This window comes from Ruegeria sp. AK11, from assembly GCF_056541095.1.
In genome coordinates, this window is sequence record NZ_JBQFXU010000001.1 from 560263 (window position 1) to 1460607 (window position 900345).

874 protein-coding genes, 15 tRNA genes, 1 other RNA gene, 5 pseudogenes and 1 riboswitch (2 of these 896 cut by a window edge) are annotated in these 900345 nt (G+C 57.5%); of the genes and pseudogenes, 438 read left to right on the forward strand and 457 right to left on the reverse strand.

All coding sequences use genetic code 11. The features are described from left to right. The 9 genes from ACR0D9_RS02870 to glmM all read left to right on the forward strand — a co-directional run. A protein-coding gene (locus tag ACR0D9_RS02870; protein ID WP_209595868.1) for a DUF6446 family protein crosses the window boundary here: on the forward strand, positions 1–511 show its 3' portion. 11 nt of this gene lie to the left of the window's left edge; the window shows 511 of its 522 coding nt (coding positions 12–522); its start codon lies beyond the left edge, outside the window; its stop codon occupies positions 509–511. Then, entirely contained in the window at positions 487–1734 is a 1248-nt protein-coding gene (gene gltS, locus ACR0D9_RS02875) for a sodium/glutamate symporter (protein WP_480537576.1), read from the forward strand. Before ACR0D9_RS02870 ends, gltS begins: the two co-directional genes overlap by 25 nt. 9 nt (positions 1735–1743) lie before the next feature. After that, positions 1744–3963: a glycine--tRNA ligase subunit beta gene (gene glyS / locus ACR0D9_RS02880; protein WP_480537578.1), complete on the forward strand. Its 2220-nt coding sequence runs from the start codon at positions 1744–1746 to the stop codon at positions 3961–3963. A gap of 89 nt (positions 3964–4052) precedes the next feature. Continuing rightward, positions 4053–6593 (forward strand): putative PEP-binding protein, encoded by a 2541-nt coding sequence (locus tag ACR0D9_RS02885; protein WP_480537580.1) that lies wholly within the window; start codon positions 4053–4055, stop codon positions 6591–6593. Positions 6594–6780: 187 nt separating this feature from the next. After that, complete coding sequence (locus ACR0D9_RS02890) at positions 6781–7422, forward strand: cell wall hydrolase (protein ID WP_480476538.1); 642 nt, start codon at positions 6781–6783, stop codon at positions 7420–7422. A 73-nt stretch (positions 7423–7495) separates the two neighbouring features. Beyond that, the gene (locus ACR0D9_RS02895; protein ID WP_480505622.1) at positions 7496–8869 is read left to right on the forward strand and encodes a multicopper oxidase family protein; all 1374 of its coding nucleotides are present in this window, start codon (positions 7496–7498) and stop codon (positions 8867–8869) included. A 100-nt stretch (positions 8870–8969) separates the two neighbouring features. Continuing rightward, on the forward strand, positions 8970–9890 hold the full coding sequence (locus tag ACR0D9_RS02900) for a dihydroneopterin aldolase (RefSeq protein ID WP_480537582.1): 921 nt from the start codon (positions 8970–8972) through the stop codon (positions 9888–9890). Further along, positions 9887–10885, forward strand: coding sequence for a dihydropteroate synthase (folP, locus tag ACR0D9_RS02905; RefSeq protein ID WP_480537584.1), 999 nt, complete (start codon positions 9887–9889; stop codon positions 10883–10885). Before ACR0D9_RS02900 ends, folP begins: the two co-directional genes overlap by 4 nt. Before the next feature lie 33 nt (positions 10886–10918). Continuing rightward, positions 10919–12262, forward strand: coding sequence for a phosphoglucosamine mutase (glmM, locus tag ACR0D9_RS02910; RefSeq protein ID WP_480537586.1), 1344 nt, complete (start codon positions 10919–10921; stop codon positions 12260–12262). Here the strand turns inward: glmM and ACR0D9_RS02915 are convergent. Continuing rightward, entirely contained in the window at positions 12259–13161 is a 903-nt protein-coding gene (locus ACR0D9_RS02915) for a DMT family transporter (protein WP_480537588.1), read from the reverse strand. The genes glmM and ACR0D9_RS02915 overlap by 4 nt on opposite strands. Positions 13162–13239: 78 nt before the next feature. Here ACR0D9_RS02915 and ACR0D9_RS02920 point away from each other — a divergent pair, with 78 nt between their 5' ends. Then, positions 13240–13551 (forward strand): ArsR/SmtB family transcription factor, encoded by a 312-nt coding sequence (locus ACR0D9_RS02920; protein WP_480537590.1) that lies wholly within the window; start codon positions 13240–13242, stop codon positions 13549–13551. Then, entirely contained in the window at positions 13548–14003 is a 456-nt protein-coding gene (locus ACR0D9_RS02925) for an SRPBCC domain-containing protein (protein WP_480537592.1), read from the forward strand. The genes ACR0D9_RS02920 and ACR0D9_RS02925 overlap by 4 nt, the downstream gene beginning before the upstream one ends. 46 nt (positions 14004–14049) lie before the next feature. On the opposite strand, the gene ilvC is transcribed toward ACR0D9_RS02925, so the two are convergent. Further along, the gene (gene ilvC / locus ACR0D9_RS02930) at positions 14050–15072 is read right to left on the reverse strand and encodes a ketol-acid reductoisomerase (protein WP_209504241.1); all 1023 of its coding nucleotides are present in this window, start codon (positions 15070–15072) and stop codon (positions 14050–14052) included. Positions 15073–15203: 131 nt separating this feature from the next. Between ilvC and ACR0D9_RS02935 the strand changes: the two genes are divergently transcribed. Together ACR0D9_RS02935 and ACR0D9_RS02940 are read left to right on the forward strand one after the other, a co-directional pair. Further along, positions 15204–15659 carry an Lrp/AsnC family transcriptional regulator gene (locus ACR0D9_RS02935; protein ID WP_267363387.1) on the forward strand — a complete coding sequence of 152 codons (456 nt, stop codon included), beginning with the start codon at positions 15204–15206 and terminating at the stop codon, positions 15657–15659. After that, positions 15656–16114 (forward strand): Lrp/AsnC family transcriptional regulator, encoded by a 459-nt coding sequence (locus ACR0D9_RS02940; protein WP_209504239.1) that lies wholly within the window; start codon positions 15656–15658, stop codon positions 16112–16114. The genes ACR0D9_RS02935 and ACR0D9_RS02940 overlap by 4 nt, the downstream gene beginning before the upstream one ends. A 6-nt stretch (positions 16115–16120) precedes the next feature. Here the strand turns inward: ACR0D9_RS02940 and ACR0D9_RS02945 are convergent, their stop codons facing one another. After that, positions 16121–16822, reverse strand: coding sequence for a GntR family transcriptional regulator (locus tag ACR0D9_RS02945; protein ID WP_209595877.1), 702 nt, complete (start codon positions 16820–16822; stop codon positions 16121–16123). Positions 16823–17052: 230 nt separating this feature from the next. Between ACR0D9_RS02945 and ACR0D9_RS02950 the strand changes: the two genes are divergently transcribed. Continuing rightward, entirely contained in the window at positions 17053–18180 is a 1128-nt protein-coding gene (locus ACR0D9_RS02950; RefSeq protein WP_480538230.1) for an aminotransferase class V-fold PLP-dependent enzyme, read from the forward strand. 12 nt (positions 18181–18192) lie between these two features. Here the strand turns inward: ACR0D9_RS02950 and ACR0D9_RS02955 are convergent, their stop codons facing one another. The 3 genes from ACR0D9_RS02955 to ACR0D9_RS02965 all read right to left on the reverse strand — a co-directional run bounded on the left by ACR0D9_RS02955 (position 18193) and on the right by ACR0D9_RS02965 (position 20443). Further along, entirely contained in the window at positions 18193–19389 is a 1197-nt protein-coding gene (locus ACR0D9_RS02955; protein ID WP_480537594.1) for a UbiH/UbiF family hydroxylase, read from the reverse strand. 74 nt (positions 19390–19463) lie between these two features. Continuing rightward, a complete protein-coding gene (locus tag ACR0D9_RS02960; RefSeq protein ID WP_209504235.1) occupies positions 19464–19712 on the reverse strand; it encodes a hypothetical protein in 249 nt (82 codons plus the stop codon). Positions 19713–19798: 86 nt separating this feature from the next. Continuing rightward, positions 19799–20443 carry a pyrimidine 5'-nucleotidase gene (locus ACR0D9_RS02965; protein WP_480476564.1) on the reverse strand — a complete coding sequence of 215 codons (645 nt, stop codon included), beginning with the start codon at positions 20441–20443 and terminating at the stop codon, positions 19799–19801. 100 nt (positions 20444–20543) lie between these two features. Here ACR0D9_RS02965 and ACR0D9_RS02970 point away from each other — a divergent pair, with 100 nt between their 5' ends. Then, a complete protein-coding gene (locus tag ACR0D9_RS02970; protein WP_267363400.1) occupies positions 20544–21191 on the forward strand; it encodes a GntR family transcriptional regulator in 648 nt (215 codons plus the stop codon). A gap of 3 nt (positions 21192–21194) precedes the next feature. Here ACR0D9_RS02970 and ACR0D9_RS02975 read toward each other — a convergent pair whose 3' ends face one another. Together ACR0D9_RS02975 and carA are read right to left on the reverse strand one after the other, a co-directional pair. Then, positions 21195–23072, reverse strand: coding sequence for a glycosyltransferase (locus ACR0D9_RS02975; RefSeq protein WP_480537596.1), 1878 nt, complete (start codon positions 23070–23072; stop codon positions 21195–21197). Between the two features lie 81 nt (positions 23073–23153). Next, entirely contained in the window at positions 23154–24320 is a 1167-nt protein-coding gene (gene carA / locus ACR0D9_RS02980) for a glutamine-hydrolyzing carbamoyl-phosphate synthase small subunit (protein ID WP_480537598.1), read from the reverse strand. A 183-nt stretch (positions 24321–24503) separates the two neighbouring features. Between carA and ACR0D9_RS02985 the strand changes: the two genes are divergently transcribed. After that, the gene (locus ACR0D9_RS02985; RefSeq protein WP_480505598.1) at positions 24504–24989 is read left to right on the forward strand and encodes a GatB/YqeY domain-containing protein; all 486 of its coding nucleotides are present in this window, start codon (positions 24504–24506) and stop codon (positions 24987–24989) included. Positions 24990–25010: 21 nt separating this feature from the next. Here the strand turns inward: ACR0D9_RS02985 and ACR0D9_RS02990 are convergent, their stop codons facing one another. The 4 genes from ACR0D9_RS02990 to ACR0D9_RS03005 form a co-directional block, all read right to left on the reverse strand. Beyond that, on the reverse strand, positions 25011–25502 hold the full coding sequence (locus tag ACR0D9_RS02990; protein ID WP_209504230.1) for a DUF2244 domain-containing protein: 492 nt from the start codon (positions 25500–25502) through the stop codon (positions 25011–25013). Between the two features lie 44 nt (positions 25503–25546). Further along, on the reverse strand, positions 25547–26146 hold the full coding sequence (locus ACR0D9_RS02995; protein WP_480537600.1) for a DsbA family protein: 600 nt from the start codon (positions 26144–26146) through the stop codon (positions 25547–25549). 122 nt (positions 26147–26268) lie between these two features. Next, positions 26269–27927 (reverse strand): cytochrome c oxidase subunit I, encoded by a 1659-nt coding sequence (gene ctaD / locus ACR0D9_RS03000; protein WP_267366169.1) that lies wholly within the window; start codon positions 27925–27927, stop codon positions 26269–26271. Positions 27928–28388: 461 nt separating this feature from the next. After that, positions 28389–29627 (reverse strand): metal-dependent hydrolase family protein, encoded by a 1239-nt coding sequence (locus ACR0D9_RS03005; RefSeq protein ID WP_480481396.1) that lies wholly within the window; start codon positions 29625–29627, stop codon positions 28389–28391. Positions 29628–30189: 562 nt separating this feature from the next. On the opposite strand from ACR0D9_RS03005, the gene ACR0D9_RS03010 reads away from it, so the two are divergent. Further along, positions 30190–30603, forward strand: a complete 414-nt coding sequence (locus ACR0D9_RS03010) for an HIT family protein (protein WP_480537602.1) — start codon at positions 30190–30192, stop codon at positions 30601–30603. A 503-nt stretch (positions 30604–31106) separates the two neighbouring features. Here ACR0D9_RS03010 and lipB read toward each other — a convergent pair. After that, positions 31107–31763 (reverse strand): lipoyl(octanoyl) transferase LipB, encoded by a 657-nt coding sequence (lipB, locus tag ACR0D9_RS03015; protein WP_480538232.1) that lies wholly within the window; start codon positions 31761–31763, stop codon positions 31107–31109. 41 nt (positions 31764–31804) lie between these two features. After that, positions 31805–32464 carry a DsbA family oxidoreductase gene (locus tag ACR0D9_RS03020; RefSeq protein WP_480537604.1) on the reverse strand — a complete coding sequence of 220 codons (660 nt, stop codon included), beginning with the start codon at positions 32462–32464 and terminating at the stop codon, positions 31805–31807. 141 nt (positions 32465–32605) lie between these two features. On the opposite strand from ACR0D9_RS03020, the gene ACR0D9_RS03025 reads away from it, so the two are divergent. The 5 genes from ACR0D9_RS03025 to ACR0D9_RS03045 all read left to right on the forward strand — a co-directional run bounded on the left by ACR0D9_RS03025 (position 32606) and on the right by ACR0D9_RS03045 (position 38537). After that, positions 32606–32692, forward strand: a tRNA-Leu gene (locus tag ACR0D9_RS03025). 189 nt (positions 32693–32881) lie between these two features. Further along, the gene (locus tag ACR0D9_RS03030) at positions 32882–34762 is read left to right on the forward strand and encodes a glycosyltransferase family 2 protein (protein WP_480537606.1); all 1881 of its coding nucleotides are present in this window, start codon (positions 32882–32884) and stop codon (positions 34760–34762) included. 94 nt (positions 34763–34856) lie between these two features. Continuing rightward, complete coding sequence (locus ACR0D9_RS03035; protein ID WP_209595900.1) at positions 34857–35528, forward strand: class I SAM-dependent methyltransferase; 672 nt, start codon at positions 34857–34859, stop codon at positions 35526–35528. 55 nt (positions 35529–35583) lie between these two features. Next, positions 35584–36603: a glycosyltransferase family 2 protein gene (locus tag ACR0D9_RS03040; RefSeq protein ID WP_480537608.1), complete on the forward strand. Its 1020-nt coding sequence runs from the start codon at positions 35584–35586 to the stop codon at positions 36601–36603. A gap of 26 nt (positions 36604–36629) precedes the next feature. After that, a complete protein-coding gene (locus ACR0D9_RS03045) occupies positions 36630–38537 on the forward strand; it encodes an ATP-grasp fold amidoligase family protein (protein WP_480537610.1) in 1908 nt (635 codons plus the stop codon). Positions 38538–38542: 5 nt separating this feature from the next. Here the strand turns inward: ACR0D9_RS03045 and ACR0D9_RS03050 are convergent, their stop codons facing one another. Continuing rightward, positions 38543–38845 (reverse strand): DUF6476 family protein, encoded by a 303-nt coding sequence (locus tag ACR0D9_RS03050; protein ID WP_209504220.1) that lies wholly within the window; start codon positions 38843–38845, stop codon positions 38543–38545. Here ACR0D9_RS03050 and ACR0D9_RS03055 point away from each other — a divergent pair. From ACR0D9_RS03055 to ACR0D9_RS03070, 4 genes are all read left to right on the forward strand, one after another. After that, complete coding sequence (locus tag ACR0D9_RS03055) at positions 38844–39878, forward strand: RluA family pseudouridine synthase (protein ID WP_480537612.1); 1035 nt, start codon at positions 38844–38846, stop codon at positions 39876–39878. The two genes, ACR0D9_RS03050 and ACR0D9_RS03055, sit on opposite strands and share 2 nt — an antisense overlap. A 145-nt stretch (positions 39879–40023) precedes the next feature. Beyond that, positions 40024–40920 carry an RNA polymerase sigma factor RpoH gene (gene rpoH, locus ACR0D9_RS03060; RefSeq protein WP_480537614.1) on the forward strand — a complete coding sequence of 299 codons (897 nt, stop codon included), beginning with the start codon at positions 40024–40026 and terminating at the stop codon, positions 40918–40920. A gap of 273 nt (positions 40921–41193) precedes the next feature. Next, positions 41194–42168, forward strand: coding sequence for a Gfo/Idh/MocA family protein (locus ACR0D9_RS03065; RefSeq protein ID WP_480537616.1), 975 nt, complete (start codon positions 41194–41196; stop codon positions 42166–42168). 59 nt (positions 42169–42227) lie between these two features. Beyond that, positions 42228–42497: a DksA/TraR family C4-type zinc finger protein gene (locus tag ACR0D9_RS03070; RefSeq protein ID WP_480485956.1), complete on the forward strand. Its 270-nt coding sequence runs from the start codon at positions 42228–42230 to the stop codon at positions 42495–42497. 52 nt (positions 42498–42549) lie between these two features. Here the strand turns inward: ACR0D9_RS03070 and ACR0D9_RS03075 are convergent, their stop codons facing one another. The 4 genes from ACR0D9_RS03075 to ACR0D9_RS03090 all read right to left on the reverse strand — a co-directional run bounded on the left by ACR0D9_RS03075 (position 42550) and on the right by ACR0D9_RS03090 (position 46453). After that, the gene (locus tag ACR0D9_RS03075; RefSeq protein WP_480537618.1) at positions 42550–42891 is read right to left on the reverse strand and encodes a hypothetical protein; all 342 of its coding nucleotides are present in this window, start codon (positions 42889–42891) and stop codon (positions 42550–42552) included. 391 nt (positions 42892–43282) lie between these two features. Next, positions 43283–45103 (reverse strand): M3 family oligoendopeptidase, encoded by a 1821-nt coding sequence (locus ACR0D9_RS03080; RefSeq protein WP_480537620.1) that lies wholly within the window; start codon positions 45101–45103, stop codon positions 43283–43285. Positions 45104–45188: 85 nt separating this feature from the next. Further along, positions 45189–46163, reverse strand: coding sequence for an alpha/beta hydrolase (locus ACR0D9_RS03085; protein ID WP_480537622.1), 975 nt, complete (start codon positions 46161–46163; stop codon positions 45189–45191). Beyond that, positions 46163–46453, reverse strand: coding sequence for an SCP2 sterol-binding domain-containing protein (locus tag ACR0D9_RS03090; RefSeq protein ID WP_209504212.1), 291 nt, complete (start codon positions 46451–46453; stop codon positions 46163–46165). Before ACR0D9_RS03090 ends, ACR0D9_RS03085 begins: the two co-directional genes overlap by 1 nt. A gap of 69 nt (positions 46454–46522) precedes the next feature. Between ACR0D9_RS03090 and ACR0D9_RS03095 the strand changes: the two genes are divergently transcribed. The 6 genes from ACR0D9_RS03095 to ACR0D9_RS03120 all read left to right on the forward strand — a co-directional run bounded on the left by ACR0D9_RS03095 (position 46523) and on the right by ACR0D9_RS03120 (position 52371). Next, the gene (locus ACR0D9_RS03095; RefSeq protein WP_480537624.1) at positions 46523–47092 is read left to right on the forward strand and encodes a tetratricopeptide repeat protein; all 570 of its coding nucleotides are present in this window, start codon (positions 46523–46525) and stop codon (positions 47090–47092) included. A gap of 20 nt (positions 47093–47112) precedes the next feature. After that, positions 47113–49926 carry a helicase-related protein gene (locus ACR0D9_RS03100; protein WP_480537626.1) on the forward strand — a complete coding sequence of 938 codons (2814 nt, stop codon included), beginning with the start codon at positions 47113–47115 and terminating at the stop codon, positions 49924–49926. Positions 49927–49932: 6 nt separating this feature from the next. Further along, positions 49933–50298, forward strand: a complete 366-nt coding sequence (locus ACR0D9_RS03105) for an RNA-binding S4 domain-containing protein (RefSeq protein WP_480537628.1) — start codon at positions 49933–49935, stop codon at positions 50296–50298. A 66-nt stretch (positions 50299–50364) separates the two neighbouring features. After that, entirely contained in the window at positions 50365–50703 is a 339-nt protein-coding gene (gene fdxA, locus ACR0D9_RS03110; RefSeq protein ID WP_170616129.1) for a ferredoxin FdxA, read from the forward strand. A gap of 279 nt (positions 50704–50982) precedes the next feature. Then, positions 50983–51492, forward strand: coding sequence for a CarD family transcriptional regulator (locus ACR0D9_RS03115; RefSeq protein WP_209504207.1), 510 nt, complete (start codon positions 50983–50985; stop codon positions 51490–51492). Between the two features lie 117 nt (positions 51493–51609). Continuing rightward, positions 51610–52371, forward strand: coding sequence for a potassium channel family protein (locus ACR0D9_RS03120; protein WP_480481368.1), 762 nt, complete (start codon positions 51610–51612; stop codon positions 52369–52371). On the opposite strand, the gene cobS is transcribed toward ACR0D9_RS03120, so the two are convergent. After that, on the reverse strand, positions 52368–53132 hold the full coding sequence (cobS, locus tag ACR0D9_RS03125; RefSeq protein WP_480481366.1) for an adenosylcobinamide-GDP ribazoletransferase: 765 nt from the start codon (positions 53130–53132) through the stop codon (positions 52368–52370). The genes ACR0D9_RS03120 and cobS overlap by 4 nt on opposite strands. Positions 53133–53210: 78 nt before the next feature. Here cobS and cobT point away from each other — a divergent pair, with 78 nt between their 5' ends. Then, positions 53211–54221 carry a nicotinate-nucleotide--dimethylbenzimidazole phosphoribosyltransferase gene (gene cobT / locus ACR0D9_RS03130; RefSeq protein ID WP_480537630.1) on the forward strand — a complete coding sequence of 337 codons (1011 nt, stop codon included), beginning with the start codon at positions 53211–53213 and terminating at the stop codon, positions 54219–54221. 30 nt (positions 54222–54251) lie between these two features. On the opposite strand, the gene ACR0D9_RS03135 is transcribed toward cobT, so the two are convergent. After that, a complete protein-coding gene (locus ACR0D9_RS03135; protein ID WP_209595914.1) occupies positions 54252–56132 on the reverse strand; it encodes a monovalent cation:proton antiporter-2 (CPA2) family protein in 1881 nt (626 codons plus the stop codon). Positions 56133–56151: 19 nt separating this feature from the next. Beyond that, on the reverse strand, positions 56152–56607 hold the full coding sequence (locus ACR0D9_RS03140; RefSeq protein ID WP_209504202.1) for an Lrp/AsnC family transcriptional regulator: 456 nt from the start codon (positions 56605–56607) through the stop codon (positions 56152–56154). Positions 56608–56753: 146 nt separating this feature from the next. On the opposite strand from ACR0D9_RS03140, the gene hppD reads away from it, so the two are divergent. Next, positions 56754–57851, forward strand: coding sequence for a 4-hydroxyphenylpyruvate dioxygenase (gene hppD / locus ACR0D9_RS03145; protein WP_480537632.1), 1098 nt, complete (start codon positions 56754–56756; stop codon positions 57849–57851). 87 nt (positions 57852–57938) lie between these two features. Here hppD and ACR0D9_RS03150 read toward each other — a convergent pair whose 3' ends face one another. After that, positions 57939–59891 (reverse strand): hypothetical protein, encoded by a 1953-nt coding sequence (locus ACR0D9_RS03150; protein WP_480537634.1) that lies wholly within the window; start codon positions 59889–59891, stop codon positions 57939–57941. A 155-nt stretch (positions 59892–60046) separates the two neighbouring features. Here ACR0D9_RS03150 and ACR0D9_RS03155 point away from each other — a divergent pair, with 155 nt between their 5' ends. Continuing rightward, positions 60047–60751 carry an SIMPL domain-containing protein gene (locus ACR0D9_RS03155; protein ID WP_480537636.1) on the forward strand — a complete coding sequence of 235 codons (705 nt, stop codon included), beginning with the start codon at positions 60047–60049 and terminating at the stop codon, positions 60749–60751. A 2-nt stretch (positions 60752–60753) separates the two neighbouring features. On the opposite strand, the gene ACR0D9_RS03160 is transcribed toward ACR0D9_RS03155, so the two are convergent. The 3 genes from ACR0D9_RS03160 to ACR0D9_RS03170 all read right to left on the reverse strand — a co-directional run bounded on the left by ACR0D9_RS03160 (position 60754) and on the right by ACR0D9_RS03170 (position 63827). After that, complete coding sequence (locus ACR0D9_RS03160) at positions 60754–61464, reverse strand: GNAT family N-acetyltransferase (protein WP_480537638.1); 711 nt, start codon at positions 61462–61464, stop codon at positions 60754–60756. A gap of 2 nt (positions 61465–61466) precedes the next feature. Next, positions 61467–62759, reverse strand: coding sequence for an O-acetylhomoserine aminocarboxypropyltransferase/cysteine synthase family protein (locus ACR0D9_RS03165; protein ID WP_480516682.1), 1293 nt, complete (start codon positions 62757–62759; stop codon positions 61467–61469). A gap of 72 nt (positions 62760–62831) precedes the next feature. Then, complete coding sequence (locus ACR0D9_RS03170) at positions 62832–63827, reverse strand: hypothetical protein (protein WP_480537640.1); 996 nt, start codon at positions 63825–63827, stop codon at positions 62832–62834. A 143-nt stretch (positions 63828–63970) separates the two neighbouring features. Here ACR0D9_RS03170 and ACR0D9_RS03175 point away from each other — a divergent pair, with 143 nt between their 5' ends. The 4 genes from ACR0D9_RS03175 to preA all read left to right on the forward strand — a co-directional run bounded on the left by ACR0D9_RS03175 (position 63971) and on the right by preA (position 68303). Continuing rightward, the gene (locus ACR0D9_RS03175; protein ID WP_480537642.1) at positions 63971–64603 is read left to right on the forward strand and encodes a cupin domain-containing protein; all 633 of its coding nucleotides are present in this window, start codon (positions 63971–63973) and stop codon (positions 64601–64603) included. 159 nt (positions 64604–64762) lie between these two features. Beyond that, positions 64763–66097, forward strand: a complete 1335-nt coding sequence (locus tag ACR0D9_RS03180; protein ID WP_480537644.1) for an NAD(P)-dependent oxidoreductase — start codon at positions 64763–64765, stop codon at positions 66095–66097. Positions 66098–66143: 46 nt separating this feature from the next. Continuing rightward, complete coding sequence (locus ACR0D9_RS03185) at positions 66144–66980, forward strand: class I SAM-dependent methyltransferase (RefSeq protein ID WP_480537646.1); 837 nt, start codon at positions 66144–66146, stop codon at positions 66978–66980. 18 nt (positions 66981–66998) lie between these two features. Continuing rightward, complete coding sequence (preA, locus tag ACR0D9_RS03190; protein ID WP_480485924.1) at positions 66999–68303, forward strand: NAD-dependent dihydropyrimidine dehydrogenase subunit PreA; 1305 nt, start codon at positions 66999–67001, stop codon at positions 68301–68303. Between the two features lie 47 nt (positions 68304–68350). On the opposite strand, the gene ACR0D9_RS03195 is transcribed toward preA, so the two are convergent. After that, entirely contained in the window at positions 68351–68959 is a 609-nt protein-coding gene (locus ACR0D9_RS03195) for a TetR family transcriptional regulator C-terminal domain-containing protein (protein WP_480537648.1), read from the reverse strand. Positions 68960–69131: 172 nt separating this feature from the next. Here ACR0D9_RS03195 and ACR0D9_RS03200 point away from each other — a divergent pair, with 172 nt between their 5' ends. From ACR0D9_RS03200 to ACR0D9_RS03245, 10 genes are all read left to right on the forward strand, one after another. After that, positions 69132–70382, forward strand: coding sequence for a Zn-dependent hydrolase (locus tag ACR0D9_RS03200; RefSeq protein ID WP_480537650.1), 1251 nt, complete (start codon positions 69132–69134; stop codon positions 70380–70382). A 91-nt stretch (positions 70383–70473) separates the two neighbouring features. After that, complete coding sequence (gene hydA / locus ACR0D9_RS03205) at positions 70474–71928, forward strand: dihydropyrimidinase (RefSeq protein ID WP_480481340.1); 1455 nt, start codon at positions 70474–70476, stop codon at positions 71926–71928. 54 nt (positions 71929–71982) lie between these two features. Further along, entirely contained in the window at positions 71983–72780 is a 798-nt protein-coding gene (locus tag ACR0D9_RS03210; RefSeq protein ID WP_209595940.1) for an ABC transporter ATP-binding protein, read from the forward strand. Continuing rightward, a complete protein-coding gene (locus ACR0D9_RS03215) occupies positions 72770–73213 on the forward strand; it encodes a GNAT family N-acetyltransferase (RefSeq protein WP_480537652.1) in 444 nt (147 codons plus the stop codon). The genes ACR0D9_RS03210 and ACR0D9_RS03215 overlap by 11 nt, the downstream gene beginning before the upstream one ends. Further along, a complete protein-coding gene (locus ACR0D9_RS03220) occupies positions 73210–74127 on the forward strand; it encodes an ABC transporter permease (RefSeq protein WP_480537654.1) in 918 nt (305 codons plus the stop codon). The genes ACR0D9_RS03215 and ACR0D9_RS03220 overlap by 4 nt, the downstream gene beginning before the upstream one ends. After that, the gene (locus tag ACR0D9_RS03225) at positions 74124–74969 is read left to right on the forward strand and encodes an ABC transporter permease (protein ID WP_480485914.1); all 846 of its coding nucleotides are present in this window, start codon (positions 74124–74126) and stop codon (positions 74967–74969) included. Before ACR0D9_RS03220 ends, ACR0D9_RS03225 begins: the two co-directional genes overlap by 4 nt. Before the next feature lie 61 nt (positions 74970–75030). Beyond that, the gene (locus ACR0D9_RS03230; RefSeq protein WP_480476654.1) at positions 75031–76020 is read left to right on the forward strand and encodes an ABC transporter substrate-binding protein; all 990 of its coding nucleotides are present in this window, start codon (positions 75031–75033) and stop codon (positions 76018–76020) included. 159 nt (positions 76021–76179) lie between these two features. Beyond that, entirely contained in the window at positions 76180–76893 is a 714-nt protein-coding gene (locus ACR0D9_RS03235) for an ABC transporter permease (RefSeq protein ID WP_480485912.1), read from the forward strand. Further along, a complete protein-coding gene (locus ACR0D9_RS03240; RefSeq protein ID WP_480537656.1) occupies positions 76886–77620 on the forward strand; it encodes an ATP-binding cassette domain-containing protein in 735 nt (244 codons plus the stop codon). The genes ACR0D9_RS03235 and ACR0D9_RS03240 overlap by 8 nt, the downstream gene beginning before the upstream one ends. Positions 77621–77640: 20 nt before the next feature. Then, a complete protein-coding gene (locus ACR0D9_RS03245) occupies positions 77641–78456 on the forward strand; it encodes an ABC transporter substrate-binding protein (protein ID WP_480485908.1) in 816 nt (271 codons plus the stop codon). Positions 78457–78520: 64 nt separating this feature from the next. Here the strand turns inward: ACR0D9_RS03245 and ACR0D9_RS03250 are convergent, their stop codons facing one another. The 10 genes from ACR0D9_RS03250 to ACR0D9_RS03295 all read right to left on the reverse strand — a co-directional run bounded on the left by ACR0D9_RS03250 (position 78521) and on the right by ACR0D9_RS03295 (position 87672). Then, complete coding sequence (locus tag ACR0D9_RS03250) at positions 78521–79393, reverse strand: substrate-binding domain-containing protein (RefSeq protein ID WP_480485906.1); 873 nt, start codon at positions 79391–79393, stop codon at positions 78521–78523. After that, positions 79394–79519 (reverse strand): hypothetical protein, encoded by a 126-nt coding sequence (locus ACR0D9_RS03255; RefSeq protein ID WP_480485904.1) that lies wholly within the window; start codon positions 79517–79519, stop codon positions 79394–79396. 13 nt (positions 79520–79532) lie between these two features. Then, on the reverse strand, positions 79533–80795 hold the full coding sequence (locus tag ACR0D9_RS03260) for a c-type cytochrome (RefSeq protein WP_480485902.1): 1263 nt from the start codon (positions 80793–80795) through the stop codon (positions 79533–79535). Next, complete coding sequence (locus ACR0D9_RS03265) at positions 80796–81998, reverse strand: formate dehydrogenase subunit gamma (RefSeq protein ID WP_480481324.1); 1203 nt, start codon at positions 81996–81998, stop codon at positions 80796–80798. Positions 81999–82073: 75 nt separating this feature from the next. Further along, positions 82074–82667, reverse strand: a complete 594-nt coding sequence (gene fdh3B / locus ACR0D9_RS03270) for a formate dehydrogenase FDH3 subunit beta (RefSeq protein ID WP_209504177.1) — start codon at positions 82665–82667, stop codon at positions 82074–82076. 12 nt (positions 82668–82679) lie between these two features. After that, positions 82680–85574: a formate dehydrogenase subunit alpha gene (locus ACR0D9_RS03275; protein ID WP_480537658.1), complete on the reverse strand. Its 2895-nt coding sequence runs from the start codon at positions 85572–85574 to the stop codon at positions 82680–82682. 105 nt (positions 85575–85679) lie between these two features. Beyond that, a complete protein-coding gene (locus ACR0D9_RS03280; RefSeq protein WP_209504175.1) occupies positions 85680–85868 on the reverse strand; it encodes a ubiquinol-cytochrome c reductase iron-sulfur subunit N-terminal domain-containing protein in 189 nt (62 codons plus the stop codon). Positions 85869–85929: 61 nt separating this feature from the next. Next, on the reverse strand, positions 85930–86541 hold the full coding sequence (locus tag ACR0D9_RS03285) for a TorD/DmsD family molecular chaperone (protein ID WP_480485900.1): 612 nt from the start codon (positions 86539–86541) through the stop codon (positions 85930–85932). A 4-nt stretch (positions 86542–86545) separates the two neighbouring features. After that, positions 86546–87121: a DUF3306 domain-containing protein gene (locus ACR0D9_RS03290; protein ID WP_480485898.1), complete on the reverse strand. Its 576-nt coding sequence runs from the start codon at positions 87119–87121 to the stop codon at positions 86546–86548. Next, positions 87118–87672 (reverse strand): DUF3305 domain-containing protein, encoded by a 555-nt coding sequence (locus ACR0D9_RS03295; RefSeq protein WP_267365561.1) that lies wholly within the window; start codon positions 87670–87672, stop codon positions 87118–87120. Before ACR0D9_RS03295 ends, ACR0D9_RS03290 begins: the two co-directional genes overlap by 4 nt. 289 nt (positions 87673–87961) lie before the next feature. Here ACR0D9_RS03295 and ACR0D9_RS03300 point away from each other — a divergent pair, with 289 nt between their 5' ends. Next, positions 87962–89914, forward strand: a complete 1953-nt coding sequence (locus ACR0D9_RS03300; protein ID WP_480537660.1) for a 4Fe-4S binding protein — start codon at positions 87962–87964, stop codon at positions 89912–89914. Here ACR0D9_RS03300 and ACR0D9_RS03305 read toward each other — a convergent pair. Beyond that, a complete protein-coding gene (locus ACR0D9_RS03305; protein WP_480485895.1) occupies positions 89908–90636 on the reverse strand; it encodes a hypothetical protein in 729 nt (242 codons plus the stop codon). The genes ACR0D9_RS03300 and ACR0D9_RS03305 overlap by 7 nt on opposite strands. A 132-nt stretch (positions 90637–90768) precedes the next feature. Here ACR0D9_RS03305 and ACR0D9_RS03310 point away from each other — a divergent pair, with 132 nt between their 5' ends. The 3 genes from ACR0D9_RS03310 to ACR0D9_RS03320 are packed head-to-tail and all read left to right on the forward strand — an operon-like array spanning position 90769 to position 93001. Beyond that, the gene (locus tag ACR0D9_RS03310; protein ID WP_480485893.1) at positions 90769–91830 is read left to right on the forward strand and encodes an Mrp/NBP35 family ATP-binding protein; all 1062 of its coding nucleotides are present in this window, start codon (positions 90769–90771) and stop codon (positions 91828–91830) included. Beyond that, on the forward strand, positions 91827–92525 hold the full coding sequence (locus ACR0D9_RS03315; RefSeq protein ID WP_480485891.1) for a biotin/lipoate--protein ligase family protein: 699 nt from the start codon (positions 91827–91829) through the stop codon (positions 92523–92525). Before ACR0D9_RS03310 ends, ACR0D9_RS03315 begins: the two co-directional genes overlap by 4 nt. Next, positions 92522–93001 (forward strand): DUF6505 family protein, encoded by a 480-nt coding sequence (locus ACR0D9_RS03320; RefSeq protein ID WP_480485889.1) that lies wholly within the window; start codon positions 92522–92524, stop codon positions 92999–93001. Before ACR0D9_RS03315 ends, ACR0D9_RS03320 begins: the two co-directional genes overlap by 4 nt. Here the strand turns inward: ACR0D9_RS03320 and ACR0D9_RS03325 are convergent. The 8 genes from ACR0D9_RS03325 to acs all read right to left on the reverse strand — a co-directional run bounded on the left by ACR0D9_RS03325 (position 92998) and on the right by acs (position 102402). Beyond that, positions 92998–93498, reverse strand: a complete 501-nt coding sequence (locus tag ACR0D9_RS03325; RefSeq protein ID WP_480537662.1) for a flavin reductase family protein — start codon at positions 93496–93498, stop codon at positions 92998–93000. The two genes, ACR0D9_RS03320 and ACR0D9_RS03325, sit on opposite strands and share 4 nt — an antisense overlap. Before the next feature lie 90 nt (positions 93499–93588). After that, positions 93589–95001: a 3'-5' exonuclease gene (locus tag ACR0D9_RS03330; RefSeq protein ID WP_480537664.1), complete on the reverse strand. Its 1413-nt coding sequence runs from the start codon at positions 94999–95001 to the stop codon at positions 93589–93591. 2 nt (positions 95002–95003) lie between these two features. After that, a complete protein-coding gene (locus tag ACR0D9_RS03335) occupies positions 95004–95522 on the reverse strand; it encodes a hypothetical protein (protein WP_480537666.1) in 519 nt (172 codons plus the stop codon). A gap of 27 nt (positions 95523–95549) precedes the next feature. Further along, on the reverse strand, positions 95550–97373 hold the full coding sequence (locus ACR0D9_RS03340) for a DUF294 nucleotidyltransferase-like domain-containing protein (RefSeq protein ID WP_480537668.1): 1824 nt from the start codon (positions 97371–97373) through the stop codon (positions 95550–95552). Positions 97374–97481: 108 nt separating this feature from the next. After that, positions 97482–99266 carry a sodium:solute symporter family protein gene (locus ACR0D9_RS03345; protein WP_480481301.1) on the reverse strand — a complete coding sequence of 595 codons (1785 nt, stop codon included), beginning with the start codon at positions 99264–99266 and terminating at the stop codon, positions 97482–97484. Positions 99267–99281: 15 nt separating this feature from the next. Beyond that, entirely contained in the window at positions 99282–99566 is a 285-nt protein-coding gene (locus ACR0D9_RS03350) for a DUF4212 domain-containing protein (protein ID WP_209504901.1), read from the reverse strand. 180 nt (positions 99567–99746) lie between these two features. After that, on the reverse strand, positions 99747–100430 hold the full coding sequence (locus tag ACR0D9_RS03355; RefSeq protein WP_267364040.1) for an adenylate kinase: 684 nt from the start codon (positions 100428–100430) through the stop codon (positions 99747–99749). Between the two features lie 7 nt (positions 100431–100437). After that, a complete protein-coding gene (acs, locus tag ACR0D9_RS03360; RefSeq protein WP_480481299.1) occupies positions 100438–102402 on the reverse strand; it encodes an acetate--CoA ligase in 1965 nt (654 codons plus the stop codon). 430 nt (positions 102403–102832) lie between these two features. On the opposite strand from acs, the gene ACR0D9_RS03365 reads away from it, so the two are divergent. From ACR0D9_RS03365 to ACR0D9_RS03375, 3 genes are read left to right on the forward strand one after another with little or no spacing between them, the layout of a single operon-like run. After that, positions 102833–103849, forward strand: a complete 1017-nt coding sequence (locus ACR0D9_RS03365) for a C4-dicarboxylate TRAP transporter substrate-binding protein (protein WP_267364050.1) — start codon at positions 102833–102835, stop codon at positions 103847–103849. Between the two features lie 56 nt (positions 103850–103905). Next, positions 103906–104535 (forward strand): TRAP transporter small permease, encoded by a 630-nt coding sequence (locus ACR0D9_RS03370; protein ID WP_480481297.1) that lies wholly within the window; start codon positions 103906–103908, stop codon positions 104533–104535. A 3-nt stretch (positions 104536–104538) separates the two neighbouring features. Further along, the gene (locus tag ACR0D9_RS03375) at positions 104539–105942 is read left to right on the forward strand and encodes a TRAP transporter large permease (RefSeq protein WP_267364043.1); all 1404 of its coding nucleotides are present in this window, start codon (positions 104539–104541) and stop codon (positions 105940–105942) included. A gap of 139 nt (positions 105943–106081) precedes the next feature. On the opposite strand, the gene ACR0D9_RS03380 is transcribed toward ACR0D9_RS03375, so the two are convergent. Together ACR0D9_RS03380 and rocF are read right to left on the reverse strand one after the other, a co-directional pair. Continuing rightward, positions 106082–107125 (reverse strand): ornithine cyclodeaminase, encoded by a 1044-nt coding sequence (locus ACR0D9_RS03380; RefSeq protein ID WP_480481295.1) that lies wholly within the window; start codon positions 107123–107125, stop codon positions 106082–106084. Further along, complete coding sequence (gene rocF / locus ACR0D9_RS03385) at positions 107125–108045, reverse strand: arginase (protein ID WP_480537670.1); 921 nt, start codon at positions 108043–108045, stop codon at positions 107125–107127. Before rocF ends, ACR0D9_RS03380 begins: the two co-directional genes overlap by 1 nt. An 87-nt stretch (positions 108046–108132) precedes the next feature. On the opposite strand from rocF, the gene ACR0D9_RS03390 reads away from it, so the two are divergent. Both ACR0D9_RS03390 and mprF read left to right on the forward strand, forming a co-directional pair. Then, positions 108133–108561 carry an Lrp/AsnC family transcriptional regulator gene (locus ACR0D9_RS03390; protein ID WP_480472343.1) on the forward strand — a complete coding sequence of 143 codons (429 nt, stop codon included), beginning with the start codon at positions 108133–108135 and terminating at the stop codon, positions 108559–108561. A 113-nt stretch (positions 108562–108674) separates the two neighbouring features. Further along, on the forward strand, positions 108675–111284 hold the full coding sequence (gene mprF / locus ACR0D9_RS03395) for a bifunctional lysylphosphatidylglycerol flippase/synthetase MprF (protein WP_480537672.1): 2610 nt from the start codon (positions 108675–108677) through the stop codon (positions 111282–111284). A gap of 3 nt (positions 111285–111287) precedes the next feature. On the opposite strand, the gene ACR0D9_RS03400 is transcribed toward mprF, so the two are convergent. From ACR0D9_RS03400 to ACR0D9_RS03425, 6 genes are all read right to left on the reverse strand, one after another. After that, positions 111288–112838: an efflux transporter outer membrane subunit gene (locus ACR0D9_RS03400; protein ID WP_480485875.1), complete on the reverse strand. Its 1551-nt coding sequence runs from the start codon at positions 112836–112838 to the stop codon at positions 111288–111290. Between the two features lie 11 nt (positions 112839–112849). Then, on the reverse strand, positions 112850–113995 hold the full coding sequence (locus ACR0D9_RS03405) for an HlyD family secretion protein (protein WP_267366155.1): 1146 nt from the start codon (positions 113993–113995) through the stop codon (positions 112850–112852). Between the two features lie 21 nt (positions 113996–114016). After that, positions 114017–114379 carry a DUF3302 domain-containing protein gene (locus ACR0D9_RS03410; RefSeq protein ID WP_480485873.1) on the reverse strand — a complete coding sequence of 121 codons (363 nt, stop codon included), beginning with the start codon at positions 114377–114379 and terminating at the stop codon, positions 114017–114019. 35 nt (positions 114380–114414) lie between these two features. Further along, a complete protein-coding gene (locus ACR0D9_RS03415) occupies positions 114415–114984 on the reverse strand; it encodes a disulfide bond formation protein B (protein ID WP_480537674.1) in 570 nt (189 codons plus the stop codon). A 10-nt stretch (positions 114985–114994) separates the two neighbouring features. Then, a complete protein-coding gene (locus ACR0D9_RS03420) occupies positions 114995–115150 on the reverse strand; it encodes a DUF5993 family protein (protein ID WP_209595994.1) in 156 nt (51 codons plus the stop codon). A 107-nt stretch (positions 115151–115257) separates the two neighbouring features. Next, complete coding sequence (locus ACR0D9_RS03425) at positions 115258–116019, reverse strand: DeoR/GlpR family DNA-binding transcription regulator (RefSeq protein WP_480485869.1); 762 nt, start codon at positions 116017–116019, stop codon at positions 115258–115260. Between the two features lie 180 nt (positions 116020–116199). Between ACR0D9_RS03425 and glpD the strand changes: the two genes are divergently transcribed. Beyond that, the gene (glpD, locus tag ACR0D9_RS03430; RefSeq protein WP_480537676.1) at positions 116200–117786 is read left to right on the forward strand and encodes a glycerol-3-phosphate dehydrogenase; all 1587 of its coding nucleotides are present in this window, start codon (positions 116200–116202) and stop codon (positions 117784–117786) included. Positions 117787–117981: 195 nt separating this feature from the next. Then, the gene (locus ACR0D9_RS03435) at positions 117982–118527 is read left to right on the forward strand and encodes a DUF2087 domain-containing protein (protein WP_480537678.1); all 546 of its coding nucleotides are present in this window, start codon (positions 117982–117984) and stop codon (positions 118525–118527) included. A 42-nt stretch (positions 118528–118569) separates the two neighbouring features. Here the strand turns inward: ACR0D9_RS03435 and ACR0D9_RS03440 are convergent, their stop codons facing one another. The 11 genes from ACR0D9_RS03440 to ACR0D9_RS03490 form a co-directional block, all read right to left on the reverse strand. Next, positions 118570–121707, reverse strand: coding sequence for an efflux RND transporter permease subunit (locus ACR0D9_RS03440; protein WP_480485863.1), 3138 nt, complete (start codon positions 121705–121707; stop codon positions 118570–118572). A gap of 3 nt (positions 121708–121710) precedes the next feature. Continuing rightward, positions 121711–122868 (reverse strand): efflux RND transporter periplasmic adaptor subunit, encoded by a 1158-nt coding sequence (locus tag ACR0D9_RS03445; RefSeq protein ID WP_480481277.1) that lies wholly within the window; start codon positions 122866–122868, stop codon positions 121711–121713. Between the two features lie 249 nt (positions 122869–123117). Then, the gene (metG, locus tag ACR0D9_RS03450) at positions 123118–124836 is read right to left on the reverse strand and encodes a methionine--tRNA ligase (protein WP_480537680.1); all 1719 of its coding nucleotides are present in this window, start codon (positions 124834–124836) and stop codon (positions 123118–123120) included. A gap of 206 nt (positions 124837–125042) precedes the next feature. Next, complete coding sequence (locus ACR0D9_RS03455) at positions 125043–126263, reverse strand: MFS transporter (RefSeq protein WP_480485858.1); 1221 nt, start codon at positions 126261–126263, stop codon at positions 125043–125045. An 80-nt stretch (positions 126264–126343) separates the two neighbouring features. Continuing rightward, positions 126344–126940 (reverse strand): YceI family protein, encoded by a 597-nt coding sequence (locus ACR0D9_RS03460; RefSeq protein ID WP_480537682.1) that lies wholly within the window; start codon positions 126938–126940, stop codon positions 126344–126346. Next, positions 126937–128151 (reverse strand): MFS transporter, encoded by a 1215-nt coding sequence (locus ACR0D9_RS03465; protein WP_480537684.1) that lies wholly within the window; start codon positions 128149–128151, stop codon positions 126937–126939. The genes ACR0D9_RS03460 and ACR0D9_RS03465 overlap by 4 nt, the downstream gene beginning before the upstream one ends. A 62-nt stretch (positions 128152–128213) precedes the next feature. Then, on the reverse strand, positions 128214–128834 hold the full coding sequence (locus ACR0D9_RS03470) for an ImuA family protein (protein WP_480537686.1): 621 nt from the start codon (positions 128832–128834) through the stop codon (positions 128214–128216). Positions 128835–128882: 48 nt separating this feature from the next. After that, positions 128883–129464 carry a retropepsin-like aspartic protease family protein gene (locus ACR0D9_RS03475; RefSeq protein ID WP_480481265.1) on the reverse strand — a complete coding sequence of 194 codons (582 nt, stop codon included), beginning with the start codon at positions 129462–129464 and terminating at the stop codon, positions 128883–128885. 41 nt (positions 129465–129505) lie between these two features. Beyond that, entirely contained in the window at positions 129506–130126 is a 621-nt protein-coding gene (locus ACR0D9_RS03480) for a MarC family protein (RefSeq protein ID WP_480481263.1), read from the reverse strand. Further along, positions 130123–130515: an ACT domain-containing protein gene (locus ACR0D9_RS03485; protein WP_480505449.1), complete on the reverse strand. Its 393-nt coding sequence runs from the start codon at positions 130513–130515 to the stop codon at positions 130123–130125. The genes ACR0D9_RS03480 and ACR0D9_RS03485 overlap by 4 nt, the downstream gene beginning before the upstream one ends. After that, positions 130512–132362, reverse strand: a complete 1851-nt coding sequence (locus ACR0D9_RS03490) for an ABC-F family ATP-binding cassette domain-containing protein (protein ID WP_480537688.1) — start codon at positions 132360–132362, stop codon at positions 130512–130514. The genes ACR0D9_RS03485 and ACR0D9_RS03490 overlap by 4 nt, the downstream gene beginning before the upstream one ends. Positions 132363–132469: 107 nt before the next feature. On the opposite strand from ACR0D9_RS03490, the gene ACR0D9_RS03495 reads away from it, so the two are divergent. Together ACR0D9_RS03495 and ndk are read left to right on the forward strand one after the other, a co-directional pair. After that, on the forward strand, positions 132470–133672 hold the full coding sequence (locus ACR0D9_RS03495; protein WP_480537690.1) for a multidrug effflux MFS transporter: 1203 nt from the start codon (positions 132470–132472) through the stop codon (positions 133670–133672). A gap of 115 nt (positions 133673–133787) precedes the next feature. Then, the gene (ndk, locus tag ACR0D9_RS03500) at positions 133788–134210 is read left to right on the forward strand and encodes a nucleoside-diphosphate kinase (RefSeq protein ID WP_008757405.1); all 423 of its coding nucleotides are present in this window, start codon (positions 133788–133790) and stop codon (positions 134208–134210) included. Positions 134211–134269: 59 nt separating this feature from the next. Here the strand turns inward: ndk and ACR0D9_RS03505 are convergent, their stop codons facing one another. Then, positions 134270–134617 (reverse strand): TfoX/Sxy family protein, encoded by a 348-nt coding sequence (locus tag ACR0D9_RS03505; protein ID WP_209504134.1) that lies wholly within the window; start codon positions 134615–134617, stop codon positions 134270–134272. Between the two features lie 213 nt (positions 134618–134830). On the opposite strand from ACR0D9_RS03505, the gene ACR0D9_RS03510 reads away from it, so the two are divergent. The 3 genes and pseudogenes from ACR0D9_RS03510 (at position 134831) to ACR0D9_RS03520 (ending at position 137198) form a co-directional block, all read left to right on the forward strand. Next, positions 134831–136351, forward strand: coding sequence for a CHAD domain-containing protein (locus ACR0D9_RS03510; protein WP_480537692.1), 1521 nt, complete (start codon positions 134831–134833; stop codon positions 136349–136351). A gap of 3 nt (positions 136352–136354) precedes the next feature. Further along, positions 136355–136489: pseudogene (locus tag ACR0D9_RS03515) on the forward strand (ParA family protein); the annotation flags it as partial. 241 nt (positions 136490–136730) lie between these two features. Beyond that, positions 136731–137198: a CYTH domain-containing protein gene (locus ACR0D9_RS03520; RefSeq protein WP_480537694.1), complete on the forward strand. Its 468-nt coding sequence runs from the start codon at positions 136731–136733 to the stop codon at positions 137196–137198. Here the strand turns inward: ACR0D9_RS03520 and ACR0D9_RS03525 are convergent. The 9 genes from ACR0D9_RS03525 to ACR0D9_RS03565 form a co-directional block, all read right to left on the reverse strand. Beyond that, a complete protein-coding gene (locus ACR0D9_RS03525; RefSeq protein WP_480485848.1) occupies positions 137195–138565 on the reverse strand; it encodes a sensor histidine kinase in 1371 nt (456 codons plus the stop codon). The two genes, ACR0D9_RS03520 and ACR0D9_RS03525, sit on opposite strands and share 4 nt — an antisense overlap. Next, complete coding sequence (locus ACR0D9_RS03530) at positions 138558–139238, reverse strand: response regulator transcription factor (RefSeq protein ID WP_480481243.1); 681 nt, start codon at positions 139236–139238, stop codon at positions 138558–138560. Before ACR0D9_RS03530 ends, ACR0D9_RS03525 begins: the two co-directional genes overlap by 8 nt. Before the next feature lie 180 nt (positions 139239–139418). Continuing rightward, the gene (locus ACR0D9_RS03535) at positions 139419–140855 is read right to left on the reverse strand and encodes a Do family serine endopeptidase (RefSeq protein WP_480537696.1); all 1437 of its coding nucleotides are present in this window, start codon (positions 140853–140855) and stop codon (positions 139419–139421) included. 749 nt (positions 140856–141604) lie between these two features. After that, entirely contained in the window at positions 141605–142204 is a 600-nt protein-coding gene (locus tag ACR0D9_RS03540; protein WP_480537698.1) for a nucleotidyltransferase family protein, read from the reverse strand. A 31-nt stretch (positions 142205–142235) separates the two neighbouring features. Further along, complete coding sequence (locus tag ACR0D9_RS03545) at positions 142236–144653, reverse strand: GcvT family protein (protein ID WP_480537700.1); 2418 nt, start codon at positions 144651–144653, stop codon at positions 142236–142238. Positions 144654–144749: 96 nt separating this feature from the next. Then, positions 144750–146057, reverse strand: coding sequence for an HlyC/CorC family transporter (locus tag ACR0D9_RS03550; RefSeq protein ID WP_480481235.1), 1308 nt, complete (start codon positions 146055–146057; stop codon positions 144750–144752). 63 nt (positions 146058–146120) lie between these two features. Continuing rightward, on the reverse strand, positions 146121–147077 hold the full coding sequence (locus ACR0D9_RS03555; protein WP_480481233.1) for a site-specific tyrosine recombinase XerD: 957 nt from the start codon (positions 147075–147077) through the stop codon (positions 146121–146123). 2 nt (positions 147078–147079) lie between these two features. After that, a complete protein-coding gene (locus ACR0D9_RS03560; RefSeq protein ID WP_480481231.1) occupies positions 147080–148600 on the reverse strand; it encodes a hypothetical protein in 1521 nt (506 codons plus the stop codon). Then, a complete protein-coding gene (locus ACR0D9_RS03565; protein WP_209504123.1) occupies positions 148590–148739 on the reverse strand; it encodes a hypothetical protein in 150 nt (49 codons plus the stop codon). The genes ACR0D9_RS03560 and ACR0D9_RS03565 overlap by 11 nt, the downstream gene beginning before the upstream one ends. Positions 148740–148818: 79 nt before the next feature. Here ACR0D9_RS03565 and ACR0D9_RS03570 point away from each other — a divergent pair, with 79 nt between their 5' ends. Then, positions 148819–149406 (forward strand): shikimate kinase, encoded by a 588-nt coding sequence (locus tag ACR0D9_RS03570; RefSeq protein WP_480537702.1) that lies wholly within the window; start codon positions 148819–148821, stop codon positions 149404–149406. Beyond that, a complete protein-coding gene (gene aroB, locus ACR0D9_RS03575; RefSeq protein ID WP_480537704.1) occupies positions 149406–150518 on the forward strand; it encodes a 3-dehydroquinate synthase in 1113 nt (370 codons plus the stop codon). The genes ACR0D9_RS03570 and aroB overlap by 1 nt, the downstream gene beginning before the upstream one ends. Before the next feature lie 9 nt (positions 150519–150527). On the opposite strand, the gene ACR0D9_RS03580 is transcribed toward aroB, so the two are convergent. Together ACR0D9_RS03580 and ssb are read right to left on the reverse strand one after the other, a co-directional pair. Further along, on the reverse strand, positions 150528–151598 hold the full coding sequence (locus ACR0D9_RS03580) for a site-2 protease family protein (RefSeq protein ID WP_480537706.1): 1071 nt from the start codon (positions 151596–151598) through the stop codon (positions 150528–150530). Positions 151599–151616: 18 nt separating this feature from the next. Further along, on the reverse strand, positions 151617–152105 hold the full coding sequence (ssb, locus tag ACR0D9_RS03585; protein ID WP_209504119.1) for a single-stranded DNA-binding protein: 489 nt from the start codon (positions 152103–152105) through the stop codon (positions 151617–151619). Between the two features lie 201 nt (positions 152106–152306). Between ssb and ACR0D9_RS03590 the strand changes: the two genes are divergently transcribed. From ACR0D9_RS03590 to ACR0D9_RS03600, 3 genes are all read left to right on the forward strand, one after another. Continuing rightward, positions 152307–152885, forward strand: coding sequence for a lytic transglycosylase domain-containing protein (locus ACR0D9_RS03590; protein WP_480481225.1), 579 nt, complete (start codon positions 152307–152309; stop codon positions 152883–152885). A 96-nt stretch (positions 152886–152981) separates the two neighbouring features. Beyond that, positions 152982–153944: a LuxR C-terminal-related transcriptional regulator gene (locus tag ACR0D9_RS03595; protein ID WP_267363905.1), complete on the forward strand. Its 963-nt coding sequence runs from the start codon at positions 152982–152984 to the stop codon at positions 153942–153944. A gap of 130 nt (positions 153945–154074) precedes the next feature. Beyond that, positions 154075–155061, forward strand: coding sequence for an MBL fold metallo-hydrolase (locus tag ACR0D9_RS03600; protein WP_480537707.1), 987 nt, complete (start codon positions 154075–154077; stop codon positions 155059–155061). Between the two features lie 111 nt (positions 155062–155172). Here ACR0D9_RS03600 and ACR0D9_RS03605 read toward each other — a convergent pair whose 3' ends face one another. The 5 genes from ACR0D9_RS03605 to miaA form a co-directional block, all read right to left on the reverse strand. Then, a complete protein-coding gene (locus ACR0D9_RS03605) occupies positions 155173–157260 on the reverse strand; it encodes an ABC transporter ATP-binding protein (protein ID WP_267363907.1) in 2088 nt (695 codons plus the stop codon). A 95-nt stretch (positions 157261–157355) separates the two neighbouring features. Next, positions 157356–158819: an ABC transporter permease gene (locus tag ACR0D9_RS03610; RefSeq protein WP_480481219.1), complete on the reverse strand. Its 1464-nt coding sequence runs from the start codon at positions 158817–158819 to the stop codon at positions 157356–157358. Between the two features lie 13 nt (positions 158820–158832). Further along, positions 158833–159879, reverse strand: coding sequence for an ABC transporter permease (locus ACR0D9_RS03615; protein ID WP_209504113.1), 1047 nt, complete (start codon positions 159877–159879; stop codon positions 158833–158835). Positions 159880–160002: 123 nt separating this feature from the next. Next, positions 160003–161673, reverse strand: a complete 1671-nt coding sequence (locus ACR0D9_RS03620) for an ABC transporter substrate-binding protein (RefSeq protein ID WP_480537709.1) — start codon at positions 161671–161673, stop codon at positions 160003–160005. A gap of 353 nt (positions 161674–162026) precedes the next feature. Continuing rightward, entirely contained in the window at positions 162027–162920 is an 894-nt protein-coding gene (gene miaA / locus ACR0D9_RS03625) for a tRNA (adenosine(37)-N6)-dimethylallyltransferase MiaA (RefSeq protein WP_480537711.1), read from the reverse strand. Between the two features lie 97 nt (positions 162921–163017). On the opposite strand from miaA, the gene pyrH reads away from it, so the two are divergent. From pyrH to ACR0D9_RS03680, 11 genes are all read left to right on the forward strand, one after another. Then, positions 163018–163770, forward strand: coding sequence for a UMP kinase (gene pyrH, locus ACR0D9_RS03630; RefSeq protein WP_209504110.1), 753 nt, complete (start codon positions 163018–163020; stop codon positions 163768–163770). 262 nt (positions 163771–164032) lie between these two features. Further along, positions 164033–165259, forward strand: a complete 1227-nt coding sequence (locus ACR0D9_RS03635) for an aminotransferase class V-fold PLP-dependent enzyme (protein WP_480481213.1) — start codon at positions 164033–164035, stop codon at positions 165257–165259. A 48-nt stretch (positions 165260–165307) separates the two neighbouring features. Next, a complete protein-coding gene (locus ACR0D9_RS03640; RefSeq protein WP_480537713.1) occupies positions 165308–166732 on the forward strand; it encodes a cryptochrome/photolyase family protein in 1425 nt (474 codons plus the stop codon). 69 nt (positions 166733–166801) lie between these two features. Continuing rightward, complete coding sequence (locus tag ACR0D9_RS03645; RefSeq protein ID WP_480537715.1) at positions 166802–168013, forward strand: class I SAM-dependent methyltransferase; 1212 nt, start codon at positions 166802–166804, stop codon at positions 168011–168013. An 11-nt stretch (positions 168014–168024) separates the two neighbouring features. Then, positions 168025–168465 carry a TrgA family protein gene (locus ACR0D9_RS03650; protein WP_480537717.1) on the forward strand — a complete coding sequence of 147 codons (441 nt, stop codon included), beginning with the start codon at positions 168025–168027 and terminating at the stop codon, positions 168463–168465. A 35-nt stretch (positions 168466–168500) separates the two neighbouring features. Then, positions 168501–169607: an NUDIX domain-containing protein gene (locus tag ACR0D9_RS03655; RefSeq protein ID WP_480538234.1), complete on the forward strand. Its 1107-nt coding sequence runs from the start codon at positions 168501–168503 to the stop codon at positions 169605–169607. A 68-nt stretch (positions 169608–169675) separates the two neighbouring features. Then, positions 169676–170710 carry a cysteine synthase A gene (locus tag ACR0D9_RS03660; protein ID WP_480537719.1) on the forward strand — a complete coding sequence of 345 codons (1035 nt, stop codon included), beginning with the start codon at positions 169676–169678 and terminating at the stop codon, positions 170708–170710. Continuing rightward, positions 170710–173136, forward strand: coding sequence for a DUF3772 domain-containing protein (locus ACR0D9_RS03665; RefSeq protein ID WP_480537721.1), 2427 nt, complete (start codon positions 170710–170712; stop codon positions 173134–173136). The genes ACR0D9_RS03660 and ACR0D9_RS03665 overlap by 1 nt, the downstream gene beginning before the upstream one ends. Before the next feature lie 143 nt (positions 173137–173279). Further along, positions 173280–173369: transfer RNA gene (locus tag ACR0D9_RS03670), tRNA-Ser, on the forward strand. Positions 173370–173605: 236 nt separating this feature from the next. Beyond that, on the forward strand, positions 173606–173974 hold the full coding sequence (locus ACR0D9_RS03675; protein ID WP_209596705.1) for a group I truncated hemoglobin: 369 nt from the start codon (positions 173606–173608) through the stop codon (positions 173972–173974). Continuing rightward, complete coding sequence (locus ACR0D9_RS03680) at positions 173971–175029, forward strand: adenylate/guanylate cyclase domain-containing protein (protein WP_209504102.1); 1059 nt, start codon at positions 173971–173973, stop codon at positions 175027–175029. The genes ACR0D9_RS03675 and ACR0D9_RS03680 overlap by 4 nt, the downstream gene beginning before the upstream one ends. A 6-nt stretch (positions 175030–175035) precedes the next feature. Here the strand turns inward: ACR0D9_RS03680 and ACR0D9_RS03685 are convergent, their stop codons facing one another. The 9 genes from ACR0D9_RS03685 to guaA form a co-directional block, all read right to left on the reverse strand. Beyond that, positions 175036–175650: a TetR/AcrR family transcriptional regulator gene (locus ACR0D9_RS03685; RefSeq protein ID WP_209504101.1), complete on the reverse strand. Its 615-nt coding sequence runs from the start codon at positions 175648–175650 to the stop codon at positions 175036–175038. A gap of 113 nt (positions 175651–175763) precedes the next feature. Next, positions 175764–176633 carry a polyphosphate kinase 2 gene (gene ppk2 / locus ACR0D9_RS03690; protein ID WP_480537723.1) on the reverse strand — a complete coding sequence of 290 codons (870 nt, stop codon included), beginning with the start codon at positions 176631–176633 and terminating at the stop codon, positions 175764–175766. 49 nt (positions 176634–176682) lie between these two features. Further along, positions 176683–177636: an alpha/beta fold hydrolase gene (locus tag ACR0D9_RS03695; RefSeq protein WP_480537724.1), complete on the reverse strand. Its 954-nt coding sequence runs from the start codon at positions 177634–177636 to the stop codon at positions 176683–176685. After that, entirely contained in the window at positions 177626–178543 is a 918-nt protein-coding gene (metA, locus tag ACR0D9_RS03700; RefSeq protein ID WP_480493311.1) for a homoserine O-acetyltransferase MetA, read from the reverse strand. Before metA ends, ACR0D9_RS03695 begins: the two co-directional genes overlap by 11 nt. Before the next feature lie 36 nt (positions 178544–178579). Beyond that, entirely contained in the window at positions 178580–179452 is an 873-nt protein-coding gene (locus ACR0D9_RS03705) for an ATPase (protein ID WP_480472449.1), read from the reverse strand. Between the two features lie 46 nt (positions 179453–179498). Next, complete coding sequence (locus ACR0D9_RS03710; RefSeq protein ID WP_480472451.1) at positions 179499–180395, reverse strand: DMT family transporter; 897 nt, start codon at positions 180393–180395, stop codon at positions 179499–179501. 99 nt (positions 180396–180494) lie between these two features. Continuing rightward, positions 180495–181658, reverse strand: a complete 1164-nt coding sequence (locus ACR0D9_RS03715; protein ID WP_480481189.1) for an OmpP1/FadL family transporter — start codon at positions 181656–181658, stop codon at positions 180495–180497. Positions 181659–181781: 123 nt separating this feature from the next. After that, a complete protein-coding gene (locus ACR0D9_RS03720) occupies positions 181782–182687 on the reverse strand; it encodes a DMT family transporter (protein WP_480481187.1) in 906 nt (301 codons plus the stop codon). Between the two features lie 211 nt (positions 182688–182898). Beyond that, positions 182899–184458 (reverse strand): glutamine-hydrolyzing GMP synthase, encoded by a 1560-nt coding sequence (guaA, locus tag ACR0D9_RS03725; protein ID WP_480537727.1) that lies wholly within the window; start codon positions 184456–184458, stop codon positions 182899–182901. Positions 184459–184764: 306 nt separating this feature from the next. On the opposite strand from guaA, the gene ACR0D9_RS03730 reads away from it, so the two are divergent. After that, positions 184765–186309 (forward strand): trimethylamine methyltransferase family protein, encoded by a 1545-nt coding sequence (locus ACR0D9_RS03730; protein ID WP_480537729.1) that lies wholly within the window; start codon positions 184765–184767, stop codon positions 186307–186309. On the opposite strand, the gene ACR0D9_RS03735 is transcribed toward ACR0D9_RS03730, so the two are convergent. Then, entirely contained in the window at positions 186310–186609 is a 300-nt protein-coding gene (locus ACR0D9_RS03735; protein WP_480537731.1) for a DUF6477 family protein, read from the reverse strand. A gap of 241 nt (positions 186610–186850) precedes the next feature. Here ACR0D9_RS03735 and ACR0D9_RS03740 point away from each other — a divergent pair, with 241 nt between their 5' ends. After that, a complete protein-coding gene (locus ACR0D9_RS03740) occupies positions 186851–187933 on the forward strand; it encodes a DUF6456 domain-containing protein (RefSeq protein ID WP_480537733.1) in 1083 nt (360 codons plus the stop codon). A 50-nt stretch (positions 187934–187983) separates the two neighbouring features. Here the strand turns inward: ACR0D9_RS03740 and ACR0D9_RS03745 are convergent, their stop codons facing one another. Further along, positions 187984–188532: a redoxin family protein gene (locus ACR0D9_RS03745; protein WP_480537734.1), complete on the reverse strand. Its 549-nt coding sequence runs from the start codon at positions 188530–188532 to the stop codon at positions 187984–187986. 261 nt (positions 188533–188793) lie between these two features. Between ACR0D9_RS03745 and lipA the strand changes: the two genes are divergently transcribed. Beyond that, positions 188794–189744, forward strand: coding sequence for a lipoyl synthase (lipA, locus tag ACR0D9_RS03750; RefSeq protein ID WP_480485811.1), 951 nt, complete (start codon positions 188794–188796; stop codon positions 189742–189744). Further along, the gene (locus ACR0D9_RS03755; RefSeq protein ID WP_480485809.1) at positions 189741–190892 is read left to right on the forward strand and encodes an amidohydrolase; all 1152 of its coding nucleotides are present in this window, start codon (positions 189741–189743) and stop codon (positions 190890–190892) included. The genes lipA and ACR0D9_RS03755 overlap by 4 nt, the downstream gene beginning before the upstream one ends. A gap of 11 nt (positions 190893–190903) precedes the next feature. Here the strand turns inward: ACR0D9_RS03755 and ACR0D9_RS03760 are convergent, their stop codons facing one another. Together ACR0D9_RS03760 and hpt are read right to left on the reverse strand one after the other, a co-directional pair. Beyond that, complete coding sequence (locus ACR0D9_RS03760; protein ID WP_480485807.1) at positions 190904–191260, reverse strand: hypothetical protein; 357 nt, start codon at positions 191258–191260, stop codon at positions 190904–190906. Positions 191261–191379: 119 nt separating this feature from the next. After that, complete coding sequence (gene hpt / locus ACR0D9_RS03765) at positions 191380–191922, reverse strand: hypoxanthine phosphoribosyltransferase (RefSeq protein ID WP_267365856.1); 543 nt, start codon at positions 191920–191922, stop codon at positions 191380–191382. 72 nt (positions 191923–191994) lie between these two features. Between hpt and ACR0D9_RS03770 the strand changes: the two genes are divergently transcribed. Both ACR0D9_RS03770 and ACR0D9_RS03775 read left to right on the forward strand, forming a co-directional pair. Then, positions 191995–192441, forward strand: a complete 447-nt coding sequence (locus ACR0D9_RS03770) for a type II toxin-antitoxin system RatA family toxin (protein ID WP_480481682.1) — start codon at positions 191995–191997, stop codon at positions 192439–192441. A 37-nt stretch (positions 192442–192478) separates the two neighbouring features. Beyond that, positions 192479–193771, forward strand: a complete 1293-nt coding sequence (locus ACR0D9_RS03775) for an MmgE/PrpD family protein (protein WP_480537736.1) — start codon at positions 192479–192481, stop codon at positions 193769–193771. Here ACR0D9_RS03775 and pyrC read toward each other — a convergent pair. Continuing rightward, the gene (gene pyrC / locus ACR0D9_RS03780; protein WP_480537738.1) at positions 193768–194805 is read right to left on the reverse strand and encodes a dihydroorotase; all 1038 of its coding nucleotides are present in this window, start codon (positions 194803–194805) and stop codon (positions 193768–193770) included. The genes ACR0D9_RS03775 and pyrC overlap by 4 nt on opposite strands. A gap of 163 nt (positions 194806–194968) precedes the next feature. Between pyrC and ACR0D9_RS03785 the strand changes: the two genes are divergently transcribed. Both ACR0D9_RS03785 and ACR0D9_RS03790 read left to right on the forward strand, forming a co-directional pair. Continuing rightward, on the forward strand, positions 194969–195877 hold the full coding sequence (locus tag ACR0D9_RS03785; RefSeq protein ID WP_480481163.1) for an AAA family ATPase: 909 nt from the start codon (positions 194969–194971) through the stop codon (positions 195875–195877). 58 nt (positions 195878–195935) lie between these two features. After that, a complete protein-coding gene (locus ACR0D9_RS03790) occupies positions 195936–197195 on the forward strand; it encodes a vWA domain-containing protein (protein ID WP_480537740.1) in 1260 nt (419 codons plus the stop codon). A 4-nt stretch (positions 197196–197199) separates the two neighbouring features. Here the strand turns inward: ACR0D9_RS03790 and ACR0D9_RS03795 are convergent, their stop codons facing one another. After that, positions 197200–197706 (reverse strand): hypothetical protein, encoded by a 507-nt coding sequence (locus ACR0D9_RS03795; protein ID WP_480537742.1) that lies wholly within the window; start codon positions 197704–197706, stop codon positions 197200–197202. A 224-nt stretch (positions 197707–197930) separates the two neighbouring features. Here ACR0D9_RS03795 and ACR0D9_RS03800 point away from each other — a divergent pair, with 224 nt between their 5' ends. Together ACR0D9_RS03800 and ACR0D9_RS03805 are read left to right on the forward strand one after the other, a co-directional pair. Then, positions 197931–198899, forward strand: coding sequence for an XdhC family protein (locus tag ACR0D9_RS03800; RefSeq protein WP_480537744.1), 969 nt, complete (start codon positions 197931–197933; stop codon positions 198897–198899). Further along, a complete protein-coding gene (locus tag ACR0D9_RS03805) occupies positions 198896–199897 on the forward strand; it encodes a molybdopterin-binding protein (protein ID WP_480537746.1) in 1002 nt (333 codons plus the stop codon). Before ACR0D9_RS03800 ends, ACR0D9_RS03805 begins: the two co-directional genes overlap by 4 nt. Positions 199898–199940: 43 nt before the next feature. Here the strand turns inward: ACR0D9_RS03805 and ACR0D9_RS03810 are convergent, their stop codons facing one another. Further along, positions 199941–200855 (reverse strand): MurR/RpiR family transcriptional regulator, encoded by a 915-nt coding sequence (locus tag ACR0D9_RS03810; RefSeq protein ID WP_480537748.1) that lies wholly within the window; start codon positions 200853–200855, stop codon positions 199941–199943. A 71-nt stretch (positions 200856–200926) separates the two neighbouring features. Between ACR0D9_RS03810 and ACR0D9_RS03815 the strand changes: the two genes are divergently transcribed. From ACR0D9_RS03815 to ACR0D9_RS03825, 3 genes are all read left to right on the forward strand, one after another. Beyond that, the gene (locus ACR0D9_RS03815) at positions 200927–201700 is read left to right on the forward strand and encodes a beta-keto acid cleavage family enzyme (protein WP_480537750.1); all 774 of its coding nucleotides are present in this window, start codon (positions 200927–200929) and stop codon (positions 201698–201700) included. Then, the gene (locus ACR0D9_RS03820; RefSeq protein ID WP_480481149.1) at positions 201697–203013 is read left to right on the forward strand and encodes an aspartate aminotransferase family protein; all 1317 of its coding nucleotides are present in this window, start codon (positions 201697–201699) and stop codon (positions 203011–203013) included. Before ACR0D9_RS03815 ends, ACR0D9_RS03820 begins: the two co-directional genes overlap by 4 nt. Before the next feature lie 76 nt (positions 203014–203089). Continuing rightward, positions 203090–203479 (forward strand): hypothetical protein, encoded by a 390-nt coding sequence (locus ACR0D9_RS03825; RefSeq protein ID WP_480537752.1) that lies wholly within the window; start codon positions 203090–203092, stop codon positions 203477–203479. Between the two features lie 57 nt (positions 203480–203536). Here the strand turns inward: ACR0D9_RS03825 and infC are convergent, their stop codons facing one another. From infC to cobA (ACR0D9_RS03860), 7 genes and pseudogenes are all read right to left on the reverse strand, one after another. Then, positions 203537–204127 (reverse strand): translation initiation factor IF-3, encoded by a 591-nt coding sequence (gene infC / locus ACR0D9_RS03830; RefSeq protein WP_480492811.1) that lies wholly within the window; start codon positions 204125–204127, stop codon positions 203537–203539. 116 nt (positions 204128–204243) lie between these two features. Further along, a complete protein-coding gene (locus tag ACR0D9_RS03835) occupies positions 204244–205077 on the reverse strand; it encodes a ferredoxin--NADP reductase (RefSeq protein ID WP_480537754.1) in 834 nt (277 codons plus the stop codon). Between the two features lie 107 nt (positions 205078–205184). After that, positions 205185–205592 carry a DUF934 domain-containing protein gene (locus ACR0D9_RS03840; RefSeq protein ID WP_480537756.1) on the reverse strand — a complete coding sequence of 136 codons (408 nt, stop codon included), beginning with the start codon at positions 205590–205592 and terminating at the stop codon, positions 205185–205187. Next, the gene (locus ACR0D9_RS03845) at positions 205589–206350 is read right to left on the reverse strand and encodes a phosphoadenylyl-sulfate reductase (RefSeq protein WP_480537757.1); all 762 of its coding nucleotides are present in this window, start codon (positions 206348–206350) and stop codon (positions 205589–205591) included. The genes ACR0D9_RS03840 and ACR0D9_RS03845 overlap by 4 nt, the downstream gene beginning before the upstream one ends. Beyond that, positions 206340–208004 (reverse strand): nitrite/sulfite reductase, encoded by a 1665-nt coding sequence (locus ACR0D9_RS03850; RefSeq protein WP_480537759.1) that lies wholly within the window; start codon positions 208002–208004, stop codon positions 206340–206342. The genes ACR0D9_RS03845 and ACR0D9_RS03850 overlap by 11 nt, the downstream gene beginning before the upstream one ends. Positions 208005–208069: 65 nt before the next feature. Further along, entirely contained in the window at positions 208070–208384 is a 315-nt protein-coding gene (locus ACR0D9_RS03855; protein ID WP_480485783.1) for a DUF2849 domain-containing protein, read from the reverse strand. Then, positions 208384–209130, reverse strand: a pseudogene (gene cobA / locus ACR0D9_RS03860) (uroporphyrinogen-III C-methyltransferase); the annotation flags it as partial. The pseudogene cobA (ACR0D9_RS03860) and the gene ACR0D9_RS03855, both read right to left, overlap by 1 nt. A gap of 174 nt (positions 209131–209304) precedes the next feature. Between cobA (ACR0D9_RS03860) and ACR0D9_RS03865 the strand changes: the two are divergent. Next, entirely contained in the window at positions 209305–209787 is a 483-nt protein-coding gene (locus tag ACR0D9_RS03865) for an Lrp/AsnC family transcriptional regulator (protein WP_480537761.1), read from the forward strand. A 45-nt stretch (positions 209788–209832) separates the two neighbouring features. Here the strand turns inward: ACR0D9_RS03865 and ACR0D9_RS03870 are convergent, their stop codons facing one another. Further along, positions 209833–211014 carry a cytochrome P450 gene (locus tag ACR0D9_RS03870; protein ID WP_480537763.1) on the reverse strand — a complete coding sequence of 394 codons (1182 nt, stop codon included), beginning with the start codon at positions 211012–211014 and terminating at the stop codon, positions 209833–209835. On the opposite strand from ACR0D9_RS03870, the gene ACR0D9_RS03875 reads away from it, so the two are divergent. The 7 genes from ACR0D9_RS03875 to ACR0D9_RS03905 all read left to right on the forward strand — a co-directional run bounded on the left by ACR0D9_RS03875 (position 211013) and on the right by ACR0D9_RS03905 (position 218455). Beyond that, positions 211013–212794 carry a sensor histidine kinase gene (locus tag ACR0D9_RS03875; RefSeq protein WP_480537765.1) on the forward strand — a complete coding sequence of 594 codons (1782 nt, stop codon included), beginning with the start codon at positions 211013–211015 and terminating at the stop codon, positions 212792–212794. The genes ACR0D9_RS03870 and ACR0D9_RS03875 overlap by 2 nt on opposite strands. Then, positions 212791–214020, forward strand: a complete 1230-nt coding sequence (locus tag ACR0D9_RS03880) for a sigma-54-dependent transcriptional regulator (RefSeq protein WP_480505351.1) — start codon at positions 212791–212793, stop codon at positions 214018–214020. Before ACR0D9_RS03875 ends, ACR0D9_RS03880 begins: the two co-directional genes overlap by 4 nt. A 286-nt stretch (positions 214021–214306) precedes the next feature. Beyond that, positions 214307–215308 carry a DctP family TRAP transporter solute-binding subunit gene (locus tag ACR0D9_RS03885; protein WP_209504066.1) on the forward strand — a complete coding sequence of 334 codons (1002 nt, stop codon included), beginning with the start codon at positions 214307–214309 and terminating at the stop codon, positions 215306–215308. A 116-nt stretch (positions 215309–215424) separates the two neighbouring features. Continuing rightward, positions 215425–216102, forward strand: a complete 678-nt coding sequence (locus ACR0D9_RS03890) for a TRAP transporter small permease (RefSeq protein ID WP_209504065.1) — start codon at positions 215425–215427, stop codon at positions 216100–216102. After that, a complete protein-coding gene (locus ACR0D9_RS03895; RefSeq protein WP_480537768.1) occupies positions 216102–217478 on the forward strand; it encodes a TRAP transporter large permease in 1377 nt (458 codons plus the stop codon). Before ACR0D9_RS03890 ends, ACR0D9_RS03895 begins: the two co-directional genes overlap by 1 nt. Before the next feature lie 153 nt (positions 217479–217631). Beyond that, positions 217632–217943, forward strand: a complete 312-nt coding sequence (locus ACR0D9_RS03900) for a DMT family transporter (RefSeq protein ID WP_480481130.1) — start codon at positions 217632–217634, stop codon at positions 217941–217943. Further along, on the forward strand, positions 217940–218455 hold the full coding sequence (locus ACR0D9_RS03905) for a nucleoside deaminase (RefSeq protein ID WP_267364504.1): 516 nt from the start codon (positions 217940–217942) through the stop codon (positions 218453–218455). Before ACR0D9_RS03900 ends, ACR0D9_RS03905 begins: the two co-directional genes overlap by 4 nt. Before the next feature lie 9 nt (positions 218456–218464). Here ACR0D9_RS03905 and tpiA read toward each other — a convergent pair whose 3' ends face one another. Next, a complete protein-coding gene (gene tpiA / locus ACR0D9_RS03910; protein ID WP_480537770.1) occupies positions 218465–219214 on the reverse strand; it encodes a triose-phosphate isomerase in 750 nt (249 codons plus the stop codon). 149 nt (positions 219215–219363) lie between these two features. Further along, positions 219364–219729, reverse strand: a complete 366-nt coding sequence (locus ACR0D9_RS03915) for a HesB/IscA family protein (RefSeq protein ID WP_480485772.1) — start codon at positions 219727–219729, stop codon at positions 219364–219366. Between the two features lie 217 nt (positions 219730–219946). Here ACR0D9_RS03915 and ACR0D9_RS03920 point away from each other — a divergent pair, with 217 nt between their 5' ends. Then, on the forward strand, positions 219947–220288 hold the full coding sequence (locus tag ACR0D9_RS03920; RefSeq protein ID WP_480537771.1) for a hypothetical protein: 342 nt from the start codon (positions 219947–219949) through the stop codon (positions 220286–220288). 233 nt (positions 220289–220521) lie between these two features. Here ACR0D9_RS03920 and ACR0D9_RS03925 read toward each other — a convergent pair whose 3' ends face one another. From ACR0D9_RS03925 to ACR0D9_RS03935, 3 genes are all read right to left on the reverse strand, one after another. Next, positions 220522–220884: an SUF system Fe-S cluster assembly protein gene (locus tag ACR0D9_RS03925; protein WP_209504059.1), complete on the reverse strand. Its 363-nt coding sequence runs from the start codon at positions 220882–220884 to the stop codon at positions 220522–220524. A 94-nt stretch (positions 220885–220978) separates the two neighbouring features. Continuing rightward, positions 220979–221257, reverse strand: a complete 279-nt coding sequence (locus ACR0D9_RS03930) for an NfeD family protein (protein ID WP_267364499.1) — start codon at positions 221255–221257, stop codon at positions 220979–220981. Next, entirely contained in the window at positions 221257–222147 is an 891-nt protein-coding gene (locus ACR0D9_RS03935; RefSeq protein WP_480472533.1) for an SPFH domain-containing protein, read from the reverse strand. The genes ACR0D9_RS03930 and ACR0D9_RS03935 overlap by 1 nt, the downstream gene beginning before the upstream one ends. A 175-nt stretch (positions 222148–222322) precedes the next feature. On the opposite strand from ACR0D9_RS03935, the gene ACR0D9_RS03940 reads away from it, so the two are divergent. The 3 genes from ACR0D9_RS03940 (at position 222323) to lon (ending at position 227116) form a co-directional block, all read left to right on the forward strand. After that, complete coding sequence (locus ACR0D9_RS03940) at positions 222323–223234, forward strand: nucleoside hydrolase (protein WP_480537774.1); 912 nt, start codon at positions 222323–222325, stop codon at positions 223232–223234. 63 nt (positions 223235–223297) lie between these two features. After that, complete coding sequence (gene tgt / locus ACR0D9_RS03945; RefSeq protein ID WP_480537776.1) at positions 223298–224428, forward strand: tRNA guanosine(34) transglycosylase Tgt; 1131 nt, start codon at positions 223298–223300, stop codon at positions 224426–224428. Between the two features lie 279 nt (positions 224429–224707). Continuing rightward, the gene (gene lon / locus ACR0D9_RS03950; protein WP_480537778.1) at positions 224708–227116 is read left to right on the forward strand and encodes an endopeptidase La; all 2409 of its coding nucleotides are present in this window, start codon (positions 224708–224710) and stop codon (positions 227114–227116) included. Positions 227117–227254: 138 nt separating this feature from the next. Here lon and ACR0D9_RS03955 read toward each other — a convergent pair. Further along, positions 227255–227329: transfer RNA gene (locus ACR0D9_RS03955), tRNA-Val, on the reverse strand. Between the two features lie 181 nt (positions 227330–227510). On the opposite strand from ACR0D9_RS03955, the gene ACR0D9_RS03960 reads away from it, so the two are divergent. The 3 genes from ACR0D9_RS03960 (at position 227511) to uvrA (ending at position 230745) form a co-directional block, all read left to right on the forward strand. After that, positions 227511–227587: transfer RNA gene (locus ACR0D9_RS03960), tRNA-Asp, on the forward strand. Positions 227588–227632: 45 nt separating this feature from the next. Continuing rightward, positions 227633–227709: transfer RNA gene (locus ACR0D9_RS03965), tRNA-Asp, on the forward strand. Between the two features lie 177 nt (positions 227710–227886). Further along, positions 227887–230745 carry an excinuclease ABC subunit UvrA gene (gene uvrA / locus ACR0D9_RS03970; RefSeq protein WP_480481120.1) on the forward strand — a complete coding sequence of 953 codons (2859 nt, stop codon included), beginning with the start codon at positions 227887–227889 and terminating at the stop codon, positions 230743–230745. Between the two features lie 16 nt (positions 230746–230761). Here uvrA and ACR0D9_RS03975 read toward each other — a convergent pair whose 3' ends face one another. The 5 genes from ACR0D9_RS03975 to ACR0D9_RS03995 form a co-directional block, all read right to left on the reverse strand. Continuing rightward, positions 230762–231085 carry a hypothetical protein gene (locus tag ACR0D9_RS03975; protein WP_209504052.1) on the reverse strand — a complete coding sequence of 108 codons (324 nt, stop codon included), beginning with the start codon at positions 231083–231085 and terminating at the stop codon, positions 230762–230764. 108 nt (positions 231086–231193) lie between these two features. Then, positions 231194–232066 carry a 3-hydroxyisobutyrate dehydrogenase gene (gene mmsB / locus ACR0D9_RS03980; RefSeq protein WP_480485760.1) on the reverse strand — a complete coding sequence of 291 codons (873 nt, stop codon included), beginning with the start codon at positions 232064–232066 and terminating at the stop codon, positions 231194–231196. Between the two features lie 3 nt (positions 232067–232069). Then, positions 232070–233110 carry a 3-hydroxyisobutyryl-CoA hydrolase gene (locus ACR0D9_RS03985; RefSeq protein WP_480481117.1) on the reverse strand — a complete coding sequence of 347 codons (1041 nt, stop codon included), beginning with the start codon at positions 233108–233110 and terminating at the stop codon, positions 232070–232072. Positions 233111–233117: 7 nt separating this feature from the next. Then, positions 233118–234260 carry an acyl-CoA dehydrogenase family protein gene (locus ACR0D9_RS03990; protein ID WP_209596109.1) on the reverse strand — a complete coding sequence of 381 codons (1143 nt, stop codon included), beginning with the start codon at positions 234258–234260 and terminating at the stop codon, positions 233118–233120. 110 nt (positions 234261–234370) lie between these two features. Beyond that, positions 234371–235486, reverse strand: a complete 1116-nt coding sequence (locus ACR0D9_RS03995) for a carboxylate-amine ligase (protein WP_480485758.1) — start codon at positions 235484–235486, stop codon at positions 234371–234373. A gap of 137 nt (positions 235487–235623) precedes the next feature. Here ACR0D9_RS03995 and ACR0D9_RS04000 point away from each other — a divergent pair, with 137 nt between their 5' ends. Continuing rightward, positions 235624–236475, forward strand: coding sequence for a class I SAM-dependent methyltransferase (locus ACR0D9_RS04000; protein WP_480537780.1), 852 nt, complete (start codon positions 235624–235626; stop codon positions 236473–236475). A gap of 71 nt (positions 236476–236546) precedes the next feature. Next, a complete protein-coding gene (locus ACR0D9_RS04005) occupies positions 236547–237023 on the forward strand; it encodes a fasciclin domain-containing protein (RefSeq protein WP_480472555.1) in 477 nt (158 codons plus the stop codon). Between the two features lie 68 nt (positions 237024–237091). Here the strand turns inward: ACR0D9_RS04005 and ACR0D9_RS04010 are convergent, their stop codons facing one another. Further along, a complete protein-coding gene (locus ACR0D9_RS04010) occupies positions 237092–237637 on the reverse strand; it encodes a L,D-transpeptidase (protein WP_480486475.1) in 546 nt (181 codons plus the stop codon). A 239-nt stretch (positions 237638–237876) separates the two neighbouring features. After that, positions 237877–239376 carry a CoA-acylating methylmalonate-semialdehyde dehydrogenase gene (locus tag ACR0D9_RS04015; RefSeq protein ID WP_209596112.1) on the reverse strand — a complete coding sequence of 500 codons (1500 nt, stop codon included), beginning with the start codon at positions 239374–239376 and terminating at the stop codon, positions 237877–237879. 125 nt (positions 239377–239501) lie between these two features. On the opposite strand from ACR0D9_RS04015, the gene ACR0D9_RS04020 reads away from it, so the two are divergent. From ACR0D9_RS04020 to coaD, 3 genes are all read left to right on the forward strand, one after another. Beyond that, positions 239502–240383, forward strand: a complete 882-nt coding sequence (locus tag ACR0D9_RS04020; protein ID WP_480481676.1) for a LysR family transcriptional regulator — start codon at positions 239502–239504, stop codon at positions 240381–240383. Positions 240384–240443: 60 nt separating this feature from the next. After that, positions 240444–240881 (forward strand): CBS domain-containing protein, encoded by a 438-nt coding sequence (locus ACR0D9_RS04025; protein ID WP_267363439.1) that lies wholly within the window; start codon positions 240444–240446, stop codon positions 240879–240881. A gap of 85 nt (positions 240882–240966) precedes the next feature. Beyond that, positions 240967–241458: a pantetheine-phosphate adenylyltransferase gene (gene coaD, locus ACR0D9_RS04030; RefSeq protein WP_209596116.1), complete on the forward strand. Its 492-nt coding sequence runs from the start codon at positions 240967–240969 to the stop codon at positions 241456–241458. On the opposite strand, the gene gap (ACR0D9_RS04035) is transcribed toward coaD, so the two are convergent. The 3 genes from gap (ACR0D9_RS04035) to gap (ACR0D9_RS04045) form a co-directional block, all read right to left on the reverse strand. After that, the gene (gap, locus tag ACR0D9_RS04035; protein WP_480537782.1) at positions 241450–242454 is read right to left on the reverse strand and encodes a type I glyceraldehyde-3-phosphate dehydrogenase; all 1005 of its coding nucleotides are present in this window, start codon (positions 242452–242454) and stop codon (positions 241450–241452) included. The two genes, coaD and gap (ACR0D9_RS04035), sit on opposite strands and share 9 nt — an antisense overlap. 82 nt (positions 242455–242536) lie before the next feature. Continuing rightward, complete coding sequence (locus tag ACR0D9_RS04040; RefSeq protein WP_209596120.1) at positions 242537–242680, reverse strand: hypothetical protein; 144 nt, start codon at positions 242678–242680, stop codon at positions 242537–242539. Positions 242681–242751: 71 nt separating this feature from the next. Next, the gene (gene gap, locus ACR0D9_RS04045) at positions 242752–243753 is read right to left on the reverse strand and encodes a type I glyceraldehyde-3-phosphate dehydrogenase (RefSeq protein WP_267363431.1); all 1002 of its coding nucleotides are present in this window, start codon (positions 243751–243753) and stop codon (positions 242752–242754) included. 181 nt (positions 243754–243934) lie between these two features. Between gap (ACR0D9_RS04045) and ACR0D9_RS04050 the strand changes: the two genes are divergently transcribed. Then, positions 243935–244894: a DUF808 domain-containing protein gene (locus tag ACR0D9_RS04050; protein WP_480537784.1), complete on the forward strand. Its 960-nt coding sequence runs from the start codon at positions 243935–243937 to the stop codon at positions 244892–244894. 57 nt (positions 244895–244951) lie between these two features. Here ACR0D9_RS04050 and tkt read toward each other — a convergent pair whose 3' ends face one another. After that, positions 244952–246976, reverse strand: coding sequence for a transketolase (tkt, locus tag ACR0D9_RS04055; RefSeq protein ID WP_480537786.1), 2025 nt, complete (start codon positions 246974–246976; stop codon positions 244952–244954). 236 nt (positions 246977–247212) lie between these two features. On the opposite strand from tkt, the gene ACR0D9_RS04060 reads away from it, so the two are divergent. The 3 genes from ACR0D9_RS04060 to ACR0D9_RS04070 are packed head-to-tail and all read left to right on the forward strand — an operon-like array spanning position 247213 to position 248695. Then, a complete protein-coding gene (locus ACR0D9_RS04060) occupies positions 247213–247956 on the forward strand; it encodes a coiled-coil domain-containing protein (RefSeq protein ID WP_209504035.1) in 744 nt (247 codons plus the stop codon). Continuing rightward, positions 247956–248351 (forward strand): cell division protein ZapA, encoded by a 396-nt coding sequence (locus tag ACR0D9_RS04065; protein ID WP_480537788.1) that lies wholly within the window; start codon positions 247956–247958, stop codon positions 248349–248351. The genes ACR0D9_RS04060 and ACR0D9_RS04065 overlap by 1 nt, the downstream gene beginning before the upstream one ends. Then, positions 248348–248695, forward strand: a complete 348-nt coding sequence (locus ACR0D9_RS04070; protein WP_480537790.1) for an MliC family protein — start codon at positions 248348–248350, stop codon at positions 248693–248695. Before ACR0D9_RS04065 ends, ACR0D9_RS04070 begins: the two co-directional genes overlap by 4 nt. Before the next feature lie 6 nt (positions 248696–248701). On the opposite strand, the gene grxD is transcribed toward ACR0D9_RS04070, so the two are convergent. The 6 genes from grxD to ACR0D9_RS04100 form a co-directional block, all read right to left on the reverse strand. Next, positions 248702–249064 carry a Grx4 family monothiol glutaredoxin gene (gene grxD / locus ACR0D9_RS04075; RefSeq protein WP_209596128.1) on the reverse strand — a complete coding sequence of 121 codons (363 nt, stop codon included), beginning with the start codon at positions 249062–249064 and terminating at the stop codon, positions 248702–248704. Between the two features lies 1 nt (position 249065). After that, entirely contained in the window at positions 249066–249341 is a 276-nt protein-coding gene (locus tag ACR0D9_RS04080; protein ID WP_480537792.1) for a hypothetical protein, read from the reverse strand. A gap of 235 nt (positions 249342–249576) precedes the next feature. Beyond that, positions 249577–249813 (reverse strand): BolA/IbaG family iron-sulfur metabolism protein, encoded by a 237-nt coding sequence (locus ACR0D9_RS04085; protein WP_267363417.1) that lies wholly within the window; start codon positions 249811–249813, stop codon positions 249577–249579. 135 nt (positions 249814–249948) lie between these two features. Next, positions 249949–252108, reverse strand: coding sequence for a phosphoribosylformylglycinamidine synthase subunit PurL (purL, locus tag ACR0D9_RS04090; protein WP_480537794.1), 2160 nt, complete (start codon positions 252106–252108; stop codon positions 249949–249951). Between the two features lie 180 nt (positions 252109–252288). Then, the gene (locus tag ACR0D9_RS04095) at positions 252289–254535 is read right to left on the reverse strand and encodes a mechanosensitive ion channel family protein (RefSeq protein ID WP_480537796.1); all 2247 of its coding nucleotides are present in this window, start codon (positions 254533–254535) and stop codon (positions 252289–252291) included. 269 nt (positions 254536–254804) lie between these two features. Further along, on the reverse strand, positions 254805–255713 hold the full coding sequence (locus ACR0D9_RS04100; RefSeq protein WP_480481095.1) for a LysR family transcriptional regulator: 909 nt from the start codon (positions 255711–255713) through the stop codon (positions 254805–254807). Between the two features lie 169 nt (positions 255714–255882). Here ACR0D9_RS04100 and ACR0D9_RS04105 point away from each other — a divergent pair, with 169 nt between their 5' ends. The 10 genes from ACR0D9_RS04105 (at position 255883) to ACR0D9_RS04150 (ending at position 267296) form a co-directional block, all read left to right on the forward strand. Beyond that, positions 255883–259302, forward strand: coding sequence for an indolepyruvate ferredoxin oxidoreductase family protein (locus ACR0D9_RS04105; protein ID WP_480537798.1), 3420 nt, complete (start codon positions 255883–255885; stop codon positions 259300–259302). Between the two features lie 78 nt (positions 259303–259380). Further along, a complete protein-coding gene (locus tag ACR0D9_RS04110; RefSeq protein WP_480481091.1) occupies positions 259381–260259 on the forward strand; it encodes a lysophospholipid acyltransferase family protein in 879 nt (292 codons plus the stop codon). A gap of 8 nt (positions 260260–260267) precedes the next feature. Beyond that, positions 260268–261077: a glutamate racemase gene (gene murI / locus ACR0D9_RS04115; RefSeq protein WP_209596136.1), complete on the forward strand. Its 810-nt coding sequence runs from the start codon at positions 260268–260270 to the stop codon at positions 261075–261077. Between the two features lie 94 nt (positions 261078–261171). Then, complete coding sequence (argC, locus tag ACR0D9_RS04120; RefSeq protein ID WP_480481089.1) at positions 261172–262200, forward strand: N-acetyl-gamma-glutamyl-phosphate reductase; 1029 nt, start codon at positions 261172–261174, stop codon at positions 262198–262200. A gap of 7 nt (positions 262201–262207) precedes the next feature. Continuing rightward, the gene (gene ccmE / locus ACR0D9_RS04125) at positions 262208–262654 is read left to right on the forward strand and encodes a cytochrome c maturation protein CcmE (protein WP_209504023.1); all 447 of its coding nucleotides are present in this window, start codon (positions 262208–262210) and stop codon (positions 262652–262654) included. 116 nt (positions 262655–262770) lie between these two features. After that, positions 262771–263382: a holin-associated N-acetylmuramidase gene (locus tag ACR0D9_RS04130; RefSeq protein WP_480472597.1), complete on the forward strand. Its 612-nt coding sequence runs from the start codon at positions 262771–262773 to the stop codon at positions 263380–263382. Then, positions 263373–263951, forward strand: a complete 579-nt coding sequence (locus ACR0D9_RS04135; protein ID WP_480537800.1) for a holin family protein — start codon at positions 263373–263375, stop codon at positions 263949–263951. The genes ACR0D9_RS04130 and ACR0D9_RS04135 overlap by 10 nt, the downstream gene beginning before the upstream one ends. A gap of 75 nt (positions 263952–264026) precedes the next feature. Then, on the forward strand, positions 264027–265991 hold the full coding sequence (locus tag ACR0D9_RS04140) for a heme lyase CcmF/NrfE family subunit (protein ID WP_480537802.1): 1965 nt from the start codon (positions 264027–264029) through the stop codon (positions 265989–265991). Next, on the forward strand, positions 265988–266443 hold the full coding sequence (locus tag ACR0D9_RS04145; protein WP_480481083.1) for a cytochrome c-type biogenesis protein: 456 nt from the start codon (positions 265988–265990) through the stop codon (positions 266441–266443). Before ACR0D9_RS04140 ends, ACR0D9_RS04145 begins: the two co-directional genes overlap by 4 nt. A 76-nt stretch (positions 266444–266519) precedes the next feature. After that, the gene (locus ACR0D9_RS04150) at positions 266520–267296 is read left to right on the forward strand and encodes an enoyl-CoA hydratase-related protein (RefSeq protein ID WP_480485732.1); all 777 of its coding nucleotides are present in this window, start codon (positions 266520–266522) and stop codon (positions 267294–267296) included. A 6-nt stretch (positions 267297–267302) separates the two neighbouring features. Here ACR0D9_RS04150 and bmt read toward each other — a convergent pair whose 3' ends face one another. Next, entirely contained in the window at positions 267303–268316 is a 1014-nt protein-coding gene (gene bmt, locus ACR0D9_RS04155; RefSeq protein ID WP_267364607.1) for a betaine--homocysteine S-methyltransferase, read from the reverse strand. A 124-nt stretch (positions 268317–268440) separates the two neighbouring features. Then, positions 268441–268761 (reverse strand): DUF1476 domain-containing protein, encoded by a 321-nt coding sequence (locus tag ACR0D9_RS04160; protein ID WP_267364605.1) that lies wholly within the window; start codon positions 268759–268761, stop codon positions 268441–268443. A gap of 186 nt (positions 268762–268947) precedes the next feature. Between ACR0D9_RS04160 and purC the strand changes: the two genes are divergently transcribed. From purC to ACR0D9_RS04195, 7 genes are all read left to right on the forward strand, one after another. Continuing rightward, on the forward strand, positions 268948–269703 hold the full coding sequence (gene purC / locus ACR0D9_RS04165) for a phosphoribosylaminoimidazolesuccinocarboxamide synthase (protein WP_209504015.1): 756 nt from the start codon (positions 268948–268950) through the stop codon (positions 269701–269703). A 285-nt stretch (positions 269704–269988) separates the two neighbouring features. After that, on the forward strand, positions 269989–270219 hold the full coding sequence (gene purS, locus ACR0D9_RS04170) for a phosphoribosylformylglycinamidine synthase subunit PurS (RefSeq protein ID WP_480485730.1): 231 nt from the start codon (positions 269989–269991) through the stop codon (positions 270217–270219). Positions 270220–270222: 3 nt separating this feature from the next. Next, positions 270223–271266: a zinc-dependent alcohol dehydrogenase family protein gene (locus ACR0D9_RS04175; RefSeq protein ID WP_480537804.1), complete on the forward strand. Its 1044-nt coding sequence runs from the start codon at positions 270223–270225 to the stop codon at positions 271264–271266. Positions 271267–271277: 11 nt separating this feature from the next. Continuing rightward, positions 271278–271946, forward strand: a complete 669-nt coding sequence (purQ, locus tag ACR0D9_RS04180) for a phosphoribosylformylglycinamidine synthase subunit PurQ (RefSeq protein ID WP_480537806.1) — start codon at positions 271278–271280, stop codon at positions 271944–271946. A gap of 69 nt (positions 271947–272015) precedes the next feature. Further along, the gene (locus ACR0D9_RS04185) at positions 272016–273761 is read left to right on the forward strand and encodes a sensor histidine kinase (protein WP_480481076.1); all 1746 of its coding nucleotides are present in this window, start codon (positions 272016–272018) and stop codon (positions 273759–273761) included. Positions 273762–273773: 12 nt separating this feature from the next. Further along, positions 273774–275108, forward strand: a complete 1335-nt coding sequence (locus ACR0D9_RS04190) for a sigma-54-dependent transcriptional regulator (RefSeq protein ID WP_480476731.1) — start codon at positions 273774–273776, stop codon at positions 275106–275108. A 502-nt stretch (positions 275109–275610) separates the two neighbouring features. Then, positions 275611–278403: an Rne/Rng family ribonuclease gene (locus tag ACR0D9_RS04195; RefSeq protein ID WP_480485725.1), complete on the forward strand. Its 2793-nt coding sequence runs from the start codon at positions 275611–275613 to the stop codon at positions 278401–278403. A 43-nt stretch (positions 278404–278446) separates the two neighbouring features. On the opposite strand, the gene ACR0D9_RS04200 is transcribed toward ACR0D9_RS04195, so the two are convergent. Next, positions 278447–278680: a sulfurtransferase TusA family protein gene (locus ACR0D9_RS04200; protein WP_480481072.1), complete on the reverse strand. Its 234-nt coding sequence runs from the start codon at positions 278678–278680 to the stop codon at positions 278447–278449. A 106-nt stretch (positions 278681–278786) separates the two neighbouring features. On the opposite strand from ACR0D9_RS04200, the gene ACR0D9_RS04205 reads away from it, so the two are divergent. The 4 genes from ACR0D9_RS04205 (at position 278787) to ACR0D9_RS04220 (ending at position 283105) form a co-directional block, all read left to right on the forward strand. Next, complete coding sequence (locus ACR0D9_RS04205) at positions 278787–279539, forward strand: cytochrome c biogenesis CcdA family protein (RefSeq protein ID WP_480537808.1); 753 nt, start codon at positions 278787–278789, stop codon at positions 279537–279539. Positions 279540–279601: 62 nt separating this feature from the next. Continuing rightward, positions 279602–280804 carry a hypothetical protein gene (locus ACR0D9_RS04210; RefSeq protein WP_480537809.1) on the forward strand — a complete coding sequence of 401 codons (1203 nt, stop codon included), beginning with the start codon at positions 279602–279604 and terminating at the stop codon, positions 280802–280804. Continuing rightward, positions 280801–282150, forward strand: a complete 1350-nt coding sequence (locus ACR0D9_RS04215; protein WP_480537811.1) for a cytochrome P450 — start codon at positions 280801–280803, stop codon at positions 282148–282150. Before ACR0D9_RS04210 ends, ACR0D9_RS04215 begins: the two co-directional genes overlap by 4 nt. A 73-nt stretch (positions 282151–282223) precedes the next feature. Next, positions 282224–283105, forward strand: a complete 882-nt coding sequence (locus ACR0D9_RS04220; RefSeq protein WP_480537813.1) for a fructose bisphosphate aldolase — start codon at positions 282224–282226, stop codon at positions 283103–283105. Between the two features lie 3 nt (positions 283106–283108). Here the strand turns inward: ACR0D9_RS04220 and ACR0D9_RS04225 are convergent, their stop codons facing one another. From ACR0D9_RS04225 to fumC, 4 genes are read right to left on the reverse strand one after another with little or no spacing between them, the layout of a single operon-like run. Next, positions 283109–283711: a DNA-3-methyladenine glycosylase I gene (locus ACR0D9_RS04225; RefSeq protein WP_480537815.1), complete on the reverse strand. Its 603-nt coding sequence runs from the start codon at positions 283709–283711 to the stop codon at positions 283109–283111. 59 nt (positions 283712–283770) lie between these two features. Then, positions 283771–283992, reverse strand: coding sequence for a ribbon-helix-helix domain-containing protein (locus ACR0D9_RS04230; RefSeq protein ID WP_267364385.1), 222 nt, complete (start codon positions 283990–283992; stop codon positions 283771–283773). Then, positions 283989–284165: a DUF4169 family protein gene (locus ACR0D9_RS04235; RefSeq protein WP_480481060.1), complete on the reverse strand. Its 177-nt coding sequence runs from the start codon at positions 284163–284165 to the stop codon at positions 283989–283991. The genes ACR0D9_RS04230 and ACR0D9_RS04235 overlap by 4 nt, the downstream gene beginning before the upstream one ends. Continuing rightward, positions 284165–285559 (reverse strand): class II fumarate hydratase, encoded by a 1395-nt coding sequence (fumC, locus tag ACR0D9_RS04240; protein ID WP_480481058.1) that lies wholly within the window; start codon positions 285557–285559, stop codon positions 284165–284167. The genes ACR0D9_RS04235 and fumC overlap by 1 nt, the downstream gene beginning before the upstream one ends. Before the next feature lie 206 nt (positions 285560–285765). Between fumC and ACR0D9_RS04245 the strand changes: the two genes are divergently transcribed. Then, on the forward strand, positions 285766–286329 hold the full coding sequence (locus ACR0D9_RS04245) for a hypothetical protein (protein WP_480481056.1): 564 nt from the start codon (positions 285766–285768) through the stop codon (positions 286327–286329). A 27-nt stretch (positions 286330–286356) separates the two neighbouring features. On the opposite strand, the gene ACR0D9_RS04250 is transcribed toward ACR0D9_RS04245, so the two are convergent. The 9 genes from ACR0D9_RS04250 to ACR0D9_RS04290 all read right to left on the reverse strand — a co-directional run bounded on the left by ACR0D9_RS04250 (position 286357) and on the right by ACR0D9_RS04290 (position 293345). Continuing rightward, positions 286357–286818, reverse strand: a complete 462-nt coding sequence (locus ACR0D9_RS04250; protein WP_480481054.1) for an SspB family protein — start codon at positions 286816–286818, stop codon at positions 286357–286359. Between the two features lie 76 nt (positions 286819–286894). Continuing rightward, positions 286895–288148: a chromate efflux transporter gene (gene chrA / locus ACR0D9_RS04255; RefSeq protein ID WP_480485710.1), complete on the reverse strand. Its 1254-nt coding sequence runs from the start codon at positions 288146–288148 to the stop codon at positions 286895–286897. Then, positions 288145–288960 (reverse strand): chromate resistance protein ChrB domain-containing protein, encoded by an 816-nt coding sequence (locus tag ACR0D9_RS04260; RefSeq protein ID WP_480537816.1) that lies wholly within the window; start codon positions 288958–288960, stop codon positions 288145–288147. Before ACR0D9_RS04260 ends, chrA begins: the two co-directional genes overlap by 4 nt. 131 nt (positions 288961–289091) lie before the next feature. Further along, positions 289092–289523: an ester cyclase gene (locus ACR0D9_RS04265; RefSeq protein ID WP_209503996.1), complete on the reverse strand. Its 432-nt coding sequence runs from the start codon at positions 289521–289523 to the stop codon at positions 289092–289094. 99 nt (positions 289524–289622) lie between these two features. Beyond that, positions 289623–289969: a transfer-messenger RNA gene (gene ssrA, locus ACR0D9_RS04270) on the reverse strand. 36 nt (positions 289970–290005) lie between these two features. Further along, on the reverse strand, positions 290006–290368 hold the full coding sequence (locus ACR0D9_RS04275; protein ID WP_480537818.1) for a DUF4345 family protein: 363 nt from the start codon (positions 290366–290368) through the stop codon (positions 290006–290008). Positions 290369–290433: 65 nt separating this feature from the next. Beyond that, on the reverse strand, positions 290434–291084 hold the full coding sequence (locus ACR0D9_RS04280) for a hypothetical protein (protein ID WP_480537820.1): 651 nt from the start codon (positions 291082–291084) through the stop codon (positions 290434–290436). 13 nt (positions 291085–291097) lie between these two features. Next, complete coding sequence (locus tag ACR0D9_RS04285) at positions 291098–292498, reverse strand: selenium-binding protein SBP56-related protein (protein WP_480537822.1); 1401 nt, start codon at positions 292496–292498, stop codon at positions 291098–291100. Positions 292499–292613: 115 nt separating this feature from the next. Next, the gene (locus ACR0D9_RS04290) at positions 292614–293345 is read right to left on the reverse strand and encodes a FadR/GntR family transcriptional regulator (RefSeq protein WP_267364368.1); all 732 of its coding nucleotides are present in this window, start codon (positions 293343–293345) and stop codon (positions 292614–292616) included. A gap of 115 nt (positions 293346–293460) precedes the next feature. On the opposite strand from ACR0D9_RS04290, the gene ACR0D9_RS04295 reads away from it, so the two are divergent. The 19 genes from ACR0D9_RS04295 to ACR0D9_RS04385 all read left to right on the forward strand — a co-directional run bounded on the left by ACR0D9_RS04295 (position 293461) and on the right by ACR0D9_RS04385 (position 310011). After that, on the forward strand, positions 293461–294225 hold the full coding sequence (locus tag ACR0D9_RS04295; protein WP_480538235.1) for a DUF2182 domain-containing protein: 765 nt from the start codon (positions 293461–293463) through the stop codon (positions 294223–294225). Positions 294226–294229: 4 nt separating this feature from the next. Beyond that, complete coding sequence (locus ACR0D9_RS04300; protein WP_209596177.1) at positions 294230–294934, forward strand: DUF1326 domain-containing protein; 705 nt, start codon at positions 294230–294232, stop codon at positions 294932–294934. A gap of 154 nt (positions 294935–295088) precedes the next feature. Then, on the forward strand, positions 295089–295223 hold the full coding sequence (locus ACR0D9_RS04305) for a DinB family protein (RefSeq protein ID WP_480481040.1): 135 nt from the start codon (positions 295089–295091) through the stop codon (positions 295221–295223). Beyond that, positions 295224–296327 (forward strand): dimethylsulfoniopropionate demethylase, encoded by a 1104-nt coding sequence (locus tag ACR0D9_RS04310; RefSeq protein WP_480481038.1) that lies wholly within the window; start codon positions 295224–295226, stop codon positions 296325–296327. It abuts the gene before it with no gap. 106 nt (positions 296328–296433) lie between these two features. Continuing rightward, a complete protein-coding gene (gene acuI / locus ACR0D9_RS04315) occupies positions 296434–297429 on the forward strand; it encodes an acryloyl-CoA reductase (RefSeq protein WP_480481036.1) in 996 nt (331 codons plus the stop codon). A 181-nt stretch (positions 297430–297610) separates the two neighbouring features. Continuing rightward, positions 297611–298174 carry a ribosome recycling factor gene (gene frr, locus ACR0D9_RS04320; protein ID WP_480481034.1) on the forward strand — a complete coding sequence of 188 codons (564 nt, stop codon included), beginning with the start codon at positions 297611–297613 and terminating at the stop codon, positions 298172–298174. 9 nt (positions 298175–298183) lie between these two features. Further along, positions 298184–298915, forward strand: coding sequence for an isoprenyl transferase (locus tag ACR0D9_RS04325; RefSeq protein WP_480472659.1), 732 nt, complete (start codon positions 298184–298186; stop codon positions 298913–298915). Continuing rightward, positions 298912–299694: a phosphatidate cytidylyltransferase gene (locus ACR0D9_RS04330; protein WP_480481032.1), complete on the forward strand. Its 783-nt coding sequence runs from the start codon at positions 298912–298914 to the stop codon at positions 299692–299694. Before ACR0D9_RS04325 ends, ACR0D9_RS04330 begins: the two co-directional genes overlap by 4 nt. After that, positions 299694–300866 (forward strand): 1-deoxy-D-xylulose-5-phosphate reductoisomerase, encoded by a 1173-nt coding sequence (gene dxr, locus ACR0D9_RS04335; protein WP_480485699.1) that lies wholly within the window; start codon positions 299694–299696, stop codon positions 300864–300866. Before ACR0D9_RS04330 ends, dxr begins: the two co-directional genes overlap by 1 nt. Positions 300867–300870: 4 nt before the next feature. Next, positions 300871–302223, forward strand: a complete 1353-nt coding sequence (gene rseP / locus ACR0D9_RS04340) for an RIP metalloprotease RseP (RefSeq protein WP_480481028.1) — start codon at positions 300871–300873, stop codon at positions 302221–302223. 79 nt (positions 302224–302302) lie between these two features. Next, positions 302303–302431, forward strand: coding sequence for a hypothetical protein (locus ACR0D9_RS04345; RefSeq protein ID WP_267364732.1), 129 nt, complete (start codon positions 302303–302305; stop codon positions 302429–302431). A 128-nt stretch (positions 302432–302559) separates the two neighbouring features. Further along, on the forward strand, positions 302560–304920 hold the full coding sequence (gene bamA / locus ACR0D9_RS04350; protein WP_267364733.1) for an outer membrane protein assembly factor BamA: 2361 nt from the start codon (positions 302560–302562) through the stop codon (positions 304918–304920). A gap of 6 nt (positions 304921–304926) precedes the next feature. Further along, positions 304927–305505 (forward strand): OmpH/Skp family outer membrane protein, encoded by a 579-nt coding sequence (locus ACR0D9_RS04355; RefSeq protein WP_480481026.1) that lies wholly within the window; start codon positions 304927–304929, stop codon positions 305503–305505. A gap of 73 nt (positions 305506–305578) precedes the next feature. Beyond that, entirely contained in the window at positions 305579–306052 is a 474-nt protein-coding gene (gene fabZ / locus ACR0D9_RS04360; RefSeq protein ID WP_267364735.1) for a 3-hydroxyacyl-ACP dehydratase FabZ, read from the forward strand. Beyond that, a complete protein-coding gene (lpxA, locus tag ACR0D9_RS04365; protein WP_267364736.1) occupies positions 306049–306834 on the forward strand; it encodes an acyl-ACP--UDP-N-acetylglucosamine O-acyltransferase in 786 nt (261 codons plus the stop codon). Before fabZ ends, lpxA begins: the two co-directional genes overlap by 4 nt. 4 nt (positions 306835–306838) lie before the next feature. Next, on the forward strand, positions 306839–307633 hold the full coding sequence (locus ACR0D9_RS04370; protein ID WP_480481022.1) for an LpxI family protein: 795 nt from the start codon (positions 306839–306841) through the stop codon (positions 307631–307633). Continuing rightward, on the forward strand, positions 307633–308799 hold the full coding sequence (gene lpxB, locus ACR0D9_RS04375; RefSeq protein ID WP_480481020.1) for a lipid-A-disaccharide synthase: 1167 nt from the start codon (positions 307633–307635) through the stop codon (positions 308797–308799). The genes ACR0D9_RS04370 and lpxB overlap by 1 nt, the downstream gene beginning before the upstream one ends. Beyond that, positions 308792–309367, forward strand: a complete 576-nt coding sequence (locus ACR0D9_RS04380) for a hypothetical protein (protein WP_480481018.1) — start codon at positions 308792–308794, stop codon at positions 309365–309367. Before lpxB ends, ACR0D9_RS04380 begins: the two co-directional genes overlap by 8 nt. 98 nt (positions 309368–309465) lie before the next feature. Beyond that, positions 309466–310011, forward strand: a complete 546-nt coding sequence (locus ACR0D9_RS04385) for a carboxymuconolactone decarboxylase family protein (RefSeq protein WP_480481016.1) — start codon at positions 309466–309468, stop codon at positions 310009–310011. Here ACR0D9_RS04385 and mnmA read toward each other — a convergent pair. Further along, entirely contained in the window at positions 310008–311153 is a 1146-nt protein-coding gene (gene mnmA, locus ACR0D9_RS04390) for a tRNA 2-thiouridine(34) synthase MnmA (protein WP_480485693.1), read from the reverse strand. The genes ACR0D9_RS04385 and mnmA overlap by 4 nt on opposite strands. A gap of 128 nt (positions 311154–311281) precedes the next feature. Here mnmA and sciP point away from each other — a divergent pair, with 128 nt between their 5' ends. The 5 genes from sciP (at position 311282) to ACR0D9_RS04415 (ending at position 317075) form a co-directional block, all read left to right on the forward strand. After that, the gene (gene sciP, locus ACR0D9_RS04395; RefSeq protein WP_267364743.1) at positions 311282–311575 is read left to right on the forward strand and encodes a CtrA inhibitor SciP; all 294 of its coding nucleotides are present in this window, start codon (positions 311282–311284) and stop codon (positions 311573–311575) included. Positions 311576–311660: 85 nt separating this feature from the next. Continuing rightward, entirely contained in the window at positions 311661–312377 is a 717-nt protein-coding gene (gene ctrA / locus ACR0D9_RS04400; RefSeq protein WP_480485691.1) for a response regulator transcription factor CtrA, read from the forward strand. A gap of 123 nt (positions 312378–312500) precedes the next feature. After that, positions 312501–314753 (forward strand): NAD-dependent DNA ligase LigA, encoded by a 2253-nt coding sequence (ligA, locus tag ACR0D9_RS04405; protein ID WP_480537825.1) that lies wholly within the window; start codon positions 312501–312503, stop codon positions 314751–314753. Then, positions 314750–316840: an ATP-dependent DNA helicase RecG gene (recG, locus tag ACR0D9_RS04410; protein ID WP_480537827.1), complete on the forward strand. Its 2091-nt coding sequence runs from the start codon at positions 314750–314752 to the stop codon at positions 316838–316840. Before ligA ends, recG begins: the two co-directional genes overlap by 4 nt. A 112-nt stretch (positions 316841–316952) precedes the next feature. Further along, positions 316953–317075 (forward strand): hypothetical protein, encoded by a 123-nt coding sequence (locus ACR0D9_RS04415; protein ID WP_267366389.1) that lies wholly within the window; start codon positions 316953–316955, stop codon positions 317073–317075. Positions 317076–317259: 184 nt separating this feature from the next. Here the strand turns inward: ACR0D9_RS04415 and ACR0D9_RS04420 are convergent, their stop codons facing one another. After that, the gene (locus tag ACR0D9_RS04420) at positions 317260–317898 is read right to left on the reverse strand and encodes a MarC family protein (RefSeq protein WP_209596212.1); all 639 of its coding nucleotides are present in this window, start codon (positions 317896–317898) and stop codon (positions 317260–317262) included. Between the two features lie 58 nt (positions 317899–317956). Further along, entirely contained in the window at positions 317957–318409 is a 453-nt protein-coding gene (locus tag ACR0D9_RS04425; protein ID WP_480537829.1) for an iron-sulfur cluster assembly scaffold protein, read from the reverse strand. A 48-nt stretch (positions 318410–318457) separates the two neighbouring features. Between ACR0D9_RS04425 and hisI the strand changes: the two genes are divergently transcribed. After that, a complete protein-coding gene (gene hisI, locus ACR0D9_RS04430; protein WP_480537831.1) occupies positions 318458–318847 on the forward strand; it encodes a phosphoribosyl-AMP cyclohydrolase in 390 nt (129 codons plus the stop codon). A gap of 3 nt (positions 318848–318850) precedes the next feature. Here hisI and gluQRS read toward each other — a convergent pair whose 3' ends face one another. From gluQRS to ACR0D9_RS04450, 4 genes are all read right to left on the reverse strand, one after another. Next, a complete protein-coding gene (gluQRS, locus tag ACR0D9_RS04435) occupies positions 318851–319732 on the reverse strand; it encodes a tRNA glutamyl-Q(34) synthetase GluQRS (protein ID WP_480537833.1) in 882 nt (293 codons plus the stop codon). Next, complete coding sequence (locus ACR0D9_RS04440) at positions 319729–320343, reverse strand: class I SAM-dependent DNA methyltransferase (protein ID WP_480481000.1); 615 nt, start codon at positions 320341–320343, stop codon at positions 319729–319731. The genes gluQRS and ACR0D9_RS04440 overlap by 4 nt, the downstream gene beginning before the upstream one ends. A gap of 37 nt (positions 320344–320380) precedes the next feature. Then, on the reverse strand, positions 320381–321721 hold the full coding sequence (gene trmFO, locus ACR0D9_RS04445; protein WP_480537835.1) for a methylenetetrahydrofolate--tRNA-(uracil(54)-C(5))-methyltransferase (FADH(2)-oxidizing) TrmFO: 1341 nt from the start codon (positions 321719–321721) through the stop codon (positions 320381–320383). Positions 321722–321976: 255 nt separating this feature from the next. Next, positions 321977–322762 (reverse strand): enoyl-CoA hydratase, encoded by a 786-nt coding sequence (locus ACR0D9_RS04450; protein WP_480480996.1) that lies wholly within the window; start codon positions 322760–322762, stop codon positions 321977–321979. A 58-nt stretch (positions 322763–322820) separates the two neighbouring features. Here ACR0D9_RS04450 and ACR0D9_RS04455 point away from each other — a divergent pair, with 58 nt between their 5' ends. After that, the gene (locus ACR0D9_RS04455) at positions 322821–323264 is read left to right on the forward strand and encodes a PaaI family thioesterase (protein WP_480480994.1); all 444 of its coding nucleotides are present in this window, start codon (positions 322821–322823) and stop codon (positions 323262–323264) included. 59 nt (positions 323265–323323) lie between these two features. Here ACR0D9_RS04455 and ACR0D9_RS04460 read toward each other — a convergent pair whose 3' ends face one another. Then, positions 323324–323551 carry a DUF1127 domain-containing protein gene (locus tag ACR0D9_RS04460; RefSeq protein ID WP_480472702.1) on the reverse strand — a complete coding sequence of 76 codons (228 nt, stop codon included), beginning with the start codon at positions 323549–323551 and terminating at the stop codon, positions 323324–323326. Between the two features lie 99 nt (positions 323552–323650). Here ACR0D9_RS04460 and ACR0D9_RS04465 point away from each other — a divergent pair, with 99 nt between their 5' ends. From ACR0D9_RS04465 to rpsI, 3 genes are all read left to right on the forward strand, one after another. Further along, positions 323651–325054, forward strand: a complete 1404-nt coding sequence (locus ACR0D9_RS04465; protein ID WP_480485678.1) for an aminotransferase-like domain-containing protein — start codon at positions 323651–323653, stop codon at positions 325052–325054. A 161-nt stretch (positions 325055–325215) separates the two neighbouring features. Continuing rightward, positions 325216–325674 carry a 50S ribosomal protein L13 gene (gene rplM / locus ACR0D9_RS04470; RefSeq protein WP_209503960.1) on the forward strand — a complete coding sequence of 153 codons (459 nt, stop codon included), beginning with the start codon at positions 325216–325218 and terminating at the stop codon, positions 325672–325674. A 6-nt stretch (positions 325675–325680) separates the two neighbouring features. After that, entirely contained in the window at positions 325681–326166 is a 486-nt protein-coding gene (rpsI, locus tag ACR0D9_RS04475; protein WP_209503959.1) for a 30S ribosomal protein S9, read from the forward strand. A gap of 68 nt (positions 326167–326234) precedes the next feature. On the opposite strand, the gene ACR0D9_RS04480 is transcribed toward rpsI, so the two are convergent. The 9 genes from ACR0D9_RS04480 to ACR0D9_RS04520 all read right to left on the reverse strand — a co-directional run bounded on the left by ACR0D9_RS04480 (position 326235) and on the right by ACR0D9_RS04520 (position 335026). Further along, on the reverse strand, positions 326235–327395 hold the full coding sequence (locus tag ACR0D9_RS04480) for an ABC transporter substrate-binding protein (RefSeq protein WP_480537837.1): 1161 nt from the start codon (positions 327393–327395) through the stop codon (positions 326235–326237). Positions 327396–327420: 25 nt separating this feature from the next. After that, on the reverse strand, positions 327421–329307 hold the full coding sequence (locus tag ACR0D9_RS04485; RefSeq protein ID WP_480537839.1) for an AMP-dependent synthetase/ligase: 1887 nt from the start codon (positions 329305–329307) through the stop codon (positions 327421–327423). 5 nt (positions 329308–329312) lie between these two features. After that, the gene (locus ACR0D9_RS04490) at positions 329313–330086 is read right to left on the reverse strand and encodes an ABC transporter ATP-binding protein (protein ID WP_480537840.1); all 774 of its coding nucleotides are present in this window, start codon (positions 330084–330086) and stop codon (positions 329313–329315) included. Further along, positions 330083–330847 carry an ABC transporter ATP-binding protein gene (locus ACR0D9_RS04495; RefSeq protein WP_480537842.1) on the reverse strand — a complete coding sequence of 255 codons (765 nt, stop codon included), beginning with the start codon at positions 330845–330847 and terminating at the stop codon, positions 330083–330085. Before ACR0D9_RS04495 ends, ACR0D9_RS04490 begins: the two co-directional genes overlap by 4 nt. Then, a complete protein-coding gene (locus ACR0D9_RS04500; RefSeq protein WP_480537844.1) occupies positions 330844–331941 on the reverse strand; it encodes a branched-chain amino acid ABC transporter permease in 1098 nt (365 codons plus the stop codon). The genes ACR0D9_RS04495 and ACR0D9_RS04500 overlap by 4 nt, the downstream gene beginning before the upstream one ends. A gap of 3 nt (positions 331942–331944) precedes the next feature. Then, positions 331945–332820 carry a branched-chain amino acid ABC transporter permease gene (locus ACR0D9_RS04505; RefSeq protein ID WP_480537846.1) on the reverse strand — a complete coding sequence of 292 codons (876 nt, stop codon included), beginning with the start codon at positions 332818–332820 and terminating at the stop codon, positions 331945–331947. A gap of 75 nt (positions 332821–332895) precedes the next feature. After that, entirely contained in the window at positions 332896–333924 is a 1029-nt protein-coding gene (locus ACR0D9_RS04510; protein WP_480537848.1) for an alcohol dehydrogenase catalytic domain-containing protein, read from the reverse strand. Positions 333925–334133: 209 nt separating this feature from the next. Continuing rightward, on the reverse strand, positions 334134–334688 hold the full coding sequence (locus ACR0D9_RS04515) for a hypothetical protein (RefSeq protein ID WP_480485664.1): 555 nt from the start codon (positions 334686–334688) through the stop codon (positions 334134–334136). Between the two features lie 248 nt (positions 334689–334936). Then, positions 334937–335026 (reverse strand) — tRNA-Ser (locus tag ACR0D9_RS04520). A 123-nt stretch (positions 335027–335149) separates the two neighbouring features. Between ACR0D9_RS04520 and ACR0D9_RS04525 the strand changes: the two genes are divergently transcribed. From ACR0D9_RS04525 to ACR0D9_RS04565, 9 genes are all read left to right on the forward strand, one after another. Further along, positions 335150–335992, forward strand: coding sequence for a DUF2059 domain-containing protein (locus ACR0D9_RS04525; RefSeq protein ID WP_480480973.1), 843 nt, complete (start codon positions 335150–335152; stop codon positions 335990–335992). Continuing rightward, positions 335992–336795 carry a DUF2059 domain-containing protein gene (locus ACR0D9_RS04530; protein ID WP_480537849.1) on the forward strand — a complete coding sequence of 268 codons (804 nt, stop codon included), beginning with the start codon at positions 335992–335994 and terminating at the stop codon, positions 336793–336795. The genes ACR0D9_RS04525 and ACR0D9_RS04530 overlap by 1 nt, the downstream gene beginning before the upstream one ends. 220 nt (positions 336796–337015) lie before the next feature. Further along, positions 337016–337627 (forward strand): 50S ribosomal protein L21, encoded by a 612-nt coding sequence (locus ACR0D9_RS04535; RefSeq protein WP_480480969.1) that lies wholly within the window; start codon positions 337016–337018, stop codon positions 337625–337627. 11 nt (positions 337628–337638) lie between these two features. Beyond that, positions 337639–337908, forward strand: coding sequence for a 50S ribosomal protein L27 (gene rpmA / locus ACR0D9_RS04540; protein WP_050602452.1), 270 nt, complete (start codon positions 337639–337641; stop codon positions 337906–337908). A 96-nt stretch (positions 337909–338004) separates the two neighbouring features. Continuing rightward, positions 338005–338613, forward strand: a complete 609-nt coding sequence (locus tag ACR0D9_RS04545; RefSeq protein WP_480485662.1) for a LysE family translocator — start codon at positions 338005–338007, stop codon at positions 338611–338613. Next, complete coding sequence (locus tag ACR0D9_RS04550; protein WP_480472732.1) at positions 338610–339146, forward strand: GNAT family N-acetyltransferase; 537 nt, start codon at positions 338610–338612, stop codon at positions 339144–339146. The genes ACR0D9_RS04545 and ACR0D9_RS04550 overlap by 4 nt, the downstream gene beginning before the upstream one ends. Positions 339147–339183: 37 nt before the next feature. Beyond that, the gene (obgE, locus tag ACR0D9_RS04555) at positions 339184–340218 is read left to right on the forward strand and encodes a GTPase ObgE (RefSeq protein WP_480537851.1); all 1035 of its coding nucleotides are present in this window, start codon (positions 339184–339186) and stop codon (positions 340216–340218) included. Further along, positions 340206–341312 (forward strand): glutamate 5-kinase, encoded by a 1107-nt coding sequence (gene proB / locus ACR0D9_RS04560; protein ID WP_480505190.1) that lies wholly within the window; start codon positions 340206–340208, stop codon positions 341310–341312. The genes obgE and proB overlap by 13 nt, the downstream gene beginning before the upstream one ends. 32 nt (positions 341313–341344) lie before the next feature. Next, a complete protein-coding gene (locus tag ACR0D9_RS04565; RefSeq protein WP_480537853.1) occupies positions 341345–342607 on the forward strand; it encodes a glutamate-5-semialdehyde dehydrogenase in 1263 nt (420 codons plus the stop codon). On the opposite strand, the gene ACR0D9_RS04570 is transcribed toward ACR0D9_RS04565, so the two are convergent. Next, a complete protein-coding gene (locus ACR0D9_RS04570; protein ID WP_480537855.1) occupies positions 342604–343200 on the reverse strand; it encodes a histidine phosphotransferase family protein in 597 nt (198 codons plus the stop codon). The two genes, ACR0D9_RS04565 and ACR0D9_RS04570, sit on opposite strands and share 4 nt — an antisense overlap. 42 nt (positions 343201–343242) lie before the next feature. On the opposite strand from ACR0D9_RS04570, the gene ACR0D9_RS04575 reads away from it, so the two are divergent. From ACR0D9_RS04575 to tsf, 5 genes are all read left to right on the forward strand, one after another. Continuing rightward, entirely contained in the window at positions 343243–343425 is a 183-nt protein-coding gene (locus tag ACR0D9_RS04575; RefSeq protein ID WP_267364751.1) for a DUF3553 domain-containing protein, read from the forward strand. A gap of 102 nt (positions 343426–343527) precedes the next feature. After that, the gene (olsB, locus tag ACR0D9_RS04580) at positions 343528–344283 is read left to right on the forward strand and encodes an L-ornithine N(alpha)-acyltransferase (RefSeq protein ID WP_480537858.1); all 756 of its coding nucleotides are present in this window, start codon (positions 343528–343530) and stop codon (positions 344281–344283) included. Further along, the gene (gene olsA / locus ACR0D9_RS04585) at positions 344249–345124 is read left to right on the forward strand and encodes a lyso-ornithine lipid O-acyltransferase (RefSeq protein WP_480485654.1); all 876 of its coding nucleotides are present in this window, start codon (positions 344249–344251) and stop codon (positions 345122–345124) included. The genes olsB and olsA overlap by 35 nt, the downstream gene beginning before the upstream one ends. A gap of 166 nt (positions 345125–345290) precedes the next feature. Next, positions 345291–346073 carry a 30S ribosomal protein S2 gene (rpsB, locus tag ACR0D9_RS04590; RefSeq protein WP_209503940.1) on the forward strand — a complete coding sequence of 261 codons (783 nt, stop codon included), beginning with the start codon at positions 345291–345293 and terminating at the stop codon, positions 346071–346073. A gap of 77 nt (positions 346074–346150) precedes the next feature. Continuing rightward, complete coding sequence (gene tsf / locus ACR0D9_RS04595; RefSeq protein ID WP_480480953.1) at positions 346151–347026, forward strand: translation elongation factor Ts; 876 nt, start codon at positions 346151–346153, stop codon at positions 347024–347026. Between the two features lie 354 nt (positions 347027–347380). Here the strand turns inward: tsf and ACR0D9_RS04600 are convergent, their stop codons facing one another. From ACR0D9_RS04600 to ACR0D9_RS04610, 3 genes are all read right to left on the reverse strand, one after another. Continuing rightward, positions 347381–348136: an autoinducer binding domain-containing protein gene (locus ACR0D9_RS04600; protein WP_480480951.1), complete on the reverse strand. Its 756-nt coding sequence runs from the start codon at positions 348134–348136 to the stop codon at positions 347381–347383. Next, entirely contained in the window at positions 348133–348582 is a 450-nt protein-coding gene (aroQ, locus tag ACR0D9_RS04605) for a type II 3-dehydroquinate dehydratase (RefSeq protein ID WP_480485650.1), read from the reverse strand. The genes ACR0D9_RS04600 and aroQ overlap by 4 nt, the downstream gene beginning before the upstream one ends. A gap of 123 nt (positions 348583–348705) precedes the next feature. Then, entirely contained in the window at positions 348706–349707 is a 1002-nt protein-coding gene (locus ACR0D9_RS04610; protein WP_480537860.1) for an NADPH:quinone oxidoreductase family protein, read from the reverse strand. A gap of 151 nt (positions 349708–349858) precedes the next feature. Between ACR0D9_RS04610 and ACR0D9_RS04615 the strand changes: the two genes are divergently transcribed. Then, positions 349859–350677: an SDR family oxidoreductase gene (locus ACR0D9_RS04615; RefSeq protein ID WP_480537861.1), complete on the forward strand. Its 819-nt coding sequence runs from the start codon at positions 349859–349861 to the stop codon at positions 350675–350677. Positions 350678–350691: 14 nt separating this feature from the next. Then, the gene (locus ACR0D9_RS04620) at positions 350692–351726 is read left to right on the forward strand and encodes a phosphotransferase family protein (RefSeq protein WP_480537863.1); all 1035 of its coding nucleotides are present in this window, start codon (positions 350692–350694) and stop codon (positions 351724–351726) included. 7 nt (positions 351727–351733) lie between these two features. On the opposite strand, the gene ACR0D9_RS04625 is transcribed toward ACR0D9_RS04620, so the two are convergent. After that, on the reverse strand, positions 351734–352357 hold the full coding sequence (locus ACR0D9_RS04625; RefSeq protein WP_480537865.1) for a DsbA family protein: 624 nt from the start codon (positions 352355–352357) through the stop codon (positions 351734–351736). 217 nt (positions 352358–352574) lie between these two features. On the opposite strand from ACR0D9_RS04625, the gene ACR0D9_RS04630 reads away from it, so the two are divergent. Continuing rightward, positions 352575–353789 (forward strand): serine hydrolase domain-containing protein, encoded by a 1215-nt coding sequence (locus ACR0D9_RS04630; RefSeq protein ID WP_480537867.1) that lies wholly within the window; start codon positions 352575–352577, stop codon positions 353787–353789. A 51-nt stretch (positions 353790–353840) separates the two neighbouring features. Further along, complete coding sequence (locus tag ACR0D9_RS04635) at positions 353841–354710, forward strand: acyl-CoA thioesterase (RefSeq protein ID WP_480485639.1); 870 nt, start codon at positions 353841–353843, stop codon at positions 354708–354710. On the opposite strand, the gene ACR0D9_RS04640 is transcribed toward ACR0D9_RS04635, so the two are convergent. From ACR0D9_RS04640 to ACR0D9_RS04690, 11 genes are all read right to left on the reverse strand, one after another. Next, positions 354707–355474 carry an SDR family oxidoreductase gene (locus ACR0D9_RS04640; RefSeq protein WP_480485637.1) on the reverse strand — a complete coding sequence of 256 codons (768 nt, stop codon included), beginning with the start codon at positions 355472–355474 and terminating at the stop codon, positions 354707–354709. The two genes, ACR0D9_RS04635 and ACR0D9_RS04640, sit on opposite strands and share 4 nt — an antisense overlap. A gap of 178 nt (positions 355475–355652) precedes the next feature. Then, positions 355653–356342, reverse strand: coding sequence for a phosphate regulon transcriptional regulator PhoB (gene phoB, locus ACR0D9_RS04645; RefSeq protein ID WP_480480935.1), 690 nt, complete (start codon positions 356340–356342; stop codon positions 355653–355655). 12 nt (positions 356343–356354) lie between these two features. After that, positions 356355–357056: a phosphate signaling complex protein PhoU gene (phoU, locus tag ACR0D9_RS04650; protein WP_480480933.1), complete on the reverse strand. Its 702-nt coding sequence runs from the start codon at positions 357054–357056 to the stop codon at positions 356355–356357. A gap of 16 nt (positions 357057–357072) precedes the next feature. Continuing rightward, positions 357073–357870, reverse strand: coding sequence for a phosphate ABC transporter ATP-binding protein PstB (gene pstB / locus ACR0D9_RS04655; protein ID WP_480480931.1), 798 nt, complete (start codon positions 357868–357870; stop codon positions 357073–357075). A gap of 12 nt (positions 357871–357882) precedes the next feature. After that, positions 357883–359214, reverse strand: coding sequence for a phosphate ABC transporter permease PstA (gene pstA, locus ACR0D9_RS04660; protein WP_480480929.1), 1332 nt, complete (start codon positions 359212–359214; stop codon positions 357883–357885). Beyond that, positions 359211–360683 (reverse strand): phosphate ABC transporter permease subunit PstC, encoded by a 1473-nt coding sequence (gene pstC, locus ACR0D9_RS04665; RefSeq protein ID WP_480485633.1) that lies wholly within the window; start codon positions 360681–360683, stop codon positions 359211–359213. The genes pstA and pstC overlap by 4 nt, the downstream gene beginning before the upstream one ends. 88 nt (positions 360684–360771) lie before the next feature. After that, positions 360772–361812 carry a substrate-binding domain-containing protein gene (locus tag ACR0D9_RS04670; RefSeq protein ID WP_209503925.1) on the reverse strand — a complete coding sequence of 347 codons (1041 nt, stop codon included), beginning with the start codon at positions 361810–361812 and terminating at the stop codon, positions 360772–360774. Positions 361813–361997: 185 nt separating this feature from the next. Next, positions 361998–363044 (reverse strand): ATP-binding protein, encoded by a 1047-nt coding sequence (locus tag ACR0D9_RS04675; protein WP_480537869.1) that lies wholly within the window; start codon positions 363042–363044, stop codon positions 361998–362000. A 28-nt stretch (positions 363045–363072) separates the two neighbouring features. Continuing rightward, positions 363073–363597 carry a gamma carbonic anhydrase family protein gene (locus ACR0D9_RS04680; protein WP_480537871.1) on the reverse strand — a complete coding sequence of 175 codons (525 nt, stop codon included), beginning with the start codon at positions 363595–363597 and terminating at the stop codon, positions 363073–363075. Next, a complete protein-coding gene (gene gmk / locus ACR0D9_RS04685) occupies positions 363594–364235 on the reverse strand; it encodes a guanylate kinase (RefSeq protein ID WP_209503922.1) in 642 nt (213 codons plus the stop codon). Before gmk ends, ACR0D9_RS04680 begins: the two co-directional genes overlap by 4 nt. A 17-nt stretch (positions 364236–364252) precedes the next feature. Then, entirely contained in the window at positions 364253–365143 is an 891-nt protein-coding gene (locus tag ACR0D9_RS04690; protein WP_480537873.1) for a YicC/YloC family endoribonuclease, read from the reverse strand. A 245-nt stretch (positions 365144–365388) separates the two neighbouring features. Between ACR0D9_RS04690 and ACR0D9_RS04695 the strand changes: the two genes are divergently transcribed. Beyond that, positions 365389–366063, forward strand: a complete 675-nt coding sequence (locus tag ACR0D9_RS04695; protein ID WP_480537875.1) for a PAS domain-containing protein — start codon at positions 365389–365391, stop codon at positions 366061–366063. Positions 366064–366132: 69 nt separating this feature from the next. Here the strand turns inward: ACR0D9_RS04695 and ACR0D9_RS04700 are convergent, their stop codons facing one another. Next, positions 366133–367503 (reverse strand): class II 3-deoxy-7-phosphoheptulonate synthase, encoded by a 1371-nt coding sequence (locus tag ACR0D9_RS04700; RefSeq protein WP_480480917.1) that lies wholly within the window; start codon positions 367501–367503, stop codon positions 366133–366135. Positions 367504–367672: 169 nt separating this feature from the next. Between ACR0D9_RS04700 and ACR0D9_RS04705 the strand changes: the two genes are divergently transcribed. Continuing rightward, positions 367673–368677: a GlxA family transcriptional regulator gene (locus tag ACR0D9_RS04705; RefSeq protein WP_209503918.1), complete on the forward strand. Its 1005-nt coding sequence runs from the start codon at positions 367673–367675 to the stop codon at positions 368675–368677. A 2-nt stretch (positions 368678–368679) separates the two neighbouring features. Here ACR0D9_RS04705 and ACR0D9_RS04710 read toward each other — a convergent pair whose 3' ends face one another. Then, positions 368680–369777: a PQQ-dependent sugar dehydrogenase gene (locus ACR0D9_RS04710; protein ID WP_480537878.1), complete on the reverse strand. Its 1098-nt coding sequence runs from the start codon at positions 369775–369777 to the stop codon at positions 368680–368682. A gap of 154 nt (positions 369778–369931) precedes the next feature. On the opposite strand from ACR0D9_RS04710, the gene ACR0D9_RS04715 reads away from it, so the two are divergent. From ACR0D9_RS04715 to ACR0D9_RS04725, 3 genes are all read left to right on the forward strand, one after another. Then, a complete protein-coding gene (locus ACR0D9_RS04715; RefSeq protein WP_209503916.1) occupies positions 369932–371113 on the forward strand; it encodes an ABC transporter substrate-binding protein in 1182 nt (393 codons plus the stop codon). A 106-nt stretch (positions 371114–371219) separates the two neighbouring features. Beyond that, on the forward strand, positions 371220–372008 hold the full coding sequence (locus ACR0D9_RS04720; RefSeq protein ID WP_209596275.1) for an ABC transporter ATP-binding protein: 789 nt from the start codon (positions 371220–371222) through the stop codon (positions 372006–372008). Positions 372009–372016: 8 nt separating this feature from the next. Beyond that, positions 372017–372847 carry an ABC transporter ATP-binding protein gene (locus ACR0D9_RS04725; protein WP_267366696.1) on the forward strand — a complete coding sequence of 277 codons (831 nt, stop codon included), beginning with the start codon at positions 372017–372019 and terminating at the stop codon, positions 372845–372847. A 138-nt stretch (positions 372848–372985) separates the two neighbouring features. Here the strand turns inward: ACR0D9_RS04725 and ACR0D9_RS04730 are convergent, their stop codons facing one another. Next, complete coding sequence (locus ACR0D9_RS04730; protein WP_480480909.1) at positions 372986–373339, reverse strand: hypothetical protein; 354 nt, start codon at positions 373337–373339, stop codon at positions 372986–372988. Positions 373340–373900: 561 nt separating this feature from the next. Here ACR0D9_RS04730 and ACR0D9_RS04735 point away from each other — a divergent pair. From ACR0D9_RS04735 to ACR0D9_RS04750, 4 genes are all read left to right on the forward strand, one after another. Continuing rightward, positions 373901–374230 carry a hypothetical protein gene (locus tag ACR0D9_RS04735; RefSeq protein WP_480480907.1) on the forward strand — a complete coding sequence of 110 codons (330 nt, stop codon included), beginning with the start codon at positions 373901–373903 and terminating at the stop codon, positions 374228–374230. Positions 374231–374445: 215 nt separating this feature from the next. After that, the gene (locus ACR0D9_RS04740; RefSeq protein ID WP_267366195.1) at positions 374446–375456 is read left to right on the forward strand and encodes a branched-chain amino acid ABC transporter permease; all 1011 of its coding nucleotides are present in this window, start codon (positions 374446–374448) and stop codon (positions 375454–375456) included. Then, positions 375453–376766 carry a branched-chain amino acid ABC transporter permease gene (locus ACR0D9_RS04745; protein WP_480480904.1) on the forward strand — a complete coding sequence of 438 codons (1314 nt, stop codon included), beginning with the start codon at positions 375453–375455 and terminating at the stop codon, positions 376764–376766. Before ACR0D9_RS04740 ends, ACR0D9_RS04745 begins: the two co-directional genes overlap by 4 nt. Positions 376767–376947: 181 nt before the next feature. Next, entirely contained in the window at positions 376948–377202 is a 255-nt protein-coding gene (locus ACR0D9_RS04750) for a hypothetical protein (RefSeq protein WP_209503910.1), read from the forward strand. 32 nt (positions 377203–377234) lie between these two features. Here ACR0D9_RS04750 and ACR0D9_RS04755 read toward each other — a convergent pair whose 3' ends face one another. After that, positions 377235–378782, reverse strand: coding sequence for a helicase HerA-like domain-containing protein (locus ACR0D9_RS04755; protein WP_480537880.1), 1548 nt, complete (start codon positions 378780–378782; stop codon positions 377235–377237). A gap of 432 nt (positions 378783–379214) precedes the next feature. Here ACR0D9_RS04755 and ACR0D9_RS04760 point away from each other — a divergent pair, with 432 nt between their 5' ends. Further along, on the forward strand, positions 379215–379793 hold the full coding sequence (locus ACR0D9_RS04760) for an invasion associated locus B family protein (RefSeq protein WP_480480900.1): 579 nt from the start codon (positions 379215–379217) through the stop codon (positions 379791–379793). Positions 379794–379841: 48 nt separating this feature from the next. Here the strand turns inward: ACR0D9_RS04760 and ACR0D9_RS04765 are convergent, their stop codons facing one another. From ACR0D9_RS04765 to ACR0D9_RS04780, 4 genes are read right to left on the reverse strand one after another with little or no spacing between them, the layout of a single operon-like run. Then, positions 379842–381050, reverse strand: a complete 1209-nt coding sequence (locus ACR0D9_RS04765; protein ID WP_480485622.1) for a beta-ketoacyl-[acyl-carrier-protein] synthase family protein — start codon at positions 381048–381050, stop codon at positions 379842–379844. A 9-nt stretch (positions 381051–381059) separates the two neighbouring features. Continuing rightward, the gene (locus tag ACR0D9_RS04770) at positions 381060–381317 is read right to left on the reverse strand and encodes an acyl carrier protein (protein WP_171723262.1); all 258 of its coding nucleotides are present in this window, start codon (positions 381315–381317) and stop codon (positions 381060–381062) included. A 32-nt stretch (positions 381318–381349) separates the two neighbouring features. Further along, a complete protein-coding gene (locus ACR0D9_RS04775) occupies positions 381350–382441 on the reverse strand; it encodes a UDP-3-O-(3-hydroxymyristoyl)glucosamine N-acyltransferase (protein WP_480485621.1) in 1092 nt (363 codons plus the stop codon). A gap of 34 nt (positions 382442–382475) precedes the next feature. Beyond that, positions 382476–384083, reverse strand: a complete 1608-nt coding sequence (locus ACR0D9_RS04780) for a L,D-transpeptidase family protein (RefSeq protein ID WP_480537882.1) — start codon at positions 384081–384083, stop codon at positions 382476–382478. Between the two features lie 353 nt (positions 384084–384436). Between ACR0D9_RS04780 and mepK the strand changes: the two genes are divergently transcribed. Further along, a complete protein-coding gene (gene mepK / locus ACR0D9_RS04785; protein ID WP_209503903.1) occupies positions 384437–385006 on the forward strand; it encodes a peptidoglycan L,D-endopeptidase MepK in 570 nt (189 codons plus the stop codon). A 275-nt stretch (positions 385007–385281) separates the two neighbouring features. On the opposite strand, the gene ACR0D9_RS04790 is transcribed toward mepK, so the two are convergent. The 10 genes from ACR0D9_RS04790 to iscR form a co-directional block, all read right to left on the reverse strand. Further along, positions 385282–385358, reverse strand: a tRNA-Arg gene (locus tag ACR0D9_RS04790). Positions 385359–385435: 77 nt separating this feature from the next. Next, positions 385436–386656 carry a cysteine desulfurase gene (locus ACR0D9_RS04795; RefSeq protein ID WP_480485619.1) on the reverse strand — a complete coding sequence of 407 codons (1221 nt, stop codon included), beginning with the start codon at positions 386654–386656 and terminating at the stop codon, positions 385436–385438. A gap of 13 nt (positions 386657–386669) precedes the next feature. Then, positions 386670–387236: a YIP1 family protein gene (locus tag ACR0D9_RS04800; RefSeq protein WP_480485617.1), complete on the reverse strand. Its 567-nt coding sequence runs from the start codon at positions 387234–387236 to the stop codon at positions 386670–386672. Continuing rightward, positions 387233–387718, reverse strand: coding sequence for a YIP1 family protein (locus ACR0D9_RS04805; protein ID WP_480537884.1), 486 nt, complete (start codon positions 387716–387718; stop codon positions 387233–387235). The genes ACR0D9_RS04800 and ACR0D9_RS04805 overlap by 4 nt, the downstream gene beginning before the upstream one ends. Then, entirely contained in the window at positions 387718–388998 is a 1281-nt protein-coding gene (sufD, locus tag ACR0D9_RS04810) for a Fe-S cluster assembly protein SufD (protein WP_480485613.1), read from the reverse strand. Before sufD ends, ACR0D9_RS04805 begins: the two co-directional genes overlap by 1 nt. Further along, positions 388998–389753 carry a Fe-S cluster assembly ATPase SufC gene (sufC, locus tag ACR0D9_RS04815; protein WP_480485611.1) on the reverse strand — a complete coding sequence of 252 codons (756 nt, stop codon included), beginning with the start codon at positions 389751–389753 and terminating at the stop codon, positions 388998–389000. Before sufC ends, sufD begins: the two co-directional genes overlap by 1 nt. Before the next feature lie 48 nt (positions 389754–389801). Continuing rightward, the gene (locus ACR0D9_RS04820; RefSeq protein ID WP_480480885.1) at positions 389802–390005 is read right to left on the reverse strand and encodes a hypothetical protein; all 204 of its coding nucleotides are present in this window, start codon (positions 390003–390005) and stop codon (positions 389802–389804) included. Then, positions 390005–391525, reverse strand: coding sequence for a Fe-S cluster assembly protein SufB (gene sufB, locus ACR0D9_RS04825; protein WP_480480883.1), 1521 nt, complete (start codon positions 391523–391525; stop codon positions 390005–390007). Before sufB ends, ACR0D9_RS04820 begins: the two co-directional genes overlap by 1 nt. Before the next feature lie 18 nt (positions 391526–391543). Next, complete coding sequence (locus ACR0D9_RS04830) at positions 391544–392623, reverse strand: cysteine desulfurase family protein (protein ID WP_480480881.1); 1080 nt, start codon at positions 392621–392623, stop codon at positions 391544–391546. Between the two features lie 51 nt (positions 392624–392674). Beyond that, positions 392675–393133: a Fe-S cluster assembly transcriptional regulator IscR gene (gene iscR / locus ACR0D9_RS04835; RefSeq protein WP_209596301.1), complete on the reverse strand. Its 459-nt coding sequence runs from the start codon at positions 393131–393133 to the stop codon at positions 392675–392677. A 179-nt stretch (positions 393134–393312) separates the two neighbouring features. Between iscR and ACR0D9_RS04840 the strand changes: the two genes are divergently transcribed. The 6 genes from ACR0D9_RS04840 (at position 393313) to ACR0D9_RS04865 (ending at position 398925) form a co-directional block, all read left to right on the forward strand. After that, positions 393313–393966, forward strand: coding sequence for an alpha/beta hydrolase (locus ACR0D9_RS04840; RefSeq protein ID WP_170424714.1), 654 nt, complete (start codon positions 393313–393315; stop codon positions 393964–393966). Beyond that, on the forward strand, positions 393966–394211 hold the full coding sequence (locus ACR0D9_RS04845; protein WP_267366187.1) for a hypothetical protein: 246 nt from the start codon (positions 393966–393968) through the stop codon (positions 394209–394211). Before ACR0D9_RS04840 ends, ACR0D9_RS04845 begins: the two co-directional genes overlap by 1 nt. Beyond that, the gene (locus ACR0D9_RS04850) at positions 394208–395377 is read left to right on the forward strand and encodes an HD domain-containing protein (protein ID WP_480480879.1); all 1170 of its coding nucleotides are present in this window, start codon (positions 394208–394210) and stop codon (positions 395375–395377) included. Before ACR0D9_RS04845 ends, ACR0D9_RS04850 begins: the two co-directional genes overlap by 4 nt. A 363-nt stretch (positions 395378–395740) precedes the next feature. Then, positions 395741–396076, forward strand: coding sequence for an SMR family transporter (locus ACR0D9_RS04855; RefSeq protein ID WP_209596305.1), 336 nt, complete (start codon positions 395741–395743; stop codon positions 396074–396076). A 76-nt stretch (positions 396077–396152) separates the two neighbouring features. Continuing rightward, a complete protein-coding gene (gene typA, locus ACR0D9_RS04860) occupies positions 396153–397970 on the forward strand; it encodes a translational GTPase TypA (RefSeq protein WP_209596307.1) in 1818 nt (605 codons plus the stop codon). A gap of 301 nt (positions 397971–398271) precedes the next feature. Then, positions 398272–398925 carry a hypothetical protein gene (locus tag ACR0D9_RS04865; protein WP_480537886.1) on the forward strand — a complete coding sequence of 218 codons (654 nt, stop codon included), beginning with the start codon at positions 398272–398274 and terminating at the stop codon, positions 398923–398925. Positions 398926–399142: 217 nt separating this feature from the next. Here ACR0D9_RS04865 and ACR0D9_RS04870 read toward each other — a convergent pair whose 3' ends face one another. The 4 genes from ACR0D9_RS04870 to recA form a co-directional block, all read right to left on the reverse strand. Then, positions 399143–399727 carry a transglutaminase-like cysteine peptidase gene (locus tag ACR0D9_RS04870; RefSeq protein ID WP_480505139.1) on the reverse strand — a complete coding sequence of 195 codons (585 nt, stop codon included), beginning with the start codon at positions 399725–399727 and terminating at the stop codon, positions 399143–399145. A gap of 411 nt (positions 399728–400138) precedes the next feature. After that, positions 400139–400426, reverse strand: a complete 288-nt coding sequence (locus ACR0D9_RS04875; protein ID WP_480480870.1) for a DUF1330 domain-containing protein — start codon at positions 400424–400426, stop codon at positions 400139–400141. Position 400427: 1 nt separating this feature from the next. Beyond that, a complete protein-coding gene (gene alaS / locus ACR0D9_RS04880; protein WP_480537888.1) occupies positions 400428–403100 on the reverse strand; it encodes an alanine--tRNA ligase in 2673 nt (890 codons plus the stop codon). Between the two features lie 168 nt (positions 403101–403268). Further along, on the reverse strand, positions 403269–404336 hold the full coding sequence (gene recA, locus ACR0D9_RS04885; protein ID WP_267366220.1) for a recombinase RecA: 1068 nt from the start codon (positions 404334–404336) through the stop codon (positions 403269–403271). A gap of 192 nt (positions 404337–404528) precedes the next feature. Between recA and ACR0D9_RS04890 the strand changes: the two genes are divergently transcribed. Continuing rightward, a complete protein-coding gene (locus tag ACR0D9_RS04890) occupies positions 404529–405122 on the forward strand; it encodes a sulfotransferase family 2 domain-containing protein (protein ID WP_480493129.1) in 594 nt (197 codons plus the stop codon). A 4-nt stretch (positions 405123–405126) separates the two neighbouring features. Here the strand turns inward: ACR0D9_RS04890 and ACR0D9_RS04895 are convergent, their stop codons facing one another. The 3 genes from ACR0D9_RS04895 to guaB all read right to left on the reverse strand — a co-directional run bounded on the left by ACR0D9_RS04895 (position 405127) and on the right by guaB (position 410227). Beyond that, the gene (locus ACR0D9_RS04895) at positions 405127–407418 is read right to left on the reverse strand and encodes an ATP-binding response regulator (protein WP_480537890.1); all 2292 of its coding nucleotides are present in this window, start codon (positions 407416–407418) and stop codon (positions 405127–405129) included. A gap of 109 nt (positions 407419–407527) precedes the next feature. Beyond that, positions 407528–408685 carry an RsmB/NOP family class I SAM-dependent RNA methyltransferase gene (locus ACR0D9_RS04900; protein ID WP_480537891.1) on the reverse strand — a complete coding sequence of 386 codons (1158 nt, stop codon included), beginning with the start codon at positions 408683–408685 and terminating at the stop codon, positions 407528–407530. A gap of 93 nt (positions 408686–408778) precedes the next feature. After that, positions 408779–410227 (reverse strand): IMP dehydrogenase, encoded by a 1449-nt coding sequence (guaB, locus tag ACR0D9_RS04905; protein WP_480485596.1) that lies wholly within the window; start codon positions 410225–410227, stop codon positions 408779–408781. A 217-nt stretch (positions 410228–410444) separates the two neighbouring features. On the opposite strand from guaB, the gene ACR0D9_RS04910 reads away from it, so the two are divergent. Beyond that, positions 410445–412490 carry an ASKHA domain-containing protein gene (locus ACR0D9_RS04910; RefSeq protein WP_480537893.1) on the forward strand — a complete coding sequence of 682 codons (2046 nt, stop codon included), beginning with the start codon at positions 410445–410447 and terminating at the stop codon, positions 412488–412490. 53 nt (positions 412491–412543) lie between these two features. Here ACR0D9_RS04910 and ACR0D9_RS04915 read toward each other — a convergent pair whose 3' ends face one another. The 11 genes from ACR0D9_RS04915 to ACR0D9_RS04965 all read right to left on the reverse strand — a co-directional run bounded on the left by ACR0D9_RS04915 (position 412544) and on the right by ACR0D9_RS04965 (position 421553). Further along, on the reverse strand, positions 412544–413650 hold the full coding sequence (locus ACR0D9_RS04915; RefSeq protein ID WP_480537895.1) for an alpha-hydroxy acid oxidase: 1107 nt from the start codon (positions 413648–413650) through the stop codon (positions 412544–412546). Continuing rightward, the gene (comE, locus tag ACR0D9_RS04920) at positions 413650–414204 is read right to left on the reverse strand and encodes a sulfopyruvate decarboxylase subunit beta (protein ID WP_480537896.1); all 555 of its coding nucleotides are present in this window, start codon (positions 414202–414204) and stop codon (positions 413650–413652) included. Before comE ends, ACR0D9_RS04915 begins: the two co-directional genes overlap by 1 nt. Beyond that, entirely contained in the window at positions 414201–414707 is a 507-nt protein-coding gene (gene comD / locus ACR0D9_RS04925; RefSeq protein ID WP_480537898.1) for a sulfopyruvate decarboxylase subunit alpha, read from the reverse strand. The genes comE and comD overlap by 4 nt, the downstream gene beginning before the upstream one ends. Before the next feature lie 46 nt (positions 414708–414753). Continuing rightward, complete coding sequence (locus ACR0D9_RS04930) at positions 414754–415164, reverse strand: universal stress protein (protein WP_480505127.1); 411 nt, start codon at positions 415162–415164, stop codon at positions 414754–414756. Positions 415165–415187: 23 nt separating this feature from the next. Beyond that, positions 415188–416168: an alcohol dehydrogenase catalytic domain-containing protein gene (locus tag ACR0D9_RS04935; RefSeq protein ID WP_480537900.1), complete on the reverse strand. Its 981-nt coding sequence runs from the start codon at positions 416166–416168 to the stop codon at positions 415188–415190. Beyond that, positions 416165–416926 (reverse strand): SDR family NAD(P)-dependent oxidoreductase, encoded by a 762-nt coding sequence (locus tag ACR0D9_RS04940; RefSeq protein WP_480472860.1) that lies wholly within the window; start codon positions 416924–416926, stop codon positions 416165–416167. Before ACR0D9_RS04940 ends, ACR0D9_RS04935 begins: the two co-directional genes overlap by 4 nt. Continuing rightward, entirely contained in the window at positions 416919–418226 is a 1308-nt protein-coding gene (hisD, locus tag ACR0D9_RS04945; RefSeq protein WP_480537903.1) for a histidinol dehydrogenase, read from the reverse strand. The genes ACR0D9_RS04940 and hisD overlap by 8 nt, the downstream gene beginning before the upstream one ends. Positions 418227–418238: 12 nt before the next feature. Then, positions 418239–419567: a TRAP transporter large permease gene (locus tag ACR0D9_RS04950; protein ID WP_480505120.1), complete on the reverse strand. Its 1329-nt coding sequence runs from the start codon at positions 419565–419567 to the stop codon at positions 418239–418241. 11 nt (positions 419568–419578) lie between these two features. Then, entirely contained in the window at positions 419579–420091 is a 513-nt protein-coding gene (locus tag ACR0D9_RS04955) for a TRAP transporter small permease (RefSeq protein WP_209503870.1), read from the reverse strand. A gap of 107 nt (positions 420092–420198) precedes the next feature. Next, positions 420199–421344, reverse strand: coding sequence for a TRAP transporter substrate-binding protein (locus ACR0D9_RS04960; RefSeq protein WP_480537905.1), 1146 nt, complete (start codon positions 421342–421344; stop codon positions 420199–420201). A gap of 23 nt (positions 421345–421367) precedes the next feature. Next, on the reverse strand, positions 421368–421553 hold the full coding sequence (locus tag ACR0D9_RS04965; RefSeq protein ID WP_267366030.1) for a hypothetical protein: 186 nt from the start codon (positions 421551–421553) through the stop codon (positions 421368–421370). A gap of 134 nt (positions 421554–421687) precedes the next feature. Here ACR0D9_RS04965 and ACR0D9_RS04970 point away from each other — a divergent pair, with 134 nt between their 5' ends. The 3 genes from ACR0D9_RS04970 (at position 421688) to ACR0D9_RS04980 (ending at position 425966) form a co-directional block, all read left to right on the forward strand. After that, entirely contained in the window at positions 421688–422710 is a 1023-nt protein-coding gene (locus tag ACR0D9_RS04970) for a LacI family DNA-binding transcriptional regulator (RefSeq protein ID WP_480485585.1), read from the forward strand. Positions 422711–423080: 370 nt separating this feature from the next. After that, positions 423081–424301 carry an APC family permease gene (locus tag ACR0D9_RS04975; RefSeq protein WP_480485584.1) on the forward strand — a complete coding sequence of 407 codons (1221 nt, stop codon included), beginning with the start codon at positions 423081–423083 and terminating at the stop codon, positions 424299–424301. A gap of 48 nt (positions 424302–424349) precedes the next feature. Beyond that, a complete protein-coding gene (locus tag ACR0D9_RS04980) occupies positions 424350–425966 on the forward strand; it encodes an MFS transporter (RefSeq protein ID WP_480538237.1) in 1617 nt (538 codons plus the stop codon). Here ACR0D9_RS04980 and ACR0D9_RS04985 read toward each other — a convergent pair whose 3' ends face one another. From ACR0D9_RS04985 to ACR0D9_RS05020, 8 genes are all read right to left on the reverse strand, one after another. Beyond that, positions 425967–427559 carry a trypsin-like peptidase domain-containing protein gene (locus ACR0D9_RS04985; RefSeq protein ID WP_480537907.1) on the reverse strand — a complete coding sequence of 531 codons (1593 nt, stop codon included), beginning with the start codon at positions 427557–427559 and terminating at the stop codon, positions 425967–425969. Positions 427560–427749: 190 nt separating this feature from the next. Next, positions 427750–427823: transfer RNA gene (locus tag ACR0D9_RS04990), tRNA-Gly, on the reverse strand. Positions 427824–427892: 69 nt separating this feature from the next. Further along, positions 427893–428288: a polyphosphate kinase 2 family protein gene (locus ACR0D9_RS04995; protein ID WP_480537909.1), complete on the reverse strand. Its 396-nt coding sequence runs from the start codon at positions 428286–428288 to the stop codon at positions 427893–427895. Then, entirely contained in the window at positions 428201–428719 is a 519-nt protein-coding gene (locus tag ACR0D9_RS05000; protein ID WP_480537911.1) for a hypothetical protein, read from the reverse strand. The genes ACR0D9_RS04995 and ACR0D9_RS05000 overlap by 88 nt, the downstream gene beginning before the upstream one ends. Positions 428720–428845: 126 nt before the next feature. Then, positions 428846–429901 (reverse strand): methyltetrahydrofolate cobalamin methyltransferase, encoded by a 1056-nt coding sequence (locus ACR0D9_RS05005; protein ID WP_480537913.1) that lies wholly within the window; start codon positions 429899–429901, stop codon positions 428846–428848. 9 nt (positions 429902–429910) lie between these two features. Next, complete coding sequence (locus tag ACR0D9_RS05010; RefSeq protein ID WP_480537915.1) at positions 429911–430837, reverse strand: methylenetetrahydrofolate reductase; 927 nt, start codon at positions 430835–430837, stop codon at positions 429911–429913. A 25-nt stretch (positions 430838–430862) separates the two neighbouring features. Continuing rightward, positions 430863–431159 (reverse strand): virulence factor, encoded by a 297-nt coding sequence (locus ACR0D9_RS05015; RefSeq protein WP_209503861.1) that lies wholly within the window; start codon positions 431157–431159, stop codon positions 430863–430865. Between the two features lie 249 nt (positions 431160–431408). Beyond that, on the reverse strand, positions 431409–433295 hold the full coding sequence (locus ACR0D9_RS05020; RefSeq protein ID WP_480537916.1) for a PhoX family protein: 1887 nt from the start codon (positions 433293–433295) through the stop codon (positions 431409–431411). 178 nt (positions 433296–433473) lie between these two features. Here ACR0D9_RS05020 and ACR0D9_RS05025 point away from each other — a divergent pair, with 178 nt between their 5' ends. Both ACR0D9_RS05025 and ACR0D9_RS05030 read left to right on the forward strand, forming a co-directional pair. Beyond that, positions 433474–434586 carry a Ppx/GppA phosphatase family protein gene (locus tag ACR0D9_RS05025; protein WP_267365936.1) on the forward strand — a complete coding sequence of 371 codons (1113 nt, stop codon included), beginning with the start codon at positions 433474–433476 and terminating at the stop codon, positions 434584–434586. Continuing rightward, complete coding sequence (locus ACR0D9_RS05030; protein ID WP_267365935.1) at positions 434586–435302, forward strand: RlmE family RNA methyltransferase; 717 nt, start codon at positions 434586–434588, stop codon at positions 435300–435302. The genes ACR0D9_RS05025 and ACR0D9_RS05030 overlap by 1 nt, the downstream gene beginning before the upstream one ends. Positions 435303–435304: 2 nt before the next feature. Here ACR0D9_RS05030 and ACR0D9_RS05035 read toward each other — a convergent pair whose 3' ends face one another. The 3 genes from ACR0D9_RS05035 to ACR0D9_RS05045 form a co-directional block, all read right to left on the reverse strand. Continuing rightward, positions 435305–435496: a hypothetical protein gene (locus ACR0D9_RS05035; protein ID WP_480480831.1), complete on the reverse strand. Its 192-nt coding sequence runs from the start codon at positions 435494–435496 to the stop codon at positions 435305–435307. Positions 435497–435583: 87 nt separating this feature from the next. Next, positions 435584–437485 carry a multiheme c-type cytochrome gene (locus tag ACR0D9_RS05040; RefSeq protein ID WP_480480829.1) on the reverse strand — a complete coding sequence of 634 codons (1902 nt, stop codon included), beginning with the start codon at positions 437483–437485 and terminating at the stop codon, positions 435584–435586. Beyond that, positions 437482–438348 carry a YihY/virulence factor BrkB family protein gene (locus ACR0D9_RS05045; RefSeq protein WP_480537918.1) on the reverse strand — a complete coding sequence of 289 codons (867 nt, stop codon included), beginning with the start codon at positions 438346–438348 and terminating at the stop codon, positions 437482–437484. Before ACR0D9_RS05045 ends, ACR0D9_RS05040 begins: the two co-directional genes overlap by 4 nt. Positions 438349–438519: 171 nt before the next feature. On the opposite strand from ACR0D9_RS05045, the gene ACR0D9_RS05050 reads away from it, so the two are divergent. Further along, positions 438520–439608, forward strand: a complete 1089-nt coding sequence (locus ACR0D9_RS05050; protein ID WP_480480827.1) for an AI-2E family transporter — start codon at positions 438520–438522, stop codon at positions 439606–439608. 99 nt (positions 439609–439707) lie between these two features. On the opposite strand, the gene ACR0D9_RS05055 is transcribed toward ACR0D9_RS05050, so the two are convergent. Continuing rightward, the gene (locus ACR0D9_RS05055; protein WP_480480825.1) at positions 439708–440376 is read right to left on the reverse strand and encodes a Crp/Fnr family transcriptional regulator; all 669 of its coding nucleotides are present in this window, start codon (positions 440374–440376) and stop codon (positions 439708–439710) included. A 206-nt stretch (positions 440377–440582) separates the two neighbouring features. On the opposite strand from ACR0D9_RS05055, the gene ACR0D9_RS05060 reads away from it, so the two are divergent. The 3 genes from ACR0D9_RS05060 to cls all read left to right on the forward strand — a co-directional run bounded on the left by ACR0D9_RS05060 (position 440583) and on the right by cls (position 444704). Continuing rightward, a complete protein-coding gene (locus ACR0D9_RS05060; RefSeq protein ID WP_480537920.1) occupies positions 440583–442202 on the forward strand; it encodes an arylsulfatase in 1620 nt (539 codons plus the stop codon). A gap of 93 nt (positions 442203–442295) precedes the next feature. Next, positions 442296–443267: an HAD family hydrolase gene (locus tag ACR0D9_RS05065; protein WP_480537922.1), complete on the forward strand. Its 972-nt coding sequence runs from the start codon at positions 442296–442298 to the stop codon at positions 443265–443267. 24 nt (positions 443268–443291) lie between these two features. Further along, positions 443292–444704, forward strand: a complete 1413-nt coding sequence (gene cls, locus ACR0D9_RS05070) for a cardiolipin synthase (RefSeq protein ID WP_267366420.1) — start codon at positions 443292–443294, stop codon at positions 444702–444704. On the opposite strand, the gene ACR0D9_RS05075 is transcribed toward cls, so the two are convergent. Then, the gene (locus tag ACR0D9_RS05075; RefSeq protein WP_267366422.1) at positions 444701–445135 is read right to left on the reverse strand and encodes an ion channel; all 435 of its coding nucleotides are present in this window, start codon (positions 445133–445135) and stop codon (positions 444701–444703) included. The genes cls and ACR0D9_RS05075 overlap by 4 nt on opposite strands. A gap of 171 nt (positions 445136–445306) precedes the next feature. On the opposite strand from ACR0D9_RS05075, the gene ACR0D9_RS05080 reads away from it, so the two are divergent. From ACR0D9_RS05080 to ACR0D9_RS05090, 3 genes are read left to right on the forward strand one after another with little or no spacing between them, the layout of a single operon-like run. Continuing rightward, the gene (locus ACR0D9_RS05080) at positions 445307–445954 is read left to right on the forward strand and encodes an ABC transporter ATP-binding protein (RefSeq protein WP_480480817.1); all 648 of its coding nucleotides are present in this window, start codon (positions 445307–445309) and stop codon (positions 445952–445954) included. Next, a complete protein-coding gene (locus ACR0D9_RS05085) occupies positions 445951–448365 on the forward strand; it encodes an FtsX-like permease family protein (RefSeq protein ID WP_480537924.1) in 2415 nt (804 codons plus the stop codon). Before ACR0D9_RS05080 ends, ACR0D9_RS05085 begins: the two co-directional genes overlap by 4 nt. Continuing rightward, positions 448355–449395: a lipocalin-like domain-containing protein gene (locus tag ACR0D9_RS05090; protein WP_480485557.1), complete on the forward strand. Its 1041-nt coding sequence runs from the start codon at positions 448355–448357 to the stop codon at positions 449393–449395. Before ACR0D9_RS05085 ends, ACR0D9_RS05090 begins: the two co-directional genes overlap by 11 nt. A gap of 58 nt (positions 449396–449453) precedes the next feature. On the opposite strand, the gene ACR0D9_RS05095 is transcribed toward ACR0D9_RS05090, so the two are convergent. The 4 genes from ACR0D9_RS05095 to ACR0D9_RS05110 form a co-directional block, all read right to left on the reverse strand. Further along, positions 449454–449885 (reverse strand): universal stress protein, encoded by a 432-nt coding sequence (locus ACR0D9_RS05095; protein WP_480537926.1) that lies wholly within the window; start codon positions 449883–449885, stop codon positions 449454–449456. Then, positions 449882–452491, reverse strand: a complete 2610-nt coding sequence (locus ACR0D9_RS05100) for a TRAP transporter permease (RefSeq protein ID WP_480537928.1) — start codon at positions 452489–452491, stop codon at positions 449882–449884. The genes ACR0D9_RS05095 and ACR0D9_RS05100 overlap by 4 nt, the downstream gene beginning before the upstream one ends. Before the next feature lie 101 nt (positions 452492–452592). Continuing rightward, entirely contained in the window at positions 452593–453561 is a 969-nt protein-coding gene (locus ACR0D9_RS05105) for a TAXI family TRAP transporter solute-binding subunit (protein WP_267364467.1), read from the reverse strand. Positions 453562–454023: 462 nt separating this feature from the next. After that, positions 454024–454109, reverse strand: a tRNA-Leu gene (locus ACR0D9_RS05110). A gap of 145 nt (positions 454110–454254) precedes the next feature. Between ACR0D9_RS05110 and ACR0D9_RS05115 the strand changes: the two genes are divergently transcribed. Beyond that, positions 454255–454833 carry a YqaA family protein gene (locus tag ACR0D9_RS05115; protein WP_480537930.1) on the forward strand — a complete coding sequence of 193 codons (579 nt, stop codon included), beginning with the start codon at positions 454255–454257 and terminating at the stop codon, positions 454831–454833. Then, positions 454830–455300, forward strand: coding sequence for a disulfide bond formation protein B (locus tag ACR0D9_RS05120; RefSeq protein ID WP_480537932.1), 471 nt, complete (start codon positions 454830–454832; stop codon positions 455298–455300). Before ACR0D9_RS05115 ends, ACR0D9_RS05120 begins: the two co-directional genes overlap by 4 nt. Here the strand turns inward: ACR0D9_RS05120 and ACR0D9_RS05125 are convergent. After that, positions 455297–455884, reverse strand: coding sequence for an HNH endonuclease (locus ACR0D9_RS05125; protein WP_480485548.1), 588 nt, complete (start codon positions 455882–455884; stop codon positions 455297–455299). The two genes, ACR0D9_RS05120 and ACR0D9_RS05125, sit on opposite strands and share 4 nt — an antisense overlap. Before the next feature lie 213 nt (positions 455885–456097). On the opposite strand from ACR0D9_RS05125, the gene ACR0D9_RS05130 reads away from it, so the two are divergent. Continuing rightward, the gene (locus tag ACR0D9_RS05130; RefSeq protein WP_480537934.1) at positions 456098–456703 is read left to right on the forward strand and encodes an rRNA large subunit pseudouridine synthase E; all 606 of its coding nucleotides are present in this window, start codon (positions 456098–456100) and stop codon (positions 456701–456703) included. Between the two features lie 32 nt (positions 456704–456735). Next, the gene (locus ACR0D9_RS05135) at positions 456736–457161 is read left to right on the forward strand and encodes a VOC family protein (RefSeq protein ID WP_480537936.1); all 426 of its coding nucleotides are present in this window, start codon (positions 456736–456738) and stop codon (positions 457159–457161) included. Positions 457162–457204: 43 nt separating this feature from the next. Here the strand turns inward: ACR0D9_RS05135 and ACR0D9_RS05140 are convergent, their stop codons facing one another. Together ACR0D9_RS05140 and ACR0D9_RS05145 are read right to left on the reverse strand one after the other, a co-directional pair. Beyond that, positions 457205–457870, reverse strand: a complete 666-nt coding sequence (locus ACR0D9_RS05140) for an alpha/beta hydrolase (RefSeq protein WP_480537938.1) — start codon at positions 457868–457870, stop codon at positions 457205–457207. Further along, a complete protein-coding gene (locus ACR0D9_RS05145; RefSeq protein WP_480537940.1) occupies positions 457867–458499 on the reverse strand; it encodes a DNA-3-methyladenine glycosylase family protein in 633 nt (210 codons plus the stop codon). The genes ACR0D9_RS05140 and ACR0D9_RS05145 overlap by 4 nt, the downstream gene beginning before the upstream one ends. Positions 458500–458596: 97 nt before the next feature. Between ACR0D9_RS05145 and ACR0D9_RS05150 the strand changes: the two genes are divergently transcribed. Next, a complete protein-coding gene (locus ACR0D9_RS05150; protein WP_480537942.1) occupies positions 458597–459823 on the forward strand; it encodes an MFS transporter in 1227 nt (408 codons plus the stop codon). Here the strand turns inward: ACR0D9_RS05150 and ACR0D9_RS05155 are convergent, their stop codons facing one another. The 3 genes from ACR0D9_RS05155 to cysS are packed head-to-tail and all read right to left on the reverse strand — an operon-like array spanning position 459824 to position 463634. Next, a complete protein-coding gene (locus ACR0D9_RS05155) occupies positions 459824–460600 on the reverse strand; it encodes a squalene/phytoene synthase family protein (RefSeq protein WP_480481667.1) in 777 nt (258 codons plus the stop codon). A 2-nt stretch (positions 460601–460602) separates the two neighbouring features. After that, positions 460603–462237 carry a citramalate synthase gene (cimA, locus tag ACR0D9_RS05160; RefSeq protein WP_480485540.1) on the reverse strand — a complete coding sequence of 545 codons (1635 nt, stop codon included), beginning with the start codon at positions 462235–462237 and terminating at the stop codon, positions 460603–460605. After that, positions 462237–463634, reverse strand: coding sequence for a cysteine--tRNA ligase (cysS, locus tag ACR0D9_RS05165; protein ID WP_480485538.1), 1398 nt, complete (start codon positions 463632–463634; stop codon positions 462237–462239). The genes cimA and cysS overlap by 1 nt, the downstream gene beginning before the upstream one ends. 210 nt (positions 463635–463844) lie before the next feature. On the opposite strand from cysS, the gene ACR0D9_RS05170 reads away from it, so the two are divergent. Together ACR0D9_RS05170 and ACR0D9_RS05175 are read left to right on the forward strand one after the other, a co-directional pair. Then, entirely contained in the window at positions 463845–464189 is a 345-nt protein-coding gene (locus ACR0D9_RS05170; RefSeq protein WP_480472937.1) for an MmcQ/YjbR family DNA-binding protein, read from the forward strand. Positions 464190–464245: 56 nt separating this feature from the next. Further along, positions 464246–465430 (forward strand): pyridoxal phosphate-dependent aminotransferase, encoded by a 1185-nt coding sequence (locus ACR0D9_RS05175; RefSeq protein WP_480537944.1) that lies wholly within the window; start codon positions 464246–464248, stop codon positions 465428–465430. A gap of 6 nt (positions 465431–465436) precedes the next feature. Here the strand turns inward: ACR0D9_RS05175 and ACR0D9_RS05180 are convergent, their stop codons facing one another. Then, positions 465437–465955: an outer membrane protein gene (locus ACR0D9_RS05180; protein WP_480485535.1), complete on the reverse strand. Its 519-nt coding sequence runs from the start codon at positions 465953–465955 to the stop codon at positions 465437–465439. 414 nt (positions 465956–466369) lie between these two features. On the opposite strand from ACR0D9_RS05180, the gene ACR0D9_RS05185 reads away from it, so the two are divergent. Further along, positions 466370–467914: a trimethylamine methyltransferase family protein gene (locus ACR0D9_RS05185; protein WP_480537946.1), complete on the forward strand. Its 1545-nt coding sequence runs from the start codon at positions 466370–466372 to the stop codon at positions 467912–467914. 52 nt (positions 467915–467966) lie between these two features. Here the strand turns inward: ACR0D9_RS05185 and ACR0D9_RS05190 are convergent, their stop codons facing one another. Both ACR0D9_RS05190 and ACR0D9_RS05195 read right to left on the reverse strand, forming a co-directional pair. After that, the gene (locus ACR0D9_RS05190) at positions 467967–468212 is read right to left on the reverse strand and encodes an EF-hand domain-containing protein (RefSeq protein WP_209596397.1); all 246 of its coding nucleotides are present in this window, start codon (positions 468210–468212) and stop codon (positions 467967–467969) included. Positions 468213–468755: 543 nt separating this feature from the next. Further along, on the reverse strand, positions 468756–472376 hold the full coding sequence (locus ACR0D9_RS05195) for a vitamin B12-dependent ribonucleotide reductase (protein WP_480537948.1): 3621 nt from the start codon (positions 472374–472376) through the stop codon (positions 468756–468758). 541 nt (positions 472377–472917) lie between these two features. On the opposite strand from ACR0D9_RS05195, the gene ACR0D9_RS05200 reads away from it, so the two are divergent. Continuing rightward, complete coding sequence (locus ACR0D9_RS05200) at positions 472918–473352, forward strand: hypothetical protein (RefSeq protein ID WP_267365347.1); 435 nt, start codon at positions 472918–472920, stop codon at positions 473350–473352. Between the two features lie 14 nt (positions 473353–473366). Here ACR0D9_RS05200 and ACR0D9_RS05205 read toward each other — a convergent pair. From ACR0D9_RS05205 to pdxH, 4 genes are all read right to left on the reverse strand, one after another. Then, positions 473367–473443 (reverse strand) — tRNA-Pro (locus ACR0D9_RS05205). Positions 473444–473486: 43 nt separating this feature from the next. Beyond that, a complete protein-coding gene (locus ACR0D9_RS05210; RefSeq protein WP_480485531.1) occupies positions 473487–473954 on the reverse strand; it encodes a DUF192 domain-containing protein in 468 nt (155 codons plus the stop codon). Positions 473955–473961: 7 nt separating this feature from the next. Next, a complete protein-coding gene (locus tag ACR0D9_RS05215) occupies positions 473962–474468 on the reverse strand; it encodes a cold-shock protein (protein ID WP_245220458.1) in 507 nt (168 codons plus the stop codon). A 142-nt stretch (positions 474469–474610) separates the two neighbouring features. Then, on the reverse strand, positions 474611–475216 hold the full coding sequence (pdxH, locus tag ACR0D9_RS05220; RefSeq protein WP_480480787.1) for a pyridoxamine 5'-phosphate oxidase: 606 nt from the start codon (positions 475214–475216) through the stop codon (positions 474611–474613). Positions 475217–475351: 135 nt separating this feature from the next. Between pdxH and fabI the strand changes: the two genes are divergently transcribed. The 5 genes from fabI to trpE all read left to right on the forward strand — a co-directional run bounded on the left by fabI (position 475352) and on the right by trpE (position 481314). Further along, the gene (gene fabI / locus ACR0D9_RS05225) at positions 475352–476158 is read left to right on the forward strand and encodes an enoyl-ACP reductase FabI (protein ID WP_267365343.1); all 807 of its coding nucleotides are present in this window, start codon (positions 475352–475354) and stop codon (positions 476156–476158) included. Between the two features lie 4 nt (positions 476159–476162). Beyond that, positions 476163–476672, forward strand: coding sequence for a xanthine phosphoribosyltransferase (gpt, locus tag ACR0D9_RS05230; protein WP_267365342.1), 510 nt, complete (start codon positions 476163–476165; stop codon positions 476670–476672). A gap of 21 nt (positions 476673–476693) precedes the next feature. Then, complete coding sequence (locus ACR0D9_RS05235; RefSeq protein WP_480537950.1) at positions 476694–477869, forward strand: aminotransferase; 1176 nt, start codon at positions 476694–476696, stop codon at positions 477867–477869. 80 nt (positions 477870–477949) lie between these two features. Continuing rightward, a complete protein-coding gene (locus tag ACR0D9_RS05240) occupies positions 477950–479791 on the forward strand; it encodes a SurA N-terminal domain-containing protein (protein WP_480537952.1) in 1842 nt (613 codons plus the stop codon). An 11-nt stretch (positions 479792–479802) separates the two neighbouring features. Continuing rightward, positions 479803–481314, forward strand: coding sequence for an anthranilate synthase component I (gene trpE / locus ACR0D9_RS05245; protein ID WP_480537954.1), 1512 nt, complete (start codon positions 479803–479805; stop codon positions 481312–481314). 47 nt (positions 481315–481361) lie between these two features. Here the strand turns inward: trpE and ACR0D9_RS05250 are convergent, their stop codons facing one another. Beyond that, positions 481362–482789 carry a divergent polysaccharide deacetylase family protein gene (locus tag ACR0D9_RS05250; protein ID WP_480485525.1) on the reverse strand — a complete coding sequence of 476 codons (1428 nt, stop codon included), beginning with the start codon at positions 482787–482789 and terminating at the stop codon, positions 481362–481364. A 199-nt stretch (positions 482790–482988) separates the two neighbouring features. On the opposite strand from ACR0D9_RS05250, the gene ACR0D9_RS05255 reads away from it, so the two are divergent. The 6 genes from ACR0D9_RS05255 (at position 482989) to lexA (ending at position 487814) form a co-directional block, all read left to right on the forward strand. Next, complete coding sequence (locus ACR0D9_RS05255) at positions 482989–483570, forward strand: anthranilate synthase component II (protein ID WP_480472961.1); 582 nt, start codon at positions 482989–482991, stop codon at positions 483568–483570. Next, positions 483567–484586: an anthranilate phosphoribosyltransferase gene (trpD, locus tag ACR0D9_RS05260; protein WP_480537956.1), complete on the forward strand. Its 1020-nt coding sequence runs from the start codon at positions 483567–483569 to the stop codon at positions 484584–484586. Before ACR0D9_RS05255 ends, trpD begins: the two co-directional genes overlap by 4 nt. Further along, a complete protein-coding gene (gene trpC / locus ACR0D9_RS05265) occupies positions 484583–485395 on the forward strand; it encodes an indole-3-glycerol phosphate synthase TrpC (protein ID WP_480480774.1) in 813 nt (270 codons plus the stop codon). Before trpD ends, trpC begins: the two co-directional genes overlap by 4 nt. After that, a complete protein-coding gene (gene moaC, locus ACR0D9_RS05270; protein ID WP_267364518.1) occupies positions 485395–485868 on the forward strand; it encodes a cyclic pyranopterin monophosphate synthase MoaC in 474 nt (157 codons plus the stop codon). Before trpC ends, moaC begins: the two co-directional genes overlap by 1 nt. Beyond that, positions 485865–487037 (forward strand): molybdopterin molybdotransferase MoeA, encoded by a 1173-nt coding sequence (locus tag ACR0D9_RS05275; protein ID WP_480485523.1) that lies wholly within the window; start codon positions 485865–485867, stop codon positions 487035–487037. The genes moaC and ACR0D9_RS05275 overlap by 4 nt, the downstream gene beginning before the upstream one ends. A gap of 78 nt (positions 487038–487115) precedes the next feature. Continuing rightward, on the forward strand, positions 487116–487814 hold the full coding sequence (lexA, locus tag ACR0D9_RS05280) for a transcriptional repressor LexA (RefSeq protein ID WP_267364515.1): 699 nt from the start codon (positions 487116–487118) through the stop codon (positions 487812–487814). On the opposite strand, the gene ACR0D9_RS05285 is transcribed toward lexA, so the two are convergent. After that, positions 487811–489856, reverse strand: a complete 2046-nt coding sequence (locus ACR0D9_RS05285) for a ComEC/Rec2 family competence protein (protein WP_480537958.1) — start codon at positions 489854–489856, stop codon at positions 487811–487813. The genes lexA and ACR0D9_RS05285 overlap by 4 nt on opposite strands. A gap of 78 nt (positions 489857–489934) precedes the next feature. On the opposite strand from ACR0D9_RS05285, the gene gltX reads away from it, so the two are divergent. Beyond that, positions 489935–491335 carry a glutamate--tRNA ligase gene (gene gltX / locus ACR0D9_RS05290; protein ID WP_480538239.1) on the forward strand — a complete coding sequence of 467 codons (1401 nt, stop codon included), beginning with the start codon at positions 489935–489937 and terminating at the stop codon, positions 491333–491335. 121 nt (positions 491336–491456) lie between these two features. Beyond that, complete coding sequence (gene gltA, locus ACR0D9_RS05295) at positions 491457–492752, forward strand: citrate synthase (protein ID WP_480485519.1); 1296 nt, start codon at positions 491457–491459, stop codon at positions 492750–492752. Positions 492753–492845: 93 nt separating this feature from the next. Here the strand turns inward: gltA and ACR0D9_RS05300 are convergent, their stop codons facing one another. Beyond that, positions 492846–493913, reverse strand: a complete 1068-nt coding sequence (locus tag ACR0D9_RS05300; protein ID WP_480537960.1) for a PA0069 family radical SAM protein — start codon at positions 493911–493913, stop codon at positions 492846–492848. A gap of 270 nt (positions 493914–494183) precedes the next feature. Between ACR0D9_RS05300 and ACR0D9_RS05305 the strand changes: the two genes are divergently transcribed. The 3 genes from ACR0D9_RS05305 (at position 494184) to ACR0D9_RS05315 (ending at position 496803) form a co-directional block, all read left to right on the forward strand. After that, positions 494184–494882 carry a corrinoid protein gene (locus ACR0D9_RS05305; protein ID WP_209503809.1) on the forward strand — a complete coding sequence of 233 codons (699 nt, stop codon included), beginning with the start codon at positions 494184–494186 and terminating at the stop codon, positions 494880–494882. A 146-nt stretch (positions 494883–495028) separates the two neighbouring features. After that, positions 495029–496066: a Hint domain-containing protein gene (locus tag ACR0D9_RS05310; RefSeq protein WP_480537962.1), complete on the forward strand. Its 1038-nt coding sequence runs from the start codon at positions 495029–495031 to the stop codon at positions 496064–496066. Positions 496067–496143: 77 nt separating this feature from the next. Further along, positions 496144–496803, forward strand: a complete 660-nt coding sequence (locus ACR0D9_RS05315; RefSeq protein ID WP_480537964.1) for a DUF1638 domain-containing protein — start codon at positions 496144–496146, stop codon at positions 496801–496803. Between the two features lie 2 nt (positions 496804–496805). On the opposite strand, the gene ACR0D9_RS05320 is transcribed toward ACR0D9_RS05315, so the two are convergent. Beyond that, positions 496806–497216, reverse strand: a complete 411-nt coding sequence (locus tag ACR0D9_RS05320; protein ID WP_267367543.1) for a SufE family protein — start codon at positions 497214–497216, stop codon at positions 496806–496808. Positions 497217–497354: 138 nt separating this feature from the next. On the opposite strand from ACR0D9_RS05320, the gene ACR0D9_RS05325 reads away from it, so the two are divergent. Then, complete coding sequence (locus ACR0D9_RS05325) at positions 497355–497885, forward strand: hypothetical protein (RefSeq protein ID WP_480480758.1); 531 nt, start codon at positions 497355–497357, stop codon at positions 497883–497885. A gap of 6 nt (positions 497886–497891) precedes the next feature. Here the strand turns inward: ACR0D9_RS05325 and rnd are convergent, their stop codons facing one another. From rnd to purM, 3 genes are all read right to left on the reverse strand, one after another. Continuing rightward, positions 497892–499049, reverse strand: coding sequence for a ribonuclease D (rnd, locus tag ACR0D9_RS05330; RefSeq protein WP_480480756.1), 1158 nt, complete (start codon positions 499047–499049; stop codon positions 497892–497894). Between the two features lie 114 nt (positions 499050–499163). Then, on the reverse strand, positions 499164–499760 hold the full coding sequence (gene purN / locus ACR0D9_RS05335; RefSeq protein ID WP_480480754.1) for a phosphoribosylglycinamide formyltransferase: 597 nt from the start codon (positions 499758–499760) through the stop codon (positions 499164–499166). Further along, a complete protein-coding gene (purM, locus tag ACR0D9_RS05340; RefSeq protein WP_480480752.1) occupies positions 499757–500803 on the reverse strand; it encodes a phosphoribosylformylglycinamidine cyclo-ligase in 1047 nt (348 codons plus the stop codon). Before purM ends, purN begins: the two co-directional genes overlap by 4 nt. Positions 500804–500910: 107 nt before the next feature. Here purM and ACR0D9_RS05345 point away from each other — a divergent pair. Beyond that, a tRNA-Ile gene (locus ACR0D9_RS05345) sits at positions 500911–500987 on the forward strand. Between the two features lie 273 nt (positions 500988–501260). Here ACR0D9_RS05345 and ACR0D9_RS05350 read toward each other — a convergent pair. Further along, a complete protein-coding gene (locus ACR0D9_RS05350) occupies positions 501261–502580 on the reverse strand; it encodes an ATP-binding protein (RefSeq protein ID WP_480480750.1) in 1320 nt (439 codons plus the stop codon). Positions 502581–502624: 44 nt separating this feature from the next. On the opposite strand from ACR0D9_RS05350, the gene ACR0D9_RS05355 reads away from it, so the two are divergent. The 3 genes from ACR0D9_RS05355 to ACR0D9_RS05365 all read left to right on the forward strand — a co-directional run bounded on the left by ACR0D9_RS05355 (position 502625) and on the right by ACR0D9_RS05365 (position 503892). Continuing rightward, the gene (locus ACR0D9_RS05355) at positions 502625–503539 is read left to right on the forward strand and encodes an MBL fold metallo-hydrolase (protein ID WP_480485516.1); all 915 of its coding nucleotides are present in this window, start codon (positions 502625–502627) and stop codon (positions 503537–503539) included. 75 nt (positions 503540–503614) lie between these two features. Next, a tRNA-Asn gene (locus ACR0D9_RS05360) sits at positions 503615–503689 on the forward strand. A gap of 128 nt (positions 503690–503817) precedes the next feature. Continuing rightward, positions 503818–503892, forward strand: a tRNA-Asn gene (locus tag ACR0D9_RS05365). 22 nt (positions 503893–503914) lie between these two features. Here the strand turns inward: ACR0D9_RS05365 and ACR0D9_RS05370 are convergent. The 4 genes from ACR0D9_RS05370 to zwf form a co-directional block, all read right to left on the reverse strand. Further along, entirely contained in the window at positions 503915–505534 is a 1620-nt protein-coding gene (locus ACR0D9_RS05370) for a long-chain-fatty-acid--CoA ligase (protein WP_480537966.1), read from the reverse strand. A gap of 183 nt (positions 505535–505717) precedes the next feature. Beyond that, positions 505718–507328: a glucose-6-phosphate isomerase gene (gene pgi, locus ACR0D9_RS05375; RefSeq protein WP_480537968.1), complete on the reverse strand. Its 1611-nt coding sequence runs from the start codon at positions 507326–507328 to the stop codon at positions 505718–505720. Between the two features lie 4 nt (positions 507329–507332). Next, the gene (gene pgl / locus ACR0D9_RS05380; RefSeq protein WP_480480742.1) at positions 507333–508004 is read right to left on the reverse strand and encodes a 6-phosphogluconolactonase; all 672 of its coding nucleotides are present in this window, start codon (positions 508002–508004) and stop codon (positions 507333–507335) included. Next, positions 508001–509455 (reverse strand): glucose-6-phosphate dehydrogenase, encoded by a 1455-nt coding sequence (gene zwf, locus ACR0D9_RS05385; RefSeq protein WP_480480740.1) that lies wholly within the window; start codon positions 509453–509455, stop codon positions 508001–508003. The genes pgl and zwf overlap by 4 nt, the downstream gene beginning before the upstream one ends. Positions 509456–509618: 163 nt before the next feature. Here zwf and ACR0D9_RS05390 point away from each other — a divergent pair, with 163 nt between their 5' ends. Continuing rightward, complete coding sequence (locus ACR0D9_RS05390) at positions 509619–510572, forward strand: radical SAM protein (RefSeq protein ID WP_480537970.1); 954 nt, start codon at positions 509619–509621, stop codon at positions 510570–510572. Between the two features lie 112 nt (positions 510573–510684). On the opposite strand, the gene ACR0D9_RS05395 is transcribed toward ACR0D9_RS05390, so the two are convergent. Next, on the reverse strand, positions 510685–510954 hold the full coding sequence (locus ACR0D9_RS05395; RefSeq protein ID WP_480537972.1) for an usg protein: 270 nt from the start codon (positions 510952–510954) through the stop codon (positions 510685–510687). Between the two features lie 192 nt (positions 510955–511146). Here ACR0D9_RS05395 and gyrA point away from each other — a divergent pair, with 192 nt between their 5' ends. Beyond that, positions 511147–513867 (forward strand): DNA gyrase subunit A, encoded by a 2721-nt coding sequence (gyrA, locus tag ACR0D9_RS05400; RefSeq protein ID WP_480537974.1) that lies wholly within the window; start codon positions 511147–511149, stop codon positions 513865–513867. 42 nt (positions 513868–513909) lie between these two features. Here gyrA and yghX read toward each other — a convergent pair whose 3' ends face one another. From yghX to ACR0D9_RS05420, 4 genes are all read right to left on the reverse strand, one after another. Next, on the reverse strand, positions 513910–514806 hold the full coding sequence (yghX, locus tag ACR0D9_RS05405) for a YghX family hydrolase (RefSeq protein WP_480537976.1): 897 nt from the start codon (positions 514804–514806) through the stop codon (positions 513910–513912). A 63-nt stretch (positions 514807–514869) separates the two neighbouring features. Beyond that, positions 514870–516339 carry a carboxypeptidase M32 gene (locus tag ACR0D9_RS05410; protein WP_480537978.1) on the reverse strand — a complete coding sequence of 490 codons (1470 nt, stop codon included), beginning with the start codon at positions 516337–516339 and terminating at the stop codon, positions 514870–514872. A 4-nt stretch (positions 516340–516343) separates the two neighbouring features. Further along, positions 516344–517489, reverse strand: a complete 1146-nt coding sequence (ctaA, locus tag ACR0D9_RS05415; protein ID WP_480485504.1) for a heme A synthase — start codon at positions 517487–517489, stop codon at positions 516344–516346. Positions 517490–517548: 59 nt separating this feature from the next. After that, positions 517549–518292, reverse strand: coding sequence for an RNA methyltransferase (locus ACR0D9_RS05420; protein ID WP_480485503.1), 744 nt, complete (start codon positions 518290–518292; stop codon positions 517549–517551). Positions 518293–518446: 154 nt separating this feature from the next. Here ACR0D9_RS05420 and ACR0D9_RS05425 point away from each other — a divergent pair, with 154 nt between their 5' ends. Continuing rightward, a complete protein-coding gene (locus tag ACR0D9_RS05425; RefSeq protein ID WP_480485501.1) occupies positions 518447–519067 on the forward strand; it encodes a thiamine phosphate synthase in 621 nt (206 codons plus the stop codon). Here ACR0D9_RS05425 and ACR0D9_RS05430 read toward each other — a convergent pair. Next, the gene (locus ACR0D9_RS05430) at positions 519064–520206 is read right to left on the reverse strand and encodes a HupE/UreJ family protein (protein ID WP_480485500.1); all 1143 of its coding nucleotides are present in this window, start codon (positions 520204–520206) and stop codon (positions 519064–519066) included. The two genes, ACR0D9_RS05425 and ACR0D9_RS05430, sit on opposite strands and share 4 nt — an antisense overlap. A 170-nt stretch (positions 520207–520376) precedes the next feature. Here ACR0D9_RS05430 and ACR0D9_RS05435 point away from each other — a divergent pair, with 170 nt between their 5' ends. From ACR0D9_RS05435 to ACR0D9_RS05445, 3 genes are all read left to right on the forward strand, one after another. Then, positions 520377–521270, forward strand: coding sequence for a PfkB family carbohydrate kinase (locus ACR0D9_RS05435; RefSeq protein WP_267365241.1), 894 nt, complete (start codon positions 520377–520379; stop codon positions 521268–521270). After that, complete coding sequence (locus tag ACR0D9_RS05440) at positions 521267–522178, forward strand: pseudouridine-5'-phosphate glycosidase (protein ID WP_480528362.1); 912 nt, start codon at positions 521267–521269, stop codon at positions 522176–522178. The genes ACR0D9_RS05435 and ACR0D9_RS05440 overlap by 4 nt, the downstream gene beginning before the upstream one ends. Before the next feature lie 65 nt (positions 522179–522243). Next, on the forward strand, positions 522244–522924 hold the full coding sequence (locus tag ACR0D9_RS05445; protein ID WP_267365243.1) for a DUF502 domain-containing protein: 681 nt from the start codon (positions 522244–522246) through the stop codon (positions 522922–522924). Here ACR0D9_RS05445 and ACR0D9_RS05450 read toward each other — a convergent pair whose 3' ends face one another. Together ACR0D9_RS05450 and ACR0D9_RS05455 are read right to left on the reverse strand one after the other, a co-directional pair. Next, positions 522925–523950: a patatin-like phospholipase family protein gene (locus ACR0D9_RS05450; RefSeq protein ID WP_480538241.1), complete on the reverse strand. Its 1026-nt coding sequence runs from the start codon at positions 523948–523950 to the stop codon at positions 522925–522927. 64 nt (positions 523951–524014) lie between these two features. Then, on the reverse strand, positions 524015–524788 hold the full coding sequence (locus ACR0D9_RS05455) for a 3-hydroxybutyrate dehydrogenase (RefSeq protein WP_480480719.1): 774 nt from the start codon (positions 524786–524788) through the stop codon (positions 524015–524017). A gap of 300 nt (positions 524789–525088) precedes the next feature. On the opposite strand from ACR0D9_RS05455, the gene ACR0D9_RS05460 reads away from it, so the two are divergent. Continuing rightward, the gene (locus tag ACR0D9_RS05460; protein WP_480537980.1) at positions 525089–526906 is read left to right on the forward strand and encodes an extracellular solute-binding protein; all 1818 of its coding nucleotides are present in this window, start codon (positions 525089–525091) and stop codon (positions 526904–526906) included. 554 nt (positions 526907–527460) lie between these two features. Then, positions 527461–527700: a hypothetical protein gene (locus ACR0D9_RS05465; protein ID WP_209503780.1), complete on the forward strand. Its 240-nt coding sequence runs from the start codon at positions 527461–527463 to the stop codon at positions 527698–527700. Here the strand turns inward: ACR0D9_RS05465 and ACR0D9_RS05470 are convergent. Beyond that, positions 527689–528312, reverse strand: coding sequence for a helix-turn-helix domain-containing protein (locus tag ACR0D9_RS05470; protein ID WP_209503779.1), 624 nt, complete (start codon positions 528310–528312; stop codon positions 527689–527691). The genes ACR0D9_RS05465 and ACR0D9_RS05470 overlap by 12 nt on opposite strands. A 65-nt stretch (positions 528313–528377) precedes the next feature. Here ACR0D9_RS05470 and ACR0D9_RS05475 point away from each other — a divergent pair, with 65 nt between their 5' ends. The 4 genes from ACR0D9_RS05475 to ACR0D9_RS05490 all read left to right on the forward strand — a co-directional run bounded on the left by ACR0D9_RS05475 (position 528378) and on the right by ACR0D9_RS05490 (position 533552). After that, the gene (locus tag ACR0D9_RS05475; RefSeq protein WP_480537982.1) at positions 528378–529895 is read left to right on the forward strand and encodes a class I adenylate-forming enzyme family protein; all 1518 of its coding nucleotides are present in this window, start codon (positions 528378–528380) and stop codon (positions 529893–529895) included. Further along, on the forward strand, positions 529892–530551 hold the full coding sequence (locus ACR0D9_RS05480) for a DsbA family oxidoreductase (RefSeq protein ID WP_480537984.1): 660 nt from the start codon (positions 529892–529894) through the stop codon (positions 530549–530551). Before ACR0D9_RS05475 ends, ACR0D9_RS05480 begins: the two co-directional genes overlap by 4 nt. A gap of 76 nt (positions 530552–530627) precedes the next feature. Next, positions 530628–531836, forward strand: coding sequence for a multidrug effflux MFS transporter (locus tag ACR0D9_RS05485; RefSeq protein ID WP_480537986.1), 1209 nt, complete (start codon positions 530628–530630; stop codon positions 531834–531836). A gap of 57 nt (positions 531837–531893) precedes the next feature. Continuing rightward, complete coding sequence (locus tag ACR0D9_RS05490) at positions 531894–533552, forward strand: hypothetical protein (RefSeq protein WP_480485488.1); 1659 nt, start codon at positions 531894–531896, stop codon at positions 533550–533552. A 145-nt stretch (positions 533553–533697) separates the two neighbouring features. On the opposite strand, the gene mfd is transcribed toward ACR0D9_RS05490, so the two are convergent. Together mfd and ACR0D9_RS05500 are read right to left on the reverse strand one after the other, a co-directional pair. Then, a complete protein-coding gene (gene mfd, locus ACR0D9_RS05495; RefSeq protein ID WP_480480707.1) occupies positions 533698–537156 on the reverse strand; it encodes a transcription-repair coupling factor in 3459 nt (1152 codons plus the stop codon). A gap of 21 nt (positions 537157–537177) precedes the next feature. Then, entirely contained in the window at positions 537178–537702 is a 525-nt protein-coding gene (locus tag ACR0D9_RS05500; RefSeq protein WP_480538243.1) for a component of SufBCD complex, read from the reverse strand. Positions 537703–537821: 119 nt separating this feature from the next. Here ACR0D9_RS05500 and hemB point away from each other — a divergent pair, with 119 nt between their 5' ends. From hemB to ACR0D9_RS05520, 4 genes are all read left to right on the forward strand, one after another. After that, positions 537822–538820, forward strand: a complete 999-nt coding sequence (hemB, locus tag ACR0D9_RS05505; protein ID WP_267365852.1) for a porphobilinogen synthase — start codon at positions 537822–537824, stop codon at positions 538818–538820. 143 nt (positions 538821–538963) lie between these two features. Beyond that, positions 538964–539536 (forward strand): lipid-binding SYLF domain-containing protein, encoded by a 573-nt coding sequence (locus tag ACR0D9_RS05510; protein WP_480480703.1) that lies wholly within the window; start codon positions 538964–538966, stop codon positions 539534–539536. Between the two features lie 165 nt (positions 539537–539701). Further along, positions 539702–542164: a penicillin acylase family protein gene (locus ACR0D9_RS05515; RefSeq protein ID WP_480537988.1), complete on the forward strand. Its 2463-nt coding sequence runs from the start codon at positions 539702–539704 to the stop codon at positions 542162–542164. Positions 542165–542272: 108 nt separating this feature from the next. Continuing rightward, complete coding sequence (locus tag ACR0D9_RS05520; RefSeq protein WP_480537990.1) at positions 542273–542668, forward strand: nuclear transport factor 2 family protein; 396 nt, start codon at positions 542273–542275, stop codon at positions 542666–542668. Position 542669: 1 nt separating this feature from the next. Here the strand turns inward: ACR0D9_RS05520 and ACR0D9_RS05525 are convergent, their stop codons facing one another. The 5 genes from ACR0D9_RS05525 to trkA all read right to left on the reverse strand — a co-directional run bounded on the left by ACR0D9_RS05525 (position 542670) and on the right by trkA (position 547556). Then, positions 542670–542978, reverse strand: a complete 309-nt coding sequence (locus ACR0D9_RS05525; RefSeq protein WP_480480697.1) for a putative quinol monooxygenase — start codon at positions 542976–542978, stop codon at positions 542670–542672. Positions 542979–542998: 20 nt separating this feature from the next. Further along, positions 542999–544270 (reverse strand): GTPase HflX, encoded by a 1272-nt coding sequence (gene hflX, locus ACR0D9_RS05530; protein WP_480537992.1) that lies wholly within the window; start codon positions 544268–544270, stop codon positions 542999–543001. Further along, positions 544270–544509, reverse strand: coding sequence for an RNA chaperone Hfq (gene hfq, locus ACR0D9_RS05535; RefSeq protein WP_005982826.1), 240 nt, complete (start codon positions 544507–544509; stop codon positions 544270–544272). The genes hflX and hfq overlap by 1 nt, the downstream gene beginning before the upstream one ends. A gap of 132 nt (positions 544510–544641) precedes the next feature. Continuing rightward, positions 544642–546180 carry a TrkH family potassium uptake protein gene (locus tag ACR0D9_RS05540; RefSeq protein ID WP_480480693.1) on the reverse strand — a complete coding sequence of 513 codons (1539 nt, stop codon included), beginning with the start codon at positions 546178–546180 and terminating at the stop codon, positions 544642–544644. Continuing rightward, entirely contained in the window at positions 546180–547556 is a 1377-nt protein-coding gene (trkA, locus tag ACR0D9_RS05545) for a Trk system potassium transporter TrkA (protein WP_267366209.1), read from the reverse strand. Before trkA ends, ACR0D9_RS05540 begins: the two co-directional genes overlap by 1 nt. 96 nt (positions 547557–547652) lie before the next feature. Between trkA and ACR0D9_RS05550 the strand changes: the two genes are divergently transcribed. Beyond that, positions 547653–548132, forward strand: coding sequence for a hypothetical protein (locus tag ACR0D9_RS05550; protein WP_209503766.1), 480 nt, complete (start codon positions 547653–547655; stop codon positions 548130–548132). Positions 548133–548173: 41 nt separating this feature from the next. On the opposite strand, the gene ACR0D9_RS05555 is transcribed toward ACR0D9_RS05550, so the two are convergent. The 7 genes from ACR0D9_RS05555 to dusB all read right to left on the reverse strand — a co-directional run bounded on the left by ACR0D9_RS05555 (position 548174) and on the right by dusB (position 557249). After that, positions 548174–549340 (reverse strand): MFS transporter, encoded by a 1167-nt coding sequence (locus ACR0D9_RS05555; protein WP_480485478.1) that lies wholly within the window; start codon positions 549338–549340, stop codon positions 548174–548176. 43 nt (positions 549341–549383) lie between these two features. Continuing rightward, complete coding sequence (locus ACR0D9_RS05560) at positions 549384–549977, reverse strand: helix-turn-helix transcriptional regulator (protein WP_480485476.1); 594 nt, start codon at positions 549975–549977, stop codon at positions 549384–549386. Between the two features lie 42 nt (positions 549978–550019). Continuing rightward, positions 550020–551429, reverse strand: a complete 1410-nt coding sequence (gene ntrX, locus ACR0D9_RS05565; RefSeq protein WP_480480685.1) for a nitrogen assimilation response regulator NtrX — start codon at positions 551427–551429, stop codon at positions 550020–550022. After that, complete coding sequence (locus tag ACR0D9_RS05570) at positions 551426–553690, reverse strand: sensor histidine kinase NtrY-like (RefSeq protein WP_480505801.1); 2265 nt, start codon at positions 553688–553690, stop codon at positions 551426–551428. The genes ntrX and ACR0D9_RS05570 overlap by 4 nt, the downstream gene beginning before the upstream one ends. 123 nt (positions 553691–553813) lie before the next feature. Beyond that, positions 553814–555181 carry a response regulator gene (locus tag ACR0D9_RS05575; RefSeq protein ID WP_209503762.1) on the reverse strand — a complete coding sequence of 456 codons (1368 nt, stop codon included), beginning with the start codon at positions 555179–555181 and terminating at the stop codon, positions 553814–553816. Then, positions 555181–556269, reverse strand: a complete 1089-nt coding sequence (locus ACR0D9_RS05580; RefSeq protein ID WP_209503761.1) for a two-component system sensor histidine kinase NtrB — start codon at positions 556267–556269, stop codon at positions 555181–555183. The genes ACR0D9_RS05575 and ACR0D9_RS05580 overlap by 1 nt, the downstream gene beginning before the upstream one ends. Then, complete coding sequence (gene dusB / locus ACR0D9_RS05585; RefSeq protein ID WP_480537994.1) at positions 556266–557249, reverse strand: tRNA dihydrouridine synthase DusB; 984 nt, start codon at positions 557247–557249, stop codon at positions 556266–556268. The genes ACR0D9_RS05580 and dusB overlap by 4 nt, the downstream gene beginning before the upstream one ends. A 181-nt stretch (positions 557250–557430) precedes the next feature. Between dusB and ACR0D9_RS05590 the strand changes: the two genes are divergently transcribed. The 4 genes from ACR0D9_RS05590 to ACR0D9_RS05605 all read left to right on the forward strand — a co-directional run bounded on the left by ACR0D9_RS05590 (position 557431) and on the right by ACR0D9_RS05605 (position 560910). Then, on the forward strand, positions 557431–558561 hold the full coding sequence (locus ACR0D9_RS05590; RefSeq protein ID WP_480537996.1) for a bifunctional 2-C-methyl-D-erythritol 4-phosphate cytidylyltransferase/2-C-methyl-D-erythritol 2,4-cyclodiphosphate synthase: 1131 nt from the start codon (positions 557431–557433) through the stop codon (positions 558559–558561). Then, complete coding sequence (locus ACR0D9_RS05595; RefSeq protein ID WP_480480677.1) at positions 558558–559055, forward strand: phosphatidylglycerophosphatase A family protein; 498 nt, start codon at positions 558558–558560, stop codon at positions 559053–559055. Before ACR0D9_RS05590 ends, ACR0D9_RS05595 begins: the two co-directional genes overlap by 4 nt. Continuing rightward, entirely contained in the window at positions 559052–559519 is a 468-nt protein-coding gene (locus tag ACR0D9_RS05600) for a CinA family protein (protein WP_480480675.1), read from the forward strand. The genes ACR0D9_RS05595 and ACR0D9_RS05600 overlap by 4 nt, the downstream gene beginning before the upstream one ends. A 209-nt stretch (positions 559520–559728) precedes the next feature. Then, complete coding sequence (locus ACR0D9_RS05605) at positions 559729–560910, forward strand: ammonium transporter (protein ID WP_480480673.1); 1182 nt, start codon at positions 559729–559731, stop codon at positions 560908–560910. Between the two features lie 125 nt (positions 560911–561035). Here the strand turns inward: ACR0D9_RS05605 and ACR0D9_RS05610 are convergent, their stop codons facing one another. From ACR0D9_RS05610 to ACR0D9_RS05620, 3 genes are read right to left on the reverse strand one after another with little or no spacing between them, the layout of a single operon-like run. Next, complete coding sequence (locus tag ACR0D9_RS05610) at positions 561036–562391, reverse strand: sensor histidine kinase (RefSeq protein WP_480480671.1); 1356 nt, start codon at positions 562389–562391, stop codon at positions 561036–561038. Next, positions 562391–563050 carry a response regulator transcription factor gene (locus tag ACR0D9_RS05615; protein ID WP_209503754.1) on the reverse strand — a complete coding sequence of 220 codons (660 nt, stop codon included), beginning with the start codon at positions 563048–563050 and terminating at the stop codon, positions 562391–562393. The genes ACR0D9_RS05610 and ACR0D9_RS05615 overlap by 1 nt, the downstream gene beginning before the upstream one ends. A gap of 38 nt (positions 563051–563088) precedes the next feature. Then, positions 563089–563640 (reverse strand): PepSY domain-containing protein, encoded by a 552-nt coding sequence (locus ACR0D9_RS05620; protein ID WP_480537998.1) that lies wholly within the window; start codon positions 563638–563640, stop codon positions 563089–563091. A gap of 210 nt (positions 563641–563850) precedes the next feature. On the opposite strand from ACR0D9_RS05620, the gene ACR0D9_RS05625 reads away from it, so the two are divergent. Continuing rightward, entirely contained in the window at positions 563851–564867 is a 1017-nt protein-coding gene (locus tag ACR0D9_RS05625) for a hypothetical protein (protein ID WP_480480667.1), read from the forward strand. A gap of 235 nt (positions 564868–565102) precedes the next feature. Here the strand turns inward: ACR0D9_RS05625 and ACR0D9_RS05630 are convergent, their stop codons facing one another. Further along, positions 565103–565288 (reverse strand): hypothetical protein, encoded by a 186-nt coding sequence (locus tag ACR0D9_RS05630; RefSeq protein ID WP_480473092.1) that lies wholly within the window; start codon positions 565286–565288, stop codon positions 565103–565105. A gap of 471 nt (positions 565289–565759) precedes the next feature. After that, the gene (locus tag ACR0D9_RS05635) at positions 565760–566224 is read right to left on the reverse strand and encodes a helix-turn-helix transcriptional regulator (RefSeq protein WP_480480665.1); all 465 of its coding nucleotides are present in this window, start codon (positions 566222–566224) and stop codon (positions 565760–565762) included. An 898-nt stretch (positions 566225–567122) separates the two neighbouring features. Between ACR0D9_RS05635 and ACR0D9_RS05640 the strand changes: the two genes are divergently transcribed. From ACR0D9_RS05640 to ACR0D9_RS05690, 11 genes are all read left to right on the forward strand, one after another. Further along, positions 567123–567287, forward strand: a complete 165-nt coding sequence (locus tag ACR0D9_RS05640) for a Flp family type IVb pilin (RefSeq protein WP_267367933.1) — start codon at positions 567123–567125, stop codon at positions 567285–567287. A 135-nt stretch (positions 567288–567422) separates the two neighbouring features. Next, positions 567423–568382, forward strand: coding sequence for a Flp pilus assembly protein CpaB (gene cpaB / locus ACR0D9_RS05645; RefSeq protein ID WP_480480662.1), 960 nt, complete (start codon positions 567423–567425; stop codon positions 568380–568382). 8 nt (positions 568383–568390) lie between these two features. Continuing rightward, positions 568391–569929, forward strand: coding sequence for a pilus assembly protein TadG-related protein (locus ACR0D9_RS05650; protein ID WP_480485461.1), 1539 nt, complete (start codon positions 568391–568393; stop codon positions 569927–569929). A 13-nt stretch (positions 569930–569942) separates the two neighbouring features. Next, positions 569943–570440, forward strand: a complete 498-nt coding sequence (locus ACR0D9_RS05655) for a TadE/TadG family type IV pilus assembly protein (RefSeq protein ID WP_480485459.1) — start codon at positions 569943–569945, stop codon at positions 570438–570440. Next, positions 570437–571084 carry a TadE/TadG family type IV pilus assembly protein gene (locus ACR0D9_RS05660; RefSeq protein ID WP_480504943.1) on the forward strand — a complete coding sequence of 216 codons (648 nt, stop codon included), beginning with the start codon at positions 570437–570439 and terminating at the stop codon, positions 571082–571084. Before ACR0D9_RS05655 ends, ACR0D9_RS05660 begins: the two co-directional genes overlap by 4 nt. Then, on the forward strand, positions 571084–572310 hold the full coding sequence (locus ACR0D9_RS05665) for a CpaE/TadZ family protein (RefSeq protein ID WP_480538000.1): 1227 nt from the start codon (positions 571084–571086) through the stop codon (positions 572308–572310). Before ACR0D9_RS05660 ends, ACR0D9_RS05665 begins: the two co-directional genes overlap by 1 nt. Positions 572311–572322: 12 nt before the next feature. Beyond that, positions 572323–573711, forward strand: coding sequence for a TadA family conjugal transfer-associated ATPase (locus tag ACR0D9_RS05670; protein ID WP_480485453.1), 1389 nt, complete (start codon positions 572323–572325; stop codon positions 573709–573711). Next, positions 573708–574676, forward strand: coding sequence for a type II secretion system F family protein (locus ACR0D9_RS05675; RefSeq protein ID WP_480480649.1), 969 nt, complete (start codon positions 573708–573710; stop codon positions 574674–574676). Before ACR0D9_RS05670 ends, ACR0D9_RS05675 begins: the two co-directional genes overlap by 4 nt. Before the next feature lie 13 nt (positions 574677–574689). Further along, positions 574690–575682, forward strand: coding sequence for a type II secretion system F family protein (locus tag ACR0D9_RS05680; protein ID WP_480538002.1), 993 nt, complete (start codon positions 574690–574692; stop codon positions 575680–575682). Between the two features lie 148 nt (positions 575683–575830). Continuing rightward, positions 575831–576508 carry an orotate phosphoribosyltransferase gene (locus tag ACR0D9_RS05685; RefSeq protein ID WP_480485449.1) on the forward strand — a complete coding sequence of 226 codons (678 nt, stop codon included), beginning with the start codon at positions 575831–575833 and terminating at the stop codon, positions 576506–576508. 259 nt (positions 576509–576767) lie between these two features. Then, on the forward strand, positions 576768–578258 hold the full coding sequence (locus tag ACR0D9_RS05690) for a replicative DNA helicase (RefSeq protein WP_267366870.1): 1491 nt from the start codon (positions 576768–576770) through the stop codon (positions 578256–578258). Positions 578259–578413: 155 nt separating this feature from the next. On the opposite strand, the gene ACR0D9_RS05695 is transcribed toward ACR0D9_RS05690, so the two are convergent. Continuing rightward, positions 578414–578953 (reverse strand): GNAT family N-acetyltransferase, encoded by a 540-nt coding sequence (locus tag ACR0D9_RS05695; RefSeq protein WP_480538004.1) that lies wholly within the window; start codon positions 578951–578953, stop codon positions 578414–578416. Between the two features lie 240 nt (positions 578954–579193). Here ACR0D9_RS05695 and alr point away from each other — a divergent pair, with 240 nt between their 5' ends. The 10 genes from alr (at position 579194) to ACR0D9_RS05745 (ending at position 588332) form a co-directional block, all read left to right on the forward strand. Further along, the gene (alr, locus tag ACR0D9_RS05700; protein WP_480538006.1) at positions 579194–580228 is read left to right on the forward strand and encodes an alanine racemase; all 1035 of its coding nucleotides are present in this window, start codon (positions 579194–579196) and stop codon (positions 580226–580228) included. Continuing rightward, positions 580225–581007, forward strand: coding sequence for an MlaE family ABC transporter permease (locus ACR0D9_RS05705; protein WP_480480639.1), 783 nt, complete (start codon positions 580225–580227; stop codon positions 581005–581007). The genes alr and ACR0D9_RS05705 overlap by 4 nt, the downstream gene beginning before the upstream one ends. Next, the gene (locus ACR0D9_RS05710; protein ID WP_480485443.1) at positions 581004–581750 is read left to right on the forward strand and encodes an ABC transporter ATP-binding protein; all 747 of its coding nucleotides are present in this window, start codon (positions 581004–581006) and stop codon (positions 581748–581750) included. Before ACR0D9_RS05705 ends, ACR0D9_RS05710 begins: the two co-directional genes overlap by 4 nt. Positions 581751–581848: 98 nt before the next feature. Then, positions 581849–582331: a cytochrome b gene (locus tag ACR0D9_RS05715; RefSeq protein ID WP_480485441.1), complete on the forward strand. Its 483-nt coding sequence runs from the start codon at positions 581849–581851 to the stop codon at positions 582329–582331. Positions 582332–582408: 77 nt separating this feature from the next. Further along, positions 582409–582858 (forward strand): paraquat-inducible protein A, encoded by a 450-nt coding sequence (locus tag ACR0D9_RS05720; protein ID WP_480485439.1) that lies wholly within the window; start codon positions 582409–582411, stop codon positions 582856–582858. Positions 582859–582925: 67 nt separating this feature from the next. After that, the gene (radA, locus tag ACR0D9_RS05725; RefSeq protein WP_480538008.1) at positions 582926–584287 is read left to right on the forward strand and encodes a DNA repair protein RadA; all 1362 of its coding nucleotides are present in this window, start codon (positions 582926–582928) and stop codon (positions 584285–584287) included. A gap of 40 nt (positions 584288–584327) precedes the next feature. Continuing rightward, a complete protein-coding gene (locus ACR0D9_RS05730) occupies positions 584328–584921 on the forward strand; it encodes a CvpA family protein (protein WP_480485435.1) in 594 nt (197 codons plus the stop codon). 653 nt (positions 584922–585574) lie between these two features. Then, a complete protein-coding gene (gene purF, locus ACR0D9_RS05735) occupies positions 585575–587098 on the forward strand; it encodes an amidophosphoribosyltransferase (RefSeq protein ID WP_480480629.1) in 1524 nt (507 codons plus the stop codon). Between the two features lie 298 nt (positions 587099–587396). After that, positions 587397–587645 carry a hypothetical protein gene (locus ACR0D9_RS05740; RefSeq protein ID WP_209503732.1) on the forward strand — a complete coding sequence of 83 codons (249 nt, stop codon included), beginning with the start codon at positions 587397–587399 and terminating at the stop codon, positions 587643–587645. 42 nt (positions 587646–587687) lie between these two features. Next, positions 587688–588332 (forward strand): SDR family NAD(P)-dependent oxidoreductase, encoded by a 645-nt coding sequence (locus tag ACR0D9_RS05745; protein ID WP_267364183.1) that lies wholly within the window; start codon positions 587688–587690, stop codon positions 588330–588332. A 60-nt stretch (positions 588333–588392) separates the two neighbouring features. On the opposite strand, the gene ACR0D9_RS05750 is transcribed toward ACR0D9_RS05745, so the two are convergent. The 4 genes from ACR0D9_RS05750 to ACR0D9_RS05765 all read right to left on the reverse strand — a co-directional run bounded on the left by ACR0D9_RS05750 (position 588393) and on the right by ACR0D9_RS05765 (position 590908). Then, entirely contained in the window at positions 588393–589235 is an 843-nt protein-coding gene (locus ACR0D9_RS05750; protein WP_267364184.1) for an ATP-binding protein, read from the reverse strand. Positions 589236–589352: 117 nt separating this feature from the next. Further along, positions 589353–590231, reverse strand: a complete 879-nt coding sequence (gene tatC, locus ACR0D9_RS05755) for a twin-arginine translocase subunit TatC (protein WP_267364186.1) — start codon at positions 590229–590231, stop codon at positions 589353–589355. Next, entirely contained in the window at positions 590228–590686 is a 459-nt protein-coding gene (tatB, locus tag ACR0D9_RS05760) for a Sec-independent protein translocase protein TatB (protein WP_209503728.1), read from the reverse strand. Before tatB ends, tatC begins: the two co-directional genes overlap by 4 nt. 6 nt (positions 590687–590692) lie before the next feature. Beyond that, entirely contained in the window at positions 590693–590908 is a 216-nt protein-coding gene (locus tag ACR0D9_RS05765; RefSeq protein WP_209503727.1) for a twin-arginine translocase TatA/TatE family subunit, read from the reverse strand. Positions 590909–591130: 222 nt separating this feature from the next. Here ACR0D9_RS05765 and ACR0D9_RS05770 point away from each other — a divergent pair, with 222 nt between their 5' ends. Further along, a complete protein-coding gene (locus tag ACR0D9_RS05770; RefSeq protein ID WP_267364188.1) occupies positions 591131–591436 on the forward strand; it encodes a hypothetical protein in 306 nt (101 codons plus the stop codon). 21 nt (positions 591437–591457) lie between these two features. Continuing rightward, on the forward strand, positions 591458–592129 hold the full coding sequence (locus ACR0D9_RS05775) for a helix-turn-helix transcriptional regulator (protein WP_480480622.1): 672 nt from the start codon (positions 591458–591460) through the stop codon (positions 592127–592129). A gap of 62 nt (positions 592130–592191) precedes the next feature. Here the strand turns inward: ACR0D9_RS05775 and ACR0D9_RS05780 are convergent, their stop codons facing one another. From ACR0D9_RS05780 to ACR0D9_RS05815, 8 genes are all read right to left on the reverse strand, one after another. Next, positions 592192–593364: a peptidoglycan DD-metalloendopeptidase family protein gene (locus ACR0D9_RS05780; RefSeq protein WP_480485430.1), complete on the reverse strand. Its 1173-nt coding sequence runs from the start codon at positions 593362–593364 to the stop codon at positions 592192–592194. Positions 593365–593426: 62 nt separating this feature from the next. Then, the gene (locus tag ACR0D9_RS05785) at positions 593427–594077 is read right to left on the reverse strand and encodes a protein-L-isoaspartate(D-aspartate) O-methyltransferase (protein ID WP_209503723.1); all 651 of its coding nucleotides are present in this window, start codon (positions 594075–594077) and stop codon (positions 593427–593429) included. After that, positions 594074–594856: a 5'/3'-nucleotidase SurE gene (gene surE / locus ACR0D9_RS05790; RefSeq protein ID WP_267364192.1), complete on the reverse strand. Its 783-nt coding sequence runs from the start codon at positions 594854–594856 to the stop codon at positions 594074–594076. The genes ACR0D9_RS05785 and surE overlap by 4 nt, the downstream gene beginning before the upstream one ends. Positions 594857–594970: 114 nt before the next feature. After that, positions 594971–596038, reverse strand: a complete 1068-nt coding sequence (locus ACR0D9_RS05795; protein WP_480486463.1) for an ABC transporter ATP-binding protein — start codon at positions 596036–596038, stop codon at positions 594971–594973. Positions 596039–596145: 107 nt separating this feature from the next. Continuing rightward, positions 596146–597195, reverse strand: a complete 1050-nt coding sequence (locus ACR0D9_RS05800) for a methyltransferase domain-containing protein (protein ID WP_480485428.1) — start codon at positions 597193–597195, stop codon at positions 596146–596148. A gap of 106 nt (positions 597196–597301) precedes the next feature. After that, positions 597302–598414 (reverse strand): hypothetical protein, encoded by a 1113-nt coding sequence (locus ACR0D9_RS05805; protein WP_480538010.1) that lies wholly within the window; start codon positions 598412–598414, stop codon positions 597302–597304. Positions 598415–598416: 2 nt separating this feature from the next. After that, positions 598417–599196: an SDR family oxidoreductase gene (locus tag ACR0D9_RS05810; RefSeq protein WP_480485424.1), complete on the reverse strand. Its 780-nt coding sequence runs from the start codon at positions 599194–599196 to the stop codon at positions 598417–598419. Between the two features lie 72 nt (positions 599197–599268). Continuing rightward, positions 599269–599631 (reverse strand): nuclear transport factor 2 family protein, encoded by a 363-nt coding sequence (locus ACR0D9_RS05815; protein ID WP_267366520.1) that lies wholly within the window; start codon positions 599629–599631, stop codon positions 599269–599271. A gap of 109 nt (positions 599632–599740) precedes the next feature. Here ACR0D9_RS05815 and ACR0D9_RS05820 point away from each other — a divergent pair, with 109 nt between their 5' ends. The 4 genes from ACR0D9_RS05820 (at position 599741) to ACR0D9_RS05835 (ending at position 604597) form a co-directional block, all read left to right on the forward strand. Next, positions 599741–601345: a peptide chain release factor 3 gene (locus tag ACR0D9_RS05820; RefSeq protein ID WP_267366522.1), complete on the forward strand. Its 1605-nt coding sequence runs from the start codon at positions 599741–599743 to the stop codon at positions 601343–601345. Between the two features lie 49 nt (positions 601346–601394). After that, on the forward strand, positions 601395–602138 hold the full coding sequence (locus ACR0D9_RS05825) for a hypothetical protein (RefSeq protein ID WP_480538012.1): 744 nt from the start codon (positions 601395–601397) through the stop codon (positions 602136–602138). Next, entirely contained in the window at positions 602135–603064 is a 930-nt protein-coding gene (locus ACR0D9_RS05830; RefSeq protein ID WP_480538014.1) for a glycosyltransferase family 2 protein, read from the forward strand. Before ACR0D9_RS05825 ends, ACR0D9_RS05830 begins: the two co-directional genes overlap by 4 nt. A gap of 186 nt (positions 603065–603250) precedes the next feature. After that, a complete protein-coding gene (locus tag ACR0D9_RS05835) occupies positions 603251–604597 on the forward strand; it encodes a DEAD/DEAH box helicase (protein ID WP_480538016.1) in 1347 nt (448 codons plus the stop codon). On the opposite strand, the gene ACR0D9_RS05840 is transcribed toward ACR0D9_RS05835, so the two are convergent. The 3 genes from ACR0D9_RS05840 to ACR0D9_RS05850 are packed head-to-tail and all read right to left on the reverse strand — an operon-like array spanning position 604594 to position 606616. Beyond that, positions 604594–605496 carry an EamA family transporter gene (locus ACR0D9_RS05840; RefSeq protein ID WP_480538018.1) on the reverse strand — a complete coding sequence of 301 codons (903 nt, stop codon included), beginning with the start codon at positions 605494–605496 and terminating at the stop codon, positions 604594–604596. The two genes, ACR0D9_RS05835 and ACR0D9_RS05840, sit on opposite strands and share 4 nt — an antisense overlap. A 21-nt stretch (positions 605497–605517) precedes the next feature. After that, positions 605518–606420, reverse strand: a complete 903-nt coding sequence (locus ACR0D9_RS05845; protein ID WP_480538020.1) for a fatty acid desaturase — start codon at positions 606418–606420, stop codon at positions 605518–605520. Next, entirely contained in the window at positions 606413–606616 is a 204-nt protein-coding gene (locus tag ACR0D9_RS05850; protein ID WP_267366130.1) for a DUF2061 domain-containing protein, read from the reverse strand. Before ACR0D9_RS05850 ends, ACR0D9_RS05845 begins: the two co-directional genes overlap by 8 nt. Positions 606617–606721: 105 nt before the next feature. Here ACR0D9_RS05850 and ACR0D9_RS05855 point away from each other — a divergent pair, with 105 nt between their 5' ends. After that, entirely contained in the window at positions 606722–607591 is an 870-nt protein-coding gene (locus tag ACR0D9_RS05855; protein ID WP_480485412.1) for a helix-turn-helix domain-containing protein, read from the forward strand. 79 nt (positions 607592–607670) lie between these two features. Next, positions 607671–607853, forward strand: coding sequence for a hypothetical protein (locus tag ACR0D9_RS05860; RefSeq protein WP_267366128.1), 183 nt, complete (start codon positions 607671–607673; stop codon positions 607851–607853). A gap of 1 nt (position 607854) precedes the next feature. Here ACR0D9_RS05860 and ACR0D9_RS05865 read toward each other — a convergent pair whose 3' ends face one another. The 3 genes from ACR0D9_RS05865 to bcoG form a co-directional block, all read right to left on the reverse strand. Continuing rightward, a complete protein-coding gene (locus tag ACR0D9_RS05865; protein WP_480485410.1) occupies positions 607855–608613 on the reverse strand; it encodes an SDR family oxidoreductase in 759 nt (252 codons plus the stop codon). Next, the gene (locus tag ACR0D9_RS05870) at positions 608610–610076 is read right to left on the reverse strand and encodes a carnitine 3-dehydrogenase (RefSeq protein ID WP_480538245.1); all 1467 of its coding nucleotides are present in this window, start codon (positions 610074–610076) and stop codon (positions 608610–608612) included. The genes ACR0D9_RS05865 and ACR0D9_RS05870 overlap by 4 nt, the downstream gene beginning before the upstream one ends. Before the next feature lie 84 nt (positions 610077–610160). Continuing rightward, positions 610161–611075, reverse strand: coding sequence for a 3-dehydrocarnitine:acetyl-CoA trimethylamine transferase BcoG (gene bcoG, locus ACR0D9_RS05875; protein ID WP_480538022.1), 915 nt, complete (start codon positions 611073–611075; stop codon positions 610161–610163). Positions 611076–611208: 133 nt separating this feature from the next. On the opposite strand from bcoG, the gene ACR0D9_RS05880 reads away from it, so the two are divergent. Continuing rightward, complete coding sequence (locus tag ACR0D9_RS05880; protein WP_480480596.1) at positions 611209–612195, forward strand: GlxA family transcriptional regulator; 987 nt, start codon at positions 611209–611211, stop codon at positions 612193–612195. A gap of 67 nt (positions 612196–612262) precedes the next feature. On the opposite strand, the gene ACR0D9_RS05885 is transcribed toward ACR0D9_RS05880, so the two are convergent. From ACR0D9_RS05885 to ACR0D9_RS05895, 3 genes are read right to left on the reverse strand one after another with little or no spacing between them, the layout of a single operon-like run. Beyond that, positions 612263–613309, reverse strand: a complete 1047-nt coding sequence (locus tag ACR0D9_RS05885) for an aldo/keto reductase (protein WP_480480594.1) — start codon at positions 613307–613309, stop codon at positions 612263–612265. A 29-nt stretch (positions 613310–613338) separates the two neighbouring features. Further along, complete coding sequence (locus ACR0D9_RS05890) at positions 613339–613797, reverse strand: DNA polymerase III subunit chi (RefSeq protein ID WP_480480592.1); 459 nt, start codon at positions 613795–613797, stop codon at positions 613339–613341. A gap of 4 nt (positions 613798–613801) precedes the next feature. After that, positions 613802–615268 carry a leucyl aminopeptidase gene (locus ACR0D9_RS05895; protein WP_480485404.1) on the reverse strand — a complete coding sequence of 489 codons (1467 nt, stop codon included), beginning with the start codon at positions 615266–615268 and terminating at the stop codon, positions 613802–613804. A 229-nt stretch (positions 615269–615497) separates the two neighbouring features. Here ACR0D9_RS05895 and lptG point away from each other — a divergent pair, with 229 nt between their 5' ends. The 5 genes from lptG to rsmA all read left to right on the forward strand — a co-directional run bounded on the left by lptG (position 615498) and on the right by rsmA (position 621894). Next, the gene (gene lptG, locus ACR0D9_RS05900) at positions 615498–616598 is read left to right on the forward strand and encodes an LPS export ABC transporter permease LptG (protein ID WP_480480588.1); all 1101 of its coding nucleotides are present in this window, start codon (positions 615498–615500) and stop codon (positions 616596–616598) included. Continuing rightward, a complete protein-coding gene (locus ACR0D9_RS05905; RefSeq protein WP_480485402.1) occupies positions 616598–618760 on the forward strand; it encodes an LPS-assembly protein LptD in 2163 nt (720 codons plus the stop codon). The genes lptG and ACR0D9_RS05905 overlap by 1 nt, the downstream gene beginning before the upstream one ends. Beyond that, entirely contained in the window at positions 618751–620004 is a 1254-nt protein-coding gene (locus tag ACR0D9_RS05910) for a peptidylprolyl isomerase (protein WP_480480584.1), read from the forward strand. Before ACR0D9_RS05905 ends, ACR0D9_RS05910 begins: the two co-directional genes overlap by 10 nt. Beyond that, a complete protein-coding gene (gene pdxA, locus ACR0D9_RS05915) occupies positions 620001–620966 on the forward strand; it encodes a 4-hydroxythreonine-4-phosphate dehydrogenase PdxA (protein WP_480480582.1) in 966 nt (321 codons plus the stop codon). Before ACR0D9_RS05910 ends, pdxA begins: the two co-directional genes overlap by 4 nt. Positions 620967–621051: 85 nt before the next feature. Further along, positions 621052–621894, forward strand: coding sequence for a 16S rRNA (adenine(1518)-N(6)/adenine(1519)-N(6))-dimethyltransferase RsmA (gene rsmA, locus ACR0D9_RS05920; RefSeq protein ID WP_480485400.1), 843 nt, complete (start codon positions 621052–621054; stop codon positions 621892–621894). 55 nt (positions 621895–621949) lie between these two features. Here the strand turns inward: rsmA and ACR0D9_RS05925 are convergent, their stop codons facing one another. From ACR0D9_RS05925 to prfA, 3 genes are all read right to left on the reverse strand, one after another. Next, positions 621950–622543, reverse strand: coding sequence for a DUF4167 domain-containing protein (locus tag ACR0D9_RS05925; protein WP_267364566.1), 594 nt, complete (start codon positions 622541–622543; stop codon positions 621950–621952). A gap of 239 nt (positions 622544–622782) precedes the next feature. Continuing rightward, complete coding sequence (gene prmC, locus ACR0D9_RS05930; protein ID WP_480485398.1) at positions 622783–623628, reverse strand: peptide chain release factor N(5)-glutamine methyltransferase; 846 nt, start codon at positions 623626–623628, stop codon at positions 622783–622785. Beyond that, positions 623625–624680: a peptide chain release factor 1 gene (gene prfA, locus ACR0D9_RS05935; protein WP_480505795.1), complete on the reverse strand. Its 1056-nt coding sequence runs from the start codon at positions 624678–624680 to the stop codon at positions 623625–623627. Before prfA ends, prmC begins: the two co-directional genes overlap by 4 nt. A 62-nt stretch (positions 624681–624742) precedes the next feature. Here prfA and ACR0D9_RS05940 point away from each other — a divergent pair, with 62 nt between their 5' ends. Then, positions 624743–625033, forward strand: a complete 291-nt coding sequence (locus tag ACR0D9_RS05940; protein WP_480504878.1) for a hypothetical protein — start codon at positions 624743–624745, stop codon at positions 625031–625033. Between the two features lie 3 nt (positions 625034–625036). Here ACR0D9_RS05940 and ACR0D9_RS05945 read toward each other — a convergent pair whose 3' ends face one another. The 5 genes from ACR0D9_RS05945 to ACR0D9_RS05965 all read right to left on the reverse strand — a co-directional run bounded on the left by ACR0D9_RS05945 (position 625037) and on the right by ACR0D9_RS05965 (position 629101). After that, positions 625037–625390, reverse strand: a complete 354-nt coding sequence (locus ACR0D9_RS05945) for a DUF6404 family protein (protein WP_480504876.1) — start codon at positions 625388–625390, stop codon at positions 625037–625039. A gap of 35 nt (positions 625391–625425) precedes the next feature. Next, positions 625426–625821, reverse strand: a complete 396-nt coding sequence (locus ACR0D9_RS05950) for a DUF1499 domain-containing protein (RefSeq protein WP_480504874.1) — start codon at positions 625819–625821, stop codon at positions 625426–625428. A gap of 74 nt (positions 625822–625895) precedes the next feature. After that, positions 625896–626843: an agmatinase gene (speB, locus tag ACR0D9_RS05955; protein WP_480504872.1), complete on the reverse strand. Its 948-nt coding sequence runs from the start codon at positions 626841–626843 to the stop codon at positions 625896–625898. A gap of 89 nt (positions 626844–626932) precedes the next feature. After that, positions 626933–627907 carry an agmatinase gene (gene speB, locus ACR0D9_RS05960; protein WP_480480570.1) on the reverse strand — a complete coding sequence of 325 codons (975 nt, stop codon included), beginning with the start codon at positions 627905–627907 and terminating at the stop codon, positions 626933–626935. 30 nt (positions 627908–627937) lie between these two features. After that, positions 627938–629101, reverse strand: coding sequence for a M20 aminoacylase family protein (locus tag ACR0D9_RS05965; RefSeq protein WP_209503692.1), 1164 nt, complete (start codon positions 629099–629101; stop codon positions 627938–627940). 66 nt (positions 629102–629167) lie between these two features. Here ACR0D9_RS05965 and mazG point away from each other — a divergent pair, with 66 nt between their 5' ends. Genes mazG through ACR0D9_RS05980 form a run of 3 tightly spaced genes read left to right on the forward strand, consistent with a single transcriptional unit; the run spans position 629168 to position 631476 of the window. Next, positions 629168–630034 carry a nucleoside triphosphate pyrophosphohydrolase gene (gene mazG / locus ACR0D9_RS05970; protein WP_480538247.1) on the forward strand — a complete coding sequence of 289 codons (867 nt, stop codon included), beginning with the start codon at positions 629168–629170 and terminating at the stop codon, positions 630032–630034. Positions 630035–630088: 54 nt separating this feature from the next. Then, the gene (locus tag ACR0D9_RS05975; RefSeq protein WP_480538025.1) at positions 630089–631030 is read left to right on the forward strand and encodes a nucleoside hydrolase; all 942 of its coding nucleotides are present in this window, start codon (positions 630089–630091) and stop codon (positions 631028–631030) included. Beyond that, entirely contained in the window at positions 631027–631476 is a 450-nt protein-coding gene (locus ACR0D9_RS05980) for a GNAT family N-acetyltransferase (protein WP_480480566.1), read from the forward strand. Before ACR0D9_RS05975 ends, ACR0D9_RS05980 begins: the two co-directional genes overlap by 4 nt. Here the strand turns inward: ACR0D9_RS05980 and ACR0D9_RS05985 are convergent. From ACR0D9_RS05985 to ACR0D9_RS06015, 7 genes are all read right to left on the reverse strand, one after another. Then, on the reverse strand, positions 631473–631637 hold the full coding sequence (locus tag ACR0D9_RS05985) for a hypothetical protein (protein WP_480480564.1): 165 nt from the start codon (positions 631635–631637) through the stop codon (positions 631473–631475). The two genes, ACR0D9_RS05980 and ACR0D9_RS05985, sit on opposite strands and share 4 nt — an antisense overlap. 140 nt (positions 631638–631777) lie before the next feature. Further along, positions 631778–632317, reverse strand: coding sequence for a GNAT family N-acetyltransferase (locus ACR0D9_RS05990; protein ID WP_480480562.1), 540 nt, complete (start codon positions 632315–632317; stop codon positions 631778–631780). A gap of 48 nt (positions 632318–632365) precedes the next feature. Further along, the gene (eno, locus tag ACR0D9_RS05995; RefSeq protein ID WP_480480560.1) at positions 632366–633643 is read right to left on the reverse strand and encodes a phosphopyruvate hydratase; all 1278 of its coding nucleotides are present in this window, start codon (positions 633641–633643) and stop codon (positions 632366–632368) included. 136 nt (positions 633644–633779) lie between these two features. Next, on the reverse strand, positions 633780–634658 hold the full coding sequence (locus tag ACR0D9_RS06000; protein ID WP_267364551.1) for a DMT family transporter: 879 nt from the start codon (positions 634656–634658) through the stop codon (positions 633780–633782). Positions 634659–634793: 135 nt separating this feature from the next. After that, positions 634794–635207, reverse strand: coding sequence for a Fur family transcriptional regulator (locus tag ACR0D9_RS06005; protein WP_209503686.1), 414 nt, complete (start codon positions 635205–635207; stop codon positions 634794–634796). A gap of 83 nt (positions 635208–635290) precedes the next feature. Then, positions 635291–635995 carry an endonuclease/exonuclease/phosphatase family protein gene (locus tag ACR0D9_RS06010; protein WP_480538249.1) on the reverse strand — a complete coding sequence of 235 codons (705 nt, stop codon included), beginning with the start codon at positions 635993–635995 and terminating at the stop codon, positions 635291–635293. Between the two features lie 296 nt (positions 635996–636291). After that, entirely contained in the window at positions 636292–637710 is a 1419-nt protein-coding gene (locus ACR0D9_RS06015; RefSeq protein ID WP_480538027.1) for a protein adenylyltransferase SelO, read from the reverse strand. Positions 637711–637795: 85 nt separating this feature from the next. On the opposite strand from ACR0D9_RS06015, the gene ACR0D9_RS06020 reads away from it, so the two are divergent. Both ACR0D9_RS06020 and ACR0D9_RS06025 read left to right on the forward strand, forming a co-directional pair. Next, positions 637796–638215: a cupin domain-containing protein gene (locus tag ACR0D9_RS06020; protein ID WP_480485391.1), complete on the forward strand. Its 420-nt coding sequence runs from the start codon at positions 637796–637798 to the stop codon at positions 638213–638215. 90 nt (positions 638216–638305) lie between these two features. Continuing rightward, positions 638306–639082, forward strand: coding sequence for an extensin-like domain-containing protein (locus ACR0D9_RS06025; protein WP_480485389.1), 777 nt, complete (start codon positions 638306–638308; stop codon positions 639080–639082). Between the two features lie 27 nt (positions 639083–639109). Here ACR0D9_RS06025 and ACR0D9_RS06030 read toward each other — a convergent pair whose 3' ends face one another. Beyond that, positions 639110–640231, reverse strand: a complete 1122-nt coding sequence (locus ACR0D9_RS06030; protein WP_480538029.1) for an anhydro-N-acetylmuramic acid kinase — start codon at positions 640229–640231, stop codon at positions 639110–639112. A gap of 280 nt (positions 640232–640511) precedes the next feature. Between ACR0D9_RS06030 and tyrS the strand changes: the two genes are divergently transcribed. After that, the gene (gene tyrS, locus ACR0D9_RS06035; protein WP_267363943.1) at positions 640512–641765 is read left to right on the forward strand and encodes a tyrosine--tRNA ligase; all 1254 of its coding nucleotides are present in this window, start codon (positions 640512–640514) and stop codon (positions 641763–641765) included. A gap of 78 nt (positions 641766–641843) precedes the next feature. Here tyrS and ACR0D9_RS06040 read toward each other — a convergent pair whose 3' ends face one another. Beyond that, positions 641844–642539: a hypothetical protein gene (locus ACR0D9_RS06040; RefSeq protein WP_480538031.1), complete on the reverse strand. Its 696-nt coding sequence runs from the start codon at positions 642537–642539 to the stop codon at positions 641844–641846. Between the two features lie 220 nt (positions 642540–642759). On the opposite strand from ACR0D9_RS06040, the gene ACR0D9_RS06045 reads away from it, so the two are divergent. Together ACR0D9_RS06045 and ACR0D9_RS06050 are read left to right on the forward strand one after the other, a co-directional pair. Beyond that, positions 642760–643515 carry a 3-hydroxyacyl-CoA dehydrogenase gene (locus tag ACR0D9_RS06045; RefSeq protein ID WP_480538033.1) on the forward strand — a complete coding sequence of 252 codons (756 nt, stop codon included), beginning with the start codon at positions 642760–642762 and terminating at the stop codon, positions 643513–643515. Positions 643516–643524: 9 nt separating this feature from the next. After that, a complete protein-coding gene (locus ACR0D9_RS06050; RefSeq protein ID WP_480538035.1) occupies positions 643525–644073 on the forward strand; it encodes a sugar O-acetyltransferase in 549 nt (182 codons plus the stop codon). On the opposite strand, the gene ACR0D9_RS06055 is transcribed toward ACR0D9_RS06050, so the two are convergent. The 3 genes from ACR0D9_RS06055 to ACR0D9_RS06065 all read right to left on the reverse strand — a co-directional run bounded on the left by ACR0D9_RS06055 (position 644070) and on the right by ACR0D9_RS06065 (position 647261). Continuing rightward, complete coding sequence (locus ACR0D9_RS06055; protein ID WP_480485381.1) at positions 644070–645878, reverse strand: ABC-F family ATP-binding cassette domain-containing protein; 1809 nt, start codon at positions 645876–645878, stop codon at positions 644070–644072. The two genes, ACR0D9_RS06050 and ACR0D9_RS06055, sit on opposite strands and share 4 nt — an antisense overlap. Before the next feature lie 68 nt (positions 645879–645946). Beyond that, on the reverse strand, positions 645947–646687 hold the full coding sequence (locus ACR0D9_RS06060) for a GNAT family N-acetyltransferase (protein WP_480485379.1): 741 nt from the start codon (positions 646685–646687) through the stop codon (positions 645947–645949). A 100-nt stretch (positions 646688–646787) separates the two neighbouring features. Beyond that, on the reverse strand, positions 646788–647261 hold the full coding sequence (locus tag ACR0D9_RS06065; RefSeq protein WP_209596647.1) for an outer membrane protein assembly factor BamE: 474 nt from the start codon (positions 647259–647261) through the stop codon (positions 646788–646790). Positions 647262–647346: 85 nt separating this feature from the next. Between ACR0D9_RS06065 and ACR0D9_RS06070 the strand changes: the two genes are divergently transcribed. The 8 genes from ACR0D9_RS06070 (at position 647347) to ACR0D9_RS06105 (ending at position 652704) form a co-directional block, all read left to right on the forward strand. Next, on the forward strand, positions 647347–647883 hold the full coding sequence (locus tag ACR0D9_RS06070) for a YceD family protein (RefSeq protein WP_480480538.1): 537 nt from the start codon (positions 647347–647349) through the stop codon (positions 647881–647883). Positions 647884–648088: 205 nt separating this feature from the next. After that, positions 648089–648295, forward strand: coding sequence for a 50S ribosomal protein L32 (gene rpmF, locus ACR0D9_RS06075; protein ID WP_008756996.1), 207 nt, complete (start codon positions 648089–648091; stop codon positions 648293–648295). Between the two features lie 24 nt (positions 648296–648319). Next, positions 648320–649408 (forward strand): phosphate acyltransferase PlsX, encoded by a 1089-nt coding sequence (gene plsX, locus ACR0D9_RS06080; RefSeq protein ID WP_480538036.1) that lies wholly within the window; start codon positions 648320–648322, stop codon positions 649406–649408. A 22-nt stretch (positions 649409–649430) separates the two neighbouring features. Continuing rightward, positions 649431–650402 (forward strand): beta-ketoacyl-ACP synthase III, encoded by a 972-nt coding sequence (locus ACR0D9_RS06085; protein WP_480538038.1) that lies wholly within the window; start codon positions 649431–649433, stop codon positions 650400–650402. A 96-nt stretch (positions 650403–650498) separates the two neighbouring features. Further along, positions 650499–650801: an integration host factor subunit alpha gene (ihfA, locus tag ACR0D9_RS06090; protein ID WP_209503673.1), complete on the forward strand. Its 303-nt coding sequence runs from the start codon at positions 650499–650501 to the stop codon at positions 650799–650801. 18 nt (positions 650802–650819) lie between these two features. Next, positions 650820–651425 (forward strand): MerR family transcriptional regulator, encoded by a 606-nt coding sequence (locus tag ACR0D9_RS06095; RefSeq protein WP_480538040.1) that lies wholly within the window; start codon positions 650820–650822, stop codon positions 651423–651425. A gap of 61 nt (positions 651426–651486) precedes the next feature. Beyond that, positions 651487–651563: transfer RNA gene (locus ACR0D9_RS06100), tRNA-Pro, on the forward strand. A gap of 61 nt (positions 651564–651624) precedes the next feature. Continuing rightward, positions 651625–652704, forward strand: a complete 1080-nt coding sequence (locus ACR0D9_RS06105; protein WP_480538042.1) for a 2'-deoxycytidine 5'-triphosphate deaminase — start codon at positions 651625–651627, stop codon at positions 652702–652704. A gap of 93 nt (positions 652705–652797) precedes the next feature. On the opposite strand, the gene scpB is transcribed toward ACR0D9_RS06105, so the two are convergent. The 6 genes from scpB to ACR0D9_RS06135 form a co-directional block, all read right to left on the reverse strand. Further along, a complete protein-coding gene (gene scpB / locus ACR0D9_RS06110; RefSeq protein WP_480538044.1) occupies positions 652798–653445 on the reverse strand; it encodes an SMC-Scp complex subunit ScpB in 648 nt (215 codons plus the stop codon). Further along, positions 653438–654232, reverse strand: coding sequence for a segregation and condensation protein A (locus ACR0D9_RS06115; RefSeq protein WP_480538046.1), 795 nt, complete (start codon positions 654230–654232; stop codon positions 653438–653440). The genes scpB and ACR0D9_RS06115 overlap by 8 nt, the downstream gene beginning before the upstream one ends. Further along, entirely contained in the window at positions 654222–655229 is a 1008-nt protein-coding gene (nagZ, locus tag ACR0D9_RS06120) for a beta-N-acetylhexosaminidase (protein WP_480538048.1), read from the reverse strand. The genes ACR0D9_RS06115 and nagZ overlap by 11 nt, the downstream gene beginning before the upstream one ends. After that, positions 655226–656290: an SPOR domain-containing protein gene (locus tag ACR0D9_RS06125; protein ID WP_480538050.1), complete on the reverse strand. Its 1065-nt coding sequence runs from the start codon at positions 656288–656290 to the stop codon at positions 655226–655228. Before ACR0D9_RS06125 ends, nagZ begins: the two co-directional genes overlap by 4 nt. 88 nt (positions 656291–656378) lie before the next feature. Continuing rightward, positions 656379–658124 carry an arginine--tRNA ligase gene (argS, locus tag ACR0D9_RS06130; RefSeq protein WP_480538052.1) on the reverse strand — a complete coding sequence of 582 codons (1746 nt, stop codon included), beginning with the start codon at positions 658122–658124 and terminating at the stop codon, positions 656379–656381. A 252-nt stretch (positions 658125–658376) separates the two neighbouring features. Continuing rightward, positions 658377–659516: a deoxyguanosinetriphosphate triphosphohydrolase gene (locus ACR0D9_RS06135; RefSeq protein ID WP_480480518.1), complete on the reverse strand. Its 1140-nt coding sequence runs from the start codon at positions 659514–659516 to the stop codon at positions 658377–658379. A 76-nt stretch (positions 659517–659592) separates the two neighbouring features. Between ACR0D9_RS06135 and ACR0D9_RS06140 the strand changes: the two genes are divergently transcribed. Next, positions 659593–659916, forward strand: a complete 324-nt coding sequence (locus ACR0D9_RS06140) for a HesB/IscA family protein (RefSeq protein WP_480538054.1) — start codon at positions 659593–659595, stop codon at positions 659914–659916. A gap of 279 nt (positions 659917–660195) precedes the next feature. Continuing rightward, the gene (xth, locus tag ACR0D9_RS06145; RefSeq protein ID WP_480538056.1) at positions 660196–660975 is read left to right on the forward strand and encodes an exodeoxyribonuclease III; all 780 of its coding nucleotides are present in this window, start codon (positions 660196–660198) and stop codon (positions 660973–660975) included. A gap of 4 nt (positions 660976–660979) precedes the next feature. Here xth and ACR0D9_RS06150 read toward each other — a convergent pair whose 3' ends face one another. Then, complete coding sequence (locus ACR0D9_RS06150) at positions 660980–662128, reverse strand: FAD-dependent monooxygenase (protein WP_480538058.1); 1149 nt, start codon at positions 662126–662128, stop codon at positions 660980–660982. Positions 662129–662199: 71 nt separating this feature from the next. Further along, positions 662200–662622 carry an RNA polymerase-binding protein DksA gene (gene dksA, locus ACR0D9_RS06155; protein ID WP_209504868.1) on the reverse strand — a complete coding sequence of 141 codons (423 nt, stop codon included), beginning with the start codon at positions 662620–662622 and terminating at the stop codon, positions 662200–662202. A gap of 381 nt (positions 662623–663003) precedes the next feature. Here dksA and ACR0D9_RS06160 point away from each other — a divergent pair, with 381 nt between their 5' ends. The 7 genes from ACR0D9_RS06160 (at position 663004) to ACR0D9_RS06190 (ending at position 668624) form a co-directional block, all read left to right on the forward strand. Beyond that, positions 663004–663849 (forward strand): AAA family ATPase, encoded by an 846-nt coding sequence (locus ACR0D9_RS06160; RefSeq protein WP_480538060.1) that lies wholly within the window; start codon positions 663004–663006, stop codon positions 663847–663849. Between the two features lie 109 nt (positions 663850–663958). Then, complete coding sequence (locus ACR0D9_RS06165; protein ID WP_480538062.1) at positions 663959–664408, forward strand: N-acetyltransferase family protein; 450 nt, start codon at positions 663959–663961, stop codon at positions 664406–664408. After that, positions 664405–665772, forward strand: a complete 1368-nt coding sequence (locus ACR0D9_RS06170; RefSeq protein WP_480538064.1) for a DUF2927 domain-containing protein — start codon at positions 664405–664407, stop codon at positions 665770–665772. The genes ACR0D9_RS06165 and ACR0D9_RS06170 overlap by 4 nt, the downstream gene beginning before the upstream one ends. 7 nt (positions 665773–665779) lie before the next feature. After that, the gene (locus ACR0D9_RS06175) at positions 665780–665950 is read left to right on the forward strand and encodes a hypothetical protein (RefSeq protein WP_209503658.1); all 171 of its coding nucleotides are present in this window, start codon (positions 665780–665782) and stop codon (positions 665948–665950) included. A 4-nt stretch (positions 665951–665954) separates the two neighbouring features. Continuing rightward, positions 665955–667139, forward strand: a complete 1185-nt coding sequence (locus ACR0D9_RS06180) for a vWA domain-containing protein (protein ID WP_480538066.1) — start codon at positions 665955–665957, stop codon at positions 667137–667139. Between the two features lie 101 nt (positions 667140–667240). Further along, positions 667241–667837: an NAD(P)H-dependent oxidoreductase gene (locus ACR0D9_RS06185; RefSeq protein ID WP_480485358.1), complete on the forward strand. Its 597-nt coding sequence runs from the start codon at positions 667241–667243 to the stop codon at positions 667835–667837. A gap of 100 nt (positions 667838–667937) precedes the next feature. Continuing rightward, positions 667938–668624 carry a M48 family metallopeptidase gene (locus ACR0D9_RS06190; RefSeq protein WP_480480500.1) on the forward strand — a complete coding sequence of 229 codons (687 nt, stop codon included), beginning with the start codon at positions 667938–667940 and terminating at the stop codon, positions 668622–668624. 71 nt (positions 668625–668695) lie between these two features. On the opposite strand, the gene ACR0D9_RS06195 is transcribed toward ACR0D9_RS06190, so the two are convergent. Genes ACR0D9_RS06195 through ACR0D9_RS06215 form a run of 5 tightly spaced genes read right to left on the reverse strand, consistent with a single transcriptional unit; the run spans position 668696 to position 673960 of the window. Then, positions 668696–669238 (reverse strand): RSP_2648 family PIN domain-containing protein, encoded by a 543-nt coding sequence (locus ACR0D9_RS06195; protein ID WP_480538068.1) that lies wholly within the window; start codon positions 669236–669238, stop codon positions 668696–668698. After that, a complete protein-coding gene (locus ACR0D9_RS06200; protein WP_480538070.1) occupies positions 669235–670437 on the reverse strand; it encodes an RSP_2647 family RNA methyltransferase in 1203 nt (400 codons plus the stop codon). The genes ACR0D9_RS06195 and ACR0D9_RS06200 overlap by 4 nt, the downstream gene beginning before the upstream one ends. Positions 670438–670475: 38 nt before the next feature. Further along, on the reverse strand, positions 670476–670748 hold the full coding sequence (locus ACR0D9_RS06205) for a hypothetical protein (protein ID WP_209503652.1): 273 nt from the start codon (positions 670746–670748) through the stop codon (positions 670476–670478). Beyond that, positions 670732–673527: a [protein-PII] uridylyltransferase family protein gene (locus ACR0D9_RS06210; protein WP_480538072.1), complete on the reverse strand. Its 2796-nt coding sequence runs from the start codon at positions 673525–673527 to the stop codon at positions 670732–670734. Before ACR0D9_RS06210 ends, ACR0D9_RS06205 begins: the two co-directional genes overlap by 17 nt. A 49-nt stretch (positions 673528–673576) precedes the next feature. Next, on the reverse strand, positions 673577–673960 hold the full coding sequence (locus tag ACR0D9_RS06215) for a DUF4440 domain-containing protein (protein ID WP_480538074.1): 384 nt from the start codon (positions 673958–673960) through the stop codon (positions 673577–673579). A gap of 148 nt (positions 673961–674108) precedes the next feature. On the opposite strand from ACR0D9_RS06215, the gene ACR0D9_RS06220 reads away from it, so the two are divergent. The 4 genes from ACR0D9_RS06220 to ACR0D9_RS06235 all read left to right on the forward strand — a co-directional run bounded on the left by ACR0D9_RS06220 (position 674109) and on the right by ACR0D9_RS06235 (position 676326). Further along, on the forward strand, positions 674109–674531 hold the full coding sequence (locus tag ACR0D9_RS06220; RefSeq protein ID WP_209503649.1) for a DUF2852 domain-containing protein: 423 nt from the start codon (positions 674109–674111) through the stop codon (positions 674529–674531). A 66-nt stretch (positions 674532–674597) separates the two neighbouring features. Further along, positions 674598–675029 carry an RDD family protein gene (locus ACR0D9_RS06225; RefSeq protein WP_209596678.1) on the forward strand — a complete coding sequence of 144 codons (432 nt, stop codon included), beginning with the start codon at positions 674598–674600 and terminating at the stop codon, positions 675027–675029. Between the two features lie 75 nt (positions 675030–675104). Further along, positions 675105–675929 carry an arginyltransferase gene (locus tag ACR0D9_RS06230; RefSeq protein ID WP_480480490.1) on the forward strand — a complete coding sequence of 275 codons (825 nt, stop codon included), beginning with the start codon at positions 675105–675107 and terminating at the stop codon, positions 675927–675929. A gap of 7 nt (positions 675930–675936) precedes the next feature. Then, positions 675937–676326: a VOC family protein gene (locus tag ACR0D9_RS06235; protein WP_480480488.1), complete on the forward strand. Its 390-nt coding sequence runs from the start codon at positions 675937–675939 to the stop codon at positions 676324–676326. 134 nt (positions 676327–676460) lie between these two features. On the opposite strand, the gene ACR0D9_RS06240 is transcribed toward ACR0D9_RS06235, so the two are convergent. The 3 genes from ACR0D9_RS06240 to ACR0D9_RS06250 all read right to left on the reverse strand — a co-directional run bounded on the left by ACR0D9_RS06240 (position 676461) and on the right by ACR0D9_RS06250 (position 680964). Beyond that, positions 676461–678815, reverse strand: a complete 2355-nt coding sequence (locus ACR0D9_RS06240; RefSeq protein ID WP_480480486.1) for a TRAP transporter large permease — start codon at positions 678813–678815, stop codon at positions 676461–676463. Positions 678816–678832: 17 nt separating this feature from the next. Beyond that, entirely contained in the window at positions 678833–679759 is a 927-nt protein-coding gene (locus ACR0D9_RS06245; protein WP_267363848.1) for a TRAP transporter small permease subunit, read from the reverse strand. Positions 679760–679881: 122 nt separating this feature from the next. After that, on the reverse strand, positions 679882–680964 hold the full coding sequence (locus tag ACR0D9_RS06250) for a TRAP transporter substrate-binding protein (protein ID WP_267363846.1): 1083 nt from the start codon (positions 680962–680964) through the stop codon (positions 679882–679884). Between the two features lie 245 nt (positions 680965–681209). Here ACR0D9_RS06250 and ACR0D9_RS06255 point away from each other — a divergent pair, with 245 nt between their 5' ends. Then, on the forward strand, positions 681210–682643 hold the full coding sequence (locus tag ACR0D9_RS06255; protein ID WP_209503642.1) for a cache domain-containing protein: 1434 nt from the start codon (positions 681210–681212) through the stop codon (positions 682641–682643). Next, positions 682640–683287 (forward strand): response regulator transcription factor, encoded by a 648-nt coding sequence (locus ACR0D9_RS06260; protein ID WP_267363844.1) that lies wholly within the window; start codon positions 682640–682642, stop codon positions 683285–683287. Before ACR0D9_RS06255 ends, ACR0D9_RS06260 begins: the two co-directional genes overlap by 4 nt. A gap of 82 nt (positions 683288–683369) precedes the next feature. Here ACR0D9_RS06260 and ACR0D9_RS06265 read toward each other — a convergent pair whose 3' ends face one another. Then, a complete protein-coding gene (locus ACR0D9_RS06265; protein ID WP_209596686.1) occupies positions 683370–683753 on the reverse strand; it encodes a bleomycin resistance protein in 384 nt (127 codons plus the stop codon). Between the two features lie 47 nt (positions 683754–683800). Next, entirely contained in the window at positions 683801–684646 is an 846-nt protein-coding gene (locus ACR0D9_RS06270; protein ID WP_480504810.1) for a HalD/BesD family halogenase, read from the reverse strand. 420 nt (positions 684647–685066) lie between these two features. Between ACR0D9_RS06270 and ACR0D9_RS06275 the strand changes: the two genes are divergently transcribed. The 3 genes from ACR0D9_RS06275 to ACR0D9_RS06285 all read left to right on the forward strand — a co-directional run bounded on the left by ACR0D9_RS06275 (position 685067) and on the right by ACR0D9_RS06285 (position 688480). After that, positions 685067–686818 (forward strand): acetolactate synthase 3 large subunit, encoded by a 1752-nt coding sequence (locus ACR0D9_RS06275; protein WP_480538076.1) that lies wholly within the window; start codon positions 685067–685069, stop codon positions 686816–686818. 68 nt (positions 686819–686886) lie between these two features. Further along, positions 686887–687447 (forward strand): acetolactate synthase small subunit, encoded by a 561-nt coding sequence (gene ilvN / locus ACR0D9_RS06280; protein WP_209503637.1) that lies wholly within the window; start codon positions 686887–686889, stop codon positions 687445–687447. A gap of 313 nt (positions 687448–687760) precedes the next feature. Then, a complete protein-coding gene (locus ACR0D9_RS06285; protein ID WP_480480478.1) occupies positions 687761–688480 on the forward strand; it encodes a helix-turn-helix domain-containing protein in 720 nt (239 codons plus the stop codon). A 9-nt stretch (positions 688481–688489) separates the two neighbouring features. On the opposite strand, the gene ACR0D9_RS06290 is transcribed toward ACR0D9_RS06285, so the two are convergent. From ACR0D9_RS06290 to ACR0D9_RS06325, 8 genes are all read right to left on the reverse strand, one after another. After that, on the reverse strand, positions 688490–689275 hold the full coding sequence (locus ACR0D9_RS06290) for a DUF2189 domain-containing protein (RefSeq protein WP_480538078.1): 786 nt from the start codon (positions 689273–689275) through the stop codon (positions 688490–688492). A gap of 22 nt (positions 689276–689297) precedes the next feature. Further along, positions 689298–690698 carry an amidase gene (locus ACR0D9_RS06295; RefSeq protein WP_480538080.1) on the reverse strand — a complete coding sequence of 467 codons (1401 nt, stop codon included), beginning with the start codon at positions 690696–690698 and terminating at the stop codon, positions 689298–689300. A 102-nt stretch (positions 690699–690800) separates the two neighbouring features. Continuing rightward, a complete protein-coding gene (locus ACR0D9_RS06300; RefSeq protein WP_480538082.1) occupies positions 690801–691505 on the reverse strand; it encodes a M50 family metallopeptidase in 705 nt (234 codons plus the stop codon). Between the two features lies 1 nt (position 691506). Beyond that, positions 691507–692634, reverse strand: a complete 1128-nt coding sequence (gene prfB / locus ACR0D9_RS06305) for a peptide chain release factor 2 (protein ID WP_480538084.1) — start codon at positions 692632–692634, stop codon at positions 691507–691509. Positions 692635–692728: 94 nt separating this feature from the next. Next, positions 692729–693121 (reverse strand): RidA family protein, encoded by a 393-nt coding sequence (locus tag ACR0D9_RS06310; RefSeq protein WP_480538086.1) that lies wholly within the window; start codon positions 693119–693121, stop codon positions 692729–692731. A gap of 15 nt (positions 693122–693136) precedes the next feature. Next, positions 693137–695626: a penicillin-binding protein 1A gene (locus ACR0D9_RS06315; RefSeq protein WP_480538088.1), complete on the reverse strand. Its 2490-nt coding sequence runs from the start codon at positions 695624–695626 to the stop codon at positions 693137–693139. A gap of 94 nt (positions 695627–695720) precedes the next feature. Beyond that, complete coding sequence (locus tag ACR0D9_RS06320; protein WP_480538090.1) at positions 695721–696941, reverse strand: N-acetylmuramoyl-L-alanine amidase; 1221 nt, start codon at positions 696939–696941, stop codon at positions 695721–695723. 66 nt (positions 696942–697007) lie between these two features. Continuing rightward, the gene (locus tag ACR0D9_RS06325; protein WP_480485331.1) at positions 697008–698171 is read right to left on the reverse strand and encodes a pyridoxal phosphate-dependent aminotransferase; all 1164 of its coding nucleotides are present in this window, start codon (positions 698169–698171) and stop codon (positions 697008–697010) included. Here ACR0D9_RS06325 and ACR0D9_RS06330 point away from each other — a divergent pair. Beyond that, complete coding sequence (locus tag ACR0D9_RS06330; protein ID WP_480538092.1) at positions 698170–699552, forward strand: M48 family metalloprotease; 1383 nt, start codon at positions 698170–698172, stop codon at positions 699550–699552. The genes ACR0D9_RS06325 and ACR0D9_RS06330 overlap by 2 nt on opposite strands. Then, positions 699549–700307: a DsbA family protein gene (locus tag ACR0D9_RS06335; protein ID WP_480538094.1), complete on the forward strand. Its 759-nt coding sequence runs from the start codon at positions 699549–699551 to the stop codon at positions 700305–700307. The genes ACR0D9_RS06330 and ACR0D9_RS06335 overlap by 4 nt, the downstream gene beginning before the upstream one ends. Before the next feature lie 57 nt (positions 700308–700364). Here the strand turns inward: ACR0D9_RS06335 and ACR0D9_RS06340 are convergent, their stop codons facing one another. The 4 genes from ACR0D9_RS06340 to hemA form a co-directional block, all read right to left on the reverse strand. Then, positions 700365–701183 carry a DUF2189 domain-containing protein gene (locus ACR0D9_RS06340; protein ID WP_480538096.1) on the reverse strand — a complete coding sequence of 273 codons (819 nt, stop codon included), beginning with the start codon at positions 701181–701183 and terminating at the stop codon, positions 700365–700367. Positions 701184–701349: 166 nt separating this feature from the next. Then, positions 701350–702471, reverse strand: coding sequence for a flavodoxin-dependent (E)-4-hydroxy-3-methylbut-2-enyl-diphosphate synthase (ispG, locus tag ACR0D9_RS06345; RefSeq protein ID WP_480504782.1), 1122 nt, complete (start codon positions 702469–702471; stop codon positions 701350–701352). Between the two features lie 71 nt (positions 702472–702542). After that, on the reverse strand, positions 702543–703748 hold the full coding sequence (locus tag ACR0D9_RS06350) for a helix-turn-helix domain-containing protein (protein WP_267364006.1): 1206 nt from the start codon (positions 703746–703748) through the stop codon (positions 702543–702545). 129 nt (positions 703749–703877) lie between these two features. Next, positions 703878–705101 (reverse strand): 5-aminolevulinate synthase, encoded by a 1224-nt coding sequence (hemA, locus tag ACR0D9_RS06355; RefSeq protein WP_480485327.1) that lies wholly within the window; start codon positions 705099–705101, stop codon positions 703878–703880. Positions 705102–705428: 327 nt separating this feature from the next. Between hemA and ACR0D9_RS06360 the strand changes: the two genes are divergently transcribed. Further along, positions 705429–706814, forward strand: a complete 1386-nt coding sequence (locus ACR0D9_RS06360) for a M20/M25/M40 family metallo-hydrolase (protein WP_480538097.1) — start codon at positions 705429–705431, stop codon at positions 706812–706814. Between the two features lie 153 nt (positions 706815–706967). On the opposite strand, the gene lpdA is transcribed toward ACR0D9_RS06360, so the two are convergent. Further along, a complete protein-coding gene (lpdA, locus tag ACR0D9_RS06365; RefSeq protein ID WP_480517424.1) occupies positions 706968–708362 on the reverse strand; it encodes a dihydrolipoyl dehydrogenase in 1395 nt (464 codons plus the stop codon). Positions 708363–708577: 215 nt separating this feature from the next. On the opposite strand from lpdA, the gene ACR0D9_RS06370 reads away from it, so the two are divergent. Then, complete coding sequence (locus tag ACR0D9_RS06370; RefSeq protein ID WP_480538099.1) at positions 708578–709012, forward strand: hypothetical protein; 435 nt, start codon at positions 708578–708580, stop codon at positions 709010–709012. A gap of 38 nt (positions 709013–709050) precedes the next feature. On the opposite strand, the gene ACR0D9_RS06375 is transcribed toward ACR0D9_RS06370, so the two are convergent. The 4 genes from ACR0D9_RS06375 to ACR0D9_RS06390 all read right to left on the reverse strand — a co-directional run bounded on the left by ACR0D9_RS06375 (position 709051) and on the right by ACR0D9_RS06390 (position 715588). Beyond that, positions 709051–709626, reverse strand: a complete 576-nt coding sequence (locus ACR0D9_RS06375) for a DUF924 family protein (protein ID WP_480476775.1) — start codon at positions 709624–709626, stop codon at positions 709051–709053. Between the two features lie 109 nt (positions 709627–709735). After that, complete coding sequence (locus tag ACR0D9_RS06380) at positions 709736–711013, reverse strand: MFS transporter (protein WP_480480448.1); 1278 nt, start codon at positions 711011–711013, stop codon at positions 709736–709738. 108 nt (positions 711014–711121) lie between these two features. Further along, positions 711122–712171, reverse strand: a complete 1050-nt coding sequence (gene queA, locus ACR0D9_RS06385; protein ID WP_480480446.1) for a tRNA preQ1(34) S-adenosylmethionine ribosyltransferase-isomerase QueA — start codon at positions 712169–712171, stop codon at positions 711122–711124. A 42-nt stretch (positions 712172–712213) separates the two neighbouring features. Beyond that, a complete protein-coding gene (locus tag ACR0D9_RS06390) occupies positions 712214–715588 on the reverse strand; it encodes a YhdP family protein (RefSeq protein ID WP_480538100.1) in 3375 nt (1124 codons plus the stop codon). A gap of 80 nt (positions 715589–715668) precedes the next feature. On the opposite strand from ACR0D9_RS06390, the gene ACR0D9_RS06395 reads away from it, so the two are divergent. The 7 genes from ACR0D9_RS06395 (at position 715669) to ACR0D9_RS06425 (ending at position 721706) form a co-directional block, all read left to right on the forward strand. Further along, positions 715669–716130, forward strand: coding sequence for a peroxiredoxin (locus tag ACR0D9_RS06395; protein WP_480485316.1), 462 nt, complete (start codon positions 715669–715671; stop codon positions 716128–716130). An 89-nt stretch (positions 716131–716219) separates the two neighbouring features. Beyond that, complete coding sequence (locus ACR0D9_RS06400) at positions 716220–717038, forward strand: ferritin-like domain-containing protein (protein ID WP_209597550.1); 819 nt, start codon at positions 716220–716222, stop codon at positions 717036–717038. A 173-nt stretch (positions 717039–717211) separates the two neighbouring features. Beyond that, complete coding sequence (locus ACR0D9_RS06405; protein WP_480538102.1) at positions 717212–718543, forward strand: DUF5930 domain-containing protein; 1332 nt, start codon at positions 717212–717214, stop codon at positions 718541–718543. Beyond that, positions 718533–719033 carry a bactofilin family protein gene (locus tag ACR0D9_RS06410; protein ID WP_209596778.1) on the forward strand — a complete coding sequence of 167 codons (501 nt, stop codon included), beginning with the start codon at positions 718533–718535 and terminating at the stop codon, positions 719031–719033. The genes ACR0D9_RS06405 and ACR0D9_RS06410 overlap by 11 nt, the downstream gene beginning before the upstream one ends. A gap of 118 nt (positions 719034–719151) precedes the next feature. After that, positions 719152–719973 (forward strand): M90 family metallopeptidase, encoded by an 822-nt coding sequence (locus tag ACR0D9_RS06415; protein WP_480538104.1) that lies wholly within the window; start codon positions 719152–719154, stop codon positions 719971–719973. A 102-nt stretch (positions 719974–720075) separates the two neighbouring features. Next, positions 720076–720765: an aquaporin Z gene (gene aqpZ / locus ACR0D9_RS06420; RefSeq protein ID WP_209503607.1), complete on the forward strand. Its 690-nt coding sequence runs from the start codon at positions 720076–720078 to the stop codon at positions 720763–720765. Positions 720766–720863: 98 nt separating this feature from the next. Further along, a complete protein-coding gene (locus ACR0D9_RS06425; protein ID WP_480538106.1) occupies positions 720864–721706 on the forward strand; it encodes an alpha/beta fold hydrolase in 843 nt (280 codons plus the stop codon). 41 nt (positions 721707–721747) lie between these two features. On the opposite strand, the gene ACR0D9_RS06430 is transcribed toward ACR0D9_RS06425, so the two are convergent. Then, a complete protein-coding gene (locus ACR0D9_RS06430; RefSeq protein WP_209503603.1) occupies positions 721748–722305 on the reverse strand; it encodes a peptidylprolyl isomerase in 558 nt (185 codons plus the stop codon). After that, positions 722298–722804 carry a peptidylprolyl isomerase gene (locus ACR0D9_RS06435; RefSeq protein WP_209503601.1) on the reverse strand — a complete coding sequence of 169 codons (507 nt, stop codon included), beginning with the start codon at positions 722802–722804 and terminating at the stop codon, positions 722298–722300. The genes ACR0D9_RS06430 and ACR0D9_RS06435 overlap by 8 nt, the downstream gene beginning before the upstream one ends. A 133-nt stretch (positions 722805–722937) precedes the next feature. Between ACR0D9_RS06435 and ACR0D9_RS06440 the strand changes: the two genes are divergently transcribed. The 6 genes from ACR0D9_RS06440 to ACR0D9_RS06465 all read left to right on the forward strand — a co-directional run bounded on the left by ACR0D9_RS06440 (position 722938) and on the right by ACR0D9_RS06465 (position 728852). Then, a complete protein-coding gene (locus ACR0D9_RS06440) occupies positions 722938–724128 on the forward strand; it encodes a phosphoglycerate kinase (RefSeq protein WP_480538108.1) in 1191 nt (396 codons plus the stop codon). Positions 724129–724200: 72 nt separating this feature from the next. Further along, on the forward strand, positions 724201–724545 hold the full coding sequence (locus ACR0D9_RS06445) for a lysozyme inhibitor LprI family protein (protein ID WP_480538110.1): 345 nt from the start codon (positions 724201–724203) through the stop codon (positions 724543–724545). 141 nt (positions 724546–724686) lie between these two features. Then, on the forward strand, positions 724687–724986 hold the full coding sequence (locus ACR0D9_RS06450; protein ID WP_209503595.1) for an FtsB family cell division protein: 300 nt from the start codon (positions 724687–724689) through the stop codon (positions 724984–724986). A 159-nt stretch (positions 724987–725145) separates the two neighbouring features. Next, positions 725146–726135: a pyruvate dehydrogenase (acetyl-transferring) E1 component subunit alpha gene (pdhA, locus tag ACR0D9_RS06455; protein ID WP_209503593.1), complete on the forward strand. Its 990-nt coding sequence runs from the start codon at positions 725146–725148 to the stop codon at positions 726133–726135. Between the two features lie 15 nt (positions 726136–726150). Then, a complete protein-coding gene (locus ACR0D9_RS06460; RefSeq protein ID WP_480485309.1) occupies positions 726151–727524 on the forward strand; it encodes a pyruvate dehydrogenase complex E1 component subunit beta in 1374 nt (457 codons plus the stop codon). A gap of 14 nt (positions 727525–727538) precedes the next feature. Then, positions 727539–728852, forward strand: a complete 1314-nt coding sequence (locus tag ACR0D9_RS06465) for a pyruvate dehydrogenase complex dihydrolipoamide acetyltransferase (RefSeq protein ID WP_480538112.1) — start codon at positions 727539–727541, stop codon at positions 728850–728852. A gap of 71 nt (positions 728853–728923) precedes the next feature. Here ACR0D9_RS06465 and cysE read toward each other — a convergent pair whose 3' ends face one another. Continuing rightward, complete coding sequence (cysE, locus tag ACR0D9_RS06470; RefSeq protein WP_267364267.1) at positions 728924–729733, reverse strand: serine O-acetyltransferase; 810 nt, start codon at positions 729731–729733, stop codon at positions 728924–728926. A gap of 84 nt (positions 729734–729817) precedes the next feature. On the opposite strand from cysE, the gene ACR0D9_RS06475 reads away from it, so the two are divergent. Further along, a complete protein-coding gene (locus tag ACR0D9_RS06475) occupies positions 729818–730156 on the forward strand; it encodes a TraR/DksA family transcriptional regulator (protein ID WP_480485305.1) in 339 nt (112 codons plus the stop codon). Here the strand turns inward: ACR0D9_RS06475 and ACR0D9_RS06480 are convergent. The 20 genes and pseudogenes from ACR0D9_RS06480 to ACR0D9_RS06575 all read right to left on the reverse strand — a co-directional run bounded on the left by ACR0D9_RS06480 (position 730137) and on the right by ACR0D9_RS06575 (position 745579). Then, positions 730137–730433, reverse strand: coding sequence for a DUF7742 family protein (locus ACR0D9_RS06480; RefSeq protein WP_209596789.1), 297 nt, complete (start codon positions 730431–730433; stop codon positions 730137–730139). The two genes, ACR0D9_RS06475 and ACR0D9_RS06480, sit on opposite strands and share 20 nt — an antisense overlap. 8 nt (positions 730434–730441) lie before the next feature. After that, a pseudogene (locus ACR0D9_RS06485) lies at positions 730442–733057 on the reverse strand (baseplate multidomain protein megatron); the annotation flags it as partial. Between the two features lie 165 nt (positions 733058–733222). Then, positions 733223–734554: pseudogene (locus tag ACR0D9_RS06490) on the reverse strand (baseplate multidomain protein megatron); the annotation flags it as partial. Then, positions 734554–735000 carry a C40 family peptidase gene (locus tag ACR0D9_RS06495; RefSeq protein ID WP_480485302.1) on the reverse strand — a complete coding sequence of 149 codons (447 nt, stop codon included), beginning with the start codon at positions 734998–735000 and terminating at the stop codon, positions 734554–734556. The pseudogene ACR0D9_RS06490 and the gene ACR0D9_RS06495, both read right to left, overlap by 1 nt. Then, on the reverse strand, positions 734997–735884 hold the full coding sequence (locus ACR0D9_RS06500) for a DUF2163 domain-containing protein (protein WP_480485300.1): 888 nt from the start codon (positions 735882–735884) through the stop codon (positions 734997–734999). Before ACR0D9_RS06500 ends, ACR0D9_RS06495 begins: the two co-directional genes overlap by 4 nt. After that, on the reverse strand, positions 735884–736516 hold the full coding sequence (locus ACR0D9_RS06505) for a DUF2460 domain-containing protein (protein WP_267364987.1): 633 nt from the start codon (positions 736514–736516) through the stop codon (positions 735884–735886). The genes ACR0D9_RS06500 and ACR0D9_RS06505 overlap by 1 nt, the downstream gene beginning before the upstream one ends. Positions 736517–736531: 15 nt before the next feature. After that, positions 736532–737194: a phage tail tape measure protein gene (locus ACR0D9_RS06510; RefSeq protein WP_480480413.1), complete on the reverse strand. Its 663-nt coding sequence runs from the start codon at positions 737192–737194 to the stop codon at positions 736532–736534. Next, the gene (locus ACR0D9_RS06515) at positions 737181–737390 is read right to left on the reverse strand and encodes a rcc01693 family protein (protein ID WP_480538114.1); all 210 of its coding nucleotides are present in this window, start codon (positions 737388–737390) and stop codon (positions 737181–737183) included. Before ACR0D9_RS06515 ends, ACR0D9_RS06510 begins: the two co-directional genes overlap by 14 nt. Next, positions 737387–737707 carry a gene transfer agent family protein gene (locus tag ACR0D9_RS06520; RefSeq protein WP_480485297.1) on the reverse strand — a complete coding sequence of 107 codons (321 nt, stop codon included), beginning with the start codon at positions 737705–737707 and terminating at the stop codon, positions 737387–737389. Before ACR0D9_RS06520 ends, ACR0D9_RS06515 begins: the two co-directional genes overlap by 4 nt. A 4-nt stretch (positions 737708–737711) precedes the next feature. Then, entirely contained in the window at positions 737712–738125 is a 414-nt protein-coding gene (locus ACR0D9_RS06525) for a phage major tail protein, TP901-1 family (protein ID WP_267364994.1), read from the reverse strand. 20 nt (positions 738126–738145) lie between these two features. Beyond that, complete coding sequence (locus ACR0D9_RS06530) at positions 738146–738559, reverse strand: DUF3168 domain-containing protein (RefSeq protein ID WP_480485295.1); 414 nt, start codon at positions 738557–738559, stop codon at positions 738146–738148. Beyond that, a complete protein-coding gene (locus ACR0D9_RS06535; RefSeq protein ID WP_480485293.1) occupies positions 738556–738894 on the reverse strand; it encodes a phage head closure protein in 339 nt (112 codons plus the stop codon). Before ACR0D9_RS06535 ends, ACR0D9_RS06530 begins: the two co-directional genes overlap by 4 nt. Next, a complete protein-coding gene (locus ACR0D9_RS06540) occupies positions 738891–739490 on the reverse strand; it encodes a head-tail connector protein (protein WP_480538116.1) in 600 nt (199 codons plus the stop codon). The genes ACR0D9_RS06535 and ACR0D9_RS06540 overlap by 4 nt, the downstream gene beginning before the upstream one ends. A gap of 171 nt (positions 739491–739661) precedes the next feature. Further along, on the reverse strand, positions 739662–740840 hold the full coding sequence (locus tag ACR0D9_RS06545; protein ID WP_480504738.1) for a phage major capsid protein: 1179 nt from the start codon (positions 740838–740840) through the stop codon (positions 739662–739664). Between the two features lie 35 nt (positions 740841–740875). Continuing rightward, positions 740876–741433, reverse strand: coding sequence for an HK97 family phage prohead protease (locus tag ACR0D9_RS06550; protein WP_480538118.1), 558 nt, complete (start codon positions 741431–741433; stop codon positions 740876–740878). 14 nt (positions 741434–741447) lie between these two features. After that, positions 741448–741666, reverse strand: a complete 219-nt coding sequence (locus tag ACR0D9_RS06555) for a GTA head formation protein, RCAP_rcc01685 family (RefSeq protein ID WP_480480401.1) — start codon at positions 741664–741666, stop codon at positions 741448–741450. Continuing rightward, positions 741659–742822, reverse strand: a complete 1164-nt coding sequence (locus ACR0D9_RS06560) for a phage portal protein (protein ID WP_480538120.1) — start codon at positions 742820–742822, stop codon at positions 741659–741661. The genes ACR0D9_RS06555 and ACR0D9_RS06560 overlap by 8 nt, the downstream gene beginning before the upstream one ends. A 103-nt stretch (positions 742823–742925) precedes the next feature. Then, entirely contained in the window at positions 742926–743792 is an 867-nt protein-coding gene (locus ACR0D9_RS06565) for a hypothetical protein (RefSeq protein ID WP_480538122.1), read from the reverse strand. A gap of 163 nt (positions 743793–743955) precedes the next feature. Beyond that, on the reverse strand, positions 743956–745257 hold the full coding sequence (locus tag ACR0D9_RS06570) for a DNA-packaging protein (protein WP_480538124.1): 1302 nt from the start codon (positions 745255–745257) through the stop codon (positions 743956–743958). After that, positions 745235–745579, reverse strand: coding sequence for a hypothetical protein (locus ACR0D9_RS06575; RefSeq protein WP_267366896.1), 345 nt, complete (start codon positions 745577–745579; stop codon positions 745235–745237). Before ACR0D9_RS06575 ends, ACR0D9_RS06570 begins: the two co-directional genes overlap by 23 nt. A 690-nt stretch (positions 745580–746269) precedes the next feature. Between ACR0D9_RS06575 and ACR0D9_RS06580 the strand changes: the two genes are divergently transcribed. Further along, entirely contained in the window at positions 746270–747535 is a 1266-nt protein-coding gene (locus ACR0D9_RS06580; RefSeq protein ID WP_480538251.1) for a DEAD/DEAH box helicase, read from the forward strand. Between the two features lie 90 nt (positions 747536–747625). On the opposite strand, the gene mltG is transcribed toward ACR0D9_RS06580, so the two are convergent. The 7 genes from mltG to fabD form a co-directional block, all read right to left on the reverse strand. After that, positions 747626–748783 carry an endolytic transglycosylase MltG gene (gene mltG / locus ACR0D9_RS06585; protein WP_480538126.1) on the reverse strand — a complete coding sequence of 386 codons (1158 nt, stop codon included), beginning with the start codon at positions 748781–748783 and terminating at the stop codon, positions 747626–747628. Further along, complete coding sequence (gene fabF / locus ACR0D9_RS06590; RefSeq protein ID WP_480480393.1) at positions 748784–750049, reverse strand: beta-ketoacyl-ACP synthase II; 1266 nt, start codon at positions 750047–750049, stop codon at positions 748784–748786. Positions 750050–750228: 179 nt separating this feature from the next. Then, positions 750229–750972 carry a 1-(5-phosphoribosyl)-5-[(5-phosphoribosylamino)methylideneamino]imidazole-4-carboxamide isomerase gene (locus ACR0D9_RS06595; protein ID WP_480480391.1) on the reverse strand — a complete coding sequence of 248 codons (744 nt, stop codon included), beginning with the start codon at positions 750970–750972 and terminating at the stop codon, positions 750229–750231. Between the two features lie 123 nt (positions 750973–751095). Next, positions 751096–751635 carry a GNAT family N-acetyltransferase gene (locus ACR0D9_RS06600; protein ID WP_267364575.1) on the reverse strand — a complete coding sequence of 180 codons (540 nt, stop codon included), beginning with the start codon at positions 751633–751635 and terminating at the stop codon, positions 751096–751098. Between the two features lie 138 nt (positions 751636–751773). Further along, entirely contained in the window at positions 751774–752007 is a 234-nt protein-coding gene (locus ACR0D9_RS06605; protein WP_050602116.1) for an acyl carrier protein, read from the reverse strand. A 207-nt stretch (positions 752008–752214) separates the two neighbouring features. Then, on the reverse strand, positions 752215–752952 hold the full coding sequence (fabG, locus tag ACR0D9_RS06610; RefSeq protein ID WP_480485277.1) for a 3-oxoacyl-[acyl-carrier-protein] reductase: 738 nt from the start codon (positions 752950–752952) through the stop codon (positions 752215–752217). A 42-nt stretch (positions 752953–752994) separates the two neighbouring features. Continuing rightward, on the reverse strand, positions 752995–753933 hold the full coding sequence (gene fabD, locus ACR0D9_RS06615; RefSeq protein ID WP_480538128.1) for an ACP S-malonyltransferase: 939 nt from the start codon (positions 753931–753933) through the stop codon (positions 752995–752997). Between the two features lie 174 nt (positions 753934–754107). On the opposite strand from fabD, the gene ACR0D9_RS06620 reads away from it, so the two are divergent. Next, positions 754108–755331, forward strand: a complete 1224-nt coding sequence (locus ACR0D9_RS06620) for a cytochrome b/b6 domain-containing protein (RefSeq protein WP_480538130.1) — start codon at positions 754108–754110, stop codon at positions 755329–755331. Positions 755332–755388: 57 nt separating this feature from the next. On the opposite strand, the gene ACR0D9_RS06625 is transcribed toward ACR0D9_RS06620, so the two are convergent. Further along, the gene (locus ACR0D9_RS06625) at positions 755389–755961 is read right to left on the reverse strand and encodes a YceI family protein (protein ID WP_209503563.1); all 573 of its coding nucleotides are present in this window, start codon (positions 755959–755961) and stop codon (positions 755389–755391) included. A 125-nt stretch (positions 755962–756086) separates the two neighbouring features. Further along, on the reverse strand, positions 756087–756605 hold the full coding sequence (locus tag ACR0D9_RS06630; RefSeq protein ID WP_209596809.1) for a hypothetical protein: 519 nt from the start codon (positions 756603–756605) through the stop codon (positions 756087–756089). Positions 756606–756886: 281 nt separating this feature from the next. Between ACR0D9_RS06630 and rpsF the strand changes: the two genes are divergently transcribed. From rpsF to ACR0D9_RS06660, 6 genes are all read left to right on the forward strand, one after another. Further along, a complete protein-coding gene (rpsF, locus tag ACR0D9_RS06635) occupies positions 756887–757240 on the forward strand; it encodes a 30S ribosomal protein S6 (RefSeq protein ID WP_209503558.1) in 354 nt (117 codons plus the stop codon). A gap of 28 nt (positions 757241–757268) precedes the next feature. Continuing rightward, positions 757269–757496 (forward strand): 30S ribosomal protein S18, encoded by a 228-nt coding sequence (gene rpsR / locus ACR0D9_RS06640; RefSeq protein ID WP_005608650.1) that lies wholly within the window; start codon positions 757269–757271, stop codon positions 757494–757496. 12 nt (positions 757497–757508) lie between these two features. Next, entirely contained in the window at positions 757509–758129 is a 621-nt protein-coding gene (gene rplI / locus ACR0D9_RS06645; protein ID WP_480485272.1) for a 50S ribosomal protein L9, read from the forward strand. A gap of 165 nt (positions 758130–758294) precedes the next feature. After that, positions 758295–758780: a transglycosylase SLT domain-containing protein gene (locus tag ACR0D9_RS06650; RefSeq protein WP_480485271.1), complete on the forward strand. Its 486-nt coding sequence runs from the start codon at positions 758295–758297 to the stop codon at positions 758778–758780. 235 nt (positions 758781–759015) lie between these two features. Next, positions 759016–759717, forward strand: a complete 702-nt coding sequence (locus ACR0D9_RS06655) for a LuxR family transcriptional regulator (RefSeq protein ID WP_267364591.1) — start codon at positions 759016–759018, stop codon at positions 759715–759717. A 107-nt stretch (positions 759718–759824) separates the two neighbouring features. Next, the gene (locus ACR0D9_RS06660; RefSeq protein ID WP_480480382.1) at positions 759825–760679 is read left to right on the forward strand and encodes an acyl-homoserine-lactone synthase; all 855 of its coding nucleotides are present in this window, start codon (positions 759825–759827) and stop codon (positions 760677–760679) included. Positions 760680–760782: 103 nt separating this feature from the next. On the opposite strand, the gene tig is transcribed toward ACR0D9_RS06660, so the two are convergent. The 3 genes from tig to ACR0D9_RS06675 all read right to left on the reverse strand — a co-directional run bounded on the left by tig (position 760783) and on the right by ACR0D9_RS06675 (position 765365). Beyond that, positions 760783–762114, reverse strand: coding sequence for a trigger factor (gene tig, locus ACR0D9_RS06665; protein ID WP_480476781.1), 1332 nt, complete (start codon positions 762112–762114; stop codon positions 760783–760785). Between the two features lie 173 nt (positions 762115–762287). Next, positions 762288–763412 carry a porin gene (locus ACR0D9_RS06670; RefSeq protein WP_480480378.1) on the reverse strand — a complete coding sequence of 375 codons (1125 nt, stop codon included), beginning with the start codon at positions 763410–763412 and terminating at the stop codon, positions 762288–762290. 309 nt (positions 763413–763721) lie between these two features. Then, positions 763722–765365, reverse strand: coding sequence for an NAD(P)H-hydrate dehydratase (locus tag ACR0D9_RS06675; protein ID WP_480538132.1), 1644 nt, complete (start codon positions 765363–765365; stop codon positions 763722–763724). A 169-nt stretch (positions 765366–765534) separates the two neighbouring features. Here ACR0D9_RS06675 and ACR0D9_RS06680 point away from each other — a divergent pair, with 169 nt between their 5' ends. The 4 genes from ACR0D9_RS06680 to ACR0D9_RS06695 all read left to right on the forward strand — a co-directional run bounded on the left by ACR0D9_RS06680 (position 765535) and on the right by ACR0D9_RS06695 (position 769492). After that, on the forward strand, positions 765535–765873 hold the full coding sequence (locus tag ACR0D9_RS06680; RefSeq protein WP_209503542.1) for a P-II family nitrogen regulator: 339 nt from the start codon (positions 765535–765537) through the stop codon (positions 765871–765873). Between the two features lie 33 nt (positions 765874–765906). Then, positions 765907–767313, forward strand: coding sequence for a type I glutamate--ammonia ligase (gene glnA / locus ACR0D9_RS06685; protein ID WP_480538134.1), 1407 nt, complete (start codon positions 765907–765909; stop codon positions 767311–767313). Between the two features lie 287 nt (positions 767314–767600). Continuing rightward, a complete protein-coding gene (locus ACR0D9_RS06690; protein ID WP_480485269.1) occupies positions 767601–768389 on the forward strand; it encodes a lytic murein transglycosylase in 789 nt (262 codons plus the stop codon). 200 nt (positions 768390–768589) lie between these two features. Next, the gene (locus ACR0D9_RS06695) at positions 768590–769492 is read left to right on the forward strand and encodes a hypothetical protein (RefSeq protein ID WP_480504707.1); all 903 of its coding nucleotides are present in this window, start codon (positions 768590–768592) and stop codon (positions 769490–769492) included. A gap of 36 nt (positions 769493–769528) precedes the next feature. On the opposite strand, the gene ACR0D9_RS06700 is transcribed toward ACR0D9_RS06695, so the two are convergent. After that, positions 769529–770272, reverse strand: coding sequence for a heme-dependent oxidative N-demethylase family protein (locus ACR0D9_RS06700; protein ID WP_480538136.1), 744 nt, complete (start codon positions 770270–770272; stop codon positions 769529–769531). Positions 770273–770394: 122 nt separating this feature from the next. Here ACR0D9_RS06700 and dddP point away from each other — a divergent pair, with 122 nt between their 5' ends. After that, positions 770395–771738 carry a dimethylsulfonioproprionate lyase DddP gene (dddP, locus tag ACR0D9_RS06705; RefSeq protein ID WP_480538138.1) on the forward strand — a complete coding sequence of 448 codons (1344 nt, stop codon included), beginning with the start codon at positions 770395–770397 and terminating at the stop codon, positions 771736–771738. Between the two features lie 10 nt (positions 771739–771748). Here the strand turns inward: dddP and ACR0D9_RS06710 are convergent, their stop codons facing one another. Then, positions 771749–771943, reverse strand: coding sequence for a hypothetical protein (locus ACR0D9_RS06710; protein ID WP_480485263.1), 195 nt, complete (start codon positions 771941–771943; stop codon positions 771749–771751). A 275-nt stretch (positions 771944–772218) separates the two neighbouring features. Here ACR0D9_RS06710 and ACR0D9_RS06715 point away from each other — a divergent pair, with 275 nt between their 5' ends. After that, a complete protein-coding gene (locus ACR0D9_RS06715) occupies positions 772219–773433 on the forward strand; it encodes a bifunctional alpha/beta hydrolase/OsmC family protein (RefSeq protein WP_480485262.1) in 1215 nt (404 codons plus the stop codon). A gap of 32 nt (positions 773434–773465) precedes the next feature. Here ACR0D9_RS06715 and ACR0D9_RS06720 read toward each other — a convergent pair whose 3' ends face one another. Together ACR0D9_RS06720 and ACR0D9_RS06725 are read right to left on the reverse strand one after the other, a co-directional pair. Next, entirely contained in the window at positions 773466–773798 is a 333-nt protein-coding gene (locus ACR0D9_RS06720; protein WP_480538140.1) for a hypothetical protein, read from the reverse strand. A gap of 11 nt (positions 773799–773809) precedes the next feature. Then, positions 773810–774370, reverse strand: coding sequence for a hypothetical protein (locus ACR0D9_RS06725; RefSeq protein ID WP_480485258.1), 561 nt, complete (start codon positions 774368–774370; stop codon positions 773810–773812). Between the two features lie 355 nt (positions 774371–774725). Here ACR0D9_RS06725 and purB point away from each other — a divergent pair, with 355 nt between their 5' ends. The 4 genes from purB to ACR0D9_RS06745 all read left to right on the forward strand — a co-directional run bounded on the left by purB (position 774726) and on the right by ACR0D9_RS06745 (position 779165). Next, positions 774726–776030, forward strand: coding sequence for an adenylosuccinate lyase (gene purB, locus ACR0D9_RS06730; protein WP_480485256.1), 1305 nt, complete (start codon positions 774726–774728; stop codon positions 776028–776030). Positions 776031–776408: 378 nt separating this feature from the next. Then, positions 776409–776951 carry a tetratricopeptide repeat protein gene (locus tag ACR0D9_RS06735; protein WP_480480357.1) on the forward strand — a complete coding sequence of 181 codons (543 nt, stop codon included), beginning with the start codon at positions 776409–776411 and terminating at the stop codon, positions 776949–776951. 69 nt (positions 776952–777020) lie between these two features. Beyond that, a complete protein-coding gene (locus ACR0D9_RS06740) occupies positions 777021–778121 on the forward strand; it encodes a flagellar motor switch protein FliG (RefSeq protein ID WP_480485254.1) in 1101 nt (366 codons plus the stop codon). Positions 778122–778241: 120 nt separating this feature from the next. Continuing rightward, a complete protein-coding gene (locus tag ACR0D9_RS06745; RefSeq protein ID WP_480485253.1) occupies positions 778242–779165 on the forward strand; it encodes a lysophospholipid acyltransferase family protein in 924 nt (307 codons plus the stop codon). Here the strand turns inward: ACR0D9_RS06745 and ACR0D9_RS06750 are convergent, their stop codons facing one another. Next, entirely contained in the window at positions 779166–779867 is a 702-nt protein-coding gene (locus tag ACR0D9_RS06750; protein WP_480538141.1) for a DUF1223 domain-containing protein, read from the reverse strand. Positions 779868–780093: 226 nt separating this feature from the next. Here ACR0D9_RS06750 and acnA point away from each other — a divergent pair, with 226 nt between their 5' ends. Continuing rightward, positions 780094–782784, forward strand: a complete 2691-nt coding sequence (acnA, locus tag ACR0D9_RS06755) for an aconitate hydratase AcnA (protein WP_480538143.1) — start codon at positions 780094–780096, stop codon at positions 782782–782784. 134 nt (positions 782785–782918) lie between these two features. Beyond that, a complete protein-coding gene (locus ACR0D9_RS06760) occupies positions 782919–783620 on the forward strand; it encodes an SDR family NAD(P)-dependent oxidoreductase (protein WP_480504690.1) in 702 nt (233 codons plus the stop codon). Here the strand turns inward: ACR0D9_RS06760 and ACR0D9_RS06765 are convergent. The 10 genes from ACR0D9_RS06765 to yajC all read right to left on the reverse strand — a co-directional run bounded on the left by ACR0D9_RS06765 (position 783615) and on the right by yajC (position 790621). Further along, positions 783615–784157: a DsbE family thiol:disulfide interchange protein gene (locus ACR0D9_RS06765; RefSeq protein ID WP_480504689.1), complete on the reverse strand. Its 543-nt coding sequence runs from the start codon at positions 784155–784157 to the stop codon at positions 783615–783617. The genes ACR0D9_RS06760 and ACR0D9_RS06765 overlap by 6 nt on opposite strands. Continuing rightward, on the reverse strand, positions 784150–784308 hold the full coding sequence (gene ccmD / locus ACR0D9_RS06770; RefSeq protein WP_209503508.1) for a heme exporter protein CcmD: 159 nt from the start codon (positions 784306–784308) through the stop codon (positions 784150–784152). The genes ACR0D9_RS06765 and ccmD overlap by 8 nt, the downstream gene beginning before the upstream one ends. Beyond that, positions 784305–785078 (reverse strand): heme ABC transporter permease, encoded by a 774-nt coding sequence (locus tag ACR0D9_RS06775; RefSeq protein WP_209596843.1) that lies wholly within the window; start codon positions 785076–785078, stop codon positions 784305–784307. Before ACR0D9_RS06775 ends, ccmD begins: the two co-directional genes overlap by 4 nt. 61 nt (positions 785079–785139) lie before the next feature. Then, complete coding sequence (gene ccmB / locus ACR0D9_RS06780; protein ID WP_209503504.1) at positions 785140–785796, reverse strand: heme exporter protein CcmB; 657 nt, start codon at positions 785794–785796, stop codon at positions 785140–785142. Next, positions 785793–786407: a heme ABC exporter ATP-binding protein CcmA gene (gene ccmA / locus ACR0D9_RS06785; RefSeq protein WP_480538145.1), complete on the reverse strand. Its 615-nt coding sequence runs from the start codon at positions 786405–786407 to the stop codon at positions 785793–785795. Before ccmA ends, ccmB begins: the two co-directional genes overlap by 4 nt. A gap of 144 nt (positions 786408–786551) precedes the next feature. Next, positions 786552–786905, reverse strand: coding sequence for an Mth938-like domain-containing protein (locus ACR0D9_RS06790; RefSeq protein WP_480480338.1), 354 nt, complete (start codon positions 786903–786905; stop codon positions 786552–786554). A gap of 12 nt (positions 786906–786917) precedes the next feature. Continuing rightward, positions 786918–787670, reverse strand: a complete 753-nt coding sequence (locus tag ACR0D9_RS06795; protein WP_480480336.1) for a sulfite exporter TauE/SafE family protein — start codon at positions 787668–787670, stop codon at positions 786918–786920. After that, positions 787663–788637, reverse strand: a complete 975-nt coding sequence (gene secF, locus ACR0D9_RS06800; protein WP_480485245.1) for a protein translocase subunit SecF — start codon at positions 788635–788637, stop codon at positions 787663–787665. The genes ACR0D9_RS06795 and secF overlap by 8 nt, the downstream gene beginning before the upstream one ends. A 1-nt stretch (position 788638) precedes the next feature. Next, a complete protein-coding gene (gene secD, locus ACR0D9_RS06805; RefSeq protein WP_480485244.1) occupies positions 788639–790300 on the reverse strand; it encodes a protein translocase subunit SecD in 1662 nt (553 codons plus the stop codon). A 33-nt stretch (positions 790301–790333) separates the two neighbouring features. Next, entirely contained in the window at positions 790334–790621 is a 288-nt protein-coding gene (gene yajC, locus ACR0D9_RS06810; protein ID WP_209503494.1) for a preprotein translocase subunit YajC, read from the reverse strand. 201 nt (positions 790622–790822) lie between these two features. On the opposite strand from yajC, the gene ACR0D9_RS06815 reads away from it, so the two are divergent. Continuing rightward, on the forward strand, positions 790823–792487 hold the full coding sequence (locus ACR0D9_RS06815) for a mechanosensitive ion channel family protein (protein ID WP_480485242.1): 1665 nt from the start codon (positions 790823–790825) through the stop codon (positions 792485–792487). 72 nt (positions 792488–792559) lie between these two features. Then, positions 792560–793852, forward strand: a complete 1293-nt coding sequence (serS, locus tag ACR0D9_RS06820; protein WP_480480328.1) for a serine--tRNA ligase — start codon at positions 792560–792562, stop codon at positions 793850–793852. 58 nt (positions 793853–793910) lie between these two features. On the opposite strand, the gene ACR0D9_RS06825 is transcribed toward serS, so the two are convergent. The 5 genes from ACR0D9_RS06825 to ACR0D9_RS06845 all read right to left on the reverse strand — a co-directional run bounded on the left by ACR0D9_RS06825 (position 793911) and on the right by ACR0D9_RS06845 (position 799270). After that, positions 793911–794477, reverse strand: coding sequence for a helix-hairpin-helix domain-containing protein (locus ACR0D9_RS06825; protein ID WP_480480326.1), 567 nt, complete (start codon positions 794475–794477; stop codon positions 793911–793913). 92 nt (positions 794478–794569) lie between these two features. Next, on the reverse strand, positions 794570–795553 hold the full coding sequence (locus ACR0D9_RS06830) for a fatty acid desaturase (protein ID WP_480480324.1): 984 nt from the start codon (positions 795551–795553) through the stop codon (positions 794570–794572). A gap of 165 nt (positions 795554–795718) precedes the next feature. Next, the gene (gene der / locus ACR0D9_RS06835; RefSeq protein WP_480480322.1) at positions 795719–797182 is read right to left on the reverse strand and encodes a ribosome biogenesis GTPase Der; all 1464 of its coding nucleotides are present in this window, start codon (positions 797180–797182) and stop codon (positions 795719–795721) included. A 49-nt stretch (positions 797183–797231) separates the two neighbouring features. Next, positions 797232–798554: a PQQ-like beta-propeller repeat protein gene (locus tag ACR0D9_RS06840; protein WP_480485240.1), complete on the reverse strand. Its 1323-nt coding sequence runs from the start codon at positions 798552–798554 to the stop codon at positions 797232–797234. Between the two features lie 44 nt (positions 798555–798598). After that, a complete protein-coding gene (locus ACR0D9_RS06845; protein ID WP_480480318.1) occupies positions 798599–799270 on the reverse strand; it encodes a hypothetical protein in 672 nt (223 codons plus the stop codon). Positions 799271–799495: 225 nt separating this feature from the next. Here ACR0D9_RS06845 and ACR0D9_RS06850 point away from each other — a divergent pair, with 225 nt between their 5' ends. Then, positions 799496–800722 carry an efflux RND transporter periplasmic adaptor subunit gene (locus tag ACR0D9_RS06850; RefSeq protein ID WP_480480316.1) on the forward strand — a complete coding sequence of 409 codons (1227 nt, stop codon included), beginning with the start codon at positions 799496–799498 and terminating at the stop codon, positions 800720–800722. Next, complete coding sequence (locus ACR0D9_RS06855; protein WP_480538147.1) at positions 800719–804498, forward strand: efflux RND transporter permease subunit; 3780 nt, start codon at positions 800719–800721, stop codon at positions 804496–804498. The genes ACR0D9_RS06850 and ACR0D9_RS06855 overlap by 4 nt, the downstream gene beginning before the upstream one ends. A gap of 43 nt (positions 804499–804541) precedes the next feature. Here ACR0D9_RS06855 and ACR0D9_RS06860 read toward each other — a convergent pair whose 3' ends face one another. The 3 genes from ACR0D9_RS06860 to ACR0D9_RS06870 are packed head-to-tail and all read right to left on the reverse strand — an operon-like array spanning position 804542 to position 808263. Then, on the reverse strand, positions 804542–804940 hold the full coding sequence (locus tag ACR0D9_RS06860) for a DUF2147 domain-containing protein (RefSeq protein WP_480538149.1): 399 nt from the start codon (positions 804938–804940) through the stop codon (positions 804542–804544). A gap of 58 nt (positions 804941–804998) precedes the next feature. Continuing rightward, positions 804999–806822, reverse strand: coding sequence for an ABCB family ABC transporter ATP-binding protein/permease (locus ACR0D9_RS06865; RefSeq protein ID WP_480538151.1), 1824 nt, complete (start codon positions 806820–806822; stop codon positions 804999–805001). 58 nt (positions 806823–806880) lie between these two features. Beyond that, positions 806881–808263 carry a LysM peptidoglycan-binding domain-containing protein gene (locus ACR0D9_RS06870; protein WP_480538153.1) on the reverse strand — a complete coding sequence of 461 codons (1383 nt, stop codon included), beginning with the start codon at positions 808261–808263 and terminating at the stop codon, positions 806881–806883. 127 nt (positions 808264–808390) lie between these two features. Here ACR0D9_RS06870 and ACR0D9_RS06875 point away from each other — a divergent pair, with 127 nt between their 5' ends. Further along, positions 808391–808942 (forward strand): LOG family protein, encoded by a 552-nt coding sequence (locus ACR0D9_RS06875; protein WP_267366848.1) that lies wholly within the window; start codon positions 808391–808393, stop codon positions 808940–808942. Positions 808943–809046: 104 nt separating this feature from the next. On the opposite strand, the gene ACR0D9_RS06880 is transcribed toward ACR0D9_RS06875, so the two are convergent. Together ACR0D9_RS06880 and ACR0D9_RS06885 are read right to left on the reverse strand one after the other, a co-directional pair. Continuing rightward, complete coding sequence (locus ACR0D9_RS06880) at positions 809047–809925, reverse strand: metallophosphoesterase (RefSeq protein ID WP_480480305.1); 879 nt, start codon at positions 809923–809925, stop codon at positions 809047–809049. Positions 809926–809929: 4 nt separating this feature from the next. Further along, positions 809930–810529, reverse strand: a complete 600-nt coding sequence (locus tag ACR0D9_RS06885) for a superoxide dismutase (RefSeq protein WP_170704218.1) — start codon at positions 810527–810529, stop codon at positions 809930–809932. A 100-nt stretch (positions 810530–810629) separates the two neighbouring features. On the opposite strand from ACR0D9_RS06885, the gene ACR0D9_RS06890 reads away from it, so the two are divergent. Next, on the forward strand, positions 810630–811385 hold the full coding sequence (locus ACR0D9_RS06890) for an FkbM family methyltransferase (protein WP_480538155.1): 756 nt from the start codon (positions 810630–810632) through the stop codon (positions 811383–811385). Positions 811386–811456: 71 nt separating this feature from the next. On the opposite strand, the gene ACR0D9_RS06895 is transcribed toward ACR0D9_RS06890, so the two are convergent. From ACR0D9_RS06895 to ACR0D9_RS06915, 5 genes are all read right to left on the reverse strand, one after another. Then, a complete protein-coding gene (locus ACR0D9_RS06895; protein ID WP_480480301.1) occupies positions 811457–811960 on the reverse strand; it encodes a hypothetical protein in 504 nt (167 codons plus the stop codon). 1132 nt (positions 811961–813092) lie between these two features. Continuing rightward, positions 813093–813659 carry a sarcosine oxidase subunit gamma gene (locus tag ACR0D9_RS06900; protein WP_480538157.1) on the reverse strand — a complete coding sequence of 189 codons (567 nt, stop codon included), beginning with the start codon at positions 813657–813659 and terminating at the stop codon, positions 813093–813095. Beyond that, positions 813652–816666, reverse strand: a complete 3015-nt coding sequence (locus ACR0D9_RS06905) for a sarcosine oxidase subunit alpha family protein (protein ID WP_480538159.1) — start codon at positions 816664–816666, stop codon at positions 813652–813654. The genes ACR0D9_RS06900 and ACR0D9_RS06905 overlap by 8 nt, the downstream gene beginning before the upstream one ends. A 67-nt stretch (positions 816667–816733) precedes the next feature. Then, positions 816734–817063, reverse strand: a complete 330-nt coding sequence (locus tag ACR0D9_RS06910) for a sarcosine oxidase subunit delta (protein ID WP_480473438.1) — start codon at positions 817061–817063, stop codon at positions 816734–816736. A gap of 75 nt (positions 817064–817138) precedes the next feature. After that, a complete protein-coding gene (locus tag ACR0D9_RS06915) occupies positions 817139–818383 on the reverse strand; it encodes a sarcosine oxidase subunit beta family protein (RefSeq protein ID WP_480480295.1) in 1245 nt (414 codons plus the stop codon). A 176-nt stretch (positions 818384–818559) separates the two neighbouring features. Here ACR0D9_RS06915 and ccmI point away from each other — a divergent pair, with 176 nt between their 5' ends. From ccmI to ACR0D9_RS06930, 3 genes are read left to right on the forward strand one after another with little or no spacing between them, the layout of a single operon-like run. Next, a complete protein-coding gene (ccmI, locus tag ACR0D9_RS06920) occupies positions 818560–819780 on the forward strand; it encodes a c-type cytochrome biogenesis protein CcmI (RefSeq protein ID WP_480538160.1) in 1221 nt (406 codons plus the stop codon). Next, entirely contained in the window at positions 819777–820241 is a 465-nt protein-coding gene (gene ruvX / locus ACR0D9_RS06925) for a Holliday junction resolvase RuvX (protein ID WP_480538161.1), read from the forward strand. Before ccmI ends, ruvX begins: the two co-directional genes overlap by 4 nt. 18 nt (positions 820242–820259) lie before the next feature. Continuing rightward, positions 820260–820493 (forward strand): DUF1289 domain-containing protein, encoded by a 234-nt coding sequence (locus ACR0D9_RS06930; protein ID WP_209503450.1) that lies wholly within the window; start codon positions 820260–820262, stop codon positions 820491–820493. A 623-nt stretch (positions 820494–821116) separates the two neighbouring features. Here the strand turns inward: ACR0D9_RS06930 and ACR0D9_RS06935 are convergent. From ACR0D9_RS06935 to dusA, 4 genes are read right to left on the reverse strand one after another with little or no spacing between them, the layout of a single operon-like run. Next, positions 821117–821845, reverse strand: a complete 729-nt coding sequence (locus ACR0D9_RS06935) for a SpoIIAA family protein (protein ID WP_480485222.1) — start codon at positions 821843–821845, stop codon at positions 821117–821119. 36 nt (positions 821846–821881) lie between these two features. Beyond that, positions 821882–822664: a hypothetical protein gene (locus tag ACR0D9_RS06940; protein WP_480485221.1), complete on the reverse strand. Its 783-nt coding sequence runs from the start codon at positions 822662–822664 to the stop codon at positions 821882–821884. Further along, the gene (locus tag ACR0D9_RS06945; protein WP_480480287.1) at positions 822661–823485 is read right to left on the reverse strand and encodes a sulfite exporter TauE/SafE family protein; all 825 of its coding nucleotides are present in this window, start codon (positions 823483–823485) and stop codon (positions 822661–822663) included. The genes ACR0D9_RS06940 and ACR0D9_RS06945 overlap by 4 nt, the downstream gene beginning before the upstream one ends. Positions 823486–823503: 18 nt before the next feature. Next, positions 823504–824511 carry a tRNA dihydrouridine(20/20a) synthase DusA gene (gene dusA / locus ACR0D9_RS06950; protein ID WP_480485219.1) on the reverse strand — a complete coding sequence of 336 codons (1008 nt, stop codon included), beginning with the start codon at positions 824509–824511 and terminating at the stop codon, positions 823504–823506. A gap of 400 nt (positions 824512–824911) precedes the next feature. Here dusA and ACR0D9_RS06955 point away from each other — a divergent pair, with 400 nt between their 5' ends. The 5 genes from ACR0D9_RS06955 (at position 824912) to ACR0D9_RS06975 (ending at position 830970) form a co-directional block, all read left to right on the forward strand. Next, positions 824912–826231 (forward strand): glutamine synthetase family protein, encoded by a 1320-nt coding sequence (locus ACR0D9_RS06955; RefSeq protein WP_480485217.1) that lies wholly within the window; start codon positions 824912–824914, stop codon positions 826229–826231. A gap of 59 nt (positions 826232–826290) precedes the next feature. Then, a complete protein-coding gene (locus ACR0D9_RS06960) occupies positions 826291–826971 on the forward strand; it encodes a type 1 glutamine amidotransferase (RefSeq protein ID WP_480473448.1) in 681 nt (226 codons plus the stop codon). Next, the gene (locus ACR0D9_RS06965) at positions 826971–828329 is read left to right on the forward strand and encodes a glutamine synthetase family protein (protein WP_209596891.1); all 1359 of its coding nucleotides are present in this window, start codon (positions 826971–826973) and stop codon (positions 828327–828329) included. The genes ACR0D9_RS06960 and ACR0D9_RS06965 overlap by 1 nt, the downstream gene beginning before the upstream one ends. Positions 828330–828337: 8 nt before the next feature. After that, positions 828338–829642: an NAD(P)/FAD-dependent oxidoreductase gene (locus tag ACR0D9_RS06970; protein WP_480484189.1), complete on the forward strand. Its 1305-nt coding sequence runs from the start codon at positions 828338–828340 to the stop codon at positions 829640–829642. 113 nt (positions 829643–829755) lie between these two features. After that, a complete protein-coding gene (locus ACR0D9_RS06975) occupies positions 829756–830970 on the forward strand; it encodes a DegT/DnrJ/EryC1/StrS family aminotransferase (protein ID WP_480538162.1) in 1215 nt (404 codons plus the stop codon). A gap of 48 nt (positions 830971–831018) precedes the next feature. Here the strand turns inward: ACR0D9_RS06975 and phaR are convergent, their stop codons facing one another. The 3 genes from phaR to ACR0D9_RS06990 all read right to left on the reverse strand — a co-directional run bounded on the left by phaR (position 831019) and on the right by ACR0D9_RS06990 (position 834085). Further along, complete coding sequence (gene phaR, locus ACR0D9_RS06980; RefSeq protein WP_480484191.1) at positions 831019–831570, reverse strand: polyhydroxyalkanoate synthesis repressor PhaR; 552 nt, start codon at positions 831568–831570, stop codon at positions 831019–831021. Between the two features lie 135 nt (positions 831571–831705). Beyond that, positions 831706–832152, reverse strand: a complete 447-nt coding sequence (locus ACR0D9_RS06985; protein ID WP_209503426.1) for a phasin family protein — start codon at positions 832150–832152, stop codon at positions 831706–831708. A 130-nt stretch (positions 832153–832282) separates the two neighbouring features. Continuing rightward, positions 832283–834085, reverse strand: coding sequence for a PHA/PHB synthase family protein (locus ACR0D9_RS06990; RefSeq protein WP_480484192.1), 1803 nt, complete (start codon positions 834083–834085; stop codon positions 832283–832285). Between the two features lie 111 nt (positions 834086–834196). On the opposite strand from ACR0D9_RS06990, the gene phaZ reads away from it, so the two are divergent. After that, positions 834197–835468, forward strand: coding sequence for a polyhydroxyalkanoate depolymerase (gene phaZ / locus ACR0D9_RS06995; protein WP_480473454.1), 1272 nt, complete (start codon positions 834197–834199; stop codon positions 835466–835468). Between the two features lie 5 nt (positions 835469–835473). Beyond that, positions 835474–836061 (forward strand): DUF6151 family protein, encoded by a 588-nt coding sequence (locus ACR0D9_RS07000; RefSeq protein WP_480504618.1) that lies wholly within the window; start codon positions 835474–835476, stop codon positions 836059–836061. On the opposite strand, the gene ACR0D9_RS07005 is transcribed toward ACR0D9_RS07000, so the two are convergent. The 4 genes from ACR0D9_RS07005 to ACR0D9_RS07020 all read right to left on the reverse strand — a co-directional run bounded on the left by ACR0D9_RS07005 (position 836052) and on the right by ACR0D9_RS07020 (position 839249). Further along, positions 836052–836768, reverse strand: coding sequence for an alpha/beta fold hydrolase (locus ACR0D9_RS07005; protein WP_480504616.1), 717 nt, complete (start codon positions 836766–836768; stop codon positions 836052–836054). The two genes, ACR0D9_RS07000 and ACR0D9_RS07005, sit on opposite strands and share 10 nt — an antisense overlap. 83 nt (positions 836769–836851) lie before the next feature. Then, positions 836852–837466: a hypothetical protein gene (locus tag ACR0D9_RS07010; RefSeq protein ID WP_480484272.1), complete on the reverse strand. Its 615-nt coding sequence runs from the start codon at positions 837464–837466 to the stop codon at positions 836852–836854. Between the two features lie 41 nt (positions 837467–837507). After that, entirely contained in the window at positions 837508–838500 is a 993-nt protein-coding gene (locus ACR0D9_RS07015; protein ID WP_480484196.1) for an alpha/beta hydrolase, read from the reverse strand. Next, positions 838500–839249 carry an alpha/beta fold hydrolase gene (locus tag ACR0D9_RS07020; protein ID WP_480484197.1) on the reverse strand — a complete coding sequence of 250 codons (750 nt, stop codon included), beginning with the start codon at positions 839247–839249 and terminating at the stop codon, positions 838500–838502. Before ACR0D9_RS07020 ends, ACR0D9_RS07015 begins: the two co-directional genes overlap by 1 nt. Before the next feature lie 211 nt (positions 839250–839460). Here ACR0D9_RS07020 and thrS point away from each other — a divergent pair, with 211 nt between their 5' ends. The 5 genes from thrS to ACR0D9_RS07045 all read left to right on the forward strand — a co-directional run bounded on the left by thrS (position 839461) and on the right by ACR0D9_RS07045 (position 844146). Further along, positions 839461–841419 carry a threonine--tRNA ligase gene (gene thrS, locus ACR0D9_RS07025; RefSeq protein WP_480484198.1) on the forward strand — a complete coding sequence of 653 codons (1959 nt, stop codon included), beginning with the start codon at positions 839461–839463 and terminating at the stop codon, positions 841417–841419. A 221-nt stretch (positions 841420–841640) separates the two neighbouring features. After that, a complete protein-coding gene (locus tag ACR0D9_RS07030) occupies positions 841641–841943 on the forward strand; it encodes a BufA1 family periplasmic bufferin-type metallophore (protein ID WP_209503410.1) in 303 nt (100 codons plus the stop codon). A gap of 72 nt (positions 841944–842015) precedes the next feature. Then, positions 842016–842873: an MNIO family bufferin maturase gene (bufB, locus tag ACR0D9_RS07035; RefSeq protein ID WP_480484199.1), complete on the forward strand. Its 858-nt coding sequence runs from the start codon at positions 842016–842018 to the stop codon at positions 842871–842873. Beyond that, a complete protein-coding gene (locus tag ACR0D9_RS07040; RefSeq protein ID WP_480484200.1) occupies positions 842870–843631 on the forward strand; it encodes an HvfC/BufC family peptide modification chaperone in 762 nt (253 codons plus the stop codon). Before bufB ends, ACR0D9_RS07040 begins: the two co-directional genes overlap by 4 nt. Further along, positions 843628–844146 carry a DoxX family protein gene (locus tag ACR0D9_RS07045; protein WP_267365394.1) on the forward strand — a complete coding sequence of 173 codons (519 nt, stop codon included), beginning with the start codon at positions 843628–843630 and terminating at the stop codon, positions 844144–844146. The genes ACR0D9_RS07040 and ACR0D9_RS07045 overlap by 4 nt, the downstream gene beginning before the upstream one ends. A 1-nt stretch (position 844147) precedes the next feature. On the opposite strand, the gene ACR0D9_RS07050 is transcribed toward ACR0D9_RS07045, so the two are convergent. Together ACR0D9_RS07050 and ACR0D9_RS07055 are read right to left on the reverse strand one after the other, a co-directional pair. Next, a complete protein-coding gene (locus ACR0D9_RS07050; protein ID WP_480484201.1) occupies positions 844148–844516 on the reverse strand; it encodes a hypothetical protein in 369 nt (122 codons plus the stop codon). Between the two features lie 41 nt (positions 844517–844557). After that, the gene (locus ACR0D9_RS07055; RefSeq protein ID WP_480484202.1) at positions 844558–844875 is read right to left on the reverse strand and encodes an ArsC/Spx/MgsR family protein; all 318 of its coding nucleotides are present in this window, start codon (positions 844873–844875) and stop codon (positions 844558–844560) included. Positions 844876–845089: 214 nt separating this feature from the next. Between ACR0D9_RS07055 and ACR0D9_RS07060 the strand changes: the two genes are divergently transcribed. Beyond that, positions 845090–845296: a cold-shock protein gene (locus ACR0D9_RS07060; protein WP_008758035.1), complete on the forward strand. Its 207-nt coding sequence runs from the start codon at positions 845090–845092 to the stop codon at positions 845294–845296. A gap of 84 nt (positions 845297–845380) precedes the next feature. Here ACR0D9_RS07060 and ACR0D9_RS07065 read toward each other — a convergent pair whose 3' ends face one another. Further along, positions 845381–845689: a hypothetical protein gene (locus ACR0D9_RS07065; protein WP_480538164.1), complete on the reverse strand. Its 309-nt coding sequence runs from the start codon at positions 845687–845689 to the stop codon at positions 845381–845383. 61 nt (positions 845690–845750) lie between these two features. Then, positions 845751–846659, reverse strand: coding sequence for an FAD-dependent thymidylate synthase (gene thyX, locus ACR0D9_RS07070; RefSeq protein WP_480538166.1), 909 nt, complete (start codon positions 846657–846659; stop codon positions 845751–845753). Between the two features lie 176 nt (positions 846660–846835). Between thyX and ACR0D9_RS07075 the strand changes: the two genes are divergently transcribed. Genes ACR0D9_RS07075 through ACR0D9_RS07085 form a run of 3 tightly spaced genes read left to right on the forward strand, consistent with a single transcriptional unit; the run spans position 846836 to position 848672 of the window. Continuing rightward, positions 846836–847264 carry a VOC family protein gene (locus ACR0D9_RS07075; protein ID WP_209503395.1) on the forward strand — a complete coding sequence of 143 codons (429 nt, stop codon included), beginning with the start codon at positions 846836–846838 and terminating at the stop codon, positions 847262–847264. Then, on the forward strand, positions 847261–847962 hold the full coding sequence (locus tag ACR0D9_RS07080) for a DUF1194 domain-containing protein (RefSeq protein ID WP_480504603.1): 702 nt from the start codon (positions 847261–847263) through the stop codon (positions 847960–847962). Before ACR0D9_RS07075 ends, ACR0D9_RS07080 begins: the two co-directional genes overlap by 4 nt. Beyond that, entirely contained in the window at positions 847959–848672 is a 714-nt protein-coding gene (locus ACR0D9_RS07085) for a DUF1194 domain-containing protein (protein WP_480504601.1), read from the forward strand. The genes ACR0D9_RS07080 and ACR0D9_RS07085 overlap by 4 nt, the downstream gene beginning before the upstream one ends. Here the strand turns inward: ACR0D9_RS07085 and ACR0D9_RS07090 are convergent, their stop codons facing one another. The 3 genes from ACR0D9_RS07090 to ACR0D9_RS07100 all read right to left on the reverse strand — a co-directional run bounded on the left by ACR0D9_RS07090 (position 848673) and on the right by ACR0D9_RS07100 (position 849895). Then, the gene (locus ACR0D9_RS07090; RefSeq protein WP_480484207.1) at positions 848673–849170 is read right to left on the reverse strand and encodes a MarR family winged helix-turn-helix transcriptional regulator; all 498 of its coding nucleotides are present in this window, start codon (positions 849168–849170) and stop codon (positions 848673–848675) included. Between the two features lie 78 nt (positions 849171–849248). Next, positions 849249–849473, reverse strand: coding sequence for a succinate dehydrogenase assembly factor 2 (locus tag ACR0D9_RS07095; RefSeq protein ID WP_480484273.1), 225 nt, complete (start codon positions 849471–849473; stop codon positions 849249–849251). Positions 849474–849502: 29 nt separating this feature from the next. Then, a complete protein-coding gene (locus ACR0D9_RS07100) occupies positions 849503–849895 on the reverse strand; it encodes a helix-turn-helix domain-containing protein (protein ID WP_267366820.1) in 393 nt (130 codons plus the stop codon). Between the two features lie 92 nt (positions 849896–849987). On the opposite strand from ACR0D9_RS07100, the gene ACR0D9_RS07105 reads away from it, so the two are divergent. Together ACR0D9_RS07105 and ACR0D9_RS07110 are read left to right on the forward strand one after the other, a co-directional pair. After that, the gene (locus ACR0D9_RS07105; protein WP_480484208.1) at positions 849988–851190 is read left to right on the forward strand and encodes a pyridoxal phosphate-dependent aminotransferase; all 1203 of its coding nucleotides are present in this window, start codon (positions 849988–849990) and stop codon (positions 851188–851190) included. A 2-nt stretch (positions 851191–851192) separates the two neighbouring features. Next, positions 851193–851594, forward strand: coding sequence for a hypothetical protein (locus ACR0D9_RS07110; protein WP_480473472.1), 402 nt, complete (start codon positions 851193–851195; stop codon positions 851592–851594). Here the strand turns inward: ACR0D9_RS07110 and ACR0D9_RS07115 are convergent. Together ACR0D9_RS07115 and ppk2 (ACR0D9_RS07120) are read right to left on the reverse strand one after the other, a co-directional pair. Then, a complete protein-coding gene (locus tag ACR0D9_RS07115; RefSeq protein WP_480484274.1) occupies positions 851591–852961 on the reverse strand; it encodes an MATE family efflux transporter in 1371 nt (456 codons plus the stop codon). The two genes, ACR0D9_RS07110 and ACR0D9_RS07115, sit on opposite strands and share 4 nt — an antisense overlap. A gap of 107 nt (positions 852962–853068) precedes the next feature. Further along, positions 853069–853992 (reverse strand): polyphosphate kinase 2, encoded by a 924-nt coding sequence (ppk2, locus tag ACR0D9_RS07120; protein ID WP_480484209.1) that lies wholly within the window; start codon positions 853990–853992, stop codon positions 853069–853071. A 121-nt stretch (positions 853993–854113) separates the two neighbouring features. Between ppk2 (ACR0D9_RS07120) and ACR0D9_RS07125 the strand changes: the two genes are divergently transcribed. Continuing rightward, on the forward strand, positions 854114–854992 hold the full coding sequence (locus tag ACR0D9_RS07125; protein WP_480484210.1) for an alpha/beta fold hydrolase: 879 nt from the start codon (positions 854114–854116) through the stop codon (positions 854990–854992). 70 nt (positions 854993–855062) lie between these two features. On the opposite strand, the gene ACR0D9_RS07130 is transcribed toward ACR0D9_RS07125, so the two are convergent. After that, on the reverse strand, positions 855063–855671 hold the full coding sequence (locus ACR0D9_RS07130; protein ID WP_480484211.1) for a carboxymuconolactone decarboxylase family protein: 609 nt from the start codon (positions 855669–855671) through the stop codon (positions 855063–855065). Positions 855672–855823: 152 nt separating this feature from the next. Here ACR0D9_RS07130 and parE point away from each other — a divergent pair, with 152 nt between their 5' ends. The 3 genes from parE to ACR0D9_RS07145 all read left to right on the forward strand — a co-directional run bounded on the left by parE (position 855824) and on the right by ACR0D9_RS07145 (position 859773). Next, on the forward strand, positions 855824–857782 hold the full coding sequence (gene parE / locus ACR0D9_RS07135; protein WP_480484212.1) for a DNA topoisomerase IV subunit B: 1959 nt from the start codon (positions 855824–855826) through the stop codon (positions 857780–857782). Beyond that, positions 857775–858470, forward strand: a complete 696-nt coding sequence (locus tag ACR0D9_RS07140; RefSeq protein ID WP_480485205.1) for a hypothetical protein — start codon at positions 857775–857777, stop codon at positions 858468–858470. Before parE ends, ACR0D9_RS07140 begins: the two co-directional genes overlap by 8 nt. Positions 858471–858801: 331 nt before the next feature. Next, positions 858802–859773 carry a UDP-glucuronic acid decarboxylase family protein gene (locus ACR0D9_RS07145; protein WP_267364773.1) on the forward strand — a complete coding sequence of 324 codons (972 nt, stop codon included), beginning with the start codon at positions 858802–858804 and terminating at the stop codon, positions 859771–859773. A gap of 28 nt (positions 859774–859801) precedes the next feature. On the opposite strand, the gene ACR0D9_RS07150 is transcribed toward ACR0D9_RS07145, so the two are convergent. Further along, positions 859802–860641 (reverse strand): EamA family transporter, encoded by an 840-nt coding sequence (locus tag ACR0D9_RS07150; protein WP_480476789.1) that lies wholly within the window; start codon positions 860639–860641, stop codon positions 859802–859804. 244 nt (positions 860642–860885) lie between these two features. Here ACR0D9_RS07150 and ACR0D9_RS07155 point away from each other — a divergent pair. Beyond that, positions 860886–861641: pseudogene (locus tag ACR0D9_RS07155) on the forward strand (hypothetical protein); the annotation flags it as partial. A gap of 7 nt (positions 861642–861648) precedes the next feature. Here ACR0D9_RS07155 and ACR0D9_RS07160 read toward each other — a convergent pair. Next, on the reverse strand, positions 861649–862323 hold the full coding sequence (locus ACR0D9_RS07160; protein WP_480538169.1) for a TIGR04283 family arsenosugar biosynthesis glycosyltransferase: 675 nt from the start codon (positions 862321–862323) through the stop codon (positions 861649–861651). Between the two features lie 73 nt (positions 862324–862396). Between ACR0D9_RS07160 and ygfZ the strand changes: the two genes are divergently transcribed. Both ygfZ and ACR0D9_RS07170 read left to right on the forward strand, forming a co-directional pair. Continuing rightward, entirely contained in the window at positions 862397–863140 is a 744-nt protein-coding gene (gene ygfZ, locus ACR0D9_RS07165) for a CAF17-like 4Fe-4S cluster assembly/insertion protein YgfZ (protein ID WP_480538171.1), read from the forward strand. Between the two features lie 106 nt (positions 863141–863246). Next, the gene (locus ACR0D9_RS07170; protein WP_480484218.1) at positions 863247–864188 is read left to right on the forward strand and encodes an ABC transporter transmembrane domain-containing protein; all 942 of its coding nucleotides are present in this window, start codon (positions 863247–863249) and stop codon (positions 864186–864188) included. 53 nt (positions 864189–864241) lie between these two features. On the opposite strand, the gene efp is transcribed toward ACR0D9_RS07170, so the two are convergent. Beyond that, positions 864242–864805 carry an elongation factor P gene (gene efp / locus ACR0D9_RS07175; RefSeq protein ID WP_209503361.1) on the reverse strand — a complete coding sequence of 188 codons (564 nt, stop codon included), beginning with the start codon at positions 864803–864805 and terminating at the stop codon, positions 864242–864244. Positions 864806–865024: 219 nt separating this feature from the next. Here efp and ACR0D9_RS07180 point away from each other — a divergent pair, with 219 nt between their 5' ends. After that, positions 865025–865345 (forward strand): DUF6280 family protein, encoded by a 321-nt coding sequence (locus ACR0D9_RS07180; protein ID WP_037310273.1) that lies wholly within the window; start codon positions 865025–865027, stop codon positions 865343–865345. Positions 865346–865501: 156 nt separating this feature from the next. Continuing rightward, a complete protein-coding gene (locus ACR0D9_RS07185) occupies positions 865502–866959 on the forward strand; it encodes a cobyric acid synthase (protein WP_480484219.1) in 1458 nt (485 codons plus the stop codon). A gap of 3 nt (positions 866960–866962) precedes the next feature. Here ACR0D9_RS07185 and ACR0D9_RS07190 read toward each other — a convergent pair whose 3' ends face one another. From ACR0D9_RS07190 to ACR0D9_RS07200, 3 genes are all read right to left on the reverse strand, one after another. Further along, positions 866963–867751, reverse strand: a complete 789-nt coding sequence (locus tag ACR0D9_RS07190) for a hypothetical protein (RefSeq protein ID WP_209596939.1) — start codon at positions 867749–867751, stop codon at positions 866963–866965. A gap of 73 nt (positions 867752–867824) precedes the next feature. Continuing rightward, the gene (locus tag ACR0D9_RS07195) at positions 867825–869243 is read right to left on the reverse strand and encodes a TolC family outer membrane protein (protein WP_209503355.1); all 1419 of its coding nucleotides are present in this window, start codon (positions 869241–869243) and stop codon (positions 867825–867827) included. 94 nt (positions 869244–869337) lie between these two features. Continuing rightward, complete coding sequence (locus ACR0D9_RS07200; RefSeq protein ID WP_209503353.1) at positions 869338–869991, reverse strand: protein-L-isoaspartate O-methyltransferase family protein; 654 nt, start codon at positions 869989–869991, stop codon at positions 869338–869340. 224 nt (positions 869992–870215) lie between these two features. Between ACR0D9_RS07200 and ACR0D9_RS07205 the strand changes: the two genes are divergently transcribed. Further along, positions 870216–870289 (forward strand) — tRNA-Cys (locus tag ACR0D9_RS07205). 177 nt (positions 870290–870466) lie between these two features. On the opposite strand, the gene ACR0D9_RS07210 is transcribed toward ACR0D9_RS07205, so the two are convergent. After that, the gene (locus ACR0D9_RS07210; protein WP_267363687.1) at positions 870467–871462 is read right to left on the reverse strand and encodes an NAD(P)-dependent oxidoreductase; all 996 of its coding nucleotides are present in this window, start codon (positions 871460–871462) and stop codon (positions 870467–870469) included. A 102-nt stretch (positions 871463–871564) separates the two neighbouring features. Then, positions 871565–871769: riboswitch (cobalamin riboswitch) on the forward strand. Positions 871770–871863: 94 nt separating this feature from the next. On the opposite strand from ACR0D9_RS07210, the gene ACR0D9_RS07215 reads away from it, so the two are divergent. From ACR0D9_RS07215 to cobJ, 7 genes are read left to right on the forward strand one after another with little or no spacing between them, the layout of a single operon-like run. Further along, complete coding sequence (locus tag ACR0D9_RS07215) at positions 871864–872238, forward strand: DUF1636 family protein (RefSeq protein ID WP_209597011.1); 375 nt, start codon at positions 871864–871866, stop codon at positions 872236–872238. Positions 872239–872242: 4 nt separating this feature from the next. Next, positions 872243–873298, forward strand: a complete 1056-nt coding sequence (cobW, locus tag ACR0D9_RS07220; RefSeq protein WP_480484222.1) for a cobalamin biosynthesis protein CobW — start codon at positions 872243–872245, stop codon at positions 873296–873298. A gap of 3 nt (positions 873299–873301) precedes the next feature. Then, positions 873302–876595 carry a cobaltochelatase subunit CobN gene (cobN, locus tag ACR0D9_RS07225; RefSeq protein WP_480538174.1) on the forward strand — a complete coding sequence of 1098 codons (3294 nt, stop codon included), beginning with the start codon at positions 873302–873304 and terminating at the stop codon, positions 876593–876595. Then, on the forward strand, positions 876592–877713 hold the full coding sequence (locus tag ACR0D9_RS07230; RefSeq protein ID WP_480538176.1) for a cobalamin biosynthesis protein CobG: 1122 nt from the start codon (positions 876592–876594) through the stop codon (positions 877711–877713). The genes cobN and ACR0D9_RS07230 overlap by 4 nt, the downstream gene beginning before the upstream one ends. Then, entirely contained in the window at positions 877713–878342 is a 630-nt protein-coding gene (locus ACR0D9_RS07235; protein WP_480504570.1) for a precorrin-8X methylmutase, read from the forward strand. Before ACR0D9_RS07230 ends, ACR0D9_RS07235 begins: the two co-directional genes overlap by 1 nt. After that, entirely contained in the window at positions 878339–879067 is a 729-nt protein-coding gene (locus ACR0D9_RS07240; protein ID WP_480485193.1) for a precorrin-2 C(20)-methyltransferase, read from the forward strand. Before ACR0D9_RS07235 ends, ACR0D9_RS07240 begins: the two co-directional genes overlap by 4 nt. Next, positions 879064–879828, forward strand: coding sequence for a precorrin-3B C(17)-methyltransferase (gene cobJ / locus ACR0D9_RS07245; RefSeq protein WP_480538178.1), 765 nt, complete (start codon positions 879064–879066; stop codon positions 879826–879828). Before ACR0D9_RS07240 ends, cobJ begins: the two co-directional genes overlap by 4 nt. Here cobJ and ACR0D9_RS07250 read toward each other — a convergent pair. Beyond that, positions 879819–880550, reverse strand: a complete 732-nt coding sequence (locus tag ACR0D9_RS07250; protein WP_480485192.1) for a cobalt-precorrin-6A reductase — start codon at positions 880548–880550, stop codon at positions 879819–879821. The genes cobJ and ACR0D9_RS07250 overlap by 10 nt on opposite strands. On the opposite strand from ACR0D9_RS07250, the gene cbiE reads away from it, so the two are divergent. From cbiE to mdoH, 13 genes are all read left to right on the forward strand, one after another. Further along, positions 880549–881748, forward strand: a complete 1200-nt coding sequence (gene cbiE, locus ACR0D9_RS07255; protein ID WP_480485191.1) for a precorrin-6y C5,15-methyltransferase (decarboxylating) subunit CbiE — start codon at positions 880549–880551, stop codon at positions 881746–881748. The two genes, ACR0D9_RS07250 and cbiE, sit on opposite strands and share 2 nt — an antisense overlap. Continuing rightward, the gene (locus ACR0D9_RS07260; RefSeq protein ID WP_480538180.1) at positions 881745–882113 is read left to right on the forward strand and encodes a cobalamin biosynthesis protein; all 369 of its coding nucleotides are present in this window, start codon (positions 881745–881747) and stop codon (positions 882111–882113) included. Before cbiE ends, ACR0D9_RS07260 begins: the two co-directional genes overlap by 4 nt. Then, positions 882110–882904: a precorrin-4 C(11)-methyltransferase gene (cobM, locus tag ACR0D9_RS07265; protein WP_480538182.1), complete on the forward strand. Its 795-nt coding sequence runs from the start codon at positions 882110–882112 to the stop codon at positions 882902–882904. Before ACR0D9_RS07260 ends, cobM begins: the two co-directional genes overlap by 4 nt. Next, the gene (locus tag ACR0D9_RS07270; RefSeq protein WP_480538184.1) at positions 882897–884213 is read left to right on the forward strand and encodes a cobyrinic acid a,c-diamide synthase CobB; all 1317 of its coding nucleotides are present in this window, start codon (positions 882897–882899) and stop codon (positions 884211–884213) included. The genes cobM and ACR0D9_RS07270 overlap by 8 nt, the downstream gene beginning before the upstream one ends. After that, entirely contained in the window at positions 884210–884938 is a 729-nt protein-coding gene (gene cobA / locus ACR0D9_RS07275; protein ID WP_480485189.1) for a uroporphyrinogen-III C-methyltransferase, read from the forward strand. Before ACR0D9_RS07270 ends, cobA (ACR0D9_RS07275) begins: the two co-directional genes overlap by 4 nt. Next, complete coding sequence (gene cobF / locus ACR0D9_RS07280; RefSeq protein ID WP_480484234.1) at positions 884931–885674, forward strand: precorrin-6A synthase (deacetylating); 744 nt, start codon at positions 884931–884933, stop codon at positions 885672–885674. Before cobA (ACR0D9_RS07275) ends, cobF begins: the two co-directional genes overlap by 8 nt. An 87-nt stretch (positions 885675–885761) precedes the next feature. Continuing rightward, positions 885762–886220, forward strand: a complete 459-nt coding sequence (locus ACR0D9_RS07285) for a DUF302 domain-containing protein (RefSeq protein WP_480484235.1) — start codon at positions 885762–885764, stop codon at positions 886218–886220. A 79-nt stretch (positions 886221–886299) separates the two neighbouring features. Beyond that, a complete protein-coding gene (locus ACR0D9_RS07290) occupies positions 886300–887919 on the forward strand; it encodes a thiamine pyrophosphate-binding protein (protein WP_480484236.1) in 1620 nt (539 codons plus the stop codon). Next, positions 887906–889090, forward strand: coding sequence for a CaiB/BaiF CoA transferase family protein (locus tag ACR0D9_RS07295; protein WP_480538186.1), 1185 nt, complete (start codon positions 887906–887908; stop codon positions 889088–889090). Before ACR0D9_RS07290 ends, ACR0D9_RS07295 begins: the two co-directional genes overlap by 14 nt. A gap of 179 nt (positions 889091–889269) precedes the next feature. Next, the gene (locus tag ACR0D9_RS07300; protein ID WP_480484238.1) at positions 889270–890640 is read left to right on the forward strand and encodes a tetratricopeptide repeat protein; all 1371 of its coding nucleotides are present in this window, start codon (positions 889270–889272) and stop codon (positions 890638–890640) included. A gap of 28 nt (positions 890641–890668) precedes the next feature. Beyond that, complete coding sequence (locus ACR0D9_RS07305; RefSeq protein WP_480484239.1) at positions 890669–891886, forward strand: OpgC family protein; 1218 nt, start codon at positions 890669–890671, stop codon at positions 891884–891886. Continuing rightward, entirely contained in the window at positions 891883–893382 is a 1500-nt protein-coding gene (locus tag ACR0D9_RS07310) for an OpgD/OpgG family glucan biosynthesis protein (RefSeq protein WP_480538188.1), read from the forward strand. The genes ACR0D9_RS07305 and ACR0D9_RS07310 overlap by 4 nt, the downstream gene beginning before the upstream one ends. Then, positions 893379–895250, forward strand: coding sequence for a glucans biosynthesis glucosyltransferase MdoH (gene mdoH, locus ACR0D9_RS07315; RefSeq protein ID WP_480538253.1), 1872 nt, complete (start codon positions 893379–893381; stop codon positions 895248–895250). The genes ACR0D9_RS07310 and mdoH overlap by 4 nt, the downstream gene beginning before the upstream one ends. Here the strand turns inward: mdoH and ACR0D9_RS07320 are convergent, their stop codons facing one another. Together ACR0D9_RS07320 and ACR0D9_RS07325 are read right to left on the reverse strand one after the other, a co-directional pair. After that, positions 895251–896075 carry a CE1 family esterase gene (locus tag ACR0D9_RS07320; RefSeq protein WP_480538190.1) on the reverse strand — a complete coding sequence of 275 codons (825 nt, stop codon included), beginning with the start codon at positions 896073–896075 and terminating at the stop codon, positions 895251–895253. Then, positions 896072–896545 carry a rhodanese-like domain-containing protein gene (locus ACR0D9_RS07325; protein WP_480485185.1) on the reverse strand — a complete coding sequence of 158 codons (474 nt, stop codon included), beginning with the start codon at positions 896543–896545 and terminating at the stop codon, positions 896072–896074. The genes ACR0D9_RS07320 and ACR0D9_RS07325 overlap by 4 nt, the downstream gene beginning before the upstream one ends. A 222-nt stretch (positions 896546–896767) precedes the next feature. Here ACR0D9_RS07325 and ACR0D9_RS07330 point away from each other — a divergent pair, with 222 nt between their 5' ends. The 3 genes in view from ACR0D9_RS07330 to ACR0D9_RS07340 are tightly spaced (each overlapping or abutting the next) and all read left to right on the forward strand, a layout consistent with a single transcriptional unit that may run on beyond the window. Further along, positions 896768–899638: a monovalent cation/H+ antiporter subunit A gene (locus tag ACR0D9_RS07330; protein ID WP_480485184.1), complete on the forward strand. Its 2871-nt coding sequence runs from the start codon at positions 896768–896770 to the stop codon at positions 899636–899638. Further along, positions 899638–899997 (forward strand): Na+/H+ antiporter subunit C, encoded by a 360-nt coding sequence (locus ACR0D9_RS07335; RefSeq protein WP_209503290.1) that lies wholly within the window; start codon positions 899638–899640, stop codon positions 899995–899997. The genes ACR0D9_RS07330 and ACR0D9_RS07335 overlap by 1 nt, the downstream gene beginning before the upstream one ends. Then, on the forward strand, positions 899994–900345 hold the start of the coding sequence (locus ACR0D9_RS07340) for a monovalent cation/H+ antiporter subunit D (protein ID WP_480485183.1). 1193 nt of this gene lie beyond the right edge of the window; 352 of the gene's 1545 nt are visible here — the first part of the coding sequence; it begins with the start codon at positions 899994–899996; its stop codon lies beyond the right edge, outside the window. Before ACR0D9_RS07335 ends, ACR0D9_RS07340 begins: the two co-directional genes overlap by 4 nt.

The following is a 900345-nucleotide window of genomic DNA, read 5'->3' on the forward strand; positions in this document are numbered from 1 at the left end:
ACTGCTGGCAATTCTTCTGCTGCTGTCGGCCATCGTGGCAGGCGTCGGCATGTATTATCTACAGGTCTACGGCTATTATTATGAGGTCGAACCGCAACCGGGGCAGGACGTTGCCCTGATGACGGATGCGAACGGTGTGCCGGAACCCATCGCCTATACCGGGTTTCAGGCTATCGACGCGGACAGTTCGCCGATCCGGTATCGCGCCTGTTTCGAAACCGAATTGATGCCAGACCAGATGGCTGGATACGTGCCTGTCGAAAACCCTGAACCTCTGACTGCACCGGGATGGTTTGAATGCTACGATGCGGTGTCATTGGCGGATGCGCTTGAATCCGGGCAGGCGCGGGCTTTCATGGGGGTGAAGAACATCCATTTCGGCGTCGACCGGATCGTGGCGATCACCGAAGATGGTAAGGGCTATGTCTGGCACGCGTTGAACAATTGCGGTGAAAAAGCCTATGACGGTACCGTCGTGGGCGAGGAATGTCCGCCGCGCCCGGAAAACTGAAGGAGCAGACCGTGGGCCATGTCATAGAAATCCCCGATTTCCTGACGGCCACTCTGGGGTTTGCGGTCTTTCTGATCGGGGCCGAGATCAATGCCCGTGTGGCAACTCTGCGCAATTTCAACATCCCGGAACCCGTAACAGGGGGTCTGCTGGCTTCGCTGGTGGTTCTGACGCTCTATCTGGTATTCGGGATTGAACTGTCCTTTGGCCTGACGGCCCGCGATTTCCTGCTGGTCCTGTTTTTTGCCGGGATCGGCCTGAACGCCCGTCTGTCTGACCTCATTGCGGGCGGTAAGCCGTTAATCTTGCTTTTGATTCTCACACTGGCGACGATTGTCTTTCAGAATGTGATTGGTGCCGCTGGGGCGGCGATCTTCGGCTATCCCGCACAGGCCGGTGTGTTGTTCGGATCGGCCGCCCTGATCGGTGGGCACGGTACGGCAATCGCATGGGCGCCGGACGTGGCGCAGGCAACGGGGCTTGACGGCGCGACCGAACTGGGTGTGGCCGTCGCCACCCTTGGATTGGTGCTTGCCGCGCTAGTTGGCGGCCCGATTGCGCGCCTGCTGGTCGAACGGCGCGGCCTGACGCCTGACCGCCCTGACGAAGAACCCAGCGTCGGATTGCCGGATGAGCATGACGGGCACACCACAAGCATCGATCATCTGACCGTCATGCGCGTCCTGCTGCACCTGAACCTGGCGATCATCTTGGGATATGCACTGAATGAATCAATTGCCGCCGCCGGGCTGAAACTGCCGCTGTTCGTGCCCTGCCTGATCATGGGCATCGTGATCGCCAATCTGCGGGACGCGCTGTTTCCCGATGCTCCGAAAGTGTCGCGCACACCATCGCTGGCGCTGATTTCGGAATTTGCGCTGGGAGCGTTTCTGGCAATGTCGCTGATGAGCCTGCAACTCTGGACCATTGCGCAGCTTGGCATGGCCATTGCCGTGATCATGACAGCGCAGACGGTGTTCGCGGTGCTGTTCGTCCTCTGGGTGCTGTTCCCGGTCATGGGGTCCAACTATCGCGCGGCTGTACTGGCCGCTGGGTTTGGCGGCTTTGCGTTGGGGGCCACACCCACCGCAATCGCAAATATGACAGCCGTGACCAAGCGATATGGCCCATCGCCTATTGCCTTTATCGTGCTGCCCCTTGTATCCGCCTTCTTTGTGGATATCGCCAATGCCATCGTCATTCAGACGATCGTCAATTTCTAAGGACCGACAATGCCCGACCTGTTGATCGAACTGTTCTCCGAAGAGATCCCCGCACGGATGCAAGCCCGTGCCGGCGAGGATCTGAAAAAGCGGATTACCGATGGTCTGGTCGAGGCCGGTCTGACCTATGCAAACGCCGCCGCCCTGACCACGCCCCGCCGCCTGACGCTGGCGGTCGAGGGGCTGCTGGCGAAAAGCCCCACCATCCGGGAAGAACGCAAGGGCCCAAAGGTCGGCGCGCCCGACAAGGCAATCGAAGGGTTCCTGCGCGGCGCGGGCCTGACCCGTGATCAGCTGGAAGAACGCGAAACGCCCAAGGGGGCCATCTATTTCGCCACCATCGAAAAGGCCGGTCGCCCCGCGGCCGAGATCATTGCCGAAGTGCTCGAAACCACCATCCGCAATTTCCCTTGGCCTAAGTCCATGCGCTGGGGCAGTGGCAGCTTGCGCTGGGTGCGCCCGCTGCATTCGATCCTGTGCATTCTGACGGATGAGGCCGGGGCGCAGGTCGTGCCAATGGATGTCGATGGCATTTCGTCCGGCGACACCACAGCAGGCCACCGCTTTATGGCGCCCAACCGGTTTTCGGTCACGTCTTTTGACGATTACGCGGCCAAGCTGAAGCGGGCTTTTGTCGTCCTGTCCCCCGAGGAACGCGCCCGGCACATCTGGAACGACGCCCAGAACATGGCCTTTGCCGCCGGTCTTGAACTGGTCGAAGATCAGGGCCTGCTGGCCGAGGTCGCCGGTCTGGTCGAATGGCCGGTTGTCCTGATGGGGCGGATCGACGACGAATTCCTCGACCTGCCACCCGAGGTGCTGCAAACCTCGATGAAAGAACACCAAAAGTTCTTCTCGGTCCGCAATCCCAAAACGGGCCGGATTGAACGGTTCGTCACTGTTGCGAACCGCGAAACCGCTGACAATGGCGCGACCATTCTGGCGGGCAATCAGAAAGTGCTGTCGGCCCGTCTGGCGGATGCCAAATTCTTTTGGGAAAATGACCTGCGCATCGCCAAATCGGACATTGCACAGTGGACCCGCGCGCTGGAAAACGTCACCTTCCACAACAAACTGGGAACGCAGGCCGACCGGATCGGGCGCATCGCCGCGCTGGCCCGCGAACTGGCCCCAGTGACCGGAGCCGATGCTGATCAGGCTGAAATATCCGCGCGCCTGGCCAAGGCCGACCTCAGCTCGGAAATGGTCTATGAATTCCCCGAACTCCAGGGCCTTATGGGGCGGTATTACATCGAAGCGGCAGGCGAAGATGCCGCCGTGGCCGCTGTCGCGCAAGAGCACTACTCGCCTTTGGGGCCGTCGGATGATGTGCCCACGGCTCCGCTGTCGGTGACCGTTGCATTGGCCGACAAGCTGGACACGCTGGCGGGGTTCTGGGCGATTGATGAAAAGCCTACCGGCTCAAAAGACCCGTTTGCCCTGCGCCGTGCGGCACTTGGGGTTATCCGGCTGGTGCTCGACAATGACCTGCGCCTGCATCTGGATCGGTTCTTCGACGGGCAGCTGCTGCGTGCTGAAAGCGCTGCAAACGAGGCGTTGGCGGCGGAAAACGTTGACGAACTTTTGGATGAAATCGCAGATCACGGCGTGTTTGGCGCAGCCTTCCAGACTGTCAAGGAAAGGCTGGGTGAAGTGTCGGGCGCCGATTTCCTGAGCCTAGAAAAGAAGATCCCCGACGCATCCGACGATCTCCTCTCCTTCTTTCACGACCGTCTCAAGGTCTTCCTCCGCGACGAAGGCATCCGTCACGACGTCATCGATGCCTGTATCGCGATGGACGGCAATGACGACCTCAATCTGCTGGTCAAACGCGCCCGCGCGCTGAACGCGGTGATCGCGACTGAAGATGGCGAAAACCTTGTGCAGGGTTTCAAGCGCGCAAACAACATCCTGACCCAGGCCGAGGAAAAGGATGGGGTGGAATATTCCTATGGTGCGGATGTGAAATTCGCCGAAACCGACAGCGAAAAGGCATTGTTTGCGGCCTTGAACGCAGCTCAGGCAAAAATCGAACCCGCGCTGAAATCCGAAGATTTCCCCACGGCCATGGCCGCCATGGCGGGGCTGCGCGGGCCGGTGGATGCGTTCTTTGAGGATGTGCAGGTCAACACCGATAATGACATTGTTCGCCGCAACCGGCTGAACCTGCTCAGCCAGATCCGTCAGATCTGCTCCAGCGTGGCCGATCTGACCCGGATCGAAGGGTAAACGACCGGGCGCGCTGGCACGCGCGCCCACAACGCTCTTGCGTGAAGGGCGCAAGCGCTTATGCTGCAGGCAAACCAAAAGGTGCTGCAGTGCAGAATAATCCGAATACGACGCTCATCACATCCGACGCGCCTGTCACCGCCCATACACATGGCGGGCGGGCCAAATGTTTGCAACGTCTGGTCCGGCTGGACCTGCCGGTGCCCCGAACCGTTGCGTTGTCATTTGATGCCGTTCACCAGATCGCCGAAGGGACAACCCCGGATATTGCGGCGATCCTCGAACAGTTCGATCCGACCTCGTTGCTATGCGTCCGGCCCAGTTCCGAAGATCCCGATTGGGGCGGTCCCGGCGCGGTTCTCAATATCGGAATGAACGATGCCCGTTATGTCGACCTGTCCGACACCATGGGGGCCGAGGCCGCCGCAGCCCTGTATCTAAGGTTCGTTCAAAGCTATGCGATCCACGTGGCGCGGCTGGATGCGGATGTGTTTGATGACATTGATGCCGACGGCCGCGAAGGGCTGCGCCATTCGCTGCGCGCCTACGAGGATGAAACCGACGAGGTCTTTCCGCAGGACAGGGGCGAACAGCTGATCGGCGTTCTGCGCTCGATGGCGCGTGCATGGGACGGGACGTCCGCGCGCTTGCTGCGGCAGGCCAAGGGGGCACCCGCTGATGCCGGGCTTGGGTTGGTCATTCAAGAGATGATCCCCGGCGTCGGCAAAGGGGAATGCGGATCGGGTGTTCTGCAACTGGTTGATTCCACAACCGGAATGCCACAGATCACCGGTCGCTACCTCAGCCAGAGCCAGGGGCGCGATGCGTTGGGCAAAGATGTGGCCGCCCTGTTTCTGGAAAAAGACCCGCGCGGCCCCTCGCTGGAAGAGGTCGCGCCCAATGCTTTCGCCGATGTCAAAACGCATGCTGCCCTGATGCGCGAGAAACTGCGCGAAGAGATGCAGGTCGAATTCGTCATTCAGGACGGCACTGTGCATATTCTGGATGGCGTCCGGGTGCAGCGATCGGCTCGCGCGGCCATGCGCATTGCCGTACGTCTTGCCGAAGACGGTATCATACCGCCGCAAGAGGCGGTGATGCGTGTCGACCCGCACGCGCTGAACGAACTTCTGCACCGTCAGGTCCACCCTGATGCGCGCCGCGACGTGCTGACCACTGCCATTGGTGCCAGCCCCGGTGCCTCGACCGGCAAGATCGTGTTCACCTCGGCCGAAGCACAGGCCAGTGCCGCCCGTGGCGAGGCGTGTGTTCTGGTGCGCCGGGAAACCTCGCCCGAGGATGTGCGCGGGATGCACGCCGCTGTTGCGGTTCTGACGGAAAAGGGCGGCATGACCAGCCACGCGGCCGTGATCGGGCGCGGGTTGGGTCTGCCCTGTATCGTCGGGGCCTCGGAAATGCGGTTTCAGACGAAAGACAAGATGCTGACCGCACCGGATGGGCGGGTATTTAAAACCGGCGATATTGTCACCATTGACGGCAGCTCGGGTCAGGTTCTGGCCGGTCAGCCCGCCATGCTCGAGGCCGCGTTGGATGACTGTTTCCAGACGCTGATGGGCTGGGCCGATGCCGAGCGTGACATCGACATCCGTGCCAATGCCGACACACCGGCTGATGCGCAGACGGCCCGGAACTTTCAGGCTCAGGGGATCGGTCTGTGCCGGACCGAACATATGTTCTTTGATCCCGGCCGTCTGATCGTGATGCGCGAAATGATCTTTGCGCAAACCTCGGCGGGCAGGGCGGCAGTGCTGGAACGCCTGCTTCCGATGCAGCGCGAGGATTTTGTTCAGCTGTTCAGGATCATGGAAGGTCAGCCTGTCTGCATCCGCCTGTTCGATCCACCCTTGCATGAATTTCTGCCGACAACGCGCACCGGGCAACGGGAGTTGGCCGAGGCGCTGGACCTGCCCGTGTCCGACGTCGAACGCCGGGTTGAGGCGATGACCGAATACAACCCCATGCTGGGCCTGCGCGGCGTTCGTCTGGGTGTCACCGTACCCGAGATCTACGACATGCAGGCGCGCGCGATTTTTGAAGCCACGCTTGACGCACGAAAAAACGGTGCTCCGGTGGTGCCCGAAGTGATGATCCCGCTGGTATCCGCCAAGCGCGAGGTTGAACTGGTCAAATCCCGCATCGACTCGGTCGCCGCCGCCGTTGAATCGGAACGCGGGCAGAAGTTCGAATATCGGCTGGGCGTCATGGTCGAAACGCCACGCGCCTGTCTGCGCGCGGAAGAGATCGCGCCGCAGACCGCGTTCATGAGTTTTGGAACGAACGACCTGACGCAGATGACCTACGGCCTGTCCCGCGACGATGCCGGTCGTTTTATGTCCGCTTACGTGCGGCAGGGGGTCTTTACCGAAGATCCGTTCCATGTCCTTGATCCGGACGGGGTGGGCGAGCTGCTGAAACTCGGGGCGGAACGCGGGCGTGCCGCGAAGCCGGATGTGACCCTTTCGGTCTGTGGCGAACACGGCGGGAACCCCGAATCAATCGCCATCTGTCGCGATCTTGGGTTCGACTATGTGTCATGCTCACCGTTCCGGGTTCCGGTCGCTCGGCTGGCTGCCGCTCAACTGGCGATTTCCTCCAGACTTGGGGGTTGACACCGCGCCGAACCCCAAGGAATAGTGGGTTATACGGTCACTCGTAGGCGAAAAATATTTTCGCTACGGGCGATTTTCCACTTGCTTTTTTCAAGATACTGGACCTTTGCGTCAGTCTGGGGTATCAGCCTCGTCGCGCCCGCCGGGGGAGGGTAAGGCGCGTGATGTGCCTGTGCGAGGTTATCTGATGCTACGTTACATATTGGCTGTTGCCGCAGTGGCGGCAACCGTTCTGCCGAGTGCATCCTTCGCTGAGAAGGAAGCGACTGATACTGCAAAACAAGAACTTGTCGCCCGCAGCGAGCTGCCAGCGCAAAGTTTTCGGGACTATTTCAAGCTGTTCCAGCCCCGCAAGGCGGCTGAACCTGTCGAAGTGTCCTTCTCCAAAGACTGGCTTGACCAGCAACCAAAGGCCTCCGGTGGTGAAAACTGGAAATGCCTGTCCGAAGCCCTGTACTTCGAGGCGCGCGGCGAAAGCGTGCGCGGCCAGTTCGCGGTTGCCGAGGTGATCCTGAATCGGGTCAAAAGCAGCCGTTTCCCGGATTCCCTGTGCGGGGTGATCCATCAGGGGACCGGCAAGAAATACCAGTGCCAGTTCACATACACCTGCGATGGCCGCAAGGAAGTCATCCACGAGAAAAAGGCGTATGAGCGTGTGGCGAAAGTCGCGCGGGCTGCCATTGATGGCGTGGCGGATGAGTTGACCGAAGGGGCAACACATTATCACACGACGTCGGTTCGCCCATCCTGGTCGCGGGTCTACAAACAGACGGCGAAAATCGGCGTGCATGTTTTTTACCGCCACAACTACCGGACAGCGAGCAACTGATTGACGCACCCGCGCTGGAAGCTTGCTGGCGCGGGGCAGGTTGCATCCTATATTGCGGGCCAGGAGGCCCGTAATGAATTTGAACCGCAGACACCTTTTGCAAACGGCTGCAGCAGCACTGCTGATGCCGCGTGTGGCCAGTGCGGGTTTTGCACCGCTTAATGCGCGTGTAACCAAACACCCGATCGCGCCTGCAAGTTATCCTGAAACGGAAGTCTGGACATATGACGGGTCTGTCCCCGGCGTTGAACTGCGCGTCAGGCAGGGCGACCGCATCCAGCGCACCCTGATGAACCAGCTTCCGCAAGCAACTTCGGTCCATTGGCACGGCATTCGCATTGAAAACGCCATGGACGGCGTGCCCGGCCTGACACAGGACGCGGTCGAGACGGACGCAAGCTTTGATTACTCCTTCGTCGTTCCCGACGCAGGGACCTATTGGTATCATGCGCATAACCAGTCGATGGAACAGGTTGCGCGCGGGCTTTACGGGCCGCTGATCGTCGAAGAAACTGCTGCCCCCGATGTGGATCAGGATCTGGTGCTGATGCTGGACGACTGGCGGCTTGATCCGGAAACCGCCCAGATCACGGATGATTTCGACAATGGCCATGATCTCAGCCACGCTGGCCGACTGGGGAATATCATCACTGTCAACGGATCCCTTGACCCGCGCGTTCAGGCGCGACGGAACGACCGTCTCCGGCTACGCCTGATCAACGCCTCCAACGCGCGGATTTTTGACCTGAATCTCGATGGGTTGTCAGGGTGGATCGTCGCCCTTGACGGTATGCCACTGGAAACGCCGATCCTATTGTCGGGGGCTTTCCCAATCGCCCCTGCACAACGCATCGATCTTGTTGTGGATGTCGTGGCTGCGGGTGATACGGCAAGTCTGGTGAGTGTTGAACGCGACGGTGCCTTTGGCATCGTTCGGTTCGATGTCGACGAACCTCTCGCACCCGCGCCACGACAAGGCGTGGCAGCGTTGCCGCCCAACCCTTTGCCAGTCATCGAGGATGTCTCATCCGCACCATTGCACCGGATGTCCCTGCAAGGCGGGGCGATGCGCTGGCTGGACAACGCCCGGATCGGGGACACTGAATTGTCAGGCCAGGAACTGGCGCAGTTGGGCCGGTTCTGGGCCCTGAACGGTTATGCGGAACGCCCGTCCGATCCGTTTCTGGACGCCCGGACCGGCGGCCTTCACAGGATCGAGTTCGTCAATGAAACAGTCTTTCCACATGCCATGCATTTGCACGGCCACCACTTCCGACTGATCCAGCCGGACGGATCGCTTGGCCCGTGGCGCGACACTGTTTTGGTTGATCGCGGACAAACCCGCCAGATCGCGCTGGTCGCGGATAATCCGGGGGACTGGCTGTTGCATTGCCATATGCTGGGCCATGCCGCTTCGGGTATGATGAGCTGGTTTCGCGTCACCTGACGCCGCATTCGGCGGTTGGAATGGCGTTTGTTTGAATGTTATAGGCGCTTGCAACGCCTATAGTGGGCAAGCCCTGCAACAAGCCGAAAAGGCCGGACCCATGAGTTCTGAAATCCGACTGGCATTTGCGCACCCGTCCGAACGGTCCGAGGCGACCTCGCCCCGAGGGCCGCTGGACCGCATTTCCCTGCGCGACCATATTGTCGAGGTTGAAATCGGTGCGTTTCAGGCCGAGCGGGGAACAACCCAGCGGATCTGTTTCAACATCGTGGTCGAAGTCCGGTCTCTGACCGACCCGATTGACGACGATGTGGATCGCATCTTGTCTTATGACCGGGTAACGGAATCCATTGCCTATGAACTCGCGGCCGAGCGTCTGAACCTGCTTGAAACCCTGGCCGAGCGTGTGGCCGAACGTATCTTGCATGAACCTCAGGCTGTAAGAGTCTTTGTTCGCATCGAAAAACTGGATCGCGGTCCGGGCGCTCTTGGGGTCGAGATCGTGCGCGGGAAAGACTCGGTTCATCACGATGTGACCGAGGAAGACCGCCCGCATCCCCGTCTGGTCTACCTGTCGAATGACGCCATCGCCTCGGACAATCTGACCGGGTGGATCGACCAGTTGCAGAACCGCCAACGCCCGCTGATCCTGTGTGTGGGGGCGTCAGACCTGGCTGCGCCGCAAACCGGCCACGCAATGACACAGCGCCGGATTGACCTGCTTGCGATCGAGCAAAACGCGTGGGTTCTGGCCGCACGCGATCACCGCTGCAAGGTGGTTTCAACCCGGACGGAACTGGACTGGGCCATGAAGAACGGCCAGATCTGTGTCTGGGCCCCGTCCAAGATCGTTCTGGACGCGGTGGATGGTCCTTCTGCCGCGCCATCCGACGCCGTGGCTTTGGCCGCGTGGTTTGCCGCGACCTTTGAAGCCAGTGAGATGATGGTCATCGGCGGTGAATTGCCGAAAGCGCCCAAAACCCCCCTGCGGGCTGTGGCCGTGGATCAGGCCAAATTGTGAGCATCTATTTCAGACCGCTGGTTCAGCACGGCCAGACCCGACCCGCTGGCGCGTACTCTCTGGCCGGTCAACCCCTGTGGTTTACCCATGTCGAAGCGCTTGGGCGCGATACCGCTCCGCAGATCATGGCGGCATCGGATATTCCCGGTGGGGCGCTGGCGCGTTTGACCGGCCCGCGCGCACCCATTGCCGGGCTGGATATGCAGGTGCCGCATATCATGGGCATTCTCAACACCACGCCTGACAGTTTCTCGGACGGGGGCGTTCACAGCTCGGTCGAGGCCGCCCGCGATGCCGCTGCCCGGATGGTGGCGCATGGGGCCACCATTCTGGATATCGGCGGGGAATCAACGCGCCCGGGTGCGGATTTCATTCCGTCAGATCAGGAAATTGCCCGCACCCGCCCGGTGATCGAGGCGATTCGCGCGCAAACGGATGCCCTGATTTCAATCGACACCCGCAAAGCCAGCGTCGCCAAAGCGGCGTGTGCGGCGGGCGCAGGGCTGGTCAACGATGTCTCGGGGTTCACGTTCGATCCCGAACTGGCACCGTTTTGCGCCGCCAAGGGCACACCGGTCTGCGTCATGCATATGCAAGGCGATCCGGCCACGATGCAGGAAAACCCCAGCTACGACAACGTGTTGCTGGATGTTTACGACTTCCTCGAACCCCAGATCGCTCTGCTGGAGAACCTGGGACTTCGGCGCGACCTGATCATCGTCGATCCGGGCATCGGTTTCGGCAAGACCGAAGACCATAACCTGACCTTGCTGCGCAATCTCAGCCTGTTTCACGGGCTTGGCTGCCCGATCCTGCTGGGCGTGTCCCGCAAGGGCTTTATCGGAACAATTGGACGGGAACCGGACAAGACTGCCCGCGCTCCGGGTTCAATTGCCGTGGCTTTGGCCGGATTGTCCCAGGGCGTGCAGATCATTCGCGTTCACGACGTCGCCGAGACCGCTCAGGCCTTGCGCCTATGGGCCGCTGTCCGGTAATCCGGTCTCACGGAAAATCACGGAGTGACACCAATGCGCAAGCTGTTCGGAACCGACGGGGTGCGGGGCACGGCCAACACGCATCCGATGACGGCGGAAATGGCGTTGCGCATCGGGGCTGCGGTGGGGCGCTATTTCCGGCGTGATGCGACCGGTGTGCACCGGGTCGTCATCGGCAAGGACACACGCCTGTCCGGCTATATGCTGGAAAACGCGCTGACCGCCGGTCTGACGTCAACGGGAATGAATGTGCTGTTGCTGGGGCCGGTTCCGACGCCTGCGGTGGGCCTGATGACGCGGTCGATGCGGGCCGATCTGGGTGTCATGATCTCGGCCAGCCACAACCCGGCAGAGGACAACGGCATCAAGTTCTTTGGCCCCGACGGTTATAAACTGTCCGATCAGGCCGAGATCGACATCGAAAAGCTGATCGACGAAGGTGTCCGGCCTGCTCAGGCCCAGAATATCGGACGGGCGCGTCGTGTTGATGACGCCCGGTTCAGATATGGCGAGCGTGTGAAATCCTCGCTGCCGCGCGATGTGCGTCTGGATGGTCTCAAGGTGGTGATCGACTGTGCCAACGGCGCCGCCCACCGCACCGCGCCCGAGGTTCTTTGGGAACTGGGTGCAGACGTGATCCCGATCGGGATTTCGCCCAACGGGAAGAACATCAACCTCAACTGCGGATCGACCAAGCCGCAACTGGCTGCCGAAACCGTCGTGGCGCATGGCGCTGACGTTGGTGTCTGTCTGGACGGCGACGCGGATCGGGTCGTTATCGTCGACGAAACCGGTCAGGTCGCCGATGGCGATCAGCTTATGGCACTGCTGGCGACGGCCTGGAAAAAATCCGGGCAGTTGAAAGGCAATGCCCTTGTGGCCACCGTGATGTCCAATCTCGGGCTCGAACGGCACCTGTCGTCACACGATATGCGGCTGGAACGCACAGCCGTCGGCGACCGCTATGTGGTCGAACGTATGCGCGAAGGTGGCTTCAACCTGGGCGGTGAACAATCCGGTCATATCGTGATGAGCGACTATGCCACCACCGGAGATGGCCTGATGGCCGGTCTGCATTTCCTGGCCGAGATGGTTCTGTCCGGTCGCAAAGCCTCGGACCTGTCCAAGCAATTCGAAACCGTGCCGCAGCTGCTGAAGAACGTCCGCTATGCCAGCGGCCAAACTCCGCTTGAAGTTCAAAGCGTTAAAGCCGCCATTGCCGATGCCGAGGCGCGGCTGAACGGGCAGGGACGGTTGCTGATCCGTAAATCCGGCACCGAGCCGCTGATCCGCGTTATGGCCGAATGCGAGGATGACGCGCTGCTGGTCCAGGTCGTCGACAGCATCGTGGCCGAGGTCGAAGCCGCCGCAGGCTAGCGCCCGAACAGAACTCTGCGCAGGCTGAACCACTGGCTGATGGCCATGCCCGTCAGGATCAGGGCCAGGGCGACGTAGAATCGCAGGGGCAGGGCCTCGGACAGGATCCAGGCCCCGAACACCATCGACCAGATCGGCACCTGATAATTCACCAGTGTCAAAAACACCGATCCGGCGCTGCGGGTGATCGAAACCCGCAGCAAATTGGCGAATGCTGTGGGGATCAGGCCAAGCACGATCAGGGCCAGCGACGGGCGGTTACCCTGCCAAGTAGGGACACCTTCGACCAGCAGCATGATGGGCACCAGCAGAACAGCGCCGACCAGCAGGGTCAGCGCGGCCAGCGCCAGCGGCTCGACTGGCGGGCAGCGCCGCGTCAGGATCGATGTCGAGGCATAGCAAAGGGCGGCCGAGACACAGGCCAGCTGCGCCAGTGGCTCGGTCCCTTGACCCAGCTTTGCCAGACCGGGTCCGATCAGGACCAATGCGCCGGAAAACCCAAGGCACACGCCCAGAAACCGACGCAGGTTCAGCGGCTCATCTGAAAAGAAATGCGCCAGCGGCAACACCATCAGCGGAATTGCAGCCATGGACAACCCTGCAAAAGCCGAGGGCACATATTGCTGCCCCCAGCTAAGCAGCATGAAAGGCACCGCAGTCGACAGCACGCCAATCAGCAGGATTGATGTAGTCAGCGCGGGTGTCAAAACCGGCATGCGGCGCCCGGTGATCCGCATCAGGACAAGCAACGTCACCGCCCCTAATGTGGTGCGCGATGTCGCCACGGTAATCGGGCCATAGCCTTCCAAAGCCATCGCGACGACCATGAATGTGCCGCCCCAAATAAGCCCCAGCGTGAAAACGCCGCTCCAGTCCTGTTTCGTGGGTTGTTCAACCATTCCATCCCCTTATCCCGCGTGCGCGCCGGTGTCACGGGCTGATCTTGACTTAATGTTAGTTTGTACTTACCGTAAGCAATGACTTACGATTCGACATTTTCAGCTTTGGGCGATGCAACCCGCAGGCAGGTGTTCGAAGCCGTCGCCAGCCAGCCTCAGGCAGTGGGCGAACTTGCGTCAAAGCTGCCGGTAAGCCGACCGGCCGTCTCGCAACATCTCAAGGTGCTGTCGGATGCCGGGCTGGTGACATGCCACGCGAAAGGGACGCGCCGGATCTATGCGGTGCGCCCCGAGGGGCTGGCAGAGCTGCGCAGATGGCTCGACCGGTACTGGACCGACGTGATGAACAGCTTTGCAGATGAGGTGACCAGAGCCGGAGAGAGGCCATGACAGACCCGATTGTCAAAACAATTGCCGTAGGTGCCTCAGCTGCGCGTGCTTTCGACATCTTCGTCAACCGCATCGGTACATGGTGGCCGCTGGACAGCCACGCGGTGTCCGCATCGCAGGGACAACCGGCAAGGGACGTGGTTATTGAACCCCGGATCGGTGGCGCGGTCTATGAGGTCATGTTCGACGGAACCCGTGCCGACTGGGGTCAGGTGCTGGCGATCGATCCCGGCCGATCCGTGGCATTCACCTGGCATCCGGGCACCAACAAGGGGTCTCCTACGCGCGTCGATGTGCGTTTTGAGGATTGCGGTTCGGGGCAGGCAAAAGTCACCCTGACGCATTCCGGCTGGGATGTCTGGGCAGATGAAGCGCCCCAAAAGCGCGGCGGCTACGATACGGGATGGGATATCGTTCTGGGTGAATGCTTTGCCAAAGCGGTCTTAAAATGAAAAAGGGCGACCGCCTGGGCCGCCCTTTGCCTGACATCGGTCAGGTTTAGTTCTTTTCTTTGTCGACCATCTTGCCGGCCGAGATCCACGGCATCATGCCGCGCAGCTTGGCGCCGGTCTCTTCGATCATATGCTCGTCATTGGCGCGGCGCGACGCTTTGATGGTCGGCTGGCCAACGGCGTTTTCCAGCATGAAGTCACGGACGAATTTGCCCTGCTGGATGTCGTCCAGAACCGCTTTCATGCGGGCTTTGGTCTCGTCGTATTTCAGGATGCGCGGACCGGTGACATACTGGCCATACTCAGCCGTGTTCGAGATCGAGTAATCCATGTTGGCAATACCGCCTTCATAGATCAGGTCAACGATCAGCTTCACTTCGTGCAGACACTCGAAATAGGCCATCTCGGGTGCGTAACCGGCCTCGACCAGAGTTTCAAAGCCGCAGCGGATCAGTTCGACCAGTCCACCGCACAGAACGGCCTGTTCGCCGAACAGGTCGGTTTCGCATTCTTCGCGGAAGTTGGTCTCGATGATGCCCGAACGGCCGCCACCGATGGCCGAGCAGTAGGACAAGCCGATTTCCAGCGCCTTGCCGGTTGCATCGTTGTGAACCGCGACCAGGCAGGGCACACCGCCGCCTTTGGTGTATTCGCCGCGCACGGTGTGGCCAGGGCCTTTGGGGGCCATCATGATGACGTCAACACCGTCTTTTGGCTCGATCAGGCCGAAGTGGACGTTCAGGCCGTGGGCAAAGGCGATGGCGGCACCAGGCTTGATGTTGTCATGGACGTATTTCTTGTAGGTTTCGGCCTGCAACTCGTCGGGCATGGTGAACATGATGACGTCGCACCAGGCAGCCGCTTCGGCGATGCCCATCACTTGTAGACCTTCCGCTTCGGCTTTCTTGGCCGAGGGCGAGCCTTCGCGCAGGGCGATGACCAGGTTCTTGGCACCCGAGTCGCGCAGGTTCAGCGCGTGGGCGTGACCCTGGCTGCCATAGCCCAGGATAGCCACTTTCTTGTCTTTGATCAGGTTGATGTCGCAATCGCGATCGTAATAGACGCGCATTTTGCCGGTCCTTTCTGGTTTGGTTGGGGCGGTTCTACCTGCCGTGCGTCGGATTGGCGATAGGGTTGGGCTTGAGTATTTGTAAAAAAGATGAAGAATAATTCTTGAAAACGGAAAATACTGAAAAAATCATGCTTGACGATATCGACCGGCGCATTTTGCGTCACTTTCAGGCGAACCCCAGCCTGACCACCGCGGAACTTGCCGATCTGTGCCGGATCAGCGCAGGTGTCTGTTGGCGCAGGCTGGAAAAGATGCAGGCAGCCGGGATCATCGAAGGGCAGGAGGCGGTGATCGACTGGACCGCGATGGGCTATGCTGTCGAAGTCTCGCTTCGGATCACCCTGGACAAGACACAGGCCCGCGCCTTTGACGAGTTTATGGAAGAGGCCCGCAACGTGGCCGAGGTGATCGAAATCCAGACATTTCTGGGACGGGTGGATGTCCGGCTGTCCGTTATAGCGCGGGATATGAAGCACTATCAGCAGCTTTATCGGGACCGGATCCTGACCCTGCCGCATATCGCCGATATCGAAGCGCTGATGCATATCGCGCGGGTCAAGCGGGACGAGGTGTTACCGGTATGATCGAGCTGGACGAGATTGACCGCCGTCTGCTGCGTGCGTTGCAACAGGACGCCACCCAAAGCGCAGGTGCCCTGGGTCGGAGGTTCAACCTGTCTCAGCCCGCCACCTGGCGGCGTATCCGCAGGTTGGAGGACGCCGGGATCATCAAGGGCCGGCGGCTGCGTCTGAATGCCGAGGCGCTGGGATTCGGTGTGACCGTGTTTCTGGGGGTCAAGCTGGCGCGCAAGGGACAGATCAGCCTTGAGGATTTCGAACGCGCCGTAAGTGCCATCCCCGAAGTGCAGACCGTCGAGCATGTTCTGGGATTGTACGACTACCGCTTGCGCGTCGTGGCGCGGGACCTGTCCGATTTCGAACGCGTGTTGCGGCGCCGGATCATGACGCTGCCCGGCGCAGGCGATGTCGAGGCGAACGTCCTGCTGAGCGAGGAACGGCTGCCCGGTCCGATTGGGTGACGTGCCTTAATATCTGGTGCGGATGTAATATCCGGGATGATGGGTCAGGCGGGCAAACGTGATCGGTTTGTCTTCTTTCCAGGTGGTGCGCTCCATCTGGATCATCGACGCGCCCGCCGTGGTGCCCATGAATTCCGCCAGCCTTGCGTCAGCGGAAATCGCGCAGAACGCAACCTCGGCATCGTTGAACGGAGCGGCATTCAGCAACCACTCATGCGGTCCTTGCTGGGTCAGGTCGGCGTTTTCCACATCGGGGACGGTTTCGATATTGATCCAGCGCTCTTCAAGCTGGAACGGGCGGTTGTCCGCGTAATGCATACAGACGACATGCAGAACCCGCGTCTCGGCGGGGACATCAAGCTGAGAGGACAGCCAGCGGGGGCAGGCCTCGACAGTCCGTTCCACCAGCGCATAGCGATAGACGGCATTCTGGCTTTCGACCATCTGCCGCGCCAGTGAGAATTCCAGCTTGGCGTGTTTGCTGGGCTCTTTCTTGACCCGCGTCCCGCTTTTGCGCTTGCGTTCGATGAAACCCTGATCGGCCAGTTCCCTGAGGGCACGGTTCACCGTCGCGCGGGCGCAATTGAATTCTTCGGCCAGTTGCGTTTCGGTCGGCAGCAATGATCCCTGAGGCCACACGCGGCTTTCAATACGTCGTTTTACTTCATCTCGAACGGACTGGAAGTTAATACGCTTTTGTATCGTCACAGGAAAAATATCCCTTCAAGTAAAAAGTGTGCGCATCTGTTCAGAAGCAAGCAGAAGTGTAAAGGGGAAGTGACACTGGTTGGCGTCATTTTCTTGTGTTCCCAGTGTTATACAGCACCGAATGGGTCGATTTTACCCGCATTCCGTCGCGTCACTTTTTGTCGCGAAATGGCTTTACTGGCCAAGGTAAAGAGACCAAGACTGCACTGACGATATTGAAAGGACGCCATATGCCTGCCTTGCTGAAGAACGTTGACCCGAACGGGCTTGAAGAATTCTCGGTCGTATTCACCGATCGCTCGCTGAACCACATGTCCCAAAAGTTTCAGGGGGTAATGCGCGATATCTCGGCCATGCTGAAAGAGGTGTACAAGGCAGACGGGGTGGCCGTCATTCCGGGCGGCGGTACCTATGCGATGGAGGCGGTCGCCCGGCAATTCGCGCGCGGGGCGGATGTTCTTGTGGTTCGGAACGGGTGGTTTTCATACCGCTGGAGCCAGATCATCGAAAGTGGTGCCCTGACCAGCTCGACCACCGTGATGAAGGCGCGCGAGACTGGAAATTCCAGCCAGTCCCCCTTTGCGCCCGCACCGATTGACGAGGTCGTCGCAACGATTCGCGAACAGAAACCCGGCGTTGTGTTCGCACCGCATGTTGAAACGGCGGCGGGTGTCATTCTGCCGGATGACTATGTGACCGCCCTGGCCAGCGCGGCGCATGAGGTGGGTGCATTGATGGTGCTGGATTGCATCGCATCCGGGTGTGCCTGGGTGGATATGAAAGCCACCGGTGTCGACGTCCTGATCTCGGCCCCGCAAAAGGGCTGGAGCGCATCGCCTTGCGCCGGTCTGGTCATGCTGTCCGAACGGGGCGAGGCGCGTCTGGAACAGACAAGCTCGGACAGTTTCGCCATCGACCTGAAGAAGTGGCGCCAGATCATGCAGGCCTATGAAAATGGTGGCCACGCCTATCACGCCACAATGCCCACCGATGCGCTGCTGGCCTTCCGCGATACCATGGCAGAAACCAGGGGATACGGGTTCGAAAAGCTGCGCAAGGCGCAATGGGCATTGGGCGACGGCGTGCGGGCGATGTTGAAGGAGTATGGCATTGTCTCGGTGGCGGCTGACGGTTTCGGCGCGCCCGGCGTTGTGGTCAGCTACACCTCGGACCCCGAAATCCAGAACGGCAAGAAATTTGCCGCTCTGGGGATGCAGATCGCGGCCGGGGTGCCGCTGCAATGTGACGAACCCGAAGGCTTCAGCACCTTCCGTCTGGGCCTGTTCGGATTGGACAAGCTTTATGATGTGGACGCCACCATCGCGCGCCTGAAACGCGTGCTGGATCAGGTTCTGTAAACGGGCCGGGCCTTAGCGAACGCCAAGGCCCATCTGCATCAGCGTCTTGCGCACAGGCGGCAGGGAATACAGCGCGCTCAGCCCCATTGCGCGCGCATCCCGCAGCGGGCGCGCCTCGATCATCGAGGCGCGGTTCAGCAGATCAATCCCTTTGACCCGCATCTCGATCTCGGTGTGGCGCGCCTTGTGATAGGCGTCCAGCATCTGCGCGTCGCCCAGATCTTCGGGCCGGGACTGCGCCAGATCCAGCAGGCAGCGCAGATCGCCCAATGACATGTTCAGCCCCTGCGCGCCGATCGGTGGCACCACATGCGCGGCCTCGGCCATCAGGGCAATGCGCTCACCCGCCAGCCGTTCCGCGGACTGGCTGATGATCGGCCAGATCGTCCGGCGCGATGCCAGCCTCAAGGGGCCAAACAGGCCACAGGACCGTTCCGTCATCGCAGCCTCAAACGCTTCGGCATCAAGGGTCAACAGGTCAACGGCATTCGGCCCGCGTTCCATCCAGACAATGGCGGACGAAGGCTGCCCCTGCCAATCGGGCAGCGGAACCAGCGTGAACGGCCCGCCAGACCTGTGTATCTCGGTCGAGACATTCTCGTGAGGAATAGGATGCGTCACCGCAAACGCCAGCGCTTTCTGCCCATACCGTGTTGTATGCACTTTGATACCGGCGGCCTCGCGCATGGGAGAGTTGCGCCCATCTGCGGCCAGCACCAGCTTGCAGCGGATGCGGCTGCCGTCGCTCAGGCCAACGCGGGCTTCGGCAGTGCGGGTGAACAGGCTGACGGTCCCGGTGCCGGGGCGGAAATCGACATTCGGCAGCTCTGCCAGCCGCGCGACCATCTCCCGGCGCAACAGCCAGTTGGGCAGGTTCCAGCCAAACGGTTGCTCGGAAATGTCAGCGGCGTTGAAATCGCGTATGACGCGGGGTTCGGGCACGTCCCCGCCGGCATCGACAATACGCATGATCTGCAAGGGGGCCGCATGTGCATCCAGCCGTGCCCACAGGCCGCATTGCTCCAGCAGGCCGCGCGCAGGTTGCAGAAAGGCGGTGGTGCGCAGGTCGGACCCGTCCACATCCCGTTCGGTGATCGGTGGCGCGGGATCTACGCACACCACGTCAAACCCGGCGGTTCCAAACGCCGCCGCTGCGGTCAGACCGGCGATTCCACCGCCGGAAATCAGGATGTCACAACGGTCAGTCATGGCGCCTCTCATCAGTTCGGGCAGACCCTAGTTCGGTTCCACTCCCTGTGCCAAGTGACATCCTGTCCCGTATCTCAGCCGCGTGAGATCAGGATCAGGACCAGGAACATCACCGGCACCATCATCAGGGCAGGGATGTAAAGGCCGGGAAGACCAAACACCATGGCCGAACAGCCCCACATGCTGAGGACCGCGCCGACGGTATAATACAGGTCCTCCGCCTTGGCGTTGGCGGCGTCGCGGGCCAGCCACCCGAAAACCGGAATTGCAAAGAATAGGCGCTGCCAAACCGGCAGGCGTCCGGGCATCTCGATCGCACTCATGGGGCTCTCCGTTCTGTTCGTCGCTCCAGCGCATATAGGGCTGCGCATGCGGGTGCAGAACGTACGGATCGTCGCAGTGTGACAGGCTACCGCAGGCGGGCCAGAAATGCGGTCAGATCATCCGTGTGATGGTGGATGTGATCGGCCTCATGCGGGTCCGGGGCGACATGAACCGTGCGCATTCCCATCTCATGCGGGGCGGCCAGATTACGCGGGTCATCCTCGAACATGGCGGCCTTGTCAGCCTGAATGCCATCCTGTGCAAAGATGGCTTCAAAGGCGGCTTTCTCGGGCTTTGGCCGATACCCGGCATGTTCGACGCCATAGATTGCATCAAACAGCCCCGAAAGCCCGCGCGCCTGCAAAACCCGCTCGGCGTAGGGCGCGCTGCCATTGGTGTAGACGATGCGCCGTCCGGGCAGGGCGCGAATGTGATCGGCCAGCTCTGCATCCGGGTCCATATGGCTCATGTCCACCTGATGCACCGCGTGCAGATAGGGCTCGGGGTCCAGATCATGTTCGGCCATCAACCCGGCCAGCGTAGTGCCGTATTGGCGCCAGTACTGCCCGCGCAGCCTGTCGGCCTCGGCCCGGTCCACGCCGATGGCCTGCACCACGTAATCCGTCATCAGAACTTCGATCTGATCGAACAGCTGCATATGCGGCGGATAGAGGGTGTTATCCAGATCGAACACCCATTGCGTGACATGACTGAAGGACGGTTTGACCATGGCTTGGGTTTAGGGCGCGGGCGGGGTGTTTTCAATGCCGTACTTGATTGACGCCCCCAGAGACGGATAGACATGTCCGAACGAGGAGACAGAATACCCCATGAGCCAGACCCGATCCCCCACCAAGGATGCCTATAGCCTGATACTCGAAGCCATTGATGTCGGCGTCTACAAGCCCGGCGATCGTCTGGTGGAAAGCGAGCTGGCAGAACGGTTCGGGGTGTCGCGCACCCCGATCCGCGAAGCGTTGCAACGCCTGGAAACCCAGTCTCTGCTGGAACGGGACGGTCGGTCACTGATCGTGGCGTCGCTGGACCACAACCAGATGGCCGAGCTTTATATCGTGCGGCGCGAACTGGAAGGGCTCGCCGCGCGGCTGGCTGCCAAACACGCCACCGAAGAAGAGATCAGGGTTCTTCAGGACATGGTTCTCGAAGATGACAAGCTGGTGGGCGATCCGATGGCGCTGTCACGTGCCAACCGGCGCTTTCACGAACAGATCCATCTGGCCTCGCACAACCGCTACCTTGTCCAGCAGCTTGATCTGGTGCACCGGACAATGGCCTTGATGGCGACTACGTCCTTGGCCGTGCAGGGGCGCGGAGAGATTGCCCAGAGCGAACATAAAGGCATTGTCGAAGCCATTGCCGCGCGCGATGAAGAGGCGGCGGGGCGGGCGCTCAAGGACCATATCTCGATCGCGTTCATGACGCGCCTGAAACAGGACGCAAGCCGCCGCGACAAGTGATTATCAGGTCAGCGGCTCGTCTTCGCTGGCCTGCCCGTGCTGGGTTTTGTCCCAGAAAAACGGGTTGGTCGCCAATTCCCACAGCGCCTTGTAACCGGCAATCACGCCCAGCGGGAAATAAAGAAACATCGTCGGAACCCAAAGCAAAAGAAACCGCCGCTCACGCGCGGATACGGCGATCAGGCCAACGCCGATACTCAGCCCCTCTGCCACCAGAAACAGCCCGATCAGCGCGTTTGAGATGGATTGCGGCAGAATAGGTCCCATCGGATTGGCCAGCCCCAGACTCGACAGCCAGAATACCCAGAGAACGGGTGCCAGCAGAAATTGCCCCAGCGTACCCAGAAAGAACGCCTGAAGGCCCAGAAATCTGGCACCTCCAAGGTCACGCCACAGCTTTTGCGGGCTGCGCATATGCACCAGATACGTGACCATGAACCCCTTGAGCCAGCGCGAGCGCTGTTTGACCCAGGGCCAGGCCCGGAAATTCGCCTCTTCATATGTTGTGGTATCCACCATTTCGGTCCGGTACCCGGCCCGGTACAGCCTTACGCCCAGATCAGCATCCTCGGTGACGTTATGGGCATCCCAGCCGCCCAGTTCCAACAGCTTGTCGCGACGGAAAAAGAACGTGGTGCCCCCAAGTGGCACCACCAGCCCCATACGGGCGATCCCCGGCAGGATCACGCGGAACCAGCTGTTGTATTCGATGGTAAAGCAGCGTGACCGCCAGTTGGTGCGCGGGTTGTAGTAATCCAGAACCCCTTGCAGGCACACCACATCCGGCGCGGCCTGGGTGAAATGCGCCACCACGCGCTCGATCTGATCCGGTTGTGGGGCGTCCTCGGCATCCCAGACGCCGACGAAGTCGCCCCGGCAGAAATCCAGCGCGTAATTCATGGCGCGCGGCTTGGTGGTCAACCCGTTCAGCTCGGGCACCTCGACGATGCGAAACCAGCTGGGCAGGCTCACCTGCGCAAGGGCATTGCGCGTCACGTCATCCTTTTCCTCAAGCACAAGGATGAGATCCAGCAACGCCTTGGGATAGGTCAGCCGCTGTAGTCTCTGTACCAGAGCGTTCGCGATCTCGCGCTCCTTGTACAATGGCACCATGATCGATACGCAGGGTTGCCGCAATGTGATGGCAGCTTCGGTGTGGTCCGGCTGCGTTCTCAGGCGATGCCAAAGGTAAGCCAGCGTGCCAGCCATCCGAAAGGCTGCAAAAAGCACCAAAGTTCCCACAGCTATGCCCAGCACCGCCAGCAGGCCAAACGCCGGGAACATGGCAAACAGCCCCAGCACACACAACAGGGCCACCGAAGGCCCCACGCGCGACCTAAGGGTCCAGTTGCGGCAGCTTTGCGCGGGATCAACCCGCGTTTCCGCCGATCTGGCCAAAGACCCCGAGAATTGCCGCGCAATCGTCCGATCGATCTGATCGGATGCCGCCAGCACCGGGATCACGGCATAATCGCATTCCCGCATCCCGGCGGTCACGGTTGCGAACCGGTCGGGCCGGGCGGTGGCCACCAGAACAAGGGGGCCAATCCGCATCCAGGGGATGACATTGTGTTTCAGCCAGAAGTCGACCGGCATTAACCCGCTCAGTTCCGGCATCGGCGGGATCTGTTCAAGATCGGCAATCTGCCAGCCGGATTGCGCAGACAGCGCGCTCAACACGTCCTGCCGGGTGGCATAGCCTTCTCCGACCAGTATCTCTCCCAGCGGTGCGTTCTGTCTGGTTTGCTGGCTCAGCGCATGGTCCAGCTGGGATCGGGTGATAGCCCCGGTTTCCAGCAGGCAGGTGCCCAACGGTTTCCGATACCCGGGCGCGGGGATCGGTGCGGCGGACGTGAAATCCAGAAGATCAAGCTCAGCCATAACAAAACCCTGGCGCAGTTACCTGCGCTCAGGGTTGTTCGATCAGGGTTAACACCCGGTTAACACTGCACAGACAAGCAGTTATGCCTGAATTTTCTTCTTTTCCATGGCCTCGGCGAAACGCTCGAACAGATAGAAACTGTCCTGCGGTCCGGGCGATGCCTCGGGGTGGTATTGCACCGAATAAACCGGCCTATCCGCCATGCGGATACCGCAGTTCGAACCGTCAAACAGCGACCGGTGGGTTTCCACGACGCCATCCGGCAGGGATTGCGCATCGACAGCAAAACCGTGGTTCATCGACGTGATCTCGACTTTGCCGGTGTCCAGATCCTTGACCGGGTGGTTCGCGCCATGGTGGCCATGGTTCATCTTGACCGTCTGACCTCCCAGCGCCAGCGCCAGCATCTGGTGTCCAAGGCAGATGCCGAACACAGGCAGGTCTGTCGTCTCCAGAATCTCTTTGATCATCGGCACGGCGTATTCGCCTGTTGCTGCCGGATCGCCGGGACCGTTCGACAGGAACACACCGTCGGGCTGATGTGCCAGCACGTCGGCTGCGGTCGCGGTTGCGGGCAGAACGGTAACATCACATCCGGCGGATGCGAGGCAGCGCAGGATGTTGCGCTTGGCGCCATAGTCTACGGCAACAACCTTGTGGGCAGGGGCCTTCTGACGCTGGTACCCATCCGGCCAGGCCCACCGCATCTCATCCCAGCGATAGCTTTGGGCGCAGGTGACTTCCTTGGCCAGGTCCATGCCCTCCAGCCCGGCAAAACCGCGCGCGGCGGCGACCAGCGCCTCGATGTCGAAATTTCCCTCGGGGTCATGGGCCAGCGCCACATGCGGCGCACCTTGCTGGCGGATTGCCCGGGTCAGGCGGCGGGTATCGACACCCCCGATGGCGATGCGCCCCCGGCGGGCCAGCCAATCCTTGAGCTCCTCGGCCGAGCGCCAGTTCGATGGCTCGGTCGGATCCCATTTCACAACCATGCCAGCGGCGACCGGATCACCGGTTTCGTCATCCTCGGGGTTCACGCCGACATTGCCGATATGAGGGAAGGTGAAGGTCACGATCTGCCCGGCATAAGACGGGTCGGTCATGATCTCCTGATATCCGGTCATCGCCGTGTTAAAGCACAGCTCGGCCACGGTTTGCCCGGTCGCGCCGAAGCCTGCGCCGTAAAACAGGGTTCCATCGGCCAAAGCCAGACATGCGGTGGGCTTGGACGGGGCATTCGGGGCCATGGCGCGACTCTCCTGTAGGGTAAATCGGCGCATACCTAAGGGGGTTGGGCGTCTGGGTCAAGTCTGTTCAATTTTTGGGCTGTTGTTGTTTTTCAATGGGTTAGATGGATCGACCCCCGGTTGTGTCAGGCTTTTTGTTTCGATATGGTCGGGGTTCCGTTGTCATGGGGATGGACAAACCAAATGGACATGCGATCACGGGTGAATGCCGCCCTGAAGCAAGCAATGAAAGACAAAGCAGCCGAGCGTCTGTCGACGCTGCGGTTGATCAACGCCGCCATCAAAGACCGCGACATCGCGGCACGTGCGTCCAGCAATGAAGAAGCAAAGGGATGCAGCGACGCAGAGGTTCTTGAAATCCTTGGTAAAATGACCAAGCAGCGCAAGGAAAGCGCCCGCGCCTACGAAGAGGGTGGTCGCCTGGATCTGGCCGAACGCGAGATTCGCGAAGTTGAGGTGATCGAGGAATTTCTGCCAAAACAGCTGGATGACGATGAGGTCAGCAAGGCCATTCAAACCGCCATCACGGCAACCGGCGCGGGTTCGATCCGCGATATGGGTAAGGTGATGGGCGAGTTGAAGACGCGCTATACCGGCCGGATGGATTTCGGCAAGGTCGGTCCGATGGTCAAGGATCATCTGTGCGCAGCCTCAAACGGCGATTGCTGAGGCACTGGGCCCCGTGAATTGCTACTGCGCGACTGGCTCGCGCAGTCTTAGGACCAGTTCGTCATAAAGCGTGATCCGCTCATCTTCGGACAGAAACGCCCCGATTTCGACCTCGCGCCCGTCTCCGACAAGGGTGACATAATGCGGAACCGGGCCGCCTTTCTCGTGCATCGCGGGCCGCGCCCAATAGCGGTTGCAAGACCATTCGTGCTGCTCTTTGCCGGGGGTGTGGTGCACCAGCCGCGCATGTGTGCCCGACAGGGTCAGTACCTCGAACACACTGCGGGCGCGGTAGTTGGTCTTGATGGCCAGCCACAGCCCCAGCACAGTGATCAGCAGAAACGGCAGCAACCCCCACAGGATCACGGAACCAAGCGTGGCCAGCAGCGGGATCAGGCCAAACAGGAACACCGACAGGATCGTGATCATCGCCCCCCGCGGAGGCAGCGAGTTATGCGGCCAAAGCCGCAGTTCCTGTTCGGTTTCCGAGGTCTGATTCCACGTGTAGGGCATACCGCGAACATAGCGCAGCGCCGCCTCATGTCGACGGGTTTTGATCAGACGACGTGGCCGACCCGAGACCAGGACAGGGCGTCATCCAGACGATCGTCACCCCAGAACACCTCCTGCCGGACAACAAAGCTGGGGGCGCCGAAAACACCCAGTTTGACGGCGGTTTCGGTTTCCGCCTCAAGGGCCGCGACGATGTCGTCGCCTTGCGCGCGCGCCAGGGTCAGTCGGGGGTCTTGCTGACACCGCAACAGCGCCTCGGACAGCGCACTTTCGCGACCGGCTTCCATCCCTTCCTCGAACCAGATGCGATAGAGCGTTTGAGTGAACGTCACGCCCCAGCCATCCTTCATCCCAAGCACCGCAACCTGATTGGCCAATGCCAGATTGGAAATCGGATAGGGTGCGGGCAGGTTGGCGTGGATGTGGTACTTGGCACAGCGGCGTTCGATGTCGCGCCACATGTAAGCCGATTTCACAGGCTTTCCGGCAAAAGGGATGTTCTGCTGGGCCGACATCACCGTGCGCACATTGAACGGGCGCCAGTTCACCGTGGCGTCGTGCTGGGCACACCATTCGTCCAGACGCATCACGGTCAGGAAGCTGTACGTGCTGCCAATGGAATACCAAAAGTCGATCTCGGGCATTGCCGACCCTCCGACTGTTCCGTCCGCACATCATAGCCGATTTCGGGGCAGTTGGCGAACGCGGGGTGAGGGCAAAGAAAAACCCCGCCACCTGGGCGGGGTTTTCTTGGTTCAGATCGGGATCAGTGCGCGTGGCCCTTGTCCCAGTCTTCCTGCTTGGGCAGCTGCTCGAACGTGTGCTCGGGCGGTGGGGTGGGCAGGGTCCATTCCAGCGTATCGGCATACTCGTTCCAGTAGTTGGGCCGTGTCTCGCGTGCGCCACGCAGCAGGGCGTAGATCACGATGCCGAAGAACAGCAGGAACGAGGCGAACGAGATAAACGCACCGATCGACGAAACATAGTTCCACTGCGCGAACGCTTCGGGATAGTCGATGTAGCGGCGCGGCATGCCCTGACGACCCAGGAAGTGCTGCGGGAAGAAGGTCAGGTTGGCGCCGATGAAGAACATCCAGAAGTGAACCTTGCCCCAGAACTCGGAATACTGGCGACCGGTCATTTTTGCGAAGTAGAAATACATCCCCGCAAAGATCGCAAAGACAGCACCCAAGCTCATCACATAGTGGAAATGCGCAACCACATAGTAGGTGTCGTGATAGGCGCGGTCCACGCCAGCCTGCGACAGCACCACACCGGTCACACCGCCAACGGTGAACAGGAACAGGAAGCCGAAGGCAAACAGCATCGGTGTCTTGAACTCGATGGAACCGCCCCACATGGTCGCGATCCAAGAGAAGACCTTAACGCCCGTCGGAACCGCGATGACCATCGTGGCCAGCATGAAATAGGCCTGCTGACGCAGCGACATGCCAACGGTGTACATGTGGTGCGCCCACACGACAAAGCCCAGCACACCGATTGCGATAATCGCCCAGACCATCGGCAGATAGCCAAAGATCGGCTTGCGCGAGAAGGTCGCGATGACATGGCTGATGATGCCGAAACCGGGCAGGATCACGATATACACTTCCGGGTGGCCAAAGAACCACAGGATGTGCTGATACAGGATCGGATCGCCGCCACCGGCCGGATCAAAGAAGGTAAAGCCAAAGTTGCGGTCCATCAGCAACATGGTGATCGCGCCCGCCAGAACCGGCAGCGACAGCAGAATCAGCCACGAGGTGACGAAGATCGACCAGCTGAACAGCGGCACCTTGAACAGGGTCATGCCGGGGGCACGCATGTTCAGGAAGGTGGTGATCATGTTGATCGCGCCGAGGATCGAGGAGGCGCCCGATACGTGCACGGCAAAGATCGCAAGGTCCATGGACATGCCGCCCTCGGTCGTGGACAGCGGCGGGTACAGAACCCAGCCCACGCCCGAACCCATCTGATCGTTACCACCCGGGCTCAGCAGCGAGGCCACACCCAGCGAGGTACCGGCAACATAAAGCCAGAAGGACAGGTTGTTCATCCGCGGGAACGCCATATCCGGCGCGCCGATCTGCAACGGCATGAAATAGTTGCCAAATCCGCCGAACAGGGCAGGGATGACAACAAAGAACATCATCAGAACACCGTGATAGGTGATCATCACGTTCCACAGATGCCCGTTGGGCGTACACGGGTCGGCCATGAAGCCTTCCAGGCACATGTACTGAACACCGGGGTGCATCAGTTCAAGCCGCATGTAAACGGTCATCAGAACCGAGATCAGACCGGCCAGAGCCGAAACGATCAGGTACAGAATCCCGATGTCCTTGTGGTTGGTCGACATGAACCAGCGCTGGAAAAAGCTGCGCTGGTCTTCATGGTCGTGACCATGAATGGCTGCGTCTGCCATTATAGGTGCCTCCTGTTGCAACTACACCGCGCAGCCGGACCTCTCCAACGCGCGGGATTCCTGCTGGTTTTAGAATGCGTAGGGGCGACCTTCAATGGCCGAGTTTGATCTGGATCAAGATAAATGGCCGCACCCCCCTTGAAAACGGGTGTTCGAGAAGCCGGGATCTGAGCGTTCGGGGGGGGGCTGGTGATACAGCGGGCCTAGCGCCTGTGTTCAGGTCGCCCGCAATGGGTCCGTCTCTCAAAGCTGACCGGAAAGGCGTGAACCTTTGCCTCTGGCCAATCACCCGAACCGAGGACAGGGAAGGGGGGAGCCCCGAGACCTTCTAAGACATTCGTGCTTGCGCAGCGAACTACCTGTGGCCCACCCCGCCCTTGTCGCGCACCTTGAGGCGCATCGAGTTAGCCTGCCATCTAATAGGCTCACACAGCGTTCGGAACACCTTGAAGAAATGCTGATCACTCGATCTCGTTTTTGAATATCCTGCCGTCCTTCATGATCAGGTCGAAGTTTGCATCGGGGTCCGCGACCAGATCGATATCGTCCATAGGATTGCCATCGACGAGGATCAGATCAGCATAAGCGCCTTCCCGGATCACACCAAGCGGGCCTTCCTGGTACGGGTGGCGCGGTCCGGCGAGTTCTATCAATTCAGCATTTGTCGAGGTCGCCATTTTCAGAACCTCGTATGGCGTGTACCAAGTCTTCATCTTCGCCAGGAATTTGCCTTGTTTTTTCGCAAGCTCCGCATCGAAAAGCATATCTGTGCCGAATGCGACCTTCACGCCGATCTCTTTGGCCATATCGATTGAGGTCGTGGTGCCATCAGTAACCTCCACCCATTTCGCTGTGCTAACTGGGTCGCTGAATGAGAAAGCGTCCTCGTCGTCAAGCAATGGCTGGACAGACAACCAGACGCCGTTGTCCTTCATCATCTGTAGGGTTTCCCTGCTGAGCAAATTGCCGTGCTCAATGGTTTTGACCCCGGCTTCAATCGCCATTTGGGCAGCTGCATCGGTAAAGATATGCGAGGCGACGTAGGTATTGTAACTTTCTGCAACCGCGACGAATGCCTTCAACTCTTCGAGCGTGTATTGGCTCATGTCGAGCGGGTCATAGACCGACGAAACACCGCCACCGCCAGAAATCTTGATTTGCGAAGCGCCCATGCGCATGACTTCGCGGGCGCGCAGTGTGACGTCGTCAACCCCGTCCGCGATCAGCATCAGCCCCACACGGTTCCAATACCAAAGCGAGTCACCCGGGTTTGAAGGCGCGTCCTGGTAGGCACCGTAGTCAAAATGACCGCCCGTCTGGCTAATCGGAGGGCCAGAAGGCACGATTCGTGGGCCGGGAATTTCGCCCGCATCGATCATCTTCTTTGTCGCGAAGGGATTGCCGCCGACGTCTCGCACCGTCGTGAATCCGCGCATCAGCGTGTCTTCCGATCCCATGGCACCCCGGATTGCGATCTCGAGTATATCTCCGGAAATCACGGTGGTTTGAGCCGCGCAACAATATGAAGTGTGCCAGTGGACGTCGATGAGCCCCGGTATCATCGTGCGCCCGCCACCATCGATGACTGTCCCGCCCGCTACAGCGAGAGGTTCCGTGGTAACCGCAGTAATCAAGTTGTTGGTTACGACGACATTCGCACCTTCCAGTAGTTGTTCGCTTTCGCCGTCAAACACGTTCACGTTGGTGAACAGGATGGATGATCCATCCTGAGACATTGCCGGTGACCAGGCCAAGGCTAACGACAGCACGGTTATTGGAATACGGAAGAGAGCCGGCATTTACGAAATCCTTCTGAAGTCTGAACGGTCTGAAGATGCTCTTTCACGCTATACCTGTATATAACTCTGATCAACTTCACGTTCCGACCGTCGGAAATCCCAAGAGCCGCTCTGACAACGTTAAAAGGCGTCGGCGCGGCCTAGTTGACGAACGTCAGCTTCGTCCATCTGGCGGACCTTTGACTCGACCTGGATGAATTTCTCAAAAACTTAACCAGTTTACGTCCGATTAAGAATTACGAAACCCGTGCTCTGCTGCGTAGGCAGGCATCACCTGTGGGGAACGTGCCGCATCTGTCTCTGATGATGTGATCTCATGCCAAATCCAAGTGTACAAAACGTACAACCCTCTCTGAAAACCCGGTACAATTTGTACATTTCAGGGCTCAATCCCCCGGCTTGACCCGGCGGGGCGGGTGGACCACAACTCGGTCAAAAGCCCCTCAAGGAACGGATGGCAACCATGGATTATGATCCCGACAACATCTTCGCCAAAATTCTGCGCGGCGAGATACCTTCGTCAAAAGTTTACGAAGACGCCGACACACTGGCCTTCATGGACATCATGCCTCGTGCCGATGGGCATTTGCTGGTGATCCCCAAAACGCCCTGCCGCAATGTACTGGATGCCACGCCCGACCAACTGGTGGCGGTCATGAACACCGTTCAAAAGATGGCTCGTGCAGTGATGAAAGCCTTCGACGCGGACGGTGTAACCATTCAGCAATTCAACGAAACCGCAGGCGGGCAGGAGGTTTTCCATCTCCACTTTCACGTCCTGCCGCGTCATGACGGAGTGTCGATGCGCCCACCTGGTAAAATGGGTGATTTCGACCTGATTGCCGAACATGCGGAGAAGATAAAAATCGCTTTTTAGTCAATATCTTACGGTCTTTTTGTGAGGTGATAGTTCGGACAATTACCCACACTCGCCCGCGCATATCGCCGTGACCGGAGACAAGAACACCCGAAACCCTTCCTTGGGACCGACCAAGTGACTCCATAGCTGGACTACGCAGAAATCGCCTGCTCCCTTGCAACGCGAATTGGCCATAAGATTAAGCGGGAAGGGGGAAATGAATTGCCGTTCCGATTTGGGGTCGGAACGGCAGACTCGTAACCAAACACTTCTCGGATTTCGAGGGCGAGCCCTTGATCACCGGTTTAACATACCACTCACTCTTGATTGGCAGTTTCATATTACTCGTTAACAACTCCGGTGTATCCCAGAGAATTAAAATTTGCCTAAAGAATACCGTAAAACTGGATCGTTCTTGGTAAATTGCGACGTGTTTCGGAAACAGAGCCTTCCGCCCATCCATATTGTTGTATCGGGGAGCGACAGAATCTGATTCGACGACTGCTGAACCCCAGACAGAATCAGGTTTCCGAAGCGCCAAAAACCTCCTCAAAGGTTGTCTTCAAGGCCGCATCAAGATCATCCATGGTGACCGGAAGACCCAAATCCACCAACGAGGTCACGCCGTATTCGCTGATCCCGCAGGGAACAATGCCCGAAAAATGCTCCAGGTCCGGTTCGACATTGACCGAAATGCCATGAAAACTAACCCATTTTCGCAAACGTAAGCCAATTGCCGCGATCTTGTCCTCTGCCGGTTTGCCGGTCACCGTCAGCGGTTTGTCGTCGCGCCGCACCCAGACACCAACGCGCCCGTCGCGTATTTCGCCGTGCACGTTGAATTCGGCCAGTGCTGATATCACCCAGTTTTCCAGCTGCTTCACAAATTGGCGCACGTCGCGCCCGCGCTTGTTCAGGTCCAACATGACATAGGCCACACGCTGACCGGGCCCGTGATAGGTGTACTCGCCGCCGCGTTTGCTTGCATAAACCGGAAAGCGGTCAGGATCGGTCAGGTCTTCGATCTTTGCCGACGTGCCTGCCGTATAAAGTGGCGGGTGTTCCAGCAACCAGATGCACTCCTCCGCGTCGCCGCGCGCAATCTCGGCGACGCGCGCCTCCATAAAGGCGGTGGCGTCGTCATAACTAGTCAGACCATCGGTGATTTTCCATTCCATGGCGGCCTCATATCCGCCCAAAGCGGGCAGGGGAAGAGGGGTCAGGCCGCTTCGGCCAAACATTGTTGCAGCACCCGAGAATAGGTGTCGACCCCTTGCGCGCCGGTCAGCAGGTATTTTCCGCCAAATACCATGGACGGCACACCAGAGATCCCCCGGCTGGTCCAGTACTGCTGTTTCCCGCGCACCAAAGCGATATGCTCGCCGGTCTCTAACACCTGACGTGCGGCATCAGGGTTCAGCCCTGCAGAAGCGACGGCCTGCAACAGAATCTCAGTGTCGGAAACATCCTGTTGCCGGGTGAAATACGCGTCGAATAGCGCAAGCTTCAATTGATGTTGCAGGCCCTGACCTTCGGCCCAATCCAGCAACTGATGCGCCTTGAATGTGTTCACGATCCGGCTGTCTTCATCAAAGTTGAAGGTGAACCCCAGTTCCGCCCCGATCGCCGTTAGCCTGTCGCGTGCCTGCTGGCTTTGTTCAGGGGTCGAGCCATATTTCTCAGTGATGTGTTCCCGCAGGTTCTGCCCTTCAGGCGGCATGTTCGGGTTCAATTCGAACGGGTGCCAGCGAAGTTGGGTTTGGATGCCCTGCTGTTTCAAAGCCGCATCAAGCTGGCGAAACCCTACTATGCACCACGGGCACACGACGTCTGACACGATATCGACTTGGATGATTGGGCGGGTGTCGGGCGAGGTCATCTGCGGCTCCTGTCAGATCGAAACTGTGTTGTTTACCGGCTTAGATAAGGCTGCCGCGTGGGATTTTAAACCAGCGTGTTTTTGCCTCTTCACATCGCGCGCGCCAACGTCTATACGCCGCTCTACCAAGTCACTGGCAGTGCGGTCGTGGCGGAATTGGTAGACGCGCAGCGTTGAGGTCGCTGTGGGGTAACACCCGTGGAAGTTCGAGTCTTCTCGACCGCACCAAATCTTTTCGCATCCTGTGAAGCGCGATCAGCTTTCGCGAAGCTGACTTTGCCGTTCTAGTCTGTTCTCTTGCATTGCAAATCCGTGGCCCGTAACTAAGCCAGGTGTCGGGAAGCGCGCGATACCTCTGCAATGATGCGATTTTTCCCTTCGTCCTGAGTTTGCGAGCCAAGGTTGCGGGTAGGTGCGATGAGACTTGTCATATCAACGATGAAAGACGAGGGGCCGTTCATCCTTGAATGGATCGCCTATTACCTTTCGATCGGGTTCACGCATTTCATAGTCAATTCGAATGACTGTTCTGATGGCACCGACGCGATCCTGAAAAGATGCGAGGAACTGGGTTTTCTGGTGCATATCGATAACCCCGGTCCCTGGAAGCATGGGCCGCAGGCGTCGGCCTATGCGAACGCTATGGAACATCCGTGGTACGCTGAGGCCGAGTGGATTCTGGTTTGTGATGTCGATGAATTTCTCGATATCCGTGTTGGGGACGGCACGCTGGACGATCTTTTTCGCACCTTTCCACATGCAGATGGCTTTGCCGCGATATGGCAGATGTTCGGGCACAATGGGATTGTCGAGTTTGAAGACAAGTTTGTGATCGAACAATTCACATCTGCAGCAGAGTTGGGGGTGGTTACGCCGCAGAATGTGCGTGCCTTCAAATCGCTTGTCAGAAACAACGGGTCTTATCGGGCAATCAACACACACCGTCCACGTGGCCCAATCGCCGGCAAGGCTGAAAGCTTTGCATGGATCGATGGTGACGGAGATCCCTTGCCACCTGCAATGCGGCGAAACGGTTGGTCTCATTCCACGACTGGCGCGGCCTTTGGGCAGCAGTTTTTCAGGATGAACCACTATGCCGTCCGGTCCATTGAGAGTTATCTGATGAAGCGGCTGCGGGGGGATGTAAACACAACCGCGTTTCATCCCAAGATGGAGGCAACGGGACAAGCCTATTGGCACATGCATTGCTTCAACAAGGTTGAAGAATTATCGGTCCTTTCCAAATTGGACCGCCTTGGAAAATCGTATGATGAACTACGTGCGGATCGTGTTCTGGGAGACTTGCACGAAAAAGCTGTTGCTTATCACAAGCGCCGTATCTCGGAGATACGTGAAACAGAGGCCGCGCAGGGATTCATAACTCGGTACAAGAATTTTGCCGGGGGGCGATATATCAAGGCGCTGGATCTGGGCGTGATGGAAGAAGGCGATCTTTCCTTTGATGCCGAGACCTACAAAGACCCCGAAGTTTCTTTCGCGCAAGTTGCGAAATGGACGCGCTTGGGCAAGATGTCCAAACCTGAAAACTCAAAACCCAATAACTACCCTTGGTTTACCCGGCTGGATTCTCTGGGAACGGCCATGGAGTACGAAGAAGCGGCGGCGCAGCATGCATTAATCACTAATGCAAAACAGGTGGACTTGCCGTTCGATCCGAAGGACCCATCTTTCCTGCCGCCAGTGTCTCCGGAGGTTGAAAGAACGAAAGAGCAGCGACAGCGGTTCTTGCGGTCAATCAGCGGCAAGAAGAACTGGGTTTTGATCGGGCATGTCGAAACCGAAATTGTAGAAGAAATACTCGCATTGGATGCAGTTGCTCAATTGACGATCATCGGGCCATGGGGGCTGTCGTGGGATACATTCGCCTGCAAGGATACGACGCAAGACAGTAATCTACAGGCCCTGGATCGCACGTTCTATGCATTGCTGGAGTACTTCCGCGAACCGATCATTGCGGGGCGTCTGAGGGTCTACCGGGCGCTGCCGCCTTTGATGCTGAAGCTGTTTCAGGATCAAAGTGTGGGCGTCGTGATCATACGCGGCGTTCGCGCCGAGCGTGTCATGTTGCAATTGCTGAACCGGATCGACAGGGTTCTGGCTCCGGGCGGAAGTATCGCTTTTACATCCTACAGGCGGGGCAAAGGGTCTTATTCCGGAATGTCTTCGGCTATTAACCGTTTTCTTGCGAGTAAAGCGAGTGACTATCGGATTACAAGCCTCGAGCCTCCGTGGCTTGGTATCGACAAGTTGCCACCACTTTCCAAAAACGACACATAGCTTCTGGTTCTTGAAGCAACGACATGTTAGCCATTGCCCAATAAACAAAACGGGTTTCGTGTGAATTCAATACCCGTCTGCAAGTGAGGTCGAGATGTCAAACGAACCCAGAGTGATCGGTGCTGTTCCCGGCAGCCAGAATAAACCGAACGCAGACAAGGCAACCAAGCGCAAGAATACAAAAGACGCGATCCGTCGTACGTTCCTGACGCGCCTTCCCAAGGGTGGCGTGGCTGTTGAGATCGGTGTCTGGCAGGGCGAGTTTTCTCCGACAATCCTCAAATTGCTTGAACCCAGTCAGTTGTTTCTGATCGATCCCTGGAAACATATTGGCGAGGAATCGCATACAACGGCGTTTGTCGGTCGGACCGAAGACGAAAAGATGGAAGCCATCTTCCAGAAGGTCGTCGCGTCCTTCGAAAAAGAGATCGAGGAAGGCAAGGTTGGCATCATTCGCGATTTCTCGGTGCCGGCATTAAAGCTCTTTGACGATGAGAGCATTTCATTTGCCTATGTCGATGGGGATCATTCTTACGAAGGAGTAACTGCGGACCTGGAGGCGTTGTTTCCCAAGATCAAAGCGGGTGGGATCATGGCGTTTGATGATTACCACCGTCGCGGTTGGTGGGGCGACGGGGTGATCCGGGCCGTCAACGAGTTTCTGGGCAAACACCCCCGTGAATTGCGTATCCGGGCAATTGCTGGTGCGCAGATCGCTATAGAAAAAATCACTCCGCAAGACGACAGCAAGAAACAGGGCGACTAAGCGTCTGGGGTGAATGGCAGTGACGAACAAGCCTGAAAAAATCCTCATCTCTGCAATGAAAAATGAGGGCCCATATATTCTGGAATGGGTGGCTCATCATAAAGTTTTGGGTTTCGACCAGATCATTGTTTACACCAACGATTGCACGGACGGTACGAACAGAATTCTGCGCCGTCTTGAGGCCCTGGGTCATGTTGAGTTTCACAGAAACCGCGTGGGAACAGGCGGGATTCACAGATCAGCTCTGAGGCAGGCCCGCCGTTTGCCCGTAGTGAAAGAAGCCAAGTGGGTCTATGTCTGCGATGCGGATGAGTTTCTGAATATTCATGTCGGAAACCATAAGGTGGACGACCTGATCGAGGCCACACCGGGTGTGGATGTCATTTCCATTCCATGGAAGATATTCTCGAACAGCGGTCGCCATGTGTTGCGCGACGCGCCAGTGACGCAGCAGTTTTTCGATGGTGAGTTGGAGTATGAGCAGGGCGGGGCGGGGCGCCGGTTCGTCAAATCGCTTTTCCGGCAGGGTGAAGTCTATCTCCGCTATGGTATGCACAACCCGCATCCCAAGTCCGAGTTTGAGGCAGGTGTATTCCGGTCCGTTCCCGGGGGGCACGCGAAAGAGCCCGCACCTTTTGGGAACCATGTTGCACCGCCTTTTGGATTTGAGATTGCACAGATCAATCACTATGCGGTCCGCTCCACACAAGCCTATCTGGCCAAGCGCAGCCGTGGGCGGGCCAACCACTCCTCCCAGACGCTGGGAACGGAATACTGGGACCGCTGGAACCGGGGTGGCGCGACGGATGAGACGATCCTCAGGTACAAGGGCGAAGTTGACGCACTGATGGCGGAGTTTCAGTCCGATGGGCGGCTAGCTCGGCTTCACCGAAAAGCATTCCTGTGGCACAAGGCGTTGATCGAAGACCTTCTCAAACAGCCAGAATACAACGCGCTTTACCAGACGCTTGTTAATAAGCCGGCTGTTGAATTTGTTGCTAAAGACCGCGGATTGCACGCGCGTCTTTCGGCAGACAAGCAACCGTCTTCCAGCGTAAAACAGCCTGAATCCTGAAAAACCCGCCTTCGGAGAAACTGCATATGGCCGCGGAAAATACTCTTCCCACAATCGGAATGCTCTGGTTGGAAGGTCCTCTCAGTTTTCTGGAGCAGATGTGCCTTTTGTCTTTTGTCGCGAACGGACACAAGGTCGTGCTGTTCCACTATGACGAAGTCGAGAATGTACCCGAAGGTATCGAACTGGTTTCGGCGAACGAAGTTCACGAACCGCAGCGGTTCATTATGAACAACCAGTTCAAAACACCGGTTCCGCAATCTGATATTTTCAGGCTGCAGCTGATGCAAAAAACCGATTTTCTCTGGTGCGATACGGATGTGATTTCTTTGAAACCGATCCCGAAAGCGGATCATATTTTCGGCTTCTTCAATCGCAATACGATCTGCAATGCGATCATGCGGTTGCCGTCCGACAGCCCCGCGCTGAAAGCGTATACGGAATACAGTCTTGATCCATTCCCGATCCGTCCTTGGGTAGAAGGTGAGGAACGCGAGAATCTGGAGCGCCAGAAAAAGGCCGGTGAGTTGCCTCATGCCTCGGATCAGGCACACAGTGTTTACGGACCCGGTGTCATGACGTGGTTTCTGCGACATCATGGCGAGATAGAACACGCCAGCCCACCCCCGGTGTTTTACCCGTTGCCGTTTCGGCAAACGGGGCAGGCGAACGACATTCCAGCGCGGGAGTTTCGAAAAAAGTACCTTACGGATCAGACGCAGGCCGTCCATCTTTGGGGCCGTCGGATGCGTTGGTGGATTGCCAAGGGTGTAAAACGTCATTCATTTCTGGATCGAAGGCTGCGCGGTTTGGGGATCAGTCCTGCCAATGCACCTTTGCCACGCAGAGGGCGGGGCGCGCCGCAGAAAATTGAGTTTCCCGACTCGCTTCCGGATTTGCGGATCAGCAAAGAGGAAATCAGTGAGGCCACCAACGGCGTGATGTCCGTAGCTCAGGTCGCAAATTCTGAGCAGTTCTTCAAATTTGCCCAGGTTGAATTGGATAAGATAAAAGACAAAGGGCTTTATGGGGTGAATGACAAACCCCAATCGGGTCATCAGCGAGGTTGGGATCACTATGCCAATGACGCATTGCGGTTGAATGCCATGTCTATGTCATTGTCGAGGTTTGCCAACAATCAGCGCTATTTGCCTGACTTGAGCAACCCCAAGACCGTGACTGAGAAGATGCTGGTCATGAAGCTGTTTGCCGAGATGCCCGAAGTGTCGGCGGCGGATAAGTTGACGGCGGAAAGTTATATCCCAGAACCAGCCAGGAACCTCGTTACACCGGTGAAGCGCTATTGGGTTTCATCGTCGCCTGAGTTGCCGGAAGACCTCGACCTCGAGCCCGGCAGCTATTGGCTCAAATGCAATAACGGGCAGGGGCAAAACCACAGGATCACTTGGCCCATGAACACAGAAGACCGCAACCTGGCCCAGGAAAAGCTTAACAATTGGAGCAATAAACCCATTCCCCATGGCTTCTGGGCGGCAGAATGGTGGTATTCCACGATCGAAACGCGCTATTTCCTTGAAGAGGATCTGGCGGCTGAAGGTCAGGATATCATCGACTGGAAATTCTGGGTTGTCGCCGGAAAGGTCCAGATTGTTCAGGTCGACCGGGACCGCTCTCGAGGGCATGTGCAGATGATCCACGACCGGGATTTCAACTTCATCCCGAAAGAGCTGTATTTCCAGACAAGCGATGACACCGAGCCCAAGCCAGAGGTGTTTGACGATATGGTCGCAATTGCCGAAGCCGTCGGGCAACGTGTCGAGTTTGCGCGGGTGGACCTTTATGTAATTGGCGACAAGATTTATCTGGGCGAAATCACGCTCTGCCCGTTTGGCGGAAAACGCAAGATGCGTACGCCCGAACTGGATGTGCAGATGGGTGAGGCCTGGGTCGGTACCCGTCTGTTCCCGAACTGATCCGGTTACTCGACGGCGATTTCCTGACGCAGCTTTCCTGTTGTCTTGTCATAGATCAGGACGCGGTTGTCGTCGGTCACGACCGCATACCAGTTGGATCCAATGGTCAGGGCCTGCGCTCGGGCACCATCGGGTAAGTCGATCTGATCAGGCAGGGTGGGGGTGCGGTCTGATAGGCGGATGACAATCAGGGCGAATGTCACTAGAACCCCGCCAATCATCACCGCGGTCAGCAGCATGACCATCCGCCGCAGCAATCGTAGCTGCGGGGTTTCCTGCGGTTCTTGGGGTTCGGAAGGGACAGTCATGGGCACCCGCCAGATTGAGTTTCAGATTGCGGCCGATCCGCCGCCTCGCCTTGATAAGGCGCTTTCGCGGGATGTGCCAGACGGTGAAAACCTGTCGCGCACGCGGTTGGCGCGCCTGATCGAGGATGGCGCGGTTCGGATCGACGGGACCCGGACTCAGGACCCAAAGGCCAAAGTGTCCGAAGGGGCGCAGGTCGCCATAACTGTAGCCGAGGCGGAAGACAGCCATATCGGTGCTGAAGACATCCCGCTTGAGGTTGTTTTCGAAGACGCAGACGTGATCGTCGTCAACAAGCCAGCAGGCATGGTGGTGCACCCCGCGCCGGGCTCGCCCGGGGGTACGCTGGTCAACGCCTTGCTACACCATTGCGGTGACGCTTTGTCAGGTGTTGGGGGGGTGAAACGCCCCGGTATCGTTCACCGGATCGATAAGGAAACCAGCGGTCTTCTGGTGGTCGCTAAAACGGACGCCGCGCATCACGGGCTGGCCGAGCAATTCGCAGCACATAGCGTCGAGCGCTATTACCGTGCTGTGTGTTACGGGGTTCCGGATGCAAGTGATCCTCGTTTGCGCGGCGTCAAAGGTGTCAGCTTTGAGCCGGGCAACATCATGCGTGTGACGACCCAGCTTGCGCGGCATAAGACCGACCGTCAAAGGCAGGCGGTGTTATTTCATGGCGGGCGCCACGCGGTGACGCGTGCGCGGGTTGTTAAAAAATTCGGCGCGCCTGCTGGTCTGGCTTTGATCGAATGCTGGCTCGAGACCGGGCGAACGCACCAGATCCGCGTTCATATGGCCCATGCAGGGCATGGGCTTGTCGGGGATACGGTCTATGGTGGAAAGCGGAAATTGGCCATCAAGGCGTTTGCGCCTGCCGCTGCCGAATGCGTGTCCGGCTTTCCCCGGCAGGCGCTTCACGCCGCCGTTTTGGGGTTCGAGCACCCGGTGACGGGCGAAAACCTGCGGTTTGAAGCCGAACTGCCGCAAGATATGGAGAACCTGATTGCCGCGCTTCGCGCACCGCTGACATAATAAGCAAAGTCCTGTGAGTAAGAGTTTCTTATCTTTCCTTCATGAAAGATTAATTTCAGACTGTTAGCAGCACCTCTTGAACAGGATGGGTTCCTTACCCATATCCCATGTTAAAGACTTAAACATTTGTCGGAGGGACATCATAATGGCAAATTACGCAAATCTCCCCGCGCCGACGCCCGAGGGCGGCCTGAACCGCTATATGCAGGAGATTCGCAAGTTTCCCCTGCTTGAGCCGGAAGAAGAATACATGCTGGCCAAGCGCTGGGTTGAAGAGCAGGACACAGAAGCCGCGCATAAGATGGTGACATCGCACCTGCGGCTGGCGGCCAAGATTGCCATGGGATATCGCGGCTACGGTCTGCCGCAAGCCGAAGTGATTTCCGAAGCCAATGTGGGCCTGATGCAGGCGGTCAAACGTTTTGACCCTGAAAAGGGTTTCCGTCTGGCCACCTATGCCATGTGGTGGATTCGCGCCTCGATTCAGGAATACATCCTGCGGTCATGGTCGCTGGTGAAACTGGGCACAACCTCGGCGCAGAAAAAGCTGTTCTTCAACCTGCGCAAAGCCAAGGCGCGTATCGGCGCACTGGAAGAGGGCGACTTGCGCCCCGAAAACGTCGCGCAAATTGCCAATGATCTTGGCGTGACCGAAGAGGAAGTCATCAGCATGAACCGCCGCATGTCCGGCGGGGACGCGTCCCTGAATGCCACGGTCGGGTCCGATGGCGAAGGCACGATGCAATGGCAGGACTGGCTTGAGGATGAAGACGCCGACCAGGCCGGAGACTATGAGGCGCGCGATGAACTGGAAGCGCGTCGCGAGTTGCTTGCTGCGGCGCTGGACGTGTTGAACGACCGTGAAAAGGACATCCTGACCCAGCGCCGCTTGCTGGATCAGCCGGTGACGCTGGAGGACCTTAGCACGCAGTACAATGTCAGCCGCGAGCGGATCCGTCAGATCGAAGTTCGCGCGTTCGAGAAGCTGCAAAAGAAAATGCGGGATCTGGCACGTGAAAAAGGGATGCTGGGTGTCAGCTGACCACAATACCAGCCTGCAATAGCTGCGGGCTGGTTATTACACTTGTGCGAAGAAACCGCCTCTTCGCGCACGTGCCCGGCGCGTCCTGACAGATCATTTCCTGCTGAAAGCGTATGACCGCTATCCGGACTGTGAAGCCAAAAGAATGGCCGCAGGGCCAAAGCTATGGTACTGCAAGGACGCGTTTCATTTCGATGAAGGTGTGACAGGTCGATCCTGCGGATCTCGCAGGGTCACGAACCCTTTGGGGTTCAAACATCTATGGAGAGCGTTATGCAAAAACCGGTTCAGTTTGGCGTGTTAGGTGCCGCGAAATTCGCGCGTGAATACATGGCACCAGCGATACATGCCGCCAACGGGGCGCGACTGGCTGCGCTGGCGACGTCAGACGCGGAAAAGGCTGAACCTTTTTCGTCGTTCTGTCCCGATCTGAACGTGTTCGAAAGTTATGATGCGCTGTTGGCGGACCCCGGTATTGATGCGGTCTACATACCACTGCCCAACCATCTTCATGTGGAATGGAGCCTGAAAGCGTTGGATGCCGGCAAGCATGTGCTGTGCGAAAAGCCGATGACTATGAAGGCGGACGAGTTTGACGCATTGATCCAAAAGCGCGACGAAAGCGGCTTGCTTGCCGCCGAGGCGTATATGATCGTGCATCACCCCCAGTGGCAACTGGCACGTAAACTGATTGCGGATGGTGCAATCGGCAATCTGGTGCACGTAACCGGAGCGTTCAGTTTCGACAATCGGGCAGATACCCAGAATATTCGAAACCGCGCTGAAACGGGCGGCGGCGGATTGCGAGACATCGGTGTTTACGTAATTGGCGGAGCCCGGTTTGCAACGGGGCAGGAACCGGTGGCGATACAGTCAGCCATCCGTTGGCAGGATGATATCGACATCTTCACCGAAATTCGCGCGCAGTTCCCCGGTTTTACCTACTCAAGCTACGTGTCCATTCGGATGCATCCCCATCAGGAAATGGTGTTTCACGGGGAAAATGGCCTGATCCGCCTGACTACACCGTTTAATGCGCGTGTGTTTGGTGAAGCCCGGGTCGAGTTGCATCGTCCGGGGCTTGAGGTGCTGGTCACCCGGTTCCCCGGCGCAGACCATTACAAGCTTCAGGTCGAGGCCTTCTGCCGCTCGGTCAGGGAAGGGGCAGAATATCCCTGTCCGCTGGAATTCTCTCAGGGGACGCAAGAGGTGATTGACCGCGTGTTCGAGGGCGCAGTTTCGCTGTAACTTGCCCTTTGCGCGCGGGCTCGGCTATCCTTTTGCTTACGTTTAGCAGGAGATGACCCATGGCCGGAGGCTGGGCGCGCGACGGCGCAGTGAGCGAACAGATCGAAGCGTCGATTTCGGATGAACTGGCGCGGATGCAGGCGCAAAAGCGGCCTGTTGGTGAAAGCCTGACCCATTGCGCCGAATGCGAAGAGCCGATCCCTGAGAAACGCCGCGTTGCTTTGCCGGGCGTGAAGCTGTGCCTTGATTGCCAGCAGGAACGGGATGGTGCGTACAAGGCACGTGGCGGCGTCAATCGGCGTGGGTCAAAAGACAGCCAGTTGAAGTGATCTCAGGTACGGCTGCTACAAGCCCAGACTTATTGCTACGCAAACTGTTCGATCACCAGAATATTGTAAGCTTTGCCATATGCTCTCGAAACATTCCCAGGGCATCAATTGGTAAGATTGCGCCATCTTCGAGCAATATCTTGGTTCGGATTAGTTCAGGGCCAAACTCTCGTTCATGGTAAAAGAACACGATTTCGATTTCTCGCTGACTTGCAATGTCTTGTTCAGAGATAAATCCTGACAAAGAACCTCCACGCATACGTGCTGGACGTGTTTTCAGGCATTGACCGGCGCCGCTTACTACCAATTCCGTGCAATAAACCTTGCGTTCTGAAAGATACCTTTCGCTCAAACTTCCATAGTGTTCAGACGTGTAAGGCGTGATGGCTTCCAAGAGAGCTGTGACCGGAGAAGCGCACTCTCAGCAGGTGTATCTAATAAATGCCTCATTGAACTCGGCTGACCAGATTTCCTCTCTTTCCATGTTGGCGATAAGGTATGACCCATCAAGGCGACCAAACCGAGTGCCTTCTGCATAGCTTGTTTGTGCGAACAGAATTGTGGCGATTGCCATCAATTGAGTAAGAAGTTTCAATGGCCATCCAGCATTCAAGGTTACTTTTCTTCACTGAGAAATCACTTTTACCATAAAGTCCGGTCCAAAGCTGTTCAACGCCAGCTTCGTCCCGCGTAGCGGGCGTTCAGGGGCCCCTTGGGCGCGACAGTGCCGGGCATGGCAGGTTTTTTCAGCAAGGCAGATGTCGCGACCCTCTGTCGAGGGCGTCTCAACCCTCCATCGCCTCCAACTCGTCAATGAAGCCTGAGATCATCGACAGGCCCTTGTCCCAGAACTTGGGGTCGCTGGCGTCCAGGCCGAACGGGGCCAGCAGTTCCTTGTGGTGCATTGAACCACCAGCGCGCAGCATGTCGAAATACTTGTCCTCAAACCCTTCCGCGCCGCTTTCGTATACCGAATAAAGCGCGTTCACGAGGCCGTCGCCGAAGGCATAGGCATAGACATAAAAGGGCGAGTGGACGAAGTGGGGGATGTATGCCCAGAAGGTCTCGTACCCGTCCATGAATTCGAATGCGGGGCCAAGGCTTTCGGCCTGAACGCTCATCCACAGGGCGTTGATGTCATCCGGGGTCAGCTCGCCCTCACGTCGGGCGGCGTGCAACTTGCATTCAAAGTCGTAGAAGGCGATCTGGCGGACCACCGTGTTGATCATATCTTCGACCTTGCCAGCCAGCAGAACCTTGCGCTGTTCCGGGGTTTCGGCCTGTTCCAGCATCTTGCGGAACGTCAGCATCTCACCAAAGACCGAGGCGGTTTCCGCCAGCGTCAGCGGGGTGGATGACAGCATCTCGCCCTGGCCGGCGGCCAGCACCTGATGGACACCGTGTCCCAGTTCATGGGCAAGGGTCATCACATCGCGCGGTTTACCCAGATAGTTGAGCATCACATAGGGGTGAACATCTGTAACTGTCGGATGGGCGAAGGCCCCCGGCGCTTTGCCCGGTTTCACCGCCGCGTCGATCCATCCTTTTGAGAAGAAAGGCGCCGCGATTTCACCCATCCGGGGGTCAAAGGCGTTATACGCGTTCATCACCGTCTTTTGGGCCTCTTCCCAATTCACGATACGCGTGTCTTCCATGGGCAGGGGCGCGTTGCGGTCCCAGACCTGCATGACGTCCAGTCCAAGCCACTTGCGCTTCAGCTCATAATAGCGATGGCTCAGTTTGGGGTAGGCGGCCACGACTGCCTCACGCAGGGCCTCGACCACCTCGGGCTCGACATCGTTCGACAGGTGACGCCCGGTCTGAGCGGTCGGCATCTTGCGCCAGCGATCGACGATTTCTTTCTCTTTGGCCTGCGTGTTGTGAACGCGGGCAAAGGTTTTGATATTGTCCTGAAAGACCGAAGCCAGTTCACGTGCCGCGGCCTCACGTTTCGCGCGGTCCTGTTCCGTCAGCAGATTCAGGGTGCCTTCGATGTTCAGTTCTTCACCGTCGACATGAAATGCCAGTCCGGCAATCGTTTCGTCGAACAGACGTTCCCACGCGTCGCCGACAACCCCCAGATCATGAAGGAACTTTTCCAGTTCATCAGACAGCTGATAGGGCTTCATTGCGCGGATGCGACGGAACACAGGTTCGTAGCGGGCGAGATCCGTGTTCGCCGCAAAATGCGCCTTCAGAACATCGTCTTCGATCCGGTTGATCTCGAGCGTGAAGAACACCAGCGGAGTGGTGAAGATCGTGATCTTTTCCTGCATGTCCGACAGGAATTTGGCGCGCTCTGCATCTGTGGTCAGTTGATAATAGCGCAGACCGGCAAAGGACATGATACGCCCGGCGATGGCGTTGATCTTTTCGTTGCGATGCACACAGGTCAGCAGGTCTGCGGCCTCCAGATCAGCCAGCTTGCCTTCGTAATCAGCAGCAAACGCGGCACATTCACCTTCCAGCCAATCCAGATCGCGCGCTAATTCGGGTGCGTCTTCCGAGGTATAGAGATCGCTCAAGTCCCATTCCGGAAGATTGCCCAGATTGCCGGAACCACCGATTGCGTTCGCGTCACGGACAGGGAAGGGAAGGTCGCGCATGGATCACCTTTAGTAGACTGCTTTTGCAAACATCTAGGGCTGGCGCGCCCGGATCACAAGCGGCCAATTCCAAAGGTGAAAGGGTTTACGAGGAAACCAGCTCGGATGCGCCATTGGCCTGATTGGCCAGAAAATGCGCCGCAATCTTGTCCAGAACCGGCCCTCGAACCTCGGGTGCTTCCATCAGCACCTCGTGTTCACCATCCGGGATTTCGATCAGCGTTCCGTTGGGCCAATTGGCCATGCGCGCACGAATTGCCTTGCGGTCAACGATTTGCTCATGGCTGCCCAGAAATGTCAGGCAGGGTGTTTTTGGGGCGGGCTGTTCCATCAACCAAGCACATTCATCCAGCGACTCGCGCAGCCACAGATTTGATGGGGCACCCAGCGCAAGTTCAGGATGCTCATTCAACTGATCCTGCATCATCCGGTACATGTCTGGATCACGGGTCAGCATATTGCCTTCGAAAGGTTGCGACAGGACATAACTTTTGAGCGTCGTGGTGGGGGGCGTCCGCTCGCCCAGGCCAAGTGCTGTGCCCCAATAGGCTGTCACGCGGCTTAGGGGTTTCATGACCGGGGTGAAGAAAATTCCCCACATCGGGCCCGTGAAGGCACACGCGGCAAAGCAGCCATTCTCGATGACGGCACGCAACCCGATTGCACCGCCCATCGAATGCCCGACCACGTACCATGGTTTTGGCAGGTCCAGCGCGCTTGCAAGTTTCAGGGTGACCTGAACGTCCTGCTGGTAATCGGTGAACTGATCGACATGTCCGACCCGAGCATCGTCCAGCAACCGATCCGCAAGACCCTGACCGCGCCAGTCGACGGCCAGCGTGGCGAACCCACGCTCTACGAATTCGCTGGCAGTATTGCCGTATTTTTCTATGTATTCCGTGCGTCCCGGAAACATCATGACAGTGCCATGTGCCTTTCCGCCCGGAAGCCAGTGAGCAACGCGGATGCGTTTTTGATCCGACGTCGTCAACCAGTGGGCCTTACCACCGGCGGGGCCGCCGGCCACGTCTTCAAACAAAGGGGCCGGCGAGAACTCCATCAGGCCAGTACCGATGCCAGCTTCATGGCAACACCCATGTCGCCATCAATGCTCAGCTTGCCGGACATGAACGCACCTGTCGGGTTCAATTCACCGCTGAGGATTTGTTCGAACGTGTCGGCATCCGCGCTGAGGGTGACATCAGCATCGTCGTCGCTGACCCGCGCACCGTTAGAATCCAGGACAATGGCACCCAGATCGGCGATATCAAACTTGGCCGAGGCATCAAACGCGCCGCCTTCCAGTTTTTCATTCAAAGCGGCGGCTGCCTTTTCAAGAGTCTCGCTCATGTTTTTCCTCATATTGTTAGTGCGCCGTGAATGGACATCCCCGGTCGCAACGCTACACTGACTATTGTTATGAGCATTGCAATCTACAATCTCAAAGGTATCGTCGCGGCACTTTTTGTCCTAGTCACGATTTCCTCCACTTGCCTCGCGCAACAGGCGGATTTGCGCGATGAGGGCGAATTGCTGCAAAAACTTGCCCAATCGACGCCCGAGCAGGCCATTGCTCTGGATCGGCAGTTGCAAGCTCTGTGGGCCCGGTCCGGTTCAGCATCGGCCGATCTGCTGCTGGAACGTGGCCGTGAAGCGCTGGATGACGGTGACGTAGGTGCGGCGCTGGAACATCTGACCGCCCTGACGGACCATGCGCCCGATTTTGCTGAAGGCTGGCACCTGCGCGCTTCGGCCTTTTTCGGGATCGAACGGTTTGGCATGGCCGCTGCCGATCTGGAACATGCCCTGACCCTGAATCCCAACAATTACGAGGCAATCTATGGTCTGGGCCTGATCTTTGAGATTATCGGACAACCTGACAAAGCCTACGACGCCTATTCACGGGCATTGGCTATACATCCCCACCACGAAGAAGTAACCAATGCGGTGAATCGACTGAAGCCGCAGATCGACGGCGCAGCGCTGTAAGGTCCGGGCAGGGGGCAAAGGTGAGCGGGTCATCCCGAATAGTGGCCGTTTTGGGCCCTACGAATACAGGTAAAACCCATTACGCAATCGAACGGATGCTGGGATACCGCACAGGTGTCATCGGTCTGCCGCTGCGTCTGCTTGCGCGCGAGGTCTATGACAAGATCGTCGCCATCCGCGGGCCATCGGTTGTTGCTTTAGTTACCGGCGAAGAGAGGATCGTGCCGCCCCGGACCCAGTATTGGGTCTGCACGGTCGAAGCGATGCCCGAAGGTATGGGCGCGGATTTCGTGGCAATTGATGAAATCCAGCTGTGTGCCGATCCCGAGCGCGGCCATGTCTTTACGGATCGCCTGCTTCGGTCGCGCGGAACAAACGAGACACTTTTCCTTGGCTCTGACACCATGCGCGGCCCGATTGCCGCGCTGGTACCCGAGGCGCAGTTTGTCCGGCGCGAGCGGATGTCACAGTTGGTCTATTCCGGTTCGAAGAAACTCAGCCGGATGCCTGCCCGCAGCGCTATTGTCGGGTTTTCGGTTGAGAATGTGTATGCCATCGCGGAGCTTTTGCGCCGTCTGAAAGGTGGCGCGGCGGTGGTCATGGGTGCCCTCAGCCCGCGGACGCGGAATGCTCAGGTGGAGCTTTATCAGAATGGCGAGGTTGATTATCTGGTTGCCACAGATGCCATCGGCATGGGCTTGAACCTGGATGTAAACCACGTTGCATTTTCATCCCTGACCAAATTCGACGGGCGGCGGATGCGCCCGCTTGCCCCGAATGAACTGGCCCAGATCGCAGGCCGGGCCGGGCGTGGCATGTCGGACGGCACCTTTGGCGTGACCGGAGAGGCGCCGCCGCTGGACGAAGGTGTCGCGCAGGCAATCATGGACAGCCGGTTTACGCCGATGAAAAAGTTGAACTGGCGGAATGCCGCCCTCCGGTTTGGCTCGATTGATGCGCTGATCAGCTCGCTTGAGGTCAGTCCGAGTGACGAACACCTGATCAAAGCCCGCCCTGCTGATGACCTGAATGTGTTGAAATCGCTGTCACAACAGGCCGAGATTGCCGCCCGTGCAAGTGACGGTCCATCCATCCGATTGCTGTGGGATGTGTGCAGAATCCCTGATTTTCGCGGCATCAGCCATGCAGAGCACGCCAGCCTTCTGGAAGTGATCTATGGCCACCTGCACGAACGCGGCAGTATTCCCGATGATTTCATGGCCCGGCAGATACGGCGGATTGACCAAACCCATGGGGATATCGATGCGTTATCCAAAAGGTTGGCATATATTCGCACCTGGACATATGTTGCGCAACGAAACGGTTGGGTGCGTGACGAATCACATTGGCGTGACGAAACGCGCACTGTAGAAGACAGACTGTCTGACGCACTACATGAGCGACTGACTCAAAGATTTGTGGACCGGCGTACATCGGTTTTGTTGCGGCGGCTCAAACAGAAGGAGGCCCTTTTGGCCGAAGTAAATGACAAGGGTGAAGTGACCGTCGAAGGCGAATTCGTCGGTCGTCTGGAAGGATTCCGGTTCAGCCCGGACAAAAGCGCGCAAGGAACCGAGGCGAAAGCGCTCAAATCGGCATCTTTGCAAGCACTCGCGCCGCAATTCCATCTGCGTGCCGATCGCTTCTACAATGCGCCCGATACCGAAATTGATTTCACCGATCAGGGCGGCCTGATGTGGGGCGAATATGCCGTTGGCAAATTGGTTGCCGGGGCCGAGCCTCTCAAGCCCGTGGTCGAGGTTTTTGTGGACGAAGCCGCCGGTCCGGATGTCGAACAGAAGGTGCGGCGCCGGTTACAGCATTTCATCGACCGCAAGATCGCTGCGCTGTTCGAGCCGTTGCTGAATCTGTCGCGCGACGAGGAACTCAACGGTCTGGCCAAAGGGTTTGCTTTCCGCATGGTCGAGGCGCTGGGCGTACTGCCGCGCGCCGGTGTCGCACAAGAGGTCAAGGATCTGGATCAGGACGCCCGCGGCGCCTTGCGCAAGCACGGTATCCGGTTTGGCCAGTTCACCATCTTCATGCCACTCTTGCTGAAGCCCGCACCGACGCGTCTGCGCCTGGTGCTGTGGGCGCTGTATGGCGGTTTGCAGGAATTCCCCGAAGCACCCCCTCCGGGGTTGGTAACAGTACCGGTCGCCAAAGATGCACCGCAAGGTTACGATACCATGTGCGGCTACCGCGATGCGGGCGACCGATCGATCCGTATCGATATGCTGGAACGTCTGGCGGACATGCTTCGTGCGGAAGACAGCCGTGGCGGGTTCGAAGCCAAGCCGGATATGCTGTCGATCACTGGCATGACGCTTGAACAGTTTGCAGACCTGATGCAGGGGCTCGGCTACAAAGCCGAGCGCGGCGAGCGTGACAAGGTCAAACCGGCACCGGCAGAGCAGCCTGAGACAGAGGCGGCGGAACAAGCCGTTATCGACGAGACGCCAGCACCTGACGCGGCCTCAGAAGAGGTCGCCGCACCAGCCGAGGCCACCGAAAGCACCGAGGCGGCAGCCGAGGCCGTCGCAGAGGGTCAGGTTGCGGCACCTGCGTCGGATGAACCCGAGGTTGAAGTGTTCTACACCTTCACCTGGGGTCGTCAGCGCCAGCCGAACCGTGGCCCGCGCCGCGAGCCGGGGCAGGGCAAGGGGAAACCACGGGGCAAACCGCAGGACGGCCGTGGCAAACCGCACGGCAAGAAGGGCGGCAAGCCGCAGGGTGCCAAGACCTTCTCGTCACGGCCACCGAAAAAGGAAAAGGCCATTGATCCCGACAACCCGTTCGCCGCAGCGCTTATGGGTCTGAAGGACGGCAATTGACGCAAGATGGCCGAGGCCAAACTGCGAATTGACAAATGGTTGTGGCAGGCGCGGTTCTTCAAGACCCGCAGCCTTGCCGCCAAACAGGTCAGTGGTGGCCATGTCCGGCTGAATGGAAACCGGGTGCTGAAACCGGCGCAGACCGTGGCCCCCGGTGACGTTCTGACCTTCTCGCAGGGCCGCATTGTCCGCGTTATACGTGTGGAAAAACTGGGGGAACGCCGCGGTCCGGCGCCCGAGGCGCAAACGCTGTACTTTGATATGACCGAAAAGCAGGAAGCGCCTCCTGTAAATCCGGGTTTCGAGGGAAAAGGTCGACCAACCAAGAAAGATCGACGCGCTATTGATCTTTCTCGCCCGCAAGATCACTGATCCTGTCTTGAAGAGCGGGCCAGACTGAATTAGCTAGTCGCTCAAACCGCAAACAGGAATCCGACCATGACCTATGTAGTCACCGAAAACTGTATCGCCTGCAAATACACCGACTGTGTCGAAGTGTGTCCGGTGGACTGTTTCTACGAAGGTGAAAATACGCTGGTCATCCATCCTGACGAATGCATTGACTGCGGCGTGTGCGAGCCCGAGTGCCCCGCCGACGCGATCCGCCCCGATACCGAGCCGGGCATGGAGGAGTGGGTCGAGTTCAATCGCAAGTATTCCGAACAATGGCCGGTGATCGTCACCAAGAAAGACCCACTACCAGATGCGGAGGAGCGTGACGGTGAAGAGGGCAAGATGGAGAAGTATTTCTCGGAAGCGCCCGGCGAAGGCGGCTGAGTGATTCGTTCCAAGCGGCCTGTTTTGGCATAAAGACCGCGGCACAACCTGTTGAATGCAGGTTGAATATGATAAATTCCCGTAAGGTAAACTTTCGGGCGTCGTAAATTTGTGATATACTATATCTACATGATGACCGAGATTGGGATGCGCTCCGTAAGTATGCTCACTTTGGAGTTCTGAATTTGTGACAATATCGCCGCCTGACGGGGCTGAGACAGTCCCCGCATGTGGTGCTTTTGTTGTCCGTGTCCCGTCCGCTAGCAAGGAAAAAACTGAATGACAAAGTCGAAAAAGCTCGAGTTCCGCCCGAACGACTATGTTGTCTACCCCGCCCATGGCGTGGGCCAGATTATCTCGATCGAGGAACAGGATGTCGCGGGATTCTCGCTTGAGCTGTTCGTCATCTCATTTGAGAAAGACAAGATGACGTTGCGCGTTCCGACCAACAAGGTAACCGAGTCCGGTCTGCGGTCGCTCAGCTCGCCTGATGTGATCAGCCAGGCGATGAAAACGCTGAAAGGCAAGGCCAAGGTGAAACGCGCCATGTGGTCCCGTCGCGCACAAGAATATGAACAGAAGATCAACTCGGGTGATCTGATCTCGATCGCCGAAGTGGTCCGTGACCTGCACCGCACCGATGATCAGCGCGAGCAGAGCTATTCCGAGCGCCAGCTGTATGAAGCTGCCTTGGAGCGTCTGACCCGTGAGGTCGCGGCTGTTTCAGGCGCTGGCGAGGTGTCAGCCGCCAAACAGGTTGACGAGGTTCTGACCTCACGCGCTGCCTGATCGAAGGTACATTGACAATACGGGCCGCTCCAAATTTGGGGCGGCCTTTTTCGTGGCTTGGTGAATTGTTCAAGTGGCGCTAATTTCACTGTGTATGCAGCAGATTACCGGACGCACATGAAGCAGACTGTGAAATACCTGTACATCGGACACGACCCTGTTTCGGTCTGGTTTAGGTATGCACTGATCCTGTTCGATGTTGCGACAATCATTTTCTTTGTCGGGACGGCGCACATCCCGCATGGGCCGGGCTTAACCGTTGCAAGCCAACTGGTCGGTGTGCTGATTTTTCTGGATTTCTCTGCGCGGCTCTGGATCTCAAAAGACCGCTGGAGATTTTTGCGCCAGATTTACACAGTGGCGGATATCGTGGTCATCCTCTCGCTGGTGCTTGATCCGTTTTTGACAGGCAACCTCGCTTTCCTGCGGATTTTACGTGCCCTGCGTCTGATCCATTCATATCACCTGCTCTGGGATCTGCGGCGCGACAGCCGTTTTTTCCGCACGCACGAGGACGCAGTTATTGCGGCGATCAACCTGCTGGTCTTTGTTTTTGCCACCTCGACGGCCGTTTTGGTATTTTTTATCCCCGAAGACGCGCAAACGCCTTACATAGACGCGCTGTATTTTACCATGGCGACGCTCACCACGACCGGGTTTGGCGACATCACTTTGGTCACACCGGGCGGCAAAATGTTTTCCGTCTTCATTATGGTCGTTGGCGTAGCCTTGTTCGTCCGGCTGGCGCAGGCGATTTTCGCGCCACAGAAGGTCCGCCACAAATGCCCCAGCTGCGGGCTGTACCGGCACGACCCCGACGCCGTGCATTGCAAACATTGCGGCGATACGTTGCGAATTGAAACCGGGGGCGCGTCTTAGATCTGGGCGCTGATGGCAAGCAGAAATGTGATTTCCGCCAATTGTTGTGATGCGCCCAGAATGTCTCCGGTTTGACCGCCGATCTTGGTCTTCGCGACGAGCCCCAAAACAGCGACGATCAAAGCCGCGAAGAGTATCGCGGTAAGCGCCAGACTTCCGCACAAGCTGTAAGCGACCAGAATCGCGATGCCCACAGCGATACAGGCTGATCCTGCGCCGGGGGTGCCAACTGAATGGCTCAGGCCCGACTTTCTGGCGTTTGGAAGAAGAACCATTAGAGCTGGCATCAGGGCGCGGGAAAATACGCAAGCTGCAACAACCATCCAGATCGGACCAACAGCCAGCATGGTGGAAATCGCGGATATTCGTAAAATCTGCGAGATCATCAAGGCAAGCACGCCGTACGTTCCAATCTGGCTGTCCTTCATGATCTCCAGCCGACGTTCAGCGGTGAAACCGCCCCAAAGCCCGTCGAACGTGTCGGCCAGACCATCCTCGTGCATAGCGCCCGTCAACAGGATCAGTACCGCGACCAGCAACGAGGCTGCGACAAACGGGGGCAGTTGAAACCCCATCGCCAGCCAACCGGTCAGGCATGCCAGCCCGCCAACGACCAGCCCAACCAGTGGAAATGCCCATACCGATTGTGCCTGCCGGGCAAACACGGCTTTGGGCAAACGGGGCAGGGGCAGGCGGGTCAACAGCACCAGGGCCAGCGGAACATCCCACAGGGAAAACGGTTTGGTGTCGTTTTTTTGCACGCCCGTGCCTTTCGGGGTCTTGTTGGTTTCGATCCTTCGGTTAAACACGCAGGACCACTCTGATGCAATGAGGCTTTCATGCTGCCTGAACTGAATGATTTGAACACGTTCCGTGCTGTCCTGGCGGGGGCTCCGGGCCCGGATGCCGCTGCGGTGCAGGGCGCGGCCGAACGAAATGGACAATTGACCAAACCCCCTGGTGCGCTTGGTCGGCTTGAGGATCTTGCGGTCTGGTATGCAGGATGGCGAGGGGACGCCCGTCCACAGATCAGCGCGCCTCAGGTCATTGTGTTTGCCGGAAATCACGGTGTTACCGCGCAGGGTGTTTCGGCCTTTCCACCGGAAGTGACCGTGCAGATGGTGATGAATTTCGAACATGGCGGGGCGGCGATAAATCAGTTGGCCAGGGCCGCAGGCGCGAAGATGGATGTACACGCGCTGGATCTGGACAAGCCGACCGCGGATTTCACCCAAGCCCCAGCCATGACAGAGGATGAATTGCTAGCCGCGTTGCGCACTGGCTGGCAGGCCGTTGATCCGCAATCTGATCTTTTGGTGGTCGGCGAAATGGGTATTGGCAACACCACCCCGGCTGCGGCTATTGCCTGTGCTCTGTTTGGTGGCGACGCGTCCGATTGGACAGGTCGCGGAACTGGTGTGGATGACGCAGGTCTGGTCAACAAAACCCGTGTCGTGGCCGAGGGTGTCGCCAAACACGCGTCAGATGATGGTCTGGACATCCTGCGCTGTCTGGGTGGACGCGAGATAGTCGCAATGGCGGGTGCAATTGCTGCTGCGCGGGTGTTGCGCATCCCGGTGATCCTGGACGGGTTCATCTGTTCGGCCGCCGCAGCCTGCTTGTGGAAGTTGTCCGATGGCGCGCTGGATCATGCCGTGGCAGGCCACCAAAGTGCCGAAGCGGCCCATGGTGCCGTGCTGGCGAAATTGGGCAAAGAGCCGTTGCTGAGCCTTGGCCTGCGGTTGGGCGAAGGGTCCGGCGGGGCGCTGGCGATCAACATTCTGAAAAGTGCCGTCGCCTGTCATTCCGGCATGGCAACCTTTGCCGAAGCTGGGGTTTCGGACGGCTGAACTCGCATCTGACCCGGGCAAAGGCTTGGGTCAGGCCGATTTCTTGGCGTGCTCTTCAGCCAGTTCCAGCAGCGCGGTTTCCAGATCCTTTTCCAGCGCCTGCGAACGCTCGATGTATTTCTTGTTTTCGGCGATTGGCATTCCGGGGACCCAAAGCTCGGCCAGATCGCGCACCGCCTTCCTGTCATGGTGGTAAAACGTCTGTTCAGCCTGGGCTGCTTCGTATTCACTCAGTCCGATATTCTCCAGAACATAGCGACCTGCGCGCAGCGAACTGTCGAACATTTCCCGCACGATGTCATTGGCACCCGCCTGATACAACTCGTATACATGGGTCCGGTCGCGGGCGCGGGCGATGATGTGAAGGTCAGGACGCTGCCGTCGGGCATAGCTGACAAGCCGTGTGACTTGCTTGTGATCATCCATAACGGCGACAAGAACGGATGCTTTGTCCAATCCCGCCGCGCGCAACAGTTCCGGCCGAGTGGGATCGCCCAGAAAGCCTTTGACGCCAAATCGGCGCATCAGCTGAATCGTTTCAATATTGTGGTCCAGAACGACTGTCTTGAAACCGCTGGCCCGCACCAGCCGGTTGACGATCTGACCAAAGCGACCAATGCCGGCGATGATGACCGGGCCCTTTTCGTCAATCACGTCAGGTTCGGGGCTGGCCGCGGAATCGCCAATCTTCCGCGACAACGCATCGTAGACGATGAAAAGAAGCGGCGTGATCAACATCGTCAGAGCAACGATCATCAGCAGTTTCTGCGACAGGTCGGGCGGAATGACATTCTGTTTCGTCGAAAATGCCAGCAGGACAAAACCGAACTCACCAGCCTGCGCCAACCCAAGGGTGAACAACCAGTGATCACGTCCCCGCAGTTTGAAGGCCTTGCCCACCAGAAATAGGATGATCCCCTTGGCAAGTATCACAAGCAGCGCCAGTCCAATCAGGTCCAGCGGGTCGTTGAAAAAATAACCGAAGTCTATTCCGGCACCGACCGTGATGAAAAACAGCCCCAGAAACAATCCTTTGAACGGCTCAAGGTCGCTTTCCATTTCATGTCTGAATTCAGAACTGGCCAGAACAACGCCTGCCAGGAACGCGCCCAGGGCAGGTGATAGGCCGACCAGTGTCATCAGAAACGAAATGCCCACGACAATCATCAGTGCCAGTGCGGTGTACATCTCGCGCAGACGGGTTGCGTGGATGAAGCGAAACAACGGTCTTGTCAGGTAGACACCGGCCAGAATGACAAACACCACAACGCCGATTGTGACAAGGGTGACGGCCCAGCCCGGCAGCCCTTCGACCAGCGACAAACTGTGATCGCCTGCGCCATGTGATCCTCCTGCCCCCCGGTCAATCGATCCATCTGCTTGGAAACGTGGCATGGCGGGCAGCGCCAGCAGTGGCAACAAAGCCAGAATTGGGATCACCGCGATGTCCTGCGTCAACAGAACCGAAAATGTCGCGCGGCCGCCGTTTGTCTGCATCAGGCCTTTTTCTGACAGGGTTTGAAGAACGATGGCGGTCGATGAAAGCGAAAGGGTCAACCCTACCGCCAGGGCAACCGACCAGGGATGGTTGGCGTACATGGCCACGGCAGCAATAGCGACTGTTGACAGCAACACCTGCAATCCGCCCAGACCCAATAACTTGTCGCGCATGTCCCACAGGGCGCGTGGCTCCAGTTCCAGACCAATGAGAAACAGCATCATAACCACGCCAAATTCGGCCACATGCTGAAGATTTTCGGTTTCCGCTCCGACAAGGCCCAGTGCGGGTCCGATAATGATCCCGGCGGCAAGATAACCCAGCACGGATCCCAACCCCAGTCTGGCAGACAGGGGAACGGCAATGACTGCCGCTGCCAGATAGATTGAAGCCTGATATAGAAAGTCGTCCATGTGTGTCCTCAGAACCTTTTCAGGTGGGAAGGGGGGCGTCGCGTTTAAGTTGATCCATTACGATCTGACTTTGTACTCTTGCAACGGCAGGATGCGGCAGGATCACATGATGTAGCAAGCTGTTGAGGGCGGACAGGTCGTCACAGTAGATGTGCAGCAGATAGTCTGCCTCACCTGTCATTGTCCATGCACTGGTAATCTCGGGTCGGGTGTCGACCATGCGGGCAAAGCTTGCGGATTGCTCGGGGCCATGGGTGCCCAGATGCACCTGAACGAACCCCTGCACCTGTAAGCCCAGTTTCAGCGGGTCCAGCCGGGCAGCATATCCGGTGATGTACCCTTCGACTTCAAGCCGCTGTCGGCGGCGACCCGCTTGACTGGGCGACAGGTTCAGCATTTCACCCAGTTGTTGCGCCGTCAGATGTGCATCTTTTTGCAGCGCGGAAAGCAGTCGCTTGTCGGTTGCATCCAACATGTGCGGAAAAATCCTGATTTTATTAACTGATATGCGCATTTTGCGCGTCATCTTGCAGTTTATACAAAAACAATGCGCAGAAACAGCGTCAGAAAAGTCGTATTTTTGATTCAGCAAAGAAATTCCTGTTTTCCTAGGAGACGCCCATGGGCCCTTTCCCGCACAATGCCCCGAAATCTGTGATCAGCGAAGAAAACCCTGCCGGAACAGATGGGTTTGAATTCGTCGAATTCGCTCATCCTGAACCGCAGGAGCTGCGTGATCTGTTCGCAAAGATGGGCTTTGATCTGGTGGCCCGCCACAAGGAAGATCCTGCCGTCGAGCTTTGGCAGCAAGGGGATGTCACATACATCCTGAATGCCAACCCGGACAGTTTTGCAGCTAAATTCGTAGCCGAACATGGGCCCTGCGCGCCTTCGATGGGCTGGCGGGTCGTGGACGCGCAAAAAGCGTACGAGCATGCCGTGTTAAAGGGTGCGGAACCTTACGACGACGCTGACAAAACCATGAATGTGCCTGCGATCAAGGGCATTGGCGGGTCGCTGATCTATTTCATTGATCAGTACTACGACACTTCGCCCTATAATCTGGAATTCGAATGGATCAAGGAATCCAAACCTCGGGGCGAGGGGTTCTTCTATCTCGATCACCTGACGCACAATGTCTACAAGGGCAACATGGACAAGTGGTTCAAGTTCTATGGCGACCTGTTCAACTTCCGTGAAATTCGTTTCTTTGACATTCAGGGAAAATTCACCGGCCTTTACAGCCGCGCGCTGACATCACCCTGCGGGCGCATCCGTATTCCGATCAACGAGGACCGCGGCGAGACCGGGCAGATCGTGTCTTACCTGAAGAAGTACAAAGGTGAAGGCATTCAGCATATCGCGGTTGGTAGCGATGACATCTATGCCTCGACCGATGCCATTGCTGAAAACGGCCTGAAGTTCATGCCGGGTCCGAATGAAGCATACTACGAGATGTCCAGGACCCGCGTGGTCGGTCATGAAGAGCCGCTGGACCGGATGATGAAACACGGCATCCTGATCGACGGCGAAGGTGTCGTTGACGGGGGCGAGACGCGCATTCTGTTGCAGATCTTCTCGAAAACGGTGATCGGCCCGATCTTCTTCGAGTTCATTCAGCGCAAGGGTGATGATGGTTTCGGCGAAGGGAACTTCCAGGCGCTGTTTGAATCCATCGAGCGCGAACAGATCGAAAGCGGCGAGATTTCCGCGGCTTGATCCAAATGAACCAATAAGTCGGGGGCGGTTCTGCTGCCTCTGACGTGCCTGTCTACAGGTGATCGGTCACGGCTTTGAGCGCCTATGTCAGCTGCGCGGCATCGCCAGGGTCACGTTGCGACCTTTCTTTTGATAACGCAGTTCACTGTCACTGATAGCAATGACCTTGCCGCCGTCAATACTGTCCCCAACTTTCAGTTTTTTGTAGCGCCCGCTGGGAAGCCGGACCAAGGCGCGACGGTTTGCGGGTGTGCCGTAAACGCCGATCAGATTTAAGCGACGCAAGTTGATCGCGTTATCGAGCGTGGCCTGCCGGGCTACAGATGCGGTTGTGGGAATCTTGGGTGCAACCGATTTCGCCTGAAACGATCCTGCGTCGTCTGAACTCTGGTCCAGCGCGGCCGTTGATCCAAGATTGGAGTTACCAGAAGCAGGTGCCTTTGCCGTGTCCAGACCCGCCGGTCGCAACCTGGGGCGCGGGACGCGGACAACGGCCAACGCGGTTGGCGTCTCGTCGACTTCCGTGCGCGCTTGCAGACTGTCTGGGCGTGCTTTTGGTCGCTTGGCCGAAAGCTCTGCCAGCGACCGCCCCCCCAACTGCCCGCGTTCGAAGCTCTCGACCAGATCTGCGGGGCGAGGTTTGGGGCGAAGACCGGCCAGTCTTTCGTCGACCTCGTCAAGTACGGGTTCATCCTCGAAACGCACTGGCGTTGCTGGCGGAACCTTCGACGGTCGGCCCTGATAAACGACAATCCCATCCGGGTTCAGCGTCCCTTCCGGCGTGGGCGTTACCAGCCCGCGATCATCCAGATTGAACCGCGCTCCTGCTATGCCATGTTGCACGTCCCGAACAAAGGGTTCGTCAGTATCGAAACTGGAAGCCGGGGGCAGGGCAACCGCATCGCTGGACAGGTCGGATTTGTCAATCGACGTCAGATACAACTCGTCCGGTTCCGGGGCTTCTGGCACGTCCAAAGCGGCCGGAGGCGTTACATTCACACCGGAGGCAGCGCTGATATCCTCATCTGCCTCGGGGTCCTGAGCCACAGATTCAACAGGGGTCGGGGCCACCTTGAGCGCCTCAAGGATTGCCGCGTCGGTAGGCGTGAGTTCCGGTTGTTCTTCGGCTTCGGCGTCAGTAGGTTCTGGTGTTGGGGGCACGTCCCCGTCCAGAGCAGGCTCAGGCGGCAATTTTTCCGAAGGCGCAATTGCTGCAACTTCGGGCACTGTCGGTGGCAGGGCGTCGATATCCGGCGCGGAAACACCTATCTCGGTTGGAGTTGGGCTCAGTGCGACCTGATCTGTTTCTCCACCGCTGTCCAAGGCCAGCCAAACGCCGAAAACGCCGCCAAGAAGAACCGCCGCGGCAAATGCCGGGATCGCAATGCGCGGTGCCTGCGCTTTCGTATTCGCAAACTTTTTGTCAGGTGTTTCGGGGGTCAGAAACACGTTTGGTGCTGCCGTGCCTGCAATGGGATGCGCTGGTTTCCCAGCGGATTTTGCCGGTTCGGGCTGGTCTGTGTTTTTTACCGACAGCGGGGGCTCTGTTGGGCGGGTTTTCGATGCGCCCGAACGTTCTGTGAACAATGCCTCTCGGGGGAATGCGTCTGCGTCTTCCTCGGCGCAAAACAAAACCGGTACGAAACCATGGTCCGAGGCAAAGGCCCGCGCCTCGCTCAGCGTTTCCTGCGCAACAGCTGCAACATAGGTGATGCCGCCTTCGGTCTGATAGTCGTAACTGAGTTCGGACAAAGCGTAAGGCGTTGCGTCGGCAAGTGCGCTCTCGATACGTTCGACCGTGTCTTCGGGGGGTAAGTCATCGGTTGCAACCTGAAGGTATCGAACCTGTTCGGAAGGCAAAACAAGCTTGCAGCTCAGGTCGTTTTCCAGCGCAAAGGCGTTTTCCCGCAAAACCTGCATCTGACCGGACAGGTCCGGCGAATCCAAGGGAATCGAGCCGATAACGAACCATTCGTCATCCGAGTGATGATACAGTGATATTCTGGTCGCAGAAAAAGACAGCGCAAAGGCAGGTTTCATAATCCGCAGGAACCATAATTATCAACGTCAATGCAAACACCTTGGCGTTCGCAGACCGACATTAAAGCAGGAACTTGCCGAGGGAAAGAAAAAGGCAAACTCTCCTCTTGTATGGCAATGCATCGCCGACCCATCTTTAACGCAAGCAAATCGGAGTGATAACATTGAAGACATTCGCTTTTCTGGCCGCAATGATGGCCGCAACGACCGCTGGACTTGCCCATGCGGAAGAACGTCGCATCACCGTTGACGCAACCGGAACCATCGATGTTGCCCCCGATATGGCGACGATCACATTGGGTGTGACAAATGAAAATGCCGAGGCTTCAGCAGCGATGCAGGCCACCTCGGACGCAGTTGCGAAGGTTCTTGCGCGCCTGACCGGGATGGGGATTGAAGACCGCGATATTCAGACCCGCGATCTGTCGCTTTCCCCTGTTTGGTCTGGGCGGCACGGGCAGAATGGAGAAACACCGGAAATCTCGGGGTTTGCTGCCTCGAACCGCGTGTTTGTACGTGTGCGTGATCTGTCCAAACTTGGAAGCATCATGGATGCGGTCATTCAGGATGGCGCCAACGATTTTGGTGGATTGAGCTTTGGGGTGCAGGATACCAAACCAATCGAAGCCCAAGCGCGCGCGCAAGCTGTCGGCGAAGCTATGGCCAAGGCCGAGCAGCTGGCACAGGCGGCGGGTGTAACCCTTGGCGCGGTGCAAACGATTTCGGAACAAACGGGGGGCGTGCGCCCGATGCCCGAGATGCGCATGATGAGCATGGCTGACGCAGGGGGTGTTCCTGTCGCAAGTGGTGAGGTTTCGGTGTCTGTCAGCGTCTCGATGGTGTTCGAGATCTCGGAATGAATTCAACCTGTCGCGCGGGCCGTCAGCGGTTTTCGTTGCTGGCCCGAAGCGTCGAAATTGTCGGGTGACAACCAGGCCTCGAAAGCATCACGGATGCGTGGCCATTCGGTATCTATGATTGAATACCAGGCTGTGTCGCGGTTGCGCCCTTTGTAGTGGGTTGCTTGGCGAAACACGCCTTCGAAGGTGAACCCAAGCCGCTCTGCCGCACTGCGCGACGGACCATTCAGCGCGTCGCATTTCCATTCGTAACGCCGGTAACCCAGTTCATCGAACACGCGCCGCATCATCAGATACATGACTTCGGTTGATTGCGGTTTGCGCTGAAGCAGTGGTGAAAAGTGGATATGCCCGACCTCAATCGCTCCGGCAGCGGGTTCGATCCGCAAATATGAAGCCATGCCCAACGGTATGTCATCACCGTCCAGAACGGTTTGGAACATCGGGTCCGCGCCCATGCAGTTGGCGCGCGCCCAGTCTTCGAACTCAGGTTCGCCAGCAAACGGGCCGTAAGGCAGGTACGTCCAGTTGCGGCCATCCGTGTCCTTTGCAAACGCCCGGAACAGTCCGGGCGCGTGCCTGTTCACATCAAGGGGCACGACGGAACAATACCGGCCCACCATCGGCGTATAGGGTGGTGTCGGGCGTGGAAAGTCACCCGAAACCGGTAAGCCGATGGGCTGGCCAAGATCGTTTGTGTCGTGCTGGGTCATGGTCAGGCGGTTGCTTTGGCCAGGGCCTGATCAAGGTCGGCAATCAGATCGTTCACGTCTTCGATACCGATGGATACGCGCACCACGCCCGGACCTGCGCCCGCGGCTTCCTGCTGTTCCGGGGTCAATTGACGGTGTGTGGTCGATGCCGAATGAATGATCAGCGAGCGCGCGTCGCCCAGATTGGCTACGTGGCTGAAAATCTCCAGCGCGTTGACCAGTTTGATACAGGCGTCATAGCCACCTTTCACGGCGAATGTGAACAGGGCGCCGGCACCGCGTGGATACTGAGCTTTGACCCGATCCTGATAGGGCGATGACGGCAATCCAGCATAGGTGACGTAGTCCACCCGGTCATCCGCTTCCAACCACGCTGCGATTTTCTGGGCGTTCTCCACGTGGCGCTCCATCCGCAGCGACAGGGTTTCGATCCCCATCAGCGTGTAGTGGGCCGCCTGCGGGTTCATGGTCATGCCCAGATCGCGCAGACCGATGGCGATGCCGTGGAAGGTAAAGGCCAAAGGTCCGAACGTTTCGTGGAACTTCAGTCCATGATAGGCTGGTTCGGGTTGGCTGAGCGAGGGGAACTTGTCATTTGCCGACCAGTCGAACTTGCCCGAATCCACGATGCAACCGCCGGTGACCGTACCATTGCCAGTCAGGTACTTGGTGGTCGAATGCACGACCAGGGTCGCTCCGTGTTCGATCGGGCGGCACAGATATGGTGTTGCCGAGGTGTTATCGACAATCAGCGGAATGCCCGCCGCATCGGCCACATCTGCCAGTGCACGGATGTCCGTCACATAGCCGCCGGGATTAGCGATGGACTCGCAGAAAATCGCACGGGTATTTTCATCGATTGCGCCCTTCACCGCGTCCAGATCATCGGTGTCGACAAACTTGGCAGACCACCCAAAGCGTTTGATTGTCTGGCTGAACTGGGTGACCGTGCCGCCGTACAAACGGGTTGAGGCGACCACATTGCAACCCGGACCCATCAGCGGGAACAGCGCCATGATCTGGGCCGCGTGCCCGGACGAGCAGCAAACGGCACCAACGCCGCCTTCAAGAGTCGCCACGCGTTCCTGTAGAACGGCGACGGTTGGGTTGGTCAGGCGGGAATAGATAAAGCCCACCTCTTGCAGGTTGAACAGGGCCGCTGCGTGGTCTGCATCGCGAAACACATAGGCTGTGGTTTGATAAATGGGTGTCTGGCGCGCTCCGGTCGCCGGGTCGGGGCGGGCGCCCGCGTGAATTTGCAACGTGTCGAAACCGTAGGTGGGGCCGTCAGACATCTTGAAAATCTCCTGTTGGAATTTGTCTTGCGAAATCTGTAGGCCATTGCCCGCCTGCGCACAACGATCCTGTCAGCGCAGCCAGAGGCCCTTGCTTTTGATCGTGTTGCGGATGGCCTGTTCACGTCGTGGCAGTTGATCCCGGTCAAACAGGGCGCGGACTTTTGCGCCTTTCCCCTGCAGAACCATCTTTTTCAGTGGCTCGTATTGCTTGAGAACCTTCTTGACCTTGTTTGGAGCGACGACGGTCTCCAAAACGTCAATCACTTGGTCGCTTTCACGGGCGTAAAGCAAGGGAAACAGGCGATAGTGGCAACTGACGGACCCGTCCAGCAAACCTGAGGGTAAAACATCACGACCGCCGCCGAACGAGTGAATGACAAGGGGTAGGGCGGCCTGATCCAGCCAGGGGTCCAGGCTTTGGCCAGTCAGTTCCGGAATGTTTTCGTCGCGGATTGTTCTAGCGTAGTCCAGAAAACGCTCTCCAAATTTCCGGGGGCATTTGTAGAAGAAATAGCCTGCATTGAAATATAGGTACCGCCGCCAGTGGTCATGGGGTTGATCGGTGTCCAGCGAGCTTTCGAAATCCAACCCGAACCGGGCGTAAAGCGCGCGCCAGATACCGTCAAAACCGGGGCCATACAGCGTTGGTTTGGGCCATGTCCCTTCAACCTTCAGTGATGCGCTGGGGCGGTCGAAGTCAAAAGGTACAGATGTGATCTCGCCAGTGATCAGCGTGTCGGTGTCAAAGAACACAAAGGGCTCATCTTCCGGCAGAGCCATCAGCGCTTCGATCTTGTTGCCGTACGGATAGCTTTCACCGAATACATGCGAGTCGAAGGGCAGAATTTCAGCATCCAGTTGTTTCAGGGCTTTCAGAACATCTTCGTCCTGAATGCGGGGGTCCTGTTTCCAGCGGGGCCCAGGATTGGGCGTGGCGACAAACAGTTTGCCCCCGAATTGCGGTGAAGAATGGCGCAGTGAAGCCGCAAACAACAGGGCTTCGTGTTGCAGGCGGTTGTTTTGACCGACGACCGCGATGTTGAATGTCTGTGACGTTGCCTGCATCTATGCCCGTTCCCGACAGGTGTTTGACCATGCACCTTGAAGTTCGGATTACAGCAAGCGGCCCAAGGCGTCAAAAGCGGAAAATTTGAAATTTCATCACGCGATCCCATTTCTTTCAGGGGTCGTAGCAGAAAGGGTTACACATGCGGATCAATGCGGATTTCACAAAACGGGTCGCAGTTCATTTTGACAATAGCGAATGGGTCGCTTCCCCTGCGGCTGGCGTCGAGCGTAAAATGCTGGACCGGATTGGTGATGAGGTGGCCCGCGCAACAACCATTGTCCGCTTTGCGCCCGGCAGCGCCTTTTCCGCCCATACCCATGACGGCGGCGAAGAATATCTGGTGCTGGACGGTGTATTTCAGGACGAGACCGGAGATTTTCCCGTCGGCAGCTATGTTCGCAACCCTCCGACGTCCTCGCACACTCCGTCTGCTGTGGAGGGCGCGACCATTCTGGTCAAGCTGCACCAGTTCGACCCGCAAGACCGGACCGAGGTTCGCCGCTCGATAAATGGCGATTCTGACGTACAACTGTTCAAAGATGATCATGAGGACGTTTTTGTGCGGACATGGGCGGCTGGGGACGTGGTCGAACTGGACGCGCGCGAAGGCATGGAAGTGTTTGTCCTAAGCGGCAGCTTCGAAGAAGCTGGGGAAGAATTTTCGACATGGGACTGGTTGCGCTTGCCGCCCGGAACGCACTCGCGGGCGGTTGCAGGGCCTGACGGCGCTCGGGTTTGGACCAAGGCCCGCCATCTTGGCGAAATGGTCTGAAAGCTTCTCGGCCCTGAAATCACCCAAAATGCCAACAAACCCGGGTTTCGCGGCCCGGATTTTTGATTTTTTGATCATCTGACAAATTTTACCAATTGATAAAAAATTTATTTGTGGCAAGCTGAGGTCATAACAAACATATCTACAGGGAGTAGAGTGATGGCACAGGGCCAGATGGCACCCGGCATCGTCGCCGGGCGGCTTTCAAGCGATGAGCTGACCTCGAATTTCACCGATCTGTATCCGCCATTGGCCCCGCATGAGGCCGCAGTTGCAGCAGACCGTTGTTATTTCTGCTATGACGCGCCTTGCGTCACAGCGTGTCCGACAGACATCGATATTCCGCTATTCATCCGTCAGATTCAGGCCGGACAGCCGCAGGCAGCCGGGCGAACGATCTTTCAGCAGAATATTCTGGGCGGAATGTGCGCCCGTGTCTGTCCGACGGAAACACTGTGCGAAGAGGCCTGTGTTCGTGAGACGGCAGAAGGCAAGCCGGTCGAGATCGGACGGCTACAGCGCTTTGCGACGGATGATCTTATGTCTGCGGGCGCGCATCCGTTTGAACGTGCGGCATCAACCGGGAAGACTGTTGCTGTCGTGGGGGCAGGGCCTGCCGGTCTGGCCTGCGCGCATCGTCTTGCCATGCTGGGTCATGACGTGGTGATCCACGAAGGCAAGCCCAAACCGGGCGGTCTGAACGAATACGGGATTGCCGCCTATAAATCGACCAACAATTTTGCGCAGGCCGAGGTCGACTGGCTGTTGAAAATCGGTGGTATCACGGTTGAAACCGGGTCGGTTCTGGGTGAAGGCATCTCGCTGGATGGTCTGGTCGAAAACTACGACGCGGTGTTCCTGTCCATCGGACTTGCCGGGGTGAATGCCCTGCGCGCGGATGGTGTTGACAAGGACGGCGTGCGGGATGCCGTCAATTTCATCTCGGACGTGCGGCAGGCTGGTGATCTTGCACAGCTTCCTGTCGGGCGGAACGTCGTCGTTATTGGCGGTGGCATGACTGCCGTGGACGCAGCGGTAAAGTCCAAATTGTTAGGTGCCGAGAATGTCACCATTGCCTATCGCCGGGGCCGCGACGCCATGGGTGCCAGCCGGTACGAGCAGGATCTGGCAGCCTCGCACGGGGTTCAGATCTTGACCAACGTGCAGCCGGTGGCGGTACACGGCAATGGGACTGCCGCCGAGATTGAGCTGGAATATACCTCAAGCCAGAACGGCCAACTCACCGGAACCGGTGAAACGGTCCGGCTGCGGGCAGACCAGATTCTCAAGGCCATCGGTCAGACGCTGGAAGGTGCGCCGGAAGGGCTGAAGCTGGACGGCAACAAGATCGCTGTCAGCGGTGCGGGACGCACTTCTGTGGCCGGTGTCTGGGCAGGCGGAGATTGCGCGGCGGGGGGCGAAGACCTGACCGTTACGGCTGTTGCCGAAGGCCGGGATGCAGCGATGGACATCCACGCGACGCTGGTTTCGTGATAGGATGGGGTATTCACCCCATTCCTTTCGCTGCTGAGGTATTCCTATGTCCCAGATCGAACAAGCCGTAGCGCAACACTACACCACCGGAGCACTGACCGACCGCGTCCGCGCGGCGCTTGAGGCCAGCGGTATCGATCCGGATGCGGCCACGGTCGCAGACCTGAAAGCAGGGGACGAGTTCCATACGGGCGGCGTTCTGGCGACCAACAACCTGTTTGCGCAGTTGTCGCCGACCCATGCGACGCGCGTTCTGGATGTCGGATGCGGTATCGGCGGAACCTCTCGCTATGTTGTGGATCGCTATGACTCGACGGTAACGGGCGTCGATCTGACACCGGAATTCGTTGAAACCGCCAGGGTGCTCAGCGATATGGTCGGGCATTCCTCGAAAACCAGCTTTCATGTGGGCAGTGCCTTGGAGATGCCGGTGCCGGATGCTGGGTTCGATCTGGCTGTCATGATGCATGTGGGCATGAACATTATGGACAAGGCCGAGCTGTTCGCCGAAGTGTCGCGGGCGCTAGCCAAGGGCGGTACTTTTGCCCTGTTCGATGTGATGGCCGGAGACGTGGACGAGCCGCTGGCTTTCCCTCTGCCGTGGTCCACTGTTGCCGAAACCTCGTTCGTGGATGCGCCGGATGTTTACAAGTCTGCGGCAAGCGCCGCGGGTCTTGAACTGGTGACAGAAACGGATCGCACCGAATTCGCGATACAGTTCTTCGAGGACGTCTTTGCAAAGATTGCCGAATCCGGCCCGGCACCGCTGGGCATTCATCTGATGATGGGCGAGACGGCACCCGAAAAGTTCCAGAACTATGTCAAAAACCTCAAGGCCGGGCGCATACGTCCGACCGAAATGATATTCAAAAAATCCGGCTGAGCCGGGAAGGGAGAAGCCATGGCCGATCTGACGACTAACTTTCTGGGCATTTCCAGCCCCAACCCTTACTGGCTGGCCTCTGCGCCGCCGACGGACAAGGAATACAATGTTCGTCGTGCGTTTGAGGCCGGTTGGGGCGGTGTTGTGTGGAAGACACTGGGGTCCGAGGGACCGCCGGTCGTAAATGTGAACGGCCCGCGGTATGGCGCGATCTACGGTGCCGACCGCCGTTTGCTGGGACTGAACAATATCGAACTGATCACCGACCGCCCGCTTGAGGTGAACCTCGAGGAAATGGCGCGGGTCAAGTCCGACTATCCGGATCGCGCCCTGATCGCTTCGATCATGGTGCCCTGCGAAGAAGAGGCCTGGAAAGCCATTCTGCCGCGCGTGGCTGAAACCGGCGCGGACGGAATCGAACTGAACTTCGGTTGCCCGCACGGGATGAGCGAGCGCGGTATGGGGTCCGCCGTAGGGCAGGTTCCGGAATATATCGAAATGGTCACCCGTTGGTGCAAGCAATACTATGACCGTCCGGTCATCGTGAAACTGACACCGAATATCACCGATATCCGGAAACCTGCGGCGGCGGCCAGAAATGGTGGCGCGGATGCGGTGTCGCTTATCAACACGATCAATTCGATCACCAGCGTAAATCTGGACACGTTCAGCCCGGAACCCTCGATTGATGGCAAGGGCAGCCACGGAGGATATTGCGGCCCTGCCGTGAAGCCGATCGCCCTGTCGATGGTGTCCGAAATCGCTCGGGCCGAGGCGACGCATGGCATGCCAATCTCGGGCATCGGGGGTGTCACCACATGGCGTGATGCGGCCGAGTTTATCTCTCTGGGATGTGGCACGGTGCAGGTCTGTACCGCTGCGATGACCTATGGGTTCAAGATCATTGATGAATTGACTGCAGGTCTGTCGGAATGGATGGATGAAAAGGGGTATACCAGCATTGATGAGGTGATCGGACGCGCGGTGCCCAATGTCACCGATTGGCAATACCTGAACCTGAACTACATCGCCAAAGCCAAGATTGATCAGGACCAGTGCATCAAATGCGGCCGATGCTATGCCGCCTGTGAAGATACCAGCCATCAGGCGATTTCAATGTCGGATGAGCGTGTGTTCGAGGTGATGGATGACGAATGCGTCGCCTGTAACCTCTGCGTTGATGTCTGCCCGGTGGAAGGCTGTATTTCGATGGTGCCGATGGCGGCAGGTGAAATCGATCCGCGCACCGGGAAAGAGGTTCAGCCGACCTACGCGAACTGGACCACGCACCCGAACAATCCGATGGCCAAAGCAGCGGAATGATCGAGACAGGGAATATCCCCGAGGGGCCGCTGACGCGGCCCCTGCATTCATGGCGTCAGGAGCTTTCGGTACAACGTCTCTACAAAGGGTTCCGCACCTTCAAACGGGTTTTCGTCACCCAGAATAGCCCGCACCTGAACGTCGAAATCGGCATAATGCTGTGTCAGCGCCCAGATCGAAAACATCAAATGATAAGGGTGCAACCGCGCGATTTTGCCTTGATCCATCCAATTGGTGAGAATGGTGACCTTTTCGTCAACCAGTTGTTTGAGATCATGGGACAAAGCGTCGTGAATGCGGGGCGCGCCTTGCACAAGCTCATTGGCAAAAAGGCGGCTTTCCCGTGGTAGCACCTGACTCATTTGCAGTTTCCGGCGAATATAGGCCAGCATTTCCTCCATCGGATCACCGGTCTCATCCAGATCGTGCAGGGGCGCCAGCCAGGTTTCCAGCAAGCCCGAAAGCAATTCGGTGTGGATCGCCTCTTTCGACGCGAAATAGTAGAGGAGATTGGGTTTGCTCAACCCCGCCTCGGCAGCAATCTGATCGACGGTTGCCCCACGAAACCCGTGTGCAGAAAACACATTCAGGGCAGCCTCGAGAATCGCGGCTCGGTTCTTCTTCTGGATTCGAGTCGGTGCGCGGTCATTCGGCATGATTTCAGTGTGTCTCTTTTTTCGTCGGATAGGCGCGGATTACACTGAAATATCAGGCTTTGCCGCGCAATTTCTTGACTGATACCGAACCCGTGATAGCGTGAGTTTGACCAGTTGGTCAAATCAAGACACCAATAGCGAGCAAAATCGCAAGCAAACAGGGAATAAGACAATGGCAGCTCCGGCGCAGAATCTCAGGATCAATGGCGACAGGTTGTGGGACAGCCTGATGGAGATGGCCAAGATCGGACCCGGTGTCGCGGGGGGGAATAACCGGCAAACTCTGACTGACGAGGACGCCGAAGGCCGCGCCTTGTTCCAGAAATGGTGTGAAGAGGCTGGATGCACCATGGGGCTGGACCAGATGGGCAACATGTTTGCGCATCGTGAGGGCACCGACCCGGACGCTTTGCCGGTCTATGTGGGATCGCATCTGGATACGCAACCGACTGGCGGAAAATATGACGGCGTTCTGGGCGTTCTGGGCGGGCTGGAAATCATCCGCACGCTCAATGACCTCGGGATCAAGACAAAACATCCCATCGTGGCAACCAACTGGACCAACGAGGAAGGGACGCGATATGCGCCTGCCATGCTGTCGTCTGGCGTCTTTGCGGGAATGCACACGCAGGACTGGGCGTATGACCGTGAAGATGCCGAGGGTAAGAAATTCGGGGATGAACTGAACCGGATCGGTTGGCGCGGCGAAGAAGAAGTTGGCGCGCGCAAGATGCGCGCTTTCTTTGAGTTGCACATCGAACAGGGCCCGATCCTTGAAGCCGAGGGCAAGGATATCGGCGTCGTCACCCACGGGCAGGGTCTGAGCTGGACACAGGTCACGGTGACCGGCAAGGATGCCCATACCGGTTCAACCCCGATGCCGATGCGCAAGAATGCCGGGCTTGCGATGGCGCGCATTCTTGAGAAAGTGGACGAAATCGCCTGGTCTCATGCACCGCATGCGGTGGGTGCCGCGGGGCATATCGACGTATTCCCGAATTCTCGCAACGTAATCCCCGGAAAAGTCGTTTTCACAGTCGATTTCCGCTCGCCCGAGCTGGAGGTGATCACCGACATGGAAAATCGCCTGCGGGTGGCGGCGGAAGATATTGTCGAAGAAATGGGCCTGCAGATCGAATTCGAGAAAGTCGGCGGTTTCGATCCGGTGAAGTTCGACGACGATTGCGTGTCTGCCGTGCGCGATGCGGCTGAAAGGCTGGGCTATTCGCATACCAACATCATCTCGGGCGCGGGGCATGATGCCTGCTGGATCAACCGTGTGGCCCCGACCGCCATGGTCATGTGCCCCTGTGTCGACGGGCTGAGCCATAATGAGGCTGAAGAGATCAGCAAGGATTGGGCGGCAGCCGGGGCAGATGTCCTGCTGCATGCCGTGGTCGAGACTGCCGAAATCGTGGAATAGGGGGCGCTGCCCCCGTCGCCCAAGGGCGACTCCCCCGGGATATTTTTGGCCAGATGAAGCAAGCGGCGCAGACCGCATCAGGGAGTTCAAAATGAGTACTGTTATAAAAAACGGAACCGTTGTCACCGCGGATTTGTCATACAAGGCGGATGTATTGGTCGAAGGCGGCGTCATCACCGGGATCGGGATGGGTCTGAAAGGTGATAACGAGCTGGACGCGACCGGCTGTTATGTGATGCCCGGTGGGATTGATCCGCATACCCATCTGGAAATGCCGTTCATGGGCACCTATTCCAGCGATGATTTCGAAAGCGGTACGCGGGCGGCCCTGGCGGGGGGCACGACTATGGTTGTTGACTTCGCACTGCCCAATCCGGGTGAAAGCCTGTTGGATGCCCTGAAGCGTTGGGACAACAAATCGACACGGGCGAATTGCGACTACTCGTTCCACATGGCGGTGACATGGTGGGGGGAACAGGTATTTGACGACCTCAAGACCGTGATCGAGACGCGCGGCATCAACACGTTCAAGCATTTCATGGCCTATAAAGGCGCGTTGATGGTGAATGACGATGAGCTTTATGCTTCGTTCAGGCGTTTGGCCGAACTGGGCGGCATCGCAATGGTGCATGCCGAGAACGGAGACGTCGTTGCCGAACTGAGTGCCAAGCTTCTGGCCGAGGGGAACTCTGGCCCGGAAGCGCACGCTTATTCCCGACCGCCGCAAGTAGAGGGTGAGGCCACAAACCGGGCCATTATGATCGCAGATATGGCGGGCGTGCCGCTGTATGTTGTTCATACATCCTGCGAAGAATCTCATGAAGCCATTCGTCGGGCCCGAATGCAGGGCAAGAGAGTGTGGGGCGAACCGTTGATTCAGCATCTGACTCTGGATGAAAGCGAATATTTCAATCAGGATTGGGACCACGCCGCGCGGCGGGTCATGAGCCCCCCGTTCCGCAATAAGCAGCATCAGGACAGCTTGTGGAATGGCCTGCAATCAGGATCGCTGAGTGTTGTGGCAACCGACCATTGCGCCTTTACGACCGAACAGAAACGCTTTGGAGTTGGGGATTTCACCAAGATCCCGAACGGGACCGGCGGTCTGGAAGATCGGATGCCGATGCTGTGGACGCATGGTGTGAATACCGGACGCCTGACGCCCAATGAATTTGTTGCGGTGACTTCAACAAACATCGCCAAGATACTGAATTGCTATCCGAAAAAAGGCGCGATCCTTGTTGGAGCGGATGCAGATATCGTCGTGTGGGATCCTGAAAAAACGAAAACGATCAGAGCCAGTACGCAGCAATCTTCGATTGACTATAACGTGTTTGAGGGCAAAGAGGTCAAAGGCCTGCCGCGCTTTACGCTGACCCGCGGACAGGTTGCGGTACATGATGGTGAAATCCGCACGCAGGAAGGCCATGGCGAGTTCGTTGCGCGCGAGGCAAATACGACCGTCAACAAGGCTTTGAGCGCGTGGAAAGAACTAACCGCCCCTCGGCCAGTTGAGCGGACAGGTATCCCGGCGACGGGGGTTTGATCCGTTGGGCCGCTGTCTGGGCGGCCCCGGCACCACTCTTTTCAAGGCAGTAGAATGACCACTGAAAGCACGACCCAGCACGTCATCGAAGCAAGGCAGCTTGACCTCACCTTTCAAACCAATGACGGGCCTGTTCACGCGTTGAAAGACGTGAACCTGACGATCGACAAGGGTGAATTTGTTAGTTTCATTGGCCCCTCGGGCTGTGGGAAAACCACTTTCCTGCGCTGTATTGCGGCCTTGGAGACACCGACCGGCGGGTCGCTGACTGTCAACGGAATGACAGCGGACGAAGCACGGCGGAACAGGGCCTATGGGTATGTCTTTCAGGCAGCGGGCCTTTATCCCTGGCGCACCATAGCAAAGAACATCAAGTTGCCGCTTGAGATCATGGGCTATTCCGCATCCGAGCAGGAGGAAAGGGTGAGAAAAGTCCTGGAACTGGTTGATCTTGAAGGATTTGGAGGAAAGTTTCCCTGGCAGTTATCCGGTGGGATGCAGCAGCGCGCCAGCATCGCCCGGGCTTTGGCCTTTGATGCTGATATCTTGTTGATGGATGAGCCGTTCGGCGCTTTGGATGAGATTGTGCGAGACCACTTGAACGAGCAGCTTCTGGCGCTTTGGGCCAGAACAGAAAAGACCATCGGCTTCGTGACGCATTCGATTCCCGAAGCCGTATATCTGAGCACCAAAATTGTCGTGATGAGCCCGCGGCCGGGGCGGATTACGGATGTGATCGACAGCCCGCTGCCAAAGGAACGGCCGTTGGACATTCGTGACACTCCGGAATTCATCGAAGTGGCCCATCGTGTTCGCGACGGGTTGCGGGCGGGGCATTCTTATGACGACTGATCCGGGGGCAGAAACCATCAGACGGGCCGTGGTAAGTGACGTGCCGGCTTGTGCTCGTGTGATTTGCAACTGGGCCTGGCAGACGGACTGGATGCCTGATGAATTGCCGGTGGAGGAATTGTCGATCCTGATCCATGAAGCGTTCGACAGTCGCGAGATCTGGGTCGCGGGTGATCCGGTTGATTGCTACATGTCCATAGATCCGGCGCAGTGTAAAATCGGTGCGTTGTATTGCAGCCGGACGGGGCAGGGAATTGGCAAGCGTTTCGTTGCCAAGGCGAAGCAGGGTCGGACCCATCTTTGGCTGACAACACACAAACCCAATCAGGCGGCGCAGAGGTTTTACCGCCGTGAAGGGTTCGAGGTAACTGCCGAAGAACCACCCGTACCGCCGAATACAGTGCCCGTCTATCGAATGGAGTGGCACGCATGAAGCAGATCATTGCCGTTTTCACCGTCGTCGCCGTGATCGTTCTGTTTTGGTATGTCGCTTGCGTTCCGATGAACATCAAAGGGGTTTTGACCGAGCTTGAACGTGGCGGTGCCGAGGTTCAGCCACCCACCGCAAGTGCGCGCCGGGATCTGGGAGAGTTCGGTCTGGTTCTGAATAATTCGTTCGCGATTCCAGCAACTTGGGAGCAAGGCAAGCCCCGTTTGCCATCACCTCATCAGGTGGCGATTGAACTGTGGGATACAACTGTTCTGAAGAAAATCAACTCGAAGAGATCGCTGATCTTTCATGGGTGGGTGACACTCAGCGCTACGATGCTGGGCTTTGTCATCGGGACCGGGCTGGGTGTCCTGTTGGCCGTTGGGATCGTGCATAGCCGCGTGATGGATTTGTCGGTCATGCCATGGGCTATCGTTAGCCAGACGATCCCGATTATCGCTTTGGCACCGATGATTATCGTGGTTCTTTACTCGGTCGGGGTTCAGGGGATCATTCCCAAGGCGATCATCTCAGCGTATCTGAGTTTTTTCCCGGTGGTCGTCGGCATGGTGAAAGGGTTGCGCAGCCCTGACGCAATGCAACTTGACCTGTTGCGGACTTATAATGCCAGCCAATCGCAGGGGTTTTGGAAACTGCGCCTGCCGGCGTCGATGCCATACCTGTTCACCTCGTTGAAGATCGGTATTGCGGCGTCGTTGGTCGGCGCAATCGTGGGTGAGCTGCCGACAGGCGCTGTCGCAGGATTGGGTGCTCGGTTGCTGGCAGGCAGTTACTATGGTCAAACCGTGCAGATATGGTCAGCGCTGTTTGCTGCGGCCATTCTGGCCGCCTGCCTGGTCGGTTTGTTGGGATTGATTGAACGGTTGGTTCTGAAGCGGATGGGGATGGCGCAATGATGTTGGTTGTCTTTGCTTTGCTGCTGTGGGCTTTCGGCTGGTGGTTGAACAGCCGATTGGCCAGTGGCCCGCAAGCCGACAGCCAGATGGTGCGCTTTCTGGCACCGGTGATTTTTGGTCTGACCATTGTCGGAGCCTGGGAGCTGGTGGTCCGTGGGCTTGAAGTGCCGCTGGTCATTCTACCGGCACCGTCTGCCATAGCGGTGCGATTTGCAGGTAGCCTTGACATTCTTTGGGCCGACTTTGTTCAGACGATCCTGAAAGGAGCGCTCAGCGGATATGTCATCGGCTGTGGATCGGCCTTCCTTTTGGCGATTGCCGTCGATCGGTGGGATTTCCTGCGTTTGGGGCTATTGCCAGTGGGAAATTTCGTCGCGGCTTTGCCCATTGTGGGAACGGCACCCATTCTGGTCATGTGGTTCGGGTTTGATTGGCATTCCAAAGCGGCGGTGGTCGTTGTGATGGTGTTCTTTCCGATGCTGGTCAATACCGTGGCCGGTCTGCGCGAGGCCACCGCAATGCAGCGTGACTTGATGGAAACCTATGCTGCAAGCTATTGGCAGAGCTTTCTGAAGCTGCGGCTGCCTGCGGCGATGCCTTTCATTTTCAACGGGTTGAAGATTTCGACAACTTTGGCTTTGATTGGCGCCATCGTGGCGGAATTCTTCGGATCGCCAACGCTCGGTATGGGATTTCGGATTTCCACCAGCGTCGGTCAATTGTCGTTGGACATGGTCTGGGCCGAAATCGTTGTTGCCGCTATCGCGGGTACGGCCTTTTATGGCCTGGTGGCGGGAATCGAAAAAGTGGTGACGTTCTGGCACCCCTCACAACGCGGATAAGACGAAGAAAATCAACAGACCCTGAAAATCGGGGCGCAACAAGCAACTAGGAGAAATGAAGATGAACAAGCTATTCAGCGGGGCGGTTGCCGCCTTTGGTCTGGCAGCCAGTACGGCGCTGGCGGCGGATGAAGTGACACTGCAACTGAAATGGGTCACGCAAGCACAATTCGCGGGCTACTACGTTGCCAAGGACAAGGGCTTTTACGAGGAAGAAGGGCTGGACGTTACCATTCTGCCCGGTGGGCCTGACATCGCTCCGACACAGGTGATTGCGGGCGGCGGTGCTGATGTGACCGTTGAATGGATGCCTGCCGCTCTGGCCGCACGTGAAAAAGGGTTGCCGTTGGTGAACATCGCCCAGCCGTTCAAAAGCTCGGGCATGATGCTGACCTGTTGGAAAGATGCCGGTATTTCGTCGCCTGAGGACCTGAAGAATCGCACGCTGGGTGTCTGGTTCTTTGGCAATGAATTTCCGTTCATGAGCTGGATGAGCCAGTTGGGCATCAGCACTGATGGGAAAGGCGACAACGGTGTGGAAGTTCTGAAACAGGGCTTCAACGTCGATCCGCTGCTGCAACGTCAGGCGGATTGTATCAGCACCATGACCTACAATGAATACTGGCAGGTCATCGATGCCGGTGTCAGCCCGGATGAACTGGTAACCTTCAAATACGAAGACCAGGGTGTCGCGACGCTGGAAGATGGTCTTTACGTTCTGGAAGAAAATCTCAGCGATGCGGCCTTCACCGACAAGATGCAGCGGTTTGTTCGAGCCTCGATGAAAGGTTGGAAATACGCCGAAGAGAACCCCGACGAAGCGGCGGATATCGTGCTGGAGAACGATGCAACGGGTGCGCAGACAGAAGAGCATCAGAAACGCATGATGGGTGAGATCGCCAAGTTGACCGCAGGTTCGAACGGCGCGCTGGACCCGGCGGATTTTGATCGCACCGTTGGTACCCTGCTGGCCGGAGGTTCTGACCCGGTGATCACCAAGACACCTGAAGGGGCCTGGACGCACCAGATTACGGACGCTGCTCTGAACTGACGCTAACCGTTAGTTTGAAGGTCAAAAGCGCGGTCCCAATCGGGGCCGCGTTTCGCATTCGGGATGTCGGAATTGTGTCTGTACTTGGCACCGATATAAAGTAGTATTTCCCTGTAAACTTACGCGTTTTTATACGAAGGGTCGACTATAGGGAATAAAATGCAGGAATTTTCATCAGAATTCAGCGCTGCGATTGCCTTGATCCTTGGGGGAGATTCTGAGCTGTGGGCAATTGTGCTGTTGTCTCTGAAAGTGTCCGTATTTGCGGTGCTGGTTTCTGCTCTGATCGGAATGCCCGTGGGGGCTGCGTTGGCCGTCGCCCGGTTCCCCGGCCGCCGGATGCTGATCGTCCTGATGAATGCACTGATGGGGTTTCCACCGGTTGTCGTGGGCCTGCTGGTCTATCTGATGCTGTCCCGTTCGGGCCCCTTGGGGGTGCTTGAGCTTTTGTACACTCCGACCGCCATGATCATCGCGCAGGTGGTGTTGGTCACTCCCATTGTCGCGGCTCTGACGCGACAGGTTGTTGAAATGTTGGCTGAGGAATATTCTGAACAGCTGCGGTCCTTGGGCGTGTCACGGCTGGCCTCGGTTCCGGTTTTGTTGTGGGATGCGCGACTGGCACTTGTCACGGCCCTGCTTGCCGGTTTCGGACGCGCCATTGCCGAGGTGGGCGCGGTTATCATCGTTGGCGGAAACATCAATCATGTGACCCGCGTGATGACCACAACCATTGCGCTTGAAACGTCGAAGGGAAATCTGTCGCTGGCACTGGCGCTGGGGGCGATCCTGATCGGGATTGCAATTGCCGTAAACGCGATGGTCAGCGCGGTCAGTTTGCGGGCCGAACAGGAGGGGTTGCGCCATGCGTGACGTGATCTGTGACATGTCGAACTGTCTGACGGTTGAAAATGTGCAAATTCGCAGCAACGGCAAGGTTTTGCTGGATGTTCCTTCATTGATTCTGGATGGTCCAGGGCCGACGTTGCTTCTTGGCCCTAACGGTGCGGGCAAAAGTCTGTTGCTGCGGTGCTTGCACGGCCTGATTTCGCCGGATCGCGGGCGGGTGGTGCAGGATGGAAACCCTCTGGGCGCTGCGCAGAAAGCGCGCCAAGCCATGGTGTTTCAGAGACCGGTTCTGTTGCGACGGTCTGTTGCTGCAAACCTGGGCTTTGTCCTCAAACGACAGGGCATTGGGCGAACAGCAAGAAAGGCACGTATCACCGAGTTGCTGGCCGAAGGCGGGCTGGATGGTAAGGCCCGGCAATCCGCCCGATCACTGTCGGGCGGCGAGGCCCAGAGGCTGGCCATATTGCGTGCCTTGGCGCTGGAGCCCGAAACACTGTTTCTGGACGAACCGACCAGCGCCCTTGATCCCGGCGCGACACAGATGATCGAACGTATGGTTCTGCGCGCGTCGGCGCGGGGTGTACGGATCGTGATGGTCACACATGATATTGGCCAGGCCCGTCGTTTGGCGTCGGATGTGGTCATGATGCAGGGCGGTCATGTGGTTGAACACGGCCCCGCAAAACAGGTTTTGGATACCCCCGAAAGCGAAGCATCGCGTCGCTACCTCGCGGGTGGATTGGTTACCTAAAATATAAAACGGAGAAAATGATGTTCCGCGCAATACTTCGGGCGGCGGTGATAGCCTTTGGTCTGTCGGCAAATGCGGCCTTGGCAGAGACACCGTTCATTGTCGTGCAGTCTACGACATCCACCCAGAATTCGGGGCTGTTGGACTATATTCTGCCGTGGTTCGAGGCCGAGTCGGGCATTGACGTGCGCGTTGTGGCCGTAGGAACCGGTCAGGCAATCCGCAATGCCGTCAATGGTGACGGAGACGTCCTGCTGGTTCACGCCAAATCCGCCGAAGAGAAATTCGTCGCTGATGGATATGGCGTGGAGCGGAAGGACCTGATGTATAACGATTTTGTATTGGTGGGCCCCAAGGCAGATCCCGCTGGAATTCGCGGTGGTGCCGACATTCTGAGCGCTCTTACAGCGATTGCAAAGGCTGAAGCCCCGTTTGCGTCGCGCGGTGATGACAGTGGAACGCACAAGGCCGAGCTGCGGCATTGGTCGGCTGCGGGGCTTGACCCAACCGGCGCGTCCGGCAGTTGGTATCGGGAAACCGGTTCAGGTATGGGGGCGACGCTGAACGTAGCCAGCGGCATGGACGCGTACACTCTGACAGATAGGGCGACGTGGCTGTCCTTTGGTAACAGAGGCAATCTTGAGATCCTGGTCGAAGGCGACCCGCGTCTATTCAACCAATATGGTGTGATCCTCGTGAATCCTGAAAAGCATCCGCATGTACGGGCGGCCGCTGGTCAGCGTTTCATCGACTGGTTGACCGGGCTCGACGGGCAGCAGACGATCGCCTCTTTCCAGCTGGACGGTCAGCAGGTGTTTTTCCCCAATGCGCAATAAGCTGGCCTGCGGCCAGCCCCTGCGGGGCGAGTATTTTTGAAAAGATGAAGGCGCGGGTGGATTTTCACCCGCTGGCCCCATTGTGGTGGATCGTGCCAAGACCAGACAGGTCATAGCCGCCGAACTCGCGCGCCCGCTGGGCGAACTGACCCGAGCGCAACAGGGTTAGCAGTTTCTGTATCGGCGGATCGAAAAAGGCCCGACGCCAGATGGCAAGATCCAGCCGCTCGGAATGAGTGGGGACAAAACCTAAGTTGTAGAGACCGGCTAGGGCGCCAAGCCCAAAACCGGTCTCGGCCTTCCGGTCATGCAGGGCGATCGCAAGTTCTTCTTCTGTACGTGCGCAGCCGGGTCGAATGTCCAGATCATCCCGGCGCAGGCCGTGGGCGTCCAGTTGGGCGTCAAACAGGCGCTGGCTTGCCGCACTGTCCTGACGCAGTATGACGGTGCGTGACTTGAGGTCGTCAAAAGAATTGATGTCGGATATGCCCGGGGCAAGAAGCAATCCACGCTCACGTCGGGCGACTTCATATAGGATCACCGGGGCTTCGCCCAAAGTGTCTTGCAGGGATTCCTTGTTGAATCCGCCATTTTCGTGGATGTGTAACACAGCGGCCTGTGCGCTTCGTTCACTGAGCCTGATCAGGCCATCAAAAGAACCGTCGTAATAGGTGGCCAGCCCCGACCCACTTTCACGCAGCGCCCAGTCCAGCAAGGGATCGTGGCTGCCTGCTATGATCGGGGGCAGGGGCGGTTCTGCGACTTGAGGGCCGGATCGCGACGCGTTGAGCCAGGCAATGATCTCGGCCCGCGGAAACAACAGCTTGCCCATGGCGCGCACACACGGCACCTCGCCTGACGAGGCAAGGTCATAGGCCTTCCGCTCGCCAATGCGCAGCAGATCGGCCAGTTCACGGGTGGTCAGATATTGCGCCATTCAGTCGAGGCGCACGGCGATGCCGGACGTAGTGTCAGCGGTGCTGAACCCGATCTGTTCCAGCACAAGCGGGGCTGCGCCTGCAATAACGACCATCGCGGCGACGGCGGCAAGAAAGGCTTTCATGGGCTCCTCCGGTTCAGTTCCGGTCAGTTGTTGCGCGACGCAAAAAAGCAATAAGATCCTGGCGATCCTGTGCTTTGGCAATTCGCTGCATCGGCATTTTCGACCCCGGAATGTAGTGGTCTGGCCCCTCGTCGAAAAGGGCATTTATTGTCTCGTCATTCCAAATGATATCAGAGCCTTGCAATGTATCCGAGTACAAATATCCACGAACCGTGCCGGCCTGACGTCCAAATACACCGTGCAGGGTTGGGCCTGCACGTCGCGCGTTATCGGAGGACAGGCTGTGACAGATCGAACATTTGCGCGCAAACTGGCGTTCCCCGTTGTCCATCTCATCAGGATTTTTCAGGAAACTCGGTTCTGCCGAGGCCATCTGGTGTTGGTCGGACAGAGCGTCCACAGGCCAGCTGTACATCGCCTCGTCAAGTCCGCCCGCATGGATGTTTTTACCGTCTTTGGAAAATGCCAAAGCCCAGACCGGACCGCGCAACGTGGCGCGAAAATCCTGTGCAATGCGCCAATCGACGGTGTCGATGACCATAATATACCCTTCGCCATCGCCTACGGCCAAAAGTTTCCGATCCGGGCTGAGCGCAAGGGCAAGGATCGGGCGGCGGTCCAGAGTGAAATCGCGCTCTTCCCCGGTGGCAAGGTCAAGGATACGCGTAACACCGTCAACCGCACCATAGGCGATCCAGTTATCCTGTGCATTCAGGGCCAGTTCATTGATGCCGAACCCGTGCTCGACCAGACGCCTTTTTTCCTGCCTGCTGGATACATCCCATAGCCGCAAAGCGCCGTCGACGCCCGCCGAAAATAGCTGTGTGCCGTCAGGTGAGAATGCGACCGCATTCACGCCACTGCCGGTCGGTCCAAGCCGCGCGGGTTCTGTGCCATCGATAGGCCACAGGCCGATTGTTCCATCCCAGCTGGCGGTCGCAATTACGGTTTCTGAAGCCGCAAGGCTGACAATCTTGCCCTTGTGTCGGCCAATGACTTCACCGCCGGGCCATTTGCGCAGGGTGAAGTCGTCTCCGGCAGAATAGAAAGCGGAGCCGTTGAACGCGACTGTGTTCACGGCGGCTTCGTGCCCTTCGTACCATTCTGGTGTTTGCCCGGTCCAAAGGCCCACAGAGTTGTCGAAACTGGCTGTTGCGATGCGACCGTCAGGCGCGGCGGCGATGCCCATGATGGGGCCGCCATGCCCTTTCAGCGTGAAGAATTCTGCCACGGCGGGCAGGGGCACCAGCACCAGCGCCAGAACCAGCCCACGCATCTATTCAGCGGGTGAGGCGGCTGCTGTGTCAGCCTCTTTTTTCTGCACCTCTTCCAGCCAGAGTGAGTGATGCTCGCGCGCCCATTGTTCCTCGACCTCTCCGGTTCCCATGGCGTCAAACGCGCCCTCCATCCCGACCGAGCCGAGATAGATATGAGCGACGATGATCGCGATGAACACATAGGCAATCATGACATGCCAGACTTGGGCGAATTGCATCTCTTCCTGCGGTGACATCTGCACCGGCAAGGTCAGACCCAGCGCCTGCGGAATGCCCGTGGCGTTTGCGACCGAGAAGGTTTTGGCGAACAGGGGCATCTCGAACGGGAACAGCAGTGACAAGCCGGACAGGCTGATCGACACGCCCAGAAGGATGCAGGCCCAGAAAATGATCTTTTGCCCCGCATTGAATTTCCGGGCGGGCGGGTGGTTGCCCTTGGTGAACAGCCCCCCTCCGGCGGCGAGCCATTTCAGGTCGGTCCGGTTGGGAATGTTATGAGCAATCCAGTTCACCGTGACGATGATCAGACCCAGCATAAAGGCCCAGGCCAGATTGTTATGCAGCCACTTACAGCCCAGTGCGATGGTAGCGAAACCTTCCTTGCCGAAGATCGGAATCAGGAAGTCGCGGCCATAGAGCGTGAGCAAACCAGTAATGCCGAGGATTAGGAACGATCCTGCAAACAGCCAATGACCGAAACGTTCAATCCCGTTGAAGCGGGTAACCGTGCGGCCCGTTTTCTCTCCATCGATGCGGATTTTCCCACGGATCAGGAAGAACAGCAGAATGATGCCCAGCATCCCGGCGATGATGTAAGTGCCATATTCGCGCAGCGGTCCGCTGCGGAAGTTCAGCCACCACATGCCGCCATCCTGTATCAACACGCTTGCAGCGGGGCCGTTTGACGATACGGTCACATTGGCCGAGCCATAGCGCAACGCACGATATACATCACTGTCCGACGCGACACCACGGGTGCCAAGCTGACCCATCAGACCCTCGACATTGCTCTGGCCGGTATTGCCGGAGCGATATCCGTTATCCACCTGCTCACCACGTTGCCGGGCGAGAATGTCTTCGAGGGTCGTCGCTCCGCCGGTTCCCGCCCTTTCAGGCGTGGCGTTGCTGTCATCGGTCGTTTGGGCGGCTGCCGAAAAGGTCAGTCCAAGGGTGAACAGAAAAGCGATGAGAAAGCGGAGCATCTGAACCTCGGTCAAATTCCAAGATCGGACAACCCGCGCCGAGCGGGTTGTCCATTGCTTTGTGCAGACAGCGGCTTAGCCGTCTTTCTGGTCGTAGGCAGTACCCCAGCCCCAGGCGCCCGAGCCGAAACCGCGCGCCACGACGCGTTCGCGGTAAACAGCCGACACCACGTCGCCGTCACCGGCAAGCAGGGCCTTGGTGGAGCACATTTCGGCGCAGATGGGCAGTTTGCCCTCGGCGATCCGGTTGCGACCGTATTTGGCGAACTCTGCGGTCGAGTGGTTTTCTTCGGGACCACCGGCGCAGAAGGTGCATTTGTCCATCTTGCCGCGTGAACCGAAATTGCCTGCCTGCGGGTATTGCGGCGCGCCAAACGGGCATGCGTAAAAGCAATAACCGCAACCGATGCACAGGTCCTTGGAGTGCAGGACAACACCTTCTTCGTTCTGATAGAAGCAGTCGACCGGGCACACCGCCATGCAGGGCGCATCCGAACAATGCATACAGGCCACCGAGATCGAGCGTTCGCCCGGATTGCCGTCATTGATCGTCACCACCCTGCGGCGGTTGATACCCCAGGGTACCTCATGCTCGTTCTTGCACGCGGTTACGCAGGCGTTGCATTCGATGCAGCGTTCAGCGTCGCAGAGAAACTTTGCTCTAGCCATTAATCGTCCTCCTTACGCTGCCGAGATCTTGCAGAGAGTACACTTGGTCTCCTGCATCTGGGTCACTGAATCATAGCCATAAGTCTGGGCGGTGTTGGAACTTTCGCCCAGAACATAGGGGTCAGCACCGGCGGGGTATTTGTGCCGCAAGTCCTCGCCCTGGAAATGGCCGCCAAAGTGGAAAGGCATGAAGGCGACACCGGCACCGACCCGATTGGTCAGCATCGCCATCACCTTGACCTTACCGCCTTCCGGACCTTCGACCCAGACCTGTTGCCCGTCCCGAATGCCAAGGTTGTTGGCATCGCGCGGATTGATCTCGACGAACATGTCCTGCTGAAGTTCAGCAAGCCATGGGTTAGACCGGCTTTCCTCGCCGCCGCCTTCATATTCAACCAGACGACCTGACGTCAGGATTATCGGGTAATCCTTTGAAAAGTCGTTCTTTTGGATCGAAGCATAAAGGGTGGGCAGGCGATAGGCGTGCCGGTCTTCGTAGGTTGGATAGTCCACCACCAGATCACGCCGGTTCGTATAAAGCGGCTCGCGATGCAGTGGGATCGGATCCGGGAAGGTCCAGACGACCGCGCGGGCCTTGGCGTTCCCGAAGGGCGCACAGCCATGCTTGATCGCCACCCGCTGGATACCACCTGAAAGGTCGGTTTTCCAGTTGGTCTCGGGGCCTGCAACGGCATCGATTGCAGCGCGTTCTTCAGCCGTCAGGTCGCCGTCCCAGCCAAGGTCCATCAGCATCTGCATCGTGAATTCAGGGTATCCGTCCTGAATTTCTGATCCAACGCTATAGACCCCTTCGGCCAGCAGGTTGTCGCCATCGCGTTCCACTCCGAACCTGGCGCGGAAGGTCAAGCCGCCTTCGGCCACCGGTTTGGACATGTCATAGAGGTTCGGAGTCCCCGTATGACCCATCTCAGCGGTTCCCCAGCACGGCCAGGGCAGACCATAATATTCGCCGTCGTTTGGTCCACCAATGGCTTGCAGCGTGGTTCGGTCGAACGTGTGCTGGTAGGCCATATGGCTTTTCAAGCGTTCTGGCGACTGCCCGGTATATCCGATGGTCCAGAGGCCCGAGTTGAATTCACGCGTGATGCTTTCAACATTCGGGGTCTCGGGGTCTTCCATCTCGATATTGCGGAACAGGCGATCCGCCCAGCCGAACTTGTTGGCGAACTTGGCCATGATGACCTCGTCCGGCAGGCTTTCGAACAGCGGATCAACGACCTTGTCACGCCACTGCAACGAGCGGTTTGACGCGGTGACCGAGCCACGGGTTTCGAACTGCGTACAGGCAGGCAAAAGGTAGACGCCATCGGTGCGGTCATGCAGAACGGCCGAGACAGTGGGATACGGGTCGATCACGACCAGCATGTCCAGCTTTTCCATTGCCGTTTTCATTTCCGGACCCCGCGTTTGCGAGTTCGGCGCGTGACCCCACAGAACCATGGCACGGACATTGTTGTCCTGATCCATGTTCGCAGGGTCTTCCAGAACACCGTCGATCCAGCGGGATACCGGGATACCGCTTTCATTCATCAGCGGTTTGTCCTTGCCGTCTTTGCCCTTGATCGTGGCGAACTGGCCCTTCAGCCAATCCAGGTCTTCACCCCAGACGCGGCTCCAGTGGCCCCATGCGCCCGCAGACAGGCCGTAATAGCCGGGCAGGGTGTGGGACAAAACACCAAGGTCTGTCGCGCCCTGCACGTTGTCGTGGCCGCGGAAGATATTGGTACCGCCACCCGAGGTACCCATGTTGCCCAGCGCAAGCTGAAGCACGCAATAGGCGCGGGTGTTGTTGTTGCCGTTGGTGTGCTGTGTGCCGCCCATGCACCAGATGACCGTGCCGGGGCGGTTGTTGGCCATGGTTCGGGCAACACGTTTCAGTTGCGAGCCAGGCACGCCGGTGACGCGTTCTGTTTCTTCAGGCGTCCATTTGGCCACCTCATCCTGAATCTGGTCCATGCCCCAGACACGGGTGCGGATGAATTCTTTATCCTCCCAACCGTTGTCGAAGATGTGCCACAGGATGCCCCAGATCAGAGCAACGTCTGTGCCCGGGCGGAAACGGACATATTCATCCGCATGGGCCGCGGTGCGCGTAAATCGCGGGTCGCAGACGATCAGCGGTGCGTTGTTCTGCTCTTTCGCGCGCAGAACGTGCAGCAGAGAGACAGGGTGCGCCTCGGCCGGGTTGCCGCCGATGATGAAGATGGCGCGCGAGTTGTGGATGTCGTTATACGAATTGGTCATGGCGCCGTAGCCCCATGTATTCGCAACACCCGCAACCGTGGTCGAGTGGCAGATACGGGCCTGATGGTCCACGTTGTTCGTGCCCCAGTAGGCGGCGAATTTGCGGAACAGATAGGCCTGTTCGTTATTGTGCTTTGCAGAGCCCAGCCAATACACGCTGTCGGGCCCGGATTCTTCGCGGATCGACATCATGCCATCGCCGATCTCGTTGATCGCCTCTTCCCAGCTGATGCGCTTCCACTCGCCGCCTTCCTTTTTCATCGGATATTTCAGGCGGCGCTCGCCGTGGGCGTGCTCGCGAACCGAAGCCCCCTTGGCACAGTGTGCACCCAGATTGAACGGGCTGTCCCAGCCGGGTTCCTGCCCGACCCAGACACCGTTCTGTACTTCGGCAACGACGGTACAGCCGACCGAACAGTGGGTGCATACGGATTTGATGTTTTCGACGGCCTGATTGGCCGCTGTCTGGGCACTGGCTGGCGTCACGGTTCCACCCGTGGCACTGATCGCGGCAAGGCCGCCGATCGTCAGGCCCGAGCCACGCAGGAATGCGCGGCGATCGACGGTTTTCTCGCCGACCTGGGACAGGATACTTGTCCGCTGGGGGCGTCTCGCAACCCCGTTGGTCTTTTTCCTAAGCATGTCTTTCCTCCCTTGCGCGCCGTGTCAGCCACGGCTGGCTTGGTACTGCTGAAACCGACGTCAGGGCCAATCGCAACCGTCTGCCGGGTGTGAAAGCGTCCGGTCCTAGAACCGGGTGCTCTCGATGTAGGCGCGTGTATGCGCAGTATCCTGAATGCGGGTTTCGTCGGTCGGCAGCGCGGCGGCTTCGGCCTTCCCGGTCAGGCTGGCGGCGGCGACGGCAGCAGGTGCTGCGGTTCCGGCCAGTTTGAGGAAGTCACGGCGGGTGGCGCCTTCTTCCTTGGTCTTGCTCATGGGAACCTCCTTTCCCAATTGCAGTGTAACGCCCGTTTGGGCGCTGGCGAATGACAGCGGTTCACGCTGTCGTCATCCGGAACGCTTCGCGCTCGATCTCCATGAACACCCGACCGGCAGTGCCGACGGATGCATAAAGAACCGAGTTCTCGGCTGCTTCCAAATCCGAATAGAAATGCGTGGCCCACGGGCCGATATGCTTGCTCCAGAATGCCTTTTGGTCATCCAGGGATGCCGGGCTGCCAAAACGCCCGACGATCATTCCGGCCATCATCTCCATCAATGAAGCGATGTTATCTTCGGGCTCGAACACGTTCTGGGCACGTGTGATCCCGCGAACCGCCATGTCATTGCGCAGCTGAGCCAAGGGTTTCTCGTTCAAAAAGCCCGTCAGGTAGAAGCTGGCATAAGGCAGCAACTCACCCCGGCCCAATCCGATGAACAACGCATTGAATTCCCGTTCGGCAGCGGATGGCTTGGTCACCTTGGCAACCCGCGCCATGGATTGAATGGCCTTGCCAAGATCCGTGTCATCTCCGACCAGACCAGCCATTTGGTTCAGCAACATCTGGTCCGGAGGACCTGCCAGTAACAGACCCAGAAAGTTATAGAAATCCGCGCGCAGGCGATCCTCGGCTGAAACATCCAGAGTGTGCGCGTCACTTGCGGTCATTTGGTCATCCTTCAAATTCAAATGTCATTCGACGTGGCGACGGGAGACGTTCGAGTTCTTCGGGCTCTTCTACCTGAACCACTGAAACCGGATCTGGGGCAGGGTCGGGGTCAACTGACACGACCTCTGGTTCTGTGAGCGTCTCAGCTTCGATTTCGTCTACTTCCGATTCTTGCGCGTCGGCGGCCAGTGCTTCGACATGCGCCAGCATGCCTTTTCCAACCTGATAGGCGGTTTGGATGTTTTCGATCACGCAGGCCGCATCGGTGTAGTCCTCGCCGTAATCAACCAGCCCGTCGACATTGGCCAGAACAGGGTTCAACCGCCACAACCGCCGCAGGGCGCGGCGCCGCAGGCGATCAGGCACTGCCTTGGACATAAAGCCGGAAACATCATCGCCGGGTCCGAGGGTATCGGGATTGGGAAGGTTGAATTCGGCCAAAATCTCGGCGTCACTCTTTTCTTCAAGTTCGGCGTGATGGGCTGCGATCACCTGTTCTTCAAGGACCAGCGCCTCGGCTTCAGCTTCGGCCTGAACGGCTGCCTTTCGGCGCGACCAGAAATCACGCCGCTCTGTCATTGCAGCACCCGTCTTGGTGCGCGAAATACATCCGATGCCTGCCGGATACGCGCGTCGCCCTTACCATCCTCCACCAAATCGGTTCGCTTTCTGTCGCGACGGCGCTTGACGAACACTTCGTGCTGGTGATGTTTCAGGGTGAAATCCCGTACCCAGGCGATCAACCCTTCGGTCATTGGGATTTTCTCGACAATCTCTTCGCCGGTGTCCGCGTAATCCTGCCCCTGGAACGGAGAAGCGGTGATCAGAACTGCATTCAGGGGCGTGTCGCCCTTCAGCTCATTCCGCAGTACAAGATAGATCGAGGGTTGCCCGTCCGACAGGTTGACCAGGTAGGCTTCAGTCTCGTCCGCCCAGAGGGTCAGGGGAAGGGTGGCAGCGTGGTATTCGACCGCCTCGCCTTCGCGGCGCAGTTCCTGCCAATCGGCTGGCCCTGCACCGGGCAACACGGCGACCGCGCGCCAGTTCCAGCGGGCCCAACGTGTGACCCCGGGTGTTTTGCGCACAATGACGCCAACCGGCATGTCGATCTGGCTTGCGGCCTTGGCCACTGGATCCTCCCCGAAAGGCTCTCCCCTGCCTTTCCATGTCCACTATGGTACACAAAATAGCCACGTGCCAAGCCTGCGCTTTAATACTTTGGTCGTATTCCCGGTAGCGTCTTCGTGATCAAAGCCTGAGAAGGCTTTTGTTTTATGGGATTTTGCCGCGAAACTCTGCCGGGCGCGCTGTGCACTTCGCAGGGTTGAAGTTGCTTCATCGGGAATGCAGCCTAAAGTGCAAAGGCGGGAATGCAGCCTAAAGTGCAAAGGATCGGGACTGCTTCCCGAGGGAGGGGACATGGGCACGAAACTTTTGCTCTGCGATTGCGCGGGAACTCAGGCGCTGGATCCGGACAGGATCGAAAGCGCCTGCGGGATTACCTGTTCAAAGGTGCATACCGCGCTTTGCACAAAAGAACTGCAATCTGCTGCATCCTTGATGCAAGAGGGCGATACCGTCATCGCCTGTCTGCAGGAACAAGAGGTGTTCCGGTCGCTTGCCGAAGATATGAATGTCGAAATTCCCGGCTTTGTCGACCTGCGGGATCGCGCCGGTTGGTCCGATCAGGGCGCGGATGCGACGGCCAAAATGGCTGCCTTAGCTGCCGAAGCGTTCCTGCCGCAACCGGTGACGCCCAGCGTTGATGTTATCAGCGAAGGCACGTGTTTTATCATTGGTCCTGGTACCGTTGCCTTTGGACTGGCGGAAAGGTTGGCCCGAACACTGGCGGTAACCGTTCTGGTCACGGATCAGGCTGAGCCAGACTCTCGGGCCTTCGATGTCATTCGGGGACAATTGCGGTCTGTTTCGGGTGCTCTGGGTGGGTTTTCCTTGCGTCTGGACAATGTGCAGCAAGTGGTTCCCGCAGGCAGAGGTGCTTTCAATTGGACGGAACCAAGAGATGGGGCGCAATCGGCCTGCGATATCATTGTTGACCTGACGGGGGGCACGCCCTTTGTGCAGGCTCCGGCCAAGCGCGAAGGGTATTTGCGGGCTGATCCCAAGGATGCGGTTTCTGTAGAACGTCTGGCTTTTGACGCCGCCCAACTGGTCGGAACATTCGAAAAACCTCTGTACGTGCGACTGGAGGAAACACTTTGCGCCCATTCGCGGGCGGAACAGGTCGGATGCTCAAACTGTCTGGATATCTGCCCAACCGGTGCAATCACACCCTCGGGCGAGCATGTGGCGATTGATCCGATGGTCTGCGCCGGGTGTGGCGAATGCGCGGCGGTCTGCCCGTCATCGGCGATAACCTATGAAGATCCACCTGTTTCGGCCTTGCTGTCACGGATGCATATTCTGGAACGCACGTACCGAAGGGCAGGCGGAATCGCACCCCGGTTGCTTGTGCACGACGCCTACGGTGCCGAAATGATAAGGCTTACAGCAAGGTTCGGCCGGGGATTGCCTGCGGATGTTATCCCGCTGGAATTGAAAGTGATATCCGGGTTCGGCCATTCGGAAATGCTGGCCGCGCTGGCACATGGATTTGCGCGTGTGGATGTGTTGCTGGCCCCGAAGACCGAACGGGATGCGCTGGATCGCGAAATTGAACTGGCACGTGCCATAACCAGTTCGGATGCGATCGGGCTGATCGAGGAGGTGGACCCTGATGCGATGGCAGACTTGCTGTATGCGCAAAATGTCCCCGAACCGTTGGCAAATCCGGTCTTGCCACTTGGCAACCGCCGACAAATCGCGCGGCTGGCAGCACAGGCCCTGAACCCGCAGGCCAAAGCCCCGCTGCCATTGCCTGAAGGTGCGCCTTACGGTGCCGTTGCTGTGAATACAGACAGTTGCACGCTCTGTCTAAGTTGCGTGTCGCTGTGCCCGTCCGGGGCTTTGATGGATAACCCTGACAAGCCCCAGTTGAACTTTCAGCAGGATGCGTGCCTGCAATGCGGAATGTGCAAGACGATCTGCCCCGAAGACGCGATCACCTTGGTGCCGCAACTGGATCTGAGCGATGCTGCCCTGTCTCAGCAGGTCCTGAACGAGGAGGAACCGTTTGCCTGCATCGAATGCGGGGCTTTGTTCGGGGTGAAATCAACCGTTGAACGGATCATGGAAAAGCTTTCGGGCACGCACCCGATGTTTGCCACGTCGGATCAGGCACGGATGATCCAGATGTGCGACAATTGCCGGGTGAATGCTCATTTCCAGCAGCAGGACAATCCGTTCCAGTCAAAACCCAAGCCTCGGGTCGTTACCACCGAGGATTACTATTCGGATAGAAAGGATCACTGAAGCTTTAGCGGCGCGCCCAGATCAGCGGCGTCTATGCGCGAAACAAACGCCAGGATGGCTTCAAGATCGTCCAACGTCATCTTGACCGGGTGAATTGGGGATGGGCGCTCGGGATCAAAGGGCGGTGTCAACCCGTCGATCTGCGTGAATGCGGGGTGGGGATTGAGGGCAAAGAACGCTTCGAACCGTTCCGACCAATCCGGCATCGCGCGCAGGACGGCGAAAGAGGGGGTCGAGCCAAGCCCGTTCATCCGATTGCGGGGGCCAATCACATGACATCGACCACAATGGGTCATCGACAGTTCTTCGCCCAACACGGTGTTGCCGTCCAGGGTATCGTCCGACTGGGTGACCTTGGGATCAAAGCTGGCGCTGAACGGTTCACCCACCACAGGAGGAAAGCTTTCGACAGTGCGCTTGCCGATCTCTGATTGCAGCCAGTCGCGAAACCGGATTTGACGATCATCGCCTTCGATCCGCAGGTGATAAACCACGCCACCACGGGCAAAGACAGGATCGCCGGGTGGTTCGGTTACCAGCACCATGGCACCGGCATCATCTGCGACAACGCGTATCCCGGTCTTGAGAGAGAAGCGAGGAAGGATATGTTGCAACAGACCGGAGTCGTTAACCTCTGCCGGGGCCGCAAGGCCAATCGCCTCCTGCGACAAGGAGGGGGTGGCGGTGAGCGTCAGGCTCAGGCACAACAAGACAAGGCGCATGGTTTAGCCTAACTATGAAGGCTGTTACGCGTCAAATGAACAGAAAGAGACGGAGACACATGCAATGAGCGGCGACCAATACATGTCGACACGCACGCCCCTGTCGGCGGGGCATACCAAGGAGAGAACAGCGTGAGTGTTCGTGACGCGGTTCTGGCGAACCTGAAAAAGATCACCGATCCGGTTTCAGGTCAGGACATTGTCAGTGCGGGCATCGTGCGTGCGCTGAATGTCGAGGGCGATACGGTTCGCTTTGTCCTTGAGATCGACCCGAAGCATGCCGAAAAGATGGAACCTGTGCGCGCAACAGCTGAAAAGGCCGCACAGATGGTTGAGGGCGTCGTAAATGTTTCGGCCCTGATGACTGCGCATTCCGATAAGGCGCCGCCGGACCTGAAGCCGAAACCCAAGCCCTCGCAAACTGGACCGCAGGCCGTTCCCGGTGTCGACCGGATCATTGCGGTTGCTTCTGGCAAAGGGGGTGTGGGCAAATCCACCGTGTCGGCCAATCTGGCCTGTGCGCTGGCCGCAGAAGGGCGGCGCGTGGGTTTGCTGGACGCGGATGTTTACGGGCCGTCGCAGCCTCGGATGTTGGGTGTCTCGGGCCGTCCGGCCAGCCCCGATGGCAAGACCATCCTGCCTCTGCGCAACCACGGCGTCACCATGATGTCGATGGGGTTGATGACCAATGAAGGGCAGGCCGTTGTCTGGCGCGGGCCGATGCTGATGGGGGCGCTGCAACAGATGATGAGCCAGGTGCAATGGGGTGCCCTGGACGTGCTGATCGTCGACCTGCCGCCCGGTACCGGCGACGTGCAACTGACGCTGAGCCAGAAATTCAAGGTGGACGGCGCTATTGTCGTCTCGACGCCGCAGGACGTGGCGCTGATTGATGCCCGCAAGGGAATCGACATGTTCAATCAGCTCAAGACGCCTATCGTTGGGATGATCGAAAACATGTCCACGCATATCTGTTCGAACTGTGGGCATGAAGAACACGTCTTTGGTCATGGTGGTGTCAAGTCCGAGGCCGAGGCGATGGGCGTGCCGCTGCTGGGTGAAATCCCGTTGCATCTGGACATTCGTATCGCCGCAGACGGGGGTGCGCCTATTGTGGTCAGCAAACCAGACAGCCCTCAGGCCGAGGCTTTCCGCAAGATCGCCCGCGACATGATCGCCAAAGGCACCGCATGAGCCAACCGGTCTTTCCCCCTTTGTTGACGGGTCACCCGGTTCAGGGTGGGGAAGACCCGTTTGAACGCGCCCAGGCTATGGCGGCTTTGGGCTGCGATGCGGGGGCGGTTGTTTATAACATTCAGGCCGATTACCTGCGTGTCGCGATCGTTTTCGCGCCCGAGGTGCCGCTTCGGGACGCGATGGCGATGCTGCCGCTTTGTGCCGTTGGGTTTCAGAATGCGCTGGGCGCTCTGGCCCCACCCGAAGTGGCGGTGCATCTGGGGTGGGATGGTCTGATTTGTGTGAATGGTGCGAAATGCGGTGTGTTCCGCGTTTCGGCCTCCGGGGAAAACGCGGAAGAAGAACCGGATTGGCTGATTGTCGGCTGGGAGCTCGCATTGATGCAAACCAGCACCGCGCCCGGCGAAACGCCGGATGTCACAGCCCTTTATGATGAAGGTTGTGCCGAGGTTTCGGCCACGCAACTGGTCGAAAGCTGGTCACGCCATATGCTGACCTGGCTCAACCGCTGGCAGGAGGATGGCAACGCGCCCCTGCATGCCGAATGGATGGGCCTGCTGCGTGGCGTAGGTGAGCCACTGGTTGATGGCGGTGTATTCCTTGGCACGGATGAGAGGTTTGGAATGCTGATCCGCGACGGGGTCAACACCCGCCTGCGCCCGCTGACGGAACTATTGGAGAACGGACGATGAAACTGGCCCGCGCGATCCATTTCGATGAAAGCGACATGAACGTGTTCCATTCTCCGGCACGTACGGGCGAATGGTGCGTTTCGGGCGGGTTCGAGTTTTCGAACTGGAGCGGCGCGGATCTGGAAGGTAAGGCGCGTCAGGCTTTTGCGAATGGCTGGCTGGGGTTGGAAACCTTTGGCCGGGTGACATTTGTGGCGGTAACCCAGATCGAAGCGGCTGAAAGGGATCAGATCACCCGCAATCTGGCAGAACATTTCGTGCAGTATTACGGAGCGCCCTCGGTCGAAGCGGCATTGAGCGTGGCACAGAACGAAATCGATCACATGTCAGAGCTGTGTGAAGACCATGCGGCCAACACGCTGCTGACCGTCGCCAGAGAATTGTCTGAGACAGGAGTGCACGAAGCCTTTCGTGTGATCACTCCGCAAGACGCACAGCTAGAGGTTCTGGCGGTGCATGGGTCGCTGGACGACTAGAAAGGGTCGACAAACCCGCCGAACTGACCGCGCTTGAAGATCAGACCCTTGCCGGTGCGGTACATGACCTGATCCACATGACCCACAATGATCAGATGATCTCCAGCCTCGTGCCGGGCATGCAACCGGCAGTCAAACCGTGCCAGACAATTGGCCAGCTGCGGGCGATCAGCCTCGTCCGTCGTCCACTCGGCATGGGTGAAATCCACACCGTCGCGGGCAAATCTAAGCGCCTGGTCCTGTTGATCCTGAGCCATCACATGGATCGAGTAATGCGTGCAGGTGCTGAAAGTGTCGAAGCGGTTTGACTCTTTGGCCAGGCACCACAACACCAGCGGCGGATTTAGGGACACTGACGCGAACGAGTTTACAGTGATTGCACGCGGGCCGTCTTCGGTTTGCGCAGTGATCACGGTGACGCCTGTTCCGAAACATCCCAGCGCCTCACGAAAGGCGTGGCTTTGATCCGGGGTCGGTGTGAAATTCTTTTCCGTCATATCGCGCGCGTGTTCCTTGGCCGCGCATCAGGTGCCATGCGTGGCCCGGATTGTCCACGAAAAGCTGAACGGTATTTGCAAATTTCGGTGTTAATTCAGGTCTTCCAGAAGACGTCCGTGTTTGCGGGTCTGGACGATGACTTCGCCAAAGGTGTTCAGCCCGCGCGCTTGCAGAATGGGCAGCATCTTGACCAGCGCCTCGGCCGTTGCCACCGCGTCGCCCAATGCCGTATGGCGCAGCGCCTCGGGGATAGTGATGTCCAGCCGTTCGCAGACTGCGTCCAGTGTGTGTGTATCGCTTGCGCCGAACAAAACAGCCGACAGCAGCACAGTGTCGAGTATCGGATGATCCCATTCGACTTCCATACGCTTGGCATGGCGGCGCAGGAACGCCATGTCGAACGGGGCGTTATGGGCTACGATCACCGCATCGCGTGAGAATTGGTGAAACACACGCCCGGCTTTGACGATATCCGGCGCGCCCTGAACCATGCGATCACTGATCTTGTGCACGCGGGTCGAGGCAGCAGGGATCGGAATGCCCGGATCAACAAGCATGTCCAGATGCTCGCCCGCAACGATCTTGCCTTTCACAACGCGGACCGCGCCGATTTGAACGATCTCATCCTTGTGCGGCAGCAAACCGGTTGTTTCCGTGTCAAAGACCACAAAACACAGATCCAGCAAAGAGCGGTTTTCGAACGCACCGTCACCCGGCGTGTCCAGCAACTCGAAGTCATAGACCAGTGGGCGGGCCTCATCTGGCGACATACGGGCAACGCTGTCTTCGAACACCAGCATGTAACCGGGTGCGTCCCCCAGTGGCTTCATTCGGGCCGAATAGGTTTGTCGGCCGTCCACGCTGGTCAGGGTGCAGAAAACATCCTTACCTGATTTGCACAACTTTCCATACGCGTCCGTCAGCCCCGTCGATTCGATGTATTCGAAGAGCGAGGCGTTCAGGCGGGGATGCGCGATCTGGGCCAGCACCTCGGCTGCCTGACCATCATACAAAACGATCTGGTGTTTCGGACTGGCCAGCAACATGGCGACCGGGATTTCGGTCAGAAGGGCAGTAAGGCGCTGTTTTTCCGCCGCCAGATGAGCGGTTTCGGCGGCCACCGCCTCGGCCGTGTGCATGGCATTTGCGGCAAGTTGCTCGGCCAGGCCGGCCGCTGCTGGGGCCAGATCGCCCAGGTATCGCGCGGCCTGCATGTCCAGATCGGTGCTGACACCGGCATGAGCGCGGGCCCGCAGTTGCGCTGAAAGCCGTTCGATCGGCTTGGCGACATTGTCGTCAAACAACAGCCAGACACCTGCGATCAAAGCCAGCAATCCAAACCCGATCAGAACCTCGGCAAAGATGAAGTCATCAAACAGGTCAGGTTGTGCGGCCCGGGCATAGGTGATCCACAGGGCGGCGGAACTGATTGATATCCCGCCGAGCGCGAGCAGACAGAAAAACAGAAATATCCTGAGCCTGAGGCTTAACCCTGTGAGCATGGTCAAACCCCGCAGGTGGCGTCGATGATGGGGTCGGCAGGCCCGGCAGATATCCAGTCTGCATTCAGCAGACGCCCGTCATCGGAAAACTCAGCACCGTCCGCAAGGTTGGCGCGACGATTCTCGGCACAGTTTACGACCACGGGCAGTTTTGAAACCGGGGCCCAGCGGCCGAAGAAGTAAAGATCGACAAGCCGTTGATCTGGCACGTTTTCGTTTGTTCGCACCGACACGGTATCGATGGCGGCAAAGCGGTCGACGAAGGGCATGGCGTAGGTCCACGGGCGGTAGAGGGCGCGGCTTTCAACCTCTTGCACGATTGCCATCTCCTTGGGAAGCTGTTCGCGCGTACGGTCATACCAGGAATATTCGCTGGAGATGGTCACAGCGATCATCCCCAAACCCGCCGCGACCGGAGTAACCCATTTCGGCAACCGCCCTCCGGTCAGCTTGTTCAGCACAAGAACGATACCCGCAAAAGCGAAGCCCGCAAAAACAGTGCCGATCAATTCCAGAAACATCGTGTCACTCCGTTCTTCAGATGCATGTCAGCCCAGTAGTCCCTTGCCGTGGCCGACCGCCGATTGCATCGTTTTTACCACAACGAAGGCATCACGAAGATGACTTCGCTCAAAGTCCGAAAGATCGGAAGGTGGCAGATAATTGTCTGGTTTCTTGCCCGAGTTGACCAGTTGGACCTGATGTTCCAGCCGGGTTTCGGCGATCAGATCATAGGCGTCCAGTAAGTCGTGTGCGCCCGACGCGCTGAGAACGCCATTGGCCTCAGCCGCTTTCAGGCGGGCGCGGGTATTAGCCTCGGGCAGTTCGCCTTGCAAGGCGTAGATCCGCGCCAGATCCACGACCGGAACAACACCATTGTGTTTCAGATCCAGCGTATTGCGATGTTCGCCCGACCGGATGGTCGCAAAACCACGCAGCAAACCCAGCGGCGGCGTGTGTTTCAACGAGTTCGAGATCATATGTGCGACGAAGATCGAATTGGCCCGAGCTGCGGCCAATGTGTCGGCCTGCAGGTCGGCGAACAGGTCGAACGCGCCGCCAATCGGGCGCAAGTCAAACATGACCGAGGCTAGCATCTGCGCTTCGGGGTTCGGTTTGGCGATCCATCCCTTGAAATAGTCGCGCCAGACACGCACCGGCTGACACCAGCGCGGATTGGTCGCCATCATGTCGCCGGGACAATAGAAATAGCCACAGGTATCCAGCCCGTCCGACACGAACCTGGCCAGCTTTGTAAAGTATTCCATATCCGCATCGGTCACGCCGTCATCCAACATCAGGCAGTTGTCCTGATCCGACACGCCTGTCTGCTCCTGCCGCCCTTGCGAGCCGCAGGCCAGCCACAGATACGGCACAGGGGGCGGGCCCAGTTTCTGTTCGGCAAGGGCCAGAAGGCGCCGGGTAACCGTGTCAGCAATGTCGGTGATCAGGCGCGTGACGATTTCGTGCCGGTTCCCGCCTGCAACCAGTTGCACCAGCAGCTGTGGGATTTCCGCCGTTACCCGCGCCATATCTTTGGCGGTATTTGCCTGCGCGATGCGTCGCACCAGTTCGGCCGAGTTCACGGCCTGATAATGTGTCAGGTCGGTTTGTGTGACAATACCGACCAGCCGACCGCCCTCGGAAATCGGGACGTGGCCGATGCCGCGTTCCATCATGATGTGCAACACGTCTGAACCAATGTCGCCGGGTGACAGGGTGACGGGGTTCGCGGTCATGATCTCGGAAATTGGCGTGGAAGGAGGTAGTCCGTCCGCAACGTATTTGCCCGAGATATCCCGCAGCGTTGCGATGCCCTGCAACGTGTCGCCGTCCGTGATGCACAGCGACGAGATGTGCTTGTCGCGCATGATCTGCGCCGCTTTCTGAACAGGCGTGTCTGCGGGGCAGGTGGCCGGGTTAGGTGCCATAAGAATATCAATGGAGCTGGTCGCAAGGCTTTGCGGGCTGCTGCGGTCGCCGCGTGTCCGGTCGAAGAATTTGGCGACCACATCGTGACCATCGATCAACTCGCGCACCAGATCCGGTGGCAATACTATCAGGACCGACGGAGTGTGCGCACGCGCCTTGGTGGCTGCCTTGCCGTCTTTCAGCAGCCCGCGCTCTCCAAAAGAATTGCGCAAGCCCAGTTGAGAGACAACAGCACCATTTTCATCGGTGATTTCAACCTGTCCTTCATAGATCACGAACACGCCGGGAAGTGCATGGCCAAGTTCATAGACCGAGGTGTCTTCCTCGACTTCCCAGACCTCGATCTGTTTTACGATCTGATCCAGCGCATCAGCCGGTAACGCGTCATAGGGATGAACGGACTTCAGAAACCGGGCGATTTCATCATGGGACAGGGGCATCTGATGTCTCCGATGTTCTGGTGAAAAAATCCCGCCCAGTGGTATGCCGGGCGGGAGTAGTGGATCGAAAGACGCGGTCGAAGGCAAGAGCCAACGACCGCATCATGCTCACTTGTTCTGAGCTGCACCCGCACCACGGGGAATGCGAACGCTTTCGACCAGTTCCTTGATCTCCTGCGGAGTTTCCTTGGTCATGCCAGCCACAACATAGGCGACAGCGAAGTTGACCATGGCACCGACAGCGCCGAACGAGGTCGACTGGATCGGACCCAGCAACGGATCAGCATCGGTGAACGAGTTGGTGTCCGGAATGAACAGCCATCCCTTGTGCAGGAAGATGTAGACCAGTGTAACGACCAGACCTGCCAGCATACCGGCAACAGCACCGGTGTTGTTGATGCGGGTCGAGAAGATCCCCATCATCAGTGCCGGGAAGATCGAGGCTGCCGCCAGACCAAAGGCCAGAGCAACAGTCTGTGCTGCAAAGCCCGGAGGATTCAGACCCAGCCAGGTCGCTACAGCAATCGCCACAGCCATCGCAATCCGTGCCGACAGAAGCTCGCCTTTTTCCGAGATCTGCGGGTTGATTGCGCCCTTGATCAGGTCGTGAGACACGGCCGACGAAATCGCCAGCAGCAGGCCCGCAGCAGTCGACAGAGCAGCCGCAAGACCACCAGCAGCGACCAGACCGATCACCCAACCGGGCAGGTTGGCAATCTCGGGGTTGGCCAGAACCAGGATATCGCGGTTGAACTTGGTCAGTTCGTTACCGACCCAGCCTTTTTGTTCCGCAATCGCCTGCATCGATTCAGACTTGTCATTGTAGTACTGAATCTTGCCGTCGCCGTTCTTGTCTTCCCAATCCAGCAGACCGGTTTTCTGCCATGTGGCCATCCAGTCGTACCGAGCATCATTGTCGATCTGTTCGACTGTAACGGCACCACCTTCGATGCCACCATTGGGCCACATCATGTCGGTGATATTCAGGCGGGCCATTGCGCCAACAGCCGGAGCGGTCAGATACAGCAGCGCGATGAAAACCAACGCCCAGCCAGCCGACCAGCGTGCATCAGCAACTTTGGGAACGGTGAAGAAGCGCATGATAACGTGCGGCAGACCGGCGGTACCGATCATCAGCGACAGGGTGAACAGCACCATGTTCAGCGTGTTCGAGTGATGGGCCGTGTATTCGTTGAAGCCCAGCTCTGTCACGATGCCGTCCAGCTTGGTCAGCAGCGGTACACCGCTTGCAGTGTCGCCAAACAGACCCAGTGCCGGAATCGGAGTGCCGGTCAGCTGTAGCGAGATAAAGATGGCAGGGATGGTGTAGGCGGTGATCAGCACGCAGTACTGAGCGACCTGTGTATAGGTCACGCCCTTCATCCCTCCGAACACCGCGTAGGCAAACACAACGCCTGCACCGATCAACAGCCCGGTGGTGTTCGACACTTCCAAGAAGCGGCCAAAGGCAACCCCAACACCGGTCATCTGACCGATAACGTAGGTCACCGATGCAACAATCAGACAGATCACCGCAACGATGCGTGCTGTCTGGCTGTAGAAGCGGTCGCCGATGAACTCCGATACGGTGAACTTGCCGAACTTCCGCAGGTAAGGCGCAAGCAGCAGGGCCAACAGCACGTAGCCACCCGTCCATCCCATCAGGAAGGTCGAGTTGTCATAGCCGGTAAAGGCAATCAGGCCCGCCATCGAGATGAACGAGGCCGCAGACATCCAGTCTGCCGCTGTCGCCATACCGTTGGTGACCGGGTGCACGCCGCGACCGGCGGCGTAGAACTCTGATGTGGAACCCGCGCGGGCCCAAATCGCAATGCCGATGTACAGCGCGAAGGATGCGCCGACAAACAGCAGGTTGATGGTAAACTGATCCATTATCCCCGCTCTCCCTTACTCTTCATCCACGCCGTGTTCGGCGTCCAGCTTGTTCATGCGCCAGGCGTAGTTGAAGATCAGCACCAGAAAGACCAGGATCGATCCTTGCTGAGCGAACCAAAAGCCCAGATCAGTACCACCGACGGCGATGCCCGACAGCAGCGGACGCAGCAGGATGCCGAATCCAAATGACACCAGCGCCCAGATCACGAGGCTGATGTAGATGAGGCGCAGGTTGGCCTGCCAATAGCCCTTATCGGCTTCGGCTGCCTGCGCGGAGTTTGTAGATTGATCCGCCATTGCGGGTTCCTCCTTCGCTTCCTCGTTTGGCGGCCCGGTGCCCAACTCCTCCAGTGCGTCGGTCCGCTTCTCGACAATGCCCAACACCGTGTGGTGTCAGGCAAAACTCCACCAGTCCGCCAAAGCGGTCTTTTGAAGTATTCTTTTTAGGATCAAAGCCTTGCGGCTTATCTCCTCCCCTTAACTCATCACGTCGCTGACGATCCCTTCGAGATCGCCCGCGATATCCTCGATCCTGCCCATGGCATTGATGCGTTTCAGAACACCGTGACCGTCGTAATAGGTGATCAGCGGCGCGGTCTGCGCATGATAAGCTGCCAGACGCGAAGCCACGGTTTCAGCGTTGTCATCCGCGCGGCGCTTGAATTCGGTGCTGCCGCACTTGTCGCACTTACCGTCTTCGGCAGGCTTCTTAAACTGGTCGTGGTACCCTTCACCGCAGCCCGCGCAGGTGTAGCGGCCCGAGATGCGGATCACCATTTCGGCATCTTCCACTTCCAGGCTGATTGCTGCGTTGATCTTTTGGTCATTGGACGCAAGCAAACCATCAAGCGCCTCGGCCTGAACCGTTGTGCGTGGGAACCCATCCAGAATGACACCCTTGGCGCAATCTGGTTGCGCCATACGGTCGCGCAGGATCGCAATGACGATCTCGTCACTGACCAGATCACCGGCTTCCATCACGGCTTTGGCGGCTTTGCCTGCGTCGGTGCCTGCGGCAACGGCTTCGCGCAGCAGGTCACCCGTGCTGAGTTGAACAAGTCCGAATTTCTCTTCCAGCATCCGGGCCTGCGTGCCCTTCCCGGCGCCCGGAGGGCCGAGAAGGATAAGTACTGCGGGTGTGGTGATCGTAGCAGCGTCCATCACATCCTCACTTGCCCGCGCGGTTTTCGATCAGGTCTTCGACCACCGACGGGTCGGCCAGTGTCGAAGTGTCACCCAGCGAACCGAAATCGTTTTCGGCAATCTTGCGCAGGATGCGACGCATGATCTTGCCCGAGCGTGTTTTGGGCAGGCCCGGGGCCCACTGGATCACATCGGGGCTGGCGATCGGTCCGATCTCGGTCCGGACCCAGGTGCGCAACTCCTTGCGGAGCTCTTCGCTTGGTTCACGGTCATTCATCAAAGTGACATAGCAATAGATGCCTTGCCCCTTGATTTCATGAGGATATCCGACAACAGCGGCTTCTGCGACGGCGGCGTGTGCTACCAGTGCGCTTTCCACCTCGGCCGTTCCCATGCGGTGGCCGGACACGTTGATCACATCGTCCACGCGCCCGGTAATCCAGTAGTCGCCATCCTCATCGCGACGGCAACCATCACCAGTGAAGTAGTAGCCTTTGTAATCCGAGAAATAGGTCTTTTCGAACCGCTCATGATCGCCCCAGACGGTGCGCATCTGGCCGGGCCAGCTGTCTTTGATGCAGAGCACACCCTCGACACCATTGCCTTCGATCTCGACGCCGGACTGCGGATCCAACACCACTGGTTCGATGCCAAAGAACGGCTTCATTGCCGATCCGGGCTTCATTGCATGGGCGCCGGGCAGGGGGGTCATCAGGTGACCGCCGGTTTCCGTCTGCCACCATGTATCCACGATGGGACATTTGCCCTTGCCGACCACTTCGTTGTACCAGTTCCAGGCTTCGGGGTTGATCGGTTCACCCACGGTTCCCAGAGTGCGCAGATCGCTGAGGTCGCATTTCTCGACAAACTCTTTGCCCTGACCCATCAGGGCGCGGATCGCTGTGGGCGCGGTGTAGAACTGGTTCACCTTGTGTTTTTCGCAAACCTGCCAGAAGCGCGACGCGTCGGGGAAAGTTGGAACGCCTTCAAACATCAGCGTGGTCGCACCATTGGCCAGGGGGCCATAGACGATATAGCTGTGGCCGGTCACCCAGCCCACATCCGCAGTACACCAATACACGTCGCCTTCGTGATAATCGAAGGTGATCTCGTGCGTCATTGCGGCGTAAACCAGATAACCGCCGGTTGTGTGAACAACGCCTTTTGGCTGACCTGTCGAGCCGGAGGTGTATAGGATGAACAACGGATCTTCGGCGCTCATTTCGGCAGGCGCGCAGTAGTCGTCCGCCTCAAGGGCCATTTCGTTGTAGTCAAAGTCACGACCGTCGATCCAGGTGGTCTGGCCACCGGTCCGTTTGACGACAAGGCACTTGACCGTATCCTTGCAGTGCAGCAGCGCCGCGTCGGCATTGGATTTCAGCGGCGTTTTCCGACCACCGCGCGGAGCCTCGTCCGCTGTGATCACAACCTTGGCGTCACAGCCATTGATCCGGGCAGCCAGTGCGTCCGGCGAGAAGCCCGCAAAAACAATAGAGTGAATTGCGCCGATCCGCGCACAGGCCAGCATGGCATAAGCGGCCTCGGGGATCATAGGCAGATAAATGACGACGCGATCGCCTTTGCGCACACCCATAGATTCAAGGATGTTGGCCATGCGGCAGGTGCGGCGGTGCAGTTCTGCGTAAGAGATATGCTGAGCCGGGTCATTTGGATCGTCCGGTTCCCAGATGATTGCCGTTTGATCACCGCGGGTTTTCAGGTGGCGATCCAGACAGTTGGCCGAGACATTCAAGGTGCCATCAGCATACCAGTTTATTTTAACCGAACCGAAATCGTAGTTAACGTCTTTGACCTGGGCGAAGGGTTTGATCCAGTCAACGCGCTTGCCTTGCTCGCCCCAGAATGCGTCGGGGTCACTGATCGAAGCGGCGTACATGTCGGCATATTTTTCGGCATCAACATGCGCACGGGCGACGGTTTCTGCGGATGGCGGATAGGTCTTGGCATCTGCCTGGGCAGCGGTGGTCATTTTTGAGGCTCCTCCCTCTGGACTGGATTGCGTTGGGACATTTTTTGCCACTTGGTCCGGCAATGTCGATCCCGTTCCTCCCCGAGTTCGAATATTACCGAGTTCTGAAAATAAATAAATAAATTGCCGGAATCCCTGAATTTATTTGTAAAGAAATTTCTAACTACGACCATATCTAGTAAAGAAAACGCACTAATTCCGTAAAAATCCATTTAAAATACATGGATAGGTGTAACACATGCCCTACTTGCAGTTCCTAACACAAGTAGGTGTCAGTCCACGAATGTCGGGTTTTTCTACATGCGCAATCCAAGCGGGAACTGCTTCTGATACCAGCGGAAAACCAAGGCAGGGTTGGCACAGTAGAATGTTGGCGCTAGCTTGATCCTCAAGCGCCTCGGGAGGAGGCGCATCAATGGGAGATCAAATGATGAAAAAGATGTTGAGCGGCGCCGCTGTCGCCGCCCTGAGCTTTGCCTTTGTCGGTGAAGCTTTTGCTACTGAGTGGAACGCATCGGTCTGGGGCAAGCGTCGTGCCTTCACTGAACATGTTGAAAAACTGGCCGAACTTGTTAGCGAAAAAACCGGTGGTGAATTCACCATCAATGTCAGCTATGGCGGGTTGTCCAAGCCGCGCGAAAATCTGGACGGCATTGAAATCGGCGCCTTCGAGATGGCTCAGTTCTGTGCAGGTTACCACCGCGACAAAAACCGCGCGATTACCGTTCTGGAGCTGCCTTTTCTCGGCGTGAACAACCTGCAGGAGGAGGTGGCGGTCAGTCATGCGGTTTATGACCACCCCGCAGTCAAAGATGAGATGGCGCAATGGAACGCCCGCATCATCATGACCTCACCGATGCCGCAGTATAATCTGGTCGGCACTGGCGAGCCGCGCGATGAACTGGCCGATTTTGACGGAATGCGGGTCCGCGCCACTGGTGGTCTGGGGCAAGCCTTCGAGGCGGTCGGAGGTGTTCCGACATCAGTTCCCGCAACCGAGGCGTTCAATGCCATGGAATCCGGTGTCGTCGACACAGTGGCCTTTGCCCAGCACGCACACCTGTCTTTCGGGACAATCAACGAAGCCGACTGGTGGACGGCAAACCTGAACCCGGGAACGGTAAACTGCCCGGTCGTGGTCAACATTGACGCCTATGAGGCCCTGCCAGCCGCGCATCGCGAGGCGCTGGATAGCTCGATTGATGAGGCGATTGACCACTACCTGACAAATTACGACGGATTGCTCGAGCAATGGGACAGCGTTCTGCAAGAAAAGGGTGTCCAGAAAGTCATGATTGATGATGCCGTGATTGCAGAATTCCGCACCAAAGCAGCCGACCCGATCCGTGAAAAGTGGATCGCGGAAATGACGGAACAGGGGCTGCCAGCGCAGGATCTTTATGATCTCGTGCAGATGACGCTGACGCAACAGCGCGGCGGCAACTGATCCTGAGCCCGGGTGCCTGCCAGGCACCCGGTACACGAATATTGGGGAACACTGGAATGGCAGGACAGGCCACAGTGCTGGTGGACGGAAGCCGTCTGAGCCAGCTGGATCAGCAGTTGTTGAAACTGGAGCGTTTTCTGGCGCTCATCAGCGGTTTGGCAGTATTTGGCTTGATGGTCCTGGCCGTTATCTCGGTCAGTGGGCGCAATGCTCTGAATGCCCCATTGCCGGGATATGTTGACTGGATCGAACAGGCGATGCCACTGATCGCATTTCTGGGCATTTCTTATGTTCAGCGCGATGGCGGCCACATCCGCATGGACATCGTTCTGTCGCGCCTTCACGGCAGAGGGTTGTGGCTGTTCGAACTTGTCTCGGTGGTTTTGATCCTGCTTCTGATGCTTGCACTGGTTTGGGGCAGTTGGTCTCACTTCGACCGCTCCTTTGACTTGGGCGCACCATTGTGGAGCCGCGACAGTTCCATTGATATCGGAATTCCATTGTGGCCGGCGAAACTACTGGCCCCCATCGCGTTTTCCGTACTGTGCCTGCGGCTTGCTTTGCAGGCTTGGGGCTATGGCCGCGCATTATGGCTGGGACTGGAAGCTCCGGTGGCCGTTCCGTTGATACAGGACGCGGCAGCACAAGCAGCGGCTGAGGCCGAACAGTTCGAAGGGCAGGACTGATTTATGGACACGATAGAAATTGGCCTCTGGGTCACGGGCGGGCTTCTGGTCTTTGTCGTGGTCGGCATGCGCGTGGCCTTCGCTGCGGGCTTGGCCGGGCTAATTGGACTTGTTTGGATTTTTTGGGCCAAGTTTGGGTATGATCCGGCGCGGTTCGGTAAAGCGCTGACTGTTGCGGTCAAAACCGCCGGGCAAGTGCCGCATTCCAAAGTTGCCTCTCATACTCTTAGCCTGATCCCGACCTTTATCCTGATCGGGTATCTGGCTTATTATGCAGGTCTCACGCGGGCGTTGTTTGAAGCTGCCAAACGCTGGGTCGCCTGGGTTCCCGGAGGGTTGGCGGTTTCAACCGTATTCGCCACCGCCGGTTTCGCCGCGGTTTCGGGTGCCTCGGTTGCCACCTCTGCCGTCTTCGCCCGCATCGCGATCCCGGAAATGCTGAAGGTCGGCTACAACAAACGCTTTGCTGCCGGTGTGGTGGCCGCCGGAGGAACGCTGGCCTCGTTGATCCCACCATCGGCCATTCTGGTGATCTACGCGATCATCGTCGAGCAGGATGTCGGTAAGCTGCTTTTGGCGGGGTTCATTCCGGGTGCGTTTTCCGCGATCATCTATGCCGTGCTGATTGTCGGGATCGCCGTGATTTTCAAATCCGTCGGTCCCCCGGTCACAGGCTTTACATGGAAACAGCGCTTTTCGGCCCTTCCCGGAGCCATTCCTATTGTCGCCGTCATCCTGATCATCATCTGCTTTGTCTATAACCCATTTGGTGAAAAAGCGTGGGGCACGCCGACGGAAGGCGGCGCAATCGGCGCTTTCATTGTCTTCTGCTTCGCCCTGTTTCACGGGATGCGTTGGAGCGAGTTTAAATCCGCGCTGCTGGAGACGGCCAAGCTTACCGCAATGATCTTTTCGATCATCTGGGGCGTTCTGATCTATGTGCGGTTTCTAGGGTTTGCAGATCTTCCCGGCGCCTTTTCAGACTGGATAACCAGCCTTGAAATGTCACCCATGATGATCCTGATCTGCATTCTGCTGGCTTACGCGGTGCTTGGCATGTTCATGGATGCGATAGGAATGCTTCTTTTGACCTTGCCTGTTGTTTATCCGGCGGTCATGGCGCTGAACGGTGGTGAAACGGTCAGTGCTGCAGACAGTGCGTTTGGCATGTCCGGGCCGATGTGCGCGATTTGGTTTGGAATTCTGGTCGTCAAAATGGCCGAATTCTGCCTGATCACACCGCCCATCGGACTCAACTGCTTTGTCGTCGCCGGGGTGCGACCGGATTTGAGTGTTCAGGATGTTTTCAGGGGTGTGACACCCTTTTTCGTGGCCGACGCGCTGACCATAGCAATGCTCGTGGCTTTCCCTGGTATTGTACTCTACCTGCCATCGCTTGCGGGGTAGGTAGGATGCGAGGCTCTGCCTCGCGCTCCGGGATATTTAAAGCCAGATGAAGAACGGATCCCCTGCTTCATCTGGCCAATAAATATCCCGGGGGAGGCGTCCGGCACGGGCGGCGGGGGCAGAGCCCCCTTAGGCGCGCCTAACCGGCCCGCATCAGCATTCCGAACAGGTCGCGCGGATCGTCCGGGTCGGCCAACATGTCCAGAGGCTCAAAGAACGCAGTGCCTTCGATCACCTGCTTGACATAGCGCAGGGCTGAGAAATCTTCGATCGCGAAGCCAACACTGTCGAACAGGGTGATTTGGCGGTCGTCTGTGCGCCCTTTGACAGCTCCGGTCATAACCTGCCACATCTCGGTCACGGGATGATCAGCATCCAGCGCTTGAATCTCGCCCTCGATCCGGGTTTGCTCGGGGTATTCGACAAAGATGTCCGAGCGCAGCAGGATATCCCGATGCAATTCAGTCTTGCCGGGACAATCGCCACCGATGGCGTTGATGTGGACGCCGGGGCCGACCATGTTGTCGGTGAGGATGGTGGCGTATTTCTTGTCGGCCGTGCAAGTGGTGATGATCTGAGCACCTTCAATAGCGTCTTCCGGCGTCTTGCATGGGATGACCGTCAGGCCTTTGCCTTGCAGGTTTGCGGTGCATTTCGCTGTTGCACCGGGATCGGTATCGTAAAGCCGGACAGTGTCGATCCCGCACATTGCCTTGAAAGCGAGGCATTGGAATTCGGACTGCGCCCCATTGCCGATCATGGCCATGGTCGTGGCATTCTTTGGGGCAAGATAGCGCCCGACCAGAGCGGACGTCGCCGCCGTGCGCAATGCAGTCAGCATCGTCATTTCGGTCAGCAGAGTGGGATACCCGGTGTAAACATCCGCCAGCAATCCGAATGCGGTCACAGTTTGCAGACCCTCGGAGGTGTTTTTGGGATGTCCGTTCACGTATTTGAACCCATATGCCTCCCCATCCGAGGTGGGCATCAGTTCAATCACTCCGTGGGGTGAATGCGCCGGAATGCGCGGGGTCTTGTCAAAGCTTTCCCACCGTTTGAAATCGGATTCGATCTGATCGGCGATCTGTACGATCATCTGTTCGACACCTATGTGGTGAATCAGCCGCATCATGTTGTCGACGGACACGAAAGGCACGAGCGCCTTTTCAGAAGGTTGGGTCATCAGAAACTCCGGGTGGGGCGGTCAAAGATGCGACGGCCCATAAGTGAGGCGGCCAGATCGACCATCAGTTTTGCGGTGCGGCCACGTTCATCCAGGAACGGGTTCAGTTCGACAAGATCCAGAGAACTGACCAGTCCGCTTTCATGCAGCAGTTCCATGACCAGATGAGCCTCGCGTTCGGTCGCACCGCCGGGAACAGTGGTGCCGACGGCAGGGGCAATGGCCGGATCCAGGAAATCAACATCCAACGAGACGTGGAGAAGAGCGTTTTCGGCTTTCACGCGATCCAGGAACGCCAGCAACGGCGCCTTGATCCCATGTTCGTCAATGCTGCGCATGTCGGCCAGCATGGCGCGGTCCTGTTCCAGCGCCAAACGTTCCGCCGGGTCGACAGAGCGCAGGCCAATCATGCCGACTCGGTCCGTTGGCACGACAGCGGGTAAGGGCGGAAGCGCCTCGAATCCCGACCTTCCTGTGAAATAGGCGACGGGTGTGCCATGCAGGTTGCCGCTGTCTGAGCTGTCGGGGGTGTGAAAGTCACTATGGGCATCCAGCCACAGAACGAACAGTGGGCGGTCGACCTTAGCAGCATAGGCGGCCATCCCGGTCACGGTTCCCATGGACAATGCGTGATCGCCGCCCATGAAGATTGGAATGCCCTGTTTAGCTGCTGTCAGTGCGGTCTTGCTCAGCGCTTGCGTCCATCCGACGCATTCGGGCAGCGCGAACAGGTGCGGATGCTCGGGCAGGTCCGTTTTTTCAGGTTGCACGTCGCCCCAATCGCAAACGGAGTGACCAAGATCGGCCAAGGCTTGATCCAGCCCAGCCACGCGATATGCATCAGGACCCATTCGGCAACCCTGACGCCGTTTTCCGGCGTCCATCGGCGCGCCGACTAAAATGATGTTTTTGCGTTCCATGTGGTTCATTTAGGCCGTCACTGTGTCTTGCGTGAAGAGCACAAAATGCTCAAAATGGGTCAGGAAACTCCTTAATGAGAAGGTAGTATGGACGAATTGGATAGTCGTCTGCTGGGCGCATTGCAGCGTGACGCGCGCGCCAGCCTGTCAGAGCTGTCGGAAACGCTTGGTGTGACCCGCACTACGGTGCGCAGCCGTTTGCAACGGCTCAAGCAATCCGGTGAGATTGTCGGTTTTACCGTGTTGACGCGTCGGGACCTGGCGCAAAGTCCGGTACGTGGGCTGATGATGCTGGAAATCGAGGGGCGCGGCACCGAGCGCGTGATGTCCCGGATCGGAGCCATGCGGCAGGTCACGGCGGTCCATTCGACCAACGGCAGTTGGGATTTGATTGCCGAAATCAGTACGGAAACTCTGGCCGAACTGGACGAGGTTCTGTTTCACATTCGCAGGATCGACGGCGTTACACGTTCGGAAACGAACCTGCTGCTGTCAACGCGCAAGGGGCGGCTCTAGTACTTTGAGATAAATGCGAATTGTGCCAGAGTTTGTGAGTAGACAGGGTGCGACTTACCCTTAGGTAGGCCGCTTGCTGATTAAGGGTTCAGTATTTCCGGAAGGCTTGCGGCATGACCACATCTGAAAATGGTGACGAACCTTTGACCGGACAGTGGGCCGAACGACTTGCTGGTCTGCTGGAAAAACCCTGGCTGCGCATCGCGATACCGGTCGTTATTACCGGGATTGCCCTTTCGGTTTTGCACGATCTGTCGGCCCATGTGAAATGGTCGGATGTCCAGACCGATATTTCGGCGACATCATGGAAATTGATGGTTTTTGCGATGTGCTGGACAGCGTTCAGCTTTTTGTCGCTGTCGCTCTATGATGTGTTCGCGGTACAGAGCGTGGCAGATGGCAAGGTGCCGTTACCTGTGGCGGGGATGGCCGGAGCCAGCGGATACGCGGTGTCGAACTGCCTTGGGTTTTCCTACATCACGGGAACCGCGATCCGGTATCGGATATACGCGTCGCTTGGCTTGGACCTTGGCCGGGTGGCTGGCGTAATCGCGACCTCGTGGGTGGCGTTCTGGATGGGTCTGATCCTGATTTTGGGCTTATTGCTGACCCTGCACCCGGATGGAATATCCAAGGTGATGCCCGTCAGCGAAACGGTCGAAACCACCATAGGGTTGTGCTTGCTGGCTGCATTTGTTGCGATGTTCATTTGGCTGTCCAGCGGTGGCCGGCGGTTGGCTGTTGCGGGCGTCGGTTTCGATTTGCCCGGAGGTAAACTGGCGGGCCTGCTGACGTTGGCTGCCATTGGGGACCTGTTTGGCGCATCCATGGTGCTTTACGTACTGATGCCGGATGATCTGGGTGTCGGGTACCCGTATTTCTTCACGATCTATATCGCCGCCATTGCCGTTGGAATCCTGAGCCATGCGCCGGGTGGGATTGGCGTGTTTGAGGCGACATTGATTGCCGGTCTGGGGGCGTCAGGCCGTTCGGATGTGATTGCTGCGTTGCTGCTGTACCGGGTGGTTTACACTTTTCTACCATTTGTAGTCGCCAGCCTTTCCATTGCCGTTGCATCTGCCTTGACCCAAAGACACATGATCGGCGGTGCCGCCATCTGGGTCTATCGCGTGATCCGTCCCATGGTTCCGATGGTCGCGGCCGGGGTTGCCGCGGTGGCCGGGGTAATCTTGCTGGTGTCGGGCGCGCTGCCAGCGGGGGCGCAAAAGCTCAGCACGCTGAAAGATATGTTGCCGCTTTCGTTTGTCGAGGCTTCGCATCTTGCAGGCAGTGTCGTTGGGGTGTTGCTATTGCTGGTGTCGCGCGGGTTGTTCCGCAAGCTCTACCGGGCATGGGTCGTTGCGATGGTGTTGATGGGTGTGGGGTTCTTTGCGTCGCTTGCAAAGGGGCTCGACATCCACGAGGCGTTTTCGATGCTGGGAACGATTGGGCTGCTGGCTATGTTTCGTGGCGCGTTCTACCGGGTCAGTGGTGCGTCGATATTTCGGCTGAACATCCCATGGTTGATCAGTGTCGTGGTTCTGCTGGCAGTGATTTTCTGGATCGGGCTGTTTGCATATTCACATGTCGAATACCAAAACGATCTGTGGTGGCAGTTTGCCTGGAACGGTGACGCCTCGCGCTTTCTGCGGTCCAGCCTTGTTGTGGCCGTGATCGTGGGCATTGTTGCCGTGAATTCTCTGTTCGGGCGGGAGATTCCGACACCACAGCGGGTTGAAATCCCAGAGGTTGTCGAGCGGCTGGTGATGGAGAGTGAGGATACGGAGTCGCAAATCTCGCTCACCGGTGACAAGCAATTCCTGATCTCACCGGATGAGACCGCGTTTATAGCCTACGCAGACACGGGCAATGCGCTGATTTCAAAAGGAGAACCGGTTGGTGACGAGAGGGCCGGGCAGCAACTGATTTGGCAGCTCCGGGAAATGGCGGATCGCGAAGGTAAACTCTGTGCGTTCTACAGCGTCTCGACCAAATATCTGCCGACTTTTCTGGATCTTGGACTGTCGATCCTGAAGATTGGCGAGGTTGCGCGGGTGTCATTGCACGATTTCTCGCTGGACGGAAAGTCGCGCAAGCGGTTCCGGCAGGCCAAGAACCGTGCTGAACGCGAAGGATATGTGTTCGAGATCATTCCGAAGGAAGAACTGGCGCCTCTGTTGTCAGATTTGCGTGGGATTTCAGACCGCTGGCTTGCGCAAAAGGCCGGTGCAGAAAAGGGCTTTGCACTGGGGGGATTTGATGATCAATACCTGTCCTATTTCGATCATGCGATCCTGCGTGATGGCAATACTGGCAAGATCATGGCCTTTGCCAATCTGTTCCAAGGAGGGAACAAGTCCGAGCTGTCACTGGACCTCATGCGTTATGAACCCGATAGCCCAAGTTTCGTCATGGACGCTCTTTTCGCCGACATGATGGATTGGGGGGCGCAGCAGGGGTTTCACTGGTTTTCACTGGGTGCCGCACCGTTCTCAGGGATCGAAAACCGTCAGCTTGCTTCGCTTTGGAACCGCATCGGTGGGTTCGTTTACGAACATGGCGAACAGTTCTACCATTTTGAGGGCCTTCGTGCGTTCAAGCAGAAGTTCGATCCGGAATGGAGCCCGAACTATCTGGCCAGCCCCGGTGGGCTGGCCGCGCCCCGCATCCTCTATGAGGTTAATATTCTGATCTCGGGCGGATTGCGTGGATTAACCAAGTAGCACCTAATTCAGGCTTGCGCGGGTTGGGGTTTTCTGCAGCAGATCGCCCCAATCCGTGCGATAGGCCATCTCGGCCAGAACGGTTTCAGGCAGGAATTCCTGATTTTGACGGATTTGCCATCCGCCGCCCAGACCCTTGTAAACCGCCACCAGGTTGCTGGATACCTGCTGCCGCGCCTCGATCAGATTGGCCTGCGACCGCAATAGTGCGGTCTGGGTGTTCAGCACGCGCGAATAATCGGCAATGCCATCTGTATATTGGCTGACGGCGATTTCGGCAGCTTTGCGTGAGGCTTCGACACTTTGCTGATAGAACCCGACCTGCTTACGTGCCTGCGCATAAGCGACCATGGCACTTTCAACCTCGGAATAAGCGGTCAGCACAGTGTTCTGATAATTCGCAATCAGCGCCTGGTAAGCGGCGTCCTGCGCGCGAACATTGTTCTTGATGCGGCCATAGTTCAGCACATTCCAGACCACACCGGCACTGGCCAGACCGGTGGTGCTGCCACCGCTGAACAGATCGCGCCCGCCGGATGCCTGCAGACCGATTGCGCCTGACAGGATGAATTGGGGATACAGGTCCGCCATCGCGATGCCCACTTGTGCCGATTGCGTGGCTGCCGCCAGTTCAGCCGCGCGTACATCCGGGCGGCGGCGCAGCAATTCAGCGGGAACGCCCACTGCCACATTTGCCCGGGCCGATGGAATGCGGCCGGTATTGCCCAGCAGACCGGTCATGCGTGAAGGTGTCGTGCCCAACAACACCGCAAGCGCGTTCTTGGTCTGTTGCAGGTCGCTTTCCAGTTCGGGTACCAGCGCCTTGGTGTTGTTCAGCAGGGCGGCGGATTCCTGTACGTCCAGTTCCGTGGTGACGCCATTGTTAAACCGCAGCTGAGTCAGGTCTGCCGAGTCCTGCTGCAATTTGATGTTCTCGCGCGCAATTGCCAGCGTCTCTTGCAGCGCCCGGATATTGACGTAAAGCGCGGCGACATCCCCGGTCAGCGTCACCAGCGCGTCGTCGTAGTTTGCTACTTGCAGGGCCAGATTGGATCGCGCGGCCTGAACGCCGCGCCGCTGCGCGCCCCAGACGTCCAACTCCCACTGGGCATCGAAGCCGACTTGCGAGGTCGAGAACTCGGTATCCAGCGGGATGACGCGATTGACATCCGAAATTGGCCCCAGATTGTCGCTGATCTGGCGCCGTTCAAGCGAGCCGCCAATGGCCTGCGACTGCGGGTAAAGCTCGCCAAAGGCGATACCCAGTTGCGCGCGCGCCTGCAAAACCCGCGCACCAGCGACCTGAAGTGTCAGGTTCTGGGCGTAGGCCTCGGCAATCAGTTTGTTAAGGGTCGGATCATTGAATGTCTGCCACCATTTCACGACAGGCGCACTGCGCGACGTCAGCCCGCTTTGACTGGCGCTGGGGTTGTTGACCTCAATCCATTGTTTTACGACAGGTGAATTGGGGCGCACAAAATCCGGTCCAACGGGTGTGCAAGCCGCGAGAGTGGCGGCGCAAATGGCGGTTCCCAACAACCTGCGGAGTGTCATGGCGCGCATCCTCAGATATCCAGGGGTCGGATGAAGTTGGCGAAGGAATAAAGGCGGATGTTGATGCGCCTCAGAAACTCAAAACTTTTGCCCTGGCCTGTATAGATTGCCACAGCGGCATGGCCGCCCGCTGGGAAGATGTGGTCTTCCGGCACATCGACGGTGATCTGAACCGCAATCCGACCGGGCAGTTTGGGCAGCTCGAAACCGGGCAGGCGGCCCGACGGGATGAGTTGCCCTTGACGGGTGGCCCACCAGATCGCTTCGACCTTGCCCGTCAGGATTTCACCGGGATAAAGATCAAGCGCGACTTCGACCTCTTGTCCCGGTTCGACAAATTTCAGGTTCTGCTGGCGGAATGTGGCAAGGATATAAGGGCTTTCATCAGTCACGAAGCTGGCAATCGCACCCAACCGGACGTCACCGACTACCAATCCGGGGCGGGCCTGCTGTGAGACGATCATGCCATTTTCAGGCGCATAGATTGTTGTGTTTTCCAGAAAATACTCGGCTTCGGCCAATTGCGCCTGCGCCTGAAGGATGCCCGTGTTCACGCCGTCAATCTGCGATTCCAGCGCCAGTTGAGCCTTGGTCAGGTTGGCCCCAGCCTGTTTGACGGCGGCCTGATCTTCCGTCACCTGTTCGTTCCATCGATCCAGATCGTCCTGACGGGCGCCTCCGGCCGGAACAAGATTCTCATACCGCGCCTGTTGGGTTTGCGCATAGGCCAATTGCGCATTGGCCCGTTCGACAGCTTCGGTCGACGCAATGACATCCTGTTCAAGGATTTTGGCGTTCTGCTGTGCCGCCACCAACTGGGCCTGCGCATTATCGACCGCCAGCGAAAACACCGTATCATCGAACCGATACAGCGGATCGCCCTTTGCGACCGGTGTATTCGGTTCAACAAGAACCTCGGACAGAATCGTCGGCTGTGTCAGCTTGGGGATGATCTGTATGGTCGAACGTACCACGTGGCTGTCTGCCGAAAACGGCTGAAAGAAGCGCAATGCCACAAGGAAGATCAACAGCAGGTGTGCACCCACCCAGAACGAAACAATGCCCCAGGCAATGTTGAACTTCAGCCATTCCAGCTTGAAAAAAATGAGCCAGACGAAAATGATGTAGAACAGCGTGATGCCGAGGGCGACGAACATAGGAATTAGGGTCCTTCGGTCTTAACTGGGTTGTGTGTCATCTGTGTCCAGACGATCCTGGTATTCGGGTTTGACCTTGCCGCCAAGGCGTTTGATTTCATCGCGAATGGCATCTTTTTCCTCGTCCGGGCCCCGGCGAATATCGACCGTGACGCCATCGTGGAAAGCCCACATGAAGGCGTGAACCCAAGGCACGACAGCCAAAAACCCCATCCATCCCATGATCTTTACGGCTTCGGCATGGGGATGATTACGTTTGATCGCGATCCGCCCCGGAAGGCCCATAATGAACAGGAACAGCGCCATAACTGCTGCAAGCAGCAGGATCAGCGCGACCAATGTCAGATAGTCATAATAGCCCAGCGGCTGGCCCAATAGTCCCATGTGTGTGCCTCCATCAGGGGAAGGTTAGGGTATCCTCAATCATTCGCTTTCAGTTCGTCAATCAACTTGTAGTCCGTAGGTGGGTCATCACAAATGCCCGGTCCGCATTCCAGCAGAGTTGAACCGGCGTTCAGTACGGCAAGTGCCAGCATGACAAAGAAGGCGGTTTTGGCCAGCTTGTTTCCCCCAAAATGTACCTCGCTGGCCGCGCCCGAGTCATATTGGCGATCAAACAGCAGCATGAACGACGTACCCAGCAGGACAAGGAAAAAGGCGATGCCCGCCCAAGTGTAATAATGCAGCCCCAGAACGGGCGATCCGTAATGGCCGGTTCCAGGCACAATGTGCAACAGGATTTGCCGGATCGAAACACTGCCGCCATACAAAGCGGCAATGAGCATGATGGCATAGTGCTGCGGTCGCGCGCCATAAAGCAGGTTCAGGCCCAGCCCGACGCCGACGGCTACAAAGCCGACACGCTGCAACAGGCAAAGCGGACAGGGCAGTTCGTAAAGGACAAGTTGATAGAAGAACGCCAGCGCCAGAACGAGACTGACGGCCAGCATTCCGATCGCGTTTAGTGTACGTGACAGTTCGGGTGTCATGATGAGGCCCTCAAAGCTGAATTGTCAGCTGACTGGTGGCGTGGAATTTCAACCAGTAGATACTCAGGGCAATCGTAAGGAAGAACAGCGCATTGCCTGCCTTTGTCATGTTGAAATAGTTGAGCCCCATCGTGGCAGTAAGTAATGCAAATAAAAGAGCAATCATGGCCCGGTGCTCCCCTCCCGTGCACATATCTTTATGCAAACGATAGTGTCAGGCCGGGTGGCATCTGGCAAGCGGCGCGGTAAATTGGAGACTATTCTTAATGTCCGCTAGCTACACAGGACGATGTCCGTTTGCCATTCCTGACTGCGCAGGTGCAGATCGCCTGGTAACGGCGCATCCGTGTAAATTGCGTCGATTTCTGCCAAAGAAGTGATGCGCGCCGGAGCCGAGCGGTAAAACTTTGAATGGTCGGCAACCAGAAATGTGCGGCGTGCCTGCGCAATGATGGTCTGGCTGACTTGTACCTCCTGAAAGTCGAAGTCCAGAAGATCTCCGTCAGTGTCCAAAGCTGAACAGCCGATTACGGCAAGGTCAAATTTAAATTGCCGAATGGTCGATACGGTCAGATTTCCGATCAACCCGCCGTCGGTGCGCCGCAGAACGCCACCGGCCATGACGACCTCACAATCCGGGTTCTCAATCAGAATGTTTGCGACATTCATGTTGTTGGTCACAACCATCAGATTCTTGTGGTTCAGCAATTGCCGCGCCACGGCCTCGGTCGAGGTTCCGATGTTCATGAAGATCGATGCGCCGTCGGGGATATCGATGGCGCAAGCCTGTGCAATACGGGTCTTGGCGTCGGCGTTCAGGGCACGGCGGTCTTCATATCCTATGTTGGAAACGCCCGAGCGCAGAACCGCGCCGCCATGCACCCGATCCAGTTTACCTGCCTCGGCCAACTCGGTCAGGTCGCGCCGGATCGTCTGGACCGTGACACCAAATCTTTCGGCCAACCCGTCAACGGTGACGCGGCCTTCGGCCCCGGCAATGTCCAGAATGTCAGATTGGCGGAAAGACAGCGACATGGGTGTTTCCAGACTTGAAGTGTTTCTTTCGTTTTTGTTCTTTCTAGCCGGTTTTGCAAGAACGGCATGCGAAAATATAAGGACAGCGTTGCAAAACGAAGAAATTCGAACATAAACATTGACCATACGAAGAATGTTCTGGCAAATGCCTATCATCCATCCTGACAAGGAATCATTGGCATGCAGTCAGCGGACGTTCAGACAACGGACCTTTTTATCATCGGTGGCGGGATCAATGGTTGCGGCATCGCACGGGATGCTGCTGGCCGCGGGCTGTCAGTTGCTTTGGCAGAGATGAATGATCTGGCCTCGGCCACGTCATCAGCCTCGACAAAATTGTTTCATGGCGGGTTACGGTATCTGGAGTATTTCGAGATCCGTCTGGTGCGCGAGGCCCTGATCGAGCGTGAAACCCTGTTGCGTGCGATGCCGCATATCAGCTGGCCGATGCGCTTTGTGCTGCCCTACCACAAGGACATGCGGTTTGACTCGGAAACGCCGACCTCACGGCTGCTCAGCACGGTCATGCCGTGGATGCGGGGGCGGCGTCCGGCCTGGCTGATCCGGTTGGGTTTGTTCATGTATGACAATCTGGGTGGCCGCAAAATTCTGCCGGGCACCACATCACTGAACCTGCGATCGGCTCCGGAAGGCGTCCCGTTACAGGACAAGTTCGAAACGGCTTATGAATACTCTGATTGCTGGATCGAAGATTCACGGTTGGTGGTCCTGAATGCCCGCGACGCCGAGGCGCGCGGTGCGCAGATCATGGTGCGAACCGAGGTGATTTCGGCCGAGCGGGTGGACGACCTTTGGCAGATATCCATTCGTAATCGCAACAGCGGCGAAACCCGTCTTGTCCGGGCCAGAATGCTGATCAACGCGGGTGGCCCTTGGGTCGGTGACATCATCCAGACCAAGATCCGTGTCAACTCACGCGAGGGTGTTCGGCTTGTTCGGGGCAGCCATATTGTGACGCCCCGGCTGTATGACCATGACAAGTGCTATTTTTTTCAAGGCGAAGACGGCCGCATCATTTTCGCCATACCATACGAGCAGGATTTTACCCTGATCGGCACAACGGATCAGGATCACCCAGACCCTGACACGAAACCCGTCTGTACCGAGGCCGAGCAGGAGTATCTGTGCGCTTTCGCATCGAAGTATTTCAAGCGCGCTGTGACCCGCGAAGATGTTGTGTGGACCTATTCCGGTGTGCGGCCGCTTTATGATGACGGCGCCAGCAGTGCCACCGCCGCAACGCGGGATTACACGCTGAAGGTCGATGCGCAGGGTGGGGCGCCTGTATTGAACGTGTTTGGCGGCAAGATCACCACCTATCGACGGCTTGCGGAAAGTGCTCTGGAGAAGGTTGGTGAATTTTTTCCGAATATGCCGGGCCCCTGGACCGCCGGTGTGACGCTTCCGGGCGGTGACTTTCCGGTTGATGCTGTTGAAGCCCTGACTGATCGGCTTTTGGCCAGGTATCCGTTTCTGGGTGCCGCCTGGGCTGCACGCTTGATCAGGGCCTATGGAACCGAAGCAACAGAGGTCCTTGGCGATGCGCAGCAGCCGTCTGATCTGGGCGAGGATTTTGGCGCAACCCTGACCGCGCGGGAAGTCGCGTGGCTGATCGACAAGGAATATGCACGGACCGCCGAAGATGTCGTCTGGCGGCGCAACAAGCTGGGCTTGCGACTGAATGCCGAGCAGATCGCGCGGATCGACGGCTGGATGGCTGAACGGCTGGCCCCCGGCTCGACCTGATCCATCTTTCTATCCTCTTGGCGGGTGATGAGCGTTGTGCTAGCCGTTGGATACGGTCGGCAGACACCGAGGCGTCGCTGCTCTTACCCAGAGTGCTAAACCTGCCAGTGTATGTGAAACTATCGCAACCATCAGGGCGTTGTTTCGTCAAGTCAGCGACCAACGATCGCGCAAAACGCCCGATATGGATTTGTGATGAGCAAAACTCCTGTACCCTTGCACGCCGATGATCTGACCGGATTCGTGCGTATCCTGTCCCAACAACTTGGCGACTCCAGCCCGTCGCACCTGACCCTGATGAATATGGTCGCTCGTGCCGCCGGGTTTCAGAACGTGCAACATATGCGCGCCACCAGTGCCGCTGCCAGGCGGATCGAGGCCCGCCCGAAACAACCGGCTGCTGACATGCGCACGGTTGAGCGCACATTGCACCTGTTCGACGCACAAGGCAGACTTCGGCAATGGCCGTCAAAACGATTGGTGCAGACTTTGTCCTTGTGGGGGCTCTGGTCTGCGGTACCGGCAGCCGCGGTGCTGCAAGAGGGTGAGGTCAACGCGTGCCTCAATGCCGAACATTGTTTTGATGACCCTGCAACCCTGCGCCGGACCATGATTTCCTGTGGGCTGCTGACACGGAACCGGGATGGATCGGATTATCGCCGGGTCGAGCAGGCACCGACACCAGAGGCAAAGGTGGTGATCCACGAACTCTCTGAACGTCGGCGGGGAAGAACAGACTGACGCCAGAAAAAAGCCCCGCTGATGGGCGGGGCTTTGATCGGATCAGGCCGCTTCTTCTGAAGGGCCGGGATCGTTTTTGCTGCCTTTCAGCCACTCACGCATGCTTTGCATCAGGGCGTAGAGGACAGGCACCACGATCACGCCTACCAGCGTCGCGGCCAACATGCCACCGAACACGGCGACACCGATGGCTTTTTGGCTGGCCGCACCCGCACCATTGGCAGCCAGCAGCGGTACGACGCCTAGCAGGAAAGACAGGGCGGTCATCATGACAGCGCGGAACCGCTGATGAGCTGCCTCGACGGCAGCGTCCTTGATCGAAAGACCCTTGGCGCGCTGTTCCATTGCAAACTCGACGATCAGAATGCCGTTCTTCGAAGCAAGGCCCACCAGCATGATCATACCGATCTGCGTATAGAGGTTGATGTCACTGCCAACGATGGCAACCGCGGCCACCGCCCCGAACAGGGCCACGACCACAGACAGCAGGATCGAGACCGGCATAGTCCAGCTTTCATACTGTCCAACCAGAAACAGGTAACCGAATAGGATAGCCAGCCCCAGAATGACGATCACCAAGCTGCCGGACGCCAATTGTTGTTGTGCCGTTCCCGTCCATTCGAACGAGTATCCCGGCGGCAGAGCCGAAGCAGAGACCTCTGTCATCGCTGTGATCGCATCGCCGCTGGACAGGCCCGGCGCTGGCACCGCTGTCACCGTTGCCGACCGGAACAGGTTATGCCGCTTCAGCAGAACCGGCCCCAAAACGTTTTCCACGTCAATCAGGGTACCCAATGGCACCATGTCGCCCTTCTGTGAACGCACATAGAGGCTGGCAATGTCATCGACATTGTCGCGATAGCTGCCTTCCGCCTGGATCATTACGCGATAGACGCGACCAAACAGGTTGAAGTCGTTGACATAATACGACCCCAGCTGGGCCTGCATGGTCTGGAAGATTTCAGCCACCGAGACGTCCAGTGTCTTGGCTTTCTCGCGGTCCAGATCCACGAACAGCTGCGGAACGTTGGCACGGAATGTCGTATAGGCTTGCCCGATCTCGGGTCGTTGGTTGGCCGAATAGACAAACGACCCCACAGCCGATGCCAGATCCTGCGGTGAACCGCCACCGGTTTGCTGCACCTCCATCTCGACCCCGGCCGACATGCCGAGACCCTGAATTGGTGGCGGGTTGAAGGCAACGGTCGAGGCTGCGGTCTCATTATTCGCGATGGCCAGCACCTTAGCCAAAATGGCTTCGGCGCTCAGGTTTTCCTCCTGCCGTTCGCTCCAGTTGTCGAGGTTCACGAAGATCGCAGCGCCGTTGGTGATTGTGCCGTTCAGCAATGAGAAGCCATTGATCAGAACGGTGCTGGACACACCCGGGATCTCGCGTATCTGGTCATCAAGGCGCTTTGTCACGGCCTCGGTCCGTTCCAGCGTCGCGGCGTCAGGCAGTTGCACGTCGACAAAGAGATAGCCATTGTCTTCCAGCGGGATGAACCCGGCGGACGTGTTCGACATGATTGCCCCTGTTCCCATGCCGAGACCAACCACGATGGCCAGCGCGATAGCCGGAAAGACAAGCAGTTTGCGCACAATAGCGACATAGCAGTTACGAACGCCACCAATGAAGTTTTCGAACAGCGCAAGCAGCCCTTTGGGCGGCCCTGAGCGGGCCTTAAGGACCAGCCCGCACAGGGCAGGTGACAGTGTCAGCGCGTTGATGGACGAGATCACAACAGCGGTCGAGATCGTGACAGCGAACTGAGAGTACAACCGCCCTGAGATGCCCGGCATGAATGTCACCGGCACGAAAACCGCCAACAGAACCAGCGTGGTCGCGATGACCGGGCCTGTGATCTGCCCCATTGCCTTACGGGTGGCTTCTGCCGGGGGCAGCCCCTCATCAGCGATGATGCGCTCGACGTTTTCAACCACGACAATGGCGTCATCAACCACGATGCCGATGGCCAAAACCAGTGCGAACAGCGAGATCGTGTTCAAAGACATGCCGAAGGCCAGCAAGAAAGCAAACGTGCCAATCAGTGAGACCGGGATGGCAACCGCCGGAATGATCGTGGCACGCCAACTGCCGAGGAACACAAAAACGACCGAGATCACAAGTGTGAAGGTCAGGATCAGTGTGGAAACAACGTCATTCAACGAGGCTTCGACAAAGTCGGTCGTGTTGAAGGGGACATCATATTCGACATCCGACGGGAATGCGCGGGACAGCCGCTCCAGTTCCGCCTGCACGCGCTCTGAAACGGCGAGGGCGTTTGCGCCGGGGGCTTGATAGATGCCGATCACGGTGGCCGGCACGGACTGAAAATAACCGGACGCCGAGTAGAACTGTGCGCCAAGCTCAACCCGGGCGATGTCCCTTACGCGGACAATTGCGCCGGCATCTCCGGTACGGATCACGATGTCGCCAAATTCTTCGGCTGACGTCAGTCGACCTTTGGATTTGATCGTGTATTGAAAGGTCTGCCCTTCGGGCACAGGCGGTGCACCGATCGACCCGGCAGACACTTCGATATTCTGTTCGCGGATCGCGTTGATTACATCGCCTGGTGTGATGGACAGGGCTGCCATCTTGTCAGGGTCCATCCAGACCCGCATGGCGTATTCAAGGTTGGTCAGAACATCAGCCTTACCCACGCCTTGCACACGCGCCAGCGCATCGCGCAGGTTGATTGAGGCATAGTTGGAAAGAAACACGCTGTCATAGGTGCCATTGGGCGAGGTCAGCGTGACCAGCATCAGCATATTGGTCGACGATTTTTGTGTGACAACGCCCGAAGATGTCACTTCGGCGGGCAACGACGACATTGCCTGCGCCACCCGGTTCTGCACGTTGACCGAGGCGATATCGGGGTCGGTGCCAACTTCGAAGGTTACGTCCAACGAATACGAGCCGTTGTCAGACGATCTGGACGTCATGTAGATCATGTCGTCCACACCGTTGACCTGCGCCTCGATCGGTGCGGCAACGGTGTTTTCCACTGTCTCCGCATTTGCGCCGGTGTATTTGGTGGAGACGTTGACCACGGGCGGGGTAATGTCCGGGAACTGCGCGACCGGCAGCACCAGATAACCGATGCCACCCATGATGGTCAGCACCAGCGAGATGACAAACGCCAGCTTTGGCCGGCTGATGAACAGGGCTGAGAACATCGATTACTCTCCCGGCTGTTCAGAGGCGACGACCGCGTCAACAGCCACGCCGGGGCGGACCCGTTGCAGGCCCTCGACAATCACGCTTTCGCCTTCACGCAAACCTTCGGTAACGATGATGGCGGTACCTTCCGTGTTGCCTGTGGTGATGTATCGCTGCTCCACCATCTGTTTGTCGTTTACTACAAGCACAAAGTCACCGCGCTGGTCGCGTTGCAGCGCAGCTTGCGGCACCAGAACTTGCAAGGTCGGTTGCAACGCTTCGATCTGCACATTCACGAATGCACCGTCCAGGATCAAACGGTCGGCATTTTCGAACTGGGCGCGCATTGTGATCGCGCCGGTCAACGGGTCGATACGATTGTCAACAAATACGATCCTGCCCGTTTCATCCAGCTTTGTTCCATTTGGCAGCGTGATATGCACATTGGGGCTTTGCGGGCTGTCCGCAAGAGAAGCGGAATTTGCGCCAACGGTCTGAAGAACCGAAGTAAAGAGTTTTTCGTTGAGCGAGAAATTCACATAGATCGGCGTCTCGCTTACAATGTTCACCAGCGGCGGGTTGGTCGGGCCGACCACATCACCGACACTGGTGGTGATGCTGCCTATACGTCCATCAAAAGGCGCGTGGATCTGTGTATAGCTGAGGTCCAGTTCGGCCTGCTGGATCGCTGCATTTGCGGCCTTGACCTGAGCCTCGGCGACCAGTTCGTTGGCCCGCGCGATGTCGCGTTCGGATTCAGGTGTCGCGTCGCGCTTGTAAAGCTCTTCCTTACGCGCCAGGTCCACCTTGGCCAACTCAAGATTTGCCTCGGCCCGGTTCAGATCGGCTTTTCGGGCCTCCAATGTCGCCTCGTAAAGGTCAGGTTCGATGGTGAACAACAGGTCGCCTTCCTTGACCGTAGCCCCATCCTCGACATTCCGGCTGTTGAGAAAACCGTTCACGCGGGCCACGATATCGACCTTATTGATCGCCTGAGCGCGCCCTATGAAGGAAGCCTCGTCGGTGATTTCCTCGGTGTAGGCGGCCGCAATCGTAACTTTCGGTGCCGCCCCTTCGTCCTGTGCAGTTGCAGGTTGGGCCAGTCCCAGGGATATCAGCAATAATGCGGTGGCGATTGGATTGCGGACCTGAGTTAGAAAAGGGAAAACTTGGGACATGGCGAAAGCCTCGTGCATTTCAGAAACAATTGGTGTCCATCCCGGCGGTCACAAACGCGCGAGTCGACAAAACTTGTTTGCAGGATGGCTTGTTTGCCACGAATTCTCAAGCGCGATGAATCCCGAGGTGGTTTGCGATGACGCCAAAAATTACAGCAACTAAGCTGGTTTAGGTGTCGGCCCGTTCCGAGGTGCCGAACGAAAACAGGGGCCAACGGCCCCCGTTCGAGCTTTCGAATATCAGGGCGGTCAGCCGCGTTTACCGGCGAATTTTGCCTGCCATTCTTCGCGCTGTTCGTCTGTGATCTTGGCGAACAGAACGTCTGGCACGGTAAAGTCGTGACCCGCGGGTAGCGCGTTCAACGCTGCGGCCACGTCTTCCGGCCAGCTGGTGTCGAGCGTGTTCATGGCGCTTAGCATCTTGGCCGAGGTATCAGGGATGAACGGCGCGCTGAGCACGGCATAGAACCGGATCAGGTTCAGGCCCAGGCGTACTTGTGCAGCGGCCTGTTTGGGGTCTTCCTTGAAGGTTGACCACGGTGCCGCTGCTTGCAGGTATTCGTTGCCAGCCACCCAGATGGCACGCAGTTCCTGAGCCGACTTGCGGACATCCATTGCTTCCATATGCGCCTCGTAAGCGCGGACGCGTTTGGTGAGTTCGTCGATCAGAGCGTTCTCACGCTCGCCAAAGTCACCGCCTTCGGGCACCACCTCACCGAATTTCGAGCGGCAGAACTTGGTGATGCGGCTGACGAAGTTGCCTAGAACATCGGCCAGATCCTTGTTCACCGATTGCTGGAAGTTTTCCCACGTGAACTCGCTGTCGCTGCTTTCCGGCGCATGGCTCAGCAGCCACCACCGCCAGTAGTCGGCTGGAAGAATCTCGAGCGCCTGATCCATAAAAACGCCACGCCCCTGCGAGGTCGAGAACTGGCCGCCGTCGTAATTCAGGTAGTTGAAGGATTTCAGGTGGTCGACCATTTTCCACGGCTCGCCCGATCCCAGAATAGTGGCGGGGAAAGAAAGCGTGTGAAACGGCACATTGTCCTTGCCCATGAACTGGACATAGCGCACATCGTCCGCGCCCTTATCGGTGCGCCACCAGCGTTCCCACTCGGAATCGGGTTTCCCCGTGGAATCCGCCCATTCCTTGGCACAGGCGATGTATTCAATCGGCGCGTCGAACCAGACATAGAAGACCTTGCCTTCCATACCGGGCCAGTCCTGATCGCCTTTCTTGACCGGAACACCCCAGTCCAGATCGCGGGTGATCCCCCGGTCTTGCAACCCGTCGCCATCATGCAGCCATTTCTTGGCAATGGATGTGGTTAGGATCGGCCAGTCGGTTTTGCTGTCAATCCAGGCATCCAGCTGATCCTTCATTGCCGATTGGCGCAGATAGAGGTGCTTGGTCTCGCGCACTTCCAGATCCGTCGAGCCCGAAATGGCCGAGCGCGGCTCGATCAGGTCCGTCGGATCCAACTGCTTGGTGCAGTTTTCACACTGGTCGCCACGTGCGTTCTCGTATCCGCAATTGGGGCAGGTGCCCTCGATATAGCGGTCGGGAAGAAAGCGACCATCCGCGTTGGAGTAAATTTGCTTTTCCGTGACCTCACGGATCAACCCGGCCTCATCCAGCTTTCCGGCAAAATGTTGGGTCAGCTTTTTATTCTGCTCGCTGGATGAGCGGCCAAAGTGATCAAAGCTCATCCCAAAACGCTTGGCGATGTCGGCCTGAATTTCGTACATGTCCGCGCAATACTCGGCCACCGGCTTTCCAGCTTTGGCAGCGGCCAGTTCGGCCGGGGTGCCGTGTTCGTCTGTGGCGCACAGGAACATGACCTCGTTCCCCCGGCCACGCTGGTAGCGTGCATACAAGTCGGCAGGCAGTTGCGAGCCGATCAGATTGCCGAGATGCTTGATCCCATTGATGTAAGGGATCGCCGAAGTGATGAGAATCCGAGCCATATTCCGTTTCCGCATATCTAACTGCGCGTTCGTCTAACCTAAGTCACCGCTCAGCAAAAGCCCGGTTTCGTAGATGACTGGAATAACTCTGATTTGTAACGCGCGCCTGATGGGACGACCAAGCCGCCGATGGCCGTTGTAATACTGTCAGACTGTGGTCAGCCAATACGCAGACTCTGCGCAATGCAGGGCTGCGGGTCCGCTTTTCATTCCTCGCGGGCGCGTTTCAGCAACCTTCCGACCGTAAAGGATGTACGTGGTGCGTAGACGTAATTGGTTCTTTCCGCGGGTGTCGGACGCGACCGCATCCGGGCCAGGCCGAAGCCGATCAGGAATACGTGGCCGACCGCAACAAATGCAAACAGCGCGCTGGGGCCGAAATCCTGGATCAGTGTTGACGTGATATAGGGTGACGCAATAGCCCCCAGCGCGTACCAGAACATCAAGGCGGCAGACAACTCGACCCTTTGTTCGGTTGTCGCAAAATCGTTGGCATGTGCGGATGATACTGAAAAGATCGGGAATGTCGTGAACCCAAAAAGCGCCGCTGCAAGCATGACACCGACGGTTCCCGTGTCGCTTGCCGCCATTGTGACCCCGCAGCTTAGTACCGCCGCGACCGAAAGCCAGATCAAGACCCAGCGCCGGTCGTATTTGTCCGCGAGCCATCCCATCGGATACTGCGCCAGCGCCCCGCCCAGAACGAAAGAGGCGAGGAAGAAGGCGATTTGATCCACTCCCAACCCGACTTCCTGACCGTAGACGGGCCCGACCATTCGGAAAGATGCTGAACTGAGTGCCGAAACAATGACGCCCGCAACGGCCAACGGCGAACTGTGCCATGCCAGTTTCGGGCGCAGGCGCGGGGCGTCGGGCGTCTTCGGCTGACTTGCGCGTGTCAGTGTCAGCGGCAGCAATGAGGCGCAGCAAAGGATCGCCAAGAGGTTATAGGAAACATACGAGGCGGGTGGCAGGACGGCGATGATCAACTGAGCACTCAGCGAGGCACCCATATCGACGATGCGATAGGTGCCCATGGCTCGTCCACGTGTCTCATTGGTCACTTTTGCATTCAGCCAGGCTTCGATGACGGTGTAACTACCTGCCACACATGTGCCCGAGGCGATGCGCAACGCCGCCCATACATAAGGATTGTCTGTCAGGGTGTGCCCGATCAACCCCATCGCGCCCAGCGCTGTGCATACGGCAAATGCGCGGGAATGCCCGACACTGCCCATCAGACGCGGCGCCCACCAGCAACCTATGAAAAAGCCAAGGAAATGCGCTGAACCCAGCATACCGATCTGTTCGGTCGAAAAGCTTAAGGTGATCCCGGAAATGGCATCAAGTGGCCCGACGCCGCCCGTTGAAAGCTGAAGCAGAATGACCGAAAGAAACAGGGCGGCAAATGAAATTATCGTGCGCATGGTTTTCTCAGATAGGCGGCGTCACCGGACAATGCGCGCAACTATTCGACTTTATCCAGTCGTTTTTTGCTTTTTGTCGATTAGGTTGCACGAATGATCTCGGCACGTATGTCCAGTCCGACGTTTTGTCCTACCAGATCGGGATAACCCGAGGCACCGAAATCGTGCCGGTTCAATGTCCCGGTCAAACCTATGGACAGGCGGTTGAGGTCGTTCGCGGCTGTTCCGGGCTGGCGGTATAGGTTGGCATCCAAAGTTATGGGGTGCGTCACATCTCGGATACTCAGTTCCCCCGTGACACGAGCACCATTCGACATGCGCCCATCGGCCCCCAATTGAATGTCAGTCGATACGAATTGAATTGTCGGGTAGGTTTCGGCGCCCAAAACACCGGGGCCGAGCATCGGCATGCGGGCAAAGGGCAAGCGTGTTCTGGCCTTGTTGACATCCAGCACCACCGTGACCCGGCTGTTTTGCAGGCGGTGCATGTCAATCTGTACGTCCGCCTGCCGGATCGGCATTGATCCGGTCTGAGGGATACCTGACAGATCAAAGGTAAAACCAACCACGGTGGCTTTCGTTGACAAAATGTATGGCTGCAACGCGGCTTGCACCGTACGGGCCAAAGGCAGAGCCACCATCCCTGCAAGCACCAAGCGGCGGGTCAGGTGTGTCACGCCATGACCGTGTCCCGTCTGGGGCGGGATCTTTTGATCAACATCAGAACGATGGCAATGTTCAAACCGTTCCAAAGAATTCCGTTGACGAAGGCCAGTTGGTAACTTCCGGTGACATCGTAAATCCAGCCTGACATCCATCCGCCAAGCGCCATGCCAAGGATGGTCATCATCAGGACGAATCCGACCCGCGCCCCGGCGTCCTGCGGCGGCATGTATTCACGGACAACCAAAGCGTAGCTGGGCACGATGCCACCCTGTGCCAGACCGAACAGCAAGCTGATCACATAAAGTGAGACCATCCCGTCATATGGCAGGAACAGGAACAGGGCGATGCACTGCAAGACTGAGCCGATCAAGAGCGTCATGACGCCGCCCAGACGGTCGGCCAACAGGCCCGAGAGAATACGGCTGGCGACGCCACCTAGCAGCATCAGCGATAGCATTTCGGCCCCCACTGCGGGGCCGTATCCCAGCCCGACGCAATACGACACGATATGGACCTGTGGCATGGACATCGCTACGCAGCATCCAATACCAGCCAGGCCAAGGATGTACTGTAACACGCGTGGTGAAACGCCGACAGTGCGCGCGTTGATCCGGGCTGTGGCCGCGGCTGTGCTGTGTGCTTCGACCGGGACCTGACGACGCAACAGCAAGGACAGGGGGATGACAACCAGCAGCGTCAATAGCGCCAATGTCAGGTAGACCTGTTGCCAGCCATCCCGTAACAGAATGCCGGACAGCAGGGTGGGCCAGATTGCGCCAGAGATATAGTTTCCGCTGGCCACCAATGCGACGGCGAACCCACGCCGCTTCATGAACCAGTGCGAGATATCGGCGATCAAGGGACCAAACCCGATCGACGTTCCCAGCCCGACCAGCAGATGCGCCGCAGATAGTAGTGTTATATTCGGGGCCAGCGTTGCCAATAGATAGCTGAAGGCGCTTAATACAGCGGCGCCGATCAGGGCGCGTGTCACGCCCAGCCGGTCCACCAGTTGTCCTAGCCACATATTGCCCAGCGCAAATCCGATCATCGTAAGCGTATATGGCATCGAGGCTTCGGCGCGACTGGCGCCGAATTCTGCTTCGACAGTAGGCATGACCACGATGACCGCCCACATCCCTACATTCGCCACAGTTGCGATGGCGAGCGTGATCAGAAGGCGAATCCAGGAATAGCGGCTGTCATGGATCGGATGGCTCATGCGGCGACGCTAGGGTGCGATCCGGAGTTTGGCGAGTCACATCTTGCGTGATCCTTGCGGCTTCACGTCAGAATGTCCTCTGTTTCAATGCGTTTCAGGTGCAGACCGGTGCGGGCAGCAGTCTGAGTGGCCTGCCAGCTGACCGGGGGCAGGGCGCGGGCGCGGCGGCGGGTCAGGGTCCAGTGTCTGGTATCCCCCTGATGGGCGGCGGCCATGTGCCAGCGTGTCTCAACCCCTTGTGCGCCGCCATCACCGGGCGTCAGCAGCAAGCCAAGCGGGGCTTGGCCCATCGTACCGCCTTGTTCTGCGGCCAGATGCATCCGCCGCACCGGCGTCAGCCCCGGCGCGCCGGGCAGGTCGCCTATGATCAGCGGGATGGCCCCGCTGCGCAGCGCCTCTTCAATACACCATAGCAGATCTTCGGCGCGGGTGGGGTGGACGAACAGAAAACGCGCCGGATCAGCAAAGGCCATCATTCCGTCGGGGTTCAGTTGGGCGGGCTCCCACGCGGGGGAAATCCACAGCACGGGACCCTGTGTCTGACCGGCCAGCCAGATGGCAAAGCTGCGTCGGGCGGGGCCGCAAGCCTCGTGCACGCGACCCGGTTGCAGGGTGATCTGCGAATGGAGATTTATCCCCGGGATCTGACGTGCAGGTTTGGGACCAAGAAGCTGAGCAGACATGCCCGCAAGCTATCATGTTCCACTTTTGTTCTCAAGAGGTGAGGAGCATCAACGGGACAGGATCAGCTTGCCATCCGCAAACTGAATGCTTGAAAAACGGTGCAGATATTCCATCCCCAAAAGAGACTTATCCAGTTCGCCCTCGTTGACCCAGGCCGAAACGTTCTGATCCGTAATGGGTCCTATCGTCAGGGTCTCAAGCCGCACCGGCGCGGTACGCACCTCACCGTTTGCAGTCAAGGCGCGCCCGAAATAGTTCAGCTGATCGGGATCAATGCCTGCCCGTTTGGCATCCCGCGCGTTCAACACGATCTGGCTGGCACCGGTGTCGACAAGAAAGGTGATCAGCTCACCATTCACCAGAACCGGAAGGTAATAATGGCCATCATAAGCGCGGGGAACCTCAACCGAGTTACCGGTGACACTCATCTGCGGCGCGGGAGCGACCGAGGAACGAATATCCTCCCACAGACCGACCAGTGCAATGACCCCGACAAAAATGAACACCCATGCCATGACCTGCTGAAACGTCTTGCCAAGCGACTGCCGATTATGCGTGACAAACCACATCAGCAGCGCCGCCCCCAGCAGGGCCAGATAGATCAGGCGTCCAATATCGAAACTGTCCATGCGGTTCCCGGAAATCCCCTTAACCTTGTTAATATGGGGGCTTAAGATGCGAATCCAAAGGCCTTGAGGCCATCAAGAATAAACTGAACAGATAATGCAGCCAGCAGCATCCCAAGAAGCCGGGTCAACACGTTCAGCCCGGTTTTCCCCAAAAGCCGTGCCACGGCCCCGGATGTAAGATACATCACAAAAACCATTGCCAGAACGACCAGCATAACGCCGATGACAACCGCCAGACCCTGAATGCCGGGATGTTGACCGGCCAGCAGGATCATGGTGGCAATCGCACCGGGTCCTGCAATCAGTGGGATGCCCAGCGGAAACACCGACGGGTCCGGATGTTCTTCTTCTTCGGCACTGTTTTCACGACGTTTGGTCCGGCGTTCAAACAGCATGTCGAGCGCGGTCAGAAACAGAAGAACACCTCCCGCAACGCGAAACGCCTCCATCGAGATGCCGACAAAACCCAGCAACGCTTCGCCAAAGGCCGCGAACATGGCCAGAATGCCGCCTGCCGTCAGGCATGCGCGTATCGCGACAGAGCGGCGCGTGTGCCAATCCATGTTCTGGGTCAGGGCCACAAAAATCGGCGTTTGCGCCGGTGGATCAAGAACCACGAAAAGCGTTGTGAACGCAGTGATCAGAAATGCGGTGTCAATCACTCTTTGCTACTCTGTTGCAGATGTTTCAAAATTTTTAGGGCGTCTTCGGCCCGTCCGGAGGGAACATAAACATGATCGTGGTGATAGCCCGCAACCATGTTCGCCGGAATTCCGGCCTGTGCCAACACCTCTGAGACCGCAGCGGTCAGACCCACGCCTTCGAGCGAGGAGTGCACTTGAAGCGTGATACAACGCATAGCAACCGCCTCTTTTGGTGCGCAATGGAACGGAACGATTAAAGACAGACCTTCGGCCTCGACATAACTGGCGCGTGTCCCGTCGGGCCAGTCCATATCTTCGGGCCAGACCACAAATGCGAATTCGTCGGGTTGAATTTCGGGGTGCATTCCCGCGATCATCGCTTTGGTTTCAACAACGGGATCGCTCATACCGTTTCTGCCTGTTCCAGTCGCTCGGCAGCGGCGATCCAAAGCGCTTCTGCTTTTTGCATGGCCTCGACCACCTCGGCGAATTTGCGGTTCCAGGTTTCCAGATCGTTGATCTTGTCGTCCTCGTATAAAGCCGGGTCGGCCAGTTTTGCCGCGAGCTTGTCGTGCATCTCTGTCAGTTTCTCGACCCGGTCCTCGCATTTGCGCAGGTCCGCCCGCAGTGCCAGCATGGTATCGCGCGAGGTACGTTTGGGCTTCTCTGTTTGCGGCTTTTCTTTCACCGGCTTGTCACGCGCCAGCAAAAGGGCCCGGTAGGATTCAAGGTCACCGTCATAAGATTTGACCGTACCGTCCGAGACCAGCCACAACCGATCGGCAACAAGCGACAGAAGGTGCATGTCGTGGCTGACCAGCACGACAGCGCCGGAATAGGCGGTCAGTGCTTCGACCAGCGCCTCACGGCTTTCGATATCCAGATGGTTCGTCGGTTCATCGAGGATCAGCATATGCGGTGCGTCGATGGTGGCCAGCAGCAGCGACAGGCGTGCTTTTTGCCCACCCGACAGGCGGCCAACCTCGGTTTCCGCCTGAGCTGCGTTCAGGCCGAACCCCGCCAAACGCGAGCGCCACTTGCCAGGCGCCTCGTCCGGGCGCAGGCGGCGCAGGTGGTCCAGTGGCGTTTCGTTCACATAAAGCTCGTCCACCTGATGCTGAGCGAAATACCCGATGCGCAGCTTGTTGCTGCGGGCCATCTTACCCGCCATGAGGGGCAGGCGGTCTGACAACAGTTTGGACAGGGTAGATTTGCCCTGACCGTTCTTGCCCAACAGCGCGATACGGTCATCCTGATCGATGCGCAGGTTCAAGCGGCGCAGTACTTCGATCTCGCCATAGCCGGTGACACCACCTTCGATCTGGATGATCGGCGGCGACAGTTCCTCGGGTTCGGGGAAGGAAAACGCGCGCAGCGCGGCCTCTTGCGGGGTTGAGACCAACTGGATGCGTTCGATCATTTTCAGGCGCGATTGGGCCTGAACGGCCTTGGATGCCTTATATCGAAACCGATCCACGAAGCTCTGCAAATGAGCGATGCGGGCCTTTGCCTTTGCATTCTCTGATTCCGCCTGCGCTAGACGTTCCGCCCGCCGTTCGGCGAACTTGTCATAAGGCACGGCGTAATAGGTGAGTTTGCGATCCTCCAGATGCAGGATCGACCCTACGGCACGGTTCAACAGGCCCCGGTCATGGCTGATGATTATGACCGTGTGCGGATATTTCGCCAGATAGCTTTCCAGCCACAGCGCGCCTTCGAGGTCCAGATAGTTGGTCGGTTCGTCCAACAGCAACAAATCCGGCTGCGAGAACAAAACCGCCGCCAAGGCCACGCGCATCCGCCAACCGCCCGAGAAATCCGAGCAGGGGCGCAACTGGTCTGCGTCGTCAAACCCCAACCCCTTGAGGATCGAGGCCGCGCGGGCCTCGGCCGACCAGGCGTCGATATCGGCCAGCCGCGTCTGGATTTCGGCAATTCGCGTGGGATCCGTTGCGTTGCCAGCCTCGGCCATCAGGGCGTTGCGCTCGGTATCAGCGGCCAGAACAGTGTCGATCAGCGAAACATTGGACGAGGGGACCTCTTGCGCGACCCCGCCAATGCGGGCGCGCTTGGGGACCGAAATATTGCCCGATTCCAGCGCCAGTTCCCCGCGGATCAGGCGAAAAAGCGTGGTCTTTCCCGTGCCATTTCGGCCCACAAGGCCAACCTTGTGACCGTCTGGTATGGTTGCGCTGGCGCCATCAAACAATGGGCGGCCTTCAACGGCATAGGTGATGTCTTCGATCCGTAACATGGGGCGCTCTTAGCAGAGGTGTGATGCCGCCGCCAGCGGCTTGGCGTTTTCAAGCGTCAAGCAATGTGTTAGCGCTGTCTCGTTTGCTTTTTGAAACGGTTTTCCACATGCGCGCGGCCCGGACGCCTCCATCCCTGATCACGTTGATCTTTGCTACGGCGCTGTCTGTACTGACGCTCAACATGTTCCTGCCGTCGCTGGCACATATGAGTGAAGATTTCGCTGTGGATTACGGTCTGATGAACCTGTCGGTCGCGGGGTATCTGGCGGTTTCGGCAGTATTGCAACTGATTATGGGCCCTTTATCGGATCGCTTTGGTCGCAGGCCTATCCTTTTGATTTGTATATCAATATTTGTCCTTGCGTCGATCGGATGCACATTGGCTGGATCGATCTGGGTTTTTCTTGGCTTCCGTCTGCTTCAGGCTGCTGTTGTCGCGGGCTCGGTCCTGTCCAGCGCATCGATCAGAGACCGTTACGCACCGAATGAGGCGGCAAGCAAACTCGGTTACGTCGCGATGGCCATGGCTTTGGCCCCGATGCTTGGGCCGATGTTGGGTGGGGCGCTGGATATGCTTTTCGGTTGGCGCTCGGGGTTTGTCCTGTACTCGTTGCTTGGGGCAGGGTTGCTGGTGCTGCTTTGGTTCGACATGGGCGAGACCAACACCAACCGCTCGTCCACATTTGGTGCCCAACTGCGCGAGTATCCCCATCTGTTCCGTGCCCGCAGGTTCTGGGGCTATGCCTTATGCGCAGCGTTTTCGATTGGAGGGTTCTACAGCTTTATCACCGGTGCGCCGCTGGTTGCTGCAGCGTGGTTCGACCTGAGCCCTGCAATGCTGGGGCTGGGGATTGGCATCATCACCGGCGGGTTCATGGTTGGCAATTTTGTCACCGGTCAGATTGCGGCCCGGACGCGCCTGACGACAATGATCTTGTCAGGGCGGATCGTGGCCTCGACCGGGCCGTTTTGTGGATTGATGCTGTTTCTCGCTGATCTGGGATCGGTCTGGGTCTTCTTCGGCTCGGCAATCTGTGTCGGCTTTGGCAACGGTTTGACCAATGCCAATGCCGCGGCTGGCGTCATGTCAGTCCGCCCCGGACTGGCAGGAAGCGCGGCAGGGCTGTCGGGGGCAATGATCGTGGCTTTGGGCGCTGTTCTGACCTCAATGACCGGCGCGTTCGTTAGCCCCGAAAATGGGCCGTATCTGGTACTGGGCATGATGTGGGCGTGTAGCTTTGCTGGCTTACTGGCGGTGCTTTACGTCCGTCGACTGGACCGCGTCGACCCTTTGCCGGACACAATCTGAATTGCAAAGCCACGGGCAAGGCATCATTACACTTTTCATGGGCCAAAGTCCGTGATACCCGGCGCGCGATGGATTTCGGCGCGGGTCCCGCGTCACATTATAAGGAGAGGCCGACATGGCACTGGAACGCACATTCTCGATCATCAAACCCGATGCAACCCGCCGCAACCTGACCGGCAAGATCAACGCCAAGTTCGAAGAAGCTGGCCTGCGCATTGTGGCGCAAAAGCGCATTCACATGACCAAAGCTCAGGCTGGCAAGTTCTATGACGTTCATGCCGAACGTCCGTTCTATGACGAACTGTGCGAATTCATGTCGTCGGCTCCGGTTGTTGTTCAGGTTCTGGAAGGCGAAGGTGCCATTGCAAAGAACCGTGAAGTCATGGGCGCAACCAACCCTGCGGACGCAGCCCCCGGCACCATTCGCGCCGAGTTCGCGGAATCGGTCGGTGAAAACTCGGTCCACGGTTCGGACGCTCCGGAAACCGCAGCTGTTGAAATCGCATATTTCTTCTCGGGCATTGAGCTGGTCGGCTAAGCCACAGCCATTGCTGACAGATTGGGGCCGCATCCTTGGTTGGGTGCGGCCTCATTCGTTCAGACCTGCTTTAGGTCCTTTGGTGCAACACGAACTCCGATAGCGTCCAGATCTGCAATCATCTGATTTTCCGGAGCAGCCCCGTTACCGGCTTTGATTGCGTCGAACCTTTCGCGCAGAGCTTTTTTCTCGTCGCCCTTGCAGTCGTTCCACGGGCGGCCCTGCAATCCCATCACCAAAACATAGTATCCGATGAAATGTGCCCTGGTGCCGGCGCGCAACAGGCGAGCATAGGCTTCGTCCGGCCCCAGTTCACGCAGCGCCTCGGCCGAGTGAATACCAGCACGGGCGCAGGCCTGTTCAAAGGCGGGGCCAAGGTTTCGGATTGAAGATACTGGTTCGCTCATAGCGGTGTCTTACTTCGGCGCCCGGGGCCTGTCACCCCGTGAATACACTCGGTCGCAGTCATAATGCCTTGATGTCCTTTCGGGTTCCGCCGAGACTGAACAAGAAAACCCTGAATTGCGTTGGGGCAGCCCACCAAACAAAGGGGCGGGCGCGCAAATGACCGTTGAGAAACCCGTAAACGGGTTTCTGAAATTGAACTGGAAAGGCGTATCATGACCAGATCGTCAGGCGATCAGTTCATTTTCCCAGCGAGGATTGACGAAACGGCTCTGGCAAATGCCATTGCCGGGTTTTCCCAAGAAGTTTCACCCGGTAGCCCCGTCAAAGCTTTCGCATTGCTCGATTGTCACGATCAGTCATTGCGCGCCTCGGGTCGTGCTTTGATCGATACCGGCGGGGTGTTGCACCTGCTGCGGAAGGATCACGGACCTTTGTCTCAGCAATACTCGGGGCATCTGCGATTTGTGCGGGACTTGTCAGAAGGGCCGGTTCAAAAGGCGCTGAGCGACTTTCCTGAACTGCGGGCGCTGACGCGGATCGGTGTTGGAGAGATCAGGGTTCAGACCTTTGCCGTACTAGATGACCTGCAAAAGACAAAAGTCAGGGGAACTTTAACGTACATGTCGACGCCATCAGGGCAGGCGACCATTGTACGAATTCAGAAGTTGCGTGGGTACAAGAAGGCTTATCAGTTGGTCTGTTCCTCTATCGCCAGCATTACGGGCAGTGTTCATGATATTGAAACGCTCTATTCCAGCCTGATTCCAGACATGGTTCCCTATCAGGCCAAGCCTGAAATAAAGTTTGGTCAAGCGGATCCTTCCATCGAAGTCGCTGCGAAAATCATTCAAACATATCTGCGGGTTGCGCGGCAAAACGAAGAGGGTGTGATCGCTGACATCGACACCGAGTTTTTGCACGATTACCGAGTATCGTTGCGCAAGATCAGGTCGGTGATCAGCCTGTTCAAGGGCGTGTTGTCCGAGTCTCAGACGACCGAGCTGAAGCGGGTCTTTTCCGACCTCATGACCCGTACCGGACCTCTGCGCGATTTGGATGTCTATCTTCTGGAAAAAGACAAGTATTTCAATCTTATCCCGCCGAACCTTCACGTGGGATTGTCCGAGATGTTTGATCAGTTGCAAACGGAACGTGCACAAGAGCAACTGCGCCTGTCACGCTGGTTGCACAGCGCCGACTACACGACGACCATGACCGACCTGACCGCACTGTTTGCAAGTCCGGACCACTTGGACCTTGGGCCAAACGCGCATCTCGGTGCGTATGACTATGCCTGCGCGCTGATCTGGAAGCGCTATCGCAAGGTGTGCAAACTGGCGCGCGGCATAAGCGACGATAAACCAGACAGGACGGTGCATGACCTTCGTATCGAATGCAAAAAACTAAGATATCTGATGGAATTGTTTGACCCTCTATTCGATTGGAATGGTTTGAGAATGATCCTTAAGCCGTTGAAAAAACTCCAGGATAGTCTTGGCTTGTTCAACGACTATTCTGTTCAGCAAGATGCGTTGCTGACCTTTGTAGCGTCGCGCGCCGATACGCAAGGCCGCGTGGATGCGCAGATCGGTTTGTCCGTGGGCGGGCTAATCGCTGTGCTTGATCAACGCAAGAAGACCGAACGAATGCGTGTTGTCGCAAGTTTTCATCAGTTCGACGGGCAAGACGTACGACACATGTTCCGTAGCCAGTTTCACCACAAAGTGGGATAAGGAATGAGGATCATTGCCTGTTACAGCAACAAGGGCGGTGTCGGAAAAACCGCGACTTCGGTGAACCTTGCCTATGTCTGTGTGCAAACCGGTCGGCAGGTTTTGCTGTGCAATCGCGATTCTGGGGGTGCGTCTGGGGTCTGTTTTCGAGCCGCCGATGAGATCGTTGTTCCCGTCAGTCGCACAACCTTGACCGAGCGGTTATTTGGTCAACCGGTTAGCATTTTCGACAAACACAATATGCATCAGATAAGCTGCGGGCGTTCTTTTCAATGGCGCAGCATCGGGCCTTTGCCAGTACTTACGCAGATCGCGGCGCGGCTGGTACGGCATATCGGGTGCTGTTTGATAAGCTGGAAGATTGAGTGGGGGCGCTCCGATGAGCACAGAAATAGAGCGCAAGTTTCTGGTGGCAAATTTACCGGACTTGAGCCGTGCAGAAAAAGCAGTGGTGCGTCAGGGGTACCTCACCGCGCCGGAGGACTCGACCGAATTGCGTCTGCGGCAAAAGAACGATGTGTTTTTCCTGACCTTAAAAGGAGGCGGTGATCTTGTACGTGTTGAGCGTGAGACAGAGATAACCCGGGACCAGTTTGAAACCTTCTGGCCGGAAACTCGAGGACGCCGGGTCGAGAAGGTACGTTACATGGATCAAATGCCGGACGGCCACCAGTTCGAGCTGGATGTTTTCTCAGGCGGCCTGGAACCCCTGTGTTTGGTTGAAGTTGAATTCCATACCAGTGAAGCCGCAAATGCCTATGTCCCACCGGATTGGTTCGGTGCGGATGTCACCGAGGATAAACGTTATAAAAACATGATATTGGCGGTAAACGGACTGCCGGGTTAACTCTGAATTGCCAGATTGATCGTGGTTTCCAAACCTGGGTTGCAGTTTCGGGCTGCGAATGTCCCGCCATGCATATGAGAAATCGCGGCAACCAGCGCGAGCCCCAATCCCGCATTGCGTTCCGTGCGCGCCGGATCAAGCGTGACGAACGGAAGCTGAAGGCGATCCAACTCTCCGGGCGGAACACCCGGACCACGGTCCCGAACCTGCAATTGGGCAAATCCGTCCTCGGTACCGATTGAGATCGTGATTGTGGTATTTGCCGGTGCGTAGCGCATAGCGTTTTCCAGCAGATTGGAAAGAGCCTGCGAGAGGAGGGGCCGGTGCCCCTGAATTGCGGGGGCAGAGCCTATAACCTCAAGACGGACGTCCTGATCCGCGGCCACCGGATCATAAAGCTCCACGACATCGCCAACCAGTTGCTGCAAGTCAATGTCTTCGAATTGCTCGCGCCCCAGACCGGCCTCGGCCCGCGATATCTCGGTAAGCTGCCCCAAGACCCGCAAAACATGGTCGATTTCTCCCGTTGCCCGCGCAATGTCGATCTCGCGATCCAGATCGCTTTTGCCGGGCTCGGAAAGGGATTCGACCCGTTGGCGAAGGCGGGACAGAGGAGAGCGCAAATCATGTGCGATAGAGTTCGAGGTGGTGCGCAGATTACTGACCAGCTCTTCGATCCTGTCGAGCATGTTGTTCAACGTGCCAGAGACCTGATCGAACTCGTCCCCGGTTCCGCGTAGGGGCATCCTTTTGGAAAGATCGCCAGAAACGATGTTTTCGGCTGTGCTTGCGATGTCTGACAGGCGTGAAAATACCAGGCGTGTGAACAGCCAGCCGGTGATCACGCTCAGAACAAATGCTATCCCTAGCGCCAGTGCCAGAGATCGGAACAATACACGGTCGAATTGTTGACGGGCCGCCGCATCCCGTCCCACAAGAAGGCGTTCGCCACCGGGCAGGCGGATCGATGCCGCCGAGATAGGCACCAGTTGGTCATTGTCAGCCCTGCGCAACTCAAGGTCGACCCAACCGCTTCCGGCGGTCACATTGACCGGCCAGGTTTTCAGGTTACCCACAAGCTTGACGCCTTGCCGATCCGCCAGAAGATACAGCGCGTCTCGGTCGGGCGCGCTTGGAAGACGGCGTTCGATCGCTGTGATCAGCCCGATCAGCCCGCGCCGTTCATATTCATCTGCAAGCCCGGTCAGTTCGGCGGACACGACTGATCGGGTCTCGGATTCGATGCTTCTGTTGGCCGTCACATAGACCAATGCCAGCACGGACGCGGTCAGGAACGTGCTTAGCACCATGCTGGTGGCGACAAGTCTTGTTCGTGAATTATTAAGGGAAAGCCGAAGGTTATCCATCGGACATCATGTAACCTGCTCCGCGAACAGTTTCAATCAAAGGTGTGTCTCCGCCTTCATCCAACTGGCGGCGCAGCTTTGAGATGTGAACATCCACAACGTTGGTGTTCGGGTCGAAATGATAATCCCAGACGCCCTCAAGCAGCATGGTACGCGACACGACACGGTTCTTGCGGCGCAGGAAGAATTCAAGAATCTGGAATTCACGGGGCGTCAGCGTGATCTCATGGCCGTCCCGCGTAACCTTGCGGGTCAGAAGATCCATTTCAAGATCCTTGCAGGTCAGAGTCGGCGTTTCCTCGGATTCTTGCGGACGTCGTAACAGGGCTTCGATCCGTGCATGAAGTTCCTGAAATGAGAAGGGCTTGACCAGATAATCGTCGGCGCCTGACCGCAATCCTTTGACGCGCTCGTCTACTGCGCTCATGGCCGTCAACATCAAGACAGGTGTTTTCAACCCTGCTGCACGCAGGGATTTGATCAGCGACAGCCCGTCCAGACCGGGAAGCATCCTGTCCAGAACAATGGCGTCAAACCCGCCATCCGTGGCGTGGTACAATCCTTCGCGGCCATCAGCAGCCGTTTCGACCACATAGCCCTCTTCGCCAAACCCTTTGGCAATGAAATCCCTGGTGTCAGTGTCATCTTCGACGATCAACAGACGGCGGCTCATGATGTGGTTCCTTTCCCTAAGGATTTAAACACAAAATTCAAACAAAGCATATGGTTTGCTGACGATCTTGCCGGGTGCTGGGCACGCACCCGGCAAGCCCGACGGACAGCGGACAACTCAGGTCCGTCGGGTGAGGCGCGCGCCGGTTCTCCCCATCAAGCGGCGCGCGCATGGTATTGATCAGACCAGTTCGACGGCAACGAAGATCTGGCTGCCAGCCCGGTTGATCAGCACCAGTGCCGGGTCTGTTTTTTCGCTGTCCAGTGCCGCCTTCAGCGCTTCGGGTGTGAACGTGTCCTGATTGCCCAGTTTGACGATCACGTCACCGCGTTGCAGACCCGCCCGAGCCGCAGGGCTGTCCGGTTGCAGGTCTGTGACGACGACACCTTCGACGGCTTTGGCGATACCTGTCTCGGCTCGCATCGTTTCGGTCAGCGGGGCCACGGTGACACCAAGCGACGTGCCCGCCGCTTCGGATTCGACAGGGGTATCGGACTGAGCCGACGCTGCCTGATGCTGGCCAACGGTCAAAGTGACCGTTTCCTGTTTGCCATCGCGCAGAATGGTCAGATTACTTGCGGTGCCGACCTTGGTTGTGCCCACCAGAATGGGCAAGTCACCACTGGAGTCTACGGCTTCGCCGTTGAAGGACAGGATAACATCGCCTTGCTCCAGAACGCCATCTGCAGGGCTGTCGGCGACAACATCTGCCACCAGTGCACCCGAGGAGGCATCAATTCCCAGTGCCGCCGCAAGCTGCGGGCTGATATTCTGGATAGATACACCCAGCCATCCACGGCTGACCTGCCCGTCGTCCTGCAGATCGGCCGCAATATGCTCAACGATGTTCGAGGTTACGGCAAATCCCAGCCCGACAGATCCGCCACTGGGGGAATATATGGCCGAGTTTACACCAATCACGTCGCCGTCCATGTTGAAAAGCGGGCCACCAGAGTTGCCCTTGTTGATGGCGGCGTCCGTTTGAATGAACTCGGCATAAGGCCCGTCCGAGATATTGCGACCTTTAGCCGACACAATGCCGGTAGTGACCGTCGAGCTCAAACCAAACGGGTTGCCGATCGCTACGACATCTTCGCCTACGCGGATTGCATCGCTGTCACCCAGTTCGACAGCTTGCAGACCCGGGCCTGCATCGATCTTCAAGACTGCGATGTCTGTCAGCGGGTCGGTGCCAACTACCTCGGCCTCAAATGTCCGGTCATCACTTAGGCGAACGATTACAGTCGCGGCATTGTCCACCACATGGTGATTGGTGACGATATAACCGGCTTCATCCAGTACAAACCCTGACCCGAGCCCTTGTGCCGGCCCGCGTTGAGGCATGTTGAACCCTTCAGGCCCACCAAAGCGCTTGAAGAATTCCCCAAACGGATGACCGTCGAAATCAAAATTCTGCCCCTGTGCGGGGCTTGGGGCGGCCTTTTGTTCGGCAATGATGGTTACAACCGACGGGGAAACGGTTTCGACAAGATCGGCAAGCGCCTCATCCGCCATCGAAGGTAAAGCGGTTGTGGCCAGCATGGCTGCGCCCAATGCGCTGACCCCCATCCAGTTGGATGTGCGGGGAAGTAAAAGCGAAGATTTTCGGATGCTCATTTCTGTCTCCTGGTTTGATCACGCAATTTCCGTTGCGCGTTGAGACATGAGATGCACTGGCAGGATTGGGGTTTCCTGACTGATCAATTAATAAATCTTAATTTTGCCACAAAGCGGGTGTTTTGTGGCGAAGGACGTTGATCAGGATTCGCTTATTTAACCGGGTAGGTCGAAGGCGAATCGGAGGATTGTTGCCAAAACAGACGTCAAACTTTCAAAAAAGTTGAACTTTCATTGTTTTGTTGACAATGCTTTCACTGAACAGTGGGGAAAAATGCTGCTCTTCCAATGGTTGTGGGCGAGTCCGGGAGTCATCGGACTTGACGCTGTAACTTTGCTGACAGGCAGCTGAATGGGTGCATAAGTTTGCGCTTAATCCCGAATCGTTGAAATGCGCACCGGACTTGGATCGCCTATAGGTTGAACAAGCCCTGGGGCTATGTTGCCTAAAAGCCAAATCGAGGTGCGCGAAATTAACCTATTCTTCCAATTTTACGTTGTTTCTAAGGATCGGATAAGTGAGGATGAAATTGCCCAAGTGAGGGGAAGCCAAAAGCGCTAGGGGGCGCTGGCGGCTAACTCAGTTACCGGAAGTTTTAGCGGCGTGTTAACGAGGGGGTCTTGTTTAGGTTTAGCTGCTAGGGAACCAGAGTGTCTTAAAGACCTATTGGTCAAACTTTTGGAATTGTAGAAAGTGGTAGTCCTGTATTGGGCACCGGCCCGGTCGATATCGACCGGGCCGTGTTTATTCAAGAAGTACACTTTTTGCGCCAGGCGTCCCAATCTTCCGGTGTATCCAGATCTAAAACCGCGTTTTGACCGGGCAGGGGTTGCAGGAATACGCCGCACTGTTGCGAGCGAACCACCGCCTGCGCGCCGTGATCACCGTGTAATGCCGAAAGCTGAGTGAAAAGCGTCCGATCGAAGATCACCGGGTGCCCGGGCTTTCCATCTGCGGTTGTTCCGCGCCAGATTACATTGTCGGGATGCAATTGGCGTGCTTTCACGATCGTTCTCAGATCGGTCTGGGTCAGGTCAGGTAAATCGGCCAGCAATACCATGACTGCGGGTGCATCTGCAGGAAGGTATTCGATGGCGGTGCGCAAACTGGCGTTCATTCCCTCTGCCGCGTCCGGAACCGGAACGGTCTGAACATCCAGTCCCGCAAGTGCATCATATCTTGGGTGTGGACGCGGTGGCAGGGCGACAAGGACAGGCGCCACACCACGCGCAAGGATCGCCGTACGGGTCAGCAGTGGAATGCCGTCGATTTGCTGCAAAAGCTTGTCCAACCCGCCCATACGACTGGATTGACCGGCGGCAAGCAGGATGATTGGGATTTCGGTCACTGAGCCACACTGCCGTCAGTCATGTGTGCTGTCATCCCCTCATGCGTGTGCCATCTGGGTCAAACAAAGGTGTCGAGATAACCTTCGCTTTGCGCATCTGCCCCAGAATCTCGATTTCAACCTCCAGACCATCTTCTATACGCCCGGACGGCAGAAAACCCATGGCGACGGATTTTTGCGCAAAATGAGAGTAGCCGCCCGAGGTACAGAACCCAACAACCGCGCCATCCAACCAGATCGGTTCATAGGCGTTGACGTCTGCATCGTCCGTATCAACCTCGAAGGCTGCCAACTGGCGGGTGGTTCCATTGGCCCGCTCTAATTCCGCTGTATCGTGGCCGATGAAACGGGTGTTTTTGCTGAAAGCAATGAACCGGTCCAACCCCGTTTCTGCGGCGGTGTAATCTGGCGAATATTCCCGCATCCAAGAGCCAAAGAACTTGTCCAGCCGCAGGCTCATCATTGCGCGCATTCCGAACGGAACAATGCCGTGGGGTTGTCCAGCCTCCCACAGCGTCCACCAAAGCTGACGCTGCGCTAAGGGGTCGCAATAGATTTCGTAACCAAGATCACCCGTATAGCTGACACGCTGAACGATACAGTCGGTCATGCCGACAGTCATCCGGCGCACGTTCAGGAAGTTGAAATCGGCCAAGTCGTCTCGGGTGCAGGCTGCCAGAACCTGCGTTGCCTTCGGGCCGGCAATCTGGAAGCCGTTCAACCGGTCGCTGACGTTTTCAATCCTCACGCCGTCCTGAGCGTTTTGCTGGAACCACCGCATGTGGAAGGCCTGACTGCCATAAGACGCCGTAAGCTGGAAGTCGGTGTCAGTCAGGCAGGAAACGGTGAAATCACCGATTAGCTTGCCCTTGTGCGACAGCATCGGGGTCAAAGACAGCCGACCGGGTTTCGGAATGCGGCCAGCCATGATCCGGTCCAGCCAGTTCCGAGCATCGGGTCCGGTGATGCGGTATTTGCCGAAATTGTGGACTTCGTTGATACCCACAGCTTCACGCACCGCCCGCACTTCGCGCCTTGTCGCCGTGAACGCGTTCGAGCGGCGGAAGGATGGCGTTTCAAACCCCGGCTCATCTTCCTGAGCAAAATAGTTTGGGACCTCAAGGCCGTATTGCTGCCCCCAGACCGCGCCCAGCTCGCTGAAGATGTCATACATTGGTGTTGTGCGGTTGGGGCGCGCGGCAGGCAGTTCTTCGTTCGGATAGGCGACGCTGAAGCGTTTCTGATAATTCTCGATGACTTTGGGGCGGGTGTAACCTGGGCTGATCCAGTCTCCGAAGCGGGCAACATCCATGGCAAACACATCGCGCTCGGGCTCGCCTTCGATCATCCACTGCGCCAGCGTCAGGCCAACGCCGCCACCCTGACTGAACCCGGCCATGACACCGCAGGCCGACCAGTAGTTGCGCATTCCGGGTACAGGGCCGACCAGCGGGTTGCCATCAGGGGCAAAGGTAAACGGCCCATGGATCACCGATTTTATCCCAGCCTCAGCCAGCACAGGAAAGCGGCGATACGCGAATTCGATACTGTCGGTGATCTTTTCATAATCATCGGGCAGCAACTCGTGCCCGAAATCCCAAGGGGTGCCGTCTACTGCCCAGGGCTTGCAGGGCTGTTCGTAGAACCCGATGCACAGGCCACGCCCTTCCTGCCTTAAATAGCTTTCACCTGCCGGATCCATGACGTGCGGATGCTCGCCACCCGCATCGATAATTGCTTCGATCTGTGGGATCGCGTCGGTGACAAGATATTGATGCTCCATCGGGTGCAGGGGAAAATAGACACCGGCCATGGCGCCAACTTCACGTGCCCAAAGCCCGCCTGCATTAACAATGTGTTCGGCATGGATTGTGCCCTTGTCGGTGACGACATCCCAGCTTCCATCGGGGCGCTGGTTGGTTTCACGCACCATACAATGGGTTTCAATTGTGGCACCGCCCATTCGCGCGGCCTTGGCATAGGCATGGGTGGTGCCTGAGGGGTCCAAATGTCCATCCAGCGGATCGTAAAGAGCGCCGATAATTCCGTCGATATTTGTAATGGGCGCGATCTTTTTGATTTCTTCCGGGCCGACGATTTCTGTTTCAAGCCCCATGAACCGATGCTTGGCGCGTTCCGCCAGCAGCATATCAAACCGGTCCTGATTGTCGGCAAGTGTCACACCGCCCACGTGGTGCAGGCCACAGGACATGCCGGTGATCTGTTCCAGTTCTTTATACAGCCTGATCGTGTATCCCTGTAGCGCCGCCATGTTGGTGTCGCCGTTGAGGGTGTGAAACCCGCCTGCCGCATGCCAGGTCGATCCGCTGGTCAGTTCGGACCGTTCCAGCAACATGACGTCCGACCACCCGAGCTTGGTCAGGTGATAAAGAACCGAACATCCGACCACACCGCCACCAATGACGACCACCTGGCATGTGTTTTTCATCCGCTCCTCCTTTTCTGGTAGGACGGTGCAGATCAATGGCAAAGCATTCTGTCAAACGAGCGACAGAGCGCGTCGTTTTTGTCTAGCGTCCAAACCCTATAAGGGCCGCACTTTCAGGGCTGTGATACGATTGCCTTCGCGTGCTGTAACCTCGAACCGGAAGCCATGGAACGAGAACACTTGCCCAACAACCGGGATCATCTGGGCTTCGTGGATGACCAGACCAGCAAGAGTGTTGGCTTCTTCATCCGGTAGCGACCAGTCCAGCGCACGATTGACATCGCGAATGGTCATAGCACCTTCGACAAGGAATTGGCCATCATCCGTCCGCACGACCGGCACCTCTTCGGCGATATCGAACTCATCGGCGATTTCGCCCACGATTTCTTCCAGAATATCCTCAAGCGTGATCAGTCCACGCAATGAGCCGTATTCGTCCACCACCAGCGCAAAGTGACCGTGCATTCGCAGAAACTCGCGCATCTGGTCATCCAGAGTTGTGGTCTCCGGAACGAAATAGGGGGCATTTGCGACCTTGCCGATGTCGAAGCTGGCCAGCCGGTCGGTGCCGCCATCGCTGCTGCCAGCCTGTGCATACATCGCGCGGAACAAGTCCTTGGCGTGAACAACGCCAACTATGTTCTCCTGCTCGTCCCTGAAAACAGGCAGACGAGTGTGAGGGCTTTCAAGGCATTGCCTTAGGATAGCTTCGGGTGGGGCGTTCGCATCGATCATTTCGATGTTGGAACGGTGGAGCATGATCTCTTCCACCGTGCGGTCGCCCAGATCCAGTGCGCCGAGGATGCGGTCGCGATCTTCTTTTTCGACAACCCCTTCCGAATGGCCCAGTTGCAGGGCGCCTGCGATTTCTTCGCGCACGGCCAGAATGTTGCTGTCAGGATCGATCTGAACTCCGAACAGGCGCAATACGCCACGCACTAACAAACGTACGGCCGCGACAACAGGCGAAAACACTGTCACGACCACGCTAATGATCGGCGCAACGGCCGCAGCGGCCTTTTCGGAATTGGTGATGGCGTATGTCTTGGGCAGCACTTCGGCAAAGATCAACACCAGAAAGGTCATGACCAGCGTTGCCAATGCCACGCCGCTTTCACCGAAAAGACGTGTGAACAACGCCGTCGCCAGTGACGCGGCCAGAATGTTGACGAGGTTGTTGCCCAGCAGAACCGACCCGATCAGACGTTCGTTGTCGTCGGTTATTTCCAGCGCCTTTTTAGCCCCGCGCGATCCCTTGTCGGCCTGAACGCGTAGTTTCCCCCTTGACGAGGCGGTCAGCGCCGTTTCCGAGCCCGAGAAAAATCCGGACAGGATAAGCAGGAACAGGATAGCGCCGGTCGTAACCCAGAATGCGCCGTCGAACATAGAAGGTGAGGGTTCCATTGGTCCTTGATAGATTTGTGTACTGCATCCGTTATGGGGACGTCGCCCCGCTGAATCAAGGTCTTAGCCCTTGTCCTCATTGCGGTCCTTGCTCAGCGGGTGATGTTGCAACACCAGTTCCGCCAGACGTTCATCCAGAACATGCGTATAGATTTCGGTCGTCGCCACGTCTGCATGGCCCAATAACGTCTGGATCGATCTCAGATCAGCGCCGTTGGCCAGCAGATGCGTGGCGAATGCATGGCGCAGCGTGTGTGGTGTGACTTTTTCAGAAGAAACACCACCCCGTACAGCCAGCTCTTTCACCAGCAAAAAGAACCTGTGCCGTGTCAGATGACCGGACTTTCCGCGTGATGGGAACAGAAAGCGCGAGCGCTGAGCGCCTTTTTCCGCGGCCAAGTCCTCGGCCTCGTCCCGCGCGGTCAGCCACGCGGCCAAAGCATCCCGGGCCGGGGGCGACAGGGGGACCATTCGCTCTTTACCCCCTTTCCCCAGCACCAGCAGCATCCGGGGATCGCCACGGGCCGAAGAGACGGGCAGGGAGACAAGCTCAGTCACCCGCATTCCTGTGGCGTACAAAACTTCCATCAGGCAGGTGTTTCTTAGCCTGTCAGCTTCGGTTCGCCCGGTTTGTCTGGCGGCCTCCAGCAAACGGTCAACTTCGAGCACATCCAGCGTCTTGGGCAACCGTTTCTGCCGGCCGGGACCTTTGATCTGAATGGCAGGATTGGTCGCGCGCCAGCCTTCCTCAAAGGCAAACCGGTACAGCTGTTTTATAGCAGACAAACGCCGCGCGCGGGTCGAACGTGACAAGCCCTGTGCATCGCAGTCGATCAGGTAGGCTTCGATCAGGTCGCGATCTGCCTGATCAAATCCGGATTTCTTGCGGTCCAGCCATTCGGTAAAATCTTTCAGGTCGCGCCCATAGGCCAGCAGCGTATTGGTCGCAGCGCCAAGCTCTGCCGCCTGCGCCTGCAAGAACGTTGAAATCCACAGTGCATCTGACGCCGGAGAGCCCATGATCAACGCTCTTGCAGGATCAAAAGGGACAGGGCCGCACGTCGCGCGGTGTCCTCCAGCCCAACGCGCCGGAATGTTGCAATTGCCGCTGTCATATCCACCAGATTGCCCCGCGCGCCATGTGCAAACAATTGCATGGCTTCAATAATGGCTTCGCCCAATTGACCGTTGGCCAGCAACGCATCAATGTCGCCTGGCACAGGCGCTGCCCATTCAAACCCCTGAGCGACGGCATCAGCCAAAGGGGACGGGGACACCGCGCGCCCGGGGTCGCCTTGTGCCAAAGCGGCAAGAAACTGGGTGTCGTTGGATGTGTCAGGTGTTGACAAGGCGGCCTGTTCGTAAAGCCCGGACAGCATCAGAATACGCCAGCGCAGGCTTTCGGTGGTGGCAACCGGCAATGTGACAGACGACAAGCGCTCGGCGAACAGTTCGGCAAACGGAACCTCAAGCCCGACACCGCGCATCTGTTGCCAGACCGGTTGCAAAGTCTTTCCGATCGCTTCCGCGTTCCCGGTGTCTAACGCGCTTTCAAAACGCTGAACGGCGGCCACCCGATCCCAGACAGCACCTGAGGCTGCCGGATCACGCTCGGTATAAAGGCCCAGCAGCTGATTGGGGGTTAATGCGCCAATACGGGTAAGCCGTTCCGCTGCTTCGATCTGTGCCTTCCAACCCGCGACATCGCGCAGATCCGCATTGGCAAACGCCCGCGGCAGCGGAGCGGAAGGAAGCCGTTCGCCAATTGCCTCAAACAAACGGAACGTCAGGGGATCAGGGTTTTCCGGCTGCGGCAGGTAAGCTGCGCCTTCATACAGTTCCGGGCTGAGGAAACGGTCCAGAACCGCCAGATCCTCTGGTGGAAGGATTTCAAGCGCATGCGCTGCCTCAAGTGTCAGCGCGGCTGAAACCCAATCCCCGCGGCGGGCCTTGCAGAAGATCTGAGCCGCATAGTCCCGCGAAAGATGCGGTTCAGCAATAAGGGCGGTACAGCTACGATCCTCATCCCCGGTCAAGAGCGTCGCATCGAACCAGCGCTTGAAACGGTCCTGCGTGTCAGTGGGCCCGGCCAATTGAACAAGCGACTGCGCCGGATCAGCAGCGCCCAGTTGCATCAATCGGTCCAGCCGTGCAAGCAAAAGGATTTCTTCGGCCAGAGGCCCTGACGGCGCGCGGGTTTCAGACAAGAGCAGCGTGAACAACAATCGCTGCATGGCCGGGTTGTCACGCACGTGGACGTCGGCGATCAGTTCGGCCAGGCGATCCGCATCGCTGCCCTGCCAAAGGTCGACGGGCAGACCGGTGACAGAGGACGAAACAAGGCCCAGCGGCTGCGACAGTGCCTCAAGCGAAGTCACCTCAATTTCCGGCAATGCGCCATCTTGCGTAACCGGTGGTTCCAGCAGAACGGTTCCCGGCAGGTTTTCCGGCGGGTCTGTCAGCCATTCGATGGCGGATAAAGGTTCCTGCGCATGTGCCGACCCGGCCAGTGTGATTGCCAAAAGCAGTTGCTTAGTTGACATCCAGTGCAACCGGCTCGCGAATTTCACTTTGAGGCGCAGAGAAATCCGCACCAAAGAATGGACCGACATAGGCATAGGCGACCAGCCCGATGAATGCCAGGCACAGAACATATATCAGGAATTTGATCAGACGGCTCATGGCGTCACGCTGCCTCAATTTTTGATTTTGACCAAGTTATAACTGGCATTTTTCCCAAGATCACGTCATTCACGGTGAAATGAGCGAAATTAAGCATAACACGCATTCAGCGGACGCGCAGACCCGATTTGATCTGCACAAAACCGTGGTTCTGGTGGGCATGATGGGGGCCGGTAAGACGGCCGTGGGCCGCGCTTTGGCCGCGCGTCTGGGTGTTCCCTTTCTGGATAGTGATGCTGAAATCGAATCAGCCGCCAACATGACCATCCCCGAAATCTTTGAGCGGGACGGGGAGCCGTTTTTTCGCACCAAGGAAACACAGGTCATCAGCCGCCTGCTGGACGAAAAAAAAGGCATCCTTTCAACGGGTGGCGGGGCGTTTCTTCAGCCTGACAACCGGCGTTTGATCACCTTGCGTGGGGCGTCTGTCTGGTTGCGGGCAGACCTGAAAGTTTTGTGGAGCCGAGTTCGCCACAAGGACACGCGCCCGCTGCTTCGTACCGCTGATCCTTTTGCGACTTTGAAAGCCCTCTACGAGGCGCGTGTTCCGGTTTACGCCGAGGCGGATCTGATCGTGGATTCAGATGGCGAAACGTCGATCGAGAATATGGTGGACCGCGTTGTCGACGCCTTGTTGGCGCGCCCTGATGTTTTGGAAGTCAGATAATGCATCAAACAGTACATGTGGAACTGGGTGACCGGTCGTATGACGTTGAGATCGGTCCGGATCTTCTGGCGCGCGCGGGTGATTGGATTGCACCGCTATTGGCGCGCCCCAAGGTGGCCGTCCTGACAGATGAGAACGTTGCTGACCTACATCTGGACGCGCTGTGTGCGGGTCTGAAAGTCGCCGGGGTCGAAATGTCCGCGCTGGCCTTGCCCGCCGGCGAAGCGACCAAAAGCTGGCCTCATTTCGAACGCGCGGTTGAGTGGCTGTTGGCAGAAAAGGTTGAACGCAGGGACGTTGTTGTGGCCCTTGGTGGCGGGGTAATTGGTGATCTTGCTGGCTTTGCCTCGGCCGTCCTGCGCCGAGGCGTTCGGTTCGTGCAAATCCCCACGTCTTTGCTGGCGCAAGTAGACAGCTCCGTCGGGGGGAAAACAGGGATCAACGCCCCTCAGGGGAAGAACCTGATCGGCGCTTTTCATCAGCCATCGCTGGTTCTGGCAGATACATCTGTGTTGCAGACCATGACCCAGAGGGACTTTCTTTCAGGGTATGGCGAGGTGGTGAAATACGGCTTGCTTGGGGATGCGGAATTCTTTGAGTGGCTTGAGGTGAACGGGCAAAGCGTCTCCTCGGGCGACATGGCCGCACGTGTGCGTGCGGTAACCCGCTCGGTTCAGATGAAAGCCGATATCGTGGCCCGGGATGAAACCGAACAAGGTGACCGCGCCCTGCTGAATCTGGGGCACACCTTCTGCCATGCCTTGGAGGCCGCCACAGGTTATTCCGACCGTCTTTTGCATGGCGAGGGCGTGGCCATCGGCTGTGCACTTGCGTTCGAGCTTTCGTCCCGCCTTGGCCTGTGTTCGCAAGAAGACCCAAGCCGGGTTCGCGCGCATCTGCGGGCGATGGGCATGAAAACGGACCTGGCTGATATTCCCGGTGACTTGCCAAGTGCCGAGGCGCTGGTGGATCTGATGGGGCAGGACAAAAAGGTCGTGGACGGCCAGCTGCGGTTTATCCTGGCCCGCGGAATTGGTCAGGCTTTTGTGACCTCGGATGTGCCGAAGGATACGGTATTGTCGGTTCTGTCGGACGCGCTGGCCCCGGTGTGACGCAGGGGATTAACGGCCCTGAATAACCATCAGCTCGCCAATGTTTTCGCGGGTTATGTAACCAATCATGTGACCGCCATGGGTCAGAACTGCAATGGCTGGCGCCCCATTGTGCAGGTGTTCCAGCACGTCCTCAAGGCCGGTTGTCAGCAAGACTGCGGGAACGTTGGCATCCATGATCGAGGTCGCGGGCGCAGTTCTGGGCTGGTCGCTTGCCAGGGCAGTGAACAGGCGATCGCGTGTCACAAAACCCAGCAAAGTATGATTTGAGTCCAGTACCGGAAACTCGTGCTGAGTGGTGTGAATGACGGCTTGTGCCGCTGTGCTCAGCGTATCACTGGGAGAAAGTGCGTGAAACTCAGTGATCATCGCGTCACGGGCCAGAACACGACGAACCGCAGATCGCAAAGCGACTTCCTGGCTTTCTGCATTGGCTGCAAAGAACACAAATACGGCGATCAATACCAGAATTGGATTGCCGGAGCTCAGCCCTAGAAATCCAAACCCGATGGCGACAACCTGGCCACCAACGGCTGCAATTCGGGTGGCTTTGACACGATTCATGCGTAAACACAGAAGGGCGCGAAAGACGCGGCCTCCGTCCATTGGGAATGCCGGGATCAAGTTGAAGATGGCCAAAAGCAGATTGATATAGGCCAGCTTGTCCACAATCCTCACATTTGGTGACTCCAATTGCGCGAGGGTCTCAAGCGGCATCCCTGCGCCAAGCACGGCAAGGCCAATGAAGATAGCGATATTCACTGCCGGGCCCGCAAGCGCCACCAGAACCTCTTGCATCGGTTTTTCCGGCATTCTCTCAAGCCGGGCCAGGCCGCCGATGGGCAGAAGGGTGATGTCGGGGGTTTTGATGCCATAGCGCCGCGCCATAAGGGCGTGACCGAACTCATGCGCGACAACGCAGGCAAACAGCGCCAGAACAAAGAGAAGGTTCTCTATCGCGGCTGGCATTCCACCGGCTGAGAAAGCGGCAAAACCGACCCAAGCGAGCAGCAGAAAAAAGGTGACATGGACCCTCAGTTCGGACCCGAGCAATCGGCCGAGAGAGAAGGACCATGTCATGTTGTTTCTCCGTTTTACTTAGAACGGAATCTCGTCGTCGTCGATTCCGCCCGATGCGGGCGCCGGAGAGCTGGATGGACCGCCATAGGGGTCACCGTAACCGCCACCGGCCTGGCCGCCACCATAACCGCCGCCGCTGCCGCCACCGCCTTCACTACGACCGTCCAACAGGGTCAGTTCCCCGCGATAGGGGCGCAAGACAACCTCGGTCGTATAACGATCCTGACCGGACTGATCCTGCCATTTGCGGGTTTCCAGCTGGCCTTCGATATAAACCTTGCTGCCCTTGCGCAGATATTGCTCGGCGATGCGGGCCAGCGGTTCCGAGAAGATGGCAACCGAATGCCACTCTGTCCGTTCACGACGTTCACCCGTGTTGCGGTCTTTCCAGTTTTCCGAGGTGGCAATGCGCAGGTTGCACACTTTGCCACCGTTCTGGAACGACCGGACTTCGGGGTCGCGGCCAAGATTTCCCACCAGAATGACCTTGTTGACTGAACCCGCCATGTAAATCCTCGTTCTGTTCTGCGTAAATGCGCCGAATCTGGCGCAATGAGTTTCGTGAGACCCTATACGGCCTGCATCATGGTTGAAAACAGTTGATACAACACTGTCGAACAAGAGTCTTACTGTACTATTTACCAAGCTTTCATTTTTTGCGGGAATACCTATACTCCCACTGGTTTTGATCGAGCAGGATAAGCAAAGATGCGTTCTTGGGTTGCTGGGTTTTCCGTTGCCTGCCTTGTATTGGCCGTTGCGCCGGTGCAGGCACAAACATTGTCCAGCAAAAGCCGCAAGGATATTTTCCTGAAACAGGCGAAGGTTCTGGATTCTCGTGCGGCAACCCAGTACCGCGACTCGGCCCGGCTGAAACCCAAAACAACGCGCGATCAGGTCAGCAAACGATATTCAGGAAAATATCGCGGAGAGTATCTGGAAATCGCGCGGCGTGTTGCCCGCCTTCACAACATCCCTGAAGATCTGTTCTTGCGTCTCGTGCAGCAGGAAAGTGGATGGAACCCTCAGGCGAAGTCACATAAAGGTGCGTTGGGATTGGCGCAACTTATGCCACAAACGGCTGAGCTTTTGGGCGTAAACCCGCATGATCCCAAGCAGAACCTCGAAGGCGGTGCTAGATATCTGTCCTGGCAGTACCGCAAGTTCAAATCGTGGCCTTTAGCGCTGGCGGCCTATAACGCGGGGCCTGATGCGGTTGAAAAGCATGGTGGTATCCCGCCGTACAAGGAAACCCAGAACTACGTAAAGATTATCTGGGGCGGCTGAAACCGATGCTGCGCCGCAGAGTGTCGTATTCTTGATTCAGTGTAACGCCTCCAACTAACCTGACAGGGTATCGCCCAATAACTGGTGAGGCCCCTTATGCCTGCTGATCACCCGCAGATTCCCAAAGAAACGCTGGCAAACTGGCAGCAACTTGTTGATCTGGTCGCAGAACTGGCCGACGTGCCCGCAAGCCTGATCATGAAAACCGACGCGCCGGATCATGCGGTTTTGATCACATCCGATCACCCCGAGAATCCATATCCGGTCGGTCTGAGTTTCCAGTTGAACCCCAAGCTATATTGCCAGGGTGTTCTGGAGCGTGACGGAGAATTGGTGGTCGAGGACGCCAAATGTGATCCGGTTTGGGCGGACAACGACGACCTGGAACACGGAATGACCTTTTACATCGGCTTACCGCTGAAATGGCCCGATGGCTCGGTGTTTGGCACAATCTGTGTTCTGGACCGTAAACAGAACCGGCGGGCCTTGTTGTTCCGAGAGGGGCTGGCGCAGTTCGCGCGCATGGTCGAGTCGGATTTGGCTTTGTTGCAAGAGGTTTATCTGAGACGCGCGTTGGAGGAGAAACTGAACGAAACACTTGCCCAGCTTGAAACGCGTGTTTCGGATCGAACCCGAGAGTTGCAGGAGACGAACACAGCGTTGCGCGTATTGCTCTCAAGTCTCGACGATGACCGCAAGAACCGGGATCACGAAATCGTCGAGCAGGTTCGAAGCAGAGTTTTGCCGTATCTTGAAAAGGTTCGGGCGCAGCTTTCCGGCGACGAGGCGCAATTTGTCTATCTTGAGCTGGCCGAAAAGAACCTGAACGAGATCACATCTTCGCTGTCTGACAAGTTGACGGATGCCTTCGCGGCAATGACCCCGACCGAAATGGAAATTGCACAGATGGTCATGTTTGGGAAAACCACAAAGGACATTGCCAAGGCCCTGTCCCGAGAGACGTCGACAATCGATTTTCACCGCAACAACATTCGTCGAAAACTAGGACTTGAGGGACGGGATCAAAACCTGCGCAGTCATTTGCTCTCGATTTCGTGAATGCCGAATATGGGGATTGCCCCCATATTTCACCCCCATTTTTTCGGTCTGAGCCGATGTGCTTTGGCTTGTTACCCTCTGGGTTGAGGTGCGGAAAAACGGCGCACGTCCAACAGAGAGGTACAAAGATATGGATCGCAAGGATCTGAAACCGACCATCCTGAAAGGGGACAGGGATCATCTGGCACCGGGGCTGTCTCGGCGGTCATTTTTCATGGCGGCAGGTGCTGCCGGTGTTGGCGCGACAGCTTCAGTGCTGGGGGCAAAACCGGCCGAGGCGCAATCGCAAGCCTGGTTGCAGCCAGGAAACAATAACCACGTGATCGACCTGCAGGGATCGACGGGTCAGGCCAGTGCCGGAGTTGTCGGTATCGACTATTATGGCCATTGCGCCATAAAGATCACCTCGCCCAACGGCGCAACGGTCCTGTTCGACCCCTGGCGTGATGACCCGTCGGGCGCGTGGGGGCTTTGGTTCCGCAATGAATTCCCCCAGATCCCGGTGGACATTACCTTGTCGACACATGCGCATTTCGATCACGACGCGATCGAACGACCAAGCTCGACCATGGTGCTGGACAGGATGGTGGGCAATTTCGAGTTCGCCGATATCAAGATCACCGGTTTTGCAGATAAACATGCCTGCGTGGCGCCGGGGTGGTACAACTGGACCAATGCACTGGCCGAGTTTGGGGTCGAAGCCTGCCCACCGAACAATGTGGGTCATATGGATATGGTGGTCTATCTGGTGGAAACAGGCGGCATTCGTACGCTGATCTGGGGTGATAATCGCCACAATCCGCCTCAGGAGTTTTGGGACGCCGTCGGACAGGTCGATGTTCTGACCCTTCCGGTAGACGGGTCGCAACATATCCTGAGTTTCGATCAGGGTAATGACATCGTGGCCAAGCTAAAGCCCAAGATCATTATCCCAACTCATTACCTGAACGAAGTCACGTCTTATACGCTGACCACGCTGCAATCAGCAGACGAGTGGGTAAAGGGACAGCAAAGCTATCAGATGCTTGACAGTGCCAGCCTGAAACTGGAGGCCGGAGAGATTGCTGGTATGAACCAGGAGTTCATGCATTTCGGCAACAATGTCATGACCGGCTGAGAGTCTTACAGGGAACCACCACTCACAGGCGCCGCCAGTTTCCTCGTGAAACGCGGCGCTCACAGAAAGGGCCGGTCAACGACCGGCCCTTTCCAGTGAAGATCCGCAAACCTACTCGGCCGCGACTTTGATCACGGGTTGCATCCGTGCCAGCACCTCTTCGGACAAGTGGCACTTCACCTGATGACCCTCGGCCAATGTCTGCACCGGTGGCACATGTGACTCGCAGCGGCCGTCAGGCACTTCGGATTTCCAGCGACACCGTGTCTGGAACGGGCATCCCGGTGGCGGGTTCATGGCTGAAGGAATATCACCTTCCAGTACGATGTGCTGCTTTTCGACCGATGTATCGGCGATGGGAACAGCACTCAGAAGCGCTTCGGTATAAGGGTGGTAGGGGGGGGCAAAAACCTGATCAGTTGTGCCCAGCTCGACCACGTGGCCCAGATACATCACCATCACTCGGTCGCTGAGGTATCGCACGATGGAAAGGTCATGGCTGATGAACAGCAACGTGGTTTTGTGCTCGCGCTGAATTTCCATCAGCAGGTCGGTCACCGCAGCTTGCACCGAAACGTCCAGTGCCGATACGGGCTCGTCGGCTACCACAATGCGCGCATCGCCGGCAAAGGCGCGCGCGATACCTACGCGCTGCTTCTGGCCACCCGACAGCTGACGCGGCATTCTGTCGGCAAAGGCGCGCGGCAGTTTTACCAGATCCAGCAGCTCCAGCATCCGCTTCTTGCGCTCGGCCTCGGAATTGCCAACACCGAAGATTTCCAATGCCCGGATGATCTGGCGCCCAACGGTCATCGACGGGTTCAGCGTGTCGAACGGGTTCTGAAACACCATCTGAACTTCACCAACGGTCTTTGCGTCGCGCTCTTCTATGGGCACCTGTTCGATATTGCGGTTGTCCAGAAGAATCTGCCCGTCCGTGGCCGTCTCAAGACCCATGAGAACTTTGGCAAAGGTGGACTTGCCGCAACCGGATTCGCCCACAATGGCCAATGTCTCGGATTCATGCGCCTCGAAACTGAGCGTTTCGTTTGCCTTCACAACCTTCTTTTCGCCACCGCCGAACAGGGCATTTGCTGCAACCTCATAGTATTTCTTGAGGTTGTCCATCTTCAGAACGACCCTGCCGATCTCACCTTTCTCTTTCTGTTCACCCACCGTGATTGGTGCGTTCCAGTCAATCTCTTTGAATTTAAGGCAACGGGTATGGTGCCGGTCATTTCCGGGCACCGCCTCCATCAGGATGTCCTTGGCGTCACAGCGACCTTCTTCGAAATAGTCGCAGCGCGGACCGAAGTTACAACCAGGGGGCCGCTCATGGGGTAGGGGAAAGTTCCCCGGTATAGCCACCAGCGGACGCGAATTCTTGTCGGCCCCCGGCAGCGGGATCGACCGGAACAGGGCCTGCGTGTAAGGATGCTGCATCTCGTCAAACACATCCTTGATCGAGCCGCGCTCGACCGCCTCACCCGAATACATCACGCAAAGCCGGTCACAGGTTTCCAGAACCAGCCCGAGGTTGTGCGAAATGAACAGCATCGAGGTGCCGTATTTCTTGCCCAGATCCTTCACCAGCTCGACCACGGCAGCCTCAACCGTCACGTCAAGTGCCGTTGTTGGTTCGTCAAGGATCAGCAGCGCCGGTTTCGACATCAAGGCCATCGCGATCACGATGCGCTGCTGTTGACCGCCTGACAGCTGGTGCGGGAACGAGTTGAGCATTCGCTCGGGGTCCGGCAAGCGCACATCGGTGACAACTTCCAGCGCGCGCGAATACGCTTCTTCCGCGCTGACGCCCTCGTGAATCATGGGCACTTCCATCAGCTGCTTACCGATCTTCATTGCCGGGTTCAGTGAGGCCATCGGCTCCTGATAGATCATCGCGATCTCATTGCCGCGTATGTCGCGCAATTCGTCTGAACTCATTTCCGCCAGATCACGACCCTTGAACTTGATCGTACCACCAACGATGCGACCGTTTTTGCCAAGGTCCTGCATGACACCCAGCGCCACCGTGGATTTGCCGCAACCGGATTCACCGACCAGACCAACAGCTTCACCGGGTTGCACACTGACAGAGAAATCCATCACGGCCGGAATTTCCCGCAGGCGGGTAAAGAAGGAAATCGACAGCTTGTCGATCTCAAGGATCGGGCCGTCATAATCCGCCATCTTGCTCATCTTGTATCTCCTCGCCAGATCGAGGGGATCCTCTTCATCTGGCTAAAAATATCTCGGGGGGTCCGGGGGGGCTGGCCCCCCGGCGCGCTTTCACATCAGTCTTTCAGGCTTTCTTCGCGCAACCCGTCGGCCAGCAGGTTCAGACCCAGAACCAGCGTCAACAAGGCCAGCGCGGGTGGCAGAGCAGGGTGCAGGTAGATCGACAAAAGCTTGCGCCCCTCGTTGATCGTCGACCCCCAGTCCGGGCTTTCGGGCGGCAGACCCAGACCAAAGAAACCTAAGGTTCCCAGAAGAATGGTGGTATAGCCAATGCGCAAACAGAAATCGACGATCAGCGGGCCACGCGCGTTGGGTAGGATTTCCCACAGCATGATGTACCACGGACCCTCGCCACGGGTTTGTGCTGCCGCTACGTAGTCACGGGTTTTGATGTCCAGCGCCAATCCGCGCACGATGCGGAACACGGTGGGCGAATTCACAAAGACCACCGAGACGAAGACCACCAGAATACCACCTGGGATATCGAACAGATCCAGATAGGTCGGCAGACCCCAGATACGATAGGCGTCGGTATTGATGATGTAGCCGCCGGTCGAAATCAGAGACAGGTAGAACCAACCCGCTACTCCCAAAACTCCGATCAGCAGCGGTGTTCGGAAGTTTGGTCTGGTATAGTAGCGTGAGTTCAGCAGCACGCCGAGGAATATGATCGGGAATACGAACAAGACGGCCGCCATATAGTTCGGTACACCGGTCGCAACGATCTCGGGCGTGACCAGCAGATAGAACAGCAGGATCACCGGGAAGGCCAGGATCAGGTTCGCAAGGAACGACAGCAAAGTATCCAGCCGACCACCATAATAGCCTGCCGGCAGACCCAGCGTGATGCCAACCATGAAGGCAAACATCGTGGCAAGCGGGGCGATCTGAACAACAATCCATGCCCCTTTGACCATGCGGCTGAACACATCGCGGGCCAGATTGTCGCCACCCAGCAGATACCAGGCGTATTGACCGTCCTCCAGATTGGACAGTGGCGTACCTGGCACTTTGTTCTTCATGCCCGAAACCTGCGACAGCGGGTCATGCGTGACGATCAAATCCATCGCGCCGAATACCCCGGTGAAAACCCAGAACATCACAAGGCCAAAGCCAATCATGCCGATGGGACTGTCAAACAGTTTGCCGTAGAGGCCAAGCTTGCGTTTGAAAGCGATCGACATGGCATAAAGGATGATCAACGACACCCAGACGGGCAAAAACTGCTGGGACATGGCGCCAATAATCCCGGCGCTGGTGCCCATTAGTACGCCCAGTACGATATAGGCGAGTGCGATTCCGACACTGGCCAAGAAACTGTAGCGCAGTGCAAGTTGTATCAGTGTTCGCAGGCCCGAGCTTGAGCTTAACGTACCGTCCGGGTTCACCGTCATCTGGTCTTCGGGCAGCACGATGCTGGCCAGCATCCAGACGGCAATTGACAAGAGCATTAGCGCAAGGCCAAGGGCAAAAAGCGGGTTCAGGAAGGCGATAGAGCCGGTCCAGGTAAGTGGTTCCATGATCTAACCCTCCTTAAGAAATGCGGATGCGCGGGTTGAGGTAGACATAGCCGATATCCGAAATCAGCTGGGTCACCAGCACCACAAAGACCGACACGACCGAAATCGCCAGCAACAGCTGAATGTCGTTATTGCCCGCGGCCTGAACCAGCGCCCAGCCGAAGCCCTTGTAGTTGAACAGGGTCTCGACGATCACTACACCATTCAGCAGCCAGGGGAACTGCAGCATGATGACGGTGAACGGTGCGATCAGCGCGTTACGCAACGCATGCTTCATGACGATATTCGGGAACGAAACACCCTTCAGGCGCGCGGTGCGGATATATTGCGCCGTCATCACTTCGGTCATCGAGGCGCGGGTCATCCGTGCAATATAGCCCATCCCATAAAGCGCAATGGTCAGGACCGGCAGGAAGAAGTTTTCAAAGGTCGGGTTCTCCATCGCTTGCGTGGCCGTACCCTTGAACCACTTCAATCCAACTGCAGAAGAGGTGAAGATGGCGATAAAGATCACGCCCGAGACGTATTCCGGTGTCGCCGTCGTTGTGATGGCGAAGGTCGACAGCGTCCTGTCAGTGGCAGATCCTTCTTTCATTCCTGCCAAAACACCAAGGATCAACGCAGACGGAACCATCAGCAGCATGACCCAGAGCATCAGACGGCCAGTCAGAGCCAATCTGTTGCCAACAACGGTCGAAACCTCTTCTTTGAAGACAGTCGAATAGCCCCAATACCCTTGCAGGATTCCGCAAAAATTCGGAGATTCTTCGGCGGTTTTGCCCGGCAGGATGCATCTTCCCTGAACGGTTCCGTCTTCATTCGTGTACCGATAAGATGGTAGGACACCCAGCCATTCGCCGTATTTTATCGGAGTGGATTGGAGGTAACCATTTTTGCTCAGGTAGCTCTCAACCTGTTCATCCGACATCCGAAAGTTGCCCTGCGTTTTCGCCAGCTTCTCGAGATTCGGATAGAGGTTGGTCAAGAAGAAAACCAGGAATGTCAGACACAATGCCGTCAACAGCATGATGCCAACGCGCCTTAGAATGAAAAGTCCCATATTTGCCCCTGTGGGTCGGCTAGCGCGGGTTTCATGGAACGCCACGCTTAGCTGTTATTATTTGTTCGTCGCATTCAGGACGAAGAGGCCGCGCCAGGGTGGCGCGGCCTTTTGCGTTTTGGCTCAGGACGTAAAGCCGAACTTATAAAGCTGCGGCAGGTCTGCGATATGCTTTTCGACACCCACCAAATTGTCGCGGTGATGGCGCATCGCTGTCCGCCAATAAGGCTGGATCGTGACACCTTCGTCGATCATGATCCCCTGCAGTTTGGCCATCACTTCACGACGTTTGTCGACATCTGCGATCGAGTTCGCCTCGGCCAGCAACGCATCAAACTCTGCATTGGCAAAACCGGATTCGTTCCACGCGACTCCCGATTTATAGGCCAGTGCCAGAACCTGAGTGCCCAATGGGCGGTGGTTCCAGTTCGTCGACGAGAAGGCGTATTTCGTCCAGTCGTTCCAGAAGGTCGACCCCGGCAGAACTGTATGCTTGGCCTTGATGCCCGCGTCGTTCAGCTGCGCTACAACCGCGGCCGTGGTGTTACGGCGCCAGTCATCGTCGATTGATTGCACTTCGTGCTCAAAATCACCCATACCCGCTTCGTCCATCAGGGCTTTCGCCCCGGCAGGATCATACGGGATACGAGTCACGGCCGAGTCATGTTCAGGGTGCATCGGCCCGACGTGGCAGTTGTCTGCTGGAATGCCGTAGCCTGACATGCCCAGCTCCAGGCACACTTCGTTGTCCACCGCCATGGCCAAAGCCTGACGAACGCGCTTGTCGCCGTAGATCTTGTTGCCGTTTTCGTCTTCGGCCAACTGGTTCGGGCGGATAACGATGGTGAAGCCCGACGGGATTTCCGAGCGCACAAGCCCAATTCCGTCGAAGATGTCGACGAATTCGCCAACAGATTCCCAGTTCATGTCGATCTCTTCGGCCTCATAAGCCGCAAGGAATGCAGCCGGGTCAGTGCCGTAGTCGATGAACTCGATGCGGTCGATATAGCCGCCTTTTCCGGCCTCATATCCCCACCAGTCGAAGCCTTCGTTGCGCACCAGCACGCCTTTAACGCCAACTTCGTGGCTGTCAGGCAGCATGAAACCTGTGCCGACCGGGTTTGAAAGCATGTCGTTCGCATCGAAGCTGCTATGAACGATTGCGGCGGGATAGTCCGCCATGCCCGGGATGATCGTGATGTCAGGCGCGTTGCACTTCAGTTTGACAGTATGGGAGTCGACAACGGTGATTGCGCCGTCCGCAGCTTTCTGAGTGCTTTCGTCGATAAGCGACGCCATACGCGATGCCATCGAGTTGCCTTCCAGACCAGCGTCACACCACCCTTCGATGTTGCGGGCCACGTCTTCGGCTGTGAAGTCATCGCCATTGTTCCACTTTACGCCCTTGCGAACGTTCAATGTGTATTCGGTGGCGTCGGCGTTGGCTTCCCAGCTTTCCAGCAGCATTGGCTTGAACGAGCCGTCGTTGTTGTATTCAACTAGGTACTCCAGCCAGCCTGCTGTGAAAGTGGCAATTTGCGTCCAGTCATAGGTTCGCGGATCTTTGAGCGCGCGCACTTCCATCTGGTAGCGGATGGTACCACCGCGCTGCGGCTCTTGTGCCGCCGCAGGCGATTGCAGACCGATCAAACCATAGGCCGTCGGTACAGCGACACCCAGCGCCGTCGCGCGGACCAGAAATTCCCGGCGGCTAAGCTTGCCGTCACGGTATTCCTGCGCGTGCATCTCGGCCGCCCAGTGCACCTTGTCGTTGGTGATTGCCGTATTGGTCATAAATGTCTCCCTGTGACATTGATTTTGTTGATTTGTTCTTGTTCTAAGCGACGCGGGCTTGTCCGGTCGAAAGAAAGAAGGATTCCGGTTTTTGGACTCTGTGCATCCCCATGCCGCCATTCGGCACCAGAAATCACTCAACGTCAACGTTCGGAATCGACATAAAATGCACAAAAACGACGTTACCGCATTGTTGATATTTCGATAGGGATATACCTATATGACACACCGCAGGGGGAGCCTCTTGCGGAATTTCGATGTCAAATTACTGATAAAAGACGAGAAACTTCTTCTTTATCTGTTGATCAAATTGCTTTCGCTATCAAATCCAGCGGAATGAACAACACCAGATATCACTTTGAGAAATCGACGTGATTCCATGTTTTCATTCTTGCCCGAAACCACGTGCGTTGACGTTTGGCAAATTGCCGGGTCGAGATTGTGGCCCGTTCACGGGCCTGATCCAAAGTCAGTGTTCCATCCAGATAGGCCATAAGCTCTGGCACACCAATGGCTTTGCAGGCGGGAAGAGCGGGGTCGAAACGATCCCGCATGGCGCGTACTTCGTCGATTGCGCCCAGCTCCAGCATCTGATCAAAACGGCGTTCAATCCGATCCAGAAGCCACGTTTTGTCGACGTCAAAAACGATAGGAACCGCATCATCCAGCCGTAAAATTGGCGGTGGCGTATCGGCCTGCCAAGATAACAGGCTGCGACCAGTGGCGCGCTGCACTTCCCAAGCGCGCTGCACGCGCGCGCGGTTCTGCATATCCAGGCCAGACAGTGTCTGTTCGTCGACCCCGGCGACCAGCTCGGCAACGGTCAGCAAGTCTGCTTCGGCCCGCACCTGCGCTGGGGTCGCAGGAATTTCGGCCATGCCTTCGGTCAGGGCCGAGAAATACAATCCTGTCCCGCCGACAATGATTGGCCGCTGGCCCCCGGTTAGCAGTGGCACCACTTCTCGCAGCCAGTGACCGGCAGAATAGTCCTGATCATAGGCGATGTGACCATAGAGCAGATGCGGCACGCGTGTTTCTTCTTCGACAGATGGTCGGGCCGAGATCACTCGCCAGCAGTCATAGACCTGACTTGCGTCTGCATTGACGACGACCCCGCCATGCCGTTCGGCGATCTCCAGCGCCAGTGCTGATTTCCCGGATGCCGTCGGCCCTGCAATCAGGACAGGTTTGTCGTCGGGAATAGGGGGTAATTGCTGAAATATCGCGTCTGTTGATCGCCGGGTCATATGCGGTTGCCTCAATCCTCACCAACCGCATTGAACCTGCGGAGCTTTTGCTTCATTTTGCGCCGGAAATTAACCCCGTGCCAGCCCGGAGCGCAACATGAGCCTTTCCCCGTCTTCTGAAACTGCCGAAACCCCGAAAACCACATACAAACGTGTCATGTTGAAAATTTCAGGAGAGGCATTGATGGGGGATCAGGGCTTTGGCCTGCACCCGCCGACAGTTCAACGCATCGCGCAAGAGGTGAAATCGGTTCACGATCTGGGCGTTGAGATCTGCATGGTTATCGGTGGCGGAAACATTTTCCGGGGCCTGAGTGGATCTGCTCAGGGTATGGAGCGGACGACAGCAGACTATATGGGGATGTTGGCCACGGTGATGAACGCACTGGGTATGCAATCTGCCCTGGAAGAGATTGGGGTGTTCACCAGGGTCATTTCGGCCATTCGCATGGATGAAGTGTGCGAGCCGTATATCCGCCGCCGCGCCGTACGACACCTTGAAAAGAAAAGGGTTTGCATCTTTGCGGCCGGCACCGGCAACCCGTATTTCACCACCGACACCGCGGCGACCTTGCGCGCCAATGAAATGGCGTGTGAGGCGATTTTCATGGGCAAGAACGGTGTCGACGGCGTCTACGACAAGGATCCCAAACAACATGCCGACGCGGTGCGTTATGACACGGTCACCTATGACGACGTTCTAGCCAAGCGGTTGCGGGTCATGGATGCGTCAGCCATCGCGCTGGCGCGTGACAACAACCTGCCTCTGATCGTCTTTGGTCTGGATGAGCCCGGAGGTTTCCGTGGTATTCTTGCAGGCGAGGGGACATATACCAAAGTTCAGGGTTGAGGCCCGAACGAGACCTGCCCCAGAGTGTTAGAAATTCAGCCCCGGCAACCCCGCCGGGCTTTTTCTTTTGCTTCAGCTTGACGGTCGCGGATGGTGCTGTCTAAGTAGCGTTGTCCTTCCGAAGTGAAGGGCTGCCCGGTGTTTCGTCAGCTCATGGCGCAAGCACAGGCTGGGCTGGAAGACCTGCCATGATTTCTGAGATGTCCGGAAACATGAGCGGGCATCTTGTTGATATGACAGCACAACTAAGGAGCAATGAGGCATGAGCTCTCTGGATATCAATTTCGTTCGGGCACAGTTTCCGGCTTTTTCCGAACCCAGCCTGAAAGGACAGGCGTTTTTTGAGAATGCGGGCGGGTCATATACCTGCAAGCCGGTGATCGACCGGTTGACGCGGTTCTATACGCAGCGAAAGGTTCAGCCCTACGCCCCTTATGAGGCCAGCCGTCTTGCAGGTGCCGAGATGGATGAGGCACGCGTGCGCATGGCCGCCATCCTGGGTGTTGAAACCGATGAGCTGAGCTTTGGCCCTTCGACGACACAGAATACCTATGTTTTGGCACAGGCGTTCAGGCAATGGATGAAACCTGGCGAGGCGATTGTCGTGACCAATCAGGATCACGAGGCAAATTCGGGCCCATGGCGTCGTCTGGCCGAGGCAGGGATTGAAGTGCGGGAGTGGCAGATCGATCCTGAAACCGGATCACTGAACCCGCAGGATCTGGAAAATATGCTGGACGAAAAAGTGCGTCTGGTCTGTTTCCCGCATTGTTCCAATGTCGTTGGAGAGATTAACCCGGTCACCGAGATCACTGCGATTGCCCACGCGGCTGGTGCATTTGTCTGCGTGGACGGCGTATCTTACGCCCCGCATGGGTTTCCGAATGTTGGCGATTTGGGGCCGGATATCTATCTGTTTTCAGCCTATAAAACTTTTGGCCCGCATCAAGGCTGCATGGTCATTCGCCGAACACTGGGAGAGTTGCTGCCCAACCAAGCGCACTACTTCAACGCCGACGTTCTTTACAAGCGCTTTACCCCGGCAGGCCCGGATCATGCTCAGATTGCGGCAAGTGCAGGTATGGCCGATTACGTCGAGCTCCTGTGCACGCATCACGGTGGGCCTGACGCCGGTGCAGCAGAGCAGGGTGCCTTTGCCCATGACCTGATGCGCGCGCATGAGGTGTCCTTACTTCAACCGGTTCTGGATGCGGTAAAGGACCGCAACGCGGTACGTCTGATCGGCACTTCAGATGCCACCCGGCGTGCGCCGACGGTAGCGCTGTCGCTGAACCGTCCCGCTGAGTCAGTTGCAGCAGAACTGGCGCAATACGGTGTTATGGCGGGGGGAGGCGACTTTTATGCTGTGCGCCCATTGCAAGCGATGGGCGTGGATCTGGCACAGGGCGTTTTGCGGGTCAGCTTTACACATTATACCTCGCAGCAGGAGATTGATCAGCTTTTGGAGGCGCTTGAACACGTTTTGTGATCCACTCAGCTTGGGGCTTCGTAGAACGAAGAAAACCTCAGGGTGGATATGGAAAACGAGCGGTCTCCGATCATCTTATGGTACCGACGGGATCTGCGCCTGTCGGACCATCCGGCATTGACTGCTGCTGTTGCAAGCGGCCGTCCGATCATACCAGTCTTTGTTCATGACCTTCTTGTGCAACACCTTGGCGCGGCCCCAAAATGGCGGTTGGGGTTGGGTCTGGAGGTCTTTTGCGACGCTCTGACGAGGCTTGGTAGCCGTCTGATCCTGCGGCGTGGCGATGCGCTTGAGCAATTGCGGACACTTGTCAAAGAGACGGGCGCAAAGGCTGTCTATTGGTCGCGGGCCTATGATCCAGCGTCGATCAGACGCGATACACAGATCAAAACGGCGCTGACCGAACTGGGTGTAAGCGCAAAGTCCTTTCCTGGTCATTTGCTTTTTGAGCCCTGGACGGTCGCAACAAAGCAGGGCCAGCCGTTTCGTGTCTACACTCCTATGTGGCGCGCGGTTCAGCGGCGGGACGTGCCAGCGCCGGATGCGTTGGTGTCACGCTTGGCGGGGCCTGCAACCTGGCCTTCCAGTGATAAACTGAGTACCTGGCATATGGGTGCGGACATGTACCGAGGCGCTGCAATCGTGCGCCCCTATGTCCAACCCGGAGAGAAGGCCGCCCGCGATCGACTTGAGCACTTTCTCGACCAGGTCCCCCGTTATTCCAATGACCGTGACCGGTTGGATCTGGACGGAACATCAAACCTGTCAGAATACCTTTCATTGGGCGAGATCGGGCCACGTACTGTCTGGCACAGGGTTCAACAGGCTGCGATGACGGGAACCCCCGGCGCCGAGGCATTTCTGCGGCAGTTGGTCTGGCGTGAGTTTGCCTATCACCTGATGTATCACTCACCGCATCTGCTGACTGATAACTGGAAAGCGGAATGGGATGATTTCCCGTGGAATATCGATCCGCACCACCCTGAAGTTGCCGCCTGGAGGCAGGCCCGAACCGGAATTCCTGTCGTCGATGCTGGCCTGCGGCAGATGTATGTGACAGGCCGTATGCATAACCGGGCCCGGATGATTGTTGCCAGTTACCTGACCAAACATCTGATGACACACTGGAAAATCGGGATGAGTTGGTTCGAGGATTGCCTGATTGACTGGGACCCAGCCTGTAACGCCATGGGCTGGCAGTGGGTTGCGGGTTCAGGCCCCGACGCGTCGCCCTTCTTTCGTATATTCAATCCTGAAACGCAGGCCGAAAAGTTTGATCCGCAGGGGTCTTACCTGCGGCGCTGGATCGCCGAAGGCCAGACGAAACCCAGTGACGTTGCACTTTCCTATTTCGCTGCGGTTCCCCAGTCATGGAACCTGTGTCCGCAGGCGGATTATCCCGAACCTGTCGTGAAACTGACGGATGGACGAAACCGCGCCTTACGTGCGTATGAAAGCCGAAAATCTCACTAAGGAACTGAAAACTTGCCAGAAACAGAATCGCGGCCTAGCCTGAGACCTGTGCCGCAGAGGGGAGAGCGGATGGTGCTGACGACGACAGAGGGGCAGTCGGATCTGCCCAGGTATTTCGCCCAGGTCTTCAAGATGCTGACCAGAATGGAGTCGGGGCGACTAGACATAACATTGCCAGATGGTCGCATCTTTCGCGCAGAGGGACCCAAGGCAGGGCCTGTTGCTCAGATCGATATCCACGACGGAGATGTTTTTGCCCGTCTGATCCGCGAAGGCGAGCTGGGGTTTTCTGATGCCTACCTTGAAGGACATTGGAGCACGCCTGATCTGCGCTCATTCATGGATCTTGTCCATCTGGGGTCCGAGACCGTCTATGACGGGTTTACTGGGAAGTTCCTTGTTCAGGCCTATGAACGGCTGCGGTTCTGGCTTCATCGCAATAACCGGACGCAGGCGAAAAAGAATATCTCGTACCACTATGATCTGGGCAATGACTTCTACGGTTTGTGGCTGGATGACACGATGACTTATTCCAGCGCCATTTTTGAGACCGGGCAAGAAAGTCTTGAGAAGGCACAAACTGCGAAATACGCCAGCCTTGTCGATGAAATGGGGGCCAAACCCGGCGACCACATACTGGAAATCGGATGCGGTTGGGGCGGTTTTGCCGAATATGCCGCGAAAGAGCGGGGTTTGCATGTAACCGGCCTTACGATTAGTGAGGAGCAGTTCAAGTTTGCAAATGAACGTATTGAAAAAGCGGGACTTTCTGATCAAGTGAAGTTCAAGTTGCAAGACTATCGCGACGAGCGTGGGCAATATGATGGCATCGCCTCTATCGAGATGTTCGAGGCGGTGGGCCAAAAATACTGGCCGGTTTATTTTGAAACCGTTCGTGAGAGGCTGAAGCCAGGGGCGCAAGCGACCTTGCAAATCATAACCGTAGGTGACCACCGCTGGGATTATTACAAGAACGGTGTTGATTTCATTCAGAAATACATATTTCCAGGTGGAATGCTTCCGTCGCCTACGATCTTGCGGCAGCAGATCAATCAGGCCGGTCTGAATGTGGTGAAGTCGAAAGAATTCGGCAAAAGTTACGACCTGACGCTGCGGCGGTGGTATGAAACGTTCAATGCAAAATGGGAACAGATCGCAGACCTGGGCTTTGATGAGCGTTTTCGCCGCATGTGGAATTATTATTTGACAGCGTGTGGCGCAGCCTTTGACACGCGCAATTGCGATGTGACACAGATCACCGTAGCAAAGCAAGTTAACTGACGGACCGAAACATGCCCACTGCCTCGCGTCTTGTAGCCGCCGTTTGCCTCATCGTGCTGGCATTCATTGTCTCTGGCATGATTATCGAGAACGGCGAAGAAGGTAAGGATTATGGGTACTTTACCCTGGTTAACATGGGCCTTGGCGCGGTTTGCGGGTGGGGCATCATGGGCAAGCGCGTAGGGCGCGGCTGGACAGCTGGGATCAATAACGGTCTGACTGGTGTCGCCTCGCTGATATTCTGGGCGTTGTTCGTGCAGGGCTGTTACGAAATGTTCCGACTTGCCATGCGCAACCGTTACGGTGGCCCATTTGAGGCCATACTGGCCATTTTCAAGATCGGGATTGAGTACGGTAAGCTTCTGATTTACCCGGAAATCCTGATTGCATTCCTAATTGGGGCTGTTGTCTCGGGGCTGGCCACAGAACAGGCCAGCCGGTCGTGGCGCTGATCCGTTACTGACAAGAGAGATCGAATTTGTCTGATTTGTTCTTTTATGGAACGCTGCGACACTTGCCGTTGTTGGAACGCGTTCTTGGCCATCCTCTGAGCGAAACCAAAGCGCGGCCCGCCCAACTTCGAGGCCATGCTGTCCATTCTGTTCAGGGGCAGGATTTCCCAATGATCGTGGAATTGGAAGGCGCCAGTGCCGAAGGTTTACTGGTGCAGGAATTGTCGTCTGTGGATCTGGCTAGGCTGGATTATTACGAAGGGTCTTTCGACTATGATCTGAAGTCTCTGAAGGTCGAATTGGAAGACGGGACCGAGGCCGAAGCGCAGGTCTTTTTTCCTGCCCCCGATGCTTGGAGACCGGGTGATTTGTGGTCGCTTCAGGACTGGGCGGACAGATTGGGCGAACTTACAACGCTCGCCGCTGAGGAAGAGATGGCCTATTTCGGGAAGGTCGATCCCCGGGTCATGGCCCGCAGTGTTCGCGCCACGCAAACGCGCGCCTGGTCAAAGATCATGGCCGGGCAGCGGCGAACCGGTGATCCGCGGGACATTGCAAAAGACGTGATCGTGCATCGCCATGACCGGGTGTATCTTGATTACTTCGGGATGGAGGAAATCGATCTGCAACACCGGCGGCATGACGGCAGCATGGGTCCGGTTCTGCGCCGTGGAAGTTTGTTGCAGGGCAGTGCGGTCGGCGTTCTGCCCTATGATCCGGTCCGCGATACCGTTTTGATCGTGGAACAGTTCAGACCGCCGGTTTTCCTGAACAACGATCCGGAACCCTGGCTTTGGGAAGCGGTAGCTGGGATGATTGATCCGGGTGAAACACCTGAACAGGCCGCGCATCGCGAGGCGATGGAGGAGGCGGGTATTCGTTTTGACAGGCTGGAATATGCTGGCGGTGCCTACACCTCGAGCGGATCTTCCACCGGGTTCATGTATCTTTATGTTGGTCTGGGTGAATTGACGCACACCACAATCACTGGCGGCCTTGACACAGAAGGTGAAGACATCCGCAGTCAAATCTTGCCATTCGGTGAATTCATAGACATGACGGATCGCCATGTTTTCAAGGATCTACAATTGGTGTCTCTGGCTTATTGGCTGGCCCGCCACCGGGACAGATTGCGCGGGTGACTATCCCGCTTGTGGTCGCGGCGGTGCGGCTGTAAATCTTCGATGGTACAAAACGACAAGGGGCCATCATGCGCATTGCACGAGATCTTGCTGACGCAGTAGGAAAAACACCGCTGATCCGGTTGCGCCGCATCAGTGAAGAAACTGGTTGCGAAATTCTCGGCAAAGCCGAATTCATGAACCCCGGTCAATCCGTCAAGGACCGTGCTGCACTCTATATTATCCGTGATGCCATTGCGCGGGGCGATTTGAAGCCCGGTGGCACCATTGTGGAAGGCACCGCCGGCAATACCGGTATTGGTCTGGCGCTGGTGGGGGCGTCAATGGGGTTCAAGACCGTGATTGTGATCCCGGAAACCCAGTCGGAAGAAAAGAAAGACATGCTGCGGCTGGCAGGTGCACAACTGGTTCAAGTTCCGGCCGCACCTTATCGCAACCCCAACAATTTCGTGCATTATTCCCGCCGTCTGGCCGAGGAATTGGCGCTGACGGAACCTAATGGGGCGATCTGGGCCAACCAGTTTGACAACGTGGCGAACCGTCAGGCCCATGTTGAAACCACAGGGCCCGAAATCTGGGAACAAACAGAAGGTAAGGTCGACGGGTTTATCTGTGCTGTCGGGTCGGGCGGTACGTTGGCCGGGGTTGCCGAAGCGTTGCAGCCCAAGGGTGTGAAAATCGGTCTGGTCGATCCTATGGGTGCGGGTCTCTACTCTTACTACACCACCGGTGAAATCGCGATGGAGGGAGGATCGATTGCCGAAGGTATCGGACAGGTTCGGATAACAAAGAACCTGGAAGGGTTCACGCCGGATCATTCCTATCAGATCACTGACACCGAGGCGTTGCCCTATATCTTTGACCTGCTCCGTGACGAGGGGCTGGTCATGGGCGGGTCAACCGCGATCAACATGGCGGGCGCCGTGCGTCTGGCCAAAGAAATGGGGCCGGGCCACACGATTGTGACTGTCCTTTGCGACTATGGCACGCGGTATCAGTCCAAGCTGTTCAACCCGGATTTCCTGCGCGAGAAAGAATTGCCGGTGCCGGATTGGATGACTGAAGCACCGCGCAGCATTCCCGGCGTTTTCGAGGACGTGTGATGCCGAGGCAGGTTCGCCTGTTTCTGACACTGGTATTCCTGTGTCTTGTCGGGCTCGCAGGCGGTGCTGTCGCGCAGCTGACCGACAGGCAAAGTGAGTATTACCGGGGCTGGATAAAAACGGCTGACCGTGCCGAGTCCGTGATTGAAGCGAACCGTGCGTCAAACGCTGCGTTTGAGAATTTACGTTCTGAAATAAACGGTTACCGAGAGGACTTTAACAAGGCACGCAGCGCCAACACAGACCGTATCGCAACGCTGGAAAGCCAGATCAAGGCGCTTGGTCCAAAACCCGAAGGGGACGCGGCCGAACCTGAAGACATCGCTAAATTGCGAACTCATCTTAATGAGCAGCTCAACAGTTTGCGGGTGCCGCGCATCATTTCCGAAGAAGCGTATACCCGCGCAAATGGATTGATCAGTGAAATCGATCGGATCATCCGGACGCGGCAGACAAAACAATTCTTTGAGCGCGGGCCGTCACCGATCAACCCCGTATATTGGGGACCTGCTTGGCAAGACGTAAAAGAGGCGCTTCAGAGCCTGACAAATGAAACAATTACCAACCTGCGTTCGGACGTAGTGAAAGAACGTATCCGTGATCGTGGCTTGGGAATCTTGTTTCTGGTGATCCTGGCCGCGGTTTTACTGATCTTCGGCAAACGTTGGTCCGAACGGGGCGGCGACTATCTGAGGTTGCTGGGCGGAGCGGGCACTGGTGTTTGGTCCTTCATCATTTCTCTGTTGCGGATTCTGTTGCCATGGATCGGTGTCGTTGCCGCCATCGCCGCAATCAGTCTTTCGGGTATTCCGGGTCTGCGAGGCAGTTTGTTGCTGGAAAAAATCCCCTACTGGGCGGCAATTGCCTTCTTCTACGACTGGATTGGCCGACAGATTTACGTGATTGGCGCTTCACAAGGATTCAAGCGCCTGTCTGCTGCTCGGATTACCGAATTGCGGATATACATTGATCTGTTGGCTTTGATGTTGATCCTGCACGAACTGGCGCTTCTGTTTCAGCAGATCGAAAACGTCTCGGATGCGACTCGTGCGGTGATCAGCTTTCCCGTGATTGTTGGAACGGCATTGCTTTTGCTCCGCGTGCGGCAGATCAGAACGAACGACCGCCTGCTGGACCAGACGGCGTCTACCCGGGCCGCCGGATTCAGCCAGTTGTTGGAATTCCTGCGCAAGGCCATGTTCCTGCTGGGGATCGCAACACCCGTACTGGCACTGGCCGGCTATACCAATGCGGCCGAAGCGATCGTGTTTCCGGCGGTAAAAACGCTGGTTCTGATTGCCGCTCTGGCGATTTTCCAACGGTTCGTCAGTCAGATATACGGATGGATCACAGGGCAGGGCGACGCTGCGCGCGACTCTCTTTTTTCGGTCCTGGTGGGCTTTGCACTCGCCATCGTCGCGCTGCCTGTTCTGGCGATATACTGGGGCGCGCGCGAAACGGACCTGCTTGAGGTGTGGTCACGTCTGCTGCTTGGCTTTGACATCGGCGGTGTCATGATCTCGCCCAGCAATTTCCTGACATTTATCGCTGTTTTCGCAATCGGATATACGCTGACACGGTTGTTGCAAAGCGGGTTGCGCAACTCGCTGTTGCCCAAAACCAGCATCGATCCGGGCGGGCAGAATGCGATTGTCGCTGGCTCTGGGTATATCGGGATCTTTCTGGCTGCGTTGGCAGCGATCATGGTCGCGGGGTTTGATCTGTCGTCGCTGGCAATTGTCGCTGGTGCACTGTCTGTCGGTATTGGCTTTGGCCTGCAAACGATTGTGTCTAATTTCGTGTCCGGCATCATCCTTCTGGTCGAACGGCCGATCTCCAAGGGTGACTGGATAGATGTGAACGGGATGATGGGCTACGTGCGTGACATCTCCGTCCGATCGACCCGGATCGAGACGTTCGACAGAACGGATGTGATCATTCCAAACTCGGACCTGATCAGCGGCGTCGTCACCAACTACACACGTGGCAATACCATCGGTAGGGTGATTGTACCGGTCGGCGTCGCATATGGCACTGATACGCGTCTGGTCGAGACCATCCTGAGTGAGGTTGCGAACAACCACCCGATGGTTTTGGCCAACCCGGCACCCAGTGTGGTGTTTCAGGGGTTTGGAGCGGATGCATTGGATTTTGAAATCAGGGCGATCCTGCGGGATGTGAACTGGGTTCTGTCCGTCAAATCCGACATGAACCACGAAATCAACCGACGCTTCCTTGAAGCAGGCATCGAGGTGCCGTTTGCACAGCGTGATATCTGGTTGCGTAATCCCGAAGCTTTGCAGACCTCAAACAAGGTGAAAGCGGCTGGTTCTGCGTCCAAACAGAAGGCAGATGAGTCGACGACAAGAGAGCCAGTTGAACTGACCGAATCTGATCTGGACCCCGACGCTGGCGATGAATTCTGACGACCTGTCCGAAAGCTGAAGGGTAGTCTTTCCGGTGGTTTGACGCACCGGAAAGGCGACCGGATTTAATTGATCCTTTCCGGTGATTTCACCGATTTGGGGCCTTGCAAATCTCATGACATTGGTCCAAACATCGCCGGCACGGAGAGGTGGCCGAGTGGTCGAAGGCGCACGCCTGGAAAGTGTGTAGGCGGGGAACCGTCTCCAGGGTTCGAATCCCTGTCTCTCCGCCATTACCCCCTTAGACAGAAACCCAAACCAGCCCCGGCGTCTTGGCTGTGTACAACTTGGTTTCGTGTACCACGCCGGGTCTTCGAAAGCGCAGGATTTTAAATCCCGGACACTTTTGCTTTTCCTAAAATGAACGCGCGTTAAGCCGGAAAACGAAAAAAATACCATAAACATTAACAAAAATGTCCATTTGATATAGAATTACAGTGTTTTTGTTCGGTAACTCTTGGGTTTTCGTGTGGCGCAAACGCTTTATGATAAATACGGTGGCTTCAAAACAATCAGCCGTGTCGTGATGACCTTCTATGAAATGGCGTTGGATTCGGATGACATCGGCCATTATTTTGAAGATATTGATATGCCGCGGTTGATTGATCATCAGACGAAGTTTGTATCGTCCCTGATTGGCGGACCGGCGTCATTCAGTGATGACAGGATCGAAGCCGTACACAGGCATCTGAGTATTTCACACGACGAATTTGATGTGATGGCTGAGCTGTTTGGCGAAGCGCTGAGCGTGCATGGTATGTCCGATCAGGATATCAAAACCGCGCTGGCTGCAATTGAAGGGAAGCGTTCAATTATCGTCGCCCGAAACGCGGCATGAGCATTCATGCAATAAACGAACAGCTGTTACGCGCCATCGGTGTCGGCATTGCCGTGGTGCGCGCCTCGGATCTTCAGTTCGTTTTTCATAACGGGCCGTTTTCGGAGTGGTTTGGAACCCCCGAGAACGGCAGTACTCTTACGGACATTCTTCCCGCCCTTGATCCCAAAGAATTGGAAGACGTCAAGCAATCGGGCTTGAGATATTCGGTTGAATTGCAAATCAAGCCGAAGCGGCGGACCTTGATCTTTGCAGTCGCAGTTTCGTTGGCCAAAGGGCTGTCCGAGCAGGTTCTGATTGTCGAATGCCAGAACATCACGCGCATTCGCGAGCTGGAAAGCATGATCGACAGCTATTCCACCATGGTCGAACGCAACACGCGAGAGCTGGAGCGCGAGAAAGAGCGGGTTGAACGGCTGCTTCTGAACTTGATGCCACGGGCCGTTTATGAAGAGTTCAAAACCTTCGGTGTTGTCACTCCGCAGCTCTACAAGCAGGTGTCTGTTGTTATGCTGGACTTTGTGGGATTCACTGATTTCGCGGCCAAGACCGACCCGACAGTGACCCTGAGCGAGTTGAACGACATTTTCACAGCGTTTGACAGGATCGTTGAGCAATTCGGGTGTGAAAGGATCAAAACAATAGGTGACGCATATCTTGCGGTCTCAGGCATGCCTGACCCGACACCCGATCACGCGACGGCAGTGGCCCATTGCGCGGTACGTTTCCTGCGTTATCTCGAACGCCGGAACGAAAGCCACCCGCACAAATGGCAGGCCCGGATCGGTTTGGGCATGGGGGCCGCGGTCGGGTCTGTGGTGGGTATTCAGAAATACGTCTACGACGTTTTCGGTCCGGCGGTAAATATCGCGTCCCGACTGCAAATTTTCGCCAATCCTATGAAAATCGTTGCGCCGGAAGAGATGAAATACGCCCTGATTGACGAATTTCAGGTCTCGGACCTGGGACGTGTTGACATAAAGGGAATGGGCGAGATGAATCTGATCAACGTAACGTCCGGGCTGAGCTTACCGCAAAGCAGCAGAACTTTTTGACAGGTGTCAATCGTCCTGCGGGATCAGGCCCAGCCCTCGCAGGTAAATTCCAATGCCGCTTTCCAGCAGGTCTTCCGGGGGGAAGGGTGACGTCGCTCCGGTATTACGCGCGTATAATTCAACCACGCCATGGCTCATCGCCCAGATATGTGCGCTGAACATCGACGCGGGCGGGCGCTTTTCAGGTGGAATATGTTGTGACAGGTCGTCGGCGGCTTTTTCAAGAACCGATTTGGCCCGATTGGCGGCCATTGATAGTTCGGGGGTGCGATTCAACGAAATTCCGCTTTCGAACATGGCGATGTAGTGGCCGGGGTTCTTCCGGGCAAAAGCCAGATAGGCTCGCCCGGTTGCCTCGAAGGCGGCCAGGGCAGAAGGTTGGCCCTTGTCATAAGCGTATTGCATAAGGTCCGCGAACATCTCGAATCCCTGCCGTGCAGCTTCGGCGATAAGGTCTTCGCGCCCTTCAAAGTGGCGATAGACAGCGGCGGGTGTTACGCCAGCGGTTTTGGCGGCTTCAGATAACGTAAAACCCGTTGGCCCCTTTTCTTCGATCAGGGACAAGGCTGCCTCGATCAGGGCTTGCTTTAGGTTTCCGTGATGATAACCGCGTTTCGACATCCCGGCCTCAGGTTCTTTGATTAGGTATTGGAAGACAAGGGGATAGACCAAATACACACGGTCGTCCAACGCTTGCCCTTGAAATCCTTGGCCGGGTAGGATGAAAACGCAACCTAGGCTTCCCAGACATCCGGACCACCGCAGATCAGGGGATCAATGTCGCCAATGCTTTTTGCGTCCTTCTCATCATAGTCCAGCGTGTGCAAAACCGTTTGGATTGCTGCAAGACGGGCGCGTTTCTTGTCGTCCGACCGGACAATTGTCCAAGGAGATACGTCTGAATGTGACCGGGTCAGAGTTTCTGAAATCGATTGTGTGTATTCGTCCCACTTGTCCAACCCAGCCACGTCAATCGGGCTGAGTTTCCATTGCTTTAATGGGTCGGTTTCACGGGCCAGAAAGCGGTTCAGCTGCTCAGCCCGCCCGACATTGAGCCAGAACTTGAAGAGTTTGATGCCATCATTGACCAGACCCGTTTCAAGCGGCAGAACCTGACGAAAGAACCGCTCGCGCTCTTCCTGGGTGCAGAAACCAAAGACGTTCTCGACCACGCCGCGATTGTACCAGCTGCGGTCAAAGAACACGATCTCGCCAGCGGCAGGCAGGTGAGGGATGTAGCGCTGAAAGTACCATTGACTGCGTTCAGTCTCTGAGGGTTTGCTGAGCGCCACATTGCGCGCGCCGCGTGGGTTCAGGTTTTCGCGAAACCGTTTGATCGTTCCGCCCTTACCGGCGGCATCGCGGCCTTCGAAGATGATGGCGATCCGTTGCGCCGTGTCCTTGACCCAAGATTGCATTTTGACCAGCTCGATCTGGAGCAGTTCCATCTGCTCTTCATAGTCTTTGGTCTTCATCTTCTCGCTATACGGGTAGGTCGGGTTCAGGATTTCGCCTTTCTTCGAATTTTCGATCTCATCCCGCACAGCTTTGGGCGCGCTTTCCTGAAAATACTTCTCGATAGAACCTTTTTCGGTCCGGGCCATATGTCACCTCGCGATAAAACCCATATCCGACTATGGATTAGAGCTTGGATTAACGCAAACCTGCACGCCGCGCTGCACGATCAATTGCGGTGGCAACCTCGGGCGCTGCGACAACCTGCGGCATGTGACCGATCCCCGGTAACGCGACCAGTTCGGCCTGCGGGATTTGCTGGATCAGACGTTGGGAATGCCATTCAAGGCCGACAGTGTCGTCGGCGGTGCCGTGAACGATTTCGGTTGGCACTGAAATCTCACCGTATTTCGGCTGCAATTGGGTTATCTCATCCAATAGATTGGCCCGTTGCTTGGCATTAGCATGCATGGAACTGCGCCGGATGGTAAGGCCGGGTCCGAAATGTTCGGCGTATCCAGCGGGGGCCGATTGGGGCGCAAATACAGTGTCCAATGCCCGTGTCACGTACCAATCGGGCACGAAAGAAGAGATCAGGGGCAGGGCGAGCGCGTTGCCGACCGTGGTAGATGCCAATTGGTTAAACCCATCCAGCGGCGTTTCCCACGGAATGGCAGCAGGTGCGATCAAAACAAGCGCCGAGAGATCCTCGGGCCTTGTGACCGCCCATGCAAGCGCCACTGAACCGCCATAGCTTTGGCCCGCAACGACAGGCTTTTCCGCCCCAAGTTGGGCAGCAGCTTTTTGCAGGATATCCGCTTGTTCCGTGATCGTTTCACCGTCTGGGTTGAAACTTTCTGAAAACCCCAGGCCGGGCCGGTCAAAAACGATGACGCGGTAGTTTTCCGCCAGAATGGGTGCCAGCGCAAAGGTCATGTCGCGGGTGTTGCCGCTTGAGCCGTGAAGAAGGACCACATCTGGCCCTTTCCCCATGACAACCGCATGAACGGCGATCCCGTCGACATCAAGAATCTGGCCTTCGGGTGGGAAAGCCGCTTCTGCATGTGCTTCATTCCGGGCGCTGCGCCACGCAGTCACAGCGACAAGGCCCAGAATGATGAGGCTAAAGGATATCAAGGTTTTAGTGGCCAATTTTGCTCATATCAAAAGGCGTCGTCTGATAGATTTCGTTTATCCAGTTTCCGTAAAGAAGATGCGCGTGGCTGCGCCAACGGTTTTGAGGTGTCTTGGATGGGTCATCATCCGGATAATAGTTGATCGGCACGTTGATGGGCGTGTCATTGGCGACGTCGCGGTCATACTCCTGTTTCAGCGTGTCGCTGTCATACTCAAAATGATTGAAGATATACAGTGCGCGGTGGCTGGGATCTTCGACCAGACAGGGACCCACATCATCACTGCCCAGCAGGGTCGTCAAACCCTGCGCGGCGTCGATCTCATCTTGTTTCATTTCCGTCCAGCGGCTGACCGGTATAACGCAATCGTCTGAGAACCCACGCAAAAAAGGTGATGCAGGGTTCAGGTTGCGGTGACGGAAACAGCCAAAGGCCTTGGCATCCAGCATGTGTTTTCGGACACCATGAAAATGGTTGATCATCGCCATCCCGCCCCAACAAACTCCAAAGGTTGAATGTACGTTTGTCTGAGTCCAGTCAAAGATTTCGCTGATTTCATCCCAATAGGTGACGTCACCAAATTCCAGATGCTCGATTGGCGCGCCAGTAATGATCAGGCCATCAAATTTATGGTCCTTGACCTCCTGAAAAGGCTGATAGAACTCGGACATATGCTCGGCGGCGGTGGTTTTTGTCTGGTGTTCCGTCATACGGATCAAAGACAGTTCGATCTGCAACGGGGTTGCGCCGATCAGGCGCGCAAACTGGTTTTCCGTCTGAATCTTCTTCGGCATCAGATTCAGCAACCCGATGCGCAGGGGGCGAATATCCTGACGCATTGCCTGATCCTCGGACATGACCATAACGCCCTCTTTGTTCAGGACGTCGAAAGCGGGCAGATCTGAGGGGATTTTGATGGGCATGTGTCTGACTTCGAAGAGATTAGGGAAAACTGGTAGTTAGGCGTTATTGCGTCTGGCCTCAAGGGTACGTTCGATCAACTCATCGAAATCGGCCGCATCGCGGATCTTGCCGATGTCATTGGCATCAATCGTCACGCCCCAGTTCTTTGCCATCGCCTCGTACCGGGGCTGACGATGGGCCAGGGCTTGTGCATAGGTCCAGCGGACAAAATCATCGGGGTTGACCTCGGTCTCTGCACAGCCGTGTTGATCCAGATACTCTGTCCAGGAACGGGTCAGGAAATCGGCCTGATAGGACATGGGTTTTGGGGCCTTGTCGAAACGGCGCACAAGATCGGCCGTATGACCCTCGTCACCCTTCAGCCAGATCATGAGGGTGTGCCGCGCGAGTTCGGACAAAACCTGATCCCTTGGGTCTTTGGGATCCACCCACTCGCAGATGGATCCGCCCGTATCGCAGATAAAGTGAGGATATTTGTACAGACGCTCGGCGCGGTCGATGAAGTATTCGGTGTCCAGCAGCGCATGAATTTCGGCCAAGCGAAACTGTTCCTGCCTGCGGCGGTATTCCGGCATGTCCAAGCCGCCCAGATCGGGGTTTCCCGGCTTGCCCAGATAAGCAGCAACAGGTGTCAGATTGGCGAATGAAATATTCGAACCGATATAGATCGAATCCGACAACAGCAGTTCACGCAAGAACGGAACTTTCATGGCCTCGGCCTTGGCATTGTCGGTGATGTACTCGCCCATATAGCGCGTTCCGATCCGGTAATCGATCGAGTAGTGGAACCAGTTCCCGGAATCTCTGAGGATGTTGGATACGTAGGTCTTGCCTAATCCTGACATGCCAAAGAACAGCACTTTCTTGCGGCTTGCGGTGCGCCAGTCATTGGCTGAGGTGTAGATCATTTTGCGCTGTCCTTTTTGCCCTAGCTAAATCGGGCAGCGCACGGCGTCAATTGGGCCGGGACGAACGATTCAGAACCAAAAGGCCAATCGCCAGAACGGCAAAGCCCAGAAAGGCGTTTGGGGACAGGGACTCTTCGCGCAGCAATGCGCCCAGAACAATAGCGACCGGGGGTATGACAAGCGTCACCAGCATCAGATTGCCACTGCCGGCCATTGCCAAAACCCGATAGTAAAGCAGATATGCGCCGGCCGTTGCGACTATCGCATAATACCCGATGGCCGCCCAGGTTATCGCGGGTAACGCCAAGCTGGGTATTCCATCAACTGCTAGTGTTATTGGTAATACCAGCACTGTCGAAGCCGTCAGCATACCGGCGGCGGCAATCACTGGGGAAAGGTGCGATAACGTTTGCCTCGCCCAAGCCGCGGCACATGCGTAGGAAACTGTTCCGGTCAACACTGCAATCTGAGCGGTGCTTTGCAGGCTGAAATTCAAGAAATTCTGCACTCCGATCGCGATTGAGACACCAAGAAAGCCCAAGCAGACACCCAGTAGCCGGGTCTTTGTCAATCGTTCGTCGCGAAAAAACAGTGCTGCAATCAGAACGCCGAAGATCGCAGTCGCCGCGTTCAGGATCGCCGTCAGACCCGTGTCAATGTACAGCTGCCCCCAAGCCATCAGGCTAAAGGGGATGACGTTGTTCAATAGCCCCATGACCAAAAAAGCGCCCCAGATACCGGGCGAGCGCGGCACCTTGATCCCCTTGATCCAAGTCACCAGCCACAAGACAAGCATGGCCCAGAATGTGCGATGCAAAACCGACGTCATCACGGGAAGCGTGTCCAGAGCGACCCGGATGGAAACAAAGGAGGCGCCCCAGATCAGTCCAAGCAACAAAAGCTCGGCCCAGGCGCGAAGAGAGAGGTGTTTTTGTGCATCCATACGGGCACTGTTTCATTGAAGTTAACCAACGGCGACCCGGTTCATGCGAAAAAGCCCCGCAGAAACTGCGAGGCTTTGTAGGAACATATGATACTCAGATCAGTTCAGAGCGTATGTGATCTGGAAACCAACGCTCCAGGCGCTGTTGCCTGTGAATGTACCACGTGCCGCCGGACCGGCGCCATTCGCGGTGGCATCTCCGATATCCGTGTAACGTACACCACCGGAAATTTTGGCATTCTCAAGAGAATAGGTGCCACCCAGACCGATGCTCCAGAACCCATCTGTCGGGCCGAGGTTCGACACCGGCGTACCTTGGGAAGATTCGTAGCCCAGTGTCACAGCACCAGAAAACTCTTCCGAGAACTGATAGCCCAAACCCAGAGAGTAGGTGAAGGTGGCTTCGTCATAGTCAACCAGGTTCGTGGTCGGCGGATAGTTTGGCGGGTTATACACAAGCTGTGGCCAGTCGACCCAACGGATCGAGCCAAACAACAATGTCTTGGGCGCCACACCGGTCTGGAAATCCAAGTTGATTGACTGCGGTGTTTCAATCTCACTTGTGGTGTTGAACGTTGCCACAGTCCCCGGCGGAATTGGTGGGATAGGAGGCGGATTGAGCGATTCTGTCTGCGAAAGGTCGTGGCTGATCTTGGAGTTATAAGTCAGCGATACACGTGCTGCGATTTCGGGTTTTTCCCAGGCGACACCAACAACATACCCAAATGCGGTATCAGCGCTGGTATCCACCTGATAGCCTGCGGTAATGGGAACAGTTATCGAGGCCTTGACGCGCTGCGCGCGAATACCACCGATCGCACTGAACCCGCCATCGAATTTGTAGCGCAGCAGCGCTGTGATGGCATCTGTATCCGCTGTCGCCCTCAGGCTGTCGGTTCGACCGCCGGGAATTGGGTTGATAGACAAGGGATACGTGCTCGCGTACTGAATATCGGCACCGAAGGGCTGATCATACATGATGGCGAAATCAAGCTTTTCTGTAAGCGCCGTTTTGTACCCCAAGTGCGGTGTAAAAAAGTCGTTCGCAACTTCACCTGAATCAACGGGTTGGCCACCATTTGTGCCAAAAACGTCTGGCATCGTACCGGTCACGCTTGGGTCGGTATACCCCAACCGAAACTGAACTGCAGAGCCTTCTTCAAAGATCAGGTTGATACCCTGACCGCTGCGGTCCAGGCCGCCTGCAAAACCAGCCGTTGCTCCAACGCACAAAGCGCACGTTGCGAGTAGTGTTGTTTTCATTCTGTCCTCCCGAACTTTTTCGAGTATTTGCCTGGCGAAGAATTGAGTGAGTCCAGCGCCTACTCGTGTGTAATGCGCGATACTTTCTTTTCAGTTAGTTTAAGGTCAACTGGTGACGGTGCGTTACTTGTTGCCACTACAGTTCTGAACTGTTGCTAAACTGTTACGATTTTCGGACCAGATGTTCAGGAAAATGCCTGCAAAGATGATAGCGGCGCCGATCAGCACCCAATGGTCGATGGGCTCGTGATAGAGGATCATTCCGATCACCGCGATTGTCGGAAGGCGTGCAAAATCAAAGGGAATGACGACGGTTGCCGGGGCGATAGACAGGGCATTGGTAATGCAAAAATGCGCCAGCAAACCCGCCAACCCAACCAGAATCAAGTAGGGCGCGGTTTGCATTGTCGGAAGCACAATCTGACCGTCGATGCCAGCGGCTGTGGCCCCAAGGACCGTTTGCATTGCAGTCAGCCAGAAAACGATACACCCAATGCTGGCAAAACGCGTGAGCTTCTTAGTGGTAATCGTTGTAAAAGCAAAGAATACCGCGGATGCCGCCGCTGTTATTAAGCCGGGGCTCAACGGGGCAGCGCCTGGGCGCGTGACGATCAGAACCCCTGAAAACCCAATTAGCGCCGCTATCAACCGGAGCGGGGTCAACCGTTCGTTCAGAAACAGCGGCGAGAGCAGGATCACCCAAAGCGGCTGAGTGAACTCCAGCGCGAAAACCTGTGCCAAAGGAGCCACTGCAACGGCGTAGAACCAGAGATTTTGCCCTGTAAAATGTAAAGTGTTTCGTAGGGCGTGCAACCCCAGCCGTTCGGCTGAAACCTGATGCCAGTTGCGAGTTAAAGTCAGGACTGTTGCAACAACGACGAACCCCACGATGCTGCGATACATCATGATTTCAAAGGTATCATGCGCAGAACTCAGCTCACGCCCTGCAACCGCCATGGATGAAAATGAGGCGATCGCACCCGTCATCCAAAGACCGGCCTTCAACACGTCTTTCTGCGCATGGCTCATTTCGGGCGTCCCTCAGGTTCGTCGCGTAGCCGCGCGGCCAAAAGACCGCAAGGCCAAGAGCTTATGATAAGCAGGCTAGGTTTGCCCGGCCATTCAAACGTCGAAGGTGCACCAGATTCAAGGTCGTATAGATGACTGCCCTGAACAATAGCTTGAATGAGAAGGACGTTTTGCAGCTCAATCAGTTAAGTTTTACGCAGATACCCACCGGTTATTCCCACTCGATGGTGCCGGGTGGTTTCGATGTGATGTCATAGGTGCACCGGTTGATGCCTTTGACTTCGTTGATGATCCGCGTTGCCGTTTCGCCCAAGAAATCATGGCTGAACGGGTAGTAGTCCGCGGTCATGCCATCGACAGATGTTACGGCCCGCAGGGCACAGGCATAGTCATAGGTGCGTCCATCACCCATGACGCCTACGGTGCGCACTGGCAAGATGGCGACAAAAGCCTGCCAGATGTCATCATAGAGGCCGTGTTTACGGATCTGGTCGATATAAATTGCATCGGCTTCCCGCAAAATACCCAGCTTTTCACGTGTGATTTCACCAGGGCAGCGGATTGCCAGACCGGGGCCGGGGAAGGGGTGACGCCCGATGAAACTCTGCGGAAGGCCAAGTTCACGGCCAAGCGCGCGAACCTCATCCTTGAACAGCTCTCGCAGGGGTTCGACCAGTTTCAGGCCCATCTTTTCCGGCAAGCCACCGACATTGTGGTGCGATTTGATGGTTACAGAAGGACCGCCCGAAAATGACACCGATTCGATTACATCCGGATAAAGCGTTCCCTGGGCCAGGAACTCGGCCCCTTGAATGGTATCGGCGTGTTTCTGGAACACGTCGATGAACAGTTTGCCGATGATCTTGCGTTTGGTCTCCGGGTCGCTTTGCCCTTCAAGCTCGCCAAGGAACAGTTCGGATTCGTCCGCGTGGATCAGTTGGATATTGTAGTTGTCGCGGAACATGCCGACGACTTCTGTCGCCTCGTTCTTGCGCAACAGCCCGTGGTCAACGAAGACGCAGGTCAACTGGTCTCCAATCGCCTCGTGGATCAGGATCGCCGCGACCGAGCTGTCAACGCCGCCCGACAAACCGCAGATGACCTTCTTGTCACCAACCTGCTCGCGGATCTTGCGGATCATCTCCTCGCGATAGGCCCCCATGGTCCAGTCGCCCTTGAAACCGGCCAGCTTGACGAAGTTCTCGTACAGATTCGCGCCCTTGGGCGTGTGGTGCACCTCGGGGTGGAACTGCACGGCATAGAAATGGCGCGCTGGATCGGCTGTGATCGCAAAGGGCGCGTTAGGCGATGTGCCAAAGACCTGAAATCCCGGCGCGATTTCACTGACGTGGTCACCGTGGCTCATCCAGACCTGTTCATCCCCGTCGTCAAACCAGCCCTTCAGAATTTCCAGTTCGTCTTTTGGCGTGACAAAAGCCCGACCGAACTCGGCGGTGCCATGGCCACTTTCGACCTTGCCGCCAAGCTGGTGCATCATCACTTGCTGGCCATAACAGATGCCCAGAATCGGCACGCCGTAGTCAAAAATCTCTTGCGGAGCACGGGGCGACCCTTCGCGCGTCACACTGTCCGGCCCGCCCGAGAAGATCACGGCGCGCGGGGCCATTTCCCGCACGAAATCCATCGTGACATTCTGGTAAGGGTGAATTTCGCAATAGACATTCAGTTCGCGCAGGCGGCGGGCAATAAGCTGCGTAACCTGGCTGCCGAAGTCGATGATCAGAAGGCGGTCGTGGGATGTCTGGGTCATGTCAGCGCCTTAGGGCAAGCCTGCACATTTCGCAAGAGCGAGGTCCGATTCCGGCGCGGGATTCGATGAAGATCGCCACACAGGCCTTCGGCACTCGTGTTTCCCGCCGTTCGTGATCCGAAGTAGACAGGTGCGGTAACAATTGGGCCGCACTTTCCAAAATCCGATTATCCCCAATGGCAGCCCGTTGGCGGGATTGCAGAACGGCAATGTCGCTTTTTCCCCCAACGTGCCGCAATCCCTATGCTTGCGTTCCGGCAAACCTGTATCAAACGCTCAATCTAACCAACAACACGGGATCTTCTCATGACCGAGGCAAACACCCGGCGCAGGGCGAGAGGTGGCGGTGGCGCTGCCCGCCGTGCCGAGCGGACTGCAGTTCGTATCGAGACCGCGAAATACATCGAACGCAACATTCCGAACTTCGAAATCCTCAACGAAGAGGCACTGGAGATCATTGAAAACAACGCGGAAACCGTGTTGGAAGAGATCGGTGTTAACTTTGTTGATAACCCTGCCGCTCTGGAACGCTGGCGCGACGCGGGTGCGGATATCGACGGTGAACGCGTGCGCATTCCGCGCGGCCTTGCTCGTGAGCTGATTAAAACAGCGCCCAGCGAGTTCACCCAACATGCCCGCAACCCCGAGAAGTCGGTCGTGATTGGTGGCCGGAACATGGTTCTGGCCCCGGTTTACGGCCCTCCTTTCGTGCGCGATGCACAAGGCGGCCGTCGTTACGCGACGATGGACGACTTCAACAAGTTCGTGAAACTTGCCTATATGTCCAAGTGGCTGCACCATTCGGGCGGTACGGTGTGTGAACCGACCGACATTCCGGTGAACAAGCGCCATCTGGATATGCTGAAGGCGCACATGACCCTGTCGGACAAGCCTTTCATGGGCTCGGTGACCGATCCCAGCCGGGCGCAGGATTCGGTTGAAATGTGCGAAATCCTGTTCGGTAAGGAATTCGTCCAGCAAAACACGGTGATGACGTCGCTGACCAACATCAACTCGCCGATGACATTCGACGATGTGATGATGGGCTCGCTGGAAGTCTATGCCCGCAACAATCAGGCCTGCATCATCTCGCCCTTTATTGTGGGCGGTGCGATGGCGCCGGTCTCGGTGGCCGGTACTTTGACCCAGGTTCTGGCCGAGGTTCTTGCCGGTGTGGCGTACAGCCAGATCGTCCGTCCTGGTGCTCCCGCGATCTTTGGGGCATTCGTGACCTCGATCGACATGAATTCTGGCGCGCCGACCTTCGGAACACCAGAAGCTGCGCATATCACCTATGGCGCGGGTCAGCTGGCGCGGCGTCTGAACTTGCCCTATCGGTCCGCAGGGTCGTTCTGCGGCTCGAAACTTCCGGATGCGCAGGCGGCTTATGAGACAGCGAACTCGCTGAACATGGGTCTGTTGGCTGGCGTGAACTTCATGCTGCATGCCTGCGGCTGGCTGGAAGGTGGCCTGGTGGCCGACTTCGAGAAATTTGTTATGGATGCCGACCAGTTGGGCGTTTTGCATTCGCTGGCCAAGGGCGTGGCCTATGATGACAACGCGCAGGCCATGGATGCGATCCGGGAAGTTGGCCCCGGCGGGCACTATCTAGGATGCGCCCACACGCAGGCGAACTTCAAGGAATCGTTCTGGAAGTCCGATCTGCTGGACTACAAGCCATATGAAACCTGGCAGGAAGAAGGTGCGCGTGATACGCGGGCTCTAGCCTCTGTGCGGGTTGAACACCTGCTGGCGAATTATCAGCAACCGCATATGGAGCCGGATACAGCCGCAGCGCTGGAAGCCTATATCGCCGAGAAAAAGGCCTCCTTGCCGGATGCGTTCTCCTGATTATTGAATGACCGGGGCGCGGTTGGCCTGATACAGCCGCGCCTCACCCAACAGCGCGATAAGAATGTCGAGATGCCGGACCAGAGAGTATGCGGCATCATCTTCTTTGCGCAGTTCATTCACCTCTTTTTCCATCTCCATCAATCGCAGCAGGGCCTGACCTGAACCCGGCAATGACCCGTATCCCAGAATACGTTGCAGATGCCTGTCCCGGTTGTACTCTCTCGCTCCGAAATTGGCGGCTCTTGCCAACATGCGTGGGCGGTGAAGCATTGAGATCATTGTCATCAGGTCCTGCATCTTATGTGTCCTGTGTCTGAAGGTTTACCGGACTATTTAATGCACAACCTAAGCGGGTGTTGCCTGCGTGACAGCCTCTCCGAACGATGGTTTCACGACTGTTTATCTTTTTGAATCAAATCTGGTTCGTGCCTTGTGCGGTTAACGAACGAGTAACGAATGGACCTCTAGTTAGATTTGGTTAACCCGCTATCCGAGGGCGAAAAGTGACATTTTGTTTTGTCGACGAGGGCAAATAATCATGGAAAACAACATGGCTTTCACCATTCCGGCATGGGTTCCAGAGGGGGCGCAAAGATACCTTGCTCATACCGAAACCGGACGCTCGATCCGCGATATCGCGAGATCGGCAGGTTGCCATGCGTCAACCATCCTCCGGCAAATCCGGCGTATCGAGATGCGCCGTGACGATCCTTTGGTGGATGCGGCGTTGCAGTCGCTGGCAGAAACACATTTTTCCATGCCCGACGACGCAGGCGACGCGGTCGTGATCGCGGATGAAGCTGCCCAGGAAGAGGCGTTCGAAAGAGAGGCATTGCGCATTTTGCGCCGCCTGAGTGAGACAGGTTCGGTTCTTGCCGTGGCTGAAGAAATGGAAAAAGCGGTAGTCGTTCGTGACACCGGCAACGCCGGAGCGACCAGAACCGCGGTCGTCGATTGCGAGATTGCTCAGGCTCTGGCCTTAAAGGACTGGATTTCCTGCGATAATCCCGGTCGTATTTCACGGTACAGGATCTCTGCGGCTGGCCGAACGGCCCTAAGCCACCTGATAGCAAAAGCGGAAAACAAGGCGCGGGTGGGGACCGAAGTCGGATTTGCCGAAGCTCAGTCGTTGTTTCAGGCAAAAGCATCGGGTGGGGCGACTGACCGGATCAGGCGCATTCGCTATAGCGCCACCGAAAGCCCGTTGGTTGCCCTTGCACGCAGGCGTGACCGCGATGGCAAGCCTTTTCTGGATGAATCGCTTGTCAGCGCCGGAGAGCGGTTGCGCGAAGATTTCGAATTGGCGCAGATTGGCCCACAGGTTTCACAGAACTGGGACCGGTTTCTAACGGCTGGTGGCCGCAGCAGTTATGACAGTGAAAGCCACGGAGGAAAGGGGTCATCGGATGCGCGGGACCGCGTGGCGCGGGCCTTGTCTGAACTTGGCCCGGGGTTAAGTGATGTTGCCCTGCGGTGTTGTTGCTATCTCGAAGGGTTGGAACTGGCGGAAAAACGTATGGGTTGGTCGGCACGATCCGGAAAGATTGTTCTGCGGATCGCGTTACAACGGCTGAAACGCCACTATCAGGATCAGGCTGAACGCGACCGCATGATTGGCTGAAGATACAATAAAGGCCCGTTAAAACGGGCCTTTATTCGTCTTGTGAATACTCAAGCCAGTTCGGGCTCTGCCATCGCCTGAAGATGTTTCATCAGGTTTTCGGGCGAAGACACCCCATAGGGATCTTCGGGGCAGTTATCCATCAGGCCAGGTTCTTCGAACCAAGCTTCGACAACGCCGTCGTTTACGATGGCCGCATAGCGCCATGACCGCATGCCAAAGCCCAGATTATCCTTGTCAACCAGCATACCCATTTTGCGGGTGAACTCGCCCGATCCATCCGGAATGACCTTTACGTTGGTCAGGCCCTGATCTTGCGCCCATTTGTTCATCACAAAGCTGTCGTTGACAGACATGCAGTAGATTTCATCGACGCCCCGGGCAATGAAATCGCTATAACCGTTTTCAAAGCCGGGCAGTTGATATGTCGAGCAGGTGGGCGTGAACGCACCGGGCAACGAGAACAGGATCACGCGTTTTCCTGCAAAATAGTCAGCGGTGGACTTGTCTTCCCAACGGAATGGGTTTGGTCCTTCGATTGAGTCATCACGGACACGGGTGTGAAAGGTCACGTTGGGCAGAATTGCGCCGGATTTCATGGTCAAGCTCCTGTGATTCACTTGTGATTTTGTTGTGACTTAAAACAGTTCCAAACTACCTTCAATCGACGAAACGCCGCATTTTGAACTAATAATCTCTTCTCATTAGGCATTGAAAACATGCGGTAAAACGGGAATTTGCAATCGTGCTCTTGCTTATGCACGGCGGCGTTGCATAGCGGCTATGCGCCGCTGGTGTAACACTGCGCATCTGTCTATGTTATGAGCGACAGGATTGACCCAAAGTCAGGAAAATTGCCCGTGCGAGATCTGAAGGTCCCCGAACAGCGCCATCCGGAAAAAGCGCACCGCCCGGATAATGCGCAGCCCAAGAAACCGAACTGGATCAGGGTCAAGGCACCCGGCGGCAAAGGTTATGCAGATACGCGCCGGATCATGCGCGACAACAATCTGGTCACCGTCTGCGAAGAGGCAGGATGCCCCAATGTCGGCGAATGCTGGAGCCAGGGTCACGCCACCATGATGATCATGGGCGAGATTTGTACCCGTGGCTGCACATTCTGCAATATCGCTACCGGTCGCCCAGACGACCTTGACGCCTTTGAACCCGGCCGGGTGGCACATGCAGTCGAAAAACTTGGCCTGAACCATGTGGTTATCACCTCTGTCGACCGGGATGATCTGAGCGATGGAGGAGCCGAGCATTTTGCGCAGACCATCCGCGCGGTGCGGCACCGCTCTCCCAAAACCACGATCGAGATTCTGACACCCGATTTTCTGAAATGCGATGCGGATGTTCTGGAAATTGTGGTTCAGGCGAAGCCGGATGTCTTCAATCACAATCTGGAAACCGTACCGGGTTTGTACCCCGAGGTTCGCCCCGGTGCGCGGTACTTCCATTCCCTGCGTCTTTTGCAGCGGGTGAAAGAACTTGATCCGTCGATCTTTACCAAGTCTGGCATCATGGTTGGGCTTGGCGAAAACGAACAGCAGGTGCGCCAGGTCATGGATGATATGCGCGCGGCGGATATCGATTTTTTGACGATTGGCCAGTATCTGCAACCAACGCCGAAACACCACGGCGTTGATCGTTTCGTTACACCCGACGAGTTCGCGTCATACGAAAAGGCGGCATACGGCAAAGGCTTTCTGATGGTATCTGCGACACCTTTGACCCGGTCTTCTTATCACGCTGGTGACGATTTCACCCGACTGCGCGCGGCGCGTCTAGAAAAGCTACAAAAAGCGTGACACCGGATAAGATCGCGCGACTGACTCGTCTGCGCCACGAGCTGCATCAACACCCCGAACTTTCGGGACAAGAAAAGAAAACCGCGGCGCGGGTGGCTGAATTTCTGCGCGACGCTGGTGCTGACCATGTTATGACCGGAATAGGTCGGCACGGGATCGCTGCTGTTTTCGAAAGTGGCCAACCCGGTCCCACGCTGGGCATTCGCTGCGAAATGGATGGGCTGCCGATCCAGGAGTTGGCGAACCATTCCCATGTATCACAGGTCGCGGGCAAAGGGCATTTGTGCGGCCACGACGGGCATATGACAATGGTTCTGGGCGTGGCAGACGTGTTGAATCATCAACGCCCCAAGAAGGGCCGCGTCGTATTGATCTTCCAGCCAGCCGAAGAGACCGGCCATGGTGCAATCGCTTTCCGAGCTGATCCCCAATACGCCGAGGTTGCGCCCGACCTGGTGTTGTCTTTGCACAACTTACCGGGATTGGAGTTGGGGGCGGTCGAAATTTGCAGCGGTTCTGCCAATTGTGCCTCACGCGGGATGCAGATTGTTCTGACCGGAAAGACGTCACATGCTGCCGCTCCGCAAGATGGGGTGTCACCTGCCGGTGCGCTGGCACGCCTGATGCCGGCTTTGACCGTGTTAGGGGACGGCGGGGATCTGAATGACGGCTACGCGTTGACGACCGTCACACATGCCACGTTGGGTGAGCGCACGGTCGGAGTAGCACCGGGGCGGGCCGAGCTGTGGGTGACGCTTCGCACCGTCACGGACGCGAGAATGGCGCAACTGATCAGCGACGCTGAGTCGCTGGTCCGCGAAACGGCCAAAGCCGACGGGCTGGCGGTCGAAATCAGTTATGACGAAGTGTTTGAGGCTTGTGCCAATCACCCGGAAGCAGTTTCGATCCTGTCCAAAGCCTGCACGGAGCAGGGCGTTTCTTGCAGGTTGACCGATCAGCCACAGCGTTTTTCAGAAGATTTCGGCCAGTTTGGAAAAAGCGCGAAAACCGCCATGTTCTGGTTGGGGTCGGGGAGCGACCATCCCCAGTTGCACAACCCGGACTATGATTTCCCGGATGCGCTTATTCCGATTGGGACCGGGATATTTTTGAAGGCCATCGACGCTGTGTTAGGCCGCGACTGCTAGGACCGAGGCTTTCAGTTCATCAGATCGCCAACGATTCCAACAGCTTCTATTACAGTCTTCGTATCATCCGATATCGAGATTATTTCGTCGTCGACCCGAATATACCGTTGCCCTGGCTTCAGCGGTTTGAGCTTCCAGTTGTCGAGCTCGTCAATATAATCAAAACGCAGGTCGTTCGGCAATTTCTGACCTCGGGTGTATCGTTTGATTTGACCGGGCGGAACAGCTTTGCCGTTTGACTTAATGGATTTCTCTACTTTGGTTTTGTTGGCACCTTGCCCTTTGCCCTTGTTGTCTTTTGCATAAGACGCACCTGCAAGGGACACGATCGCCAAAAAGACGCCCGCTATCGCGAAAAACCGCTTCATTATCAATACTCCTGCTATTTCCTGAAAGGTAAAGCGACGAGGCGATGGTTGTCCATTGATATTCTAAATAATGAATTTTTAATCGGGTCTGAGGACGAGGCCGGAAAAGGCCCGCTCAGCTATTCGTCTGTAAAGCGGACTTTGCCAATATAGGGCAGGTTGCGATTGCGTTGGGCGTAGTCAATTCCATATCCCACGACAAATTCGTCTGGTATCTCAAAACCGATCCAGTCTGATCGGAAATCCACTTCGCGGCGGCTCGGCTTGTCCAGCAGGGCAATGGATTTCAGGCGCGCGGGGTTACGGCTTTGCAGCAACTTGGTGACATGGTTCAACGTATGGCCGGTGTCAACGATATCCTCGACAACCAGCACGTCACGCCCTTCAATTGCGCCGCGCAAGTCTTTGAGAATACGAACTTCCCGGCTGCTCTCCATCGCGTCTCCGTAAGAAGAAGCTTCAAGGAAATCCACCTCGATCGGAAGGTCAAGTTCGCGCACAAGGTCGGCGATGAATACAAAGCTGCCGCGCAGCAGACCCACGACCACCAGCTTATCGGTGTCTTTGAACTCTGCCGAAATGTCGCGACACAGCTCCTCGATTCGAGCAGCGATGGCCTTTGCCGAGATCATCTCATCTATCACATATGCGCGGTCAGTCATCGCAGCCCCCTTGATCTTTGGCGCGCAACATACGACATGACGCGCCATTGTCACCTGCAAATACCGGACGTCATGCCTATCCATTCGGAAACCCGCCACCTGCCGTATACAGCCCAGCAGATGTACGACTTGGTTGCCGACGTGGCCAAGTACCCCCAATTTCTGCCGTGGTGCGCTGCTGCCCGCATTCGCAAGACCTATGCGCTGGAAGAGGCTGAGGTGATGGAGGCCGATCTGGTCATCTCGTTCAAGGTTTTCCGGGAACGTTTTGGCAGCAAAGTAACCCTGTTTGCGGATCAAAAGAAAATCGACACCGAATACCTGGACGGCCCCTTCAAATACATGAAATCCGACTGGCAGTTCGAGGACGCGCCTGATGGGGGTTGCAACGTCTCGTTCCATGTGGACTTCGAATTCAAGAATGCCATCCTGCAAGGGATTATCGGCGTGGTATTCAACGAAGCCATGCATCGGATCGTGCGCGCGTTTGAGGCGCGCGCGCAACAACTCTACAGCTAGGTCTTTACCCTTGTCAGGCGCACGCTAGACTACGCGCATGACGGAATTTACAGTATCATTGGCCGCTTTTGCGGCAGGGCCGATTTCTACGTCGTCTCAGGCGCGAATCGTCACATCGCTATCTGTTCTTGACTGGGTCGCTGTGGGCCGGGCAGGCGCGCGCGAACCCGTCTCAACCACGGTTCGCGACATGATACTTTCCGAGGGCGGGAACCCTCAGGCGCATCTCTTTGGCGGCGGCCCGGCGCCGCTACGTGGTGCGGCGTTGGTGAATGGCACGGTGTCTCACGCGCTGGATTACGATGACACGCATTTCGCCCATATCGGGCATCCTTCCGTCGCCATTTTGCCCGCAGCCCTTGCGGTGGCCGAATGGGATGACCGTATTCTTGTCGACTTTCTCGAAGCCGCTTTGGTGGGTATGGAAACCTCAATCCGAATTGGCTTGTGGCTGGGGCGCGGTCACTATCAGGCAGGGTTTCACCAGACGGCGACATCCGGTGCCTTTGGGGCGGCAGTCGCTGTTGGCCGTTTGCTGGGTTTTGACGCAAACCAGATGCGAATGGTTCTGGGTCTGACGGCGACGCGTGCGGCGGGGCTGAAGGCGCAGTTCGGAACCATGGGCAAGCCGTATAACGCCGGACTTGCCGCTTCAGCAGGGGTCGAGACGGCCTTGCTGGTACAGCGCGGTTTTCAGGCCAACGCCGACGCGCTGGAGGGTCCTTATGGATTTGGGGCAACGCATCAAGGTGCAGCGGATCAAACTGCTCTGGATGGGTTGGGCGATGAATGGCTGTTTGAAACGGTCAGCCACAAGTTTCACGCCTGTTGCCACGGTCTTCACGCCGCGCTGGAAGCCGCGCGGGAGTTGGACATAGCGGAGCCAGAGGTCGCCGAGATCCAGATAAAGACTCATCCGCGCTGGATGAGTGTGTGCAATCAACTGTCACCGACAACCGGACTGGGGGCCAAGTTTTCCTATCGGACAGTGATCGCGATGCAGGCGCTGGGATATGATACGGCTTTGCCAGATAGTTTCACCGACAAGGTCTGCGTCGACCCGCGTATAACGTCTTTGCGCGACCGCATCACGGTCGAGGCAGATGACAGCCTGTCAGAAACGCAGGCGCATCTGTCTCTGCTGCGTCGCGATGGCATTCGCCGCGAAGCGACGCATGATCTGCTGAACCCAATGTCGTTGTCGGACCGTGAGGATCGCGTGCGCGACAAAGCGACCAAGCTGATCGGTGCGGATGAGGCGGACACGATCTGGTCGATGCTGCGCACCGGGGGACGTGCCCGCGATCTGGCCGAACGTATGGCGGGTTAAGCCACGCACCAGTGCAACGGAAAGCCCGGGTCAAATACAGTGACTGGTCCATCGCCTGTGTCAATCTTTGAGGGATACGAAACGGGCTCACCCTTGGTCAGGGTAATCATATCCTGGTTCACCGGTAAGCGATAGAAACCCGGCCCGTTGAGCGACACGAAGCCTTCCAGCTTTTCCAATGCACCTTCCCGGTCAAACATTTCAGCCACCAGAGACATGGTGTTGGTCGCCGTAAAACAGCCCGCACAGCCACAAGCCATTTCCTTGTTTGCATCCGTGTGCGGGGCGCTGTCTGTACCCAGAAAAAACCGCGCATCGCCCGATGTTGCAGCGGATAGCAGGGTCAGACGGTGTTCTTCGCGCTTGGCAACGGGAAGGCAGTAGTAATGCGGTTTGATGCCACCAACCAGGATGTGGTTGCGGTTGATAATCAGGTGATGCGCCGTGATCGTTGCACCCAGATCAATCGCGTTGGCTTTGACATAATCCACACCATTGGACGTGGTGATATGTTCCATCACCACACGCAAGCCTGGTGTCGATCTGCGGATCGGATCAAGAACCCGGTCGATGAACACGGCTTCGCGGTCAAATATATCGATCTCGGGATCCGTCACCTCGCCATGTACGCACATGGGCAAGCCGATTTCGGCCATCTTCTCAAGCACCGGGCGCACTTTGTCGAAATCGCGCACACCCGAGGCAGAGTTGGTCGTAGCCCCGGCAGGGTACAGCTTGACGGCTTTGATCACACCGCTGGCATGGGCCGCTGCGACATCTGCGGCATCTGTATTTTCGGTCAGATACAGGGTCATCAGCGGCTCGAACGTCATACCGTCGGGAAGGGCCGCCAGAATGCGGTCTCGATAGGCGACAGCTTGGTCGCCACGCACAACCGGCGGCACTAGGTTCGGCATAATGATCGCACGGGCGAAATGGCGCGCGGTTTCGGGCAGAACGGCTTGTAGCATCGCGCCATCGCGCAGATGCAGGTGCCAGTCGTCGGGGCGGTGGAGCGTAAGGGTGTCGGTCATGGCCTTCCGCTAACACAGCTGTTGCGAAAGACCAACTGCGTCCGCGCAAGCCACAAAGAAAATCTTGTCAACCGACCTGAACGTCGTAGCTCTGAGAAAGGTTGAGGCCTTGACGGCCAGACGGTTGCATGACCTGTTTATCCCTAAAGCAGAAAGGGGTTCCATGACACAGCCAGTTTCCATCGATGCCGTGCAGCAGATGCTGGGTCGTCAGGGCTATGTCTGTGGTCGCGCCCTTGCGACGGTTGTGTTCCTGTCGCTGAAGCTTGGACGCCCGTTGTTTCTGGAAGGCGAGGCAGGGGTGGGAAAGACCGAGATCGCCAAGGCTCTGGCATCCGGGTTGAACCGGCGCCTGATCCGTCTGCAATGCTACGAAGGTCTGGATGCGTCTTCTGCCGTTTACGAATGGAACTTTCCGGCGCAGATGGTCGCGATCCGAACGGCCGAGGCCGCAGGTGGGGCCGACCGGGGCGCGTTGCAGGCGGAACTGTTTTCGGATGAATACCTGATCGAACGCCCCTTGTTGCAGGCAATGCGCCCGGACGAAAATGGAGCGCCGGTTCTTCTGATCGACGAACTGGACCGGACCGATGAACCGTTCGAAGCCTTTCTACTGGAAGCTCTGAGTGATTTTCAGGTCACGATTCCTGAACTGGGCACTGTTGTAGCACCCGAACCACCGATTGTAATTGTCACGTCGAACCGGACCCGCGAAGTGCACGATGCCCTCAAGCGTCGCTGCCTGTATCACTGGGTTGATTATCCTGATTTCGAACGTGAGATCGAAATTCTGCATGCGCGCGCGCCTGAAGCTGCGGAAGGGCTTAGTCGCGAGGTTGTAGCCTTCGTTCAACGTTTGCGCACCGAGGATTTGTTCAAGAAACCCGGTGTGGCCGAGACCATCGACTGGGCGAAATGCCTGTTGGCGCTGGATGTGTTGAACCTCAGCCCCGAGGTGATCGGCGACACGCTGGGTGCGATCCTGAAATATCAGGACGACATTCAAAAACTTCAGGGGTCCGAGGCCAAACGCATCCTCGACGAGGCCAAGGCCACGCTCGAACCGGTCTGATGTTTCATCTTTTTCCAAATACTCCGGGGGTATGGGGGCAGAGCCCCCATAACGTCTGATGGCCGAACAACTTCCGCTGGATATCCCAGACAACCCAAAGCTGGCGCACAACATCACCCATTTTGCCCGCGCACTCAGAAAGGCTGGGCTGCCAATCGGACCCGGTCGTGTGATCGACGCAATTCGTGCGGTGCAGGCGGCAGGTTTTTCCGAGAAACAGGATTTCTATTGGACCTTACACGCCTGTTTCGTGAACCGCCCGGAACACCGCGTGGTTTTTGCGCAAGTCTTCCGAATGTACTGGCGAGATCCGCGTTACATGGAACACATGATGGCTATGATGCTTCCTGCAATTCGCGGCGTTCAGGAAGAACGCAAGGCCGATGCCGGTGAAAAGCGCGCAGCTGAGGCGCTGCTGGACGGGGTTGAGCGTGATTTGCCGGACGCTGCAGGACAAGGGGAAGACGAAACCGAGATCGAAATCGACGCAACCCAGACTGCATCGTCCGAGGAGCGGCTGCGCAATCTGGACTTCGAGCAGATGAGCACGGCCGAAATCGCGCAGGCCAAGCGCGTATTGGCGCGGATGACACTGCCAGTAAAGCCAATTGAATCACGCCGCGGGCAGACCAGCCATCTGGGGCACCGCATCGACCGTGCCCGCACCTTGCGCGCGGCCATGCGGCAAGGGGGTGAGTTGCGCGATATTGCCAGACTACAACCCAAACCGCGCTGGCCAAATCTTGTCGCACTTTGCGATATTTCCGGCTCGATGAGCCAGTACAGTCGGATCATCCTGCATTTCCTGCACACGGTATCGAACACCAAGGGAGCGGGTTGGGCCAAGGTCCATGCCTTCACATTCGGCACACGCCTGACCAACATAACGCGCCACCTGCACCAACGAGATGTAGACGCGGCACTTGCCGCCGCAGGTGCCGAGGCACAGGATTGGGAGGGCGGCACTCGTATCGGCGAGTGCCTGCATCAATTCAATCGGGACTGGTCACGCCGGGTGATGGGGCAAGGGGTGGTTGTTCTGCTGATCACCGACGGGCTCGAGCGAGGTGATCCCGAGCTCCTTAGGAAAGAGATTGAGCGTCTGCACCTGTCCTCAAAACGCCTGATCTGGCTGAATCCCTTGTTGCGTTGGGACGGGTTCGCGCCCAGGGCGCAAGGGGTTGCCGCGATGCTGCCGCATGTTGACAGTTTTCGCGCAGGGCATTCGATTGCCTCACTCGAAGACTTGGCCACAGCGATTTCACAACCCGACGATCATGGGCAGAAAGCGCGGCTGATGGCCGCGCTTTCCGACTAGCAGCTTACGACAGCTGTTCTTCATTGCACTTGCGGGCCATCTCCATGGCTTTGTAAGTGCCTGTCAGATCGACTGTGAAGGCATATGTTGTCTCAGGGAAAACGATCATGACCTTTTTCTTGGCCAGATCATCCGCGAACTGAGGGCTGTCCGACAGGACATATCCACCGGAATAGCCTTTGGTGATGTTACCTTTCATGCCGGTCGCTTCACCCAGATAGATGTTGTCGCCCAGCAGGATAGCAACTTCTTGCGTCTCGCCACGTTTGATATCGGTTTCAGCCTTGGTGAACACGCCGACATATCCGACACCGCGATCTTCGGTCAGTCCCATCTGAACGACGTTTTCCGCATCATCGACGGCCTCGATCAGGCAGGATTTCTTTTCATTGTCGATGAAGACTTTCCAGCCTTCAACCTCTCCAAAGCGTTGGAATGTGTCAGCCCACGCTGCGGTTGAAGTCAAAAGACCAACTGCCGCGCCCAGTGCAAGAATACGTTTCAACTGCATGTCTCCGATCTATGAATTGTTTGGTATGCAAGCCAGACCCGATGCCGGTTGCCTGTACAGGCTAGAACTCGGGTCACAAACAATCAATGCTATGATTTGTTGAATATCTTTCAGGCCGTGGCGTTGCCTTATGGGGTTCAATATAGACCTTTTGGTAAGCCTGATGCGCTTTTCATCCCGCAAATCCCGCTTATGTTGGTGTCATAGGTCATCCGGAGGTTCCGATGGAGCGATTCGACAACAGTCCTGAAACGGCGCTTGACTGGCACCGCAGCGGGCGCGGCGCGGCGCTCGCTACGGTTGTCGAAACCTGGGGCAGTGCACCGCGGCGGGTGGGATCCCAATTGGTGATTGGCGGCGATGGTCGGATAGAAGGCTCTGTTTCTGGTGGATGTGTCGAAGGTGCTGTTATCGTCGAGGCGCTTGAAGCCATTGATGAAGGCGAAGCGCGTTTGCTTGAATTCGGGGTCAGTGACGACGATGCCTTCGCGGTTGGTTTGGCCTGTGGGGGGACCATACGCATTCTTGTCGAACCCATAGGAAAAGTCCTGCCAGAATCTATGTTGGCGGAACTGGTTGCCGCTCGGGCCGCTCGAACGCCCGTTGCCTACGAAGTCAACATCGAGACCGGGCGCAGGGCGCTGCGCCGCAACGCTTATGCCGACAGGCTGCGTATGGATCGGTCAGGGTTCGAAGAGGATGGCCAGACCTTTGTCGCAGTACATAACCCACCGCTGAGGTTGCTGGTTGTTGGGGCGGTTCACATTGCGCAGGCTCTGGTGCCGATGGCGCGGATTGCGGGCTATGATCCAACAATTATCGACCCGCGTGACGCCTTCGCGTCCAGTGCGCGTTTTCCCGGTGAAACGATCCTGACGGATTGGCCGGATGAAGCCGTTGCGAATCTTGGACTGGACGCGCGGACCGCTATTGTCCTGCTGACACATGACCCAAAACTCGATGATCCGGCGCTACAAGCCGCGTTGGACGCCGATGTGTTCTATATCGGTGCATTGGGGTCAACACGCACCCATGCCAAGCGCATTGAGCGTATGAAAGCGGCCGGTTTCACCGATGCGCAAATCTCTGGCATTCATGGTCCCATTGGCCTGGATATCGGGGCCGCCGGTCCTTCGGAAATCGCGGTTGCGATACTGGCACAGATAACGGCCGTTCTGCGAGGGAAAGCATGAAATTTGGGCCTGTGCCGGTGTCCCAGGCAGAGGGGGCCATTCTGGCGCATTCGGTTACAGCGGATGGGCGAAAGTTTCGCAAAGGGCTTGAATTGCGCTCGGAACATTTGGCGCAACTGGAAAAGGCTGGTCTAAGCGAGGTCATTGTTGCCCGGCTGGATACCGGTGATTGCCATGAAGATCAGGCGGCACGCAAACTGGCGTCTGCGCTGGCACCTGATCCAGCTTCAGCCAACTTGCGGGTAACCGAGGCATTTACCGGGCGGGTAAATCTTTTGTCCGATGGGCCCGGGGTTGCCGTGCTTGATGTTCACGCACTTGAAATGTTCAATCTGGTCAATCCGATGATTACCGTTGCGACCGTTCCACAGTACCAGCAAATGGGGGCGAAGGGCATGGTGGCGACCATTAAGGTCATCTCATATGCCGTGCCAGAGGCTGATGTTCAGCGCGCCGCCGGGCTGGCACAAGGAGCTGTGCGTTTGGCGCGGCCAGTTCATCGGACAGCCGGTCTTGTTGTCTCAGAGATACCCGGTGGGCCACCGAACGAAAAGGGGATTGCCGCCATTCGGGGACGGGTCGAGGCATTGGGAATGGAGCTTTCGGATGTGCAGATTGTTCCGCATCGAACAGATTCCTTGACCAGCGCGATTTCTAAGGGGAAGGGTGATCTGCTAATGATATTGACGGGTTCGGCCACCTCGGACCCAAACGATGTCGCACCGTCGGCCGTTCGGCAGGCCGGTGGGACGATTGATCGCTTTGGTATGCCGGTTGATCCGGGAAACCTGCTGTTTCTGGGAGACCTGCAAGGCCGACCTGTGATCGGTTTGCCGGGATGCGCCCGCTCTCCGGCGTTGAATGGGGCGGATTGGGTGCTGTCGCGTGTCGCATGCGGGATTGAAACAACAGGCGCAGATATTGCCGGAATGGGTGTTGGCGGATTGCTGAAGGAAATCCCAACCAGACCCCAGCCGCGGGCGAAACGAAACGACTGACCGCCGCCAAGGTCCGCTATATTGCGTATGTACTATTCATATTCTAGGGTTTTCTCATCCTTGGCAACACGCCGGGCCGCCAATACGCGCCGGTGTCCTCCCGCGCCTTTTGAAACTGTTCGACCCTGTCCCGTGCAGCGTCTCCTCCTGCATCAAAGAGATGACCGAGCAGGCATTCCAGAACCGCCATCGCGCCGGAAAAGCTTGAAAACGGATGTAATGTGCGGGTGCTGACGGGCAGAACCACATCCGGGTTGACGCCGGGGGCAATCACCTCGCTATCCGAAAGCAGTACAATCTTCATAGACCGATCGCGGGCAAAGCGCATCGACTGGATCGTATCTGCGGAGTAGGGATGGACCGTGATCGCAAACAAACAATCCGCAGACGTGGCCTCGACAAGGTCATCGATGGCCGAGCCCATGTGCCGAGGTATCAGCTGTAACCCGGGATGGGCCATGCGGCCGGCGTAGTGAAAATAATAGGCCAGCGCATGGCTGGCCCTTGTGGCGGTCACATAACAGTGACGTGCAGACACCATGTATTCAACGGCACGCTTGGCCAAATTCGGCTCCATCAGACGCAGAGAGCGGGACACAACATTCATCTCATTGCGCGCGAATCTGGCCTGTGCGCCGTGGAAAGGGTCTTGTCCGGGTGATGTGGTTAGCCACCCATGACCTATCCTGTCTTCGCTGTCTGTTGTGAGGGCAAGGCGAAATGGGTGGCGGAAGGCGTCAAAACTGTCGAAACCCATACGCTGTGCCAGTCGAACAAGAACACTGGTGCTGATGCCGATCCGGTCAGCGGTCACCCGGACCGGGTTCAGGCCGAAATCACCGGGATGGTCGATGATATATTTCGCCGCGACTTGCATCTGCGCAGGCATCTCGTCGATCTCGCGCCGAATTTGGCTGGTCAAGGCTGCAAGGGTGGGTGCCATACCAAAAAGAAACATATGTTTTCTTTAGTGTAAATTGAAAACGTCATCCAGCGAATCTAACTGAAGGCAAAGACTTGGGTGGTGCTATGACATCAAAAACAACTGACAGCTTGGACAGGCCCTACATTCTGGTTGCGCCAAACGGCGCCCGGCGGAGCGCGTTGGATCATCCCGCCTTACCGCTCAGGATTGATCAGATCGTCACGTCAGCACGGGATTGTCTTGCTGCGGGTGCGGACGGGTTGCATCTGCATATTCGAGATGCAGACGGACGGCATTCACTGGACGCCGGATTGTACCGGGAAACGCTCGCGGAATTGCAGCGCGAGGTTCCAGAAATGAAGCTACAGATCACGACTGAAGCCGCCGGGCAGTTCGACGTAGCATCGCAACTGGACTGTCTGCGAAAGGTGCGACCTGAATGGGCCTCAATCTCGGTGCGTGAAATCGCCCGCGACCTTAACCTTGCACCCAGGGTCTATGCACAATGCGCGGATCAGGGCACACGGGTTCAGCACATTTTGTATGATGCAGAGGACGCACGATTACTGGACCATTGGCGCGCTCAGGGCATCGTACAGGCGAACCAGACAGACCGTTTGCTTGTTCTGGGGCGATACAGCGATGGACAGCAATCTATGCCAGCCGATCTCGAGGCTTTTCCAAAAAGCCCGGCTCGTTGGATGGTGTGCGCCTTTGGTGCGCAAGAACATGCCTGTCTGGCCGAGGCTGCACGACGCGGTGGTGACGTGCGGGTTGGGTTTGAAAACAGTCTGACGGGGCCGGATGGCAGACCTTGGGCAGATAACGCGGCTTCGGTCGCAGCATTAGTTGAATTGCTTGGAAGGGCAAAGAAATGAGTCATGTTTTCCCACGTCACACGAAATCGGACCTCCCCGTCGCGGTTGGCGGCGATGGCTGTTATCTGATTGATGCAGAGGGCAAGCGATACCTGGATTGCGGTGATGCCGCGGTATCATGTCTGGGTCATTCGAATCAGGCCGTGATCCAAGCGGTACAGCAACAGGTGGAACAGATCGCTTTTGCACATACCGGGTTCATGACATCGGAACCGGCCGAGGCTTTGGCCGAATTGTTGATCCGGCATGCACCGGGGGATCTGGACCGTGTGTATTTTGTTTCGGGCGGGTCGGAGGCGACCGAAGCGGCGATCAAACTGGCGCGCCAATATTTTCTAGAAATCGGACAACCTGAACGCCGTCACGTTATCGCGCGAAAGCAAAGCTATCACGGCAACACTTTGGGGGCTTTGTCCGCAGGGGGTAACGCATGGAGACGGGCACAATTCGCTCCGATGCTGATCGAGATGACCCATATCTCTGCCTGCTACGAATATGCTGAAAAACCGGAAGACGAGAGCAGTTTTGACTACGGCCAGCGTGTGGCGAATGAATTGGAAACTGAAATCCTGCGGCTGGGTCCCGATACGGTCATGGCATTTATGGCCGAACCAGTGGTCGGGGCCACCCTTGGCGCAGTTCCTGCGGTTGAAGGATATTTCAAGCGTATTCGCGAGATTTGCGACCACTATGGTGTGTTGCTGATCTTGGATGAGGTGATGTGCGGTATGGGCCGAACCGGTCACATGTTTGCCTGCGATCATGACGGTATCGAACCGGATATTCTTTGTATTGCCAAGGGGTTGGGGGCTGGATATCAACCAATCGGAGCCATGCTGTGCACCGGTAAAATCTATGACGCGATCCGCGATGGATCAGGGTTTTTCCAGCATGGGCACACCTATGTCGGTCATCCGGTCGCCACAGCCGCCGCATTGGCGGTGGTCCGTGAGTTGACCGAACGGGATTTACCTGCGCGTGCCGGGGTCATGGGCAACAAGCTGCAATCTGCCCTTGAGGCAGCATTCGGACAGCACCCGAACGTGGGAGATATCCGTGGTCGTGGGTTGTTCCGAGGTGTTGAACTGGTCGTTGACCGTGACACCAAGGAACCTTTTGATCCATCACGCGGCATCGCAGGTAAGGTGAAAAAGGCAGCACTGGCTGAAGGGTTGATTTGCTATCCCATGGCAGGCACGCGGGATGGCCGGAACGGCGATCACGTCCTGCTGGCGCCGCCTTTTATCATCGAAGAGGAACAGATAGGCGAACTCGTCAGCAAACTGGAACGCGCCATTTCCGCCGTGCTTTGACATTACCGTGAGCGCACTGTTCGCCCGCAGGTTATTTGTTAGTGTCGCGGGAGAAGTATCTGAAAAGGCGAAATCAATGGCGCTGGATATTTGGCGCAGTTTCCGCGCGCTTCCCCTTTGGGTGCAGATCTGGGTGGCCGTAATATTGGTGCCGGTTAATTTGGTTCCGCTTGCTTTCCTGGATCAGCCGCAGGGGATGCTCATCGCTGTTCTGGCGATTACCGATATGGCGCTGAACATACCCATCATGGCGGTTGCGCGCGGGATGAGCGGTGCGATGGCTTTGCCGCACATTCTGTGCTGGGTTCCACTGGTTGTCATCGTAACGCTTTTGTTGTTTTCCGATGCGACCCTGAGCATTGCCTTTATCAAGTTTCTTTGGGTGCTTCTGATCGTTGACATAATTTCCTTGCTTTTCGACTTCAGAGATGCGGTCAACTGGTTACGAAGCAGACGCGCGACCTGAACAAAAAAGCCCCTTCGGCAGCGAAGGGGCTTTGATCGTTTCTGTCTTTTAAGCAGATTACTTATGCGGAAGCGGGCCGATCATCATGACCATCTGACGGCCTTCCATCTTCGGCATGTTTTCGATCTTGCCGACCTCTTTGATGTCTTCGGCCACACGTTCCAGCAATTCGCGACCCAGGTTCTGGTGTGCCATTTCACGGCCACGAAAGCGCAGGGTGACTTTGACCTTGTCGCCCTTTTCCAGAAACTTAAAGACGTTCTTCATTTTGACGTCATAGTCATGCGTATCGGTGTTCGGTCGGAACTTGACCTCTTTCACTTCGATGACTTTTTGTTTTTTGCGCGCTTCGTTTTCGCGTTTTTGCGTTTCGTACTTGTACTTGCCGAAATCCATGATCTTGCAGACCGGTGGGTTCGCATTGGGCGAGATTTCGACCAGATCAAGACCTGCATCTGCGGCCATCTGCATGGCTTTGGCGGGATGAACCACCCCGACGTTTTCACCTTCGGCGCCAATCAGGCGAATTTCGGGGGCACGGATCTTATCATTGACGCGCGGGCCGGTGTCTCTCTGTGGCGGCGCGTTGTGAGGTCTGCGAGCTATGGGTTCATTCCTTTGATGATTGCAGAATTTCGAGCCCGGAATTTAAACCGGGCAGAGCCGCACTTCAAGCGGCATAAATACAGGGTAATGCGAAAAAACTTGTTTTCTGCCGGTGTTTTTCGCGTTCAGGGTGGCAAAGCCCTGAACGCAGGGTTGCTTTAGCCGACAAAGGCTTTTTCGATCACGAACTCCTTGGGTTCTGAGTTTGCACCTTCACGCAATCCAAACCCTTCGAGGATTTCCTTGATATCCAGGTTGAAAGCCAACGAACCGCAAACCATTGCACGGTCGGTTTCGGGCTTGATGCCACCGTCAATACCCAAGTCGGAAAACACGGTGCCGTCCTGAAGCAAAGTGGTGATGCGACCCATCTTTGGGCTCTCTTCCCGTGTGGTGGTCGGGTAATAGCGGATCTTGTCGGCAAATCCTTCACCGATCAGTTCGGCCAACAGTTCGTCCTGACGGATGCTGTCGATCAGCTGACGGCCATATTCCAGCTCTGCCACTTCGCGGCAGGTGTGGGTGATGATGACCTCGTCATAGTCCTCATAGGTCTGCGGTTCACGCAGCAGCGAGGCAAAAGGCGCAAAGCCGGTGCCGGTCGCAAAAAACCACAGGCGCTTGCCGGGCAGCAGGGCGTCATGCACCAATGTGCCAACCGGTTTGGGACGCAGGATAATCTGGTCACCCGGTTTGATATGTTGCAATTTCGAGGTCAGCGGGCCGTTCTGAACCTTGATCGAATAAAACTCCAGCTCTTCATCCCACGAGGGCGAGGCGATGGAATAGGCGCGCAGCAACGGCTTGCCGTTGTCGCCCAGAAGACCAATCATCACAAACTCGCCCGAGCGGAAACGCAGCGAGGCCGGGCGCGACACCTTGAATGAAAACAGGCTGTCGGTCCAGTGTTTGACTTCGGTTACAGTTTGCGCATCCGGAAGGACGGGGACTTTTACGGCGGTTGCTTCGCTCACGGGCTTCATCTCTGTCATCGTTTACCTGCCGGTCTGCTAAACCGACATCTCCGTTTAATCTTTGATCCAAGTCAGGAAAAGGGGACAGATTGCCCCCTTTGCGTCACAGGCTGGCAATCGCGGGATCAGCCGCGCAGGCGGGCCTGATAGTTATTCTCTTTCCAGTTCGCGCGGGCCAGCCACTGATCCTCGGGTTGGCGGTCTGCCAGTTCTCCGTCGATCTCGACCTCGTCAAAGCCGCTGCGGCGCGCCATGGCGTATTGATCGGCAAGCACATGCCCTTTGGCGCGCAGCCGACCTTTGTAGCCCTTCAGGCGCAATGTGCGAGCGATGGTAAATCCGCGACCATCTGCGAAAGACGGGAAGTCTACCCGAACCAGCCTCGTGCCGCCCAACCGGTCAAACAGTTCGTCCGGGTCTGTCTCCGAGCTCACGTCTAGCGCGATTACGTCATTGGCGGCATCATCCAGAGTGACAAAGCCGTCGGTCCAGTCATCAGGCGAAAAGCCCTCATCCGTTACGATTACGTTCATGTTTTCTCTCCGACGCGCATCATCTTGCCATCGACAAAATGGATGCCGCATTCTTCCTTGTTCTGATCGCGCCACCGTCCGGCGCGGGGGTCTTCGCCCTCTTTGACAGGCGAAGTGCAGGGCGCACAGCCGATCGAAGGGTATCCTTTGGCCACCAGCGGATGCCGGGGCAGGTTGTTTTCTTCCATATAGGCCCGCACATCCTCGGGCGCCCAATGGGCGAGCGGGTTGACCTTGATCCGGCCTGTACCATCTTCGACCTCGAAGAATTCCAGCGCAGCGCGCGTGCCTGCCTGAAACCGCTTGCGTCCGGTTATCCAGCCATCGAACCCCACCAGCGCTCTTTGCAGCGGGAAAGTCTTGCGCAGGTTACAACATGCATCGGTGTCGCGCAGGCGCAATGCGCCGTATGGGTCTTCGCGTTCAACCTCTGCATCCTCGGCCCGGATGATGCGAATGTTGGTAAGCCCCAGACGCTCGCTCACCTCCTGCTGGTATTCCAGCGTTTCGGTGAACAGCATTTGCGTGTCCACGAAAAGAACGGGCGTTGCCTTGTTCACCACCGCCGCCATGTGCAACAGAACGACGGATTCCGCACCAAAGCTCGAGACCAGAGCAAGCTCATCGATCTCATCAATCGCTCCATGCATGACATCATGGGCGCTGTGGTGCCGGAACCGGGCATTCAGGTCTTCGACACGTTCAGTCAGTTCGCGTCTGTCCCAGCCCAGTTCCGTCTGGATCAGGTCAAGCGGCATTTGCGCGGGCCTCGGGGTAGAGGGCGTCTTTGAACGGCGCCATGCCCACCCGGCGATATGTTTCCAGGAATGTCTCCTCTGCGCTTGCACGCTGGTTCAGATAGGTGTCGACAATGCGCTCGACGGCAGGAACGATTTCGTCATAGGCAAAGCCCGGACCGGTGCGATCACCAATTGCCGCAGTTTCGGTCGCATCGCCACCCAGAGTGATCTGGTAATTTTCCACGCCTGCGCGGTCCAGACCCAGAATGCCGATATGGCCGACATGGTGATGACCACAGGCGTTGATGCAGCCTGAGATCTTGATCTTCAGGTGGCCGATGTCATGCTCGAGCTTCAGGTCCTCGAACCGCGTTGCAATTTCCTGAGCAACCGGGATCGAACGCGCCGTTGCCAGCGCACAATAATCCATGCCGGGGCAGGCGATGATATCGCTGATCAGACCGATATTGGCGGTTGCCAGCTCGTATTCCTTCAGCTTGGCGTGAATTGCAGGCAAGTCCGATTTGTGGACATGCGGCAGGATTACGTTCTGTTCATGGCTGATGCGCAGCTCGTCATAGGCGAACTCTTCGGCCAGATCGGCCATCACGCGCATCTGCTCAGCCGTCGCATCGCCCGGCGTCTGGCCGTGCTTCTTGATCGAGATCGTTACAATCGCGTGGTCCGCATTCTTGTGCGGCGCGATGTTGGTGTCGACCCACGAGCGGAAGACCGGATCGTTGGTATAGGCGCTTTCAAACGACGCAACCGAAGCCTGGCGGAAGGCAGGCGGTGCAAAGTGGCCCTTGATCTCTTCCAGCAGGTTCATATCCGCGCCTTTGAACTGCGGGCGGACCTTCAGGAAGCGTTCGTTGACCTTGGCGCGGATAGCGTCGATGCCATGCTCGTGCACGGTGATCTTGATACGTGCCTTGTACTTGTTGTCACGGCGACCAATCTGGTTCCAAACTGAAACGGTTGCTTCCAGATAAGCCAGCAGGTCGTCAAAGGCGACGAATTCGGACAATTCCTTGCCGATCATGGGCGTACGGCCAAGGCCACCGCCAACAATGACGCGCGCGCCAAGAACGCCGTCACGCTCAACCAGTTGCAGGCCGATGTCATGCGCCTTGATCACGGCGCGGTCGTTTTCACTGCCAGTGATGGCGATCTTGAATTTGCGCGGCATGAACTGGAATTCCGGGTGGTCGGTCGACCACTGGCGCAGCAATTCGGCGTAAGGGCGGGGATCAGCGACCTCATCCGCAGCGGCACCGGCAAAGTGGTCGGCGGTCACGTTGCGAATGGTGTTGCCCGAAGTCTGGATGGCGTGCATGCCAACCTCGGCCAGCGCGTCCAGCATATCCGGCACGTCGCTTAGCTTTGGCCAGTTGTACTGGATGTTCTGACGGGTGGTGAAATGGCCATAGCCTTTGTCCCACTTCTCGGCCAGCAACGCCAGTTGACGCATCTGTGCACTGTTCAGCGTGCCATAGGGAATGGCGACACGCAGCATGTAGGCGTGCAGCTGCAGATACAGCCCATTCATCAGGCGCAGCGGCTTGAATTCGTCTTCGGTCAACGAGCCGTCAATGCGGCGTTCCACCTGGGCGCGGAACTGCGCGTTACGTTCTGCCAAAAATGCTGTGTCGAACTCGGAGTAGCGATACATGTCTAGCTGTCCTTGTTTGCAGCCCCGAACCTAGGGGCCTTGAAGGGGAGAGAGATGGCCAGAGGTCAGGCCCGGGGCTGCGGGGAAGTTTCCTGTTTGCCGTGGGCATAGTTGGACGGACCAGTCCGGCGAAAATCTTCCCGAAAATGGGTGGGCTCGGGGCCGTTCTTGCCCGCAACGGCATCGGCCAGATAAGCGCCCACGACTTTATTTGCCTGACGCGCCGCATCCAGCAGACGCACCTGTGCATGTGCTTCGTCAGTGATCAGTTCCGCTTGCGACAGATCACGCGTCCAACTGTCATCTTCGGTCTGGTAAATGACGTCACCTATCAGCAAATCATTTGCGGTGACGACTTTGGGGGTAAAAGCGCGGGCCATCAGGCAAGCTCCTTGTTGAATTCGGTTACGGCCTGCGTTGCTTCGCGCGGGGCAAGGCCATAGAATGTCAGGGCTGGTCCGTCCATTTCGGCGGCGGCCAGATCGGCGGGCAGTTGATCCAGTGTGGTGGCCAGAATCCGCTGGTTCGGACGCGAGGCGTTTTCGACCAGTGTGACTGGAGTGGCGCGATCGGCACCGTGCATGATCAGGCGACCCTGGATAAAGCGGGCAGATTTCTTGCCCATATAGATCGCAGCAACCGAACCGGCCCGTGCCAGGGCATTCCAGTCATGATCGGCAAAACCTTTCATGTCATGCCCGGTCAGGAACCGCACCGAGGAATTCCGGCCGCGTTGAGTCAGGCTTTGGCCGATACCAGCCACCGCGGCAGAGGCCGCCGTGATACCGGGAATGATCTGCCACGTGATTCCAGCCGCCTCGACGGCCTCAATCTCTTCATCCAGACGACCAAAGACAGTGGGATCGCCGGACTTCAGGCGGACCACGCGGTTACCTTTCAGGGCATATTCGACCAAAAGAGCGTCGATATCACTTTGCTTCCAGGATGGGCCGAACCCGACTTTGCCGACATCAACCAAAGCGGCGCTTTGACCGGCTATGTCCAGAACGGGTTTACTGATAAGGCGGTCGTGCAGCACAACATCAGCCTGCTCAAACGCAGTCAGCGCCTTGAGTGTCAGCAACTCGGGGTCGCCCGGACCTGCGCCGACAAAGTCGACATGTCCTTTGGTGCCTGTTGTGCGAACGTCCTGCATCGGATCATCTCGGGTGTGGTTTGACTTGACCCTCAATATAGGAAATATTCCCACCAAAGCGCCATATGGGCGCTCAAAAAAGGACAGACGTTCCATAGAAACAAAATTTTGGAACGAAAGCTTCGATGTGGAAGGAATATTGGAATGTCGGTGCGGATAGATGATACGGATCGGAAAATTCTGGCCGAGCTGCAACGTGATGCAGGGCAGTCACTGGACGAAATTGCGGCTCGGGTCGGCAGTTCAAAGACGCCTGTTTGGAATCGTATTCGTAAGCTCAAGAGTGCGGGAATCATTGGTCAGCAAACGGTTTTGCTGGATGCCGAAGCGCTTGGGTTTGAGGCGACTTTCTTTGTTTTGATCCGCACGTCGGAACACGAGGCTGAATGGCAGCGCAAGTTCCTTAAGGCATTGCGCGAACATCCCGAAGTGCAGGAGGCGCATCGGCTGGCAGGCGACATTGATTATATTCTCAAGGTTCGGGTCAAGAACGCGCGCGCCTATGATCAATTCTACCAGTCGCTGATTTCGGAGGTACGGGTGCACAACGTGACCGCGCTTTTGTCGATGGAAGAAATCAAGTCCACAACGATGCTTCCCCTCAGCGCGTTGGCTGAAGGGGTATAGAAGGCAGGTGCTGCCAGCGCCGGATCGAGCGGCGCCTTATACAGGTCAGACCTGAACCATTAACCGTTCCAGACCATGGAAGTGATAGCTGTCTGAATAGGTTGGCGTTACGGCGAGCCGCAGGTTCGGGCAGCTGTTGAACAGAATGGGCAGAGCTATGCGCATTTCCAACCTTGCCAAAGGTGCGCCGACGCAAAAATGGATGCCTCCACCAAAACTTGTGTTGACCTCAATCGCGCGACTCGGAACAAACCTGTCGGGTTCATCCCAGACGGCAGGGTCGCGGTTTGCAGCGCCAAGCAAAAGTGCGACCTGATCACCGCGCCTGAACGAATGACCAAACATATCAACGTCTTCATACGCATACCGTGTGAACATGTGTAGGGGCGGGTCATAGCGCAGGATTTCTTCAATCGTTGCGTCGATCTGGTCGGGTGCCAGAACGTCGGGGCTGGTATGTGTTTGCAACAGGGTTTTCACACCGTTCGCAAGCGAATGCACCGTTGCTTCGTGACCTGCATTCAACAGCAAGATGCATGTTGCGACCAGTTCGTCGATGGACAGCTTTTCGCCTTCCTCCTCGGCGCTGATAAGCCGGGTGATCAAATCGTCACGCGGATCGTTGCGTCGCTGGTTAATGTATCCCAACAGGAAATCCGTGAACTCCTGAGACGACTTGGCGGCCTTATCCTCGGTCGCCTGTGTCCGGTTGGCCTGATACATCGCGACCATGTCATGCGACCACTGCAACAGGTTGGGCGCCATGTCTTCGGGAACGCCCAACAGTCGGCAGATGGTTACCACCGGGACCTGAGTGCAATAAGCACTCAGCAGATCGAAAGGTGTATTCGGAAACGCCTCGACAAGACTGTGGCATAGCGATTCAATGGAAGGCTGCAATGCAGAAATTTCCCGCGACGTGAAAGCGCGCATAACAAGCGCCCTCAGGCGGGTATGTCGCGGGGGTTCAGCTTCAAGCAGCGAATGGGCTTCGATAGCCAGCCAGGGGGCCAAATGGGCAGGGCCCTGTGTCGCGCATTCAGGCGGAACTTCCCGCCCAAACCGGCGGTCGCGAAGAAGTGCCCGCACGGCACGGCGGGACACCGCAGCAACCATGTCGTAGTCGCGCCAATAGAACAGATCACCAGCAGTGCGGGCCTGATCATAGAAAGGGTAGGGGTTCTGAACGAAACCCGGGTCTGTCGGGGATTGCGAGAATGACTTCATGCGACGCACACTTGCCACGAGCCGCGTTGAATGCAAGACCCTGTCTATGCAGAGAGTTTGGATCATTGTCGGTTTTTTGTCCGCTGTCGGGCTGCTGTCAGGTTTTGTTTGGTCTTATGGCTATCGTCAGGCGCTGTCTCAGCTAAGTGACAAGGCCGAAGCAGACCTTGAACTGGCGGCGGATCGGCTCAGCACCCAGATGCAGGTCTACCAGGAACTGGCGGTTCTGATGGCGACACATCCCGCCTTGCACGCGTTGGATACACCGACACAAATACATGACGCGCAAGCGATGTTGCTGGACGTTGCCGACAAGACAGCGGCCGTCAACATGATGTACTTGGATCGCAGCGGTCGGGTTATGGTCGCCGCACAGCCAGTGGCACAGCGAGACATGTCCGCACATCCAGCGTTCAGGCGCGCCATGCAGGGTGCGGTGGGCACCGCGCATGAAGTGGTTCCAGACAGTGGCGACCGGATATATTCCTATGCCGCTCCGACTTTTGCCGCCTCCGGGCAAGTCGAAGGTGCAGTGATGGTGGTTGCCGATGTCCAGGACATTGAACAAACTTGGCGGGGCAGTACCGAAGCCGTTTTCTTTGTTGATTCTGACGGTGTCGTCTTCATCTCGAATCGGTCGGACTTGCTGTTCTGGAGCCGCGAGGTTGGCCAGTCCGGGCTGACACCGCCAGAGGGTGCGTCGGTGGATTTTGCCGCGACGCGGGTCGGCCAGCATGAGTTGTGGCGGCTGAGTTGGGGGCGGTATTTGCCACGCGATGCGTTGCACCTAACGCTTGAGTTGCCTGTGATCGATATGACCGCCGAGGTTTTGGTGGACGTGGCCCCGGCCCGGCGACTTGCCGGGTTGCAGGCGGCGGCGGTCGCCGCGATCTGTCTGGCGTTTGGTGCGATGCTGTATCTTGCGATGGAACGGCGACGGACGCTGGCGAATGCCAACACGGTTCTGGAAAGCCGGGTGGCGCAGCGTACCCGTGCTTTGACCCAAGCAAACACCGCATTGCGCCGCGAAGTTGCAGAACGTCAGGAGGCCGAAGCAGCACTGAAAAAAGCGCAGGCAGAGCTGGTGCAGGCAGGTAAGCTCAGCGCGTTGGGGCAGATGTCGGCGGGGATCAGCCACGAACTCAACCAACCGTTGATGGCGATCCAGCAATTCGCCGACAATGGTACGGCCTTTCTTGAACGCGGCAAAGGTGACAGGGCCAGTGAAAACCTTGGGCGTATTTCGGAAATGGCCGCCCGCATGGCCCGGATCATCAAGAACCTGCGCGCGTTCGCTCGCAATGAAAGCGAACCGATGGGTCGGGTCGATCTGGTGCAGGTTCTGAAAACTGCCGTCGAATTGACCGAAACCCGTTTGCGTGACGATGATGTGACGCTGGAATGGGAACCGGGACAGGCTGCGGTTTATGTTTGGGGGGGGGAAGTCCGCTTGGTGCAGGTCTTTGTTAATCTGATCAATAACGCGGCGGATGCGATGCTGGGGAGACCCAAGCGGTACATTTCGATTGTGATGCACGAAGAAGACCGGTTGCGCGTTTCTGTGCAGGATACCGGACCGGGGATCGAAGACCCCGACCGGGTGTTCGAGCCGTTTTATTCGACCAAAAGCGTAGGATCCTCTGAAGGTCTGGGGCTTGGTCTTTCAATATCATATGGTCTTGTTCAAAGCTTTGGGGGTGAAATCCGTGGAGCAAACACGGCTGATGGCGCAGTGTTTACTGTCGAGTTGGAGCCCTATGGAAAAGAAGAGGCAGCATGATGCGCAGGGTTCTCTTGGTCGATGATGACGCGGCTGTTCGCGAGGCATTGGCGCAAACCATTGAACTGGCGGATTACGCACCGACAACAGCCGGTTCTTTTGTGGCGGCCAAGGATCATATTCGGCGGGATTTCCCCGGTGTGATTATTTCGGACATTCGAATGCCCGGGCGGGATGGCTTCCACTTGTTGGCGTATGCTCGGGACATCGACCCCGAGCTTCCGGTGATCCTTTTGACCGGAGAAGGTGATATCCCAATGGCCGTAGAAGCCATGGGAAAAGGAGCGTTCGATTTTCTCGAAAAACCCTGCGCTGCGTCTGACCTGATGGATGTTCTTGAACGCGCATTCGCAGCCCGCACCCAAGTGTTGGAACAGCGCGCCCTGAAATCCGAACTTGAAAGGGGGGACCCGGCCGCACGTTTGCTGTTTGGCCTGTCTCCGCAAGCTGAGGCGCTGCGGGATCGCGTGCGGACCGTCGCACCGACAGGGGCCGAAGTTCTTGTTACCGGCCCGCCGGGCAGCGGCATATCCAAAGTAGCCGAAGTGGTCCACCTGATGTCGCCCGCTGGTCAGGGGCCTTTTGTCAAACGTCCGGCTTCAAGTCTAAGCCCCGATGACCTTGCCCAAAGCTGTGGCGATGCCGTGGGTGGTTCCCTGTTTCTGGACGAAGTGTCCGCCATGCCCCAAGCCACGCAGTTTGCGGCGTTGGAGATCATCGAGCGCGGTCCGGGGGGGCGTATTATTGCAGGAACAACCGCCGACCTATCCGCGTTAAGTTCGGAAGGGCGGTTCAACGCTGATCTGTTTTATCGTTTGGATGTGATGCGGGTGCGTGTTCCTTCATTGGCGGAACGCCCCGACGACATTCCGGTGATTTTTCGCCACTATGTGGCGCAAGCGGCCGAACAGGCTGGCATCGCAATTCCCGAGATTTCGTCCGAACATCTGGCGGCCTTGATGGCCAGCGACTGGCCGGGCAACGCCCGTTCGCTGATGTCAGCAGCAATGCGGTTTGTTCTTGGAATGCCCGAGGAGGTTACGCAGGCTACGGATCTGGGGTTGAGCGAACAGATGGCGCGGGTTGAACGATCTTTGTTGATTGCAGCTTTGGGCCGCCACAATGGAAAAGCGTCAGATGCGGCCAAGGCGCTGAAGCTGCCGCGTAAGACCTTTTACGACAAGCTGGCGCGCTACCAGATTCGTCCCGAGGATTACCGCAGATAAGCAGGAACCGGATTGGCGCATCTGATTCGAAGAAGTGATTCGGAAATTGTGCGGAAATCCGCACAAGCCGCTCTGAGGATGTGCGAGTTTTCGCACGGCTCGGACCTGTGAAGCGCAGAACCTGAACCAGCAACGACGTAACACTTTGGTATTAAACAGGTAATCAGACACGTTCCGCAATCGCAGTCAAAAGTTGTGTGCTTTACCCTGAGTCGCTTCACTGCACGCCATACGGCGCTTACCCGGCGTCGACTGCAAGTTTCAAGGAACTCTGGGAGGATATCAGATGAAGCTTCTGACAACGGCAGCAACTGCGCTTGCTCTGACAGTAACCGCAACGGCTGGTATGGCTGCATGCGACGAAGGTGAAATCGTCGTCAAGTTCGCGCATGTGACGAACACCGACAAACACCCCAAAGGTATCGCGGCATCGCTGCTGGAGCAGCGGGTCAACGACGAAATGAACGGCACGATGTGTGTCGAGGTCTATCCGAACTCGACGCTCTACAACGATGACAAAGTTCTCGAAGCGATGTTGCAGGGTGACGTGCAACTGGCCGCGCCCTCGCTGTCGAAGTTCGAGAAGTTCACCAAACAGTTCCGCCTGTTTGACCTGCCGTTCATGTTCAAGAATGTCGACGCTGTAGACGCGTTCCAGGCCTCGGCCGAGGGGCAGGCGATGAAAGACAGCATGCAGCGTCGTGGCCTGCAAGGTCTGGCGTTCTGGCACAATGGCATGAAGCAGATGTCGGCCAACAAGGCTTTGGTTGATCCGTCGGATGCAAACGGTCTGAAGTTCCGCGTGCAGTCGTCAGATGTGCTGGTGGCACAGATGGAAGCCATCGGTGGTAGCCCGCAGAAAATGGCGTTCTCGGAAGTGTATGGCGCGCTGCAACAGGGCGTTGTGGACGGGCAGGAGAACACCTGGTCGAACATCTACGGCAAGAAGTTCTTTGAGGTGCAGGACGGTATCACCGAAACCAACCACGGCATCATCGACTATCTGGTCGTGACATCGGTGGATTGGCTGGACAGTCTTGATCCGGCGGTGCGGGATCAGTTCCTGACTATTCTGGCCGAAGTTACCGAGACCCGGAACAAAGAAGCCTTTGCTGTGAACGAAGCGGCCAAAGCGTCGATCATCGATGCAGGCGGCGTCATCCGTGAACTGACCCCTGAACAGCGTCAGGCCTGGGTCGACGCAATGAAACCGGTTTGGGACAAATTCGCCGGTGACGTGGGTCAGGACAAGATCGACGCGGCACAGGCCATCAACGCCGGGTTCTGATCCGGTCAAAGACCGCGCGTCCGGGGACTGGGGAGTATTCGACGCGCAGGCCGGGCGGGCTGAAATGGCCCGCCCCATTCTCAACTCTCTCTTCAATAAAATGCGGGGACTGAAAGATGTCTGGTGCGAACTCCGGCCAGGGCGGGCTGATCGACCATATCGAAGAAACCCTGATCGCGTTGCTTTTGGGCCTTATGACGGTCGTTACATTTGCCAACGTGATCGCGCGGTTTGTTTTTAATTCCAATATCCTATGGGCACTTGAGTTGACAGTGTTCACGTTTGGCTGGCTGGTGCTGCTGGGCGCGTCTTACGCAGTCAAGAAACATGCTCATCTGGGCGTGGATGCAATCCTGAACATGCTGGCGCCAGCACCGAGGCGCCTAATGGCGTTGGTCTCGGTTGGATGCTGTCTGGTGTTTTCTCTGCTGATGCTCAAAGGGGCATATGATTATTGGGCCGTCTTTGCAGATCTGCCGCCAACATCGGGCCGCTGGTTCCCTACCGGGTTTGATTTCGGCGCACGCAGCCAGAGTTTCTACGAGGTAGACGACATCCCCATGGTCGCTCCGCTGCGCTTTCTGGAAGACCTGATCAACTATGGCGAGGGGTATGAAAAACTGCCCAAGGTCGTACCTTATCTGGTTCTGCCGGTGTCCATGCTGCTGCTGGTGATCCGGTTTACGCAGGTCGCCGTTCAAATTTGGCGTGGTGAGACCGATCGCCTTGTCGCCAGCCACGAAGTCGAGGACGAGATTGAAGAAGTCCGCGCACAACAAGGGGTGCATGACTGATGGACGTTATCCTTCTTTTCTCGATGGTCATCGGCCTGCTGCTGATCGGGGTTCCGATTGCGGTTGCACTTGGCCTCAGCTCGACCCTGTTCCTGCTGATCTATTCCGACAGTTCGCTGGCTTCAGTTGCAGGCACGCTGTTTGAGGCGTTCGAGGGGCATTTCACCCTGTTGGCGATCCCGTTCTTCATTCTGGCCTCGTCCTTTATGACGACAGGTGGTGTAGCGCGTCGGATCATCCGTTTCTCGATTGCTTGCGTGGGGCATCTGCCCGGCGGTCTGGCGATTGCGGGCGTGTTTGCCTGTATGCTGTTTGCCGCGCTGTCAGGATCGTCCCCGGCCACGGTTGTGGCGATCGGGTCGATTGTCATCGCAGGTATGCGCCAGGTTGGGTATTCCAAAGAGTTTGCCGCTGGTGTGATCTGTAACGCGGGTACGCTGGGCATCCTGATCCCTCCGTCCATCGTGATGGTTGTGTATGCTGCCGCCGTCGAAGTTTCAGTTGGGCGCATGTTTCTGGCTGGCGTTATTCCCGGTCTGATGGCTGGCTTCATGCTGATGGTCACCATCTATGTCATAGCAAAGGTCAAGAACCTGCCCAAGGGTGAATGGAAGGGGTGGGGTGAGGTCTTTACCTCGGCCCGCGAGGCCGGTTGGGGCCTGTTCCTGATCGTTATCATTCTGGGTGGCATTTATGGGGGTATCTTTACCCCGACCGAGGCTGCCGCGGTTGCTGCCGTCTATGCCTTTTTCATCGCCAGTTTCGTCTACAAGGACATGGGTCCGCTGAGTACGGAAGGGGACGCACAGAACCTGCCGCTGCTGAAAAAGCCTTACGCGTTGGTCGCGGCGTTCTTTCACCCGGATACCAAGCATACACTGTTCGAGGCGGGCAAGCTGACGGTGACGTTGTTGTTCGTGATCGCCAACGCGCTGATCCTTAAGCATGTTCTGACGGACGAACAGGTGCCGCAGCATATCGCCGAGGCGATGCTGACCGCAGGGCTAGGGCCGGTGGCGTTCCTGATCGTTGTGAACGTGATCCTTCTGATCGGTGGACAGTTTATGGAGCCGTCGGGCCTGTTGGTGATCGTCGCACCGCTGGTGTTCCCGATTGCCATCGAGCTGGGCATCGATCCGATCCATCTGGGCATCATTATGGTGGTGAACATGGAAATCGGAATGATCACGCCTCCGGTTGGTCTAAACCTGTTCGTAACCTCGGGCGTTGCAGGTATGCCGATGATGAGCGTTGTTAGGGCAGCGCTGCCGTTCCTCGCTGTTCTCTTCGTCTTCCTGATTATGGTGACGTATATTCCGTGGATCTCGACATTCCTGCCCAACACCTTCATGGGCCCGGAAATCATAACCAATTAGGTGGTTTGACGATGCACGTAGCCGGGCGGTTTCGACTGCCCGGCTTTTTCGTATCTTGAACCCCGGCATCAAGTGCTTAACTAGGGTTCAGAGGACGACCTCCCCATAATGGGACATCTTTCGGGACGACCCGAACGAATACGAGGTTGTCATATGCCCTGGATCTTTCTTCTTTTTGCTGGCCTGTTGGAAATCGTCTGGGCTGTAGCGATGAAGCAATCGGCTGGTTTCACCCGATTGTGGCCTACGGCCTTGATGGCTCTTTCGATGATCGGCTCTTTCGGCCTGTTGGCGCTGGCGATGCGCGACCTGCCATTAGGCACGGCTTACACCATCTGGACGGGTATTGGGGCAGTGGGGGCGTTCTGTGTCGGTATCCTGTTTCTGGGCGAAGCCCTAAGCCCTGCGCGGATTCTCGCGGCCCTTCTGATCGTGTCGGGTCTTATCCTGATGAAGCTGGCATGAGCCCTTTATTGACCAAGCTATTGCGCTTGGGCAGGGTTCAGGAAACACGGGAAATGGAGACCGGAATGCTGACCGAGACCGACAAGCGCCTGCTGCGCGTTGCTTATGACGAGGCCAAAGCCGGGTTTGACGAAGGTGGATGCCCGATCGGGTCAGTTCTGGCGCGGGGTGGCGATATTGTTTCACAAGGGCGTAATCAACGTGTGCAGGGCGGGGATCCGATCGCACATGGCGAAATGGATGCCTTGCGCAAAGCGGGACGTCAGAAAACCTATCGGGATACGGTTCTTTACACGTCGTTGTCACCTTGCATGATGTGCTCGGGCACTATCGTTCAGTTTGGTATCCCGCGTGTGGTGATCGGCGATACCCAGAACTTTGGTGGCAACGAAGACTTCCTGCGCGAACGCGGTGTCGAGGTGGTGATAGCCAACGATCCTGACTGCATCGCACTGATGCAGCGGTTCATCGAAGAAAAGCCAGAGCTTTGGGCCGAAGATATTGCCGAGTAAAGGCGAATCCTAGACGCTCTCCAGCGCCTGAATAATGCCCGTGAAATCCCCGGCCTTCAGGCTGGCGCCACCCACAAGCGCACCATCGACATTTGAAACCGCAAAGATCTCCGCCGCGTTGGAGGGTTTGACCGACCCACCATACAGAAGACGGACAGAGCGGCCCACACCTTCGCCAAAGCGGCGCTCTAGCCGGGCGCGGATGAAGTCGTGAACTTCCCCAATCTCATCAAGCGTCGGAACCTTGCCGGTGCCGATGGCCCAGATCGGCTCATAAGCAATGATCAGGTTCTCGCCGGTTGCCTGATCCGGGATCGACCCCGACATCTGACCGCCGATTATGTCGAGCGTGTTGGCCGCCTCGCGTTGTTCCAGACTTTCGCCTACGCAAATGATCGCTTTTAACCCCGCGTCCATCGCTGCACGGGCCTTGGCGCGTATATCCTCGTCATGCTCTTCATGGTCTACGCGACGTTCGGAATGACCCAGGATGACTGACGTCGCGCCCGCGTCCAGCAGCATCTCGGCGCTGATATCGCCTGTATGCGCGCCCGCGCTTGCCGCGTGACAATCCTGCCCGCCAACGGTAACCGCTGACCCGCGTACGGTGTCTGCGGCACGGCTGAGCAATGTTGCCGGAGGGCAGATGAGTATATCGACCGAAGCGTCTGGGTGAGACTTGCACAGTGCTTCAAGCTCGCTCAGCGCAGCACCGGTTCCGTTCATTTTCCAGTTTCCTGCCGCAAGCCTGCGCCGCATACCCGTATCTCCCTGATCATTCGATGATTTAGGATGCGGATATCATTGTCGACGCGATCTTACAATTCCACGGATCGGGTGGGTTCAAGCGCTATGATCGACAATACGGCGTTCGGTCGGGCCCGTGTCACGGGATTATCCGGCGCAAACTAGGATTGCTGCGTGATGCTTTCATCGAATTTGATGGATTCACCGCAACCGCAGGCGTCGACAACATTCGGATTCTTGAACTTGAAACCTGATTCCAGCAACGACACCTCGTAATCGATTTCAGTCCCGAACAGGAACATCTGCGCCATTGGCGCGATCATGACGCGTGCTCCATCCTGTTCGACAACTTCATCATGCGGATCAGCCTGATCGACATATTCCATGGTGTATTCCATGCCTGCACAGCCGCCTTTCTTGACGCCAATGCGCAAGCCAGCGTGGCCACCCGAGTTCATCAGGCGGGTGATTTGTTCTGCGGCTTTAGGTGTCATGGTCACAGCCTGTTTGCCGGGAATGCCGAACATGTAAGTCTCCGTTGTCGCGCGTTGCGTTTAATTTAGGGCTCAGGAGGTCAAGGCTCAAGACGGTGTGTTATAAAGAGTTTTATCCGGATGAAACAACCCGGCATTCAGAATGGGTTCGCTGAAGATATCCAACTGTGAGACCGTGGAACTGAATGGGTTCAAGTTGGTCAGCCGTTAATTCGGTTTGCTTTGATATACTATCGGAAAGGATATTATTGTGAATGATTTACAGGCGATTGTTAATTCGATCTTGATGCGCGCGGTGCTTACCATTGCAGTTCTTCTGTTTGTTCCGGATGATGCGGCGGCCACCAATGATGGAGAGAGGCATCCGGTAAACTGCGCGACCGCCGAGGGCGATTTGCGCGCCATCGCGGCCGAGAAAAAGCACGCGCAGGACCAACAGTTGGAAAGTGTTGCCGCCATTACTCCTGCCGGGGCACTTTTGGGGCTGGTCACAGGAACGGAACACAAACGGCTGCAAATGCTATCGGGGGACTACATCAATCAACTTGACGCCAGATCTGCGGAGATCAAAAAGACTTGCAATTTGAACTGATTACCCGACGTTTGGTGGTTTGGATAAGAAAAAGGACCGTTCTCGGGCAAGAACGGTCCGTGTTTCGGGGCCGGAACTCGGGGGGGGCGGTCAAATCATGTCTGGCCCGAGGCGCGACACTGATTGGTGCCGTCCGCAGGTCTTTTCCCGCATCATTGTGACAGGGACAGCACGAGCAGGTAACAAAAACGCCAATGTTTTGTGACAAATACCCGGGAAACTGTGGCAGGTGCCTACATAAATCCTAGTTCCAGACGCGCTTCGTCTGACATCATTTCCATACCCCAGGGCGGCTCCCAGGTCAGTTCCACGTCAACCTCTTTGACGCCTGCAACAGGCTCGATCGCTTCCATGATCCATCCGGGCATGTCGCCGGCAACAGGGCAACCGGGTGCTGTCAGTGTCATGATCACCTTCACGGCGTTGTCCGTGGAAATGTCGATCGTGTAGATCAGGCCGAGGTCATAGATGTTCACCGGGATTTCCGGATCGTAGACCGTGCGACACGCTTCGACCACGGGCTCGTACAGGGGGTGCTCAATGGTTGACGGCGCAATCAGCGGTGTGCCTTCAAACTGTTCGCTCGGATGAGTCATCTTTGCCTCGGGTCAGTTGCCTGAGCGATTATATAGGGAATAGGAGCAACAGGGTCCAGTAGGTCAGCGGCGCCGATTGGGGCGCCGCGGCAATTTAGTCGTTGATGTCGTGGTTGAAAGTTTTGACCTGACCGTTCGGCAACGCAAACAGTTTCCGCAAAACAAGCCATGCAATCAGTGACATCACTGCAAAGATCAGCGCCAATACATTCAAAGACAGAGCCATTCCGGGTACGGCAAGGATAAGCCCCGTGACTGCGGCTCCGATTGCAAAGCCCAGAAAGATGAAACCGGGCAGGAAAATCTCAAGGATACCCAGCGCCAATGCGGCGGCCAGCCAGATCCACCAGGTCAACCAGAAGGGGTCAGCCATCACTTTCCTCCTTTTAACATTTTGAACGCGTCACCAAAGGCTTCCAGTGCGTTGGCAGGCACAACAATGGTTTGCTTGCCAGTACCGTTTCCAAGCGCGTTCAGGGCTTCAACCTGTTTCAAGGCAACCTGATACTGAGCAGCTTCGATGCCGTTATCCTGAATGGCCTTGGCGACCACACCTGTGGCATAAGCTTCGGCTTCGGCCTGAATGCGCCGCGCCTTGGCGGTTTGTTCCGCCGCATAAAGCTCGGCGTCGGCATGCAGCTCGACTGCGCGCTTCTTGCCCTCGGCTTCTGTCACCTGTGCGCGGCGGGCTCGTTCGGCGTTCAGCTGTTGCAGCATGGCGTCACGGGTGGCCTGATCCAGATTTACGTCCAGAATCTCGGCGCGGGTGACTTCGATACCCCAGTCATCGACAGCTGTTTCAACGCTTTCCTGAATACGCGTGATCAGTTGGGACCGGTTCGACTGAACCTCATCCAGATCCATCTTACCAATCTCGGCGCGAACGATCCCGGCGACAGTGGTGGCAATCGCGCCATCTACGTCGCGAATTCGGTAGACCGTCTTTTCAGGTTCGAGAATACGGTAGAAGACCGATGTATCGATCTGCACCAGAACGTTGTCCTTGGTGATTGCGTCCTGCGTCGCGTTTGGCAGCTGGCGTTCCAGGATCGAGATCTTGTGACGCGCAATGTCCAGTAGCGGAACAATAAAGTTGATGCCGGGGCCAAGCACGGAATGCAGGCGCCCAAACCGTTCAACTACGTATTTTTCGGACTGAGGCACAATCTTGATGCCTTTGAAAATGATAACAATTACCAGCACCGCAGCCAGCAGGTAAATGATGTTTGACGAAAGCAATCCGATGATTTGGTCTTCGGTCATACTGTCCTCTTGTTTTTGTGTACTATAGTATACATGTGGCGATTGAGTCGCCCGATTTCAACTCTGGTATGAGTGGAAAGCAGCCCCATGCAAATGCTCCAATAGTAAAACGCTGTATCGAAAAATAGTGCTGTGACCGCTTTGCATCCCTAATTGTTTGCGGTATCGGGCTTGGATGAAACTGATAATCGATACAGATCCTGGCATCGATGATGCCATGGCAATCGCCTATGCCGCCGCAGCGCCCGAGATCGAGCTGATCGGCCTGACCACCGTGTTCGGAAACACGCATGTTCACCAATCCAGCCGCAATGCCCGGTTCCTGCTTGATAAGCTGGGTCTGGATCTGCCTGTCGCGGAAGGGGCTGCGGTTGCCTTGGGTGCCGATACGCATTCGCCCTCCGAACATGTGCATGGTCCCGAAGGATTCGGTGACCTGACTGAAATTCCCGAAATTGGAAGCAACCACGCCCTGCCGGCTGCTGAATTTCTGGTTGATATGGCGCGAACCCACAAGAAAGAGCTGGTGGTGTGCGCCGTGGGCCCCCTGACCAACATCGCCAACGCCATTCGTCTGGATCCGGAATTCGCCGACAATCTGGGGCGTTTGGTGATTATGGGCGGGGCGGTGTACTGCCCTGGTAATATTACAGTACATGCCGAGGCCAACATCTATCATGATGCGATTGCCGCTGAAGAGGTCTTTGCCACACCGCCGGAAACCGTACTGGTCGGCTTGGATGTCACGCTGAAAACGCTCTACGAGACTGCAGATTTCGAAAGCCTGGCAATGCGATCACCTGACATGGGGTCCTTTCTGCGAGATATCTCTCGCTTTTACCTGAAGTTCTACAAGGACGTCGGTGGTCTGGAGGGCTGCGGCCTGCACGATTCGACGGCTGTGATTGCTTGTTCTCATGGTGCTATGTTTGACATGGTCGAAACGGGTCTGCGGGTTGTCACCGAAGGCGACCAGAAGGGTGCGACGCGACCTGATCCGGAACGTCCCGCAGTTCGGGTCTGCCGCGACGTGGATGGGGCAGGGGTTGTTCAACTGTTTACAGACCGTGTTGCCTCGCTACCCTGACGGGTTGCAAAGACCGACCGGATCGGGCAAAGCCTGCCCGGTTCGGCGACCCGAGGCGATGACATGACCCAACAGTTTTCTTTTGATCTGAAAGCCACAGACGGCAAAGCCCGGACCGGTGTGATCAGCACACCACGCGGCGACGTGAGAACGCCTGCCTTTATGCCGGTTGGCACTGCGGCAACGGTCAAGGCGATGATGCCGGAAAGCGTTCGCGCGACGGGGGCAGACATCCTGCTGGGGAACACCTATCACCTGATGCTGCGTCCGACCGCTGAGCGTATTGATCGACTGGGTGGACTGCACAAATTCATGAACTGGGAACGGCCCATTCTGACAGATTCCGGCGGATTTCAGGTCATGTCGCTGGCCGGTTTGCGCAAGCTGACTGAAAAGGGCGTGACTTTCAAATCCCATATTGACGGGTCAAAGCACGAATTGACACCGGAACGGTCGATGAAGATCCAGCGCCTGTTGGGCTCGGACATTGTCATGTGTTTCGATGAATGCCCTGCGTTGCCAGCTGATCGTGATCGCATTGCCGAGTCGATGCGCCTGTCGATGCGTTGGGCCGAACGGTCGCGTGATGCGTTCGGCGATCGTCCGGGGCATGCGCTTTTTGGCATCATGCAAGGTGGGTTAGAAAAAGACCTGCGCGAAGAAAGCGCCGAGGCGCTGAAATCTATCGGTTTCGAGGGCTATGCAGTTGGTGGCCTAGCCGTCGGCGAAGGGCAGGAGGCCATGTTCTCTTGCCTCGATTTTGCCCCCGATTTCCTGCCATCGGACAAGCCGCGCTATCTGATGGGCGTCGGCAAGCCCGACGATATCGTCGGTGCCGTTGCCCGCGGGATCGACATGATGGACTGCGTGTTGCCCTCGCGGTCCGGGCGTACAGGGCAGGTTTTCACCCGCTACGGCGTGGTGAACATCAAAAATGCCCGTCACGCAGATGATCCGCGCCCGCTGGACGCGCAGTGCACTTGCCCGGCCTGTTCGAATTACTCTCGCGCTTATTTGCACCACGTGTTCCGCGCGAATGAGATGATCTCCGGCATGTTGCTGACATGGCATAACCTGCATTATTTTCAGGAGATCATGGCCGGCATGCGCGACGCGATTGCGGAGGGTGCGTTCGAAGCCTGGCAGGCCGATTTCCACGCGCAGCGCGCGCAGGGGGATATCGAACCGCTGTGAAATTTTGCCCCCTCCAAGGCGAAAACGGCCAGTTCTGCGCGGTCGGGCTGTTTTCCGGCGACTGATCGCGCAAGAGCGGGGTGTATTCTACTATTTTGGTGGATATGTTCCCGGCACGCCTTGCAGTCCGCCAAACCTCGGTTCATTCTGATTGGTGATACATGGCGATAAGGTTGAAAATGGGCGATGAGGCCCCACCTTTATCGTCCAAGACAGGAGACGGTCAAATGTTGCCTCGATGAGGGACAAGTACCGTCTTGCCAACGATAAGGATAGAGCATGCAAGAGCCTCTGAATTCCTCCTACCCCGTCCTGCCGCTGCGCGATATTGTGGTGTTCCCACATATGATCGTGCCGCTTTTCGTAGGCCGTGACAAATCGGTCCGCGCGCTGGAAGAGGTGATGCAGGATGACAAGCAAATTCTATTGTCCAGCCAGATCGATCCCGGCGTTGACGATCCGGATGAAGAAGGCATCTACCGCACCGGCGTTCTGGCAAATGTGCTGCAACTGCTGAAGCTGCCCGATGGCACGGTAAAAGTGCTGGTCGAAGGGCAGGCGCGCGTTCAGATCACCGAGTTTCTGGAGAACGAAGAGTTCTTCGAAGCCCGCGCGGAATACCTGACCGAAATTCCCGGCGACGTCACCACGACCGAAGCACTGTTGCGCACTGTCGCGGACGAGTTCGAGCGTTACGCCAAAGTGCGCAAGAACATCCCCGAAGAGGCACTGACCGCAGTGGGCGATACAACCGAGCCTGCGAAGCTGGCTGACCTTGTGTCGGGGCATCTGGGCATCGAAGTCGAACAAAAGCAGGAGCTTCTGGAAACTCTCAGCGTCAGCGAGCGGCTTGAGAAAGTCTATGGCCTGATGCAGGGCGAGATGTCTGTTCTGCAGGTCGAGAAGAAGATCAAGACCCGCGTCAAATCCCAGATGGAGAAGACGCAGCGTGAATATTATCTGAATGAGCAGATGAAGGCCATTCAGAAGGAACTTGGCGATGGTGAGGACGGCAGCAACGAAGTTGCTGAACTGGAAGCCAAAATCGCCGAGACCAAGCTGTCGAAAGAAGCGCGGGAAAAGGCCGAGGGTGAGCTTAAGAAGCTCAAGAACATGTCGCCCATGTCGGCCGAAGCCACAGTTGTGCGCAACTATCTGGATTGGATTCTTGCTCTGCCTTGGGGCACCAAGTCCCGTGTCAAAAAGGATCTGGGCCGCGCGCAGGAGATTCTGGACGCCGACCATTATGGGCTTGAGAAGGTCAAGGAACGGATCGTTGAATACCTTGCGGTTCAACAGCGCTCGAAAAAGCTGAAAGGGCCGATTCTGTGCCTTGTCGGTCCTCCGGGCGTGGGTAAGACTTCGCTGGGTAAGTCGGTTGCGAAGGCAACCGGGCGCGAGTTCATTCGCATCTCATTGGGTGGTGTTCGCGACGAATCCGAGATCCGGGGCCATCGTCGGACTTATATTGGCTCGATGCCCGGCAAGATCATTCAGGCGTTGAAGAAAGCGAAGACCACGAACCCGCTGATTTTGTTGGATGAAATCGACAAGATGGGACAGGATTTTCGGGGTGACCCTGCATCAGCGATGCTTGAGGTGCTGGACCCCGAACAGAACAACACGTTCATGGACCATTATCTTGAGGTTGAATATGACCTGTCCAACGTGATGTTTCTGACCACGTCGAACAGCTACAACATGCCCGGGCCCCTGCTTGACCGGATGGAGATCATCCCGTTGGCCGGTTACACCGAGGACGAAAAGCGTGAGATCGCCAAGCAGCACCTGATCAGCAAACAGGTCAAGAACCATGGTTTGAAAGCCAAGGAATTCGAACTGACCGATGAGGCGCTGCAAAAGATCATCCGCACCTATACCCGTGAGGCGGGCGTACGGAACCTTGAACGTGAAATCGCCAAGGTTGCGCGCAAGTCGCTGACCAAGATCATCAAGAAGGACGCGGAAACCGTTAAGGTCACACCCGAAAACCTGCAAGATTTCCTGGGTGTGCCGAAATTCCGTTATGGCCTGGCCGAGCAGGACGATCAGGTTGGTGTTGTCACCGGTCTTGCCTGGACGTCAGTGGGTGGCGACCTGTTGCATATCGAAGCGTTGAAACTGCCCGGCAAAGGGCGGATGAAGACGACCGGTAAGCTGGGCGATGTGATGAAGGAATCCATCGACGCCGCTTCGTCCTATGTGCGTTCGATTTCACCTCAGATCGGGGTAAAGCCGCCGCAGTTTGACAAGATCGACATTCACGTTCACGTGCCGGATGGCGCGACACCCAAGGATGGCCCATCGGCTGGTCTGGCCATGGTCACGTCGATTGTCTCGGTTCTGACCGGTATTCCGGTTCGGAAAGACATTGCTATGACCGGCGAAGTCTCACTGCGCGGGAATGCGATGCCGATTGGTGGATTGAAAGAAAAACTGCTGGCCGCGCTGCGTGGTGGGATAAAGACCGTTTTGATCCCGGAAGAGAATGAAAAGGATCTCGCGGATATCCCGGACAACGTCAAAGAAGGGCTGAAGATCATCCCGGTCAAACATGTCTCGGAAGTTCTGGAACATGCTTTGGTGCGTAAACCGGAACCGATCGAATGGGACGAAGCCGCGGAAGAGGCCGCAGCAGCGGCGGCCGCGTCGCCCGGTAATACCGGACCTTCCGCGACCGCGCATTAAGTCTTTGGTAAATCAAAAAAAGGCGAAGCAATAGCTTCGCCTTTTTTGTTGAGGGATGTAGTGAAGACCGCACCATGCAGCGCCAAGACGCTGCATGAAACCAGCGTTTCATTTTGGGCATCGGTGTGATCTGGAAAATGGTGGGTGATAACGGATTTGAACCGCTGACATCTTCGATGTGAACGAAGCGCTCTACCACTGAGCTAATCACCCATGGGACCGGGTGATATCTTTCCCGAAGGTTGGCTGCAAGGGAAATAGAACCCGTGGCATCCGCAAAAAATCGCGCCGTATACAAAATTCTGGAATCTGGCAAAAAACTTGAAAACGCCGCTTGACGCTGCCCGAGCGTAGCCATAATACACCCAAACGTTCAGCAATGAACATGCAGCGGGCGGTTGTAGCTCAGTTGGTTAGAGTACCGGCCTGTCACGCCGGGGGTCGCGGGTTCGAGCCCCGTCAACCGCGCCACCGCTGCCAACCTTGGTCCAGGCAAAAGGCCACGAAAATAGATGCGCGGTTGTAGCTCAGTTGGTTAGAGTACCGGCCTGTCACGCCGGGGGTCGCGGGTTCGAGCCCCGTCAACCGCGCCATTTTCCTCCTCAAACAGATCAACGGTTGCGCCTTTACGGGCACCTTTTCCCAATCCATTGATCATTGAAGGTTCTAATCGGCGAAATTTCGACTGTTCACTAAATGTTCTAACTTTTCTGTTGGAGTCTTGGTCTGGCTCGCCTATCTCTTAACCACTTGTTTGTTGGGGGCCGCATATGGCTGAGCTGAAGAATATCGAGGTGCGCGGCGCGCGCGAACATAACCTCAAAGGTATAGACGTTGATATCCCTCGGGATCAGTTGGTGGTCATCACCGGACTGTCGGGTTCGGGGAAGTCCTCATTAGCGTTTGATACCATCTATGCCGAAGGCCAGCGCCGGTATGTCGAAAGCCTTTCGGCATATGCCCGGCAATTCCTGGATATGATGGAAAAGCCAGATGTCGACCATATAAGCGGCCTGTCTCCGGCGATTTCGATTGAACAAAAGACGACGTCCAAGAACCCGCGTTCAACTGTGGGCACGGTAACTGAAATCTATGACTATCTGCGTCTGCTGTTTGCCCGCGCCGGAACGCCCTACAGCCCAGCCACCGGGCAACCGATTGAGGCGCAGCAAGTGCAGGACATGGTCGACCGGATCATGGCAATGGAAGACGGCACACGCGGCTATCTTCTGGCCCCCATCGTGCGCGACCGGAAGGGTGAGTACAAAAAAGAATTCCTGGAGCTGCGCAAACAGGGTTTCCAACGCGTCAAGGTGGACGGAGAGTTCTACGAACTGGATCAACCGCCTGTATTGGATAAGAAATTCCGTCACGATATCGATGTGGTTGTTGATAGACTGGTTGTACGGGAAGGAATGGAAACGCGCCTGGCCGACAGCCTGCGCACCGCTCTGGACTTGGCGGACGGGATTGCCATTTTGGAAACTGCCCCGCGTGAAGGTGATCCGGAACGCATCACATTCAGCGAGAATTTTGCCTGCCCGGTCAGCGGTTTCACCATTCCCGAAATCGAACCACGCCTGTTTTCGTTCAACGCGCCATTCGGTGCCTGCCCGGATTGTGACGGTCTTGGGGTCGAGTTGTTTTTCGATGAACGCTTGGTGGTGCCGGACCAGACGCTGAAACTCTACGATGGTGCTTTGGCCCCGTGGCGCAAGGGCAAATCACCATATTTCCTGCAAACCATCGAGGCCATCGCGCGCCATTACGAATTTGACAAGAACACGCCCTGGAAAGACCTGCCTAAAAATGTGCAGGAGGTCTTTCTGCGAGGGTCCGGGGATGATGAAATTCTGTTCCGGTACGACGAAGGCGGGCGCGTCTATCAAGTGACCCGCAGTTTTGAAGGCGTGATCCCGAATATGGAACGGCGGTACCGCGAAACTGACAGCGCGTGGATTCGTGAGGAATTTGAACGATATCAAAACAATCGCCCCTGCGGCGCCTGCGAAGGCTACAGGCTGCGGGCCGAAGCGCTGGCGGTAAAGATCGCCGGGCTGCATGTGGGGCAGGTGGTGCAGATGTCGATCCGTGAGGCTCTGGCGTGGATCGAAGATGCGCCCAACCACCTGAGCGCCCAGAAAAACGAAATTGCCCGCGCCATCCTCAAGGAAATTCGCGAGCGACTTGGTTTCCTGAATAACGTTGGTTTGGAATACCTTACGCTGTCCCGTTCAAGCGGAACACTGTCGGGTGGCGAAAGCCAGCGTATTCGTCTGGCCAGTCAGATCGGCTCGGGGCTGACCGGGGTTCTCTATGTGCTGGATGAGCCCTCGATCGGACTGCATCAGCGTGACAATGACAGGCTTCTGGATACGCTCAAGAACCTGAGGGATCAGGGCAATACGGTGATCGTTGTAGAACATGACGAGGAAGCCATCCGTGAAGCTGACTATGTTTTCGACATCGGTCCGGGGGCAGGCGTACATGGCGGGCAGGTGGTCAGTCACGGAACGCCTGCGGAAATCGCGGCAGATGCGGCCTCTATTACCGGGCAGTACCTTGCGGGAACGCGTGAAATCGCGGTTCCGGTGCAGCGCCGTAAAGGCAAAAAGCAGAAAGTCACGGTGGTCAAAGCCACGGGCAACAACTTGAAGAATGTCACAGCCGACTTCCCCTTGGGCAAATTCGTTTGTGTCACCGGTGTGTCGGGCGGGGGTAAATCCACCCTCACGATCGAGACATTGTTCAAAACCGCGTCAATGCGGCTGAACGGGGCGCGTCAGACACCAGCACCCTGTGAAACCATCAAGGGGCTGGAACACCTCGATAAGGTCATCGACATCGACCAGCGCCCCATTGGGCGAACGCCGCGTTCAAACCCGGCGACTTACACCGGGGCCTTCACCCCGATCCGAGATTGGTTTGCCGGCCTGCCTGAGGCTAAGGCACGCGGGTACAAACCCGGTCGCTTCAGCTTTAACGTCAAAGGCGGGCGGTGTGAGGCATGTCAGGGTGACGGTGTCATCAAGATCGAGATGCACTTTCTGCCTGACGTCTACGTGACTTGCGAAACTTGCAAGGGGGCGCGGTATAACCGCGAGACGCTTGAGATCAAGTTCAAGGGCAAATCCATCGCGGATGTGCTTGATATGACAGTGGAAGATGCGCAGGAGTTCTTCAAGGCCGTGCCCTCAATCCGGGACAAGATGGACGCCCTTGCGCGTGTGGGTCTTGGCTATATCAAGGTGGGTCAACAAGCCACGACTTTGTCAGGTGGCGAGGCGCAGCGGGTAAAGCTGTCAAAGGAACTGTCAAAGCGTTCAACCGGACGAACGCTCTATATTCTCGACGAACCGACAACAGGTCTGCATTTCGAAGATGTTCGCAAGCTGTTGGAAGTGCTGCACGAACTTGTCGATCAAGGCAATACGGTCGTGGTGATTGAACATAATCTGGACGTGGTTAAAACCGCGGATCATATCATCGACATTGGACCTGAAGGTGGTGATGGCGGTGGCGAAATTGTCGCCACCGGAACACCGGAAGACATAGCCGACGTTGAACGCAGCCACACCGGGCGATACCTGAAACCGATGCTGAAAGGGGCGCGCGTCGCGGCAGAATAAGTGCCCAGACGCGGCCTCAGTTCAGGATATCTGCGATCGCACCAATCAGGTTCAATACTTTGCGTGTCTCGGGGTCGACCCGGTACACGTAGTCACCTGCACGGACATATGAGTAGTTTCGGTTCAACCCATAGCGATAGGGGTCATTGATCCAGCGGTAATCGTTGGTAATGAAGTCACCATCGCGATAGATTTTCTTTGCCTGACCCGGCGGCACACAGGGAACGGATTTCTTGGCCAGACCCGGAGGGCAATGCCCGGCCTTGTTCTTTGCAACCGCGGCAACCGGGGAAAGGGCCAAAGCCGCCAGAGTTGCCGTCGTCACCAAAAATCTCGTCATGTCGCCTTCCTTTGCGATTTGGCCAGCCGGGGCCTTTTGTTCATGACTGCCTAGATGGTCGCTTGCCCAACATCTGTCAAATCGTTGGGCAAGATGCCGCCAGTTGTCTTAGTCACGTCTGCGCTTTTCGAACCGTGGCAGCATGGCACTGAAATCGCGTCCCTTGCCATCTTCGTTCTCGACAAATTGCTCATAAAGCGCGGTGGCAACCTGACCCATTGGCGTATCTGCATCTGCACTCTCTGCCGCCTGCTGGCTGAGGCGCAGGTCCTTCAGCATCAGCTCGGCCGCGAAACCGGGGGCGTACCCATTGTCCGCAGGGCTTTGCGGGCCGACACCGGGGGCAGGGCAATAGGCGTTCATCGTCCAGCTGTATCCGGACGACGTACTTACCACGTCAAACATCTTTTGCCGGTCCAGACCCAGCTTGTCGGCCAATGCGAAGGCTTCACAGGTTGCAATCATGGTGACACCAAGGATCATGTTATTGCAGATCTTGGCAGCCTGACCGGAACCGGCCTCACCACAGTGAACAGCTTTCTGCCCCATGATGTCGAACAGAGGGGATGCCTTGGCAAACGCGGCTTCTGATCCGCCAGCCATAAAGGTCAGCGTGCCAGCCGCAGCACCACCGATGCCGCCTGAAACCGGCGCGTCTACGGACAACAGTCCGGCGTTGATGGCCTGATCGGCAACTGCACGAGCGCTTTCCACATCAACTGTCGAGCAATCGATCAGCACAGCACCTTGTGCCATTGCGGGAATGATCTGATCGGCAACGGCCCTCAGAATCGCACCGTTTGGCAGCATCGTGATGACAGCATCGGCCGTTGCAACAGCTTCCGAAGCGGTTGCGGCCTGAGTTACCCCTTCAACCGTCACGCCTGCTGTGTCAAAGCCAATAACCTGATGACCGGCTTTTGCAAGATTGGCCGCCATTGGCGCGCCCATGTTTCCCAGTCCGATGAAACCGATTTGCATCTCTTAATCCTCTTCGAAAGTCAGGGCGTCCGCACCCAGTGGCTGCAGCATTTTCGACACGGCCACCAGAGGGACGTTCATGTCAGGAAACTGCCAGTTCGGATTGCGATCCTTGTCGATGATCTGTGCGCGGATGCCTTCCAGAAAATCGCCATGCTCCATCGCGCGGTGGGTGAAACGATACTCCATCTCCAGAGCTCGGCGTATGGTCAGAGAAGGGGAGCGCAGGCGATGAAGAACCTCGATTGTGCAAGCCACGGAAAGCGGTGCGTTTTTCCTCAGCATGCCCAGAGATTTCGCTGAAAACTCACTGTCGTCGCTGCGCAGACTGTTCAGAACGTCGCCAAGGGTTTCACCGGAAAAATGCTGATCGATTTGCGCCTGCAAGTTCGCCAATTCACCATCAGTCGGTGTATCGGCGTGGTCAGCCAACAGTTCAGCGTTTCCAGAGGCTTCGAGCAACTCGATCAGATCGGACCATTGTGATTGCGGGATGAAAAGGTCGGCAAACCCTGCATAGATCGCATCCGCAGGCCCCATCCGATAGCCCGTTGTTCCCAGAAACTCACCCGCGCGTCCAGGTGCAAGGGCCAGCATCAACGAGCCGCCGACATCCGGCACCAGTCCGATGGAGCATTCTGGCATGGCAATCTTTGCGCTTTCTCCCACAACTCGATGGCTGCCATGGCATCCGATGCCAACACCGCCGCCCATCGCGAATCCCTGAAGAAAGCTGATGACCGGTTTTGGATATTCGAAGATCAGGGCATTCAGACGGTATTCGTCACGCCAGAATATCTGACCGTAAGAAAAATCGCCCTTGGTTCCAGTTTCATAAAGTTCAGCAATATCACCGCCCGCGCAGAAGGCCTTTTCCCCTTCGGCGTCCAGGATGATCAGGTCAATCTCATCGTCCTCGCGCCAGTTGCGCAGCGCTGTGTCGATAGCCATGCACATGTCATATGTCATCGCGTTCAGCGCATGAGGACGGGTCAGGGTGATACGCCCGGCACGGCCTGTGGTGCGGATATCGATATCTGACATGGGTGCCTCAGCGATTGGCAAGCAATTGGCGTGATACAATCACACGCATGATCTCGTTCGTGCCTTCCAATATCTGGTGCACACGAAGATCACGCACAAGCTTTTCGATGCCGTAATCCGCAAGATAGCCATAACCGCCATGCAATTGCAGGCACTGGTCCACAACTTTCGATCCAGTCTCGGTAACGAACTTCTTGGCCATGGCGCAGAACTTCGTGGCATCCGGCGCGCCCTGATCCAGCTTCCAGGCTGCCTGCCGAAGGAACGTACGCGCGGCCTGCAATTCGATCTCCATATCCGCCAGACGGAATTGAAGGGCCTGAAACTGGTCGATGGACTGGCCAAAAGCCTTGCGTTCGGACATGTATTGCAGCGTCATATCCAGCCCGGCCTGAGCGGCCCCAAGCGAGCAGGCAGAAATGTTAAGCCGTCCGCCATCCAACCCCATCATCGCATATTTGAATCCGTCACCTTCCGTGCCCACAAGGTTTCCGGCCGGTATCTTGCAATCGTCGAACTGAACTTGCGCGGTGGGTTGGCTTTTCCAGCCCATCTTCTGCTCGAGCGCGCCAAAGCTGAGGCCGGGCGTGCCGTCTTCAACGTAAACGGTCGAAATTCCTTTGGGCCCGTCCTGGCCGGTACGCACCATACAGACGTAAGCGTCGGAATATCCGCCGCCTGAAATGAAGGCCTTTGTTCCGTTCAGCGTATAGCCTTCGTTGGTCCGTTCGGCGCGTGTTTTCAGCGCTGCCGCATCCGATCCAGAACCGGGCTCGGTCAGGCAATAACTCAACACAGTTTTCAAGCTCAGAACATCGGGCATGATGCGCGCCTTGAGGTCATCGTCTGCAAAGTTGTCGAGCATCTTGGCGCACATATTATGGATCGACAGGAACGCCGCGACCGACGGGCAGGCCATCGATAGGGCCTCAAAAACCAGAGTTGCATCCAGACGGGTCAGGTTTGACCCACCGCTGGCCTCGGACACGTAAAGGGCGCCGAAGCCAAGCTCTCCGATTTGGGGCCATAAGGTTTTGGGGATCGTTCCATCAGCCTCCCATTGCCGGGCAAAAGGGGCGATATGTTCCTGACCAAAGGCATGTGCCATGTCGAAAATGGCTGTTTGTTCCTCGCTGAGTGCGAAATCCATGGCGCTCCCTCCCATCGGCAATGAATTGAACAGTTGTTTATTTCTGAATTCTTACAGAAATTTTGCAGGCTCAACAATGGCTCTGGGCAGGGGACTGTTGTCGCCAGTGTCTAAAGATCCGCGTGGAACTCTTCGATCAGGTGGCGCACGACGGCCTTGCCAGGATCTTCCCCGCGCGCGGAAGCCTCGGCATGAACGCGGCGCTGGCGTGTGGCCGAGGTGCCGTTTTCGGCGATCTGCCGCAGGCGGGCCAGTTCCGACATTGTGCCCAGTGCCTCGGCGTCTTCGGCCAGCAATCCCATCAGATCACCGATCAAGTCGGACATGGGTTTGATCGAGCGATCGCCGAAATCGATCAATCCTTCGCCCACACCATATCGCTGCGCGCGCCAGCGGTTTTCACCTATCAGAAAGCGATCATATTGCCGCCAGCGCAAGTTGCGATCTTTCAAGCGGCACAACATTCTGGTCAACGCCTGAACAAGGGCGGCCAGTGAAAGCGTGTGTTCCAACCTTGGCTGGACATCCATAATCCGCGTTTCAAGCGTTGGAAAGCGATGCGAGGGGCGCAGGTCCCACCAGATCTTAGTGGTATCTTCGATGACCCCAAGTTCAATCAAAATACCCGTGGTGCGCTCATATTCGCCCCAGCTTGCAAAGACCGGTGGCAGACCGGTACGTGGCAGATTGTCAAAGACGGTCAGACGGTACGACGACAGGCCCGTATCCTCGCCGTTCCAGAAAGGCGAGGACGTTGACAACGCCAGAAGATGCGGCAGGAAGTAAGACAATTGCGGCATCAGATCAGAACGCAAGGCTCGGTCTTCGACCCCGACATGAACATGCATGCCGCAGATCAACATCCGGCGGGCCACGCCCCCAAGCGCGTGTTGCAGCGCATCATAGCGTTCCTTTCGGGTGTGATGCTGATCCTTCCAGTTCGCAAAAGGGTGGCACGACACGGCTATTGGTGACAGGTTATATTCCGCAGCCCGTTCCGATACACAGGAGCGCAGGCGTTTCAGGTCCTCGCGCGCCGAAGCAACGGTTGCATGCGGGCGGGTGCCGACTTCTATCTGACATTGCAGGAATTCGGGGCTGACCTGTCCTTCGAAATCATTCTGACAGGCTTCCATCAGCGCTTCGGGAGCTTCGGACAATTGGAGGCTGTCGCGGTCTACAAGAAGGTATTCTTCTTCGATCCCGATCGTGAATTCCTGCTGCATGGCGGCCCTCGCGGTAGTTATTTTGATCAGTGAATACGGAAATTTTCTTTTTGCCAAGGGTTTGCCCGGCTTGTCCTTGCAGAGGAACGACCACCAAAGGTATGGAATAACGCAGCAAAGACCACGGAGCCAGCGACTTGAAACCCAGAAAATTCCCGCAGATCAACGCCGCCCTGGATGAGCTGGGTGTGAAACTGGTCGACAAGGTCACCGAACAGGATGAGCGCGCGCGGCTGGAAGCTTTTGAGGCTGCCGGAGGTCTGACGCGCCCCGTCTATGCTTTGTCGCCGGGAATGGATGGGTTTGATATTTCGCAACTGGTCAGTGAATACGCCGCGCATAAGCATGCGCTGGACGCGCTGAAGGATCCTGAGCGCAATCAGACCGGCTATCGTGCTGGAAACGGCTATTACGACAGCCCCGACGCGGATGCCTTGTATCTGATGATCCGACGCTTTCAACCCCGGCGGGTTATTGAGGTTGGATGCGGAAACTCGACCAGAGTAACCCGGCAGGCGGTCATCGATGGCGGGTTTGACACCAACATTACGGCAATTGATCCGTATCCCCGCGCTGACATCGCCCAAGTTGTTGATCGGTTCGAACAAAAACGGCTGGAGGATGCCGATCCGGCGCTGTTTTCAGAGCTGGAAGCCGGCGACATCCTGTTTATTGATTCCAGCCACGTCGTGCGGATGAGCAACGACGTCGCTCATCTTTTTTGCCGCATCATTCCAACACTGAAGCCCGGAGTGGTGATCCATGTGCACGATGTTTTTCTGCCCTACGAATACCCCAAGCGGTTCTTCTATGACTGCCCGGGTTGGGGTGAGCAATACATGCTGCACGCTTTGCTGCAATCTGGCGCGTATTCAATGCTTTGGCCGGGATATTACCTGCAACAGGATCGACCCGATGCCGTCGCCGATTTGCCCTTTTTGGCTGAAGGGCGCGCGCAAAGCATCTGGGTGCAGCTAAAAGAAAAATGATCTCAGACTGATCCGGCGTGACGAAAGCCCCGTATCCCTTTCCATAACAAGCTGGAGAGGAGAAGACAGCCATGTTTCGTCGTACTTTTATGGGTGCCGTCGCCGCATTTGCATTTGCCATGCCGCTCAAAGCGCAGGCTGCAGATATCGTTGATACCGCTGTAGCAGCCGGATCGTTCAACACGTTGGTGGCCGCAGTTCAAGCCGCAGGTTTGGTAGATACCTTGAAAGGAAAAGGTCCATTCACCGTCTTTGCCCCGACAGACGAAGCCTTTGCCGCACTACCCGAAGGCACGGTGGAAACGTTGTTGTTGCCGGAGAACAAAGATCAACTCGTGTCAATCCTTACGTACCATGTTGTACCAGCCAAGGTGATGTCCGGCGACATAGCTGGCAAGCGCGCGAAGGTTCTGACTGTACAGGGTGATCGGCTGAGCGTGAATGCCAAAAACGGCGTCAAAGTGAATGACGCCAAGGTCATACAGGCGGATATCGAAGCCAGCAATGGCGTGATCCACGTGGTTGACGCTGTTATCCTGCCGGAATGATGCTCTGCTCCTCAAGAAATCAAAGCCCCGGCGTATGACCGGGGCTTTTGCTTTTCTAAGCTGGTAAATTAGACCAAACGAACCTGTGTGCCGACCTTAACCAGTGGATACAATTCTTCAACGTGTTGGTTATACAGGCCAATGCATCCTGACGAGCTCTGCCGACCGATCTTGCGCGTGTCGTGCGTGCCGTGGACGAGATAAGCAGGCCAGTCCAGATACATGGCGCGCGTTCCCAGCGGGTTGCCTGGATCGCCACCTTCCATCCGAATAGGCAGGTTGGGGTCACGCTCGCGCATCGAGGCGGTCGGTGTCCAGCTTGGAAATTCGGTCTTGCGTACAACTTTTGTGTAGCCGCGTTTTGTAAGCTCTTCGCTCATGGGCACAGAGCTGGGGTACAGCTTATAGGTGCCATCCGGCGCCCAATAGTGAACCGCGCGGCTGGTAATGTCGGCCAACAGGCAGCCAACGCCCAGCTCATCAAAGTGATCCTGCCAGTTTTGTTGCGCGAAGGATGATACATTGCGCCGTACCGGTAACTGTGTGCTGATCGCGTCTTCTGTCTCCGGAAACGCGTCCGTGCTTTGGGCCCGAACAAGGGCGGGGGTCGCCATCAGGGATGCAACGCCCAGCAGGGCGGAACGACGGGTTATTCGGGAGTGGGACAAGGGTGCCTCCGGTAAATTCACTGCTCAATGTGTATTTGGCGGCAAGATATTTCCATTGGTCGCAATTTTCCAGAGTGACGCACCTGAATTTCTTGTGAACGTGGGGAATTTGAACGCTGCTCGGCGGAAAAATGCAAAAACCCGGCCCTGAATAGGGCCGGGTTCCATAGTCATGCAGGCTGAAATCAGTCCATGGCTTTGAAGTTGAACTCGCCACCTTCCTTGATGCCCGACGGCCAGCGTGCGGTTACTGTTTTGGTGCGGGTGTAGAACTTGAAGCTGTCCGGGCCATGCTGGTTCAGATCGCCAAACATGGATTTTTTCCAACCACCAAAAGTGTGATAAGCCAGCGGAACGGGGATCGGAACGTTGATACCCACCATGCCGATATTGATCCGGCTGGCAAAATCGCGCGCTGTGTCACCGTCGCGGGTAAAGATCGCTGTGCCGTTTCCGTATTCGTGGTCCATCGCCAGACCGATCGCCTCTTCGTAGGAACCTGCACGGACAGTCGACAGAACCGGGCCAAAGATCTCCTGTTTGTAGATGTCCATGTCCGGAGTGACGTGGTCAAACAGGTGCGGGCCGACAAAGAAGCCGTCCTCATAACCTTGCAGGCTGAAATCACGGTTATCGACGACCAGCTTTGCGCCTTGCTCGACACCCGAATTGATCAGACCAAGGATACGCTCTTTCGCGGCGGCGGTTACTACAGGGCCCATGTCGACATCGTCACCAGCGGTGTAGGGGCCCACTTTCAGCTTTTCGACGCGCGGGATCAGCTTTTCGATCAGCTTGTCCGCGGTTTCTTCACCAACCGGAACCGCAACAGAGATTGCCATGCAGCGTTCGCCTGCTGCGCCAAACCCGGCACCGACCAGCGCGTCGGCGGCCTGATCCAGATCGGCGTCGGGCATGACGATCATGTGGTTCTTGGCACCACCAAAACACTGGGCGCGTTTGCCGTTTGCGGTGGCACGGCTGTAGATATACTGAGCGATCGGGGTAGATCCTACAAAGCTGACACCCTGAATGATCTCGCTGTCGAGGATCGTATCAACGGCCTCTTTGTCACCATTCACGACCTGGAACACACCCTTGGGCAGGCCGGCTTCGACAAACAGTTCGGCCAGCATCAGCGGAACCGAGGGGTCACGCTCGGACGGTTTCAGAACAACGGCGTTACCGCAGGCCAGTGCAGGACCGACATGCCACAGGGGCATCATCGCAGGGAAGTTAAAGGGCATGATCGAACCCACGACACCCAGCGGCTGGCGCATGGAATACATGTCGATGCCGGGGCCTGCGCTGTCGGTGAACTCGCCTTTCAGCATCTGAGGCGCACCGATGCAGTATTCGATCACTTCCAGACCACGCTGCAAGTCGCCTTTGGCATCGGGAATGGTCTTGCCGTGCTCGCGGCTTAGTGCCTCGGCCAGTTTGTCCATGTCGCGGTTCATCAGGCCGACCATTGCCATCATGACACGTGCACGTTTCTGAGGGTTGGTTGCGCCCCATTCGGGCTGGGCAGCGGCTGCGGCCTCAATCGCCGCCGTGGTTTCCGCAGCACTTGCCATCGGGCACTTGTATTGAACCTCGCCCGTTGCCGGGTTGTAGACGTTGTCGAAACGACCGGATGTACCGGCGACCATTTCGCCGTTCAGGAAATGGGTCAGATCTTGCATCAATAACTCCTCCGATAGATTTGTGCGCACAATAGGCTTGCAGAAATCCCGCGAACAGAGGCAATGTCTCAAAAGAGTTTTGCAAAAATGCAAAAGGAAACGGTGTGACTCCAAACTGGGACGATATGCGGATCTTTCTGGCCGTGGCGCGCGAGGAAAGTCTTTCCTCCGCTGGTCGTATCCTGAAAATCGATCCCGCCACCGTGGGGCGACGTGTTGCGCGATTGGAAACGACGCTGGATTCTGCGTTGTTCACCAAGTCGCAGCAGGGCTATGTCCTGACACCGGCAGGGCAGCGCCTGTTGGAGCATGGGTTGCATGCAGAAGAGGCGATGCGCGCAGCGGCCGGAGCCGTGGCGGGATCCACGAAATCACTCAGCGGGCAAATCCGGATCGGCGCGCCAGATGGCAGCGCAAATTACCTGTTGCCCCAGGTCTGCGCCAGGATCAGTGATTCAAACCCGGAACTGGATATTCAGATTCTGGCTCTGCCGAGGGTGATCAACCTGTCCCGTCGCGAGGCCGATATGGCCGTGACTGTCAGCGCGCCAACCGCAGGGCAGCTTTTGGTCAAAAAAGTCAGTGATTACAAATTGCACATGGTCGCGACCGATGAATATCTGAAACGTCACGATCCAATCCACTCGGTCGCTGACCTCAAGGGGCACCGATTGATCGGTTACATTCCCGACATGATCTTTGACCGGGAACTGGATTACCTGAACGATATTGGGGTTGACCGTGTCGCGCTTGCATCGAACTCGGTCTCGGTGCAATTGCGGCAGGTCAGTTTGGGAACTGGCGTTTGCGTGGCACATGACTTTACGTTGCCTTTCCATCAGGGGCTTCGGAAAATCCTGACGGATCAAGTGAGTCTGACGCGCAGTTTCTATCTGGTCCGGCATGAAGGAGATCAGCGCAACGAACGGTTGAACCGCTTTGCCGATGCCCTGACGCGCGGTATTCGCGAGGAAGTGCTTCGATTGGAAGCAGATGCCGGTGCTTGACAGGTCGCCACAATCGCGCAACGCTTTGGAATAAGTGTTATTATTCCGGAGGAATTCTTCATGTTGGTACAGGCTATCCTGACGTCCAAAGCGACAGACGGCGTTGTAACGGTGGCGCCAATGGCGACGGTTTCAGAAGCCTCGAAGATTCTTGCGGAAAAGCGGATCGGGACGGTTGTTGTTTCTGACGATGGCGGAGAAACCGCGATTGGAATTCTGTCTGAACGCGACATCGTCCGCGAGCTTGCCGCCAGCGGTAGTGGCTGTCTCGACCAGCCTGTAAAATCCTACATGACGCAGGACCTGATCACGACGACGCGTCAGGCCTCGGTTCAGGATATCATGGCCCGCATGACAGAAGGGCGCTTTCGCCATATGCCGGTTGTCGAAGACGGTAAACTGATCGGCATCGTCACACTTGGTGACGTGGTAAAGGCCCAGCTGGCCGAACTGGCGATGGAAAAAGATGCCCTGGAAGGCATGATAATGGGGCACTAACAGCAAGGGGTGCCAAAGCAATCACTTGCACCTGCAGCAAAGTTGTGTTTGCTTGCGCAGAAATTTTATTGCGCAGGAGGGCGTGATGCGGGTTGGTTTGTATCCGGGAACCTTTGACCCTATCACCATAGGGCACATCGATATCATTCGCCGGGCGGCTGCATTGGTGGATAAACTTGTCATTGGCGTCGCCATCAACCGGGACAAAGGCCCGTTGTTCTCGCTGGAAGAGCGCGTCGCGATGATCGAGGCCGAATGCGCCGAACTGACCGAACAAACCGGCACTGAAATTATCGCTCATCCCTTCGAAAATCTATTGATCGATTGCGCAAGGGATGTCGGTGCGCAGATCATCGTCCGCGGTTTGCGCGCTGTCGCGGATTTCGAGTATGAATTCCAGATGGTTGGTATGAACCGCGCACTGGACGACTCGATCGAGACTGTTTTTTTGATGGCCGAGGCACGCCATCAGGCGATTGCTTCAAAACTGGTGAAAGAAATTGCCCGTTTGAACGGAGACGTGTCGAAATTCGTCACGCCCCGTGTCAATGCGGCACTGCGTGAGCGGTTAGGCTAGGGCGCCCATCGCGGCGGCCGTATCCAGCATCCGGTTCGAAAAGCCCCATTCGTTGTCATACCAGGCCAACACGCGAACCAGCGTACCGTCGGTGACTTTGGTTTCTGCCAGTGACACCGTCGAGCTGTGCGAGTCGTGGTTGAAATCGACCGAGACCAGAGGACGGCTTTCCGCCGCCAGAACACCGGGAATCTTTGCTGCGGCATCAATGAACAGTTGATTGACCTCATCTTCGGTCGTTGGGCGCGAAACCTCGGCAACCAGATCAACGACTGAAACATTCGGGGTTGGTACCCGGATGGCCTGACCCGTCAATTTGCCCTTGAGTTGCGGCAGTACCAGCCCCACAGCGGCGGCTGCACCGGTTGTGGTAGGGATCATCGACAGGGCTGCGGCGCGCGACAGGTAGGGGTCTTTTCCAACCGTGTCATGCACAGGCTGGCTGGCGGTGTAAGCGTGAACGGTGGTCATGTTGCCATGTTTGATACCAAGACCTGCGTCCAGAGCAGCGGCAACGGGAGAAAGACAATTCGTGGTGCAGGATGCGTTCGAAACGACCAGATCTTCGGCCGTCAACTCGCTGTCGTTGACGCCAAAGACGATGGTTTTCACAACGCCGTCACCCCGTGCAGGGGCTGAGATCAGGACTTTCTGTGATCCGTTCTTGAAGTGACGTTCAGCCGCTTCGCGTGTGCGGAAAACCCCGGTGCATTCCAGAACAACGTCGATATCAGACCAGGGCAAGTCTTCGGGATTACGCTCACTGCTCAGGCGGATCGGGCCGCGCCCCACATCCAGGCCGGCGTCTGTAAGCGTGACAGGGTTGGGATAACGGCCATGAACGCTGTCAAACTCGAACAGATGCGCGTTCATGTCGGGCTTGCCTAAGTCGTTGATCGCGACGATCTCAACGTCTGTACGCCCGCTTTCCATCACCGCGCGCAGAACCCCGCGCCCGATCCGTCCAAATCCGTTGATCGCTAGTTTCAGGGTCATGGTTCGCTCCGTACAAATATCTCAGCCATATGAGTTAGCGCTAACAATTACAGATCAAGCGAAATGTCAAGAAAAACCTCTGTCATCGCCAAAAAGCGAGCCAGTCCAGAAAGTCGTATAGCTTCTTACCGAGGAACAACATGTGCTCGGTTCCATACAAGGCTACGTCCAGCATCATGCCCCCAAGCAACAGGACGCCAAGCCAGATAGCGATTTGATTGTTCATGTCGGTTCCGAACGAAAATGCCCGCCCAGATAACCTGAGCGGGCACCAACGTACAAGCGAAGTCCGAAGGGTCAGTTAAGGCGGCCCATGGCGACGGCTACGTCTGCCATGCGAACCGAGAAACCCCACTCGTTGTCATACCAGGCCAGCACGCGCACCATGCGATCATCGACGACACGGGTCTGGTCGGGTGCGAAGATCGAGCTTTCTTCGGTGTGGTTGAAATCGGTTGATACCAGCGGTGCGGGCTCATATCCCAGAACGCGCTGCATCGGGCCCTTGGCTGCTTCTTCGACGATTGCGTTGATCTCGGCCACCGAGGTGTCACGCGACGCGCGGAAGGTCAGGTCAACCGCTGAAACGTTCGGGGTAGGGACCCGGATGGCAGACCCGTCCAGACGGCCTTTCAGGTTTGGAAGAACTTCACCCAAAGCTTTGGCAGCACCGGTTGAGGTCGGAATCATCGACATCGCGGCAGCGCGGGCGCGATAGAGGTCGCTGTGGCGACGGTCCAGCGTGGGCTGGTCGCCGGTATAGGCGTGAATGGTGGTCATGATACCGTGTTCAATGCCGACGCCCTCGTCCAGCACCTTGGCCAGCGGGGCCAGGCAGTTGGTGGTGCAGGAGCCGTTCGACACCATGTTGTCGTTCGCGGTCAGGGTGTTGTGGTTTACACCAAAAACGATGGTTTTGTTCACGTTCTTGCCGGGGGCGGACAGCAGCACCTTACCTGCACCGCGATCCAGATGTGTTTTGGCCTTGTTGCCGTCATTGAATTTACCGGTGCACTCCAGAACGACGTCACAGCCCTCCCAGTCCAGTTCATTCATATCGTAGGTCGAAAACATCTGCATCGGGCCACGGCCCAGATCCATTGTGTTGCCTTCGATCGAAACTTCGCGCGGGAACCGCCCGTGAACGCTGTCATATTTTAGCAGATGCGCAGAGGTTTCCAATGGGCCGGTTGCGTTGACTTTGATCACTTCGATGTCGTTACGCCCCGACGCGGCGATGTGCGACAGGGTGCAGCGGCCAATACGGCCAAAACCATTGATACCGACCTTGATGGTCATGTGACGTCTCCTGATGCGCTTGCGTTGAGGGCCATATAGCGGCGAAATGGGAATCTCAAAAGGGCAAAAACGGCATATTTTTAAGGTGTTAGCGCAAACCTGCGACGGTTGCGCTAACGCTTGCGCTAGCCGTTGGATCAGGTAGGGTCCAGATGCGGCAGTGATTGGGAAAGGAAACGCAATGAGTGGTCTTTTGGCCTTGTTGGACGATGTGGCCGGGATCGCCAAGGTTGCGGCGACATCGGTGGACGATGTCGTGGCCGCGGCGGGCAAGGCAGGGGCCAAGACGGCCGGTGTGATCATTGACGACGCTGCGGTAACACCAAAATACGTTCAAGGCTTTGCCCCGGCGCGCGAATTGCCGATCATCTGGCGTATCGCGCGCGGTTCGGTTTTCAACAAAATCATACTCCTGTTGCCGGTGGCCTTGTTGCTGGCCAATTTCGCCCCGTGGCTGATCACCCCACTGTTGATGCTGGGTGGATCATATTTGTGTTTTGAAGGCGCCGAAAAGATTTTTCACGTTCTGTTTCCTCATGGAAGTCACGTCATAGAGGAAGACATGAAAAACCGGGATCCGGGCCACCTGGAAGAGCAGAAGGTCAAGGGCGCGATCAAAACTGATTTTATCCTCTCAGCCGAGATTATGACCATTGCACTGGCGGCGATCGAAGCGCCAAATCTTTGGATGCAAGCCGCAACTTTGGCCGTTGTGGGGATTGGCGTGACGGTGGCGGTTTATGGCTCGGTGGCGTTGATCGTGAAGATGGATGATGTTGGGCTTTATCTGGCGAGTAACGCTCCAACGCCTGTTGGTCGTGGCTTGGGTCGCGGTCTGGTCAAGGCAATGCCGGCTGTGATGAAAACCTTGTCGGTCGTCGGAACTGCGGCGATGCTTTGGGTCGGTGGCTCGATTGTCATCCACGGTCTGGAAGTGCTTGGTTTTGGTTGGCTGCAGCATCAGATCTATGACTGGGCCAAAGCGATTGCGTATTCAGCGCCCGAGGACTGGGCCGCTGCGGTGAAATGGCTGGCCAAAGCGACAATGGACGGAGTTCTGGGCCTAGCCTGGGGACTGGTTTTGATCCCAATGGCCACCAAGGTGATCATGCCTTTGTTCGGCAAGTCCAAAGCGCACTGAAAAGAAACGGAAAAGGGCGGCTGAAGCCGCCCTTTGGTTGATTGTTCTGGTATAAGCTTACAGCCCCAACAATTCCTTGACCTTGGCCACGGTTGCTTCGGCGGAGATGCTGAAATGCTTGTATAGCTCACCTGCAGGGGCCGAGGCACCAAAGCTCGACATGCCGATGAACCCGGCTTTGGCTTCGCGGCCACGTTCACCCAGCAACCAACGATCCCAGCCGCCAGCACGAACCGCGGCTTCGATACCAACGCGGACCGGACCTGCCGGAAGGACGCGCTTGCGGTAGGCTTCGTCCTGCTCTGCGAACAGCTCCATGCAGGGCATCGAAACAACACGCGTGCCGATACCTTCGGCCTCGAGCATCGCTTTGGCTTCCATCGCTAGCGACACTTCGGAACCCGTGGCAATCAGGATCGCCTGACGCTTGCCTTCTGCTTCGGCCAGAACGTAAGCACCTTGTGCGGTCAGGTTCTTGGTCTTGTGCTCGGTACGTACCGTTGGAACACCCTGACGGGTCAGCGACAGGACCGAGGGGCTTTCCTTGAAGGTCAGTGCCAGTTCCCATGCCTCGGCGGTTTCAATGGTGTCAGCGGGGCGGAACACAAAAGTGTTGGGGGTTGCACGCGAGATCGCCAGATGTTCAACCGGCTGGTGGGTCGGGCCATCTTCGCCCAGACCGATCGAGTCATGGGTCATCACAAAGACGCTGGGGATCTTCATCAGCGCGGCCAGACGCATGGACGGGCGGGCATAATCTGTGAAGGCCATGAACGTGCCGCCATAGGGACGGATACCACCATGCAGCGCCATACCGTTCATCGCCGCCGCCATGCCGTGTTCACGGATACCGTAATGGATGTAGCGACCCTTGCGATTTTCCGGCAGGAATACACCCATATCGGCCGATTTGGTGTTGTTCGATCCGGTCAGATCCGCTGAACCACCAACGGTTTCGCTCATGATCGGGTTCACAACGTTCAGGACTTTCTCCGACGACGAACGGGTGGCCAGTTTCGGCTGGTCTTCGGACATCTGCTTTTTGAAGGCACGAATGGCGCCAGCCAGTCGCTTGGGGGCCTCGAACGCATAGGCGCGAGTGAACTCAGCCTGCTTGCGCTCGGACAGTTGTGCAAAACGCGCTTCCCATTCCGCACGCTCGGCAGCGCCACGCGATCCGATGGCTTCCCATGCGGATTTGACATTGGCAGGCACGTCAAACGCATCATGCGCCCAGCCATAGGCCTTTTTGGCGTCCTTCAGCTGATCCGCATCGGTCAGCGCGCCGTGCCCCTTTGACGTGTCCTGCGCCGCGTGGCCCAAAGCAATGTGGGTTTTACACGCAATCATGGTCGGCTTGTTCGACTTCTTCGCCTGAACGATGGCCGCGTCGATGGCCTTGGGATCATGACCATCGATTTCGATCACATGCCAGCCCGAGGCCGCAAAGCGACGAACCTGATCGGTGCGGTCCGCGATATCGACGGTGCCGTCGATGGTGATGTTGTTGTTATCCCAGAAGACGATCAGCTTGCTCAGCTCGTGACGACCGGCCAGCGTGATTGCCTCCTGGCTTACGCCTTCCATAAGGCAACCGTCGCCTGCGATGACATAGGTATAGTGGTCAACAACCTTCTTGCCATAATGTGCACGCTGGATTTCTTCGGCCATCGCAAAGCCCACGGCGTTCGAGATACCCTGACCCAGCGGGCCGGTCGTGGTCTCAACACCAGCGACCAGAAAGTTTTCGGGGTGGCCTGCGGTTTTTGCGCCCAGCTGACGGAAATTCTTGATCTCCTCCAGTGTCACATCTGCATATCCCGTCAGGTACAGCAACGAATAAACCAGCATCGAACCATGGCCTGCGGACAGGATGAAGCGATCGCGATCCGGCCAGTTCGGGGCCGAGGCGTCAAACTTCAGGTGCTTTTCGAACAGGACGGTCGCGACATCCGCCATGCCCATGGGCATACCGGAATGTCCGGAGTTTGCAGCGGCGACGGCATCAAGGGTCAATGTGCGGATGGCCGCAGCTTTGTCCCAGTGTTCGGGGTTGGCTTTGCGCAGCGCAGTCAGGTCCACGGGCGTTGTTCCTTTGGATAAAAAGCAGATTGCGGGCTCAATACCACTCAGCACTCAAAGTGCAAGCAGAACCGGGGTTTATCCGCTTGGATTGCTTGAAGTGCGCGGCCCAAGTGGTTGAAAGCAAACAGTGGGTATTTTCTGTCGCATTCCGTTAGACTGGCGGCAGGCGGGATTCGATTTTGATTCGGATCGCTTCGCGACAGAATGAACCTTGATAAAGAGGTGACAGGGGCATGAGCCAACTTGAGGAATTACAGCACCGCATAATTGCGGCGATGGACCGTATCGGAGCGGGCGTCGACGCATTGGGCGGCGCGACCGCAGACGCCCAGCCAGATGAAGGCGTCAAGGCGGCACTTGAAGATGAGAGAGTTGCGAACGCGCAGCTTCAGGAACGGCTGAAATCCCTGAAGGAGCAGCACGAACAGGAAGTGGACGGGTTGCGTGCCGATCTTGAGGAGCTGCGTACAGCGTCTACCGATACAGCCGAAGTGGACGCCCTGCGATCCGAGTTGGAAGAAGCCCGTGCGAAAATCGCGTCGGTCGAAGCCGCGCGCGCTGAATTGGCCGAAGCCAAGGCCGCATTGGACAACAGCACCGAGCTGGAGGCGCTGAAGGCAGAAAACAGCCGTCTAAAGGAAGAACTGTCAGACACTGTCCGCGTCGACGACCTGAGCGCCGAGCTTGAGATGCTGCGCGCTGAACGGACCAGTCACGGCGCTGCAATGTCGCGGCTGGACGACGATCTGCAACGGATGCGCAAGGCAAACGAGCAGTTGCGCACTGCGATAGACGAATTGCGCGCCGCCGCGGCCGAAGGTGTCGCAGATGCCGAACTGCTGAACCGGGCCACCGTCGCGGAACTGGAGGCAACGCGTGCGGCGCAGGCGTCAGACGCCGCCGAAGCGCAGGCCGTTCTTGCAAGGTTGGAACCTCTGCTATCTCAGGCGAAACTTGTTGAAGGTGAGGTAGAGTAATGCCCGAAGTGACCATTCATATCGGCGGGCGCGGTTTTGACGTGTCCTGTCGGGACGGGGAAGAGCCCTTTCTGCACGCTGCCGCCAAAGTGTTGGACGACGAGGCGCAGGTGCTGTCCGATCAGATCGGTCGTATGCCGGAATCCCGCATGTTGCTGATGGCCGGATTGATGCTGGCCGACAAGACTGCGGCGACAGAGGACAAGGTCAAATCGCTCGAAGGGAAACTGGCCGAAGCCGAAGCCGAGCTTCAGGCGCTGCGAAACGCCCCGGCGCCCGAACCTGAGCGCATTGAGGTGGCTGTGGTTCCACCATCCGTTACAGATACGCTGGCCGAACTGGCCGCACGGGCCGAAGCGCTGGCCGCAGTAGTTGAGGAGAAAAAGGCACGATGAAGTTCCTGAGCAAATTCATCTGTGCGGCGGCGCTGGTTACGCCCGCGACAACGGCACTGGCCGAGATCGATATTCTGTCTGTCACTTTCACCTGCGAGAACGGAATACCGCTGCCTGTCACCTATTTCAACGCGCCGGACAGTACGGGTGCAGCGGCAACCTTGGTGGACAACTCACTTGTTGTGATGCGCCAAGTCGAAAGCGGGTCTGGTATCCGCTACGAATCCATTGGTGATGGTGGAACCTACATCCTGCGCTCGAAAGGGTGGGACGCGTCCGTAAGCTATTTGGCGGCAGGCGCCGCCGTTGAGCAGGATATCTACCGGGGTTGTTCCAGCCGTTAGGCTGGATTACGCGTTCGCTTCGCGGATTTTGTCGGCTGCTTCCTTGTTGTAGCCGACGTTGTTTTCGTCGAACAACGCGTCCAGTTCGCCCGAAAGGGTCATCTCGGTGATGATATCGCAGCCGCCAACAAACTCGCCTTTGACATAAAGCTGGGGCACGGTCGGCCAATCGGAATAATCCTTGATCCCCTGACGCACTTCTTCGTCGGCCAGAACGTTCACATCCGTGTATTCAACGCCCATGTAGTTCAACACCCCGGCCACGCGCGAGGAGAACCCGCATTGCGGCATTTCCTTGGTGCCTTTCATATACAGCACCACATCGTTGGCTTTGACGGTTTCGTCGATCTGGGTCTTAACGTCGGTCATCTTATTTTCCCTTTTCATCCGCATCTGCGGGGATTGTTCCATCACTGGGCAAACTGGGTGCCCATCCTTCGGTTTCAAGCCGCCGGTGTTCGGCCTGCGCCATTTTCACCGGATCAAGCCCGTATCTCTCAAGGCCGCCCACTTTGCTGAGTTCACCCGGATCTGGACGCATGTCGGCGAGGTTGCGTTTTCTGTTCCGCTTCACATAGGCTTCGATCAGCGCGGCGGCAACTATCAAAGCTGCGATTGCTGATATCCAAACCTGCCATGAACTCATTTTTTGGGAACCATCGCTTTGGCGTAGGCCTGTGGGTCTCTGGTGACCCGAGACACGGTTACATGACCACCGCCGCCTCCCAACACGGTTCCGTGGTCTATCAATTGGTCTCCGTGACCAGGTTTCACGCCCCGAATTTTGTCGGAGCGCGTATTTTTTATTGCCGATCTGACAATAAAGGCGCTGCCGGCAAAGGCAATCAGTCCACAAATGCCGTATATCCAGACGGTTGCACTCACTCAGGTACTTTCGTCGTCAGCGCCAGCGCGTGCAGCTCACCATCTGGGCCATCCATCTTGCCTTTCAGCGCGGCATAAACCGCGCGTTGTTGCTGCACCCGGTTTTTGCCGCGAAAGCTTTCGTCCACCACCATGGCGGACATATGAACACCGTCGTTGCCGCCGACCTGAATATCCGCATCAGGAAAAGCTTCTCGCAGCAGGTGTTCGATTTGATGGGCGCTCATCGGCATGTAGGTAACTCCTGAAGGTCTTTCCAAAGATGTAGAGCGCCTGAACCGGGCGCGCAAGGGCACATGAATGTGCCAAAACGACGAAACCTGCGCTTATTCAGGGCGCAGGTTTCGAGCAAGTTTTATTCAGCCTGATCAGGCGACGGCGTCGGCAAAACTGTTGCGGAAAATGGCCGTCAAGTCTTCCAACGAGGCCTCCGAGCTTCCGATCCTGATCGTTTCGCCGGTGAAACGGCCAACCGAGACCAGCGGCACACCTGCCTGACCCGCCGCGATCATCAACGCCTCGGCCTGATCAAAGTTGCACGCGACCAGATACCGTGCCTGATCTTCCCCGAACAGAAATTCCGTCGGTGCATCATCCAGGCACACGCCAACCCCGGCGGCCTCGGCAAGTTCGAAGGCCGCCAGCGCAAGGCCGCCATCACTCAGGTCAGTGCAGGCCTTGATCATTCCACGATTGGCGCGAATGAAATCACCGTTGCGTTTTTCAGCGTCCAGATTCACATGTGGCGCGTCGCCATCTTCTCGGTTGAAGACTTCGGCCAGAAGGGCTGACTGACCCAAATGGCCTTTGGTTTCACCGATCACCAAAGCCACGTGACCCTCGCGCACCTCGTTGCCGATGATTTCATCGCTGTGGTTCAGCAGCCCGACAGCGCCGATTGTGGGGGTGGGCAGGATCGCCTGGCCGTCGGTTTCATTATACAGCGACACGTTGCCGGACACGATCGGCATATCCAGCGCGCCGACTGCGGCGCCGATTCCCTGAATGGCGCCAACAAACTGGCCCATGATTTCGGGCTTTTCCGGGTTGCCGAAGTTCAGGTTGTCGGTGGTAGCCAACGGTTTCGCCCCAACAGCCGTCAGGTTGCGGTAGGCTTCGGCCACCGCCTGTTTGCCGCCTTCAACCGGGTTGGCGCGGACGTAGCGCGGGGTCACGTCAGAGGTAAACGCCAGCACCTTGTCGGTGCCGTGGACGCGCACCATACCCGCGCCCAGGCCCGGTGTCCGGTTTGTATCCGCCATCACCATCGTGTCGTATTGCTCATAAACCCACTGCTTGCCCGCGTAGTTGGGCGACGAAAGTAAGGCGCGCAGGCCGTCAATCGGGTCGATCTGAGGCACTTCGGCCAGTTCCTCGGCTTCGGGCGTCGGCACCCAAGGGCGATCATATTCGGGCGCGGTCGAAGACAGTTTGGACAGGACGAGATCGGCCTTGACCTCACCGTTGTGCATGATCAGGAAGCGGTCTTCGGCAATGGTTTCGCCAACGATTGCGAAATCGAGATCCCATTTTTCGAACACGGCGCGGGCTTCGGCCTCAAGTTCGGGTTTGAGAACCATCAGCATGCGTTCCTGAGATTCGGACAGCATCATTTCATAAGCTGTCATGTTCTCTTCGCGCTGGGGGACGTTTTCCAGATCCAGACGTACGCCCAGACCGCCCTTGTCGCCCATCTCAACCGCGGAACAGGTCAGGCCCGCAGCACCCATGTCTTGAATCGAGATCACGGCACCGGTCTGCATCAGCTCAAGCGTTGCTTCCATCAGGCGTTTCTCGGTGAAGGGATCACCCACCTGAACAGTAGGGCGTTTTTCCTCGATGGTGTCGTCAAACTCGGCCGAGGCCATCGTCGCGCCGCCAACACCGTCGCGTCCGGTCTTGGCACCCAGATAAACCACAGGCATTCCCACGCCCGACGCGGCAGAGTAGAAAATCTTGTCGCTGTCGGCCAAACCGGCGGCAAAGGCGTTCACAAGGCAGTTGCCGTTGTAAGCCGGGTGAAAGCGGACCTCGCCCCCAACGCAAGGCACACCGAAACAGTTGCCATAGCCGCCAATGCCTTCGACCACGCCGTTGACCAGCTGGCGGGTTTTGTGGTGGCCGGGTTCACCGAAGGACAGCGCGTTCATCGAAGCGATCGGGCGGGCACCCATGGTGAACACGTCCCGAAGGATGCCGCCGACACCCGTTGCCGCGCCTTGATAGGGCTCGATGTAAGACGGGTGATTGTGACTTTCCATCTTGAAAACAACGGCCTGACCGTCGCCGATATCCACGACACCGGCATTCTCGCCCGGTCCGCAAATGACCTGAGGCCCTGAGGTCGGAAGAGTGCGCAACCACTTCTTCGACGACTTGTAAGAACAATGTTCGTTCCACATAGCCGAGAAAATGCCAAGCTCGGTAAAGGTCGGTTCACGCCCGATGATCTCGAGGATCATGTCATATTCCTCGGGCTTGAGCCCATGTGCGGCAATCAGATCGGGTGTGATGGCGGGCTCTTGCATCTTCTGTCCTGTGTCCAAGTGGGCCGAGATTGCGCGCCTTGTAGGGCAAGCACGCGCGTGTGGAAAGGGTCAAGTCGGCGCAGGTCGCGTCTTTCAAAGAAAAACGGAACCGGCATCACAGCCGGTTCCGAATAACCGTACAGCAGTCCTGCTGCAAATCGCCGACGTAAACCCCGAAGGTTACGCCGATCCCTGGTCTTTGTTGACCTCGGCAGCAGCTGCGGCGCCAACAGCAGTCTTCTGTTCGGGCGTCAGATGCTCGACCTCTTCCAGCCCGGGAATTGCAACGCGCACCTCGCGGCGGGCAAAGTCGATGCCGTTGGCCTTGAACTCGGCCTTGACCTTGTTGAAGATTTCCTTGCGCAAGGTGAACTGCTTGCCCGGTTTGGCCATGAATTTACCGCGAATGATCATGCCCACATCGTCGAAGTCGAACACACCCTGAGACTTGAAGGGTTGCAGGAAGCCTTCTTTGTGGGTTTCGTCCTCCATCATCTCGGCCCCGATCTTCTTGAAGATTTTCTTGACCTTGTTGGGATCGGTATCGAAGGGCACGGTGAACTTCAGCTTCATAATCACCCAGTCACGGCTGTAATTCGTCAGCTTCTGGATTTCACCATAAGGGATTGTGTGCACAGGCCCCCTGTGATGACGCAGTTGCATTGAACGGATCGAGATTTTTTCGACCGTTCCGGTGGTTCCGCCCACATCGACATATTCGCCGACGCGGAAGGCATCATCGACCAGAAAGAAAACACCACCGACGATATCCGCCACCAGTTTCTGAGCACCAAAGCCGATGGCCAGACCCAGAACACCGGCACCGGCCAGAAGCGGTGTGATGTTGATACCCAGCGCACCCAAGGCCAGCAGGCCAAAGATTACCGAAATTGTGACTTGGGCCGTAATCCGCATCAGCGGCAGAACCGTCGCCAGACGAGAGCCCCCGGCACCGCCGCCTTCACCGCTTGCTTCCTCGTCGACTGCTTCAGCTGCGGTCTGTTCCTTGGCCAGCCTGCGGTTGATCCATAGTGAAACAACCTCGTTCAGGATGTAGCCGACCGCAATGATCAGAAGGAATTCAATGACAGCGCCGCCAACTTCGGCACTGACACCGGCCGAGGCGACATTGCGCAGGTCAAGATGCCACGTGCGGGCGATCATGAAAACCACGACCAAACCCGCAATAACCCGCCCAATCCGGATATAGCTGCGCTTGGCCGCGCGATGAGCGCGTTCGGCCAGCGGGCCTTCTCCTGACATTGGCGGCTGCAAGTGGCGCACCAGCCCGCGGATCAAAGTGTCGAGGGCAGGGGCAATCAGCAACCAGAACATGGTTGTGAAATGCGCACCACCTCCAAGCAATCTGAGCGTCGACGGATCGCGTTGCGCGACCAGGAATTCGACCAGCAGCCAGATTGTCACCGAAACGCCAATGGCGAAGTAGGGATAATAATGCGCAACTTCTTCATCGAATTTTGTGCGGTCCGGGTCTGTTCCCAGCATCATCTGAGACAACCCTTCGCGCGCGGTCCAAGCGATGACGGCGATATAGACATGGATTGCCGCATTCAGCCAGAAGGCGATGCGTGTGTCGTCCCCTGTGATACCATTTAGGGCGTTGAATCGCACAACAAACAGTGTGAACCCGATCAGGATCAACAGCCCGATCAGATTGCGATGCAGATATTTTGCCCAATGGTCGTCAATACTCACCAGCCGATATTTTGGCTTCTCCGGTGCCAGAACAAAACGTGAGGCCGCAGCCCCCAGGCGTGGAATCCAGATCAGATAGAAAACAAACGGAGCGGCATAAGTGATCTGTTCGGGTGTCAGAAGCCCGCGACCAATCGCGCGAATGACAACATAGAACACGATCAGCCCGGCAATTTCGCGGCAGAACCTGCGGAACAGGTAACTGATGGCGCCCCTGAGATCGGCCTCATCCCCAACTTCGGTCGCTTCATGCCAGCGACGGGTCAGGAAAATGAACAGTTTCTCGGCTATGAAACCCGCAATCAACACAGAAAGAATAAGCCCAAACAGGGTAAGGACGCCGGACGTTCCAAACGTGTCGCTGAAATTGCCAAACGCAGTTATCTGTGCCGTGACAATATTGGGAAGCGTGGTCAGAACATGTGTCCAGGACGAGACCATCTCGGCCCATATCTCACTGATTTCGGTCAGCGGGTCTTCCACGTTCGCCTTCTCGGCAGCCTGCTTTTCGGCGACCGCATCAAGGCGCTCTAACAGAATGGCGCGCACCTGGTCATCTGACATGCGGGCAACCAGACCATCGACCTGCTCAGGTGTTAGATCGTCCGGAATGGTCACTGAAGAAGTTGAGCCGGTATCTTGCGCATAAAGCGGAACCGCCAAAAATAGAGTGCAGACAATCGCCAACATAAGGCGGAATGGGTGGAACATGATTCTCCCTCGAACACGAAATTATCTCGTTTTTTTGGGATCATATGCCTATGCGTGTATTTTTCCCAGAGCTTTCGCTGACTTGATGCAATGCCTAGAGCAAAAAAAAGGCCGAGCAATAAGCTCGGCCGTAGTCCAACAGGGAGGTATGAAGATGATGAGCGTTTCAGCATCACCGCCTTCGAGTGCTCATTTAGGGGTCAGTTTGTAAACGTTCAAGGAATTTAACCCTGAAATGTCCTCATGCCCGCTATGCTATTTGTGCATAGCTAAAGTTTTCCCATCTTTTTCAGTTGTTTGCGCTGTGCGATGATCTCGTCCTGCACAAAGTCGCGGAACGCCCCGACACGTTTGGAGTGTCGGAGTTCTTCGGGATAAGCCAGATAGACCGGCACGTCAGCGGTTTCGACATCCGACAGAACTGGCACAAGATGCGGGAAATCCTGTGTGACGTAATCTGGCAGAACCCCAATGCCGAGATTGTGCAACACTCCCTGAAGGACGCCGAAGTAGTTGTTTACCGTCAACAGGGATGCGGGATTGTAGGTCATAAGATGGCGTACCATGGCCGCGCTGGCGCCCACCTGGGGTGCCGCGGGTGTTTGACAGATCAGCCGGTGATTTTGGATATCCTCCAGAGATTTCAGCATTCCACCATGGGCTTCGATGTAGTTGTGCGTCGCGTAAAGCGCCATCTGAACCGTCATCAGGCGTTTTCGCACAAGATCTGCCTGGCTGGGTTCCTTCATGCGAATGGCGACATCCGCTTCTCGCATGGGAAGGTCCAGAACTCGTTCTTCCAGCATCAGGTCGATGTTCAGATCAGGATATTGTTCATAAAGCTTGGGCAGGCGAGGGGCGAGCCACAGTGTGCCGAACCCAAAGGTCGTCGTGACCCGAAGAACGCCAAAGACCTCTTCTTCACTGTCGCGAATGCGTGCGGCAGCTGCGTCCAGCCGTTTTGACATGGCGGATGTGGCGTCGAACAACAATTCACCCTGTTCGGTGAGAATCAGCCCCCGGGCGTGACGGTGAAAAAGGGTGGCATCCAACGACTCTTCCAGCGCACGGATCTGTCTGCTCACGGCGGATTGAGACAAATTGAGCTTGTCCCCGGCATGTGTGAGGCTGCCCGCATCGGCCACCGCGTGAAATATTCTAAGCTTGTCCCAATCCATCGCCGCAACTTTCGTTATCTTTTCGAACGCCTATATGAAACAGGTAACAAGTTCTACAATCAAAGGCCGAAATCGTTACAGTTCAGTGCATAAAACCTATACAGGTCAGAAATTATGACCTAAAATGCGCTGAGTACATGCACACTGATCTGGCGAGGGGAGACGTCTGATGAGTCAGCCACAGATTACGTTAAACGACAGGTTCGATCTTGAGAAAAGCCCCGTTCTTCTGAACGGAACACAGGCACTTGTCCGGTTGATGCTGATGCAAAAGGCCAGAGACCGGCAGGCGGGACTGAACACTGCGGGGCTGGTGACTGGATATCGTGGCTCGCCACTTGGCGCTGTTGATCAGCAGATGATGCGGGCGCAAAGGCAGTTGTCCCAAAGCGATGTTACGTTTCAATTCGGATTGAACGAAGATCTGGCGGCAACGGCGCTGTGGGGCAGCCAACAGGCCGGCTTGCGCGGCGACGGCAAGTTCGATGGGGTTTTTGGGCTTTGGTACGGCAAGGGGCCGGGCGTAGACCGGTCCGGTGATGTCATGCGCCACGCGAATATGGCCGGAACCGCCAAGCATGGCGGTGTGCTTATGGCGATGGGTGATGACCATACCGGCGAAAGCTCGACCGTGTTGCATCAGTCCGAATGGTCACTGGTAGATATGTATATGCCTGTCGTCAGCCCGGCGGGTGTGCAGGAAATCCTCGACTACGGAATTTACGGCTTTGCGCTCAGCCGTTTTGCTGGGGTTTGGGTTGGGCTAAAGACCATGAAGGACACAATCGAGGTTACCTCGGTTGTGGATGGTCGCCCCGACCGAATGCAGGTCGTCGTACCTGATTTCGATATGCCGGAAGGCGGTTTGAATATCCGCCTTGGGGACACGCCGCACCTGCAAGAAACGCGTGTCATCGACTACAAAAGGTTTGCAGCCGAGACGTTTTCGCATGCCAACAAGCTGGACAGGCGGATATGGGGCAAACCGGGTGCAAAGATCGGGTTTGTTGCGGCGGGCAAGAACTGGCTGGACCTGACCCATGCGCTGTCGCTTTTGAATATCAATGAATCCGAAGCCGAACGGCTGGGGATCACGACCTACAAGGTGGGGCAGACCTTCCCGCTGGACATGGTCGGGTTCCACGACTGGGCCGAAGGGCTGGACCTGATCGTGATTGTCGAGGAAAAGCGCAAGCTGATCGAGGTTCAAGTCAAAGAGGCTATCTTTGACGACCGTCGCGGCCGCCGGGTTTATGGGTGGTACAAGGGCGGTGCCGGTACGTTGCACCGCGACGAACTGTTTCCGACCCGTGGCGCGCTCGACCCGATCATGATTGCTGAAAAGCTGGGTGAAATCCTGATCGAAGAAGGGCGTGAAACCGATGGTATTCGGGCCGGGCTGGCCTCTTTGTCCGAGGCGCGCCGGGCCGACAACGCACAGGAAATCGCAACAAGGCTTCCGTATTTCTGCTCGGGCTGTCCGCACAACAGTTCGACCAAAGTCCCGGATGGCAGCCGTGCCTATGCAGGGATCGGTTGTCATTACATGGTTCAGTGGATGGACCGGAATACCACCGGCTTTACCCAGATGGGCGGTGAAGGCGCGAACTGGATCGGTGAGGCCCCGTTTTCGACCACCAAACACGTGTTCCAGAACCTTGGCGATGGCACCTATAACCACTCGGGCGTTCAGGCGATCCGTGCGGCGTTGTCTGCGGGCACGAACATCACCTTTAAGATCCTGTTTAACGATGCCGTCGCCATGACGGGCGGGCAGGAGAATGAAGGCGATCTGACTGCAGAACGGATCGTTGCCGAAGTCAAAGCCATGGGTGTCCGTGAGGTTGCTCTGGTCTATGACGAAAAAGAAGACGTAAACTTCAAGGCTCTGCCGTCGAGTGTTCAGACATTCGAGCGTGCGGAACTGATGCAAGTGCAGGAAAAGTTCCGCGAGATCGAGGGTGTTTCGGTCATCGTTTATGTTCAGACCTGTGCGGCCGAGAAGCGCCGCCGCCGCAAACGCGGCACGTTCCCGGACCCGGACAAGCGTGTGTTTATCAATACCGATGTTTGCGAGGGTTGCGGCGATTGCGGGGTGCAATCGAACTGTGTGTCGATCGTTCCCAAGGAAACAGAACTCGGGCGCAAGCGCGCCATCGATCAGTCAAGCTGCAACAAGGATTATTCCTGCCTGAACGGTTTTTGCCCGTCCTTCGTTACGCTTGAGGGGGCGAAGATCCGCAAAGAGGCAACAACCGAAATCGACTTGCCCGACCTGCCGATGCCGGTGCTGCCCAAGATCAGCGGTACGCATAACGTGGTGATCACGGGTGTCGGGGGAACCGGTGTTGTCACGCTGGGCGCAATTCTTGCACAGGCTGCCCAGATTGACGGCAAAGGCGCGGGCATGATGGAAATGGCGGGCCTGGCGCAGAAAGGCGGCGCGGTACACATCCATTGCCGTCTGGCCAATGCACCCGAAGACATCAGCGCCATCCGTGTCGCAACCGGCGAAGCTCATGCACTGATCGGCGGTGATCTGGTGGTATCCGCCGGAGCCAAAACATTGGGCCTGACGCGCACTGGCCGTACAGGCGCCGTTGTGAACAGCCATGAGACGGTAACAGGCGACTTTACGCGCAATACCGAGTTCCGCATTCCTGCCGACCAGCTGGAACTGGCCCTCCAGGCTCGGTTGAAAGAAGATGTCTCGCTGTTTGACGCGACCGAGTTGGCACGCGCCGTGATGGGCGACTCGATCTATTCCAACATGATGATCTTTGGCGCGGCCTGGCAGCGCGGGTTGTTGCCCGTCAGCCATCAGGCGATCTTTGATGCCATCGAATTGAACGGAACTACGATTGAACGGAACAAGCGTGCGTTTGATATCGGGCGTTGGGCGGTTCTTCATCCGGCAGAGGTACAGTCCATTCTGTCCCCGACCGTGACCGAGATTCCCAAATCGCTGGATCAGAAGATCGAATTCCGCGCAAGCCATCTGACCGACTACCAAGGTGCGCGGCTGGCCAAGCGGTATCGCAAGCTGGTCGACAGTGTTGAGGATGCGGATATCCGCGAAGCGGTGGCAAAAGGCTATCACAAGCTGTTGTCCTACAAGGATGAATACGAAGTCGCGCGCCTTCTTCTGACAAGCCGTGACAAAGCGGCTGCCGAGTTCGATGGCGATTTCAAGATGACATTCCATCTGGCCCCGCCCTTTTTGGGGGGATCGGGCAGCAACGGCAGACCGCGCAAACGTGCTTTCGGGGAGTCGGTCATTGGCCCATTGAAGCTTTTGACCCGGTTGAAGGCGCTGCGCGGTACGCCGCTGGATATATTTGGCTATTCGTCGGAACGCAGGATGGAGCGTGCGTTGATCCGTCAATATGAAAAGGACATGCGCGAAGTTCTGCCGCTTGTGTCGCAGACCACGCGCGATGCGATTGCCGCCCTGGCCCGTTTGCCGCTGGATATCCGTGGATTTGGCCCGGTATTGCGCGAGAACGAGGCCAAAGCAGCCAAGCGGCGCGAGGAGTTGCTGGCCGTCATTCGCGGCGGGGGGGCAGGGTTGCAGACTGCAGCGGAATAAAACGTCACAAGCGTGTCACGATAGCTAGGCAAAATTGTTACTTGCACCTATTTTGCAGGCAACAAACCGGAGACCCATATGCCTTCTCGTCGTCATGCCGTTCGCGACATTTCCTACGCGCATTCCGCCGATACTAAAGGCGGGCGGATGGTTATCAAGCTGATGGAGAACACCACAGGCCGTATGCGCCTGATCAAACGTGCGGACGGGTACGAGAAAGACGTTGCCAATGGGCGCGACTTTTGGGCCGTGATGGTTGAACGTTATGGGCTGACACTGGACGTGGCAGGGGGATCGCTTTCGAATGTTCCGAAAGACGGTCCTCTGATCCTGATTGCCAATCATCCCTACGGAATTCTGGATGGCCTGATGATGGGACATATCCTGTCCGAGACACGGGGTGATTTCCGCATTCTGGCCCATCGGGTGTTTCGCAAGGCCGAAGACCTGAATCGCATCATTCTGCCAATTTCGTTTGATGAAACGAAAGAGGCGATGCAGCTGAACCTTGAGACCCGCAAAACCGCGCTCAGCTATCTGGGCGAAGGCGGGGCGATCGGCATTTTTCCCGGCGGGACGGTCAGCACCGGGGTTAAGCCGTTTTCCCACCCCATGGATCCGGGTTGGCGCGGGTTTACCGCGCGGATGGTGGCCAAATCGAATGCCACAGTTGTCCCGGTTTTCTTTGATGGCCACACGTCTCGTCTGTTTCAGATCGCCAGCCATCTGCACAGTACTTTGCGGATGGGCCTGCTGATCAAAGAGTTCAAGAAACGCGTTGATACACCGGTGAAAGTCGTGATCGGAGAGCCGATACGCCGTGACATTCTGGACCCGCTCAGCAAGGATACGCGCAAGATGATGGATTTCCTGCGCAAAGCCACGTATGAGCTGTCTCCAACGCCGTTGAAGTCTTATGACTACGGCTATGAGTTTGAGGAACGGCATCGCGCCTGAAGGATCTAATGGCAGTAGGTATCTTCGATTCCGGTTTGGGCGGTCTGACCGTCCTGAGTGCCGCGCAGCAACGTCTGCCGGACGTTGATTTCCTGTATTTTGCAGATAGTGCACACGCGCCATACGGTGTGCGTGATGCCGAGGATATCTATCAACTGACCCGCAAGGCGGTTCAGGATCTGTGGTCGCGTGGCTGCAATCTGGTGATTCTGGCCTGCAACACGGCCAGCGCCGCAGCGTTGCGGCGCATGCAGGAAGAGGGCGTGCCCAGCGGCAAACGCGTTCTTGGCGTTTTTGTCCCGTTGATCGAAGCGCTGACCGAACGGCAATGGGGCGACAATTCTCCGCCGCGCGAAGTGGCCGTCAAACATGTGGCATTGTTTGCAACGCCTGCCACGGTATCCAGTCGGGCCTTTCAGCGTGAATTGGCCTTTCGGGCCATCGGTGTGGATGTCGAGGCACAGGCCTGTGGCGGCGTTGTGGATGCCATAGAAGACGGCGACATGATCCTGGCCGAAGCCTTGGTGCGCAGCCATGTGGATGCGCTCAAGCGCAAGATGCCGGAACCTCAGGCCGCTATTCTGGGCTGCACGCATTACCCGTTGATGGCCGAAGCATTCCAGGCTGCGTTGGGTGAAGATGTGCAGGTTTACAGCCAGGGTGCGCTTGTTGCTGACAGTCTGGCAGATTACCTGCAACGTCATCCCACCATGTTGGGCGAGGGCCCAAGTGGTTTTCTGACAACGGGCAAACCCAATGTTGTCAGCGACCGGGCGACGCAGTTCCTCCGACGACAAATCACGTTCCAGGCTGCCTGACTTAGGTCAAGGACGCAGCCGCTCTGCTTCCCTTATTTCAAGGCCGTCGCATCGGCGGTCGAAACATGTGACACTCAAGTGAAAGAGGTCTGAAATGACCCATAAAATCGCAATTCTGGGCGCTTCGGGCTATACCGGCGCTGAACTGGTGCGGCTGATCGCCGAGCACCCGAACATGGATATCGTCGCGTTGGCCGCCGAACGTAAGGCTGGCATGACAATGGCGCAGGTCTTCCCGCATCTGCGCCACTTGGATCTGCCGGACTTGTGCAAAATCTCCGAGATCGACTTTGCGCAGGTCGACCTGTGTTTTTGCGCCTTGCCGCACAAAACCAGTCAGGAAGTGATCCGGGACTTGCCGAAAGGCCTGAAAATCATTGACCTGTCCGCAGACTTCCGGCTGGCAGACCCCGACGAGTACGAAAAATGGTACGGTAATCCGCATACCGCGCTAAAACAGCAGGAAGAGGCGATCTATGGTCTGACCGAGTTCTACCGCGAAGACATCAAGAGGGCACGGCTTGTTGCGGGTACCGGGTGCAATGCGGCGACCGGGCAATATGTTCTGCGGCCACTGATATCCGCCGGGGTCATTGATCTGGACGATATCGTTCTTGATCTGAAATGCGCCGTATCAGGGGCAGGGCGGTCACTGAAGGAAAACCTGCTGCACGCTGAACTGAGCGAAGGCAGCAATGCCTATTCCGTCGGAGGGACACACAGGCATCTTGGCGAGTTCGATCAGGAGTTTTCGAAACTTGCCGGTCGGGCTGTGCATGTGCAGTTCACGCCTCACCTTATTCCTGCAAACAGGGGTATTCTGGCCACAACCTATGTGAAGGGTGACCCGCACAGCATCTACGAAACGCTTGCCAAAGCCTATGCGGATGAGCCGTTCATCCAGATGCTGCCGATGGGTGAGACCCCTTCGACCCACCATGTGCGGGGGTCGAATTTCTGTCACGTCGGTGTTGTGGCCGATCGGATTGAGCGGCGCGCAATTGTGATTGCGGCGCTGGATAACCTGACAAAAGGTAGCAGTGGGCAAGCCTTGCAGAACGCGAACCTGATGTTAGGTGAAGATGAAACTCTGGGCCTGATGATGGCCCCGCTTTTCCCGTGAGGATGGTATGAAAACGCTCAAGAAACGTCGGCGCGTACAAGTCATTCTGGTGGCAGTTGTTGCCTTGGTGGCGGCAACTGCGTTGATTGGTTGGGCATTGCAGGACGGGATCAACTTTTTCCGCTCGCCCAGCGAGGTGATTGCAGAGCCGCCGAAACCGACCGAAGTGTTTCGGATTGGCGGCTTGGTTGAAGAAGGCTCGATCATCCGCGGACAGGGCGAAACCATCCGTTTTGTTGTAACGGATGGCGGCGAAAGCGTTCCGGTCTCGTTCACAGGTGTTCTGCCTGACCTTTTCTCGGAAAATCAGGGAATGATCGGCACGGGAAGTTACGTGAACGGCGTCTTTGAAGCGACTGAAATTCTTGCCAAACATGATGAGACCTACATGCCGAAAGAGGTCATGGACGCTCTGAAAGAGCAAGGTGTCTACAAAGGCGCGGAAGAAAGCTGAAGCCGTTTGACTCTGTTACGGAGCGTTGCGTGCATGGTGCATGCAGCGCTCCGTTTCGTTTTAAATCATTAATTTCTGTCGGAAACGGTGTGGCCACCTAACGTTACGAGGGTGGTATGCAAACGGTTCGGCAAATTGCCAAAGAGATTGTGGCCCGTGAAGGGGGCTTTGTTGATGACCCCGACGATCCGGGCGGGGCAACCAAGTTCGGGGTCACGATTCACACCCTGCGCAGGCTGGGTTTGGATCTGACTGGCGACGGTCGGGTTGACGAGGCGGATGTGCGCGCAGTGTCCGCTCGACAAGCGGTCGACATCTTTGTGCAGCACTATTTCGACAAGCCGCACATTGCGGAGCTTCCCGAAACCCTGCATGCTTCGGTTTTCGACATGTATGTGAATGCCGGTGCGCAGGCGGTGAAGATCCTTCAGCGGCTGCTACAGGAAATGGGGTTTAACGTCACCGCCGACGGCGTGATAGGCCCGCAAACCGTGGCGGCCTGCCAAAGCGCGGCGCAGCCAGAGCCCGATGTCCTGCGCGACGCCTACGGGATTGCGCGGCGAAACTACTATTTTCGCCTTGCTGATCAGCGGCCTGCATCCAGAAAATACGCGCGTAGCCGATCAGGCGGCAAAGGTGGCTGGATAAAACGGGCCGAAGAATTTCTTTCGCCGCGTTATCATCTTTCGGACAGCGAATTTACCAGAAGGATCGCGGCATGGGGCTGATTTCAGGTGTGCTGGCGCTTTTGTTTGGTAACGGGCGCAACGTCTTACAGGAAACCGCAGAACTCTATCGTGAAAACACCGAAGCAGGCGCAGTACGCGCCAATGAGATTCAAACTCAGGCCATGGTGCAGTTCGGTAGCGAATTTCAGGCACCTCAGAAGGGTCTTTTTGACCGTGTCATGGACGGCGTGAACAGGTTACCGCGCCCGGCGCTGGCATTGGGAACGCTTGGCTTGTTTGTTGCCGCCATGGTCGACCCAATATGGTTTGCCGCACGGATGCAGGGCATAGCCTTGGTCCCAGAGCCGCTGTGGTGGTTGCTGGGCGTGATCGTATCGTTTTACTTTGGCGCGCGTCACCAAAGTAAAATGCAGGATTTTCAGCGGGATATCCGCTCAACCATGACGCAACTGCCAACGGTCATGAGCAATATCGAGGCCTGGCGCACGATGCAGAGCGACAGCCCGGGAGTTGCTGATCCCGGTCCGGATGCTGTGCTGAACAGCGATGTCATACGTCCCGAGGAAAACCAGGCGCTGAACGATTGGCGAAAGCTTCGCGGTATCTGACCCGCGACACTTTGTGCGTGCAGAACAAGCTAAAGGTCATGGCCCCCGGTTCCGCACCGGCGTATATTCCGGGGCATGATTACAGAGCTTGGCCACTTCACCCTGATCCTCGCGTTCTTTGTCGCAATTGTGCAAAGCGTTGTTCCCCTGATCGGCGCCTCAAAACGCTGGGCCGGCTGGATGGGCTTTGCAGAGCCCGCCGCGATCGTCCAGTTCCTGCTGACAGCGTTTGCATTTGGTGCATTGATCTGGGCGTTTGTAACGTCTGACTTCTCCCTCAGGATTGTGGTCGAGAATAGCCACACAGCAAAGCCGATGCTGTACAAGATCAGTGGAACATGGGGCAACCACGAAGGATCTATGCTGCTGTGGGTGCTGATTGTCACCCTGTTTGGTGCGATGGCGGCCTTCTTTGGTGGCGGCTTGCCACCGACACTTAAAGCCCGTGTTCTGGCCGTTCAATCGGCTATTGCCGTGGCGTTTTTCGGTTTTATCCTGTTCACGTCGAACCCGTTTGACCGGCTTGCCATCGCTCCGTTTGACGGGCGCGACCTGAACCCGCTGCTGCAAGACCCCGGGCTGGCCTTCCACCCGCCGTTTCTGTACCTCGGCTACGTCGGCTTGAGCATGGCATTCAGCTTTGCGATTGCTGCCCTGATCGAAGGGCGCATTGATGCGGCCTGGGGCCGGTGGGTACGCCCCTGGACGCTGGCGGCCTGGGTTTTCCTGACCATCGGTATCGCGCTGGGATCCTGGTGGGCCTATTACGAGCTGGGCTGGGGCGGCTTCTGGTTCTGGGACCCGGTCGAAAACGCGTCCTTCATGCCCTGGCTGCTGGCGGCGGCGCTGTTGCACTCGGCAATTGTTGTGGAAAAGCGCGAAGCATTGAAAAGTTGGACCATTCTGCTGGCAATCATCGCGTTTGGATTTTCCCTCATCGGTACGTTTATCGTACGATCAGGGCTGCTGACCTCGGTTCACGCCTTTGCCAATGATCCGGAACGCGGTGTGTTCATCCTTATCATTCTGGTCTTCTTCATCGGCGGCGCGCTTACCTTGTTTGCCGCGCGCGCGCAGGCGATGGAGGCCAAGGGCGTTTTTGGCATGGTCAGCCGCGAAAGCGCGCTGATCGTGAACAATGTCCTTCTGGCGGTCAGTTGCTTCGTCGTTTTTGTTGGGACGATGTGGCCGATGGTGGCCGAGATGATGTTTGACCGCAAACTTTCGGTTGGGGCACCGTTTTTCAACGCGGCGTTTTCTCCATTCATGGTTTTGCTGGGGCTGATCCTGCCAATCGGGGCGATGCTGCCGTGGAAACGCGGTCGGCTGGGCAAAACGGCCTGGTCCCTGCGCTATGCCCTTGGTCTGGCGCTGGCGATTGCGCTGTTGGTTTGGGCGATGCAGACCGGTCGCAGCGCGTTAGGACCCGTAGGCTTGTTCCTGGGGGCTTGGATTACATTCGGCGCCGCCATTGATTTGTGGAGCCGGACAGGCCGCAATGGCAGCTTCAAACGTCTGATCCGACTTCCGGGAGCCGATTGGGGTAAGGCAGTTGCCCATACCGGTCTTGGGGTCACGATCTTTGCGATTGCCGGTCTGACCGCGTGGGAGGCGGAAGATATCCGTGTGGCGCAACTGAACCAGCCGTTCGAAGTGGGTCAGTTTACACTGACATTGCAGGACGTGCGACGGGTTCAGGGGCCGAACTATTTTTCAACCACGGCTGATGTTCTGGTCGAAAAGGGCGGTCGCGTCATCGGAACGCTGCATCCCGAGAAACGGGATTATCCCGTTGCACGCATGCCGACGACCGAGGCCGCGATTGACTATCGTTTTCTTGGTGATCTTTACGTCGTCATCGGGGATCAGCAGGCAGATGGCGGCTGGGTCATGCGCACCTATATCAAGCCTTTGGCGAACTGGATCTGGGGTGGATGTATCCTGATGGCGCTCGGCGGTGTCCTTAGCCTGAGCGACAGGCGGTTCCGTGTCGCCGCAGGTGCGCGCAAATCCCCCGCTGGCGGAGTACCCGCAGAATGAAACGCCTTGTATTGATCCTGCTGCTGCTGGCAGCGCCGGTGTTTGCGGTACAACCTGACGAAGTTCTGGACGACCCTGTTCTGGAGCAGCGGGCGCGCGACCTGAGTGTCGGGTTGCGATGCCTGGTGTGTCGCAATGAAAGCATTGACGAAAGCAACGCTGAACTGGCACGCGATCTGCGCTTGCTTTTGCGTGAACGCCTGGTTGCGGGTGACAGCGACGAAGAGGCCGTCGCGTTTATCGTTGACCGCTACGGCGAATATGTCTTGCTCAAGCCCACCACCAGCGGTTCGAATCTGCTGTTGTGGCTTGCCGGGCCAATCATGTTGCTGATCGCTGCCGCAGTCGGGTTGAACTTTCTTCGCACACGCGCCAGGGCGCAGGTTTCAGGTGAAACCGAAGCTCTAAGCGCAGAAGAACAGGAACGCCTTCGCCAAATTCTTGAAGACTGACGTTTGGTTCTGCTTTTCCCAACCAGCCCGGACAAGTAAATGTGCTTAAACACGTGGCGCGAGGGAAAAAGTCTTCATGAATTACGAAACGGTTCTATTGGACATATCGGACGGTCTGGCGGTTCTGACCCTGAACAGACCGGACAAGATGAACGCGCTGACCACACGGATGCGGGCAGAGATTACCCACGCGATGAAAGACGCCGCGGTTAAAGCGCGTTGTATCGTTATCACCGGGGCAGGTCCGGCGTTTTGTTCCGGGCAGGATCTGGGCGATGCATCATCGACCGGTAAGATCGATCTGGAACGATCATTGCGCGACGAATACGAGCCGATGCTGGAAACCATCCACAGCTGTCCGGTTCCGACGATCGCTGCTGTAAACGGACCTGCTGCGGGGGCAGGGGCCAACCTTGCGCTGTGTGCGGATGTGGTTATTGCAACGGAAAGTGCGTATTTCCTACAGGCGTTTGCACGTATCGGCTTGCTGCCCGATGCCGGGGGCACCTGGTTCATGCCGCGCCAGATGGGCTTGGCCAAAGCGATGGGGGCGGCCTTGTTTGCTGACAAGATCAGCGCCCGGCAGGCCGAAGAATGGGGCATGATCTGGGAAGCTGTGCCCGATGATACGTTTGCCGCACATTGGCACAAAAGGGCAGAATATCTGGCCAAAGGTCCAACGGCGGCCTATGGCGCGATCAAACGTGCCATTCGCGGGACGTACGAAAACACATTGCAGCAGCAGCTTGCGACCGAGGCGCATCTTCAAGGTGAATGTGGCCGGTCGCGGGATTTTGCTGAAGGTGTAGTGGCGTTCATGGAAAAACGCCCTCCGAAATTCGAAGGGCGTTGATAAGCGTCAGGCGCGGCGGCGGCGACGCGTACGGCGTTCGGGGCCCGCGTCGTCCTCGGTTCCGTCGGAAGCCGACGAAAACGGCCCCAATGCCTCGGTGATCTGATCCAGTGTCGGGCGCTCGCCGCGCGAAGTGGTATCCAGCGCTTCGCGCATTTTGCGCAGATGATCGGGCATGGTGCCGCAGCACCCGCCAATGATTGTGGCGCCCGAATCCCGCGCCATGGCAGCATACCGACCCATCAGTTCGGGTGTCCCGTCATAGTGGATATGGCCATCCACGTATTTCGGAATGCCCGCATTGCCCTTTGAGATCAGCGGGCGCTCGGTGCCTTGCGCAGCAAAACCCAGAACCGTGCGCAGGATATCCGACGCGCCGGTACCACAATTGGCCCCAAAAGCGATCGGTGGGTTTGGCAAGGTTTCAACCAAAAGCGCAAGATCGGCCGAGGTGACACCCATCATTGTGCGCCCGGCCGTGTCAAAGCTCATCGTGCCGCACCAGGGCATGTCGGCCAGTGCAAAGGCCTCGGCTGCCGCGCGGAACTCCTCGGGCGCGCTGATGGTTTCTACCCAAAGAACGTCAACCCCGCCCGCTTTCAAAGCCTCGGCCTGTTCATGAAACATTTCAACCGCTTCGGAATGCGACAGGCTGCCGACCGGCTCCATAATCTCGCCGGTGGGTCCAACCGATCCGGCCACGACAACAGGGCGCCCGGCTTTGTCTGCGACTTCACGTCCAAGTTCTGCGCCGATACGGTTCAGCTCGCCCACGCGGTTCTGCGCATCATGCAGTTTCAGACGCGCCGCAGTGCCTCCAAACGTATTGGTCAGAAACAGGTCGCTGCCCGCATCGACTGACCCCTGATACAGCGCCCTGATCTTGTCCGGAGCATCCACGTTCCACAGCTCAGGTGCATCACCTGATTGCAGACCCATGTTAAATAAGTTGGTCCCCGTTGCACCGTCCGCAAGGATGGCGTCTTTGGTGTCCAGAAGTTTGCTCAGCGCGTTTGTCATAGGGTTATTCCAGAAAAAGCGTATAAACGCTGCAAAAAAACAGAGACGCCCCATGTCTCATGACCAGGGCGTCAAATCAAATTCATAAAACTCATGAAGATCATGAGTTTTGCATTTCAGGCAATCAATGCTCGCCTTCCGCCATCACCTGTTCTTTGGCCTCAACCAGAAGCTCGGCCATTTTCGAACGGATCGTGGCTTCATCTGCAAGATCACCCAAGTAGGCTTTGACTGCCTCGACAACATCGTCCTCGCCGACATGCTGCAGGTCGGTATGAACCAGTTCCTGTCCGTATTTCCGTGCCTGTTCAACAGTTTCGCCCTTCAGCGCAGACGCCCAGACAGCCATAAAGCGGTTGCGGCGCATCCGTGCGATAAACTGCATCTTTTCGTCATGGGCGAATTTGCTTTCAAACGCGGCTTCACGTTCGTCGAATGTGGTCATTGGTTGGGGACCCCTTGGATTACCGTTTCTCACTGATGATATGACAATAGGACACTCTGGGTGCAAGGTATTTGCGCTGCGTCAAAGGCCCTCGGGGCAGCGAACTTGCGGGAACGCAGGGCTTGCACTATGAGGACGCCAACGTGAAGGGACTCATTCCCTTTCGCCAGTCTGGAAAGGTCGCTTATGGCGCGTCGCAAGAAAATCTACGAAGGCAAGGCCAAAATTCTGTATGAAGGCCCCGAGCCGGGCACCATCGTACAGTATTTCAAGGATGACGCCACCGCATTCAACGCCGAGAAGAAGGACGTGATTGACGGCAAAGGCGTGCTGAACAACCGTTTATCCGAGTTCTTTATGACCGGGCTGACCCAGATTGGCATTCCGAACCACTTCATCCGGCGCCTGAACATGCGTGAACAACTGGTGCGCAATTGCGAGATCATTCCGCTGGAAGTGATCGTGCGCAATTACGCGGCCGGTTCGATGTCGAAACGTCTTGGCATTGCCGAAGGGACGCAATTGCCACGTCCGATCGTTGAATATTGCTTCAAGGATGATGCCTTGGGCGATCCTCTTGTCACCGAGGAACACATCGCCGCGTTTGGCTGGGCCAGCCAGCAGGACATGGACGACATCCTCAGCCTTGCGCTGCGCGTGAACGATTTCCTGAGCGGCGTGATGCTGGCGGTGGGTATTCGTCTGGTTGACTTCAAGATCGAAATCGGGCGCGTGTTTGAAGGCGACTATCAGCGGCTGGTCGTTGCGGATGAAATCAGCCCGGACAGCTGCCGCCTGTGGGATATCAAGACCGGTCAGAAACTGGACAAGGATGTATTCCGCCGCGATCTGGGCAGCCTGACAGATGCCTATTCTGAGGTCGCCCGAAGGCTGGGTGTGCTGCCTGCCAGCAATGTCACCAAGCCGACGCTGATCAACTAAACACTCCTTCTTAGCAGCGCCGCCCCCTCAGGGCGGCGTTTTGCCTTTGCCAAGTTATTGGCAGAGCAGGGTGTTTGCGTGTGGCCGGGCCGTTTGATCAGATGACTATTCCGAAGTTTCCAGCCGCCGTGCCAGCACAACTACTTGGGTCCATCTGACGGCGCAGGATCGTCACCCGCCTGCGGCAAACTGCGTTTGAAACAGGGTTGTCGAAACCCATCAGGCGCGCTATCCCCCGCGCAACGAAATGGGCCTTGTATGCGGCCCTCAGGTGGAGTTGCCAAAATGAAAGCACGGGTTCATGTGATGCTCAAGAACGGGGTGCTGGACCCGCAGGGCGAAGCAGTACGGCACGCATTGGGTGCGATGGGCTTTGATCAGGTCGAAGGCGTGCGCCAAGGCAAAGTCATCGATCTTGAGCTTGCCGATGGCGCGACCGAGGCAGACGTGACCGAGATGTGCGAGAAGCTTTTGGCCAACACCGTCATCGAACGCTACGAGATCGAACTGGCCTGATTGATGCGGGCCGCGCGTCTGATCACCTATCGTCAACCGCTTGAGGTGTCGACGATCGCCGACCCGGTTCCCACCGAAGACGGTGTTGTGGTGCGGGTGCTGGCCTGCGGCGTGTGCCGGTCCGATTGGCACGCGTGGTCGGGCTCTGACCCGGACGTTGTCCTGCCCATGACACCCGGTCACGAGTTTTGCGGTGAGGTGGTCTCGGTCGGTGCGCGCGTCACACGGTGGCGTGTCGGGGACCGGGTGATTGCGCCCTTTATCCTTGCCTGTGGGCATTGCCCGGACTGCGCGCAGGGTCATCAGACAATCTGTCCGAACCAGGTCGTGCCCGGCTTTGCCTGTGACGGGGCTTTTGCTGAATATGTTGCCGTGGCTCATGCCGATGCCAACCTGACATCCTTGCAAGACAGCATCGCGCCTGAAATCGCCGCCGCATTGGGGTGTCGCGTAACCACGGCCTGGCAGGCGCTTGTTGGCCGGGCGCAGGTGCAGGGTGGTGAGTGGATTGCTGTCTTTGGCGGCGGCGGTGTCGGAATATCAACGCTTCTTCTGGGCAAGGCGCTTGGCGCGCGTGTAATCGTTGTCGATATCGCCGAAGACAAGCTGGCCTATGCCAAAACTCTGGGCGCCGATGCGGTGGTCAACGCCGCAACATGTGATGCCCCACAGGCGGTGAAAGACATCACCGGTGGCGGTGCCCATGTTGCGATCGAGGCGCTTGGCGTCGAAGCCACGACCGTTTCCGCCATGCGATCCCTGCGTAAAATGGGCCGCATGGTGCAAATCGGAATGCCCGCGGGGGACCATGTGCAGATGTCGCTGCCGATGGATGTGCTCTATTCTGGTCAGCTCTCCGTGTTTGGCACCCGTGGGATGCCAAGCTGGCGCTATCCGTCGCTGTTGTCGCTGATCGCGGGTCAAGGGGTCGACCTGAGCCCGCTGGTGACCCGGAAAATAACCCTGAACCAGGTAAGCGCCGAGCTTGCCGCTTTTGACCATCCAACGCCTCCGGGTGTTGCGGTTGTCACAGATTTTGTCTCGTAGGAGGGCCCGCCATGCGCGCAGCCGTAATCGTATTCCCCGGATCCAACTGTGACCGAGATCTTGCCGTCGCCTTTGAGCAGGCCGGTTTTCAGGTCGATATGGTCTGGCACAAAGACGCGGCTTTGCCCGAAGGTATTGATATCGTGGGTGTGCCGGGCGGGTTCTCTTACGGAGACTACCTGCGGTGCGGCGCAATCGCTGCGCAATCGCCGATTTGCAAGGCCGTCGTCGAACACACGCAGCGCGGCGGTTATACCGTCGGAATTTGCAACGGTTTTCAGGTTCTGACGGAAACCGGCATTTTGCCGGGCGCCTTGCTGCGCAATGCCGGGCTGAAATACATCTGCAAGACCGTTGGCCTAAGGGTTGAAACCAGCGACAGCGCGTTTACCAGCGGTTACAACGCAGGCGATGTGATCGGTATTCCGATTGCGCACCACGATGGCAACTATTTTGCGGATGACACGACACTGGCCGCTTTGAAAGATCAGGACCGGATCGCGTTCACCTATGCCGAAAACCCGAACGGCTCGGTCGGGGATATCGCCGGGATCCTGTCGGAAAACCGCCGCGTGCTTGGAATGATGCCGCACCCCGAACGCGCAGCAGATCAGGGCCATGGCGGCACAGATGGGGTGGCGTTGTTCCGCGCATTGTCAGGTGTGTTTGAAGCGGCGTGACTTGAGGTCTCGCCCGCCGGGGCGTAACCTTTCGCCATGAACCCCGAAGTTCGATCTGGCTGGTCAAATATGTTGAAACCGTTTCGTGGTGCACCGCTGGGCTGGCGGTTGCGGCTGGCGGTTCTTGTTCTGCTGGTCGCGACAATTGCAACGGTGTGGGTCACGAACCGGCTGTTGACCGACAGGTTCACCGAATCCACGCGCAACCGGGCGGAACTGCGGCTGACGCTGTATTCGGGCAACTTGCTGAGTGAACTGCGCCGCAACTCGATTGTTCCGCAATTGCTTGCCCGCGACCCGACGTTGATTTCGGCATTGCAGTCAGGCGATTACACCCTGTCGACACAGCGCCTTATTTCATTCGTAGAAGAGATCGGCGCGGCCTCACTGGTATTGCTGGACAGCGACGGGCGCACAGTTGCCGCGACCGACCGGAACAGGTTGGGCGAGGGGCACCGGAACACGCCCTATTTTGTGGATGCGATCCGCTCGAACGCGACGATCTTCTCTGTTATTCCCAAGGACGCAGGCGGATACAGCTTTGTGTATTCGCGCCGGTTGGAGAACGGCGCCGAGTTTCTGGGGGTAATCGTCGTCGAGGTTGACCTGCAAAAGTTCGAACGCGCTTGGGCAGGTATCTCGGATGCGGTGATGGTTACCGACAGCACCGGCAACATCATTTTGTCCACGGAACCCCGCTGGCGCGGGCTGGATGAGAACACGGCGATGCTGCGCCAACCGCCACAAGGGGCGATCCAGCGCGCGATCCGGGCAACAACCGATTGGACCGCGCTGCCGCCTGATGCCTATCTTCAGGGCGAAGCGGTGATGCGGATCGAGACGCGCATTCCTTTCCGCGGCTGGCAGATGACCTCGTTCACGACCTATGCCTCGATCCGGGAAAAGGTGAACAGTGTTCTGGCGCTGGAAATCATGGGGTTTGCGATTCTTCTGGCGCTTGCGTTCTATGCGTTGAGCCGCCGTGCCACGTTGCGCATGACCTTGTTCCAGCGCGAGTCGGCAGAGCTTCGCGCATTGAACGCACGGTTACAGCGGGAAATCGCTGAACGTGAACGGGTTGAAAAGACGCTGGATTTGGCGGAACAGACGCTTGCGCAAAGCTCGAAACTGGCCGCCCTTGGCGAGATGTCGGCCGCGGTCAGTCATGAGTTGAACCAGCCACTGGCGGCAATGAAAACCTATCTGGCCGGGGCCCGCCTGTTGCTGCGCCGCAACCGCCCGGAAGAGGCCCTTGCCAGCTTTGGCCGCATCGATGGTCTGATCGAACGGATGGGGGCAATTACCCGGCAGCTCAAGTCTTATGCGCGCAAGGGTGCGGATGCGTTTTCACCAGTAAATCTTGGTGAAGCGCTGGCCTCGTCCCTGTCGATGATGGAGCCGCAATTGCGTCAGCGACACGTGAAGATCACACAGATCGTACCAGAGGAACCCGTGATCGTGATGGGGGACCGAATGCGCATCGAGCAGGTCATGGTCAACCTCTTGCGAAACGCGCTGGACGCCACCAAATCAGTGGCGGAGCCAGATGTGGAAATCATCCTGGCAGCTGGTGACACGGCTGTGCTGACCGTACGCGACAACGGGCACGGAATCGAGGATATCGAAAACCTGTTCGAGCCGTTCTACACAACCAAACAGCCCGGAGACGGTGTTGGTCTGGGGCTTGCCATCTCGTCGGGGATCGTGAACGACCATGGGGGACGGCTGACTGCACGCAACGGCCAATATGGCGGTGCGGTGTTTGAAATGCAGTTGCCTGCACTGGGAAGCGACGGCCTTGAAGCCGCGGAATAACGAGGAATGACTATGGCACAAGCCATGAAAATTGCCATTGTTGACGATGAACAGGACATGCGCCAATCGATCAGCCAGTGGCTCGCTTTGTCCGGCTATGACACGGAAACCTTCGCCAGCGCGGAAGATGCGCTCAAGGTGTTGGGTCCGGATTATCCGGGGATAGTGATTTCGGACATCAAGATGCCCGGAATGGACGGCATTCAGCTTCTCAAAAAGCTGATGGGCGCTGACAGCACCTTGCCCGTGATCATGATCACCGGTCACGGCGATGTTCCGATGGCTGTCGAGGCGATGCGTGTCGGTGCATTCGATTTCCTTGAAAAACCCTTCAACCCCGACCGCATGTCTGAACTGGCCAAACGGGCCAGCAATGCGCGGCGTCTGACGCTGGACAACCGCGCGCTGCGCCGGGAATTGTCCGGCGGCACCCAGATCATGAACAAACTGATCGGTGCCAGCCCGGTTATGGAACGCCTGCGCGAGGATATCCTCGATCTAGGTCAGGCGGATGGCCATGTGCTGATCGACGGAGAGACAGGGACCGGAAAGACGCTTGTCGCACACGCCCTGCATGCGGTTGGAAGCCGTGCCGGCAAGAAATTCGTGCTGGTGTCCTGCGCGGCGCACGAGGAAGACGCGTTGGCCAAACGTCTGTTTGGGCCGATGATGCCTGAAGACGCCCAATTGCCCGCCATCGAAGAGGCGCGGGGCGGAACGCTGGTTCTGGAAGATGTCGAAGCGCTCAACGATTCCCTGCAAGCCAAGCTGCTCAGCGTGATGAACGAGCAGGGCACGCCGGCCGAGACACGCATCGTAGCGATCTCGAACCTGCAAGAGGCGGGAAAAACCTCCGAAGATGTCTTACGGCCGGACCTGTTCTACCGACTGGCCGCCTTGCGCATCACCATGCCGCCCCTGCGCCAGAGGGGCGAGGATATTCTGACCCTGTTTACCCGTCTGAGCGAGCAGTTCGCCGAAGAATACGGCTGCGATGCGCCTCAGGTAAGCGCTCAGGAAGCCGCGCAGCTGTTGCAGGCACCCTGGCCGGGGAACGTGCGCCAGTTGATCAACATTGCCGAACGCGCGGTGCTGCAATCGCGCCGTGGGTCCGGAACGATCGCCTCGCTGTTGATGTCGGATCACGAGGAAATGCAGCCGGTCATGACCACTGAAGGCAAGCCGCTGAAGGAATATGTCGAAGCCTTTGAACGGATGCTGATCGATAACACTATGCGGCGGCACAAAGGCTCAATCGCGTCTGTGATGGATGAGCTGTGCCTGCCGCGCCGGACGCTGAATGAAAAGATGGCCAAATACGGCCTCCAGCGGTCGGACTATCTGTAAACTTTGTGGCGGGGGCTCTGCCCCCGTCGCCTTTGGCGACTCCCCCGGGATATTTTTGGCCAGATGAAGGCGATCCCGCACGCCGTCGCAGGGGCGGTGCAGTTTGCCCATTGTCTTTTCCACAGGACTGCTTTTATTGTGTCCGGACGGGCCGGGCCAGTTTTGTGTCCATAAGCCCCGAATCATTGAGTTTCGCTGCTTTGCTGATGGTGATGACGGATTGTTCGCCGCAAAGCAGACCGATTGTGCCTCATTTGGGGCAATGTAGTACCTGAGTCCGACATGTCGGGCGAAAGGAATAATGGGCAGGCTGCGGCTAACGCGCCTGTCGGAGAAGAACCGCGATGACGCGCGCGCAACGATTGAGTGACCGGGCAGGGGGCCACAGCGCCAGACCCTGCCGCGCGCCGTCCGATATCGCCCTGACAAGACACCTCCCCAAATGTGCCTGTCCACCTGGACGGGTCAGGACAACGCGTTTGGCGCGGTGCACCAAGGACACATGGCTAAGAAAATGCTTATCGATGCCACCCACGCGGAGGAAACCCGCGTCGTGGTGGTCGACGGAAACAAGGTCGAGGAGTTCGATTTTGAATCCGAAAACAAGCGCCAGCTTGCTGGCAACATCTATCTTGCAAAAGTAACACGGGTTGAGCCGTCGCTTCAGGCGGCCTTTGTGGATTATGGCGGGAACCGGCACGGCTTCCTGGCGTTCTCGGAAATTCACCCGGACTATTACCAGATCCCCATCGCCGACCGCGAGGCGTTGATGGAGGAAGAGCGCGCTTATGCCGAGGCCATGAAGGCGCGGGATGAGGCCGACGAGGGCAAGCCGAAAAAGCGACGTTCGCGGTCCCGATCGAAGGCCGCGGATCTGAAGTCGGACGATTTGGTCGAAACGATGGAAGTTTCGACCGAGCCGACCGGTATGGAAACCATCGATTTTGACGACAGTGACGAAGCGGACATGGAGGTGCCCGAGGGGACATCGCCAATGGAAGTCGTCGCTGAAACACCTGTTGAGGAGCCTGAGGACAACGAAGCGCCGGAAGCTGTGTCAGATGACACTGCAGAGGAAGCGGCTTCGGAAGACGAGGCTGAGGTTGAAACAGTTGAGTCTTCACAAGACGACGCAGCAGGGGATTCTGATGACGCGGCGGATGCTTCAAGCGCTGACGATGGCGATGAAGCGTCTGAATTGTCTGAAGATGACCAGGACGCAGATGATGGCGACGCGGATGAAGAACACGCTGACGCTGCCGCGAAAGATGACACGATTGAATCCGTGGCCGAGGAAGACGACAGCGAAGACATCCGCCCTCCGCGCAAGCCACGCCCGCGCCGGTACAAGATTCAGGAAGTGATCAAAGTGCGCCAGGTGTTGCTGGTGCAAGTCGTCAAGGAAGAGCGCGGCAACAAAGGGGCGGCCCTGACGACATATCTGTCGCTGGCCGGTCGCTATTGTGTTCTGATGCCAAACACCGCCCGTGGCGGTGGGATCAGCCGCAAGATCACCAACGCGGTTGACCGCAAGAAACTGAAAGAAATCGCCGCGGATATTGATGTGCCCACGGGGGCGGGTTTGATTATCCGGACTGCGGGCGCCAAGCGCACCAAATCGGAAATCAAGCGCGACTATGAATACCTGCAACGCCTGTGGGAGCAGATCCGGGCATTGACCCTGGAATCCATCGCACCTGCGAAGATCTATGAAGAAGGCGATCTGATCAAACGGTCGATCCGGGACCTTTATAACCGCGATATCGATGAGGTTTTGGTCGAGGGCGAAGGCGGATACCGCATCGCCAAAGACTTCATGAAGATGATCATGCCGTCGCACGCCAAGAATGTGAAACGGTACGAGGACGCGCTGCCGCTGTTTGCACGCTATCAGGTGGAAAGCTACCTGGCGGGGATGTTCAACCCGACTGTTCAGCTGAAATCTGGCGGGTATATCGTGATCGGCGTGACCGAAGCGCTGGTGGCAATCGACGTGAACTCGGGCCGGGCCACGAAAGAAGGCTCGATCGAGGAAACGGCGCTGAAAACCAACCTTGAGGCTGCGGAAGAAGTGGCCCGCCAGTTGCGTCTGCGTGACCTTGCCGGTCTGATTGTCATCGATTTCATCGATATGGACGAGCGCAAGAACAATGCGTCCGTTGAAAAGCGTCTGAAGGACAAACTGAAAACCGACCGTGCCCGCATTCAGGTCGGTCGGATTTCAGGTTTTGGCCTGCTCGAGATGAGCCGTCAGAGGCTGCGCCCCGGTATGATCGAGGCGACCACGCAGCCATGCCCGGCATGCCACGGCACCGGCCTGATCCGTTCGGACGACAACATGGCACTGTCGATCCTGCGTCAGATCGAAGAGGAAGGCACCCGCCGCCGCTCGCGCGAGGTTCTGGTGCGCTGCCCGGTCAGTATCGCGAACTTCCTGATGAACCAGAAGCGCGAGCATATTGCACAGATCGAATCGCGCTATGGCCTGTCTGTACGGATCGAAGGCGATGTGCATCTGGTCAGCCCGGATTTCTCGATGGAGAAATTCAAGACCGCCAGCCGCATTGTTCCCGAAGCGACAGCACCTGTCGTGTCGGTCGATGCCTCGCTGATGGATCTGGTCGATTCTTCGGACGAGGAAGAAACCGAAGAGGATATCGCGCCGACCGAAGATGACACCAAACCCAAGCGCAAGCGCCGCCGTCGTCGTCGCAAGAAGGGCGGGGGCAATGGTGACGCGCCGGAACAGGGCGCGGATGACGGTGAAGGGACAGAGCAGGAGGATGCCGCAGGCGAATCCGCTGAAACCGAGACCGCTGTCGAGGCAACCGAAGCCGAAGCGACGGAAGAGGAAAAACCCGCCAAGCCCAAACGCAAGCGCGCTCCGCGCCGTCGTAAGAAAGATGCGGTGGCAGAAGAGGCTTCGGAACAGACAGAAGCAACTGATGCCGATACCGCGGCTGATGCACCGGTAGTTGAAGAGGCGGCCTCAGACGCTGAATCCGAACCTGCCGAGGCGGTTGTCGCCGAGCAAAGCGAAGCGGCTGAGGCTGCTGAAGCTAAGCCAGAAGCAACAGAGGTGGCCGAGCAGACTGAGGAAGTCGCGCAAGCTGAAGCGATCGTTGCGATGGAAGAACCTGAAGTTCAATCTGCCGATGAGCCGGTCGAAGACGCGCCCGTGGAAGAAACACCCGTGGCAGCAGAACCTGAACCGGTGCTTGAAACTGTGGCAGATGAACCTGAGCCAGAATCCGACAGGCCCAAACGGCGCGGATGGTGGTCGTTGGGCAACTGATGAAAGGGCGGGCAGATTTGCCCGCCTTTTTTATATCATTAAGTCAGTCGGATTTTTGGATCAGATAGACCTGATGTTCGCCATCCAAATCCTGAGACAGCAATGTGTGGCCAGCTTCGGCGCAAAAATGCGGGACATCGATGATGGCTGCCGGGTCATCAGCCAGTACACGCAACACAGAACCTTGCGGCATGGATTTCAGCCGTTTGCGGGCCTTGAGGACGGGCAGGGGGCAAAGAAGGCCCAGCGCATCCAGCGTATCTGTAATCTCTGACATGATTTTCGGGATAGGGCGTAGTTGTAATATTGTCCAGATTCCAAGCACGAGGATGTGACTCATTGGCCCCGTGACGGACCGCCAATCATCACTTATGTGCTTAGACATGTTCGGAATAGAAATCATAGACGCGGGGCTGCTGCCCGCCATGTTTGTTGCCCTGCTGGGTGGCCTGATCAGCTTTCTGTCGCCTTGTGTGCTGCCCATCGTGCCGCCCTATCTGGCATATATGAGCGGCGTCACGATCAACGAAATGCAGGATGAGACCCGCGCCCGGCGCAAGGCAACCATGTCAGCGCTGTTCTTTGTGTTGGGCCTGTCGACAGTTTTTCTGCTGTTGGGTTTCACTGCATCTGCCTTCGGGGCGTTTGTGCTGCAAAATCAGGTACTTTTCGCCAAACTGTCCGGTGCCGTTGTCATTGTCTTTGGTCTGCATTTCCTGAACGTCTTCCGCATCCCCTTTCTGGACCGCGAAGCGCGGATCGAAACCGGTGATTCCGGTGGTTCGGTCTTTGGTGCTTATATTCTTGGATTGGCCTTCGCATTCGGCTGGACGCCCTGTATCGGGCCCCAACTGGGCGCGATCCTGTCCCTTGCGGCGACCGAAGCCTCGGTGGCGCGGGGCACGCTGTTGCTGGGTGTCTATGCGGCTGGATTGGGTATTCCGTTCCTGCTCGCAGCCATGTTCCTAAACCGCTCTATGACGGTGATGAACCGGATCAAGCCCTATATGGGTGTGATCGAAAAGGTCATGGGCGGGCTGCTTCTGTTCGTGGGCATCATGCTGGTGACAGGCTTGTTCACCCGCTTCAGCTGGTGGTTGCTGGAAACCTTCCCGGCACTTGCGAATTTCGGCTGAGCGTCTGCCCCCCTTACCTTGACCTAAAGCCTGCGTTAACCTGCGCGGCAGAAGGTAAAGGCATGAGCAGTCAGAGAAATCAGTCACAGGTGCGCAAACGCCGGGTGTTCTACATCCCCGGTTATGACCCGATGCCGCCGCGACGATATCGCGAGCTTTACCGAACCGAGTCGCAAGCGCAGGCCCGGATTTCGGGATATGAGATCGCCATGGCTCCCAAGTCCGCGGAGGGTCTGTTCGGCTGGTCCGTGACGTCCATTCAGGACGGTGCGTCCGTCGAGACGGAGATCGAAGTTCTGGTCTGGTCAGACATCGTGCGCGACAGCATGTCCGCGTCGATCCCTGCAACCTATGCGCAATTGGCCCACACGGCGTGGATATACATTTCGACCGGCGCTTTATGGCGCCTGATGCGGTTGCGCAAAGGCCCGGTGATTGCGGCGCTCTATCCGGTGGCGATGTTGGTGTCTCAGCTGCTGGTTGCGTGTGCAGTCGTGTGGGCATGTGTGGCGATGGCTGGCAGGTGGGGTCTGTTTCCGGGTATCGCCGTTGGGGTTGCGCTGATGCTGTGGTTCCGCAAGATCGACAACCGGTTGTTTGCCTACTACCTGATGCATGATTACGCCTATTCCGCACAGTTAAAGGGGGAAACTCCGCTAAAACTGAAGGACAGGCTGGCCGCATTCCGCAAAGCGATTGAAGCCGCGCTGATATCCGGTGTGGATGAGGTTCTGGTGGTGGGCCACAGTTCGGGTGCGCATCTGGGGGTGTCTGTACTGGCCGACCTGATCCGCGACAGGGCCGTGCCGCAACAGGGGGCAGAGTTGTCGTTCCTCAGCCTGGGGCAGGTGATGCCTATGGTGTCCTTTCTGCCAAATGCGCATGGCCTTCGGTCCGACCTTCAATTCCTGTCTTCCAGTCCGGACATCACGTGGGTCGATGTCTCGGCCCCCGGGGATGGCTGCGCATTTGCGCTGTGTGATCCGGTGGCCGTTACAGGGGTGGCCGGGCCGGACAAACGCTGGCCCCTTGTCCTGTCGGCGGCCTTTACGCAAACTCTGGCGCCTGAACGTTGGAAAGCCCTGCGCTGGCGGTTCTTCCGGCTGCATTTTCAGTACCTTTGCGTATTCGATACGCCGGGTGTTTACGACTATTTCCGAATTACGGCAGGCCCTTTGACGCTGAAACAGCGGTTCCTTGGGCGCACACCTTCGCGCAGCCGGATTGAGACGCCTGTGTCCAAATACACGTCGGTTCGCCCATGAACCCGCCCAAGCCCCAGCCGCGCGCAGACAAGGTATCCCTATTGCGTTACCTGAAACTGTTTCGTCAGGATCTGCTGTCTGCACAGCCAGCGCGCCTTTATCGCGCGTGGATGGCCGAATTCAGGACACCCTTCTTCCGGTCCTTCCTGGTCAATGAACCGGACCTGATTGACATCGTCCTCAGGAAAAGCCCCGAAGATTTTCCTAAATCGGGCCGGATCAGCGAAGGCCTGCGCCCCTTGCTTGGAAATTCGGTGTTTCTAACCAATGGAGAGACGTGGAAATGTCAGCGACGCATCATTGACCCGGCATTTGAGGGCGGGCGGCTGAAAGACACGTTTCCCGCCATGCTGGCCGCAGCAGACGCTTGTGTTGAGCGGTTGCGCCCCCATGTCGGCAAACAGATCGAAGTCGAAGAACAGACAAGCCACGCCGCAGCAGATGTGATTTTTCGCACCTTGTTTTCGGTGCCGATCGACCACGCCATAGCCAGCAAGGTGTTTGAAAAGTTCCGCAACTACCAGCGCGAACAACCTCTGCTGAACCTTGCAGCTTTCGTTCCGCTGCCCAAATGGATGCCTCGGTTCCACTCCCGGACGACACGGAAAAACGCCGAAGACATTCGTAACCTGATCACTGACCTGACCCATGAGCGGGCAGAGGCGATCAAGGCCGGAACCGCCCCCGATGATCTGGCAACCAAGATCATGACAACCGCTGACCCTGAAACCGGTCAGTTTTTCGGGCCCAAAGAAATGGTTGATCAGGTCGCGATCTTCTTTCTGGCAGGCCATGAAACCAGCGCATCGGCCCTGGCGTGGACATTGTATCTGCTGGCGCTTTATCCCGAATGGCAGGAAAGGATTACTGACGAAGCTGCCGCTCTGGACGACCCGACCTTTGCCTCGGTTTCCAAACTCAAGATCAGCCGCGACGTGTTTCGCGAGGCACTGCGCCTGTACCCACCGGTTCCCATGATGGTGCGAGAGGCCAAGTGCCCACACCAGTTCCGAAACAGAGACGTTCCCAACGGGTCACAAATCGTAATCAGCCCCTGGCACCTGCACCGTCACGAACGGTTATGGGACAATCCCGATGGCTTTGACCCGACCCGCTGGAACAGTGAAAACGGCAAAACATGCCAGCGTAAGGCATATATCCCGTTTTCCGCAGGTCCCCGCGTCTGTACCGGGGCCGGGTTTGCCATGGTCGAAGGGCCGCTGATCCTGTCGATGCTGGTGCGGAATTTCAAATTCGAAACAATCAGCGGCAAAACGCCGGTTCCGGTGGCCCATCTGACCGTTCGATCCAGGGATGGCATATGGTTGCGGCTGGTTGAGCGCTAACAAACTACCATCGGTCCTGACTGTGATGTATGCGGGGGAAGACATCGGAATCATCATTGAACGGGAAAACATTATGGCCAAAGCAGAACAGCGCGCGCAGATGATCAACGGCGCAGGCTTTATCGCGGCATTGGATCAAAGCGGCGGCTCGACCCCGAAAGCTCTGGCGTTGTACGGCGTTGACGCGTCGACCTACGGCTCGGACGCTGAGATGTTCGGCGAAATTCAAAAGATGCGCGCGCGGATCATTCTGGCAAATGACTTCACCAAAGACAAAGTCATCGGTGCGATCCTGTTCGAACGCACCCTTGGTGAAGAGATCGAGGGCCGCAAAGTCGCTGATTACCTCTGGTCGGTCAAAGGAATCGTGCCATTCCTGAAAATCGACAAGGGCCTTGAGGATCAGGCCAACGGTGTTCAGTTGATGAAACCGATCCCCGGTCTGGCCGACACGCTGGCTAAGGCAGAAGGCGTGTTCGGTACCAAAGAACGTTCGGTCATCCACGAGGCCAATGCCGAAGGCATCGCGGCCGTGGTTGCCCAGCAATTCGACGTTGCCCGTGAAGTGACTGACGCCGGAATGGTTCCGATCGTCGAGCCTGAGGTCAACATTCATTCAGAAACCAAGGCTGAGGCCGAGGAGATTCTGAAAGCTGAAATCCTGAAGAACCTCGACCAGCTGGGTGAGGGGCAGGAGGTCATGCTGAAGCTGACGATCCCGACACAGGCAAACCTGTATGACGAACTGGCCGACCATCCTCGCGTTCTGCGCGTTGTCGCGCTGTCAGGCGGGTATTCGACCGAAGAGGCCTGCAACCTGTTGGAACAGAACGGCAAAATGATCGCGTCTTTCTCGCGCGCACTGACCGAAGGTCTCTCGAAACAGCAGTCGGACGCCGAATTCAACGCCGCTTTGGGCGGCAATATCGACAAGATCTTCAAAGCCTCTGTCTGATCCTCAGACAGGTTTCGTGAAAGAGCGGCGCAACTGTGCCGCTTTTATTCTGCTGATACAGCCTTTGGCATGGTCATTGACCAGCCCCATGGCCTGCATGAACGCAAACACCGTCGTGGGGCCAACAAATTTCCAACCCCGTTTCTTGAGGTTCTTCGACATGGCCACCGACTCGGGCGATGTTGATGCCGATTGCGGGGGCGGCGGGGTTTCCGCCTCATACCGCCAGACATAGGCTGCCAGCGATCCTTCTGACGCCACCAGTTCCTGCGCGCGGCGGGCGTTGTTGATCACCGCCTCGATCTTGCCCCGGTGGCGAATGATCCCATCATTTTGCAGCAGACGTTCAACATCGGCTTCAGAGAACTCAGCCATCTTGTTGAAATCAAATCCGTAAAACGCTTCTCGGAAATTCTCGCGCTTGTTCAGGATCGTGCGCCAGCTAAGACCCGATTGAAAACTTTCCAGGCACAGTTTTTCGAACAATCGCTGATCATCCGAGACCGGAAACCCCCATTCGTTGTCATGATAGTCAAAGAATTCCGGCGCTGCCTGGCACCAGGAACACCGAGGTTGACCGTCAGGTCCCAATACCGTGTTACCCATGAATGTACCCCTTTTGTTCCTTGAGGACGTTATACCCAACAGCCAAGATCTGACAAGCGTTAAACCTTGTCTCGGTACCAGTTCAGAATAAACACGCGAATAGCCGAGGCCAATCCGGTTTCCGGGTCGCGGTCAACATCAATTTGCGCGGCCAGTGCATTGATTGGCTGATCTTTTTCTTTCGCAATGTCGCGAAATGCCCGCCAGAACTCATCTTCAAGCGAGACTGATGTCCGGTGTCCTTTGAGGGTCAATGAACGTTTTATCGGTCGACCGCTCATTCATCCAGCTCGTGATTGTCAAGGTCACGCCTCTGCTTGTCCTGCTGAAGCCTGACGATTGTTTTCTCGGACTTGGTGCGCCCAAAGGCGACGGCATTCTGGTCTGCGCGGGCCTTCTTTTCGGCCCGCGCCTTTTCTTTTCGATACCGGTTCAGGTTGACCGGCTTGCCCATCAGTCTTTCGGGCCGATCATCTGTTCGGGGCGCACAACGGCATCAAAGGTTGCCTCGTCCACAAACCCCAGCGCAATGGCTTCTTCCTTGAGGGTTGTGCCGTTCTTATGCGCGGTCTTGGCGACCGTGGTGGCGTTGTCATAGCCGATGGTCGGGGCCAGCGCCGTCACCAGCATCAGCGATTCCTTCATCAGCTTGTCGATGCGCGGCTCATTGGCCTTGATGCCCAGCAACATCCGCTCGGTAAAGCTGTCGGCAGCGTCGCCCAACAACTGGATGGATTGCAACAGGTTGTAGGACATCATCGGATTATAGACGTTCAGCTCGAAATGGCCCTGACTGCCTGCAAAATTCATCGCGGCGTTGTTGCCCATCACATGCGCCGCAACCTGTGTCAGCGCCTCGGCCTGGGTCGGGTTCACCTTGCCGGGCATGATGGACGAGCCGGGCTCGTTCTCGGGCAGGATCAGTTCGCCAAGCCCCGAACGTGGGCCAGAGCCCAGGAAACGGATGTCGTTGGCGATTTTATAGCAGCTGCCCGCGATGGTCGCCAAAGCCCCGGACATAAAGACCATGGCGTCATGGGCGGCCAGCGCTTCGAACTTGTTCGGCGCAGTCACGAAGGGCAAGCCGGTGATCTGCGCCATATGGCCTGCAACCGCTTCGCCCCAACCGTTTTGGGTGTTCAGGCCGGTGCCGACGGCGGTGCCGCCCTGCGCCAGTTCGTAGATGCCGGGCAGCGCTGCGTGAACGCGTGCAATCCCCTGACGGATCTGGTGGGCATAACCGCTGAATTCCTGCCCCAGTGTCAGAGGCGTTGCATCCTGCGTATGAGTCCGGCCGATCTTGATGATGTCCTTGAACTCATCAGCTTTCTGCTCAAGACCAGAGGCCAGCTTTTCAAGCCCGGGCAGAAGGACGTCACGAACACTCATCGCTGTGGCGATGTGCATCGCGGTGGGAAAGGTGTCATTCGACGACTGACCCATGTTGCAGTGATCGTTCGGATGCACGGGGTCTTTTGAACCGATGACACCGCCCAGAATTTCGATGGCGCGGTTCGCGATGACCTCGTTCGAGTTCATGTTCGACTGGGTGCCGGAACCCGTCTGCCAGACGACCAGCGGAAAGTTGTCGTCAAACTTGCCTTCGATCACCTCACCCGCGGCCTGAATGATGGCATCGGCAATCCTGGCATCCAGTTTTCCGGTCGCCTTGTTCTCCATCGCGCAGGCTTGCTTGATCACGCCCAGCGCACGCACAATGGCAATGGGTTGTTTCTCCCAACCGATCGGGAAGTTCATGATCGAACGCTGCGTTTGCGCGCCCCAATACTTGTCGACAGGAACCTCGAGCGGGCCAAAGCTGTCGGATTCGGTGCGGGTCTGAGACATCTGTCACTCCGTCTGGTATGCTGTTGTATGCCGTTTAGCCGCAGCCAAGCTGTGACGCAATCGGCCAGTTGCGCGCACCTTAAACCCAAGGGCGTCAAAGGTATAGGCGCGGGGTGCGTCACTTTTATTGTTATCGTCGGGGAATGTGCCATTGTGCGCGGCCCCCTCTCAGCTACAATAGGTTCGTAGCCGCCTTGGAGGACAAGATGTCGAATTTCCATCGCATTACGCTTGAAAAAGCGATCGTGTTATTTGCTGTCTGTGCTTTGTGGCTGTCTGTTCTGGGCGCATCTGCGCGCGCCGCGGACATTACCCCGTTCCTGGGGGATTATGTGGGCTCGGCAAATGTCGTGGATGCGGACGGAACCTCAACCCCGCGGGATATGAGCGTTTCCATTTTCGAGACCAAAAACGGGTTCAACGTCAGCTGGCAAACCACGACCTACAAGCTGGACGGGCGGGTAAAAGAACAGCAGTTTTCCATCGACTTCGTGCCCTCGGACCGCCCGGATGTATTTTCGGCCGCAATGAAACGCAACGTGTTCGGTCATGAGGTTCCGCTGGATCCGATGAAAGGTGAACCCTTCGTCTGGGGGCGTATCGAAGGCGAAACGCTGACGGTGTTTTCGTTGTTCATTGACGTTGACGGCGGATATGAATTGCAGCAGTTCGACCGAACCCTGGCCGAAGACGGGCTGAACCTGTCATTCTCGCGCTTCATAGACGGTCAGAAATCCCGATCTGTCGAAACATTTCTGATGAAACGCTGAACCCCGCGCAGGGCGGGGCTCAAAGGCTTATTTGCGGAAGCTGTCCAGCGACACGACATCGGCGTCGTGATGCGCCTGTTCTTCCTCTTCGACTTCGATCAAGTCCTCTGCAACATAATCGTCCTCATCTTCGTCGTCCGGGCTTTCGAACCGCAGTCCAAATTCCACCGATGGATCGACAAAGGTCTTGATCGCGCCATAGGGGATGTAAAGCGGTTCCGGCGCGTCTCCGAAATTAAGGGTAATGGCGAATCCGTTCTCTCCGACCTCGAGGTTTTCAAACCAGTGTTGCATGACGATTGTCATTTCTTCCGGATACCGGTCGCGCAGCCAATCGGCGATATCCACGCCATCTTCGCGTGTGTCGAAGGTAATGAAAAAGTGATGCGCTCCGGGCAGACCGGATTTCGATACATCCGTCAGCACAGTCTTGATAAGCCCGCGCATGGCGGTGTGCATCAGGTTGCCATAGTCGATGCCTTGCGACATGTGTCATCCTCAAAAGTGGTTAAGCTCAGCATAGGGGTTTTGTTCGGAAACGAAAGGGCAGGTATGATCGGATTGATCAGATATTATGCGCAACCAGCCCTGCCAGTGACATCAGAACCAACACTGTTCCGATCCCCAATTTTAGTCGAAATATCAATATTCCAGCAATAAAGGTTAACGCAAGCGCCGGGATGTTGAGCGAAGACACTTGGGGCACGGGTATTGCCGCCGGACCCAAATTCATGTCTGGCACCGATTCGAAAAGAACGTTCAGGGCAAACCACACGGAAAGGTTGAGAATCACTCCGACAACAGCGGCGGTAATGCCGTGAAGGGCGGCAGACAGGCGGGGGCGTGTGGCCAGACGGTCAAGGTAAGGGGCCGTCAGGAAAATCCACAGAAAGCAGGGCACAAACGTTGCCCATAGCGCAACAGCGCCCGCAGCAAGCGCCAGTGAGAATCCACCGTTGATCTGTCCCGCCAGCATGGCGACAAACTGTGTAACCAGTATCAATGGCCCAGGGGTGGTTTCTGCCAGCCCCAATCCGTCGATCATCTGGTCTGCACTGATCCAGTGGTACTGATCCACAACCGTTTGCGACATATAGGCCAGAACGGCATAGGCGCCGCCAAAGGTCACAACAGCCAGCCGGGCAAAGAACCATCCCAGATCGCTGAGCAATTGGTGGCCGCTGAGTGTTAACGCGACAAGCGGCCCCAGCCAAAGCGGCAACCAGATCGCTATCGTCCGGGCCGAGCGGGCAAGGTGCGGCGTGTCCTGAGCCGCGGTTTTCCCGATGGGTCCATTATAACGCAAATACCCCCAAAGGGCCGCGATCAAAATGATCAGGGGGAAGGGCAGGTTGAACAGAAAGATCGACAGAAACGACAGACCCGCGATGACACGATGCTCCGTATCCGTCAGCGCCTTACCTGACAGCTTGCGCAGGGCTTGCAGGACGATCACAATGACGGTCGCCTTGATGCCGGTAAATGCGGATTGCACCAGTGGAACGTCGCCGAATGCTGAATAAAGCGCGACCAGAACAGTAATGACAAACGCCCCCGGCAACACGAACAGGCTGCCCGCAATCAGCCCGCCCGCGACGCCGCGCAAACGCCAGCCTGCGTAGGTTGCTAATTGCATTGCCTCGGGACCGGGCAGCAACATGCACAAGGAAAGCGCGCGCAGATAGGTCTGTTCATCCAGCCAGGGCCTGTGCTCGACCAGTTCCTGATGCATCAGCGAGATCTGGGCAGCGGGCCCCCCAAATGACAACAGGCCGATCCGTCCGAATACCTTGAAAAGGTCCAGTGTCGAAGGTTTCATGCGCCATGACCCGATGGCCAGTCATGCTTTTCATCAAACCCGTCGCGTGCCCAGCGGAACAGGGCATCATAAAAGTGCAACCCGGCTTCAAGCTGAGCATGATCATCGCGATACTGGCGGGACAAACCGACCGAGAACGCCAGCAACCCAGCGGCTTCCGGGGCCAGATCATTCTGGTCGGTATCCGCAGCGCGAATGATCCGGGCCATACGCTCAAGCGCCTCGGTTCGCAGGTGAAATGCCCGGATCATCGTGTCAAATGTGCAGCCGCTGTCCCGATGCGTCCAAAATGTATTCGGAACGTCAAAGGGGGTGGCACCAAAGTGATCAACGACTCCCTGAACTTCTTCCGACGCGACGAAAAGGAACCGTGCATTGCGATCGACAAACCGGCGGATCAGCCAGGGGCAGGCGATACGGTCAATTTTGGGCCTTTGACGCGTAACCCACAATGTGCTGCCGTCAATGCGCGCCGGCAGAATCGACTGTGGGACCAACGGCGCCTCGCGCTGTTCGTGCCACCCTTCAAACCCGCCTTCCAGATGTTCGGCGTTTTTGCCCATCCCGCGCAGCCAGGACGCCACCCCTTGGCTGAGCTTTTTGCCCTTGTGGCAGATAATTACACAAGGGTCGTCGCCAATCAGACGACTCATCGCGTCAAGTTCCGTGTGCGGGCAGCGAATTGACCCCGGAATCAGCCGCGGATCGTCGCTGAAATCCGCATCGGTGCGTATATCGATCAGAACCGGCGCCCGAGGCGTTCCGATCAATCGGCTCAATTGGGTTGGTGTGATGGCGTTAAGAGCAGCCATAGCATGTCTCCTTTAGTCATTCGGATCCATGCGAAGCTTGGGCTGACGCCTCACGGGGTGTTCGCAAGCTGACCCCCTGCATCAGTGCTACCGCGCAAGAACGTAGGGGGTCAAGTTTACGGTTTGAACCGTCAGGCCCAGTCGAGCCTCTGACCGGTCATGCACACCGGAAGGGTGTCGGCAGGAAACTGACCCATCTCTTCAAAAAACGAGATGAAATCGAAATGATTATACGCTTCGACCATCTTATTGTTTTTGAACCGGGCCATGACCTGACCGGTGACCTCCAAAGGGGCACCATTATCGGCCCGGCACGTCTGCACATGCAGGATGGCGGATACCCAATCGCCATTCTCGATGATCTTGGGCAAATCCACCTTGATATCCCCCAGGACATGGCGAAATGCCGTGACGAGATCCCGAAAATCGTCTGCACCCACCTGCATTTCGGGGATCAGCCCCTCGGCCATGGTTTCTGGCGCAAAGAACTGATCGATTGCCTCGGTGTTTCCGTTTTCCCAAACCTCAGAATACCAGGATCTGAGTATCTCTGAATTCGTCATCCCAACGCTCCTGTCCAACTGCGAACACGATGGCAAAAAGGAATGAACAAACTCTGAATCTGCGCAAGGGCGGCATAAATATCAGACATATTGGGGGGAAGTGCAGGTTTCTGTTGCCAGGTACCTGCGAACCCCGCCTTACGCGGCTAGGCGCAAGGACTTAAGTTTCGGTCTTGTTACTGCTTACGCAGCAACTGCAACCGGAGCACGATTGTCGTTTGCAATTGTACTGTTTTCGCCGGTAACGGTGGCAGACAGCCGAGACAAAGCTTACCCCTTTAGACGTTCGTCGATCCTGTTTCGGCCCCGTGATCCTCAAACGAAGGATTTTGGTGGAGCCGCCGGGTACCGCCCCCGGGTCCGATCCGCTTATTACGAGCGCGTTTATGTCCATAGTCCCGAAGGACACCTCATATATAGGTGAGGAGAGCTGCGGATGCAAACCCAGAATACACATCTTGGACCGCTTTAATTACAGCACGTTATGCGGCCCTGTTGAAGTTAGCGGCGATCAACCATATCGCCAGCACCAGTTCGATTCCACCAAAGGTTGCTGCCTTCACAAAAGGCGGGTTATCCAGCGCCAGTGACAGGAAGCGGCCCAGTGCGGCCCCGGCATAGACAATGCCCAGCATTGTGTAGGCCATCGGAGCATTCAGCCAGATGACAGCAATGCCCGAGACCACAAACAGCCCTCCGACCGAAGCGCGCAGCTCGCTCAGACCCATGGTGCTGTTGGTAGGCGCAAGATCCAGCGCGTTGGCGGTATGAACTGGCGCCAGAAAGCCGAACAGGCCAAAACCGATTGTCAGCAACGCGGCAATGACATTCAGGGTCGTGATCATCCGGGCCTCATTGAATTGTAATATCAGCACCTGAGGATAGTGTGTTGCGGCCCAAAGGAAAGCGATTAAACCGCCGACCACAGCCCCAAAAGACCAACTAAAACAAGGCTGAGCGCCCAGATGAGTTCCAGGTTGAACCAGCTGCGGGACAGGAAACGCAGCCCCAGCCAACGATAAACAGCGAAGGCCAGAAACCCTCCGCCCAGAACCATGGCGGCGGTATGCAAGGCCGCAACTCCCAGAACCAGCAGACCGTTTGTTGTCATGATTTTGGAGATCGCCTGATGACCGGCATCCAGTTCATCCAACTGGCACAGACCAAGATAGATCGGAACCAGCATAAGGGCGGCCCCGTGGGCAAGCGCCACGAGAAACGACCACAGTGCCAGTTTGCTGGGCGGTATGCGCGACAGAAAACGGGGATGACGGCGAGTGATCGCAATGTATAGCCCCATCGCGATGACAATCAACGCAGCCCCGATGCGGATTTCCCGTTGATTGTCGACCAGAACGGCCATCAGCGCAAAAGGCAGAAGGACACCCAGCATGGCAACAAAATGCCCGCCGGCCAAAGCCGCCAGCGCGCGCCAGAGAGCGGATTGGCGCTGCTCCATCAGGGCCGAGGAAACCGCCAGCGGCCAGCCCATCCCGGGGTTCAGCCCGTGATACGCGCCGCTCAGAACAACGGCCAGCCAAAGGCCAGCCGTTGATGTCATCAGGATTTCCAATTCAGACCGAAGGGTAACAGAAACTGTCGGTTGAACAATCTCCGCCCTCCAGCCGGATTTGGTGGCTGCGATATCCTTTGGGGAAATCGACCCAGAACTTCGGATCCAAAACCAGCCCGCCATTGTCGCCGACATCCGCCTTGACCATGGCCGCACCGCCTTCTTCGGGATAGAACTGATCATCCCACGTGGAATAAAGCGAATTGGTCCAATAGACGCGTTTACCATCGCGGCTGATCTCGACCATTTGCGGGCCATAGCCAAAGGTCTGACCGTTCGGATGTTTGGTCTTTTTGACAATCCCTCCGATTTCGACCTTCCCGGCAAGGGTCGGGTTCATCGGATCGGACACATCATATTGATGCATCTCGCCGGTTCCCCAGCACGCGACATAAAGGTATTTGTCATCCAGGCTCAGGTCGATATCGGTGACCAGTGGCGGTACAGCGGCAAACCCCTTCAGAAGTTCAGGAAGATCATCTGGATCAGCGGGTTGTGGGTCGATGGTGATCGTTTTCTTGGCTTCGAACGTGCCATCTTCATTGCGCCACCACGTAAAGATTGCGCCTTGCAGGTTGGTGGTATCGACGACAACACCACAGAACCCGTATTGTTTGACCGGGTCATGCGCGGGCCGGATTTCCAGCGCCATCTGGTGGTTTTCGCCCAGATCGATGGTTTGGATATTGGTCCGGTTGCGCAGGTTCCAGAAATGGATGCGGTGACCGTATTTGTTCGAAAGCAGATCCTCGGCCACCAGCCCGTTTTCAAATTGCGGGGGAAGGCCCCATTCGGAACTGACCATGTAATCGCGCGGCAGATTCCACCAGAAATCATAGTGCTTGTCCTGCACGCCGCGCTCGATCTCATAGCGCCCGATGATCTCGAAGGTTTCACAATCCATGATGAAAATACCCGGAGGGCCATCCGTGCCGTCCTCACCGCCGCCGCCCAGCGTGCTCACATAGATGCCTTCCGGCCCGCAATGGATCGTGTGTGGTCGTGAATACCCTGTTTTGTCAAAGACTTCCTCGGGTTCGATGATCTTGTGAATCTTCGCCTCAAGCGGGTTCTTTACATCGATGATGTATATCCGGCTGGAACGGATACCGGGGATAATCAGATAGCGACGTTCCAGAAACGCATGACCGCTGAGCGGTGACAGTGACGACGAACAGGCATTCCAACCAAAATGGTGAAACTCGTCGCCTTTTTCGGGCATGATCACCTGATGCACGATTTTCCCGAAATCGGCCGAGGTTGGATCGACATTCACTACTGCCAGCCCGTCGGGTTGTGAAAAATCGGGGCTGAGCATCAGCGTGAAAGCAAGCGTTTCAGCGGGGCCTTCCATCGCCAGCTTGGCCGACGGATAAAAGGTTGGGTCCGGTCTTTTGTTCATAACGTCCTCCCGTAAATCATTGTCATTCAATTCTTATTGAGAGTTCCGGTCTTGATGCCGGATGACATTCTGCCTGCTCGACCTCTGCCTTTAAAGTATGTTTCCGTTTAAGCCTTCAGGCCGGTTTACGTTTGCGTTCGGCCACATCGTGGGCCAGTTGCTGTGTGTAATGCTCCAGATCGACCAGCGCGGCGTCGACGGTATCTGCGTCTCTGGCCTCAAGCGCGTCTGCAATTCTGGTGTGCAATGCGATGATTTCTTCGCGCGAACGTGCCGTGAAGGTAATCATGTTCATCAAAGGCTGCATCGCCTCGACCGCGCCAGCCAGTTGATAGGACAGGACCGGGTTGTCGGCCCCGTCCACCAGGGCCCTGTGGAAGGTGACGTCTGATGCACAAAACGCCTCATCCGTCAGACCGGGCTGAGACTGGCGAAAGATTTCCGCCCGCATCGTGGCAAGCTGATCCGCCGTTCGTCTTTGGGCAGACAGGGGGGCGCAGGCCCGCTCCAGCGCATAGCGGGCCTCGCAGGCCGTATCAAAGCTGACAGCGTTCATAGACAGCAGCAGGGTCGAGGTTGTGATCTGCTGCGAATAGGCATCTTCGAAACTCAGACGGTTTACGAACGCACCTCCGGTTGCGCCACGCTGTGTGCGGATCAGGGATTGCGCCGCCAGTCGTTTCAAAGCCTCACGCACCGTTGGGCGCGAAACTTGAAATTGCTCGGATAGTTCCGCTTCCGAGGGCAGGCGCGCATCCACAATCAACTCGCCCGAAACAATCGCGTCCCGGATGGCTTGTGCAATCTGGGCAGACAGGTCGGCGGTTTTCCGAGGCGCTATTTTCATATTCAGAAGACCCTGAGTAAATTTTTATTTGTCTGACATTTAAAAGTCTGACATTTGAAAAGCAAGAGAGTTGAGTCGGGAGGCCGAAGTGAGTCGTACTTGGCTGCGCAGCGGAATGTGGCTGGGCTTTTATGTCCTGATCCTGTGGGCATGGTGGGTCATGTTCGCGATGGGCCGCGACATGGACTTGGACCTGATCGGTCGTCCGGGGCCTATGGGGCAGGCGATGGCTGCGATGGACCCGCGCATGGACATGTACATGCCCATGGCCGAGTTTGGCACGCTGTTCTGGATGTGGGCGATCATGATGGCCGCCATGATGCTGCCGACGCTTGTGCCAACCCTGCGCAGTTATGACGACCTGATCCGCAGCGCCAATGGCACCCGTGCCGGGTGGCTGGGTGTGCTTGCAGGGTATTCCTTGGTTTGGGTCGGGTTTGCGGCTGTGATCGCGGGAACGCAACTGGCTTTGCTGTTTGGTGACGTGATCGACATGCTAGGCATTGCCAGATCCGGCTGGGTTGCGGGCGGGTTGATGATAGCGGTTGGCGCGTTTCAGTTCTCGCACGTCAAAGAGGTCTGCCATGGCGTGTGCCACGCCCCGATGACCTATTTCCTGGGCCATTGGAAAACCGGATTTGCGGGCGGCGTTCGCATGGGACTGGGCCTTGGTACCTTCTGCGTCGGATGCTGCTGGGGTTTCATGGCGCTGGGTTTTGTAGGCGGCGTCATGAGCCTGTTGTGGATGGGTCTTGCGACCCTGTTCATGGTTTTGGAAAAACTTCCCCAGATCGGGCATGCTGTAACCCGACCGGTGGGAGTTGCATTGATTGCGGGCGGTCTTTTCCTGCTCGTCTACCCTATTAGCTACGGAGGATAAGCCAATGGCTAAGAACAGAAAACCAGATGCCGATCGGTTGCCCGTCAGCCAGCGTATCGACAGCCGGATGCCCAATCCCAAACGTCGCGAGATGAGCCCGACGGACTGGGCCATCAAGGGGGAGTTGATCCTGAACTGCTCGTGCGATGTGTTCTGTCCCTGCGTCGTTTCACTGGGCGCGCACCCTCCGACCGAAGGGCATTGTCATGCCTGGATGGGTATTATCGTTGATGAGGGCCATTACGAGGGCGAGGACCTGTCGGGTCTGAATGTCGGCCTGCTGGTCGATATTCCCGGCCGGATGGGTGAAGGCCAGTGGAAAGTGGCGGCTTACGTAGATGAACGCGCCAGCGGCAAAGCCTATAACGGGCTGCTGCAAATCTTCAGCGGGCAGGCGGGCGGCACCACCGGTCTGTTCACCATGCTCGTCAGTGAAATCATCGGGGCCGAACGGGCGCCGGTTCAGATCGAGCGTGACGGCACCAAACGTCGCATCATGATAGGTCGCAAGATTCAGGGTGAGATCGAGATGCTGGCAGGCAAAGACCCCGAGCATCCCGTGATGGTTTCAAACTCAAAATACTGGATGGGTCCTGACATCATCGTGGCGCGTGGCACCAAGTCGAAAGTGCGCGACTACGGGCGCGTTTGGGATTTTGGCGGCAAGTCGGCTGAAATCTGTCCGATTGATTGGCACGGGCCCAAGTGATGATCACAGGCGCGTTTGCGCAAGATGTGGCGCGCTAGAAACACTGGCAAAACTCGCAGTTGGCCGCGTTTCTGCAATAGTTGTCGCATCAGGAACTGACCTGTTTATCGGGCCAATCACCTGTTGCTTAATCGTAAAAGAGATCGATGTCACAATGCCTTACAAAAACTATGTGATCCATTTCTTCAACCATCAGACCCACCACCGGGGTCAAATGCGCAAGATGCTGACCGAAGTTGGGTCGCAAGCGCCCGTCAGCGATATCGTCTTTATGCCCAAGGAGGTTTGAATGCCGCAGATTTCCGCCTCTCGCCGCTTGCGGCGCACACCGTTTTCAGATGGGGTCGAGGCCGCAGGGGTCAAGGGGTACACGGTTTATAATCGTATGCTGTTGCCCACGGTCTTCGAAAGCGTCGAAGCCGATTACCGGCATCTGAAATCCCATGTGCAGGTCTGGGATGTCGCGTGCGAGCGGCAGATCGAGCTGCGCGGACCGGACGCCGCGCGCCTGATGCAGATGCTGACCCCGCGCGATTTGCGGGGAATGCTGCCGGGGCAATGTTTCTATGTCCCCATCGTGGATGAAACCGGCGGTATGCTGAATGACCCGGTTGCGGTAAAACTGTCCGAAGACCGCTGGTGGATTTCAATCGCTGACAGCGATCTGTTGTTGTGGGTCAAGGGAATCGCCGTTGGATATCGTCTGGATGTGCTGGTGGACGAACCGGATGTGTCACCTCTTGCTGTTCAGGGCCCCAAAGCTGACGATCTGATGGCGCGTGTCTTTGGCGACCGGGTGCGCGACATCCGGTTCTTCAAATTCGATATGTTCCAGTTTGAAGGTCGCGATCTGGCTGTGGCGCGATCCGGTTATTCCAAACAGGGCGGGTTCGAGATTTATGTGGAAGGCAGCGATATCGGCATGCCCCTGTGGAACGCTCTGTTTGCGGCAGGGGAAGATTTGCAGGTGCGCGCCGGATGCCCGAACCTGATCGAACGGATTGAAGGCGGTCTGCTGTCCTATGGCAATGACATGACCGACGACAACACCCCGCATGAGTGCGGTCTGGGCAAGTTCTGCAACACACATACCGCGATTGGCTGTATCGGCAGGGACGCGTTGCTGCGTGTGGCCAAGGAGGGGCCCGTTCAGCAAATCCGCCCCATCGCCATTGCGGGCGATCCGGTGCCTGGCTGCGACCGTCCATGGGACCTTTACGGCGACGGCAAGCGTGTGGGGCAGGTGACCTCGGCCGCGTGGTCACCCGATTTCAACACCAACGTAGCCATTGGCATGGTACGCCTGAGCCATTGGGATGCGGGAACGGAGCTGGACGTGGAAACGCCAGATGGGATGCGCCGCGCGACCGTGCAGTCGCATTTCTGGATTTAAAGGGGGGTTTTGGGGGCGCTGCCCCCGTCGCTGCGCGACTCCCCCGGGATATTTGGGGCCAGGTGAAGCAGCGGGCCGGTTACAGAAACACGAAAGGAATTGAGAGATGTTCAATGCACTTGTGATGGACAAGGACGAAGAAAGCGGTTTGGCGAGCGCGTCGGTCAGGCAGCTTACGCTGGATGATTTGCCGCATGGCGACGTCACGGTCGCGGTTGAATATTCCACAGTGAACTACAAGGATGGTTTGTGTCTGTCCCCCAAAGGGGGCGGTTTGGTGCGGGCGTATCCGCATGTTCCCGGAATTGATTATGCCGGTACCGTCGAGGCATCGACCGATGCGCGTTACAAGCCGGGTGACAAGGTTGTTCTGACCGGGTGGCGGGTAGGCGAGGCGCATTGGGGTGGATATTCGCAGAAAGCCAGTGCCAAGGCGGACTGGCTTGTGCCTCTGCCGGATGGGCTCGATGCCCGGCAGGCGATGGCCGTAGGCACCGCCGGGTTTACCGCGATGCTGGCCGTGATGGCGCTGGAGGATCACGGGCTGACCCCCGATCGCGGCCCGGTTCTGGTAACCGGGGCGGCCGGTGGTGTTGGGTCGGTGGCGACTGCCATTCTGGGCCATCTCGGGTATGAAGTGGCGGCCGTGACCGGGCGACCTGAAACCGGGGATTATCTGGAATCGCTGGGCGCAACGACAATAGTGCCCCGCGATGAGCTGAATGAGACAACCAAGCGCCCGCTGGAAAGTGAAACCTGGGCGGGCTGCGTGGATGCCGTGGGCGGTGCGATGCTGGCGCGTGTGCTTGGGCAAATGAAATACGGCTGTTCGGTCGCGGCCGTGGGTCTGGCGGGTGGCGCGGCGCTGCCTGCAACGGTGATTCCCTTCCTGTTGCGCGGTGTGAACCTTCTTGGCATCGACAGTGTGATGCAGCCTTATGAAAACCGGGTTCGTGCCTGGAAAAGGATTGCCACCGACCTGCCGATGGACAAGCTTGAGTCGATGGTTCAACCAGCGGCCTTGTCCGACCTTCCGCAACTGGGTGCCGATATCCTGAAAGGGCAGGTCAAAGGGCGCGTTGTTGTCGATGTGAATGCCTGAGCGCAGTTGACAGCCTAAACCCGATACGACGCCGTGTCGGGTTTTGCGCAGGCGCGTTTGGTACAAAATGATCGCAACACCTCTGGCCATTGGTACAAAACCGCCTCATGATTGCTATACATCCCAAATGTGATGGCGTAAGACCCATCCAAAGAGTACCTGAATACGGGGAGTGAGCAGCATGTCTGACGACTTCGAACTGGACACCGATGACCTGAAACGCCGTATGGATGGCGCAATGGCCAATCTGAGAACCGAATTTGCCTCGCTGAGAACCGGGCGCGCCTCGGCCTCGATGCTGGAACCTGTCATGGTCGACGCGTATGGCTCGATGACACCGATCAACCAGGTGGGCACCGTCAACGTGCCAGAGCCGCGCATGGTCACTATAAATGTGTGGGATAAGTCATTGGTAGGAAAGGTTGAAAAGGCCATTCGCGAAAGCGGATTGGGCATCAACCCACAGCTGAACGGCACAATCATAATGCTGCCGATTCCCGAGTTGAACGAAGAGCGTCGCCGTGAACTGGGCAAGGTCGCTGGCCAATATGCGGAAAGCGCCCGGATCGCGATCCGCAATGTGCGCCGGGACGGCATGGATCAGATCAAGAAGGCAAAAGCGGATGGTATGTCTGAAGACGACCAGAAGCTTTGGGAAAGCGAAGTGCAGGATCTCACGGATGCGATGATCAAGGCGGTCGATGCGGCGCTTGAAACCAAGCAAACTGAAATCATGCAGGTCTGATCTGGTCTGATGCCGAAAGATCCCCAAACCGATCCGGTCTGCGGCCCGCGCCATGTCGCTATCATCATGGATGGCAATGGCCGTTGGGCGCAGGCGCGTGGTCGCCCCAGGTTGTTTGGGCACCATGCCGGTGCGCGGCGTGTTCGCGAGGTTGTCGAGGCCTGCCCGCATCTGGGGATCAAGTATCTGACAGTGTTTGCATTCTCGACCGAGAACTGGAAACGAACGCAGGTTGAGGTAGCCGGGTTGATGAGCCTGTTTCGGCGCTACATCATCAAGGAGACACGGACCCTGGCGGACAATGGCATCCGGGTTCGGTTCATAGGTGATCGGGTACGGTTGGATTCGAAACTGATCGAATTGATGGATTCACTGGAAGAGGAAACCAAGGACAACGACCTTGTTCATCTGACGGTCGCCCTGAACTATGGCGGTCGGGACGAGGTGGCGCGCGCCACCAAACGTCTCGCGCGGGATGTGGCCGACGGGCGGCTTAAACCCGAGGATGTGGATGAAGAAACGTTACCTAAGTACCTGGACACGCGCGTTCTTCCGGATCCTGACCTTGTCATTCGCACCAGTGGAGAAGCACGGATTTCGAACTTTCTGCTGTGGCAGTCCGCCTATTCCGAGTACGAATTCATAGATACCTTGTGGCCGGATTTCACTGCCGCAGAACTCGAAAGGCTTTGTCGCAACTATGGGGCCAGAGAGCGTCGGTACGGGGCGGTTCTGGCATGAGTGATGGCCGGTGGTCTGATCTGACGAGCCGGGTCCTTTCTGCCGCCGTTCTGGTTGCAATAGGGGCCATCGAAGTCTGGCTTGGCGGTCTCTGGTTCGAGGTCTTCATTGCGGCTGCTTGTGGCCTGATGACCTGGGAACTGGTTCGGATGATTGACCCTGAAAGCCAGGGTGTGGCCGTCCAGTTGGGCGTTCTGACTGCGTTTGCGGTTATCCTCAGCTACCACCTGCCGGCGCTGTACACGCTCCCGGTCGTGCTTGCGCCAGCTTTGGTGGGTATGGGACAGATCAGCCGCTCGAAACCCCTGTACGGAATGTTCGCGGTCTGGATTGTTGCGGCTGGTCTGGGTTTCATTTCCATTCGCGAAAACTCGGGTTTTGGCTGGATGGTCTGGCTGATCGCGGTGGTGGTTGCCACCGATGTGGCGGGCTATTTTGTGGGTAAAATGGTCGGTGGACCCAAGTTCTGGCCAAAGGTCAGCCCCAAGAAAACATGGTCGGGAACGGCAGGCGGATGGGCTGCCGCGGCCTGTGTCGGTATCGTCTTCGCAAGCCACGCGGGTTTCGGGTTTGCCTTTGTTGTTGTTTCCGTTCTCGCATCAATGGCCAGTCAGGCGGGTGACATAATCGAAAGCGCGATCAAACGTAAATTCGGGGTCAAGGACAGTTCAAATCTGATCCCCGGCCATGGCGGCTTTCTGGATCGGTTCGACGGCATGATGGGGGCTGCGGTGTTTGTTCTGATCGCAGGGCTTTTGTACACGCCGGGTGAGATGTAATGCGACGGATTTCCGTTCTTGGGGCCACGGGTTCGATCGGGCAAAACACGCTTGATCTGATTTCGCGTAAACCCGAAGACTATGATGTGGTGGCCCTTACAGGCGGCGCAAATATTCGACAACTTGCCGATGACGCTCGTCGGTTGCGCGCCGATCTAGCTGTCACGGCACACGAAGACAGGCTGGAGGATTTGCGTGCCGCACTGGCCGGAAGTGGGGTCGAAGCGGCGGCCGGGCCGCGTGCGATCGCCGAGGCCGCAGCGCGCCCGGCGGACTGGGTCATGTCAGCCATCGTCGGAGCAGCGGGCCTTGCGCCTGGGATCGAAGCCCTGAAACAAGGAACAACACTGGCCTTGGCCAACAAGGAAACATTGGTCTGCGCAGGATCATTGGTTCTGGACACTGCAAAAAACCATGGCGCGCGTTTGCTTCCTGTCGACAGTGAACATTCGGCGGTGTTTCAGGCATTGGTTGGTGAAGATATCGACGCTGTCGAGAGGGTGATTATCACCGCAAGTGGCGGAGCGTTCCGCGATTGGCCGCTGAAAGATCTGGCAAACGCCACCGTCGAACAAGCGTCCAGCCATCCGAATTGGGATATGGGCCAGCGGATCACGATCGACAGTGCCTCGATGTTCAACAAGGCGTTGGAAGTTATAGAAACAAAAGAATATTTCGGAGTTTCCCCGGATCAGATCGAAGTTTTGGTTCATCCTGAATCCATTGTCCATGCAATGGTCGGGTTTCGGGATGGCGCGATGATGGCACATATGGGCGCCCCCGATATGCGCCACGCCATTGGGTATGCGTTGCACTGGCCCGACAGGCAGGAGCTGCCGGTTCAGCGGCTGGACCTGGCAAAGCTGGGACAGCTGCGTTTTAACGAACCGGATCTGACACGCTATCCAGCCCTGAAACTCGCCTGGGACGTGACGCAGCGTGGTGGGCTGGCTGGCGCAGTATTCAATGCCGCCAAGGAACGCGCGCTGGATCACTTCATTGCGGGCCGGATCGGCTTTCTTGATATGGCGGATACCGTTTCTGCCGTTTTGGACAGGTTTGACGCAACGGGTGGCCTTATTGATGCCCCGATGACACTTGATAACGTGCAGCAAACCGACCATCTGGCACGTCAGTGGGTCGATAACACTGTGATGGAACGAGCAGGATAGAAATTTGGACGTACTTTCGCTGATCCCGCAATTCGGCAATCTGCTGTGGACGATTGTTGCCTTTGTTATTGCGCTGTCGGTCATTGTGGCCGTGCATGAATATGGCCATTACATTGTGGGCCGGTGGTCTGGTATCCATGCCGAAGTCTTTTCGCTCGGGTTTGGGCCGGTGCTCTGGAGCCGCAAGGATAAACGCGGAACCAAGTGGCAGATCGCAGTGTTGCCTTTTGGTGGATACGTGAAATTTCTGGGCGATGCCAATGCGGCCTCGGGCAAGGATGAAGAGGCGATGGAAGACATCGCGACCCAAAATCCTGAGGAGTTGCGCCGCACCATGCACGGCGCCCCGCTATGGGCACGGGCAGCAACTGTCGCGGCTGGCCCGGTCTTTAATTTCGCCATGTCCATTCTGGTTTTTGGCCTGATCTTCTGGTCACAGGGCGTGTCGCGCGAACCCCTGACCGTTGGCGCGTTGCAGCCTTTGCCAGGCACCGTGCAGGAATTGCGCGAAGGCGATGTGATTACGGCTATCGCCGGTCGTCCGACACCGGACTATGACGAAGAAGTCGCATGGAAGGAATTCATCGATCAGCTGCCTGTTCAACCGGTTCTGGATTATTCCGTGATCCGCGATGGCCAACCCCTTGAGGTTCAGGCCCCCTGGATGCTTCCGCCGCTGATCCGTCAGGTTGCTCCGCGTAGCGCGGCTATGGATATCCAACTGAAGCAAGGGGATGTCATCACCTCGGTCAATGGTGAACCGATCTTTGCCTTCGAACAGCTAAAGGATCATGTCGAAGGATCGGACGGCCGCGTCTTGCTGCTTGAAGTCTGGCGGGATGGGTCCGAGTTGGAATTTGCCCTGGCGCCCCGGCGCACGGATGAACCGCAGCCTGATGGTGGTTTTGTCACCCATTGGCGCATCGGAATCGTCGGCGGCATGATGCTTGAGCCTGCAACCGTACCGGCTGGTCTTTTCGATTCCCTAAAGGGCGGTGTCATCCAGACTGGACGCATCATCGAAGGGTCCTTATCCGGCATGTGGCACATGGTGACGGGTGCAATCAGCACCTGCAACATCTCGGGGCCAATCGGAATTGCCGAAACCTCGGGGGCGATGGCCAGCCAGGGGGCACAGAATTTTATCTTCTTCATTGCTGTCCTGTCGACGGCGGTCGGGTTGTTGAACCTGTTTCCCATTCCGGCGCTGGATGGCGGACATCTCGTCTTCTACGCCTACGAGGCCATTGCCGGGAAACCGCCCAGCGACCGGGCGATGCGCATACTCATGGGCATTGGAATTTCGATCATTCTGACCCTGATGCTGTTTTCGGTCAGCAACGACCTGTTCTGCTGAATGTGGCGGCTGGAGCAGATTCCAGCCGCATTACCGCCATATTTCAGCGCTACAATATTCCCGTCTAAAGGGAACAGTCATGTCCAAAACGCTGAAAAAATCGTATCAAAGCTTTAGCTTCCTCTTCATGTTGAATTGGGATGTTATGCTGAGTTTTGCCGTTACAGCGTTGGCGATGGCTGGAGCCGCCTATCTGGCGGGAATGTGATTCTCGGGAAAATCGTAGGTCTGTTGTCGCGTGGTCGTCTGCCTGACTGCTTCGATATCGCCTTTTGACAAGCTCATTCAATCCCGTTACTCAGCATTAAAGTCTCAAAATTCTGGGTAGAGCATAAAATGACTGACAGGCGAGACGCAGGCACATCCTGCGGGGGGCATATGCCGACAAACAATATTTTGTGGCAGGCGCTAACGGTTTTTTTCCTTTTTGTTGCGGTAAGTTTACTGGCGTTTCCGCATGCGGCATCGGCGCAAAACTACACAATCAACTCGTTCGATGTTGAAGGGAACCGCCGGATCGAAACCGGAACAATTATCGCTCGGACCGGAATCGAACCGGGCCAGACTGTAACTGCCGGGCAGCTTAACGATGCCTATCAGCGTTTGCTTGACAGTGGTGTATTTGAGACAGTTGAACTGACGCCGCGCGGCACGACTCTGGTCATTCAGGTCCAGGAATATCCAACGATCAACCAGATCAGCATCGAAGGGAACGCTCGCGTCAAAGACGACGTTCTTCTGGACGTGATCTCGTCGCAACCCCGCCGGGTCTTTACGCCACAGGCGGCCGAAGCAGACGCCGACACCATTGCCGAAGTGTATTCCGCCCAGGGTCGCGTCGCGGCAACCGTTATTCCTCGCATTATCCGTCGCAGCGACAACCGGGTTGATCTGGTCTTTGAAGTGGCAGAAGGCACGACCATTGAGGTCGAGCGCGTCAGCTTTGTCGGCAACCGCGCCTATTCGGACCGCCGGTTGCGCCGGGTTCTGGAAACCAAGCAGGCAACCTTCCTGCGGACATTCTTCCGCAACGACACGTTTATCGGCGACCGCATTGAATTCGACAAACAGGTCATTCGCGATTTCTACCTTTCGCGGGGCTATATCGATTTCCGTGTGAACAGCGCCAACGTCGAATTTACCCGCGAACGGGATGCGTTCTTTCTGGTGATGAACGTCACCGAAGGCCAAAAGTTCTCGTTTGGAAAGATCACGACGGTTAGTGAAATCGCCGGCGTTGATGCAGCGCCTTATCAGGATGTGCTGAAAATCAAACCGGGCGTGACGTATACGCCGACGCTGGTGGAAAACTCGATCGCGCGGCAAGAACGCCTTGGGTTGAAACAGGGTGTCGATTTCCTGCGGGTTGAACCGCGTGTGACGCGCAATGACCGTGATCTTACCCTGGACATTGAATTTGTTCTGACGAAAGGTCCGCGGATTTTTGTTGAACGGATCGATATCGAAGGCAACACCACCACGCTGGACCGTGTGATCCGCCGCCAGTTTGACACTGTAGAAGGTGACCCCTTCAACCCGCGTGAAATCCGTCAGGCCGCGGAACGCATCAATGCGCTTGGGTTCTTTGCAGTTGCGGAGGTCGAGCCTCGGGAAGGATCGTCACCCAGCCAGGTCATTCTGGATGTGGATGTCGAGGAACAGCCTACAGGTTCGCTGAGCCTTGGCGGCAGCTATTCGGTCACAGACGGCTTCGGGATTGCAATCGGCCTGAACGAGGCAAACTTCCTGGGACGCGGTCAGAATCTTGGTGTTTCGATCTCGACAGCACAGGATTCAGAACAGTACACGATTAACTTTACCGAACCCTATTTGCTGGGCCGAAAGCTGCGTTTCGATCTTGGACTGGGACTGTCGGCAACCAATTCCGGCTTTGCCAGCTACGACACGAGCTCGTTGTTCTTCACACCTCAGCTGACCTATGCAATCGGTGAACTGTCCGCTCTTCGTCTGCGCTATGGCTGGGACCGCAGCGAGATGACGCAACAAAGCAATCAGACCAATGGCGCAGTGATCGCATCCGAGATCGCACAAGGCAAACGGACGTCCAGTTCACTGGGACTGTCCTACATTTATGACAGCCGGATTGGTGGTCTGGACCCGAATTCTGGTGTTCTGTTCGAGGTAGGCGTCGACGCGGCAGGCCTTGGCGGTGATAACAAGTATTTCAAAACCACTGCGCGCGGTATCGCTCAAACGCGGGTCTGGAATGAAGAAGTGGTACTACGGGCCACATTGGAGCTGGGTGCGTTGAATTGGAGTGGAAATGACTTCAGCCGCACCGTCGACCGTTTTGTGTTGGGGCCTCGTACTTTCCGCGGTTTTGAGCCTGCGGGTCTTGGCCCGCGTGATTTGTCCAATGGTCAGGACGATGCCATCGGCGGCAACTATTACTGGGTCGCGCGTTTTGAAACCGATTTTCCCTTGGGTCTGCCCGAGGAACTGGGCCTGCGGGGCGGTCTGTTCTATGACGTTGGAAACCTTTACAACATCAACGATGTGAACACCGCAGGGGCAAATATCGTTGGCGCAGACGGGTCCATTCGTCACGTTATCGGTATCTCGGTCTTGTGGGAAACGCCGTTTGGACCTTTGCAGTTCAACTTTTCGAAGGCTCTGAAAAAGGAGACGTTCGACAAGGAACAGAACTTTGACCTGACCATTCAGGCCCGGTTCTGATCTGCGATGACGAACAGGTTCTTTACCTCGATACAGGGCCCGCTTTGGGCCCTGTGTGCATTTATGATGCTGTTTCAGGCCCTTTCGGCTGATGCGCAGCAGCTGGGTGTTCCGCAAGCCAGCGTGGTTACGTTGTCCGGTGAGCAGCTGTTCAAGAATTCCGCATTTGGGCAACGTGTGTTGCGCGAGATCGAAAAAGAAAGCGCAATGCTTGCGGAAGAAAATGAACGGATTGTCGCGGAACTCAGCCGAGAAGAAAAAGACCTGACCGAAAAGCGCACGACCATGCCAGCAGAGGAGTTTCGCCCGCTGGCCGAAGCGTTCGATGTCAAGGTTCAGTCCCATCGAGACGGACAAAGGGCAAAGCTGGACGCGCTGGCACGTCGCAGCGAGGACGCGCAGCAAACGTTTTTTGAAATTGTTCGCCCGATCCTTGTTGATTTGCTACGCGAATTCGGGGCCAGCGTGATCATCGAACGCTCCAATGTCGTTGTAAGCACGTCAGATATCACCGAGGCCGCGATAATCCGTGTGAACACGGCAATTGGCGATGGCAGCGGTTTGCAGAAGGACACAAGCGAATAGGTTCGCTTGCCCTTGCGAGGCTGTATTGCTAACCACGCTGAAAAAGAAACATTCAGAACGGGATACCTGAATCATGACAACGGAACCCAAAAGCGCCGATATTCAGTTGATCCAAAGGATCCTGCCGCATCGTTATCCTTTTTTGCTGGTCGACAAGGTGGTGGACATCTCTGGCTATCAATCAGCCCGAGGTATCAAGAACGTCACCATGAACGAGCCGCATTTCCAAGGGCATTTCCCGGGAACTCCGATCATGCCAGGTGTTACCATCGTTGAGGCGATGGCGCAGACAGCAGGCGTGATGCTGGGCGTGGGTATGGATGTCATCGACACCGAGTTGCTGATCTATTTCATGAGCATCGACAAATGCAAATTCCGCAGGAAAGTTGTTCCTGGCGACGTCCTGGAAATGCATGTCGAAACGGTTCGCGGCAAGAAAGGTGGCAAGCTTTTCAAATTCAACGGCCGCGCAACTGTTGATGGTGAAGTGGCCGCCGAGGCAGAATTCTCGGCCTATGTCGATTGGGATATGGAAAAAACAACATGAGCGGTATCCACCCCAGCGCGATTATCGAAGACGGGGCGCAGATCGGGCAGGATTGCGTCATCGGTCCTTTCAGCTATGTGGGCGCCAATGTAAAACTGGCTGATCGGGTCGAACTGAAGTCTCATGTCGTTGTGACCGGTGACACATCGATTGGTGAAGACACCGTGATCTTTAATTTTTCGGTGATCGGTGAGATTCCGCAGGACCTGAAATTCGGCGGTGAAAACACGCGCCTTGAAATCGGTCAGCGCAACCGCATTCGCGAGCACGTGACGATCAATACCGGGACCGAAGGTGGCGGCGGTGTAACCCGGATCGGGGATGATTGCCTGCTGATGGCAGGTGTTCATGTGGCCCATGACGTGCAGATCGGCAACCGGGTTATCATGGTGAACCACGCAGGGGCAGCTGGTCACTGCATCGTCGAGGATGATGTGATCGTCGGTGGCATTTCGGGCCTGCACCAATGGGTGCGCGTTGGTCGCGGGGCGATCATCGGTGCGCTCACCATGGTGCCCAAAGACGTCATTCCCTACGGTTTGGTACAAGCGTCCCGGGGCGAGCTTGAAGGTCTGAACCTCGTGGGTCTCAAGCGTAAAGGTGTTTCGCGCGAAGACATCTCGGCATTGCGTGCCGCGTTCAAGGAGCTGTCTGAAGGCGATGGAACGTTCATGGATCGCGCCAACCGTCTTGGTCAGGGTAACGACAGCGACTATGTGCAGCGGATCGTTGATTTTGTCACCGGACACAGCGATCGGTCGTTCCTGACACCGAGGAAATAGGAACATGCTTGCGGTGATTGCGGGAACCGGGGCGCTGCCGACCGAATTGGTTGCCCAGCTGGCAGAACGTCCGCTGATCTGCGCGATGGAAGGGTTCCTGCCGGATGATCTGGTCGCAGATATCGTGTTTCCGCTTGAACAGCTTGGCAGTTTTATTGCCGGGCTTCAGGCGAAGGGCGTGACCGAGATTTGTATGGCCGGCGCAGTTCGGCGCCCGCGGGTTGATCCCAAGCGTATTGACGCGGCAACGATGCCGTTGGTTCCGGTGATCCAACAGGCCATGCTGTCGGGTGATGACGGAGCTTTGCGGGCTGTCATTGGCCTGCTGGAAAGCGCAGGTATGCGAGTCCGGGCAGCGCAGGAAATCGCCCCAAGCCTTTTACCGCCTTTGGGCTGTCTGACCGAAGTGCATCCATCCGAAAGTGACATGACAGATGCAGATCGTGCTGCCGGAATTCTGCGGGCCATGGGGGCTGCGGATATTGGTCAGGCCTGTGCTGTCTCAAAAGGGCAGGTGTTGGCAGTCGAGGGCAGCTTTGGAACCGCCTGGATGCTTCAATCCCTGACGCAACGCCCGGACGCGGGGGGTGGCATACTGTTCAAAGGCCCAAAGCCCGATCAAGATCGGCGTGCTGATCTGCCTGCCATCGGGCCCGACACCGTCACGGATGCGGTCGCGGCAGGCTTGTCTGGCATCGTTCTGGAAAAGGGCGGTGTGCTGGTTTTGGAAAAAGAACAGGTCATCGCCGAATGTAACCGTCTTGGGCTGTTCCTGTATATTCGCGAGCGGGCGGTCTGATGCGCGTCTTTCTGGTCGCCGGTGAACCTTCGGGCGACCGGCTGGGCGGCGCGTTGATGGAGGGGCTGAAATCCCTGATCCCCGATATTGAGTTCGACGGGGTGGGCGGACCTTTGATGGCTGCTCAGGGGCTGACCAGCCGGTTTCCGATGTCGGAACTTTCGGTGATGGGTTTGATCGAGGTTCTGCCGAAGTTTTTCCACCTCAAGCGTCGAATCTCGGAGACCGCGCAAGCAGTGTTGGACACGCGGCCGGACGTTCTGATCACCATCGACAGCCCCGATTTCAGCCTGCGTGTCGCCAAAATCGTCAAAGTCGCCAGTGGTATTCGCACCGTGCATTACGTTGCGCCCAGTGTCTGGGCCTGGCGTCCGGGGCGGGCGGATAAAATGGCAAAGGTCATCGACCATGTGCTGGCACTGCTTCCGTTCGAGCCGCCATACATGGAGCGGGCAGGGATGGAGTGCGACTTTGTCGGCCACCCTGTTGCCAGCGAACCGACGGCAACACAGGCCGAGATTGCGGCCTTCCGGAGCAGGTACGACCTAGGGGATGCACCAGTCCTGCTGGCTCTGCCCGGATCGCGACGGGGTGAGATCGAACGTCTGGCAGACACGTTCGGTGAGGCATTGCGGCTGTTTTTGACGGACCATCCCAGTTATCGTGTCGTGGTTCCAACCGTGGGTGCGACAACTGACCTGGTCAACGCTCTGACGCAAAGCTGGCCGGGCGCACCAATAGTGCTCGACCCGCGACAAATGGGGGCCGGGCAAGCCACGGTCGAAAAACGCGCGGCTTTTGGCACGGCATGTATCGCGCTGGCCGCTTCGGGTACGGTTTCTTTGGAACTGGCGGCGCAGAATACACCTATGGTGATCGCCTACAAACTCAATTGGCTGACCCAGAAAATGGCCGAACGCATGGTCAAGCTGGACACTGTTACATTGGTCAATCTGGTATCTGAAACACGCGCCGTGCCTGAATGCCTGCTGAACGATTGCCAGCCGGACAAGATCGCCAAAGCCCTGCATGATGTGACCAATGCCCCTGACGCTCAGCAACTCGCGATGAACCTGACAATGGAACGGTTGGGGCGCGGAGGAGAAGCACCGGGGTTGAGGGCGGCACGAGCTGTGCTGGACAGAATGCAGATTGAGCATGCTTGATCACACGCTGTTCGCCGCTTCAGCCGGGGTTGCCATGATATCCACCAATCTGGACAATCTGGCCGTCCTACTGGGTTTGATATTGGTGATCGAGCAACGCCGCGCCATCATTGGCTTTGCCGTCGCGCAGACAATTGTTCTGACATTGGCCATGACCGTCGCATTGGGTGTTGACCAGAGCGGCGCACCGTTTTGGATCGGGTTTCTGGGTCTTGTACCACTGGCCTTTGGTTTGCGCGGAATCTGGCGGCAGTTTTTCGGGGCCAATTCTGAAGGAACCGAGGCAAAAGGGGCCGTAACATCGGTGGTTACCCTGTTCCTGAGCCTGTCGATTGACAGTTTCGCGGTCATGACACCGCTATTGGCGGATTCTGCCCCTTCATACCGTGTTGCCGCTTTGATCGGCGCAGCATTGGCTGCTTCAGTTCTGGTCTTTACCGCGGCTTGGGGCGCCCCTCGGGCCAAAAGCCTGGGGCCACGCGTTGCCCGTATGGATCGGATCGCCCCATACATCATGGTCTGCGTCGGGCTCTATATCCTCTTCAATTCGCCCACGGATACCCTGTAACAGGCTTGTTCCGGCGTTCCGTCTCGGGTTTGTGATCCGCGAGCGTCTGTTGCTGCGGAGCGGACTTAAGATATCCTCGCGGAAAAGGAGCTTTCATCATGACCCGCATCCCCCCTTTGGCAGATGCCGAGATGGCAGACGAGACACGCGCGTCACATGCGGCTTTGGGTGCTTATGGCCCGTTCGACAATTGGGCCCGGGTTGCCGCACATTGCCCACCGGTTCTGGAACATGTCGCAGGGATGTTGACGGCGTTGCGGGAACAGCAAACCTTGCCGCGTCGTGCGCTGGAACTGGCCATGGTAACGGTTTCCAAATTGAACGCCTGTGACTACTGCGTCTCGCATCATACTCCGCTGTTGACGGTTGCAGGTCTCAGCCCCGAAGGCGCGGCGCGCCTGCCAGATGTCGAAAACCACCCTGAATTGGACGCGTGCGACAAGGCTGTCGTGCGATACGCCGAGGCGGTAACGACACGTTCAGGTCGCATGCGCGACGCCGAAGTTTTCAACCTGCGGGACTGGTTCAGCGATGCCCAAATTGTCGAGTTAACCTGGCGCATCGCATTGTGCGGTGCATTCAACCGGTTCAACGATGCGCTTCAGATCCAGATCGAACCCGAGGTTGAACCCGTTTCAGCCTAGTACCCGCGCCAGATCCAGCCACCGCCAAAGATGCGGCTGCCTTCTGAGGCATAGAAGACGCAGGCCTGACCGGGCGAGATGCCTTCTTCGGGTGTCAGCAATTCCACCTCAGCAGTGGTGTCGGACAGCGGTCGAATAATGGCCTCGCGCGGGGGGCGGGTCGAACGGACCTTGACTGACAGGTGCCATTCTTCGCGCGAAGTGAAGGGTTCATCGCCCAGCCAGTTGATCTCACGCACGGGAACGACACGCGTTGCCAGCATCTCTTTGGGGCCGACAACGACCTGTTTTTTGTCCACGTCCAGCTTGACCACATAAAGCGGCTCGCTCAGGCCGCCGATGCCCAAGCCGCGCCTTTGGCCGATCGTGTAATGGATCACCCCGTTATGCTGTGCCAGAACGCGGCCATCGGCATGAACAATCTCACCCGGTTCCGCAGCACCGGGGCGCAGCTTTTCAATGACGCTGGCATAATTGCCGTCGGGCACAAAGCAGATGTCCTGACTGTCGGGTTTGTCCGCCACAGACAACCCATATTGAGCCGCCATTTCGCGGGTCGCGTCTTTTGAGGGCAGGTGACCAAGCGGGAAGCGCAGAAAATTCAGTTGCTCTGGCGTGGTCGAGAACAGGAAATAGGACTGATCGCGATTGGCGTCTTCGGCGCTGTGCAGTTCCGGTCCGTTGGCGCCCATCTTGCGCTGAATGTAATGGCCGGTGGCCATGCAGTCTGCCTCGAGATCCTTGGCGGTTTCCAGAAGGTCCTTGAATTTTACCCGCTCGTTGCAGCGAATGCAGGGGACGGGTGTTGCGCCTGCCAGATAGCTTTCCGCGAACTCATCGATCACCGCGTCTTTGAAGATGTTCTCGTAGTCCAGAACATAGTGGGGAAACCCACGCTCTTCTGCCACGCGGCGCGCATCGTGGATATCGATCCCGGCACAACACGCCCCTTTCTTGGCCAGAGCCGCGCCATGGTCATAGAGTTGCAGTGTCACCCCCACCACATCATAGCCCTGATCGGCCAAGTAGGCCGCGACGACAGAGCTATCGACGCCCCCTGACATGGCCACAACCACCCGCGTTTCCGACGGCGGTTTGGCAAAGCCAAGCGAGTTCAGCGGGGTCTCGGTGTCGAGGGCCATTGGCGGTTCCTGTCCGGGTTAAGAAAGACCGGCAGAATATAGGAAAATTCTACACACTCTCAAGAGGCGGTTTCATACGACCTTAAGTAGGCTGGCGTCAGCTTTGATGCAGCAAAAAGGGTAAAGCGATGTATTTGCACAAAGTGGAAGGGCCAAGGTCTGTTTCTTTGCCGGATGGGTCCATACTGACGCGCGCCGATCTGCCGCCGACAAGCACAAGGCGGTGGGTGGCCTCACGCAAGATTCTGGTCGTGCGTGGTGTGCTTTACGGGCTGATCAGCCTGTCTGAGGCAAAACAGAAATACGGCATAAGTGACGAAGAGTTCAACGGCTGGGTTTCCCTAGTCGCGGAACACGGTGTCGAGGCTTTGAAAGCCACGGCCTTAAAAAAATATCGACAACCTAAAGGAGAGCGGGAATAAATGATTCAACGGTAACGTCAGATTAACCATTCTTGGTCAGGTTTGATTTTAATTGGAATTATTGACCCGAATTGGAGCAGTGAAAATGCGTATACTTCTTGTCGAGGATGATCCGACCACGTCTAAAAGCATCGAACTGATGCTGACGCATGCGAACCTAAACGTTTATGCAACGGATCTTGGCGAAGAAGGTATCGATCTGGCAAAGCTCTACGATTACGACCTGATCTTGCTGGACCTGAACCTGCCGGACATGAACGGGCATGAAGTGTTGCGCCAGTTGCGGATTTCCCGGGTGGAAACACCGATCCTGATCCTTTCGGGCGCAGATGATACGGACAGCAAGATCAAAGGTTTCGGGTTTGGTGCGGATGACTATCTGACCAAACCCTTCCACCGCGAAGAACTGGTGGCCCGCATTCATGCCATCATCCGCCGGTCGAAAGGGCATTCGCAGTCCATCATCCACACAGGTCGCGTGGCCGTAAATCTGGACGCCAAGACCGTTGAGGTGGACGGAAAAACCGTGCACCTGACAGGAAAAGAGTACCAGATGTTGGAATTGCTCAGCTTGCGTAAGGGTACGACTCTGACCAAGGAAATGTTTCTGAATCACTTATACGGCGGCATGGATGAACCCGAGTTGAAGATCATCGACGTCTTCATCTGCAAACTGCGCAAAAAACTCAGCAACGCAACGGGTGGTGAGAATTATATCGAAACCGTATGGGGCCGGGGTTACGTGTTGCGCGATCCGCAAAGCAACACTCTGGACGAGACGAGAATGGCGGTCGGCCTCTGATTTGAACCGTTTGTGTCGCTGGTAGTCCAGGGCGGCACGTTGCACTCACGGCTCAGCACATCTGGACCTGGCCATGACCTCGCCCTATCACTGAGGTCCAAGAACGCGTGACAGGGCGAGGCCATGACCAATTCCATTCCCATATCAGACCTGACGGATGATGAGGCGCGTGCCGAACTGGCGCGGTTGGCGGACATCCTGTCCCGAGCCAACACGCTGTATCACGCAGAAGATGCGCCCGAGTTGTCGGATGCGGATTATGATGCCCTCAAACGCAGAAACGCCGAGATCGAGGCGCGTTTCCCCCACTTGAAACGTGCTGACAGCCCAACAGAGCAAGTCGGTGCCAAACCGGCGGACGGGTTTTCGAAAGTTACTCATGCCGTCCGAATGATGTCACTGGGCAACGCGTTCGACGATGGGGACATTGCCGATTTCGACACCTCGATTCGCAAATATCTGGGCCTTGATGCAGGCGCGCCGCTGGCTTTCACAGCCGAACCCAAGATTGACGGCCTGTCTTTGTCCTTGCGCTATGAGAGCGGACAGCTGGTTCAGGCCGCAACGCGGGGCGACGGTGAAGTTGGCGAGAACGTAACGGCCAACGCCTGCACCGTCTCTGATATTCCACAGCAGATTGAAAACGCGCCTGACGTTCTTGAGGTTCGGGGTGAGATTTACATGTCCCACTCTGATTTCGAAGCGTTGAATGAGCGGCAGGCTGAACGGGGGGGCAAACCCTTTGCCAACCCGCGCAATGCGGCGGCAGGGTCACTGCGCCAGCTGGATTCGGAAGTTACCCGATCCCGCCCATTGCGCTTCTTCGCCTATGCCTGGGGTGAACTGTCAGAGCCTTTGGCGGATACCCAGATGGGAGCGATTGAGCGTCTTGCGACGCTTGGGTTCCCCACGAATTCCTTGACGCGCCTATGTGCCACGACTGAGGACATGATCGCTCATTACCGGGATATCGAAGCGCAGCGTGCGACTTTGGGGTATGATATCGATGGGGTCGTCTACAAGGTAAACGATCTGTCATTGCAGGCGCGTTTGGGTTTCCGTTCGACGACGCCAAGATGGGCAATCGCACATAAGTTCCCAGCCGAACTGGCCTGGACCAGATTGGAGGCGATTGACATTCAGGTTGGTCGTACAGGGGCGCTCAGCCCTGTGGCACGGTTGCATCCTGTAACGGTTGGCGGGGTGGTCGTCTCCAATGCCACTTTGCACAACGAGGATTATATCGCTGGGCGCGACGCCAAAGGCGGCACGATCCGTGATGGAAAAGATATCCGAGTGGGCGATTGGGTTCAGGTCTATCGCGCGGGCGACGTGATCCCCAAACTGTCGGATGTCGACTTGTCCAAACGCCCCGCCGATGCACGCCCCTTTGCCTTTCCGACACATTGCCCCGAATGCGAGAGCGATGCGATCCGCGAAGAAGGCGACGCGGTTCGACGGTGCACCGGCGGCCTGATCTGTCCTGCGCAGGCCGTTGAAAAGCTGAAACATTTCGTGTCGCGCAAAGCCTTTGATATAGAAGGGCTGGGTGCAAAACAGATTGAAATGTTCTATGGGGATCCAACCCTTCCGATCAATGCGCCAGCTGATATCTTCACGCTGGAACAGCGGGACGCAGCCAGTCTGACGCGGTTGAAAAACCGGGACGGGTGGGGCGAAACATCCGCCAGGAACCTGTTCGAAGCCATTGATGAAAAGCGGAAAATTCCATTTGCACGCTTGTTGTTTGCACTGGGCATTCGACATGTGGGCGAAGTCGGTGCGCGCGATCTGGCACTGTATTATCGTGATTGGGATGCGATGGCGCTCGCGTTGGACACTGCACGCCCGGCTGCACTGGCGCAACGGCGGGCGGATGAGGCGGAAGACGCAGAGCGTGCGGCAGCGCAGCTTGAAGGGCGTCGCGCACGCGTGAAAGAAGTGCGGGACGCAGCCATCGCGGAGGCCAATGTCGCAGCCGATGCCAATGCCGCCTGGACAGAGCTGATCGGCATCGACGGTATTGGCGCAACACTTGGCCTTTCATTGTCGGACGCATTTGCCAATGAAGAGGAAAGACGGGCTTTCGACACGCTGCGCAGCGAATTGACGGTTATCGCCCCCGACGCGCCAGCCTCGGACAGTCCGGTCGCGGGTAAAACCGTAGTGTTCACCGGAACGCTGGAAAAGATGACCCGCGCCGAGGCGAAAGCGCGGGCCGAGGCGTTGGGCGCCAAGGTTTCCGGCTCTGTCAGCAAGAAAACCGATATTCTGGTCGCGGGTCCCGGGGCCGGGTCAAAGGCGAAAAAGGCAGCGGAACTTGGGATCGAAACTTTGGACGAGGATGGCTGGCTTCAGCTGATAGAAGGCGCATGAGCGGACGGCCCGAACAGCTTTTCCCGCTATTTGCGGGGCTGGAAACGTTGGATGGCGTCGGCCCCAAGACCGCACAAGCCATGGCGCAGACCGGGGTGGAATCCCCGCGCGATGTTCTGTTCAGCCTGCCTTATGCCGTGGTGGATCGGCGCAGGCGGGATTCAATACAGGGGGTGGACCTGCCGGCCACTCTGACCGTGGAAGTGACAGTTGGCCCGCACAGACCGCCCCGCAGCAAGGGGGGTGCCTATCGCGTTCATGTCGAAGACAGTCAGGCCGATTTCCAGCTGGTCTTCTTCCACGCACGTGGTGAGTATCTGAAGAAAGTGTTGCCACAAGGATCACGCCGCGTGGTTTCCGGCAAGTTGGAACTGTTCGACGGTATGGCGCAGATGGTGCATCCGGACCACATGCTGCCCGTTGAACAAGCAGGAGATATCCCGGAATTCGAACCGGTTTACCACCTGACGCAAGGGCTGACGCAGAAAACAGCGTTCAAGGCCAGCCGCAGCGCATTGGCACGCGCACCCGAACTTGAGGAATGGATCGATCCGGCGCAGGTGTCGCAGCAAAACTGGCCGAACTGGTCCGCGGCCATTCACGCCGGTCACAATCCGCGCGGCGCGGATGATGTAGCGCCGTTTGCCCCTGCACGTCAGAGGTTGGCGTATGACGAGTTGTTTGCGCATCAGCTGACGCTCGCTCTGGCCCGGCAGCGAGAGCGCAAGTCGCGGGGGATCGTCAGCGTGGGAACCGGGGTACTGCAATCGAAAGTGCTGACAAGCCTTCCATATCGCCCGACTGGCGCACAAACGCGCGCCATTGATGAGATTTCAGCTGATATGGCGTCTGACGCCCGAATGAACCGGCTGTTACAGGGCGACGTCGGCGCCGGTAAGACGCTGGTGGCCTTCATGGCCCTTCTGATCGCGGTTGAGGCAGGCGGGCAGGGCGTGATGATGGCCCCAACCGAAATTCTGGCGCGCCAGCATCTGGAAGGATTGCGCCCCCTGGCCGAACAGGCCGGAGTGGTTCTGGAACTGCTCACCGGGCGTGATAAGGGCGCGGAGCGGCGTGCCAAGCTTGAGGCGCTTAAACAAGGCGATATTCACATTCTGGTTGGCACACATGCAGTGTTTCAAAGCGATGTTGAATTCAAGGCGCTGAGATTGGCCATCGTCGACGAACAGCACCGGTTTGGCGTGCGGCAGAGGATGGAGTTGTCGGAAAAAGGCAAGGGGGCAGATGTTCTGGTAATGACTGCCACCCCCATCCCGCGCAGTCTGGCGCTGGCGCAATATGGCGACATGGATGTTTCGGTGCTGGATGAAAAGCCTCCGGGGCGAAAACCGATCAAAACGGCGATTGTCAACACACAGCGCATGGACGAAGTCATAGCCCACCTGCGGCGTGCGATTGATGAGGGGCGACAGTGTTACTGGGTGTGCCCTCTGGTCGACGAATCCGAAGTTTCGGACCTGACAGCGGCCGAGGAACGCTTCAAACGCCTGCGGGCCATTTTGGGTGAGGGCGTTGTGGGGCTGGTTCATGGTCAGATGCCACCAGCCGACAAAGACGCCGCGATGAGCGCATTTCATAATGGGAAAACAAAGGTCCTTGTTGCCACGACGGTGATCGAGGTCGGCGTGAACGTACCCAACGCAACGATCATGGTCATTGAACGGGCCGAGATCTTTGGGCTGGCGCAATTGCACCAGTTGCGGGGGCGCGTCGGGCGCGGGGATGCGGAATCCACCTGTTTGCTGATGTATCAACCACCGCTCAGCGAGGGAGGGCGCAAGCGGCTGGAGGTTCTGCGCGAGACAGAGGATGGCTTCCGAATCTCGGAAACTGACCTTGAGATGCGAGGCGCGGGCGATCTGATTGGTACTGCGCAATCCGGGTTGCCAAAATTCCATATCGCGGACCTGGAACGTCAGGCAGGATTGATGGCAGTCGCCCAATCCGATGCGCGGGCGTTGCTGACGACCGATCCCAAGCTGACCTCGGACAGGGGACAGGCCGCGCGTGTTCTGCTTTGGCTGATGAAACAGGATCAGGCGATCCGTTTGATTTCAGTGGGTTAGCTGTAACGTTCCCTAAAGTTCACAAATGTTCTCAAAAAGTTCTTTACCTGCGCTTGGAAATATGAGAACAAAAGGTCAACAAAGGATTAAAACTCTGACCGGAGGTGACCCTATGCTGACCCAGATCAAGACCGCTTTCAGCCGCGCGCAATCGACCATCCTGCAGGATGCCGTTGGCGTGTTGTCTTTGGTCGTGATGCTGATGGTGGCCCTTCACCTGCCGGTTGGTTTCTAAGCCTTTCTGCCTGCGATCTCGTGCCGAAAAATCCGCGCTGTCATCCCCATTTCAGTCAAGGGTGACCTGCCTGTCCCAAACCCCTTGAGGGGCCATGCCTCGGCCCCGCGCGGTACAACGGACCCCACACGAGACACGCAATACCTGCCGCCGCCCTTTCGCCCGGAAAGCGCGGCGGCTTTTTTTACAATTGGCCGGTTTTGAAGATCTCCAACAGCGCGGACAGGACTGAGTTGGCAGCAACCGAGGCTAAAATCATCCCCATGACACGGCTGATGATTGCCGCGCCTGAATGACCGATCAGCCGGATGATGGGCTCGGCCAAAAGCATCAGTACAAACGCAACCAGCAATACGGAAAGCATGACAAGCGCTGTGATACCCTGATCCGCGATGCTGTAACGGTGGTTGTCAGTTAGGATAACAATTGCCAGCATTGCGCCGGGGGATGCCAGTGAAGGCACGGCAAGCGGGAAAATCGCCGGGTTCTGCTGGTGATACGCGTCTTCACGATCTTCTTCGGCTTGCCGTTGTTCGACCTCTTGTTTGCTTTCACCAAAGATCATCGTCAGGGCAAACAGAAACAGGATAATGCCGCCAGCGACCTGAAAAGAATTCAACCCGATATCCAGCGCTTCGATCAGCACCTGACCAAATACAAGGAAGAACAGCAATACGGCAGCACTTATCACGGCTGCTAACAGCGCTGTCCGCCGCCGGCCTGCCGCGTCCAATCCCGCAGTAACGGCGATGAAAACGGGAATTGTTCCAATCGGGTCGATAACGACCCAAAGCGTCACGAAATGCTCGAGCAAATTATTCAAACCCATCCCTCCTGAAATCTTGGCAGAGGGTAAACGGGTTTCCGCCAAATAGCTATAATCAGGCGCAGTTTGCCTGTTCAGCCTTCGCCATGGCCTCAGCCGTGGCATCAAGAACCAGCAGGATCGACGCGTGGCGGTTTTTATAATCCCGTGCGGGCATAAGCACCTCAAGGCCGTCAAACGGCGCATCGGGTGCAGGGCCACCAGTCTTGAGCATGGCCGCCAACTGATCGCGCGCAGCTTCGACCTGCGCCCGCGACGCGCCAATTATCGCGTCCCCAACGACCGAGGCGGACGCTTGCCCCAAAGCGCAGGCTTTGACGTCCTGACCAAAGGCACTGATCTGACCATCGCGAACCTTGATGTCCACAGTTACAGTCGATCCGCATAAAGGTGAGCGTTTCTTGACGGTTGCATCGGGATCTTCCAGTCGCTCAAGATGCGGAATATCCGCAGCAAGCGCCAGAATGCGCCCGGAGTACAGCTTAATCAGGTCGTTCTCGCCGCTCATGGCTTTCCCTCGTCGTGTGTTACCCATACATAGTGGCCAGCCCACCGGTTGCAAAAGGTTTTTGAGATGTCTGACCCAGTCGTGTTTGATCCCTCTACTTTGAGATTTAATGAGGCGGGTCTGATCCCGGCGATTGCGCAGGATGAAACATCAGGCGAGGTTCTGATGATGGCCTGGATGAATGTACAGGCGGTTGAAAAGACCCTCGAAACCGGGCGGGTGACCTATTGGTCACGCTCGCGGCAGGCTTTCTGGATCAAGGGCGAAACCTCGGGCCATGTGCAGGAATTGGTGGATTTCCGGATCGATTGCGACCGGGACTGCCTATTGGTTCTTGTCCGTCAAACCGGAGCAGCCTGTCATACCAACCGACGAACCTGTTTTTTTACCGCCGTTCGGGATGGGGACGAAACTGAACTGATGGCGCCAATGGAATAGGGGTCAAAGCCCAACCATTCGGCGTATGTCATTTGGGCTGGCCCCTTCGGCCCGGTACTTTGCAATTGCGCGGGCATCGTCGCGTTTGGCCAGCCGTTTGCCTGCATCATCGCGGATCAGATCATGATGGAAATACTCGGGTGTCGGCAGGTTCAACAACGCCTGCAAAAGAACGTGGATGCGGGTTGCTTCGAACAAGTCCCTCCCTCGAACCACCTGTGTTACGCCCTGAGCAGCATCGTCAAGCACAACGGACAAGTGATACGACGTCCCCATGTCGCGGCGGGACAGAACTACATCACCTATGGTGGTGACCAACTCATCAGGCGTGAAAGTGATAATGCCGGTTTCGCCGCCCGGACCCGATCCCAACTCAAGAAATTGGTACCTGTCCGGGTTGCGGACCGCCTGACACGCCTTGACCACGTCCAATCGCAAGGGGTCCTGAGTTGGACGAGGAAGGTTCGATAAATCTTTGCCAGCAAACCTTTTTCGACAGGTCCCGGGATAAACAAGCCCGTCGGGTCCAAGCATGGGTGCGCCTTCCTGCGGCGCACTGGCTGCTGCTGCGATATCTTTGCGATTACACGTGCACGGATACAAAAGCCCCTGCGCCCATAGCTGGTCCAGCGCCTTATGGTAAACGTACATACGATCCGATTGGCGCATTACGGGTTCAGGCCATGTCAGCCCCAGCCATCTGAGGTCGCTGTATATCTGATCCTCCCATAGCTGTCGTGAGCGGGATCGATCGATATCCTCAATTCGCAGCAAGAACCGGCCGCTTTCAGAAGCGGCCCTATCGCTGGCAACCAACGCAGAATACGCGTGCCCAAGGTGAAGGGGGCCTGTTGGAGATGGCGCAAAGCGCGTTACAAGAGTCACGCTTTTTCTAATACATACACGTCAGAGTTAAGGTTGATACCAGGCAGGTGGGGACCGTGTTCACGAAATAACAAACGTGCTGCCCCCATGTCGACCCAATCCGTCAGACGGCAAGTGAATTTATGGTCCGCCAACGCATGATCGTTCAGCGAAAAGCCAAGCAAACCACCCTTGGGCAGTGCGTGCATCAGCAAATCCAGTGTCTCGGGCGGGGCAGCACCTTTTCCGATCACTCCTATGGCTGTGATCATCGTGTACTCCCCACGCTTCAACGGCGCGGGTTTGGCGATATCGAATCCGGTCAATGCTCGGTAAACGCCTTTGCTGGCGGCTTCCTGAAGCATGTTCTCTGTTGGATCCATCCCATCGATGACCTCAAAGCCAACTGCGCGCAGGGCAAGCCCTGACAACCCGGTGCCGCAGCCGTAGTCCAGAATAGGTGTCTGAGGCTTCGGTGCGAAAGACCACAAAGCCGCTGCTACACGGCCCGGCGTGGCGTAACCGTGTTCACCAACTTCCTTTTCATAGGTCGCAGCCCAGTTCTGATAGTGCGCTTCAGTCGCTTCAGGCGTGCCGAGATTGTATGTGCTGTTCAAAAACGTGTCGTTCATTCCAGCATGCTAGGCCGAGACCGCATTAAGCGTCTAGTCAGCAATGTTCCAACCAGTTACTCCATTCAGCTTTGGCCCGATCGGTATAGGCCTTGTACCGGTCTTTACGACCCCGACGCCCGCCTTTCAGGCCATCCACGGGGCGAAACAGACCGAAATTCACGTTCATCGGCTGAAAGGTCTTGGCCTCGGCACCGCCCGTAATGTGATGGATCAAAGCACCCATTGCGCTGTCTTGCGGAACGGTTGGCAGGTCACGCCCCAAAATCTGAGCGGCGGCAAGCCGACCAGCCAGCAACCCCATCGCGGCGCTTTCTACATAGCCTTCGACGCCCGTGATCTGTCCGGCAAAGCGGATGTTGGGTTTGGATTTCAACCGCATTTGCGAATCCAAAAGCGTGGGAGAGTTGATGAACGTATTGCGGTGAATGCCGCCCAACCGGGCAAAGCTGGCATTTTCCAAGCCAGGGATCATACGGAACACGTCGGTCTGGGCACCATATTTCATCTTGGTCTGAAAACCCACGATGTTGAACAAGGTGCCCAATGCGTTATCGCGGCGCAACTGCACCACTGCATGTGGTTTCACGTCGGGCTCATGCGGGTTGGTCAGCCCGACCGGTTTCATCGGACCATGGCGCAGCGTTTCGCGACCGCGTTCGGCCATAACCTCGATAGGTAGACAGCCGTCGAAGTAACCTGCTGTCTCTCCTTCGTGAAATACGGTTTTATCTGCTGCCAGAAGCGCGTCTATGAAGGCTTCGTACTGGTCCCGGTCCATCGGACAGTTCAGATAGGCTGTGCGTTCTTCTTCGGTCTCGCCCTTGTCGTAGCGTGATTGCATCCACGCTTTGCTCATGTCGATGCTCTCGGCATAGACGATCGGTGCGATGGCGTCGAAAAAGGCAAGTGCGTCAGACCCTGTCTCGGCCTGGATGGAATGACCCAGCGTGGGTGACGTCAGGGGACCGGTCGCAAAGATCCACTGGCCTTCGTCGGGCAGGGTCGTCACTTCTTCGTCGGTTACCGTCACACGCGGGTGGGTGCGAAGTTTTGCGGTCACACTTTCTGCAAACGGGTCACGATCCACAGCCAGCGCGCCACCGGCTGGCAGGCGGTGTTCATCGGCCGTTGTCATGATCAACCCATTGGCGGCGCGCATTTCCCAATGCAGCAGGCCCACGGCATTCTGCTCATCATCATCCGAGCGGAACGAGTTCGAACACACCATTTCCGCCAGATTGCCGGTCTGATGTGCAAAGGTGCCGATGGTCGGACGCATTTCGTGGATCACAACACCCACACCCATTTCAGCAGCTTGCCAGGCCGCTTCTGATCCGGCCATGCCACCGCCTACAATATGCAAAACTTGTGTCATGCGATGCCACATAGGGCAGACCACAATCGGGCGCAACTGAGGCAAAGCGGTTTCGCGAATTTTATGGAAGGGGTCTTGGGGTCGCCGCTGCGGGATTGTCAGCGCTGGTGAGAGAGACCAGCTGGAGGGACCTTCCGCCCACGGCGACCCAAAAGTGTCCTGAGGCCTTGGCCTCGACCCAGCTTTGCCACAGTGTCGCCCTTTTGAAAAGTGCAAAATTCAAAACAGTGGCAAAAAATGTGCAAAACAATTGCATTATTGGGACCAATTTGGGGGACGTTTTTCGATAAAAGCTGAAATGCCTTCTTCTGTATCCCGGTACAGCATGTTTTGCGCCATTACGTCGCCGGTATAGGCATAGGCCTGATCCAGCGGCATCAGAAGCTGTTGATAAAAAGCCTCTTTACCGATTTTGACAGCGACTCCCAGCTTGGAGGCAACCTGTTCTGCAAGCGCATTGGCTTCGTGTTCAAGCCGCGTCTCGGGGACAACGCGGTTGACCAAACCCAAATCGGCAGCACGTTCAGCTGATATGAAGTCTCCTGTTGTCAGCATCTCAAATGCCTGCTTTCTGGGGATATTGCGGCTGAGGGCCACCATTGGGGTGGAGCAGAATAAGCCGATATTAACCCCGTTCACTCCAAACCGCGTGTCTTCGGCGGCGACGGCCATGTCACAGGTGGCCACCAACTGACACCCGGCGGCGGTTGCAATGCCGTGGACCTGTGCGATGACGGGCTGGGGCAGGGACTGGATTGACATCATCACTTTCGCGCAGCGCGAAAACAGGTCATTGAAATAAGCTTTGCCGCCATCTTCGGACTGGCGTCCGGCCGTCATCTGTTTCAGGTCGTGACCGGCGCAAAAAGCCTTGCCCTGACCCGCCAGGATCACTGCCCGGATCGACGTGTCTTCACGCAACGTGTCCAGTTCAGCCTGAAACGCCGACAGCATCTCGTCACTCAGCGCGTTCAGCCGCTCTGGGGCGTTCATTGTAAGCCGCGCAACAGCGCCAGTGTCGTTACGTTCCAGAATTGCCATCTTGCCCTCCGATCCCATGTTGGGCCAACTCTAGGTCGGTATGAGCAGGAGGGAAAGCATGGCTTTGGCATTGAACCGGGACGAACTGTCACAATACCTTAAGCAGGTTTTCCCGCAGGTGCACAAAGACTTTGTCGTCGAGGACCTGACCGAAGATACAATCACCATGCGCCTTGTTGTGCAGGATCAGCATTTGCGGCCGGGGGGCACGGTTTCGGGGCCATCCATGTTTGGGTTGGCCGATGTTTGTGTATACGCAATGGTTCTGGCGCGAAAAGGGCGTCAATCCCTGGCGGTCACAACGAACAGTTCCCTGGATTTTTTGCGCAAACCAGAAGGCAACACGGACATGATCGCCAAATGTCGCCTGCTGAAACTGGGCCGGACTTTGGCCGTCGGTGACGTGCTTATGTATTCCGATGGCGCAGAAGACCCAGTTGCCAGAGCGACGATGACCTATTCCCTGCCACCTGCAGGGTCTGCAGCCGCGAAATTCGGATAAAAAGACCGGGGACAAGCCCCGGCCCAGGAAGAGGTCCCAATAATGGGACTGGGGATCAGTTAAATCTGCCAAAAATGGCGCTTTACTTCGCGGCGCGCATCATGACGGGTCAGACCGACGTCTTTCAGCAAGCGGTCATCCAGATAACTAAGATTGACGCGGCTGCGGCGACGACGCTCCCATTGAGTGACCGCTGCCGCAAACCGCACGGCCAGTGCAGCGGCCAGAGGCAGCCGGGGGCTGTCGGTCAGCAGCAGAAGGGCGGGGGTGTGCATTGTGCGTGTCATCTCGGAATTCCTTTCAAATTGTATTGACACAAATTAGCTGTACTTGGTACACATGACTGATACATTCTAAATTGTGTCAAAAGCAAAGGAAGAATTGTAATGGATACAATTTGGCCAGAGGCGCTGTCAAAATCTAAAGGACCGAAATACACTCTGGTTGCTGACACAATTCGAAAAGCCATAGATAACAAATCTTTGGAAGTCGGTGTCAAACTCCCTCCGGTGCGCGAACTGGCGTATCGTCTGCAAATAACACCTGGTACAGTCGCGCGCGCCTATACAATCCTGACAGATGAGGGGTTGTTACAAGCCGAAGTCGGACGTGGTACATTTGTTGCGCCGCCGAAATCGCCCATTCTTGACGACGTTTGGGCGCGGCAACTGCATCTTCGCGACGACAAGTACAATGCCAATGTAAGCCTGTTCAGCCCAAGGTTGGCGGATATGGGGCAGGTGTCCCTGATCCGTGAATGTCTGAAAAAAGTGTCGCAAGCCGATCCGGGTTTGTTTCTGAATTACCCGACGCGCGATGCGTACCAGCCCGTGCGACAGGCGGTTGTGGACTGGTTGTCAGATCTTCCGCTGGGTGCACTGACCCATGATGATATTGTGTTGACACATGGTGGCCAGAACGGGCTTTGCGTTGTGTTTCAGACGATCCTGCGCGGGCCCAAACCTGTCGTACTGGTCGAGGACCTGTCTTATGCCGGGTTCCGTCGCGCAGGCGAACTGATGCGCGCGGAAGTGGTCGGTGTGAAGATGGACAGATGGGGTGTCGATCCGGCAGCGTTAGAACATGTTCTGCGCCACACGACAGCGCAGGCCGTCTGCGTGTCTCCAGAAGTTCAAAACCCAACGGGCGCACACACACCGTTGGAGCGGAGGAAAGAGATCGTTGAGATTGCCCGTCGCTTTGATTTGCAGATCATTGAAGATGACTGCTATCGCATGGGCGATGCCCGAGAGCCCAGCTTTCGGGCGCTGGCGCCTGAACGGGGATGGCACGTGTCATCAATCTCAAAGATTCTGACACCGGCATTGCGTGTGGGTTTTGCTATCGCCCCCAGAGAAAAAAGTGTGGATCTGCGCCGGTCCGCTGAATACGGATATTTCGGATTGGCCCAACCCTTGGCGGAATTGACCCGCCTTCTGCTGTCCGATCCGCGTACGCGTCAGATCGCCAAGGATGTGCGCACGCGGATGGGGGATTATCTACGCGTTGCCGTCAATACCCTGGGTGGGTTTGATCTGAACTGGGCCCCGGACGTTCCCTTTGTCTGGCTGAGCCTTCCGTCTGGCTGGCGGTCGGCTGCATTCAGTCGCGCGGCCGAGCGGGAAGGGATACAGCTCCGATCCGCCGACGAATTCGCGCTGCGCGATGGGCGCGCGCCGAACGCGGTACGTATTGCCATGAATGGCCATGTGTCGCTGGAACGGTTCGAGGACGCGATGCAACGCCTGCGCGTTCTATTGGACAATCCGCCTGAACAAATCAGCGTTTGAATATGGGGTAAAATAGTACCTATTTTTTAAGCCTTTGTTTTTACGTATATAAATAAGACAAGTGTTGCTTGACCTGCGTGCAGGCACCTCATAAAACCCGTCCATCGAATTCGGGCCGCTCCGCTGGGGCGGTCTTTCACATCAAACAGGACTATCCTGCCATGAAAACCTTTTCTGCAACACCTGCAGACATCGACAAGAAGTGGATCCTGATCGACGCCGAAGGCGTTGTTCTGGGCCGCCTTGCTTCGATCGTCGCCATGCGCCTACGTGGCAAGCACAAAGCGTCGTTCACCCCGAACATGGACATGGGCGACAACGTCATCGTGATCAACGCTGACAAAATCCAGATGACCGGCAAGAAGCGCGAAGAAAACTTCTACTGGCACACTGGCCACCCGGGCGGTATCAAGTCGCGCACCAAACAGCAAATTTTGGAAGGTGCGCACCCCGAGCGCGTGGTCTTCCAGGCCGTCAAGCGCATGCTGCCAGGCAACCGCCTGTCGCGCCAGCAGATGACCAACCTGCGTATCTATGCCGGTGCCGAGCACCCGCACGAGGCCCAGGCCCCCGAAGTTCTGGACGTCAAGTCCATGAACAAGAAAAACACCCGGAGCTAATGACCGATGGTTGATCAGATCAATACTCTCGAAGAGCTGAGCGCCGTCGCAGGCGTTGAAACCGTGGCCGAAGAAGTCATCGTGCGTGAACCCGTACGTGACGAGCTGGGCCGCTCCTATGCCACCGGCAAGCGTAAAGACGCTGTTGCCCGCGTCTGGATCAAGCCGGGTTCCGGCAAGGTCACCGTGAACGGCAAAGATCAGGACGTCTATTTTGCACGCCCCGTTCTGCAGCTGATCCTGCGCCAGCCGTTCCAGGTTGCCGGCGTAGAAGGTGAATTCGACGTTGTTGCAACCGTCAAAGGCGGTGGCCTGACCGGTCAGGCCGGTGCGGTTAAGCACGGCATCTCGAAAGCGCTGCAACTCTATGATCCGAACCTGCGTGGCGCACTGAAAGCCGCTGGCTTCCTGACCCGCGACAGCCGCGTTGTGGAACGTAAGAAATTCGGTAAGCGCAAAGCCCGCCGTTCGTTCCAGTTCTCGAAGCGTTAATTCGCCGGGAATACCAAAAAGAAAGGGCTCGCACTTGCGAGCCCTTTTGCTTTGCGCGGGTCAGGGATTCATTCTTCGTGAACGAGTTTCCACGCACCGTTTTCAACAACGTTGACGAACACAGTATCCGCGCCCTGATGATCCTCAGGACCATAGGTGATGTGGTTGCCAACCAGATCGTCCTGATAATCCAGCGTTTCCATCGCTGCGATGAAACTGTCCTGCGTCAGATCGGGGCCTGCGGCTTCTAACGCCTTGACCATCATCTCAGCCGCCGAATAACCCAGCATGGCAAATCCGACCGGATCTTCGCCCGTGGCTGCCTTGTATTCCTCGATAAATGCGGCCGGGGCAGGTTGATCCGCACGCGCCCAAAGATCCTGCCACGAAGCTGCCGCGTAGAATCCATCAGTCACGCCACCAGGCACCTGCGCCACGACCGTTAGGAAACTGGCCGAGGTGCCGAGAAATTTCATATCAGTCAGGCCCATTTTCTTTGCGGTGCCCACGACGGTGATCGCCTGCCGCACCCCAAGCGCCATGGTGACGATATCGCAACCCTCTTCCTTGAGCTTGCTCAGCGATCCGACAAAGTCCGTTTCATCCGGTTTATGGGTGGTTTCTGATCCAAAAGTTATCCCGGCCTCTTCGGCTCCGGCCTTGCTGCCTTCTAGAATTTCCTCACCAAAATCTGTCGGCAGGTACATGGTGCAGACCGTCTTTGATCCAAACTCGCCTGACAGATAGTTCACACCAACACGCGCCTGATCGAAATAGGTCGAGAAGGAGGTGAACTTGTTCCGCATGGGTTCCTGCAACATCTGACGCGCAGCAGTAAGTGGCGCCACGTTGGGAATGCCTTTGGGATCCAACAGCTTGAATCCTGCCATGTTCATCGGCGTTCCAAGCGACTGCAACATGGCAAATACCTTGTCGCGATTCAGCAGTTTGTTATAGCCCTGCATGGCTCGCGGCATCTGATAGCCATTGTCTTCGACCACGTAACGAATTTTGCGCCCGTGCACGCCGCCAGCCGCATTCACCCGATCAAAGACAACATTTGCACCTTTGGTTGCCGGGACACCCACCGCGGCGAAAATCCCGCTCAGGTCGTTGACCGAACCAATGACAATCTCATCATCGGTCACGCCCTGTGTTTGCGCCCAACCAAGTGTTGCCGATGCTGTCAGCAGTGATGCAGCCGCCAGCCTGTTGCGTAATTTCTTCATCTCTTTCCTCCCGTTAATCTTTTGGTCAAGTGTACATGTCTTCGATCAGATGCCCGTGTTTCTTTTCAACCAATCCGCGTTTCAGCTTCATCGTGGCTGTAAGCTCGTCGTCTTCAGCGGTCAGCAGGACATCAATCAGACGGAAATCCTTGATCTGCTCGACCCGCGCAAATTCTGCATTCACAGCGGCAATTTCCGAACTGATCAACTGCCTGATTTCCGGTGCTGCGCATAGCGAGGCAAAATTCGAGAAGGGGATTTTATGGCCCTGCGCGTATTTTTCGACATTTTCCTGATCAATCATGATCAGTGCCGTCAGAAATTTGCGCCTGTCCCCGATGATGATTGCATCCGCGACATAATGACTGAACTTAAGGCGGCTTTCGATCTCGGCTGGGGTGATGTTCTTACCACCTGCGGTGATGATGATATCCTTAAGGCGGCCCGTAATGGTGACATAGCCATCCTTATCTATTGACCCCATATCACCGGTACGCAGCCAGCCGTCGGCGGTAAAGGTTTCTGCGGTTTTCGCGTTGTTGCGCCAATATCCCTGAAAAATGTTCAGGCCCTTCAGTTGGATTTCGCCATCGCCCGAGATACGGATGTCGCAGCCTTCGACGGCTTTGCCTATGGTTCCGATCTTATTGCTGTCTGTGGTGTTGAGCGTGGCAAGGCCCGAAGTTTCGGTCATCCCGAACCCTTCCACCAACGGCACGCCGATGGACCAGTACCATTTCAGCAGATCAGTCGAGATTGGGGCGGCACCTGTTCCGCCTCGTCGCAGTTTGTCCAGACCCAGCATCCGGCGCAGGTTTTTCAAAACCAGCTGATCCCAGAACCAGAATCTGGTGGCGACGCCGGATGGAACTGGTTGGCCTGCGCTCAGATATCCGGCACGGCGCGCACCAGCTTTCAATGCCAAACCGAATGCCAGCCGCCCCAAAGGCGTGGCTTCCTGTGTTAGGATCTGGACATGTGAGTAGATCTTTTCCCAAACCCTTGGCACCGCTGTGAAGGTTGTCGGCGAAATCTCCTGGAGGTTTGCAAAAACAGTTTCAGGGCTTTCGGCAAAATTGACTGTGCAGCGGGCCGCCAATGGAAAATAGACCGAGACATTACGTTCCAGAATGTGACATAGAGGCAGGAAACACAGCTGTTCATCGCTGGGCAGCGCTGGCAGCGCCCGTGCCGCGGATTCGATGGCCGCCAGAATATTTTCATGGCTAAGCATTGCGCCTTTCGGCTGACCGGTTGTGCCCGACGTATAGACCAGCAAGGCAGTGTCCTGCGGTTTGGCCAATGCAATTTCCGCTTCGAAGCGCCCGGGCTCGGCCAACTCGGCCTTGTGGCCCAAGGCGAACAGCTCGTCGATCATCATGCAGCGCGGATGGTTCAGGTCATGCAGCCCTTCGTCCTCGAGGATGATCACCTTGATCAGATCGGGAACCTCGGTCTCAATTCCCAGAAACTTGTCCAGATGCTCTTCGTCCTCGACAATCAGAAACCGGCTGCCGCTGTCGTTGATCAGATACTGCAACTGACTGGCAGAATCCGTCGTGTAGACGCCAGAAGCGATACCGCCAACACCCTGAATACCCATGTCGAGCCAAGCCCATTCCTTGCGATCTTCGGACAGGATTGAAACCACATCGCCGCGTTCCAGTCCCAGCTTGCGCAAGGCCAGCCCGATCCATTTGGCATGCTGCCAGTAATCGGCCCAGGAATAGGATTTCCAGATACCCAGGTCCTTTTCGCGATGCGCCGTTCGGCTGCCCAATTCGGCACATCGGCTTTGGAACAACTCGGCAATGGTGATGCAGCCATCAACTCGTACCGGGCGCTGTCCTGCTGTTGCGTTGAACTGAACGCTGTTTATCACGACCTGAGGGGGTAGGGGCGTGGCGTCCATCCGTTTTACCTCCACGTCTTTTTCCGCTTCCAGCGGCGGCTTTCGCGTGCACCTTCTTCCTGTTTTCCAAGATAGAAGCTTTGAATATCCTCGGATTGCAAAAGCGCGTCCGCGGCACCGTCCATGACGATGCGACCCACCTCCATGACATAGCCGTGATGCGCCAGTTCCAGCGCCGCATTGGCATTCTGTTCAACCAGCAACATCGTCATATTCTGCTCTTCGTTCAAGCGCTTGAGAATGCCGAAGATCTCTTGTACCAGCAGAGGGGACAGGCCCAAAGACGGCTCATCCAGCAACATGATACGAGGTCTGGCCATCAATCCGCGCCCTATGGCCAGCATCTGTTGCTGCCCACCCGAAAGGGTTCCGGCCTCTTGCGACCGACGGCTTTTCAGAACCGGAAAATAACGAAAGACCAGCTCACGATCCTGTTCGATCTGGTCTTTGTCTTTGCGGGTGTAGGCGCCGAGGCTCAGGTTATCATCAACCGTCAGAAGTGGAAAAACTTCGCGCCCTTCCGGGATGTGAACCACCCCGCGCTGGACAACCTTGTGCGGTTCCCAGCCCTGAATGTCACCGCCGTCAAAGGTGATCGTTCCCTTTTCCGGGTCCATCACGCCAGAGATGGTTTTCATCAAGGTGGTCTTGCCCGCGCCGTTTGCGCCAAGGATCGACACGATTTTTCCTTCGTGAACATCCAGCGAAACGCCCCGAATGGCCATGATTGGGCCATAGAAACTTTCGATATTGCGGACTTGCAAGATCGGAGCGTTCATGAGGCTTTCCCCAGATAGGCCTCGATCACGGCCGGGTGCGATTGCACGTCTGCCGGTGGCCCGAGGGCCAGCTTTGCCCCATCTGCCATGGCCAGGACCCGGTCGGACACGCCCGATACCAATCCCATGTCGTGTTCGACCATCAGCACGGTAATGCCCATTTGCCGCCGGATATCGTCGATCCACCAACGCATATCGGTCGTCTCTTCCACTGACAGTCCCGAGGCCGGTTCATCCAGCAGCAGCAACTTGGGATCGGTCGCCAGGGCACGTGCAACTTCGACCACTTTGCGCACGCCGTAAGGCAGCCCGGAAATCAACTTGTCGCGATAGGCCTGCAAGTCGAGGAAATCGATGATTTTTTCAACTTTTTCCCGGTTCTCCAGCTCTTGCCGTCGAACTGCAGGGGTGAACAAAAGTTCCGAAATCAGGTTCGTAGTCCGATGCCTGTGTCGTCCGACCAAAAGGTTTTGCAGGACAGTTGCGTGTTCGAAGAGCTCGATGTTCTGGAAGGTTCTCGCCACACCAAAGGCCGCCACGCCAGACGGTTTGACCTGAAGCAGATCGTGACCATCAAACCTAATCGACCCTGAAAACGGTTCGTAAAAGCGCGAGATCAGGTTGAAGACCGTCGATTTGCCCGCGCCATTCGGCCCGACTATGGCAAAAACTTCGCCCTTCTGAACCTCGAAGGACAAATTGTCCACGGCCGTCAGACCACCAAATTTCAGGGTAACGTTTTCAAATTCCAGCAAGCTCATCTCAGACGCTCCGTCTTGAGATAAGTTTTCTGCCGTTTGAACATGTCCTTGCGATAGAAAGGAAACAGTTCGAACCAGGTGCGGATTTTCAGCCAACGGCCATAGATGCCCATGGGTTCGAAAAGGATGAAGCCGATCAGGATCATGCCAAAGATGCCGAACTCCAGCCCCGGAACGGCAACGGTGTTTCCGCCGATGATCGCGCCGACATATTCCTTTGAAATCGATAGAAACTGCGGCAAAAACCCAATCACAATCGCGCCCAGAAACGCGCCGTGGATCGAACCCAGCCCGCCAATAACGATCATCATCAGCAATTGGATCGAGATCAGGACGCTGAAGGTTTCGTTGTTAAACGCACCGGCAAACAGCCCCATTAACGCGCCGGCCCAACCTGTAACCGCACAGGACAGGGCAAATGAAATCATCTTTGTTCGCGCGATATCGATACCCATTGCCTGCGCCGAAACCTCGGAGTCGCGCACGGCAATGAAGCTGCGTCCCAAAGGGGCACGCAGCAGGTTTACGTAACCCAACGTGACCAGAATGGTGACAGACAGAACCAGCCAGAAAAAAAGATCAGGCGTCCCCCAGCGGTCAACCGTAAGGCCAAAGACCTCGACCCCGCCGATATATTTACCCGCGACACCACCAGTGATCGGCTCGGACAGAACAATGATGTCATCCATCAGGATGGACAGCGCCATGGTAAAGATCGCCAGGTAGATACCGTGAAGCCTCAGGGCAGGGACTGCGACGGTCACACCCGCGATCCCGGTCAGAATTCCGGCCAGCGAAAACGCGACCAGAAATGGCACGCCTGCCTCAATCAGGGCCACGTTGGCGTAACAGCCAAAGGCCAGAAAGGCCGCATGGCCCAAACTGACTTGCCCTGTATGTCCGGTCAGGATCATCAGACCCAGACCAGCGATGGCCCAGATCAGAACGTTTGTCAGTTCACCCAGATAGAAATCGTCGAGCGCGAAAGGCGCGGCCGCGACGACAAACAGAAGAAGCAGGTAGAGGCGCAGGTGGAACCCGTCTTTCCAGGGGCGAATATCCTGCATGTAGTCGGTTTTGAAAACGATCCGCATAGCTCAGACCTTCTTGACCCGGACCTGACTGAACAGCCCGTTTGGTCGGAAGATCAGGACGGCAAGCAGCAAAGCGTATGGCGCGACCTGGCTGTAACCTGCCGCAATGTACCGGCTGGCGAAGGGTTCGATAACACCGACAATCAGCCCTCCGGCCAATGCACCCGGCAAACTGCCGAACCCGCCGATAACGGCGGCGGCAAACGCCTTGATACCCAGCAATCCGGTTGTCGGATCCACAGCACCTTTTGCAGCAAAGAGAATTCCGGCAATTCCCGCAACGCCTCCGGCCAAAGCCCAGACCCATCCTTGAACACGCCTGACGGGAATGCCCATGTAATAAGCTGCCAGCTGGTTTTGCGAGGCGCCCTGCATCGCCAGCCCCAGTTTGGTGCGGCTGAAGAAAACATAGAGCGACCATGTCAGCAGCACCGTGACGATGATTATCGCGACATCTTCCATCCCCAGTACAAGACCGCCCATACGCACTTCTTTGCCCGCAAGCGGGTTTTGCAGCGTTTGCGGCTCGTGCCCCCAGATCAGACCGGCAATGAAACGGATCACAAAGCCCAAAGCAATGGTCAGTATGACAACGGCGGTCTGGCTTTCACCAAACAGGCGGCGAATGATCAGGCGATCCAGAAGATAACCGAGCGCCCCCATGATTCCCAATGAAACAGGCAGAGCGAGCCAGAACGGCAATCCCATATATTCGGTATTTGTCAGGCCAATGGTCACAAATGCGCCCAGCATCATGAAATCGCCCTGCGCAAAGTTCACCGCTTCGGTTGCCTTGTAGATCAATACAAAGCCAAGCGCGATCAGGCCGTAGACACACCCGTTCGCCAGCCCGCTAATCAGCAGCTGCGCATTATCCACACTGTCCTCCCTCCACCGGTTTTCCAGCGTCTTCTTCCGCCCGCGTGTATCCTCCGGCAACGCAGGTGAGTTCTACTATGGGGTGATAATCACCTTTCCGTCACTCTTTTTCAGCGCATCGGCAAGATTCGACACAAGATTTTCGAGTGTAAGGTGTTCGGAAACATCCGTTTTCCAGCGATCATCGGCAAAGCGGGCCTGAACTTCGGCCACAACCCGCATCTGGTCAGCGGGCGGTGTCGACATCATCCATTGCGTCAGCCAGAAACCTTCGATCCGTTTCCCCATGAAGATCAGCTGGCCGGTCTGAGAAAGCGTTGGCGCTTCGGTCGAAAGTTTGCCGTAGCTGACCCAGCGCGCCCGGTTGGGCATGGTGCAGAACAGTTTCTCGGACAGTTGATCCGTCAACGCATCAAGGAAGACCCGAGGTTTCAGCGTGGCGCTTATCGCGGCAAACTTCTCGACGATTTCTGAATCGGACGTCACAAGCACTTCGGCTGCTCCAAGACTTTTCAGCATATCGACTGTCTCGGCCCGACGCACCAGCGCGATGGGTTTCAACCCCAGATCACGCCCGAGGCTGCACATCAGTTTTCCCAGTTGACTGGACGCTGCGGATATCACAAATGCATCGCCGTCTTCCCTTGCCATATCCACCATCGCCATCGCGGTGAGAGGGTTGACGATTTGCGCGGCCCCGTCATCATCTGAAATATCCGGACGCAAGGGAATACACATTTGCATCTGCGTCACGATGTATTCCGCCCAGGCACCGGAACCTGCGGCCACGAAAGCGACACGCTGTCCCTTCAGCGCCTCGGCACCTTTTCCGGTTGCAACGACGTCGCCACAGCCTTCGAAACCGGCCGCGGCACCTTTGACGCGCGGCTGACCGTATTCACCCTTGATGAAGTGGAGGTCGGATGGATTGACCGACGACGCGCGCAGGCGGATCAAAACCTGACCGGGGCCGGGATTGGGAACGGGCAGCTCTGCTGCTTCAAGCCAGTCTGCTGCATCCTCGATAACCGGTCCGGTCGAAGTGGCCGAGTACCCGCCGTGTTTCAGGATGGCAGCTTTCATTGTTTGGGGCAGGTCAGTCATGGGATCATCCTCAAGATGGCTTGTTCAATGCGCACACCCCCTTAAACAGGAGATTGCCAACGGGCGACCTCGGGGTGAGGATGTGTTGTCGGGGCAGCCAATCAAAAGCCGAACACTGGGTCAATTCAGAGAAACGATAACGTAAGGGCACGACTGGAAAATTGGCGTGCGGGGTAGGGGCCGGAAACTGGCAACCGGCCCCTTCTTTGTTACTGCTGCGTCAACAGCGCGGTCAGTTCCTGAATCTTCAAGGCGATGGTTTCAGGCGACTCTTTAATGTCATTTACAATCTTGATCGCCTGTTCTTTCAGATCCGTGGCCAATGTGCTGTCCTGAATCGAGCTCATGATACCTTCATAGTCGAAATTGGTGGGGTCCAGCTTGCCTTCCTGAATCCAGGAGCTCAGCAATTCCTGTCCCTGACCCGCCAGCGCCGCCACCTGATCACCGGCTTGCTGTGCTGCCTCGGATGCTTGTTCCGCAACAGACGAAGCTGCCTCACTGGCTTGGTCGGCAACCGACGATGCGGCTTCCTGCGCCTGTTCGGTCAAGGATGAAGCTGCCTCGCTGGCCTGTTCTGTTGCACCTTCCAGCGCATCAGACGCAGCTTCCTGAGCGGTTGACGCGGCATCAGCCACTGCATCGCCCGCCTCCTGCGTTGCGGATTGCACTTGTTCAGCCGGGGTTTGTTCGGACTGGTTGAGATAGTAGTAACCACCAACACCGACAGCGGCGATGATGAGGAGGATGAGAATACGCGACATGTGTGTCTCCTTTGGAAAATGTGTCGCCGGGATGCGTTAAATGTAGCGGATATACAAAGGGGAATTCCTGTGAATTCTCAGCAGAATACAGGTTTGGGCCGTGCTACGCTGATTGCACCAGATTTCACGGCAAGAACACGCCGGGTGACCCAGGCCACTATAGTTTCTTACAGCGGACCACTTGCAATTTGTTGAGAACCCAAATCAGACCGGAAGACGTTTTCTGACGGCCTTCGATATTGGGAATGTGGCGGAGAGACAGGGATTCGAACCCTGGGTGGGCTTGCACCCACAACGGTTTTCGAGACCGCCCCGTTCGACCACTCCGGCACCTCTCCGCGGGGGTCTGTGAGGGGGGGATTTAGTCAGGAACGAACGGGGGCGCAAGCAGAAAATTCCGGAAATCGTGATTGCCGGGATTTTCCGTTGCCTGCCAGCGCAAAACACCTACTCTGAAAGGTATGACACAGTTTGCACGCCGCATCGCCTTTTGGTTTCTCGCCTCGTTTCTGGCACTCGTTCTGGTTCCTCCTGAGCTTTCCGCAGCGAACCGGGATCGGATTGAGGCTTTTCTGATCACAACGGGCTTTGACGTAGCTCTTGAAAGCATCGCCCTGAGTTCACGGTCCGCGCCGCAGATGTTGGGTGTCGACCCCGAGGGGTTCGGTTCGGACTGGTCTCGTTTGACGGACGAGGTTTTTGAAGTCGGTGCAATGCACGACACCGCGGTGTCCATTTTGGAGCAGACCCTAAGCGACGAGGCCCTTTTACACGCGGTGGAGTTTTACGCGTCTGATCTGGGGCAGCGTCTGGTCGAGGCCGAAAATGCCTCACACATGCAAGAAGACGATGACGTCAAGCAATTGGCAGGCCAAAGGATCATCTCTGACCTGATCAAAAGCGGATCGAAACGGGTCGAAAGTTTTAAACGCATGAACACGGCGATCGATTCCACAGGTACGGCGTTGCGTGCCTTGCAGGAAATTCAGGTGCGCTTCCTGCTGGCGGCCAGCGCATCGGGCGTCATCGAGTTGCAGCTGAACGGAGATGAACTGCGTGAATTGATCAAGCGAAATGAACCGGCAATGCGTCAGTCACTGCAACTTTCTAATCTGGCGGGTGCGGCCTACACCTATCAGGATTTTTCCGACGCTGATGTGGATACTTATGTTGACGCGCTGGAACAGCCGCTGATGCAGGAAGTCTACGAGCTGTTGAACGCCATCCAATATGAGATCATGGCCATGAGGTTCGAGGTTCTGGCGGCGCGGATGGCCGAATTGCACCCGGCACAGGACATTTGATGCAGCGCGCTATTCTGGCATTTGTGGTCGCCTTGTGTTGGGCACTGCCGCTTTATGCCGATGGAAAAGTCGATCGATTGGCAAAAGCCATGCGTCTGACACAGGTGATGGAAATCCTTGTTCACGAGGGGCAGGGCCACCGCGAGACTCTTGACGATACTTTTTTGGACAACAAGGGCGGCGCTTTTTTCGAGTCGCAGGTCAATCGTATCTACGATCCACTTTGGATGCGGCAACACATGACGAACGCCTTCAAAGATGGTTTGTCCGATGTTCAGCTTGATCAGGCCATCTTGTTTTTTGAAAGCGATCTTGGCCAGACCATCGTAACACTGGAAAACTCGGCCCGGCGCGCCCTGTCGGATCAGGCAATCGAAGACATGGCCCGAGAAGCCTACAAATCCGCAGAACGCAGCACCGCTCAGTTTGCTTTGGTCAAGGAATATATCGAGGCAAATGACCTGATCGAAAAGAATGTTCAGGGGGCATTGACGTCTGACTACAGCTTCTTTCAGGGACTTGATATTGATGCGCGGACCGATGATCAGGAACTGCTGGCAGAGCTTTTGTTGCAGAAAGACAGCCGGGCCGAGGACACCGAAGAGTGGCTTTTCTCGTTTCTTCTTATGGCCTACCGCCCGTTGGACGAGGCTCAGATGCGCGAAAATATCGCGTTTTCCAGAACCGAGACGGGACAGGCCCTGAATGACGCCGTGTTTGACGGCTTTGATCGCATGTTCAATGATATTTCCTATCGCCTGGGGCAGGCGGTTGGACAGGCGCTGAGGGCGTCCGATCTTTGACGCCGCTTTGGTGTTGACTTTTACCTGTAATCTATGGATAAGCGCGCATCCCGGCCGGTTTTCCGCGCCGGGCATCGTTATTATTTGGCCCTCATGACGTTGTCAGGGGCCATTCACACAGCCCGAAAAGGGGCGCGCTGTTCGAGGTGGCTTTCAAGTTTCTTGGGGCCAAAACACCCAGCCGGGGACCACAGAACGCGGGTTAGAAAAGGAAAGACGCATGTTTGCGGTCCTCAAGACTGGCGGCAAGCAGTACAAGGTTCAGGCGGGCGATATCCTCCGCGTTGAAAAACTGGCTGCCGACGCAGGTGAAAAAGTTCAATTCAACGATGTTCTGATGCTGGGCGGTGACGCTCCGGTCGTTGGCGCACCTTTCGTTGCAGGCGCAGGCGTTCAGGCCGAAGTGATCGAACAGATCAAAGGTGACAAGGTCATCAAGTTCGTCAAACGCCGTCGTAAGCACAGCTCGAAGCGTACCGTTGGCCACCGTCAGAAACTGACACTGGTCAAAATCACCGACATTCTTGCGTCGGGCGCCGACAAATCGGGCATCAAAGCTGCAACCGGTTCCGCTCCGGCTGGCGAGGCGGCACCCGCTGCAAAGCCTGCCAAGAAAGCCGAAGCCAAGGCTGAAGCACCCGCTGCTGCCGCTGCTGACGATCTGACCCAACTGAACGGTGTCGGCCCTGCCGCCGCCAAGAAGCTGGTTGAGGCCGGTATCGAGAGCTTTGCCGCTCTGGCCGCCTTGTCGGATGAGCAGATTGCTGCTATCGAAACGGTCAAAGTGAAACCCGAATGGGTTGAGCAAGCCAAAGAATTGGCTAAAGGCTAAGGAGAGAGAGAATGGCACATAAAAAAGCTGGCGGTTCCTCCCGTAACGGTCGCGACTCAGCTGGTCGTCGCCTTGGCGTAAAACTGTATGGTGGCCAGGCCGCTATCGCAGGCAACATCATCGTGCGTCAGCGCGGCACCAAGTTCTGGCCGGGTGAAGGCGTAGGCATTGGCAAAGATCACACCATCTTTGCAACTGTCGATGGCGCCGTGAAGTTCCACAAGGGACTTAAAAACCGCACCTTTATTTCGGTCCTGCCAGTGGCGGAGGCCGCAGAGTAAGCCGAGACCCAGAAGGTTTAAGAAAAATTCATGGGGGACCGGCACAAAGTGCCGGTCCCCTTTCTCGTTTTAACGCAGTCGTGACCGAAAGAACCGATGACAGTCGCAACCACCAGTTTCCTGATCTTTGCCGCCTCTCAGGTCGGTACGCCGGGGCCGGCCAACATGGTCCTGCTGGGAACGGGTGCGCGCTATGGGTTTCGTGCCGCATTACCTTTTGTGGCCGGTGTCGTGCTTGGTAAGCAGCTGATTATCTGGCCCGTGGGCTTTGGTTTGCTGCAACTGGCGGAACAGGTTCCGACGGCCTTTGCGGCGCTGAAATATGCTTCGGCTGCATATATTTGCTGGCTGGCGTGGAAGATCGCGAATTTGCGACTGTCGCGCGAAACTGCGGTTGGTGATGTTCCGGGATTCTGGGCGGGGTTGATCGTGCATCCGCTGAATCCAAAAGCCTGGGCCATGATTGTTGCAGGTTTTACGGGCTTTGTCGCGGCGGGGACGTCCAGCTTTGACGCAACGCTCACGATCGCTCTTAGTTTGTTGATCTGCCAGATTTTTTTGCACCCGATCTGGACTTTTGCGGGGGATAGAATCGCGCATGCGGTTGAAGGTCGCCCGGCGGAAAAATATCTGATGTGGACGTTGGCGGGTCTTACGGTCGCGTCCGTACTATTCGTGTTGTTCGGAGGAGGAACACACCAATGAAGCTTGAGACAATAATAAATCAGCCGGTCATTGAAACCGAGCGGTTCGACCTGCGCCCCCTGCGCCGGTCGGATATGGGCCTTATCGAGCATTACGCAGGTGATGAGCGCGTGGCGCGGATGACCACCAGTATTGCACATCCACTGGCCCCCGGTTCGATCGAAGCCTTTGTAACCCGTTCGATGGCTGACAACCGGGACGAGGACGTCTGGGTCATGGATGCCACCAAGGACGGTGGCCCGGAACTGATCGGTGTGATTTCGCTGAAACGGCTTGATCGGAATCAGTCTGAAGTCGGCTATTGGGTCGCGCCGATCTATTGGAACACGGGCATTGCCTCGATGGCTGTGGAAGCGCTTGTTAACGCCAACCCGCTGGAAAACGCGACGATGTTTGCCAGTGTGTTTCAGGATAATCCGGCCTCGGCCCGGGTCCTGACCCATTGCGGGTTCCAGTATCTGGGCGATGCGGAAAGCTATTCGGTGGCGCGCGATGCGAATGTGCCCACCTGGACATACAGTAAAAAACTCTGACTTGTGGCCGATGGGGCCTTTGCAGTAGGGGACACACATGAAATTTCTCGATCTCGCAAAGGTCTACATCCGGTCCGGGGCCGGCGGTAGCGGCTGCGTCAGCTTCAGACGCGAAAAGTTTATCGAATACGGCGGCCCCGATGGCGGGGACGGCGGCAAAGGCGGGTCTGTCTGGGCCGAAGTTGTGGATGGGCTGAACACCCTGATCGACTTCCGCTATCAGCAACACTTCTTCGCCAAAAACGGGCAACCGGGCCGGGGGCAGCAACGCACCGGCAAGGATGGGGACGATATCGTTCTGCGTGTTCCGGTTGGCACTGAAATCCTGGACGAAGACGAAGAAACCGTCATCTGCGACCTGACCGAAGTCGGGCAACGCGTTCTGCTGGCCAAGGGCGGCAATGGCGGCTTTGGCAACCTGCATTTCAAGTCCGCCACCAATCAGGCCCCGCGCCGCGCCAATTCGGGGCAGGCGGGGATTGACCGCACAATCTGGCTGCGGCTCAAGCTGATCGCCGATGTGGGTCTTTTGGGTATGCCGAATGCAGGCAAGTCGACCTTTCTGGCGGCCACGTCGAATGCGCGGCCCAAGATTGCCGACTATCCGTTTACCACGCTGCACCCCAATCTTGGCGTTGTCGGCGTGGACAACGTCGAATTTGTTGTGGCCGATATCCCGGGCCTGATCGAAGGTGCTCATGAAGGCCGTGGCATTGGTGACCGTTTTCTGGGTCACGTGGAACGCTGTGCCGTGTTGTTGCATCTGGTCGACGGCACCTCTGCGACGGTCGCCGATGATTACCGCACGATCATTCACGAGCTAGAAGCCTATGGCGGTGAACTGGCTGAAAAGCCCCGGATCACTGTTCTGAACAAGATCGACGCGCTGGATGACGAAGAACGTGCCCTTGCCGTCGCTGAGCTTGAGGAGGCCGTGGGCGGCACTGTCATGACCATGTCCGGTGTGGCACATCTGGGTGTAACCGAAGTTCTGCGGGCGCTGCGCAGCCAGATTGACGACAACCGTGTGCGTCAGAAACCCGCTGAGGAGGCACAGCCTTGGCAACCCTGACCTCGGCACGCCGTTTGGTGGTAAAAATCGGGTCGGCTTTGCTGGTTGATCGCGACACCGGCCTGCTGCGGTCTGACTGGCTGCTGTCGTTGGCGCAGGATGTTTCCTGGCTCAAGGGGCAGGGGAAAGATGTAATCCTTGTTTCGTCCGGTTCGATTGCACTGGGTCGCGGCGTTCTGGGCCTGCCGATGGCGGCACTGCCCTTGGAACAGTCACAGGCAGCTGCTGCGGTTGGGCAAATCCGGCTTGCACGCGCTTATGAAGAAGCGTTGGCACCCCATGGGATCACCACGGCGCAGGTTCTGGTGACGCTTGAAGACAGCGAAGATCGCCGCAGGTATCTGAACTCACGCGCAACCTTGGAAACTCTGCTTGGGTTGGGCGTCGTTCCGATCGTCAATGAAAACGACACGGTTGCAACGGACGAAATCCGGTATGGCGACAATGACCGTCTGGCCGCGCAAATCGCCGTGACAGTAGGGGCCGACCAACTGATTCTGCTGTCGGATGTGGATGGCTTCTATTCGGGCAATCCTAAGGAAGACACTTCGGCGAAGCGCTTCGAGACAATCGACAGGATCACACCCCAGATTGAAGCCATGGCCGGTGATGCGGGCTCGGGCCTGTCAAAAGGCGGGATGAAAACAAAACTGTTGGCGGCCAAGATGGCAACCGCGGGCGGTTGCGCCATGGCGATTACCGAAGGGTCGGTTCTGAACCCTCTGAAAACGCTTGAAAACGGTGCCAATTCCACATGGTTTACCGCGACATTGGATCCACACGCAGCCCGCAAACGATGGATTTCGGCGATGAAACCTCGGGGTGAGATTACCGTGGACGAGGGGGCGGCCAAGGCACTGGCCAATGGCAAAAGCCTGCTCCCTGCCGGGATTGTGGAAGTGACCGGAGATTTCGGTCGCGGCGATCCTGTCGCCGTCCTTGATCTGGAATCCCGCCGTCTGGCTCAGGGGATAAGCCGGTATACGGCGCAGGAAGCCGATGCGATCAAGGGGCGTAAGTCTTCTGAGATTGAAGCGACGCTGGGCTATCCCGGCCGCGCAGCCCTCATCCACCGGGACGACCTCGCCCTTTAACTTTCAATAAGATGATCTGAAAGGCACGCGATATGAAAGACTTCGACAGCATTCCTGCTCTGATGGAAGATCTTGGGAAACGTGCCAAAGCCGCTTCGCGTGAACTGGCTTTCGCAACAGCTGAACGAAAGCACGCAGCGCTGATTGCAGCCGCAGATGCGGTTTGGGCCAATCGGGCACGGATCATCGAAGCCAATCAAAAAGATCTGGAATTCGGCCGCGACAAGGGTCTGAGCCCCGCAATGATGGATCGCCTGATGCTTGATGAGGCGCGTGTTCAGGGCATGGTGGACGGGCTGAGAACCGTCGCGGAGCAGGCCGACCCGGTGGGTGAGGTTCTGTCTGAGTGGAATATGCCCACGGGCCTTAACATCCAGCGCGTCCGGACACCGTTGGGGGTTATTGGCGTGATCTACGAAAGCCGACCCAACGTGACTGCGGATGCCGGGGCGCTGTGCCTGAAATCGGGCAATGCGGTAATCCTGCGTGGCGGATCCGAAAGCTTTCATTCCTCAACCGCGATCCATGCCTGTCTGGTCGAAGGGCTGAAGGCCGCGAACCTGCCTGAAGACGCCATTCAACTTGTGCCCACACGCGACCGCGCCGCGGTGCAGGAGCTGCTGACGCTGACCGACTATGTCGACGTCATCGTTCCACGCGGAGGCAAGGGACTGGTGGGCCTTGTACAACGAGAGGCCCGTGTGCCGGTCTTTGCCCATCTCGAAGGCATCGTGCACATTTACATCGACAAGGCTGCTGATCCGCAGAAAACGCTGGAAGTGGTACTGAATGCCAAGACTCGCCGCACTGGTATTTGCGGAGCCGCTGAATGCTTGCTGGTTCATCAGGATATCGCCGACACACTGGGGCGTGACGTGGTTGCGGCACTGGTCCAGTCAGGCGTCGAGGTTCACGCCGACGGTGTCCTCGCTGGGGAGGGTACAGTTGCTGCTACGGCGGAAGACTGGGGAAAAGAGTTCCTCGACAGCGTGATCGCGGCGAAGCCCGTTGCCGATATTGATGCCGCGATTGCTCATATTCAGCAATACGGCTCGAACCACACCGATTGCATCATGACCGAGGATGACGCAGCAGCGGCCCGTTTCTTTGAGCGTCTGGACAGCGCAATCCTGATGCACAATGCCTCGACTCAGTTTGCGGATGGTGGCGAGTTTGGCATGGGGGCAGAAATCGGAATCGCGACGGGCAAGATGCACGCGCGCGGACCGGTTGGGGCGGCGCAATTGACCAGTTTCAAATATCTCGTGCGCGGGAACGGAACGATCCGGGCTTAAAACCGAAGTGACACGCGGGTTGCCGAGGTTTCAACGGCAATCCGCCGACCCATCGCAGCTGCCGTTTCAGGCAGCAACGCGAACTGAACGTGCGCGGGCGTGATCTTGGTGGGAAACCGACCTGTCACGACGTTCTTCCAAAGATCACCATCGACATTCAACCGGTCTGCAACCCCGGTCACTATCCAATTGTTGCCCTGATTGACGATTTCGACTGCGCCGCCCAGCGGCATGGCACTTTCGCAGCACATAAGCGCCAGAAAGGCCAGTTTGACCTGATTACGCGGCACTGGCCCGGTCAGGTTCCAGTTGACCCGTATCCGCCCGGCACGCTCGATATCTTTCAGCAGTTCGGTTACTTCGGTCCGACCAAGCGGCTGATCACTGGCCGAGCCAAAGGCAACGCGGAAAAAGCGAATACGTGCCCCGGCACTTCCGACACTGCCCGAGATCAGTTCCATCTCGGGGCCCTGTACGGCGCCCACCATATCCAACAGCTCAAGCCCGTTGGTGATCGCCCCGATCGGGCTGATCAGATCATGGCAAATCCGCGAACCGATCAATTCGGCCAGGTTGACGTTGCTCTCGCCCATGCGTACCTCCGACTGTATCTGCCGCACGTCCCGGAGGCCCCTATGACAGACATGAATGCTATACTTGCACCGGGCATGTTTGTCCGCCACCCGGATTTTCCCGAATGGGGCGTCGGACAGGTTCAGTCCAACATTGCAGGCAAGATCACCGTAAACTTTCGCGAGCAGGGAAAAGTGGTGATCGACGGAACGCGCATCGCCCTGATGCCGGTCTTTGATCTGTGAAAGTGGTTTAGGAAAGGTTAACAACGCTGACCGAAGCGGGGCTTGTTGCCTTTGGCTGAAAAACTGCGGTATCAGCAGCCAAAAGAACACGGATCGCCCCATATGCCGGATACTGGCCCTTCTTTCACTGTAAAACTGGCCGAGACCGAAGCCGACCTGCAAGCAGCTCAACGCCTGCGCTATGATGTCTTCGTGCGTGAGTTGGGGGGCGGCGGAGAGATGGTCGATCACGATGCTGGCCTCGAGAAAGACCGTTTCGACCCGTATTTCGATCATATGTTGGCCTATGATGATCACACCGGCGAAATTATTGGCGTCTACAGGATGTTACCGGACGAACGTGCCGCGGAACTGGGGCAATTCTATTCTGAAGACGAGTATGACCTGACCGTACTCAAGAACAGTGGGCGCAAACTGCTGGAGTTGGGACGGTCGTGCCTGCACCCCGACTACCGTGGGGGTACGGCAATGTACCACCTGTGGAACGGTTTGGCCGCTTATGTAGCGGAACGTGACATTGAGGTGCTGTTCGGCGTTGCGAGTTTTCACGGAACAGACGTGACCACATTGGCACAGCCCTTGTCGATGCTTCACCACAACCATCTGGCTCCGCCAGAGTTGCGCGTACGGGCGCAGCCCGATGTTTTTCAGTCGATGGACCTTGTGAAACCAGAAGCTTTGGACCGCCGCGCCGCCATGGTTCAGGTGCCAGCATTGATCAAAGCCTACCTGCGCTTGGGTGGTTTCGTGGGCGAGGGCGCCTTTATCGACCACACCTTCAACACAACGGATGTTTGCCTGATCCTCGACACGACGCGCATGAATGAACGGCAGCGTCGAATTTATGGCGGGGCGTGACGCTGTGAATGACCCGCTCTGGAATAGTGAAGACGCGCCCGATCCGATCGAGCTGGGCGTTACCGGATGGGTTCTGGTCATTCTGCGCGGAGTCCCGCTGGCGGCCCTTGTCTTTGGTGGCCTGATCATCCTTCTGGCCGTTCGTCTGATCGAGTATCCGATTTTCGGCGTCCGGCGACCTGTGACGCCGTTCATCACGCAGTTTGTCTGCCGCAACGCGTTTCGAATTCTTGGCATCGGGTTCCGCACATCAGGCGCGCTGATGAAAGAGAGGGGGGCGGTGGTGGCAAACCACACGTCCTGGCTGGATATCTTTGCTCTGAACGCGCGCAAGCGGGTCTATTTTGTCTCCAAGGCAGAAGTTGCCAAATGGCCCGGTATCGGCTGGCTGGCCCGTGCGACCGGGACGCTGTTCATCGAACGGGATCGCAAGAAAGCCAAGGAACAAACCAAGCTGTTTGAAACCCGCCTGAAAGTGGGTCACAAACTGTTGTTTTTCCCCGAAGGCACCTCAACCGACGGGCTTCGCATTTTACCTTTCAAAACAACGCTTTTCGCCGCGTTCTTTGCAGATGAGTTGCGTGATTTCATGTATATCCAACCCGTTTCTGTGGTGTTTCACGCGCCCAAAGGCCAGCCAAAACGCTTTTATGGCTGGTGGGGGGATATGGAGTTCGGGCCGCATTTGCTGAAGACCCTTGGCGCACGTCGGCAAGGAACGGTTGAACTAATCTATCATGCGCCAGCGCGGGTCAGCGACTTTGAAAACCGCAAGGCTCTGGCCGCCCATTGTGAAGACGCCGTCAGGCATGCGCACGCATTGGCGCAGCTTGAAAAATAAGGGCGATTGGCCCTTGCGTAGCGCGCAAACCTGCCTTATACGCGCGCCATTCAAACCCGCAGGCGGGGTTTGGCCTTTTTGAGGGAGACATCCTCATCAAGACCGCCGGTTGGAGCGTCCGCTTCTTTCACCCCCGCCCAGGCGTAAACCGGAAAAGGAAAATAGCATGGCTCTTCCCGAGTTCACCATGCGTCAGCTGCTGGAAGCTGGCGTTCACTTTGGTCACCAGACACAGCGTTGGAACCCCCGCATGGGCCCGTTCATCTACGGCTCGCGCAATGGCATCCACATCATGGACCTGACCCAGACCGTTCCGATGCTGGATCAGGCTCTGCAGGCTGTTCGTGACACCGTCGCAAAAGGTGGCCGCATTCTGTTCGTTGGTACCAAGCGCCAGGCCGCTGGCCCGATCGCTGAAGCGGCTGAAAAGTCGGCTCAGTACTACATGAACCACCGCTGGCTGGGCGGCACGCTGACCAACTGGAAAACCGTTTCCCAGTCGATCAACCGTCTGAACCAGATCGACGAAGCCATGGAATCGGGCGCAGAAGGCCTGACCAAGAAAGAGCGTCTGGGCATGGAACGTGACCAGGGCAAACTTCAGGCATCGCTGGGTGGTATCCGCGAAATGGGCGGCGTTCCGGACCTGCTGTTCGTCATCGACGTCAAGAAAGAAGCATTGGCCATCGCAGAAGCCAACAAACTGGGTATCCCGGTTGTGGCTGTTGTTGACACCAACTGCTCGCCCGATGGCGTTGACTACATCATCCCCGGCAACGACGACGCAGCTCGCGCAATCGCTCTGTACTGTGATCTGGCCGCACGCGCCGCTCTGGACGGTATGACCGCGCAGATGGGCGCAGCAGGCGTTGATCTGGGCGCATTCGAAGAAGCTCCGGTTGAAGAAGCTCTTGCGGAAGAAGCCGCAGAAGCCCCTGCCGAAGCGTAAGCTGCCCGTCACGTAAATGACATATGGGGCAGGGTATGACCTGCCCCAATTCCGTTTGAATTGAGGAGAGCCAAAAGATGGCAATCACAGCAGCAATGGTTAAAGAACTGCGCGACTCGACCGGCGCAGGCATGATGGACGCAAAAAAAGCGCTGACCGAAACCGGCGGCAACATGGACGACGCCGTTGACTGGCTGCGTACCAAAGGCCTGGCCAAAGCGGCCAAGAAATCAGGCCGTACCGCAGCAGAAGGTCTGGTTGCTGTTCACGTCAACGGTGGCAACGGTGTTGCTGTCGAAGTGAACTCGGAAACCGATTTCGTTGCGAAAAACGCTGAGTTCCAGGAAATGGTCAGCAAGATTGCAAACGCTGCTGAAGGTGTGGACGACATCGAAGCACTGCTGGCCGCTGATCTGGGCGGAAAAAGCGTTGCCGACACGCTGACCGACAAGATCGCCACCATTGGCGAAAACATGTCGGTGCGCCGCATGGCCAAACTGTCAGGTGAAACAGTTGTGTCTTATGTGCACAACGCTGCGACCAGCGGCATGGGCAAAATCGGTGTGCTGGTTGCACTGTCGGGTGGTGATGAAGCTATCGGCAAGCAGGTTGCGATGCACATCGCCGCTGTGAACCCGGCTGCCCTATCCGAGGCCGACATGGACCCGGCAATTGTCGAGAAGGAAAAGCAGGTTCAGATGGACATCGCCCGCGAATCCGGCAAGCCGGAGCAGGTGATCGAAAAGATGATCGAAGGTCGCATGAAAAAATTCGTCGCCGAATCGACATTGCTGAGCCAGCAATTCGTTGTGAACCCTGATCTGACCGTTGAAGCCGCTGCAAAAGAAGCCGGCGCAACCATCACCGGCTTTGTTCGCCTGGAAGTTGGCGAAGGAATCGTTGTGGAAAAAGAAGACTTCGCTGCCGAAGTCGCAAAAGCTGCTCAGGGCTAAAGAAAGGCTCCGACAGGGGCCTTGCTGAACAAAGTGAAAGGGTTACGCGTCGCGTAGCCCTTTTTTGTTGGTGGCACATCAGAGAATTGGCAAAGAAGTGAAGGATTGGAGGGCCCCGCATGATGGGGATGGTCGAGGCCCCCCAAAATTCCGACACAGGTACGCGGACGAATAGGCGCCCCCTTGTCAGAGTGATTGGAGAGCTTTGAAATCGCAAAGATCCAACCGAATGTTCCCTGGCTAAAGCCACCACTCACGGAACACTCTCACTTTGCAACTTTTAGGTTAGATTTGAAAAGTAGTGATTTCCTTACCTAGGGTAAACTGACGCGGGATGGCGTCATAAAAACACTCCTAAACTTCCATAATGAACATCTGATTATGCAAAGATGCCTTCAAAACAGCCTGAGCCGTCGTTTCAACCGACAACGCCTCACGGGCGAGTCGAAGATGCTTTTCGACAGTTGCCGCTGTCAGGCCCATCAGCAAGGCTATGTCCTGCGTGGTTTTTCCGTCACCAACCCATTGCAACGCCTCGCGCTGACGCTTTGTCAGGGCCCGGTTCGGTGGGTTGAAAGGCAATGTCAGGATCTTCAGATGCGCAACGTTGTTCATCAAAAGAATGTCTTCACCATGCTCTTGCCAGATCGCGTCAATGTCTTCCTGGCTCATCCCTTCCTTGGCGGATAGGGAAATCGCCCCTTTCGAGCGCACAGAGACCGAGTTGAAACTGATGGTGTAACCAGAAACGACGCCCATGGACTTGTTGAACTCGAAAACCTCACGCTCTTTATCGGTCATCGACCCGCGAGAATGCATGTCCAGCAACATTTTCCAGCTGGCGGCACCTTCATTGTCCAGCGCCCATTTCAACATGGGGGCGTGAAAATACAAACCGTCCTTGATGAAGCCATCCACATAGGCACGGTTATGGTTAGTCAGAATGACAAAGTCCTCTGGATCACCCAATGAGGTTGCCGTCCTGTATTGCGTGTGGCCGTAGATAAGACGATCGAACCCGAATTCCGCCATCTGTCGGCAATGCGCATCCCACAGGTCTTCCAGGGTCTTGGCATAGCTGACAAACCGCAGATATTCCCTGAGGGTCATGCCGTGCCACCTGCTTTCAAATGCGCGGCCAGCGCGTCCAGAGCAAGAACATAGCTTTGGGCGCCAAAGCCACAGATCTGCCCCAGAGCAACAGGCGCAATATAGGACTTGTGCCGGAATGCTTCCCTTGCATGGATGTTGGACAGGTGAACTTCGACAACCGGCAGGTCAACTGACGCGATGGCATCCATCAGCGCAACCGACGTGTGTGTGAACGCCCCCGCATTGATCACAAGGCCATCTTGCACACCGCGTGCGCCGTGGATCGCATCAATTAACACACCCTCATGGTTGGATTGCAGATGCGAGACTTCAAGGCCAATGGACGCGCCATGGCGCTGGCACTCCTCCTCGATCATCTTCAGAGTGGTGCTGCCGTAAACCTCGGGCTGCCGTGTGCCAAGCAGGTTGAGGTTTGGGCCGTTCAATACCAAAACGTTGTGCATGTCTTCACGATCCCCATTAATGGTACATAGACGCCTAAAGGTTGGGTTGTCTACCTGCCTTTGCCGGATCGAGTACAGTCGAAAAACCGGTGTACGAAGCGGGTCGCTATTTTGTTAAGGGCTTCAACTTTCCGCCATGGTGACAACGATTTTTCCGAGAACGGATCGCTGCGACAATTGTTCAAGCGCCTCGTGCGCGCGGGCAAGCGGGAACCGGGCGCTAATTCGGGGTTTGATTTTGCCGGCTGTGTACAGATCGAACAGGTTCTTGACGTTGTCAGCATGGCCGATTGGATCGCGGAAAACTGACGCGCCCCAAAACACACCAACGATCTGACATCCTTTCAAAAGGGCCAAATTCAAGGGAATCCGCGGAATGCCCGCTGGAAAACCGACGACAAGGTAACGACCTTTCCAGGCCATGCTGCGCAGGGACGGTTCGGCCAGCGTACCGCCAACAGCGTCGTAGACGATGTCTACGCCTTCAGGACCGGCAAGTTTCTTAACTTCGGCTGAGAAGGCTTTTTGCGCATCCTTGTCCATGTCGCGCGGGTAAATCACCACGTCATCGGCACCAATCTGGCTACAGAATTCGGCCTTTTCAGGTGATGAAACGGCTGCGATCACCCTGGCACCCATGGCTTTGCCCAGTTCAATGGCGGCTGACCCCACACCTCCGGCGGCACCCAGTACCAACAGGGTTTCACCGGGTTGAATCTCCGCCCGATCCTTCAACGCGTGGCAGGACGTGCCGTAGGTGAAAATGAAACAGGCGGCATCTTCATAGGGCATCGCATCAGGAATTCGGATTGCAGTGTCCGCCTTGAGCGTGACATGGGTCGAAAACCCACCATGCCCGGTTAGGGCCAAAACACGGTCGCCTGGCTTCAATCCATTGACGCCTTCGCCCACAGCCAGAACTTCACCCGCAATTTCACCGCCCGGAGCAAAGGGCCGTGGCGGCTTCATCTGGTACAGATCGCGGATAATCAACGTGTCCGGAAAATTCACACCCGCTGCTTTCACACCGATCAAAAGTTGGCCTTTGCCCGGCTGCGGATCTGGTAGGGTCGTAAGCTCCAGGGTTTCGGGACCGCCCGGTGCGACGCTGAGTAATGCTTGCATACCGCCTCTGATCTGCCTGTACTTTGTGTCGAGGAAGTTTTGGTGCAGCATGGTTTTTTGTCAACGCTACGGTCCAACGCCTGCCGCGACGGCAAGAGGAACGCAATTTGTATCACGATGAACTGGTGACAAAGAAACTGAGGAGCACAAAATGACCCCCGACACCCTCTTTTCGCTTCACGGCAAAACCGCTTTGGTAACAGGTGGGGCGACAGGTATTGGCCGCATGGCAGCCGAGGCGCTGGTTCGTGCGGGCGCGCGCGTGCTCATTGCCTCAAGAAAAGGAGACGCCTGTGCCACGGTCGCCGCAGAACTGAACGCGCTGGACGCGCCGGGCAGCGCCGAAGGCTTTGCCGGTGACATTGGCAGCGCAGCCGGTATAGGCAAGCTGGTCTCTGACATTCAGGCGCGTACGGACAAACTAGACATCCTGATGAACAATTCGGGGGTGTCCTGGGGTGCTCCCATGGGGCAGTTTCCCTACGATGCATGGGAAAAGGTCATGTCTGTCAACGTGACAGGGATATTTGAACTGACCCAGCGGCTTTTGCCAATGCTAATGAAATCAGGCACCGCCGAAGACCCGGCGCGCATTGTCAATGTGGGGTCAGTCATGGGTGAAGTCCCAATGGGCGATGGGGCCTACAGCTATTCGGCCTCAAAGGCTGCTGTTTTGCACCTGACCAAGGTCTTGGCCAAGGAACTTTCGCCGCACCACATTACGGTTAACGCACTCGCTCCGGGGCCGTTTGTGTCGCGCATGACTGCCTTTGCGACAGCCGATGAGGATATCAGAGAACGGGTTGGCAAGTCTGTACCTCTGGGTCGCGTCGGACGGGACGAGGATATTGCAGGCTGTATGTTGTTCCTGTGCGGTCGCGGCGGCAGCTATGTGACAGGCGCAGTGATCCCGGTTTCGGGTGGGATCAACGTGGTGACCGCCGGAAACATCTTTGCCGAGGCCCTGTGACGGGAAGACAGCCGATGAAAACCGAAACCAATCTGGATCTGGCGGCGGTAGATGCGTATCTGAGCGCGCATCTTTCCGGCTACAACGGGCCATTGGAGGCGAGGAAATTTGATGTCGGGCAATCCAACCCGACGTTTGAGTTACGCACACCAGAGAAGGAATACGTACTGCGCCGAAAACCCGCCGGCGTATTGCTGAAATCGGCACATGCCGTTGATCGCGAATTTCGGGTTCAAAGCGCCCTTGCCGGGAGCGAGGTTCCGGTGCCCACGATGTATCTGCTGTGTGAAGACGACAGCGTCATCGGCTCGGCCTTCTATGTGATGGAACGCTTGCAGGGCAGGGTGTTTCCGGACCCAACCCTGCCCAAAGAAAGCAACGAAACCCGCGCCGCCATCATTGACGAAATGAACAGGGTTCTTGCCCAATTGCACATGGTGGATATCGATGCCGTTGGCCTGTCTGACTATGGGCCGATTGGCAACTATTACGAGCGTCAGATCGCGCGCTGGACCAAGCAATACCGCGCGTCCGAGACCTCGGCCATTGCGGATATGGATGCGCTGGCTTCAGCGCTAGAGACCTCGGTACCGGCCGATGACGGGCAGCGCACGCTGGTGCATGGGGATTACCGCATCGATAACCTGATGTTTGCGCCGAACCGGGCGGAATGTATCGGAGTGTTGGATTGGGAACTGTCGACGATCGGTCACCCTTATGCAGATCTGGCCGCAGTAATCATGCAATGGCAGTTGCCGCCGGGAAAACAGGGCCGGGGGCTGGCGGGTGTGGATCGAAACAGCCTGGGCCTGCCCAGCGATGAGGCATTCATTGCCCAATACTGCAAACGTCGAGGCCTGGATGGCATAGACAATTTCGGCTTTTATCTGGGCTTCAATTTCTTTCGCATGGCGGGCATTCTACAGGGTGTCTACAAACGCGCGCTGAATGGGAACGCGTCAGACCCCGACCGCGCAAAGGCTTTTGGCGCATATGTTCCTATATTCGCCCAGCACGGCCTGAAAGCTCTTGAGTCCACATTAGAGTGACGACCTATCAAGCTGTTTTTATGTCACTATCTTGCCTTGAAAGTTCAACTTCAAGATTTGGCAGACTGTTCTTTCCAAAAAACAGCTCAGCCCCGGTGAACATGCTGGGAACCCCAAACACACCTCGCCGAACCGACGACTTGGTTATCTCTTTTAGTTTCAGTTTAACGTCTGGGCTCGACATGGCTTCGCGAATTTTGCGAACGGGCAAGTCGTTTTCATGCAGGATATCCGTTAAGACACCGATCTCGTCCGCCTTCTGACCATGCACCCAAATTGCATCAAAAATCGCGTTTATATATTTGACTTCCCAAGGTTTTCCATTGGCAAAGCACGCACCGCGCATGGCAAGTTTGGTATTGATCGGAAAATGCGGGCTCATATGAAAGCTCAGCCCACGACGGCGGGCAAACCTATGCAGATCATGCGTCAAATAGGCCGTTTTCTGGCGGTTTTCGGAGTATGCCTGAAACGGGCTTTGGTTATGCGTCGCCTTGAACACCGCAGGTAGAAGGACAGGCACATATGTAATGCTTGCGTTATGGCGCTCGGCAAGTTGGGGAAGGATCTTATGGGCGAGAAACGCGTTCGGGCTGCAAAAATCGTAAATGAAGTCTATGGTCTGCGTCATAGGGTTCCTCCGTTTCGGTCCCTTGAAATCTTGTTCATTGAACTTCAGGCGAATCTGCGTCGAAATCAGTCTAACATTTCATTGTGAGACACGCTGATGAAGTCTGTTCACGAATTTCTCTGCAACACGCAGCTTTTTGCTGTTATTTCAGGTCACAAGCTTAAACAGTCGCAATTCAGAACCTCACGGAAGCTCGCGAATGTCCCACAGGCAATCCATGTTTGATCAAACCCGGCTGGATCGGCTTAGCCATTGGATGGAGAGCTATGTTGAGCAGCGCAAATATGCTGGATCATCCTTTTTGCTGCGCCAAAAAGGGAATGAGGCCTTTTTTCATGCCTGTGGTCTCAGCAGCCTGGAGACTGGCCGGCCCTTCCAACGGGACACGTTGGTGCGCATTTATTCCATGACCAAACCGGTCACATCGGTCGCGTTGATGACATTGGTCGAACGCGGGCTTGTTCACCTGAACGTGCCTGTGTCTGAGTTTCTGCCTGAATTCAAAGATATGCACGCGCTGGTCCCGGGGGCGGAGAGACTGGATCAGACCGAGGCTGCACCGCCTCCCACTCTGCATCAGTTACTGACGCATACCAGTGGGCTAAGCTATCCGTTCAACTCCGGGCTTTTGCCCCAAGCGATGGATGAACAGGACCTTATTTTCAAACCTAATCAGGGACTTCTGGAACACCTTGTGCGCGATCTGGCAGGGCTGCCACTGGCGTTCCGACCCGGTGCACGCTGGGAATACTCGGTCGGGATTGACGTGCTGGGTCGAGTGATCGAGGTGGTCTCGGGCCAGTCATTGGAGCAGTTCTTTCGAAGCGAAATCCTTGAGCCGCTGGACATGCGCGAAACAGGTTTTTCCGCACCCGCTGGGGCAGGGGATCGTTTCGCATCGCTCTATACCCCATTGGCTGGCGACGCGATGGCGCTGAATTCCGCGGATCACGGTAGCGAAAGCCTGCGACTGTTCGATTCCCACATAGGATCCCCGTTCGAAAACACGACGACCTTTTCCGGCGGTGGCGGTCTGATCTCGACAATCGATGATTATGCCAAATTTGCGGACATGCTTCGAAATCGGGGGGCCGGGAACGGGTGCCGCATACTTGGTCCGAAAACAGTCGATTTCATGATGCGCAATCACCTTCCCGGCGACATTGCGTCAATGGGTCCGCAGAGTTTTGCAGAGCAACCGATGGACGGAATGGGCTTTGGGCTGGCCGGAGCCGTCGTCCTGAACCCCGGTCTGGTAAAAGTTCCCGGCTCAATCGGAGATTTCAGCTGGGGTGGCATGGCCTCGACTTATTTCTGGATTGACTGGCAGAATGACCTGACGGCGATTTTCTTTACCCAACTTTCCCCCTCAAGTTCGTACCCATCCCGCGCCGAACTCAAGGCACTGGTTCATGCGGCCATGATTGAATGATTTCCTCTGTACTGATACCCGGTGCCGGACGACACAACTTGCGAGCAGACGATGACCGAAGCGGAACGTATCTTACTGGATCTTCTGGATATTGAACGTCTTGAGGTCGATCTGTTTCGCGGGACAGGGTCGGGCGGTGAAACGCCCACACGCATCTTTGGCGGACAGGTCATCGCGCAGGCGCTGGCTGCGGCGTATCGGACTGTTGAAGAACGGTTATGCCATTCGCTGCACGCCTATTTCATTCGCCCGGGCGATCCGGAGAAACCCGTTATTTATCAAGTTGATCGAGCCCGAGACGGAGGTTCTTTCACAACCCGCCGCGTGGTTGCGATTCAGCACGGAAAGCAAATCCTGAACATGTCTGCATCGTTTCATGTCCAAGATGAAGGCTGGGACCATCAGCATCCGATGCCCGTCGTGAACGCACCGGAAGCATACCCGTCCCGATCTGAATTGCGTAAAACATACGTTGAACGTGTTCCGGAAAGGTTGAGGGGTGAATTGCTGCGCGAGCGCCCGATCGAGGTCCGTGAAGTCGATCATCTGGACCCATTCACACCGAAAGTCTCTGATGATCGAAACCAGACTTGGTTCCGTATGCCCGCTGCTGCTTCGGTCGACACCAGAACGCAGCACTTACTGCTGGCTTATGCGTCTGATATGAACCTGATGTCCTCTGGATTGCGGCCACACGGGCTGAGCTGGTTTAGCGGAGAGTTCAACGGCGCAAGTCTGGACCACGCGCTATGGTTTCACGCCCCGGTGAGTTTTCAGAATTGGCATCTTTACGTGATGGATTCGCCGTGGACGGGGCAGGGACGCAGCTTTAACCGTGGATCGATCTATTCCGAGGACGGTACCCTTGTTGCATCTGTCGCACAGGAAGGATTGATGCGCAGAGTTCGCGCGCAATCTTAACTGCTGTCGCTAAATCTCTGATTTAACTTCTGCATTCCAACAAGCCACCGATCATAATCAGCCGCTTTGAACTGCAAATAATCAGCAACTTGTGGATGAGGTAGAACCAAAAACCGTTCATTTCGAATAGCTTGCACGCAGGATTCAGCCACGTCGCTCGGCTCGAGCATTCCATCAATCGAAGCTACTGAGATTTCATGGCCTTCGGTCATTTTCGAACGCACAGCCTGCGGACACAGGACCGAAACTTTCAATCCTTCAGCGCCGTATGTCAGCGAAAGCCATTCGGCAAATCCTACAGCGGCGTGTTTGGTAACCCCATATGGGGCTGCACCAGGTTGGTTCAGCAAACCTGCCGCAGAAGCAGTTATCATTATATATCCGCCGCCGCGACGAACCATGCGTGGAACCAGATGGCGGGCGGTCCAGACATGGGACATGACGTTAATCTTCCAGATCCGATCCCAATCTTCGTCCGCAACATCGAGACCGCCAAGCGTCAGAATTCCGGCATTTGCGCAAAACAGGTCAATTGGACCGACAGTTTCTTCAACAAAATCAATCAGAGCCTTGATCTGCGCTTCGCTGGAAACGTCGCAGGGATACGCCTGACCACCAATTTGCTTTGCGACCAAATTTGCGCCAGCGATATCGACATCCGAGCAGATTACACGTGCACCTTCTTGGGAAAACCGTTCTGCAAGACCACGACCAATACCTTGGGCAGCGCCGGTGACAACGACAGTTTTGTTCTCAAGCTCCATGCGTATTCCGGGCAGGTTCGTTACAGTGTTATCAATGTGTTGGCTTGCGTTCTGTATTACAAGTATTGCATTATTACCATAATACCAATTACACGCTAATAGGAAATAACCGAGATATACTCAGATTCCATTGCAATCAGCCATCAGACCAATGCGATCAACACAGGTCTGATGCGAATTATCCCAACGCGTAACCGGCACCGCGGACTGTGCGAACCGGATCATCCCCGCCATGTTGCGTTAAGGCTTTGCGCAGTCGTCCAATGTGTACATCAACGGTACGCGTATCGACATAGATGTCGCGTCCCCAGACCCTATCCAGCAATTGTTCACGGCTCCAGACCCTGCCCGGCTTTTCCATGAACGTGCTAAGAAGCCGGAATTCGGTTGGACCCAGTTTCAAGGGCTTGCTGTCACGGCTGACCTTGTGGGTTTCCGAATCCAGAATGATGTCATCGTACTCCAGTCGCAAGCCAACAGTTGCCGGTCGGACGCGGCGCAGTTGTGTTCGGACACGCGCCATCAGTTCGACGATCGAATATGGTTTGACCACATAATCGTCGGCACCAGTTTCCAGCCCGCGAACCTTGTCTACCTCTTCTGATCGGGCCGACAGCATGATTATCGGGATCGAGCGTGTGTCCGGACGGCTTTTGAGCCGGCGGCAAACCTCAATCCCGCTTAGGTTGGGCATCATCCAGTCCAGAACAATGATATCCGGGCAGTCTTCGTCGACCAGCAGCATAGCTTCGTCACCGTTGGCCGCCTTTGAGACGCGAAAACCTTCGGCTTCAAGGTTGTAGGCCAGCACCTCGCGTTGGGCCAACTCATCCTCGACCACCAGAACCGTCGGTTGATCTGCGGACATCTCAAGCCTCTCCTACGCTGTTTGCGACGTTATATCGGCCTTGGGCCGAGCCTCGGTCGGGCGGTCGCCTGTAACCAGATACACCACCTGCTCGGCAATCGAGGTTACATGGTCGCCCATACGCTCGATGTTCTTGGCGATGAAATGCAGGTGCATACAGGCCGAAATATTGCGCGGATCTTCAGCCATGAAGGTCAGGAATTCGCGGAACAGGCCGTTATACATCTGGTCGACCTCTTCATCGCGGTTGATGACGTCGGTGGCCAGTTCCGCGTCGCGTTGAATATAGGCGTCCAACGCGTCGCGCAGCATACGTTCAACCTCGCGCGCCATGCGGCGCAAGGCAGCTGCGCTGCCGCTGATCTCGCCTGCATTAGCCAGAACGGTCGTACGCTTGGCGATGTTCTTCGCGTAATCGCCAATCCGCTCGAGATTACCGGATACTTTCAGGACCGAAAGAACCAGTCGTAGGTCACTGGCCGTGGGCGCGCGCAATGCAATCAGACGCGCGGTTTCCTCGTCGATCAGGTCTTCCAACGCGTCGATGGCCTTGTCACCTTGTCGTATTTCCTGGGCCAGCTCAACGTCACGGCTTTCAAGCGAGCGCGCCGCGCCCATGATAGCGGCCTCAACCAGACCGCCCATCTTCATGATATGCGCCTGGATTGTTTCGAGGTCGCGGTCAAAAGCAGATGCAATATGTTGTTCGCTCATTGTTTGATACCTGTGCTTAGCCGATACGGCCTGTAATGTAGCTTTCCGTGCGCGGATCGACCGGATTGGTAAAAATCTGACCGGTTTCACCGAATTCCACCAGATTACCCAGGTGGAAAAAGGCCGTTTTCTGACTGACGCGCGCGGCCTGCTGCATCGAGTGTGTGACGATCACAACCGAATATCGGGAACGCAATTCGTCGATCAACTCTTCGACCTGTGCGGTTGCAATCGGGTCCAGCGCCGAGCACGGCTCGTCCATCAACAGGACCTCCGGTTCGGTTGCCACGGCGCGCGCGATACACAAACGTTGCTGTTGCCCCCCTGACAAACCCGTGCCAGGCGCATCCAGACGGTCCTTGACCTCATCCCAGATTGCGCCTCGACGCAGGGATTTCTCAACGATCTCATCCAGTTCCGCCTTATTCTTGGCCAAGCCGTGGATGCGCGGACCATAGGCCACGTTGTCGTAGATCGACTTGGGGAACGGGTTCGGTTTTTGGAACACCATGCCGACTTTGGCGCGCAACTGAACGGGGTCGACCCGCTTGTCATAAATGTCTTCGCCGTCCAACAGGATATCACCTTCGACACGGCAGATATCGATGGTGTCGTTCATCCGGTTCAGACACCGCAGGAAGGTCGATTTTCCACAACCCGAAGGGCCGATAAAGGCCGTGACGGTCTTGTCTTCGATCTCAACACTCACGTCCTTGATGGCGTGGGTATCACCGTAATAAACCTGAACCTTCTTCGCGTTGATCTTGATGTCTTTGGAGTCCACGGTTCTCTCCACTCGTGTCATGTCGTTCATTATTGCCCCCAATTACCAGCGGCGTTCAAAGCGGCGGCGCAGGATGATAGCGATGATATTCATGGTCAGCAGGAACATCAAAAGGATGATGATTCCGCCCCAGGCCTTTTCGTAGAACCCGACATCAGCGCGTGCGGCCCAAGTGTAAATCTGGGCGGGCATTGCCGAGTTCGGCTCGGTAAAGCCGGCAAGGAACCCGTCGGGATATCCCCGCGCCACAAAGCCTACCATGCCGATCAGCAACAACGGCGCAGTTTCACCCAAGGCTTGTGCCAGACCGATGATGGTGCCGGTCAGAATGCCTGGTGCGGCCAAAGGCAGTACGTGGTGGAACACAGCCTGCATTTTCGAGGCCCCTACCCCCAACGCTGCATCACGGATCGACGGCGGAACCGCTTTCAGCGAGGCGCGGGTCGAGATGATGATCGTCGGCAATGTCATGAGGGTCAGAACCAGACCTCCAACCAGCGGCGCCGATTGTGGCAGGTGCATGAACTGGATGAACACGGCCAGACCCAGAATACCGAACACAATCGACGGCACGGCTGCAAGGTTCGAGATGTTCACTTCAATCAGGTCGGTGAACCTGTTCTGTGGAGCGAATTCTTCAAGATAGATCGACGCTGCCACACCAATGGGCAGCGACAGGCCCAAAACCACCAGCATCATGAAAAACGACCCAATGACCGAGGCGCCGATGCCGGCACCGCCCGGGTTGTCAACGCCAGAATCCGCGCCGGTGATGAACGGCCAGTTGAAAGCCTGCTTGATGATGCCCGCCTGTTCCAGCGCATCAACCAGATCCAGATCGCTTAGCTGTAGAAACCGGCTGTCCTGCAAGGAGTCACGGGACACGCGGCCTTTGAAATACCCGTCGACCCGGCTGGAGGCGGCCAGATCAAACTTGACCGGATCACCCAGCTTGCCGGGGTTATCGGCATAGTAAGTTCGGATTGTACCGCCGATTTTACCAAGAAGACGTTCGATCGCCTCTTCGTCGAAATCAACGCTGATCCCTTGGTCTTCCAGTTCCTTGCTCAGCTGAGCGATGAACAGGTTGGAATAGGCCTTGGTCTTGAACAACGTACCTTCCGCCTCGTCTCGCTGCGCAGCGGACAAGGTGAAATCCACGCTGACAACAGTGCGCTGAAAGGCCGGAATACCCTGCGACAGGATTGAGGCGAACAGAACGATCAGGAAGAACAGGCCCGTTGCAATAGCGACAATCCCGTAGGCCCGAAATCGTTTCTCTGCATTTGCGCGTTTTTTGGTATGTGCATCCGCTACAGTCAGCGAGACAGAGCGATGACCTGTTTCAGGACTTTGCATACTGGCGTCGGTCATTCGTATTGCTCCCGATACTTACGCACGATGTAGAGGGCAAAGATGTTCAGCCCAAGCGTGAGGGTGAAAAGGGTCATGCCCAGTGCAAAGGCCACAAGCGCCTCGGGCGATGCGAAATCCGCGTCTCCGGTTAGCTGGCTCACGATTTTTGCGGTTACCGTCGTCATGGCTTCAAACGGGTTCAGGCTCAGCCGTGCTGCCGCCCCTGCCCCAAGGACCACGATCATAGTCTCACCGATGGCGCGCGATGCGGCCAGCAGGATCGCCCCCACGATACCCGGAAGCGCAGCTGGCAGAACGACCTGACGGATGGTTTCCGATTGCGTTGCGCCCAATCCGTAAGAACCGTCACGCATGGCCTGCGGCACCGCATTGATGATGTCATCGGACAAAGAGGACACAAACGGGATCAGCATGATGCCCATGACCAACCCAGCGGTCATGACTGCCGTGCCAGCTTTCATCCAGCCAAGCCCCTCATCCCCGAACAGGCCAAGCAAAAGCGGACCAACGGTCAGCAGCGCAAAAAGGCCGTAAACGATGGTCGGGATACCGGCCAGAATCTCGAGCAGCGGTTTTGCTACGGCGCGGACACGGGGGGAGGCGTATTCGCTGAGGTAAATCGCGGCGAACAACCCGATCGGGACGGCCACCAGCAGCGCAACGATAGAGATATAGAATGTCCCCCACAACAAGGGAATAATACCAAGCTCAGACGACCCGCCGCGTCCCGAAAAACTGGGGGCCCATGTCGTGCCGAAAAAGAAATCGGTAGCAGGGTAGAGCTTGAAGAATTCCCAAGTATTGAAAACCAGAGACAGGACGATCCCGACAGTGGTCAGAATTGCGATGGATGCGGCCGCCAGCAACAGAAAACGCACGCCCTGCTCGACCACATTACGCGCGCGGTATTCTGCGTGAGTTTGAAACCAGCTGGCTGCAGCACCGGCGAGTGCCGTCAGTATGACGGCGACAGTCATGACCGAATAGCCGGTCGCATTCATGATCCGATAACTTTGCGCCGCGCGCAGCACAGGTTGCGTGATATCCGACGTCACCACCTGCCCGGCATCCTTCAGACGCTGGGTCATGTCGATTACATCCGCGCGCGCGTTGCGCGCCAGTTCCTCGGGTATCTGCCCGGCGGCAACCGCGTTATCCAGACCGTACGCGGTGCGACGGACCTCGGCCATGACCAGATTTAGGGACGAGCCGTCTTGGATGGCAGAACCCGAGATCGTTTCAGAAACCTGAGAGTTCACGTAAAGCGGTTGTACCAGCAACCAGAGGATCATAAGGCCGAATGCGGGTACGATCGTCTTGAGAGCGACATTTGCGCCATAATACGACGGCAGCGAGTGCAAAGCCCGGATATCTCCTGTGGCGCTTTGCAGGGCGCGTGAGCGCCCCAACACGTAACCGACTGAAGCAATCGCTAGCACGATCAGAACGAGCCATACTATCGGCATGAAACCCCCATTTGGTCTTGGCCGGGAAAGCTGAAAAATGTGGGGGCGACAGAAATGCCGCCCCCGGTATTTCGAACCAAAGGCGGGATTAGCTGCCCGAACCCATGGTTACTTCGTTGGCGATTGCATCCTGAGTTTTTGCCAGCTCAGGGTCCGCAACCAGACCATAGTTTGCCAGAGGACCCGAAGCGCCTGCGATTTCGTCGTGGGTAAAGAACTGGGCATATTCTTTCAGGCCGGGGATCACGCCGATATGGGCTTTCTTCACGTAGAAGAACAGCGGGCGCGAAACCGGATATTCACCGGTCGAGATGGTTTCGGTCGAAGGAGCGATACCCGACATGGTTGCCACTTTCAGCTTATCGGTGTTGTTCTCGTAGAACGCCAGGCCGAAGATGCCGATGCCATTGGGGTTGGTGTCGATACGCGCCAGCGTTTCGGTGTAGTCACCATCAATGTCGACCGCTTTCCCGTCGGTACGAACGGCCAGACATGCATCTTCTGCGTCGTCTTCGCTCATACCGCCAGCAATCATGGCTTCCATCGCGCCGGTCGCTTCACAACCGATCAGCAGAACTTTTTCTTCGAACACTTCACGGGTGCCGTGTTTGGTGCCCGGAATAAAGCCAGCGATTTCTACATCAGGCAGTTCAGGGTTGAATTCGGCCCAAGTAGTGTAAGGATTATCAACCACTTCACCGTCTTTCAGAACTTTTGCGCCCAAAGCGTTAAAGATGTCGGCAGGTTCAAAAGCGGTGAAGGCAGGACCGGTCTGCTGGCTTGCAAAAACGATACCATCATAACCGATGCGGACTTCCATGATGTCAGTCACACCGTTTTCGGCGCAGGCTTTGATTTCTTTTTCACGGATCGCGCGCGATGCGTTTGCAATGTCGATGGTGTTTTCACCAACACCTTCACAGAAACGCTTCAGACCAGCTGACGAACCGCCCGATTCAACAACCGGGGTCGGGAAATCGGTGTTCTCACCAAACAGTTCCGCAACGATCGAGGCATATGGCAGAACGGTCGACGAACCGGCAACCTGAACGTTGTCACGGGCAGCAGCGGTGGTTGCCGAGACGGCGGCGATTGCCAGCGCAGAAGCCGACAGTTTCACAAAGGACATTTCAGTCTCCTTGAAAAGGTATGATTGATCACCCCCATGATGATCCTGCGTGCACCCCTAGGGGTCGTGCGTAAGCCTTTTGTGACAAGTGTGTAACGCTTTTATGACAACTCTCGAATATCCTGAGATTTCGAGTCAGAAAATCGTAACGAGGCAGATTTCGTAGGGTGGTAATGCGGGAAGGGCTACCGTGGTAAGATGACCGTAAACACGGAACCTTTTCCCAACTCACTTTCCACGCGCAACCGTCCGCGGTGGCGATTGACGATGTGCTTGACGATGGCCAGCCCCAGCCCCGTTCCACCCAACTGGCGGGACCTGTGGTTGTCGGCGCGATAGAATCGCTCGGTCAGACGTGGCAGATGCACGGAATCAATTCCTGGCCCCTTGTCGATGACCTTCACCCGCACCCCAGGCCCACGCATGGCCGAGTCACGCTCTGATGACAGAACGCTGACTGTGACGCTACCACCGCTGGCACCGTATTTTATTCCGTTTTCGATCAGGTTGGTGAATACCTGCCGTAACTGATCGCTGTCTCCGGTCACGGAAAGCGGGCCGTCCTGTGCGTCAAGCGTCAGCGTCACGCCCGCCTCTTCCGCCAGGGGGCGCAACGAGTTCAGGGTGGATTGCAGCAGCCCTGTCAGCTCCAGCTGTTGATTTGGTCGAACTCTTTCTTCGCTTTCCACGCGGTTCAGGGACAAAAGATCGCCAACCAGCCGGTTCATCCTGTTGGCTTCATCGGCCATGATTTGCAAGAACCGGTCACGTGCAGCCGGATCGTTGCGCGCAGGGCCACGCAAGGTTTCAATGAAGCCCATCAGTGCCGTCAAAGGCGTCCGCAATTCGTGACTGACATTGGCAACAAAGTCGCGGCGCATCTGACTTGCCTGTTCCAGATGCGTGACATCTTGAAAAGTGGCCAGAACGGCCCCGCCCGACACGGCTCCGACCCCGTTCATATACCGGCATTGCACATCAAATGTCGTGTCCTGTGCACCATCATTGGAAAGATGACGTGCCGTCTTGGTTCCCTTCGATTGAAGGCTTTGTTCAATTGCTTCAAGAACCTGTGGCTGCCGCAGGATGGTCGCAAAATGCCGCCCCACGATATTCTGCCCCAAAAGGGTTTTCGCATCCGTATTGGCGGCAACGATCCGTTCGGTCTGATCCACCATCAGCGCGGGCATAGGGATGGCCTGGACAAATCCATCAAGAAGGTCATCTGACATGCTTCAAACCCCGATCAATCCACGCGCCTTATTGAGCAGCTCTCAGGGTGTCACGAAACCTGCGCATGTTTTCCTGATAGTGCAGCGCGCTTAGGGTAATCCGTTTTGCTGCGACCTCGTCCAGCTGGCGCACCACTTTGCCCGGAGCCCCCATCACAAGGGAATTATCCGGAATCTCCTTGCCTTCCGTGATCAGGGCCCCTGCCCCGATCAGGCAATTCCGGCCGATCCGGGCACCATTCAGAACAATCGCGCCCATTCCGATCAGAGTATTTTCTCCGATCGTACACCCGTGCAGCATCACTTTGTGTCCGATGGTGCAATTCGGACCAATCGACAAAGGATACCCGGCATCGATATGCATGACGCAGTTTTCCTGAACGTTGCTGCCTGCACCGACGCGGATTTCCTCGTGATCTGCGCGTATCGTGCAGCCGAACCAAACCGAGGCGCCCTGTTCCAGCACGACCTTGCCGATCAGGTTGGCATCGGGCGCAACCCACGTGTCCTCGTGAATTTCGGGCATGTGCTCACCTAAAGCGTAGATCGTCATGACAGCCCCTCGAATTCGTTTTGAAGCTTGCGCACGTGTTGTTGCAGATTTGGCTGTTGAATACGGCGCATCCGTTCGGCGCTGACAATGGTCTTCAGCTTCTTTTCGGTCGCCTCAAGATCGTCATTGATCAGGACATAATCGTAATAGCCCCAATGGCTGATCTCATCCCAGCTTTTGAGCATCCGCCGTGCGATAACTTCATCGCTATCTTGCCCACGTGATTCCAGACGGCGGCGCAGTTCGGGGATCGAAGGCGGCAGGATGAAGATCGACAACGCATGCTTACCCAGATCCGAGTTGCGGATCTGAACCTCGCCTTGCCAGTCCACGTCGAACAGCACGTCCTTGCCTGCGTGGATCGAACTGCGAACGGGATCAGCGGGTGAGCCGTAGAAGTTACCGAAGACATGCGCATGTTCCAGCATCTGGCCATCGGCGACCTTCTGCTTGAACTCGTCTTCAGAAAGAAAATAGTAGTCCCGCCCATCTTCTTCCCCCGGACGCGGGGCACGGGTTGTGGCCGAAACCGAAAACTCAAGGTCCTTGTCCCAGTCCATCAACCGCTTTGCCAGGGTGGATTTGCCTGCCCCGGACGGGGAAGACAGGATGATTAAAAGGCCTCGGCGATCCGCCATATCATTCGTTCCCATCTTTATTCTACGTTTTGCACTTGTTCGCGCATCTGATCGATCACCGCCTTCAGTTCCAGCCCGACAGCCGTCAGCTCCGTACTCTGAGCCTTGGAGCATAGCGTGTTGGTTTCGCGGTTGAACTCTTGCATCAGGAAATCAAGCTTGCGTCCGACAGCCCCTTCCTGCCCAAGCAGCTCTCTTGCTGCGGCCACATGTGCAGACAGGCGGTCGATCTCTTCGGTAATGTCGGCTTTGACCGCGATCAAAGCCAGTTCCTGCGCAACGCGATCCGGGTCCGCGCCCTGCGCGTTGTCCAGTACCTGTGTCAGATTGTCCCGCAGTGTCGCGGCCATCTTGTCCTTACGATGCAAGGCCAGATCGGCTGCCTGTTCTGTCAGCGCCGCAACCTGATCCAGCTGAGTGTTCAGCACGGCAGCCAACGCTTCGCCCTCGGCCTGGCGCATATCGACAAAAGCGGCCAACAGGTCTTTGAAATCTTCGGTCAGGCACGCCACCAGTGGCGCTGGATCATCCGCATCTGCGGTTGCATCCAACATGCCTTTGAGTGCCAAAAGGTCCGAGGCGCGCGCCGGTTCCAGAGCAATACCGCGCGCAGCTGCCATCTTGTGTGTTTGTTCCAAAGCGCTCAGGGCAGCGGCCATAGCGACCTCGTTCAATGCCAGTTCCGAGGCAGAGTCCTCGCGGGTCAGACGCATTGACAGGGTCACATTCCCACGGCTCAGGGATTTTGACAGCGCGGCCCGAAGGGCCACCTCAAGCCCGGTCAGCCAATCAGGGACGCGCAGGCGCATATCAAGGCCTTTGCCGTTAACACTGCGCAACTCCCACGTCCAGCTGTGCGGTCCGTATTCCCCCTTCCCCGAGGCAAACCCGGTCATGGATCTGATCATGACTGTCCTTTCCTGTGACCTTACCCATTTGGATGTGTGCTGCACCTAATGCGATTGGCCGGTGCAGAGCAAGAGTTTGCTGAGGCCGCATTTGTTTGGCGTAAGTTAACCATTCGTTAAAGAATTGCTCCAAAATTGAATAAACCCGAGTCAAACTACCCCTGGTAATGGCTTGCAGGCCACAAATGCTCCGGTTGTGTTGCATTTTATGAAAATGGCGGCCAATTGACGTAAGGGTGAAGAAAATGAAAACCTTTTTCGGGACTGGTTCCGGGTCAGAATTTGGAAAGATCGTCGCAATGGATCGCTTTGACAGTGGGCGCAGCCTTACGCCGATCCGCCAGGCCGAGGCGTATTGGACTGCATTGCTGAGCGGTGACGGTGTTCCGATGCGGTCTCAGGTCGACCCGCGTGGACTGGAAAACATACTTGAATATACTTTCATTCTTGAACGGATCGCGCCCGGCCTGGCCCGGTTTCGCCTTGCCGGAAGCCACTTGAACGCGCTTGCGGGGATGGAGGTTCGCGGCATGCCTGTGACGGCCTTTTTTCAACCTGATGACCGCGCCAGTCTTAAGGACGTTCTGGAGCAGGTTTTCGCAGCACCCGCCGTTGCCGAACTGGGGTTGGATTCGAGCGGGATACTGGGACGTACCCGGATGCAGGCCTGCATGATCCTTTTGCCGCTCAAAAGCGATCTGGGCGACGTCAGCCGGGTTCTGGGCGTCATGGTCGCGGATGGTGCGATTGGTAAAACCCCACGCCGATTTTCGATTTCTGATACGCGGATCAAGTCATTTTCGGAAATTCAGATACCAACTCCTGCTGTGCCTCAATCCGTTGACGGTTTTGCCGAAGACCAAACGGATTTCAAACGCGCGGCCAAGCACCTTCGTCTGGTCGTGTCGCGCGATGACTGAACCAGTCTGAACAACCGGAACAAAAAACAGCGGACCGGTGGCCCGCTGTTTTTCTTTCTTTTCGAACGCTTAACTTGCGGCGCGTTTTGATCCGTTGCGGCGCAGGTTGGTCAGTTCTTCCGCCACCAGGAACGCCAGTTCCAGCGACTGAGACGCGTTCAGGCGCGGGTCGCAAGCTGTGTGGTAGCGATCTGACAGATCCTCTTCTGTCACGGCCCGCACACCACCGGTGCATTCGGTAACGTCGAGACCGGTCATCTCGAAATGGACACCGCCAGGGATCGTGCCCTCGGATTGATGCACACCAAAGAAATCGCGCACCTCACGCAGGACAGAATCGAACGGGCGGGTTTTGTAGCCCGTGGCCGATTTGATCGTATTGCCGTGCATCGGGTCGCACACCCAAGTAACCTTGGCGCCTTCTTCCTTCACGGCCTTGACCAGACGCGGAAGGTGTTCACCCGCCTTGCCTGCACCAAAGCGCGCGATCAGGGTCAGACGGCCCTCTTCATTTTCAGGGTTCAGCTTCGACATGAGAACCTTGAGATCTTCTGCCGTCGTCGTCGGACCACATTTCAATCCGATCGGGTTCAGAACGCCACGACAGAACTCGACATGTGCGCCGTCAGGTTGGCGTGTACGGTCGCCGATCCAGATCATGTGGCCAGACCCGGCCAGCCAGTTGCCCGAGGTCGAATCCAGACGGGTCAGCGCCTCTTCATATTCCAGTAACAGACCTTCGTGACTGGTGTAGAATTCAACGGTCGAGAATTCGTGCGTCGTGTCTGCCGTGATACCAGCCGCTTCCATGAAGTCGATGGTGTCCTGAATGCGGTCCGCAACTTCGGAATACTTCTGAACGTCCTGTTCGTCGGTAAAGCCCAGCGTCCACGAATGAACACGGCTCATGTCGGCGAAGCCACCGGTTGAGAAGGCACGCAGCAGGTTCAACGTGGCCGCCGCCTGCGTGTAGGCCTGCAACATCTTTCCGGGATTCGGAATCCGCGCTTCGGGCGTGAACGCCAGTTCGTTGATGATGTCACCCCGGTAGCTGGGCAGTTCTACACCATTCACAACCTCTGTCGGGGCGCTGCGCGGCTTTGCAAATTGACCGGCCATGCGACCGACCTTTACCACGGGCACCTTGGCACCGTAGGTCAGAACCATCGCCATTTGCAGCATCACCTTGAAGGTGTCACGGATCGCATCGGCGCTGAATTGTTCAAAGCTTTCAGCACAATCCCCGCCCTGAAGCAGGAAGGCCTCGCCGCGACCGGCGGCACCAAGATGTTGCTTGAGGCGCCGCGCTTCACCGGCAAAGACCAGCGGGGGATACTGCGAAAGCTGGGCCTCGACCTTGGCCAATGCGGCCGCGTCGGTATAGTCTGGCATCTGAACCCGGGGCTTGTTGCGCCAGTTCGACTTTTGCCATTCGGTCATAGCTTTGATCTCCGCTGAAGTGTTCAGGTCGCCTCTATACAAAAAGCAATGAAGAGTGACCATATCCCATTTGCGCCTCTTGACGCCGCAAACAAGCTTTGATCATGGTGACTGCCAAATACGTCGCCGGATACCAGGTTTTCCCGCGCAGAATTAAGGACATTTTGTCATGCAAGTGCAACGCCAAGCAGTCACGGTGGAAAATGCTGGGGCCATGCCCCGTCATTTCGTTTTTGTCCTTTTGGACAAGTTTTCGCTGCTGTCTTTTGCGTCGGCGCTCGACAGCCTGCGCATCGCAAACCGCATGGCCGACAAACAACTTTATACATGGACGCTTTCAGGTGAAGGTGGAGATTCGATTTCATGTTCAGCCGGAACCGAATTCAAACTGGATCGTGACCTGGACGAACTGCAACGCGACGATGTCGTTCTGATTTGCGGGGGCGTTGACGTTCAAGCCGCGACCACCAAACGCATTTTGAACTGGTTGCGGCGCGAGGCACGGCGCGGATTACGGATCGGCGGTCTGTGCACGGCTGCTTATACATTGGCCAAGGCCGGCCTGCTGGACAACAAGCGCGCAACGATACATTGGGAAAACTCAGACAGTTTCATCGAAGAATTCGATGAGGTCGAGTTGACGAAAGCAGTCTTTCAGATTGACGGCAGTCGTATGACGACGGCTGGAGGGACCTCGTCTATCGATCTGATGCTCAAGTTGATTGCGGACGATTTCGGCGAAGACCTGGCAAATGCGGTGGCGGATCAGATGATCTATTCGTCTATCCGGACAGATCAGGACACGCAGCGCCTATCTACTCCGACACGGATTGGCGTACGTCACCCCAAGCTGAGTCAGGTCATACTGATGATGGAAAAGAACATAGAAGAGCCGATCTCACCTTCGATTCTGGCCAAGGAAGTCGGCATGTCGACCCGCCAGCTTGAGCGTCTGTTCCGGCGCTACCTCAGCCGCTCGCCCAAGCGGTACTATATGGAGCTTCGCTTGCACAAGGCACGGAACCTGCTGATGCAAACGGATATGAGCGTCATCAACGTAGCCCTGGCATGCGGCTTTGCCTCGCCTAGCCATTTCTCAAAATGCTACCGCGCGCATTACAACACCACGCCCTATCGCGAACGCGGAGCGCAAAGCGGGCGGCTATCGGTGTAAGGTCACTCCGCCGGAGATATTCTGTAAACTGCCCCCTTTCCAACCGAAATAAACCAGATCGACCCGTCTGGCGCTTCGACGATATCGCGGACGCGCTCGGTTTCAGGGCTTCTGATCTGTTCGGCTTCATGCAATGGATCGCCCTGAAGTCGGGCGATATAGTCAAATTTCAAAGATCCTACGAAAACATCACCTGCCCATTGCGGCCAGAGCTTGCCGGAATAAACCAGCAGGCCGGACGGCGCGATGGAAGGATCCCAGTAGTGAGCTGGCTGTTCCAGCCCCTCTTTGGCTGTACCTTCACCGATTTTTTCACCTGAATAATGCGTGCCATAGGAGATGACGGGCCAACCATAATTCCGGCCTGCGCGGGGTTGGTTGATTTCATCTCCACCCCGCGCCCCGTGTTCCGAGGTCCAAAGTCGGCCAAGCGCGTCCAAGTCCGCGCCCTGCGGATTTCGATGGCCGTAAGACCATATTTCGGGTTCGATATTCGATTGCCCGACAAAGGGGTTATCCGCCGGAACTGTCCCATCGCGATTGATGCGAATGACCGAGCCCATGGGATTGGACCGATCCTGTGCATTCTCCGCCTGTCCCCGTTCGCCCAAGGTCACGAACAATGTACCGTCCGGCGCTTCGACCACACGGCTGCCAAAATGCCGACCACCCGTACCACCTGGCGATGCCTCGAAAATTACTCGGAAGTTCTGAAGGTTTTTGCCAGTCTCGGACAGGTGCGCAACCGCAACCGCAGTCCCTGCACCGTCGCCCTGAGGTTTTGCGAAGGTCAGAAAGACCTCTCGGCTTTGATTGAAATTGCGCGAAATCGTGACGTCCAGCAATCCGCCCTGCCCCAGAGCCGCAACCTTTGGAACGCCTGAAACATCCCCAACTTGTCCATTTCGCACATACAGCAACCTTCCATCCCGTTCCGTGACGAGGAAGCTTTCATCGGGCAAAATGCCAACCGCCCATGGGGTCTCCAGCCCGCCGACCATTTCTTCAAGCTGGACCATCCCGGCTGAAACCGACAACGTTTGGGCCGCGGCATTCAAGGCGCAGAGTGAGAAAGACAGAATCATCGCCGTTCTAAGCATTCTGGTCCCTTTCGGTGACAATCAGGGGTGAGTCCCACCAAAACAGATAGGATTTCAAACGAAAAAGACAGGTTTGCGTTAGGACTTTTCTTTTCCGAACAGCTTGCCTAGGGTCGTCGCCAGAACGAATACGTTCACAACTGGGAGTAACCATATGAAAAAGCTGCTTACTGCAACTGCAGCAACTGCATTGCTGGCCGGCGCAGCCATGGCCGAAGATGTCAAACTGGGGATTTTGATCGGCTTTACCGGCCCGATTGAATCGCTGGCCCCTGCCATGGGATCGGGCGCGGAACTGGCAATCGCCGAAGTCAACGAATCCGGTAAGTTCATGAACGGTGCCAGCGTGGCTGGTGTACGTGCTGATACCGGCTGTATCGACAATGGTCTGTCCACCTCGAACGGCGAGCGTATGATCGCTGACGGCGTTGCAGGCATCATCGGCGGCGACTGTTCGGGTGTTACCGGCGCGATCCTGCAAAACGTTGCCATTCCAAACGGCATGGTCATGATCTCGCCTTCGGCGACCTCGCCCGGCCTGTCGACCATGGAGGACAACGGCCTGTTCTTCCGCACCGCGCCGTCGGATGCTCGCGAAGGTCAGGTTATGGCTGATATCCTCAAGGATCGTGGCATCAACTCGATCGCGCTGACCTATACCAACAACGACTATGGCAAAGGTCTGGCCGATGCGATCCAGACGTCCTTCGAAGCGGTTGGCGGCGAAGTGACCATCGTTACGGCGCATGAAGACGGCAAGGCCGACTATTCGGCTGAAGTTGGCGCGCTGGCCTCGGCCGGTGGCGACATTCTGGTTGTCGCGGGTTATCTGGACCAGGGTGGTCTGGGCATCATCCAGTCGTCGCTGGACAGCGGTGCGTTTGACACCTTTGGTCTGCCCGGTGGCATGATTGGCGACTCGCTGCCCGCAAATGTCGGCCCCGACCTGAACGGCTCGTTCGGTCAGATCGCCGGGTCGGGTGGTGAAGGTGCAGAAAAGTACTTTGCACTGGCTGAAGCAGCCGGGTTTGACGGGTCGTCGCCCTATTCGCCCGAATCCTATGACGCGGCAGCGCTGTTCATGTTCGCCATGCAAGCCGCCGGTTCGACCAACCCGGCAGATTACGCGGGCAAAGTTATGGACGTCGCCAATGCGCCGGGTGAAAAGATCTATCCGGGTGAACTGGCCAAAGGTCTGGAACTGCTGGCCGCCGGTCAGGACATCGACTATGTCGGCGCGTCCGGTGTCGAGTTGATCGGCCCCGGCGAAAGCGCAGGGTCGTACCGCGAGATCGAAGTGACCGACGGCGAAAACAAGACCGTCAACTTCCGTTGATCCCGCATATCAAGCTATAAAATCAGACAGCCCGGGCCTTGTGTCCGGGCTGTTTCAATGACAAAAGGCTGCACCTCGTTTCACGGGGACAAGGCAAGGGGATACCATGATCGTCGTCGAGGACGTGCATAAGCATTTCGGCGGGTTTCACGCGGTGGACGGGGCGTCGCTGGAAATCCAAAAAGGGTCGATCACCGGCCTGATCGGGCCCAACGGGGCCGGAAAAACCACTCTGTTCAACGTGATCGCCGGTGTTTTGCCTCCGACCAGCGGAAAGGTGGTTATGGATGGTGAAGATATCACTGGCCTGCCTCCGCATGAGCTGTTTCACAAAGGTTTGCTGCGCACGTTCCAGATCGCGCATGAATTCTCGTCGATGACCTGCCGCGAAAACCTGATGATGGTGCCCGGTGCGCAATCGGGTGAGGCGCTGTGGAATACCTGGTTCGGACGCAAGCGCATCGCTGATGAAGAGCGCGCGTTGAAAGCCAAGGCAGACGAGGTGCTGGAGTTTTTGACCATCGAACATCTGGCCGATCACAAGGCCGGTCAGGTTTCGGGCGGTCAAAAGAAACTGCTGGAACTTGGTCGTACCATGATGGTGGACGCCAAGATCGTATTTCTGGACGAGGTCGGAGCAGGCGTGAACCGCACCCTGCTGATGACCATCGCTGATACGATCCTGCGCCTGAACAAAGAGCGTGGTTATACGTTTGTTGTCATCGAGCACGACATGGATTTCATCGGCAAGATCTGCGACCCGGTCATCTGCATGGCCGAGGGTAAGGTTTTGGCCGAGGGTACTCTGGATGAGATCAAGGCAAACGAGCACGTGATCGAAGCCTATCTTGGCACCGGCCTCAAAAACAAAGACAAGCTGGAGGCCCAGACATGACCGCTGGCATGAGCGACAACCCCTATCAGGACGACAAGGGCAACAAGGACGCATCGATTACCAACACGCAAGGTATCGGAACAATGACGCCTGCCCATCGTAAAAGCGGGACGACTCATCGCGTTGAAGGCGGCCCGTTTCTGATCGGCGACACCATGACCGGCGGTTATGGCAAAGGCCCGGATATCCTGCATGACTGCACCATTGCCGTGGACAAGGGTGAGATCGCCGTTATCGTCGGCCCCAACGGTGCGGGCAAGTCAACGGCGATGAAGGCCGTGTTTGGGATGCTGGATGTGCGCGCCGGCTCTGTACGTCTAGACGGCGAGGATATCACCAGCCTCACCCCACAAGATCGCGTGATCCGCGGTATGGGCTTTGTTCCTCAGACATCGAACATTTTCACCTCGATGACTGTCGAGGAAAATCTGGAAATGGGTGCCTTTATCCGTCACGACGATTTCTCGGACACGATGGAGCAGGTCTATGATCTGTTCCCAATTCTGCGTGACAAACGCAACCAACCTGCCGGCGAACTGTCTGGCGGTCAGCGCCAACAGGTTGCCGTGGGTCGCGCGCTGATGACGCAACCCAAGGTCCTGATGCTGGACGAGCCCACCGCAGGTGTCTCACCCATCGTGATGGATGAGCTTTTTGACCGCATCATCGAGGTCGCACGCACCGGCCTGCCGATCCTGATGGTTGAACAAAACGCCCGCCAGGCACTGGAGATTGCCGATAAGGGATATGTGCTGGTTCAGGGGCGAAACGCCTATACCGGTACGGGCAAGGAATTGCTGGCTGATCCGGAAGTGAGAAAGAGTTTCTTGGGCGGTTGAGGATGAGACGGCGCACAAACTCCCATTTGGTGCGCACCGTCCTCCTCATTCTAGCAGTGGGTTCGCAGAAACACGTTGCTTCAAGGAAAACAGTGTAGAAAATCACTGCATAACTAAGTGCAACCGCCTTCCTAATTCTCACCCCGCCGGATTGCTACAATATCCGGAGTCATTCGCGGCATGTGGACCTTTGACCGACATGTCATAGTGCAGGTTATCGAAATCCACCACAAAGGTCACCACGTCCTGATCCATGATATGCAGGAAGGTGAGCGAGTTCAGACCGGGAATAATCTGCGCCTCGCCCTTGATGTTTTCGGCCACGATGAACCCCTTGTCCGTCTCACCCGACCGCGCCAGAGTCACCGATCCCCCGTTTTTGTCGGAGAGGCAATTGACGACAAAATCCGCGCCATTCAGCGGGTCGTCGATTGCAGCTTGTACGAATGTGGGCATCAACAGGCCAGCCGTGATCAGCGCGGTAAATCTCATGAGTTTCTTCCTTCGGTTACTTATGCCTGCCCTCGCGCGCTATTACGCTCGCGAGATTAGCCTTATATTTCGGTACTGGCTGCGCTCGACAATCACATCTTCCGCAGCTCAACGAAGTGAACTTAGGAAAAACCCTTTCGTATCATAGACCTGAACCAGCTATTTCACCGGAACTTGAGGCCAGGTGAGGTGGTGTGCGCTCAGCTTGAGACAAAAACAATCTGGGGCCCTAGATTGGCAGACAAAACGGCCCGGCGCGGGTCACTTTGAACCTGAATCGCTCAACCCATGTCTGATTGTGTTTTCAATATGTCAGGATAATGGTGCGTTAAATTTGAGGACGTTAAACATGACTATTATTTATTTGTTTTAATGGCTCTTTCACGAGACCAAATCGGTTATTTTCACGCGTGATTCAAAGGGCAAAAAACACGCTTAAGTTCAATTTGTGACATAATGGAGCTTTAGGCGGGCCATCCACGCCGGTCGGGCCATATTACTGAACCAATGGCTCGACAGTTCGAAGGCGAATGCAAAATCGAAGACAAGGACCCGCAGACTATGAAACTCTGGATCGCTTTGCCGCTTGCCCTATTTTCGGCCACTCAGGCAGTAGCCGAAGAACGCCACCTATTGTGCACCTCCGACCGCGACGGCAGCGAAATCCGCCTTAGCCGTGCCGCGGACGGTGACAAAGGTAACATTGAAACCCCAATAGCCGCAGGCGATGCTGTGATCCTCAAAGGCGTGGGAAGCATGACGTTCATGTATATCGAAGGTCAGAACGTGATGACGCTGGTGGTTCAACTTGACGACATGTCCTATGATCTGTCTGTCAAAGGTCCCCATGCCGACGAAGATTTCGGCAAATGCCAAGACGTTCAGGCGTGACTTTGCATCCAAGCAATACTGCCGGGTGGCCACGCTGACCTCAAAAGTCGCGCGGCTTCACCTGCGCGTTTGGTTCTCGGAAACTCACAAGCCTTGCTGGTTCCGCGTTACCCTGGCAAAAAACGTTCGCCCAATTCGTTGAAAACCATAGCCGTGTGTTGAATTACCAATGGTACACATGCCATAAAGCCGCACCCGGACAGTGAGAAGAATTCATGGATTTACTGAACGCGTTGGTCACACTGGCCAACTTTGTCATCGTGCCTGCGATTGCCTATGGCAGCCAGCTGGCATTGGGAGCGCTTGGCGTGACCCTGATCTACGGCATCCTGCGGTTTTCGAACTTTGCCCATGGTGACACCATGGCCTTTGGGGCGATGATCGCTGTGCTTGTCACTTGGGGCTTACAGGCCGCTGGTGTCAGCTTTGGGCCGTTGCCGACTGCCCTGCTCGCCCTGCCCTTTGCCATCCTTGGCTGCATCCTGCTGGTGTTGGTCACGGACAGGCTGGTCTACCGCTTTTACCGCGAACAAAAGGCCAAGCCGGTTATCCTTGTGATCGTATCAATGGGTGTAATGTTCATCATGAACGGTTTGGTGCGCTTTATCATCGGGCCGGATGACCAAAAGTTTTCGGACGGTGCAAGATTCCTGATATCCGCGCGGGACTTCAAATCCATGACAGGCCTACAAGAGGGGCTGGCTATCAAGACCTCGCAAGGGATTACACTGATAGTGGCCGTTATTGCCGTGGCCTTGTTGTTCTGGTTCCTCAATAAAACACGAACCGGGAAATCGATGCGCGCCTATTCCGACAACGAGGATCTGGCGCTTTTGTCCGGCATCAACCCTGAACGTGTTGTGATGATCACCTGGATCATCGTGGCCGCCTTGGCGACCACAGCGGGTGTTCTTTACGGGTTGGACAAGAGCTTTAAACCCTTCGTCTATTTCCAGCTTCTGCTGCCGATATTCGCTTCGGCCATCGTGGGTGGCCTTGGTAACCCACTGGGCGCAATTGCCGGCGGGTTCATCATCGCGTTTTCCGAGGTGACGATCACCTATGCCTGGAAAAAAGTACTGACCTATGTGGCCCCCGAAAACCTGGAGCCGTCCGGATTGGTCCAGCTCCTGTCCACCGATTACAAATTCGCTGTCAGCTTTGTCATCCTGCTGATCGTGCTTCTGTTTAAGCCCACGGGCCTGTTCAAGGGAAAAGCAGTATGACCGAATCTGTCAAAAACACTCTGCTTTTCATAGCTGTTGGCAGTCTGATTCTGCTGACCGGTTTCACGCAAAGTTGGAACACTGCCGTTCTGATCCTGAACATGGGGCTGATCTCGGCCATCATGGCGATCGGTGTGAACCTGCAGTGGGGCTTTGCGGGCCTGTTTAACGTAGGGGTTATGGGCTTCGTCGCGCTGGGTGGTCTGGCCGTGGTTCTGGTTTCGACAGAGCCTACTCCGGGCGCCTGGGGCGCAGGCGGTTATGGTATCGTTCTGTCCTTGCTACTGGGGGCTGCCACCGTTGTTGCAGCCGTACTGGTGGCAACAAGAATACCCAAAGGCCGGGTGCAAACGCTCACAATAATCACTGTCCTTATCGTCGGCTTCTTCCTCTACCGGGCCGTGTTCGACCCCAATGTTGCCGCGGTCGAGGCCATTGACCCGGCGATTGCCGGTAACATCGGTGGACTGAACCTGCCCGTTCTGCTGGCCTGGCCTGCCGGAGGTCTGCTGGCTGCCGGGGCGGCGTGGCTGATTGGCAAAACCGCGCTAGGGCTGCGGTCAGATTATCTGGCAATTGCCACACTGGGTATCGCCGAGATTATCATCGCCGTCATGAAGAACGAGGACTGGTTGGCCCGCGGCGTGAAGAACGTCTATGGCATCCCGCGTCCCTCCCCGGTTGTCGGGTATGAAGTTGACTTGCAGCAAGATCCGGCTTTTCTTGCCCGCGCCGAATGGCTGGGGCTGGATCCGGTCACTGCATCCACCCTCTCGGTGAAACTTGGGTATTCGCTGCTGTTCATGCTGGTTCTTCTGGTGCTGCTCTGGATGGCGCAAATGGCGCTGAAAAGCCCGTGGGGCCGAATGATGCGCGCAATCCGCGACAATGAAATTGCAGCCGAAGCGATGGGCAAGGACGTCACCCGTCGCCACTTGCAGATTTTCGTATTAGGGTCGGCCATTTGCGGCATCGCAGGCGCGATGATGACCACTCTGGACGGACAGCTGACGCCGGGCACTTACAATCCGCTGCGCTTTACCTTCCTGGTTTGGGTCATGGTGATCGTTGGCGGTTCGGGCAACAACTTCGGGGCCGTTTTGGGTGCGTTCCTGATATGGTTCTTGTGGGTTCAGGTCGAACCGATTGGCTTGTGGTTGATGAGTGTTATCACTGCAGGCTTGCCGGATGGCAGCGCGCTGAAGGCACATCTTATTGATAGTGCCGCACATATGCGCCTGTTCACGATGGGCCTGATCCTGTTGATTGTTCTCAGATTCAGCCCAAGGGGTCTGATCCCCGAGAAATAGGTCCGCGCCACGTTCCAATGCGCAAAACCGCGCCACTTATCTGGCGCGGTTTCTTGATTCTTAAGGTTTTTCTGAATAAACGAACCCACCACAGTGTTTTCGATTTGCGGCAGGTTGCTGGCACTCACCCTCGCCTATGCCGTTTCAATCGATCAACAAGACGAGTAGACAAGAGTAGAAAATGAAAGCACCACATCTGAAATCACTCATTCTGTTTCCGGCTATTGCGGTTGCGGTATCCGCTTGTGTCCCCAGCCCCGAAGATCTTGAGACGACGCCCGTCAAGGTTCAGACACCTAAAGGTGTCGTGACCTGTCAGTTGTATCGTCAGGATCGCGTGACCTGGGACCGTGCAATCGACTTCCCAGCCACGAAGATGTCTGTTCCCGAGGCTGACGCCTATTGTCGCCAGGAAGGCCAACGCCGACTGAAGTAAACGCTGTAGCGCCCACCAAGGACGCTACGTTTTTACCTGTTGCGAAACAATCCGCCGAGGATACCGCGCACGATCCGGCGCCCGGTTGTGCCCTTAAGCTCTTTGATCACCGCTTCGGTCATTGCCGTGGCAAACGTGTCCTGCTTGCGCTCAACCCGGGAGGAGGACCGGCCGACCCGGCTGCCCGAATATCTGCGGGCCGAAGAATATTCGCGTTCGATCGGCGATTGCGCTTCAAGAACTTCGTCGGATTCGGCCAGTTCTGCGGCATTGGCCGCAGCTTGGGCCCGCGCCTGAAGAATCTCGAAGGCAGATTTTCGATCTACGCTCTTGTCGTATTTTCCTGCCATCGCCGAGGCGGCAAGGATATCCCGGCGTTCGGCATCTGAAATTGGCCCCAGCTGAGATCCCGGCGGACGAATAAGCGTACGCTCGACCACGCCCGGAACACCTTTCTTTTGCAGCATTGAGGTGACGGCCTCCCCCACACCGACTTCGCGAATTGCCGTTTCCGTGTTAAAAGTCGGGTTCTCGCGATAGGTTTCAGCGGCCAGCCGCAGGTTCTTTCGGTCCCGCGCCGTGAATGCCCTTAATGCGTGCTGTATACGGTTGCCCAGCTGTCCAAGAATATCTTCCGGGATATCGGCGGGGCTCTGAGTAATGAAGTATACACCCACACCCTTTGAACGGATCAGGCGGGCGACCTGTTCGACCTTGTCCACCAGAACCTTTGGCGCATCGTCGAACAACAGATGGGCTTCGTCAAAAAAGAACACCAGCTTTGGTTTTTCGGGGTCTCCGACCTCTGGCAGCTCTTCGAACAGTTCACTCAACAGCCACAACAGAAACGTTGCATATAGCCGTGGGGCTGCCATCAGCTGGTCTGATGCCAGAATGTTCACCATTCCGTGCCCGTTTTCGTCAGTTCGCATCAGATCGGCCAAATCCAGCGCCGGTTCGCCAAACAGTTTTGTTCCGCCCTGATTCTCGAGAACCAACAGACGTCGCTGGATCGCCCCAATCGAGGACGTGGATACATTGCCGTATCGCAATGACAGTTGCGCCCGATTCTCTCCGATCCAGACCAGCAGCGCCTGTAGATCCTTGAGGTCCAGCAACGGCATCCCTTCTTCGTCGGCCACGCGGAATGCGATATTCAGGATACCTTCCTGCGCCTCGCTCAACTCCAGTAACCGCGACAGCAACAGCGGACCCATTTCCGTCACCGTCGTGCGCACTGGATGGCCCTGTTCACCGAACAAATCCCAGAATGTCACCGGGCAGGCAGAATAGGCAAAATCCTCGAACCCGATCCGACTGGCCCGGTCCTGAAAGGCCTGATGCAGTTTGTGGGCCTCGCTTCCGGGAAGGGCCAGACCAGACAGATCCCCTTTCACATCCGAGAGGAATACCGGGACACCCGCCTGAGAAAAACCTTCTGCAAGAATCTGCAATGTCACGGTTTTGCCGGTACCGGTTGCCCCGGCAATCAACCCGTGGCGGTTGGCATATTTCAACGCCAGTTCCTGCGGCTGGCCATAGTTTTCACCGCCACCGCCCAAAAAGATATTCGTGCCCATTAACATTGCCTTATTGTTCACCGATCTGCCGCCAGCATACAAAGTTAACCTTTGACTGCGATAGTCTATTTGCCTTGCATTGCGGGGCAGACTTCCTCCCTGTCGACTGGCCGTGCCTGCTGGCACGGCCTTTTTGGTTTGGCCATCGAATTATTATTCTGGCGCATAGATTAAAAAACGAGGATAGCTGTTGACCCGTGTGCGCCCCTTCCGTAGGGTTTGCGCATAAATAAGTCGGCCAGTCCGACGGGGAGAAACTTATGGGGAAGGGAGCTGGTCGAACAGCTCCCTTTTTCTAATCTCCGAAGGTGCGGTTCCAGGCCTCAGGCAAGAATCCGTTCACGTTCGCAAAGGCTGTTCTGTTAGTGCCTGACACTGGTTCAGAAGAGTGTTAAACGAAGCAAAAAGATCAATCATCAACCCGAGGCATTCATGTTCAAGAAAATCCTCTCGTTCAACACGGTCGCCGCTGTTCTGCTATCCGGCGCAGCGTATGCACAAGACACAACCACAACCGCGCCAGACGCCGGTCTGGACCTTGGTCAGGAAGGCCCCCGGGTCGGAGAACAGTTCGTAAAGGAAGAATTCGGCGATTGGGACGTATCCTGTATTAAGGCACAGGAAGGCGAGGATCCTTGCGCCATCGTTCAGGTTCTGGAGGGCAAAAATGGTGATCCGATCGCGGAAGTATCGATCGGGAAACTGCCGGAAGGTGGTGCCGCCGTTGCTTGGGCAAATGTGATCGTACCCCTCGAAACTTTGCTGCAAGCGCAACTGGCCCTGTCAATCGATGGCGCGCCGCGTAAATTGTACAACTATCACCAATGCGTTCCCGTGGGCTGCATCGCGCAACTGGGTCTTAGCCAAGGGGATATCGACGCGATGAAAGCTGGTACCAAAGCGACGTTTTCACTGGTTCCCGCCCGTTTCCCGGATCAGGTTCTTGAAATGGACATGTCGCTCTCCGGCTTCACATCGGGCTTTGACGCTCTGAACGTCAACACAAACTAAGAAATAACATCCGTGGAAGCCGCCGTATTATCAACGGCGGCTTTTTAACTAAACCCGCTTCAGGGCCAGTACGGCATTCAACCCACCAAAGGCGAATGCGTTGCTAAGCGCGACGTTGACCTTTGCTTCGCGTGCTTCGTTCGGGACCACGTCCAACGCGCATTCCGGGTCCGGTTCCTCATATCCAATCGTCGGTGCAATGACACCGTCCCGCAGTGCCATGATGCAGGCCAGCAGCTCAACAGCTCCGGTCCCGCCTATCAGGTGGCCGTGCATGGACTTCGTGGACGATATCATCAGATCGTCTGCGTGCGGCCCAAACACGTCGGCCACCGCTGCGCATTCGGTTTTGTCATTTGCAGCCGTTCCGGTGCCATGCGCGTTGATATAACCCACATCTTTTGCGTTCAGCTTCGCATCGGCCAAGGCACCGGCCATGGCACGCGCGGCCCCTTGTTTGCTGGGCATCACAATGTCCGAGGCATCCGATGACATGGCAAAGCCGACAACTTCGCACAGTATTTCGGCCCCTCGGGCGCGGGCGTGTTCGTATTCCTCAAAGACAAAGACGCCAGCCCCTTCGCCCTGCACCATTCCGTTGCGGTTGGCACTGAACGGGCGGCACGCGTCTTTCGACATCACGCGCAGCCCTTCCCAGGCTTTTACACCGCCGAAACACAACATCGATTCGGACCCGCCCGTAACCATGACCGGAGCCGCGCCGCTGCGCACCATCTGAAAAGCCTGAGCCATCGCATGGTTTGATGACGCACACGCCGTCGACACGGTGAAACTGGGGCCTTTTAGGTTATGTTCCATTGAAACATGACTGGCGGCGGCATTGTTCATGAGCTTTGGAACGACAAAGGGGTGTACCCTGTTCTTCCCGTCCTCATAAACGGAACGGTAATTGTCATCCCAGGTCGAAACACCACCGCCCGCGGTCCCCAGAACGACGCCTGATCTGGCCGCGAGTTCGCCGTGAAATTCGATGCCCGACTGTTCAATCGCCTCTTTGGCTGCTGTCAGGGTGAATTGCGTGAAGCGGTCGTACAGCGACATCTGCTGTCGGTTGAACCGCCCTTCCGCCTCGAAACCCCGGACCTGTCCGCCGATCTTGATGGCCAACCGATCAACATCCCGGAATTCAAGTTCCGAAATACCACAACGACCTTCGCGCATTGCTTCCAGCGTGTCAGGGACCGAATGGCCCAGCGAATTGATCGTACCTGCTCCGGTAATGACAACGCGTTTCATGAGCGTGTGTCAGACCTTTTCCGACACAAGCTTTTCGATCCCAGAGATGATCGCGGCCACATTGGAGATATCGAAGTCATTGGCCTCGGGCTCGTTGGCATTGAAAGGAATCGAAATGTCGAACTCTTCCTCGATGGCAAATATGCTTTCGACCAGCCCGAGGCTGTCGATACCCAGATCTTCCAGCGTGCTTTCGGGCGTTACATCCGATGGCTCCAGAACGGCCTGCTCTGCAATGATCGCGATGACGCGGTCGCTGATGCTCATGTCGATCCCCTGATTATCAGTTTGAGGTTGATTTAATCGCTCGGGGTCTGTTTGAAAACAGCCTTTTTCAATGCCTCGACGTCGCGTGCCATACGGGGCAAACGCCGTTGTGCCTTGTAGATGTCCGTATGCGTTTCCATTTTGACTCCGGGATACCCCATGATCACGCGACCAGCGGGTACGTTGGACAGTATCTTAGTGCCGCCACCGGCAATAACCCCATCCCCGATGAATATGTTGTCGACAACGCCGGTCTGACCGCCCAGAACCACGTTGTTTCCGATCTCAACCGAACCCGACACACCAGTCTGACCGCACAACAGGCAGTCCTGACCGACTCGGGTGTTGTGCCCGACATGGACCAGGTTATCCAACTTGGAACCGTGGCCAATATACGTATTTCGGATCGTGCCATTGTCGATTGTGCAATTCGCGCCAATTTCGACATCGTCACCGATTTCCACAGCACCCAGCGAGTGAATGCGCAGCCAGCTCTGAGCTTTGGCCTCACCCTGATCGCCCATTGTCTTGCGTACATTTTCGACGCCCGAGACTTCGGGGGTAACAAAACTGAACCCGTCCCCTCCGATCCGGGCACCGGGTTGCGCAATAAAACGATCTCCGATCTGCGCCCGTGCGCCAATGCTGACCATTTCGCGCAACACTGCCTGGTCGCCCAATATGGCGTCCATTCCCACGGTGCAATGTGCCCCTATGACAGAGCCTGCGCCGATCCGGGCGCGCGCTCCTACAACAACCAACGGTCCAATCGCCACGTCAGAACTGATTTCAGCTGTTGGATCGATCACGGCCGAGGGGTGAATCCCCGGCTCAACTCCTTGCCCACGGTCCAGCATGGAAGTGATGCCAGCCATCGCCATACGGGGACGTTTTACAAAAATCGCCGCACGCAATCCCATCGCCTGCCAGTCGGCGCCCTCCCAAAGGACGGCCGCACGAGCGGCTCCGTTGGTAAGCGCCTCGGCGTACTTCGGAGACATAGCCATCGCCAGATCTGTCGGGCCTGCATCGCCCGGTTCGGCGGCGCGCACAATCGTCAGGCCGCCATCGCCCTGACATTCGGCACCCAGAGACTCGGCAATCTGTTGTACGGTAAACTGCATGGCGGGCTTCCTTTTGGCAGGATTTGCCCTGTGCTTACCCCTGAACGTCCGGCAGGGCCACCCCTGCCTTTTGTAGGGCATCCCAAATCTTGCCGTCCCGCCCATAGACATCGCGACGATACTGCACTTCGCCTTTGGGCCCGATATAGGCCGTGCGGTAAATCAGATGCACCGGAACTTTCTGTTCCAAATTGACTTTGGTCTCTTTTCCGGTGTTCAGAACGCGATGGAAGAATGCCTTTGGATCTTCCTCTTGTTTGGCCAGCAAGGCGTAAGCAAATTCAAATGGCTGGGCCAAGCGGATACACCCATGTGAAAAGGCCCGAACTTCGCGCGAGAACAGGTTTTTCTGTGGAGTATCATGCAGATAGATGTTGTGCTTATTGGGGAACATGAACTTCACCAGACCCAGCGCATTGCTTTGGCTGGGCGGTTGACGCATTGCGAAGGGAAAATTGCTGGTCGTAAACTGGGTAAAGTCCACCGCACCCCGATCGACCTGCCTGCCGCTTCTGTCAGTTATCAGAATATGTCCCACGGAATTCGGGTTTGATTGCAGTTTCGGAAGGTATTCCTTGGTCACGATCGAGCGGGGAACATGCCAGCTTGGGTTGATCACCATATGCTCCATCTCATCCGAAAATTCCGGACTTCTTCGATCATGCACATTTTTACCGATGACTGCGCGGGTTTCAAAAGTGACTTGCCCTTCGTCCACGATCTTGGCCGTGAAGTCGGCTTGGTTCACAAGGATATGACGCGTGCCGCGTTCCCGAGGCAGCCAGCGTTCGCGTTCCAACGCAACGTAAACGGCTTTCAACCGGTCTGTGGCTGGACGGTTAATTTCGGCAATCGTCCCCTTGCCCGCCACACCATCGGTTTCAAGCCCATGCGCGGATTGAAAGGCACGAACGCCTTCAAGCAACGCGCTGTCGAAAGACGGGCTGGCGGACGGTTTCATGTAACCCATCACCACCAGACGGTCGCGCAGCTTGACAACATTCGGTCCCGTGTCGCCGTATTCCAGTTTGCTTTCGGGAACTGTTGGCCCCCATCCCCCTTGAAATACCAGCTTTTCCAAGGACAGCTTCTGCTTCATCAATGCGCGGTATTGATGTGATTGCGGCGCCAAGACTGTAAAGTAGGCCGCGCCCAGAGTGCTTATTCCCTGCAAATGCTCAACAGTGCTGCGTCGTTCTACGGACCGAACCAGCCCATCATCCACACTGCCGGGCCGGATTGCGCCCGCATAAAGCGCGTCGGCATATTCGACAAAGATACGGCTAAGTTCTGCTTCAACCGCACCGAGATCGCGCACCGAACGGGCCTTTTCCATCTTCTCCATCACGGCGGCAACAGTCGGCTCGGCCTGTGGAAGGCCGTGCAGATGCGCATTCGTAAGCGCATTGATCAGCGCCGCCCGGCGTTGAGTGTGTTCAGGCGTATCGCCGACCCAAAGCGGCAAAAACCCGTTTGCCCGGTAGAACTCAACCAGTTGCGGCGCCTGCTGAGTATGTTCAGCCATCGCCATCTGAAACGCAGTTCCTGGCGCAGCTTCGGACGACACATTGGCGACGGATGCGGTAGCCACGAAACACGCGGCAAACAGGATGCTGGTACTGGTGCGGAGAACAGAAAACATAGGATGGCCTTGGAATTCAATAGTTTGAACTGGTGATTTATACGTCGATCAACTATGCAGTCGTGCCAGAACGCTTGTCCACTCACGATATCCTTACCAAATCGCTTCTTCGTGGGCCTGATGCGCGTTTGCATCGGCTGCGCGGCCCAAAGCCCACAACTGCGAAATATTTGTGATGCTCTGTGGCAATTGCGCAAAAAACTGCCGAAAATTCCCCCTTGAAAAGGTAAAAATGAAACACTTCTTGGCCGTCGATTCCGATTGTGCCATAAATCCCGCATCTGGGATGGGAATAATTAAGACAGTGCACGTAACATCGTGTGCAGGCAGGAACAGTACGGGACAAAACCAAAATGACAGAGAGCAGTTCCTCGGGCTTGACCCGGCGTGCCCTATTGGGAGCGTTTGCAGCAACGGCAATCGCAGCAGCACCCACCTACTCCAACGCAGCAGGCTTTTTACGCGGTGGCGGCGATATTCGTCGCATTCGTATGTATTCCGGTCGCACTGGCGAACGGTTGGATATGATCTATTGGGTCGATGGTAAGTATATCAAGGACGCTGTCAAAGAAGTGAACAACTTCATGCGTGATTGGCGCACAGATCAGGTAAAATCCATCGATTTACGCACGATTGATATCATGGCGGCATCACACAGCTTGCTGGATGTCAACGAACCCTACATGCTGTTGTCCGGATATCGCTCACCTCAGACCAACGCAATGCTGCGTTCCCGATCCCGCCGTGTGGCGCGCAACTCGCTTCACATGGAAGGGCAAGCAGCTGATTTGCGCCTTGCCTCCCGCTCGGTATCGCAGATGGCCAAGGCGGCGATGTCGTGCCGCGCAGGCGGTGTTGGTCAGTATTATGGATCGAACTTCGTACACATGGATTGCGGCGTGGTTCGCACCTGGCGCGGGTAAAACCTGAACACATCGGTTCTGTTTGGAACTTTTGACTGACTGAGTTTCCCACTCGGTTTTCTAACATTTGTGGCGATTGGCGGCAGAGCCGCCAAATCAACTACTACAATAACTCCCGATACCCGACAGCGAATCCCTCCCTCAAATACTGCAACTCAGCAGTATTTTTGCACTCATGGGCCGTTGTGATGACTGCACGATCAACGCATTAAGCAATCCAATCGACAAGTCCGCTGCTCAGGGCTTCCGATTTCAATCCGACGTTGAATATTGGGTGGCGCACCTGAGAGGATTCGAACCTCTGGCCTCTGCCTTCGGAGGGCAGCGCTCTATCCAGCTGAGCTACAGGTGCCTTGGCCGTTAGCTAACCTTGTTCCAATCCGGGTGCAACTGCAAATCGCGATTGCCGCACCCTTATCAAGACCAAAATCAGGCAAACAGATCATGCGCCAATTCAAGCGCTTCGATCAGCGTATCTACTTCATCGGTAGTGTTATAGAGACCAAAACTGGCGCGGCATGTTGCCGTCACCCCCAGGTGGTCCATCAGCGGCCCTGCACAGTGGTGACCGGCACGAACCGCAACACCTTTCTTGTCGAGAATGGTAGAAACGTCGTGTGCATGGCCAGCACCGTCCAGCGTAAAGCTGAAAATCGCTGCCTTGTCCGGGCGAGTGCCCTGAACCTGCAACCAGTTCAGTCCGGTCAGACGTTGCATCGCGTAATCGCGCAAGCTGGATTCATGGGCAGCGATGTTTTCCATCCCCAGGTCCATCATATACTCCAGCGCCACGCCAAGACCGATGGTCTGTACGATCCCCGGCGTGCCGGCCTCGAACTTCATTGGCGGGTCATTATAGATGACCTGATCCTTGCTGACCTCTTTGATCATGTCGCCGCCACCGATGAAGGGGCGCATCTCGGCCATGCGTTCGGATTTGATGAAAATCGCACCCGACCCTGACGGACCATAAAGCTTGTGGCCTGTGATTGCGTAGAAATCGCACCCGATCTCTTCAACATTTACTGGCATGTGAACGGCACCCTGACTGCCATCAACCAGAACCGGAACGCCCTTGGCATGTGCGCCGTTAGTTATGGCTTTCACATCCACGACCGTACCCAGCACGTTCGAGCAGTGTGTCACAGCAACCAGCTTGGTTTTCGGCCCGATTGCATCGATTACCGCCTGAGGGTCAAGCCCGCCTTCTGCGTCGACATCGACCCATTTCAACACGACACCCTGTCGTTCGCGTAGGAAATGCCAGGGTACGATGTTTGCATGGTGCTCCATCACACTCAGAACGATCTCATCCCCCGCTTCTAGTCGCGGCATAGCCCAGCCATAGGCGATCAGGTTTATCCCTTCGGTGGTACCAGAGTTCAGGACGATCTCATTCTCGTTCGATGCCCCCAGAAAACGTGCGATCGTTCCACGAACGGCCTCGTATTTCTCTGTCGCAAGGTTGGACAGGAAATGCAGGCCACGATGGACATTCGAATACTCCTCGGCATATGCCCGCGTCACCGCGTCAATGACCACCTGAGGCTTCTGAGCCGAAGCACCATTGTCGAGATACGTCAAGGGCTTGCCATTCACCTGACGCGACAGGATCGGAAAGTCAGAGCGGATTTTCTGCACATCATACATAAGAGTGGTATTCCTAGACGGGCCCGGTTGGGCTTAGAAACAGAACGAAAGGGATGGCGACAAAAGCTGACAACACAATTACCGCAAAGGATTTCCAGAGAGACCCGAACTGATGCGCTTCATTCAGAAAATGAAGCGTGACGTAAAGGCTCAGGATTGCTGTCGCCAACAATGTCATCATCATCAGGAATGGTAGGGTCAGACTCAAGACCAGCGTCACCGCCAACGCGGCTATTTGCAGGAACTGCAGCCAGATCGTCAAAACCATCAGATCATCGAACCTCGCCAGACCTCCCAGCAATCGCCCGACCAGCAGGAATGCGACGATGCTCAGCATCATGGCCCCGGCCGAGCGCACCAAAACGATGGGAATACTCTCGAGCGCCGGAGAGGGTTGACCCGCCGCCATTGTTATCGACAGATCAATTCCCAATTGGACAACGCAGTTCAAAACGACCGCCAGCGCAAATGCCAACCAAAGCACTTCTCGTCCCAGCTTGAGCGCCATCAGCCGTCGCGCCGCTTCGGCCGGGTTCTTGATCGTCAGGACCGCCAGATTTCCCAGAAAACTCGAATTCATGCGACGGACCTTTGCACTTGTCTGAGACCGGATACCCAGAACCAGACAAAAACAGCAACCCAGGCGAGACCTACAAACGTCAAGGTAGGCCCTGGCCCAATGAATCCGGCGACAAGGCCGTTCAGCAGAACCAGCGGCGCAGAGGATAACAGCGCCCAGAACAGTGCCAGGCGCGCACCATAAGCGCTTCCCTGCCCGCCAAACAGGCGTGCCGCCCAATGAGATACCAGTGCCAGCGTGTAAAAAACCAAGGGCAGAATGAACACTGATCCAAGCAGAGCACCACCCAGAAGCATATTCAGCTCAACGTCTTCCAGATGCGCCTTGCGCGCAAGGCCAGGCATCTGGGCGATGAATGCCACCACACAAAACGCCATGACAAAGATCAGCGCCCGGTCTTCTCGTTGACCCATATCCAGAAGCCTGCGCACCACGCGCCCCGGCCCCCAGTACGTTGCCAGGATATCCGACGACAGCGCCATCAGCTTCGGCGCGCCAGCCACCCTTCCAGACGGCTTACGATTTCATCTGCCAAAGCACTGTCTTCGATTTCGTCCACCGCTTCGGCCAGGAACGCCAGCGTCAACATGTTGGTCGCGTCCTTGACCGGAACACCCCGTGACCGAAGATAGAACAGCGCTGTTTCGTCAATCGCCCCCGAGGTTGAGCCGTGGGAACACGCCACGTCATCGGCGTAGATCTCTAGCTCCGGCTTGGCGAGGAATTGGCTGTCATCATCCAAAAGCAGCGATTGGCTGATTTGGTAGCCATCAGTTTTCTGAGCCCCTTCCTTTACAAGGATCTTGCCCTGAAACACTCCGGTCGCACCGTTGCGCAGCACTTTCTTAAAGACCTGACGGCTTTCGCAATTTACCGCGTCATGGGTGATGAACACCGTGTCATCATGGTGGAAATCACCATCCCCAACACAGGCCCCGGCCACATGCGCCACCGCATTGTCCCCGGTCAGTTCAACGACCTGTTCGTTACGGGTCAGCACCCCATTCGCCGTCAAGGTGAAGGACTTGTAGACCGACTCTGCCCCCAAACGCGTGAACATATGGGTCGCGGCGCGACGTTCATGGTCCCTGCCCTGCGCCCGCACATGATGCAGCGTCCCCTTGTCGGCAATTTCAATTTCCATGCATTTGTTGAAACGCGACGCCGCCGGGCCGGATTCAAGAATTGTCACCTCGGCCCCGCTTTCCACGCGAATAACGTGATGCAGGATCGCATCGGATGTCGGCGAGGCATGACGATAAATCAGGTTGATCGGTTTAGAGGGTTTGCCTGTAACGTGAATGGCAACTCCGTCCGACGCAAAGGCCGTGTTCAATGCAGCCAACGGACGTTGAACCGGGGACTGGCCACGCGCTTCCAGAACGCCATACAGGTCTTTTGCCCAATGAATGTCTTTGCAGCAGATGTCTTCAATCCGGTCGATCTTGACACCGTCCAGCAACAGGTCATCGGATTCCTCGGCGCTGAACACCCCGTCTACAAAGACAATTTTCAAACGGTCAAGGTCGTTGAAAAGTACCGGTTCATCATTGATAAACACCGCCGCAGGCAAAGCCTCGGCAGAAATCAGACTGTCGGGCTGAGTGTATTTCCAATACTCATCCCGGCGCCCCGGCAACCCGGATTCCAGAACACGCGCCAAAGCGTCTTCGCGTGCACCACGGGTGCAGCCCGCGTCAGGCATGGTCAGCGCAGCCAGACGCGCCTCGGTTGCGGTTTGTTTCGCTTGCGGCAAAGCCATCAGTTCACCTCGGCCAGAATGTCGGCATAACCGTTGTTTTCAACCTCAAGCGCCAGATCCGGGCCTCCGGTTTTGACAATGCGGCCATCGGCCATGATGTGCACGACGTCAGGTTTGATGTGATCCAGCAGGCGCTGGTAATGGGTGATGACCAGGAACCCACGGCCTTCGTCCCGCAGGGCATTCACACCTTCGGCGACCAGCTTCATCGCATCCACATCAAGGCCCGAGTCGGTTTCGTCCATGATGCACATCTTCGGTTCAAGCATAGCCATCTGCAGGATTTCGTTACGCTTTTTCTCACCGCCCGAAAAACCAACATTGACCGGGCGCTTAAGCATATCCGCGTCGATCTTTAGCGTCTTGGCCTTGGCACGCACTTCTTTCAGGAAGTCTGCGGCAGACAGTTCCTCTTCTCCACGGGCCTTGCGCTGCGCGTTTACTGCGGTGCGCAGGAAGGTCATGTTGCCAACTCCGGGGATTTCAACCGGGTATTGGAAGGCAAGGAAAACACCTGCTGCTGCGCGTTCCTCCGGTTCCATCTCCAGCAGGTCCTGACCGTCCAGAGTGGCCGAACCTTCGGTTACTTCGTACCCGTCGCGGCCCGACAGCACGTAGCTGAGTGTTGACTTGCCTGACCCGTTCGGCCCCATGATCGCGTGTACCTTGCCGGCTTCAACCGTCAGGTCCACACCCTTTAGGATCTGCTTGTCTTCTTCTTCAAGTTTCACGTGCAGATTCTTGATTTCCAGCATTTTTTGTCCTTTTGCGTATCGCAAGGGGCACTGTGACCCCGCATTGTTCTAGCCCAGCAATCTGCGGATCAGTCTGGCGAGAATCCAACCCAGGATTGCCCCGCCACCTACCGCCCAAACCGGGTTGATGAATTCCATGTAATGGGTGTTGACGTAGGCCACGCCAAGCAGACCGCCCAGAACCGGCAATGCGTACCCAAGCCAGGTCAGCACATTATCCTTACGGATGCGGGTTCCGGGTGACCGCGTCATCACCCAACCGAACCTTCAAGTGAGATGGCCACCAACTGCTGTGCTTCCATCGCAAACTCCATCGGAAGCGCCTGAAGCACGTCTTTGCAGAACCCGTTGACCACCAGAGCCACGGCTTCTTCCTCGTCCATGCCGCGCTGACGGCAGTAGAACAGCTGATCGTCATCCACTTTTGACGTCGTCGCCTCGTGCTCAACGCGGCTCGAGTTGTTCTTGACCTCGATATAGGGAACCGTATGTGCGCCGCATTTGTCGCCGATCAGCAGACTGTCACACTGCGTGTAGTTCCGGCTGTCCCTGGCTTTCGGGTGCATCGACACTAGCCCACGATAGGTGTTCTGGGCCTTGCCCGCGCTGATGCCCTTGGACACGATGCGCGACTTGGTGTTCCTGCCCAGATGAATCATCTTGGTGCCGGTGTCGGCCTGTTGATAATTGTTGGCAATCGCGATCGAATAGAATTCACCCTGGCTTTCATTGCCGCGCAGGATGCAGGACGGGTATTTCCATGTCACGGCCGATCCGGTTTCCACCTGCGTCCACATCACCTTGGACCGGTCACCCCGGCAGTCGGCGCGTTTGGTCACGAAGTTATAGATACCGCCCTTGCCGTTTTCGTCCCCCGGAAACCAGTTCTGAACGGTCGAGTATTTCACCTCGGCATCTTCTTCGACGATGATCTCGACCACGGCAGCATGCAGTTGTGCCGTGTCACGCTGGGGTGCAGTGCAGCCTTCCAGATATGAGACGTACGAGCCCTTGTCAGCAATGATCAGGGTGCGTTCGAACTGGCCCGTGTTCTCGGCGTTGATGCGGAAATACGTGCTTAGTTCCATCGGGCAGCGAACGCCCGGCGGGATGTAGACGAATGAGCCATCCGAGAATACAGCTGAATTCAATGTTGCATAGAAATTGTCCGATACGGGAACCACGGTTCCCAAGTACTTCTTGACCAGCTCAGGATGCTCTTTGATCGCCTCAGAGATCGAGCAGAAGATCACGCCTGCCTTTTTCAGTTCGGCCTGAAAAGTCGTGCCCACGGAAACCGAGTCAAACACTGCATCGACTGCCACCTTGCGGCCTTCGGCAGGTGCATCCTCAGCCCCTTCAACACCAGCCAGAATCATCTGTTCTTTCAGAGGGATACCAAGCTTCTCGTAAGTGGCGAGCAGCTTTGGATCAACCTCATCCAAAGATTTGGGTTTCTCTTCCATCGATTTGGGGCGGGCATAGTAATACTGGTTTTGAAAATCGATTGGCGGATAGTGAACCATCGCCCATTTGGGTTCTTCCATTTTGGTCCAACGCTCGAACGCGGCCAGACGCCATTCGGTCATCCACTCGGGCTCATCGTTTTTCCCCGAGATCAGACGGACGATATCCGGGTTCACGCCTTTGGGCGCGTATTCCATCTCGATATCGGTATCCCAGCCATATTTGTATGTGCCGACCTCGCGAACCGCGTCCACGGTTTCCTGATCGACACCTTCTTTTACCTGGGTCTGGTCCAAAGCGGCCATGACTTACCCTCCGTCAGATCACGCAGCCCGCGCGCGATGCTTTTTCTCTTTTTCAAGCCACGTTTCGGCGAAACGCAGCACATCTTCTTCAGTCGTCTCTGGCCCCAGCGATACGCGGATTGCGCATGACGCCACCGTCTCATCAAATCCCATTGCCGTCAGAACCCGACTGGTTTTGACCTTGCCGCTGGAACAGGCGGATCCCGCACTGATGGCAAAGCCAGACAAATCCATCTGCATCACCTGCGTTTCGCCTTTCCAGCCGGGCGTCGCGAAACACAGGGTATTCGGGAGTCGCTCCTGATCTTTCCCGACAAAAATAGTAGATATTGCACCAGCCTCAAGGGCGTTTTCTAGAATATTTCTAAGTTCTCTGACTTTTTCCCATACTCCATCCGCCAGATCGCGCTGAGCAGCCTCGGCAGCCGCGCCAAATCCGGCAATGCCCACCACATTTTCAGTACCAGATCTTCGGCCCATTTCCTGTCCGCCACCGCTGGCCAAAGGTTCGATATCGATACCTTGCCGCAGGATCAAAGCGCCAACACCTTTTGGCCCGCCAATCTTATGCGCCGACAGGATCGCCATATCAGCGCCGCTCCAGGCGAAGGAAAATGGAATGCGTCCGACAACCTGCGTAATATCCAGCAACAGCCAGTCCGCGCGCCGCGCGCCATAGGGCCACTGGTTCTCAACTTTCTGTGGCGGCTGCGTGATGACTCCGGTTTCGGAGTTCGCAAGCCCCATCGCCAATATGTGCCCAGGGCCAAAGGGATGCTCGCTACAATGGGTCAGATCGAAATGCGACCACAGCGCATCGTGGGCAGTGCTGTCGACAAAGACGTCGCAGCCTTCGGGGCGATTTTGCAGAACCCGCGCCGCTTCAGTCGCGCCAGAGGTAAATATGACCTCTTGCGGACGGCAACCGACGGCCTCGGCGACCTGCGCCCGCGCGCGTTCGACCAGCGCTTTTGCGGCACGTCCTTCCGCATGAACAGATGACGGGTTCCCGACCACATCCATCGCCGCGATCATTGCCTCGCGCGCTTCGCGTCGCAGCGGCGTAGTCGCGTTATGATCCAGATAAACACGTTTCATGGATACATCTTTTCCTGCACAGAAGTCATATGCATGTTCGACTTACCCAGCTCATTCATCGACGACGGAAAACAGGCTTGGAACTGCCGGGCAAGGCGCAAGGTCGTTTCTGATCACATCCGACAGGCGCGTCTGGTGCAGGAAGACATAAACATGCGCGCTCAGGCTTTCCCACAAGCGGTTCGTCAGGGATTGCGCCCTGCTACCCGATGACGCACCGGATGCTCCGGCCCCTTTTTGCAGCGCATCAACTGTCTCATCCACAGCGGCCAGAACCTCGACCACGCGAATCTCGGACGCGGGGCGTGCAAGACGATACCCCCCTCCGGGCCCACGGACAGAAGCAACCAGTTCCGCGCGACGCAGCTTGACGAAAAGCTGCTCAAGATACGGCAGAGAAATGTCCTGCCGTTCCGAGATTTCGCCCAGGGTTACCAGCCGGTCTGTTGGCTGAAGCGCAATATCCGCCAAAGCGACCATCGCGTAACGCCCTTTGGTCGAAAGCTTCATGCCCTGCCCCCTTTTAGCCGGATCTGCGCGAAATCATTGACGCCGACGCTGCCAGTGCGTATCTCCGACTGACAGCGCGATTGCGCCACGCAATGTAATTAGAACCGTTCTAAGGTGTCCGACGATTATAGTCAAGTATATCCGGATACCCGCACGAAAATGACAGGACCAAAGCACACATGCCCGAGGTGATTTTTCCCGGACCCGAAGGCCGCCTGGAAGGCCGTTACCACCCGCAAAAGGAAAAAGACGCACCGATCGCTATCGTGCTTCACCCGCATCCTCAGTTCGGCGGGACCATGAACAACAAGGTGGTCTATAACCTGCACTATGCCTTTTACAACATGGGCTTCACAGTGCTGCGCTTTAACTTCCGCGGCGTCGGTCGCAGCCAGGGCGAATATGATCAGGGCGTAGGCGAGCTGAGCGATGCGGCATCTGCGCTGGATTACCTTCAATCCATGAACAACAACTCGAAACACTGTTGGGTTGCGGGCTTTTCGTTTGGGGCGTGGATTGGAATGCAGTTGCTGATGCGCCGCCCCGAAATCACGGGTTTCATCAGCGTGTCGCCGCCTGCCAACATGTATGACTTTTCCTTCCTTGCGCCCTGCCCGTCTTCGGGCTTGATCATCAACGGATCGGCTGACCGTGTGGCACCACCAGCGGATACCACCGCGCTGGTCAACAAGTTGCACGAGCAAAAAGGGATCACGATCACCCATAACGAGGTTGAGGGCGCGGATCATTTCTTCCAGGATCGCCACATGGACACGCTGATCACAGATGTCAGCGACTATGTGAAACGTCGGCTGACTGAGAACACCCGCTAATGTCCGACACCATCACATCGCTCGCGGCCAAACTGGCCGAAGATACGATGAAGGTCATGGACGAAACCGGCGAAGACCGGTTCTTTGTGGAAGTGGGTGAAGTTCTTGGTGCGGCGTCTCAATCTCTGGAAGAGGCTTTCCTGACAGAAATCCGCGTGCGTCTGGCTGAACGCAAGGCCAGACAATTCGTGATCAAGCGCCTCGCTTCGCATCGCGCGAAACTCAAGGCGATTGAAAAGCAATGACCGATCGCCTGGTTGCGCAGGTCGCATTTCTGAAACGGGCCGACAATCTGAAACTGGTCGAGCGGGCAAATGTCCTGCTTGACCAATCAAGGCCGGAAAACTCTGCTGAACACAGCTGGCACTTGGCTTTGTGGGCAATGGTCATGGCACCGCTGGCCGGGCCGGACATCTCGGTCGACCGGGTCATCCGCATGTTGCTGCTGCATGATCTGGTTGAGATCGTGACAGGTGATCACCCGATTCACCTCAACACGGATTGGGACACCGTGGCCGAGGCTGAACAGGCCGCAGCACAAGAATTGTTTGGCCTGTTGCCCGACGAACAGGCGCAGGAATTTCTTTCGCTCTGGCACGAATTCGAGGCGGACCAAACCCCGGATGCCCGGTTTGCCAAGATTCTGGATCGCTGCCAGCCGCTGTTTCAGGTTCTGTGCGCCGCCGACCCACGAGAGGATCATGTGGAGATTGCGCGGTCGAATCTGGCAGACGGTCGCGCAGCGTATCTGGCCCATGCGTTTCCATTGGCCCACCAGCATGCCACAAACCTCTTGACCAACTCGGACCCTCAGGATGACGCCTTCACGAAAAGATTGGCGTTTCTTACAGAAGCGGACCAGTTGAAATCCGTTCTGCGCGCGTCACGCCTGATGGCCAGTGACAGGTTCGAGAATTCGGCGGAACATTCGTGGCATGTCATGCTCTACGCATGGGTATTGTCAGAATACGCGCATTCGGACGTTCAAGTGGACCGAACCCTCCAGATGTTGCTTTTGCACGATGTTGTCGAAATCGACGCGGGCGACCACCCGATCCACGGACATGTCGACCACGCGGAACAGGAAGCCAAGGAACAGGCCGCCGCCAAGCGATTGTTTGGCCTTTTGCCTGACTGTCAACACAGGCCATTTACTGAACTTTGGCACGAGTTTGAGGCGGCTGAGACCGCAGAAGCCAGGTTTGCAAAGGCTGTTGACCGCTTTCAGACACCCATAGCAAATCTGGAAACAGGTGGCGGGTCATGGGTCGAATACAAAGTGAAATTCGACCAGATTGTAACGCGTGTCCGACCAGCTATTGCAGCGGGAGCGCCTCAGCTATGGGACTGGCTGCAACCGCAACTGGTTGCGCATTTCGAAAATGGTAAAACAGCCGATCCTCAAGCATAAAAAAAGGAGCCTGAAGGCTCCTTCTTTCTTGCTTGGTTTCTAGCGGCGTTCAAAAAACACTACTACCATCAAACTGTTGAACCAAGTTGGCTGCATTCACTTCGACGGACCCCCCGTCAGCAAGCCACCCAATCGCCACTATCAGACCCGAAGCAAATATGATTGATTTCGCAAATAACGTCATCGCTCAAAACTCGTTAACAAAATGAAAAAATATGCAGCGAATATTACATTCATTCGACTGAAAAAACAGTCAGGTATACCTGACCCAAGGTAATCTTGTAGACAACATGACGGCCCGCGTATTTCACTCACACAAATCACCCTCAGGCCACCCGACGCACCCTTTTCCGAGGTATTCAAATGCCCCAAGCCTATCTGTATCTGTTGCTGGCTGTGCTGGCTGAAACCATTGGCACAACGGCCCTGCAAGCCAGCCAGCAGTTTACGCGGTTCTGGCCATCCGTGATCGTTATCGTTGGGTACGCGTTTGCATTCTACCTTTTGGCGATGACGTTGAAGGTCATGCCTGTCGGCATTGTTTATGCTATCTGGTCCGGACTAGGCATCTTTCTGATCGCGCTCATCGGTTTTATCGTTTTCGGTCAGCGTTTGGATTGGCCGGCAATACTCGGATTGGCGATGATTCTGGCGGGAATCCTGATCATTCACCTCTTTTCAAAGACTGCCGGGCACTGAAGGCCGGTTAGGGCTGGTATATTTTGCCGCGCCGCGTTATGCGCGCGGCAACTTCCCGTTCAAAGGCTGACCTCTCATGGACCTGCGCAACATCGCAATCATCGCTCACGTGGACCACGGCAAAACGACCCTGGTGGACGAGCTGCTCAAACAATCCGGTGCATTCCGGGAAAATCAGGCCGTCGCGGAACGCGCCATGGACAGTAACGACCTGGAGCGTGAACGCGGCATCACCATCCTGGCCAAGGCCACCTCGGTTGAGTGGAAAGACACGCGCATCAATATTGTCGACACCCCTGGCCACGCCGATTTCGGCGGCGAGGTCGAGCGCATTCTCAGCATGGTCGACGGTGTTGTTCTGTTGGTGGACGCCGCAGAAGGCCCGATGCCCCAGACCAAGTTTGTAACGTCCAAGGCACTGGCGCTGGGCCTACGCCCGATCGTGGTTCTGAACAAGGTCGATAAGCCGGATGCCGAACCTGACCGCGCACTGGACGAATGCTTTGACCTGTTCGCCAATCTCGGCGCGGATGACGACCAGTTGGATTTTCCTTCAATGTACGCCTCGGGCCGTTCGGGCTGGGCGGATATGGAGTTGGACGGTCCCCGCAAAGACTTGAGCGCGCTATTCGACCTGATCGTCGATCATGTCCCTGCCCCGAAGCAGGTCGAACACAAAAATGAACCCTTCCGGATGCTGGCCACGACATTGGGCAGCGATCCCTTCATCGGTCGTATCCTGACCGGTCGTGTGGAAAGTGGCACGCTGAAGGCTGGCGACAACCTCAAGGCGCTCAGCCGCGATGGTTCGGTCATCGAAAACTTCCGCGCCACGAAAATCCTGGCGTTCCGGGGACTGGCCCAGCAGCCCATTGATGTGGCCGAAGCAGGCGACATCGTGACCATCGCTGGCATGAGCAAAGCCACCGTAGCGGATTCGCTGGTTGCCCCTCAGGTCACTGAGGCCCTGCCCGCGCAGCCCATCGATCCACCGACCATTACCGTGACCTTCGGTATTAATGATTCTCCGCTGGCAGGCCGTGACGGCAAAAAAGTTCAATCTCGCGTCATTCGTGACCGGCTGATGAAGGAAGCCGAGTCGAACGTCGCCATCCGTGTCACCGACACCCCCGGCGGTGAGGCGTTCGAGGTTGCGGGCCGCGGCGAGTTGCAAATGGGTGTTCTGATCGAGAATATGCGCCGAGAAGGCTTTGAGCTCAGCATCTCGCGCCCGCAGGTTCTGTTCCGTGAAGAAGACGGGCAGCGGCTTGAGCCTATCGAAGAAGTCACCATCGACGTGGATGACGAATATTCTGGTTCCGTTATTGAAAAGGTTACCGGCGCACGTAAGGGTGAACTGGTCGAGATGCGCCCGGCCGGTACGGGCAAGACGCGGATCATCGCCCATGTCCCGTCCCGCGGTCTGATCGGTTACCACGGCGAATTCCTGACCGACACGCGCGGTACGGGTGTACTTAACCGCGTGTTCCATGACTGGGCGCCACATAAGGGGCAGATTCCGGGCCGTCGCGCAGGCGTTCTGATCTCGATGGAGAAAGGTCAGGCTGTGGCTTATGCGCTGTGGAACCTGGAAGAACGTGGCCGTATGTTTGTTGGTCCGCAAACAGACGTATATCAGGGTATGGTGATCGGCGAACACTCGCGAGACAACGATCTGGAAGTGAACCCGCTCAAAGGCAAGAAGTTGACAAACGTGCGCGCCAGTGGATCCGACGACGCGGTCCGCCTGACGCCGCATATTCAGTTCTCACTGGAAGAGGCAATTGCCTATATCGACGATGATGAACTGGTGGAAGTTACACCAAACGCGGTGCGCCTGCGGAAGCGTTTTCTTGACCCGCACGAGCGTAAGCGGATGGCCAAATCTGCCTAGAACACCCTCAGGTTGCAAACTGACCAAACGGAAACAATGGCAATAGTGTGGCATATTTGCTTCCAATACGACAAAAGACGAAATCAGAAAAACCGGGCTCACTGCCCGGTTTTTATTTGAAAACTAACACCTTTCTCCGCATGGTTGAAAATTTCCGCCCCGGGCCTCACCAACAAGATATTGTAGGCGCCCTCGAATTATGGTCAAAACACGTCAGAAGTGTGACGTCCTTCACAAACACCGATACGGGAATGGTGCATAGAAGGACGTAGTTTAGTTATCGAGTTCCAAGGAGTTCAAAATGGGTAATAGAGCTCGCAAGTTTCCACTGTTTTTTATTGCGACAACTTTTCTGCTTTCACCTGCCGGTGAAACCTTTGCCGCTGGGACATGTACGGTTGCAACAGCACGGCAATCCGCTGCGTCCGCGCAGGTTTTGTGCGAATGCGATGCTGTGACATCCGGCATGATCCGCTACATTCAACGCCGTCATGACTTCGATCAGATTCTGGCGCGCGTCGGTGCAGAATGCGCCCCGCTGGCAGGTCTGCTAAGTGACTTCCCGACCGCATCGATCGGTGTCTCAGACCAGAGATCCGGCGACGGACCTTCCCAGGAAAATGGCACGCCCCCCAATGGTGGCGGCGGTAACCCAACCGGTGGCGAAGAACCTGGTGGCGAAGAACCTGGTGGTGAAGAACCCGGTGGTGAAGAGCCCGGTGGCGAAGAACCCGGTGGTGAAGAACCCGGTGGCGAAGAGCCCGGTGGCGAAGAGCCCGGTGGAGAAGAGCCCGGTGGCGAAGAGCCCGGTAGAGAAGAGCCCGGTGGCGAAGAGCCCGGTGGAGAAGAGCCCGGTGGTGAAGAACCTGGTGGCGAAGAGCCCGGTGGAGAAGAACCCGGTGGGGAAGAACCCGGTGGTGAAGAGCCCGGTGGTGAAGAGCACGAAGAAGACTGATAAAGACGAAACCGAATACCAGCGAACCGGCCCTAGGAACGCGGAGCATATTCGATAGAAAAAACTCTGCTGGTCGAGGCTTCGGGGCTGGAATACGTCGATACGCAAAACGTTCGGATTAATCCGTCCAAGCGTAAGGTCAAAGACTACACTCTTGGGCGCAGACCAAATCTGCGTCCAAGGGTAAGATTTTGGGTAGGTAAATATACCGCTGAGGTCAGCTGCGCCCGTAAACGCCGACCCATTGACTGGGCCGCTTCGGATCTTGCATGCGCAGGAACAAATAGCGCGTAGCTGTCCAGGGTTTGATCCGGTTTGTGAGATTGTCCAAGATCAGGTCGCCCTGCGCCGAGCGGTAGACCAGAACCGCATGAGGCGTCCGGCGTGTGTCCAGAACGGTCGCAATCAAAAGCTTACTTGGATCAACCCCGGCATGGATCAGATCCCTTTTCTTCAACAATGCAAAGTCTTCACAATCACCGCCTCTGGGTGTTGGCAAGGCCCATCGCTCACGCGTTTTGTACTGGGACTGATCCGTAACTTCCCGGGTCGACGCGTTTACGCGGCGATTCACTTGATTTACCACCGTCAGCTCTTGGTGGCTGGACAACGTGACCGAGCGTTTTGCAGTGCAAGCCCAGTTATATTGGTTGCATAGGTTGATTGCGCCTGAGGGCGGAGGTGAAGACGCAACGATTGGGATAAAGACGCCGTCGGATGCCTGCGCGACAGGTGCGGAGGCGATTACGCCGATACACACGGTGCAGATACCCAATGCGCGCGCCGCAACCGATGCAGGCACGGAAACACACCTCTTGGTTAAATTCGCTAATGAAATCATGCGAGTTCCCCGATCCGATGTTCTTCGAATGATTACATGGCCACCTGCACCACATTCTGTTTCTTGAAACTATCTGTGATCAGGTGTTACGCGCAATCTTTTGAGACCTTGCAAAGGAAACAGGGCAGAAATTCGTCCGAGAATCTGACAATTTCACGTAAGAATTTTGTTGGCGGGGCCACAATTCTGCCAGGACCCATTCGACAGAACAGGAGCATCAAAGGGTAAGTGATTGAATTAAAACAATTAAACAAAAAACAGCCCGCTGTCGCGGGCTAATCAGTATCAACCAAACATGACATAAGCCGAATCTTGCTTATTCACTGCCGGTTTTCTTGGAAATATCAGCGCCTTGGACGCAAGGCCCATATGTCACTCGGTGATTTCCACCACAACCAGTTCACGCTCACTTGCGCCGCGCGCGTGATTCAGGGCCTGCTGGTACTCATCCGAGTTATAGCATTCAACCGCAGCCTCCAGCGTTGGGAAGCGCGCCACTACGTTTCGTGGACGTTCCTTACCTTCCAGCTGAACGTACCGTGCAGCACGGGCGATAAACTCGCCCCCGTGCTTGGCGATGGCCGGTCCGGCCAGTTCCGCGTATTTGCCGTAAGCCTCAGTGTTCGTCACCGTGACATGCGCAATCCAAAGAGCAGCCATATTAACCTCCCAAAACCTGTTGTGCGGCCTTGATTGCCGCATCTGCATTTGATGCATCCTTGCCGCCGCCCTGGGCCATATCAGGACGACCGCCGCCGCCTTTTCCGCCCAACTCGATTACCGCAGCTTTGACAAGATCCACCGCCGAAATCTGTCCGGTCAGGTCTTCTGTCACACCAGCCGCAACGGCCGCCTTGCCGCCCGTATCCGCAATCAGCAACACCGCACCCGATCCAAGGCGGCTTTTGTGTTCGTCGATCAACGCAGGGAGGTCCTTGCCTGAAACACCGCTGAGGGCTTGCGCCAGGAATTTCACACCATTTACATCCCGCGCCTCGGCACCACCGCCCTGACCGGCCCCACCAGCCATAGCCAGATCCCGGCGCAACTGAGCCACTTCATTCTGCAAAGCCTTGCGTTCGTCCAGAAGGCTTTTCACGCGCGCCACAACGTCGTCCGGTTGCGCCTTCAGTTCTGATGCGACCTGAGCCAGACGTTGATCCTGTGCCGAAAGATAGCGGAAGGCTTCATCCCCGGTCAGCGCTTCGATCCGGCGCACACCTGCACTGCTGGCGCTGTCACCCAACACAACAAAGGTGCCGATATCTCCTGTCTGGCGCACATGTGTACCGCCACAGAGTTCTATCGACCACGTATCGCCGTCATGGCCTTTGCCTGTTGGTGCCTTGCCCATGGAGACGACACGAACCTCGTCACCATATTTCTCGCCGAACAGGGCCTGCGCGCCCAATGCGCGCGCGTCGTCGGGTGTCATGACCCGGGTTTCAACAGTCGAATTCTGGCGGATGAAATCGTTCACCTCGCGTTCGACTTTTTGGATTTCCTCCAGGCTCAGCGCTTTGGAATGACTGAAGTCGAACCGCAGACGATCCGCCGCGTTCAGCGAACCGCGTTGTGCTACGTGGTCGCCCAGTGTTTCGCGCAATGCTTCATGCAGCAGGTGCGTGGCCGAGTGATTGGCGCGAATGGCGGAACGGCGGGCGTGATCAACCTCAAGCTCTACCGCATCGCCTTTGCGAACAACTCCGCTTTGAACTGCTACCTTATGAGCATAGACCTTGCCGTCGGCAAACTTCCTCGTGTCCTCTACGCGGCTCAGGTGATCGCGATCCTCCAGCCTACGCAACGCGCCAGTATCGCCGACCTGACCGCCGGCCTCCCCGTAGAACGGGGTCTGGTTCACGACGACCCAACCGCTGCTGCCCGCGTCGATCTTGTCAACCAGTGCGCCATCAACAACCAGGGCGACAACCTGCGCTTCGGCTTTCTCGGTATCGTAGCCCAGAAAATCCGTCGCACCGGCGGTATCCAGCACATCAAACCATACAACCTGATCCGCTGCTTCACCTGACCCGGCCCATGCAGCACGTGCCTTGGCCTTCTGTTCAGCCATCGCGGTGTCAAAACCGTCCGTGTCGACGCTCAGGCCCTTTTCACGCAGCGCATCCTGCGTAAGATCCAGTGGGAAGCCATACGTGTCGTAAAGCTTAAAGGCCGCTTCACCTGACAGGGGTGCCCCCTCGGAAAGCCCTGAAACCTCATCATCCAGCAACTTCAGACCACGGTCCAGCGTCTGCTTGAACCGGGTTTCTTCCAGCAGCAGCGTCTCTTCGATAAGCGGTTGCGCCTGTTTCAGTTCAGAATAATGCCCGCCCATCTGCTGCACCAGCGTAGGCACCAGGCGATGCATGACAGGATCCTTGGCGCCCAGCAGGTGCGCATGGCGCATGGCGCGGCGCATGATCCGGCGCAGAACATATCCCCGGCCGTCATTGCTGGGCATCACACCGTCTGCAATCAGGAACGAGGTCGACCGCAAGTGATCCGCGATCACCCTGTGATGCACGTTCTGGTCGCCATAGGGGTCGACACCGGTCGCATCCGCCGAAGCCTCGATCAGGGTTTTGAACAGGTCGGTGTCGTAATTATCATGGCTGCCCTGCAACAGCGCCCCAATCCGTTCGAGCCCCATACCTGTGTCGATCGACTGCATGTCAAGTTCGACCATCGAGCCATCTTCGAACTGCTCGTTTTGCATGAAAACGACGTTCCAGATTTCGATGAATCGGTCGCCATCCTCCTCGGGTGATCCCGGAGGGCCGCCCCAGATGTGATCGCCGTGATCATAGAAGATCTCGGTGCACGGGCCGCAAGGTCCGGTCGGACCCATCTGCCAGAAATTGTCATTGGTGGCGATGCGAATGATCCTGTCCTCGGGCACACCGACCTTTTTCCAGATTTCAAAGGCTTCATCATCGGTATGATAGACGGTGGTCAACAGGCGGGTCTTGTCGATACCGAATTCCCTGGTGATCAGTTCCCAGGCAAAAGGGATCGCTTCATGTTTGAAGTAATCCCCGAATGAAAAGTTTCCCAGCATCTCAAAAAACGTGTGGTGACGCGCCGTATAGCCAACATTGTCAAGATCGTTGTGCTTGCCGCCCGCACGCACACATTTCTGGGCCGTGGTGGCGCGTTTGTAATCGCGGGTTTCCAGACCGGTAAACAGGTTCTTGAACTGCACCATGCCTGAGTTCACGAACATCAGTGTCGGGTCATTGCGCGGCACCAGCGGGCTGGACGCGACGACCTCATGCCCTTGTTTTTCAAAGTAGTTCAGAAAAGTCGATCGGATGTCGTTCAGGGTTGGCATAGGGCTCTCTCGGCGCACGTATATCTTGGTCTCCGTTGGTTTAGCCCCCTGTCAGGTGAGTGTCCACAGCAGAGGCACACAGGAACGAAACAAGGCGACCCGATCAAGCCGCCTTGTTTCAAGTGTTACAGTCTTTGCGCAGATGTCAGGGTTACCCACCTCATGACATCAGGCCTCCAGAATATCGTCATCCTCGGCAACGCCTGGCGACATATCGAATTCCAGCCCATGCGCCGCGCGGATCTTGTCTTCGATGTCCAGCGCCACCCGGCTGTTTTCCCGCAGGTATTGTTTGGCGTTCTCACGCCCCTGCCCGATCCGCTCATCACCATAGCTGAACCAGGACCCGGACTTTTCGACAACACCAGCTTTAACACCCAAATCCAGCAATTCGCCCATCTTCGAGATGCCTTCGCCATACATGATATCGAACTCGACCTGCTTGAACGGCGGTGCGACCTTGTTCTTCACAACTTTGACGCGGGTCTGGTTCCCGACCACTTCATCCCGGTCCTTGATTGCGCCAATCCGGCGGATATCCAGCCGAACCGAGCTGTAGAATTTCAGCGCATTGCCACCGGTTGTGGTTTCCGGGCTGCCGAACATCACGCCGATCTTCATCCGGATCTGGTTGATGAAGATGACCATGCAGTTCGAACGGCTGATCGAGCCTGTCAGTTTGCGCATTGCCTGGCTCATCAGCCGGGCCTGAACACCCACGCTGCTGTCGCCCATGTCCCCTTCGAGTTCCGATTTCGGCGTCAGGGCAGCGACCGAGTCGACAACAACCATATTGACTGCGCCCGAGCGTACCAGAGTATCTGTGATTTCAAGCGCCTGCTCACCGGTGTCAGGCTGGGAGATCAAAAGCTCATCCAGATCAACGCCCAGCTTGCGGGCATATTGCGGGTCCAGAGCGTGTTCCGCATCTACGAACGCGCAAACTCCGCCGCGCTTTTGCTGCTCAGCAATGCAATGAAGGGTCAAAGTGGTTTTACCCGAGCTCTCAGGCCCGTAAATCTCAACGATACGCCCCATCGGCAGCCCGCCGATACCCAGCGCGATATCCAGACCCAGCGACCCGGTCGAGCTCGCCTCGATGTCCTGCCGGGCATCTTCTCCCAGCTTCATGATCGACCCCTTGCCGAACTGCCGTTCGATCTGGGCCAGCGCACTGTCGAGCGCCTTTTGCTTGTCTGCGTTTTTCTTGTCGCTCATTGTCAGAAGATCCGCCATTGTCCTGTCGCCTTCCCTTTTGTCACACCCTTAATCGGGCGGCAATCGCTGCTTTGTTCGCCTCTTGTTCCTTATGAGATCAAAAAGAGAACATTTCAACTAAAACTTACAGAAATCAGTCTTCTGCAATTGTGTTAAAGAGTCGTTTACGACAATCTGCACAAGTAACATGGCAACCTTGGGAACCAATAAATGCTTGTTTTTTATAAAGAACGACTTGCTTTTCTTTCAGTCCCCAAGACCGGAAGCACGGCTTATCACACGGCGTTGCGTGACCGGGCCGATCTCATCGTGACACATCCACCTGAGCTGAAACACGCCCCGGTGCGTCGGTATGACCGGTTTTTCCAGACCATGTTTCGAAAACTGTTTGATACCGAGATGGAAATTATGGCCATTGTGCGCGAACCGTTGGATTGGCTGGGCAGCTGGTACCGGTTTCGCAGTCGTGAAGACTTGATAGGTCAACCGCGCTCGACACGTGACATGAGTTTTGACGCATTCGTGCAAGCCTATTTGCTGGACACACGTCCCGAGTTCGCCAATGTCGGCAGCCAGGCGCAATTCTTCCGTACCCGCAACGACAGTTCTGGCGCTCGTCATATCTTCAAATACGAACATCAAGACAAGGTGTTAGACTTTCTGCAAGCACGTCTGGACATGCAGATCGACCTGAAGCGCGAAAACGTATCGCCTCCGGGAGATTTGCATCTGTCACCTGCTACCGAACAGAAGTTTCGAAATGCCTGCCCGGAAGAATTTGCGCTGCACAAAGCCGCATTGTGATCCATCAGTTAAGTTGTTGAAACACGGCCTCTGTCAGTTGGCTGAGGGAAAACGGTTTGGGCAGAAAGGTTGAGTTGGCAATATTCGGACCGGTATCACCGAAAACGCCTTCGGTATACCCGGACACGAAAATCACACGCGCATCCGGGCGCGTCTCCATGGCCTTGCGCACCCAAGTGGGCCCGTCCATTCCTGGCATGACAACATCTGTGACGAATATATCAACACTTAACGCGGAATCTTCAAGCAGTCGAAGCGCCTCTTCCGCCGAGTCCGCCTCGAGCACGGTGTAACCCTTCAGTCGCAGGGCGCGGGTCGCAAAGGCGCGAACAGGCGCCTCATCCTCGACCAGCAGCACCACGCCTTCGCCCTGCCTGGCGCTCCGGGCTTCGGGCTGGACTGGCGATTCAGTTTCGACCTCGGACGTCGTCGCGCAAACCGGAAGAAAGACAGTGAACTCGGTGCCCCGTCCAATTGCGCTGTCGACAAAGATAAACCCACCGGTTTGCTTTACGATCCCGTAGGCTGTTGACAACCCCAACCCGGTGCCCTCACCAGTTCGTTTCGTGGTGTAGAAGGGTTCGAAAATCTTCTGCAGCTTATCTGCTGGGATACCAACACCGCCATCCACAACCTTGACTGTCACATAGTCGCCCGGTTGTACGGTTGCCCTGTCCCGCATGAGAGGCTGCAAAAGGGTCAACACACTGGTTTCAATGCGAATTTCACCACCGTCCGGCATGGCATCTCGTGCGTTAACGACAAGGTTCATCAGCACCTGCTCAAGTTGACGCTTGTCCGCCCGCACGGGTTTGAGCACCGGATCGTGGCTCAGCGTCAATTGCACCTTCTCGCCAACCAAACGGTTCAGCAGGTGAATAAGGTCCGAGATCGTGTCACGCAGATCCAACACTTCCGGCCTGAGGGTCTGTTTTCGCGAAAACGCCAAAAGCTGACTGACCAGCGCGGCGGCCCGGTTGGCATTCTGATTGATCTGCACCAAATCCCCGTAATCCGGGTCATTCTGGTCATGGCGCAACAGCAGCAGATCGCAGTGACCGGAAATGGCCGTCAGCAGGTTGTTGAAATCATGTGCAACACCTCCGGCCAATTGCCCTACGGCCTGCATCTTCTGGCCCTGAACGAATTGAGCTTCGAGCGTCTTCAGTTCAGTCGCATCGTTCAGAACCGCGATCAGGCATATCTTTCCATCGACAAACACACGGCTCAGGGTGACTTGAACAAAGATTTCCTTGTCGTCCCTAATGAACTGCAAAAACTCTGATCGCTGCGTTTCTTCATGCGCCTCGGTTCGTTTCAACCAATCCAGCACAGGGCCCCCCACGCCCCGCATGATGTCGCTGATGTTACTGCCTTCAAGCTGCTTCTTTCCCAACAGTTTCGCCGCCAGCCGATTACTGTCCAGAATGATGCCGTCCTCGGAAAGTCTGAGGATTGGAACCGGAAGGTCAGAGAAGGACATGACCGCATCCTGTACGGGCATCTGCGTAATCGGTAACAAACAAAGGCTTCGTTCCGACCCGGATTGAGAAAATTCGGACACGGCTGCCAGAACATGACCATCGCGGGTCCTGACTGCGTTAACAGCCCCGATCCGCGGTTCCGCTTCGCTGAAAATATCCTGCGCCCTGGCAGGGTGCGCACCAAACAAACGCTCGGCCGTGGCATTGACACGCAATACGTCACCTGCGCGTCCAAGGGTTACGACCGGCAAGCCAAGGGTTTGCCAGCTATCCTGTTGAACACAGCTAAAGTTCCAGTAGAACAGTCCCGGCCGCAATCGGTGCACGGAAACCGAAATAGTCCGATCGCCACCGGGAAACTCGCTCTGGGCGCTTCCTGTGGATTGCGCCCGCGATTGTAGGCTCAACAAGATCGCCGAAGGGTTAGCAAACCTGGAGCGCAAACAGCGGGCAAGGTTTTCGCCTCGTATGGCCCCCAGCTTTTTGTCCGCCAGGACGTTCGCGGCCAATATGTCACCATACCCGTTTGAGATCACGACCGGAGCATCCTCGCGCTCTGCGAAAGCGGCCAAAAGGGCTGATATCTGTTGCAAATGCCTGTTCGCAATCGCCCCCTTGATCCCAAACAAGAGCGCCACAACCAAAAGGGAAATGCCTGTTGCCAGCAAACCTTTCGTCCAATCCGACGGCAGAAACCCAACCGCAGGTGCCAAGCTGATCAACAGCGCCACAAACATCAACGCCCCGATCCGAAACACCGATGGAGTATTGGCGGCTGAAGGGGCTGGAACAAATTCAGTGATGTCAGGCATAAACGGCTCGGGCACAGGTTTTTGCGGTAATAACAGGTAGAATTGGTTAACACTCGCCTAACGGCGCTAAAAAACAAATCAGCTACCCTGGGTTGTATTTACCGAAAGATCAGCGCGTCAAGTGTGACGTAAAGAACCCGTCGGACCCGCGTGTTACCTGCCATGCCTGCCGGAAGGTTTCACGCCAGCCCGCATGTTGCGCCAGAAACCTGTCGACAACCGCATCGTTCTCGTCGGCAAGAACCGAGCATGTCGCATATGCCAGCACTCCACCTGCTTGGACCAATGGCGTGATATCTGCGAGAATTTCAGCCTGAATGACCGTGAGTTCTTGCAAACGTTCTTCAGTCAACGCCCATTTGCCTGCCGGTGCGCGCCGCCACGAACCGCTGCCAGAACACGGGGCGTCGGCCAAAACGACGTCAAAAGGCCCGTGACCAGCAAGTTCCGCGCTGTTCAGGATGGTTATTCTGGCCCCTGCCCGTTCTGCCCGCGCTGGAATATCCTTCATTCGGCGCGCATTCACATCATGAGCGTAAACCTCGACACCCTTGTAGGCAGCAATCGCAAGCGACTTGCCGCCGCCCCCAGCGCAATAGTCCAAAACGCGCATTCCAGGGCGCAGATCCAAGGAAGCAACAACCGCCTGACTTGCCGCATCCTGAAGCTCGACCAAACCCTGAGCGTATGCCTGGCTTTGCGCGATCCGACGCGCGCCCTCTGTCACCTCCAGAGCGGTTTCACATATCGGCGTTGGACGGGCTGAAATACTGTCGGTCGCCAAAGCATCAATCGCCCGTGTTACATCCGTTTTCAACAAGTTGACCCGCAGAATAACCGGAGCGCGTTCCTGCAATGCCAATGCGTAAGGAACGGCGGCATCGTTCAAGGATGAGACGAGCTTTGGCCACAGCCAGTCAGGAAAATCATATCTCTCGGCTTCGGATTCAAAATCCCTTGATACTTCTTCATTTTGTAGGGCTTCGGGCGCGTGGCGGTCGCCGGTAAACAACTCAACCGGATCTTCACCCGATGCGCGAAAGGCGCCGATCATCAGGCCGCGACCAGTTCCGGAACCACCCAACGCAGCAAACGAGCGTTTGCACCGCAAAGCGTCAAACACATGATCGCGAATAGCTGCCCGATCCTTGGAGCCCGCAAACCTGCTGCGCCGCGCCCAGCCGGTCAGCGCCTTTTCAACCGGGGCCCCGGCGAGAATTTCATCCAGAATTTCAATCGAGGCCTGAACGCGGGCAGCAGGTGTCATCACGGATTACCTTTGCTGAAAAAGGCCGTGACAGGCCAATCCAAAATCACTACGGCACCCCGTGCTAGGGTGCCGTATGTCATGCGCAACGGCTTACATCACCCGGTAGTTCGGGCTTTCACGTGTGATTTGAACATCGTGCACGTGGCTCTCTTTCAGACCTGCGCCCGTGATCTTCACGAATTGGCAGTTTCTGCGCATCTCTTCGACGGTCGCGCAGCCGGTGTATCCCATTGCAGCGCGCAAACCACCAACAAGCTGGTGGATCACTGCACTGGCTGATCCTTTGTAAGGAACCTGCCCTTCGATCCCTTCGGGTACCAGCTTGTCATTTGCCGCGTCCTTCTGGAAATACCGATCCGCCGATCCGCGCGCCATCGCACCAAGACTGCCCATACCGCGATAGGATTTGAACGACCGGCCCTGATACAGAATGACCTCACCCGGGCTTTCGTCTGTGCCCGCGATCATCGAACCCACCATGGCGCACGACGCACCGGCGGCAATTGCCTTGGCAAAATCGCCCGAAAACTTGATGCCACCATCCGCAATGACCGGAACATCCCCCGCCGCGGCGGCACAATCACTGATCGCGGTCAACTGAGGGACACCAACGCCCGCCACCATGCGTGTTGTACAGATCGAACCGGGGCCAATACCCACCTTGATGGCGTCAGCGCCTGCGTCGATCAGCGCCTTGGTCGCCTCGCCTGTAGCAACGTTTCCGGCAATGATCTGAACCTCGTTCGACAGGGTTTTGACCCGTCTCACCGCATCCAGCACGCCCTGAGAGTGACCATGCGCCGTATCGACGACAATGATATCAACGCCCGAAGCCACCAGTTGCTCGGACCGCTCAAAACCCGCGTCTCCAACCGAAGTCGCGGCAGCCACTCGCAGGCGGCCAAGCCGGTCTTTGCACGCTGTTGGGTTCAGAACAGCCTGTTCGGTGTCTTTCAACGTTAGCAGACCTGTAAGTTTTCCCGTGCCATCGACCACAAGCAATTTTTCGATACGACGGGCCCGCATCAGGCTTTTAGCCTCTTCCAGATCGGCGGGTTCTTTCAGCATTGCCAGGTTTTCCGAGGTCATCATCGCCTTGATCGGAGTGTTGTCGGAATTGGCAAAGCGCATATCCCTGTTGGTCACGATACCAACAACGCGGCCATCCGCGTCAACTACCGGGAAACCGGTAAAATTATAGCGCTCGACCAGAGCCTTCGCATCGGCCAGGGTTTGGTCCGCGCGCAAGGTAACAGGGTTGTAGACGATGCCCGACTCGAACCGTTTGACGCGGCGAACTTCGCGAGACTGCTCTTCTACGGAAAGGTTCTTGTGGATGACCCCGATACCGCCTGCCTGTGCCATGGCAATGGCCATGCGCGCCTCGGTCACCGTGTCCATGGCCGAGCTCAGCAGCGGGATGTTCATGGTAATCTCACGCGTGACACGCGTGGTGGTGTCCGCTGTTGCCGGCAGCACTGAAGATGCGGCCGGAACCAGAAGAACGTCGTCAAAGGTGAGTGCCTCACGAATCTGCATCTGAATACCCCATGCAAAAGCCCGTTTGGCGGTGACCCTATTGCATGGATTGAACCAAAGGAAAAGCCCTTGAGGGCAACTCTGTGGCTCTAGTTGACTATACAGCCGAAGAAAACGACGCATGCCGTGCAAATCGTGCCGCTGATAGCCCTTTCCCTTTGCGCTCAAACCCATATCTTGCCGGGAAAACGCGCGAACACAAAAAGGCATGTCACTCATGACCAACGACCCACTTGTCGTCTTTACCCCGTCCGGCAAACGCGGGCATTTTCCTGTCGGCACGCCCATTCTGACCGCAGCCCGCCAATTGGGAGTGGATCTGGATTCGGTCTGCGGGGGCCGCGGTATCTGTTCAAAGTGTCAGATCACCCCAAGCTATGGCGAATTTCCCAAGCACGGCGTCACGGTGGCCCAGGATGCGCTGAGCGAATGGAACGCGGTCGAGCAACGTTATGACGACAAGCGCGGCCTGAAACCCGGTCGTCGTCTGGGCTGTCAGGCCTCGGTTCAGGGCGATATCGTGATCGACGTGCCGCCGGAAAGCCAGGTGCATCGTCAGGTCGTTCGCAAGGCCGCCACGGCACGCGCCATCACCATGGATCCGGCAACGCGTCTATATTTCGTGGTGGTGGAAGAGCCCGACATGCATTCGCCAACCGGCGATCTGGAGCGCCTTGAACGTGCGCTGCGCGAGCAATGGAAAATTGACGCGGCCACGGCGGACCTATCGCTTCTGTCCAAGCTGCAACCGGTTCTGCGCAAAGGCAAATGGGAAGTCACTGTGGCCGTTCACAAAGGCCACAAGGACAGCGTCGCACGCATTGTCGAAATCTGGCCCGGCCTGCACGAAGGCGGGTTGTATGGGCTGGCCATCGACCTAGGCTCAACTACGATTGCGGCTCATCTGACCGACTTGGAAACCGGCGAGGTCAAGGCGTCATCGGGTCTGATGAACCCGCAAATCCGCTTTGGCGAAGATCTGATGAGCCGTGTTTCATATTCCATGATGAACCCCGGCGGGGATCAGGAAATGACAAAAGCCGTGCGCGAGGCGATCAATGATCTGACCACCTCAATCGCTGAAGAAGCTGGGATTGACACCGCGCTGATCGTTGAAACGGTGTTTGTCTGCAACCCGGTCATGCACCATCTGCTGCTGGGTCTGGACCCGGTCGAACTGGGTCAGGCGCCCTTTGCCTTGGCCACGTCCGAGTCGATGTCCCTGCCTGCACGCGAGATGGAACTGACCACAATGAACCCCCGCGCGCAGGTCTACATCCTGCCTTGCATCGCGGGCCACGTAGGCGCGGATTGTGCGGCAGTTGCCCTGTCCGAAGAACCCGGCAAGTCCGAGGATTTGGTTCTGATCGTCGATGTGGGCACCAATGCCGAAATCCTGCTGGGCAACACCAGCCGCGTTCTGGCCTGTTCCTCGCCCACAGGGCCTGCGTTTGAAGGCGCTCAGATCAGTTCTGGCCAGCGCGCAGCACCCGGCGCGATCGAGCGGATCGAAATCGATCCCCTTACCAAGGAACCCCGCTTTCGCATCATCGGGTCCGAGAAGTGGTCGGACGAAGACGGCTTTGACCTTGATGTCGCCACCACTGGTATCACCGGTATCTGCGGCTCGGGCATTATCGAAGCTGTGGCCGAGATGCGTATGGCCGGCCTTCTGGATGAAAGCGGCCTGATCGGATCGGCCGAGCAGACTGGAACGGCCCGCTGCATCCCCGAAGGCCGCACACACGCTTACCTGATTCACGATGCCAGCGCCGAAGGTGGCCCCCGCATCACTGTCACGCAAGGCGACATCCGCGCCATCCAACTGGCCAAATCCGCGCTTTATGCCGGTGCGCGTCTGCTGATGGACGAGATGGAAGTTGACAAGGTGGATCGTGTGGTTCTGGCCGGTGCCTTTGGAGCTCATATTTCGACCAAGCACGCCATGGTTCTGGGCATGATCCCTGATGCACCCCTAGACAAGGTCACCAGCGCGGGTAATGCCGCTGGTACAGGCGCGCGGATTGCGCTGTGCAATATCGGATCACGCGCTGAAATCGAACGCGTCGTGCGCGAGATCACCAAGATCGAAACCGCAATTGAGCCGAAGTTCCAGGATCATTTCGTGGCCGCCAACGCGATCCCGCACAAAACCGATCCATTCCCGGAACTGGCGCAGGTTGTCACGCTGCCCAATCCAAGCTTCAACACGGGCGGAGAAAGCGAAACAGGCGGTGGACGCCGTCGCAGACGTCGCGGTTAAACCAGCATTGGAACGACTCGCAGGTACGCCTCGGGTCGTTCCCCAAACTGGTTTCAGGTTGCGCGTCGCACCTCGCCCAGCGACGAAACGCCCATCTGCGCCATGGCAATACTCATTTCATCACTCAGCACAGACCACAGCTGCTCAAGCCCTTCTTCCCCTTCTGCCGCGATTGCAAATTGCAGGATGCGGCCGAAGAAGGCAAAATCTGCCCCGTTTGCCAACGCTTTCAAAACATCCTCGCCCGAGCGCAAACCGCTGTCGTAAAACAGCGGGTAATCCAGGCCGACGGCGTTCCGAATTTCTGGCAATACGGCAATCGGCGCTGGCGCACTGTCCAACTGGCGCCCACCGTGGCTTGAGACCTGAATGGCATCGACACCTGCCGACCTGAGGCTCAGCGCGTCCTCTGCATCCAGAACGCCCTTGACCACCAGTTTCCCGGCCCACTGGTCGCGCAGACGGGCCAAAGTCTCCCAGGTCGCCCTGGCCCGGCTTTCCCGGCGATCAAAATCATATCCGTCCATCAGGAAATTCGCCATTTCGGGCTTGCCCCGCAGCAGCGTCGACAGCGACCACCGGGGGTGCAGGGCAAAATCAAGCACCTGTTTTGGCCCCATTTTGAATGGCATCCTGAACCCATGGCGCAATTCACGCGGGCGACGTCCCACTTCGGGCACGTCCACCGTCAGCACCAGCGTTTCGTACCCAGCAGCCTTTGCGCGCTCGACCAGCTTGAACGTACCACAGCCATCACCGCTGAAATACAGTTGAAACCAGGCATGTCCTTCTGCCTCGACAATCAGGTCTTCCATCGGGGTTGATGCGACGGTTGAAACCCCAAGCGGCACCTCGTACCGCGCCGCAAGACGTGCCAGCATCAGATCTGCACCGGGGGCCGACAGATTGCACATACCCATCGGTGCGATGCCAAACGGGCGTTGGGTCGACCCGCCAAAGACGGAACAAGCCAGCGACCTTTCACTGACATCTTTCAGAATCCGAGGGCGAAGGATCAGCGCATCCAGTGCAGCCCTGTTTCGGGCTGCGCCAACCTCGGCCCCGGCAGACCCATCGATATAGTCAAACACCATCCACGGCAGACGCCGCCGCGCCAGGCGGCGGGCGTCTTCGGAACTGTGGATAGCGCTGGATAACATCAGGCCTGTACGGCCTTCATGAACCGGTCGCGGATCACCACCGGATCTATAGTGATAACAGGCATCTTGGCGTTTCCGCTTTCGCACTTGGCCACGATGATGGTCATCTGTTTCGAATCCAGCGCTTCTTGCAGCACGCGGCCGGTGTCTTCGGCCTGACATTCGATTACGCGCTCGCATCCCGCGGCTTCCGCCATTTTCGCCAGAGAGGTCTTCTGCCCGGCATAAGTCGGCTGATCCCCAGTGGACCCGTAAGAGCCATTGTCGACGATCAACAGGATATAGTTGTCCGCCACGTTATTGGCGATGGTCGGCAAGGTACCCAGATTGGTCAGGACCGACCCATCCCCATCGATAACGATAACCGGCTTGGGCTGCGACAAGGCTAACCCCAAGCCAATAGATGAGGCCAGCCCCATCGTGCCCAGCATATAGAAATTGGTGGGCTGGTCGTCGATGGCGTGCAGCTCCTGGCTTGGAATGCCAATGTTACAGACAACGAGCTGATCGCGCAGGATCGGAGCGATTTCTTTCAGAATTTCAGAGCGGATCATTGGTCGCCATAGCCTCCCCAGAAACTGGCATCGGTCAGAATGGCGACCGGTTTGTTGCACATAAAGGTGTATTTGAGGATCGCGTCGAGTTCCTCAACATCTGACTGATGGTGGAAGTGATAAGTCGGGATATTCAGCTGAGCCAGCAGCGCTTTGGTATGCACAGCCATTTCAACCTGGCAGGCAACCGGTTCGCGCAGCTCTCCGCGATAGGAAATCAGCATCGGCAATGGCATGCGATAAAACTGGATCAGTGTCGCCAGTGTGTTAATCGTCACACCGATTGCGGTGTTTTGCATGATGATCGCGGGACGCTTGCCGCCCATCCATGCCCCGGCGCACAGGCCCATCCCCTCGTCTTCCTTGTTGGACGGGATGTGATGGATGCCCTCTCGCTGGTCGATTTCAGCGATGACACCCGCCAGTTGCTTGCACGGGACGGTGGTGACGAACGAGATATCGTTGGCCACCAGATCGTCGGTTATCTTCTTGTCTATGTTCATGGTCGGGCTGTTGGTCCTGTTGGGGCGCTTGGCGCGATTAAGGAAATCAGGTTCTGCGGTGCACATGTACAGCGCAGGGGGCATGACGAACAACGCGTGACGCTGTCGATCCCAGAAAGTAGTCGCTCAGGTCCGGTTTGTGCGAACCTATAACAATGCAGTCCACATTGTTGCTGGTCGCGTAGTCAATGATGGTGCGGGCGGTGTGTCCTTTGATAATTTCGGCTTTCACACCATCCAGCCCGTCAACTTTTTGCAACAATGCCCGCCTCGCGCGTTCGAACCCTTCGGCCACTGCGGATTTGTCGAGATAGGCGCTGACTGATCCCTGTGGCATTTCGTAGACATGCAATCCGATGATCTCGGCCCCGTTTTCGGACAAGGCACGCGCGACCTCCAGCGTATGTTGTGATATGCCGTGATCCAAAGCCATCGGGACCAGAATTTTCTTATACATGGTGGCCTCCAGTTCTGTCAGGTTTATCCCCAGGGTCTCAGGATAATCTTTGGTGCGGCTACAGAGCCAGAGCGGATATCGCGAAACGCCTGCGCGCCATCGGCCAGTGCACGCTCATCAACCCAATTCAGTGCGCCAAGACGGCCGTCAAAGATCGCCTGAGCCGTGTCGCGGAAATCCTGCGCGGTGTAGGTGTAGGTTCCGATAAAGGTGATCTCCTGCAAGGTCATGCGACGCACGTCCAGACCTCCGGCATCTTCACCCAATCCGACATGCGCGATCACGCCACCCGGCGCGACCAGAGCCGAAGCGACCGACCGTGTCGCGGCATATCCAACAGCATCAATGACCAACGGGAAAGACCCATTGGGCGCATCCACAAATGCAAAACTTTCGATTTCCGCCAGATAAGTCCGGCGCAACGCGTTTGGTTCCGCGATTGTAACGTCTTCAATACCCTGCGCCCGCAGGGCCAAGGCCGCCGCAAGGCCAATGGCCCCTCCGCCAATCACCAAGGCGCGGCGGTCCATCGCTGAATGCAGAGCCTCGATCCCCAGTCTGACTGCGTGCCAGCTTACGGCCAGAGGTTCAGCCAGCGCAGCCTTGGCGAAAGGGACATCATCGGGCACGTCGACAAGATTTCTGCCTGGCATCGAGACATATTGCGCGAACGCCCCTTCGCGCGGTGGCATCGAGATGATCTGGCGGTCCGGGCACAGATTCTCGCGACCCGCCCGACATTCCGCGCATTGGCCACAGGTTACCAGCGGGTTGATCGTCACCCGGTCACCGGCGCGGATACCATCAGCTATGACACCGGCTGCCTCGTGCCCGAGGATCAGGGGCGCTGGGCGACGTGCATCATGGCCCAGATAGGCGTGCATGTCCGATCCGCAGATGCCAACCGCCTCGACCCGGATCAGGTGTTCCGATGCGCCCGGTTCGGCATTCGGCACATCGTCAAACACCATGTGTTCAACACCTTTGTAAACCAGAGCCTTCATTTGGCAGTAAACCCTCCGTCAACCATCAGAACCTGTCCCGTGACATAGTCAGACGCCCGAGAGCATAAGAACAGGATCGGCCCGTCGATATCCTGCATCCGCCCATTGCGTCCGATACAGGTTTGCGCGGCGTTCCGTTCCGCGCGCTTGGGGTCGTCGAAGACAGCCTGCGTCAGTTCGGTGGGAAAGAACCCCGGTCCGATGGCGTTGGCGTTTATGCCAAAGGGCGACCACGCCTCGGCCATGGCGCGTGTCAACTGCCCGATCCCCGCCTTGGACGCGCCATAGGCGATACCACCTGGAAATGCCCGTGTTGTTTGCAGCGAGGCGAAATTTACAATTCGCCCCCACCCCTTTTCCTTCATTGTCGGCACCATGGCTTGGCTAAGGAAGAACGGCGCGCTCAGGTTCAGGGCAAGCGTGGCATCCCACCCCTCAGGAGTAACATCATCGGCGGCCTCACGCGTGTTCAGCCCAGCCGCATGGACCAGAATGTCGGGGGGGCCAAACTTGGAAGCGACGGCCTGTGTCAACGCATCTGCCCCATCGCGATCTGCAACGTCTGCAACAACCGTTGCAGCGCGCGTGCCAATCTCTGCCTGCATCTGCGCCAATGCCTCGCCGCGCCGGGCCACGCCGACAACACGCGCACCTGCCGCGGCAAGAGTCCGTGCCACTTGCCGCCCAAGTCCCGAGCTGGCACCGGTGATACACGCCACCCGGCCAGTCAGGTCAAACAATGAGCGCGGGTCATCCATCGGCGGTCAAGTCGAACTGCTCGTCCGGGAAATACTTCGCAAGACGCACATCTGCGGCGCGGGCGTGACCTTCCATTCCTTCCAACCGCGATATCCGCGCGGTCGCTTCGGCGATGGGCTTTGACCCTTCGCGGGTGGCCCTCTGCCACGTCACGATCTTCATGTATTTATGGACACTCAGCCCGCCAGTATAGCTGGCCGCGCCCGAGGTTGGCAGAACATGGTTCGTACCGGTCGCCTTATCTCCGTATGACACGGTTGTTTCCTCGCCCAGAAACAGCGATCCGTAACAGGTCAGCCGTTCCAGCCACCAATCCAGATCCTTAGCCTGAACCGTAAGATGCTCAGGTGCGTATTCGTCGGAACAGGCGGCCATCTCTTCGCGGTTGGAACAGACGATAACCTCAGCATAATCGCGCCATGCGGCCGAGGCGTTTTCGCGGTTCAGTTCCGGCAGATCGGCGATGAGCGCAGGTACCAGTTCCATCACCTTTTGCGCAAGGTCGCGATCATCGGTGACCAGCCAGACCGGCGAGTTGTATCCGTGCTCGGCCTGACTGACCAAATCGGTGGCGACGACATGCGCATCGGCAGACTGATCGGCAAGGATCAAACTGTCGGTCGGACCTGCGATCATGTCGATACCAACCTTGCCGTAAAGGATGCGCTTGGCTTCGGCCACGAACTGGTTGCCGGGGCCCACAAGGATGTTAGCGCGCGGCAAACCGAACAGACCGTAAGTCATGGCGGCAACACCCTGCACGCCCCCCATGGCCAGAATGCTGTCGGCCCCGCAGATATGCGCCGCATAAACGATGGCAGGCGCAACCCCTTCGCCAGGGCGCGGAGGCGAGCACGCTGTGATGTGGCGACATCCCGCAACTTTCGCTGTGGTCACTGTCATAATCGCACTGGCGATGTGGCTGTATCGCCCCCCTGGCACGTAACACCCTGCAGCATCCACTGGAATTGCCTTCTGCCCGGCAATGAAGCCCGGAACGATCTCGGTCTGAACGTCAGATACGGTCGCTTTCTGCGTCTCGGCAAAGCGCCGAACATTGTCGTGGGCGAAACGGATGTCGGCTTTCAACTTTTCGGAAACTTTTGCACAGGCGGCCTCAATCTCAGCCGGGGTCAGCAAGACATTCCCTTCGTACTTGTCGAACTTGGCGGCGTATTCTCTTGCCTTTGCATCACCGCCCGCCTCGATATCGGTCAGAATTGTCTTCACCGTATCATGCACCTCTGAGGCGTGTGATTGAGCCGTTAAAGTTGCCTTTTTCAGATATTCACGAGGCATGTTCAGCAGGTCCTATTGGTAGATTTCAGGTAGCAATGTTGTCGACACGGCTGGCACGTAGGCGATCAGGATCACCACGATCAGCATGGTCAATACGAAAGGCACGGCTCGGGCGGCAATCTTCAGAATGGATTCACCGGTAATGCCAGATACGACAAACAGGTTCAGCCCCAGCGGCGGGGTGATAAAACCCACTCCCAGCGCGGTGATCATCATGATGCAGAACTGGATCTCGTTCATGCCGATATTGTCAGCCAGTGGTTTCAGGATCGGTGCCAGGATCACGATATTCGGTGTCGTCTCCATGACGCAGCCCGCTGCGATCAGGATGCCGATCATCAGCAGGATCAGCAGATACGGATCGTCTGTCAGCGAGGTCACCGAAGTTACAAACCCCTGCGGAACACCCATGATCGCCAGCGCCTCGGCCAGCGGAGCTGAAAAGGCGATGATCGGCAGGATCACCCCGTTCACCTTGGCAGAGCTGACCAGCATCGACGGAAAGTCGGCCAGTGTCAGTGTACGCAGGATGAAGCCCATGATGATGGTGACGACAACGGCCGTTGCGCCGGCTTCGGTCGGGGTCAGGCGACCTGAGAAGATGCCGTAGAAAATGATCCCCGGCACGATGAACGCGTACCAGCCCGATTTCAGCGCCTTGCCCAGATTGGCCAACCACTCCCCCATGGTCATCATGCCGCCACCTTCGTAAGCGTAAAGGCGGTTCATGATGATGTTGGTGATCAGGATCGACACCAGGATAGCCAGACCCGGGATCAGAGCGGCCAGAAAAAGCGTTGATGCGGAGATGCCCAGCACAAGGCCGATGATGATATAGGCGATTGAGGGCGGTATCAGGATGCCCGTGCAGGCACCGGCCGCGACCAGAGCACAGGCGTAGGGGCGCGGATACCCGCTTTCCACCAACCGGTTGATGGTCATCCGACCCACCGCAGCAGCCCCCGCAGCATCCGATCCCGAAATTGCCGCAAACATTCCGCAGACCAGCACCGTGGCCGATCCAAAGCCCCCCTTGGCGAAGCATGTCAAAGCCTCGGCAACATCCAGAAACTTGCGTGACAACCCTGTCCGAACCAAAACATCCCCGGTCAGGATAAACAAGGGCACAGCAGTCAGGGCAAAAGCGTCGATGCCAGTAAACAGGCTCTCTCCGACAAGGCTGAGAGGAAGGTCACCGGACATGATCAGCATTACAATCGCTGCTGTCCCAATGGCAGCCCAAACGGGCACGGCCAAGGCAATCAGGCCTACGAACAGGATCACCGGCAGGTAAAAATCCCAGCCCAGTTCAACGGTTTGATTGAGGGAATTCCAAAGCATCCGGTCTCTCCTCAGTCAAACAGCTTGTCGCCTTCGAAGACGGGCGTGCCGTCGCGAAGGCATTTCAGATCGCGTAACAGGGATTGGATCAGCCGCCAGATCATCAGGGCAAACCCGGTCGGCACAGCCATCAGGAACCAAACCTTGGAAATCCGCAAACCGTCCGTAACGGAACCAAACTTGGCCGAAACGTGAACCGCTTCATACGACCAGTAGAGTGCGATGATAGCCACCAGGAACATCACCAGATCGCCGAAGATATACAGCAGTGCCTTGGGGCGCGGCCCGACATAGTGCATGATCACATCGATCCGGATATGGGCGCGCTCTTTCACCGCGGCAGCAGCACCGATCCAGGCAAGGTAGATAAAGGAATACCGTACGATTTCCTCGCCCCAGATCGAGGAATAGGCGAATATCTCGCGCCGCAGCACCTCGATGGCCATGGTGATCACCAGCATCACGTAGAACACCAGCAGCAACCAGCGTTCGGCGTTTCGGTCAATGTTCTGAAGAACGGTCATCTGATCCTCCGGCGATGGAACAGCCAAGTCCGCACCTGCCTTGACGGGCCACTGTCGGCCGCGCAGTACAAGATCGTGGACGCCCGCAAGCGCCCACGGGTTTCACCTTAGGCGTCGTGGACGTAGTATTTGCCCTGCGTACCAGCCGCTTCGACCAGCTTCTCAAAGTTGTCCATCGAACCGGCCAGTTCTGTCTTGAACGGATCCCATTCCGAACGCTGATACCCACCGGCATCCTGCCATTCCGCCAGCTGATCATCGCTGAGCGAATGGAATTCAACACCAGCTTTGTTCAACTCGGCCATGGCATAGGCGCGGGCCGACGGAACTTTGGACAGGTTCTGATGCCCGGTCATCTCAGCACCCCACATGATGCCTTCCTGCACGTCCTCAGGCATCGAGTTGAACCACTCCAGATTACAGGAATAAACCTGACTGTCTGGAACGGCCTGCGTAAAGGTCACATGGCTAAGGATGTCCTTGAAACCGAAAACATAAAGCGCCCCGACCGACGGATCGAGCGCGTCAGCAACACCCTGCTTGATCGCAGAAGGTGTTTCGCCCCATGCCACAGGTGTCGGGTTGGCACCGACCATACGATAGTATTGTTGCAGCATCTTCGATCCGGGAACACGGAACTTGATCCCACTCATGTCGCCCGGGGTTATGACCGCATTGCCACCCTGCCGGACAGCGACAACACGCGGATCGATATTCACGTAGAACAGGGCCTTGAAGCCTGCCGCTTCGACCTTGGGGTGGACTTCGCTTTTCCACGTGTCCGAATGGACAAGGTTGGTGAAGCGCTGGTTCGATCCGCACAGATACGGCATGTTGATCAGGTCGACCGTGGACGCGAAAGGTGCAAAATTCGACAGCGAGTGCTGCGCGGCCTGAATGGTTCCACCTTGTACTTTCTGCACCAGCGCACCGCCCGCGCCTAGCTGGCCACCGGGGGCCAATTTGACATAGACCTTGCCGTTGGTAGCATTCTGGATGTTTTCCTTCAGATCCAGCTGCATGATCGGATAGCTGCGCGACGCACCCAGCACATAGGCTGTGGCCACCGTCATAATGTGGTCTGCGGCCTTTTCGCGCTCACTCTCTTCTTTTGCGGTTTGCGCGGCAGCCTCGGAAGACCACAAAACACCCCCTGCCCCGGCAACCAATGCGGCCGTGAACGCGCCACTCGCGCTCAGCTTCAGAAAGTTGCGACGTTCTGTTGACGCCAGTTCAATCTCGTCGTTGTTCATGAATTGCCCTCCCAAGCAAAAGTTCAGCTGCCGTCTGTTGCGTTTCGGTCAGCTTCCTTTTTCAGAATCGCGACAACGAACAAAATCGACGCCGCGAACAGAACCAACATCTCTCCTACGTCACCAAGAAACGCGCGGCCTGCAAAAGCACCCAAAGCAACGTTGGCGAAATAGATCGCGAAAACGACGACAGATGCAGCAAGGACCATTTCCGGGACTCCCGTTCAGAATCGGCTCAACACCTTTGTAAGCGCTTACATCAATATTGCAAGCGCTTACATTGGTGCTTTCATCATTTGAAAAATGCGATTAACTTAAGCCAACTGGAATTGAGAGTTCGAGAATGTCAAAACATCGGTCTGCTCCGACACTGGATGACGTTGCCAAGGCCGCGGGTGTTTCGACCGCGACAGTGTCCCGGTGTCTGAACAACCCGCAACAAGTTGTTGAAGCAACGCGCAAGCGTGTCCTGTCGACGGTCGAGGAATTGGGGTACACGCCAAATTTCGCGGCCCGCGTGATGGCGGCCAAGCGGTCATTTACCATTGGCGCCATCATCCCCACCATGGAAAACGCGATATTCGCAAGGGGGTTGCAGGCGTTTCAGGAAGAGATACATCAGCGTGGTTACACGCTGCTGGTCTCCAGTTCAGCCTATGAGCCCGAAGCGGAAAAGGATCAGATCCGAACCCTGGTCGCACGGGGTGCGGATGGGCTGTTATTGATCGGTCATGACAGGGACGCAGATATTTACGATTATCTGGACAGACGGAAAGTGCCCGCGCTGGTTGCCTGGTCCTTTCTGCCGGATAAACCTGTGCCGTCAGTTGGGTTCGACAACCGCAAGGCCATGAAAGCGCTGGCAGACCAGATCATCAGACAGGGACATACGCGTCTTGCGACGATATCTGGTATCAGTTCGGGTAATGACCGGGCGCGGCTCAGGATCGCTGGGATAAAAAGCGCCATGGCTGAACACGGCCTGCAGCCGGATGACCTAATGGTGATCGAAACCACATATGAGTTCGAGAATGGCGCGACGGCATTCAGGGATCTCATGGCGACTGACATGCCGCCGACCGCAGTTTTGTGCGGAAACGATGTTCTGGCAGTCGGCGCATTGAGGCAGGCGCAGAAAATGGGGCTCCGAGTGCCCGAAGACGTGTCGATTACAGGCTTTGACGACATCGAAATCGCGCGCATTGTCAGCCCTGCCCTGACAACAGTTCACGTGCCCCACCGTGAAATGGGTCAAAAGGCTGCGCAGGAGTTGATACGAATGATCGAAACGAACTCTGCGGGCCAGTCTTTGGAGCTTTCGACCCATTTGGTCACCCGAGACTCCTTGCTTGACCGCATTCCTTAAGGCTCAGAAAGTTCGGCGATTCATTGCGTGTAAAAGGCGCACCGGTCTACGATTCAGTGTGACGTTCCGCTTTCATTGACCTGAATCAAAGCACGCAATGCGACCACATAGTGAAGTACGAATATATCATCGGGCCCGACGCTCACTTGCCTGACCCCAAGCAAATTTTCCGGTGATCAGTGATTCAGTGGTGTGAAAGTTCGCTCCGTGGGCGCGGCGAACGTGCGGCGCGCTCTCCTGCCGACTACCCTCTGGCTACTCGGCACTTACCGCATGCCAGTAAATGCAAATGATCAAGGCGACGGGACCAAGCACGGAAACGTCGATGCCAACTTAAGACACGCGATGTAATCCAATTGGCGGATAGATGATGTCCATCGTTGAACAAAAGACACCAAAGCTGCGACGGGCGCTGACGACCCCGCTGCTCACGCTCTATGGGCTTGGAGTGACCGTGGGGGCTGGCATTTATGTGCTTGTTGGTGCGACGGCCGGGATAGCGGGCCCGTATGCCGCGGTTTCGTTCCTGATTGCTGCGCTTGTTGTTGCGCTGACCGCCCTGTCATACGCAGAACTGGCAACCCGATATCCTGTGAGTGCGGGTGAGGCCGCCTATGTCGAAGCTGGGTTTCAGAAAAGCTGGATGGCCGTGCTGGTCGGTCTCGCGGTGGCCGCCTCGGGCATCATCTCGGCCTCGGCCGTGGCTATCGGGGCCGCGTCGTACCTTCAAACGCTTACAGGTTTAGGCATTTCAAGTCTGACAATCGGTGTAGTTCTGATCATGGGGCTGATCGCCCTATGGGGGATCACGCAGTCGGTAATGGTGGCGGCAGTCATTACCATCATAGAAATCAGCGGGCTACTTGTCGTTATTGGTTGGGGCCTGTCCCTTCCTGAGCCTCAGGGCTATGCGCTCACCCAGATGGTTCCCGGGCTGGACCCAACCGCCTGGAGAGGGATATTGGCCGCTTCGCTTCTGGCGTTTTTCGCCTTTGTCGGTTTCGAGGACATGGCGAATGTCGCTGAAGAAGTTAAAGACCCCGCCGGAACAATCCCGAAAGCGATCCTGTTGACGCTTATTCTGGCCACGGTCTTGTATCTTGGTACGTCCATGACTGTTCTGTATGTGGTGCCGATCGATGTCCTTTCGACGTCCGCCGCACCGCTGGCCCTGATTTTTACGGACGCGCCCGAGGTTATCCAGCAGGGGTTTTCGACCATTGCCATCGTAGCCACGATCAATGGTGTTCTGATCCAGATGATCATGGCATCCCGCGTGATTTACGGGCTCGCGGATCGGGATCATTTGCCTAAGTTTCTGGCTACGGTATCTCAGGTCACTCAGACGCCAACGGTAGCGACAATCATGGTCACGGCGATAATCCTGTTGCTGACCCAAACGCTTCCAATCGCCATTCTGGCCGAGCGCACGTCGCAAATTGTTCTGGGGGTCTTTGTGCTGGTCAATCTTTCACTGATCCTTTTGAAGACCCGGGCTGAAACCGATGAACCGCAGTTCCGCGTGCCTCTTGTTGTTCCCCTCTTTGGGGTGGTGACCAGTTTGTTGCTTTTTGCGTCCGCGTTTCTGTAAGCCTGTATCATTGGGTCAAGGAAATCCTGCGATGCGATTTACGTGAACATGACCACTGACCAGCCTTCTACAGGAGCGCCGCTTTCTGCATGGTGGCAAAGAACCTTTGTTGATCTGGCGCGACAGATGCGATGGTCCTACCTGCCACCGCTCATGGTCTACTTTGCCGCCGGGGTTTCTGGCCTGACATCGGTCGTCGGCGCTTTTTTTCTTAAGGACTATCTTAACCTATCCGCTTCCTTTGTAGCCGGGTTGGCGTTTTGGGCCGGGCTTCCCTGGATCTTGAAAATGCCACTGGGTCATATCGTTGATCTGTTTTGGCGGTGGAAGTCATTGCTGATCCTATTGGGGGCAACCCTGATCACCTTGTCCCTGCTCACCATGTACGGGCTTGTGGCCTTTCCCGGACATATGGTTGATGTCATACCGCTGGAACACTGGTATATCATTGCCCTGCTCTTGGCGCCTTCCGGCTATGCCATTCAGGATGTCGTCGCCGACGCGATGACGGTCGAGGCCGTTCCAAAGATCAATCCCCACGGGCAGCCGTTTTCGCCCGAGGAAACCCGTGCGCAGCATACAACAATGCAAACACTGGGCAGGATCGCCATTTTCTCGGGATTCGCAGCCGTAGCCGCGGTCAATATCTGGGTGTTCTCGGGAACCGAGGGCATGCAGAAATCAGACCGTCTTGCATTGTATGGCAACGTCTATCTGATCGCGCTTGTCATTCCCCTGTTGTCCGTCAGCGGTGTGGTTTTGCACGGTTTGATACAGCGTCAACATCTTCGCCTAGGTCATCCCCCGCATACTCCTGACGAAACCACCGAGGTCAAATGGCCAATCCTGCTGGGCGGTCTCGCCTTTGTTGTACTGAGTATCGTGTTGGGAACATCGAATTTCCAACTCGCCCAGGAAACTATTTTTGTAGTCTCACTGAGTGTGATCTTGTACCTGATGTCGCGCTTGGTGAAGGAACTGAACCCAAATCAGGCAAAGGCTCTGATTGGTACGGCGATAATCATTTTCGTGTTTCGTGCGGTTCCTTTGCCCGGGCCGGGGCTGACCTGGTTCGAAATCGACGAGTTGGGGTTTGACGAGCAGTTCCTGGCAATCCTGGCGCTTCTGACGTCCCTGCTTGCACTGGTCGGGCTCATCGTTCTGAGACCGTTTATGGCCAACCGCTCGATTGCGCAGGTCGTTATCATTCTGACCATCGCGTCGGGGGTCCTCGCCCTGCCCAACCTTGCGCTGTATTACGGCGTGCATGAATGGACATCTGCGCATACCGGCGGGATCGTAGACGCGAGGTTCATTGCAATCCTCGACACCGCAGTTGAATCCCCGCTGGGTCAAATCGCGATGGTTCCGATGCTGGCCTGGATCGCACGTAATGCTCCTGTGCATCTGAAGGCAACTTTCTTTGCCGTCATGGCGTCATTCACCAACATGGCCTTGTCGGCCAGCAGTTTGGCAACGAAATACATGAACCAGATTTTCGTGGTGTCGCGCGCGGTAACCGACCCGGAAACCGGTGTCGTCACATCGATTGCCGATTACGGCCAACTTGGACACCTGTTGATCGCCGTGGCCCTGATTTCTGTGATCGTTCCGTTGACGGTCGTATTCTTTGTTCAAAAATCGCCTTTCCAGACCAGTGATTGATCACTGGCTGACAGTTTCATTCAGCAAGGTTTTCAGGTGCAAAACCGGAACCCCGATGTTTGAACCCCCGAACTCTGGCAGGATCGCGGCGTTAATCGCGACCACCTCTCCCTTGCGGTTCAGGGCCGGCCCTCCGCTTCCTCCTGACGTTGTTTCTGCGTCGTAAACGACTGCACCCGGGCTTGTCTGCGCCACGATTCCTCGGCTGGCGAGAGGTTGAACCTGGTTTTGCGCAGATAACCGTGCGGCGATCGTCCAGAAATTGACGGACCCGTCTTTCTCGAGCGTTTTCAGAAATTCCGGCCCCGCCTGCGCAATTAACGCTTTCAGGCCAGTAGGATACCCCAGAAGAAAGACTTCGTCACCGCTGCGAGGAAGGTCATCGGCCAGTCGTAATCCCAGCCCCTCGATACGGTTTGGATCAACCGACAAAAGCGCCAGATCAGCGGTCTCACTGAACCGGTCCAAAGTGGCCTCGATCGGGTCGGCCTGACCTGGCAGATAGGCCAGCAACCGCAGCATCTCGGCCTCAAGACCTGCGTTTTTCAGTGCCTGAGCCTTGTCGCCGGATGTCCAGGGCAAGGCAACGTGGCGGTTGGTGGCCAACCGCGGTGTACCCTCCAGCAGAAATCCGGTGCCTGTGAACTGGAACTCTGCGGGCTCACCTGTTGCCTCCGGTTCGATCCAGGGTTGACCGAAGGGTGTTTGCAACTTCTCTCCGTTTGGCCCCAACACATGGCGCAGCAGTTTACCGCTTTCGATATGACGTAATCCGTAGGCGCCCTGAATGAAAGCCACGGATTGAGTAGAGGCGGTGATAACCCGGGTGGACGCCCCCGCGCGCTGTTCAAGGGTACCCAACCGCTGCTCGGTTGATATCAGCTGGTTCTGAAAGGCATCCCTCAACGCCACAAGGTCTTCTGGAGTCAGCACATCTTCCCGCGTCTGGCTAAGCATGGCCGACACCGCTTCGATCTTGCGGGCTTCCTGTTGCAGGCTGTCGGCCAGTCTACGGTCGTTTTGATAAAGCAGGAACAGCAGACCTGCGATCAGCGCAATCGCTGCAACCACCGTAATCCTGAAGAACATAGTGGTTTGAGAAACAAGCCTTCGCCCACTCTCACGCAGCGCACCCGACATTCTTTGGGCAAAGGGCCGGCGACTTGACCGCGCATAAGCATAGGCGTCACTCAGGATATCCTCGACCGTGTGACGAATGGGAAACCTCTGAGTACAAATGCGGTATCGGGAGATCGGGCCCAATTCGCCAAATTCGATCACGTCGCCGTGTTTCAGCGTTGCCGACACAATCTTGTGGCCATTGACCCAGATGTCTTGCCCTGCCAGCGCGTTGAGCACATAGCCCCCCTCGAACCACTGAAGCGTTGCGATGTCTTCGTCATGGGGTGGTGTGTTGTCTTTCAGGCGCAGACCTAGCGCACGGCCTTCGCCAACAGAAACAGTCAATGCGCTGTCAACAAGCCAGGAAACCGTTCCACGGGACGGGCCGGTCAGGCTCTCCAGAAAGGCATGAACATCACCTGCGCAAGGCTCTTGGGGTGTACTCGTGCCGGTCTGATCAATTTCCCGCATAGTTGGGCTCTGCTCAACAGTGATGGGGTCACTCTATCATAAGACGCCCGGAATCCTACCAATCGCGAGAGGGATGCCCAAAACCGGAAATATCCACTGGCACAAGTCAATTTGGTGGAACGTCCCGATACGACCCCCATGCCTGCCGGAGCAGGCCTTCACCGGAAATCGCCGTCTGACCTGAAAGTTCTGGAGCGGGTAGCGGGAATCGAACCCGCGCGTTCAGCTTGGGAAGCTGACAGGCTACCATTACATCATACCCGCCGCACCCCTGAGATATAACCAGAGTTCCCTGACACGCAAGCCGGATCGTTTCAGGTTGCCCGGAAAAAGTCACTCGGTCCGCGCACGAAGACTGTCGATCAGCGAGTCATCTACATCCAAAGCCTGGATGGCCGCCTCAAGCGTGCGGCTGTCCAGATGTTGCGGGTTCAGATCGACCCCGGCTGAAAAGGCTTTGACAATGGCCTTCATGGCGCTGATGCGCGCGTATCTTTTGTTATTGGCCGGTATCACGTGCCACGGTGCCAGATCGGTCGACGTCCGGGCCAGCATTTCATCCACGGCGATCTCGGTATCATCCCATTTCTCGCGATTCCTGAAATCCTCGTATGTCAATTTCCAGCGCTTCAACGGGTTTCTTAGCCGTTCAGTAAACCGCTGCATCTGTTCATCTTCAGAGATGTGGAAGAACAGCTTGACGATCCGGGCACCATCGTCGACCAGCATGCGTTCGAAATCGTTGATTTCCTGATAAGCAGCGCGCCAGATGTTTCCGGGGTCAGGTTCTCGATCCTCTCGACCAACACGCGCCCGTACCAGCTGCGGTCGAAAGCGGATATCGCTCCGGACGGTGGCAAACGTTCCCAAAACCGCAGCAGGTAATGCCGGTTGAGGTAGTAGTTCCGGGGGGCCCCAATTGGCCAGACTTTAAAGCTGCGCGGGTCTAAAGCCTGGCTGATCCTACGAATGGTTCCCCCCTTGCCTGCCGCATCCCAACCCTCGAACACCAGCACACCCTTGAGCCCGTGAAACAGATACGCTTGCTGAATTCTGGCCAGCTTTGCCTGAAGATCATTCAGTTGCTCGAAATACTCCTTTTTACCCAACCGCTTGGTCAGATCCGCTTCTGAGAGGTTCGGGGGGTGATGTTTGCGCATGGTGCCACCTGATCGTTGCGTCCCGGATCAGGATATCCTGAACCCTTGCGTAAAATCGACATTGATCAGGGGCAAACGAAAAAGGCCGGGCACAGTGCCCGGCCTTTGCTGTCTTTGTTGGTGCGATCAGGCGCGGCGACGACGGCCACCACCGCGACGACTACCGGCTGCGCCACCGGCCTCGTCAGGTGATTTGTTGAACCTGATCCACTCCCCACCATGCGGGTCGTTGTTGGTCAGCAGGTTGGCAGCGCGGATGGCCTCCATCTCCTTACCGGCGCGCGGCTTGGTAGAACCCAGGCCGAACATCTGAACGAACGCCTCGTCATCCATGCCTTCGGGCAGGATGATGCCCGCCGCGGCAACGGCTTCTTTTTTCTCGGCAATTTTTGCCTGCGTCACTGGCAGAGCCACCGGGTTCATGATCGCCGAGGTCATGCCGGCACCCATTGCCATCGGCAGGAAGGCATTGTTGATGCCGTGTCGGTTCGGCAGACCGAACGAGATGTTGGACGCGCCACAGGTGGTGTTAACGCCCAGCTCCTCGCGCAGGCGACGGACCAGAGCAAACACCTGCTGACCGGCAGTTGCCATCGCACCGATCGGCATGACCAGCGGATCAACAACGATGTCGTGCGCAGGGATGCCGAAATCAGCGGCACGTTCAACGATCTTTTTGGCCACTTCGAAACGGACATCGGGGTCTTCCGAGATGCCTGTGTCGTCGTTCGAGATTGCCACAACAGGAACATTGTATTTTTTGACCAGCGGCAGAACCAGTTCCAGACGCTCTTCCTCACCTGTGACCGAGTTCAGCAGAGGGCGACCTTCCGCCGCCTCAAGACCCGCTTCCAGAGCACCGGGAACCGACGAGTCGATACACAGCGGAACTTCAACCAGCCCCTGCACCAGCTCAACGATCTTGCGCATAAGCGGCGGTTCGGTCTCGTTCGGGTTTGGGTTCGAGTTGTAGACGACGCCCGCATTGATATCCAGAACGGTTGCGCCCGCCATCACCTGTGCCAGCGCATCTTTCTCGACGGTCGAGAAATCGCCTGCTTCCAGTTCGGCCGCCAGCTTTTTCCGACCGGTCGGGTTGATCCGCTCGCCGATCACGCAGAACGGTTCGTCAAAGCCCAGAACGGCGGTTTTTGTTTTTGATTCTACGACTGTACGGGTCATGTCCGTTCCTTAGGAGTTTGCAGGCTGCGCCGAGGCGCCGCCATTATTGATCGCCCAGTTGGCGTTGGTTTTGATCCCGCCCAGCGGGAAGAAGTGCACGTTGGTGATGTTGAAATCCGGGTTGGCCGCCTTGTGGTTGGCCAATTCAGTCACAACATCATTCGGCTCATAGGGCAGCAGAAGCTTCGACACATCCATGGCGCGCTTTTGCAGAACTTTCAGCGACGGGCCGACGCCGCAGGCAATTGCGAACTTGATCAGGGTCTGCAGTTTGGCCGGACCGGCGATACCGATGTGGATGGGCAGGTCGATACCCGCCTCTTTCAGACTATCTGCCCAGGCGATGATCGGTTTGGCATCGAAGGCAAACTGGGTTGCCAGCGCCATCTCGGCATCCGTGGTCTCGTTGAATTTCTGTTTCCAGCGCAGGGCGTCATCGACATTCTTGGTGGACCCATCGGGATCGATGTCCTTGTTCCCCTCGGGGTGACCGGCAACATGAAGACGTGTGAACCCTGCCTTGTCGAACAGACCGGTTTCCATCAGCTGCATGGAACTGTCGAAATCGCCATGCGGCTTTGTCACGCCACCGGCCAGCAACAGCGCCTGTTCGACGCCCGCCTCGCCCTGGTACATCGAGATCCAGTTTTCCAACGTCGCCGCATCCTTGATGATCCGCGCCGGGAAGTGGGGCATGACAGGATAGCCTTCGGCTGCAATCCGCTTGGCTGTCTTGACCATATCTTCAATCGGGGTGCCTTCGATATGGGCAATGTAGACGCGTGTGCCTTCGGGCAGCAGCGCGCGGAAATCCTCGACCTTTTCGGCGGTCCGCGGCATGACCTCGATCGAATAGCCTTGCAGGAAGGCTTCGACGGTCGGGTTCACAGGGCTGTTTTCGACCACATCACGTTTCTTGAAGTTCAGCAAAGCCATTGAGGCCTCCCATTAAGATCCGGGCTTATGCCCAACCGTCATTTGCGATCAGCGCTTTAATGCGGTCCTGATCGTATTCCTTTTCCAGACGCAGGGCCTCGGCCTCGGCTACTTCTGCCGGGTCGCCATCAACCGCAAAAGGCTCGGCCTTGCGCCATTCGGCCAGATAGGCATCACTGTCCTTGGCGTTTACCTTCATGGCGGCGCGGTCGATGGCTTGCTCGAACCGTTCTTCCAATTGCCGCTTCGCGCCGCGACGGCCTTTGCCGACGATGACCTGAGCGGGAATGTCGCGCCAGTACACGATGGTGACGTCAGGCATTACTGTGATTCCTCCTAACCCGATGGGCCGGTTCTAAACTTCAATGTGGGGATGGGTCGGTCGGTTTTCGACACCCGGCGCTTTTCAAGCGACGTTTTCGCCCACGGTGGCGTGGCGGGGTTTTAACCCGTCTCGCGACGAAAACGCATACCAAAATTCTCATTGTCACTATGAGAGCGCTGCATAATGAACAAAAAGCCCCGGACGGCATGACCCGCCCGAGGCTTGATTCAGCGCGTCTTGCCAGGGTTAACCGACCAGCCCGCCGTCTAGACGAGTAACCGCAATGATGGCTGAACGTGGAACCGAGTTACCACCGTCGGGCCAGTGGCTGTTGCCGTCTTCACCGGGGTGCTGAATACCAACAAACATGGTGCGGCGATCCGGCGACCAGCTGAGCCCAGTGATCTCACACTCGTTCGGTCCAACCAGAAAACGACGGATTTCACCGGTAACCGGGTCGCCTGCCAGCATCTGGTTGTTCCCCTGCCCTTCGAAGTCGCCCTCGTTGCTGTATTTGCCGTCGGTCTGGATCCACAGCAGGCCGTTGCTGTCAAACTTCAGCCCATCGGGCGAGTTGAACATGTTGTCGGCGTTGACATTATCCGAGCCGCCATAAGCATCCTGATGCACGGTCGGGTTTCCGGCCAGTACATACAGGTCCCATTCAAACCCCGATGCGCCATGATCACCGCCTTCAGGACGCCAGCGCACGATCTGACCGTATTTGTTCGCATCGCGCGGGTTCGGCCCGTTGACCGAAGTGTCGTCGCCACCGGCATTCGGTTTCACACCGCGGTTCTTGTTGTTGGTCAGGCAGCAATAGACCTCGGGCGCGTTCGGATTGGCCGCAACCCATTCCGGGCGGTCCATAGTGGTCGCGCCCACGGCCGACGCTGCCTGTCGCGTATGGATGCAGATTTCGGCCTGCGACGTCATACCAGTTGTTTCGGGGGTCAGGTCCAGCCACTCACCAGTCCCGTCGTCGTTGAACTTTGCAACCGACAACGTACCGTTCTCAAGCAGCGCATTCGTATCCACACCAGCGGCATAAACACCTTCCGAGACGAAGCGATACAGGAACTCGCCCCGTTCATCATCGCCCATGTAGACGACGACGCGACCGTCATTGTTCACAATGGCCTCGGCGTTTTCATGCTTGAACCGACCAAGCGCGGTCAGCTTGCGAGGCGTCGAGGCCGGATCGGTTGGGTCGATTTCGACAACATAGCCTGCGCGGTTCGGCTCGTTGGGGTTTTTCGAGACATCGAAACGCTCGTCAATTCCGGCCCATCCGTATCCCCAGTCTTTGGACGAAACGCCATAGCGCTGAAGTTCGGCGCTGACTTCATGGTTTTCGTCTTCAGCCGAGAAGTAGCCGTTGAAATTCTCTTCACAGGCCAAATACGTCCCCCATGGGGTCATGCCGTTGCCACAGTTGTTCCAGGTGCCCTTAGAGGTGGTGCCTGTCGGATCAGCGGCAGTTTTCAACAGATCATGGCCCGCGGCAGGGCCCGTCAGTGACATGTCTGTCTGCGGCGTGATGCGGCGGTTATACGGGCTATCCTTAACAATGCCCCACTTGCCATCGGTAGCTGCAATCTCGACCACCGTCACACCATGCGCCATCATGCCTTTGGCAACATCGTCATCCGAGGCGGCCTTGGCGTCCGGGTTGTTTCCCCAAAGGATATCGCGATTGGTGTATTCGTTGTTTACGACCAGCAGAACGTGACCCTCGTGCAGAAACACATCCTGACCGTCGGTGTTATCACCGAATGCACGTTCCTGACTGGCGGCAGTTCCACGGGTGGCCGGATCGAATTCGGGCGCATCAGACCAAAGCGGATCACCCCAGCGCACCATCACCTCGGCCTGGTAGCCCGGCGGCACGATGACGTCATCGGCAGTTGACGCCGGAATCGCCTCGAACGCAAAGCGATCTGCGGCTGCACGTACACCAGTCGGAAGCAGCGCCCCACCCAACGCCGTGAAACTTCCCATCGCCAATACGCCGCCCAGAAACCCACGACGTGATAAGGCACGCTCAACGACGCGGTCAAACTCACATACCTCTGGGCGCGGATTCACCACTTCATCGAATTCGTCAAAGGTCAGGACACGTTCATCTTTCATGGCAGGCTCCGTCTGCGGCTAATTGCGATCAAGAATCCCTCAACCGGGATCAAAGTTCAAATCGCACCTCAGTATGAACGGCGTGTGACATCCAGACTAAATTCGAAATGGAAATCGCTTGCACGTCGGCGATGCGCCGCCTAGGGTCAAATCAACTCGAAAATCGGAGGGCGTTACGATGGCGCCCAAGCGTCCCAAAGGTGCGGGCGCGTTCCCGCAAGCGGTCGAAAGCCCCGCGCCGGCAAGACCCGATCCGGATGCCCTGTATGCGGCTCTGGATTTGGGAACAAATAGTTGCCGCATGTTGATAGCCCAGCCCAAGGGCAGCGGGTTTCATGTGGTTGACAGCTTCTCCAAGTCCGTGCAGCTGGGCGCGGGTCTGGAACGCACCGGACGTCTGTCGCGGGCGTCGATGGCACGCACCGTTCAAGCGCTGCGAATCTGTCAGCAAAAGCTGAAACGGAACAAAGTGAAACGGATGCGTCTGATCGCAACCGAGGCCTGCCGCCGCGCCAAGAATTCCCGCGAATTCATCCGACAGGTCAAACGCGAAACCGGGCTGACGCTTGAAATCATCCAACCCGAAGAAGAAGCCCGTTTGGCGGTGATTTCCTGCGCCCCGCTGGTGTCCACCAAGACCGAACAGCTGTTGGTTGTCGATATTGGCGGCGGTTCGACCGAGCTGGTCTGGATCGACATTTCGTCTGTCCCTCGCCGTGACCGCCCGGCTGCGATCATGCGTTTGCATAACGGATTTCACACGGTCGACAGCCCTTTTCCGGCTGCAAAAGTCGTGGACTGGATCAGCGTGCCGCTGGGTGTTGCCACGTTGCGGGATCAGTTCAATGACGTCGAAAACGACGCCGCGCGGTTTGCGTTAATGAGCTGGTTTTTCGAAGAAAACCTGGCCGATTTCGCTCCTTACAAAGATGAACAAACCCGTGAAGGTTTTCAGATCGTCGGCACCAGCGGAACTGTCACTACGGTTGCGGCATCGCATCTGGGGCTCAAGCGGTATGACCGGACCAAAGTTGACGGGCTGCGTATGACCAGTGACCAGATTGACAAAGTGATACGCGGGTATTTAGAACTCGGCCCTCATGGGCGCCGCCGGGATCCTCGGATTGGGGAAGACCGGCAGGCCCTGATCATGTCCGGCTCGGCCATTTTGCAGGCATTGTTGCGCTGTTGGCCCACTGATCGCCTTTCCGTGGCAGATCGGGGGCTGCGCGAGGGCCTGCTTTATGCACAGATGAGCGCGGACGGGGTACTGGAAGACGGACCGTTCTGATGGCGAAGACACCAACTGGCAAAAACAACTCGGGGCGCGGGCAACGTGACCTGAAGGTAAAGGTAAAAACCGCTCGTGGTCGCAAGCTGAGTTCGACCCGCTGGCTCGAACGGCAATTGAACGACCCGTATGTCAAGCGCGCCCAGACCGAAGGATACCGTGGGCGGGCCGCGTATAAGATCATGGAACTTGACGACAAGTTCCGCTTTCTCGTACCCGGAGCACGGGTTGTTGATCTGGGATGCGCACCCGGTGGCTGGTGCCAGGTTGCAGTCAAACGGGTAAACGCGCTTGGTGAAAAATCGGGGAAACGGATCGGAACGGTGCTGGGCATCGACTTACAGGAAGTCGAACCGGTTGCGGGTGCCGATACCCATGTGCTGGACTTCATGGAGGATGACGCCGACCAGAAGGTCAAGGACTGGCTGGGTGGCAAGGCGGATGTTGTAATGTCGGACATGGCCGCAGCGTCCTCGGGTCACAAGCAGACCGACCATCTGCGGATCATCGCGCTGTGTGAAACTGCGGCCCATTTCGCCTTTGACGTGCTGGAAGAAGGTGGCACATTTGTAGCCAAGGTTCTTGCTGGCGGCGCCGAGGGCGATTTGCAAAAACTTCTGAAGCAGAAATTTCAGAAAGTGGCGCATGTGAAACCGCCCGCATCCCGTTCGGACAGCTCCGAGAAATTCGTTATAGCAACCGGGTTTCGCGGCTGAACTTAATCTTCCAAACGGATACGGTTTCCGGTCAGACGTTGTTCACGCAACGACGTGGCCGCCATACCCTGCAACATCAGAGTATCCCCGTGCGAAACATATACAGGCTCGCGATTGCGCAGCTCTTCAATGCGCTGCGCCAGCGTAGCAGGGTTCGGCCCGGTTGCTTTCTGTCTTGTTGACTCAGTGGACATGCATCACCTCAATACAACAGTTCTGAAATGCTGTTAGCGTAAAATCTTGCCGTGAAGATGGAACAAATCGGGCAAGCCTGTGCCGGATCAGGGGCCCAGTTGTTGCAACAATTGCAGCAAGGCCGGGTCATCGGGCAACCTGATCAAGGCTTCGCGTAAGGCGATACGTGCGGCTTCCGGGCCGCTGTTGATCTGAGCCAGCTGTACCACCATGGGCCACGCTTCGGCGCGCTGAGGGTCCAGCGCGACAACCTCGCGAAAGGCCCGTTCGGCGGCCGGGGCGTTGCGCAGCGTCAACGCCATGCCCCCCAGAACCAGATGCGTTTCAGGGGCATCCAGCCTGTTCGAGATCGCCGCCTGCCACTCGGCCATACCCTGCCCGGCCAGACCCTGTTGCTGAGGCGTCAGAGCTTGAGGAGGGATACTCAGATACTCCTTGGCGGCGGCAATGCGAACGTTGCGAAAAGGATCAGACAAAAGTGGCTCTAACCTTTGCGCACGATCCGTAGGGCTCGCCTGACGCTGCAAGGCTGCTGCATTTGCGCGTATCAGCGGATCGTCTTCCTGCAACAGTGGCGCTGTGCGCGCGGCAACTTCGGGCGAGCCAAAAGGTTGCAGCAAATACGCCGCTGTTGCGCGCACGATAGCGGGTTGCGAGGGATCCGTTGCGACAGAAATCAAACCCTCTGGCGTATTCAACTGACCATCGGCAGCAGCTTTGAATACCGTACCAAAATGTGCGCCCCGATTGGCTGTGTCAGGAAACCACCCTTTGATCCGGCTGGCAGCCCAGACCTGATCCTTATTCTGGTGGCAATCAGTGCAGGCATCAGCCCCTAATCCCAAATCCGGTCGCGGCACGCGAAAGCTGTGATCCCGGCGACCGTCCACTCCCATATAAGTGCGTTCGATCATGTGGCAGCTTTTGCACTGGGCACCCGCGCTATCCATAACGTGATGATGGTGACTGGGGGTATCGTATTCCTGTTTCGCTAGCGTCGGGAATTCAGGGTTTGCGGCCGTGGAATGACATTGCGTGCAAATACCGTTGCCTTCGGCCTTCAACTGCGCGCTGTGTGGCTCGTGGCAGTTCATACACCCGACCCCTCGGGCATACATTTTGGATTGCAGGAATGAGCCGTAAACGTAGACCTCATCAAGTATTTGCCCGTCCGGATGATACGAACCGGGCCGCAACACAGCCAGGTTATAGGCATCATGATACGGGGTTCCCGGCAAAGGATTTCCGTTGCCGTGCGCCTCGCGCCGCGAATGACATCCGGCGCATTGCTGGATCTCGGCCTCGGTCTGGCCCTTGCCCCAGCTCATCGAAAAGCCTCTATCACTCAGACCCCCGGCAACGCCCTGCCCTTTGGTCCAATCGATATGTGCCGACCCCGGTCCATGGCAAGCTTCGCAGCCAACTCCAATCTCAGCCTGTCGGGAAGAGTATGTTCTGGATTGCGCGTCGTAGTTCTTTTCAAACCCTGTGGCGTGACATTCGGCGCAGCGCGCGTTCCAGTTCTTGTAAGGGCCCGTCCAGTGCAGCCCGTCTTCTGGCGGCAGATCCTGATCGGGGTATAAGTGATACCAGCGCTTCTGCTCGGTATCCCAGACCACATCAAAACTTTGCAACCGCCCCGGTTCGGTTTCAAACAGAAATTGTTGCAGAGGCGTAATCCCAACGACGGAATGCACATCATATGCCGTCGTCGCACCGTCTTTTTCAGTTACACGAGCTGTGAACCTGTCTGCCTGTTTAGTGAATTCAACCGTCATCCCGTTCTGCACGAACCGGGTTCCATCGAAATCGGCGACCAGATGGCCGTCGCCAACTTCCGTCCAGGCCAAGGCATGATGAGACGAAGCCCATGCCTCGGCCTCGCGTTGATGGCAGTCCGAACATTGATCCGACCCGACATATTCCAGTGACTGCGCCTGCCCTTCACTTGCGAGGGTTAAGCAAGCCGCCAGAATGGCAAATCTCATGCCATATCTCCTTCAGCGGCGTTCCGAAGGTCGATTAATGCGCCGTTGTATTCAGCGCCAAGGATCAGCATCGCAGAACACAGATACAGGAAGATCAGCGCAGCCATTGCCCCGGCCAAACCCGCATATGTGGCACTGTAGGTGGCGAACTGGCTGATATAGACTGAAAATGCCCATCCGCCAGCTGCCCACAAAACCAATGTCAGTATGACGCCGGGCAGGATCTGGGTCAGGCTGTGCCTGCGGGTTGGCAGGATTAGATGAGCCAGCAGGACGGTGCCTGCCGGAACGGCCACGGTAAACGTCCACCGCAGGCGATCTACGGACAGCCAGTCCGTTACCGGAGCTTCGGTATGCTCTGCCACCAGTTTCGTGTAGACCGGCAAGACCACCTCGACCGTTGCAATAACAAGGATTGCCGAACCGCCAAGGATAACCAGAACCAGACACAAAAGCCGGGTCTTCCAAAAAGGCCAACTGTCCTGATCGTGATAGGCCTGATTCATCGCAGCGCGAACTGCGGCAACCCCGTTGGAGGCAAAGTAGATCGCAAGTAAGCCACCCAGCGTAATCACACCCGACCCTGCCCCGGCCAGAACGGCACGCAATTCGGCCACGATAGGGTCCGCAACATCCTTGGGCCATGCCCCGAACAGCAGATCAATCAACTCATCAGTGACATAGTCCTGCGACAATGCCCCGGCCAGCGCCACGGTGAACAACACAAAGGGAAACAGGGCCATCATCAGCGACATGGCGACGTGGCTGCTCATGACAGGTCCGTTTTTCCTGACGAACCGGCGAAGTGCCAGCCACAGTGCCTGAAGCGGGCGGCCAAACGGGGGAATCGTGGGCTTTGTCATCCTGCAACCCTAACCTGCCGAAATAAAACACAGAACCCGTCATCGGTATCAAAGTGACAAATGCCGATCTGCAAACGGCTGACTGCATTGCTAAAAACGGATTGCAGGTGCAGGATTGGAAAAAGCGGGGCGATCACCAGCCTGCGTAAGAACAGATAAACAGGATACTGAATGATCCCGGATCAGGAAGATTTCACGGCTCGCCCCAGGCTAAAACTGTCTGTTGTCCGCGACACCTGCATTATCGCGACGCTGATAGTGTTGGGGCTTTATGCGGGGGCGAACTTCCTGATCCCTCTTGCCATGGCGCTGCTGGTCAACGTTCTGATCATTGCGCTGAGCGACCGCGTTACCGCGCTGACCCGTGCTCCGGTCTGGTTGGCCAATATCGCCGGAGTGACCGTGGTTCTGGTGGGATTGTTCATGATCATGTACGTGCTGGGCAGTCAGGCAACGCAGTTTGCTCGGTCCGTCAGCACCTACGAAAACCAGTTCGACGGGGCGGTTGAGCGCATAACCGGTCTTGTCGGCAACGATGTCACCACTTTCATCCGCGACAATCTGGTCAGCATCGACATGACCTATGTCGCACGCCTGTTGCTGGGCAGCGCTACGTCCCTGCTAAACCAGTTCTTTCTGATCAGCCTCTATGTCGCGTTCCTGATGGCCGAGCGTCTGGCCTTTCGCAAGAAAATTCAACTTGCGGCTGGTGACCCCCAAACCGGCGCAGATTTTGCGACCATGCTTGATGCCATATCGATCAGCCTGCAACGATATGTTGGGGTAAAGACGCTGATCAGCCTGATCACAGCGGGCATCAGCTATTTTGTATTCAGGGTTCTTGGCTTGGAATATGCGGAAACCTGGGCCGTTTTGACCTTTGCTCTGAACTTCATACCCTCGATCGGGTCGATCATAGCGGTGTTTTTCCCAGCCATGATCGCGCTTGTTCAGTTTGATACGATCGTTCCGTTTTTGATTATCTTATTTGGGTGCGGCACCCTTCAATTCCTGATCGGTAACTTCCTTGATCCGGCCATGCTGGGACGTTCGCTGAACATGTCGACATTCCTAGTTATTCTGGCATTGACCTTTTGGACAACTGTCTGGGGCCTGATCGGTGCTTTCCTGAGCGTGCCACTGACGGTCTGCATCCTGATCGTGTTCAGCCACATCCCTGCTTTACGCCCGGTCGCAATCATGATGTCTCTGGACGGCCAATTGGGCGAGGAGGACAGTCAGGCGCGTGCGAAAAACTGAACCACGGCGTGGCGTAGGCTTAAGTTCGTCGGGTACCGTACACAGCGGCCAGCCTGTCCGCGTATATTGAACCGCATGCCGGTGTCGCTACCCGAAACCTCAGGTCTGACAACTGGCTATCAATGCGCCCCGATCCAGCAGTCGAACCCGGCCATACCCCAGTTCGATTAACCCCAAATCCACAAGCCGGTGAAGGTTCCTGTGCAAAGTCGGCTGCGATACAGCAATCATCGCTGCCAGATCGTCTTGCGAAACATCAATCCAGCCTTCGGTTTTCGAGGTCCCTTCGTCCAAGTGAAGCAACCTCAAGACCAGCCGCTTCTCCGTTCCCGTCACAGCCAGATTTGCCATGATGCGCAAAGCGGTCCGCATATTCTCATGCGTCAACGCATAGAAATCCCGGATGTAGTCAGGATTGTTCTGAATCAACCGCGAGATGCTCAGGTTAGGGAAAAACAAGGCTTGAGTGGCTTGCGTCGTGACAACACTGACCAGACGCAGTGCACCAGCAAACAACGCAAGATCGCCGATCCAGAACCCAGCGCCATCGCGGTGCAAAACGAACTCCTGACCATCGTCCGCTGGGGCCGTTATCTGCACACCACCGCTGAGAATCGCGTAGATTCCATTTGCCGGATCACCGTAGTGGTACAGCGTCTCTCCCGCCTCTACCGATTTCGGTATGCCAAGGGCTGCCAAATCGGCCTGAAACTCTGACGAGCGTTCACTGAACCATCCGGTGTTTCGTAATAGCTTCAGATTATTCATTTTGTCTCACATTTGTACTTTGCGATATAATCATATGATGAGTTTCCGACGCAAGAAGTAACCTATGCTAATGGTGTTCGATTCCTGCTACCAAAGATTTTCAATATGGGAATCAACACTTTGCTGCCGCGTTGTTCATGCATTTGAACGCCGGGTGATTCATTTCCTTTGGGGTCGCCAAGATCCTCTCAGATCAGGAGCAAACCATGTTACCTCCACGTTCGCTATCCGGCACCTGGCGCAGTAACTTGCGCCGACTTGCCGTGGTAACCGCCACGTTGACACTGGCCATACCCGCCTGGGCGCAGAACCAGAAACCGAATATCCTTGTGATCTGGGGCGACGATGTTGGTCAGTCCAACATCTCGGCCTACACGCGGGGTCTGATGGGGTATCAGACGCCCAATATCGACCGCATCGCCGAAGAAGGCATGATGTTCACGGATTACTACGGTGAGCAGTCGTGCACGGCCGGGCGATCATCTTTCATCATGGGGCAATCCGTTTTCCGCACGGGCCTGTCCAAAGTTGGCCTGCCAGGCGCTAAGGAAGGTATGCAGATCGAAGACCCGACCATTGCGGGACTTCTGAAAGCAGAAGGCTATGCCACAGGTCAGTTCGGAAAAAACCACCTGGGCGACCGAGATGAACATCTGCCGACAAACCACGGTTTTGACGAATTTTTTGGTAATCTCTACCACCTCAATGCCGAGGAAGAGCCGGAAAACATCGACTATCCCAATGATGCTGTTCTGCCCGATGGCAGAACCTTTCGGCAAGCTTTCGGACCGCGCGGTGTAATCAAGTCGACAGCAGGTGGTGAGATCGAGGATACCGGCCCGCTGACCAAGAAGCGTATGGAAACGGTCGACGATGAAACTGCGGCGGCAGCGATTGAATTCATCCGCAAACAAGAGGAAAGCGGTACACCGTGGTTCGTCTGGTGGTCAGGCACCCGGATGCATTTCCGCACGCATGTTTCCGAAGAGAAATGGGCAAAAGCCAATGAAATCGTCGGCAAGCAGGTGGATGAGTACACGGCTGGCATGATTGAACACGATATGCATATCGGTGACTTCCTGACTGCGCTGGACGAGCTGGGCATTGCCGACAAAACCATCGTGTTTTACTCGACTGACAATGGTCCGCACATGAATACGTGGCCAGATGCCGCGATGACACCGTTCTGGGGTGAGAAAAACACCCAATGGGAAGGTGCATGGCGCGTACCTGCCATGGTTCGGTGGCCCGGCAAAATTGCCGAAGGCGCTGTGTCGAACGAGATCGTGCACCATATGGATTGGTTGCCGACATTCTTGGCGGCGGCTGGCAACGAAACCGTGAAAGAAGATCTTCTGGAAGGTGTCACCGTGACCGAAGTTGGCGGCGGGCGTGACTATCGCGTGCACCTGGATGGTTACAACATCTTGCCGTTGCTGACCGGCGAAACAGACGAGAGCCCGCGCAGGGAAATCTTCTATTTCACGGACGATGGTGACCTTGCGGCACTGCGCTTCGGTGATTGGAAAATCACCTTCCTGGAACAGAAGGCATGGGCGACCTTGCGCGCCTGGATGGAGCCGCTGACCCCTCTGCGTGTGCCATTGATCGCCAACTTGCGACGCGACCCGTACGAGCGTGGCTATCGCACATCGAATACCTACTATGACTGGATGCTCGACCGTGCCTACATGCTGGTACCTGCGCAGGCCTATGTCGCGCAGTTCCTTGAAACCTTCAAGGAATACCCACCCCGACAGGAAGCGGCGAGCTTCAGCCTCGACAAGGTGATGGAGAAGCTGACGTCACCTCCGGGCGCACCGTGAACCTGGCCGTTTGATCCAAGACACAGCAAAGCCGGAGTCCCGATACCGGGGCCCGGCGCTTCTCATTGGCGGTTGAAAATTGAGGAATAACCCGTGCGTCTGTTTTTGATATTGTGCAGTGTGATAGGAGCGACGGTCGCCATTGCTGACCCCTTGCCCTCTTGGAACAATCTAGAATCCAAAGAGAAAATCGTTTCGTTTGTTGACGAAGTAACCGACCCTGCCTCTGCTCATTACGTGACGCCGGATGACAGGATCGCCGTATTCGACAATGACGGAACGCTTTGGGCCGAACAGCCTGTGTATTTCCAGTTTGTTTTTGCCATGGACCGACTGGCCGATCTGGCCGAGCAGGACCCGTCGATCCTGACAACGACTGCACTGGAAGCTGCTGCAAAGGGTGATCTTGCGGCAATTCTTGAAGGCGGGCATGAGGCGCTGATCGAAGTTGTCAACGCCTCGCATTCGGGCACCAGCGTCGATGACTTTCAGGCAGGTGTTGCGCAATGGCTGGAAACCGAACGTCACCCGGGCACCAGCCTGCCCTATGATCAAATGACATACCAACCGATGGTCGAGTTGCTGCGTTATCTACGTGACGAAGGTTTCAAGACCTACATCGTATCCGGCGGCGGCATTCATTTCATGCGCGTCTTCGCCGAGGATGCCTATGGTATCCCGCCGGAACAGATATTGGGAAGTTATGCAGACAGCACCTATGAGGTGATCGACGGCAGCCCGACGATCATCAAGGCGCCGGGGTTAGCCTTCATTGACGACAAGGAAGGCAAGCCGATCAACATCGAACGCACGATTGGCAGACGCCCGATTCTGGCCGCAGGCAATTCGGACGGAGATTTCGCTATGCTGGATTGGACAACGTCGGGTGATGGCCCGCGTTTGGGAATTCTGATCCACCACACGGACGCCGAACGCGAATGGGCCTATGACCGCGAAAGCCCAATAGGAAAGCTGGCAGACGGGCTGGATCAGGGTTCTGACAAGGGATGGATCATTGTCGATATGGCGCAAGACTGGTCACGCATCTACACTGGGGCAAACTGAACGGCCCGAAAGATGTAAGACCCCATGTGGACAGCGCTGGTATCTATCTTTGTATTCACGTTGTACGTGGCTGCATTTGTGTTTTCGATCCGAGCAGCACAAACCGCGCGAACACCGCAAGGTGCAGTTGGGTGGGTGGTCTTTCTGGTATCAGCACCTTTCCTGGCGGTGCCGTTGTATCTTTTTCTGGGACACCATCGCTTTCACGGATATCGCATCGCGCGCCAGAAAAGTGAGCGGGTTGTTGAAGGGATCAAAACCTTTGCCGATTACTCAAGGCCCGATCCCTCGTCTATGTCGATCAATCCGCGCCCATTCGAGTTTCTGGCGCATCTTCCTGTGTCCAGCGGAAACGGTGCCCGGCTGCTGGTTGACGGGCACGCCACATTCGACGCCATTTTCGACGCCATCGACAAGGCCAAGAACTATATCCTCATTCAGTTCTACATCATCAGAGACGACGCACTGGGCCGCAAACTGCAATCCAAGCTGATCGAGGCGACGAAACGTGGGGTTCACGTCCGTTTCATGACCGATGCAGTCGGCAGTTATGGTTTGCCGCGCGCGTATCTGGATACCATGCGTGAAGCCGGGATTGATGTCGCCGACCCTCGTCAACAACGCGGCCCGAATTTTCGGTTTCAGCTGAATTACCGAAACCACCGCAAAACCGTCATTATCGATGGCGAGACAGGCTTTATCGGTGGGCACAATGTAGGCGAGGAATATCTGGGCAAACACCCGCATTTCGGCCACTGGCGCGACACTCACATCATGATGTCCGGTCATGTCGTCCGGCAATTGCAGCTTATCTTCACCGAAGACTGGCATTGGGCACATAACGAAGACCTGATCGATGAACTTGACTGGGCGGGCAGTGAATCCGAACAGAACATGAATGCCCTGCTGGTTGCGACCGGGCCCGGAGACGAAACCGAAACTGGCGCCATGATGTTCTTTGCGGCAATCGCCGAGGCAAAAGAACGGTTGTGGATTGCGTCGCCTTACTTCGTACCCGACATCGATGTCATGACAGCCCTGCAACATGCCGCGATGCGCGGTGTGGATGTACGCATCCTTGTTCCTGACATGATCGACCATCGCCTGCCCTGGCTGGCCGCGTTTGCCTATTTCGATGAAATCCGCGACTGCGGCGTACGCGTGTTCCGCTATACCGGTGGGTTCATGCATCAAAAGGCGTTCGTTGTTGACGAGACGCTGGCCGCTGTTGGAACAACAAACCTCGACAACCGATCCTTCCGCCTCAACTTCGAAGCAATGGCGCTGTTCTTTGATGCCCGGGCTGCGCAGGCCGTCGACCAGATGCTACAAGAAGATTTCGAATCTAGCTACGAACTGACCCGCAGGTTGCGTCAACAACCGGCCCACATCCGCTTTGGTGCGCCGCTGGCGCGGTTGTTTGCACCGATCCTTTAGGAAAAGAACTTCTCCTGAAAAACGCGTGTCATCAGTGCGACCAGATACGCGGTCGACAATCCAAACGCCAACAGCCCGGTGACCGAGGCAAACGAGCCGAAGATGCGCAGCCCTTCACCCAAAACGATGTCGCCGTATCCGAGCGTCGTAAACGTCACCAAAGAGAAATAGATGGCCGAGTTCCAGTCCGGCAGCACATTCAGCAATACCCAGACGATAGCCCAGATCCAGACCTGAATGGTATGCGTCGCGATAATGAACCCCAGGGCAACAGAAATCGGCCCCGCCGTTGCCACAAACACCCCGCGTGTGACCCATTTTTTGTCCATCTTGATAATGAATATCGTGCACCAGGTCAGAAAGAGAATCTCGATCAGGATGCAAATACCCAGAAAGGTACTGCCCCAAACGATCTGATGCAGCAACGTCATGTATTCTCACCCTGAATTTCGACCATGGATTGCCCGGGCACAATGACCTTTAGAACCACAAGGCACAACCCCGCCGCCAGATGAAGTAGCCTGCGGCGAAAGGAACCGGAGTAAGGTCTGCACTGGACAGTTGGGAAGTCCGACGCACATCCTGTGCAAAAAGGGCGCTTCATGCTGTTGATCATCGACCGAGTTCAAAAGACTTATCCCGGCGGGCGGCCCGTTCTGCGCGATGTGTCTCTGACACTGGATCAGGGACAAACGCTTGCACTGACCGGTGAAAGCGGCAGCGGAAAAAGCACCTTGTTGAACCTGGCCGCCGCCCTGGACAGTTTCGACGGTGGAGAAATCACGCTGGATGGCACGCCGCTATCCCCTTTAGATGATGCGGGCCGGGCCGAGTTGCGGCGCAGTAAGGTTTCGCTGGTGTTCCAGCAGTTCAACCTGATCCCATCGCTGACCGTGGGGCAAAACCTGTCCTTTCATGCCCGCCTTGCAGGTACAGAGGATGTCAATTGGTCTGGGCAACTGGCCGAACGGCTTGGGCTTTTGGATTTGCTGGACCGCTACCCCGAAAGCTTGTCGGGCGGACAGCAACAGCGGGTGGCCATCGGACGCGCCATGGCAGCGCGCCCGAAACTGTTGCTGGCGGACGAACCGACGGGCAATCTTGACGAAACCGCCAGCGCCAAAGTGCTGGACCTGATGCTGTCACTTGTTTCTGATACTGGCGCAGCTTTGCTGCTGGTGACGCATTCCCCGCAGATCGCGGCCCGACTGGACACGCACCTACGCCTGAGCGGCGGGTGCATCCAATGACATCTGCCGTCGTCCAGGCCCTGCTGTCCCATTGGCGGGTGCATTGGTTGCAACTGGCAACGCTGCTGATCGGTATCGCCCTGGCAACTGGTCTGTGGTCCGCTGTACAGGCCATCAATGCGGAGGCCCGCGCCAGCTATTCCCGTGCCAACGCCCAACTGGCACTTGGGCAGTTTGGCGAATTGCGCGATCCAGCCGGTTTCATCCCCATGTCCCGTTATGTCGACCTGCGTCGCGCAGGATGGCAGGTGGCCGCCGTACTGGAAGGCCCTTATCGGGTCGCTGGACGTACGTTGCGTTTGATGGGCGTGGATATGGTGGCCTATCCCGCCTTGCCCGCAATTACCGAGGCCCAGCAAAGCGGTGCGCCGCCCGACCCGGCGGACATATTGACTGCTCCGGGCCGCCTGCTGGTTTCGACAGAGTTGGAGCACTTGTTGCGCGGTCACGATACTCTGCCCCCGGTTCTCAGTACCTCAGCGCTGCCGCCGGATGTGATCCTGACGGATATCGGCGTTGCCGAACGTCTTCTGAATCAGCCCGGTTCAGTCTCGCGGCTCATTATTCTGCCCGATCAACCCCGCGGGCTTCAGCCCCTGACCACGATCGCGCCAGAGCTGGAACGCATCAGCCCGTCACAAAAGATCGACACTGCTCGGCTGACCGACAGTTTCCACCTGAACCTGTCAGCCTTTGGATTGCTGTCCTTTGCAGTCGGCCTTTTTATCGTGAACGGCACAGTCGGGCTGGCATTTGCCCAACGCAGGGGCATTATCCGCACGCTGCGGGCACTGGGTGTTTCGATGCGATTACTGGTCTGGCTGATCCTTGCCGAGCTGACATTTCTGGCCTTGATCGGTGGGCTCGTCGGGTTGCTTTTGGGCTTCTTTCTGGCCGGAGCACTTCTGCCCGATGTTGCGGCCACGTTGCGTGGCCTTTACGGCGCACCAGTAACAGGGCAACTGACGCTGCAATTGCAGTGGGTTTTGGCAGGGATCGCCATGGCAGTCTTCGGCACATTGCTGGCCAGCGGCCACGCATTATGGCGCCTGTCGCGCATGCCCCTGCTGGCAAGTCCGGGCGTTCAAGCGTGGCGGGGCGACCCCCGCGCGCGCCATCTTGCAGCGACATTGGGATTGGTCATGATCCTGGGTGGCGTTTTGGCTTATGTCAGTTTCGGGGGGCTGATCGCCGGGTTTGCCCTGTTGGCTGGCTTGCTGACCGGTGCGGCGCTGATGCTGCCTGCGCTTTTGTCTGTAATGCTTTCATTCTGCGCCCGCGCAGCGCGGGGGCCTGTCGCCCAATGGGTCTGGGCAGATATGCAGGCACAACTGCCCGGATTGTCACTTGCCCTGATGGCCCTGCTGCTGGCTTTGGCAGCGAATGTCGGCGTAGGCACGATGGTGTCCAGCTTCCGGCTGACATTCGTCGGGTGGCTGGACCAGCGCCTGACGTCAGAGCTCTACCTGACTGCCAGCGACGAAGATCAGGGGCGGGAGATCACCGACTGGCTGCGCCCTCAGGTCGAAGCCATTCTGCCAATCCGAAATGTGGAATTGTCGCACGCGACGGGGCCTCTGTTTCTCTACGGTGTCGTGGATGATCAGGTCTATCGGCAGAACTGGCCAGTGATCACCTCAACGCCGAATGCATGGGATGACGTCATGGCCGGGCGTGCGGTTCTGATCAACGAGCAACTGGCCCGGCGTGCCGATCTCTGGCCCGGCGGTGCTTTGGCCTTATCGCCGGACCACATCCTGACCATCGCCGGGGTCTATTCGGATTATGGGAATCCTACCGGGCAAGCCATCGTCTCGATGGACCAACTGAACCAGATCGCTCCGGGTACGGAGGCCCGCCGTTTTGGCATTCGTCTAAACCCCGAAAACGCAACCGAAATGGCGCAAACCTTGAGGGAACGGTTCAACCTTCCACGTCAGGCTGTCGTACAGCAAGCTGCAATGAAGGCGCAGTCGCTGTCGATATTTGAGAAGACTTTTGTCGTGACCTCGGCCTTGAATGTGCTGACCCTCGGCGTGGCAGGATTTGCCATTCTCACCAGTCTACTGACCCTGTGGACCCAGCGCCTGCCACAGATCGCACCGGTCTGGGCGCTGGGGCTGAACAGGGCGCAACTTGCAGGGCTGGAACTGTTGCGCAGCCTATTGCTGGCTGCGTTGACCGCCTGTCTGGCGTTGCCACTTGGGCTTGTTCTGGCATGGGTTCTGCTGACGGTGATCAACGTTCAGGCTTTTGGTTGGCGCCTGCCGATGTTCGTCTTCCCCTGGGATTGGCTGTGGCTGTTTCTACTGACCCTTCTTGCTGCCCTGCTTGCCGCCGCCCTGCCCGCGCTACGGATGCTGCGCCTGCCACCCGCCGATCTGCTGAGAGTGTTCGCCAATGAACGTTAGGACCCTCCTGTTCCTTCTTATGTGGCTCCACCCGATACCGCTTTGGGCGCAGGGCTACGCAGGTCTCGGCGGGTCGGCCGAAGGCTTTGACGTGCCAGTAGCCGGGTATGAGTTTGATTTCCCAAGGGACCACGGCCCCCACCCGGCCTACCGCATCGAATGGTGGTATCTGACGGCCAATCTCCAAGGGGACGACGGCCTGGACTATGGCATTCAATGGACCCTGTTCCGGTCAGCCCTGAAGCCCTATGACAGCGACGGATGGCAAAGCCCGCAACTTTGGATGGGTCATGCTGCTGTTACGACCCCCAAGGCTCATTTTTTTACCGAGCGATTATCACGCGGGGGGATTGGGCAGGCCGGTGTAACTGCACAACCGTTTGAGGCCTGGATTGATGAATGGCGCATGGCCGGATCGGATTTGGACAGCCTGTCGCTGACGGCAAATGGTAAAGACTTCGGCTATGACCTTTCGCTGACTGCCCAAGGGCCATTGGTTCTTCACGGAGACGCGGGCTATTCGGTCAAATCTTCTGATGGGCAGGCAAGTTACTATTACTCGCAGCCCTTCTATTCTGTCGAAGGCGTGCTGCATTTGCCGGATAGTGAAGTCCGTGTAACCGGTCAGGGCTGGCTGGATCGGGAATGGTCCTCACAACCCTTGGCGGCAGATCAGAGGGGTTGGGATTGGTTCTCGCTCAGTTTTGAGGGCGGCGATAAATTGATGGCTTTTCGCCTGCGCGGGGACCGAGGCGACTTCACTTCGGCCACCTGGATCAATTCAGACGGCAGTACTGAGGCCATCCCCAACGGCTCAATCAGCCTTTTGCCGCTGAGTACCAACGAGGTTGCCGGGCGTGACATCCCGACACACTGGCAAGTCGATCTTGTGGACCGGGGCATAGAAATTCAGGTCTCCGCCCTGACACCTGATGCGTGGATGGGTACCAGTTTCGAATACTGGGAAGGCCCTGTCACCGTAACCGGCAGCCATGAAGGCGTTGGCTATCTTGAGATGACAGGCTACTGAACCCACCCGATATTTGTTCACGACCGGCGACGCGATCTTTTGCGCGCTGGAAAATCAGTCAGCGAACGACATACACCGAGACGTTGGAATGCCGCACAACACGCGCTGCATTCGGGCCAAGCAGGTAGTCCTTAAAATCCGGCTTATGCGCGCCAATCACAATCAGATCGGAACCGGCGCTTTCGGCGGTTTTCAGAATCTCCTGATAGGCTGTGCCTGTCGCAACGACATGGCGGATGCTTTCATTGCGCTCGGCCCCCAATGCCGAAACACACAGCGCCGTCAGTTTGGCCTGCGCCTCGGCCAACGCCTTGTCGTGAAAATCGGATTCAAAGAACCCGGACACCCAGCTTTCCCCGAAATCGGGCAACACAGTCACAACATCCAACTGTGCCCCTTCCAGATCCGCCAAAGCAGCGGCTTTTTGCAGGACCGGAGCATCAATCTCACCATTGCTGATATCAATGGCACACAGAACAGAACGTGTCATGCGGGCACCCCTTGTCTGGCGGCACGGCCGCGTTGCAGGAACGCGATGAGACCCAAAAGGACCATCGCTGGGATATACACCAACTGCTTGGGCAGCTGGTCGGACGGTAAGCTGACCGAGGCCAGGCGTACGGGTTCATCGCCATAGTAGTCGAAGATGCCCAGATCGTCGGCCACCGGCGTGCCGAACAGCGGCTCGTCAAGCTTGACCAACCCGTCCTCGGGGACCAGCAGCAAGCCCATCGCCTCGACTCGCGCGGCCCCTCCTTCTTCGTCGCCCACAGTGACAACAACGGTTGTATCCACCATCTCGAGCGTATCGAAATCGGGGCCTGCGACGACCAGACGTACATCTGTTCCCGGCCGTGTCTGACCAATGGTCTCTTCGAATGCAGCGGGTTCAACCGATTTGAACGGAGGCGAGATGCGATCCATGAAATAGTCCGGTCGGAACAGGGCAAATGCCACCAGAACGAGCGCGACACTTTCATAGATACGGCTGCGGGTCAGGAAATACCCCATCGTACCTGCCGTGAAGACCAGAATCGCTATGGTCGCGAAAACGGCCACCGTGATCCCTTCAAGCCATGTAACGTCGATCAAAAGAAGATCAGTGTTGAAGATGAACACAAAAGGCAGTGCCACGGTGCGCAGGCTGTAGAAAAACGCCGTGAAACCGGTTTTGATCGCATCACCGCCCGACACGGCAGCCGCCGCAAAGCTTGCAAGCCCAACAGGCGGTGTAACATCGGCCATAATCCCGAAGTAAAACACAAACAGGTGCACAGCGATCAACGGTACAATCAGCCCGCTTTGCGCGCCCAGTTCAACGACGACCCCGGCCATCAACGAGCTGACTACGATATAATTCGCAGTGGTCGGCAGACCCATGCCCAGAATCAGGCTGAGCAGCCCAACCATGACCAGCATAAGGATAAGATTGCCGCCTGAAAGGAACTCGACCAGGTCAGCCATTACCTGACCAACACCCGTCAAAGTCACTGTGCCGACGATCACGCCCGCAGTGGCAGTTGCCAGCGCGATACCGATCATGTTCCGTGCACCATCAATCAACCCCTGCCACAGGTCAGCGACGCCATCGACAAAGGTGTTCTTGAGATTGCTCTGCCCCCGGAAAAGAGCCTTGAGCGGTTTCTGCGTCAGCAGGATTACGAACAGCAAAGCGGTCGCCCAGAACGCCGACAGTCCCGGCGATTTCTGTTCGATCATCAGGAAGTAAACCAGAACGATGATCGGCAGCAGGTAATGCAAACCTGCCTTATAAATATCAGCGATAACAGGAAGCGTGACCTCTTTTGCATTCGGATCGTCCGGCTCAAGGTCCGGCACCTGAGCGGCCAGATAGAGCAATCCGACATAAACCGCGCAGACGATCAAACTCAGCACCAGGCCTGCCGCAGACGGTACCCAGCTTGTTACAGCATCGACCGGGAATTGCGAGCCGTAACAAAGCCCTGCAAACACCAGGAAGAAAGCCAACATACCCACAACGGTTCGCGCCAGATGCACGTCACGGTCGCCCAAAGTCGGCATGTTTCGCTTCACAGCTTCCAAATGCACGATATAGACCAGCGCGATGTAAGAAATCGCCGCAGGGAGGAAGGCGTGGGTGATCACCTCGACATATGAGATGCCCACATATTCCACCATCAGGAAGGCAGCCGCGCCCATCACAGGTGGCATGATCTGACCGTTGACCGATGAGGCCACTTCGACCGATCCGGCCTGTTCACTGCTAAAGCCCACTCGCTTCATCAGCGGAATGGTAAATGTTCCGGTTGTCACAACGTTGGCAATCGACGAGCCCGAGATCAGGCCGGTTGCGGCAGAACCAACAACGGCCGCCTTTGCCGGACCACCGCGCAGATGCCCGAGCGCACCAAAGGCCATCTTGATGAAATAGTTCCCTGCCCCAGCCTTATCCAGCAGCGCGCCAAACAGCACGAACAGGAACACGAATTTGGTGGAAACGCCCAATGCGATGCCAAACACGCCTTCTGACGTGATCCACATGTGGCTCATCGCCTTTTTGAGACTCGCACCTTTCCAGCGGATAACTTCCGGCACCCATTCAGATGCGCCAAAGAAGACATAGGCCAAAAAGATCGTCGCGATAATTGCCATGGCCGGGCCAAGCGCGCGTCGCGCGGCCTCGAACAGTAGCACCAAGCCAAGCAACGCGACCCATTTGTCCGTATCGTCGGCCAAACCGCCCGCATTTACGATCTTGTTATAGAAAAAATAGCCATACAGCGCGACGAACGCACCGACCAAGCCCATGATCCAATCCTGAGTCGGGATAAAGCCACGCGGGCTGGACTTTAGTGCCGGATAAGCTGCAAAGGCCAGAAACAGAGCGAAGGCAAGATGGAATTGCCGCGCATTGTTTACCACACTGCCCGGCAACACGTAGTTCGCGAGCGGCGACGCCAGGATAACCTGAAAAATCGACCAGATCGCGGCTACAATCGCCAGGAAGACACCTACATTCCCGACAGGATTACGCCCGCCCGCGTCGGATGATGCGACCAGATCCTGAAGCTCTTCTTCGGAAAGCGGACGATTGGATTGAGTGTCGGAATTCATCAAATGTCTCCCCGTCGCGGCCATTTTTGACCTTCTAACTCACCTGCTTGGTACAGGCGTTGTGCAGGGCGCCCTAAAAAGCGCCCTGCTTCAGGTCTGGTTTACTGAATCCAGCCTTTTTCTTTGTAATACTTCTCGGCCCCCGGATGCAGCGGCGCCGACAGGCCGTCCGCGATCATTTCTTCGGGCTTGAGGTTGGCAAACGCCGGGTGCAGTTTTTTGAAGTCTTCGAAGTTTTCAAAGACCGAGCTGACCACCGCATATACCGCGTCGTCCGACACATCTGCCGAAGTCACAAAAGTCGCACCTACGCCAAATGTCTGGGTGTCGCCGTCAGAACCACGGTACATGCCACCGGGGATGGTTGCAGTACGGTAGAACGAATTGTCGTTGACCAGCTTGTCCACGGCTTCACCGCTGACATTCACCAGAACCGAGTCACAGGCTGTGGTGGCTTCTTGGATCGAACCAGACGGGTGACCAACGGTATAAACCATAGCATCGATCTGGTTGTCGCACAGGGCAGCCGATTGTTCAGCCGCTTTCAGCTCTGTCGCCAGTTCGAAATCATCGGTCGTCCAGCCCATTTCGCCCAGAAGAACTTCCATGGTGCCGCGCTGACCGGAACCGGGGTTCCCGATGTTCACGCGCTTGCCTTTCAGGTCTTCAAAGTTTGTGATGCCTGCATCGGCGCGGGCCACAACGGTAAAGGGCTCGGGGTGGACCGAGAAGACGGCGCGCAGATTTTCGAAAGGACCGGCCTCTTCAAATTTCGAGGTGCCGTTATACGCGTGATACTGCCAGTCGGACTGGGCAACACCGAATTCCAGCTCGCCTTCGCGAATTGTGTTGATGTTGTAGACCGAGCCACCGGTCGATTCGACCGAGCAGCGGACACCGTGTTCTTTCCGGCCTTTGTTCACCAGACGGCAGATCGCGCCACCTGTCGGATAGTAAACACCGGTCACGCCGCCGGTACCGATTGTAATGAACTCTTCGGCATAAGCCGCCGGAGCCAACATGGCTGCGGTTACAAACGCGCCGAGGCTCAATTTGCTGCTGTTTCTCATTTCAATACTCCCACATTTTTGTCTGGCAGTTGGAATTCAAATCGATCATCTGCCCATAAAACTGTGCCGATAACGATGATCGGCCCGCCTTACAGCAGGTGCAACCTGTTGAATTTTCCAGTTTCTCCCAACCCCTTTGAGGGTTCATTCAGATACTTTCAATGTCAAGGCCAGCGCCAGCCTGACTCGCATCAATCCGCATATATGAGCGCAAATTTCGAATTTTCCCCTCTGGCACACAGGAATACCCGCCAGATCGGTCTTCCTGATCTTTGCTCCCAAATTTGTTCAGGTCGGTTCAACAGCGGGTCGTATATGGTGCCATTTCGCAGGGAGAAGTTGATACCAGAGGACTGAAAGGAACCAGGCCAGATCGAAAAGTAAGAATTAAGTGTGCGAACACGCAAGTGGCCCGAAAAGAAAAAACAGGAAGCAGGTTCCCCTAACTCCCTGTTTTTACTTTGGTACCCAAGGCCGGACTCGAACCGGCACGGTATCACTACCGGGGGATTTTGAATCCCCTGCGTCTACCATTCCGCCACTTGGGCCACGGACACTGGATTAGCGCCCATCAAAGGGAAGGTCCAGAGGCAAAAATCATCCAATAATCCATTTGTTTCCACTGCGATGGTTGACGGGCCGTCAGGTGCGTGGTTTGGCTTTCCCGGGTCGAGAACGGGATTTGAGTGCTAAATGTTGCGATCGCTTTATGACTGGACAATTCGTCTGGCGGAACACCCTCATGCGCTGTGGGCGCTGGCCGTAGTGGCTTTTGTCGAAAGCTCGTTCTTTCCAATCCCCCCCGACGTTCTGATGATTCCGATGATCCTTGCGCGCCCGTCGCGCGCCTGGCTGATTGCAACTGTTGCTCTGGTGGCTTCGGTTCTGGGAGGGATGCTGGGCTATGCGATTGGTGCGTTTTTCTATGAAAGTCTGGGGCAGCCCATTCTTGAATCCATGGGCAAGGCCCATGCGATGGAAGAATTCAACACCCGCTTCAACGATTTCGGGTTCTGGGCGGTCCTGGCCGCCGGAGTGACGCCTTTCCCGTACAAGGTCATCACCATCATGTCCGGCTGGACAGGAATGCCGCTTGGGACATTCATCGCAACGTCGATACTGGCACGAGCGCTCAGGTTCTTCCTTGTTGCGGCCTTGCTTTGGCGCTTTGGCGAGCCGATCCGTGAATTTATTGAAAAACGCTTGGGGCTGATGTTCACCTTGTTCATCGTCCTCCTGTTCGGCGGCTTCCTGGTGGTGAAATACCTATGACGAGACGTTCACAACTTATCGCACTGGCAAGTCTTGGGTCCCTGGCCCTTCTGCTGGCAGCTTTCGGCTTTCAATATCTGGGCGGCCTTGCCCCCTGTAAAATGTGTATCTGGCAGCGCTACCCGCATGGGGTCGCAATCGCGATTGGCGTTTTGGCGTTGGCCTTACCAAGGCTAAGTTTCCTGCCCCTCTGTGGCGCAATGGCCGCCGCCGCCACTTCGGGCATCGGGTTCTATCACGCCGGCGTTGAGCAGGGGTGGTGGGAAGGTCCGACCAGTTGCACATCCGGCAGCATCACTGGGATGTCGAATGACGATCTGTTCGATCAGATTATGTCCGCGCCTTTGGTTCGCTGCGACGATATTCCGTGGGAAATGTTCAACATCTCGATGGCTGGGTGGAATGCCATTGCCTCGGCTGTTCTGGTGCTGATCTGGCTCGCGGCGTGGAAGTCAGAGCGGGCCTAGAATTCGTCCAGCTCCGCGTCCCAATACAGAAAATCGATCCAGCTTTCGTGCAAGTGATTGGGGGGGAATTTCCGACCAACATTGCGCAGTGCTTCGGCGTCAGGCTGGCGCGGCGGCTTACGCAGGTTCATTCCTGCCTGACGCAGTGATTTCGACCCTTTGCGCAGGTTGCAAGGGCTGCACGCCGCCACAACGTTCTGCCAACTGGTCACCCCGCCAGCGGCGCGTGGCACCACATGATCAAAGGTAAGATCACCGCGACTGCCACAGTACTGGCATCGGAACTCGTCCCTCAGAAATAAATTAAAGCGCGTGAAGGCCACGCGCTTTCTGGGTTTTACATAGTCTTTCAAAACAACGACCGAAGGTATTCGGATCTGCGTACTCGGGCTGCGAACCACTTCGTCGTATTCGGCCACGATGTCGACCCGATCCAGCCAAGCGGCCTTGATCGCCTCTTGCCAGGGCCACAGGGACAACGGGTAATAAGACAGGGGGCGATAATCGGCGTTCAAAACCAATGCGGGATGATGCTTCAGCGCACCAGGCTCCCTGACAAATTCGGTCCTGAAGTCTCCGTCCATATCAGAATCGCTCCTCGCTCTGCTCTGCCTGTTTTTGACATCAGAGCGGGGAACACCCGCCCCGGCCTTAGTATAACTATATATCGTGTTAATACTCTGACAAGCCCTGATTTTCCACAATATGTCGCAAACTGGGTAATGCGAATCTGTAACAAGCGCATGACAGTTATCCACAGCTTGCGCGGGGTGCACTCTTCGGGGTATGCGCACGTCATGTCCTGGTTCATTCGCTTCAACAAACCTTATGATGTGCTGCCGCAGTTCACCGACCGCGACAATGCGGATACTCCGCGCAGTACACTGTCCGATTTCATCGATCTGCCCGGGGTTTATCCCGCCGGTCGACTGGACCGTGACAGCGAAGGTTTGATGCTGCTGACTGACCACGGCAAGTTACAGGCGCAGATCTCGGACCCCAAGCACAAGATGGCAAAAACCTATTGGGTTCAGGTCGAAGGTATTCCGGACGAAACCGCCCTGAAAGCGCTGCGAAACGGCGTAGAGTTGAAAGACGGCCTGACCCGTCCGGCGAAGGTGCGGCAGATCGACGAGCCGGACGACCTGTGGCCCCGCACCCCGCCAATCCGCGAACGCGAGACTGTACCAGACAGTTGGATAGAACTGTCCATACGCGAGGGCAAAAACCGTCAGGTGCGTCGAATGACGGCCGCCGTGGGCCTGCCGACCCTGCGCTTGATCCGCTGCCGCATCGGTGACTGGACATTGGACGACCTAGCACCGGGCCAGTGGGACAGTCTGCCCATGCCATCCCTGAACACCACACCGCAACGAAAACGCGACCGTAGACCGCGCCGGTGACATACCCTGCACTGATCTGCTAAACTCGGGTCATGAAACTAACTCCCGGAATACCGGCCCCTTCGGCGATTCTGGAAGCGTCGCTTTATGTCGATGATCTGGACGCAGCGGAACAGTTTTACGGCGAAGTACTGGGCCTGGAACGCATTCAGCGTGTCGCCGACCGCCACGTGTTTTACCGAATTGGCGGATCGGTCCTGCTAATCTTTAACCCGGAACAGACGGAACAACCGCCCCTCAACCCGGACATGCCTGTTCCGCCCCACGGCGCCCGTGGTGCAGGACACGTGTGTCTTGTACTGACCCGTGATGAAATCGCAGTGATGCGCAAGCACCTTCTGGACTGGAATGTCCCCGTAGACGCAGAGTTTGACTGGCCCGGAGGCGCGCGTTCCTTGTACGTGCGCGACCCGGCCGGAAACTCAATCGAATTTGCGGAAGCGCATCTTTGGTCTTGAACCCATACAAAACGACCGTGTTCCGCTGAACTGACCTTACTGGCTAAAGGCTCAGCTTGTCGCGCATGAAGGCCAGAGCCACACTCAGCCCGTCCGGGGCGATTCCGTGCCCGGTGCCCTTCATGACATGGGCATAGACCTCTTTGAAACCGGCGGATTGCAGGGCCTCTGCCGCTTCGGGCAAGGATTGCGGCGGGACGACGTCGTCGGCATCGCCATGCACCAGCAATACCGGCATCCGGCTGACGGTTTCGTCTGCCAGAAGGTCCGCCTCTAGCAAACGGCCTGAGAAAGCGACAATTCCGGCCACGGGGTCTTCGCGGCGGGGCGCGACATACAGGCTCATCATCGTGCCCTGGCTGAAACCAAACAGGACAATCTGTTCTGGCAACAGGTCTTCATCCACCATCAGAGCATCCAGAAAGGCGTTGAAATCCTCGACCGCCATTTCCATGCCCCTGCGCGCCTCTTCCTCAGACGACCCGTCAATCCAGGGAATCGGAAACCACTGAAAACCATTGGGCATTCCGGGGATCTGCTCGGGCGCGTCCGGGGCCACGAACAACGTGTCGGGCAGATGTTCACCCAGCGGGTCGGCCAAACCCAGCAGATCGGCACCGTTTGCGCCATAGCCATGTACGAACACCACAACCGAGCGCGTGTCGCCCGAAACAGGCTCTTTCCGGAGCGCATTCAAAACCCGTGTCATCTGATCCCTTCTCTTTGCTTTGCAACCCGGTAATAGGCCCACAGCACCCGCGCCGCAACCGAGCGCCATGGCGACCAGGCCTCGGCCATCTTGCGCAGTTCTTTATCTGTTGGGCGGTTGGGCAGGTCATAAAGGATGCGCGCGGCCTCTTGCAGCGCCAGGTCGCCGGGGGCGATCACATCAGCGCGACCAAGCGAGAACATGGCGTATATCTCCGCGGTCCAGACGCCGATGCCAGACACTTGCGTCAACGTGGCCACAACTTCTGCATCAGGAGCATCACGCAACGCTTTGTAATCTATACGCGCTTCTGCCAGAGCCTTTGCATATCGGATCTTCTGACGGCTTAACCCTACGGCCCGCAGATCGTCATCCGTTGCCCACATGATCTTTCGCGGACCCGTCAATTTGGCATCTTGCAGGCGTTTCCATATTGCATTGGCCGAAGCCACACTGACCTGTTGGCTGACAATGGCACTCAGCAACTGCGCGAACCCGTCGGGACGGCGACGTAACGGCAATGGGCCAGTCTGTTCCATTGCATAGGCCATGCGCGGACAGCTCTGGGCCAGCCAGTCGGCCCCTTCCGCCACACAATCCGGCGTTTCGATGATGCGGCCAACGGGCATCTGTTCTCCCTGCTCGGTTGTCACTGGCACGTTAGGCGCATGTGCCGCAGATGCAACCGGCTTGTGCCGCAAACACTTAGCCGATAACCATTCCGCCATGACCATGATCTCGACCCTTCCCGATGACCGTCAGGCCAAACGTAACGTTGCTGTTTTGGTGGCGGCGCAGGCCATTCTGGGTGCGCAAATGCCAATGATGTTCATCGTCGGAGGGCTGGCGGGTCAGTCGCTGGCGACCAATCCCTGCCTGGCGACATTGCCCATTTCGCTGATTGTTCTGGGATCAATGCTGGCAGCCACGCCAATCTCGGCCATCATGCAAAAATGGGGGCGTCGGGTCGGGTTCCTTGTTGGCGCAACATCCGGTGCGTTGGGCGGGCTGATCGGAGCCTATGGCCTGTTCCTTGGCTCTTTCCCCGTCTTCCTTGTCGGCAGCCTGCTGACCGGCATCTACATGAGCGCGCACGGGTTCTATCGCTTTGCAGCGGCAGACACCGCATCAGACGATTACCGTCCAAAAGCGATTTCCTATGTCATGGCCGGTGGGCTGGCGGCCGCCATAATTGGCCCGCAGATCGTCAAGCTCACATCAGAAGCCTATGTCATCCCGTTTATGGGCACCTATCTGGCCGTCATTGGGATCAATGTTCTGGGGTCCGCCCTGTTCTTCTTTCTTGACATCCCAACGCCTGCAAAACCCACCGACACCGAGCCCAAGGGGCGGTCGCGACTGGAGTTGCTGAAAACACCCCGCATCGCCGTGGCCATCATATGTGCCATGGTATCTTACGCGCTGATGAATCTTGTGATGACCTCAACTCCGTTGGCCGTGGTGGGTTGTGGTTACTCGGCCAATGACGCGGCTGACATCGTCACCAGCCACGTGCTGGCCATGTATGTGCCCAGTTTCTTTACGGGTCACCTGATCGCCCGGTTTGGCATCGAAAGGATCGTGGCGCTGGGTCTGGCGATTCTTGCAGCCGCTGGACTGGTCGCCTTGCAGGGCGTTGATTTAGGGAACTTTTTCGTTGCTCTCATTCTTCTTGGTGTTGGGTGGAACTTTGGCTTTATCGGCGCGACCACGATGCTGGCCGCATCGCATGAACCGCAGGAACGCGGTCGGATGCAGGGTCTTAACGACCTGCTGGTGTTTGGCGGAGTGACTATGGCCTCGCTGGCTTCGGGTGGATTGATGAACTGCTCGGGCGGTTCCCCGGTCGAAGGGTGGACAGCAGTCAATCTTGCTATGATTCCGTTGCTGACATTGGCAGGCGGGGCCCTGTTGTGGCTGGTTCTGCGACCGGCCGACCCGGAACGGGCCTGATCACCAGCGCCCGCTGCCCGCAGTCCACATCAAGGACAGCCGTTGCTGTATTTCTCCCGGAACAAGATCACCGGAGGCAACACGTTCTGGGCTAGCTATTGCTTGCTTCAAAATCCGTTCGGCCAACCACCCGGAAAATAATGCTGGCCGTGCCTCGGCCGAAATCTCAGCCCGATGCGATCTGGCTTTTTGCAGGCGATTTAATGCGGTTCCGGCCAAGGCACGCACCCCTTCAGGGGTACCGTCCAAAAGCGGTATCCGCCCGCGTTGTTCCAGTTCAGGAATAGCCCTGAGCCAGTTCGCCACCCCAACCGCATATCCAAAGTCACGCAACACAGTTTCATCGGCCACCCCCAGCGCCTGGGCTGATGCAACAACCAATGAGCCCGTGCTGTGATCGATGTAGGCGTCAAAGTGCTCCTGATCCTCGAACGGATCACGATATATATCCCAACGCCTTACGGCCACATATTCATCCAAAACACCAGCCAGATGGGGCGAAAGAACCTGTGACAAGGGTGTTACTACCTCGTGCCGCCGTACGGTTGCCCCTTCAGCAATTTCCTGTAGTGCGTCACGCCACCATTGCAGCCGCATCTCGGCGATCATCGGCTCTTGCGTCACCCAGGGCGCGCGGGCAACTTCGACGTTTAACGCGTAAATCGGGAATAGGACTGCACGGTCTGCCACCGGTGCAGCCATCGCAGCGCGGAAACGATCTGGATCAGCCCGTTGCACAAGTTCCGCGCAGGCCTTGACGTCTTGGTCAAAGACCACGCTCACTCGGCTGCTGCCTTTTTCGGATCACAATCGCGCACCAGTTTCCATTGAATCGCATCCAGAAGCGCCTCGAAAGACGCATCGACTATATTCGCGCTGACGCCCACGGTGGACCAGCGCCGCCCCTGCCCGTCTTCGCTGTCGATGATGACACGCGTGACCGCTTCGGTGCCGCCTTGCGTAATCCGCACCTTGAAGTCGACCAGACGCATATCTGACAACACCTGTGAATACTGGCCCAGATCCTTGGCCAAGGCTTTGGCTAGGGCATTCACCGGCCCCCTGTCGCTGCCTGACTCGTCCATGGATTCGCTGACAGACAGCTTCTTTTCACCATCCACTCTTACGACAACAACGGCCTCGGACAGGCTGACCATCTTGTTGTATTTGTTCTTACGCCGTTCAACGGTGACTTTGTAACGCTTGACCTCGAAGAACTCAGGCAATTGACCCAGCTCTTCCCGCGCCAGCAGTTCAAAACTGGCCTGAGCGGTGTCATAGGAATATCCATCCGCCTCGCGGGCCTTTATCTGGTCAAGGATGCGGCCAAGTGCGGGGTCACCTGCCTCAACACGCAAACCAGCCTCGGTCAAACGCTTGCGCAGGTTTGACTGACCAGCTTGGTTCGACATCGGAATGATGCGGGCGTTCCCGACGCTTGCGGGGTCCACATGCTCATATGTCGATGGATCCTTGAGGATCGCGCTGGCGTGCAGTCCGGCCTTATGCGCAAAAGCCGACGCCCCGACATAAGCCGCCTGCTTGCTGGGCACCCGATTCAGGACATCATCCAGCATCCGGCTGATCCGGGTCAAACCAGCCAAAGCCTCACGGCTGACACCAATATCAAACTGCGACGCATAGGGTTCCTTCAACAACAGCGTCGGGATCAAAGCGGTCAGGTTCGCATTGCCGCAACGTTCGCCCAAACCATTCAATGTACCCTGAATTTGCCGTGCACCGGCCTCAACAGCAGCCAGAGAACAGGCAACGGCATTTTCGGTATCGTTATGGGTGTGAATGCCCAGCCGATCACCGGGCAGCCCGGCTGCGATCACCTCGGATACAATCCGCCCGACCTCGGACGGCAAAGCGCCACCATTTGTGTCGCACAGGACAACCCACCGCGCGCCAGCCTCAAGCGCTGCGCGACAAACATCCACGGCATATTCCGGATTGTCCTTGTAGCCGTCAAAGAAATGTTCCGCATCAAACAGCGCTTCTCGCCCCTGCGCGACGATATGCGCGACCGAGGCGCGCACGTTCTCCGTGTTTTCTTCCAGTGAAATGCCAAGCGCGTGGGAGACGTGATAATCATGCGACTTGCCGACCAGACAAACAGCCTGCGTTCCCGCATTCATCACCGCAGCCAGCACATCGTCATTCTCGGCTGATCGTCCTGCGCGTTTGGTCATGCCGAATGCCGTCAACCGGGCCGCGGTTTTCGGAGCCACCTCGAAAAACGCGCTATCGGTCGGGTTGGCACCGGGCCAACCGCCTTCGATGTAGTCCACGCCCAAAGTGTCCAGCGCCTGCGCGATCTGCACTTTTTCTGCGGTCGAAAACTGCACGCCCTGCGTTTGCTGCCCATCGCGCAGGGTTGTGTCGTAGAGGTAGAGGCGTTCCTTAGCCATCAGACCTCCTCCAGCTTGGCAGCATCAAAACCGGCGCCGGGCACCAGTTCGACACTGTCCTTGCTCATTCGAACCTCAAGCCCCGCCGCTACATATGCTGCCTTCAAGCGATCAACTTCTGAGAAGTCCTTGCTTTGCATCGCGATTTCGCGTGCCTTCGCTAAACGGTCCGCATGAGAGGTCAAATCGACAGATGCGGTATCTGCCCAGTCGCTCATCTCAGGTAAAAGCAAACCCAGCAGTTGCGCACTGGCCAGCAGACCTGCGGCGTCACCGTCTGAAGCCAGACGATAAAGCTCGCTCATGGCACCTGCCGTATTCAGATCGTCACTTAGTGCTGCGATGACTTCAGGTGCCGCGCTGGCTGCGGGCTCGATGCCCGCTGTCAGCGCCCGCCACTTGCGCAGCGTCGCCTCGGCCTCACGCGCCTTCTTCTCGGTCCAATCCATTGGCTTGCGATAATGCGTCTGCAGAAAGACGAAGCGGATTACCTCGCCCGGCACACCCTGCTCCAACAGATCATGCACGGTAAAGAAATTGCCCAGCGATTTGGACATCTTCTTGCCCTCAACCTGCAACATCTCGTTGTGCATCCAGACCCGCGCGAACTCCCCATGCGGGTGAGCGCATTTGCTCTGGGCGATCTCGTTTTCATGATGCGGGAACATCAGGTCATTGCCACCACCATGGATATCAAAGCTCTCGCCCAGCAATTCATAGCTCATGGCCGAGCATTCGATGTGCCAGCCCGGACGTCCCCGGCCCCACGGGCTGTCCCAGCCCGGGAGATCATCAGTCGAAGGCTTCCACAACACGAAATCCATCGGGTTTTTCTTGTATGGCGCGACCTCGACCCGCGCGCCCGCAATCATGTCATCGACCGACCGGCCAGACAGTTTGCCATAGCTATCTTTCCAGCTGTCGACCGCGAACAGAACATGACCTTCGGCGGCATAGGCGTGACCCTTGGCAATCAGGTCTTCGATCATCGCGATCATCTGGGCGATATACTGGGTCGCGCGTGGCATCTGGTTGGGTTCCAACGCTCCCAACGCGCCCATGTCGTGCAAGTACCAATCGATGGTCTCGTCCGACCGCTCCTGCACCAATTGCTCAAGCGTGCCTTCTGCGCCCGCCTGTTTGCGCGCCAATGCCGTTGCGTTGATCTTGTCGTCCACGTCGGTGAAGTTGCGCACATAGGTCACGTGCTCTGTGCCATAGACATGGCGCAACACGCGGTAGAGCACATCGAACACAACCACCGGGCGGGCATTACCCAAATGGGCACGATCATAGACCGTTGGGCCACAGACATACATCCGCACGTTTTCAGGATCGATCGGTACGAAGTCTTCCTTCGTCCGCGTCCGTGTGTTGTGCAGCTTGATCGTCGTCATCGGTCGGGCTCCTAAGAAACAGTAAAGGCTTACGCGTTGGCGCGGGCTTAGCAACTTGTCTCAGGGATGAAAACGAAAGAAACCGGCCCGCTTGATAAATCAGCAGGTAATAATGATGCAGGTCACCGGGTTCATGGGACATCGGTTAGCATGGGATCATTCCCAAGCCAAGTGTTGAGTTTGCCATCCCCGTTCGGCACAGTGCCGAACATGGACCGAGATTTCGTCAATTCCATCTGCAAAACGCTGCCCGGCGCTGAACTGTCCGATCCCTGGGGCGGTGGCCATGACGCCTGGAAAATTGGTGGCAAAATGTTCGCCTGTATCGGGATCGCAAATGACGGTGTTTCCGTAAAAACGCCCGATATCGAAACGGCGCAGATGCTGATAGACACCGGGATCGGCGTAAAAGCCCCCTATTTCCACCGCAGCTGGGTGCGTCTTCCGTTTGACACCGGTGCAGACGAAATGCGCCATCGTTTGACTGTGTCCTATGACCTTGTCCGCGCATCATTGACCAAAAAACTTCAGGCCTCGATAGCGCCGCGAAGCTGATTGACAAACGTCCGCCGCTCTGCCCCATTCAGCGCAGAGTAACCGGGGCCCTTGTCATGGAATTGTCCAAGCGCATCACGCAGATCACCGGCGGCAGCGACGGGTGGGAGGTGTTCAATCGGGCCCGACGGATGCTGAATGAAGGGCATGCTGTGACAGAATTGACAATCGGCGAGCATGACGTTCGTACCGACTCGTCGATCCTGCACGCTATGGACCAGTCGGCCCGCAACGGTCACACCGGTTATGCCACGGTGCCCGGAACAGATTTGCTGCGCGATACGGTTGCTACCCGGGTTCAGTCCCGCACAGGTATCCCAACGACGCGCAACAATGTACTGATCACGCCCGGTGGGCAGTCCGCCCTTTTCGCCGCGCATATGGCGGTGTGCGATCCCGGCGACACCGGGCTGTATCTGGACCCGTATTATGCCACCTACCCCGGAACGATTCGCGGTGCCGGGGCCATTGCCCGCGCTGTTCGAACCACCGCAGAAGATGCATTTCAACCGCGCGCAGACTTGATTGATGCGGCGGCGGAAGGCGCGGTTTCGCTGTTGATCAACACACCGAACAACCCGACCGGAGTGGTGTATTCCCGTCAGTCACTTGAAGCCATTGCCGATGTTTGCCAACGCCGTGACCTGTGGCTGATATCAGACGAAGTCTATGACACCCAGATCTGGGAGGGCGAGCACCTGTCCGCCCGCGCGCTGCCCGGAATGGCCGACCGTACCTTAGTGGTTGGATCAATGTCCAAATCACATGCCATGACCGGGTCCCGATGCGGGTGGATCGTTGGTCCGGAATACGTGATCCGCCACCTGATAGATCTGGCTACTCATACAACTTATGGCGTTCCGGGGTTCATTCAGGACGCGGCCAGCTTTGCACTGACCGCAGGACAGGAACTTGAAAACAAGATCGCCGCGCCATTCCGTCGCCGCCGTTCATTGGCGATAGACGTATTGGCGGCACAGAACACAGTGGGGCTCATCCCGGCGCAGGGTTCTATGTATCTGATGCTGGATATACGGGCGACCGGGCTGACGGGCGAAGGGTTTGCGAACGCCCTGCTGGACACTCATGCGATTGCCGTCATGCCGGGCGAAAGCTTTGGCAAAGCCGCAGCGGGGCACATTCGGGTTGCCATGACCGTGGATGATGAGAAATTTGTCAGTGCCTTGAGAACCCTGTGCATGTATTCAGCGCAGCTCGCCAAGCGACACGCGGCTGAATAGCCGCATCTAAAACCGAAATGTCGTACGCAGGTTGAAAACATTGGTGTCCAGACTGCCGCTGGATCGGGTGACATCGTCGAAATTCTGCCGCAGCGCTTCACCGCTGATAACGAAATTCTCGCCAATCGGATAGGCCAATCCGATTCCGTAAACCGCGGCCGTGTCACTGTCGACCGACGTATCAGCCCGCGCCGCGCCTACGACCACGTATCCCAGAGCGTTACCGAATTCATATCCGCCACGCAGTTTCAAGCTGGTCATGCTGTCGAGACTGCCCTGAGACTGGCCAAGGTTCAGGGACAGCCGGTTATATTCCAACTCACCGCCCAGAACGAAGTTCCCAAAGTCCTGATCATAGCCCAGATGCGCACCAAAGGCCGTATCATCGCCATTCGCACCGCCCGGACCGTCGGCATCTGCAAATCCAAAACTGAACCCTGCATACCCGCCAGTCCAATCCTCAGCCGCAACAGGGCTAGCTCCGGCGATCAATATCGCAACAACAAGGACGGAAAAAGGGTTCATAGTCGGGCTCAATGCAACACCGCTCTGGTTTCGATCAGAGGCATGACTTCAATTCAATCTGTGACCTGCTGGTCATAATTCAACTCCGCTCAGCAGACCTTGGAAGTAAGTGAATGCAGTATAACAGATTTCTTCCAAAACGGGTGAAAATCTCGGCGTTTGGTTCTCTGACCCCATAAGCCGTGAGAATTGTCCATATGAATAATCATCAAAGGTCGCAAATAGAACAGATTGTGTCGCCGCGTTTTGGAATTGTCGCGCAAGATGTTGAGGGGCAAAATGGCAGACGACGACTGGAAAATCAGCCTGATCAGCCGCACCATTGGGGCAGATCGCGGCCGTGCCGCACGGGGACGGCCGTAAAGGTGTGCTTGCTGACACCTTAAGACATCACTCAACGACCGGATTCTTGAAATGAACGACCAACCCCGCAATTCATCGCGCAGTGGCGGCCGCGCCGCGCGCCGTGCTGCCCGTGCAACCGCACTGCCCGAGCACCTGCGACCTGTCCGCCCCGGAATGGAAGGCGGCGTCCTGAATGTACTGACACAGGCGCAGATCGAACGCATCCACGAAGCAGCACTGACCGCGCTTGAAACCATTGGCCTGGCGGACGCCCCGCAAAGTGGCATTGACTATCTGGTCGGTGCAGGCTGCACCTTGGGCGACGATGGCCGTATCCGTTTCCCGCGTGCCCTTGTCGAGGACACGATTGCTAAGGCGAACCGCTCGGTCACTTTGTACAGCCGGGATGGAAACACCGATCTGGAATTGTCCGGCACCAAAGTGCACTACGGTACGGCCGGAGCCGCCGTGTCCATGGTTGACGTGCACGGTCGGGAATATCGTCATTCCACCGTGCAAGATCTGCACGATGCCGCACGTATCTGCCAGCAGCTTGATAACATTCACTTTGTGCAACGGCCAATGGTTTGTCGTGACATCGCCGACAACCTCGAAATGGACCTCAACACGATTTACGCCTGCTGTTCGGGGTCCTTCAAACATGTCGGGACATCCTTCACCGAGCCAAGCCACGTCGCTCCGGCGATGGAGATGATCTATATGATTGCGGGCGGTGAAGACAATTTTCGCGAGCGGCCCTTCGTTTCGAATTCGAATTGCTTTGTTGTTCCTCCAATGAAATTCGCGACAGAAAGCTGCGAAGTGATGGAAGCATGCATCAAGGCCGGAATGCCAGTCTTGCTGCTATCTGCCGGTATGGCCGGAGCCACAGCGCCGTCAACCATCGCCGGTGCGATCACGCAAGCAACTGCGGAATGCCTTGCGGGATTGGTTTATGTTAATGCCGTAAGTCCCGGTGCTCCGGCGATTTTTGGCACCTGGCCGTTTGGTCTGGACCTGCGAACCGGTGCCATGTCGATCGGTTCAGGGGAACAGGCCCTTCTGACCGCCGGATGTGCCCAGATGCACCGGTTCTACGACCTTCCAGGCGGCGCTGCGGCTGGCGCATCAGATTCGAAACTGCCCGATATGCAGGCTGGCTGGGAACAGATGTGTTCGAATGTCATGGCAGGTCTGTCCGGTCTGAACATGGTATACGAGGCGGCCGGGATGCATGCCTCGTTGCTGGGGTTCTGCCTGGAAAGTCTGATCCTCAGCGATGATTTGATCGGACAGGCGCAACGCTGTGTACGCGGGATCGAAGTGACGGATGACACGCTGGCACTGGATCAAATGGCGGCGGTATGCATGGGCGGCCCAGGCCACTATCTGGGGACTGACGCAACGCTGAGCCGGATGCAGTCAGATTACGTCTATCCGACATACGGAGATCGCTCCTCACCGAAAGAATGGGTGGAGCTTGGCAAGCCCGATCTGGTGGAAAAAGCCGTAGCAAGGAAAGAGGAAATCCTTTCCACCCCTTCCCCAGCAAGGTTCGACCCGGTTCTGGACGCCGAACTTCGGAAAAAATTCAAAATCCATCTTCCCGCTTAAGGTGATGGAAAAGGCGGCCCGAAAGGGATCGGGCCGCCTGTTCATACAATGCCTACCCGTCGCTGGGCGGCAACAATCCTGCCTCCTGCGCGATCGCGACTTCGTCTGCATCCAGCGCTCCGTCACCATTGGCATCCATGGCCGAGAAGGTGTCTGCGTTGACTTCCGGTACGACTGCCTGAATTTCCTCGATGGTCAGCAGACCATCACCGTTGGTATCGGCTGAGGATTGGGCCGAAGCAACGCCGGGCAAGCCCAGAACGGCCATGGAAAGCCCGATCAAATAATGCGATTTCATTTCAGTGCCTCCTGAAAGGTGTGTTTGTGTTTACGTCCGGACGACGCCCAGAAGCACATGACCCCCCCTGCGCGTCACGCGCTTTGGTAGAGTTTCGTGATTTCACGCCAATCTTTGCGTGTTTGCCCGAGTCGGGTTTGCGGCCCTCCGCCTGAAGAAGCCGGCAAAACCTGTATCGGCGGCTCTTGCCCGACAGGACCACCTCAATCCGGCAATGTAACGCTTATCCGGGACGACTCGGAGGGACAAAAAAGAAAGGGGGCCGAAGCCCCCTGACAGTTTCGCCTTCCAGGCTCATTTCGTTGACCGCCCGGTGTTTTTTTGCCTGCGGCCTGGACTGCGCATGGGGCGAGCGCACCCGCCCCTTGAAAGAGTGGGAGGGAGCAAATATTCCGCCCCACCCTGTTCCCGGCCAACACGGGCATGTCGGCCGAGTGGAGAAAGGTCAGTCGGTAAGTCTCAGACCTGTTCTCCGTATTCGTCGGGGTCGGTTACTTAGGGCAGCGTCCGACCCCTACGCCCCGGGGTGCCGGGGCGTTAAAGTCAGCTACACCCGCTTGTCGCGCCGCAGGTGTTGCACTTCATGCAAGTGCCGTTACGCACCAGCGTGTAGTTTCCGCATTCGCCACAGGGGTCGCCCTCATAGCCCTGCATCTTGGCTTTGGTGCGGGCGTCCATTCCGGTTGCCACTGCCGTTTCGGTGGCAGGCGCTTCGAACACAGTTGCTGTTTCCGACATTCCGGCCACGTCGCCATAACTGCCGTTGAACATCATCAAATCCTGCGGCAGACGCTTGCGCAGATACCCGGTCGAGCTGATTTGTTTCAACACTTCCAATGACTTGGACGCCGCAGTTTCACTGATTTCCGAGACGTTGGAAACGCCTTCCTCTTCTCCGCGGCCAAGATCATCAAAGGTAGCACCCTCGGGTTTCACATGGGCGAGATCGGTACGGTCCAGATAAGACACGGCCAGTTCGCGGAAGATGTAATCCAGGATCGAGGTTGCGTTCTTGATCGAGTCGTTGCCTTGCACCATCCCTGCCGGTTCGAACTTGGTAAAGGTGAAGGCGTCGACAAACTCTTCCAGCGGCACGCCATATTGCAGGCCGACCGACACGGCGATGGCAAAGTTGTTCATCATCGCCCGGAAGCCAGCGCCTTCCTTGTGCATGTCGATGAAAATCTCGCCCAATTGACCGTCTTCAAACTCACCCGTGCGCAAGTACACCTTGTGGCCGCCAACGATTGCCTTCTGAGTATACCCCTTGCGGCGATGCGGCAGTTTCTCGCGATGGCTGCGGATGATTTCCTTGACCACAACCTTCTCGATCACCTTCTCGGCGAGAACGACGGCTTTTTCCTGTGCTGAGCCGCTTTCCAGCACCTCGGCCGCCTCGTCATCATCCTCAACCAGCGCAGCCGCAAGGGGCTGAGACAGTTTCGAGCCGTCTCGGTACAGCGCATTGGCCTTCACACCCAGCGACCAACTGAGTTCATAGGCTTTCTGGCAATCCTCGATGGTCGCGTCATTTGGCATGTTGATCGTTTTGCTGATCGCGCCCGAAATAAAGCTTTGCGCTGCGGCCATCATGGTGATGTGGCTGTCAACCCCAAGGAAACGCTTGCCTTTCTTACCGCACGGGTTGGCGCAGTCGAAGATCGCGTAGTGTTCTTCCTTCAGATGCGGTGCACCTTCCAGAGTCATGGTTCCGCAGACATGATCGTTCGCCGCGTCGATATCCGCCTTGGTAAAGCCCAGATGGCGCAGCAGATCAAACGTTGGGTCATTCAGCTTGGTCGCTGGAATGCCCAGAACACCGGTGCAGAAATCTTCGCCCAGTGTCCACTGGTTGAAGACGAACCGGATGTCGAAGGCGCTTTCCAGCGCGGCATCCACCTTGGCCAACTCGTTCGGGCCAAAGCCATGACCCGTCAGTGAAGTGTGGTTGATCCCCGGCGCGTTGCCGATGGTGCCGTGGCCGACCGCATAGGATACAATCTCTTCGATCTGCGACGAGGAATAGCCAAGCTTTTCCAGCGCAGAAGGTACCGAGCGGTTGATGATCTTGAAGTAACCGCCGCCTGCCAGCTTCTTGAACTTCACCAGCGCAAAATCGGGCTCGATTCCCGTGGTGTCGCAGTCCATCACCAGACCGATGGTGCCGGTGGGGGCAATCACAGTGGCCTGTGCGTTGCGGTAACCGTTCTGCTCGCCAAGGCTCAGCGCCTCATCCCACGCCGACATGGCCAGATCGACCAAACGCTTGTCGGGGCAGTTACCATGGTCCAGAGGCACCGGCTTGACGGCCAGCTTCTCATACCCCTCGGTCACACCCTGCGCCGCGCGGCGATGGTTGCGGATAACGCGCAGCATATGGTCGGCATTGCGCTTGTATCCCTTGAACGGGCCAAGCTCACCGGCAATTTCAGCTGAAGTGGCATATGCCACACCGGTCATGATCGCGGTCAGGGCACCGCAGATCGCCCGCCCCTCGTCCGAGTCATAGCTGTAGCCCATGTTCATCAGCAGGCCGCCAATGTTTGCGTAACCCAGGCCCAGAGTGCGGAAGTCGTACGACAGCTGCGCGATTTCCTTTGACGGGAATTGCGCCATGGTCACCGAGATTTCCAGCGTCAGGGTCCACAGGCGTGAGGCATGCATGTAATCGGCTGCCTGGAACTCACCATCCTTGAGGAAGGTCAGCAGGTTCATCGAGGCCAGGTTACAGGCCGTGTCATCCAGGAACATGTATTCCGAACACGGATTCGATCCGCGAATTTCACCATCTTCGGGGCATGTGTGCCATTCGTTGACCGTGTCGTGGAACTGGATACCTGGATCGGCACAGGCCCATGCAGCGTGACCGACTTTCTCCCACAGGTCCCTCGCCTTGACCGTCTTGGCAACCTTGCCATCGGTGCGGTTGATCAGCTCCCAATCGGCGTCTTTCTCAACAGCGGTCAGAAACGCATTGGTCACGCGGATGGAGTTGTTCGAGTTCTGGCCCGAAACCGAGCTATAGGCTTCTGAGTCCCAGTCCGTGTCATATGTCGGGAATTCGATGCTGTCGTGACCCTGCTTGGCATAATCCAGCACACGTTTGATGTAAGTCTCCGGGATTGCTACCTTTTTCGCCTCGCGGATCGCCTTTTTCAGCGCTTCGTTCTTGTTGGGATCATAGGCATCCTCGGCAGCACCGTCCCAAGAGCGAATGGCCTCGAAAATACCGTTCAGCATCTTCTCGTGCATCTTCGATCCGGCAACGATCGAGGCCACTTTCTGCTCTTCGATTACCTTCCATTCGATGAATTGTTCGATATCGGGGTGATCCGCATCGACAATAACCATCTTTGCTGCCCGACGGGTTGTCCCGCCTGATTTGATCGCGCCGGCGGCGCGGTCGCCGATCTTGAGAAAGCCCATCAGGCCCGAGGATTTGCCGCCACCCGACAGTGCCTCGCCTTCCGCACGCAGATGGCTGAAGTTGGTCCCGGTGCCCGAGCCGTATTTGAACAACCGTGCTTCGCGCACCCACAGATCCATGATGCCGCCTTCGTTCACCAGATCATCATCGACGGACTGGATGAAGCAGGCATGTGGCTGCGGATGTTCGTAGGCGGATTTGGATTTGGTCAGTTTGCCGGTCTTGTAGTCGACATAATGGTGCCCTTGCGCCGGACCGTCGATTCCATAAGCCCAGTGCAGGCCAGTATTGAACCATTGCGGGCTGTTTGGGGCGGCGCGCTGAGTCGCCAGCATGTACCGCATTTCGTCGAAATAGGCGCGTGCATCCTCTTCGGTCGAAAAGTAGCCACCTTTCCACCCCCAGTATGCCCACGCACCGGCCAGCCGGTCAAAGACCTGCTTGGAGGAAATTTCGCCTTCGAATTCAGCATCTTCAGCGGGAACCGACCGCCACAGGAATTCAGGAACGTCTTTTTCCTTAACTTTGGTCAGTTTGGACGGGACACCAGCCTTGCGAAAGTACTTCTGGGCAATCACATCGCTTGCCACCTGCGACCAGGTTGACGGAACTTCGATCCCTTCCAGGCGGAACACAATGGTTCCATCGGGGTTTCGGATTTCAGATGTCGCAGACACAAAATCCAGTTCCGAATAGGCATCCTGATCTGGTTTGGTGAATTTTCTTTCAATCTTCATGTCCGCAGCCCTAGTTAAATTCCGCCTAATTTTCGGTTCACGGCACTACATTTTGAGTTGCGGAGCACCACCCGCAACGCCGACAGAAGCGCACAAAGGTACTGGTCGCTGTTTTGGACAGCGAAAAAGCCGTTACAACGGCTGCACGTTAATAGACTGTGCTTATCCGACCCTCGCCTGTTGCCGTCCCGGCTTGAACACCAGATATTGTGGCAATCTCTTCGGCTCATACAATTTGGCGTATATTGCCATAGAAGGTCAACGCCCTTTTTCAGCCAAATTTGAAATCTTTTTTGTTGACCAGACCCGGACACGAGGGGTGTGAAACTCAAGGTCCGATTCCTCCACAGGCTCGCCTTCGGCAAATTCTCGGTCACAACTCGAAGTCTCAAATCGAATTACCGTTTTTACCAGCATAGTTATCTGTATTTGATCAACCAACGCCGCGCTGGTTAGGCTGTAAAGGAATCATCTTCGCCGGGTCTGTCGAACCCACGCTGAACGACCAAAGGTTCACTTCGGAATGAGAAAGGCCAAATGAATGAAGTTGCTTCGCTTTATCCCCGCGTTGGCCTGTATCGTGGCCTGCACGCCACAAGAAACGCCCACCCCGTCACGTAGCGCGCTGTTCGAAACGCAGCCTCAAAGGTTGTTTGAGGCATTTGAATCCAGTTGTTCTGGACCCGGCAAGGTATTTGAGAAAATCGGCAAACAGGCTTTTGAGTGCAGCGAATACCTGCCCCCAAAAGCGGCAGCCTATTTGATTCTGAACTATGACGGATTTCCGCAGGACCTGCCCCAAAGTGTCATGCGCCTGACATCGTCAAAAACAGGTTCCGGCTATCGCGTCGACGCACGATCGTACTTTAAAGTGCCGCAGAAAACCGGAGCAATCGTTGAGGTTCCACTGGAAAGTGACGCGCTGGATCAGGCGATCAGCTCGTTGTATCTGGCGATGGGCGGAACGCCCACATGAGAATGTGAAGGAAGTGGTCGGGGCGGCAGGATTCGAACCTACGACCCCCTGTACCCAAAACAGGTGCGCTACCAGACTGCGCCACGCCCCGGACCGTGCGCCTTCCTAACGATGACAATCTGATTTGAAAAGCCCTAACAGGGCCAAATCGCAGGACCTTGCGAAAAAATTTCGTGCTGCATCTGAGTGCCGACGCCGATAGAGTAGCGCGCGGACAATCCGGCATTGATTTCCAGCACCGCAAAAACGGCATCCCCACCTTCAATCGGTGTCAGATCGCCGGGAATCGCACGCTCATGCACGTGTGACACTGTGCCCGTACGGTCCAGAAATATCATGTCGAGCGGAATCAGTGTGTTCTTCATCCAGAACGCGACAGGTTGCGGTGGATCGAACACGAACAGCATACCAGATCGATTCGGCAACGACTCGCGAAACATCAACCCCTTTGACCGTTCCTGAGGCGTAACCGCCAATTCCACGTCAAATCGGATTGTCGCGCTGTCGTTTCGGAGAGTGATATGATCAACGCTGCACGCAGCAAACGCCCCCCCTGTCCACAGTGTGATCAGAAGTGTCCAGAATACCAGAAAACGAGTCATCGAAGTGTCAGCCGTCCAGCGCGGCTTCCCAGGCGAGAACCTGCGCCGCCATTCGGCCGCGCTTACCATCAATTACGCGCATCGCAAGCGCCTCTCCGGGCTGGAGGTCAGCAAGCCCCGAGCGCCGCAACACTTCGATATGCAAGAACACGTCTTCACCGCGCCCAAAAACATTTGCGAACCCGAAGCCCTTGCCTTTGTCGAACCACTTCACCCGCGCAGCCTCCAAAGGGGCTTCTGCGATAGCGTCCGGATCCAACTCGGCGAAATCGGCCAACATCATCGACTCGGCGCGCGCTGGCGGGTCGATTGCAACAACCTCAACCGCTTGGACACCTCTGTCCGTGCGATGTGTCATGATTTCGATACCCGCACCGTCCGCGACGGAACTCTGACCGAAATTGCGCAAAACATTCACATGCAACAGGATGTCTGGCCCGCCTTCGTCGGACACAACAAAGCCGTATCCCTTAGCGGGATCGAACCATTTCACGTGTCCACGGACGCGATACATGTTGTTCAGGTCTTCTGGCACGGTTTTCCCATCGCGAATTTTAGCAGTTCGTTAAGGGTCTGTTGTTTATGGGATTGGCGGGCAAATTCAAGCTGAAAAAATCGTTTACTTTCTGCCTGTTGCATTTCACGACACGTGAACGTCATGGATTCAACCTTTCAACATGCCATGCCGATCCCGGCTCAATTCGTTTCCATCTGAACCGGTCATGCAAGCGAAATGCTCCATCAGCCCAGAACTCAATCTCTGTCGGCGTTAATCGGTACCCGCCCCAGAATGGAGGACGAGGTGGATTCGGCCCAAGTTTAGCGGTCACTTTCGCGACCTCTGCCATCAAAGCTGTCCGACTTGAAAGCGGTTGTGACTGCTTTGAAGCCCAGGCACCCAACCGGCTTTTCAATGACCTTGATGCATAATACGCATCAGCCTGGGGCCCGTTTTCACGACATACTGTACCACGAACACGAAGTTGACGCCGCAAAGATTTCCAATGCATTACAAATGCAGCTTTTTCCGACGTATCCAGCTCATTCGCTTTGACGCTTTCGTAGTTTGTATAGAATACAAATGAATCCGCTTCGATTTCTTTCAGCAAAACCATGCGTGCATTTGGCAAACCATCCGGGTCAACGGTTGCAAGCGCAATCGCATTCGGATCATTCAATTCAGTTTCTTCAGCCTCAGCTAACCACCGGGCCGCAATTTTAAACGGATCGGAGCCAGCAAAGATGCCATCACGCTCGGTCATTTCCATCCCCTGGAAAGTATTAATGACGAGCCTAAGGCGAGAACCCGCTGCGAGCAAGAGCGCACGGCCTTGATGCAGCGCTACCAATGGCATAAACCATGCCAATCTAACGCGAAGACAGGCGGAGAACCAAACATGTCAAATCAGTTGATGGCCGGCAAACGTGGCCTCATCATGGGACTGGCCAATGACAAATCAATCGCATGGGGAATCGCCCGCGCCTTGTCCGAAGCCGGAGCTGAACTTGCCTTTTCTTATCAGGGTGACGCTTTAAAAAAACGTGTGGACCCGCTGGCTGCGCAATTGGGCAGCGAAATCGTTCTGCCCTGCGACGTGAGCGATGAGGCTTCAATTGATGGGCTTTTCTCGGCGCTGGAAGAGAAATGGGGCAAGCTGGACTTTATCGTTCACGCCATCGGTTTTTCTGACAAGAACGAATTGCGTGGACGTTATGTGGATACCAGCCGGGCCAATTTCACGCTGACGATGGATGTCTCCGTCTATTCGTTCACCGCGGTTATGCAGCGCGCGGAAAAGATGATGTCCGAAGGCGGCAGTGCCATAACACTGACCTATTACGGAGCCGAGCAGGTGATGCCCCACTATAACGTGATGGGTGTTGCCAAGGCCGCGCTGGAGGCGTCAGTAAAGTATCTGGCCGAGGACCTGGGCAAGGACGGTATTCGCGTGAACGCGATCTCGGCCGGCCCGATCAAAACCCTGGCTGCCAGCGGCATTGGCGATTTTCGCTACATCATGAAATGGAACGAGTACAACTCTCCGCTGCGCCGCAACGTGACCATTGACGATGTCGGCAAGTCGGCCCTGTACCTGTTGTCGGACCTCAGCAGCGGCGTCACCGGAGAGAATCTGCACGTGGATTCGGGTTACCATATTGTCGGAATGAAGGCCGTTGACGCCCCTGATGTGGAAAAAGGTTAAGAACATGAGCGCTAAGGACCGCCTGCCGCACGAAAAAGGATTTCACATCAGCTGGGACCAGATCCACCGCGACTCGCGCGCATTGGCGTGGCGTCTGGACGGGCAAGGCCCCGATGATGGCAGCTGGCGTGCTGTTGTGGCGATCACCCGTGGCGGCATGGCCCCTGCGATGATCGTCAGCCGGGAACTGGATATTCGTACTGTCGATACGGTCAGCGTCAAATCCTACCACCATCAAGCTCAGGGTGAGGCGGAAGTTCTGAAAGCACCCGATGCCAAGTTAATGGGCGACGGAACCGGAATTCTGATCATCGACGATCTTGTGGACAGCGGGAAAACCCTGGAACTGGTTCGAGAGATGTATCCGAACGCGCATTTTGCGACGGTTTATGCCAAGCCCAAGGGACGCCCTATGGTGGATACGTTCATCACCGAAGTCAGTCAGGACACATGGATCTTTTTCCCGTGGGACATGGCCCTTCAATATGTCGAGCCCTATCGCGGCACCGATTGAAATCAGATCAGTAGGCAGCACATGACGCTCAGCCGGACCGCCGCAACATTCGCGCCGCCAGTGATGGAAGCGCGCCGATGGCTCGAGGGCGTTGCGTTCCCACCCGAACGCCCGCTGATCAACGTAAGCCAGGCGGCGCCGGTTGACCCGCCGCCACTGGCCTTGCGCGAGGCTATGGCCGAATTTACCGTGCGCGAAGACCATGCGCATCTTTATGGCCCTGTGCTGGGAAACGACAATCTTCGCGCGGAACTGGCTGCGCAGATCAGCACGCACTACGCAGCAAGGGTTGGGGCACCTCAGGTTGCTATCACCTCAGGCTGCAATCAGGCGTTTTCAGCAGTGATATCGGCCATCACCGGCGAAGGGGATGAGGTCATTCTACCAACCCCGTGGTATTTCAATCATAAAATGTGGCTGGATATGTCGGGTGTCCACGCTGTGGACCTGAAGACCGGCGACGATTTGCTGCCCGATCCTGAGCGCGCACGCGCGCTGATCACGGACAAAACACGCGCCATCACTCTGGTCACGCCCAACAATCCCGGCGGCGTTGAATACCCGGCAGACCTTGTCCGCGCCTTCTTTGAGCTTGCGAGCGAAACCGGGATTCACCTGATCGTCGACGAAACCTACCGTGACTTCGACAGTCGCAGCGGGCCACCACATGACCTGTTCCAGCAACCAGACTGGGATCAGACGCTGATCCACCTTTATTCCTTCTCCAAGGCCTACAGGCTGACGGGCCACAGGGTCGGCGCAATTGCAACGGGCACCGCACTTCTGGCTGAGGTCGAGAAGTTTCTCGACACTGTTGCCATTTGCCCCGGTCAGATCGGACAGTTCGCCGCGCTTTGGGGTATGCAGAACTTGTCGCAATGGCTGGCAGGCGAACGCGACGAAATACTCGACCGTCGCGCTGCCATCCTTGAGAGGATACCCGCACTGGAAGCTAAAGGCTGGCGTCTTTTGGGACTTGGGGCGTATTTCGCCTATCTGGAGCACCCGTTTGACATTCCGTCCGACGAACTTGCCCGGCGTTTGGTGCGTGAAGCCGGTGTTCTGCTATTGCCCGGCACCATGTTCACGCCCGATCACCACCCGGACGGGAAACGGCAAGTGCGCATTGCATTCGCCAACCTCGACCGCACAGGTTTGGGCCAATTGTTCAAACGATTGCAGGGCCTGTCCTTCTAAGCTTGCCCCCCGGCGGTGTGCGTCGTATTCAAGGCGGCAACCGACAGGGCAGAACGCTGCCGAAATAACAAGAGGGCACCATGGCCGCAGGCGCTAAAAGTCTTTCGAAAACCTTTGTCTGGATTCTGATGGGCATGCTGATGCTGGGGCTTGCGGGGTTCGGCGCGGTCAACCTGAGCGGCACAGTCCGTACTGTGGCGCAAGTTGGTGATGAAAGCATCTCGATCGATGATTTTGTCCGCGAGTTGCAGCGCGAGATCCGCGCGGTTGAGGCGCAATCGGGTCAGCCCCTGCAAATGTCGCAGGCACGCGATCTGGGGCTGGACCGAAACGCGCTTGCCCGCCTGACGGCCTTGGCGGCGCTGGACAACGAGGTGAGCCAGCTTGGGATTTCCATAGGGGATGAGAACCTGCAAAAAGAGATCGTGTCAGTTCCGGCCTTTCAGGGCGTAGACGGCAGTTTCGACCGCGAGGCATACCGCTTTCAGCTTGAACAGGTCGGCATGACGGATTCCGAGTTCGAGACGGACCTGCGCAAAGAATCCGCCCGTACGATCGTTCAAGGTGCGATCATGGGGGGTGTGGAAATGCCTGCCACCGTGACAGAAACGATGGCCAACTACATTGGCGCCCGTCGCAGCTTTACCGTTGCGACGGCAGGGGCCGAGGCATTGGAAACCCCCGTGGCCGAACCGACTGACGCGCAGATTCAGACCTTCTATGACGAAAACGCTGAACAGTTCACCCTGCCCCGTACCAAACAGCTGACTTATGCGATTCTGTCTCCGGCCATGTTGGTGGACACGGTTGAGGTTGACGAAGATTCCCTTCGCAAACTTTTTGAAGAGCGGTCGGACGAATATAATCAACCGGAACGCCGTCTGGTCGAGCGCCTGAATTTCCCGGATGAACAAGCAGCCAACGACGCCAAGGCGCAACTTGAGGTCGGCGGAACGACCTTTGAACAACTGGTTCGTGACCGTGATCTGGAACTTTCCGATATCGATCTCGGCGACCTGACACGTGAGGATCTGGGCGAGGCAGCCGACGCCGTGTTCGCGGCAGAGCTTGATGCTGTTGTTGGCCCTCTGCCTTCGGTATTTGGCCCCGCCCTGTTCCGTGTCAACGGATCCCTGGCTGCAAACAGCGTTCCCTTTGAGGAGGCCGAACCGGCCCTGCGCGAAGAACTGGCGACAGAACGCGCCCGCCGCCTGATCGAGTCTCAGTCCGAAGACATAAACGACATGCTGGCTGGCGGTGCGACCCTGGAAGAACTGGCAAGTGAAACCGAAATGGAACTGGGTCAGATCGACTGGACCCGAGACAGCGCCGAGGACATAGCGGCCTATGACGGGTTCCGCGCGGCGGCCGAAGCCGTGCAAGAAGGAGATTTCCCAGAAATCGCATTTCTCGAAGATGGATCGATCTTTGCCTTGCGCCTGAACGACATTCTGCCGCGTCGCCCTGAACCGCTGGAAAGCGCACGCGACCGTGTCGCCGCTGCCTGGGTACAGGCAGAGACCAACAAAGCCTTGCTGGACAAAGCAAACGCCGCACTGAGCCAACTGGCCACTGATGGTGACTTCGCTGCGACTGGCCTGCCCTTCCGCGTTGAAAACGCACTGACGCGTACCGCGTTTCTTGATGACGTCCCCGCCAGTTTCATGAATGAAGTGTTCCAGATGGAACTCGGTGAGTTGCGCGTCATTGGAGGAAATGGTGCAGCCTTGCTGGTGCGTCTGGACGAGGTTCTGCCCCCCGAGGATTCCGACGAACTGCGCCGGTTGCGCGACGCACTGGCAACGCAGATGGATCAGGCGCTGTCGCAGAATATTTTTGACGCATACGTACGGGACGCTCAGACCCGCGCCCGCCCGGTCGTGGATCAGCAGGCGCTAAACGCCGTGCAGGCGAGCTTTTAAGCGAGACCAAGATGGCCCTGACACCCGATTTCGATACCTTCGCACGCGCCTATGAAGAGGGCGAAAACCAGGTGGTTTACACACGTCTCGCCGCCGATCTGGACACACCCGTATCGTTGATGCTCAAACTGACGGGAGCGCAGAAAGATGCGTTCATGCTGGAGTCGGTTACGGGCGGTGAGGTGCGTGGCCGCTATTCGATCATCGGCATGAAACCGGACCTGATCTGGCGCTGTCACGGTGAAACGTGCGAGTTGAACCGCTCGGCGCGGTTCGACGCCGACGCCTTTGCTGCGCAGGACGGCAATCCGATGGACAATCTGCGCGCCTTGCTGGCCGAAAGCCGTATTGAACTGCCAGACGACCTGCCTCAGGCTGCCGCCGGATTGTTTGGATATCTGGGCTATGACATGGTCCGGCTGGTCGAATACCTGCCGAACGTGAACCCCGATCCGCTGGGACTGCCAGATGCGATCATGTTGCGCCCGTCTGTTGTCGCAGTATTGGATGGCGTCAAAGGCGAGGTGACGGTGGTTTCACCCGCCTGGGCCAGCGACGGTCAATCTGCCAAAGCTGCCTATGCGCAGGCGGCCGAGCGTGTGATGGATGCGGTCCGCGATCTGGAACGTGCGATGCCCGCCGAAACCCGTGATCTGGGCGACGCGCGCGAAATTGCGGCGCCGGTGTCGAACTTCACCAAATCCGGCTATTTGGAAGCGGTTGAAAAGGCCAAGGAATACATCCGTGCTGGCGATATCTTCCAGGTAGTTCCAGCGCAGCGTTGGACGCAGGAATTTCCGCTGCCGCCTTTTGCGCTTTATCGTTCGCTGCGGCGCACCAACCCCTCGCCGTTTATGTTCTACTTCAACTTCGGCGGTTTTCAGGTCGTTGGGGCCAGCCCCGAGATTCTGGTGCGGGTGTTCGGCAGCGAAGTCACCATTCGCCCGATTGCAGGCACACGTCCCCGTGGCGCGACCCCCGAGGAAGACAAAGCGAACGAGCTTGACCTGCTGGCCGATAAGAAAGAGCTAGCCGAACATCTCATGCTTCTGGACCTCGGGCGCAATGATACCGGCCGCGTGTCCAAAATCGGCACAGTTCGCCCGACCGAAGAGTTCATCATCGAACGCTACAGCCATGTGATGCACATCGTGTCGAACGTGGTGGGTGAGCTGGCGGAAGACAAAGATGCGCTGGACGCCTTCTTTGCCGGGATGCCTGCGGGCACCGTCTCGGGTGCGCCGAAAGTGCGGGCGATGGAGATCATTGACGAGCTTGAGCCGGAAAAACGCGGCGTCTATGGCGGTGGTGTTGGCTATTTCAGCGCAGGCGGTGACATGGACATGTGCATTGCCCTGCGCACGGCCATCGTGAAGGATCAGAAACTCTATATTCAGGCTGGCGGCGGTGTTGTCTATGACAGCGACCCCGAGGCCGAGTTTATGGAGACTGTCCATAAGTCAAACGCCATTCGGCGCGCGGCGGAAGATGCCGCTCGGTTCACCGGAAACGGCAACAGTTAAAAAAACAAGGGCGGCTGATCAATTGATCACCGCCCTGTTTCAAGCTGTCACTGTACCTGTTTCATCAAGACGGCCGAGATCGGCGCCATCGCTACCCGGCTGCCGCGATCCTCAAGACCCCACAGCAACAGGGCCGAGATTGTCTCGGGCCGTACCCGCCCCAGCATGACAACGGTTCCTTCCTGACCTGCCCGGAACGCGGCCTGATCCAGGAACCGGCGCATGATTCTGGGATCCTGTCGCGCCCCATCGATATCGCGGAACACTACGCTGGACGGAATGCCATTGCGAACCGCCAACTTCTGGACAGTGTTCAGCCCATTGTCCTGTGTGATCAACCCGCGTCCGGTTCCGGCGGCAATCGCCGCGACCTGATCGGCCAGCTTGCGATTTCCTTGAATGCCGCTGTTCACGCCTTCCAGAATACCCACTGTTTCAGGCAAGGTGTCCAGCCACACAGACAAGGAAACTTCGGCATCCTGCGCGCTTGCTGCCTCGGGCAAGTCCGCAAGGGCCAGAACTTCGAACCCGGCCGCGCGGTGCCGTGCCATCTTTTCCGCCGCATCCGGATCAGACGGGTTTACGGCAAAGCTGATCGGGTAAGGGAAATCCTGCAACGCTTCGGCACCGAATGCGCCTTCGTCATCAATCAGAATGATCGACATCAGCGGCTTAGCTTCCGGGTTCTCGAACTTGGCGGCAAAACGTTCAATCGGTTTTTCCGCAGATGGCTGTTCGGAAATCGCCTGTTCTGCAACAGGCTCATCATCTCGTTCCGTCAACGGCAGGATACGTTTTCCGACGATCGAACTGGTACTTTCTTCCTGTTCTCCCCCGATCTGAGGCAGCGCAGCAATGCGCGGAAGCTCGCGGGGCAAGGTGTCTTCATCCCCTTCCACCGCAATCGGACTGCTTTCAAATGAATTATCAGTCGTGGCGTCATTTGTTTGTGGATCAGCCTCGACCTGTGGCAACGGATTTGGTTCGGGCTCAAGAACTGCGACCTCGGTTGTGTCGGACTCGATCGGCGGTGTGGGGGTTTCATCAATTACAACCGGCAACGACTGTTCCTGCTGAACTGCGGGCACCTGGCTAGGCTCGGGCGGCGCAGCGGGGGCTTCGGTCATGACAGACACTTCGGTCGCCACCGTTGCAGTGGGCTCGTTCGGGGCCTCAGCCGCTTTACCAACCTCGGGCTGCGGCTCGGATGACGCTTCCAGCCCGGACAGGTCGGCCAGATCTTCGCTGGCATTATCGGCGGCTTCTGGCGCACGCGGGGCCAGTTCCACCAGATCGGCATCAGAAACGTCCTCGGCAAGTTCACTAGGCGCCTCTGGTGTTTCTGAAATCGTCGGCGCTGGTGCTTCGGTCGCAACAACCGGCGTATTGACCATCGGCGTGTTGAGCGACACGACCGCACCCAAGATCAAAACAACGATCGCCCCTGCGACCATTCCTCCGAAAAATCCGCCCATATTTCCTGCCTTTCGCCTCTTTTCCCTGCCTCGCCCTGCTCTGCGCCATCTGGTGTGGCGCTCGGTCAATTGGAGGCGTCAGAAACCGTATGTCCTCTTGACGCTGCCGCCCAAGCCTGAGCATGTATGTGCGGACATTATACCGTGGCCCGGGGTTGCATCGCCAGCCCGAAATGCCCAAGCGAAGATAAGTGCCCATATGCTGCTGCTGATCGACAACTACGACTCGTTTACCTACAATTTGGTACATTATTTGGGCGAACTTGGTGCCGAAATGGTCATTCGCCGCAATGATGCGCTGGATGTACAGGAAGCAATGGCCATGAACCCGGCTGGCATCTTGCTAAGCCCCGGCCCCTGCGACCCGGATCAGGCGGGCATCTGTCTGGCTCTGACCGAAGCGGCGGCCGAGACCAAAACACCCCTTTTGGGGGTTTGTCTTGGGCATCAGACCATTGGACAGGCGTTCGGTGGCAAGGTGGTTCGGTGCCACGAAATTGTGCACGGCAAAATGGGCATCATGCACCACACCGGAAAAGGCGTCTTTGCTGGCCTTCCATCGCCCTTTGAAGCCACACGCTACCATTCGCTGGTGGTCGAGCGTGAGACGCTGCCCGACTGTCTTGAGATCACAGCCGAGCTGGAAGACGGCACGATCATGGGGCTGCAACACAAGGAACTGCCTATTCACGGTGTTCAGTTCCACCCTGAATCGATTGCTTCCGAGCATGGTCACGCCCTTCTCAAGAACTTCCTGCAAGAACTGAAAGTCCCCGCATGAGCGACGCGCTGAAACCGTTGATCGGAGCAGCCGCCGATCGTCCGCTGACCCGTAAAGAGGCCGAGACCGCCTTTGGCATCCTGTTCAACGGCGAAGCCACGCCAAGCCAGATTGGCGGGCTGTTGATGGCCATGCGTACAAGGGGGGAAACGGTTGATGAATATGCCGCGGCCGCGGCTGTGATGCGCGCCAAGTGCAATGCCGTGCGGGCGCCCGAAGGGGCGATCGACATCGTTGGCACGGGCGGAGACGGGAAAGGCACCCTGAACATCTCGACCGCGACGGCCTTTGTCGTCGCAGGTGCTGGCGTGACAGTCGCAAAACACGGCAACCGCAACCTAAGCTCCAAATCCGGCGCAGCGGATGCACTGGGGCAAATGGGTATCAACGTTATGGTTGGACCACAAGTTGTTGAAAGTGCTCTGAAAGATGTCGGTATCGGTTTCATGATGGCACCGATGCATCACCCGGCTATTGCGCATGTTATGCCCTCGCGGCAGGAACTGGGAACGCGCACGATTTTCAATATCCTGGGCCCGCTGACCAACCCTGCCGGTGTCAAACGGCAACTGACGGGTGCCTTTAGCCGCGAGCTGATCCGCCCCATGGCTGAAACACTAGGCTTGCTGGGGTCAGACCGCGCGTGGCTGGTACACGGATCGGACGGGACAGACGAGTTGACGATCACCGGTATCAGCTGGGTCGCCGCTTTGGAAGATGACGTGATCAAAGAGGTCGAGCTGCACCCCGAGGATGCCGGCCTGCCTGTGCACCCTTTCGAAGACATCCTCGGCGGAACCCCTGAAGAGAACGCCATCGCATTTCGTGCGCTGCTGGACGGCGCCCCGTCCGCGTATCGTGACGCAGTGTTGCTGAACTCTGCCGCGGCATTGGTTGTCGCTGATGCGGCAAGTGATCTGCGCGAAGGTGTGGCCATGGCCGCCGAGAGCATCGACAGCGGTGAAGCCAAAAACAAAATTTCGGCCTTGGCCGCCAAGACTCAGGAGGCCGCATGACCGAAACCGTTCTGGACAAGATCAAAGCCTACAAACTGGAAGAAATCGCAGCAGACAAGGCTCAGAAGTCCTTGGAAACGCTGGAAAGTGAAGCACGTGCCGCTTCGGAAACCCGCGGGTTTGCCGCAGCGCTTCAAGCTGCGTCCCGGCAAGGTTACGGCCTGATCGCTGAGGTCAAGAAAGCCAGTCCCTCCAAGGGTTTGATCCGGCTTGATTTTGATCCGCCTGCCTTGGCTAAGGCATATGAAGAAGGCGGTGCTGCGTGTTTATCCGTGCTCACCGACACGCCCAGCTTTCAGGGTGCCAAGGAATATCTGACACAAGCGCGTAACGCGACATCTCTGCCCGCTTTGCGCAAAGATTTCATTTATGACCCTTATCAGGTGGTTGAGGCACGTGCTTTGGAAGCCGACTGTATTCTGATCATCATGGCATCCGTCAGCGATGATCAGGCAGCCGAGTTGGAACAAACCGCTTTCGATTGGGAGATGGATGTTCTGATTGAGGTGCACGACGAAGCCGAGCTTGAACGCGCAGCCCAACTGAAAAGCCCATTGATTGGCATAAATAACCGCAATCTCAAAACCTTCGAGACCACTCTTGATACAACACGACGCCTGTCCAAACTGGTACCGGCAGACCGTACTATCGTGTGTGAAAGCGGGTTGGGCAACCCGGAAGATTTGCGGGATATTGCGCGCTATGGCGCCCGGTGCTTTTTGATCGGCGAAAGCCTGATGCGCCAGGACGATGTCGAAGCGGCCACCCGCCACATCCTGTCCAATCCGCTTATCCCCGGAGTGATGTGATGCCGCTGACCCATTTCGATGCTCAAGGTCAGGCGCACATGGTCGACGTCTCGGGCAAAGAGGTCACAGATCGCATAGCCGTAGCTGTAGGTCACGTGAAAATGGCGCCGGAAACCTATGGAATCATTTCAGAACAACGCGCAGCAAAGGGCGATGTTTTGGGCGTTGCCCGCCTGGCCGGTATCATGGGTGCAAAGAAGACGCCGGATCTGATCCCGCTCTGCCATCCTTTGCCAGTGACCAAGGTTGCCGTTGAACTGACCCTCGACCCGGATCTGCCGGGTGTTCAGATCGAAGCGACAGTCAAGACGTCAGGTCAAACCGGAGTTGAAATGGAGGCCCTGACCGCCGTTTCCACCGCAGCCTTGACTGTGTACGATATGACCAAAGCCGTCGACAAAGCGATGGAAATTGGCGGCATTCATGTAAGCCTCAAAGACGGCGGAAAATCAGGACGTTACGAGGCGAAATGATTACCGTCGAAGAAGCGCGCGCCCTGCTGTTCGATCTTGTCAGCCCTCTACCTTCGGAACAGGTTCCACTGGCCCAGTCTGCGGGACGTGTTCTGTCACACGAGGTTGTGGCAACGCGCGACCAGCCGCCATTTGCCGCATCATCGATGGATGGCTACGCCGTCAAAGCCGACGAAGTCGAGCTTCATGCCATGTTCAAAGTGGTGGGAGAATCCGCCGCGGGCCGTCGTTTCGACGGCTCAGTAGGCCCCGGTCAGGCCGTACGTATCTTTACCGGCGCTCCGGTTCCCGAGGGCTCAGACTTCGTTGTGATTCAGGAAGATACCGACCGGCGTGGCGATCTGATCACGATCACAGACGACCCCGGCCCCAAAACAAACATCCGCCCTGCCGGTGTGGATTTCATGGCAGGCGCGCCCATCACGGCACCGCGTATGATCCGCGCCGAAGACGTTGCCCTGATGGCTGCGATGAATATCGCGCAGGTCCCGGTTTCTCGAAAACCCGTGATTGCCCTGATCTCGACCGGCGACGAACTTGTCATGCCCGGCGAAGAACCGGGACCGGACCAGATTATCGCGTCGAACACGTTTGGATTGCGGGCATTGCTTGAGGGGCTCGGTGCTGTGGTTCGTGTCCTTCCGATTGCACGGGACACGGTTTCATCGCTTGAGACTGCGTTTGACCTGGCGCGAGGGGCCGATCTCGTCGTGACGATTGGCGGTGCGTCGGTTGGTGACTACGACCTTGTGTCTGATGTATCGCAGGGTTTGGGGATGGACCGGTCTTTCTACAAGATCCGAATGCGCCCCGGAAAACCCCTGATGGCTGGTCGCATGGGTGGCACCGCGATGGTCGGACTTCCTGGGAACCCGGTCAGCGCGATGGTCTGTGGCTATCTGTTCCTTGCCCCGATGGTGCGCCGGATGCTGGGGTTGGAATTGGTTCTGCCGCCCTTTCGGTCTGCCCACTTGACCGAACCACTGACAGAAAACGGCCCGCGCGAGCATTACATGCGCGCGGTTCTGGGCGAAACGGGTATCCGGGCCTGTGCAGATCAGGACAGCTCTCTCCTTAGCGTTCTGGCGCAGGCAAACGCCCTATTGGTCCGTCCCCCGAACGATCCCGCCCGCAAGACCGGGGAAACGGTTCAGTACCTGCCGATCTGAACTTCTCCCAAATTCATTGACACAAAACGTGAACATGCGTAGAACAAAAGAAAACGCATGAGCGACGAGGTGTGAGCAATGCTGACCAAGAAGCAATTGGATTTGTTGAAATTCATCCAAAAACGCGTGCAGGCGGACGGTGTTCCGCCCAGTTTCGATGAAATGAAGGCCGCGCTTGACCTGCGGTCGAAATCCGGCATCCACAGGCTGATCACTGCACTGGAGGAACGTGGCTTTATTCGTCGCCTCGCGCATCGTGCCCGCGCGATTGAAATTGTGAAACTTCCCGAAAGCCTTGGCGGCGAACCAACTGCCGGTTTTTCACCCCGCGTGATCGAGGGTGACAGGCCCAAGGGCCCCCGCCCGACCAATATTGAGCCAGTTGCTGTGGATGCGCTGGAATTGCCGGTGATGGGTCGGATCGCGGCGGGTGTCCCCATTGAGGCGATCAGCCACGTGTCTCATCACGTAGCGGTCCCCGGCCCCATGGTTTCCGGAAAAGGCCAGCACTATGCGCTAGAGGTTCGCGGCGACTCGATGATCGACGCGGGCATCAATGACGGGGATGTGGTCGTCATCCGCGAAACCGCGACTGCTGATAACGGTGATATCGTGGTTGCACTGGTAGAAGATCAGGAAGCGACGCTGAAACGCTTTTTCCGCCGCGGCAACGCTATTGCACTCGAAGCGGCCAACCCGGCTTATGAGACGCGCGTTCTTCCCGAAGAAATGGTCAAGGTTCAGGGTCGCCTAGTCGGTCTGATCCGGACCTATTAATCTTGCTTCAAACGACGGTCCCCGGCGGGCTTCGGGGACCAGAGCCGTTGGCCTGTCAGTTCTGCGCTGGAAGTCAGCTTTCCGTCCGACAATGACAGGCTGCCGGTTTCGCTCAGGTGATCCGGATCGAAGATGGCGCACGCGCCCGCAAGGGGCAGCGCGACCGTCGAAACAATGATCTGGTTGTGTTTGCATTCGTCGAACGCGCGCGCAGCCTTTTTGCCCGAAATATGGATGATTTCCATATCCTGATAAGGGTATCGCTGAACGGTGCTGCTATCCGGCCATCGGCCTGCTGCCGCAATCTGATCAACACCGTCACCGTCATTCTCCAGCCAGACGCTGGCGACAAACCCACTGCCTTTGCTTTTACTCAGGGCCCGACCCTGAGAGGTCATCACGCCGACCAACCCCCCGTTTTCTGCAATCAGAACATCTGGCCTGTGGCCCGAATTCCAAAGCAAAAATGAAAGAATGACGGGCCCGACCCCGTACCAACGCGCGCGCCCTTGCCACAAGGCCAGCCACAAAGCCCCAACAGCAACAAGTGGCAATACATACCAGGGCGGACTGACTACAAAACCCTGAGCACCGCCGAGATGCGACACCCAGTTTGACACCCACAGGATCCAACGCAGAGCCCAGCCCATTACGGTCAGCGGGACAGCCTCCAACCCAAAAGGGGCCGCCAGTGCGGCGGCAACTGCCGCAGGTACAACAACAAGGCCCATCACGGGCACTGACAGCAGATTCGCCAGCAATCCATAGTGAGACATCGTATTGAAATGCGCAGCGCCAATTGGGGCCGTGGCAAGCCCAGCTATCGCCGAGGACATTACCACGCCAGCAATCGGCTTTAACCAATTCGGGCCCGGTAACGGACCCACCTTTTGCAATGCGCCGAAGACGGCGACCAAGGCTGTCGTTGCTGCAAAGGACATCTGAAACCCCGGGCTCAGCAGCGACTCGGGCCAAAGAACCAGAACGATCAGCGCAGCAACAGAAACCGCACGCAACGAGATCGCACGCCTGTCGATCAACACGGCCCCCAGCATGACACTGACCATGACATAGGCGCGTTCGGTTGCAATATTCCCGCCGGATAGCAGTAAATAAAGCGTTGCCGCGATCAGCGCGAACACAGCCGCAACTTTTCGAACAGGTAGCCTCAATGCCACGTAGGGGATCAGTGACAAACCAATGCGACAGGCCACAAAAACAAAACCCGTCAGTAACCCCATGTGAAGCCCGGAAATGGCAAGCAAATGCGCCAGGTTCGACGCGCGCAGGGACAAGAGAGTCTCTTGCCCCATACCACTGCGATCACCTGTGGTGACGGCAGCAGCAAACCCACCGATTTCTCCGGGCAGGATTTGTTTCACTCGCCGCGATATCGCCATTCGGATTGCGGTAATCCGAACACCGCCAATACCGTCTTTGGCTGGCGCAATCGTCAAAACAGGAACGCGGGTATACCCGACTGCACCCAGCCCCTGAAACCAGGCATGGCGACGAAAATCGAACCCGCCAGGTTCAACCGGGCCCTGCGGCGGCGAAAGATGCGCTGTGGTCATGATCCGTTGGCCAGGCGCAAAAGGGTCTGTCGTGCCATGAACAGAAAGACGGATGCGTCGCGGCCTGCGCTCATTCGGTACGTCCCCTACGCGCACCTGATCGAGCGTCAACCGCAACGCATCCGAGGCAGACCGATCCATGGCGACGACCCTCCCCTCGACAGGGCCATAGTACCGCCAGGACAGAACCGGTTCTGCCACCATATGGGCGCGAGTACCTGCCAGTATAACACCGACCGCAATCAGCGCCCCCCCGGTCGCTAACGTTCCCACCCCCGGTGGCAGCCGGCGGCTTAAGGCAAAAAGAGCCAGGAACAAGCAAAACAGACCTGCGTATACCGGCCAGCCGGGCTCGCTCCGGGCACCGAAATAGAGACCGATCCCCGTTGCCAGCATGACTGGCGTCCACGGAAACAGGTACCCTGTCTGGTGCAGCAGCGCGGCCTCGACCCGTGCAAGAACACGCATGGTTGCCCCCGTCCTTCGGGCTCGTTAGACAGGCGTCAAACTATGCCAGATACGGTTACCAAAAGGTTAATCCTCAACATGTCCGAACAGGTCGTCACACGTTTTGCCCCCTCGCCCACAGGTTTTCTGCACATCGGTGGCGCGCGCACCGCATTGTTCAACTGGCTTTACGCCCGCGGACGTGGTGGAAAGTTCCTGCTGCGGATCGAAGACACCGACCGGGAACGCTCGACCCCCGAGGCGACCGCCGCGATCCTTCAGGGCATGGAATGGCTGGGACTGGACCATGATGGCGACGTAATCAGCCAGTTCGAAGGAGCTGCCCGGCATGCTGAAGTCGCGCACCAGCTTCTGGCCGAGGGAAAGGCATATAAATGCTTCTCGACGCAGGACGAAATTGCCGCCTTTCGTGAACAGGCACGGGCGGAGGGCAAGTCGACCCTGTTCCGCAGCCCCTGGCGTGACGCTGATCCTTCAGCACATCCCGACCTGCCATTTGTCGTTCGCATCAAGGCTCCGCAGGACGGCACAACAGTGATCCGCGATCAGGTTCAGGGCAACGTGACCATTCGCAACGACCAACTGGATGACATGGTTTTGCTGCGTTCCGACGGGACACCGGTCTACATGCTGGCGGTGGTGGTCGACGATCATGATATGGGTGTTACCCATGTCATTCGCGGCGACGATCACCTCAATAACGCGGCGCGCCAGATGATGATTTACGAGGCGATGGGCTGGGATGTTCCGGTCTGGGCCCATATTCCGCTGATCCACGGGCCAGACGGTAAGAAACTGTCCAAACGCCATGGCGCGCTTGGCGCGCAGGAATATCAGGCCATGGGCTATCCCGCCGCTGGAATGCGCAACTATCTGGCCCGCCTTGGGTGGAGTCATGGTGACGATGAATTCTTTACGGATGCACAGGCAAAGGACTGGTTTGATCTGAACGGCATCGGCAAAAGCCCTGCCCGGTTTGATCTGAAAAAACTGGAAAACCTGTGTGGTCAACACATCGCCATCTCTGATGATGCTGCACTGCGGCGTGAAATCGAAGCGTACTTGGCCGCAGCCGCTTTACCGCCCCTGACAGATTCACAATCCAGTGATTTGGAACGTGCGATGTATTGCCTCAAGGACCGGGCGCGGACTTTTCCTGAACTCCTTGAAAAGGCTCATTTTGTTCTGACAGAACGCCCGATTGTTCCCGACGAGAAAGCGGCAAAGGCGCTGGCATCTGTATCCGACGGTATACTGGAAGAATTGACGCCGCAGTTGCAAAATGCTAGCTGGTCTCGGAACGAACTGGAGGAGACCCTGAATTCCTTTGCCGAGACAAAGGAGCTCACGTTCGGCAAGCTGGCTGGCCCGCTCAGAGCCGCCTTGGCTGGTCGGGCCGTCACGCCTTCGGTTTTTGACATGATGCTTGTGCTGGGACGGGATGAAACCCTGGCGCGGCTTTCAGAAGCAGCGAAGTAACCCGAATTTCATAAACGGGTAACGCTGCTCCGCTAACACCCGGACTGCGCCAAAGCGCGCAGTCGTTGCCCGCACTGCCCGAGGTTTCTTTGGCGTGCGCATGAATGAAGAAGGGATAACCATGACTGACAGCAACAAAACAGCCACTCTGACCGTTCACGGCAAAGAGTATGAGTTGCCGGTTCATTCCCCGACCGCCGGTCCGGATGTCATTGATATTCGAAAGCTTTACGGTCAGGCAGGTGTATTCACCTATGACCCCGGTTTCACTTCGACAGCAAGCTGCGACAGCACCATAACCTTTATCGATGGTGAAAAAGGCGAGTTGCTGCACCGCGGCTATCCAATCGACCAACTGGCCGAAAAATCGCACTTTCTTGAGGTCTGCTACCTGCTGCTCTACGGAGAGCTGCCGGTCGCAAAAGATCTGGAGAAATTCGAAACCACAATCACACGCCACACCATGCTGCATGAGCAGATGCAGTATTTCTACCGTGGTTTCCGCCGCGACGCGCACCCGATGGCCATCATGGTCGGTGTTGTCGGCGCAATGTCGGCCTTCTATCACGATTCGACCGATATCGCGGACCCGCACCAGCGCGAGGTCGCCTCGCATCGCCTGATCGCCAAAATGCCGACAATCGCAGCATGGGCTTTCAAATACCACACAGGGCAGCCTTTCGTGTATCCGCGCAACGATTTGGATTATGCGTCGAACTTCCTGCGCATGTGTTTCAGCGTTCCCGCCGAAGAATATGAGGTCAACCCGATCCTCAGCCGCGCGATGGACCGTATCTTCACGCTTCACGCGGACCACGAGCAGAATGCGTCAACGTCTACCGTGCGTTTGGCATCGTCATCGGGCGCAAATCCGTTTGCATGTATCGCCGCTGGTATTGCCTGCTTGTGGGGGCCGTCCCACGGCGGCGCCAACCAGGCATGTCTGGAAATGTTGGAAGAGATCGGTACCGTAGATCGCATTCCCGAATTCATCGCCCGTGCCAAAGACAAAAACGACCCGTTCCGCCTGATGGGCTTTGGCCACCGCGTGTACAAAAACTTTGACCCACGCGCAAAGGTGATGAAGCAGTCGGCCGACGAGGTTCTGGATCTCCTGGGCATTGAAGACAACCCGAAACTGCAGGTCGCTAAAGAGCTGGAACGCGAAGCGCTGGAAGACCCGTATTTCGCCGACAAAAAGCTGTTCCCGAACGTTGACTTCTATTCGGGTATCATCCTCGAGGCGATGGGGTTCCCGACCTCAATGTTCACACCAATCTTCGCACTTTCGCGGACTGTTGGCTGGGTAAGCCAGTGGAAAGAAATGATTGAAGATCCACAGAACAAGATCGGCCGTCCGCGTCAGCTGTATCTGGGTGAGACGCTGCGCGACTACGTAGACATCGAAAACCGCTGAGCCGTTTGAGTTCGCAATCAATCCAGAAGGCCCCGGTTAAACCGGGGTCTTTTGCTTTCGTTACTGAAGCAGCGGACGGTTCGGCGTTTGGTTTCAGAACAAGCTCATTTGATCCCCGGGTTGCGGCGGAACTGCAAACAGGTCGCATCGTAACGGAGCGGATTTGATCGAAAGCCCCAGTCTTTTGCAGGTTTTAGCAAACCTCAGGGCGATGAGCTCGGCGTATTCCCCCTCACCCCGCATCCTGTGCCCCCAGCGTGGATCATAGTCGCGCCCGCCATGCATTTCACGCAGCTTGGACATGACCTTTTCTGCACGGGCGGGTTCATGCTCTGCCAGCCAGTCCTGCCAAAGCTGAGATACTTCGCGGGGCAATCGCAACATGATCCAGCTTGCCGCATCTGCGCCCGCCTCTTTTCCAGAGTCCAACAGGTTCTCCAACTCATGATCTGTCAGCCCAGGCACAATAGGCGAGGTCATTACGCGAACCGGAACGCCCGCATCGGTCAACGCTTTGATCGTCTGCAACCGACGCGCCGGAGACGGTGCGCGAGGCTCCATCCGCCGGGACAGACCTGCATCCAGCGTGGTGAGCGATATACCAACCCGCGCCAATCCCCGGCTAGCCATGTCAGCCAGAATATCCAGATCACGCTCAATCAATGCTCCTTTGGTCACGATTGCGACCGGGTGGTTGAATTCTTGCAAGACCTCAAGGCACGACCTTGTAATCAGGCGGTTTTTTTCGATGGGCTGGTAAGGGTCGGTGTTTGTCCCGATCGCGAGCGTGGCGACCTTGTAGGACTTCGCCGACAGTTCCTTGCGCAGAACAACGCTCATGTTGGGGCGCGCAACAAGGCGGGTTTCGAAATCCAGTCCTGCGGACAAGCCCAGATAGGCGTGGCTTGGTCTGGCGAAACAATAGACACAGCCATGCTCACACCCCCGATATGGGTTGATCGAACGATCAAAAGGCAAATCAGGTGAACGGTTAAAGGTGATGGCACTGCGCGCCACCTCTTCCCGCGTCTCGGTTCGCAAGGGCGGCAACTCTTCATCGATGTCCCACCCGTCATCAACAGCCTGCGTTGCAAACCGTTCAAAACGCCCGGTCGTATTGGACGTCACCCCCCTTGCTTTGATGATATGCCCGATGCTCACGGCACATGTGTTCCCTTTTTGTTCCTACCGCACGATAAGCCTGAAACGAATCCTGTGCAAGCCAGCCCCGCGAAGAAACCGGGAAGCATTGATGAAAAATAAACAGGATAATATTGCAGACTTTTCAATCGAGCCGGTGCCATTTTTGGCATATAGGTCGGTCCCGAAACGACCAACGTCGCAATCGTCACAGTCAGAATGCGACGTTTTGGCCAAAACGGAAAAAATGCCACCACGGGCCGATGGCCCGCCCAGCACAGGGAATACCCCATGTCCGACGAAGAAGATATCGTCCTGTCCGAACTGAATGATGACGAACTGGTCGATCAGATGTTCGACGATCTCTATGACGGATTGAAAGAAGAGATCGAAGAAGGCACCAATATCCTGCTGGAACGCGGATGGACGCCGTATGACATCCTGACCAAAGCTCTGGTTGGCGGCATGACCATTGTGGGCCATGACTTCCGCGACGGCATTCTGTTCGTTCCCGAGGTTCTGCTGGCAGCCAACGCGATGAAAGGCGGTATGTCGATCCTCAAGCCGCTGCTGGCCGAAACCGGTGCTCCGCGTGTTGGCAAGATGGTCATCGGCACCGTGAAGGGTGACATCCACGATATCGGCAAGAACCTTGTGTCGATGATGATGGAAGGTGCAGGATTCGAGGTTGTAGATCTGGGAATCAACAACCCGGTCGAGAATTACCTGGAAGCACTGGAAACGGAACAGCCCGACATTCTGGGCATGTCCGCCCTGCTGACCACCACGATGCCCTACATGAAAGTCGTTATCGACACCCTGGTCGAACAGGGCGTGCGCGACGATTACATTGTTCTGGTCGGTGGCGCGCCGCTGAACGAAGAGTTCGGCAAAGCCATCGGTGCAGACGCCTACTGCCGTGACGCTGCGGTTGCAGTGGAAACCGCCAAGGATTTCGTGGGCCGCAAGCACAACCAACTGGCTGGCTAAGACCTTTAAGGTTTTTCTTAAAAGACCGCCCATTTCGGGCGGTCTTTTTCGTTTTAGCGCTCCGCCCCTTCATGAGGTGTATCGTTTATCCGTTTGTAAACGAAAGTGCGGTTAAAAAACCGAAACGTCCAAGTTTCGGGGGTTCCGTGCCGCAGTCTTTCACAGCCATTTCGTTGGGCAAACTTGCCGATATCGATATCGCCGAGGGCAACAATGTCGCCGAAAACGCCTCTGCCCTGGTTGGGCAAACCTTCGGTCACGCGGACGCGCCGTTGGCGCATAACAGCGTGACGTGGAACGTGGTTGGAAACTCCGGCTCTGCCTATGACATGAACAACATATCTGCCAATGATCGGTTTTCGATCGACGGCGGCGCGCCGCAAACCTTTGATGGCACATCAGTGTACCACGCCACCGTCACTTATTTTGACGGCACAAGTGCAAACATTACTGCCGTTGTCGCGCAGGATGTGGATGGCAACACATATTTGGTGCCTGAGTTCTCGGCCAATGCAGATCAAGCCGCTCTGGAAGCGGGGCCTATACATTCGATCACCTTCAACAGCCTTGCTGGCAATCGATATTCAGGCATGGTGTCCAGCCGTGAAGACTGGGACCTGGTCCCCTGCTTTACCTCTGGCACGCTGATCAGAACCCGCAAAGGGGAACGCCCAGTGGAAACGCTGCGCCCCGGCGACTGGGTGGAAACCCTTGATCACGGGTTTCAAACGGTGCGCTGGGTCGGGCAGCGGCGGGTTCAGGCGGTTGGCGTGTTCGCGCCGGTCCTGTTCAAGGCAGGCGCGCTTGGGAACACCTGCGATCTGCTGGTGTCGCAGCAACACAGGATGCTGATCCAGAGCTGGCGCCTGGAACTGCATACCGGCCAAAACGAAGCACTGGCCCCCGCCAAACACCTGATCAACGGACATGACATCATCCTCAAACCCGGCGGGGTCGTAACCTACATTCACATTCTGTTTGATCAGCATGAGCTGCTCTGGTCGGAAGGCTGCCTGAGCGAGAGCTTTCATCCCGGTGCCCAAAGCTGGAACGCCCTTGAACAGTCAGCCCGACAAGAGATCCTGTCCTTGTTCCCCGAGATATCAAAGCAAGGTACTGTCGCCTACGGCCCGCCCGCTCGGCCTCTGTTATCGGCATTCGAAACACGAACGTCGGCAGCCTGACACGAGATGTCGGAAGAAGGCTTGCCTGCAAGCTGTTTTCATTCTCTTGTGCTATGAGCCCATAAGGATGCCGATCCATGCCAAGCGATACGTTACCAGATGATGCAAGCCTGACGACCAAAGGCTATGACGGCGTGGAAAACGCAGGCATCCTGCTGATCGCCTGCGGGGCGCTTGCGCGCGAAATTCTGGATATCAAAACGCGCAACGGCTGGGATCACATGGCGCTGACCTGCCTGCCTGCAATCCTGCATGTTCATCCGGAACGGATCACCCAAGCAGTTGAAGACAGCGTGGCCAAACACCGCGACAGGTTCGAAAAAATCTATGTGGTTTACGCCGATTGCGGAACCGGAGGTCTGCTGCAATCCGCTTGTGAAAAACTGGGCGTCGAGATGGTAAAAGGCCCTCATTGCTATTCGTTCTTCGAAGGCAATCAGGCCTTTCAGGAACGCGGCGAGGACGAAACAACTGCCTTCTACCTGACTGATTTTCTGGCCCGCCAGTTCGACGCATTTGTCTGGAAACCACTGGGTCTGGATCGCCACCCGGAACTGCGGGACATGTATTTCGGCAATTACACCAAACTGATTTATCAGGCCCAGATCGACGATCCGAAACTGACCGAACGCGCACGGGAATGCGCGGACCGCATGGGATTGGCGTTCGAACGGCGTTTCACCGGCTACGGCGATCTGGAAACCACTTTGTCAGACTGGGCAAACCGCCCTGAGTGACCTCAGGCGTTTTCCTGCGCGACCTGGCGGATGCGTTCAATCATGGCCCGCAGACCATTGGACCGCTGCGCTGACAGATGATCGTTCAAGCCCAATCGGGCCAGTTCCGCTGCCGCATCGACCTGCGGCACCTCGGACACCGGCAGACCGTTGTATAGGGACCGAAGCACGGCGATCAGCCCGCGAACGATCAGCGCGTCACTGTCACCATCAAACTTGAACACACCTGCTTCGATCATCGGGTGCAGCCAGACCTGACTGGCGCAGCCGTGAACCTTTGTCGCCGGAACCTTCAACGCGTCATCCAAAGGCTCCATCGCCTTGCCCTGTTCGATGACATGGCGATACCGGTCTTCCCAGTCTTCGAGAAACTCGAAATCCTCGACAATGTCTTCAAAGGCAGGCGTGGCCATGGCGCAGTGATCCTTTCGTTGAAATCACAATGTGACCTATGCCGACGACCACCTGCTGTCCAGCCCCAGCTGTGGCTTTTCAACGCGAAGAATATACGCTAACCCATTGTCTGAATTCGTGTGAAAAGCAGTGGGTCTATGCAAAAGTCTCTGTTCGTTCTTATCATCGCCATGCTGACCCTGACTGCCTGCGGCAGCTGGCGCGACTCGCGGGTGAATCCGTCAAACTGGTTTGGCTCCAGCAAGTCTGTGAAGTCTGAAACACCGCCGGACCCAAATGCCGCCGATGCGTTGGTTCCCAAGGCAAGAGAGGGAAGCGGCCTGTTTTCGCGCCCAGATGCCGAAGACACCAGTGTTCCAATCGCCAAAATCGATGAGCTGCGGATCGAGCCAATACCGTCAGGCGCGATCATTTATTCCTCTGGCACCGCGCTTCGGCAGGGTGCCTATAACGCACGCTTGGTTTCGGTTAATTCAGAAGAAAACAAAGAAAAGGGAATTCTGGAATTTGTATTCCGCGTGAACTACCCCAACTCAGAGACCCCGCAAGGATCTGAACGAACAAGAATGGTGTCGGATGCCATAAATGTTTCGACTCAGGATCTTGAAGGCATTCGCCTGATCCGTGTCGTCGGGCAACAGAACACCTTGGAATCGCGGCGGCGGTAATCGCCGTTAAAGTGAGACGACCTTGACCGCCTGCCCTTTGGCCGCCAGCGCGATTTTCCCCTCGCACAGTTTCAGCGCGTCTTCACCAAAGACTTCGTAACGCCAACCTGACATCGCGGGCAATTCTCGCTCGCCCGCGGCAATCTGGTCCAACTCGGAACTTGTTGCGATCAGCTTGGCCGCAACGCCCGAACTTTCGGTTTTGGATTTCAGCAGAACCCGAAGCAAGTCGGCCAAAGCCGGGTTGACCTTCAGGTTGTCACGGGAATTGTCGATCTTCGGCAGATTTTCCTGCGGACAATTTGTGCCCTTCGTCACCGCAGCAAGAATACCTTCGGCAATCGGTCCTTTTCGCGCCTCGCGCAACAAAAGGCGCGATCCACCGAGATCGGCGATTGTCTTGGGCTTGGTCGACGCCAGTTCGATCAAGGCGTCATCCTTGAAGACCCGGTTGCGCGGTACATTATGTTCCTGCGCATACCTTTCGCGGAACTGCGCCAGCTCGCGCACAACAGCCAAGAACTTGGCCGAGTTGGTTCGCGTTTTGACCCGCTTCCACGCCTCTTCGGGGCGAATGTCATACGTGGCAGGCTGTGTCAGCGTCCGCAGCTCTTCAGCCACCCAGTGGCTGCGCATCGTCTTTTTGAGTTCCGCAGCAAGATATTCGTAGATCTTGCGAAGATGCGTCACATCCGCCAATGCATATGTTTTCTGGGCTTCCGTCAAAGGACGACGGGACCAATCGGTGAACCGCGACGTCTTGTCGACGCCCTGTTTGCAGATTTTCCGCACCAGCGTCTCATAGCCGACCTGCTCGCCAAACCCGCAGACCATTGCGGCGACCTGTGTGTCGAACAACGGGTTGGGAAAAACACCGGCCTCGACCCAGAAAATCTCAAGATCCTGACGCGCGGCGTGAAACACCTTGACCACGTTCTCGTTTCGGAAAAGCTCATACAGCGGTTCGAGAGACAGGCCATCAACCAGCGGATCAACCAGAACCGCGCTGTCTTCATCATCAGAGGGAAGCGCCAGTTGCACGAGGCACAGTTTCGAATAATAGGTCCGCTCGCGCAGAAACTCGGTATCGACTGTGATGTATGGATAGCTTGCGGCCGCCTTGCAGAAATCAGCCAGTTCTTGCGTCGTCGTCAGAGTTTTCATGCGCCGTACTAGTTTTGCTCTTGCTCTTGTGAGTGCCCGTAATTTCCCTCGCCCCCAAGCGATACCGACGACCATAGGACGATTTTCAGGCGAGTGTAAATCACCCTCGGAACCTCACTGCATGAGAACGGGTGACCTGTTGCCTTCGGCAATGCGGCGCAGCACCGCTGGATAAAGTTCATGTTCCCGGATCAGAACTTTTGAAGCCAGAGTTTCCGGGGTATCCGCTGGTTCGATATCCACCCGTGCCTGACCCAGAATTGGGCCATCATCCAGAGCCGCCGTCACCTCATGGACCGAGCAGCCATGCTCCGTATCGCCCGCTTCAATTGCGCGGGCGTGGGTATGTAACCCCTTGTATTTGGGCAGCAATGAGGGGTGGATGTTCAGCATTCGCCCCTGAAAGCGCGTTACGAAATCCGCGGTCAGGACCCGCATGAACCCGGCCAGACAGACAATATCCGGCCGCGCGTCTTCCAAAGGCTTTAGCAACTCAGCCTCAAAGGCTGCGCGATTGCCCTTGAATGGCCGGTGATCGACCACTGCGGTCGGAATGCCACGGTCCGCAGCTTTTTTCAGCCCCCCCGCCTGCGCATCGTTGGACAGGACTAAACAGGGCCGCGCCGGATGATCACCGGTCATGCTGTCGACAAGCGACACCATGTTGGACCCGCCCCCAGAAATCAGGATCGCGACGCGCTTGTGGTTCACAGCAGTTTGCCCGAATAGGCAACTCCGGGCGTTTCGGTGACCGTACCGATCCGCGACACCGTCTCGCCAGCCTCGGCCAGCAAGGTCGAAAGCTGATCGGCCTTATCTGGATCGCACACCATGATCAGACCGATGCCACAGTTGAAGGTCTTGAGCATCTCAGCTTCCGCGATACCGCCAATCTGCGCCATCCAGCTGAAAACAGACGGCAATTGCCAGCTGTCCAGATCAATCTGGGCCCCCAACCCTTCCGGCAGTACGCGCGGCAGGTTCTCGGTCAGACCGCCACCGGTGATATGGGCCAGTGCATGAACTCCACCTTCGCGGATCGCGGACAGGGCCGGTTTGACATAAAGGCGCGTTGGCGTAAGCAGCGCCTCGCCCAGCGAACCTTCACCAAAGGGGCACGGTGCATCCCAGCCCAGACCAGACAGTTCGACGAGTTTACGTACCAGTGAATACCCGTTGGAATGCACTCCGTTCGAGGCCAGACCAAGCAGCACGTCCCCCGCCTGCACTCCGGAAGGCAGGTCAGCGCCGCGTTCCATTGCCCCGACCGAAAAGCCGGCCAGATCGAAATCGCCATCAGGGTACATGCCTGGCATCTCGGCAGTTTCGCCACCAATCAGAGCGCAGCCGGATTGTGCACAGCCTTCGGCAATTCCTTCAATGATCCGCGCGGCTGTATCTGTGTCCAGCTTGCCTGTCGCGAAATAGTCGAGAAAAAACAGGGGCTCGGCCCCCTGACAGATCAGGTCATTGACACACATGGCCACCAGATCGATGCCAACCCCATCCACGACGCCGGTATCGATCGCAATTCGCAGTTTTGTACCAACCCCGTCCGTGGCACCAACCAGAATGGGATCCTGATACCCAGCAGCTTTCAGGTCGAACAGTGCGCCAAAACCGCCCAGACCGCTCATCACACCGGGGCGGTTGGTTCGCTTTGCTGCGGGCTTGATCCGGTCAACCAGAGCATTGCCCGCGTCAATATCCACGCCTGCATCGGCATAGGTGATTCCGTTCTTGCCCGCTGTCATGGCCAGTTCCTTTTGAATGCTTTGCGGGCGGGTTATTCGATTGTGGCGTTTGTTGCAACGGTCAGGCTTGACGCGGCTGTTCACCGTGATACGCAATGCGCCTAGGCGGGCCTGTAGCTCAATTGGTTAGAGCAGAGCGCTCATAACGCTTTGGTTGGGGGTTCGAGTCCCTCCGGGCCTACCAAATCACCGCCACGTTCCTTGAACACACCGCCCATCCTGCTGGTTTTGTTTGTATTTATGACCTCAGGCGTTCGTCACGTCTTGCGTACCCTGTCCACATACGCTTGGAAATCAGAAGAATTTATTCAGTTCATCGATTTTCGCTTTCGGTTTAATCGCCGTGGGATGACAGGTCTTACTAAAAACTCCGAAATCATCTCGCGAGAAATCCAGCGCCTCGGCTCAGAACATCGTCATATTGGCGCAGGTTTGGAGCGGCAAAGGTGCCAGGCGTTTACCGGCCAATAATTATATCCGCGCACAAACCGCCCAGGCGTTCACTTTTGGCCAGTCTCAGAGTTCCACCATGGGCGCGCGCAACGTCCGCCACGATCGCCAACCCCAAACCCACGCCACTGCCCTGATTCTGGTTGCGCGCTGGGTCGAGCCGCGTAAAGGGTTTGACCGCCTCTGTGCGCTGCTCTGCGGGAATTCCAGGGCCATCATCTTCGACACGGATGCGCATCGACTTGGCGTTCAGCGACAGGCTGACCTCAGCACGGCTGCCGTAGCGCACGGCGTTGCCGATCAGGTTTTCAACGGCCCGACGAACAGCCATAGGCCGCAGCATTGCCGTTCCCTCACCCTCGACAGTGACCAACTCGGCCCGATGCCCTGCCCGATTGGCGTCATCCACAATCTGTCGAACAAATTCCGCCGGGTTGATTTCCTCGGGCGATCCTTCGGACGCCCCGCGCGAAAATTCGAGGAATGCATCAACCAAGGATTGCATTTCCGCCACGTCCTGTAGCAAAGGTCGTGCCTCATCCTCAGGTAACATTGCCAGTCCAAGTTTCAGGCGCGTCAGAGGCGTGCGCAGGTCATGACTGACGCCGGACAACATCAGCGTCCGTTGTTCGATCTGACGTTCGATCCGTGACCGCATATCCAAAAACGCATTCCCCGCCGCGCGTACTTCGATGGCACCGCCCGGTGAATATGGTACGCTCCGCCCTCGTCCAAACGCCTGCGCCGCATTGGCCAGCCGTGTGATAGGGCGCAACTGGTTTCGCATGTACAGAAATGAAATCGAGGTCATTATGATCGCGAAAAACAGCATCGTCACGATCAACTGATGCGGCGCCGCTGGCGACAATCTGCGCCGGTCAAAGGTCAGTTCCAGCACCCCCAGATGTGTATCCAGGTACAGACGCGCTTCGCGGCTGCTTGGCAACGCTACAGCACTCAGCTCTGGCAACCTTGCACGAAGCTCGGCCTCGACCTGCGGTGCTATGAAGTCGTACCACCGTGGACGGTCAATTTTGGGAGTTTCGTTGGCGGGCAGAAATCTGGCCTGCATTTCCAGCGCCAGAAGATCCGGGCGCACTTCGGCCAATGCCTGGTGCTGCGTCTCGGCCCCCTCCATCATGGTGGTGATCAGCATCACTTCCCTTGAGGCTGCGCGCGTCATCTGGTCAGTGACATCTTCCAGATGCTTTTGAAGAAAAGCAACTCCAACGACCAGAAGCAGCACGATCACAGGAAGAACCAGAATCAATGCTGCCCGGGCGTAAAGGCTGCGTGGCATATATGGTTTGAGCCAGTGCGTGGACATGCGCTAAACCTAGCGGGCTGCCCGGACAAGAGAAAGAGCACAGAATGCAGGCACCAGACGAATTCAATCCACCCGCTGGTGTTGCGACAGAATTGCAACCGGGTCTTCGGCGCATTCTGGCCCCCAACCCGTCACCGATGACCTATCGCGGCACCAACACCTATCTGCTGGGCGATCGTGACATTGCCGTCATTGATCCCGGCCCCGCAAGCGAAGAGCATTTGAACGCGATCCTGAATGAACTGCGACCTGGCCAGAGAATCAGCCACATACTCGTCACGCACACACATCTGGATCACTCACCCTTGGCAGCACCCCTTGCCGCGCGAACAGGGGCTGCGATCTATGCGTTTGGTGGTCCCGAATCCGGTCGCAGCGCTGTTATGGCGACCCTTGCAGCGCGTGGATTGGCCGGAGGTGGCGAAGGCATCGACACCGCGTTTCGTCCGGATATCGAGGTTGCGGATGGTGAGGTCATCTTTGGCGATGACTGGCAGCTTGAGGTTATTCACACTCCGGGGCATCTGGGAAACCACATTGCCCTGGCATGGCAGGATACCTGTTTCACCGCCGACCATGTGATGGGATGGGCCAGTTCGCTGGTGTCACCACCGGACGGAGACCTGACCGATTTCATGACAGCCTGCCACCGCCTGCGCGCGCGCGACTGGTCGGTTTTTCACGCGGGCCACGGTGCGCCAATTTCAGACCCTGCCGCGCGATTGGACTGGCTGATCCGACACAGGCAAAACCGCGAAGCTCAGATTCTGACTGCCTTGGAGGATGCAGACGGAACGGCGCGGCAATTGGCCAAGCGTATCTACACCGACACACCCGCAACCCTGCTGCCAGCCGCGGAGCGGAACGTTTTTGCCCACCTCGTTGATCTGACTGGAAAAAAACAGGTGTCACCACACGGCGAACTATCTGCCACCGCAATTTTTCGCAGAGATCCTTGACGCCCGAAAAAAAATTTAAGTTCGCGTGCTTAACCTCTGGACGCCGGGAATCCGGATTGCTATACGCCCCTCAGTTCCGGCGTAGCTCAGCGGTAGAGCAGTTGACTGTTAATCAATTGGTCGTAGGTTCGATCCCTACCGCCGGAGCCAAAACTTCCCAATATTCAACCTTTTGTCAGGGTCAGAAACCACATCGGTATTCTGGGGCTTTTTCGTTGAAAAAATAATATCCGCCCTCTGGACGCCGGATACTCCGGTTGCTATACGGCGCGGACCGTTCCGGCGTAGCTCAGCGGTAGAGCAGTTGACTGTTAATCAATTGGTCGTAGGTTCGATCCCTACCGCCGGAGCCAATTTACCCCGCTAGATCACATCTCACCCCGCAAGGGCATCCTTGAAATCTGCACGCAGGTTGCGTTTCAGCACCTTTCCGGTTGCGTTCAGCGGAAGCGCGTCAACAAAGACGACTTTGTCAGGAACCTGCCATTTGGCGATTTTCCCTTCGAAGAAGGCCAGAACCTCTTCTTCGCTTGGATTTTCGCCCTCGGCCCTTACAGCGACCAGCAAGGGGCGTTCGTCCCATTTCGGATGCGGAACACCGACCACGGCGGCAGTTGCCAGTTTCGGATGCGCAACAGCGATATTTTCAAGTTCGACCGAGCTGATCCACTCCCCTCCGGACTTGATGATGTCCTTGGATCGATCCCGGATGGTCATGTAACCATCGGCGTCCAGCGTTGCGACATCGCCTGTGGCGAACCAACCGTCTTGCAACAGATCCTGATCCTGCATCAGGAAATAGCTGTCCAGTACCCAATGCCCTCGCACCATCAGATCGCCCTGCGTTTCACCGTCATGTGGCAGATCTTTGCCGTCATCATCCACGATTTTCAGTTCAACCCCAAACGGTGGCCGACCCTGACTCAGACGGATAAGGTGTTGTTCTTCAAGCGGCAGCACCAGATGTTTGGCCAATGGGTAGTTGGCCGTACCAAGTGGGCTCATCTCGCTCATTCCCCACGCATGTACCGTATCTACGTCATATTTATTCCGGAAAGTCTCCATCATCGAAGGTGGGCAAGCGGCACCTCCAATCACGGTCCGTTTGAGGCTTTTCAAACTCGTCCCGCATTTGGCCGCATGCGCCAACAGTCCCTGCCAGATGGTTGGCACCCCCATGGCCAGCGTCACGCCATAGGTGTCGATCAGATTGACCAGCGCCTCGCCATGCAAATCCGGGCCGGGTAAAACCAGTCGCGATCCGGACATGGCGCAGGCATAAGGCGAGCCCCATGCATTAACGTGGAACATAGGAACGACGGGCATCACGACATCCATCGCCGAAAAGCCGATCACGTCGCGCGTATTCGACGCGAAACTGTGCAGGACCGTCGATCTGTGGGAATAAAGAACCCCCTTGGGATGGCCGGTTGTACCCGACGTGTAACACAGCCCTGACGCGGTGTTTTCATCCAGCTCAGGCCAATCAAAGGCCGCGTCACCGTTTTCGATCAGCTCATCATAAAATTTCAGGTCGGGTATCTTTGCTGCAGCGTCATCATTGCGAGGGCCCATCAGAACAAAATGGCGAACATCCGTCAGCGCACCGTGCAAAGCGGCAACCAGCGGGACGAAGGTTGCATCAAAGAACAACACCCGATCCTGAGCATGGTTGATGATATACGTCAGTTGTTCAGGAAAAAGCCTCGGATTGACCGTGTGACAGACATATCCCGCACCCGAGGTGGCATAATAGATCTCCAGATGGCGACGATTATTCCAGGCCAGCGTCCCGACCCTGTCCTGCGGCTCCAGACCCAGCTGCGTCAGGGCCGACGCCAAACGCCGGGCGTTCACGGCTATCTCGGACCAATTGGTTTCGGTCACAGTTCCATCCGTTTCGACCGAGATGATCTCAGTCTGACCGTGGCAGCGCTGTGCGTGATCAATCAGCGACGAAATCAGCAAAGGCTGCGTCATCATCTGTCCCAGCATGGACATCCTCCCGTCATGGGCGGGACCTTGCCTGGCCCCTGCCTGTTCCGTCTGGCACTGACAGGCAGGGGTGTTCCCCGTCACGTCAGTCCAGCCGTTTCCTAGAAGGAACCCTGCCAATCATTTAATTGTCTGACAATAAGAGAATGCAGCCCACACCGGTAGCGGAATACATCCCGTCGCCTAATCCCGGTGTTTCAGCGCGTAGGCGACCAATGCTGCGGTCGACCCATCCTTGCCCTCGGCGCTTTCTTCGCCATCCACGATGGGGCCAAGCGAATTGGCCAGTTCCTTGCCCAGCTCAACCCCCCACTGGTCGAAAGAGTTGATGCCCAGCAACACGCCTTCGACAAACACCCGGTGTTCATAAAGCGCAATAATCTGACCCAACACAAACGGTGTGAGTTTGGGGTAAATCAATGTTGTCGAGGGACGATTGCCGGGGAAAACCCGGTGCCGGGCCTGCCGGTCCAGTTCATCACCCAGATACCCCTGCTGCGTCATGCGTTGGCGCGCTTCTTCGAACGAACGGCCACGCATCAGGGCCTCGGACTGCGCCAGACAATTGGCCAAAAGCAGACGGTGGTGATGGGTCAGTTCTGGTTCATGCCCCTCGGCCGCAACCATGAATTCGCAGGGAATGGCATCCGTGCCCTGATGTATCAGCTGGTAAAACGCGTGTTGTCCATTGGTGCCCGGCTCACCCCAGACGACAGGTCCTGAAGGCATGGTCAAGGACGACCCATCCATCGCCACGGATTTGCCATTCGATTCCATTTCTAACTGCTGGAAATATGCGGGCAGACGCAAAAGCCGCTGGTCATAAGGCAGCACCGCACGACTGGTATGCCCCAGAACTTGTCGATGCCAGATGCCAACCAAGGCCAGCATCACAGGCATGTTTTCATCCCAGTCAGCCGAGCGGAAGTGCAGGTCCATCGCCTGCCCGCCGCGTAAAAACGCGTCAAATGCGTTTGAACCAACAGCAATCATGACCGGCAAGCCGACCGGCCCCCAAACCGAATAACGCCCACCGACCCAATCGGCGAATCCGAAGACATGCGCCTCGGGAATACCGAAGGCTTTCGTCTTGTCCAAAGCGCTGGAAACGGCGGCAAACTGGCGCGACGGATCGCCCCCGCCTTCGGACATCCACGCGCGGGCGGTGCGTGCATTGGTCATTGTTTCGATTGTGGTGAAGGTTTTTGAGGCGACAATGACCAGCGTGCGCGTCGGGTCGAGCTGCCGCAACGTATCCGCGATATGCGCCCCATCCACGTTCGAGACGTAATGCACCCGTGGTCCATCGTGATAAGGTGCCAGCGCCAATGTGGCCATGACAGGGCCGAGGTCTGACCCGCCGATGCCGATATTGACCACATCGGTAAAGTTGCCCCCCGCTCCAGCGATAGCACCGCCACGCACCTCCTCAGCGAACACGCGCATCCGTTGCAGCGTATCCAGAACCTCGGGCATAACGTCCTGACCGTCCACTTCAACCGGCCCGCCATCAAGGTTGCGCAAGGCCGTGTGCAACACCGCGCGCCCTTCGGTCTCGTTGATCTTCTCGCCCGCGAACATCGCATCACGCCGAGACGCAAGACCAGCCTCTGCACACAATTGAATGAGCGCGGATCGCACCACATCATCGATCTGTGTTTTTGAATAGTCGAATACCACATCCCCGGTTGAGGCTGAAAATACTTCGGCCCGGTTTGCATCTGCCGCAAACAGGTCAAGGATACGACGGTCACTTGTCGTCTGAGCCAGTGTTTTCAAAGCATCCAGATGCATTGCTTTACTCCGCCCAGTGTACGGTCATGCCACCAAGAACTGCGGCGATCGGTGCCTCTTCCGGTGGTAGCGACATGGCTTTTTCAAGAACGGCGCGTTTTGCCTGTCCATAGATGATCAGATGTTTCGACAGCGCCCCGTCCAGGACCGGAGCGGTCAGGGAAATTCGCGCCTCTGGCTGCGTTTCGGTCCGGGCGACGATCAACGTAGGTGCATCACTGCGCAATGCCTCGTCCAGCCCTTCCATTCCCGGAAACAATGAGGCCGTGTGCATGTCTTCGCCCATTCCTAGTACCAGCACCGACAATGGCAATACCGGCGCAATCAGCGACTCGATTTCGGGCAACGCTGCCTCAGGTTCTGAATCAGGGACATAAAGCGGAATGTATTGTGCCACAGAGGCCCGGCTGGTCAGCAACCTTTCGCGGATCAAACGTTCGTTCGAGCGGTCATGATCTGCTGGCACACAGCGTTCATCCGTCGGCAACACACGCACACGATCCCATTCAAGATCAGCGGCACACAGGCTATCAAAAACAGGGCCCGGAGTTGTTCCCCCAGGAACGGCCATTGCAACGGTATCATGGTGCAGCAATGCGGCCTCAAGGTCGCCCGCCAGCACGTTGGCCACGTCGATGGCAAGCATTTCGCGATCAGCATATTCCTGAATTTTCATGGCTTTATCCCTTGCCAGTGACGTCCGTCACGTTTCATCAGAAGTTCGGCGTCGCCCGGCCCCGTGCTGCCGCTGTCATAAGGCTTGGGCACATCCCCACGTGCCAACCATCCGGCGATGATCGGATCGGTCCAGGCCCAGGCGGCCTCGACCTCATCCCCGCGCATGAACAGGGTCTGGTTTCCGCGGATCACGTCCATCACCAGGCGTTCATACGCATCTGGCGGGTCCTGATTTTCGGGGCCCAGGGCTTCGGCAAAGCTCATGTCCAAGGGAACGTCGATCAGTCGCATCCCCCCCTGCCCGGGTTCCTTGATCGTCACCTTCAGCGTGATCCCCTCGTTCGGCTGCAACCGGATCGACAACGTATTTGCATGGCGCCCCGCCTCTTCCCCGAATATCGAATGCGGCGCGTCCTTGAACATCACGTTGATCACCGACGAGCGCGCCACCAGACGCTTACCGGTGCGCAGGTAGAACGGCGTACCTGCCCAACGCCAATTGCTGATATGGGCCTTCAACGCCACATAGCTTTCGGTGGTTGATCGCGGATTGCCAACGCAGTCCCGGTACCCCGGCCCGTCTGGACCGACCGCAAACTGCCCCCGCACGATGTGGTGCGGTTCAACCGGATCAAGCGCCCGGATCACTTTAAGCTTTTCATCCCGAACTGCGTCAGGATCAAACTTGGCCGGAGGTTCCATCGCAATCAGGCAGAGCAGCTGCATCAAGTGGTTCTGCACCATGTCCCGCATCGCACCCGCCCGCTCATAATAGTCTTCGCGCCCTGCGACACCAACAGTTTCCGCAACCGTTATCTGGATATGGTCGACATACTGGCTGTTCCACAGCGGTTCGAACAGCATATTGCCAAACCGGACCGCCATCAGATTCTGGACGGTTTCCTTGCCCAGATAATGGTCGATACGGTAAATCTGATTTTCATCAAAATGCGCGGCCAGTGTTGCATTCAACTCCCGTGCGCTCGCCAAATCATGTCCAAACGGCTTTTCGACCACAATACGGGTTTCTTCTGTCACCAGATCATACGCCCTAACCCGCTGGGCCAATGGTCCGAACAGGCTGGGACCGACTGAGAAATAGAAAGCGCGAACCCGGTCGGGCGATAGTTTTTCACTCAGTACATCCCAACCATCCGTCGTCAGGGCATCCAGCGACACATAGTCGACCCGTTGCAGGAAATGGTTCAGGGCTTGCGAATCCTGCGCCCGTTCCGAAGCGTGCCGATGCAGCGACGCAGCTACCATGTTTCGAAAATCATCCGCCGAATGACCGGCACGCGCGGCTGCTATTATCCGGGCATCCTCGTGCCACTGACCCGCACAATACCGACGGTAAAGCGCAGGCAGGATTTTGCGCTGCGCCAGATCACCGGTGCCGCCGAAAATGATCAGATCAAATGGATCAACAGGGATGACACGTGAAACCATGAGTTGTCCTTACCCTGACACTTCCAGCATGTCCAATGTTAGCGCAACCAAAATTCAATAAATCTCGCTGTTCAAAACTCTGTCAGAACCCCTGTGCCAGACTTACCAAACCCGCGACAAAGGGCTAGATCAGTTCGACAACTTCAACGAACCGGATGTGGGAATGAAAGACAACGCCCCTCAGCTTGCCAATGTCGGCAAGTTTCAGCGTAAACTGGTAACGGCCGACGGCCAGACCCGCGCAAAGGTTTCCCTTACCAACCCTCAGACGCTGTGGTTCAATACCGGCACGCTGTGCAATATTGAATGCGTCAACTGCTATATCGCCAGCAGCCCGACCAATGACGCGCTGGTTTATATCACTGCGGACGAGGTTCGTGACTATCTTGATCAGATCAAAGCCCGCAATTGGCCGGTGCGTGAAATTGGTTTTACGGGCGGCGAGCCCTTCATGAACCCCGAGATGATCGACATGACACGCGACGCGCTGGAGCGTGGGTACGAAGTGCTGATTCTGACCAACGCGATGGCCCCGATGATGCGCCGCAAGATGCGCGACGGGCTGCTGGCATTGCAAAAGACATTCAATGACAAGATGACCCTGCGTGTTTCCGTAGATCATTACCGGGCAGAACTGCACGACCTTGAACGCGGCAAAGGAAGCTTTGAAAAAACCCTGACGGGTATGAAGTGGCTGCGCGATCACGGCTTTAACATGGCTGTCGCCGGACGCACCGTTTGGGATGAGTCTGACACGGAAAGTCGCGCGGGTTACGCCGCATTCTTTTCAGATCATGGCTTTGACATTGACCCGCATAACCCGGCACAGACCGTCCTGTTTCCCGAGATGGACGAAACTGTCGAAGTACCCGAGATTACAACGGCTTGCTGGGGAATACTGAGTAAGTCACCCGATGCATTGATGTGTGCCAGCGCCCGCATGGTGGTGAAACGGAAAGGCGCTGACCGGCCTGCCGTGTTGGCCTGCACCCTGCTGCCCTACGAGTCGGAATTCGAGATGGGTCATTCTCTGGCCGAATCCGAGGCTGACGTTCACCTGAACCACCCCCACTGTGCCAAATTCTGCGTGCTGGGCGGCGCCAGTTGTTCTGGCTGATTGGGTCAGGAAGTTCCTGATTTCATTTCAGACGCATCATCAGACACGCGCCGACCGCTTCGGTTCATTGTTTGAAGAGCATGCACCAACGGAAACTGCGCCTGTCCCTCGCTCAGTTCACACGAAACTCTCCTACCATGTTGCGCCACTCACCCGGTGCGATCATTTTGCGATGGGTGAATTTGACGGAATGCAGCGGGCCTTCGATTTCGCGCTGCCAGAAGTCGATGAATTTGAACAACTTCGGATGATCCGGCGCAAGGTCGTAATCCTGCCAGATGAACGTGTTCAAGACGTGGATATAGTCTGGCATATGATAGAAAAACTCCGCCGTCGTCAGCCCGTACCCCTTGAGCATCAATTCGGTTTCGCGTGGATTCATGCAGACCTCCTGTTTGATACAAGGCCTGCTCAAGATACCACGAAAACCTTCTAATACTTATATAACAATATGTTACTTGAGTATTACCGGGGAATTTCCCCGTAAAGGCGCTGCTTGCTTGCACCTTATGTGCCGGGTCTGATAAGATACACCCACAAGATATAGACCCAGAACAAGACACGGGCAGTTTACGTGAGCGATACGCCAGAAATTCCTGAAAACATGGATGAAACCCCGCCCGAGCGCCCAGTCTATGACGGCCCGACGGTTTCCATCGAATCCGAAATGCGCACGTCCTATCTGGACTATGCCATGTCGGTCATCGTCAGCCGCGCGATCCCTGATTTGCGCGACGGGCTGAAACCGGTGCACCGGCGTATCCTTTATGCAATGCACGAGACGGGGAACACGCACGATAAGGCGTACCGCAAATCGGCACGCCCGGTGGGCGACGTGATGGGTAAGTACCACCCGCATGGTGACAGTGCGATCTATGACGCACTGGTGCGGATGGCGCAGGATTTCTCGATGTCTCTGCCGCTGCTGGATGGTCAGGGCAACTTTGGCTCGATGGACGGCGATAACCCGGCGGCTATGCGGTATACCGAAGTGCGGATGGACAAGCCCGCCGCTTCCCTGTTGGCTGATATCGAAAAAGAAACGGTCGATTTTCAGGACAACTATGACGGCAAGGACCGGGAACCGACAGTTCTGCCGGCCCGTTTCCCGAACATGCTGGTCAATGGTGCCGGAGGTATCGCCGTGGGGATGGCGACAAACATTCCGCCGCACAACCTTGGCGAAGTAGTCGATGCGACTTTGGCGCTGATCGACGATCCCGACCTTACATCAGAACAGTTGATCGAATACGTCCCCGGCCCCGACTTTCCAACCGGCGGTGTGATGCTTGGGCGTTCCGGCGCGCGCAAGGCCTATCTGGAGGGCCGCGGCAGCGTCATCATCCGCGCCAAGACCCGAGTGGAAGAAATCCGCAAGGACCGCTATGCCATCGTTGTCGACGAGATTCCCTATCAGGTGAACAAGGCCGCGATGATCGAAAAGATCGCCGAGGCGGTTCGCGAGAAGCGGATCGAAGGCGTGGCCCATGTACAGGACGAATCCGACCGCAACGGCGTGCGCGTTGTGGTCGAGCTCAAGCGCGATGCAACGCCCGAGGTGGTGCTGAACCAGCTCTACCGCTTTTCGCCGATGCAGACCTCCTTTGGCTGCAATATGCTGGCGCTGAATGGTGGCCGCCCCGAACAGCTGACCCTGCGCCGGTTCCTGACCTCGTTCATCGACTTCCGTGAAGATGTCGTTGCCCGCCGTACGGCCTATGACCTGCGCAAGGCGCGCGAACGCAGCCACATCCTGTGTGGTCTGGCTGTGGCGGTGTCCAATGTCGATGAAGTGGTCGCAACGATCCGGTCGTCTGCTGACGCCGCCGAGGCCCGCGAAAAACTGATGACCCGCCGCTGGCCTGCCTCCGACATCGAAGGCTATTTGCGCCTGATCGATGATCCTCTGTCCAAGATGAATGACGATGGCACCTATAATCTGACCGAGGTTCAGGCCCGTGCCATTCTGGAGTTGCGCTTGCAACGCCTGACCCAACTGGGCGTCAAAGAGGTCACGGACGAGCTGGAAGAACTGGCGGCCAAGATCAAGGAATACCTTGATATTCTGTCCTCACGCGAACGGATCATGGGCATCATCGCTGATGAGCTGCGCAGCGTGCGTGAACAGTTCGCGGTCGACCGCCGCACTGAGATCGTCGACTGGTCCGGTGACATGGAAGACGAAGACCTGATCGAGCGTGAAGACATGGTCGTGACCGTCACTTCGGGCGGGTACATCAAACGCACACCGCTGGCAGATTTCCGCGCCCAGAAACGCGGTGGCAAGGGCCTGTCGGGGATGCAAACCAAGGAAGAGGATGTTGTGACCAACCTCTTCGTTGCGAACACCCATACACAGCTGCTGTTCTTCACGACGGACGGGATGGTCTACAAGCTCAAGACCTGGCGCTTGCCCCAATCCGGACGCACCGGCAAAGGTAAGGCCATCGTCAATATCCTTCCGATCCCAACTGGCGTTTCCATCGCCGCGATCATGCCCGTGGATGTACCGGACGAGGAATGGGAAAACCTCCAGATCGTCTTTGCCACCAGCGCAGGTGACGTGCGTCGTAACCGGTTGTCGGACTTCACCAATGTCCGGCGCAACGGCAAGATTGCCATGAAGCTGCCCGACGGCATTGAACTGGTGAATGCGCGCATCTGTTCGGAAGACGAAGACGTGATGCTGGTCACCAATTCCGGCCGCGCGATCCGCTTCCGGACAACTGACGTGCGTGTCTTCAACTCGCGCGAATCCACAGGTGTCCGGGGGATCAGGCTGACCAACGGTGACCGCGTCGTTTCGATGTCCGTGATCCGTCATTTCGAGGCGACACCCGAAGATCGTGTGGCCTATCTCAAGATGCGGCGTGCGGTTGCGGGGCTTACCGAAGAAGACGCTGGTGAAGACGAGGAAGCCGCAGCAAGCAGCGATTTCAGTCAGGAGAAATACGCCGAGATGTCGGCTGCCGAAAACCTTATCCTCACTATCACCGCTGGTGGTGCAGGCAAGTTGAGTTCAAGCCACGACTACCCCGTGCGCGGACGTGGCGGCATGGGCGTAGCCGCGATGGACAAGGCGATGCGCGGTGGGGATTTGGTTGCATCATTCCCGGTCGAGATCGACGATCAGATCATGCTGGCCACATCGAAAGGCCAATCTATCCGGGTGCCGGTCGATGGCATCTCTTTCCGCTCACGTTCCGCAGGTGGCGTGAAAGTGTTCAATACCGGCAAGGGCGAAGAAGTCGTCAGCGTCGCCTGGATCGCCGACCAAGCCGACGAGGAAGAATGACAGTAACCCCGGGCACCGGTTCGACGGTTCCCGGAGTTCACTTCATGTCAGGTAGGCATTGAAAAAAGCGATGGTCCGGCTCCATGCCAGATATGCCGCAGCTTCGTCATACCTGGGCGTCGTATCGTTGTGAAAACCGTGATTGACGTCCGGATAGAAGTGCACGCTGAATTTCTTTTGATTGGCTTTCAACGCCTCTGAATATGCAGGCCATCCAGCGTTGATACGCTCGTCCAGACCGGCATAGTGAATCATAAGAGGTGCTTCGATGGACGGAACATCTTCGGCTGGTGGTTGCCGACCGTAGAATGGCACCGAGGCAGCAAGGTCCGGATAGGCTACGGCCAACGCGTTGCAAACACCTCCGCCATAGCAGAAGCCGACAGCACCAACTTTGCCTGTCGAAAGTTCATGATCACGAAGGAATTCAAAGGCGGCGAAGAAATCCGCCATCAGTTTTTCCCGGTCCATCGAGCGCTGCATCTCGCGCCCTTCTTCATCAGTACCGGGATAGCCGCCAAGGGGCGACAACCCATCAGGTCCAAAAGCCAGGAAACCGGCCTTGGCCGCGCGGCGCACAACGTCCTCGATATAAGGGTTTAGACCCCGGTTCTCGTGCACGACCAACACCGCAGGCAGTTTACCTTCGGCATTTGCCGGCATCGCCATCAGGCCGCTGGTTTCGCTATGCCCATCCGGGCTGTCATATGCGACCACCATGGTTTGGATCGCGGGATCGTCCGGGGCCACCTGTTGCGCCCAGGCGTAATTGGGTTGCAACTGGTCCAGAATCATTGCGCCTGTCATTCCGGCAGCCGTGTATTTACCGGCTTTTGAGATGAACTCACGCTTGGACATCGTGCCGTGCACATATCCGTCGAATATTTCGAGGATACGCGGATCAAAATCACTGGCTTTCTTGCGGGCGTTTCCGGTCATCGTTGCCTCCCAGGCGATGGTATCGGTGCACCGATTCTAACGCCTGGGCTGCAATTCGGAAACTCACAAATCGTAGAGCGCGCCGAACTTGGTCTCAAGATAGCTTAGTAATGGGTCCGGTCCGGGCTCGATGCCGCTTGCACGGGCTATCACCTCGCGCGGTGCATAAAGGCCGCCATGCTGCTGGACATGCTCACGCAGCCAGCCGGTTGCGCCGGTGGTGTCGCCGCGAGCCAGTTGCGCATCAAGATCGGGCTCTGAACCGCGCAAAGCCTGATAGAGGCACCCAGCATAGACATTGCCCAGCGAGTATGTCGGGAAGTAACCGAACAGGCCAACCGACCAATGCACATCCTGCAAACAACCGTTCGAGGGCTTGTCGACCGCATAACCGAAATCTGCCTTGAACCGATCATTCCAGGCGGCTTCCAGATCGCCGACCTGCAAGTCTCCGGCCATCAGCGCGCGTTCCAGATCAAACCGCAGCATGATGTGCAGATTGTATTGAACCTCATCCGCCTCGGTGCGGATATAGCCGTTATGGACGCGGTTGGCCGTCGCATAAAACGCATCCGGATCGGCAATGCCGAAATCGCCGAACGCCTCTTTCATTTGTTCGAACAACCAACCAGTAAAGGCCCGCGACCGACCCAACTGGTTTTCGTAGATCCGGCTTTGACTTTCATGCACGCCCATCGACACACCAGACCCGAGCGGTGTCAGCAGGTATTTCCTGTCGATCCCCTGTTCATAGGCGGCGTGGCCCACCTCGTGAATGGTGGAATAGAAACAATTGAACGGGTCTGTTTCGCTGGTTCGCGTGGTGATGCGGACGTCAAGACCACTGCCGGAACTGAACGGGTGAACCGCCTTGTCCACGCGGCCATTGTTCAGGTCATAGCCAAAGGCGACCGCCAGTTTTTGTGTCAGACGCATCTGGGTCTGCTCGTCAAAACTGCGGTTCAGGGCAGCGGGCTCGGGCCGCTCCAGCACAGCGGCGCGCAGGGCCACCAGTCGTGGGCGCATCTGGTCGAAGATATCCGCAATCTGTGCGCTGGTCGTGTAAGGCTCGTAATCTTCGACCATGGCGTCGTATACGTCGCCCCCTTGCGCCAGCGCCTCGCCTTCCTGTCGTTTCAGCGACACGACCTCTTCCAGAACCGGAAGAAAGGCCGAGACATCTTCGTCCGCGCGCGCCTGCGCCCACTTTCCCTGCGCAGCGGATGTCACACGGGCAATCGCCGTCGCCAGATCGGCAGGCACCTTCACCGCGCGATCATATGCGCGCCGGATTTCACGCATCTGCGCCTTGCCGACCTCATCCTGAGGCGCGGCCTGATCCAGCCATTCGGCAACACGAGGATCAGAACGACGTGCGTGCAGGACAGATTCGATAGCTGCCATTTCTTCGGCGCGCTGTGGCGCTGCGCCGCGCGGCATGACGGTTTCCTGATCCCAGCCAAGCCGACCGGCGATCTGGCCCAAAGCCGAAGTTTCCCGCTGAAAGGTCATCAGTTCATTGAAAGCGGTCATAATTTTAAACTCCGCGCACAGATGTTGCGATTGGATAAGCCGTGAGGAACCGCGCGCGCAGGATCAGCGTCCAAACGATGACGGCCATAAACTGGTGGAAGATTGCGACCTGCCATGGCGCGCCGTAAACCACGGTCACGATGCCGACGACGACCTGTAACGAAAGCGCGGCGAAAGCAGCGTTGAAGGCAAAACGCGTCTGCGGATGCGCGCTGCCGCTGCCACGTCGCCAGACGACAACGGCGAAGATGAACAGCAGATACCCTGCACACCGGTGGATGAACTGTACCAGACCAGGGCTTTCAAAGAAGTTTCGCCACATCGGCTCCAACATAGTCGCATCCGGTGGAAGCAACTGCCCTCCCATCAGCGGCCAGTCGGTGTAAGACCGCCCGGCGTCGATCCCGGCGACAAGCGCGCCAATGAGTGTTTGTAAAAAGGCGAAGTGCATCAGCCCTGTGGACAATGAAAACAGCCTGACCTCTTTGGCCCGGCGCGCCTGCATCAGGTCACGTTCTTCCCGGCCGAGTTCAAAGATGTACCAGGCCAGCGCTCCCAGGATCACAAAAGCCAGCCCCAAATGCGTTGCCAGACGGTAACTTGCAACAGCCGTCATGCCTTCACCCTGGGTGACGCCCGAGGCCACCATCCACCAACCAACAGCGCCCTGCAGACCGCCAAGAAGACCCGGAACGATCAGCTTTCCCGTCCACCCTGTCGGAATCTTACGGGTGAGTAGAAAGGTCAGAAATCCAGCGGCCCAGACCAGACCGATCATGCGGCCCAACTGACGATGGCCCCATTCCCACCAATAGATGGATTTGAAATCACCCAGTTCCATCCACTGGTTTTGGATGCGCCATTGGTCAATCTGCTTGTACTTGTCGAACTCTGCCTGCCAGTCCGCTTCGGTCATCGGCGGCAAAGCTCCGGTGATCGGGCGCCATTCGGTGATCGAGAGGCCGCTGTCAGTCAGGCGCGTCAAGCCGCCAACCGCGATCATCACAACGACCAGAGCAAACAGGATCATCAGCCAGACGCGGATCGCATTGCGCGCGCCGCCGCGCCCCCGGTCGATCATACCGGGTTGAACCGCCTGTTGTTTTTTGGTGTCCGTGACCTCTTCGAAGATGCTGCGCCTACCGCTCATGCTGTCCTCATGTCCTGATTTTGTCGCAAGCTAGGGCTTGGGTGAAGATAGGTCCAGCCTCAGCCTTTATCCTTCCAGCGGACCATCTGACGCATGATCCCGTGCAACATCTGCACATCGGCCCGTGTCATTCGCATCCGCGACCACAGGTTGCGCAGGTTAACCTTCATCCCTTCGGCCTTTTCGGGAGGGTAGAAGAACCCCGCCTCCTCCAGCCTGTCCTCGTAATGCTCGACAAGTTTTTCGACCTCGACCCCAGTGGCCCAGTCACCTTTGCCCAGATCGGTCGATTCATGCACCACATCCCCGGTCTGGCGCATCCACTCATAGGCGGTCAGCAATACGCATTGACCAAGGTTCAGCGAGGCATATTCCGGGTTTACCGGCACCGAGATGATCGCGTTGGCCTTGGCGATGTCTTCATTCTCTAGCCCCGCGCGTTCAGGGCCGAACAGAACGGTAACCTTCTCGCCCGCAGCAATCTTTTCGGCGGCAATCTTCATTGCGTGTTCGGGGCTGTAGACAGGTTTGGTCAAGCCCCGCTGACGGGCTGTCGTGGCGAAGACAAAAGTGCTGTCGGCCAGCGACCCGGCCAAGTCGTCAAACAGCTGCGCCTCATCCAGCAAGCGCCCTGCGCCGCTGGACATTGCCACCGCTTTGGGGTTCGGCCAGCCGTCACGCGGGGCCACGATACGCATCCGATCCAGCCCAAAGTTCCACATCGCCCGCGCAGCAGCACCGATGTTTTCACCCATTTGCGGGCGCACAAGCACGAAGGAAGGCTGGGGTTTGTCGCTGGGCATGGCTCACCTTAAGAAAACTTGGCCTGCTGTAATTGGCAGGCTCTTGCAGGGCAAGGCGCAGGGGCGTTATTTGCAGGCTCTTGACCATAAAAGTTTGCTTCCCAGCCGCAATCCGCTAAACCGCGCCAAAGACTGAAAGCCGAAGGACGCGCCCATGGACACCCCCGAGCAGCCGCAGATTTACCTGATCACGCCTCCGACTATCGAGTTGAGCACGTTCACGAACAAGCTGGCGACTGTGCTGGACGGGGTCGAGATTGCCTGTGTCCGCCTCGCGTTGGCCGGAAGTGACGAAGATACCATCGCTCGCGCGGCCGACGCTTGCCGTGAAATCGCCCACGCGCGCGACGTGGCCATCGTAATCTCGAACCATGTATTGCTGGCGCAGCGTCTGGGGCTGGACGGGGTGCACCTGGATGATGCTGCACGCTCGGTCCGCACCGCGCGCAAGGAACTGGGCGCCGATGCAATCGTCGGAAGCTTTTGCGGCGCGTCCAGCCATGATGGTATGACTGCTGGTGAAAACGGAGCGGATTATGTGGCCTTCGGTCCTGTCGGCTCGGCCAAACTGAGGGACGGGACCCGCGCCGAAAAGGACCTGTTCCAATGGTGGTCCGAGATGATCGAGGTTCCGGTTGTGGCCGAAGGTGGGTTGACGCCCGAATTGATCCGCGATCTGGCCCCCTGCACCGATTTCTTTGGCATTGGCGATGAGATCTGGGGCAATGACGATCCGCTTGGCGCACTGAAAACGCTGCTGGCCGCGTTGCCTTAACCCTGCACCCAAGGCTCGACTATCCAGTAGACCCCGGCACCTGCAATCAGCATCGAGGCCAGAACCGATACCCGGCCTCGTTTACGGTGTGAGCCGCCAGAAAACAAAAGCGCCAGAGCAAGCCCGGCAAAGGCTACTACAACAAGCGGCAGAATATTCCCGGCGCCAAAGCCCAAGATGGCCGGGGGCAGATGATCTGGCGGCACTCCGATCCCGACCAGGGCCGAGGCAATTACCAGACCTTGAAGACCGCCAATGGCGAGAACCGCCAACAAACGCCAGACCTGCAATCGCCGGGCAACCAGGTTCCACAGCGCCAGAACGATGGTCGAAGCCACCAGAACCGGGGCCTCGCTCACTTTTCCTGCATCCAATACGCCATGCAAACCCAGCCCAAGCCCGATCAGAGCGCCCGCTGACAGGAACACCAGTTGAGATACCACTGGGCGCAATTTCAAAGACAGAAACACTAGCGCCAAAACAAGAATGGATGGCTTAATTGGGTTTCGGAGAAACTGATCGACCCCTTTTGTGAAATATGTCTGCAATGTTTGTTGCGTTGTCAGAGACGCCCCGCCTTGCAAGGGGATCAGCGGGCTGGCTTCACCGGCAGCCAAATACCCGGTGTATGGGGCCGCGACATTTTGCTGTCGCAGAACGATGGGTCCGCTTTCTGACGGCCAGGTCAGACGCAGGTTTGACGCCTGATCGGGCAAAGGAGCAGTCAGCAACAGTTTGGAAACCCGCACTTTCTCCGTTTCTCCTACAACAGGAATACGCACACCTTCATAAGACAAACTCAATCGCTCTGGTGCCTCCACGATAAGATTATGTTTCCAGAGCTGAACGAACTCTCTGATCTGGGGTTCCAGCTCAGAGGAAACCAGTCGCCGCAAGGATTTGTAGTTTGGATCGTCGGAAAACGCAGCGGGCTGCGCGGGATTGTTCCCGGTTAATATGGCCTCGGCATTCCATTTCAACTCTAGAAACAAAGTGTCGGACTTGACCCAGAAATCAACGACGGTCGGCGGGGCGGATTGCGCTCTGCCGGATCCGGGATGCAAAGCTACAAGAACAAAAAAACTCAGGGCACAGGTTTTGAGGGTTCGAAAGATGGCGCGGAAAACAGGGCCATTCATACGAAAAGCTCCAACAGGAAAATCAAATCACCAATCATTGCTATCGATTGTTCCCGCGAAGGCCGCAGATCGCAAGCCCAAAGGGCATATCGGACCTGTGCACCGTAAATCTCTGATTGCGGTAACGTTCTGACTTGCATGGGCATCACCGCTGCGGCATGACGTCCTTTATGACTCAGAACAGTAATATCCTGTGTATCGGTTCGGTCCTGTGGGACGTGATCGGACGATCGGCCAGTGCCATGCGGCAAGGCTCGGACGTGCCTGGCCGGATTACCCGCCTGCCGGGTGGTGTTGCTATGAACATAGCCATGACGCTGGTGCGTTTTGGTATGACGCCAACCCTGCTGACCGCCATTGGCCGCGACCCCGAGGGCGACGAGCTGATTCATGCCTGTTCCCGCCTCGGTATGATCACGGATCACATCTATCGCTCGCAGGACCTGCCGACCGACCGATATATGGCCGTCGAAGGTGCCAACGGGTTGATCGCGGCCATTGCCGACGCGCATTCGCTGGAAGCCGCTGGCGCTAAGATACTGCGTCCGCTGATGCACGGCCCGCTTGGCTATGAAAACACGCCCTTTGAGGGGCCCATTGCGCTTGACGGCAACCTGACCCTGAACCTGCTGGAAGAAATCGCCCAAAGCCCTGCATTTGCCCGTGCCGATCTGCGTGTTGCCCCGGCCTCGCCAGGTAAGGCCGAGCGCCTGTTGCCCTTCCTGAAACATGCCCGCGCCACGCTTTATGTGAACCTCGAAGAAGCAGGAATATTGTGCCAGCGTGAATTCACCGATTCTGAATCTGCCGCAAAGGGCCTTCTGGATCGTGGCGCACTGCGCGTGCTGGTCACCGATGGCGGCAGCTCGGCCACGATCGGCAGTTCGGACGAAATTCTGACCCAAACACCCCCCTCCGTTCTGGTCACCCGTGTGACCGGCGCCGGGGATACCTTCATGGCGGCTCATATCGCCTCAGAATCCGGCGGCGCATCGAGTGATGAGGCTCTGACCCGCGCTCTGCATGCCGCAGCAACCTACGTTTCCGGAGAAACCCCACTGTGATCGACATTCAATATTCAGCCGAGGTCCGCGCTGCCAAGGACGCGGGTCATCCCATCGTTGCGCTGGAAAGCACCATCATCACCCATGGCATGCCCTACCCGCAAAACGTCGAAGTTGCGGCGCAGGTCGAACAGGACATCCGCGATGCGGGGGCGGTTCCGGCGACCATGGCGGTGATTGAAGGCAAATTGCATGTGGGGCTCGAGCCTGGCCAGTTGCAATGGCTGGGTCAGGCGCAAGGCGTTGCCAAAATCTCGCGCGCAGATATGGCGGCCTGCATCTCGACCGGTGGTACCGGAGCCACAACCGTCGCCGCCACCATGATCGCCGCGCATTATGCCGGGATCGAGGTATTTGCCACCGGCGGCATCGGGGGTGTGCATCAGGGCGCTGAAACCACGTTCGACATCTCGGCTGATCTGCACGAACTTGGCCATACACCAGTCACCGTCGTCGCAGCCGGGGCCAAGGCCATCCTTGATCTGGCCAAAACTCTTGAAGTTCTGGAAACGCTGGGGGTGCCTGTCATCGCCCATGGCCAGGATGCGTTTCCTGCCTTCTGGTCTGCAAAATCACCCTATGCTGCCCCCCTGCGCATGGACACTCCTGAGGCTATCGCCAAGGCCCATGCAACGCGTCGCGCGTTGGGCCTGCCCGGCGGGCAGCTTGTGGCGAACCCGATCCCGATCGCGGATCAGATCCCTTCCGAAATACTGGCCCCCATCATCGCCGAGGCACAGGCTGATGCAGATGCGCATCGGATCACCGGAAAAGATGTGACGCCCTATCTGCTGCAACGTATCTTTGAAAAGACCGAAGGACGTTCGCTTACCGCCAACATTGCCCTCGTGCGCAACAATGCGCGCCTTGCTGCGGCGATTGCACGGGCACTGGCAGAACAGGGATAACGCAAGCCTATTGTGCCATGGCTACCGATTGACTACCTAAATCCCGATAACCACTCGGAACCAAGATGAATACACCGTTCGACGAAGAACCGCATCATCGCCGTCCTGGCATGCTGGCACGGCTGCGCGCATCTTTCCTGACCGGCCTCGTTGTCATTGCACCGGTCTGGCTGACGGTTTGGCTGATCTGGTCGGTAGTCGGCTGGATCGACAGTGCCGTTTTGCCACTGGTGCCTCATCAGTTCCAACCGGAACAATACGTTGGTATCAACCTGCGCGGTGTGGGCGTCGTGATCTTCCTGATCTTTACCGTGATTGTAGGGTGGATCGCCAAAGGCATTCTGGGCCGGTCCCTGATCCTGTTCGCCGAAAGCGTGGTAGATCGGATGCCGGTCGTCCGCTCGATCTATTCCGGGATCAAACAAATCTCGGAAACCGTATTTGCCCAAACCGAACGCTCTTTTGAAAAGGCTTGCCTGATCCAGTACCCCCGCCGCGGGATCTGGGCCATTGGGTTCGTCTCGACAACCGCCAGGGGCGAAATCAGCAAACGCGCAGAGACCGGAGGAGAGCTGCTAAGCGTCTTTGTTCCGACCACCCCCAACCCGACCTCGGGCTTTTTGCTGTTTTTCCCGGCGGAAGACGTAATTTTGTTGGACATGACAATTGAGGATGCCGCGAAACTGGTGATCTCGGCCGGGCTCGTTTATCCCAACGAAAAAGACCCTACGCAACCGCCCGAGTGATTAACCGAACATGGTCGGCAGATCGACTGTACTGGTCTGGCCCAGATCACTCTTGTGCTTGGTCAGAAAACGGTCCGCTGCCGCCCGCCCCGCCTGTTTCAGCTTGTGCAAAATAACAGGGTTGGGCACGGTTTTGGTGGCAACAGACAGGCTGCTCATCAACTCGTTATCCGCAATCATATGCACCAGAACGCGGCTCATGTCCCCGGCCTTCAGCTTGCCCTCTTTCAGAAGCCGTTGAACAAAGCTGATTGCCCGCAATTCGCGAAACAGGGATGAGTTGAAGCTGATCTCGTTGATCCGGTTCTGGATCTGCTGCGGTGTGACCGGTACCGCGTCGCGCTCCAACGGGTTGATATTCACGATCACTACGTCATCCGGCAGATCATTGTTGAACAGCGGATAGAGCGCCGGATTACCTGTATAACCGCCATCCCAGTAGGCTTCGACCCGGTTCGTCTTTGGATCAAATATCTCGACTGCCTTGAACAGGGTCGGCAGGCAAGCTGAAGCCAGAATGGCATCTGTCGAGACCTCCTCGCCAGTAAAGACGCGGATTTTCCCACTTCTCACGCAGGTGGCGCACACAAACAGGCGGGGTCCCGCATCGGCGCATACTTCCGCAAAATTGAACCTGTCCACCACCGGCTCCAGCGGATTGCTGTAGAATGGACCATAGGCATAAGGCGACACCATCCGCGACCAGGCATCACCGATTGAAAACGGCACCGAATATTCCATCGCCTGCGCGATTGCGGCCGGTTCCAACCCGCGAAACCAATTGGCTATACGCATGTCTCCAATCGCACCCATACGCCTCCAAAGCCCGTCCAGCTGCGCACGCGCACCCTCACGTCCTGAATGAACCATCCCCGATTTGAACGCCGCACCGTTCAACGCACCGGCGGATGTACCGGTGATCGCGGCAACCTCGATGTCTTCCTCATCCAGCAGTCGGTCAAGCACACCCCAGGTGAACGCCCCATGCGCACCGCCGCCCTGCAAAGCCAGATTGATCCGTACCACCGCCTTCACCCTTCATCTTTTCAGAAATACTCCGGGGGTTTGGGGGCAGCGCCCCCAAGGCCAATCACAAGGCGGTCCAGCCGCCATCGACAGAAATCGTGGTTCCCGTGATCTGCGCCGCTGCGTCCGAGCACAGGAAAATGGTTGTCCCGCCCAGTTGCTCAACCGTGGCGAATTCCTTGGAAGGTTGCCGTTCCAGAAGCACGTTTTTTACAACCTCCTCGCGGCTCATATTGTATTCTTTCATCGTGTTCGGGATTTGGGCCTCAACCAGGGGTGTCAGCACATAGCCCGGGCAAATGGCGTTGCAGGTGATAGGTTCTTGCGCGGTTTCCAACGCAACGGTCTTGGTCATCCCCACCACCCCGTGCTTGGCGGCAACATAGGCTGCCTTGAATGGCGACGCCGTCAGGCCGTGGGCCGAGGCGATATTCACGATACGACCCCAACCCGCCTTGCGCATCATCGGCAGTGCGGCAGCGGTCGTGTGAAAGACCGAGTTCATGTTGATCGCAATAATCGCATCCCATTTTTCCGCCGGAAACTGATCGATCGGGGACACAAACTGAATGCCCGCATTGTTCACAAGTATGTCGCAAGCTCCGGCCTGCTTAATCAGCGCCCGGCACTCTTCGCCTTTTGACATGTCCGCCTTGATGTAACGCGCTTTGGTTCCGGTCTCTTTGGCAATCTCAGCGGCCAGCGCGTGATCTTCGTCTCGGTCCGTAAAGGAATTCAGGACAACATCTGCTCCGGCCTTCGCCAGCTCGCGCGCGACCCCCAGACCGATGCCAGAATTAGACCCCGTGATGATTGCTGTTTTGCCGGAAAGGCTCATGACCGTTCTCCCTGAAGCGATGAATTGGTGCACAATGCCATGCTGCACCTGCAAAGAAAACGGGGAAACACAACTGCCTGAAATCCCAGCCTGACACTTCTCAAGCAGCCAAAAAAAACGCCCGCACGAAGCGGGCGTTAAGTTATTGAGGCAGGTTTCATACAGGCAAGAAACCTATCGAGCAGTGCATCCTTTATAAGCAATTCCACGCCTTCGTCCAAGCTAAAAGTTTGATAATATGAAAAATCATCACTACGGTGAATCCCAACAAAATAAGGCCAGAGCAGGATTGTTTCCAAAATGAGCCCGGATTTTCTCCGACCGTTTCGACCACTTGTGGCGGGAATCGCAAGCATTTTCATGATCTCTGTCGCCCATGCAGAATCGTCTCATGGCATAGCTATGTATGGGGACCCGGCCCTACCACCGGATTTTGTGTCCCTACCCTATGCCAACCCCGATGCGCCCAAAGGCGGTAAAGTCGTTTTCGGAAATACCGGCGGCTATAACAGTCTGAACCCGTTTTTGCAAAAAGGCACCTCGCCCTGGCAATTGCCTTTTTGGACCCATGAAAGCCTGATGGGGCGATCCTGGGACGAACCTTTCACACTTTACGGGCTGTTAGCCGAATCAGTTGAGACGGCTCCGGACCGGTCGTGGGTTGAATTTACCCTGCGGGAAGAGGCCCGGTTTTCTGACGGCACCCCGGTCACGATTGACGACGTGATCTGGTCATACGAGACGCTCGGTACTCAGGGACATCTGCGCTATCGCGGTTTTTGGGACAAGATCGACAGGATCGAACAGACTGGCCCGCGTTCGGTTCGGATTACTTTCAACGTGCCGGATCGCGAACTTGCCCTGCTCGCAGGGATGCGTCCGATCCTGCAAAAGGCGCAGTGGCAGGACAAGGAATTTGCCGACGCCGCTTTGCACGATGTCCCAATCGGCACCGGCCCTTATGTGATCGAAAGCTATGAGGCGGGGCGCTATGTGAACCTTCATCGCAACCCCGAATATTGGGGGCAGGATATCCCGTTCCGTCGCGGCACCATGAATCTGGATGAAATGCGGATCGAGTTCTACGGCGACGGCAGCGTCCTGTTCGAAGCCTTCAAAGCCGGTGAGCTATCAGCGGTGCGTGAGTTCAACGGCGACAAATGGGACACGCAATACAGCTTCCCCGCCGTTCAGCGCGGCGATGTCATCAAGACCGAGATCCCGCATGGCAAACCGTCAGGCATGACCGGGTTCGTGATGAACACCCGCAAGGCCCCGTTCGACGACTGGCGCGTTCGCGAGGCCCTGACGCTGGCCTTCAATTTCGAGTTCATTAACGACACGATCACTGGTGGGGCGCAGCCACGGATTACGTCCTACTTTTCAGGCTCAGAGCTGGCCATGCAGCCCGGACCGGCCCAAGGGCAGGTAAAAGCCCTGCTGGAACCCTTTGCCTCGGATCTGATCCCCGGCACGCTGGAGGGGTACGAACTGCCGAAGGGCGACGGTTCAGCCCGCAACCGCGCAAATATTCGCAAAGCCACCAAACTGTTGACCGAAGCGGGTTGGACCGTTCAGGACGGGGTTCTGCACAACACGAATGGTGATCCGTTCAAAATGACGGTCTTGCTGCAGCAGGGGGATAGCGAGATGGCGTCGGTGGTCGAGATTTATTCCCGCGCGCTTGAACGACTTGGCATTCAGATCACAACGGAACAGGTCGACAACGCGCAGTATGTCGGGCGCACCGGAGAGCTGGATTTTGATGTTACGCCTTTCCGGCGTGCTCTTTCACTGTCTCCCGGCAACGAACAGCGTTTGTATTGGGGAAGCGAGAACGCGGACACACCCGGTACACGCAACCTGATGGGCGTGGCCTCGCCCGCTGTTGATGCTATGATTGACGCCATGCTCGCCTCGGAAACACCTGAAGATTTTACCGCTGCAACCCGCGCGCTTGACCGGGTTCTGACAGCCGGTCGCTATGTCATCCCGATCTGGAGTTTTGATGTCGGGCGGATTGCCCACATACGCGAGCTCAGGTTCCCCGACACTGTGCCAATCTATGGCGATGGACCGCAATACATGCCGGAAGTGTGGTGGTACGACGCCAGGTAGTCACATGAAGATCAGGGCAGCCGGGTTTTGTAAAACACCGGCTGTTCACCGCGGAGTGTTGGCGGACGCCTTGAAATACACGATTCCTTTGCTCTTCCTGCCCGATTGGCCCATGAAAACCACGCCTGTCGGCGGAAATCAGCACATTGCCATCACATTCAGGTATACGTTTGGCGACGACAAATCGCAGCACCACATGCAGGCCATATCGGACGCCGGATGATCCCATGAGACGGGCCTTCGGCCTGCTTTGGCCAACACTAAAAGCTACATTGAATCGAAATATTTAGACGTAGCCCAAAGATCGAGATCGCCTTTACAATCTGCTCGCCGGGATTTCCCGGTGCCGCAACAAACAGGTCTCCTGATCCGCAAGTACTTTGAATAATTTCAAGCCCGCCGCCCTGTTGCGGCAGCTATTGCAGAGGCACAATCTTATAAAAGGAATGCAGTGACATGCTGCGACATTTTGTCATGTCTTCCCTTACGGCACCCATTACGTACCCTAAAGAGGGGGAGAGCAGTCCTAATCGCTACATAAGGAAAGCTCATACATGATGAACTGGACGGATCTGACACAAGACTGGAATGCGGCCTACGCACGTGCAAAGCGGCGTTTTCCGAATTTGCGTGACCAGGACATGATGCGCGTATCAAAAGACCGTAAAGGGTTCGAAGCCTATCTGGCAGAGCGTCACCAGTTGACCATGAACGAAGCTCATGAAGAGGTCGAAGATTTCCTGTTCACCGAAGGTCTGAACAGAGAATTCTGCCGCGCGTCGCTAAGCAAGTGATGTGACCCAAAGGATTGTCGCGTCTTCGTCGCTGACGGAGATCACGTTGTGGCCCATGCTGCCATCGTAATAGGCGCTGTCACCCCTGCGCATTTCAACCGGCTCATAGAATTCGGTATAAAGCCGGACAACACCGGTCAGAACATACATGAACTCTTCGCCATCGTGGCGCACCCAGCCGTCGAATTCGTCCATGGATCGCGCCCGAACCCGCGCACGGTAGGGCAGCATGTGCTTCTTGGTCAGGGTTTCGGCCAGCAACTCATGCTCGTAGGTCGTTGTCGCGTGGGCCGCCCCTTCGCCCATCCGGGTAATCGCCATCCGTCCGATGACCTGGTCCCGCTGCGGCGGTGTGAAAAGCTGAGGCACCGAGATTTCCAACCCAACCGCAAGCTTTTTGAGCGCGTCATAGGTAGGTGACATCTGCCCGTTCTCGATCTTGCTGAGCGTCGAACGGGCCAAACCGGCCTGACTGGCGGCCTGCTCCAGCGTCCATTTCCGCGCTTTTCGCAATTCGCGCACGCGCGCGCCAAGGTCCAGCGGTTCAACTTCGGTGTGATCGCCGGAATCGCGGGCAATTCGGATCAGGGATTTGGGATCTTGGGTGCTCATGCCATTCTCTATAGGCTTGGCCAGCCGCGCTTGCAACGCGCCAGACACCGCGTTAGCCAATGGCCATGTTATCTGTCTTCGATCAGGGGGCGCCCGCGCCCTGCCCCGCACCGTTCAATCTGGCGGCGCATGTCCTTGGCCGTGCCGATCAGGTCCCTGACAAAGTGGCGTTGTCGGTACTAATGCCCCACGGCGCGCAGGACTGGACCTATCGCGACCTGCAATCTGCCGTGTTGGGCACAGGCGCGGGGTTGCTGCAATCAGGTCTGACACCCGGCGATACCGTTCTGATGCGGCTCGGCAATACGGTGGATTTCCCGATTGCCTATCTGGGCGCGATTTCAGTGGGTATCATTCCGGTGCCGACTTCGTCGCAACTGACGGAACCCGAAACCGCCAGAATGATCGACGATCTGTCCCCGGCTGCGGTTCTTCGTGATCCCGCTGTCTCATGCGCGCCTCATCCCAGACAGATCGAGTTGGATGCATTAAAGGCCATGCGCGACATTCCACCCGCCAGCTATGACCTGGGCGACCCCGAGCGCATGGCATATGTCGTCTACACCTCGGGAACCTCGGGCAGTCCGCGTGCCGTGGCCCACGCCCATCGGGCAATCTGGGCGCGGCAGATGATGGTTGATGGTTGGTATGGTCTGCGCGCGTCCGATCGGCTGTGTCACGCCGGAGCGTTCAACTGGACCTATACACTTGGCACCGGTCTGATGGACCCGTGGACCATCGGCGCAACCGCCTTGATCCCGGAACCGGGCACGGACATCTCCGCCCTGCCCGCTCTGCTCCGCCAGCATCGCGCAACGATCTTTGCGGCGGCACCGGGGGTCTTTCGAAAATTGGTGCAAGAGTATGAGCAAATCAACTTACCTGACCTGCGCCACGGTTTATGCGCGGGGGAAAAGCTGTCGCGCGCCCTGCACGAGAAATGGCTAAGCGCCACCGGTACGGAATTGTTCGAAGCCTATGGCATGTCCGAATGCTCGACCTTCATATCCTCCAGCCCGGCACACCCTGCGCGCGGCGACGCATTGGGGCACCCGCAACCGGGCCGTCGCGTGGCCATTCTGGGCCCGGACGGCCCGGTGCCGCAGGGGCAAGAAGGCACCATCGCCATTCATCGGTCTGACCCTGGATTGATGCTGACCTACCTCAATGCACCGGATGAAGTTGAAACCCGGATGCAAGGCGAATGGTTCCTGACCGGAGATCAAGGGGCAATGGCTGTGGACGGCCAGATCAGTTATCTGGGCCGGGACGACGACATGATGAATGCCGGAGGCTACCGCGTATCCCCGGTCGAGGTCGAAGCCGCCCTGTCCCGTTTTCCCGGTATCACGCAGGTCGGCGCGGCCCCGGTCGAGGTCAAACCGGACACATTTGTGATAGCAGCCTTCTATACCGGCCCGGAAAAGCTGGACGATGCGGCCCTGCGCGCCTATGTCGAGGCCAATCTGGCACGTTATAAACAACCGCGCGCCTTCATCCACCTGTCTGCGCTGCCCACCGGCGGCAACGGCAAACTCCTGCGCCGGGCGTTGCCGGCCTATTTCGAGGCACCAGCCACATGACCCAGACCGTCAAGCTCGACATCCTGTCCGATCCGATCTGCCCGTGGTGCTATATCGGCAAAACGCATCTGGACAAAGCATTGGCCAATGTGCCCCAGCACCCTTTTGTCATCGAATGGCATCCGTTTCAGTTGAACCCTGATATGCCGGACGCAGGTATGGATCGTCGCGAATATCTGGAACGCAAGTTCGGTGGCAAGGACGGTGCCGTACGTGCTTATGCGCCCGTGGTTGAACACGCTGAAAACGCCGGTCTGAAGATCGACTTCGAAGGCATGAAACGCACACCTAATACACTGGATGCACATCGCCTGATCCATTGGGCCGGGATCGAAGGCAAACAGAATGCTGTCGTCGATGCGCTGTTCGATGCCTACTTCGTTCAGGCCCGCGATATCGGCGACCCCGAGGTCCTGTCCGACATTGCTGACAGTGCCGGAATGGATGCTGCGGTGGTCATGAAGCTGCTGAAATCCGACGCTGACCGCGAGGATATTCGAAACCGCGATACCCACTCACGCGAAATGGGCGTCAGTTCGGTCCCGACCTACATTGTTGCCAATCAACATGCCGTTCCGGGTGCTCAACCGCCTGAAATGTGGGAAAAAGTGATCGCTGAAATCATGTCTCAACTTGACACTTATCCTGCAGAATAGCACAGAGGTCTGTGCGAATTTCCAGTCTGGTCTAACCTGACCCGCCATGGTAGCGCGAACAGGTTAGGAGTGCTTCATGGCCAACCGCATGTCGAAGGCGGAATTCATTGCGCTGATCGCAATGATGTTCGCCACTATCGCGTTTTCGATCGATTCAATGCTGCCCGCCCTGCCCGAAATCGGCGCGCAGCTCAGCCCTGATGACGTCAATCGCGCCCAACTGATCCTGACGTCCTTCGTTCTGGGAATGGGTATCGGTACATTCTTTACCGGCCCGCTATCGGATGCGCTGGGGCGCAAGCCAGTGATCTTTTGCGGTGCGCTTTTGTACATTGCGGCTTCGGCTGTGGCCTGGGCCAGTTCTTCGCTGGAGCTTGTGCTGATTGCGCGTGTTGTGCAGGGTCTGGGCGCTGCCGGGCCACGTGTCGTGGCGATGGCCATCACGCGTGACTTGTATTCGGGCCGGGAAATGGCACGCATCATCTCGATTGCCATGATGATATTCACTTTGGTACCAGCAGCGGCCCCGATGCTGGGCGCGGGCGTTATAGCCCTCTTCGGCTGGCGCGGGATCTTCGTGTCCTTCATCCTGTTTGCTCTGATCGTCGTATTGTGGATGAGCACACGACTTCCCGAATCTCTGGCTGTCGAGGACCGCCGTCCCTTCCGTCTGCATCTGATGATTGCGGCTGTGAACGAAATGTTTGCGCATCCGACTGTGCGCTTGTCTATCTTCGTGCAAACCTTGTGCATGGGGACCTTGTTCACTATGCTGACTATGGTGCAACCGGTCTATGATGTGATCCATGATCGGGCCGACAGCTTTCCCTTCTGGTTCGGATTTGTCGCCCTGATGTCAGGTTCGGCCAGCCTTTTGAACGCGGCTTTGGTGGTGCGTGTCGGGATGCGCCGGATGGTGACTTTTGCCTTCGGCGCGCAGATTGCCATCACGTCTGTCGTCATCATCCTGAACATGGCGAACCTTTCACCCGATATGTCATTTGCCCTGTTTGTCTTTTGGCAGACGATGGTCTTTTTCATGGCTGGTGTAACCATCGGCAATCTGAATGCCATTGCCATGGAACCCATGGGCCACATCGCGGGCATGGCCGCGTCGGTTGTCGGGTCGATTTCAACCGTACTGGCCGCGGCAATCGCCGCCCCGATCGGGCTTCTGTTCAACGGGTCCATCGCGCCTTTGACAATTGGCATCCTGAGTATGTGCGTTCTGGCGTTTGGCCTGATGATCCACATGGGTCGCATCGAAGAAAGGCTGCCTGCCTGACCTGTGAATTGCGGGTGAATCACGCTATCCTACCCTGAACTTACGGGAGGAACTGCGATGAACGATTACTACGATCTGGGCAGCTATTCCTGCCCAGTTTCCACTTCCAGTCCCGAAGCTCAGCTGTGGTTCGACCGAGGGCTGAACTGGACATACGGCTACAATCACGAAGAAGCGGTTATCTGTTTCCAACGCGCGGCCGAGCATGATCCGAACTGCGCGATGGCCCATTGGGGTTTCGCGTATGCCGCCGGACCAAACTACAACCTCCCCTGGGACCTGCTGGATGAGAGAGGTCGGGAAGAAGCGTTGTCACGGGCTTACGACGCGATGCAGAAAGCCCTTAGCCTGCTCGCAGGATGCACTGCCGTCGAACAGGCCCTGATTCAGGCCTTGCCTGCGCGTTACCCGCAACGCGGTCCGGTTGAGGACATGCACCAATGGGACCACGGTTTTGCCGACGCGATGCGCGCGGCAATTGCGGCGCACCCGGACCACCTTGACTTGCGTACCATCTATGTCGAAGCACTGCTGAACCTGACACCGTGGAAAATGTGGAATCTGGAAACGGGTCAACCCGCCCAGGGCGCGGCAACGAAGGAAGCGCAAGATGCGCTTGAATGGGCCATGGCGAACGATCCGTCTGCGATGTCTCACCCGGGCCTGCTGCACCTCTATGTTCATTTGATGGAGATGTCTCCAACACCAGAAAAAGCCCTGAAAGCAGGGGATATCCTGCGCACATTGGTTCCGGATGCAGGCCACTTGGTACATATGCCGACACATATCGATGTGCTCTGCGGACATTACCACAACGTTGTGCACTGGAACGATAAAGCCTCGGAAGCCGACCTGAAATATTACGAACGCGAAGGCGCGTTCAACATTTACACAGGCTATCGCCAGCACAATTATCACTTTGCCATCTACGGTGCGCTTTTTCTTGGACAGATCGAACCCGCCCTACGTGCAAATCAGGGATTGTGGGATACAACGCCCGAAGAATTGCTGCGCGTCGAAAGTCCCCCGATGGCCGATTACTTCGAAAGCTACATGTCCATGGGCCCTCACATCCTGATCCGGTTTGGCCGCTGGGACGAGGCTAAGGCACTGAAACTGCCCTCAGATCCTGACCTGTTCCGCACTCTGACCGCCACAACGCACTACGCGCGCGCCATCGCTCATGCAGCAACCGGTGATATCGCCAATGCCGAGGCCGAAGAAAATCTGTTCCTTGCTGCCAAGGAATGCGTTCCGGAAACACGCAGGCTGCACAACAACCGTGTGATTGACCTGCTGGAAATTGCGCGGGAAATGCTGCGCGGTGAGATCGAGTACCGCAAGGGCAACTTTGAAATCGCTTTTGCCCATCTGCGCCGCTCGGTCGAGTTGGACGATACCTTGCCCTATGACGAACCCTGGGGATGGATGCAGCCGACCCGCCACGCGCTTGGGGCGCTTCTTTTCGAACAAGGACGGCTGTCCGAAGCTGAAAACGTCTATCGTGAAGATCTGGGTTTGGGCGGCACGCTAAGTCGCGCCTCGATACATCCTGACAACGTATGGAGTTTGAAGGGCCTTTACGATTGCCTCAAGGCACGCAGCGAACAGGTCGAAGTCCTGCAGATCAAACAGCGGCTCGACCAGGCGTTGGCCCGCGCCGACCGAATGGTAGCTGCGTCCTGCTTCTGTGCGCAGGCGGCAATGCGTAGCTAAAATGTCTTGATCGTGCTGACACACGATGCCTCCGGCGGGGATATTTTTAGCCAGATGAAGCAGGGATCCGCTTCTTCATCTGGCCGTAAATATCCCGGGGGAGATGCGCGGAACGCGCAGCGGGGGCAGAGCCCCCTCCCACATCTCAACCTGCTTTAACCTTTTTCTGCGCGGCGACCACTTTTTCAGCAAGATCGCGGGCAATTGCAAAAGCCCCTTTAATCTTGTCGCTGTCTTTTTTCCAGTCCCGGCGCACGACGATCTTGTTGTCTTTGACCTTGGCCATACCGCGTTGATTTTGAATGAACTCAACCAGTCCCTGCGGCGAAGCGAATTTGTCATTGTGAAACTGGATGGTCGCGCCTTTCGGTCCGCCGTCGAGCTTTGCGATCCCTGCGCGTTTACACATGGCCTTGATCCGCACAACCAGCATCAAGGTATTCACCTCCTTCGGCAATTTGCCAAAACGGTCAATCAATTCCGCAGCAAAGCCTTCCAGTTCGACCTTTGTCGACAGCGATGACAGGCGGCGATAGAGCCCCAGGCGCACATCCAGATCTGGCACATAGTTCTCGGGGATCAGAACCGGCACACCCAGATTGATCTGCGGGGCCCATTGATCGTCTGCATCCGACAGCCCCTCCATCTCGCCGGCTTTGATCTTGGCAATCGCCTCTTCCAGCATGGATTGGTAAAGCTCATAGCCGACATCGCGCATCTGGCCGGATTGTTCTTCACCCAACAGGTTGCCCGCACCACGTATGTCCAGATCCTGCGAGGCCAAAGTAAAGCCGGCCCCCAACGTGTCCAGCGAGCCCAGAACACGCAGGCGTTTTTCGGCGGCAGCAGTCAGTTTCTGGCGCGGTTTGGTGGTCAGGTAAGCATAAGCACGGGTTTTCGAGCGCCCAACGCGCCCCCGGATCTGATAGAGCTGGGCAAGGCCAAACATGTCCGCACGGTGCACGACCATCGTGTTTGCGGTCGGGATGTCCAACCCGCTTTCGACGATTGTTGTGGCCAGCAGCACATCGTACTTGCCGTCATAAAACGCGTTCATCCGATCATCGAGCTCACCCGCTGCCATCTGGCCATGGGCAACCACGTAAGTGAGCTCAGGCAGTTGATCTTTCAGAAATTCTTCGATCTCAGGCAGGTCCGAGATGCGCGGTACAACATAGAAACTTTGCCCCCCACGATAGTGTTCACGCAGCAGCGCTTCTCGGATTGTGACTGCATCAAACTCGCTGACATAGGTGCGGATTGCCAGTCGGTCGATTGGAGGTGTTCCGATAATCGACAGGTCGCGCACGCCGGTCAACGACAGTTGCAGCGTTCGCGGGATCGGTGTCGCGGTCAGGGTCAGCACGTGAATGTCTGAGCGCAGCTGTTTCAGCCGTTCCTTATGACCCACGCCAAAATGCTGTTCCTCGTCAATGATCAGAAGCCCCAGATTGTTGAACCGTATGTTCTTGGCCAAAAGCGCGTGCGTTCCGATCACGATGTCCACTGTCCCGCGGGCCAGCCCGTCACGGGTTTTTTGGGCTTCTTTCGCCGAAACAAAGCGTGACAATTGCCGCACCTCCAGCGGGAACCCCCGAAAGCGTTCCCTGAAACTCGCGGCATGCTGGCGGGCCAGCAGGGTGGTGGGCGCTACAACCGCAACCTGAACGCCCGACATGGCTGCGACAAATGCGGCACGCATGGCAACCTCGGTCTTGCCAAAGCCGACGTCACCGCAGATCAGACGATCCATTGGTGCGCCGGAATGGATATCTTCCATTACATCCGAGATCGCCCGCAACTGGTCTTCGGTTTCCTGATACGGGAATCGCGCGCTGAATTCCTCCCACGCATGGGGCGGCGGATCCATGACCGGGGCTTTGCGCAGCGCGCGTTCAGCGGCGATGAGGATCAGCTTATCGGCCATCTCGCGGATGCGCTCTTTCAGCTTGGCCTTCTTTGCCTGCCACGCGCCGCCGCCCAAACGGTCCAGCAGACCTTCGTCATGTCCGTATTTCGACAGCAATTCTATGTTTTCGACCGGCAGGTACAGCTTTGCCCGCTCGGCATATTCCAGCAACAGGCATTCATGGGCAGCACCGGCTGCGGTGACGACCTCCATGCCCATGTAACGACCTATGCCGTGATCCACGTGTACAACCAGATCACCGGGGCTGAGCGATTGGGTTTCGGTCAGAAAGTTCTCGGCCTTGCGGCGTTTTTTGGGCTGACGGATCAGCCTGTCGCCCAGCACATCCTGTTCAGCGATCACCGCTAAATCAGGAGTTTCGAACCCATGCTCCAACGCCCAGACGGCAAGGTGCAAGCCGCGTTTTCCAATGCGGGTGCCATTGGCCACATGTATCGCCTCGGCCAACCCTTCGTCTTCGATCAGGCCGGTCAGGCGTTCCCGCGCGCCATCGGAATATGAGGCGATCAGCACCGGTCCTTTGTCGAGCTTTGCAGTGATGTGACTGGCCAAAGCACCGAACAAGCTGATGCTTTCCTGCTGGCGTTCCGGTGCAAAGTTGCGTCCGATACGTCCGCCCGCGTCTATGACACCGGGGCCAGAGGCTTGCGGCAGCGGGCTGAACTGCAAAACCCGACGATCCGCGACCGCCGCCTCCCAGGCGGTATCGTCAAGATACAACAACCCCGGAGGTGTGGGTTTATAGACCGTGTCCATACGGGATCGGTTTTCCAGCGCCAGTCGCCGGGTTTCGTACTGATCGGCAATCGTATCCCAACGCGCCAGACGCGCGGGCGTCACCTGATCATCGACAGTGATCACCGCATCCGGCAAATAGTCGAATAACGTCTCAAGTTTTTCGTGGAAGAACGGCAGCCAATGTTCGATCCCCTGATGTTTGCGGCCCGCGCTTACGGCCTCATACAATGGGTCATCTGTACCGGCGGCACCAAACTCGATGCGATAGTTCTGACGGAACCGGGTTATGGCGGCCTCGTCCAGGATGACTTCGGACACCGGTGCAAGTTCAACGATGTCCAGCTTTTCGGTTGTTCGCTGGGACGCCGGATCAAAGCGTCGCGCACCGTCCAGAACGTCACCGAACAGGTCCAGCCGAACCGGGCCCGTCTCTCCCGGAGGGAAGATGTCGATAATGCCGCCACGGATGGCGTAATCGCCGGGTTCCATCACCGTTGGACTTTGTGTGAACCCCATACGCACCAGAAAGTTTCGCAGAGCGGTTTCATCTATGCGATGGCCAACTCGGGCAGTAAACGCCGCCTCTCGCAAAACCTCTCGTGCCGGGACGCGTTGGGTCGCGGCGTTCAGCGTGGTCAGCAATACATACTGTTGGGGCATCTGGTGAACCAGCGCCGCCAGTGTGGCGACGCGCGCCGCCGAGATATCCGCATTGGGCGAGACCCGATCATAAGGAAGGCAATCCCAGCCCGGAAACACAAAGACAGGCATCTGAGGCGCAAAGAACGCCAGTGCGGAACGCATCGCTTCCATCCGCTTGTCATCGCGTGCGACATGGGCCACCGGCCCCTTGCTGCGGGCAATCTCGTTCAGCACCAGCTGCGCGTCAAACCCTTCGGGGGCGCCGCCAACTGTCACGTGGTTCGGAGCCTTCATCGCCTCGCCTTTCAGAATCTTCTATCCCAGAACGCCAATCGAAAGGTTCTGATACATGCCCCAGAACGAAGTGACCAGTATCGAGATCATGCCAATGATCTGGGTATACAGTCGGCAGCGGGAAATTGTTTTTGAGACAGTTTCAAGCGTCAATTCCTGCCGCCGAAGACGCCTTGCATGCACGATATTGATCAAAAGCACCAAGGTCATTGGGAACAAAAGCAAAAAAAGGGCCTGCGCGAACTCAACATCATAATAGAACCCAAGCGTGGCCATCCCGGTAAACAGAAAACATCCAAACGCCAGAAGGATGGTTCCAGACATGTCGACAATCAGCAAAATCCGGTTTGTATGGATGCGAACGATGTCGAGCAGATCGGTTTCGACCTGACCTCCGATCCGGCGGGCGCGGACAACCAGATCGTACGGGATGCCCATCACCCAGTGGCTGGCCGACGACCAGAGTACCGCCAGTACGATCCAGAACCACAGATTCGAAAAGCTGCGCATGTCGATGAGTTCAAAGATCGAAGAGTACCAGTCCAAACCCAACCCTTTATTCGCACTACTCAGGGGGGTTCCATCTAGGCGCGCGTCCATTGATACCCTTGAGACCTTTGTGAATTCATGCCACCCAATGCACGAATGTTCAAGGAGAACGCGCCATGAAACCGACCATTGCCCCATTTCCCATGACCCGCTTTCGCCGCGCCCGTCAATCACAGGCAATTCGTGCGCTGGTGCGTGAGAACACGCTGACAACGGATGACCTGATCTGGCCGGTTTTCGTGCGCGATGGCGAAGGTATTGAAGAGCCCGTGCCCTCGATGCCTGGTGTGGTTCGCAGATCGGTTGACCTGATTGCCAAAGCGGCGGTCGAGGCCCAGGCCCTTGGGATTCCTGCGATTTGCATCTTTCCCTACACCGACCCGGCACTGAAAACCGAAGACTGCGCCGAGGCATGGAACCCCGACAACCTGTCAAACCGGGCCATCCGGGCAATCAAGGCAGCGGCTCCGGACATTGCCGTAATGACGGATGTGGCGCTTGACCCGTATAACATCAACGGTCACGACGGATATGTCGTTGACGGCGAAATCGTCAACGACCAGACCGTCGAGGCACTGGTAAAGATGACGCTGGCACAGGCCGACGCCGGTGCGGATATCATCGGCCCGTCGGACATGATGGATGGCCGGATCGGGGAAATGCGTCGCGCGCTGGAAGGTGCAGGCTATCACAACGTGATGATCCTCAGCTATGCCGCAAAATATGCCAGTGCGTTTTACGGACCCTTCCGCGACGCGGTCGGCGCATCGGGGGCCCTGACGGGCGACAAGAAGACATACCAGATGGACCCTGCAAACTCGGACGAGGCTTTGCGCCTGATCGAACGCGATCTGACCGAAGGCGCGGATATGGTGATGATCAAGCCGGGCATGCCTTATCTGGATATCTGCCGCCGCGTGAAAGACAGTTTCGGTGCGCCGACATATGCCTATCAGGTATCGGGCGAATACGCGATGATCCAGGCCGCAGCCCAGAACGGCTGGATCGATGGCGAGAAGGTGATGCTGGAAAGCCTTCTGGCCTTCAAACGCGCCGGTTGCGATGGAATTCTGACCTATTTCTCTCCTCAGGTTGCGCGCATCCTGCAGGGATAAAGCCCGCAAGTTTCGCGATATTTCGCCGATAAGATTGCCCGATCGGGCAGCTTTCCCGTGACACATCGCCCTGATCGGCGTATCCTTGCCGCCAAGACCGGGATCACCCGGCATATCAGGCACAGTTACAGAGATATAAAACCATGAGCAGTTCCAACTCCCCCCGACTGAATCGTCGCGGCTTTGCCTTGGGCATGGCAGGTCTGAGCTTGACCGCCGCCTGCGGCAACGGTGTCGGCAATTCCAACGCAGCAACAATCGACGCCCGTGTCGACGCCACCCTGACCGAGATGTACAGCCGCTATCCCAATACGGTTGAGATTGCGAACAAGGCCAACGGCATGCTGGTCATGCCGCTGATTACCGAAGCCGGTTTCGTGTTCGGTGGCGGTTACGGTCGCGGCGCGCTGCGCATCAACGGTGCAACAGTTGACTTTTACTCGGCCGTCAAGGGCACGGCCGGGCTACAGATCGGTGCGCAGCAATATGCGCATGTTCTGTTTTTCATGACCGAAGACGCCCTGAACGACTTCCGTCGCTCCAGTGGTTGGACAGCCGGAGCGGATATTGGCTATGTGGTCAGCGATCAGGGCGATTCCCTGTCGACAGACACAACGACACTGCGCACGCCCGTTCTGGCTGCCATCTTCGGACAGGCTGGGCTTCAGATCGGTGCGACCGTGGAAGGCACGAAATATACCCGCATTATTCCATAATTCGGGCTTCCCACTTCTTCTGACAAACCCCATCACGGCGGAATGCTGCGGTGGGGTGTTTGTTTTCATCCTTTCCGCACAGGTTCTTGCCGCGTTCCTCTTTCGGTTGGACCCGCCATCCACTAATCTCCGCGCAACCTTCATGTACTAGAATTTGGGGCAGTAATGGGTCTTGTTTTCCGCTGGCTGGTGCGCATCGTGTCGGGTCTGATCATGCTGATCCTCGCCGCAATGGGCCTTGTCTATTTTCTGGCCAGCCAATCCCTGCCGGATTATGACCAGACGCTCGAAGTCAACGGGTTGACCGCTCCGGTCGAGATCGTGCGCGACACCGCCAATGTGCCGCACATTCTGGCCCAAAATGACCCGGATGTGTTTTTCGGTCTTGGATATGCCCACGCGCAGGATCGATTGTGGCAGATGACGGTCATGCGCCGCACCGCGCAGGGCCGCTTGTCCGAGATCTTTGGACCGCGCACCCTGCGCGTTGACAAGCTGCTGCGCCGGCTGGATCTGTACGGCCTTGCCCATCGCTCGGTCGAAGTGCAGGACGACTATACCAAGGCTGCCCTTCGTGCTTATGCGGCCGGGGTCAACGCACGCCTGACCGAGATCAACGACGAGGCCTTGGGGCGCGGCGCGCCTGAGATGTTCCTGTTCAATGCCCCCGTCTCGCCTTGGCAACCGGGCGACAGTATTGCCGTGATCAAGCTTATGGCGCTGCAACTGTCCGGTCACCTGACGGACGAGGTTCTGCGGGCGCGTACGTCTTTGATGCTGAGCAATCCTGACAGACTGGCAGATATTCTGCCCGATGTTCCCGGCCCCGGCATTGCTGCGCTGCCTGAATACGCTTGGCTATTTCCCAACCTTCCGCGCTATACCGCTGGTACGAGTTTTCCCGAAACGCCTCTGTCACCCCTTCCCAAACGCGGGCTGGCGGGCGCATCAAATGCCTGGACCGCTGCGCCTTCGCGCTCGGCAAGCGGTGGGACGTTGCTGGCCAACGACCCACATCTGGGCTTCACAGCACCCAGCGTGTGGTATCTGGCGCATCTTGGTCTGGCAAAGGGAAGCGTCATTGGGGCCTCGATCCCAGGTATTCCCGCAATCATGACCGGCCGCAGTGACCGGTTGGGTTGGGGGGTGACGTCATCCTATCTTGACGATCAGGACATTCATATTGAGCAGCTGAACCCGGAAAACCCCGAAGAATACCTGACCCCGGATGGCTATAAGGAATTCCAGACCCGTCCTTCGATCATTGAAATCAAAGGGGAAGCTCCGGTTACACTGACGCTGCGCTGGACTGAAAACGGGCCAGTGTTGCCCGGTACGGATTACAAGCTGGAAACCATCACACCGCCGGGCCATGTTGCGTCTTTGTCCTGGACGGCGCTCAGCCCGCAAGACACTTCGATGACGGCGTCCATGGCCCTGATGAACGCGGACAACGTGCAGGACGCCGTAACCGTGGCCCGGCAATTCATTGCGCCCTCGCAAAACCTGTCACTGGTCGACAAAACGACAATAGGGATGAAACTGATTGGCGCCATGCCCCGGCGTGATCTGCAAAACCAAAGCCGCGGACGCATTCCGACACCCGGCTGGATCGAAGCAAACCGCTGGCAAGGCCGCCTGCCCTACGCCAACAACCCGGAATTCGTGGCCCCTGCCGGTGGCGTTCTGGGCAACACCAACAACAAGATCATCGACCGCCCGTTCCCGGATCATGTGTCCTACGAGTGGGGTGACACTCAGCGCGTACATCGCTGGGAACGCCTGATGCAATCGCGTGAGGTGCATACCCGCGACAGTTTCATTGAGGCGCAACTGGATACGGTCAGTTTCACCGCGCGCTCTCTGCTGCCGCTGATCGGTGCTGACCTTTGGTACACCGGTGCCTCGGCCCCTGAAGGGACGCCCGAACGACAGCGCCAGATTGCGCTGTCGCTGCTGGCGGACTGGAACGGCGAGATGAACGAGCACCTGCCCGAACCGCTGATCTATGCAGCCTGGGTGCGGGCGCTTCAGATCCGCCTGATTTCGGACGAGCTTGGGCCGCTGGCCAGCGAATTCAAACACGTCGAGCCCCTGTTCATCGAACGGGTCTATCGTGACATTGATGGCGCCGGTGTCTGGTGCGATGTACGACAAAGCGCGCCGGTTGAAACCTGTACTGAAATGGCACGACTTGCGCTGGATGACGCGCTGATCTGGATCACCGAACGCTACGGCAGCGCACTGGAATCCCTGCGCTGGGGTGATGCCCATCAGGCAACCCACGACCACCCGGTTCTGGGGAACGTGCCTATACTTCGGTATTTTGTGAACATTCGCCAATCGACCAGTGGCGGCGACAACACCTTGCTGCGCGGGCGCACGTCGGGCGAAGGGCTCGACCCGTTTCAGAATGTGCACGGGGCCGGGTATCGCGGTGTGTATGACTTTGCCGATCCCAACAGCTCGGTCTTTATTACCGCTACCGGCCAATCGGGCCATTTCCTGTCGCGCTATTACGACGATCAGGCGCAGCTGTGGCGGCGTGGCGAGTATATTCCCATGTCGCTGGACCTTGACCTTGCCCGCGCCGCTGCTGTCGGAGTGACCAATCTGATCCCACGTTAAGCATCAGGGTTTCGGCGACTCCCCGCCCCTTTTTGTCCGGACCGTGGACGCCATGCGGCAGTTTCGCCTACCATCACCGGGCGAACTGTTTCGGACCAGGGGGAAACTATGGCCAGCATTCGGGATACTCTGAACAACCTTGCCCGGGATTACGCAATCGCCTGGAGTTCAGGTGACGCAGATGCCGTTGCCAGTTTTTTCGCGCTGGACGGACGGATTACAATCAACAGAGGTGACCCGATCGAAGGGCGCGCAGCGATTGCCGATATGGCCCGGGGTTTCTACGCCGATTTTCCTGATCTGGAGGTGCGCTGCGACATGATGCGATGGGCCGGATCTCATGCCCTATTTGTCTGGACGCTGGAAGGGCACCACTCACAGACTGGTAATCATGTCGTTGCGCGCGGTTGGGAAGAATGGGAATTGACACTCGACAATCTAGTTCAGTCATCCTTGGGTTGGTTCGACCCTGATGACTATCAGCGACAGATAGACGGGCGATAATCTAGTCCAGACGGTCGCTTGCGGTTTCAATTGTGTAACTCCGCGGTATTCCCTGTGTAATCAGAAACCACTCGGATGCCTTCGTCCGCTGCTGATGCGCATCAAAGGCCTGCTGATTCACAAAAACCTCTGAAACAGTGAACCGTCCGGGTGTGATCTGATCCTCGACAACGTCGAACGACAGGCAACCCTCTTCCGCCTTTGTGAGGGCGATATGAGTGGGCAGAGCGGCGCGGACATCTTCAAGGCGGTCCGCCGGGACATCAATAAATCCGGTCAGGAATACTCTTTGATCCATTGTATCAGCCATCTTCCGCAATTTCACTGTATCTATAGTGTGTCGAATTGGGCGGCCTGCTTATCTGTCCAAAGGACAGTGATACGGAACCCTTCTTCGGTCTGCTCTTCAGATTGTACAACATCCTGCCGGAACAACCACGCCCGCTTGTTCCCTTCCGCAAAGGTCAGGTTCAGAACAACCTCGTGCCGGGCCCCTTGTAGGATTGCTGCAATCTCGGACAGTAAAGGGGTCACGCCTTCGCCGGTAACTGCCGAAATGGCAAATATGGCCGGATCGCGATCCGCCCTCGCCAACGCGGCGTCTTTTTCTTCCGTGCTCAGCAAGTCAGTCTTGTTCCAAACCTCAAGCCGGGGGCGTTCTTCGTCGACACCAAGCGAGGTCAGGATTGCTTCGACATCCTGCGCCTGTGCTTCGGTTTCTTCATGGCTGATATCGCGCACGTGAACAATCAGATCAGCACCCAACACCTCTTCAAGCGTGGCCCGAAAAGACGCCACAAGCTCGGTCGGCAGGTTCGAGATAAAACCCACCGTATCCGACAGGATCACTTCCGGGCCATCGGGCAGTTGCACGCGGCGCATGGTAGGGTCCAGCGTGGCAAACAGCATGTCCTTGGCCAACACTTCGGCCCCGGTCAGCCGATTGAACAGAGTAGATTTCCCGGCATTGGTATATCCAACCAATGCAACGATCGGATAGGGCACCTTGGCGCGCGCGGCACGGTGCAACGTGCGGGTCTTGACCACTTTCTGCAATTGGCGGCGCAAACGCACCAGTTGTTCGTCAATGGCGCGGCGGTCGGCTTCGATCTGGGTCTCGCCGGGTCCGCCGACAAATCCCAAACCGCCACGCTGACGTTCAAGGTGGGTCCAGGCCCGCACCAGCCGTGTCCGCTGATAGCTGAGCGCAGCCATTTCGACCTGCAACACCCCTTCACGGGTACGTGCGCGGTCGCTGAAAATCTCAAGGATCAGCCCGGTCCGGTCGAGGATCTTGACCTTCCATGCCTTTTCCAGATTGCACTGCTGAACCGGTGTTACCGGTCCATCGATCAGAACCAGCTCAACCTCGTTTTCACGAAGCCGCTCACCCAGTTCTTCGATCTTGCCACTGCCAAACAAATAGCCGGGTTGGGCGCGTTGCAGGCGTACGATTTCAGACCCGATCACATCCAGATCGGGCAAAGCGGCGGCCAGCGCAACCGCCTCAGCCAGCGCAGGTTCGGGAACGCGGCGCTGTTCATCTGATTTGATTTCGGGATGCAGCACCCAGGCCCGGGTGCGCGTCCGGTCATGTTCCATCAAGAGGCGTCTTCGCCCTCATACAGGTTGATCGGCTGTGATGGCATGATGGTTGAAATCGCGTGCTTGTACACCAGCTGCGACTGTCCGTCGCGGCGCAACAATACACAGAAATTGTCGAACCAGGTGATCACACCCTGCAATTTCACGCCATTGATCAGGAAAATTGTAACCGGAACCTTAGCTTTCCGTACATTGTTCAGGAAAGCATCCTGAAGATTCTGTCTGTCCGAAGCCATATTATGATAATCTCGCCATTGTTCTTGCTACGCGTTGCGGACCAACGCGCTCCCTCCCGGTGAGTATGGAGTGCCGCGGTAAGATATTCCAGACGAAAAATTAAGCACTAAAGACGACGGGATCCAACCGGTTCAATCCCGCCACAGCGAAGGGGTGATCAGGGCGATGATCGCAAGCGTCTCGAGCCGGCCAATGACCATCGCCGCGCACAGCGTCAGCTTGGCCCCTGCGGACAGGTCGATCAACCGGATTGGAACATCAGTGGCCAATTCAATCAGCGGACCCGTCGTGCTGAGCGTTGCGACGCTGAGCACCATGGCCTGTTCGAACCCAGCCCCCATTGCGGCCAGCAAAAGGTTGAACACCGCCAGTGTCAGCGCAAAGAGCATCAGAAAGATCCAGGCGATAAACGCGCCGTCCCTTTGAATGCGTCGGTTGCCACCTCCAACCCCGCTGACGGATGAGGGATAGATCAACCGGTCGATCTCGCGCGCACCGTTCAAGTACAGGGCAAAAACCCGCAGCAGTTTCACGCCGCCAGCCGTGGTCGCAACCCCTCCACCGATCAGGGCCAGCCCCATCAGCAACAATCCGGGCGTTCCCAGACCAGATAATTGCTGCGCATCATCCCAGTTTGCGCTTTCAAACCCGGCGGTTGTCAGAAAGGCCAGAACGGTGAACAGCATACCCCAAATGACCTGCAATGCCTGTAAAGGCTCGATTTGCCCACCGATTTCCGTAACACCAGCAATAACGCGAAAGAACAATAACGCCGCAACGGCCAGAACAATCATCAGGCCAATGCGAAACTCCGGGTCCGTATCCAGTCGGGAATAACCGGATGTCGCCGTGTCGGTCGAAAATGTCAGGCGCGAAAGGGCAAAGAACAGGAACAAAAACAAGATCGCCTCACCCGTGAAGCCCGCCTGCGCGCCTTCCATGCCGCCCACCGGAGAAATTCCGGACGTCGCCATGACCGACATTGCGTGGCAAACGGCTGTCAGTCCGGTTTCGCCTGCGATCAGAAGAAGGATCCAGATCACAGCCGTCAACCCGGCATAGACCGGGGTCAGTCCCTTTGCCACACGGATCAGTCGACCGCGCGGATCAACGCGTTCGCTTTGCGCAACACCCGATACCGGGCGACCCGGCTGACCGCGGGCCGTGACCTCGAACCCACCCAGCGACAAAGGCGCAAGGATTGCCGCGGCGGCAATCCACATCAGCAAACCGCCCATCCATCCAACCAAGGCGCGCCACAGGTGCAGCGGGGCCGTCAGGCGGTCTGGATCCGGAAACAGATCCGCCCCCGTGGTTGTCAGGGCACTGACCATGTCAAAATAGGCGTTCAGGAATGTGGTCGTTCCCAGCGCATCGTGAAATGGAATCGCAAGAAAGACAGGCAGAATGGTGAAACATGCAAGCATCACCGCCAATTGTCCCAAAGTTCCGCGCCTTGGCACACGGTTGGACGAGGCCAGTGCGACACTGACGACCAGAAACAACCCTATGATACCGGAGTACAAAAACGACCGCGATGTATCGTGATCATCCAGCGCCAGCGCGTAAACTGCCGGAATCCACATGGCCAGTGACGCAATAGCCCAGATCAGAAGAAACAGCGGCAACCGCCGCAATAGCCCGATTTGTTGTATCCCCGCATGCGCCATCAGAAGAAATCGATTGAAACCTGCATCAGGCGTTCGACCTCAGGCACGTCGTTGGCCATGGCAAAGATCGCGACGACATCCTTTTCATCGATCCTGAGGCTGCCCGTCGGTCGCATAACCTCATCTCCTTTGCGCACGGCCCCCACCAGTACGCCCTCGGGAAAATCGATATCGCGCAGCTTTTGACCCGCCATGGGAGAGGTTGAAAGAACCTCAGCCTCGATCACTTCGGCCTCAGCATCTCCGATCGAGTAGACCTGTCGCACCCGGCCATGACGGATGTGGCGCAAGATCGAACTGACGGTGGTTGCCCGCGGATTGATATACGCATCAATCCCCAAAGGTCCCATCAGGGCCACCATACTGGGATCATTGATCAAAGCGATCGCCAGGGCACAACCCTCGGCCTTGGCGCGTACAGCGGCCAGCATGTTCGTGCGGTCGTCATCCGTAACCGCCAGCATTGCATCCGCTCTGTCGATACCGGCTTCGCTCAACAAACTGGCATCAAGGCCATCACCGTGCAGCACAATCGTTCGTTCCAGCGCCTCGGCGGCGATCTCGGCGCATCGGCGATCCCGCTCGACGATTTTGGCGCGCACGCGGCTTTTTTGTTCTTCCAGAGTTCGCGCCACTTCAAGCCCGACATTGCCCCCGCCCACGATCACCACACGATCCTGACGCTTTTGGGTCTTGCCAAACACCTCCATAGTGCGATCCACGTCTTTTACATTGGTAAAGACGTAGCATTCGTCGCCCACAAACAGCTGATCCTCGGATTCTGGTGCAAACAGCGTGCCATCGCGACGCACCCCCACTACGATCGAACTGAGCGTTGAGAACAAATCGGTCAGTTGCCGCAAAGGTGTGTTCACGATCGGGCAGTCTTCATCCACGCGAATACCCAAAAGCTGCGCCTTGCCGTCCATGAAAATCTCGGTGTCAAAGGCGGACGGGGCCGACAGGCGGCGCATCGCAGCAGCGGCAACTTCGCGTTCGGGGCTGATCACCACATCAATCGGCAGATGATCGCGCCGGTAAAGGTCCGAGTGGATCGCCTCAAGATATGATTTCGACCGCAGTCGCGCGATCTTGCGCTGGATCGAAAAGACCGAATGCGCCATCTGGCAGGTGACCATGTTCACCTCATCCGAATGGGTCGCAGCGATGATCATGTCCGCATCGCGCGCGCCTGCCCTTTCAAGCACATCGGGGTAACTTGCAAACCCGGCGATCCCCTGCACATCCAGCGTTTCGGTCGCCCGCCGTACCAGATCGGGATTGTTGTCGACAACGGTGACGTCGTTCAATTCACCCGAAAGGTGCCGCGCAATCTGCCAACCGACCTGACCCGCGCCGCAAATAATGACCTTCATGTTTCTGGCCCTTCTGCCTGAAAGGATTGAATGACAGATGGCCCCAAAGCGGTCAATTGAATTGTCATCGCCGATCAGCTGCGGCAAGATAAGCATATGAAAACGCTGTTTCCTATGCTCGTGCCTCTGATGGTGCTGTCCTCGTGCGGGCCGCTCTCGCTTTACTATCGCGAGGGTGAAACCGTATCACGTCTGCAAAAAGAGACCACCCAGTGCCAGCTTAGGGCGGTCAAAGAGGTGCCAGTTGCCAATCAGATCCGCCAAAGCCCGCCGACATATTGGCCCGGGCGCACGTATTGCGACGGCAGAGGTCGTTGCTATCAATCCCCGGGCTGGTGGCAGCCCGGCAGGGTCTATACCGTCGATGTGAATCAGGGTCTGCGAAACACGGTTGAGGCGCAATGCATGGCCGAAAAGGGATTTCGCCCTGTCAGTTTGCCGCCCTGCAAGCAAAATGTGAAATCGCGGGTACCATTGGCGCGAACAACAACATTGCCGCCCCTCAACAGTGCCTCATGCTTTGTGAAATTCGATGACGGGTCGTTTCAGATCATCACTCCGGGGCAAGCCGGGTAAGCAAAACCACGGTACCGCGCGATTGATCATTCCAGTCCGGTTCAAGCGCGTTTGCGCCGCGCGGCAAGCCACAAATGCAGCGCCATGGCAACAGCATAGAACCCTACCACGGCAATCAACATGCCTGCTTCACTGGTCCGCCACAGTATTGCAAGCAAAACAGGTGTGCCCAATAGGTTACCCGCATTCCCCATCTGCGCCATCGCACCATAGCTCAGCGCCTGGCTTTCGGGTGTCGAGTTCAACTGCGGCACCGCTGCAAAACTGCCGCCCTGAACAAGCCCCAGCACCGCAAAAAGCGCAACGCAGACAACGGGCAACGGGGCACCAAGAAACAGCGCGCCTATCGTAAGGATAGACAGCCCGAAACCGAGGGTAACAACAAAAACAGCAGAACAAACGTTCAGCAACACTGGGACGGTAAGCCAGGAAATCACGATCCCGGCCAACGGCATCAGACCCGCAATCATCGCACTGACATCTTCCGGCAATCTTCCCGGAAGAATGGCCAGCAACGAGACAAAGGTCAGCGTGTAAAAGAACCACCCGAGCGCCGGGGCCGACACAAACGCAGAACGATAGGTCTCTACGTGTATGTCAATCAGTGTTCGAACGTTCCAAGAAGGATTGTTCGCCAAAGCCGACGCACTGTTGGGACGGAAAGACACGATCAAGCCGGCGATCAGAAACATCAGCACACCATGGGTAGCAAAATAAACCGGAAGCCCGACCCGAGAGATCAATGGAAGCCCAAGCCATGCGTTCAGTGCAAAGGCGACACCAAAGAAACTGCTCCACAAAACCATTGCCGCGTTGCGCCATTTTCCAATCGTGATTTGCGCAATCAGTGTTGGTGCTGCGACAACGATAGCCAGATGAGAGACCCCTTCGACAACGCGGCTGACCAGCATCAGGCCCAAACCGGGGATACTGGCCTGAAACAGGGACACCGCCCCGCCAAGGGTCAAGCCAAACATCAGCAACCGGACAGGCCCAACCCGCCCGGCTATCGCGCCGGACAATGCACCAAGAATCGCGCCAATCAGGCTGATGACTGACAAAAGCCAGCCAATCTTGTCCGCGTGCGCAGGATAGAGGGCTGCGACCTGAGCAAAAGGAACCGCAATCTTGGCGAATTGGGTCGCCGCACCTAGCCCGGCAAGCCAAAGCAACAAAACCTGTAACAAGATGCGTAATGGATGGGGCATAAGCCGGTTCTACTGCACCCGACCGCACAGGAATACGCATAAATTATGCGCGTCCCGACCGTGCCCCACTGACCAGCCGGACCGGCGTTCCATCCGACAGGTACAACCGTTCCCAGGTGATCTGTCCGGCACTGATCCGGATACGGTCGTGCCGCGCTTCGGAGGTTACAAACGACTTGGGGTTGGGCGCTTGCAAATCCCACCATCCCTCGTCCTGTAGCTCGGCCTCAGCCTGACGGATTTCGTCCGTCGCAAATTGCCAGAGGGACACGCCAAGCAGTGCCCGTTGGGTGGTTTTCCAGTCCCGCGCCCGCCTGCGGGAATAGGCCAGGCACAGGTGGCTGGCCTCCTCAACCAGATGGATGCAGTCTGCCGAGTTCACGACAAGCCGTCTTAGCGCGTTGTCATCCGCCCTGAAAGGAGCCAGCGCAGCAAACACCGAGTGTTGTTGATCAGGCGTTGGAAGCTGAACCCCGTTCTCCCATCTGGAAACCGTGGTCTGATCGACCTGCAGAACCTCGGCCAGCGCAGCTTGTTTCAATCCGATCGACCGTCGAAGTCGCTTTAACCGCCTGCCAAAAGCCGGGTAGCCTTCGACGAACCGGCCAGACAGATCAGAGTTCACCGTTCTCGCCATCAGTTCCTCACATCCGTCTGCCCGTGAACTATGCCCCCAGACTCACTCTGCCGGTTCGGGTTCGTCGATTTGCGCGACCCGCGCACCAGATTTGTTCGAGGTCACAACACCCAGCGACTTTAACTTGCGATGCAGCGCACTGCGTTCCATGCCGACAAAGCTGGCGGTGCGGCTGATATTGCCGCCAAAGCGGTTGATCTGGGTCAGCAGATACTCTCGCTCGAACGCTTCGCGGGCCTCGCGCAGCGGCAAAGTGGCCAACGCACCCGACAAGACAACGCGGCCCGACTCTTCGGCCTTGTCTTCTTCATTGGGCAGCTCGCGCGCCTCAATCGGGCCGGTGCCGTCGCCCAGAATCAAAACACGTTCGATCAGGTTCTTCAACTGGCGCACGTTACCCGGCCAGGTCATTGTCTGCAGCAAAGCGACCGCCTCGTCCGACAGCTCCCGCATAGGCAACCCTTGGGTTTCGTTGCACATTTCGATGAAGTGCTGGGCCAGTACCGGTATATCCTCGCGCCGGTCCTCGAGTGAGGGAACGGAGATCGGAACCACATTCAGACGGTGATACAGCTCTTCCCGGAAACGCTCGGCGGCGATTTCATCATCCAGATCCTTGTTGGTCGATGAGATCACCCGAAGATCCACGCGCACCTTGTCCGAGCCACCCACGCGCTGGAATTGCTGATCCACCAGCACCCGCAGGATTTTGGACTGTGTGCCCAAAGGCATGTCGGAAACTTCATCAAAATAGACCACGCCGCCATGGGCTTCTTCCAGCAATCCGGATTCCACACCGCGTTCGGCCGATTCCCGGCCAAACAGAACTTCTTCCACACGCTCAGGCTCAATCCCGGCACAGTTGACGGTCACGAACGGAGCGTTCGCACGGTTGGAGTGGGCATGGATATAACGCGCAGCAATTTCCTTGCCCGAACCCGCAGGTCCACGCAGCATGACGCGACCGTTTGATTTGGTCACCTTGTCCAACTGCCCCTGCATGGCCCGGAACGACGCGGATTTGCCGATCATGTCCGAGTTGTTGACCTCTTTCCGCTTCAGCGACGCGTTCTCGCGCCGCAGACGAGACGTCTCCATCGCGCGGCGGATCACCACCATCAACTGGTCAATGTTAAACGGTTTCTCGATAAAGTCGTAAGCACCCTGTTTGATAGCCGCTACAGCGATTTCGATATTGCCGTGGCCCGAAATAATCACCACCGGCACATCCGGGTTATCGCGCTTTACCGTCTTGAGGATATCAATCCCGTCCATGCGGCTGTCTTTCAGCCAGATATCCAGGATCAACAGACCCGGCGGTTCAGAATTGATCGACGCCATGCACTCGTCCGAGTTGGCTGCCAGCCGGGTTGAATAGCCTTCGTCCTCCAGAATGTCGGACACCAGCTCGCGAATATCGCGCTCGTCATCTACGATCAGAATGTCGCTCATCTTTGGCCTGCTTTCAGTTTGTTGGTTCTAATTGCCTGCTTCTGCGGCGCAACGGTTGGGGACATACTTGCCCCAGGCAAACGGATCACAGCCATTGCGCCAAAATGGTCCTGTCCGTCAAATACGGGCGCGTCCTCAAGGGTCAGCGCGCCGCCATGCTCTTCTATGATTTTCTTGACGATCGGAAGACCCAACCCGGTCCCTTCGTCGCGTGTCGTTACATAAGGTTCAAACAAACGCGCCCGGTCTTCCGGCAGACCTATCCCATTGTCTGCAATGGTGATGATTGTACCCGCATCATCGCTTGAAACCGCCACCTTGATCTGCGGCACCAGGTTTTCCGGGGCCCCTTTTTCTTTCAGAGTTGCAATGGCTTCTCCGGCATTCTTAATCAGGTTCGTCAACGCTTGATTAAGCATGGTCGCATCTACATCCGCCATGATCGGCTGCTGCGGCAGGTCGGCATCAATCTGTACGTCCGGCTGTCCCGCCTGTTGCAAAAGTACGGCTTCGCGCACCAGTTCGACAAGGTCTTCCTCCCGTCGAACGGGCTCGGGCATCCGCGCGAACTTGGAAAACTCATCCACGATACGCCGCAGGTCATTGGTTTGCCGCACGATGACGCCGGTCATCGATTCAAGGCTGCCGCTGTCTTCCTCATCCAGTTTGCGGGCGAACTTGCGCTTGATGCGCTCTGCGCTGAGCTGGATCGGCGTCAATGGGTTCTTGATTTCATGTGCAATGCGGCGGGCCACGTCACCCCACGCCGCCATTCGCTGCGCGCTGACCAGATCGGTTACATCGTCAAAGGCAACCACATAACCTTCCAGCCCGCCATCCTCTCCACGACGGATAGCCATGCGAACCAGCAGGTTTTCAAGCTGCCCCTTACGTGTGACCTTAACCTCACCCTGAACAGCTTCTTGCCCGCTGTCCTTGAGGCTCTCAAACAAAGGCAGAAACTCGGGAACCGCAATGCCGATAGCCAGGTGTTCTTCGCCCCGCGACCAGTCCAGCAAGCGTTCAGCCGAACGGTTGACGAAGGTAACGCATCCATCGGGATCCACGCCGACAACACCGGACGTGACCGAACTGAGCACGGAATCAAACAGGCGACGCCTGCTTTCGATTTGCTGGGTGTTTTCCAGCAGCGTGTCCCGCTGCCCCTTGAGTTGTCGGGTCATCTGGTTGAAATATCGGCCCAACATCGCGATTTCGTCGTCGCTGGCCTCTTCGATCACCTGAACGCTCAAGTCTCCGGCGCCGACCCGCTGCGCCGCCGTGGTCAAACGTCCTACCGGGCGCGACAGGCGTTCGGCAAACCACATCCCCAGCGACATCGCAGCCAGGATCAGGATCAGCGCAAAGCCGAGATACAGCAGGCCGAACTCGAACAGTACCCTGCCCCGTTCACTCTCTAATTGTTGATAAAACTGTGCCGTTTCCTTGGTGTCATCCAGCAGTGTCAACAACTGCCCATCCACCTCGCGGCTGACATACAGGTAACGGTCCAGATAAGCGGTAAGCGGCACCAGCGCACGGAATTCATTATTCGGCCAGTCGGCAATGATCAGCAGCCCCTTATCTGCCGCTTCGGTCATCTGTTCCGCTGTAGGCGCCTCGTAGTTGAACAGATAGGATCGATCCCCGCGCGACCGGATTTCGCCCGTGCCGTCGATGACATAGGCCTCGCGCAATCCGCGCTGAATCCGGGCCTGCCCCTGCGCCAGAACCTCGCGGAGTTCGGCATCAGAAATGTAAAATTCCACTGAGCGTGCATTGTTCAGGAACCGCGCTAGGACGGTTGCGTCCTGCGTCAGACCGCTGCGATGTTCCTGCTCATAAGCCTCTGCCGCCGTAAGGGAAGACCCGACAACCTGGCGCACGCGATCCGAAAACCAGCCTTCCAGACCGATATTCACGGTCAGGCCAGCAAAAATGGCGACCGTAACGGTCGGAACCAGCGCAAGCAGCGTAAACGCCCCGATCAGGCGCAAATGCAGACGCGAGCCTGCCGACTTGGCCCGCCTTGCAGCAATCAGGCTGCCCAACTGACTGAGCACCAAAGCTGCCACAACCAGAACATAGACAAGATCAGCCAGCAGAATCAGCCGCAATGTCGGCGCGGTCGCACCTAGGTCAAAAGGACCAATGACGAGGTATGTGGCAAGCGCCAGAACTGGCCCCATGAGGACCAGCCCAAAGGTGCCGAAATTGCGCAGTTTCCGTGATTTACGCCATCGACCAATCGATGGGATCATCCCGCTCTGTGCTCGGGTTGCCACCGTCTGCCCTCATCCTGATGTGCCGCTTGTGCGGCTTACCGCCATATGTCGTGATCTTTTCCCGACAGATGCCGGGATGCCACGGTTTGTGTGGCGATATTACATCAGTTTGCGGCGCCGTGTCACCTGTATATCGAGATCTGTTATCTTTTTTCGCAGCGTATTTCGGTTAATCCCCAGTAAATCAGCACATTTTGCCTGGTTCCCACCAGTTGCATCCAATGCGATTTCGATCAGCGGGGCCTCAACCTCACGCAAAATCCGCTGATAAAGGCCCGGCGGCGGCAATATATTGCCGTGCAGATCGAAATACCGTCGCAGGTGACGCTCGACCGAGGTTGAAAGCTTCTCGCGTTCGCCGCCGCTCAGAACCGGCGCAGCCTCAGGCTGGCTGCCCAACACCATTTCCACCTCGGCCTTCGAAATCTCATCTGCCCGGCTGGTCAGCCCCAAACGGCGAACGGCGTTTTCCAGTTGCCGGACGTTCCCTGGCCATGAATAGCGCCGCACCAACTCAACCGCTTCCGGGCTGAGCCACCGCTTGTTTCCGCTTTCCTTCTCTTCCCGGGCCAGGAAATGTTCGGCCAGCAGTTGAATATCGTCGACCCTTTCACGCAACGAGGGCACGTGGATCGTCGCCCCGCACAAACGATAGTACAAGTCCTGACGGATACGGCCGTTTTCCATTCCATCGGTCAAGTTTGTCTGGCTGGTTGCCATGAAACGCGGAACATGATCGCCGGGCGTGTCCATCATACGCACCACGCGGGCTTGAATTTCATCGCCGATATCCGCGATTTCATCTATCAGCAGCGTACCGCCACGCACCCGCGCCATCACGCGGGCCGGGCCCTCCAGATCGCTTAGGTCGGCTGCGGTGACTGTGACAAAGGGTAATGTACGCCGGTCCGAAAAGTCGTGAATTGCCCGGGCAATCAGCGACTTACCCGTTCCGCTTTCACCCGAGATCATAACCGGCAGGTCGGTGTTCATCACGCGTGCGACCAACCGATACAAAGCCTGCATGACTGGCGTGCGCCCGACCAGAGGCAGCTCATCCGGGCGTTCACCACCTGCCTGTATGGGTTCCGGCTGTGCGCGCTGCTTCTGATCCAGCGCCCGCGCCGTGCGTTTCATCAAATCCGGCAGGTCAAACGGTTTGGGCAGATAGTCATATGCGTCTGCCTCAGCCGCCTGAATTGCGGTCATGATCGTGTTTTGCGCAGAAATCACGATAACCGGCAATCCAGGGCGATCCTTTGCTATCTTCGGCAGCATCTCCAGACCGTTGCCATCGGGCATGACAACGTCCGAGATCACCACGTCGCCTTTGCCTTCGCCGACCCAACGCATCAGGGTGGTCAGCGAAGATGTTGCGTGCACCTTGCATCCGGCCCGCGTCAGCGCCTGAGTCAGAACGGTGCGGATTGTGCGGTCGTCATCCGCAACCAGTACGGTGCCATCCATCAGGTGCTCTCCTTCTTGTGTTCGGTTGCATCTCGCGGCGCGCGGCGCAGCGACAGTTTGAATACGGTGCGGCCAGGCACGGAGTCGGCGGAAATCCAGCCGTCATGGTCGGAAACGATCTTGCTGACCAGCGCCAACCCCAGACCGGTGCCGTTTTCCTTGCCCGACACGAACGGGTCAAAGATATCACCACGGATATCCTCGGGCAGGCCCGGACCGTCATCGATGATCTCGATCTGCAACGGCAGGGAATGACCCGATCCGTCGCTTCGGCGCAGGCGGAAGGAATGCTCGAAATAAGTGCGCAGACGGATCGTACCGCCCTGCGGCCCCGCAGCCTCGGATGCGTTTTTCAGCAGGTTCAGGACCACCTGAAGAAACTGGTCCGGATCGCCATAGGCCAGCGGCAATGAAGGATCGTAATCCTCGATGATTGTCATATCCGCGCCAAATCCCAGCAGCGCGGACCGCCTTGCACGGTCCAGCACATCGTGGATGTTGACCGGCCTGAGGTCCGGTTTCTGCAAATTGCCGAATTGCTCGACCTGCTCCAGAAGCTTCACGATCCTGCGGCTTTCGGCCACAATAAGGTCTGTAAGTTCAAGATCCTGTGACGAAATATTCATGCTCAGCAGTTGCGCTGCACCGGTAATCCCGGCCAGTGGGTTCTTAATTTCATGCGCCAGCATCTCGGCCATGCCAATCGCCGACTGCGCCGCTGACTTGACCGTGTTGCCCAAGGTCATCCGGCCCGCCAGTTCACGAGGCGATATGATCATGATCATCGACCCCGGATGCCCGACCAGAGGCGCGATTTGCAACGCACATTGCAAGGGTGCACGATTCCCAGAACCCGCATCCACATCGTTTACAAACAGTGGCGTGCCTTGCGACCGGGCGCGCAGGAAAGCTTCCTCCAGCGGCGCGTCAACGGCGATCTGGTCCCATACCGGGTGCCCGATTACCGACCGGCGCGAGGCATTCAAAAACCCCTCGCCCGCCGAATTCACATCTGCGATGCGGTCGTTTTCATCAATAATGAAGGCCGGAACCGGCAATGAGTTCCAGATGTTGGCGTTGGAATTCATGCTGCCACCTCGCCCGTTTCGGCAAGTGCGTCCCCAAGCAGACGCAGGACATCATCCGTGTTGCGCGACGTCAGAACCGCCCGCCGCAGCGGCGCAGGGGTTGCGACCTGATCCATGTACCATCCCAGATGCTTGCGGGCGACACGCAGGCCCAGATCGGCTCCGTAGAACCCCAGCATCGCCTGATAATGCGTGCGCACCATGTCGATCAGGTCATTCCCGACCGGAATATCCGGCGCATCCGCCCCGTAAAGGTCGTGACTGATCTGCGCCAGTAGCCAGGGTTTACCCTGTGCGCCACGCCCGACCATGACCCCATCTGCACCAGATTGTTCCAAAGCGGTTCGTGCGGCTGCTGTGTCTACAATATCTCCGTTCGCAATAACCGGAATCGACACAGCCTGTTTCACGGCCCGGATCGCGCTCCAGTCAGCGCGCCCCTTGTAGAACTGGCATCGCGTGCGTCCGTGGATCGTAACCATCTGAACGCCCGCCTCTTGCGCACGGCGCGCAACCTCGGGCGCATTCAGCAGGGTGTCATCCCACCCCAAACGGGTTTTTAAAGTCACCGGAACGTCAACTGCACTGACAACGGCCTCAATCAGCGTCAGTGCGTGGTCCGGTGTTTTCAGCAGGGCCGAACCGGAATACCCATTTGTCACCTTCTTGGCGGGACACCCCATATTGATGTCGATCACCCGCGCGCCCCGATCAGCAACCTGACGGGCGGCCTCGGCCATCCAATGCGCCTCGCGCCCTGCCAGTTGCACAGCTGTGTTTTCCACATCGGCGGACAGTTCGGCGCGTTCCCGCACTCCGGGTTTGGCCTGCACCATCTCCTGACTGGCGACCATTTCGCTGACGACCATGCCGGCGCCAAAGCGCATAACCAGATCCCGAAACGGGCGATCTGTGATTCCGGCCATCGGGGCCAGCAAAACCGGCGATGTTACGAGTTTGTCAGCGAAGCGGAAAGTCAACGTGCTTAATCCTTGGGCAATTGCAGTTCTGATATCGAATTCCACGCATATGAACAACAAAACGACGCGCAACAAGCCCGCAAAACCATCATCTGCCTATTTTTTAATCACCAGACCATAGGTGATTGCCACTGCAATCACCGCCGCCTAAACAAACGCAACAAAATGGAGGGCGCGCGGCATGACCACAGCTGCCATCATAGTCGCCGCAGGCCGCGGCCTGCGCGCAGGGGGCGACGTCCCAAAACAGTGGCGCGGCCTTGCAGGACGCCGCGTGGCAGACTGGACAATCGATCGGTTCCGCGGACAGGTCGCCCATATCGTTCTGGTCTTATCCGACGAAGACACTCTGGTCTGGGAGGAGTTTCGTGATACCGATCTGATCCTCGCCTCGGGCGGCACAGATCGCACGGGTTCTGTACGCAACGGTTTGAAGGCCCTGGCGCACCTCGACGTGAAGCGCGTCCTGATTCATGACGTTGCCAGACCCTGCGTTTCGTCGCGCACCATTCAGGACGTCTTGAACGCATTGGATGCACATCAGGCCGCCGCCCCCGGACTGACGGTGACTGACGCCTTGTGGATAGGACAAGACGGGGCCGTGACTGGCACACAAGACCGCAGCAACCTGTTTGCGGCGCAAACACCGCAAGGCTTTCACTATGACACCATCACCGCCGCCCATGCGGCGCATCCGGGCGGTGCTGCTGATGATGTTGAGGTTGCACGCGCGGCGGGGGTAGATGTCTGCATCGTACCGGGCGATGCGGACAACCTGAAGATCACCCGCCCCGAGGATTTTGCCCGGGCGGAACGTATCATGGGAATGGATATGGATGTAAGACTTGGCAACGGCTATGACGTGCACCGATTTGGCGACGGGGATCATGTGGTCCTTTGCGGTGTGAAGGTTCCCCATGATCGCGGGTTGCAGGGGCATTCGGATGCGGATGTCGGGATGCATGCTGTAACCGACGCGATTTATGGCGCATTGGCGCAAGGGGATATCGGACAGCATTTTCCGCCCTCGGATCCGCAATGGAAAGGGGCCGCCAGCGAGATCTTTCTGCGTCACGCGGTCGAACTGGCTGGACAGATGGGGTATCGCATCTCGAACGTGGATTGTACGCTGGTCTGTGAATACCCGAAGATTGGCCCTCACGCCGCTGTTATGCGCGAAGAAATGTCCAAAATCATGGGCTTGCGTGCCGATCAGGTCTCGATCAAGGCCACCACGTCCGAGCGTCTGGGCTTCACCGGTCGCAGTGAAGGCATCGCATCGATTGCGACGGCCTGTCTGGTGAAATCATGAACGCGGCGCAGTTGATTGGCACCGTTGGCGGCGTCGGATATATACGCCCTGCCCCCGGCACCTGGGGTTCGCTGGCCGCGCTGCCGATGGCTTGGGTCCTGCACACGCTGGGCGGATTCCCATTGCTGGCAATCGCAACGCTCGTGGTGTTCGCAGGCGGCCTGTGGGCCACGCGCGTGATGACCGACGGCCAGGACGATCACGACCCGTCGGAAATCGTCATCGATGAGGTCGCGGGCCAGTTCATTGCCCTCTGGGCGATCTCATATCCGTCCTGGGCGCATGGGATCGACATTACCGCCCTCTGGCCCGGCTGGGTTGCCGGGTTCGCTCTGTTCCGCCTGTTCGACATCACCAAACCCGGCCCCGTCGGTTGGGCAGATCGTCGCGGCGATCCTATGGGAGTGATGCTGGACGACGTGATTGCGGGTATTTTCGCAGCCGTTGGCGTGATGGTTCTGGCTGGCATCACGCACGGGGTTCTGGGCCTATGAACGTGCCCGACCTGCTGAACCGCGCCAAAGCGCAGGGCGTTATGATCGCCACTGCGGAAAGCTGCACCGGCGGTATGGTCGCTGCGGCCCTGACGGATATACCCGGCAGCTCGGCCGTCGTGGATCGGGGTTTTGTTACCTATACCAACGGGGCCAAGCAGGACATGCTGGGTGTGCTGGCAGAAACCCTGCAGGCTTTCGGCGCAGTGTCCGAGCAGGTCGCTCGCGAAATGGCCGAAGGCGCATTGCGCAACTCACAAGCGCAGCTTGCCGTCGCGATTACCGGCATTGCCGGGCCGGGCGGGTCTGAATTCAAACCCGAAGGGCGCGTATGTTTCGGACTGGCCAGAGAAGGCCGGGAAACCCGAACAGAAACGATTGAGTTTGGCGCGCAAGGGCGGGATGCGGTGCGCCGCGCCGCGCGGGATCATGCGCTGGCGTTGCTTCTGACCGGGCTTTCATAACGCGCACCTTTTTTAGGCATTATCTGCCCATAGCCGCCAAAACTGTCATCACTTGAACAAAAGGCGACAAAATAGGCGACCAATTCGGGTATTGCCTCTTTTTTCCTCACCTGCCCTCCGCTTCAAGGCTCTGCACATACACTCACTCGATCCCGGGCGTTGTCAGATGACCTGCCCGGGAAACCATGCAGGGAAAAGGAGAGCGGCCCATGAATGGAGCCGATACAGCCTGGATCATAGTTGCTACAGCACTGGTCCTTTTCATGACATTACCGGGTCTGGCCTTGTTTTACGGCGGGCTTGTACGTGCCCGAAACGTGCTCAGCGTTTTTATGCATTGCTTTGCCATTGCCTGTTTGATGAGCATTCTGTGGCTGGTGGCCGGGTACTCCATCGCCTTTGGACCCGGTGAAAGTGGGCTTTGGGGTGGTTTGGGCAAGGCTTTCCTCAACGGTGTTGATGTGAACAGCCTTGCTGGCACTCTCCCAGAAATCCTGTTCTTTGCCTTTCAGATGACCTTTGCCATCATCACCCCGGCCCTGATCGTGGGCGCATATGTTGAACGGGTGGGCTTTGGCTTTGTGCTCACCTTCTCGGCGCTGTGGATGCTGCTGTGCTATGCGCCGGTGGTTCACTGGATCTGGGGCGGTGGAATGCTGTCCGATGGTGGTATTTTGGGTGACATTGGCGTGCGTGATTTCGCTGGCGGTATCGTGGTGCACGAAACCGCTGGTCTGGCAGCCCTGATCATCGCCGTCATCCTTGGCCCGCGCCGAAACCGAACGACCCCGCCGCATAATCCCGGCTATGTCATGGTCGGCGCCGCGATGCTGTGGGTCGGCTGGTTCGGCTTCAATGGCGGTTCGCAACTGGCCGCGGACGGTGGCGCTGCGATGGCGATGACCGTTACCCACCTGTCCGCCGCAACTGCGTCACTGACATGGGCGCTTTGGGAACGCATCCGCTTTGGCAAAGCCTCGATGGTGGGTCTTGTCACCGGGACAATTGCAGGTCTGGCCTCGATCACGCCCGCTTCGGGTTTTGTGGGTCCGGTTCAGGCCCTCATCATCGGTGCTGTCGCGGGCATTCTGTGTCAGGAAGCCGTCAGTCTGGTGCGCAACAAGCTGAATATCGACGATACATTGGACGTGTTCGCGGTACATGGCGTCGGAGGCATCTTCGGCACCATCATGATCGCCCTGTTCGGCCTTGGCACATGGACCGCACAGTTGGGCGGGCTGGTTATCGTGGGTGTCTTTGCGGCAGCTGTCACGTTTGTGTTGGTCAAACTGGTTGCACTGATCACACCACTTCGCGTAAACGCCGAGACCGAGACAAATGGCCTCGACCTCTCGGTACATGGTGAGCGGGCCTATGACATGAGCAGCTAAGCCCACCTTGGCTGCCTATCGCCCGCAAGGGCAAAAGCGGACCTGTCATGGGTCCGCTTTTCTTGTTTTGGCGCCTTGTCCACCTACGTCACACCCAAAGCACCCTGAACCTTCAGGGCAAATGATCAGCCCGTCGCAGGATGCGCATTGGTTCCCTTCGGAATTACGATCCGGCATTCCAGACCGCCAAGCGAGCTGGATGCACCCAGATCAAGTCGACTGTCATAGGCCTTTAACAAATCAACCGCGATGGCCAGCCCAAGGCCGCTGCCCGAAACAGAGGTATCCAGCCTCCCCCCCGATCGCAGCGCCTCGCGGTGAGCGTCCTGAGGAATTCCCGGACCATCGTCGTCAATCACAATTTCGATCCCGTTCGAGGTTCTCATGGCCGTCACGCGGACCTTATGTTTGCACCATTTGACCGCGTTATCCAGCAGGTTGCCCAAAACTTCTTCGATATCCTGCGCGTCCATACGCACCCAAAGACCCGGGTCGCGTTCGATTTCCAATGACTTTCCTTCGCGCTCGGCCATGGTGGTGAACAGACGCGCCAGTCGATCAATCGAATGAGACAGATCAGCACGAGAATGGGTCAAATCTGCAGTGTTCAGCGCCCGCATTCTGGCCAAAGACCGGCCCAGTTGCGCGTCAATGCGGTCGAGAGCTTCCACAGCGGTTTCCGTAGAACCTCCCGCTTCGGACAACAGCACCAATTCATTGCGCATGATTGCAGTAGGCGTTTTCAGGGCATGGGCCAAATCTGCCGCCTGACGACGTGATCCCGATACGATTTCCCGGTTTCGACGCAAGAGCTGGTTCAGATCCTCGACCAGAGGAGACACCTCTTCTGGATAATCGCCTGGCCTAAGGTCTTCGTCCCGATCCCAACGATGCGCCACATCTGACCGAAGCTTTCTGAGTGGCGTCAGGATGATTGACGTCAGAAGTAGCGACCCAACGACACCGATCAGACCAACCAGCGCAAAAACCGGAAGCAGGCTTTGTTGTGCAGCGCGGCGTTCCGCGACAAGCTGGGCCTGACTTTCGGCAACGCTGACCCCCCAGACCGTTCCATCCTCATAGGTAATTTTCTGAAAGGCTCCTCGTAAAGCTTCGCTTTCCGGACCAGGCGTGTTCCAAAGCGTCGTTACATCAGGGTTCCCCGGCGGTTCGGCAATGACTTCATCAAACAAGGAAGCCGACGTAAAGATCTCACCTTCGCTGTTGCTGACTTGCCAGTATCTGCCGGAATACGGTGTGCCATAGGCTGGATCGAACATCAGATTCCGCAGCGCATCCGGGTCATGGGTCGTAACGCTCAACCCAACGACCAGTTGCGTGTGACGATCAAGTAGTGCGGTATCAAACCTGTCTGAAACGCGGGCATTGATGAACGAGAACACGGCCAGCGTACCAACACCCACTGAAAGGGCACCCGACGCGATCCCCCCCAGTAGAGCCCGTTGACGCAGGGATAACATCAGGCAGAGTCGATCATGTATCCGCGGCCCCGAATCGTTGTGATCAGATCAGGGCCAAGTTTTTTGCGCAGACGGGTTATGAAGACGGCAATGGTGTTCGAGTCCCTGTCTCCATCGTATTCGTAGATATGTTCCGACAACTCGGTCCTTGAGATCATACGCCCAACATTATGGGCCAGATATGTAAGAACAGCCAACTCCTGCGCGGTCAGGTCGATGGGCACGCCATCCGCCGTTACACGCCCGTTGCGGGTATCCAGCACAACATTTCCCATTTCGACGACGGGATTCAACTGACCGCTCTGCCGCCGCAGTATGGCACGGACCCGCGCTGCCAGTTCGGGCATATGGAATGGCTTGGTCATGTAGTCGTCCGCGCCTGCGTCCAATCCGTCGACCCTTTCGCTCCAGCCATCGCGGGCCGTGAGGATCAGCACCGGGGTCTTGATGCCCGCGCTGCGCCATTCCCGCAGAACTGAAATGCCATCGCGTTCCGGCAATCCAATATCGAGGATGATCATGTCATAGGGTTCTGTTGCACCCAGATGCAAAGCTTCCAGGCCGCTGTTCACAATGTCCACGACCCGACCTTCAGCGTTCAACAGTTTCTTGATCTGCTCGCAAAGGTGCGGTTCGTCTTCTGCCAGTAAAACTCTCATACTTGGGAATTATAGGCGTGCGAATGGCAGTTTAACCATTACTTTTTACCACCCCCGTTGCCGCCGCCGTTTCCGCCACCGTTACCACCCGAGTTGCCACCACCGTTACCACCGGAGTTGCCGCCACCGTTACCTCCGGAATTGCCGCCACCATTGCCGCGACCGCCACCGCTGTTCCCACGGTTGCCGCTTTGACCACCATTTGCGTTGGCAGAAGACTTGCCTTGAGATTTCGCATTGGCCGAGTTTCCGGGCGCAGATTTGGCCGCTTCTGAGATTTGTTTGCCGATCTTGGACCTGTTGGAAACGACAACGCCGGTTTTTGCGTTAACAATAACACTGACAATCTTCCCGTTCGGTTTTTTAACCAGCACGCGGTAGTAAACTTTGTCGGCCTGAAAAGCTCGCGCATCAATGGGCGTACCGCCAAAGACCTGTTCGACCCCTTTGATGACTTTCTGCAACCGGATTGCGTTGCCCGAGGTTGTTGCTTTGCGCAGTTCTGCCTGCTTCAGCTCACGAACGGCTGCATTGCCTTCTCCGGGCTGGAGAACGGCAACAAGAAACAAGATGGTTAAGAGCTTTCTCATCTTCAGCACTCTTTACTGCGCAACCACCTTAACAATCTATCGATTTCAACATGAACTGGCGATGAACGAACAGTTCGGCGTGGGTTCAATGATGATGGGTTTAGATAGCACCTGTCAGATATTGATTCCGGCAAGCGTTTTCTGTGTGTGCAAAGCGCGAAACACACTGCCGGCCCAAATGAAACCCGCGTTCGACCTACGAGGACCGCTATGAAAACCAATTTGACCGGCGTGCTGAAGGCCTCCGCTCTCGCAATCGCAATGTTGGGCTCCACCGCAATTGTGGCGGCAGTTGCCCTTCCTGATGTGGCCTATGCCAAAGACGGTAATGGCAACGGTGGGGGCAATGGTGGCGGTAAAGGAAACGGCGGCGGTAAAGGAAACAGCGACGGCGCCGGAAATGGCAAAGGCGGCGGTAATGGGGCGGCTAAAAGTGGTGGTTCAAAATCCGCCGGTAAGTCGGGGCGCACTACCTCTGGCGCAAAGGGTTCGAAGTCAAAATCTTCGAAGGGAAAATCGTTCTCTTTGAAAGAATTGTTTACCGGTAAGAAGTCCAAGAAAACTCAGACCAAGACCGCACCGTCAGCGCACGCGACAAAATCCAAGGTTCAAGTCGAGGAAACGGACCTGACCGATTCCCACAAGAAAGGGAACAAACTGGCTGCCGCGCTGGGCGTCCACCCTTCGGAACTGGGCGCACTGAACGCAGCCAACGCAAGTGAGAAGGCCCTTCAGAACGCTGCTCCGAATTCGCGCGTCGGTCGCATTGCAACCTATCGCGACACGGTTTTGGCTGGCGACAGCATCCGAGCTGAGCTTGCCGAAAAACAAGACCTTCTGGATGATATGACCCCGCCGGAGCGCTCCAGCGCTGAAATCAATGACGACCTTGAGGATGCGCTGGCCGATGTTCAGGAAAAGCAGGACATCGTCGATGATCTCGAACAGCAACTGGCAGATGCGGGAGGCACCAATCCTGATATCGAGGACGCACTTCAGGACGCAAACGATGATCTGCAAGCTTCCAAAGATGCCGCTGACAGCCTGAATGCCGAAAAACAGGCTGCCTTGGAGTACGAGGAAGCCGTGCAAGACGTCGAAGACCTGGCAGACGCCGTTGAGCAGCAGTCACTCGATGAGCGCGCAGCATTGGAAGACGCTGCGAACAAACCCGTCACCGACGAGGTCGAGGCTGCTGTAAAGGCAATGCTCGGATTGGATAGCTAATAGCTTTTGCCTTCATTCTCATGAAGTGGGCAGAAGACCGGGCCAGCTAAGTGATTACCAGCCGTTTGGCTGGCCCGACTTTCTCATTAAGATCCTGACCGCCAGGTTGTATTGCGCTTATGCCCGACGCAAGTTGGCAAAGGTTACTGAGAAAAAATTTAGCCCGCTCCAATTCGGAGCGGGCTTTATCTTTCCCTGATCAAGTTGATCCGGAAATCCATCGGACGTCTGATTTTCAGAAGTCCCGGTTCGCCTCTTCTAGTCGCTTGTTATTTACGATTTCTGTCAGTGCATTTTCGATAGGAGGGAAGCGACTGCTGCTCGAATTTGTATTACTTGAAACTTCGCCGTTCATGACGGGATTATGGGGTTGCATTGTCGCACATGCATACGGCGCAACCTCAATAGCAGTCTTGATCATGCTGTTCCCCTTCCATTCAACCGGACGTGGTTTGCCCGGCCTGTGCGATCAGTATGCCCCGAGCCAGTTGAACACTCAGAGAATACATTGTTCACATTATGTTAATGTTGTCGCGAAATCATGAACAACGACTAAGTAGCTAACAAAACAGGATATTTTTTCGTCAACAGATACAATCAAACTGGAAGAGCATAAAAATCTGACGCGCTCTCCCCACTCCGTAGGGTTGTTTCCTCCCCACGAAAGCGGCAGTTGGTCATGGCGAACGAGTCAGATTCCCTACATTGCTATAGAGAGCAAAATTGCGGCCGAAATTTAGAAACTTACAAGACAGCCGACGAAATTGCGACTAAGTTCAGCAGTTGTTCGACCGTCATGGAACAACAATGGGTAGGACCATGACGACAGATGGATCCTTAAAAGATCAAGAAAAGGTCTTCAGACCGTCCTGATAGCAATCCATTCGGTTCGCTAACCCGCGATCTGAGCAAAACCCCTGTCAGCATCAACGCTTCGGTTCAATAGATGCAAAAGCTCGACCTGGCTCGTCGCCCCTGTTTTGGAAAATATGGAACTTAGGTGCGAGCGAACTGTTGTCGGGCCAATGGACAGAGTCTCCGAAATCGTCTTCACTGTCATTCCCTCTTTCATCATCGCACATACCCGAAACTCGCATCTGCTGAGGTCGGCCGGATTATGTGGATCAAGGATCGGAACAAAGCGATTGTTGCTGTTGAACTTGGACCGGTGACTCCGAAGAACCTCGGAGTTGGCAGCAACTGTTCCAGGCAAGCGTTTGCTCCAGCCAGACGATAATGTTGGAGCCAGCGCACTTATCAGATCAAGTTCGAAGGTCTGCGGGTGAATACTGTAGTGAAGCTCAATGTAATCAACCTGCGCCCCGGTTACGTCCAGCGGAATCAGGATAACCTCCACCAGCCCCTCAGGCCTTTGGGGCCGACAATGGGAGATTGGTGATGCGTCGGATAACACCAAGTCTGATAGTTTCCAGACTGAACCCGGCCTTGCCGTTGATATACATTCTCCAATAACCAACTCTGCCTGCGTTTGCGGCTGTGAAGGCCAGATTTTCCCCTGCTGGACACAACAGCGCGCAATATGCTTTGCCTTCCAATCCTTTTTCTGCATTCTGACAATTAGAACCGCATCAGCATTTGCCAGGCGCATTAAACAATTTACGGATCGAGACACGGAGCCATTACCGCATAGGGCCTGAGTCCACTCCACTACAAAGTCCAGACTTTCCCTCGCCTGAGCGCTCTTTAAAAAACTCACACTCATAACAATTAACCATTCAACTAAACAGACCGACCAAACAAACAGGTTCGGGTTACTACAACAAATTTGTGTTCCTTTCGAAGTCACAGCAACCGGAATTATCGGCTTGTCTGCGCGGGAAGTTTTCAAACAAAGGCTTTTAAGAAACTTTATATATCTATTTTTAATATGCTTTTCTAAGTCTTGTCATCACTGAACCGCACGATGCCAATCCGCAAACGCCAGACCGGTCAGTAAAAATCAACCACCATCCCGCTCACAATTGCGACCCGGCTCAATTCATTGTTTCCGAAAAAGGGCGATTCGCTGAACGTTAATACGTTGTTAACGCAGGGTTAAATGTATTCGCCCAAAAGGGTGATTTTCTTCAATTGATTCACCCAAAAGGTGTATTTCAATTACCTTTGAAGGAAGGCACGCATTTCCCCCGTTCCTATTCTGATTCCCGAGCTAATGCATTTTCGCCTGGCTTGCGCTCAAGAATACGGAGCGCTGATAACGTCTAACCTATTTGGGGGAAATAATGACTAAATTCATGAAGAAGTTTGTTAAGAATGAAAGCGGTGCAGCAATTGTCGAATATGGCCTGGCTCTTTTGGTCGTGGCGTCGATTGCAGTTGGCGCATTCTCGTATCTGGGTACCACTACCAACACAAACGTGACTGGTGCATGCGCTGCTCTGGGTAGCGCGACCTGCTGACCCAAACACACTTACCAAAATACAGAGCTCTGTGCCGCCGCGCCACTGTTGCGGCGCAGAGTTCACCGCCAGGAATTTCGCAAAAACAAGACGACCGAAGTTCCATATTTCAGAACGTAATTGTTGGAGAGAGTGATGCGTATCAGGCCAATCATTTCTACACTGTTTGGAATTGCGATAGCGTCCGGTTCCGTTTACCTGGCGAAAGATCACATTCAGTTTAAGACAAGCACTGCCGGTGTCTCGCCAGATGCCGATCTGGTTGAGATCTACGTGGCCCGATCAGAAATCGCGTTTGGTCAAACGATCGAAGCGCACGACGTCACAATTCACCCCTGGCCGCGCGAGGCGCTCCCGGCCGGAGTTTTCACGGACATTGATGTACTTGTTCCAAACAATCGCCGTCAGCTGCGGCGCGCCAAGGGCCGGTTCTATCCCGGCGAAGTAATGCTTCTTTCCAAGGTTTCGAACTTTGGAGAAAAAGTCACCCTTGTTCAGAAGTTGGGTGAAAACACACGCGCCATGGCGATCGAGGTCGATGCTGTAACAGCCGTGGGCGGTTTTGTTACCCCAGGCGATCACGTTGATATCGTCTTGACCCAAGGTGCCAAGCAGGACCTGCGCGCGGTCACCATCTTGCAGAATATTCGCGTCATTGGCGTGGACCAGCAGTCGGAAGAATTAAGCGATCAGCCGGAGGTCGCCCGCACGATTACGGTGGAAGTGACCCCGCAGCAAGGTCAACGTCTGGCCCTGGCTCAAAAGGCCGGAACCCTGAGCCTGACACTGCGCACCCTGGACAGCGTCGAGGATGAACCCATGGAGATGGTTCGCCTGCGCGATCTGTTGCAGGAGGAAGGACCGGTAGAAAAGGTGGATATTCAACCCACTGTAAAGCTGCGCCGGGGAACCGAGACTGAGGTTGTGACCATCCAGCGGCAACAGGAAGAAGCGGAACAGGCAACAGAAACTGCGCCCGCCGCCGAATTGCAACCTGATACCCAAAAAGATGCGCAGCTTGCGCCGGCGTCCGCGACTCCGCGCGTCAAACCCCGCATTCGCCCAATCAAAGTCAGTCAGACACCCGGTCAATAAGTTCAGCCATGCCAACTCGCGCTATCATATCCGCATTCGCCCAAGAGGAGAACGGCACCGTCGCGATCCTGTGGGGCACTGCTTTGGTCGCATTCCTTGGGTTCTTTGCAATCACACTGGACGTTGGCCGGTTGAATTCGACACATGCAGAGCTTCAGTCATTCGCCGACAACGTAGCTTTGGCCGCAGCGGGAGAGTTGGACGGCCAACCGGACGCGATTACGCGAGCCACAAATGCAGCAGCAAATCTTGTCAGCGACAGCCAGACATTCGCAAACGGGGCGACCACGCTTTCAGGATCTTCGGATTATACCCTCCTGTTTCACTCGGCGCTTCCGGCATCGGATCTGACCCCGCTTGGCGCAGATATTACAACCGATCCACGAAAGGCCAGGTTCGCGCAGATCGTGTTGACACCTAAATCCCTGACGATGAGCCTGGCTTCGGCGCTGGACAAAATGCTTGGTGGGGCTGGGTTTTCTGCTGCCAGCGTTTCAGCCGAGGCAGTGGCCGGATACTCGAAAGCGGCGTGCGATATCTCACCCCTAATGTTCTGCCTGCCCCCGAATTGGGAATCCACTTTGACCGTAGGCGACCAGATATTGCTGCGCAGTGGCGGCAACGGAACGGCTTGGGGTCCGGGCAATTTCGGCTTTATTGATCTGGCGAATTTCCAAGACAGCTCGGGTGTATGTGCCGACGAAGGGGGCAATAAGCTGGCCTGTCTGATCGCGGCGCAAAGCCAGATCACCCAATGTGTTCTGACCAATGGTCTGAACACCGAACCCGGCCAGAAAAACGGCATTACCAACGCTGCATTCAACGTCCGCTTTGACATCTACCGCTCGGTTCTCAACGGTGAGAAGAACAATATCGATTTCGCGCCCGCACCAAATGTGATCAAGGGGATTGAAAGCAACGGTGGCGGCGCTTGCATTCAGGGTAATGAACAGACGACCCCTGATACAACAGGTTTGGGGCGCGACCTGTGCATGACGGCGGGCACCTGCGGTGGAAACAACCGTTTCGGTGACGGCAACTGGGATCGAACCGGGTACCTTAATCGAAACCACGATCTGGCTGATGGGATTGCCGACGGCATAGGCAGCGACACGCATCTGCCCGCGCTGTCCGGGTCGGATACCGTTTTCGCCGGGACGCGTTACGGAATGTATCTGAGGGAAATAGCCTACGGAAATACAAACCCACACGCGCCGCCGAACGCAAACTCCATTCTGGACCCTTCGCTTGCTGAAACCGGCCGCCCGATGTGTTCCAGCCAGATGTCCGAAGACCCGGCGCGGCGCGTTGTTACGGCTGCTGGTGTTGATTGCGCGCAAAACCCGGTATCCGGTTCGACTACCGGAGTTCCAGTCACAAAATTTGTTGCCGTGTTCCTGACTGAACCGGTGGGTGATGACGGCGGCTCGCCCCCCAGTTTCGACATCCACGGAGAGGTCGTCGGTTTCCCCGATGTGACCGGTGTTGGCAGCGGCGGCAACGGGTTCGGCGGCATCTTTCGCGACGTCGTACAGTTGTATCGATAGGGGCAGAGTGTTCATGTGTATTCGCCTCAAATCCCCTTTCAAACGCTTCGCCAAAAACGAAGATGGCGCGATCCTTGTCGAGTTTGGCCTTGTCATGCCGATTATGCTGCTGCTGTTGGCGGTGACACTGGAATCCGCACGCCTCATGTGGTCGTACCAGTCGGTCATTGCCGGGGTCCGGGATGCCAGCCGTTATATGTCGCGCGTCACGCCCTCGGATATCTGTTCGTCTGGCGGAACTGTCGCGGGGCTCAGCACAACTCTGAAAGGGATTGTCGAGCGTGACATTCATGGCAACAGCCTGTTTCCCCCCAGCATAACCGTCAACTCGGTAACACCCAGCCTGTCCTGCGTGTCCGGCACGTATCGCATGAACCCGGCGCCCGTCGGTCAGGTAAGCGCCAATATCACCGTTCAGTTCCCGTTGGGGGGCATACTGAAGCTTTTCGGCAGCGGCGCGTCATCGATAACCACCGACGTCGCTGACACATCGCGGATATTTGGCCAATGACAAGGTTGCGGAATAATCGCGCCATCTGTCGCCAGGTCGCGGACAAGATGCTGCGCGACCAAAATGGTGGGGTTCTTGTTGAGTTTGCCTTGGTTGTGTCCCTGTTTTCCTTCCTGTTCCTGGCATTGCTGGACTTTGGCCGGCTATCATACAGCGGAGTGAACGCGCAAAAAGCCGCACAGTTGGCGGCGCGCATCGCTGTGGTGCGCCCTGCGGCCTGTCCGGGTGTGCCACAAACCCACACGCGGGGAACATCCGCGTTGTCCCCTCGCTTTGGCACCCCATGCAGTGCGTCGGCTGGCGTATGTGCCGACCCCGTAACACCACCTTGTGTGGGTGATACCGCCAACGCCACGGCATCTGAAATCTGGGGGCGCATCAACCCGTTGCTGCCCCCCGGCACGACGATTGACGCCTTGCAGTTTTCCTATGATTTCAATTCCAATCTGGGCTTCCTGGGTGGCCCTTACACGCCCATGGTCACGGTTGAGCTGAACCTGAATGATTTTCAGTTCGTGTCGCCGCTGGCCGCGCTTGCAAATGCCGCGGGCGCGACCAGCAGCACAATTCCTTCAACAGCCGGGTTTTCCAATTTCAGCGTTTCGCTGCCTGCCGAAGACCTGGCATCAGGAGAGTCAGGTTAATGGTTAAGAACGTTTCCAATCTCAATTCACATTCTGTCATGCTTGTATCTGAAAGCGAAACCGTCGCTCAGGTGGTCGCCAATGCCTTTCCCGCCGGTCAAAATAACGAAATCTCAGAGAATGCGGGTTCTTTCAAAGCTTTGAACGGAACAGCACGCAATCTGGCATTCAAGCATGACCTGGTTATTTTCGAAATCGACCCCTGCGACGCGGGCGAGGTTCTGGCTGTCAAAGACCTGCTGACCCATCGACAAGACGACACCTTGTTTGTCGCGCTGACGCAGAATGATGTTTCGATCTCGGTCGCCCGCGAACTGCGGAAAATCGGCATCGACGAGGTTCTGCCCCTGTCCATTGACGAGGATGGGCTGAAAGCTGCAGTAGCAGAAAAAATCTCTTCCCGTTCACTTCCGCAAGGGTTCATTCAAAATGGCCCCTCTGCCCTTGGCACGGTGATCCCGGTTGCAAAATCCCGCGGTGGAATCGGAGCGTCAACGGTCGCAGTCAACCTTGCCTGCTCACTGGTGGGCGGGAAAGGATCCTTCCTGAGGAAAAAGGCGAAAAACCGCGTCGCGCTTCTGGATTTTGATCTGCAATTCGGAAACGCGAACGTGTTTCTGGATCTAGAAGATAACGGGGGATGCCTCCAACTCATCGAAAATCAGGAAGAGCCGGATGATCATTTCCTGACGTCGATCCTTCAGAACCATACGCTCGGCATTGATGTGTTGTGCGCGCCCGTGCCGCTGATTCCGCTTCAATCCATACGACCGGGCTTGATCGAGGGGATGCTCGACCTGCTTCAGCGCCGGTACGACTATGTTGTCATCGACCTGCCCTGTGCCGTTGTGGAATGGGTCGAACCCATCTTTAAACGCGCGAACCAACTTGCACTGGTTACTGACACCACGGTTCCGTGTGTTCGCCAGACCCGGCGCCTGATCGATTTCTATCGCGAGGCGAACGTGGCCCTGCCCGTCGAGGTTGTCGTGAACCGCGAACGGAAGACGCTGATCAAACCCGCACACGTTCGCGAGGCCGAAAAAGTGCTGGAAACGAAACTGAAGCACTGGCTGCCGGACAACCCCAAGATTGCGCGAAACGCGGTCGATCTGGGACGACCGATTGTGGACATGAAGCCGCATTCGGACCTTGGCAAGGCCCTGACGAAACTGGCTGCGTCCATGTCCGAAGGCACCCGGCCAGCCACACAAAAAACTGCATAATGGGAGATCGCCGTGTTTAACGAGTACAAATCACGCCGGGCCGCGTCCAAGTCGAACGTGTTGATTCTGGAACGGCCGATCGAGGTGCCAAAGTCCAAAGCAACACCAGAACCGGTGGACGTTGACCTGCAAGCACATCTGGAGCTTAAAAGCCGCCTGCACAGTGAGCTTCTCGACCGTCTGAACCTGTCTGTGATCGACAAGGTCGAACGGTCCGAACTGAAACGTCAGATCGCCGCGCTGGTCACAGGGCTGATCGAGGCCGAACGCCTTCATTTACGGTCCGAGGCATTTACGGCCCTTGTTGATGAGCTCATTCACGAAGTGATGGGTCTGGGCCCGCTGGAACCCCTTTTGGAAGACCCGACCATCAACGACATTCTCGTCAACTCTTATGATCAGGTCTATGTGGAACGATTTGGCCTGCTGGAGCAATCCTCCGTGCGCTTTCGCGACGAACGCCATCTGCTTCGGATCATTGACAAGATCGTCAGCCGGGTCGGCCGCCGTATTGATGAATCCCAGCCATGGGTCGATGCGCGTCTGGAAGACGGAAGCCGGGTCAACGCGATTATCCGCCCGTGTTCAGTTGATGGGCCGGCGCTGTCGATCCGCAAATTCTCGCGCAATCCTCTGACCATCGACAAGTTGGTCCAGCGGGACAGCATGAACGAACAGGCAGCCAAGCTTCTGGCCGCGCTGGTCGAAGCCAGGCTGAACATTCTGATTTCTGGCGGCACCGGTTCGGGCAAGACAACAATGCTGAACGCCGTTTCATCCTATATCGACGGCAAGCAGCGTATCGTGACAATCGAAGATGCGGCCGAACTTCAGTTGCAGCAAAGCCATGTCGTCCGCTTGGAAACCCGTCCCCCCAACTCGGAAGGTCAAGGGGTGATTACGCAGCGGGATCTGGTGCGCAACGCGCTCAGGATGCGGCCTGACCGCATTATTGTCGGCGAGGTCCGTGGTGCCGAATGCTTTGACATGCTTCAGGCCATGAATACGGGGCATGACGGCTCCATGACGACCGTACATGCGAATTCGGCCCGCGATGCGCTCAGCCGGGTCGAACAGATGGTGACGATGCTGGGGGCGGACCTGCCCGTCAGAACCATCCGGTCTCAAATCGCCTCGGCCATTCAGATCGTCCTGCAACTCAGCCGTCTGAGCGACGGGACACGCAGGGTCGTCAGTATTTCCGAAATCACGGGCATGGAAGACGATACGATCACGATGCAGGACATCTTTGTCTTCAAGCGCCGTGGCAAGTCTGAAAACGGCGACGTTCTGGGAGAGTTCCTGCCAACCGGAATACGGCCAAAATGCTTCGACCAGCTGGTGGCGGCGGGTGTCGATGTGGACACCAACATGTTTATTCATGGGGTGACGACATCATGATTGACCTTCAGCCCAACATACTGAACATCCTGATCTATATTTCGATTTTTCTGGGTATTCTGCTTGCCTACGAAGGCGTTCACCAGCTTCTGGCGCGCAAGGAAACGCATGGCGAAGCCAGAAACCGCCGCATGAAACTGATCCAGAACGGGGCTTCGACGGATCAGGTGTTGCAGCTGCTTCGCGATCCCGCAATGCTGGCTGCTGGTGAAAAAGCCGGGCTGATTACGCGGTTTCGTCGTCTGCTTGTGCAAGCCGGTTTGGCGGTCAACCCGGTTTGGGTGGTTCTCGCCGTCTCCCTTCTGGTTTTGATGATCTTTTTCGGGGCCTCCCGGTTCCTTGCACCGGAACTGGCAGTCATTCTGAGCGCTGTGTTCGGCCTCATCGGCCCGGTTATCGTGCTGGTCGCCATGAAAGACGCCCGCGCGAAGAAACTGACGAAACAACTGCCAGACGCGTTAGACCTGATGGCCCGGGGGCTGAAGGTGGGGCATCCCGTTGCAGTGACGGTTGGAAACGTTGCCTCTGATCTGCCGGATCCGATCGGGTCAGAGTTTGGCATCATCAAAGACCAGATCAACTATGGTGATGACGTCGCGACCGCCTTTCACGACTTTGCGCACCGCGTCGGAACAGAGGATGCAAAATACCTTGCTGTAAGTATCGGCATTCAGCATGGAACTGGCGGCAACCTGTCCCGCGTTCTAAGCATTCTGTCCCAGACCATCCGGGACCGGCACACGATGCAAAAGAAGATCAAGGCAATTTCCGCCGAAGGTCGCCTGAGCAGCCTTATCCTCACGATTTTGCCGGTCATCATTTATCTTTCGATCGAGGTCTCCTCCCCAACATTTTACGGCGACGTACGCAGCGATCCGCTGTTTCCGTATTTCGCCCAGGTGATCATTGGCCTGACAATTGCCCAGGGTTTCATCCTGAAGCGGCTGGTTAAATTCAGATTCTAAGGGGAATTGGGATATGGATATATTTCAGGACATTCTAAACGATCCGCGCATCACACCGCAGTTGATCCTGTTGGTCGGAATTGCCCTTAGTGTTTTCTTTGTCGTCATGGGCCTTTCCGGATTTACGGCAAGTGAAAACACGGCAGCACGCCGTATGCGCGTTGGGTCGGTTTCACAAGGGCATGGGCAGGATTTTGACCTTATCCAGGGTGACAATAGCGACCCGCACGGGCTGCTGAAGGCCTTCGTCCCGTCGTCAAAACGCGAACGCTCCAGGATCGGGAAGCTGTTGAAACAGGCCGGGATTCGGCAAAAGCACGCCATTCGCACCTATTATACCTTTCGGGTCGTCCTAGGATTTGTGTTGCCTGCCGCGTTCGTCGCAACCATGGCATTGCCGATCGAAACGCAAGTTCAGTTAGGGATCGCCGACCTTTTGCAGGGTGTTACCTGGATAAACACAATGCAGATCGTGACGGCACTGATGGTCCTGGGCTTTTATGGCCCGGCACTGTGGTTGCGGCGCCGCATAAAGAAACGCCGCCAGGCCATCGAACACAGCCTGCCTAACGCGCTTGACCTGCTGCAAGTCGCTATCGAGGCCGGGCTGGGCTTTGACGCGGCGATGATCCGGGTCTCGCATGAAATGGCCAAGGCAGCTCCGGAAATCTCGCAGGAGTTTTCGGTTCTTCAACTGGAGTTGCAGGCAGGCAAAGAACGTCAGGCCGCCTTTCTGGACATGGCGAACCGGGTCGGTATCGACGAGATGAACTCGTTCGCGAACGCCTTTTTGCAATCCAACCAGTACGGAACCAGCATATCCGCATCGTTACGCCGCTTCGCCACTGACATGCGGCTTGACCGAGAACTTCGCGCCCAGGAAAAGGCAAACCGTCTGCCTGTGCAGATGTCTGCCGTGATGGCCATGTGCATGATGCCTGTCCTATTGCTGATTTGTCTGGCACCAATGCTGATCCGGTGGGTCAACATGTTCGGGCAAGGGTAACGCAGCGACAATGGTGTTCGCATAGCTGACTACCCGGAAACAGCGGACCTTAGGGGGGTCCGCTTTTCTTTTGTTCCAACAGCTCTCGACTCCGGGCCAAGGGTCGGGCTATCAGCCCGAAACATCATTTCATCGCCGAGGTCCCGCCATGATCCCCAGTTCTTTTCCCGATAGCACTGAAATCGCTCGCCTGACGGCCCGGATGCTGCTGGAGATCAAGGCCATCCACTTCAACGCGCGCGAGCCGTTCACGCTGGCAAGTGGCCTTCCCAGCCCGACCTATATCGATTGCCGCAAGCTGATCTCCTACCCGCGCATTCGTTCCACGCTGATGGATTTTCTGACCGTTACGGTGATGCGGGACGCGGGTTTTGAAGCCTTTGACAACATTGCGGGCGGCGAAACTGCGGGCATCCCCTTTGCCGCGATGGTGGCCGAACGTATGGCATTGCCGATGACCTACGTGCGCAAAAAACCCAAAGGGTACGGGCGCAACGCCCGCATTGAAGGCGCAATGAGCGAAGGTGAACGCGTGTTGCTGGTCGAGGACCTGACTACCGATGGCGGTTCGAAACTGTCCTTCGTCGATGCAATTCGCGAGACTGGTGCCACCTGCGGGCATACGGCTGTGATTTTTTACTACGGTATCTTCCCCGAAACCGAGAAGACGCTGGGCGACCATGGTGTAAAGCTGCATCACCTTTGCACGTGGTGGGACGTTCTGGCCGAGGCCAAGGCGCAAAAAGCCTTTGATCAGGAAACACTTGACGGGGTCGAGGCGTTTCTGAACGACCCGCGAGGCTGGCAGGACGCGCGAAAATCGTGATTTTCAGCCTGTGGATGGCTTGGGGATAGTTGATTTTCGAATCGCATCAAAGCGCGCCTATCTAGTCAAGATATCCAGCCAACACACCAAATGTTGCGATAACGCTGCGCCCGTGTAAAACTAGGGCTAAGTTATCCCCATTGGGGTGGGCAGTTATCCCAAGGCGGGGGGCAGTTATACCAACTTACCCCCATTCATTTGCAGATAGCTTGAACCGGGGTGTGGCGTGTAGAACCTCGGAACGGGCAGCGGGGACATGATGAACGAGATCAGCAGTATCGAGCAGGCAGCGGCGCATATTCAGAACGCCGAAACCATGCCGCATTCCATTGAGGCTGAACAGCAGCTTCTGGGTGCAATTCTGACGAATAACGACCTTTACGACCGGGTCGCTTCGATCATTGGGTCCGAGCATTTCTATGACCCGGTTCATGCCCGCATTTATGAGGTCGCCGCCGCACGCATTGCAAAGAACGCGCTGGCCTCGCCTGTGACGTTGAAATCCTTCATGGCCGAGGATGAGGGCCTGAAGGAATTGGGCGGGCCAGCTTATCTGGTCAAGCTTGCCGGCGCGTCGATCAGCGCCTTTGCGGTACATGACTACGCCCAGATGATATATGACCTCGCCATCCGGCGCGAGTTGATCCGTTTGGGCCGCGACATCTCCGACAAGGCCGCGCGGGTCGATGTAGCCAGCGAACCGAAAGAACAAATCGTCGAGGCCGAACAACAGCTTTATCAGCTTTCCGAGCAGGGCCAGACCGAACAGGGGTTCCAGTCCTTCCTCAAGGCGGTCACAGAAGCCGTCAATGTCACCAACGAAGCCTACCAGCGCGGTGGCGGCATGGCTGGGATCTCGACCGGTCTGGTCGATCTCGACAAACAACTGGGTGGTCTTCACCCCTCGGACCTGATCATTCTCGCAGGTCGTCCGTCGATGGGGAAAACCTCGCTGGCGACCAACGTGGCCTTCAACGTGGCCAAAGCGTACAAACGCGGTCTGAAACCGGATGGTTCCGAAGGCGCGATTGACGGCGGGGTCGTCGGCTTTTTCTCACTTGAGATGAGCGCCGAACAGCTGGCCGGGCGCGTTCTGGCCGAGGCGTCCGAAATCTCCAGCCACAAGATCCGTCAGGGCGACATGACCGAGGCCGAATTCCGCCGTTTCGTGGATGCGGCCAAAGAACTTGAAGCCTGCCCGCTTTTTATCGACGACACGCCCGCCCTTCCGATTTCTCAGCTTGCCGCACGCGCGCGACGGTTGAAACGCACACATGGGCTGGACCTGCTGGTGATCGACTATCTGCAACTCTGCCGCGGCATGTCCGACAATCGGGTTAACGAGATTGCTGAGATTTCAATGGGCATGAAAGCAATCGCCAAAGAACTGAACATTCCGGTGATTGCCCTGTCGCAGCTTTCCCGCCAGGTCGAAAACCGCGACGACAAACGTCCGCAGCTGTCTGACCTGCGGGAATCAGGCTCGATCGAACAGGACGCCGATGTCGTGATGTTCGTGTTCCGCGAAGAATACTACAAAGAACGTGAAAAACCCGGCGATCACGAGCTTGAGAAGATGGAAGAATGGAAGCAGGCCATGGAACGCCTGCACGGCAAGGCCGAGATTATCGTTGGCAAACAGCGCCACGGTCCAATCGGCACGGTCGAGCTGTCATTCGAGGCGCAATTCACCCGGTTTGGCAATCTGGTCAAGCCGTGGCAGCAGGGTGGCGAGATTGAAGGTTATTGATCGCGAAAGGACAGACTTACTTGGGTTTTCCCGACTTTCCTTTGATTGTTGGCAAAGCAAAAAGGTTCTGTGAACCTGTCGCGCGATTCAGGATCTGGTGCGCGAACCAAGAATGAGGTCCGCCCGCCTGTATTCTGACAGATTGAACCCCGCACTCACCAAAGCGTCGGATTGTTCAACGCAGACACGCAGTGCGACGGGCCGCTAAGTGGCGCAAGCGCCTGACCATCCAGCGACTGCCCCAGCCAGCCATGCGGATGGCTCAGCTTTAGCGGCGGTTGTGCAGTGGCCTCAGAAATCTGCTCAAAACCTGTTTTTCGATAGTAAGCGGGATCACCATAGGTGAGTGCCACGTTCACGCCTGATGCCCGCAGGCAATCCAGACCATAGGCAATCAAAGCCTGTCCAACCCCGGCTTTTTGCCTGTCTGTTCGGACAGCCATAGGCGACAGGATAAATACCCGGCGCGCATCCTGTGGAAACAGCATTCGGGAAAAGATGGCGCAGCCAAGCAGCACCTGATCGCGTCGCGCGGTGCACACCATCAGGTCCTGTGGTGGGGTGGTATCGATCATCTCTTGCACGAAAGCTTCGATAATCGCCCCCTCGTCCGGGCCTTCCGACGCCGAAAATACTTCTGCGAAAAACCGGGCTGTTTCGGACGGATCTGGCGTTTGTTCGGTATAAAAATCCATGATTTCCTCGGGATATGCCGCCGCACCGTTTTTTGCCGCGATGGGACGATCTTGTTCACAAGATCACTTTAACACCTATGTGAAGACAATCCCGAAAACGGCCTAGCACAGCAGTAAGTCGCCAAAATGTCTGCTTTTTTGGGTGTTTTCCGCCATACCTGTCGTTTGATGGGCGCAATCTGTCGCGGAAAAAGCCCTTTCCCTCTTGACCTTGGACGGCGCAATGTCATGAACAGTCCCATGAGTACTGCACGTTTAACGATCAATCTTCAGGCCCTCGCCAGAAACTGGCGGACACTCGACGCGAAGACCGGGGTCGAAACCGGTGCCGTTGTCAAGGCAGATGCCTATGGGCTGGGCGCAGGACCTGTCAGCGACACGTTGGCAGAAGAAGGTGTTCGCAAGTTTTTCGTGGCTGCTGCAGAAGAAGGCACAACCGTTCGCGAGGCCGTTGGCCCCGGCCCGATGATTTTCGTTTTTTCGGGACATATGGAAGGCGATGCCGATCTGCTGCGCGGCAACGACCTGATACCGCTGATCAACTCGCCAGAGCAGTTTCAACGCCACACAGAGGCCCTGCCCGACCACCCGTTTGGTATCCAACTGGACAGTGGCATGAACCGGCTTGGTCTTGAACCTGCCGACTGGGCTGAGTTGCGTTCCAAGGCCGAAGCCTTGAACCCGGCGCTCATCATGTCTCATCTGGCCTGCTCGGACGAGCCGGACCACCCGATGAACCAGCAACAACTGAAAACCTTCCGCGACATGACTGATGGGGTCGCCGCGCCGCGTTCTCTGGCGGCGACGGGCGGGATGCTTTTGGGGCCTGAGTTTCATTTTGATTTCTGCCGCCCGGGCATCGGCCTTTACGGCGGCATGCCCTTTGCCGGTGCAAAACCCGTTGTAACCGTCGACCTTCCTGTCATTCAGGTGCGCAAGTTGGCCGTGGGCGAGACCGTGGGTTATGGAAACACCTGGGTGGCGCGCCGGCCGTCCCGGATCGCCACCGTTGCTGCCGGCTATGCAGATGGCCTGCATCGCGCTATTGGCGGCGGCATCGACACATTTGCGGGCGACCAACCCTGCCCGGTTGTTGGACGAATCTCGATGGATCTGATCACCGTGGACGTCACAGACCTGCCGAAAGACCCGGAGCGTCTGCGCATTCTCAACGGTCACCAAACCGTTGATGATCTGGCCGAGGCCGCTGGTACAATTGGCTATGAAATCCTGACATCAATGGGCAATCGCTATTCGCGGGGCTACGTGGAATGAACCCAATCAGCGCGCTGGGGGGGCTGGGCCGTACCGTGCTGGGCCTGCTTGCGGCTTTTGGCCGGGTGGCCCTGTTCGCGCTCGATGCAGCGTCGCATATCCTGCGCCCACCCTTCTATCCGCGTGAATTCGGGATGGCCCTGCTGAATATCGGCTGGCTGTCTCTGCCCGTCGTCGGCCTGACCGCCATTTTCACCGGCGGCGCGCTGGCCTTACAAATCTATGCAGGCGGTGCACGGTTTAACGCCGAGGCTGTCGTGCCCCAGATCGTCGCCATCGGCATGGTGCGCGAACTTGGCCCGGTTCTGGTCGGCCTGATGATCGCCGCGCGCGTGACGTCGTCCATCGCGGCCGAGATCGCCACGATGAAAGTGACCGAACAAATCGACGCTCTGGTCACGCTGTCGACCCATCCGATGAAATACCTTACTGCTCCACGTGTGCTGGCCGCGCTGATCACCGTGCCTGCACTGGTCGCCGTAGGTGACGTTATCGGGATTGCAGGCGGGTACACTGTCGCTACGCAGAATCTGGGCTTCAACCCGGCGGCGTATCTGAAAAACACGGTCGATTTCCTTGAGATGCGCGACATTGTATCGTCTCTGGTCAAAGGCGCGGCCTTTGGCGTGATCGCGGCTATCATGGGTTGCTATTACGGCATGAACTCGGGCCGCGGCGCACAGGGTGTCGGTCGCGCTACCAAAGGGTCGGTCGAGGCCGCAGCTGTGTTGATCCTCGCCGCAAACTTTGTTCTCACAGGGGTGTTCTTCTCGCTATGATCCGGATGGAGAACGTACATAAAGCCTTTGGCGACAACCGTGTGTTGCAAGGCATGAACCTTGAGATTCCCAAAGGCACCTCAATGGTGATCATTGGCGGCTCGGGCACCGGCAAGTCGGTGGCATTGAAGTGCATTCTGGGCTTGATCCACCCTGACAGTGGCGTGATCTACGTGGACGGCAAAGATGCACAATCCGGTGACAGGGATGCGTTTCTGGCCAGGTTTGGAATGTTGTTTCAGGGCGGTGCTCTGTTCGACTCGCTGACCGTCTGGCAGAACGTCGCCTTTCGCCTGCTGCGTGGATCCTTGAAACGTCCAACCGAGGAAGCGCGCGAGATCGCCATCGAAAAACTGCGCCGCGTGGGCCTGAAATCCGACGTGGCCGACCGTTTTCCGGCAGAACTGTCAGGCGGGATGCAAAAACGCGTGGGCCTTGCCCGCGCCATCGCCGCCGAGCCTGAGATTATCTTTTTTGACGAACCCACCACCGGCCTCGATCCGATCATGTCCGGCGTCATCAACGACCTGATCCGCGAGATTGTGACCGAGATGGGCGCCACCGCGATGACCATCACCCACGACATGAGTTCCGTCCGCGCGATTGCCGACAACGTGGCCATGCTGCACGGAGGTGTGATCCAGTGGACCGGCCCTGTCAGCCAGATGGATGCCTCGGGTGATCCCTATGTGGAGCAGTTCATCAGCGGGAGCGCTGAGGGGCCGATTGAGGCGGTGCGGTGATAGCAGTGATGCTGGACAAATAAATCAAAAATCATCGACGGAAATCTGACAGTTTTGCGTTAAACCAGCGCAACGTTAAAGTTTGTCGGAGCTTCCCCATGCCTACTTCGTATTCTCGCGCGCAAATCGCCCTTCACTGGGTCATTTTCTTTCTGATCGCAATTCAATTTCTCTTTCACGAGCCGATGTCTGAAGCCTGGGATCAATTCGAACGCGGATTGCCTGTCTCTTTTCAAGCACCAGTTGCTCTTCATGTATTCGGAGGATTGCTTGTCCTTGCGCTCGCGATCTGGCGGATTGCACTACGTCTGACCCGCGGCGCGCCGCCGCTACCGGAAAAAGAAACAGCCGCGATGAAGCTCGCCGCACATATCACGCACTTCTCACTCTATGCGTTGATGGTGCTGGTGCCCGCCTCAGGTGCCTTGGCCTGGTTTGGTGGGATAGCAGCGTCCGCCGAAGTGCATGAGATCCTGAAAACGCTAATGCTTGTTCTGATTGTCTTGCATTTTCTGGCTGCCTTGTTCCATCAGTTCATTTTCAAAACCAACCTGATGGCTCGTATGAAGCGCGCAGGATAAGCTTTTGAACAAGCATCCTTGAACCCACGATCCAACACCGTAATGTCAGGCGGTCACACTTAATAGCGTTGGCCGCCATGATATTGCGTTTCGCAACACTGTCACTTTTGGTTTTCTACCCCGTCGCGTGGTTCGCCCCGCTGATGCGCGCGGGGTTCCTGCCGATCTTTGGCCTTAGCGAAATCAGCGTCATCACCGGCCTCCAGTCGCTTTGGAAATCCGACATCTTCCTCGCGCTGATCGTCACCATCTTTGCCCTCTTCGCGCCCTACATCAAAACCATCGGCACCGCGCTGATCCAATGGGACCTGCTGGATGCCCGTGTGCAGCCTGCGCTCAACATCCTCGGCAAACTGGCCATGGCAGACATATTCCTGATCGCGCTCTACATCACGCTGGCCAAAGGTATCTCCTACGCCACCGTTGAGACCGCATGGGGTCTTTACCTGTTCACCGCCTGCATCCTTGCCTCCATCGCTTTGGGCATTCTCACCGAACGCCACTGCAAAACCAACGCCCGGACATAGGGCGCTGACGACGAGGAAAGCCCTGCAAGGGCTTGAAGAACCGCCCGTCCTCGGGCACCAAGACGTCATGGCAAAACCAACCTTCTCCTGCTCCGCCTGCGGCGCATCCCATTCCCGCTGGTCGGGCCGCTGCGACGGATGCGGCGAGTGGAACTCGATCATCCAGGACGTACCTCTGTTGGCAGGCCCAGCCAAGAAATCGCTGGGCTCGAAACGCGGGCGGTCGATGACGCTCACCGATCTGTCGACCGAGGAATCCCCGCCACCCCGCACGCTCTGCGGAGTGGAAGAGCTGGACCGGGTGCTTGGCGGCGGGCTTGTTCCCGCATCTGCCCTGTTGGTTGGCGGCGACCCCGGTATCGGTAAATCCACCCTGCTGCTGCAAGCGGCCGCCCGCTTTGCCCGTGCCGGCGTCAAGACAATCTATGTCTCGGGTGAAGAAGCCAGTGCGCAGGTTCGCATGCGGGCGCGCCGCCTTGGGCTGGAGAATGCGCCGGTGCAACTTGCTGCCGAAACCAACCTTCGCGACATTCTCACCACGCTTGAAGCCGAGAAACCCGGTCTGGCGATCATCGACTCGATCCAGACCATGTGGGCCGACAATGTCGACAGCGCGCCGGGGTCCGTGTCGCAAGTCCGGGCGGCTGCTCATGAATTGACCACCTTTGCGAAACGGCACGGCGTGTCGATCATCATGGTCGGACACGTCACCAAGGAAGGCCAGATCGCAGGCCCACGTGTTGTCGAACACATGGTCGATACGGTGCTGTATTTCGAGGGCGAGCGCGGCCATCAGTTTCGTATCCTGCGGGCGGTCAAGAACCGCTTTGGTCCCGCCGACGAAATTGGCGTGTTCGAGATGACAGGCAAAGGGCTGGCGCAGGTCACCAACCCCTCGGCCTTGTTCCTGTCCGAACGCGGTACGCCCAGCCCTGGCTCTGCCGTCTTTGCCGGGATTGAGGGCACACGGCCCGTTCTGGTCGAATTGCAGGCTCTTGTCGCCCCGTCCCCCCATTCGCAACCACGCCGGACTGTGGTGGGCTGGGACAGCGGGCGGCTGGCGATGATCCTTGCCGTGCTCGAAGCGCGTTGCGGCATTCCTTTTGCGGGTCTCGACGTCTATCTGAACGTGGCCGGCGGGTTGAAAGTCAGTGAACCCGCCGCCGATCTGGCCGTTGCTGCTGCACTGCTCAGCGCACGCGAGGACACAGCCCTGCCCTCAGACACTGTCGTTTTCGGGGAAATCTCGCTATCCGGGGCACTTAGACCGGCTCCGCAGACAGAAAACAGGTTGAAAGAAGCACAAAAACTTGGTTTCACAGCGGCAATAGCTCCGGCAGGTGGCAAAACCGGTACTGTGGCAGGTCTGACACTCACCCGCCCCTCAGATTTGGTGGGGTTTGTTGGCGAAACCTTCGGAGCAGGTTAAAGTCGCGCCTTGAGGGGCAGAAAAAGAACAGGCGAGGGCCATGGAAGGTTTTACAATAATCGACGGGGTGGTTGCCCTGATCATCGTGCTGTCAGGCTTGCTGGCCTACTCGCGTGGGTTCATGCGCGAAGTTCTGGCCATCGCGGGTTGGGTTGCGGCGGCCGTTCTGGCGTTCATCTTCGCCCCGCAGGCTGTACCTCTGGTCAAGGAAATCCCGGTCGTCGGAGATTTCCTGCGTGACAGTTGCGAATTGTCCGTGATCACCGGGTTTGCAGCGGTCTTTGCGGTGGCGCTGATCGTGGTCAGTATCTTCACACCGCTGTTTTCATCACTGGTCCAGCGCTCGGCCCTTGGCGGTCTGGATCAGGCTCTGGGGCTGTTCTTCGGCATCGCTCGTGGCATTCTTCTGGTTGCGATCGCATTCTTCGTTTACGACACCGTCATGACTGGCCAGTCTTACACAATTGTTGATGAGAGCCGGTCGGCCAAGGTGTTTGAACAGTTCAGCGGCCAGATTGAGGAACAAAACCCCGAGGCAGCTCTGGGGTGGGTTACAACTCAGTATGAAGAACTGGTCGCCAGTTGCACGGCTGGAAACGATGAACCGGCAACAACTGCGCCTTCCAACGGCTGATAGAGGCCGATCACCAGTTCATGAAAGCCCGGCGCTGCCGGGCTTTTTTGTTGCGGATCAGACAAACCCCTCGCCACCGCACGCGGTGCAGCGGATTGTTTTCAAGCCAAAGCACCCGTCACATCGACTGAAAATCGGTTTTCCAAAGACATCTCTGCTTTTGGCGATCTCACCCGCTCCGTTACAGATCTGGCACGACGCGCGCCCCAATCCTCGGCACCGATGGCACCGCTGCCTGATCCGTTCCTGGTTCTTGTGAGGAGGTTTATGCTGCCACATTCAGGTCCCCCCGAGGTGCTGAGTTTTAGCAGTTAATGTATGCAATCAAATGCATGACAGCACATATGTTTGCGCATGTCACCATCTTCGTTTTTCTACGTCGACATGCGTAAACTTGGCCTGCGGCATTTGGCTATTGTGATCCTTTGATGACAGCCACGCCAATAGGCATTATGTGGGGGCCAACCCGCCACGGAATCGGAGCCACCGATCTTGTCCTTTCTGTATGAATGCGCGCTGATCGCAGTGATGGTCGCCCTAACGGCGTCTTGTTCCTGTGTTGCGAACAGTTCCGCTTTGAAGATGCAGAAAGTCCGGTGCCGAACTGCGGCCAATCCTCGAATGAAATCGTCATAGAAGTTGGAGCCCCTTGAATGTGTGGGATTTTAGGAATCGCAAGCCGGACACATGATGTCTTTGCTGAGATCTATGACGGGCTGCTGATGTTGCAGCACCGGGGTCAGGATGCCTCGGGGATCGTGACCTACAACGGCGAATTCTTCCGGGAAAAGAAAGCCAATGGTCTGGTCAAGGACGTGTTCAACGCCCAGGATGCTGAAACCCTTTTGGGCCATGTCGGCATGGGGCATGTTCGTTATCCCACGGCCGGATCACTCAGCGCGGCTGAAGCGCAACCTTTCTTCGTGAACGCACCCTACGGTATCTATCTTGTTCACAACGGCAACATCACCAACACAGCGGAACAGCGCGAGAAGGTGACCGGGAAATACAGCCGCCACCTGCGCACCACATCGGATTCGGAAATCCTGCTGAACGTGCTGGCCGACAAAGTGGCTGACGCCATCAAGGTGAACGGCAATTCGGACCCGATCCGAAACATCTTTGCCGGTGTGAAGATGACGATGGAGCGGGTTCAGGGCGCCTATTCAGTCATCTGTCTGGTGGCAGGTGTTGGCATGCTGGCGTTCCGCGACCCATTTGGCATTCGGCCCCTTTCGGTCGCAAAACGCAATGTCGACGGTCAGGGGGACGATTATGCCTTTGCTTCGGAAGACGTAGCCTTTGGTATCAACAGTTTTGAAAAGCTGCGCGATCTGCGCCCGGGCGAGGCCATCCTGATCGACCTGAAAGGCAACATGCACGAGTTTCAGGCGGTCGAAGGCAAGCTGACGCCCTGTATCTTCGAGTATGTGTATCTGGCGCGCCCGGATTCACTGCTGGACGGTGTCTCGGTTTATAAAACCCAGATGCGTATGGGACAGACGCTGGCGAAACAAATTCAGGACTCGGGCCTGGAAATCGACCGGATCATTCCCGTACCCGACAGCGCCCGCCCCGTGGCACTGGAAGCGGCAAAAATCACCGGCATCCCCTATCGCGAGGGGTTGGTGAAGAACCGCTATGTCGGGCGTACCTTCATCATGCCGGGTCAGGCCGAGCGACAGAAATCCGTCCGCCGCAAGCTGAACGCCGTTCCGCTGGAATTCGAAGGCCACAGCGTTCTGTTGATCGACGATTCCATCGTGCGCGGCAACACCATCAAAAAGATCGTTCAGATGTGCCGCGACGCCGGGGCCAAGAAGGTTTATGTGGCCAGCGCCTCGCCGCCGGTCAAATACCCCAACGTCTATGGCATAGACATGCCGACCAAGGCCGAGCTGATCGCAAATGGCAAAGAGATCGAAGAGATCCGTGAAGAGCTGGGCGCTGATGCACTGTTCTATCAGCATCTGGAGGACCTGATCTGGGCGGCCCAGGAAGGCAACCCGGACATCCAGGGATTTGATTGTTCCTGCTTTGATGGCAATTACATTACAGGCAGCGTTAGCGCGGATTACCTGGACAGTCTGGAAAACAGCAGCCGTGTCAGCCAGAAACGCGCGGATATGCAGGTTCCGGGCGGGTCTTGGAATGCGGCCAAACTGGCCTCAGGCTGAAGGGCCTCGCCCATTTAGGGCAGGTCCGGTTACTTTTCAGACAGCGAATCAAACCGTTCGGCATCCAGAGAGGATAGCCCTGTTCAGTATAACCCGCATCTATACTGTTCCACCGATGAGTGGAAATCTGCCACAACCCGCCGGCGATTCTTGCACGATCACAGGGACTAACAAATGGGTCGCTACGTCGTGAAGCGTGGAGTCTGTGTGGGTCTTTTGCTCACCTGATCGTTTTGATATCGGGCGGCAACCACTCACTCGAAATAAGGGGTTCGGAACTCATGCCGGGCCACGGACCATGTCAAACACCAATGTCAAAAGCGCGGCCACACAGCAGGGCGCGTTAAACAAGAACTCTGTTTCTGTTCTGGGGGTGTTCGGGCCCAAAACCGAACTGCACGCCTTGGTACGCCTGTCATCGGGCCGCGTGAAAGAGGTTGAACCCGGAAGCCGTGTCGCCTCGGGTACGGTGATAGCAATCGACGAACAGGGCATCATGCTGCGACAAAGCGGCCAGACCAAGCGGATCGCCATTCCCGGAAGCTAATCGCGACTTGACGCCCCTCGCGCAGGGGTTCAAACCGCAGCCATGACCGATCAGACAAAAATCGCCCTTATCACCGGGGCCTCTCGCGGGTTGGGCGCTGCGCTGGCCGAAGCGCTGGCACCTGAATACCATATCGTCGCCGTCGCCCGGACCACCGGCGGGCTGGAAGAGCTGGACGATCGTATCAAGGCGAAGGGCGGGTCAGCCACTCTGGCCCCCATGGACATCACCGATCCAAACGCCATGGCGACCCTGTGTCGTGGCATCCATGACCGTTGGGGCAAGGTTGACCTGTGGATGCACACAGCCATCCACACATCAGCACTGACGCCAGTGCATTTTGTTGACCCCAAGGAATGGGCCAAGGCGATCAACACAAATGCAAACGCGACCTCGGTTCTGATCCCCTATGTCTCACCCCTTCTGGGCGAGAGTGGCCATGCGGTGTTTTTTGACGATCCGAAAGCTGGCGAGAAGTTTTATGGCATCTACGGTGCCACCAAGGCCGCGCAGATGGCTCTGGCCCGCAGTTGGGCCGTCGAAACCGAACGCACCGGTCCTCGGGTTTCGGTTGTCGAACCCGCGCCGATGCCCACGGCCGTCCGTGCGCGTTTTCATCCCGGGGAAGACCGGAGCGTGTTGAACAGCACCAAGGATGAAGCTGCGCGGATTCTGGCACTGCTTTAGGAAATGGCCCTGACGGGCCATGCCTCTGGCGGGGATATTTGCAGCCAGGTGAAGCCTGGATCAGGCGATATGCACGCCGTTGCGCCCAGCCAGATCGACGAAGAATTGCCAGGCGACACGGCCAGAGCGCGACCCGCGCGTGGCTTGCCACTCAATTGCCTCGGCGCGCAAGATCTCTGCATCAACAGAAACGCCATAGGCGGCGCAATAGCGGTCGATCATCGCAAGATACTCGTCCTGATCACAGGGATGGAACCCAAGCCACAGGCCGAAGCGATCCGACAGCGAGACTTTTTCTTCGACCGCCTCGGAAGGATTGATGGCGCTGGAGCGTTCGTTTTCGATCATATCCCGCGGCATCAGATGGCGACGGTTTGAAGTGGCATAGAAGACCACATTCTCTGGCCTGCCTTCAATACCACCATCCAGAACAGCCTTGAGAGATTTGTAGTGCTGGTCATCGTGGCTGAACGACAGGTCATCGCAAAACAGTATGAACCTGTAGGGCGCTGCGCGCAGATGGTTCAGCAACCGCGCCACCGTTCCCATATCCTCGCGCTGCAATTCGACCAGTTTAAGGTCGGCATAATCAGCGCTCAGAGAGCCATGCACGGCCTTTACAAGGCTGGACTTTCCCATCCCCCGCGCCCCCCAGAGCAGCGCGTTATTTGCCTTATACCCTGCTGCAAACCGGCGCGTATTGTCCATCAACGTGTCGCGAGAGCGATTGATGCCGACCAGGAGATCCAGATCGACCCGGTTGACATGTGTAACAGGTTCCAGTCGATCCGGTTCGACATGCCACACAAATGCCGGAGCAACGGCAAAATCAGGCGCCGCCAAAGGAGCCGGTGCCATGCGTTCCAACGCCTCGGCGATACGGTTCAGGGCTTGGTCGTCCATATGGGCCTCCGGTTTTGTCTTGAGGGGTTCAAAGCACGTTCCAATTGGCACAACAAGAGTTTCAAAAGAAAAAGGCGCGCCCACGGATGGCGCGCCCGTTTATTTTCGTCGGCAGATTTACTTGTCGTCTTCGAATTCCTGCATCAGGTCATCATCCGCTTCCGCTTCATCATCGTAATAACCGTCAGCGCGCAACTGGTCCTCGCGTTTTTTTTCTACTCGCGCGACCAGGAAGATCGAAATCTCGTACAGACCGTAGACCACCACAAACAGAATGATTTGTGTGATGACATCCGGTGGTGTGACGACTGCGGCCAGAACCAGAATGCCGACCACCGCATATTTACGAACAGCGCCCAGCCCCTCGGCACTGACCAGTCCTGCCTTCCCCATGAGAGTCAGGAGAACCGGCAGTTGGAAACATAACCCAAAGGCCACGATGAACTTGATCGTCAGGTTCAGATACTCCTGGGCTGAGCCCTGGAACACCACACTCAGCGGTGCCGCATTGACCCCATCGGCCACGGCTTCACCCTCAGCCCCGAATTGCTGGAACCCGAGAAAAAAGTCATAGGCCAGAGGCGTGACGACGTAGAAGGCAAAGCTTGCGCCCAGGAGAAACATAAAGGGCGAAGCCAGCATGAAAGGCAGGAACGCGTTTTTCTCGGACTTGTAGAGGCCCGGTGCTACAAAGCGCCACATCTGCATCCCGATATAGGGAAATGCCAGAATGAACCCACCCAATAAGGAAACCTTGATCGCAACAAAGAACCCTTCCTGTGGCGAGATGAAGATCAGGCCACAATCCTGCCCGCGCTCAGCCAGAACGTCACACAGGGGATTGGTCAGGAAATTGAAGATCGGCGTCGCCACTGAAAAACAGATGATCATACCGACCAGAAACGCCACAACGCTATGGATCAGCCGTGTGCGCAGTTCGGCCAGATGTTCGATCAACGGGGCCGAAGAATCGTCAATCTCGTCGGTTTTGCTCATGTCTTGCTTTCAGTGTTCAGCGCGGCTTCGGCCTCTTCTGCCTTGGCCAGTGCATCGGCTGCTTCCTTGGCCTTGCGCTCGGCGGTGGCACGGGCGGCTGATGCCTGTACCTTTTTGGCCTGCTCGGCCCGCTCGGCCGCCAGTTTACCCGTTTCGCTTTCAGGGTCGAACTTTGTAGGATCGATGCTTTTCGCCATCTCCTGCGCGGCTTGCTTGACACCGTCCATGGCCGATCCCACAGGGTTCACGGCAGCGTTGAGACCTTTCTTGATCTCATTCACCCCGGCCTGATCGGCGGCCTCGTTCATGGCGCTGCTGAACTCGCGCGCCATTCCGCGTGCCTTGCCGACAAAACGTCCGACATTGCGGAACAGCACCGGCAGGTCCTTTGGCCCCACAACGATCAGGGCAACGATGCCGATGACCAGAAGCTCGGTCCAGCCCAGATCAAACATCCGCGCTTACGCCTTGTCTTTCTCGGTTTCAGGCGTGACGTCCTTGGCCAGCTCAGAAGCGTCCTTTTCCAGCTCTTCCGAACCGTCTTTGACGCCCTTCTTGAACGCGGTGATGCCTTTGCCGACTTCGCCCATCAGCGAACTGATCTTGCCGCGTCCGAACAGAACCAGAACCACAACGGCGATCAGCAGCAGGCCAGGAAGGCCAATATTGTTGAGCATGTCTTCTCTCCTTTTTCGTCGGCACGTTTGCGCGCCGGGAACATCAACTGACTCAGTCTTTACGCCTCGATCGCTGGTCTCAAAAGGCATCTGCAACGGGTTGCGGGCAAAAATTTTGGAAAACGCGAGGAATCTAAGGGGTCGCAATTCTCAACTGACAGGTTTATGTCAGTTGTCATCCGTTAGGGATTTGGCATCGAAACAAGGTCAATGGAGAATTAAATGACCCACGTTGCTGAAATCGTCACCTTCACGCTGGCCAATGGCACCACGCCGGAAGAGTTCGTGAAACTCAGTCAGGCTTCTGAGGCCTTTGTGCGCAGCGCGCCGGGCTTCGCCCATCGGCAGCTTAGCCAGGGCGAAGATGGTCGCTGGACCGATTATGTTGTCTGGACCGATTTGAAAGCGGCAGAGGACGCCGCTGCGCAGTTTCCGCAACAGGAATGTGCGGCAGGCATGATGGCGGTCATCAATCCCGATAGTATCCAGATGCGTCACGAGAAAGTCCTATGGAACATGACTGCCTAAACGCAGTCAGAACGGCGTGTCATGCGCCGCACTGACCGACTGTTCGATATCATCCAGATCCTGCGCGATGGCAAACTGCACCGCGCGCAGGACATTGCGGACCGGCTTGAAGTGTCGGTCCGCACCATCTATCGCGACATGGATACGCTTGTTGCCTCGGGCGTTCCGGTCGAGGGAGAGCGCGGTGTCGGCTACATGGTGCGCGAGCAGATCACCCTGCCCCCGTTGAACCTGACCACAGCCGAGCTTGAGGCGTTGAATCTTGGCATGGCCATCGTGGCCGAGGCCGCGGATACTGACCTGAAGGCTGCCGCACAGTCGCTTGCCGACAAGATCGACGCTGTTTTGCCAACGCAGGTCGTGGCCGAGGCGGACAGCTGGAAATTCGCGGTCTACCCGTTTGCCGATGCCGCAAGGGGCCTTGCCCATATGGCCCCGATCCGTGCAGCCATCAAATCACGTCAGAAACTTCACCTGTCCTATCGCCGCATTGACGGCGTTTTGACCGAACGCACCATCCGCCCGCTCCATATGGAATACTGGGGGCGGGTCTGGACCCTTACCGCCTGGTGCGAGCTGCGCAATGGATTTCGTGTCTTTCGCATCGACCTGATCGAAGCAGTTTCACCCCTTCCGGAGATCTTCGCCGACGAACCCGGAAAACGCCTGAGTGATTATGACCCGTACGCCTGACAGGCTTCATCTTTTCAGAAATACTCTCGCCGAAGGCATGGCCCGGTACGGGCCATCCAGCTTCACTTCAGATAGGGCTCGGGGTCCACGGACTCGAACCCTTTGCGGACTTCGAAATGCACATAGGCATTGTCGCCGCCCCGCAGTTGAGCCAGCTTCTGGCCACGGCGTACCTTATCGCCTTTCTTGACAGTGATCTTGTCGACATTTGCATAGACAGTCAGAAGATCGTTGTTGTGCTTGACCACAATGATCGGCACCTGATCCGCGTCCGCTGTGATCGCCGCGACAGTACCAGCCTCGGCAGCTGTGACCGACGTACCCGGAGCGGCAGCGATGTCGATGCCCTCATTCTTGCCCTTGTCATAGCCGCGAATGATAGTGCCGCCAACCGGCAGGGACAGCGCGGAAGTGCGCGTATTGGTTGGCGCTTCGGCGGTCACGTCGGGGGCCTCGGCCAAAGGCGCAACTTTTTCGTCCGGCAAGGGCTGCGTAGCGCTGGGTGGCGTCGGCGTCGGAGAACCCTGCCCCGGTTCCGTCACTTCCGTGGCGGGAACGGGCGCGGCACTAGCCGCATTTTGCCGGGGCGCTGACTGGTTCTTGACCGGAATCAACAAGTACTGACCTTCACGCACGGTAAAATCAGATCCCAGCCCGTTCCATTCCGCCAGAGATTCAACCGGCACCTGGTAGAGGCGCGAGATTGTATAGGCCGTCTCACCCCGCTTGACCTTGTGCCTGACCGGCTCCGGCCCAGCTGACACCAGCGCGGGTGTTGGTGCCGGTTTCGCGGGTTCCAGTGTTGTGGTCTGAACCGAACCCGACGACGGCACCTGATCAATTGCAGACCCGGCAACCGACGCGATGTCCACACCGCTGCCAGCACCAACAGTGCGTGGCAGTGCAAGAACCTCACCCTCTCTTAGCGTGTCCGTTGTCTGAAGGCCGTTGAAACGCGAAAGCTCGCCCTCGGGCAGGCCAACCCGCGCTGCCACGTCCCGCACCGTATCGCCGCGGCGCGCCACGACCACCTGGTAGTTCGGATAGGTAATGACACCCCTGCTGTCTGGTGCCGGGCGGGATGCCGTCGCGGATTGCGCTGCATTGGTGGTCGAAAAGCCACCGATCTGCCCGCGAAGGTCATAATCCAGAGGCCCCTCGCACCCGGCCAGAATGGCCAGAGCGGCCACCCCGGTCGCACAGCGGCGCATTGCTGATTTGGATACTGCTCTCATAATTCTGTCCTCAACGCCTGCCCCTGTTACCCGGAGTTCCGGCGACCAATTCTTTAAGCCTATTACGCCTCGTCCTTCCCTAGCCCCTCCAGAAGGGGCACGAAACGGACAGACGTTAATTCGTCATAGTCCAGACCATCTTCGGTGCGCGTCACTTTGATCAACTGCTGCACCGCGTCCGACTGGCCCACGGGTAAAACCATAATACCCCCGATTTTCAGCTGCGCCAAGAGCGGGCCCGGAGGATCCTCAGCCGCGGCTGTGACAATGATCCGGTCAAAAGGGGCTTGTTCCGGCAGGCCAAATGACCCATCCGACAACATCGAAGTGATATTCGTCAGGCCCAGGTCGGCAAACAGCTTGCTTGTTTCGCTCACCAACCGCCTGTGGCGTTCCACTGTGTAGACCCGGCGGGCCAGTTTGGACAGGATAGCTGCCTGATAACCCGAACCTGTCCCAATCTCGAGCACCGTGTCCCGGGGCCTCACGTTCAGGGCCTGCGTCATCAGACCAACGACCGAGGGTTGACTGATCGTCTGACCGCAGGAAATCGGCAGCGGCATGTCCTCGTAAGCGCGCCCTGCGAACAGGCCGGTGACAAAGCGACCGCGGTCCACCTGCTCCATCGCAGCCAGCACGCGCGCATCCGTGACCCCCCGTTTGCGCAGGGCAAACAGGAATTGCATTACAGTTTCAGGGTCCAGTCCGCTCATTCGACCGCCTTCAATGCCTCCAGCATGTCATGCGCAGTCAGGTCAGCGCGCATCGGCGTGACCGAGATATAGCCTTCCAGATTAACAGCCGCATCCGTTCCGGGTGCGGTCGGATTGTGCTGATAGCCGCCCTTGATCCACAGGAACCGCCGCCCCGAAGGTGAACTGTGTGGTTCGACCGAAAAACGCGTATCGCGCCGAAACCCCTGCGCCGCAATCCGCGTGCCCAGAACATCGTCTGCCGGAACCGGTGGGAAATTCACATTGTAGAACAGCCGGTAATCACCCTGTTCTGCCGGAGTTGCGTCCAGAATCCGGCGCACCAGATCTGCACCATACCGGGCGGCTGCCTCAAACGGGTCGTCTAGGCCCAGGTTGCGAGGGCCGAAATATTGCGACAGGGCAATCGCTGGGACGCCCTGCAATGCCGCTTCCATCGCGCCGCCGATCGTACCGGAATACAACGTGTTTTCGGCCGAGTTATTACCCCTGTTCACGCCGGACAGAACCAGATCGGGAGGGGTATCCAACATGACATCGTGAAGCCCTGCCAATACACAATCGGCAGGCGATCCTTCGGCTGCAAAGCGCCGCTCTCCCAGCTTGGCGACCATCATCGGGTGGGTATAGCTGATGCAGTGCCCGACCCCGGACTGTTCAAACGCGGGCGCGACCACCCAGACTTCTCCATCCGGTCCGGCCAGCTCAGCTGCAATCGCCTCAAGCGTGATCAAGCCCGGCGCATTGATCCCGTCGTCATTGGTCAGAAGAATTCGCATGTGCCCGATTTACCCCCGCGTTTGGCTCTTGATAGACCCGGGCCTGCGTTGCGGCAAGCGACGTGGCCCCGCAATCTGAGGATTTCGCGCACCACTTGGGCGGAAATCGAAGGATCAGCGCCTAGTCTCGGGAAAAACGAAACATCTGTCGCGGCGGATGGTCAGCCACATCACCCGGCCCGGATTGGGGACAAACACGTTCGGAACCGTCGCCCTCAGGATCGAACCATCATAGTCCATGCGGAACTCCACCAGGCTTTCATTGCCCAGAAATCGCGCACGTTCAACGACACCACGGGCTGCCACACCATCTGTTGGTGTCGGCAATGGCCCCTTGCCGTTGCGGTCAAAGTCCAGCTTGATGTGCTGAGGGCGAAAAACGATCTCGACATCCGTACCATTCGGAATGCCCGGCGCCAGGAACTGACCAAAGGGCGTGTCCGCCAATGCGCCATTCACTTGCGCTCGCAAAACGTTGACATCACTGAAAAACGCCACCGCTGCCTTGTCTGCGGGACGCGTATAGACGTTATAGGGAGCGCCCTGTTGCACGATCTTGCCACGCCGCATCAGGGCAATCTCGTCGGCCATGCGCATCGCTTCCTCAGGCTCGTGCGTGACCAGCAGTACGGCGGCATCTTCTTCCTTGAGAATGGCCAGCGTTTCGTCACGGATACCATCACGCAAACGGTTGTCGAGGCCCGAAAACGGCTCGTCCATCAGCATAATGCGCGGGCGCGGCGCCAGGGCACGCGCCAACGCCACGCGTTGCTGCTCGCCACCCGATAGTTGATGCGGAAAACCATCGATGAACCGCATCAGGTCGACCTTCTGCAACAACTCCTCGACCCGGGCGCGTTTTTCGTCCTTGTTGCCCTTAAGGCCGAAGGCCACGTTTTTGGCCACGCTCAGATGTGGGAACAGTGCAAAGTCCTGAAACATCAGTCCGATCTCGCGCCGTTCCGGAGGCACCCGGAACACGGTGTCGCAGATCAGCTTGCCATCAACATAAATCTCACCCGAGTCCTGCATCTCGACCCCGGCGATCATGCGCAACGTGGTGGATTTCCCGCAGCCCGACGGCCCCAGCAAACAGGTCACCTTGCCTGCCTGAACGGTCAGCGAAACATCATCCACAACAACCCGCCCCTCAAACCGACGGATAATGTTGCGAATTTCCAGACGCGGTGGAATTGCGTTACCTGTCACCGATGGACCCCGTTGCCTTTCCCGATCAAATCCATCGGGCTTGAGCGGGGATAGCAACCCCGCCCCTCAGGTGCAAGGGATCAGCAACACCCGCCAGAAGCGACAGATGCACCCACGGCTTCAAAAGGGCTTTCGCCACCACAGCCTTCGAAAATGCCATAATGGGTCGAAAAATCGCCGACAAAGTCAAAGTGACGGGCAAATCGGGTGTCTTTCAGCATCATCCAGGTGTTGCCGCAGACCGGAAACACCTTGCCGGATTCGATAACGTGATGGTCATCCAGAACAAATTCATGCGGTGCGTTCGGCACGGTTCCCTTGTAGATCACGGCTTGCCCATAATCTTCACAAGCCGGTTCCAATGCGGGCAGTTTGAACAGTCGGTATGTCGCGGACAGGAACTTCAACGGCGCAACACGCTCTTCCAATACCGGATTTTCGATCGTCAGCGGACGGTGCGTCACACGGCGCGGGTCGCCGAAACCGGCCGTTCGAGCCATTGACAGGAAATCATTCCAATAAAGCGCGCCGGACAGGCACTCGCCATAAAGTACTTCGTCTTCGGCCATCGCCTGCGGAATACGGCGGTCAGCATAGACATCCGAGAAATACATCTCGCCGCCCTCTTTCAACAACCGATGCGCGCCGCGCAGAACCGCATTCTTATCCGTGGCCAGGTTGATTACGCAGTTCGAGACGATGATATCGAACGATCCGGGTTCCAGATCAAGCTCATCCAGTTTTTCGATATAGCCGTGATGGAACTCCACATTGCTGCGGGCATATCCAAATGCTTCGGCGTGATACTCCTGATGCGCGCGGGCGACGTCCAGTTGTTCGGGCGTCATGTCGACACCCACCACCCGGCCCGTCTCGCCGACCATGGCGGACAAGGCATATACATCCCGCCCGGCCCCACACCCCAGATCAAGGATCGACATGCCTTCCAGATCAAGTGGGGCAATCAGACCGCAACCATAGTAGCGTGTCAGTACGTCGTCATGAATCTTTGAAAGGATCTTTTTGACATGACCGGGCATGTCGTCAGGCGTGCAGCATGCATTGGTCTGCAAGTCAGCACTGCTTTGCAGGACTTCACCATAATAGTTCTGCACCGATTCATGTTTCATCGCGCTTTTCCCTCGCAAATGGTCATGTCCGAGCTAAAGCAGCCGCCGGGTGTTCGCAATCCGGCGAAGGCGCTTTTGACGAAAGCGTGAGTGGTCCTGCGCGGTATTACCCAAGCAGGTCGAAGTCCACGCCCGCGCGAATTTTGCCATTCACCTGAACCTCAAGCCGGTGTGCGCCGGGAACCAACTTGAATGTTGTGGCGTCGCCCTTCAACTTGTGGCGTTTTTCCAACGTCAGTTTCCCGTTCTTCAAAGCCGCCTGCTTCAACTTGTGCACCTTGGCTGAGATTTTCCCGCCAGGTCTTTGAAAATGAATGACATAGTCAACCAGAACTGGCAGATCTCCAAACCCGTTCAAAGTGACCGAAAAGGCCAGAGCGTCCCCAATCCGAGCTTCGGAGGTCAGGTTGACTGCGACCTCGATTTCCGCTTCCGGGTCATAGCCTAACATCTTCATCGCTTCAGGATGCCCCGCTTTCACAAGCCCGCGCAGGGTGTGTGACGTCATCCAGTCCAGCTCGTCCTGATTCTGATGACCCTGGCTGCGCCACGCCGTCAGGCGATCCAATACCAGATCCGGGTCTTTCTTGGTGATGTCATTCAGGTGATTGGATACGGACCGGGTGACATACCGCGTCGAATCCATGTGCAACTTGTCCAGCAACGGCAGCGGGTCCTGCAAACCCAATGCGACCGCCTGCCCCCATGGCAATCGGGGGCGCGTCCCTTCGCTGACCAGCCTGCGCACATGGTAACTGTCATGAGAGCACCAGTCCTGCATCCGCCGCAACACCCGGTCCGGGTCATGGTTCAGGAACGGACGGATTGCCCATTCCATGGAAAACCTCTGTGTCAGTTCCTCCATCACGTCTAAAGCCAGATCAACATGCTCAAGACCTATGGTCGCTACCCACTCACCGACCGGCGCAAAGATGAAATCGCCAAAATCGTCATCCGTTTTCGTCGGATCCAAAGGTGCGGGCAAGGCGCGCAGGATCGTCGGGGCAACAGCAGGCAAGTCACCGGGCACCGCCTGTTGCAGACAAGTGGCGATCCAGATGATCCGATCCTTCAGCTCTAGATCCAGCAATCGCGACATGACCGCAGATCGGAATGCCGGGGCATCAAATTCTGCATGAGACTCGGAAAACAAACCACTGAGATAATTTACTTTCTCAGCGTTGAACATCTGATCTTTCAACGAAAACCCTTGCGCCATGGTCACATCGTCAAATTGGTTGCGCCGCCATCCAGCAGAATGTTCTGACCAACGATGAACCCCGCATGTTGAGAGCACAGGAACGCGCAGGCTGCCCCGAATTCCTGCCGCGTTCCATAGCGTCGCGCGGGAATGGTTGCCGAACGGTTTGCGCGTGCGTCTTCGATCGAGATGCCTTGCTGTGAAGCCACACCGCTGTCCAGCGCATCTGCACGATCCGTCGCGTGAATGCCGGGCAGCAGGTTGTTGATGGTCACGCCATGCGGTGCAACCTGGCGTGAAGTTCCCGCGACATATCCGGTCAAACCCGTGCGGGCTGCATTCGAAAGCCCCAGCACCGCAATTGGCGCGCGCACAGATTGCGAGGTGACGTTCACAACCCGGCCCCAACCTTTGTCCATCATTCCGGGAAGCAGCGCCTTCATGAACGCAATGGGGGTCAACATATTGGCATCCAGCGCCTTGATGAAATCATCACGCCCCCAATCCGACCATAAACCCGGCGGCGGGCCGCCGGCATTTGTCACAAGAATATCAACGCCCTGCGCTGCTTCGATCACCTGCGCCTGCCCTTCCGCAGTCGTCACGTCGCACGCGACTGTTTGTACCTCGACACCTTGCTCTGACCTGAGGCGTGCTGCCTCGCTCTCCAAAGCGTCCGAACCACGCGCATTCATCACAAGATTTACGCCAGCCTCAGCCAAAGCCTCGGCACAGCCCAAACCCAGCCCTTTGCTGCTGGCACAGACCAGCGCGCGCTTTCCTTTTAGTCCAAGGTCCATCGGATCCTCCCTGTCAGTCATTGCCGCATGTCTAGCATCGGCCAGACAGGGAAGACCAGAAACGGCTTGGGATCAGTAGAAGAACTCTTCGCGTACGATCTTGCCATCTGCGACGTGATAGACACCCACTTCACGCATATCAAAGGCTTCGCCGGTTTCCTTTACCTTACCCTGCACTTCGAAAATCACCGCAAAGCGGTCCTCGCCGTGCACAAACGGGTCGCTGACCGAAGCGCCAGAAACCTCGTGGGCTCCTTCCCACCATTCATGTTTGCCACGGATCGCGTCACGCCCCTGTATTTCGCGCCCCATACCTGAGTAATCGACCGCTTCAACAGAAACTGCGTCCGACGCATACAATTTCTCAAGATTTTCCTTGGCGCGGTCCTCACGGCAGCCAGCCACCAATTCATTGGCAATCTCTTTCAAATCCATTGGTCTTCTCCACAATTTGTTCACTATATGTTCTTATAACCACAAGCCTGTGATTCGAACCACCCCCTTTGTCTTGCTTCGGCAGGATTCCCCGCCTATACGCGCGGTCATGCTTGATACCTCGAACCAACCTGCCCTGCCGCCCGAGATTGCCCGTCGCCGGACATTCGCCATCATCTCGCACCCGGATGCGGGCAAGACGACGCTGACTGAAAAGTTCCTGCTTTACGGGGGCGCCATTCAGATGGCTGGTCAGGTGCGCGCCAAGGGCGAGGCCCGGCGGACACGCTCGGACTTCATGCAGATGGAGAAGGATCGCGGAATCTCGGTTTCCGCATCGGCCATGTCGTTCGACTATGGCAATTTCCGGTTCAACCTTGTTGACACGCCCGGCCACAGCGATTTCTCGGAAGATACCTACCGCACGCTGACGGCCGTGGATGCGGCCGTGATGGTGATCGACGGCGCGAAGGGTGTCGAAAGCCAGACGCAAAAGCTGTTCGAGGTCTGCCGCCTGCGTGATCTGCCGATTCTGACCTTCTGTAACAAGATGGACCGCGAAAGCCGCGATACGTTCGAGATCATCGACGAAATTCAAGAGATGCTGGCCATCGACGTCACCCCCGCCGCATGGCCAATTGGCGTAGGTCGTGATTTCATCGGCTGCTACGACATGCTGCGCGACCGGCTGGAGCTGATGGACCGCGCCGACCGCAACAAGGTGGCAGAGAGCATCGAGATTAACGGGCTTGATGACCCGAAACTGTCGGAACATATTCCTGCGCACCTGCTGGAAAAGCTGCTGGAAGAGGTTGAGATGGCGCGCGAGTTGCTGCCCGCGCTGAACCCGCAGGCGGTGCTTGAAGGGCATATGACACCGATCTGGTTCGGCTCGGCCATCAACTCGTTCGGCGTCAAGGAACTGATGGAAGGCATCGGCGCTTATGGCCCACAGCCGCAGGTTCAGTCCGCCGAACCCCGCCAGATATCGCCGGATGAAAAGAAGGTCGCGGGCTTTGTTTTCAAGGTGCAGGCCAATATGGACCCCAAGCACCGCGACAGGGTGGCCTTTGTCCGCATGGCATCAGGCCATTTCAAACGCGGCATGAAACTGACCCATGTGCGGTCAAAGAAACCGATGGCGATTTCAAACCCAGTGCTGTTTCTGGCATCTGACCGGGAACTGGCAGAAGAGGCCTGGGCCGGTGACATCATCGGCATTCCCAACCACGGCCAGTTGCGCATTGGTGACACGCTGACCGAGGGTGAGGCGCTGCGCGTCACCGGCATCCCCTCTTTCGCGCCGGAACTGCTGCAAGGCGTCCGTGCGGGTGATCCGATGAAGGCCAAGCATCTGGAGAAAGCCCTGATGCAGTTCGCCGAGGAAGGCGCGGCCAAGGTGTTCAAACCTTCGATCGGGTCAGGCTTTATCGTGGGTGTCGTCGGCGCGTTGCAATTCGAAGTGCTCGCCAGCCGGATCGAGATGGAATACGGCCTGCCCGTGCGTTTCGAGGCGTCTCAGTTCACCTCGGCCCGCTGGGTCAGCGGTGACAAGGCCGAGGTCGAAAAGTTTGTGAATGCAAACAAGCAGCACATCGCGCACGACCATGACGGCGACATTGTCTATCTGACCCGGCTGCAATGGGACATCGACCGGGTGGTTCGGGACTATCCCGCCCTGAACCTGACCGCCACCAAAGAGATGATGGTGTGATCCAACTCACTGATTGCACAGCCGAGTCTGCCTGTGCAATTCTGCGCGCATGAGCAAGGATGAACTGACTTTCCCCGGCGGTCTGCCCGACATGCTGGACAGGTATGAAAACCGGCGCAGCCCGTTTCAGTTCGGCACCACCTCGTTGCCTGACCTTGACATCGACCTCATTGAACTGGCCGGTCGCACATTGCCCGAAAGTGCGACTGTGCCCCCGCCGAAGCCTAATACAAGCTGGGATCGCAAGCGCGCTCAGATAGCGCGGGAATTTGTCGGAAATTCTGAACTTGCTTTCCTGAATGCCCAGTTGATCTCGAACCTGCGAAAGCGGTCCTTCCCACGCCACGCCCCGCTTCTGTTTTGCCGCCTTTGGGACGAACAGTCGGACCACCTTCTGTCCACGCTTGATCTGCGGTGGCTGGTCTCGTCGGTTCAGACCTTTGCGGACCACGGCCAAACTGCAACCCAGCGCGAGGTTGGTCATGCGTTGCGCATGTTGTTCGGCATGATGAAGCTTTATGAGTTCGAGAGGCGCTTTTCGCAGCTGCCCCCGGAAACACCATTTCCGTATCAAAAATTGAAACACGTCCCGCTGCCCTATCAGATGAAAGGGTTTTCCCTTGGAAGTGGCGGGCTGGACGTCAATCTGATTGCCCCGATCTGGACCAAAGCCCTAAGCGACACCACCATCGCGCCGCTGGTCGATCACTTGATGATCGAGCTCAACAGTGATCCCGGCGGTGTCTTTCGCCGCCTGAAACTCATGCGCGAAGCGCGCGCGCAGCGCACATGACCACATGGGGTGTCGTGTCGATGGTCAGGGGCCCGACCGAAGATGTCCTTCGGTTCGTGGCCTATCACCTCGATCTGGGTGCCGAGACCATCTATATCTATCTGGATGAGCCGAACCAGCGCACGTTCGAGGCGCTGAAGGCGCATCCCAGTGTTTGCGTACAGGTTTGCGATGATGCTTATTGGCAAAAACTAAAACGCACGCGACCGGACAAGCACCAGGTTCGCCAATCGGTCAACGCCACATACGCCTATCGTGACACGCATCTGGATTGGCTGGCCCATATCGATGTTGACGAGTTTTTGTGGTCGCCGACCCCAATCTCGGATGTGTTGCGCGAAGTCCCGGACAAGGTTCACGCCGCCCGTGTCCGCCCGATCGAGGCGCTGGCAGGCGGCGGCGACCTGTACAAGGCGCATGTGCCGCAAAGCCCGGCCCGTACAGAGTTGATTGAGATGCTTTATTCCAACTATGGGGCCTTCGTCCTTGGCGGGTTCCTCAGCCATGTACAGGGCAAGTTGTTTGCGCGCACGGGATTGAAACGTCTGAGTTTTCGTATCCACAACCTGTTTCAGAACGGGAAATTGCTGCCGTGCAAATACGAGCTTGCGCAGGTCGATCTATGCCACCGCCATGCGCCGGACTGGGACCACTGGATCGCACATTATCCGTTCCGCATGGATCGCGGCTCGTATCAGGCAGGTATGGCCCCGAATGCCCCGCGCGAGATGGGGGGGCTGAACAAGAATGAATTGCTCAGTTGGATTGAAAGCGAACACGGCGAGGGTGGGCTGCGCGCGTTCTTCAACGAAATGAGCGGCGCTGACCCAGAAGTCCGCGCCCGGCTGGAGCAGAACGGGCTGATCCGCCATCGCGCATTGAATCTGGACGAGAAACTGGCGAAACACTTTCCCGGAAGCTGCTGAATTGTTGCGCAAAACTCGAACCTGTCTCAATGATACCCGGATGCAGCGGTCTTTATTTGACCCCGACCAACGTTTTTGTTATGTCCGCGTCCAAGCCGAAATGTCGCATCATGCGCATGGCCATCCGGGCCCGGCACATCTTATACGCGCGGGCCAGGTCAAGTGTCCGCATTCAACCGGACTTACATGACAAAGTTTAGCGAACTGAACCTGAACCCGAAGGTCCTCAAAGCCATTGAGGAAGCCGGATACGAAACCCCAACTCCGATCCAGGCAGGTGCGATTCCGCCCGCATTGGAAGGGCGCGATGTTTTGGGCATCGCCCAGACAGGCACAGGTAAAACCGCCAGCTTCACGCTGCCGATGATCACACTGCTGGCCCGTGGCCGCGCGCGTGCGCGTATGCCACGTTCGCTGGTACTGTGCCCGACGCGGGAACTGGCCGCACAGGTGGCCGAGAATTTCGACACCTATACCAAACACCTGAAACTGACCAAAGCGCTGTTGATCGGCGGTGTCAGCTTCAAAGAGCAAGAAGCCCTTATCGACCGCGGTGTCGACGTTCTGATCGCCACGCCGGGCCGTTTGCTGGATCATTTCGAGCGCGGCAAGCTGTTGCTGACCGGCGTGCAGATCATGGTGGTGGATGAGGCGGATCGGATGCTCGACATGGGGTTCATCCCCGATATCGAACGCATCTTCTCACTGACACCTTTCACCCGTCAGACCCTGTTCTTCTCGGCCACCATGGCGTCCGAGATCGAACGGATCACCGACACGTTCCTGTCGGCCCCTGCCCGGATCGAAGTGGCCCGCCAGGCCACCGCGTCCGAGACCATCGAACAGGGCGTCGTCATGTTCAAAAGTGGGCGTCGGGACCGCGAGGCCAGCAACAAACGCAAGGTTCTGCGCGAGCTGATCGATGCCGAAGGTGACAAATGCACCAACGCAATCATCTTCTGTAACCGCAAGACAGATGTCGACATCTGCGCAAAGTCATTGAAAAAACACGGTTACAACGCTGCCGCCATCCATGGTGATCTGGACCAGTCGCAGCGGATGAAAACACTGGATGGTTTCCGTGAGGGATCATTGCGCCTGCTGGTCGCCTCAGACGTTGCTGCGCGTGGCCTGGATGTGCCAGCCGTCAGCCATGTGTTCAATTTCGACGTCCCCGGCCACCCCGAGGATTATGTGCACCGCATTGGCCGCACCGGCCGCGCCGGCCGTGAAGGTAAAGCCATCACAATCTGTTCGGGACGCGACGAAAAAGCACTGGTTGCGATCGAAAAGTTGATCCAGAAAGACATCCCGCGCATAGACAACCCGGTTCAGGACGACCCCAGACCCGAACAGCCAAAGCCTGAGAAAAAGGCCAAAGCCCCCGAGAGCCCGAAAGAAGGCAAAAAGGTTCGCGAACCGAAGGGGCGCAGTCGTGGGCGCAAGGAAGACACCGGCCCGACCGTCGTGGGCATGGGAGATCACCTGCCCAGCTTCATCGCGCTCAGCTTTGACGAACGTCGCGCCAGCTAGATTGCCAGAACAAGCGCTAAAATCGAAAACCCAAGCAACATCATCCCGGCGATTTCGCGCCGGGTGATCGTCTCGCGGAAGAACAGGATCGACGCCATCAGGCTAAAGATCAGCTCAACCTGCCCCAGCGCTTTGACATAAGCCGCATTCTGCAAGGTGAAGGCCCAGAACCAGCAAAACGAGCCGCCGAGGCTGGTCAGGCCGACAAATACCCCGGTCTTTCTCGTTTGCCAGACTGCGCGCAGTTCGGTCCGGTCGCGCCACAGCAGCCATATCCCCATGCTGGCGAACTGGAATGTCACCACTGCGGCCAACGTTACCAGCGCTCGGAACCACGCATCGATATCGCCCAGTTGCAGTGAAGCCCCACGATAGCTGACGGCGGAAAACGCAAACAAAACACCTGATCCAAGCCCCAATTGCGAAGCCCGATTGGTCAGATGGCGCCACCAGGGGCCGTCCCCACCGGGTGTTTTTGACAACAAAAGCACAGCCATCAACCCCAACAGGATCGCGATCAACGCGCCGCGCGAAACACTGTCCCCCAGGATCAGGAAGCCAACTATCGCAGTCTGGATCACTTCGGTTTTCTTGAAGGTAATTCCAACGGCAAAATTGCGTTGTTTGAACAGCGCCACCACGCAGATCGTGGCAAGGATTTGCGCTGTCCCGCCGATGACCGCGTAAAGCCAGAACAAACTGCTGAGCCGGGGCATACTCGCCCCAGTTATCTGCAACGCAGCACATAGCCCGATAACGGCCAAAGGCATGGAATAGGCAAACCGCGCAAAAGTGGCACCTGCGGCGGACAATTTCACGCTGGCCAGCGACTTTTGCAGCATGAAACGCACAGTCTGGAAACTGGCGGCAGCAATTGTGACAGGGATCCAGAGACTCATGCCACCCGTTGTGTCGTCAAATCAAGACTTTGGCCAGAGCGGATGTGGCACAGGGTCTTTTGCGCGAAAGAAATACTGCCGGAAAATCTGTGCATAGGACCGGTAAACATAAGCCTCATTGCAAGCCAAATACCTGTCCTTTCCGTCCCTGTACAACGTTGGCAGGCGATACCATGGTGCAGTCGGATTCATATGATGAACGACGTGCAGGTTATTGTTCAGAAACAGGAAAGCCAAAGGCCCGCGATCTTCGATGATTACCGTGCGGGCGCGGGATTTTTCATGTGCACGATGTTCCAGAAACGTACGGATCTTCAAAAGCGACAACCCCAGATAGGCCGCGATCAGATAGGCCCAAACCGGCATGGCCGATTGCGCAACAACCCACAGCACCACTACCGCGCCGGGCAGATGCACAGCCCATGCCAGCAGGATCGCCCTGTCCCCGCGCATAAATCCGCGCCATTCGTCCCGCATAAACAGAACCTGACCAAGGACGGGTCCCAGCACCATCCGCCCCAACAGCGTGTTGTTCAGGCTCAGGATCCTCTGCGCAAGCCGGGGCAATCCCGACCAGATATGCGGATCCAGATAATTCGATTCCGGGTCGTCATAGGGGTCCGTCAAGGTGGCATCCTGATGATGCGCCAGATGCAGGTCCCGAAAGCGGTTATACGGAATGGCCAATGTCAACGGCAGTGCCATCAACGCCTCATTCAGCCATTTGGCACGAAAAGGGTGCCCGTGCAGGGCCTCATGCGTCAGTGACGAATGCAAAGCCGCAACAACACCCAGAGCAGGGATAGCCAACCACAAGCATGTGTTTGCCATCCAGAACAGACCGGCAAGCCACGCAGCATAACACAAGACGATCAGGAAAAACGTGCCCCATTCGGGCGATTTGGGTGTCGTAGGGTCAGCCATTTCGGCCCCACGAAATGTTTGCCCAAATTCTTTCGTAAATCACGTACATCGTCAGGCCGATGGCCGTGTTCACCAGCGCCAGCGCCCCTCCTACAGCGGCCGAGCCTGTTGCCAACAGGCCCACCATTGTCATGATCGCCAACCCCATCGCATTCCAAACGATCGCTTTCACGACTGATCTTCGCCGCGTTTCCATTCCGAACCCCGTTTTTTTCTTACTCAAAGCGTTACATCCGGACCCCGGCATTGAAAATTCTGAATATGATTAACAAAACTCATCAATTGTGATAAAAATCATGTCATGCAGGAAAATATCGACAAGCGCGACCGTGCCGCGCAATTTCGTCTCCGCCTCGCCCGCGCGATGGAAGAGCGTCATGTCAGCCAAAGTGCCCTTGCGCGCAATATTGGCGTTGACCGCTCGACCGTTTCCCAATTGCTGACAGATCATGGCGCGCGGTTGCCCAACGCACATGTTGTTGGCGGATGTGCAGCGGCGCTCGGCGTTTCGGCCGACTGGTTGCTGAGCCTATCTGACAGGCCGGAAAGCGCGGCTGAGCTTCTGGCTAACTCGCTGACCTTTACCGAGGCCCCACGCGCCCTTGTCGATGAACGTATCTTCGAGTGGCATCAGGAGGCCGCCGGATACAAAATCCGCTATGTCCCGGCCACCCTGCCCGACATGCTCAAGACGCGTTCGATACTGGAATGGGAATACGCCCCGCATCTGGGCCGGACCGCTGACCAAGCCATCGGCGCGTCGGCGGATCGTCTGGCATGGATGCGCAGCGCCCAGTCAGACTATGAGATCGCCATGCCGTTGTTCGAAATCGAAAGCTTTGCAAGCGCCACTGGGTATTATCAGGGTCTCAGCCCCGAGGTTCGGCTGGAACAGATCGATCACCTGTTGGCGCTGTGCGAACAGCTCTATCCGCGGATGCGTATCTATCTGTTTGACGCAAAACGGCTTTATTCCGCACCCGTGACGATTTTCGGCCCGCTGCTTTGTGTATTTTACGCAGGAAGTCACTATATGGCCTTCCGCGACCGGGATCGGATCGAGACATTCTCACGCCATTTCGACACACTGGTACGCGAGGCCGACGTGGCCGCCCGGGACTTTCCAAACCATCTGCGTCGCCTCAGAACGGCGGTTTCCCGCGACTGGTGATGCAGCGCCATCCAACCTGTGCTATTCTACTGTGGCGCGAACCATAAGGCATTCCGAACACAGACGGAGGAGCACAGGAATGGACGCAATTCAAACCGCTCAATACGCACGTGCACTTTTTGCCGCCCATGGAGACCAAGCCGAGGCCGAAGCCGCGCAAAAAATGCGCGACTGCGAAGCTGCCGGAAACCGGCAAGAAGCCCAAGACTGGCAGGCAGTCCGTCAGACCATCCGCCAGATCCGTGGTCCAAACCAGGGCTGAGTTACAATTTCGGGTCCGGGTTGACCGTGTGGCCATCCACCGCAATCACCTGACCTGAAACCAGACGTGCCGCATCTGAGGCAAGGAAGACTGCCATATTGGCGACATCCTGCGCTTCGACGAAGCGCCCCATTGAGGTGCCCGAGGCATAGCCCCGATAGACCTCATCACGGGTCATGCCCTTGGCTGCGGCCTCGCGGGTCAGGACGCCCTCCATCCGAGGGCCTTCAACTGCGCCCGGACAAATGGCATTGGCACGGATGCCATAGGGCCCCAGCTCCATCGCCAGTGTTTTCATCAACCCGATGACCGCCCATTTTGCCGACGCATAGGGCGCCCGGAACGGGTAGCCATACTGCCCGGCTGTCGACGAGGTCAGAATGATGCTGCCCGCCCGCGCCGTTTTCATCAGCGGCGCTGCATATTTTGCCGCCAGAAAAGCACCGTCCAGATTGACCGCGACACAAGAACGCCACGCGTCCAGATCAATATTCTCAATGTCATTTGTCGGGCCGGCAATACCGGCATTGGCGCAGAGCACATCCAACCCGCCTGTCGAACGGACGGCGTCAAATACCGCGCGCATGTCAGCCTCGTCCGCAACATCGGCTCGGTGCCCGGTCCAATGTTCGGGCAAAGTATCCAACGCCGCCTGATCGATATCAGTAACCCGGACGTCATAGCCAACCGCGTCAAACGCCTCGGCCATGGCCCGGCCGACGCCTGACGCGCCAGCCGTCACCAGAACCCGGCGCGTCATGAAGGCTTCCTGATCGCTGCGCCTGCGCCCTCGGGATAAGGCAATCCGGCCTGAGCCTCTGCAACCCGCGCCATAGCCGCTTCGATTTCAGCAGATGGCGCGCTGGGGCGGCGGGTTTCCAGGCTGACATGCAGCAGAAAACTTTCACCCGTGGCCAGCAGCTTGTCGTCCTCATACATGCTGTGGAACACATGCAGCTTCTTGCCCTGCCCCAACAGCATCTGCGTGCGCACGTCGATTTTTGCACCGGCATGAGCTTCATCCAAATAGCGAATGTGGTTCTCCGCTGTGAAATAGCTGCCGCCTGAGGCAATGTAATCCGCATCGCATCCGATGATTTCCATGAACCGATCGGTGGCGGCGGCAAAGGCCTCCAGATATCTCGCTTCGTTCATGTGGCCGTTGTAATCCGTCCAGTCCAGCGGGACGGCCCGCGACAGGGTCAGGATGGGCTGGCTCAAATCCGCCTGATCCAGCGTCGGCAGCGCTCCAGGTTTCAACCGTGCGTCATGTTGGTTCAGCACCGCACCCGCGCCGTAATTCTGCGCCTTGAGGGCCCGCATCATGCCAACAAGATTGTTGTCGCGAATACGCTCCAGCTCTCGGATCGAATGCATCCCGGATTGTGCGTCAGATTGACTGGCGATCAAATCGACCAGTTCGTCAGTGAACTCGGGAACATCCATCAGCTTGGTCCACGGCCATTTCAAGGCAGGTCCGAACTGCGCCATGAAATGCCGCATCCCCGCCTCGCCACCGGCCACGCGGTAGGTTTCGAACAGACCCATCTGCGCCCAGCGGATGCCGAAACCCATACGGATGGCCTCGTCAATCTCTTCGGTCGTCGCAATGCCATCCTTGACCAGCCAAAGCGCCTCGCGCCAGACAGCTTCCAGGAACCGGTCGGCAATATGCGCATCGATCTCTTTCTTGACGTGTAGCGGGAAAAACCCAAGCGATTTCAACAGGTCCTGGGCCTGTTTGATCATCTCGGCCGGGTTCTTGTCCGTTGGTACAAGCTCGATCAAAGGCAGCAGGTAAACCGGGTTGAAGGGGTGAGTCACCACGATCTGCTCGGGGCGCAGCGCTCCGTCCTGAAGTTCGGACGGCTTGAACCCACTGGTCGAGGATCCGATGACCGCGCCCGGATCGCAAGCCTCCTGCAAGCCTTTGTAAACCTTCAGTTTCAAATCCAGACGTTCCGGCACACTCTCCTGTATCCAACGCGCACCCTTAACCGCTTCGGCCATGTCGCTGTGAAAGCTCAGCACACCCTCGGCTGGCAACGGAACGTCACTCAGCCCCGGCAAGGACCGTCTTGCGTTGTCCAGCACCTCGCCAATCTTGCGTTCCGCCTCGGGGTCAGGGTCAAACACCCGCACATCCCAGCCATTGAGCAGGAACCGCGCGGCCCATCCACCACCGATAACTCCGCCCCCAATAATTGCTGCCGTTTTCATGATTTCCCACCTACTGGCTGCGCATGTTTCATCTTTTTAGAAATATTCCGGGGGCTTGGGGGCTGGCCCCCAAAACCCGCGTGTCCATTATTTTGCAACAGGTGCCTGCTTGGTCAGCCCCAGCTTCGCACGGACTTCGTCAGGGCCGATCACGCGCGCGCCCATATTCTCGATGATGGATCCCGCACGTTCCACCAGTTGCCAGTTCTCGGCCATTACGCCCTTGTCCAGCCAAAGGTTGTCCTCAAGCCCCACGCGCACATTGCCGCCCGCGAGAACCGAAGCCGCGACAAACGGCATCTCGTTCCGTCCCAGTGAAAACGCGCTGAAGGTCCAGTCATCCGGCACGTTGTTTACCATCGCCATAAAGGTATTCAGATCATCCGGCGCACCCCACGGTACCCCCATGCACAGCTGGACCAAAGCGTTTGGTGCCAGAATCCCTTCCTTCACCAGTTGCTTTGCAAACCACAGGTGGCCAGTGTCAAAGGCTTCGATCTCGGGCTTGACACCCAGATCGGTCATCATCTTGCCCATGGCGCGCAATGCCCCGGGCGTATTCGTCATAACATAATCTGCCTCAGCAAAGTTCATTGTGCCGCAGTCCAGGGTGCATATCTCGGGCAAACATTCGGCAATATGCGCCACACGTTCGGATGCTCCGACCATGTCCGTGCCCGCGGCCACGGGAAACGGGTTTTCAACACCGCCGAACACGATGTCGCCGCCCATGCCGGCCGTCAGATTCAATACGACGTCCACATCAGCGTCGCGGACGCGGTCTGTCACCTCGCGATACAGATCCAACCGGCGGCTTGGCGCACCGGTCTCGGGGTCGCGCACGTGGCAGTGTACCACTGCCGCCCCGGCCTTGGCGGCAGCGATTGCGCTGTCGGCGATCTGCCGCGGCGACCGCGGCACATGCGGGCTGCGGTCCTGCGTCCCGCCCGAGCCGGTTACGGCGCAGGTAATAAAGACTTCGCGGTTCATTTCCAGAGGCATGGTGTTTTCCCCAAGTTATACCCGGTTCTGCCTTGGGTTTTCCCCAGGCTTTTCCCCGGATTCCGATTTGCGTTCTGACCCGACTCTGGCGCAGCTTTGGGAAAACCACTTGGCAATATGCGAATCAAACTTGATGAAATCCGCAAAAAACATACTGCAACCGGAACACCGCGCCCTGAAAACCGCGGTGCTTGTGCTGGACGAATGCAACACGCTCAGCTTTGCCTCTGCGGTGGACCCGATGCGGGCCGCGAACCGTCTGGCAGACCGCCCGGCCTTTGACTGGGACTATGTGACCGCGACGCCAGAACCCGCAATGCTGACAAGTGCGTTGCAAGTGCCCGGTATTCCACTGGCCCGGCTGCAATCCTGCGACCTGATGATCGTGGTCGCCGGGTTCCAACTGGCCCGCCACGCCACCCCCAGCCTTCTGGCTGGTCTGCGCCGCATCGCCGGCACCGGCGCAACGATGGCAGGCATTGATGGCGGTCCCTGGCTTCTGGCCGAGGCCGGGCTACTGGACGGCCACCTGGCAACAACCCATTGGGAAGACCTCGAAAATTTCGCCACCCGGTTTCCCGAAGTTGATGTGCGCACCGACCGCTTCACCGTTTCGGGCAACCGCCTGACTTCGGGTGGCGCAATTCCGGCTGTCGAGATGATGCTGCACATCATCGCCGCCCGTCACGGCGCGAGTTTCGCCGCGCGTGTTGCGGGCCTGTTCCTTTACGATGGCGCTCCGGACCCTGGAAAACCGCAAAGCCGCACAGGCGTACCCCATCGCCACACAGCACTGACCGCAAAGGCCAACTCAATGATGCAGGCGTCACTGGATGATCCCCTGCCGCTGGCCTATATCGCAGATCGCCTAGGCACCAGCCCGCGGACGCTGCAACAACAGTTCCGCCTGCGCCTGAACACGACGCCGCAGGACCACTATCTGCAACTGCGCCTGGCCGAGGCCCGTCGTCTGGTCACCGACACTGATATGCCATTGATGGATGTGGCGCTCGCCACCGGCTTTGCCTCACAATCCAGCTTTGCCCGCGCTTTCCGCACCGCCCACGGTCAATCGGCCCGCGACCTGAGACACGAACGCGCGCATCCCACCCATCACTGACCGGATCCACCTTCATCTGGCCCAAAATATCCCGGGGGCGTCGCCAAAGGCGACGGGGGCAGAGCCCCTAAAACGGCATCGGGTGCGCCCGATGCGCCCTGCTGATCTCGGCCAACACATCCTTGGGTAATTCAAGATCCACGCCCGCCAGAATATGATCCAGCTGTGCAACGGTCGTGGCCCCGAAGATTGCCGACATCATGAACGGGCGCGTCCGGCACCACGCCAGTGCCATATGCACCGGATCCAGACCATGCCGCGCGGCGATGTCCAGATAAGCTGCAACCGCCTCGAAAACACGACCGGATTTCCGGCCTCCCATCTCGGGCACAAAGGACATACGCGATCCGTCGGGGACGCAGTCATTTTGATACTTCCCGGTCAAAAATCCTGCCGCCAAAGGGGAAAACGCCATCAGCCCAACATCTTCATGCACACTCAACTCACCCAGGTCGGTGTCGAAATGGCGGCACAGCAATGAATATTCGTTCTGCACCGATGCCACGCGCGGCGCCCCCATCTGTTCGGCCAGCCGCAGCCATTGCGCGGTTCCCCAAGCGCTTTCATTCGACAGGCCAAAGGCACGGATATTGCCCTTGTCCACCTGAGCCTGCAATGCCTCAAGGCATTCCTGCATGTTGCTCAGCACTTCGTCCGTGTTTTCGCCAGACGGCGCATAATCCCAATTCTGCCGAAACATATAGCTGCCCCGATTGGGCCAGTGGAACTGGTAGAGGTCGATGTACCCGGTCTGCAATCGTCGCAAAGACCCCTCAATCGCTTCGGGTATGGTGCGGGCGGTGATCGGCGCACCATCACGGACAAAGGACAGCCCCGCGCCGGAATGCTTGGTCGCCAGAACATAATCACCCCGGCGGGTAGGATTGGCGGCATTCCAGTTTCCCAAAATCTCTTCGGTGCGCCCGATCGTTTCCTTCGCGACAGGGTTCACCGGGTACATTTCGGCCGCGTCGACAAAGTTGATCCCCGCGTCCAGCGCCATATCCATCTGCCGGTGCGCATCCGTTTCAGATGTTTGAGAGCCAAATGTCATCGTGCCAAGGCACAGATCGCTCACCATAATTCCGGTACGGCCCAAAGGCTTCTTCTGCATCGTCGTATCTCCTGAAAATTGCGGGCCGGTCAGGCTTCGGCCTTTTTCTCCCACCGCCCGGACTCCTCCGACCAGTATTGTGCGGAACATCCGGCATCCGTCAGCGCTTTCCACTGCCCGCGCGCGTGTTGTACAGCCATGTCGTCATTGCCATCGAACAGGATACAAACCCGTTCCAGCGCGGCGACTTCTTCCGCCTCGACCGGCGCTCCATCCACGGCCATGATGCAGGTCGCGCCATTTCCCGCCACGGCGCTGGTGGTCAGCAGGATCGGCTGGTCCGCGTCATGCGGACCGCCTGCGCGACCATGGGGCAGGAACCCGTCCTCGGGTCCCAGCCAAAGTTTTTCATCCAGCCAGTCCATCCGTGCAGGGTCAGTACCCCGCACGGCTATCCGCCACCCGGCTTGCCGCGCCTTGTCCAGCAGCGCAGGCAAGGTGTGCTCCAGCGGCTGGCGGGTCAGGTGGTAGAAATAGACAGCGCCCATATGCCTACTCGAAATTGTCCTGCACAAACCGGCTCAGTGCGCGTACGCCCCAGCCGGTGGCGCCTTTGGGCGCATAAGATGTCTCGTCGGCAACCGAGGCGACCCCCGCAATATCCAGGTGAATCCACGGCGTTTCCTCTTTCACGAAACGCTGCAGGAATTGCGCGGCGGTGACTGAACCCGCGGGACGACCGCCCACGTTTTTCATGTCGGCAATGCGCGATTTCAGCAATTTGTCATAGGCATCGCCCAATGGCATCCGCCAGGCGCCTTCATCCTCGGCCTTGGCAGATTTCAGGAAGGCATCGCAGAATGTGTCATTGTTCGAAAAGACACCAGCATTCTCATGGCCCAACCCGATAATGATCGCACCGGTCAAAGTTGCCAGATCGATCATGCCGACCGGCTTGAACCGTTCCTGCGCGTACCACATCACGTCACACAGAACCAGACGGCCCTCGGCGTCGGTGTTGATGATCTCGACCGTATCACCTTTCATAGACCTGACCACATCACCCGGACGGGTGGCGTTACCTGATGGCATATTCTCGACCAGACCAACCAGCCCCACGACATTGGCTTTTGCCTTGCGCTTGGCCAGCGCGCGCATGGTGCCCGCAACAACTCCGGCTCCGCCCATGTCCATGGTCATCTCTTCCATGCCAGCAGCTGGTTTGAGCGAGATACCACCCGTGTCGAACACTACGCCTTTTCCGACCAAAGCCAGAGGCGCGTCGTCCTTGGCACCGCCATTCCACTGTATCACCACCACTTTCGAAGGGCTGTCCGAGCCCTGCCCGACGCTTAGCAATGTGCGCATCCCCAACTCGGCCAGCTTGTCTTCGTCCAGCACTTCGACCTCAAGACCCAGCTCCTGCATCTCAACCAGACGGTCCGCGAATTCGGTAGTGGTCAAAACATTTGCCGGTTCATTGGTCAGATCGCGCGTCATCCGAACGCCATCAGCAATTGCATAGAGAGGTGCAAAATCTGCCTCGATCTCTACAGGCTTTGCGTGGCTGATTGTCACTGTGCCAGCCTTCTGGCTTTCCTTGGTTTTATGCGCGTCGAATTCATAGCTGCGCAGAACAATCCCCAGTGCCAGATCCTCGGCCCGCGCCTGATTTCCCACCATCACCAGCATGTCCTTGCCGCCTGCCAGCTTAGCCAGCGCCGCACCTGCCTTACGGGCTTCGGCGGCCTCGGGGCGACGTGGCAGAACCAGAACATCCAGCGCCTCAGCCGCCATCCCTGTGGGCCATGCCATCGAGATGACATCACCTGTCTTGGACTTTCTGAAACTCTCGCTTTCAACAAGCCGCGCCAACCCGCCCTTCGTCAGACGGTTTGCCCGGCGGGCTGCCGGGCTCATCTTACCGTCATCCGGAATGATGATGGCGATGCGCCCTTTGGCCTGCGCCATAGCCTCCAGGTCAAATTCCTGAAAACGGATCGGTATCAGACTGCTCATTGTACACTCCTCGAATTCTGTTCCCCAAGACCTAGCCCGCGGGGCACGCATTGACCAGATAGCAGTTTTCCCCGCCTTTCAATTGCATTAAGGTCCCGAAAAAATGACCGGCAGGCTCGGGGGAGAAAGACGTGGTACGAGAGGGCAGGCATACGCCGTCGCGCACAGCATTGCGCAGGCGCGATATCAGCCCGACGCCCCACACTACAGGCGCAGCGGGGTTGTGCCTATGATCCTGGACCGTTATTTCGCTCGCCGGTTCCTGCAAAGTTTCATGGTCATCGGAGGTATTTTCCTGACCTTGATGATTCTCATCGATCTGATCGAACAGATTCGCCGCTTTGACGATTTCGACCTGTCTTTTGCCCAGTTGCTGCACCTCACACTGCTGAATACACCAGCCGCCATCAGCGAAATGCTGCCTTTGCTGGTCATCCTGTCCACCATCGCGCTGTTCGTTGGGCTGGCACGTACGTCCGAACTTGTGGTGACCCGTGCAACTGGCCGCTCGGGCATCCGCGCTTTGGTCGCCCCTGTCCTGTTGTCGCTGATCATCGGCGCTCTGGCCGTTGCACTTTTGAATCCCATCGCAGCGGCCACATCCGAAGAGTTCCGCCGCTTGTCGGATTCATACCGAAACAACGGCAGTTCGGCCCTTTCGATCAGCAGCGAGGGCCTGTGGCTGCGCCAATCCGCCGAGAATGGGCAGGCCGTTATCCACGCCCGGGCCACATCGAACCAAGACAAGCTGCGGCTGGACGGTGTTACCGTCATCACCTTTGGGCGGGATGGCAAACCAACCCAGCAAATTGTTGCGGATCGGGCAGAGTTGGAAGACGGGAACTGGGTTCTGTATCAGGCAAAAACCTGGGCCTTGCAGGATGGGCAAAACCCTGAATCCAATTCAGTTGTGCACGAGCGTCTGGAGCTGCCGACCTCGCTGACCCGACAGCGGATCATGGATACGTTTGGGCAACAGGATTCGGTTTCTGTTTATGACCTGCCCCAGTTGATCAGCGACCTGCGCGAGGCGGGATTTTCGACCAAACAATATGAGGTTTGGCTGCAGGTACAGCTGGCCCGGCCTTTCTTTCTGATCTCGATGGTTCTGATCGGGGCCGCGTTTACCATGCGCCACGTTCGGTTCGGCGGCACAGGGATCGCCGTCCTGACAGCCGTTCTGCTTGGATTTGCCATCTATTTCGTGCGCAATTTCGCGCAAATCCTCGGGGAAAACGGACAATTGCCCATCTATATCGCTGCCTGGGCACCGCCCTTTGCCGCAATTCTGCTGTCTCTTGGTCTGCTACTGCATGCGGAGGACGGCTGATGCGGCATATCGTTCCTGTATTGCTTACAAGTGCACTGGCTTTGTCCGTCCCGGCGGGAACTGCAGCACAGACATCCCAAGGCCAGCCACAACCACAGGGCACACAAGCGCAGCAAGAGCCCGCCTTGCTGGTGGCCGACAAGGTATTCATCACGCCTGAGCGCAAACTTGTGGCTGAAGGCAATGTCGAAGCCTTTCAGGGCGACACCAAATTGTCCGCCCATCGTATCACATATGACCGCGAGACTGGCGAGCTGACACTGGAAGGCCCCATTCGTATCGATCAGGGTGGTCAAACCACCCTGTTGGCGGATTCAGGGCAACTGGACAGCGGAATTCAGAACGGACTGCTGATCGGTGCACGCATGGTGTTTGAACAGCAGGTACAGATCGCCTCGGTTCAGGCGAAACGGGCCGCAGGACGTTATACGCAATTCAGCAAGGTTTCAGCCACATCCTGTCATGTCTGCACCGACGGCAGGCCGCCTCTGTGGCAGATCAGGGCGCGCAAAGTCACGCATGATCAACTGGAACGGCAACTATATTTCGAAGGCGCGCAGCTTCGGGTCCTGGATTATCCGGTATTCTACTTTCCCTATCTGCGCTTGCCCGACCCAACGCTAGAGAGGGCAACCGGCTTTCTGGTTCCTTCGATCCGCAGCACCTCGCAATTGGGCACTGGCGTTCAGGTTCCGTATTTCTTCAAACTTGGCGATCACAAGGACCTGACACTTACGCCTTACGTCTCAGCCAAGACGACAACCCTGGGATACCGCTATCGTCAGGCCTTTGTGAACGGACGCATTCAGGTGGAAGGCGCTTATACACGGGATGATGTGCAACCCGATCAGGATCGCGGCTACCTGTTTGCCACCGGCTGGTTCAATCTGAAGAACGATTTCCGTCTGACCTTCAATCTGGAAACTACATCCGACGATGCCTATCTGGCCGATTACGGCTTGCCGGATCTGGACCGCTTGCGCAGCGAAATCGCACTGGAGCGGATCAAGCGCGATAGTGCGTTCAAAACCGGCCTGATCTACTACAAAACACTTCGGGACAGCGAAAATCAGGACGAAATCCCGTCCCGCGTCTTCGACCTCAACTATGAAAAACGCTATTTTCCCAGCACGCTAGGGGGCGAGGTTCGGCTGGCATTCATCGGTCATGCGCACGAACGCACCAGCGATACAGATGTTGTTGGTCGCGACATGGCACGGGCCACCTTCGATGCCGAATGGCTACGCAGCTGGACTTTCTCATCGGGGTTGCGGGTCGATACCACGCTTGGGGCGTCGGTTGACACTTTCAACATTCGTCACGACAGCAACTACCCCGACAACGTGACCCGATCTACGCCGCGCGCGGCTTTGACTCTCCGTTATCCAATGACCCGGCGCGAGGAATCGGGGGCTGTTCAGTTCCTCGAACCGATTGCGCAGTTCGGATGGACACATGTATCGGACACCGATGTTCCGAATGATGAAAGCACTTTTCAGGAATTCGATCAGGGTAACCTTCTGTCCCTCTCGCGGTTCCCTGCTGAAGATCAGCGCGAGAACAGTGCCACTGGTGTGGTTGGCCTGAACTGGGCCCGGTATGGCGCGGGTGGCTGGCAGGCCCAAGCGACTGTGGGCCAAGTGTTTCGGGCCGACGCCGATCCAAACTTCACGCTGACATCGGGATTGCAGGGCACATCGTCGGATTTGCTGGTGGCCGGGCAGATCAGCACGGCCAATGGCTGGTCACTTGCCGGACGCGGTCTGATCGACGGGGATTTCAGCTTTGTCAAAGCCGAACTGCGCGGCGCATGGGCATCCGAAAATGCCGGCCTTTCCGGCAGCTATATCTGGCAGGAACCGGACCCGGCGGAAAACATCACCGAAGAAATCTCGGAAATTCTGCTTCTCGGACGCTACCAGGTCGATCAGAACTGGCTGACCAATGCTCTGGCGCGCTACGATCTGGCTGAGTCGGAACCGATCCGGTTGGGTCTGGGTGTGACCTATCAGAACGAATGCGTTCGGGTTAACATGTCCGTAAGTCGGCGCTTTACTTCAACATCCACTATTGAGCCTTCGACAGAATTCGGCTTTACCCTTTCTCTGACAGGGTACGCCCTTGAAGGCGGTGGCAAGACATACAAGAGAACATGCAGTTGATATCAGGTTTCTCCAGGTTTCTCCGTTCCGGTTGGCTTAAACCGGTCACACCGGCACTGGTTGCCGCAGTTTTTGCAATCGCGCCTCTTCAGGGAAGCGCGCAAAGCCTGTTCTCACCCGCGATCCGCGTCAATCAGGATATTGTCACCTGGTACGAGCTTGAACAGCGCCTGCAATTCCTGAATGTTCTGGGTTTGCCCGGTGGTAACGAAGCTGACGTCAGGGATGCCCTGATTGATGAAAAACTGCGCAGGCAGGTCATGCGCAGCGCCGGCGTACAAGCGACGCCCGAGGCCGTTCAGCTGGGCATCGACGAATTCGCCTCGCGCGGACAATTGTCATCCGAACAATTCCTGAAACTTCTCGGCGACGCGGGCGTCGACCCTGAAACGGTCCGGGATTATGTCGCGGATCAACTGGCATGGCGCGACTACATCAGCTCGCGCTATCTGTCGCAGGCGCGCCCGACCGAGGATGAGATTGATCGCGCGCTGGGCCAGACGGGCGGTGGCGGATTGCAGGTCCTGCTGTCCGAAATCATTATCCCGGTAAACCCGCAAACGGTTGCCCAGACCGAGCTGTTGGCCGAAGAAATCTCGCGCCTTGAAGGGCAGGACGCGTTTTCTGCTGCCGCCGCTCAGTATTCCGCAGCCGCAACACGGGGTCAGGGTGGACGTCTGGAGTGGCTGAACATCTCGAACCTGCCCCCGGCGCTTCAACCTGTCATCCTGGGGCTTCAGACCGGTGAGATCACCGACCCGATCACCCTGCCGAACGCGGTTGCCCTGTTTCAGATGCGGGGCTTGCGCGAAGTCGCAACCGGCGCTCCGCGCATTTCAAAGTTGGATTATGCCGCCTATTACCTGCCTGGCGGGCGCAGCGCCGAAACCCTTTCGCGGGCCGCGAAGTTGAAAGAAGAAATCGACACTTGTGATGATCTCTATGGCATTGCCAAGGATCAGCCCGCCGAAGTTCTGGACCGGGTCGAAGCCGCACCTTCCGAGGTGCCCGGTGATATTGCCGTGGAACTGGCCAAGCTGGACCGGAACGAAGCGTCGGCGACTCTGACCCGCAACAATGGTCAGACGCTTGTGTTTCTGATGCTGTGCAACCGCACGCGGGATCTGGGCGAAGACACCTCTCGGGGCGATGTCGCCAACGCGCTGGCGCAGCAACGTCTTCAGGCCTTTGCGGCCAGTCTGGTGGAGCAGCTGCGGGCTGACGCTGTCATTACTCAGGAATGATACGGCCCGTCGCGCTCAGCTGCGGCGAACCGGCCGGTATCGGCCCGGAAATCGCGGCCAAGGCGTGGGCTGAACTGCGCGATGCCTGCCCGTTCTTCTATATCGGGGACGCCAGCCACCTGCCAGCAGGCACACCCGTTGCTAAAATCGAACACCCAAGTCAGGTTGCTGAAGCCTGTGGCCGGGCCCTGCCCGTTCTTCAGATGGATTTTCCCGCCGCGAACGTATTCGGCCAGCCGAATCCGGCCAACGCGCCATCGGTGGTTGATGCCATCGAAACCGGTACCGAACTGGTACAGACCGGTGAGGCCGCAGCGCTTTGCACCGCACCGATCAACAAGAAAGCCCTGATTGACGGCGCAGGGTTCACCTTTCCTGGCCATACCGAGTTTCTGGCAGCCCTTTCCGGAACCCGCCGGGTAGTCATGATGCTGGCCAGCGAGCAGTTGCGCGTCGTTCCCGCGACGATTCACATTCCATTGTCACAAGTTCCCGCGGCACTTACCCCTGATCTTCTGCGCGAAACGATTGAAATCACTGCACGCGGTTTGCGTGATCAGTTCGGTATCGCGCATCCCCGGATCGCAGTTGCAGGCCTGAACCCGCATGCAGGTGAAGGCGGCAAGATGGGCACAGAGGAGCTCGACTGGATTGCTCCGATGCTGGCTGATCTGAACCCCGAGGACGCGACGATTACAGGCCCCCACCCTGCGGATACGCTGTTTCACGCAGCCGCCCGCGCCCGCTATGACGCCGCCATCGCCATGTATCACGATCAGGCCCTGATCCCGATCAAGACGCTGGATTTCGACCGGGGCGTGAATGTCACCCTTGGCCTGCCGTTCATCCGTACCTCACCCGACCACGGAACAGCACTGGACATCGCGGGGAAAGGCATCGCCAACCCCTCCAGCCTTATCGAAGCCCTGAAACTTGCCCAACGCATGGTAAAAAGCTCTTGATCCTTCACCTGGCTGAAAATATCCCCGCCGGAGGCACAAAAATCTCGGGCACAGCCCCTTTCACAGGCGCCAAGGTATTCCGATCATGAGCGCTATAGACACGCTTCCCCCTCTGCGCGAGGTCATCGCAACCCACCAGCTTTCGGCGCGCAAATCGCTGGGGCAGAATTTCCTGTTGGATCTGAACCTGACTGCCAAGATCGCCCGACAAGCCGGCGATTTGTCAGAATGCGATGTGCTTGAAATCGGCCCCGGTCCCGGTGGGTTGACACGAGGCCTGCTGTCCGAAGGCGCGCGCAAGGTCGTGGCCGTCGAAAAAGATACACGGTGCATTGCCGCCCTGAACGACATCGCCGCCGCGTATCCGGGTCGGCTTGAGGTGATCAACGGCGACGCACTGGAGATCAACCCGCTTGAATATCTGACACCGCCAATCCGCGTCGCCGCCAACCTGCCCTACAATGTCGGCACCGAGCTGCTGGTGCGTTGGCTGACACCGCCCGAATGGCCCCCATTCTGGCAGAGCCTGACGCTGATGTTCCAACGCGAAGTGGCCGAGCGTATTGTTGCCCAACCCGGTAGCAAAGCCTATGGACGCCTTGCCATCCTTGCCCAATGGCGGGCAGAGGCACGTATCGCCATGTTGCTTCCCCCCGGGGCCTTCACTCCGCCGCCCAAGGTTTCAAGCGCCGTGGTCCACCTGACCGCATTGCCCGAGCCACGCTATCCCGCCGATGCCGCCACCCTGTCGCGCGTCGTGGCTGCCGCCTTCAACCAACGCCGCAAGATGCTGCGCGCCTCACTCAAAGGCATTGCCCCGGATATCGAAGACCGCCTTCTGGCCGCAGGTATCAAGCCCACGGACCGTGCCGAGCAAGTCCCGCTGGAAGCGTTCTGCGCTTTGGCGCGCGAAGTTAAGAAAACCTGATCAAACGAAAAAGCCCCGAGTTAAACCTCGGGGCTTGGTTCTTTTGACATCGGCTTTATTCTGCCGCCTCCGGTGCGTCCCCCGTGTCGGCAGGAGCATCCTCTTTTGCCTCGGGCGCAGCTTTGGGCTTCCGGGCGCGTGGCTTACGCGCGGGTTTTTCCTTGCGCGGAGCCTCTTCCGGTGTTTCAGCCGCCGGGGTTTCTTTGTTTTCCGGGGTCTCCACCAGACCGCTATCGGGCTCTGAAACTTGCTGAGACAGGTCCATTACATCAGGCTGCGGTGCTTCGGCCGGATCAGCCTGGCGGGTCGCTTCGCGTTCCTGACGTTCGGCACGTTCACGGTCGCGCTCGGCCTGGCGTTCGCGGTTCTGGCGCTCCTGCTCTTCACGGCGCGCGTCAATCTCGCGCTGCGCTTCGCTCAGCATCCGCAGGTAGTGTTCCGCGTGTTGCTGGAAGTTTTCTGCCGCCACGCGGTCATTCGACAGCTGAGCGTCACGTGCCAACTGGTTGTATTTATCAATAATCTGCTGCGGCGTGCCACGGACCTTGCCTTCGGGACCCGAGCTGTCAAAAACCCGGTTTACGACGTTGCCGCCAGAAGGACGATTGCGGTTATTCTTGGCCCGCGAACGGGGTTTGGAAGATCTCATCTTACTTTACGTCAGCCTTATCAATGCGCTGTCGCTCAACCCGTGTTTTGCACTGCTCTAAGGCGTTTGCCGTGACGGGAAGTCGACTTTTTGGGCTTGGCGTCAGGGGTGCGCTGCAACAGCGTCAACCTCGCCGACTAATCCTGAGTAAGCATGTCCTGACGGCGCAGACAAGAGGAATCTCGGATTTTCACCAGCTTTTTTCTACAGGTCGGCGTTTTTTGCCGCAAACCCGCCGCTCATCCCGGCATTCTTGCGCCGACGACACGATCGCGACCGTCAAGATCGGGGATTACCCGGACGTCCACCAACCCAGCGGCATCGAACAAGGCTGACACTTTTGCCGCCTGCGTCGGACCGATTTCGACAAGAATTCGCCCGCCCGCCAACAGAAAATCCGGGGTCGCCGCCGCGATCCGACGATACGCGCCCAACCCGTCCCCCTCATCCGTCAGGGCCATGCGCGGCTCGTGCTCACGCACTTCGGGCGACAGTTCTTCCATCTCACACACTGAGATATACGGAGGGTTGGAAACAATCAGGTCGAATTTGTCTTCAATGTTTTCGAACCAGTTTGATCGAAGGATCTCAATCCGCGTCTCTACCTGATGCTGAACCGCATTGGCACTGGCTTGCAGGCAGGCGGCTTCGCTCAGATCAACACCCACGCCCGTGGCACTGCTGCGTTCGGCCAGAAGGGTTATCAGGATACACCCCGAGCCCAGCCCTAGGTCGAGGACATGATCAAATGGTTCGCTCAACGCTGCTTCGATCAGGGTTTCAGTTTCCGGGCGCGGATCAAGGACATCCCGGCTGACGCGGAACCTGCGGCCGTAAAACTCCCGCTCACCCAACAGATGCGACACCGGAACCCGAATGGCACGCAAGGAGATCAGCTGATCATAACGCTCGGCAATTTCAGGCTGTAATTCTTCTGGGGCAATCAGCGTCACCCGGCTGGCTTCAATCCGTGCAGCGTGGGCCAGCAACAAACGCGCGTCGCGCGCCGGATCGTCCACACCGGCCGCACGCAGGCGCGCTGTCGCCGCCACCATCGCCTGTGCCGCTGTTTGCAGACCTGTCATTGTGCCATCTCAGCCAGGAGCCGGGCCTGATCATCCGCCGTCAGCGCATCAATCACCTCGTCCAGATCGCCCTGCATCACCTGATCCAGCTTATAGAGCGTCAGGTTGATCCGGTGGTCGGTCATGCGCCCTTGCGGGAAGTTATAAGTACGAATGCGTTCCGAGCGATCCCCCGAGCCAACCTGATTGGCACGATCTGCCGAGCGTTCACTGTCAATCCGCTGCCGTTCCAGATCGTACAAGCGCGTCTTCAGAACCTGCATGGCGATTTCGCGGTTGCGGTGCTGAGATTTTTCGGAACTCGTCACCACCAATCCCGTCGGAAGATGCGTGATCCGCACAGCCGAGTCTGTCGTGTTCACGTGCTGTCCCCCGGCACCCGAGCTCCGCATCGTATCGATTCGGATATCAGTGGCGTCGATCTGGATGTCTACATCCTCGGCCTCGGGCAGAACCGCCACTGTCGCCGCCGAGGTGTGAATGCGCCCCCCGCTTTCGGTTTCGGGCACGCGCTGCACCCGATGGACGCCGGATTCATATTTCAAGCGCGCAAAGACATTGTCGCCTTTGATATGGGCGACCACTTCCTTGATGCCGCCCAGATCCGAGGCCTGCTCTTCGATAATCTCGAATTTCCAGCCACGCGCCTCGGCGTATCGCTGATACATGCGCAATAGATCACTCGCGAACAAAGCGGCCTCGTCCCCGCCGGTGCCAGGGCGAATTTCCAGCATCGCCGGACGGGCATCTGCCGCATCCTTTGGCAACAATGCCAGTTGGAGCGCGGTTTCCGCCTTGGGGATGCGAGCCTGCAACTCGGGGATTTCCTCCTCGGCAAGCTCTTTCATGTCCGGGTCGGTCAGCATCGCCTGCGCCTCGGCCAGATCTCCCACCAGCTGTCGCCAGGCCATGATCTGATCGACGACAGGCTTGAGGTCGGAATATTCTTTGGCCAGCGCCGCAATATCACCACCCGACGCGCCATCGGCCATGGCAGCTTCGAGGTACTGAAAACGCTGGGTGATCTGTTCAAGACGTTCTTCGGGGATCATCCCGGCGGTGTCTCTCATCCGGGGGCTTTGGTCAAGGGCAACGTCATGCTAAGCTGGCAGCCATGAAACGGGTTTTTCTTACTCTGCTGGTGACGACCACGCCTGCATTCGCCGATTACATCGGCCCTGACGGCAAGACGCGGGATTGCTATTGCACCGACACATCCGGGTCACGCATCGAACTGGGTGAAATGATCTGCCTTCAGGTCGACGGACGCATGTTCACCGCGCAATGCCAGATGTCCCTGAACGTTCCCATGTGGCGCGAGGTTCAGGAGGGGTGTTTGTCGTCTGGGTTACACTCGGACTGGCCTAATTTGGATACACCACCAGATGGTGACAACTCTCTCTGAGCGCTACAAGTCTTCCCACTTGCTCAAATTGCACGCCCAATGTTGGAACAGCCTGAGTGCGACTGTCAGCAAAGTAAGTGGTACGGCGGCCAACGCTGCAGGGCCAAATATATTGGGAAGGCAAAAGTTCTCGCCAAGAATGACAGTTACCCCGGCCTGAACCGAAGCAACTATCAAGGTCAACAAGACAAACACAGCAACATTGGTTAATGGCGAAGCCCAATACAGAAAGGGTCTTGGTTCAAAGCCAAGGGCTTTCAATCGTTCAAGCTCAGACTCAATTCTTATGTGCTGCTTAACACCGGCCTGCTCAATTTCAGCCAATGCATTATGGAACTTTTTCTCATAGTCATTCATACGTCCAATTTAGGAACTTTCCCCTTGATTTCAATCTATTGAAGTGCAGTCAACCACCCATCGACCCGCGTCCTGTTCACCCCGAAATCCTTGCGACCAAACCGCAAGCGGCCGTGAATGCGCAGGGTGTCTCCGTCCTGCTGAGCCGTGGTGTAGTCGGGAAAGCCGATCCATTTCGTGCGGGTGATATAGGTGATCATGCCCTCGCTGACCGAGCCGGCCAATACTGTAGTGCGCGGCGTGGCTTGGGCAACCTTGTCAAGACGCTGCAACCCGTCGGGGCCGGTTTCAACAACGCGCAACACACCACCCGGCAAGTTCTGGCTTTCGGTCGAAACCAAAGCGACGTGCCACCGCGCAGGGTCTGACGGTGCCAGCCGGACATAGGCGCCCGCCCCAACCACAAGCGCAATCACTGCCCACAAAGCCATCTTTTTCATCCCGCTCCATCCCTTTTGTGAACCCTAAGCGGAACAAAACCGGCGGCAAGACATTCCACCGCGTCTTACCGCGACGTCACACCCGGAAGGATGCACAGCATCTCATAGATCAGATTGGCTGCTGTCAGTGCTGTGTTGCCCGATGGATCATAAGGGGGTGAGACTTCGACCAGATCGCATCCCACCACGTTTACCCCATGCAGGGCATGGATCAGTTGCAGCGCTTGCGGTGTCGAAAGACCCGCGATTTCCGGCGTGCCGGTGCCCGGAGCGTATGCGGGATCAAGGCTGTCGATGTCGTACGAGATGTAAACCGGGTGGTCCCCAATGATCTTGCGAACCTGCGATCCGATCTGGGTCAGGTTCTGCTGCCACAGCTCCCATGCGGGGAACTGGCGGAAGCCCCAGTCCTTGGCCTCGGTAAAATCCGAGGCTGCATAACCCGAGCCGCGAATGCCGATCTGGAACGTCTTGTCGGGAACAATCAGCCCCTCTTCATATGCACGACGGAAAACGGTGCCGTGGGTTTCGCGTTCACCGAACATCTCGTCATTCACATCGGCATGAGCGTCCACATGCACCAGCGCCACGGGCCCGTGTATTGCCTTGATGGCTCGCAGGATCGGCAGGGTGATCGAATGATCGCCCCCCATGGCCATCGGGATCACGCCTTTCGCCAAAATGGCGTCATAGCTTTCCTTGATGATCCTGAGGCTGTCTGCAAGCGAGAAGGTGTTGATCGCCAGATCCCCAATATCGGCTATCTGCAAACTGTCGAACGGGGCCGCTCTGGTGGCCATGTTATAGGGCCGGATCATCGCGCTTTCGCCGCGGATCTGCTTGGGGCCAAAGCGCGTGCCCGACCGCCACGACGTGCCGATATCCATCGGCACCCCCAGCACCGCCACATCCAACCCCTCAAGCGAGGAGGCCTGCGGCAGGCGCATGAATGTGTTCGGCCCGGAAAACCGGGCCAGATCATTCCCGCTAAGTGGTTGGTTGAATTCGGTCATGTGCGTAATGGTCCCGTCCCTGTTCGTCACTTGATCCAGCACATACCTTAAGCATGGCTAACTGTTGGTTAACGTGAACCCTTGCGGGTTTACCCATCTGCTTTATCCAGCTTGTTCCACCCCAACAGGCAAATGATCTGCGTCGCCACATGGGCCCCAGCAATCGCTGTCGCACCTGAGGTGTCAAAGGGCGGCGATACTTCGACAACGTCCCCGCCCTTGATATTGATCCCGGCAATGTCGCGCAGGATGATTTGCGCCTGAATCGAGCTTAATCCACCCCAGACTGGCGTGCCCGTACCAGGGGCAAAAGCCGGGTCAAGACCGTCGATGTCAAAGCTGAGGTAAACGGGGCTGTCACCAAGAATGTTCTTGATCTTCTCTGCCACAGCAGCTGGTCCCGATTCATAAACCTCGCGCGCATCGATGATGTTCACGCCCAGCGTATCCTCGTTCGTCGTGCGAATACCCACCTGGACCGAGCGTTTCGGATCGACAATGCCCGACTTTACCGCCTTGTAGAACATTGTCCCGTGATCCACGCGGGACATGTCGTCGTCGGCCCATGTGTCGGTATGCGCATCGAATTGCAGCAGGGACATTGGCCCGAATTTCTCGGCATAGGCCTTGAGGATCGGAAAGCTGATATAGTGATCGCCACCCAACGCGACCGACGCCACATCAGCAGCCAGAATGGTTCGGATGTGGTCGGTCAGCGTGTCAGGAAAGGCCGGGATATTGGCGTAATCATAAGCCATATCGCCATAATCCACGATCGCCAGTTCACTCAGCGCATCAAAGGGCCAGCCATAAGGCGCATCGGGCGACTGAAGCGCGCTGGCCTCACGGATCGCCCGCGGGCCAAGGCGCGTGCCGGGCCGGTTCGTAACTGCCTGATCAAACGGCACGCCAGTAACGGCGATGTCCACACCCTTCAGGTTCTTGGTGTAAAGCCGCCGCAGAAAAGACGTCGCCCCGCCGAACGTATTTTCATAAGACAACCCTTTGAGGTCCGGATTGGTGAATGCCTCATCCACCTGGTTTCTTGCGTCTTCCAGTGCCATGTCTTCTGTAGTCCCTTTCCCGAACCTTTATCAGCTCAACGGCTGCGCTTTTTCCACGATCCGCGCGAAAAACGACGCGCCCACCGGCGCGATTTCGTCGTTAAAGTTGTATTTCGGATGATGCAGCCCTGCGCCTTCGCCCTGCCCAAGGAACAAATAAGCACCGGGGCGCTTTTGCAGCATGTACGAGAAATCCTCGGCCCCCATCTCGCGCCCGGTATTGCCGGTGACGCGGTCGTCTCCGGATATTTCACGCGCCACCTCGGTCGCAAATCCCGCCTTTTCGGCATCATTGATGGTGGCTGGGTAATCGACATTGTATTCCAATCGCGCCTCGACCCCATAGGATTTGGCCTGCCCCTCGACAATCTCGGCCATGCGCCGCATCACCATCTGCTGGACGTTCGGGTCGAATGTTCGAACGGTACCGTTGATATAGGCCGTATCCGGGATCACGTTGTTGACCGTGCCAGTGTGGATCTGCGTGACCGAGACGACAAGATCATCCAGCGCATAATGGTTGCGGCTGACAATGGTCTGAATGGCCTGCGCAATCCCACAGGCCGCCATAACCGGATCACGAGTTTCATGCGGCATCGCACCGTGACCGCCAACACCCTGAATATGCACTTCGAAAGTATCGACAGCCGCCATGATCGGCCCCGGCGTTGTATAGAATGTCCCTTCGGCAAATCCCGGCGCGTTGTGCAGCGCGTAGACCTGTGAGATGTCGAACCGGTCCATGATGCCTTCTTCGACCATCACGCCAGCACCACCGCCATCTTCCTCGGCGGGTTGAAAGATCAGCGCCACGCGACCGCTGAAATTTCGCGTCTCGGCCAGATAACGTGCCGCGCCCAGTAGCATGGTAGTATGCCCGTCATGGCCGCAGGCATGCATCTTTCCGGGGTTCTGAGAGGCATAGTCAACGCCCGTTTCCTCGGTAATTGGCAACGCATCCATATCGGCGCGCAGGCCAATCGTCGGCCCGTCGCCCTGCCCGTTGATGATCGCGACCATCCCGGTCTTTGCGATCCCCTCATGCAACTCATCAACCCCGAACTCACGCAGACGTTCGGCCACAAAGGCTGCCGTTTCATGGCATTCGAATTCCAACTCGGGGATGGTATGCAGATACTGGCGCCATCTGGTCATGTCGGCAGAGAAATCGGCAATTCGGTTGACGACGGGCATCTGGGGTGGACTCCTGATCGGGACTGCGGAATGGATGCATCTGACACCGGAATGAAAGGGTTCGCAATGGCTGAAAATCCTCTGATCCATGACAGCAATGCAGGTATCGAACGGCTGCTGGAAATCATGCGCCGCCTGCGCGATCCGCAATCCGGCTGCCCGTGGGATATCGAACAGGATTTCGCAACCATCGCCCCCTATACCATCGAAGAGGCCTATGAGGTCGCGGACGCCATCGAACGCGAAGCCTTTGACGAGCTTAAGGGAGAGCTGGGGGATTTGCTTTTTCAATCCGTATTTCACGCCCAAATGGCAGAAGAAGCAGGACATTTCACTTTTCAGGACGTGGTGCGCACCATGTCCGACAAGATGGTCAGCCGCCATCCGCATGTGTTTGGCGATGAATCCCGTGACAAGTCGGCCGACCAGCAAACCAAAGATTGGGAAGCCATCAAAGCCGCCGAGCGGGCGGGCAAAGAACAAAAAGGTGCACTGGACGGTGTGGCCGCAAACCTGCCCGCCCTGTTGCGCGCGCATAAGCTGCAAAAACGTGCCGCTCGGGTGGGGTTCGACTGGCCTGACGCCAGCCATGTGCTGGCCAAGATCACCGAAGAAGCCGCCGAACTGGAAGAGGCGCGCGACAAAATGGATGCCGACGCGCTGGAAGACGAGTTCGGCGATCTGCTGTTCGTGATGGTCAATCTGGGCCGTCATCTTGGCATCGAACCCGAAGCCGCCCTGCGTCGCACCAATGCCAAGTTCACCCGTCGCTTTGAAAAGGTCGAAGCCCGGCTGGCCGAACGGGGCAAGACCCCCACGCAAAGCGATCTGGCCGAGATGGATGCGCTTTGGGACGAGGTCAAAACGGAAGAGCATCGCGCCAACGGCAAACTCCCGCCGGCGGATGCACTGGCGGCGACCAGAAACGGGTAGACAAGCGATCCGACACTTGCGAGTGTCCCACCTTCACGACCCCCGGAGACGCCAATGCCCCCTCGCAAGATCATCATCGACACCGATCCCGGACAGGATGACGCCGTCGCCATACTGTTGGCGCTGGCCAGCCCGGACGAGATCGAGGTTCTGGGTATCACGGCCGTCGCGGGTAACGTCCCACTCGCCCTTACGGCCAAGAACGCCCGAATCGTTTGTGAATTGGCCGGACGTACGGATGTGCCGGTTTATGCGGGCTGCGACAAACCGCTGAACCGCCCGCTTGTAACCGCAGAACATGTGCACGGAAAAACCGGGCTGGATGGCCCGGTCCTGCCGGATCCGCAGATGCCCTTGGCTGAAGGTCACGCTGTGGACTTCATCATCGACACCCTGCGCTCTGAAGAATCTGGGACGGTGACCCTGTGTCCACTGGGGCCGCTGACAAACATCGCGACTGCATTTCGCAAAGCCCCCGATATTATCGACCGCGTGCAGGAAATCGTCTTGATGGGTGGGGCATATTTCGAAGTCGGCAACATCACCCCCACCGCTGAATTCAACATCTATGTCGACCCAGAAGCTGCTGATATCGTTTTTAAATCCGGAAGGCCAATCGTTGTCATGCCATTGGATGTCACACACAAAGCGCTGGTGACCAAATCACGAAACGACGCGTTCCGCGCATTGGACAGCAAGGTTGGACATGCCGTGGCCGAGATGACGGATTTCTTTGAACGCTTCGACAAAGAGAAATACGGCAGCGCAGGCGCCCCCCTGCACGACCCTTGCGTCACCGCCTATCTGATCCGCCCCGAGCTGTTTTCGGGTCGCCACGTGAATGTCGAGATTGAAACAGGGTCCGACCTGACCCTGGGCATGACCGTTGCGGATTGGTGGGGTGTCACCAACCGCGCACCAAATGCGTTGTTCATGGGGGAAATCGACGCTGACGGCTTTTTCACCTTGCTGACAGAAAGGCTGGCCAGATTATGAGCGCCGCCCTCCGCCTTGCGCGCCCCGAAGATCTGGATCGCCTTATGACGCTGGTCACCGCCTTTCATACAGAGGCCGGGCTGACACAGGACGCCGACAAGACACGCAATGCCCTCGCCCCCATGCTGGATGGCATCCCTCATGGCTGTGTCTATCTGATCGGACCCGGGCGCGCGCCTTTGGGATATATCATCCTGACCTTTGGCTGGTCAGTCGAGTTCGGCGGCATGGACGGTTTCGTGGACGAGATCTATATACGCCCCGCCGTTCGGGGCCGCGGCATTGCCACCGAGGTTCTTTTGGACCTGCCCAAAGCTCTTGCCGGGGCAGGCCTGATGGCTCTTCATCTGGAAGTCGACCGAAACAATGAATCTGCCCAAAAGCTCTATCTGCGCACCGGGTTCAGACAACGTGACAGGTATATGCTGATGAGCAAGGTACTTTAGCGCGACTCGCCGCGGAAGATATTTGCCGGATTCATGTCCTGAACCGGGTCATTCGACGAAACCTGTTCTCCGGTTATCGGATACGTTCCCGGACCCGCGCAGGCGGACAATACTGTGATGGACGTTGTGGCGATTATCAGAAGGAATTTGGATACAGACATCGTAGTCTCCTTTCTGCAATGAAGACAAACTACGGCATTCGGTGTGGACGTGATAAGTAACAAGTTCACACATAAGAATAGATAAGCCACATTTTTATTGTCAAAAACCTCCAAAACAGACGGATATATCCCTGAAAACTCTAACTTTTCTCAGGCCCGCGCGTGTCATTCTCAAATAGCGGCATCTCGAAAAAAAGCAGGTGGTCACGTGCGATTTCAGGAGTTTGGTAATAGGCGTCGCGCAGGTGAAAGCCCAAAGACAGGTATAACCGAGTCGCCGCTTCCAGGGGTTTGCCGGTGTCCATTCGAATATAGTCGAACCCAAGATCTCGACACATTTCGATCAGCGAAAGCATGATGGCACAGCCTGCGCCGGTCCCCCTTGCTGCGTCAGTTACAAATACGCGTTTGATTTCAGCCACACCAGGCTCGTACGTGTGAAACATGCCGCAGCCGACCGGTTCCCCATGCAGTAATGCCAGTTTGATCCCACCGTTCGGCGGCGTGTGTTCCGCGTCGATGTTGTCCATTACACGGGTGTATTTTTCGCTTGGGTAGAAGGCCTGAACGATTTGGGCGGTTCTTTCATCCAGTGCCAGCAGGAAATCCCTGTAATCCCAACACAAACGCCGAACCGCTTCAAACTGGTCCGGCGTTTCCGGTTCGATGATGTTCAGCACAATGCGACCCCCGGATTAAACCCAGGGGCCAGCCTAGCACCACGCGCGTTATTTGCGAAGGATCGACGCGCCCGCGTATTCCGCAACCTCGCCCAGTGATTCCTCGATGCGGATCAACTGGTTGTATTTGGCCAACCGGTCCGACCGCGCCAGCGAGCCAGTTTTGATCTGACCGCAATTGGTCGCCACCGCCAGATCAGCAATGGTGGCATCCTCGGTCTCGCCCGAACGGTGCGACATCACGTTTGTGTAACGCGCACGGTGCGCCATATCGACGGCGCGCAGGGTTTCAGTCAGCGATCCGATCTGGTTCACCTTGACCAGCATCGAGTTCGCGCAGCCGCGCTTGATGCCTTCGGCCAAGCGCGCTGGATTGGTCACAAACAGGTCGTCGCCCACCAGCTGCACCTTGTCGCCGATGGCGTCGGTCAAGGCTTTCCAGCCGTCCCAGTCATCCTCGGACATGCCGTCTTCGATCGAGATGATCGGATAGTCATTGACCAGCGCCGCCAGATAGGCTGCGTTTTCTTCGGATGTCAGGGTGATCCCCTCGCCCGCCAGAACGTATTTACCATCCTTGTAATACTCGGTCGCCGCGCAATCCAAGGCCAGGTGGATTTCTTCGCCGGGTTTGTAGCCCGCCTTTTCGATGGATTTCAGGATGAAGTCCAGCGCCTCGCGGGTGCTGGCGATGTTGGGGGCAAATCCGCCCTCATCGCCCACGCCCGTGGCCAGCCCCGCGGAAGACAGTTCTTTCTTCAGCGTATGGAACACTTCGGACCCCATTCGCACGGCCTCGCGGATATTCGCGGCCGAGGTTGGCATGATCATGAATTCCTGAATGTCGATCGGGTTGTCGGCGTGTTCGCCGCCATTGATGATATTCATCATCGGCACCGGCAGTACGCGGGCCGAGGTGCCGCCGACGTAGCGATAAAGGGGCTGCGTGGTGAAATCGGCTGCTGCCTTTGCTGTGGCCAACGAGACGCCCAGAATGGCGTTGGCACCCAGACGGCCTTTGTTATTGGTTCCGTCCAGTTCAATCATCGCCTGATCGATGGCCACTTGTTCTGTCGCGTCAAAGCCCACCAATTCCTCGGCGATCTCACCATTCACGGCGGCCACGGCTTCCAGAACCCCTTTGCCCATATAGCGGGATTTGTCGCCGTCGCGTTTTTCAACGGCTTCATGTGCGCCGGTGGACGCACCGGACGGTACGGCGGCGCGGCCCATGGTGCCGTCCTCCAGAATCACGTCGACCTCGACTGTCGGGTTGCCCCGGCTGTCCAGAATTTCGCGCGCGTGGATGTCAATAATGGTGCTCATGAGGTCTGTCCCTATGGCTGCAGTCGGTTGCACGCGTCATAACAGCAACCGGCCAAAAGTAAACCGGTTCCGTTATCGCTAACACGCATATTTACCGACCTTTAGGGCTAACAGTTTGCTGTTTGCGCCAACAGGTTCACGCCGGGACCAGATTGCGCGCCAAACGTCGCTCGCGGATAAATGTATACAGGCCAGATCCGATGATCAGGCTCGCCCCAGCCATTGTCAGCGCGTCAGGGCGTTCCCCGAACATCAGCATACCGGCAAGGATCGAAAACACCAGACGCGTGTAACGGAATGGCATCATGGCCGAAGCCTCGCCAACCCGCATGGCCGTGACGATGCCGTAATACCCTAGAACACCAAAACCGATCGCCCCCAGATACGGACCTGCCTGGCCGCTTTGTACCGGCACGAAGGGTGTTCCTGAAACAACCATCAACAGCAACCCCGCCAGCGCCACTGCGATATACGCCTGCATCGCCACAACGGATGAAGCCACCCGAACATCCAGCTTGCGCGTTATCAGATCACGCGCCGCAATCGCAAACACGGTCAGCACGACAAACAGCGAGTCCGGCTGAAACCCTTCCAATCCGGGGCGAATGATCATCAGAACACCGACAAAGCCGACACCAATGGCGCTCCAGCGGCGCCAGCCGACCTGCTCTCCCAGAAACAGGGCCGCGCCCATGGTCACGGCAAGCGGCATGGCCTGAAACACGGCGGCGACAGTGGACAGATCGATCAGCGACAGCGCGGTGACAAAGGTCACGGCACCGAATCCTTCTGTCCCTGCGCGCAGCATCGGTAGCAGTTTCCACGCCACGGGATCGAAGATGCGTTTGCGGGTGACCACCGACATCACCGCAAAGACAAGCCCGCAGAACACACCCAGACACACCATGATCTGACCGGTCGGCACAGCGCCCGACAGGAACTTGATGAACATATCCTCAAGCGAAAAGGCCGCCATCGAGCCGATCAGCAAAAGGATGCCGTTTACGTTATTCATGCGCGCGTCCACAGGAAAAGGGTACTTGGGGTGCAGTGTCCGGGCACATGAACCGCAACCGGCGACGTCTGGCAAGCCAATTCCCGAAACGTTCAATGAATTAACGTGGTGGGGCCGTTCGCGATTTGTGATGGATCACTCCTGCTTGAGCGGTACGCCGTACAGTTCCAGCCGATGCCCTTTCAGCTTGTACCCAAGCTTGGCGGCGATCTTTTCCTGCAGGGCTTCGATCTCGGGATCGACAAATTCGATGACCTCGCCCGACTGCATGTCGATCAGGTGATCGTGGTGATCACGCTCGGCATCCTCGTAACGGGCCCGCCCATCGCCGAACTCCAGACGCTCCAGAATACCGGCCTCTTCGAACAGTTTGACCGTACGATACACCGTCGCAATCGAGATGCCTGTGTCGATGGCAGAAGCACGCGCGTACAGTTCTTCGACATCCGGATGGTCGTCGCTTTGTTCCAATACCTGCGCGATGATCCTTCTTTGACCGGTCATGCGCAGACCTTTGGCCTCACAACGTCCAATAATCGTTTCCGACATGATGCCCCTCAGAATTGCTCGGGTGTCTGTCTTAGTATGTCTGCGCACTTTGCGCCACAGGGATTTCTTCTTTTCCGTTGAAGTTAAGCCACGCGCGCCAAATCAGCCCAGACCGGCAAATGATCCGATGCGATATGTGCTGGCCGCGCGTCATGGACACCATGCGCAGTGGCCCTGACGCCCGCGCCCAGCGCGATCCGATCCAGCGCGCCCAGCGGCTGCGCGGCGGGAAAACTTGGCTTGGGGGGCAGGAAACGCATTTCGGGTGCCAGGTGATCCAGAACCGGCTGTCGGGACCATTCGTTGAAATCCCCCGCCCAGACTGTCGGCATCTGCTCCAGCTCTTTATCAAACCGCCTGATATGCGAGATCTGCTGACGTCGCGATGCAGGCAACAGCCCCAAATGCATACCCATCACCCGCAACGGCCCGATATGGGTATCAAATTCGACACGGACCGCGCCGCGCGGTTCAAGCCCGGGCAATTCGTGATGTCCGGTCCGCCGGACCGAAAGGCCCTCGCCACGCCAGATCACCGCGTTGCCATGCCAGCCCAGACTGCCGGCACCGCCCAGATCGACGATCTGCCACCCCGCTTCATCCAGCATGAAATGCGGCAGGGCCGCCGGGCGCGGCGGCAGACGTTTGTCGGCCTCCTGCAACACAACGATATCGGCCTGCATATGTTCGATGACCTGCAAAATGCGCTGCGGCTGGCGCCGGAAATCCAGCCCGAGGCATTTCTGAATGTTATAGCTGGCAATGCGAAGGGTGGAAGATGACTGCATATAGATCTGACCAGTGGGCTTGACCCAAAGTGACACGCCTGCCGCCGGACGCAACCCTTCAGTTTCACTTCGCAGCAACGGCAACCGGGGAAGTCGCCTTGGCATGGTATATCGCTTAAAAACCCGGCACGTGACGCGGCCGGAAACAAATGGGTTTCCCCTCATTTCATCCGGGAGCGGCAGAACGGAAGTGCCGCAGTTTCAGCGCATCCAACACCGATTTAGACCGGACAAAACAATTCGCCCCTCCCCGCGAAACCATACCGCACCGAGCGACTACCAGAGATGTTTGACCGTCACGTACCACAGAACGTGGCGTGCACGACCTCGTTATCGGTCGGGGGCCGTTTCAGGTCCTCCGCATCTGCCTGATCGTCGTAAGGCCGTGCGAGGACGGCGTTCAGCCGATGGAACGGCTGGTAATCCCCCGCCACCGCTGATTGGATCATCTGCTCGACCCGGTGATTGCGCGGAATAAAGGCTGGGTTCGCTGCGGTCATCACGTCATGCGGTAACGCCTCACGTGCCAAGCGTGGACGCCAGCCCTCTGCCCAGCTGTCAAAGGCCTGCGGGTCGATAAACTGATCGCGCGCGGTATCTTTGCCCAGCGCACGGAAGGTGTTGGTGAAATCAGCCTGCCCCTCGGCCATGCGTTTTAGCAGATCGGTGATCAGCGCCTGATCGCCTTCTTCAGCGGTCGTCAGTCCGACCTTTGCCCGGAACCGGGTCAACCAGTTCTGTTGCAGCAGGTCCGGCATGGCATGCACGATCTCGGTCGCCTCCTCAACAGCGGCGTCCTTGTTGTCCATCTGCTGGATCAGTGAGGTTGCCAGCTGCGCCAGATTCCACACTGCAATATCTGGCTGGTTGGCATAGGCATAACGGCCCATCCGATCTATCGAGCTGTAGACCGTATTGGGGTGATAAACGTCCATGAAGGCACAGGGGCCATAATCGATGGTCTCACCCGCGATCGAGCAATTGTCGGTGTTCATGACCCCATGGATAAAGCCCACGCTCATCCACTGCGCGATCAGGCGGGCCTGCGCATCCCGAACGGCCCGCAACAGGCCCATTGGCCCTTGGGCTGCGGGATAGTGGCGCGAGATGGCATAGTCCGTCAGGCGCCGCAGATTGTCCAACTGCCCCCGCGCAGCAAAGACCTGAAAGGTGCCTACCCGCAAATGGCTGGTTGCAACCCGGGTGAGCACCGCACCAGGCATCGGGCCTTCCCGGAACACGGTTTCACCGGTCTCTACCGCCGCCAGTGCGCGTGTTGTGGGGATGCCCAGCGCGTGCATCGCCTCGGACACCACGTATTCGCGCAGAACCGGACCCAGCCAAGCCCTGCCGTCGCCGCGACGCGAAAACGGCGTCGGGCCCGAGCCTTTCAGCTGGACATCCCGCCGCACGCCATCCGTTCCGACAGTTTCACCCAACAGCACCGCGCGCCCGTCCCCAAGCTGCGGGTTGTACTGGCCAAACTGATGCCCGGAATAAAGCTGCGCGATGGGGTCCGCACCATCGGGGATGTGATTACCTGCAAAGGCTTCCGCCATCTCTTGCACGTCGCCCGGATGGACCTGCAACAGCCGTGCCAGATCATCATTGAACGCGATCAGCTTGGGCGCGCGTACAGGCGCCGGTTTCTGTCGCGCAAAAAACGCGTCCGGCAGGCGGGCATATGAGTTATCGAATGGAATGGTCAGTGTCATGCGGCAAACATATTCCCCGTGCGCACGAATACCATAGCGGATCACACCTTGCCGTGCATAATCGCGTCAAACACACGAGGGCCACATGACCGCACAAGAGATCATCGACCGCCTGAACCTGCAACCTCACCCCGAGGGCGGCTGGTACGCGGAAACCTGGCGCGCCGAGAACAAGGGCCGCCCGACCGGCACCTGCATCTACTTCTTGCTGCAGGCGGGGGAAAGCAGCCACTGGCACCGGGTCGACGCGACCGAGATCTGGCTCTACCACGCGGGCGCGCCATTAATCCTGTCCTTGAGCGCAACAGACAAGGGCCCGGCGGTTGACCATGTGCTGTCACCCGATTTGTCTCGGGGCGCACCGCAACTGATTGTTCCCACCGGCCATTGGCAGGCCGCGCGCAGCACCGGTGATTACACGCTGGTCAGTTGTACAGTGTCTCCCGGATTTCAATTCGATGGGTTCCAACTGGCAGAACCTGGGTTTGATATCCCTCGGGGATAGGTTGATCTTGGAATGCTCTGAAAAGGTGAGTTTACAGAAAGTTACGCATTTATCATTCTGTAAACGCAACCGCAGGTATCGGAGCATCGGGTGATTGTGAAACACATCTTTCTGGTCCTTCTGCTTCTGTTCGCAAACACCGGTCTTGCAAACGCCGAGATCGCCTGTGCAGAATCCCCCCTTTCATCCGAATTGGCGCTGCCCGATCTGGAGGAGGAAGTCGCAACCGAACACAAAGAACCTGCCGCGACTGTCGAACCTGCGGTGCTGATCTCGAAACGCCCTGCGCTGCGCCCTTGCAAGTTCCGCCAGTTTGAAGTGGGTCGCCAGCGTATGCGTGACCGCGGGGCGGTCTGTGGTGACTGGACCATCTTGGGCGAAACCCGCGCGTCTTTGGCTGGAAAAGCGCAAGGTTGCGGCATCGCCAACCCGGTCCGGATTTACAGAATTTCGGACATTGCGCTCAGCCAGTTCTCGCTGATGGACTGTCAGACAGCCGTTACGCTGAAAACGTGGATCGAAAACGTCGCCAAACCCGCCTTCGCCGAACTGGGTGGTGGGCTCAAGGGGATGCGCGTTGTTGGCCACTATGCCTGCAAGACGCAGAACAACCAGCCCTATGCGCGCATCTCCGAACATGCGCGAGGTCGGGCCATCGATATCTCGACCTTCGTGTTGCAGGACGGAACGCAGATCACCGTTCAGAACGGATGGAGCGACACCGATCAAAGCACCGTGTTACGAGAGTTGCACAGCGGAGCCTGTGGCCTGTTTGGAACTGTTCTTGGTCCTGATGCTGACCGGTATCACAAAGGGCATTTTCACTTCGACACAGCCCGACGCAGTGGCAAGCCTGTGTGTCGATAACGCGTTAGCCAGTACCTGGATGTAGCCTCAACCCACCGGTTGAACGTTCACTGAACTGACCATGCCACCGCCCACCAGTGCTTTCACCCCGGTTGTTCCGGGGCACGAGGTTGGCAATCCCCGCGCCACGCGCACGGCCAGATAAGCAAAAGCCTGCGCCTCGAGCATGTCACCGTCCAGCCCTACCGCCTCGACCGGTTCGACCGGGCAGTCGAGAGATACACGCAGCATCTCCATCAACACCGGATTGCGCCGACCGCCGCCTGTAACCAGCACGCAAGACGGCGGTTGCGGACAGTGTTCCATCCCCTGCACCACCCCCGCTGCGCACATCCCGGTCAGGGTCGCCACCGCGTCAGCGTCACCCAGTTCTTTCACCAGGTCGATCATCTCAGAGAAATCATTCCGGTCCAGCGACTTGGGCGGCATGCGTGCGAAGAAAGGCTCAGCCAGGAACAGCTCCAGCGCACCCATTTCGACGGTGCCATTGCGCGCAACCGCACCATCCCGGTCCATCGGCTGCCCCAGCCGGGCCTGCATCAGGTCATCGACCGGTGCATTCGCCGGCCCCGTATCAAAGGCAAGCAGCGCCCCCGGCGCCTCGGGACCATCAAAGCTTGGGTCCACATAGGTCAGATTACCAACACCACCCAGGTTCAGAAAGCACAACGGGCGGTCCGCACCAAACCACTTGGCGCAAGCAAAGTGAAAAAACGGCGCCAGCGGAGCACCCTCGCCCCCCATCGCCACGTCGTCGCTCCGGAAGTCCCAAACCACCGGGCGCCCCAAAGCCTGCGCCAGACCAAGACCATCGCCCACCTGCAATGTCCCGCGCCCGCGCGGTTCATGCGCCAGCGTCTGGCCGTGAAAGCCGATCAGGTCTACATCTTCGAACTCGGACAGCGCTTCGGCATGGGCAAAGGTCACCATCTCAGCTGCCGCATCGACTTGCGGGCCGTGCCATTGCCCCAAAGCCGCCCGCAGAATTTCGCGTTCGGCTTCGGTATAGGCGCGATAACCGCTTTTCCCGAATCCAGCGATGGAATGCCCGTCGGTTTCCACTACCGCAGCGTCCACCCCGTCCAGCGACGTACCGGACATCGCGCCCAATGCCCGAACCATTCCGTGTTTCTTGATGGCTTGGCCCACGCCCGCCTCCTGATCTGGCAATGTTTCCGCCGTGCCCGGGGTTTCCGGACTTCACCTCTGGGTTGCAGCTTGGTCAAGGTGCTTTTGTTATGCCGCCTTGGCAAGCCTTCTGATTGGGCGCGTCGGTTTTTTTCCGACGTCGCGCTTCAGGATCAACACCCCGGCCATCAAGGTGCGCGCGCATATCACGGCATGCGCTTTTTAGAATGAAAAGGTGGCTTTTCCTCATCCGCAGCGCCGCCTATACAGTGCCCCGCAACACAAACCCCGAGGGCACGATATGACCTACCACCCCAAATCGGATTTCATCGCCACGATGATCGAGCGCGGCTTCCTCGCCGACTGCACCGATTATCAGGGCCTTGACGACGCGCTGATCAGTGGGTGCAAGCCGGCCTATATCGGCTTTGATGCAACGGCCAAGTCGTTACATGTGGGCAGTCTGATCCAGATCATGATGCTGCGCTGGTTCCAGAAGACTGGTCATCAGCCGATCACCCTTATGGGCGGCGGCACCACCAAGGTGGGCGACCCCTCGTTCCGCGCGGATGAACGCCCCCTGCTGGGTCCCGAACAGATCGACGAAAACATCGCAGGCATCAAGAAGGTGTTCGCGGCCTATATCGATTACGACACTGACGCCGAAAACAAAGCGCTGATGTTGAACAATGCTGAATGGCTGGATGATCTGAACTACCTCGATTTCCTGCGCGACATCGGGCGGCATTTTTCGGTCAACCGGATGCTCAGCTTTGAATCGGTGAAATCCCGGCTGGATCGCGAACAGTCGCTGTCGTTTCTCGAGTTCAACTACATGATCCTGCAAGCCTATGACTTTCTGGAGCTGAACCGCCGCTATGGCTGTGTTCTGCAAATGGGCGGCAGCGACCAGTGGGGCAACATTGTCAACGGTATCGACCTGACCCGCCGGGTGCTGGATCACGAGATCTACGGCCTTACCTCACCCCTGCTGACCACCAGCGACGGCAAGAAGATGGGCAAATCGCAGGATGGCGCGGTCTGGCTGAACGCCGAGATGCGCTCACCCTATGAATTCTGGCAGTTCTGGCGCAACACCACCGATGCGGATGTCGGGCGGTTCCTGAAGCTCTATACCGAATTGCCGGTGGATGAATGTGACCGTCTTGGCGCGCTTGCCGGGTCCGAGATCAATGAGGCCAAAATCCGCCTCGCCAATGAGGTGACAGCCCTTCTCCACGGGGCGCAAGCTGCGGCAACGGCCGAAGCCACGGCCCGTGAAGTGTTCGAAAAAGGTGGCGTTGGAGACGATCTGCCCACCCTGACCCTCAGCGCGGATGAACTGGGCGACGGCATGTCCATCGTCCAGATCATTGTCAAATCAGGCCTGGCCAAATCTGGCAAAGAGGCCAAGCGCCTGATTGCCGAAAACGGGGCCAAACTGGACGACGCTCCGCTGACGGATGCGGGTTTGATGATCGATGCGGGCGCATTGTCATCCCCGATCAAGCTGAGTGCAGGCAAGAAACGCCACGCATTGGTGCAACTGGGCTGACGCCCCTTTCACCTTTGATTGCAAAGCAGGAAACGGCCACCCGATTGGGTGGCCGTATCTATTTTGGAATGGGCAAGGCTACTGACGTCCCTTTCCGCGACTGGGCCGGTCGCTTTCGCCCTCGTCGTCATTGGCGTTGTTTCCGCGACCCGGACTGCTGCCCTCGCCGCCGTTGCCGCCGCCATTGTTACCCTTATCGCCACCTTTGCCGCCGCCGTTATGGCCCTTTCCGCCGCCGTTATTGCCTTTGCCACCGCCGGGTTCACCATCGCCACCGCCGGATTCCCCGCGACCACCGCCGGGCTCTCCACCGCCACCGCCGGGCTCTCCGCCACCGCTGGGTTCACCACCGCCACCACCGGGTTCTTGGCCGCCGTTGTCAGGCTCTCCTCCACCACCAAGACCGTCAGGACCAACCGCGTTCGCAAATCCTGCCCCGCCGGGTTCTGAACTGCGGCTTTCGCCCCGATTTTCTGCCGCGCCGGTCAAGCTTGCCGTTGGCAAATCCGTCAACAACGCGGCCAGCCCCGGGCATTGCGCCCCGGCAATGCTCAGCGTTGTCTCAAAATCCGGTCTCTTCTGAAGTCTGTCCAGAAAGCTGGGGGTCACCTGAACACAATCGCAAAGCCCGGCATAGTCGCCTGCATTCGCAAGATTTCGAGCCGTTTTCCAGTTACAGGTTTCCGGCGCTGCAACAGCACTGCCGGCAACCACAATCCCAAAAACAGGTGCAGCCAGAACCGCGCCCAGTGATCTATTCTTACCATTTACCATATCAGAACCTCCTGACGAAAAAACACGCAATGGCTGTGATTACTTCGTTCACGAACAGACGCGTTTTCGTGAAGCGCGGATTAAGATGCCTTAAAGATGCGTATTGGTCCGGCGGCGGTCAGTCTGCCCCACCCCTTTAGGCGTTCAGGCTCAAAGATGTAGACACCGACCCTGCAATGCAGTTATTGAACATTTGTTCATATCCCAGGGAGGAGTTCCTATGCACTTGTCCACCACAGCCGCTCTTGTCACCGGCGGCGCATCCGGTCTGGGCGAAGCCACCGCCCGTCACTTTGCCGCGCAGGGTGCGCAAGTCACTATTCTGGACCGTGACGCGGACCGTGGCGCTCAAGTCGCCTCCGAAATCGGCGGGTATTTTGCGCTGACGGATGTAACCGACGAAACCTCGGTCGCAGCTGCCGTGCGCCACGGCATGGACAAGATGGGCAAGATCACCGCGACTGTGAACTGCGCGGGTATCGCTTATGGAATCAAGACAGTCGGCAAGGATGGACCCCACCCGCTGGACGCGTTCCAGCGCACGATCGACATCAATCTTGTCGGCACATTCAACGTCTCAAGGCTGGCCGCGGCTGAGATGGCAAAGAACGAACCCGAACCGGACGGGGCGCGCGGTGTGATCATCAACACTGCATCGATTGCTGCATTCGACGGCCAAAAGGGACAGGCGGCGTATGCTGCATCGAAAGGCGGGGTTGTTGGCATGACCCTGCCAATGGCCCGCGATCTGGCCTCGTCCGGGATTCGCGTCATGACCATTGCGCCGGGTATCTTTATGACCCCGATGTTGGCGGGCCTTCCTGAAGACGTGCAGCAACAACTGGCCGCCGACGTCCCGAACCCGGCCCGCCTGGGTGACCCCAAGGAATACGGGCGGCTGGCCGGTTTCATCGTTGAAATGGGCTATCTGAACGGCGAAGTCATCCGCATCGACGGCGCTCTGCGGATGCGGTAAGACGGCCCCATGTCGGAGCGCCAGAAAATGCAGACCGGGCAGTGGTATTGCTGTCTCGATCCTGAATTGGATGATCTGCGCGCGCGGGCACGACGGGCTGTACATGCTCACAACACCTGTCCGCCCGACACACGCGGCGCGATGGCCCCGGAACTGCACGCGCTGCTGGGACATGTCGGCGAGGACTGTTTTCTCGAAGCCCCTTTTCACTGCGCGTATGGAATGAACATCCATCTGGGCAACCGGGTTTATTTCAATGCCGGATGCGTGGTTCTGGACACGGCCCTCGTTCGGGTCGGCGACGACACGATGTTTGGCCCCAATGTTCAGATTTACTGCGCTCATCATGCCAAAGACCCGGCTGATCGGGCACAAGGGTTGGAAATCGGCCTGCCCGTCACCATCGGCAGGCAGGTTTGGGTTGGCGGCGGAGCGATCCTGTTGCCCGGCATTACCATAGGCGACTACGCCACAATCGGCGCAGGCAGCGTCGTCACCAAAGACGTCCCCGCCAGAGAAACCGTGGCAGGTAATCCGGCAAAACGTCTGGCGCGCTAAGCGCTTTCAGCCTTCTCTTCGAGCGTCAGCCATTCCTCTTCAGCGGCCGAGAGTTTCTCCTGCCGCTCAACCAGCGCCTCGGTCGCTTTTTGGAACTTCACCGGTTCGCGCGTGAACAGCCCGGGGTCGGACATCAGCTCTTCCAGCTTGGCAATCTCGGCCTCAAGGCGCGCGATCTCGGCAGGCAGTTTCTCCAGCCGGTGCTTTTCCGAGAAGGATAGGCCGGATTTCGGCTTTTCTTCCTGCTTGATCTTTGGCTTTGAAGCTTTTGCTTTTTCTACGCTTTTTTGGATCACGTCGCCACGCTGCGCGATGTAATCCGACCAGCCGCCAGCATAGACTGCCGCCCGTCCGTTCCCCTCCATCGCGATGGTGGTTGTCGCCACGCGGTCCAGAAAATCCCGGTCATGGCTCACCAGCAGAACGGTGCCGTCATAATCATCCAAAAGCTCTTGCAGCAGGTCCAGCGTCTCGACATCCAGATCGTTGGTCGGTTCGTCCAGCACCAGAAGGTTCGAGGGTTTCGCCATCAGTTTGGCCAGTAACAACCGGGCTTTTTCCCCACCCGACAGGGATTTGACGGCTGCTCGGGCCTGCCGTTCGTCAAACAGAAATTCCTTGAGATACCCTACAACATGTTTGGGCTGCCCGCCCACCATTACCTGATCGGCCTTGCCCGACACCCGCATTTCCGGATCGCCGGTCAGACTGTCCCACAGGCTCATCTCGGGGTCCAGTTGGGCACGGGTCTGATCGAACACCGCGATTTCAAGGTTCGTCCCCAAGGAAACCGAGCCCTCGTCCGACTCCACCTGCCCCAGCAGCATCTTCAGCAACGTTGTTTTGCCAACACCGTTCGGCCCGACAAAGGCCACCCGGTCGCCGCGCTGTACCAGCAGATCAAAGTTCCGAACGATCTGCTTGTCGCCAAACCCTTTGGCCAGCGCCCTGGCCTCAATCACTTTACGGCCTGATTTTGGCCCGGCCTCCAATGCCATTGCAGCCGAACCCTGACGTTTGATCTGCGCCGCCTTTTCGGCCCGCAACGCCTGCAAGGCCCGCACCCGGCCTTGATTACGTTTGCGTCGGGCGCTAATGCCCTCAACCGCCCATTTCGCTTCTGACTTAATCAGGCGGTTCAGCTTGTGGCGTTGCTGGTCTTCTTCCTCCCATACCTTGTCCCGCCAGGCCTCAAAGGCTTCAAAGCCCTGTTCCTGTCGCCGAACAGCCCCCCGGTCGATCCAAAGTGTTGCCCGCGTCAGCGCCCTTAGAAAGGCCCTGTCATGCGAGATCAGCACAAAGGCCGCTCGGGTCGCGCCAAGTTCGCGTTCCAGCCACGCGATGGCTTCGATATCCAGATGGTTGGTCGGCTCGTCCAGCAACATCAGATCCGGTGCTTCGGCCATCAGCTTGGCCAGCGCAGCCCGCCGCCTCTCTCCGCCCGAAGCCGTCTCAACTGCCCGTGAAGGATCGAACTTCAACCCTTCACCGGCCCGTTCAACCTTGTAAAGTTCTCCCGGCTCCAACCCGCTGGACGCGTAATCCCCCAACGTGGCAAAGCCCTCCATCGTCGGATCTTGCTCCATATAGCCAACGGATTTTCCGGGCGGCACGACAATCTCGCCCCGATCCTCCTCGACCAGACCGGCCATCACTTTCATCAGCGTGGATTTTCCGGACCCGTTTCGCCCCACCAGCGCAACACGATCACCGGGCTGAACCACCAGATCCAGTTCGGAAAACACCGGGTCACCCCCGAAAGTCAGGGAAATGCCGGACATCTGCAACAAAGGAATTCTCGCCATGTGCGCCAGCTAAACCGGCTGACACATTGCGTCAACGCCCCGTCTTCACCTTTTGAAAAATACTCAATCTACCCGGCCACCGCCCGCAACAGACGTTTGCGTGCCGGGGGGATCGCACCGATTTCCACCCCTGTGAAAACGTGCAGCGTGTTCATGTGGCGATCCACCACTGCATGATCGCTGACCCAACCGCCCATCATCAGATAGGTCCGCAACAAGGGTGGCATCCGCAGCATTGCCTTTTTCACATCCGGTCTGCGCCGCAGACGCGCGGCAAAACGAAACACATCCGGAGCCTTCACGCGCGGCAACCAACGTTTCGGGCCCAGATGGCGGTGTTTGAGCATCGCAAACGCATCCAGATACTGCTCAGTTGCGGTTCCGGCAAAAGAGGAACATCCAAACAGCATCTCGACGTTGTTCCGGTCAACGTAGGCCGTCATTGCCCCCCATGCTACACGCAGGATGTCGGGGTCGCTGTGATTGGGGTGGATACAAAATCGTCCCATTTCGACCATCCGGCCTTCGAAGCCTTCGAGCGAGGTCAGGTCGTAGAACTGTGCCGAATAACTTTGTCCGATCTCGCCGCCATTATCCATGGTCAGCATCCGAAAGCAGCAGACCAGCCGGTCTGCCGAGCGCATATCCTCGATCAGGATATGGCTACAGCGTGCATCAAACTCGTCGCAGTCCGGTTGCTCTGTGCCAAAAGCCAAGCTCCGCAATGCCTGAGCTGTTCTGATATCCTCGGGCGACTGCGCCAGTCTGGCGCGATAGCGCCCCTTGCTTAACAAAACTGCCGTTGCCACGGTCGCGTCCTCCACGGTTACCGACCCTCAGGCGTCGGTACGACACCGTTAGCACAAGACATGTGACTGCCCTGTGACCACCGCAAGGTTTTGGCGCAAATTAGTTGGCGCCCGGAATGTTGGCCGGATTGAAGTTGCCGATATTGCCCAGCAGCTGACGCAGGAAGCCCTTGTCCTGAACGTTGGAATCGGTAACGCGGCGCTCCAGAGCAATCACATTCCCGTCTTCAAGACCAAAGCGTTCGATGTTTCTGACAACACCGCGCTGATCAAAACTGATGGCAACCAGTTCGCGCGATACCACCTCGGGCCGTTTCGGACCGTAGTGACGCACGCGAGAGCGGACATAGTAATAGCCCGAATCCCGAACCACGCCGGATGCGCCCGGCGCGCCGATGGCCTCTTGCACGCTGTCACGCGTATCTACGCCAACTTTGATTTCCGCCAGTTCCTCGGCCGGTGGCACATAGCCGTGATTCTTGAAGACAGCCGTACAAGCTCCGGTCGCAGCCAGAAAGGCAACAAACACAAGCGATTTCGCAGCTGGTTTCAACTGGTTCACTACCTTCAACATCTGCACCCTCTTGCCTTGGCCTTCTTCGGCTTCTATCCGATTACATAAACCGCTGCCACGGTTCAACACATAGAAAGGCTCACGAATGAGCAACACGACATCATTTCGGGTGTCTGACCTGCCACAGAACGCCCCGACACGGTTTGATCTGCGCCCTGCAACCACCGTGCTTGAGCAAATCAGGCAAGACCTTGGGCTGCTCGGGCTGCGAAAGCTCAGCTTTTCCGGCGAACTGCGGGCACAAGGCAAACGGGACTGGGTATTGAACGGCAAACTCGGCGCAACTGTCACCCAACCTTGCGTGGTGACGCTGGAACCGGTGACGACAAGGATCGACATTCCAGTGCACCGGACATTTCTTGCGGATTGGGCGGACCCTGATGATCCAGAGTTCGAGATCCCGGAAGATGACGAATCTGAACCTTTGGGACCTGAAATCGATCCGGCCCTTGTCATGATCGAGACCCTGTCTCTGGCTCTGCCACAATATCCACGGAAAGACGGCGCGGAACTGGGTCAGGCTGCCTACACAGAACCGGGCAAACAGGCGATGACGGATGACGATGCCAAACCCTTTGCAGGGTTGGCAGGATTGCGCGACGTGCTAAAAAAAGACGAGTGACAGGTGCCGGATTTCCTGTCATAGCAGGCGGTCAGAAAAATCGCTTGAACATGCCGAGAATCGCAGTATTTTCGCGCGCTCATCGGATTTTGGGTTGGACATTGCGGGGCCCGTCGCCTAAACGCGCGTCAAACCACGATAAACGAACTACGAAACCCGGGTCGGCAGCGAATCTGCGGCCCCCAGTCAGACAAAGGTTGAGACCATGGCCGTCCAACAGAACAAAGTTTCCAAGTCGCGTCGCAACAACCGCCGCGCACACGACGCTCTGGTTGCTGCAAACCCGAACGAATGCCCGAACTGCGGCGAGCTGAAACGCCCGCACCACGTTTGTGCATCTTGCGGCCACTATGACGATCGCGAAGTCGTCGCACAGGCCGACGAAATCGATCTGGACGAAGACGCAGCCTAAGCCTGATCGAGCGCAGGCCAAGGCATGAACGATCAGCCCACGCACGCCGGACGGATCACCATCTCGGTTGACGCAATGGGAGGGGACGCAGGTCCCGCTGTCGTCGTTGCAGGTCTGGCGAAATCGGCTGGCAAGAACCCGAATATCGGGTTCCTGCTGCACGGGCCCGAACAGGTATTGCGCAAGCTGGTTGCCAAACGACGTGTCCTTGAAGGGCGCGTCGTTTTTCGTGATTGCCCCGACGTTGTCACGATGGAGGACAAGCCCAGCCAGGTTGTGCGCAACGGCAAGCAGACCTCGATGTGGTCCGCGCTGGAAGCGGTTCGTCAGGGCGAAGCTCATGGCGCGGTGTCCTGCGGGAACACCGGTGCCCTGATGGCCCTGTCGATGATGCGTCTGCGCAAATTGCCGGGTGTGAACCGCCCCGCAATCGCGATCCTGTGGCCTTCGCGCAACCCGCAAGGGTTCAATGTAATGCTGGATGTGGGCGCCGATGTACGCGCCGACGCCAAGGATTTGCTGCAATTCGCCCTGATGGGCGCGTCTTATGCGCGCAACGGCATGGCCCTGAACCGCCCCCGGATTGGGCTGCTGAACGTTGGCACCGAGGAGCATAAGGGCCGCGCGGAACTGAAAGAAGCGCACGCCTTGATCTCGGATTTCGCGGAACAGGCGAATTTCGAATTTGTTGGCTTTGTCGAAGGCAGTGATATTCCCGGTGACAAGGCAGATGTCATTGTTACTGATGGGTTTACGGGCAATGTTGCGATCAAAACGGGCGAAGGCACCGCCAGCCTGATCGGAGAACTTCTGCGTGAGGCGTTCAAATACTCTCCGTTGTCCCGATTGGCTTCGGTCCTGGCCATCACGTCGCTGCAGCGCCTGAAAAAGCGTATTGATCCGCGGCGCGTGAACGGTGGCGTGTTTCTGGGTCTGAACGGGACCGTTATTAAATCCCACGGCGGGGCAGATGCGACCGGAGTGTCGGCGGCGATCAAACTGGCCTTTACTCTGGCACAGTCCGGTTTCGCCGAAAAATTAGCGGCGCGGGTTGCATCCACAGCCCAGCTTGAACAAGATGCCGCGCAAGCAGCGCCGCAGACCGATAAATAACAAAAAAGGCAGTACCCCAAAAATGGCAGGCCGTTCAGTTGTAGTAGGTGTCGGGCATTATTTGCCGGAACGTATTGTTCCCAATTCCGAGTTCGAGAAAACGCTGGACACGACGGATGAGTGGATCAGAACCCGGTCGGGGATCGAACGCCGTCACTTTGCCGCCGATGACGAAACAACGTCGGACCTGGCCACCAAGGCTGCCGAGGCTGCGCTGGCCGATGCGGGCCTGACAGCGGATGATATCGACGCGATCGTCCTGGCGACCTCGACCGCGGACCTGACCTTTCCTTCTGCCGCGACCATGGTTCAGGCCCGGCTGGGCATGACCAAAGGGTTTGCCTTCGACGTACAGGCTGTCTGCGCAGGATTCGTTTTCGCCCTCAGCAACGCAAATGCTTTGATTCTGTCAGGTCAGGCCAAACGCGTGCTGGTCATTGGTGCCGAAACCTTTTCCCGGATTATGGACTGGACCGACCGCTCGACCTGCGTTTTGTTCGGGGATGGCGCCGGCGCATTGGTACTCGAAGCGCAGGACGGCGAAGGCACCGCTGCGGATCGCGGCATACTTGCAACCGATCTGAACTCGGATGGGCGCTACAAGGACCTGCTTTATGTCGATGGGGGTGTTTCGACCCAATCCACCGGGCATCTGCGTATGCAGGGCAATCAGGTCTTCCGACATGCCGTTGAAAAGCTTACCAAAACCGCTGAGACAGCCCTGGGCCGCGCGGGGCTGAGCAACGCTGACGTAGACTGGATTGTTCCTCATCAGGCAAATATTCGCATCATTCAGGGCACGGCCAAAAAGATGGGCCTGCCAATGGAAAACGTAGTTGTGACCGTTCAGGATCACGGCAACACCTCGGCTGCATCCATCCCATTGGCATTGTCGGTTGGTAAACAACGCGGGCAGATCAAACCCGGCGACCTGATCGTGACCGAAGCGATTGGCGGCGGTCTGGCCTGGGGCGCGGTGGTTCTGCGCTGGTAACCGGCGCAATCCAGCTTACACAGCTTCTTGCAATTCATTGATATTGACAGCGAATTTGCCGTACCCGTATGCTTTGACAGCAACAGGGGAAATGACATGGGCGACAATACACTGACTCGAATGGATCTGAGCGAGGCCGTCTTTCGCGAAGTTGGGCTTTCGCGCAACGAAAGTGCGCAGCTGGTCGAAAGCGTTCTGAACCACATGTCCGACGCTCTGGTGCGTGGTGAGCAGGTGAAAATCTCGTCCTTCGGTACGTTCAGTGTTCGCGACAAGACCGCGCGAGTCGGCCGCAACCCCAAAACCGGCGAAGAGGTTCCGATACAGCCCCGCCGTGTACTAACCTTTCGCCCGTCGCATCTTATGAAAGATCGCGTCGCCGTCGGGAATCGCAAGTAAACCCAGGGTCACGCGGATATGAGCAAATCCCGCGACGCGTTTCGCACGATCAGTGAAGTAGCGGATTGGCTTGGTGTCCAGGCCCATGTCTTGCGATTCTGGGAAAGCCGCTTCACTCAGGTCAAACCGGTCAAACGCGCGGGCGGGCGCCGGTATTATCGCCCCAATGACATGCGTCTTCTGGGGGGCATCAAGAAACTGCTTCATGAAGACGGGACCACAATCAAGGGCGTGCAGCGCATCCTGCGCGAGCAAGGCGTCGCACATGTCGCAGCACTGTCTCCGCCTCTGGACGAACCGGGCCCTGCCCTGATTGAACCCGTTCAAGGTACTGTGGTGCCGTTCGAACCCAAACCAGCTGCAGCCACCGAACAAATCCCTATGGATCTGGACGAACCGGCCAAGCAGCCGGTGAATGAAGGTGTGCAGGCCGAAGCACTTCCCGCGGCTGTGTCAGAACAAGAACCAGAGTCTGACCTGAACACAGCGCCCCTGATGGGCGGAATTGCTTCGCTGGCGTGGAAGTGCGCCGACTTTGACGACGAACTTCTGCGCCGGATTGCACCAATTGCAAAAGACCTGCGCCGCTGGCTGGATCGGGTCGAAACACAGGCGACGGGTTAGGAAAAAAGGCAGTGTTTTCCTCTTGCCCCTGCCGGGAAAATCTTTATGAACGGCCCAACGTCGGGCTATGGCGCAGCCTGGTAGCGCGTCCGTCTGGGGGACGGAAGGTCGCAGGTTCGAGTCCTGCTAGCCCGACCAAATCACACCGACGTTTATGGCACAAAGGCCAGATCCCGCTCTGGCACACGAGGGGATCGAGATGACAGGTGTTTGCGCGAACCAGCAAATCGAAGCGATGATCGCGCGCGGAGAGATTGCCGCCAACCCCGATGTTCTGCCAGCGCAAATTCAACCGGCCAGCCTTGATTTGCGTTTAGGAACAGTTGCTTACCGAGTACGTGCCTCGTTTCTCGCGGGCGAAGGACGGACTGTTACGGATCGCTTGGCCGAGTTTGAAATGCACCGCATCGACATCTCGGACGGCGCTGTTCTGGAAAAGGGCTGCGTCTATCTGGTGCCACTGATGGAATCGCTTGCCCTGCCCCGCGACATGACCGCCGTCGCCAATGCCAAAAGCTCGACCGGGCGGCTTGACCTTCTGACCCGTACCATCACCGATGGTGGCACCGAGTTCGATCGCGTGCCCGCAGGCTACAAAGGCCCGCTGTACGCCGAGATCTGTCCACGTTCGTTTTCAGTTCTGGTCCGACCCGGTATGCGTCTAAACCAGATCCGTTTCCGTCAGGGTCAGGCCGTCTTGTCTGACGCCGAACTGACCGCCCTGCACGCCGAATCGCCGTTGGTGGACGGGCCTGCTGTGATTCATGATGGTCTTGGCTTTTCGGTCGATCTGCAACTGCCCGACACCGATCTGGTCGGCTATCGCGCCAAGCCCCATACCGGGGTAATCGATCTGGACCGAATTGGCGAATACGACCCCCAGGACTATTGGGAGGAAGTGCGCACCAAGGACGGTCGCATCATACTTGACCCCGGCGCATTCTATATCCTTGTCAGCCGCGAGGCGGTCCATATCCCGCCGATGTATGCCGCCGAAATGGCACCTTATCTGGCAATGGTTGGTGAATTCCGAGTGCATTATGCCGGGTTCTTCGATCCCGGCTTTGGCCATGCCGCAGCAGGCGGTGCCGGGTCACGCGGTGTGCTTGAGGTGCGATGCCACGAAGCGCCTTTCGTGCTGGAACACGGACAGGTGGTCGGGCGTCTTGTCTATGAGAAAATGGCTGAGATGCCCACGCAGCTATATGGTGCCGGGATTGCATCGAACTATCAGGGGCAAGGCCTGAAACTGTCCAAGCACTTCAAAGCGGTTGGCTAATCCTCAGAATCTCTTGCAACGGTGCTTGTGCTAGATAACCCGCGTTGCCTGTCGTAGGTTCTGCGTCTGACCTGTAGTGACCTGTCAGGGTTATTACTCCTCAAACAGTTCCGACTGGTCCTCGTCCACGTCGTCTTCGCGCGCCTCGCCCAACGGGATCGCCCCCGGCGGAGGTCGGTTTTCCAACAAACCCGCAGCCCTTAGTTCCTTGAGACCCGGCAGGTCGCGGGCGTTCTCCAGACCAAAATGATCCAGAAACTCGGGCGTCACCACAAATGTCACCGGACGACCCGGTGTCATGCGGCGCCGGCCCAACCTGATCCACTCCATCTCAAGCAACTGGTCAATCGTCCCGCGAGAGACTGACACACCGCGAATTTCCTCAATCTCGGCGCGGGTGCAGGGTTGGTGATACGCGACGATGGCCAATGTCTCGATCGCGGCCCGGCTGAGTTTACGGGACTCGACCGTTTCCTTCTGCATCAGAAAGCCCAGATCGGGGGCTGTGCGAATCGCCCATGCCTCCCCCACGCGCACCACGCGCACGCCGCGCCCTTCGTAACGTCTCTGAAGCAATTCAACGGCTTGCGCGGCGTCGCTTCCATGCGGCATCCGCGCCTCAAGATCGGCAATGGTCACCGGATCGGCACTGGCAAACAACACAGCCTCGACCATACGCTCCTGTTCCGCCAGGGGTGGCGCCTCGAACAGGGTACCGGTTTCTTCTGGGGCGTCAGTCACGTGTCTGTGTCCTCTTGCGCAAATGGATCGGCGCGAATGTCTCGCTCTGCTTGATCTCCATATGTCCTTCTTTCACCAGTTCCAGCGAGGCCGCAAAGGTCGCAGCCGTCGCCGACCTGCGGCGCACCGGGTCAGTATCCCAACCATCGGGCAGATAGGTTTCCATATCGGTCCACGTCCCCGCAAAACCGATCAGCGGGCGCATCCGCTCCAGTGCCTGCTCCATCGTGAACACCGCATCGCGGTCCATCACAAAGGGGCGAAATTCGTCACGGGTGCGGATACGGGCATACCCCTGCATCAGGTCCAGCAGCGTGGCAGAATAAGTTACGGTGCGAATGCGGGTGACGTCCTCGCCCTGCCCGCGTTTGAAAAAATCACGCCCCAGTTGGTCGCGGGCCATCAACCGTGCAGCGACGTCACGCATCGCCTGCAGGCGTTCAAGTTGAAACGCCAGATGCGCGGCCAGTTCTTCACCCGATGGCCCGTCGTCATCCGGGTCTGGCGGTAGCAGTAAACGGGACTTGAGAAAGGCCAGCCACGCCGCCATGACCAGATAATCGGCGGCCAGTTCAATGCGCAGCGCACGTGCCTTTTCAACAAAGGCCAGATATTGCTGCGCCAGCGCAAGAACCGAGATCTTGCGCAGATCCACTTTTTGCGTGCGTGACAGGGTCAGCAGAACGTCCAACGGGCCCTCGAACCCGTCGACATCAACAATCAGCGCTTCGGCCGCAAGACGATCCGCGACCGAGACAGGGTCTTCGCTAAAAAGATTATCGTTCATATACCTGCCCGCCCATTAGGGCAGATAGTTCCGCTTCGGCGGCTTGGATGTCAAGTTCCCGCGGGCGTTTGCGCGTCGCCAGCGCCCGTTCTGCGCGGGCTTGTGCCACATCCGACATTTCTCCGGCAGTTTCCATTACAGCGGCACGTTCAGAAAAACTGCCATTGCAATGCAGGACTACATCGCAGCCCGCCTGCAAAGATTGGCGAGTGAGGTCCGTCAACGCCCCACTGAGCGCCTTCATCGAGATATCGTCGGTCATGATCAGGCCGCCAAAGCCGATATTGTCTCGGATCAGGCCCATCATGGCCGCAGAAATGGTGGCTGGCCGGGGATCGATCTGATCAAAGACCAGATGCGCCGTCATCCCCATCGGCAGGTCGTTCAAGGCGCGGAACGGCGCGAAATCGCTGTATTCCAACTCTACCAGCGGCAAATCAACGTGCGGAAGGTCATGGTGACTGTCCAGAGTGGCCCGGCCATGGCCGGGAATGTGCTTGAGAACCGGAAGAACGCCCCCGTCCAACAGGCCCTGTGCCACGGCCCTGCCGACCCTGGAAATCTGTTCGGGGTCAAAGGCATAACAGCGGTTTTTCAGAAACGCATGGGTCTCGGGCCGCGCCACATCGACCATGGGGGCACAGTTGCTGTCGATGCCCAGACCAAACAGCTCATCCGCAATCAGGCGGTACCTGAGGTACATGGCGCGTTCCGCTTGATCACCCGCCCTGATCACATGATCCAGCGGCGGCAGCCATTCGCGAGCCAAGGGTGCGCGCAAACGCTGTACGCGCCCACCTTCCTGATCAATGGTAATGGGACAGTTGCGCCCAACGGCCTCGCGGAAATCATCACACAAGGCCCGCACCTGATCGGCGCTTTCAATATTGCGGGAGAACAGGATGAACCCAAACGGGTTCATCTGGCGAAACAGGTCTCTTTCCTCCTGCGTCAGGCGCAGTCCTTCAGCATCTGTGATCGCTGCTCCGAACTTCACCTCACGGCCACCGGGATACAATCAGCGCCTTGCGCGACCAGAGCAGCGCAGAACTGGCGCGAGTCGCTCAGGTCTTCGAACCCCAGCACACGAAGGCGGTAGAAGGTCCGTCCACCGCTTGAAGTTTTCTGGATAACCCGCTGTTTTCCCGACAAATAATCACCAAATTGACCATTCAAACGGTCCCACTCGGCCTGTGCCACTTGCGTGCTGTCATAAGCACCAAGCTGCGCCAGCCGGGTTCCCTTTGCCAACGTATCCGGATCAACATCCACCCCGACCGCGGCTTTCACCGCTGCATTGATGGCGTCTTCGGAATTCTCACTGGGCGCGACCTGACTGCGGGTAGACCGTGCCGGACGCGTCACAGGGCGCAACGATCGGCGCACACCCGGCAACTCTGCGAAGCTCGGGTCCGGCAAGGCCGCAGCAAAATCTGCCGGGTCAATGGCGGGTTCTTCATCAGGGGTGGTCAGCGATGCCAGTTGCACACCGTCTTCGAATTCTTGCTGCGTTTCTGCCGCCGCACCCGCCAATTCCGCAACCAGCGCATCTACTGCGTTCTGGCGCAAGCGCGCGGCCTCCTGCGTGGTGATCGGTTCTTCGACCACATGCAGCGCAGGGGTCGGCTTCAGTTCTCCGGCGGGCAGATCTTCGTCCGTCAAGGACACCGGGCGCGGCGCAAGGATCAACCGGTCGGCCGGCGCCGCAGCACTGCCTTCGGCGGCGACGGCATTTACGGCAAAGCCCTGATGATCGGCCGGAGTTCCACCCGGACTTTCCGGCTGTACACGCATCGGCCCTTCGGCGGCGCGAACAACCGGCACGCCACTGACATCGCGCATGATCAGTTGATAGCCCCAAACCCCGACACCGGCGACCAGCGCCAAAGATGCAACAGCCCCCAGGAAATTGACCGCCCTGCCCAGACCAAACGAGCCACGCGGCGCGTCATCTTCCTGCATGTCTTCGGGAAAATCATACACATCATCAGAATGCGCTTGATTCGGGTAATGAATCTGCCCGGGGCTTTGGTGCCCCGAGTAATCGTAACTCGCCATGTCCGCCTCACTGCCCGTTTCGCGCCTGGAAATAAGGCCCGCGGGTCATTTCTTGCCTACCTCGTACCGGCGGTTCGGGCGATATTCGTTACCGCATCTCCTGCGCCGGAGTAACGCCAAGAATACCCAAGCCCGCTGAAATCACAACAGAAACGGCCCGGGCCAAAGCGATTTTTGACTGGCTTGTGGCAACATCGCCATCCTGGATGAAACGCAATTGCGTCTCGTCATTGCCCTTGTTCCACAACGCGTGAAAGTCGCCTGCAAGTTCATAGAGATAAAAGGCGACCCTGTGCGGTTCATTGGTTCGGGCCGCAATCTCCACCAGCCGTGGCCATTCTGCCAGCTTCTTCGCAACAACCAGTTCCGAGACATGATCGTTCCTGCTCAGGTCAGCACCCGCAAGGATCGCATCATCAGCCGCAATTCCAGCCTCGGCCGCACGACGCAGCACGCTCATGACACGGGCATGTGCATACTGAACGTAGAACACGGGGTTCTCGCGGCTTTGTTCCAGCACCTTGTCAAAATCGAAATCCAACGGCGCGTCGTTCTTGCGGGTCAGCATAACAAACCGCGTCACATCCGGGCCCACCTGATCGACCACATCGCGCAGCGTGACAAAGTTCCCTGCCCGCTTGGACATCTTGAACGGCTCACCATTCTTCCACAGCTTCACCAGCTGTGTCAGCTTGATATCAAGCGGCACCTTACCGTCGGACAGTGCCGAAACAGCCGCCTTCATCCGTTTGACATAGCCGCCATGGTCGGCGCCAAACACGTCGATCAGTGCGTCAAAACCACGGGTCACCTTGTCATAGTGATAAGCAATATCCGGGGCAAAATAAGTCCAGCTACCATCCGATTTCTTGACAGGGCGGTCGACGTCGTCGCCATGTTCGGTCGATTTGAACAGCGTCTGTTCGCGTGGCTCCCAATCCTCGGGCTTTTTGCCTTTCGGCGGCTCGAGCACGCCTTCGTAAATCAGGCCCTTGTCAGTCAGCGATTGCAATGCGGCCTCAATCCGACCAGTGCCATAGAGAGATTTTTCCGAGAAGAACACATCCATCTCGACGCCCAGCGCTTTCAGGTCAGCGCGGATCAGATCCATCATCGCGTCAGTCGAGAACTCACGCACCTCTTCCAGCCAGTCACTTTCCGGCTTGTCGATCAGGCTGTCGCCGTATTTCTCTTTCAACGCCTCACCGATCGGGATCAGGTAGTCGCCAGGATAAAGACCTTCGGCAATCTCGGGGCTCAGACCATTGGCCTCGCGATAGCGTTCGTAAGCCGAGCGCGCCAGCACATCCACCTGCGCACCGCCGTCGTTGATGTAATACTCACGGGTCACGTCATGGCCGGAATAGGCCAACAGGCTTGCCAGAGCATCCCCGAAAACCGCGCCCCGTGTATGACCCACGTGCAGCGGACCGGTTGGGTTGGCCGAAACATATTCAACGTTGACCTTTTGCCCATGGCCCATAGTCGAGCGGCCATAATCGGTGCCCTTCTCCAGCACGGCCGCCAGCACGCCTTGCCAGACCGACGGTGCCAGCCGCAAATTGAGAAAGCCCGGACCCGCCACATCGGCGCTGGTGATCCGATCATCCGCCACCAGCTTCCCTGCCAATGCCTCGGCAATGTCACGCGGTTTCATCCTGGCCGGTTTTGCCAGCACCATCGCCGCGTTGGTCGCCATGTCGCCATGCGCCGCATCACGCGGCGGTTCGACCGCCACGTTGTCAAAATTCAGCCCCTCGGGCAACGCGCCTTCGGACTGCATCTGTGCCAGCGCGTCCAGTACAAGGCCGCGGATCTCGGAAAACAGGTTCATTTCGGATGTCCTTTTGCTTGCCCGGCGGTTTACCACGCATCACGGCAAGGTCAATGGACGCCTATTGTTTGGACATGGTTTGCGCCCAATGTCTGCCAATGGCGCCCAGATATCCTCTGTCTGAAATTTCAAATACCCTGCGCGCTGTCCGTCGTACGGCTTCTGATCATCGCTTCCCGCCCGCGCAAGGTACTAATCAACCCGCAATAAAGGTCGCAAACATGGACCATTACCCGTGTCATTGCGGCCCAGTCAGCCCGTCAGCCGCGCGTGATCCTGCAAAGCGAAACGGTCGGTCATTCCTGCAATATAGTCCGATACGATCCGGGCCAGAGCAGTCTCGTCCGCCGCAGCTTCAATATCCTCGTGCCAGCGTGCGGGCATCTGTTTCGGATCGTTCAGGTAGATCGGGAACAGGTCTTCGACAACCGTTGCAACCTCGGCCCGCACCTTCATGACGCTGGGCGCGCGATACATCCGGGTGAACAGGAACGCCCTGATTTGTTTCAGATCCGCCCAAGTCCCGACCGAGAATTGGATGACAGGATGCCCAAGATGGCGAATCTCTTCGACCGACTGCGCGCCCGAGGCCGCGATCAAGTCGCGCGACGTTGTGATGACGTCCGCCACCATGACCCCAAAAACCCTCCGCAGTGCTTCATGACGCCGCCGATACGGATCAAGACCGGGGTATTTCGCATCCACATCTGCGTAACACGCCCCCACGATCGGAAGGTGGCGCAGATCATCATCTTCAAACAACCCCGCACGCAACCCATCCAGAAGGTCGTGATTGTTGTAAGCAATGTCATCAGACAAGGCCGCCACCTGCGCCTCGGCACTTGCATGGGTATGAAGTTCAAGGTCAAAGCCCTGGTTGCATTCAGCCAGGGCCCAGGGCAGATCGCCAACAACCGGACCGTTATGCTTGGCGATACCCTCCAGACATTCCCAAGTCAGGTTGCATCCGTCAAACCCGGCATAATGCCGCTCCAGCTTGGTTACGATCCGAATGGCCTGCGCGTTGTGATCAAACCCCCCGTAAGGTGCCATCAGCGCGTGGAGGGCGTCCTCACCCGTATGACCAAAGGGCGTATGACCCAGGTCGTGCGCCAGCGCTACAGCTTCGGTGAGTTCAGCATTCAGGCCCAACGCCCCTGAAATTGTTCGCGCGACCTGAGCAACTTCGATGGAATGGGTCAGCCGTGTTCGATAACTGTCACCTTCATGCTCGACAAAGACTTGCGTCTTGTGCTTGAGCCGCCGAAACGCACTGGCGTGAATGATCCGGTCGCGATCACGCTGAAAGCTTGACCGGAAGCTGCTCTCTTCCTCTGGCACCAGCCGCCCCCTTGCGCGGTCTGGGTCCGAAGCAAAACCCGCTCTGTCCAAAGGCCTTGTCCTTGTCGCCTGTCTTTTGGTTTCATATATTGTAGGACGCTTGGGAAATAAACCTTTGGAGACCGGCATGAATCTGCCCCCATCAGTCACCGAACGCGCCTACGACCGCCTTGCCGAAATCGGTGCCGCGGAACAGGGGCAAGCCCTGCGTGTCGCAGTGGAGGGCGGTGGATGTTCCGGTTTTCAATATGAAATCGCTCTGGACACGCCAAAGGCCGATGATCTCATCCTTGAAGGCAAGGGGCAGAAAGTCATCGTCGACCCGATCTCTCTGCCCTTTCTTGAAAACGCGGTGATAGATTTCACTCAGGAGCTTATTGGTGCGCGGTTTGTGATCGACAACCCCAACGCCACCTCTTCCTGTGGCTGCGGCACGTCGTTTTCGATGTAACCGGTGGGGGCTTTGCCCCCACACCCCCAGGATATTTTCAGCCAGATGAAGCAGGGATCCGCTCTCTGACCAAAACGACCAGAGAGCTTCACCTGGCGCGGTCATCGGCGTCCCCGCCTGTACCGCCCCTTCAAGTATCGAAAAATGGTTAAGGATCCGTTTCTTCATCTGGCTAAAAATATCCCGGAGCGCGAGGCAGAGCCTCGCTAATCCGATCTCCGACTTGCCGCTGGGCCCGTTCTGAGCGATAGGTTGCCACAAGGTTTCGGAGGATCGCGCATGAAAATCGCCACGTACAACATCAATGGCATCAAGGCGCGAACCGAGGCGCTGCCCCGCTGGCTGGACGATGCCCAACCCGACGTTGTTCTTCTTCAGGAAATCAAATCCGTCGACGAAAACTTCCCCCGCGAGATGTTTGAAGATCGCGGGTACAACGTGGAAACACACGGTCAAAAAAGCTTCAATGGTGTTGCGATCCTGTCGAGGCTTCCGCTGGAGGATGTATCACGCGGCCTTCCCGGTGATGACAATGATGAACAGGCGCGGTGGATCGAGGCGACCGTCGTGGGCAAAAAGGCCTTGCGCCTCTGTGGGCTGTATCTGCCCAACGGGAATCCGGCACCCGGACCGAAATACGATTACAAGCTGGCCTGGATGGAACGGCTTTATGAACGCGCAAAGGGTTTGATGGAATCAGAAGAGCTGGCGCTAATGGCGGGCGATTATAACATCATCCCACAGGCCGAGGATGCCAAACGCCCCGATGCCTGGCGGGAAGACGCGTTGTTCCGCCCGGAAAGCCGGGCCGCCTTTCGAAAAATCCTGAACCTTGGCTTTACCGAGGCCTTCCGCGCGACAACGCAGGGTCCCGACCACTATTCCTTCTGGGATTATCAGGCTGGCGCGTGGAACCGGAATGACGGAATTCGGATTGATCATTTCCTGTTGACGCCACAAGCGGCCGACCTCATGCAGGATTGCCAGATTGATGCGGCTGTTCGGGGGCACGAAAAGCCATCCGATCACGTTCCCGTCTGGATTGACCTGGATCTTTGAGGCCCTAGGCAACCGTGACGTCGTGACTGTAGATCCATTCATAGCGTTGGGACAACCGGGCACCAACGACTCTCAGCACACATTGCGCAGCCAATCGGGCTGGGCCGCGCAGATGAAAGTTCCGCGCATTTGATCCGGCCGCCGCGACAACGCGCTGCGCCCTTGGTTTGCGGGTCGTTTCATAGGTTGCCAACGCGCTGGTGATACCCGATCGTTCGTCAAACGCGCGCGTCAGCACCCAGGCGTCCTCGAGCGCCAGACATGCACCCTGTGCCATAAATGGCAATGTTGGATGGGCCGCGTCCCCTAGCAGAACCAACCGACCATTCTGCCAGTTTTGGGCGACAGGCCGAAGAAACAATGCCCACAGATGCACATCCGTGACTTTCGACAGAATGTCGCGCGCGGGGCCACCGAAATCGGCAAATCGCTTACGCAACTCGTCAGGATCGCCCGTCTGACGCCATCCTTCTTCCCGCCAGTCCGAACGCTCCTCGACCGCGACAATGTTCATCAGGCTTTCGTCACGCAACGGATAGGTTACCACATGCCGCCCAGGCCCCATGGTCAGGGACGCCGAAACCGGGTCGCGACCGGGCTGCCAGGGGATGGTGGCGCGCCACGCTACCTGATGCGTGAACTCCGGCGCCTCTGCCCCGTTCAGAGCCGGGCGGAGCACGCTGCGGCCGCCATCGGCCGCAATGGCGCATTCTGCGCGAATTCGCTCGCCTGACGCCAAGACCACCTCTGCCTCGTTGGGGTGCTTTTGCACATGCGAAACTTTGGCACCCAACCGGAGATCCACGCCTGCGTCACAGGCCGCATCATGAAGAAGGTTCAGAAGGTCGGCACGGTGGTAGTAGTAGGTCGGACCAGCTGCGGGGCCTGGCAGCCGACTGACCACGCGCCCTTTTCGGTAATCGCGCAAGACCGTTCCATGGGACTTCTGCCCGACGGAAAGACCCGTGACACCAAGGGCATGAAGAACGCGCATCCCGTTCTCACTGATCTGCAAACCAGCACCGACTTCGGTCAGGGCCGGGGCTTGCTCCAGAAGCGTGACATGCGCCCCACGGTGTTGCAGCGCCAGTGCCGAGGCCAGCCCGCCGATTCCGCCGCCGATTACACAGAATTTCAATCCATCTATCTTCATGGCATCCGCATAACGCAAAAACGCCGGAGCCACAGGCCCCGGCGTTTGGATTTCTTACACATACCCGGCGATTAATCGTCGCGGTGGACCTTTTCGCGACGCTCATGGCGCTCTTGTGCTTCAAGTGTCATGGTTGCAATCGGTCGTGCGTCCAGACGCTTCAGCGAGATCGGATCGCCCGTCATTTCGCAATACCCGTATTCGCCATCATCAATCCGGCGCAGGGCCGAGTCGATCTTTGCGACCAGTTTTCGCTGACGATCACGGGTCCGCAGTTCCAGCGCACGGTCAGTTTCTTCACTGGCGCGATCCGCGACGTCCGGAATGTTACGGGTGTTGTCTTGCAGCCCTTCGATGGTGTCGCGGCTACCAGCCAGTAACTCTGTCTTCCAATCCAGCAGCTTGCGACGAAAATACTCAAGCTGACGATCATTCATGAAAGGCTCATCTTCGGCCGGACGGTAATCTTCCGGCAGAAAAACTTCCTGCTTCATATTTGCTCCCTCGGTTTGGCCAGTGACGTCGTTCGCGGCTGTTTCAGCTGACATTTGGCTCTCCCTTCTGCGCAGCGTTTAGCCGACGGGCGGTGGAATGTCACTACACAAACGTTGCACGACAGTGCACCCCCGCGGATTTGTCTAACTATGAGACAAACATCAACAAAACCTTGTATTTCTATGAAATTTGACAGGCTTTTTTGGGGCGAGAGGCACGGCGCCCGGGATTGGTCTTTACCGGAATCAAGCAAAAGGGCTTGGAGTTGCAGCACAATTCCCGCCGGGCGACGCAGGGACGCGGGTTGTAAAAAACCTTGCCGCTCTGTAACCCGGAAACCACAACCTGCCCGTCCAACACAATATACGTACGAGAGGCCCATGACCGCACGTTTCCAAGGTACAGCCGAATATGTCGCCACCGACGATCTGACTATTGCCGTGAACGCCGCTGTCACGCTGGAACGCCCCCTGCTGGTGAAGGGCGAGCCCGGTACCGGCAAGACCGAATTGGCAAGGCAAGTGGCCGGGGCGCTGGGGCTGAAAATGATCGAGTGGAATGTGAAATCCACCACCCGCGCGCAGCAGGGTCTTTATGAATATGATGCCGTCAGCCGCCTGCGTGACAGCCAACTGGGCGAAGAGCGTGTCCATGACGTGTCGAACTATATCCGCAAGGGAAAGCTGTGGCAGGCCTTCGACGCCGAAAAAAAGGTTGTTCTGCTGATCGACGAAATCGACAAGGCGGATATCGAGTTCCCCAACGACCTGTTGCAGGAGCTCGATAAGATGGAGTTCCACGTCTATGAAACGGGCGAGACAGTCCGGGCCAAGCACCGCCCCATCGTCATCATAACTTCGAACAACGAAAAAGAGCTGCCCGACGCCTTCCTGCGCCGCTGTTTTTTCCACTATATCCGCTTTCCGGACGAGGCGACGATGCGCCGGATCGTTGATGTGCATCACCCCGGCATCAAGGACGCACTTCTGACCGCCGCGCTGACGCAATTCTATGAAATCCGCGAGACGCAAGGGCTCAAGAAAAAGCCCTCGACCTCAGAGGTGCTGGACTGGCTGAAGCTGTTGCTGGCCGAAGACCTGACGGCGGAAGACCTCAGGCGTGACGGGGCCAGCGCGCTGCCGAAGCTGCATGGCGCTTTGCTGAAAAATGAACAGGATGTGCATTTGTTCGAACGTCTTGCATTCATGGCACGTGGCAAACGCTAGCCTGCGTGTGAACAATCTGTGATCACGGCTTGCCATTGGGTATCCCGGGTGTCAGCATCGAAATACCTGACGCAACCGCGTTGCAAAGAAGCAGTATTGGGGTCATCACTTGGCGAACGCTCTGACAATCCGGACCCTGCGGGCCGAGGACAAAGATCAGTGGGCCGAAATGTGGCGGGATTATCTGGCGTTTTATGAAACCACCCTGCCTGAAAACGTGTATGAAACAACCTTTTCCAGATTGGTCGGCGACGACCCGCAGGATTTTTCCTGTTTTGTCGCGGAACAGGATGGTGTTTTGGTCGGACTGACGCATTACCTGTTTCATCGCCACGCCTGGAAAGTGGAAAAGGTCTGTTATCTGCAAGACCTGTTCGCCCGACCTGAAACCCGAGGAACGGGCGTCGGTCGCGCCTTGATTCAGGCGGTTTATGAAGAGGCGGATCGCCAGGGCGCCCCATCCGTTTACTGGCTGACGCAAGAGTTCAACCACACGGCGCGCCACCTTTATGATCGCATCGGCTCCTTGACACCGTTCATCAAGTACGCCCGCCCATGATGCGTTTGGGCGCCCTTTTTCTGGCGCTGGTTATCGCTGGCTGCACGTCTGTCGAGACAATCGAACTCGGGAACGATGTCCCATATGTCGAAGTGGCGTTGCCGCCGGCCAAGTCTTTTGCGGCACCCCGCCCTTCGCCACCGGCACGGTCCAATACGAACATCGCGTCGGATTTCCTGTCCCTGCATTTCGAACTGGAAAGCGGGGCCGCCCTGCCCGTTTTCACCCGGTTCGAAACGCCGATCACCGTTCGCCTGACCGGATCGCCGACACAAAGTATGCAGCAGGATCTGACCCGCCTGCTGAACCGCCTGAAGCGCGAGGCAGGCATCAACATCCGACAAATCAAAGACGGTCAGGCCAATATCACGATCGAAGCGGTCAGCCAGAAGGACATTCTGCAAATTCTGCCAAACGCGGCCTGTTTCGTGGTGCCAAACGCGTCCAGCCTGGCTGAGTATCAGCGCGACCGCCGCAAACCCAAAAGCAGTTGGGTTGAGCTGCGCCAGCGTGAAAGATTGGGGATTTTCATCCCCTACGATGTAAGCCCGCAGGAAATGCGCGATTGTCTTCACGAAGAACTGGCACAGTCCCTTGGTCCTCTGAACGACCTCTATCATCTGCCGGATTCGGTGTTCAACGACGACAATATTCATACGGTCTTGACCGGGTTCGACATGCTGATCCTGCGCGCGGCTTATGCGCCTGAACTGCACACCGGCATGACCCGCGATCAGGTCGCTGCCGTCATCCCCGGAATTCTCAGCCGTCTGAACCCACGCGGCGACCGACTAGCTGCGCAACCCCCCACAAATACCCCCCGAGAGTGGATCAACGCGATCCAGAAATCACTTGGACCGGGGCCGGGTTCCCCCCGACAGATGCGCGCCGCGCAAAAGGCAGCCCGCATCGGGCAGCAACTGGGATGGACAGACCACCGCCGCGCCTATCCCCACTACCTGATGGGCCGGATGGAGCAGTTTCGTGACCCGGCAGAAGCCCAGCGGCAGTTCAAGATCGCGCAACAATTTCTTCGCGCGACGCCCGGAACCGAGGTTCATCAGGCTTATGTCTTAACCCAGACCGCAGCCTTTGCGCTTGCGCAGGATCGCGGGCCCGAGGTCCTGCCCGAACTGGATCAGGCCATCGACGTGATGACCCGCGCGGAAAACGCTTCGCTGCTGGCAACGTTGCTGCTGTTGAAATCCGAGGCCTTGAAACAGGCCGGTCAATTGCAGCAGGCACGTGCCGTCAGGCTGGACAGCCTTGGATGGGCGCGATACGGGTTCGGTTCGGATTTGGTGGCTCAATCTCTGGCTCAAAACAGTAGCCGACGCCCCGCTGACAGCACGAAAGACGGATGAAACGCATATGTTGCTAGTACTGGGAATGGCGATACTGGGTGCAATCCTGGGTGCTTTGACCGCAAAAAAACGCAATGGAAACGGCGCCGACATGGCGCAGTATGCCGCCGGATATGGGATCGCTTTTGCGCTTGTGGGTCTGGTGATCTCGCTGGTTCTGCTTCGCATGGTGGCGTGACGCGATGTTCCTGCCCTTTTTCGAAAACCTCCGCAAAGCGGGCATCCCGGTATCGCTCCGGGAGTATCTGACTTTTCTGGAAGGCATGAAAAAGGGTCTTGTCACCTATGATGTCGAAGCGTTCTACTACCTTGCCCGCGTGTCGATGGTGAAAGACGAGCGCAATATCGACAAGTTCGACCGCGCCTTTGCCGCCAGCTTTGAGGGCTCGGGCGAGATCAGTTTCGATCAGGTGTTGGAAGCTGTCGATATCCCAGCCGATTGGCTCGCCAAGATGGCCGAGAAACACCTGTCGGACGAGGAGAAGGCAGAGATCGAAGCGCTCGGCGGTTTCGACAAGCTGATGGAAACGTTGCGCGAGCGCCTCAAGGAACAACAAGGCCGTCACCAGGGCGGTAACAAATGGATTGGTACCGCAGGAACCTCTCCGTTCGGGGCTTATGGGTACAACCCTGAAGGCGTCCGTATCGGACAGAAAGAAAGCCGCCATCAGCGTGCCGTCAAGGTCTGGGACAAGCGGGAATTCAGGAACCTCGACGACACGGTTGAACTGGGCACCCGCAACATCAAGGTCGCCTTGAAACGCCTGCGCCGCTGGGCGCGGGAGGGAGCAGCTGAAGAGCTGGATCTGGACGGCACCATCCGTGCCACGGCCGAGCATGGCTATCTGGATGTCAAAACCCGGCCCGAGCGCCACAACGCGGTGAAGGTACTGTTGTTTCTGGACGTCGGCGGCTCGATGGACCCTCATATCAAAGTGGTTGAAGAGTTGTTTTCCGCTGCAAGAACCGAGTTCAAGCATCTGGAATATTACTACTTTCACAATTGCCTGTATGAAGGGGTCTGGCGCGACAATCGCCGCCGCTGGAACCAACAGACCCCGACCCACGAAGTGCTGCGCACCTATGGATCCGACTACAAGTGCATCTTTGTCGGCGACGCCTCGATGAGCCCCTATGAAATCGCCTATCCCGGCGGTGCCAATGAACATTGGAACCAGGAAGCCGGGCAAGTCTGGCTGCAACGCGCGCGCGAACAGTGGGCGTCAAACCTGTGGATCAACCCGGTGCCCGAGAAATACTGGGAATATACCCATTCCATCAGCATGATCCGCGACATCTTTGAAGATCGCATGGTGCCCATGACGCTGGCTGGTCTGGAACAGGGAATGCGCGAGCTGACGCGCTGACACACCCCATCAGATACTCCTGCTGATTAATACCTTGACCTCAAGCAGGGTTGAGCTTTCACAGTAACCCGGTTGCCGTTTGAAAACCTGAGGAGCTTACTGTGCATCTGCTGACAATCCTGGATCACCCAAAGCCGAACTCCTTTACGGCCGCCGCTGTCGCGAAACTCTGCGAAGGCGCAAAGGCGGCTGGCCATACTACCGAGATTGCGGATTTGCATGCAGAAGGGTTCGATCCACGCTGGTCAATGGCGGACATAGAAGGCGAAGCAGGCACTGGCGCACCGCAAGACATACTTGCGGAACAAACACGGATTGCGCGCGCCGATGCAATCTGCCTGGCCTTTCCGTTGTTCTGGTGGGGAATGCCTTCGATGATGAAAGGCTGGGTCGACCGCGTGTGGATGTGGGGCTGGGCCTACGATCAGTTGGACGATCCGGAAAAGTCCCTCCAGAGGTCCCGAACTGGGTTATTGTTGGTGCCAGCCGGTGCGCGTTCTGACGAAATGGAAGCCAAAGGATATACCGACGCGCTTGAGACACTCTGGACGAATGGCACGTTTGGGTATTTCGGGTTTTCACCCCGGAAACTCGAGCTGTTGCATGGTGCGACCGGGTCAGCCCTGCGTCGACAGGCGCTTTTGGAACGTTGCTATGAAATTGGACTTACGCTTCCGCAACCTGAAAGCGATCCATGAACACGGTTACATCGACAGCCTCACTTCGAAATGAAACAGAACAGAGAAAAGCTGTTATTTTCCATTTGCTCTTGGGGTGTTGAAAACCCATATCTAACCCATGCTTCGCCTGACCCCTATCCTGCTGGCCATTGCCTATGGAATTGTGATGTACCGGATTTCCGTCTGGCGCACCCATCGGGAACTGGACGCAAAGTCGACCGAGCTTGTTGACCCGGCCCTCAAGCGCATGACCGACCGGTTGGCTGCCGCGCTCGAGATCGAGCGGGTCCCGGTTTATATCTACGAGATCGACCCGGTGAACGGGTTGGCCGCACCGGACGGGCGGATATTCATCACGCGGGGATTTTATCGCAAATTCCGCAACGGCGAGGTTTCGGCTGAGGAAATGGCCAGTGTAATCGCGCATGAGTTGGGCCATGTGGCACTAGGTCACGCGCGGCGGCGGATGATCGATTTTTCAGGGCAGAATGCGATGCGCACGGCGCTGATCATGGTCCTGAACCGGTTCATCCCTTTTGTCGGAGCGATGATTGCCAACGCGTTGACCGCACTGATCGCCTCGCGCCTGTCGCGGGGGGATGAGTATGAAGCGGATGAATATGCGGCCGCCTTGCTGACAAAAGCCGGTATCGGAATCGGTCCGCAGAAATCACTGTTTCATAAGCTGGAAGAGTTGACACAGCAACGCGCCGGGGTGGTCCCGGCATGGCTGATGAGCCATCCCAAGACAGATGAACGTGTTGCGGCGCTGGAAAAGCTTGAACAGCGTTGGGCACAGCAGTGAAGCCTGTGCTGCGAGAGGCCAGCCTCTCGCGCTCTCCGGGATATTTTTGGCCAGATGAAGCTGGATCTCGCTCAGGTGGCGAGTGCCTTGCCCAATCGCGGAAGCCGGGCTTTTTTCATGAGCGCGCGAAGGGTCCATTTTTCGGCTGAGAGGCGATTGGCCTCTGTCAGGACCTGAGTGGCAAGTGTGCTCATGCCTTCTGGATTGGATTGCCAAAAGCCGTACAGCAGGCTGTCGGGATCTTGCCGGTCAAGCCCTTCATCAGTCAGGATATTTCTGGGAAAATCCTTGGCATTAACCGTGACAATCAGATCAGCGGAAGCAGCTATTGCTGTGGCCAGCACGTGGACATCTGCGGCGTCCGGCAGCCACAGGCGGTTTTGAAGACCCTCGTTCGCTGGACGTTCGGCATCCGGCCAAGCCGCTTGCACCAACGCGATCTCGGCGCGCGCCTGCGCCTCACCTGTCGGGCCCAGCTTGCGGGCGGCGCGGGCCCATTCTTCGAGGATGCGGGCGGACCAGAGCGGGGTGAAATGCCCCAATCGCGCGGCACCCAACAGCATCTCGCGCATGACCGTGGGATAGAGGACGCAAGTGTCGAGAACAGCCTTCATAGGCGATAGAACACCGCTTTGAGGTAGCCGCTTTCCGCCAGTTGCGGCAGTTGCGGGTGATCCGGCCCGGCAAATCCGGTGTGGATCAGTTGCGCCTGTCGACCCGCCCGGCCGATCCCGCGGGAGGAGGCGTCGCGGAACCGCCCCAGATCGGCGGCATGAGAACACGAGCACAGCCCCAGATAGCCGCCGGGTTTGACCAGAGGTGCGGCAAGCCGTGCGATACGCTCATAAGCGCGCAACCCCGCGTCCAGCGCTTGTTTTGAGGGGGCAAAGGCAGGTGGGTCACAGATAACCACGTCAAACGCCGCACCCTCGTCCCCCAATTGGGTCAGAACATCGAACGCGTCGCCCTGCCGTGTCTGGAACCTGTCGGCAAGGCCCGATGCCGCAGCGCCTTTGGTGGCCAGTTCCAGCGCGGCAGCAGACCCATCGACGGACAGGGCTTGTCCGGCACCTGCGGCCAGCATTGCCAGACCAAAGCCGCCGACATGGCTGAACACGTCCAACACCTGCGCTCCGGGATGTACCAGCCGTGCGGCAAAGGCATGGTTGGGGCGTTGATCGTAAAACAGGCCGGTTTTCTGACCTCCGGTCAGGTCGGCCATATACGTGGCACCATTCATCGGCACAGGCAGGGGTGCGTCGGGTGCGGTGCCGTGCAAAGTCTGGTTCTCATCGTCCAGCCCTTCCAGCCCGCGCGTACGGCCCGAGGCGTTTTTCAGCACCGTCGTCACGCCTGCGACCTTGACTAGCGTTTCGGTGAGCGTATCCAGATGCACCTCGGCCCAGGCCGCGTTGGGCTGAATGACACAGCTATCGTCAAACCTGTCGATGATCACACCGGGAAAGCCATCGGCCTCGGCATGGACCAGACGGTAGAAAGGCGCATCAAACAAGCGTTCACGCAGTGCAAGGGCGCGGCTAAGGCGGGTTTCGAACCAAGTATTGTCCAATTGTGCGGTGGTATCACGATCCAGCACCCTGCACATGATTTTTGAGTCAGGGTTGACCGCCACCAGCGCAAGCACCGCGCGGTTGTCATCCTCGAGAATCGCCAGTGCGCCCGCGGGGATCTTGCGCGTGCGGCGGTCTGTGACAATGTCATTTGCATAGACCCAGGGGAAGCCATGGCGCAGCCCGCGCGCGTTGGCTTTGGGTTTCAGGCGGATACGGGGGCGGTCGGCAGTTTGGGTCATGGCGCCCTCTTAGTCGCGAATGTGCCGATGGAAAAGCCCTAGCGGTTCCGAGAGCGCCAGCCGCCACGCCGTTTCGGGGTTTGGGCCCCCTGAAGGCCCTCGGACAGAACCTGAGTCATGGGATGATCCGGGCTGTGCAGCGCGTATGCCGCGTGCAATTCGGTCAGCGCCGTGTTCTGGTCACGCTCTTCGGGCAAGCTGAGCGCCCAGTCCAGAAATATGCTGCGGCATTCCGGCAGGGTGATGCCTTCGATGCGATAGGCTTCCTGGATCAGACCTTTGTGGTCATTGGGATCAGTGCTGCGTGCCATTTTCGCCCTCTTGGATCACGCTGCCGATCAGGTCGGCCGCGGTTGTGTAACTCTTCTGCAATGCCCGTTGCAGTGCATCGACCTGTTCAAACCCGGTGGCGCGGCACAGGAAATCCACACCTCCTTCACCGATCTGTTCCGCCTCGATGACCTTGCCCGAAAGAAGCCGGGCCGCACATTGCACCGACCAGCATAGGCTGTAGCAGTCTTTCAGGGATTGCGCCTGCGCGACATCCAGCAATCCGGCAGCGACGGCACCATCGAGGCCCGAGGATACGTCGCGTGCCGTAGTCCCTGCCAGCAAGGCACCGGTTTCGGCCATCAGTTCGATATCCATCAGGCGGCCGGGCCCGTTTTTGGCATCCCAGATCCCGGCGGGTGCCTTGGCTGCGGCCAGACGCGTTCGCATCTCGGCGACTTCGCGCAAAACCTTGTCCCGCTCGCGTGGGCGCGACAGAAACCCGACGCGAAACGCTTCGATATCATTTGCCAAACCGGCATCACCCGCAACGACATGAGCACGGGTCAGGGCCAGATGTTCCCACACCCAGGCCTCATTCTGCTGATAATTGGTAAAGCTGGCCCAACTGGTGGCAACCGGCCCCTGATTGCCGGACGGGCGCAGGCGCATGTCGACCTCATACAACCGCCCCTGTGACATCGGTGCCGAAAGTGCCGTGATCAGCGCCTGCGTGAACCGCGCATAATAGGTGCGCGTGGCCAGAGGACGCGGACCATCGGACATGTCCTGATCCTGCGGGTCATAGATCACAATCATGTCCAGATCGGATTGCGAATTGATCCGTCCTGCGCCCAGCGACCCCATGCCCAACACCGCCGCTCCGCGCCCCGGGGCGGGTCCGTGTTTGCGGGCGAAATTCTCGGCAACATATGGCAGGATGGCGGCAATCACCGATTGTGCAAGTTCTGCATATTGCCGACCTGCCTGTGCCCCGTCGATCAGACCCCGCAAGTGGTGGACACCGACCCGGAAATGCCATTCCTTGCACCAGCGCCGTGCAAGGTCGAGCCGGGTTTCATAGTCAGGCTCTTCCGCCAGCGCACGGGCCAGTTCGATTTGCAATGCCTTCTGCCCCGGCCAATCGGCAAAGAAACTGCCGCCGATCACCGCGTCGAAAACCGAGGCATTGCGCGACAGATGCGAAGCCAGAGCATGAGATGTGCCAACGATATCGACCAGCAGGTCGATCAGTTGCGGATTGGCCTCGAACAAGGAAAACAGCTGAACCCCGGCGGGAAGGCCAGACAGAAACCCATCCAGCGCCATCAACGCCTCATCCGGTTTGGCGGTCTTGGCAAGACGCGACAGCAACTCGGGCCGCAACCGTTCGAATATCCGCGACCCGCGCTGGGACCTTAAGGCCGGATAGGTCGTCCACCGGGCCAGAACACTCTGGTCAAACTCCACATCCTGTGCCGCCACAGGTGCAGGACCGGGTCCAGGCGCAAAAAATCCTTCAGTCAGTTCGTGCACTTCGGTCAGGCGGTTTTTCAGGTCCTGTTTCAGTTCATCGCTGCCGATCCCTATCAAACAGGCGATGCGTTCAATGCCTTCCGGTGATTTCGGCACCTTATGCGTCTGTGCATCATGAACCATCTGAATGCGGTGTTCGACTTCGCGATGTGCCCGGTAATGATCGGTCAATTTATCCGCGACATCCTGCGGCACCCAGCCTTTTGACGCCAACGCCGCCAACCCCGGAACCGTTCCGCGCACCCGTAAATCCGGATCGCGACCACCTGCGATCAGCTGACGGGTCTGGGTGAAGAACTCGATCTCGCGAATACCGCCCTGCCCCAGCTTCATGTCGTGGCCGGGAATCGACAAGGCCCCGCCCGTACCTTTATTTTCGCGAATCCGAAGACGCATATCATGCGCGTCCTGAATGGCGGCAAAATCCAGATGGCGACGCCAGACAAAGGGGCGCAATGTGTCCAGAAACCGCTGCCCCGCAGCCAAGTCTCCGGCACAGGGACGGGCCTTGATATACGCCGCGCGCTCCCACGTGCGGCCGAGGCTTTCGTAGTACCGTTCAGCGGCCTCCATCGCCATGCAGACCGGTGTTACGGCAGGATCTGGCCTCAGCCTCAGATCGGTACGGAAAACATAGCCATCGGCAGTCTTGTCGCTGAGCGTCGCGCAGAAGTTCCGCGTTGCCCGCACCATGCCCTGCCGGGCCTCGTAGAAGTCATCGGGGTCAAACCGCGTCTCATCAAACAGCACAATCAGATCGATATCCGAGCTGTAGTTCAGCTCATGCGCGCCCATCTTGCCCATGGCCAGAATGACCATCCCGGCGGCAGTTTCGATATCGTCCTCGGTCATACCCGGCAGTTTGTTGCGCCGGATCAACGTCGCAATCTCGGCCTTGGCCGCAGTATCCGCGGCCAGTGCCCCGAAATCGGTCAGTGCCGCGGTGACTTTTTCAAGCGGCCAGGCACCTGCAATGTCGGCAAGCGCGGTCAACAGCGCCACCCGCCGCTTGGCCTGCCGCAAGCCGGATTTCAGCTGATCCGTCGGCAGCTTACGCGCATCCGCCATGACTTCAGACAGTGCCTGATCCGGGCGCAATAAGGCATCAGGCAGCCATTCCCTTTCACGCTCGATCAGGCCTTTCAGATATGGGCTGGACCCGGCGGTTCCCGCCACCAGCTCTCCCATCTCCTGCGACAGATCAGGTATCAGAGCGCGGGTTTCATCGCCCAGAGACGGATCAAACGCACGCGGAAGGCGGGTAATGGCAAGAGCGTCAGTCATGCGCGCACCCTGCGCATTGCGGCGCGTAATCGTCAATGGGGCATTCTGATCAGGTTACCTGAACCGGCGTATCCTGACTGAAGCTGTTGATCCAAACGTCGTTTCTTCTTTCCCACAAAGATGAAATCAGCATTGCCTCGCGCCGATCTGCGCCCGGGCGCAGGTAGTCGGCACGGTAGGACAACAAGACGATATCCGGGGTCAGAATGCGTAACCGGGCATCACTCAGATCAAACTCGGCCATCGTTGGCGCATCTGCAAATTGCCCGACGTGATCGTCCCGATTGGCAAACCCCGTGGGATAAACGCCCAGAAAATCCGCGCTCAGCAAGGCGCGGTCGGCGCTTGCATTGCCTTCAACCAGCGCCACCCAGACCTGTGTTTCCAGTTCAAGTATGTCCTTTAGTGCAGGGGCAGCTTTGTTGTCCGTCATATCCATACTCCGACCCTGTGGGCCAGTTCCTGAAACGTCAACCGGATTGCATAATGTAAATCTTTTTCACATTACCCCTTGCACCCATCCAAACGGTACCCCATCTATGCAATGTGAATAGAGTTTACATCAACCCTGGAGAGCTCAAATGACCGCACTGTCCGACCCCGCCGTCCCCGCGAATCCGGGATGGCTTTATCGAACCGAAGCCTGGCTGGATGACAAAGGCAAAGGGGCCTGGATCGCCGCCATGGTTCTTGGTTTCATCTTCTTCTGGCCCGTTGGCCTTGCCCTGCTGGCCTATATGATCTGGAGCAAACGCATGTTCAGCAAATCCTGCAACCGCCGCAAATCCTGGCACAGCCACATGAGTGCAATGAAGCCCTCGGGCAACAGCGCCTTTGACGCCTACAAAGCAGATACACTGGCCCGCCTGGAACGCGAACAACAGGATTTCGAAGCATTCCTGCGCCGCCTGCGTGACGCCAAGGACAAGGCCGAATTCGACCAATTCATGGATGAACGCGCCCGCGAGAACCATGACGAAGACGGCAAGGGCGAGCCCGCCTGATTGACCTTGCCCTGCCCCGGTGTTTCGGGACAGGGTGCCCCTACCCCAGTTTTTCGGACCTATCGAATGAACCATCTGCCCAACCCGGACACCCAACCCGATTTCTATCGTTCCGTGACAACCAAACGCTTTGTCGCCTGGCTGTTCGATATCGCCTTCATTTCGCTGCTTTGCACGGTGGCAATCCTCTTTACTGCGTTTCTGGGTCTGTTTTTCCTGGCCCTGATCTACGCCGTTGTCAGTTTCGTCTACCGGGTGGTGACCATCGCCAACGGCTCAGCCACGCTGGGAATGCGCTTTATGGGGATCGAGCTGCGTGACGCGTTCGGAGAACGAATGGACTTGGGCAAGGCGCTTGCCCACACTGCCGGCTATTTTGTCAGCATGGCCTTTCCCGTGGTCCAGATCATCTCGGTCATCATGATGATGACCAGCGCCCGTGGCCAGGGTCTGACCGACAGTTTTCTGGGCACCGTGATGATCAACCAACGGGCCTGACGCAAGGTTGCGTGAAACACTTGGCGGTCTCGGGAACGGTTGCTATCATCCCTCCCGAGGTTGGATGGGGATTTCATGCGACATACGCTGCCAATTGCGCCACAATTCTATGTCACGGCACCGCAGCCCTGCCCTTATCTTGGCGGCAGGATGGAACGTAAACTGTTCACCGCCCTGCAAGGCGAAGGGGCTGAACAGCTGAACAACTCCCTGTCTCAACAAGGATTTCGCCGGTCTCAGAATGTACTCTACCGTCCTTCGTGTACGGATTGCGCAGCCTGCCTGTCGGCCCGGATCGATGTTTCAGCCTTCAGGCCAACCAAAAGCCAGAAGCGCGCAGCAAGGCGGAATGGTTACCTGGAACGCCGCGCAACCTCGCCATGGGCCACGGATGAGCAATACGAGCTGTTCCGCCGTTATCTTGATACCCGTCACGCCGATGGCGGCATGGCTGACATGGATGTTTTCGAATTCGCCGCGATGATCGAGGAAACACCGATCCGCAGCCGCGTTGTGGAATATGCCGATCCTGAAACGGGCGAGTTGATCGCCGTCAGCCTGACCGATGTGCTCGATGACGGGCTAAGTATGGTCTATTCCTTCTACGACCCGGAACAGCCGCAGAACTCACTCGGCACCTACATGATCCTCGACCATATCGACATCGCACGTGAGGCGGGCCTGCCCTATATCTATCTGGGGTACTGGGTCCCCGGCAGCCCCAAGATGGGCTACAAAGCCAAGTTTTCAGGGCTCGAGGCCTATATTCAGGGGGGCTGGCAAAAAATCAGTGATCCGGATGCCTATACCGGCACATCGCATCACCCCTTGTCGGCGCCGCCAATCGCCGAACAGGTCGCCAATATCCAGCTCCCTGACCGGCACCCGACCAAAGGCTGACCGCGCGATGAAACAAAGCCTGCATGCCGTCACCCTTGTGGTGCCGGATTACGACGACGCCATCTTGTTTTATACAAAGACGCTCAGCTTCCAACTTATCAAGGACATAGACCTCGGCAATGGCAAGCGCTGGGTTCTGGTCGCGCCTCCCGGTTCGGATAGCGGCTGTCTTCTTCTGGCAAAGGCTGACGGACCCGAACAAACCGCCGCCATAGGCAACCAGACCGGCGGGCGCGTTGGGTTCTTCCTGCAAACCGATGACTTTTATCGTGACCACGCAGATATGCGCGCCGGGGATGTCCATTTCGAAGAAGACCCACGCCACGAACCCTATGGCATCGTCGCTGTCTGGCGTGATCCCTTCGGCAATCGCTGGGACCTGATCCAGTTCACCTGATCCGCATCTTCATCTGGCTATAAGTATCCCGGGGATGAATTGGCCGCAGGCCAAGAAGGGGCTGGCCCCTTGCCCGAAATAAACAGAAAAGGGGGCCAGCCGGCCCCCTTTGCAATATTCTCTTCCGGATCGGATCAGTTTGGCATCAGGTCCGGAACGATCGTGACAATCGTCGGGAAGAACCACAAGATCGCGATCCCCATCACCTGGATCAGAACAAACGGAACGATCCCGCGATAAATATGACCTGTTGTGACCTCTTTCGGCGCAACCCCTCGAAGGTAGAACAACGCAAACCCGAAAGGTGGCGTCAGGAACGACGTCTGAAGGTTCACCGCCACCATGATCGTGACCCATTTCGGATCGAACGAGCCGCCATAGATCACCGGGCCCACGATGGGGATCACGATGTAGATGATCTCGAGGAAATCCAGCACGAACCCCAGAATGAACAGCACCAGCATCACGATCAGGAAAACCGTGAACTCGTTGTCAAAGCTCTTCAGGAATTGCTGGATATAATGCTCCCCTCCGAATGAAATCACCACGAGGTTCAGCAACTGCGATCCGATCAGGATGGTGAACACCATCGAGGTCACTTTGGCTGTCTCACGCACCACCGGGGTCAAAACACCGCTGGAATAGAGCACCCAGCATCCGTACAGCAGCCCGAACAGGGCGTACAGATAGGCCGCATAAGCAATGATGAAGGCGATCCAGGTTTCCACCGTCACACTGCCTTGATTGATACGCAGGTCAAAGTTGACCCCCATCAGCAGTGCAATGACAACGGCGAAGGTCGACCAGATGACCACTTTGCCCGAACGGCCCTGATCCTGCAGCTTGCGATAGGCCGCCAGCATGATCGCGCCACCCGCGCCCAGCGCAGCCGCTGGTGTCGGATTGGTGACACCTCCCAGGATCGAGCCCAGCACCGCTATGATCAGAACAAGCGGCGGGAAGACCACGCGGATCAGATCGTTTGTGGCACAGCGGGCCGCAGCCTCTTTGCAACCATACATGGCCAGCGCGAACGGCAGGGCGAGCAGCACGAAAGTCACGCCAGAGGATGTGGTCGGCGATATCATCAGGATATCGACCAGTGCCATCAGCAACAGCCCGATCGCGCCAAGGATCAGCGGCTGCGGTGACCGCGACGGTGCGATACCACGGCCGAGAACCAGGGTCAGACCAAGCAGAACAAGGGTAACCGCCACTCCAGTGCCGATCGGCGCCGCGTCGGCAATCCTTTTTTGTTGTTCAGCAGCCAGTTCCTCTTCTGTCAGGCGATGCGCTTCGGTTGTGCCGCCAGCGGCATCAATGGCCTCCTGCTCGGCAACAGCCTGATCCCAGGCAACTTGCCCGTGCAGATCGATCATCGACGCCTTGCACTCTGCCGAAACGTTGGTCCTCAGCGACGCACCCTCGCCGATATCCGAGAAGGCCGAGACCGAGATATTCTGGCTTCCGATCACACCGACATTGCCCAAAAGGACCGCACCGACGATCAGGGCTACAGGCGCACCCAGCAACCATGTCAGGCCTTCTGACCGCGTAATGGGTTCCCCGGAACCACCGGACACAGCCACAGCGGGCGCTTTGTGTGGATTCAGCAATGCATAACCAAAGGCATAGAGCGCATAGAGCAGCGCCAGCATGATCCCTGGCAACAGCGCAGCCTGGAACAATGTCCCGACCGAGACAACCGCAGGCTCACCCAGATAGGTCAGCGCGTCGGTACAACCGGCTTCAACAGCCCGGGTTTCCTGCGCTGTCGAATACAGATCCCCCGCCAATGTGCCCAGCAGGACGATCACGATCGACGGTGGAATGATTTGCCCCAAGGTGCCCGATGCCGCGATCACACCGGTCGCCAGTTCCGGCGAATAGTTGTTGCGCAACATGGTTGGAAGCGCCAGCAGGCCCATCGTCACAACGGTCGCGCCAACGATACCGGTCGAAGCCGCCAGAAACGCCCCCACAACCACAATTGACACGGCCAGACCACCCGGAAGCGGGCCAAAAACACGTGCCATCGTCGTCAGCAGATCGTTGGCAATCTTTGAACGTTCCAGCGTGATGCCCATCAGGACGAACATGAGCACGGCCAGAAGGGTCTCGATGGATTGCCCGGCCAGCACGCGCTCGTTCATTCGGTTCACGATGAACGACACGTTGCGGTCCAGCGCGGTTTCCCAGCCCGAGGCAAAAACAGGTTCGGCGAGCCTTGGCAAATCCGGGTATCGGAACACGGATATGGTGTCCGGCTTGATCCCGGAGTTCACAAGGTCCCGATAACTTTGCGATCCGACGTCAATCGCCTGGTGGATCAGCAACCCCGCGCTGTCCAGCGCGGCGATGATGCCAAAGGATATTATCCCTGCCCCGCCGATGGCAAAAGCCACCGGAAAGCCGGAAAGAATGCCCCCGAAAAGGCAAAAGAATACGATAATGAGGCCTATCTCGACGCCATCAAGTCCGAATAGCATTGTCTTTGTCTCCGCCCTTAATGCGCGCCTTCATAGGCTTCTTCACCCTCACCAAGGCTGTCCTTGTCGAGGTATTTTCCAACGCTGTCCGGTCCTTCCACGTATTCCAGATACGACCGGTACAAAAACGCGATGGCGTGCAGGAACACCATGGCTGCAAACGCCACCAGCAGGATCTTGAACAGGAAGTAAGCATTGAACCCGTTGGGGCTGAACCCGATGGTTTCCACGTTCCAACGCAGGGCGCGGGATTTGGCAACCAGACGGTCCAACGCATCACTGGCGGAAGGGTTCGGCACGATCAAGTGACGCCACAGGAAGAACCAGCCGTACATCCAGGTCAGCACCGCCATTGGCATCATGAACAGCAACGCGCCGCACATATCGACCACACGCTTGGCGCGGTGGCTGATACCGGCATAGATCAGATCAACGCGCACATGCCCGCCCTGCACAAATGTGTAGGTACAGCACAGGCAGACGACCATGGCGTTATACAGTTTCAGCTCTTCCGCGAACCAGCTGATATCCATCTGGAACGGTATGCCCAGACCGAAGGACATATCAGGACGGGTAAAGACCCGTTGCATGAATACGATGACAATTTGCTGAATCACCATCAGCAGCCCCGCCCAGGCAAAGAACCGCCCGGTGGTGTTAGCAAAACCTTCAAGGCCGCGCACGATGGCCCACATGAAGTTCCGGTAATACAACCCGACGGCTGTCAGAACCAAAAAGAAGGTGAACACCACAAAGAAGAACTCGACCGAACCGCCGTAATACACAAAGCGCATGATCGACGCCTTGTCAGACCAGTCCAGCCAGAGCTGCGGATGCGTGATCGCATATCCGAAATTATAGAAGGCTTCGGCAATGTTCTGAATGAACCAGACCAGTCCATTCCACAGGGCGCCGAAGAACGAGATACCGTTTTCGTCCTGCATGTTGTCCCCAGGTCGTCTCAGTTGCGCGCAGGCCTATTGTGGCTTGCCCAAGTCCTTTCACGCAACGGGAAAGGTTTCCCCGCAAGGTGCGGGGAAACCGTTTTTCCTTTGATCAGGAAGGATTAGCCGCGAACACGGTCACGCTGTGCGGTGTAGACACCCGACGACAGGTTGTTCCATGCCGACGAAGCCGCCATCGACGGCATTGCGCTGTCGTGGATCTTCTTGAACAGCTCATCGCCCATGTTCTCGTCCAGAACTTCCTGGCTGGCCTTGCCGAACGCATCCCAGACACTGTCAGGGAATTCCAGGACCTTGACACCACCGGCCTGCAGGCGCTGCAGCGCTGCACCGTTGTTGGCCAGGAATTGCGCCAGGTTCCACTGGTGTGCTTCTGCGGCAGCAATCTCGATGATCTTCTGCTGGGCCGGTGTCAGTTCATTGAACACGTCGCGGTTGGTTGCCAGCGACAGACCTGCGCCTGGCTCGTGGAAGCCCGCGGTGTAGTAGGTCTTGGTGATTTCCTGGAAGCCCGCCTTTTCGTCGGCCCAGGGTCCGATCCACTCGGTTCCGTCAATCGCGCCGGACGACAGCGCCTGATACACTTCAGAACCGGGGATGTTCTGAACGGACGCGCCCAGTTTGCCCAGTGCTTTACCGCCCAGACCGGGCATACGGAACTTCAGACCATTGAAGTCTTCGGGGCTGTTGATTTCTTTCGAGAACCAGCCGCCCGCCTGCGCACCGGTGTTGCCGGCCAGGAAGGACTTCAGGCCAAAGATTTCGCCCAGCTCATCATGCAACTCCATACCGCCGTCATGATAGTACCAGTTCACCAGTTCCTGTGCGGTCATGCCGAAGGGCACGGCCGTAAAGAACGCATAGCCCGGGTGCTGACCGACAAAGTAATAGTCAGCGGCGTGATACATGTCGGCCTGACCGGACGACACCGCGTCAAACACCTCGAACGCGCCAACCAGTTCGCCTGCCGCTTTGATCTCGACATTCAGGCTGCCATCCGACATCGCGTTGATGCTGTCGGCACAACGCTGCGCGCTGTCAAACACGCCAGCCAGACCACGACCCCACGAGGTCACCATGGTCAGTGTGCGCTGTCCCTGCGCATAGGCCGGAGCCGCCAGAGCGGTTGCTGCAGCTGCCGAGCCGCCCAGCGCGGATTTTTTCAGAAATGAACGACGATCCATATGAGTGTTCCTCCCCTTCATAGTCACGATCCGGCAGTACCGGACCTGTCGCATTCAGTGCGCGTCAGCCTAATGTGAGCGAAGCGAAAGGGAATACCTACTACTGCGTAGAGAACCGATTTCTTTTGGGGATGCGGTGAAATTTCCGAATGAAAACTCCAATAAAAACGGCCCAAATACCGGAATTTCACAGACCAACGCCAATCTTTTTGCATTTTTGCCGCCGCTTGCGTATCGATTCGTCCATGCAAAGACTTCGACATCTGGTCTCGCTGACCTATGCGCAGAAACTGTCGCTGGTGGCCGCAATCCCGCTGGTTGTGGCCGTGGCCGCAATCGCTGTGCTTGTCGCATATGAGGCGCGTGCGACCGCCGAGCGCGAGATCGAAGCTCTGGAGCGCAGCCTGATCGAAGCCAAGAAAGAAGAACTGCGCAACTACGTGACGCAGGCGCGCAATGGTTTTGCCTATATCTATGGCCGCGCTGAACCGGATGACGAGGTATCAAAGAACCTTGTCTCGCAGATACTCTCGGCAATGATCTATGGGCAGGACGGGTTCTTTTTTGTTTACGACTATGATGGCAACAATCTGGTCAGCCCCCGTCAGACACAATTTATCAACCGCAACTGGGAAGGTCTGACCGACAGCGATGGCACGCCCATCGTTGACGAGTTCATTCGCCTCGCCCGTCAAGGGGCCGGGTGGCACAGCTTCATGTGGGAAAAACCCTCGACCGGGGATGAGGCGCAGATGATCGCCTATGTCGTCGGGTTGCAGGACTGGCGCTGGGTCGTGGGTACCGGGGTCTTCATTGACGACATTGTCGCCACGGTCGCCAACGCAAGGGCCGAGGTCGAGGCCCGCGTGCAGCGCACCTTCATGTATATCGGCGCCATTGTTGTTGCTGCCGTTCTGATTGTCTTTGCCTCGGGCATGTTGCTGAACATTCGCGAGCGGCGGTTGGCGGATGCCAAGCTGAAGGAACTGACGCAACGTGTCTTCGACGCGCAGGAAGAAGAACGCGGCCGGGTTGCCCGCGAACTGCATGATGGCATCAGCCAGATCCTTGTGGGTGTACGCTATGCGCTGGACAATGCGCGCCGCCGTCTGTTGCGCGGCGATGATGCGGGTGCGCGCGATCCGCTGGACAAAGGCATCGACCATCTTCGCACCGCCATCACCGAGGTGCGCCGCATCAGCCGCGACCTGCGCCCCGGCGTGCTGGACGACCTTGGTCTCGGACCTGCGTTGAAGGCTCTGACCGACGATTTTCGCGAACGAACCGGGATCGAGACCGAATTTTCCACCGTCGTTTTCCGAAACCGGCTGGATCAGGACAGCAAGATCGCGCTTTATCGCATCGCACAAGAGGCGCTGACAAATATCGAACGCCACGCGGATGCCTCTTATGTTACAATTGACCTGCGTGGCCACAAGAAAGGCGCAACCATGCGGATCACCGACAATGGCCGTGGGTTGCGCGCAGAATCCGGGACCCCGACCACAGGCATCGGCCTGCGCAACATGCAGGAACGAATTGAACAACTTGACGGATCGCTGCGTATTCTGTCATCACGCGGACCGCGCGGCGGAACGGTGATCGAGGCCAGTCTGCCGCTGAGCCACCTGTTGCCACCGCAGGAAGACGCAACTCCGAACCGAAAGGCCGGTACATGAGCGCCAAAAACATCCGAGTTCTTATTGTCGACGATCATCCCATGGTGGCCGAGGGCATTCAGTCGATCCTTGAAAGCTACGACGATATCGAAGTGGTTGGAACACTCGGCAGCGGTCAGGCCGCGGTGGATCAGGCGGTTGGCCTCGCCCCGGATGTCATCCTGATGGACCTGAACATGCCTGGCCTCGGCGGACTCAGCGCCACGGAAATCATTCTGGAACGCCTGCCCGATACGCGCATCCTGATCCTGTCGATGCATGACAGCCCCGAATACATTTCGACCGCGCTCAGCCACGGCGCAAAAGGCTATGTTCTCAAAGATGTCCCAACCGAAGAGATCAAGCAGGCCATCGATGCGGTCATGCGGGGTGAGCAGTATCTGTGCACCGGTGCCAGTGGGTCCCTGAAACCCAAAGGCGACAACGCACGCGAGGCGCTGACAGGGCGCGAGCAAACAATTCTGCTGGAACTGGCGCAGGGCAAATCAAACAAAGAGGTTGCGCAAAAGCTGGATATCTCGGTGCGCACGGTTGAAACGCATCGCAAGAACATCAAGCGCAAACTGGGAATTTCCTCGACTGCCGGGCTGACCCGCTACGCGCTGGAACATGGCATGCTGCAAGGCACCGGGGTCGGCTTCTGATCGATGCGCGGTCGCAGCCCAGTGCTGCCTTACCCAACTAGAGGAGGCTTGCCGCAGGCATAGCGATAACAGGCGGGAGCGTTCACGCCCGGGGTCTGATATCCTGACCAAAGAACACAAGTGTTCCGTCTTCATCCAGAATGTGAAACTCACGCTGCAAATAAGGTTGGTCGAACGGAGGCCGAACGCGCCCCTCGGGCAGATCGGCCAACCCAGCCCGCAAATTTTCATAAAAGCCGTCGATATCGTCTACATCAATATAAAACGACTGGTCGTCGCCCAACGCCTTGCCATCCTCTCGCGGTGGGCATTCCAACAACCGAATGGCGACCGGGCCAAGTGACAAAAATGCGTAATTGTCCTGCTTGAAGCTACAGGTAAATCCTAGTCGCTTACAGTAGAAATCAATCTGGTTCTGCAAGGATGAACACAGCACAAATGGGGTAAGTTGCAAAATCTTGGGCATCTGAAGCTCCGAACAGGAAATAGTTTCAGTTTACCCGTGATGATCTGTTAATCCAGCAACTGATCCTTTCGCAAACCCGCACGCTCGTAATGGTGCGGCAACACGCGTCCATAAAGCTGCTGCGTCCGTTCGATCCCGCCGCACATGCCTTCGGCCTCGACAAATGAAAAGATACCCACATACCGCCGCCGCGTGCCCTTGACCGGTGCGACCCTGTGCAGAGAATAGCGGCCTTTGAATATCTGCAAGTCCCCAGGTCGCAATTCCAGCCGATGAACACGCGCCGTGTTTCCATCCAGAACCGAAGCGACCTGATCGAAATTCTCATCCTCGGCTGAGCGCAGATTGGGCGCGTATTCGAATGCACCGCCCTGCTCGCCATTCTGGATCGCCAGTGTCACGGTGTAGTTGTTGGTGTCGAAATGCCAGGGAAAGCCCTGCCCCTCTTCCACGACATTGATGATCACGTCCGCCAACGGGTCGTCGTAACGAAAGAAGCGGTCCTCAGGCTCATCCAGCGCATCCCGAATGAAGGGAAGAAATCCGCTAAACTCGTAAATCCTGCGCAAAGGACCGGACTGCGCAAAATTGTCGGCAGGAACAAACGCGTTCGAACGGTCATAGAACCGTCTGATCGGATGGGCGGCGTCGAACCGTGGGTCGTCTTTGGTGAAATAGGCATTTGTACGATTGAAAGACCGGTGTGCATTGGGCGCCACCTCGTCTGCCTCTTGCACCAAAAGCTCGATCCCCTGTGCATGTGCGAAACCCGGTAGAACCGCACATCCGTCCTGTTCCAACTCGCGCCGCAAATCCTCGATCAATCGCCTGTAAGCTGGCGAATCCGGGCGATCGATCGGATATCGTCCCAGATCTACCAGGTCCTGTAACATGCTCCGCCTCCCTCGTTTGCGACCACAAGGTCAGCGTGACCCAGACAAAACACCGGATCATGCCAGTTTCAGACATCGGCCTGACGCATTCAGACCTTCATACTTGTCCCGCCCTCAGGAAAACGACTGCCCTTTTCCCGGAAATTCCCGGCATGCGGCAATCTGCGCAACAAAATTTCGCAAAATACCGCCATTGAGATAGAAAATTGGTGGATTTGCCTGTTGACGCTCCTCCCCCCCGACCATAATGTCCCCTCCAAGCAAAAAGGAGCCTCTGGCGATGAGAACGCTAGTCGTAATCGTAGGAACCACGCGCATGGGCCGGTAACGGTAAACCATAATCGAACCCATGCGCCTCCGAAAATTCGGGGGCTTTTTTTTGTCAAACGCAAGACACATGTCGCGAACGGAGCAAAGCAGATGACACGTGAGATGACCGGCGCAAAGATGGTGGTTCAGGCCCTCAAGGATCAGGGCGTGGACACGGTTTTCGGATACCCCGGTGGCGCCGTCCTACCGATCTATGACGAGATCTTTCTGCAAAACGACATTCGCCACATTCTGGTGCGTCACGAACAGGGTGCGATCCACGCCGCCGAAGGCTATGCGCGGTCGACCGGTAAGCCGGGTGTTGCGCTTGTAACCTCTGGTCCCGGTGCCACAAACGCCGTTACTGGCCTGACTGATGCGTTGCTGGATTCGATTCCGATTGTGGTTCTGACCGGGCAGGTCCCGACCTTCATGATCGGGTCGGACGCGTTTCAAGAGGCCGACACCGTTGGCATCACCCGCCCCTGCACCAAGCATAACTGGCTGGTGAAGGATACGGACTTGCTGGCTGAAACCCTGCACGAGGCATTCCATGTCGCCACCTCGGGCCGCCCCGGCCCGGTGCTGATCGACATCCCGAAGGATGTTCAGTTCGCGTCGGGCGAATATGCCAGCCCGAAACCTTCGACCTCGCATTACCAACCAGCGATGAAAGGAGATCTGGAAGAGATCACCGAATTGGTTGCCGCGATCGAAACCGCAAAGAAACCGATCTTCTATACCGGCGGTGGCGTTATCAATTCCGGCGCCGCGGCAAGCCAGTTGCTGCGTGAACTGGTGGATGCAACGGGCTTTCCGATCACCTCAACCCTGATGGGCCTTGGCGCCTATCCTGCCTCGGGCGAAAACTGGTTGGGAATGCTCGGGATGCATGGTCTCTACGAGGCCAACATGGCGATGCATGATTGCGATCTGATGATCAATATCGGTGCGCGGTTCGATGACCGGATCACCGGGCGTATCGATGCGTTCTCGCCGAACTCGAAGAAAGCACATATCGACATTGATCCGTCCTCGATCAACAAGGTCATCCGGGTGGACATCCCGATCGTCGGCGATGTGGCGCATGTGCTCGAGGACATTCTGAAGATCTGGAAGTCGCGCGGCCGCAAGACGGACGCCGCGAATGTCAAACAATGGCAGAACCAGATTGCGGAATGGCGCAAGATCAACTGTCTGGCGTTCACCAACAGCGAGAAGTCGATCAAACCGCAATACGCGCTGCAACGTCTTGAAGAACTTACGAAAAAGCATGATCGCTACATCACCACCGAGGTGGGTCAGCATCAGATGTGGGCGGCGCAGTATCTTGGGTTCGAAGACCCCAACCGCTGGATGACCTCGGGCGGGCTGGGCACGATGGGCTATGGCTTCCCCGCCTCGATCGGTGTGCAGATGGCACACCCGGACGCTCTGGTGATCAACGTCGCCGGTGAAGCATCATGGCTGATGAACATGCAGGAAATGGGCACCGCCGTTCAGTACCGCCTGCCGGTGAAACAGTTCATCCTGAACAACGAACGCCTCGGCATGGTCCGTCAGTGGCAGGAGCTGCTGCATGGTGAGCGCTATTCGCACAGCTGGTCCGAAGCCCTGCCCGATTTCGTGAAACTCGCCGAGGCGTTTGGCGCCAAAGGTATCCTGTGTTCCGACCCCGCCGATCTGGACGACGCGATCATGGAGATGATCAACTACGACGGCCCAGTGATCTTCGACTGTCTGGTCGAAAAGCACGAGAACTGCTTCCCCATGATCCCGTCGGGCAAGGCACATAACGAGATGCTTTTGGGCGAGGCCGAGACGCAGGGCGTGATCGACAGCAAAGGTTCGGTTCTGGTCTGATACCGTCCGAGGATTACCGCCGGGCGACCGTTGCGCCCGGCAAACACAGGATGATGAAAGGGACATAAATGTCTGCCCTACATATCAAAAAAGGCTCCAACCGCCATTCGGCCTATAACCTACGGCCTACTTTTTCGGACGTGCAGGAACGCCACACCATTGCCGTGCTGGTCGAGAACGAACCCGGTGTCCTGGCCCGTGTGATCGGCCTGTTCTCGGGGCGGGGTTACAACATCGAAAGCCTGACCGTGGCCGAGGTGGATCACACAGGACACCTGAGCCGCATCACCATTGTCACCACCGGCACACCGCAGGTGATCGAACAGATCAAGGCGCAGCTGGGGCGGATCGTGACTGTCCATGACGTGCATGACCTGACGGTCGAAGGCCCTTCGGTTGAACGCGAACTGGCCATCATCAAGGTCGTGGGTGAAGGCGACAAACGCGTCGAGGCGCTGCGCCTGGCTGACATCTTCCGTGCCAATGTGGTCGACAGCACCCTGAACTCTTTCATCTTCGAGATCACCGGTGCGCCGGACAAGATCGACGCTTTTGCTGACCTGATGCGCCCGTTGGGCCTGATGGAAATCGCCCGCACCGGCGTGGCGGCCCTGCTGCGCGGCGACTGAACAATATACCCGCCTTGGGGCTTTTCCTGCATCCAAGGCGGGAGCACATCTTTGAGTTGGTGGGCATTTGCAAAATCAACCCACACGTCCTTCTATGCGCTAAATTTGCCATAGGGTAAGCTTTTCCGGGTAAAGATTAGGCATTTTCAGATAAAGCCTATTGCCATTGCGCTTTATGGCATTAGCCTCAACGCGCAACGCGACGTGGGGATACGTTGCTTGGGGTCAATCTGTACGATTTTTCAATGCGCGCCGGGGCTTGGTTCCAGTGCTGCGATGGTTTTTCAGGAAACTTAGCAAGGCGTGGGCATCCATGACCGACGACATTCGCAGCCCGGCTGAACTTCGCGCTATGTTTGGCGCGAATCTGCGGCAACTGGCACGAAGGTATCGGTCGGTCTCGGCACTGTGCCGCAAGCTTGGCGTGAATCGGACGCAGTTCAACAGGTATCTTTCGGGCGAAAGTGTTCCACGGCCGGATGTTTTGGATCGCATCTGCCGGTTTTTCGACGTGGATGCGCGCATCCTCCTGAAGCCCCTGGACGAAATTGAAAAGATCGAGGACCACCCCGCAGCGGCGGCCTTGACTGAGTTTCTGGGATCAGGTGTGGACATGATCGCCAGAACTGCGTTTTCTCCGGGGTTTTATGCCGTGATCGAAAGCGTCTCGGCCTCGCACCGCATGACCTTGCTGCACGCCCGACCACTGGCCCAATGCACATTGATACGCGGATATGTCTCGCGCGCCGCGATGCCCGAAGCAACGCCGCAGGCGCGCGAAATACAAGGGATCGTCGCCTGCACCGGCAGTTCCGTCTATATGCTGACCTCTCAGCGAGCGGGTCAGAACAGCCGCGTTTATATGATTTCACCCGATCCCACGGGAACAGCGGTTCAGTGGCGCGGCACGGTCATAAGCCCGGCCGCCCCTGAGGCACCGGAACCCGTGGTTCTGAAATATCTCGGGCACGATGCAACGGCGATTTTCGCCGCTGCGCGCTTGTCGACCAACAATCCGGCACAGTATCCCTGAGCGGTTTTCTCAGGACGATGTGCCCTCCCCTTCGACTTGGGTGATTTGCCTATACAGGTGCCAACTGGCATGGCCTAACAGTGGCAGAACCACCAAAAGGCCCAGAAACCAGGGCACCATGGCCAGGAACGTCAGAACAGCGATGATTACCCCCCAGGCAAGCATCACCGGAAAATTCCCGGACACATAGGTAAAACTTGCAATCATTGCCGTGACAAAATCCAGTTCGCGATCCAGCAGCAGTGGGATCGACAATACGGTGATCATATAGAGAACGGTTGCGAATACCGCCCCAACCACCGTGCCCACAGCCAGCATTGTCAGGCCATTCGCCGTCAGAAAGACCTCAAGCGAGGATGACACGTTAGTCATCGTGGCCAGCCCAAGGAACAGGGCAAAGATCATGTGCCCCAGGAAAAACCAGAACAGAAACACCACGACGATGATGGCGCAAATCGACGGCAATTGCCGGCGGCTTTGTTGCAGCACGACACCAAAGATTGCACCAAGATCCAGCGGTTCGCCCTGTTCCAGCCGGTGCGACACCTCGTAAAGGCCAACAGCGGCAAACGGGCCGATCAGTGGAAAGCCGATAGCTGCCAGAACCAGCCAGAAGGTTGTACCAGTCTGGATGGTGACCCATGCCATCGCCCATCCCGCAAGCACGTAGAACCCGGCAAAGATCAACCCGAACTGCGGCGCGCGCCGAAAGTCGGCCCAGGCGCGCTTCAACGCTGTGCGCAGCATGGCTGTATCTACCGAACGCATGTCCGGAACGCCAAATGGCTTTTCCATTTAGTCTCCTCCCTGATCGGCGTTATGACATCGCCGGCCTCTTGTTAGGCCAGTCGGTTTCGGTGTGATACGCCGCCCCGACCGACAGTAATTTCTGATCCGATCCTTTTGGTCCAAACAGTTGAAAGCCCATGGGCAGGCCCTGCACACCAAACCCGGCGGGCGCGGCCAGACAAGGCAAGCCAATCAGGCTGACCGGTACCGTGACATGCATCCAGCGATGATATGTATCCATTGCGCGGTCCGCGATCCGGGTGGGGTATGGCGTTTCGATCCCAAACGGCCAAACCTGTGCGGATGGCAGGACCAGGGCATCAAACTGCTCGAACAGTTCCGCCGCGCGCCGGAACCATTCTGACCGAATTACGCTGGCGTGATGCACGTCCATGGCACTCATCGTCAGACCCCGGTCCAGCTCCCACTGGGCTGTGTCTTTCAGATGGTCCCGTCGTTCAGCCAAAGGTTCCAGCCCTGCGGCGACAGTCCAGGACCGCAGGGTGATCCAACTGGTCCATAACCGTTCGGCATCGAAAGGCGGGGCGACATGTTCAACACGCGCGCCCCGCGCTTCGAACACCTTCAACGCATCCCGGCACAGCTCAAGGATTCCGGCTTCAACTGGAAAGGCCCCGCCCCAATCGCCCAGCCAGCCAATGCGCAGCCCGTTCAGATCTGCTGCGACAACCGGGGAAACCGGTGCATATTCTCCGACCAATGGCAGGCGCGGATCGGGCCCCGAGATCACGTCGAGCAGGATGCCAAGATCTTCGGGACTGCGCGCCATTGGACCCAATGTGGACAGCTGATGCAGGAAACTATCGCCGACCGGATCAGACGGCACACTGCCCCAGCTTGGGCGAAAGCCGTAAACATTGTTCCAGGCCGCCGGGTTGCGCAGGCTGCCCATCATGTCGGACCCGTCGGCCAATGCGACCATACCCGTCGCCAAAGCCACTGCTGCCCCACCTGATGAGCCGCCGCAGGTGTAACTGGCGTCATACGGGTTGCGCGTCGCACCATAGACCGAGTTGAACGTGTGCGAGCCCAGCCCGAATTCCGGCGTATTGGTCTTGCCGATCAGGATGGCGCCCGCGGCCCGCATCCTGGCGGCAATCAGATCATCCCTGTCAGGGACGGCATCCCTGAAAACAGGCGATCCGTGCGACGAAACAATACCTGCCACATTGACCAAATCCTTGACCGCAATTGGCAGGCCGTGCAGCGGGCCAGTGACAGGGCCGCTGTCGCGGGCCTGCGCTTCGGCCATCAGCTCGCCCTTGTCCCGCAGCGCCACGATGGCGTTCACGTCACCGTTGACTTTGGCAATGCGATCCAGCGTGGCCCGCATGACTTCTGTGGCCGAAACCTGCCGGGTAGCCAGTTGGTTCAGAAGCTCTGTGGCAGATATCCGGGTCAGGTCCATAACACGCCAGTCTGTTGTTGGTCTTCAACAGCCTAGCGAGCGGTTCACCTCATTTAAACCCACTGTTTAGATGTATCTTTTCTTGTCTCACAAACAACAGCATCACAACGCTCTGCGGTGCAATGGCAGGTTGCTGTCCCGGCCCAACCAATACCGTAGACAAAGGGCAATGGCGCCACCACTCAACACCAGCCAGACCCCACCCCACAGCATCGCGGTGCCGCCGAATTCCTCGGCCAACAGGAACGCGTCCGAGCGTGCGCCGGATCGTCGGATGGTGTCATCAAAGATATCAAACGGCACGTAGATCATGCTGGTCAGCCCGACAACGCGCAGCACCAGATCACTGACCTCGTGGCTCATGAACCACGCTGTCGCAATCATTGCCGCCCCGACGCCTGCGCAAAACAGCAAGGCGAAAGCATCGCGTATGTACAGCAGTGCGATCAGACACATGATTGCGCCGAAAACAGCCAAAACAGCCCGGTCAGCATTTGTCCTCAAGGCAATGATCAAAAGCGCAATACCAAACACAAGCGAGCCGAGATAGCCGGCGGACAGGCTGAGAAACCTGCTGCCGCCCCGGCCGATCACCATTCCGCCTTGCTGGGGTGAGATCGTGAAACTCTCGACCGAGCCGCCAGTCAATAGGATTGTCACGGCATGAGACAGCTCATGCAGAAAGACAACCAGAATTTTTAGCGGAACAACAAACGGCGTGTTCCAGAGCGCAAAGACCAGACCGGTGATCAGGATTAGCTGCCAGTGCCCTTTCAGCAGGTCCGGAAAGGAACGCTGGCGTGTCACCTTAGCTGTCGCCCTGCGCCTCGGATCGGCTTTTGCCTGACACGTTCAGGGCCAAGGTTGCCGCCATGAATCCGTCCAGGTCCCCGTCCAGAACCCCTTTGGTATCCGAGGTTTCGTGATTGGTTCGCAGGTCCTTGACCATCTGATAGGGCTGCAACACGTAAGACCGGATTTGGTTGCCCCAGCCCGCATCGCCCTTAGCCTCGTGCGCCGCGTTGATATCCGCGTTGCGGCGATCCAGTTCCTGCTGGTACAGGCGCGATTTCAGGGCTTTCATGGCAATATCGCGGTTCTGGTGCTGCGACTTTTCCGAGCTGGTTACAACAATCCCGGTCGGGATGTGCGTGATCCGAACAGCCGAGTCGGTGGTGTTCACGTGCTGGCCGCCAGCCCCCGAAGAGCGGTAGGTGTCGATGCGGATATCGGCCGGGTTCACCTCAATCTCGATATTGTCGTCGACCACCGGATAGACCCAGACCGAGCTGAAAGACGTATGGCGCTTGGCCGCCGAGTCATAGGGCGAGATCCGCACCAGCCGGTGTACGCCGCTTTCCGATTTCAGCCAGCCATAGGCGTTGTGACCGGAAATCTTGTAGGCTGCGGATTTGATCCCCGCTTCTTCGCCCGGTGTCTCGGATTGCAGCTCGACCGTGTAACCCTTTTTCTCGGCCCAGCGCACATACATGCGCGCCAGCATCGACGCCCAGTCGCAGCTTTCGGTTCCCCCCGCGCCCGAGTTGATTTCGAGGAACGTATCATTGCTGTCGGCCTCACCGTCCAGCAGCGCCTCAAGCTCTTTTTTTGCGGCCTTGGTTTTCAGCGTCTTGATCGCCGCTTCGGCATCCTGAACGACTTCTTGGTCTTCCTCCATCTCGCCCAACTCGATCAGTTCGATATTGTCGTTGAGGTCGGTCTTGATGGATTCGTACGTCTCGATTGCATCGACCAGCATCTGCCGCTCGCGCATCAGTTTCTGCGCATTTTCAGGGTTATCCCAAAGGTTGGGGTCTTCGACGCGCGCGTTGAATTCCTCAAGGCGATGCGGTGCGGTTTCATAGTCCATACGCTGCGCCAGCAGCTCCAGCGACTTTTTGATATCCGCCACGATGTTCTGGGTTTCGGCGCGCATGGTCTTGTCCCAACTTGCTCAATCAGGCCTGCGTGATAGCAAGAGGTGCGAGACACCACAAGACAGGCTGGATGCTGAAACAGCTATCGTGCTTTCAATCAGAAAGATGCGCAATCGCCCGAATTTCCACCAGCGCCCCTTCCCGTCGCAATCCCGCAACTTCAACTGCGGTCCAGGCCGGGTAAGGCGCGGTCAGAACCTCAAGGCGCACGCGATCGAACAGGTCGAAATGATCTCGCATTTCAACGTGGTAGGTCGTCATCTCGACCACTGCATCCAATCCAAGGCTGGCTTCCTTCAAGACCTCTGCAATCTTTGCAAAGGCGTTTCGGAATTGTTCTTCCGGATCGCTTGGCATGGAGCCGTCCGCCCCGCTACCGGTCATGCCGGTGAGAAAAACATGCTGACCCGAGAGGACGCCCGGAGAAATGCGCAACTGTCCGGGTGCCCCCAGCAAAGAGTGCGGAATCAGCGGAGTATTAGCCAATTGGAATGCGCCTTGTCAGTAAAGCCCACCGGTGCTCAGATCCCCTTGGGAAGCTTTCGGACCAACGGTCACGGTCTGGCCCGTCGACGTCTGAACCTGTACGCCCGCGCGCTGGACTTCTTCAAACAATGGCAGGTCCGATCCGATGGCAAAACCACCATCATAGACACGGTCGATAAAACCATCGACGCCGTCGCGGAAGAATTCGGCCACGACATAGTCACCGGTGGCATCATCGGGCAGACGGGCCCCGCTGAAGCGGTCGATCTTGATGAAATGACCACCTTCCGGCACTTCGAACGGACCGCCGCCGTATTTTTCGACCGCTTTTTCCATGAAGCTCTGGAACACAGGGCCACACAGCGTGCCACCATAGGCCCCACGTCCCATCGGACGCGGTCGGTCATAACCGATGTAGCAACCGGCCACGATGTTCGACGTAAAGCCGATGAACCACGCATCCTTGGAGTCGTTGGTGGTTCCGGTTTTGCCCGCTGTTGGCACGGGTAGATTCACAACGCTGGATGCCGTCCCGCGGTCGACCACACCCTTCATCATCGATGTCAGCTGGTAGGCGGTGATCGCATCCATGACCTGCGCGCGATCCGTGACAAGGGTGGGCGATTCATCTGGTTCCAGCCAGGTCGAGTTACAGTCCAGACACTGACGGTCATCGTGGCGATAGATGGTTTTTCCGAACCGGTCCTGAATGCGGTCGACCAGAGTGGGCTCCACACGCTGGCCGCCATTGGCGAACATCGCATAGGCCGCGACCATCTTGTAAAGCGTGGTTTCCTCGGCCCCCAGCGAGTTGGCCAAAAACGCGCCCATCCTGTCATAGACACCGAACCGTTCCGCGTAGCCCGCAACGACAGGCATTGTAACTTCCTGCGCCAGACGGATGGTCATCAGGTTCCGCGACTGTTCGATCCCTGTGCGCAAAGGTGTGGGGCCGTAGAATTTGTTGGAAGAGTTCTTGGGGCGCCACAGCCCCTGCGGCGTGTTCACTTCGATCGGCGCATCGACGACGATTGTCGCGGGGCTGTATCCGCTGTCCAGCGCAGCAGCATAGACAAATGGCTTGAAGGACGATCCCGGCTGGCGCTGTGCCTGTGTGGCCCGGTTGAACACGGTGTCCTGATACGAGAACCCGCCCTGCATCGCCAGAACGCGACCCGAGTTCACATCCATCGCGACAAAGGCACCCTGCACCTCTGGCACCTGGCGGGCTGACCATTGCCCATCTTCACCCGCAACAACAAGAATGACATCGCCGCGCTTGAAGTTGGCCGCAAAATCACCCTGCATCCATTTGATGTCCGCGCGCGGGATTATCCCATCGGCAGGACCTTCTTCGACACCAACGGTCAGTTGCTGGTCGGTCATGCCCAGAACCACGGCGGGATACCACCGGGTTGGCAGAATGACGTCGCGCGGAATTTCCACGGCCGCCAGCGCTTCGCGCCATTGCGCCTCATCCGCCAGTTTTTCTTCCGGGATCACGTCACCTGTTCCGCGCCATTTGCCTCGGGAGCGGTCGTATTTCTCAAGCGCCTCGCGCAGGGCACGTGCGGCCTCAACCTGCATTTCCTCATCCACCGATGCACGCACGGTAAAGCCGCCGGTAAAGAACTCGCCCTCACCAAAATCTTCGCTCAGCTGGCGACGGATTTCGTCGGTGAAATAGTCGCGGGGCGGCAGGGCTGTACGGAAGCTTTCAAAATCTCCGTTCTGGACCGAACGCAATGGCAATTCGACCTCGGCCTCATAAGTCGCCTGATCGATGTAACCGTTCTGCTGCATCTCGCGTAACACGTAATTGCGCCGGGCCAGAAGGCGCTCTTTTTGCCAAACGGGGTGGTAATCTGACGGTGCTTTGGGCATGGCAGCCAGCATGGCGGCCTCATGTGGGGCCAATTCCTGCAGGGTTTTATTGAAATAGGTCTGCGCGGCAGCAGTCACACCGTAGGAGTTCTGGCCCAGAAAGATCTCGTTCATATAAAGTTCGAGGATCTGTTCCTTGTCCAATGTATCCTCGAGCCGGGTCGCAAGAATGATTTCCTTGATCTTGCGCTCGGCCCGGCGGTCACCGGACAGCAGAAAGTTCTTCATGACCTGCTGCGTGATGGTCGACGCACCGCGTACGGTTTCGCCCTTGGTCCGCACCGCCTCGACCCCGGCGGCAATGATGCCGCGCGGGTCATAGCCCTGATGGTTGTAGAAATTCTTGTCTTCCGCCGAAATAAACGCCTGCTTCACCAGATCCGGGATTTCCTCGGACGGGGTGAACAGGCGGCGTTCCTGCGCGAATTCATCGATCAGCTTGCCTTCACCCGAATAGATCCGGCTGATTGTGGGTGGTTTGTACTGTGCCAGCGACTCGTGGCTGGGCAGGTCGCGCCCATACATCCAGAACACCGCGCCGATCACCAGCGCGGCCATGAAAATACCCAATGTCACGAGGCTGAAAATCGCCCCGAAAATCGAAAGAATAAACCGGATCACGTTACTGCCTTTTTCTCGCGGTGCCGCCTATATAGTGATGCGCCGCCCAAGGGTCAAAACACCGAGCGTATTCTAGCCGTTTTGCGCCGCAAGGTCACTGGCCAATAAGGGATTTGCGGATCACATCCTGCTGGCGCCAATCTTCAAGCCCCCGATGAATTCCCAGCGCCATTCTCGCCCGCCAATCAGGATCATTGAGGTTCTTCAGGTCTCTGGGGCTGGACAGAAACCCAAGCTCGACCAGAACCGACGGGATGTCCGCCGCCTTGAGCACTGAAAAAGACGCGGTACGCAGGGGTTTGCCGTTCATCGGCCCCCCTTGTTGTGCCAGACCGTTTGCAATGGCCTTGGCCAGCGCGCTTGTGCGTGGCATCGTTTCCTGACGGGCCATGTCCAGCAGAACATCCGTGATCTGATCATCTGCCCCGTTCAGATCGACACCGGAAATCAAATCCCCGCGGTCGTGCCGTTCCGCCAGCTTCGCACTGGCCACATCCGAGGCATCGTTGGACAGGGTATAAACCACCGCACCATGCGCCCGCCCTTCGGACAGGGAATCAGCGTGCAGCGAAATGAACAGGTCCGCACCGGCCCGGTGCGCCAGCGCAATTCGGCGCTCCAGCGAGACGAACTGATCGTCGACCCGTGTCAGAACCACCTCGTACCCGCCTGATCTTAGAAGGATTTCGCGCAGCTCACGTGCGAAAGTCAGCATCAGGGTTTTTTCATCAATCGCGTCTGTCTCGGCCCCCGGATCAATGCCTCCGTGGCCCGGATCCAGCATGACACGCAAGGGTCGGTCGGCACTGCGCACCGCAGCTTGCGGCACATCCGCCGGTTCCGGCAAGTCCCAGCCCGGGTTTCGCGGCGCACCTGCCGAGGCGTTGAAAGCATCGAAATCCGTCCCCTTGAGGTCGAGCGACAACAATGCAGCCGCCGAATCCTCTGCCACCGACAATTCTGCCGTCGCCACTGCCATCGGCGCCCCCAGTTCCAGCACCAGACGTGACCAACCCGGAACATATGCGCCGAACTGCACGCCGCTGATGCGATTGGATTGCAGGAAATCTTCGCGGGTCAGCCCGGCCCAATCCACTTCGTTGAAGTCCAGAACCATACGGTAGGGATCCTGCAAGGTGAAAATCCTGTAGGGAACGCCCTGACTGAGGGCGATGTCCACCCGAACACCGGTACGCCCGACATCCGTAATACGGCTCTGGTCAGGCTGGACACGCGCCAACGCGCTGAAATCCTGCGCAATGGCACCACCAGCCAACGCCCAACACAGCGCAATGCTAAAGAAGATCCTGCTCATGGCCTCAAGTTATCCCGAGATCGTTTGTCCGGCACCCTATACCACAAGGGGCGGTTTGTGAACGGCTCAGGCCGGTTCCCTGACTGCGCCGCGCCGCGTCATAAACAGGCGCAAACGCTCAAGCCCTTCCTGAATGTCATCCGTCGCGCGCGCATAGGAAAATCGCAATGTGGTATGGCCGCGCTGTGGGTCAAAATCCAGCCCAGGTGTCACGGCCACACCGGCATGCTCCAGAATCTCGGCCGCAAATGCGCGGCTGTCATCGGTCAGATCAGACACATCGGCATAGACATAAAACGCCCCGTCGGGTGGCGCGATGTTCGAAAACCCGGCTTTGGGCAGCCCGTCCAGCATCAGCGCGCGATTGCGGCGGTACACGTCCAGATTGGCTTGCAATTCGTCATCGCAATCCATGGCAGCCAGCGCTGCGACCTGACTGGCATGGGGGGCGCAGATGAACATGTTCTGAGCGATCCGTTCGACCACGCGCACCTGATCCTCGGGCACCACCATCCAGCCTACGCGCCATCCGGTCATCGAAAAGTACTTCGAGAACGAGTTGATCACATAGCATTCATCTGTCAGCTCCAGCGCCGTCACGGCCTTGGCTTCGTATTCCAGCCCGTGGTAAATCTCGTCACTGATGAACGACGCGCCCTGCCCGTGCGCCGCCTCGATCAGGGCGCCCATGGCGGCCCGGTCCAACATCGTACCGGTCGGATTTGCAGGTGAGGCCACCATCAGCCCCTTCAGATCCATCCCCTGAATATCCGCCGCCACGGGCTGCAACCTGTTTTCCGGCGCGGTCGGCAGGTCGACCGGGACCAGACCCAGTGCCTTCAGGATCTGGCGATAGGACGGATAGCCGGGCGCGCCGATACCGACACGGTCGCCACTGTCGAACAATGCGGTAAAGGTCAGCAGGAATCCGCCGGACGAGCCAGGAGTGATCACCACCCGCTCGGGGTTCAGGTCGACATTGTACCAATCGCCGTAAAGCCGGGCGATCCGCTGCCTCAGGGCGGGCAGACCCAGGGCAACCGTATAGCCCAGCGGGCCTTGCTCCATCGCTGCGGCCAAAGCTTCGGTCGCACCCTTGGGCGCGCCGGTTCCGGGCTGGCCGACTTCCATGTGGATCACGTGGCGACCTGCCTCTTCGGCCTTGCGTGCCGCCTCCATCACATCCATCACGATGAAGGGATCGACCCCGGACCGGGTTGAGTTTCTCATGCCCATCTCCCATGTTGCAGTCATGGCTTTTGAGCGCGTATCCCGGTTGGCGTCAATCCCGGCCTTGATGGTTGCCGTTGTCGTCTGGCTGGCGGCAGCGGTGCAATCGCACGCGCAAAGCCTGATCCGCGACCCAGATATCGAACATGGCCTGCGTGAACTGGCCTTTCCGGTGTTGCGGGCTGCGGGGCTGAACACGAACCGGGTTCAGATTCTGGTCGTAAACGACAACACGTTCAATGCATTCGTCATCGACTACAACGCGATTTACGTGAACTACGGGCTGATTCTGACCGTCGAAAGCCCCGAGATGTTGCAGGCTGTCATCGCCCACGAGGCCGCACATATCTCGAATGGTCATCTGGCACGACGGGCTGAGAACCTGAAAGCGGCGCAGCGCAACGCCAGCCTCGGCACGGCTTTGGCCCTGCTGGCAGCTGCGGCGGGTGGGGGCGAGGCCGCCATCGGGATCGCTGCTGGCACCCAAGGCGCAGCAATTCGCGGTTTTCTGGGTCACACCCGCGCAGAAGAGGCATCCGCCGACCGCAGTGCGGCAAGTTACCTGCGATGGGCCGAAATCTCGCCCAGCGGGATGGTGGAACTGCACCGGAAGTTCGCCGGTCAGGAACTGCTGAGTGTCGCCAATCAGGACCCCTATATGCGATCACACCCGACAAGCCGTGACCGCCTGCGTGCCGCCGAGGCGTTCCTGGATGAGTTTGGCGACCGAGCCGTTCCAAACCCCAATGCGGACTACTGGTTTGCGCGGGTCAAAGGCAAGCTTTCGGCCTTTCTGCGGTCGCCCAGTTGGACCTTGCGGCGCGCTGGCGAAGAATCCTACCGAGACATCCGCCTGATGCGAGAGGCTTCGGCCCATCATCAGAACCGCGATCTGTCCCGCGCCCGTGCCGCAATTGACGCAGCACTTGCCGAACGTCCTGATGACCCGTTCTATTACGATCTGAAGGGGCAAATACTGTTGGAAAACAGACGTGTAAGCGAGGCTGTTAAAGCTTATGCTAGCGCTGTTGAAATGGCCCCGAACAATGCGTTGATCCTTGCGAGCTACGGGCGTGCCCTGCTGGCGCAGGGGGAAACGAAACAGGCATTGAACGCACTGGAACAGGCGCGCGCGCGCGATTTTCGTAACGCGCGCCTGATGCAGGATCTGGGTGTGGCTTATGCGCAGGTCGGAAATAACGGCATGGCTTCGACCGTGACGGCAGAACGCTATGCGCTGCAAGGTCGGATGGAGGATGCCGGAATTCACGCGAAACGGGCTGTAGGACAGTTGCCCGAAGGCTCTCCGGGTTGGCAAAGGGCACAAGACGTGCTGATTGCCTCAGAACGACTCAAGAAAGATAAAAGGAAACGGAAATGATCCTCAGACATGCTGCACCTGCCCTTCTGGGGCTTTCCATGGCGGCGACCTCGGCACAGGCGCTGGACCTAAACGCGATGAATGATGCCGAAAAGGCAGAGTTTGGTGCTCAGGTACGCGAATACCTGCTGGAGAACCCCGAAGTCATTATCGAGGCAATCAATATCCTCGAACAGCGAAACGCAGTGGCCGAAGCGGCCGCCGACAAAGAACTGGTCGCCGCCAATGAGGCCGAACTGTTCGACGATGGCTATAGCTGGGTCGGCGGCAACCCGGATGGCGATATCACGCTGGTCGAATTCATGGACTACCGCTGCGGCTATTGCCGCCGTGCGGTGCCCGAAGTGGCAAACCTGCTGGCCAGCGACGGCAATATCCGGTTTGTGATCAAAGAGCTGCCAATTCTGGGCGACGCATCTGTTTTGTCCTCGCGCTTTGCCGTGGCCACCAAACACGTCGCTGGTGGTGACGCCTATAAACAGGTTCACGATGCCCTGATGGCCTTCAACGGCGAACCGTCCGAAGTTACCTTGCGCCGCATCTCTGACGGGCTGGGCCTGGACAGCGACGCGATCATCGCCGCGATGGACAGCGACAGCGTCACGGATGAGATCAGCCGCACCCGTGCCCTGGCGCAACGGATGCAGATTTCGGGCACGCCCTCATTCGTGCTGGGAACCGAGTTGCTGCGCGGCTATCTGCCCGCCGATCAGATGCAGCAGATTGCAGATGGCGTTCGCGCAGAACAGGGTTGATAGGTATTGGGGGCGGCACAGCTGCCCCCAGACAAAAAGGCGGACTGATCACTGACCTCAGCCGTCTGCCGGTTCCACGGCCCGTTGATAGAGATGCCACGTTGTATGGCCAAGGATCGGCAAGGTAAAGATCAAGCCCATAAACGCCGGAACCATCGACAACAACATTGTGACCGAGATGATCGCTGCCCAGCCAAGCATGACCACAGGGCTTTCCGAGACGACGCGTAAGGACGTCAACATGGCTGAAACGAAATTGGTTTCCCGGTCCAGAAGCATGGGCATGGCGACGACAGTTACCGAAAACAGGACAGCCGACAGAAACGCTCCGACACAGGTGCCGATTGCAAGGAATGTCCACCCCTGCGGAGTGAACAAGATGATGTTCAAGAATCCATCGAAATCCGAAAAGGATGAGTTCTGCAGGATGATCGCAAGCCAAAGCCGGACCTGATAAACCCAAACCCAGAAAATGAACAGCGTGACAAAGGCCATCCAGCCCATTTCGCGCTTGCGTTGATCGGCCATGACAGTGAGGATTTCATACCAGCCAAAACTCTCGCCCTTCTGTAACCGCCGGGACATCTCATACAGTCCTGCAGCGGCGAAAGGCGCGACCAGAGGAAATCCAACAATCGCTGGAATGATCATCCAGATCTTGCCAAGCCAGACCAAGCTCCAGACCATCAGGATTCCAAAAGCCGCATAGAAAAGCCCGAAGAAACCGCTCATGAAGGGGCGCGCCAGAAAGTCGGAAAACCCAGCTTTCAGCGACGCCTTTATATCATCCGAAGTAACCCGAATGACATTTGGCATGGCCTGTTGGTCTGGCGTCAGGTTCTCAGGTGGCGTAGGGCCTGCGGTCTTGGATGTCATGACACACTCCTCCCAAAGCATGGGTCCGCGCGGGTCTGTTTACCAACAGAACCAGCGGCGAAACAGGCATCGTTCAGTCACGAAACAAGTTAGCAACAGCTCAGGCACCGGGGCAAGGGATGAGTAAGGTCGCTATGCCCGCCTTACCGACACAGCCGACCCCACACTACTCTGCCGCTTCCGCAGTCGCGTCCAGTTCAGCCGCTTTCTTTTCGACTTGTTCCACGATGTGGTCGATCATCTGATCGTTGGACATCTTGTGGCTGGCCTTGCCTGCCAGATAGACCATCCCGGACCCGGCCCCGCCACCGGTAAACCCGACATCGGTCATCAGCGCCTCGCCCGGCCCGTTGACCACGCAGCCGATGATCGACAGGCTCATCGGTGTCTTGATGTGTTCCAGACGGCGTTCCAGCGCCTCGACGGTCTTGATGACGTCAAACCCCTGCCGTGCGCAGGACGGGCATGAGATGATGTTGACGCCCCGGTGGCGCAGACCAAGGGATTTGAGGATTTCAAAGCCAACCTTCACCTCTTCCACCGGATCGGCAGACAGGCTGACGCGGATCGTGTCGCCGATCCCCATCCACAGCAGGTTGCCCAACCCGATGGCAGATTTGATGGTGCCGGACACCAGTCCGCCCGCCTCGGTGATACCCAGATGGATGGGCGCATCAGTGGCTTCGGCTATGCCCTGATACGCGGCGGCGGACAGGAAAACGTCGCTGGCCTTCACACTGATTTTGAACTCATGAAAATCATTGTCCTGAAGGATGCGGATATGTTCCAACCCGCTTTCGACCATCGCTTCGGGGCACGGCTCGCCATATTTCTCAAGCAGGTGCTTTTCCAGACTGCCCGCATTCACGCCGATCCGGATCGAGCAATTGTGGTCGCGCGCGGCCTTAATGACTTCTTTCACCCGGCGTTCATCGCCGATGTTGCCGGGATTGATGCGCAGACAGGCAGCGCCTGCCTCGGCCGCCTCGATACCACGGCGATAGTGAAAATGGATGTCCGCAACGATGGGCACCGGGCTTTCGCGCACGATCTCTTTCAATGCCTTAGCCGACGCCTCATCGGGGACTGAAACGCGCACGATATCCGCGCCAGCCTCGGCTGCGGCCTGAACCTGCGCCACTGTTGCCGCCACATCGGTGGTCAGGGTGTTGGTCATGGTCTGAACGGCGATCGGGGCATCGCCCCCGACAGGGACGTTGCCGACCATGATTTGACGGGATTTACGACGATAAATGTCGCGCCAAGGGCGCACGTGATTAAGGGACATAAGGACGGATCCGCGTCTGCCTGAGTTGCGACAGTAGATAGTCCGGCAAAGGGGTTACCGCAATGGCAAGATCACTCGGCGGGCGCTTCTGTCGCCGCGGTTTGCAGTTCAGCCACCAGCTGCTTGAGCGCGCTGTTCTGATCCGCCTCAAGATCGGCAACGGCATAAACTTCCGAAACTGCGTCTTTCGAAAGGATCACCCCTTTGGCAACCGTGCCGGGTGCCCCTGCCGGGCCATAGTGCTCGCCGTTCATCGAGAAATAAACCGATCCCGACGCCCCTGCCCGCAACAGCGGCGGTTCTTCTGTCAGAGGAACCTCAAAGACACTGCCTTGCTCGACCGTTCCAAGCGTCCCTTCGAAAATGACACTGCCATCTGCCGCCGTTACCCGCATCCAAGAAGGATCGACAGCAACGATTTTCAGCGTGGTATCAACCTGTTCCACGACCTGAGGCAAAGCTGGTCGTTCAACCGTGTGCACTTCGGCAACTTCGAACTGCGGCAGGCTTGGCGGGCGGAAGGTTCCGACATCGCGCGGATCAAGGGTCGAAATCGGCGCATCGCGGGCAACCAGAACCGGAACATCCAAGGCCTGCGGACGATAGAGACGGTCCAGTGCTTCGGTATTCGCCGCAGCAACCACATCATCGACAACGCCGCCGCGCACGGCATCCAGCGGATCAAGGTCGGACAGCACCACAGGCGCTTGTTCAACCGGGCTGACCTGCACCTGCTGGATCTTGTTCAGAACGGCCCACCCGCCATAGCCGATGCCGCCAATTACCGCCAACAGCACCAGCGACGAGCCGATGGCGCGCGGTTCAATCTGACTGACCAGAGATTCCTTGCCCGGAATGTACGGCGTATTGGGCGAGATGAAGGGATCGCGCCCCATTGGCCCACGCGCCGGAAGCGCACCGGTCGGCTTTCGCACCACCGAGGCCTCGGCCGACATGCCATGCGCGACCGAAAAACCGCTTTCCGCGCAGAAAGTCGAGAATGTTTCATCCGGGTTCATACCCAGATAACGCGCATAAGAACGCACATACCCGGCGATAAAGCCGGGTGTGTCAAAGGCGTCGGGATCCGCGTTTTCGATGGCAGCAATGTAGTTGGCTTTGATCCTCAACTCGCGCTGAACATCCAACAGGGATTTGCCCATGGTTGCGCGTTCGCCGCGCATCTTGTCACCAAGGCGTACCTCGTAGTCATCAAACCCTTTGGGTCTGACATCTACGTCCTCATCAGATTCGCGCTGTGATCTGCGCCCAATCATTCCTGCTGCCCCATTCTGCCTGTCGCGTGTTTCGCGTTAGCGGCGAATCATCCCCAAAACGATTCGTCTGCCAATTTTGTTAGCGTAAGCTTAACACGCGGCAAATACGTTGCACACTTTGGCGTGAGGTTAACCGGCAAGTTCGGCGCGATTTAGCGCACAATGTGACCAAAGTTCGTCCATCGCCTGTACCAGACGGTTCATTTCGTCAGGTCCATGCACCGGAGAAGGGGTAAAGCGCAGACGCTCGGTTCCGCGCGGAACGGTCGGGAAATTGATCGGTTGCACATAAATGCCGTAATCATCCAACAGCATATCGCTGAGCTTCTTGGTATGGACCGGGTTTCCGACGATCACGGGCACGATATGGCTTCCGTGGTCGATCAGCGGCAGTCCCATCCCCTTCAACCGCAGCTTGAGGATTTTGGCCTGCGTCTGATGCTGCTCGCGCAGTTCAGGTGCAGTTTTCAGGTAGGCAACAGATGCGGCAGCCCCGGCCGCAACCGCAGGTGGCAGGGACGTGGTAAAGATAAAGCCCGGTGCGTATGACCGCACGGCGTCGCACATCTTGGCGCTGGCCGCGATATAGCCGCCCATCACGCCATAGGCTTTTGCCAGCGTGCCGTTGATGATGTCGATCCGGTGGGCAAGGTTATCGCGCTCGGTCACACCGCCCCCGCGGGGGCCATACATGCCCACGGCATGCACTTCATCGATATAGGTCAGCGCGCCGAATTCATCTGCCAGATCACAGATTTCTTCGATTGGACCAAAATCGCCATCCATTGAATAAACCGACTCGAATACGACCAGTTTGGGCGCGGCGGGGTCATCCGCCTCAAGCAGTTCGCGCAGATGCGCCACGTCATTGTGCCGGAAGATGCGCTTAGCCCCGCCATTCCGGCGTACGCCTTCGATCATCGAGGCATGGTTCAGCGCGTCAGAATAGATGATCAGGCCCGGGAACAGTTTGGGCAGCGTGCTGAGCGTTGCGTCATTGGCGATATAGGCGCTGGTAAAAAGCAGCGCGGCTTCCTTGCCGTGCAGATCGGCCAGTTCAGCCTCAAGCCTTTTGTGATAAACTGTGGTGCCCGAGATATTGCGTGTACCGCCCGAACCTGCACCGGCTGCATCAACAGCTTCGTGCATTGCATTCAGAACGACCGGGTTTTGCCCCATGCCCAGATAATCGTTGCCGCACCATACGGTGATATTCTGCTGTGACCCGTCCGGACGCGTGCGCACCGCATGGGGGAAATGTCCATTGCGACGTTCGATATCGATAAAGGTCCGGTAACGACCTTCATCATGCAGCCTGGCAATCGCTGAATCGAGCTGAGCAGTATAGTCCAAAGGACCCTCCTTGAACGCCCGTATCCGGTTTCCCACTGGGCGATATTTTCGCCACATCCCACAGCTTACCCTGTTTCGGTGGCTTTGTGTTCCCTTATTCAGCTGGTTACAGCCGAAAAGGTGAACCCAACTTTGATTTGCATCAAATATAAGTTTGCACCCCGTCCGACAAGTAAAGTTACGGCCATCGGACGCGTGGAAACGACGCAGGGCTCGCCGCCCTACCCAAGCTTACACTGCCGGGCCGCAATCCGTGTCAACACCTCTGGACGGCGCCGACAACGCTGCTAGGGTTCGCAGGAACAAAAAAACAGGCAGGAGCCCCCCATGTCGCTAGACGCCGTGCTGAACCGGATTGACGAAGATTTGCAAACCTCGATCGACCGCCTGATGGAACTGCTGCGCATCCCGTCGATTTCGACCGACCCCGCATACAAGGCCGAGGTCAGCCGCGCCGCAGACTGGCTGGTTGCCGATCTGAACAGTATCGGAATTGCGGCTGAGAAACGGGAAACACCGGGCCACCCAATGGTTGTCGGTCACGTGGGTGAGGAGGCGACTGCGCCGCATTTCCTGTTTTACGGCCACTACGATGTGCAGCCGGTCGATCCGCTGAATCTGTGGAACCGGGATCCGTTCGATCCCGCCATTGAGGACACCGAAACCGGTCCGGTCATCCGCGGACGCGGAGCATCAGACGACAAGGGTCAGTTGATGACTTTTGTCGAAGCCTGCCGCGCCTGGAAGGCCGTGCACGGATCCTTGCCGTGCCGCATAACTTTCTTTTTCGAGGGCGAAGAAGAATCGGGCTCGCCCTCACTGGTTCCTTTCCTCAAGGAAAATGCCGCCGAACTCAAAGCGGATCTGGCGCTGGTCTGCGATACATCCATGGTGTCACGCGGCGTTCCGTCGATTGCGGCGCAGTTGAGGGGCATGCTGAAGGACGAATTTACCATCGTGGGACCGCGCATCGACCTGCATTCCGGCCACTATGGCGGCCCGGGCCTGAACCCGCTGCGCGAACTGTCGAAAATCGTGACCTCTTTTTATGACGACAAAACCGGGCGGGTCGCGGTCGACGGGTTCTACGAAGGTGTGCATGAAGTACCCGAAGACCAGTTGCGCCAATGGCAGAATTGCGGCTTCGACGAAGCGGATTATCTGAATTCGGTCGGCTACACCCAACCGCATGGCGAAAAGGGGTACTCCACCTTGGAGCAACAATGGGCACGACCGACGCTCGAAGTGAACGGTCTGTGGGGCGGTTATAACGGTGCGGGCTCCAAAACCGTTATTCCGTCCAAGGCCCATTGCAAAATTACCTGCCGCCTTGTTGGTGACATGGACCCGGACGCACTGCGCGCCAAAATCCGCAAACATGTCGAGGATCGGCTCTCCCCTGACGCCAAAGTGGTCTGGGACAACGACATGGAAGGCTCTCCCGCTTCGGTCATGAATATCACCCGCTCCGAATTCGAAGCCGCGCGCGGTGCGCTGTCGGATGAATGGGACCGCGAGGCAGTGTTCACTGGAATGGGGGGATCAATCCCTGTTGTCGGCTATTTCAACACCGTTCTGGGGCTCGACTCGATGCTGGTTGGCTATGCAAACGAAGATGATGCCATCCATTCGCCGAACGAGAAATATGACGTGAAAAGCTTCCACAAGGGCATCCGGTCATGGGCGCGCATTCTGGATGCTTTGAACAAATAGGTCTTATGCGAGGCTCTGCCTCGCGCTCCGGGATATTTGCAGCCAGATGAATAAAGGATCCCTGCTTCATCTGGCCTAAAATATCCCGGGGGAGGCGCGCGGCACGCGCGGCGGGGGCAGAGCCCCCAACCCTGACGGGGAACTACGCCGATCTTACATATGGATCACGCGACCATAGGCATCCAGCACACTTTCGTGCATCATCTCTGACAGTGTCGGGTGCGGGAAGACGGTGTTCATCAGGTCTTCTTCCGTTGTCTCCAGCTGGCGACCGACCACGTAACCCTGAATCAGTTCGGTAACTTCGGCACCGATCATGTGGGCGCCCAGCAACTCGCCTGTTTTCGCATCAAACACGGTTTTGATCAGCCCGTCCGGCTCACCCAAGGCTATGGCCTTGCCATTGCCGATAAAGGGAAAGCGGCCGACTTTGATGTCGTAACCCAGCTCTTTGGCCTTTGCTTCGGTATATCCAACCGAGGCAACCTGAGGCTGGCAATAGGTGCATCCCGCGATGCTTTCGGGTTTGACCGGGTGCGCATGTTGACCCGCGATGAGGTCCGCGACCATGACACCCTCGTGGCTTGCTTTATGTGCAAGCCAGGGCGCGCCTGCGATGTCACCGATCGCATAAAGGCCCTCAACGCCGGTGCGGCAATACTCGTCCGTAACCACATGTGTCCGGTCGATCTTGACGCCCAGAGCTTCCAGACCAAGGTTTTCGATATTGCCAACGATCCCGACAGCCGAGATCACTGTGTCGAACTCTTGTTTCTCGACCTTGCCCTTTACCTCGATATGCGCGGTCACTTTCCCCTTGCCACGGTCCAGCTGCTTGACCATGGCTTTTTCCATGATGGTCATGCCCTGTTTGGTGAACGCCTTCTTGGCCAATGCGCTGATTTCGGCGTCTTCGACCGGCAACACCCGGTCCATCACCTCGACAACTGTGGTGTCTGCGCCCAGCGTATTGTAGAAGCTGGCAAACTCGATGCCGATCGCACCAGACCCGATGACGAGCAGTTTTTTCGGCATCCGCGGCGGTTGCAGTGCGTGCTTGTACGTCCAGACCAGATCGCCGTCAGCTTCAAGGCCCGGCAGTTCCCGTGCCCGTGCCCCGGTTGCGAGAATGATGTTCTTGGCGGTCAGTTCCTCGGTGCCTTTGTCGGTCTTGACGCTGACCTTGCCCTTTGCAGGGATCGTGGCCTGACCCATCACGACGGCAACCTTGTTCTTCTTCAACAGATGGCCAATGCCTCCTGACAGCTGCGCGGCCACGCCACGGGATCGTTTGACCACCGCGTCCAGATCATATCCGATCTTTTCGGCTTTCAGACCGAAATCCTTGGCGCGCTCCATCAGATGGAACACTTCGGACGACCGCAACAGCGCCTTGGTCGGAATACAGCCCCAGTTCAGGCAGATCCCCCCCAAATGCTCGCGCTCGACCACTGCGGTTTTCAGGCCCAGCTGGGCTGCGCGGATTGCAGCGACATAGCCGCCGGGGCCAGCCCCGATTACGATCAGATCATAGGATTGTGCAGCCATGTGTTCCTCTCGGCGCAGGAGTTGAAAATTTAGTTTACCATTAAACTATTATTCGGAACGCATCAACACACCGTTCCCGCGACAAATAGGACGCAGGGTAAGCGATGCCTGAACTTGCGGATTTCAGCCTATACCCCGGGCCATGCAATGGCTAGAAAAGAAACGCCGACACCGGTCGGACCTATTCTTTTCTCAACCCATTCAAGGGGCTGACCATGGCCAAAACTCTGAAAGATCTGCTGCTTGCCCTGCTCAATGCCACATTGATACTTGTTGCGCTGTGCCTGTTTCTGGGCTGGAAACTGGCGTCCAAAGCCGAAAACATCACTGCTGAAGTCTCGCAAACGGTTCAGGCCTTGGTCCCCATCCGGGATGAGGCGAAGGGCATTCGGGACGAGCTTGCGGCGTTGCGGACTGATTTGGCGGCGCTTTCACAGCAAGACACGTTTGCAGACAGCCAAGCCGCGCAAAACCTCCGGGCAACGCTGGGGCGCCTGAATGCAGCAGAACAGAAGCTGCAAACGGTTCAGGAGCGGATTTCGGAACTGGCTGACACGCCAGAAATGCTGATTGCGCAGGCGATCCAAACCGGCGCCGATATCGCAGCGGAACGCGTTTTGGCATTGCGGGGATGCACACCTGAGTCATAAAGCGCAGCCGTGACCAAAGAGCGGTTGCGGCTTCGCGTTCAGCCCGTAGCTTGTAGTTCGCGCACGGTCGTGCCGTACCCGCCCATATCGACATAGGCAGTTTCATGCGGAGTCGAGCTGCGGGACAGCGCCGCGTTCCGATACGGGAAACGACCAAACTTGCGGATCACCTCGCGATGCGCTCTGGCGTGCAGCAGGTTGCTTGCGTCGCTGCTCATGTTTTGGCAGATCAGACGCACACAGCGTTCCTGATCGCACAGGTTTTCCGAGTGCATCATCGGCAGGTAAAAGAACTGTCTGGCCGGTTCGTCGATCTTCTTGTCCCAGCCTTTGTCGACTGCGCATTTCGCCGCCGCCAATGCCGCACGATCGGTCGAGAAGGCACGCGCCTCACCTCGGAACATGTTACGCGGGAACTGATCTGTCAGGATGATATAGGCCAGCGCCCCGCTGGGATAAGTCAGCCAGAGCGAAAACCGACCCGCTGCCGCTGCTTCCCAAGTTGACTGAAACCGCGCCCGAATGTCTGCGTCCAGCGCCTCATTTTCAATATACCAGCCCTTAGGGCCAACTTCATCTAACCAAAAACTCAATACTTCTTCAGGCGTTACCATTGCCTTAAACTCCGTCAATTGCCCGCGCCCCAGACGTAACGTCATTTAAGTCCCTTTTACAGAACTGTTACAGTAACATATTGCAACACAAACGACATAATTTCGTGTCTCAAGCGGTTTCGCGCGCGCCCTCTTCGAACTCGGCTTCTGCCGCCTCTATCGCAACTTCCTGTGCAACCTCGAATGCAACGGGCGACGCGGTGGGATAAAGCGTCGACATGGTGCTGGTTTCATCAACAGGAACTGCTGCACGCTGGGTCATCCGGTAGACCGAATAGGCGGCCAACGCGACAAGCAACACGGCGATGATCAGGAAAAAGCCCGGAGGGCCAAACACTGCATCCCCCATCAGCCAACCTGTGATAACAGGTCCGGTAATTGCACCAAGGCCGTTGATAAAGATCAGGCCGCCGGATGCCGCGGCCATGTCTTCGTATTCCAGAAAATCGTTGGTGTGCGCAATCAGCAATGAATACAAAGGGTTGGTCATTCCGCCGATCACAAAAGCAGACGCCAGAAGGATTTCGAAGGAAAAGCCATAAAGCATACCACTGACGGCGCCAACTGCACCGGTTGCCGCGACCAACAGGATCAGGAAACGCCTGTCCATCCGGTCGGAAAACCAGCCCAGCGGGTATTGCAGGACAATTGCCCCAACATAGAACGCCGCCACAAATGCCGAGATTTCAACCAAGGACAATCCGGCCTGAGCCCCATAAACCGCCGACATCCCGAACTGCGCCGAGAACACGCCCCCCAGCAGGAACATGCCGACACACCCCAGCGGAGAGCTTTTCATCAACTCCCGCAGCGTCATCGGCTTGGTAGTATCGAACGCCGGAGTTGGTGAGATCGACAGCAAAATCGGTGCGAAAGAAACCGAAACAAGGATCGAGGCAATCACGAATGTTTCGTACCCGGCAGGGTCGCCCAACAGGAAAAGGCCCTGCGCGCCGATGATACCCAACATCTGAACGATCATGTAAAGCGACAGGGCCTGCCCGCGATTTTCGTTATTGGCTGCGTTGTTGAGCCAGCTTTCCGCAGTGACGTAAACGCCCGAGAAACAGAACCCGATCACCACGCGCCCCAGAACCCAGGCAATCGGGTCTGCCAGCATCGGATACATGATCATCACGGCCGAAATGAAAGACGCCAGTGCCGCAAAGACCCGCACATGGCCAACACGCCGGATCATCTCGGGCGCAAGCCGTGAACCGCCCAGAAAACCAACGAAATAAGCTGACATTACAAAAGACATCTCAAGGGTCGAAAATCCCTCAAGCTGTCCACGAACACCCAGGATCGTGCCCTGAAGGCCGTTTCCGACCATCAGCAACCCCATGCCGAGCAACAATGCCCATGCGCTGGACAGAACCTGAATCATTTGGGCCTCCGATAGGTGCCAACCTTGTTTGAGTTTTGTTCTGCGATCAAAGACCGCTTCCATCGCGCTTGTCTACGACATTCCCTGTCGGTGATGCCGTATGCGCGCCTATCCGGGGATCAAAAGCGACGCATCGCCATAAGAAAAGAACCGGTATTTCTGTGCGATGGCATGGGTGTAAACCTCGCGCATCCGGTCCTGACCCATTAACGCTGAAACCAGCATCAGCAGCGTGGATTTTGGCAGATGAAAGTTTGTCATCAGCGCATCGGTCACATGAAACCGGAAACCGGGATAGATGAAGATATCGGTGTCACCTTCCCACGGTTCGATCGCGCCCGAACGCGCAGCACTTTCGATCAGGCGCAGGGCAGTGGTGCCCACCGGGATGACACGCCCGCCCGCAGCTTTTGTGGCCTGTATCTCGGCAACAGCCTCGGCGCTGACCTGCCCCCATTCGGCATGCATCTTGTGGGTTGTCACATCCTCGACCTTGACCGGCAGGAAGGTTCCGGCGCCAACATGCAGGGTCACATGTGTGACGGCGACACCCCGTTCCGACAAAGCCTGCATCAGGGCATCGTCAAAATGCAACGAGGCGGTCGGCGCTGCCACCGCACCGGACCTGCGGGCCCAGATGGTCTGATAATCCATCTTGTCCTGCTCGTCCGCCGGACGTTTGGCGGCGATATAGGGCGGCAACGGCATTACACCGGCCTGATCCAGCGCCTTGTCGAAATCCTGACCGCTGAGATTGAAGCGCAAAAAGGCCTGCCCGTCTTCCACCCGATCCAGCGTCGCGCTCAGATCGGCGGAAAATACAATCTCTTCCCCCGGCTTCACTTTCTTCAGCGGCTTGATGAGCGCAGACCAAGTGCCATCGGCCTGTGGGTCCAGCAGAGTGGCCTCGATCCCGGCGGAAACCGGGCCTTGCGCGCTGTCCCTGTGGCGCCGCCCGTTCAGGCGCGCCGGGATAACGCGTGTGTCGTTCAACACCAGCCGGTCACCCGGACGCAGGAAATCGGGCAGATCGAACACGTGGCTGTCCACTGTACCACCCCCCTGCGCCACAAGCAGGCGCGCAGAGGATCGCGGGCAGGCAGGCCGCGTTGCAATCAGGTCGTCGGGCAGGTCGAAATCAAAATCGCTGAGCTTCATGACCGCGCCTTACAACCCCAAAAAAGATTCTGCCATATCCCCTCAGCGATCACTGGGAGGAGAGCCAAAAGTCGGTTTTGGCTCGTCTGGTTCCACCGGCGCAGCATTGGGGCCGTCCGAGACCGTTGGCGCAGGCTGACGCAAGAGATCACGCAGAAACAGGGGCGCCAGACCGGACAGAGGGTTCACCGCGACTTTGGGCGAGGATATCGGCCCGGTCAGCGTGTAATTGAACCCAATGACGCCTTCACCCTTGCGGGTAAACACGCTGCCAACGGCATTGAGAAGGTAAATTGGTGAAATCGCCCCCCGCAGGTTCAGCAGGCTGTTCACGGTGTCGATTGTGCCATCAAACGAAAGCCCCATTGACGGGCCAACAGCGCTGCCACTCAGCACTTTGATGTCAGTGGGCGATATCCTCATGCGGCTGTCAATCGCCGAAAAGAAGATCCCCTGCCCGGCCATCTCGTCCAGCAGACCAACAAGGCTGATCGCGTTCAGGATCGCGGCCATGGCCGGGGCATCGGTGATCCGCGTATTTACGATTTTCAGGATCACGTCGTAACTGCCGGGCGCAGCCACCGGTTCAAGCTTGAGGTCCAGATCACCGCCGCGCGCCTGCGTCAGAACCCCGGCTGATCGCAAAACGGCCCCCGCGTCTTTCGACGTCAGGTCAACGGCGCTTCGATTTCCCCGCGGGGTCACTTGACCGGCAACAGCCGCTCCGCCGTTCACCCGCGCTGTGAAAGTGCCATTTACGCCACCGGTTGTCTGGAACGCCCCCCGGAAACCTGTCAGCGCGACAGTTTCGGTGACCTGAAGACGGTCCAGTGCCACGTCCAGATTCGGCCCGGGGGCCCCGCCGCCACCCGATCCTCCGCTGCTTTCCCCGAAGTTTGCACGCCCCATGTTCAGCACTCCGCCTAAGACGCGGATATCCGGGACAGCAGCCCCCCGCCCGATCAGTTCCGCCGGAACCGCCAGCCAGTCCCCCAGATCGAACGAGCTGAACTGGACACGGTCATATTCACCGTTTTCGTGAAAGGAAATGGATGCGGTTGTGCGCAGTCCCGCTGCATTGATCCGCAGATCGTCCACCTTCAGCTGCGCGCCCAACGTCGCGTCCGCAGTCAGTGATCCTGTGGTGTTTGCCTCTTTGCGCCAGCCGAGTTCAGGGATGGCTAGCGCCACGCCCTGAAGGTCCGAAACAACAGACAGTTTCGGAGGAGCCCCAGCGCCCAGACCCAGCGTAATATCAGCAACCCCTTTGCCCGTCAGCATCCCCGGCGGCAGGCCGGCCCTGATCTCATCCATCAGACGCGGGGACAGTTCGATCTGGCCGGTCAAGGTGCTGCGCTGTTCGGTTTCGCCGTCAATAGGCTGCTGCCAAAGTGCTTCTAGCGGAACATCGCCGAACTGACCCAGCCCCTGAATCTGAACACCCGACTGATTGCCGGAAATATCCAGCATCGGGGCACTTACAGAAAATCCCGGTACCAGACGGTCACTGGACAGATTGGCCAACGTTCCGTTGAAGTGAAATTCGGTATCCTGAAACTTTAGTTCTTTTATCAACGGCAGGGACAGCGTTCCGGTCAACGCAACCGTGCCTTTGGCAACGTCAACGGGCAACCCGGCCTTGCTCAGCAATTCCAGCGGTGGTCGGTCCAGCAGCGACAACGCAGAGGTCACGCTGCCCCTTGCCTGAATACGCGCGATGCCGGGTGCGGATTTCTTGATATCCGTGTCAGGTATGATGAAGGACGTCCCCGCGGCATCCACACTCCCCCCGTCATCGGCGACCACCACCCCCTGCTGCGCGGTGACCGTAAACCGGCTGTCGATCAGACTGGCCTGACCTTGTGCATCTTCGATCGGCGGCAGGGTCTTTGCAAAGCGAACCTTGGCTTGCTCGAACCCGAAATCAAGATACAGGTCCGGTTTGGAACCGGGCTCCAGACGCAGGGCGAAATCCATGTCCGACAAAACTCCCTGATAGAGGTTTTCCGTCACCCATTCCCGTGGCTTCGGCGCCAGACGCTCGGGCCAGTAACTCAGAACATTGTCCGAGCTCATCTGATCCAGATGGGCATCCAGCGCCACAGCCCAGCCATCGGGACGACCGTGCAAAACCCCGAAGGCGCGCACGGTATGACCCGGATCCTCGATGGTCATCTGGCCAAGGCGCAACTGGAACGGGTTGAACGCCATCTTGAAATCCACGCTGGCACGCGACAGCTGAATCGGCTCCGGGAAAAGATTTGCCGGGTTCACATTGATCCCGGACAAGCGCAACTGCGTCTCCAGACTGTCCAGCACACCGTCCTCAGCCCCTTGCAGAAACGCCTTTCCGTCGGCCTGAACTGTGCCCCAGGCCGACACCACCGATACCTCATTGAAGTCCAGCATCTGGGCTTTCGGGTCATAGGTGAAATACGTGCGAGCAGATTCGAAAGGAACCGGGCGCGTTTCCGGGTTGGGCTGCACCGCCCCGGCCCCCAGATTGAGGGTTGCGAACACGGTTCCTGTGGCCCCGTTCTCATCGACACTGCCCCGCAAAGCCCCTGAAATCGGTGCGCGTAGAACCTGCAACCAGGCAAGGGCCGGGCTTTGGCCTGCTATGTCTTCGGCCGGAAGATCGGTGACCGAGATGCCAAAGCTGGCGGCAGGCGTGCCCAGCACGCTGGTATAGTTGGCCTCGATACTGCTGACATAGTCACGCCCGGCCAGAACCGAAAACCCGGTCGCAAGCCGCACTTCGTTGTCACTGCGGTTCGCCTGAATATGCCCACCGTCCAGAACCCACGACCGCCCCTGCCGCAGGTCGCGGTAATCCAGCGTAATCGCATCAAGTTCGACCGAGGTCAGCGCCGACAGGAGCGGAGACTGAAACACCTCGTCCGATCCCTCGATCAGCTGTGCAAGGTCCGGCGCTTCCTGCACCGGCGCGCTGCCCGATCCCACGGTCAGGGTCAGCGCCCCGTCCTGATCGCGGGTCATGGCGATCTGCGCGCCGCTCAGAATGATGCGCTTGGGCCGGACCTGACCGCGCAGCAAGGGACGCATGGCCAGGCTGGCGCGCATATCGGATACCTGCGCAATCTGCTGGCCTGCGGCGTCACTGATGGCAACATCGGTCAGCCGCAGACGGGGGCGCCAGCCTTCGTGGATGATGAAACTGACGTCTCCAAACCGGATTTGCAGCCCGCCCAGCGCCCGTTCCAGCCGGGCTTCGACCCTGTCGCGCAGCCACACAGGTGCGTGCATCCTCTGCCCCACGACCATGAAACCGGTGAACATCGCCAGAAGCACCAGCACGATGGCCCCACGCATGGCCCACAGACCAGCGGTGCGGCGGCGCGACCGACGGCGCACAGGCTTGCCCGGCTTTGCTTCGTCGTCTTCGTGCTGCTTCAATTTGCTATCCACGCCTTCCAACCCGCACGCGTTGCCCTATGATGAAGGGCAGCCTTTAAAAACCTTTAGCGGAGTTTCCAATGCCCGACGTTTCAGACATCGCCCCCGACTTCACTTTGCCGCGCGACGGCGGTGGCGAGGTGACGCTTTCGGCGTTGCGCGGTGGCACCGTGGTTTTGTTCTTCTATCCCCGTGATGATACGCCGGGCTGCACCAAGGAATCCATCGGTTTCTCAGAGCAGCTTCAGGCGTTTACCGAGGCAGGGGCTCACGTTTTCGGCATTTCGCGGGACAGCGTCGCCAAGCATGACAAGTTTGTCGCCAAACACGGGTTGACCACTCCGCTCTTGTCGGACGAAGGCTCGACCGTCTGCGAGGACTATGGCGTATGGGTTGAAAAGAACATGTATGGCCGGAAATCGATGGGGATCGAGCGATCAACCTTTGTCATTGATAGCGAAGGACGCATTGCCAAGGTCTGGCGCAAGGTCAAGGTGCCCGGCCACGTGGAAGAGGTGCTGGAAGCGGTGAAAGCGATCTAAGCCCCCCTCGACCTGCCGCGCCATCCGGTCTATCACCCGCGCTGACATGCCAAAGGCGGAGCGACCCGGTGCCCAAAACACTGACACAGATGGCGACAGAGGTTCTGACAACAGCGGACGGGCGGGCCAAAACCGCCCTGTCCAAAGCCCATGCCGCCGCGTGGTTTGCCTCCCGCAAGGCCGAGGGTGAACCCATCGAGATCGGCACCGCATCACCGCCCCTGTCCCCCGCGCGCCCGGACAAGCCCGCGCTGTTGTCCCCGCGTGAGGTACCCAAACGGAAACCAGGTACCGAGGCCGGGCGCATTGCCCTGCTACACGCGGTTGCCCATATCGAGCTGAACGCTGTCGATCTGCACTGGGACATCATCGCGCGCTTTGGCCATGTACCCATGCCCATCGGGTTCTACGATGACTGGGTGAAATGCGCCGAAGAAGAATCGCGCCATTTCGAGATGGTCTGCGATTGCCTGGAACAGATGGGCAGCCACTATGGCGCCCTGCCCGCCCATGCAGGCATGTGGCGCGCGGCCGAGGACACCGCAGACGACCTGATGGGACGGCTGGCCGTTGTTCCCATGGTGCTTGAGGCGCGTGGGCTGGATGTGACCCCCGGCATGATCGAGATATTCCGCAAGGCCAAGGCCGAGCAGGCCATCGCCGCGCTCGAAGTGATCTATGCCGAAGAGGTCGGCCACGTCGCTTACGGCTCAAAATGGTTCCACTTCCTGTGCGGCCGCGAAAATGCCGACCCCAAGGATGTGTTTCACGCGCTGGTCCGGCGGTACTTCCACGGTGTTCTCAAACCCCCCTTCAACGAAGAAAAACGGGCCGAAGCCGGATTGCCCCCCGATTTCTACTGGCCCCTGACCGAAGACCTGCCCGCGCCCGGAGACCTCTCGAACTGACACTTCTGCGTTATTTTCGGCAAAATCTCGCCGATCTTTGGGGGATTTCAGCGCCGTTTGCACTTGATTGGTCAACAAACTTGCCCGAACGCCGCTGCCGCTTTATGCAATCGGCGCAAGGGACGGCAGGCACTCACGACCGGTTCCGATCTTGGGGATGAAAGGTAGGGCGCGTGCGAACACGTCTGACAATAAAACTGCACTCACTGCTTGAGAGGCATTTCCCGGAACGCCGGGTCTTTCTGAAATCCGACAAGGACACAAGGTTTATCCGGCTCAGTTCGGAAACTCAGGTGGTCGCAGTGGCCGGAGTTGCCGTCATGGTCGGATGGACAGCGGTTGCGACAGCCATACTGTTGATGGACAGCATCGGGGCCGGGAATTTCCGGGAACAGGCAAAGCGCGATCAGGCCATCTATCAGGAACGCCTGAACACCCTGTCGGCAGAACGCGATTCCCGCGCGCATGAAGCACTGGCCGCTCAGGACCGGTTCAATGCCGCGCTGGACCAGATTTCCGCGATGCAGTCGGAGCTGCTGGCCTCGGAAAACCGTCGCCGCGAACTTGAGACAGGTATCGAAGTTATCCAGACGACATTGCGCGCCACGATGAAGCAGCGCGAAGAGGCGCGCTCAGAGCTGGCCCAATTGAAACAGGACACCAGCGGCTCTGATATGTATGCCGCGGTTTCCAGCGCCCCGGTACAGATGGCCTTCATGACCGACGCTTTGGCGCGGACGGCCAAAGAACGCGATCTGATCGCCTCCAACGCGCAGGACGCGCTGGAACAGCGGGACGATCTGGAACTTGAAATCCGTCTGATGCAGGAACGCAGCGACGAGATCTTCCGCCAGCTAGAAGAGGCGATGGTCATCTCGGTCGAACCTCTGGACAAGATGTTCCGTCAGGCCGGAATGCCCACCGATCGCATCATCGAAGAGGTCCGGCGCGGATATAGCGGTATGGGCGGTCCGCTGACCCCTTTATCCCTTAGCACACGCGGCGAAGAAGACGAGCTTTCGCCCGAAGAAGTCCGCGCAAACACGTTGCTGCGCCAGATGGATCAGCTGAACCTGTACCGGATTGCTGCGGAAAAGGCCCCCTTCGCCAATCCCGTACATTCTGCCGTGCGTTTCACCAGTGGCTACGGCAACCGGCGTGACCCCAAGTCCGGTGGTCGTCGGCAGCATAACGGTGTCGATTTTGCGGGACCGCAAGGCACCGATATATTCGCGACCGCTGATGGTGTGGTCACGCATGCCGGCTGGCAATCAGGCTTCGGACGCCTTGTGAAGATCAAGCACGCGTTCGGAATTGAGACACTTTATGCTCATAACACCAAGATCAACGTAAAGGTCGGCCAAAGGGTCTCGCGCGGGGATCATATTGCTGATATGGGTAACACCGGACGGTCCACCGGCACGCATCTGCACTACGAGGTGCGCGTGAACGGAAATCCCGTAAACCCAATGACTTACATCAAGGCTGCGAAAAATGTTTTCTAAAAGCAAAATCAACGAGCCCGCACCCAAAGCACCCGAGGCGGCCAAACCAGCCGCTCCGGCGACCCCAGCGGCTCCTGCTCCGGCTGACGCGAAACCTGCAATGGCACCCAAACCCAAGCCGCCGGCCTCGGTTCTGTCCTCGGATCTGCACATCACCGGCAACATCAAGACCAGCGGCGACATTCAGGTGGAAGGCACTGTCGAAGGCGACATCCGCGCCCATCTGCTGACCATTGGTGAATCGGCAACGATCAAGGGCGAAGTCACTGCAGATGACGTTGTGATCAACGGTCGCATCGTTGGCCGCGTGCGTGGTCTCAAGGTTCGCCTGACCTCGACCGCCCGCGTAGAAGGTGACATCATCCACAAGACCATCGCCATTGAAAGCGGCGCGCATTTCGAAGGCTCGGTTCAGCGTCAGGACGATCCCCTGAACCCTGGCCGCAGTGCCAAAGCCGGATCGAACCCGGCGGCAGAAGTCAAACAGTAAGCAGACTGCACTTCATGTCAGGGCGCCGTGGGGAAACCCGTGGCGTCATTTCTTTTGAGTGTCCGGATGATCCGGGATTCCCGTTTTCGTCCCTTTCTGATCGCGCTACAGTCGATCCATGTTGCTTTTTCTGACGGTTGTCGCGCTGATCGCTGGCGCTGCGGCCTTTCACTTCTGGGCGAAAAGACAATCCCGCCTGACCTTGCTGGCCACGTCGCTGTCCCAGCACCAGCGCGATATTGTGAGCGCTCAGGTGCCGATAATCCGGAAACTGCCCAAAGACTTGCGCGGGGCGCTGGAAGGAAAGATCAACCTGTTCCTTGATCAGGTCGATTTCGTCGGCTGCGACGGGCTGGACGTCACCGAAGACATGCAGGTGTCGATTGCCGCGCAAGCCTGTCTGCTCGTGGTGAATACGGACCAGTGGTATGACAACCTGACGACCATTCTGGTTTACCCCGGTGCCTTCAAGTCAAAACAGCGTCGCCACAGTGGCTATGTCGTCACCGAACAGGAAATCATCCGCAGCGGGGAAAGCTGGAACCGCGGCCCCGTGATCCTGTCCTGGGCCCACAGCCAGCGCGGAGCCCTGAATGATCACGATGGCCGGAACGTCGTCTTTCACGAGTTCGCGCACCAGCTTGATGACCTCTCGGGCGCAACCAATGGTGTTCCCGTGCTCAGCAATGGACAAAGTTTTGGCGAATGGGAAACCGCCTTTCTGAACGGTTACAAGACACATGTTCTTGCCGTGGAAAACGGAAAACCTACAGTGATCGATCCCTACGGCGCGGAAGGTCACGAAGAGTTCTTTGCCGTTTCGGTCGAAGTGTTCTTTGAACGTCCACATGCACTGAAATCCTCTGACCCGGCAATCTATGAACAGCTGTCAAAGCTTTTTCATCTTGATCCCGCTCAATGGCACAGCGGTCCGTTCTGACCCGATTGAGGAAGCGTCGAAAAAAATTCCCCGTTCGCAACAATTTAACATAAGCTAATTCTTGAATTACGGTTAACCTCATTATTGGGCGGAGGATTTTCTATGTCATCGAAACTACTTGCCGAGTTCTTCGGCACGTTCTGGTTGGTTCTGGGGGGCTGCGGCAGTGCCGTTCTGGCGGCTGGTGTGGCAGATGTCGGCATCGGTTGGCTTGGTGTTTCCTTTGCCTTTGGCCTTACCGTTTTGACGATGGCTTACACGGTCGGCCCAATCTCGGGCGGGCATTTCAACCCGGCCGTCAGTTTGGGCCTGATGATTGGAGGACGGTTTCCGGCCAAAGACCTTCTGCCTTATTGGGTTGCACAGGTCATTGGCGCAATTGCCGCCGCAGTGGTTCTGTACCTGATCGTCAGCGGGGCACCCGATTTCGCTGGTGTCGGTGGGTTCGCGTCAAACGGGTATGGTGAGGCCTCACCACAGGGATATTCGTTGATGTCGGCTTTGATCATCGAAATCGTGATGACCGCTTTCTTCATTCTGATCATTCTGGGCGCGACGTCGGACAAGGCACCCGCAGGGTTCGCTCCGATTGCCATCGGTCTGGCGCTGACCCTGATCCACCTGATCTCAATCCCGGTGACGAATACCTCCGTCAACCCGGCGCGCTCAACCGGCGTTGCCCTGTTTGCCGACGGCCCTGCACTGGCTCAGCTCTGGCTGTTCTGGGTAGCCCCCCTGATTGGCGGCGCAATCGGTGCCTTGATCTGGAAAGCAATGTCCTCGGATGACTGATCCGCGCGGGAAAGGTAATTATCCCGTTTATTGAAAAACACGGTATCCTTCCGCTTAACCTGGCTTGGTTACGGCCTTTGGTTCAACGGGAGGATACAATGAAGACATTAACCACAGCATTTTTTCTAAGCTGCGTCGCGACGGCAGGCTGGGCCGAAGACAAATGGCTGAGCATCCCGCAAGCCCCCCAGATGCCCGCCGCCACCGAAGCGGGCACGGCAGAGATCAACGGCATCGACATGTATTACGCCACGTATGGCGATGCGGGCGGCACCCCGGTTCTGATGATCCACGGTGGGCTTGCCCATGGCGATGTCTGGGCCGCGCAGGTTGCCGACCTGTCCCAGGACCACAGGGTAATCGTGGCGGATACGCGCGGGCACGGACGGTCCACCAACGATGGCAGCCCCTATTCCTACGCGTTGTTGTCGCAGGATTATCTGGCGCTGCTGGATCATCTGGGGGTCGATCAGGTGCACTTGGTCGGCTGGTCCGACGGGGCAAATATCGGGTATTCAATCTCGACCACCAACCCGGATCGGCTGGCCAGTCACTTTGCCCATGCAGGCAATGTCACGCTGGACGGGATCGATCCTTCGGTGGAAACCAACGAGGTGTTTGGCACTTATGTGGGCATGATGGCCCAAGATTATGCGGCCAAGTCCCCGACTCCTGACGGGTTCGAGGCATTCCTTGGTGGCGTTGCCGCCATGTGGGGCACCGAAAAACCCGGTGGGCTTGAGGCGCTGTCATCGATCACCGTCCCGACACTGGTGGTTCAAAGCGCACATGACGAGGCCATTCTGATGGCGCATTCACAAGCAATTGCTGACGCGATTCCGGGCGCCAAGTTGCTTGTTCTGGATGATGTCAGCCACTTTGCATCTTTTCAGGATCCCGGTGCCTATACCCGTGCCATCCGCGATTTCATCGACCAATAGGCCAAAGAAAAAGCCCGGCGTTTGAGCCGGGCTAAATCATCTTATTCGGTAACGGTAACTTTTTTCATCACATCCGGTGCACCGATGATCGCACCGTTCTGGCCTTCGCCCCGCTTGATCGCGTCGACCACATCCATACCGTCGGTCACCTGACCAACCACGGTATACTGGCCGTCCAGAAACGGGCCGGGGGCGAACATGATGAAGAACTGCGAATTGGCCGAATCCGGATCGCTTGACCGGGCCATGCCGACAACACCCCTGTCAAAACTCACGTCCGAGAACTCGGCAGGCAAATCCGCGCGATCCGACCCGCCGCGCCCGGCATAGCGCATGTCGAAGCCGTCCGCGCCCGAGTTGCCGTATTGCACGTCGCCGGTTTGCGCCATGAAGCCATCGATTACGCGATGAAACACGACGCCGTCATACTGACCGTCAGCGGCCAGAGCGGTGATCTGTTCCACATGCTGGGGTGCCACATCTTCGAACAGGTCGATCGAGATTGTGCCATTGGCCCCTTCCCCTTCGACCTCGATCTGCAAACCGCTGGCCAGCGCCGGGCTTGCCAGCAAGGCAAAAGCCGCAGCCAGTTTATGCATCTGCGGCCACCTTGACGCTGATCATGCGGTCTGGGCTTGCAGGCGGCTCACCGCGTACGATGGCGTCCACATGCTCCATACCGTCGATGACCCGGCCATAGACCGTGTACTGACCGTTCAGGAAGTGATTGTCCTTGAAGTTGATGAAGAACTGCGAATTGGCCGAATCCGGGTTCTGCGAGCGCGCCGCGCCCAGCGTGCCGCGATCATGGGGCAGCTTGGAAAATTCTGCCGGAACATTCGGCAGCGACGAACCGCCGGTGCCCGCCATGCGCAGGTTGAACCCGTCTTCCATATCACCATGCTGCACGTCGCCGGTTTGCGCCATGAAACCGTCGATCACACGGTGAAACGCCACGTTGTCATATTCACCGCCACGGGCCAGTTCCTTCATCCGCGCACTGTGCAAAGGCGCTACATCCGGCAGCAGCTCGATGACGACATTGCCGCCTTTCAGCTCGATGATGATTGTGTTTTCGGGGTCTTTGATCTCGGCCATGAGGCCCTCCTGTCGTTTATCTTGCGCAAATACCTATGACGCACGCGTGCGAATGCCAAGTGACGCATTGACCTGAGGGCAAAATGCAGGAAAAGAACCGCCTAAATCGGTTGCCAACGACAAGGATCGCACAATGGGCTGGAAAACACTGGACGATATGGACCTGAACGGCAAACGCGTGCTGGTGCGTGTGGACATCAATGTGCCCGTGGTTGACGGTGTTGTGACCGACGCCACCCGCATTCAAAGGATCGTCCCCTCGGTGCGCGATATTCTGGCCGCTGGCGGCAAACCGATCCTTCTGGCTCATTTTGGCCGTCCCGGTGGCGAACGGCGTGAAAGCCTGTCACTGAAACAACTGGTCCCGACTTTGGAAAGCGCTTTTGGCGCAAAGGTTCTGTTTGCTGCCGATTGCGTCGGGGCCGAGGCGGAACTGGCCGCCAGTGCCTTGCAACCCGGCCAAGTCCTGTTGCTGGAAAACACCCGCTTTCACGCGGCCGAAACCAAAAACGACGCCGATCTGGCCGCTGGCATGGCCAAGCTGGGGGATATTTATTGCAACGATGCGTTTTCAGCCGCGCACCGCGCCCACAGCTCAACCGAGGCCATCGCCCGTCTGCTGCCTGCCTGTGCGGGCCGCCTGATGCAGGCCGAGTTGCAGGCGCTGGAAAGCGCACTGGGTGCACCCAAGCGCCCGGTAACGGCGGTTGTCGGCGGCGCCAAGGTCTCGACCAAGCTGGAACTGCTGGGCAACCTGATCGACAAGGTCGATTATCTGGTGATCGGTGGCGGTATGGCGAACACATTCCTTGTCGCCCAAGGTATCAGCGTTGGCAAATCACTGGCTGAAACCGCGATGAAGGACACCGCCGCCGAAATTCTGGCCAAGGCCGAAAACTCGGGCTGCCAGATCGTCCTGCCGCGTGACGTTGTAGTGGCCGAGAAATTCGAGGCCAACGCGCCCCACAAGGTTCTACCCGCCGATCAATGCCCTGCGGATGGCATGATCCTGGACGCGGGCCCTGAAAGCGTCGCCGCGATTACCGCGATTTTCGACAAAAGCCAGACCCTGATCTGGAACGGCCCGCTGGGCGCGTTCGAGCTGGAGCCGTTCGACGCAGCCACCAATGCCGCGGCCCTGAAAGCCGCAGCCCTCAGCCGGTCGGGGCAGTTGATTTCGGTCGCGGGTGGCGGTGACACAGTTGCGGCGCTGAATGCGTCGGGGGCAGCCAAGGATTTCACCTATATCTCGACCGCAGGTGGTGCATTCCTTGAATGGATGGAAGGCAAAACCCTGCCCGGTGTCGCTGCGCTGGATCAGTAAGCGGCACCGATCGCATTTGGCCGCTTGTCAGGGTTCATGGTAATATCCGCTATTTGAATGGGGGATTTTATCATGAGATCATTTTACCTGCTCATCCTTCTCGCAATGCCGTGGCCTGCAACAGCACAATCCGGTTGCGGTGGCCAGACACAGCTTGATGCAAATTTTTGTGCCAAGGAACAATGGGAAGCCGTTGACCGCGACCTCAACCGGTTGTGGAAACAGATCAAGCCGGTCGCTGATGCACGTGGCAACGGCGATGCCCTTCTGGCGGAACAACGTGCGTGGCTAAAGGCGCGGGACGCCACCTGCGACAAGGAACTATCCGGCGGCGGCAGCGCTGCGCCCATGTTCTACTGGACCTGTATGAAAGAGCAGACGGTCGCAAGAAATCAGCAGCTTCAGTCCTGGCGCTGAGCTTTAACCGGGACGCACACGAAATACTGATGAAAAAACCGAATCAGGGGATTCACAACCCGAATCGCCTGTGACATAGTGCGATCAGAGGCTCGGAAAGAGCCCGTTATTGAGGCAAGTTTTCATACGGCGGTAAACAGAGTGTCCCGTTCCCATCGGCCCGGTTTGGGTGCAGTTCTCTTCTTCTCGGTGGCTTTCATGCTGGGTGTGTATTTCACCTTTGCCGCTGTTCAAGGGGATTACGGCCTGTTCCGGCGGGTCGAAATTGCGGCGGAACGGGACGCTCTGTCACGCAGTCTGGAAAAACTGAATGTCGAAATCGCCGAGATGGAAAACCTGACACGGCGTCTGTCCGACACCTATCTGGATCTGGACCTGCTGGACCAGCAGGCGCGCTCGGTTCTGGGCATGATCCGGTCGGACGAAATCGTGATCCGCTGATCAAGTACCCTATTCAGAAAAGGCAACTCAGGCCCGGCGTTTCGGCCGGGATGCGCCGTGGCGAACGCTGCGTCACATTTACCCTCGCCAGAAAGCCCCAAATGCTTTATGAGATAGTTTAACGCTAAACTATCTGTCCGAAAGGGGGAGATCGCCACGATGGCTGCGCGAAAAACCACAAAGAAACCAAATGTTTCTGCGGAAGAACTCCAGACATACTACCGCGAGATGCTGCTGATCCGCCGATTCGAGGAAAAGGCCGGTCAGCTTTATGGTATGGGCCTGATCGGCGGGTTCTGCCACCTTTATATCGGACAAGAGGCCGTTGTTGTCGGGCTTGAGGCCGCAGCAGAGGAAGGCGACAAGCGCATCACCTCGTATCGCGACCACGGTCACATGCTGGCCTGTGGCATGGATCCGGGCGGCGTGATGGCCGAACTGACCGGGCGCATCGGTGGCCTGTCCAAGGGCAAGGGCGGCTCGATGCACATGTTCTCGAAAGAAAAGCATTTCTACGGCGGGCATGGTATCGTCGGCGCGCAGGTTCCGCTGGGCGCGGGGCTGGCTTTTGCTGACAAGTACAAGGAAAACGGCCGCGTTACCTTCACCTATTTCGGGGACGGTGCCGCGAACCAGGGTCAGGTGTATGAGACCTTCAACATGGCGGCCATCTGGGGCTTGCCGGTGATTTTCGTGATCGAGAACAACCAATACGCCATGGGCACCGCTCAGTCCCGTTCGACCTCGACCAAAGACATCTTCCATCGCGGCGAAGCGTTCGGCATTCCGGGCGAGATCGTCAACGGCATGGATGTGCTGGCGGTCAAGGAAGCAGGCGAAAAGGCTGTCGCGCACTGCCGCGCGGGCAAAGGCCCCTATATCCTGGAAATCAAGACCTACCGCTATCGTGGCCACTCGATGTCCGACCCGGCCAAGTACCGGACCCGCGAGGAGGTTCAGAAGGTCCGCGAACAAAGCGACCCGATCGAACACGTGCGCGAGTTGCTGCTGACCGGCAAGCATGCGACCGAGGATGACCTGAAAGCGATCGACAAAGAAATCAAGGAGATCGTCAATCAGGCCGCCGAATTCTCGAAAGAAAGCCCCGAGCCTTCGGTCGAAGAGCTCTGGACTGACATTTACGCCTGAGAGGACGAATAAGACATGGCAACCGAAATTCTCATGCCCGCCCTTTCCCCCACGATGGAAGAGGGCACGCTGGCCAAATGGCTGGTCAAGGAAGGCGACACCGTATCCTCGGGCGACATCATGGCCGAGATTGAAACCGACAAGGCAACGATGGAGTTCGAAGCCGTCGATGAAGGCATCGTCGGCAAGATCCTGATCGCCGAGGGCACCGAAGGGGTCAAGGTGAACACCCCCATCGCGGTGCTGGTCGAAGAAGGCGAAGACGCCTCGGCCCTGCCCGCAGCAGCCCCCGCAGCCGCAGCGGCGCCCGAGGCCGCCCCCACAGCAGCCCCGGCCCCGGCTCCTGCCGCAGCGGCCCCCGCTGCTCCAGCGGTGGACCTGTCACCCGACTGGCCCGCGGATGCCGAGATGAAGTCCGAAACCGTGCGCGAAGCCTTGCGCGATGCAATGGCCGAGGAAATGCGCAGTGATGAAAACGTCTATCTGATGGGCGAGGAAGTCGCTGAATATCAGGGGGCCTATAAAATCTCGCAGGGCCTGCTGGATGAATTTGGCTCCAAACGCGTGATCGACACCCCGATCACCGAACACGGGTTTGCCGGTATCGCGGTGGGTTCGGCCTTTGGCGGTCTGAAACCGATTGTCGAATTCATGACCTTCAACTTCGCCATGCAGGCGATTGACCAGATCATCAACTCTGCGGCCAAAACGCTTTATATGTCTGGTGGTCAGATGGGTTGCCCCATCGTGTTCCGGGGGCCCAACGGGGCCGCGGCCCGCGTGGCCGCACAGCACAGCCAGGACTATGCCGCGTGGTACATGCAGATCCCCGGCCTGAAGGTCGTCATGCCCTATTCCGCTGCTGATGCCAAAGGCCTGCTGAAATCGGCCATCCGCGATCCCAACCCGGTTGTGTTCCTGGAAAACGAAATCCTCTACGGCCGCTCCTTCGAAGTGCCGCAGGTGGATGACCTGACCATTCCGCTGGGCAAGGCCCGCATCTGGCGCGAAGGGTCAGATGTGACAATCGTCAGCTTTGGCATCGGCATGCAATACGCGCTGGAAGCTGCTGACAAGCTGGCCGAAGACGGCATCAGCGCCGAAGTGATCGACCTGCGCACCATCCGCCCGATGGACACTGGCGCCATCATCAACTCGGTGATGAAGACCAACCGTCTGGTGACAGTGGAAGAAGGCTGGCCGCAGGGGTCTGTCGGCAGCTACATCAGCTCGGTCGTGATGCAGGAGGCGTTTGATTACCTCGACGCGCCGGTCATCAATTGCACTGGCAAGGACGTTCCGATGCCCTATGCCGCCAATCTCGAAAAGCTGGCCCTGATCACCACCGATGAGGTGATCGCCGCCGTCAAACAAGTGACCTACCGGTAAGGAGCGACAGACAGATGCCTACAGAAATTCTGATGCCCGCCCTGTCCCCGACGATGGAGGAAGGCACGCTCGCCAAATGGCTGGTCAAGGAAGGCGACACCGTCTCCTCCGGTGATCTGCTGGCCGAGATCGAAACCGACAAGGCCACGATGGAGTTCGAGGCCGTTGACGAAGGCACCATCGGCAAGATCCTGATCCCCGAGGGCACCGAAGGGGTCAAGGTCAACACCGCCATCGCGGTTCTGCTGGAAGACGGCGAAAGCGCCGATAACATTGGCACCGCCCCGGCTGCTGCTCCGGCGGCTTCCTCCGCAGCCGTCGCGGGCAACGAGGCTGCCGCGCCAGCGGCACCCGAAGCGCCCGCCCCTGCCCCGGCCGCTCCGGCCAAGGCTGATGGTGGTCGGATTTTTGCCTCGCCTCTGGCCCGCCGGATTGCTGCGCAAAAAGGTCTCGACCTGACGCAGATTGCCGGTTCCGGCCCGCATGGTCGCATCGTCAAGGTTGATGTTGAAGGCGCAACTGCCACCGCTCCGGCAGCAGCTCCTGCCACTGCTCCCGCCGCCGCCGCGCCCGCAGCTGCCCCAGCAGCTCCGTCTGGTCCATCGGCGGATATGGTCGCGCGGATGTACGAAGGCCGCCCGTACGAGGAAATCAAGCTCGACGGTATGCGCAAAACCATCGCCGCACGTCTGGGCGAGGCCAAACAGACCATTCCGCATTTCTACCTGCGCCGCGATATCAAGCTTGATGCGCTGCTGAAATTCCGTGGTCAGTTGAACAAGCAACTCGAAGGTCGCGGCGTCAAGCTCAGCGTCAATGACTTCATCATCAAAGCCGTCGCCAATGCGCTGCAACAGGTTCCGGCCTGTAATGCCGTCTGGGCAGGTGACCGGGTGCTGCAACTGAAACCGTCAGATGTGGCTGTTGCGGTCGCAATCGAAGGCGGGTTGTTCACGCCGGTCCTGCAAGACGCTGACATGAAATCCCTGTCAGCCCTTTCGACCGAGATGAAAGACCTTGCAGCCCGCGCCCGCGAGCGCAAGCTGGCTCCACATGAATATCAGGGCGGCACTTTTGCCATCTCGAACCTGGGTATGTTCGGCATCGACAATTTCGATGCCATCGTGAACCCGCCCCATGCCGGAATTCTGGCCGTCGGCACCGGCGTCAAGAAACCGGTTGTCGGGGATGATGGCGAGCTGACCGTGGCAACGGTGATGTCTGTCACCATGTCGGTTGACCACCGGGTCATCGACGGCGCGCTGGGGGCCGAGCTGCTCAAGGCCATTGTCGACAATCTGGAAAACCCGATGGTCATGCTGGCGTAAGCCATACCGAGCTCGCAAAAAAAAGGCCGCCTCGAATATCGAGGCGGCCTTTTTTGTTAGTTCAAATCAACCTACTGATCTTTGCCCAGCATGTGATCCATCGAGATCGACGGCTGATCGCATCCGGCCTCGCCCACGATCTTGGCCGGGATACCGGCAACGGTCTTGCACGGCGGAACGTCCTGCAACACCACCGAACCGGCGGCGATACGACTGCAATGGCCGACCTTGATGTTGCCCAGAACCTTTGCCCCGGCCCCGATCAGAACACCGTCTCCGATTTTGGGATGGCGGTCTTCCTCTTCCTTGCCGGTTCCGCCCAGCGTCACCGAATGCAGCATCGACACGTTGTCTCCGACCACGGCGGTTTCACCGATGACGATGGAATGGGCGTGGTCGATCATGATCCCCTTGCCGATCCTCGCGGCCGGGTGAATATCGATGCCGAAAATCTCCGACGATCGCATCTGGAAGAAATAGGCCAGATCATAACGCCCCTTGCGCCACAGCCAATGCGCGACGCGATAGGCCTGCATGGCCTGATAGCCCTTGAAATACAGAATGGGCTGCAACAACCGATGGCAGGCCGGATCACGCTCGTAAACCGCCATCAGATCGGCGCGGGCGGCTTCCAGCAAACCGGGATCGTTTGCATAAGCCTCGTCCACGATCTCGCGCAGCACCATCATCGACATTTCGTTCGAACACAGCTTGGCCGCGATCCGATAGGACAGTGCACGCTCAAGGCTACGGTGATGCAGGATACAGGCGTGCACAAGCCCGCCCATAAGCGGCTCTGTCTCGACGGCTGCTTGGGCCTCGGATGTGATACGGTTCCAGACCGGATCGACCGGTGTCACGGGGCTGCGTTTTTCAAACATAGCTTTTGATCCTTTGCTGCGCCTAGAATGCCATTTAGTGGCAAAAAGGCCAAACGCAAACCCGTGATCCGCGATACAACGAAAATGAATGAGTCCGAGCGCACATATTTTGAAACACGAATTCACGAGCGTCTGGCCGAACTGGATCAATTGTCCGCATCAGGCCAGCAGGCTCAGGCCGTTGTTGAACTGGATCAGCAGGCGGTTGGTCGCCTCAGCCGCATGGATGCGTTGCAAAACCAGGCGATGGCAAAGGCGCAACAGGTGAATCGCAATGTCGAAACCCGCCGCCTTCAGGCCGCGCTTATGCGGCTGGACGAGGGGGAATACGGATATTGCGAAGATTGCGGCGACCGTATTCCCGATGGGCGATTGTCTCTGGATCTGGCCGCCAGCAAATGCGTCAGCTGCGCGACCGGGTGATCAGAAACTCGGCAAGATGGTGCAAAACCAGCGAAAAACACTGACAATATTGCAAATCGTCAAACCCCGGCTCATCGGCCAGCACCCTGTTGCGCGCAACCGCCATCAGCGATCCGTTGCCGTAAACCGGATGCAGCCGACCCGTGCGCGCCCGGTGGATGTCGGCCAGTTCCGCCTCATGGATCATCCGGACGCATAAGCGGGTCCGCTCTGGCGGCGGCGCCGCCAACAAGGCGCGCGCCGCGGCACTTACATCACCGTGCAATAGCGGTCGCATCAGACCGCTTACCCGACAACCAGACGCGCCATCGCACCGGGGCCGTAAATGGCCGACACCTGCGCAATCCCGACCTCATATGACCCGGTCAGACCATCTGCCGCCTTCATTGCCGCCGAATAGGACCACCCCGGCAGGGATGCCATCTCTTCACGGACAAGGGTTCCCGCCGCAAAGACACGCACAAGATAGGATTCGCTTTCCTCGCCCAGCGGAACCTCCAGACCTGACCAGTCATCCCCATCCAACCGGGCGCGCCGCACCCAGTTCAGGTGATCGCCGGTTGCGTCGGATCGCACCCGAAGGTGAACCGGGGAATACGGGCGCAAACCATTGCCGTCGAATGAGGCGATCAGGTGCTGGTAAGCCGGATCATCGTAGCCGCGGGTCGCCGGGCCGATGCGATAGTGTTTGGCCAAACCCCGCTCGTTCCGCAACAGGTTGATCTGCTGCACCTGATCGTTCAGCAACACGAATATGGACCCGTCCGGCCAGACATCCGGCATCAGGGCATCCGACCCCAACTGGCCCCTCAACCGCCCGGACAACGCGTAAACGCCGGGGGAAGCAAGCGTGGCATCCGAGAATTGGAACACCTCCCAGTTGCCGGGTGTTCCGTCGCCGATGGCCGCCAGATTGACACCGTTCAGAACCGCGCCACGCGGACGCGATTCCAGCTGACCGGCCAACAGCCGTACCTTCACGGCCGGGCCTTCGTCCCAGACGCCGATGCTGGCGCGCCTCATCGGCGTTTCGGTCACGCCCATAATGGCCTGACCTGGGATCACATCACTCAGGCTGTACCCCTCATCGGTTGAGGAGGAATAAACCGTCGCAGCCCCAGGCCAGGGATCAGCGGTCACCGCAAGATAAGGTGCATGCGGGATCTCTGACCCGGTGATCAGCGGCAGGTCCAGAAACACCGGCAGCACGGGAACGGGCGCGGCATAGGGTCTGGCAACCGCCGGGTCGTCGTGCAGTTGCGATCCCTTATATACACCCTGTTCAACCCGGACCGCTTCGACCAATTGCAGATCGGCAGATTCCAGACGGTCAATCCGGTAAAGGGGGCTGTTTTCGGTCTCTGACAACCGCACCAGATCACCTGCGCCCAGATGCAGCAGCGATGGCGGCAAGGCAAACCGCACCGTATCGCGGGAAACACGGGCCTCGCTCAACCAGCGCTCAGCCGTTTGTCGGCCTTCGGTGCGTGTCATGGATAACGGCATCACATTGACCGAGACCGAATGCGTGCTGTCCTCGGGCAGAACCGCCTCTTCCGCGACCAGATCGTGATCCGCATCCGACTGGACAAAGCGCAGGCGCACGCGACCGGTCATCTCGGCCTCGGCTTCTCGCCGGTGCTCAACCGTGCCATCCAGATCACCGCTGATCGCCAGATGATCAGGGTTCAGGGCAATCGCGCCATAGCCATCGCGCATCTGAAAGCGCAAGATGCCGTTCCGTTCGATCGCGTCGAACCCATAGCGCAGCATCAGCGGCTGCAAAGCCGACCGCGCATTTGTCACATCTTCGATGACATATCCTCGAACCACGCCGTAAAGCCCGGAAACATCGATATCCGTCACCCCTGCCGCGTGGCATATTTCAGTCACGACCGAGGCCAGCGTGCGCGAGCCGGACCGGCCATTCAGCCAATGCCCCCGGTCATAGTTTGCCCCATCATCCCACTGGCTTCGCAGATTGGGAAAGGTCGGAAACGGGCGGGTATCCCACGCCCAGACATAAGCATTCGCCAGATCCAGCATTGGCCCGCCATAGACTTGCGACACCGGGTTGATGTTCGGGTCGCTCCAATATCCAAGTGTCGCCGCAAGGTACTGGACCTGAATGAAATCGTCGCGCAGCCCGTTTGAATATGCGGGCAGCAGCGATTCAGACGATTTCGGGTCCAGAAACTTGTTCGGCTGGTTCGTGCCCTTGTCGATTGCCGCACATCCCAACTCGGTAAACCAGATCGGCTTTGATCCGGGCACCCAGTCGGTCGGATTGGGCTGACGAACGCCACCGATCCGCTCGTGGTGCAGATTTGACCACCAGCCGCGCAGGTCCTTGTAGCGCCAGACCCATGGCTCATCATGCTCCTGATCTTCGATGGGCGTTCTGATCTGTGCCTCGGCCTCTTCCGGCGCGGCATAATACCAGTCATACCCCTCGCCGCCCTCGATATTGTCGCGCAGATACCCAAGGTCGTAGACCGACGGCGCACCTGCCTCGGCGTCCACGTGGTTTTCTCCATCACGCCAGTCGGACAAAGGCATGTAGTTGTCGATGCCAATGAAATCGATGTTGTCATCCGCCCATAACGGGTCGAGGTGAAAATACCTGTCTCCGCTTCCATCCGGCTGGTATCCGAAATACTCGCTCCAATCCGCCGCATAGCCGATCTTGGTCTCTGGCCCCAGAATCTGGCGTACCTCTGCCGCCAGCGCACGCAGTTGCGCAACGGCGGGAAACCCCGAAGCCCCGCGGATCTGAGTCAGGCCACGCATCTCGGACGAGATACAGAAGGATGACACCCCACCAGCCGCCTTGCACAACATGGCATAGTGCAGAATGAACCGGCGCAGGCCCCATTCCTGCGGGCCAGAGTATTTGACGATCTTCGTGGCCGGAACCGGACCATTGCCAAGCAAGCCGCCAAACGTGCCGCCACCGTTTACCCATTGCAAATCGCCAGGCCCGCGATCATCCGGCCGCCCGCCAAGCACCGGGCCCGAGCCTCTGACGCCGCCGTTGCCACCGCCCGTTTCCGCCGGGGCGTCAAAGCCTTCGTTGATCGTAAAATCCGTAGCACTCGCGGTTCCAAAGAACGCAGCCACCTGCGCGTCCGCCGCAGCGGTCTGATCAGCAGACCCTGCGCGCCCCGGTGCCACATCCAGTGTGATCCGTCCCCGCCAGGGCAGATGGGGCTGGCTTGCGGCCTCCGACCAGGGATCAGGCAGCCCGTTTCCCGGCAATTGCTCCATCAGGATGAACGGATAGAACATGACCCGCTTACCCGACTGGTTGAGGTGTCGGATCGCCTCGACCACCGCCGGGTCTGCGGGTGTTCCACCATAGACCGGGCGGCCGTCCTGCCGCGCGACCTGGCCCGCCGTGCTGCGGACCTGATCCGACACGATCCACGGCATGTTGCGGCTGTCCGTGCCACTCTGTTCGACCTTGGGCCGGATCGTGCATGTGCCGCATCTCAGATCGTCACCGAACCACGAAACCACCAACGAGGCCGCATCGCAATTTGGCAGCTCGGTCTCCAGCGCACGGGTCGAGCTCACAAGATCCGATACACCGGACGCGGAATGCGCATTGGCCGCCCAGCTTGTCCCGGATTGCGTATAATTCACCTGCGAACGGGCCAGCGCATACTCGCCCGTACCCGGTATCATCGCCACGCCCCGCACGATCTGCGGCAGGGCGCTTGGGTAATCCGGCATGTCGCGCTGCGCGGGGCGCACCACTTCGAACGAGAACTGCGGCACCCGGTTGCCAAAACTCGCAAGCGGGAAATCCTCGATCACGACATAGGCTGTACCGCGATAGGCCGGCACCGTGCCCGCCCCTTCGATTGCTTCGATCAGGGGATCGGGCAACTGGTCCTGCGTGCCGTGATAGATGCGCATGTTCAACCCGGATCGGTCCTGTTCTTCCCCGTCTGCCCAGATGCGCCCGACATCGGCGATCTCGCCTGCACCAACGGCAATGGCCAGCGAAATCGAATAGCTGTAGCTGACGGTGGTCACTTCGGGGGCCTTGGGTTTGCCTTTGCCCCCGCCTCCGCCGCCCTGCGTTTCCCGGGTCTCGGTCTCAAGAAAGTCCGACGCCCAGATGACCTGACCGCCCACGCGCATACGCCCAAAGACCGTAGTCACCGGCGCGCCCTCGCCGGTTTCCGTCAGCCTGAACCGGTCCATGCGACCTGTTTCGACGACTTCGCTGCCACTGCCCATGACCGACTGGCTGAAGAACCTCTGGTCGATGACCCGCCCGACCGTTGCGCCAATGGCCCGGCCTATGATCGCGGTGGACAGGCCCGCAACGGTGCCACCGATTGACCCGCCCAGCGCCGCCCCGGCTGCGGAAAGAAGAATAGTAGCCATCAGAGCACCTCCAACGGGAATTCGAAACAGGAAACAACCCTGCGACGCCATGGCCCGCTCAGCGCGTTCTCGACGACGCCATGACCGGAATAGGCGTGAATGAACCTCGGCTCAGAGCCTGCGACGCTGACGATGCCAAGATGTTTGGCCACGCTGCCATCGCGCATCCGGAACAGCAGCACATCTGCGACCGCGAAATCGGCGGCCGGTTTTTCGACCAGATGCCGCCGCGCCGCCGCCCACATGCGTTCCTCGCCCTGCGGTTCGGACCAGTCCAGACTGTAGACCGGAACCGCCTCGGGCTCCTGCCCGATCACGGCGCGCCAGACGCCGCGCAGCAGGCCCAGACAATCCGTGCCCGCCCCCTTGGTCGAGGCCTGATGCACATAAGGCGTCCCCAACCAGCTGCGCGCTTCTGCGACAATATCCTGCCTGTGTATCGTCACCTCAGGCTCCCTCCGCTGTTGGCTTTGCTCTGTTTGGGAACGGCCATCACCCAGTCTTCGCCCGGAAGATCTGGAAAGCCCTGAAAGTTCAGCAGGTTGTTGAACTTCAGGCGGCAGGTCTCCATGCGTTTGTCGCACCCCGCCCGCAGCCTGACCATGTCACCCGGCACCAGGCTTTCCCCGAAACCGGACCAGAGCGTGATTTGCCGCCCGTCCGCCACCTGCTGGTCATGCTTGACTGATGACCAGAGCCCCTTCGCCGCTCCCGACACAACGTCGACCCTGCCGCGTTCGAACCAGCCGTCATCGATGGTTGCCCCGCCCGCAACAAGCAGAACGGTTCCGCCATCAAAACCGGTGACGGCGCCCTCAATCCAATAGCCGGGCGTATCCATGTCGAACCGACAGGTCCGGTCCCCCAATACGGCAGTACAAGGCTTCTGATACACGCGCCCCAACGGGCGGTTCAGCAAATCTGTCAGGCCACGCAGTTCCGCGTGGAATGCACCGCCTGCGCGCCGCAATTCCCCGATCGAGCCCCGGAACTGAAGGATACGCTGATCCGGGTCGGCCCAGTTGACCAGCCAAGCGCGCACCTCGGCCCCGTCGAACCGCCCCGCCTCTATATCCTCTTCGCGAATGGCCGCATCCGACAGCGCGCCCATGGCTTCGGTGTTGTCAATGGACAGGCCGGTGGCCTGCTCGATGGCCGCCGCCGTCAATCCGGTGCTGGCCCTGAATGTCAATCCGTCAAAGCCAAGCTCCAGATCGTGATCGGTGAACCCGTATTCCTGACCATCCCGGCGTCTGATCGCCCAACACCGGCACGCGGTGGTCATTCCGCTTTGCAGATGCGCGTGCAGGCCCTGTTCATCCACAGCCATCAGACACGCACCTCAACCACAGGAACGTTCGGCGCCTCTCCGGCCTGAAAACTGGCGACGCTTGTATGGATCTTGTCGGTGTCAAACCGCACCGGCACATCGAATTCGAACCCGGCGGTGATATCCACCTCTTCCGGTGGCGGGTCGGCAAAGGTGATCCGGCCTGTTGCCAGATCAACCTCGAATTCCACGCCCTCCCGGATTTCGTCCTGATCCAGCCCCAGACGCACCGTCCCCAGCACCGGCTTGACGATGGGGCGGGCATAGCTGACCCCGCCCGAGCTATAGGTCTTGATCAGCTGAAACTCGGTCCGCACACCGTCGCCGCGAGCGATAACCTGATCTCCGACATCGACATCCAACGTGGCCTTGCCGGATTTGAAATCCGACCAGTCCTTCCAGCGAAACCCGTACATCTGGCCCTGCCGCGCCTCGAAGAACGAGATCAGCGTCTCGATATCGTCCAGCGAGCGCATCCCCAGCCCCGCGTCATACCTGCGCCGGGAATGGGCCCAGGGCGTGTTGCGCTCTTCGAACCCGTTGGCCAGCGTCACAATATCCGTGCGCCGTTCGGGCCCCCCGACCGAGCCAAAGCTCAGGCTGGCGGGAAATCTCACCTCGTGGAAAGTCATCACCTGCTCCCTGATTTACCTGTTGCGATTGCCGCGCCCCAACGCACGGCTCATCTGTGCTGCAATCTGTCCCTGCGAGCGGCGGAACCCCTGCACATCCGGGGTCGTGATGTTCATCACCACATTCACCGAACGCCCGCCGCCCTGCGTGCGCACGCCCAGCTTGCCGTCCGCGCCGCGCGCCAGTGGCATGATCGCCTCGGGGCCAGCCTCGCCCATCAGCCCGGTGCCGCCGCGCATCGGAAACATCGTCGGGCTGCTGACCACGCCGCCATTGGCAAAGGGCATCACCCGGCCCTGGCTGAAACTGCCACCATCGGCAAAGGGAAGAAGACCCTGCACCAACCCGCCGACCGAGTTTGCGAGCAATCCGCCAAAATGATCCGTCACCGGCTTGATCGCGGCTGCATAAGCCGTTTGGATCAACGAGTTCTTCAGCACATCCAGCGCGCCCGACAGGCTCATCCCGTCCAGAACCACGCCATCGAACGCCTTGCGCAAACCGCTGGACATGCCCCGTTCCAACGTGGCGACATCCTTGCCGGTTTCCTCGAATGCGGCGCTGATCCGCTTCATCTGGCTGTCAAACGCCGCGGCCATCGTCGCAGCATCACCCAGGGCATCGCCCAGCGCTGCGCCCCGTTCCTGCAAGTCGTCAAACCCGTCACGATCCGTCATCACGCTCTCCTTGTTGCTTGTCCGGGAAGGCGGCCAGCAGCGCGTCAAGGCCTGCCCGGTTCATCGCGGGCATCCCGGCACCCTTCCCCAGCATCAACCGCAGTTCCGCCGGGGTCAGACGCCAGAACTGATCCGGCGTCAGCCGCAGCCCCAGAAACCCGGCCCGCATCAGGGCGGGCCAGTCAAACCCGCTCATGTCGTTTCCGGCACCATGAAGGCGCGGGCCAGCAGCTCGGCCGCCGCTTTGGCCGCAGCCATCGGGCCGCCCTCGATTTCGGCATGAAACAGGTCGGCGCGGGTGGTATCCCGGCCCCCGCCCCGCAACCCGGCAACGATCAGCGCCAGCACGTCACTGCTGGAATACGCGCCACCCTCGAACCGCTGCACCAGCTCGACCAGGGATCCGGTGCTCAGCTCCTGCTCCAGTTCCGCCAAAGCGCCCAGCGTCAGCTTGAGCACCCGCCGCTCTCCATCGATGGTCAGTGCCACCTCGCCCGTCCACGGATTGGCCATGCGATTACAGCGCCGTAAAGCTCAGCGCACCGGCGCTTGCCATGCTCATCTCATAAGTCGCCTCACCGTTGTGCGAGCCTGCATACTCGATGCCCGTCACCTGAAACGCCCCCTCGACAATGCCGAAATCGGGGATGATCACCTGAAACGCCGGGGTCTCGCCGTCAAAGAACAGCTGCCGCGCACGTTCGTCCGTACCAGCATCCTTGAACACGCCCGAGCCCGAGATTGAGGCCGATTTGACCCCCGCCCCCGACAACAGCTCGCGCCAGCCCCCCTGGCTTTCCAGGCTGGTGACATCCACGCTTTCGGCGTTGAAACTGATCCGCGTGGCCCGCAGGCCCGCTATGGTCTGGAACAGGCCCGTGCCGTTCATATCCACTTTGACCAAAAGGTCTTTTCCGTTCTGGGCAGCCATGTGCTCTCTCCGTTGATTGCTTAGTCGTCTTCCACGCGGGCGCGGAATCTCAGGTCGATCTGGCGGATGCTGCCGCCTGTCCCGGTCCGCCGGGCCGAGGCGCGCTCGAACCACAGCCCGATCAGATGCCCGCGGCTCAGAGCCAGTGGCGCATTGTCCAGCGCGTCACACACCGCCCCGGCCAGCGTCTTTGCCGCGCCAAACCCGGCGGCTTCGGACACCACCGAAACCGTGAAGCGGTGGATCGCACCCGCGCCCGACCGGTCCGAAGCGTCGCGGACCTCTTCCGGGCCCAATGTCACATAGGTCTGCGGAACCGTTCCCGTGGGCACCGCGTCATAGATCGCGCCACCGGACTGGCCGCTGACATCCGCATCCCCGGTCAGGTGCTGAAACACCGCCGCCTGCAGGGCGGCTGATACGCCATAACTCATGCCGCCACCTCTTCATCCGCGAAACAGGTCAGGTACTGGCCGCGCGCGTCGCGCTCAGCCACGGCGCGGATGACGAAACGGCGATTGCCTTCGCGAAACCGCTGATCCGGCGCCGGGCGCATGGTCGATCCCTCGGGCGCGCCCCGCACCACGATGCGATACCCCACGCGCGAGACGGAAACGCCGGCGATCTGCCGTTCCGCGCCACTGCGCGCCGTGACCTCGGCCCACAGCGTTCCCAGCGCGGCCCATGCCTCGGTATATCCCCCGGACCCGTCAGCGCTGCGCATCGGGGCCTCAAGCACCAGCTTGCGGTTCAGACGCGGCGTGTTCATTGCACCACCCCCGCACCAAAGCGCACCATCCGATAGCGCTGGATCAGGCTGGTAACCCCAAACGGCATACACCCCGCGCCCAGCGCGGTCTCGTCCCGGTATTCGTAATAATGCGCCGCCAGCAGCAGAACCGCCTGGCCCAGATCGGCGGGCAAACCGGCCCAATCCGTGGCCATCCCGGCCGTGAAGGAGATCTTCACCGCACCCCCCGTTGCAATCGCAGGCAGGGCCGACCCGACCGGCCGCACCCGCGGGCGCTGGCCATCGCGTTCCAGCCGATACACCGCCGCATCCGCAACGGTTTCAAAACCTGCAGCATCGGTCAGCGTCATGGCCAGCACCGATGTCACCGGAGCAACCGGTAAAACCTCGCCCAACGGATCGCGCCAACCGCTCAGGCTCCATGAAAAGTCGCGCTCGATCAGAACCTTGCCGGTGCGCGCCTCAATCGCGGCCATGGCCGCCCGCAGGAACCCCTTCAGCACCTCGTTCTGAACGTCATCCTCGGCAAAGCCCCTGCCCAGCCGCAGATGCGCCTTGAACTGATCCACCGGCAGCGCCGCATCCGCGATGGCGGTTTCTTCGATCAACATCATCCATTCACTCCGCAATCTCGGACCCCACCGGGGGCCTCAGTCAGGAAAATGACGGGCACGCGCCGCCCCACGTTGCTCGGACGGAGGGGAGCAGCTAGACAACGCGGGGGATCTCACCCCGGCCCGCGCCCGCCGCCCGAGGGGCCGATGGCCCCCCGGATTCGTCACCGCTTAGGCGATGCCGAATTTCACCAGCTTGATGGCTGCAAAGTCGCTCACATCGCCGCCCACACGCTTGGTCGCATAGAACAGGACATGCGGCTTGGCGCTGAACGGATCACGCAGCACGCGCAGATCGGGGCGCTCGGCGATGGTGTAACCGGATTTGAAGTCGCCAAACGCGATCGAGAAGCTGTCCGAGGCCGCATCCGGCATGTCCTCGGCAATCAGTACCGGATAGCCCATCAGGCGCGCGGGCTCACCGGCGGCCAGACCGTCCGACCACAGGAAACGGCCATCACTGTCCTTCAGCTTGCGGATCACACCCGCCGTTTTCGAGTTCATGACGAATGTGCCATTGACCCGGTATTGCGCGCCCAGCGCATAAACCACATCGACAATCGCATCCGCATCGACACCGCCATCGATGCCGGTGGCAACGTACCCCAGGCTACCCCAGGACCACGTGTCATCGGATACCGCACGGTGGATCATCAGACCCTTGGGTTTGTCCACACCGTCACCCGTGATAAAGGCCGCCGCCTCGGCACGGGCGAACTTGTCGGCAATCCGACCGGCCAGCCAGCCCTCGACATCGAACGCGCTGTCATCCAGCAAACGTTGCGAGGCTTTGGGCAGCGCGCTCAACTCGTGCAGCGGGATCGAGATACGGTCAATCGACGGGGTTCCGGTTTCGGAAGTGGCCGAATTCTCATCTGCCCAGCCTGCACCGACATCGGTATGGTCGATCAGCACATCGAACGAATTCGCCTCGACATTCACCACCGACGCAATCGAACGGATTGACGCGGTTGCGTTCAGAACCGACTTGATCGTCTCGGCAGTCTGCGGATCGACCAGATACCCGCCATCGCTGTTGACGGCGGTGGACAGCGATTTGCTCTCCATCTCCAGCCCGCGCAGCCCGTCATCCTCGCCCGAGCGTACATAGGCGTCGAACGCCTTCTGGTGCGGGGCACCGTCCAGGGTCGAGGCCGCAAGATGCGGGCGCGCCGCGATAGTTGATTTACGATCCAGCATGGTCAGTCGCTCTTCTGTCTGTTGCAATTTTGTTTTAACTTCAGCCTTCAGGCCCTTGAATTCATTCACGAAGCCAGCCATCGCCTGCTTCACCTCCTGAACCAGGGGCGCACCCTCTCCGGTCAAGGCCGGGGTCTCGGTCTTGCTCATCAGCATGTCCTGTTTTTGGGTGGGTTTGAGGCGCGCTAGGTCCGCGCCAGCTCCTGCCGGGCGTTGTTGAACACCTCGGCAATACTGCGCCAGGTGTTCTCGGCGTCGGGGTCGCTCCCCTTTGCCGCCACCCGCGCACTGGGCAGCATCGGGAAGGTCACCAGCGACACCTCCCACAGCTCCAGTTCCGTCAGGACCCGCTGGCCCTTGTCATTCTTCACGGCCCGTTTGGTGCGATAACCGATCGACAGGCCGTCCATCGCACCCGCCCGGATCAGCTCGGCCGCTTCCCGGCCTTTCTGGGTGCATTCCAGCAGGCGACCCTTGACCCACAGGCCCTTTTCGTCCTCGCGCACCTCGTCCCAGACACCAATGGGTTGCGCCGGGTCGTGCTGCCACAGCATCTTGACCCGCTGACCCGCCTTGGCGAGCCCCTCAAGCGAGGCGCGATAGGCCCCGCGTTGCACCATGTCACTGCCCTGATCGACTTGCCCGAACAGGCTGGCATAGCCTTCGATCATCGCATCCTCGGTCACTGAAAGGATGTCACCGAACCCTGCGAACTTATGTTCTAAATCCATGAACTTCTCCATGTAACCCACTGAACTTATGGCGTTACCACCAGGAATGATTGAAACGCCTGCGCCAGGATCACTGCGGCCACGCCATAGACCGTCAGCCACAGCCGTTTCTCCAGCCGCTCCATCATTTCTTCGATCTGATCCAGCCGCCTGCACAGATGCGCGTGCTGGATTTCGGCCACCCGCTCATGCGCGGCCAGACGTAGCCCCGGCGCGCAGTCGAACGGCGGATACCCCTCAGCCATCGGCACGCTCCGGCAGCCCCAGCAACCTGCGTTTTTCCACATCGCTCAGGAAGTCCGCCCGGTTGACCCGCGCCCATTGCGCATCCCGCTCGGCAGACAGGGCCGTTACCTGATCCAGATCGGGCTTCAGGATCAGATCCTCGCCGGTAAAGCCCGTCAGCCACTCCGCCACCGCCGCCGCCACCCGCGTCACCAGGGGCAGCACGGTCAGGCGGTAAAACGCCCGGTTGGCCTCCTGATAGTTCGAATAGGTCGCGTCGCCCTGTATCCCCAGCAGCATCGGCGGGACCCCAAAGGCCAGCGCGATCTCGCGGGCGGCGGCTTCCTTGGTCTTCTGAAACTCCATGTCTGAGGGGGAAAAGCCCATCGGCTTCCAATCCAGCCCCCCCTCCAGAACCATCGGCCGACCCGCATTGCGCGCCCCGCGATAGTTCTGCTCGATCTCGTCGGACAAGCGGCGGAACTGCTCCTCGGCCATCATTCCGTGCCCATCACCGCCCTTCCACACCAGCGCCCCCGAGGGCCGCGCGGCATTGTCCAGCAGCGATTTCGACCACCGCGAGGCGCTGTTGTGCACATCAATCGCCGTCGCCGCCGCTTGCATCGGTGAGAACCCATAATGATCATCCTGCGGGTGGAACGTCTTGATATGACAGATGGCCTCGGCCGCGAACCGGTGCGTCTTGCCGCCGACGCTGTAATCATAGGCCTTGGGCCACCCATCCGCCCCCGGCACCACGCTCATCCGGTCCGAGCGCAGAACGTGCAGCTCAACCGGCAGCCCGTCCTCAGCCTGCACCGCCTCGACATAAGCATTGCCCGACAGCAGCAACTGCCCGAACAGGGCCTCCAGCATCTCTGCCCGCCCCTGCGCCGCATTCGGGCGTCGCAACAGGGCCAGGATCGGATGCGCATCGAAACGCTGCCCCTGACCCTGCAAAATCAAGGGCAGAGCCGCCGCCGATTCAGCAATCAGCTTGACCGACCGAAACCCCACTGGATTGCCCGAAAACCCCGTCCGCGTCAGAGACACCGTGTCCCGCGGGCTCCACGCCACGCGCCCGCCGGTCTGCCACGCCACCACAGGCCCCGTCGCGCTCGCCTTCGCCTCGGGCGCGCTGCCGGCCGATCCACGACGCAAGAAATCGAATACCATCTGTGCTCCTTTCTGCCGCCGCTCTGCCCGGCTTGTTGAAAGGAGTTATGACGCAGAGAAGTTTAAGCCTCGGGAATGGGGCGTACGGGGGGTGGGCAACGGGTCAGTTCTGAATTGAGGAAAGAAGTGAACTACGTGCTGCAATCATACCTTCACGCACTTCGTCAATGGACAGACTTTCGAAATCACCAGGACGATTTGTAGTTTCGACCGTCAATCGAAAACCTGTTCCGAAAGGTTGCCAAATCGAACATTCCCTCACTAATTTTGTTTCAGCATCCCAAAGACAACTAAAACCCTCCCGCACGTCACCTTGCCTAAAAACATCAGGTGAGTCCCAATTCCAGTAGTATGCAGGTTTCCCAGGGTCTGCCGGGGAAGAAACACTGAACTCCACCAACAACGGCATGAAGTGGTTAGAGTAATTGCTGCACCAAGACGGCGGATCAGACGCCATACAAACAGCAGACAAGGATTTGTGTACGGCTACAGGGTTGATCTTGATCTCATTCACAGAAATTACTCGAGAAGCATTCTCGCTGATCCCACACAGGTAGGAGTGCTCTCTTTTTCTCTCTGGATTGGCCCAGTATTTTTGCTTCTCTTCGGGCCATACGAGTGGGCGCATTTCCGAGGGTATACTTAGTTTTTGACCTGCAACGTTTACCAGCAGAGGTTTACCGTCGCAGGAGTTTGGCACGTACTGCCCCCACAACATACTTCCTGCGACCAGTGCTGCTAATCCACAAACAACAATTGCTGAAACCACTGCTGGCACTCCGAGCAAACGCAAAATTGCACCCCAACCGGCACCAGCCCCGGCAGCAAGCAACGACGCTGCAACAACGATTACATAGCCAAGCCCATCATACTGCGTGCCTGAAGGCATTTGTCTGATAAACAGCAATGGCAGCGCGGCGAGCAACGCAGTGAAGAGCAGTCGCCAAAATGACCTAAATCGAACTGCCATAGCAGCACACATTACGACTGCGACCAAGGTCAAGCTAAAGAGTGTGGGCGAATTTATTGGAAACAAATGACAAATACCCTTTGCATTCAAGATGCATCTGCCTGTCTCAAATATCCATTCTGGAATTCCTTACTCAGACTTCTAGCGGTATTTGCTATTCAATTCACAACGCCCTCACCCTCGGCCTTCTAAACACCCCCGCAGGCCCCACAACTAACTCATGCAGCGCCCAGACCAGCGCGTCGACCCGGTCGGGCGAGCCCTGCCCCTCGAACCCGCGCGCCGTCATCTGGCACATCTGCTCCTCCAACGCGTCCAGCCCGGCCACATGGGCCACCCGCCCCTGCTCGTACAGCGCTGCCACAGGCTCGGCCCGCGCGACCTTGCCGCGGGAGGCCCGCACCGCACGATAAGGGACCAGAGGGTCTACCTGCCGCACGACCTCTTCCACCAGTTGCCCGCCCTGATTGACCTCGGCCACCAGACGTTCAGCCCCAAACTCGTCCATCGCGTCAATCGCTGCCTGCGCCCAGCCCGCCGGGCCAACGCCCTGCGCCGTCCGGTCAGCCAGCACGAACGCCCGCCACGCCTCAGGCGGGCCTTGCACTTGCGCCCCAACCACCACGATCCCGCAGGCATCCGCGCCTGACCCGGATGTCACCGCCGGGTCCAGCGCCACCACGATGCGATCCAATTCGGGCACCTGCGTACAGCGCGCCGCCTCCAGCATCGAACCCGTCCACAGCGCTCCTTCCGCGTCTGACAGCAGCACCCCGTCCAGCTCCTGCCGCCCCAGCCGAGTACCCGCATAGCGCGCGCGCACTTCTTCCAGAAACGACGCCGCCAGATTGGCCCGGTTCGCTTCGGTCGGCGCATGGGTCTGCACGGTAGAGGGTGACGCCAGCAACTCCTTCAAAACCTTCACATTGCGCGGCGTTGTGGTCACGCAGACCCGAGGCCGCTCGCCCAAGCGCAGCGCAAATTGCAGCATGTCCCAGGTCTCACCCGCCTTCTTCCACTTGGCCAGCTCATCCACCCAGGCCGCATCAAATTGCGGCCCGCGCAACCCTTCGGGATCATGCGCTGAAAACGCCTGAGCCTCGGCCCCGTTGGGCCAGATCAGCTTGCGTTCCGATGCCTTCCACACGGGTCGCCGATCCGGGGGCGAGCATTGCAATATCCCGCTGTCGCCAAAGATCATCACGTCGCGCACCTGATCGAATGTTTCACCCACCAGCGCCACGCGGCACGCCTCGCCCTTGTCCAGCGGTTTCGGCCCCTCGACCATCGACCTTACCCACTCGGCCCCGGCCCGCGTCTTGCCCGCACCGCGCCCGCCCATGATCACCCAGGACCGCCAGTCGCCCTCGGGCGGCAATTGATGCGGCAGCGCCCAGAATTCAAACAGGAAAGGGAGGGCACACAGCCCCCCCTCCCCGATCTCACTCAGAAATCTCTCCCGCACCGCAGCATCGGCGGAGGCGAGCCAGCCTGCACCCGATCTCAAATCGGGCCCGCTCAAGGTCGAGCGCGTACCCTCCTTGGGCAATTCCGGCTTGTCTGTAATGTTGTTCGACAAAGCTTGTCTCCACTTTCTGGCAACTTCGGATCAGCCCCTCCAGCTGACCGAGTTGCTTGGCTGAACCAGCAAGATCTGCATCCTCCCCGGCACCGATCTGTTTGCGCAGGTCTTCTGCCGCTTGCCGCAGATCGCGAATGGACCTTTCCAGGGACTGCAACAGTTCAGCCGTCTGGGAAATCCGCTCTTCCGGGGTAATCAAAGTCATGTTTGCCTGTGACCTCATGCGTGAGTGTTCTCCGCACGAGAGAAACGAAAAAACGGCCATCGGGTCACCCCGAGGCCGTTCGCCCACTTCTTCTAGCATGACACAACCTATACGGGATAAAGCGCGCAAAGTCAAGGGTTTACGCAACAGGTGCGCAACAGGGATCGTACGGTGCGGGTTAACGGACAGTGAATTTCCGGCTGTGGTAACCCTCGGCCTAAACGCCGCCCCGCCCTTTTGCCTCCCTAGCCCTGACCGCCTAACCGACCAGAGGGGTTAATACAGGGTTACCCCTGTGCCGCTTTCAGCGTGTACAAATTGCACAACCCCCGCGCGGACGCGTGTACAAACCTGACATTTTCCGAAGTCGCGCTCAAAATCGCCCGCATCACCCGATTTCGGCGCCGCAGGGTCCGGCGCGCTGCAAAACCAGTTCTTGACATTTCCCCCCGAAACCCTCATGTGCCCCTCATCACGGCGCCACCGCGTGAGCATCGTCGGGCTTCAGGCCCCACAGCGCCAACACATAACTCCCAGTTCCCCTTCACGCAGGGTTCTTTAGGCGATGGCCGGATGGCGCTGGATTCGCTCGCGCATCCCGAGGTCTCGCTCAACCCTGCCGGTCACATGAACGTGGCCAGTCATCACCTGCTCGCGGGGCTTAACCTGCGGGCCGTAAAGGATAATTTTTTGTTCGACTTCGATATGCTCGGCCTCGCGCCGACACTGAACGACGCGTTGAAACGCGCCAATTTCACACAACCCACCCCGATTCAGAACCAAGCCATTCCGCTGGCCCTGAACGGGCATGACATCCTCGGGCTGGCCCAAACCGGCACCGGCAAGACACTGGCCTTTGGCCTGCCCCTGATCGACCACCTGCTGGCGCAGCCCGGCAAGCCCGATCCCAAAACGGCCAAATCGCTGATCCTCGCCCCTACACGCGAGTTGGTGAACCAGATCGCCGACAGTTTGCGCACCCTCACCAAAGGAACAAAGCTGCGGGTCGCCACAGTTGTTGGTGGCCAGTCGATCAACAAACAAGTGATGTTCCTTGCCCGCGGCACCGATATTCTCGTCGCCACACCGGGCCGCCTGATTGACCTGATGGAACGGGGCGCTGTTGACCTTGGTTCGGTGCGCCATCTGGTATTGGACGAAGCGGATCAGATGCTTGACCTGGGCTTCATTCACGCTCTGCGTCGCATCGCGCCTGCACTGGGCACGCCCCGCCAGACCATGCTGTTCTCGGCCACAATGCCGAAACAGATGGAGGAGCTCAGCCGCGCCTATCTGAACAATCCTCAGCGGGTGCAAGTTTCGCCTCCGGGCAAAGCCGCAGACAAGATCACCCAGTCCCTTCACTTTGTTTCGAAACCCGGAAAACCGTCGAAACTGCGCGAAATCCTTTCGCAGGACGCGGATGCTCTGACGCTGGTCTTCACCCGCACAAAACACGGCGCTGAGCGGCTGATGAAAGGGCTGGTGGACGACGGTTTCAACGCGGCGTCCATTCACGGGAACAAAAGCCAGGGCCAGCGCGACCGGGCGATCAAGGCCTTCCGCGCAGGTGAGGTGAACATACTGGTCGCCACCGACGTTGCCGCGCGTGGCATCGACATCCCTGGCGTCGCCTATGTCATCAACTTCGACCTGCCCGACGTGCCCGACAATTACGTCCACCGAATCGGGCGCACCGCCCGTGCCGGGCGCGAAGGCGAAGCGATTGCGTTCTGTGCACCGGAAGAAGTCGACCTGCTGCGTCAGATCCAGAAGCTGATGAAAATTGAAATCCCCGTCACAAGCGGCACCATGCCGGAAGGGGTCGAGGTTCAGCAACCTGCACGTCGTCAAAACAACCGCCGTCGCGGGTTCAAGCCCAAACCGGCCAACGGCGATGCGAAACCGTCCAGCGGCAGACGGCGCCGTCCCAACAAAAGACGCTCAGCCGCCTAAGGACTGAAGAGGCTGCCAAAGAAAACGCCGACGCCAGTTGCTATACCGGCGTCGGCGTTTTTTGTTAGCTAAACCAGCAACCCGCCGGGTTTAATTCCCCGAGCTCTGCTGTTCCTCGATCTCGCGCCATTTGGCAACGTTACGATTGTGCTCCTGCAGGGTTTCTGCAAACGCATGCCCGCCCGAGCCGTCGGCGACGAAGAACACATAGTTGGTGTCATCTGGCGCAACCGCAGCTTCAAGACTCGCCAGACCCGGATTTGCAATCGGCGTCGGGGGCAGCCCATCAATCTGATAGGTGTTCCAAGGTGTCGGACGGTTCAATTCGCTGCGCCGCAACCCGCGACCCAATGTGCCCTGCCCCTTAGTCACGCCATAGATGACGGTCGGATCGGTTTGCAGCCGCATCCCCTGTTTAAGGCGGTTCACAAACACACTGGCGACTTGGCCGCGTTCCTCCGGAACACCGGTTTCCTTTTCGATGATAGACGCAAGGATCAGCATCTCTTCCGGACTGTCCAGCGGCAACCCGCCTTGGCGGCTTTCCCAAACCGCGTTGATCCGCAGTTGTTGCTTGTCCTGCATGGCCTCCAAAATCGCATTGCGATCCTGTCCGACCACAACATCGTAACTGTCCGGGGCCAACATGCCCTCAGCCGGGATCTCGGTCACCTCACCTGACAGCGCTTCGAATAATTTAAGGGCCTCGACCACCTGCCACGAGGTCACACCTTCGGCCAGTGACACGCGATAGCGCGTGTCAGCCTCGTTGCGCTTCTCGGTATAGGCATCAGGCGTTTCTTCCTCTGCCGCATCAAATGAAGCAATCTCGACAAAATCCAATGTCGCTGGATCCAGTTCTCGCACGCGGGTTTGGGTTCGCGTTACACCGATACGGTATTCGATTTCCGACCCACAAGTGCTGGCACCGCTGCTGGTGATTTCTTCGATGATCTGCGCCATAGACGCGCCTTCGCGCACCAGAAAGCTGCCCGCTTTCAACCGCTGCGCCTGATCGGTATAGTCAGCGGCCATCCGAAACAGAATTGAACTGCGAATGGCACCCTGGTCTTCCAGATCGCGACTAACACGTGTCATATTCGAACCGCTTTTGACCTGAAGGCAAATCGCGGTTTCAAGCGGGCCTTCGGCCTTGTACTGCGACTGTCCCCACAGGATCAGACCGCCCACCAGAAACAGGCCGACCACCAGGATGGTCAGCGCATTCGAAGCGATGGCCCGCCACATTTAACTGACCTTTCCGAAGATCACGCTGGCATTGGTTCCGCCAAACCCGAACGAGTTCGACAACGCCACGTTAATCTCACGCTCGCGCTTGGCGTTGGGGGCAAGATCAATCGGGGTTTCAACTGCCGGGTTGTCCAGGTTGATTGTTGGCGGTGCGACCTGATCGCGGATCGCCAGGATTGAGAATATCGCCTCAATCGCACCCGCAGCACCCAGCAAGTGACCGGTTGCCGACTTGGTCGAGCTCATCGTCGCATTCCCGGCATGCTCGCCCAACAGGCGCTCAACCGCGCCCAGTTCGATCGTGTCCGCCATGGTCGAGGTGCCATGCGCGTTGATGTAATCCAGGTCTTTTGGCTCCAGCCCGGCGCTGCGCAACGCCGCCCTCATGGAACGTTCGGCCCCGTCGCCATCCTCGGACGGGGCGGTGATGTGATAGGCGTCGCCCGACATACCATAGCCCAGAACTTCGGCGTATATCTTGGCACCGCGCGCCTTGGCGTGCTCGTAATCTTCCAGAACCACGATGCCAGCGCCCTCGCCCATAACGAAACCGTCACGGTCCACGTCATAGGGTCGGCTGGCAGCCTTGGGATTATCTGCGTATTTGGTCGACAGCGCCTTGCATGCGTTGAACCCGGCGATACCGATCTCGCAGATGCAGCCCTCGCCGCCACCTGCCACCATGACATCCGCGTCACCCGCCCGGATGATGCGGCTGGCGTCGCCGATTGCGTGCGCCCCGGTTGAACATGCCGTCACGACCGAGTGGTTCGGCCCTTTGAACCCGTGGCGGATTGATACCTGACCCGAGGCCAGGTTGATCAGTGCGCCCGGAATGAAGAACGGAGATACCCGACGCGGACCCTTGTCGCGGATCAGGTTCGCGGTATTGGCAATCGATCCCAGACCACCAATGCCCGAGCCGATCAGAACACCAGTACGCAGGCGCGATTCTTCGTCTTCCGGCAACCAGCCTGCATCCTTACAGGCCATTTCGGCGGCTGCGATGGAATACAGAATAAAGTCTTCGATCTTGCGCTGCTCTTTCAGCGGCATCCAGTCATCGGGATTGAAGGTCCCGTTGGTTCCGTCGCCGCGCGGCACCTCGCAGGCGTAGGTCGTTGTGACCCCGCTTGCCTCTGCATCGAAATGCGTGATTGGGCCTGCGCCGGACTCTCCGTCCAGCAGCCGCGACCAGGTTTCCTCGACCCCGCTGGCCAAAGGAGTGACCAATCCAAGACCGGTTACAACGACTCTGCGCATGAAGTGCCTCTTGCCTGCTTCCTGTTATGAGAACCGCTCATACCCCGGCCCGGGGTGCGGGGGCAAGAGCAACGGTTCTTTCCGCCCCGGCGTTCTGCCGCCGAATGCCCAAGGAAACCGGAAATTCGGCGCTTGTCAAAACCGCCCTTTCGCGCGTTCAGCCGAAAGGGCGGAGTTGCTTACTGAAACTGCGCGACTGGCTCGTGGGCCGATTTGGCAGTTTCAAGTGCTTTGGCCAAGTCCAGTGTCTTGCGGAACAACGCGCGCCCGACAATCGCGCCCGAGATATTGGGGATGTATGCCAGCCGCGAGATATCGTCTGCCGTGCGCACGACACCGCTGGCAATCACCGGGGTACGCGAATGGTTTGCCAATCGCGAGATCAGACCCAGCTTTGCCTCGACATCTTCGATGTCGCTGTCGATATCGGTTACCACGATGGCGGCAAAAGGCGCATCACCGAACGCGTCAATAAAGGCTTCGGGCGTGAACGCACTTTGGCTGCGCCAGCCGTCAGTCATGACAAAGCCTTGCCAGACATCAACCGACAGCACGATCTGATCCGGGTGCAGCTTGGCCAGATCCTTGACCAGGTTCGGTTCACGCGCAGCAAGCGTACCAACCACGATGCGACCCGCGCCCTTGTCGATCCAGCGCTCAATCTGCTCGCGCGAGCGCATGCCACCCGCCAACTGCACCGGAATCTCGGCCTTGCGAATGATATCTTCGACCAGCTGCGCGTTGGTATCCTTGCCCTCGATCGCGTCGAAATCCGTCAGGTGCATCCATTCGGCACCCGCCTCTGCCCAGCTCCGTGCGGTTTCTACCGGATTCACGTGCCAGATCATCGCTTCTTCCAGACGACCCTTGTCCAGCGAGACGCACCGGCCGTTCTGCAGTTCCATCGTGGGGTAAATCCTCATGAGCTTGGTCCTCCGCTCAATCGCTCTGAAAATCCCCGGCAGCATACATCCAGAAAGCCCGCCCGAAATCTCCGGGATCGGCACAGTTTGGCCATTTTGCGGCATACTGATTAAGTGGCGAATCTATGCGCGGGCTGGCGGTCCGTTGCGTCGTAACAAATGCACCGGGGTTTCATTATACACCCCTTCCCGCATCAGAACATAGCCAAGCTTCTTGGCGAGTTTCTGCGAAGACGTGTTGGACGCGTTTATCATCGCGACCAACGGTCCGGGAATCACCCGGTCAAACCAGTCATGCGCAGCCTTGGCAGCCTCGTATCCCAATCCCTGCCCCTGTGCTTCGGGGACCAGAACCCACCCTGCCTCGGGGAAGCCGTCGAAATCGTCGCCCATGCATCGGTTGCTATAGAAGAATCCGGCTTGCCCGATCAGCTTGCGATTCGATTGCTGCATTACGCCCCACTGACCAAAACCGGCCATCTGCCAATGCCCCGCATTACGCAGGAAAGAATCCCACGCTTCGCCACGCGATCGGGGAGAACCGCCGATATGCCGCACGACGCAAGGGTTACGCCAGATTTCCGCGAACCGGTCAAAGTCCTCTGGGCGCATAGCGCACAGCGTCAAACGCGCGGTATTTATCATCGGAGTGGATCTTATCATGCCCTGTCCACTTTGAGTTTTGCCTCAGTGGAAACAGTGCGCAGGCCACAATAGCCACGCAAGCCCGAAATTCGGCCGGGCATAAAAAAACGGCGCCCCCGTTGCCCGGAAGCGCCGATTTTAATCAGAAAGAAACGCTTAGGACGCTTCGCTGATGAACTTGACGGCGTCGCCAAAGGTCTGGATGGTCTCGGCTGCGTCATCGGGGATCTCGATGCCGAACTCTTCTTCGAAGGCCATGACCAGCTCAACAGTGTCCAGGCTGTCTGCGCCCAGATCGTCGATGAAGGACGCGTTTTCCACGACTTTATCTTCTTCAACACCCAGGTGCTCAACAACGATCTTCTTAACGCGATCTGCGACGTCGCTCATGTCTATTCCTCATTCCTTTACAGGGCGGTCCGCCCGATTCTGCCCTTGCCCGCACGGGTTGGCTTTGGTTTGCCCGTTTTGGGCGGTTTCGGTCCCGGCGAACCGGGAAATAGAAGGCCGACCTGAACGACCGGCCCCGCATAGATGCGCCGCCTATAGCATAGTCGACGCAAGAGGCAAACGCTTTCGCACTCGCCCCTGTCGCGCTCACAACATGGCCATACCGCCATTCACATGCAAGGTGCTTCCGGTAACATAGCCCGCTTCGGGGCTGGAAAGATACAGAACCGCAGCTGCAATTTCCTCCGGATCGCCCATGCGCCCGGCTGGAACCTTGAGCAACAGACCCTTTTTCTGTTCCTCGGTCAGTTTCTCTGTCATTGCCGTCGTGATAAATCCAGGTGCCACGGCATTCACAGTAATTCCGCGCGTCGCAACTTCGTGAGCCAAAGCTTTGGAAAACCCGATCATACCGGCCTTCGACGCGGCATAGTTCGCCTGCCCCGGATTACCGATTGCGGCCACCACGGACGAGACATTGACGATCCGGCCCCAGCGCGCCTTCATCATACCCCGGATCACCCCTTTGCACAGTTTCATGGTCGAGGTCATGTTCACATCAATGACGCTTTGCCATTCTTCATCAGACATGCGCATGAATAGGTTGTCGCGCGTGATTCCGGCGTTGTTTACAAGAATGTCCACCGATCCCATCGCCTCGGCCGCTTGCTTTGGCAACGCTTCAACGGCTTCCGGATCACTTAAGTTGCAAGGCAGAACATGTGCGCGTTCGCCCAGTTCGTCGGCCAGAGCCTGCAGCGGCTCAACGCGTGTACCGGACAATCCAACCGTTGCACCGGCGCCATGCAACGCACGTGCAATGTCGCCTCCGATACCCCCCGAAGCACCGGTGATCAGCGCATTCTTACCTGTTAAATCAAACATTCGGTTTCCCTCTTGCTGCGTCGGCTACAACGCAAATTCTGCTTACGATTCGGCCTGAATGGCCTTTTGAACATCTTCCGGTGTGCCCACAGCCTTACCCGCGATTTCGCGATCGATCTTGCGGATCATACCGGACAGCGCTTTGCCAGCGCCGATTTCCCATGTTTCGGTCACGCCTTGTGCCGCCATATATTGCACGCTTTCCCGCCAGCGAACCGAACCTGTCACCTGCTCGACCAGCAATTGACGGATCAGATCCGGATCGCTGACAGCCTCGGCGCGCACATTAGCCACCAAAGGTATGACAGGGGCCTTAATTTCGACGGCAGCAAGCGCTTCTGCCATTACATCTGCAGCAGGTTTCATCAGCGCGCAGTGAAATGGAGCACTTACAGGCAACATAACAGCACGTTTTGCGCCTTTTTCCTTGGCGATCTCGGCTGCGCGCTCGACAGCCGCTTTTGAACCCGACACGACGACCTGCGTGGGATCGTTGTCATTTGCGGCCTGACAGACCTCGCCCTGTGCGGCTTCTTCCGCCACAGCGCGCACGGCCTCCAGATCCAGCCCCAGAATGGCGGCCATGGCCCCCTCGCCCACGGGTACGGCGCTTTGCATGGCCTGACCACGGGTGCGCAACAGACGCGCTGTATCTGCAACAGACAAGGCACCCGCCGCGGCCAGGGCCGAGTATTCACCCAGCGAATGCCCCGCCACAAAAGCCGCCTTGCTGACTGATACGCCTTCGGCTTCCAAAGCGCGCATGGCTGCCATCGATGTTGCCATCAACGCGGGTTGGGCATTCTGGGTCAGTGTCAGGTCAGCAATATCGCCGTCCCAGATCAGGCTGCTCAACTTCTCGCCCAACGCGTCGTCCACCTCATCGAAGACGGCCTGAGCTGCCGGGTAGGCCTCAGCCAGAGCTTTGCCCATACCTATGGTCTGGGCGCCTTGCCCCGGGAAAACGAACGCGAGTGTCATTGCAACCTCATGGATGGTGTCAGGTTGCGGCGGGGTGTAAACTGACTGACCGTCTGGCACAAGTATTGCCTGCTTTCTGCATTCTGGCACCTTTTGTGTGCACCCGCGCTCACTTGTGTCTGTTTCATCCGGCTTTACCTTGGGCACACCCTAGAATCCCGGAGCGCCCGACATATGCAATCGACCAATTCCTTTTCAAGCTACGGCAGCATCGCAAAGACGTTTCACTGGCTGACCGCGTTGCTGATCTTCACAGCTTTGCCCCTCGGCTGGGTCGCAGACAATCTGGCGCATGCGGTATTACACTCGGCAACTGCCCCTACCGAGGTGGAAATTGCCCGCGCCGCGCGCGTGTTCTCGTTGCACAAGACCGTCGGGGTCACCGTGTTCTTCGTGGCATTGGCCCGCATTCTTTGGGCGTTCTCGCAAACCAAGCCCGGCCTTCTGAATGCTGACAACAAGCCCGAAGCCTTCGCCGCTGAAACCGTCCACTGGCTGCTTTACGGATCGCTGGTCCTTGTGCCGCTGACCGGTTGGATTCACCACGCCGCGACCGAAGGCTTTGCCCCAATCCTTTGGCCCTTCGGCCAAAACCTGCCTTTTGTACCGAAATCCACCGCCGTGGCCGAGGTTACAGGGGTTCTGCATTGGCTTTTCATGTGGGTTCTGGTTGTTTCCCTTGTCCTGCATGTCGCAGGTGCGCTGAAACATCACGTCATAGACAAGGACAGCACATTGCGCCGGATGTTGCCGGGCCTGTCTGATGTGCCGGAACCACCACATCAAACCCATTCACTGATTCCAGCCGTCGCCGCACTGGCGGTCTGGGGCGTCGTCGTCACCGGTGGCTGGGCAACTGGAAAGCTTGCCCAAAACGTTGAAGAAACCCCGGATGTCCAACTGGCCGAGGTTCAATCTGAATGGCAGGTTCAGAACGGCACGCTGTCGATTACCATTTCGCAACTGAACAGCCCCGTTACGGGTACGTTTTCCGACTGGACGGCAGCAATTGCCTTTGACGAGCCCGCAGGCCCGGGATTGGCGGGATCTGTCGATGTCACGATAGCCATCAGCTCGCTTAGTCTTGGAACCGTAACCGATCAGGCCATGGGACCGGATTTCTTCGACAACGCCCGGTTCCCGACTGCTCAGTTCAAAGCCGACCTTTATAAAACCGAAAATGGTTACGAGGCGCGCGGTCCGCTTACAATTCGCGACAAGTCGATCGATGTCGTTTTGCCCTTCTCGCTGGATCTTCAGGGCGACACAGCCACCATGGCGGGCACAATCGAGCTTAACCGGCTGGAGTTTGATGTAGGCACATCGCAGCCTACCGAAGACTCGCTGGGCTTTACCGTCGCAGTATCCGTAGAACTCACAGCGGCACGCGGTCAGTAAGGCAAAAAAAACGCCGGTGATTTGATCACCGGCGTTTTTCTGTTCGTGATTCTGTGATTACTCGGCTTTTTGTGCCTCGACCGAAATCTGGATTTGCACTTCGTCGCTGACAAACGGTGCAAACTGACCCAGGTCGAACTCGCTACGGACAAGCGTTGTTGTCGCGTTGAAACCAGCCCAGGGCTTGTTTGCCATCGGGTGGGTGTCAGCCTTGTTGAGCTTTGCGTCCAGAACAACCGATTTGGTCACACCGTTCATCGTCAGATCGCCGGTGATGTTCGCGGTGTTTTCACCAGTCACCTCGATTCCTGTCGAAGTAAAGGTGATCAAATCTCCTTCGGCCGCGCCAAAGAAATCCTCGGTCATGAAGTGATCTTCACGGGGTTTCCAGCCGGTAAACATCTCCAAAACGGGCATCGACACACTCACGCTCGAAGCGGCGGGGTTTTCCTGGTCGAACATGATCTCGCCTTCAAAGCCGGAAAACATGCCAGTCGTGGTTGAAAACCCAAGGTGGTCATAGCTGAAAATGACTTGGCTGTGGCTGGGATCCAACACGTATTTCTCGGCGCTGGCGAATGCCGTTGTCGCTGATACGGCCAATGCAGCAGCAAGAAGGGTGGATTTCATATCAATCTCCGCGGTTTTGTGAATGCAGTCCGTCAGGACTGCTTGAATACAAAATGTGCCGCCCAAGGGCGGCACACAACCTTTTTTGATTCACAACTTCTGTTCTTTTTTGAACAGAATAAAAATCAACCGAAAATTGTTACGCTTTTGCTGAGCTGCCCTTTCAGCGCCCGGCTGACATCCGCCGATTCAAGCGGCAGCTTCATCAAAAGACTTCCGTCCACGTCAAACAGGTGAACCTCATTCTCTTCAAAACGCGCCCCACCCAGCGAGTCATAGCTGCGGCGCAGGACAGTCTGAGGGCGTCCGTCTTCGTTCTTTTGCAATACCCGGACTTCGCGGCGGATCGGGTCGAAATAGGCGTCAGGGCGCGGGTCGAAAACCTCGATTGTCAACAAGGCGACGCCAACGACCAGAAACAGCATGGATGCCGCCATCTTGATCGGCCAAACATCTGCGCCAACGACCGATCCGGGCATCAACCACATTGAAAACGCGGAAACGATCAAAAACGCCCCGACCATCCGCGCCAGTATCAGGCGGGCCTTCCAGTTCGGTGCAAATGTGATCATTACCGGCACCGAATTCTCAAAGCGCGAGCCGGCAACGTTTTCCTGATATGCGTTTGTGTTAGTAGCGGTCATAACGCGTCACCCTTTTAAGGTTACTTTCGAAATTCTGTTGGTCCGGTTGATGCCCGGTATGCAAAACAACTTTGAGCCGAAAAGCGTCAGCAATTGGGCGACCCAAAGGAATTTGGGCGGCGTCTAAGAGGCATGTGTGGCAGGGCTTGCCCTTGCGGCTCAGATGTGTATACGGGGCCATCCTTCGCAGTCGTATGAAACGCGCAGCCTCTCGTGGCAGGGTCGCGAAGGAACGTTTGGCCCCGCCTATGAAATGCGCCTTGATATAAACAGGAGTGCACATGCCACTGTATGAGCATGTAATGATCGCGCGTCAGGATCTGTCCAACGCGCAGGCGGAAAGCCTCGTCGAACATTTCGGCACCGTTCTGGCTGACAACGGCGGCAAGCTGGTTGACAGCGAGTACTGGGGCGTCAAGACGATGGCCTACAAGATCAACAAAAACCGCAAGGGCCACTATGCCTTTCTGAAAACCGATGCCCCCTCGGGCGCGGTACAGGAAATGGAACGCCTGATGCGTCTGCATGAAGATGTCATGCGCGTTCTGACCATCAAGGTCGACGGCCACGAAGATGGTCCGTCGGTTCAGATGCAGAAGCGCGACGAACGTGGCGAACGCCGCGAGCGCCGCTGATCAACGCCTGAGAAAAGGACTATAACCCATGGCCGCAAAACCATTTTTCCGCCGCCGCAAGGTCTGCCCGTTCTCGGGTGAAAATGCGCCGAAAATCGACTACAAAGACACCCGTCTGCTGCAGCGCTACATCTCTGAGCGTGGCAAGATCGTGCCTTCGCGCATCACTGCCGTTTCGGCGAAAAAGCAGCGTGAACTGGCCCGTGCTATCAAGCGCGCTCGCTTCCTCGCCCTGCTGCCCTACGCTGTGAAGTAAGGAGAGACTGACATGCAAGTTATCCTGCTGGAACGCGTTGCGAAACTGGGTCAGATGGGCGACGTCGTTGACGTCAAGCCTGGCTATGCCCGCAACTTCCTGCTGCCCCAAGGCAAAGCCCTGAGCGCATCGGACGCCAACATCGCGTCGTTCGAAGCCCAGAAAGCGCAGCTTGAGGCCCGCAACCTGGAAACCAAGAAAGAAGCTGAAGCACTGGCTGAAAAGCTGGACGGTCAGCAGTTCATCGTGATTCGCTCGGCATCGGATGCCGGCGCTCTGTACGGTTCGGTCACCCCGCGTGACGCCGCTGACGCCGCAACCGACGCAGGTTTCACCGTCGACAAGAAACAGATTGTCCTGATCGCCCCGATCAAGGAACTGGGTCTGCACACTGTCGCCGTTAAACTGCACCCCGAAGTTGAAGTCGAAATCAAGATGAACGTGGCCCGTTCGGCAGAAGAAGCTGAACTGCAGGCTTCGGGCAAATCGATTCAGGAGCTGGCTGCTGAAGAAGAAGCCGCTGCTGAATTCGAGATCGCCGAACTGTTCGACGACATCGGCTCGGCCGCTTCGGATGATGATGACATGGTTGCCGACGCAGCACCGGTTGCGGAAGACGAAGCCAAAGCCTGATCCGGCTGCTTGTGAGTACTTAAAAGGCCGCGCCAAAGCGCGGCCTTTTCTTTTTCCCTTTGTGTTCACAGGTCGTACCGGCAAGTTTCAGCCCATTTTCCCGTGTACGCTTGAAGGCTCATTGTCGTTCCGTATCATTGCCGCCGAAATTCAGAGGACCGAAAAATGCTTGTTTATCTGCGCCAAAGTTTCCTGGCACTGTTTCTATTTGTGTCGTTGGTTGCCTGCGGGTCAGACCAGGTCTCCAAGGCGGGTACGCCACATTTTGACCCGCCGCTCCACCCGAATGAAACGCCCGAGCTGAGAGCTTCGATCAACAGATGGGCGGACCATTACGAGATTCCGCGGGAGCTGGTTCACAAGCTGGCCATTCGCGAAAGCACACACCGACCATGGGCCGTCAACCGGCCCTATTACGGCCTTCTACAGATCCTGCCAGCAACGGCGCGCTCGATGGGATACACCGGCAAAGCCGAAGGGTTGCTGGATGCCGACACCAACCTTGAGTTTGCAGGAAAGTACCTGCGCGGGGCGTGGATGCTTTCAGATGGGGATCAACGCAGGGCTATTTACCTGTACGCCAAAGGTTACTATCCAGAGGCAAAAGCCAAGGGAATGCTGGTCGAAACCGGGTTGAGACCGGCGCCCTGACGTCCATTGGCGTCAGAAATTGGCCGGAGTTGGCACTTGAAACTGAATAGTGACAAAAATGTTCTATTGGTTGTCGCAATATGCGGTATTGCACAGACAATTTAGACCTCTCCTTGTCATGTTTAGAAAAGTATGATGTTCTGACTTGGTGAGGTAAACGGGTTCCACTCTGTGTAATACGCATGCTCGACGACACCATCGGGCAGCAAGATGGGCCACAGCTGGTAGGCGCCACATGGAAATTGTCGATCTGAGCACCCTGCCGGATTCAGAAGTTCGATATACCGAATTTCTAAGGCAAATCTGTGAGAAGCATGACATGGATCATGCTGCCTATGCTGGTATGAATCCGGCGGCAGGAACTGTGGCTGGCTTTGTCACCTATGACGACGCCTGGACTGAGCACTACCAGAAACAGGGTCTGATCATGATTGATCCGACCATCCACATGGCTCGCCGCAGTATTGCGCCGGTGGACTGGAGCCGTCTGGAAAGAAGTCCGGACTTTCAACGCGTGTTCCGGGATGCTCATGATTTTGGCTTGCCTAGTCAGGGTGTTACGATCCCGGTACGCGGCCCTTACGGTGATATTGGCCTGCTGAGCGCTACCCGAAATTGCAGCAAGGAAGAGTGGCGTAAGCTTTACACGAACTTTATCGGCGATTTGCAGGCCATGGCCGTGCACATCCACGACAACGTCGTGTCCTCGGATCAGCTGACCGGCGCACTATATCATCCGACATTGTCCTCTCGCGAAGCGGAAATCCTGCAATGGGTCGCTGCAGGTAAGTCGCAGCAGGATATCGGCGATATTTTGTCGATTTCGCACCGAACCGTAGAAGTACACTTGCGTTCGAGCCGGGAAAAGCTTAGTGCGCTGACCACCCCTCAGGCCGTAGGGCGGGCGATAGCGATCGGGCTTATTACCCCGGGATAAACAAAAAAATCCCCAAATTCCGCCAAAATACGGGAATCCCCCAATAGAAAAATCCTTCGAGAGCGGTAACGTCAATATTACCGAACAACCACTCGAAGGGGGAAGAAATGATCATCGTGGTAGATGGCCTGAACAGACATATGTTCAGCGAAGTTCTTGACGAAATGTTCGAGTTGAGAGCACGTGTTTTTGGCGGACGTCTTGGATGGGACGTAAAGATCGAAGACGGTAAGGAAATTGATGAATTCGATCATCTGGACCCGGCATATGTAATCGGACTCGACGACGGGGGGAATGTCGTCGCAGCCGTGCGTGCCCTTCAGACCACAGGACCTCATATGTTGTCGGATGTGTTTTCGGCAATCCTTTGCGGGGAAGCACCACTTCGCAGCGCAACCATGTGGGAATCGACACGCTTCTGCGTGGACACGCAGCGTCTTACACGCGGCAAGGAAAAGAATTCTGTCTCTTATGCCACCTGCGAGCTGATGATCGGCTCTCTGGAATATGCCAAGAACGCAGGCATTCAGGATATCATCACCGTAATCGATCCGGTTATGGACCGGGTCCTGAAACGGTCGAACTGCGCGCCATATGACTATGTCGGCGAAACGGTTCCCATGGGGAAAGTTTCGGCACTGGCCGCGCTGTTGGATTGTACTGATGAACGCATCTCGGGCCTGCGTGAGTTTGCAGGCATCCATGAGAACGTCTTTATGGATGACGAAGAGGCACTGGCACTGTTTGCAGCCAAGAAGGCAGCAACCCAGAGCCCGGCCAATCAGGATCACAAGCCACTGACTGATCTTGAGAAGTATTTTGTGGAACAGATGAGCGCCGCAAGAAACGAAGCTGAACGCCAAGACGTTCTGAAGCTGATCGAAGCGCTCTCGGATACGTTCACACCAGAGCAGAAGATCGCTCTGCTAGATACCCCCCGTGCTTTTGCTCATGAGGCCTGACCCCCTCACCTCATAGACACAAAAGCCACCCATGCGGAGCCGTCTGATCTCAGGCGGCTCCGTTTTTTTTACCCCTCTCTTAGCAAAGAGGGAAGGAAGAGGACTATTCCTCTTCCAGTGCCTCAATGGCTTTTTGCAGGTCATCCTTGCTGACTTCCTTGTCGCTGACCTGCGCCAGCTCGAACACATAGTCGACAACCTTGTCTTCGAAGATCGGCGCGCGCAGTTGCTGCTGCATCTGAGCGTTCTGCTGCACGAACTCGAAGAACTGGCGTTCCTGGCCCGGGTACTGACGGGCCTGATTCATGATCGCCTGGGTCATCTCGGCGTCGGTGACTTCCACCTCTGCCTTTTGGCCCAGTTCAGCCAGCAACAGACCCAGACGCACGCGGCGTTCGGCCAGCTTGTTGTGCTCATCGGTGGGTTCGATCTCACCGTGGTCATGGCCGGTTACCTCGGGGTTTTCCTCGTGCCACAGCTGATGTGCAATCTGCTTGGCTTCGGCTTCAACCAGCGACGGCGGCAGGTCGAACGACACTTTCTCATCCAGCGCGTCCAGCAGGGCCCGCTTCATGACAGCGCGCGATGCACCTGCGTATTCTGCTTCCAGACGTTCCGAAATCTGAGTTTTCAGGGCGGCCAGATCCTCGGCGCCGAACTTCATCGCCAACTCATCGTTGATCTCCGCTGCAACCGGCTCTTTCACTTCCTTGATCGTGCAGGTGAAGACCGCGTCTTTTCCGGCCAGGTGTTCGGCACCATATTCTTCCGGGAAAGTCACGTTGACGTCTTTTTCTTCCTCGGCCTTCACACCGACCAGCTGGTCTTCAAAACCGGGGATGAAGCTGTTCGAGCCCAGAACCAGCGGGTAATCTTCCGCCGATCCACCTTCGAATTCTTCACCATCAACCTTGCCGACGAAATCGAACACGATCTGGTCGCCTTCCTTGGCTTTCGAACCCTTGCGGCGGGCTTTGAAGTCCTGAGCGGTTTCAGCCAGGTTGTTCAGCGCTTCCTCGACAGCGGCGTCATCCGCCTTGACGATCAGCTTGTCCAGCGCGACCGATTTCAGATCGACCTCAGGGATCGCGGGCAGCGCTTCGTAGGACATCGCGACCTCGATATCGTCGCCTTCTTTCCAGTCCTCGTTGGTCATCTTGACTTCGGGCTGCAGCGCGGGGCGGTCGCCGCTGTCCTCAAAATGCTTGTTCATCGCACCGTCGATGGATTCCTGCATCGCCTCGCCCAGCAGGCGCTGGCCAAACTGCTTTTTCAGCAGCGCCATCGGCACCTTGCCTTTGCGGAAGCCTTTCATTTCGATTTCCGGCTGTGCTTCGGTCAGCTTTTCATTGACCTTGTCGTCCAGTTCGGCTGCGGTCACAACGATGTTGTAGCCGCGTTTCAGACCTTCGTTCAGCGTCTCGGTAACCTGCATTTTGGTAGTCCCCATAGGATTCGGGGCGCGCAAAACGGGCGCGCCGGGCAAATTTGACGCCTTCTATTTGCCCTGCCGCCAACGTGCAAGGGGCAAAGGCTGAATCAACCTGGTTTTGGCAAAAAAGAACGCCCCGAAAACCGGGGCGTTCGTGTTGGCTCGCTGGAAGGCAATTAAAACTTCCAGCGCGCGCCCAGTACCCAGGCTTCGTTGTTTTCGAACGACGTTCCGTCATCGAAATCGTGGTTGCGATACTTCAGATAAACATCGGTATTGATCGCTTCGACCTTCTGCACGACAGCGATACCCCATGCCTTGGTGTCGGACCCGTTGGTCTCGAAATCCGCGCCGTCATAATAGTCGATGCCGACACCTGTCTTACCCCAGGATACCCAGTTCCCCTCGTACGAGACCTTGCCGTACCAGTAATTCGGGTCCGTCTGGCCAGCTCGGTCATCGTCACGCGTGCCGCCGGCAATCGTGAACCCCAGACCGCTGGGCAACAGCACCGAGGCCGAACCGATTGTATCCTTGCGATCTCCTGAATTGTCATCCCGCTCCCGCACCGAATACGCGACAGCTGCCGCAAACTCTACACCGCCTACAAAGGTGTTTTCATAGAACACGCCGACATCGTAGTAGTCATCATCGTCACTGCTGGACAGAATGTTCTGACCATATGCAAAAGCGGCCGAGAATCCGTTAACCGTTGGAGTGTCATACCGGACGCGCCCACGACGTGAGCCATCAAAGTTGCTGGAACTGTCACCAACCGTAATACCGCTCAGCACACCGTTTGTGCCGCGATAGAAAAAGCCAGAGTTCTCATCGTTTGTAAACGAATACAGCGCGGTGCCGACATAGGACAGGTCCACTTCTGCAGCACCATCTGCCGCCATGCTGCCCTGACCTGCCGAGAACTTGCCGTAGCTGCCCTTCAAGGCAAAATCCACAAACCGGATATCGTCGCGGGTCCAGCCGCTAAAGTTTGTACCGTTCTGGTTCCATTCAGTCGAGTTCGGCAAGCCCAACGCCGATTCCAAGCGGAAGGTAAACTCGTTCTGGCCAAATGGCTGCATCAGACGCAGGCCAACCCGGCTGTTCGACAGATCGTTGTCGAGGACTCGGGTCTCGGTATCTTGGCCGTCATCAACCGAAATCAAGGCCGGGTTTAACTGCCCGTAAAGCAGCACATAGCCGCCGCTGTTATTTTCGTATTTCAGCTCTGCGGCTGCCGGAACAGCGACCGTGGCAGTCAGAAAGGCGGCAACCGATATCTTTTTGATATTTGGGGTCATTTCACTCACCATAGTTGGTTCGGGGTTCAGATACTGCCCATTTGTTTACTGAATCCGAGCGTTCCAGTGGTCTGCGCCTTGTCTTACGCAAGAATTGTATTTTAGCAACAGAACATACAAAGAATTTTGCTATTTTATATTATTTTTCATTAACTTACAAGATATAACCCCAGCGCGTACTGGCAGCTTGCAAACGATTAGTGATGCCTGCCTATGCACCTGGCAAATATGCGGTATGCATCTGCGCACATCTTGACAGCGAAAACATGCCATTCTGACAGAGCCTGAGCTGCTTTCTGCCCAAAATAACTAGATATTCAGCTGTTTGAAAACATCGGGCAACTGCTCAGGCAGATCCTCGGCGATCAATCCCGGCCCGAAACGACGCGCGCATTCCACGTGCAGCCACGCTGCTGTCTCAGCCGCCGCCATCGCATCGAATCCCCGCGCCAGTAGCCCGGCGATGTAACCGGCCAACACATCGCCTGACCCGGCGGTTGCAAGCCAAGGGGCTGCGCGATCATAGCACGCGGCATTGATCGAACATCGCCCGTCCGGGGCAGCAACGACTGTATCCGGCCCTTTGAACAACACGATGCATCCCGCGCGCGCCGATGCCTCTCGCGTTGCGTCCACCTTGGAATAGGCGGGGCCTCTGACCGGCGTTTCGCTCAGCTTCTCCGCCAGATCGGGAAACAGCCGTGCAAACTCACCGCCATGCGGGGTCAGAACGCAGCGGTCATGCAGCATTTCAAACAAGTTTCCGGGATCGCCCGCAAATGCCGTCAGCGCATCCGCATCCAGAACCGTCGCACGTTTCGCAATCAGGGAGACCGGCACCAGGTCCCGGGCTCGCTCCAACCCCAGACCAGGGCCAAGACAAAGGGCGTTCATCCGCACGTCCTGCAGTACGTCTGACAGCATTTGAGACCCATCAACGCACTGTAGCATGAGGGCGGTGATCCGGCTCGCAACCTCTGCTAAAGCCAAGGATGGCACCCCCAGCGTCACCAACCCTGCCCCAATCCGCAACGCCCCCCGCGCGGCCAGTCGCGCCGCACCTGTCTTGCCGGGCCCACCCGAAAGGATCAGGGCATGCCCATGGGTGTATTTGTGCTCATTCATACTCTTACCAAGGCAAACCCCAGGCAGATTATCCACAGCCTTCGAAATCTCGTCGCCCCCCGCATCCTGCCTCAACCCGATATCTTTCGTGACAACATGTCCGCAAAAATATGGTCCCTCACTCAGCACGTGGCCAAGCTTTCTCGAATGAAACGAAACCGTAAGTGCTGATCGTGCACAGCGACGTCCATGCTGAGGGAAAAGTACTCCCACGACTTTACCTGAGTCTGCGCAAAGACCTGAAGGAACGTCTATCGCGACCGTGCGTGGAGGAACTATGTGCGTACCTCCATCCTGACGCCGCAACTCCCATGCCGTCTCTGCGTCATCATATGCCCAAAGAACTTCCCATAGCCTCACATCTTCAATCGATCTTGTTAGACCGGTCCCAAACAATGCGTCGATGAGAATATCCGGATAAAAGATTCTGCCCCGTGCGATCTCAGATACATCCTTTGCCGAACCACCCCATCGCTCATAATTCACCCGGGCATCCGGCGGCAACTTTTCGGGATCGCCATACAGGAATACCTCAACCTTCCAGCCCAGTTCCCGCAAAAGCCGCGCCACGACAAACCCGTCACCGCCGTTGTTTCCGGGCCCGCACAACACAACAGCGCGCAGCGGATCTTCTTCATCTTTTGCCAAATACTCCGGGGAGCGCGAGGGGCCGGCCCCTCGCCTGACCAGCTCTGGCCATTCCTCAAAGATCGCCTCGACAACGCCTTGCCCTGCCCGCTCCATCAGGTCCAAGCCCGTAACATCACCGGATTCGATAGCCGCGTGCTCAATGGCTCTCATCTGCGCTGCTGTCAGCAATTCCGTCATATCACACCTTCGCACGATTCAATTTCGATTACTTTTTGTGCAAACCGCCCAAAATTTAGCATAGGGCCTGATTTCAACGGATACCGACCCGACCGATACCGCAATCACGTTGCCGCCCGAACTTAGACGTGATCACTGCGCCTGAGACAACCATTCAAGGTGAGCCGGAATGAAAAAGATCGAAGCGATCATCAAGCCGTTCAAACTGGACGAAGTGAAAGAGGCGTTGCAGGACGTAGGTGTTCAGGGTCTCAGCGTCGTCGAAGTCAAAGGTTTCGGCCGTCAGAAAGGCCATACTGAGCTGTATCGTGGCGCGGAATATGTTGTCGACTTTTTGCCCAAGGTGAAGGTCGAGGTCGTATTGGACGATGACCAGGTTGATGCCGCCATCGAAGCCATCGTGTCGGCTGCCAAGACCGACAAAATCGGCGACGGAAAGATCTTTGTCTCTCCGGTTGAACAAGCCATTCGCATCCGTACCGGCGAGACCGGCTCGGACGCGCTCTAACATACCAATCTTCAAGTCAGAGGAATCAAGAGAATGAGCAAGGACGCAGTTCTTCAGCTGATCAAGGAAGAGGGCGCCGAATATGTCGACGTCCGTTTCACCGACCCCCGCGGCAAGCTGCAGCACGTGACCCTGATGGCCGATCAGGTCGACGAAGACTTCCTGGACGAAGGCTTCATGTTTGATGGTTCGTCCATCGCAGGATGGAAGTCGATCGAAGCTTCGGACATGAAGCTGATGATCGATACCGATAGTGCATATGTTGATCCGTTCTACGCAGAGAAAACCATTTGCGTGCACTGCTCGGTTGTCGAACCCGATACAGGCGAAGCCTATGAGCGTGATCCGCGCGGCACAGCGCAGAAAGCCGAAGCATACCTGAAGGCCTCAGGAATCGGTGACGTCGCATATATGGGTCCCGAAGCCGAGTTTTTCCTGTTTGACGATGTCCGTTATTCGAACACAATCAACAAGGTATCCTACGAAGTTGATGCAACTGACGCATCATGGAACACCGACACCGAATACGAAATGGGCAATACGGGCCACCGTCCGGGCGTCAAGGGTGGATACTTCCCGGTGAACCCGATCGACGAAGCGCAGGACCTGCGGTCGGAAATGCTGTCGACCATGAAGCGTCTGGGCATGAAGGTCGACAAACACCACCACGAAGTAGCGTCTTGCCAGCACGAGCTGGGCCTGATCTTCGACAGCCTGACCAAGCAGGCGGACGAGCTGCAAAAGTACAAATATGTCATCCACAACGTGGCTCATGCCTACGGCAAGTCGGCGACCTTCATGCCGAAGCCTATCGCAGGTGACAACGGCACCGGCATGCACGTGAACATGTCGATCTGGAAGGACGGCAAGCCGCTGTTCGCAGGCGACAAATACGCAGATCTTTCGGACGAAGCGCTGTACTTCATCGGCGGCATCCTGAAGCACGCCAAGACACTGAACGCCTTCACCAACCCGGCAACCAACAGCTACAAGCGTCTGATCCCCGGTTTCGAAGCACCAGTTCTGCGCGCCTACTCGGCCCGCAACCGTTCGGGTTGTGTTCGTATTCCGTGGACCGAAAGCCCTAAAGCAAAACGTGTCGAGGCTCGTTTCCCCGATCCGGCTGCAAACCCCTACCTGGCGTTTGCCGCTCTGTTGATGGCCGGCCTTGACGGCATCAAAAACAAGATCGATCCGGGCGAAGCCATGGACAAGAACCTGTACGATCTGCCTGCCGAGGAACTGGCCGGTATCCCGACTGTCTGCGGCAGCTTGCGTGAAGCTCTGGAAGCGCTGGCATCGGATCACGACTTCCTGCTGCAAGGTGACGTGTTCACCAAGGACCAGATCGACGGCTACATCGCCCTGAAGATGGAAGAGGTCGAAACCTACGAGCACACACCACACCCGGTTGAATACGGCATGTATTACAGCTGCTAAGCAACCACGGCATGGATTTGCAGGGGCGCTCAAACGGGCGCCCCTGTTTCATTTGCGCCGGTCTGTCGCTGTTCAGCCTTTTCGGGCGCCATGGCGCAGAATTCACACGTTTTACCTTCGCCTTGCTATGTGCCCGATGCTGAGGATCTGAAATCCTTCAAAGGCACTCCGCAGACCAATCAACAGGCATTTGCAGGAGCGGTTGGAGCCACTCCAACGAACTGCTTTGCCCAATTCAAAGCTCAAGGTAGGCTGGCCACAGATTTCAACACCATCGGATAATAATTATGTTTCGTCTTTACGTGTTAATCGCCCTGCTTGTGTCTTCGCCCCTTCTGGCCGCGCCTTGTGGGAATACCAGCGCGGGGTTCGAGGCTTGGAAGGCCGATTTCGCCCAGCAGGCCCGCAAGGCTGGTGTGAAAAAGAAGGGCCTTCAGGCGCTTGCCCAGGCGCAATACGCCACGGGCACAATCGCGGCGGATCGCAATCAGAAAAGCTTCAAATACACGCTGGACAAATTCATGCGTGTCAGAGGCGCTGATGCAATCGTCGCGCAGGGGCGCAAGCGCAAGGCAACCAATCCGGGTTTCTACGCTGCGCTTGAACGGCAATACGGTGTTCCGGCGGGCGTTCTGATCGCCATTCACGGCATGGAAACCGGCTTTGGCAATTTTATGGGAGACAGTCAGGTTGTTTCCGCAATCACGACACTGGCCTATGATTGTCGCCGGTCCGAGTTCTTTGTTCCGCACGCAATCGGGGCACTGAAACTGGTCGATGCAGGAAGCATTACCGTGGCGACAAAAGGGGCAAAACATGGCGAGTTGGGTCACACTCAGTTCCTGCCGGGCAACGCCCTGACCTATGGCGTCGATGCCACTGGCGACCGTCGGGTGGACTTCTATGACATGACCGACGCGCTTGCCTCGACCGCCAATTTTCTTCGCAAGAAAGGGTGGAAGCCAGGGCGTGGCTATCAGCCAGGGGAGCGGAATTTTCAAGTGCTGAAACAGTGGAACGCGGCCTCTGTTTATCAGCAATCCATAGCAATCATGGCCGCCCGAATCGACCAATAGCCCGGTCGCACCAAAAACACACTCCGCACCCGCTTTCGCCACATTTCCGCCACAGTGACAAACAAAAGCCTTTAGTTTCTTGGTTTCCAATGCGTAACCAATGCCGGGGTAAAATCACCTTTTTTGCATTTTCCGCCAAATTCTCCTCACGAATGGTTGTTACAGTGTTTGCTGAACAGTACGCAAAAAAGGACAGTGCAGTGGCTCGGAAGCACAGCTACCATGGCGGCCTGCAATTCAATGGCGACGCAAATGGCGCGATCGAGCGTTTTGGCACAATCGTTGCCACGACGCTGGAAGATTACGGCCATCTGGTCGAACGCAAGGCGTTGCTGAGCAATTCCGAAGCAAGCATTGTTTCAAGTCAGTACCTTGTGCGACTGACCCTGGACACAGGCACCCCCGAGCAGGAAGACCGGTACGAGCGTATGGATCGCGCCGCGGGGCTAAAAACGATAACAAAACCCCGCGCCGCAAATCCGCAAAACAGGTTGGTTCTTTCGATCACGCCGGTTTCCCCCCTGCTGGATGACTCCGAGATTTCGGAACTGATGATGGTCGTCATTCTGTATCGCATGGTCGATATTTGTTCGACCCGGCGCGTTGAATGGCTGTCGCCACACACGGTTCTGACGGTCGAGCAGTTCATGAGCGCCTTTGACACTCTGGCCCCCAGCCGAACACGCGACAGAAAACAAATTTTTCAGTCGCTGACCGGGCAATTCTCGGGGGTGAATGTGCCCGAGAACGATGACACCATAAGTGTTCTTCATGCTTCGACGTCCCGCCCGATCCAACTGACAGATGAACAATTGCTCAGCATCGCGTTTCGCAGTGAAGATACAAACAGGCCAGGTCAGGAAACGTTCGATGACGAAGATGGTGTCGCGAAGCCAAGTGACGTTTTGCGTCTCAGCAGTTGGTGCATGACGGGTGTACTGGCTGGCGTTTCGACCCCGATTGCCCTGTCAATGGCTGCCGTCAATCTGATCCGGGGTGAGGATTTTCGCCTCAACACACAGGTGCTTGTCTTTACCTTCGCGATAGTTGCTCTGAACGCAACGAACGCGTTTGCCGATGTTGCGGCCGCCTTGGGCCAATAAGAGAATTACAGAAGACCCTCCTTGGATGCCCCGCCTTTAGGCGGGGTTTTCCATTTTGGGAACCGCGTTCGCGGCCAGAATATAAGTGTGGATTGAAAAGACGACCGCATCCGTTTTCGGCAAGCGCAGCAGGGTTTGCCGCTCACTTCGCAAGTAGGACGTTTTACGTCGACCTGTGTCGCCCCTCCTGTCGCTGGCGCTTCGGGGCTGAAACAGTTCGGGGTCTTCATACCAAAGCGCGTTAAAACGCCAGAGCGGACGGCCGGGCTGTATCCCGTCGAACAGGCGCTGCACCCGCTTGGCGATATTTTCGTCGTAACTTGCGACAGGCACATGGATGTCGATCAGTGGTCGCATGAATTTTTCGGACAAAAGCCAGCTGGCCGGGAAACACAGGATTGCGCCGGTCAATACATGTTCAGTTCCGCGCTTTTGCAGGATGCAAAAATCCTCCTGAACCAGCCTGCACAATGTATCAAGCGGCTGCGCCCGGTCGACTGCGACACTTACTCCGTCGGGTCTCACGACTTCTTCATCCGCATTGGGATAGACCTGCGACAGCACAAGGTCGAGCAGTTCCCGAGCGGCCGGTTCAGCCTGCGGATCAAGCGCCAGAACGTCTTCGCGGCGTTCCGTCAGCAGCTTCTGCCGGCGTTGCATCTGACCGACAAAAGCCTCGTCCCGATGCAACCAGTTTTCCATCGTTGCAGGCTGGATACCCGGTAAAGCACGTAGGTCGCCGACATCATACGGTATTTTATCTTGCAGAATTTTATTCATACCAGCGACTTAGCATGGGTCGAAATATTTGTCGGTCGAAAACGACAGGATCGCCGTCGCATTTCTCCAAGACGATCCACATGGGCACCTTAGGTTTGACTGAACAAGCAACGAGGTCCGTCATGAACAAGCATTACCGAGACACGCGCAAGATTGACCCCAGCCGAGGCGCTACGCTGGGTGATGGCACGCCAAACGAAAATGACCGGATCGAGATCGGACCGACACAGCTGGCTTTTGACGAATGGGCTGCTGCGGGGCTGGAACTGCCCAATCTTGCCCGGATGCGGGAACACCGCTGGAAACGACTGACGCAGGCCATCGTTGATCGCGGATATGGTGGCTTGCTGGTTTTTGACCCGCTGAACATCCGCTATGCGACCGACAGCACGAACATGCAGTTGTGGAACACGCATAACCCGTTTCGCGCGGTGCTGTTATGTGCCGATGGCTATATGGTGATTTGGGACTACAAGAACTCGCCTTTCCTCAGCACGTTCAACCCGCTGGTGCGCGAACAGCGTTCAGGCGCGGACCTGTTTTACTTCGACCGTGGCGACAAGGTGGATATTGCGGCAGATGTTTTCTCGAACGAGGTGCGCGTACTGATCGATGCGCATGGCGGCGGCAACAAACGTTTGGCTGTCGACAAGATCATGCTGCACGGTCTGCGCGCGCTTGAGGCGCAGGGCTTTGAGGTCATGGAAGGCGAAGAGTTGACCGAAAAGACCCGTGCCGTGAAGGGACCGGATGAGATTCTGGCCATGCGCTGTGCCAATCACGCCTGTGAAACCGCTGTAGCGGAAATGGAGAGCTTTGCGCGCGCCAATGTCGGCAATGGCAGGACAACCGAGGATGATATCTGGGCTGTTCTGCACGCGGAAAACATCCGGCGCGGTGGCGAGTGGATCGAGACCCGCCTGTTGGCGTCAGGCCAACGCACGAACCCCTGGTTCCAGGAATGCGGCCCGCGCATCACGCAGCAAAACGAAATCATCGCCTTCGACACCGACCTGATCGGGTCTTACGGGATTTGCATCGATATCTCGCGTACATGGTGGATTGGTGACCAAAAGCCCCGCCCTGACATGATCTATGCCATGCAGCACGCGCATGAACACATCATGACCAACATGCAAATGCTGAAGCCCGGTGTGATGATCCCGGAACTTACCGCCATGTCGCACAGGCTTGACGACAAGTTTCAGGCGCAGAAATACGGCTGCCTGATGCACGGAGTGGGATTGTGTGATGAATGGCCGCTGGTTGCGTATCCGGACAAAGCCGTCGAAGGCGCATATGACTATCCGCTGGAGCCCGGCATGGTGCTGTGCGTCGAAGCCTGCGTTGGCGAAGTCGGTGGCGATTTCAGCATCAAGCTTGAGGATCAGGTTCTCATTACCGAAACCGGGTATGAGAACCTGTCCAGATATCCCTTTGACCCCCAATTGATGGGAATCGAATAAGGCCGGGCCCTCAATTCGACCAATGGGACCGGCGGACATTTCCATGCCAATCTTCCGTGGCAAGGCTGACCTGAACCTGTGAACCACCTTGGGGCGCGGGCCAGGATTGGCCAATCGCGAACCCGGCAACGCCGGCCAAAACTATAGCCAGGATCATACGTGAACGCAGGTCGGGTATCCGGGGTGCAATATCTGCATGTGACATCTGTGTCTCCTGTTTCAGCTTTCAGGAACCACAAATGGGATGTGGAGAGACATAAGTGAAACGAATGTTTGTTTGAACCATCATCAAATTTTTTGATATTAAAAGAAGGTAAGAGCTCTGCCGCCATGCGGCCCGAAGGCGGCAGGGATCTTGCGCAGTCTGTGAAACACCCATTCGTTCTCACCTTCCCGTTACGCGTGTGACTTAAGGGTTGTGACCCAAGGGGCAAATACACAGTATTGGGCGTGTTCCCCCGTACCATTCAAGGAGCCGACATGCCCACGGAACGCATCACTTTTGCCGGACATGACGGCAGCCAATTGGCGGCGCGACTGGATTTGCCGGACGGACCGGTGCTGGCTACGGCCCTGTTCGCCCACTGCTTTACCTGCTCCAAGGATATCCCGGCCGCCCGGCGCATTTCTGCCCGACTGGCTGCCATGGGCATTGCGGTGCTGCGGTTCGATTTCACCGGACTGGGCCATTCCGAAGGCGAGTTTGCCAATACGACCTTCACTTCGAATGTCGAGGATCTGATTTCAGCCGCGCAATATCTGGCTGGTCGAAAAATGGCACCTGCCCTGCTGATCGGCCACTCGCTTGGGGGCGCGGCGGTGTTGCGGGCGCGGGCTGGTATTCCGACTGTAAAAGCCGTCGTGACATTGGGTGCACCGGCTGACCCCGCCCATGTGTCGCATCACTTTGAGGCGGCGCTGCCTCAGATCGAAGAGGATGGCAGTGCCGAGGTCTCTCTGGGTGGTCGCCCCTTCCGCATAGGTAAAGCTTTTGTGGACGACATTGCCAAATCGGCCCTGTCATCTGCAATCGCCGACCTCAAAGCCGCCCTGTTGATCCTTCATGCCCCACGCGACGAAACGGTCAGCATCGACAATGCGAGCGCGATCTTTCTGGCCGCGAAACACCCCAAAAGCTTTGTAACTCTCGACGACGCCGATCATCTGATCACGCGCGCCTCTGACGCCGAATATGCAGCGGATGTTATTGCCGCTTGGGTTTCACGCTATGTGAAACTGTGCCCACCCGCTCCGCCACCGGGAGCGCCAGAGGGCGTTGTGCGCATAACCGAAGCAGATCCGGGCGGGTTCATGCAGGATATTCAGGCGGGTCCAAACCACCATCTGGTCGCGGATGAGCCCGCATCTTACGGCGGTACGGACAAGGGCATGTCGCCTTATGGCTTTGTCTCGGCCGGTTTGGGGGCCTGCACATCGATGACAATACGCATGTACGCCCGGCGCAAAGGCTGGCCCCTGACAAATGTCAGCGTCGATGTGTGTCATGACAAGGTTCACGCACAGGATGCCGGATTGGTGAATGATGGCAAGGTGGACCAGTTTCGCCGGAAAATCCGCCTGAGCGGCCCGCTGGATCAGGAGCAAAGGCAACGTTTGCTTGAGATTGCGGACAAGTGCCCGGTTCACCGGACGCTCGAAGGCTCGGCCCACATAACGACCGAGCTTCTTTCATAAGAAAGGCCGCCTGACAGGCGGCCTTTTGTTCCTTAGCGCCGCGGGCCCGGTCGATGAATGGGCGGGCGGGCAACCGGCGGGCGCGCGACAGGTGGGCGCGCGACAGGTGGGCGCGGGCGCGCGGGAGGTTTGGCAACAGGCGGTTTCGGACGCTCGGGGCGCACTGGTCGATCAGGTCGGTTGGGACGATCAACGTCAATATCCACATTAACGTCATGGTAGTAGTCGTTCCACAGCATCGAGTCGTAAAACGGGTCATACCCGTACCCGACCCCAACCGTCACACCGTCACAGGCCGACAGCGTCAAAGTCGCGATCCCAAACCCTAGCGTAAGGGACATCCGTTTGATCAGTCTAACGCTCATCGCTCCCTCCCTCACTGAAGTGCCCGGAACGACGCGAAAACGGCGTTCAGATCATCTGCATAAATCGGGTCTGCCCCGTCCCGCAGAATAGCAACTGCGATGGCAACCCGGCCTTGCGGAAGGTCAATGACGGTGGCGGTAAAGCTTACTCCCTTGCCGTCCCGGTGCCCGGTGCCCCGAAACACGCGGGCTGGCAATCCGCCGATACGGGTATCGCTGGTGCTGGTCGTCGTAGGGTCTTTGACCAGAAACTTGTCGATATCCTGCAAGTACCGGACGCCGCCCTGAATTGTTCCAACCCCCGCAGGTGATACGAAACCCATCCACACCGCGTCGTCTGTCACCGGCCGGAACCCCATGACCCGCGCGACCGCACGGGCGTCGCCCAGTTCGGTATCCTCAATCTCGCGCGGGCCGCCGGTACGAAGGACCCAGAAGTCTGGAACGTCAAACCGAAAGAGCGCTTGGCCTTCATCGGTGTATGTCACGGGTGTGTCAGCCAGTGCTGGTGCAGCTGCGCCGACCCAAAACACACCACAGAGGGCAAGTACAGAACATGATAAAAAACGCATATCTCAATAACCTGGTTATTTCCTTCCGATCAGATTGAACTGTTGCAGCGCTGTTTGTCCAGCATCGCTTGGCAGCAAGGGCAGGACAGGCATCCACCCCAACTGGCGGCATGATCCGGTGAGACCTAGTTGCAGGCGCAAAACCTGCCTTGTTGCGGAACCCTGCCCGTCAATACCGTACCAAATCCTTTGCAGGACAGTTTTCCGAACCCGTCTACTGCTGAAAAGCCCGAACAAACGGCAAGAATCAGGGCAAACCGTCTCATATACGCTCTCGCATCTTGTTCCCTACCCCGCACGCGGTTAAACCCCGCGCCAACGCCTCATCCAATCTGCAAAAAAGGTGCCGTCGCCTATGATTCCCCGTTATTCCCGCCCCGACATGGTTGCCATCTGGTCGCCCGAGACCAAGTTCCGCATCTGGTACGAGATCGAGGCGCACGCGTGCGATGCCATGGCGGATCTGGGCGTGATCCCGCGTGAAAATGCCGAAGCTGTCTGGAAAGCCAAGGATGTGGAATTCGATGTCGCCCGCATCGACGAGATCGAAGCCGTCACCAAGCATGACGTCATCGCCTTCCTGACCCATCTTGCAGAGCATGTCGGCAGTGAAGAGGCGCGTTTTGTGCATCAGGGCATGACCAGCTCGGACGTGCTGGACACTTGTTTCAACGTACAGCTGACCCGCGCCGCCGACATCCTGATTGCCGACCTTGAAGGGCTTCTGGCTGCGCTCAAGCGCCGCGCGATGGAACATAAGAACACGGTTCGTATTGGACGCAGCCACGGCATCCACGCCGAACCGACAACCATGGGTCTGACCTTTGCCCGCTTCTACGCCGAGATGGACCGCAACCTGTCCCGGATGCGCGATGCACGTGCGGAAATCGCCACCGGAGCGATCAGCGGCGCGGTTGGTACCTTTGCCAATATCGACCCGCAAGTCGAGGAACATGTCTGTGACAAGCTGGGTCTGGTGCCTGAGCCGATCAGCACGCAGGTCATTCCGCGTGACCGCCACGCGGCCTTTTTTGCAACGCTGGGCGTCATCGCAAGCAGCATCGAAAACATTGCCATCGAAATCCGCCACATGCAGCGGACCGAGGTACTGGAGGGGGCTGAGTTCTTCTCGATGGGCCAGAAAGGCTCCTCGGCGATGCCGCACAAGAAAAACCCGGTGCTGACTGAGAACCTGACCGGTCTGGCGCGCATGGTCCGCGCAGCCGTAATACCGGCAATGGAGAATGTCGCGCTCTGGCACGAACGCGACATCTCGCATTCATCTGTCGAGCGCATGATCGGTCCGGATGCCACAATCACGCTGGATTTTGCCTTGGCCCGCCTGACAGGTGTGGTCGACAAAATGCTGATCTTCCCGGAAAACATGCTGGAAAACATGAACAAGTTCCCCGGGCTGGTCATGAGCCAGCGGGTTCTGCTGGCCCTGACCCAGGCAGGTGTCAGCCGTGAGGACGCCTATGCCATGGTACAGCGCAACGCGTTGAAGGTTTGGGAACACCGCACCGACTTCAAGGAGGAACTGTTGGCGGATGCTGATGTAACTGCCGCACTCAGCCCTGCGCAGATCGAAGAGAAATTCGACCTCGGGTATCACACCAAGCATGTCGATACGATCTTTGCGCGCGTGTTTGGCGACTAACGGTTATCTTTTCAGTCTGTTAGCCGGGGGTGTTCTGCCACGTGCATTGTACCCCCTTGTTTTTTGCCAGACCAACGGAAATGCGGTATCCTGCATGTGCTTTTTCCATACGAGGGAAACATCATGATCCGAACACTCCTAAGCGCATTGGCACTGGTTCTTGTGGCCTCGGCCGGGCTTGCCTGCGAACAACATTCCAAACAGACCCAATCCTGCGCACCCGGGACAACGTGGGATACTGAAACAAAAAGCTGCGCGAAATCTGTCAACAGCTGACAATTTTTGTCCAGTTCGTGAATAAAAGCGACCGTTCCCCTGTTAGCTTTTTTGTAGATCACACTATGATTTCAATAAGAGCCCCGAGAACGGAGTAAAGAAATGCGCCTTTTGTTAGCTTCTGCCCTTGCTTTGCAAGCCTTTGCCTTCGCGCCAGCTGTCCATGCCGCAGGTGGTGACAGCAGCAGCCCGCCGAAACCGACGAATACAACCAAGAAATGCCTGTTCGGCCGTGTATATGACGAAACCCGTGGAAAATGCGTCAAACCCGACAAGTCAAGCCTGACAGATGATCAGCTGTATGATGCGGTCCGCGAACTGGCGTATGACGGGCAATACGGGCACGCTCAAGACATTCTGCGCATCATGGATCAGGACGACGATCGTGTCCTGACCTATTGGGGTTTCACCTATCGCAAGATGGGCGAGCTGGAACTGGCAAATGTCTTTTATCAAAACGCGATCAATGCCAACCCAGACAATCTTTTGGCGCGCAGCTACATGGCGCAGGGGTTTGTGTCCGAAGGCCGAACCGATCTGGCGATCGAGCAATGGCGCGAAATAAAGTCCCGTGGCGGAGAAGGCACCTGGGCCGAGGCATCGTTGCGCGAAGCGATCCGAACGGGCCTGACATACAGCTATTAAGGTTCAGGGTTATTTAACCCGACTCTCTCTAATCTGCCTGTGGTTTGAAAACTTTAGCTCCACAGGCAGATGCAGAACACCAACGCATTAATTCAAACGGTTCAAGGGGCTTCGGCCCCATTTTCCGCAGGAGGTGGCGACAGCCCGCGCCTTGTTCCCCGATCTTTGACCAGCCGTCAAAAGGCGGCTGTTGTCGTGCGCCTGTTGTTGAACGACGGCGCCGATCTTCCGCTGGAGGAGCTTCCCGATGACCTGCAAGAGAAACTGACACATCAATTGGGGGAAATGGGCCTTGTAGACCGGGCGACTCTGGGTGCTGTGGCGCAGGAATTCAGCGAAGCCCTGGACAATGTCGGTCTGGCCTTTCCACATGGTCTTGCCGGGGCCTTGGATGCCGTCAGTGGAAAAATCACACCCGCGACAGCCGCGCGTTTGCGCAAAGTTGCCGGAGTTCGTCAGATCGGTGATCCCTGGCAAAGGTTGCGCGACATTCCAGCCCAGGACCTTGCGGCCATGGCACAGGCGGAAAGCACTGAAGTGGCCGCTGTGATGCTTTCAAAAATGGATACGGCACAGGCGGCGCAGATGCTGGGCCACATGCCGGGTCCGGTGGCACGGCGGATCACCTACGCAATCTCGAAAACAGCAAATGTCACGCCCGAAGCGGTTGAGCGGATCGGCTGGTCACTGGCTGCTCAGCTGGATCAGCGGCCTGTTCAGGCCTTCAATGACGGTCCAGGCGCGCGGGTGGGTGCAATTCTGAACCAGTCTGCGTCCGCCACACGTGACGACCTGCTGAACGCGCTGGATGAGGACGACGCCGATTTTGCCGATCTGGTGCGCCGCTCGATCTTTACCTTCGCCCATATCTCCAGCCGGATTTCGCCCCGTGATGTTCCAGCCATATTGAGGGAAGTCGATCAGCCTGTTCTGGTCGCGGCCCTTGCTGGTGCCGCCGCGGATGATGACAAGGCATCTGTCGAGTTTCTGCTGTCGAATATCTCCTCCCGCATGGCAGAAAACCTGCGCGAGGAAATCGCGGAACGCGGGCGGGTCAAGCAATCTGAGGCCGAAGATGCCATGACCCAGATCGTTGGGGCGGTTCGTACCTTGTCTGACGCCGGAACAATTACGCTGATTGAAAAGGAAGACGACGAAAACACGGGTTGAGGCAGGAACAGGCGCACCCGCCAGATCGTTAGGGCAGCCATTTCGCCAGGGTGCTTGAGGTTACGGGTACCGGGTTGTATGTCTGAGGCAACATTTCGCAACACGCGGTGAGACACCTCCATGCCCGTCGAAAAGTCGGAGCTCAGCCGGTTTGAGCTTGGAAAATACTATGTCGCCAATCTGTTCCTGCAGGGAATCATCGGCGCTATGCGCCAGCTTCCTTATGAAAAGCGCATAGCAACCATGGGTGCAATCATGAAAACCCTTGCACCCGTCGTTGGATTTCGCACCCGTGTCCGCCGGAATCTAAAGCTCACCTGCCCTGAATTGTCTGACGCCGAGATCACAAAGATCTATCGTGACGTGTCGGATAATGCCGGTCGGGCAATTATGGAGCATTTTTCACCCGAAGGTTTCATCGAACGTCAGGTGAACGCCAAGATATCCGGGCCGGGTATTGCTGCGTTTGATGCAGCGATTGCCGAAGGGCGCCCGGTGATGATGATCACTGCGCATTTCGGTCACTATCTGGCCGCTCGTGTTGCCCTGCAGAAACACAGCGGCAAGCCGATTGGATGCCTCTACCGGCGGATGGCCAATCCCTATTTCAACGACGCTTATGTCGAGGCTTTTTACAAAACCGGCGCACCGATGTTTGAACAGGGGCGGCGCGGTATGGTCGAAATGGTCCGGTCACTCAAGAACGGTGGAATCATTGCCATCGTGTCCGACCTGCATGCGCTGGGGGGCGAAGAGCTGACATTCTTTGGCAAGCCTGCCGTGACATCCGTGCTGAACGCAGAGCTGGCCATCAAGTACAAGGCCGTACTGATACCGTGCTATGCCGTGCGCCAGCCTAATGGCATCGACTTTGAAATCATCCTGCATGATCCCGTTCCGCACACGGACCCAAAGACGATGACTCAGTTCACCAATGACGATCTGGAACAGATCGTGCGGCAGCATATGGGACAGTGGTTCTGGATCCATCGACGTTGGAAAAGCTGGAACGGGCTTGGCGTTCAACCGGACGACATGCCCTGATCACTTGGCCCAAGACGCGGCAACTATTGGCCCGTGACCGGCCCTTTGCACAAGCACGACGGCTGGCAAGCCTGGTTCAAGCTGCGCCGAGTATGTCTGCGGCGTTTGCCCATCCCACCGGCCCGCAATCTGCCAGGTCTCGACAACATTGGCATAATCCAATTCCCGCCCTGCTAGTTCACCACGGCGGATCGAGGCATGGCGCAGAGGCGAATACTGAACGATACGCACGTCATAGGTCTCACCTTCGGGCAATTCTACAGGCGTCACACTCACGGTCACTTCGTCAGCGTCTCGGATTGCTGTCACCGCTGCCTCGGGGGCGGCCTTTAGATGCGCATCAATCAGACGGTCGAGCTCCTGAGCCTGAGCGCCGACAATATCGTGCTGACCATTTATGATCATCTGGGGCGTATAGATCATGGATTTTCCGTTTTCGCGGGCATAGGCCCGTTGCCGGAGCGTGTGATCAGGATCGGCATATTCGTCCTTCCAGCCGATGTAATCCCAATAGTCGACATGCAGCGCCAGCCCGATGACATCGTCGCGTTTCGCCAGCTCATGCATGATCCGGTCCGCCGGCGGGCAAGACGAACACCCCTGTGAGGTGAACAGCTCAACCACCACAGGATCCTCACCGGCCATGGACTGGGTGGCGAGCAGGCAGGATATCAGGGCGGTCAAAGCAGCGGGTCTGAACATAAAAACTCTCGGATAAAGCGGGTGTTCTCTGGGATAGCCGTTTTGCCCTTCAACCGCCAATCAACGTTTCTTGAGGGCGGTACTTGCAATTCTCCGCCTAAATGTGTGCAATGGTATACAAAATTGCAAATCCAGTGTCATTGAACCTTGAACCAGCGGCTTGGGTGATGCAGATAACATTCAGCGATGCCCGAAATCCAAGTCATTTGAGAAGGGAGGCCACCCGATGCCCATTAAAGTCGGACAGGATACCGCTAAGACACGCCGCAGCCTGAACGTGAATGGCAAATCCATTTCCTACTATTCGATCCCCGCCGCGCAGCAGGCCGGTTTGGGTGATTTTTCCAACCTTCCTGCCGCGTTGAAAGTCGTGCTGGAAAACATGCTCCGATTTGAAGACAGCGGCTTTTCGGTCTCGGTCGATGACATCAAGGCATTTGCCGAATGGGGTGCCAATGGCGGCAAGAACCCGCGCGAGATTGCATACCGCCCTGCCCGCGTGCTGATGCAGGACTTCACCGGTGTTCCAGCGGTGGTCGATCTGGCCGCCATGCGCGACGGGATCAAGGGCCTGGGCGGCGACGCACAGAAGATCAACCCGTTGAACCCGGTCGATCTGGTTATCGACCACTCGGTCATGATCGACGAGTTCGGGAACCCGCGTGCGTTCCAGATGAACGTCGACCGCGAATACGAGCGCAACATGGAACGTTATCAGTTCCTGAAATGGGGTCAGAACGCGTTCAACAATTTCCGCGTTGTGCCTCCCGGCACCGGTATCTGTCATCAGGTGAACCTGGAATATCTGGCACAGACTGTCTGGACTGACACCGATCAGAACGGCGAAGAAGTTGCCTATCCCGACACACTGGTTGGCACTGACAGCCACACCACCATGGTCAACGGCATGGCCGTTCTGGGGTGGGGCGTTGGCGGGATTGAGGCCGAAGCCGCAATGCTGGGTCAGCCGATCTCGATGCTGATCCCTGAGGTGATCGGTTTTGAGTTAACCGGCTCGATGGTCGAAGGCACCACCGGTACAGACCTTGTTCTGAAAGTTGTCGAAATGCTGCGTGCCAAGGGCGTGGTGGGCAAATTCGTCGAATTCTATGGCGAAGGGCTGGACCGCCTGCCGCTGGCTGACCGTGCAACCATCGCCAATATGGCGCCGGAATACGGAGCGACATGCGGCTTCTTCCCGATCGACGGAGAAACCCTGCGCTACATGCGCAACACCGGCCGCGACGAAGACCGCATCGCGCTGGTCGAAGCCTATGCCAAGGAAAACGGGTTTTGGAGAGGCCCGGACTATGCGCCGATCTACACTGACACTCTGTCACTGGACATGGGCACAATCGTTCCTGCAATTTCAGGCCCGAAACGCCCGCAGGACTACGTCGCGCTGACCGGCGCCAAGGCCGCTTTCACCAAGGAAATGGAAGAGACCTTCAAGCGCCCCATGGGCAAGGAAGTCGCCGTCAAGGGCGAAGACTACACCATGGAGTCGGGCAAGGTTGTAATTGCTTCGATCACCTCCTGTACCAACACGTCGAACCCTTACGTGATGATCGGTGCAGGCCTTGTGGCTCGCAAAGCCGCAGCTCTGGGTCTGAACCGCAAACCTTGGGTTAAAACCTCGCTGGCACCCGGTTCGCAGGTTGTATCTGCTTATCTTGAGGCCGCTGGACTGCAAGAAGATCTGGACAAGGTCGGTTTCAACCTTGTTGGGTACGGCTGCACCACCTGCATCGGCAACTCGGGCCCGATCCAGAAAGAAATCTCGGAAGCCATTGCCGAGGGCGATCTGGTCGCCACGTCGGTTCTGTCCGGCAACCGGAACTTCGAAGGCCGTATCTCACCGGATGTCCGCGCAAACTACTTGGCTTCGCCGCCGTTGGTTGTTGTCTATGCGCTGGCAGGTACGCTCGACATCGATCTGACGTCCGAGCCCATCGGTCAGGACAAGGATGGCAACGACGTCTTCATGAAGGACATCTGGCCAACCCAAAGCGAAATCGCGGAACTGGTCGAAGCAACCGTAACCCGCGAAGCGTTCCAGTCGAAATATGCGGATGTCTTCAAGGGGGATGAGAAATGGCAAAGCGTCGAGGTTCCGCAACAGGAAACCTATGACTGGCCGCCAACGTCGACCTACATCCAGAACCCGCCCTATTTCCAGGGTATGGGGGCGGAACCGGGCACGATCTCGAACATCGAAGGCGCCAAGGTTCTGGCCATTCTGGGCGACATGGTGACCACCGACCACATTTCACCTGCGGGATCATTCGCTACCACGACGCCGGCGGGCAAATACCTGACCGACCGTCAGGTTCAGCCGCGCGAGTTCAACTCGTATGGCTCGCGGCGGGGCAATCACGAAGTCATGATGCGCGGCACCTTCGCCAATATCCGCATCAAGAACGAGATGTTGGACGGAGTTGAAGGCGGATATACCAAAGGTCCGGATGGTGAACAGACGTCGATCTACGATGCCTCGATGGCCTATCAGGCCAATGGCACTCCGCTAGTCGTGTTTGGTGGCGAACAATACGGCGCAGGCTCAAGCCGCGACTGGGCGGCCAAGGGCACCGCACTGCTGGGCGTCAAAGCCGTGATTGCAGAAAGCTTTGAGCGAATCCACCGGTCCAATTTGGTCGGCATGGGCGTGATCCCGTTCGAATTCACCGGTGGAGATACCCGCAAAACCCTGGGTCTGAAGGGGGACGAAACCGTCTCGATCCATGGGCTGGATACGGTCGAGCCGCTGCAGGTCGTGCCCTGCACCATCACCTATGCAGACGGGGCTGAGACAACCATCCAGTTGAAATGCCGGATCGATACCGCGCCTGAGATCGAATACATCGAAAACGGCGGTGTGCTGCATTACGTGCTGAGAAATCTGGCCAAGGCTGGCTAAGGAACGCAGCGGATAGAAAATTTTGAGGACGCCTTCGGGCGTCCTTTCTTTTACAAGGCTCTGCCTCGCGCTCGGAAGTCATATTTAGCAGGTGAGGTTGGATATACGCGGTACTCTGAAAACAGGAGGTGGTTATGGAAAAGGTGGCGTTGGTAACAGGTGGAGCACGGGGCATTGGACATGCCATCGTAGAGGAGTTGAGCCGCGACCATAGGGTGGCATTCACTTGGTTATCCACCAAGCCTTCGGCGGCACTATTGCAGAGAGGAACTTTGGCGATCCGTTCGGATCTGACGGCTCCTGATCAACCAGCGGCGGTGATTGCGCAGGTGATGGAGCGGTTTGGAAAACTTGATGTGATCGTGAACAACGCCGGTTTGGTTCGGTCGACGCCAAAAGAGGAGTTCCAAGTCGAGGAACATCGCTCCATTCTTGACATGAACCTGCTGGTCCCTGCCGCTTTGCTGGCTGCAGCTTTGCCGCATTTGGAACGGGGTGCCGCCATTGTCAGTATCTCGTCGATGAATGCGGTGTTGCCGCCCCGTGATGCGGTCACCTATGGTGCCAGCAAGGCCGCTCTGAACCTGTGGACCCGTGCCATGGCCAAAGAGTTGGGGCCAGATGGGATACGCGTCAACGCCGTGGCCCCCGGTGCGATCAACATTCCTGAAGCGCCTCGTTCGGAAGAACTGACAGAACTGTTTGTGAAGGATACCGCGTTGGGTCGGGTCGGACGGCCCGAGGATATAGCCAAAGTGATCAGGTTTCTGGCGTCGGACGCGGCCTCATTCATCACTGGTGAAGTTTTGTCGGTAACGGGAGGCTATCGTTTATGAACCGCCCGCCGCCTTTTCAAGCGCAGGCCGGATCGTGCTTTCGATGACACGTTGCGTAATCGGGCCCGCAAAGCGTAATATGATCGTTCCATCACCGTCGATCACATAGGTTTCGGGAACGCCGTACAGACCCCAGTCAATCGCCATACGGCCCTGTTCGTCGCGGCCGATGGCAGTGTACGGATCGCCAAGATCATCCAGGAAAGCCTCGGCATTGCTCAGCTTGTCTTTGTAGTTGATGCCGTAAACCGGGATACCTTCAGCTGCCAATGCCTCGAGGTTGGGATGCTCGGCACGGCATGGCGCGCACCAACTGGCCCAGTAGTTGACCAGCTTGACCTCTCCGTCGCGCAGCGTTTCGTCGTCGAAAAGGGTCTTTCCCGAAAACTCGGTTAGAACCACGGGCGGCGCTGGTTGCCCTTCGCGGGCCGAGGGTAAGGCGTTGGGATCTTCGCGAAACATGCCGATGCCTGCGAGAACCGCGAATGCGCCAAAAATCAGAGGCGGCGCAATCATCAGGGGCGAGACTTTAGCCATTGCGCGACATCCTCTGTTCGACCTTCTCCATTTCCGCGCGCACTTTGCGCCCACGCATCACGCTGAACGCAACCAGCGCCACGATAAGAGCGATGGAAACAGCATAAGACGACAAAACAGCGTCTGCATATTTTCCAAGATCGGGGATCATCCGCCTACCCTTTCCCGTGCCTGTAGCGCCTTGATACGACGGGCGCGAATTTCCGTTCCGGTGCGGTACAACACCAAGGCGATGAACAGCAGAACAAATCCGATGATGCAGGCCAGCAGGGGGTAGAAAAAGACGTTGCTGACTTTCTCTTCCGTATCCGCCCCGGTAACGGCCCCGGCCCGCATGACCGATGCGCCCTGATGCAGGCCCTGATTCCAGAAATTCACCGCGTATCGGCTGAGGATTGCAAAGACCGACCCAACCAGGCACAGAACCGAGGTCAGATCGGCTGCGGTATCAGGGTCCTCAATAGCTTCCCACAAGGCGACATAGCCAAGGTAGAACAGAAACAGGATCAGAAACGAAGTCAGGCGCGGGTCCCAGGCCCACCATGTACCCCACATGGGCTGTCCCCAGATGGCCCCCGTCAGCAGCGCAATCAGGGTCATTACGATCCCGATCGGTGCAGCAGCGCGTGCCGCAAGCGCGCTGACATGATGGCGGCGCACCAGCCAGACCAATGAGGTGGCCAGCATCATCAGCCAGCAATTGATCGCCATCAACGCCGCCGGAACGTGCAGATAGATGATCTTGACCGTCGACCCCTGCTTGTAGTCATCCGGTGTATAGAAAAAGCCCCAGATCAGACCGACAACGATGCAGATGGTCGAGACGATCCAGAAAAACGGCAGGACCCGTTCGCTGGTTTCAAGAAACTTGCGCGGGTTGGCATATTCCCAGAGGGCGTTAGCTTTGGCTGCGATTGACATGGGCCCTATCTAGTCCGATTTGGGGTGGTTCTCAATTGACATCCATCAAACTTGTCGCGGTTCACCGCAGATTGATACGTAGCACGGCAGCGCTGGCAAAGGGCAACAATGCGATGGTCGCCGCTGTGATCCCGGCCAGCATCAGCAGTGGCGTCTGCACCTCCATCCCTGTTGCACCACGCCGGGCAACCTCGGCCCCGAATATCAGGGTGGGGACGTAAAGTGGCAACACCAGAAGCGACAGCAATAGCCCGCCACGTTTCAGACCAACGGTCAGCGCAGCACCAAATGTCCCGATGACGCTCATGGCTGGGGTACCGATCAGGAGCGAGATCACCAGCCAGAAAAACCCCGGCATCGGCAGGTTCAGCAAAACACCCAGAAACGGCGCGGCCAGAACCAGCGGTAAGCCGGTGGTCAGCCAATGGGCCAGCGCCTTGACCGTGACAACCGCTTCAAGCGGCAGCGGTGCTGTAGCCAGCAGGTCGAGCGAGCCGTCTTCCCAGTCCAGTGCCAGCAGGCGGTCAAGCGACAGAAGGCAGGCCAGCAAGGCCCCCAGCCAGAGCACTCCGGGCGCAATCGTAGACAGCAGCGAGGATTGCGGCCCCACTGCAAACGGCACCATCACGGTCACGATCAGAAAAAAGGCCAAACCCAGCCCGAACCCGCCGCCCGCGCGGAAGGCCAGTTTCAGGTCGCGCAGCAACAGGGCGATCACAGGAAACCTCCGTCGAAATCGTCGATGGGTTTGGGTTTGGCCTTGTTCGGACCGACGTCCAGAACCTCGCCATCCAGGCCAAGGTCGATATGGGTCGCGATTAGGGCTGAACCGCCCTGACCCAGATGTGTCCGCACAGCGTCGGCAAACATTTGCACCGCGTTTCTGTCCAGCGAGACGGTCGGCTCGTCCAGCATCCAGATCGGCCGCCCTGTGACCAGCATCCGTGCTAACCCCAACCGCCGTTTCTGGCCCGCCGACAGATTGCCGGCGTGACGGTCGGCGAGTTCGTTCAATTCAAAAGCGTCCAGCGCTGGCTGGATGTCATATGTGCCAAAGACCGCTGCCCAGAATGTCAGGTTTTCAGTCACTGACAATGTCGGTTTGAGCCCGTCCGAATGGGACGCGTAGGCGATCCGGTCCTCGGCCCCTTCGATCTTGCCTTCCAGCGGAGGCTGCAAGCCAGCCAACGTGCGCAGAAGCGTCGTTTTGCCGATCCCGTTTGGGCCCCGCAGGATCAGAGCCTTGCCCGGCGACAGCTGAAAGCTGAGGCCCTCAAGGACGGGAACACCGCCACGTGTGATCGACAGATCTGTTACAGTCAAAGTCATGAGACCCGCTTAGCGGATTGTCCGCAGGGGCAAAAGGCGAGATTTGCCGCAGGATGCCAGCGCACCACAGCTGGCACATGTCGGAGTGAGGGGCCAGCCCCTCACACTCCCCGGGATATTTTTGGCCAGATGAAGAGAATCCCGTCAGACAGGGATCAGGGCAAGTGCGATGCGGCGACCTTCGGCGAGCAGCACATTGTAGGTGCGGCAGGCGGCGGGGGAGTTCATGATTTCAACACCAAGTCCGACATTTTCCAACTCAACCCGTAGCGATTGGGGGATGTGGGCCATGTCTGCGCCCGTGCCGATAAGCAGGACGTCGATCCTGCCCGCCAGGTCCAGAAGGGGGTGTCGGTCGTCATAGCCGCCCCACTCTGCCGGGCCTGCCGGGCCTGTCAGGACAGCGCCGTGGAAGACATCGCCGCCAATTCGAAAAAAACCGGGGCCATAACCGTCTATGGGTTTGGCATCTGTAAAAGTAATCTGATTCAGACGCATGATGTCCCTTCTTCAATCCAGAAGCGGCAGTCCGGAAATGACCGCAATCAGGATGACCGAATAGGCCGCGAGGCGGTAGATCCGTTCCAGTTTCGGGTCGAACAATGCTTTGCCGATAAGCGTAGTGATCAGATAAGGTACACACAGCAGCAGGACAATCCATAGGATCGACAAATCTGCGGCCCCGCTGATGAGGATGTTGAAAACGATGACAACGTCGAGCAATGCCAGAAAAATGATGGTGTTGGCACGAATCTTGCGCACATCTGTGGAACTGGCCAGATAGAACACGATGACAACCGGGCCGGTCAGCCCGGTCATGCCGCCGACAACGCCTGCGCTACCGCCGATGGCGAGACGTCCGGGCAGTCCCAGTTTACCCTCCCACCGCCAGCCAGTAACCACGGCCAGCAGGGTCAGACCGGTAATGCCGCAAACAACCCAGCGCAGCGCAACCGAGTCCACCTGCACCATGATCCACAGCCCCAGCGGCACGGTTATCGTTGCGGCAAAGCCCAGAGTGCTGATTTCGACCTTGTCACAATCCCGCCACGCCTGCGGAGCCAAGGCAAAGGTTGATGCAATACCGGTGGCGGCCATCAGAAAGACCACTTCTGCAATAGGCAGGAACTGGGTCGCCACCGGCACAAAGATCATCGCGGTGCCAAAACCTGTGAAGCCGCGGACAAGTCCCGCGGCTCCGATGGTAAGGATCAGCCAAGTGAGGCCCGGCAGGGCCAAGGCCTGTTGTAGAGCCTCAGGCATCAATATTGGCAAACTGGTTGCCCGCCGTATTCGACGGTTTGGACCAGTCGCGCTTGACCCCCAGCCACAGCAGGATGGTTGAGGCCACGAAGACCGACGAATAGGTCCCGACAACGACACCCCAGATCATCGCGAAGACAAATCCGCGGATGACGTCCCCACCCAGCAGATAAAGCGAGATCAGCGCCAGTAAAGTTGTGACCGAGGTCATCACCGTTCGGCTCAGGGTTTCGTTGATCGATACGTTCAGAACCTCTTTCAGGTCCTTCTTTTTGTATTTCCGCAGATTCTCGCGCACCCGGTCGAAGACGACAACCGTGTCGTTCAGCGAATAGCCGACGATGGTCAGCAGCGCCGCGATGATCGCCAGATCGAAGCGGATTTGCAGTTCCGAGAAGATGCCGATGGTCAGGATCACATCGTGCACCAATGCGGCAACTGCCCCCAGTGCAAACTGCCATTCAAAGCGCAGCCAAATGTAGACAAGAACGGCGCCGATGGCCAAGACAACCGCGATAACAGCAGTCTGGATCAGCTCGCCCGACACTTTTGGGCCAACGGATTCGACGCTTTCAAAGGGCAGTTTTAGTCCGGGGTCTGCGGCAGCCAGCGCTTCGCCGACCTGGGTGATCACATCTGCGGTGACCGCTTCGGCGTCTTCCTGAGCCTGAATACGGATCATCGCGACATTTTCATCGGGACCGAAGCTTGGATCAAAAATCTCGGTGATGGTGACGTCACCCAGTTGCAGCGGAGACAAAGCATCGCGGTATACACCCACGTCGATTGCATGATTGCTTTGGGTCCGGATCGTGGTTCCACCGCGGAAATCGATGCCGAAGTTCAGCCCCTGCAGCAGAAATGAGGTGAACGCAATCACCATCATCAGGCCGGAGATTCCAAGCCAGATTTTCCAACGACTGAAGAAGTCGAACGAGGTGTTCTGCGGTACGAGTTTCAGTCTCATGTCAAACCTCGATCGTTTTCGGTCGGCGGCGTTCGAACCACATGACAACCATCAGGCGCGTCACGAAGATCGCGGTGAAGACCGATGTCAGGATACCCAGGCCCAGAGTGATCGCGAACCCGCGCACAGGACCACTGCCCATGGCAAACAGGATAACGGCGGTGATGAAGGTGGTTATGTTGGCGTCCAGAATGGCCGACAACGCCTTTTCATAGCCCAGATCGATGGCGCGGGCGGGACCTCTGGCGGATTTCAGTTCTTCGCGGATGCGCTCAAAGATCAGCACGTTGGCATCCACTGCCATACCGACCGTCAGAACGATCCCCGCAATCCCCGGCAGAGTCAGGGTTGCGCCGATCAGGGACAGCAAGCCGAACAACAGGCCCACGTTGATGATCAGCGCGATATTGGCGAAGACACCGAACAGGCCATAGCTGAGCGCCATGAATACCAGCACCGCGATAAAGGCCACGATTGTGGCAACTTTACCTGCGTCGATACTGTCCTGCCCCAGTTCGGGGCCGATGGTGCGTTCTTCCAGGAATTCTAGCCCTGCAGGCAAAGCACCGGCACGCAGCAGGACGGCCAGATTGGTGCTTTCCTCAACGGTGAAGTTACCGGTGATGATGCCCGACCCGCCCGGGATATGGCTTTGGATCACGGGGGCCGAGATCACTTCGTCATCCAGCACGATGGCAAAGGGTGCGCCGATGTTGTCACGGGTATAATCCCCGAACTTGCGCGCACCGGATGTGTTGAACCGGAAGTTGACCGCAGGGCGGCCGTTCTGATCGAAGGACGGCTGGGCGTCGACCAGTTCCTCTCCTGTCACGACCGGAGCGGATTCGATGTTGTAATAAACTTCGTTTTCGTCAATCGACGGCACGATTTTTTCACCGACGCCTGCGACGGCATCCGGATCGGTTCCGCGCCCGACAACCGGATTAAACGTCAACTGTGCTGTTGTTCCGATGATTTCCTTAAGTTCGCCCGCACTGCCGATACCCGGCACCTGAATCAGGATTCGATCCGTCCCCTGGCGCTGGATTGTGGGCTCTCGCGTACCGACTTCGTCGATCCGGCGGCGGATGATTTCCAGCGCCTGACGCACCGTGCGATCATCCGAGGCCAGTTTTTCTGCCTCGGACAGTTGAACAACAATCGTGTCGCCATCCGCACGGGCTTCGATATCTGTGGCACCTACACCTGTCAGTGTCTGCACCTGCCGGGCCAGACCGCGAACAACCTCCAACGCCTGTGGCATTCCTTCGGGCTGGCTGATGCGCACGCGAATCTCATCCGCGGCCGAGTCCTGACGGCGGATGGTTCCCACCGTGGCACGTTCATCGCGCAGCGCGTCGCGGATTTCCGGCCACATCGCCTCCATCCGGGATTCGTAGACGTCCTGCACCTGAACTTCAGCCAGCAGATGCGCACCGCCGCGCAGGTCGAGGCCAAGATTGACCAGGGATGACGGCAGCCAGTTCGGCCATTGCGCGGCTTCAGCCTGTATCTGCGGCGTGTCATTGCCCAGCTCGATCGCAGCCTTGGCGTCGTTGGATTGCTCGACCCGCGTGTAAAACGCGTTTGGCAGGGCCATGAGCAGACCGGTCACGCAGACCAGCCAGATCAGAACCCGCTTCCAGGTATCAAATTGCAGCATTACCCTGCCTTTTCAAGGAATTGTCGCGCGAAGTTACTTCGCCGGCTCGGTCTTGTTAAGAACCTGGGCGATGGTCGATTTGACCACGCGAATCTTGACGCCCTCGGCGATTTCGACCTCGATCTCGTTATCGCCTTCCTTGACCTTCGATACCTTGCCGATCACGCCGCCTTGCGTGATCACCTGATCACCCCGACGCACGGCATCAACCATGGCCTGATGTTCCTTCATCTTCTTTTGCTGCGGACGGATCAGCAGGAAATACATGATCGCGAAGATCAGGATCAGCGGGAGAAACTGGGCGATTGCGCCACCATCCATGGGACATTCCTTTGTTCTAGTCTTGCGGCACAGTTCCGCAAATTTGGGCGGAACCTATGCTTTGAAATGTCGGTTTGCAAGCAAAGGCGGTCATGTAACCCACTTGAATACAGGCATGTCCCGGCAACTACGGGCAAAGCGTTGCAGATATGTCCTAGGAACATAACCGAAACCGGGTATAGTTTATCTGAAGGGGGACACATGACACGGCCACTCAAGCCTTTCCTTTCGTTGCTTTATTTACTGACTGCCCTGTCGGTGAGCGTGTGGCTGTCTGGTGCGGCCTTGTCGCAGGAAGCACCCGCTGAATCGCCCCTGTCCGAGACTTCGGAATCGGACACGTTCATGGCCCCGGTCATCGTGGACGGGGACGTTCTGTTTCAGGTGCGAGGATCAAGCGCTCTGCCTGCTCCGGAGCGCGCCGAGGACGTACAGAACAAGATCATTGCGGTTGCGGAAGCGTCGGAAGCACCTTTGGTCGAGATCACATATGAAGAGACCGAATTTGGCATCTGGATTCTGGCCGATGGCCAAAGAATCTCGATCGTTACTAAAGCTGACTCTGAACTGGATCAGATGGAACTAAGTGTTCTGAGCGTTTTGCATGGCAATGCGATCAAACAATCCATTGAGGCGTATCGAGCCAACCGAACCGATCAGGCGCGCGTTTCCGGTGCTATCGAAGCGGCTGCCTGGACGTTGGGATTTGCCCTGTTTGTTGTCACAATCCTGTGGCTGCACCGTCGGATCAGGCGTCGCACATTGAAGCTGGTAAAACGCTACTTAAAGGATGTCGAAACGGCGACAGCCAAAAGCGTTCAGGCCGAAGCAATCGCGGCCCTTATCCGCTATGGTCTGAACTTCGTGCTGCTGATCATCTTCTTTCTCGGTTTCTACTATTACCTGTCCTTTGTTCTTTTGGCTTTTGCGGAAACCAGATATTTCGCACAGCTTCTGCTAACCTATCTGACCGAGCCGGTGCTGCTTATCTTCCGGGGCATCCTCAGCTATATCCCCAATCTGATTATGCTGGGCCTGATCACATGGGTCACGCTGTATATCATCAAAGGTCTGCGCGTGTTCTTTGATGCGGTCGAAGCCGGTTCGTTCGAAATGGGTGATTTCGAAAAACACTGGGTCAACCCGACGTTCAACATTGCCCGTGTCGTCGTTATTCTGATCGCGCTGGTTTTTGCGGTTCCCTATATTCCGGGCTCAGACTCGGCCGCGTTCCAGGGGTTAACCCTTCTGGTCGGCGCCATGCTGTCTTTGGGCGCGAATTCAGTCGTGTCCAACATGCTGGCCGGGCTGTTTGTGATTTACCGCAGGTCTACCTCAATCGGCGACCGTATCCAAATCGGAGACCATATCGGCGATGTCGTTCAGATCAAACTGATGGAGACCCATCTTAAGTCGATCAAGAACGAACTGATTTCAATCCCCAATGCACAGTTGATGAATTCAGATGTCGTGAACTTTTCGAAGAAAACTGATGGTAACGGGCTGTTGCTGCACACGACCGTTGGCATCGGCTACGAAGAACCCCCTGAAAAGGTTGAGGCGATGCTGATTGAGGCCGCCAACCGCACCAAAGGTATCAAGGCCAATCCTGAACCTTTTGTGCTGTGGACGGCGTTGGCCGACTACGCGATCAACTATCAGATCAACGGCTATACCACCCGCGGCAGCATCATTCCCAAAATCCGTTCGGACCTGCATCGAAACATTGTTGCGGTATTTAACGAAAACAATGTGCAGATCATGACGCCTTCTTATGTGGCTGACCCGCCTGAGCCTAAAATACCGGCCGGGGCATGGGAGGGCCATCTGGCGCATGAAACCCACGAAGACGCTGATAAGACGTAACCGGTGCTACACCCTGCCCCGCAGATGGTGCATAAGCGGGTTCAGTGATTCACGCATTCAAGGATCTGAGACATGCACGACATCCGCGCCATTCGCGAAAACCCTGCCGCTTTCGACGCCGCCTTAGCGCGCCGTGGGGACGCGCCGGTGTCGTCAGATCTGCTGAGGCTGGACGAAAGCCGGCGTGCCAAGATTCTGGCTGCCGAAACCGCACAGGCCGAACAAAACAAGGCCAGCAAGGAAGTCGGTGCAGCCAAAGGGCGCGGCGACGAGGCTGAATTCGAACGCCTGCGCGCGCTGGTCGCCGAGAAAAAGGCCGAAGTCGCCCGGATGCAGACCGAGGCCAAGGATCTGGATGCCTTGCTAACCGATCAACTGGCCCGCATCGCCAACCTGCCCGCCGATGACGTACCGCAAGGCGCGGACGAAAACGACAATGTCGAAGCCAACCGCTGGGGCACCCCGCGCGATTTCAGCTTTGCACCGAAAGAGCACTACGACATTCCCGCCGTCGCAGCCGCAATGGATTTCGAAACCGCCGCTAAAACCAGCGGCAGCCGGTTTGTGAACCTGTCCAAGGGGGTTGCCCGGCTCCACCGTGCGCTGGCCCAGTTCATGTTGGACACACATATCGACAAGAACGGGCTGACAGAAATGCAGACACCGGTTCTGGTTCGGGATGAGGCGATGTATGGCACTGATAAACTGCCTAAATTCGGTGACGACAGCTATCAGACGACCAATGGCTGGTGGCTGATCCCGACCTCCGAGGTCACGCTGACCTATTCAGTGGCCGGTGACATTCTTGAAGAGTCTGCCCTGCCCATCCGTATGACCGCCCATACCGTCTGTTTCAGGTCCGAGGCAGGAAGCGCGGGCAAGGACACTGCAGGAATGCTGCGCCAGCACCAGTTCGAAAAGGTCGAGATGGTCTCGATCACCCATCCCGACGCGTCAGATGACGAACAAAAGCGCATGTTGCGCTGCGCCGAGGATCTGCTGGAACAGCTGGGTATCCCCTATCGCACTGTTGTTTTGTGCACCGGTGATATGGGCTTTGGCGCGCGCCGCACCTATGACATCGAAGCGTGGCTGCCCGGACAGGACACCTATCGCGAGATCAGCTCGGTCTCGACCACAGGTGCGTTTCAGGCGCGTCGGATGAATGCCCGTTTCCGGCCTGAAAGTGGTGGCAAACCCGAATTTGTTCATACTCTGAACGGTTCCGGTCTGGCTGTCGGGCGTTGTCTGATCGCAGTTCTGGAGAATGGGCAGAATGAAGACGGCACTGTTTCGCTGCCCGAGGTACTTGGCCCCTATCTGGGCGGCAAGCTGACCCTGCAACTTGACGGTACTTTGGCCTGACACACAAAACCGGCACCGTCAGGCACCGGTTAGGACATCAACTGAAGGCGAAGAGGTTTTACTTCTTCGCTTTTTTCTTGTCCTTCTTCTTTCCGCCTATCTTGCCGTCTTTCTTTTTTCCGTCCTTTTTTGACTTTTTGTCCTTTTTGGACTTGGCTTTCACCTTGTCTTTGGCCTTGGAAAAGGCGGCTTCCATCTCTTTGCGCTTCTTCGCGGCTTTTTCGGCCTTAGCCTTGGCTTTGGCCTTTTTCTTTTCAGCAGCCTCGGCTTTTTCGGCGGCTGCTTTTTCTTCTGCCGCCTTGCGTGCGGCTTCCTCGACCCGTTTCTCGGCTGCGGCTGCGGCGATTGTTTTGCGGGGTGCGGCTTTGCGTGCGGTCGGTCTGCGCGTCGCGGGCGTCCGGGCCGCAGTTCGGCGTGTTGCCGGTTTCGCAGCAGGCGGTTTTGCAGCAACGGCATCTTTGGCAGATGCAATCAAAACCAGCGCGCGCGCCTCACCGATCCGAGGGACCTTGACCAAATCAGCAGGAGTGGCCTTGGCTATCGCCTCGGCCGTCTTGAAGCCATTGGCAACAAGGGCCTGGCCAAGTGCCTCTCCTACACCTTTTATGTCGGTCACTGCGGTCATTATAGGTCCTCTCTCTGTCTCGTTACCGACTCGTATATACAAAAGATACACGAGCCCGCAAGCTGTGTGGTGGTCGCCTCTGTTCTGCCAGCTTAGTTATGAGCAAGACCAGCGGTTCGGTTGTCTCTCGGAAAGGGTACGAGGCGCTTGGCATTTTCGTCCCATAGCTTCAGGTTCAATGCTGCCACGGCCTCGGGAAATTTGATCCGGCGGGGGGTATATTCCGGCGGCAGGTTATAGTGGCAGGCACGCAGGCGATATGATGGGATACGCGCGTTGAAATGGTGGATGTCATGCAACGTGATGCAAGCCACAGCCATATCGAACCACCATCCGAAATCCAGCGCGGATGACCCCTCAAGCGCTGCTGTCTGAGGGTTCAAATCGGGGCGGCGATCCCAATAGGTGTCTTCGAAATTGTGCTGAAGATAAACGAGGAAGACGCCCAGCATTCCACCCAAAAAGGAAAACACCAGCCAGACCCAAATGCCCGTCATACCCGCGATCAGATACAACAATCCAAGAAAAACAACGATCGACAGGTTGTGCAACACCACACCTTTGGCGCCAAAACGCGCCGTATTCTTGGGCCAGCGGTATCGGATGAAATAGGTGAACAACGCGCCGGCCGGAACCAGGATGAACGGATTGCGATACAGCCGGTAAAACAAACGTGTTTTCCAATCAGCTGCATTCCACTCTCGCAGGGTCATCGTGTGAATTTCACCTGTCTCGCGGTGCTCAAGATTTCCGATGCCCGCATGGTGCAAATTGTGGTTCTGTTTCATCACCTCGAACGGGGCGAAAGTGAAGGGAGACAGGCCATGCCCTGCCCATTCGTTTTGCATACGTGTCTCGAACAGAGAGTGGTGCCCGCAATCATGTTGCAGCACATAAAGCCGTACTGCGGCAAAGGCGAACACGATCCCGGCGGGTATCATGATGTACCATCGATCAACAAATGTGATCGCAACGGTCAGCGACGCGAAATACACCGCAAATGTGCCAAAATAACTTGCCGCGGCCAATCTGTTGTCCTGCACCGCGTAATGTCTTGTATATTCCCTCAAATCCATCCAGCCGTCTCCTTACGATGGCCGTTCAGTTTTCTGTTCAAATCTAGGTGCGGCTAGTCCGCGTGCAAGCAGTGCGTGCCCAAACAAATGCACACGCATGAATGCTAGCGTGGTGAACAGAAACTGTCACGCCCCCGTGAGGTAAGATGCTGAAAATTGGCGCAGTTACGCGCGGCCTTTGAGATGCTTGGCCAAGGCGCCCGCATTCTTCTTGCGCCTCCCCTTATATGGGTTCTTGTCACCCTGCCCGCGCAGCGTCAGACGGATTGGGGTGCCAGGCATGTCAAAGTCCTGACGCAGCCCGTTGACCAGATAGCGGGTATAGCTTTCGGGCATCTTATCGGGATGAGAACACATCACAACAAAACCCGGCGGCCGCGTTTTCGCCTGGGTCATATAGCGCAGCTTGATGCGGCGGCCCTGCGGGGCCGGCGGCGGGTGTTGTTCCAGCATGGCAGTCAGCCACCGGTTCAACGCCGCGGTTGGCACACGGCGGTTCCAGACATCATGGGCGCGCAGGATGGCGGCGCGCAATCTCTCAAGCCCGCGGCCCGTTTTCGCCGAGACGGTAACCAGAGGGGCACCGCGCAGCTGCGGCAGCAAGCGATCAAAGGCTTCTTTCAGCTCCCGCAGCTTTTCCTGCTTGTTTTCCTCGACGTCCCACTTGTTTACAGCAACAACAACAGCCCGGCCTTCACGTTCGGCCAAGTCGGCAATTCTCAGGTCCTGTTGTTCAAACGGAATGGCCGCGTCCAGCAGTACGACGACAACCTCGGCGAACTTCACCGCGCGCAGACCGTCTGACACCGAAAGCTTTTCAAGCTTTTCCTGTACCTTTGCTTTCTTGCGCATTCCCGCCGTGTCAAAGATCCGCATCGGAGTGCTTTCTCCGTCCGGGTCGGCCCAATCGATCCGCAGGCTGATAGCGTCACGGGTAATCCCGGCCTCGGGCCCCGTCAACAGGCGGTCTTCGCCGATGATCTTGTTGATCAGCGTGGACTTGCCCGCATTCGGACGGCCGACCACGGCCACCTGCAACGGCTTGGCAGCGGTGATCAGGGGCATTTCGCCCTCACCGTCTTCATCCAGCTCAATATCTGTTTCCGGGGCTTCTTCGACCTGTTTTTCCTCGGCTGCATCCGCCAATGGCATCAGCTGAGCATAAAGGTCGGTCATCCCCTCGCCATGTTCACCCGACATGCGCACCGGTTCACCCAAACCCAGATTGTATGCCTCGAGCACCCCGGCATCCGCTGCGCTGCCTTCAGCCTTGTTGGCCGCAAGGATCACGTGCTTGGACCGCTTGCGCAGGATTTCTGCAAACATCTCATCCGTGGGCGTCAGCCCGACCCGCGCGTCGATCATGAACAGGCAGACATCGGCCATGTCCACGGCGCGCTCGGTCAGGCGGCGCATCCGGCCCTGCAAACTGTCATCTGTCGCGTCTTCAAGCCCGGCCGTGTCGATTACGGTAAAGCGCAGATCGCCCAGACGCCCTTCGCCCTCGCGCAAGTCACGCGTCACACCAGGCTGGTCGTCGACCAGGGCCAGACGTTTGCCCACGAGGCGGTTGAACAATGTGGATTTGCCCACATTCGGGCGCCCCACGATGGCGAGGGTCAGCGACATGATACTCTACTTTCAAGACTCAAGTTGCGCCCTTTAACGCATCTTGCCGTCAACGGAAAGCGTGTAGATCACCTTTGGTCGAAACAACATACAGCGTCTGCCCGGCCACAACGGGGGATGCTGTCGCGCCTCCGGGAACTTCAGCCTGATGTACCAGTGTTCCGTCAACTGGATTGAAGAACCGCAGATACCCGTCGTTGGATGCAACGACAATACGACCCCCGGCCAGAATTGGGCCGTAGTGCGCGAAGATCGGTCCCCGGCGGCCACGCTTGTCCTTGACAAAGCCCGGCAGGTCCTGCGCCCATATGACAGACCCGTCCGCCGCGTTCAGACGCACCAGCTGGCTGCGATCACTGATCAGGAAAATGCTGTTGCCCGCAGGCCAGACAGTATCGACCGCACCTTCATCCGCCGTCCACTGGCGCTCACCGGAAGCGGCATCAAATGCGACGGTCCGACCCGAGTGATTGCCGATGTAGATACTGTTGCCAACAACCATCGGACCGCCGGTCACATCGACGATTTGTGCCGCAGCGCGCCCGCGACGCCCCCCCGCCACAGACGCGTTCCATCGACGGATACCGCCGCGGCGGAACGTGGCGGCTACGTCGCCCGAGCCAAAGGCAAATACGGCCAGATCAGACGCTATTGCAGGCGCAGGCGCACCCAGAACATTCCCGACGCTTGGTGTGCCTTCGAATTGCCAGGCTATGCGTCCGTCCTTGGTGTTTACGGCCCAGCCGGTTTCGTCTCCGGCCACAACGTATAACAGCCCGTCGTTCACCAACGGTGCGCCGCTGCCAGTCGCTTCCAAGCGTTTTTGCCAGCGCACAGAACCCGATTTGGCGTCCAGCGCAGTCAGCCGACCGAACCCTGACGACACATAAAGGACGCCGTCGGCATAAGCCAAGCCACCACCTGTTGCATCCGAGTCGCCATCACTTGGCGGGATCAGGTCGGTCTCCCATGCCAACTGCCCCTGCGGTGTGACCGCTGAAACGGTCGCCCCCGAATCCAGTGTAAAAATCAATCCTCCCGCAACCACCGGCTCGGCGGTAATGCGCTGCTTGCGCGAATCACCCTGCCCGATCGAAACAGACCAGATCCGCTGTGGCGTCGCGCGCAAGGCGGCATGCGTGGTCCGGTACGCGGGCGTTCCCGGACTTTGGGACCAGCTGGCGTTGACCTGTTGCCCCGGCAGGCTGATCGGTTGCGAGCCGCGCTTTTCGACCGTTTCAAGATCTGAAACAGGGCGAATATCCTCGCGTTCACCCGGCAGAATGGCTTCGGGCGGTTCACAGGCCGCCAATGCGGTCAGGGCCAGCGCCGCAAAAGGCATTCCCGTGCGGGAAAAAAATCTTTTTACCATGATACTCCGAACTCGCCTGTCGTTAAGTCTTTTGTCCCGCCTGGTCAGCCTTGCTGCGCCACCAATGGTTCAGGTTCCCCACCCAAAGCAATAATCATTTGCGCGGCGCGCTGTTGCAGGTCGATACCCACCTCGGCATCCTGCCGCAGCGCCTGCAACCGGTCCAGCGCAGCATCGACATTGCCGTCGGCCACGTCAATCAGGGCCAACTGTTCTTCCGCCAGCAGCCGCAGAGGAGCTCCGGGGGATGCCAACGCCTCGAACTGTTGCCGTCGATCGGCGGCAGGCAAGGTGTCACCCTGCAAAAGCAGCGATTTGAAGCTTGCTATCGCGCGGTAAATCTCGGGCAGGTCGCCCTGAACGGCCACCGCGTTCAGGCTGTTGACCGCGTCCTCCCGGGATCCGGATTCGACCTGTGACGCGGACAGCAACATATCCAGCACTGCTTTCCCGCCCGGTGACATCGCCTCTGCCTGCGCAAGACCAGCAGCCCTTGCAGCCGGGTCATTTTCGGACAACGCAGCAAGAATGGTGTCACCCAATTGCTGAGCTTGCGCCGTGTCCCGCGCCTTGCGGTATTCATTGAAAGCGGCACCGCCTACGATCAACACGACGGCGACGACACCCACCCAGCCCCAGCGGCGCAGCAACAGATAGATCCGGTCGCGGCGCACCTCTTCGGTGACCTCATCAATGAAACTGTCAATATCGCTCATCCAAGCCCCCGGGCTGTCTATCTTGTATAAGTGCGCCATGTCATACCCCGGCACCAACGCCAAGCCAAGGGTCCGATTTTGCACATTTTGACCGCTTTGCTTCCCTCTTGCGAAAAAATGCAAACCGAACTATTCAGTTCAGTATGGAAAAGATGCCGAACAGACCCCATTTCATGGCGTGACAGCCCAAGTATTAATGGCGCAGATTCTTAGGAGAAACACTGTATGCGTTTGATTTCATTCATCAACGCCCTTCTCGTGATTGTTGCACTGTATTTTCTGGTGTTTGAACGTGACACCTTGTTCGCCTTTGCCGGACGCGGTGATGCCGTGGAAGCAACACAAGACGAAGCAGCGGAAACCGATAACTCCGATATCTCTGCAGTGGGTGTTGTCGCCCTGCGCTCGCAAGCGCGTGAAATTGACAGCGCCGTGCTGCTGCGCGGTCAGACCAAGGCAAACCGGCAGGTCGAAGTACTTTCGGAAACCACGTCCACCGTTATCTCTGAACCTAAACGTAAAGGTGCGTTTGTTGAGGCGGGCGATATATTATGCGAGCTTGATCCCGGCACGCGCCCGGCACAACTGGCCGAAGCCATGGCGGGCAAACTGGAAGCCCAGAGCCGCATACCCGAAGCCGAAGCACGCCTGACAGAGGCACATGCGCTTGTTGCCGAGGCCGAGATCAATCTGACAGCCTCGCGCAAACTGGCTGAAACCGGCTATGCGTCGGAAACCCGTCGCATCTCCAGCGAAGCGGTGATGAGCTCAGCGGAAGCCGGTGTGAAAACAGCCGAAGCCGGACTGGAAGCCACGCGTGCAGGCATCGAAGCAGCCGCGGCAGCAGTCGAGGCCGCACAGCGAGAGGTTGGCCGCCTGACCATCAAAGCCCCCTTCAAGGGCTTGCTGGAAAGCGACACTGCAGAACTGGGAAGCCTGATGCAGCCTGGATCACTTTGCGCGACTGTCATTCAACTGGACCCGATCAAGCTGGTCGGCTTCGTACCCGAGACCGAAGTCAATCGGGTGCTTGTTGGGTCCGAAGCATCGGCAACACTTGTGACCGGTCGGCAACTGGGCGGTCGGGTCACGTTCCTGAGCCGGTCCGCGGACGAGACAACACGTACATTCGAGGTGGAAATCACCGTTCCGAACCCCGACTTGACCATTCGCGACGGTCAGACGGCGACAATCAGCATCGCCGCCGAGGGCGCGAAAGCCCACCTGCTGCCGCAATCGGCGCTGACTCTTAGCAACGAAGGGCAATTGGGTGTGCGCACAGTTGGCGCAGGCAACGTTGTTGACTTCATGCCAGTCCGCATCCTGCGCGACACCGCCGAAGGTGTCTGGATCGACGGTCTTCCGGAAACGGTTGATATCATCGTGGTCGGGCAGGAATTCGTGATCCGCGGTGTTACCGTTGCACCAACTTATCGGGAAGCCTCGCAATGACGGGTATCGTCGCATGGGCCGCAGGCAGGGCCCGAATGGTAATGGCGTTCATCGCCATTTCACTGGTCGTAGGCGGCTTTGCCTATGTCTCGCTTCCGAAAGAGGGTGAACCGGATATCGAAATCCCTGCCCTTTTCGTTTCGGTGCAGTTTCCCGGGATTTCAGCGGAAGATTCGGAAAACCTTCTGGTCAAGCCAATGGAGACCGAACTGGCGGATCTCGACGGGCTCAAGGAAATGTCTTCGACTGCGGCCGAAGGCTATGCCGGGGTCGCGCTGGAGTTTGAATTCGGCTGGGACAAGACCTCGATCATGGCGGACGTGCGCGATGCCATGAACACGGCCCAGGCTGATTTCCCTGAAGGTGCGGAACAATACTCGCTGACGGAAATCAACTTTTCCGAATTCCCGATCGTCATCGTCAACCTGACCGGAGCTGTTCCGGAACGCACAATGGCCCGTGTCGCCAAGGATTTGCAGGACGAGCTTGAGGCGCTGGATTCCGTTCTCGAAGCGGGTATCGCGGGCAATCGTGACGAGTTGCTTGAGGTCATCATCGACCCCCTGCGGCTTGAGGCGTACAACGTGACCGCGGCCGAGTTGATCAATGTCGTGCGAAACAACAACCAGTTGATCGCAGCGGGCGAAGTCGAAACCGCACAGGGTACATTCTCGGTCAAGATCCCATCGTCATTCAAAACGGCGCAGGATGTCTATGCCTTGCCGGTCAAGGTCAATGGCGACCGGGTTGTAACGCTGGGTGAGCTTGCACAGATCAACTACACTTTTGAAGATCGCGAAGGTACCGCCCGTTTCAACGGCGACGCGACCGTCGCGCTGCAGGTTGTCAAACGCAAGGGATATAACCTGATCGACACCGTAACGCAGGTGAAGGAAACCATTGCTGAGGCCAAGACAAAATGGCCGCCCGAGCTTCAGGCGGCGGTCGAGCTTGGGACGTCAAACGACCAGAGCCGCATTGTCGGTTCAATGGTCAGCCAGCTTGAAGGCTCGGTTCTGACTGCAATCGCCCTGGTGATGATCGTGGTTCTGGCATCTTTGGGTACGAGGGCCGCGCTTTTGGTCGGTTTTGCGATCCCGACCTCGTTCCTTCTGTGTTTCGCGTTTCTTGCGGTCATGGGCATCAGTATCTCGAACATCGTTATGTTCGGCCTCATCCTGGCCGTGGGGATGCTGGTCGACGGTGCCATCGTGGTGGTGGAATACGCAGACAAACGCATCAAGGAAGGTGTCGGCCCGATGCATGCCTATGTCGAGGCGGCCCAACGTATGTTCTGGCCCATCGTATCCTCGACCGCGACGACGCTATGTGCCTTTCTGCCCATGCTGTTCTGGCCCGGTATACCGGGCGAATTCATGGGGATGCTGCCGGTCACGCTGATCTTTGTTCTGTCGGCTTCGCTGATTGTGGCGCTGATCTACCTGCCGGTCATGGGAGGCGTTTCGGGGCGTCTGAGCCGTGTTTTCGACCGGTCTTCGAACTGGCTCCGGGCGCGTACCCGGTGGTGGGTTCGGGCAGTGATGGTACCCCCGTCGCTCTACATGATTTTCCTGGGTGCGATGCAAGTTCTGAACCCTGACTATCTGCTGCCCGGAGGAGTGGTCGCTGGTGCCCTGCTGTTCCTGTTCGGGGCCTTTGCCGGGTCTGTAACGCTGAGCGCAGCCAAGTTCGAGCGGGCGGAAGAAAACCACGTTCACACGGCGGACGAACACACACCTTTCGGACATGTGATCGGGTTCCTTGTCGGCAACCCGATCATGCCGATCGTGTCGCTGGCGGCAGTTTTCTCTGCCGTGTATTTCGTGACCTTCGTCTGGTTCCCGCAGGAATCCCGAGGTGTCGAATTCTTCGTTGAAAGCGAACCGGAACAGGCAACTGCTTACGTCCGTGCCCGTGGCAACCTGTCACTGGCCGAAAAAGACGAGATGGTGCTGCAGGCTGAACAGATCATTGGATCTCATCCGGCAGTAATCAACGTCTTTTCCTTTGCAGGCGAAGGCGGTCTGAACCAGAATACCGGCGGCGCGCAGGCACCGGCCGATACGGTGGGGCGCGTCCAGTTCGAAATTATCCCATGGGAAGATCGCCCGAACGTTTCAGAATCCGCTTTGTGGGGATTGTTTGAACGCCACTTTGTAGCTCCTGAATTTGATGGCGATTACGTAATCGACGATCTTAACGACAAACTTGCGACAATACCCGGTATCGTTGTTGAAATTCTGGCATTGGAACAGGGCCCAGCCTCGGCCAAGCCCGTTCACCTGCGCATCAAGGGGGATGGTTGGGACGAGCTTACATCGGCCACCGTCACCGCGCGCCAGGTCTTTGACGAAACGCCGGGGCTGATCAAAACCGAAGACACCCTGCCCTTGCCGGGCATCGACTGGCAGATCGACGTCGACGTGGCCAAGGCCGGCCGGTTCGGTGCTGATGTGGCCACCGTCGGTGCCATGGTGCAGTTGGTAACACGCGGCATCCTGCTGGGTGAGATGCGCCCCGACAGCACGGATGAAGAGATCGAGATCCGTGTCCGATTGCCGGAACAGGATCGCGTGCTGTCGACATTGGACACGCTCAAGGTCCGCACTCCGGACGGGTTGGTTCCGCTGTCGAACTTCGTGACCCGGGAACCCGTGGCGAAACTGGCCCAGATCAACCGTGTCGACCAGCAACGTTATTATGACGTCAAGGCGGATGTCGAACCGGGGCTGAGCAAGGTTGTGACCAAAGGGCCGGACGGGAAAGAAGAACGTCTGGCCGTAATGCGTGAAGTGACCGACGGTTATACTCCTACCGGCACCGTGCTAGACGGCGACGGTGGAAAGTCCTACGAACTGGTTCAACTGACCGGTGCAGAGAGTATTGATCAACTGCGTAGCGTGATTGACGCAGGAGACGCGCAGTTCGCCCTGATCAACCCGAATGAGCGGATCGCAGTTCTGACCGAATGGTTGGAAACCAGCCCCTTTGCCAACTCGATCAGCTGGCAATGGACCGGTGATCAGGAAGAGCAGGAAGAATCCGGCGCATTTCTGGTGAACGCCTTCATGGGCGCATTGGGGCTGATGTTCGTGATCCTGCTGGCCCAGTTCAACTCGTTCTACAATTCGGTGCTGGTGCTGTTGGCGGTTGTTCTTTCGACCACCGGGGTTCTGATCGGCATGATCGTAATGGAGCAACCCTTCTCGATCATCATGACGGGCACCGGTATCGTTGCGCTGGCAGGAATTGTGGTGAACAACAACATTGTTCTGATCGATACCTATCAGGAATACAGTGCCTATATGCCGAGGATCGATGCAATCGTCCGCACTGCGGAATCCCGCATCCGCCCGGTTCTGCTGACTACGTTGACCACGATGGCAGGTCTTACCCCGATGATGTTTGGGCTTTCGCTGGACTTTATCAACGGCGGCTATTCCATCGACAGTCCCACCGCCCTGTGGTGGAAACAGCTGGCCACAGCGGTTGTCTTTGGTCTTGGCATCGCCACTGTTCTTACACTGATCGTGACGCCGTCGCTTCTGGCACTGCGTGTCTGGGTGACAACTTACGCTGTCTGGCTCAGCCGCGGGCTTGCCCGTGTGACTGCGGGGCGGTCCAGTCAGATCGCGCAGGACATGGCTATTGGCCGCTCGGCCCGCAAGCTCCAGGCGACCGAGATTGTGTGGGATGAGCCGTCACTATCCGAGACCCGGCCGCGAGACGAGCCTATAGATCACATTCCTGGATCGCCGCTAAAAGCCGCAGAATAAGAATGAAAGGACCGGGATTTCCGGTCCTTTTCGTTTTCTGTCGTCACAGTCGGGACCAGGTCTGGTGCGCGCAAATCGAATGTTCACAGCCTTTGACCATGAGCTTGTCACCCTGCAACGTCATCTGTGGAACAGCGTCAACGTCGATCAGGGGAACCCAGAACTCACCCCCGCCGTATTTTCCACCGCCTTCGCTGGACACGTCCCAGAACAGCTTTTTCCCGATATTCGGCGTTTGAACTTCTTTGCCCGATGAATCAAAAGCCGAAAGTATCGTGCCGCAGAACTTGTCCGCGCAGGCGGATATCTGGATATGCGAGATCAGGTTCTTTCGATCAGGCTCGGTCTTCCAAACGCCCTCGATCGGGTCAGCTGCGACCATAGCCGGAAGAAGAACCGCAACAGCGACAGGTACTATTCGTCTTGCTAATCCATTGATCATGGCGTTCCCCTTCATGCACGGCGCATCCTAGCACATTCCGCAGGGCAAGATGAGCCCCTCAGGCGGCCTCACTGTCCGACTGCTGGCGGTTCCACAGTTGAGCATATCGCCCAGACCGTGCCAACAGCTCGTCATGTGTGCCCTGTTCGATGATCTCACCGGCCTCAAGAACAACAATCCGATCAGCCTCGGCAATGGTGCTGAGGCGATGGGCAATCGTGATCACGGTGCGCCCTTCCCCTGCGCGCGCCAGCGCATCCTTGATGTCCTGTTCCGTGTCGGTATCCAGGGCCGAGGTCGCCTCGTCCAGCAACAGGATCGGAGGGTTCTTCAGCAATGTCCGCGCTATGCCAACCCGTTGTTTTTCGCCGCCGGACAGTTTCAGACCGCGCTCACCCACCATGGTGTCGTACCCGTCGGGTAGCGAAGTGATAAAGTCATGAATCTGGGCGGCGCGGGCTGCGGCCTCGACATCCTCAGGGGTGGCATCGTCGCGCCCATACGCAATGTTGTAGCGAATGGTGTCGTTAAACAGCACCGTATCCTGTGGCACAACGCCGATCGCTGCATGCAGGCTGGTCTGGGTCACGTCCCGAACGTCCTGCCCGTCGATCTTCAGCGCGCCTTTGGTCACGTCGTAAAACCGGAACAACAGCCGCCCGATGGTCGACTTGCCAGACCCAGTCGCCCCGACGATTGCGACCGTCTGTCCGGCCGGAACCATCAAGGAAACACCCTTGAGGATTTCCCTTTCAGGGTCATACCCAAAATGCACATCTTCAAGTGTGACCTCACCACCATTGACCGCAAGATCGAGTGCATCGGGCTGATCGGTGACTTCGGCGGGTTGTTCGAGCAGATCAAACATCTGCCCCATATCAACCAGCGATTGCCGGATCTCGCGATAGACCGTCCCCAGAAAGTTCAGCGGTACGGTGATCTGGATCATGTAGGCGTTGACCATGACAAAATCGCCCACGGTCAGGTTTCCATTCTGAACGCCAATTGCGGCCAGAACCATGACTCCGATCAGGCCGCAGGTGATCAGGAAGGATTGGCCGAAGTTCAAAAACGCCAGCGAATAGGCGGTTTTCAGCGCCGCCCCGGCATAGGCTTTCATCGACACGTCGTAACGTGCAGCTTCGCGGGCTTCCGCGTTGAAATACTTGACGGTTTCGAAGTTCAGCAAACTGTCAATGGCGCGCTGATTGGCTTCGGTGTCCTGATCGTTCATCTCACGCCGCAGCTTTACCCGCCATTCGGTCACCGCGAAGGTGAACCAGATGTAAAGGCCGATGGTGACGGCGACGACCACCAGATACCAGACGTCGAACAACCACATCAGGATGATCGCTACCAACAACAGCTCAAGGATCAGCGGCCCGATCGAGAACAGCAGGAAGCGCAGCAGGAATTCAACGCCTTTGACGCCCCTCTCGATGATACGGCTCAACCCGCCGGTGCGGCGCGAGACGTGATAGCGCATGGAAAGGTTATGGATATGTCTGAACGTCTCCAGCGCCAGCGCCCGCAAGGCCCGCTGTCCAACAGGGGCAAAGGCGGCGTCCCTCAATTGCTGGAACCCAACTGTCATCATGCGCGCCACGCCGTAGGCAACCGTCACGCCCACTGCGCCCAGCGCCAGCGGCGGCACGCCTTCACCTGCCAACGAGTCAACGGCGCCTTTGTAAAGGATCGGGGTATAGACGGCGATCAGTTTGGCCATTACCAGCATCGCCATTGCGATAACCACGCGGCGCTTTACCCAAACCTCGTCCTGCGGCCAGAGGTAGGGCGCGACCTTGCGGATTGTGCGCCAGCCTGAACTGCGCTCGCCGCTCTGCACCCCGTCACTCGAGGCCATCGGAGATGTTCGTCTCATCACGTACCTTGTCTGCGGTCAGAGAAAGGCTCTGGCCCGCAAAGGGCCAGCGCGTTGATTATTCCGGTATCGTAAAGATTTGCCCCGGATAGATCAGATCCGGGTCGCGGATCAAGTCGCGGTTGGCTTCGAACAGGCGCACATACAGGATGCCATCGCCAAAGCGGTCACGCGAGATCGCCCACAGCGTGTCGCCCCGCTGCACAGTGACCGACCGAATTGCCGGGGCATTGTCCTGCGCGGCTGTTCCGTCACCGCCACCTGATGCTGCTTCCAAAACTTCCACAGGTTCGCGTTTGAACGGGGTTTCGACCCGGCTGAGGACCTTCCCGTCCGTGTTCACCGCGTCAACACGCAACGTGTAAACACCGGGGTCGATACCGTCCAGATCACTCCGCCAGGATCCATCCTGTTCCGGAGCAAGGTCGGCAACCAGACGATTGTCCAGATACACCCTGATGGCCGCCCCGTCCTGTACTCGCCCGGTCAACTGGACGTCACCGGTTTCGGAATACCCGATTGTATCCAGCGCGACCTGTTCCGGCGGGGTATCCCGAACCACGGGCGGTTGCACGAGTTCAACGCCTTCTTCGCCCGACCGCAGTACCGCGATCTGCTGACCCGTTTCAGATGTCTCTGCCGACTGGTCGGCAACCTGCGCTTCGCTGGCTTCTGGCGCGGTCGCCACAGGGTCTGATGTTTCGGTTTCAGCTGGGGTTTCGGTCTCTGGATCGACAACCGCCGAGGCTATCTGTTCTTCAGCTTCGGTTGTTTCGCCCTGATCGGCAGCATCAGTTTGCTGCGCAACCGGCTCTTCCTCGACCGGCTTCGGCAGAGCGGCGATCAGATAGTCGTCAGACCGGGTTGTTTGCCCGCCGCTTTTGCTGCGCAGGATTAGCCCCTGCGCGGCATCGCTGAAGGGGATCGAGACGAACTCGGCGAACTGCCCGCTGCTGTCCACCGTGAATGTGTGCACGGTTTCACCGTTCAACAGAACCTCAATCTGACTGCCCGGTTCGGCGTCACCTGACAAAAGCGCCGTTCCGTCTGCTTCAACAAAAATCTGATCCAAAACCGGGGGGGCCGTGGGTGCCTGTACATTCTCTTCCGATTGGGCCGTTGTGGTATCTGTGTCTGAAACAACATCTGTTGCCGCAGCCGTGTCTTCGGCGGGATCAGCGGTTGGTACCTCATCCGGTGTCACGGCGGCCTGCTCAGCTGGTTCTGTTGTGGTAGTTTCCGCAGGCGCTTCGGCCGCTTGTTCCTGCGGTTGCGTAGCTGCAACAGACACGGGTTCCTGCGGTGCACCCGCCTCAGGCTCTGGCGCTTTGGTGAAAGCGCCGGACAGATACAAACCCCCAACACCCAGCACGGCAACCAGACCCGCAATCACACCCCAGACAAAATTGCCCGAGCTTCCGTTTCCCGATTTGGCGTCCATTGTTTTCCTTTCACCCCGCCGTACAAAAGCTTTGTCTTCAAAAGCCTTCCAGCGGACAGTTGAGCCAATCTATCAATCCCGCTATCAGGGGTCAAAACCTCTGACACAACCCCGGAGCGTCTCTTTCATGTCTCAGAAATCCGTCTGTGTGTATTGCGGGTCACGCAATGGGGCCGAGAAAGCTTATTCTGAAACCGCACGACAGTTTGGCAGCCTGCTTGCGCAGGAAGGCTGGCGGCTGGTTTACGGTGCCGGAGATGTCGGGCTGATGGGCGAAGTCGCCCGGGCCGCGCAACAAGCCGGTGGCGAGACCTTTGGTGTCATTCCGGTGCATCTGGTCAAACGAGAGGTCGGCAAGACCGACCTGACCCATTTCGTGATCACCGAAACCATGCACGAGCGGAAAAAGGTCATGATCATGAATGCTGACGCCGTCGTTGTTCTGCCCGGCGGGCCGGGATCACTGGACGAGCTTTTTGAAGCGCTGACCTGGCGGCAGCTGGGCCTGCACGACAAACCCATCGTCATCGTCAATGTGAACGGCTATTGGGATGCGTTGAAAACCCTGTTGCATCAGGTGATCGGGCAAGGCTTTGCAGATCGATCACTGGGTGACTTTGTCATTTGGGCTGAAGATGCAGAAACAGCAATGACGGCCCTGCGCGATAAGCTGCGGTAAACCCGGCAGGTCGCGAAAGTGTCTGACCGAACGCAGCTGTGCATCGTTGCCGCACATATGCGGGCAAGACATTGGGCTGGTCGATTTGGTGAAGCCTCAGGTCTTTAGGCAGACAGTTCGATAACCGTGATCTCGGGGGTTACACCAAATCGAACCGGAAGGATGGAACATCCAATGCCGCCGGACACAACCAGATCACGCCCGCCTTCGCGCACATGCCCATAGGCATATCTGTTGCCGTATTTGGAGGGCACGATCGGCGACCAGCCAAACAGACGAATCTGACCGCCATGCGTATGACCGGATAGCGTCAAAGCCACCCTGTCGGGCACTTGAGGGAAGATGTCGGGCTCATGCGCCATCATCACAACCGGGGCATCATCGGTGATTTGCGCCAGTGTCCCCGACAGATCATCCAGCCCCTGCGGTTTACCGTTGCGCCAGATCGCAAGCTGGTCTTCAAGACCCGCCAACCAGAAACCAAGAGCTTCTAGCTTGATGGCGGTATTCGACAAAACCGTAATTCCGCTCTGCTCCAGCGCATCGACATATTGGTTGGGGCCAGCACCACGGCGCTGCGCCTGCCGGTCATCCCACCAGTCGTGATTGCCAAGTACAGCAAAGACACCGTTCTTGGCCTCAAGGTTGGCAAGAACCGGTGCCAGATCTTTCATTTCGACAGGACGCAAAACGCCTTTGTGGCTTGCGAAGAAATCACCCAGCAGCAGGATCATATCCGGCGCAAGCGCATTCGTACGCCGTACCACCTGTTTTATTCGGTCCAGCCCGACCAAAGGTTCGCCCAGATGCAAATCTGCCAGTACGGCAATCCTGAGCGGCGGCGCAGTCCAATCCTCCCGCCGGACGCGCCATTTTCGCACGCGCAGCCGCAGGGCGGGTTCGATGAAAAACCCGTAGACTGATGTGATTAGGCCTGCCAGCGTCACCGCCAGCAGGCCCTTGATAAACCGGCGTCGGTTCAATGACTTACATCCGCGACGCGACGTTCTCCCAGTTCACCAGATTGTCGAGGAAGTTCGACAGATAAGCCGGACGTTTGTTGCGGAAGTCGATGTAGTATGAGTGTTCCCAAACGTCACAACCCAGCAGCGCAGTCTGACCAAAGCACAGCGGATTCACGCCGTTTTCGGTCTTTGTCACGGCCAGCGAACCATCCGCGTTCTTGACCAGCCACGCCCAGCCCGAGCCGAACTGACCGGCACCAGCGGCGCTGAACTGCGATTTGAATTCGTCGACCGAACCAAAGCTTTCGGTCAGAGCTTTCTCAAGCTCACCGGGCATGGCGTTGTCGCCGGGGCCCATCATTTCCCAGAACTGGTTGTGGTTCCACAGCTGGCTGATGTTGTTGAAGATACCGTTCTGCGCGACGGCATTTGCGTCGTAGGTGCCAACGATGATCTCTTCCAGCGACTTGCCGTCCCATTCGGTGCCGGCGATCAGTTTATTGCCATTGTCGACATAGGCTTTGTGGTGCAGATCGTGGTGATATTCCAGTGTTTCCGCGGACATACCCTTGGCTGCCAGCGCGTCATGTGCATAAGGAAGATCAGGAAGTTCAAAAGCCATGTCGGCCCCCTGTATAAATTTGAGTTGCGGTTCCCAAGGTTAAATGCTTTGGCAGCCGCCGCAGGTCAAGGGCCGAGACAAGAAAACCCGGAGGCAGGCGATGCTGACACAGGCGCGCAAGATGTTCTACCGCGCCCGCGGTTACTATGCGGGCAACCTGAACGGTGAGCCGTTTCGTCTGGACCCTTATCACTCAAAGTTCTGGCGCAAAGCCTCCACAGGCCAGTGGGAGCCTGAAACCTTTGCTGTTCTCGACCGGTATCTTTCGCCTGAAAGCGATTACCTGGATATCGGCGCATGGATCGGACCGACCGTTTTATACGGCGCGCGCAAGGCTCGCCATGTCTGGTGTTTTGAGCCAGATCCTTCGGCCTATCGATTTCTGGCGTGGAATCTGGACCTGAACCAGATCAGGAATGTCTCAGCCTTCGGGGTCGCTTTGTCTGACAAGTTCGGCGTGGCCCGCATGGCGTCGGTCTGGGGTGAGCCCGGGGATTCGACCACATCCCTGCTGCACAATGAAGCCCATGGGAATGACGCGCTGACGATTACATGGGAGCAGTTCCAGTCGACCTGTGACCTGTCGAAGGTTTCACTGGTCAAAATGGACATTGAAGGGGCGGAGTTTTTTGTACTTCCCACGCTAATACCCTGGCTCAAACAGCATCGTCCCCCATTGCTGCTGTCAACACATGCGCCACTACTGAATGAGGAAGACCGAGCCGACAGAATGAAGCATCTGGCCGACCTATTGTCGTTTTACGATACATGCCAGCGGGAAGGTGCTGCGTCAGATCACTCGATGACGGATGAGGGTGCCTTGACCCGCTTCCAGACCTATCTTTTCACGTCCTAGTACGATCAGAAACAGCTGTCTGCGGATTGGGAAGAACGCGCGAAACGCTCCCCCCTTCCGCGATCCGAATATCAGTATAGCGTGTGGGTATTGACCGCTTTGCAGCGTCCGACACCGCTTGGCCGGTTAGTTACATTCGCCTGCGGAAAACGCGCAATCATCTCGAACTCATTCGTTTGCGGGTTCATCATTGCGGTGTAGGACACACGCACTTGACCGCCCGAGTTCGCCATGAGGCTGACCCGCCAATTCATCTGGTATTCACCGCGTCGGTTGACCTTGAACTTGGTGTCCTTGGGTTGCTGTTCGTTCCTACCCGCCGATCTGTTGTCTTCGCCGATCACCCAATCATAAGCCCGAGCACGCTTGTTTTCAGCATCAACACTCAGCCAAACCTCGGGCGGGATCCACCCCCGAGCTTCCATACTATGAAGCTCACACATATAGTTCGCAACTTCGGCTTGCGCGGCAGCGGCCAATACAGAAAAACCAATAGCAAGAAATTTTCTTTTCATTTTCAGCACCTTTTTGTCAACTGGATGGTGTGGGTATCTGTTTGCATTTTCCTCGGGCAAAACCATCTCGCGGCAGGTACGCACTGTGTGAGGTTGATCGTGTGGTCGCCTTCAAAGTTCGGCGGTCCAGAAACACTGTGAACTCGTGATTGAGTAGATCGATCGCGTCAATACGCGACTCGTTCGACGCGTAGCTTCTGCCAGTCGCAGAATAGACATAGTCTCGACCGACCCAGGCAACCGACAAGTTTCGAATACTGTCGCGCTTGACCCTGGCTGGTCCTGGCTGTGTATCGATATCTGGCATCTCGATCTCATGGATATAGGCGGAACGACCATATTCATCGACCGAAAACACAAGGAATTCGGGAGTCGGTTTGTTGACAAGGCCATGGCCAAACTTGCACTCATACGTCTCTGTAAAGGTTTGAGAAGCTGAAACAACAGGTGTGGACAACAGTCCAAGCGTCAATGCAAATGCTATCTTTTTCAAAGTATTACTCCGCTCTTTCCTTACCTTTGGAATGGTATCTCAACGCAGATCCCGTTTGCGTTTCCGTCATGTGAAGATTGTACATCCGAATTCGAGCTGGCTATTGCCTTCATTGTTTCGCGATTCAGGAAAATCGAAAACTCTTGGCGCCCTAAATCAAGAACCATCCTGCGAGGGTCACCGCTTCTGGTTCGTCTGCCAGTTCGTGAAAACGTATAGGCGTCGCCCGGCCAACTGATCGAAAGTACCCGAAAGCTGTTTCTGTTGATAGAAGCCGATCTTTTCGGCGTGTCTATACCCCGCATTTCAACTTCGTGGAGCAACGCCTGGCGCCCGTACACGTCAACTGAAAAAACAACGCGGGTCGGAGTTGGCCGATTTGCCAGGCCTTTGGCAAAAACACACTCAAATGTCTCTGAATAAGTCTCGGCTATGGCCACATTAGGTATAGTTGAAATAGCAATTAAGCCGCTTGCGATTAGTCTAAAGAAATTCATAATAAAGTTCTTATTTTTCAGCCTTTTGGTGATCGTTAGCCCAATCACACCGCTCCCGCAACAGGAGAAATCGCGCAACGAAATTCTCGACAGACCCTGTTGTGTGTCCCACACTCAAATCGCTTTGCAGCAGCACAAAATTCGATGGCCGCCTGTCCAGGACGAGGCGGCCATCGAATAAAACGTCAGATGTGTAGACAGGTCAGTAAACGCCAACCTCACTGCCCGGTTGCGCCGCAACCTTCAGCAGTTTGAAAACGTAATCCGCAGCCGAACGGAAGCAGACCACGCGGAAAGTTTCGGCATCGTCCATCCAGAACGCACCTGCCACTTGCGCCAGGCGCGAACGGCGGATTTGGCCGAGTTGGAAGGCCTCGGCCGACAGATCAACCGGAGCGACTTTGCCCAACACTTCTCGTGCGCTGGCGCCTGATATTGTGAAGACCGCGCGGGCATCCGAGACGTTGACGGCCAGTGCGTGAGTTTTTCCCAAAGCTTTGATAATTGCGGCCAGTTTGGCCTCGACCTCGGCATAAGGGACCAGCACCAGCAGCTCGTCCGGTGACATCCAGCATACGCCGGTATCGCCGCTGACCAGCGCCTCGCGCTGACCGGGTACTTTCTGCCCAGTCGCATCCTTTACGGCCTTGGCGAGGCTTTTGTCGGACAAGTCGCCGCGCAGGGTGATCATGCCTTGCAGGCCACATTCCCTGATATTGGCGATGCCACCATAGCTGGCGTGGTTCAGTGCGCTGATGGGTTCAGACATTCTGCTTCTCCCCGTCCTTGTCGAAGAAGATCGGGTCCACGATCTTGGCTTTGTAGGATTTGCCATCGGTGCCCGGGAACTCGACGATTTCACCCATCCGGTCCGGGCCGTGCTTGATCAGGCCCATAGCGATCCCTTTGCCGAGGTTGGCCGAGAAATAGGTCGAGGTAACCCGCCCGATCATGTTGCGCTGACCGTTGGCATTGACACCCTCACCCACTGCATACGCACCATCAGGCAGAACAGAACCATCCACAGTCTCAAGCCCGACCAGTTTCCAACGTTCTGGGTCCGCCATATGGCTGCGCGAATGGGCGCGTTTGCCAAGGTAGTCTTCTTTCTTTTTCGACAGAGCCCAGTGGAGCCCCAGATCCTGCGGGATCACGGTGCCGTCGGTCTCGTCGCCGATCATGATAAAGCCCTTCTCGGCCCGAAGAATGTGCAGACATTCTGTGCCATAAGGCATCACACCGAGTTCTTTGCCTGCCTCCATCAGGGCGTCCCAGAACGCCTGCCCCTGCGAGGCGGGAACGGCGATTTCGTAGGACAACTCGCCCGAGAACGAGATGCGATAGGCACGGCAATCGAAGTCCCCGATCTTGCCATCGCGCCATTCCATGAACGGCAGCGCCTCTTTGCTGACATCCATGCCGCCCAGTTTCTCAAGCACCTTGCGGGCGTTGGGGCCGACCACGGCGACCTGCGCGTATTGCTCGGTCACGTTGGCGACATAGACTTTCCAGTCCCACCATTCGGTCTGAAGCCATTCTTCCATGTGACCATGGATACGCTCGGCCCCGCCGGTGGTGGTGTGGCACAGCCAGGTGTCCTCATCGATGCGGGCGACAACGCCGTCGTCGATCAGGAAGCCGTTTTCCGAACACATCAGGCCATAGCGGCATTTGCCGACCTTCAGCGTGGACATCATGTTGGTATACAACATGTCCAGAAACTTGCCTGCGTCGGGGCCTTTGACGATCAGCTTGCCCAGCGTCGAGGCGTCCAGCAGGCCAAGGTTTTCGCGGGTGTTCTTCACCTCACGGTTCACGGCGTCATGCACGGATTCACCGGGGCGGACATAGGCGTACGTCCGCCGCCAATGGCCGACCGGCTCCCAATCGGCGCCGTTCTTGTCGTGCCAGTTGTGCATTGGGGTCTGACGGATCGGCTGGAACACTTCACCCCGCGCTTCACCGCCGATCGCGCCCATCGAGATGGGGGTATAAGGCGGGCGGAAGGTCGTGGTGCCGACCTTCGGGATTTCGGACTCCAGCGCATCAGCGAGGATCGCCAAGCCGTTGATGTTGCTCAATTTACCCTGATCCGTCGCCATGCCAAGTGTAGTGTAACGCTTGGTGTGCTCAACGCTCTCATAGCCCTCGCGCGCGGCCAGCTGCACGTCCGAGACTTTGACGTCGTTCTGGAAGTCGAGCCAGGATTTCATGCGCAGCTGGATTTCGGCGTTTGCCGGCATCAGCCAGACAGCCTCCATCGGTGCTTCTGCAGTGGTTTCGCCAACCGGAGCCTTGATGTTTTTCGGCTTGAACCCTGCGGCCTTGGCTGCGGCTTTTCCCACCGCGTGGGCGTCGGTCAGAACATCGCCCAGCACCAGCGCACCATTCGATGCCCCGGCGGCCAGAACAAAGCCCTCACCATTTGCGCCCAGCGGCGGGCGCGAGGGATCGGGGCGGAAAAAGGCATTCGCGTCATCCCAGGTCAGCTTGCCACCGCAATGAGACCACATATGAACGACCGGCGACCAGCCGCCCGACATGGCCACTGCATCTGCTTCAACCTCTTCACGAGCGCCTCCAACACCTTCCTGGTTGCAGATGGCGACTTTCTTGACGCGCTTGCCGCCCTTGACCTTGGCAATAGCCTTGCCCGGATCAACGCGGATACCCAACTGGCGGGCTTCCTCTGCCAAAGGCCCGGCCGTTGCCCGTGCGTCAACAATACGCAAAACATCCACACCCGCTTGCTTCAGCGTAATCGCGGTGCGATAGGCGTCGTCATTGTTGGTGGCGACGATGACACGCTCGCCCGGGTTGACACCCCAGTTCACGGCATAATCGCGCATGGCAGAAGCCAGCATCACACCCGGAACATCGTTACCAGCAAAGGACAACGGGCGTTCAATTGCGCCGGTTGCGGTTACAATTTGCTTGGCGCGGATACGCCAGAGGCGGTGGCGCGGGCCTTGCACGCCCGGCGTGTGGTCTGTCAGACGTTCATATCCCAGCACGTAACCGTGGTCATAAACACCCGCGCCCATGCAGCGGGAGCGCATGGTGACGTTGTCCATTGTTTCGAGTTCGGAAACCAATTGCTCCACGAACTTATCCACAGGCTCATCATTGACCGTGCCGCCGTCAACCGGAGCGCGACCGCCCCAATACGCGCTCTGCTCGATCAGCAGAACCTTGGCGCCCGAAGCTGCTGCCGCCTTTGCCGCCTGTAGACCGGCCACACCGCCACCGATGACCAGAACATCGGTGAAGGCATAGAAGTGCTCATAGGTATCGGCATCGCGGCTGTCCTTGTCGGGCGCTTTACCCAGACCGGCAGATTGACGGATGAACGGCTCGTAGACGTGCTTCCAGAATGGTTTCGGATGGATGAACGTCTTGTAGTAGAAGCCAGCTGGCAGGAACCGGGCGAACGCCGTGTTCACGGCACCGATGTCGTGTTCAAGGCTTGGCCAATGGTTCTGAGAGATCGCGGTCAGACCGTTGAACAACTCGGTCGTGGTGGCGCGCTGGTTCGGTTCAAACCGGTTGCCCTGCCCCAGCCCGACCAGAGCGTTCGGCTCTTCCGCACCGCTTGCGACGACACCGCGAGGGCGGTGGTACTTGAACGACCGGCCAACCATCATCTGGTCATTGGCCAGCAGCGCAGAGGCAAGCGTGTCGCCCTCATAGCCCTGCATCGACGTGCCGTTGAAGGTAAACGTGACCTTTTTCGACCGGTCAATCAGCCGGCCTTGTTTTGCGAGACGGGTGCTCATTGTGCGGACCTTTCGCGGGTGGAGGCGTCGGAGCCTCCGGCGGGAGTATTTTTGAAAAGATGAAGCATCAGGAGAACTCTCTCCAGGTCCATCCGGGACGCTTTGCGGCGATGGCCTCTTTGATGTCCTGCGGTGGCTCGGAGGTCTGAGCCGTGTAAGTGCCAAACACTTCTAGCGTGCTTGTGCAGCGCGCCGCGTGAAACCACTTGCCACAGCCATTGGCATGGCGCCAGCGTTCAAAGTGTACGCCTTTGGGGTTTTCGCGCATGAACAGGTAGTCGTGGAACTCGTCATCCGACGAGCCGGGACCAAAACGCTTCAGATGCGCCTCGCCACCGGCGGCCAGTTCTGTTTCTTCGGCATCAACGCCGCAGTAAGGGCAATTCAGGATCAGCATGTTGTCATCCTTTTGGCGGTTGGTTGGCGCAGCGGCCAACCAGAATTCTGTTTCTTGGCAACCTCGGACCCACCTTCAGTGGGCCACCCCGGCGGCCACGCTTTCATCGATGAAGCGGCCTTCCTTGAAGCGGTCCAGCGAGAAGGCCTCGGTCAAAGGTGAATGACCTGTGGCCATCAGCTGCGCCATGCCCCAGCCCGAGCCAGGGATTGCCTTAAAGCCGCCGGTGCCCCAGCCCCCATTGATAAAGCAGCCCTGCAGCGGAGTTTTCGACAGGATAGGCGAGCGGTCACCGGTCATGTCCACAATCCCACCCCACTGGCGCAGCATCTTCAGGCGCGAGATCATCGGGAAGGTTTCGACCAAGGCGCGGACGGTTTCCTCGATATGATGGAAGCTGCCACGCTGGGTGAAGTTGTTGAACCCGTCGGTCCCACCACCGATCACCATCTCACCCTTGTCAGACTGCGACATGTAGCCGTGCACGGTGTTGGCCATCACGACCACATCCATGCAGGGTTTGATGGGTTCGGATACCAGTGCCTGCAATGCGACGGCCTCCAGCGGGAGACGGAAACCAGCCATCTCGGCCAGTTGACCGGAGTGGCCCGCAACGACGATACCCAGCTTGTCACAATCGATGGCACCCTTGGTGGTGTCTACACCGACGACACGGCCATCCTGCGATCGGACACCCGTGACCTCGCATTGTTGGATGATATCCATACCCATCGCTGAACAGGCGCGCGCATAGCCCCACGCGACGGCATCATGACGGGCGGTACCACCGCGTTCCTGCCAGAGCCCACCCAGAACCGGATAACGGGGGCCGTCCAGATTGATAATAGGCACCAGTTCCTTGACACGTTCGGGCCCGATCCATTCAGTCTTCACACCTTGAAGGGCGTTTGCATGGGCCGTGCGCTGATAGCCGCGAATTTCATGCTGGGTCTGCGCCAGCATGATCACGCCACGCGGGCTGAACATGATGTTGTAGTTCAAATCCTGGCTCAGGTCCTCATAAAGGCCGCGTGCTTTCTCGTAGATCGCCGCCGAAGGATCCTGAAGGTAGTTTGAGCGGATGATCGTTGTGTTCCGACCCGTGTTGCCACCACCCAGCCAGCCTTTTTCGATCACCGCGACATTCTGAATGCCGTAGTTCTTGCCAAGGTAATACGCGGTCGCAAGACCATGCCCGCCAGCACCGATGATGATGACGTCATAACGTTTCTTTGGCTCGGGCGAACGCCAGGCGCGTTCCCATCCGGTGTGATAGCGCAGGGCCTCCCGCGCGACAGCAAAGGCTGAGTAGTGTTTCATAAGCGAATCCATCCGGTTCGGTGATTGCGCGCAGATATGCCGCGCGGTGACAGTTTAACCGCGCCGCGCAACGCCGCAATATCGCACTATTGCGACATGTCGTTCATTCGCGGCCATTTGTCCCTTTTGTCGGACGCCCCACAGGTCTAAGTCAGGGCAGTATCTTCGGAGGGGCCATGACGTTCTGGGTTCTGATTTTTCTTGTCGCGCTTCTGATTGCGGCATTTCTGAGCTTCACATTGCTGCGCAAACGCCGTGGGGATGAACCTGCGGCGGCTTACGATTTGCGGGTGTATCGTGAACAACTGTCTGGTGTTGACCGGGATCTGGCGCGCGGGGTGATTGGTGAGGCAGATGCGGAACGGGTCCGCACCGAAATCTCGCGACGAATTCTTGCCGCTGACGAACAAATGAAAAAGGGTGGCTCGGGTGCCGGGCCATCACGGACCGTCTCGATTGTGACGATTCCGGTTGTCATGCTGATCATCATCGGGGGGGCGATGGCGATGTATCATCGTATCGGCGCCGTCGGGTTGCCTGACATGCCCCTGACCGCGCGGCTGGAACTGGCCGAGGAGGTGCGCGCAAATCGTCCGTCCCAGAGCGCCGCAGAAGAACTGGCAACCCCACCTCAAGCGGCGCAGCTTGACGAAAATTACGCGTCCCTTCTCAAGCAGTTGCGAGAGACCGTTGCGGCCCGCCCGGATGATTTGCAGGGGCAGATGCTTTTGGCGCAGCATGAGACCAATTCAGGGAACTTCAAGGACGGATATTCCGCGCAACAAAGGGTGATCGAACTGTCGGGCGACGCAGCCACAGCCGAGCATTACGCGGATTTTGCCGAGATGATGATCCTGGCTGCGGGTGGATATGTGTCGCCCGAAGCTGAACAGGCCCTTGCCGAAGCTTTGAAACGCGATCCTCATCACGGTCCGGCCCGGTATTATTGGGGGCAAATGCTGGTTCAGACCGGACGACCAGACCTTGCCTACCGCATTTGGGTTGAAACGCTGAGGGAAGCCCCAACAGGCGCACCATGGGCAGGCGCGATCCGGGATCAGATAGATGAGTTGGCCTTTCGGGCAGGGGTTTTCAACGCACCGGACCTGAGCGCTCCGTCCGGCCCAAGTCGCGAAGACATGGCCGCAGCAGCGGAAATGAGCCCCGAGGAACGGCAGCAGATGATTCAGGGAATGGTGGATCAGTTGTCCGACCGCCTGGCGACAGAAGGCGGCGCGCCCGAGGAATGGGCTCGTTTGATCGCCGCACTGGGTGTTCTGGGTCAGGGCCAACGGGCCATGGATATCCACAATGAGGCGCTGGAGGTGTTTGCCGGAAACACCGAGGCGTTGCAGATCATTGATGCCGCAGCCCTGCAAGCCGGGATTGCGAAATGATCCACGACGTGTTCGAAGACTTCGCCAAGGCGCTGCCCCCGATGCAAGCGCTGATAGGGCTGGATCTGGGCGAAAAGACCATCGGTGTCGCAGTCTCCGACCGGATGCGGGGCGTGGCCAGCCCTTTGGAAACCGTAAGGCGCAAGAAATTCACACTCGATTCCGCCCGGTTGATCGAAATTGCTGCGGATCGCGAGATTGGCGGCATTCTGTTGGGTCTTCCAAAAAACATGGACGGCACAGAGGGGCCGCGCTGCCAGTCTACGCGGGCATTTGCGCGAAACCTGTCCCGTCTGACGGAATTACCTATCGGATTCTGGGATGAACGGCTGAGTACGGTTGCGGCAGAAAAAGCACTGCTTGAGGCGGATACGTCACGAAAACGTCGCGGACAGGTTATTGATCACGTTGCAGCAGGTTATATCTTGCAGGGAGCGCTGGACAGGCTGCGCTTTTTGTAACAGGTCGGAGACCGATTGATGACGAACATGGTTTGGAAGCGCAATGAGGTCGAAAGCCCTTGTGTCCAGATTTGTGTTGTCCATCCGGCCGAGCGTATCTGCACCGGATGTTACCGCACGATCGACGAGATCTCTCGGTGGTCCAGGATGGACAGTAGCGAACGCGCTGAAATCATGAACGACCTGCCGTCTCGTAAACCGCGGCTCAGCAAGCGGCGCGGCGGGCGTGCCGCTCGTATGAATGGCTCCTGACCGATCAGCGTAGACGTTTTGATGACATTTCTGCCGGCTGTGCAGCGCTTTTCGGGATAGGCGCGTTCGGCGCGGTGCCCCGCAATTCTTTCTGAAACAGAAGCGCAATCTCGGATTGGCTGGTTTTGGACCGCCGATCATCATTGCGCGCGCATTCCGATTGCAGCACGTCAGCCGCACGTTTGGTCTTTCTGGTATTAGTGAGTCATCCGATCAAAGTCTTAAGTGGCATTGCGGACGTCCCGTTTCCAGTAACCGTGCCACTGCGGGTCGAGTTCGAGCTCGGAGGGGGTCTAGCTCTTGAACATTGAGGTTCAACGTGAGTGGTAACCCGCAGCGACAGGGTGTGGCTAAAGGTATTTCCCGTCACAAGTAGGGGGAAAACACGCGGCCTTTGATCGTTTTTGACGCTTCAATCAAGAAAAACTCTCAAAAGCACATAATTTCCTAACGTCACTTTTCGACCCGACTTTGCCGAGACTGGGAAAGCTGGGGCCGAAGCTGCGGGAAACCCGCCGTCAGCAGTCGAATCATGCCTGACATCGCACGACCGGATTTGAGGCTGCATCACGAACCTTGACCGATTGGGTATTGCCTGCTCAGGCGTTTCACAGTCGAGGGTTTTATCCGGCGGCAAGCCAAGCCCTGGCGTTGTCGTATTCTTCAGACGGGAAAAACTGAGTCCGGGTTCCTAACACATGGCTGGCGACCTTCTGCGCCATGCGCTGCCAGCTTTTGTCCCCAACGATGGCAGCTCGGTCCAGTTGTCCGATATGTCGGCTGGCCAACCGGAAATGCGCCGCAAGCGCTGACAGCCCTTGCCAGCCATCAAATTCCCTGAGGTCTATCAGCAGGCGAAAGCCTGGCCGGTCCTGCAAAAGCGAATCCAAATCACGTTCTGCCTGTTTGTACCTTTCAGGGTCCAGCTTTCCCAAAAGGCTGATCTGAACACATGGGCCGCTCAGGTCAGTCACGTGGATCGATCCCAGGGACTCACGCATCCAGCGTCGGGCCGCCTCAAGCTCGGTCAGATCGAACACCTGAACCGGACAGGGCAGAATGGGGGCCGCCAGACGAACGCTTGTCTGCACCCAGCCCTGATCCGCCACAACAGCGATCCGGTCGAACCCGCGCCAATGGCTTAACCCCAGCTTGGTGTCAGACCAGGCCGCGCCCAGATCGTACCCCTGAAATTCCGGTTGTATTATCGCCAGTAACCTAACCGTGTCATGTTCGGTTAGCGCAGCCTCGATCGCGGGTACCAGAGTATTGGCGTAATCGGCGCTGGTCACTTGCCCCGACAACTCGACTTCTATGAGTGCACCGTCAGAATTCGTATGAACCGTCATCATCGGTCAAAACCTCCAAAGCCAAATAATGACAGGACGTTAGGCGGATTCGATCCATTCGGCTACTCCACCGGAGCATTCGGGGCGGAAATAGGCGATCATTCGACCATCCTGCCCCGCCGTCGCCCCTGCGGCCCAGGGAGCAACCCCGTGCAGGCAATGGCGGTGCAGCAGATAGGCCTCTCCCGGCTTTGCAGGCACCTCGATCCTTGGGCAGGTCGCAAACACCTCGCGACGGGCGGATTGGTAGATGTCGGTTATGTCAACTTCGTGCAGGACCTCAGGCGGTATCCCTTCAAGCGCCCGCCTGAACGCGGTCCGTAGAATGTCATGACTGCCGTCCCACACCACCATCGGAGACGCGTCTGCGCTGGCCTCGGTCAGTGGAATGCCCAGAATCCAGGCATGAGGTTCATCAACCCGGCGGCGGCGATCCGGCCCTGTTGGGCGCAAACCGTCCACATGGGCCGCATCCCTGTTTCGACGGTACCGGGTGGCCGCTTCATTCTCGCCCCGGCGCGGGCGCGGATAACCCGGATAAACGACAGAAACCTGCCCCTTGTGCAGCGGTAAATCTCCAAAGTGTTTGTCGATGAACGCCATGGCCTTTCCGGTCAGAGACCCGGACTGCCCGACCCTGCCCTTCGTGTCATTGGGCAGTGCGTCGACACCGATGAACCACGTCCCTTCGCAATCCAACCATTCCGCGTGGGCCGGGTCCGTTGTCGACGCCCGTGCGGCAGGCAAAGCGTGGTTCACCCATTCGGCCAGCACCGGATCATACGGGAATTTCACCCAGCCCCGGGCAGAAAAATCGCTCATAAGCCAACGGCCTTGCGCAGCATGTTCAGAGCGACCAGCGTCAGGAACACGGCGAAGACACGTTTCAACGGTTTTGGGTCCATTGCATGGGCCAGCTTTACCCCCCAGGGCGCGGTGATCATTGTCATTGCGACAACGATCCCGAAGGCCACAAGATTAACCGCGCCAATGGTCAACGGGGGGCGATGCTCGGGCGCGATATCCACAAACAAGAACCCAATGACCGACGGTACGGCGATGATCACCCCAAACCCGGCCGCGGTCGCGACCGCGCGGTGGATAGGGGTGTTATAGAGGCTCATCAGCGGCACACCGAAACTGCCGCCGCCGATGCCCATCAGAACGGAAAGAAACCCGACCAGCGGGGATAGGACGGCCCGTTTGATACCGCCGGGCATTGAGTCGCCCAACCGCCATTCTGCGCGACCCAACCCAAGATAGGCACCGATCACCATGCCCAGAATTCCGAACAGTGCCTGCAAAGCCTCGGTCCGCAGGGCCGATGCGACCAACACTCCGACAATTGCGCCGACGACAATACCCGGCCCCCAATCGCGCTGGATATCCCAGTCCACCGCACCCTTCTTGTTGTGGGCAAGAACTGACCGCATCGACGTTACAATGATCGTGGCCAGCGACGTCGCCAGACAGAGCTGCATCAGTTGCGGGCCGCCATAGCCAAGCGTTTGAAACGCATAGAAGAACGCGGGGACCAGAACGATACCGCCGCCCACTCCCAACAGCCCGGCAAGCACACCGGCCAGCGCGCCGATCACAAGCAAAAGGCCCATCATCTGGGCCAGCAAAATTGTCTCGGGCATCGTCCCCCCTTTTGCCGTCTAAACCTCGACCATCGGCGCTATGTGGTTCAGGGCCTGTAGCATGACTTCTGGCCCGGCCCCTTCATGCACGGCCCCTTCGGACAAGGCGCGCCTCCATGCCCGCGCACCGGGACGCCCCGCAAAGAGACCCAGCATATGCCGCGTGATCTGGTGCAAACGCCCGCCATTGGCAAGGTGCCCCTCAACATAGGGCACCATTTCTTGAACAACCGTCATCGGATCGCGAACGGTTCCAACGCCAAATATGCGCCGGTCAGCATCTGCCAGGATATCACCGGGTTGATGATAGGCCGCCCGACCGATCATGACACCGTCAAGACCCGCGTCCAGATGTGCTGCTGCTTCATCCAAGCTGGCGATACCACCATTGATCGATATATGCAGATCCGCAAACGCGGCTTTCATCCGATGCACAAGGTCATAATCAAGCGGTGGAACATCGCGGTTTTCCTTGGGGCTCAACCCCTGCAACCACGCCTTGCGCGCATGGATCGTTACTCTTTGACAACCTGCCGCACTGATCTGCTCAAGAAACGCAGGCAGAGCTTCTTCGGGCTCTTGATTATCCACACCGATGCGGCATTTGACCGTGACATCCACATTAACCGCGTCGCGCATTGCTGCGACGCATTCTGCAACCCGCGCCGGATCTTTCATCAGAACCGCCCCGAAAGTACCAGACTGCACCCTGTCCGACGGGCACCCACAGTTCAGATTGATCTCATCATATCCTGCATCAGCACCCAAACGCGCCGCTTGCGCCAGCTCCTCCGGATCGGACCCACCCAACTGCAAAGCCACGGGATGTTCCTGCGGTGAATGATCCAACAGATGCAGCGCCCCACCCCGAACAAGCGCCGGTGCGGTTACCATCTCGGTATACAGCAGGGTTTCCGAGCTAAGCAGCCGATGAAAATACCGACAGTGGCGGTCGGTCCAATCCATCATCGGCGCAATGCTCAGCGTGGCATGGTGTTGAATGTTATCTCTTCCACGTGCAGTCAACTCAACTATCCTCAAGAGTACGAAACCCGCAGCTATCATAGAAAAATCGTCGAAATAAGCCAATTTTCGAGGAGTGGTCAAAAGAAGCTGCTTTGCGGATTCAGGCGTCGCATCAAATCCGATCGCCGCGCTTTCAACACTGGGAAAATCTAACCACTCTCTGACTTGCCGCAGACAACACCATTGTGGAATATGTTCAATGGATTAACAGATACTCCCATGGTGTTTTCACTGCTGGAAATGCGAGACGCGAGCTTTGTCGGCAGGACCACTTTTGCACTCAACCAAAAACTATGTCGAGCAGCCACATCTGACCCAAAAATCAAAATTTGATCAAATTTGGTGACAAATCCGATCCATTGAAGTACATCACGGGGAAACAGAATTGACGGAGCCCCAAATGGACCTGAGCGCCCTGCACAGTTTTCGTGTGACTGCCTGTGACCTGAACGGTCAGATGCGGGGCAAGCGCGTGCCCCCTGAATATGCGAGCAAGCTGGAGAAAGGTGCAGTGCGAATGCCGTTCTCGGCGCTCAATGTCGATCTCTGGGGCGCGGACATCCACGGCAGCCCGCTGGTGTTTGAAACCGGCGATGCTGATGGCGTGCTGCGACCAACCGACCGGGGCCCGGTGCCTGTCCCCTGGCTTCCGAAAGAAACGGCGCTGGTTCCGATGAGCTTGTTTGACGATGCAGGCACTCCGTTTGCGGGTGATCCGCGTCACGCTCTGTCTGCCATTCTTGACCGATATGCCAAACGCGGTTGGTCGGTCGTCGCGGCGACCGAACTGGAATTCACACTCATCGATGCCTCGGGCGCGCAACCGCAACCTCCGTTGAACCCGATCACCGGGCGCCGCCTGCTGCACGAATCCGTTCTGTCGGTCGCTGAAATGGATGCGTTCGAGGATTTCTTTACAGACCTCTACGATGGCTGCGCCGCCATGGACATCCCCGCACAAACCGCCATCTCGGAAAGTGGCGTTGGCCAGTTCGAAATCAACCTGAATCATCAGGATGCCATGCGCTGCGCCGACGATACGTGGCTTTTCAAGGCGTTGACACGCGGCCTTGCGCGCAAACACGGGTTTGCCGCAACATTCATGTCAAAACCCTATGCCGATGATGCGGGCAATGGGATGCATGTGCACTTCTCAGTGCTGGACCAACGCGGTCGCAATGTGTTCGACAATGGCGGGCCTGAAGGGACCAGCATTCTGCATTCCGCTGTCGCGGGTTGTGTGGCGGCCATGCCAGGCAGCACGTTGATTTTTGCTCCGCATGGCAATTCATACACCCGGCTTGTACCGGGTGCGCATGCGCCGACCGGGGCCTGCTGGGCCTATGAGAACAGAACAGCCGCAATTCGCATCCCGGGCGGAGCACCAGCTGCGCGGCGCATCGAACACCGCGTCGCGGGTGGTGACATCAACCCTTACCTGATGCTGACCGCGGTATTGGGCGCAGCCCTTGTCGGGATCGAAGACGGCCTGCACCCCCCTGCCCCGATCACAGGCAATGCTTACGATATTGATGACCTGCCCCAACTGATGCCGGACTGGGCAACTGCAATTGACAAGTTTGAAACCGACCCCCTGGTCGCCCGACTTTTCTCGGCTGACCTGATCCAGTACCTGACCATGACCAAGCGACAGGAAGTTGAACGATTTGAACGCATCACTCCTGAAGATCACTGGCTGAGCTATCTCGAGGCGGTTTGACCCCCCTTGCCGCCTCATTCGGACTCAGCTAGAGTGAATTTGATCAAATTTGGTGACACATGAAAATCGGCATATTACAAACCGGCCACACACCAGATGCGTTGCATGGCGAATTCGGCGACTATGATGAGCTGTTTCCTGCACTTCTCGGTGGCAACGGATTCGAGTTCCAGACCTTCGCCGTGGTCGACGGCATATTCCCAAGCGGCGCGGATGACGCAGATGGCTGGGTCATAACCGGTTCGCGCCACGGCGCGTACGAAGACCTGCCGTGGATCGCCCCGCTGGAAGACTTGGTCAGAGAGATACAGCAAAGCGGAAAGCCACTGATCGGCGTATGCTTTGGGCATCAGATCATCGCGCAGGCACTGGGCGGCAAGGTCGAGAAGTTCAAGGGCGGATGGGCCGTCGGACGCACTGAATACGAGTTTGACGGCAACACAGTCTGGCTGAATGCCTGGCATCAGGATCAGGTTGTCGAGCTACCCGAAGGGGCGCGCGTTCTTGGTCAGAACGCATTTTGCGAAAACGCGATGCTGGCTTATGGAGACACGATCTGGACGGTTCAGGCCCACCCTGAATTCACCAATGGTTTTGTCGCGGGCCTGATGCGCACACGGGGAAAAGGCGTCGTCCCCGAAGACCTGATGCGCGAGGCCGCAAATCGCGAAACCGCCCCGGATGACAACGCCACAATCGCGCGCCATATGGCCGAGTTTTTAAAGAAAGAGAGAGCCTGATGGCTGATTGGACTGATAAACTGCCGGAAGCCGCCAAAGCCTATTTCCACGGACAGCGGCTGGACGAGGTTGAATGTATCATCTCGGACCTTCCCGGAATTGCACGTGGCAAGGCCGTGCCTGCCACGAAATTCGCCAAGCAATCCTATTTTCACCTGCCTGACAGCATATTCTTCCAGACCATCACGGGGGACTGGGGTGAAGCCGCAGGTGACGACGGGTTCATCGAAAAGGACATGATCCTGAAGCCCGACTATTCGACGGCTTCAGCCGCACCCTGGACAGGGGACTGGACGCTGCAAGTGATCCACGACGCCTATGACCGGGATGGTGATCCGATCCCTTATAGCCCCCGTAACGTGTTGAAACGCGTGGTCCAGCTGTATCACAACCGAGGCTGGAAACCGGTTGTTGCGCCAGAAATGGAGTTCTTTCTGGTCGCCCCCAACGTCGATCCCGCACAGGAAATCAAGCCGATGATGGGGCGTTCTGGCCGCCCAGCTGCGGCGCGGCAGGCGTATTCGATGACCGCGGTGGACGAGTTCGGCCCGGTCATCGACGATATCTATGACTTTGCCGAACATCAGGGGTTCGAAATCGATGGCATCACCCAGGAAGGCGGTGCGGGCCAGTTGGAGATCAACCTGCGCCACGGCAACCCGGTCAAACTTGCTGATGAGGTTTTCTACTTCAAACGCCTGATCCGCGAAGCGGCATTGCGGCATAATTGTTTTGCAACCTTCATGGCCAAACCGATCGAGGAAGAGCCGGGCTCGGCCATGCATATCCATCATTCAATTATCGACATGGAGACCGGCCAGAACATCTTTTCGGGCCCGCAGGGCGGCGAAACGGACGCGTTCTATCACTTCATTGCCGGGTTGCAGAACCATCTGCCCGCCGGTCTGGCCGTGATGGCACCTTATGTGAACTCGTATCGTCGTTACGTGAAAGACCACGCGGCGCCGATTAATCTGGAATGGGCTCGCGACAACCGCACTACAGGCATTCGCGTTCCTCTGTCCGGACCTGAATCGCGCCGTGTCGAAAACCGCATCGCCGGTATGGATTGCAACCCGTATCTGGGCATCGCCCTGTCGCTGGCGTGCGGCTATCTGGGTCTGGTCGAACAGGAGCGTCCGCGTCGTCAATTCTATGGTGACGCCTATGAAGGCGAAGGGGATATCCCTCAGGTCATGGGCGATGCACTGGATCTGTTTGACGAAGCCACCGCCCTGCACGAAATCCTTGGCCCCGAGTTTGCCCGTGTCTATGGCATCGTGAAACGGGCCGAGTATGAAGAATTTCTGCAGGTCATCTCTCCGTGGGAACGGGAACATCTGCTGATCAACGTCTGAGACTTTTCGTGAACCTGCTCTATTCCAATGACCGCAAGGGCGAATACCCTGCCAGCTGGTATGCCGCGACGGCAAACCCAACGGCACGCTTTCCTGTTTTGGCCGAAGATATTGTGGCGGATGTCTGCGTTGTGGGCGGCGGCTACACAGGCCTGTCCGCAGCATTGCATCTGGCCGAGGCGGGGTTCGATGTCGTTCTGCTTGAAGCCCACCGTGTCGGATTTGGTGCCTCGGGGCGCAATGGTGGTCAACTGGGCAGCGCGCAGCGGATGGATCAGGAAGACCTTGAGCGTCTTGTTGGCGACCCGGATGCCGCAAAGCTGTGGGACCTGGCCGAAGACGCCAAGGATCTGGTCAAATCACTGATCGCCAAGCATCAGATCGCGTGCGACTTGCAACCCGGTGTCGCGGTTCTGGGTCTGTCAGCTTCGGAACGAAAAGAGCTGCATGACCATGCAGGCCATCTGTCCGACCGGTATCACTATGACCAGATCAAGCTGCTGGATGAAGACGAAGGCCACAAACTGTGCCCCTCGCCCGCTTATAAGGGTGGGTATCTGGACATGGGGGCCGCTCATCTGCACCCATTGAACTTTGCGCTGGGGTTGGCACAGGCTGCGGCCAAAGCGGGTGTTCGCATCTTTGAGGGTACCGAAGTCATCGGTATTGACGAAACCCGGCCTGCCCTGATCCGGACCGCCAGGGGGAACGTTAGGGCCGACCATGTTATGCTGGCCTGCAATGGCTATCTTGGCAATCTCAACCGGACCGTCGCGGCCCGTGTCATGCCCATCAACAACTTCATTGCAGCGACCGAACCCCTTGGCAGCGAGGCTGCGCGGGTCCTGACTCAGGATGTCGCGGTCGCGGATACCAAGTTCGTGGTGAACTATTTCCGCCTCAGCGCCGATGGCCGGCTTTTGTTCGGTGGCGGCGAAAGCTATGGCTATCGTTTTCCTGCGGATGTCGCTGCGAAGGTCCGCAAGCCGATGACCGAGATTTTCCCACATCTGCGCGACGCCAAAATCGACTATGCATGGGGTGGGACGCTGGCCATTACCATGCGGCGGATGCCTTATCTGGTGCGTATCGCACCCAACATTCTGTCTGCTTCCGGCTATTCCGGTCATGGTGTAGGCACCGCGACCCATGCCGGGCAACTGATGGCGCTGGCCATTCAGGGACAGGCAGAAGGGTTCGATACAATGGCCCGCGTGCCAACTCTGCCCTTCCCCGGCGGGTCCGCCCTGCGCAACCCGCTGCTTGTGCTGGCAATGACATGGTTCGCCTTGCGGGACCGGCTTGGGATCTGATCCACGTTACTTGTGACAAATTGGTGAATTTCCGCTGGCGCGGCGATTGAGGGCTTGGATTGCCACCTGAATAGCTTTATCTTTACCAAAGATAGAATTCGGGAAATCCAAATATGACGCTTCCACCAAACGTTCATGACGCCGAACCCATCCCAGAAGCAGCAAAAGAAGCCATCGACGCCCTGATGCAGTCGGGCGACTTGTTTCGTTATACCGCCCCGCAAGATGCCCCGGTGTCTTTGCTGGAGGCCGAGTTTGCCGAACTGCTGGGCACAAAATACGCTCTCGCTGTTTCATCCTGCTCTGCTGCGCTGTTCCTGTCGCTCAAGGCACTGGGTCTGCCGCGCGATGCGCGCGTCCTGATCCCCGGCTTCACTTTTGCGGCGGTTCCCTCGTCAGTCATCCACGCGGACTGCATTCCGGTTCTGTGCGAAGTAGGCGAGAATTATCGCATCGACATGGCTGATTTCGAGGCCAAGTTGGATAGTGTTCAAGCGGTGATCATCAGTCACATGCGCGGCCACACTTCTGATATGGACGCGATCATGGCGCTGTGTGACGCGCGTGACATCCCTGTGATCGAAGACGCCGCGCATTCGCTGGGCACGACCTGGCATGGCAAAAATATCGGCACCATCGGCAAGGTCGGCTGTTTCTCGTTTCAATCCTACAAGATGATCAATGCGGGCGAAGGCGGTATTCTGATCTCAAACGATGCTGATCTGGTGGCCCGCGCCGTCATCATGTCGGGCGCGTACGAACATAACTGGAAGAAACACAAAGGACCGCACGGTGACAACTCGCCCGAGTTGGAAGAGGCCTTCGTCCGCTGGCAGAACAAACTGCCGCTTTATAACCTGCGTTTGAACAACCTAAGCGCCGCTGTGATCCGCCCGCAGATTCCGGAACTGGCCCGTCGTGTCCGCGATGGTCTGGCGAACCACGACTATGTTGCCGGACGCTTGAATATCTCACCCCATATCGACGTGCCCGCGCCACTGCCTCCTGAGCAGCGCGCGCCGGATTCGATTCAGTTCAATCTGGTTGGGTTGCAGGAACACGAGATTCGCGCATTTGCCGCCGCAGCCGAGGCGCGCGGCGTCAAAGTTCAGGTCTTTGGCCTGAGCCAGGACAATGCACGCGCCTTCTGGAACTGGCAATTCCTGCCGGAAACGTTCGAACTGCCGCAAACACGTGACATGCTGATAAAAGCGTGTGACGTCCGACTGCCCGTACGCCTGACACGCGCAGAGCTGGACGTGATCGCGGATATTCTGCTGGCTGCCGTCGGCGAAGTGACCGGCCCAATGCCGGTCTACGGCACCTGAGACTAAAACTGGCCCACTTAATTGGTGGGCCTCTTACTCGGGCTCAATTCAATTCAGCTTTGAAAGCTTCTGTTGTAGTTCAGCTAACTGCTTCTTGATATCGTCAAGATCCTCTTTCGGCTTTGACTTTTCGCTTTCCTTCTCTGGCGAGGACCATCTGCCAGACAACCCACCTGTCATAGCCTTCAAAAATGCCTGCTGCTGCGCTTGCAACGCGTCAAAACCCGGCATCTGAGACATCGGGTTCATGGCATTCATGTTTTCCATCATCTTGCTTTGGCTTTCGCGCAGCATATCGAACGAGCTTTGCAGGAATTGCGGCATCATGCCTCCGCCCGGCAGCATGTAACTGCGCACCAGGTCGTTTAGAACATTGACAGGCAGCACATTCTCGCCGCGGCTTTCATGTTCAGCAATGATTTGCAGCAGATACTGCCGTGTCAGGTCGTCGCCGGACTTCAGGTCGATAATCTGTACTTCGCGCCCGTCGCGGATGAACCCCGCGATATCTTCGAGCGTCACGTAATCGCTGGTCTCGGTGTTATACAGCCGACGGCTGGCATAGCGCTTGATCAGCAGCGGTTTTTCTTGGTCCGACACCGGGTTCCCTCCCCAAGGATGATGCGTTGCAGCACAGGTTATGCGAGTGCAGCACAAAAAGAAAGGGCAGGTCAATGGACCTGCCCAACGCGATTGCACCTATAGGGAGGGTCGGGTGCGTTTCGCTGACTTTTCTTACTTCGCAGCAGCAGCTTTTTTAGCGGCTGTGGTCACGTCGTTGGTTGCTTTTTTAACAGCGGCGGATGCTTCTTCCGCAGCTTCTTTACCAGCAGCCATCAGCAGTTCGACGGTTTCGGTCTGAACTTTTTTCGCGATTTCTGCGAAAGCGGCCATGTTCTCGGCTGCAACTTCAGCAGACGCGCTTGCGAAATCGGTTGCTGCTTTTGCGTAGTCGGCAGGCTCTGCCTTGGCTTTCGACATCTCGGTCAGTTTAGCCAGCGTGTCTTTGGTCCATTTGCTCGATATCTCTGCCGATTTCTCAGCTGCTTCCAGAGCAACGCCCGACAGCTTCTCGTTCAGCGAGGCGGTCGATTTGAATGCGCCTTCCATTGCGGTTGTGTCCACAGGGAATGCACCCATCATGTCTTTCATGATCGCGGTAAAGTCTTGGGTCTTAGCCATTGTCTTAATCCTTTTAGCCAGTCCGGGCCCACCCCGGGTTTCATCAGCTTGAGGACAATATGATTGCTGCAACGCAGCATTGCAAGTTTTTTTTGCTGCGCTGCAGAAATAATTAAGTTTCAGAATGAAATCAGGCGTTTGGTTTTGCCACTACATACGTTCCGGGTGCAGCAGCTAGGCTCGGGTGCTTCGAATCGCCCGGTTCACGGGCCGGTACCTGCTTGCCTGATCGTTTCTTCAGCCAGGCATCCCACATGGGCCACCATGACCCTTCATGAAAATCGGCTTCCTTTAACCAGGTGGCGGCGTCTGATTTCAAATCCGGGTTGGTGTAATGCCCGTACTTTTTCTTGCTGGGCGGGTTCACAATACCCGCAATATGACCCGACTCGGAAACCACGAAAGTTTTTGATCGCGAGCCCATTTTTTGCACACCGCGATAGCAATCTTTCCACGCCGCGATGTGATCGGTTTCGCATGTAATGGCCATAAGGGGCACATCAACGTCACCAAGCTTTAGCTTATGCCCCAGCAACTCAAAGCCATCGGTGGCAAATTCGTTGCGCTGGCATAGTCCACGCAAGTACTCCACCGCCATTTTCGCCGGCAGGTTGGCTCCGTCACCGTTCCAGTACAGCAAATCAAAGGCCGGGGGCACTTCACCCATCATATAGCTGCGAATGGCCGGGCCATAAATCAGGTCACGTGATCTCAGGAAGGACATTGTGCGCGCCATGATCCACGACCGCAGAACACCTTCCTTTTTCACTTCTTCTTCGATTCCGTCGATAAAATCGTTTTGAAGGAAGGGCGTGAACTCTCCCTGATCGGAAAAATCCGTCAATGCGGTGAACAGGGTCGCCGATTTGACCGACTTGTCTCCTCGCTGTTTCAGCAGAGACAGCGTCAGGCTCAGGGTGGTGCCCGCGATGCAATACCCCACAGCGTTGACCTGTTTGACCTTGCAAATCTTCTTGGCCGTCTCGATTGCAGTCAGGAAACCGTCCTGAATGTAGTCTTCCATGCCTGTTTCGGCATAGCTTTCGTCCGGATTGACCCAGCTTACAACAAACAGGGTATACCCCTGTTCGGTGATCCATTTGATCATGCTGTTCTGGGCTTTCAGGTCCAGAATATAGAACTTGTTGATCCAGGGCGGAAACAGAACAATCGGGGTCTCGTAGACCGTTTCGGTCGCTGGCTTGTACTGAATCAGTTCCATCATCCGGTTGCGATAAACCACCTCCCCCGGCGTCGTCGCCAGATTACCGCCGACCTCAAAAGCGCTTTCATCTGCCAGTTTGACGACCAATTCTCCATTATTGGCCTCAAGATCTGACACAAGGTTTTCCAACCCCTTGATCAGTGACTGGCCCTCGGTTTCGACCGCTTTTTGCAATGCATCCGGATTGGTCGCCAGGAAATTTGTCGGCGCCATCATATCGACGATTTGTTGCGAGAAATATTGCAGCCGCCTTTTGTCTTTGGCATCCAGATCATCCACGGACGCAACAGCCTGCGCGATTGCTTGCGCATTGGTCTGGTATTGCTGGCGGATCAGACGGAAATAGGGATTGGTCTCCCAAAGGGGGTTCGAAAATCGCTTGTCTTCTGGCTTGGGTGCTTCGCTTTCCGCGTCAGACGCAGTCAGTGCTTTCTGCGCCTCGGCAAAGTTCAACACTGACTTGCCCCAAAATTCTATCTGCTGTTCCAGCAACTTGGCGGGATTTTGCCAAGCCTCTGCCCAATAGGCACTTGCTGCTCGTGCGAAAAGCTCTTGATTCGGGCCGTCCAGCGCGGGCGTGTGGGGCCGTTTTACAGCCATGACCTCAATCAGGCGCTTCGATAACTTCTCGACCTTATCCATATTTTCTTTAAGGCGTTCAATGTGTTCTTCGGATACGTCTGGCATGTGGTCTTCACTAGTTGTCATTTTAACAATTCCCCCCTAACCTCGCTGCTATGCAGAATAACGTCGTGGGTGCTGGGGGGCAAAGCGACGAATGGTCCGAACTATCAGGCTGACACTCAGGAGGCCCCGTTTATGCGCTATATGATGACCTACGACCTGATGGAAACTGCGCGAAACACCAACCAATGGCTTGGTGCAACCGCCAGCGCGATGGCGTCCTATCCGATGTTTTCGATGGTGCCGAACCCCGCATTCAACTGGATGGCCGCCTGGGGCGAGGTTACCGAGCGTACGTTCCAACGGATGGTTGCAAAGCCCGATTGGGGTATTCGCACGTTCACCTGCGAAGATGGCAAGGATCATCTGGTTGAAATCACGACTGTTCTGGAACGCCCTTTTGGTGATCTGGTACATTTCCGCGTCAATGGCCGGAAAGAACAACCCCGCAAAGTGCTGTTGGTTGCACCGATGTCCGGGCATTATGCTACGTTGCTGCGCTCGACGGTGAAAAGCCTTCTGGTCAATTGTGAAGTCTACATCACAGATTGGCATAATGCGCGCGATATCCCTGTATCCGCAGGCAAATTCGATGTCGAAGACTACACGCTCTATCTTGTAGATTTTATGAAAGAGCTTGGGCCAGACACCCATGTTGTTGCCGTTTGCCAACCTGCGCCTCTGACATTGGCTGCAACGGCGTACCTGGCCGAGATTGAACCCAAAGCCCAGCCAAGCACCCTGACGCTGATTGGTGGCCCCGTCGATCCGGACGCCACGCCGACCGATGTGACAGACTTCGGCCGTCGCGTCACTATGGGCCAGTTGGAAGAAACAATGATTCAGCGCGTTGGCTTCAAGTACAAGGGCGTAGGGCGCATGGTCTATCCGGGACTGCTGCAATTGGCCTCGTTCATGTCCATGAATGCAGATCGTCACTCCAAAGCGTTTTCCGACCAGATCCAGCGCGTCATGCGGGACGAAGCCTCGGATCAGGATGCCCATAACCGCTTCTACGACGAATACCTGGCCGTGATGGACATGACTGCCGAGTTCTATCTTTCGACGGTCGAGCGGGTCTTCAAGAATCGAGAGATTGCGAGAAACGAGTTCGTGGTCGCGGGTCACAAAGTGGACATCAGTAAGATTACCGATGTTGCGGTGAAGACTGTCGAAGGTGCAAATGATGACATCTCTGCACCCGGCCAGTGTATTGCTGCGCTGGATTTGTGTACCGGCCTGCCCGACAGCAAAAAGGCAAGCCACGTTGAACCCGGCGCCGGTCACTATGGTATCTTCGCAGGCCGCAGCTGGCGCGACAACATTCGTCCCCTTGTGATTGATTTCATGAACGAAAATGCGCGAAAACCAAACCGTCGCGCGGCCAATTCCAACAAGGTTGCTTAAGCGACATGAGCGGGCCAGCGCAAAATGGCCTTACCTTTTCCTGCCAATGCGGCGCGTTGCAGGGGCGTATTTCACCCCGCGGTGTTCGGCAAGGCACACATGTTGAGTGTTTCTGCCATGATTGCCGGGCCGCTCAACTATATTTCAAGCAGCCGGACCCGGCACCCGGACCTGTCGGGATTTTTCAGATCGCACCGGATGAAATCGAAATCAGCGCAGGAAGACAGTATCTTGCGGCGATGCAACTCAGCCCCAAGGGTATGCTGCGATGGTACGCCAGCTGCTGTAACGCACCTTTGGCGGCAACGCCCAAATCCGCGAAATTCCCGTTTGCTGGCGTTATCGTCGGCCGGGTTGCGGGTGGAGCTTCGGCGCTGGGACCCGTCACGACACGTGGGTTTGTTCCCCAACCGGACGGAAAGCAGAAGCACGAAAAATCTGGCCCCGCCATTCTTGGGCTGTTGCGCAGGGCCGCCGGATCGCGCCTGTCCGGGCGGTGGAAGAACACACCGTTTTTCGACCAAAATACTGGTAAACCCGTGGTGACGCCAACTGTCATTTCAAAGACCGAATGCGCGACGCTTTACCAGTAATCAAACCGTTGCTGGGCGTCCAACCAGGTTTGCAGCGCCTCATTGACGAGGTCGGGCGTTTCGAGGGTCGGCAAGTGACCAGCCTTTTCAATAACCAGCAGTTCCGCTCCGGGTATGAGCTCTGCCATGAAAGAATGCCGTTTGACCGGTGTCAGAGTGTCATGCGCACCGCACAGAACCAACGTGGGTACCTTGATGCGACGCAATGCGGCTTGTTGATCCGGGCGGCGTTGCAGAGCACGCATTTGACGCACGAAGGTTTCAACACCCAAATCCTGTGCCATTGCCAACAAGCCGTTCAGGATGGGAATGCGCTGCGGGCCCGGTGCCAGCGTGTCGGACCCCACAAGTTTCCGCAGGACCTCCTCCAACCGGCCACCCTGCGCGCCAATGATCAGGTCTTCGCGACTGGCAGCCATTTGAGGCGTGTCCGCCTGTGCATCAGTGGCCATCAGGCACAGGCGTGACACACGTTCCGGTGCCCGGCGGATCAGCTCTAACGCGACCACACCACCCATGCTTAATCCGGCCAGTGCAAACCGATGTGGAAGCTGGTCCAGCAAACCCGAGGCGATCTCTTCGATACGCTCACCTGCTGAGATTGGCGCAACGGTTACGGGTCGCGTCCGCGAAAACACCTCAATCTGAGGGCGATACAGTCGGGCATCGCACATCAGTCCAGGTAGCAGTACCAGCGGCTCGATCACGCAGGGGCTCCATATGCTCGGTATTCCGAGCCCTTGGGTTTGTAGTCAGGTTGAGAATTTATCACATTCAAACAAGCGGAACGTCACGGATAGGCGATTGCCCGAAAAGCCGGAAAGTCAGCATAGCGGGACCGTCGTGAAGCCGCACTTTCCTCGGGCTCAGCGCCCGGTTTCAGAAGGCATCCGCGTGGCGCAATGTAGCTGTCAATCCGCCGCTGCGGTTTAGGGCGCCACACCAGATTGAAAGCGCAGAGTTTCGGAAAAAACCAGATTTCGGAATAATCCAGGTGATCATGCATCCACCATGCCAAATCCCGCCAATCCCGGCCCTGCGCAAACTGATCCGCAAACCAGGGAATTACAACAGACGCCCCGGCAATCCGCGCATCCCCGTCCCCACGATCCCAGATGTGGCATTCCAACGGGTGATCATTCCGGGCGCAGTTCAGTTTGTTTTCATTGCCAAACCTGTTTAGCGACGGTGAGCGATAGCCCGAGCGCACAGCGATCCTGCCAAAGGTCTCTTCCAGCGGGTCCAGCAGAGTTTCGCAGAACGCACGTCCTGTCTCGATAGCCAGATCCGGGTTGTCTGGAATGTTCTGTTTCTGGTGAAAGTTCCCGATCTCGGAATAGAGGAAATCGCGCATGAAGAAATACCGGGACAGACGAACGCGCCCCAACGTCTCAAGGCTCCACATACTGCCCGGCTTACGCATCGTCCCTCGACCCGAGGCCGCCATCATTCCACCCCCAGCCCTTTTAGCCAGTCCAGAATACCGGCCACAGCCGCGTCGGTCTGCCCTGGCGACATCAGGCGACCGGCAATAACATGGGATGACGGATCATCCTCAGGGCCCATTGTCACCAATTTGACGGATGTTGGCGCACCCCACGCTTTGGCGACCTCGTGTGTGCGGTCAGGGCGCACCACCTGATCGTTGTCCGAGAACCAGAACAGCACGGGCACCAGGGCATTCGAGAAATCCAGCGCATAGACTTTTTCGACCAGAACGGACATCGGCACGACCGACTCCCACGGATAGACGGTAGACCAATATTTGTTCTTTTCCGGGTCTGGCCCCGATACATCGCGTTCGTCCCCCATCAGGACCGGCAACCAATCCCTTGCCCATGGCAAAGTGGGGATCCATGCCACAGACGTGTTGACCCCGAAATTGGGAGAGACAAAGACCATGCCGACAACATCTTTGCTGAGGCTGGCATCCAAAGCGGCGGCGGCTGCAAGCGTCGCACCGGTCGACGTTGAGATCACGATCACCTTGTCCCCAACAGCACGTGCGGCTGCCAATCCCTCGGCAGTGTCCAGCATCCAGCCCGAGGCAGTGCCTTCTGCCATGGCTGATCCGGTTCGCCCGTGACCTTGCAGGCGTGTGTAAACCAGATTGGCCCCCAACGCGTCTGCTACAAGGTCTGGTACTGGCCGGATTTCCTCGGAACTTGCTGAAAAGCCATGGATGTAAAGAACGGAATACGGGGTGCGCCGCTCGTTATGGCCATCTTGCCAGATTACTCGTTTTTCGACACCCGGAACGATATCGTCAAACGCGGCTTCGGTGCTTTCGAAATAAACCTGTACGCCCTCACCAAACTTGCGCGGATCAAAGCTTGGGTGCAGGTTCACCTCTTCGCGCGGGCCAAACCAGTAGACAAGGCCGCCGGTGGCAATCAACGCAAGGAACAAGCGCCCCAGAAGCCATCCCAAACGCCGCATTACGCGTCTCCCAACACATCCAGAACCGCCGCCTCGATCAAGCCAAGACATGCATCATCCGAGAATCTGTGATCGGCATCCTTGACTAAAAGAAGCTGCATGTCCGGCCCTGTTGCATGGTCCAGCAACCGAACGGCCGTTTCAGTCGAAACGGCTGTATCCGCTGTTCCCTGCAGGAAACGAACCTTGAACGGCAGGTTCAACGTGTCGCGCAGAACAAGACGCTGCCGCCCATCTTCGATCATCCGTTTGGTGACGATATAAGGCTCCATGTAATCGGACGGCAACTCGACATGCCCGACCGTTTCCAGGGCGGCTTTCTGGTTATCGGTGAATGAAGCCCAATAGCCATCTTCCGTGAAATCCGGCGCGGCGGCGATCGTGACCATACCTGCTATCCGGTCCGGCATGGCCTTGGCCAGCAAAAGCGCCTGCCACCCCCCCATGGACGAGCCGACAACAATCAGCGGCCCCTTGGTCAAGGCATCGACCGCAGCAACAGTGTCCTCATGCCAATCCCCAATGCAGCCATCCGTGAAAGCACCAGAGCTTTCGCCGTGACCGGAATAATCAAACCGCAAAAAGGCCCGCCTCCGCGCCTGCGCCCAAGCTTCCAGATGGACTGCCTTGGTGCCTTCCATATCCGACATGAGCCCACCCAGAAAAACGATGGTCGGCCCTGCCCCTTCGGTCTTGTGATAAGCCAGTCGCCGCCCCTGCGGCGTCTCCAGAAAATTCGTCGCTGCCATGAAACCTTCTTTCCTTTTACTGCATCATGCACGCCCCACCCCCGAGTGCAATTCCGCCCACTTCATCTTTTTTCAAATACTCCGGGGAGCGCGAGGGGCTGGCCCCTCGCCCCTACACTTGACACAGGCATATCCACCTGCCACATCAGCCAGACGCAAATAACCCGCAACCGGGCGTTCAGTGGGCGCCAAACCGACGAGGAGAGCCGACATGGCCCTGGATTCAAAATCCGTCTCTCTCACTTTCCCAGATGGCAACGCACGTTCCTATGACGCAGGGGTTACGCCTGCGCAGGTGGCTGCCGATATTTCAAGTTCGCTGGCCAAAAAGGCCATCTCAGCCACCGTTGACGGCAAACACTGGGACCTGCAATGGCCCATCGAAGCCGATGCACAGATTGCCATCCACACCATGAAGGATGACGTCCAGGCCAACGAGCTGATCCGCCACGATCTGGCCCACATCATGGCCCGCGCCGTGCAGGAAATCTGGCCTGCGACCAAGGTCACCATCGGCCCCGTTATCGAAAACGGCTGGTATTATGACTTCGACCGGGAAGAACCGTTCACGCCCGAAGATCTTGGCCTCATCGAGAAAAAGATGAAAGAGATCATCAACAAGCGCGATCCTGTCACCACCGAGGTTTGGGACCGCGAGCGGGCCATCGAGTTCTACAAGGCCAATAACGAGCCCTACAAGGTTGAGCTGATCGAAGCCATTCCCGGGGATGAGCCGTTGCGCATGTACTGGCACGGCCACTGGCAGGATTTGTGCCGCGGTCCGCATCTGCAACATACCGGTCAGGTTCCCGGTGATGCGTTCAAGCTGATGTCTATCGCCGGTGCCTATTGGCGCGGCGACAGCAACCGCGCGATGCTGCAACGCATCTACGGCGTGGCCTTCACCGGCAAGGAAAAGCTGAAAGACCACCTGCATATGCTGGAAGAGGCCGCAAAGCGCGACCACCGCAAACTGGGCCGCGAGATGGACCTGTTTCACATGCAGGAAGAAGCCCCCGGTCAGATCTTCTGGCACCCCAATGGCTGGTCCATCTACACCCAGTTGCAGGATTACATGCGCCGTCAGCAGCGCAAGGGTGGGTATGTCGAGGTAAACACGCCGCAAGTCGTTGACCGCAAACTGTGGGAACGTTCAGGCCACTGGGACAAGTATCAGGAGAACATGTTCATCGTCGAAGTGGACGAGGAACATGCCCGTGAAAAGGCCGTTAACGCGCTCAAACCGATGAACTGCCCCTGCCATGTCGAGATTTTCAAGCAAGGCCTGAAATCCTATCGCGACCTGCCGCTGCGCATGGCCGAGTTCGGGTCGTGCAACCGGTACGAACCCTCTGGCGCGTTGCATGGCATCATGCGGGTGCGTGGGTTCACGCAGGACGACGCCCACATCTTTTCAACCGAAGAACAGATCGAGGCGGAGACCGCCGAATTCATCCGTTTCCTCAGTGTGATCTACAAGGATCTGGGATTCGAGGATTTTTCGGTGAAGTTCTCAGACCGTCCCGAAACCCGCGCCGGATCGGACGATGTCTGGGACAAGGCCGAAGCGGCGCTTTTGTCCGCCACCCGTGCCGCCGGGATCGAACCGGAACTGAACCCGGGCGAAGGTGCATTCTATGGTCCGAAACTGGAATTCGTGCTGACGGACGCCATCGGGCGTGACTGGCAATGCGGCACCTTCCAGGTCGATTTCGTTCTGCCCGAACGGCTGGATGCCACCTATATCGGCGCCGACGGGGCCAAGCACCGCCCGGTCATGCTGCACCGCGCAACACTTGGTTCGTTCGAACGCTTCATCGGTATCTTGATCGAGGAACACGCAGGCAAATTGCCGTTCTGGCTGGCCCCGCGTCAGGTCGTCGTCGCGTCCATCACGTCCGACGCGGACGACTATGTCACCGAAGTGGTCGAAACCCTGCGTGCTGCGGGTGTGCGGGCCGAGGCCGACATCCGCAATGAAAAGATCAACTATAAGGTCCGTGAGCATTCGGTCGGCAAAGTACCTGTAATTCTGGCCGTCGGTCACCGCGAAGTTGACGAACGCACCGTAAGCGTGCGGCGACTGGGTGAAAAACAGACCCAGGTACAACCGCTTGATGTTGTAACAAAAGAGCTGGCACACGCCGCCACCCCGCCAGATCTGCTGTAACAAACAGCACCATTTCCAAAAAAATCCGACCCCTACTAAGGGGTCGGATTGTAACATTTCACCCTTTCTTCATCAAAAACAGTGTATTACGCTGCAAGGGGGCAGGCCGCCCCATGACGCGCTTGTGAGACACGGGCTCGTGAATTCAACTCTGCCCACCAAGCCACTACCTTTGTCATTGTCACAAGCAGACATACCCAGTCATCAAGAGGATTACCGAGATGTCGAACACAGCTAAGTCCCTGGTTATCGCAACCGCAGTCGCAGCCGCCGTATCGGGTGTCGCAACCACAGCAAGCGCACAGGCAAAAGAAAAGTGCTATGGCGTATCGCTGGCCGGTCAGAACGACTGTGCCGCAGGCCCCGGCACCACCTGCGCGGGCACCTCGACCGTTGATTATCAGGGCAACGCATGGACCTTGGTTGACGCAGGCACCTGCGCCGACATCGAATTGCCTGCGGAAGCAAACGGCACACCGCGCAAAGGTTCGCTGGAAGCACTGGACCGCGACCTGCCGGCATAAGACTGGCCTGACGATTTCAAGGGGCGGGCACCATCGCCCGCCCTTTCCCTTTCGTGATCAAGGAACTGGCCCATGTTGGATGACACCTGCCGGTCAAACCGCCTGCCCGCAGCGCCGGGCGTTGGTTACAAGCCGCAACACTTCGCTCAGATACTTGAACACGCACAGCCCGTCGCATGGTTGGAAATCCATGCCGAGAATTATATGGGCGACGGCGGGCGACCCTTGGCGCAACTGCGCCACCTTTCCGAAAAGTTCCCAATCTCGGTCCATGGCGTTGGCCTGTCCATTGGTGGTGAAGGCGCGCTGGACTCCGATCATTTGGCCCGGTTGAAACACCTGGTCGGCTGGCTGAACCCTGCAAGCTTTTCCGAACATTTGGCCTGGTCTACCCATGACAGCCATTTCTACAACGATCTGCTGCCCCTGCCCTATACCGACGAAACTCTTACGCGGGTTTGTGAACATATCGATCAGGTGCAGGACACCGTCGGGCGTCAGATGCTGCTGGAAAACCCGTCCAGCTATCTGGCCTTCGAGGAAAGCACCTGGTCCGAACCTGATTTCCTGAGGGAGATTGCCAAGCGCACCGGTTGCGGCTTGTTGCTGGACGTAAACAATGTCTTTGTCTCGGCGACCAATCTGGATTTCTCACCACAAGGCTATATTGACGCCTATCCGATTGAAAAGGTGTCGGAAATCCACCTTGGCGGCCATGATGAGGATGAAGACGATCACGGTCATCCGCTGCTAATCGACAGTCACGGACGTGAAGTGGTCGATCCGGTGTGGGCCCTGCTGGATTATGTGCTGGAGCGTTCGGGGCCAAAACCCGTTCTGATCGAATGGGACACTGATGTGCCTGATTGGCCCGTTCTGCGGGATGAGGCCATTCGCGCGCAAACCGCATTGGACCGGATACCGGTATGAGCGTTTCTCAATCTGAATTCCGCGCGGCCATGATGGATGCGTCAGCGCCCGTTCCCGGTGGATTGCTGGACGGCGGTGCGCGACCGGCCGGTCGCAGATTCAGCGTTTACCGCAACAACGTTGCGGTGTCGCTGACCGAAGCGATGCATCAGGCGTTTCCTGTGATTGCCAAATTGCTAGGGGCGCAGAACATGGATGGGTTGGCCGGGATTTTCCTGCGTCAGCACCCGCCCTCCTCTCCGCTGATGATGTTTTATGGCGAGGCGTTTCCTGATTTTCTGGCAGGAATGCCCCAACTTGCCCATCTTGGATACCTGCCGGACGTGGCCCGGTTGGAGATTGCCTTGCGCAAGTCCTACCACGCCGCCGACAGCGAACCTGCACCGGCAGATGTTCTAGCCGTCGAACCCGAACAGGTCATGCAGGCCCGGTTGCAGTTTGCACCGGCCATGCAGGTGATCCGCTCGGATTGGCCAATTTTCGCGATCTGGCGATTTAACAGCGAAGAGAACGCACCGAAACCGAATGCCGGTGCAGAGGACGTGTTGATCACACGCGCCGAGTTCGATCCCACACCCAATCCACTTCCGGCGGGTGGTGCAGACTGGATCGCCTGTATGCAGAACGGCGACACAATCGGTGACGCATATGAAAAAACGACTGCCAAACTGCCTGAATTTGATCTTGGAACCACTCTGGCACTGCTGTTGCAGGGCGGTGCAATAACCTCTGTGACTATCGAAAGGCCCGAGACATGACTGCTTTGATCTCAACCTACAATAACACCATGGGAAAACTGGACCTTGCCTCTGGCTGGTTGACCCCTACGCTGGCACGGCTGGTCTTTGTTGCGGTTCTTCTGGTTTATTACTGGAACTCAGCCATGCTGAAGATCGACGGATCGATCTTTTCGCCTTCGGCAGGTGCATTTGGTCAGATATTCCCCAAAGCGGCGGAGGCTGTTCTGTATGACGTGTCCCAAATGACGTTCTTCCAACGCATCGTCATCTTCATGGGAACGGTTGCCGAATTTGTGCTCCCGGCACTTCTACTGGTTGGGCTGTTCTCGCGTTTGGCGGCTTTGGGCATGATCGGTTTCATCTGGGTGCAGACTCTTGTCGACGTCACCGGCCATGGCGTGAAACTGGGCAGCCTGTTCGACGCGGCGCCGTCCCTGATGGATCAGCGCACGATGTGGACCTTCCTGATGCTGGTGATCGTCATCAACGGCGCAGGGCCGATCTCGCTCGACCGGATCCTTCGCCTTAAGTAACTCAGAAATGTGCCTTGGGCTGGTCCGGTTTTCCCGCGGCCAGCCCAAGTATCCCGGCGATCCCGGCAAATGTGATCGGGAACATGGTGAAAACACCAAAACCAAAGGCGTAGTACATCGCAGCCGCTGACCCCAGCAACAAGACCCCGCCAATCAACGCGCGCGCTGGTGCCATGGCCCCGCCCGCGATTGCCAGCAAGGGCGCGATAATCGAAATGGCTTGCACCAGATCAGGATTGTCGACCTGGCTTAGAACTCCGTCAATCTCGCCGACATGGTCAACCACGACCACCTTTGCATAGCCGAAGAACCCGACGATCATTCCGATCAACCCGGCGATTACACCCAATAACATTGCGGCATTACGCATTGAAAACCCTCATTGTAGCTTTCACGCAGATAAGCACCCGTTCAGGAAATGCCAAGCTGAGCACGGGTTTCAGCTGTCCAACCCAACAACAGCCTGCCATCGACTTCGATCAATGGGCGTTTCATCAGGGTCGGGTGCTCTTTCAAAAGCTCCAAAGGGGGCTTGGCACGCTGGGTTTCGTCCAATCCGCGCCATGTCGTCGATCTGGTATTAAGCAAGTCATTGCCGAACTCGGCAAAGGCCCGTGACAGCACCGAACCCGGCACACCGTCGCTGCGTACATCAGAAAATTTGACGTCTGGCAGCGATTTCAATGCCTTGCGACAGGTGTCACAGTTTTTCAATCCATAAAGCTGCATGTCTTTGACGCTCCTGCCCATGCTTTGATTTTAAGCAATCTTGCCCGCTTCTTGCGGTTATTCTTGATTTTTTACTTCACCGTGCAATGTTGAAAAAGGCGAAACACACGAATTGGACTGTTCAGCCAGTGCCAAAACAACTTTTTCGTGGTGACGCTGACCACAGCCCCCACCAATTTGTGGGACAATGCGTAAGTAGAAGGAGACACGGGACATGCCAACCGGCACCGTGAAATGGTTCAATACCACTAAAGGCTATGGATTTATTGCCCCTGACGAAGGGGGCAAAGATGTGTTTGTACATATCTCGGCCGTAGAACGGTCCGGCCTCACCGGACTCGCAGACAACCAAAAAGTTTCGTACGAGTTGCAGGACGGACGCGACGGCCGCCAAATGGCAGCTGATTTGAAACCACTGTAACGACATCCCGCTAAACACGCGGTTGATCATTAAGGATGACGGCCAATTTCCGGCCGTTATCCATCCCCCACCGGTTTCGTTCCATTACCCTCGCGCGGGCTTGGCGTCGGCGTGGGAATTCCAGTTTTCGCCCATGGCAACGATGCAGGATGTGCCTGTCGCGTAGGTGACAACCATGGTCCAGTCCCCGTGCTGACTTGCCCAGACTTCCATAATCTGTTCCGGCCCGCGAACACCCGATGCCACGCGCCGCGCACCGAACTGCCTTTCCAGTTTCTGGTGCAACCGGGGCGTCGGTTCGCACAAAACCTCAGCTATGGGGGACTTGGCCTGCGCAGGCATGGCGAGACCAAGAAACAGACATAACAGAGCAAGATCCAAAACGCGCGCCATGGAACAAGTGTAACAATTCCATGACGACACGTATAGACAAAAGCTATGCAGCTTGTCGGTTCTATTTACGAATGATCGCCTCGAACTCACGCCATTCGCGCGCCGTCATCCCCGAGGTTTCCTGCGTGACCGCCTCTCCTGCCAGCATTCGTTGCAGGCTTTCGACCATCTGGGCAGACAGGTTCACCGCACCCAGCCGGTAATCCTCAAACGCCTTATACGCAAACGGCACCCAATCAGCGACGATCTTGCACATCGCTTCGGCATAGATGCGGATTTCATACTGAGCATGCGGGTCGGCCCGCAGGCGCAGGAAGTGGAACAGATTGTGCAGGTCCACCTTCCAATACCACTGCGTATAAACGTTTGCGGGTAGGTTCATGCGGGCCAGTTCACGTGCAAGCCCCTGTTGCCCGTCCTGGCTGATCATGGATTCGTAATTGTCGTAGCAGCGTGTGCTGTCCGCCTTGAGGGTTTCCAATACGCGCGCGGCCTCTTCGCCTTCCAACGTTGCCCCACGGCCCTGATTGTTCACTTCGGACTGTGCCGCCACATGTTCAGGGGCGGGAATATAAAACTCGCGATCCAGAATTGAATACCGTGCCGAGTATTCATTCACATTGGCGGTTCGGTGCCGGATCCACTGCCGCGCCACGAACACAGGCAATTTCACATGCAATTTGACTTCGCACATTTCGAATGGCGTCGAATGCCAGTGCCGCATCAGATACCGGATCAACCCCTCGTCATTCTGAACGGATTTGGTGCCTTTGCCGTATGAAACGCGCGCAGCCTGACAGATGGCGGCATCGTCCCCCATATAGTCGATCACGCGGACAAAGCCATGATCCAGAACCTGATGCGCCGTGTACAGGTGGTCTTCCATTCCCGCCGAGACAACTCGACGCGTGGGATGCGATTGCGCGCGTTGCGCGTCAATCTCGGCCTGTTGATCAGGGGACAGCGGCATCGAATCTTCCTTTCTGGCAATGAGTCGCCCCCTACTATATATCGCCAATTTCGACACAGGAACCGCGATATATGCCGCAGCGGGCGCAAAAAACAAATTGCTGCCGAAGGCTCTATCGACACATCGAGGCGGAGCGCTAAGCTCTTGGCAATGTGAGTCGAAAAAGGATGGCCGAAATGGCGCTGAAATATCTTCACACCATGGTCCGCGTGAAGGATCTGGAAAAATCCATGGCGTTTTACGAGCTTCTGGGTCTGAAAGAAACACGCCGGTATGACAGTGAAGCCGGGCGATTTTCTCTGATCTTCATGGCCCCTCCGGGACAAGAAGACGCGCCGATCGAGCTGACGTACAATTGGGACGGCGATGACGAGTTGCCCGCCGACAGCCGTCACTTCGGCCATCTGGCCTACGGTGTCGATAATATCTACGAGGTTTGCCAACATCTTCAGAACAACGGCGTTACGATCAATCGCCCGCCAAGGGATGGTCGCATGGCTTTCGTTCGATCGCCCGACAATATCTCGGTTGAGCTTTTACAGAATGGCGAAGCACTCGAACCAGCCGAACCCTGGGCCAGCATGGAGAGCAGTGGTCACTGGTGATCCGTTGGCTGATAGCGTTTGGGCTGGTCGTTCAGGCCAGCCCTGTCAAGGCCGAGCAATGTCGCTTGGCGCTGGCCTTGGCGATGGATATTTCCGTTTCAGTCGATGAGGCCGAAGATGTGTTGCAACGGCAGGGGTTAGCCGCCGCCTTGATTGCACCCGAAGTGCAAGAGGCCTTCTTTTCTTCACCGATGCCCGTTGCCCTGGCGGTATATGAGTGGAGTGGCCGCTCAACCCAAAATGTCGTCCTGAATTGGACAATGATCGATGACGTTGGTGATCTGCTGTTCGCATCCAGCCAAATCAGCCAATCCGTCCGATCTGACAGCGGATCGGCAACAGCTATGGGCTATGCGTTGGCATACGGTGCAAACCTTATGGAGCAAGCGCCGCAATGCTTGTTTCAAACCATTGACCTGTCCGGCGACGGCACGAACAACGATGGCTATGGGCCGCAGATCGCCTATCGGCACTTTCCCTTTCAAAACACTGTCGTGAATGGGCTTGTGATCAACGCGGCGGATTTCGAGGGAGAATTGTTCCTGATCCCTTTCTTCGAAAATAATGTCCTGCACGGGCCCGGCGCCTTTTTGGAAATTGCCACCGGGTTTGAAGATTTCGAGCGCGCCATGCGAAAGAAACTGAAACGGGAACTGAGCGGTCTGCAAATCGGTGCATTACGGAATGAAGGCCCATGATACGTCAGGTGATCGTCTTTCTGGCTTGCCTGATATCAGGACCTGCCTTTGGCGAATGCCGGCAGGCCCTTGCGCTGGGGCTGGATGTGTCGGGTTCGGTGGACAGCCGGGAATACAGGCTGCAACTGGACGGGCTGGCGTCGGCCCTGAGCCGCCCCGAGGTCAGCCAGCTGATGTTGTCGGACGGCGCAACCTCCTTACGTCTGGCGATCTTCGAATGGAGCGAGCGGGGACATGAACGGATGCTGTTGGAGTGGACAGAAGTACGGTCCCCCGCCGACCTGATCGCAATCAGTGATCGTTTGGTCCGGACCTCGCGCAGCACAGCACCGCAGGGAACGGCGGTAGGGTCGGCCATGTTATTTGGCTCTTCCCTGCTTGATCAGCAAAGGGGATGCTGGCGCCGTACGCTGGATCTGTCCGGGGATGGTAAACATAACCTTGGACCGCATCCACGAGATGTGAAAGCCAGTTTACGACATGGCGGGATCACGATTAACGGGCTGGTGATCGGCGCTGACGATCCGAAGGAAGGTGATCGGAGATATGTTCAGGTGGGTGAACTTTCAGCTTATTATTCAGCCTGGGTCATTTTGGGGCCAAACGCGTTCGTAGAAGTGGCGCTGGGCTTTGAGGCGTATGAAGAGGCCATGACCCGCAAACTTCTTCGTGAGCTGGACAGTCTTGTCCTGTCTGACGCCCGCCACTGATCAATAGATATACCTTATCTGATCCGTCCAGTACCGTTCAACGCGACGCAGCGAACTGGTGATATCTTCGATGCCTTCAAGCCCAAGCACCCCCCTGCCTTGCAGGCCTTCGGCGTGACGTGCAAACAGCTTGGACACGATATTGCGGATTTCCCTGCCTTGCGGCGTCAGGCGCACGCGAACTGAACGGCGATCAATCTCGCATCTTTGGTGGTGCATATAGCCCATCTCAACCAGTTTCTTGAGGTTATAGCTGACATTGCTGCCCTGATAGTACCCACGGCTTTTCAGTTCGCCTGCCGTGACTTCGTGATCACCGATATTGAACAGCAACAACGCCTGAACCGCATTGATTTCCAATACGCCGACGCGCTCAAACTCGTCCTTGATGACATCCAGCAACAACCGGTGCAGTCGCTCCACCAGGGCCAGCGCCTCAAGATAGCTGGTTATGAAACCCTTAGTCTCTGGTGTGGAGACCTGCATTTCCATACTCATCCGACCCTCCGATTCAGTCGCGCTGTTTGACACACGATGAACCGAAAATCCGAAAAATCGGTTAAGCGGAACTTTGCCTTATTTCTGAAAGGTTTGCGCTATGTCTGCAATCAGGCTGGCAAATCGCGCCGGAGGCTGCACCTGCCCCGTGACCCATTGATAAAGGTCCTGATCGTTTTCATGCAACAGCGCGTCATAGACATCCAGCCCGGCGGCATCCATGTCGGCCAGATTGCCCCCCGCATAGGCGGACAGGATAATGTCCATCTCTTTGATGCCGCGTCGCATCGACCGCATTTGCATGCGCTTGATACGCACATCCCGGGGTTCGCTCAATTCTTCTGCTCCAGCATCTGACGCATTTTCTTTTCCAGACGCGCTGCGCGTTCAGAACAGGCGCGCATTTCCGCACGGATGGCGCGCAGTTCGGCCACGGCCGAGGACAGTTCCATCCCGCCTTCGCCCTCATCCACGGGCGCATCCATGCCGTCGCCCTCGCCGGTCAACAACCACATGATTGAGACATTGACCATGCCCGCCATCATTGACAGCCTGTTGGCCCGGGGTTCGGACAGATCGTTTTCCCAATCTGAAATTGTCGCCTTTTTGACCCCAAGACGCCGCGCCAGTTGCGCCTGCGTCATTCCCGCGGCTTCGCGTGCGCCTGCCAGACGGTCTCCGAATGTCGCAGAATCCGGACCGTACCAGTCGTTTTCATCATTCATTCGGGTCTCCATCTCACATTGTCTATACTGCTTGATCGTCACTCGGACGCACCCTATGACAGTCGGGCTGAACATACAAACCGAGGCCGAGCATGAGTTTTCTGTCTGCGACACTGTCACGCGTCAAACCTTCACCCACCATCGCCATGACAGCCAAGGCAGCCGAGCTGAAGGCCGCCGGACGTGATGTCATCGGCCTAAGCGCTGGTGAGCCGGATTTTGACACGCCCCAGAACATCAAAGACGCCGCTGTTGCGGCCATCGCAGCAGGCAAAACCAAATACACCGCGCCGGACGGTATCCCCGAGTTGAAACAAGCGGCATGTGCCAAGATGAAACGTGACCACGGGCTGGACTATTCGCCGGCCCAGATCTCGGTCGGGACCGGTGGCAAGCAAACGCTGTACAATGCTCTGATGGCGACGATGAATGAAGGCGACGAGGTGATCATCCCTGCACCGTACTGGGTCAGCTACCCCGATATGGTGCTTTTGGCCGGTGGCACCCCTGTTGTGGTCGAGACGACGCTGGAAAACAGTTTCAAGCTGACCCCAGAACAACTGGAAGCCGCCATCACGCCCAAGACAAAGTGGTTCATCTTTAACTCGCCTTCGAACCCAACGGGCGCAGGGTACAGTCGGGATGAACTGAAGGCGCTGACCGATGTTCTGATGCGTCATCCGCATGTCTGGATCATGTCGGACGACATGTACGAACATCTGGCCTATGACGGGTTTGAGTTCTGCACCCCGGCCGAGGTTGAACCCGGTCTATTTGACCGAACCCTCACCTGCAACGGGGTTTCAAAAGCCTATGCCATGACCGGTTGGCGCATCGGTTATGCTGCCGGTCCGGTCGAAATCATCGCGGCCATGCGCAAGATCCAGTCGCAATCCACCTCGAACCCCTGCTCGGTCAGTCAGTGGGCTGCCGTCGAGGCCCTGAACGGAACTCAGGATTTTCTGGCCCCGAATAACGAGACATTCAGGCGCCGGCGCGATCTGGTGGTTCGGATGCTGAACGAGATTGATGGCGTCACCTGCCCCACACCCGAAGGGGCCTTTTATGTCTATCCGTCAATCGCCGGATTGATCGGGAAGACGACGCCCGCTGGGACCGTTCTGGTAGACGACGAAGCCTTTGCAACCGCACTTCTGGAAGAGGCCGACGTGGCCGTTGTATTTGGCGCCGCCTTTGGCCTGTCGCCGAATTTCCGCGTCAGCTATGCTACGTCCGACGCGGCACTGACCGAAGCTTGCAGCCGCATCCAGCGTTTTTGTGCTTCTCTGAGGTGACCATGTCCGCCGAACTGCCTGAGTATTACTTTCGCATACGTGAAAACGGTGCTGCGGTGTTTCGGATCGATACGGAAAACCGTCAGCGCCGGATCGAGATGGACCAGATTGCCGTCATCAATATCCGCAATGGCGAGGTCAAGCCGCACGGGCAGCGGACGTTGTCAGACCGGGATCAGGCCGAGATTGCCCAATGGATGGAAGAGCGCCGGGCCCTGCTGGCCCAGCGCGACATTGACGATATCCATCGCGCGGTCGACTATCTGAATCTGACCACGCAATGGGCACAGTCCAAGGCAAGCGACACGCAGCTGGAGGATGTGACAGACAGGTTATTGATGGCCATGCACGACCTGCGTACGGTACTGGTGCGAAAAAAGGCAGATCGGCTGGACAAAGACTAGGCGGGCTCGGCCGATGCCTGTATCTGCTGTACCGAATACATCCAGAATCGGGTCATGAGAAGCACGGCTGCGAAGGCGAGACCAAGCACCAGGCCCAGCCAGACGCCGATGCCGTCCATATGACGGACAAAGCCGAAATAATACGACGCGGGAATCCCTACGACCCAATAGCTGAGCGCCGCCATGACCATTGGGATCTTGGCATCCTGCAACCCGCGCAGCAGGCCCAGCGCAATCACCTGCGCGCCGTCGACCAGCTGAAACAACGCCGCCATGGCAAGCAATCCGGTACCGATAGTCAGGATTTGGCCCCGCTGCGGGTCATCTGTTTCCATGAACAGGGAAATCAAAGGCTCGGCGCAGGTCAGGAACAGAATGATGGTTGCCACCGACATGACCAGCGACATACCAGTCACGGAAATTGCGCCCTTTTCCAGATGCGCCCTGTCCCGACGACCCAGCGCATTGCCAGCCCGGATGGTCGCCGCATTTGATAACCCCAGGTGAACCATGAAAGTGGCTGAAGCCAGATTCAGGGCGATCCCATGCGCAGCCAGCGGGACCTGACCCAGCCAGCCCATCATCACCGCAGAAGTCGCGAACAGTGAAACTTCGGCCAATGTGGTCAAGCCGATGGGTACACCCAACTTCCATACGCTGGCAAACATTTCCCAATCCGGTCGCCAGAACCGTTGGAATAGGCTGTGCTCCGGCAACGTCCGGATCACATAGATAACGACCGCGATCAGCGAAACAACTTGTGTCGTGATTGAGGCGATTGCCGCCCCTGTCACGCCCAGTTCGGGGGCACCCCAGTTGCCGAAGATCAGCGCATAATTGGTCAGCCCGTTCACAGCCGCCGCCGCAATTGTGATCCACAAAACAATCTGCGTTCGCTCCAATGCCGCCAGATAGCTTTTCAACACCATCACAATGAGGGCCGGAAACAATCCCCAACCGGCAACTCGCAGATATTCGGCTGCGGTTTCAGCAATTTGCGGTTCCTGTTTCATGGCGATCAGGATCGGATAGGACCACCACAGCAAGGGCATGACAACCACGGCATACAGCAACGACAACCATAGCCCCATCCGGGTCGAGCGGCGAATGCTGGTTTCATCCCCTTCCGCCGCCGCTGTGGCAACCATGGGCATGACGGCCCATCCAAATCCCGCACCAAACAAAAACAACACGAAATAATAACTGTTGGCCAAGGTAACGGCCGCCAACGCCTCGACCCCGTACCAACCCAGCATGATGGTGTCGGTCAAGCCGATTGCGTATTGCGCCAGATGACCGCCAACCAGTGGCAGGCCGAGAACGGCAATTGCCCGAAAATGGGCCGGGTATGTCATCACCTTTGTCATCGCTCCAGCCATATGCGCGGCTTTGGCGCGGGACAAGAGCGGATCTGCAATATTTCAGATTGAGACTTTGGTGCCCGACCTTTCCCTGTGGCCGGGCATTTTGATGCTCAGCGGGCGTCGGGATGCAACGCGGTGCCCAGAATATGCTCGGACCGGTGAATAACGTGATGCGCCTGCCCTACGATCAGCGGATCAGGCTCGCACACGATATCGTGATCCTTGCCAGGGTAATCCAGCGAGGACAGGAAGTGACGCATGCAGTTCAGGCGTGCGCGTTTCTTGTCATTTGACTTGATAATCGTCCAGGGTGCGTCAGCCGTATCCGTGTAAAAGAACATGGCTTCTTTCGCCTCGGTATAATCATCCCACTTGCTGAGGCTCGCCTTGTCGATGGGCGACAGTTTCCATTGCTTCAAGGGGTCGGTTTCACGGCTTTTGAAACGGCGTTGCTGCTCTTGCTGTGTAACCGAGAACCAGTATTTGTATAGCTGAATGCCCGAGCGCACCAACATCCGTTCCAACTCGGGCGTTTGCCGCATGAACTCAAGATATTCGTTGGGCGTGCAGAACCCCATGACCCGCTCCACACCCGCGCGGTTGTACCAGGACCGGTCATAGAACACCATCTCGCCCACGGTCGGCATCTCTTGAATGTAGCGCTGGTAGTACCACTGGCCTTTCTCTTCCCAGGTGGGTTTGTTCAATGCAACGACACGGGCCTGACGCGGGTTCAGGTGCTCCATGAACCGCTTGATCGTACCCCCTTTGCCGGCGGCATCGCGCCCTTCGAACAACAAGACAAACCGCTGCCCCGTTTCCTGCGCCCACAGCTGAACCTTCAAAAGCTCGGCCTGCAGATTGGCTTTTTGCGTCTCATACACCGACCGGGCCATTTTGCGGCCATAGGGGTATTTCCCACTTTCAAACGCCTGCCGGATTTTCTCGGGGCTGGGCGCTGAAGGGTCGGTGTCTTTGGTGAGCGTGGTCTTGATCTGGGTGGGTTCTGCGTTGGTCGTGGCAATGGCGTCCATACATCCTGTCCTTTTCTACTGTCCTGAAGGGTGGCTAGCAGAAAGCTCGGAAATGCGCTTTGATTGGTGTCAAATAGATGCCTCAAAAACCCATGATTTCCAGCGCGGATCCCTTGTTCCAATGCAGACGTCTTTTTTCAAGCTGAACGGCCATTCTTTCCACGTCAGGACATGGGGCGACAAAGCCGCGCCACCATTATTGATGCTGCATGGTTTCCCCGAATACAGCGGTGCCTGGGCCGATCTTGCGCCTCATCTGGCAGAACGCTTTTATTGTATTGCTCCGGACCAGCGCGGTTATGGCCAAAGCTGGTGTCCCGAAGGGGTGCAGAACTATACCCTGTCGCAACTGGTCACAGACATGGCCGCACTGATTGAAACCTGCGGCGCGCCAGTTGCGCTGCTGGGTCACGACTGGGGCGCATCGGTGGCTTATGGCGTTGCCATGTTCCGCCCGGAACTCGTTGATCGGTTAATCATTGCAAACGGCGTACATCCGGTGCCGTTTCAACGCGCCATGGCCTCAGGTGGCGCACAATCCACAGCCTCGCAATATATCAATCTGCTGCGAGCACCCGATGCCGCACAAAAACTGTCCGAAAACAACTTTGCGATGCTGGAACAGTTCTTTCGCCATGGTATGGGGCTGGACTGGTTGACCGAAGCTCGCATGGCCGACTACCGCACTGAATGGGCCCGACCCGGTCGGCTGCAGGCGATGCTGAACTGGTACAGAGCCTCTCCGTTGGTTGTCGCCAAACCCGGTGTCCCCGCGACAGACCTGCCTGACCTGCCGCTCGACCGGTTGCATGTCAGGTGTCCGCACTTGTTGATTTGGGGGCCGGATGACAAAGCCCTTTTACCAGAAGCCACTGAGGGGCTGGAGGCGTTTGCCACCCACCTCACCCGTGTCACGATCCCTGGGACCGATCATTGGTTGCATCATCAAAACCCGCGGGCCGTGGCGCAGGCCATTCTGGAATGGACTGGCCTGACGTAATCAGGCCGCGCCCGCGCGCAACGGCAAGCCAGGCAGCCTTTGTCGCAGCGCCGACGACATCTTTAGCACCTTACCGGTGCCCCCAGTCGTCAGGGTTGTCAGAGTTGTTCGGCGACAACCCCAACTCATCACCATCGGTTGAGCACCCAAGCCCCAGAACCGTCCGGTTTGCATATGAAAAATAGGAGCAGACCTGATTGATCTCGAGGATTTCGCCATCATCCCACCCCGCGTCGCGCAGGGCAGCGACGTCCGCCTCGACCAGATCGCCCGGCGCTTCGGTCAGCTTGCGAGCATAATCCATCGCAGCCATTTGCGCCGCATCCAGCGGTGCAGCCGAGGGATCGCGCGCCTCAATCGCTGCCCTGATCGCGTTGCCACGCACCGTATCACCCAGCAAGCGCTGAAGACCTGCAAAGTGATGCTCGACGCAATACCCGCACCGGTTCAGTGAGCTGACCCAAACCCCCAGCACTTCCAGAAACCATTTCGGTATCTTGTTGCCCGAATGATGCAGCACTGCCTTGTACATGGCCATATGGCCTTCCATCGAATGCGGGCGAAGGCTGTGTGCCATCATGATGTTGTCTACGTTATTGTTCGGCCCGGTCACGCGTTCGTAGAGTTTCTTCAACTTTCCAGTCGCGTCTTCGAACGGAACGGTTCTGATCCAGCTCATTTATTCACCTCCGCTTTACCGGGATCAAAGGACTGGTTATCTGCACGGATTGCAAGCGGCTTGACAGAAAATCCACAACACCTCGCGTCCCCCTTCCCCCGGACCACATCACCTGCCATAATGGCGGAAACCCAAAAACAAGAGCAGCACCCATGCCCGAAGATCTGTTGACGCCCAGCGCCACTTCTACCTATGACGCCTCCTCGATCGAGGTGCTCGAAGGGCTGGAACCGGTTCGCAAACGCCCCGGCATGTATATTGGCGGCACGGATGAGCGTGCGCTGCACCATATGTTGGCCGAGATCCTCGACAACTCGATGGACGAGGCGGTGGCAGGCTTTGCCAACCGGATCGAGGTCGAGCTGCATTCCGACTACGCCCTGACCGTCCGTGACAACGGGCGCGGTATCCCGATCGACCCGCATCCAAAATTTCCGGGCAAGTCCGCGTTGGAGGTGATCCTGTGTACCCTGCACGCGGGCGGCAAGTTCTCGGGCAAGGCCTACCAGACCTCGGGTGGCTTGCACGGGGTTGGTGCGTCGGTGGTGAACGCGCTGTCTGATTCGATGGTCGTGCAGGTGGCGCGGGACAAGCAGCTATTTGAACAACGTTTCTCGCGCGGCATCCCGCTTGGCCCGGTCGAAAAGGTTGGCGCGGCCCCGAACCGGCGCGGCACAACGGTGACCTTCCACGCCGACCCGGACATCTTTGGCCATCACAAGTTCAAGCCCGCGCGGCTGTTCAAATCCATCCGCTCCAAGGCCTATCTGTTCTCGGGCGTCGAAATCCGCTGGAAAACCGCCATCGATGACGGCGAAACCCCGCTTGAGGCCTCGTTTCACTTTCCCGGCGGCCTGTCGGATTACCTGAAAGAGACGATGAACGGCTCGTCCACCTATGCCGAGCAACCCTTTGCGGGCACCGTCGATTTCAACGAGAAATTCGGCACCCCCGGCAAGGTCGAATGGGCGATCAACTGGACACCGTCGCGTGATGGGTTCATCCAATCCTACTGTAACACCGTTCCCACCCCCGAAGGCGGCACCCATGTGGCCGGTTTCTGGGCTGCGATCCTCAAGGGGATCAAGGCATATGGCGAGTTGATCAACAATAAGAAAGCTGCGCAGATCACCCGCGACGACCTGCTGACAGGTGGCTGCGCGCTGGTGTCGTGCTTTATCCGCGAGCCGGAATTCGTGGGCCAGACCAAAGACCGTCTGGCCACGGTCGAGGCGCAGCGGCTGGTCGAAAACGCGGTTCGCGACCATTTCGACAACTGGCTGGCGGCTGATACGAAATCCGCCGGCGCGATCCTCGACTTCCTCATCCTGAGGGCCGAAGAACGCCTGCGCCGTCGGGCCGAGAAGGAAACACAACGCAAGTCCGCCACTAAGAAACTTCGTCTTCCCGGCAAGCTGGTGGACTGTTCCAGTTCAACACGCGACGGCACCGAATTATTCATCGTCGAAGGCGATTCTGCGGGCGGCTCGGCCAAGATGGGTCGTGACCGCAAAACGCAGGCCCTGCTGCCCCTGCGCGGCAAAATCCTGAACGTGCTGGGCGCGGCCAGTTCCAAGCTGGGCACCAATGCCGAGATCAACGATCTGACGCAGGCGCTGGGTGTCGGGCTTGGTACCAAGTTCAACGTTGACGACCTGCGCTATGACAAGGTCATCATCATGACCGACGCGGATGTGGACGGGGCGCATATCGCGTCCTTGCTGATGACGTTCTTCTTTACCCAGATGCGCCCGATGATTGACGCGGGCCACCTGTACCTGGCCTGCCCGCCTTTGTACCGCCTGACCCAGGGTGCCAAACGCGTCTACTGTCTGGACGAGGCCGAGCGCGACGAATGGCTGAAAAAAGGTCTGGGTGGCAAGGGTAAGATCGACGTGTCCCGCTTTAAGGGTCTGGGCGAGATGGACGCCAAGGACCTGAAAGAGACCACGATGGACCCCAAATCCCGGAAATTGATCCGGGTCACCATTGACGAGGACGAGCCCGGCGAAACCGGCGATCTGGTCGAGCGTCTGATGGGCAAAAAACCCGAACTGCGGTTCCAATACATTCAGGAGAACGCGCGGTTTGTGGAGGAGTTGGATGTTTGATGGAAAAGTCAAGGACGGCAAAGTTCGTTGGAAGAACCTTAGATGGGATAATTTCGTTTGGCTGTTAGATGGCCCCATGACAAAGAGTTTCTTCTTAATACCAGTTTTTGGTTATCTTATTATTTTTAACGACCATTTCATAGAAAGCGCTGACTTTTCCACACTTGTCGGCAACGAAAAAACTACCTTCGTAATTGCACCCGGTTCGCGGGTACGTTTTGTTTACTTTGGAATGATTTTTGTTGGCATTGCATATGCTATCTATTTGCTGCGAAGACCAAGAGTCATGTCGCGCTCAACCAACCAAGCTGGTTACCTCGAGTTTGCAAAAAGAAACTTCACTTTCAGGAACTATGAGGACATCTATGACGAGATTTGCAAAGAAGGCGCCTTTTCAATTTATGGGGAAGATCATTTGGACCAATGGGAAGACTTCAAAATACTCGTAGGAGGTAAGGGATTCGAAAGTTCAAAGAAGGTCTATGGCGATAGGGTGCACTTCACCGAGACACTATCTCGTTTTGAAGGGATGATCAGGGCATTGGTTATTGACTACTATATTAGGGGAGTTCGAAACCGTAGAATCTCTCTACTTTTATGTAATTTTTTAGCCATGGTAGGATACCTTTTGATCGTTATACCAAGTGGCGATCTTTTTGCACGTGTGATACAAATTACTTTCTTTTGAAAGTCGAGGTTGGGACTGAAGCCAAGTCCATCTATCGGCCACGTAACAAGGATAGGATGGGTGGCTCTTACCCATTAAGTTTCCTGGGTTGAGGTTGGGGGCGAACACGTAAACTAGGTTATCACAAACCTCGCCCCCCCCTGGGGGGCGGGTCGGGCGCGTGCTTGATGCCTCGCATCAAGCATTGACTGGGCGGAAGACACCACAACACCATACGCGCCCTCAAAAAACCAAAATCTACTGCAATTCAAATCCCTTCGGTTTACTAATCAAACCAAGACCCGGCTTCCCCGTGGCAAGCTGGCTTGGATATAACGATTAAGGATTTGCAATGGCCCGCCTTTATGACAGTCGAAAACGTGTTCTCGTAACCGGTGGGGCCGGGTTTCTGGGCTCGCATCTGTGCGACCGGCTTCTGGATCAGGGGCATGAGGTTTTGTGCGTCGACAACCTGTTCACCGGCACCAAGCGCAATATCGACCATCTGCACAGCAACCCGCGGTTCGAGTTCATGCGCCACGATGTGACCTTCCCGCTGTTTGTGGAAGTGGACGAGATCTATAACCTCGCCTGTCCCGCCTCACCCGTGCATTATCAGCACGATCCGGTGCAGACGACCAAGACCAGCGTGCATGGCGCGATCAACATGCTGGGTCTGGCGAAACGTCTGAAATGCAAGATCTTTCAGGCTTCGACGTCTGAGGTCTACGGTGACCCGACGATCCATCCGCAGACCGAAGACTATTGGGGCAACGTCAACCCGGTTGGTCCGCGCTCGTGCTATGACGAGGGCAAGCGGTGTGCCGAGACGTTGTTCTTTGATTACCACCGGCAGATGGGGCTTGAGATCAAGGTCGCCCGCATCTTCAATACCTACGGCCCCCGAATGCACCCCGCCGACGGGCGCGTTGTGTCGAACTTCATCATGCAGGCCCTGACGGGCGAGGCGATCACGATCTTTGGCGACGGCACGCAGACCCGGTCATTCTGCTACGTGGATGATCTGATCGAAGGGTTCATCCGCCTGATGGACACAGGCAAGGACGTCACCGGCCCCGTTAATCTGGGCAATCCCAACGAATTCTCGATGAACGAGCTGGCCAGCGAGGTGCAGGCGCTTGTTGGCGCGGAAACCCCTATCAGTTTCAAAGAGTTGCCCGAGGACGATCCGAAACAACGTCAGCCCGATATCACGCTGGCGCGGACCCTGCTGAACTGGGAACCCACAGTACAGCTGAAGGAAGGGTTGGACGCAACGATCCGGTATTTCCGGACGCTTCAGTCAGAAGGCGCAGCCGGATAACGCGTCTCGCCATGGCTCGGGGACCGGATCAGACCGCCGTGCCGATCAGCGCGACGCCAATCGCCATGAGGACCGCGGCGCCCAGGCGTCGCATCCAGTTGCCTTCCTTCAGGAAAATGAACCCGATAAGCGCCGCAAAGATGACCGAGGTTTCCCGCAGGGCCGAAACCGCCCCAAGCGGCGCAAAGTTCTTGGCGTAAAGCACCAGTCCGTAAGCTGTCATCGAAACCAGCCCACCCAAAAGGCCCGTCATCCATATTCTGACTGGCAGGTCTTTCAGGGTGGTGCGTTTCCTGACCCCGATAAACCCTGCAATGAACAGGTGCAGAAAGGCCCCCCACACCCAATAGCTGAGCGTATTGCCTGACAGCCGCACCCCAATCCCGTCAACCACCGAATAGATCGAAATGCAGAACCCGGTTCCCAGCGCAAATCCCAGCGCGCTGCGCCCGACGCCCGAACGCAGCGCCGCCCAGCTGCTCAGCTGAATGCCAACCGCGATCAAGGCGATCCCACCCCAGGCCTGCCAGGGCAGAACTTCGCCCACCAGCGCCATCGCCCAAAGCGAGACCAGTGCCGGAACAATCCCGCGTGCTATGGGGTAAACCACACTCAGATCGCCATGCTGGTAGGCCTTGCCCAGCATGAAGTAATAGCCGAAATGCACGACGGTCGAGAGCAGGATATAGACAAAGCTCTGCGTGTTCGGCAGCGGCAGCACCATCACCATAACCGCCGCCGGCAAGACCTGACCCAACGCGACCAGACCCAGCATGGTGGTGCGGTCCGCTGCCGTTTTCACGATGGCATTCCATACGGCATGCAGCAGCGCCGCCGACAGAATAATCAGAATGACGAACAGGGTCATACCCGAACCTTTCCCGCAGAATTCGTGCGTAAAAAGGGTCTTTGGCCCCATTTCACTTGGGCGTGGTGTCTGCCAAAACCGGGATTTTTGTCAAGCCGGATTCCAGTGGTCAAATTACCGCCACTGTTGGGGACGTGTCCGCAAGCCGTTTCCGGTCTCGTCCTGCACCCTTGTGCCCGGTAAGAAGTTACAACTGCACGTGATCCCGGTTGCAGGACGCGCATCACGTTCTAAGATCGGGCACATGAGTTTTGTGACAGACAACCAATTGCCCCTGCTAATCCTGTTTTTTCTGTCAGGATCGATCGGCACCGCCTTTTTGTTCCGCAAGCCAGCAGGGCACAGGGCATGGAAACTGGCCGATCTGGTCTGGGTCGTGCTGGGTGGCATCGGCGCATTGGTGGCTGTTCTGGCGGGGCTTTATACGTCGGACAGTTCGCGACTGGATCGCCAGATTGATGTAGCCTACGCCGCAACATTGGCATTCGACCGGGATGCCGCACGGTTTCGTCTGCGTTTCTGCGACCCTGCTTACGATCCTGACACGGCAGTGCTGTGCGACAAGGTTGAATTCCTGTCGGCATCAACTGCCAGCAACTCGGAATTGCCCCTGTTCATCGCCGTAACCAACGAAGTGGCCCCCCTGCAGGGCCTGCACTTCCTGTTCGGAAGTCAGGGCAAAGATGAAATGGACGAGCTGCGGGATATGACGGCAAAAGCTGATGCTTTCAATATCGACCAGTTCCTCGTATTCACGTCTCTGGACGACAAAACTCAGGTGGCCATCGACAACATGCGCCGTAAGGTACCCGCGATTGCCGGAGATTATCAGATCCTGGCACAAAGCTATGACGATCTGATCCAGCAGGTCGGCAAGTTGAAGGACGAATGGGAATACCTGCAGGCCAATGCCCATATTCTGGTTCTGCAAATCGTGGCGCTTTGTCTTGTTAGCTTTGCTGCCCCGTTTCGACTGGGAAAATCTTTGGTCGAATTGCGCCGGGCGCTCAACGTCGATAGCCCCGCGCCAACACCTGTGGATCAACCCCCAGAAAATAGCGCAGAAGTGTCCACAAGTTCCGCATGCCCCGTCGAGTCCAACCTGCCTGTTCATAGCGCTCCGCGCTCGTAAAGGCGCGCGACTCGAGTATTGCGATCCGTGGCAATGCGCGCACCAGCGCCACATCTTCCATCAAGGGTTGGTCCGGATACCCACCAGCCGCCAGATAGACATCACGCGGAACCAGCAACCCCTGATCTCCGTACGGTAAACCGAACAGCCTGCTGCGCAAATTGGCCCATCCGGCCACCCAGGTCGGCGCAAACCCACGCGCGCGAAAAGCCAACCGAAACGCAGCTGGTGCGTTGGAGGGTAGATGGGCGCTTACGCTCTCGGCCCATCCCTGTTGCAGCACGGTATCGGCATGAAGGATTAACAACCATTCACCATCAGCCTGCGCACACCCCCGGCGCAATTGACCGCCGCGCGACGGCTCACCTTTCAGAACAAGCGCGCCAACATCTTCTGCAATTCTCAACGTCTGGTCTGTTGAGCCTGCATCGCTGACGATCAGGTCCCTGATCAGCCCGGAATGCACCCCTTCCATCAGGGCTTCAAGGCACGCAGGCAAGGAACCGGCGGCATTCAAGGTTGGAATCACTACAGTGACGGGTGCGGGCACGTCCGATAACCTCTGGTCTTGACTGCGGGACTTCCTATATCACGAGGCCAAAGGCAATGACGAGGACCAAGCCATGCTCACCCGCCGCATCCTGCGCCTGACCGGCTCGGACACCGAAGACTTTTTGCAGGACCTTGTCACCAATGACGTTCGGGGGCTGGGCAATGGGCTTGTTTATACGGCGTTGCTTACTCCACAGGGCAAGTATCTGGCCGATTTCTTTCTGAAACGCGATGACGGTGGAGTGCTGCTGGACGTGGCCGAGCCTTTTGCAAATGACCTGATCAAGCGCCTGAACATGTACAAACTCCGGGCGGATGTAGTAATCGAAGGCACGGATCTACATCTGCAACGCGGCACTGGGCCAGCACCGGACACCGCCCTTCCTGACCCTCGTCACCCGGATATGGGTTGGCGCGATTACTCGACAGCTTCGGAAGGCGATGACGGAACCGACTGGGACGCGCTGCGCGTTCGACACTGCATCCCCGAGGCTGGGGTCGAACTGACGCCAGACAGTTATATCCTCGAATCCGGGTTCGAGGCGCTGAACGGCGTGGACTTCAAAAAGGGTTGCTATGTCGGTCAGGAAGTGACTGCGCGCATGAAGCACAAGACAGAATTACGCAAAGGCTTGCGGCTGGTCTTTGTCGAAGGCTCAGTTCCGGTGGGGACTGAGATTGCCGCAAACGGCAAACCCGTCGGCACCCTGTTCACGCAATCAGGCGGACACGGGATCGCGTATCTGCGCTTTGACCGTGCGAATGCAGACATGATGGCCGGAGACATCGTGGTTCGCTTGACGGATCAAGCGTAACTTGTTGCCAAATCGGCACGGCCTTATCCGCCGTTTATCTCGTAAAGTTTGAACCCGTTACCCAGCCCTGCCAATGTGTCGGCACAGGGGCAACACGGATACCCGCATGTTTCAGCTTTACTCCGCGATTTGGCGCGCCAGCGCCGGACGGCAGATTGTCCTCATTCTGTTATCCATTGCCATTGCTGCGCTTGCCGCGGTTCCGCTTGAATTTCAACGCGATATTGTCAACCACCTTACGTCCAACGATCTTCATGTCGAAAAGCTGGTTCTGCTGGGCATCGGCATGATGATTGTCATCCTGCTAAGCCTCGCCCTGAAATGGGTTCTGGGTTTTCGCGCGGGTACATTGGGCGAAGACATGATCCGGCTGATCCGGCAACGCTTGCTGTGGCGTGCTACCGACCTGAAGGAAACGGGTGAAAATCTGCGCAAAGGTACCATGACGACCGCCATCTCAGCCGAGGCTGAGGAGCTGGGCAAGTTCGCAGGGGGCGCGTTCTCGGACCCGGTGGTTCAGGTTGGAACGCTGGTCAGCGTGATCGGGTACATATCCTCAACGCAGCCAGGCCTTGGCCTTATCGCGTTTTCCATGATTGTGCCGCAGATCATTATCGTTCTGGTGTCGCAACGCAAAGTGAACACGTTTGTCGCCGAACGCGTCCGCCTTTTGCGCAGCGCCACTGATAGGCTGACCACCGAGGATATCGATGCCGTCGAGCGGGATATCAATGCCCTGTTCGACGACATCTATGACACAAGGCGGCGCATGTTTCTTTGGAAGCTTTCGGCCAAGTTTCTCCTGAGCGTAATCAACGGCGCCGGAACCGTGGGTATTCTGATGTTGGGCGGTTATCTGGTGCTGCAAGGTAAGACCGACGTCGGCACGGTGGTGGCCGCGACCAGCGGGCTTGGCCGGATACAGGGCCCGACCGCGTTCCTGATCGCCTTTTACAGACAAGTCAGTGCCAACCGCATCAAATACGAGCTGATGCTAGAACTATTCGGCCCGGACCCCGCGCATTACCGGTACCGCAACAGTGCATAAAAAAGACCGCGCAGCGGCTGCTTGCGCGGTCTGACACTAAAAGCGACGAAACGTCACGCGCGTTCGGAGTATTCCATCGTTTCGGTGTTCACGATGATCATTTCATCCTGACCGATGAACGGCGGCACCATGACTTTCACGCCATTGTCCAGAATTGCAGGCTTGAACGAGTTCGCGGCGGTCTGACCTTTTACGACCGGCTCAGTTTCGACAATCTTGCAGGTCACTTTCTGCGGCAGCGTCGCGTTCAGCGCTTCACTTTCGTAGAATTCGACAACAATCGTCATGCCATCCTGAAGGAACGGACGACGCTCGCCCAGCAAATCCGCTGGCAATTCAATCTGTTCGTATGTTTCGGCATCCATGAAGACCAGCATGCCATCGGTTTCATACAAGAACTGCTGATCCTTCTGTTCAAGGCGCACACGCTCAACCTTGTCAGCCGAGCGGAACCGTTCGTTCAGTTTCGAACCATTGCGCAGGTTGCGCAGCTCGACCTGCGCGAAAGCGCCGCCTTTTCCGGGCTTCACATGGTCAACCTTGACCGCGGCCCAAAGGCCGTCGTTATGCTCAAGCACATTGCCGGGGCGAATTTCGTTCCCATTTATCTTGGGCATTACATAATTCCTTCACAAACGGTTGATGCGTCAGTTGCGCCTCCTATATCTGGCGGGAACATACCTGACAAGACAACCAAACCTAGTGCTGCACGTGCAGCGAGATATGCAAGTGACGCAACGCAACTATGCATATTAGCTGTATCCGAATCGCACTTTATCGGTCATAAGGACCGTCACGCCGAAAATTGCAAGAGCAAGAAAAACAAGGAAGACGAGATGAGAGATTTCGTTGACGGCACTGCCTTTAACAACGAACAAGGCAATCGTGCTCGCAAACTTTTCGCGGCCGTTGTGTTGGCCGCACTCGATGACGCCATTGCCGATGACAAGAAGTATGGCAATGGCCCGGAACAAATCGCCCGTTGGGCGCGCTCGCGCGATGGACGCGAAGTGCTGTCTTGCGCGGGAATCGACCCGAACGAGCGGGTTGTCAGCGGACTGATGGAGTTCGTTGGCCGTGGCGTGCGGACCTCGGTCGCGCTGTCGCGTGAAGAAAGCGAGCGTCGCAATGCCGCTCAGCAGGCTGAAGCTGCCTGATCCAAGGCTGTTTCAACTCAGAAAAAACGCGCTCTGCCATCAGAGCGCGTTTTTCTATGCGTATCCCACCACTATCCCGGGCGTCAGGGTGAGTTCGGGGCTTCCCCTGCCCGCCCAAATCAGGTCATCTGCGCCTTGACAGGTAGGAGACAATCCATGGTTCGCGCCATCATGATTCAAGGTACCGGCAGCAATGTCGGAAAATCCGTTCTGGTGGCAGGGCTTGCGCGAGCTTTCACACGGCGAGGTCTTCGGGTTGCGCCCTTCAAGCCGCAGAACATGTCGAACAATGCTGCTGTTACGGAAAACGGTGGGGAAATCGGTCGCGCGCAGGCCCTTCAGGCACGGGCGGCAAGGCGGGCGACACATACCGATATGAACCCTGTATTGCTGAAACCCGAAACAGATACCGGCGCGCAGATCATTGTTCAGGGGCAGCGCGCGGGCACCATGAAAGCCGGTGATTACCGCAAGGATAAATCCAGACTGCTAAGCGCCGCATTGGAAAGCTTTGACCGATTGTGCAGCGACGCGGATCTGGTTCTGATCGAAGGGGCGGGCAGCCCGGCCGAAACAAACCTGCGCAAGGGTGACATCGCCAATATGGGTTTTGCCTGCGCTGCGAATATTCCGGTGATACTTGTCGGCGACATTCACCGCGGCGGTGTGATTGCACAAATTGTTGGCACTCAGGCGGTTCTGGATGACGGCGATCTTGCTCGAATTCAGGGCTTTGCCGTCAATCGGTTCAAGGGGGATGTATCCCTTTTTGACGAAGGGCGCGATGATATCGCCTCTCGAACGGGATGGCCCTGTCTGGGGGTTGTGCCATGGTTTCAAGACGCCTGGAAGCTTCCGGCCGAAGATATGATGGACATCCGTTCTCACACAGGCGGCACATGCAAGGTTGTTGTGCCACAACTTGAACGGATGGCGAATTTCGACGACCTTGATCCCTTGTCTGCCGAACCCGGAGTGAGCGTCGAGATCATTCCGGCCGGACACCCTTTGCCGGGCGATGCCGATCTGGTTTTGCTACCGGGCAGCAAGTCAACCATCGGAGATCTGGCCTATTTCCGTGCACAAGGCTGGGACATCGACCTGTTTGGTCATGTCCGGCGCGGCGGGCATGTGCTGGGTCTTTGCGGTGGCTTTCAGATGCTGGGCAAGACCATTTCCGACCCCGATGGCGTAGACGGTCGACCGGGTAAGGTCGACGGGTTGGGGTTGCTGGATGTGGACACAGTCATGGGAGGACAAAAGCAAGTTGTCCTGCGTACGGCCCATGCGTTGCCGGACCGAGAGCCAGTCACCGGATACGAAATCCACATGGGCCATACAGACGGGCCGGATTGCACCAATGCATGGCTTGAGGTCGAAGGCCGCCCTGAAGGCGCGGCCAGCGCAAACGGGCGGATCAAGGGAAGTTATCTGCACGGTATCTTTTCGTCCGACGCATTCCGGGCGCGGTATTTGTCAACGATAGGCGTGACCTCGGACCTGTCCTATGAGGACGGCGTCGAGCAAGCGCTGGACGATCTGGCCGATCATCTGGAGCGCCACATGGACCTTGACCTGCTGCTCAGCCTCGCGCAGCCCCCGCACCGTGGCTGAGAGTTACTCCAGATCCTGAGCCGCAAGAGCGCGGGCGATCTCTCGCCTGACCATCTTGCGCACATTTCGTGTAATCCGCTCACCCATCGTTCCTTGCAGCTCGGCGCGGACAACCTCTGCGATCAGGGTGCGCAGAGCGTCTTCATCCATGTCGATCGTCCTGACATTTTCGTCGGAACCAGGTTCTTCGGCATCAGCATCAGACACAACAGCCTGAGACGACCGGATGAATTCCGCCTGACAAGATGCGTCTTCGGCCTGCTGAACCGCCTCTGGTTCGTCACCACCGGCAGCATCAATCGACATCGCAGCGGCAAATTCTTCTTCGACATCCCATGGCAGCGCGTGTGACGGTGTGCCCGAATACGCATCCTGGCTGTCACCGTCCGGTTCCCACTGATCTTCTGTTTGCGCAATTGCCGCTTCCAGCGCTTCGATCTTTGCACTCAGGCTGTTTGTTGCATCATCCGACGGGGCGTGTTTCGTCTCGGCTGTTTCTGGCTTGTCCTGGTCAGCGTTCGCAGGTTGACCCGTCTGAACGATGTCACAGGTGCGCAACAACATGGGCTTGGCGGCATCTGAAACTTCGGGTTCCGACACAGCTTTAGCGGGAATCACCCCCAATTGATCTGGTGTGCTGATCCGCAAAGCATCAGTAAGCACCAGCCGCCCCGGCTTTCGTGCTTTAGTCGTTTGATCCGAGACGGTTTTATCACGACTGTCTTCACTGACCAGACGTTTGACCGAAGACAGAACGTCTTCGATCCCTGCTTTCACGACATTATCAGACATTGTTCTCTACCGCTCTATCCTTGGATCGAGTGTAGCCAAACAATCCGCGCCTCACAACAGATAGTATTGGCGATCAGTCCCGGCGCAATGCTTTGAGAACGCGATCCAGATCCTTGCTTTGCTTACTGACCTGTGCCGGCGCATTCTTGACCAGATTGTAATACAAAGTCGGATCATAGATTTGCACCGCCAGCCCAAGACGCTCGGCTGTCAGAAGGCCCTGCGCCTGCAACAACTGATAGGCAGCCCGCGACCGTTCGGTGCGCGAAGCGACTTCTGCCAGCTGTGCATCCAGCAAATCCTGTTGTGCATTCAATACATCCAGAGTTGTTCGCGCGCCCAGAGTTGCCTCTTCCCGGATGCCATCAAACGCCACCTGCGAGGCGTTAACGCGCTCGGTTGACGCCCTCAGACTGGCGCTGGCCGCCTGAAACGCCGCATACCGGTCGGTAACACCCTGCGTGATGTTCTTTTGAACGTTCAGCAGATTCGCACGCGAGGCATCCCGGCTGGCCATTGCGCGGCGGACATTTGCCGCCAACCGGCCACCCGCGTAGATAGGTTGTGTGAAGTTCAGCGACACGGTCGCGTCGTTCACATAGTCATTGTTGTCATAGCGCTCGGACACGCCAGCATCGGCATTCAGGCTGACATTCGGCCCAAGGTTTGCCCGCTGTTGCTGCACGACCAGATCAAACGCCCTGACCTGATGCTGAGCCGATAGAATGGCCGGGTGGTTGCGTTGCGCCAGATTCACAGCTTCTGCTTCGGAACGCGGCAGATTGGGCAGGCTCGGCTGACCAGCCGTTCGCCCCGGTGCCTTTCCGACTGCATTCACGTATTCGGCTTGCGCAATGCTCAATTCACCGCGTGCCACTGCCAGATCCGCCTGAGAGCTTGCCAGCTGTGCTTCGGACAACGCGACGTCGGTCCTGGTCACTTCACCAACTTCGAAGCGGTCATTCGACGCCCTAAGTTCCTCTGCCGACACATCCACGTTGTTCTGGCGGATCGCCACGGTCTCTTCCTGCAGCAGAACGCCCAGATAGGCATTTGCTGCGCGAATAAGTACCTGTTGTTCGATATCGATCAGGGTTTGCCGGGTCGACAGCACCGTTTCCTGCGCCGACTGCTTGCCTAGTACAGACGCGCCACCATCATACAAAAGCTGGCTCAGCGTCAGGCCCGAAAAGAACCGCGACGGTTCGTTTGTCGTCACGACATTATTGACCCGCGAACGGGTGTAATCCTGGCTGACCTGCACGGTCCAGTTGATGATTGGCCGCAACGCAGAAAGCGCAATGGCTACATCTTCATCCGCCGCGCGCAGCAACGCCCGGTTCTGTTCAAGCAAACCACTGGTGTTATACGCGCCGATGAACGCATCCGTTATGTTGTCTGCCCACGCTGCACGCCCTGGCATCACGCTCATGGCAAGTCCTGCGGTCACAGCAAACGCCCTGACCAGCTTACCTGTCGCCGAACCACGCATACCAAAATCCTCTCAAACGAAATTACACTGCCCTGCAGGCAGTTTGCGGCCTTCTTTTCAACTAATCAAGGCGATAGAAAAATCTATCGGCGGACTATAGCGAAAATGCACACTCTGCCGAAAAACCTTCCAAAACCGGCGCATTGGCATTGAACACATCACGCCAACTGACGCGGCCCCCGGTTTTTCGACCAATCCGAACTGTACCCAGGTTGCCGTTGACAAACAGGCACACGATCCGACCGTGGTCCTTGAGCTGATCCAACAGGGCATCGGGCACCTGCTCGACACCGCCCTGCACCATGATTGCATCATAGGGACCGTGTTCCGCCACACCCTGTTCCAGCGCGCCAACGTGAATGATAGCGTTAAGCACTTCGGCTTCGGCCAAAAGGTTTTGCGCCTCGGTTGCAAGGGTTTCGTCGCATTCAACACCCACGACCAACTCAGCCATCCGTGCGGTAACAGCCGTGGAATACCCCATTGCCGGAGCGATATCTAAGACCATCTCATCCTTGGATATGTTCAACACGTCCAGCATTTTAGCCAGGGTCCGCGGCTCCAGCATGCTGCGCCCGCCACCCAGATCAATCAGGCCGTCCACATAGGCCGCCTCGCGCTGAGAATCGGGTACGAAGCTTTCGCGCGGAACACTCAGCATCGCCTCAATGATCGGGAACTTGGTGACGTCAGACGGGCGGATCTGCGTATCAACCATTGTGCGGCGCCGGGCTGCGAAGTCAGTCATTGGATATCTCGTCTCATTCCCAAAGATGTCGGGCTTGTGCCATATCCTGAACTTTCCAGCAACGCCCCTGTTGCCGCAACCTGAATCGTGATCACCTTCTTGGGCATGGACTTCGGCAAATTTCGGTCTTGCCGACAAATTCGCACGCAATCCACTGGACGCCCCAAAGGAAAGCTGTTAAAAACCCAGTCACACCACAGCAAGTATTTGATTTTACTTGAAAAGGCGAGTTGGCGGAGTGGTGACGCAGCGGATTGCAAATCCGTGTACACCGGTTCGATTCCGGTACTCGCCTCCAATCACATCCAAATCGCTGACTTAACCCCGCAGTGCACGCGTGCGACGCTCGGTATTTCAAGACGTTCAAGGCCCGCGATTCTGTCGAATTGCGGGCCAGATATGGCGTGTTTTTCGGAACACCTGCCTACCCCTGCTCATTCACGGGGCGCGATTTTGTCTGGTATGTGCCTTACGTTCAGGCGCGCCCTTGTGGCACAACCTCGTATCCCGGCTCCTCCGGCTCATCATCCGTCATTTCGGCAGGGAAGCCCGGGGCGGTGATATCCAGGCCGGTTGCCTCTTCCAGCCGCTTGATAATATTTGGTGAAAGCTCGCGTTCGCCATAGCGTGCGATACCATCGTTAAAGATGTTGATCATCACCGGGTTTATTTCCAGCGGCACCCCGGCGCGGTCGGCGACCTCCTGAAACAGACCGATATCCTTCTTCACCAGATCCATGGTGAAGGAAATATCGCGCGACCCGTTCAAGATGACCTGACTTTCGGTTTCGTGCACGAAGGACGTGCCGGACGAGATTTTGATCGCCTCATAGGTCGTGTTCAGATCCATCCCCGCAGCCTTTGCCGTAACCAGTGCTTCGGCGCAGGTGATCAGGTTGGCGGTGGCAAGATAATTGGTCATCACTTTCAGCACCGAGGCCGAGCCCAGTTCGCCGGTGTGCAAAACCCGACGACCCATTGTCGTCAGGAACGGCAGAATTCGTTCAAACGTTTCCCGGTCACAGCCCGCAAAGATCGAGATATTGCCCGTCGCGGCACGGTGGCACCCGCCAGAAACCGGGCAATCCACTGCTGCACCGCCGCGCGATATGACTTCGGCACCCAGGCGTTTGACTTCGGCTTCGTCTGTGGTCGACATCTCCATCCAGATCTTGCCGGGGCCCACTTCGGGCAACATCTCCTTCATGACTGCGTCCGATGCTGCCGGAGACGGCAGACAGGTGATCACCGCATCGCAATCGCGCATCAGCTGGGCGGGCCCTTCTGCCGCCTTTGCGCCTTTGGCGACAAATTCGGCCACCAGTTCTGCGTTCAGGTCATGAACAGTCAGGTCAATGCCATTGCGCAAAAGGGATCCCGAAAGCTTGCCGCCAACGTTACCCAGACCGATAAATCCCACTTTCATATGACGCATCTCCAAGTTCGTCGTTTTCCCGTCATGCGACCACATACCGAACACGCACTTCATGCCGCCGAACGACGCCTACAGGTCGCTTTTTTCACCTTGGCTTATTTGTTGCGCGCGAACCGCTTGACAAGCGGGTCGGCGGTGCCGCATGTCCCGGACGTTGGTGTCGGCAACAGCCGATGAAAAGGGAATGCGTCAACGGTTCATCCGCCAAACGCAGCCGCCCCCGCGACCGTGACCGGAGAGGATGCCCAATGCCACTGGCCTGTGCCGGGAAGGCGGGACATCCGACAGAGCGACCGCTCTGGCATCCGCAAGCCGGGAGACCTGCCAACACCCGAAGTTGAAACCGGGCGGGGTGTTCCGGTGTCGGGTCCATGTGCAGACGTGGTGCCCGCATGAAACCCCGTCCCCCGCGAAGAGGATTTGGGGGGATGAGAGACATGACCGAGACCGCACCGGTAGAACTACTGGTCTGCACGACTTGCCGCCGGGGTCTGCCCGTCGAGGATGACGCTGAGCGTCCCGGCACATTGTTGCACAAGGCCTTGGAACAGGCTGCCCTGCCAGATGGTATTACTCTGAAACCGGTCGAATGCCTTTCGAACTGCGATCAGGGCTGTTCCATCGTTCTTCGGGGCGGGCCGGATCGCTGGACCTTTGTTTACGAGAACCTGAACGAAATCGATCACGTCGATGTCATCATCGATGGTGTGACCAAGTATCTGGCCACAGACGATGGTCTGGTGAAGTGGCGCGACCGTCCTGAACATTTCCGCAAAAACTGCGCCTCGCGCATTCCCCCGATTGGAGGCTGAGATCATGTCGAACCTAGAAAAACTTCCCGTCACCGTGATCACCGGCTTTCTGGGCTCGGGCAAAACCACGCTGGTGCGTCATCTGATGCAGAACCCGCAGGGAAAGCGTCTTGCGATTGTTGTTAACGAGTTTGGCGATGTGGGTGTTGATGGTGACATTCTAAAATCCTGCGCGATACCGGATTGCCCTGCGGAAAACATCATGGAACTGGCAAACGGCTGCATTTGCTGCACCGTGGCTGATGATTTCATCCCGACCATCGAGGCGCTGATGGCGCTGGAACCGCGCCCGGATCACATCCTGATCGAAACATCCGGCCTTGCACTGCCCAAACCGCTGCTGAAAGCATTTGATTGGCCTGATATCCGTTCGAAAATCACCGTTGATGGCGTGATTGCGCTGGCCGATGCCGAGGCTGTGGCCGCCGGTCGCTTTGCTCCGAACGTTGAAGCGGTGGATGCCCAACGGCTGGCTGATGACTCGATCGATCACGAAACACCCTTGTCCGAGGTGTTCGAAGATCAAATCTCGTGCGCGGATATCATCCTGCTGACCAAGCCCGATCTAGCAGGTCCCGAAGGTGTCGCGAAAGCCAAACAGATCATCGCCGCCGAGGCACCGCGGCCGCTTCCCGTTGTCGAGGTCGCCGAGGGTGTCGTCGACGTACGTGTCGTGCTTGGCCTTGAGGCTGCCGTCGAAGATGACATGGACGCGCGCCCGTCACATCACGATGGCCATCACGATCATGAGCATGACGATTTCGAGAGCATCATCGTCGAGTTGCCGGAACAGACCGACCCTGCGGAACTGGTAGCCAGAATCGAACGTCTTGCGACTGAGCTGAATATCCTGCGCGTCAAAGGCTATGCCGCCGTCGCTGGCAAACCGATGCGCCTGCTGGTTCAGGCTGTCGGCGCGCGGGTTCGTCACCAATACGACCGCCCGTGGGAGCCCGGTGAAGAGCGCCGCTCGCGCCTGGTCGTGATTGCCGAGCATGACGACATCAAAGAAGCCGAAATCCGTGATATCCTCGTGGGTGTGACCGAGGTTGCCGAGTAAGTCATGCACGTCGTCTTTCGCGAAAGCCACGGGCTCGAGGAAACCGAGACCCCAACCGATCTGGGCCAAAGCCCGGGTGATCTGGTTGTGCTGTCCTTTTCCGACAGTGACCTGGGCGCTTTCGCGGCGGGCTGGCATCGCGGCGGCGGGCCTGAGGGGCGGATGCCCACGATGCGGCTGGCCAATCTTGCGGCGCTGAAGCACCCTCTGTCCGTCGATACCTATGTCGAACAGACACTTGAGGGCGCAAAGGGCATCCTGATCCGTCTGATAGGTGGCGTGCCCTATTGGTCTTACGGGCTGCAACAGGTTCTGGCACTGGCGCAGGCCAAAGGCATCGCGCTGGCCGTTTTACCGGCGGATGGGCGCGAAGACACTCGGTTGGATGAGTATTCGACCCTGCCCCTCTCGACCCTGAGGCGGCTGGCACATTTGTGTGACACCGGCGGCGAAGTCGCCGCGCAGGCCGCATTGGCCCAGATGGCCTTGGCAGCAGGGCTTTATGCCGGGCCAGTGATGGGCGCGAAAACCCTGCCCGAATACGGTGCGTGGTGTCCAGATCAGGGCGTCATCCCGGTGGATTCCGCGTTCGAGAGCGATGCGAAACGCATCCTTGTCACCTTTTATCGCGCGTATCTGACATCCGCAGACACCGCCCCGGTCGCGGCCCTGATCCGCAACCTGCGCGCCCGCGGGCTTCAGGCGGTGGGTCTGTTTGCCCCGTCGCTCAAGACCCCAGCCACTGCCGACTGGCTCAGGGAACAGGTCGTTGCCTTGAGACCGTCGGCGATCATCAACGCCACTTCATTCTCGGGCAAGGGCGCGTCCGGCACGTCGCCTCTGGACGCAGCGGATGTGCCTGTGTTTCAGGTCGCCCTCGCCACCTCGCGACGCAAGGCCTGGGCCGAGGCCGAACGCGGCCTGTCACCCGCCGACCTCGCCATGCATGTGGTATTGCCCGAAGTGGACGGGCGAATATCGGCAGGCGTTGCCTCTTTCAAAGAGCCGGGCAAGCGCGATCCGCATTTGGAATACTCCCGTTTTGCGCATCGGGCCGAGCCAGACCGGATCGAGGCGATCATCGACCGGGTATCGGGCTGGCTTGCCCTGAATGACAAACCCAAGGCAGATCAGGTTCCTGCGTTGGTACTGTCCACATATCCGGGCAAAGACTGGCAAATGGCCCATGCGGTTGGTCTCGACGCGCTGGCCTCGGCTGAGGCGATGCTGTCTGATCTTTGCGGTGAAGGCTACGACATCGCGGCTGGCGATCCGGTTGCCGACGCACTCTTGGACGCCCGGATATCGTGGCCGCTTGAGGATTATCTGAGTGCGCTCGCTGAATTGCCCCAGACCCTGCGCACCGATCTGCACGCCGTATGGGGCAATCCTGAGCAAGACCCAACTTTCGCTCAGGGCGCGTTTCACTTCACGGCTTTGCGACGCGGCAAGGCGCTGGTCGCACTGCAACCAGAGCGCGGAACACCCGAACTGCGTGATGACGACTATCACGACCTTTCGCGTACCCCGCGCCATAGCTATGTGGCCTTCTATTTGTGGCTGCGCAAAGGTCTTGGCGCGGATGCGCTGATCCATATCGGTGCGCATGGCACACTGGAATGGCTGCCCGGCAAATCGGTCGCCCTATCAGCAGACTGCTGGCCCGAGGCGCTGATCCGTGACCTGCCGGTGATCTACCCGTTCATCGTCAACGACCCGGGTGAGGCCGCGCAGGCCAAACGCCGGATCAGCGCCGTGACCCTGGGCCACATCCCACCCCCCATGAAAGAAAGCGGAACGCCTGACCGGATGGTGCGGCTGGAAGCCCTGCTGGACGAGTTCTCAAACGCGGACGGCCTTGACCCCAGACGCCGTGACCGGTTGCAGGAAGATATCCGGGATGAGGCGCAAGCCATTGGGCTGGAGCACGATCTGGGCCTGAACCAGGCCACCAGCACCGCCGAAGCAATCACGCGCATCGACCGCTTTGTCTGCGATATCAAAGAAAGCCAGTTTGGCGACGGGCTGCACGTCTATGGGCGTGTTCCGGATGTGACCGGCAGTTTCGACCCAGCCCCATCCGCCCATGCCGAACGCAAGGCCCTGATCAATGCGTTGGCTGGCAAGCGGATCGAGGCTGGCCCGTCCGGCTCGCCCTATCGGGGCCGCTCTGACGTGCTGCCGACCGGGCGAAACCTGTTCACCACCGACCCGCGGTCCGTGCCCACCCGCGCAGCCTACACGCAAGGCGTGAAACTGGCCGAGGAACTGGTACGGCGGCACTTGCAGGAGGAAGGCGATTACCCGAAAGGGCTGATTGTCGATCTGTGGGGATCGGCCACCATGCGCACTGCGGGCGAAGAATTCGCCATGGCCCTGCACCTGCTGGGTGTAAAGCCGGTTTGGGATAAGGGATCCGAGCGGGTTTCGGGTATTGAAGTGCTGCCCATCACCGACCTGAGCCGCCCGCGCCTGGACGTCACCTTGCGGGTTTCGGGCTTGTTTCGCGATGTGTTCCCCACGTTGTCAGCCCTCTATGGTCAGGCGGTTCGGGCATTGTCAGAGCGTGACGAAGCGACCGACTGGAACCCCTATGCCGGTCACGCCCCGGCTGCGCGGGTGTTTGGCCCGGCACCCGGCAGTTACGGCCTGAACATGACCCATCTGTCCGAGACCTATACGGACGAGGCGCGCGCCCAAGCCGGGGAGGCATGGCTTGAGGCCAGTTCGTACGCGCTGGAAGGTGAACACATCGCGCAGGACAAAGCGGGGATCACGGATCGTGTCGCCAAGGCCGACAGTTTTGTTCACCTCCAGGATCTGACAGAAACTGACCTGCTGCTGGCCAACGATTATGCCACGCATGAGGCCGGTTTTGCCGCCGCCAAAAACATCACTGGTGGCACCGCTCAGCTTTACCATCTGGACAACACCAACCCCGATAATCCGCGCGCCCGGACTCTGCCGGAAGAAATCAGCCGCGTCGTTCATGCCCGCGCTGCCAACCCCGGCTGGATTGCCGGGATGCAGCGCCATGGGTTTCGCGGCGCCGCCGAGATCGCGGCGACGCTGGATCACATGGCCTCATTCGCACATCTGTCGGGCACTGTCGCTCCGCATCTGTTTGATCTCTACCACGAAGCCACATTGGGCAATGAGGCCGTTGATGCCTTTCTGCAAGAGGTCAACCCGAAGGCCCATCAGGCCATGCAAGACAGGTTCCGTGCATTGCTGGAAGCGGGGCTTTGGAACACACGCCGGAATTCGATCCGGGCCGATTTGGAGGGTTTGGGATGAGTGCACCTATCGTTCAAGGCTGGTGTCCCGGCGCGCATCGTCCGATGATGTCAGGCGACGGGCTGGTCGTGCGGGTCCGTCCGCGTCTGGCGCGACTGAACGCCAGGCAGGCTATTGGTTTGTGCGAACTGGCTGAACGGTTCGGCAATGGCACCATCGACCTGACCAATCGTGCCAACCTGCAACTGCGCGGCGTGGATGAGCGCGACCACCAGCCGTTGCTTGTGGAACTTGCAGCGCTGAACTTGTTTGATGCGGAACCCGGCATCGAAGTACGCCGCAATATTCTGGTTACACCGCTCTATCAGGCGGGCGATTTGACCGCGCGGCTGACACAGGAGTTGATTGATCGACTGGCCGAATTGCCTGCTCTGCCCGCTAAGTTTGGTTTTGCCATAGATACAGGCCCGAAGCGCCTGTTAGCCTCAGATTCCGCAGATATTCGTCTGGAACTGGGTGCCGACGGTCTGATCCTGCGCGCCGACGGCTGCAAAACCGGGCGATGTGTGACCGAGGATGACGCCATTGACCACGTGATCGCACTGGCCCAATGGTTTGCCCAGACTTATACGGCCGAGACACGTCGCATGGCGCGGGTCACTCACGCGTTGCCACAGGAATGGCAGGGATTTGCCCCCGGTCCTGTCGGTGAAAAACTGCAACCCGGCCCCTGTGAACTGGGCGCTCTCTATGGCGCGGCGTTCGGCTCGCTGCCTGCGCGCAAGCTTTGTGAACTGATTGAAGCCAGCGGCGCTTCAGCCCTGCGTGTCACCCCGTGGCGACTGATCCTGCTGGAAAGCGGGGCGGCGATACCCGCCCCGAATTTTGTCACGGACGGAGCCGATCCGATGATGACAACCGACGCCTGCCCCGGCGCGCCGTTCTGCCCGCAAGCGCAAGTGGAAACCCGCGACATCGCCCGTGCATTGGCCCAGCGTATTCCCGGTCGCCTGCATGTCTCGGGCTGCGCCAAAGGATGCGCCCATATGGGCCCGGCCGACATCACAGTGGTCGGAAACAACGGGCGATTTGATCTTGTCAAAAAGGGCCGCGCAGGGGATGAGCCCTGCCAACGCGGGCTCGCCCCCGAAACACTCATGACCATGGACTTCACCTGATGCCCTACACTTACGAAACTGATGGCGCGGCGATCTACAAGGAAAGCTTTGCCACCATCCGGTCCGAGGCTGATCTGACCCGCTTTGATGCCGATGAAGAGCAGGTCGCCGTTCGGATGATCCACGCCGCCGGCATGGTCGGGCTGGAGGAGTTTGTACATTTCTCACCCGGATTTGTGCAGACCGCACGCACGGCGCTGGAAAACGGCGCGGCGATCCTGTGTGACGCGCGCATGGTCAGCGAGGGTGTGACCCGCTTCCGTCTGCCTGCAGACAATCAGGTGATCTGCACCCTACATGACGAACGTGTGCGCCCTCTGGCCGCCGAGATGAGCAACACCCGTTCGGCCGCTGCGCTGGAACTCTGGCGACCGCATCTGGAAGGTGCTCTGGTCGCCATCGGAAACGCGCCCACCGCGCTGTTTCACTTGCTGAACATGCTGGAAGACCCCGATTGCCCGCGCCCTGCTGCGATCATCGGCTGCCCGGTCGGATTTGTCGGAGCGATGGAGTCCAAAGACGCGTTGTGGCAGGCGCAACCCGTTCCGTCCTGCATTGTCAAAGGCCGTCTGGGTGGCAGCGCCATCACCGTTGCAGCAATCAACGCCATCGCAAGCCGGGCGGAATGAAAATGGGTACCATATACGGTGTGGGCCTTGGCCCCGGTGACCCAGATCTGATGAGTGTCCGGGCCGATCGCCTTCTGCGCAACGCCAAGCACGTGGCATTCTTTCGCAAACCGGGTCGAAGCGGTCAGGCCCGCAAAATCGTCAACGGGATGATCCCCGAAGGCGCGATTGAATTCCCGATGGAATACCCAGTGACCACCGAGATTCCGGTCACCGATCCGCGTTATAATGAATTGCTGGCCGCGTTTTATGAAGAGTGCACAGCACACCTGAAGACGCTGTCGGCACAGGGTGAGGATGTGGTGGTCCTTTGCGAGGGTGATCCGTTTTTCTACGGCTCGTTCATGCATCTTTACAATCGGTTGCGTGACGAAGCTCCGGTTGAGGTTGTGCCAGCCATCACGGGTATGTCCGGTGCGTGGACGGCCACGGGCGATCCGATCACCTGGGGGGACGATGTGCTGACCGTGCTGGTCGGCACCCTGCCCGAGAAAGTTCTGGCTGAACGCATGGCGCAGACAGATGCTTTGGTCGTGATGAAAATCGGGCGGAACATCGACAAGGTGAAACGCGCGCTGAAAACCTCTGGTCTGTATGACCGCGCATGGATTGTCGAATACGCGCAAATGCCGAATCAGACGGTGACAAAATTGTCTGAGGCCTGCGAGAAGATTACCCCGTATTTCTCGATCATCGTTGTTCATGGTCAGGGGCGCCGACCATGAGCGGATGGGTCAAGATCGCAGGCCTTGGTCCGGGGGACGAGGCGCTGGTCACCCCCGAGGTTACAGCGGCTTTGGCCGACGCCACCGATGTGGTGGGCTACATCCCTTATGTAGCCCGCGTGGCCGACCGACTCGGCCTGACCCTGCACGCCAGTGATAACCGGGTTGAAATCGACCGCTCGCAACACGCGCTGCAAATGGCCGTCGAAGGCAGGCGGGTGGTTGTTGTGTCCTCGGGCGATCCCGGTGTGTTTGCAATGGCTGCCGCTGTGTTCGAAGCGTTGGAGAATGGCCCAACAGAATGGCGTGACATTCAGATAGATGTGCTGCCGGGGATCACCGCGATGCTGGCCGCATCTGCCCGCGCGGGCGCTCCGATGGGGCATGATTTCTGCGCCATCAACCTTAGCGACAACCTAAAGCCTTGGACGCTGATCGAAAAACGCTTGCGCTTGGCTGCGCAAGCCGATTTTTCGATGGCCTTCTATAATCCCCGCTCGAAGTCTCGCCCGGAAGGCTTTGTAAAGACACTGGAAATCCTACGCGAAGAATGCGAGCCCGAGCGGGTGATCCTGTTTGCGCGCGCCGTGTCACGAGCGGATGAGGTGATCCGGGTTTCTACTCTGGCCGAGGCCACGCCCGAGATGGCGGATATGCAAACCGTGGTTATTGTCGGTTCGTCGCGCACCCGGGTCATCGAACGCAAAGGCACGCCGATCGTCTATACGCCACGCTTCACCCCGGTCGAGGATCAGGGATGAGACACCCAGTCCAGCACCTGTGCGACAGTCGAAAGCTCGGTCCGCTTTGGCAGAACAGGGCGCTCGATCATAAGCACTGGCAGGCCCAGCGCCCGCGCTGCGTCCAGCTTGGCACGCGCGCCCAAGCCGCCCGCGTTCTTGGACACCACAAGTTGCGTCCTGTGTTGCTGCATCAATGCGCGGTCATCGGCTTCTGCAAAAGGACCCCGGGACACGACAACCTGCGCCAAAGGAAAAGGCACGCTGTCAGGCTCGTCCACCAGACGCAGCAGGTAGTGATGCTGGGGCTGGGCTGCAAAGTCTTCAAGATGCATACGCCCGACAGCCAGGAACACACGCTGCGGATCACCTGCAAGCGCATCGACGGCGGCAGTGATATCGGGAACGCGGTGCCAGACATCGCCGGGTTGCGGCTTCCACGCCGCGCGGGTCAAGGCGGCCAGTGGAACCTGCGTTGTGTGACACGCCTCAATCGCGTTCCGGCTCATCTGCGCCGCAAATGGATGGGTCGCATCCACGACATGGGTGATCGCGTTTTCACGGATGTATTGGGCCAGACCTTCCGGGCCGCCAAACCCGCCAACTCGCACCGGCAACGGCTGCGGACGCGGGGTTTCCACCCGTCCCGCATAAGAATACACAGCCGCAATCCCTTGTTCCGCAACAGCTTTGGCCAAAGCGTTGGCCTCGGTCGTGCCGCCAAGAATCAGGAGGTTGGGCATGTCTGAAACTCCGTGGCTGACCGTTCTGGGATTGGGCGAAGATGGGTTTGATGGCCTGTCGCCTGCAAGCCGTCAAGTGCTGGACCGGGCCGAAGTGATCATGGGGCCGCCTCGTCACCTGTCGCTGCTGCCGGAAAACGAGGCTGAGCGTGTCGAATGGCCGGTGCCGTTCTCGGACGGATTGCCGATCCTGAAAGGCCTGCGCGGACGGCAGACGGTGGTTCTGGCGTCAGGTGATCCGTTCTGGTTTGGCGCGGGGTCCGTCATCGCGCGTAACTTCGATGCCAACGAGTGGACCGCCCTGCCCGGCCAGTCCACATTTTCGCTGGCCGCTGCGCGGCTGGGCTGGCCTTTGGAAAGCACGCTGACCTTTGGCCTGCACGCTGCGCCTTTGACCCGATTGCGACCGCATCTGGCCCCGGGACTTCATGCCATTGCGCTATTGCGTGACGGCAAGGCAGTTGCTGAACTGGCGACATATCTTAGCGAAACCGGATTTGCCGACAGCGCGTTGCATGTGATGCAGGCCCTCGGCGGCCCGCGTGAAAGCGTCCAGACAGTGAGCCTGACCGAAGCTTTGCTGGGAACCTTTGATCATCCCGTCTGCGTCGGGTTGGAAGTGACCGGCACTGGGCGGGGACTGTCCAAGGCCTCGGGCAAGCCAGATGATCTTTTTGAAACCGACGGCCAGATCACCAAACGCCCGATCCGGGCGCTGACCCTGTCCGCATTGGCGCCACAGAGAGGTGAGCATCTGTGGGACATTGGCGGTGGCACCGGCTCGATCAGCATCGAATGGCTGATGTGCGACCCGACCATGACCGCCACCAGTATCGAACCCCGTGCCGACAGGGCCGAACGCATTCGTCGCAATGCCGACGCGCTGGGGCAGGATCGGTTACAAGTTGTCCACGGTACCGCACCCGAAGCGCTGGCCGGATTGCCCCTGCCGGACGTGGTTTTCATCGGCGGTGGGCTCAGCACTAGCCTGCTGGCGTGGCTTCGCGATGCCTTGCCCGCTGGCACCCGGTTGGTCGCCAATGCGGTAACGCTGGAAAGCGAAGCCCTGTTGGCGCGATGGCACGAAGACCTAGGCGGAGACCTTTTGCGGATCGAACTGGCACATTCTGCACCGCTCGGACCGCGGCGCGGCTGGAAGGCTGCCTATCCGGTCGTACAGTGGAGCGTGACGCTATGATCGTGGCAGGTTTGGGCTTTTCATCAGACGCGACGACAGACAGTTTGCGCGCCGCCTATGACGCGGCAGCGGCCAGCCATGATGTCCAAGCTCTGGCGACGGTTGCCGACAAAAGCGGCCACTCTGCGCTGGTGGCCTTTGCGGAAAGCCTTGCTCTTCCGCTGCATTTCGTGGCGGCTGCCGATTTGGCCGGACAACGCACCCTGACATGCTCAAACCGCAGCCGTGCCGCTTATGGCACCGGCAGCGTAGCCGAAGCATCGGCCCTTGCCGCCGCCGGGTCCGGCGCGCGGCTGCTTTCACCCAGACATATTTCGGACGACCGGCTGGCCACCTGCGCCATCGCCATCGGAGGACAAACATGACCGTTCATTTCATCGGCGCCGGACCGGGCGCTGCAGACCTGTTGACATTGCGTGGGCGCGACATCATCGCCTCGTGCCCCGTGTGCCTTTATGCCGGATCGCTGGTACCCGAGGAAATTTTGAGCCATTGCCCCAAAGACGCAAAAATCGTCAACACTGCGCCCATGGATCTGGACCAGATCATGGCCGAGATCGAAGTCGCACATAAAGCGGGTCAGGATGTGGCGCGGCTGCATTCGGGCGATTTGTCAGTCTGGTCAGCGATGGGTGAACAGATCCGCCGCCTGAAAGAAATGGGCATTCCGGTCAGTGTGACCCCTGGCGTGCCATCCTTTGCCGCCGCCGCAGCGGCCCTGGGCACCGAACTGACCTTGCCGGGATTGGCGCAATCGGTGGTTCTGACCCGAACGCCGGGGCGCGCGTCATCCATGCCCGAAGGTGAAACGCTGGTGAATTTTGCCCGTACCGGCGCGACATTGGCCATTCATCTGTCAATCGGCAATCTGGACAAGGTTATTGCAGACCTGACCCCGGCTTATGGTGCAAATTGCCCGGTGGCCGTTGTCTATCGCGCAAGCTGGCCGGATGAACAGATCATCCGCGCAACGCTGGAAACCCTGAAAGGGTTGCTGGACGAAAGCATCTCGCGCACGGCTTTGATCATGGTCGGCCCCGCGCTGGCCGGTGAGGGTTTTGACGAAAGCTGTCTTTATTCCAGAGATTACGACCGCCGCTATCGCCCGCAAAGTGCCGATAGCCCTTGGTCAAGCTGGAGCCACGGTGATGACTAACCCTCCGGGTATTCTGATTTCAGCTCCCTCTTCGGGTACTGGCAAGACGACGGTCATGCTGGGCCTCTTGCGCGCGTTGGCCGAGGATGGCCTGATCGTTCAACCGTTCAAGAGCGGACCGGACTATATCGACCCCGCCTTTCACCGGGCGGCGGCCGGGCGGGCTTCGTTCAATCTGGACAGCTGGGCCATGGCAGATCCCCTGCTTAGCGCAATTTCTGCTCAGGCCGAAGGCGCTGACATTGTGGTGGCCGAGGGCTCGATGGGTTTGTTCGACGGTGTCGCAAAGTCTGGCGAAGTTGGGCACGGTTCGAGCGCCGAGACCGCCCTGCGCATGGGCTGGCCCGTTGTGCTTGTCTTGGATGTGGGCGGGCAAGCACAATCAGCGGCGGCAACGGCGCTGGGGTTCAGGATGTACAATCCTGACCTGCCCTTTGCCGGAGTGATCCTGAACCGATGCGCCAGCCCCCGCCATGAACGCCTGACCCGTCTGGGGATGGAGCGCGCGGGCCTGCCTGTTCTGGGCGTCCTGCCCCGGCGTGGTGATTTGACCCTGCCCGAGCGGCATCTGGGACTTATTCAGGCGGTCGAACATCCCGATCTGGAAAGCGCCATTGTAGGTTATGCCGCGTTCTTGCGAGAACATGTGGACCTTGACGCAATCAAGCGGGCGGCTTCCTCAGGCCCCGGCGGGCCATCGTCAGCCGCGCTGCCGCGCCCCCCCGCCCAGCGGATCGCGCTGGCCCGCGATGCCGCCTTTTCCTTTACCTACCCCCACCTTTTGCAGGGGTGGCACGATGCGGGTGCCGAGATCTTGCCTTTTTCCCCCTTGGCGAACGAACCTCCGGCGGCGGATGCCGATCTGGTCTGGCTGCCCGGCGGGTACCCCGAATTGCACGCCGGAACATTGGCAGCGGCCACCACCTTCCTGAGTGGTTTGCGAAAACATGCGGAAACAAAGCCGGTGCACGGAGAATGCGGCGGCTACATGGCACTTGGTCAGGCGCTGATCGACAAGGACGGCGTGCAACATGAAATGGCCGGCTTGCTGGGGCTCGTCACATCCTACCAGAAGCGCAAGTTCAATCTTGGCTACAGAAAAGCCGAGTTGTTGGCCCCCATGCCCGGCTTTGCCAAAGGCGCAGCCTTGCGCGGGCACGAGTTCCACTATTCCTCGATCGTGGATCAACCGGACGCCCCATTGGCACGCGTGTTTGACGCCGAAGGGGAAGAAGGTCCGCAAACCGGATCACTGCGTGGCAATGTCACTGGCACGTTCTTTCACCTGATTGCGGAGGCGTCGGCATGAGCGGCTTTGTTTCTTTCATCGGCTCTGGCCCCGGTGATCCGGAACTGCTGACACTCAAGGCGGTGGACCGGATGCAAAAGGCCGATGCGATCCTGTTCGACGATCTCAGCAGCGGCCCGATCCTGAGCCATGCGCGCGACGATGCGGATCTGGTTGGCGTCGGAAAGCGGGCCGGTCGTCCGTCCCCCAAGCAGGGCCATGTCAGCCGGTTGTTGGTGGATTACGCGCAGTCCGGTCAGCATGTGGTGCGCCTGAAATCAGGCGACGGCGGTATGTTCGGACGGCTTGAGGAAGAGCTTGTCGCCCTGCGCACAGCCGGAATCGCCTATGAGATTATTCCCGGCGTCCCCTCAGCAGTGGCAGCGGCAGCGGCCGCAGGCATTCCATTGACGCGCAGGCTCACGGCCCGGCGGGTCCAGTTCGTGACCGGCCATGACGTCAGTGGTGAGTTGCCCGACGACCTGAACCTCAAGGCGCTGGCTGATCCGCAGGCCACGACCGTCGTTTTCATGGGCAAGCGCACCTTTCCCCTGCTGGTCGAAGCCCTGCACACGCAAGGATTGCCGTTGGATACTCCGGCACTTATGGCCGAATCCGTCTCGACCCCCGACCAAAAGCTGCAGCGCGCCACGATTGGCGCGCTGGCAGAGCAGCTGAAAACCGAGATTGGCAAAGCACCGGCGCTGATCCTTTATGGTCCGCTGGCGGAGTTCGACGATGATTGATCTGAGCTTGATCGGCATCGGCACCGGCAATCCGGATCATGTAACGTTTCAAGGCGCGCAGGCGATCCGGGCGGCGGATTTGATCCTGATTCCACGCAAGGGGGAAAACAAGGCTGATCTGGCCGGGCTGCGTGAAGCGATCATCGAGCGTGTCGCCGAAACGCCGCCGCAGATTGCCTATTTCGATATTCCCCAGCGCCAGGCCGACGATGGCTACCTGCGCGGTGTCGATGAATGGCACGACACCATCGCCCTGCGCTGGCAAGCGGCCATTGCCGCGCATCCAGAGGCGCAGCATGTCGCGCTGCTGATTTGGGGGGATCCGTCCCTCTATGACAGCTCACTGCGCATCGCTGCCCGGTTGAACCCGCAACCCAATACCAAGGTTATCCCCGGCATCACCGCCTTGCAGGCGCTGACCGCCGCCCATGCGATCCCGATCAATGATCTGGGCGCGCCCTACGTTGTCACAACCGGTCGTCGTATCCGGGATGAAGGCTGGCCTGATGCGGCCTCGAACGTCGCTGTGATGCTGGACGGCGAATGCTCGTTCCAAACCCTTGATTTGGCAGATTATGACATCTGGTGGGGCGCCTATGTGGGTATGAAAGAAGAGGTTCTGATCAGTGGCCCGCTGGATGAGGTTGCGCAGAATATCCTTGAGACCCGGGCGAAAGCCCGCGCCGAACATGGCTGGATCATGGATATCTACCTGTTGAAGATGCGGCGGAAGTAACGCACGGGCACATGAACACGGGTTTGTGATGTCGCGGGTCGGTCAGGTCTGGCACACAGGGTGCACCTCAATACAGGAGACGTGACAATGAAAGCCCTCATTCCCTTGCTTTGCCTGATCGCTTTACCCGTTTGGGCGCAGGACGTTCCGGCCGGATGGGCTGTGTTTCCTGCGGACAAGACCTACTCGGAACTGGTCGATGCAACCAAGGTTGCGATCAAGGACAACGGATTGATAGTGGTGACGCAGGCTGGACCCACCAAGGCAGCTGCGGCGCGCGGGATCACCATTCCGGGCAATCTGGTGATTGGCGCGTTCAACAACGATTACGCCGTAAGGGTGCTGGAAACCTCTACCAATGCGATGATCGAAGCACCGATCCGTTTCTATGTCACCGAGAACGAGGACGGAACCGCAACCCTGTCTTACAAGACCCCCAGTTTCGTGTTTGACCCTTACATGGCGGAAGGCGGGCAAGCCTTGCAGGACATTGCCGCGGAACTGGATAAAACCTTTCAATCCGTCGCTGAAGACGCAGTCAAATAGTCACACTGACGTGATCCGCCTTGCGTCTGGTGGCGTCCTCCGCAATCTGCTTCGAAACGGTTATCTCGGAGCATGACTGATGCAGGACCCCACGCCGCGCGCCGCCGATCTTCTGGCCCAACGCCTGTACGAAGCGGGGTGCCGCCACGCCTTTGGAATGCCGGGGGGTGAGGTCCTGACACTGGTGGATGCGCTTGAAAAGGCGGGCATCACCTTTCATCTGACAAAACATGAAAACTCGGCCGGATTCATGGCCGAGGCCGTGCATCACCGCGACGGCGCGCCTGCGATTCTGGTCGCCACTTTGGGTCCGGGCGCGATGAACGGCATCAATGTGGTGGCCAATGCGTTGCAGGACCGTGTTCCGATGATCGTTCTGACCGGTTGCGTCGATGCGGACGAGGCGCTGACCTATACTCATCAGGTCATGGATCACAGCCAGGTTTACCGTTCCATCACCAAGGGCACGTTCACACTGACGGCCAAGGGCGCGGATATCATCGCAGACAAGGCGGTGTCACTGGCCACACAGCCGCGACCGGGCCCGGTCCATATCGATGTTCCGATCTCGGTCGCCGATACGCCAGTGACTGGTGTGAAACGCCGCCGTCTGGCCAAGGTCGCGCCTGTCAGTCCCAATGGTGAATGCCTTGAAAAAGCCCGGCGCTGGGTGGCTGAGGCCGAGCGCCCCATCGCCATTATCGGTCTCGATGTCCTCTATGACGACTCGCGCAGTGTGGTGCAGGCGTTTTTGGAACATTTCGGAATTCCATTTGTGACCACCTACAAGGCCAAGGGTGTTGTTCCCGAAGATCACCCTTTGTGTCTGGGCGGCGCTGGCCTGTCGCCATTGGCAGACAAGCACCTTGTCCCATTGGTCGAACACGCCGATCTGGTGCTGTGTCTGGGGTATGACCCGATCGAAATGCGCCCCGGCTGGCGCGAAATCTGGGACCCCGAAGAAAAGCGCGTCATCGATATATCCGCGGTGATCAATGACCACTACATGCATCAGGCGGGTCTTAATCTGGTGGCCGACACGGGCGAGACGCTGGAGGCCATCGCCAAGGGAAACCCTGCCCGCGCAACGTGGCCGGGTGGTGAGCCCGCGCAGGTCAAATCTGCTCTGGCACAGGCCTTTCCCACTGATGAGGACTGGGGGCCCGCAGCGGTCATCGCCGAAACGCGCGCTACCCTGCGCCCCGAAACGCTGGCAACCGCCGACAGCGGCGCGCATCGCATTCTGCTGAGCCAGATGTGGGACTGCAGCGAGGAACGTGGGCTGATCCAATCCTCGGCGCTCTGCACCATGGGCTGTGCTGTCCCAATGGCCATTGGTCTGAAACTGGCCGAGCCTGACCGCCCGGTGATCAGCTTTTCGGGTGATGCCGGGTTTCTGATGGTCGCCGGGGAATTGTCGACGGCGGCTGAAATGGGCGGCAATCCGATCTTTCTTGTCTTCGTTGATGCCAGCCTTGCCCTTATCGAGTTGAAACAGCGGCAGCGGCAAATGGGCAAGAATGGCGTGGATTTCGGTCACCATGACTTCGCGGCCATGGGCCGTGCATTTGGTGGGAACGGCCACACTGTCCGCAACCGGGCAGAGTTGCGTGCAGCACTTGAAGCTGCTGTAAAGGCCGAGACATTTACCGTCATCGCCGCTGAAATCGACCGTGGAGGATACGATGGCCGCATCTGAGGGCCCGCTGAAGGGCGTCAAGGTTCTGGACCTCAGCCGTATTCTGGCCGGGCCGACCTGCACGCAGTTGCTGGGTGATCTGGGCGCAAGCGTCATCAAGATCGAAAACCCTGCCACCGGGGGCGACGACACACGGCAATGGGGTCCGCCCTATGTCACCGATGCCGACGGCAACCGCTCGGACCTGAGCGCCTATTTCATGTCAGCGAACCGAAACAAGAAATCCGTGGCGCTGGATATCGCGACTGAGAAAGGTCGGGCGGAAATCCGACGGCTGGCCTCACACGCGGATATTCTGATCGAGAATTTCAAACCCGGCGGTCTGGCGAAATACGGGCTGGACTATGCCGCCCTGTCGCAGGAATTCCCCAGCCTCGTTTACTGCTCGATTTCGGGTTACGGCCAAACAGGGCCGAACGCCAGCAAACCCGGCTATGACCTGATGGCGCAAGGTTATGGTGGGATCATGTCCCTGACCGGCGACCCGGAAGGCGCGCCGATGAAAGTGGGGGTCGGCATCGCTGATGTGATGTGCGGAATGTATGCAAGCGTTGGCATTTTGGCCGCGCTGCGCCACCGCGACCTGACCGGTGAAGGCCAGCAGGTCGATCTGGCACTTGTTGATTCTCAGATCGCATGGCTGATCAACGAGGGCGTCAATTACCTGACTTCAGGCGACGTTCCGCAACGCCGTGGAAACGGGCATCCCAACATCGTGCCTTATGACGTTTACGAGACATCCGATGGGCATGTCATTCTGGCGGTTGGAAATGATGGCCAGTTCAGAAAGCTCTGCGGTTTCCTGGGACAACCTGAACTTGCCGACGACCCCAGATTCGCGACCAACCCGGCGCGACTGGAACACCGTGATGCGCTGAACGCCATTCTTCGGCCCGCTGTTCAAGGTCTGGATACGCGATCCGTGATTTCCGGCCTTGAAGACGTGAAAGTGCCCGTAGGTCCGGTACAGACGCTGGATCAGGTTTTTGATACGGAACAGGTGGCAGCACGAAAAATGCAGATTTCGATGCAGGCCCAGCCCGGTGTGGTGAACCTGATCGGGAATCCCCTGAACCTGTCACGTACGCCTGTAACATATCGCAGCGCGCCACCCACCTGCGGGGCGGACACTGACTGGGTATTAAACGCTGAAAACCCGTTCGACGATTGAAACACTTGCACAACTAGGCGGCAAGTTGCTGAAACATGCCTTTGAATCGGCGGATTTTTTCGACTTTTTCACACACGACATTTCACCAATTCGAGAGCGGGGTCGATACTGATACGCCGCTCTCGCACACTCTGTTACATCAAACAGTGTCAAATACCGCAATCAGATTGGACCCAAGTATGAAACAAGACGTTTTTGGACAGATGAACACCTTGGCGCAGCCGGAAGCTGTCGAAGCCTGGAATGGTGTTCTGCTTGGGTTCATGGCACATGCCGCGGTTACGCCCCAACATCTGGGCAAAGTGTTGGAGCTTGAGCCCGATTTTGCTTTGGGCCATGCCGTTAAAGGCCTGTTCATGGCCCTTCTCGGTCGACGAGAGATGATGGCGGTTGCGGTCGAGGCTTTGGCAGCAGCCAATGCTGCGATGAAACGGCAGCCCGTCTCGACGCGCGAGCGGCTGTTTGTCGATGCATTGGGGCTGTATCTGGCGGGCCAACTGACACAGGCGGTGCAAAAGTTCGAAGCGGTCCTGCGCGACCATCCGCAGGATACGTTGGCGATGAAACTCAGCCATGCGACCCGTTTCGTTCTGGGGGATCCGAATGGAATGCGCCGCTCGATCGAACGGGTGATGCCTGCTTACGAACCCGATCACCCCGGTCGGGGCTATCTGCTGGGCTGCCATTCCTTCGCGCTGGAAGAAACCGGAGCCTATGAAAAGGCCGAAATCGCGGGACGTCAGGCGCTTTGGATGGTGTCCGACGATGCCTGGGGTCTGCACGCGGTGGCCCATGTCCATGAAATGACCGGCAACGCGCAGTTGGGCCTTGACTGGCTGGCCGGGCGCGAGGCTGCCTGGGCCCATTGCAACAACTTCCGCTATCACGTCTGGTGGCACAAGGCCCTGATGCATCTGGATCTGGGTCAGGTCGATCAGGTGATGGACCTGTATGACAACCACGTCCGCAAGGACAAAACCGACGATTACCGCGACATCTCGAACGGCACTTCGCTGCTGATGCGGCTTGAATTAGAAGGCGTAAATGTTGGAAATCGCTGGGAAGAACTGGCTGACCTGAGTGCCGCGCGCACCGAAGACGGCTGCCTGATCTTCGCCGATCTGCATTACCTTTTGGCACTGACAGGCGACAATCGCGTCGACGCCACAGCCAAAATGCTGAACCGCATGAGCAAGGATGCAGCGCGTGCCAATGACGACACCACCCGCCGTATGGCTGATCCCGGTGTCGCGGCCGCCATGGGCCTTGAAGCCTTTGGTGACGGCCATTATGGCACGGCATTTGATCACCTGTTGGCAGCGCGCGGTTCAATGCAACTGGCTGGTGGCAGTCACGCGCAACGTGATGTATTTGAACGCATTACCATCGATTCCGGGCTTCGGGCCGGTCGTCTTGATGCGGTTGAACGCATTCTGGATGACCGTCGCGCCAAGCGCGCCGGGGGTGAAGACAATTATGCCATCGCGCGCCGCGCCCTGATTGATGCGGCACGCGACGGCGGAGACATGCAAAGCGTCCCCGCCGAATAACAAGACGACCAAGAAGGACAGAGACCGTATGGCGACCATATCGCCCGCTGCTGATTTTGCACCCGTCGCAGCCCCGGCTGCGGCCCCCGCCCGCACGCGTGACCCGCGACTGGATTTCTATCGCGGCATCGCGATGTTCATCATCCTGATCGCCCACATTCCCAATGATCCTTGGGCGAATTGGATCCCGGCGCGCTTTGGGTATTCGGACGCAACCGAGATTTTCGTGTTCTGTTCGGGCATGGCCTCGGCCATCGCCTTTGGCGGGGCGTTCCTGTACAAGGGCTGGTGGATGGGCACGGCCCGAGTGGCCTATCGCATCTGGCAGGTTTATTGGGCCCATATTGCCCTGTTCTTCTTTGTCGCCATGACAATGGCAGCGCTGGACCTAACCGGCGCGTTCGGGAAAACCTATGTCTCGTCCCTGAACCTTCAGCATTTCTTCAATGATCCCGCCCCGCAGATGGTGGGGATCTTTACCCTGACTTATGTACCGAACTACTTTGACATCCTTCCGATGTATCTGGTGGTACTGGCGCTGATGCCGCTCTACATCGCGCTGTACCGTGTCAGTTTCTGGCTGATGGCGGCTGCATCTGTGACCATCTGGTGCATCACTCAGACCGGCGCGCTGGCCCTTCCGGCCGAGCCGTGGTCGGATCGGCAATGGTTTTTCAACCCGTTTGGCTGGCAATTGCTGTTCTTCACCGGATTTGCCTTGATGCGCGGATGGATTCCCGCTCCACCAGTATCGAAATCTCTGGTCTGGGCGGCTGCCTTGTTCCTGATCCTGTCAGCTCCGTTTGGGTCTTGGAAGGTCTTCCTCTGGGTTAACAGCGCTGCGCCTGAGTTGGGCGCTGCGATCCGAAAGATCTGGCCACTGACCGACGAATTGCGCGACAAGACCGAGTTTGGCGCGCTGCGATATGTCCATTTTCTGTCACTGGCCTATCTGGGCTGGGTCGCGGCTGGCGAACATGGTCACCGCCTGATTGCGACGGGCCACAGCATGGGTGCGCGCGTCTGGCAATTCCTGCTGACGGTCATCACCAAAGTCGGTCAGCAATCCCTTGCGGTGTTTGTATTTTCCATGGCAGCAGCACGACTTATCGGCGTTGCCCTCGATCAAGCTGGGCGGGATGTTGCCACCGTCTTTGTCGCCAACATAATTGGCTTTGCCATGATCATCGGCGTGGCCTATCTGGCAGCTTGGTTCAAGTCTCAACCCTGGAAATTGAAGAGATGAATTTCACCCGTCGCGCATTCCTAGTCTCGACGACTGCCTTGGCCTTTGCCCCATCGGCCTATGCGACCGGGGGCGCAGTCCCCTTTGACCGCGACCACGTGATCGAACTGGCCCGCGAACTGGCCAGCCGCCCCTATGCGGAACGCGAAATGGTTCCACAAGAATGGCAGGATCTGACTTACGAACAATATCGCTCGATCCGTTTTCGACTGGACCGGGCGTTGTGGTACGAAACCGAAACGCCATTCAACGTCGATTTCTTCACACCGGGCCTGTATTTTCCCCGGACCGTCAAGGTGGAAACGGTCGAAAATGGCATGACAACACCAGTCGATTTCGATCTGGGGATGTTCGACAAATCCGAAGATGTGCCGCAATTGCCCGTCGACGAGACTCTGGGCTTTTCAGGCCTGCGGCTGCGGACCGAGATGCACCGACCCGGCAAGACGGATGAGTTCTGCGTCTGGCAGGGTGCCAGCTATTTCCGCGCTATTGGTCTGGACGAGGTCTACGGTCTGTCGGCACGCGGTCTCGCCCTGAAAACAGGCGACCCGGATGGCGAGGAATTTCCTGAGTTCATCCGTTTCTGGCTGGAGCGCCCCAAGCCCGGCCAACGGAATATGGTCGTACATGCGCTGATGGACAGTCCCAGCGTGACTGGGGCCTATCGCTTCAATGTCACGGCGGGGGCGGATTGCATTATCGACGTCAAGGCCACGCTGTTTCCCCGCGAAGACCTACCTCATGTAGGTATCGCGCCGGGCACCTCGATGTTTCTGTTCGACCAGACCAACCACAGCCGGTTCGACGATTTCCGTCCGGCCGTCCATGACAGCGACGGGCTGTTGATCCGCAATGGCGCGGGCGAGGTGTTGTGGCGTCCGCTGGCAAACCCGGCCCGCCTGCAAATATCGTCTTTCGTTGACGAGAACCCGCGCGGCTTCGGGCTGATGCAGCGCAAGCGCGAGTTTTCGGACTATGCCGACCTTGAGGCGAATTATCACAAGCGCCCGGGCCTGTGGGTCGAGCCTCGGGATGACTGGGGCAAAGGCACCGTTACACTGGTCGAGATACCGGCCGATCAGGAAATCTATGACAACATCGTCGCCTATTGGCGTCCGGCAGAGCCCTATGCGGCAGGCAGTCGGGTTGACCTGTCCTATCGTCTGATCTGGGGTGAGGAGCCTCAGCGCACTCCGATGCCACGGGTGACCAACACCGCCATGGGCGAAAACACCTTCGGTGAGGGGCGTTTGGCCGTCATCGATTTCGAAGGCAGCGATTTGTTCGATGATATCGAGGCGATCAGTGTCTTCGTGGATTCCCCTCATGCTGTAACCTCGGACGGTGTTCTGCAACGCAACCCGGATACGGGTGGGTTGCGTCTTGCGTTTTCATTCCAGCCAGATGGGCGCGATCATGTCGAGTTGCGCGCGCAACTGCTGAAAGACAAACAGCCTGCCTCTGAGGTGTGGCTTTACCGATGGACCATATGAACCGCGGTCTGCATATCATGCCGCCCGAGGCACCTCTGGCGATGCCCACGCAGAATTTCAGCGTTGGGTTCCACGATGCTGATGCCCCGTCGGGCACAGACACGGGCGCGACTGGATTTTGGCGCGCGCTTGCGTTTTCACCGGCGATGGTAGCGACATTGGGCCTGCTTTGGATCATGAGCGACTGGTTCAGCGCCCAGGGGATCAATCTGATCGAGGGCATCCTGTTGGCGCTTATCTCGTTCAACTTCTTCTGGATTTCGTTCACGGTCTGCACCGTTCTGCTGGGTATGGTTTCGCTGTCGAGACAGGATCGTCCGCAGCGCAAACGCACAGCACAGCCCCTGCGCGTTGCCCTTTTGACACCGGTATACAACGAAGTGCCATGGAACGTGCTGGGCAACGCCCGCACCATGCTCGAAGATTTGCAGGCACGCGGTGGGCAGCATCACTATGCCATGTTCATCCTGTCCGACACGCGCGATCCTGAAATCGCGGCACAGGAACAGGCCAGCGTCGAAGCCCTGCGCACCACGCTCGCTCCAGAACTGGAGTTGTATTACCGCCGTCGCGAGCAAAACACCGACCGCAAGGTGGGAAACATCGCCGACTGGGTCAGTCGCTGGGGCGCAGACTGGGACGCGATGTTGGTTCTGGATGCGGACAGCCTGATGACCGGCCGCGCCATACACCGGCTGACCGATGCGCTGGCGCGTGATCCCGGTGCCGGGCTGATTCAGAGCTATCCGCAACTGATCGGCGCGCAATCGGTTTTTGCCCGTATGCAACAATTCGCCAATGGAGTCTATGGCATCGCCTTTGCCGAAGGGTTGGCGCGCTGGTGCGGGCAAGAAGGCAATTATTGGGGCCACAACGCCATAATCCGCACCAAGGCTTTCGCCACCAGTGCCGGACTGCCCAAGCTGCGTGCGTTCAACGGTCAGGACAAGCTGATCATGAGCCACGATTTCGTCGAGGCTGGATTGCTGCGCCGTGCCGGATGGGCGGTGCGGTTCCTGCCGCGCATTCGGGGATCTTACGAGGAAACGCCCCCCACACTGATCGATCATGCGATGCGGGATCGGCGTTGGTGCCAGGGCAACCTGCAACACCTGAAACTGCTGGGCTCGACTGGATTCCGGGCCGTCTCGCGTTTTCATATGTTCCACGGTGCCGTAGGATACCTGATGTCACCGTTGTGGTTTGCGCTGCTGTTGATGTGGGCACTGATTGGTCAGGGCAAAGACGCCTCTGTCCTGCATTACTTCAGCCCCGATAATCCGCTGTTCCCGCAATGGCCGGAAATGTCGGAAACCCGGCACGTTCTGATCATTCTTGTGATGTATGCAATGCTGCTGGCACCCAAGGTGCTGGGAGTTCTGGCTTTGCCGCTAAGCGGTGTGCGCTACTCCGAATTCGGAGGCGGCCTCAAGTTCCTGACCTCGTTTCTGGCCGAGGTCATTCTGTCGATCCTGTATGCGCCGATCCTAATGGTGCAACAGATGATCGCCGTTTTCCGGACAGCACTTGGCATTCAGCGGGGCTGGTCGCCGCAAGCACGCGACGGTGGCAGTTACGGATTGCGCACGCTGCTTCTGTGTCACGCATTGGAAACCGTCAGTGGCATAGCCTTGAGTGTTGGTATCCTGTCCGGGCTGGTCTCGATCTGGCTGGCTCCGATTGCCATCAGTCTCGCCCTTGCCATTCCGCTATCGGCACTCAGCGGTGTTTCGGCCGGTGCCGCACGCCGGATGGTCGGAATGCGCGAGGATTTCCGCGAACCTGCCATCACCCGGTCGGCCCGCCGTTACCGAGCCGAGCTGAAGCAACTGGTTGAAGGCAAGATCAACATGACCCCGGCAGAGTGATCAGCTGCCGGGAAGCCCTTCGTACCAATCCACGACCATATCAGCCCAACCGGCTGGAACTGTATGACCGCCCGGGAACAAGGCAAACTCCAGCGCGCTGCCTTTGGCACAGGTGGTCCAGCGGCGGCGCATAAAATTCCCCGTTGTGCTAAAGCCGGCCGGTTTGTGATCGACGCAGCCATTTGCCTCGCGCCAGATTTCGAACCCGGCATAGATATCGCCCTGCCGAAACCGGCCACCGCCCAGTACGCGCCCCTCAAGCGGTACCACGTTGTCCGTCCAGCCATGGGTATGAAACATCCGGATCGGACCCTTGCAGGTTTCCGGGTGTGGCCTCCAGAATCCTCCGGACACCGGAACATATGCCGAAAATGTCTCGGGCGCCTTGCAGGCGAGATAGTTGACCATAAAGCCACCAGCCGAAAACCCGCCCAGCATGACCCGGTCCGCATTGATTCCGAACCGGTTTTCCGCGTCCTGAACCACTTCGGACAGAAAGGCGGTTTCATCCCGTTTGCCAAATCCTGGAATAAAGTTCCAGCTTTTTCTGCCGCCCCGGTTGGGCCTTTCCGAACCTTCCGGTGCCATCACAGCATACCCCCGCGCCAGCAGAGGTTCGACCATCCCGCGATTTCGCATCGTGCCAGATCCACTGCCGCCATACCCGTGCAGAAACACCAACAACGGCGGGTTTTCCGCACCGGGCAATTCGATGTGATACGCGCCCAAGGATGTTTCGCAAATTTCCCCCTGATCAGCACAATCCGCCAAGGCCAACTGCGCGGTGAAGGCAAATACTGCTGCCAGGCTGATTTCCCTGATCATCCTGCATCCTCACTGTATTTACGGACCGGTAAACCGGTCCTTACCCATCCCGGCCCGGCCGCCGAGCCCAACATACCCTCGGGTACGTCGATGATATTTGTGAATCCGGCTTCAATCAAACGATTGCTGAGGCGCGCGGACCGCACCCCTCGGGCGCAGATCAGCGCCACGGGCGCAGCCTGATCACCGCCGGTCATTTGTGTCAGAACGTCGACGAAATCCTCGCGGCGCATGTCCAGCGGTACCGCGCCCTCGCCTATTCCCGAGGCGCGCCACTCGCGCGGTGTGCGGATATCAACCAGCAGAACGCGCCCGTCCGCGGCCTGCTCATGGGCGTCGGCCACACTGATCCGGCCACCGCTGTGATCTTCAGGGATCAGTCTGTATTGCCTGATCGCAAACCCGGCAGCAATCGCGGCACCGCCACCAATCAATAGCCACCGTCGGGATCGGTTCGTTTTTTCGGCCACGCCTCAGCCTCCTGTTCGCTGATGCTGGTTCTAGCACAACCACACAGCAAGTTGCGCGGTGAAACACAGCTCGCAGATCAAGATCGCGTCATTAATGCGCAGCGCCGCCAATGCCTTGGTGATCCGTTGGAGCCCGGCAAAAAAGTTGCCATCTCTGGACAGTCGGCAAAATATCCTTACAAAATTGACCTCACCCTGACCGCCCAGACCGGAGTATCGCACTTGTCCCTATTCCTTATTGCGGCCCTTCCCTTCCTTGGTGCTGTATTTCCCGCACTGCTGATCCGCGCGGGCCGAAATGCCGCCGCATCCGCAGCCGGGTTGACCACATTTCTGGCCCTGATGGGGCTGCTGATCCACATCCCTTCGGTCATGCGCGGAGACGTCGTGACTGCCCGGTTTGACTGGATACCGAGGTTGGGCCTGAACGCGAATTTCATGCTGGACGGGCTGGGATTTCTTTTCGCCTTGCTGATCCTTGGCATTGGATTGCTCATCATCCTCTACGCACGGTTCTACCTGTCGCGCGAAGATCCGATGGGGCAGTTCTATACCTATCTGCTGCTGTTTCAGGGGGCGATGGTTGGTATTGTCCTGTCCGACAATATCCTACTTTTGATTGTTTTCTGGGAACTTACATCGCTCAGCTCATTCCTGCTGATCGGCTATTGGAAACACCTGCCCGATGGCCGTCAGGGCGCGCGCATGGCTTTGGCCGTCACCGGCTCGGGCGGGTTGGCGATGATCGCCGGGATGCTGATCCTCGGCAATATCGTTGGATCCTATGACCTGAGTGTCATTTTGCAGAACAAGGAGCTGATCCAGGCGTCCCCCTACTACCTGCCAGCGTTGATCCTGATCCTGCTGGGCGCCTTCACCAAGTCGGCACAGTTCCCGTTTCACTTCTGGCTGCCCCACGCAATGGCCGCGCCGACGCCGGTGTCTGCCTATCTGCACTCGGCCACCATGGTGAAAGCCGGTCTGTTCCTGATGGCGCGGATGTGGCCTGTTCTGGCAGGAACAGATGCGTGGTTCTACATCGTGGCCACGACTGGTCTGATCACCATGCTGCTGGGTGCGGTCATCGCGCTGTTCAAGGATGATCTAAAGGCGTTGCTGGCCTTTTCGACTGTATCCCATCTGGGCCTGATCACCATGCTATTGGGCTTTGGCACTAAAATTGCCGCCGTGGCCGCCATTTTCCACATAATCAACCATGCGACCTTCAAGGCCGCCCTGTTCATGACCGCCGGGATCGTGGATCACGAAACCGGCACGCGGAACCTGAAACGGCTGGGGGGTCTGCGTCACCTGATGCCGATCACCTTCACCATCGGCACCATCGCGGCCCTGTCCATGGCGGGTCTGCCGCCGCTGAACGGCTTTTTGTCGAAAGAGATGATGCTGGAAGAGACCGTTCACACCACTTGGTTGCATTCACATTATCTGGTTCCGGGGCTGGCACTTTTGGCAGCGCTGTTCTCGGCCGCTTATTCTTTCCGCTTCGTCAGCCATGTTTTCCTTGGACCCAAGCGAGAAGACTATCCCAGCCATCCGCATGACCCGCCTGTCGGGCTGTGGCTGGCGCCCGCACTGCTGGTTGTACTGGTCGTCCTGATCGGTCTGAATTCCGCCGCGATCGTTGGCCCCCTGATCGCCGTGGTTTCCAGCGCGGTGATAGGCGGCGAGAAGCTGCCGTATTACTCGCTCAAACTGTGGCATGGCTTCACGCCCGCACTTTACATGTCGGTTGTTGCGACATTGGGCGGCCTTTTCCTGCTGGCGCTGCACAAACGCGGCGAGCAGGTCTGGAATGCCCTGCCCCGGCCCGAGGCCAAGGTAATCTTTGAGGCTATCATCGACGCGCTGACCAGATTAAGCCGCTGGATCACCGATGAAATGCATAACGGTGTTCTCAGCCGCTATGCGATCATCTTCGTCGCTTTCACCGTGGGCCTTGGTTATTACGCCTATTCGACAGGAACCATCGGCTTGGAAACCCGCGTTCCGCTGCCAGCGCAGATCATTCCGATGATCGGCTGGATTTGTCTGGTGGGCGCAACGCTTGGTATCATGTGGTTCCACCGGAACCGCCTGTTGTCGCTGGTGTTGATCGGCGTCGTGGGCCTGATCGTTTCCATCGCGTTCAACTATCTTTCCGCTCCGGACCTTGCCCTGACGCAAATCTCGGTCGAGGTGGTAACGATGATCTTGTTGCTGCTGTCGCTGAACTTCCTGCCGACCGAGACGCCATGGGACAGCAGCGCAGCGCGGCGATGGCGGGATGCCGCGATTTCCGTCGTTGCCGGTCTTGGCACCGGCGCGCTGGTCTACGCGATGATGATGCGCGATTTTGCATTTCCAACGATTTCAGAGTTCCATCTGGCCAATTCCTATAAGGGCGGTGGCGGCACCAATGTGGTCAACGTGATCCTGGTCGACTTCCGGGGTTTTGATACGTTTGGAGAGATCATCGTGCTGGGCATTGCCGCGCTGATTATCTTTGCGCTGACGGAATCCGTGCTAAGCACCAATGTCCGCAGTTACCTGCTGAATCGCAAACCGCACTGGCCGCAGTCTGGTGATTCACACCCGCTGATGATGGTTGTGGCGACCCGCGTGATGATGCCGATTGCGCTGATGGTCGGAGCCTATATTTTCTTCCGTGGGCACAACCAGCCCGGCGGCGGATTTATCGCTGGGCTGATCGTCGCCATCGCCTATCTGATGCAATACATGGCCAGCGGCTATACTTGGGCGATTGAGCGGCAGCGGTTTTATTACCACGGCACCATTGGCTGGGGCGTGCTGATCGCCGCTGCCACGGGGCTGGGGGCCTGGTTCAATGAACGCCCCTTCCTGACCAGTGATTTTGGCTATCTCCACTGGCCCCCGCTTGAGGAATTCGAATGGGCCACCGCCATGCTGTTTGACACGGGCGTGTTCCTTGCGGTTCTGGGTGCGGTCATGCTGGCACTCGACAGCCTGTCCCGCTTTGCGTGGCAGCCCGGAATGGCACAGGAATTCCCGATGGATATCAATCCCCTGCGGGACTCTCCACCGGAACAAGAACAAGAGAAGGAGCAGGCCTGATGGAAGCGCTCGTAGCCTCTGCCGTCGGTATATTGACCGCTGCCGGAATATTCCTGATCCTGCGCCGCCGGACGTTTCCGGTCATTCTGGGCCTGTCGCTGATCACTTACGCGGTCAACGTGTTCCTGTTCGCGACCGGGCGTCTTGCGCTGAACGCCCCCCCGGTTCTGAACAAATACAAGGACGTCGCTTACACCGATCCTCTGCCACAGGCGCTGGTGCTGACCGCAATTGTGATTTCCTTTGGAATGACCGCGGTGATCGTGATGATCTCGCTCAGCGCGTACCTGTCCTCCAAGGATGACCATATCGACATGACAGCGCAGGACAGCGTGGACGCAGCAGGAGAAGACGCATGAACCACTGGATCGTTGCGCCGATCGTCCTGCCCGCGATCCTGGCTCCGTTTAGCATCATGGTCCTGCGATACCATCTGGATCTGCAGCGCATCTTTTCGGTCGCCGGTGTTGTGGCCTTGCTTGGGATTGCGCTGACAATCACAGCGCAGGCTTCGGGCGGAGATATTCAGGTTTACGAGCTTGGAAACTGGCCCGCCCCGTTTGGCATTGTCATGGTGCTGGATCGAATGTCAGCTATGATGGTTTTGCTGACAGCTCTGCTTGCCTTGCCGATTGTGCTTTATGCCATTGCAACAGGCTGGGATGATCGGGGCAAACACTTCCACGCCCTGTTCCATTTTCAGCTTA

Excerpts from the sequence above, each read along its gene's own strand:
- gltS (WP_480537576.1), top strand. The coding sequence starts at position 487 with ATGTCCGCCGCGCCCGGAAAACTGAAGGAGCAGACCGTGGGCCATGTC.
- glyS (WP_480537578.1), top strand. The coding sequence starts at position 1,744 with ATGCCCGACCTGTTGATCGAACTGTTCTCCGAAGAGATCCCCGCACGG.
- ACR0D9_RS02890 (WP_480476538.1), top strand. The coding sequence starts at position 6,781 with ATGCTACGTTACATATTGGCTGTTGCCGCAGTGGCGGCAACCGTTCTG.
- ACR0D9_RS02895 (WP_480505622.1), top strand. The coding sequence starts at position 7,496 with ATGAATTTGAACCGCAGACACCTTTTGCAAACGGCTGCAGCAGCACTG.
- ACR0D9_RS02900 (WP_480537582.1), top strand. The coding sequence starts at position 8,970 with ATGAGTTCTGAAATCCGACTGGCATTTGCGCACCCGTCCGAACGGTCC.
- glmM (WP_480537586.1), top strand. The coding sequence starts at position 10,919 with ATGCGCAAGCTGTTCGGAACCGACGGGGTGCGGGGCACGGCCAACACG.
- ACR0D9_RS02915 (WP_480537588.1), bottom strand. The coding sequence starts at position 13,161 with ATGGTTGAACAACCCACGAAACAGGACTGGAGCGGCGTTTTCACGCTG.
- ACR0D9_RS02920 (WP_480537590.1), top strand. The coding sequence starts at position 13,240 with ATGACTTACGATTCGACATTTTCAGCTTTGGGCGATGCAACCCGCAGG.
- ACR0D9_RS02925 (WP_480537592.1), top strand. The coding sequence starts at position 13,548 with ATGACAGACCCGATTGTCAAAACAATTGCCGTAGGTGCCTCAGCTGCG.
- ilvC (WP_209504241.1), bottom strand. The coding sequence starts at position 15,072 with ATGCGCGTCTATTACGATCGCGATTGCGACATCAACCTGATCAAAGAC.
- ACR0D9_RS02935 (WP_267363387.1), top strand. The coding sequence starts at position 15,204 with ATGCTTGACGATATCGACCGGCGCATTTTGCGTCACTTTCAGGCGAAC.
- ACR0D9_RS02940 (WP_209504239.1), top strand. The coding sequence starts at position 15,656 with ATGATCGAGCTGGACGAGATTGACCGCCGTCTGCTGCGTGCGTTGCAA.
- ACR0D9_RS02950 (WP_480538230.1), top strand. The coding sequence starts at position 17,053 with ATGCCTGCCTTGCTGAAGAACGTTGACCCGAACGGGCTTGAAGAATTC.
- ACR0D9_RS02955 (WP_480537594.1), bottom strand. The coding sequence starts at position 19,389 with ATGACTGACCGTTGTGACATCCTGATTTCCGGCGGTGGAATCGCCGGT.
- ACR0D9_RS02960 (WP_209504235.1), bottom strand. The coding sequence starts at position 19,712 with ATGAGTGCGATCGAGATGCCCGGACGCCTGCCGGTTTGGCAGCGCCTA.
- ACR0D9_RS02965 (WP_480476564.1), bottom strand. The coding sequence starts at position 20,443 with ATGGTCAAACCGTCCTTCAGTCATGTCACGCAATGGGTGTTCGATCTG.
- ACR0D9_RS02970 (WP_267363400.1), top strand. The coding sequence starts at position 20,544 with ATGAGCCAGACCCGATCCCCCACCAAGGATGCCTATAGCCTGATACTC.
- ACR0D9_RS02975 (WP_480537596.1), bottom strand. The coding sequence starts at position 23,072 with ATGGCTGAGCTTGATCTTCTGGATTTCACGTCCGCCGCACCGATCCCC.
- carA (WP_480537598.1), bottom strand. The coding sequence starts at position 24,320 with ATGGCCCCGAATGCCCCGTCCAAGCCCACCGCATGTCTGGCTTTGGCC.
- ACR0D9_RS02985 (WP_480505598.1), top strand. The coding sequence starts at position 24,504 with ATGGACATGCGATCACGGGTGAATGCCGCCCTGAAGCAAGCAATGAAA.
- ACR0D9_RS02990 (WP_209504230.1), bottom strand. The coding sequence starts at position 25,502 with ATGCCCTACACGTGGAATCAGACCTCGGAAACCGAACAGGAACTGCGG.
- ACR0D9_RS02995 (WP_480537600.1), bottom strand. The coding sequence starts at position 26,146 with ATGCCCGAGATCGACTTTTGGTATTCCATTGGCAGCACGTACAGCTTC.
- ctaD (WP_267366169.1), bottom strand. The coding sequence starts at position 27,927 with ATGGCAGACGCAGCCATTCATGGTCACGACCATGAAGACCAGCGCAGC.
- ACR0D9_RS03010 (WP_480537602.1), top strand. The coding sequence starts at position 30,190 with ATGGATTATGATCCCGACAACATCTTCGCCAAAATTCTGCGCGGCGAG.
- lipB (WP_480538232.1), bottom strand. The coding sequence starts at position 31,763 with ATGGAATGGAAAATCACCGATGGTCTGACTAGTTATGACGACGCCACC.
- ACR0D9_RS03020 (WP_480537604.1), bottom strand. The coding sequence starts at position 32,464 with ATGACCTCGCCCGACACCCGCCCAATCATCCAAGTCGATATCGTGTCA.
- ACR0D9_RS03030 (WP_480537606.1), top strand. The coding sequence starts at position 32,882 with ATGAGACTTGTCATATCAACGATGAAAGACGAGGGGCCGTTCATCCTT.
- ACR0D9_RS03035 (WP_209595900.1), top strand. The coding sequence starts at position 34,857 with ATGTCAAACGAACCCAGAGTGATCGGTGCTGTTCCCGGCAGCCAGAAT.
- ACR0D9_RS03040 (WP_480537608.1), top strand. The coding sequence starts at position 35,584 with ATGAAAAATGAGGGCCCATATATTCTGGAATGGGTGGCTCATCATAAA.
- ACR0D9_RS03045 (WP_480537610.1), top strand. The coding sequence starts at position 36,630 with ATGGCCGCGGAAAATACTCTTCCCACAATCGGAATGCTCTGGTTGGAA.
- ACR0D9_RS03055 (WP_480537612.1), top strand. The coding sequence starts at position 38,844 with ATGGGCACCCGCCAGATTGAGTTTCAGATTGCGGCCGATCCGCCGCCT.
- ACR0D9_RS03050 (WP_209504220.1), bottom strand. The coding sequence starts at position 38,845 with ATGACTGTCCCTTCCGAACCCCAAGAACCGCAGGAAACCCCGCAGCTA.
- rpoH (WP_480537614.1), top strand. The coding sequence starts at position 40,024 with ATGGCAAATTACGCAAATCTCCCCGCGCCGACGCCCGAGGGCGGCCTG.
- ACR0D9_RS03065 (WP_480537616.1), top strand. The coding sequence starts at position 41,194 with ATGCAAAAACCGGTTCAGTTTGGCGTGTTAGGTGCCGCGAAATTCGCG.
- ACR0D9_RS03070 (WP_480485956.1), top strand. The coding sequence starts at position 42,228 with ATGGCCGGAGGCTGGGCGCGCGACGGCGCAGTGAGCGAACAGATCGAA.
- ACR0D9_RS03080 (WP_480537620.1), bottom strand. The coding sequence starts at position 45,103 with ATGCGCGACCTTCCCTTCCCTGTCCGTGACGCGAACGCAATCGGTGGT.
- ACR0D9_RS03085 (WP_480537622.1), bottom strand. The coding sequence starts at position 46,163 with ATGGAGTTCTCGCCGGCCCCTTTGTTTGAAGACGTGGCCGGCGGCCCC.
- ACR0D9_RS03090 (WP_209504212.1), bottom strand. The coding sequence starts at position 46,453 with ATGAGCGAGACTCTTGAAAAGGCAGCCGCCGCTTTGAATGAAAAACTG.
- ACR0D9_RS03095 (WP_480537624.1), top strand. The coding sequence starts at position 46,523 with ATGAGCATTGCAATCTACAATCTCAAAGGTATCGTCGCGGCACTTTTT.
- ACR0D9_RS03105 (WP_480537628.1), top strand. The coding sequence starts at position 49,933 with ATGGCCGAGGCCAAACTGCGAATTGACAAATGGTTGTGGCAGGCGCGG.
- fdxA (WP_170616129.1), top strand. The coding sequence starts at position 50,365 with ATGACCTATGTAGTCACCGAAAACTGTATCGCCTGCAAATACACCGAC.
- ACR0D9_RS03115 (WP_209504207.1), top strand. The coding sequence starts at position 50,983 with ATGACAAAGTCGAAAAAGCTCGAGTTCCGCCCGAACGACTATGTTGTC.
- ACR0D9_RS03120 (WP_480481368.1), top strand. The coding sequence starts at position 51,610 with ATGAAGCAGACTGTGAAATACCTGTACATCGGACACGACCCTGTTTCG.
- cobT (WP_480537630.1), top strand. The coding sequence starts at position 53,211 with ATGCTGCCTGAACTGAATGATTTGAACACGTTCCGTGCTGTCCTGGCG.
- ACR0D9_RS03135 (WP_209595914.1), bottom strand. The coding sequence starts at position 56,132 with ATGGACGACTTTCTATATCAGGCTTCAATCTATCTGGCAGCGGCAGTC.
- ACR0D9_RS03140 (WP_209504202.1), bottom strand. The coding sequence starts at position 56,607 with ATGTTGGATGCAACCGACAAGCGACTGCTTTCCGCGCTGCAAAAAGAT.
- hppD (WP_480537632.1), top strand. The coding sequence starts at position 56,754 with ATGGGCCCTTTCCCGCACAATGCCCCGAAATCTGTGATCAGCGAAGAA.
- ACR0D9_RS03150 (WP_480537634.1), bottom strand. The coding sequence starts at position 59,891 with ATGAAACCTGCCTTTGCGCTGTCTTTTTCTGCGACCAGAATATCACTG.
- ACR0D9_RS03160 (WP_480537638.1), bottom strand. The coding sequence starts at position 61,464 with ATGACCCAGCACGACACAAACGATCTTGGCCAGCCCATCGGCTTACCG.
- ACR0D9_RS03165 (WP_480516682.1), bottom strand. The coding sequence starts at position 62,759 with ATGTCTGACGGCCCCACCTACGGTTTCGACACGTTGCAAATTCACGCG.
- ACR0D9_RS03170 (WP_480537640.1), bottom strand. The coding sequence starts at position 63,827 with ATGCAGGCAACGTCACAGACATTCAACATCGCGGTCGTCGGTCAAAAC.
- ACR0D9_RS03175 (WP_480537642.1), top strand. The coding sequence starts at position 63,971 with ATGCGGATCAATGCGGATTTCACAAAACGGGTCGCAGTTCATTTTGAC.
- ACR0D9_RS03180 (WP_480537644.1), top strand. The coding sequence starts at position 64,763 with ATGGCACAGGGCCAGATGGCACCCGGCATCGTCGCCGGGCGGCTTTCA.
- ACR0D9_RS03185 (WP_480537646.1), top strand. The coding sequence starts at position 66,144 with ATGTCCCAGATCGAACAAGCCGTAGCGCAACACTACACCACCGGAGCA.
- preA (WP_480485924.1), top strand. The coding sequence starts at position 66,999 with ATGGCCGATCTGACGACTAACTTTCTGGGCATTTCCAGCCCCAACCCT.
- ACR0D9_RS03195 (WP_480537648.1), bottom strand. The coding sequence starts at position 68,959 with ATGCCGAATGACCGCGCACCGACTCGAATCCAGAAGAAGAACCGAGCC.
- ACR0D9_RS03200 (WP_480537650.1), top strand. The coding sequence starts at position 69,132 with ATGGCAGCTCCGGCGCAGAATCTCAGGATCAATGGCGACAGGTTGTGG.
- hydA (WP_480481340.1), top strand. The coding sequence starts at position 70,474 with ATGAGTACTGTTATAAAAAACGGAACCGTTGTCACCGCGGATTTGTCA.
- ACR0D9_RS03210 (WP_209595940.1), top strand. The coding sequence starts at position 71,983 with ATGACCACTGAAAGCACGACCCAGCACGTCATCGAAGCAAGGCAGCTT.
- ACR0D9_RS03215 (WP_480537652.1), top strand. The coding sequence starts at position 72,770 with ATGACGACTGATCCGGGGGCAGAAACCATCAGACGGGCCGTGGTAAGT.
- ACR0D9_RS03220 (WP_480537654.1), top strand. The coding sequence starts at position 73,210 with ATGAAGCAGATCATTGCCGTTTTCACCGTCGTCGCCGTGATCGTTCTG.
- ACR0D9_RS03225 (WP_480485914.1), top strand. The coding sequence starts at position 74,124 with ATGATGTTGGTTGTCTTTGCTTTGCTGCTGTGGGCTTTCGGCTGGTGG.
- ACR0D9_RS03230 (WP_480476654.1), top strand. The coding sequence starts at position 75,031 with ATGAACAAGCTATTCAGCGGGGCGGTTGCCGCCTTTGGTCTGGCAGCC.
- ACR0D9_RS03235 (WP_480485912.1), top strand. The coding sequence starts at position 76,180 with ATGCAGGAATTTTCATCAGAATTCAGCGCTGCGATTGCCTTGATCCTT.
- ACR0D9_RS03240 (WP_480537656.1), top strand. The coding sequence starts at position 76,886 with ATGCGTGACGTGATCTGTGACATGTCGAACTGTCTGACGGTTGAAAAT.
- ACR0D9_RS03245 (WP_480485908.1), top strand. The coding sequence starts at position 77,641 with ATGTTCCGCGCAATACTTCGGGCGGCGGTGATAGCCTTTGGTCTGTCG.
- ACR0D9_RS03250 (WP_480485906.1), bottom strand. The coding sequence starts at position 79,393 with ATGGCGCAATATCTGACCACCCGTGAACTGGCCGATCTGCTGCGCATT.
- ACR0D9_RS03255 (WP_480485904.1), bottom strand. The coding sequence starts at position 79,519 with ATGAAAGCCTTTCTTGCCGCCGTCGCCGCGATGGTCGTTATTGCAGGC.
- ACR0D9_RS03260 (WP_480485902.1), bottom strand. The coding sequence starts at position 80,795 with ATGCGTGGGCTGGTTCTGGCGCTGGTGCTGGTGCCCCTGCCCGCCGTG.
- ACR0D9_RS03265 (WP_480481324.1), bottom strand. The coding sequence starts at position 81,998 with ATGCTCCGCTTTCTCATCGCTTTTCTGTTCACCCTTGGACTGACCTTT.
- fdh3B (WP_209504177.1), bottom strand. The coding sequence starts at position 82,667 with ATGGCTAGAGCAAAGTTTCTCTGCGACGCTGAACGCTGCATCGAATGC.
- ACR0D9_RS03275 (WP_480537658.1), bottom strand. The coding sequence starts at position 85,574 with ATGCTTAGGAAAAAGACCAACGGGGTTGCGAGACGCCCCCAGCGGACA.
- ACR0D9_RS03280 (WP_209504175.1), bottom strand. The coding sequence starts at position 85,868 with ATGAGCAAGACCAAGGAAGAAGGCGCCACCCGCCGTGACTTCCTCAAA.
- ACR0D9_RS03285 (WP_480485900.1), bottom strand. The coding sequence starts at position 86,541 with ATGACCGCAAGTGACGCGCACACTCTGGATGTTTCAGCCGAGGATCGC.
- ACR0D9_RS03290 (WP_480485898.1), bottom strand. The coding sequence starts at position 87,121 with ATGACAGAGCGGCGTGATTTCTGGTCGCGCCGAAAGGCAGCCGTTCAG.
- ACR0D9_RS03300 (WP_480537660.1), top strand. The coding sequence starts at position 87,962 with ATGGGCACGAAACTTTTGCTCTGCGATTGCGCGGGAACTCAGGCGCTG.
- ACR0D9_RS03305 (WP_480485895.1), bottom strand. The coding sequence starts at position 90,636 with ATGCGCCTTGTCTTGTTGTGCCTGAGCCTGACGCTCACCGCCACCCCC.
- ACR0D9_RS03315 (WP_480485891.1), top strand. The coding sequence starts at position 91,827 with ATGAGCCAACCGGTCTTTCCCCCTTTGTTGACGGGTCACCCGGTTCAG.
- ACR0D9_RS03320 (WP_480485889.1), top strand. The coding sequence starts at position 92,522 with ATGAAACTGGCCCGCGCGATCCATTTCGATGAAAGCGACATGAACGTG.
- ACR0D9_RS03325 (WP_480537662.1), bottom strand. The coding sequence starts at position 93,498 with ATGACGGAAAAGAATTTCACACCGACCCCGGATCAAAGCCACGCCTTT.
- ACR0D9_RS03330 (WP_480537664.1), bottom strand. The coding sequence starts at position 95,001 with ATGCTCACAGGGTTAAGCCTCAGGCTCAGGATATTTCTGTTTTTCTGT.
- ACR0D9_RS03335 (WP_480537666.1), bottom strand. The coding sequence starts at position 95,522 with ATGTTTCTGGAATTGATCGGCACTGTTTTTGCGGGCTTCGCTTTTGCG.
- ACR0D9_RS03340 (WP_480537668.1), bottom strand. The coding sequence starts at position 97,373 with ATGCCCCTGTCCCATGATGAAATCGCCCGGTTTCTGAAGTCCGTTCAT.
- ACR0D9_RS03345 (WP_480481301.1), bottom strand. The coding sequence starts at position 99,266 with ATGGATCAGTTTACCATCAACCTGCTGTTTGTCGGCGCATCCTTCGCG.
- ACR0D9_RS03350 (WP_209504901.1), bottom strand. The coding sequence starts at position 99,566 with ATGGCGGATCAATCTACAAACTCCGCGCAGGCAGCCGAAGCCGATAAG.
- ACR0D9_RS03355 (WP_267364040.1), bottom strand. The coding sequence starts at position 100,430 with ATGGACGCTGCTACGATCACCACACCCGCAGTACTTATCCTTCTCGGC.
- acs (WP_480481299.1), bottom strand. The coding sequence starts at position 102,402 with ATGACCACCGCTGCCCAGGCAGATGCCAAGACCTATCCGCCATCCGCA.
- ACR0D9_RS03365 (WP_267364050.1), top strand. The coding sequence starts at position 102,833 with ATGAAAAAGATGTTGAGCGGCGCCGCTGTCGCCGCCCTGAGCTTTGCC.
- ACR0D9_RS03370 (WP_480481297.1), top strand. The coding sequence starts at position 103,906 with ATGGCAGGACAGGCCACAGTGCTGGTGGACGGAAGCCGTCTGAGCCAG.
- ACR0D9_RS03375 (WP_267364043.1), top strand. The coding sequence starts at position 104,539 with ATGGACACGATAGAAATTGGCCTCTGGGTCACGGGCGGGCTTCTGGTC.
- ACR0D9_RS03380 (WP_480481295.1), bottom strand. The coding sequence starts at position 107,125 with ATGACCCAACCTTCTGAAAAGGCGCTCGTGCCTTTCGTGTCCGTCGAC.
- rocF (WP_480537670.1), bottom strand. The coding sequence starts at position 108,045 with ATGGAACGCAAAAACATCATTTTAGTCGGCGCGCCGATGGACGCCGGA.
- ACR0D9_RS03390 (WP_480472343.1), top strand. The coding sequence starts at position 108,133 with ATGGACGAATTGGATAGTCGTCTGCTGGGCGCATTGCAGCGTGACGCG.
- mprF (WP_480537672.1), top strand. The coding sequence starts at position 108,675 with ATGACCACATCTGAAAATGGTGACGAACCTTTGACCGGACAGTGGGCC.
- ACR0D9_RS03400 (WP_480485875.1), bottom strand. The coding sequence starts at position 112,838 with ATGACACTCCGCAGGTTGTTGGGAACCGCCATTTGCGCCGCCACTCTC.
- ACR0D9_RS03405 (WP_267366155.1), bottom strand. The coding sequence starts at position 113,995 with ATGTTCGTCGCCCTCGGCATCACGCTGTTCTACATCATTTTCGTCTGG.
- ACR0D9_RS03410 (WP_480485873.1), bottom strand. The coding sequence starts at position 114,379 with ATGGGACTATTGGGCCAGCCGCTGGGCTATTATGACTATCTGACATTG.
- ACR0D9_RS03415 (WP_480537674.1), bottom strand. The coding sequence starts at position 114,984 with ATGACACCCGAACTGTCACGTACACTAAACGCGATCGGAATGCTGGCC.
- ACR0D9_RS03420 (WP_209595994.1), bottom strand. The coding sequence starts at position 115,150 with ATGATTGCTCTTTTATTTGCATTACTTACTGCCACGATGGGGCTCAAC.
- ACR0D9_RS03425 (WP_480485869.1), bottom strand. The coding sequence starts at position 116,019 with ATGTCGCTGTCTTTCCGCCAATCTGACATTCTGGACATTGCCGGGGCC.
- glpD (WP_480537676.1), top strand. The coding sequence starts at position 116,200 with ATGCAGTCAGCGGACGTTCAGACAACGGACCTTTTTATCATCGGTGGC.
- ACR0D9_RS03435 (WP_480537678.1), top strand. The coding sequence starts at position 117,982 with ATGAGCAAAACTCCTGTACCCTTGCACGCCGATGATCTGACCGGATTC.
- ACR0D9_RS03440 (WP_480485863.1), bottom strand. The coding sequence starts at position 121,707 with ATGTTCTCAGCCCTGTTCATCAGCCGGCCAAAGCTGGCGTTTGTCATC.
- ACR0D9_RS03445 (WP_480481277.1), bottom strand. The coding sequence starts at position 122,868 with ATGTCCCAAGTTTTCCCTTTTCTAACTCAGGTCCGCAATCCAATCGCC.
- metG (WP_480537680.1), bottom strand. The coding sequence starts at position 124,836 with ATGGCTCGGATTCTCATCACTTCGGCGATCCCTTACATCAATGGGATC.
- ACR0D9_RS03455 (WP_480485858.1), bottom strand. The coding sequence starts at position 126,263 with ATGCGCACGATAATTTCATTTGCCGCCCTGTTTCTTTCGGTCATTCTG.
- ACR0D9_RS03465 (WP_480537684.1), bottom strand. The coding sequence starts at position 128,151 with ATGAGCCATCCGATCCATGACAGCCGCTATTCCTGGATTCGCCTTCTG.
- ACR0D9_RS03470 (WP_480537686.1), bottom strand. The coding sequence starts at position 128,834 with ATGTCTGCTCAGCTTCTTGGTCCCAAACCTGCACGTCAGATCCCGGGG.
- ACR0D9_RS03475 (WP_480481265.1), bottom strand. The coding sequence starts at position 129,464 with ATGGACAGTTTCGATATTGGACGCCTGATCTATCTGGCCCTGCTGGGG.
- ACR0D9_RS03485 (WP_480505449.1), bottom strand. The coding sequence starts at position 130,515 with ATGAGCGATCCCGTTGTTGAAACCAAAGCGATGATCGCGGGAATGCAC.
- ACR0D9_RS03490 (WP_480537688.1), bottom strand. The coding sequence starts at position 132,362 with ATGTTACGGATCGAAGACATCACCTATGCCGTTGAAGGCCGCCCATTG.
- ACR0D9_RS03495 (WP_480537690.1), top strand. The coding sequence starts at position 132,470 with ATGCGCGCGGCCCGGACGCCTCCATCCCTGATCACGTTGATCTTTGCT.
- ndk (WP_008757405.1), top strand. The coding sequence starts at position 133,788 with ATGGCACTGGAACGCACATTCTCGATCATCAAACCCGATGCAACCCGC.
- ACR0D9_RS03505 (WP_209504134.1), bottom strand. The coding sequence starts at position 134,617 with ATGAGCGAACCAGTATCTTCAATCCGAAACCTTGGCCCCGCCTTTGAA.
- ACR0D9_RS03510 (WP_480537692.1), top strand. The coding sequence starts at position 134,831 with ATGACCAGATCGTCAGGCGATCAGTTCATTTTCCCAGCGAGGATTGAC.
- ACR0D9_RS03520 (WP_480537694.1), top strand. The coding sequence starts at position 136,731 with ATGAGCACAGAAATAGAGCGCAAGTTTCTGGTGGCAAATTTACCGGAC.
- ACR0D9_RS03525 (WP_480485848.1), bottom strand. The coding sequence starts at position 138,565 with ATGGATAACCTTCGGCTTTCCCTTAATAATTCACGAACAAGACTTGTC.
- ACR0D9_RS03530 (WP_480481243.1), bottom strand. The coding sequence starts at position 139,238 with ATGAGCCGCCGTCTGTTGATCGTCGAAGATGACACTGACACCAGGGAT.
- ACR0D9_RS03535 (WP_480537696.1), bottom strand. The coding sequence starts at position 140,855 with ATGAGCATCCGAAAATCTTCGCTTTTACTTCCCCGCACATCCAACTGG.
- ACR0D9_RS03545 (WP_480537700.1), bottom strand. The coding sequence starts at position 144,653 with ATGAAAAACACATGCCAGGTGGTCGTCATTGGTGGCGGTGTGGTCGGA.
- ACR0D9_RS03550 (WP_480481235.1), bottom strand. The coding sequence starts at position 146,057 with ATGGAACCCTCACCTTCTATGTTCGACGGCGCATTCTGGGTTACGACC.
- ACR0D9_RS03555 (WP_480481233.1), bottom strand. The coding sequence starts at position 147,077 with ATGGGCTCTCCGGCGTCAGATGCACTGTGGATTTCAACGTTCTTGCAG.
- ACR0D9_RS03560 (WP_480481231.1), bottom strand. The coding sequence starts at position 148,600 with ATGTCAACTAAGCAACTGCTTTTGGCAATCACACTGGCCGGGTCGGCA.
- ACR0D9_RS03565 (WP_209504123.1), bottom strand. The coding sequence starts at position 148,739 with ATGAGCCGTCTGATCAAATTCCTGATATATGTTCTGTGCCTGGCATTC.
- ACR0D9_RS03570 (WP_480537702.1), top strand. The coding sequence starts at position 148,819 with ATGAGCGAAATTAAGCATAACACGCATTCAGCGGACGCGCAGACCCGA.
- aroB (WP_480537704.1), top strand. The coding sequence starts at position 149,406 with ATGCATCAAACAGTACATGTGGAACTGGGTGACCGGTCGTATGACGTT.
- ACR0D9_RS03580 (WP_480537706.1), bottom strand. The coding sequence starts at position 151,598 with ATGACATGGTCCTTCTCTCTCGGCCGATTGCTCGGGTCCGAACTGAGG.
- ssb (WP_209504119.1), bottom strand. The coding sequence starts at position 152,105 with ATGGCGGGTTCAGTCAACAAGGTCATTCTGGTGGGAAATCTTGGCCGC.
- ACR0D9_RS03590 (WP_480481225.1), top strand. The coding sequence starts at position 152,307 with ATGCGTTCTTGGGTTGCTGGGTTTTCCGTTGCCTGCCTTGTATTGGCC.
- ACR0D9_RS03595 (WP_267363905.1), top strand. The coding sequence starts at position 152,982 with ATGCCTGCTGATCACCCGCAGATTCCCAAAGAAACGCTGGCAAACTGG.
- ACR0D9_RS03600 (WP_480537707.1), top strand. The coding sequence starts at position 154,075 with ATGGATCGCAAGGATCTGAAACCGACCATCCTGAAAGGGGACAGGGAT.
- ACR0D9_RS03605 (WP_267363907.1), bottom strand. The coding sequence starts at position 157,260 with ATGAGCAAGATGGCGGATTATGACGGCCCGATCCTTGAGATCGACAAG.
- ACR0D9_RS03610 (WP_480481219.1), bottom strand. The coding sequence starts at position 158,819 with ATGGAACCACTTACCTGGACCGGCTCTATCGCCTTCCTGAACCCGCTT.
- ACR0D9_RS03615 (WP_209504113.1), bottom strand. The coding sequence starts at position 159,879 with ATGGGACTTTTCATTCTAAGGCGCGTTGGCATCATGCTGTTGACGGCA.
- ACR0D9_RS03620 (WP_480537709.1), bottom strand. The coding sequence starts at position 161,673 with ATGACCAATACGGCAATCACCAACGACAAGGTGCACTGGGCGGCCGAG.
- miaA (WP_480537711.1), bottom strand. The coding sequence starts at position 162,920 with ATGACCCGGCGATCAACAGACGCGATATTTCAGCAATTACCCCCTATT.
- pyrH (WP_209504110.1), top strand. The coding sequence starts at position 163,018 with ATGAGCCTTTCCCCGTCTTCTGAAACTGCCGAAACCCCGAAAACCACA.
- ACR0D9_RS03635 (WP_480481213.1), top strand. The coding sequence starts at position 164,033 with ATGAGCTCTCTGGATATCAATTTCGTTCGGGCACAGTTTCCGGCTTTT.
- ACR0D9_RS03640 (WP_480537713.1), top strand. The coding sequence starts at position 165,308 with ATGGAAAACGAGCGGTCTCCGATCATCTTATGGTACCGACGGGATCTG.
- ACR0D9_RS03645 (WP_480537715.1), top strand. The coding sequence starts at position 166,802 with ATGGTGCTGACGACGACAGAGGGGCAGTCGGATCTGCCCAGGTATTTC.
- ACR0D9_RS03650 (WP_480537717.1), top strand. The coding sequence starts at position 168,025 with ATGCCCACTGCCTCGCGTCTTGTAGCCGCCGTTTGCCTCATCGTGCTG.
- ACR0D9_RS03660 (WP_480537719.1), top strand. The coding sequence starts at position 169,676 with ATGCGCATTGCACGAGATCTTGCTGACGCAGTAGGAAAAACACCGCTG.
- ACR0D9_RS03665 (WP_480537721.1), top strand. The coding sequence starts at position 170,710 with ATGCCGAGGCAGGTTCGCCTGTTTCTGACACTGGTATTCCTGTGTCTT.
- ACR0D9_RS03680 (WP_209504102.1), top strand. The coding sequence starts at position 173,971 with ATGAGCATTCATGCAATAAACGAACAGCTGTTACGCGCCATCGGTGTC.
- ACR0D9_RS03685 (WP_209504101.1), bottom strand. The coding sequence starts at position 175,650 with ATGTCGAAACGCGGTTATCATCACGGAAACCTAAAGCAAGCCCTGATC.
- ppk2 (WP_480537723.1), bottom strand. The coding sequence starts at position 176,633 with ATGGCCCGGACCGAAAAAGGTTCTATCGAGAAGTATTTTCAGGAAAGC.
- metA (WP_480493311.1), bottom strand. The coding sequence starts at position 178,543 with ATGCCCATCAAAATCCCCTCAGATCTGCCCGCTTTCGACGTCCTGAAC.
- ACR0D9_RS03705 (WP_480472449.1), bottom strand. The coding sequence starts at position 179,452 with ATGATCTACACCTCAGCCAATGACTGGCGCACCGCAAGCCGCAAGAAA.
- ACR0D9_RS03710 (WP_480472451.1), bottom strand. The coding sequence starts at position 180,395 with ATGGATGCACAAAAACACCTCTCTCTTCGCGCCTGGGCCGAGCTTTTG.
- ACR0D9_RS03715 (WP_480481189.1), bottom strand. The coding sequence starts at position 181,658 with ATGAAAACAACACTACTCGCAACGTGCGCTTTGTGCGTTGGAGCAACG.
- ACR0D9_RS03720 (WP_480481187.1), bottom strand. The coding sequence starts at position 182,687 with ATGAGCCATGCGCAGAAAGACGTGTTGAAGGCCGGTCTTTGGATGACG.
- guaA (WP_480537727.1), bottom strand. The coding sequence starts at position 184,458 with ATGACCCAGACATCCCACGACCGCCTTCTGATCATCGACTTCGGCAGC.
- ACR0D9_RS03730 (WP_480537729.1), top strand. The coding sequence starts at position 184,765 with ATGACCGAGGCAAACACCCGGCGCAGGGCGAGAGGTGGCGGTGGCGCT.
- ACR0D9_RS03735 (WP_480537731.1), bottom strand. The coding sequence starts at position 186,609 with ATGCAGGACCTGATGACAATGATCTCAATGCTTCACCGCCCACGCATG.
- ACR0D9_RS03740 (WP_480537733.1), top strand. The coding sequence starts at position 186,851 with ATGGAAAACAACATGGCTTTCACCATTCCGGCATGGGTTCCAGAGGGG.
- ACR0D9_RS03745 (WP_480537734.1), bottom strand. The coding sequence starts at position 188,532 with ATGAAATCCGGCGCAATTCTGCCCAACGTGACCTTTCACACCCGTGTC.
- ACR0D9_RS03760 (WP_480485807.1), bottom strand. The coding sequence starts at position 191,260 with ATGAAGCGGTTTTTCGCGATAGCGGGCGTCTTTTTGGCGATCGTGTCC.
- hpt (WP_267365856.1), bottom strand. The coding sequence starts at position 191,922 with ATGACTGACCGCGCATATGTGATAGATGAGATGATCTCGGCAAAGGCC.
- ACR0D9_RS03770 (WP_480481682.1), top strand. The coding sequence starts at position 191,995 with ATGCCTATCCATTCGGAAACCCGCCACCTGCCGTATACAGCCCAGCAG.
- ACR0D9_RS03775 (WP_480537736.1), top strand. The coding sequence starts at position 192,479 with ATGACGGAATTTACAGTATCATTGGCCGCTTTTGCGGCAGGGCCGATT.
- pyrC (WP_480537738.1), bottom strand. The coding sequence starts at position 194,805 with ATGACCGACACCCTTACGCTCCACCGCCCCGACGACTGGCACCTGCAT.
- ACR0D9_RS03785 (WP_480481163.1), top strand. The coding sequence starts at position 194,969 with ATGACACAGCCAGTTTCCATCGATGCCGTGCAGCAGATGCTGGGTCGT.
- ACR0D9_RS03790 (WP_480537740.1), top strand. The coding sequence starts at position 195,936 with ATGGCCGAACAACTTCCGCTGGATATCCCAGACAACCCAAAGCTGGCG.
- ACR0D9_RS03795 (WP_480537742.1), bottom strand. The coding sequence starts at position 197,706 with ATGCAGTTGAAACGTATTCTTGCACTGGGCGCGGCAGTTGGTCTTTTG.
- ACR0D9_RS03800 (WP_480537744.1), top strand. The coding sequence starts at position 197,931 with ATGGAGCGATTCGACAACAGTCCTGAAACGGCGCTTGACTGGCACCGC.
- ACR0D9_RS03805 (WP_480537746.1), top strand. The coding sequence starts at position 198,896 with ATGAAATTTGGGCCTGTGCCGGTGTCCCAGGCAGAGGGGGCCATTCTG.
- ACR0D9_RS03810 (WP_480537748.1), bottom strand. The coding sequence starts at position 200,855 with ATGTTTCTTTTTGGTATGGCACCCACCCTTGCAGCCTTGACCAGCCAA.
- ACR0D9_RS03815 (WP_480537750.1), top strand. The coding sequence starts at position 200,927 with ATGACATCAAAAACAACTGACAGCTTGGACAGGCCCTACATTCTGGTT.
- ACR0D9_RS03820 (WP_480481149.1), top strand. The coding sequence starts at position 201,697 with ATGAGTCATGTTTTCCCACGTCACACGAAATCGGACCTCCCCGTCGCG.
- ACR0D9_RS03825 (WP_480537752.1), top strand. The coding sequence starts at position 203,090 with ATGGCGCTGGATATTTGGCGCAGTTTCCGCGCGCTTCCCCTTTGGGTG.
- ACR0D9_RS03835 (WP_480537754.1), bottom strand. The coding sequence starts at position 205,077 with ATGACAGAGATGAAGCCCGTGAGCGAAGCAACCGCCGTAAAAGTCCCC.
- ACR0D9_RS03840 (WP_480537756.1), bottom strand. The coding sequence starts at position 205,592 with ATGAACGTAATCGTAACGGATGAGGGCTTTTCGCCTGATGACTGGACC.
- ACR0D9_RS03845 (WP_480537757.1), bottom strand. The coding sequence starts at position 206,350 with ATGCCGCTTGACCTGATCCAGACGGAACTGGGCTGGGACAGACGCGAA.
- ACR0D9_RS03850 (WP_480537759.1), bottom strand. The coding sequence starts at position 208,004 with ATGTATCGCTACTCCGAGTTCGACACAGCATTTTTGGCAGAACGTAAC.
- ACR0D9_RS03855 (WP_480485783.1), bottom strand. The coding sequence starts at position 208,384 with ATGGCCCGCGCTTTTACCCCCAAAGTCGTCACCGCAAATGATTTGCTG.
- ACR0D9_RS03865 (WP_480537761.1), top strand. The coding sequence starts at position 209,305 with ATGTCGGTGCGGATAGATGATACGGATCGGAAAATTCTGGCCGAGCTG.
- ACR0D9_RS03875 (WP_480537765.1), top strand. The coding sequence starts at position 211,013 with ATGCGACGCACACTTGCCACGAGCCGCGTTGAATGCAAGACCCTGTCT.
- ACR0D9_RS03870 (WP_480537763.1), bottom strand. The coding sequence starts at position 211,014 with ATGAAGTCATTCTCGCAATCCCCGACAGACCCGGGTTTCGTTCAGAAC.
- ACR0D9_RS03880 (WP_480505351.1), top strand. The coding sequence starts at position 212,791 with ATGATGCGCAGGGTTCTCTTGGTCGATGATGACGCGGCTGTTCGCGAG.
- ACR0D9_RS03885 (WP_209504066.1), top strand. The coding sequence starts at position 214,307 with ATGAAGCTTCTGACAACGGCAGCAACTGCGCTTGCTCTGACAGTAACC.
- ACR0D9_RS03890 (WP_209504065.1), top strand. The coding sequence starts at position 215,425 with ATGTCTGGTGCGAACTCCGGCCAGGGCGGGCTGATCGACCATATCGAA.
- ACR0D9_RS03895 (WP_480537768.1), top strand. The coding sequence starts at position 216,102 with ATGGACGTTATCCTTCTTTTCTCGATGGTCATCGGCCTGCTGCTGATC.
- ACR0D9_RS03900 (WP_480481130.1), top strand. The coding sequence starts at position 217,632 with ATGCCCTGGATCTTTCTTCTTTTTGCTGGCCTGTTGGAAATCGTCTGG.
- ACR0D9_RS03905 (WP_267364504.1), top strand. The coding sequence starts at position 217,940 with ATGAGCCCTTTATTGACCAAGCTATTGCGCTTGGGCAGGGTTCAGGAA.
- tpiA (WP_480537770.1), bottom strand. The coding sequence starts at position 219,214 with ATGCGGCGCAGGCTTGCGGCAGGAAACTGGAAAATGAACGGAACCGGT.
- ACR0D9_RS03915 (WP_480485772.1), bottom strand. The coding sequence starts at position 219,729 with ATGTTCGGCATTCCCGGCAAACAGGCTGTGACCATGACACCTAAAGCC.
- ACR0D9_RS03925 (WP_209504059.1), bottom strand. The coding sequence starts at position 220,884 with ATGACTCATCCGAGCGAACAGTTTGAAGGCACACCGCTGATTGCGCCG.
- ACR0D9_RS03930 (WP_267364499.1), bottom strand. The coding sequence starts at position 221,257 with ATGGCTGACCCCTTCTGGTTGACCTGGTGGATCTGGCTGGCCGCCGCA.
- ACR0D9_RS03935 (WP_480472533.1), bottom strand. The coding sequence starts at position 222,147 with ATGACCGAAGACCAAATCATCGGATTGCTTTCGTCAAACATCATTTAC.
- ACR0D9_RS03940 (WP_480537774.1), top strand. The coding sequence starts at position 222,323 with ATGAAACTGATAATCGATACAGATCCTGGCATCGATGATGCCATGGCA.
- tgt (WP_480537776.1), top strand. The coding sequence starts at position 223,298 with ATGACCCAACAGTTTTCTTTTGATCTGAAAGCCACAGACGGCAAAGCC.
- lon (WP_480537778.1), top strand. The coding sequence starts at position 224,708 with ATGCAAGAGCCTCTGAATTCCTCCTACCCCGTCCTGCCGCTGCGCGAT.
- uvrA (WP_480481120.1), top strand. The coding sequence starts at position 227,887 with ATGGCTGAGCTGAAGAATATCGAGGTGCGCGGCGCGCGCGAACATAAC.
- ACR0D9_RS03975 (WP_209504052.1), bottom strand. The coding sequence starts at position 231,085 with ATGACGAGATTTTTGGTGACGACGGCAACTCTGGCGGCTTTGGCCCTT.
- mmsB (WP_480485760.1), bottom strand. The coding sequence starts at position 232,066 with ATGCAAATCGGTTTCATCGGACTGGGAAACATGGGCGCGCCAATGGCG.
- ACR0D9_RS03985 (WP_480481117.1), bottom strand. The coding sequence starts at position 233,110 with ATGTCAGATATCGATATCCGCACCACAGGCCGTGCCGGGCGTATCACC.
- ACR0D9_RS03990 (WP_209596109.1), bottom strand. The coding sequence starts at position 234,260 with ATGGATTTCGCACTCAGCGAGGAACAAACAGCCATTTTCGACATGGCA.
- ACR0D9_RS03995 (WP_480485758.1), bottom strand. The coding sequence starts at position 235,486 with ATGCAGCAGGAATTCACGATCGGGATCGAAGAAGAATACCTTCTTGTA.
- ACR0D9_RS04005 (WP_480472555.1), top strand. The coding sequence starts at position 236,547 with ATGTTTCGTCGTACTTTTATGGGTGCCGTCGCCGCATTTGCATTTGCC.
- ACR0D9_RS04010 (WP_480486475.1), bottom strand. The coding sequence starts at position 237,637 with ATGGCGACCCCCGCCCTTGTTCGGGCCCAAAGCACGGACGCGTTTCCG.
- ACR0D9_RS04015 (WP_209596112.1), bottom strand. The coding sequence starts at position 239,376 with ATGCAAGATCTGACCCATTTCCTGAACGGCGAAATGGTCGCCGGTACA.
- ACR0D9_RS04020 (WP_480481676.1), top strand. The coding sequence starts at position 239,502 with ATGCGGATCTTTCTGGCCGTGGCGCGCGAGGAAAGTCTTTCCTCCGCT.
- ACR0D9_RS04025 (WP_267363439.1), top strand. The coding sequence starts at position 240,444 with ATGTTGGTACAGGCTATCCTGACGTCCAAAGCGACAGACGGCGTTGTA.
- coaD (WP_209596116.1), top strand. The coding sequence starts at position 240,967 with ATGCGGGTTGGTTTGTATCCGGGAACCTTTGACCCTATCACCATAGGG.
- gap (WP_480537782.1), bottom strand. The coding sequence starts at position 242,454 with ATGACCCTGAAACTAGCGATCAACGGATTTGGACGGATCGGGCGCGGG.
- ACR0D9_RS04040 (WP_209596120.1), bottom strand. The coding sequence starts at position 242,680 with ATGAACAATCAAATCGCTATCTGGCTTGGCGTCCTGTTGCTTGGGGGC.
- gap (WP_267363431.1), bottom strand. The coding sequence starts at position 243,753 with ATGACCATCAAGGTCGGTATCAATGGTTTTGGCCGTATTGGCCGCTGC.
- ACR0D9_RS04050 (WP_480537784.1), top strand. The coding sequence starts at position 243,935 with ATGAGTGGTCTTTTGGCCTTGTTGGACGATGTGGCCGGGATCGCCAAG.
- ACR0D9_RS04060 (WP_209504035.1), top strand. The coding sequence starts at position 247,213 with ATGAGCCAACTTGAGGAATTACAGCACCGCATAATTGCGGCGATGGAC.
- ACR0D9_RS04065 (WP_480537788.1), top strand. The coding sequence starts at position 247,956 with ATGCCCGAAGTGACCATTCATATCGGCGGGCGCGGTTTTGACGTGTCC.
- ACR0D9_RS04070 (WP_480537790.1), top strand. The coding sequence starts at position 248,348 with ATGAAGTTCCTGAGCAAATTCATCTGTGCGGCGGCGCTGGTTACGCCC.
- grxD (WP_209596128.1), bottom strand. The coding sequence starts at position 249,064 with ATGACCGACGTTAAGACCCAGATCGACGAAACCGTCAAAGCCAACGAT.
- ACR0D9_RS04080 (WP_480537792.1), bottom strand. The coding sequence starts at position 249,341 with ATGAGTTCATGGCAGGTTTGGATATCAGCAATCGCAGCTTTGATAGTT.
- ACR0D9_RS04085 (WP_267363417.1), bottom strand. The coding sequence starts at position 249,813 with ATGCCGATGAGCGCCCATCAAATCGAACACCTGCTGCGAGAAGCTTTT.
- purL (WP_480537794.1), bottom strand. The coding sequence starts at position 252,108 with ATGCAAGAGCCCGCCATCACACCCGATCTGATTGCCGCACATGGGCTC.
- ACR0D9_RS04095 (WP_480537796.1), bottom strand. The coding sequence starts at position 254,535 with ATGTTCCACCCATTCCGCCTTATGTTGGCGATTGTCTGCACTCTATTT.
- ACR0D9_RS04100 (WP_480481095.1), bottom strand. The coding sequence starts at position 255,713 with ATGGATTGGGACAAGCTTAGAATATTTCACGCGGTGGCCGATGCGGGC.
- ACR0D9_RS04105 (WP_480537798.1), top strand. The coding sequence starts at position 255,883 with ATGAGTCAGCCACAGATTACGTTAAACGACAGGTTCGATCTTGAGAAA.
- ACR0D9_RS04110 (WP_480481091.1), top strand. The coding sequence starts at position 259,381 with ATGCCTTCTCGTCGTCATGCCGTTCGCGACATTTCCTACGCGCATTCC.
- murI (WP_209596136.1), top strand. The coding sequence starts at position 260,268 with ATGGCAGTAGGTATCTTCGATTCCGGTTTGGGCGGTCTGACCGTCCTG.
- argC (WP_480481089.1), top strand. The coding sequence starts at position 261,172 with ATGACCCATAAAATCGCAATTCTGGGCGCTTCGGGCTATACCGGCGCT.
- ccmE (WP_209504023.1), top strand. The coding sequence starts at position 262,208 with ATGAAAACGCTCAAGAAACGTCGGCGCGTACAAGTCATTCTGGTGGCA.
- ACR0D9_RS04130 (WP_480472597.1), top strand. The coding sequence starts at position 262,771 with ATGCAAACGGTTCGGCAAATTGCCAAAGAGATTGTGGCCCGTGAAGGG.
- ACR0D9_RS04135 (WP_480537800.1), top strand. The coding sequence starts at position 263,373 with ATGGGGCTGATTTCAGGTGTGCTGGCGCTTTTGTTTGGTAACGGGCGC.
- ACR0D9_RS04140 (WP_480537802.1), top strand. The coding sequence starts at position 264,027 with ATGATTACAGAGCTTGGCCACTTCACCCTGATCCTCGCGTTCTTTGTC.
- ACR0D9_RS04145 (WP_480481083.1), top strand. The coding sequence starts at position 265,988 with ATGAAACGCCTTGTATTGATCCTGCTGCTGCTGGCAGCGCCGGTGTTT.
- ACR0D9_RS04150 (WP_480485732.1), top strand. The coding sequence starts at position 266,520 with ATGAATTACGAAACGGTTCTATTGGACATATCGGACGGTCTGGCGGTT.
- bmt (WP_267364607.1), bottom strand. The coding sequence starts at position 268,316 with ATGACAAACGCGCTGAGCAAACTTCTGGACACCAAAGACGCCATCCTT.
- ACR0D9_RS04160 (WP_267364605.1), bottom strand. The coding sequence starts at position 268,761 with ATGACCACATTCGACGAACGTGAAGCCGCGTTTGAAAGCAAATTCGCC.
- purC (WP_209504015.1), top strand. The coding sequence starts at position 268,948 with ATGGCGCGTCGCAAGAAAATCTACGAAGGCAAGGCCAAAATTCTGTAT.
- purS (WP_480485730.1), top strand. The coding sequence starts at position 269,989 with ATGAAAGCACGGGTTCATGTGATGCTCAAGAACGGGGTGCTGGACCCG.
- ACR0D9_RS04175 (WP_480537804.1), top strand. The coding sequence starts at position 270,223 with ATGCGGGCCGCGCGTCTGATCACCTATCGTCAACCGCTTGAGGTGTCG.
- purQ (WP_480537806.1), top strand. The coding sequence starts at position 271,278 with ATGCGCGCAGCCGTAATCGTATTCCCCGGATCCAACTGTGACCGAGAT.
- ACR0D9_RS04185 (WP_480481076.1), top strand. The coding sequence starts at position 272,016 with ATGTTGAAACCGTTTCGTGGTGCACCGCTGGGCTGGCGGTTGCGGCTG.
- ACR0D9_RS04190 (WP_480476731.1), top strand. The coding sequence starts at position 273,774 with ATGGCACAAGCCATGAAAATTGCCATTGTTGACGATGAACAGGACATG.
- ACR0D9_RS04195 (WP_480485725.1), top strand. The coding sequence starts at position 275,611 with ATGGCTAAGAAAATGCTTATCGATGCCACCCACGCGGAGGAAACCCGC.
- ACR0D9_RS04200 (WP_480481072.1), bottom strand. The coding sequence starts at position 278,680 with ATGTCAGAGATTACAGATACGCTGGATGCGCTGGGCCTTCTTTGCCCC.
- ACR0D9_RS04205 (WP_480537808.1), top strand. The coding sequence starts at position 278,787 with ATGTTCGGAATAGAAATCATAGACGCGGGGCTGCTGCCCGCCATGTTT.
- ACR0D9_RS04210 (WP_480537809.1), top strand. The coding sequence starts at position 279,602 with ATGAGCAGTCAGAGAAATCAGTCACAGGTGCGCAAACGCCGGGTGTTC.
- ACR0D9_RS04215 (WP_480537811.1), top strand. The coding sequence starts at position 280,801 with ATGAACCCGCCCAAGCCCCAGCCGCGCGCAGACAAGGTATCCCTATTG.
- ACR0D9_RS04220 (WP_480537813.1), top strand. The coding sequence starts at position 282,224 with ATGGCCAAAGCAGAACAGCGCGCGCAGATGATCAACGGCGCAGGCTTT.
- ACR0D9_RS04225 (WP_480537815.1), bottom strand. The coding sequence starts at position 283,711 with ATGGGTAACACGGTATTGGGACCTGACGGTCAACCTCGGTGTTCCTGG.
- ACR0D9_RS04230 (WP_267364385.1), bottom strand. The coding sequence starts at position 283,992 with ATGAGCGGTCGACCGATAAAACGTTCATTGACCCTCAAAGGACACCGG.
- ACR0D9_RS04235 (WP_480481060.1), bottom strand. The coding sequence starts at position 284,165 with ATGGGCAAGCCGGTCAACCTGAACCGGTATCGAAAAGAAAAGGCGCGG.
- fumC (WP_480481058.1), bottom strand. The coding sequence starts at position 285,559 with ATGTCTCAGACCCGCACCGAATCCGACAGCTTTGGCCCGCTCGAGGTT.
- ACR0D9_RS04245 (WP_480481056.1), top strand. The coding sequence starts at position 285,766 with ATGTCGAATTTCCATCGCATTACGCTTGAAAAAGCGATCGTGTTATTT.
- ACR0D9_RS04250 (WP_480481054.1), bottom strand. The coding sequence starts at position 286,818 with ATGTCGCAAGGCATCGACTATGGCAACCTGATGCACACCGCCATGCGC.
- chrA (WP_480485710.1), bottom strand. The coding sequence starts at position 288,148 with ATGAAACCTTCGACACTGGACCTTTTCAAGGTATTCGGACGGATCGGC.
- ACR0D9_RS04260 (WP_480537816.1), bottom strand. The coding sequence starts at position 288,960 with ATGGCTGCTCTTAACGCCATCACACCAACCCAATTGAGCCGATTGATC.
- ACR0D9_RS04265 (WP_209503996.1), bottom strand. The coding sequence starts at position 289,523 with ATGACGAATTCAGAGATACTCAGATCCTGGTATTCTGAGGTTTGGGAA.
- ACR0D9_RS04275 (WP_480537818.1), bottom strand. The coding sequence starts at position 290,368 with ATGATCACGACCCTGAATGTCATTGCCGCGTTGCTGACAATCGGTTTT.
- ACR0D9_RS04280 (WP_480537820.1), bottom strand. The coding sequence starts at position 291,084 with ATGACATCAACGGCTGGCCTTTGGCTGGCCGTTGTTCTGAGCGGCGCG.
- ACR0D9_RS04285 (WP_480537822.1), bottom strand. The coding sequence starts at position 292,498 with ATGAACAAAAGACCGGACCCAACCTTTTATCCGTCGGCCAAGCTGGCG.
- ACR0D9_RS04290 (WP_267364368.1), bottom strand. The coding sequence starts at position 293,345 with ATGAAAATAGCGCCTCGGAAAACCGCCGACCTGTCTGCCCAGATTGCA.
- ACR0D9_RS04295 (WP_480538235.1), top strand. The coding sequence starts at position 293,461 with ATGTGGCTGGGCTTTTATGTCCTGATCCTGTGGGCATGGTGGGTCATG.
- ACR0D9_RS04300 (WP_209596177.1), top strand. The coding sequence starts at position 294,230 with ATGGCTAAGAACAGAAAACCAGATGCCGATCGGTTGCCCGTCAGCCAG.
- ACR0D9_RS04305 (WP_480481040.1), top strand. The coding sequence starts at position 295,089 with ATGCCTTACAAAAACTATGTGATCCATTTCTTCAACCATCAGACCCAC.
- ACR0D9_RS04310 (WP_480481038.1), top strand. The coding sequence starts at position 295,224 with ATGCCGCAGATTTCCGCCTCTCGCCGCTTGCGGCGCACACCGTTTTCA.
- acuI (WP_480481036.1), top strand. The coding sequence starts at position 296,434 with ATGTTCAATGCACTTGTGATGGACAAGGACGAAGAAAGCGGTTTGGCG.
- frr (WP_480481034.1), top strand. The coding sequence starts at position 297,611 with ATGTCTGACGACTTCGAACTGGACACCGATGACCTGAAACGCCGTATG.
- ACR0D9_RS04325 (WP_480472659.1), top strand. The coding sequence starts at position 298,184 with ATGCCGAAAGATCCCCAAACCGATCCGGTCTGCGGCCCGCGCCATGTC.
- ACR0D9_RS04330 (WP_480481032.1), top strand. The coding sequence starts at position 298,912 with ATGAGTGATGGCCGGTGGTCTGATCTGACGAGCCGGGTCCTTTCTGCC.
- dxr (WP_480485699.1), top strand. The coding sequence starts at position 299,694 with ATGCGACGGATTTCCGTTCTTGGGGCCACGGGTTCGATCGGGCAAAAC.
- ACR0D9_RS04345 (WP_267364732.1), top strand. The coding sequence starts at position 302,303 with ATGTCCAAAACGCTGAAAAAATCGTATCAAAGCTTTAGCTTCCTCTTC.
- bamA (WP_267364733.1), top strand. The coding sequence starts at position 302,560 with ATGACTGACAGGCGAGACGCAGGCACATCCTGCGGGGGGCATATGCCG.
- ACR0D9_RS04355 (WP_480481026.1), top strand. The coding sequence starts at position 304,927 with ATGACGAACAGGTTCTTTACCTCGATACAGGGCCCGCTTTGGGCCCTG.
- fabZ (WP_267364735.1), top strand. The coding sequence starts at position 305,579 with ATGACAACGGAACCCAAAAGCGCCGATATTCAGTTGATCCAAAGGATC.
- lpxA (WP_267364736.1), top strand. The coding sequence starts at position 306,049 with ATGAGCGGTATCCACCCCAGCGCGATTATCGAAGACGGGGCGCAGATC.
- ACR0D9_RS04370 (WP_480481022.1), top strand. The coding sequence starts at position 306,839 with ATGCTTGCGGTGATTGCGGGAACCGGGGCGCTGCCGACCGAATTGGTT.
- lpxB (WP_480481020.1), top strand. The coding sequence starts at position 307,633 with ATGCGCGTCTTTCTGGTCGCCGGTGAACCTTCGGGCGACCGGCTGGGC.
- ACR0D9_RS04380 (WP_480481018.1), top strand. The coding sequence starts at position 308,792 with ATGCTTGATCACACGCTGTTCGCCGCTTCAGCCGGGGTTGCCATGATA.
- ACR0D9_RS04385 (WP_480481016.1), top strand. The coding sequence starts at position 309,466 with ATGACCCGCATCCCCCCTTTGGCAGATGCCGAGATGGCAGACGAGACA.
- mnmA (WP_480485693.1), bottom strand. The coding sequence starts at position 311,153 with ATGGCCCTCGACACCGAGACCCCGCTGAACTCGCTTGGCTTTGCCAAA.
- sciP (WP_267364743.1), top strand. The coding sequence starts at position 311,282 with ATGTATTTGCACAAAGTGGAAGGGCCAAGGTCTGTTTCTTTGCCGGAT.
- ctrA (WP_480485691.1), top strand. The coding sequence starts at position 311,661 with ATGCGTATACTTCTTGTCGAGGATGATCCGACCACGTCTAAAAGCATC.
- ligA (WP_480537825.1), top strand. The coding sequence starts at position 312,501 with ATGACCAATTCCATTCCCATATCAGACCTGACGGATGATGAGGCGCGT.
- recG (WP_480537827.1), top strand. The coding sequence starts at position 314,750 with ATGAGCGGACGGCCCGAACAGCTTTTCCCGCTATTTGCGGGGCTGGAA.
- ACR0D9_RS04415 (WP_267366389.1), top strand. The coding sequence starts at position 316,953 with ATGCTGACCCAGATCAAGACCGCTTTCAGCCGCGCGCAATCGACCATC.
- ACR0D9_RS04425 (WP_480537829.1), bottom strand. The coding sequence starts at position 318,409 with ATGAGCGGCGAGAACGACCTGATTAAGCTGTACTCCGGGCGCATTCTG.
- ACR0D9_RS04440 (WP_480481000.1), bottom strand. The coding sequence starts at position 320,343 with ATGAACGACACGTTTTTGAACAGCACATACAATCTCGGCACGCCTGAA.
- trmFO (WP_480537835.1), bottom strand. The coding sequence starts at position 321,721 with ATGACACAAGTTTTGCATATTGTAGGCGGTGGCATGGCCGGATCAGAA.
- ACR0D9_RS04450 (WP_480480996.1), bottom strand. The coding sequence starts at position 322,762 with ATGGCAATTCTGGAACGTAACGACACTGGCGCTGTTGCGCGGCTTACA.
- ACR0D9_RS04455 (WP_480480994.1), top strand. The coding sequence starts at position 322,821 with ATGGCTTTGGCATTGAACCGGGACGAACTGTCACAATACCTTAAGCAG.
- ACR0D9_RS04460 (WP_480472702.1), bottom strand. The coding sequence starts at position 323,551 with ATGACACGCACAATGCACACCCCCGCCCTTCTGCTGCTGACCGACAGC.
- ACR0D9_RS04465 (WP_480485678.1), top strand. The coding sequence starts at position 323,651 with ATGGATACAATTTGGCCAGAGGCGCTGTCAAAATCTAAAGGACCGAAA.
- rplM (WP_209503960.1), top strand. The coding sequence starts at position 325,216 with ATGAAAACCTTTTCTGCAACACCTGCAGACATCGACAAGAAGTGGATC.
- rpsI (WP_209503959.1), top strand. The coding sequence starts at position 325,681 with ATGGTTGATCAGATCAATACTCTCGAAGAGCTGAGCGCCGTCGCAGGC.
- ACR0D9_RS04480 (WP_480537837.1), bottom strand. The coding sequence starts at position 327,395 with ATGAAGAAATTACGCAACAGGCTGGCGGCTGCATCACTGCTGACAGCA.
- ACR0D9_RS04485 (WP_480537839.1), bottom strand. The coding sequence starts at position 329,307 with ATGGACGCCACGCCCCTACCCCCTCAGGTCGTGATAAACAGCGTTCAG.
- ACR0D9_RS04490 (WP_480537840.1), bottom strand. The coding sequence starts at position 330,086 with ATGAACGCTCCGATCTTGCAAGTCCGCAATATCGAAAGTTTCTATGGC.
- ACR0D9_RS04495 (WP_480537842.1), bottom strand. The coding sequence starts at position 330,847 with ATGAGCTTGCTGGAATTTGAAAACGTTACCCTGAAATTTGGTGGTCTG.
- ACR0D9_RS04500 (WP_480537844.1), bottom strand. The coding sequence starts at position 331,941 with ATGCGGATCGTTTTCAAAACCGACTACATGCAGGATATTCGCCCCTGG.
- ACR0D9_RS04510 (WP_480537848.1), bottom strand. The coding sequence starts at position 333,924 with ATGACTGACCTGCCCCAAACAATGAAAGCTGCCATCCTGAAACACGGC.
- ACR0D9_RS04515 (WP_480485664.1), bottom strand. The coding sequence starts at position 334,688 with ATGTCGCGTATTCTCATCCTCCTCATCATCGCCGCTGTCGGTGTTGGT.
- ACR0D9_RS04525 (WP_480480973.1), top strand. The coding sequence starts at position 335,150 with ATGACACAGTTTGCACGCCGCATCGCCTTTTGGTTTCTCGCCTCGTTT.
- ACR0D9_RS04530 (WP_480537849.1), top strand. The coding sequence starts at position 335,992 with ATGCAGCGCGCTATTCTGGCATTTGTGGTCGCCTTGTGTTGGGCACTG.
- ACR0D9_RS04535 (WP_480480969.1), top strand. The coding sequence starts at position 337,016 with ATGTTTGCGGTCCTCAAGACTGGCGGCAAGCAGTACAAGGTTCAGGCG.
- rpmA (WP_050602452.1), top strand. The coding sequence starts at position 337,639 with ATGGCACATAAAAAAGCTGGCGGTTCCTCCCGTAACGGTCGCGACTCA.
- ACR0D9_RS04545 (WP_480485662.1), top strand. The coding sequence starts at position 338,005 with ATGACAGTCGCAACCACCAGTTTCCTGATCTTTGCCGCCTCTCAGGTC.
- ACR0D9_RS04550 (WP_480472732.1), top strand. The coding sequence starts at position 338,610 with ATGAAGCTTGAGACAATAATAAATCAGCCGGTCATTGAAACCGAGCGG.
- obgE (WP_480537851.1), top strand. The coding sequence starts at position 339,184 with ATGAAATTTCTCGATCTCGCAAAGGTCTACATCCGGTCCGGGGCCGGC.
- ACR0D9_RS04565 (WP_480537853.1), top strand. The coding sequence starts at position 341,345 with ATGAAAGACTTCGACAGCATTCCTGCTCTGATGGAAGATCTTGGGAAA.
- ACR0D9_RS04570 (WP_480537855.1), bottom strand. The coding sequence starts at position 343,200 with ATGGGCGAGAGCAACGTCAACCTGGCCGAATTGATCGGTTCGCGGATT.
- ACR0D9_RS04575 (WP_267364751.1), top strand. The coding sequence starts at position 343,243 with ATGACAGACATGAATGCTATACTTGCACCGGGCATGTTTGTCCGCCAC.
- olsB (WP_480537858.1), top strand. The coding sequence starts at position 343,528 with ATGCCGGATACTGGCCCTTCTTTCACTGTAAAACTGGCCGAGACCGAA.
- olsA (WP_480485654.1), top strand. The coding sequence starts at position 344,249 with ATGAACGGCAGCGTCGAATTTATGGCGGGGCGTGACGCTGTGAATGAC.
- rpsB (WP_209503940.1), top strand. The coding sequence starts at position 345,291 with ATGGCTCTTCCCGAGTTCACCATGCGTCAGCTGCTGGAAGCTGGCGTT.
- tsf (WP_480480953.1), top strand. The coding sequence starts at position 346,151 with ATGGCAATCACAGCAGCAATGGTTAAAGAACTGCGCGACTCGACCGGC.
- ACR0D9_RS04600 (WP_480480951.1), bottom strand. The coding sequence starts at position 348,136 with ATGACCCTCAGGGAATATCTGCGGTTTGTCAGCTATGCCAAGACCCTG.
- aroQ (WP_480485650.1), bottom strand. The coding sequence starts at position 348,582 with ATGCACAACGTTTTGGTATTGAACGGCCCAAACCTCAACCTGCTTGGC.
- ACR0D9_RS04610 (WP_480537860.1), bottom strand. The coding sequence starts at position 349,707 with ATGCAAGCATTACTCAGCGTCGCACCGGGCGGTCCCGAAACCCTGGAG.
- ACR0D9_RS04615 (WP_480537861.1), top strand. The coding sequence starts at position 349,859 with ATGACCCCCGACACCCTCTTTTCGCTTCACGGCAAAACCGCTTTGGTA.
- ACR0D9_RS04620 (WP_480537863.1), top strand. The coding sequence starts at position 350,692 with ATGAAAACCGAAACCAATCTGGATCTGGCGGCGGTAGATGCGTATCTG.
- ACR0D9_RS04625 (WP_480537865.1), bottom strand. The coding sequence starts at position 352,357 with ATGACGCAGACCATAGACTTCATTTACGATTTTTGCAGCCCGAACGCG.
- ACR0D9_RS04630 (WP_480537867.1), top strand. The coding sequence starts at position 352,575 with ATGTTTGATCAAACCCGGCTGGATCGGCTTAGCCATTGGATGGAGAGC.
- ACR0D9_RS04635 (WP_480485639.1), top strand. The coding sequence starts at position 353,841 with ATGACCGAAGCGGAACGTATCTTACTGGATCTTCTGGATATTGAACGT.
- ACR0D9_RS04640 (WP_480485637.1), bottom strand. The coding sequence starts at position 355,474 with ATGGAGCTTGAGAACAAAACTGTCGTTGTCACCGGCGCTGCCCAAGGT.
- phoB (WP_480480935.1), bottom strand. The coding sequence starts at position 356,342 with ATGTCCGCAGATCAACCGACGGTTCTGGTGGTCGAGGATGAGTTGGCC.
- phoU (WP_480480933.1), bottom strand. The coding sequence starts at position 357,056 with ATGAGCGAACAACATATTGCATCTGCTTTTGACCGCGACCTCGAAACA.
- pstB (WP_480480931.1), bottom strand. The coding sequence starts at position 357,870 with ATGAACGACATGACACGAGTGGAGAGAACCGTGGACTCCAAAGACATC.
- pstA (WP_480480929.1), bottom strand. The coding sequence starts at position 359,214 with ATGACCGACGCCAGTATGCAAAGTCCTGAAACAGGTCATCGCTCTGTC.
- pstC (WP_480485633.1), bottom strand. The coding sequence starts at position 360,683 with ATGCCGATAGTATGGCTCGTTCTGATCGTGCTAGCGATTGCTTCAGTC.
- ACR0D9_RS04670 (WP_209503925.1), bottom strand. The coding sequence starts at position 361,812 with ATGTCCTTTGTGAAACTGTCGGCTTCTGCGCTGGCAATCGCCGCCGTC.
- ACR0D9_RS04675 (WP_480537869.1), bottom strand. The coding sequence starts at position 363,044 with ATGTCAGATGACCTTCTTGATGGATTTGTCCAGGCCATCCCTATGCCC.
- ACR0D9_RS04680 (WP_480537871.1), bottom strand. The coding sequence starts at position 363,597 with ATGACGATCTACGCTTTAGGTGAGCACATGCCCGAAATTCACGAGGAC.
- gmk (WP_209503922.1), bottom strand. The coding sequence starts at position 364,235 with ATGGCGGATCGCCGAGGCCTTTTAATCATCCTGTCTTCCCCGTCCGGG.
- ACR0D9_RS04690 (WP_480537873.1), bottom strand. The coding sequence starts at position 365,143 with ATGATCAGATCCATGACCGGGTTTGCCTCGGGGAAGGGGGAATACGGA.
- ACR0D9_RS04695 (WP_480537875.1), top strand. The coding sequence starts at position 365,389 with ATGAAAACCTTTTTCGGGACTGGTTCCGGGTCAGAATTTGGAAAGATC.
- ACR0D9_RS04700 (WP_480480917.1), bottom strand. The coding sequence starts at position 367,503 with ATGACCGAATGGCAAAAGTCGAACTGGCGCAACAAGCCCCGGGTTCAG.
- ACR0D9_RS04705 (WP_209503918.1), top strand. The coding sequence starts at position 367,673 with ATGCAAGTGCAACGCCAAGCAGTCACGGTGGAAAATGCTGGGGCCATG.
- ACR0D9_RS04710 (WP_480537878.1), bottom strand. The coding sequence starts at position 369,777 with ATGCTTAGAACGGCGATGATTCTGTCTTTCTCACTCTGCGCCTTGAAT.
- ACR0D9_RS04715 (WP_209503916.1), top strand. The coding sequence starts at position 369,932 with ATGAAAAAGCTGCTTACTGCAACTGCAGCAACTGCATTGCTGGCCGGC.
- ACR0D9_RS04720 (WP_209596275.1), top strand. The coding sequence starts at position 371,220 with ATGATCGTCGTCGAGGACGTGCATAAGCATTTCGGCGGGTTTCACGCG.
- ACR0D9_RS04725 (WP_267366696.1), top strand. The coding sequence starts at position 372,017 with ATGAGCGACAACCCCTATCAGGACGACAAGGGCAACAAGGACGCATCG.
- ACR0D9_RS04730 (WP_480480909.1), bottom strand. The coding sequence starts at position 373,339 with ATGAGATTTACCGCGCTGATCACGGCTGGCCTGTTGATGCCCACATTC.
- ACR0D9_RS04735 (WP_480480907.1), top strand. The coding sequence starts at position 373,901 with ATGAAACTCTGGATCGCTTTGCCGCTTGCCCTATTTTCGGCCACTCAG.
- ACR0D9_RS04740 (WP_267366195.1), top strand. The coding sequence starts at position 374,446 with ATGGATTTACTGAACGCGTTGGTCACACTGGCCAACTTTGTCATCGTG.
- ACR0D9_RS04745 (WP_480480904.1), top strand. The coding sequence starts at position 375,453 with ATGACCGAATCTGTCAAAAACACTCTGCTTTTCATAGCTGTTGGCAGT.
- ACR0D9_RS04750 (WP_209503910.1), top strand. The coding sequence starts at position 376,948 with ATGAAAGCACCACATCTGAAATCACTCATTCTGTTTCCGGCTATTGCG.
- ACR0D9_RS04755 (WP_480537880.1), bottom strand. The coding sequence starts at position 378,782 with ATGGGCACGAATATCTTTTTGGGCGGTGGCGGTGAAAACTATGGCCAG.
- ACR0D9_RS04760 (WP_480480900.1), top strand. The coding sequence starts at position 379,215 with ATGTTCAAGAAAATCCTCTCGTTCAACACGGTCGCCGCTGTTCTGCTA.
- ACR0D9_RS04765 (WP_480485622.1), bottom strand. The coding sequence starts at position 381,050 with ATGAAACGCGTTGTCATTACCGGAGCAGGTACGATCAATTCGCTGGGC.
- ACR0D9_RS04770 (WP_171723262.1), bottom strand. The coding sequence starts at position 381,317 with ATGAGCATCAGCGACCGCGTCATCGCGATCATTGCAGAGCAGGCCGTT.
- ACR0D9_RS04775 (WP_480485621.1), bottom strand. The coding sequence starts at position 382,441 with ATGCAGTTTACCGTACAACAGATTGCCGAGTCTCTGGGTGCCGAATGT.
- ACR0D9_RS04780 (WP_480537882.1), bottom strand. The coding sequence starts at position 384,083 with ATGTTTTCTGTTCTCCGCACCAGTACCAGCATCCTGTTTGCCGCGTGT.
- mepK (WP_209503903.1), top strand. The coding sequence starts at position 384,437 with ATGACAGAGAGCAGTTCCTCGGGCTTGACCCGGCGTGCCCTATTGGGA.
- ACR0D9_RS04795 (WP_480485619.1), bottom strand. The coding sequence starts at position 386,656 with ATGTATGATGTGCAGAAAATCCGCTCTGACTTTCCGATCCTGTCGCGT.
- ACR0D9_RS04800 (WP_480485617.1), bottom strand. The coding sequence starts at position 387,236 with ATGAATTCGAGTTTTCTGGGAAATCTGGCGGTCCTGACGATCAAGAAC.
- ACR0D9_RS04805 (WP_480537884.1), bottom strand. The coding sequence starts at position 387,718 with ATGGCGCTGTCGTCGGATATCCTGGCAACGTACTGGGGGCCGGGGCGC.
- sufD (WP_480485613.1), bottom strand. The coding sequence starts at position 388,998 with ATGGCTTTGCCGCAAGCGAAACAAACCGCAACCGAGGCGCGTCTGGCT.
- sufC (WP_480485611.1), bottom strand. The coding sequence starts at position 389,753 with ATGCTGGAAATCAAGAATCTGCACGTGAAACTTGAAGAAGAAGACAAG.
- ACR0D9_RS04820 (WP_480480885.1), bottom strand. The coding sequence starts at position 390,005 with ATGACGCGGTCACCCGGAACCCGCATCCGTAAGGATAATGTGCTGACC.
- sufB (WP_480480883.1), bottom strand. The coding sequence starts at position 391,525 with ATGGCCGCTTTGGACCAGACCCAGGTAAAAGAAGGTGTCGATCAGGAA.
- ACR0D9_RS04830 (WP_480480881.1), bottom strand. The coding sequence starts at position 392,623 with ATGAAACGTGTTTATCTGGATCATAACGCGACTACGCCGCTGCGACGC.
- iscR (WP_209596301.1), bottom strand. The coding sequence starts at position 393,133 with ATGAAGCTTTCGACCAAAGGGCGTTACGCGATGGTCGCTTTGGCGGAT.
- ACR0D9_RS04840 (WP_170424714.1), top strand. The coding sequence starts at position 393,313 with ATGCCCGAGGTGATTTTTCCCGGACCCGAAGGCCGCCTGGAAGGCCGT.
- ACR0D9_RS04845 (WP_267366187.1), top strand. The coding sequence starts at position 393,966 with ATGTCCGACACCATCACATCGCTCGCGGCCAAACTGGCCGAAGATACG.
- ACR0D9_RS04850 (WP_480480879.1), top strand. The coding sequence starts at position 394,208 with ATGACCGATCGCCTGGTTGCGCAGGTCGCATTTCTGAAACGGGCCGAC.
- ACR0D9_RS04855 (WP_209596305.1), top strand. The coding sequence starts at position 395,741 with ATGCCCCAAGCCTATCTGTATCTGTTGCTGGCTGTGCTGGCTGAAACC.
- typA (WP_209596307.1), top strand. The coding sequence starts at position 396,153 with ATGGACCTGCGCAACATCGCAATCATCGCTCACGTGGACCACGGCAAA.
- ACR0D9_RS04865 (WP_480537886.1), top strand. The coding sequence starts at position 398,272 with ATGGGTAATAGAGCTCGCAAGTTTCCACTGTTTTTTATTGCGACAACT.
- ACR0D9_RS04875 (WP_480480870.1), bottom strand. The coding sequence starts at position 400,426 with ATGGCTGCTCTTTGGATTGCGCATGTCACGGTGACGAACACTGAGGCT.
- alaS (WP_480537888.1), bottom strand. The coding sequence starts at position 403,100 with ATGCCAACCCTGAACGACATCCGATCGACTTTTCTGAACTACTTTGAA.
- recA (WP_267366220.1), bottom strand. The coding sequence starts at position 404,336 with ATGGCGGATCTTCTGACAATGAGCGACAAGAAAAACGCAGACAAGCAA.
- ACR0D9_RS04890 (WP_480493129.1), top strand. The coding sequence starts at position 404,529 with ATGCTTGTTTTTTATAAAGAACGACTTGCTTTTCTTTCAGTCCCCAAG.
- ACR0D9_RS04895 (WP_480537890.1), bottom strand. The coding sequence starts at position 407,418 with ATGCCTGACATCACTGAATTTGTTCCAGCCCCTTCAGCCGCCAATACT.
- ACR0D9_RS04900 (WP_480537891.1), bottom strand. The coding sequence starts at position 408,685 with ATGACACCTGCTGCCCGCGTTCAGGCCTCGATTGAAATTCTGGATGAA.
- guaB (WP_480485596.1), bottom strand. The coding sequence starts at position 410,227 with ATGCAGATTCGTGAGGCACTCACCTTTGACGACGTTCTTCTGGTTCCG.
- ACR0D9_RS04910 (WP_480537893.1), top strand. The coding sequence starts at position 410,445 with ATGACCAACGACCCACTTGTCGTCTTTACCCCGTCCGGCAAACGCGGG.
- ACR0D9_RS04915 (WP_480537895.1), bottom strand. The coding sequence starts at position 413,650 with ATGTTATCCAGCGCTATCCACAGTTCCGAAGACGCCCGCCGCCTGGCG.
- comE (WP_480537896.1), bottom strand. The coding sequence starts at position 414,204 with ATGATCCGCTCTGAAATTCTGAAAGAAATCGCTCCGATCCTGCGCGAT.
- comD (WP_480537898.1), bottom strand. The coding sequence starts at position 414,707 with ATGAACATAGACAAGAAGATAACCGACGATCTGGTGGCCAACGATATC.
- ACR0D9_RS04930 (WP_480505127.1), bottom strand. The coding sequence starts at position 415,164 with ATGTATAAGAAAATTCTGGTCCCGATGGCTTTGGATCACGGCATATCA.
- ACR0D9_RS04935 (WP_480537900.1), bottom strand. The coding sequence starts at position 416,168 with ATGAAGGCTCTGGTTTACAAAGGTGTTGAACACATGGTGTTTGACGAT.
- ACR0D9_RS04940 (WP_480472860.1), bottom strand. The coding sequence starts at position 416,926 with ATGGATGACCCGCGCTCATTGTTTGACCTGACTGGCCGGGTGGCGTGT.
- hisD (WP_480537903.1), bottom strand. The coding sequence starts at position 418,226 with ATGCCTCGTGAATATCTGAAAAAGGCAACTTTAACGGCTCAATCACAC.
- ACR0D9_RS04950 (WP_480505120.1), bottom strand. The coding sequence starts at position 419,567 with ATGCTTTGGAATTCCCTCAATCAAACCGTTGAACTGGGCTGGGATTTT.
- ACR0D9_RS04955 (WP_209503870.1), bottom strand. The coding sequence starts at position 420,091 with ATGACCGTTCTTCAGAACATTGACCGAAACGCCGAACGCTGGTTGCTG.
- ACR0D9_RS04960 (WP_480537905.1), bottom strand. The coding sequence starts at position 421,344 with ATGAACAACGACGAGATTGAACTGGCGTCAACAGAACGTCGCAACTTT.
- ACR0D9_RS04965 (WP_267366030.1), bottom strand. The coding sequence starts at position 421,553 with ATGGTCCTTGCTGCATCTGTCGTCGTTTTCGCGATCTATTTCGCCAAC.
- ACR0D9_RS04970 (WP_480485585.1), top strand. The coding sequence starts at position 421,688 with ATGTCAAAACATCGGTCTGCTCCGACACTGGATGACGTTGCCAAGGCC.
- ACR0D9_RS04975 (WP_480485584.1), top strand. The coding sequence starts at position 423,081 with ATGTCCATCGTTGAACAAAAGACACCAAAGCTGCGACGGGCGCTGACG.
- ACR0D9_RS04980 (WP_480538237.1), top strand. The coding sequence starts at position 424,350 with ATGACCACTGACCAGCCTTCTACAGGAGCGCCGCTTTCTGCATGGTGG.
- ACR0D9_RS04985 (WP_480537907.1), bottom strand. The coding sequence starts at position 427,559 with ATGCGGGAAATTGATCAGACCGGCACGAGTACACCCCAAGAGCCTTGC.
- ACR0D9_RS04995 (WP_480537909.1), bottom strand. The coding sequence starts at position 428,288 with ATGCTGGTCGACGATGGTGCCCGGATCGTCAAGCTGTTCTTCCACATC.
- ACR0D9_RS05000 (WP_480537911.1), bottom strand. The coding sequence starts at position 428,719 with ATGCGCAAACATCACCCCCCGAACCTCTCAGAAGCGGATCTGACCAAG.
- ACR0D9_RS05005 (WP_480537913.1), bottom strand. The coding sequence starts at position 429,901 with ATGACCCGTACAGTCGTAGAATCAAAAACAAAAACCGCCGTTCTGGGC.
- ACR0D9_RS05010 (WP_480537915.1), bottom strand. The coding sequence starts at position 430,837 with ATGGCTTTGCTGAACTTCAAGAAACGTGATGTGGTCGAAAACAGCCCT.
- ACR0D9_RS05015 (WP_209503861.1), bottom strand. The coding sequence starts at position 431,159 with ATGCCTGACGTCACCATCGTGTACTGGCGCGACATTCCCGCTCAGGTC.
- ACR0D9_RS05020 (WP_480537916.1), bottom strand. The coding sequence starts at position 433,295 with ATGAAAGATGAACGTGTCCTGACCTTTGACGAATTCGATGAAGTGGTG.
- ACR0D9_RS05025 (WP_267365936.1), top strand. The coding sequence starts at position 433,474 with ATGGCGCCCAAGCGTCCCAAAGGTGCGGGCGCGTTCCCGCAAGCGGTC.
- ACR0D9_RS05030 (WP_267365935.1), top strand. The coding sequence starts at position 434,586 with ATGGCGAAGACACCAACTGGCAAAAACAACTCGGGGCGCGGGCAACGT.
- ACR0D9_RS05035 (WP_480480831.1), bottom strand. The coding sequence starts at position 435,496 with ATGTCCACTGAGTCAACAAGACAGAAAGCAACCGGGCCGAACCCTGCT.
- ACR0D9_RS05040 (WP_480480829.1), bottom strand. The coding sequence starts at position 437,485 with ATGAGATTTGCCATTCTGGCGGCTTGCTTAACCCTCGCAAGTGAAGGG.
- ACR0D9_RS05045 (WP_480537918.1), bottom strand. The coding sequence starts at position 438,348 with ATGACAAAGCCCACGATTCCCCCGTTTGGCCGCCCGCTTCAGGCACTG.
- ACR0D9_RS05050 (WP_480480827.1), top strand. The coding sequence starts at position 438,520 with ATGATCCCGGATCAGGAAGATTTCACGGCTCGCCCCAGGCTAAAACTG.
- ACR0D9_RS05055 (WP_480480825.1), bottom strand. The coding sequence starts at position 440,376 with ATGAATAATCTGAAGCTATTACGAAACACCGGATGGTTCAGTGAACGC.
- ACR0D9_RS05060 (WP_480537920.1), top strand. The coding sequence starts at position 440,583 with ATGTTACCTCCACGTTCGCTATCCGGCACCTGGCGCAGTAACTTGCGC.
- cls (WP_267366420.1), top strand. The coding sequence starts at position 443,292 with ATGTGGACAGCGCTGGTATCTATCTTTGTATTCACGTTGTACGTGGCT.
- ACR0D9_RS05075 (WP_267366422.1), bottom strand. The coding sequence starts at position 445,135 with ATGACGTTGCTGCATCAGATCGTTTGGGGCAGTACCTTTCTGGGTATT.
- ACR0D9_RS05080 (WP_480480817.1), top strand. The coding sequence starts at position 445,307 with ATGCTGTTGATCATCGACCGAGTTCAAAAGACTTATCCCGGCGGGCGG.
- ACR0D9_RS05085 (WP_480537924.1), top strand. The coding sequence starts at position 445,951 with ATGACATCTGCCGTCGTCCAGGCCCTGCTGTCCCATTGGCGGGTGCAT.
- ACR0D9_RS05090 (WP_480485557.1), top strand. The coding sequence starts at position 448,355 with ATGAACGTTAGGACCCTCCTGTTCCTTCTTATGTGGCTCCACCCGATA.
- ACR0D9_RS05095 (WP_480537926.1), bottom strand. The coding sequence starts at position 449,885 with ATGACACGTTCTGTTCTGTGTGCCATTGATATCAGCAATGGTGAGATT.
- ACR0D9_RS05100 (WP_480537928.1), bottom strand. The coding sequence starts at position 452,491 with ATGAATTCCGACACTCAATCCAATCGTCCGCTTTCCGAAGAAGAGCTT.
- ACR0D9_RS05105 (WP_267364467.1), bottom strand. The coding sequence starts at position 453,561 with ATGAGAAACAGCAGCAAATTGAGCCTCGGCGCGTTTGTAACCGCAGCC.
- ACR0D9_RS05115 (WP_480537930.1), top strand. The coding sequence starts at position 454,255 with ATGTTGCGATCGCTTTATGACTGGACAATTCGTCTGGCGGAACACCCT.
- ACR0D9_RS05120 (WP_480537932.1), top strand. The coding sequence starts at position 454,830 with ATGACGAGACGTTCACAACTTATCGCACTGGCAAGTCTTGGGTCCCTG.
- ACR0D9_RS05125 (WP_480485548.1), bottom strand. The coding sequence starts at position 455,884 with ATGGACGGAGACTTCAGGACCGAATTTGTCAGGGAGCCTGGTGCGCTG.
- ACR0D9_RS05130 (WP_480537934.1), top strand. The coding sequence starts at position 456,098 with ATGTCCTGGTTCATTCGCTTCAACAAACCTTATGATGTGCTGCCGCAG.
- ACR0D9_RS05135 (WP_480537936.1), top strand. The coding sequence starts at position 456,736 with ATGAAACTAACTCCCGGAATACCGGCCCCTTCGGCGATTCTGGAAGCG.
- ACR0D9_RS05140 (WP_480537938.1), bottom strand. The coding sequence starts at position 457,870 with ATGACACGGGTTTTGAATGCGCTCCGGAAAGAGCCTGTTTCGGGCGAC.
- ACR0D9_RS05145 (WP_480537940.1), bottom strand. The coding sequence starts at position 458,499 with ATGCCCGTTGGCCGCATCATCGAAACGCCGGATTGTGTGGCGGAAGGG.
- ACR0D9_RS05150 (WP_480537942.1), top strand. The coding sequence starts at position 458,597 with ATGACCATGATCTCGACCCTTCCCGATGACCGTCAGGCCAAACGTAAC.
- cimA (WP_480485540.1), bottom strand. The coding sequence starts at position 462,237 with ATGGCTAAGGAACGCCTCTACCTCTACGACACAACCCTGCGCGATGGG.
- cysS (WP_480485538.1), bottom strand. The coding sequence starts at position 463,634 with ATGACGACGATCAAGCTGCACAACACACGGACGCGGACGAAGGAAGAC.
- ACR0D9_RS05170 (WP_480472937.1), top strand. The coding sequence starts at position 463,845 with ATGGACCGAGATTTCGTCAATTCCATCTGCAAAACGCTGCCCGGCGCT.
- ACR0D9_RS05175 (WP_480537944.1), top strand. The coding sequence starts at position 464,246 with ATGGAATTGTCCAAGCGCATCACGCAGATCACCGGCGGCAGCGACGGG.
- ACR0D9_RS05180 (WP_480485535.1), bottom strand. The coding sequence starts at position 465,955 with ATGAACCCTTTTTCCGTCCTTGTTGTTGCGATATTGATCGCCGGAGCT.
- ACR0D9_RS05185 (WP_480537946.1), top strand. The coding sequence starts at position 466,370 with ATGAACGACCAACCCCGCAATTCATCGCGCAGTGGCGGCCGCGCCGCG.
- ACR0D9_RS05190 (WP_209596397.1), bottom strand. The coding sequence starts at position 468,212 with ATGAAATCGCATTATTTGATCGGGCTTTCCATGGCCGTTCTGGGCTTG.
- ACR0D9_RS05195 (WP_480537948.1), bottom strand. The coding sequence starts at position 472,376 with ATGAAGATTGAAAGAAAATTCACCAAACCAGATCAGGATGCCTATTCG.
- ACR0D9_RS05200 (WP_267365347.1), top strand. The coding sequence starts at position 472,918 with ATGAAGTTGCTTCGCTTTATCCCCGCGTTGGCCTGTATCGTGGCCTGC.
- ACR0D9_RS05210 (WP_480485531.1), bottom strand. The coding sequence starts at position 473,954 with ATGACTCGTTTTCTGGTATTCTGGACACTTCTGATCACACTGTGGACA.
- ACR0D9_RS05215 (WP_245220458.1), bottom strand. The coding sequence starts at position 474,468 with ATGTATCGCGTCCGTGGACACGTGAAATGGTTCGATCCCGCTAAGGGA.
- pdxH (WP_480480787.1), bottom strand. The coding sequence starts at position 475,216 with ATGACCGAGCGTGATGGCATCTTTGCTGGCTCCGATCCGTTTAAAATT.
- fabI (WP_267365343.1), top strand. The coding sequence starts at position 475,352 with ATGTCAAATCAGTTGATGGCCGGCAAACGTGGCCTCATCATGGGACTG.
- gpt (WP_267365342.1), top strand. The coding sequence starts at position 476,163 with ATGAGCGCTAAGGACCGCCTGCCGCACGAAAAAGGATTTCACATCAGC.
- ACR0D9_RS05235 (WP_480537950.1), top strand. The coding sequence starts at position 476,694 with ATGACGCTCAGCCGGACCGCCGCAACATTCGCGCCGCCAGTGATGGAA.
- ACR0D9_RS05240 (WP_480537952.1), top strand. The coding sequence starts at position 477,950 with ATGGCCGCAGGCGCTAAAAGTCTTTCGAAAACCTTTGTCTGGATTCTG.
- trpE (WP_480537954.1), top strand. The coding sequence starts at position 479,803 with ATGGCCCTGACACCCGATTTCGATACCTTCGCACGCGCCTATGAAGAG.
- ACR0D9_RS05250 (WP_480485525.1), bottom strand. The coding sequence starts at position 482,789 with ATGGGCGGATTTTTCGGAGGAATGGTCGCAGGGGCGATCGTTGTTTTG.
- ACR0D9_RS05255 (WP_480472961.1), top strand. The coding sequence starts at position 482,989 with ATGCTGCTGCTGATCGACAACTACGACTCGTTTACCTACAATTTGGTA.
- trpD (WP_480537956.1), top strand. The coding sequence starts at position 483,567 with ATGAGCGACGCGCTGAAACCGTTGATCGGAGCAGCCGCCGATCGTCCG.
- trpC (WP_480480774.1), top strand. The coding sequence starts at position 484,583 with ATGACCGAAACCGTTCTGGACAAGATCAAAGCCTACAAACTGGAAGAA.
- moaC (WP_267364518.1), top strand. The coding sequence starts at position 485,395 with ATGCCGCTGACCCATTTCGATGCTCAAGGTCAGGCGCACATGGTCGAC.
- ACR0D9_RS05275 (WP_480485523.1), top strand. The coding sequence starts at position 485,865 with ATGATTACCGTCGAAGAAGCGCGCGCCCTGCTGTTCGATCTTGTCAGC.
- lexA (WP_267364515.1), top strand. The coding sequence starts at position 487,116 with ATGCTGACCAAGAAGCAATTGGATTTGTTGAAATTCATCCAAAAACGC.
- ACR0D9_RS05285 (WP_480537958.1), bottom strand. The coding sequence starts at position 489,856 with ATGCGTGTTCTTGCACGGGTCGAGGCCGCGCTGCTGCACCAGACAGGG.
- gltX (WP_480538239.1), top strand. The coding sequence starts at position 489,935 with ATGTCCGAACAGGTCGTCACACGTTTTGCCCCCTCGCCCACAGGTTTT.
- gltA (WP_480485519.1), top strand. The coding sequence starts at position 491,457 with ATGACTGACAGCAACAAAACAGCCACTCTGACCGTTCACGGCAAAGAG.
- ACR0D9_RS05305 (WP_209503809.1), top strand. The coding sequence starts at position 494,184 with ATGTCCGACGAAGAAGATATCGTCCTGTCCGAACTGAATGATGACGAA.
- ACR0D9_RS05315 (WP_480537964.1), top strand. The coding sequence starts at position 496,144 with ATGCCAAGCGATACGTTACCAGATGATGCAAGCCTGACGACCAAAGGC.
- ACR0D9_RS05320 (WP_267367543.1), bottom strand. The coding sequence starts at position 497,216 with ATGGCCACGCCTGCCTTTGAAGACATTGTCGAGGATTTCGAGTTTCTC.
- ACR0D9_RS05325 (WP_480480758.1), top strand. The coding sequence starts at position 497,355 with ATGCAAAAGTCTCTGTTCGTTCTTATCATCGCCATGCTGACCCTGACT.
- rnd (WP_480480756.1), bottom strand. The coding sequence starts at position 499,049 with ATGAAAACTCTGACGACGACGCAAGAACTGGCTGATTTCTGCAAGGCG.
- purM (WP_480480752.1), bottom strand. The coding sequence starts at position 500,803 with ATGACAGCGGGCAAGAACGGAATCACCTATGCCGATGCAGGCGTGGAT.
- ACR0D9_RS05350 (WP_480480750.1), bottom strand. The coding sequence starts at position 502,580 with ATGTCCACGCACTGGCTCAAACCATATATGCCACGCAGCCTTTACGCC.
- ACR0D9_RS05355 (WP_480485516.1), top strand. The coding sequence starts at position 502,625 with ATGCAGGCACCAGACGAATTCAATCCACCCGCTGGTGTTGCGACAGAA.
- ACR0D9_RS05370 (WP_480537966.1), bottom strand. The coding sequence starts at position 505,534 with ATGCTGGGACAGATGATGACGCAGCCTTTGCTGATTTCGTCGCTGATT.
- pgi (WP_480537968.1), bottom strand. The coding sequence starts at position 507,328 with ATGCATCTGGATGCTTTGAAAACACTGGCTCAGACGACAAGTGACCGT.
- pgl (WP_480480742.1), bottom strand. The coding sequence starts at position 508,004 with ATGAAAATTCAGGAATATGCTGATCGCGAAATGCTTGCCATCGACGTG.
- zwf (WP_480480740.1), bottom strand. The coding sequence starts at position 509,455 with ATGGTTTCACGTGTCATCCCTGTTGATCCATTTGATCTGATCATTTTC.
- ACR0D9_RS05390 (WP_480537970.1), top strand. The coding sequence starts at position 509,619 with ATGAAAGACAACGCCCCTCAGCTTGCCAATGTCGGCAAGTTTCAGCGT.
- ACR0D9_RS05395 (WP_480537972.1), bottom strand. The coding sequence starts at position 510,954 with ATGAATCCACGCGAAACCGAATTGATGCTCAAGGGGTACGGGCTGACG.
- yghX (WP_480537976.1), bottom strand. The coding sequence starts at position 514,806 with ATGACCGGAAACGCCCGCAAGAAAGCCAGTGATTTTGATCCGCGTATC.
- ACR0D9_RS05410 (WP_480537978.1), bottom strand. The coding sequence starts at position 516,339 with ATGACCGCTTTCAATGAACTGATGACCTTTCAGCGGGAAACTTCGGCT.
- ctaA (WP_480485504.1), bottom strand. The coding sequence starts at position 517,489 with ATGAGCGGTAGGCGCAGCATCTTCGAAGAGGTCACGGACACCAAAAAA.
- ACR0D9_RS05420 (WP_480485503.1), bottom strand. The coding sequence starts at position 518,292 with ATGCCCAGCGACAAACCCCAGCCTTCCTTCGTGCTTGTGCGCCCGCAA.
- ACR0D9_RS05425 (WP_480485501.1), top strand. The coding sequence starts at position 518,447 with ATGGACACCCCCGAGCAGCCGCAGATTTACCTGATCACGCCTCCGACT.
- ACR0D9_RS05430 (WP_480485500.1), bottom strand. The coding sequence starts at position 520,206 with ATGAATGGCCCTGTTTTCCGCGCCATCTTTCGAACCCTCAAAACCTGT.
- ACR0D9_RS05435 (WP_267365241.1), top strand. The coding sequence starts at position 520,377 with ATGACTCAGAACAGTAATATCCTGTGTATCGGTTCGGTCCTGTGGGAC.
- ACR0D9_RS05445 (WP_267365243.1), top strand. The coding sequence starts at position 522,244 with ATGAATACACCGTTCGACGAAGAACCGCATCATCGCCGTCCTGGCATG.
- ACR0D9_RS05455 (WP_480480719.1), bottom strand. The coding sequence starts at position 524,788 with ATGAGCCTTTCCGGCAAAACAGCAATCATCACGGGGTCTAATTCTGGC.
- ACR0D9_RS05460 (WP_480537980.1), top strand. The coding sequence starts at position 525,089 with ATGAGCCCGGATTTTCTCCGACCGTTTCGACCACTTGTGGCGGGAATC.
- ACR0D9_RS05465 (WP_209503780.1), top strand. The coding sequence starts at position 527,461 with ATGATGAACTGGACGGATCTGACACAAGACTGGAATGCGGCCTACGCA.
- ACR0D9_RS05470 (WP_209503779.1), bottom strand. The coding sequence starts at position 528,312 with ATGAGCACCCAAGATCCCAAATCCCTGATCCGAATTGCCCGCGATTCC.
- ACR0D9_RS05475 (WP_480537982.1), top strand. The coding sequence starts at position 528,378 with ATGTTATCTGTCTTCGATCAGGGGGCGCCCGCGCCCTGCCCCGCACCG.
- ACR0D9_RS05480 (WP_480537984.1), top strand. The coding sequence starts at position 529,892 with ATGACCCAGACCGTCAAGCTCGACATCCTGTCCGATCCGATCTGCCCG.
- ACR0D9_RS05485 (WP_480537986.1), top strand. The coding sequence starts at position 530,628 with ATGGCCAACCGCATGTCGAAGGCGGAATTCATTGCGCTGATCGCAATG.
- ACR0D9_RS05490 (WP_480485488.1), top strand. The coding sequence starts at position 531,894 with ATGAACGATTACTACGATCTGGGCAGCTATTCCTGCCCAGTTTCCACT.
- mfd (WP_480480707.1), bottom strand. The coding sequence starts at position 537,156 with ATGAAGGCTCCGAACCACGTGACAGTTGGCGGCGCCCCCGAAGGGTTT.
- hemB (WP_267365852.1), top strand. The coding sequence starts at position 537,822 with ATGAAACCGACCATTGCCCCATTTCCCATGACCCGCTTTCGCCGCGCC.
- ACR0D9_RS05510 (WP_480480703.1), top strand. The coding sequence starts at position 538,964 with ATGAGCAGTTCCAACTCCCCCCGACTGAATCGTCGCGGCTTTGCCTTG.
- ACR0D9_RS05515 (WP_480537988.1), top strand. The coding sequence starts at position 539,702 with ATGGGTCTTGTTTTCCGCTGGCTGGTGCGCATCGTGTCGGGTCTGATC.
- ACR0D9_RS05520 (WP_480537990.1), top strand. The coding sequence starts at position 542,273 with ATGGCCAGCATTCGGGATACTCTGAACAACCTTGCCCGGGATTACGCA.
- ACR0D9_RS05525 (WP_480480697.1), bottom strand. The coding sequence starts at position 542,978 with ATGGCTGATACAATGGATCAAAGAGTATTCCTGACCGGATTTATTGAT.
- hflX (WP_480537992.1), bottom strand. The coding sequence starts at position 544,270 with ATGGAACATGACCGGACGCGCACCCGGGCCTGGGTGCTGCATCCCGAA.
- hfq (WP_005982826.1), bottom strand. The coding sequence starts at position 544,509 with ATGGCTTCGGACAGACAGAATCTTCAGGATGCTTTCCTGAACAATGTA.
- ACR0D9_RS05540 (WP_480480693.1), bottom strand. The coding sequence starts at position 546,180 with ATGGCGCATGCGGGGATACAACAAATCGGGCTATTGCGGCGGTTGCCG.
- trkA (WP_267366209.1), bottom strand. The coding sequence starts at position 547,556 with ATGAAGGTCATTATTTGCGGCGCGGGTCAGGTCGGTTGGCAGATTGCG.
- ACR0D9_RS05550 (WP_209503766.1), top strand. The coding sequence starts at position 547,653 with ATGAAAACGCTGTTTCCTATGCTCGTGCCTCTGATGGTGCTGTCCTCG.
- ACR0D9_RS05555 (WP_480485478.1), bottom strand. The coding sequence starts at position 549,340 with ATGCCCCATCCATTACGCATCTTGTTACAGGTTTTGTTGCTTTGGCTT.
- ACR0D9_RS05560 (WP_480485476.1), bottom strand. The coding sequence starts at position 549,977 with ATGGCGAGAACGGTGAACTCTGATCTGTCTGGCCGGTTCGTCGAAGGC.
- ntrX (WP_480480685.1), bottom strand. The coding sequence starts at position 551,429 with ATGAGCGACATTCTGATCGTAGATGACGAGCGCGATATTCGCGAGCTG.
- ACR0D9_RS05570 (WP_480505801.1), bottom strand. The coding sequence starts at position 553,690 with ATGATCCCATCGATTGGTCGATGGCGTAAATCACGGAAACTGCGCAAT.
- ACR0D9_RS05575 (WP_209503762.1), bottom strand. The coding sequence starts at position 555,181 with ATGGATGGCACCGTACTGGTTGCGGATGACGACCGCACAATCCGCACC.
- ACR0D9_RS05580 (WP_209503761.1), bottom strand. The coding sequence starts at position 556,269 with ATGAATTCCAACGCCAACATCTGGAACTCATTGCCGGTTCCGGCCTTC.
- ACR0D9_RS05590 (WP_480537996.1), top strand. The coding sequence starts at position 557,431 with ATGACCACAGCTGCCATCATAGTCGCCGCAGGCCGCGGCCTGCGCGCA.
- ACR0D9_RS05595 (WP_480480677.1), top strand. The coding sequence starts at position 558,558 with ATGAACGCGGCGCAGTTGATTGGCACCGTTGGCGGCGTCGGATATATA.
- ACR0D9_RS05600 (WP_480480675.1), top strand. The coding sequence starts at position 559,052 with ATGAACGTGCCCGACCTGCTGAACCGCGCCAAAGCGCAGGGCGTTATG.
- ACR0D9_RS05605 (WP_480480673.1), top strand. The coding sequence starts at position 559,729 with ATGAATGGAGCCGATACAGCCTGGATCATAGTTGCTACAGCACTGGTC.
- ACR0D9_RS05610 (WP_480480671.1), bottom strand. The coding sequence starts at position 562,391 with ATGTTATCCCTGCGTCAACGGGCTCTACTGGGGGGGATCGCGTCGGGT.
- ACR0D9_RS05615 (WP_209503754.1), bottom strand. The coding sequence starts at position 563,050 with ATGAGAGTTTTACTGGCAGAAGACGAACCGCACCTTTGCGAGCAGATC.
- ACR0D9_RS05620 (WP_480537998.1), bottom strand. The coding sequence starts at position 563,640 with ATGAGAAAGCTCTTAACCATCTTGTTTCTTGTTGCCGTTCTCCAGCCC.
- ACR0D9_RS05625 (WP_480480667.1), top strand. The coding sequence starts at position 563,851 with ATGAAAACCAATTTGACCGGCGTGCTGAAGGCCTCCGCTCTCGCAATC.
- ACR0D9_RS05630 (WP_480473092.1), bottom strand. The coding sequence starts at position 565,288 with ATGATCAAGACTGCTATTGAGGTTGCGCCGTATGCATGTGCGACAATG.
- ACR0D9_RS05640 (WP_267367933.1), top strand. The coding sequence starts at position 567,123 with ATGAAGAAGTTTGTTAAGAATGAAAGCGGTGCAGCAATTGTCGAATAT.
- cpaB (WP_480480662.1), top strand. The coding sequence starts at position 567,423 with ATGCGTATCAGGCCAATCATTTCTACACTGTTTGGAATTGCGATAGCG.
- ACR0D9_RS05650 (WP_480485461.1), top strand. The coding sequence starts at position 568,391 with ATGCCAACTCGCGCTATCATATCCGCATTCGCCCAAGAGGAGAACGGC.
- ACR0D9_RS05655 (WP_480485459.1), top strand. The coding sequence starts at position 569,943 with ATGTGTATTCGCCTCAAATCCCCTTTCAAACGCTTCGCCAAAAACGAA.
- ACR0D9_RS05660 (WP_480504943.1), top strand. The coding sequence starts at position 570,437 with ATGACAAGGTTGCGGAATAATCGCGCCATCTGTCGCCAGGTCGCGGAC.
- ACR0D9_RS05665 (WP_480538000.1), top strand. The coding sequence starts at position 571,084 with ATGGTTAAGAACGTTTCCAATCTCAATTCACATTCTGTCATGCTTGTA.
- ACR0D9_RS05675 (WP_480480649.1), top strand. The coding sequence starts at position 573,708 with ATGATTGACCTTCAGCCCAACATACTGAACATCCTGATCTATATTTCG.
- ACR0D9_RS05680 (WP_480538002.1), top strand. The coding sequence starts at position 574,690 with ATGGATATATTTCAGGACATTCTAAACGATCCGCGCATCACACCGCAG.
- ACR0D9_RS05685 (WP_480485449.1), top strand. The coding sequence starts at position 575,831 with ATGATCCCCAGTTCTTTTCCCGATAGCACTGAAATCGCTCGCCTGACG.
- ACR0D9_RS05690 (WP_267366870.1), top strand. The coding sequence starts at position 576,768 with ATGAACGAGATCAGCAGTATCGAGCAGGCAGCGGCGCATATTCAGAAC.
- ACR0D9_RS05695 (WP_480538004.1), bottom strand. The coding sequence starts at position 578,953 with ATGGATTTTTATACCGAACAAACGCCAGATCCGTCCGAAACAGCCCGG.
- alr (WP_480538006.1), top strand. The coding sequence starts at position 579,194 with ATGAGTACTGCACGTTTAACGATCAATCTTCAGGCCCTCGCCAGAAAC.
- ACR0D9_RS05705 (WP_480480639.1), top strand. The coding sequence starts at position 580,225 with ATGAACCCAATCAGCGCGCTGGGGGGGCTGGGCCGTACCGTGCTGGGC.
- ACR0D9_RS05710 (WP_480485443.1), top strand. The coding sequence starts at position 581,004 with ATGATCCGGATGGAGAACGTACATAAAGCCTTTGGCGACAACCGTGTG.
- ACR0D9_RS05715 (WP_480485441.1), top strand. The coding sequence starts at position 581,849 with ATGCCTACTTCGTATTCTCGCGCGCAAATCGCCCTTCACTGGGTCATT.
- ACR0D9_RS05720 (WP_480485439.1), top strand. The coding sequence starts at position 582,409 with ATGATATTGCGTTTCGCAACACTGTCACTTTTGGTTTTCTACCCCGTC.
- radA (WP_480538008.1), top strand. The coding sequence starts at position 582,926 with ATGGCAAAACCAACCTTCTCCTGCTCCGCCTGCGGCGCATCCCATTCC.
- ACR0D9_RS05730 (WP_480485435.1), top strand. The coding sequence starts at position 584,328 with ATGGAAGGTTTTACAATAATCGACGGGGTGGTTGCCCTGATCATCGTG.
- purF (WP_480480629.1), top strand. The coding sequence starts at position 585,575 with ATGTGTGGGATTTTAGGAATCGCAAGCCGGACACATGATGTCTTTGCT.
- ACR0D9_RS05740 (WP_209503732.1), top strand. The coding sequence starts at position 587,397 with ATGTCAAACACCAATGTCAAAAGCGCGGCCACACAGCAGGGCGCGTTA.
- ACR0D9_RS05745 (WP_267364183.1), top strand. The coding sequence starts at position 587,688 with ATGACCGATCAGACAAAAATCGCCCTTATCACCGGGGCCTCTCGCGGG.
- ACR0D9_RS05750 (WP_267364184.1), bottom strand. The coding sequence starts at position 589,235 with ATGGACGACCAAGCCCTGAACCGTATCGCCGAGGCGTTGGAACGCATG.
- tatC (WP_267364186.1), bottom strand. The coding sequence starts at position 590,231 with ATGAGCAAAACCGACGAGATTGACGATTCTTCGGCCCCGTTGATCGAA.
- tatB (WP_209503728.1), bottom strand. The coding sequence starts at position 590,686 with ATGTTTGATCTGGGCTGGACCGAGCTTCTGGTCATCGGCATCGTTGCC.
- ACR0D9_RS05765 (WP_209503727.1), bottom strand. The coding sequence starts at position 590,908 with ATGCTCAACAATATTGGCCTTCCTGGCCTGCTGCTGATCGCCGTTGTG.
- ACR0D9_RS05770 (WP_267364188.1), top strand. The coding sequence starts at position 591,131 with ATGACCCACGTTGCTGAAATCGTCACCTTCACGCTGGCCAATGGCACC.
- ACR0D9_RS05775 (WP_480480622.1), top strand. The coding sequence starts at position 591,458 with ATGCGCCGCACTGACCGACTGTTCGATATCATCCAGATCCTGCGCGAT.
- ACR0D9_RS05780 (WP_480485430.1), bottom strand. The coding sequence starts at position 593,364 with ATGAGAGCAGTATCCAAATCAGCAATGCGCCGCTGTGCGACCGGGGTG.
- ACR0D9_RS05785 (WP_209503723.1), bottom strand. The coding sequence starts at position 594,077 with ATGAGCGGACTGGACCCTGAAACTGTAATGCAATTCCTGTTTGCCCTG.
- surE (WP_267364192.1), bottom strand. The coding sequence starts at position 594,856 with ATGCGAATTCTTCTGACCAATGACGACGGGATCAATGCGCCGGGCTTG.
- ACR0D9_RS05800 (WP_480485428.1), bottom strand. The coding sequence starts at position 597,195 with ATGAAACATGAATCGGTGCAGAACTATTATGGTGAAGTCCTGCAAAGC.
- ACR0D9_RS05805 (WP_480538010.1), bottom strand. The coding sequence starts at position 598,414 with ATGGCGCAAGGGTTTTCGTTGAAAGATCAGATGTTCAACGCTGAGAAA.
- ACR0D9_RS05810 (WP_480485424.1), bottom strand. The coding sequence starts at position 599,196 with ATGGACCTTGGACTAAAAGGAAAGCGCGCGCTGGTCTGTGCCAGCAGC.
- ACR0D9_RS05815 (WP_267366520.1), bottom strand. The coding sequence starts at position 599,631 with ATGGATTTGAAAGAGATTGCCAATGAATTGGTGGCTGGCTGCCGTGAG.
- ACR0D9_RS05820 (WP_267366522.1), top strand. The coding sequence starts at position 599,741 with ATGCTTGATACCTCGAACCAACCTGCCCTGCCGCCCGAGATTGCCCGT.
- ACR0D9_RS05825 (WP_480538012.1), top strand. The coding sequence starts at position 601,395 with ATGAGCAAGGATGAACTGACTTTCCCCGGCGGTCTGCCCGACATGCTG.
- ACR0D9_RS05830 (WP_480538014.1), top strand. The coding sequence starts at position 602,135 with ATGACCACATGGGGTGTCGTGTCGATGGTCAGGGGCCCGACCGAAGAT.
- ACR0D9_RS05835 (WP_480538016.1), top strand. The coding sequence starts at position 603,251 with ATGACAAAGTTTAGCGAACTGAACCTGAACCCGAAGGTCCTCAAAGCC.
- ACR0D9_RS05840 (WP_480538018.1), bottom strand. The coding sequence starts at position 605,496 with ATGAGTCTCTGGATCCCTGTCACAATTGCTGCCGCCAGTTTCCAGACT.
- ACR0D9_RS05845 (WP_480538020.1), bottom strand. The coding sequence starts at position 606,420 with ATGGCTGACCCTACGACACCCAAATCGCCCGAATGGGGCACGTTTTTC.
- ACR0D9_RS05850 (WP_267366130.1), bottom strand. The coding sequence starts at position 606,616 with ATGGAAACGCGGCGAAGATCAGTCGTGAAAGCGATCGTTTGGAATGCG.
- ACR0D9_RS05855 (WP_480485412.1), top strand. The coding sequence starts at position 606,722 with ATGCAGGAAAATATCGACAAGCGCGACCGTGCCGCGCAATTTCGTCTC.
- ACR0D9_RS05860 (WP_267366128.1), top strand. The coding sequence starts at position 607,671 with ATGGACGCAATTCAAACCGCTCAATACGCACGTGCACTTTTTGCCGCC.
- ACR0D9_RS05865 (WP_480485410.1), bottom strand. The coding sequence starts at position 608,613 with ATGACGCGCCGGGTTCTGGTGACGGCTGGCGCGTCAGGCGTCGGCCGG.
- bcoG (WP_480538022.1), bottom strand. The coding sequence starts at position 611,075 with ATGCCTCTGGAAATGAACCGCGAAGTCTTTATTACCTGCGCCGTAACC.
- ACR0D9_RS05880 (WP_480480596.1), top strand. The coding sequence starts at position 611,209 with ATGAAATCCGCAAAAAACATACTGCAACCGGAACACCGCGCCCTGAAA.
- ACR0D9_RS05885 (WP_480480594.1), bottom strand. The coding sequence starts at position 613,309 with ATGCAGAAGAAGCCTTTGGGCCGTACCGGAATTATGGTGAGCGATCTG.
- ACR0D9_RS05890 (WP_480480592.1), bottom strand. The coding sequence starts at position 613,797 with ATGGGCGCTGTCTATTTCTACCACCTGACCCGCCAGCCGCTGGAGCAC.
- ACR0D9_RS05895 (WP_480485404.1), bottom strand. The coding sequence starts at position 615,268 with ATGAGCAGTCTGATACCGATCCGTTTTCAGGAATTTGACCTGGAGGCT.
- lptG (WP_480480588.1), top strand. The coding sequence starts at position 615,498 with ATGATCCTGGACCGTTATTTCGCTCGCCGGTTCCTGCAAAGTTTCATG.
- ACR0D9_RS05905 (WP_480485402.1), top strand. The coding sequence starts at position 616,598 with ATGCGGCATATCGTTCCTGTATTGCTTACAAGTGCACTGGCTTTGTCC.
- ACR0D9_RS05910 (WP_480480584.1), top strand. The coding sequence starts at position 618,751 with ATGCAGTTGATATCAGGTTTCTCCAGGTTTCTCCGTTCCGGTTGGCTT.
- pdxA (WP_480480582.1), top strand. The coding sequence starts at position 620,001 with ATGATACGGCCCGTCGCGCTCAGCTGCGGCGAACCGGCCGGTATCGGC.
- rsmA (WP_480485400.1), top strand. The coding sequence starts at position 621,052 with ATGAGCGCTATAGACACGCTTCCCCCTCTGCGCGAGGTCATCGCAACC.
- ACR0D9_RS05925 (WP_267364566.1), bottom strand. The coding sequence starts at position 622,543 with ATGAGATCTTCCAAACCCCGTTCGCGGGCCAAGAATAACCGCAATCGT.
- prmC (WP_480485398.1), bottom strand. The coding sequence starts at position 623,628 with ATGACAGGTCTGCAAACAGCGGCACAGGCGATGGTGGCGGCGACAGCG.
- prfA (WP_480505795.1), bottom strand. The coding sequence starts at position 624,680 with ATGATCCCCGAAGAACGTCTTGAACAGATCACCCAGCGTTTTCAGTAC.
- ACR0D9_RS05940 (WP_480504878.1), top strand. The coding sequence starts at position 624,743 with ATGAAACGGGTTTTTCTTACTCTGCTGGTGACGACCACGCCTGCATTC.
- ACR0D9_RS05945 (WP_480504876.1), bottom strand. The coding sequence starts at position 625,390 with ATGAATGACTATGAGAAAAAGTTCCATAATGCATTGGCTGAAATTGAG.
- ACR0D9_RS05950 (WP_480504874.1), bottom strand. The coding sequence starts at position 625,821 with ATGGCTTTGTGGGCAGTGATTGCGCTTGTGGTTGGGGCGGGCGCCTAT.
- speB (WP_480504872.1), bottom strand. The coding sequence starts at position 626,843 with ATGACCGAATTCAACCAACCACTTAGCGGGAATGATCTGGCCCGGTTT.
- speB (WP_480480570.1), bottom strand. The coding sequence starts at position 627,907 with ATGGCACTGGAAGACGCAAGAAACCAGGTGGATGAGGCATTCACCAAT.
- ACR0D9_RS05965 (WP_209503692.1), bottom strand. The coding sequence starts at position 629,101 with ATGCCCGTCGTCAACCGAATTGCCGATTTCTCTGCCGACATGACCAGA.
- mazG (WP_480538247.1), top strand. The coding sequence starts at position 629,168 with ATGGCTGAAAATCCTCTGATCCATGACAGCAATGCAGGTATCGAACGG.
- ACR0D9_RS05975 (WP_480538025.1), top strand. The coding sequence starts at position 630,089 with ATGCCCCCTCGCAAGATCATCATCGACACCGATCCCGGACAGGATGAC.
- ACR0D9_RS05980 (WP_480480566.1), top strand. The coding sequence starts at position 631,027 with ATGAGCGCCGCCCTCCGCCTTGCGCGCCCCGAAGATCTGGATCGCCTT.
- ACR0D9_RS05985 (WP_480480564.1), bottom strand. The coding sequence starts at position 631,637 with ATGTCTGTATCCAAATTCCTTCTGATAATCGCCACAACGTCCATCACA.
- eno (WP_480480560.1), bottom strand. The coding sequence starts at position 633,643 with ATGAGCACCATTATTGACATCCACGCGCGCGAAATTCTGGACAGCCGG.
- ACR0D9_RS06000 (WP_267364551.1), bottom strand. The coding sequence starts at position 634,658 with ATGAATAACGTAAACGGCATCCTTTTGCTGATCGGCTCGATGGCGGCC.
- ACR0D9_RS06005 (WP_209503686.1), bottom strand. The coding sequence starts at position 635,207 with ATGTCGGAAACGATTATTGGACGTTGTGAGGCCAAAGGTCTGCGCATG.
- ACR0D9_RS06010 (WP_480538249.1), bottom strand. The coding sequence starts at position 635,995 with ATGCAGTCATCTTCCACCCTTCGCATTGCCAGCTATAACATTCAGAAA.
- ACR0D9_RS06015 (WP_480538027.1), bottom strand. The coding sequence starts at position 637,710 with ATGACACTGACCATTCCATTCGATAACTCATATGCCCGCCTGCCGGAC.
- ACR0D9_RS06020 (WP_480485391.1), top strand. The coding sequence starts at position 637,796 with ATGACCGCACAAGAGATCATCGACCGCCTGAACCTGCAACCTCACCCC.
- tyrS (WP_267363943.1), top strand. The coding sequence starts at position 640,512 with ATGACCTACCACCCCAAATCGGATTTCATCGCCACGATGATCGAGCGC.
- ACR0D9_RS06040 (WP_480538031.1), bottom strand. The coding sequence starts at position 642,539 with ATGGTAAATGGTAAGAATAGATCACTGGGCGCGGTTCTGGCTGCACCT.
- ACR0D9_RS06045 (WP_480538033.1), top strand. The coding sequence starts at position 642,760 with ATGCACTTGTCCACCACAGCCGCTCTTGTCACCGGCGGCGCATCCGGT.
- ACR0D9_RS06050 (WP_480538035.1), top strand. The coding sequence starts at position 643,525 with ATGTCGGAGCGCCAGAAAATGCAGACCGGGCAGTGGTATTGCTGTCTC.
- ACR0D9_RS06055 (WP_480485381.1), bottom strand. The coding sequence starts at position 645,878 with ATGGCGAGAATTCCTTTGTTGCAGATGTCCGGCATTTCCCTGACTTTC.
- ACR0D9_RS06065 (WP_209596647.1), bottom strand. The coding sequence starts at position 647,261 with ATGTTGAAGGTAGTGAACCAGTTGAAACCAGCTGCGAAATCGCTTGTG.
- ACR0D9_RS06070 (WP_480480538.1), top strand. The coding sequence starts at position 647,347 with ATGAGCAACACGACATCATTTCGGGTGTCTGACCTGCCACAGAACGCC.
- rpmF (WP_008756996.1), top strand. The coding sequence starts at position 648,089 with ATGGCCGTCCAACAGAACAAAGTTTCCAAGTCGCGTCGCAACAACCGC.
- plsX (WP_480538036.1), top strand. The coding sequence starts at position 648,320 with ATGAACGATCAGCCCACGCACGCCGGACGGATCACCATCTCGGTTGAC.
- ACR0D9_RS06085 (WP_480538038.1), top strand. The coding sequence starts at position 649,431 with ATGGCAGGCCGTTCAGTTGTAGTAGGTGTCGGGCATTATTTGCCGGAA.
- ihfA (WP_209503673.1), top strand. The coding sequence starts at position 650,499 with ATGGGCGACAATACACTGACTCGAATGGATCTGAGCGAGGCCGTCTTT.
- ACR0D9_RS06095 (WP_480538040.1), top strand. The coding sequence starts at position 650,820 with ATGAGCAAATCCCGCGACGCGTTTCGCACGATCAGTGAAGTAGCGGAT.
- ACR0D9_RS06105 (WP_480538042.1), top strand. The coding sequence starts at position 651,625 with ATGACAGGTGTTTGCGCGAACCAGCAAATCGAAGCGATGATCGCGCGC.
- ACR0D9_RS06115 (WP_480538046.1), bottom strand. The coding sequence starts at position 654,232 with ATGAACGATAATCTTTTTAGCGAAGACCCTGTCTCGGTCGCGGATCGT.
- ACR0D9_RS06125 (WP_480538050.1), bottom strand. The coding sequence starts at position 656,290 with ATGGCGAGTTACGATTACTCGGGGCACCAAAGCCCCGGGCAGATTCAT.
- argS (WP_480538052.1), bottom strand. The coding sequence starts at position 658,124 with ATGAACCTGTTTTCCGAGATCCGCGGCCTTGTACTGGACGCGCTGGCA.
- ACR0D9_RS06140 (WP_480538054.1), top strand. The coding sequence starts at position 659,593 with ATGAATCTGCCCCCATCAGTCACCGAACGCGCCTACGACCGCCTTGCC.
- xth (WP_480538056.1), top strand. The coding sequence starts at position 660,196 with ATGAAAATCGCCACGTACAACATCAATGGCATCAAGGCGCGAACCGAG.
- ACR0D9_RS06150 (WP_480538058.1), bottom strand. The coding sequence starts at position 662,128 with ATGAAGATAGATGGATTGAAATTCTGTGTAATCGGCGGCGGAATCGGC.
- dksA (WP_209504868.1), bottom strand. The coding sequence starts at position 662,622 with ATGAAGCAGGAAGTTTTTCTGCCGGAAGATTACCGTCCGGCCGAAGAT.
- ACR0D9_RS06160 (WP_480538060.1), top strand. The coding sequence starts at position 663,004 with ATGACCGCACGTTTCCAAGGTACAGCCGAATATGTCGCCACCGACGAT.
- ACR0D9_RS06170 (WP_480538064.1), top strand. The coding sequence starts at position 664,405 with ATGATGCGTTTGGGCGCCCTTTTTCTGGCGCTGGTTATCGCTGGCTGC.
- ACR0D9_RS06175 (WP_209503658.1), top strand. The coding sequence starts at position 665,780 with ATGTTGCTAGTACTGGGAATGGCGATACTGGGTGCAATCCTGGGTGCT.
- ACR0D9_RS06180 (WP_480538066.1), top strand. The coding sequence starts at position 665,955 with ATGTTCCTGCCCTTTTTCGAAAACCTCCGCAAAGCGGGCATCCCGGTA.
- ACR0D9_RS06190 (WP_480480500.1), top strand. The coding sequence starts at position 667,938 with ATGCTTCGCCTGACCCCTATCCTGCTGGCCATTGCCTATGGAATTGTG.
- ACR0D9_RS06195 (WP_480538068.1), bottom strand. The coding sequence starts at position 669,238 with ATGAAGGCTGTTCTCGACACTTGCGTCCTCTATCCCACGGTCATGCGC.
- ACR0D9_RS06200 (WP_480538070.1), bottom strand. The coding sequence starts at position 670,437 with ATGACCCAAACTGCCGACCGCCCCCGTATCCGCCTGAAACCCAAAGCC.
- ACR0D9_RS06205 (WP_209503652.1), bottom strand. The coding sequence starts at position 670,748 with ATGGCACGCAGCACTGATCCCAATGACCACAAAGGTCTGATCCAGGAA.
- ACR0D9_RS06210 (WP_480538072.1), bottom strand. The coding sequence starts at position 673,527 with ATGACTGACGCTCTTGCCATTACCCGCCTTCCGCGTGCGTTTGATCCG.
- ACR0D9_RS06215 (WP_480538074.1), bottom strand. The coding sequence starts at position 673,960 with ATGACGGACAACAAAGCTGCCCCTGCACTAAAGGACATACTTGAACTG.
- ACR0D9_RS06220 (WP_209503649.1), top strand. The coding sequence starts at position 674,109 with ATGACCGCACTGTCCGACCCCGCCGTCCCCGCGAATCCGGGATGGCTT.
- ACR0D9_RS06225 (WP_209596678.1), top strand. The coding sequence starts at position 674,598 with ATGAACCATCTGCCCAACCCGGACACCCAACCCGATTTCTATCGTTCC.
- ACR0D9_RS06230 (WP_480480490.1), top strand. The coding sequence starts at position 675,105 with ATGCGACATACGCTGCCAATTGCGCCACAATTCTATGTCACGGCACCG.
- ACR0D9_RS06235 (WP_480480488.1), top strand. The coding sequence starts at position 675,937 with ATGAAACAAAGCCTGCATGCCGTCACCCTTGTGGTGCCGGATTACGAC.
- ACR0D9_RS06240 (WP_480480486.1), bottom strand. The coding sequence starts at position 678,815 with ATGCTATTCGGACTTGATGGCGTCGAGATAGGCCTCATTATCGTATTC.
- ACR0D9_RS06245 (WP_267363848.1), bottom strand. The coding sequence starts at position 679,759 with ATGCAGGACGAAAACGGTATCTCGTTCTTCGGCGCCCTGTGGAATGGA.
- ACR0D9_RS06250 (WP_267363846.1), bottom strand. The coding sequence starts at position 680,964 with ATGGATCGTCGTTCATTTCTGAAAAAATCCGCGCTGGGCGGCTCGGCA.
- ACR0D9_RS06255 (WP_209503642.1), top strand. The coding sequence starts at position 681,210 with ATGCAAAGACTTCGACATCTGGTCTCGCTGACCTATGCGCAGAAACTG.
- ACR0D9_RS06260 (WP_267363844.1), top strand. The coding sequence starts at position 682,640 with ATGAGCGCCAAAAACATCCGAGTTCTTATTGTCGACGATCATCCCATG.
- ACR0D9_RS06265 (WP_209596686.1), bottom strand. The coding sequence starts at position 683,753 with ATGCCCAAGATTTTGCAACTTACCCCATTTGTGCTGTGTTCATCCTTG.
- ACR0D9_RS06270 (WP_480504810.1), bottom strand. The coding sequence starts at position 684,646 with ATGTTACAGGACCTGGTAGATCTGGGACGATATCCGATCGATCGCCCG.
- ACR0D9_RS06275 (WP_480538076.1), top strand. The coding sequence starts at position 685,067 with ATGACACGTGAGATGACCGGCGCAAAGATGGTGGTTCAGGCCCTCAAG.
- ilvN (WP_209503637.1), top strand. The coding sequence starts at position 686,887 with ATGTCTGCCCTACATATCAAAAAAGGCTCCAACCGCCATTCGGCCTAT.
- ACR0D9_RS06285 (WP_480480478.1), top strand. The coding sequence starts at position 687,761 with ATGACCGACGACATTCGCAGCCCGGCTGAACTTCGCGCTATGTTTGGC.
- ACR0D9_RS06290 (WP_480538078.1), bottom strand. The coding sequence starts at position 689,275 with ATGGAAAAGCCATTTGGCGTTCCGGACATGCGTTCGGTAGATACAGCC.
- ACR0D9_RS06295 (WP_480538080.1), bottom strand. The coding sequence starts at position 690,698 with ATGGACCTGACCCGGATATCTGCCACAGAGCTTCTGAACCAACTGGCT.
- prfB (WP_480538084.1), bottom strand. The coding sequence starts at position 692,634 with ATGCGCGCCGAAACCCAGAACATCGTGGCGGATATCAAAAAGTCGCTG.
- ACR0D9_RS06320 (WP_480538090.1), bottom strand. The coding sequence starts at position 696,941 with ATGAGCAGGATCTTCTTTAGCATTGCGCTGTGTTGGGCGTTGGCTGGT.
- ACR0D9_RS06330 (WP_480538092.1), top strand. The coding sequence starts at position 698,170 with ATGCCCATCTCCCATGTTGCAGTCATGGCTTTTGAGCGCGTATCCCGG.
- ACR0D9_RS06325 (WP_480485331.1), bottom strand. The coding sequence starts at position 698,171 with ATGAGAAACTCAACCCGGTCCGGGGTCGATCCCTTCATCGTGATGGAT.
- ACR0D9_RS06335 (WP_480538094.1), top strand. The coding sequence starts at position 699,549 with ATGATCCTCAGACATGCTGCACCTGCCCTTCTGGGGCTTTCCATGGCG.
- ACR0D9_RS06340 (WP_480538096.1), bottom strand. The coding sequence starts at position 701,183 with ATGACATCCAAGACCGCAGGCCCTACGCCACCTGAGAACCTGACGCCA.
- ispG (WP_480504782.1), bottom strand. The coding sequence starts at position 702,471 with ATGTCCCTTAATCACGTGCGCCCTTGGCGCGACATTTATCGTCGTAAA.
- ACR0D9_RS06350 (WP_267364006.1), bottom strand. The coding sequence starts at position 703,748 with ATGATTGGGCGCAGATCACAGCGCGAATCTGATGAGGACGTAGATGTC.
- ACR0D9_RS06360 (WP_480538097.1), top strand. The coding sequence starts at position 705,429 with ATGTCGCTAGACGCCGTGCTGAACCGGATTGACGAAGATTTGCAAACC.
- lpdA (WP_480517424.1), bottom strand. The coding sequence starts at position 708,362 with ATGGCTGCACAATCCTATGATCTGATCGTAATCGGGGCTGGCCCCGGC.
- ACR0D9_RS06370 (WP_480538099.1), top strand. The coding sequence starts at position 708,578 with ATGGCCAAAACTCTGAAAGATCTGCTGCTTGCCCTGCTCAATGCCACA.
- ACR0D9_RS06375 (WP_480476775.1), bottom strand. The coding sequence starts at position 709,626 with ATGGTAACGCCTGAAGAAGTATTGAGTTTTTGGTTAGATGAAGTTGGC.
- ACR0D9_RS06380 (WP_480480448.1), bottom strand. The coding sequence starts at position 711,013 with ATGATTCAGGTTCTGTCCAGCGCATGGGCATTGTTGCTCGGCATGGGG.
- queA (WP_480480446.1), bottom strand. The coding sequence starts at position 712,171 with ATGAAGCTCAGCGATTTTGATTTCGACCTGCCCGACGACCTGATTGCA.
- ACR0D9_RS06395 (WP_480485316.1), top strand. The coding sequence starts at position 715,669 with ATGCCCGACGTTTCAGACATCGCCCCCGACTTCACTTTGCCGCGCGAC.
- ACR0D9_RS06400 (WP_209597550.1), top strand. The coding sequence starts at position 716,220 with ATGGCGACAGAGGTTCTGACAACAGCGGACGGGCGGGCCAAAACCGCC.
- ACR0D9_RS06410 (WP_209596778.1), top strand. The coding sequence starts at position 718,533 with ATGTTTTCTAAAAGCAAAATCAACGAGCCCGCACCCAAAGCACCCGAG.
- ACR0D9_RS06415 (WP_480538104.1), top strand. The coding sequence starts at position 719,152 with ATGTTGCTTTTTCTGACGGTTGTCGCGCTGATCGCTGGCGCTGCGGCC.
- aqpZ (WP_209503607.1), top strand. The coding sequence starts at position 720,076 with ATGTCATCGAAACTACTTGCCGAGTTCTTCGGCACGTTCTGGTTGGTT.
- ACR0D9_RS06425 (WP_480538106.1), top strand. The coding sequence starts at position 720,864 with ATGAAGACATTAACCACAGCATTTTTTCTAAGCTGCGTCGCGACGGCA.
- ACR0D9_RS06430 (WP_209503603.1), bottom strand. The coding sequence starts at position 722,305 with ATGCATAAACTGGCTGCGGCTTTTGCCTTGCTGGCAAGCCCGGCGCTG.
- ACR0D9_RS06435 (WP_209503601.1), bottom strand. The coding sequence starts at position 722,804 with ATGGCCGAGATCAAAGACCCCGAAAACACAATCATCATCGAGCTGAAA.
- ACR0D9_RS06440 (WP_480538108.1), top strand. The coding sequence starts at position 722,938 with ATGGGCTGGAAAACACTGGACGATATGGACCTGAACGGCAAACGCGTG.
- ACR0D9_RS06445 (WP_480538110.1), top strand. The coding sequence starts at position 724,201 with ATGAGATCATTTTACCTGCTCATCCTTCTCGCAATGCCGTGGCCTGCA.
- pdhA (WP_209503593.1), top strand. The coding sequence starts at position 725,146 with ATGGCTGCGCGAAAAACCACAAAGAAACCAAATGTTTCTGCGGAAGAA.
- ACR0D9_RS06460 (WP_480485309.1), top strand. The coding sequence starts at position 726,151 with ATGGCAACCGAAATTCTCATGCCCGCCCTTTCCCCCACGATGGAAGAG.
- ACR0D9_RS06465 (WP_480538112.1), top strand. The coding sequence starts at position 727,539 with ATGCCTACAGAAATTCTGATGCCCGCCCTGTCCCCGACGATGGAGGAA.
- cysE (WP_267364267.1), bottom strand. The coding sequence starts at position 729,733 with ATGTTTGAAAAACGCAGCCCCGTGACACCGGTCGATCCGGTCTGGAAC.
- ACR0D9_RS06475 (WP_480485305.1), top strand. The coding sequence starts at position 729,818 with ATGAATGAGTCCGAGCGCACATATTTTGAAACACGAATTCACGAGCGT.
- ACR0D9_RS06480 (WP_209596789.1), bottom strand. The coding sequence starts at position 730,433 with ATGCGACCGCTATTGCACGGTGATGTAAGTGCCGCGGCGCGCGCCTTG.
- ACR0D9_RS06500 (WP_480485300.1), bottom strand. The coding sequence starts at position 735,884 with ATGGCTGTGGATGAACAGGGCCTGCACGCGCATCTGCAAAGCGGAATG.
- ACR0D9_RS06505 (WP_267364987.1), bottom strand. The coding sequence starts at position 736,516 with ATGACTTTCCACGAGGTGAGATTTCCCGCCAGCCTGAGCTTTGGCTCG.
- ACR0D9_RS06510 (WP_480480413.1), bottom strand. The coding sequence starts at position 737,194 with ATGACGGATCGTGACGGGTTTGACGACTTGCAGGAACGGGGCGCAGCG.
- ACR0D9_RS06515 (WP_480538114.1), bottom strand. The coding sequence starts at position 737,390 with ATGAGCGGGTTTGACTGGCCCGCCCTGATGCGGGCCGGGTTTCTGGGG.
- ACR0D9_RS06520 (WP_480485297.1), bottom strand. The coding sequence starts at position 737,707 with ATGGCCAATCCGTGGACGGGCGAGGTGGCACTGACCATCGATGGAGAG.
- ACR0D9_RS06525 (WP_267364994.1), bottom strand. The coding sequence starts at position 738,125 with ATGGCTGCCCAGAACGGAAAAGACCTTTTGGTCAAAGTGGATATGAAC.
- ACR0D9_RS06530 (WP_480485295.1), bottom strand. The coding sequence starts at position 738,559 with ATGAGTTATGGCGTATCAGCCGCCCTGCAGGCGGCGGTGTTTCAGCAC.
- ACR0D9_RS06535 (WP_480485293.1), bottom strand. The coding sequence starts at position 738,894 with ATGAACACGCCGCGTCTGAACCGCAAGCTGGTGCTTGAGGCCCCGATG.
- ACR0D9_RS06540 (WP_480538116.1), bottom strand. The coding sequence starts at position 739,490 with ATGATGTTGATCGAAGAAACCGCCATCGCGGATGCGGCGCTGCCGGTG.
- ACR0D9_RS06545 (WP_480504738.1), bottom strand. The coding sequence starts at position 740,840 with ATGAGCAAGACCGAGACCCCGGCCTTGACCGGAGAGGGTGCGCCCCTG.
- ACR0D9_RS06550 (WP_480538118.1), bottom strand. The coding sequence starts at position 741,433 with ATGGAGAAGTTCATGGATTTAGAACATAAGTTCGCAGGGTTCGGTGAC.
- ACR0D9_RS06555 (WP_480480401.1), bottom strand. The coding sequence starts at position 741,666 with ATGGCTGAGGGGTATCCGCCGTTCGACTGCGCGCCGGGGCTACGTCTG.
- ACR0D9_RS06560 (WP_480538120.1), bottom strand. The coding sequence starts at position 742,822 with ATGGTATTCGATTTCTTGCGTCGTGGATCGGCCGGCAGCGCGCCCGAG.
- ACR0D9_RS06565 (WP_480538122.1), bottom strand. The coding sequence starts at position 743,792 with ATGGCAGTTCGATTTAGGTCATTTTGGCGACTGCTCTTCACTGCGTTG.
- ACR0D9_RS06575 (WP_267366896.1), bottom strand. The coding sequence starts at position 745,579 with ATGACTTTGATTACCCCGGAAGAGCGGATTTCCCAGACGGCTGAACTG.
- mltG (WP_480538126.1), bottom strand. The coding sequence starts at position 748,783 with ATGTGGCGGGCCATCGCTTCGAATGCGCTGACCATCCTGGTGGTCGGC.
- fabF (WP_480480393.1), bottom strand. The coding sequence starts at position 750,049 with ATGCGCAGAGTCGTTGTAACCGGTCTTGGATTGGTCACTCCTTTGGCC.
- ACR0D9_RS06595 (WP_480480391.1), bottom strand. The coding sequence starts at position 750,972 with ATGAGGATTTACCCCACGATGGAACTGCAGAACGGCCGGTGCGTCTCG.
- ACR0D9_RS06600 (WP_267364575.1), bottom strand. The coding sequence starts at position 751,635 with ATGATAAGATCCACTCCGATGATAAATACCGCGCGTTTGACGCTGTGC.
- ACR0D9_RS06605 (WP_050602116.1), bottom strand. The coding sequence starts at position 752,007 with ATGAGCGACGTCGCAGATCGCGTTAAGAAGATCGTTGTTGAGCACCTG.
- fabG (WP_480485277.1), bottom strand. The coding sequence starts at position 752,952 with ATGTTTGATTTAACAGGTAAGAATGCGCTGATCACCGGTGCTTCGGGG.
- fabD (WP_480538128.1), bottom strand. The coding sequence starts at position 753,933 with ATGACACTCGCGTTCGTTTTCCCGGGGCAAGGCGCCCAGACCATAGGT.
- ACR0D9_RS06620 (WP_480538130.1), top strand. The coding sequence starts at position 754,108 with ATGCAATCGACCAATTCCTTTTCAAGCTACGGCAGCATCGCAAAGACG.
- ACR0D9_RS06625 (WP_209503563.1), bottom strand. The coding sequence starts at position 755,961 with ATGAAATCCACCCTTCTTGCTGCTGCATTGGCCGTATCAGCGACAACG.
- ACR0D9_RS06630 (WP_209596809.1), bottom strand. The coding sequence starts at position 756,605 with ATGACCGCTACTAACACAAACGCATATCAGGAAAACGTTGCCGGCTCG.
- rpsF (WP_209503558.1), top strand. The coding sequence starts at position 756,887 with ATGCCACTGTATGAGCATGTAATGATCGCGCGTCAGGATCTGTCCAAC.
- rpsR (WP_005608650.1), top strand. The coding sequence starts at position 757,269 with ATGGCCGCAAAACCATTTTTCCGCCGCCGCAAGGTCTGCCCGTTCTCG.
- rplI (WP_480485272.1), top strand. The coding sequence starts at position 757,509 with ATGCAAGTTATCCTGCTGGAACGCGTTGCGAAACTGGGTCAGATGGGC.
- ACR0D9_RS06650 (WP_480485271.1), top strand. The coding sequence starts at position 758,295 with ATGCTTGTTTATCTGCGCCAAAGTTTCCTGGCACTGTTTCTATTTGTG.
- ACR0D9_RS06655 (WP_267364591.1), top strand. The coding sequence starts at position 759,016 with ATGGAAATTGTCGATCTGAGCACCCTGCCGGATTCAGAAGTTCGATAT.
- ACR0D9_RS06660 (WP_480480382.1), top strand. The coding sequence starts at position 759,825 with ATGATCATCGTGGTAGATGGCCTGAACAGACATATGTTCAGCGAAGTT.
- tig (WP_480476781.1), bottom strand. The coding sequence starts at position 762,114 with ATGCAGGTTACCGAGACGCTGAACGAAGGTCTGAAACGCGGCTACAAC.
- ACR0D9_RS06670 (WP_480480378.1), bottom strand. The coding sequence starts at position 763,412 with ATGACCCCAAATATCAAAAAGATATCGGTTGCCGCCTTTCTGACTGCC.
- ACR0D9_RS06675 (WP_480538132.1), bottom strand. The coding sequence starts at position 765,365 with ATGACGGAATTGCTGACAGCAGCGCAGATGAGAGCCATTGAGCACGCG.
- ACR0D9_RS06680 (WP_209503542.1), top strand. The coding sequence starts at position 765,535 with ATGAAAAAGATCGAAGCGATCATCAAGCCGTTCAAACTGGACGAAGTG.
- glnA (WP_480538134.1), top strand. The coding sequence starts at position 765,907 with ATGAGCAAGGACGCAGTTCTTCAGCTGATCAAGGAAGAGGGCGCCGAA.
- ACR0D9_RS06690 (WP_480485269.1), top strand. The coding sequence starts at position 767,601 with ATGTTTCGTCTTTACGTGTTAATCGCCCTGCTTGTGTCTTCGCCCCTT.
- ACR0D9_RS06700 (WP_480538136.1), bottom strand. The coding sequence starts at position 770,272 with ATGAATAAAATTCTGCAAGATAAAATACCGTATGATGTCGGCGACCTA.
- dddP (WP_480538138.1), top strand. The coding sequence starts at position 770,395 with ATGAACAAGCATTACCGAGACACGCGCAAGATTGACCCCAGCCGAGGC.
- ACR0D9_RS06710 (WP_480485263.1), bottom strand. The coding sequence starts at position 771,943 with ATGTCACATGCAGATATTGCACCCCGGATACCCGACCTGCGTTCACGT.
- ACR0D9_RS06715 (WP_480485262.1), top strand. The coding sequence starts at position 772,219 with ATGCCCACGGAACGCATCACTTTTGCCGGACATGACGGCAGCCAATTG.
- ACR0D9_RS06720 (WP_480538140.1), bottom strand. The coding sequence starts at position 773,798 with ATGAGCGTTAGACTGATCAAACGGATGTCCCTTACGCTAGGGTTTGGG.
- ACR0D9_RS06725 (WP_480485258.1), bottom strand. The coding sequence starts at position 774,370 with ATGCGTTTTTTATCATGTTCTGTACTTGCCCTCTGTGGTGTGTTTTGG.
- purB (WP_480485256.1), top strand. The coding sequence starts at position 774,726 with ATGATTCCCCGTTATTCCCGCCCCGACATGGTTGCCATCTGGTCGCCC.
- ACR0D9_RS06735 (WP_480480357.1), top strand. The coding sequence starts at position 776,409 with ATGCGCCTTTTGTTAGCTTCTGCCCTTGCTTTGCAAGCCTTTGCCTTC.
- ACR0D9_RS06740 (WP_480485254.1), top strand. The coding sequence starts at position 777,021 with ATGCAGAACACCAACGCATTAATTCAAACGGTTCAAGGGGCTTCGGCC.
- ACR0D9_RS06745 (WP_480485253.1), top strand. The coding sequence starts at position 778,242 with ATGCCCGTCGAAAAGTCGGAGCTCAGCCGGTTTGAGCTTGGAAAATAC.
- ACR0D9_RS06750 (WP_480538141.1), bottom strand. The coding sequence starts at position 779,867 with ATGTTCAGACCCGCTGCTTTGACCGCCCTGATATCCTGCCTGCTCGCC.
- acnA (WP_480538143.1), top strand. The coding sequence starts at position 780,094 with ATGCCCATTAAAGTCGGACAGGATACCGCTAAGACACGCCGCAGCCTG.
- ACR0D9_RS06760 (WP_480504690.1), top strand. The coding sequence starts at position 782,919 with ATGGAAAAGGTGGCGTTGGTAACAGGTGGAGCACGGGGCATTGGACAT.
- ACR0D9_RS06765 (WP_480504689.1), bottom strand. The coding sequence starts at position 784,157 with ATGGCTAAAGTCTCGCCCCTGATGATTGCGCCGCCTCTGATTTTTGGC.
- ccmD (WP_209503508.1), bottom strand. The coding sequence starts at position 784,308 with ATGATCCCCGATCTTGGAAAATATGCAGACGCTGTTTTGTCGTCTTAT.
- ACR0D9_RS06775 (WP_209596843.1), bottom strand. The coding sequence starts at position 785,078 with ATGTCAATCGCAGCCAAAGCTAACGCCCTCTGGGAATATGCCAACCCG.
- ccmA (WP_480538145.1), bottom strand. The coding sequence starts at position 786,407 with ATGACTTTGACTGTAACAGATCTGTCGATCACACGTGGCGGTGTTCCC.
- ACR0D9_RS06790 (WP_480480338.1), bottom strand. The coding sequence starts at position 786,905 with ATGCGTCTGAATCAGATTACTTTTACAGATGCCAAACCCATAGACGGT.
- ACR0D9_RS06795 (WP_480480336.1), bottom strand. The coding sequence starts at position 787,670 with ATGCCTGAGGCTCTACAACAGGCCTTGGCCCTGCCGGGCCTCACTTGG.
- secF (WP_480485245.1), bottom strand. The coding sequence starts at position 788,637 with ATGAGACTGAAACTCGTACCGCAGAACACCTCGTTCGACTTCTTCAGT.
- secD (WP_480485244.1), bottom strand. The coding sequence starts at position 790,300 with ATGCTGCAATTTGATACCTGGAAGCGGGTTCTGATCTGGCTGGTCTGC.
- yajC (WP_209503494.1), bottom strand. The coding sequence starts at position 790,621 with ATGGATGGTGGCGCAATCGCCCAGTTTCTCCCGCTGATCCTGATCTTC.
- ACR0D9_RS06815 (WP_480485242.1), top strand. The coding sequence starts at position 790,823 with ATGACACGGCCACTCAAGCCTTTCCTTTCGTTGCTTTATTTACTGACT.
- serS (WP_480480328.1), top strand. The coding sequence starts at position 792,560 with ATGCACGACATCCGCGCCATTCGCGAAAACCCTGCCGCTTTCGACGCC.
- ACR0D9_RS06825 (WP_480480326.1), bottom strand. The coding sequence starts at position 794,477 with ATGACCGCAGTGACCGACATAAAAGGTGTAGGAGAGGCACTTGGCCAG.
- ACR0D9_RS06830 (WP_480480324.1), bottom strand. The coding sequence starts at position 795,553 with ATGGATTTGAGGGAATATACAAGACATTACGCGGTGCAGGACAACAGA.
- der (WP_480480322.1), bottom strand. The coding sequence starts at position 797,182 with ATGTCGCTGACCCTCGCCATCGTGGGGCGCCCGAATGTGGGCAAATCC.
- ACR0D9_RS06840 (WP_480485240.1), bottom strand. The coding sequence starts at position 798,554 with ATGGTAAAAAGATTTTTTTCCCGCACGGGAATGCCTTTTGCGGCGCTG.
- ACR0D9_RS06845 (WP_480480318.1), bottom strand. The coding sequence starts at position 799,270 with ATGAGCGATATTGACAGTTTCATTGATGAGGTCACCGAAGAGGTGCGC.
- ACR0D9_RS06850 (WP_480480316.1), top strand. The coding sequence starts at position 799,496 with ATGCGTTTGATTTCATTCATCAACGCCCTTCTCGTGATTGTTGCACTG.
- ACR0D9_RS06855 (WP_480538147.1), top strand. The coding sequence starts at position 800,719 with ATGACGGGTATCGTCGCATGGGCCGCAGGCAGGGCCCGAATGGTAATG.
- ACR0D9_RS06860 (WP_480538149.1), bottom strand. The coding sequence starts at position 804,940 with ATGATCAATGGATTAGCAAGACGAATAGTACCTGTCGCTGTTGCGGTT.
- ACR0D9_RS06865 (WP_480538151.1), bottom strand. The coding sequence starts at position 806,822 with ATGAGACGAACATCTCCGATGGCCTCGAGTGACGGGGTGCAGAGCGGC.
- ACR0D9_RS06870 (WP_480538153.1), bottom strand. The coding sequence starts at position 808,263 with ATGGACGCCAAATCGGGAAACGGAAGCTCGGGCAATTTTGTCTGGGGT.
- ACR0D9_RS06875 (WP_267366848.1), top strand. The coding sequence starts at position 808,391 with ATGTCTCAGAAATCCGTCTGTGTGTATTGCGGGTCACGCAATGGGGCC.
- ACR0D9_RS06885 (WP_170704218.1), bottom strand. The coding sequence starts at position 810,529 with ATGGCTTTTGAACTTCCTGATCTTCCTTATGCACATGACGCGCTGGCA.
- ACR0D9_RS06890 (WP_480538155.1), top strand. The coding sequence starts at position 810,630 with ATGCTGACACAGGCGCGCAAGATGTTCTACCGCGCCCGCGGTTACTAT.
- ACR0D9_RS06900 (WP_480538157.1), bottom strand. The coding sequence starts at position 813,659 with ATGTCTGAACCCATCAGCGCACTGAACCACGCCAGCTATGGTGGCATC.
- ACR0D9_RS06905 (WP_480538159.1), bottom strand. The coding sequence starts at position 816,666 with ATGAGCACCCGTCTCGCAAAACAAGGCCGGCTGATTGACCGGTCGAAA.
- ACR0D9_RS06910 (WP_480473438.1), bottom strand. The coding sequence starts at position 817,063 with ATGCTGATCCTGAATTGCCCTTACTGCGGCGTTGATGCCGAAGAAACA.
- ACR0D9_RS06915 (WP_480480295.1), bottom strand. The coding sequence starts at position 818,383 with ATGAAACACTACTCAGCCTTTGCTGTCGCGCGGGAGGCCCTGCGCTAT.
- ccmI (WP_480538160.1), top strand. The coding sequence starts at position 818,560 with ATGACGTTCTGGGTTCTGATTTTTCTTGTCGCGCTTCTGATTGCGGCA.
- ruvX (WP_480538161.1), top strand. The coding sequence starts at position 819,777 with ATGATCCACGACGTGTTCGAAGACTTCGCCAAGGCGCTGCCCCCGATG.
- ACR0D9_RS06930 (WP_209503450.1), top strand. The coding sequence starts at position 820,260 with ATGACGAACATGGTTTGGAAGCGCAATGAGGTCGAAAGCCCTTGTGTC.
- ACR0D9_RS06935 (WP_480485222.1), bottom strand. The coding sequence starts at position 821,845 with ATGATGACGGTTCATACGAATTCTGACGGTGCACTCATAGAAGTCGAG.
- ACR0D9_RS06940 (WP_480485221.1), bottom strand. The coding sequence starts at position 822,664 with ATGAGCGATTTTTCTGCCCGGGGCTGGGTGAAATTCCCGTATGATCCG.
- ACR0D9_RS06945 (WP_480480287.1), bottom strand. The coding sequence starts at position 823,485 with ATGCCCGAGACAATTTTGCTGGCCCAGATGATGGGCCTTTTGCTTGTG.
- ACR0D9_RS06955 (WP_480485217.1), top strand. The coding sequence starts at position 824,912 with ATGGACCTGAGCGCCCTGCACAGTTTTCGTGTGACTGCCTGTGACCTG.
- ACR0D9_RS06960 (WP_480473448.1), top strand. The coding sequence starts at position 826,291 with ATGAAAATCGGCATATTACAAACCGGCCACACACCAGATGCGTTGCAT.
- ACR0D9_RS06965 (WP_209596891.1), top strand. The coding sequence starts at position 826,971 with ATGGCTGATTGGACTGATAAACTGCCGGAAGCCGCCAAAGCCTATTTC.
- ACR0D9_RS06975 (WP_480538162.1), top strand. The coding sequence starts at position 829,756 with ATGACGCTTCCACCAAACGTTCATGACGCCGAACCCATCCCAGAAGCA.
- ACR0D9_RS06985 (WP_209503426.1), bottom strand. The coding sequence starts at position 832,152 with ATGGCTAAGACCCAAGACTTTACCGCGATCATGAAAGACATGATGGGT.
- ACR0D9_RS06990 (WP_480484192.1), bottom strand. The coding sequence starts at position 834,085 with ATGACAACTAGTGAAGACCACATGCCAGACGTATCCGAAGAACACATT.
- phaZ (WP_480473454.1), top strand. The coding sequence starts at position 834,197 with ATGCGCTATATGATGACCTACGACCTGATGGAAACTGCGCGAAACACC.
- ACR0D9_RS07000 (WP_480504618.1), top strand. The coding sequence starts at position 835,474 with ATGAGCGGGCCAGCGCAAAATGGCCTTACCTTTTCCTGCCAATGCGGC.
- ACR0D9_RS07010 (WP_480484272.1), bottom strand. The coding sequence starts at position 837,466 with ATGTGGAGCCTTGAGACGTTGGGGCGCGTTCGTCTGTCCCGGTATTTC.
- ACR0D9_RS07015 (WP_480484196.1), bottom strand. The coding sequence starts at position 838,500 with ATGCGGCGTTTGGGATGGCTTCTGGGGCGCTTGTTCCTTGCGTTGATT.
- ACR0D9_RS07020 (WP_480484197.1), bottom strand. The coding sequence starts at position 839,249 with ATGGCAGCGACGAATTTTCTGGAGACGCCGCAGGGGCGGCGACTGGCT.
- thrS (WP_480484198.1), top strand. The coding sequence starts at position 839,461 with ATGGCCCTGGATTCAAAATCCGTCTCTCTCACTTTCCCAGATGGCAAC.
- ACR0D9_RS07030 (WP_209503410.1), top strand. The coding sequence starts at position 841,641 with ATGTCGAACACAGCTAAGTCCCTGGTTATCGCAACCGCAGTCGCAGCC.
- bufB (WP_480484199.1), top strand. The coding sequence starts at position 842,016 with ATGTTGGATGACACCTGCCGGTCAAACCGCCTGCCCGCAGCGCCGGGC.
- ACR0D9_RS07040 (WP_480484200.1), top strand. The coding sequence starts at position 842,870 with ATGAGCGTTTCTCAATCTGAATTCCGCGCGGCCATGATGGATGCGTCA.
- ACR0D9_RS07045 (WP_267365394.1), top strand. The coding sequence starts at position 843,628 with ATGACTGCTTTGATCTCAACCTACAATAACACCATGGGAAAACTGGAC.
- ACR0D9_RS07050 (WP_480484201.1), bottom strand. The coding sequence starts at position 844,516 with ATGCGTAATGCCGCAATGTTATTGGGTGTAATCGCCGGGTTGATCGGA.
- ACR0D9_RS07055 (WP_480484202.1), bottom strand. The coding sequence starts at position 844,875 with ATGCAGCTTTATGGATTGAAAAACTGTGACACCTGTCGCAAGGCATTG.
- ACR0D9_RS07060 (WP_008758035.1), top strand. The coding sequence starts at position 845,090 with ATGCCAACCGGCACCGTGAAATGGTTCAATACCACTAAAGGCTATGGA.
- ACR0D9_RS07065 (WP_480538164.1), bottom strand. The coding sequence starts at position 845,689 with ATGGCGCGCGTTTTGGATCTTGCTCTGTTATGTCTGTTTCTTGGTCTC.
- thyX (WP_480538166.1), bottom strand. The coding sequence starts at position 846,659 with ATGCCGCTGTCCCCTGATCAACAGGCCGAGATTGACGCGCAACGCGCG.
- ACR0D9_RS07075 (WP_209503395.1), top strand. The coding sequence starts at position 846,836 with ATGGCGCTGAAATATCTTCACACCATGGTCCGCGTGAAGGATCTGGAA.
- ACR0D9_RS07085 (WP_480504601.1), top strand. The coding sequence starts at position 847,959 with ATGATACGTCAGGTGATCGTCTTTCTGGCTTGCCTGATATCAGGACCT.
- ACR0D9_RS07090 (WP_480484207.1), bottom strand. The coding sequence starts at position 849,170 with ATGAGTATGGAAATGCAGGTCTCCACACCAGAGACTAAGGGTTTCATA.
- ACR0D9_RS07095 (WP_480484273.1), bottom strand. The coding sequence starts at position 849,473 with ATGCAAATGCGGTCGATGCGACGCGGCATCAAAGAGATGGACATTATC.
- ACR0D9_RS07100 (WP_267366820.1), bottom strand. The coding sequence starts at position 849,895 with ATGAATGATGAAAACGACTGGTACGGTCCGGATTCTGCGACATTCGGA.
- ACR0D9_RS07105 (WP_480484208.1), top strand. The coding sequence starts at position 849,988 with ATGAGTTTTCTGTCTGCGACACTGTCACGCGTCAAACCTTCACCCACC.
- ACR0D9_RS07110 (WP_480473472.1), top strand. The coding sequence starts at position 851,193 with ATGTCCGCCGAACTGCCTGAGTATTACTTTCGCATACGTGAAAACGGT.
- ACR0D9_RS07115 (WP_480484274.1), bottom strand. The coding sequence starts at position 852,961 with ATGACAAAGGTGATGACATACCCGGCCCATTTTCGGGCAATTGCCGTT.
- ppk2 (WP_480484209.1), bottom strand. The coding sequence starts at position 853,992 with ATGGACGCCATTGCCACGACCAACGCAGAACCCACCCAGATCAAGACC.
- ACR0D9_RS07125 (WP_480484210.1), top strand. The coding sequence starts at position 854,114 with ATGCAGACGTCTTTTTTCAAGCTGAACGGCCATTCTTTCCACGTCAGG.
- ACR0D9_RS07130 (WP_480484211.1), bottom strand. The coding sequence starts at position 855,671 with ATGAGCTGGATCAGAACCGTTCCGTTCGAAGACGCGACTGGAAAGTTG.
- parE (WP_480484212.1), top strand. The coding sequence starts at position 855,824 with ATGCCCGAAGATCTGTTGACGCCCAGCGCCACTTCTACCTATGACGCC.
- ACR0D9_RS07140 (WP_480485205.1), top strand. The coding sequence starts at position 857,775 with ATGTTTGATGGAAAAGTCAAGGACGGCAAAGTTCGTTGGAAGAACCTT.
- ACR0D9_RS07145 (WP_267364773.1), top strand. The coding sequence starts at position 858,802 with ATGGCCCGCCTTTATGACAGTCGAAAACGTGTTCTCGTAACCGGTGGG.
- ACR0D9_RS07150 (WP_480476789.1), bottom strand. The coding sequence starts at position 860,641 with ATGACCCTGTTCGTCATTCTGATTATTCTGTCGGCGGCGCTGCTGCAT.
- ygfZ (WP_480538171.1), top strand. The coding sequence starts at position 862,397 with ATGCTCACCCGCCGCATCCTGCGCCTGACCGGCTCGGACACCGAAGAC.
- ACR0D9_RS07170 (WP_480484218.1), top strand. The coding sequence starts at position 863,247 with ATGTTTCAGCTTTACTCCGCGATTTGGCGCGCCAGCGCCGGACGGCAG.
- efp (WP_209503361.1), bottom strand. The coding sequence starts at position 864,805 with ATGCCCAAGATAAATGGGAACGAAATTCGCCCCGGCAATGTGCTTGAG.
- ACR0D9_RS07180 (WP_037310273.1), top strand. The coding sequence starts at position 865,025 with ATGAGAGATTTCGTTGACGGCACTGCCTTTAACAACGAACAAGGCAAT.
- ACR0D9_RS07185 (WP_480484219.1), top strand. The coding sequence starts at position 865,502 with ATGGTTCGCGCCATCATGATTCAAGGTACCGGCAGCAATGTCGGAAAA.
- ACR0D9_RS07190 (WP_209596939.1), bottom strand. The coding sequence starts at position 867,751 with ATGTCTGATAATGTCGTGAAAGCAGGGATCGAAGACGTTCTGTCTTCG.
- ACR0D9_RS07195 (WP_209503355.1), bottom strand. The coding sequence starts at position 869,243 with ATGCGTGGTTCGGCGACAGGTAAGCTGGTCAGGGCGTTTGCTGTGACC.
- ACR0D9_RS07200 (WP_209503353.1), bottom strand. The coding sequence starts at position 869,991 with ATGACTGACTTCGCAGCCCGGCGCCGCACAATGGTTGATACGCAGATC.
- ACR0D9_RS07210 (WP_267363687.1), bottom strand. The coding sequence starts at position 871,462 with ATGTGGTCGCATGACGGGAAAACGACGAACTTGGAGATGCGTCATATG.
- ACR0D9_RS07215 (WP_209597011.1), top strand. The coding sequence starts at position 871,864 with ATGACCGAGACCGCACCGGTAGAACTACTGGTCTGCACGACTTGCCGC.
- cobW (WP_480484222.1), top strand. The coding sequence starts at position 872,243 with ATGTCGAACCTAGAAAAACTTCCCGTCACCGTGATCACCGGCTTTCTG.
- cobN (WP_480538174.1), top strand. The coding sequence starts at position 873,302 with ATGCACGTCGTCTTTCGCGAAAGCCACGGGCTCGAGGAAACCGAGACC.
- ACR0D9_RS07230 (WP_480538176.1), top strand. The coding sequence starts at position 876,592 with ATGAGTGCACCTATCGTTCAAGGCTGGTGTCCCGGCGCGCATCGTCCG.
- ACR0D9_RS07235 (WP_480504570.1), top strand. The coding sequence starts at position 877,713 with ATGCCCTACACTTACGAAACTGATGGCGCGGCGATCTACAAGGAAAGC.
- ACR0D9_RS07240 (WP_480485193.1), top strand. The coding sequence starts at position 878,339 with ATGAAAATGGGTACCATATACGGTGTGGGCCTTGGCCCCGGTGACCCA.
- cobJ (WP_480538178.1), top strand. The coding sequence starts at position 879,064 with ATGAGCGGATGGGTCAAGATCGCAGGCCTTGGTCCGGGGGACGAGGCG.
- cbiE (WP_480485191.1), top strand. The coding sequence starts at position 880,549 with ATGTCTGAAACTCCGTGGCTGACCGTTCTGGGATTGGGCGAAGATGGG.
- ACR0D9_RS07250 (WP_480485192.1), bottom strand. The coding sequence starts at position 880,550 with ATGCCCAACCTCCTGATTCTTGGCGGCACGACCGAGGCCAACGCTTTG.
- ACR0D9_RS07260 (WP_480538180.1), top strand. The coding sequence starts at position 881,745 with ATGATCGTGGCAGGTTTGGGCTTTTCATCAGACGCGACGACAGACAGT.
- cobM (WP_480538182.1), top strand. The coding sequence starts at position 882,110 with ATGACCGTTCATTTCATCGGCGCCGGACCGGGCGCTGCAGACCTGTTG.
- ACR0D9_RS07270 (WP_480538184.1), top strand. The coding sequence starts at position 882,897 with ATGACTAACCCTCCGGGTATTCTGATTTCAGCTCCCTCTTCGGGTACT.
- cobA (WP_480485189.1), top strand. The coding sequence starts at position 884,210 with ATGAGCGGCTTTGTTTCTTTCATCGGCTCTGGCCCCGGTGATCCGGAA.
- cobF (WP_480484234.1), top strand. The coding sequence starts at position 884,931 with ATGATTGATCTGAGCTTGATCGGCATCGGCACCGGCAATCCGGATCAT.
- ACR0D9_RS07285 (WP_480484235.1), top strand. The coding sequence starts at position 885,762 with ATGAAAGCCCTCATTCCCTTGCTTTGCCTGATCGCTTTACCCGTTTGG.
- ACR0D9_RS07290 (WP_480484236.1), top strand. The coding sequence starts at position 886,300 with ATGCAGGACCCCACGCCGCGCGCCGCCGATCTTCTGGCCCAACGCCTG.
- ACR0D9_RS07295 (WP_480538186.1), top strand. The coding sequence starts at position 887,906 with ATGGCCGCATCTGAGGGCCCGCTGAAGGGCGTCAAGGTTCTGGACCTC.
- ACR0D9_RS07300 (WP_480484238.1), top strand. The coding sequence starts at position 889,270 with ATGAAACAAGACGTTTTTGGACAGATGAACACCTTGGCGCAGCCGGAA.
- ACR0D9_RS07305 (WP_480484239.1), top strand. The coding sequence starts at position 890,669 with ATGGCGACCATATCGCCCGCTGCTGATTTTGCACCCGTCGCAGCCCCG.
- ACR0D9_RS07310 (WP_480538188.1), top strand. The coding sequence starts at position 891,883 with ATGAATTTCACCCGTCGCGCATTCCTAGTCTCGACGACTGCCTTGGCC.
- mdoH (WP_480538253.1), top strand. The coding sequence starts at position 893,379 with ATGAACCGCGGTCTGCATATCATGCCGCCCGAGGCACCTCTGGCGATG.
- ACR0D9_RS07320 (WP_480538190.1), bottom strand. The coding sequence starts at position 896,075 with ATGATCAGGGAAATCAGCCTGGCAGCAGTATTTGCCTTCACCGCGCAG.
- ACR0D9_RS07335 (WP_209503290.1), top strand. The coding sequence starts at position 899,638 with ATGGAAGCGCTCGTAGCCTCTGCCGTCGGTATATTGACCGCTGCCGGA.